At 60.1% G+C, this 857,007-nt stretch carries 992 protein-coding genes, 14 tRNA genes, 2 other RNA genes and 12 pseudogenes (2 of these 1020 cut by a window edge); 504 read left to right on the top strand and 516 right to left on the bottom strand.

Annotated features, from left to right (window positions below; genetic code table 11):
* The 3 genes from groES to Syncc8109_RS09160 form a co-directional block, all read left to right on the top strand.
* A protein-coding gene (gene groES, locus Syncc8109_RS09170; protein ID WP_006850452.1) for a co-chaperone GroES crosses the window boundary here: on the top strand, positions 1-88 show its 3' end. It extends 224 nt beyond the left edge of the window; only the last 88 of its 312 coding nucleotides appear in the window; the start codon falls outside the window, past its left edge; it ends in the stop codon at positions 86-88.
* A 77-nt stretch (positions 89-165) separates the two neighbouring features.
* A complete protein-coding gene (groL, locus tag Syncc8109_RS09165) occupies positions 166-1,800 on the top strand; it encodes a chaperonin GroEL (RefSeq protein WP_006851861.1) in 1,635 nt (544 codons plus the stop codon).
* A 155-nt stretch (positions 1,801-1,955) separates the two neighbouring features.
* Entirely contained in the window at positions 1,956-2,375 is a 420-nt protein-coding gene (locus Syncc8109_RS09160; protein ID WP_232202496.1) for a hypothetical protein, read from the top strand.
* 270 nt (positions 2,376-2,645) lie between these two features.
* On the opposite strand, the gene secG is transcribed toward Syncc8109_RS09160, so the two are convergent.
* The gene (gene secG, locus Syncc8109_RS09150; RefSeq protein ID WP_006849683.1) at positions 2,646-2,876 is read right to left on the bottom strand and encodes a preprotein translocase subunit SecG; all 231 of its coding nucleotides are present in this window, start codon (positions 2,874-2,876) and stop codon (positions 2,646-2,648) included.
* Positions 2,876-4,513 (bottom strand): 2,3-bisphosphoglycerate-independent phosphoglycerate mutase, encoded by a 1,638-nt coding sequence (gene gpmI / locus Syncc8109_RS09145; RefSeq protein WP_006851438.1) that lies wholly within the window; start codon positions 4,511-4,513, stop codon positions 2,876-2,878. The genes secG and gpmI overlap by 1 nt, the downstream gene beginning before the upstream one ends.
* Before the next feature lie 107 nt (positions 4,514-4,620).
* Here gpmI and pyrR point away from each other — a divergent pair, with 107 nt between their 5' ends.
* Entirely contained in the window at positions 4,621-5,172 is a 552-nt protein-coding gene (gene pyrR / locus Syncc8109_RS09140) for a bifunctional pyr operon transcriptional regulator/uracil phosphoribosyltransferase PyrR (RefSeq protein WP_025362491.1), read from the top strand.
* Here the strand turns inward: pyrR and Syncc8109_RS09135 are convergent.
* From Syncc8109_RS09135 to Syncc8109_RS09125, 3 genes are all read right to left on the bottom strand, one after another.
* Positions 5,156-5,377 (bottom strand): ferredoxin-thioredoxin reductase variable chain, encoded by a 222-nt coding sequence (locus Syncc8109_RS09135; RefSeq protein ID WP_025362490.1) that lies wholly within the window; start codon positions 5,375-5,377, stop codon positions 5,156-5,158. The two genes, pyrR and Syncc8109_RS09135, sit on opposite strands and share 17 nt — an antisense overlap.
* Before the next feature lie 30 nt (positions 5,378-5,407).
* Positions 5,408-6,253 carry a hypothetical protein gene (locus tag Syncc8109_RS09130; protein ID WP_006850032.1) on the bottom strand — a complete coding sequence of 282 codons (846 nt, stop codon included), beginning with the start codon at positions 6,251-6,253 and terminating at the stop codon, positions 5,408-5,410.
* A 74-nt stretch (positions 6,254-6,327) separates the two neighbouring features.
* On the bottom strand, positions 6,328-7,902 hold the full coding sequence (locus tag Syncc8109_RS09125; RefSeq protein ID WP_006850651.1) for an Hsp70 family protein: 1,575 nt from the start codon (positions 7,900-7,902) through the stop codon (positions 6,328-6,330).
* 62 nt (positions 7,903-7,964) lie between these two features.
* Between Syncc8109_RS09125 and Syncc8109_RS09120 the strand changes: the two genes are divergently transcribed.
* The 4 genes from Syncc8109_RS09120 to Syncc8109_RS11890 all read left to right on the top strand — a co-directional run bounded on the left by Syncc8109_RS09120 (position 7,965) and on the right by Syncc8109_RS11890 (position 9,460).
* Positions 7,965-8,249 carry a hypothetical protein gene (locus Syncc8109_RS09120; RefSeq protein ID WP_006851813.1) on the top strand — a complete coding sequence of 95 codons (285 nt, stop codon included), beginning with the start codon at positions 7,965-7,967 and terminating at the stop codon, positions 8,247-8,249.
* A gap of 42 nt (positions 8,250-8,291) precedes the next feature.
* A complete protein-coding gene (locus Syncc8109_RS09115) occupies positions 8,292-8,519 on the top strand; it encodes a DNA-directed RNA polymerase subunit omega (RefSeq protein ID WP_025362489.1) in 228 nt (75 codons plus the stop codon).
* Positions 8,520-8,529: 10 nt separating this feature from the next.
* Positions 8,530-8,901 carry a DUF1818 family protein gene (locus Syncc8109_RS09110; RefSeq protein ID WP_006850335.1) on the top strand — a complete coding sequence of 124 codons (372 nt, stop codon included), beginning with the start codon at positions 8,530-8,532 and terminating at the stop codon, positions 8,899-8,901.
* Between the two features lie 313 nt (positions 8,902-9,214).
* Positions 9,215-9,460, top strand: a complete 246-nt coding sequence (locus Syncc8109_RS11890; RefSeq protein ID WP_006851681.1) for a DUF2811 domain-containing protein — start codon at positions 9,215-9,217, stop codon at positions 9,458-9,460.
* Here the strand turns inward: Syncc8109_RS11890 and Syncc8109_RS09105 are convergent.
* The 6 genes from Syncc8109_RS09105 to Syncc8109_RS09080 all read right to left on the bottom strand — a co-directional run bounded on the left by Syncc8109_RS09105 (position 9,412) and on the right by Syncc8109_RS09080 (position 13,505).
* Entirely contained in the window at positions 9,412-10,149 is a 738-nt protein-coding gene (locus Syncc8109_RS09105) for a hypothetical protein (protein WP_006852088.1), read from the bottom strand. The genes Syncc8109_RS11890 and Syncc8109_RS09105 overlap by 49 nt on opposite strands.
* Positions 10,124-10,570 carry an EVE domain-containing protein gene (locus Syncc8109_RS09100; RefSeq protein ID WP_045172981.1) on the bottom strand — a complete coding sequence of 149 codons (447 nt, stop codon included), beginning with the start codon at positions 10,568-10,570 and terminating at the stop codon, positions 10,124-10,126. Before Syncc8109_RS09100 ends, Syncc8109_RS09105 begins: the two co-directional genes overlap by 26 nt.
* Before the next feature lie 85 nt (positions 10,571-10,655).
* Positions 10,656-12,041, bottom strand: a complete 1,386-nt coding sequence (murD, locus tag Syncc8109_RS09095) for a UDP-N-acetylmuramoyl-L-alanine--D-glutamate ligase (RefSeq protein ID WP_006850573.1) — start codon at positions 12,039-12,041, stop codon at positions 10,656-10,658.
* Between the two features lie 42 nt (positions 12,042-12,083).
* Positions 12,084-12,155, bottom strand: a tRNA-Val gene (locus Syncc8109_RS09090).
* Positions 12,156-12,228: 73 nt separating this feature from the next.
* The gene (locus Syncc8109_RS09085; RefSeq protein ID WP_006852010.1) at positions 12,229-13,005 is read right to left on the bottom strand and encodes a photosystem II S4 domain protein; all 777 of its coding nucleotides are present in this window, start codon (positions 13,003-13,005) and stop codon (positions 12,229-12,231) included.
* Complete coding sequence (locus Syncc8109_RS09080; RefSeq protein ID WP_006850438.1) at positions 13,005-13,505, bottom strand: hypothetical protein; 501 nt, start codon at positions 13,503-13,505, stop codon at positions 13,005-13,007. The genes Syncc8109_RS09085 and Syncc8109_RS09080 overlap by 1 nt, the downstream gene beginning before the upstream one ends.
* Positions 13,506-13,611: 106 nt before the next feature.
* Here Syncc8109_RS09080 and serA point away from each other — a divergent pair, with 106 nt between their 5' ends.
* The 4 genes from serA (at position 13,612) to Syncc8109_RS09060 (ending at position 16,991) form a co-directional block, all read left to right on the top strand.
* Positions 13,612-15,198 carry a phosphoglycerate dehydrogenase gene (serA, locus tag Syncc8109_RS09075; RefSeq protein ID WP_006849638.1) on the top strand — a complete coding sequence of 529 codons (1,587 nt, stop codon included), beginning with the start codon at positions 13,612-13,614 and terminating at the stop codon, positions 15,196-15,198.
* Positions 15,198-16,085 (top strand): 50S ribosomal protein L11 methyltransferase, encoded by an 888-nt coding sequence (gene prmA, locus Syncc8109_RS09070; protein ID WP_006851511.1) that lies wholly within the window; start codon positions 15,198-15,200, stop codon positions 16,083-16,085. The genes serA and prmA overlap by 1 nt, the downstream gene beginning before the upstream one ends.
* Positions 16,086-16,226: 141 nt before the next feature.
* Positions 16,227-16,526, top strand: coding sequence for a ferredoxin (locus tag Syncc8109_RS09065; protein WP_006043345.1), 300 nt, complete (start codon positions 16,227-16,229; stop codon positions 16,524-16,526).
* A gap of 99 nt (positions 16,527-16,625) precedes the next feature.
* The gene (locus Syncc8109_RS09060; RefSeq protein WP_025362487.1) at positions 16,626-16,991 is read left to right on the top strand and encodes a hypothetical protein; all 366 of its coding nucleotides are present in this window, start codon (positions 16,626-16,628) and stop codon (positions 16,989-16,991) included.
* A gap of 70 nt (positions 16,992-17,061) precedes the next feature.
* Here Syncc8109_RS09060 and psbV read toward each other — a convergent pair whose 3' ends face one another.
* Together psbV and rnz are read right to left on the bottom strand one after the other, a co-directional pair.
* Positions 17,062-17,574: a photosystem II cytochrome c-550 gene (gene psbV, locus Syncc8109_RS09055; RefSeq protein ID WP_006850727.1), complete on the bottom strand. Its 513-nt coding sequence runs from the start codon at positions 17,572-17,574 to the stop codon at positions 17,062-17,064.
* A gap of 73 nt (positions 17,575-17,647) precedes the next feature.
* A complete protein-coding gene (rnz, locus tag Syncc8109_RS09050) occupies positions 17,648-18,607 on the bottom strand; it encodes a ribonuclease Z (protein ID WP_006850154.1) in 960 nt (319 codons plus the stop codon).
* Between the two features lie 5 nt (positions 18,608-18,612).
* Between rnz and Syncc8109_RS09045 the strand changes: the two genes are divergently transcribed.
* From Syncc8109_RS09045 to Syncc8109_RS09035, 3 genes are read left to right on the top strand one after another with little or no spacing between them, the layout of a single operon-like run.
* Positions 18,613-20,055 carry a SpoIID/LytB domain-containing protein gene (locus tag Syncc8109_RS09045; RefSeq protein WP_006849865.1) on the top strand — a complete coding sequence of 481 codons (1,443 nt, stop codon included), beginning with the start codon at positions 18,613-18,615 and terminating at the stop codon, positions 20,053-20,055.
* Positions 20,056-20,071: 16 nt separating this feature from the next.
* Complete coding sequence (locus Syncc8109_RS09040; RefSeq protein ID WP_006851236.1) at positions 20,072-20,782, top strand: glucosamine-6-phosphate deaminase; 711 nt, start codon at positions 20,072-20,074, stop codon at positions 20,780-20,782.
* Positions 20,783-20,801: 19 nt separating this feature from the next.
* Positions 20,802-21,065 (top strand): hypothetical protein, encoded by a 264-nt coding sequence (locus Syncc8109_RS09035; protein ID WP_006850125.1) that lies wholly within the window; start codon positions 20,802-20,804, stop codon positions 21,063-21,065.
* A gap of 29 nt (positions 21,066-21,094) precedes the next feature.
* Here Syncc8109_RS09035 and Syncc8109_RS11885 read toward each other — a convergent pair whose 3' ends face one another.
* The 3 genes from Syncc8109_RS11885 to truB all read right to left on the bottom strand — a co-directional run bounded on the left by Syncc8109_RS11885 (position 21,095) and on the right by truB (position 23,076).
* Complete coding sequence (locus tag Syncc8109_RS11885) at positions 21,095-21,265, bottom strand: Nif11 family protein (protein ID WP_071823080.1); 171 nt, start codon at positions 21,263-21,265, stop codon at positions 21,095-21,097.
* 105 nt (positions 21,266-21,370) lie between these two features.
* The gene (locus Syncc8109_RS09030; RefSeq protein ID WP_006851234.1) at positions 21,371-22,114 is read right to left on the bottom strand and encodes a YebC/PmpR family DNA-binding transcriptional regulator; all 744 of its coding nucleotides are present in this window, start codon (positions 22,112-22,114) and stop codon (positions 21,371-21,373) included.
* Positions 22,115-22,167: 53 nt separating this feature from the next.
* Positions 22,168-23,076 carry a tRNA pseudouridine(55) synthase TruB gene (gene truB / locus Syncc8109_RS09025; protein WP_006850647.1) on the bottom strand — a complete coding sequence of 303 codons (909 nt, stop codon included), beginning with the start codon at positions 23,074-23,076 and terminating at the stop codon, positions 22,168-22,170.
* Positions 23,077-23,117: 41 nt separating this feature from the next.
* Here truB and Syncc8109_RS09020 point away from each other — a divergent pair, with 41 nt between their 5' ends.
* Positions 23,118-23,870: a bifunctional 2-polyprenyl-6-hydroxyphenol methylase/3-demethylubiquinol 3-O-methyltransferase UbiG gene (locus tag Syncc8109_RS09020; RefSeq protein WP_006850436.1), complete on the top strand. Its 753-nt coding sequence runs from the start codon at positions 23,118-23,120 to the stop codon at positions 23,868-23,870.
* Between the two features lie 82 nt (positions 23,871-23,952).
* Here the strand turns inward: Syncc8109_RS09020 and rpmA are convergent, their stop codons facing one another.
* Both rpmA and rplU read right to left on the bottom strand, forming a co-directional pair.
* Entirely contained in the window at positions 23,953-24,219 is a 267-nt protein-coding gene (gene rpmA, locus Syncc8109_RS09015; protein ID WP_006850595.1) for a 50S ribosomal protein L27, read from the bottom strand.
* Positions 24,220-24,263: 44 nt separating this feature from the next.
* On the bottom strand, positions 24,264-24,629 hold the full coding sequence (gene rplU / locus Syncc8109_RS09010; RefSeq protein ID WP_006851829.1) for a 50S ribosomal protein L21: 366 nt from the start codon (positions 24,627-24,629) through the stop codon (positions 24,264-24,266).
* 132 nt (positions 24,630-24,761) lie between these two features.
* Here rplU and Syncc8109_RS09005 point away from each other — a divergent pair.
* From Syncc8109_RS09005 to kaiC, 3 genes and pseudogenes are all read left to right on the top strand, one after another.
* Positions 24,762-25,647: pseudogene (locus tag Syncc8109_RS09005) on the top strand (circadian clock protein KaiA).
* Positions 25,644-26,009 carry a circadian clock protein KaiB gene (gene kaiB, locus Syncc8109_RS09000; RefSeq protein ID WP_006850278.1) on the top strand — a complete coding sequence of 122 codons (366 nt, stop codon included), beginning with the start codon at positions 25,644-25,646 and terminating at the stop codon, positions 26,007-26,009. Before Syncc8109_RS09005 ends, kaiB begins: the two are co-directional and overlap by 4 nt.
* Positions 26,010-26,074: 65 nt before the next feature.
* Positions 26,075-27,613 carry a circadian clock protein KaiC gene (kaiC, locus tag Syncc8109_RS08995; RefSeq protein ID WP_025362485.1) on the top strand — a complete coding sequence of 513 codons (1,539 nt, stop codon included), beginning with the start codon at positions 26,075-26,077 and terminating at the stop codon, positions 27,611-27,613.
* A gap of 1 nt (position 27,614) precedes the next feature.
* On the opposite strand, the gene Syncc8109_RS08990 is transcribed toward kaiC, so the two are convergent.
* Complete coding sequence (locus Syncc8109_RS08990; RefSeq protein WP_006852072.1) at positions 27,615-29,681, bottom strand: ATP-binding protein; 2,067 nt, start codon at positions 29,679-29,681, stop codon at positions 27,615-27,617.
* Entirely contained in the window at positions 29,678-30,985 is a 1,308-nt protein-coding gene (purD, locus tag Syncc8109_RS08985) for a phosphoribosylamine--glycine ligase (RefSeq protein WP_006850031.1), read from the bottom strand. The genes Syncc8109_RS08990 and purD overlap by 4 nt, the downstream gene beginning before the upstream one ends.
* 58 nt (positions 30,986-31,043) lie before the next feature.
* Here purD and Syncc8109_RS08980 point away from each other — a divergent pair, with 58 nt between their 5' ends.
* The 8 genes from Syncc8109_RS08980 to msrA (Syncc8109_RS08945) are packed head-to-tail and all read left to right on the top strand — an operon-like array spanning position 31,044 to position 38,858.
* Entirely contained in the window at positions 31,044-31,952 is a 909-nt protein-coding gene (locus Syncc8109_RS08980) for a hypothetical protein (protein ID WP_006850821.1), read from the top strand.
* Entirely contained in the window at positions 31,949-32,701 is a 753-nt protein-coding gene (gene purC, locus Syncc8109_RS08975) for a phosphoribosylaminoimidazolesuccinocarboxamide synthase (RefSeq protein ID WP_006851466.1), read from the top strand. Before Syncc8109_RS08980 ends, purC begins: the two co-directional genes overlap by 4 nt.
* A gap of 42 nt (positions 32,702-32,743) precedes the next feature.
* The gene (locus Syncc8109_RS08970; RefSeq protein ID WP_006850546.1) at positions 32,744-34,948 is read left to right on the top strand and encodes an outer membrane protein assembly factor; all 2,205 of its coding nucleotides are present in this window, start codon (positions 32,744-32,746) and stop codon (positions 34,946-34,948) included.
* A complete protein-coding gene (gene lpxC / locus Syncc8109_RS08965) occupies positions 34,948-35,775 on the top strand; it encodes a UDP-3-O-acyl-N-acetylglucosamine deacetylase (protein ID WP_006851857.1) in 828 nt (275 codons plus the stop codon). The genes Syncc8109_RS08970 and lpxC overlap by 1 nt, the downstream gene beginning before the upstream one ends.
* Positions 35,772-36,227, top strand: coding sequence for a 3-hydroxyacyl-ACP dehydratase FabZ (gene fabZ / locus Syncc8109_RS08960; protein ID WP_006849828.1), 456 nt, complete (start codon positions 35,772-35,774; stop codon positions 36,225-36,227). Before lpxC ends, fabZ begins: the two co-directional genes overlap by 4 nt.
* 5 nt (positions 36,228-36,232) lie before the next feature.
* Positions 36,233-37,057 (top strand): acyl-ACP--UDP-N-acetylglucosamine O-acyltransferase, encoded by an 825-nt coding sequence (gene lpxA / locus Syncc8109_RS08955; RefSeq protein WP_006850332.1) that lies wholly within the window; start codon positions 36,233-36,235, stop codon positions 37,055-37,057.
* Positions 37,057-38,238 (top strand): lipid-A-disaccharide synthase, encoded by a 1,182-nt coding sequence (gene lpxB / locus Syncc8109_RS08950; protein ID WP_006850890.1) that lies wholly within the window; start codon positions 37,057-37,059, stop codon positions 38,236-38,238. Before lpxA ends, lpxB begins: the two co-directional genes overlap by 1 nt.
* The gene (gene msrA / locus Syncc8109_RS08945) at positions 38,235-38,858 is read left to right on the top strand and encodes a peptide-methionine (S)-S-oxide reductase MsrA (RefSeq protein WP_006851114.1); all 624 of its coding nucleotides are present in this window, start codon (positions 38,235-38,237) and stop codon (positions 38,856-38,858) included. Before lpxB ends, msrA (Syncc8109_RS08945) begins: the two co-directional genes overlap by 4 nt.
* Positions 38,859-39,068: 210 nt before the next feature.
* Here msrA (Syncc8109_RS08945) and Syncc8109_RS12680 read toward each other — a convergent pair whose 3' ends face one another.
* Positions 39,069-39,221: a hypothetical protein gene (locus Syncc8109_RS12680; RefSeq protein ID WP_006851677.1), complete on the bottom strand. Its 153-nt coding sequence runs from the start codon at positions 39,219-39,221 to the stop codon at positions 39,069-39,071.
* 230 nt (positions 39,222-39,451) lie between these two features.
* On the opposite strand from Syncc8109_RS12680, the gene Syncc8109_RS08940 reads away from it, so the two are divergent.
* From Syncc8109_RS08940 to Syncc8109_RS12950, 5 genes are all read left to right on the top strand, one after another.
* Positions 39,452-39,742, top strand: coding sequence for a DUF3104 domain-containing protein (locus Syncc8109_RS08940; protein WP_006852087.1), 291 nt, complete (start codon positions 39,452-39,454; stop codon positions 39,740-39,742).
* Between the two features lie 173 nt (positions 39,743-39,915).
* Entirely contained in the window at positions 39,916-40,083 is a 168-nt protein-coding gene (locus tag Syncc8109_RS08935) for a DUF4278 domain-containing protein (RefSeq protein ID WP_071823111.1), read from the top strand.
* A 124-nt stretch (positions 40,084-40,207) separates the two neighbouring features.
* A complete protein-coding gene (locus Syncc8109_RS12675) occupies positions 40,208-40,360 on the top strand; it encodes a hypothetical protein (RefSeq protein WP_006851498.1) in 153 nt (50 codons plus the stop codon).
* 224 nt (positions 40,361-40,584) lie between these two features.
* On the top strand, positions 40,585-40,752 hold the full coding sequence (locus Syncc8109_RS12670; protein WP_006851045.1) for a hypothetical protein: 168 nt from the start codon (positions 40,585-40,587) through the stop codon (positions 40,750-40,752).
* Positions 40,753-40,975: 223 nt separating this feature from the next.
* Positions 40,976-41,158 (top strand): hypothetical protein, encoded by a 183-nt coding sequence (locus Syncc8109_RS12950; protein WP_071823079.1) that lies wholly within the window; start codon positions 40,976-40,978, stop codon positions 41,156-41,158.
* Between the two features lie 33 nt (positions 41,159-41,191).
* Here the strand turns inward: Syncc8109_RS12950 and Syncc8109_RS08930 are convergent, their stop codons facing one another.
* The 5 genes from Syncc8109_RS08930 to Syncc8109_RS08910 form a co-directional block, all read right to left on the bottom strand.
* Positions 41,192-41,428, bottom strand: coding sequence for a hypothetical protein (locus Syncc8109_RS08930; protein ID WP_025362484.1), 237 nt, complete (start codon positions 41,426-41,428; stop codon positions 41,192-41,194).
* A complete protein-coding gene (locus Syncc8109_RS08925; protein ID WP_006849611.1) occupies positions 41,425-42,894 on the bottom strand; it encodes a leucyl aminopeptidase in 1,470 nt (489 codons plus the stop codon). Before Syncc8109_RS08925 ends, Syncc8109_RS08930 begins: the two co-directional genes overlap by 4 nt.
* A 55-nt stretch (positions 42,895-42,949) precedes the next feature.
* Positions 42,950-43,522 carry a hypothetical protein gene (locus tag Syncc8109_RS08920; RefSeq protein WP_006851844.1) on the bottom strand — a complete coding sequence of 191 codons (573 nt, stop codon included), beginning with the start codon at positions 43,520-43,522 and terminating at the stop codon, positions 42,950-42,952.
* The gene (locus Syncc8109_RS08915; protein ID WP_025362483.1) at positions 43,522-44,091 is read right to left on the bottom strand and encodes a hypothetical protein; all 570 of its coding nucleotides are present in this window, start codon (positions 44,089-44,091) and stop codon (positions 43,522-43,524) included. The genes Syncc8109_RS08920 and Syncc8109_RS08915 overlap by 1 nt, the downstream gene beginning before the upstream one ends.
* Positions 44,092-44,186: 95 nt before the next feature.
* Positions 44,187-44,894: a response regulator transcription factor gene (locus Syncc8109_RS08910; protein ID WP_006849933.1), complete on the bottom strand. Its 708-nt coding sequence runs from the start codon at positions 44,892-44,894 to the stop codon at positions 44,187-44,189.
* 201 nt (positions 44,895-45,095) lie between these two features.
* Between Syncc8109_RS08910 and Syncc8109_RS08905 the strand changes: the two genes are divergently transcribed.
* The 3 genes from Syncc8109_RS08905 to pyrF are packed head-to-tail and all read left to right on the top strand — an operon-like array spanning position 45,096 to position 47,455.
* Complete coding sequence (locus Syncc8109_RS08905; RefSeq protein WP_006850947.1) at positions 45,096-45,425, top strand: DUF1825 family protein; 330 nt, start codon at positions 45,096-45,098, stop codon at positions 45,423-45,425.
* Between the two features lie 60 nt (positions 45,426-45,485).
* The gene (gene tyrS / locus Syncc8109_RS08900; RefSeq protein ID WP_025362482.1) at positions 45,486-46,733 is read left to right on the top strand and encodes a tyrosine--tRNA ligase; all 1,248 of its coding nucleotides are present in this window, start codon (positions 45,486-45,488) and stop codon (positions 46,731-46,733) included.
* Positions 46,733-47,455, top strand: coding sequence for an orotidine-5'-phosphate decarboxylase (pyrF, locus tag Syncc8109_RS08895; protein ID WP_006850232.1), 723 nt, complete (start codon positions 46,733-46,735; stop codon positions 47,453-47,455). Before tyrS ends, pyrF begins: the two co-directional genes overlap by 1 nt.
* Before the next feature lie 50 nt (positions 47,456-47,505).
* On the opposite strand, the gene plsY is transcribed toward pyrF, so the two are convergent.
* The 5 genes from plsY to Syncc8109_RS08870 form a co-directional block, all read right to left on the bottom strand.
* The gene (plsY, locus tag Syncc8109_RS08890) at positions 47,506-48,108 is read right to left on the bottom strand and encodes a glycerol-3-phosphate 1-O-acyltransferase PlsY (RefSeq protein WP_025362480.1); all 603 of its coding nucleotides are present in this window, start codon (positions 48,106-48,108) and stop codon (positions 47,506-47,508) included.
* Between the two features lie 220 nt (positions 48,109-48,328).
* Positions 48,329-49,348, bottom strand: a complete 1,020-nt coding sequence (locus tag Syncc8109_RS08885; RefSeq protein WP_006851312.1) for a DUF3086 domain-containing protein — start codon at positions 49,346-49,348, stop codon at positions 48,329-48,331.
* A 107-nt stretch (positions 49,349-49,455) separates the two neighbouring features.
* Positions 49,456-49,881 carry a DUF3119 family protein gene (locus tag Syncc8109_RS08880; protein ID WP_006850802.1) on the bottom strand — a complete coding sequence of 142 codons (426 nt, stop codon included), beginning with the start codon at positions 49,879-49,881 and terminating at the stop codon, positions 49,456-49,458.
* Complete coding sequence (locus Syncc8109_RS08875) at positions 49,878-50,627, bottom strand: ABC transporter permease (protein WP_006850673.1); 750 nt, start codon at positions 50,625-50,627, stop codon at positions 49,878-49,880. The genes Syncc8109_RS08880 and Syncc8109_RS08875 overlap by 4 nt, the downstream gene beginning before the upstream one ends.
* On the bottom strand, positions 50,624-51,952 hold the full coding sequence (locus Syncc8109_RS08870) for an MFS transporter (RefSeq protein WP_006850127.1): 1,329 nt from the start codon (positions 51,950-51,952) through the stop codon (positions 50,624-50,626). Before Syncc8109_RS08870 ends, Syncc8109_RS08875 begins: the two co-directional genes overlap by 4 nt.
* Before the next feature lie 131 nt (positions 51,953-52,083).
* On the opposite strand from Syncc8109_RS08870, the gene Syncc8109_RS08865 reads away from it, so the two are divergent.
* Positions 52,084-52,154 (top strand) — tRNA-Gly (locus Syncc8109_RS08865).
* A 4-nt stretch (positions 52,155-52,158) separates the two neighbouring features.
* Here the strand turns inward: Syncc8109_RS08865 and Syncc8109_RS08860 are convergent.
* Positions 52,159-54,264: a glycogen-debranching protein gene (locus Syncc8109_RS08860; protein ID WP_006851833.1), complete on the bottom strand. Its 2,106-nt coding sequence runs from the start codon at positions 54,262-54,264 to the stop codon at positions 52,159-52,161.
* A 41-nt stretch (positions 54,265-54,305) separates the two neighbouring features.
* On the opposite strand from Syncc8109_RS08860, the gene Syncc8109_RS08855 reads away from it, so the two are divergent.
* The 5 genes from Syncc8109_RS08855 (at position 54,306) to Syncc8109_RS08840 (ending at position 57,052) form a co-directional block, all read left to right on the top strand.
* On the top strand, positions 54,306-54,965 hold the full coding sequence (locus Syncc8109_RS08855; protein ID WP_025362478.1) for a hypothetical protein: 660 nt from the start codon (positions 54,306-54,308) through the stop codon (positions 54,963-54,965).
* A 133-nt stretch (positions 54,966-55,098) separates the two neighbouring features.
* Entirely contained in the window at positions 55,099-55,374 is a 276-nt protein-coding gene (locus Syncc8109_RS08850; protein ID WP_006850925.1) for an HU family DNA-binding protein, read from the top strand.
* 50 nt (positions 55,375-55,424) lie between these two features.
* Positions 55,425-56,306, top strand: coding sequence for a tRNA glutamyl-Q(34) synthetase GluQRS (gene gluQRS / locus Syncc8109_RS08845; protein WP_006850528.1), 882 nt, complete (start codon positions 55,425-55,427; stop codon positions 56,304-56,306).
* A gap of 66 nt (positions 56,307-56,372) precedes the next feature.
* On the top strand, positions 56,373-56,561 hold the full coding sequence (locus Syncc8109_RS12395; RefSeq protein WP_006850150.1) for a hypothetical protein: 189 nt from the start codon (positions 56,373-56,375) through the stop codon (positions 56,559-56,561).
* 233 nt (positions 56,562-56,794) lie between these two features.
* Positions 56,795-57,052 (top strand): hypothetical protein, encoded by a 258-nt coding sequence (locus Syncc8109_RS08840; protein ID WP_232202409.1) that lies wholly within the window; start codon positions 56,795-56,797, stop codon positions 57,050-57,052.
* Positions 57,053-57,061: 9 nt separating this feature from the next.
* On the opposite strand, the gene Syncc8109_RS08835 is transcribed toward Syncc8109_RS08840, so the two are convergent.
* Entirely contained in the window at positions 57,062-57,841 is a 780-nt protein-coding gene (locus tag Syncc8109_RS08835; RefSeq protein WP_006851106.1) for a prohibitin family protein, read from the bottom strand.
* Positions 57,842-57,954: 113 nt separating this feature from the next.
* Positions 57,955-58,322: pseudogene (locus Syncc8109_RS11870) on the bottom strand (2Fe-2S iron-sulfur cluster-binding protein); the annotation flags it as partial.
* On the opposite strand from Syncc8109_RS11870, the gene Syncc8109_RS08830 reads away from it, so the two are divergent.
* Positions 58,209-59,138 carry a hypothetical protein gene (locus Syncc8109_RS08830; protein ID WP_232202408.1) on the top strand — a complete coding sequence of 310 codons (930 nt, stop codon included), beginning with the start codon at positions 58,209-58,211 and terminating at the stop codon, positions 59,136-59,138. The pseudogene Syncc8109_RS11870 and the gene Syncc8109_RS08830 overlap by 114 nt on opposite strands.
* A 253-nt stretch (positions 59,139-59,391) precedes the next feature.
* Here Syncc8109_RS08830 and Syncc8109_RS08825 read toward each other — a convergent pair.
* Positions 59,392-59,464: transfer RNA gene (locus Syncc8109_RS08825), tRNA-Thr, on the bottom strand.
* Between the two features lie 43 nt (positions 59,465-59,507).
* On the opposite strand from Syncc8109_RS08825, the gene Syncc8109_RS12665 reads away from it, so the two are divergent.
* Positions 59,508-59,780, top strand: coding sequence for a DUF3493 domain-containing protein (locus tag Syncc8109_RS12665; protein WP_071823078.1), 273 nt, complete (start codon positions 59,508-59,510; stop codon positions 59,778-59,780).
* 585 nt (positions 59,781-60,365) lie between these two features.
* On the opposite strand, the pseudogene Syncc8109_RS12945 reads toward Syncc8109_RS12665, so the two are convergent.
* From Syncc8109_RS12945 to Syncc8109_RS11365, 7 genes and pseudogenes are all read right to left on the bottom strand, one after another.
* Positions 60,366-60,878 (bottom strand): annotated as a pseudogene (locus Syncc8109_RS12945) (low-complexity tail membrane protein); the annotation flags it as partial.
* 14 nt (positions 60,879-60,892) lie between these two features.
* Positions 60,893-64,246, bottom strand: a complete 3,354-nt coding sequence (infB, locus tag Syncc8109_RS08815; RefSeq protein WP_006851488.1) for a translation initiation factor IF-2 — start codon at positions 64,244-64,246, stop codon at positions 60,893-60,895.
* A 69-nt stretch (positions 64,247-64,315) separates the two neighbouring features.
* A complete protein-coding gene (locus Syncc8109_RS08810) occupies positions 64,316-64,594 on the bottom strand; it encodes a YlxR family protein (protein WP_006851947.1) in 279 nt (92 codons plus the stop codon).
* The gene (gene nusA / locus Syncc8109_RS08805) at positions 64,591-66,042 is read right to left on the bottom strand and encodes a transcription termination factor NusA (RefSeq protein ID WP_006849922.1); all 1,452 of its coding nucleotides are present in this window, start codon (positions 66,040-66,042) and stop codon (positions 64,591-64,593) included. The genes Syncc8109_RS08810 and nusA overlap by 4 nt, the downstream gene beginning before the upstream one ends.
* A 54-nt stretch (positions 66,043-66,096) precedes the next feature.
* Complete coding sequence (gene rimP, locus Syncc8109_RS08800; protein WP_006852002.1) at positions 66,097-66,564, bottom strand: ribosome maturation factor RimP; 468 nt, start codon at positions 66,562-66,564, stop codon at positions 66,097-66,099.
* Between the two features lie 111 nt (positions 66,565-66,675).
* Positions 66,676-66,927 (bottom strand): hypothetical protein, encoded by a 252-nt coding sequence (locus Syncc8109_RS11370; RefSeq protein ID WP_025362477.1) that lies wholly within the window; start codon positions 66,925-66,927, stop codon positions 66,676-66,678.
* Between the two features lie 34 nt (positions 66,928-66,961).
* On the bottom strand, positions 66,962-67,186 hold the full coding sequence (locus tag Syncc8109_RS11365; RefSeq protein ID WP_006850506.1) for a hypothetical protein: 225 nt from the start codon (positions 67,184-67,186) through the stop codon (positions 66,962-66,964).
* A gap of 272 nt (positions 67,187-67,458) precedes the next feature.
* Between Syncc8109_RS11365 and Syncc8109_RS08790 the strand changes: the two genes are divergently transcribed.
* Positions 67,459-68,523: a trypsin-like peptidase domain-containing protein gene (locus Syncc8109_RS08790; RefSeq protein ID WP_045172978.1), complete on the top strand. Its 1,065-nt coding sequence runs from the start codon at positions 67,459-67,461 to the stop codon at positions 68,521-68,523.
* A gap of 37 nt (positions 68,524-68,560) precedes the next feature.
* The gene (rpiA, locus tag Syncc8109_RS08785; RefSeq protein WP_006850809.1) at positions 68,561-69,280 is read left to right on the top strand and encodes a ribose-5-phosphate isomerase RpiA; all 720 of its coding nucleotides are present in this window, start codon (positions 68,561-68,563) and stop codon (positions 69,278-69,280) included.
* Here rpiA and hisD read toward each other — a convergent pair.
* Complete coding sequence (hisD, locus tag Syncc8109_RS08780) at positions 69,273-70,580, bottom strand: histidinol dehydrogenase (RefSeq protein ID WP_006850063.1); 1,308 nt, start codon at positions 70,578-70,580, stop codon at positions 69,273-69,275. The two genes, rpiA and hisD, sit on opposite strands and share 8 nt — an antisense overlap.
* A 108-nt stretch (positions 70,581-70,688) precedes the next feature.
* Here hisD and rpsT point away from each other — a divergent pair, with 108 nt between their 5' ends.
* The 14 genes from rpsT to Syncc8109_RS08715 all read left to right on the top strand — a co-directional run bounded on the left by rpsT (position 70,689) and on the right by Syncc8109_RS08715 (position 87,759).
* Positions 70,689-70,985: a 30S ribosomal protein S20 gene (rpsT, locus tag Syncc8109_RS08775; protein WP_006851634.1), complete on the top strand. Its 297-nt coding sequence runs from the start codon at positions 70,689-70,691 to the stop codon at positions 70,983-70,985.
* A gap of 48 nt (positions 70,986-71,033) precedes the next feature.
* Positions 71,034-71,822: a TatD family hydrolase gene (locus Syncc8109_RS08770; RefSeq protein ID WP_025362475.1), complete on the top strand. Its 789-nt coding sequence runs from the start codon at positions 71,034-71,036 to the stop codon at positions 71,820-71,822.
* A gap of 281 nt (positions 71,823-72,103) precedes the next feature.
* The gene (gene rpoB, locus Syncc8109_RS08765; RefSeq protein ID WP_006850482.1) at positions 72,104-75,397 is read left to right on the top strand and encodes a DNA-directed RNA polymerase subunit beta; all 3,294 of its coding nucleotides are present in this window, start codon (positions 72,104-72,106) and stop codon (positions 75,395-75,397) included.
* Positions 75,398-75,445: 48 nt separating this feature from the next.
* A complete protein-coding gene (locus tag Syncc8109_RS08760; RefSeq protein WP_006851054.1) occupies positions 75,446-77,350 on the top strand; it encodes a DNA-directed RNA polymerase subunit gamma in 1,905 nt (634 codons plus the stop codon).
* Positions 77,351-77,397: 47 nt separating this feature from the next.
* Complete coding sequence (locus Syncc8109_RS08755; protein ID WP_025362474.1) at positions 77,398-81,486, top strand: DNA-directed RNA polymerase subunit beta'; 4,089 nt, start codon at positions 77,398-77,400, stop codon at positions 81,484-81,486.
* Between the two features lie 35 nt (positions 81,487-81,521).
* Positions 81,522-81,674: a hypothetical protein gene (locus Syncc8109_RS08750; protein ID WP_006850847.1), complete on the top strand. Its 153-nt coding sequence runs from the start codon at positions 81,522-81,524 to the stop codon at positions 81,672-81,674.
* Positions 81,671-82,729, top strand: a complete 1,059-nt coding sequence (rlmN, locus tag Syncc8109_RS08745) for a 23S rRNA (adenine(2503)-C(2))-methyltransferase RlmN (protein WP_006851575.1) — start codon at positions 81,671-81,673, stop codon at positions 82,727-82,729. The genes Syncc8109_RS08750 and rlmN overlap by 4 nt, the downstream gene beginning before the upstream one ends.
* A gap of 54 nt (positions 82,730-82,783) precedes the next feature.
* A complete protein-coding gene (locus tag Syncc8109_RS08740) occupies positions 82,784-84,538 on the top strand; it encodes a sodium:solute symporter family protein (protein ID WP_025362473.1) in 1,755 nt (584 codons plus the stop codon).
* 30 nt (positions 84,539-84,568) lie between these two features.
* Complete coding sequence (locus Syncc8109_RS13095) at positions 84,569-84,694, top strand: hypothetical protein (RefSeq protein WP_006850786.1); 126 nt, start codon at positions 84,569-84,571, stop codon at positions 84,692-84,694.
* 30 nt (positions 84,695-84,724) lie between these two features.
* Positions 84,725-85,537 carry a HEAT repeat domain-containing protein gene (locus Syncc8109_RS08735; RefSeq protein WP_006851253.1) on the top strand — a complete coding sequence of 271 codons (813 nt, stop codon included), beginning with the start codon at positions 84,725-84,727 and terminating at the stop codon, positions 85,535-85,537.
* A gap of 73 nt (positions 85,538-85,610) precedes the next feature.
* On the top strand, positions 85,611-85,814 hold the full coding sequence (locus Syncc8109_RS08730; RefSeq protein ID WP_025362472.1) for a DUF2997 domain-containing protein: 204 nt from the start codon (positions 85,611-85,613) through the stop codon (positions 85,812-85,814).
* Positions 85,814-86,206 carry a DUF1257 domain-containing protein gene (locus tag Syncc8109_RS08725; protein WP_006851551.1) on the top strand — a complete coding sequence of 131 codons (393 nt, stop codon included), beginning with the start codon at positions 85,814-85,816 and terminating at the stop codon, positions 86,204-86,206. Before Syncc8109_RS08730 ends, Syncc8109_RS08725 begins: the two co-directional genes overlap by 1 nt.
* A gap of 3 nt (positions 86,207-86,209) precedes the next feature.
* Complete coding sequence (locus Syncc8109_RS08720; protein ID WP_232202495.1) at positions 86,210-86,560, top strand: ferredoxin; 351 nt, start codon at positions 86,210-86,212, stop codon at positions 86,558-86,560.
* On the top strand, positions 86,560-87,759 hold the full coding sequence (locus Syncc8109_RS08715; protein WP_045172790.1) for an aldo/keto reductase: 1,200 nt from the start codon (positions 86,560-86,562) through the stop codon (positions 87,757-87,759). The genes Syncc8109_RS08720 and Syncc8109_RS08715 overlap by 1 nt, the downstream gene beginning before the upstream one ends.
* 9 nt (positions 87,760-87,768) lie before the next feature.
* On the opposite strand, the gene rsmG is transcribed toward Syncc8109_RS08715, so the two are convergent.
* Positions 87,769-88,500 (bottom strand): 16S rRNA (guanine(527)-N(7))-methyltransferase RsmG, encoded by a 732-nt coding sequence (gene rsmG, locus Syncc8109_RS08710; protein WP_006851776.1) that lies wholly within the window; start codon positions 88,498-88,500, stop codon positions 87,769-87,771.
* A 25-nt stretch (positions 88,501-88,525) separates the two neighbouring features.
* On the opposite strand from rsmG, the gene Syncc8109_RS08705 reads away from it, so the two are divergent.
* Together Syncc8109_RS08705 and Syncc8109_RS08700 are read left to right on the top strand one after the other, a co-directional pair.
* Positions 88,526-89,065, top strand: a complete 540-nt coding sequence (locus tag Syncc8109_RS08705) for a DnaJ domain-containing protein (RefSeq protein WP_006849994.1) — start codon at positions 88,526-88,528, stop codon at positions 89,063-89,065.
* On the top strand, positions 89,007-89,279 hold the full coding sequence (locus tag Syncc8109_RS08700) for a DUF3143 domain-containing protein (RefSeq protein WP_025362470.1): 273 nt from the start codon (positions 89,007-89,009) through the stop codon (positions 89,277-89,279). The genes Syncc8109_RS08705 and Syncc8109_RS08700 overlap by 59 nt, the downstream gene beginning before the upstream one ends.
* Positions 89,280-89,290: 11 nt before the next feature.
* Here the strand turns inward: Syncc8109_RS08700 and bioA are convergent, their stop codons facing one another.
* Positions 89,291-90,589 (bottom strand): adenosylmethionine--8-amino-7-oxononanoate transaminase, encoded by a 1,299-nt coding sequence (bioA, locus tag Syncc8109_RS08695; RefSeq protein WP_006851475.1) that lies wholly within the window; start codon positions 90,587-90,589, stop codon positions 89,291-89,293.
* On the opposite strand from bioA, the gene Syncc8109_RS08690 reads away from it, so the two are divergent.
* Positions 90,564-90,881 (top strand): hypothetical protein, encoded by a 318-nt coding sequence (locus tag Syncc8109_RS08690; protein ID WP_232202406.1) that lies wholly within the window; start codon positions 90,564-90,566, stop codon positions 90,879-90,881. The two genes, bioA and Syncc8109_RS08690, sit on opposite strands and share 26 nt — an antisense overlap.
* 4 nt (positions 90,882-90,885) lie before the next feature.
* On the opposite strand, the gene Syncc8109_RS12660 is transcribed toward Syncc8109_RS08690, so the two are convergent.
* From Syncc8109_RS12660 to Syncc8109_RS08670, 5 genes are read right to left on the bottom strand one after another with little or no spacing between them, the layout of a single operon-like run.
* Positions 90,886-91,041 (bottom strand): hypothetical protein, encoded by a 156-nt coding sequence (locus Syncc8109_RS12660; protein WP_006851889.1) that lies wholly within the window; start codon positions 91,039-91,041, stop codon positions 90,886-90,888.
* Positions 91,038-91,697 carry a dethiobiotin synthase gene (bioD, locus tag Syncc8109_RS08685; protein ID WP_025362469.1) on the bottom strand — a complete coding sequence of 220 codons (660 nt, stop codon included), beginning with the start codon at positions 91,695-91,697 and terminating at the stop codon, positions 91,038-91,040. The genes Syncc8109_RS12660 and bioD overlap by 4 nt, the downstream gene beginning before the upstream one ends.
* A complete protein-coding gene (locus tag Syncc8109_RS08680) occupies positions 91,694-92,458 on the bottom strand; it encodes a methyltransferase (RefSeq protein WP_025362468.1) in 765 nt (254 codons plus the stop codon). The genes bioD and Syncc8109_RS08680 overlap by 4 nt, the downstream gene beginning before the upstream one ends.
* A complete protein-coding gene (locus Syncc8109_RS08675; protein WP_198015254.1) occupies positions 92,440-93,111 on the bottom strand; it encodes a serine aminopeptidase domain-containing protein in 672 nt (223 codons plus the stop codon). Before Syncc8109_RS08675 ends, Syncc8109_RS08680 begins: the two co-directional genes overlap by 19 nt.
* Before the next feature lie 14 nt (positions 93,112-93,125).
* Complete coding sequence (locus Syncc8109_RS08670) at positions 93,126-94,265, bottom strand: 8-amino-7-oxononanoate synthase (protein ID WP_006851678.1); 1,140 nt, start codon at positions 94,263-94,265, stop codon at positions 93,126-93,128.
* A gap of 54 nt (positions 94,266-94,319) precedes the next feature.
* On the opposite strand from Syncc8109_RS08670, the gene Syncc8109_RS08665 reads away from it, so the two are divergent.
* Positions 94,320-95,240: a bile acid:sodium symporter family protein gene (locus tag Syncc8109_RS08665; RefSeq protein WP_025362467.1), complete on the top strand. Its 921-nt coding sequence runs from the start codon at positions 94,320-94,322 to the stop codon at positions 95,238-95,240.
* A gap of 9 nt (positions 95,241-95,249) precedes the next feature.
* On the opposite strand, the gene Syncc8109_RS08660 is transcribed toward Syncc8109_RS08665, so the two are convergent.
* The gene (locus Syncc8109_RS08660; RefSeq protein WP_006850229.1) at positions 95,250-95,480 is read right to left on the bottom strand and encodes a hypothetical protein; all 231 of its coding nucleotides are present in this window, start codon (positions 95,478-95,480) and stop codon (positions 95,250-95,252) included.
* 358 nt (positions 95,481-95,838) lie between these two features.
* Between Syncc8109_RS08660 and Syncc8109_RS08655 the strand changes: the two are divergent.
* A pseudogene (locus Syncc8109_RS08655) lies at positions 95,839-98,500 on the top strand (DEAD/DEAH box helicase).
* Positions 98,501-98,502: 2 nt separating this feature from the next.
* Here the strand turns inward: Syncc8109_RS08655 and Syncc8109_RS08650 are convergent.
* From Syncc8109_RS08650 to dusB, 6 genes are all read right to left on the bottom strand, one after another.
* Positions 98,503-99,900, bottom strand: coding sequence for a class II fumarate hydratase (locus tag Syncc8109_RS08650; RefSeq protein ID WP_025362466.1), 1,398 nt, complete (start codon positions 99,898-99,900; stop codon positions 98,503-98,505).
* 95 nt (positions 99,901-99,995) lie between these two features.
* Positions 99,996-101,120: a dTDP-glucose 4,6-dehydratase gene (rfbB, locus tag Syncc8109_RS08645; protein WP_006851869.1), complete on the bottom strand. Its 1,125-nt coding sequence runs from the start codon at positions 101,118-101,120 to the stop codon at positions 99,996-99,998.
* 57 nt (positions 101,121-101,177) lie between these two features.
* Positions 101,178-102,062, bottom strand: a complete 885-nt coding sequence (gene rfbD / locus Syncc8109_RS08640; protein ID WP_006850613.1) for a dTDP-4-dehydrorhamnose reductase — start codon at positions 102,060-102,062, stop codon at positions 101,178-101,180.
* Positions 102,059-102,649, bottom strand: coding sequence for a dTDP-4-dehydrorhamnose 3,5-epimerase (gene rfbC / locus Syncc8109_RS08635; RefSeq protein ID WP_006851428.1), 591 nt, complete (start codon positions 102,647-102,649; stop codon positions 102,059-102,061). Before rfbC ends, rfbD begins: the two co-directional genes overlap by 4 nt.
* Positions 102,639-103,577 carry a glucose-1-phosphate thymidylyltransferase RfbA gene (rfbA, locus tag Syncc8109_RS08630; RefSeq protein WP_025362465.1) on the bottom strand — a complete coding sequence of 313 codons (939 nt, stop codon included), beginning with the start codon at positions 103,575-103,577 and terminating at the stop codon, positions 102,639-102,641. The genes rfbC and rfbA overlap by 11 nt, the downstream gene beginning before the upstream one ends.
* Before the next feature lie 123 nt (positions 103,578-103,700).
* Positions 103,701-104,705 (bottom strand): tRNA dihydrouridine synthase DusB, encoded by a 1,005-nt coding sequence (gene dusB, locus Syncc8109_RS08625; RefSeq protein WP_006851785.1) that lies wholly within the window; start codon positions 104,703-104,705, stop codon positions 103,701-103,703.
* Between the two features lie 6 nt (positions 104,706-104,711).
* On the opposite strand from dusB, the gene Syncc8109_RS08620 reads away from it, so the two are divergent.
* Entirely contained in the window at positions 104,712-105,179 is a 468-nt protein-coding gene (locus Syncc8109_RS08620; RefSeq protein ID WP_006849759.1) for a DUF1823 family protein, read from the top strand.
* Positions 105,180-105,193: 14 nt separating this feature from the next.
* On the opposite strand, the gene Syncc8109_RS13180 is transcribed toward Syncc8109_RS08620, so the two are convergent.
* Both Syncc8109_RS13180 and Syncc8109_RS13175 read right to left on the bottom strand, forming a co-directional pair.
* Positions 105,194-105,361, bottom strand: coding sequence for a L,D-transpeptidase family protein (locus tag Syncc8109_RS13180; protein WP_006850255.1), 168 nt, complete (start codon positions 105,359-105,361; stop codon positions 105,194-105,196).
* Positions 105,362-105,389: 28 nt separating this feature from the next.
* Complete coding sequence (locus tag Syncc8109_RS13175) at positions 105,390-105,551, bottom strand: L,D-transpeptidase (RefSeq protein ID WP_006851178.1); 162 nt, start codon at positions 105,549-105,551, stop codon at positions 105,390-105,392.
* A gap of 153 nt (positions 105,552-105,704) precedes the next feature.
* Between Syncc8109_RS13175 and der the strand changes: the two genes are divergently transcribed.
* The 6 genes from der to proC all read left to right on the top strand — a co-directional run bounded on the left by der (position 105,705) and on the right by proC (position 110,395).
* Entirely contained in the window at positions 105,705-107,072 is a 1,368-nt protein-coding gene (gene der, locus Syncc8109_RS08610; protein ID WP_006850153.1) for a ribosome biogenesis GTPase Der, read from the top strand.
* Between the two features lie 3 nt (positions 107,073-107,075).
* Positions 107,076-107,984, top strand: a complete 909-nt coding sequence (locus Syncc8109_RS08605; protein ID WP_006850731.1) for an energy-coupling factor transporter transmembrane protein EcfT — start codon at positions 107,076-107,078, stop codon at positions 107,982-107,984.
* A gap of 14 nt (positions 107,985-107,998) precedes the next feature.
* Positions 107,999-108,265 (top strand): PipX family protein, encoded by a 267-nt coding sequence (locus Syncc8109_RS08600; RefSeq protein WP_025362464.1) that lies wholly within the window; start codon positions 107,999-108,001, stop codon positions 108,263-108,265.
* Between the two features lie 4 nt (positions 108,266-108,269).
* Positions 108,270-108,932 (top strand): YggS family pyridoxal phosphate-dependent enzyme, encoded by a 663-nt coding sequence (locus Syncc8109_RS08595; protein ID WP_025362463.1) that lies wholly within the window; start codon positions 108,270-108,272, stop codon positions 108,930-108,932.
* A 75-nt stretch (positions 108,933-109,007) separates the two neighbouring features.
* Positions 109,008-109,574, top strand: coding sequence for a cell division protein SepF (locus Syncc8109_RS08590; protein ID WP_006851094.1), 567 nt, complete (start codon positions 109,008-109,010; stop codon positions 109,572-109,574).
* A gap of 44 nt (positions 109,575-109,618) precedes the next feature.
* Positions 109,619-110,395 carry a pyrroline-5-carboxylate reductase gene (gene proC / locus Syncc8109_RS08585; protein WP_045172974.1) on the top strand — a complete coding sequence of 259 codons (777 nt, stop codon included), beginning with the start codon at positions 109,619-109,621 and terminating at the stop codon, positions 110,393-110,395.
* On the opposite strand, the gene cobI is transcribed toward proC, so the two are convergent.
* Positions 110,392-111,102, bottom strand: coding sequence for a precorrin-2 C(20)-methyltransferase (cobI, locus tag Syncc8109_RS08580; protein ID WP_006850474.1), 711 nt, complete (start codon positions 111,100-111,102; stop codon positions 110,392-110,394). The two genes, proC and cobI, sit on opposite strands and share 4 nt — an antisense overlap.
* Positions 111,103-111,170: 68 nt before the next feature.
* On the opposite strand from cobI, the gene Syncc8109_RS08575 reads away from it, so the two are divergent.
* The 4 genes from Syncc8109_RS08575 to Syncc8109_RS08560 all read left to right on the top strand — a co-directional run bounded on the left by Syncc8109_RS08575 (position 111,171) and on the right by Syncc8109_RS08560 (position 113,328).
* Positions 111,171-111,731 (top strand): acireductone dioxygenase, encoded by a 561-nt coding sequence (locus Syncc8109_RS08575; RefSeq protein ID WP_025362462.1) that lies wholly within the window; start codon positions 111,171-111,173, stop codon positions 111,729-111,731.
* 21 nt (positions 111,732-111,752) lie between these two features.
* Positions 111,753-112,196: a hypothetical protein gene (locus tag Syncc8109_RS08570; RefSeq protein ID WP_006851539.1), complete on the top strand. Its 444-nt coding sequence runs from the start codon at positions 111,753-111,755 to the stop codon at positions 112,194-112,196.
* Positions 112,197-112,386: 190 nt separating this feature from the next.
* A complete protein-coding gene (locus tag Syncc8109_RS08565) occupies positions 112,387-112,809 on the top strand; it encodes a L,D-transpeptidase (RefSeq protein WP_369792010.1) in 423 nt (140 codons plus the stop codon).
* A complete protein-coding gene (locus tag Syncc8109_RS08560; protein WP_006851177.1) occupies positions 112,810-113,328 on the top strand; it encodes an isoprenylcysteine carboxylmethyltransferase family protein in 519 nt (172 codons plus the stop codon). It begins immediately after the preceding gene.
* A 9-nt stretch (positions 113,329-113,337) separates the two neighbouring features.
* On the opposite strand, the gene Syncc8109_RS08555 is transcribed toward Syncc8109_RS08560, so the two are convergent.
* The 5 genes from Syncc8109_RS08555 to hpf are packed head-to-tail and all read right to left on the bottom strand — an operon-like array spanning position 113,338 to position 118,004.
* Complete coding sequence (locus tag Syncc8109_RS08555) at positions 113,338-114,507, bottom strand: glycosyltransferase family 4 protein (RefSeq protein ID WP_025362461.1); 1,170 nt, start codon at positions 114,505-114,507, stop codon at positions 113,338-113,340.
* 32 nt (positions 114,508-114,539) lie between these two features.
* Complete coding sequence (locus tag Syncc8109_RS08550) at positions 114,540-115,919, bottom strand: MFS transporter (RefSeq protein WP_006850030.1); 1,380 nt, start codon at positions 115,917-115,919, stop codon at positions 114,540-114,542.
* Positions 115,920-115,947: 28 nt separating this feature from the next.
* Positions 115,948-116,721: a DNA repair protein RecO gene (recO, locus tag Syncc8109_RS08545; protein ID WP_006850400.1), complete on the bottom strand. Its 774-nt coding sequence runs from the start codon at positions 116,719-116,721 to the stop codon at positions 115,948-115,950.
* On the bottom strand, positions 116,722-117,402 hold the full coding sequence (locus tag Syncc8109_RS08540) for a hypothetical protein (RefSeq protein ID WP_006850791.1): 681 nt from the start codon (positions 117,400-117,402) through the stop codon (positions 116,722-116,724). It lies immediately after the preceding gene.
* Between the two features lie 14 nt (positions 117,403-117,416).
* Positions 117,417-118,004 carry a ribosome hibernation-promoting factor, HPF/YfiA family gene (gene hpf / locus Syncc8109_RS08535; protein WP_006851649.1) on the bottom strand — a complete coding sequence of 196 codons (588 nt, stop codon included), beginning with the start codon at positions 118,002-118,004 and terminating at the stop codon, positions 117,417-117,419.
* Between the two features lie 11 nt (positions 118,005-118,015).
* On the opposite strand from hpf, the gene lipB reads away from it, so the two are divergent.
* The 5 genes from lipB to queA all read left to right on the top strand — a co-directional run bounded on the left by lipB (position 118,016) and on the right by queA (position 123,682).
* Positions 118,016-118,714 (top strand): lipoyl(octanoyl) transferase LipB, encoded by a 699-nt coding sequence (gene lipB / locus Syncc8109_RS08530; RefSeq protein WP_006851193.1) that lies wholly within the window; start codon positions 118,016-118,018, stop codon positions 118,712-118,714.
* Between the two features lie 28 nt (positions 118,715-118,742).
* Entirely contained in the window at positions 118,743-120,656 is a 1,914-nt protein-coding gene (locus Syncc8109_RS08525) for an AMP-binding protein (RefSeq protein WP_006850653.1), read from the top strand.
* 92 nt (positions 120,657-120,748) lie between these two features.
* Positions 120,749-121,192: a YlqD family protein gene (locus tag Syncc8109_RS08520; protein ID WP_006850377.1), complete on the top strand. Its 444-nt coding sequence runs from the start codon at positions 120,749-120,751 to the stop codon at positions 121,190-121,192.
* Between the two features lie 56 nt (positions 121,193-121,248).
* Positions 121,249-122,568, top strand: a complete 1,320-nt coding sequence (locus tag Syncc8109_RS08515) for a dihydrolipoamide acetyltransferase family protein (RefSeq protein ID WP_006849885.1) — start codon at positions 121,249-121,251, stop codon at positions 122,566-122,568.
* A gap of 13 nt (positions 122,569-122,581) precedes the next feature.
* Positions 122,582-123,682: a tRNA preQ1(34) S-adenosylmethionine ribosyltransferase-isomerase QueA gene (gene queA / locus Syncc8109_RS08510; RefSeq protein WP_006851597.1), complete on the top strand. Its 1,101-nt coding sequence runs from the start codon at positions 122,582-122,584 to the stop codon at positions 123,680-123,682.
* 75 nt (positions 123,683-123,757) lie between these two features.
* Here queA and cysK read toward each other — a convergent pair whose 3' ends face one another.
* From cysK to psbD, 5 genes are all read right to left on the bottom strand, one after another.
* The gene (cysK, locus tag Syncc8109_RS08505; RefSeq protein ID WP_006850945.1) at positions 123,758-124,744 is read right to left on the bottom strand and encodes a cysteine synthase A; all 987 of its coding nucleotides are present in this window, start codon (positions 124,742-124,744) and stop codon (positions 123,758-123,760) included.
* Between the two features lie 54 nt (positions 124,745-124,798).
* Positions 124,799-126,295 (bottom strand): PLP-dependent transferase, encoded by a 1,497-nt coding sequence (locus Syncc8109_RS08500; RefSeq protein ID WP_006850682.1) that lies wholly within the window; start codon positions 126,293-126,295, stop codon positions 124,799-124,801.
* Entirely contained in the window at positions 126,292-127,434 is a 1,143-nt protein-coding gene (locus Syncc8109_RS08495; RefSeq protein WP_006849967.1) for a PLP-dependent aspartate aminotransferase family protein, read from the bottom strand. The genes Syncc8109_RS08500 and Syncc8109_RS08495 overlap by 4 nt, the downstream gene beginning before the upstream one ends.
* Positions 127,435-127,542: 108 nt before the next feature.
* A complete protein-coding gene (psbC, locus tag Syncc8109_RS08490; protein ID WP_006852049.1) occupies positions 127,543-128,931 on the bottom strand; it encodes a photosystem II reaction center protein CP43 in 1,389 nt (462 codons plus the stop codon).
* Positions 128,915-129,970, bottom strand: a complete 1,056-nt coding sequence (gene psbD, locus Syncc8109_RS08485) for a photosystem II D2 protein (photosystem q(a) protein) (protein WP_006851499.1) — start codon at positions 129,968-129,970, stop codon at positions 128,915-128,917. The genes psbC and psbD overlap by 17 nt, the downstream gene beginning before the upstream one ends.
* A 188-nt stretch (positions 129,971-130,158) precedes the next feature.
* Here psbD and Syncc8109_RS08480 point away from each other — a divergent pair, with 188 nt between their 5' ends.
* Both Syncc8109_RS08480 and Syncc8109_RS08475 read left to right on the top strand, forming a co-directional pair.
* The gene (locus Syncc8109_RS08480) at positions 130,159-130,695 is read left to right on the top strand and encodes a photosystem I assembly protein Ycf4 (protein ID WP_025362460.1); all 537 of its coding nucleotides are present in this window, start codon (positions 130,159-130,161) and stop codon (positions 130,693-130,695) included.
* 4 nt (positions 130,696-130,699) lie between these two features.
* Positions 130,700-131,371: a peptidylprolyl isomerase gene (locus Syncc8109_RS08475; RefSeq protein ID WP_025362459.1), complete on the top strand. Its 672-nt coding sequence runs from the start codon at positions 130,700-130,702 to the stop codon at positions 131,369-131,371.
* Between the two features lie 2 nt (positions 131,372-131,373).
* On the opposite strand, the gene ilvN is transcribed toward Syncc8109_RS08475, so the two are convergent.
* Positions 131,374-131,904, bottom strand: a complete 531-nt coding sequence (ilvN, locus tag Syncc8109_RS08470; RefSeq protein WP_006850494.1) for an acetolactate synthase small subunit — start codon at positions 131,902-131,904, stop codon at positions 131,374-131,376.
* Positions 131,905-131,932: 28 nt separating this feature from the next.
* Positions 131,933-132,841: an alpha/beta fold hydrolase gene (locus Syncc8109_RS08465; RefSeq protein ID WP_006851332.1), complete on the bottom strand. Its 909-nt coding sequence runs from the start codon at positions 132,839-132,841 to the stop codon at positions 131,933-131,935.
* A gap of 37 nt (positions 132,842-132,878) precedes the next feature.
* Between Syncc8109_RS08465 and Syncc8109_RS08460 the strand changes: the two genes are divergently transcribed.
* From Syncc8109_RS08460 to Syncc8109_RS08440, 5 genes are read left to right on the top strand one after another with little or no spacing between them, the layout of a single operon-like run.
* Positions 132,879-134,009, top strand: coding sequence for a N2,N2-dimethylguanosine tRNA methyltransferase (locus Syncc8109_RS08460; protein ID WP_025362458.1), 1,131 nt, complete (start codon positions 132,879-132,881; stop codon positions 134,007-134,009).
* A gap of 28 nt (positions 134,010-134,037) precedes the next feature.
* Positions 134,038-134,139, top strand: coding sequence for a cytochrome b6-f complex subunit PetM (petM, locus tag Syncc8109_RS08455; protein WP_011364936.1), 102 nt, complete (start codon positions 134,038-134,040; stop codon positions 134,137-134,139).
* Positions 134,140-134,195: 56 nt separating this feature from the next.
* The gene (locus Syncc8109_RS08450) at positions 134,196-135,158 is read left to right on the top strand and encodes an NAD(P)H-binding protein (RefSeq protein WP_006851046.1); all 963 of its coding nucleotides are present in this window, start codon (positions 134,196-134,198) and stop codon (positions 135,156-135,158) included.
* A gap of 53 nt (positions 135,159-135,211) precedes the next feature.
* Complete coding sequence (locus Syncc8109_RS08445) at positions 135,212-135,427, top strand: hypothetical protein (protein ID WP_006851288.1); 216 nt, start codon at positions 135,212-135,214, stop codon at positions 135,425-135,427.
* Positions 135,427-136,251, top strand: a complete 825-nt coding sequence (locus Syncc8109_RS08440) for a methyltransferase domain-containing protein (protein WP_025362457.1) — start codon at positions 135,427-135,429, stop codon at positions 136,249-136,251. The genes Syncc8109_RS08445 and Syncc8109_RS08440 overlap by 1 nt, the downstream gene beginning before the upstream one ends.
* Here Syncc8109_RS08440 and Syncc8109_RS08435 read toward each other — a convergent pair.
* Complete coding sequence (locus Syncc8109_RS08435) at positions 136,187-136,834, bottom strand: pseudouridine synthase (protein ID WP_232202405.1); 648 nt, start codon at positions 136,832-136,834, stop codon at positions 136,187-136,189. The genes Syncc8109_RS08440 and Syncc8109_RS08435 overlap by 65 nt on opposite strands.
* 201 nt (positions 136,835-137,035) lie before the next feature.
* Here Syncc8109_RS08435 and infA point away from each other — a divergent pair, with 201 nt between their 5' ends.
* Complete coding sequence (gene infA / locus Syncc8109_RS08430; protein ID WP_006041809.1) at positions 137,036-137,305, top strand: translation initiation factor IF-1; 270 nt, start codon at positions 137,036-137,038, stop codon at positions 137,303-137,305.
* Positions 137,306-137,317: 12 nt separating this feature from the next.
* Here the strand turns inward: infA and trxB are convergent, their stop codons facing one another.
* The 3 genes from trxB to Syncc8109_RS08415 all read right to left on the bottom strand — a co-directional run bounded on the left by trxB (position 137,318) and on the right by Syncc8109_RS08415 (position 140,514).
* On the bottom strand, positions 137,318-138,700 hold the full coding sequence (gene trxB, locus Syncc8109_RS08425; protein ID WP_006851323.1) for a thioredoxin-disulfide reductase: 1,383 nt from the start codon (positions 138,698-138,700) through the stop codon (positions 137,318-137,320).
* A 107-nt stretch (positions 138,701-138,807) separates the two neighbouring features.
* A complete protein-coding gene (locus tag Syncc8109_RS08420; protein ID WP_025362455.1) occupies positions 138,808-139,056 on the bottom strand; it encodes a hypothetical protein in 249 nt (82 codons plus the stop codon).
* Positions 139,057-139,152: 96 nt separating this feature from the next.
* Entirely contained in the window at positions 139,153-140,514 is a 1,362-nt protein-coding gene (locus tag Syncc8109_RS08415; protein WP_045172787.1) for a DEAD/DEAH box helicase family protein, read from the bottom strand.
* Between the two features lie 138 nt (positions 140,515-140,652).
* On the opposite strand from Syncc8109_RS08415, the gene Syncc8109_RS12390 reads away from it, so the two are divergent.
* Positions 140,653-140,886, top strand: coding sequence for a hypothetical protein (locus Syncc8109_RS12390; protein ID WP_156915522.1), 234 nt, complete (start codon positions 140,653-140,655; stop codon positions 140,884-140,886).
* Positions 140,887-140,919: 33 nt separating this feature from the next.
* Here Syncc8109_RS12390 and Syncc8109_RS08410 read toward each other — a convergent pair whose 3' ends face one another.
* Positions 140,920-141,498, bottom strand: coding sequence for a hypothetical protein (locus tag Syncc8109_RS08410; protein WP_025362453.1), 579 nt, complete (start codon positions 141,496-141,498; stop codon positions 140,920-140,922).
* Between the two features lie 146 nt (positions 141,499-141,644).
* Here Syncc8109_RS08410 and Syncc8109_RS08405 point away from each other — a divergent pair, with 146 nt between their 5' ends.
* The 4 genes from Syncc8109_RS08405 to Syncc8109_RS08390 are packed head-to-tail and all read left to right on the top strand — an operon-like array spanning position 141,645 to position 145,511.
* Positions 141,645-142,763: a Re/Si-specific NAD(P)(+) transhydrogenase subunit alpha gene (locus tag Syncc8109_RS08405; protein WP_232202404.1), complete on the top strand. Its 1,119-nt coding sequence runs from the start codon at positions 141,645-141,647 to the stop codon at positions 142,761-142,763.
* A complete protein-coding gene (locus tag Syncc8109_RS08400) occupies positions 142,763-143,059 on the top strand; it encodes an NAD(P) transhydrogenase subunit alpha (protein WP_006849814.1) in 297 nt (98 codons plus the stop codon). Before Syncc8109_RS08405 ends, Syncc8109_RS08400 begins: the two co-directional genes overlap by 1 nt.
* Positions 143,059-144,480 (top strand): NAD(P)(+) transhydrogenase (Re/Si-specific) subunit beta, encoded by a 1,422-nt coding sequence (locus Syncc8109_RS08395; protein WP_006850384.1) that lies wholly within the window; start codon positions 143,059-143,061, stop codon positions 144,478-144,480. The genes Syncc8109_RS08400 and Syncc8109_RS08395 overlap by 1 nt, the downstream gene beginning before the upstream one ends.
* Positions 144,481-144,491: 11 nt before the next feature.
* Positions 144,492-145,511: an alpha/beta fold hydrolase gene (locus Syncc8109_RS08390; RefSeq protein WP_006851015.1), complete on the top strand. Its 1,020-nt coding sequence runs from the start codon at positions 144,492-144,494 to the stop codon at positions 145,509-145,511.
* Positions 145,512-145,545: 34 nt separating this feature from the next.
* Here the strand turns inward: Syncc8109_RS08390 and Syncc8109_RS08385 are convergent, their stop codons facing one another.
* The 3 genes from Syncc8109_RS08385 to Syncc8109_RS08380 all read right to left on the bottom strand — a co-directional run bounded on the left by Syncc8109_RS08385 (position 145,546) and on the right by Syncc8109_RS08380 (position 148,524).
* Positions 145,546-146,691 (bottom strand): fatty acid desaturase, encoded by a 1,146-nt coding sequence (locus tag Syncc8109_RS08385; RefSeq protein WP_006851535.1) that lies wholly within the window; start codon positions 146,689-146,691, stop codon positions 145,546-145,548.
* Between the two features lie 193 nt (positions 146,692-146,884).
* Complete coding sequence (locus Syncc8109_RS11860) at positions 146,885-147,274, bottom strand: ferredoxin (protein ID WP_006852070.1); 390 nt, start codon at positions 147,272-147,274, stop codon at positions 146,885-146,887.
* A 2-nt stretch (positions 147,275-147,276) separates the two neighbouring features.
* Positions 147,277-148,524: a 1-deoxy-D-xylulose-5-phosphate reductoisomerase gene (locus Syncc8109_RS08380; RefSeq protein ID WP_006850176.1), complete on the bottom strand. Its 1,248-nt coding sequence runs from the start codon at positions 148,522-148,524 to the stop codon at positions 147,277-147,279.
* A gap of 79 nt (positions 148,525-148,603) precedes the next feature.
* Between Syncc8109_RS08380 and Syncc8109_RS08375 the strand changes: the two genes are divergently transcribed.
* Positions 148,604-149,923, top strand: coding sequence for a sodium-dependent transporter (locus Syncc8109_RS08375; RefSeq protein ID WP_006850599.1), 1,320 nt, complete (start codon positions 148,604-148,606; stop codon positions 149,921-149,923).
* Between the two features lie 27 nt (positions 149,924-149,950).
* On the opposite strand, the gene Syncc8109_RS08370 is transcribed toward Syncc8109_RS08375, so the two are convergent.
* The 4 genes from Syncc8109_RS08370 to Syncc8109_RS08355 are packed head-to-tail and all read right to left on the bottom strand — an operon-like array spanning position 149,951 to position 155,887.
* Positions 149,951-150,172, bottom strand: a complete 222-nt coding sequence (locus Syncc8109_RS08370) for a hypothetical protein (protein ID WP_006851314.1) — start codon at positions 150,170-150,172, stop codon at positions 149,951-149,953.
* A gap of 35 nt (positions 150,173-150,207) precedes the next feature.
* The gene (gene cysS / locus Syncc8109_RS08365; protein ID WP_006850356.1) at positions 150,208-151,689 is read right to left on the bottom strand and encodes a cysteine--tRNA ligase; all 1,482 of its coding nucleotides are present in this window, start codon (positions 151,687-151,689) and stop codon (positions 150,208-150,210) included.
* 46 nt (positions 151,690-151,735) lie between these two features.
* Positions 151,736-154,696, bottom strand: coding sequence for a DNA polymerase I (polA, locus tag Syncc8109_RS08360; protein ID WP_006850899.1), 2,961 nt, complete (start codon positions 154,694-154,696; stop codon positions 151,736-151,738).
* Positions 154,697-154,720: 24 nt separating this feature from the next.
* Positions 154,721-155,887 carry an efflux RND transporter periplasmic adaptor subunit gene (locus tag Syncc8109_RS08355; RefSeq protein WP_025362450.1) on the bottom strand — a complete coding sequence of 389 codons (1,167 nt, stop codon included), beginning with the start codon at positions 155,885-155,887 and terminating at the stop codon, positions 154,721-154,723.
* Positions 155,888-155,938: 51 nt separating this feature from the next.
* Between Syncc8109_RS08355 and ychF the strand changes: the two genes are divergently transcribed.
* Positions 155,939-157,030 carry a redox-regulated ATPase YchF gene (gene ychF, locus Syncc8109_RS08350; RefSeq protein ID WP_006849836.1) on the top strand — a complete coding sequence of 364 codons (1,092 nt, stop codon included), beginning with the start codon at positions 155,939-155,941 and terminating at the stop codon, positions 157,028-157,030.
* 96 nt (positions 157,031-157,126) lie between these two features.
* Here ychF and Syncc8109_RS08345 read toward each other — a convergent pair whose 3' ends face one another.
* The 3 genes from Syncc8109_RS08345 to Syncc8109_RS08340 form a co-directional block, all read right to left on the bottom strand.
* The gene (locus tag Syncc8109_RS08345) at positions 157,127-157,462 is read right to left on the bottom strand and encodes a hypothetical protein (RefSeq protein WP_006850040.1); all 336 of its coding nucleotides are present in this window, start codon (positions 157,460-157,462) and stop codon (positions 157,127-157,129) included.
* A 158-nt stretch (positions 157,463-157,620) separates the two neighbouring features.
* Positions 157,621-160,194: a tetratricopeptide repeat protein gene (locus tag Syncc8109_RS11855; RefSeq protein WP_006850538.1), complete on the bottom strand. Its 2,574-nt coding sequence runs from the start codon at positions 160,192-160,194 to the stop codon at positions 157,621-157,623.
* Positions 160,195-160,773: 579 nt separating this feature from the next.
* Complete coding sequence (locus Syncc8109_RS08340; protein ID WP_025362449.1) at positions 160,774-161,988, bottom strand: MFS transporter; 1,215 nt, start codon at positions 161,986-161,988, stop codon at positions 160,774-160,776.
* 65 nt (positions 161,989-162,053) lie between these two features.
* Here Syncc8109_RS08340 and Syncc8109_RS08335 point away from each other — a divergent pair, with 65 nt between their 5' ends.
* Positions 162,054-163,700 carry an alpha/beta hydrolase gene (locus Syncc8109_RS08335; RefSeq protein WP_006851340.1) on the top strand — a complete coding sequence of 549 codons (1,647 nt, stop codon included), beginning with the start codon at positions 162,054-162,056 and terminating at the stop codon, positions 163,698-163,700.
* Here Syncc8109_RS08335 and Syncc8109_RS08330 read toward each other — a convergent pair.
* The 13 genes from Syncc8109_RS08330 to Syncc8109_RS08270 all read right to left on the bottom strand — a co-directional run bounded on the left by Syncc8109_RS08330 (position 163,694) and on the right by Syncc8109_RS08270 (position 174,853).
* Positions 163,694-164,713: an ABC transporter permease gene (locus tag Syncc8109_RS08330; protein WP_006851373.1), complete on the bottom strand. Its 1,020-nt coding sequence runs from the start codon at positions 164,711-164,713 to the stop codon at positions 163,694-163,696. The two genes, Syncc8109_RS08335 and Syncc8109_RS08330, sit on opposite strands and share 7 nt — an antisense overlap.
* Entirely contained in the window at positions 164,713-166,335 is a 1,623-nt protein-coding gene (locus Syncc8109_RS08325) for an ABC transporter substrate-binding protein (RefSeq protein ID WP_006850583.1), read from the bottom strand. Before Syncc8109_RS08325 ends, Syncc8109_RS08330 begins: the two co-directional genes overlap by 1 nt.
* 70 nt (positions 166,336-166,405) lie before the next feature.
* On the bottom strand, positions 166,406-166,642 hold the full coding sequence (locus Syncc8109_RS08320) for a hypothetical protein (protein WP_006850039.1): 237 nt from the start codon (positions 166,640-166,642) through the stop codon (positions 166,406-166,408).
* Between the two features lie 101 nt (positions 166,643-166,743).
* On the bottom strand, positions 166,744-168,051 hold the full coding sequence (locus tag Syncc8109_RS08315) for a homoserine dehydrogenase (RefSeq protein WP_006851098.1): 1,308 nt from the start codon (positions 168,049-168,051) through the stop codon (positions 166,744-166,746).
* 87 nt (positions 168,052-168,138) lie between these two features.
* On the bottom strand, positions 168,139-168,561 hold the full coding sequence (locus Syncc8109_RS08310) for a SufE family protein (RefSeq protein ID WP_006849729.1): 423 nt from the start codon (positions 168,559-168,561) through the stop codon (positions 168,139-168,141).
* Between the two features lie 7 nt (positions 168,562-168,568).
* Positions 168,569-169,012 carry a hypothetical protein gene (locus Syncc8109_RS08305; RefSeq protein WP_006851566.1) on the bottom strand — a complete coding sequence of 148 codons (444 nt, stop codon included), beginning with the start codon at positions 169,010-169,012 and terminating at the stop codon, positions 168,569-168,571.
* Positions 169,013-169,023: 11 nt separating this feature from the next.
* Positions 169,024-169,572 carry a 5-formyltetrahydrofolate cyclo-ligase gene (locus tag Syncc8109_RS08300; protein WP_006851396.1) on the bottom strand — a complete coding sequence of 183 codons (549 nt, stop codon included), beginning with the start codon at positions 169,570-169,572 and terminating at the stop codon, positions 169,024-169,026.
* Positions 169,569-170,033 carry a crossover junction endodeoxyribonuclease RuvC gene (gene ruvC / locus Syncc8109_RS08295; RefSeq protein WP_006850640.1) on the bottom strand — a complete coding sequence of 155 codons (465 nt, stop codon included), beginning with the start codon at positions 170,031-170,033 and terminating at the stop codon, positions 169,569-169,571. Before ruvC ends, Syncc8109_RS08300 begins: the two co-directional genes overlap by 4 nt.
* Positions 170,034-170,051: 18 nt before the next feature.
* Complete coding sequence (gene bchI, locus Syncc8109_RS08290; RefSeq protein WP_025362445.1) at positions 170,052-171,140, bottom strand: magnesium chelatase ATPase subunit I; 1,089 nt, start codon at positions 171,138-171,140, stop codon at positions 170,052-170,054.
* Between the two features lie 20 nt (positions 171,141-171,160).
* Entirely contained in the window at positions 171,161-172,513 is a 1,353-nt protein-coding gene (locus Syncc8109_RS08285) for a DUF3370 domain-containing protein (RefSeq protein WP_006851282.1), read from the bottom strand.
* Positions 172,510-173,655 (bottom strand): serine hydrolase, encoded by a 1,146-nt coding sequence (locus Syncc8109_RS08280; protein ID WP_006850557.1) that lies wholly within the window; start codon positions 173,653-173,655, stop codon positions 172,510-172,512. The genes Syncc8109_RS08285 and Syncc8109_RS08280 overlap by 4 nt, the downstream gene beginning before the upstream one ends.
* Before the next feature lie 28 nt (positions 173,656-173,683).
* On the bottom strand, positions 173,684-174,430 hold the full coding sequence (locus Syncc8109_RS08275) for an RNA methyltransferase (protein ID WP_006851768.1): 747 nt from the start codon (positions 174,428-174,430) through the stop codon (positions 173,684-173,686).
* A gap of 9 nt (positions 174,431-174,439) precedes the next feature.
* A complete protein-coding gene (locus Syncc8109_RS08270; protein WP_025362444.1) occupies positions 174,440-174,853 on the bottom strand; it encodes a c-type cytochrome in 414 nt (137 codons plus the stop codon).
* A gap of 56 nt (positions 174,854-174,909) precedes the next feature.
* Here Syncc8109_RS08270 and petG point away from each other — a divergent pair, with 56 nt between their 5' ends.
* Positions 174,910-175,026 (top strand): cytochrome b6-f complex subunit V, encoded by a 117-nt coding sequence (gene petG / locus Syncc8109_RS12940; RefSeq protein ID WP_071823076.1) that lies wholly within the window; start codon positions 174,910-174,912, stop codon positions 175,024-175,026.
* 58 nt (positions 175,027-175,084) lie between these two features.
* Here petG and rsmD read toward each other — a convergent pair.
* From rsmD to Syncc8109_RS08245, 5 genes and pseudogenes are all read right to left on the bottom strand, one after another.
* Positions 175,085-175,576, bottom strand: a pseudogene (gene rsmD, locus Syncc8109_RS08265) (16S rRNA (guanine(966)-N(2))-methyltransferase RsmD); the annotation flags it as partial.
* Positions 175,573-176,214: an imidazole glycerol phosphate synthase subunit HisH gene (gene hisH, locus Syncc8109_RS08260; RefSeq protein WP_006850476.1), complete on the bottom strand. Its 642-nt coding sequence runs from the start codon at positions 176,212-176,214 to the stop codon at positions 175,573-175,575. The pseudogene rsmD and the gene hisH, both read right to left, overlap by 4 nt.
* A gap of 26 nt (positions 176,215-176,240) precedes the next feature.
* A complete protein-coding gene (trxA, locus tag Syncc8109_RS08255) occupies positions 176,241-176,564 on the bottom strand; it encodes a thioredoxin (RefSeq protein WP_006851354.1) in 324 nt (107 codons plus the stop codon).
* Positions 176,565-176,744: 180 nt separating this feature from the next.
* The gene (locus Syncc8109_RS08250; protein WP_006851897.1) at positions 176,745-177,908 is read right to left on the bottom strand and encodes a GuaB3 family IMP dehydrogenase-related protein; all 1,164 of its coding nucleotides are present in this window, start codon (positions 177,906-177,908) and stop codon (positions 176,745-176,747) included.
* Positions 177,909-177,957: 49 nt separating this feature from the next.
* Positions 177,958-178,488: a CAAD domain-containing protein gene (locus Syncc8109_RS08245; RefSeq protein WP_045172783.1), complete on the bottom strand. Its 531-nt coding sequence runs from the start codon at positions 178,486-178,488 to the stop codon at positions 177,958-177,960.
* A 90-nt stretch (positions 178,489-178,578) separates the two neighbouring features.
* On the opposite strand from Syncc8109_RS08245, the gene gyrA reads away from it, so the two are divergent.
* Both gyrA and crtL read left to right on the top strand, forming a co-directional pair.
* Complete coding sequence (gyrA, locus tag Syncc8109_RS08240) at positions 178,579-181,203, top strand: DNA gyrase subunit A (RefSeq protein ID WP_006851260.1); 2,625 nt, start codon at positions 178,579-178,581, stop codon at positions 181,201-181,203.
* Positions 181,204-181,205: 2 nt separating this feature from the next.
* Positions 181,206-182,444: a lycopene beta cyclase gene (gene crtL / locus Syncc8109_RS08235; protein WP_006851657.1), complete on the top strand. Its 1,239-nt coding sequence runs from the start codon at positions 181,206-181,208 to the stop codon at positions 182,442-182,444.
* A gap of 89 nt (positions 182,445-182,533) precedes the next feature.
* Here the strand turns inward: crtL and Syncc8109_RS08230 are convergent, their stop codons facing one another.
* Positions 182,534-184,117: a glycoside hydrolase family 57 protein gene (locus Syncc8109_RS08230; protein WP_025362442.1), complete on the bottom strand. Its 1,584-nt coding sequence runs from the start codon at positions 184,115-184,117 to the stop codon at positions 182,534-182,536.
* Between the two features lie 109 nt (positions 184,118-184,226).
* Here Syncc8109_RS08230 and Syncc8109_RS08225 point away from each other — a divergent pair, with 109 nt between their 5' ends.
* Positions 184,227-185,849, top strand: coding sequence for a 2-isopropylmalate synthase (locus Syncc8109_RS08225; RefSeq protein ID WP_006850524.1), 1,623 nt, complete (start codon positions 184,227-184,229; stop codon positions 185,847-185,849).
* A gap of 10 nt (positions 185,850-185,859) precedes the next feature.
* Positions 185,860-186,684 carry a carbohydrate ABC transporter permease gene (locus Syncc8109_RS08220; protein ID WP_006850932.1) on the top strand — a complete coding sequence of 275 codons (825 nt, stop codon included), beginning with the start codon at positions 185,860-185,862 and terminating at the stop codon, positions 186,682-186,684.
* Between the two features lie 73 nt (positions 186,685-186,757).
* Here the strand turns inward: Syncc8109_RS08220 and Syncc8109_RS08215 are convergent, their stop codons facing one another.
* Both Syncc8109_RS08215 and Syncc8109_RS08210 read right to left on the bottom strand, forming a co-directional pair.
* The gene (locus Syncc8109_RS08215; RefSeq protein WP_006850367.1) at positions 186,758-186,967 is read right to left on the bottom strand and encodes a hypothetical protein; all 210 of its coding nucleotides are present in this window, start codon (positions 186,965-186,967) and stop codon (positions 186,758-186,760) included.
* A 70-nt stretch (positions 186,968-187,037) separates the two neighbouring features.
* Positions 187,038-187,484, bottom strand: coding sequence for a hypothetical protein (locus Syncc8109_RS08210; protein ID WP_006850973.1), 447 nt, complete (start codon positions 187,482-187,484; stop codon positions 187,038-187,040).
* A gap of 90 nt (positions 187,485-187,574) precedes the next feature.
* Here Syncc8109_RS08210 and Syncc8109_RS08205 point away from each other — a divergent pair, with 90 nt between their 5' ends.
* The 5 genes from Syncc8109_RS08205 (at position 187,575) to Syncc8109_RS13165 (ending at position 189,309) form a co-directional block, all read left to right on the top strand.
* Positions 187,575-187,823, top strand: a complete 249-nt coding sequence (locus Syncc8109_RS08205) for a hypothetical protein (protein ID WP_006851214.1) — start codon at positions 187,575-187,577, stop codon at positions 187,821-187,823.
* Positions 187,823-188,125 carry an MTH1187 family thiamine-binding protein gene (locus Syncc8109_RS08200; protein WP_006849833.1) on the top strand — a complete coding sequence of 101 codons (303 nt, stop codon included), beginning with the start codon at positions 187,823-187,825 and terminating at the stop codon, positions 188,123-188,125. Before Syncc8109_RS08205 ends, Syncc8109_RS08200 begins: the two co-directional genes overlap by 1 nt.
* Before the next feature lie 82 nt (positions 188,126-188,207).
* Positions 188,208-188,696 carry a hypothetical protein gene (locus Syncc8109_RS08195; RefSeq protein ID WP_052328033.1) on the top strand — a complete coding sequence of 163 codons (489 nt, stop codon included), beginning with the start codon at positions 188,208-188,210 and terminating at the stop codon, positions 188,694-188,696.
* On the top strand, positions 188,693-189,055 hold the full coding sequence (locus Syncc8109_RS13170) for a pseudouridine synthase (protein ID WP_006850465.1): 363 nt from the start codon (positions 188,693-188,695) through the stop codon (positions 189,053-189,055). Before Syncc8109_RS08195 ends, Syncc8109_RS13170 begins: the two co-directional genes overlap by 4 nt.
* Entirely contained in the window at positions 188,977-189,309 is a 333-nt protein-coding gene (locus tag Syncc8109_RS13165; RefSeq protein WP_369792009.1) for a hypothetical protein, read from the top strand. The genes Syncc8109_RS13170 and Syncc8109_RS13165 overlap by 79 nt, the downstream gene beginning before the upstream one ends.
* Positions 189,310-189,324: 15 nt before the next feature.
* Here the strand turns inward: Syncc8109_RS13165 and Syncc8109_RS08185 are convergent, their stop codons facing one another.
* On the bottom strand, positions 189,325-191,415 hold the full coding sequence (locus tag Syncc8109_RS08185) for an HDIG domain-containing metalloprotein (RefSeq protein ID WP_006851754.1): 2,091 nt from the start codon (positions 191,413-191,415) through the stop codon (positions 189,325-189,327).
* A 70-nt stretch (positions 191,416-191,485) separates the two neighbouring features.
* Here Syncc8109_RS08185 and folD point away from each other — a divergent pair, with 70 nt between their 5' ends.
* The 6 genes from folD (at position 191,486) to Syncc8109_RS08160 (ending at position 195,935) form a co-directional block, all read left to right on the top strand.
* Positions 191,486-192,367: a bifunctional methylenetetrahydrofolate dehydrogenase/methenyltetrahydrofolate cyclohydrolase FolD gene (gene folD / locus Syncc8109_RS08180; RefSeq protein ID WP_025362441.1), complete on the top strand. Its 882-nt coding sequence runs from the start codon at positions 191,486-191,488 to the stop codon at positions 192,365-192,367.
* Positions 192,368-192,375: 8 nt separating this feature from the next.
* The gene (locus Syncc8109_RS12935) at positions 192,376-192,588 is read left to right on the top strand and encodes a hypothetical protein (RefSeq protein WP_006851095.1); all 213 of its coding nucleotides are present in this window, start codon (positions 192,376-192,378) and stop codon (positions 192,586-192,588) included.
* 99 nt (positions 192,589-192,687) lie between these two features.
* On the top strand, positions 192,688-193,050 hold the full coding sequence (locus tag Syncc8109_RS12930) for a hypothetical protein (RefSeq protein ID WP_006852135.1): 363 nt from the start codon (positions 192,688-192,690) through the stop codon (positions 193,048-193,050).
* A 40-nt stretch (positions 193,051-193,090) separates the two neighbouring features.
* A complete protein-coding gene (crtE, locus tag Syncc8109_RS08170) occupies positions 193,091-193,981 on the top strand; it encodes a geranylgeranyl diphosphate synthase CrtE (protein ID WP_006849616.1) in 891 nt (296 codons plus the stop codon).
* Positions 193,978-194,490, top strand: coding sequence for a divergent PAP2 family protein (locus Syncc8109_RS08165; RefSeq protein ID WP_006850046.1), 513 nt, complete (start codon positions 193,978-193,980; stop codon positions 194,488-194,490). The genes crtE and Syncc8109_RS08165 overlap by 4 nt, the downstream gene beginning before the upstream one ends.
* The gene (locus tag Syncc8109_RS08160) at positions 194,487-195,935 is read left to right on the top strand and encodes an ATP-dependent RecD-like DNA helicase (RefSeq protein ID WP_006850780.1); all 1,449 of its coding nucleotides are present in this window, start codon (positions 194,487-194,489) and stop codon (positions 195,933-195,935) included. The genes Syncc8109_RS08165 and Syncc8109_RS08160 overlap by 4 nt, the downstream gene beginning before the upstream one ends.
* 130 nt (positions 195,936-196,065) lie before the next feature.
* Here the strand turns inward: Syncc8109_RS08160 and Syncc8109_RS08155 are convergent, their stop codons facing one another.
* From Syncc8109_RS08155 to Syncc8109_RS08130, 6 genes are all read right to left on the bottom strand, one after another.
* Positions 196,066-196,440, bottom strand: coding sequence for a hypothetical protein (locus tag Syncc8109_RS08155; RefSeq protein ID WP_006850431.1), 375 nt, complete (start codon positions 196,438-196,440; stop codon positions 196,066-196,068).
* A gap of 85 nt (positions 196,441-196,525) precedes the next feature.
* Positions 196,526-196,879, bottom strand: coding sequence for an acylphosphatase (locus tag Syncc8109_RS08150; RefSeq protein ID WP_025362440.1), 354 nt, complete (start codon positions 196,877-196,879; stop codon positions 196,526-196,528).
* Complete coding sequence (locus Syncc8109_RS08145) at positions 196,828-198,201, bottom strand: cobyrinate a,c-diamide synthase (RefSeq protein ID WP_006849825.1); 1,374 nt, start codon at positions 198,199-198,201, stop codon at positions 196,828-196,830. Before Syncc8109_RS08145 ends, Syncc8109_RS08150 begins: the two co-directional genes overlap by 52 nt.
* 14 nt (positions 198,202-198,215) lie before the next feature.
* A complete protein-coding gene (locus Syncc8109_RS08140) occupies positions 198,216-199,502 on the bottom strand; it encodes a glucose-6-phosphate dehydrogenase assembly protein OpcA (RefSeq protein WP_006850028.1) in 1,287 nt (428 codons plus the stop codon).
* 56 nt (positions 199,503-199,558) lie between these two features.
* Positions 199,559-201,082: a glucose-6-phosphate dehydrogenase gene (gene zwf / locus Syncc8109_RS08135; RefSeq protein ID WP_006850611.1), complete on the bottom strand. Its 1,524-nt coding sequence runs from the start codon at positions 201,080-201,082 to the stop codon at positions 199,559-199,561.
* Between the two features lie 168 nt (positions 201,083-201,250).
* A complete protein-coding gene (locus tag Syncc8109_RS08130; RefSeq protein ID WP_006851512.1) occupies positions 201,251-202,441 on the bottom strand; it encodes an FAD-binding oxidoreductase in 1,191 nt (396 codons plus the stop codon).
* Positions 202,442-202,602: 161 nt separating this feature from the next.
* Between Syncc8109_RS08130 and Syncc8109_RS08125 the strand changes: the two genes are divergently transcribed.
* The gene (locus tag Syncc8109_RS08125; protein WP_025362439.1) at positions 202,603-203,124 is read left to right on the top strand and encodes an SRPBCC family protein; all 522 of its coding nucleotides are present in this window, start codon (positions 202,603-202,605) and stop codon (positions 203,122-203,124) included.
* 132 nt (positions 203,125-203,256) lie between these two features.
* Here the strand turns inward: Syncc8109_RS08125 and Syncc8109_RS08120 are convergent.
* Together Syncc8109_RS08120 and Syncc8109_RS08115 are read right to left on the bottom strand one after the other, a co-directional pair.
* Positions 203,257-203,329 (bottom strand) — tRNA-Glu (locus Syncc8109_RS08120).
* A gap of 47 nt (positions 203,330-203,376) precedes the next feature.
* On the bottom strand, positions 203,377-204,528 hold the full coding sequence (locus tag Syncc8109_RS08115) for a histidine kinase (protein ID WP_006850655.1): 1,152 nt from the start codon (positions 204,526-204,528) through the stop codon (positions 203,377-203,379).
* A 107-nt stretch (positions 204,529-204,635) separates the two neighbouring features.
* On the opposite strand from Syncc8109_RS08115, the gene Syncc8109_RS08110 reads away from it, so the two are divergent.
* The 3 genes from Syncc8109_RS08110 (at position 204,636) to pepN (ending at position 208,532) form a co-directional block, all read left to right on the top strand.
* On the top strand, positions 204,636-205,223 hold the full coding sequence (locus tag Syncc8109_RS08110; RefSeq protein ID WP_006851072.1) for a hypothetical protein: 588 nt from the start codon (positions 204,636-204,638) through the stop codon (positions 205,221-205,223).
* Between the two features lie 231 nt (positions 205,224-205,454).
* Positions 205,455-205,754: a cAMP phosphodiesterase gene (locus Syncc8109_RS08105; protein ID WP_232202403.1), complete on the top strand. Its 300-nt coding sequence runs from the start codon at positions 205,455-205,457 to the stop codon at positions 205,752-205,754.
* Between the two features lie 174 nt (positions 205,755-205,928).
* The gene (gene pepN, locus Syncc8109_RS08100) at positions 205,929-208,532 is read left to right on the top strand and encodes an aminopeptidase N (protein ID WP_006851849.1); all 2,604 of its coding nucleotides are present in this window, start codon (positions 205,929-205,931) and stop codon (positions 208,530-208,532) included.
* Here the strand turns inward: pepN and Syncc8109_RS08095 are convergent.
* The 5 genes from Syncc8109_RS08095 to Syncc8109_RS08080 form a co-directional block, all read right to left on the bottom strand.
* The gene (locus tag Syncc8109_RS08095; protein ID WP_006850460.1) at positions 208,522-208,731 is read right to left on the bottom strand and encodes a hypothetical protein; all 210 of its coding nucleotides are present in this window, start codon (positions 208,729-208,731) and stop codon (positions 208,522-208,524) included. The genes pepN and Syncc8109_RS08095 overlap by 11 nt on opposite strands.
* Positions 208,732-208,779: 48 nt before the next feature.
* Positions 208,780-209,049 carry a hypothetical protein gene (locus Syncc8109_RS08090; protein ID WP_006850989.1) on the bottom strand — a complete coding sequence of 90 codons (270 nt, stop codon included), beginning with the start codon at positions 209,047-209,049 and terminating at the stop codon, positions 208,780-208,782.
* Positions 209,050-209,057: 8 nt separating this feature from the next.
* Positions 209,058-209,384 carry a hypothetical protein gene (locus Syncc8109_RS12925; RefSeq protein ID WP_006850389.1) on the bottom strand — a complete coding sequence of 109 codons (327 nt, stop codon included), beginning with the start codon at positions 209,382-209,384 and terminating at the stop codon, positions 209,058-209,060.
* Positions 209,366-209,602, bottom strand: a complete 237-nt coding sequence (locus Syncc8109_RS12920) for a hypothetical protein (RefSeq protein ID WP_006850163.1) — start codon at positions 209,600-209,602, stop codon at positions 209,366-209,368. Before Syncc8109_RS12920 ends, Syncc8109_RS12925 begins: the two co-directional genes overlap by 19 nt.
* A gap of 494 nt (positions 209,603-210,096) precedes the next feature.
* Entirely contained in the window at positions 210,097-210,495 is a 399-nt protein-coding gene (locus Syncc8109_RS08080) for a hypothetical protein (RefSeq protein ID WP_006851569.1), read from the bottom strand.
* 84 nt (positions 210,496-210,579) lie between these two features.
* Between Syncc8109_RS08080 and Syncc8109_RS08075 the strand changes: the two genes are divergently transcribed.
* Positions 210,580-211,311 (top strand): peroxiredoxin-like family protein, encoded by a 732-nt coding sequence (locus Syncc8109_RS08075; RefSeq protein ID WP_006850772.1) that lies wholly within the window; start codon positions 210,580-210,582, stop codon positions 211,309-211,311.
* Between the two features lie 16 nt (positions 211,312-211,327).
* Here Syncc8109_RS08075 and Syncc8109_RS08070 read toward each other — a convergent pair whose 3' ends face one another.
* Positions 211,328-211,867, bottom strand: a complete 540-nt coding sequence (locus tag Syncc8109_RS08070; RefSeq protein WP_006850177.1) for a rhomboid family intramembrane serine protease — start codon at positions 211,865-211,867, stop codon at positions 211,328-211,330.
* A gap of 44 nt (positions 211,868-211,911) precedes the next feature.
* On the opposite strand from Syncc8109_RS08070, the gene Syncc8109_RS08065 reads away from it, so the two are divergent.
* Positions 211,912-213,447 (top strand): NAD(P)/FAD-dependent oxidoreductase, encoded by a 1,536-nt coding sequence (locus tag Syncc8109_RS08065; RefSeq protein WP_006849822.1) that lies wholly within the window; start codon positions 211,912-211,914, stop codon positions 213,445-213,447.
* A gap of 43 nt (positions 213,448-213,490) precedes the next feature.
* Positions 213,491-213,691: a hypothetical protein gene (locus tag Syncc8109_RS08060; RefSeq protein WP_006851346.1), complete on the top strand. Its 201-nt coding sequence runs from the start codon at positions 213,491-213,493 to the stop codon at positions 213,689-213,691.
* 42 nt (positions 213,692-213,733) lie between these two features.
* Here the strand turns inward: Syncc8109_RS08060 and Syncc8109_RS08055 are convergent, their stop codons facing one another.
* A complete protein-coding gene (locus tag Syncc8109_RS08055; RefSeq protein WP_006851137.1) occupies positions 213,734-214,024 on the bottom strand; it encodes a WbuC family cupin fold metalloprotein in 291 nt (96 codons plus the stop codon).
* Between the two features lie 151 nt (positions 214,025-214,175).
* Between Syncc8109_RS08055 and Syncc8109_RS08050 the strand changes: the two genes are divergently transcribed.
* Positions 214,176-215,657 carry a deoxyribodipyrimidine photo-lyase gene (locus Syncc8109_RS08050; protein ID WP_006851713.1) on the top strand — a complete coding sequence of 494 codons (1,482 nt, stop codon included), beginning with the start codon at positions 214,176-214,178 and terminating at the stop codon, positions 215,655-215,657.
* On the opposite strand, the gene Syncc8109_RS08045 is transcribed toward Syncc8109_RS08050, so the two are convergent.
* Genes Syncc8109_RS08045 through pyrH form a run of 3 tightly spaced genes read right to left on the bottom strand, consistent with a single transcriptional unit; the run spans position 215,654 to position 218,099 of the window.
* Positions 215,654-216,799, bottom strand: a complete 1,146-nt coding sequence (locus Syncc8109_RS08045) for an NAD(P)/FAD-dependent oxidoreductase (protein WP_006850537.1) — start codon at positions 216,797-216,799, stop codon at positions 215,654-215,656. The two genes, Syncc8109_RS08050 and Syncc8109_RS08045, sit on opposite strands and share 4 nt — an antisense overlap.
* Complete coding sequence (gene frr / locus Syncc8109_RS08040) at positions 216,796-217,344, bottom strand: ribosome recycling factor (protein WP_006851158.1); 549 nt, start codon at positions 217,342-217,344, stop codon at positions 216,796-216,798. Before frr ends, Syncc8109_RS08045 begins: the two co-directional genes overlap by 4 nt.
* A gap of 41 nt (positions 217,345-217,385) precedes the next feature.
* Positions 217,386-218,099 (bottom strand): UMP kinase, encoded by a 714-nt coding sequence (gene pyrH, locus Syncc8109_RS08035; RefSeq protein WP_006851470.1) that lies wholly within the window; start codon positions 218,097-218,099, stop codon positions 217,386-217,388.
* Between the two features lie 83 nt (positions 218,100-218,182).
* On the opposite strand from pyrH, the gene Syncc8109_RS08030 reads away from it, so the two are divergent.
* Complete coding sequence (locus Syncc8109_RS08030) at positions 218,183-218,377, top strand: hypothetical protein (protein WP_006849675.1); 195 nt, start codon at positions 218,183-218,185, stop codon at positions 218,375-218,377.
* Between the two features lie 18 nt (positions 218,378-218,395).
* On the opposite strand, the gene cobO is transcribed toward Syncc8109_RS08030, so the two are convergent.
* From cobO to Syncc8109_RS08015, 3 genes are read right to left on the bottom strand one after another with little or no spacing between them, the layout of a single operon-like run.
* On the bottom strand, positions 218,396-219,061 hold the full coding sequence (cobO, locus tag Syncc8109_RS08025; RefSeq protein WP_006852046.1) for a cob(I)yrinic acid a,c-diamide adenosyltransferase: 666 nt from the start codon (positions 219,059-219,061) through the stop codon (positions 218,396-218,398).
* A gap of 21 nt (positions 219,062-219,082) precedes the next feature.
* Complete coding sequence (locus tag Syncc8109_RS08020; protein ID WP_006851251.1) at positions 219,083-219,715, bottom strand: class I SAM-dependent methyltransferase; 633 nt, start codon at positions 219,713-219,715, stop codon at positions 219,083-219,085.
* 33 nt (positions 219,716-219,748) lie between these two features.
* On the bottom strand, positions 219,749-220,903 hold the full coding sequence (locus Syncc8109_RS08015) for a site-specific integrase (protein WP_025362437.1): 1,155 nt from the start codon (positions 220,901-220,903) through the stop codon (positions 219,749-219,751).
* 72 nt (positions 220,904-220,975) lie between these two features.
* Between Syncc8109_RS08015 and hemH the strand changes: the two genes are divergently transcribed.
* The 6 genes from hemH to Syncc8109_RS07985 are packed head-to-tail and all read left to right on the top strand — an operon-like array spanning position 220,976 to position 227,464.
* Positions 220,976-222,151 (top strand): ferrochelatase, encoded by a 1,176-nt coding sequence (hemH, locus tag Syncc8109_RS08010; protein ID WP_006850158.1) that lies wholly within the window; start codon positions 220,976-220,978, stop codon positions 222,149-222,151.
* A gap of 56 nt (positions 222,152-222,207) precedes the next feature.
* A complete protein-coding gene (gene ilvB, locus Syncc8109_RS08005; protein WP_006850027.1) occupies positions 222,208-223,995 on the top strand; it encodes a biosynthetic-type acetolactate synthase large subunit in 1,788 nt (595 codons plus the stop codon).
* Complete coding sequence (locus Syncc8109_RS08000) at positions 223,992-224,339, top strand: hypothetical protein (protein ID WP_006850601.1); 348 nt, start codon at positions 223,992-223,994, stop codon at positions 224,337-224,339. Before ilvB ends, Syncc8109_RS08000 begins: the two co-directional genes overlap by 4 nt.
* Positions 224,332-224,556, top strand: coding sequence for a GIVxVP protein (locus Syncc8109_RS07995; protein ID WP_006850038.1), 225 nt, complete (start codon positions 224,332-224,334; stop codon positions 224,554-224,556). The genes Syncc8109_RS08000 and Syncc8109_RS07995 overlap by 8 nt, the downstream gene beginning before the upstream one ends.
* A 33-nt stretch (positions 224,557-224,589) precedes the next feature.
* The gene (locus Syncc8109_RS07990; RefSeq protein WP_045172964.1) at positions 224,590-225,780 is read left to right on the top strand and encodes a hypothetical protein; all 1,191 of its coding nucleotides are present in this window, start codon (positions 224,590-224,592) and stop codon (positions 225,778-225,780) included.
* A 22-nt stretch (positions 225,781-225,802) separates the two neighbouring features.
* Complete coding sequence (locus Syncc8109_RS07985) at positions 225,803-227,464, top strand: NAD(P)/FAD-dependent oxidoreductase (protein WP_006851448.1); 1,662 nt, start codon at positions 225,803-225,805, stop codon at positions 227,462-227,464.
* Positions 227,465-227,467: 3 nt separating this feature from the next.
* Here Syncc8109_RS07985 and pgeF read toward each other — a convergent pair whose 3' ends face one another.
* From pgeF to Syncc8109_RS07970, 3 genes are read right to left on the bottom strand one after another with little or no spacing between them, the layout of a single operon-like run.
* Entirely contained in the window at positions 227,468-228,262 is a 795-nt protein-coding gene (gene pgeF, locus Syncc8109_RS07980; protein ID WP_006850360.1) for a peptidoglycan editing factor PgeF, read from the bottom strand.
* A gap of 11 nt (positions 228,263-228,273) precedes the next feature.
* Positions 228,274-229,158: a Tab2 family RNA-binding protein gene (locus Syncc8109_RS07975; RefSeq protein ID WP_006849654.1), complete on the bottom strand. Its 885-nt coding sequence runs from the start codon at positions 229,156-229,158 to the stop codon at positions 228,274-228,276.
* A complete protein-coding gene (locus Syncc8109_RS07970) occupies positions 229,155-230,402 on the bottom strand; it encodes a S1 RNA-binding domain-containing protein (RefSeq protein WP_025362435.1) in 1,248 nt (415 codons plus the stop codon). Before Syncc8109_RS07970 ends, Syncc8109_RS07975 begins: the two co-directional genes overlap by 4 nt.
* Before the next feature lie 74 nt (positions 230,403-230,476).
* On the opposite strand from Syncc8109_RS07970, the gene Syncc8109_RS07965 reads away from it, so the two are divergent.
* The 6 genes from Syncc8109_RS07965 to folE all read left to right on the top strand — a co-directional run bounded on the left by Syncc8109_RS07965 (position 230,477) and on the right by folE (position 235,770).
* Positions 230,477-231,319 (top strand): creatininase family protein, encoded by an 843-nt coding sequence (locus tag Syncc8109_RS07965; RefSeq protein WP_006851067.1) that lies wholly within the window; start codon positions 230,477-230,479, stop codon positions 231,317-231,319.
* A 76-nt stretch (positions 231,320-231,395) separates the two neighbouring features.
* Entirely contained in the window at positions 231,396-232,115 is a 720-nt protein-coding gene (locus tag Syncc8109_RS07960) for an aldehyde oxygenase (deformylating) (RefSeq protein WP_006849641.1), read from the top strand.
* Between the two features lie 114 nt (positions 232,116-232,229).
* Positions 232,230-233,270 carry a long-chain acyl-[acyl-carrier-protein] reductase gene (locus Syncc8109_RS07955; RefSeq protein WP_006850195.1) on the top strand — a complete coding sequence of 347 codons (1,041 nt, stop codon included), beginning with the start codon at positions 232,230-232,232 and terminating at the stop codon, positions 233,268-233,270.
* Between the two features lie 19 nt (positions 233,271-233,289).
* Positions 233,290-234,279 carry an acetyl-CoA carboxylase carboxyltransferase subunit alpha gene (locus Syncc8109_RS07950; RefSeq protein WP_006852062.1) on the top strand — a complete coding sequence of 330 codons (990 nt, stop codon included), beginning with the start codon at positions 233,290-233,292 and terminating at the stop codon, positions 234,277-234,279.
* A gap of 24 nt (positions 234,280-234,303) precedes the next feature.
* A complete protein-coding gene (locus Syncc8109_RS07945; RefSeq protein WP_006851006.1) occupies positions 234,304-235,011 on the top strand; it encodes an SDR family oxidoreductase in 708 nt (235 codons plus the stop codon).
* Positions 235,012-235,020: 9 nt separating this feature from the next.
* A complete protein-coding gene (gene folE, locus Syncc8109_RS07940; RefSeq protein ID WP_006850274.1) occupies positions 235,021-235,770 on the top strand; it encodes a GTP cyclohydrolase I in 750 nt (249 codons plus the stop codon).
* Positions 235,771-235,781: 11 nt separating this feature from the next.
* On the opposite strand, the gene Syncc8109_RS07935 is transcribed toward folE, so the two are convergent.
* On the bottom strand, positions 235,782-236,453 hold the full coding sequence (locus Syncc8109_RS07935) for a phosphoribosylanthranilate isomerase (RefSeq protein ID WP_045172780.1): 672 nt from the start codon (positions 236,451-236,453) through the stop codon (positions 235,782-235,784).
* A gap of 50 nt (positions 236,454-236,503) precedes the next feature.
* Between Syncc8109_RS07935 and Syncc8109_RS07930 the strand changes: the two genes are divergently transcribed.
* Complete coding sequence (locus tag Syncc8109_RS07930) at positions 236,504-237,766, top strand: site-2 protease family protein (protein ID WP_006850578.1); 1,263 nt, start codon at positions 236,504-236,506, stop codon at positions 237,764-237,766.
* On the opposite strand, the gene Syncc8109_RS07925 is transcribed toward Syncc8109_RS07930, so the two are convergent.
* Entirely contained in the window at positions 237,724-238,440 is a 717-nt protein-coding gene (locus Syncc8109_RS07925; protein WP_045172963.1) for a lipoate--protein ligase family protein, read from the bottom strand. The two genes, Syncc8109_RS07930 and Syncc8109_RS07925, sit on opposite strands and share 43 nt — an antisense overlap.
* Before the next feature lie 27 nt (positions 238,441-238,467).
* On the opposite strand from Syncc8109_RS07925, the gene Syncc8109_RS07920 reads away from it, so the two are divergent.
* Positions 238,468-239,235 (top strand): sulfite exporter TauE/SafE family protein, encoded by a 768-nt coding sequence (locus Syncc8109_RS07920; protein WP_006850988.1) that lies wholly within the window; start codon positions 238,468-238,470, stop codon positions 239,233-239,235.
* Between the two features lie 4 nt (positions 239,236-239,239).
* Here the strand turns inward: Syncc8109_RS07920 and Syncc8109_RS07915 are convergent, their stop codons facing one another.
* Positions 239,240-239,710, bottom strand: coding sequence for a CRR6 family NdhI maturation factor (locus Syncc8109_RS07915; protein WP_006850429.1), 471 nt, complete (start codon positions 239,708-239,710; stop codon positions 239,240-239,242).
* Positions 239,711-239,793: 83 nt separating this feature from the next.
* Here Syncc8109_RS07915 and psaM point away from each other — a divergent pair, with 83 nt between their 5' ends.
* The 3 genes from psaM (at position 239,794) to Syncc8109_RS07900 (ending at position 241,360) form a co-directional block, all read left to right on the top strand.
* Positions 239,794-239,898, top strand: a complete 105-nt coding sequence (gene psaM / locus Syncc8109_RS07910) for a photosystem I reaction center subunit XII (RefSeq protein WP_025362433.1) — start codon at positions 239,794-239,796, stop codon at positions 239,896-239,898.
* 139 nt (positions 239,899-240,037) lie between these two features.
* Positions 240,038-240,340 carry a hypothetical protein gene (locus Syncc8109_RS07905; RefSeq protein WP_045172960.1) on the top strand — a complete coding sequence of 101 codons (303 nt, stop codon included), beginning with the start codon at positions 240,038-240,040 and terminating at the stop codon, positions 240,338-240,340.
* 69 nt (positions 240,341-240,409) lie between these two features.
* Positions 240,410-241,360: a protochlorophyllide reductase gene (locus Syncc8109_RS07900; protein WP_025362432.1), complete on the top strand. Its 951-nt coding sequence runs from the start codon at positions 240,410-240,412 to the stop codon at positions 241,358-241,360.
* A gap of 63 nt (positions 241,361-241,423) precedes the next feature.
* Here the strand turns inward: Syncc8109_RS07900 and bchL are convergent, their stop codons facing one another.
* The 4 genes from bchL to Syncc8109_RS07880 form a co-directional block, all read right to left on the bottom strand.
* A complete protein-coding gene (bchL, locus tag Syncc8109_RS07895) occupies positions 241,424-242,314 on the bottom strand; it encodes a ferredoxin:protochlorophyllide reductase (ATP-dependent) iron-sulfur ATP-binding protein (RefSeq protein WP_025362431.1) in 891 nt (296 codons plus the stop codon).
* 150 nt (positions 242,315-242,464) lie between these two features.
* A complete protein-coding gene (locus Syncc8109_RS07890; protein ID WP_006851504.1) occupies positions 242,465-244,039 on the bottom strand; it encodes a ferredoxin:protochlorophyllide reductase (ATP-dependent) subunit B in 1,575 nt (524 codons plus the stop codon).
* A 4-nt stretch (positions 244,040-244,043) separates the two neighbouring features.
* Positions 244,044-245,321, bottom strand: a complete 1,278-nt coding sequence (locus Syncc8109_RS07885; protein WP_006852054.1) for a ferredoxin:protochlorophyllide reductase (ATP-dependent) subunit N — start codon at positions 245,319-245,321, stop codon at positions 244,044-244,046.
* Positions 245,322-245,434: 113 nt separating this feature from the next.
* The gene (locus tag Syncc8109_RS07880) at positions 245,435-245,812 is read right to left on the bottom strand and encodes a hypothetical protein (protein WP_045172777.1); all 378 of its coding nucleotides are present in this window, start codon (positions 245,810-245,812) and stop codon (positions 245,435-245,437) included.
* A gap of 118 nt (positions 245,813-245,930) precedes the next feature.
* Between Syncc8109_RS07880 and Syncc8109_RS07875 the strand changes: the two genes are divergently transcribed.
* A complete protein-coding gene (locus Syncc8109_RS07875; protein ID WP_025362430.1) occupies positions 245,931-246,716 on the top strand; it encodes a microcompartment protein in 786 nt (261 codons plus the stop codon).
* Between the two features lie 9 nt (positions 246,717-246,725).
* On the opposite strand, the gene Syncc8109_RS07870 is transcribed toward Syncc8109_RS07875, so the two are convergent.
* Positions 246,726-247,334 carry a non-canonical purine NTP pyrophosphatase gene (locus Syncc8109_RS07870; protein ID WP_006849795.1) on the bottom strand — a complete coding sequence of 203 codons (609 nt, stop codon included), beginning with the start codon at positions 247,332-247,334 and terminating at the stop codon, positions 246,726-246,728.
* Between the two features lie 331 nt (positions 247,335-247,665).
* Between Syncc8109_RS07870 and Syncc8109_RS07865 the strand changes: the two genes are divergently transcribed.
* From Syncc8109_RS07865 to cbbX, 13 genes are all read left to right on the top strand, one after another.
* Positions 247,666-247,977 carry a BMC domain-containing protein gene (locus tag Syncc8109_RS07865; RefSeq protein WP_006169870.1) on the top strand — a complete coding sequence of 104 codons (312 nt, stop codon included), beginning with the start codon at positions 247,666-247,668 and terminating at the stop codon, positions 247,975-247,977.
* A gap of 71 nt (positions 247,978-248,048) precedes the next feature.
* Positions 248,049-249,464, top strand: a complete 1,416-nt coding sequence (locus Syncc8109_RS07860; RefSeq protein WP_006851798.1) for a form I ribulose bisphosphate carboxylase large subunit — start codon at positions 248,049-248,051, stop codon at positions 249,462-249,464.
* A gap of 59 nt (positions 249,465-249,523) precedes the next feature.
* Positions 249,524-249,865, top strand: a complete 342-nt coding sequence (locus Syncc8109_RS07855) for a ribulose bisphosphate carboxylase small subunit (protein WP_006043651.1) — start codon at positions 249,524-249,526, stop codon at positions 249,863-249,865.
* A gap of 101 nt (positions 249,866-249,966) precedes the next feature.
* A complete protein-coding gene (locus tag Syncc8109_RS07850; RefSeq protein WP_006850740.1) occupies positions 249,967-252,327 on the top strand; it encodes a CsoS2 family carboxysome shell protein in 2,361 nt (786 codons plus the stop codon).
* 7 nt (positions 252,328-252,334) lie between these two features.
* Positions 252,335-254,080, top strand: a complete 1,746-nt coding sequence (locus Syncc8109_RS07845) for a carboxysome shell carbonic anhydrase (RefSeq protein ID WP_006850488.1) — start codon at positions 252,335-252,337, stop codon at positions 254,078-254,080.
* A gap of 2 nt (positions 254,081-254,082) precedes the next feature.
* On the top strand, positions 254,083-254,394 hold the full coding sequence (locus Syncc8109_RS07840; RefSeq protein ID WP_006850911.1) for a carboxysome peptide A: 312 nt from the start codon (positions 254,083-254,085) through the stop codon (positions 254,392-254,394).
* A complete protein-coding gene (locus Syncc8109_RS07835) occupies positions 254,394-254,645 on the top strand; it encodes a carboxysome peptide B (RefSeq protein WP_011363752.1) in 252 nt (83 codons plus the stop codon). Before Syncc8109_RS07840 ends, Syncc8109_RS07835 begins: the two co-directional genes overlap by 1 nt.
* 53 nt (positions 254,646-254,698) lie before the next feature.
* Positions 254,699-255,235 carry a BMC domain-containing protein gene (locus Syncc8109_RS13130; RefSeq protein WP_006849763.1) on the top strand — a complete coding sequence of 179 codons (537 nt, stop codon included), beginning with the start codon at positions 254,699-254,701 and terminating at the stop codon, positions 255,233-255,235.
* Between the two features lie 110 nt (positions 255,236-255,345).
* On the top strand, positions 255,346-257,190 hold the full coding sequence (locus Syncc8109_RS07825) for an NAD(P)H-quinone oxidoreductase subunit F (protein ID WP_006850767.1): 1,845 nt from the start codon (positions 255,346-255,348) through the stop codon (positions 257,188-257,190).
* A gap of 10 nt (positions 257,191-257,200) precedes the next feature.
* Complete coding sequence (locus Syncc8109_RS07820) at positions 257,201-258,691, top strand: NADH-quinone oxidoreductase subunit M (RefSeq protein WP_006850162.1); 1,491 nt, start codon at positions 257,201-257,203, stop codon at positions 258,689-258,691.
* A complete protein-coding gene (locus Syncc8109_RS07815; protein ID WP_025362428.1) occupies positions 258,688-259,827 on the top strand; it encodes a CO2 hydration protein in 1,140 nt (379 codons plus the stop codon). Before Syncc8109_RS07820 ends, Syncc8109_RS07815 begins: the two co-directional genes overlap by 4 nt.
* 34 nt (positions 259,828-259,861) lie before the next feature.
* Positions 259,862-260,113: a 4a-hydroxytetrahydrobiopterin dehydratase gene (locus Syncc8109_RS07810; protein ID WP_006850818.1), complete on the top strand. Its 252-nt coding sequence runs from the start codon at positions 259,862-259,864 to the stop codon at positions 260,111-260,113.
* Positions 260,097-261,002, top strand: a complete 906-nt coding sequence (gene cbbX / locus Syncc8109_RS07805; RefSeq protein WP_006849890.1) for a CbbX protein — start codon at positions 260,097-260,099, stop codon at positions 261,000-261,002. Before Syncc8109_RS07810 ends, cbbX begins: the two co-directional genes overlap by 17 nt.
* Here cbbX and Syncc8109_RS07800 read toward each other — a convergent pair.
* From Syncc8109_RS07800 to Syncc8109_RS07785, 4 genes are read right to left on the bottom strand one after another with little or no spacing between them, the layout of a single operon-like run.
* On the bottom strand, positions 260,956-262,182 hold the full coding sequence (locus Syncc8109_RS07800; RefSeq protein ID WP_006851603.1) for a chloride channel protein: 1,227 nt from the start codon (positions 262,180-262,182) through the stop codon (positions 260,956-260,958). The two genes, cbbX and Syncc8109_RS07800, sit on opposite strands and share 47 nt — an antisense overlap.
* On the bottom strand, positions 262,179-262,418 hold the full coding sequence (locus Syncc8109_RS07795) for a 2Fe-2S iron-sulfur cluster-binding protein (RefSeq protein ID WP_006851247.1): 240 nt from the start codon (positions 262,416-262,418) through the stop codon (positions 262,179-262,181). The genes Syncc8109_RS07800 and Syncc8109_RS07795 overlap by 4 nt, the downstream gene beginning before the upstream one ends.
* Positions 262,415-263,884 (bottom strand): cobyric acid synthase, encoded by a 1,470-nt coding sequence (locus Syncc8109_RS07790; RefSeq protein ID WP_045172770.1) that lies wholly within the window; start codon positions 263,882-263,884, stop codon positions 262,415-262,417. The genes Syncc8109_RS07795 and Syncc8109_RS07790 overlap by 4 nt, the downstream gene beginning before the upstream one ends.
* 23 nt (positions 263,885-263,907) lie before the next feature.
* The gene (locus Syncc8109_RS07785) at positions 263,908-264,351 is read right to left on the bottom strand and encodes an Npun_F0494 family protein (protein ID WP_006852013.1); all 444 of its coding nucleotides are present in this window, start codon (positions 264,349-264,351) and stop codon (positions 263,908-263,910) included.
* Between Syncc8109_RS07785 and Syncc8109_RS07780 the strand changes: the two genes are divergently transcribed.
* Positions 264,350-264,916 (top strand): nucleoside triphosphate pyrophosphatase, encoded by a 567-nt coding sequence (locus Syncc8109_RS07780; protein ID WP_084213263.1) that lies wholly within the window; start codon positions 264,350-264,352, stop codon positions 264,914-264,916. The two genes, Syncc8109_RS07785 and Syncc8109_RS07780, sit on opposite strands and share 2 nt — an antisense overlap.
* On the opposite strand, the gene Syncc8109_RS07775 is transcribed toward Syncc8109_RS07780, so the two are convergent.
* Entirely contained in the window at positions 264,913-265,533 is a 621-nt protein-coding gene (locus Syncc8109_RS07775; RefSeq protein ID WP_025362426.1) for a DUF4079 domain-containing protein, read from the bottom strand. The two genes, Syncc8109_RS07780 and Syncc8109_RS07775, sit on opposite strands and share 4 nt — an antisense overlap.
* A 61-nt stretch (positions 265,534-265,594) precedes the next feature.
* Positions 265,595-266,203, bottom strand: a complete 609-nt coding sequence (gene rpsD / locus Syncc8109_RS07770; RefSeq protein ID WP_011363781.1) for a 30S ribosomal protein S4 — start codon at positions 266,201-266,203, stop codon at positions 265,595-265,597.
* Between the two features lie 76 nt (positions 266,204-266,279).
* On the opposite strand from rpsD, the gene yidD reads away from it, so the two are divergent.
* From yidD to Syncc8109_RS07755, 3 genes are read left to right on the top strand one after another with little or no spacing between them, the layout of a single operon-like run.
* The gene (yidD, locus tag Syncc8109_RS07765; RefSeq protein ID WP_025362425.1) at positions 266,280-266,558 is read left to right on the top strand and encodes a membrane protein insertion efficiency factor YidD; all 279 of its coding nucleotides are present in this window, start codon (positions 266,280-266,282) and stop codon (positions 266,556-266,558) included.
* Positions 266,558-266,830 (top strand): glutaredoxin family protein, encoded by a 273-nt coding sequence (locus Syncc8109_RS07760; protein ID WP_006851812.1) that lies wholly within the window; start codon positions 266,558-266,560, stop codon positions 266,828-266,830. Before yidD ends, Syncc8109_RS07760 begins: the two co-directional genes overlap by 1 nt.
* A gap of 36 nt (positions 266,831-266,866) precedes the next feature.
* Positions 266,867-268,372, top strand: a complete 1,506-nt coding sequence (locus tag Syncc8109_RS07755; protein ID WP_025362424.1) for a UDP-N-acetylmuramoyl-L-alanyl-D-glutamate--2,6-diaminopimelate ligase — start codon at positions 266,867-266,869, stop codon at positions 268,370-268,372.
* Between the two features lie 34 nt (positions 268,373-268,406).
* On the opposite strand, the gene Syncc8109_RS07750 is transcribed toward Syncc8109_RS07755, so the two are convergent.
* The 3 genes from Syncc8109_RS07750 to Syncc8109_RS07745 form a co-directional block, all read right to left on the bottom strand.
* Positions 268,407-269,588 (bottom strand): aminotransferase class V-fold PLP-dependent enzyme, encoded by a 1,182-nt coding sequence (locus Syncc8109_RS07750; RefSeq protein ID WP_006850645.1) that lies wholly within the window; start codon positions 269,586-269,588, stop codon positions 268,407-268,409.
* Positions 269,589-269,689: 101 nt separating this feature from the next.
* Positions 269,690-269,818, bottom strand: coding sequence for a hypothetical protein (locus Syncc8109_RS13090; RefSeq protein ID WP_006850687.1), 129 nt, complete (start codon positions 269,816-269,818; stop codon positions 269,690-269,692).
* A gap of 466 nt (positions 269,819-270,284) precedes the next feature.
* The gene (locus Syncc8109_RS07745; RefSeq protein WP_025362422.1) at positions 270,285-270,995 is read right to left on the bottom strand and encodes a hypothetical protein; all 711 of its coding nucleotides are present in this window, start codon (positions 270,993-270,995) and stop codon (positions 270,285-270,287) included.
* Positions 270,996-271,997: 1,002 nt separating this feature from the next.
* On the opposite strand from Syncc8109_RS07745, the gene Syncc8109_RS11845 reads away from it, so the two are divergent.
* Positions 271,998-272,420: a glycine zipper 2TM domain-containing protein gene (locus Syncc8109_RS11845; RefSeq protein ID WP_025362421.1), complete on the top strand. Its 423-nt coding sequence runs from the start codon at positions 271,998-272,000 to the stop codon at positions 272,418-272,420.
* Between the two features lie 1,956 nt (positions 272,421-274,376).
* Here the strand turns inward: Syncc8109_RS11845 and Syncc8109_RS07735 are convergent.
* From Syncc8109_RS07735 to Syncc8109_RS07705, 7 genes are all read right to left on the bottom strand, one after another.
* The gene (locus tag Syncc8109_RS07735; protein ID WP_025362420.1) at positions 274,377-274,907 is read right to left on the bottom strand and encodes a hypothetical protein; all 531 of its coding nucleotides are present in this window, start codon (positions 274,905-274,907) and stop codon (positions 274,377-274,379) included.
* Between the two features lie 126 nt (positions 274,908-275,033).
* Positions 275,034-275,441, bottom strand: a complete 408-nt coding sequence (locus Syncc8109_RS07730) for a hypothetical protein (protein ID WP_006852037.1) — start codon at positions 275,439-275,441, stop codon at positions 275,034-275,036.
* 1,009 nt (positions 275,442-276,450) lie between these two features.
* A complete protein-coding gene (locus tag Syncc8109_RS12915; protein ID WP_006850417.1) occupies positions 276,451-276,591 on the bottom strand; it encodes a hypothetical protein in 141 nt (46 codons plus the stop codon).
* Between the two features lie 662 nt (positions 276,592-277,253).
* A complete protein-coding gene (locus Syncc8109_RS07720; RefSeq protein WP_006849809.1) occupies positions 277,254-277,487 on the bottom strand; it encodes a hypothetical protein in 234 nt (77 codons plus the stop codon).
* Between the two features lie 85 nt (positions 277,488-277,572).
* Positions 277,573-278,295 carry a GAF domain-containing protein gene (locus tag Syncc8109_RS07715; RefSeq protein ID WP_006850495.1) on the bottom strand — a complete coding sequence of 241 codons (723 nt, stop codon included), beginning with the start codon at positions 278,293-278,295 and terminating at the stop codon, positions 277,573-277,575.
* 104 nt (positions 278,296-278,399) lie between these two features.
* Positions 278,400-278,648: a gamma-glutamylcyclotransferase family protein gene (locus Syncc8109_RS07710; RefSeq protein WP_006851194.1), complete on the bottom strand. Its 249-nt coding sequence runs from the start codon at positions 278,646-278,648 to the stop codon at positions 278,400-278,402.
* A 50-nt stretch (positions 278,649-278,698) separates the two neighbouring features.
* Positions 278,699-278,944, bottom strand: coding sequence for a NifU family protein (locus Syncc8109_RS07705; RefSeq protein WP_011128549.1), 246 nt, complete (start codon positions 278,942-278,944; stop codon positions 278,699-278,701).
* 80 nt (positions 278,945-279,024) lie between these two features.
* Between Syncc8109_RS07705 and Syncc8109_RS07700 the strand changes: the two genes are divergently transcribed.
* Positions 279,025-280,533, top strand: a complete 1,509-nt coding sequence (locus Syncc8109_RS07700) for a malate:quinone oxidoreductase (RefSeq protein WP_006850067.1) — start codon at positions 279,025-279,027, stop codon at positions 280,531-280,533.
* A 3-nt stretch (positions 280,534-280,536) separates the two neighbouring features.
* Here the strand turns inward: Syncc8109_RS07700 and Syncc8109_RS07695 are convergent, their stop codons facing one another.
* Positions 280,537-280,857, bottom strand: a complete 321-nt coding sequence (locus Syncc8109_RS07695; RefSeq protein WP_006850814.1) for a multidrug efflux SMR transporter — start codon at positions 280,855-280,857, stop codon at positions 280,537-280,539.
* 71 nt (positions 280,858-280,928) lie between these two features.
* Between Syncc8109_RS07695 and lepA the strand changes: the two genes are divergently transcribed.
* From lepA to Syncc8109_RS07680, 3 genes are all read left to right on the top strand, one after another.
* Positions 280,929-282,749 (top strand): translation elongation factor 4, encoded by a 1,821-nt coding sequence (gene lepA / locus Syncc8109_RS07690; protein WP_006851640.1) that lies wholly within the window; start codon positions 280,929-280,931, stop codon positions 282,747-282,749.
* 147 nt (positions 282,750-282,896) lie between these two features.
* Positions 282,897-283,769, top strand: coding sequence for an ABC transporter permease (locus Syncc8109_RS07685; RefSeq protein ID WP_006851561.1), 873 nt, complete (start codon positions 282,897-282,899; stop codon positions 283,767-283,769).
* A gap of 19 nt (positions 283,770-283,788) precedes the next feature.
* Positions 283,789-284,004, top strand: a complete 216-nt coding sequence (locus Syncc8109_RS07680; RefSeq protein WP_006851700.1) for a hypothetical protein — start codon at positions 283,789-283,791, stop codon at positions 284,002-284,004.
* Between the two features lie 2 nt (positions 284,005-284,006).
* Here Syncc8109_RS07680 and Syncc8109_RS12650 read toward each other — a convergent pair whose 3' ends face one another.
* Both Syncc8109_RS12650 and trmH read right to left on the bottom strand, forming a co-directional pair.
* Complete coding sequence (locus Syncc8109_RS12650) at positions 284,007-284,180, bottom strand: hypothetical protein (RefSeq protein ID WP_006851163.1); 174 nt, start codon at positions 284,178-284,180, stop codon at positions 284,007-284,009.
* Positions 284,181-284,243: 63 nt separating this feature from the next.
* Positions 284,244-284,932 (bottom strand): annotated as a pseudogene (trmH, locus tag Syncc8109_RS07675) (tRNA (guanosine(18)-2'-O)-methyltransferase TrmH).
* A gap of 140 nt (positions 284,933-285,072) precedes the next feature.
* Here trmH and Syncc8109_RS07670 point away from each other — a divergent pair.
* Together Syncc8109_RS07670 and Syncc8109_RS07665 are read left to right on the top strand one after the other, a co-directional pair.
* Positions 285,073-285,396, top strand: coding sequence for an MGMT family protein (locus Syncc8109_RS07670; RefSeq protein WP_045172952.1), 324 nt, complete (start codon positions 285,073-285,075; stop codon positions 285,394-285,396).
* 3 nt (positions 285,397-285,399) lie between these two features.
* Positions 285,400-286,737 (top strand): 16S rRNA (cytosine(967)-C(5))-methyltransferase, encoded by a 1,338-nt coding sequence (locus Syncc8109_RS07665; RefSeq protein ID WP_006849748.1) that lies wholly within the window; start codon positions 285,400-285,402, stop codon positions 286,735-286,737.
* A 9-nt stretch (positions 286,738-286,746) separates the two neighbouring features.
* Here Syncc8109_RS07665 and Syncc8109_RS07660 read toward each other — a convergent pair whose 3' ends face one another.
* Genes Syncc8109_RS07660 through Syncc8109_RS07650 form a run of 3 tightly spaced genes read right to left on the bottom strand, consistent with a single transcriptional unit; the run spans position 286,747 to position 289,954 of the window.
* Entirely contained in the window at positions 286,747-288,777 is a 2,031-nt protein-coding gene (locus Syncc8109_RS07660) for a transglycosylase domain-containing protein (protein WP_006851268.1), read from the bottom strand.
* The gene (chlG, locus tag Syncc8109_RS07655; RefSeq protein WP_006850250.1) at positions 288,774-289,727 is read right to left on the bottom strand and encodes a chlorophyll synthase ChlG; all 954 of its coding nucleotides are present in this window, start codon (positions 289,725-289,727) and stop codon (positions 288,774-288,776) included. The genes Syncc8109_RS07660 and chlG overlap by 4 nt, the downstream gene beginning before the upstream one ends.
* A gap of 11 nt (positions 289,728-289,738) precedes the next feature.
* Positions 289,739-289,954: a DUF2862 domain-containing protein gene (locus Syncc8109_RS07650; RefSeq protein ID WP_006849696.1), complete on the bottom strand. Its 216-nt coding sequence runs from the start codon at positions 289,952-289,954 to the stop codon at positions 289,739-289,741.
* Positions 289,955-290,009: 55 nt separating this feature from the next.
* Here Syncc8109_RS07650 and hisF point away from each other — a divergent pair, with 55 nt between their 5' ends.
* The 7 genes from hisF to Syncc8109_RS07620 all read left to right on the top strand — a co-directional run bounded on the left by hisF (position 290,010) and on the right by Syncc8109_RS07620 (position 293,933).
* Complete coding sequence (gene hisF / locus Syncc8109_RS07645) at positions 290,010-290,780, top strand: imidazole glycerol phosphate synthase subunit HisF (RefSeq protein ID WP_006851401.1); 771 nt, start codon at positions 290,010-290,012, stop codon at positions 290,778-290,780.
* On the top strand, positions 290,777-291,478 hold the full coding sequence (ubiE, locus tag Syncc8109_RS07640; protein WP_006850571.1) for a bifunctional demethylmenaquinone methyltransferase/2-methoxy-6-polyprenyl-1,4-benzoquinol methylase UbiE: 702 nt from the start codon (positions 290,777-290,779) through the stop codon (positions 291,476-291,478). Before hisF ends, ubiE begins: the two co-directional genes overlap by 4 nt.
* Before the next feature lie 79 nt (positions 291,479-291,557).
* Entirely contained in the window at positions 291,558-291,908 is a 351-nt protein-coding gene (locus tag Syncc8109_RS07635; protein ID WP_006851941.1) for a hypothetical protein, read from the top strand.
* Positions 291,909-291,950: 42 nt separating this feature from the next.
* The gene (glyQ, locus tag Syncc8109_RS07630) at positions 291,951-292,841 is read left to right on the top strand and encodes a glycine--tRNA ligase subunit alpha (protein WP_006850102.1); all 891 of its coding nucleotides are present in this window, start codon (positions 291,951-291,953) and stop codon (positions 292,839-292,841) included.
* A gap of 135 nt (positions 292,842-292,976) precedes the next feature.
* On the top strand, positions 292,977-293,282 hold the full coding sequence (locus Syncc8109_RS11360; RefSeq protein WP_006850503.1) for a hypothetical protein: 306 nt from the start codon (positions 292,977-292,979) through the stop codon (positions 293,280-293,282).
* A gap of 36 nt (positions 293,283-293,318) precedes the next feature.
* Positions 293,319-293,636, top strand: a complete 318-nt coding sequence (locus tag Syncc8109_RS11355) for a ComEC/Rec2 family competence protein (RefSeq protein ID WP_025362416.1) — start codon at positions 293,319-293,321, stop codon at positions 293,634-293,636.
* Positions 293,637-293,846: 210 nt separating this feature from the next.
* Positions 293,847-293,933 (top strand) — tRNA-Ser (locus Syncc8109_RS07620).
* 131 nt (positions 293,934-294,064) lie between these two features.
* On the opposite strand, the gene Syncc8109_RS07615 is transcribed toward Syncc8109_RS07620, so the two are convergent.
* Positions 294,065-294,334, bottom strand: a complete 270-nt coding sequence (locus tag Syncc8109_RS07615; RefSeq protein ID WP_045172942.1) for a hypothetical protein — start codon at positions 294,332-294,334, stop codon at positions 294,065-294,067.
* Positions 294,335-294,399: 65 nt separating this feature from the next.
* Between Syncc8109_RS07615 and Syncc8109_RS07610 the strand changes: the two genes are divergently transcribed.
* Together Syncc8109_RS07610 and Syncc8109_RS07605 are read left to right on the top strand one after the other, a co-directional pair.
* Positions 294,400-295,629 (top strand): glycosyltransferase, encoded by a 1,230-nt coding sequence (locus tag Syncc8109_RS07610; protein WP_006850297.1) that lies wholly within the window; start codon positions 294,400-294,402, stop codon positions 295,627-295,629.
* A gap of 31 nt (positions 295,630-295,660) precedes the next feature.
* Positions 295,661-296,419, top strand: a complete 759-nt coding sequence (locus Syncc8109_RS07605; protein ID WP_025362414.1) for a sugar transferase — start codon at positions 295,661-295,663, stop codon at positions 296,417-296,419.
* Positions 296,420-296,426: 7 nt separating this feature from the next.
* Here the strand turns inward: Syncc8109_RS07605 and cbiB are convergent, their stop codons facing one another.
* The 5 genes from cbiB to Syncc8109_RS07580 all read right to left on the bottom strand — a co-directional run bounded on the left by cbiB (position 296,427) and on the right by Syncc8109_RS07580 (position 301,130).
* Positions 296,427-297,446 (bottom strand): adenosylcobinamide-phosphate synthase CbiB, encoded by a 1,020-nt coding sequence (gene cbiB, locus Syncc8109_RS07600; RefSeq protein WP_045172765.1) that lies wholly within the window; start codon positions 297,444-297,446, stop codon positions 296,427-296,429.
* Positions 297,447-297,565: 119 nt separating this feature from the next.
* Positions 297,566-298,561: a ketol-acid reductoisomerase gene (gene ilvC / locus Syncc8109_RS07595; protein ID WP_006851157.1), complete on the bottom strand. Its 996-nt coding sequence runs from the start codon at positions 298,559-298,561 to the stop codon at positions 297,566-297,568.
* A 62-nt stretch (positions 298,562-298,623) separates the two neighbouring features.
* Positions 298,624-299,226, bottom strand: a complete 603-nt coding sequence (locus Syncc8109_RS07590) for an ATP-dependent Clp protease proteolytic subunit (RefSeq protein WP_006851781.1) — start codon at positions 299,224-299,226, stop codon at positions 298,624-298,626.
* A gap of 53 nt (positions 299,227-299,279) precedes the next feature.
* Positions 299,280-299,948 (bottom strand): ATP-dependent Clp protease proteolytic subunit, encoded by a 669-nt coding sequence (locus Syncc8109_RS07585; protein WP_025362412.1) that lies wholly within the window; start codon positions 299,946-299,948, stop codon positions 299,280-299,282.
* Between the two features lie 24 nt (positions 299,949-299,972).
* Positions 299,973-301,130 (bottom strand): PIN/TRAM domain-containing protein, encoded by a 1,158-nt coding sequence (locus Syncc8109_RS07580; protein ID WP_025362411.1) that lies wholly within the window; start codon positions 301,128-301,130, stop codon positions 299,973-299,975.
* Between the two features lie 39 nt (positions 301,131-301,169).
* On the opposite strand from Syncc8109_RS07580, the gene hemW reads away from it, so the two are divergent.
* Positions 301,170-302,369 (top strand): radical SAM family heme chaperone HemW, encoded by a 1,200-nt coding sequence (gene hemW, locus Syncc8109_RS07575; RefSeq protein WP_006851404.1) that lies wholly within the window; start codon positions 301,170-301,172, stop codon positions 302,367-302,369.
* Between the two features lie 397 nt (positions 302,370-302,766).
* Here the strand turns inward: hemW and Syncc8109_RS12645 are convergent, their stop codons facing one another.
* Positions 302,767-302,925 carry a hypothetical protein gene (locus tag Syncc8109_RS12645; RefSeq protein WP_006850776.1) on the bottom strand — a complete coding sequence of 53 codons (159 nt, stop codon included), beginning with the start codon at positions 302,923-302,925 and terminating at the stop codon, positions 302,767-302,769.
* 214 nt (positions 302,926-303,139) lie between these two features.
* Complete coding sequence (gene panB / locus Syncc8109_RS07570; RefSeq protein WP_006850168.1) at positions 303,140-303,949, bottom strand: 3-methyl-2-oxobutanoate hydroxymethyltransferase; 810 nt, start codon at positions 303,947-303,949, stop codon at positions 303,140-303,142.
* 43 nt (positions 303,950-303,992) lie between these two features.
* On the opposite strand from panB, the gene ffs reads away from it, so the two are divergent.
* Positions 303,993-304,090: signal recognition particle sRNA small type (ffs, locus tag Syncc8109_RS11840), an RNA gene on the top strand.
* A gap of 41 nt (positions 304,091-304,131) precedes the next feature.
* Here the strand turns inward: ffs and ftsZ are convergent.
* From ftsZ to miaB, 5 genes are all read right to left on the bottom strand, one after another.
* Positions 304,132-305,241, bottom strand: coding sequence for a cell division protein FtsZ (gene ftsZ, locus Syncc8109_RS07565; protein ID WP_006851760.1), 1,110 nt, complete (start codon positions 305,239-305,241; stop codon positions 304,132-304,134).
* Positions 305,242-305,358: 117 nt separating this feature from the next.
* Entirely contained in the window at positions 305,359-306,204 is an 846-nt protein-coding gene (locus Syncc8109_RS07560; RefSeq protein WP_045172764.1) for a cell division protein FtsQ/DivIB, read from the bottom strand.
* Positions 306,192-306,602, bottom strand: a complete 411-nt coding sequence (locus tag Syncc8109_RS07555; RefSeq protein WP_006850011.1) for a hypothetical protein — start codon at positions 306,600-306,602, stop codon at positions 306,192-306,194. Before Syncc8109_RS07555 ends, Syncc8109_RS07560 begins: the two co-directional genes overlap by 13 nt.
* Before the next feature lie 23 nt (positions 306,603-306,625).
* Positions 306,626-307,678, bottom strand: a complete 1,053-nt coding sequence (locus Syncc8109_RS07550; protein ID WP_006850216.1) for a D-alanine--D-alanine ligase family protein — start codon at positions 307,676-307,678, stop codon at positions 306,626-306,628.
* A 51-nt stretch (positions 307,679-307,729) separates the two neighbouring features.
* Entirely contained in the window at positions 307,730-309,124 is a 1,395-nt protein-coding gene (gene miaB, locus Syncc8109_RS07545) for a tRNA (N6-isopentenyl adenosine(37)-C2)-methylthiotransferase MiaB (protein ID WP_006851186.1), read from the bottom strand.
* A gap of 74 nt (positions 309,125-309,198) precedes the next feature.
* Between miaB and Syncc8109_RS07540 the strand changes: the two genes are divergently transcribed.
* Positions 309,199-310,290, top strand: a complete 1,092-nt coding sequence (locus Syncc8109_RS07540; RefSeq protein WP_025362410.1) for a mandelate racemase/muconate lactonizing enzyme family protein — start codon at positions 309,199-309,201, stop codon at positions 310,288-310,290.
* A complete protein-coding gene (locus tag Syncc8109_RS07535) occupies positions 310,287-311,369 on the top strand; it encodes a DUF1611 domain-containing protein (protein WP_006850223.1) in 1,083 nt (360 codons plus the stop codon). The genes Syncc8109_RS07540 and Syncc8109_RS07535 overlap by 4 nt, the downstream gene beginning before the upstream one ends.
* A 3-nt stretch (positions 311,370-311,372) precedes the next feature.
* Here the strand turns inward: Syncc8109_RS07535 and Syncc8109_RS07530 are convergent.
* A tRNA-His gene (locus Syncc8109_RS07530) sits at positions 311,373-311,445 on the bottom strand.
* Between the two features lie 84 nt (positions 311,446-311,529).
* Here Syncc8109_RS07530 and Syncc8109_RS07525 point away from each other — a divergent pair.
* Genes Syncc8109_RS07525 through Syncc8109_RS07515 form a run of 3 tightly spaced genes read left to right on the top strand, consistent with a single transcriptional unit; the run spans position 311,530 to position 314,564 of the window.
* The gene (locus Syncc8109_RS07525) at positions 311,530-311,919 is read left to right on the top strand and encodes a DUF4359 domain-containing protein (RefSeq protein ID WP_025362409.1); all 390 of its coding nucleotides are present in this window, start codon (positions 311,530-311,532) and stop codon (positions 311,917-311,919) included.
* Positions 311,919-313,196 carry an amidohydrolase family protein gene (locus Syncc8109_RS07520; RefSeq protein ID WP_025362408.1) on the top strand — a complete coding sequence of 426 codons (1,278 nt, stop codon included), beginning with the start codon at positions 311,919-311,921 and terminating at the stop codon, positions 313,194-313,196. Before Syncc8109_RS07525 ends, Syncc8109_RS07520 begins: the two co-directional genes overlap by 1 nt.
* An 18-nt stretch (positions 313,197-313,214) precedes the next feature.
* The gene (locus tag Syncc8109_RS07515; RefSeq protein WP_025362407.1) at positions 313,215-314,564 is read left to right on the top strand and encodes an FAD-binding oxidoreductase; all 1,350 of its coding nucleotides are present in this window, start codon (positions 313,215-313,217) and stop codon (positions 314,562-314,564) included.
* Positions 314,565-314,567: 3 nt separating this feature from the next.
* Here the strand turns inward: Syncc8109_RS07515 and Syncc8109_RS07510 are convergent, their stop codons facing one another.
* From Syncc8109_RS07510 to murA, 5 genes are all read right to left on the bottom strand, one after another.
* Positions 314,568-315,041 (bottom strand): pentapeptide repeat-containing protein, encoded by a 474-nt coding sequence (locus Syncc8109_RS07510; RefSeq protein ID WP_084213277.1) that lies wholly within the window; start codon positions 315,039-315,041, stop codon positions 314,568-314,570.
* Positions 315,042-315,109: 68 nt separating this feature from the next.
* Positions 315,110-316,324 (bottom strand): folylpolyglutamate synthase/dihydrofolate synthase family protein, encoded by a 1,215-nt coding sequence (locus Syncc8109_RS07505; protein WP_006850517.1) that lies wholly within the window; start codon positions 316,322-316,324, stop codon positions 315,110-315,112.
* Positions 316,325-317,506, bottom strand: a complete 1,182-nt coding sequence (locus Syncc8109_RS07500; protein ID WP_006849741.1) for an aspartate aminotransferase family protein — start codon at positions 317,504-317,506, stop codon at positions 316,325-316,327. It lies immediately after the preceding gene.
* Positions 317,507-317,519: 13 nt separating this feature from the next.
* Positions 317,520-317,602, bottom strand: a tRNA-Leu gene (locus Syncc8109_RS07495).
* 33 nt (positions 317,603-317,635) lie between these two features.
* Positions 317,636-318,934 carry a UDP-N-acetylglucosamine 1-carboxyvinyltransferase gene (gene murA, locus Syncc8109_RS07490; RefSeq protein ID WP_006850142.1) on the bottom strand — a complete coding sequence of 433 codons (1,299 nt, stop codon included), beginning with the start codon at positions 318,932-318,934 and terminating at the stop codon, positions 317,636-317,638.
* 153 nt (positions 318,935-319,087) lie between these two features.
* On the opposite strand from murA, the gene Syncc8109_RS07485 reads away from it, so the two are divergent.
* From Syncc8109_RS07485 to Syncc8109_RS07460, 6 genes are all read left to right on the top strand, one after another.
* Positions 319,088-319,171 (top strand) — tRNA-Leu (locus Syncc8109_RS07485).
* Positions 319,172-319,203: 32 nt separating this feature from the next.
* A complete protein-coding gene (locus Syncc8109_RS07480) occupies positions 319,204-319,452 on the top strand; it encodes a hypothetical protein (protein ID WP_025362404.1) in 249 nt (82 codons plus the stop codon).
* 26 nt (positions 319,453-319,478) lie between these two features.
* The gene (locus tag Syncc8109_RS07475; RefSeq protein WP_025362403.1) at positions 319,479-320,312 is read left to right on the top strand and encodes an RNA methyltransferase; all 834 of its coding nucleotides are present in this window, start codon (positions 319,479-319,481) and stop codon (positions 320,310-320,312) included.
* Complete coding sequence (gene lpdA, locus Syncc8109_RS07470; RefSeq protein WP_006852052.1) at positions 320,309-321,751, top strand: dihydrolipoyl dehydrogenase; 1,443 nt, start codon at positions 320,309-320,311, stop codon at positions 321,749-321,751. Before Syncc8109_RS07475 ends, lpdA begins: the two co-directional genes overlap by 4 nt.
* Positions 321,752-321,791: 40 nt before the next feature.
* Positions 321,792-322,679 carry an indole-3-glycerol phosphate synthase TrpC gene (gene trpC, locus Syncc8109_RS07465; protein WP_006849756.1) on the top strand — a complete coding sequence of 296 codons (888 nt, stop codon included), beginning with the start codon at positions 321,792-321,794 and terminating at the stop codon, positions 322,677-322,679.
* 53 nt (positions 322,680-322,732) lie between these two features.
* Positions 322,733-323,401: a hypothetical protein gene (locus tag Syncc8109_RS07460; RefSeq protein WP_006850901.1), complete on the top strand. Its 669-nt coding sequence runs from the start codon at positions 322,733-322,735 to the stop codon at positions 323,399-323,401.
* Here the strand turns inward: Syncc8109_RS07460 and sodX are convergent.
* Genes sodX through Syncc8109_RS07440 form a run of 4 tightly spaced genes read right to left on the bottom strand, consistent with a single transcriptional unit; the run spans position 323,384 to position 325,263 of the window.
* Positions 323,384-323,716, bottom strand: a complete 333-nt coding sequence (gene sodX / locus Syncc8109_RS07455) for a nickel-type superoxide dismutase maturation protease (protein ID WP_006850243.1) — start codon at positions 323,714-323,716, stop codon at positions 323,384-323,386. The two genes, Syncc8109_RS07460 and sodX, sit on opposite strands and share 18 nt — an antisense overlap.
* A 50-nt stretch (positions 323,717-323,766) precedes the next feature.
* Positions 323,767-324,240: a superoxide dismutase, Ni gene (gene sodN / locus Syncc8109_RS07450; protein WP_006851811.1), complete on the bottom strand. Its 474-nt coding sequence runs from the start codon at positions 324,238-324,240 to the stop codon at positions 323,767-323,769.
* 42 nt (positions 324,241-324,282) lie between these two features.
* A complete protein-coding gene (locus tag Syncc8109_RS07445) occupies positions 324,283-324,882 on the bottom strand; it encodes an FKBP-type peptidyl-prolyl cis-trans isomerase (RefSeq protein ID WP_006849800.1) in 600 nt (199 codons plus the stop codon).
* A 51-nt stretch (positions 324,883-324,933) separates the two neighbouring features.
* Positions 324,934-325,263, bottom strand: coding sequence for a phasin family protein (locus tag Syncc8109_RS07440; RefSeq protein ID WP_006850663.1), 330 nt, complete (start codon positions 325,261-325,263; stop codon positions 324,934-324,936).
* 53 nt (positions 325,264-325,316) lie between these two features.
* Between Syncc8109_RS07440 and Syncc8109_RS07435 the strand changes: the two genes are divergently transcribed.
* The gene (locus Syncc8109_RS07435) at positions 325,317-326,732 is read left to right on the top strand and encodes an apolipoprotein N-acyltransferase (RefSeq protein WP_025362402.1); all 1,416 of its coding nucleotides are present in this window, start codon (positions 325,317-325,319) and stop codon (positions 326,730-326,732) included.
* Here Syncc8109_RS07435 and mnmA read toward each other — a convergent pair.
* Positions 326,684-327,835, bottom strand: a complete 1,152-nt coding sequence (mnmA, locus tag Syncc8109_RS07430) for a tRNA 2-thiouridine(34) synthase MnmA (protein ID WP_006851062.1) — start codon at positions 327,833-327,835, stop codon at positions 326,684-326,686. The two genes, Syncc8109_RS07435 and mnmA, sit on opposite strands and share 49 nt — an antisense overlap.
* Positions 327,836-327,886: 51 nt before the next feature.
* On the opposite strand from mnmA, the gene Syncc8109_RS07425 reads away from it, so the two are divergent.
* Both Syncc8109_RS07425 and Syncc8109_RS07420 read left to right on the top strand, forming a co-directional pair.
* A complete protein-coding gene (locus Syncc8109_RS07425) occupies positions 327,887-329,410 on the top strand; it encodes a bifunctional ADP-dependent NAD(P)H-hydrate dehydratase/NAD(P)H-hydrate epimerase (RefSeq protein WP_006849715.1) in 1,524 nt (507 codons plus the stop codon).
* A gap of 179 nt (positions 329,411-329,589) precedes the next feature.
* The gene (locus tag Syncc8109_RS07420; RefSeq protein WP_006850124.1) at positions 329,590-330,528 is read left to right on the top strand and encodes an RpoD/SigA family RNA polymerase sigma factor; all 939 of its coding nucleotides are present in this window, start codon (positions 329,590-329,592) and stop codon (positions 330,526-330,528) included.
* A gap of 45 nt (positions 330,529-330,573) precedes the next feature.
* Here Syncc8109_RS07420 and pdhA read toward each other — a convergent pair whose 3' ends face one another.
* Entirely contained in the window at positions 330,574-331,659 is a 1,086-nt protein-coding gene (pdhA, locus tag Syncc8109_RS07415; RefSeq protein ID WP_025362400.1) for a pyruvate dehydrogenase (acetyl-transferring) E1 component subunit alpha, read from the bottom strand.
* 101 nt (positions 331,660-331,760) lie between these two features.
* Here pdhA and Syncc8109_RS07410 point away from each other — a divergent pair, with 101 nt between their 5' ends.
* The 5 genes from Syncc8109_RS07410 (at position 331,761) to Syncc8109_RS07390 (ending at position 337,566) form a co-directional block, all read left to right on the top strand.
* Complete coding sequence (locus Syncc8109_RS07410) at positions 331,761-333,746, top strand: IMS domain-containing protein (protein WP_006851295.1); 1,986 nt, start codon at positions 331,761-331,763, stop codon at positions 333,744-333,746.
* Positions 333,747-333,814: 68 nt separating this feature from the next.
* On the top strand, positions 333,815-335,275 hold the full coding sequence (gene ffh / locus Syncc8109_RS07405; protein WP_006850712.1) for a signal recognition particle protein: 1,461 nt from the start codon (positions 333,815-333,817) through the stop codon (positions 335,273-335,275).
* 79 nt (positions 335,276-335,354) lie between these two features.
* Positions 335,355-335,762: a 30S ribosomal protein S16 gene (rpsP, locus tag Syncc8109_RS07400; protein WP_006850941.1), complete on the top strand. Its 408-nt coding sequence runs from the start codon at positions 335,355-335,357 to the stop codon at positions 335,760-335,762.
* 8 nt (positions 335,763-335,770) lie between these two features.
* Entirely contained in the window at positions 335,771-336,766 is a 996-nt protein-coding gene (locus Syncc8109_RS07395; protein ID WP_006851596.1) for a PhoH family protein, read from the top strand.
* A gap of 68 nt (positions 336,767-336,834) precedes the next feature.
* A complete protein-coding gene (locus Syncc8109_RS07390) occupies positions 336,835-337,566 on the top strand; it encodes a Bax inhibitor-1 family protein (protein WP_006851691.1) in 732 nt (243 codons plus the stop codon).
* Between the two features lie 59 nt (positions 337,567-337,625).
* On the opposite strand, the gene Syncc8109_RS07385 is transcribed toward Syncc8109_RS07390, so the two are convergent.
* Positions 337,626-338,147 (bottom strand): hypothetical protein, encoded by a 522-nt coding sequence (locus Syncc8109_RS07385; RefSeq protein WP_006849966.1) that lies wholly within the window; start codon positions 338,145-338,147, stop codon positions 337,626-337,628.
* Between the two features lie 62 nt (positions 338,148-338,209).
* On the opposite strand from Syncc8109_RS07385, the gene era reads away from it, so the two are divergent.
* The 5 genes from era (at position 338,210) to larB (ending at position 341,971) form a co-directional block, all read left to right on the top strand.
* Complete coding sequence (era, locus tag Syncc8109_RS07380) at positions 338,210-339,145, top strand: GTPase Era (RefSeq protein ID WP_006850843.1); 936 nt, start codon at positions 338,210-338,212, stop codon at positions 339,143-339,145.
* A 37-nt stretch (positions 339,146-339,182) separates the two neighbouring features.
* Positions 339,183-339,644 (top strand): phycobiliprotein lyase, encoded by a 462-nt coding sequence (locus Syncc8109_RS07375; RefSeq protein WP_006851423.1) that lies wholly within the window; start codon positions 339,183-339,185, stop codon positions 339,642-339,644.
* A gap of 6 nt (positions 339,645-339,650) precedes the next feature.
* Complete coding sequence (trmD, locus tag Syncc8109_RS11835; RefSeq protein ID WP_006850992.1) at positions 339,651-340,856, top strand: tRNA (guanosine(37)-N1)-methyltransferase TrmD; 1,206 nt, start codon at positions 339,651-339,653, stop codon at positions 340,854-340,856.
* A gap of 90 nt (positions 340,857-340,946) precedes the next feature.
* On the top strand, positions 340,947-341,300 hold the full coding sequence (locus Syncc8109_RS07365) for a TIGR03792 family protein (RefSeq protein WP_369792008.1): 354 nt from the start codon (positions 340,947-340,949) through the stop codon (positions 341,298-341,300).
* Entirely contained in the window at positions 341,297-341,971 is a 675-nt protein-coding gene (larB, locus tag Syncc8109_RS07360) for a nickel pincer cofactor biosynthesis protein LarB (protein WP_006849610.1), read from the top strand. Before Syncc8109_RS07365 ends, larB begins: the two co-directional genes overlap by 4 nt.
* Positions 341,972-341,975: 4 nt before the next feature.
* On the opposite strand, the gene Syncc8109_RS12380 is transcribed toward larB, so the two are convergent.
* From Syncc8109_RS12380 to Syncc8109_RS07335, 5 genes are all read right to left on the bottom strand, one after another.
* Positions 341,976-342,134: a hypothetical protein gene (locus Syncc8109_RS12380; protein WP_156915518.1), complete on the bottom strand. Its 159-nt coding sequence runs from the start codon at positions 342,132-342,134 to the stop codon at positions 341,976-341,978.
* A gap of 98 nt (positions 342,135-342,232) precedes the next feature.
* The gene (locus Syncc8109_RS07355) at positions 342,233-343,177 is read right to left on the bottom strand and encodes a DUF1517 domain-containing protein (protein WP_006849581.1); all 945 of its coding nucleotides are present in this window, start codon (positions 343,175-343,177) and stop codon (positions 342,233-342,235) included.
* A gap of 18 nt (positions 343,178-343,195) precedes the next feature.
* Complete coding sequence (gene thiS / locus Syncc8109_RS07350; RefSeq protein ID WP_006850627.1) at positions 343,196-343,414, bottom strand: sulfur carrier protein ThiS; 219 nt, start codon at positions 343,412-343,414, stop codon at positions 343,196-343,198.
* A gap of 3 nt (positions 343,415-343,417) precedes the next feature.
* The gene (locus tag Syncc8109_RS07345) at positions 343,418-344,476 is read right to left on the bottom strand and encodes a thiamine phosphate synthase (RefSeq protein ID WP_025362398.1); all 1,059 of its coding nucleotides are present in this window, start codon (positions 344,474-344,476) and stop codon (positions 343,418-343,420) included.
* A 134-nt stretch (positions 344,477-344,610) separates the two neighbouring features.
* Entirely contained in the window at positions 344,611-345,552 is a 942-nt protein-coding gene (locus Syncc8109_RS07335) for a bifunctional riboflavin kinase/FAD synthetase (protein WP_025362397.1), read from the bottom strand.
* Positions 345,553-345,606: 54 nt separating this feature from the next.
* Here Syncc8109_RS07335 and Syncc8109_RS07330 point away from each other — a divergent pair, with 54 nt between their 5' ends.
* On the top strand, positions 345,607-346,167 hold the full coding sequence (locus tag Syncc8109_RS07330) for a DUF3611 family protein (protein ID WP_006849623.1): 561 nt from the start codon (positions 345,607-345,609) through the stop codon (positions 346,165-346,167).
* Here the strand turns inward: Syncc8109_RS07330 and surE are convergent.
* Positions 346,152-346,961 (bottom strand): 5'/3'-nucleotidase SurE, encoded by an 810-nt coding sequence (surE, locus tag Syncc8109_RS07325; RefSeq protein ID WP_006850189.1) that lies wholly within the window; start codon positions 346,959-346,961, stop codon positions 346,152-346,154. The genes Syncc8109_RS07330 and surE overlap by 16 nt on opposite strands.
* A gap of 71 nt (positions 346,962-347,032) precedes the next feature.
* Between surE and pheS the strand changes: the two genes are divergently transcribed.
* The 4 genes from pheS to Syncc8109_RS07305 all read left to right on the top strand — a co-directional run bounded on the left by pheS (position 347,033) and on the right by Syncc8109_RS07305 (position 350,153).
* Positions 347,033-348,040, top strand: a complete 1,008-nt coding sequence (gene pheS, locus Syncc8109_RS07320; RefSeq protein ID WP_006851345.1) for a phenylalanine--tRNA ligase subunit alpha — start codon at positions 347,033-347,035, stop codon at positions 348,038-348,040.
* 80 nt (positions 348,041-348,120) lie between these two features.
* Positions 348,121-349,029: an NAD(+) kinase gene (locus tag Syncc8109_RS07315; RefSeq protein WP_006851915.1), complete on the top strand. Its 909-nt coding sequence runs from the start codon at positions 348,121-348,123 to the stop codon at positions 349,027-349,029.
* A complete protein-coding gene (locus tag Syncc8109_RS07310) occupies positions 349,026-349,703 on the top strand; it encodes a response regulator transcription factor (protein ID WP_006850764.1) in 678 nt (225 codons plus the stop codon). The genes Syncc8109_RS07315 and Syncc8109_RS07310 overlap by 4 nt, the downstream gene beginning before the upstream one ends.
* A gap of 6 nt (positions 349,704-349,709) precedes the next feature.
* Positions 349,710-350,153, top strand: coding sequence for a DUF192 domain-containing protein (locus Syncc8109_RS07305; RefSeq protein ID WP_006849972.1), 444 nt, complete (start codon positions 349,710-349,712; stop codon positions 350,151-350,153).
* 7 nt (positions 350,154-350,160) lie between these two features.
* On the opposite strand, the gene Syncc8109_RS07300 is transcribed toward Syncc8109_RS07305, so the two are convergent.
* Positions 350,161-351,420: a bifunctional cobalt-precorrin-7 (C(5))-methyltransferase/cobalt-precorrin-6B (C(15))-methyltransferase gene (locus Syncc8109_RS07300; protein ID WP_006850916.1), complete on the bottom strand. Its 1,260-nt coding sequence runs from the start codon at positions 351,418-351,420 to the stop codon at positions 350,161-350,163.
* 32 nt (positions 351,421-351,452) lie between these two features.
* On the opposite strand from Syncc8109_RS07300, the gene Syncc8109_RS12040 reads away from it, so the two are divergent.
* The 3 genes from Syncc8109_RS12040 to Syncc8109_RS07285 all read left to right on the top strand — a co-directional run bounded on the left by Syncc8109_RS12040 (position 351,453) and on the right by Syncc8109_RS07285 (position 354,590).
* Positions 351,453-351,779, top strand: a complete 327-nt coding sequence (locus Syncc8109_RS12040; RefSeq protein ID WP_006851661.1) for a sulfotransferase — start codon at positions 351,453-351,455, stop codon at positions 351,777-351,779.
* Positions 351,776-352,018, top strand: a complete 243-nt coding sequence (locus tag Syncc8109_RS07290) for a hypothetical protein (protein ID WP_006850433.1) — start codon at positions 351,776-351,778, stop codon at positions 352,016-352,018. The genes Syncc8109_RS12040 and Syncc8109_RS07290 overlap by 4 nt, the downstream gene beginning before the upstream one ends.
* A gap of 73 nt (positions 352,019-352,091) precedes the next feature.
* Positions 352,092-354,590 carry a GH116 family glycosyl hydrolase gene (locus Syncc8109_RS07285; protein ID WP_006850082.1) on the top strand — a complete coding sequence of 833 codons (2,499 nt, stop codon included), beginning with the start codon at positions 352,092-352,094 and terminating at the stop codon, positions 354,588-354,590.
* Here the strand turns inward: Syncc8109_RS07285 and Syncc8109_RS11825 are convergent.
* A complete protein-coding gene (locus Syncc8109_RS11825) occupies positions 354,509-354,724 on the bottom strand; it encodes an AraC family transcriptional regulator (protein WP_084213260.1) in 216 nt (71 codons plus the stop codon). The two genes, Syncc8109_RS07285 and Syncc8109_RS11825, sit on opposite strands and share 82 nt — an antisense overlap.
* Positions 354,725-354,795: 71 nt before the next feature.
* Here Syncc8109_RS11825 and Syncc8109_RS07280 point away from each other — a divergent pair, with 71 nt between their 5' ends.
* Both Syncc8109_RS07280 and ribD read left to right on the top strand, forming a co-directional pair.
* Positions 354,796-355,284: a DUF3122 domain-containing protein gene (locus tag Syncc8109_RS07280; protein ID WP_006852074.1), complete on the top strand. Its 489-nt coding sequence runs from the start codon at positions 354,796-354,798 to the stop codon at positions 355,282-355,284.
* Positions 355,284-356,348: a bifunctional diaminohydroxyphosphoribosylaminopyrimidine deaminase/5-amino-6-(5-phosphoribosylamino)uracil reductase RibD gene (ribD, locus tag Syncc8109_RS07275; RefSeq protein WP_006851509.1), complete on the top strand. Its 1,065-nt coding sequence runs from the start codon at positions 355,284-355,286 to the stop codon at positions 356,346-356,348. The genes Syncc8109_RS07280 and ribD overlap by 1 nt, the downstream gene beginning before the upstream one ends.
* 94 nt (positions 356,349-356,442) lie before the next feature.
* On the opposite strand, the gene Syncc8109_RS07270 is transcribed toward ribD, so the two are convergent.
* The gene (locus Syncc8109_RS07270; protein WP_006850289.1) at positions 356,443-357,099 is read right to left on the bottom strand and encodes an SOS response-associated peptidase; all 657 of its coding nucleotides are present in this window, start codon (positions 357,097-357,099) and stop codon (positions 356,443-356,445) included.
* An 84-nt stretch (positions 357,100-357,183) separates the two neighbouring features.
* Here Syncc8109_RS07270 and ftsH (Syncc8109_RS07265) point away from each other — a divergent pair, with 84 nt between their 5' ends.
* The 7 genes from ftsH (Syncc8109_RS07265) (at position 357,184) to Syncc8109_RS07235 (ending at position 362,278) form a co-directional block, all read left to right on the top strand.
* Complete coding sequence (gene ftsH, locus Syncc8109_RS07265) at positions 357,184-359,058, top strand: ATP-dependent zinc metalloprotease FtsH (RefSeq protein WP_006851758.1); 1,875 nt, start codon at positions 357,184-357,186, stop codon at positions 359,056-359,058.
* A 45-nt stretch (positions 359,059-359,103) separates the two neighbouring features.
* Complete coding sequence (gene argF, locus Syncc8109_RS07260) at positions 359,104-360,060, top strand: ornithine carbamoyltransferase (protein WP_006850598.1); 957 nt, start codon at positions 359,104-359,106, stop codon at positions 360,058-360,060.
* Positions 360,061-360,062: 2 nt separating this feature from the next.
* Complete coding sequence (locus tag Syncc8109_RS07255; RefSeq protein WP_232202401.1) at positions 360,063-360,380, top strand: hypothetical protein; 318 nt, start codon at positions 360,063-360,065, stop codon at positions 360,378-360,380.
* 11 nt (positions 360,381-360,391) lie between these two features.
* The gene (locus Syncc8109_RS07250; RefSeq protein WP_006851882.1) at positions 360,392-360,616 is read left to right on the top strand and encodes a hypothetical protein; all 225 of its coding nucleotides are present in this window, start codon (positions 360,392-360,394) and stop codon (positions 360,614-360,616) included.
* Positions 360,617-360,683: 67 nt separating this feature from the next.
* The gene (gene lexA / locus Syncc8109_RS07245; protein ID WP_025362396.1) at positions 360,684-361,307 is read left to right on the top strand and encodes a transcriptional repressor LexA; all 624 of its coding nucleotides are present in this window, start codon (positions 360,684-360,686) and stop codon (positions 361,305-361,307) included.
* Between the two features lie 60 nt (positions 361,308-361,367).
* Positions 361,368-361,440 (top strand) — tRNA-Ala (locus tag Syncc8109_RS07240).
* A gap of 661 nt (positions 361,441-362,101) precedes the next feature.
* A complete protein-coding gene (locus Syncc8109_RS07235) occupies positions 362,102-362,278 on the top strand; it encodes a DUF3104 domain-containing protein (protein ID WP_369792007.1) in 177 nt (58 codons plus the stop codon).
* An 18-nt stretch (positions 362,279-362,296) separates the two neighbouring features.
* Here the strand turns inward: Syncc8109_RS07235 and Syncc8109_RS07230 are convergent, their stop codons facing one another.
* Positions 362,297-362,629 carry a hypothetical protein gene (locus Syncc8109_RS07230; RefSeq protein WP_025362395.1) on the bottom strand — a complete coding sequence of 111 codons (333 nt, stop codon included), beginning with the start codon at positions 362,627-362,629 and terminating at the stop codon, positions 362,297-362,299.
* A 476-nt stretch (positions 362,630-363,105) separates the two neighbouring features.
* On the opposite strand from Syncc8109_RS07230, the gene Syncc8109_RS12375 reads away from it, so the two are divergent.
* Both Syncc8109_RS12375 and Syncc8109_RS12370 read left to right on the top strand, forming a co-directional pair.
* Positions 363,106-369,774, top strand: coding sequence for an Ig-like domain-containing protein (locus tag Syncc8109_RS12375; RefSeq protein WP_156915517.1), 6,669 nt, complete (start codon positions 363,106-363,108; stop codon positions 369,772-369,774).
* 259 nt (positions 369,775-370,033) lie between these two features.
* Positions 370,034-370,210 (top strand): hypothetical protein, encoded by a 177-nt coding sequence (locus tag Syncc8109_RS12370; protein ID WP_006850610.1) that lies wholly within the window; start codon positions 370,034-370,036, stop codon positions 370,208-370,210.
* Between the two features lie 411 nt (positions 370,211-370,621).
* Here the strand turns inward: Syncc8109_RS12370 and Syncc8109_RS07215 are convergent, their stop codons facing one another.
* Together Syncc8109_RS07215 and Syncc8109_RS11820 are read right to left on the bottom strand one after the other, a co-directional pair.
* Positions 370,622-371,419 carry an AAA family ATPase gene (locus Syncc8109_RS07215; RefSeq protein WP_198015252.1) on the bottom strand — a complete coding sequence of 266 codons (798 nt, stop codon included), beginning with the start codon at positions 371,417-371,419 and terminating at the stop codon, positions 370,622-370,624.
* Between the two features lie 27 nt (positions 371,420-371,446).
* Positions 371,447-371,671, bottom strand: coding sequence for an AAA family ATPase (locus Syncc8109_RS11820; protein WP_071823074.1), 225 nt, complete (start codon positions 371,669-371,671; stop codon positions 371,447-371,449).
* A gap of 8 nt (positions 371,672-371,679) precedes the next feature.
* Here Syncc8109_RS11820 and Syncc8109_RS13085 point away from each other — a divergent pair, with 8 nt between their 5' ends.
* Positions 371,680-371,814 carry a hypothetical protein gene (locus tag Syncc8109_RS13085; RefSeq protein ID WP_255325693.1) on the top strand — a complete coding sequence of 45 codons (135 nt, stop codon included), beginning with the start codon at positions 371,680-371,682 and terminating at the stop codon, positions 371,812-371,814.
* A 202-nt stretch (positions 371,815-372,016) separates the two neighbouring features.
* Here Syncc8109_RS13085 and Syncc8109_RS07205 read toward each other — a convergent pair whose 3' ends face one another.
* The 3 genes from Syncc8109_RS07205 to Syncc8109_RS07195 all read right to left on the bottom strand — a co-directional run bounded on the left by Syncc8109_RS07205 (position 372,017) and on the right by Syncc8109_RS07195 (position 373,141).
* A complete protein-coding gene (locus Syncc8109_RS07205) occupies positions 372,017-372,286 on the bottom strand; it encodes a hypothetical protein (RefSeq protein ID WP_006850227.1) in 270 nt (89 codons plus the stop codon).
* Between the two features lie 400 nt (positions 372,287-372,686).
* Positions 372,687-372,896: a hypothetical protein gene (locus Syncc8109_RS07200; RefSeq protein ID WP_006851397.1), complete on the bottom strand. Its 210-nt coding sequence runs from the start codon at positions 372,894-372,896 to the stop codon at positions 372,687-372,689.
* A gap of 20 nt (positions 372,897-372,916) precedes the next feature.
* A complete protein-coding gene (locus Syncc8109_RS07195) occupies positions 372,917-373,141 on the bottom strand; it encodes a hypothetical protein (RefSeq protein ID WP_006852125.1) in 225 nt (74 codons plus the stop codon).
* Between the two features lie 996 nt (positions 373,142-374,137).
* Here Syncc8109_RS07195 and Syncc8109_RS12365 point away from each other — a divergent pair.
* On the top strand, positions 374,138-374,779 hold the full coding sequence (locus tag Syncc8109_RS12365; RefSeq protein ID WP_156915515.1) for a hypothetical protein: 642 nt from the start codon (positions 374,138-374,140) through the stop codon (positions 374,777-374,779).
* Positions 374,776-375,420, top strand: coding sequence for a hypothetical protein (locus tag Syncc8109_RS12360; protein ID WP_006849908.1), 645 nt, complete (start codon positions 374,776-374,778; stop codon positions 375,418-375,420). Before Syncc8109_RS12365 ends, Syncc8109_RS12360 begins: the two co-directional genes overlap by 4 nt.
* A gap of 453 nt (positions 375,421-375,873) precedes the next feature.
* Here the strand turns inward: Syncc8109_RS12360 and Syncc8109_RS12355 are convergent, their stop codons facing one another.
* Complete coding sequence (locus tag Syncc8109_RS12355; protein ID WP_006850981.1) at positions 375,874-376,515, bottom strand: hypothetical protein; 642 nt, start codon at positions 376,513-376,515, stop codon at positions 375,874-375,876.
* A gap of 113 nt (positions 376,516-376,628) precedes the next feature.
* The gene (locus Syncc8109_RS12910; protein WP_232202494.1) at positions 376,629-376,823 is read right to left on the bottom strand and encodes a hypothetical protein; all 195 of its coding nucleotides are present in this window, start codon (positions 376,821-376,823) and stop codon (positions 376,629-376,631) included.
* Positions 376,824-377,023: 200 nt separating this feature from the next.
* On the opposite strand from Syncc8109_RS12910, the gene Syncc8109_RS07175 reads away from it, so the two are divergent.
* Together Syncc8109_RS07175 and Syncc8109_RS07170 are read left to right on the top strand one after the other, a co-directional pair.
* Positions 377,024-377,254 (top strand): hypothetical protein, encoded by a 231-nt coding sequence (locus Syncc8109_RS07175; RefSeq protein ID WP_006851534.1) that lies wholly within the window; start codon positions 377,024-377,026, stop codon positions 377,252-377,254.
* Positions 377,255-378,147: 893 nt separating this feature from the next.
* Complete coding sequence (locus tag Syncc8109_RS07170) at positions 378,148-378,423, top strand: hypothetical protein (protein ID WP_006852107.1); 276 nt, start codon at positions 378,148-378,150, stop codon at positions 378,421-378,423.
* A gap of 165 nt (positions 378,424-378,588) precedes the next feature.
* Here Syncc8109_RS07170 and Syncc8109_RS07165 read toward each other — a convergent pair whose 3' ends face one another.
* From Syncc8109_RS07165 to Syncc8109_RS11805, 5 genes are all read right to left on the bottom strand, one after another.
* A complete protein-coding gene (locus Syncc8109_RS07165; RefSeq protein ID WP_025362388.1) occupies positions 378,589-379,089 on the bottom strand; it encodes a Dps family protein in 501 nt (166 codons plus the stop codon).
* Between the two features lie 546 nt (positions 379,090-379,635).
* Positions 379,636-380,052 (bottom strand): hypothetical protein, encoded by a 417-nt coding sequence (locus Syncc8109_RS12905; RefSeq protein WP_232202400.1) that lies wholly within the window; start codon positions 380,050-380,052, stop codon positions 379,636-379,638.
* Positions 380,053-380,397, bottom strand: coding sequence for a thermonuclease family protein (locus tag Syncc8109_RS07150; RefSeq protein WP_025362385.1), 345 nt, complete (start codon positions 380,395-380,397; stop codon positions 380,053-380,055).
* Between the two features lie 724 nt (positions 380,398-381,121).
* Entirely contained in the window at positions 381,122-381,304 is a 183-nt protein-coding gene (locus Syncc8109_RS07140) for a hypothetical protein (RefSeq protein WP_006851875.1), read from the bottom strand.
* A 55-nt stretch (positions 381,305-381,359) separates the two neighbouring features.
* Positions 381,360-381,518, bottom strand: coding sequence for a DUF2973 domain-containing protein (locus Syncc8109_RS11805; RefSeq protein ID WP_369792006.1), 159 nt, complete (start codon positions 381,516-381,518; stop codon positions 381,360-381,362).
* A gap of 486 nt (positions 381,519-382,004) precedes the next feature.
* Between Syncc8109_RS11805 and Syncc8109_RS11800 the strand changes: the two genes are divergently transcribed.
* The gene (locus Syncc8109_RS11800; protein ID WP_232202399.1) at positions 382,005-383,093 is read left to right on the top strand and encodes a fatty acid desaturase; all 1,089 of its coding nucleotides are present in this window, start codon (positions 382,005-382,007) and stop codon (positions 383,091-383,093) included.
* Positions 383,094-383,920: 827 nt separating this feature from the next.
* Here Syncc8109_RS11800 and Syncc8109_RS11795 read toward each other — a convergent pair.
* A complete protein-coding gene (locus Syncc8109_RS11795) occupies positions 383,921-384,001 on the bottom strand; it encodes a DUF1651 domain-containing protein (protein WP_232202493.1) in 81 nt (26 codons plus the stop codon).
* Between the two features lie 566 nt (positions 384,002-384,567).
* Here Syncc8109_RS11795 and Syncc8109_RS07115 point away from each other — a divergent pair.
* The 3 genes from Syncc8109_RS07115 (at position 384,568) to Syncc8109_RS11350 (ending at position 386,179) form a co-directional block, all read left to right on the top strand.
* Positions 384,568-384,720: a DUF3104 domain-containing protein gene (locus Syncc8109_RS07115; protein WP_156915549.1), complete on the top strand. Its 153-nt coding sequence runs from the start codon at positions 384,568-384,570 to the stop codon at positions 384,718-384,720.
* A 535-nt stretch (positions 384,721-385,255) separates the two neighbouring features.
* Complete coding sequence (locus Syncc8109_RS07105; RefSeq protein ID WP_198015251.1) at positions 385,256-385,456, top strand: hypothetical protein; 201 nt, start codon at positions 385,256-385,258, stop codon at positions 385,454-385,456.
* Between the two features lie 6 nt (positions 385,457-385,462).
* Positions 385,463-386,179, top strand: coding sequence for a hypothetical protein (locus Syncc8109_RS11350; protein ID WP_006850347.1), 717 nt, complete (start codon positions 385,463-385,465; stop codon positions 386,177-386,179).
* 2,252 nt (positions 386,180-388,431) lie between these two features.
* On the opposite strand, the gene Syncc8109_RS07080 is transcribed toward Syncc8109_RS11350, so the two are convergent.
* Together Syncc8109_RS07080 and Syncc8109_RS11345 are read right to left on the bottom strand one after the other, a co-directional pair.
* A complete protein-coding gene (locus tag Syncc8109_RS07080) occupies positions 388,432-393,780 on the bottom strand; it encodes an Ig-like domain-containing protein (protein WP_006851362.1) in 5,349 nt (1,782 codons plus the stop codon).
* Positions 393,781-393,846: 66 nt separating this feature from the next.
* Positions 393,847-394,236: a hypothetical protein gene (locus Syncc8109_RS11345; RefSeq protein ID WP_006850676.1), complete on the bottom strand. Its 390-nt coding sequence runs from the start codon at positions 394,234-394,236 to the stop codon at positions 393,847-393,849.
* A 254-nt stretch (positions 394,237-394,490) separates the two neighbouring features.
* On the opposite strand from Syncc8109_RS11345, the gene Syncc8109_RS12900 reads away from it, so the two are divergent.
* The 3 genes from Syncc8109_RS12900 to Syncc8109_RS11790 all read left to right on the top strand — a co-directional run bounded on the left by Syncc8109_RS12900 (position 394,491) and on the right by Syncc8109_RS11790 (position 395,665).
* Positions 394,491-394,733: a hypothetical protein gene (locus Syncc8109_RS12900; RefSeq protein ID WP_156915513.1), complete on the top strand. Its 243-nt coding sequence runs from the start codon at positions 394,491-394,493 to the stop codon at positions 394,731-394,733.
* A 67-nt stretch (positions 394,734-394,800) separates the two neighbouring features.
* A complete protein-coding gene (locus tag Syncc8109_RS12340; protein ID WP_025362377.1) occupies positions 394,801-394,980 on the top strand; it encodes a hypothetical protein in 180 nt (59 codons plus the stop codon).
* A gap of 286 nt (positions 394,981-395,266) precedes the next feature.
* Positions 395,267-395,665, top strand: coding sequence for a DUF411 domain-containing protein (locus Syncc8109_RS11790; RefSeq protein ID WP_232202398.1), 399 nt, complete (start codon positions 395,267-395,269; stop codon positions 395,663-395,665).
* 297 nt (positions 395,666-395,962) lie between these two features.
* Here the strand turns inward: Syncc8109_RS11790 and Syncc8109_RS12335 are convergent, their stop codons facing one another.
* Positions 395,963-396,139: a hypothetical protein gene (locus Syncc8109_RS12335; protein WP_156915512.1), complete on the bottom strand. Its 177-nt coding sequence runs from the start codon at positions 396,137-396,139 to the stop codon at positions 395,963-395,965.
* 645 nt (positions 396,140-396,784) lie between these two features.
* Between Syncc8109_RS12335 and Syncc8109_RS11785 the strand changes: the two genes are divergently transcribed.
* From Syncc8109_RS11785 to Syncc8109_RS13080, 4 genes are all read left to right on the top strand, one after another.
* Positions 396,785-396,886, top strand: a complete 102-nt coding sequence (locus tag Syncc8109_RS11785) for a DUF4278 domain-containing protein (protein ID WP_071823070.1) — start codon at positions 396,785-396,787, stop codon at positions 396,884-396,886.
* Positions 396,887-397,053: 167 nt separating this feature from the next.
* Positions 397,054-397,236: a hypothetical protein gene (locus tag Syncc8109_RS07060; RefSeq protein WP_006851495.1), complete on the top strand. Its 183-nt coding sequence runs from the start codon at positions 397,054-397,056 to the stop codon at positions 397,234-397,236.
* A 348-nt stretch (positions 397,237-397,584) separates the two neighbouring features.
* On the top strand, positions 397,585-397,752 hold the full coding sequence (locus Syncc8109_RS11780) for a DUF4278 domain-containing protein (RefSeq protein WP_071823069.1): 168 nt from the start codon (positions 397,585-397,587) through the stop codon (positions 397,750-397,752).
* 143 nt (positions 397,753-397,895) lie between these two features.
* Positions 397,896-398,030: a hypothetical protein gene (locus Syncc8109_RS13080; protein ID WP_006850266.1), complete on the top strand. Its 135-nt coding sequence runs from the start codon at positions 397,896-397,898 to the stop codon at positions 398,028-398,030.
* Between the two features lie 92 nt (positions 398,031-398,122).
* Here Syncc8109_RS13080 and Syncc8109_RS12895 read toward each other — a convergent pair whose 3' ends face one another.
* A complete protein-coding gene (locus Syncc8109_RS12895; protein ID WP_025362376.1) occupies positions 398,123-398,368 on the bottom strand; it encodes a hypothetical protein in 246 nt (81 codons plus the stop codon).
* Between the two features lie 904 nt (positions 398,369-399,272).
* Between Syncc8109_RS12895 and Syncc8109_RS07050 the strand changes: the two genes are divergently transcribed.
* Together Syncc8109_RS07050 and Syncc8109_RS07045 are read left to right on the top strand one after the other, a co-directional pair.
* Positions 399,273-400,019 (top strand): phycobilisome rod-core linker polypeptide, encoded by a 747-nt coding sequence (locus tag Syncc8109_RS07050; RefSeq protein WP_232202397.1) that lies wholly within the window; start codon positions 399,273-399,275, stop codon positions 400,017-400,019.
* Positions 400,020-401,077: 1,058 nt separating this feature from the next.
* Positions 401,078-401,317: a hypothetical protein gene (locus Syncc8109_RS07045; protein WP_025362374.1), complete on the top strand. Its 240-nt coding sequence runs from the start codon at positions 401,078-401,080 to the stop codon at positions 401,315-401,317.
* A gap of 400 nt (positions 401,318-401,717) precedes the next feature.
* On the opposite strand, the gene Syncc8109_RS12890 is transcribed toward Syncc8109_RS07045, so the two are convergent.
* Both Syncc8109_RS12890 and Syncc8109_RS07040 read right to left on the bottom strand, forming a co-directional pair.
* Complete coding sequence (locus Syncc8109_RS12890; protein WP_006850385.1) at positions 401,718-401,888, bottom strand: hypothetical protein; 171 nt, start codon at positions 401,886-401,888, stop codon at positions 401,718-401,720.
* 735 nt (positions 401,889-402,623) lie between these two features.
* Positions 402,624-402,785 (bottom strand): hypothetical protein, encoded by a 162-nt coding sequence (locus Syncc8109_RS07040; protein WP_156915511.1) that lies wholly within the window; start codon positions 402,783-402,785, stop codon positions 402,624-402,626.
* 369 nt (positions 402,786-403,154) lie between these two features.
* Here Syncc8109_RS07040 and Syncc8109_RS07035 point away from each other — a divergent pair, with 369 nt between their 5' ends.
* Positions 403,155-403,304 carry a hypothetical protein gene (locus Syncc8109_RS07035; protein ID WP_156915510.1) on the top strand — a complete coding sequence of 50 codons (150 nt, stop codon included), beginning with the start codon at positions 403,155-403,157 and terminating at the stop codon, positions 403,302-403,304.
* 157 nt (positions 403,305-403,461) lie between these two features.
* Here the strand turns inward: Syncc8109_RS07035 and Syncc8109_RS11775 are convergent, their stop codons facing one another.
* The 3 genes from Syncc8109_RS11775 to Syncc8109_RS11770 form a co-directional block, all read right to left on the bottom strand.
* Positions 403,462-403,665: a hypothetical protein gene (locus tag Syncc8109_RS11775; RefSeq protein ID WP_071823068.1), complete on the bottom strand. Its 204-nt coding sequence runs from the start codon at positions 403,663-403,665 to the stop codon at positions 403,462-403,464.
* A gap of 1,713 nt (positions 403,666-405,378) precedes the next feature.
* Positions 405,379-405,603, bottom strand: a complete 225-nt coding sequence (locus Syncc8109_RS12885; RefSeq protein WP_232202396.1) for a hypothetical protein — start codon at positions 405,601-405,603, stop codon at positions 405,379-405,381.
* A gap of 77 nt (positions 405,604-405,680) precedes the next feature.
* Positions 405,681-405,932 (bottom strand): DUF1651 domain-containing protein, encoded by a 252-nt coding sequence (locus Syncc8109_RS11770; protein ID WP_071823067.1) that lies wholly within the window; start codon positions 405,930-405,932, stop codon positions 405,681-405,683.
* Between the two features lie 420 nt (positions 405,933-406,352).
* On the opposite strand from Syncc8109_RS11770, the gene Syncc8109_RS07010 reads away from it, so the two are divergent.
* Entirely contained in the window at positions 406,353-406,850 is a 498-nt protein-coding gene (locus tag Syncc8109_RS07010; RefSeq protein WP_025362370.1) for a phage major capsid protein, read from the top strand.
* Between the two features lie 100 nt (positions 406,851-406,950).
* On the opposite strand, the gene Syncc8109_RS12635 is transcribed toward Syncc8109_RS07010, so the two are convergent.
* Positions 406,951-407,430, bottom strand: coding sequence for a hypothetical protein (locus Syncc8109_RS12635; protein WP_198015298.1), 480 nt, complete (start codon positions 407,428-407,430; stop codon positions 406,951-406,953).
* Here Syncc8109_RS12635 and Syncc8109_RS11765 point away from each other — a divergent pair.
* From Syncc8109_RS11765 to Syncc8109_RS06995, 4 genes are all read left to right on the top strand, one after another.
* Positions 407,338-407,610 (top strand): DUF1651 domain-containing protein, encoded by a 273-nt coding sequence (locus tag Syncc8109_RS11765; RefSeq protein ID WP_071823065.1) that lies wholly within the window; start codon positions 407,338-407,340, stop codon positions 407,608-407,610. The genes Syncc8109_RS12635 and Syncc8109_RS11765 overlap by 93 nt on opposite strands.
* An 859-nt stretch (positions 407,611-408,469) precedes the next feature.
* Positions 408,470-411,616 (top strand): S8 family serine peptidase, encoded by a 3,147-nt coding sequence (locus Syncc8109_RS11760; protein ID WP_071823064.1) that lies wholly within the window; start codon positions 408,470-408,472, stop codon positions 411,614-411,616.
* 209 nt (positions 411,617-411,825) lie between these two features.
* Positions 411,826-412,032 carry a hypothetical protein gene (locus Syncc8109_RS12320; protein WP_156915507.1) on the top strand — a complete coding sequence of 69 codons (207 nt, stop codon included), beginning with the start codon at positions 411,826-411,828 and terminating at the stop codon, positions 412,030-412,032.
* Between the two features lie 80 nt (positions 412,033-412,112).
* The gene (locus Syncc8109_RS06995; RefSeq protein WP_006851836.1) at positions 412,113-412,721 is read left to right on the top strand and encodes a phage major capsid protein; all 609 of its coding nucleotides are present in this window, start codon (positions 412,113-412,115) and stop codon (positions 412,719-412,721) included.
* Between the two features lie 441 nt (positions 412,722-413,162).
* Here Syncc8109_RS06995 and Syncc8109_RS06985 read toward each other — a convergent pair whose 3' ends face one another.
* The 4 genes from Syncc8109_RS06985 to gloB form a co-directional block, all read right to left on the bottom strand.
* Positions 413,163-413,363, bottom strand: coding sequence for a hypothetical protein (locus Syncc8109_RS06985; protein ID WP_006849690.1), 201 nt, complete (start codon positions 413,361-413,363; stop codon positions 413,163-413,165).
* Between the two features lie 274 nt (positions 413,364-413,637).
* Positions 413,638-413,865 (bottom strand): DUF3136 domain-containing protein, encoded by a 228-nt coding sequence (locus Syncc8109_RS06980; RefSeq protein ID WP_006850228.1) that lies wholly within the window; start codon positions 413,863-413,865, stop codon positions 413,638-413,640.
* 45 nt (positions 413,866-413,910) lie between these two features.
* Positions 413,911-414,303 carry a Rid family detoxifying hydrolase gene (locus tag Syncc8109_RS06975; protein WP_025362368.1) on the bottom strand — a complete coding sequence of 131 codons (393 nt, stop codon included), beginning with the start codon at positions 414,301-414,303 and terminating at the stop codon, positions 413,911-413,913.
* A 64-nt stretch (positions 414,304-414,367) separates the two neighbouring features.
* Positions 414,368-415,117 (bottom strand): hydroxyacylglutathione hydrolase, encoded by a 750-nt coding sequence (gene gloB / locus Syncc8109_RS06970; RefSeq protein ID WP_006852021.1) that lies wholly within the window; start codon positions 415,115-415,117, stop codon positions 414,368-414,370.
* 40 nt (positions 415,118-415,157) lie between these two features.
* On the opposite strand from gloB, the gene hisG reads away from it, so the two are divergent.
* The 3 genes from hisG to Syncc8109_RS06955 are packed head-to-tail and all read left to right on the top strand — an operon-like array spanning position 415,158 to position 418,086.
* Entirely contained in the window at positions 415,158-415,808 is a 651-nt protein-coding gene (gene hisG / locus Syncc8109_RS06965) for an ATP phosphoribosyltransferase (RefSeq protein WP_006851070.1), read from the top strand.
* On the top strand, positions 415,808-417,586 hold the full coding sequence (locus tag Syncc8109_RS06960) for an ABC transporter ATP-binding protein (RefSeq protein ID WP_006849983.1): 1,779 nt from the start codon (positions 415,808-415,810) through the stop codon (positions 417,584-417,586). The genes hisG and Syncc8109_RS06960 overlap by 1 nt, the downstream gene beginning before the upstream one ends.
* Before the next feature lie 14 nt (positions 417,587-417,600).
* The gene (locus Syncc8109_RS06955) at positions 417,601-418,086 is read left to right on the top strand and encodes a GNAT family N-acetyltransferase (protein ID WP_006849681.1); all 486 of its coding nucleotides are present in this window, start codon (positions 417,601-417,603) and stop codon (positions 418,084-418,086) included.
* Positions 418,087-418,094: 8 nt separating this feature from the next.
* Here the strand turns inward: Syncc8109_RS06955 and Syncc8109_RS06950 are convergent, their stop codons facing one another.
* Genes Syncc8109_RS06950 through Syncc8109_RS06940 form a run of 3 tightly spaced genes read right to left on the bottom strand, consistent with a single transcriptional unit; the run spans position 418,095 to position 420,593 of the window.
* The gene (locus tag Syncc8109_RS06950) at positions 418,095-418,784 is read right to left on the bottom strand and encodes a TIGR04283 family arsenosugar biosynthesis glycosyltransferase (protein ID WP_006850210.1); all 690 of its coding nucleotides are present in this window, start codon (positions 418,782-418,784) and stop codon (positions 418,095-418,097) included.
* Positions 418,772-419,413 (bottom strand): TIGR04282 family arsenosugar biosynthesis glycosyltransferase, encoded by a 642-nt coding sequence (locus Syncc8109_RS06945; protein WP_025362366.1) that lies wholly within the window; start codon positions 419,411-419,413, stop codon positions 418,772-418,774. The genes Syncc8109_RS06950 and Syncc8109_RS06945 overlap by 13 nt, the downstream gene beginning before the upstream one ends.
* A gap of 1 nt (position 419,414) precedes the next feature.
* Positions 419,415-420,593, bottom strand: a complete 1,179-nt coding sequence (locus Syncc8109_RS06940) for a trypsin-like peptidase domain-containing protein (protein WP_006850069.1) — start codon at positions 420,591-420,593, stop codon at positions 419,415-419,417.
* A gap of 32 nt (positions 420,594-420,625) precedes the next feature.
* Between Syncc8109_RS06940 and dnaA the strand changes: the two genes are divergently transcribed.
* The gene (gene dnaA / locus Syncc8109_RS06935; protein ID WP_006850244.1) at positions 420,626-422,023 is read left to right on the top strand and encodes a chromosomal replication initiator protein DnaA; all 1,398 of its coding nucleotides are present in this window, start codon (positions 420,626-420,628) and stop codon (positions 422,021-422,023) included.
* Here the strand turns inward: dnaA and Syncc8109_RS06930 are convergent, their stop codons facing one another.
* The 3 genes from Syncc8109_RS06930 to Syncc8109_RS06920 are packed head-to-tail and all read right to left on the bottom strand — an operon-like array spanning position 422,024 to position 424,168.
* Entirely contained in the window at positions 422,024-422,692 is a 669-nt protein-coding gene (locus Syncc8109_RS06930) for a ParB-like protein (RefSeq protein WP_006849701.1), read from the bottom strand. It abuts the gene before it with no gap.
* 23 nt (positions 422,693-422,715) lie between these two features.
* Positions 422,716-423,948 (bottom strand): glutathione S-transferase family protein, encoded by a 1,233-nt coding sequence (locus Syncc8109_RS06925; RefSeq protein ID WP_006850750.1) that lies wholly within the window; start codon positions 423,946-423,948, stop codon positions 422,716-422,718.
* Positions 423,923-424,168 carry a hypothetical protein gene (locus tag Syncc8109_RS06920; protein WP_006849593.1) on the bottom strand — a complete coding sequence of 82 codons (246 nt, stop codon included), beginning with the start codon at positions 424,166-424,168 and terminating at the stop codon, positions 423,923-423,925. The genes Syncc8109_RS06925 and Syncc8109_RS06920 overlap by 26 nt, the downstream gene beginning before the upstream one ends.
* Positions 424,169-424,284: 116 nt before the next feature.
* On the opposite strand from Syncc8109_RS06920, the gene gorA reads away from it, so the two are divergent.
* A complete protein-coding gene (gorA, locus tag Syncc8109_RS06915; protein WP_006851910.1) occupies positions 424,285-425,643 on the top strand; it encodes a glutathione-disulfide reductase in 1,359 nt (452 codons plus the stop codon).
* A 99-nt stretch (positions 425,644-425,742) separates the two neighbouring features.
* Positions 425,743-426,366, top strand: a complete 624-nt coding sequence (locus Syncc8109_RS06910; RefSeq protein WP_045172751.1) for an alternative oxidase — start codon at positions 425,743-425,745, stop codon at positions 426,364-426,366.
* A 9-nt stretch (positions 426,367-426,375) separates the two neighbouring features.
* Here Syncc8109_RS06910 and Syncc8109_RS06905 read toward each other — a convergent pair whose 3' ends face one another.
* Positions 426,376-427,476, bottom strand: a complete 1,101-nt coding sequence (locus Syncc8109_RS06905; protein WP_006850643.1) for a calcium/sodium antiporter — start codon at positions 427,474-427,476, stop codon at positions 426,376-426,378.
* Positions 427,477-427,557: 81 nt separating this feature from the next.
* On the opposite strand from Syncc8109_RS06905, the gene Syncc8109_RS06900 reads away from it, so the two are divergent.
* Genes Syncc8109_RS06900 through Syncc8109_RS06890 form a run of 3 tightly spaced genes read left to right on the top strand, consistent with a single transcriptional unit; the run spans position 427,558 to position 430,523 of the window.
* Complete coding sequence (locus Syncc8109_RS06900; RefSeq protein WP_006849914.1) at positions 427,558-429,207, top strand: SulP family inorganic anion transporter; 1,650 nt, start codon at positions 427,558-427,560, stop codon at positions 429,205-429,207.
* A complete protein-coding gene (pyrC, locus tag Syncc8109_RS06895; RefSeq protein ID WP_006849819.1) occupies positions 429,200-430,246 on the top strand; it encodes a dihydroorotase in 1,047 nt (348 codons plus the stop codon). The genes Syncc8109_RS06900 and pyrC overlap by 8 nt, the downstream gene beginning before the upstream one ends.
* Positions 430,221-430,523, top strand: a complete 303-nt coding sequence (locus Syncc8109_RS06890) for a thioredoxin family protein (RefSeq protein ID WP_025362365.1) — start codon at positions 430,221-430,223, stop codon at positions 430,521-430,523. The genes pyrC and Syncc8109_RS06890 overlap by 26 nt, the downstream gene beginning before the upstream one ends.
* A gap of 10 nt (positions 430,524-430,533) precedes the next feature.
* On the opposite strand, the gene Syncc8109_RS06885 is transcribed toward Syncc8109_RS06890, so the two are convergent.
* Positions 430,534-430,619, bottom strand: a tRNA-Leu gene (locus Syncc8109_RS06885).
* 39 nt (positions 430,620-430,658) lie between these two features.
* On the opposite strand from Syncc8109_RS06885, the gene Syncc8109_RS06880 reads away from it, so the two are divergent.
* From Syncc8109_RS06880 to trpA, 3 genes are read left to right on the top strand one after another with little or no spacing between them, the layout of a single operon-like run.
* On the top strand, positions 430,659-430,910 hold the full coding sequence (locus Syncc8109_RS06880; protein WP_025362364.1) for an NAD(P)H-quinone oxidoreductase subunit L: 252 nt from the start codon (positions 430,659-430,661) through the stop codon (positions 430,908-430,910).
* A gap of 1 nt (position 430,911) precedes the next feature.
* The gene (locus Syncc8109_RS06875) at positions 430,912-431,268 is read left to right on the top strand and encodes a DUF3007 family protein (protein WP_006850087.1); all 357 of its coding nucleotides are present in this window, start codon (positions 430,912-430,914) and stop codon (positions 431,266-431,268) included.
* A 34-nt stretch (positions 431,269-431,302) separates the two neighbouring features.
* Positions 431,303-432,118: a tryptophan synthase subunit alpha gene (gene trpA, locus Syncc8109_RS06870; RefSeq protein ID WP_025362363.1), complete on the top strand. Its 816-nt coding sequence runs from the start codon at positions 431,303-431,305 to the stop codon at positions 432,116-432,118.
* A gap of 72 nt (positions 432,119-432,190) precedes the next feature.
* On the opposite strand, the gene Syncc8109_RS06865 is transcribed toward trpA, so the two are convergent.
* Positions 432,191-432,562 (bottom strand): AbrB family transcriptional regulator, encoded by a 372-nt coding sequence (locus Syncc8109_RS06865; RefSeq protein WP_006850247.1) that lies wholly within the window; start codon positions 432,560-432,562, stop codon positions 432,191-432,193.
* A gap of 98 nt (positions 432,563-432,660) precedes the next feature.
* On the opposite strand from Syncc8109_RS06865, the gene Syncc8109_RS06860 reads away from it, so the two are divergent.
* Positions 432,661-432,930 (top strand): YciI family protein, encoded by a 270-nt coding sequence (locus tag Syncc8109_RS06860; RefSeq protein WP_006850324.1) that lies wholly within the window; start codon positions 432,661-432,663, stop codon positions 432,928-432,930.
* On the opposite strand, the gene Syncc8109_RS06855 is transcribed toward Syncc8109_RS06860, so the two are convergent.
* Positions 432,906-433,262, bottom strand: coding sequence for a c-type cytochrome (locus Syncc8109_RS06855; protein ID WP_006849648.1), 357 nt, complete (start codon positions 433,260-433,262; stop codon positions 432,906-432,908). The two genes, Syncc8109_RS06860 and Syncc8109_RS06855, sit on opposite strands and share 25 nt — an antisense overlap.
* A 19-nt stretch (positions 433,263-433,281) precedes the next feature.
* Positions 433,282-433,515, bottom strand: coding sequence for a DUF3136 domain-containing protein (locus Syncc8109_RS06850; RefSeq protein ID WP_025362361.1), 234 nt, complete (start codon positions 433,513-433,515; stop codon positions 433,282-433,284).
* A gap of 90 nt (positions 433,516-433,605) precedes the next feature.
* On the opposite strand from Syncc8109_RS06850, the gene Syncc8109_RS06845 reads away from it, so the two are divergent.
* Complete coding sequence (locus Syncc8109_RS06845; RefSeq protein WP_025362360.1) at positions 433,606-434,127, top strand: Nif11 domain/cupin domain-containing protein; 522 nt, start codon at positions 433,606-433,608, stop codon at positions 434,125-434,127.
* Between the two features lie 483 nt (positions 434,128-434,610).
* On the opposite strand, the gene Syncc8109_RS06840 is transcribed toward Syncc8109_RS06845, so the two are convergent.
* The 5 genes from Syncc8109_RS06840 to Syncc8109_RS06825 all read right to left on the bottom strand — a co-directional run bounded on the left by Syncc8109_RS06840 (position 434,611) and on the right by Syncc8109_RS06825 (position 437,098).
* Entirely contained in the window at positions 434,611-435,105 is a 495-nt protein-coding gene (locus Syncc8109_RS06840) for a phosphate-starvation-inducible PsiE family protein (protein ID WP_025362359.1), read from the bottom strand.
* A 113-nt stretch (positions 435,106-435,218) separates the two neighbouring features.
* Positions 435,219-435,353, bottom strand: coding sequence for a hypothetical protein (locus Syncc8109_RS13075; protein ID WP_006850771.1), 135 nt, complete (start codon positions 435,351-435,353; stop codon positions 435,219-435,221).
* A gap of 40 nt (positions 435,354-435,393) precedes the next feature.
* A complete protein-coding gene (locus Syncc8109_RS06835) occupies positions 435,394-435,714 on the bottom strand; it encodes a hypothetical protein (RefSeq protein ID WP_006851257.1) in 321 nt (106 codons plus the stop codon).
* Between the two features lie 24 nt (positions 435,715-435,738).
* Complete coding sequence (locus Syncc8109_RS06830; RefSeq protein ID WP_006851846.1) at positions 435,739-436,104, bottom strand: YkvA family protein; 366 nt, start codon at positions 436,102-436,104, stop codon at positions 435,739-435,741.
* A gap of 67 nt (positions 436,105-436,171) precedes the next feature.
* Positions 436,172-437,098 (bottom strand): sigma-70 family RNA polymerase sigma factor, encoded by a 927-nt coding sequence (locus Syncc8109_RS06825; protein WP_025362358.1) that lies wholly within the window; start codon positions 437,096-437,098, stop codon positions 436,172-436,174.
* Between the two features lie 180 nt (positions 437,099-437,278).
* Here Syncc8109_RS06825 and Syncc8109_RS06820 point away from each other — a divergent pair, with 180 nt between their 5' ends.
* Genes Syncc8109_RS06820 through Syncc8109_RS06810 form a run of 3 tightly spaced genes read left to right on the top strand, consistent with a single transcriptional unit; the run spans position 437,279 to position 439,138 of the window.
* Positions 437,279-437,770, top strand: a complete 492-nt coding sequence (locus Syncc8109_RS06820) for a DUF2214 family protein (protein WP_006850050.1) — start codon at positions 437,279-437,281, stop codon at positions 437,768-437,770.
* On the top strand, positions 437,770-438,435 hold the full coding sequence (locus tag Syncc8109_RS06815; protein WP_006850287.1) for a hypothetical protein: 666 nt from the start codon (positions 437,770-437,772) through the stop codon (positions 438,433-438,435). Before Syncc8109_RS06820 ends, Syncc8109_RS06815 begins: the two co-directional genes overlap by 1 nt.
* Positions 438,436-438,481: 46 nt before the next feature.
* Positions 438,482-439,138 carry a L,D-transpeptidase family protein gene (locus tag Syncc8109_RS06810; RefSeq protein WP_006851773.1) on the top strand — a complete coding sequence of 219 codons (657 nt, stop codon included), beginning with the start codon at positions 438,482-438,484 and terminating at the stop codon, positions 439,136-439,138.
* Here the strand turns inward: Syncc8109_RS06810 and hisIE are convergent.
* Positions 439,135-439,803: a bifunctional phosphoribosyl-AMP cyclohydrolase/phosphoribosyl-ATP diphosphatase HisIE gene (gene hisIE, locus Syncc8109_RS06805; RefSeq protein ID WP_006850871.1), complete on the bottom strand. Its 669-nt coding sequence runs from the start codon at positions 439,801-439,803 to the stop codon at positions 439,135-439,137. The two genes, Syncc8109_RS06810 and hisIE, sit on opposite strands and share 4 nt — an antisense overlap.
* Positions 439,804-439,870: 67 nt before the next feature.
* Here hisIE and Syncc8109_RS06800 point away from each other — a divergent pair, with 67 nt between their 5' ends.
* Entirely contained in the window at positions 439,871-440,347 is a 477-nt protein-coding gene (locus tag Syncc8109_RS06800) for a 6-carboxytetrahydropterin synthase (protein WP_025362357.1), read from the top strand.
* Here the strand turns inward: Syncc8109_RS06800 and clpB are convergent.
* Entirely contained in the window at positions 440,333-442,921 is a 2,589-nt protein-coding gene (gene clpB / locus Syncc8109_RS06795) for an ATP-dependent chaperone ClpB (RefSeq protein WP_006849789.1), read from the bottom strand. The genes Syncc8109_RS06800 and clpB overlap by 15 nt on opposite strands.
* Positions 442,922-443,065: 144 nt before the next feature.
* Here clpB and Syncc8109_RS06790 point away from each other — a divergent pair, with 144 nt between their 5' ends.
* The gene (locus Syncc8109_RS06790) at positions 443,066-443,275 is read left to right on the top strand and encodes a hypothetical protein (protein ID WP_006851290.1); all 210 of its coding nucleotides are present in this window, start codon (positions 443,066-443,068) and stop codon (positions 443,273-443,275) included.
* Here Syncc8109_RS06790 and Syncc8109_RS06785 read toward each other — a convergent pair whose 3' ends face one another.
* From Syncc8109_RS06785 to Syncc8109_RS06730, 12 genes are all read right to left on the bottom strand, one after another.
* On the bottom strand, positions 443,276-443,554 hold the full coding sequence (locus Syncc8109_RS06785; RefSeq protein WP_232202395.1) for a hypothetical protein: 279 nt from the start codon (positions 443,552-443,554) through the stop codon (positions 443,276-443,278).
* A 19-nt stretch (positions 443,555-443,573) separates the two neighbouring features.
* Complete coding sequence (locus Syncc8109_RS06780) at positions 443,574-443,969, bottom strand: hypothetical protein (protein ID WP_006851283.1); 396 nt, start codon at positions 443,967-443,969, stop codon at positions 443,574-443,576.
* The gene (locus tag Syncc8109_RS06775) at positions 443,969-444,229 is read right to left on the bottom strand and encodes a Nif11-like leader peptide family natural product precursor (RefSeq protein WP_025362355.1); all 261 of its coding nucleotides are present in this window, start codon (positions 444,227-444,229) and stop codon (positions 443,969-443,971) included. Before Syncc8109_RS06775 ends, Syncc8109_RS06780 begins: the two co-directional genes overlap by 1 nt.
* Positions 444,226-444,603 carry a c-type cytochrome gene (locus Syncc8109_RS06770; protein ID WP_006850491.1) on the bottom strand — a complete coding sequence of 126 codons (378 nt, stop codon included), beginning with the start codon at positions 444,601-444,603 and terminating at the stop codon, positions 444,226-444,228. The genes Syncc8109_RS06775 and Syncc8109_RS06770 overlap by 4 nt, the downstream gene beginning before the upstream one ends.
* 133 nt (positions 444,604-444,736) lie before the next feature.
* The gene (gene petE / locus Syncc8109_RS06765; protein ID WP_006851002.1) at positions 444,737-445,096 is read right to left on the bottom strand and encodes a plastocyanin; all 360 of its coding nucleotides are present in this window, start codon (positions 445,094-445,096) and stop codon (positions 444,737-444,739) included.
* A gap of 7 nt (positions 445,097-445,103) precedes the next feature.
* Positions 445,104-446,123, bottom strand: a complete 1,020-nt coding sequence (locus Syncc8109_RS06760) for an NAD(P)-dependent oxidoreductase (protein ID WP_006851576.1) — start codon at positions 446,121-446,123, stop codon at positions 445,104-445,106.
* Positions 446,120-447,178: a uroporphyrinogen decarboxylase gene (gene hemE / locus Syncc8109_RS06755; RefSeq protein WP_006850201.1), complete on the bottom strand. Its 1,059-nt coding sequence runs from the start codon at positions 447,176-447,178 to the stop codon at positions 446,120-446,122. The genes Syncc8109_RS06760 and hemE overlap by 4 nt, the downstream gene beginning before the upstream one ends.
* An 81-nt stretch (positions 447,179-447,259) precedes the next feature.
* Positions 447,260-449,557 carry a 1,4-alpha-glucan branching protein GlgB gene (gene glgB, locus Syncc8109_RS06750; protein ID WP_006850700.1) on the bottom strand — a complete coding sequence of 766 codons (2,298 nt, stop codon included), beginning with the start codon at positions 449,555-449,557 and terminating at the stop codon, positions 447,260-447,262.
* A gap of 123 nt (positions 449,558-449,680) precedes the next feature.
* Complete coding sequence (locus tag Syncc8109_RS06745) at positions 449,681-451,285, bottom strand: CocE/NonD family hydrolase (protein WP_006849823.1); 1,605 nt, start codon at positions 451,283-451,285, stop codon at positions 449,681-449,683.
* Positions 451,275-451,586, bottom strand: coding sequence for a hypothetical protein (locus Syncc8109_RS06740; protein WP_084213257.1), 312 nt, complete (start codon positions 451,584-451,586; stop codon positions 451,275-451,277). The genes Syncc8109_RS06745 and Syncc8109_RS06740 overlap by 11 nt, the downstream gene beginning before the upstream one ends.
* Before the next feature lie 16 nt (positions 451,587-451,602).
* Positions 451,603-452,004, bottom strand: coding sequence for a DUF4332 domain-containing protein (locus Syncc8109_RS06735; protein ID WP_006849868.1), 402 nt, complete (start codon positions 452,002-452,004; stop codon positions 451,603-451,605).
* Positions 452,004-452,441, bottom strand: a complete 438-nt coding sequence (locus Syncc8109_RS06730; RefSeq protein ID WP_006851886.1) for a Ycf51 family protein — start codon at positions 452,439-452,441, stop codon at positions 452,004-452,006. Before Syncc8109_RS06730 ends, Syncc8109_RS06735 begins: the two co-directional genes overlap by 1 nt.
* Before the next feature lie 66 nt (positions 452,442-452,507).
* Here Syncc8109_RS06730 and Syncc8109_RS06725 point away from each other — a divergent pair, with 66 nt between their 5' ends.
* Genes Syncc8109_RS06725 through Syncc8109_RS06705 form a run of 5 tightly spaced genes read left to right on the top strand, consistent with a single transcriptional unit; the run spans position 452,508 to position 460,139 of the window.
* Complete coding sequence (locus tag Syncc8109_RS06725; protein ID WP_045172747.1) at positions 452,508-456,956, top strand: translocation/assembly module TamB domain-containing protein; 4,449 nt, start codon at positions 452,508-452,510, stop codon at positions 456,954-456,956.
* Positions 456,957-456,959: 3 nt separating this feature from the next.
* Complete coding sequence (locus Syncc8109_RS06720; protein WP_025362353.1) at positions 456,960-457,868, top strand: ROK family protein; 909 nt, start codon at positions 456,960-456,962, stop codon at positions 457,866-457,868.
* Positions 457,869-457,876: 8 nt separating this feature from the next.
* A complete protein-coding gene (locus Syncc8109_RS06715) occupies positions 457,877-459,184 on the top strand; it encodes a glutamate-5-semialdehyde dehydrogenase (RefSeq protein ID WP_025362352.1) in 1,308 nt (435 codons plus the stop codon).
* Positions 459,184-459,555, top strand: coding sequence for a dihydroneopterin aldolase (locus Syncc8109_RS06710; protein ID WP_006849677.1), 372 nt, complete (start codon positions 459,184-459,186; stop codon positions 459,553-459,555). Before Syncc8109_RS06715 ends, Syncc8109_RS06710 begins: the two co-directional genes overlap by 1 nt.
* Complete coding sequence (locus tag Syncc8109_RS06705) at positions 459,552-460,139, top strand: triacylglycerol lipase (protein ID WP_006851695.1); 588 nt, start codon at positions 459,552-459,554, stop codon at positions 460,137-460,139. The genes Syncc8109_RS06710 and Syncc8109_RS06705 overlap by 4 nt, the downstream gene beginning before the upstream one ends.
* Positions 460,140-460,141: 2 nt before the next feature.
* Here Syncc8109_RS06705 and Syncc8109_RS06700 read toward each other — a convergent pair whose 3' ends face one another.
* From Syncc8109_RS06700 to thrS, 6 genes are read right to left on the bottom strand one after another with little or no spacing between them, the layout of a single operon-like run.
* Positions 460,142-462,244, bottom strand: coding sequence for a M3 family metallopeptidase (locus Syncc8109_RS06700; protein WP_006849579.1), 2,103 nt, complete (start codon positions 462,242-462,244; stop codon positions 460,142-460,144).
* Position 462,245: 1 nt separating this feature from the next.
* Complete coding sequence (locus tag Syncc8109_RS06695) at positions 462,246-463,781, bottom strand: NAD(P)H-quinone oxidoreductase subunit 4 (RefSeq protein WP_006851318.1); 1,536 nt, start codon at positions 463,779-463,781, stop codon at positions 462,246-462,248.
* A gap of 57 nt (positions 463,782-463,838) precedes the next feature.
* Positions 463,839-464,786 (bottom strand): homoserine kinase, encoded by a 948-nt coding sequence (gene thrB / locus Syncc8109_RS06690; protein WP_006849665.1) that lies wholly within the window; start codon positions 464,784-464,786, stop codon positions 463,839-463,841.
* 14 nt (positions 464,787-464,800) lie between these two features.
* The gene (locus tag Syncc8109_RS06685) at positions 464,801-465,835 is read right to left on the bottom strand and encodes a glucokinase (RefSeq protein ID WP_006850049.1); all 1,035 of its coding nucleotides are present in this window, start codon (positions 465,833-465,835) and stop codon (positions 464,801-464,803) included.
* A gap of 35 nt (positions 465,836-465,870) precedes the next feature.
* A complete protein-coding gene (locus Syncc8109_RS06680; protein WP_025362351.1) occupies positions 465,871-466,266 on the bottom strand; it encodes a DUF1824 family protein in 396 nt (131 codons plus the stop codon).
* The gene (gene thrS, locus Syncc8109_RS06675) at positions 466,263-468,098 is read right to left on the bottom strand and encodes a threonine--tRNA ligase (protein ID WP_006849637.1); all 1,836 of its coding nucleotides are present in this window, start codon (positions 468,096-468,098) and stop codon (positions 466,263-466,265) included. Before thrS ends, Syncc8109_RS06680 begins: the two co-directional genes overlap by 4 nt.
* Before the next feature lie 3 nt (positions 468,099-468,101).
* On the opposite strand from thrS, the gene Syncc8109_RS06670 reads away from it, so the two are divergent.
* On the top strand, positions 468,102-468,458 hold the full coding sequence (locus tag Syncc8109_RS06670; RefSeq protein ID WP_045172746.1) for a DUF2605 family protein: 357 nt from the start codon (positions 468,102-468,104) through the stop codon (positions 468,456-468,458).
* On the opposite strand, the gene Syncc8109_RS06665 is transcribed toward Syncc8109_RS06670, so the two are convergent.
* From Syncc8109_RS06665 to Syncc8109_RS06645, 5 genes are all read right to left on the bottom strand, one after another.
* On the bottom strand, positions 468,443-469,117 hold the full coding sequence (locus Syncc8109_RS06665) for a glycoside hydrolase family 104 protein (RefSeq protein ID WP_045172930.1): 675 nt from the start codon (positions 469,115-469,117) through the stop codon (positions 468,443-468,445). The genes Syncc8109_RS06670 and Syncc8109_RS06665 overlap by 16 nt on opposite strands.
* A gap of 234 nt (positions 469,118-469,351) precedes the next feature.
* The gene (gene trpS / locus Syncc8109_RS06660) at positions 469,352-470,365 is read right to left on the bottom strand and encodes a tryptophan--tRNA ligase (protein WP_006850693.1); all 1,014 of its coding nucleotides are present in this window, start codon (positions 470,363-470,365) and stop codon (positions 469,352-469,354) included.
* 3 nt (positions 470,366-470,368) lie between these two features.
* The gene (locus tag Syncc8109_RS06655) at positions 470,369-470,860 is read right to left on the bottom strand and encodes a hypothetical protein (protein WP_006851549.1); all 492 of its coding nucleotides are present in this window, start codon (positions 470,858-470,860) and stop codon (positions 470,369-470,371) included.
* A 16-nt stretch (positions 470,861-470,876) separates the two neighbouring features.
* Complete coding sequence (locus Syncc8109_RS06650) at positions 470,877-471,404, bottom strand: hypothetical protein (RefSeq protein WP_006851101.1); 528 nt, start codon at positions 471,402-471,404, stop codon at positions 470,877-470,879.
* On the bottom strand, positions 471,397-472,299 hold the full coding sequence (locus Syncc8109_RS06645) for a cation diffusion facilitator family transporter (RefSeq protein WP_006851710.1): 903 nt from the start codon (positions 472,297-472,299) through the stop codon (positions 471,397-471,399). The genes Syncc8109_RS06650 and Syncc8109_RS06645 overlap by 8 nt, the downstream gene beginning before the upstream one ends.
* A gap of 136 nt (positions 472,300-472,435) precedes the next feature.
* On the opposite strand from Syncc8109_RS06645, the gene Syncc8109_RS06640 reads away from it, so the two are divergent.
* The 3 genes from Syncc8109_RS06640 to Syncc8109_RS06630 all read left to right on the top strand — a co-directional run bounded on the left by Syncc8109_RS06640 (position 472,436) and on the right by Syncc8109_RS06630 (position 475,595).
* Positions 472,436-473,752 carry a YcjF family protein gene (locus Syncc8109_RS06640; protein ID WP_006851055.1) on the top strand — a complete coding sequence of 439 codons (1,317 nt, stop codon included), beginning with the start codon at positions 472,436-472,438 and terminating at the stop codon, positions 473,750-473,752.
* 140 nt (positions 473,753-473,892) lie between these two features.
* Positions 473,893-474,969 carry a photosystem II q(b) protein gene (gene psbA / locus Syncc8109_RS06635; RefSeq protein ID WP_006850794.1) on the top strand — a complete coding sequence of 359 codons (1,077 nt, stop codon included), beginning with the start codon at positions 473,893-473,895 and terminating at the stop codon, positions 474,967-474,969.
* A gap of 428 nt (positions 474,970-475,397) precedes the next feature.
* Entirely contained in the window at positions 475,398-475,595 is a 198-nt protein-coding gene (locus Syncc8109_RS06630) for a hypothetical protein (RefSeq protein ID WP_006851951.1), read from the top strand.
* Here Syncc8109_RS06630 and Syncc8109_RS06625 read toward each other — a convergent pair.
* From Syncc8109_RS06625 to Syncc8109_RS06605, 6 genes are all read right to left on the bottom strand, one after another.
* The gene (locus Syncc8109_RS06625; RefSeq protein ID WP_025362349.1) at positions 475,586-475,900 is read right to left on the bottom strand and encodes a hypothetical protein; all 315 of its coding nucleotides are present in this window, start codon (positions 475,898-475,900) and stop codon (positions 475,586-475,588) included. The genes Syncc8109_RS06630 and Syncc8109_RS06625 overlap by 10 nt on opposite strands.
* Before the next feature lie 23 nt (positions 475,901-475,923).
* Positions 475,924-476,118: a hypothetical protein gene (locus tag Syncc8109_RS06620; protein ID WP_006851167.1), complete on the bottom strand. Its 195-nt coding sequence runs from the start codon at positions 476,116-476,118 to the stop codon at positions 475,924-475,926.
* Positions 476,119-476,185: 67 nt separating this feature from the next.
* Entirely contained in the window at positions 476,186-476,725 is a 540-nt protein-coding gene (locus tag Syncc8109_RS06615) for an ATP-binding protein (protein WP_006851449.1), read from the bottom strand.
* Positions 476,718-477,164: a nuclear transport factor 2 family protein gene (locus tag Syncc8109_RS06610; protein WP_045172745.1), complete on the bottom strand. Its 447-nt coding sequence runs from the start codon at positions 477,162-477,164 to the stop codon at positions 476,718-476,720. Before Syncc8109_RS06610 ends, Syncc8109_RS06615 begins: the two co-directional genes overlap by 8 nt.
* Positions 477,165-477,269: 105 nt before the next feature.
* Positions 477,270-477,395, bottom strand: a complete 126-nt coding sequence (locus Syncc8109_RS13070; protein WP_006850359.1) for a hypothetical protein — start codon at positions 477,393-477,395, stop codon at positions 477,270-477,272.
* 52 nt (positions 477,396-477,447) lie between these two features.
* The gene (locus Syncc8109_RS06605; RefSeq protein ID WP_006850218.1) at positions 477,448-477,717 is read right to left on the bottom strand and encodes a hypothetical protein; all 270 of its coding nucleotides are present in this window, start codon (positions 477,715-477,717) and stop codon (positions 477,448-477,450) included.
* Between the two features lie 97 nt (positions 477,718-477,814).
* Between Syncc8109_RS06605 and Syncc8109_RS06600 the strand changes: the two genes are divergently transcribed.
* Positions 477,815-478,045 carry a hypothetical protein gene (locus Syncc8109_RS06600; RefSeq protein ID WP_006851740.1) on the top strand — a complete coding sequence of 77 codons (231 nt, stop codon included), beginning with the start codon at positions 477,815-477,817 and terminating at the stop codon, positions 478,043-478,045.
* Here the strand turns inward: Syncc8109_RS06600 and Syncc8109_RS06595 are convergent.
* Both Syncc8109_RS06595 and Syncc8109_RS06590 read right to left on the bottom strand, forming a co-directional pair.
* On the bottom strand, positions 478,022-478,771 hold the full coding sequence (locus tag Syncc8109_RS06595) for a sulfite exporter TauE/SafE family protein (protein WP_006849813.1): 750 nt from the start codon (positions 478,769-478,771) through the stop codon (positions 478,022-478,024). The two genes, Syncc8109_RS06600 and Syncc8109_RS06595, sit on opposite strands and share 24 nt — an antisense overlap.
* 17 nt (positions 478,772-478,788) lie before the next feature.
* A complete protein-coding gene (locus tag Syncc8109_RS06590; protein ID WP_006850678.1) occupies positions 478,789-479,286 on the bottom strand; it encodes a hypothetical protein in 498 nt (165 codons plus the stop codon).
* A gap of 65 nt (positions 479,287-479,351) precedes the next feature.
* Here Syncc8109_RS06590 and Syncc8109_RS12630 point away from each other — a divergent pair, with 65 nt between their 5' ends.
* On the top strand, positions 479,352-479,534 hold the full coding sequence (locus Syncc8109_RS12630) for a hypothetical protein (protein ID WP_006850680.1): 183 nt from the start codon (positions 479,352-479,354) through the stop codon (positions 479,532-479,534).
* Between the two features lie 147 nt (positions 479,535-479,681).
* Here Syncc8109_RS12630 and Syncc8109_RS12310 read toward each other — a convergent pair whose 3' ends face one another.
* The gene (locus Syncc8109_RS12310) at positions 479,682-479,852 is read right to left on the bottom strand and encodes a hypothetical protein (protein WP_006849949.1); all 171 of its coding nucleotides are present in this window, start codon (positions 479,850-479,852) and stop codon (positions 479,682-479,684) included.
* A 176-nt stretch (positions 479,853-480,028) separates the two neighbouring features.
* Between Syncc8109_RS12310 and Syncc8109_RS06585 the strand changes: the two genes are divergently transcribed.
* The 4 genes from Syncc8109_RS06585 to Syncc8109_RS06570 all read left to right on the top strand — a co-directional run bounded on the left by Syncc8109_RS06585 (position 480,029) and on the right by Syncc8109_RS06570 (position 481,597).
* Entirely contained in the window at positions 480,029-480,247 is a 219-nt protein-coding gene (locus Syncc8109_RS06585; protein WP_006852050.1) for a CP12 domain-containing protein, read from the top strand.
* Between the two features lie 91 nt (positions 480,248-480,338).
* Complete coding sequence (locus Syncc8109_RS06580; protein WP_006850151.1) at positions 480,339-480,842, top strand: DoxX family protein; 504 nt, start codon at positions 480,339-480,341, stop codon at positions 480,840-480,842.
* Positions 480,843-480,950: 108 nt separating this feature from the next.
* Positions 480,951-481,106, top strand: a complete 156-nt coding sequence (locus tag Syncc8109_RS12625; RefSeq protein WP_006850963.1) for a hypothetical protein — start codon at positions 480,951-480,953, stop codon at positions 481,104-481,106.
* Positions 481,107-481,300: 194 nt separating this feature from the next.
* Entirely contained in the window at positions 481,301-481,597 is a 297-nt protein-coding gene (locus Syncc8109_RS06570; protein WP_025362347.1) for a hypothetical protein, read from the top strand.
* Here the strand turns inward: Syncc8109_RS06570 and Syncc8109_RS06565 are convergent.
* The 3 genes from Syncc8109_RS06565 to rpsU form a co-directional block, all read right to left on the bottom strand.
* On the bottom strand, positions 481,587-482,222 hold the full coding sequence (locus tag Syncc8109_RS06565) for a hypothetical protein (protein ID WP_232202394.1): 636 nt from the start codon (positions 482,220-482,222) through the stop codon (positions 481,587-481,589). The two genes, Syncc8109_RS06570 and Syncc8109_RS06565, sit on opposite strands and share 11 nt — an antisense overlap.
* Positions 482,223-482,246: 24 nt before the next feature.
* Positions 482,247-482,486, bottom strand: a complete 240-nt coding sequence (locus Syncc8109_RS12880) for a hypothetical protein (protein WP_025362346.1) — start codon at positions 482,484-482,486, stop codon at positions 482,247-482,249.
* Positions 482,487-482,645: 159 nt separating this feature from the next.
* Complete coding sequence (gene rpsU / locus Syncc8109_RS06555) at positions 482,646-482,822, bottom strand: 30S ribosomal protein S21 (protein ID WP_009790002.1); 177 nt, start codon at positions 482,820-482,822, stop codon at positions 482,646-482,648.
* A gap of 100 nt (positions 482,823-482,922) precedes the next feature.
* Here rpsU and Syncc8109_RS06550 point away from each other — a divergent pair, with 100 nt between their 5' ends.
* Positions 482,923-483,156, top strand: a complete 234-nt coding sequence (locus tag Syncc8109_RS06550) for a hypothetical protein (protein WP_006851686.1) — start codon at positions 482,923-482,925, stop codon at positions 483,154-483,156.
* Between the two features lie 12 nt (positions 483,157-483,168).
* Here Syncc8109_RS06550 and Syncc8109_RS06545 read toward each other — a convergent pair whose 3' ends face one another.
* From Syncc8109_RS06545 to Syncc8109_RS06535, 3 genes are all read right to left on the bottom strand, one after another.
* A complete protein-coding gene (locus Syncc8109_RS06545; RefSeq protein ID WP_025362345.1) occupies positions 483,169-483,486 on the bottom strand; it encodes a hypothetical protein in 318 nt (105 codons plus the stop codon).
* A 314-nt stretch (positions 483,487-483,800) separates the two neighbouring features.
* On the bottom strand, positions 483,801-484,298 hold the full coding sequence (locus tag Syncc8109_RS06540) for a hypothetical protein (RefSeq protein ID WP_025362344.1): 498 nt from the start codon (positions 484,296-484,298) through the stop codon (positions 483,801-483,803).
* 3 nt (positions 484,299-484,301) lie between these two features.
* Positions 484,302-485,678, bottom strand: a complete 1,377-nt coding sequence (locus tag Syncc8109_RS06535) for a DUF2130 domain-containing protein (protein WP_006849893.1) — start codon at positions 485,676-485,678, stop codon at positions 484,302-484,304.
* Between the two features lie 87 nt (positions 485,679-485,765).
* Between Syncc8109_RS06535 and Syncc8109_RS12620 the strand changes: the two genes are divergently transcribed.
* Positions 485,766-485,906, top strand: a complete 141-nt coding sequence (locus Syncc8109_RS12620) for a hypothetical protein (RefSeq protein WP_006851376.1) — start codon at positions 485,766-485,768, stop codon at positions 485,904-485,906.
* Positions 485,907-485,913: 7 nt separating this feature from the next.
* Here Syncc8109_RS12620 and Syncc8109_RS06530 read toward each other — a convergent pair whose 3' ends face one another.
* The 7 genes from Syncc8109_RS06530 to Syncc8109_RS06520 form a co-directional block, all read right to left on the bottom strand.
* On the bottom strand, positions 485,914-486,354 hold the full coding sequence (locus Syncc8109_RS06530; RefSeq protein WP_006851807.1) for a DUF1499 domain-containing protein: 441 nt from the start codon (positions 486,352-486,354) through the stop codon (positions 485,914-485,916).
* Positions 486,312-486,467, bottom strand: a complete 156-nt coding sequence (locus tag Syncc8109_RS12300) for a hypothetical protein (RefSeq protein WP_232202393.1) — start codon at positions 486,465-486,467, stop codon at positions 486,312-486,314. The genes Syncc8109_RS06530 and Syncc8109_RS12300 overlap by 43 nt, the downstream gene beginning before the upstream one ends.
* A gap of 225 nt (positions 486,468-486,692) precedes the next feature.
* The gene (locus Syncc8109_RS12615; RefSeq protein ID WP_198015297.1) at positions 486,693-486,845 is read right to left on the bottom strand and encodes a hypothetical protein; all 153 of its coding nucleotides are present in this window, start codon (positions 486,843-486,845) and stop codon (positions 486,693-486,695) included.
* 41 nt (positions 486,846-486,886) lie between these two features.
* On the bottom strand, positions 486,887-487,060 hold the full coding sequence (locus Syncc8109_RS12610; protein ID WP_006851491.1) for a hypothetical protein: 174 nt from the start codon (positions 487,058-487,060) through the stop codon (positions 486,887-486,889).
* Between the two features lie 496 nt (positions 487,061-487,556).
* Positions 487,557-487,679 carry a hypothetical protein gene (locus Syncc8109_RS13065; protein ID WP_006850185.1) on the bottom strand — a complete coding sequence of 41 codons (123 nt, stop codon included), beginning with the start codon at positions 487,677-487,679 and terminating at the stop codon, positions 487,557-487,559.
* Positions 487,680-487,735: 56 nt separating this feature from the next.
* Entirely contained in the window at positions 487,736-489,196 is a 1,461-nt protein-coding gene (locus Syncc8109_RS06525) for a hypothetical protein (protein WP_006852116.1), read from the bottom strand.
* Positions 489,197-489,209: 13 nt separating this feature from the next.
* Entirely contained in the window at positions 489,210-489,551 is a 342-nt protein-coding gene (locus Syncc8109_RS06520) for a hypothetical protein (RefSeq protein WP_006851284.1), read from the bottom strand.
* A gap of 158 nt (positions 489,552-489,709) precedes the next feature.
* Here Syncc8109_RS06520 and Syncc8109_RS06515 point away from each other — a divergent pair, with 158 nt between their 5' ends.
* From Syncc8109_RS06515 to Syncc8109_RS06490, 6 genes are all read left to right on the top strand, one after another.
* Complete coding sequence (locus Syncc8109_RS06515) at positions 489,710-490,048, top strand: phenylpyruvate tautomerase MIF-related protein (RefSeq protein ID WP_025362342.1); 339 nt, start codon at positions 489,710-489,712, stop codon at positions 490,046-490,048.
* 1,094 nt (positions 490,049-491,142) lie between these two features.
* Positions 491,143-491,469, top strand: coding sequence for a hypothetical protein (locus tag Syncc8109_RS06510; RefSeq protein ID WP_045172744.1), 327 nt, complete (start codon positions 491,143-491,145; stop codon positions 491,467-491,469).
* A gap of 208 nt (positions 491,470-491,677) precedes the next feature.
* Positions 491,678-491,863: a hypothetical protein gene (locus Syncc8109_RS12875; protein WP_006849920.1), complete on the top strand. Its 186-nt coding sequence runs from the start codon at positions 491,678-491,680 to the stop codon at positions 491,861-491,863.
* 110 nt (positions 491,864-491,973) lie between these two features.
* Positions 491,974-492,186 carry a hypothetical protein gene (locus tag Syncc8109_RS06500; RefSeq protein WP_045172927.1) on the top strand — a complete coding sequence of 71 codons (213 nt, stop codon included), beginning with the start codon at positions 491,974-491,976 and terminating at the stop codon, positions 492,184-492,186.
* A gap of 56 nt (positions 492,187-492,242) precedes the next feature.
* Complete coding sequence (locus tag Syncc8109_RS06495; RefSeq protein WP_006851390.1) at positions 492,243-492,908, top strand: SDR family oxidoreductase; 666 nt, start codon at positions 492,243-492,245, stop codon at positions 492,906-492,908.
* Between the two features lie 15 nt (positions 492,909-492,923).
* Positions 492,924-493,709, top strand: a complete 786-nt coding sequence (locus Syncc8109_RS06490; protein WP_006852035.1) for a J domain-containing protein — start codon at positions 492,924-492,926, stop codon at positions 493,707-493,709.
* Positions 493,710-493,960: 251 nt separating this feature from the next.
* Here the strand turns inward: Syncc8109_RS06490 and Syncc8109_RS13160 are convergent, their stop codons facing one another.
* Together Syncc8109_RS13160 and Syncc8109_RS12605 are read right to left on the bottom strand one after the other, a co-directional pair.
* Positions 493,961-494,065 carry a DUF4278 domain-containing protein gene (locus tag Syncc8109_RS13160; protein ID WP_071823061.1) on the bottom strand — a complete coding sequence of 35 codons (105 nt, stop codon included), beginning with the start codon at positions 494,063-494,065 and terminating at the stop codon, positions 493,961-493,963.
* Between the two features lie 211 nt (positions 494,066-494,276).
* Entirely contained in the window at positions 494,277-494,537 is a 261-nt protein-coding gene (locus Syncc8109_RS12605) for a hypothetical protein (RefSeq protein ID WP_006850895.1), read from the bottom strand.
* A 33-nt stretch (positions 494,538-494,570) separates the two neighbouring features.
* On the opposite strand from Syncc8109_RS12605, the gene Syncc8109_RS06485 reads away from it, so the two are divergent.
* From Syncc8109_RS06485 to Syncc8109_RS06470, 6 genes are all read left to right on the top strand, one after another.
* Positions 494,571-494,762 carry a hypothetical protein gene (locus Syncc8109_RS06485; RefSeq protein ID WP_232202392.1) on the top strand — a complete coding sequence of 64 codons (192 nt, stop codon included), beginning with the start codon at positions 494,571-494,573 and terminating at the stop codon, positions 494,760-494,762.
* A gap of 9 nt (positions 494,763-494,771) precedes the next feature.
* Positions 494,772-495,419, top strand: a complete 648-nt coding sequence (locus Syncc8109_RS06480; protein ID WP_006849788.1) for a ParA family protein — start codon at positions 494,772-494,774, stop codon at positions 495,417-495,419.
* 105 nt (positions 495,420-495,524) lie between these two features.
* Complete coding sequence (locus Syncc8109_RS06475; protein ID WP_156915500.1) at positions 495,525-495,752, top strand: hypothetical protein; 228 nt, start codon at positions 495,525-495,527, stop codon at positions 495,750-495,752.
* Positions 495,753-495,779: 27 nt separating this feature from the next.
* Positions 495,780-495,929: a hypothetical protein gene (locus Syncc8109_RS12600; protein WP_198015296.1), complete on the top strand. Its 150-nt coding sequence runs from the start codon at positions 495,780-495,782 to the stop codon at positions 495,927-495,929.
* A gap of 75 nt (positions 495,930-496,004) precedes the next feature.
* Positions 496,005-496,172, top strand: a complete 168-nt coding sequence (locus Syncc8109_RS12295) for a hypothetical protein (protein ID WP_006851804.1) — start codon at positions 496,005-496,007, stop codon at positions 496,170-496,172.
* A 201-nt stretch (positions 496,173-496,373) separates the two neighbouring features.
* Positions 496,374-498,008, top strand: a complete 1,635-nt coding sequence (locus tag Syncc8109_RS06470; protein ID WP_006852101.1) for an FAD-dependent oxidoreductase — start codon at positions 496,374-496,376, stop codon at positions 498,006-498,008.
* A 2-nt stretch (positions 498,009-498,010) separates the two neighbouring features.
* Here Syncc8109_RS06470 and Syncc8109_RS06465 read toward each other — a convergent pair whose 3' ends face one another.
* Entirely contained in the window at positions 498,011-498,193 is a 183-nt protein-coding gene (locus tag Syncc8109_RS06465; protein WP_006850362.1) for a hypothetical protein, read from the bottom strand.
* Between the two features lie 434 nt (positions 498,194-498,627).
* Here Syncc8109_RS06465 and Syncc8109_RS12290 point away from each other — a divergent pair, with 434 nt between their 5' ends.
* The 4 genes and pseudogenes from Syncc8109_RS12290 (at position 498,628) to Syncc8109_RS06450 (ending at position 502,871) form a co-directional block, all read left to right on the top strand.
* Positions 498,628-498,774, top strand: a complete 147-nt coding sequence (locus tag Syncc8109_RS12290; protein ID WP_006849818.1) for a hypothetical protein — start codon at positions 498,628-498,630, stop codon at positions 498,772-498,774.
* A gap of 1,384 nt (positions 498,775-500,158) precedes the next feature.
* Positions 500,159-500,451: pseudogene (locus Syncc8109_RS13125) on the top strand (arsenic resistance protein); the annotation flags it as partial.
* 13 nt (positions 500,452-500,464) lie between these two features.
* On the top strand, positions 500,465-501,649 hold the full coding sequence (gene chrA / locus Syncc8109_RS06455) for a chromate efflux transporter (protein ID WP_006850458.1): 1,185 nt from the start codon (positions 500,465-500,467) through the stop codon (positions 501,647-501,649).
* 28 nt (positions 501,650-501,677) lie between these two features.
* Positions 501,678-502,871: a DUF4336 domain-containing protein gene (locus Syncc8109_RS06450; RefSeq protein WP_025362338.1), complete on the top strand. Its 1,194-nt coding sequence runs from the start codon at positions 501,678-501,680 to the stop codon at positions 502,869-502,871.
* Here Syncc8109_RS06450 and Syncc8109_RS06445 read toward each other — a convergent pair.
* Positions 502,861-503,214, bottom strand: a complete 354-nt coding sequence (locus tag Syncc8109_RS06445) for a DUF760 domain-containing protein (protein ID WP_006849758.1) — start codon at positions 503,212-503,214, stop codon at positions 502,861-502,863. The two genes, Syncc8109_RS06450 and Syncc8109_RS06445, sit on opposite strands and share 11 nt — an antisense overlap.
* Before the next feature lie 49 nt (positions 503,215-503,263).
* Positions 503,264-503,854, bottom strand: coding sequence for a signal peptidase I (gene lepB, locus Syncc8109_RS06440; protein WP_006851218.1), 591 nt, complete (start codon positions 503,852-503,854; stop codon positions 503,264-503,266).
* Positions 503,855-503,911: 57 nt separating this feature from the next.
* Between lepB and menD the strand changes: the two genes are divergently transcribed.
* The 7 genes from menD (at position 503,912) to murF (ending at position 510,768) form a co-directional block, all read left to right on the top strand.
* Entirely contained in the window at positions 503,912-505,597 is a 1,686-nt protein-coding gene (gene menD, locus Syncc8109_RS06435; protein ID WP_006849653.1) for a 2-succinyl-5-enolpyruvyl-6-hydroxy-3-cyclohexene-1-carboxylic-acid synthase, read from the top strand.
* Between the two features lie 5 nt (positions 505,598-505,602).
* Complete coding sequence (gene menB, locus Syncc8109_RS06430; RefSeq protein WP_025362337.1) at positions 505,603-506,472, top strand: 1,4-dihydroxy-2-naphthoyl-CoA synthase; 870 nt, start codon at positions 505,603-505,605, stop codon at positions 506,470-506,472.
* A 65-nt stretch (positions 506,473-506,537) separates the two neighbouring features.
* Complete coding sequence (locus Syncc8109_RS13060) at positions 506,538-506,753, top strand: L,D-transpeptidase (RefSeq protein ID WP_255325691.1); 216 nt, start codon at positions 506,538-506,540, stop codon at positions 506,751-506,753.
* Positions 506,735-507,022, top strand: coding sequence for a L,D-transpeptidase (locus Syncc8109_RS06425; RefSeq protein WP_006851816.1), 288 nt, complete (start codon positions 506,735-506,737; stop codon positions 507,020-507,022). The genes Syncc8109_RS13060 and Syncc8109_RS06425 overlap by 19 nt, the downstream gene beginning before the upstream one ends.
* A 55-nt stretch (positions 507,023-507,077) precedes the next feature.
* Positions 507,078-508,613 carry a glycogen synthase GlgA gene (gene glgA, locus Syncc8109_RS06420; RefSeq protein ID WP_006852130.1) on the top strand — a complete coding sequence of 512 codons (1,536 nt, stop codon included), beginning with the start codon at positions 507,078-507,080 and terminating at the stop codon, positions 508,611-508,613.
* Between the two features lie 131 nt (positions 508,614-508,744).
* Positions 508,745-509,392: a hypothetical protein gene (locus Syncc8109_RS06415; RefSeq protein ID WP_232202391.1), complete on the top strand. Its 648-nt coding sequence runs from the start codon at positions 508,745-508,747 to the stop codon at positions 509,390-509,392.
* Positions 509,389-510,768: a UDP-N-acetylmuramoyl-tripeptide--D-alanyl-D-alanine ligase gene (murF, locus tag Syncc8109_RS06410; protein ID WP_006849829.1), complete on the top strand. Its 1,380-nt coding sequence runs from the start codon at positions 509,389-509,391 to the stop codon at positions 510,766-510,768. The genes Syncc8109_RS06415 and murF overlap by 4 nt, the downstream gene beginning before the upstream one ends.
* 10 nt (positions 510,769-510,778) lie before the next feature.
* Here the strand turns inward: murF and glmU are convergent, their stop codons facing one another.
* The 4 genes from glmU to Syncc8109_RS06390 are packed head-to-tail and all read right to left on the bottom strand — an operon-like array spanning position 510,779 to position 515,978.
* A complete protein-coding gene (gene glmU / locus Syncc8109_RS06405) occupies positions 510,779-512,131 on the bottom strand; it encodes a bifunctional UDP-N-acetylglucosamine diphosphorylase/glucosamine-1-phosphate N-acetyltransferase GlmU (protein WP_006850661.1) in 1,353 nt (450 codons plus the stop codon).
* Positions 512,132-512,167: 36 nt separating this feature from the next.
* Positions 512,168-513,085, bottom strand: coding sequence for a tRNA (5-methylaminomethyl-2-thiouridine)(34)-methyltransferase MnmD (locus tag Syncc8109_RS06400; RefSeq protein ID WP_006851013.1), 918 nt, complete (start codon positions 513,083-513,085; stop codon positions 512,168-512,170).
* On the bottom strand, positions 513,066-514,391 hold the full coding sequence (aroA, locus tag Syncc8109_RS06395) for a 3-phosphoshikimate 1-carboxyvinyltransferase (RefSeq protein ID WP_006851521.1): 1,326 nt from the start codon (positions 514,389-514,391) through the stop codon (positions 513,066-513,068). Before aroA ends, Syncc8109_RS06400 begins: the two co-directional genes overlap by 20 nt.
* A 24-nt stretch (positions 514,392-514,415) precedes the next feature.
* Positions 514,416-515,978: a UbiD family decarboxylase gene (locus Syncc8109_RS06390; protein WP_006850097.1), complete on the bottom strand. Its 1,563-nt coding sequence runs from the start codon at positions 515,976-515,978 to the stop codon at positions 514,416-514,418.
* Between the two features lie 63 nt (positions 515,979-516,041).
* Here Syncc8109_RS06390 and Syncc8109_RS06385 point away from each other — a divergent pair, with 63 nt between their 5' ends.
* Genes Syncc8109_RS06385 through sds form a run of 5 tightly spaced genes read left to right on the top strand, consistent with a single transcriptional unit; the run spans position 516,042 to position 520,532 of the window.
* Positions 516,042-516,773, top strand: a complete 732-nt coding sequence (locus tag Syncc8109_RS06385; protein ID WP_025362336.1) for a 2-phosphosulfolactate phosphatase family protein — start codon at positions 516,042-516,044, stop codon at positions 516,771-516,773.
* A 34-nt stretch (positions 516,774-516,807) separates the two neighbouring features.
* Positions 516,808-517,629, top strand: coding sequence for a carbon-nitrogen hydrolase family protein (locus Syncc8109_RS06380; protein WP_006851266.1), 822 nt, complete (start codon positions 516,808-516,810; stop codon positions 517,627-517,629).
* A 5-nt stretch (positions 517,630-517,634) separates the two neighbouring features.
* Positions 517,635-518,729: an N-acetylmuramoyl-L-alanine amidase gene (locus Syncc8109_RS06375; protein WP_025362335.1), complete on the top strand. Its 1,095-nt coding sequence runs from the start codon at positions 517,635-517,637 to the stop codon at positions 518,727-518,729.
* Positions 518,726-519,523 (top strand): glutamate racemase, encoded by a 798-nt coding sequence (murI, locus tag Syncc8109_RS06370; protein ID WP_006850684.1) that lies wholly within the window; start codon positions 518,726-518,728, stop codon positions 519,521-519,523. Before Syncc8109_RS06375 ends, murI begins: the two co-directional genes overlap by 4 nt.
* Before the next feature lie 37 nt (positions 519,524-519,560).
* Positions 519,561-520,532 (top strand): solanesyl diphosphate synthase, encoded by a 972-nt coding sequence (gene sds / locus Syncc8109_RS06365; RefSeq protein ID WP_006851468.1) that lies wholly within the window; start codon positions 519,561-519,563, stop codon positions 520,530-520,532.
* A gap of 23 nt (positions 520,533-520,555) precedes the next feature.
* Here sds and Syncc8109_RS06360 read toward each other — a convergent pair whose 3' ends face one another.
* The gene (locus Syncc8109_RS06360) at positions 520,556-521,206 is read right to left on the bottom strand and encodes an HAD family phosphatase (RefSeq protein ID WP_006851413.1); all 651 of its coding nucleotides are present in this window, start codon (positions 521,204-521,206) and stop codon (positions 520,556-520,558) included.
* Positions 521,207-521,335: 129 nt separating this feature from the next.
* On the opposite strand from Syncc8109_RS06360, the gene acs reads away from it, so the two are divergent.
* Positions 521,336-523,309 carry an acetate--CoA ligase gene (gene acs, locus Syncc8109_RS06355; RefSeq protein WP_006849586.1) on the top strand — a complete coding sequence of 658 codons (1,974 nt, stop codon included), beginning with the start codon at positions 521,336-521,338 and terminating at the stop codon, positions 523,307-523,309.
* Here acs and Syncc8109_RS06350 read toward each other — a convergent pair.
* Both Syncc8109_RS06350 and Syncc8109_RS06345 read right to left on the bottom strand, forming a co-directional pair.
* Entirely contained in the window at positions 523,299-524,027 is a 729-nt protein-coding gene (locus Syncc8109_RS06350) for a DUF1350 family protein (protein ID WP_006852083.1), read from the bottom strand. The two genes, acs and Syncc8109_RS06350, sit on opposite strands and share 11 nt — an antisense overlap.
* A 2-nt stretch (positions 524,028-524,029) precedes the next feature.
* Positions 524,030-524,485: a peroxiredoxin gene (locus tag Syncc8109_RS06345; protein ID WP_006850445.1), complete on the bottom strand. Its 456-nt coding sequence runs from the start codon at positions 524,483-524,485 to the stop codon at positions 524,030-524,032.
* An 85-nt stretch (positions 524,486-524,570) separates the two neighbouring features.
* Here Syncc8109_RS06345 and Syncc8109_RS06340 point away from each other — a divergent pair, with 85 nt between their 5' ends.
* The 3 genes from Syncc8109_RS06340 (at position 524,571) to pstS (Syncc8109_RS06330) (ending at position 526,790) form a co-directional block, all read left to right on the top strand.
* On the top strand, positions 524,571-525,413 hold the full coding sequence (locus Syncc8109_RS06340; RefSeq protein WP_025362334.1) for a 3'-5' exonuclease: 843 nt from the start codon (positions 524,571-524,573) through the stop codon (positions 525,411-525,413).
* Between the two features lie 79 nt (positions 525,414-525,492).
* A complete protein-coding gene (locus tag Syncc8109_RS06335) occupies positions 525,493-525,762 on the top strand; it encodes a hypothetical protein (protein ID WP_006851386.1) in 270 nt (89 codons plus the stop codon).
* A gap of 20 nt (positions 525,763-525,782) precedes the next feature.
* Positions 525,783-526,790 (top strand): phosphate ABC transporter substrate-binding protein PstS, encoded by a 1,008-nt coding sequence (gene pstS / locus Syncc8109_RS06330; RefSeq protein WP_006850641.1) that lies wholly within the window; start codon positions 525,783-525,785, stop codon positions 526,788-526,790.
* Positions 526,791-527,050: 260 nt separating this feature from the next.
* Here the strand turns inward: pstS (Syncc8109_RS06330) and Syncc8109_RS06325 are convergent.
* The 4 genes from Syncc8109_RS06325 to msrA (Syncc8109_RS06315) all read right to left on the bottom strand — a co-directional run bounded on the left by Syncc8109_RS06325 (position 527,051) and on the right by msrA (Syncc8109_RS06315) (position 528,454).
* A tRNA-Pro gene (locus Syncc8109_RS06325) sits at positions 527,051-527,124 on the bottom strand.
* 14 nt (positions 527,125-527,138) lie between these two features.
* Positions 527,139-527,474, bottom strand: a complete 336-nt coding sequence (locus Syncc8109_RS06320; protein WP_006850005.1) for a hypothetical protein — start codon at positions 527,472-527,474, stop codon at positions 527,139-527,141.
* 67 nt (positions 527,475-527,541) lie between these two features.
* On the bottom strand, positions 527,542-527,706 hold the full coding sequence (locus tag Syncc8109_RS12285) for a hypothetical protein (protein WP_006851215.1): 165 nt from the start codon (positions 527,704-527,706) through the stop codon (positions 527,542-527,544).
* A gap of 34 nt (positions 527,707-527,740) precedes the next feature.
* Positions 527,741-528,454: a peptide-methionine (S)-S-oxide reductase MsrA gene (gene msrA, locus Syncc8109_RS06315; RefSeq protein ID WP_025362332.1), complete on the bottom strand. Its 714-nt coding sequence runs from the start codon at positions 528,452-528,454 to the stop codon at positions 527,741-527,743.
* 316 nt (positions 528,455-528,770) lie between these two features.
* On the opposite strand from msrA (Syncc8109_RS06315), the gene Syncc8109_RS12280 reads away from it, so the two are divergent.
* On the top strand, positions 528,771-528,947 hold the full coding sequence (locus tag Syncc8109_RS12280) for a hypothetical protein (protein WP_006851645.1): 177 nt from the start codon (positions 528,771-528,773) through the stop codon (positions 528,945-528,947).
* Positions 528,948-529,053: 106 nt separating this feature from the next.
* Here the strand turns inward: Syncc8109_RS12280 and Syncc8109_RS06310 are convergent, their stop codons facing one another.
* Together Syncc8109_RS06310 and Syncc8109_RS06305 are read right to left on the bottom strand one after the other, a co-directional pair.
* Complete coding sequence (locus tag Syncc8109_RS06310) at positions 529,054-529,317, bottom strand: hypothetical protein (protein ID WP_011364125.1); 264 nt, start codon at positions 529,315-529,317, stop codon at positions 529,054-529,056.
* 67 nt (positions 529,318-529,384) lie between these two features.
* Positions 529,385-531,148, bottom strand: coding sequence for an ABC transporter ATP-binding protein (locus Syncc8109_RS06305; RefSeq protein WP_006849652.1), 1,764 nt, complete (start codon positions 531,146-531,148; stop codon positions 529,385-529,387).
* A 151-nt stretch (positions 531,149-531,299) separates the two neighbouring features.
* On the opposite strand from Syncc8109_RS06305, the gene trpD reads away from it, so the two are divergent.
* The 8 genes from trpD (at position 531,300) to Syncc8109_RS06265 (ending at position 541,430) form a co-directional block, all read left to right on the top strand.
* Positions 531,300-532,346: an anthranilate phosphoribosyltransferase gene (gene trpD / locus Syncc8109_RS06300; protein ID WP_006850072.1), complete on the top strand. Its 1,047-nt coding sequence runs from the start codon at positions 531,300-531,302 to the stop codon at positions 532,344-532,346.
* 7 nt (positions 532,347-532,353) lie between these two features.
* On the top strand, positions 532,354-533,514 hold the full coding sequence (gene carA, locus Syncc8109_RS06295) for a glutamine-hydrolyzing carbamoyl-phosphate synthase small subunit (protein ID WP_006852095.1): 1,161 nt from the start codon (positions 532,354-532,356) through the stop codon (positions 533,512-533,514).
* Between the two features lie 42 nt (positions 533,515-533,556).
* On the top strand, positions 533,557-533,946 hold the full coding sequence (locus Syncc8109_RS06290; RefSeq protein ID WP_025362330.1) for an STAS domain-containing protein: 390 nt from the start codon (positions 533,557-533,559) through the stop codon (positions 533,944-533,946).
* On the top strand, positions 533,943-534,353 hold the full coding sequence (locus Syncc8109_RS06285; RefSeq protein WP_006850639.1) for a Mini-ribonuclease 3: 411 nt from the start codon (positions 533,943-533,945) through the stop codon (positions 534,351-534,353). The genes Syncc8109_RS06290 and Syncc8109_RS06285 overlap by 4 nt, the downstream gene beginning before the upstream one ends.
* Before the next feature lie 16 nt (positions 534,354-534,369).
* Positions 534,370-536,034, top strand: a complete 1,665-nt coding sequence (rlmB, locus tag Syncc8109_RS06280; protein ID WP_025362329.1) for a 23S rRNA (guanosine(2251)-2'-O)-methyltransferase RlmB — start codon at positions 534,370-534,372, stop codon at positions 536,032-536,034.
* 57 nt (positions 536,035-536,091) lie between these two features.
* Complete coding sequence (locus Syncc8109_RS06275) at positions 536,092-536,337, top strand: DUF1816 domain-containing protein (protein ID WP_006851057.1); 246 nt, start codon at positions 536,092-536,094, stop codon at positions 536,335-536,337.
* 28 nt (positions 536,338-536,365) lie between these two features.
* Positions 536,366-537,841 (top strand): Asp-tRNA(Asn)/Glu-tRNA(Gln) amidotransferase subunit GatA, encoded by a 1,476-nt coding sequence (gene gatA / locus Syncc8109_RS06270; RefSeq protein ID WP_045172742.1) that lies wholly within the window; start codon positions 536,366-536,368, stop codon positions 537,839-537,841.
* Positions 537,842-537,911: 70 nt separating this feature from the next.
* Positions 537,912-541,430 (top strand): DNA polymerase III subunit alpha, encoded by a 3,519-nt coding sequence (locus tag Syncc8109_RS06265; protein WP_006849609.1) that lies wholly within the window; start codon positions 537,912-537,914, stop codon positions 541,428-541,430.
* Between the two features lie 36 nt (positions 541,431-541,466).
* On the opposite strand, the gene Syncc8109_RS06260 is transcribed toward Syncc8109_RS06265, so the two are convergent.
* From Syncc8109_RS06260 to ruvA, 3 genes are read right to left on the bottom strand one after another with little or no spacing between them, the layout of a single operon-like run.
* Positions 541,467-541,880: a PAM68 family protein gene (locus tag Syncc8109_RS06260; RefSeq protein ID WP_006852133.1), complete on the bottom strand. Its 414-nt coding sequence runs from the start codon at positions 541,878-541,880 to the stop codon at positions 541,467-541,469.
* A 12-nt stretch (positions 541,881-541,892) separates the two neighbouring features.
* Positions 541,893-542,162, bottom strand: coding sequence for a 30S ribosomal protein S15 (gene rpsO, locus Syncc8109_RS06255; protein WP_006851408.1), 270 nt, complete (start codon positions 542,160-542,162; stop codon positions 541,893-541,895).
* A 56-nt stretch (positions 542,163-542,218) separates the two neighbouring features.
* Complete coding sequence (gene ruvA / locus Syncc8109_RS06250) at positions 542,219-542,863, bottom strand: Holliday junction branch migration protein RuvA (protein WP_025362328.1); 645 nt, start codon at positions 542,861-542,863, stop codon at positions 542,219-542,221.
* 22 nt (positions 542,864-542,885) lie between these two features.
* Here ruvA and Syncc8109_RS06245 point away from each other — a divergent pair, with 22 nt between their 5' ends.
* Positions 542,886-543,347, top strand: a complete 462-nt coding sequence (locus Syncc8109_RS06245; RefSeq protein ID WP_006851378.1) for a hypothetical protein — start codon at positions 542,886-542,888, stop codon at positions 543,345-543,347.
* Between the two features lie 3 nt (positions 543,348-543,350).
* Here the strand turns inward: Syncc8109_RS06245 and Syncc8109_RS06240 are convergent, their stop codons facing one another.
* A complete protein-coding gene (locus Syncc8109_RS06240) occupies positions 543,351-544,241 on the bottom strand; it encodes a DMT family transporter (protein WP_025362327.1) in 891 nt (296 codons plus the stop codon).
* Between the two features lie 53 nt (positions 544,242-544,294).
* Here Syncc8109_RS06240 and dnaG point away from each other — a divergent pair, with 53 nt between their 5' ends.
* From dnaG to Syncc8109_RS06225, 3 genes are read left to right on the top strand one after another with little or no spacing between them, the layout of a single operon-like run.
* On the top strand, positions 544,295-546,343 hold the full coding sequence (dnaG, locus tag Syncc8109_RS06235; protein ID WP_006849919.1) for a DNA primase: 2,049 nt from the start codon (positions 544,295-544,297) through the stop codon (positions 546,341-546,343).
* Between the two features lie 55 nt (positions 546,344-546,398).
* The gene (locus Syncc8109_RS06230; protein ID WP_025362326.1) at positions 546,399-546,656 is read left to right on the top strand and encodes a hypothetical protein; all 258 of its coding nucleotides are present in this window, start codon (positions 546,399-546,401) and stop codon (positions 546,654-546,656) included.
* Positions 546,656-546,952, top strand: a complete 297-nt coding sequence (locus Syncc8109_RS06225) for a hypothetical protein (RefSeq protein ID WP_006851716.1) — start codon at positions 546,656-546,658, stop codon at positions 546,950-546,952. Before Syncc8109_RS06230 ends, Syncc8109_RS06225 begins: the two co-directional genes overlap by 1 nt.
* Before the next feature lie 21 nt (positions 546,953-546,973).
* On the opposite strand, the gene Syncc8109_RS06220 is transcribed toward Syncc8109_RS06225, so the two are convergent.
* Both Syncc8109_RS06220 and Syncc8109_RS06215 read right to left on the bottom strand, forming a co-directional pair.
* Positions 546,974-548,248 carry a Y-family DNA polymerase gene (locus Syncc8109_RS06220; RefSeq protein WP_006851365.1) on the bottom strand — a complete coding sequence of 425 codons (1,275 nt, stop codon included), beginning with the start codon at positions 548,246-548,248 and terminating at the stop codon, positions 546,974-546,976.
* A 12-nt stretch (positions 548,249-548,260) separates the two neighbouring features.
* Positions 548,261-548,692: a LexA family transcriptional regulator gene (locus Syncc8109_RS06215; protein WP_006850817.1), complete on the bottom strand. Its 432-nt coding sequence runs from the start codon at positions 548,690-548,692 to the stop codon at positions 548,261-548,263.
* Positions 548,693-548,780: 88 nt separating this feature from the next.
* On the opposite strand from Syncc8109_RS06215, the gene Syncc8109_RS06210 reads away from it, so the two are divergent.
* Entirely contained in the window at positions 548,781-549,170 is a 390-nt protein-coding gene (locus tag Syncc8109_RS06210; protein ID WP_006851984.1) for a hypothetical protein, read from the top strand.
* Here the strand turns inward: Syncc8109_RS06210 and Syncc8109_RS12870 are convergent.
* The 4 genes from Syncc8109_RS12870 to Syncc8109_RS06190 form a co-directional block, all read right to left on the bottom strand.
* Complete coding sequence (locus tag Syncc8109_RS12870; protein ID WP_045172926.1) at positions 549,139-549,354, bottom strand: hypothetical protein; 216 nt, start codon at positions 549,352-549,354, stop codon at positions 549,139-549,141. The genes Syncc8109_RS06210 and Syncc8109_RS12870 overlap by 32 nt on opposite strands.
* 418 nt (positions 549,355-549,772) lie before the next feature.
* Entirely contained in the window at positions 549,773-550,207 is a 435-nt protein-coding gene (locus tag Syncc8109_RS06200; RefSeq protein WP_006851235.1) for a 23S rRNA (pseudouridine(1915)-N(3))-methyltransferase RlmH, read from the bottom strand.
* Entirely contained in the window at positions 550,204-550,620 is a 417-nt protein-coding gene (locus Syncc8109_RS06195; RefSeq protein WP_006851718.1) for a hypothetical protein, read from the bottom strand. Before Syncc8109_RS06195 ends, Syncc8109_RS06200 begins: the two co-directional genes overlap by 4 nt.
* Positions 550,621-550,623: 3 nt before the next feature.
* Positions 550,624-551,106, bottom strand: coding sequence for a pentapeptide repeat-containing protein (locus Syncc8109_RS06190; protein WP_006850021.1), 483 nt, complete (start codon positions 551,104-551,106; stop codon positions 550,624-550,626).
* 78 nt (positions 551,107-551,184) lie between these two features.
* On the opposite strand from Syncc8109_RS06190, the gene Syncc8109_RS11735 reads away from it, so the two are divergent.
* Positions 551,185-551,325, top strand: a complete 141-nt coding sequence (locus tag Syncc8109_RS11735) for a YraN family protein (protein ID WP_006850812.1) — start codon at positions 551,185-551,187, stop codon at positions 551,323-551,325.
* A 171-nt stretch (positions 551,326-551,496) separates the two neighbouring features.
* Here Syncc8109_RS11735 and Syncc8109_RS12590 read toward each other — a convergent pair whose 3' ends face one another.
* Entirely contained in the window at positions 551,497-551,973 is a 477-nt protein-coding gene (locus Syncc8109_RS12590; RefSeq protein WP_198015249.1) for a hypothetical protein, read from the bottom strand.
* 474 nt (positions 551,974-552,447) lie between these two features.
* Between Syncc8109_RS12590 and Syncc8109_RS12585 the strand changes: the two genes are divergently transcribed.
* Together Syncc8109_RS12585 and Syncc8109_RS06180 are read left to right on the top strand one after the other, a co-directional pair.
* Complete coding sequence (locus Syncc8109_RS12585; RefSeq protein ID WP_006851016.1) at positions 552,448-552,612, top strand: hypothetical protein; 165 nt, start codon at positions 552,448-552,450, stop codon at positions 552,610-552,612.
* A 64-nt stretch (positions 552,613-552,676) separates the two neighbouring features.
* Positions 552,677-552,901, top strand: a complete 225-nt coding sequence (locus Syncc8109_RS06180; protein WP_025362324.1) for a hypothetical protein — start codon at positions 552,677-552,679, stop codon at positions 552,899-552,901.
* A 489-nt stretch (positions 552,902-553,390) separates the two neighbouring features.
* Here Syncc8109_RS06180 and Syncc8109_RS06170 read toward each other — a convergent pair whose 3' ends face one another.
* The 5 genes from Syncc8109_RS06170 to Syncc8109_RS12265 form a co-directional block, all read right to left on the bottom strand.
* Positions 553,391-554,062, bottom strand: coding sequence for a hypothetical protein (locus tag Syncc8109_RS06170; RefSeq protein ID WP_006850669.1), 672 nt, complete (start codon positions 554,060-554,062; stop codon positions 553,391-553,393).
* Between the two features lie 128 nt (positions 554,063-554,190).
* Positions 554,191-554,922 carry a phage major capsid protein gene (locus Syncc8109_RS06165; RefSeq protein ID WP_156915546.1) on the bottom strand — a complete coding sequence of 244 codons (732 nt, stop codon included), beginning with the start codon at positions 554,920-554,922 and terminating at the stop codon, positions 554,191-554,193.
* 307 nt (positions 554,923-555,229) lie between these two features.
* Positions 555,230-555,406, bottom strand: a complete 177-nt coding sequence (locus Syncc8109_RS12270) for a hypothetical protein (protein WP_006849918.1) — start codon at positions 555,404-555,406, stop codon at positions 555,230-555,232.
* Complete coding sequence (locus Syncc8109_RS06160; RefSeq protein ID WP_006851081.1) at positions 555,403-555,678, bottom strand: hypothetical protein; 276 nt, start codon at positions 555,676-555,678, stop codon at positions 555,403-555,405. The genes Syncc8109_RS12270 and Syncc8109_RS06160 overlap by 4 nt, the downstream gene beginning before the upstream one ends.
* Complete coding sequence (locus Syncc8109_RS12265) at positions 555,678-555,851, bottom strand: hypothetical protein (RefSeq protein ID WP_156915498.1); 174 nt, start codon at positions 555,849-555,851, stop codon at positions 555,678-555,680. The genes Syncc8109_RS06160 and Syncc8109_RS12265 overlap by 1 nt, the downstream gene beginning before the upstream one ends.
* A gap of 70 nt (positions 555,852-555,921) precedes the next feature.
* Here Syncc8109_RS12265 and rsmA point away from each other — a divergent pair, with 70 nt between their 5' ends.
* The 7 genes from rsmA to Syncc8109_RS06125 all read left to right on the top strand — a co-directional run bounded on the left by rsmA (position 555,922) and on the right by Syncc8109_RS06125 (position 561,853).
* A complete protein-coding gene (rsmA, locus tag Syncc8109_RS06155; RefSeq protein WP_006849650.1) occupies positions 555,922-556,746 on the top strand; it encodes a 16S rRNA (adenine(1518)-N(6)/adenine(1519)-N(6))-dimethyltransferase RsmA in 825 nt (274 codons plus the stop codon).
* Positions 556,747-556,755: 9 nt separating this feature from the next.
* Positions 556,756-557,679, top strand: coding sequence for a 4-(cytidine 5'-diphospho)-2-C-methyl-D-erythritol kinase (gene ispE, locus Syncc8109_RS06150; protein ID WP_006850295.1), 924 nt, complete (start codon positions 556,756-556,758; stop codon positions 557,677-557,679).
* Positions 557,676-557,993 carry a DUF3082 domain-containing protein gene (locus Syncc8109_RS06145; RefSeq protein ID WP_006851863.1) on the top strand — a complete coding sequence of 106 codons (318 nt, stop codon included), beginning with the start codon at positions 557,676-557,678 and terminating at the stop codon, positions 557,991-557,993. Before ispE ends, Syncc8109_RS06145 begins: the two co-directional genes overlap by 4 nt.
* A gap of 182 nt (positions 557,994-558,175) precedes the next feature.
* Positions 558,176-559,159 carry a pyruvate dehydrogenase complex E1 component subunit beta gene (locus Syncc8109_RS06140; protein WP_006850148.1) on the top strand — a complete coding sequence of 328 codons (984 nt, stop codon included), beginning with the start codon at positions 558,176-558,178 and terminating at the stop codon, positions 559,157-559,159.
* A 5-nt stretch (positions 559,160-559,164) separates the two neighbouring features.
* Positions 559,165-560,646, top strand: coding sequence for a protein translocase subunit SecD (gene secD, locus Syncc8109_RS06135; RefSeq protein WP_006851039.1), 1,482 nt, complete (start codon positions 559,165-559,167; stop codon positions 560,644-560,646).
* A 3-nt stretch (positions 560,647-560,649) separates the two neighbouring features.
* Positions 560,650-561,639: a protein translocase subunit SecF gene (gene secF / locus Syncc8109_RS06130; RefSeq protein WP_006851271.1), complete on the top strand. Its 990-nt coding sequence runs from the start codon at positions 560,650-560,652 to the stop codon at positions 561,637-561,639.
* Positions 561,632-561,853 (top strand): hypothetical protein, encoded by a 222-nt coding sequence (locus Syncc8109_RS06125; RefSeq protein WP_006851299.1) that lies wholly within the window; start codon positions 561,632-561,634, stop codon positions 561,851-561,853. The genes secF and Syncc8109_RS06125 overlap by 8 nt, the downstream gene beginning before the upstream one ends.
* Here Syncc8109_RS06125 and Syncc8109_RS06120 read toward each other — a convergent pair.
* On the bottom strand, positions 561,850-562,086 hold the full coding sequence (locus Syncc8109_RS06120; protein ID WP_045172738.1) for a hypothetical protein: 237 nt from the start codon (positions 562,084-562,086) through the stop codon (positions 561,850-561,852). The genes Syncc8109_RS06125 and Syncc8109_RS06120 overlap by 4 nt on opposite strands.
* A gap of 114 nt (positions 562,087-562,200) precedes the next feature.
* Between Syncc8109_RS06120 and Syncc8109_RS06115 the strand changes: the two genes are divergently transcribed.
* Entirely contained in the window at positions 562,201-562,380 is a 180-nt protein-coding gene (locus Syncc8109_RS06115) for a hypothetical protein (protein WP_006849600.1), read from the top strand.
* A 149-nt stretch (positions 562,381-562,529) separates the two neighbouring features.
* Here Syncc8109_RS06115 and Syncc8109_RS06110 read toward each other — a convergent pair whose 3' ends face one another.
* The 4 genes from Syncc8109_RS06110 to mnmH are packed head-to-tail and all read right to left on the bottom strand — an operon-like array spanning position 562,530 to position 566,049.
* Positions 562,530-563,519, bottom strand: a complete 990-nt coding sequence (locus Syncc8109_RS06110; protein WP_006850143.1) for an AI-2E family transporter — start codon at positions 563,517-563,519, stop codon at positions 562,530-562,532.
* Complete coding sequence (locus Syncc8109_RS06105; protein ID WP_006851183.1) at positions 563,516-564,595, bottom strand: AI-2E family transporter; 1,080 nt, start codon at positions 564,593-564,595, stop codon at positions 563,516-563,518. The genes Syncc8109_RS06110 and Syncc8109_RS06105 overlap by 4 nt, the downstream gene beginning before the upstream one ends.
* Complete coding sequence (gene psb28 / locus Syncc8109_RS06100) at positions 564,592-564,975, bottom strand: photosystem II reaction center protein Psb28 (protein ID WP_025362320.1); 384 nt, start codon at positions 564,973-564,975, stop codon at positions 564,592-564,594. The genes Syncc8109_RS06105 and psb28 overlap by 4 nt, the downstream gene beginning before the upstream one ends.
* A gap of 30 nt (positions 564,976-565,005) precedes the next feature.
* Positions 565,006-566,049: a tRNA 2-selenouridine(34) synthase MnmH gene (mnmH, locus tag Syncc8109_RS06095; protein ID WP_006850020.1), complete on the bottom strand. Its 1,044-nt coding sequence runs from the start codon at positions 566,047-566,049 to the stop codon at positions 565,006-565,008.
* Positions 566,050-566,089: 40 nt separating this feature from the next.
* Here mnmH and Syncc8109_RS06090 point away from each other — a divergent pair, with 40 nt between their 5' ends.
* Positions 566,090-566,809, top strand: coding sequence for a GUN4 domain-containing protein (locus Syncc8109_RS06090; RefSeq protein WP_006850729.1), 720 nt, complete (start codon positions 566,090-566,092; stop codon positions 566,807-566,809).
* 51 nt (positions 566,810-566,860) lie between these two features.
* Complete coding sequence (locus tag Syncc8109_RS11730; protein WP_006851858.1) at positions 566,861-567,298, top strand: ATP-binding protein; 438 nt, start codon at positions 566,861-566,863, stop codon at positions 567,296-567,298.
* On the opposite strand, the gene Syncc8109_RS06080 is transcribed toward Syncc8109_RS11730, so the two are convergent.
* A complete protein-coding gene (locus Syncc8109_RS06080) occupies positions 567,258-567,512 on the bottom strand; it encodes a DUF6439 family protein (protein WP_006851118.1) in 255 nt (84 codons plus the stop codon). The two genes, Syncc8109_RS11730 and Syncc8109_RS06080, sit on opposite strands and share 41 nt — an antisense overlap.
* 49 nt (positions 567,513-567,561) lie before the next feature.
* Between Syncc8109_RS06080 and Syncc8109_RS06075 the strand changes: the two genes are divergently transcribed.
* Positions 567,562-567,831 (top strand): hypothetical protein, encoded by a 270-nt coding sequence (locus tag Syncc8109_RS06075; RefSeq protein ID WP_006850983.1) that lies wholly within the window; start codon positions 567,562-567,564, stop codon positions 567,829-567,831.
* Between the two features lie 13 nt (positions 567,832-567,844).
* Here the strand turns inward: Syncc8109_RS06075 and Syncc8109_RS06070 are convergent, their stop codons facing one another.
* From Syncc8109_RS06070 to glnA, 3 genes are all read right to left on the bottom strand, one after another.
* Positions 567,845-568,159: a hypothetical protein gene (locus Syncc8109_RS06070; protein WP_025362318.1), complete on the bottom strand. Its 315-nt coding sequence runs from the start codon at positions 568,157-568,159 to the stop codon at positions 567,845-567,847.
* Between the two features lie 74 nt (positions 568,160-568,233).
* On the bottom strand, positions 568,234-569,307 hold the full coding sequence (locus Syncc8109_RS06065) for a class I SAM-dependent methyltransferase (RefSeq protein WP_025362317.1): 1,074 nt from the start codon (positions 569,305-569,307) through the stop codon (positions 568,234-568,236).
* Between the two features lie 114 nt (positions 569,308-569,421).
* Positions 569,422-570,843: a type I glutamate--ammonia ligase gene (glnA, locus tag Syncc8109_RS06060; protein WP_006849711.1), complete on the bottom strand. Its 1,422-nt coding sequence runs from the start codon at positions 570,841-570,843 to the stop codon at positions 569,422-569,424.
* 206 nt (positions 570,844-571,049) lie between these two features.
* Here glnA and Syncc8109_RS06055 point away from each other — a divergent pair, with 206 nt between their 5' ends.
* Together Syncc8109_RS06055 and Syncc8109_RS06050 are read left to right on the top strand one after the other, a co-directional pair.
* Positions 571,050-571,574 carry an allophycocyanin subunit beta gene (locus Syncc8109_RS06055; RefSeq protein ID WP_006850757.1) on the top strand — a complete coding sequence of 175 codons (525 nt, stop codon included), beginning with the start codon at positions 571,050-571,052 and terminating at the stop codon, positions 571,572-571,574.
* A 96-nt stretch (positions 571,575-571,670) separates the two neighbouring features.
* Complete coding sequence (locus tag Syncc8109_RS06050; protein WP_006851227.1) at positions 571,671-572,867, top strand: alanine--glyoxylate aminotransferase family protein; 1,197 nt, start codon at positions 571,671-571,673, stop codon at positions 572,865-572,867.
* Here the strand turns inward: Syncc8109_RS06050 and Syncc8109_RS06045 are convergent.
* Positions 572,839-573,342: a nucleoside deaminase gene (locus Syncc8109_RS06045; protein ID WP_006851329.1), complete on the bottom strand. Its 504-nt coding sequence runs from the start codon at positions 573,340-573,342 to the stop codon at positions 572,839-572,841. The two genes, Syncc8109_RS06050 and Syncc8109_RS06045, sit on opposite strands and share 29 nt — an antisense overlap.
* A 40-nt stretch (positions 573,343-573,382) precedes the next feature.
* Between Syncc8109_RS06045 and Syncc8109_RS06040 the strand changes: the two genes are divergently transcribed.
* Positions 573,383-574,792 carry an aminotransferase class V-fold PLP-dependent enzyme gene (locus Syncc8109_RS06040; protein ID WP_006849861.1) on the top strand — a complete coding sequence of 470 codons (1,410 nt, stop codon included), beginning with the start codon at positions 573,383-573,385 and terminating at the stop codon, positions 574,790-574,792.
* Positions 574,793-574,913: 121 nt separating this feature from the next.
* Here Syncc8109_RS06040 and Syncc8109_RS06035 read toward each other — a convergent pair whose 3' ends face one another.
* Genes Syncc8109_RS06035 through Syncc8109_RS06025 form a run of 3 tightly spaced genes read right to left on the bottom strand, consistent with a single transcriptional unit; the run spans position 574,914 to position 577,595 of the window.
* Complete coding sequence (locus Syncc8109_RS06035; protein ID WP_006850393.1) at positions 574,914-576,503, bottom strand: YcjF family protein; 1,590 nt, start codon at positions 576,501-576,503, stop codon at positions 574,914-574,916.
* A 34-nt stretch (positions 576,504-576,537) separates the two neighbouring features.
* Positions 576,538-577,029 carry a signal peptidase II gene (gene lspA, locus Syncc8109_RS06030; RefSeq protein WP_006850958.1) on the bottom strand — a complete coding sequence of 164 codons (492 nt, stop codon included), beginning with the start codon at positions 577,027-577,029 and terminating at the stop codon, positions 576,538-576,540.
* On the bottom strand, positions 577,026-577,595 hold the full coding sequence (locus Syncc8109_RS06025) for a biotin transporter BioY (protein WP_025362315.1): 570 nt from the start codon (positions 577,593-577,595) through the stop codon (positions 577,026-577,028). The genes lspA and Syncc8109_RS06025 overlap by 4 nt, the downstream gene beginning before the upstream one ends.
* A gap of 56 nt (positions 577,596-577,651) precedes the next feature.
* On the opposite strand from Syncc8109_RS06025, the gene Syncc8109_RS06020 reads away from it, so the two are divergent.
* Positions 577,652-577,879: a DUF3148 domain-containing protein gene (locus tag Syncc8109_RS06020; RefSeq protein ID WP_006849608.1), complete on the top strand. Its 228-nt coding sequence runs from the start codon at positions 577,652-577,654 to the stop codon at positions 577,877-577,879.
* Here the strand turns inward: Syncc8109_RS06020 and Syncc8109_RS06015 are convergent.
* Positions 577,876-579,132 (bottom strand): pitrilysin family protein, encoded by a 1,257-nt coding sequence (locus tag Syncc8109_RS06015; protein WP_006852055.1) that lies wholly within the window; start codon positions 579,130-579,132, stop codon positions 577,876-577,878. The genes Syncc8109_RS06020 and Syncc8109_RS06015 overlap by 4 nt on opposite strands.
* Positions 579,129-580,412 carry a pitrilysin family protein gene (locus tag Syncc8109_RS06010; protein ID WP_006851809.1) on the bottom strand — a complete coding sequence of 428 codons (1,284 nt, stop codon included), beginning with the start codon at positions 580,410-580,412 and terminating at the stop codon, positions 579,129-579,131. The genes Syncc8109_RS06015 and Syncc8109_RS06010 overlap by 4 nt, the downstream gene beginning before the upstream one ends.
* An 18-nt stretch (positions 580,413-580,430) precedes the next feature.
* Between Syncc8109_RS06010 and Syncc8109_RS06005 the strand changes: the two genes are divergently transcribed.
* The 11 genes from Syncc8109_RS06005 (at position 580,431) to Syncc8109_RS05960 (ending at position 591,044) form a co-directional block, all read left to right on the top strand.
* Positions 580,431-581,174: a phycocyanobilin:ferredoxin oxidoreductase gene (locus tag Syncc8109_RS06005; RefSeq protein ID WP_025362314.1), complete on the top strand. Its 744-nt coding sequence runs from the start codon at positions 580,431-580,433 to the stop codon at positions 581,172-581,174.
* Positions 581,174-582,070 carry an HlyD family efflux transporter periplasmic adaptor subunit gene (locus Syncc8109_RS06000; protein WP_006850649.1) on the top strand — a complete coding sequence of 299 codons (897 nt, stop codon included), beginning with the start codon at positions 581,174-581,176 and terminating at the stop codon, positions 582,068-582,070. The genes Syncc8109_RS06005 and Syncc8109_RS06000 overlap by 1 nt, the downstream gene beginning before the upstream one ends.
* Complete coding sequence (devC, locus tag Syncc8109_RS05995; protein ID WP_006850160.1) at positions 582,067-583,236, top strand: ABC transporter permease DevC; 1,170 nt, start codon at positions 582,067-582,069, stop codon at positions 583,234-583,236. Before Syncc8109_RS06000 ends, devC begins: the two co-directional genes overlap by 4 nt.
* Positions 583,236-583,913, top strand: a complete 678-nt coding sequence (locus Syncc8109_RS05990; RefSeq protein WP_006852057.1) for a DevA family ABC transporter ATP-binding protein — start codon at positions 583,236-583,238, stop codon at positions 583,911-583,913. Before devC ends, Syncc8109_RS05990 begins: the two co-directional genes overlap by 1 nt.
* Before the next feature lie 36 nt (positions 583,914-583,949).
* A complete protein-coding gene (locus tag Syncc8109_RS12260; protein WP_006850288.1) occupies positions 583,950-584,105 on the top strand; it encodes a hypothetical protein in 156 nt (51 codons plus the stop codon).
* Positions 584,106-584,197: 92 nt separating this feature from the next.
* A complete protein-coding gene (locus Syncc8109_RS05985; RefSeq protein ID WP_006849631.1) occupies positions 584,198-585,130 on the top strand; it encodes a glycosyltransferase family 2 protein in 933 nt (310 codons plus the stop codon).
* 130 nt (positions 585,131-585,260) lie between these two features.
* Positions 585,261-585,977 (top strand): 30S ribosomal protein S2, encoded by a 717-nt coding sequence (gene rpsB, locus Syncc8109_RS05980; RefSeq protein ID WP_006850376.1) that lies wholly within the window; start codon positions 585,261-585,263, stop codon positions 585,975-585,977.
* A gap of 84 nt (positions 585,978-586,061) precedes the next feature.
* Complete coding sequence (gene tsf / locus Syncc8109_RS05975; protein WP_025362313.1) at positions 586,062-586,724, top strand: translation elongation factor Ts; 663 nt, start codon at positions 586,062-586,064, stop codon at positions 586,722-586,724.
* A gap of 5 nt (positions 586,725-586,729) precedes the next feature.
* On the top strand, positions 586,730-587,851 hold the full coding sequence (locus Syncc8109_RS05970) for a hypothetical protein (protein WP_025362312.1): 1,122 nt from the start codon (positions 586,730-586,732) through the stop codon (positions 587,849-587,851).
* Positions 587,852-587,883: 32 nt separating this feature from the next.
* The gene (gene recG / locus Syncc8109_RS05965) at positions 587,884-590,322 is read left to right on the top strand and encodes an ATP-dependent DNA helicase RecG (protein WP_232202491.1); all 2,439 of its coding nucleotides are present in this window, start codon (positions 587,884-587,886) and stop codon (positions 590,320-590,322) included.
* Between the two features lie 20 nt (positions 590,323-590,342).
* The gene (locus Syncc8109_RS05960) at positions 590,343-591,044 is read left to right on the top strand and encodes a M15 family metallopeptidase (protein WP_025362311.1); all 702 of its coding nucleotides are present in this window, start codon (positions 590,343-590,345) and stop codon (positions 591,042-591,044) included.
* Here Syncc8109_RS05960 and Syncc8109_RS05955 read toward each other — a convergent pair.
* Complete coding sequence (locus Syncc8109_RS05955; RefSeq protein WP_025362310.1) at positions 591,008-592,750, bottom strand: NADPH-dependent assimilatory sulfite reductase hemoprotein subunit; 1,743 nt, start codon at positions 592,748-592,750, stop codon at positions 591,008-591,010. The genes Syncc8109_RS05960 and Syncc8109_RS05955 overlap by 37 nt on opposite strands.
* Before the next feature lie 88 nt (positions 592,751-592,838).
* On the opposite strand from Syncc8109_RS05955, the gene glyS reads away from it, so the two are divergent.
* Positions 592,839-595,004, top strand: a complete 2,166-nt coding sequence (gene glyS, locus Syncc8109_RS05950) for a glycine--tRNA ligase subunit beta (RefSeq protein ID WP_006851619.1) — start codon at positions 592,839-592,841, stop codon at positions 595,002-595,004.
* A gap of 325 nt (positions 595,005-595,329) precedes the next feature.
* Here the strand turns inward: glyS and chlP are convergent, their stop codons facing one another.
* Positions 595,330-596,712: a geranylgeranyl reductase gene (gene chlP, locus Syncc8109_RS05945; RefSeq protein WP_006850554.1), complete on the bottom strand. Its 1,383-nt coding sequence runs from the start codon at positions 596,710-596,712 to the stop codon at positions 595,330-595,332.
* Positions 596,713-596,820: 108 nt separating this feature from the next.
* On the opposite strand from chlP, the gene Syncc8109_RS05940 reads away from it, so the two are divergent.
* The 8 genes from Syncc8109_RS05940 to ccsB all read left to right on the top strand — a co-directional run bounded on the left by Syncc8109_RS05940 (position 596,821) and on the right by ccsB (position 605,649).
* Entirely contained in the window at positions 596,821-597,573 is a 753-nt protein-coding gene (locus Syncc8109_RS05940; RefSeq protein ID WP_025362309.1) for a M15 family metallopeptidase, read from the top strand.
* Positions 597,570-600,101 carry a U32 family peptidase gene (locus Syncc8109_RS05935; RefSeq protein WP_006850648.1) on the top strand — a complete coding sequence of 844 codons (2,532 nt, stop codon included), beginning with the start codon at positions 597,570-597,572 and terminating at the stop codon, positions 600,099-600,101. Before Syncc8109_RS05940 ends, Syncc8109_RS05935 begins: the two co-directional genes overlap by 4 nt.
* A 57-nt stretch (positions 600,102-600,158) precedes the next feature.
* Positions 600,159-601,967, top strand: a complete 1,809-nt coding sequence (gene typA, locus Syncc8109_RS05930) for a translational GTPase TypA (protein WP_006849905.1) — start codon at positions 600,159-600,161, stop codon at positions 601,965-601,967.
* Positions 601,967-602,323 carry a DUF309 domain-containing protein gene (locus Syncc8109_RS05925; protein WP_006851568.1) on the top strand — a complete coding sequence of 119 codons (357 nt, stop codon included), beginning with the start codon at positions 601,967-601,969 and terminating at the stop codon, positions 602,321-602,323. Before typA ends, Syncc8109_RS05925 begins: the two co-directional genes overlap by 1 nt.
* Positions 602,324-602,433: 110 nt before the next feature.
* Complete coding sequence (locus Syncc8109_RS05920) at positions 602,434-602,811, top strand: LptA/OstA family protein (RefSeq protein ID WP_369792005.1); 378 nt, start codon at positions 602,434-602,436, stop codon at positions 602,809-602,811.
* Positions 602,808-603,536, top strand: a complete 729-nt coding sequence (lptB, locus tag Syncc8109_RS05915) for an LPS export ABC transporter ATP-binding protein (protein WP_006850761.1) — start codon at positions 602,808-602,810, stop codon at positions 603,534-603,536. Before Syncc8109_RS05920 ends, lptB begins: the two co-directional genes overlap by 4 nt.
* Complete coding sequence (locus Syncc8109_RS05910) at positions 603,536-604,696, top strand: LptF/LptG family permease (protein WP_025362307.1); 1,161 nt, start codon at positions 603,536-603,538, stop codon at positions 604,694-604,696. The genes lptB and Syncc8109_RS05910 overlap by 1 nt, the downstream gene beginning before the upstream one ends.
* A gap of 38 nt (positions 604,697-604,734) precedes the next feature.
* Complete coding sequence (gene ccsB, locus Syncc8109_RS05905) at positions 604,735-605,649, top strand: c-type cytochrome biogenesis protein CcsB (protein WP_025362306.1); 915 nt, start codon at positions 604,735-604,737, stop codon at positions 605,647-605,649.
* Between the two features lie 944 nt (positions 605,650-606,593).
* Here the strand turns inward: ccsB and Syncc8109_RS13055 are convergent.
* Together Syncc8109_RS13055 and rpe are read right to left on the bottom strand one after the other, a co-directional pair.
* A complete protein-coding gene (locus Syncc8109_RS13055) occupies positions 606,594-606,722 on the bottom strand; it encodes a hypothetical protein (protein ID WP_006850396.1) in 129 nt (42 codons plus the stop codon).
* Between the two features lie 152 nt (positions 606,723-606,874).
* Positions 606,875-607,558 carry a ribulose-phosphate 3-epimerase gene (gene rpe, locus Syncc8109_RS05900; protein ID WP_006851102.1) on the bottom strand — a complete coding sequence of 228 codons (684 nt, stop codon included), beginning with the start codon at positions 607,556-607,558 and terminating at the stop codon, positions 606,875-606,877.
* Between the two features lie 150 nt (positions 607,559-607,708).
* Here rpe and glpX point away from each other — a divergent pair, with 150 nt between their 5' ends.
* The 7 genes from glpX to Syncc8109_RS05865 all read left to right on the top strand — a co-directional run bounded on the left by glpX (position 607,709) and on the right by Syncc8109_RS05865 (position 614,653).
* Positions 607,709-608,713, top strand: coding sequence for a class II fructose-bisphosphatase (glpX, locus tag Syncc8109_RS05895; protein ID WP_006851350.1), 1,005 nt, complete (start codon positions 607,709-607,711; stop codon positions 608,711-608,713).
* 31 nt (positions 608,714-608,744) lie between these two features.
* Positions 608,745-610,043 (top strand): glutamyl-tRNA reductase, encoded by a 1,299-nt coding sequence (locus Syncc8109_RS05890; protein ID WP_006851208.1) that lies wholly within the window; start codon positions 608,745-608,747, stop codon positions 610,041-610,043.
* Between the two features lie 121 nt (positions 610,044-610,164).
* Positions 610,165-611,460, top strand: coding sequence for a glucose-1-phosphate adenylyltransferase (locus Syncc8109_RS05885; RefSeq protein ID WP_006851950.1), 1,296 nt, complete (start codon positions 610,165-610,167; stop codon positions 611,458-611,460).
* 135 nt (positions 611,461-611,595) lie between these two features.
* The gene (gene gndA, locus Syncc8109_RS05880; RefSeq protein WP_025362305.1) at positions 611,596-613,014 is read left to right on the top strand and encodes an NADP-dependent phosphogluconate dehydrogenase; all 1,419 of its coding nucleotides are present in this window, start codon (positions 611,596-611,598) and stop codon (positions 613,012-613,014) included.
* Between the two features lie 11 nt (positions 613,015-613,025).
* Positions 613,026-613,739 carry a 6-phosphogluconolactonase gene (gene pgl / locus Syncc8109_RS05875; protein ID WP_006850703.1) on the top strand — a complete coding sequence of 238 codons (714 nt, stop codon included), beginning with the start codon at positions 613,026-613,028 and terminating at the stop codon, positions 613,737-613,739.
* A complete protein-coding gene (locus tag Syncc8109_RS05870; protein WP_006850819.1) occupies positions 613,720-614,280 on the top strand; it encodes a CIA30 family protein in 561 nt (186 codons plus the stop codon). The genes pgl and Syncc8109_RS05870 overlap by 20 nt, the downstream gene beginning before the upstream one ends.
* A 4-nt stretch (positions 614,281-614,284) precedes the next feature.
* Positions 614,285-614,653, top strand: a complete 369-nt coding sequence (locus tag Syncc8109_RS05865; protein ID WP_006850902.1) for a hypothetical protein — start codon at positions 614,285-614,287, stop codon at positions 614,651-614,653.
* An 11-nt stretch (positions 614,654-614,664) separates the two neighbouring features.
* On the opposite strand, the gene ilvD is transcribed toward Syncc8109_RS05865, so the two are convergent.
* The 3 genes from ilvD to Syncc8109_RS05850 are packed head-to-tail and all read right to left on the bottom strand — an operon-like array spanning position 614,665 to position 617,303.
* A complete protein-coding gene (gene ilvD, locus Syncc8109_RS05860; protein ID WP_025362304.1) occupies positions 614,665-616,338 on the bottom strand; it encodes a dihydroxy-acid dehydratase in 1,674 nt (557 codons plus the stop codon).
* Positions 616,339-616,382: 44 nt separating this feature from the next.
* Positions 616,383-616,661 (bottom strand): hypothetical protein, encoded by a 279-nt coding sequence (locus Syncc8109_RS05855; protein WP_006849686.1) that lies wholly within the window; start codon positions 616,659-616,661, stop codon positions 616,383-616,385.
* 36 nt (positions 616,662-616,697) lie between these two features.
* Positions 616,698-617,303 carry a uracil phosphoribosyltransferase gene (locus tag Syncc8109_RS05850; protein ID WP_006851244.1) on the bottom strand — a complete coding sequence of 202 codons (606 nt, stop codon included), beginning with the start codon at positions 617,301-617,303 and terminating at the stop codon, positions 616,698-616,700.
* 73 nt (positions 617,304-617,376) lie between these two features.
* On the opposite strand from Syncc8109_RS05850, the gene Syncc8109_RS05845 reads away from it, so the two are divergent.
* Both Syncc8109_RS05845 and cobW read left to right on the top strand, forming a co-directional pair.
* Complete coding sequence (locus Syncc8109_RS05845; protein WP_006850835.1) at positions 617,377-617,868, top strand: pentapeptide repeat-containing protein; 492 nt, start codon at positions 617,377-617,379, stop codon at positions 617,866-617,868.
* A 5-nt stretch (positions 617,869-617,873) separates the two neighbouring features.
* Positions 617,874-618,968, top strand: a complete 1,095-nt coding sequence (cobW, locus tag Syncc8109_RS05840) for a cobalamin biosynthesis protein CobW (protein WP_006850014.1) — start codon at positions 617,874-617,876, stop codon at positions 618,966-618,968.
* Here cobW and Syncc8109_RS05835 read toward each other — a convergent pair.
* Positions 618,905-619,768, bottom strand: coding sequence for an EamA family transporter (locus tag Syncc8109_RS05835; RefSeq protein WP_025362302.1), 864 nt, complete (start codon positions 619,766-619,768; stop codon positions 618,905-618,907). The genes cobW and Syncc8109_RS05835 overlap by 64 nt on opposite strands.
* A gap of 86 nt (positions 619,769-619,854) precedes the next feature.
* Between Syncc8109_RS05835 and Syncc8109_RS05830 the strand changes: the two are divergent.
* A pseudogene (locus tag Syncc8109_RS05830) lies at positions 619,855-620,067 on the top strand (DUF389 domain-containing protein); the annotation flags it as partial.
* A 42-nt stretch (positions 620,068-620,109) separates the two neighbouring features.
* On the opposite strand, the gene Syncc8109_RS05825 reads toward Syncc8109_RS05830, so the two are convergent.
* Together Syncc8109_RS05825 and Syncc8109_RS05820 are read right to left on the bottom strand one after the other, a co-directional pair.
* On the bottom strand, positions 620,110-621,063 hold the full coding sequence (locus Syncc8109_RS05825; RefSeq protein WP_006850426.1) for an SDR family NAD(P)-dependent oxidoreductase: 954 nt from the start codon (positions 621,061-621,063) through the stop codon (positions 620,110-620,112).
* Complete coding sequence (locus Syncc8109_RS05820; protein ID WP_006851978.1) at positions 621,050-621,856, bottom strand: SdiA-regulated domain-containing protein; 807 nt, start codon at positions 621,854-621,856, stop codon at positions 621,050-621,052. The genes Syncc8109_RS05825 and Syncc8109_RS05820 overlap by 14 nt, the downstream gene beginning before the upstream one ends.
* Before the next feature lie 92 nt (positions 621,857-621,948).
* Here Syncc8109_RS05820 and Syncc8109_RS05815 point away from each other — a divergent pair, with 92 nt between their 5' ends.
* Genes Syncc8109_RS05815 through Syncc8109_RS13050 form a run of 3 tightly spaced genes read left to right on the top strand, consistent with a single transcriptional unit; the run spans position 621,949 to position 623,308 of the window.
* On the top strand, positions 621,949-622,491 hold the full coding sequence (locus Syncc8109_RS05815; RefSeq protein WP_025362301.1) for a TIGR00730 family Rossman fold protein: 543 nt from the start codon (positions 621,949-621,951) through the stop codon (positions 622,489-622,491).
* The gene (locus Syncc8109_RS05810) at positions 622,491-623,186 is read left to right on the top strand and encodes an SDR family NAD(P)-dependent oxidoreductase (RefSeq protein WP_006850126.1); all 696 of its coding nucleotides are present in this window, start codon (positions 622,491-622,493) and stop codon (positions 623,184-623,186) included. The genes Syncc8109_RS05815 and Syncc8109_RS05810 overlap by 1 nt, the downstream gene beginning before the upstream one ends.
* On the top strand, positions 623,183-623,308 hold the full coding sequence (locus Syncc8109_RS13050) for a hypothetical protein (RefSeq protein ID WP_006851851.1): 126 nt from the start codon (positions 623,183-623,185) through the stop codon (positions 623,306-623,308). Before Syncc8109_RS05810 ends, Syncc8109_RS13050 begins: the two co-directional genes overlap by 4 nt.
* A 24-nt stretch (positions 623,309-623,332) precedes the next feature.
* Here the strand turns inward: Syncc8109_RS13050 and Syncc8109_RS05805 are convergent, their stop codons facing one another.
* Both Syncc8109_RS05805 and Syncc8109_RS05800 read right to left on the bottom strand, forming a co-directional pair.
* Entirely contained in the window at positions 623,333-623,749 is a 417-nt protein-coding gene (locus tag Syncc8109_RS05805; RefSeq protein ID WP_156915495.1) for a hypothetical protein, read from the bottom strand.
* A gap of 2 nt (positions 623,750-623,751) precedes the next feature.
* Positions 623,752-623,988 (bottom strand): hypothetical protein, encoded by a 237-nt coding sequence (locus Syncc8109_RS05800; RefSeq protein WP_006850194.1) that lies wholly within the window; start codon positions 623,986-623,988, stop codon positions 623,752-623,754.
* Positions 623,989-624,354: 366 nt separating this feature from the next.
* On the opposite strand from Syncc8109_RS05800, the gene Syncc8109_RS05795 reads away from it, so the two are divergent.
* Positions 624,355-624,750 carry a hypothetical protein gene (locus Syncc8109_RS05795; RefSeq protein WP_025362300.1) on the top strand — a complete coding sequence of 132 codons (396 nt, stop codon included), beginning with the start codon at positions 624,355-624,357 and terminating at the stop codon, positions 624,748-624,750.
* A gap of 429 nt (positions 624,751-625,179) precedes the next feature.
* Here the strand turns inward: Syncc8109_RS05795 and Syncc8109_RS05790 are convergent.
* Together Syncc8109_RS05790 and nrdJ are read right to left on the bottom strand one after the other, a co-directional pair.
* A tRNA-Ser gene (locus Syncc8109_RS05790) sits at positions 625,180-625,266 on the bottom strand.
* A 58-nt stretch (positions 625,267-625,324) separates the two neighbouring features.
* Positions 625,325-627,655 carry a ribonucleoside-triphosphate reductase, adenosylcobalamin-dependent gene (gene nrdJ, locus Syncc8109_RS05785; protein WP_006851477.1) on the bottom strand — a complete coding sequence of 777 codons (2,331 nt, stop codon included), beginning with the start codon at positions 627,653-627,655 and terminating at the stop codon, positions 625,325-625,327.
* Between the two features lie 121 nt (positions 627,656-627,776).
* On the opposite strand from nrdJ, the gene Syncc8109_RS05780 reads away from it, so the two are divergent.
* The 4 genes from Syncc8109_RS05780 (at position 627,777) to Syncc8109_RS05765 (ending at position 631,136) form a co-directional block, all read left to right on the top strand.
* A complete protein-coding gene (locus Syncc8109_RS05780) occupies positions 627,777-628,454 on the top strand; it encodes a trans-aconitate 2-methyltransferase (RefSeq protein WP_025362299.1) in 678 nt (225 codons plus the stop codon).
* Positions 628,455-628,460: 6 nt separating this feature from the next.
* The gene (locus Syncc8109_RS05775; protein ID WP_006850118.1) at positions 628,461-630,107 is read left to right on the top strand and encodes a peptide chain release factor 3; all 1,647 of its coding nucleotides are present in this window, start codon (positions 628,461-628,463) and stop codon (positions 630,105-630,107) included.
* Between the two features lie 69 nt (positions 630,108-630,176).
* Positions 630,177-630,398 (top strand): hypothetical protein, encoded by a 222-nt coding sequence (locus tag Syncc8109_RS05770; RefSeq protein WP_025362298.1) that lies wholly within the window; start codon positions 630,177-630,179, stop codon positions 630,396-630,398.
* Between the two features lie 42 nt (positions 630,399-630,440).
* Entirely contained in the window at positions 630,441-631,136 is a 696-nt protein-coding gene (locus Syncc8109_RS05765; RefSeq protein WP_006849736.1) for a CPP1-like family protein, read from the top strand.
* A gap of 3 nt (positions 631,137-631,139) precedes the next feature.
* On the opposite strand, the gene hslO is transcribed toward Syncc8109_RS05765, so the two are convergent.
* Both hslO and Syncc8109_RS05755 read right to left on the bottom strand, forming a co-directional pair.
* Positions 631,140-632,057: an Hsp33 family molecular chaperone HslO gene (gene hslO, locus Syncc8109_RS05760; RefSeq protein WP_006851762.1), complete on the bottom strand. Its 918-nt coding sequence runs from the start codon at positions 632,055-632,057 to the stop codon at positions 631,140-631,142.
* Positions 632,058-632,071: 14 nt separating this feature from the next.
* The gene (locus Syncc8109_RS05755; protein ID WP_006851902.1) at positions 632,072-632,710 is read right to left on the bottom strand and encodes an ABC transporter ATP-binding protein; all 639 of its coding nucleotides are present in this window, start codon (positions 632,708-632,710) and stop codon (positions 632,072-632,074) included.
* A 41-nt stretch (positions 632,711-632,751) separates the two neighbouring features.
* On the opposite strand from Syncc8109_RS05755, the gene Syncc8109_RS05750 reads away from it, so the two are divergent.
* On the top strand, positions 632,752-633,201 hold the full coding sequence (locus tag Syncc8109_RS05750; protein WP_006851352.1) for a DUF3531 family protein: 450 nt from the start codon (positions 632,752-632,754) through the stop codon (positions 633,199-633,201).
* Positions 633,161-633,925, top strand: coding sequence for a 16S rRNA (uracil(1498)-N(3))-methyltransferase (locus Syncc8109_RS05745; protein WP_232202481.1), 765 nt, complete (start codon positions 633,161-633,163; stop codon positions 633,923-633,925). Before Syncc8109_RS05750 ends, Syncc8109_RS05745 begins: the two co-directional genes overlap by 41 nt.
* On the opposite strand, the gene Syncc8109_RS05740 is transcribed toward Syncc8109_RS05745, so the two are convergent.
* Positions 633,915-634,373, bottom strand: a complete 459-nt coding sequence (locus Syncc8109_RS05740; RefSeq protein ID WP_369792020.1) for a hypothetical protein — start codon at positions 634,371-634,373, stop codon at positions 633,915-633,917. The genes Syncc8109_RS05745 and Syncc8109_RS05740 overlap by 11 nt on opposite strands.
* 43 nt (positions 634,374-634,416) lie before the next feature.
* On the opposite strand from Syncc8109_RS05740, the gene Syncc8109_RS05735 reads away from it, so the two are divergent.
* Positions 634,417-635,136, top strand: a complete 720-nt coding sequence (locus Syncc8109_RS05735) for a TIGR00297 family protein (RefSeq protein WP_006850718.1) — start codon at positions 634,417-634,419, stop codon at positions 635,134-635,136.
* Between the two features lie 134 nt (positions 635,137-635,270).
* Positions 635,271-635,435, top strand: a complete 165-nt coding sequence (locus Syncc8109_RS05730; RefSeq protein WP_025362296.1) for a PCP reductase family protein — start codon at positions 635,271-635,273, stop codon at positions 635,433-635,435.
* A 3-nt stretch (positions 635,436-635,438) separates the two neighbouring features.
* On the opposite strand, the gene Syncc8109_RS12580 is transcribed toward Syncc8109_RS05730, so the two are convergent.
* From Syncc8109_RS12580 to Syncc8109_RS05705, 6 genes are read right to left on the bottom strand one after another with little or no spacing between them, the layout of a single operon-like run.
* The gene (locus tag Syncc8109_RS12580; protein WP_006851963.1) at positions 635,439-635,606 is read right to left on the bottom strand and encodes a hypothetical protein; all 168 of its coding nucleotides are present in this window, start codon (positions 635,604-635,606) and stop codon (positions 635,439-635,441) included.
* Positions 635,607-635,660: 54 nt separating this feature from the next.
* Positions 635,661-636,347 carry a GDSL-type esterase/lipase family protein gene (locus Syncc8109_RS05725; RefSeq protein ID WP_006851141.1) on the bottom strand — a complete coding sequence of 229 codons (687 nt, stop codon included), beginning with the start codon at positions 636,345-636,347 and terminating at the stop codon, positions 635,661-635,663.
* Positions 636,344-637,876 carry a hypothetical protein gene (locus tag Syncc8109_RS05720; RefSeq protein ID WP_006851614.1) on the bottom strand — a complete coding sequence of 511 codons (1,533 nt, stop codon included), beginning with the start codon at positions 637,874-637,876 and terminating at the stop codon, positions 636,344-636,346. The genes Syncc8109_RS05725 and Syncc8109_RS05720 overlap by 4 nt, the downstream gene beginning before the upstream one ends.
* Positions 637,855-638,559 carry an ATP-binding cassette domain-containing protein gene (locus tag Syncc8109_RS05715; RefSeq protein ID WP_006851007.1) on the bottom strand — a complete coding sequence of 235 codons (705 nt, stop codon included), beginning with the start codon at positions 638,557-638,559 and terminating at the stop codon, positions 637,855-637,857. The genes Syncc8109_RS05720 and Syncc8109_RS05715 overlap by 22 nt, the downstream gene beginning before the upstream one ends.
* Positions 638,556-639,479, bottom strand: coding sequence for a putative selenate ABC transporter substrate-binding protein (locus tag Syncc8109_RS05710; RefSeq protein WP_025362295.1), 924 nt, complete (start codon positions 639,477-639,479; stop codon positions 638,556-638,558). Before Syncc8109_RS05710 ends, Syncc8109_RS05715 begins: the two co-directional genes overlap by 4 nt.
* A gap of 32 nt (positions 639,480-639,511) precedes the next feature.
* Positions 639,512-640,690, bottom strand: coding sequence for a pyridoxal phosphate-dependent aminotransferase (locus tag Syncc8109_RS05705; RefSeq protein ID WP_006850198.1), 1,179 nt, complete (start codon positions 640,688-640,690; stop codon positions 639,512-639,514).
* Positions 640,691-640,803: 113 nt separating this feature from the next.
* Between Syncc8109_RS05705 and Syncc8109_RS05700 the strand changes: the two genes are divergently transcribed.
* Genes Syncc8109_RS05700 through Syncc8109_RS05685 form a run of 4 tightly spaced genes read left to right on the top strand, consistent with a single transcriptional unit; the run spans position 640,804 to position 644,339 of the window.
* Positions 640,804-641,178, top strand: a complete 375-nt coding sequence (locus tag Syncc8109_RS05700; RefSeq protein ID WP_006850590.1) for a VOC family protein — start codon at positions 640,804-640,806, stop codon at positions 641,176-641,178.
* Positions 641,175-641,738, top strand: a complete 564-nt coding sequence (locus Syncc8109_RS05695; protein WP_006851344.1) for a uracil-DNA glycosylase — start codon at positions 641,175-641,177, stop codon at positions 641,736-641,738. Before Syncc8109_RS05700 ends, Syncc8109_RS05695 begins: the two co-directional genes overlap by 4 nt.
* A 20-nt stretch (positions 641,739-641,758) precedes the next feature.
* Positions 641,759-642,955 carry a (E)-4-hydroxy-3-methylbut-2-enyl-diphosphate synthase gene (ispG, locus tag Syncc8109_RS05690; protein ID WP_025362293.1) on the top strand — a complete coding sequence of 399 codons (1,197 nt, stop codon included), beginning with the start codon at positions 641,759-641,761 and terminating at the stop codon, positions 642,953-642,955.
* 34 nt (positions 642,956-642,989) lie between these two features.
* Positions 642,990-644,339 carry a S41 family peptidase gene (locus Syncc8109_RS05685; RefSeq protein ID WP_025362292.1) on the top strand — a complete coding sequence of 450 codons (1,350 nt, stop codon included), beginning with the start codon at positions 642,990-642,992 and terminating at the stop codon, positions 644,337-644,339.
* 1 nt (position 644,340) lies between these two features.
* On the opposite strand, the gene Syncc8109_RS12575 is transcribed toward Syncc8109_RS05685, so the two are convergent.
* Positions 644,341-644,508 carry a hypothetical protein gene (locus Syncc8109_RS12575; RefSeq protein WP_006849887.1) on the bottom strand — a complete coding sequence of 56 codons (168 nt, stop codon included), beginning with the start codon at positions 644,506-644,508 and terminating at the stop codon, positions 644,341-644,343.
* Between the two features lie 79 nt (positions 644,509-644,587).
* Positions 644,588-648,166, bottom strand: coding sequence for a transcription-repair coupling factor (mfd, locus tag Syncc8109_RS05680; protein ID WP_025362291.1), 3,579 nt, complete (start codon positions 648,164-648,166; stop codon positions 644,588-644,590).
* A 341-nt stretch (positions 648,167-648,507) separates the two neighbouring features.
* Here mfd and Syncc8109_RS13045 point away from each other — a divergent pair, with 341 nt between their 5' ends.
* Positions 648,508-648,642 carry a hypothetical protein gene (locus Syncc8109_RS13045; protein ID WP_006851938.1) on the top strand — a complete coding sequence of 45 codons (135 nt, stop codon included), beginning with the start codon at positions 648,508-648,510 and terminating at the stop codon, positions 648,640-648,642.
* 30 nt (positions 648,643-648,672) lie between these two features.
* Here Syncc8109_RS13045 and Syncc8109_RS05670 read toward each other — a convergent pair whose 3' ends face one another.
* The 3 genes from Syncc8109_RS05670 to pstS (Syncc8109_RS05655) all read right to left on the bottom strand — a co-directional run bounded on the left by Syncc8109_RS05670 (position 648,673) and on the right by pstS (Syncc8109_RS05655) (position 652,756).
* Complete coding sequence (locus Syncc8109_RS05670; protein ID WP_025362289.1) at positions 648,673-649,179, bottom strand: hypothetical protein; 507 nt, start codon at positions 649,177-649,179, stop codon at positions 648,673-648,675.
* A 1,784-nt stretch (positions 649,180-650,963) separates the two neighbouring features.
* Positions 650,964-651,626, bottom strand: a complete 663-nt coding sequence (locus tag Syncc8109_RS05660; protein WP_025362288.1) for a Crp/Fnr family transcriptional regulator — start codon at positions 651,624-651,626, stop codon at positions 650,964-650,966.
* A 182-nt stretch (positions 651,627-651,808) separates the two neighbouring features.
* Complete coding sequence (gene pstS / locus Syncc8109_RS05655; RefSeq protein ID WP_369792019.1) at positions 651,809-652,756, bottom strand: phosphate ABC transporter substrate-binding protein PstS; 948 nt, start codon at positions 652,754-652,756, stop codon at positions 651,809-651,811.
* A 633-nt stretch (positions 652,757-653,389) separates the two neighbouring features.
* Between pstS (Syncc8109_RS05655) and Syncc8109_RS05650 the strand changes: the two genes are divergently transcribed.
* Positions 653,390-653,644 carry a DUF3104 domain-containing protein gene (locus tag Syncc8109_RS05650; protein ID WP_006851870.1) on the top strand — a complete coding sequence of 85 codons (255 nt, stop codon included), beginning with the start codon at positions 653,390-653,392 and terminating at the stop codon, positions 653,642-653,644.
* A gap of 323 nt (positions 653,645-653,967) precedes the next feature.
* Entirely contained in the window at positions 653,968-654,273 is a 306-nt protein-coding gene (locus tag Syncc8109_RS05640) for a hypothetical protein (protein WP_025362286.1), read from the top strand.
* 270 nt (positions 654,274-654,543) lie between these two features.
* On the opposite strand, the gene Syncc8109_RS05635 is transcribed toward Syncc8109_RS05640, so the two are convergent.
* The 3 genes from Syncc8109_RS05635 to Syncc8109_RS05630 all read right to left on the bottom strand — a co-directional run bounded on the left by Syncc8109_RS05635 (position 654,544) and on the right by Syncc8109_RS05630 (position 656,619).
* Complete coding sequence (locus Syncc8109_RS05635) at positions 654,544-654,906, bottom strand: hypothetical protein (RefSeq protein ID WP_025362285.1); 363 nt, start codon at positions 654,904-654,906, stop codon at positions 654,544-654,546.
* Between the two features lie 178 nt (positions 654,907-655,084).
* On the bottom strand, positions 655,085-655,240 hold the full coding sequence (locus Syncc8109_RS12255) for a hypothetical protein (RefSeq protein WP_006851170.1): 156 nt from the start codon (positions 655,238-655,240) through the stop codon (positions 655,085-655,087).
* Between the two features lie 1,076 nt (positions 655,241-656,316).
* Entirely contained in the window at positions 656,317-656,619 is a 303-nt protein-coding gene (locus tag Syncc8109_RS05630; RefSeq protein WP_232202480.1) for a DUF1651 domain-containing protein, read from the bottom strand.
* 384 nt (positions 656,620-657,003) lie between these two features.
* Between Syncc8109_RS05630 and Syncc8109_RS12250 the strand changes: the two genes are divergently transcribed.
* Positions 657,004-657,369 carry a hypothetical protein gene (locus Syncc8109_RS12250; protein WP_045172732.1) on the top strand — a complete coding sequence of 122 codons (366 nt, stop codon included), beginning with the start codon at positions 657,004-657,006 and terminating at the stop codon, positions 657,367-657,369.
* A 377-nt stretch (positions 657,370-657,746) separates the two neighbouring features.
* Here the strand turns inward: Syncc8109_RS12250 and Syncc8109_RS12020 are convergent, their stop codons facing one another.
* The 3 genes from Syncc8109_RS12020 to Syncc8109_RS05610 all read right to left on the bottom strand — a co-directional run bounded on the left by Syncc8109_RS12020 (position 657,747) and on the right by Syncc8109_RS05610 (position 659,426).
* The gene (locus Syncc8109_RS12020) at positions 657,747-658,388 is read right to left on the bottom strand and encodes a hypothetical protein (protein ID WP_006850207.1); all 642 of its coding nucleotides are present in this window, start codon (positions 658,386-658,388) and stop codon (positions 657,747-657,749) included.
* Between the two features lie 93 nt (positions 658,389-658,481).
* Positions 658,482-658,631: a phage major capsid protein gene (locus Syncc8109_RS11720; RefSeq protein ID WP_006852051.1), complete on the bottom strand. Its 150-nt coding sequence runs from the start codon at positions 658,629-658,631 to the stop codon at positions 658,482-658,484.
* A gap of 45 nt (positions 658,632-658,676) precedes the next feature.
* A complete protein-coding gene (locus Syncc8109_RS05610; RefSeq protein WP_006851465.1) occupies positions 658,677-659,426 on the bottom strand; it encodes a hypothetical protein in 750 nt (249 codons plus the stop codon).
* A gap of 38 nt (positions 659,427-659,464) precedes the next feature.
* Between Syncc8109_RS05610 and Syncc8109_RS05605 the strand changes: the two genes are divergently transcribed.
* The 3 genes from Syncc8109_RS05605 to Syncc8109_RS05595 are packed head-to-tail and all read left to right on the top strand — an operon-like array spanning position 659,465 to position 661,184.
* Complete coding sequence (locus Syncc8109_RS05605) at positions 659,465-660,202, top strand: DUF475 domain-containing protein (protein ID WP_006850222.1); 738 nt, start codon at positions 659,465-659,467, stop codon at positions 660,200-660,202.
* Complete coding sequence (locus Syncc8109_RS05600; RefSeq protein ID WP_006849644.1) at positions 660,192-660,530, top strand: DUF6464 family protein; 339 nt, start codon at positions 660,192-660,194, stop codon at positions 660,528-660,530. The genes Syncc8109_RS05605 and Syncc8109_RS05600 overlap by 11 nt, the downstream gene beginning before the upstream one ends.
* A 3-nt stretch (positions 660,531-660,533) precedes the next feature.
* On the top strand, positions 660,534-661,184 hold the full coding sequence (locus tag Syncc8109_RS05595; RefSeq protein WP_006851693.1) for a hypothetical protein: 651 nt from the start codon (positions 660,534-660,536) through the stop codon (positions 661,182-661,184).
* A 1-nt stretch (position 661,185) separates the two neighbouring features.
* Here the strand turns inward: Syncc8109_RS05595 and fmt are convergent, their stop codons facing one another.
* The 11 genes from fmt to Syncc8109_RS05540 all read right to left on the bottom strand — a co-directional run bounded on the left by fmt (position 661,186) and on the right by Syncc8109_RS05540 (position 671,169).
* Positions 661,186-662,202 carry a methionyl-tRNA formyltransferase gene (gene fmt, locus Syncc8109_RS05590; protein WP_025362283.1) on the bottom strand — a complete coding sequence of 339 codons (1,017 nt, stop codon included), beginning with the start codon at positions 662,200-662,202 and terminating at the stop codon, positions 661,186-661,188.
* 2 nt (positions 662,203-662,204) lie between these two features.
* Positions 662,205-663,575, bottom strand: a complete 1,371-nt coding sequence (locus Syncc8109_RS05585) for a TldD/PmbA family protein (RefSeq protein WP_045172731.1) — start codon at positions 663,573-663,575, stop codon at positions 662,205-662,207.
* Complete coding sequence (locus Syncc8109_RS05580) at positions 663,575-664,984, bottom strand: TldD/PmbA family protein (protein WP_006852073.1); 1,410 nt, start codon at positions 664,982-664,984, stop codon at positions 663,575-663,577. Before Syncc8109_RS05580 ends, Syncc8109_RS05585 begins: the two co-directional genes overlap by 1 nt.
* Before the next feature lie 32 nt (positions 664,985-665,016).
* Positions 665,017-666,087 carry a magnesium-protoporphyrin IX monomethyl ester (oxidative) cyclase gene (gene acsF / locus Syncc8109_RS05575; protein ID WP_006851417.1) on the bottom strand — a complete coding sequence of 357 codons (1,071 nt, stop codon included), beginning with the start codon at positions 666,085-666,087 and terminating at the stop codon, positions 665,017-665,019.
* Between the two features lie 66 nt (positions 666,088-666,153).
* Positions 666,154-666,591 carry a DUF2996 domain-containing protein gene (locus Syncc8109_RS05570; RefSeq protein ID WP_006850939.1) on the bottom strand — a complete coding sequence of 146 codons (438 nt, stop codon included), beginning with the start codon at positions 666,589-666,591 and terminating at the stop codon, positions 666,154-666,156.
* Between the two features lie 45 nt (positions 666,592-666,636).
* Entirely contained in the window at positions 666,637-667,122 is a 486-nt protein-coding gene (locus Syncc8109_RS05565; protein ID WP_006850275.1) for a hypothetical protein, read from the bottom strand.
* Complete coding sequence (locus tag Syncc8109_RS05560; protein WP_006850137.1) at positions 667,119-667,727, bottom strand: flavin prenyltransferase UbiX; 609 nt, start codon at positions 667,725-667,727, stop codon at positions 667,119-667,121. Before Syncc8109_RS05560 ends, Syncc8109_RS05565 begins: the two co-directional genes overlap by 4 nt.
* Before the next feature lie 3 nt (positions 667,728-667,730).
* Positions 667,731-670,052, bottom strand: coding sequence for an RNB domain-containing ribonuclease (locus Syncc8109_RS05555; protein WP_006850122.1), 2,322 nt, complete (start codon positions 670,050-670,052; stop codon positions 667,731-667,733).
* A gap of 100 nt (positions 670,053-670,152) precedes the next feature.
* Positions 670,153-670,470 (bottom strand): TMEM165/GDT1 family protein, encoded by a 318-nt coding sequence (locus Syncc8109_RS05550; protein ID WP_006850316.1) that lies wholly within the window; start codon positions 670,468-670,470, stop codon positions 670,153-670,155.
* 2 nt (positions 670,471-670,472) lie between these two features.
* Positions 670,473-670,805: a TMEM165/GDT1 family protein gene (locus Syncc8109_RS05545; RefSeq protein ID WP_025362281.1), complete on the bottom strand. Its 333-nt coding sequence runs from the start codon at positions 670,803-670,805 to the stop codon at positions 670,473-670,475.
* Positions 670,795-671,169, bottom strand: a complete 375-nt coding sequence (locus Syncc8109_RS05540; RefSeq protein WP_006849827.1) for a YkgJ family cysteine cluster protein — start codon at positions 671,167-671,169, stop codon at positions 670,795-670,797. Before Syncc8109_RS05540 ends, Syncc8109_RS05545 begins: the two co-directional genes overlap by 11 nt.
* 108 nt (positions 671,170-671,277) lie before the next feature.
* Here Syncc8109_RS05540 and psb30 point away from each other — a divergent pair, with 108 nt between their 5' ends.
* Positions 671,278-671,385 carry a photosystem II reaction center protein Ycf12/Psb30 gene (gene psb30, locus Syncc8109_RS05535; RefSeq protein WP_025362280.1) on the top strand — a complete coding sequence of 36 codons (108 nt, stop codon included), beginning with the start codon at positions 671,278-671,280 and terminating at the stop codon, positions 671,383-671,385.
* Between the two features lie 10 nt (positions 671,386-671,395).
* Here psb30 and recJ read toward each other — a convergent pair whose 3' ends face one another.
* On the bottom strand, positions 671,396-673,294 hold the full coding sequence (recJ, locus tag Syncc8109_RS05530; RefSeq protein ID WP_006851336.1) for a single-stranded-DNA-specific exonuclease RecJ: 1,899 nt from the start codon (positions 673,292-673,294) through the stop codon (positions 671,396-671,398).
* A 32-nt stretch (positions 673,295-673,326) separates the two neighbouring features.
* Between recJ and Syncc8109_RS05525 the strand changes: the two genes are divergently transcribed.
* Genes Syncc8109_RS05525 through Syncc8109_RS05515 form a run of 3 tightly spaced genes read left to right on the top strand, consistent with a single transcriptional unit; the run spans position 673,327 to position 675,381 of the window.
* Positions 673,327-674,106 carry an HAD-IA family hydrolase gene (locus Syncc8109_RS05525; protein ID WP_006851143.1) on the top strand — a complete coding sequence of 260 codons (780 nt, stop codon included), beginning with the start codon at positions 673,327-673,329 and terminating at the stop codon, positions 674,104-674,106.
* Positions 674,103-674,414, top strand: a complete 312-nt coding sequence (locus Syncc8109_RS05520; RefSeq protein WP_006850306.1) for a DUF565 domain-containing protein — start codon at positions 674,103-674,105, stop codon at positions 674,412-674,414. Before Syncc8109_RS05525 ends, Syncc8109_RS05520 begins: the two co-directional genes overlap by 4 nt.
* Positions 674,404-675,381 carry a hypothetical protein gene (locus Syncc8109_RS05515; protein WP_006850034.1) on the top strand — a complete coding sequence of 326 codons (978 nt, stop codon included), beginning with the start codon at positions 674,404-674,406 and terminating at the stop codon, positions 675,379-675,381. Before Syncc8109_RS05520 ends, Syncc8109_RS05515 begins: the two co-directional genes overlap by 11 nt.
* Here Syncc8109_RS05515 and rpmF read toward each other — a convergent pair.
* Positions 675,345-675,521 (bottom strand): 50S ribosomal protein L32, encoded by a 177-nt coding sequence (rpmF, locus tag Syncc8109_RS11715; protein WP_006851068.1) that lies wholly within the window; start codon positions 675,519-675,521, stop codon positions 675,345-675,347. The genes Syncc8109_RS05515 and rpmF overlap by 37 nt on opposite strands.
* Positions 675,522-675,608: 87 nt before the next feature.
* Between rpmF and ftsH (Syncc8109_RS05510) the strand changes: the two genes are divergently transcribed.
* Entirely contained in the window at positions 675,609-677,408 is a 1,800-nt protein-coding gene (ftsH, locus tag Syncc8109_RS05510) for an ATP-dependent zinc metalloprotease FtsH (protein ID WP_006850609.1), read from the top strand.
* Positions 677,405-680,149: a UPF0182 family protein gene (locus Syncc8109_RS05505; RefSeq protein WP_006850726.1), complete on the top strand. Its 2,745-nt coding sequence runs from the start codon at positions 677,405-677,407 to the stop codon at positions 680,147-680,149. Before ftsH (Syncc8109_RS05510) ends, Syncc8109_RS05505 begins: the two co-directional genes overlap by 4 nt.
* A gap of 43 nt (positions 680,150-680,192) precedes the next feature.
* Here Syncc8109_RS05505 and Syncc8109_RS05500 read toward each other — a convergent pair whose 3' ends face one another.
* Positions 680,193-680,795, bottom strand: a complete 603-nt coding sequence (locus tag Syncc8109_RS05500; protein WP_006851280.1) for a peroxiredoxin — start codon at positions 680,793-680,795, stop codon at positions 680,193-680,195.
* A 121-nt stretch (positions 680,796-680,916) separates the two neighbouring features.
* Here Syncc8109_RS05500 and Syncc8109_RS05495 point away from each other — a divergent pair, with 121 nt between their 5' ends.
* Both Syncc8109_RS05495 and Syncc8109_RS05490 read left to right on the top strand, forming a co-directional pair.
* Complete coding sequence (locus tag Syncc8109_RS05495) at positions 680,917-681,225, top strand: hypothetical protein (protein ID WP_006851663.1); 309 nt, start codon at positions 680,917-680,919, stop codon at positions 681,223-681,225.
* A 46-nt stretch (positions 681,226-681,271) separates the two neighbouring features.
* Positions 681,272-681,345 (top strand) — tRNA-Met (locus Syncc8109_RS05490).
* Between the two features lie 61 nt (positions 681,346-681,406).
* On the opposite strand, the gene Syncc8109_RS05485 is transcribed toward Syncc8109_RS05490, so the two are convergent.
* From Syncc8109_RS05485 to Syncc8109_RS05460, 6 genes are all read right to left on the bottom strand, one after another.
* Positions 681,407-682,456, bottom strand: coding sequence for a M23 family metallopeptidase (locus Syncc8109_RS05485; RefSeq protein WP_025362278.1), 1,050 nt, complete (start codon positions 682,454-682,456; stop codon positions 681,407-681,409).
* Between the two features lie 72 nt (positions 682,457-682,528).
* On the bottom strand, positions 682,529-683,020 hold the full coding sequence (locus tag Syncc8109_RS05480; protein ID WP_006849791.1) for a tRNA (cytidine(34)-2'-O)-methyltransferase: 492 nt from the start codon (positions 683,018-683,020) through the stop codon (positions 682,529-682,531).
* Complete coding sequence (gene cobU, locus Syncc8109_RS05475) at positions 683,017-683,601, bottom strand: bifunctional adenosylcobinamide kinase/adenosylcobinamide-phosphate guanylyltransferase (protein WP_045172730.1); 585 nt, start codon at positions 683,599-683,601, stop codon at positions 683,017-683,019. The genes Syncc8109_RS05480 and cobU overlap by 4 nt, the downstream gene beginning before the upstream one ends.
* On the bottom strand, positions 683,588-684,736 hold the full coding sequence (gene pxcA, locus Syncc8109_RS05470) for a proton extrusion protein PcxA (protein WP_006850660.1): 1,149 nt from the start codon (positions 684,734-684,736) through the stop codon (positions 683,588-683,590). The genes cobU and pxcA overlap by 14 nt, the downstream gene beginning before the upstream one ends.
* A 41-nt stretch (positions 684,737-684,777) precedes the next feature.
* Positions 684,778-685,449: a photosystem II repair protein Psb32 gene (psb32, locus tag Syncc8109_RS05465; protein ID WP_006849954.1), complete on the bottom strand. Its 672-nt coding sequence runs from the start codon at positions 685,447-685,449 to the stop codon at positions 684,778-684,780.
* Positions 685,450-685,482: 33 nt separating this feature from the next.
* Positions 685,483-685,890, bottom strand: a complete 408-nt coding sequence (locus tag Syncc8109_RS05460) for a TerB family tellurite resistance protein (protein WP_025362277.1) — start codon at positions 685,888-685,890, stop codon at positions 685,483-685,485.
* Positions 685,891-685,952: 62 nt separating this feature from the next.
* On the opposite strand from Syncc8109_RS05460, the gene Syncc8109_RS05455 reads away from it, so the two are divergent.
* Positions 685,953-686,603, top strand: a complete 651-nt coding sequence (locus tag Syncc8109_RS05455) for a cofactor assembly of complex C subunit B (RefSeq protein ID WP_025362276.1) — start codon at positions 685,953-685,955, stop codon at positions 686,601-686,603.
* Here Syncc8109_RS05455 and lptC read toward each other — a convergent pair.
* Both lptC and metG read right to left on the bottom strand, forming a co-directional pair.
* Complete coding sequence (lptC, locus tag Syncc8109_RS05450; RefSeq protein WP_025362275.1) at positions 686,548-687,714, bottom strand: LPS export ABC transporter periplasmic protein LptC; 1,167 nt, start codon at positions 687,712-687,714, stop codon at positions 686,548-686,550. The two genes, Syncc8109_RS05455 and lptC, sit on opposite strands and share 56 nt — an antisense overlap.
* Positions 687,701-689,245 carry a methionine--tRNA ligase gene (metG, locus tag Syncc8109_RS05445; RefSeq protein ID WP_006850795.1) on the bottom strand — a complete coding sequence of 515 codons (1,545 nt, stop codon included), beginning with the start codon at positions 689,243-689,245 and terminating at the stop codon, positions 687,701-687,703. The genes lptC and metG overlap by 14 nt, the downstream gene beginning before the upstream one ends.
* Positions 689,246-689,331: 86 nt before the next feature.
* Here metG and Syncc8109_RS05440 point away from each other — a divergent pair, with 86 nt between their 5' ends.
* A complete protein-coding gene (locus Syncc8109_RS05440; protein WP_006849849.1) occupies positions 689,332-691,119 on the top strand; it encodes an FAD-dependent oxidoreductase in 1,788 nt (595 codons plus the stop codon).
* Here Syncc8109_RS05440 and Syncc8109_RS05435 read toward each other — a convergent pair.
* From Syncc8109_RS05435 to rpmG, 3 genes are read right to left on the bottom strand one after another with little or no spacing between them, the layout of a single operon-like run.
* Positions 691,107-693,137, bottom strand: coding sequence for a ribonuclease catalytic domain-containing protein (locus tag Syncc8109_RS05435; RefSeq protein WP_006850226.1), 2,031 nt, complete (start codon positions 693,135-693,137; stop codon positions 691,107-691,109). The genes Syncc8109_RS05440 and Syncc8109_RS05435 overlap by 13 nt on opposite strands.
* A 10-nt stretch (positions 693,138-693,147) precedes the next feature.
* Positions 693,148-693,369, bottom strand: a complete 222-nt coding sequence (gene rpsR / locus Syncc8109_RS05430) for a 30S ribosomal protein S18 (RefSeq protein WP_006041316.1) — start codon at positions 693,367-693,369, stop codon at positions 693,148-693,150.
* A gap of 38 nt (positions 693,370-693,407) precedes the next feature.
* Positions 693,408-693,602: a 50S ribosomal protein L33 gene (gene rpmG / locus Syncc8109_RS05425; RefSeq protein ID WP_006851071.1), complete on the bottom strand. Its 195-nt coding sequence runs from the start codon at positions 693,600-693,602 to the stop codon at positions 693,408-693,410.
* A 127-nt stretch (positions 693,603-693,729) separates the two neighbouring features.
* Between rpmG and pheT the strand changes: the two genes are divergently transcribed.
* Complete coding sequence (pheT, locus tag Syncc8109_RS05420) at positions 693,730-696,153, top strand: phenylalanine--tRNA ligase subunit beta (protein WP_006850966.1); 2,424 nt, start codon at positions 693,730-693,732, stop codon at positions 696,151-696,153.
* On the opposite strand, the gene rlmD is transcribed toward pheT, so the two are convergent.
* Entirely contained in the window at positions 696,143-697,540 is a 1,398-nt protein-coding gene (gene rlmD, locus Syncc8109_RS05415; RefSeq protein ID WP_006851074.1) for a 23S rRNA (uracil(1939)-C(5))-methyltransferase RlmD, read from the bottom strand. The genes pheT and rlmD overlap by 11 nt on opposite strands.
* 100 nt (positions 697,541-697,640) lie before the next feature.
* Between rlmD and apcD the strand changes: the two genes are divergently transcribed.
* Positions 697,641-698,135, top strand: a complete 495-nt coding sequence (gene apcD / locus Syncc8109_RS05410; protein ID WP_006851519.1) for an allophycocyanin subunit alpha-B — start codon at positions 697,641-697,643, stop codon at positions 698,133-698,135.
* A gap of 514 nt (positions 698,136-698,649) precedes the next feature.
* Here the strand turns inward: apcD and Syncc8109_RS05405 are convergent.
* The 10 genes and pseudogenes from Syncc8109_RS05405 to Syncc8109_RS05370 form a co-directional block, all read right to left on the bottom strand.
* Complete coding sequence (locus tag Syncc8109_RS05405) at positions 698,650-698,937, bottom strand: hypothetical protein (protein ID WP_025362274.1); 288 nt, start codon at positions 698,935-698,937, stop codon at positions 698,650-698,652.
* Positions 698,938-698,958: 21 nt separating this feature from the next.
* A complete protein-coding gene (locus Syncc8109_RS05400; RefSeq protein ID WP_025362273.1) occupies positions 698,959-699,204 on the bottom strand; it encodes a hypothetical protein in 246 nt (81 codons plus the stop codon).
* Between the two features lie 71 nt (positions 699,205-699,275).
* On the bottom strand, positions 699,276-700,223 hold the full coding sequence (locus Syncc8109_RS05395; RefSeq protein ID WP_198015275.1) for a molecular chaperone DnaJ: 948 nt from the start codon (positions 700,221-700,223) through the stop codon (positions 699,276-699,278).
* 78 nt (positions 700,224-700,301) lie between these two features.
* The gene (locus Syncc8109_RS05390) at positions 700,302-701,843 is read right to left on the bottom strand and encodes a DUF3370 family protein (protein WP_025362271.1); all 1,542 of its coding nucleotides are present in this window, start codon (positions 701,841-701,843) and stop codon (positions 700,302-700,304) included.
* Positions 701,785-702,171: a hypothetical protein gene (locus Syncc8109_RS13155; protein ID WP_156915494.1), complete on the bottom strand. Its 387-nt coding sequence runs from the start codon at positions 702,169-702,171 to the stop codon at positions 701,785-701,787. The genes Syncc8109_RS05390 and Syncc8109_RS13155 overlap by 59 nt, the downstream gene beginning before the upstream one ends.
* A complete protein-coding gene (locus tag Syncc8109_RS11710; RefSeq protein ID WP_232202490.1) occupies positions 702,168-702,287 on the bottom strand; it encodes a hypothetical protein in 120 nt (39 codons plus the stop codon). The genes Syncc8109_RS13155 and Syncc8109_RS11710 overlap by 4 nt, the downstream gene beginning before the upstream one ends.
* A gap of 64 nt (positions 702,288-702,351) precedes the next feature.
* Entirely contained in the window at positions 702,352-702,510 is a 159-nt protein-coding gene (locus Syncc8109_RS12860) for a hypothetical protein (RefSeq protein WP_232202479.1), read from the bottom strand.
* A gap of 108 nt (positions 702,511-702,618) precedes the next feature.
* Positions 702,619-702,750, bottom strand: a pseudogene (locus tag Syncc8109_RS13150) (sigma factor); the annotation flags it as partial.
* 123 nt (positions 702,751-702,873) lie between these two features.
* A complete protein-coding gene (locus Syncc8109_RS05375; RefSeq protein WP_025362268.1) occupies positions 702,874-703,719 on the bottom strand; it encodes a DUF4922 domain-containing protein in 846 nt (281 codons plus the stop codon).
* Positions 703,709-704,608, bottom strand: coding sequence for a SpoIID/LytB domain-containing protein (locus Syncc8109_RS05370; protein ID WP_232202478.1), 900 nt, complete (start codon positions 704,606-704,608; stop codon positions 703,709-703,711). The genes Syncc8109_RS05375 and Syncc8109_RS05370 overlap by 11 nt, the downstream gene beginning before the upstream one ends.
* A 54-nt stretch (positions 704,609-704,662) precedes the next feature.
* Here Syncc8109_RS05370 and Syncc8109_RS05365 point away from each other — a divergent pair, with 54 nt between their 5' ends.
* Positions 704,663-705,391 (top strand): SDR family NAD(P)-dependent oxidoreductase, encoded by a 729-nt coding sequence (locus Syncc8109_RS05365; protein ID WP_006849646.1) that lies wholly within the window; start codon positions 704,663-704,665, stop codon positions 705,389-705,391.
* Here the strand turns inward: Syncc8109_RS05365 and Syncc8109_RS05360 are convergent.
* Positions 705,373-705,768 carry a DUF2237 family protein gene (locus Syncc8109_RS05360; RefSeq protein WP_006851656.1) on the bottom strand — a complete coding sequence of 132 codons (396 nt, stop codon included), beginning with the start codon at positions 705,766-705,768 and terminating at the stop codon, positions 705,373-705,375. The two genes, Syncc8109_RS05365 and Syncc8109_RS05360, sit on opposite strands and share 19 nt — an antisense overlap.
* Positions 705,769-705,879: 111 nt before the next feature.
* On the opposite strand from Syncc8109_RS05360, the gene Syncc8109_RS11705 reads away from it, so the two are divergent.
* Positions 705,880-706,110 carry a hypothetical protein gene (locus tag Syncc8109_RS11705; protein WP_006851429.1) on the top strand — a complete coding sequence of 77 codons (231 nt, stop codon included), beginning with the start codon at positions 705,880-705,882 and terminating at the stop codon, positions 706,108-706,110.
* A 34-nt stretch (positions 706,111-706,144) separates the two neighbouring features.
* Here Syncc8109_RS11705 and Syncc8109_RS05350 read toward each other — a convergent pair whose 3' ends face one another.
* The 3 genes from Syncc8109_RS05350 to Syncc8109_RS05340 form a co-directional block, all read right to left on the bottom strand.
* A complete protein-coding gene (locus tag Syncc8109_RS05350; protein ID WP_025362266.1) occupies positions 706,145-706,417 on the bottom strand; it encodes a DUF4090 family protein in 273 nt (90 codons plus the stop codon).
* Positions 706,418-706,464: 47 nt separating this feature from the next.
* Complete coding sequence (gene metH, locus Syncc8109_RS05345; protein WP_006851876.1) at positions 706,465-710,091, bottom strand: methionine synthase; 3,627 nt, start codon at positions 710,089-710,091, stop codon at positions 706,465-706,467.
* A gap of 63 nt (positions 710,092-710,154) precedes the next feature.
* On the bottom strand, positions 710,155-711,069 hold the full coding sequence (locus Syncc8109_RS05340; RefSeq protein WP_025362265.1) for a branched-chain amino acid transaminase: 915 nt from the start codon (positions 711,067-711,069) through the stop codon (positions 710,155-710,157).
* A 65-nt stretch (positions 711,070-711,134) separates the two neighbouring features.
* Here Syncc8109_RS05340 and cobN point away from each other — a divergent pair, with 65 nt between their 5' ends.
* Positions 711,135-714,863, top strand: coding sequence for a cobaltochelatase subunit CobN (gene cobN, locus Syncc8109_RS05335; protein WP_006850547.1), 3,729 nt, complete (start codon positions 711,135-711,137; stop codon positions 714,861-714,863).
* On the opposite strand, the gene Syncc8109_RS05330 is transcribed toward cobN, so the two are convergent.
* Genes Syncc8109_RS05330 through Syncc8109_RS05300 form a run of 7 tightly spaced genes read right to left on the bottom strand, consistent with a single transcriptional unit; the run spans position 714,853 to position 720,964 of the window.
* Positions 714,853-715,407: a hypothetical protein gene (locus Syncc8109_RS05330; protein WP_006850013.1), complete on the bottom strand. Its 555-nt coding sequence runs from the start codon at positions 715,405-715,407 to the stop codon at positions 714,853-714,855. The genes cobN and Syncc8109_RS05330 overlap by 11 nt on opposite strands.
* A 27-nt stretch (positions 715,408-715,434) precedes the next feature.
* Positions 715,435-716,082, bottom strand: a complete 648-nt coding sequence (locus Syncc8109_RS05325; protein WP_006849969.1) for a PHP domain-containing protein — start codon at positions 716,080-716,082, stop codon at positions 715,435-715,437.
* A 13-nt stretch (positions 716,083-716,095) separates the two neighbouring features.
* Positions 716,096-716,668, bottom strand: a complete 573-nt coding sequence (hemJ, locus tag Syncc8109_RS05320; RefSeq protein ID WP_006852066.1) for a protoporphyrinogen oxidase HemJ — start codon at positions 716,666-716,668, stop codon at positions 716,096-716,098.
* Between the two features lie 35 nt (positions 716,669-716,703).
* The gene (locus Syncc8109_RS05315; RefSeq protein ID WP_006851478.1) at positions 716,704-718,200 is read right to left on the bottom strand and encodes a cryptochrome/photolyase family protein; all 1,497 of its coding nucleotides are present in this window, start codon (positions 718,198-718,200) and stop codon (positions 716,704-716,706) included.
* Positions 718,201-718,202: 2 nt separating this feature from the next.
* On the bottom strand, positions 718,203-718,490 hold the full coding sequence (locus Syncc8109_RS05310; protein WP_006850242.1) for a hypothetical protein: 288 nt from the start codon (positions 718,488-718,490) through the stop codon (positions 718,203-718,205).
* Positions 718,487-720,472 carry an excinuclease ABC subunit UvrC gene (gene uvrC, locus Syncc8109_RS05305; protein ID WP_006849699.1) on the bottom strand — a complete coding sequence of 662 codons (1,986 nt, stop codon included), beginning with the start codon at positions 720,470-720,472 and terminating at the stop codon, positions 718,487-718,489. The genes Syncc8109_RS05310 and uvrC overlap by 4 nt, the downstream gene beginning before the upstream one ends.
* A gap of 9 nt (positions 720,473-720,481) precedes the next feature.
* Positions 720,482-720,964, bottom strand: coding sequence for a flavin reductase family protein (locus tag Syncc8109_RS05300; protein ID WP_025362264.1), 483 nt, complete (start codon positions 720,962-720,964; stop codon positions 720,482-720,484).
* 69 nt (positions 720,965-721,033) lie between these two features.
* Between Syncc8109_RS05300 and coaD the strand changes: the two genes are divergently transcribed.
* Both coaD and Syncc8109_RS05290 read left to right on the top strand, forming a co-directional pair.
* Positions 721,034-721,525 (top strand): pantetheine-phosphate adenylyltransferase, encoded by a 492-nt coding sequence (coaD, locus tag Syncc8109_RS05295; protein WP_006851176.1) that lies wholly within the window; start codon positions 721,034-721,036, stop codon positions 721,523-721,525.
* Between the two features lies 1 nt (position 721,526).
* Complete coding sequence (locus Syncc8109_RS05290; protein ID WP_006850141.1) at positions 721,527-722,546, top strand: hypothetical protein; 1,020 nt, start codon at positions 721,527-721,529, stop codon at positions 722,544-722,546.
* Here the strand turns inward: Syncc8109_RS05290 and dacB are convergent.
* The 5 genes from dacB to dapF all read right to left on the bottom strand — a co-directional run bounded on the left by dacB (position 722,491) and on the right by dapF (position 727,352).
* Positions 722,491-723,774 carry a D-alanyl-D-alanine carboxypeptidase/D-alanyl-D-alanine-endopeptidase gene (dacB, locus tag Syncc8109_RS05285; RefSeq protein ID WP_045172917.1) on the bottom strand — a complete coding sequence of 428 codons (1,284 nt, stop codon included), beginning with the start codon at positions 723,772-723,774 and terminating at the stop codon, positions 722,491-722,493. The two genes, Syncc8109_RS05290 and dacB, sit on opposite strands and share 56 nt — an antisense overlap.
* A 20-nt stretch (positions 723,775-723,794) precedes the next feature.
* Complete coding sequence (locus Syncc8109_RS05280; RefSeq protein WP_045172729.1) at positions 723,795-724,301, bottom strand: DUF4330 domain-containing protein; 507 nt, start codon at positions 724,299-724,301, stop codon at positions 723,795-723,797.
* Between the two features lie 62 nt (positions 724,302-724,363).
* Positions 724,364-725,080, bottom strand: coding sequence for a DUF1995 family protein (locus tag Syncc8109_RS05275; RefSeq protein ID WP_006851624.1), 717 nt, complete (start codon positions 725,078-725,080; stop codon positions 724,364-724,366).
* A gap of 12 nt (positions 725,081-725,092) precedes the next feature.
* Positions 725,093-726,265: a cysteine desulfurase family protein gene (locus tag Syncc8109_RS05270; protein WP_006849597.1), complete on the bottom strand. Its 1,173-nt coding sequence runs from the start codon at positions 726,263-726,265 to the stop codon at positions 725,093-725,095.
* Entirely contained in the window at positions 726,252-727,352 is a 1,101-nt protein-coding gene (gene dapF, locus Syncc8109_RS05265) for a diaminopimelate epimerase (protein WP_006849879.1), read from the bottom strand. Before dapF ends, Syncc8109_RS05270 begins: the two co-directional genes overlap by 14 nt.
* A gap of 27 nt (positions 727,353-727,379) precedes the next feature.
* Here dapF and Syncc8109_RS05260 point away from each other — a divergent pair, with 27 nt between their 5' ends.
* Complete coding sequence (locus Syncc8109_RS05260; protein WP_006850449.1) at positions 727,380-727,601, top strand: hypothetical protein; 222 nt, start codon at positions 727,380-727,382, stop codon at positions 727,599-727,601.
* Positions 727,602-727,647: 46 nt separating this feature from the next.
* Positions 727,648-730,257, top strand: a complete 2,610-nt coding sequence (gene leuS / locus Syncc8109_RS05255; RefSeq protein ID WP_025362262.1) for a leucine--tRNA ligase — start codon at positions 727,648-727,650, stop codon at positions 730,255-730,257.
* Positions 730,258-730,269: 12 nt separating this feature from the next.
* Here the strand turns inward: leuS and Syncc8109_RS05250 are convergent, their stop codons facing one another.
* Positions 730,270-731,868, bottom strand: coding sequence for a glucose-6-phosphate isomerase (locus Syncc8109_RS05250; protein ID WP_006851839.1), 1,599 nt, complete (start codon positions 731,866-731,868; stop codon positions 730,270-730,272).
* Between the two features lie 115 nt (positions 731,869-731,983).
* Between Syncc8109_RS05250 and Syncc8109_RS05245 the strand changes: the two genes are divergently transcribed.
* Positions 731,984-732,754 carry a hypothetical protein gene (locus Syncc8109_RS05245; RefSeq protein ID WP_006850953.1) on the top strand — a complete coding sequence of 257 codons (771 nt, stop codon included), beginning with the start codon at positions 731,984-731,986 and terminating at the stop codon, positions 732,752-732,754.
* 175 nt (positions 732,755-732,929) lie between these two features.
* A complete protein-coding gene (locus tag Syncc8109_RS05240) occupies positions 732,930-733,208 on the top strand; it encodes a hypothetical protein (protein ID WP_006851815.1) in 279 nt (92 codons plus the stop codon).
* A 17-nt stretch (positions 733,209-733,225) separates the two neighbouring features.
* Here the strand turns inward: Syncc8109_RS05240 and Syncc8109_RS05235 are convergent, their stop codons facing one another.
* From Syncc8109_RS05235 to Syncc8109_RS05220, 4 genes are read right to left on the bottom strand one after another with little or no spacing between them, the layout of a single operon-like run.
* Positions 733,226-733,474 (bottom strand): TIGR03643 family protein, encoded by a 249-nt coding sequence (locus tag Syncc8109_RS05235; protein ID WP_006849595.1) that lies wholly within the window; start codon positions 733,472-733,474, stop codon positions 733,226-733,228.
* A gap of 28 nt (positions 733,475-733,502) precedes the next feature.
* Positions 733,503-734,390, bottom strand: coding sequence for an N-acetylmuramoyl-L-alanine amidase (locus Syncc8109_RS05230; RefSeq protein ID WP_025362259.1), 888 nt, complete (start codon positions 734,388-734,390; stop codon positions 733,503-733,505).
* Positions 734,372-736,069, bottom strand: a complete 1,698-nt coding sequence (locus Syncc8109_RS05225; RefSeq protein ID WP_006850435.1) for a M61 family metallopeptidase — start codon at positions 736,067-736,069, stop codon at positions 734,372-734,374. The genes Syncc8109_RS05230 and Syncc8109_RS05225 overlap by 19 nt, the downstream gene beginning before the upstream one ends.
* A gap of 1 nt (position 736,070) precedes the next feature.
* Positions 736,071-736,421: a DUF1257 domain-containing protein gene (locus Syncc8109_RS05220; protein WP_006851848.1), complete on the bottom strand. Its 351-nt coding sequence runs from the start codon at positions 736,419-736,421 to the stop codon at positions 736,071-736,073.
* 72 nt (positions 736,422-736,493) lie between these two features.
* On the opposite strand from Syncc8109_RS05220, the gene purN reads away from it, so the two are divergent.
* Positions 736,494-737,054, top strand: a complete 561-nt coding sequence (gene purN / locus Syncc8109_RS05215; protein ID WP_025362258.1) for a phosphoribosylglycinamide formyltransferase — start codon at positions 736,494-736,496, stop codon at positions 737,052-737,054.
* On the opposite strand, the gene argC is transcribed toward purN, so the two are convergent.
* Positions 737,045-738,118, bottom strand: coding sequence for an N-acetyl-gamma-glutamyl-phosphate reductase (argC, locus tag Syncc8109_RS05210; RefSeq protein ID WP_025362257.1), 1,074 nt, complete (start codon positions 738,116-738,118; stop codon positions 737,045-737,047). The two genes, purN and argC, sit on opposite strands and share 10 nt — an antisense overlap.
* The gene (locus Syncc8109_RS12240) at positions 738,106-738,333 is read right to left on the bottom strand and encodes a hypothetical protein (RefSeq protein ID WP_156915493.1); all 228 of its coding nucleotides are present in this window, start codon (positions 738,331-738,333) and stop codon (positions 738,106-738,108) included. The genes argC and Syncc8109_RS12240 overlap by 13 nt, the downstream gene beginning before the upstream one ends.
* Between Syncc8109_RS12240 and ribBA the strand changes: the two genes are divergently transcribed.
* Complete coding sequence (gene ribBA / locus Syncc8109_RS05205; RefSeq protein WP_156915492.1) at positions 738,256-739,851, top strand: bifunctional 3,4-dihydroxy-2-butanone-4-phosphate synthase/GTP cyclohydrolase II; 1,596 nt, start codon at positions 738,256-738,258, stop codon at positions 739,849-739,851. The genes Syncc8109_RS12240 and ribBA overlap by 78 nt on opposite strands.
* On the opposite strand, the gene Syncc8109_RS05200 is transcribed toward ribBA, so the two are convergent.
* On the bottom strand, positions 739,852-740,295 hold the full coding sequence (locus Syncc8109_RS05200) for a peptidylprolyl isomerase (protein WP_006849916.1): 444 nt from the start codon (positions 740,293-740,295) through the stop codon (positions 739,852-739,854).
* Here Syncc8109_RS05200 and mtnP point away from each other — a divergent pair.
* Positions 740,294-741,244 carry an S-methyl-5'-thioadenosine phosphorylase gene (mtnP, locus tag Syncc8109_RS05195; protein WP_369792018.1) on the top strand — a complete coding sequence of 317 codons (951 nt, stop codon included), beginning with the start codon at positions 740,294-740,296 and terminating at the stop codon, positions 741,242-741,244. The two genes, Syncc8109_RS05200 and mtnP, sit on opposite strands and share 2 nt — an antisense overlap.
* Here mtnP and murQ read toward each other — a convergent pair.
* Genes murQ through dnaK form a run of 4 tightly spaced genes read right to left on the bottom strand, consistent with a single transcriptional unit; the run spans position 741,226 to position 745,574 of the window.
* Positions 741,226-742,176 (bottom strand): N-acetylmuramic acid 6-phosphate etherase, encoded by a 951-nt coding sequence (murQ, locus tag Syncc8109_RS05190; protein ID WP_025362256.1) that lies wholly within the window; start codon positions 742,174-742,176, stop codon positions 741,226-741,228. The genes mtnP and murQ overlap by 19 nt on opposite strands.
* Positions 742,177-742,179: 3 nt before the next feature.
* Positions 742,180-742,623: a DUF3110 domain-containing protein gene (locus Syncc8109_RS05185; protein WP_006850338.1), complete on the bottom strand. Its 444-nt coding sequence runs from the start codon at positions 742,621-742,623 to the stop codon at positions 742,180-742,182.
* 43 nt (positions 742,624-742,666) lie between these two features.
* Complete coding sequence (locus tag Syncc8109_RS05180; protein ID WP_006849627.1) at positions 742,667-743,599, bottom strand: DnaJ domain-containing protein; 933 nt, start codon at positions 743,597-743,599, stop codon at positions 742,667-742,669.
* On the bottom strand, positions 743,583-745,574 hold the full coding sequence (dnaK, locus tag Syncc8109_RS05175; protein WP_025362255.1) for a molecular chaperone DnaK: 1,992 nt from the start codon (positions 745,572-745,574) through the stop codon (positions 743,583-743,585). The genes Syncc8109_RS05180 and dnaK overlap by 17 nt, the downstream gene beginning before the upstream one ends.
* A gap of 123 nt (positions 745,575-745,697) precedes the next feature.
* Between dnaK and pstC the strand changes: the two genes are divergently transcribed.
* From pstC to pstB, 3 genes are read left to right on the top strand one after another with little or no spacing between them, the layout of a single operon-like run.
* The gene (gene pstC, locus Syncc8109_RS05170) at positions 745,698-746,645 is read left to right on the top strand and encodes a phosphate ABC transporter permease subunit PstC (protein WP_006851297.1); all 948 of its coding nucleotides are present in this window, start codon (positions 745,698-745,700) and stop codon (positions 746,643-746,645) included.
* A gap of 1 nt (position 746,646) precedes the next feature.
* Positions 746,647-747,564: a phosphate ABC transporter permease PstA gene (pstA, locus tag Syncc8109_RS05165; RefSeq protein WP_006850553.1), complete on the top strand. Its 918-nt coding sequence runs from the start codon at positions 746,647-746,649 to the stop codon at positions 747,562-747,564.
* Positions 747,565-747,584: 20 nt separating this feature from the next.
* On the top strand, positions 747,585-748,406 hold the full coding sequence (gene pstB / locus Syncc8109_RS05160; protein ID WP_006849844.1) for a phosphate ABC transporter ATP-binding protein PstB: 822 nt from the start codon (positions 747,585-747,587) through the stop codon (positions 748,404-748,406).
* A gap of 85 nt (positions 748,407-748,491) precedes the next feature.
* On the opposite strand, the gene Syncc8109_RS05155 is transcribed toward pstB, so the two are convergent.
* Positions 748,492-748,578 (bottom strand) — tRNA-Ser (locus Syncc8109_RS05155).
* A 53-nt stretch (positions 748,579-748,631) separates the two neighbouring features.
* On the opposite strand from Syncc8109_RS05155, the gene Syncc8109_RS05150 reads away from it, so the two are divergent.
* The 12 genes from Syncc8109_RS05150 to Syncc8109_RS05095 all read left to right on the top strand — a co-directional run bounded on the left by Syncc8109_RS05150 (position 748,632) and on the right by Syncc8109_RS05095 (position 759,691).
* On the top strand, positions 748,632-749,000 hold the full coding sequence (locus Syncc8109_RS05150) for a 2Fe-2S iron-sulfur cluster-binding protein (RefSeq protein ID WP_006851708.1): 369 nt from the start codon (positions 748,632-748,634) through the stop codon (positions 748,998-749,000).
* A gap of 2 nt (positions 749,001-749,002) precedes the next feature.
* The gene (locus tag Syncc8109_RS05145; protein ID WP_006850410.1) at positions 749,003-749,890 is read left to right on the top strand and encodes an inositol monophosphatase family protein; all 888 of its coding nucleotides are present in this window, start codon (positions 749,003-749,005) and stop codon (positions 749,888-749,890) included.
* A 22-nt stretch (positions 749,891-749,912) separates the two neighbouring features.
* Positions 749,913-751,091, top strand: a complete 1,179-nt coding sequence (locus tag Syncc8109_RS05140) for an ATP phosphoribosyltransferase regulatory subunit (protein WP_006849725.1) — start codon at positions 749,913-749,915, stop codon at positions 751,089-751,091.
* 25 nt (positions 751,092-751,116) lie between these two features.
* The gene (locus Syncc8109_RS05135; RefSeq protein ID WP_006851587.1) at positions 751,117-751,341 is read left to right on the top strand and encodes a ferredoxin family protein; all 225 of its coding nucleotides are present in this window, start codon (positions 751,117-751,119) and stop codon (positions 751,339-751,341) included.
* Positions 751,342-751,429: 88 nt separating this feature from the next.
* Positions 751,430-753,334, top strand: a complete 1,905-nt coding sequence (gene htpG, locus Syncc8109_RS05130; protein WP_006850737.1) for a molecular chaperone HtpG — start codon at positions 751,430-751,432, stop codon at positions 753,332-753,334.
* Positions 753,335-753,412: 78 nt separating this feature from the next.
* Positions 753,413-753,649, top strand: coding sequence for a 50S ribosomal protein L28 (gene rpmB / locus Syncc8109_RS05125; protein ID WP_006850205.1), 237 nt, complete (start codon positions 753,413-753,415; stop codon positions 753,647-753,649).
* 12 nt (positions 753,650-753,661) lie between these two features.
* Complete coding sequence (locus Syncc8109_RS05120; protein ID WP_025362254.1) at positions 753,662-754,222, top strand: peroxiredoxin; 561 nt, start codon at positions 753,662-753,664, stop codon at positions 754,220-754,222.
* A 52-nt stretch (positions 754,223-754,274) separates the two neighbouring features.
* Positions 754,275-755,765 carry a glucosylglycerol-phosphate synthase gene (gene ggpS, locus Syncc8109_RS05115; protein ID WP_006850140.1) on the top strand — a complete coding sequence of 497 codons (1,491 nt, stop codon included), beginning with the start codon at positions 754,275-754,277 and terminating at the stop codon, positions 755,763-755,765.
* Entirely contained in the window at positions 755,762-757,027 is a 1,266-nt protein-coding gene (locus Syncc8109_RS05110) for an ABC transporter substrate-binding protein (protein ID WP_006851909.1), read from the top strand. The genes ggpS and Syncc8109_RS05110 overlap by 4 nt, the downstream gene beginning before the upstream one ends.
* Complete coding sequence (locus Syncc8109_RS05105) at positions 757,024-757,890, top strand: carbohydrate ABC transporter permease (protein ID WP_006851278.1); 867 nt, start codon at positions 757,024-757,026, stop codon at positions 757,888-757,890. Before Syncc8109_RS05110 ends, Syncc8109_RS05105 begins: the two co-directional genes overlap by 4 nt.
* 11 nt (positions 757,891-757,901) lie before the next feature.
* A complete protein-coding gene (locus tag Syncc8109_RS05100; RefSeq protein ID WP_006851047.1) occupies positions 757,902-758,717 on the top strand; it encodes a carbohydrate ABC transporter permease in 816 nt (271 codons plus the stop codon).
* Complete coding sequence (locus Syncc8109_RS05095) at positions 758,714-759,691, top strand: ABC transporter ATP-binding protein (RefSeq protein ID WP_006849804.1); 978 nt, start codon at positions 758,714-758,716, stop codon at positions 759,689-759,691. The genes Syncc8109_RS05100 and Syncc8109_RS05095 overlap by 4 nt, the downstream gene beginning before the upstream one ends.
* Here Syncc8109_RS05095 and csaB read toward each other — a convergent pair.
* Complete coding sequence (gene csaB, locus Syncc8109_RS05090) at positions 759,663-760,730, bottom strand: polysaccharide pyruvyl transferase CsaB (RefSeq protein ID WP_006850459.1); 1,068 nt, start codon at positions 760,728-760,730, stop codon at positions 759,663-759,665. The two genes, Syncc8109_RS05095 and csaB, sit on opposite strands and share 29 nt — an antisense overlap.
* 54 nt (positions 760,731-760,784) lie before the next feature.
* On the opposite strand from csaB, the gene Syncc8109_RS05085 reads away from it, so the two are divergent.
* From Syncc8109_RS05085 to psaK, 3 genes are all read left to right on the top strand, one after another.
* On the top strand, positions 760,785-761,078 hold the full coding sequence (locus Syncc8109_RS05085) for a DUF2499 domain-containing protein (protein ID WP_025362253.1): 294 nt from the start codon (positions 760,785-760,787) through the stop codon (positions 761,076-761,078).
* The gene (locus Syncc8109_RS05080) at positions 761,075-761,362 is read left to right on the top strand and encodes a DUF3593 domain-containing protein (RefSeq protein ID WP_006851370.1); all 288 of its coding nucleotides are present in this window, start codon (positions 761,075-761,077) and stop codon (positions 761,360-761,362) included. Before Syncc8109_RS05085 ends, Syncc8109_RS05080 begins: the two co-directional genes overlap by 4 nt.
* Positions 761,363-761,430: 68 nt before the next feature.
* The gene (gene psaK / locus Syncc8109_RS05075; RefSeq protein WP_025362252.1) at positions 761,431-761,688 is read left to right on the top strand and encodes a photosystem I reaction center subunit PsaK; all 258 of its coding nucleotides are present in this window, start codon (positions 761,431-761,433) and stop codon (positions 761,686-761,688) included.
* A 50-nt stretch (positions 761,689-761,738) separates the two neighbouring features.
* On the opposite strand, the gene Syncc8109_RS05070 is transcribed toward psaK, so the two are convergent.
* Positions 761,739-762,926: an NAD(P)/FAD-dependent oxidoreductase gene (locus tag Syncc8109_RS05070; RefSeq protein ID WP_006849726.1), complete on the bottom strand. Its 1,188-nt coding sequence runs from the start codon at positions 762,924-762,926 to the stop codon at positions 761,739-761,741.
* 13 nt (positions 762,927-762,939) lie between these two features.
* Entirely contained in the window at positions 762,940-764,871 is a 1,932-nt protein-coding gene (gene dxs / locus Syncc8109_RS05065; protein WP_006851787.1) for a 1-deoxy-D-xylulose-5-phosphate synthase, read from the bottom strand.
* Between the two features lie 80 nt (positions 764,872-764,951).
* Between dxs and ilvA the strand changes: the two genes are divergently transcribed.
* From ilvA to Syncc8109_RS05050, 3 genes are read left to right on the top strand one after another with little or no spacing between them, the layout of a single operon-like run.
* Positions 764,952-766,481 (top strand): threonine ammonia-lyase, biosynthetic, encoded by a 1,530-nt coding sequence (gene ilvA / locus Syncc8109_RS05060; protein WP_006851788.1) that lies wholly within the window; start codon positions 764,952-764,954, stop codon positions 766,479-766,481.
* Between the two features lie 39 nt (positions 766,482-766,520).
* Positions 766,521-767,018 carry an SMC-Scp complex subunit ScpB gene (gene scpB, locus Syncc8109_RS05055; RefSeq protein WP_006851028.1) on the top strand — a complete coding sequence of 166 codons (498 nt, stop codon included), beginning with the start codon at positions 766,521-766,523 and terminating at the stop codon, positions 767,016-767,018.
* A 24-nt stretch (positions 767,019-767,042) separates the two neighbouring features.
* A complete protein-coding gene (locus tag Syncc8109_RS05050) occupies positions 767,043-767,345 on the top strand; it encodes a YggT family protein (protein ID WP_006849993.1) in 303 nt (100 codons plus the stop codon).
* Here the strand turns inward: Syncc8109_RS05050 and Syncc8109_RS05045 are convergent, their stop codons facing one another.
* A complete protein-coding gene (locus Syncc8109_RS05045) occupies positions 767,346-767,819 on the bottom strand; it encodes a hypothetical protein (RefSeq protein WP_025362251.1) in 474 nt (157 codons plus the stop codon).
* A gap of 7 nt (positions 767,820-767,826) precedes the next feature.
* A complete protein-coding gene (locus tag Syncc8109_RS05040; RefSeq protein WP_006850816.1) occupies positions 767,827-768,156 on the bottom strand; it encodes a nucleoside triphosphate pyrophosphohydrolase family protein in 330 nt (109 codons plus the stop codon).
* A gap of 56 nt (positions 768,157-768,212) precedes the next feature.
* Here Syncc8109_RS05040 and pyk point away from each other — a divergent pair, with 56 nt between their 5' ends.
* The 3 genes from pyk to ftsH (Syncc8109_RS05025) are packed head-to-tail and all read left to right on the top strand — an operon-like array spanning position 768,213 to position 772,885.
* Positions 768,213-769,664, top strand: coding sequence for a pyruvate kinase (gene pyk, locus Syncc8109_RS05035; protein ID WP_006849626.1), 1,452 nt, complete (start codon positions 768,213-768,215; stop codon positions 769,662-769,664).
* Between the two features lie 13 nt (positions 769,665-769,677).
* Positions 769,678-770,907: an ABC transporter permease gene (locus tag Syncc8109_RS05030; RefSeq protein ID WP_006852098.1), complete on the top strand. Its 1,230-nt coding sequence runs from the start codon at positions 769,678-769,680 to the stop codon at positions 770,905-770,907.
* A gap of 58 nt (positions 770,908-770,965) precedes the next feature.
* Positions 770,966-772,885 (top strand): ATP-dependent zinc metalloprotease FtsH, encoded by a 1,920-nt coding sequence (gene ftsH, locus Syncc8109_RS05025; protein ID WP_006851343.1) that lies wholly within the window; start codon positions 770,966-770,968, stop codon positions 772,883-772,885.
* A gap of 50 nt (positions 772,886-772,935) precedes the next feature.
* Here ftsH (Syncc8109_RS05025) and Syncc8109_RS11700 read toward each other — a convergent pair whose 3' ends face one another.
* Both Syncc8109_RS11700 and clpP read right to left on the bottom strand, forming a co-directional pair.
* Positions 772,936-773,091 (bottom strand): DUF2256 domain-containing protein, encoded by a 156-nt coding sequence (locus tag Syncc8109_RS11700; protein WP_071823057.1) that lies wholly within the window; start codon positions 773,089-773,091, stop codon positions 772,936-772,938.
* A complete protein-coding gene (gene clpP, locus Syncc8109_RS05020) occupies positions 773,088-773,681 on the bottom strand; it encodes an ATP-dependent Clp endopeptidase proteolytic subunit ClpP (protein WP_025362250.1) in 594 nt (197 codons plus the stop codon). Before clpP ends, Syncc8109_RS11700 begins: the two co-directional genes overlap by 4 nt.
* Before the next feature lie 81 nt (positions 773,682-773,762).
* Between clpP and psb29 the strand changes: the two genes are divergently transcribed.
* Positions 773,763-774,410 (top strand): photosystem II biogenesis protein Psp29, encoded by a 648-nt coding sequence (psb29, locus tag Syncc8109_RS05015; RefSeq protein ID WP_006852090.1) that lies wholly within the window; start codon positions 773,763-773,765, stop codon positions 774,408-774,410.
* Here psb29 and Syncc8109_RS12570 read toward each other — a convergent pair.
* Both Syncc8109_RS12570 and petN read right to left on the bottom strand, forming a co-directional pair.
* Positions 774,392-774,775, bottom strand: coding sequence for a hypothetical protein (locus tag Syncc8109_RS12570; protein WP_025362249.1), 384 nt, complete (start codon positions 774,773-774,775; stop codon positions 774,392-774,394). The genes psb29 and Syncc8109_RS12570 overlap by 19 nt on opposite strands.
* 158 nt (positions 774,776-774,933) lie before the next feature.
* A complete protein-coding gene (petN, locus tag Syncc8109_RS11695) occupies positions 774,934-775,035 on the bottom strand; it encodes a cytochrome b6-f complex subunit PetN (RefSeq protein ID WP_071823109.1) in 102 nt (33 codons plus the stop codon).
* 72 nt (positions 775,036-775,107) lie between these two features.
* On the opposite strand from petN, the gene clpS reads away from it, so the two are divergent.
* Entirely contained in the window at positions 775,108-775,404 is a 297-nt protein-coding gene (gene clpS, locus Syncc8109_RS05005) for an ATP-dependent Clp protease adapter ClpS (RefSeq protein ID WP_006849606.1), read from the top strand.
* Between the two features lies 1 nt (position 775,405).
* Here clpS and Syncc8109_RS05000 read toward each other — a convergent pair whose 3' ends face one another.
* On the bottom strand, positions 775,406-775,633 hold the full coding sequence (locus tag Syncc8109_RS05000; protein WP_025362248.1) for a hypothetical protein: 228 nt from the start codon (positions 775,631-775,633) through the stop codon (positions 775,406-775,408).
* 74 nt (positions 775,634-775,707) lie between these two features.
* Here Syncc8109_RS05000 and Syncc8109_RS04995 point away from each other — a divergent pair, with 74 nt between their 5' ends.
* On the top strand, positions 775,708-775,983 hold the full coding sequence (locus Syncc8109_RS04995) for a DUF2103 domain-containing protein (protein ID WP_006851066.1): 276 nt from the start codon (positions 775,708-775,710) through the stop codon (positions 775,981-775,983).
* Positions 775,984-776,352: 369 nt separating this feature from the next.
* Here the strand turns inward: Syncc8109_RS04995 and Syncc8109_RS12565 are convergent, their stop codons facing one another.
* Positions 776,353-776,505, bottom strand: a complete 153-nt coding sequence (locus Syncc8109_RS12565; RefSeq protein WP_006852005.1) for a hypothetical protein — start codon at positions 776,503-776,505, stop codon at positions 776,353-776,355.
* A gap of 143 nt (positions 776,506-776,648) precedes the next feature.
* On the opposite strand from Syncc8109_RS12565, the gene Syncc8109_RS04985 reads away from it, so the two are divergent.
* Positions 776,649-776,861: a hypothetical protein gene (locus Syncc8109_RS04985; RefSeq protein ID WP_006849573.1), complete on the top strand. Its 213-nt coding sequence runs from the start codon at positions 776,649-776,651 to the stop codon at positions 776,859-776,861.
* 577 nt (positions 776,862-777,438) lie between these two features.
* Here Syncc8109_RS04985 and Syncc8109_RS04980 read toward each other — a convergent pair.
* The 5 genes and pseudogenes from Syncc8109_RS04980 to Syncc8109_RS04965 form a co-directional block, all read right to left on the bottom strand.
* A pseudogene (locus tag Syncc8109_RS04980) lies at positions 777,439-778,263 on the bottom strand (DNA recombination protein RmuC).
* A gap of 114 nt (positions 778,264-778,377) precedes the next feature.
* The gene (locus tag Syncc8109_RS04975; protein WP_006849979.1) at positions 778,378-778,623 is read right to left on the bottom strand and encodes a DUF3104 domain-containing protein; all 246 of its coding nucleotides are present in this window, start codon (positions 778,621-778,623) and stop codon (positions 778,378-778,380) included.
* A 605-nt stretch (positions 778,624-779,228) separates the two neighbouring features.
* Positions 779,229-779,412, bottom strand: a non-coding RNA gene (gene ssrS / locus Syncc8109_RS11690) — 6S RNA.
* 7 nt (positions 779,413-779,419) lie between these two features.
* Positions 779,420-780,580, bottom strand: coding sequence for a 5-(carboxyamino)imidazole ribonucleotide synthase (locus tag Syncc8109_RS04970; protein ID WP_006850104.1), 1,161 nt, complete (start codon positions 780,578-780,580; stop codon positions 779,420-779,422).
* A 52-nt stretch (positions 780,581-780,632) separates the two neighbouring features.
* Positions 780,633-781,505 (bottom strand): carbohydrate ABC transporter permease, encoded by an 873-nt coding sequence (locus Syncc8109_RS04965; protein ID WP_025362247.1) that lies wholly within the window; start codon positions 781,503-781,505, stop codon positions 780,633-780,635.
* Positions 781,506-781,566: 61 nt separating this feature from the next.
* Here Syncc8109_RS04965 and aroB point away from each other — a divergent pair, with 61 nt between their 5' ends.
* The gene (gene aroB, locus Syncc8109_RS04960) at positions 781,567-782,682 is read left to right on the top strand and encodes a 3-dehydroquinate synthase (RefSeq protein ID WP_006850900.1); all 1,116 of its coding nucleotides are present in this window, start codon (positions 781,567-781,569) and stop codon (positions 782,680-782,682) included.
* Here the strand turns inward: aroB and Syncc8109_RS04955 are convergent.
* Entirely contained in the window at positions 782,636-783,826 is a 1,191-nt protein-coding gene (locus Syncc8109_RS04955; RefSeq protein ID WP_232202477.1) for a class I SAM-dependent methyltransferase, read from the bottom strand. The genes aroB and Syncc8109_RS04955 overlap by 47 nt on opposite strands.
* Positions 783,827-783,866: 40 nt before the next feature.
* On the opposite strand from Syncc8109_RS04955, the gene Syncc8109_RS04950 reads away from it, so the two are divergent.
* On the top strand, positions 783,867-784,676 hold the full coding sequence (locus Syncc8109_RS04950; RefSeq protein WP_006849592.1) for a TPM domain-containing protein: 810 nt from the start codon (positions 783,867-783,869) through the stop codon (positions 784,674-784,676).
* 25 nt (positions 784,677-784,701) lie between these two features.
* On the opposite strand, the gene Syncc8109_RS04945 is transcribed toward Syncc8109_RS04950, so the two are convergent.
* The 3 genes from Syncc8109_RS04945 to Syncc8109_RS04935 all read right to left on the bottom strand — a co-directional run bounded on the left by Syncc8109_RS04945 (position 784,702) and on the right by Syncc8109_RS04935 (position 787,556).
* Positions 784,702-785,421: a glycoside hydrolase family 104 protein gene (locus Syncc8109_RS04945; protein WP_006851765.1), complete on the bottom strand. Its 720-nt coding sequence runs from the start codon at positions 785,419-785,421 to the stop codon at positions 784,702-784,704.
* Positions 785,422-785,628: 207 nt separating this feature from the next.
* Positions 785,629-786,714 (bottom strand): hypothetical protein, encoded by a 1,086-nt coding sequence (locus Syncc8109_RS04940; RefSeq protein WP_006851372.1) that lies wholly within the window; start codon positions 786,712-786,714, stop codon positions 785,629-785,631.
* Positions 786,708-787,556, bottom strand: coding sequence for a TIGR04168 family protein (locus Syncc8109_RS04935; RefSeq protein WP_071823056.1), 849 nt, complete (start codon positions 787,554-787,556; stop codon positions 786,708-786,710). The genes Syncc8109_RS04940 and Syncc8109_RS04935 overlap by 7 nt, the downstream gene beginning before the upstream one ends.
* A gap of 53 nt (positions 787,557-787,609) precedes the next feature.
* Between Syncc8109_RS04935 and nadA the strand changes: the two genes are divergently transcribed.
* The 3 genes from nadA to Syncc8109_RS04920 all read left to right on the top strand — a co-directional run bounded on the left by nadA (position 787,610) and on the right by Syncc8109_RS04920 (position 789,293).
* Positions 787,610-788,542, top strand: a complete 933-nt coding sequence (nadA, locus tag Syncc8109_RS04930; protein WP_006850057.1) for a quinolinate synthase NadA — start codon at positions 787,610-787,612, stop codon at positions 788,540-788,542.
* On the top strand, positions 788,539-788,832 hold the full coding sequence (locus Syncc8109_RS04925) for a hypothetical protein (protein WP_045172722.1): 294 nt from the start codon (positions 788,539-788,541) through the stop codon (positions 788,830-788,832). The genes nadA and Syncc8109_RS04925 overlap by 4 nt, the downstream gene beginning before the upstream one ends.
* A gap of 107 nt (positions 788,833-788,939) precedes the next feature.
* Positions 788,940-789,293 (top strand): hypothetical protein, encoded by a 354-nt coding sequence (locus Syncc8109_RS04920; RefSeq protein ID WP_232202476.1) that lies wholly within the window; start codon positions 788,940-788,942, stop codon positions 789,291-789,293.
* On the opposite strand, the gene Syncc8109_RS04915 is transcribed toward Syncc8109_RS04920, so the two are convergent.
* A complete protein-coding gene (locus Syncc8109_RS04915) occupies positions 789,294-789,527 on the bottom strand; it encodes a hypothetical protein (RefSeq protein WP_006851590.1) in 234 nt (77 codons plus the stop codon). It abuts the gene before it with no gap.
* Between the two features lie 67 nt (positions 789,528-789,594).
* Here Syncc8109_RS04915 and Syncc8109_RS04910 point away from each other — a divergent pair, with 67 nt between their 5' ends.
* Positions 789,595-790,581 carry a ligase-associated DNA damage response exonuclease gene (locus Syncc8109_RS04910; RefSeq protein WP_006850281.1) on the top strand — a complete coding sequence of 329 codons (987 nt, stop codon included), beginning with the start codon at positions 789,595-789,597 and terminating at the stop codon, positions 790,579-790,581.
* Here the strand turns inward: Syncc8109_RS04910 and Syncc8109_RS04905 are convergent.
* The gene (locus Syncc8109_RS04905) at positions 790,578-790,838 is read right to left on the bottom strand and encodes a hypothetical protein (protein WP_025362242.1); all 261 of its coding nucleotides are present in this window, start codon (positions 790,836-790,838) and stop codon (positions 790,578-790,580) included. The genes Syncc8109_RS04910 and Syncc8109_RS04905 overlap by 4 nt on opposite strands.
* Positions 790,839-790,956: 118 nt before the next feature.
* Here Syncc8109_RS04905 and Syncc8109_RS04900 point away from each other — a divergent pair, with 118 nt between their 5' ends.
* Both Syncc8109_RS04900 and Syncc8109_RS04895 read left to right on the top strand, forming a co-directional pair.
* Positions 790,957-792,612 (top strand): ATP-dependent DNA ligase, encoded by a 1,656-nt coding sequence (locus Syncc8109_RS04900; protein WP_025362241.1) that lies wholly within the window; start codon positions 790,957-790,959, stop codon positions 792,610-792,612.
* Positions 792,612-795,101 carry a ligase-associated DNA damage response DEXH box helicase gene (locus Syncc8109_RS04895; protein WP_006849948.1) on the top strand — a complete coding sequence of 830 codons (2,490 nt, stop codon included), beginning with the start codon at positions 792,612-792,614 and terminating at the stop codon, positions 795,099-795,101. Before Syncc8109_RS04900 ends, Syncc8109_RS04895 begins: the two co-directional genes overlap by 1 nt.
* A gap of 119 nt (positions 795,102-795,220) precedes the next feature.
* On the opposite strand, the gene Syncc8109_RS04890 is transcribed toward Syncc8109_RS04895, so the two are convergent.
* Together Syncc8109_RS04890 and Syncc8109_RS04885 are read right to left on the bottom strand one after the other, a co-directional pair.
* A complete protein-coding gene (locus tag Syncc8109_RS04890) occupies positions 795,221-795,517 on the bottom strand; it encodes a hypothetical protein (protein ID WP_006850689.1) in 297 nt (98 codons plus the stop codon).
* Between the two features lie 60 nt (positions 795,518-795,577).
* Entirely contained in the window at positions 795,578-796,405 is an 828-nt protein-coding gene (locus Syncc8109_RS04885; RefSeq protein ID WP_006851439.1) for a PfkB family carbohydrate kinase, read from the bottom strand.
* A 180-nt stretch (positions 796,406-796,585) separates the two neighbouring features.
* Between Syncc8109_RS04885 and Syncc8109_RS04880 the strand changes: the two genes are divergently transcribed.
* From Syncc8109_RS04880 to Syncc8109_RS12855, 5 genes are all read left to right on the top strand, one after another.
* Positions 796,586-796,786, top strand: a complete 201-nt coding sequence (locus tag Syncc8109_RS04880) for a hypothetical protein (protein ID WP_006849963.1) — start codon at positions 796,586-796,588, stop codon at positions 796,784-796,786.
* Between the two features lie 319 nt (positions 796,787-797,105).
* Entirely contained in the window at positions 797,106-797,306 is a 201-nt protein-coding gene (locus tag Syncc8109_RS04875; RefSeq protein ID WP_232202475.1) for a hypothetical protein, read from the top strand.
* Between the two features lie 25 nt (positions 797,307-797,331).
* Positions 797,332-797,730 (top strand): hypothetical protein, encoded by a 399-nt coding sequence (locus tag Syncc8109_RS04870; RefSeq protein ID WP_006851988.1) that lies wholly within the window; start codon positions 797,332-797,334, stop codon positions 797,728-797,730.
* Complete coding sequence (locus tag Syncc8109_RS04865; protein WP_006851441.1) at positions 797,727-798,272, top strand: DUF1543 domain-containing protein; 546 nt, start codon at positions 797,727-797,729, stop codon at positions 798,270-798,272. The genes Syncc8109_RS04870 and Syncc8109_RS04865 overlap by 4 nt, the downstream gene beginning before the upstream one ends.
* Before the next feature lie 332 nt (positions 798,273-798,604).
* Entirely contained in the window at positions 798,605-799,138 is a 534-nt protein-coding gene (locus tag Syncc8109_RS12855) for a hypothetical protein (RefSeq protein ID WP_232202474.1), read from the top strand.
* Between the two features lies 1 nt (position 799,139).
* On the opposite strand, the gene Syncc8109_RS12235 is transcribed toward Syncc8109_RS12855, so the two are convergent.
* The gene (locus Syncc8109_RS12235) at positions 799,140-799,289 is read right to left on the bottom strand and encodes a hypothetical protein (protein WP_006851150.1); all 150 of its coding nucleotides are present in this window, start codon (positions 799,287-799,289) and stop codon (positions 799,140-799,142) included.
* Between the two features lie 610 nt (positions 799,290-799,899).
* On the opposite strand from Syncc8109_RS12235, the gene Syncc8109_RS13040 reads away from it, so the two are divergent.
* Complete coding sequence (locus Syncc8109_RS13040; protein WP_006849913.1) at positions 799,900-800,022, top strand: hypothetical protein; 123 nt, start codon at positions 799,900-799,902, stop codon at positions 800,020-800,022.
* A gap of 15 nt (positions 800,023-800,037) precedes the next feature.
* Here the strand turns inward: Syncc8109_RS13040 and Syncc8109_RS04845 are convergent, their stop codons facing one another.
* From Syncc8109_RS04845 to Syncc8109_RS04820, 6 genes are all read right to left on the bottom strand, one after another.
* Positions 800,038-800,382, bottom strand: coding sequence for a hypothetical protein (locus Syncc8109_RS04845; RefSeq protein ID WP_006850481.1), 345 nt, complete (start codon positions 800,380-800,382; stop codon positions 800,038-800,040).
* 18 nt (positions 800,383-800,400) lie between these two features.
* A complete protein-coding gene (locus Syncc8109_RS04840; RefSeq protein WP_006849733.1) occupies positions 800,401-801,123 on the bottom strand; it encodes a hypothetical protein in 723 nt (240 codons plus the stop codon).
* Positions 801,105-801,287: a hypothetical protein gene (locus Syncc8109_RS04835; RefSeq protein ID WP_006851627.1), complete on the bottom strand. Its 183-nt coding sequence runs from the start codon at positions 801,285-801,287 to the stop codon at positions 801,105-801,107. The genes Syncc8109_RS04840 and Syncc8109_RS04835 overlap by 19 nt, the downstream gene beginning before the upstream one ends.
* 78 nt (positions 801,288-801,365) lie before the next feature.
* Positions 801,366-802,022, bottom strand: a complete 657-nt coding sequence (locus tag Syncc8109_RS04830; RefSeq protein ID WP_006851008.1) for a methyltransferase domain-containing protein — start codon at positions 802,020-802,022, stop codon at positions 801,366-801,368.
* Positions 802,023-802,025: 3 nt separating this feature from the next.
* Entirely contained in the window at positions 802,026-802,247 is a 222-nt protein-coding gene (locus Syncc8109_RS04825) for a chlorophyll a/b-binding protein (RefSeq protein WP_006850846.1), read from the bottom strand.
* The gene (locus Syncc8109_RS04820) at positions 802,244-802,657 is read right to left on the bottom strand and encodes a hypothetical protein (protein ID WP_006850114.1); all 414 of its coding nucleotides are present in this window, start codon (positions 802,655-802,657) and stop codon (positions 802,244-802,246) included. Before Syncc8109_RS04820 ends, Syncc8109_RS04825 begins: the two co-directional genes overlap by 4 nt.
* A 146-nt stretch (positions 802,658-802,803) precedes the next feature.
* Here Syncc8109_RS04820 and Syncc8109_RS04815 point away from each other — a divergent pair, with 146 nt between their 5' ends.
* Positions 802,804-802,989, top strand: coding sequence for a hypothetical protein (locus tag Syncc8109_RS04815; RefSeq protein ID WP_006851300.1), 186 nt, complete (start codon positions 802,804-802,806; stop codon positions 802,987-802,989).
* Here the strand turns inward: Syncc8109_RS04815 and Syncc8109_RS04810 are convergent.
* On the bottom strand, positions 802,973-803,164 hold the full coding sequence (locus tag Syncc8109_RS04810) for a hypothetical protein (RefSeq protein WP_006851982.1): 192 nt from the start codon (positions 803,162-803,164) through the stop codon (positions 802,973-802,975). The genes Syncc8109_RS04815 and Syncc8109_RS04810 overlap by 17 nt on opposite strands.
* Before the next feature lie 50 nt (positions 803,165-803,214).
* On the opposite strand from Syncc8109_RS04810, the gene Syncc8109_RS04805 reads away from it, so the two are divergent.
* Genes Syncc8109_RS04805 through Syncc8109_RS12225 form a run of 5 tightly spaced genes read left to right on the top strand, consistent with a single transcriptional unit; the run spans position 803,215 to position 805,331 of the window.
* On the top strand, positions 803,215-803,700 hold the full coding sequence (locus Syncc8109_RS04805; protein WP_006850825.1) for a hypothetical protein: 486 nt from the start codon (positions 803,215-803,217) through the stop codon (positions 803,698-803,700).
* Entirely contained in the window at positions 803,697-804,128 is a 432-nt protein-coding gene (locus tag Syncc8109_RS04800) for an NUDIX hydrolase (RefSeq protein WP_006850100.1), read from the top strand. Before Syncc8109_RS04805 ends, Syncc8109_RS04800 begins: the two co-directional genes overlap by 4 nt.
* Positions 804,118-804,906: an ABC transporter ATP-binding protein gene (locus Syncc8109_RS04795; protein ID WP_006851845.1), complete on the top strand. Its 789-nt coding sequence runs from the start codon at positions 804,118-804,120 to the stop codon at positions 804,904-804,906. The genes Syncc8109_RS04800 and Syncc8109_RS04795 overlap by 11 nt, the downstream gene beginning before the upstream one ends.
* Before the next feature lie 55 nt (positions 804,907-804,961).
* Positions 804,962-805,162, top strand: coding sequence for a hypothetical protein (locus Syncc8109_RS04790; protein ID WP_006851769.1), 201 nt, complete (start codon positions 804,962-804,964; stop codon positions 805,160-805,162).
* A 13-nt stretch (positions 805,163-805,175) separates the two neighbouring features.
* Entirely contained in the window at positions 805,176-805,331 is a 156-nt protein-coding gene (locus tag Syncc8109_RS12225) for a hypothetical protein (protein ID WP_006850789.1), read from the top strand.
* An 8-nt stretch (positions 805,332-805,339) separates the two neighbouring features.
* On the opposite strand, the gene Syncc8109_RS04785 is transcribed toward Syncc8109_RS12225, so the two are convergent.
* Positions 805,340-806,164: a metal ABC transporter permease gene (locus tag Syncc8109_RS04785; RefSeq protein WP_006851377.1), complete on the bottom strand. Its 825-nt coding sequence runs from the start codon at positions 806,162-806,164 to the stop codon at positions 805,340-805,342.
* 32 nt (positions 806,165-806,196) lie between these two features.
* On the opposite strand from Syncc8109_RS04785, the gene Syncc8109_RS04780 reads away from it, so the two are divergent.
* The gene (locus Syncc8109_RS04780) at positions 806,197-807,561 is read left to right on the top strand and encodes a 1-acyl-sn-glycerol-3-phosphate acyltransferase (protein ID WP_006851577.1); all 1,365 of its coding nucleotides are present in this window, start codon (positions 806,197-806,199) and stop codon (positions 807,559-807,561) included.
* Here the strand turns inward: Syncc8109_RS04780 and Syncc8109_RS04775 are convergent, their stop codons facing one another.
* Positions 807,562-808,317, bottom strand: a complete 756-nt coding sequence (locus Syncc8109_RS04775; protein WP_006850175.1) for a metal ABC transporter ATP-binding protein — start codon at positions 808,315-808,317, stop codon at positions 807,562-807,564.
* Entirely contained in the window at positions 808,317-809,252 is a 936-nt protein-coding gene (locus Syncc8109_RS04770) for a metal ABC transporter solute-binding protein, Zn/Mn family (protein ID WP_006850450.1), read from the bottom strand. Before Syncc8109_RS04770 ends, Syncc8109_RS04775 begins: the two co-directional genes overlap by 1 nt.
* 131 nt (positions 809,253-809,383) lie before the next feature.
* On the opposite strand from Syncc8109_RS04770, the gene nth reads away from it, so the two are divergent.
* A complete protein-coding gene (gene nth / locus Syncc8109_RS04765) occupies positions 809,384-810,037 on the top strand; it encodes an endonuclease III (RefSeq protein WP_006851036.1) in 654 nt (217 codons plus the stop codon).
* On the opposite strand, the gene Syncc8109_RS04760 is transcribed toward nth, so the two are convergent.
* The gene (locus Syncc8109_RS04760) at positions 810,038-810,322 is read right to left on the bottom strand and encodes a 2Fe-2S iron-sulfur cluster-binding protein (protein WP_006849985.1); all 285 of its coding nucleotides are present in this window, start codon (positions 810,320-810,322) and stop codon (positions 810,038-810,040) included. It abuts the gene before it with no gap.
* 418 nt (positions 810,323-810,740) lie between these two features.
* Here Syncc8109_RS04760 and Syncc8109_RS11685 point away from each other — a divergent pair, with 418 nt between their 5' ends.
* The gene (locus tag Syncc8109_RS11685) at positions 810,741-810,974 is read left to right on the top strand and encodes a DUF1651 domain-containing protein (protein WP_071823107.1); all 234 of its coding nucleotides are present in this window, start codon (positions 810,741-810,743) and stop codon (positions 810,972-810,974) included.
* A 179-nt stretch (positions 810,975-811,153) separates the two neighbouring features.
* A complete protein-coding gene (locus Syncc8109_RS04755; protein WP_006850566.1) occupies positions 811,154-811,417 on the top strand; it encodes a hypothetical protein in 264 nt (87 codons plus the stop codon).
* Between the two features lie 396 nt (positions 811,418-811,813).
* On the opposite strand, the gene Syncc8109_RS04750 is transcribed toward Syncc8109_RS04755, so the two are convergent.
* Positions 811,814-812,404, bottom strand: coding sequence for a uridine kinase (locus tag Syncc8109_RS04750; protein ID WP_006850330.1), 591 nt, complete (start codon positions 812,402-812,404; stop codon positions 811,814-811,816).
* A gap of 169 nt (positions 812,405-812,573) precedes the next feature.
* On the opposite strand from Syncc8109_RS04750, the gene Syncc8109_RS04745 reads away from it, so the two are divergent.
* Both Syncc8109_RS04745 and Syncc8109_RS04730 read left to right on the top strand, forming a co-directional pair.
* Positions 812,574-812,816: a hypothetical protein gene (locus Syncc8109_RS04745; RefSeq protein WP_006851371.1), complete on the top strand. Its 243-nt coding sequence runs from the start codon at positions 812,574-812,576 to the stop codon at positions 812,814-812,816.
* Between the two features lie 684 nt (positions 812,817-813,500).
* Entirely contained in the window at positions 813,501-813,752 is a 252-nt protein-coding gene (locus Syncc8109_RS04730) for a hypothetical protein (protein WP_006851832.1), read from the top strand.
* Between the two features lie 488 nt (positions 813,753-814,240).
* Here Syncc8109_RS04730 and Syncc8109_RS04720 read toward each other — a convergent pair whose 3' ends face one another.
* A complete protein-coding gene (locus Syncc8109_RS04720; protein ID WP_006851531.1) occupies positions 814,241-814,606 on the bottom strand; it encodes a hypothetical protein in 366 nt (121 codons plus the stop codon).
* Here Syncc8109_RS04720 and Syncc8109_RS04715 point away from each other — a divergent pair.
* Positions 814,606-814,992, top strand: coding sequence for a DCC1-like thiol-disulfide oxidoreductase family protein (locus tag Syncc8109_RS04715; RefSeq protein ID WP_006850173.1), 387 nt, complete (start codon positions 814,606-814,608; stop codon positions 814,990-814,992). The two genes, Syncc8109_RS04720 and Syncc8109_RS04715, sit on opposite strands and share 1 nt — an antisense overlap.
* A gap of 148 nt (positions 814,993-815,140) precedes the next feature.
* On the top strand, positions 815,141-815,362 hold the full coding sequence (locus Syncc8109_RS04710; protein WP_232202471.1) for a hypothetical protein: 222 nt from the start codon (positions 815,141-815,143) through the stop codon (positions 815,360-815,362).
* Here Syncc8109_RS04710 and Syncc8109_RS04705 read toward each other — a convergent pair.
* The 3 genes from Syncc8109_RS04705 to Syncc8109_RS04700 form a co-directional block, all read right to left on the bottom strand.
* On the bottom strand, positions 815,347-815,640 hold the full coding sequence (locus Syncc8109_RS04705) for a hypothetical protein (protein ID WP_006851469.1): 294 nt from the start codon (positions 815,638-815,640) through the stop codon (positions 815,347-815,349). The genes Syncc8109_RS04710 and Syncc8109_RS04705 overlap by 16 nt on opposite strands.
* Positions 815,640-815,786 carry a hypothetical protein gene (locus Syncc8109_RS12560; RefSeq protein ID WP_006849999.1) on the bottom strand — a complete coding sequence of 49 codons (147 nt, stop codon included), beginning with the start codon at positions 815,784-815,786 and terminating at the stop codon, positions 815,640-815,642. Before Syncc8109_RS12560 ends, Syncc8109_RS04705 begins: the two co-directional genes overlap by 1 nt.
* 170 nt (positions 815,787-815,956) lie before the next feature.
* The gene (locus Syncc8109_RS04700) at positions 815,957-816,817 is read right to left on the bottom strand and encodes an SDR family oxidoreductase (protein WP_006850888.1); all 861 of its coding nucleotides are present in this window, start codon (positions 816,815-816,817) and stop codon (positions 815,957-815,959) included.
* A gap of 116 nt (positions 816,818-816,933) precedes the next feature.
* On the opposite strand from Syncc8109_RS04700, the pseudogene Syncc8109_RS04695 reads away from it, so the two are divergent.
* Positions 816,934-817,282 (top strand): annotated as a pseudogene (locus Syncc8109_RS04695) (YccF domain-containing protein).
* A gap of 15 nt (positions 817,283-817,297) precedes the next feature.
* Here Syncc8109_RS04695 and Syncc8109_RS04690 read toward each other — a convergent pair.
* Positions 817,298-817,651, bottom strand: a complete 354-nt coding sequence (locus Syncc8109_RS04690; RefSeq protein ID WP_006849846.1) for a hypothetical protein — start codon at positions 817,649-817,651, stop codon at positions 817,298-817,300.
* Positions 817,652-817,968: 317 nt separating this feature from the next.
* On the opposite strand from Syncc8109_RS04690, the gene Syncc8109_RS13035 reads away from it, so the two are divergent.
* A complete protein-coding gene (locus tag Syncc8109_RS13035; protein ID WP_006850954.1) occupies positions 817,969-818,091 on the top strand; it encodes a hypothetical protein in 123 nt (40 codons plus the stop codon).
* 9 nt (positions 818,092-818,100) lie between these two features.
* Here the strand turns inward: Syncc8109_RS13035 and Syncc8109_RS04685 are convergent, their stop codons facing one another.
* On the bottom strand, positions 818,101-818,337 hold the full coding sequence (locus tag Syncc8109_RS04685) for a hypothetical protein (protein ID WP_006851383.1): 237 nt from the start codon (positions 818,335-818,337) through the stop codon (positions 818,101-818,103).
* An 85-nt stretch (positions 818,338-818,422) separates the two neighbouring features.
* Between Syncc8109_RS04685 and sodC the strand changes: the two are divergent.
* Positions 818,423-818,958: pseudogene (gene sodC, locus Syncc8109_RS04680) on the top strand (superoxide dismutase [Cu-Zn] SodC).
* 1 nt (position 818,959) lies between these two features.
* On the opposite strand, the gene Syncc8109_RS12850 reads toward sodC, so the two are convergent.
* Positions 818,960-819,127, bottom strand: coding sequence for a hypothetical protein (locus Syncc8109_RS12850; RefSeq protein ID WP_156915490.1), 168 nt, complete (start codon positions 819,125-819,127; stop codon positions 818,960-818,962).
* 308 nt (positions 819,128-819,435) lie between these two features.
* Between Syncc8109_RS12850 and Syncc8109_RS04675 the strand changes: the two genes are divergently transcribed.
* Positions 819,436-819,702, top strand: a complete 267-nt coding sequence (locus Syncc8109_RS04675; RefSeq protein ID WP_006850705.1) for a hypothetical protein — start codon at positions 819,436-819,438, stop codon at positions 819,700-819,702.
* A gap of 24 nt (positions 819,703-819,726) precedes the next feature.
* Here the strand turns inward: Syncc8109_RS04675 and Syncc8109_RS04670 are convergent, their stop codons facing one another.
* The 4 genes from Syncc8109_RS04670 to Syncc8109_RS04660 all read right to left on the bottom strand — a co-directional run bounded on the left by Syncc8109_RS04670 (position 819,727) and on the right by Syncc8109_RS04660 (position 821,871).
* The gene (locus Syncc8109_RS04670; protein WP_006850138.1) at positions 819,727-819,972 is read right to left on the bottom strand and encodes an RNA-binding protein; all 246 of its coding nucleotides are present in this window, start codon (positions 819,970-819,972) and stop codon (positions 819,727-819,729) included.
* A 214-nt stretch (positions 819,973-820,186) separates the two neighbouring features.
* On the bottom strand, positions 820,187-820,327 hold the full coding sequence (locus tag Syncc8109_RS12215) for a hypothetical protein (protein ID WP_156915489.1): 141 nt from the start codon (positions 820,325-820,327) through the stop codon (positions 820,187-820,189).
* 2 nt (positions 820,328-820,329) lie between these two features.
* A complete protein-coding gene (locus tag Syncc8109_RS04665) occupies positions 820,330-821,523 on the bottom strand; it encodes a glycosyltransferase family 2 protein (protein WP_006851273.1) in 1,194 nt (397 codons plus the stop codon).
* A 30-nt stretch (positions 821,524-821,553) separates the two neighbouring features.
* Positions 821,554-821,871: a DUF3303 domain-containing protein gene (locus Syncc8109_RS04660; RefSeq protein WP_025362236.1), complete on the bottom strand. Its 318-nt coding sequence runs from the start codon at positions 821,869-821,871 to the stop codon at positions 821,554-821,556.
* Positions 821,872-822,010: 139 nt separating this feature from the next.
* Here Syncc8109_RS04660 and Syncc8109_RS12210 point away from each other — a divergent pair, with 139 nt between their 5' ends.
* Entirely contained in the window at positions 822,011-822,190 is a 180-nt protein-coding gene (locus tag Syncc8109_RS12210; protein WP_006850301.1) for a hypothetical protein, read from the top strand.
* On the opposite strand, the gene Syncc8109_RS04655 is transcribed toward Syncc8109_RS12210, so the two are convergent.
* Complete coding sequence (locus Syncc8109_RS04655) at positions 822,179-822,715, bottom strand: DUF924 family protein (protein WP_006849743.1); 537 nt, start codon at positions 822,713-822,715, stop codon at positions 822,179-822,181. The genes Syncc8109_RS12210 and Syncc8109_RS04655 overlap by 12 nt on opposite strands.
* Positions 822,712-824,385 (bottom strand): protein adenylyltransferase SelO family protein, encoded by a 1,674-nt coding sequence (locus tag Syncc8109_RS04650; protein WP_006850874.1) that lies wholly within the window; start codon positions 824,383-824,385, stop codon positions 822,712-822,714. Before Syncc8109_RS04650 ends, Syncc8109_RS04655 begins: the two co-directional genes overlap by 4 nt.
* Before the next feature lie 108 nt (positions 824,386-824,493).
* On the opposite strand from Syncc8109_RS04650, the gene Syncc8109_RS12555 reads away from it, so the two are divergent.
* A complete protein-coding gene (locus Syncc8109_RS12555) occupies positions 824,494-824,643 on the top strand; it encodes a hypothetical protein (RefSeq protein WP_006850636.1) in 150 nt (49 codons plus the stop codon).
* Here Syncc8109_RS12555 and Syncc8109_RS12205 read toward each other — a convergent pair.
* The 3 genes from Syncc8109_RS12205 to Syncc8109_RS12545 form a co-directional block, all read right to left on the bottom strand.
* The gene (locus tag Syncc8109_RS12205; RefSeq protein ID WP_006851940.1) at positions 824,637-824,813 is read right to left on the bottom strand and encodes a hypothetical protein; all 177 of its coding nucleotides are present in this window, start codon (positions 824,811-824,813) and stop codon (positions 824,637-824,639) included. The two genes, Syncc8109_RS12555 and Syncc8109_RS12205, sit on opposite strands and share 7 nt — an antisense overlap.
* Positions 824,814-824,816: 3 nt before the next feature.
* A complete protein-coding gene (locus tag Syncc8109_RS12550) occupies positions 824,817-824,978 on the bottom strand; it encodes a hypothetical protein (RefSeq protein WP_006851237.1) in 162 nt (53 codons plus the stop codon).
* 83 nt (positions 824,979-825,061) lie between these two features.
* Positions 825,062-825,214 (bottom strand): hypothetical protein, encoded by a 153-nt coding sequence (locus Syncc8109_RS12545; RefSeq protein ID WP_198015274.1) that lies wholly within the window; start codon positions 825,212-825,214, stop codon positions 825,062-825,064.
* A gap of 134 nt (positions 825,215-825,348) precedes the next feature.
* On the opposite strand from Syncc8109_RS12545, the gene Syncc8109_RS12540 reads away from it, so the two are divergent.
* Both Syncc8109_RS12540 and Syncc8109_RS04640 read left to right on the top strand, forming a co-directional pair.
* Positions 825,349-825,510: a hypothetical protein gene (locus tag Syncc8109_RS12540; protein WP_198015273.1), complete on the top strand. Its 162-nt coding sequence runs from the start codon at positions 825,349-825,351 to the stop codon at positions 825,508-825,510.
* A 152-nt stretch (positions 825,511-825,662) separates the two neighbouring features.
* Positions 825,663-825,998, top strand: a complete 336-nt coding sequence (locus tag Syncc8109_RS04640; protein WP_232202470.1) for a hypothetical protein — start codon at positions 825,663-825,665, stop codon at positions 825,996-825,998.
* A gap of 48 nt (positions 825,999-826,046) precedes the next feature.
* Here Syncc8109_RS04640 and Syncc8109_RS12200 read toward each other — a convergent pair whose 3' ends face one another.
* The 5 genes from Syncc8109_RS12200 to Syncc8109_RS04625 form a co-directional block, all read right to left on the bottom strand.
* A complete protein-coding gene (locus Syncc8109_RS12200) occupies positions 826,047-826,196 on the bottom strand; it encodes a hypothetical protein (protein WP_170950621.1) in 150 nt (49 codons plus the stop codon).
* A gap of 46 nt (positions 826,197-826,242) precedes the next feature.
* Entirely contained in the window at positions 826,243-826,425 is a 183-nt protein-coding gene (locus Syncc8109_RS04635; protein WP_025362235.1) for a hypothetical protein, read from the bottom strand.
* A 108-nt stretch (positions 826,426-826,533) separates the two neighbouring features.
* Positions 826,534-826,701, bottom strand: coding sequence for a hypothetical protein (locus tag Syncc8109_RS12535; protein WP_006849666.1), 168 nt, complete (start codon positions 826,699-826,701; stop codon positions 826,534-826,536).
* 48 nt (positions 826,702-826,749) lie between these two features.
* Positions 826,750-826,941, bottom strand: a complete 192-nt coding sequence (locus Syncc8109_RS04630) for a hypothetical protein (protein ID WP_156915488.1) — start codon at positions 826,939-826,941, stop codon at positions 826,750-826,752.
* Between the two features lie 70 nt (positions 826,942-827,011).
* Positions 827,012-827,377 carry an AbrB family transcriptional regulator gene (locus Syncc8109_RS04625; protein ID WP_006850785.1) on the bottom strand — a complete coding sequence of 122 codons (366 nt, stop codon included), beginning with the start codon at positions 827,375-827,377 and terminating at the stop codon, positions 827,012-827,014.
* 213 nt (positions 827,378-827,590) lie between these two features.
* Here Syncc8109_RS04625 and Syncc8109_RS04620 point away from each other — a divergent pair, with 213 nt between their 5' ends.
* Entirely contained in the window at positions 827,591-827,800 is a 210-nt protein-coding gene (locus Syncc8109_RS04620) for a DUF1651 domain-containing protein (RefSeq protein ID WP_006850979.1), read from the top strand.
* 124 nt (positions 827,801-827,924) lie between these two features.
* Positions 827,925-828,380: a lipocalin-like domain-containing protein gene (locus Syncc8109_RS04615; RefSeq protein ID WP_006851580.1), complete on the top strand. Its 456-nt coding sequence runs from the start codon at positions 827,925-827,927 to the stop codon at positions 828,378-828,380.
* Between the two features lie 18 nt (positions 828,381-828,398).
* Here the strand turns inward: Syncc8109_RS04615 and Syncc8109_RS04610 are convergent, their stop codons facing one another.
* Positions 828,399-828,656: a hypothetical protein gene (locus Syncc8109_RS04610; RefSeq protein ID WP_232202469.1), complete on the bottom strand. Its 258-nt coding sequence runs from the start codon at positions 828,654-828,656 to the stop codon at positions 828,399-828,401.
* Between the two features lie 82 nt (positions 828,657-828,738).
* Between Syncc8109_RS04610 and Syncc8109_RS04605 the strand changes: the two genes are divergently transcribed.
* Complete coding sequence (locus Syncc8109_RS04605; RefSeq protein ID WP_006851326.1) at positions 828,739-829,977, top strand: cytochrome P450; 1,239 nt, start codon at positions 828,739-828,741, stop codon at positions 829,975-829,977.
* Here Syncc8109_RS04605 and Syncc8109_RS04600 read toward each other — a convergent pair.
* The 8 genes from Syncc8109_RS04600 to Syncc8109_RS04565 all read right to left on the bottom strand — a co-directional run bounded on the left by Syncc8109_RS04600 (position 829,959) and on the right by Syncc8109_RS04565 (position 833,905).
* Positions 829,959-830,219 (bottom strand): hypothetical protein, encoded by a 261-nt coding sequence (locus tag Syncc8109_RS04600; protein WP_006850759.1) that lies wholly within the window; start codon positions 830,217-830,219, stop codon positions 829,959-829,961. The two genes, Syncc8109_RS04605 and Syncc8109_RS04600, sit on opposite strands and share 19 nt — an antisense overlap.
* 65 nt (positions 830,220-830,284) lie before the next feature.
* Positions 830,285-830,509: a hypothetical protein gene (locus tag Syncc8109_RS04595; protein ID WP_006851914.1), complete on the bottom strand. Its 225-nt coding sequence runs from the start codon at positions 830,507-830,509 to the stop codon at positions 830,285-830,287.
* 12 nt (positions 830,510-830,521) lie between these two features.
* Positions 830,522-831,130 carry a hypothetical protein gene (locus tag Syncc8109_RS04590; protein WP_025362233.1) on the bottom strand — a complete coding sequence of 203 codons (609 nt, stop codon included), beginning with the start codon at positions 831,128-831,130 and terminating at the stop codon, positions 830,522-830,524.
* A 71-nt stretch (positions 831,131-831,201) separates the two neighbouring features.
* A complete protein-coding gene (locus Syncc8109_RS11680; RefSeq protein ID WP_071823055.1) occupies positions 831,202-831,441 on the bottom strand; it encodes a hypothetical protein in 240 nt (79 codons plus the stop codon).
* Positions 831,442-831,603: 162 nt separating this feature from the next.
* A complete protein-coding gene (locus Syncc8109_RS04580; protein WP_006850949.1) occupies positions 831,604-832,476 on the bottom strand; it encodes a phycobilisome rod-core linker polypeptide in 873 nt (290 codons plus the stop codon).
* Positions 832,477-832,675: 199 nt separating this feature from the next.
* Positions 832,676-832,909 carry a hypothetical protein gene (locus Syncc8109_RS04575; RefSeq protein ID WP_025362231.1) on the bottom strand — a complete coding sequence of 78 codons (234 nt, stop codon included), beginning with the start codon at positions 832,907-832,909 and terminating at the stop codon, positions 832,676-832,678.
* A 282-nt stretch (positions 832,910-833,191) separates the two neighbouring features.
* Complete coding sequence (locus Syncc8109_RS12845) at positions 833,192-833,509, bottom strand: response regulator transcription factor (RefSeq protein ID WP_006849997.1); 318 nt, start codon at positions 833,507-833,509, stop codon at positions 833,192-833,194.
* Positions 833,510-833,719: 210 nt separating this feature from the next.
* A complete protein-coding gene (locus Syncc8109_RS04565) occupies positions 833,720-833,905 on the bottom strand; it encodes a hypothetical protein (RefSeq protein WP_025362230.1) in 186 nt (61 codons plus the stop codon).
* Positions 833,906-834,102: 197 nt separating this feature from the next.
* Here Syncc8109_RS04565 and Syncc8109_RS04560 point away from each other — a divergent pair, with 197 nt between their 5' ends.
* The 3 genes from Syncc8109_RS04560 to Syncc8109_RS04550 all read left to right on the top strand — a co-directional run bounded on the left by Syncc8109_RS04560 (position 834,103) and on the right by Syncc8109_RS04550 (position 835,653).
* A complete protein-coding gene (locus Syncc8109_RS04560; RefSeq protein ID WP_006849935.1) occupies positions 834,103-834,330 on the top strand; it encodes a hypothetical protein in 228 nt (75 codons plus the stop codon).
* An 873-nt stretch (positions 834,331-835,203) separates the two neighbouring features.
* Positions 835,204-835,434: a hypothetical protein gene (locus tag Syncc8109_RS04555; protein ID WP_232202468.1), complete on the top strand. Its 231-nt coding sequence runs from the start codon at positions 835,204-835,206 to the stop codon at positions 835,432-835,434.
* A gap of 27 nt (positions 835,435-835,461) precedes the next feature.
* A complete protein-coding gene (locus Syncc8109_RS04550) occupies positions 835,462-835,653 on the top strand; it encodes a hypothetical protein (protein WP_025362228.1) in 192 nt (63 codons plus the stop codon).
* A 56-nt stretch (positions 835,654-835,709) separates the two neighbouring features.
* Here the strand turns inward: Syncc8109_RS04550 and Syncc8109_RS04545 are convergent, their stop codons facing one another.
* Genes Syncc8109_RS04545 through Syncc8109_RS04535 form a run of 3 tightly spaced genes read right to left on the bottom strand, consistent with a single transcriptional unit; the run spans position 835,710 to position 838,273 of the window.
* Positions 835,710-835,907, bottom strand: coding sequence for a hypothetical protein (locus Syncc8109_RS04545; protein WP_156915487.1), 198 nt, complete (start codon positions 835,905-835,907; stop codon positions 835,710-835,712).
* Positions 835,908-835,942: 35 nt separating this feature from the next.
* Positions 835,943-836,827, bottom strand: coding sequence for an LOG family protein (locus Syncc8109_RS04540; RefSeq protein WP_006849694.1), 885 nt, complete (start codon positions 836,825-836,827; stop codon positions 835,943-835,945).
* 57 nt (positions 836,828-836,884) lie between these two features.
* A complete protein-coding gene (locus Syncc8109_RS04535; RefSeq protein ID WP_006850748.1) occupies positions 836,885-838,273 on the bottom strand; it encodes a PhoH family protein in 1,389 nt (462 codons plus the stop codon).
* Between the two features lie 927 nt (positions 838,274-839,200).
* Between Syncc8109_RS04535 and Syncc8109_RS04525 the strand changes: the two genes are divergently transcribed.
* The 3 genes from Syncc8109_RS04525 to Syncc8109_RS12195 all read left to right on the top strand — a co-directional run bounded on the left by Syncc8109_RS04525 (position 839,201) and on the right by Syncc8109_RS12195 (position 840,847).
* Positions 839,201-839,512: a hypothetical protein gene (locus tag Syncc8109_RS04525; protein ID WP_025362227.1), complete on the top strand. Its 312-nt coding sequence runs from the start codon at positions 839,201-839,203 to the stop codon at positions 839,510-839,512.
* A 628-nt stretch (positions 839,513-840,140) separates the two neighbouring features.
* A complete protein-coding gene (locus tag Syncc8109_RS04520) occupies positions 840,141-840,401 on the top strand; it encodes a hypothetical protein (protein WP_006850478.1) in 261 nt (86 codons plus the stop codon).
* Positions 840,402-840,673: 272 nt separating this feature from the next.
* Positions 840,674-840,847 carry a hypothetical protein gene (locus Syncc8109_RS12195; RefSeq protein WP_156915486.1) on the top strand — a complete coding sequence of 58 codons (174 nt, stop codon included), beginning with the start codon at positions 840,674-840,676 and terminating at the stop codon, positions 840,845-840,847.
* A 14-nt stretch (positions 840,848-840,861) separates the two neighbouring features.
* Here Syncc8109_RS12195 and Syncc8109_RS04515 read toward each other — a convergent pair whose 3' ends face one another.
* Positions 840,862-841,050 (bottom strand): hypothetical protein, encoded by a 189-nt coding sequence (locus Syncc8109_RS04515; protein WP_025362226.1) that lies wholly within the window; start codon positions 841,048-841,050, stop codon positions 840,862-840,864.
* A gap of 1,971 nt (positions 841,051-843,021) precedes the next feature.
* A complete protein-coding gene (locus tag Syncc8109_RS04510) occupies positions 843,022-843,516 on the bottom strand; it encodes a hypothetical protein (RefSeq protein WP_045172717.1) in 495 nt (164 codons plus the stop codon).
* Positions 843,517-843,706: 190 nt separating this feature from the next.
* Here Syncc8109_RS04510 and Syncc8109_RS04505 point away from each other — a divergent pair, with 190 nt between their 5' ends.
* The 3 genes from Syncc8109_RS04505 (at position 843,707) to Syncc8109_RS04495 (ending at position 845,381) form a co-directional block, all read left to right on the top strand.
* Positions 843,707-843,907 carry a hypothetical protein gene (locus tag Syncc8109_RS04505; protein WP_006849591.1) on the top strand — a complete coding sequence of 67 codons (201 nt, stop codon included), beginning with the start codon at positions 843,707-843,709 and terminating at the stop codon, positions 843,905-843,907.
* A gap of 784 nt (positions 843,908-844,691) precedes the next feature.
* Positions 844,692-844,880: a hypothetical protein gene (locus Syncc8109_RS04500; protein WP_006851411.1), complete on the top strand. Its 189-nt coding sequence runs from the start codon at positions 844,692-844,694 to the stop codon at positions 844,878-844,880.
* Positions 844,881-844,991: 111 nt separating this feature from the next.
* On the top strand, positions 844,992-845,381 hold the full coding sequence (locus Syncc8109_RS04495) for a putative quinol monooxygenase (protein ID WP_006850824.1): 390 nt from the start codon (positions 844,992-844,994) through the stop codon (positions 845,379-845,381).
* A gap of 289 nt (positions 845,382-845,670) precedes the next feature.
* Here Syncc8109_RS04495 and Syncc8109_RS04485 read toward each other — a convergent pair whose 3' ends face one another.
* Positions 845,671-846,057, bottom strand: a complete 387-nt coding sequence (locus tag Syncc8109_RS04485; protein WP_232202467.1) for a hypothetical protein — start codon at positions 846,055-846,057, stop codon at positions 845,671-845,673.
* Positions 846,058-846,402: 345 nt separating this feature from the next.
* Here Syncc8109_RS04485 and Syncc8109_RS04480 point away from each other — a divergent pair, with 345 nt between their 5' ends.
* From Syncc8109_RS04480 to Syncc8109_RS04470, 3 genes are all read left to right on the top strand, one after another.
* Entirely contained in the window at positions 846,403-846,690 is a 288-nt protein-coding gene (locus Syncc8109_RS04480) for a DUF1651 domain-containing protein (protein WP_006850392.1), read from the top strand.
* A 70-nt stretch (positions 846,691-846,760) separates the two neighbouring features.
* On the top strand, positions 846,761-846,940 hold the full coding sequence (locus Syncc8109_RS04475) for a hypothetical protein (RefSeq protein WP_006849826.1): 180 nt from the start codon (positions 846,761-846,763) through the stop codon (positions 846,938-846,940).
* A gap of 577 nt (positions 846,941-847,517) precedes the next feature.
* Entirely contained in the window at positions 847,518-849,341 is a 1,824-nt protein-coding gene (locus Syncc8109_RS04470) for a gamma-glutamyltransferase family protein (protein WP_045172715.1), read from the top strand.
* A gap of 16 nt (positions 849,342-849,357) precedes the next feature.
* On the opposite strand, the gene Syncc8109_RS04465 is transcribed toward Syncc8109_RS04470, so the two are convergent.
* On the bottom strand, positions 849,358-849,750 hold the full coding sequence (locus tag Syncc8109_RS04465) for a DoxX family protein (protein WP_198015272.1): 393 nt from the start codon (positions 849,748-849,750) through the stop codon (positions 849,358-849,360).
* 167 nt (positions 849,751-849,917) lie between these two features.
* Between Syncc8109_RS04465 and Syncc8109_RS04460 the strand changes: the two genes are divergently transcribed.
* Positions 849,918-850,793 carry a GNAT family N-acetyltransferase gene (locus Syncc8109_RS04460; RefSeq protein ID WP_006850472.1) on the top strand — a complete coding sequence of 292 codons (876 nt, stop codon included), beginning with the start codon at positions 849,918-849,920 and terminating at the stop codon, positions 850,791-850,793.
* Positions 850,794-850,804: 11 nt separating this feature from the next.
* Here Syncc8109_RS04460 and Syncc8109_RS12530 read toward each other — a convergent pair whose 3' ends face one another.
* Positions 850,805-850,969, bottom strand: coding sequence for a hypothetical protein (locus tag Syncc8109_RS12530; RefSeq protein WP_006851316.1), 165 nt, complete (start codon positions 850,967-850,969; stop codon positions 850,805-850,807).
* A 532-nt stretch (positions 850,970-851,501) separates the two neighbouring features.
* A complete protein-coding gene (locus Syncc8109_RS04455; RefSeq protein ID WP_006851517.1) occupies positions 851,502-851,939 on the bottom strand; it encodes a hypothetical protein in 438 nt (145 codons plus the stop codon).
* A gap of 39 nt (positions 851,940-851,978) precedes the next feature.
* Here Syncc8109_RS04455 and Syncc8109_RS04450 point away from each other — a divergent pair, with 39 nt between their 5' ends.
* Entirely contained in the window at positions 851,979-852,215 is a 237-nt protein-coding gene (locus Syncc8109_RS04450) for a hypothetical protein (protein ID WP_006850935.1), read from the top strand.
* Positions 852,216-853,001: 786 nt separating this feature from the next.
* On the opposite strand, the gene Syncc8109_RS04445 is transcribed toward Syncc8109_RS04450, so the two are convergent.
* On the bottom strand, positions 853,002-853,178 hold the full coding sequence (locus Syncc8109_RS04445; protein WP_232202465.1) for a hypothetical protein: 177 nt from the start codon (positions 853,176-853,178) through the stop codon (positions 853,002-853,004).
* An 8-nt stretch (positions 853,179-853,186) separates the two neighbouring features.
* Positions 853,187-853,456, bottom strand: coding sequence for a hypothetical protein (locus Syncc8109_RS04440; RefSeq protein WP_006851434.1), 270 nt, complete (start codon positions 853,454-853,456; stop codon positions 853,187-853,189).
* 99 nt (positions 853,457-853,555) lie between these two features.
* On the opposite strand from Syncc8109_RS04440, the gene Syncc8109_RS04435 reads away from it, so the two are divergent.
* From Syncc8109_RS04435 to Syncc8109_RS04425, 3 genes are read left to right on the top strand one after another with little or no spacing between them, the layout of a single operon-like run.
* Entirely contained in the window at positions 853,556-853,813 is a 258-nt protein-coding gene (locus Syncc8109_RS04435; RefSeq protein WP_006850570.1) for a hypothetical protein, read from the top strand.
* Between the two features lie 4 nt (positions 853,814-853,817).
* The gene (locus Syncc8109_RS04430; protein WP_025362219.1) at positions 853,818-854,039 is read left to right on the top strand and encodes a DUF3721 domain-containing protein; all 222 of its coding nucleotides are present in this window, start codon (positions 853,818-853,820) and stop codon (positions 854,037-854,039) included.
* Entirely contained in the window at positions 854,036-854,320 is a 285-nt protein-coding gene (locus Syncc8109_RS04425; protein ID WP_006850191.1) for a hypothetical protein, read from the top strand. The genes Syncc8109_RS04430 and Syncc8109_RS04425 overlap by 4 nt, the downstream gene beginning before the upstream one ends.
* Before the next feature lie 16 nt (positions 854,321-854,336).
* Here Syncc8109_RS04425 and Syncc8109_RS11675 read toward each other — a convergent pair whose 3' ends face one another.
* Positions 854,337-854,507 carry a conjugal transfer protein TrbI gene (locus Syncc8109_RS11675; RefSeq protein ID WP_071823054.1) on the bottom strand — a complete coding sequence of 57 codons (171 nt, stop codon included), beginning with the start codon at positions 854,505-854,507 and terminating at the stop codon, positions 854,337-854,339.
* Positions 854,508-855,184: 677 nt separating this feature from the next.
* Between Syncc8109_RS11675 and Syncc8109_RS12015 the strand changes: the two genes are divergently transcribed.
* A complete protein-coding gene (locus Syncc8109_RS12015; RefSeq protein WP_084213248.1) occupies positions 855,185-855,760 on the top strand; it encodes a helix-turn-helix domain-containing protein in 576 nt (191 codons plus the stop codon).
* 378 nt (positions 855,761-856,138) lie between these two features.
* On the top strand, positions 856,139-857,007 hold the 5' portion of the coding sequence (locus Syncc8109_RS04420) for an iron uptake porin (RefSeq protein ID WP_006851132.1). The gene runs 661 nt beyond the window's last position; only the first 869 of its 1,530 coding nucleotides appear in the window; the start codon lies at positions 856,139-856,141; the stop codon falls past the right edge of the window.

Raw genomic sequence — 857,007 nt, 5'->3', positions numbered from 1 at the left:
CAGCAAGTACGCCGGCACCGACATCAAGCTCGGCAGCGATGAATACGTGCTGCTGTCCGAGAAGGACATCCTGGCTGTCGTCAACTGAGATCAGCCCCGCTGCATTGCGGCTTGAGACTCGACTCAGCCTCCCTTAACCATCCCCTTTATTAGGAACCGCCTTCCATGGCAAAGCGCATCATCTACAACGAGAACGCCCGTCGCGCTCTCGAAAAAGGCATCGACATCCTCTGCGAAGCCGTCGCCGTGACACTGGGTCCCAAGGGCCGCAACGTGGTGCTCGAGAAGAAGTTCGGTGCACCCCAGATCATCAATGACGGCGTCACCATCGCCAAGGAGATCGAGCTCGAAGACCACATCGAGAACACCGGTGTTGCTTTGATTCGTCAGGCTGCCTCCAAAACCAACGACGCCGCCGGTGACGGCACCACCACCGCCACCGTTTTGGCCCATGCCATGGTCAAGGCGGGTCTGCGCAACGTGGCTGCCGGTGCCAATGCCATCACCCTGAAGAAGGGCATCGACAAGGCTTCCGATTTCCTGGTCAGCAAGATCAAGGAAATGGCCAAGCCCATCGCGGACAGCAATGCCATCGCCCAGGTCGGCACCATCTCCGCTGGCAACGACGAAGAAGTTGGCAAGATGATCGCCGATGCCATGGACAAGGTTGGCAAGGAAGGTGTGATTTCCCTCGAAGAGGGCAAGTCCATGGAGACCGAACTCGAGGTCACCGAAGGCATGCGCTTCGATAAGGGCTACATCTCCCCTTATTTCGCCACCGACACAGAGCGGATGGAAGCCGTCCTCGACGAGCCTTACATCCTTCTCACCGATAAGAAGATCGGTCTGGTGCAGGATCTGGTGCCCGTGCTGGAGCAAATCGCCCGCACCGGCAAGCCTCTGCTGATCATTGCTGAGGACATCGAGAAGGAAGCCCTCGCCACTCTGGTGGTGAACCGTTTACGCGGTGTGCTGAACGTGGCCGCCGTGAAGGCTCCTGGTTTCGGTGATCGCCGCAAGGCCATGTTGGAAGACATGGCTGTGCTGACCAACGGTCAGCTGATCACCGAGGACGCCGGTCTCAAGCTGGAGAACGCCAAGCTCGAGATGCTGGGCACCGCCCGTCGAATCACCATCAACAAGGACACCACCACCATCGTTGCCGAGGGCAACGAGGCGGCTGTCGGCGCCCGCTGCGAACAGATCAAGAAGCAGATGGACGAGACCGACTCCACCTACGACAAGGAGAAGCTGCAGGAGCGCCTGGCCAAGCTGGCCGGTGGCGTGGCTGTGGTGAAGGTGGGTGCAGCCACCGAAACCGAGATGAAGGACAAGAAACTCCGTCTGGAGGACGCCATCAACGCCACCAAGGCGGCTGTTGAGGAAGGCATCGTTCCTGGCGGCGGCACCACCCTGGCTCACCTGGCTCCGGCCCTGGAGCAGTGGGCAGCCTCCAGCCTGTCCGGCGAGGAACTGATCGGCGCCAACATCGTGGCTGCTGCTCTTACGGCTCCGCTTATGCGCATCGCTGAAAACGCAGGTGCCAACGGCGCTGTTGTGGCTGAGAACGTCAAGGCTCGCGCTGGTGCCGAAGGTTTCAACGCTGCCTCCGGTGAGTACGTCGACATGCTGGCTGCCGGCATCGTCGATCCCGCCAAGGTGACCCGCTCCGGTCTGCAAAATGCCGCATCCATCGCTGGCATGGTGCTCACCACCGAGTGCATCGTGGCTGATCTGCCTGAGAAGAAAGAAGCAGCTCCTGCCGGCGGCGGCATGGGCGGCGGCGACTTCGACTACTGATCGACGTATGGGTGGTCGGGAGACCACCCGATCACCCCAACTCAAGTCATGCCAAGAGGTCCTGCGGGGCTTCTTTTTTATGCTCGGATACATGTCTTGCAAGAACTAGTTCTTACAAGACATGTGGTGCCTGGGGGGCAGCGTTGGTGCCGGCCATGGAGGATGTGAGGTGTGGAGACGCGCCGGCTAGCGTCTTGCTGTGTAACGTTGTGTCGGGACAAATGCCCCAGCGCCCCGGAGCTTTTGCCGCCCAGTTCGCTCCAGAGACGCTGCAGCGTTTCAAGGCCCTCTGTCGACAGCAAGACAAGGCCTACTCCAAGGTGTTGGAGCGTCTTGCGTTGTTGTACGTCGAAACGGATGGAGGCATTCTTTCTCCAGCCAGCACGGCTTCCGCTCCGTCAAAAGGCGTGCAAAAAAGGCAAGTCCAGGTTGAATCTCTGCAAAACAAACTGTTGGAGGATCTGTTGAAGCGGGTTGAAATCCTTGAAAAGAAGGAAACAAAAACGTTGTACGAGCTTGATAGGGTCTACAAGGAAATTGCTTTTCTGAAATCAGGCTTGCAAAGCCCTGAGTGATGTTTCTGACGTATCACGACTGAAGTTCACGGCCGCTTCGGCTTTCACCCATCCAGACTGCTTGAAGAGCTCTTGGTTTTTGTTATTGCAGTACCGCCTCGGTTTTGCCTTAGTTTTCTGGATTCGTGCTCAATGTGCTTCTTTGAGTTTGTTCTGGCTCGCGAAATTGATCGGAACAGAGAGGCAAGTTGATGAAGAGCAATTCAACCATCAGGTTGAAGCTGCCTGCAAAGAATGCATGCTGAAAATTGAGTTTGTGAGCGGGTTGGTTTAGTTCAACCAGCCAGCACTCAGGATCACAGCCAAGGACAAAAACAACGCCAGGCATGTCCATGTCAGACGGTTCAACGTTGCTTCTGCGCTGCTGGCGCTGCTGAACATGGAGCTGCCGCTTGCCGCCAAGCCACCCATGCCATCACCTTTGGGGCTATGCAGCAGAACCAAGACGATCAAAAGAAGGCCGGTGCCGATCCAGCTCCAGGACAAAATTGAGGTGAGCATTAAACGGAAAGAGGAAGGCGAGCGGTCTTTGGGGTGGGGTCCATATTGGACATGGGTGCAATCAGGCTTTGGCCAGTCATGGCCGCCGGTTGCGCAAGGTCAAGAATTTGCAGCAACGTCGGAGCGATATCGGCGAGCCCCCCGTTATCGCGAAGTGTGATTGCGTTGCCATGGCCAGGCAGTTTGCGCCGTTCTCCTTCGATCAGGATCGCAGGCACAGGATTGGTGGTGTGGGCTGTCCAGGCTTGGCCATCCGGACCTTGCATCAACTCGGCATTGCCGTGATCAGCCGTGATCAGCATGGTTCCGCCCTGGCGTCCCACCGCATCCAACAACCGGCCAATGCAGGCATCCACGGTTTGGATGGCTTCCTTGGCGGCCTCCATCACACCGGTATGCCCCACCATGTCGGGGTTGGCGTAGTTGATCACGATCAGCGAATAGTCCGCTCTTTCAATTGCTGAAATACAGCTGTCGGTGAGTTGCTCGGCCGACATTGCCGGTGAAAGGTCGTAGGTGGCGACCCTCGGCGATGGCACCAAGTGACGGTCTTCTCCCGCAAGTGGCTGTTCGATGCCACCGTTCATGAAGTACGTGACGTGTGGATACTTTTCCGTTTCGGCAGTGCGGTATTGCTTCAGCCCGGCGTCTGCCACTACTTGCCCCAACAGTTGGTCGAGCGGCTCGGGAGGGAAGACCACTTGCACGGGAAGGTCTTGTTCAACCTGGGTGAAGGTGACCACATCCAACTCCGGAGTGTGGCTGCGCTCGAAGCCCTCGAAATTGGGAAGGCAGAGCGCTTGCACGATTTGGCGGGCGCGATCGGGTCGGAAGTTGAACACCAGAACGCTGTCACCGTCTTTGATGATGCTGTTCTGAAGCCGTACCGGTTCGAGGAATTCATCAGTTATGTGCTCGGCATAACTGTCAGCCAACACCTGCTCTGCCATCCGGCTGTCGACGGCGATGTTGGGATCGGTGTAGAGGTTATAAGCCTTTTCGATCCGCTCCCAGCGCTGGTCCCGGTCCATGGCCCAGTACCGGCCACAGAGGCTGGCGAGCTGGCCGACGCCGCTTCGGCTCAGGGCCGCTTCCACCTGGCTGATGTATCCCGGTGCGCTCTGGGTGGGTGTGTCGCGCCCATCGGTGATGGCATGCACGGCGACATCGGAGATGCCGCTGTCGGCTGCCCACTTGATCAGTCCACAGAGATGGTCCACATGGCTGTGGACGCCACCATCGGAGCAGAGGCCGAGCAGGTGCAAGGTGCCGCCCCGCCTTTGGGTGCGTTCTGCTAGTCCCTTTAGTGCTTGCGTGTCGCCCAGTTGATTTCTGCGCACCGTGTCGCTGATTCGCACCAACTCCTGGCGAATGATGCGGCCGGCTCCGATGGTGAGGTGGCCCACCTCAGAGTTACCCATCTGTTGATCGGGGAGGCCCACATGGGAGCCACTGGCCTCAATCAAGGTGTGTGGATAGGCATGCCACAGGGCATCCATCACAGGAGTGCCGCTTTGCTGAATCGCGTTGTGCTCGCTTGCGTTCCTGTAACCCCACCCATCAAGAATGGCGAGAACGACCGGTGCCACTGTCCCGGAGCGTCCTGAACCGTTGGTAGTGCTTTTCCCCACGTTCACCCGCGACCGACGGTTCTTAAGGACTCTTGCAGAATCAACTTAACGCCAAGCCAGCCCTCAAGCTGCAGTTTCAGCCAATTCCCATACCCCGCAGCGCTCAATCCTCCATGGCCGACCCTGAACGGATCGAAATTCTCTCGGAGCGTGAGCTTGGTCTAACGCTGTCGCGTTTGGCGTCGCAGGTGTTGGAGAGCGCCGAAGACAGCCGTCGACTGATGCTGTTGGGGATCCCCACCCGCGGCGTTCAGTTGTCCAGGGTTTTGGCGCGTGAATTGGAGCGGTTGACAGGTCACGCAATCTCCCAGGGGGCCATTGATCCCACGTTCCATCGCGATGATCTGGAGCGCATCGGCACCCGTCTGCCCCAGCTCACGACTCTCCCCAGCAGCATTGAGGACCGTCAGGTGATTCTGGTGGACGATGTGATCTTCACGGGGCGGACGGTGCGTGCCGCGCTGGAGGCCATGCAGAGCTGGGGGCGGCCGCAGCGGGTGATGTTGCTGGCCATGGTGGATAGAGGCCATCGGGAGCTTCCGATTCAGCCTGATTTCTGTGGCCGCGTTGTGCCGACCCGACGCAGCGAAACCATCGAGCTACGCCTCAGGGATGTTGATGGTGAGGAGGGAGTGTTCCTCAGCCGACTCAGCCGGCAGGCTTGAGTTCGTCGGCGCGGAAATGGGCTTTGTAGCGGCCGAAAGCAACGATCACAGGAAGGGTCGGGCTGATCACCCGACCCTTCCAATCATTGAGAACGTTCGCCACCTCTCCGGTCTGCCCTTTCATGTCAAAGGCCTGGCCCCGGTGTTCGGGATGGTTGAACACAACGACGGATGCCTCCACCGTCACCCTGTCGCCCGCCTGCATTGCACCTGAGTCATCCACGGGCTCATTTTGTCACGGGCTCGGGGACGAGTGTCGACAGAAACTTTCCGGTCCGTCCTCTTCGACGCGACCGCCAAGGTCGCTGCAGCCCATCGAAAAGGCCGACCAGGGGTCCAGACCTTGTAGCAACTGATCCTCGACGGCGGCATCCAGCCTGTCACCGCTGATGACGTCGGAATGCACCGCTGGGTGCTGTTGGTGTTGCTGGGCCTCATCGAGGGCCTGAATGGCACTCTCCACCTCTTGACGGGTGGCACTTGCCTGCTGCTGCCACCAGGGATGGTCGAGTTTGTTGAGGCTGTCCAAGGCCTCCCACCAGCGTTTTTGCTCCACCAGTTGAACCAGCCGACGCTGTTCCAATTGGTTGCGGTTCCAGATCTCCATCAGCGTTGCACTGAGTTGGCTGATGGAGCTGCGCGCGGTGCCTTTGAGGGGATCCAGCAACTCGAGTGCCTGCTGCAGGTCTCCCTCACGAAACAGAGCAATCGCCTGATCCATCAGGGCCTGGCGCCAGCGTTCGAGGTTCTTGCGATGGAGGGCAAGGTCGCCATGGCCCGAGGCGACCAGTTGCTGCTGCAGCGTGAGGGCAGCGATCGAATCGCCTTGGCCCCAGAGATGTTCGGCGTGCTTCCGGCGGCATAGGGCCTGCTCTTCCGGTGCGCCCTCCCCCAACCAGCGCAGGGATGCGAGTTGCTCACTGGTGCGGATGCAGGCCTCGTAGTCGTTGGCATCGATGGCGCTCTGCAGCCGCTCCGGCAGTTGTTGTTCCCACAAATAGGCACCTGTCGCAATCGCCAGCACCAATCCCAGGGTTCCAACACCCCAGAGCCGTAGCAGCAGTTGACGCGGTGCTGCCACGAAGGGTGGAGCTGAACGTTGGTTCTGTTCTATGGAGTGACGGCTCCCGTTCCAAGGGCCTGTGGACGGACGTCTTATCGGACAGCCCCCAGCGTTGGCTGGGACCACTTCCGACCTGAACGCAGATCGTTGATCTCCAGCTGAAGCTGCGCTTCTTGATCAATGCTCCAGCGCAGCCGCAGGCAGTCCTCGCCCTGCTCTCCGGCGGGTTCCAGAGGCAGCACCAGCTCGATGCCGGGCCAAGGCTGATGGGAGACCTCCCCGGCGGTCTGCTCCTGCAGGGTCGGCAAACCATCGATGAAGACCACGCTGTGGCTCCCCTGGGCGATGGGCTCCCCCAGCACCAGCTCCACGCTGCTTTGGCCGGTCCGGCTAGCGGCCAGCACCAGCTCCAGGGGGGCTGGGCTCGGCCAGGGTTGACCGGCCATAAAGAGGGGATGCCAGCGGTGGCTGTTGCTGCGCTGATCCCAGAAACGGAGGGAAACGCCGTGTTGCAGCACATCCCGAATGGCGACCCCCGGCGTGAGTTGAAGCGCACCCAGGGCCACGGCTTCCACCGGTGGCGGGGTGAGCAAGGGCGCTGGCGCCGTGTGCTCGGAGAGCCACTGGCGCAGCAGGGGCAGCTGGGCACCGCCTCCGACGGCCACCACGCCCTCCAGATCTTCAAGGCTGCAGTTGTTGCGGCGACCGCCGGCGAGACATGTCTCCAGCAACTGTTCTAGGGCGTCTCCGAAGCCGCGCTTCAGCAGAAGCGCGTTGAGTTCGCTGCGCGACAGGCTGAGCACATGCTCCTGCTCATCCACCGCCAACTCCATCAGGGGCTCGCGTTCGGCCAAGGCGGTGTCGCTCAGCCGGCATTTGAGCCGTTCGGCGGCATTGAGCAGGGGTGTGCTGGCGGGTTGACCTGGGCAACACCGGTCCACAATCCAGCGATCAATGTCACGGCCCCCGAGGCGCAGCCCCGCCTTGCCCAGAACCTTTGCTGTGCGAAGCAACTGGCGGCTGTTGTCCCCGAGGCTGCGCCCCCCCAGCCGCAGCAATTGGGCGATCGGTGCAGCACGACCTTCCCCTCCTTCCAGAGCCACCAGGGCAAGATCCAGGGTGCTTCCGCCGAGGTCCACCACCAGCAGAGTGGAACCAGCGGGAAGCCCTGCACCCATGGCTGCTGCTGTGGGTTCATCCACAAGGGCGATCTCGGCCACCGGCAGCGTGGTGCAGGCCTGCAGCAACCAGCTGCGATACGCCCGGTAGCACTCCACCGGGGCAGTCAGAACCAGCCGCTCCACCTGGAGATCGTTGGGGAGCCGGCTCCAGATCTGTTGAAGCAGCTGTTCTCCAGCCCAGCGGGCTGCTTCCTGCTCTGGGGCATCCGCTTGACCAATGCGGCCTTTGAAGTCGCGATGCAGACGGCTGTCCACGGAGTCATTGAGGCCTGACTCGAGCACTTGCCGGCCAATCAGAGGGCGTTGGGATGACTCCCACACCAGGCTGGGAATTTCACCGGCGCGGCTGCAGATGGCGGGCAGGTTAAGCAGATCGGCAGTTGTGGATGTCGCTCCCTGATAGGCCACCACCGTGGTGGTGCTGCCCAAATCGATGGCGAGTGTTCCGCCCCGTTGGTCTGAATGCTGAAGCTTTTCTTCGCCCACGCGATCTCTGACCGTGCTCAGGGCACGGTGAAGTCAGGATGAGACTAGGGGGACTTGCGGCGATGGATCGATTGCAACAGCTGATCTTCTCCTTCTATCGGGAAGATCCTGAACTGCAGGACAGGCTGGAGCCGCTGCGGAGCTGTCGCATGCGTCGCAGCTGGGGCAGCATCCGCATCGAGTGCATCGACGATGCGCATCTCGAGGAATTGAGTGGTTTGGTCGCTGATCTGCGCTTGCCCCTGGCGGCCTTGGGGATGGGGCGCCAGATCGTGTTGCGGGTTCCAGGCTCCCGTCAGCGGGCTTACCCCATGCACGTGCCCTTTCACACCGATCAGCTGGCCTGAGACGGTCACCAATTAATCTGTAGATGTTTGATCAAGAAGCCTGTGCTCTCGGCCGGAGTGGATTCCAAGGATCTCGCCAAGCGTGGCGAAAGTTTGATTCGTCAATCAAGCAACCGTTATCTGACGACGGTGCGGATCGCCTTCCGGGCCAAGCAGCGCCGCTTCGACGACTTTGACGGTCTGCTGGAGGAGTCCAGCGTCAAGCCGGTGCAACGGGCCATCGTGGAATTGAGCGACGAGCAAGACCAACCCGATCTGCTGCCTGGTTGATCCATCGGCTGTGATTCAGCAGGAGGGGGACGGATGGCGGGTGTCGCACGACCCCTCCCGCGGCGAATATTGCGTTCTTGTGGGGGGACAACGCTGGGCGTTTGAGTTGACCGAGCCGGAGTGGCGGGATCTGGTTGATCTCGTGGCGACCCTTGAACAGCAATACAGGGGTCTGGTTAACCAACTGATGCCAGAGGAGTCGATCGAGCTGGAGCTGGATCGGGGCGTGTGGTGGGGATGCTTAAGCGGTGGTCGCAACCAATGGGAGTTGAGCATCCTGCTCACCCCGCTTGAGGGACGTGCGGCGCAGGGGGAGTGGCCTGCCCCAGCGGCGGCGGCGGCCGTTGCGGCCTTGAGAACGTTGTGGGACTCGCAGCATTGATTAATCCAGCTAATCGTTTTTGAGTCATTGATTTCCCCCGCCCTTTCCCTGCTGCTCTGCACAGTTTTTCCACAGGCCATGGGCTGTTAACGCCGCCCTGGCGGGTTTCTGTGGAAATTCCCCGTTTGTCGTTGTTTTTGCTTGACGATGGCGGCGGGCTGCACAGTTCCGTCTAGGCCGGCGCCTCGACCAGTGCAGGAGTGGCTTTCTGGCAGGGATCTCACCTGGAGATTCGTGAGAATGGCCCCGTGTTGGGGGTCCTTGACGGCGGCGCCGTGGTGTGGAGAACTAGTGTTCGTTTCGAAGAGAAAAGATGCCGGAAGGCCTTGAGCAAGCCGCGGCTGAGACCAGTGTTGTGAGTTTCCAATCGGAAGTACCGCAGCCCCTCCAGCAGGCCATGACCCAGTTCATCGAAGGACACCCGAACTGGGATCAATACCGTTTGGTTCAGGCGGCGCTTGCCGGCTTCTTGGTGCAGAACGGCCAGGCATCGCGTGAGATCACCAGGGTTTACGTCGGAAACATGTTCCGCCGGGAATCGCTGATCAACGGGGTCTGAGGCCGGCAGCAGGCCATCAGCACCAGGGCGCTGAAGGGGAGGCTGAGCAGCAGCCCCAGGGTGGCCCCGATCAGCCCCAGAAGATTGAGGCCGAGCAGCATTCCCAGCAGCGCCAGCACCTTGAGCCCATTGCGGTGCACCAGCTGTCGGCTGTGGTCCATCGCCTGAAGCGCTCGGCAGCGCTCGTGCACGAGCAGGGGCAAGGCCAGGGTTTGGCTGAACAGCCAGCTCAGCAGCACCACTCCCCCCAGCAGCACGCTGAGGCCTGCCAAGGCCGTGCTCCAGCGTCCGAGCGCCCAGCTCACCGACTGAATCAATCCGACGCCACCCAGCACCAGCACCAGCTCAAGCAGCACCAGGGTGAAGGCCTGGCGCAGCAGCTGTCTCCAGCTCTGCGGTTGACGGTCGTCGCGTCGGTCGGGAAGGAGGCCATCCGTCAGTTGGAGCAGGCCTAGGAAAGGCAGCAGCGGAAGCACCAGGCTGATCAACACCGAGAGGTCCCCCAGCCGATTCAGCCAGGGGGATCCCGCCAGGCGCAGGTCGTGGCCGATCACTGCAGGGCCACTGGCACTGATCAACACCAGCGCCGCCAAGCCAACACAGCGCCAGGGCCCCCTGCTGAAGCCGATCCAGGCCCGTGGCAGTAGCGTGACCAGCGGGATTTCAGTGGAGCTGGCCAAGCCGTGCAAGGAGGTCGTTGGCGGTGTCGGTGGGGACCGGAAGGATCGAGAGCCTGTTGCCGCGTTTGATCACGGGCAGCTGCTCTTCGCTGTAAAGCTCCCGCAGCTGGTCGAGACTGAGCAGGGCGTCGAATTCGCCGAGGAATCGCAGGCGTGCGCAGTCCCAGCGTGGTTTCTCGGGGCTTGATTTGGGGTCGTAATACTTGGCCGTGGGATCAAACTGAGTGGGGTCCACCAGGCCGGTCTCCATCACCTCCATCAGCCCGATGATCCCGGGTGGTTTGCAATTGGAGTGATAAAAAAATGCCTGGTCGCCCACGTCCATGCTGCGCATGAAATTGCGGGCCTGGTAGTTGCGAATGCCGTCCCACAGCGTGGTGCCCTCGCGACGCAGATCATCTATCCCGTAGGCGTCGGGTTCGCTTTTCATCAACCAGAAGGCCACGTCTCAAGGCTTGTTTCACACCATCATCGGACCGTTAGGCCCAGATGCATCCCCTTGAGTTCGTTTGGTCTCAGGCGACGTCCAGTAGGGGCTGGATCAGGGTGCGGAAGTGTTCACCTCTAGCCTCGAAATCCCGGTATTGATCAAAGCTGGCACAGGCCGGTGACAGCAGCAGCGTTGAGGCCTGATGACGCTGCACGGCCGTTTCAGCCAGGTTCACAGCGCTTTCGAGCTCCGGGCACTGCTGCAGTTCGCCGGGGTATCCAGCTGCTTTGGCTAGGGAGGCGAGCTCATCGGCCCCCGCGCCGAACACGATCAGGCTGCAGGCCTTGGTGTGCAGCTGCTCCAGCCAGCCACCAGCGTCGCCCTGTTTGGTCTGACCCCCGGCCAGCACCACGACGGGTCCCTGCACGGCCCGCAAGGCAACCTCGGCTGCGTCGTAATTGGTGGCTTTGCTGTCGTTGAACACGCTGGCTCCCGCCAACGTGCCCAGCTTTTCAAGTCGGTGCGGTACGCCCGGAAATGTACGCAAGGCGTCGGCGATTTGCTGGGGGGAGAGGCCGACCTTCAGGGAGGCAGCGGCCACCAGCAACAGGTTTTGGCGGTTGTGGCGGCCCGGCATCGCTAGGGCATCAGCCGCAAACAATCTGGTGGCGTTGTTGCGCACCATGCCCTCGTCATCAATCCAGAGGTCGGCGGGCTGGTCGTCCGGACGCGCGCCCTCACTGCTCACCCAGGTACCGCGGTCCCAGCTTCTGCGTTGCTGGCGCAGGTCTGGATCATCAGCATTGAAGAGGGCGCACTCCGAGCGTTCGAGCAGCCCGCGTTTTATGGCTCGGTAGGCCTCCAGACTGCCGTGGCGTTCGAGATGGTCTGGGGTCAGCGTGGTCCAAATGCCGATCTTGGGGGCCACAGCGGGAGCCGCTTCAATTTGGTAACTGCTCAGTTCCATCACGAGCCAATCCGGCCGGGGCGTGGCCCCTGAGCCGATCTGGAAGGCCAGGTCTGCCGCGGAGAGGCCCATGTTTCCCCCCATCGGTGCAGTGAGGCCTGAGGCCTCCAACACGTGGCTGAGCAGATGGGTGACAGTGGTTTTGCCGTTGGTCCCTGTGATGCCGATCCAGGGGATCTGTTGAAGGGCATCCCAGGCTAGATCCATCTCGCCGCGTACCTTGATGCCCTCGGATCGCAGCTGGACCAGGGTTGGGTGATCCCAGGGGATGCCGGGGCCGATCACCACAGCGCCTAGGTTGTTTCGCCAATCGTTAAAACTTTCTAGGGCCAGGGGTTGGCCCAAGACCACCCGAATGCCCTCTTCGGCGAGCGTTTTCGAGGTGTGTTGGAGGGCTTCGTTATCGCCGCGTTCGAACACAACAACGTCGCGATTCTGCTGCTTGAGCAGACGTGCAGCCCCCAAACCTGAGCGACCCAAGCCAACGACAATCGTGCGTGTCATCGCAAGGTCTGAGGTTTGAAAACGCAGTCCCGACAGGGAAAGTGGGCGATACTGGATTTGAACCAGTGACTCCTACAATGTCAATGTAGTGCTCTACCCCTGAGCTAATCGCCCGGCCTCGATCAGGTTGAAATCTTGTGATTTCACCGATCGAGGCAGAACAGTAGCAGCTGATGGGCAGCTCAACTCAACTGCGGCGCAGTTCAACGCGCCAGCGCTCCCTTTTGGTGCGGGTGAGCGAGAGCACTTCCACCGAGCCGCGATCCTGCAGCTGCAGCCGGTCGCCCACCACCAGTTCACGGCTGGCTTGACGCACGTTGCCCCAGTTGAGCCGTAGACGCCCAGCTTTGACGTGGGTCACGATCTTGGCTCGGGACAGCCCGAATCCTGCCGATGCAATCGCATCCAGGCGACAGGAGGCCTCCACCGTCTGCAGGGTGCGGACGCTGCGTTTGACAGGCTGCTGCAACTGCTCTATGGGGAGGGATTCGCAGCGAATCTCCACCTTGCGTACGGCCCCCAGGCGGCCATGCAGGGCTTCGGCAGCGCTGGGGGTGCAGACCCCTTGCCCGCCGCGATCGCCTCGCACCCAGAGATCGCCGATTTTGTCTGCGTTCACGCCCATAAGCTGCAATGCCTCGCGCAGGTCGTCGGGCGATAGGGGGTCGAAGAGGAAATTGCCTTCGATCAGCAGGCCTTGAGTCGGGGCCCCTGAATCAGGGCTGTCGTCGCGGCGGTGGCAAAGTAGTCGTTGGCGTTCGGCGTCTGGATAGCCGCCATCACTGATCCAGGTCAATTCACTGAGGTTGCCCAACCGCGCCAAGGCTTCCTCCCGCAGTGGTGCGCTGAGGAAGGGACTCCAGGCCGGTTGCCAGGTGCGCAACACCTGCTCCGCGAGATCGACCAGCGCCGTCAGCCCTTCCGGGTTCTGGGTCCCCGCCAGCAGCTCCTCCCGAGGCAGCATCACAGGTCGTCGAGGCGAACCACCTGCTGCGGCCGTGATTTTTGAATCACCTGCCAGGGGGCCTCGATGCCATTGGGCGTTTCCAGCAGCACCAGCCAGCGTCCTTCGTCGCGGCGGTTGCGCAGGATCCGCACGCCTGCATCGTTGTCTGAATCCACGCTGGCGGCTGCGGCGTAGCTCCCCATCAGGCCGGAGCCCATGCCCAGCAGGCCGGCGATCAGGGTTTCACCCCAGGGACCAAAGCTGGCGAAGGTGGTGAGAGTGGTGATTTTGGTGAAGGTGACCCCTGCCAGGAAACCGAAGGGCATCAGCCAGCGGGCCATTCCCCTCTGCCGCTGTTGGCGCGTGAGGTTGGGGTTCAGCAGGGCAACCTTGTCGATGGCATCACCATCTGGGGGGATCGTCAGACACTTCAGCAGCGGCAGATCGGTGTCCCGGAGCCGCTGGGTCAGGCCTTCCGCCGCAGGAGCGTCGGCCATCACCATCACACAGACGGGCATGGGGCATTTAGATCCAATGCGCTGAATTCTGAACCCTGTGCTTCGAACTGGAGGGGGTGGTGGATGTCGATCTCTACAGTTCAGCGCGGCAGTTCTGCGCCTTTCGATGACGAAAGTTCTTGTCTCCGATCCGATCGACCAGGCCGGGATCGACATCCTTGGCCAAGTGGCGCAGGTGGATCAGCGCACCGGCCTCTCGGAGGAGGAGCTGATCGGGATCATCGGTGAGTACGACGGATTGATGATCCGGTCCGGCACCCAGGTGACCGCAGCGGTGATCGCGGCGGCGAGCCGTCTCAAAATCATCGGCCGCGCCGGCGTCGGCGTCGACAACGTTGATGTGCCTGCGGCCACCCAGCGGGGTGTGCTGGTGGTGAACTCGCCAGAGGGCAACACCATCGCTGCTGCAGAGCACGCTCTGGCGATGATGCTGACCCTCTCGCGGCACATTCCTCAGGCCCATGGCGGCATGCAGGCAGGTAAGTGGGACCGCAAGAAATATGTAGGCAACGAGCTCTACAAAAAAACGCTGGGGGTGGTCGGTCTCGGCAAGATCGGAACCCACATCGCCCGGGTTGCCCAGGCCATGGGCATGGAGGTGATCGCCTACGACCCCTTCATTGCCGCTGACCGGGCTCAACGGATGCAGGTGAAGCTGCTGGAGCTGGATGAGCTGTTCCGCACCGCCGACTACGTCACCCTGCACATCCCGCGAACCAAGGACACCGAGAACCTGGTGAATGCGGAGCTGCTGCGCACAATGAAGCCCACGGCGCGGATCGTGAACTGTGCCCGCGGCGGCGTGGTGGATGAAGAGGCGATCGCTGAAGCCATTAACAACGGTGTGATCGCCGGTGCGGGCCTGGATGTGTACGCCAGTGAGCCCCTGGCGGAAGACTCCCCCCTGCGGGCGGTGGAGCGTGGTCTGGTGCTGACGCCCCACCTCGGTGCATCGACGGAAGAGGCCCAGGAGAATGTGGCGATCGATGTGGCGGAGCAGATCCGTGATGTGCTGCTGGGTCTGCCGGCTCGCAGTGCGGTCAACATTCCCGGTCTCAGCGCTGAGATCATGGAGCGGCTCAAGCCCCATCTCCAGCTCGCCGAGACCGTCGGTCTGCTCGTCAGTCAGCTGGCGGGCGGTCATGTGAAGGAGATGGAACTGCGCTTGCAAGGTGAATTCGCCAGCCATCCCTCCCAGCCTCTGGTGATTGCTGCCCTGAAGGGTCTGCTCAGTGCTGGCCTTGGTGACAGCATCAACTTCGTGAATGCCTCTCTCGAGGCCAAGGCCCGCGGCATTCAGGTGCTGGAGGTGAAGGATGAGAGCAGCCGCGACTTTGCCGGTGGCTCACTTCAGATCACCACCCGTGGCGATCAGGGCAGCCGCAGCGTCACCGGTGCTGTTTTTGCCGATGGCGATCTGCGCATCACCAGCATTGATGCCTTCCCGGTGAATGTGACTCCCAGCAGCCACATGTTGTTCACCCGACACCGGGACATGCCCGGAATCATTGGTCACCTGGGCTCTCTGCTGGGAGAACACAACGTCAACATCGCCTCCATGCAAGTGGGCCGCAAAATCGTGCGCGGCGATGCAGTGATGGTGCTCAGCATCGATGATCCGATCCCAGCCGATCTGCTGCAGACGATCACGGCAATCGATGGCATTCAGGAAGCACACCCGGTCACGCTCTGATGTGGTGGCGTCTCACACTCCCGTGTCCTTCGGAGCTGGAGGAATCGCTGGTTTGGAAACTGACGGATCTGGGGCTGCATCGCCATGCGGTGCAGCATGCGCCGGAAACGCCTGATCGCAAGACGCTGTTGGTCTGGCTCCCGAAGCCGGAGTGGCCGGAGCCTCAGCGGCAGGAGCTGATCGCCAGCCTGATGCCGCTGGCGGAGCCATTTGGACTCAGCCTGCCCGATGGGCACTGGGATGATGTGGCGGACGAGGATTGGAGCCTCAGCTGGAAACAGCACTGGCAGGCCGATCCTGTCGGTACGGGGTTGTTGATCCTGCCGGCTTGGCTGGAGGTTCCGCCGGAGCATGCCGACCGGTTGGTGATCAAGATGGATCCCGGCAGTGCCTTTGGCACCGGAAGCCACCCCACCACAAGGCTCTGCCTGGAAGCTTTGGAGCAGTCGCCTCCGGTGGGGGGGCTTGTGGCCGATCTGGGCTGCGGCAGCGGGGTGCTGGGCCTCGCTGCGCTGGGTCTGGGGGCGGAGTCGGTGGTGGCCGCTGACACCGATTCCCTGGCGGTGCGTGCCACGGCGGACAACCGCAGCCTCAACGACCGATCGGAGGCTGAGCTTCAGGTCGCTCTAGGTTCTGTGGAGACCCTGAGCGAGCTGCTCGCGCCCCGCCGCGTTGACCTGCTGCTCTGCAACATCCTGGCCCCGGTGATTGAAGCCCTCTCCCCGGGTTTCGAGGGGCTGCTTCAGCCCGATGGGCGCGCTCTGCTCAGTGGGCTTCTGGTGGATCAGGCGCCGCGCCTGAAGGAGGTCCTCGGGGGCTTGGGCTGGTTGGTCACCGCCGAGGCGGCACAGGGCCGCTGGGGGCTGCTGGAGATCCGCCGCCGATAAGCCTGGCTTATCGGAGTGGGGTCTCCGATTGGTCCTCCTCCCCAGTGGCCCCGGAATCGTCAGGTTGAGCACCTATTTGAAGTAAAAATGTGGCGTTCTGCAGGACCGGGTTTTCCGGAACCCTGTACGCATTCATCAATCATGGCTTCCTACAAGGTCACCCTGGTCTCCGAGAGCGAAGGTCTGAACAAGACCATCGAAGTGCCCGACGACCAGTACATCCTCGACGCTGCTGAAGAGCAGGGCATCGACCTCCCATACTCCTGCCGCGCTGGCGCTTGCTCCACCTGCGCCGGCAAGATCACCGCTGGCACCGTCGACCAGTCCGACCAGAGCTTCCTGGACGATGACCAGATCGAAGCTGGTTTCGTGCTGACCTGTGTCGCCTACCCCACCAGCGACTGCACTATCAAGACCCACGCCGAAGAAGAGCTCTATTGAGCCTCTGTCCTTCAACTGGACGTGTCCTCAACCACCCCTGCGGGGGTGGTTTTTTTTGGTCTGGTCGTCTTCCATGCGTGTCCCTTGTCTTCTCCTGCCGTGAGCCGCCCCGAAGTCGACGATCTTCTGGAGCCCGGCAGCGTTCACACCAGCCCAGGTGGTCAGTACAGCTTCCGCGTCATCGGGCCCTGTTGCCGGTTGTTTGACCGCGAAGAACTGCCCTGGCCCTGTTGTCGTCTGGCCTGGCGCAGCAAAGAGCCGAGCTGGCGAAGGATCGGACGGCGTTTTGTTCCCGACCTTGCGGCCCGGCGTTGCCCCTCCTACGCCGTGGAACTGCTGCAGCCAGGGGGCCGACCCACACCCACCGTGCTGACCCTGTTCTCCGTTCGTTTCAGCCGGGATCTGCAGGAGTGGTGGTACAGCCGTCATCCCAACTCCATGGCCCCTGAGCAGGTGTGTCCCTAACAAAAAGCCCCGACGACCTGAGGCCGGCGGGGACAAACGATTTTGACTGGAGTTGATTAGCAGTAGCTGATCAGAAGTAAATTTTGCCGCCGCCCCAGGCGCTGCCCTGGACTTTGGGCGACACCAGGATGTAGCCGGCCATCAGGCGCAGATCCTCATCATCGAGATCGCGCATGGCGGGGTAGAGCTCAACGTCGCGCATGCTGGGGTGCAGGTCAGCAATGCTGTACTCACCGTCGTAGGAGGTGGGGTCCTTCATGTAATCGACCAGGGCCTCAACGTTGTCGCGGGCCGGGGTGGCCAGGGCCAGGGTCTCAGGATCCAAACCCACGTTTTGGTTGGTCTTGGTGATGCCGCCGGCGTGGCAGGTGCCGCAGCTGGTGTTGAACACCTTGCGGCCAGTATCGATTTCGCGATCGCTGAAGGTCACCTCTGTGCCGGAGGGATCTGCCGGAACTGTCAGGGTCTCAGCGTCCCACTGGGCAGCCTGAGCCGGAGAGATAACGGCCAAACCGATCAGCACCGGGACGAGGACCAGAAGGCCCTTCAGGGACCGTCGCAAGGAAGAGAACACAGAGGCCATGAAGGTAAGGGGGTGTGACGCATTCACCGCACCAAGCTCTTGTATCACGGGGAAGTGACCCTCTGTGGCCGGATCACGAACTGTTGCAGCGTGGTTTGACGTCAATGCTGAGGAAGTCCTTGGCCAGCAGCGTGTTGGGGAAGATTGCCTTGGCCTCGTCCAACAGGTCTTGGGGCGTGACCGGGTTGCCCGGCACGTAGCGCGGGCTCAGGTGGGTGAGCACCAGCTGCCCCACACCCGCTTCGGCGGCTGTCTGGGCAGCCATGGTGCTGGTGGAGTGCTGTTTCTGGAACGCCATCTCCGCCTCGCCATGGGCAAAGGTGGATTCATGAATCAGCAGATCCGCGCCGCGCGCAAGCTCGACCGCCGCTTCGCAGAACACGGTGTCGGTGCAATAGACGACGCTCACACCGGGCCGTTCCTCACCGCAGAGGCTGGTGCCGTCGATGCTGCGACCGTCCTCCAGGGTCACCGTTTCACCTCGCTTTAACTGGGCGTACACGGGCCCGGGCGGGATGTTCAGTTCCCGTGCTTTCTCAATATCGAAGCGACCGGCCAGAGGCTTCTGTTCGATGCGATAGGCGTAGGCCGGCACACGGTGGGTGAGCGGGGTGCAGCGCACCGTGAAGTCGTCGTCCTCGAACAGCAGCGTGCTCTGCTCGGCTGCATCCCGGACCCTGTGGATAGCGAGGGGGTAGCCGATACGGGTGGAGCTGGTGCGCAGCACACCATTGAGGTAACTCTCCAGCGGGTCCGGCCCGTAGAGATCCACCCCTGCGGAGCTGCTGCCGGCGAGCCCGAGGCTGGCGAGCAGACCAGGCAGGCCGAACACGTGGTCGCCATGCATGTGGGTGATGAACACCCGGCGCAGCTGCGATAGCCGCAGATCACTGCGTAAAAACTGATGTTGGGTGCCCTCGCCGCAGTCGAACAGCCACATCTCCGAGCGCTGCGGCAAGCGCAGAGCCACGGCTGAAACGTTGCGGGCCCGGGTGGGTACCCCAGAACTCGTACCGAGAAATGTGACCTGCAAGGCCGGTGCTCCTCAGGACTCATGCTGCCATCTGGCTGAACCCCGGAACAGGCGGCAAACTGGGACGCCTGTTGATCTCCAGCGTGCGCCGCGCCTCCGTTGCCGTCGGGCTGGTGCTCGTCGCTGTGATCGCTCCATCACCGGCGGCGCTGGCCCGCGGCCGCGAGCCGCAGATGCGCGTGCTGCTGCTGGAGAACAACCGGGTCAGCCTGCGCTCCGATGGTGCACAGCCGCTGCGGGTGCAGGGACTCCCCGGCGGCGAGCGACGGCCGCAACGGCTGCAGCTCAGCCTTCAAGGAGCCCGCCTGACCGCGACTGTGGATGGCCGATCGATGCGGCTGGCCTCCAGCACCCTGGTGACGGTGCAGAACGACGATCCACGGGGCATCTGGTTGGGAGAGCATCGCTACCGCGGTGTGCTGCGCATCAGCGGCCGAGGCGGGACCTTGCGGGTGGTCAACAGCCTCGGCGTTGAGACCTATCTGGCCAGTGTTGTCGGCAGCGAAATGCCCCACCGCTGGCCCCTGGCTGCCCTGCAGGCCCAGGCCGTGGCCGCGCGCACCTATGCGTTGAAACAACGCAGCCGCGGTGGTGCCTGGGATGTGAAGGCCACGGTGGCGAGTCAGGTGTACCGCGGCGTGGAGTCGGAAACCCCGAGCACACGCAAGGCGGTGGCGAGCACACGTTCGCTTGTGCTCGTGCACGGCGATCGCCTGATCGATGCCGTCTTCCACAGCAGTTCTGGCGGGGTGACCGAGGCGAGTGGGATGGTCTGGCGCCGCCAGCATCCCTATTTGGTCAGCGTCCCCGACCACGATCAGCACAGCCCGGTGCACCGCTGGGAGCAACGGTTTGATTCGGCCGGGCTGCGTCAGCGGCTGCCCGAAACCGGTGGGCTCCAGGCTGTTGAGGTGCTGAGTCGTTCCGGTAGCGGACGCGTGCGTGAAGCCCGCTTGCGCGGGCCCCGCGGATCGTTGGTGCTCAGCGGCGGCGAGCTGCGCAAGCGGTTGGGTCTCAAAAGCACGCTGGTGAACTTTGAGATGGTGACCGCAACCGCCAGCCCTGGCTCCCGCATCGATCGGATCACGGCATCGGTGGCCCGTCAGCGGGTAGCACGGCCGCCCCTGTTGGTGCCCCCTCCGCCGGTGCTGGTCAGCAAGACGTCGGTGCGTCGTTGGTCCGCTGGTGGACTCCAGCTGCTGGTGAAAGGCCAAGGCTATGGCCATGGCGTTGGCATGAGTCAGTGGGGAGCCCACGGTCTGGCGGAGCAGGGCGTTCACTTCCGCTCGATTCTTCGGCACTACTACCGCGGGGCTGAGGTTGTTCCTTACCAGCCGCACCATGACCTATCGCTGGCGCTTAAGCCCCCAACGAAGCCACTCTGGAGAGACATGCCGGTTTCGCCCTTTGGCACGGTTTCCCTGTCGTCTGCAACGCCATTCCAGTGACACGGATCTCTGCGCTGTGCTGGCGGCCCATCTCGAGCGTCATCTGCGCAGTTGGCAGGGGCCTGATCCCCTGAAGCCATTGGGCTTGGCCACGGGACGCACGATGGAGCCGCTCTATCGCACGCTGGTGGAACGGCTGCTGTCTTGGTCTGCCGATGAGCTGGAGGCCCTGCGGGCCCGATGGTGCAGCTTCAACCTGGACGAATACCTCGGACTTTCGGCGGACGATCCCCGGGGCTACCGGGCCTATATGACCCACCACCTCGCTGCCCCCCTGGGCTTGCCCGCCTCAGCGGTGCATCTGCCCGATAGCACTGCCGCTGACGGAGCGGTTGCCGCGCGGCGCTATGGCGAGCAGCTCAGCTGCTGCGGGGGCATCGGCCTGCAGCTTCTGGGGCTCGGCAGCAATGGTCATGTGGGTTTCAATGAGCCGCCTTGTCCCCCTGATCAGCACTGCCATGCGGTGGAGCTGACCCCTGCAACCCGGCAGCAGAACGCTGTGCTCTTCGATAATTGCGTTGAGGCTGTGCCCTTGCGGGCCATCACCCTGGGCCTGTGGGAGATCCTCGAGGCTGCTGAGATTCATCTGGTGGTGACCGGCGCCGCCAAGGCCGGCATCCTCAAGCGGTTGTTGGACTTAACGGAGCCGGATCCTGCTCTGCCCGCCAGCTGGCTGCTGACCCATCCCAATGTCTGGCTCTGGTGCGATGCAGCGGCTTTAGTTTGAACAGCCGAGAGCAGCGGCGATGAGCATCGACCCCGTGGAACGGCGCCTTGAGCAGAGCTTTGAAGCGGAACGCTGGACACGCTTCATTCAGGACTGTCAGGACTTTGAGCAGTTGCGCGAGATCGCCCTGGCGTTGGTGCAGCAGCTGGCCCAGCAAAAGGCGGCCAGTGCCTGGATGGCCACCCGGGCCTCGGAATCGGAAAACGCCAAGTTGGAGATGCTGGCGCGGATGATCCGTCAGCAACCGGATGGCAAGGAGGAGAAGGCGACTAAGTCCCCCTGAGGAGGCCCAGCCGCCGGCCTGGTCGGTTGTCAGTGTTCCTTCTGCCAGCGGCTCAGGTGTGCTGGCGAGAACTTGTGGCCGTGTTTGGCTCCGACCTTGACCACGCAGGAGTTGTCCTTGCCGCAGCGCTGCACTTCATCGCGGATCGAGTCGTTGCTCTGCACCCGCGACATGAACGTCTCCAGCTGTTTCATGGACATGTCGATCCTCCAGAAGGGATGTCTTCGGCCTAGCGCTGGGGTTGATCGAGGCTCAGAGCCTCAATCTTTGGTGCGGATTTGCTGACCACAAACTTCAAGGAGGCGTCAGTCGAGCTCCAGCCCGTCGGCGAGATCGAGGTTGGCGCTGACGCTGCGCACATCGTCGAGTCCGTCGAGGGCATCCAGCAGCTTGAGGCAGCTGCGCGCTGTGTCGGGATCGCTCACAGAGACGCTGGTCTGGGCGGACCAGTGATGGCCCCATTCCCGCACATCCCAGTCAGCTCGTCGCAAGCCGTCCTGAAGGCTCTCCAAGGCCTCGAAGGGGCCGTGCACCACTACTGCCCTGTCCAACACCTCATAGCCATCGGCGTCCAGCTCCAGGAGGCTTTCCAGCAACCGTTCCTCGTCGACGGGGCCGGCGTTGAGGATCACTTCGCTGCGGTGTTCAAACAGGTAGGCCACGCAGCCGTTTTCCCCCAGGTTTCCGCCGTTCTTGCTGAAGGCCAGCCGCAGATCCGCCGCGGTGCGGTTGCGGTTGTCCGTGAGCGCCTCTACCAGCACCGCCATGCCGCCGGGACCGTAGCCCTCGTAGCGCACCTCCTCGAGTTGGGCTCCATCACCCGCCTGACCTGACCCCTTGGCGATGGCCCGCTCGATGTTGGAGGCGGGAACCCCAGCGGCACGGGCTTTGCTGATGGCCGTCCGCAACTGAAAATTCCCGGCGGGGTCGGTGCCTGCACGGGCCGCCACCATGATTTCCCGTCCCAGCCGGGTGAACACCGCGCCTCGTTTGGCGTCGACGATGGCCTTGGTGCGTTTGATCTGGGACCATTTGCTGTGGCCAGCCATCGCGTCAGGGCAGGGCGGGATGCGCTCGGAGAGTACTGAGCGACCGGGTGGTTTCAGCCTGCTGCATCGAAGACCACCTTTGGTCGCAACAGACTTTCTCTCTCGCGGTGGCCGATGCCGGCCATGCTTCCATCCGCGTTGCACACCACCACCGCCTCTCCAGCCCCTGGATCCATTGCAATGCGTCGGCCGCAGCGCCAGTCGATCTGCTCGGCTTCGCTAAGAACACGCCGGGGCAGGGCCCCTAGGGCCAGCAGCGGCGACAGGGGATCGGGCGGCACAGCGTCTCGCTCCGGCAGGGGATGGGCCTGATGCGCATGGAACCCCAGGGCCTGGGTGCGGCGCAGAGAGGCCAGACAGCCTCCGCAGCCGATGCGGTCCCCCAGATCCCTGGCGATTGAGCGGATGTAGGTGCCAGCCGAGCAGTGCACCTCGATGCTCAGCTGCCCCAGGGCCACATCCCAATCCAACAGCTCCAGCCGGTGCACGGTGACGGCCCGCGGCGGCAGATCCATGGCTTCACCGCGCCGTGCCCTGGCGTGGGCCCGTTCGCCATCTACATGGACGGCGGAGATCTGCGGTGGACGCTGTTCAATCGCGCCCCGGAACGCCTCCAGGCCGCTGTTGAGTTCGGCCTGACTGAGGCCAGGCCAGGCCTGCTGCTCCAGCAGCTCTCCTTCCAGATCGTCGCTGCTGGTGCGCCGTCCCAGCTGAATCACCCCGGTGTAGGTCTTTTCCCCGGGGAGGTAGGGCAGCAATCGGGTCGCCGGCCCTAGGGCAATGGGGAGAACCCCGGTGACAGCAGGATCAAGGGTGCCTCCATGGCCCACGCGCTTGAGACCGTAGCTGCGGCGCAGGCGGCTGACGCAGGCGTGGGAGGTGAGGCCTGCGGGCTTATCGATCACCACGAAGCCGAAGGGGCCGTTCACCGGGGCTGGAGCAGGGTGCCCCGACTGTTGCATTCCGCCGGCTGCGTAGGTTGGCCGCTCTCTGATGCCCATCCATGCCCCAGCTCCGCAGCAGCACGGATGTGGACGTCTCCGCTTTCCTGGCGGACGGTTTGGGCATCAAGCAACACCTCAGTCGCTACCTAGACCTGACGCTGGATCAGCTTGAGCAGCGTCTGCCTAGCAGCACCGACGACCTGGCGGATCTCCACCCCGGTGCGTTCCGGCCGGAGGACGCCACCGCCTTCTATGAGGACACGGTGGGCACTGGACACCTACTGGAGCTGGCGGCTTGGCATCTCTCCAGTGCGGATTACATCGCCGACACGCTGCGGCTGCAGGGCATGGCGGTGCAGGGCCAGGTGCTGGATTTCGGCGGTGGCATCGGCACCCATGCCCTTTCGGCGGCGGCGCTGCCGGAGGTCGATCACGTCTGGTTTGTCGATCTCAATCCCCACAACCAGGCTTTTGTTCAGCAACGGGCGCAAAGCCTGGGGTTGGCGGACAAGCTCACGGTCCATCGCGACCTCAGCAGCACGCGCGATGTTCGTTTCGATGCGGTGGTCTGCCTCGATGTGCTGGAACACCTGCCGGATCCCTCGGTGCAATTGCTGGAGTTTCACCAGCGGATGGCCCCCGGGGCCATCGCTCTTCTGAACTGGTACTTCTTCAAAGGGCATCAGGGCGAGTACCCCTTCCATTTCGATGATCCGGCCCTGGTGGATGGGTTTTTCCGGACCCTGCAGGCTCAGTTCCTTGAGGTGTTTCACCCCCTGTTGATCACGGCCCGGCTGTACCGGCGTTCCTGAGGCTGCAACAACACAAGCTGCCAACAAAAAAGCCCCGGTGCCAGCTGGGATCGGGGCTTTGGATTGATGTTGGCCTTGAAACTCAGACCGCTGCAGTGATGTTGATGCGCTTGCGGTTGCGCAGGCCGCGACGGATCGATTCGAACTTCACGATGCCGTCGGTGAGGGCAAACAGGGTGTCGTCTTTGCCTTTGCCGACATTGATGCCTGGCAGAACGGAGGTGCCGCGCTGGCGGATCAGGATGGAACCAGCGGTGACGGTTTCGCCGCCGTAGGCCTTCACACCAAGGCGTTTGGCGTTCGAGTCGCGGCCGTTACGGGTTGAGCCTGTGCCTTTTTTATGTGCCATGAGAGGAGATGCTGATGGGGCGGTTGATGGAGCTAGGTGAGAGGTCAGCTGATGGCCTTGCCGCCCACGGAGATGGACTCAACCATCACCCGGGTGAGTTCCTGCCGGTGACCATTCTTGCGGCGGGTTTTCTTTTTGGGGCGCATCTTGTAAACGATCACCTTGGGTCCGCGGCGATGGGCCATCACCTTTAGGGACACGGACGCGTCTTTGACGTAGGGCTGGCCGAGGGTGGTGCCCTTGCCGTCCTTCACCAGGAGAACGTTCTCAAGCTTGATGGTGTCATCCACCTCGGCTTGAAGCCGATCGATGTCGTAGTAGCGGTTGGGCTGCAGCCAGATCTGGGTGCCCGACGCCTCAACGATGGCGTAGGTCCCGCTTTGTTCCGCGGCTGGTTTGGTGTCGGCCATAAGGGGAAAAGACGCGTTCAGGCTCGGCGAACCGATTTAGGCCTGAGCCGCAATCGAAAGACAAACAAAGATCTTCGTCTCTGACGCGCCCCATCGTCAAGATTCAGATACTTCGAAGCTGCGGATGCTCGGATGGCCAGGCCGGCCCTCACTGTTGCTCTCGTGCTGGCCAGCCCAGCCTTGGTTGAAGCCTGCCGCCCCTGGCTGCCGGCCAACCGTTACGAGTCTGTTGTTCTGACGGTTGATCCTGGGGAGACCCTGGCGGCTGTTCTCGGACCTCGGCAGAACGACTTTGACGCTGTGGTGCTCGAGCAGAGCCTGCTCGATGCTGAGGCCAAGGAGCAACTGCTGGCGTCGGGTCTGCTTTTCCCCGCCGTGATCGTTGGGGAGGTGAAGGGGCAGGTGGACTACCACCCCGAGGAGTTGCATCTGCCCGACGACCAGCTGGCCCAGCTGGGATACAACGTTGACGCGGCCATTTCGCGTTTTCTGCGCCAGGGTCGTGCCGATGGACGCCAGGACGAAAGCAGCTCCTCCTCCCGCGCCGTCAGCAATCTCTCCGATCGCCTGCAGGAGCGACTCGGCTACCTAGGGGTCTTCTACAAGCGGGATCCATCCCGCTTCCTGGGCAGCCTGCCCCCTGGGGAGCGCCGGGATCTGCTGCTGTCGCTCCAACGCACCTATCGGGACCTGCTGGCGAGTTATTTCAGCGATCCGGCCGCGGCCAATCAGGCCTTGGAAAGCTTCGTCAACACTGCTTTTTTCAGTGATCTGCCGATCACCCGCACCGTTGAGATCCACGTGGATCTGAATCGATGAATTCTGGAAACAACTGAGTTTGGAGGGCCACAAACATGACTTTCTTCAGGATTACCGCCTTGCGCTTCTGGATGTGATGGCGCATCTGTGTGAGATGTACCGGCGCTCCATTCCGCCGGACATTCCTCTGTCGGGCACGGCTTCCAGCCGTGTACGTCGCCCGACGGATCAGCTCGATGCCTCGGAGGAGTCGTCATGAGTCCCCGCAAGACCTACATCCTCAAGCTCTACGTGGCGGGCAACACGCCCAATTCGATGCGGGCGTTGAAAACGCTGCGCAACATTCTCGAGACCGAATTCCGGGGGGTGTATGCCCTCAAGGTGATTGACGTGCTCAAAAATCCCCAACTGGCTGAGGAAGACAAGATCCTGGCAACGCCGACGTTGTCCAAAATTCTTCCCCCGCCGGTGCGGCGCATCATCGGCGATCTCTCCGATCGGGAGAGGGTGCTGATCGGTCTGGATCTGCTTTACGACGAGCTGTCTGATACATCGCTCAATTCGAGCTTGATCGATGCGGTCGATGAGGAGACCGACACGACGATTTCTTCAGATCCTTAAGCGACATGGTGCGCTCCAGCACGGTTCATCTCCTGCTCACTACGGTCAAGTCATAGGTGGTTGTCATGCAGTTCCCCCCGACCAGCGGTCAGCCTCAGATGCAGGTTCAAAAGCTCCCGACAGGGATCGAGGGCTTTGATGATGTATGCCAGGGCGGCCTGCCGATCGGCCGCAGCACGCTGATCAGCGGCACGTCCGGCACCGGCAAGACGGTGTTTTCGCTGCACTTCCTCCACAACGGCATCAAGCAGTTCGACGAACCCGGCATCTTCGTCACCTTTGAGGAATCGCCCCTCGACATCCTGCGCAACGCCGCCAGTTTCGGCTGGAACCTGCAGGAGATGGTCGAGCAGGACAAACTTTTCATCCTTGACGCCTCACCGGATCCGGACGGCCAGGACGTGGCCGGCAGTTTTGATCTCTCTGGTTTGATCGAGCGGATCAACTACGCCATCCGCAAATACAAGGCTAAGCGGGTTGCTATCGACTCGATCACGGCGGTGTTCCAGCAGTACGACGCTGTGTTTGTGGTGCGTCGTGAGATCTTTCGGCTGATCGCGAGGCTCAAGGAAATCGGCGTCACCACGGTGATGACCACCGAACGGATCGACGAGTACGGCCCGATCGCCCGCTACGGCGTTGAGGAATTTGTGTCCGACAACGTGGTGATTCTGCGCAACGTGCTCGAGGGAGAGCGGCGTCGGCGCACCCTTGAGATTCTCAAGCTGCGGGGCACCACCCATATGAAGGGCGAGTTCCCGTTCACGATGGGAACCCACGGCATCAGCATCTTCCCCCTTGGGGCCATGCGCCTAACCCAGCGGTCCTCCAACGTCCGGGTCAGTTCCGGCGTGCCGCGCCTGGATGACATGTGCGGCGGTGGTTTCTTCAAGGACTCGATCATCCTGGCCACCGGAGCCACTGGAACGGGCAAGACGATGCTCGTCTCCAAATTCCTCGAAGACGCCTGCCGCAACAAGGAACGTGCGATCCTTTTTGCCTATGAGGAATCGCGGGCTCAGCTGCTGCGCAACGGCACCAGCTGGGGCATCGACTTCGAGCAGATGGAGCAGGACGGGCTGCTCAAGATCATTTGCGCCTATCCCGAATCCACGGGCCTTGAGGATCACCTGCAGATCATCAAGACGGAGATCTGCCAGTTCAAACCGTCGCGGATGGCGATCGACTCCCTTTCGGCCTTGGCGCGCGGTGTGAGCCACAACGCCTTCCGTCAGTTCGTGATCGGGGTGACCGGTTACGCCAAGCAGGAGGAGATCGCCGGCTTCTTCACGAACACCTCCGAGGAGTTCATGGGCAGCCATTCGATCACCGACTCCCACATCTCCACAATCACTGACACGATCCTGCTGCTGCAGTACGTGGAGATCCGCGGGGAGATGGCCCGCGCCCTCAACGTTTTCAAGATGCGCGGTTCATGGCACGACAAGGGCATCCGCGAATTTGTGATCACGGGCAATGGTCCTCAGATCAAGGATTCCTTCTCCAACTTCGAGCGGATCATTTCCGGTGTGCCCCATCGGGTCACCACCGATGAGCGCAGCGAGTTGTCGCGCATTGCCCGCGGCGTCTCCACCGAGGACTGATCTAAAGCTCCACGGCCTCGGCGATGGCGATGCGGCTGCGCCGTTCCGCCTGCAGTTGCAGCTCATCCTTGTCGGCCTCCGCCAGGGGCAGATCGAACCAGAAGGTGGTGCCCACCTCGGGCTCACTCGCCATCTGCACTTGGGCGCCGTGTTTTTCGAGAATCCCGCGCACGATTGAGAGACCCAGCCCGGTGCCCACTTCCGTGTGAACGGCGTTCTCGACCCGGAAGAAGCGATCGAAGATGCGCTCCTGATCAGCGCTGCTGATGCCGCAGCCCGTGTCGGCAATCTCCACCCTCAGCTTGGGAAGCGGTGAGGTGAGGGCGCAGGTGGGTCCGTCACTGCTGGTGATCGCGGTTCCCTCCACCGAACAGGCGTCGGGCCAGGGATAGGCCCGCAGCGCCAGGGGACCGCCGGGGCGGCTGAACTTCAAAGCATTGCCAACCAGATTGTCGAGCACCTGGAGCAGCAGGTCCCAGTTGCCCAGCACTTCGGGCAGTTCTTCGTTGACATCCAGCACAAGTTCCACCTGGCGATCCTCGGCATTCAGCCGGTAGGTGCGCAGGGTCTGCTCCATGGCCGGGCGCATGCTGATTGGTTCGAGCTGCAGCGTCCGGCCCGACTCCAGCCTGGAGAGGTCCAGCACATTGTTAACCAGCCGGGTGAGTCGATCGGTTTCGTCGTTGGCTACCCCGAGAAACTCCTTCTGTTCATCGGGGCTGAGCTGATCGCCGAGGTCGTGCAGGGTTTCGACGTAGCTCTTGATGTTGAACAGCGGCGTGCGCAGCTCGTGAGAGACGTTGCTGATGAAACGGCTCTGGGCCGCATTCAGCTCCACCTCTCGCGTGAGGTCCTGAATGGTGACGGCGATGCCCTTGAGGGTTTCACCGCTGGCATCACGCACCGCTTGCAGAACGATGCGCAGGGTGCGGGCCGGTTCCCCCACGCTGCAGCGCAGGTCTTCACTGTCTGCTGCGCTACCGAGCAGGGAATCGAGGGGACTGTGCAGTTCGATGGCAAGCAGTTCTGGCAGTTCCCCCACCAGCTCCTGGCCTTCCAGGCTGCGCCCTTCCCAACGAAACAGACGCCGCGCCGTGGGATTGGCCAGCACGATGCGGCCATCGGCATCCAGCAGCATGGCGCCGTCGGCCATGGTGGCGATCAACGACTGCTGCTTCACCTGGGCGGCGGTGAGCTCCTCGATATTGGCCTCGTCGTAGGCCTCGAGCTGGGAGGCCATGGCGTTGAAGCCGGTGAGCAGTTCCCCCAATTCCCCCCCAACTGGCAGGTCAACCCGGGCGCCGAAGTTGCCGGAGGCGACTGAGCGCACCCCCCGCAGCAGTTCCTTCACCGGTCGGGTGATGGTGAGGGCGTTGAATACCGCGCCCAGGATCACCAGCACCCAGATCGAGATGAACACGGCCACGGTCACCTCCCTGGTGAGGGCTGCGCTGGCCAGGGCGGTCTCATTCGGGTTCACCCCGAGGCCGAGAACGCCGTAGTACTGACCTCCCCGGATCAGGGGGACGAACACATCGGTGACGGCACCCTGGGGCGTGAGGTGTTGCCGCACCAGGGGGTTCTGGGGGCGTCGACGTAGTTCATCGGGCAGCTCCAGTCGTCGGTTTAGACGAAGCTCCCCATCGCCACTGCTGGGGGTGGCGCTGATGGGAATCCCCAGATAGACGACGCCTTCAGGATCGGCGAAAAAGATGTAGCGGACGCTGCGGCTGGAACGCCAGAACTTTTCGGCGACGTTGGCCAGCTCACGGTCCTGGCCCTGAGCAACCAGCTCAGTTACATTGCCGGCCAGCAGCAGGCCCAGATCCCGGGCGTAGCGCGTGTCGTTCATCACGGCATCGCGCTGAATTCCGTTCAGCGCGAAGAACGTGATGCCCGTCATCATTAGGCTCACTACCAGGGTGGCAATCGCCAGCAGCTTTGTCTGGAGGGTGAATTCCGCCCACCACGCGGTGATGCGGTCCCAGAGGTTCTGGTCGTCTCCCGGCGGCTTGCCATTGGGGGGAAGCGCCCAATCAGCGATTGTTGCTCCGCTGCTGCTGCTCATCCGCCCGAGCGCACCTGATGGCCGATATCTCGACGGTAGGTGATTCCGGCGTAATCCAGCTGATTGAGGCTGTTGTAGGCCCTGGCAAAGGCGGCATCGAAGTCATCGCCCTGGGCGACGACGGCCAGCACCCTGCCCCCTGCGGTGAGCAGTTCGCCGGAGCTCTCGCGGCGGGTGCCGGCATGAAACAGCTGATGGCTGGGGCTGGGGGCGAGGTCGATGCGTATCGCATCGCCTTTGCGGGGGGACTCGGGGTAGCCCTCGGCGGCCGCCACAACGCAGGCACTGCAGCGTTCGGCGATGCTCAGTTGTGGGGCCAGATCCAGGCGTCCCAGGGCACAGGCCTGCAGCACGGCGCCGAGCTCAGGGCCGAGCAGGGGCATCAAGGTCTGGCATTCGGGATCGCCGAAGCGACAGTTAAATTCGATCACCTGGGGCCCATCGGCCGTGATCATCAGGCCTGCGTAGATCACACCGCGGTAATCGATGCCCCGTTCGCGCAGGGCTTTCAAGGTGGGCTCGAGCACGATGCGGCGTACCTCCTCGAGGCCCTCGGCACTCAGAAGCGGGGCGGGGGCATAGGCGCCCATGCCGCCGGTGTTGGGGCCGAGATCACCGTCCTTGAGACGTTTGTGGTCCTGCGCCGGTGGCAACAGCACCATCCGCTCCCCATCGCAGAGGGCGAACACCGACACTTCAGGGCCCTCCATCCGCTCCTCCAGCACCAGCTGGGAGCCGGCGGCACCGAAACGCCCTTCAAAAGCCTCGCGGATGGCGGTTTCCGATTCCTCCACGGTGTCCGCCACCGTGACGCCCTTGCCGGCGGCCAAGCCATCGGCTTTGACCACCAGAGGCCGTTGCACCTCCTGTAACACCGCCAGGGCCTCGGCTTCACTGGTCACCGCCCAGTGGCCAGCGGTGGGGACCCCCTCCTCCTGCATCAGCTGCTTGGCCCAGGCTTTGCTCGCCTCCAGTTGGGCACCCTCCGCTCCCGGGCCGAACACGGCAAAACCCGCATCGCGCAGGGCATCGGCGACGCCAGCGGCCAGCGGCGCTTCCGGACCCACCACCACCAGGTCGACGGCGTTCTGCTGGCACAGCGCGATCAACCCAGCGCTATCGGTTTCGCCCACCGCCATGGCGCTGCCTTCCGTGCCGCCGTTGCCAGGGGTGATCCAGACCGTGTCCAGACCCGGACAACGGCCCAGGGCCCAGGCCAGGGCCTGTTCCCTGCCGCCGCCACCGACGACGAGGGCACGTTGGAGGGCGGGCAGTGTGGTGGGACGGGTGGACGACATGGCCATAGTTGCGGGAGGAACGGTTTGGGCCTCGTAGGTTTTCCTTTGTAGACCGCAGCCCGCCATGGGGACTCCCCTTTTCCCCTTTGCCCTCACCCTTATGGCTGCTGTCACGGCAGCCCCGGATCCGCGGGTGATGCGCGAGGAACGCTTTCAGAGCGTTCTCGCTGAGATGGATCTGGCCGCGGCGGAGCAGGCCTGTCTCAACCCCCGCATTGCCAACTCCGATGGCCGTCGCCAGCCTTTGCGTGACCAGCTGCTGGAGTTGCATCCGGTGATCGATTCGTTGGAGCTGGTGCTGGCGAACGCTGAAGCCCTGATGGTTTGCGGCGCCCCCGAAGCTGCGGCCGCGGTGCTCAACCGCTACAGCCCCCGCGCTGGCGATGAACGGCGTCAGTGGTTGTTGCTGCGCTGGCGTGCAGCAGCAGCGGCCCTGGATCACCGCCAGGCGGCTTTGGCGCTGCGACGTTTGGTGGATGGCAACCTGAAGGCTCTGGATGCGCCTCTGTTCCCTGATCAGCCGTTGCCGGATCAGGGCAATGGACTTGATCAGTTGGCTTTGCATGAAGCAGCCCTGGGCCGCAACGCTGTGGCTGTGGAGCTGCAGCTGCTGGGCGACCTGACGGGCGTTCAGGGGGCGAAACGACTGGCGCGGGCAGTGCAATGGCTCGATGCCGAACAATTCGAGCAGGCCGATCAGCTGCTGGAAACCGCCTTGGACCAAGCGGCAGCAGCAGAGGCCTGGGGACTGGCCATGGACCTGCTGCATCAACAGCTGCAACTGCAGCTGGCGGCTGGGGGCGATGGCGCGCGGCCGCGGCAGCGGATCCAACGGTTGGCCACTGTCCTCAACGATCGTTATGCACTCCAGCAACTGCATCCGGAGGTCGAGCCCGATCCCCTGCTGCGTTCACCGCGGGAACCCGGAGGCCATGCTGATGTAAGACCATCAGCCGTTGCACCGTCGCTATGACGTCCGATCACGGAGAGCTGCTTTACGAAGGCAAGGCCAAGCGGGTGTTCGCCAGCACGGATCCCGACCGGGTGCTGGTGGAGTTCAAGAATGACGCCACCGCCTTCAATGCCAAGAAGAAAGCTCAGCTGGACGACAAAGGTCGGCTGAACTGCCAGATCTCAGCACGGTTGTTCGAGCTACTGGAGAGTGAGGGGGTGCCGACCCATTACTGCGGTCTGGTCGGGGAGACCTGGATGTTGGTGCGACGGGTGGAGATCATTCCCCTCGAGGTGGTTCTGCGCAACATCGCCACTGGATCGCTGTGCCGTCAGACGCCGATCGTGGAGGGGACAGCCATCGAACCTGCCCTGCTTGATCTTTATTACAAGGATGATTCCATGGGCGATCCGCTGCTGACTGAGGCGCGCGTGCAGCTGTTGGGGGTTGCAGACCCGGCGGGACTGTCAGCAATTGAACAATTGGCCCGTCGGGTGAATGCCGTGCTCAAGCCCTTCTTTGAAGGGCTTGAGCTGCAACTGGTGGATTTCAAGCTGGAGTTGGGGCTGGCATCGGATGGAACACTCCTGCTCGCCGACGAGATCAGTCCTGACACCTGCAGGCTCTGGGACCGCCGCAACAGCAATGCCGAGGACCGGATTTTGGACAAGGACCGCTTCCGCAAGGATCTCGGTGGGGTGATGGAGGCCTACGGGGAGGTCCTTAAACGGGTCCAAAGCAGCTGCCCCAACCCCCGCAACTGCCTGTAAGGTCAGCGCAACTTTTGTGGCTTCGGCCCAGCCTCCGTCTCGATGACCCGTCGTTCGACCCGCCGCTCCTCGGTTGCCGTTCGTCGCACGGTTCTGGGTCTGATACTGGGAATCCCCTTAGTGGCTCCACCTGTCATGGCTCAGGAGGCCATGCCTGAGAACCAAGCTGCTGAGAGTAAAGAGGTCGTTGTGGCTCCCACTGTTGGTGAAGACGCCCTGGTGGAACAGCCCCGGGTGCTGATCTCCGAGGTGCTGATTGAGGGTATCGAGGGCCACCCGGAAGAGGAACGTCTTCAAATCTCCACCTACGACGCCATGCGGGTGCGTCCGGGGATGCGTGTGAACCGTGAGGAGCTGCAGAACGATCTGAATGGCATTCAGGCCACGGGTTGGTTCTCGGATGTGCGGATCGTTCCTCAGAACGGACCGCTCGGGGTTCAAGTGGTTGTTCAGGTGCAGCCCTTCCCTCCGCTGAGTGCCGTGGAGATCAACGGTGATGAGGAGAATCTTCTCTCCGATGAGCTGATTGAGGAGACGTTTGCCTCCGATTACGGCCGTACGCTCAATCTCAACGATCTGCAGCAGCGGATGAAGGCCCTGCAGGCCTCAGTAGCCGGTCTGGGCTATTCCCTGGCGCGGGTGTCCGGTCCGGAACGGGTCAGCCAACAGGGTGTGGTCACGTTGAAGCTGCTCCAAGGGAGTGTGTCTGGCATTGAGGTGAAATTCCTCACCCAAGATGGTGATGACACCGATGAGAACGGCAACCCCATACGCGGCAAAACTAGGGAGTGGGTGATCACCCGAGAGGTTTCGATTCAGCCTGGTGATCCGTTCAACCGCAACCAGCTGGAGCGGGACATCAAACGGTTGTATACAACCCAGCTGTTCAGTGATGTGAAGGTCACTTTGAGGCCTGTGCCCGAAGAACCCGGCGACGTGGTGATCGTGCTGGGCATCGTTGAGCAGTCCACCGGCCAGCTTTCCGGAGGCCTTGGCTACAGCCAGAGTCAGGGTGTGTTCGGTCAGGTGCAATTACAGGAGACCAACCTCCTTGGAAGAGCTTGGAATTTGGGCACCAACATCACCTACGGGCAATACGGCGGACTCGCCAACCTCAACTTCTCGGACCCCTGGATCTATGGCGATAAGCACCGCACGAGTTTCCGCACGTCTCTCTTTTTGAGCCAGCAGGTGCCTCAGGTCTTCCAGAGCGAAGAGAATGGCAACATCCGTACGGCAGAGGAATATGCCAATAACGGCTCCAATTTTGCTTATGAAATAGGCAATGTTTACAACTTCACGGCAGGTGTTGCAGCTCCTGATGATGTGAATTTGGCGCAAGCCGCTTATCCGAACCGCAGTTGGTTTGATTACGAGGGTGACACGGTGGTCCTGCGCAAGACTGGCGGCAGTTTCTCCTTCTCCCGTCCTTTGAACGGTGGTGATCCGTACAAAGACGCTAAGTGGAATGTTGTGGCTGGCATGTCTTTTGCTGAAGTGCGGCCAATCAACTTTGCAGGTGATTCAAGGTCCTACGCCGTTTCCTCCAAAAAGCGCAGTGAAGGGAATGGTGAGGTCGGCAAAGATGAAATTATTTGCGTTTCGTATAACTGCGCAGATAGCAACACCCTCATTGGGACTCGTTTTGCTACCACCTACAACACGCTCAACAATCCCCGCAACCCCACCGCCGGGCGGTTTTTCTCAGCAGGAACTGAGCAATTCGTGGGAATCAATAGCAACTCTCCCACCTTTAACCGGTTGCGGGCGAGTTACACCCAGTTCTTCCCTGTGGACTGGCTCAAGCTTCATAAGGGCTGCCGTCAAAAGCCCGGCGAACAGGCTGATTGCCCCCAAGCCATCGGTGTGCAGATCAAGGGCGGAGTGCTTATGGGTGAAGCGCCTTCTTACGAGGCGTTCTGCATGGGCGGATCTAACTCGATTCGTGGTTGGTACGACTGTGATCTTGCGGTTTCGAAGGCCTTCAGCGAACTCACCCTCGAGTACCGCTTCCCGCTGATAAGCATTATCTCCGGTGAGGTGTTCATGGATGCCGGTACTGATTTCGGCACCCAGAAAGATGTTCCTGGCAAGCCCGGTCTGCTTCTGGATAAGGACGGTTCTGGTGTCTCTGTTGGTACAGGGGTGATCGTGACCACCCCTGTCGGCCCAATCCGCTTGGAGGTGGCCACCAAAGACTTTTCATCCGACTATCGCTTCAATCTGGGCGTGGGCTGGAAGTTCTAGTGACCATCTGGCCTCAGGACTACTCCGCTGCTTGGACATTGGCGGCGGAAACATCACGCTCTGGCGTCGGTCTCCACAGTGGAGCTGAGGCCCATGTTGAGCTTCGGCCGACGGAACTGCCGGGTTTCCACATGCGTTTGCCCGGGATGGAGCAGCCGATCCAGCTTCGGCCGGATCAAGTCCGTGACAGCCCGTTGTGCACAACCTTGGATTTGGGTTCCAGCAAGGTGGCCACCGTTGAACATCTGCTGGCGGCCCTGGCCGGTTGTGGGCTCAGCCATGTGGAGATAGGCCTCAATGGCCATGAAGTTCCGCTGCTCGATGGCTCCGCCTTGGGCTGGGTAGAAGCCATCGAAGCCGCTGGGTTGGTGCCGGCGGCCACCCCACGGCCGTCTGCACCGCGGCTGGAGCAACCCCTGCTGCGCACACGTGGCAACAGTGTGATCACCGCCACCCCGTCCGATCGATTTGGCATTGTGGGCATCATCGATTTCCCGCAGGCGGCCATCGGGCGACAGCAGTTCGCTTTGGAACTCTCGCCCCAACGCTTTGTCGATGAGATCGCTCCAGCACGCACTTTTGGTTTCCGGGAGCAGGTGGAGCAGCTGCGCGCTGCCGGATTGATCCAGGGCGGAGCCCTGGACAATGCCCTTGTCTGTGACGGTGATCAGTGGATGAATCCGCCGCTGCGGTTCGAGGATGAGCCGGTGCGCCATAAGCTCTTGGACTTAATCGGCGACCTGGCCCTCGTCGGTTTTCCCCAGGCACAGGTTCTTGTGTACAAGGGATCCCATGGTCTTCACACTGATCTCGCAGCCGCTTTGTGACTGAATCCACCACCCCTGACGTCGTGCTCACCAGCGAGCAGATCGCCGGTTTGCTCCCGCACCGTTATCCCTTTGCTCTGGTGGATCGGGTTATCGCCCATGAGCCCGGTGTTTCGGCCACGGCGATCAAGAACGTGACCATGAACGAGCCCCAGTTTCAGGGGCATTTCCCCGAGCGTCCGCTGATGCCAGGGGTGCTGATTGTCGAGGCGATGGCGCAGGTGGGTGGTCTGATCGTCACCCAGATGCCCGATCTGCCCAAGGGACTGTTCGTTTTTGCCGGGATTGACGGGGTACGCTTCAGAAGGCCTGTGGTTCCTGGAGATCAGCTGGTGATCCGCTGTGAACTGCTCGGCCTAAAGCGCAAACGCTTCGGCAAGGTCAAGGCGGAGGCCACGGTGGACGGCGATCTGGCCTGCACCGGGGAATTGATGTTCTCGCTGGTGGACTGAGCGGGATGTCTCAGCAAACGGCGTTACAGCAGATCCACCCCACTGCGGTGGTGGACCCGAAGGCCGAGCTGGCCTCCGGCGTGGTGATCGGCCCGGGTGCGGTGGTAGGGCCTGAGGTAGTGATCGGTGAGAACACCTGGATCGGTCCCCATGCCGTCTTGGATGGTCGGCTGACCTTGGGCCGTGACAACAAGGTGTACCCGAACGCCTGCCTTGGTCTTCCGCCGCAGGATCTCAAGTACCGCGGTGCCAATACCGAGGTGTTGATCGGTGATGGAAATACGCTGCGGGAATGCGTGACGATCAACCGCGCCACCGAAGAGGGCGAGTTGACCCGCATCGGCAACGGAAACCTGCTGATGGCTTATTGCCATCTGGGCCACAACTGCGATCTCGGCAACAACATCGTGATGTCAAATGCCATTCAGGTGGCGGGCCACGTGGTGATCGAAGACCGTGCGGTGGTGGGTGGCTGTCTGGGCATTCACCAGTTTGTTCACATAGGTGGAATGGCGATGGTGGGCGGGATGACCCGCGTCGACCGGGATGTTCCCCCCTACTGCCTGGTGGAAGGCCATCCGGGCAGGGTACGGGGGTTGAACCGCGTGGGCCTGAGGCGCAGTGGCCTGGCTTCGAACCACGATGGTGCTGAACTCAAGCAGCTCCAGGAGATTTGGACTCTGATGTATCGCTCTGACCTGGTAATTGCTGATGCGCTTCAGCGGGCCCGCAGCCAGCCCTTGCTGCCGGCGGCTGAGCACTTCTGCCAGTTCCTTGAAGCCTCCACCGGTCAGGGCCGACGGGGTCCGATGCCAGTGCAGGGCCGCTGATGGTTCGGCTGCTGATCAGCACCGGGGAGGTCTCCGGTGATCTGCAGGGCAGCCTGTTGATTCGCGCCTTGCGGTTGGAGGCGGAACAACGGGGGCTTGAGCTGGAGGTGCTGGCTTTGGGAGGTCCGCGCATGGAGGAGGCGGGCGCGGTGTTGATCGCCGACACCGCGCCGATGGGGGCCATCGGTCTGTGGGAGGCCGCTCCGTTGATTCTTCCCACGCTGCGGCTGCAGGCCCGAGTAGATGCGCTGTTGGAGGAACAGCGCCTTGATGGGGTGGTGCTGATCGACTATGTCGGGGCCAATGTGCGCTTGGGCACAAGGCTGCGGCGGAAGCAGCCCAAGCTGCCGATCACGTATTACATCGCTCCCCAGGAGTGGGCTTGGCGCTTCGGCGATGGCAGCAGCACTCGATTGATCGAATTCACCGACAAGGTACTGGCGGTTTTCCCTGCTGAGGCCGAGTTCTATGGAGCCAGAGGTGCGGATGTGAGCTGGGTGGGCCATCCCCTCTTGGATAGCTTCCAGAACCTGCCCGATCGCGCCAGCTCCCGTCTTCAACTGGGTCTGGACCCTGATGCCCCAGTGCTGTTGTTGCTGCCGGCCTCGCGGACCCAAGAGTTGCGCTACCTGATGCCACCGTTGGCCCAGGCGGCGGCCCTGTTGCAGCAAAGCCATCCTGATCTTCAGGTGCTCCTACCTGCTGGGCTTGCGGAGTTCGAAGCGCCCCTGGATGCAGCGCTCCAGGCGGCCGGCGTGCGCCATGGCCGGGTGATTCCCGCTGCTGAAGCGGATGGGCTTAAGACCACCCTCTGTGCGGCAGCGGATCTCGCCTTGGGCAAGTCCGGCACGGTGAATCTGGAGCTGGCCCTGCAGGGGGTCCCCCAGGTGGTGGGGTACCGCGTGAGCCGACTGACGGCCTGGATTGCCCGCCACGTGCTGCGCTTCCAGGTGGATCACATTTCGCCGGTGAATCTGTTGCTCAAGCAGCGGTTGGTGCCGGAGCTACTGCAGGACGAACTCACGGCCGAAGCCCTGGTGGAGAGGGCGCTTCCCCTGTTAACCGCTACACCGGAGCGCCACGACATGTTGGAGGGGTACGCGCGGCTGCGGACCACCCTGGGTGCTCCTGGGGTCACCGAGCGGGCGGCCAAGGCCATCTTTGATCAGGTGATCGGATGAAACGAACCTTGCTGCTGCTTTTTACCTGCCTGATGTTGCTCAGCTGTCCCCAGCGCGCCATGGCTGAGCTTCAGACGGCGGTCTTCGCCGGTGGCTGTTTCTGGTGTTTGGAGCACGACCTGGAACATCTGCCCGGGGTGCGTGATGCCGTGAGTGGCTACAGCGGCGGGCAGCTAGAGCGCCCCACCTACCGGCAGGTGAGCAGTGAGACGACTGGTCATCAGGAAGCGGTGCAGGTCCGTTTTGACCCGGATCAGATCAGCTACTCGGAGCTGCTGCGCAGCTACTGGCGCAATGTGGATCCCCTCGATGGCGGCGGCCAGTTCTGCGATCGAGGCGATTCCTACCGGCCGGTGATCTTCACGGCTGATGACGCCCAGGCTCAGGCGGCTGAGGCCAGTGCGTCGGCAGCGGCCCGTGAGATCGGACAACCACGGTCTGTATTGAAGGTGGAGCTCACGCAGGCGACTCGCTTTTGGCCTGCCGAGGGTTACCACCAGAACTACGCGGAGAACAACGCCGTCAAATACAACTTCTACCGGTTCAGCTGCGGTCGTGACCGCAAGCTCGACAGCGTCTGGGGCGACAACGCGCGCTCAGGTAACGCCTGGGTGAACTAAATCTGGTGCAGCCTCATTCCTCTGCAGAGCGCCCCCGATGCGCGCACGGTCGCTCAGCCAGATGATTACCCGCGTGATAGCTCACGCGAGGGCGACAGCCAACAGGATCGAGAGCAGCGACTCCACAGCACAGCACTAGAGGACTCAGGCACTTGCTGGATGCTCCTAAATATGTCGATCTGAGCAAGGAATGCGTGGGGACTGTTGCGATCAGTCGCTTGCTTTGGCGTCCTTGTTCTTGTCTTTTGCTGGCTGTGTTGTTGCGTGAGGCTTGGATGCTGATTTGCAGGCCAGGGAGGCTTCCAGGCGCTGCAGCTGCGCTTCGCGCAGGGCATCGGAAATGCTGAGGGTGCGGTCAGTCATCGATTGGCGTTCTCGACGGCGGCTGGCTCAGGGCCTTGTGCGATCGAAAGGGGGCCTACGGATCTGAAGACTGGTGAAACTTAGACGCCCACGGGTCAAGGTCCAGGGAGCAAAAGTGCTTACGTCAGTGTCTGGCAACACGTCCGCGCTTAAGCGCCAGCGCGATTTTGGCTTGCCAAACCCGTATCGCCATGGCTATGAGTACAGGTGTACTTATTCATGGGCGGCTCATGTCGGTTGATCTCGGTGATCTCGCGGTGAAGGCGGATCCTCCCTTTCTCCACGTCCGCCCAGGGCACTTTGTGATCGTCGCTGGAGACCAGCTCGATCAAGAGGATTGGTGGATGGGGCAGGTGCTCTTCTGTGAGGGAAGTGCTCGCCACCCCAGGCTTCCGTCTCTGTTCCAGGTAGCCGATGTGGATACGGGCGTCATCAAATGGATCAATGCCGACGCGGTCTCGGATGTGATCTGGTCGATGGATGGGTGGCCCGCCAGTGCGCCTGTTTCTTCGGGGTGTTGATCGAGTGGGGGCGTTGATCAAGGGGCTGTGTGTATTTGCGCGAATGGTGTTGGCTTGACGGCTGTCCTATAAGTAGTTTGTAGCGGTTGCTACAAAACGTTCACTCCCTCTTGAGGGGGCGCAGATGCTCCAAGCCATGGAACGGGGACTTGGATTTCTTCGAGGAACATCCAATGACTGCACTTCTCTATCGAGGCCACACCTACGCAGCAGCTCCAGCCACTGCCAAGGCCTGCATTGAATTGACCTACCGCCGCGAGCATTACAACACCTGCCGCCAGGAACTCATGGGCGAAAGCCGCCGCACCCTCACCTACCGGGGCGTCACGTATACCAAGTAGCCCGAAGCCTCTGTTGGCTCCTACCCCTGCCCTTGGCAGGGGTTTTTTGTTGGGCAACCGGATAGCAAGCCACGGTCCAAGGGAGATCCAGGCATCCTGTGGGCGAGCCAGTCAGCATTCGCCGATGGGATCGGACCTCACCGCCATCGTGATCTCCTCGGTGTTTCTTGGGGTGGGTTTTGTGATTGCCAAGTTCTTCCCCGAAGCAGCGTTGTTGGCGGCGGTGTTCTTGGTGGGGCTGGCGATTCTCAACATCGCCCTTTTTCTTGTGGCTTGATGCCAAAAAAGGGGGGTGTTCCCTAGGCGCCCCCGCGTTCGACGCATCCCCCTTTACCGAAAGAAGCCCCCGCAGGATTGCCTGGGCTCCTGCGGCTGGTCGTCGCCATCACGACTGAATGGTTCTGGTTTGAGGGAGTCAAGAAAAAGGGGCCGGGCTCTGTGGGCAGCCTCGCTGCGTTGACAGGGGCCGCACTATGAATATGTTCACTATGAACTTTTTTCATGGCAAACGTCCGCGAGATGGTCAACACCCATCTGCCCGTCGCGCTCAAGCTGATCAACAGCGCCGCCCTGGTCGCGATCGCTCTAGCGACCCTCTGCGCTGCTAGCTCTCTGCGTGAGATGTCTGGCAGGTCTGCTGCTCCAGCGGCTGTCACTGAAGCCAACTGAGCCCGATGAAATGGAGCGATACCCCTTATCGCTCCAGGGGATCTCGCCGGCCGTTACTTGATCAAATCTGGTCGAATTCCTTAAGAAACCAATACCCAACCTGTTGAAAAGATTAAGCGCGGCAACCTGATTGATTCAGCAAGTTCTCAGTGAACAGACGGGTTTCCGGCCATCGACGAAGCTTTTGCTAATGCTTACCATCATTCGGTGAGAGGAGGGTTGTATGTATCTGCTGACCATTAAGGATGGTCTTGGTACCCGTCATATCGGTCCCTACGCGTCGCCGAAGCACGCATCGGATGATCTAGATAGGGTATTGGCAACCTGCTCCGAGCGAGCACGGTGGCAGATTCATGCACTTGAAACTCCAGATCGCTCCCTCGAACTGCAGGCGATTGCCTCCTGACGGGCTGCCTCGTACTGAGCAGGCGCGCCCCGATCAGTCCTGACGTCGCCCAGGAAAGCCTCGGGTCAGCCCGCTGTCGATCATCAGGCCGATGCCGGCGTTGATGCAGATCAGGCTGAGGGTTCCATACCAGAACCAGGGGCCTGCGTCCTTGCCCAGCATCTGAACTACCTTGCGGCTCATTGCCTCGCCGAACAGGCAGAGGCCCACCGGGAGCAGCAGCACCCCCAGCTGGGCCTTGACGTACCAGCGCACCGGGGAGCGGCTCATGACTGGGCCAGCACCCAGTTCACCAGAGTGCGCACGCCGTAGCCGGTGGCACCAGCGGGATTGACGCCTTTGCCCTTGTCACTCCAGACCGGGCCAGCGATGTCGATGTGGGCCCACGCGGTGTCTTTGGCCACGAACTCCTTGAGGAACAGAGCCGCTGTGATCGAACCGCCGGGTCGCGGGCCGGTGTTCTTCATGTCGGCCAGCAACGACTTCAATCCATCCCTGTAGGACTGCCGCAGTGGCATGCGCCAGAGGCCTTCACCGCCCGTCTGAGCAGCGGCGTCGAGGGCTTCAGCCAGATCTTCATTGTTGGACCACAGCCCGGCCATCTCATCCCCCAGGGCAATGACGCAGGCTCCGGTGAGGGTGGCCAGATCCACCACGGCATCAGGCTTCTGCTCACAGGCGTAGAGCAGGGCATCGGCGAGGGTGAGGCGACCTTCGGCGTCGGTGTTGTTGATCTCAATCGTCATGCCGTTGGCGGCCGTGACGATGTCGCCGGGGTGGACGGCGGAGCCGTTCACCATGTTTTCGCAGGAGGCCACCACCATGTGCACCTCAACGCCGGCCGGCTTGAGTTCGGCGATGCTGCGCATGGCACCGATCACAGCGGCACTACCGCCCATGTCGAACTTCATCATGTCGATCTGGGCGGCGCCCACCTTGAGGTTGTACCCGCCGGAATCGAAGGTGAGGCCTTTGCCCACCAGGGCAACGCGGCGTTTCACCTCGCCCTCGGGGCGATAGATCAGGTGGATGAACTTGGGGGGTAGATCTGAGCCCTGGCTCACCGCCAGGAAGGCCCCCATGCCCTTGGCTTCGCAGTCGCTGCGCTCGAGCACCTTGAGCTCAAGGTCATGGTCCTTGGCGATGCCAGCGGCCGTGTCGGCGAGGGCAGCTGGGGTGACCACGTTCGGAGGGGCTGCCACCAGCTCCCGGGCCAGTTCCACTCCGGCGCAGGTGGCATTAACGGCCTTAAAACCGGCGGCGGCGGCAGGGTCGAGGTCAATCAGCTCCAGGGCCGCGGGGATTCGGCGCGGGTCCGGCTCCTTGCGGAAGCGCTGGTCTTTGTAGAGGCAGAGCCGGACGGCTTCTGCACAGATGCGGGCGGCTTCTGTGGCATCGGTTCCAGCCCAGGGCAGTTGCAGGCCGAGGCTGCCTTCACAGCCGATGGCGGCCTTGGCAGCCCGAGCGGTGGCGCCGCGCAGGCGCTCGGCGTCTATCCCATCGCTCTCGCCCATGCCCAGCACCACCAGGCGCTGCGGGCACCCGCCCAGGGGCGTGATCACCAGTTGGTCCCCAGGCTTGCCTTTGAACTTCTGCTGCTTGAGGGAATCGGTGATGCCGGCAAAACGTTGTTCCAGGGCCGTTGCCGTGGCCTCGACATCGTCCTGGGGCAGCCCCACCGCCAGCACATCGCCGTTCCACTCCTGTAAACCGGCGGAGGACAGGGAGAAGCGCATGGGTGGACGCATCAACAGAGGATGAGCGTAGCGATCCCACGTGATGGGTTTGGCCCTAGAGCTCTGCGGTGAAGGGGGTGGCCCAGCGCTGGCGGGTTTCCTTGTTGAACGGCGGCCACCAGCGTTGGATCAGCTGTTGTTCCAGGGCCCGCCGGGCGAGGGTGGCTCGGGGCACATCGCAGCTGAAGCGGATGCTCAGCTGGGCGCTCAGCTCACAACGCTGCAGGGCTTCCCCATAGGCGGCGAGGTAGGCCTTGCAGTCGTGATCACCTTTCCAGCGGCGCTCGGCGGCCAGGGTTTCGCCCACATAGAGCAGAAGTGGCTGCTCCAGCTGCGCTGGTTTGTCTATCACCAGATAAATCGCTGCTCCGCGGTGGGACGGTTCCGGCCAGCGCCAGAAACTCATCGCCAGGGGGGTCAAGGCCAGTGGATCGATGGCCGCAGCGGCGTCATCGGAGCTGGCACCGAACAGATCCCCCTGGGCCGCATCAGCGCTCTCTCCCCGGAACAGCGGCGCCTGATGGGCATGCAGTCGCTGTTGCCAGGCGAGCAGCTGCTCCCGTTGCAGGGGCAGGTCGGGCCCGTTGCTGAAGGCCAGCGCACCGGTGGAGAACAGATCCCCCTGCATCAGGGCAGCGGCAGGCTGGGCCCGGCGCGGCGGCTGCCGAAACTCACCCTGCCGATCAGGGCTTCCACGCTGCTGGCAGGCAGGCAAAGCCGCTCCTGCAGATCGGCCAGATCTTTGAAAGTGGCGCGTCGGCGCTCGCGCATCAGGTTGGTCAGCCGTTGGTCCGGCCAGCCAAGCAGCGCCAGCTGATCGGAGCTGGCGTTGTTGAGGTCGAGGGGAGCGGCCTGCGGCTGCGGTGGGGCATCGCCGTGCCACTGGAAGAGGAGATGGGGTGTCCAGAGCCTGGCCAGATCGTTCGGCAGCTCCAGCAGCCGGAACAGATCATCGGGACTGGCGAATTGCACCCCACCCCGCTGCAGCCGCACCAGCAGATCGGCTGTGTCCTGGCTGCAGCCGGGCAGTTGCAGCCACTGATCGCGGCTGGCCCGGTTGACATCCATCATCCAACCCGGCGGCTCGGGCACGGTTGGTAAAGGCTGCTCTGGGGCCGGTCGGGGTGGTGCTGGCAGCTGCCCGGTGGCTTGCAGCACCCTCCTGGCCAGGGGATCCAACCAGTGGCTGCGGGGCATGCTGCTCAGCAGAGATGGGCTGACCTTAACGAGGGTGCAGGGGCTGCGTCAGCGCAACTTGCACATCTGGTTGTTGTGGCACCGAGCGGATTCCTTCAGGCTGAGCGGGTCCAGCGGGGAATCGGCAGCGGTGGATCCACAAGGTTGCGCTGAAAGGCGATCAGCGCCGCCTGGGTGCGGCTTTTGGCATCGAGTTTGCGCAGCAGCCCCGTGACGCAGTGCCTGGTGGTTTCAATCGAGAGGTGCAGCTGATCGGCAATCTCCTGATTGCTGAGGCCCTTGCAGAGCCCGCGCAGCACGTCCTCTTCACGCAGGCTCAGCACGTCGCTGAGGGGATGGGCGGCGCCTCTGGATCCGCGGTCGTGGTTGGCCACGCCGGCAATCACCGGATCCATGTGGCTGCCATCGCTCTCCATGGCGCGCAGAACGCTGAGCAGGCCTCCGCTACCGATGCGTTCATGGCTGCAGAGCCCTTCGCATTGCGCCTTGGCCGCGGCGTGAATTGTGCTGAGCAACGGGCGCTGAATCAACATCAGGCAGCGCAGGGAGGGCTGCTGGGCCTTAGCGGCCGCCACCAGGGAGGGGCCGGTGCCGCGCTCGAGCTGGTCGCTGCAGATCAGTAGATCAGCTGCTGTGTTGCGAAGGCAGGCGAGTGCTTCTGTTTCAGTGCTGGCGGCTCCCACTAGGGAGCCGATGCCATCAAGGCTGTGCACCAGGCCGCTGATCAAGACGCGATCGGCGGAGGCCACCACGATGTGGCACCCCTCCAACAGGGGCCGATGGCGCCGGGGAAGCTCACGCATCGTGCCGAGCTGAGCGGTGAAGTCCACATCCTGGAGGCGGCCCGAATCTCACCATGAATTCGGATGCCACCAGAGGGTGGTGCGGGTCAGCAAGACCGTACAAAACCTTTCCGTGAAAGGTCATCAAAGGTGCGGCGATCACCCCCGTTGCCACTGGCGAATCCTTGGCAGACTTTGCCGAAGCAATGCTCGACGTCGACGATGACCTTCTTCGATTCCGACATCGTTCAGGACGAAGCCAAGCGCCTGTTCAGCGATTACCAGCAGCTGATGCAGCTGGGCAGTGAGTACGGCAAGTTCGACCGGGAGGGCAAGAAGAAGTTCATCGAGACAATGGAAGAGCTGATGGGCCGCTACAGGGTGTTCATGAAGCGCTTTGAACTCTCGGAGGATTTCCAGGCCAAGCTCACGGTGGAGCAGCTGCGCACCCAGCTCAACCAGTTCGGCATCACCCCCGAGCAGATGTTCGACCAGATGAACTCCACCCTCGAGCGGATGAAGGCGCAGATTGATCAGCCGCCCTCCAGCTGAACCACCTCGAGCTGAGCCAAGACTCGTACGATCGCCAGCGCTCGCTCGTTGCGCCTCTCCATGCCGGACTCCATCCCGTCGTTGCCGGATTGGCTGTCCCGGGGCATGGCCGACCTGTTCCCGGCCGGGGATCCCAGTGATGCGGATCAGGCCCTGGCGGCCCGGTTGGTCCAGGCCGAAAAGGAAGGCCGGCCGCTGCGGGTGAAGCTGGGCATCGATCCCACCGGCAGCAACATCCATCTGGGCCACAGCATTCTGTTCCGCAAGTTGCGGGCCTTCCAGGACGCGGGCCACAAGGCCGTTCTGATCATCGGCGATTTCACGGCGCGGATCGGTGATCCCACCGGCAAGTGCGCCACGCGGGTGCAGCTCACCAAGGAGCAGGTGGCCGCCAACGCCTCCACCTATCTGCGCCAGTTGGGACAGGACCAGCCCAAGGAAACGGCGCTGCTCGATTTCGAAACCCCCGGCCGCCTGGAGGTGCGATACAACTCCGAGTGGCTGGAGGGCATGGACCTACCGGCGGTGATTGGCCTGCTCGGCACCGGCACAGTTGGTCAGATGCTGGCCAAGGACGACTTCTCCAAGCGCTACGGCAGCGGCACCCCAATCGCCCTGCATGAGTTTCTCTACCCGCTGCTGCAGGGCTTCGACTCGGTGGCGGTGAATGCGGATGTGGAGCTGGGCGGCACCGATCAGAAGTTCAACGTGGCCATGGGCCGCGACCTGCAGCGCCACTTCAACAAAGGCACCCAGTTCGGCCTGCTGCTGCCGATTTTGGTGGGTCTGGATGGGGTGCAGAAGATGAGCAAGAGCCTTGGCAACGTGGTGGGGCTGGAGGAGGATCCGCTGTCGATGTACTCCAAGTTGGAGAAGGTCGGCGATGCGGCGATCGACGACTACGTCACGTTGCTGACCGATCTGCATCTGACTTCTTTGCCTGAAAACCCGCGCGAGAAGCAGAAGGCGATGGCCCTGGCGGTGACCGCCAGCCGCCATGGCATCGAAGCCGCCCAGAAGGCCCAGAGCGATGCCGCCACCCTGGTGGGGGGCAGTGGTGATGCTGGCGCTGATGTGCCCGAAGCGTCGCTTGCCGAGGTGAATTTCCCGGCCAAGGCCTTTTATCTGTTCAGTGCCGTGGGGATCTGCGCTAGCAGCAGCGAGGCCCGCCGTCAGATCAAGGGTGGTGCGGCCCGACTGGAGGGGGAAAAGATCACCGACCCCAACCAGGAGTTCGCTTCAGCGGCGGAGCTGGAGGGCAAGGTGTTGCAATTGGGCAAGAAAACCTTCCGTCGTTTGGTGGGCTGATGACCTTGCATCCCGCTGACCCCGCCGATCTGATCATCGTGGCTCTCGATGGCATGGCGCCCGAACAGTCGCTGCGCTTTGCCGGCCAGGTGGAAGGGCTGCGCTGGGTGAAGGTGGGCCTGGAGCTGTTTGTGCAGGCCGGCCCGGCGGTGGTGGCCCAGCTGCGCGAGATGGGACTGCGTGTGTTTCTTGATCTCAAATTTCACGACATCCCGGCCACGATGGCTGGTGCTTGCCGGCGGGCAGCGGCGCTGGGGGCCGAACTGATCACAGTGCATGCCTGCGCCGGCAGCGAAGCACTCAAGGCAGCCCAGGCCGCGGCAGAGGAAGGGGCTCAAGGGGCTGGCCAACCCGCCCCCACCTTGCTGGCGGTGACGGTGCTCACCAGTTGGGAAGAGCAACGGCTGCAACGGGAACTCGCCGTTGCCCAGGGCATCGCCGAACGGGTGCCGGTGTTGGCGCAGCTGTCGGCAACCGCCGGCATCGGCGGTTGTGTGTGTTCACCTTTGGAGGCCGCGGCATTGCGGGCTCAGCACCCTGAACCCTTTGCCTTGGTGACGCCAGGCATTCGTCCCAAGGGCTTTGCGGTAGGTGATCAGGCCCGGGTGATGGGGCCGGCTGAGGCGATTGCAGCTGGAGCCAGTCAGCTGGTGATCGGCCGGCCGATCACCAAGGTTGAGGATCCAAGCGCTGCTTTTGCAGCCTGTTGCGGGGAGCTTTGATCGACGAGCGTCATTTTGTTGCCTGAGCTTTTGCTGCTCAAGTAGCTAGCTCAGCCCTTGGCTTTCTGCCCGATCTTGGGTTCGGTTCCCGCCAGCAACCGCTCGATGTTGCTGCGATGACGCCAGAGAACCATCAGGCTGGCCACAAGCGACACCACCACGTAGGCGCTGCTGCCGCCGGAGAGCAGCATCAACAGCGGCAGTCCAATGGCGGCCACCACGCTCGAGAACGACACGATCCGGAAGATCGAGATCACGGCCATGAACAGGCCAAAGCAGGCCAGCCCTACCGGCCAGGCCAGCCCCAGGAACATGCCCAGGCCGGTGGCCACCGCCTTGCCGCCCTTCCAACCCAGCCACACCGGCCAGATGTGACCGGCCAAGGCCGCCAGGCCCGCCAGCACCTGCAGCCAGTCGCTCAGGCCAACGCTTTTGGCCAGCAGCACCGCCAGGGCTCCTTTGCCCAGATCAATCAGGAACACCACCAGGGCTGGGCCCTTGCCCACGTTGCGCAGCACGTTGGTGGCGCCGATGCTGCCGGAACCGCAGTCGCGCAGGTCGATGCCTTTGAGCCAGCGGCCCGCGAGGTAGCCGCTGGGGATGGCTCCCAGCAGGTAGCCGATGGCCAGCAGCAGTAGTGAGGTGAGGATCACAGGGACGTGCGCGGTTGCGAGATCGCGGCTGAATCGAAGCACGGCGCTGCCCCGTTTGCCTTGAATCTCAATCGGTTCGTGGGATTCGCGCACGTCGTCGATCAACGAGAACAGGCGTTTTCGCGCTTCTGTCACGGAGATCGATGCCATCAGCACAGACACATGTACGCAATAGCGCACCGGCGATCGCCTGAGGCTTCAGGGGTCGATGGGCTTCTGCTTACAGCAGATCGTCGTTGTCGAGGCGTTCACCCGGTCCGGCAGCGAAGGCCAGCCAGAGCGGGAACTGAAGCACAGGGATTTCGACGCTGCGCTCGGCCGCATCGATCAAAATCAAGGGCACTTCGCCCCGCTCCTCCAGCCGGTCGGCCCGCTCCACCAGGGCTTCGGGGCGTTCGAACAGCACGATGCCGCTGCTGGGGCCGAAGTCTTCCCGGCCCAGGCCCAGGGCATCCTGCAGGCCGCGCCGCCATTCACCGAGCCGTTCGGGGCCGCCGGCCAGCACCAGGCACTGGAACTGATCGCCGTACAGCTCACCGATTACTGCGATCAGGGCCGCGCTCACCAGGATGTTGCGGGGCCGTGTGCCGCGGCTGGGCTGGGCGCCACGTCCGCCTTGATTGAAGAACCAGTCCTCCAGCAGGGCCGTGTCGCGGGCGTCGATGCTGCGCCGCAGATTCCAGGGGTCGGCGTAGACGTCCGGCTGCTTGAGGAAGCGCTCCAGGGTCTCACGGATCAGCTCTTCATCGGGGCGGAAGGTGTCGGCCACCGCTGGCGGTGGGGTGCTCTCACCGGGCTTCTCCGGCGCCGTTGCGTTGTCTGCCGCCTGATCGAGGGGGGAGGGCTGCACCACCATTGGCTGCACGACCAGCTCCAGGTTTTCCACGCTCTGAACCAGGTCCTGAAGGGCGCCGCCCAGGTACTCCTGGAAGCCCTTCACGCGGCGGGCGATGGCGTCGGACTGGCCAGCGAAGTTGGCCTTCAGTTCAGTCTCTAGTTGCTGCTTGCGGGAGCTGAGGGCGTTGATCTCCGCTTCCAGGGCGTCGCGACGCTCCTGAAGATCCTTGAGGGCCAGTTCCATCACGGGATTGGCTTCTGCAGCGGCGGGCTCGGTACTGGTGGCACTGGGGGGTTCTGTGCTGGTTTCGCCGCTGGATTCCGCCAGGGCCTGCTCCGGTTCAGGCGCCTGGGGGGTCAGGTCGGTGTCGTCGGGCATTGCGTCAGCTGCCGTGCTCTCCATCCCTCCATTCCAGCCGACCAGACCGCAGAAAAACAGGTGGCATCACAACTGCGACAGGGGTGCACGAAATCGCATGGATATCAGCACAGAATCGCCTCGAAATCGTGCTACTGCTCGCTTTTGCTCGTGTTGTCTTCCGGGTCGTCTTTCGGTACTTCAAGTGCTCCCAACCGCAGTTCCAGCTGTTCCCGCAGCTCCCTGGGGCTGAACAGGATCGGCAGGAAGTGAATGCTCTGGGTTTCGCGGAAATAAAACAGGCCTGGCAGCCAGAGGGCGAACAGCCGCCAGCTCAGCCATTGGTCGTAGGGGAAACGCCGCAGCTCGCGGCTGTTCTGCCACACGATCAGAGCGTCTTCCTTGAATTCCAGCCGCAGGCTGGCGCTCTGTATCAGCAGAAACAGGCCGAACAGCCCCACCACCAAGGTGGGCCAGGGCGAGAGCGGCAGCGGTAGCAGTGCCAGGCCAAGGGCCACCACCAGCAACGGCAGCCGCACGTCCGGCTTGAGGGTGACGGGGGCGGGGGTTGAACTCATGCTCCGAACAGCACCTGGGTGAGAACGACATCCATCAGGGCCACCAGGATCAGGATCATCACCACCGCGCCGGTGGTGCTGGTGCCCACTTCCTTGGGACCGCCGCGGGTGGTCAGGCCCCAGCCGCAGGCCACCGTGGCGATGATCAGCCCGAACACCAGGGCTTTCACCAGCATGAACGGCAGGTCCAGCGGGTTCATCCAGGTCTGCACCGAGGTCCAGAAAACCGCCGGCGGGATGTTGTAGAGGGCCGTACTGGTGAGTTGGCCCGACCACACCGCCACGAAGAAGAAGAAGAAGCACTGCACCGGAGCCATCACCACCATCGCGATCATCCGGGGCACCACCAGGTACTCCACCGGGTCGGTGCGCAGCATGGTGATCGCATCGATCTGTTCAGTCACCTTCATCGTCCCCAACTGGGCGGCGTAGGCGGTGGCCACCTTGCCGGCCAGCAGGCAGGAGGTGAGCAGGGGCGCGATCTCCCGTGCCAGGCCGATCGCCAGGATGCCGCCCACCGTTGATCCCGCTCCCTGGCGGGTGAGTTCTGCGGCCACCTGGATGTTGAACACCGAGCCGGCGGCCACCGAGATGATCAGCACGATCAGCAGGCTGCCCGGGCCGGCCTCCAACATTTGCTCAAACAGCTCGCCCCGATTGATGCGACCGCGCAGGGTGGCCGCCACGGCCTGGCCTCCGATCAGCAGGCTGGTGCCCAGGCGTTTGATGGAACGAGGAGTGTTCATCCGGTGTCCTTCTGCAGACGGGCTCCACGCTCGGGCCAGCCTCGCATCACCACAAGGCCAAGCAATACAAGGATGGCGGGAATCAGACCCATGCAGAGCCTGATCGCCAGCAGGGCTGAATCCGGCTGTTCGATGAAACTCAGTGCCCCGCTGCAGTTGCCTCCCTTGGCGGAGATGTAGCCGGTGAGTGAGAGCAGGCTGCCGAACACCGACATGGTCAGGCCGATGATCAGTTTCTGGCCGAACACCATCCAGGCGGTGTAAAGCCCGGCGGGTTTGCTTGGGTCAGCGTCGATCGCGTCGGGTAGCAGCGACCAGGGAATCAGATAGGCCGTCGCCGCTCCCACCCCAACGAGGGCAATCAGCCCCACCAGTGGCAGCAGTTGCAGCGGGCCGGGATCCGCCGCCAGGGGCGGGAACAGCATTGAGAGCAGGCATGCGCTGATCCATAGCCCCGCGCCCCAGCGCAGGGTGGCGACGCGCCCGATACGGTTGCTGAGGTTGCTCCAGATCTGAAGCCCCAGCAGGGCGGCGATCTGGAAAGGCAACAGGATCCAGGTGGAGAGGTTGGCAGGCACATGCACCACCTGCACCAGCCAGATCAGGGCCACCACCTGCATCAGTTGCAGGCCGAACCAGAGCAGCAGATACAGCCCCAGCACCTGGCGGAAACGGGGGTTGGTCATCACCCGCTTCAGCTGCTGCATCGGCGGCTCGTTGTTGGGCACCGGCCGTTGGGCCCGCTTGGCGTAGGGGGCTAGCCCCCAGCAGCAGAGCAGCGTGGTGGTGGCGGCGATGCTGCCGGTGATCCGGCCCATGGCCAGATAGCCCCCGCCTCCTTCGGTGAGCACCACCGAAGCCACGATCAGTCCGCTCAGGCCCGCCAGGATTGATCCGGTAAACCGCGCCGCATTGAGGCGGGTGCGAATGGCGGTGTCGGGAGTGAGTTCGGTGCTGAGGGCGGCGTAAGGCAGGTTGACGCTGGTGTAGGCGGTCATCAGCAACACCGCCATAACCGCGTAGTACGTGGTGCGCTGCAGAGTGTCGCCTGGGGGCACCCACCACATCGCCGTTAGGGTGATGCCTAGCGGCAGGGCTGCGGTCAGCATCCAGGGCAGACGCGGGCCCCAGCGGCTGTGAGTGTGATCGCTGAGCCAGCCAATCAACGGATCATTAAGCGCATCCCAAACCTTGCTCACCGTTAGCAGAGAGCCGGCGATGAAGGCCGGCAGGCCAGCGGCGCAGATAAAAAACGGGAAGAGATAGAAGCCTAGTTGGGTGGCCGCAAGTCCGGTCCCGGCGTCGCCCAGGCCGTAGGCCAGCATCAGCCTGCGGCGGGATCCCTGTAGGGATGCGTCGGTCGGTGTCACGCGGAGGCTTCGGGCAGGCGGATTGCCATAATGAATGCGTGCTCACTACGCCACCAGCCCCATGGGCAGTGGTTTGTTTGTACTATGCGGGTGTTGTGTAATGGTAAGACCTCAGCCTTCCAAGCTGATGACACGGGTTCGATTCCCGTCACCCGCTCTGATCACAACCGCAGGCCTGAGGCTTCCTCTTCGGCGATCAGCAGCACGAAGCTCCGGCTCTGCAAGGGAATCTCAACGCCGCTGAACCTGGCAGGCTCGGCTGGAAAATCCTTGGGGCTGGGCAACGAGGTGTCGATCACCCGTTTCCAGGGGGAGGCCGGAACCGGCAACTCAAAGCTGAGACTTTCCTTGTAAGCGTTGAAGCCCATCCACAGCAGGGCCCCGCGGCTGCCGCGGTGGAGGCTGGTGGCCGTCGTGCGGCTCCAGGCGGCCCAGTCGGGTTTGGCCAGGTTCACCCCGTGCCATTGGCGCCAGAGATCGCTTCGCTGCTCCGATGGTTGTTCCGCTGATTTGCGGTTGCTCTCCCGTGGCGGCACCAATGGATTAAACAGTTGCGGCAGGGCCTGGCGCAGCCGCAGAAGCCGCTGCAGAAACTGCTTGAGTTCCAGGTCGCAGTGGTCTTCATCCCAGACCATCCAGCCCAGGGGGCTGTTCTGGCACCAACTGTTGTTGTTGCCACCTTGGCTGCGGCCCACTTCATCGCCCATCAGCAGCATCGGCACGCCACGGGCCAGCAGCAGCGAGCTGAGCAGGTTGCGTTGCTGACGCCGCCGCAGGCTTTGCACCAGGGCATTGCTGCTGGGACCTTCGATGCCGTGGTTCCAGCTGTTGTTGTGGTTCTCGCCGTCCCGGTTGTCTTCGCCGTTGGCCAGGTTGTGCTTGCGGTTGTAGCTCACCAGATCCGCCAGGGTGAAGCCGTCGTGGGCGGTGATGAAGTTCACCGAACTCCCCAGGGCCACGGGCTTGCCGTCATAGAGATCGGGGCTGCCCTTGAACCGCTGGGCCAGGCTCCAGGTGCTGTGGTCGTCCCCTTTCCAGAAGCGCCGCACCCCGTCGCGGAAATGGCCGTTCCAGGTGCCGATCCGCTTGGCGGGGAAGTCGTCCAGCCGATAAAGGCCGCCGCAGTCCCACGGTTCGCTTACCAATTTGAGGTCACTCAGCTGTGGGTCGGCCTCCATCGCCGCGAACAGGGGCGGCTCATTCAGGGGTTTGAGCTGGTCGCCGCGGCTCAGGGCAATGCCCAGATCGAAGCGGAAGCCATCCACACCCAGTTCCAGGGCCCAGCAGCGCATCGACTCGAGGATTAGCTGGGTGGTGATCGGCGCATTGGCGGCGATCGAGTTGCCGCAGCCGCTCACATCCTGATAGTCGCCGTCCTCGTTTTGGTGGTAGTAGACGTTGTCGGAACAACCCCGCCAGCTCAGGGTGGGGCCATGGCGGTTGCCCTCGGTGGTGTGGTTGTAGACCACATCCAGCAGCACTTCGATGCCGGCGTCATGGCATGCGGCTACCAGTTGGCGCACCTCATGGCGGGCTTGCAATGGATCGCGACTGCAGCAGTAGTCGTGGTGGGGTGTGAACCAGCTCAGGGGGCTGTACCCCCACACGTTGTCGCGCCCCGGGGGGGCATCGGCCGGGTCGAAGCAGAACACCGGCAACAACTCCACCGCCGTAATGCCCAGCTCCTTTAGGTAGGGCAACTTCTCAATCAAGCCCAGGTAGGTGCCGCGGTGTTCCACGGCGACCCCGGCATCCTCGCGGCGGGTAAAGCCCCCCACGTGCAGCTCGTAGATCACCGTGCTTTGCCAGCTGTGGCGCGGGCGCGGATGGGCCTGAAAATCGAACAGATCCCGTTCGCACACCACCGCCTTGAGGCAAGCATGGGCGTTGGGTGAGGGGCCGGTGGCCAGCACCCTGTCGTAAACGTCCCAGCCACTGATGGCACGGGCGGTGGGGTCCAGCAGCACTTTGGAGGGCTGGAAGCCATGGCCACCCGGCGCCAGCGGCCCGAAGACCCGGTAGCCGTAACAGCAGCCTTCGCCGACTCCTTCCACTTCTACGTGCCAGTAGTCGCCCGAGCGGTGACGTCGACCGTCCAGTTCGATCACCCGCTCTGGGTTGCGATCGTTGCCGTTGCTGTAGAGCAGCAATTCAATGCGGTCGGCCCCGGGAGCTGCCAGCACAAAGTTCACACCTTGCCTGGTGAGGCTGCTGCCCAGGGGCCATGAAGAACCGGGGTGAATGCCACTCAAGGCCCGTTGGGGCATCTCGACTTCAAACTAGTGGTTTGGTCCGTTGTTTTGAACCAATGGCGATGACCACCACACTTGAGGCCGGCCGGCCGCCGCAGCAGCTGCGTAACGACCTCTGGTTGTTTCCGCCCAACCGCGACAGCCAGGGGGGCAGTTCCTGGTGGCTGGATCTGGATCCCGAGCCCGTGCTGGTGGACTGCCCGCCGTTGACGGAGGCCAGCCTCACTGCTCTGCACCAGCTGGCGGGAACCCGCAGCCCGAGGATCCTGCTCACCAGCCGTGAAGGCCATGGGCGCCTTCGTCGCGTTCAGGAGCGCCTGGGATGGCCGGTGCTGGTGCAGGAACAGGAGGCCTATCTCCTGCCAAATGTGGAGCCGTTGGACACCTTCGCCGAGGAACACACCACCGTGAGTGGTTTGAGGCTGTTGTGGACGCCGGGGCCGACGCCGGGGAGCTGTGTGGTGTTCGCCCCGGCACCAAATGAACTGTTGTTCTGCGGGCGTTTGCTGACGCCATGGGCTCAGGGTCAGCTCGCGCCGATGCGCCATGCCCGCACATTCCACTGGCCAAGACAGCTGAACAGCTTGGCCAGGCTCAGGGATTGGATTCCTTCAGATGCCAGTCCCCAACTGCTTTCTGGGGCTGCACTTGGTGCTTTGCGTGGGGAGCGGCTTGTGCCCTTCAGCGGTTGGAGCGATTCTGCAGACAACTGCTAAAGCGTTGCGGCACAACACCTTTCGCTTGCAGCAACCGGTTGCTCTCCATACGATTGGGCCGCTTGGGGAAGGCAGCGGCGAGCCCACGACGCCGTATCTGAGCCGTCTCCCGCCCCCCGACTCTCTTTAACCAATGAACAAAGCTGATCTGGTGAATCTGGTGGCTGCTCGCACCGAGCTCACCAAGACCGACGTTTCCATGGTTGTCGACGCCGCTATCGACACGATCATCGACTCCGTGGTGGAAGGCAAGAAGGTGTCCATCCTCGGTTTCGGTTCCTTTGAACCCCGTGAGCGTTCCGCCCGTCAGGGTCTGAACCCCAAGACCGGCGAAAAGATCGCTATTCCCGCCAAGCGCGTTCCCGCCTTCACCGCCGGCAAGATGTTCAAGGACCGCGTTCAGGGCTGATCAGCGCCTCAATTTCGTTCTGCGGGCGGCCCAGTGGGTCGCCTTTTTTGATGGCTCTTCCAGAGCATCTGCAGCAGCATCTGGAGCGGGGTCGAGCCCTGGCTCCTGCCGGTGGCTACCGCGGCCGTTTCGCCCCATCCCCCACGGGGGTGCTCCACCTCGGCAACCTGCAAACGGCTCTACTCTCGTGGTTGGTGGCCCGTCAGGCCGGTGGGGCCTGGTTGCTGCGCATCGATGACCTCGATACACCGCGTAACCGCGCCGGTGCCATCGAGGCTATCCAAAGCGATTTGCGCTGGCTGGGCCTCGAATGGGATGGGCCGGTCCTGCTCCAGAGCGAACGGCGTGGCATTTACTACTCCTGGTTGTCGTGGTTACGCCGATCCGGATGGTTGTTCGCCTGTCGCTGCTCCCGAAGGCAGCTTGCCGATCACTCGATCTATCCCGGCTTCTGCCGGACGGCTGGGCACCACTGGGGCTGGCAGCAGCAGCGGCTCCCCAGTTGGCGCCTGCGGGTGGCCGATGACGATCCCCACGGCAGTGGCGATGTGGTGTTGCGGCGAGCCGATGGCTTCATCGCGTACCAGCTCGCCACCGTGATCGACGAACTCAGCTTCGGTATCACCGATGTGGTGCGTGGTGCTGATCTGCGCGAGGCCCTTCCAGCCCAGCGCAGTTTCTTTGCGGCCCTGGGTGAATCACCACCCGAGTTCCGGCATGGGCCTCTGCTTTGTGATGCCAGCGGCCAGAAACTGTCTAAACGTGAGGCCAGTTCCGGCCTTGAATCGCTCCGAGCCGTGGGGCTGGATGCGGCTGCGGTGATTGGTCGCTTGGCCTCAGGTCTTCAGCTGCTGGATCCTGGTGCGCGTCTGAGTGCAACAGAGTTGCTCGAACACTTGACGGAGCAAGAGATCAATGCAGTGATTTCTTAGGGAATACTTCGGGATCAACGCCGGGTTTTCGCCCCACACTGAATCCATCGTCTGATCCTTGGGATCATGTGCACGTGCACCGTCTGTGGTGGCAGTGGAATGCAGCGGGTGTCGGGGGACCGCTTCCGCACTTGCATCGTCTGTCTGGGGACCGGTCAGATCAGTTCAGCAGTCCAGTCGGCACCGTTGAACCACCAGCCAATCACCAACCCAGGTCTGGCCAAACTCAGCTGTCCCACCAGGCCCCTGGCTTGATCCTCAGTCCAGGGGAGTCTTCTGATCGTTCTGGATCACGAAGTAGGTGGCCGTCGCCACAACGATCAACAACGGCACCGCGGTGAACAGCAGCAGGGCAATGGCGGTCCAGTCGGTGTACACGGCGGGGCGATGGGTCGAAGTTGAGGCATCATCTCAGCAAATCGCCCCCCTGAGCCCTGCTCGCGCGCTCCGTCACAGTCCTGCTGCTGCTCGCCATGGGGGGGCCTGTGGTGCGTGCGTCGCCCTTGGCAGCCTTTCAGGCCCGAGCCAGGCGCTGTTTTGAGAGCCGTCAGCCTCAGCTCTGTGAACAAGCCTTGATCGAGGCGGAGGTCCTGCAGCAACAGGCGTCAGCCCGCAGTGCCTATCCCTGCCAGACCCTGCTGTTGGGGGTTCAGGCGGATCTGGTGATGCAGCAGCTACGGGCGGGCCGTGGCGCCGAGGCCATTGCTGACCTGCAGGCGGCGACCCGCTGCTGCGCTGGGTTCTGACGCATCCCGTTATCGGCCAACGATCACCGGCGGCGTGCTGCCCCCACGAATGGGCGGAACCACCTTCGTTTTTCCGTCCCACTTGTCGAGGAACAGCTTGTAGAGAACGCTGTCATTGAGCGATCGGGTCAAGGTCTGAAACTTCAGGGCCTCCTGCTCGGCGATCTGAACCTCTGTTTTGGCGCGCAGAAGCTGCTGTTGCGCGATCTGCTTCTGCTCGATGGCCGCTCGGTATTCCTCAGCAATCTTGAGGCCCGTGATGTCCAGGCCTTTGACAGCCACATAGTCGAATTTGCTCAGCTCATTGGAGACGCTTTCCTGCACAAGGGTGGAAATGTTGTTCCAGTCGGTGGCGATGGTGTCGAGTTCATACTTCGAGAACACCGATTTCAGTGATTTCAGCAGTGATGGCTGAATCACCCTGGCGTAAATCGCAGAGTCATCGGTGGCAATCGTGCTGTAGATCCTGGGTGCTTCTCCAGGCTTGACCGCATATTTCACCGTTGCTGTGGCTTCGATCACCTGCAGGTCTTTGGTGAGTGTTGAAAATTTTTCGGGGATGACCTGTGTTCTGACGCTGAAATGATGGGTCGACTGAATGAACGGAAGTTTGAGGTTCAATCCCGGCTCTCTTGGGGTGTTGGAGACTTTTCCAAGGGTGGTTACCACGCCAACTTCACCGGCGGGAACAACAAACACACTGGAGAGCAGAGCAATGCCTCCAATGAAGACCGTGGTTACGCCCACCACGGTTTTGGTGATCTGCTCCGGCTGGGGGTTGGCTTGCATGCTGCTGGCTTGAGTCAATCCTTAAAACAGTAGTTATTTGTTGTTGGTTATTGGCAAAAGGTTTCTGATGATCTCTGGGCTGGTGCAGCAGCGATTGTGGTGTTTTTGCCCAGTCAGCTTCTCCGTTCCCGGTGCATCCAGCTGATCCAGTCTGCGGAAATCCTTGGGGACAGACCCTTGCATTCGAGGTCGCTACTGCAGCTGCCGAGGCATTGCGGCAACTGGCGACGCAGGCGCCACAACCGATGCAGGTTGCCGTGCTGAAGGCGCTGGTGGCCTGCTCCCGGCCCATGGGCAGGGCGTTGCCATCGGGGGCCTGGCCGTTCACCAGGAAGCCGCAGCTGCCGCAGATGCCTTCGCGGCAGTCGTGCTCGAAGCTCACAGGCCGTTCTCCGGTGCTGATCAGTTGTTCGTTGAGCTGATCGAGGGCCTCCAGCAGGGAGAGGTCGGGGGAGACGTTCTCCAGCTGATGGCTCTGGTGACATCGTTATTGATGCTGTTCCTCCTGGTTCTGGGAGTCCTGTTGATTCAGCCCCGGTTGTCGGAACGCTGTCAGCTGTTGCCCGATCGATACGTTCTCACTGCCGATGAAGTTGCAGAACTGCCGCAAGGCACGCTTCCCGTGGTGTTGGATCGCCGCCTCGGTCAGGATCAAAACGACTTTCGCTTTCGCCTGCTGAAGCTTGTGCTGGAGCGCAGCGGCACACCGTTTGCCCTGTGTTTCAGCGCTGCAGTTCAGCCGCAGGATGAGGCGATTGCAGCGCTCGCGGAAGGGCAGAAGGCAGGTCGGCGGCACCCCCTGCGACTCTTGGTTGGTGTTTACGGTGCCGGCCCTGAGTTCAACCGTCGTCTCCGGGCGGTGCCCATTCTGGTGACGGGTGGAATCCTCGGGCTGCGGGCGGGATGGACCAATCAGGCATCGCTAGCCGAACTGCAAACGATCCGCAGCCTTCAGGACCTCCAACGCATCGTTTTGGTGCAAGGACTGGGCTGGAGCGATGTTGAAATTTTCGATCGTGCTGGATTGCGCACCTACACCGCCCGGTCGGAAAAATGGCTGCGCTTGGTGAATGACAACCGGGTGCAGTTGTTTCCCCGCAGTGTGGCGGAACTTGAAGCGGAGGATTCCGTGGTGACGTCGTTATACCCGCAGATGCTGCTGGATCCCCATCTGTTGATTGTTTATCCCTTTGTAGGTTTTTTCTATGTGGCTCCAGAGAACGCCGAGCTGGCAGCCGCGATCCATACCGGTTTTGTACGGGTGATTGCCGATGGCTCGTACCAGCGCCTTGTTTAAGAAGCGATCATGACGCCCTGGTTAAGGCGCCAGCTCAAACTGCGGTCGCGAAGGATCCTGGTGCTTCAGAATCCTGAGGCGGCTGACGTGTTGGCTGATGTGAATCCAGAGCACTGGATTGTTCCCTGGGACGATCTTCTTCGTGGCAGTACCAAAAGCGGAAACGATCTCTGCTCGTTTTCGGGATTGAAGCGACTATGTGTTAACTAGACATGCATTGAATCAGGCTGATTCAATGCACCACTGCTTAAAAAGCCGATGACCTGACTTGAACAGGCGACCCACGCTTTACGAAAGCGTTGCTCTACCGGCTGAGCTACATCGGCGTCATGGGCAATTTAACATTTGCTCTGAATCCAACTTGGACGTTTGCCCGATAATCCCCGTCCCAAATCTGGCCTGGATCCCGCCCTGCGGGAACGGTTGCTCAAGGAATCACAGACCCCCTGGCGTGGGCTCAGACGGCTCGTCTGGTTTGCTCTCTTTGCCTCCGCTGGACTCGGCCTGTTCACGATGGCTTTCCGTGTCTCCGCCGGCGACACTGTCGATCTGGCTGACTTCGGCATTCAGGGGGGTGCTCTCCTGCTCTTCTCCGGACTGCTCTGGTTCGACCGCAACAGGGACAGCAGCAGCGACGCTTGATTCGTCGGAGTCAACCGCACGGATGTCTTCAGAGTCGTCGTCTTCAGACATGTCGTCTTGATCCTCTGCGTCGACGGGTTCCAGCGCTTCGGGCTCTGCCTCATCAGGTTCTTCAGTCGTCTCAGTGTTGATGACTGAACTTTCGTCGTCTCGCTCTTGGTTTTCTGGCTCTTCGTTGTCAGAGCTCATGTCGGCGGCGCTGACGTCTTCAGTGCTGTCGTCCGGTTCCGGCGTGGTGTCTTCCAGGCTGATGGCCTCATCGGCGTCCTGATCACCTGTTGGATCAATGTCTTCAGCTTGAGCCTCGGCAACGACGGGCTTAGGAGTGGTTTCGGGACCAGCCACGTCAGACACTGCAGCCGTCATCGGATGGACGGCTGAACTCTCATCGTCGGGTGCTTCATTTTCAGTATTGGCTTGATCAGTGCTGTCGTCCGTCTCCAACTCGGTGTCTTCCACCCCGATGACCTTGTCCTGCTCTCGCTTGATCGGCTCCACTGCAGGTTCCGGCCACTCAAGGGCGTGGAGGTTGAGCAACTGCAGGCCAAGGCTGGTGCGTTGCGTTGCCACAGCATCAGAACGAAAAGCCGAATCGCCAGGGGCAACTGTTGCTGGTGATCCAAGCAACAGCGCTGCGGCTTGAATCAGCTGCTGCACCTGCCAGACCATCAAGGCCAGCAATGGGCTGACCAGCAACAAGGTGACCAGACGGGATTGTCCCGAAACCGGGGAAAATTCACTTGCCAGCACCGCTGAATCGTCCATCCACCAGAGCACGGGCAGCAGGATGACTGCGGCGATCACCACAGCGGCGCGGCTGCTCAAGCCGCCGTGCGAGGCACTGATGCGGAGTTGATCGCTGTTGCGGCTGGCCAGCGGCTGACGCACCAACAGCAGTGAGCCCCAGTCGGCTGGCCGTCGCCACAACGCAACAGCTGGGGCCAGGACCCCCACCCCCCAAATCAGAAATCGCTCCACACCGGGAACAGGACCCGGATCCGCGCCGGCCAGAACCAGGCGGATCAGCAGCAGCTCCAGGGGGATGGCTCCAAGGGCCAGGCACTGAAGCCAGAGCAGGGGCTCGCTGCGGGGCTGCACGATCGCTTGCGGGGTCAGGTGGTGAGTTTGCGGCGTTGGGTGACCATCTTGAAGGCTTCAATGCGATCGCCTTCTTCCCAGTTGGCGAACCGATCGGTGCCGACACCGCATTCGAAGCCCGTGGCCACTTCCTTGACGTCGTCCTTGTTGCGACGCAGGGAGTCGAGGTCGCCCTCGTAGACCACCTGTTTTCCGCGGTGCACCCGCACCCGGCAGTTGCGATGCAGCTTGCCGGTGGTGACATAACAGCCAGCAACGGCGCTCTTGCCGATGGTGAAGACGGCGCGCACCTCGGCTTCGCCCAGGGCTTCTTCAACCAGTTCCGGCTCCAGCAGGCCTTCCATCGCCAACTGGATGTCTTCCAGCAGCTTGTAGATCACGTCGTAGTCGCGCACATCCACCCCGGTGGCATCCGCCGCTTTCTTGGCGCCGGAGGCCATGGAGGTGTTGAAGCCCACGATCACCGCGCCGGAGGCGGCTGCCAGGTCGACGTCGGTCTCGGTGATCTCGCCAGGTGCCGACAGCAGCACCCGCACCTGCACCTCATCCTTGGGCAGCTGCTCGAGCGACCCGAGGATGGCTTCCACAGAGCCTTGAACGTCGGCCTTGAGAATCAGGTTGAGTTCCTTCAGCTCACCGTCATTGGCCTGGCCGGACATGGCCGTGAGCGAGACGCGCCTTGACGCCATCTGCTGAGCAAGACGGGTGGCACGGGCATCGGAGGCGCGATCGCCCACAACGGCCCGGGCTGATTTCTCGTCGGGGTACACCTCGAACTCGTCACCAGCGGTGGGTACCTCGCTGAAGCCCAGGGCCTCCACCGCAAAGGAGGGGCCCGCTTCCTTGAGACGTTGGCGGTTGTCGTCCACCATGGCGCGCACCTTGCCCAGCACCGGACCAGCGGCGACGACGTCGCCGGTCTTGAGGGTGCCGTTCTGCACCAGCAGCGTGGCCACGGGGCCTTTGGCCTTGTCGAGGTGGGCCTCGATCACAGTGCCGCGGGCCAGACGATCAGGGTTGGCCTGCAGGTCTTCCACTTCGGTGACCAGCAGCAACATCTCCAGCAGCTTGTCGATATTTTCGCCCTTGATGGCGCTTACCGGCACCATCACCACATCGCCGCCCCAGTCTTCCGCCAGCAGGTTTTGCTCAGACAGCTCCTGCTTTACCCGCTCGGGCGAGGAACCTTCTTTGTCGATCTTGTTGATCGCCACCACGATCGGCACTTCAGCGGCCCGGGCGTGGCTGATGGCTTCCAGGGTCTGGGGGCGGACGCCGTCATCAGCGGCCACCACCAGCACAGCCACGTCGGTCACCTTGGTGCCGCGGGCTCGCATGGCCGTGAAGGCTTCGTGGCCCGGAGTGTCCAGGAAGGTGAGCTTGCGCTGCTCGTTGTTGTGCTCGATCTCAACCTGATACGCACCGATGTGCTGGGTGATGCCGCCGGCCTCACCCGCAGCGACGCGGGCCTGACGAATGGCATCCAGAAGGCTGGTTTTGCCGTGGTCGACGTGGCCCATGACGGTGACCACGGGCGGACGTCGGATCAGGTGCGCCTTGTCGGCCTCTTCGATCATTTCGACGGTCTTCTTGGCTGCCTCCTCTACGTCGTCCTGAAGCACCGGCACACCGAATTCGTCGGCAACGGCCTCGATCGTGGGCATGTCCAGGGTCTGGGTGACCGTGGCGATGATCCCTTTGAAGAACAGGGATTTGATGATCTCTGAGCTTTCGACGCTCAGCATGTCCGCCAGTTCCTGCCCCGTGAGGTTGTCCTCCGGCACCACGATCATTTCGGGACGCACTTGCTTGGCTTCCCGGGCTGCCCGCAGCTCCATGGCACGCCGGCGCTGACGCTGACGGGCGGTTTCCTTCTTGCGCTTGCGCATCGCCGCCACTGGCTTGGGTGCGGTGCGCTGCTGCGACTTGGGCTTGGCGGGACGAGCCAGGCTCGCCGAGAGAACCATGTTCTCCTGTTCGCCGGCGAAGCCGCCGGTCTGTGCCGCCAGGGAATCATCGTTTTCACCGATGATGTGCACTTTCTGGCGCTGCTTCTGCGGCGAGCGGCTGCGCAGAGCATCGAGCCGCGCGCTGTCATCCCAGTCGGGACGGCCAGGCCGCCGTTGGCCACCAGGGCCACCCGGACGGAAGCTGGGACGGCGGGGCGCCGAGGGGGCATTCGGACGCGCCACGGGCGGGGTGGCCGTTCCTGCACCTCCACCAGTTTTGGTGGGTGCATCCGGACGGCGGGGTGCCGGTGCTGCTGGCCTGCCGACAGGCTTTTGCAGCTGCATGAGCTCACCGGGAGCTACTGGTTTGCGCATTCCAGCAGGCATGCCGGGACGTCCAGGAGCTCCCGGACGGGTGGGCGCACCAGGACGACCGCTACCTGTGCTGCTGCCGTCGCGACGAATCGGCTTGCCGACCAGTTCCAGGGTGTTGCCGCTGCGGGGGGGCATCCCTGGGCGACCCTGTCGGGTGGGGGATCCTGGACGGCTTGGACCTCCCTGGCGTTGAGGCACGCCGGTGCCTGCCGGACGGCGGGGAACGGGTTTGCCCACCAGTTCAGGCCTCGGAGTGGGCCGTGAGGGTGCACCAGGCTTTGTGGGAGCGCCGGCACGGGTTGGCGCACCGGGCCGAGATGGAGCGCCTGCGCGGATGATCTGTGGCTTGGGCTGCCCCTGGCCAGGGGCGGGTCGTGCTGGACTACCCGCTCCTGCAGGTCGCGGCGCCGGGCGAGCCGGTGTGGGTCGCGGCGTGGGTGCCGTGGGTTTGGCAGCAGACTTTGGCTTGCTCACCAGTTCCGGTTTGCCTGCAGACGGCTTGCTGACAACCTGCGGCTTGGCCGCGGCAGGTCGTGGAACGGGTTTTGCCGCCGTCGGCCGCGCCGGGGCTGCGGGGGTTTTCTGAGGAGCGGCGGGCCGCGCCGGGGCTGCTGACGATTTCACCGGTGCAGCCGCTGGCTTGGTGATCACCGGTTTGGGTGTGGCCGCTGCGGGAGGCTTCGGGGCCGCCTGCGGTTTGGCAGCCGCCACGGGTTTGGCGACCACGGGCTTTGCGGCCACAGGCTTGGCAACCGGTTTGCTCACCGCTGGAGCAGGCTTGCTTGGCGCGGCGGGGGCCGCTTTCTTCACCGAGAGGATGGCCTTGCCAGGTGCGGGCTTGGCAGGGGCCGCGGCAGCGGGTTTCACACCATTCCCGCCTTTGCCGAGTAGCGAACGGATCTTTCCGGCTTCAGTGTCACTGATCGAGCTGCTGTGGCTCTTCGCAGCGATCGACAGCTTTTCAGCCGCATCCAGCACGTCCTTGTTCTCAAGGCCGAGGTCCTTGGACAGCTCGTAAATTCTGACTTTGCCGCTGCTGGTCATTCAGTTCGGGTCTCCGATCGGTCCGGGCATGGAATGCCGCGGTGGCCACGCACAAGGTGGGGCCAATGTTCAGTCTGCCTCAGCGGATTCACCAACGCTTTGGTTGAGCCGCTGTTTCAACACCGCAAACACTGTTTCGGGCACCTGACAACGCAGGGCTTTCTGCAGACGCTTGCGACGGGTCGCCTCCTCAAGGCAGTTCTCCTCGCGGCAGAGATAGGCCGAACGGCCCATTCCCTCATCGAGGAGAACTCCGTCCTGATGGTCGCGGATCACCCTCCAGAGTTGGCGGCGATCCAAGAGCTGGCGGCAGGCCACGCAGCGACGCAGGACGGGGCGGTCACTCACCGGACCTGCTCCTGATCGGGATCGGCATCGGCCTCAACCGCTGCGTCCGTGGTTTCTGCTTCGGCCTCGAACTCGGTTTCGCTGCCGGCTTCCACCTCATCGGGCTCCTGCTCAGAGAACTCCTGCTCGGCCTGCTCCTCGCCGTACTCCTCCTCGTCTTCGGGCAGCGGATACAGCTCTCGCAGGCGTGCATCCTCTTCTGCCCGAGCGGCCTGTTCGGCGGCTAGTCGTTCTTCGGCTTGCTGCTGGAGGGCTTCCTCCTCCTCACGCTGGGAGATCAGCTCCGCCACCACGGCATCCTCTGCCTCTTGGTCGTATTCGGTGGAGTTCTTGATGTCGATTTTCCAGCCGGTAAGTCGGGCGGCCAAGCGCACGTTCTGGCCCTCGCGGCCGATGGCCAGGCTCAGCTGATCGGGGGGCACCAGCACATGGGCGTGCTGGCCCACGGGATCCACCAGGCGCACCATTTCCACCCGAGCGGGGCTAAGGGAATTGGCGATGTACTGGCCCGGATCCTGCGACCAGCGGATCACGTCGATTTTTTCTCCACGCAGTTCGTTCACCACCTGCTGAATGCGGGAGCCGCGGGCGCCGATGCAGGCGCCGACGGGATCCACCTCTCGTTCGATGCTGTCGACGGCCACCTTGGTGCGGGGGCCCACGGAACGGGAGGGGGGATTGGCCTCACGGGCTACGGCCACGATCCGAACGGAACCTTCCTGAATTTCGGGAACTTCGTTCTCGAACAGGTAGACCACCAAACCGGCATTGGAGCGGCTGACGAACAGCTGCGGTCCCCGGCGGGGCACTTCGCTCACCTCTTTCAGGAAGACCTTGAAGGTGGCGTTGGCGCGGTAGTTGTCGTTGGGCAGTTGATCGCGCCGGGGGAGTTCAGCCTCCACTTCCGGACGGCCCAGGCCTGAGCTGACCGCCATGATTACCGACTGGCGCTCGAAGCGGATCACCCGGGCCGTCAGCACCGGATCCTCCAGATCAGCGAATTCCTCCTGGATCATGCGGCGCTGCTGATCCCGCAGCTTCTGGGCAAGCACCTGTTTGGTGGTGGCGGCAGCCATCCGGCCGAAATCTTCTTTCTCTGGGGTGACATCCAGCACCACCGTGTCGCCCACCTGGGCGTCATCGGCCACCTGCATCACCTCGGCGATCGCGATCTGGTGGTCTTCGCTCTCCACCTCATCAACAATGATCTTGCTGGCGAGAACCCGGTAGCCCTCCTCCTCAAGATCGAGGCCAACGTCAAAGTTGCTGAAGTACTCCTCATCAAAGGGGTCTTCGCTGATGCCGATGTACAGCGTGCGCCGGTAGCGCTCATAGCCCTTCAACAGGGCCTCCCGCAGGGCCGCTTCCACCACCTGGGGCGGCAGCTTCTTCTCTTCGCTGATGTCGTCGATCAGGTTGCTGAGACCGGGAAGCAGGACGAGAGCCATCGCGTTGGGTTAGGGGAAAAGAAAGGAGCGGTTGTAGGGGTGTGAACGCTGGGTTCAGCTTCCCGGACTCGTGAGGCGGACACCGATCACGCAATCCCGGGGAATCCGTTTGATTCGCCCGCGAATGTTGATCTGCAGCGTGTCGGCGTCGCGTTCGAGCAAGAGGCCCTCCAGGCGTTGCTCGCTGTCATCGTTGTCGCGGTGATGCACCTCCACGGGGAAACCGCGGAAGGTTTCAAAGTCGCGATCGCTGGACAGCTGGTCGCCGATGCCGGGACTGCTGATCTCCAGAACATACGCGTCAGTGAGCAGGGTGGAGGCCTCAAGGGCATCCCCCAGTACGCCACTGAAACCGGCGCAGTCATCAAGGCTCACATCCGCTCCACTGCTGTGGCGGATCTGCACTTCCAGGGTCATCGGGCTCATATGGGTGAGCAGCTGAATGCCACAAAGGGCAAAGCCTTTGCTGGAGGCCACATCGGTGACCAGCGTTTCAAGATCCGGAAGCAGAGGATGAGGCAACTCGAACTGAGGGCGGACGTCGGCCCGACGTGCATTTTCAGTTGTGACCGATCTCCCGCAGGGAGATGCCCGTCGGACACACCTTCAATGTACGGGACCGTCTGCCTGTCGTCAGCTGTTGCCTAATCGATGGCTGGTGCATCGGGGAAGGCGTCGCCCGGCTGTTCGGCGCCGTACCCCCAGTATGAAGACGTCACCCGTGTAGAAGGCGTCCAACGTTTCCTTGGGGGTGGTGAAATTCTTCAGCGTGGCGCCGGGCAGCACGTTTTTCAGCACCTGGGCTGAGGCGGTGTCGTTCACCACACCAATGGTTTGGCCCTCCATTGAGGCGGGGGTTCCATCGACGGTGGTGTCGTTGGCCATCAGAAGACGGGTGCCACCGATGCCGAAGGGAAGGCTATGAGTGATGCGTAGAGCGGCCCCAGGTGAAGGCCACGCCGCGGGCAATGTCGGCTTTGCCGGTTATCACGGCGCCGATGCCGTCGTTCACCGACTTGGCCACGCGGTAGTCCGCCTTGCGGCGCTTGGCCTGGATCCGGATCTGTTCAAGAACGTCAACCCCGGGGCCTTCGTAGCCGGCATCTGTTTCGTGATTTAGCGGCTTGACCTCCTCGAAGATCACCGCCTTGAGCGTTGTGCTCTCCGCGGAGGCCTAAGGGGTGAGGGCAACCGGGCCAGCCGAGATGCCGCTGGAGCCAGAAGTGCACGCTTGCGAAAACTGCGTTTGCTGATCTGTTATCTGTGATTTTCAGAGTCGTCCGCGCATCGCAAAGGGCGTCGTGAGATTGCGATCGATTTGGACCAGGGCCCGTTTCTCGGGCTGGATCCGATAAAAAGAAGGCAATTAGAGGTCTTGTGTTGCGGTACGCCCTGCGTCAACTGCTGGCCGTTCTTCTGGCCGGAGCGGTCCTGGTCGGTGAAGGTGCCTCAGCGCAGGCCCTGGAGCACAGCTTTGTGGCCGATGCCGTTCAGCGGGTGGCCCCGGCGGTGGTTCGGATCGACACCGAGCGCACCGTGGAACGTCAGCCGTTTGACCCCACGCTGCTTGATCCCCTGCTGCGGGACCTGCTGGGGGACCCTCCGGCAGGTCCAGAGCGGGAACGGGGACAAGGCTCCGGTGTGGTTATTGATGCCAAGGGCCTTGTGCTCACTAATGCCCATGTGGTGGATCGGGTGGAGTCCGTCAGCGTCACGCTGGCCGACGGTGAACAGCGGGATGGACGGGTGGTGGGCACCGATGCGGTGACAGACCTTGCCCTGGTGCGTCTTGAGGGCGATCAACTGCCGCCACGGGCTCCCTTGGGTGATTCGGAAGCCATGCAGGTGGGCGATTGGGCGATCGCCCTCGGCACCCCGTTCGGATTGGAACGCACGGTGACCCTGGGCATCGTCAGCAGCCTCCACCGCAACATCAACAGCCTTGGCTTCGCCGACAAACGGCTGGAACTGATTCAGACCGACGCCGCCATCAACCCCGGCAATTCCGGCGGGCCTTTGGTGAATGGCGATGGCCAGGTGATTGGAATCAACACCCTGGTGCGGTCGGGCCCTGGGGCCGGCCTTGGTTTTGCCATCCCGATCAACCTGGCCCGCCGTGTGGCTGATCAGCTCCAGCAGCAGGGTGAAGTGGTGCACCCCTACATCGGTCTGCAACTGGTGGCCCTCACACCGCGCATCGCGCGTGAGCACAACAAGGACCCCAACGCCCTTGTGCAACTGCCGGAACGTAGTGGTGCCCTGGTGCAAGCCGTGCTTCCCGATGGCCCGGCTGAAAAAGCGGGACTGCGCCGCGGCGATCTGTTGATCACGGTGGATGAGCGCGACATTGCCGATCCTCAGGCGCTGCTCGAGGTGGTTGATGCCTCCGCCATCGATGTTCCCCTGCCCTTGAAGGTGCTGCGGGCGGGCCGCGAGCTGACCCTGTCCGTCAAACCTGAGCCCCTGCCTGGGATGGCTTGAAACCCTTGCTACGGTCGCGCCCGAAGGACGTGACCTGATGGCTGATCTACAGACCCAGATGAAGCAGGCGGTAGCTGATGCCGCTGTGGAACAGATCAAAGATGGCATGGTGCTGGGCCTGGGGTCAGGCTCCACCGCCGCCCTGATGATTCAGGGCCTGGGGGCCAAGCTCGCTAGCGGAGAACTCAAAGAGATCGTCGGTGTCACCACCTCCTTCCAGGGAGAGGTGCTGGCCGCTGAGCTCAACATCCCCCTGCTCAGCCTCAACGCCGTAAGCCGGATTGATCTGGCCATCGATGGTGCCGACGAAGTCGACCCTGGCTTCCAATTGATCAAGGGTGGTGGCGCTTGCCACGTGCAGGAAAAACTCGTGGCGGCACGGGCGGATCGTTTTGTTGTGGTCGTGGACTCCACCAAACTGGTTGACCGTCTCAACCTCGGTTTTCTGCTGCCGGTGGAAGTGCTTCCCGGGGCCTGGCGACAGGTGAAGCAGCAGCTGGAAGCTCTCGGGGGCAGTGCTGATCTGCGCATGGCCCAGCGCAAGGCCGGCCCTGTGGTCACCGATCAGGGCAACCTGGTGCTGGACGCCAAGCTCGATGGCGGCATCAGCGATCCAGTGGCCCTGGAGCAGACGATCAACAACATCCCCGGTGTTCTGGAGAACGGTCTGTTCGTCAACATCACCGATGAGGTGTTGGTCGGCGAGATCACCGATGGTGTTGCCGGTGTCCGCAGCCTGGAGAAGCGCCTCAGCTGAGGCGCCGCTGCACCGATTCAGCGTGGCTATGCAGGCCTTCACTGATGGCCAGCTCCTGCACAGCTGAACCCGTTGCTTCCAGGGCAGCCCGGTTGAAACCGATCAGCGAGGTGTGGCGCATGAAGGTCTCAACACTCAGGGCCCCGCTGAAGCGCGCGGCTCCACAGGTGGGCAATGTGTGGTTCGGGCCTGCCAGGTAATCCCCCACGGCTTCTGGAGACCAGGGGCCCAGGAAAATGGCTCCGGCGTTCTGAATGCGATCCGCCAGGGGTTCGGGCCGCTCCACCAGCAGCTCCAGGTGTTCGGGGGCGAAGCTGTCGCTGAGGCGGGCACAGCTTTCGAGGTCGTCGCAGACCACCACCAGCCCCCAGTCCCGTAAAGCGGCTTCGCAGATCTCCTGGCGGGGGTGATCGGCCAGCTGTTCGGCAACTGCGGCGTTGATCCCGTCGGCCAGTGCAGGGTCAGTGGTGATCAGCACCGCCGCCGCCAGAGGGTCGTGCTCCGCCTGCGCCAACAGATCTGCTGCCACCTGATCGGACTTGGCGGAGTGATCTGCGATCACCAGCACTTCGCTTGGTCCCGCTAGGGAATCGATGGCCACCTGGCCGTACACCGCCTGTTTCGCCAGGGTGACGTAGAGGTTCCCGGGACCACTGATCACGTCCACTTTGGGAACGCTCTCGCTGCCATAGGCCATGGCGGCTACAGCCTGGGCACCTCCGAGGCGAAACACCGTTTTCACGCCGGCCAGGTGGGCCGCTGCCAGCACCACGGGGTTCACAGCACCATCACGTCCGGCGGGGGAACAGATCACCACGTCTTTGACGCCGGCGACCCGGGCTGGCACCGCATTCATCAGCACGGTGCTGGGGTAAGCCGCCCGTCCTCCGGGCACGTAGAGACCCGCCCGCTCCACCGGCCGCCAGCGCCGCCCAAGCTGTTCGCCGTGGGGGCCCGTCACCGCCAGATCGGCGGGACGTTGGCGTTGGTGGAAGTCGGTGATGCGGCGATGGGCCAGCTCTAGGGCATCCCGCAGATTGGTCGGTAGCGACGTCCAGGCCTGTTCGAGGGCCTCGGGGGACACCTCCATCGGTTCGGGCCGGAAGCCATCGAACCGTTCGGTGAAGTCGGCAATGGCGGCATCACCGAGGTCGCGCACCGCTGCGAGAATGGCTTCAACCCGCTGACGGGCTTCACCCTGCTGGGTTTGTGTGGTGCGGCTCGACAACCGTTTCAGCTCCGTCTGGGCCCGGTCCAGATCCCGCACGATGCGAAGGGGAGCAACGGCCGGCTGGCTCACAGACAAAGGATCAGGGGGAGATTTCAGTCAAGTTACGACTCCACAACCCAGGTAAGGGGGTCCTGTCAAGGAGTAGGGTGTTGGATTATTCGCACCGTTGAAGCCTCAGTGGCAAATAACAAGTCAGCCAAGAAGCGGATTGAGATTGCTGAGCGCAACCGTCTGCGCAACCGCACCTACAAGTCGTCGATGCGCACTCTGATGAAGCGCTGCTTTGCCGCCTGTGACACCTACAGCGTTACACCCGGTGATGAAGCCAAGTCCAGCGTGGAGTCCTCCATGCGTGCCGCCTTCAGCAAGATCGACAAGGCCGTGAAAGTGGGTGTGCTGCACCGCAACAACGGCGCCAACCAGAAGTCCCGCCTCAGTGCGGCCGTGCGCAAGGTGCTCGAGCCCGCCAGCTGATTCGGTTTCAACCGGCAGAATGGGCCGAAAGCGCGTTTCGGTCCAGCTGTGTCCCCCACCCCGACGTTGATTGACAGCCACTGTCACATCGTCTTCCGCAACTTTGACGACGACCTCGATGAGGTGGCCTTACGTTGGCGTGAGGCTGGGGTCGGTGCTCTGCTGCACGCCTGCGTCGAACCCTCCGAAATTCCGGCGATCCGTGCCCTGGCAGATCGGTTCCCGGAGATGCGTTATTCCGTCGGCGTCCATCCACTGGACACCGAGCATTGGCGAGATGACACGGTGGCGGTGTTGCGCCGGGCTGCTCTGGAAGACGATCGGGTGGTCGCCATCGGCGAACTCGGTCTCGATCTCTTCCGGGACAAGAATCTCGAGGAGCAGCTTGCTGTGTTGCGTCCTCAATTGGACCTGGCGGTGGAGTTGAATCTCCCGGTGATCATTCACTGCCGGGATGCTGCCGAGCCGATGCTGGAGGAACTGCGGGCCCGCAAGGCGCAGGGCTGGTGCCCCGGAGGAGTGATGCATTGCTGGGGCGGCACCCCCGCTGAAATGCACCAGTTCCTGGACCTCGGCTTTTACATCAGCTTCAGCGGCACCGTCACCTTCCCCAAGGCGGAGCCCACCCACGACTGCGCCCGTCAGGTGCCGGAGGATCGTTTCCTGGTGGAAACCGATTGCCCTTTCCTGGCCCCTGTGCCCCGCCGGGGCAAGCGCAACGAGCCGGCCTTCGTGGCATCCGTTGCCACGCGGGTGGCCGAGCTCCGCGGCGTGGATCTCGACAGCGTGGCCTGCAGCAGCACCGCCAACGCCCGGCGTTTGTTTGGACTCCCTTAACCGGAGCTCAAAGGGTGTCGAGTCCATATGTAAGATGTTGTATTGGCCTGGCCATGCGCAAGATTCCGTCTTGTGTGTGGTGCCTGAAGCGTCCATTTCCTTCCGGTGCACTTGTCGTCGTCAGCTGATCTGACCCGCGATTTCTGAACAGCAGCAGCGGCGCTCTCGGTTCCGTCCTGGAAACCGTCGGTGCCGCTGTTGTGTCGAATCGTCCTGTCAGGTGAGCTTCTGCCGCCAATCCAGTCCTCCCCAGTCCCTTCGTCCTCTCTGCCGGTCCCCGCATGAGCAGCAGCGCGATTCAGGTCGCCAAGACCGCCACCTACCTCCCTGATCTGGTGGAGGTGCAGCGGGCCAGCTTTAAGTGGTTTTTGGATCAAGGTCTGATCGAGGAGCTGGAAAGCTTCTCTCCGATCACGGATTACACCGGCAAGCTGGAGCTGCACTTCATCGGTAGCGAGTACCGCCTGAAGCGCCCCCGCCATGATGTGGAAGAGGCCAAGCGCCGCGATGCGACCTTCGCGTCACAGATGTATGTGACCTGCCGCCTGGTCAACAAGGAGACCGGTGAGATCAAGGAGCAGGAGGTCTTCATCGGCGAGCTGCCGCTGATGACCGAGCGCGGCACGTTCATCATCAACGGCGCTGAGCGCGTGATTGTGAACCAGATCGTGCGCAGCCCCGGTGTCTATTTCAAGGACGAAATGGACAAGAACGGCCGGCGCACCTACAACGCCAGCGTCATCCCCAACCGGGGTGCCTGGCTGAAGTTTGAGACGGATAAGAACGACTTGCTCCACGTTCGTGTTGACAAGACCCGCAAGATCAACGCGCACGTGCTCATGCGTGCCATGGGTCTTTCAGACAACGATGTGCTCGACAAGCTGCGTCACCCCGAGTTCTACAAGAAGTCGATTGATGCCGCCAACGACGAGGGCATCAGTTCAGAAGACCAAGCGCTGCTTGAGCTCTACAAGAAACTGCGCCCGGGTGAACCCCCCTCTGTAAGTGGTGGTCAGCAGCTGCTGCAGACCCGTTTCTTTGATCCCAAGCGCTACGACCTCGGTCGGGTCGGCCGCTACAAGATCAACAAGAAGCTGCGCCTCACCATCCCCGACACGGTGCGCACCCTCACCCATGAGGACGTGCTCTCCACGCTCGATTACCTGATCAACCTGGAACTGGATGTCGGTGGCGCCAGCCTCGATGACATCGACCACCTCGGCAACCGCCGCGTGCGTTCCGTGGGCGAACTCCTGCAGAACCAGGTTCGGGTGGGTCTGAACCGTCTTGAGCGAATCATCAAGGAACGGATGACCGTCGGCGAAACCGATTCGCTTACCCCAGCCCAGTTGGTGAACCCCAAGCCGCTGGTGGCGGCGATCAAGGAGTTCTTCGGCTCTAGCCAGCTGAGCCAGTTCATGGACCAGACCAACCCTCTGGCTGAGCTCACCCACAAGCGCCGCATCTCGGCCCTTGGACCCGGCGGTCTCACCCGTGAGCGTGCCGGCTTCGCCGTCCGCGACATTCACCCCTCCCACTACGGCCGTCTCTGCCCGATTGAGACGCCGGAAGGCCCTAACGCCGGTCTGATCAACTCCCTGGCCACCCACGCCCGGGTCAATGAGTACGGATTCATTGAAACGCCGTTCTGGAAGGTGGAGAACGGTGTCGTTCTGAAGGATGGCGATCCGATCTACCTGTCTGCAGACCGGGAAGACGAAGTACGCGTCGCCCCTGGTGACGTGGCCACCGACGACGACGGCCGGATCTCGGCGGATCTGATTCCTGTGCGTTACCGCCAGGACTTCGAGAAGGTCCCCCCTGAGCAGGTCGACTACGTCGCCCTGTCACCGGTCCAGGTGATCTCCGTGGCAACGTCCCTGATCCCCTTCCTGGAGCACGACGACGCCAACCGCGCTCTGATGGGCTCCAACATGCAGCGTCAGGCTGTTCCATTGCTGCGTCCTGAACGTGCCCTGGTGGGCACCGGCCTGGAAACCCAGGTGGCCCGAGACTCCGGCATGGTGCCTATCTCTCGCGTCAATGGCACCGTCACCTATGTGGATGCCAACGCCATCGTTGTGCAGGACGAGGACGGCAACGACCACACCCATTTCCTGCAGAAATATCAGCGCTCCAACCAGGACACTTGCTTGAACCAGCGCCCAATCGTCCGCTGCGGCGATCCGGTGATCGTCGGTCAGGTGATGGCGGATGGCTCGGCCTGTGAAGGCGGTGAGATTGCCCTGGGTCAGAACGTTCTGATCGCCTACATGCCCTGGGAGGGTTACAACTACGAGGACGCGCTGCTGGTCAGTGAGCGTCTTGTCACCGAGGACCTCTACACCTCTGTTCACATCGAGAAGTACGAGATCGAAGCGCGTCAGACCAAGCTCGGACCTGAGGAGATCACCCGCGAAATTCCCAACGTCGCTGAGGAAAGCCTTGGCAACCTCGACGAGATGGGCATCATCCGCGTGGGCGCTTTCGTTGAAAGCGGCGACATCCTCGTGGGCAAGGTGACGCCCAAGGGTGAATCCGATCAGCCGCCGGAAGAGAAGCTGCTGCGCGCGATCTTCGGTGAGAAGGCGCGCGATGTGCGCGACAACTCCCTGCGGGTGCCCGGCACCGAGCGTGGCCGCGTTGTGGATGTGCGCATCTATACCGGTGAACAGGGTGATGAGCTGCCCCCCGGCGCCAACATGGTGGTGCGGGTTTATGTGGCCCAGCGCCGCAAGATCCAGGTCGGCGACAAGATGGCCGGCCGCCACGGCAACAAGGGCATCATCAGCCGCATCCTTCCCCGGGAGGACATGCCCTATCTGCCCGACGGCACTCCGGTCGACATCGTGCTCAACCCCCTGGGTGTGCCGAGCCGGATGAATGTGGGTCAGGTGTTCGAGCTGCTGATGGGTTGGGCAGCGTCCAACCTGGATTGCCGCGTGCGCATTGTTCCCTTCGATGAGATGCACGGTGCTGAGAAGTCCCAGCAGACCGTCGAGACCTTCCTCAAGGAAGCCGCCAAGCAGCCCGGGAAGGGGTGGGTGTACGACCCTGAGGATCCCGGCAAGCTGCAGCTGCGGGATGGCCGCACAGGTCTGCCCTTCGACCAGCCAGTGGCCGTGGGCTACTCCCATTTCCTCAAGCTGGTTCACCTGGTGGACGACAAGATTCACGCCCGTTCCACCGGTCCCTACTCCCTTGTTACCCAGCAGCCCCTGGGCGGTAAGGCACAACAAGGTGGTCAGCGTCTGGGTGAGATGGAGGTGTGGGCACTCGAGGCCTATGGCGCCGCTTACACCCTGCAGGAACTGCTTACTGTCAAGTCCGACGACATGCAGGGCCGCAACGAGGCCCTCAACGCCATCGTCAAGGGCAAGCCGATTCCCCGCCCGGGTACACCGGAATCCTTCAAAGTGCTGATGCGCGAGCTTCAGTCCCTGGGTCTGGACATCGCCGTCTACACCGACGAAGGCAAGGAAGTGGATCTGATGCAGGACGTGAACCCACGTCGCAGCACCCCCAGCAGGCCCACCTACGAATCCCTCGGCGTCGCGGATTACGACGAGGACTGACGGATCAACGAACGAACCGATTCCCCGCTCCTTCTTCCTTAACCGTCAATGACCAACAGCAACCTCCGCACCGAGAACCACTTCGATTACGTCAAGATCACCCTCGCATCACCCGATCGGGTGATGGAGTGGGGACAGCGCACCCTGCCAAACGGCCAGGTTGTCGGTGAGGTCACCAAGCCGGAGACCATCAACTACCGCACCCTCAAGCCCGAGATGGACGGGCTGTTCTGCGAAAAGATCTTTGGCCCCTCTAAAGACTGGGAATGCCATTGCGGCAAGTACAAACGGGTGCGTCACCGGGGCATCGTTTGTGAACGCTGTGGTGTGGAGGTCACCGAGAGCCGTGTGCGTCGTCACCGCATGGGCTTCATCAAGCTGGCGGCCCCCGTCTCCCATGTCTGGTACCTGAAAGGGATCCCCAGCTATGTGGCCATCTTGCTGGACATGCCCCTGCGGGATGTCGAGCAGATCGTCTACTTCAACTGCTACGTGGTGCTGGATCCCGGCGACCATAAGGACCTGAAGTACAAGCAGCTGCTCACGGAAGACGAGTGGCTGGAAATTGAAGACGAGATCTATGCCGAAGATTCCGAGATCGAGAACGAGCCCGTGGTGGGCATAGGTGCTGAGGCCCTCAAGCAACTGCTGGAAGACCTCACCCTCGATGAAGTGGCTGAACAGCTGCGGGAAGAGATCAACGGCAGCAAAGGTCAGAAGCGCGCCAAGTTGATCAAGCGTCTGCGCGTGATCGACAACTTCATCGCCACCAACGCCCGTCCCGAGTGGATGGTGCTGGATGTGATCCCGGTGATTCCGCCCGATTTGCGTCCGATGGTGCAGCTCGACGGTGGTCGCTTTGCCACCAGCGATCTCAACGATCTCTACCGGCGGGTGATCAACCGCAACAATCGTCTGGCGAGGCTCCAGGAAATCCTGGCCCCTGAAATCATCGTCCGCAACGAGAAGCGGATGCTCCAGGAGGCCGTCGATGCCCTTATCGACAACGGTCGTCGCGGTCGCACCGTGGTGGGTGCCAACAATCGTCCGCTCAAGTCACTGAGCGACATCATTGAAGGCAAGCAGGGCCGCTTCCGTCAGAACCTCCTGGGTAAGCGGGTCGACTACTCCGGTCGTTCAGTGATCGTGGTGGGTCCGAAACTGAAGATGCACCAGTGCGGTCTGCCCAAGGAGATGGCGATCGAGCTGTTCCAGCCCTTCGTGATCCACCGTTTGATCCGCCAGAACATCGTTAACAACATCAAGGCGGCCAAGAAGCTGATTCAGCGGGCCGACGATGAAGTGATGCAGGTGCTGCAAGAGGTGATCGACGGTCACCCGATCCTGCTGAACCGTGCTCCAACCCTGCACCGTCTCGGCATTCAGGCCTTCGAACCCAAGCTGGTTGATGGCCGCGCCATTCAGCTGCACCCCCTCGTCTGCCCAGCCTTCAACGCTGACTTTGACGGTGACCAGATGGCCGTCCACGTGCCTCTGGCCATCGAGGCGCAGACCGAGGCCCGCATGCTGATGCTGGCCAGCAACAACATCCTGTCGCCTGCGACCGGTGAGCCGATCATCACCCCGTCCCAGGACATGGTGCTTGGTTCCTACTACCTGACGGCGCTTCAACCCGGTGCTTCCAAGCCCGACTTCGGCGATCGCAGCTGCACTTTTGCGGGTCTAGAGGATGTCATCCATGCCTTCGAAGACAACCGGATCGGTCTGCACGACTGGGTGTGGGTTCGCTTCAACGGTGAAGTTCAGGACGATGAAGAGCTGGATGCGCCCAGCAAGAGCGAATCCCTCAGCGATGGCACGCGTATCGAAGAGTGGAGCTATCGCCGCGACCGTTTTGATGAAGACGGTGCCCTGATCAGTCGCTACATCCTCACCACCGTGGGCCGTGTGGTGATGAATCACACGATCATCGACGCGGTGGCCGCCGCCTGAATCAAGCCAGACGTCCTTCCTCCTTAACTCCTGATCCGCGCGCAGCCATGACCTCGTCCTCGAAATCCCGCAAGTCCAAATCCAGCAAAGCCTCCAAGGCCGCCAAAGAGGCTCCCGTGAGCGCATCTCGTCCGCTCTCGAAGACCCCACCGCCGTTCCGCAACCAGGTCATCGACAAGCGGGCCCTCAAGCAGCTCGTCGCCTGGTCCTACAAGAACCACGGCACGGCGGTGACTTCGTCCATGGCCGACAACCTCAAGGATCTCGGCTTCAAGTACGCCACCCAGGCGGCTGTGTCGATCTCCGTCGACGACCTCAAGGTGCCCGAGGCGAAGAAGGATCTGCTGGGTCAGGCCGAGGAACAGATCACCGCCACTGAGGAGCGCTATCGCTTGGGTGAAATCACTGAGGTGGAGCGTCACACCAAGGTGATCGACACCTGGACCGAGACCAACGAGCGTCTGGTGGATGCCGTTAAAAAGAACTTTGACGAGAACGCACCGCTGAACTCGGTGTGGATGATGGCCAACTCCGGCGCCCGGGGAAACATGTCCCAGGTGCGTCAGCTGGTGGGCATGCGCGGCCTGATGGCCAACCCGCAGGGAGAAATCATTGACCTTCCGATCCGCACCAACTTCCGTGAGGGTCTGACGGTCACCGAGTACGTCATCTCCTCCTATGGCGCCCGGAAGGGTCTGGTGGATACGGCGCTGCGCACCGCTGACTCCGGTTACCTCACCCGTCGTCTGGTGGACGTTGCCCAGGATGTGATCGTCCGTGAGGACGACTGCGGCACGACCCGCCACATCGTGGTGGACGCTGAGGACGGCAAATTCGGCAGCCGGCTTGTGGGTCGCTTGACCGCCGCCCAGGTGGTGAATGCCGATGGCGAGGTGCTGGCCGAGCGCGACACCGAAATCGATCCGCCGTTGTCCAAGTCCTTCGAGGCCGCTGGCGTGAAGGCCGTGAGCGTGCGTTCGCCACTCACCTGCGAAGCCAACCGTTCCGTCTGCCGCAAGTGTTACGGCTGGGCACTGGCGCACAACGAACTGGTCGATCTGGGTGAAGCCGTCGGCATCATCGCGGCCCAGTCGATCGGTGAGCCTGGAACCCAGCTCACCATGCGGACTTTCCACACCGGTGGTGTGTCCACCGCTGAAACCGGTGTGGTTCGCTCCAAGGTGGCGGGCACCGTCGAGTTCGGCAGCAAGGCGCGTGTGCGTCCTTACCGCACTCCCCACGGTGTGAACGCCCAACAGGCTGAGGTTGATTTCAACCTCACGATCAAGCCGTCCGGCAAGGGCAAGGCCCAGAAGATCGAGATCACTAACGGCTCCCTGTTGTTCGTTGACAACGGTGCTGACATCGATGCCGACGTCACGGTGGCGCAGATCGCCGCCGGTGCGGTCAAGAAGAGTGTGGAGAAGGCCACCAAGGACGTGATCTGCGACCTGGCCGGCCAGGTGCGTTACGAGGAGGCGATTCAGCCCCGTGAGGTCACCGACCGTCAGGGCAACATCACCCTCAAGGCCCAGCGTCTCGGCCGGATGTGGGTGCTTTCCGGCGACGTCTATAACCTGCCGCCCAACGCTCAGCCCGTGGTCGGCAGTGAGACCCAGGTCACTGAGGGTCAGGTGCTGGCGGAAGCTAGCCAGCGCAGTGAGTACGGCGGTGAAGTGCGCCTGCGAGACTCCATCGGTGATTCCCGTGAGGTGCAGATCGTCACCACGGCGATGACCCTCAAGGACTTCAAACTGCTGGAGGAGTCCACCCACTCCGGTGAGATCTGGAATCTTGAGGCCAAGGACGGTACCCGTTACCGCCTCAACACCATCCCCGGCAGCAAGATCGGTTCCGGCGAGGTCATCGCTGAACTGGCGGATGACCGCTTCCGCACTGGCACCGGTGGTCTGGTGAAGTTCGCCCCTGGTCTGGCGATCAAGAAGGCCCGTTCCGCCAAAAACGGCTACGAGGTCAACAAGGGCGGCACCCTGCTGTGGATCCCCCAGGAGACCCACGAAATCAACAAGGACATCTCCCTGTTGATGATCACCGACGGTCAGTGGATCGAGGCCGGCACCGAGGTTGTGAAAGACATCTTCAGCCAGACCGCGGGCATCGTCACCGTCACCCAGAAGAACGACATCCTGCGCGAAATTATCGTTCGCAGTGGTGAGTTCCACCTCTGCACCGATGCCAAGGCACTGGAGCGTTTCGAGGGTGATGGCCAGATGGTCAACCCCGGTGAGGACATCGCCAAGGGGCTCTCCGTTGACACGATGAAGTACGTGCAGACGGTGGAGACACCCGAAGGCAAGGGGCTGCTGCTGCGTCCGGTTGAGGAGTACACCATTCCCAACGAGGCCCAGCTGCCTGAGCTGTCCCATGTGAAGCAGGCCAATGGCCCTCACCTCGGCATCAAGGCCACCCAGCGTCTGGCTTTCAAGGACAACGAACTGATCAAGTCCGTTGAAGGTGTGGAGCTGCTCAAGACCCAGCTGCTGCTCGAGACCTTCGACACCACCCCGCAGATGACGGTGGATGTGGAGAAGGCTCCCGACAAGCGGGCCAAGACCATTTCCCGTCTGCGCCTCGTGATCCTCGAGTCGATCCTGGTGCGTCGCGACACCATGTCCGACTCCAGCCACGGCTCAACCCACACCGAGCTGCAGGTCGAAGATGGCGTGTCAGTGAAGGCTGGCGATGTCGTCGCCACCACGCAGATCCTTTGTAAGCAGGCCGGTGTGGCCCAGTTGCCTGAAGCCACGGAAGCCGACCCGGTGCGTCGGATGATCGTGGAACGCCCCGAAGACACCACCACCCTGAGCACCTCCGGCAAGCCGGTGGTGAGCGTCGGTCAGCGGATTGTCGATGGCGACGCCCTTGCCGACGGCGAAACCTCCAGCTGCTGTGGTGAGATCGAGGCCGTCAGCGGCAACAGCGTCACCCTGCGTCTGGGACGCCCCTACATGGTGTCTCCCGACTCCGTCTTGCACGTGCGCGATGGAGATCTGGTGCAGCGCGGTGATGGCCTGGCCCTGCTGGTGTTCGAACGCCAGAAGACCGGTGACATCGTTCAGGGTCTGCCCCGAATCGAGGAATTGCTGGAGGCCCGTCGCCCCCGTGAATCCGCGATTCTCTGCAAGAAGCCCGGCACCGTTGAGATCAAGCAGGGTGAAGACGACGATTCCCTCGCCGTCAACGTGATCGAATCCGATGACGCAATCGGTGAATATCCGATCCTGCTCGGCCGCAACATCATGGTGAGCGACGGCCAACAGGTCACCGCTGGTGAACTGCTGACCGATGGCCCGATCAACCCCCACGAGTTGCTCGAGTGCTACTTCGAAGATCTGCGCAGCCGCAAACCCCTGATGGAGGCCGCTCAGGAGGCAATCGCCAACCTGCAGCACCGTCTGGTGACTGAGGTTCAGAACGTCTACAAGTCCCAGGGCGTTTCGATTGACGACAAGCACATCGAGGTGATCGTCCGTCAGATGACCAGCAAGGTGCGGGTCGAAGATGCCGGTGACACCACCCTGTTGCCGGGTGAGCTGATCGAACTGCGTCAGGTGGAAGACACCAACCAGGCCATGGCGATCACCGGTGGTGCTCCCGCCGAGTTCACCCCCGTTCTGCTGGGTATCACCAAGGCGTCGCTCAACACCGACAGCTTCATCTCCGCTGCCTCCTTCCAGGAGACGACCCGGGTGCTCACTGAAGCTGCCATCGAGGGCAAGAGCGATTGGCTGCGCGGTCTCAAGGAGAACGTGATCATCGGTCGCCTGATTCCTGCAGGTACCGGCTTTAGCGGCTTCGAAGAAGAGCTGCAGAAGGAGGCTGGCCCCCACCCGGACATCCTGTCGGAGGATCCGGCCGGCTACCGCCGCATGCAAAACCTGCGTCCCGACTACACCGTCGACATGCCCCCTGCGGCCAGCGCCAGTGCAGTGCTGGATGACCCCAGTGACGCCGACCTCGAGGCCACCCGCACCCGCCACAACATCGACCCCTCGGCGAGCAACTTCGCCGCATTCACCCGTCCGGACGCCGACAATGAGCTGAAGGAAGAGCAGGTGGTCGATGCTGAAGCCGTTGAGGGCCTTCAGGAAGAGGGCCTGCTCTCTGACGAATGAGCTCCGCTCAATCGTTCACCATCGCAGCCCCTTCCATGCTTGAGCCCACTGAGATCCCCAAGAGACGCCTGCCCAAATATGGGTTCCACACCCATACCGAGCGGCTGAATGGACGTCTGGCCATGCTTGGCTTCATCGCCCTGATGGCGGTGGAGATCAAGCTTGGCCACGGTCTGCTGATCTGGTGACCCAGGCTCTGCTGGGTCGCAGCGCGGCCGAGCTGCAGGACTGGGCCGTCGCCCAGGGGCAAAAGCCTTTCCGCGGCCGCCAGCTCCATGACTGGATCTATGCCAAGGGGGCTCGATCCCTGGCCGACATCACGGTCTTCCCCAAGACCTGGCGTGCCGCCTTGTTGGAGGGCGGCATTGATGTGGGCCGGCTGAAGGAAGTGCATCGTTCGGTGGCCACGGATGCCACAACCAAATTGCTGCTCTCCACCGAGGACGGCGAAACCATTGAAACCGTCGGGATTCCCACCGACCAACGGCTCACCGTCTGTGTGTCCAGCCAGGTGGGTTGTCCCATGGCCTGCCGCTTCTGCGCCACCGGCAAAGGGGGGCTGCAGCGTTCACTTCAGACCCACGAAATTGTGGATCAGGTGCTGAGTGTGCGTGAGGCGATGGATCGCCGTCCCTCCCACATCGTGTTCATGGGCATGGGCGAGCCCCTGCTCAACAGCAGTGCTGTGCTGGAGGCGATCCGCTGCCTCAATGATGACCTCGGCATCGGCCAACGGCGCATCACCGTTAGCACGGTGGGTGTTCCGAAAACCTTGCCGCAACTTGCGGAACTGGCCATGCAGCGGCTGGGCCGCGCCCAGTTCACCCTGGCGGTGAGTCTCCATGCCCCCAACCAGCGTCTGCGCGAGGAGCTCATTCCCACAGCCCATGCCTACCCCTATGACGCTTTGCTCGAGGATTGCCGTCACTATCTGGATGTGACCGGTCGGCGGGTGAGTTTTGAGTACATCCTTCTCGGTGAACTCAACGATCAGCCCGAGCACGCCGCAGAGCTGGCGGATCGCGTTGGCGGTTTCCAGAGCCACGTGAACCTGATCGCCTACAACCCGATCGAGGAGGAGGAGTTCAAACGACCAACCCCGCAGCGGATCGAGGTGTTTCGTCGCGTTTTGGAACGACGTGGTGTTGCCGTGAGCCTCAGGGCCAGCCGGGGTCTCGATCAAAATGCGGCCTGCGGTCAGCTCCGGCGTCAGCAGATGGCCCCCAACTCCTCCGGCAGCTGAAGGGTGGGCTGATGGCCTTTGCCTCAGCAGACTGCTGAGGCAAAGGGTCTGCGCATGACAGCGATCGATTGGCTGCTTCTCGCTGCTTACCTCGTTCTCACCCTGGTGTTGGGGTTGTGGCTGGCCCGTCGCAACAGCGGCGAGGCGGATTATTTCGTGGCAGGCCGCCGTCTCAACGGTTGGTTGGCCGGCGCCTCGATGGCGGCCACCACCTTCTCCATCGATACGCCGCTCTACGTCGCCGGCCTGGTGGGTGCCCGCGGCCTGGCGGGCAACTGGGAGTGGTGGAGCTTTGGTTTGGCCCACGTGGCCATGGCCGTTGTCTTCGCACCCCTCTGGCGCCGCAGCGGTGTGCTCACGGACGCCGCCTTCACCGAGCTGCGCTACGGCGGAGCGGCGGCGGCTTGGTTGCGCGGCATCAAGGCTTTTCTGCTGGCAGTTCCGGTGAACTGCATCGGCATCGGCTATGCCTTCCTTGCCCTCCGCAAGGTGGTGGAAGCGCTGGGGCTGGTGTCGGGGCAACCCGCTGCACTGGGACTGACGGACACGGTCTGGCTCTTGATGGTCGTGGCCCTGCTTGTGATGAGTTACACCGTGGCCGGTGGGCTCTGGGCCGTCGTGGTTACCGATCTGGTCCAGCTTGTGCTGGCCTTGGCAGGCGCCCTGGCCGTGGCCGCGGCTGCCCTCCATGCCTCAGGAGGGATGACAGCGCTGTTGGAGCAACTGCAGGCGCTGCAGCGGCCGGAGCTGCTGTCTCTGGTGCCCTGGACCTGGGATGACTCCGGCTTCCGCTGGTTGCAGGGCAGTGGCATCAGCATCCCGATGTTCACGGCCTACATCGCTGTGCAGTGGTGGAGTTTCCGCCGCAGTGATGGGGGTGGCGAGTTCATTCAGCGCATGCTGGCCACCCGCGATGAGCAGCAGGCGCGGCTGGCGGGGTGGGTGTTTCTGGTGGTGAATTACCTGGTGCGCAGCTGGCTCTGGATCGTGGTCGCGTTGGCGGCCCTAGTGCTGTTGCCGGCCGGAGCTGATCTTGAGCTCGGCTATCCCGCCCTGGCCGTGCAACTGCTGCCCCCGGTGGCGCTCGGCCTGGTGGTGATCTCTCTGGTGGCGGCGTTCATGAGCACCGTGAGCACTTCGGTGAACTGGGGAGCCAGCTACCTCACCCACGACCTCTATCAGCGCTTTGTTCGCCCCTCCGCTGGTCCGCGGGAGCTGTTGCTGGTGGGACAACTCACCACGGTTTTGCTGCTCGTTCTTGGGGTGATCACCGCTTTGATCAGCGACAGCATCGGCACGGTGTTTCGGCTGGTGATCGCGATCGGGTCAGGCCCCGGTGTGGTTCTGGTGCTGCGCTGGTTCTGGTGGCGCGTGAACGCCGCGGCGGAGCTGTCGGCGATGCTCTGCGGGTTCTTCATTGGGTTGTTCACCTCGGTGGTGCCCCTGGTTCGGATTGAGGATTACGGGGTTCGCATTGCGGTGATCACCGGCCTCTCCGCTGTGGTCTGGTTGGCGGTGATGCTTTGCACACCGCCGGAATCGGACGCTGTTTTGGAGCGGTTTGTGCGGACGGTGCGTCCTCCGGGCCCCGGTTGGTCACGCCTGCGCCAGCGCTTCGGCGTCATGCCGATGGAGTCGTTGCCCGCCATGCTGCGGCGCTTCGTGCTGGCCTGTGGTGTGTTGTTTGGCGGCCTGCTCGGCACCGGAGGCTTCCTGTTGCATCAACAGTGGAGTGGCTGGATTGGTCTGTCGGTGCTGATCCTTTCGATCTGGCAGCTGCGGCGGCGTGTCGCTGCCGTGCCCTCTTGAGCAGAATGGCGCCTTGATTGGCGTATTCCGGTGTCGTTTTTTCGTTCCACCCTTCTGCCGGCTCTGATTGTTCTTCTGTTTGTCCTGGCGTTGTTCGCTGTGAGTGCCCGCATCTGGCTTCCCGGTGACATGCTGGCTCCAGCTCCCATGGGTTGAGCCCTGGAATGGCTCCCGTAGCATCCCCGCATGACTGACGACCGCAGCCAACAGAAGGACCAGGGGCTGTCCAGCCTTTCTGTGGATCCTGATCTGCTGGCGCGTGAGCTGGCGGCGGAAGACGACGTTGATCCGCTTGATGCGATCCAGCTCGATGACGCCGAGCAGGATTCCTCTCTGAAGATTGCCCGGGCCTGTGACCAGGGTTTGGTCTGGTTGCGTGGCAACCATGGAGAACGGCTGCAGGGCCTGCAGGTGTTCTGTGAACACCGTGATCCCCGGTCGATTGCCCTGCTGCTGCCCTTGCTCCAGAACTCCTGTCCGGTGGAGCGGATGAGTGCTGTTTACGCCTTGGGCCGCAATCCATCGCCGCCGGCTGTTGAGCCGTTGTTGCAGCTGCTGCAGCTCGATGCCAATGCCTACGTCCGCAAGGCTGCGGCCTGGAGCCTGGGCAACTTCCCCGATGCTCCGGTGCTCAATCCGTTGATCCGGGCGCTGCAGACGGATGTCGCAGCAGTGCGCCTCTGGTGTCCAGGTTCCCTGGCGGAGGCCGGCAGCCGTTCCCCGGTCAAGGCCGACCCCGCGGCGGGGCAATTGCTGGTGAGTTTGCGCATCGATAGTGAAGCGGTGGTGCGCAGCAACTGCATCTGGGCTTTGGGCCGTTTGATGGATCAGCTGGTGCAGCCGCGGCAAGCTGAGATCGTTGAGGCTTTGGTGAGTGCCCTGCTCCATGACGGAGAGATCTCCGTGCGCGATGAGGCCAGAACCGCCCTCGAGCAGCTGGAGGATCCGCTGGTGCTGGAACGCCTGCAGGCGTTGATCAACGACGGTTTCATCCTGTAACTGAGCTGTGTAACGAGAAAGGCAACATTCGGGGGAGACCCCCACTAGGCTGCTGCGCAAATCACGTTTCTCGATGCCCCAAAAGACCATTCGCTTCACCATCCGGCCTGATGGCCGTGTGGAAGAGCAGGTCGAGGGTGTTGCAGGGGAAGCGTGCCAGCAGCTCACTGAAGAAGTGGAAGCTGCTCTTGGAACGGTTGAACGTCAGGAGTCCACATCCGAAGCGTTTCTGCAGCCTGAGGTCCAGTCCCAGTCTCTTCCCGCTCATTTGAACTGATGTCGCATTTCAGCACCGTCAAAACCGAACTGCGTCAGCTGGAGCCATTGGTGAAAGCCCTGGAAGACATGGGCTATGCACCTGATCAGGGTGAGCGTCCCGTGCGCGGCTACCGCGGTCAGACCGTCACCGCTGACCTGGCCATCGCCGTGCAGGAGGGTGGTGATATCGGCTTCCGCTGGAACAGCACATCGGAGTCCTATGAGCTGGTCACCGACCTCGATCTGTGGAAGCAACAGATCCCCGTGGAACGTTTTCTCTCCAAACTCACTCAGCGCTACGCCCTGAACACGGTTCTGGCTGCCACCACCAAGGAAGGATTTCAGGTTGCCGAGCAGACCCAAACCGAGGATGGCTCGATCGAACTCGTGGTGACCCGCTGGGACGCCTGAATCCTGGCTGATCCTTCGTCTCACGCCTTTTCTGCCCCTGCTCGGCCGCAAGAACAGGCCACCGGGAGGGAACCCCTGCTCGGGGGTGACATGCGCGATCAGGCTGTCTGGGTGGATGAAGCGGTTTGTATCGGTTGCCGCTACTGCGCCCACGTGGCCGCCAACACCTTTGTTGTAGAGCCCCAGCTGGGACGCTCAAGGGCCATCCGACAGGACGGTGACTCCACCGAGTGCATTCAGGAGGCCATCGACACCTGTCCTGTGGATTGCATTCACTGGGTTCCCTTTGAATCGTTGGAAACGCTGCGGCAAAACCTGATTCACCAGAATCTGCAACCGCGTCCCCAGGGTTGATGGCGCTCCCCACCCGCCGATTCGGCCGCACGGAGCTTGAAATCCCCCTGTTGTCTCTCGGGGGAATGCGCTTTCAGCAGAGCTGGACCGACCTTCCTGCCGATCAGATCACGTCTGCGTCGCAGACCCAGCTCGAGGCGACCCTGAAGCGCGCGGTAGATCTGGGCTTTCACCACGTGGAAACGGCGCGGCACTACGGCAGCTCCGAGCGTCAGCTGGGTTGGGCCCTCCCGCGCACACCCGACCCTTCCCGTCTGCTGCAGAGCAAGGTGCCTCCCCGGCCCGATCCCGCCGCCTTCGAGGCGGAGCTGGAGCTCAGTTTTGAGCGGTTGGGCTGTGATCGCCTGGATTTACTGGCCATCCATGGCATCAACCTGCCGGAGCATCTCGAGCAGACCCTTCAGCCCGGGGGTTGCATGGAGGTGGTGCGCCGCTGGCAGGCGAAGGGCCGCATTGGTCATGTGGGCTTCTCCACCCATGGCCCCACAGCCTTGATCGCAGAGGCCTGCGACTCCGGTGCCTTCGATTACGTGAATCTGCACTGGTATTACATCCGCCAGGACAACGGTCCCGCTTTGGATGCGGCCCGCCGTCAGGACATGGGGGTGTTCATCATCAGTCCCACCGACAAAGGCGGTCATCTGCACACCCCATCTCAACGGCTGTTGGAGCTGTGTTCACCGCTGCATCCCATCGTCTTCAACGACCTGTTCTGTCTCCAGGATCCGCGGGTTCATACCATCAGCGTGGGAGCGGCCCGGCCGGAGGATCTCGAGCTTCACCTTGAGGCGTTGCGCCTGCTGCCGGAGGCAGCGTCCTTGATTGCTCCTGTGGATCAGCGGCTTCGGCAAGCGGCCGATGAATCATTGGGTCATGACTGGATGGCTTCCTGGTCCGTCGGGCTGCCGCCTTGGCATGCGACGCCCGGGGAGATCAACCTGCCGGTGTTGCTTTGGTTGTACAACCTGCTGGAGGCATGGGATCTCGAGAGTTACGCCAAGGCCCGCTATGGGTTGTTGGGCTCCGGCGGCCACTGGTTTTCCGGGGCCAATGCCGATGGCTTTGATAGGGAGGTCAGTGCCGAAGAGCTGCAGAGCGTGCTGCAGGAGAGCCCATGGCGTGAGCGCATCCCAGAGATTCTGCGTAGCCTCAAGCAGCGGCTCAAGGGCGAATCCCAGATGCGCTTGTCGAGTGTCTGAGCGTTCGTCTTAGTTCCCAAGAGGGTCCCGGCTGGGCGTTCCCACGGCCCTTGGGTAGCTGCGGGGGCAGGGGGCGTTCGGTTGCACCCGCAGAAGGTGACGCGTGCCGCGATCACCGGGCAGTTGTCGGTGCTGCACCTCGATCAGACGGGCTTTCAGCAGGCGCAGGGCCCTGTTCAACGGCACGGCATCGCTGTCAGTCCACTGGCCCCGATACAGCAGGGCCAGGCCGTCGCTTTTCAGCAAGGGCACGAGGTATTCGGCCACCACAGGAGCGGCTGCTACAGCCCGGGCCACGGCCCGATCGAAGCTGCCGCGGAAGTGGCGATCGCGCCCTGTTGTTTCGATCCGCTCGGTGCGGACCCGCACCCGATCGGCAAGTCCCAGGCTGCTGGCCATGGCCTCCACGGCGGCGGTCTTGCGCCCGACGGAATCCAGCAGGGTTACCTGTGCCTGGGGAAGGGCAATAGCGATGGCGAGGCCGGGGAAGCCTCCCCCGGTTCCCACATCAATCCAGTTCTGCGGCTCGTCCGCTGACTGGAGTTCCCCCGCCAGCGGCCAGAGGCTGTCGAAGACCTGACCAATCCAGAAATCGTCGCCGTTTACCAGGCGCGTCAGGTTGACCCGTTCATTCCAGCTATGCAGCAGGCCCTGAAGCTCCACCAGCTGGTCGCGCTGCGCCCGCGATGGCTGCCATCCCAGGGCGTCCCAGAACGCCGGTTCAGGCGCGGTGGCGGCCATGGCTGCAGCAACAACTCTTCTTAGGATGAAGGACCGACCGTCCCCTGTGTCCGAAGCCCGCCCCAGCCATCACGAACGGCTTGGCGTGCGTCCCGGGGTTGACGCTGAAACCTTGCGCCAGGCTTTTCGACGCCAGTCCAAGGCCTTGCATCCCGACACCACGCAACTGCCGCCGGAGCAGGCCAGCATTGCTTTTCAGCAGCTCAAGGAGTCCTACGACGTTCTGTTGCGCCAGAGCCAAGCAACCCTCAGTCTTGGCGCCCAGGCGCCGTCATCGCCCTCGCCCCTGCAGCGTCAGTCCCGCCCGGATGCCTGGCAGGGCATTGGTCAACGGAGGCCCCTCTCCGGTGGCGAATGGTTCTCGCTGGTGCTGTTGACCATCGCGCTGTTGCTCAGCCTGGTGCTGGGGTTGGGGGTGGCTCTTGCCCAGGGTCGCGATTGGCAGGTGTCGCCGAGTTGGCTGGCGGATGAGCAGACTCAGAACACATCCGTGCGTTCGCAATTTGATGGCCGCCCTGCCCCCGGAGAGCACCCCGCTGAATCAGCACTCTCTCCCGGCGCTTGAGGCCTGGCTCCAGCAGCTGGGTGCCGTCCGCATGGACGACACCCCCTGCCAGTGGATGCTCGAGCGTTCTGAATGGAGAGCACTGTTGCTGCTGGAACGGGAGGACCTCAAAGTGATCTGGCACCCGGGTTCCCTGGAGGCGATGGTGCAGTGTTCGCTGCCCTATGGCCTCTCCAGGGCCGATGTCGAGGCGGCGATTCAGGCGGGGCCCTGAGGCCACAAGCTTCAGAGCTGATCGAGGGCCTTTTCCAGCACCGAATAGCAGCGTTCCAGCTGGGCATCGCTGATGCAGAGCGGTGGCAGCAGATAGACCACCTGGCCCAGGGGGCGGAGGAAGACGCCGTTTTCCATTGCCAGCCGTTTCAGCTTCGGCCCCGCCGGGTTGAGGTAGCCCGAGCTCCCCTCCACAACGAGGTCGAAGCCGGCCACCGTCCCCGTCAGCCGGGGATGTTGCACCTTCCGATGGCGCGCCAACCGTTCGAGGTGCGGACGATGCCGTTGTTCGAACTGTTGAAAGGCAGCGGGGTTACGCTCCAGCAGGTCGAGGCTGGCGTTGGCCGCGGCGCAGCCCAGCGGATTGGCCGTGAAGCTGTGGCCGTGCCAGAGGGTCAGGCAGGGGTCGTCACCGACGAAGGCTTCGAACACAGCTTCGCTGGCCATGGTCACTCCCATCGGCAGACATCCACCCGTCAAGCCTTTGGACAGCGCCATCAGATCAGGCCGGATGCCCGCCCGCCGGCTGGCGAACCAGTCGCCGCAGCGTCCGAAGCCGGTGAGCACTTCATCGGCGATCAGCAGTGCTCCCGCCTGGCGGGTGCGTGTCTCCACCTGTCGCAGAAATTCGGGCCGCACCATGGCCATGCCGCCGGCCCCCTGCAGCAGCGGCTCGAGGATCACCGCCGCTGTCGGTGTCTCCAGCACGCGTTCGAGCACCTCGAGTGCCGCCGATTCCTTGGCCTCCACGGCATCGTCGTCCCACCAGGTGGTCGGCCAGGGAACCCGGGCGACGGGAAAGAGCTTGTCTTCGAAGGGGGCGCTGAACAGGTTGCGTTCGCCAACGGCCATCGCTCCGAAGGTGTCGCCGTGGTAAGCCCCGTCGAAAGCGACGATCTGATAGCGCGGTTGGCCCCGGTTGGCCCACCACTGGCAGGCGATCTTGAGCGCTACTTCCACCGCAGTGGAGCCGTTGTCGGAGAAGAACAGCCGTTGCAGGCCGCAGAGGCCGCTCAGGCGTACGGCCAGCTGTTCCGCAGGCTCATGGGTGAAGTCGGCAAAAATCACCTGCTCGAGGCGGGCGGCCTGATCGGCGATGGCCTTGGCCAACACCGGATGGGCATGGCCGTGCAGGGTGACCCACCAGCTGCTGATGGCATCGATCAGCGGCTCCCCCTGTTCACGGATCAGCAGGGCACCCTCTCCGGACACCACCCGTTGGGAGTTGGCTGCGCTGGCCATCTGGGTGAAGGGTGGCCACAGATTCGGATGGCGGATTGACCCCATGGCAGCAGCGGCAGCTTTTGTCATATTGAATCTCGAGCTGTTGGAGATGCCCCGGATGGCTGCCCCACGCACCCGTCGTCAATCCAAGCGTTTTGTTCCCACCACGCGGCCTGAGCCGTCAGCCAAGCGAAGTCTTGTTGTTGCTGAGGGCGACTGGCAATCGATTCGCAGTGATCTCGAGCTGCGGGGTTGGTCATCGTCCCAGCTGGAGGTGATCCAGGCTGAACTCAGTCACGGCTGGCCGTTGCGGGTCGCCGTGCGCCATGCCGCGATGCGTCTGGGCACCTGCCCCACTGGTTCTAAGGCCCTGGGCTGAGTGGTCAGCGGCAGACGTCACTGTTCTTTTCCGCCTCTGTGGCGATGGCGCTGCAGTTGACCCAGCGCACCAGCCGCATCTCGATGTCGGTGAACAGCACCAGAATCCCAACGCAGAGTGCTGAAACAGCCAGGGTTGCGAGTGTTTGACGTGAAGTCACGGGGACGAGCGCTTCAACACTTCTCGGAATGTAGTGGTGAGATTCTGCTCGTGCCAAAGCCGCTCCAGAACCGTTGCTGAGAGGGAGGCCTGGGGGAAGAGCTGCGCCAGAACGGGGACGTCACCGAACTGCTTGAGGGTCCCCGGGTTGTCGGCGTGGCGGGGGCCGTTGAGGATCAGTCCCAAGACTTTGAGATTCCGCCGTCTCAGCGCTTCCAGGCTGAGCAGGGTGTGGTTAAGGGTACCCAGTCCACTGCGGGCCACTAGAACGATGGGCAACTGCCACTCCACCAGTTGATCGATCTGGAGCCAGTTGCGGGTGAGGGGCACCATCAACCCTCCAGCTGTCTCGACCACCAGGGATCCCTGATGCTGGGGAATGGCGAGTTGGACTGGGTCGAGTGGCGTGTCGTCCAGTTCGGCGGCCCAGTGGGGGGAGACCGGCTCTCGGAAGGCATAGGCCTCGGGCAGCATCCGTTCCGGCGGGAGGTTCAACAGCTGCCGCACCCGCTCGCGGTCACCGCCGCCCTCCAGTCCGCTCTGCACCGGTTTCCAGTAGCTGGCCTGAAGCCCCTGCACGAGCCACGCGCTCACCACGGTTTTGCCGACGTCCGTGTCGGTTCCGCATACCACCAGGCGACTGACGCTGCCGTTCATCGCTTCACCATCAGGACCCACATCCTCCAGGTCAGGGCGAACCCGGTTGATGCATCGGCTTGGGGCCAAGCCCGGAATATGGCCTTCCATTGTCCTGGGGAGAGCTGGCCCCCGTTGGTGACGGAGGCGCCGATGTTGCTCATCGGTCGCAGCAGCCGCAGTGGATTGCCGGCGTTTTGGGTGAAGCTCAGGCACTCGTCCCGTTGCACCGCGCCATCCGGCAAGGCTGCCATCAGTTGCTCCCGCACCGGCATGGACAAGGCCGTGCAGGTTTGATTCGCTGCCCGGGCGGCGTGCTGCCATTGCGGAAAACTTCCAGCCACCGGCACCGCCAGGGCCAGCCAGCCCCCCTTCGGCAGTGCATCCACCCAACGCCGAAGCTGCTGGGCTGGATCCGGCAACCAATGCAAAACAAAGCTGGAGGCCAGCAGTTGCGGTGGCTCACTCCAGTCCGGTAACCCGTGGCTCAGGTCATGCCGCAGGGTGTGTGTTCCATAGGGGTGGCTGTTCAACATGGCGGCACTTCCGTCAAGGCGGATCACCTGCTGCCCTGGATGAGCGACTTCCAGGGCTGCGGCCAGATGACCGGTGCCGCTGCCCAGGTCAGCCCACAGGCCGCGCCGGATGGAGTAGCGACGGCTCAGTTGGGCCAGGCGCCAGGCCATAGCCCGTTGCAGCAACGCTTCGCCTGCGTAGGTCGGTGCTGCGCGACTGAAGCGTTCCAGCACCTCGTCGGGGCGAATCACAGGGCTTCCAGCCATTGCAGCACCACCGAGAGCACCGTTGGTGTGATCAGTGCGTGGCCCCAATTCGGATCCCGATGCAGGGTCAGCGGCTGCGCTCCGAGGTCATCGATCAGCTGCTGCGCCGATGCGGCGTGCACCACAGCGTCCTGTTCGCCCTGCACCACCAGCACTGGCACCGCTTCAGGCCAGCCTTTTGGCAGGCTCTGGCAGCGCGCCAGAAGCTCCAGATCCTGCTGCAGCCGCTGGCGCCCCAGGCTCGTCAAACCCTGCAGCAGGGGGGCTGGGGGCAGGGCGCTGCGGGCATTGGGTGAAGCGGCTTTGTCGAGGAAGCGTTCGAGCATCGTCTGTTCCTGGTCGGTGCCCAGAGCCGCCTGCATCCCCTTCAGAGCCACCGCCACCGCCCGCCCTGCCCGTCCTTGGGGCACGAAGGCCCTGAAGCTGCCCAGCAGCACTACCGCATCGGCCTGCGCCAGAACAGCTGCCGGCAGCAGGTGCAGCCCCAGGGAGTGGGCGATCAACAGATTGTGTCCTGGGCCGGGGGGCCATGCCGGAGCAACGGCCTCACCGCCGTCGTAGCCCCGGTCCGCGCTGGACCATTTCGCTCCACCATCTTCAAAACGTTGACGCCAGTGGGACCAGGTGCCGGCCTGGCCAGCCCAACCATGCATCGCCAGGACCTGCATCATCGAGAGCCGAGGGCTGCGAGCAGTTGCTCCAATGTGCCCTCCGGCAGGTCCCGCCGCAGCACCAGGCGCAAACGGGCGGTCCCCTCCGACACGGTGGGCGGCCGGATCGCCACAGACAGCAGCCCCGCCTGCTCCAGCTTTTGCTGAAGGTCGAGCGCGTCCTGGTCGTCCCCGACCAACAGGGGGAGAACTGGGCCGTGCCCTGCTGGTTTCGCCCAGCCCTGGTGCGCCAGCGCCGTCCTCCAGCGTTCCGAGCGCTGGCTCAGCTTGCTTCCCCAGTTGGGGTGGGATTGGATCAAGCGCAGGGAAGCCTGGGCTCCCGCAACCAGCGGTGGGGCCAGGGCCGTGGTGTAGCGGAAGGCCCCACTTGTTTGCAGCAGCAGCTCCATCGTGGTGTTGTCTCCAGCTAGAAACGCACCTCCGCTGCCGAAGGCTTTGCCGAAGGTGCCGCACACCAAGGCCATTGGCCGTTGGAGCCCATGGCAAAGCCCACGGCCGCCGGGCCCCAGGACCCCCAGGCCATGGGCTTCGTCCACCAGCAGCTGTGCACCGTGGTGGGCACAAAGGTCGGCCATGCCCTGCAGATCAGGGCTGGTGCCTTCCATGCTGAACAGGCTTTCAGTTACCACCAGTGGCGGTCGTGTTGTCGGCTTGAGCCGCTGCAGCCGCTGGTCGAGATCTTCAAGATCGTTGTGGGCAAAGCGTTGCAGCCGCGCCCCACTGGTGCGGACGCCGGCCAGCAGCGAGTGGTGGATCAGCCGGTCCACCAACACCGTGGTGTGCCTGTCACTCAGGGCCGTTAAGGCGGCAATGTTGGCTTGAAATCCGCTGGGGAATAGCAGCGCCCGGTCCCGGTTTAGCCAGGTGGCGAGTGCTGCTTCCAGCTCCAGATGGCGTGGTCGGGTTCCGGTGATCAGGCGAGATCCACCGGCACCGAGGCCATCTGAGGCCATGGCCTCAGATGCCGCTGCGAGCACATCGGGATGACGGCTGAGCCCGAGGTAGTCGTTGCTAGCCAGATCAACGAGCTGGCCGGCTCCGGCAGGATCCTGCAGCTGCCAGGGCTCCTGGCCGGAGTTCAAGCTCCGCAGGCGTCGGCGGCGGGCTGAAGGGATGGGAGAAGCATGGTCCCGCATTACAACAGTCTGGAATCCGCCCTGAACAAGGATGGCCGCAGTCCTCTGATCGTCATGACCTGGGAGCGTTTCACTCTGTTCTTTCCGCTTTGGACGTTGCTGGGAGCGCTGCTGGCCTTGCTGCATCCCCCGCTGTTCATCTGGTTCAAGGGGCCACTGATCGCCCTTGGACTCGGCGTGATCATGCTCGGCATGGGCGTCGGGTTGACACCCGCTGATTTCGTGAGGGTTGGTCGACGCCCCCGCGCCATGCTGCTGGGGGTGCTGGTGCAGTTCCTCGTGATGCCGGCCCTTGCCGCTGTGATCGCGGCGGCTCTTCATCTGCCTGCCCCGCTTGCGGTGGGCTTGATTCTGGTCGGCTGCTGCCCTGGGGGGACCGCCAGCAATGTTGTGGCTCTGATCGGCCGTGGCGATGTGGCGCTGTCGGTGGTCATGACCTCGATCAGCACCCTGGCGGCGGTGGTGTTGACCCCGCGTCTCACGCAGGTGTTGGCCAGCCAGTACGTGCCGGTGGACGGTTGGGCCCTGTTCCTGGCCGTGCTTCAGGTGGTGTTGCTGCCGGTCACCGTTGGGGTGGTGCTCAAGCGTGGTCTGCCCGGTGTGGCCCAGCGGATTGAGCCGGTGATGCCTCCCCTGGCGGTGATGGCCATCGTGATGATCGTCTCCAGCATCGTGGGCAGCCAGACGGCTTTGCTGCGTCAGCAGGGGGCCGTGCTCATCCTGGCTTGCCTGCTGCTGCATGGCGGCGGCTTCCTGCTCGGCTGGCTGATTCCCCGGCTGGCGGGGCAGAGCGTGCAGGCCCAGCGGACCATCAGCATCGAGGTGGGCATGCAGAACTCAGGACTGGCTGTGGTGCTCGCCCGCAATGGTGGGTTCGCCAGTCCCCTCACGGCGTTGCCGGGTGCCATCTCTGCGGTGATTCACTGCCTGATCGGTAGTGCCCTTGCCGCCGTCTGGAGGCGCCGCTCGCTATAGCCTGTCGCCCTAGGTCGAGCCCCCGTCGTGGAGTTCGAACAGCAGGCGGGCGGCGAGGCCACGGGAGATGCGTCGTGCCACGAGCAGATCGCAGATCCAAGTGAACAGCGGTGGCGCATCGGTGGTGGATGCCAGGCGTTGTTCGAGGGCCTTGAGCTCCTTCACGTCGCGGCAGCCCCTCAGGGCATCGATCAGGGTGTCTTCAGCCGGCCGCGGCTTGGTGAGCTGAGTGCTGGTCACAGGCGGTGGCCCCAATCCCCTCTGTCATGGCACTGGCGCAGTGCCCCTGTCACCCTTCGCCGCAGCGGAGGCAGGCAAAAAAAAAGCTCCGGTGGTTTCACCAAAGCTCGAAGCATTCTCTTCATTATTTTTTATGATGTTGCTAGGTTTCGTCAAAGGAGGTCTGCATATCTGATTGATTGCATTGGCGCGGCTTATCGCTTGTTTGAAAAGAGAGATCAGCCAGGCTCCTTAAGATCATTCGATGAACCAATCGACACCGGCCACCCCCCGATCAGAGCCCGATGTCGATCGCAGTGTCCCACTGAATCCCTCAGAAATTTTTCCCTTCCCGCTGGATGATTTCCAGCTGGAGGCCATGGATGCTCTCAACCAGGGACATTCGGTCGTGGTCAGTGCCCCCACAGGATCCGGCAAAACCCTGATCGGTGAATACGCCATTCATCGTGCCCTGGCCCACGGCCAGAAGGTCTTCTACACCACACCTCTGAAGGCTCTCTCCAACCAGAAACTGCGCGATTTCCGCGATCAGTTTGGTGCGGAGAACGTGGGTTTGATGACCGGTGACCTCAGTGTGAATCGCGAGGCCTCCATCGTGGTGATGACCACGGAGATCTTCCGCAACATGCTCTACGCCGAGGCGGATGAGCACGACGATCCCCTGGCTGATGTGGAAGCAGTGGTGCTCGACGAGTGCCACTACATGAACGACTCCCAGCGCGGCACGGTCTGGGAGGAGTCGATCATTCACTGCCCACCCACGGTGCAGCTGGTGGCGCTCTCCGCGACCGTGGCCAATGCCGGGCAGCTGACCGACTGGATCGAGAAGGTTCATGGTCCGACAACGTTGGTGATGAGTGACCACCGGCCGGTGCCACTGCAGTTCAGCTTCTGCAGTGCCAAGGGGTTGCATCCACTGCTGAACGAAGCCGGTACGGGTCTTCATCCCAACTGCAAGGTCTGGCGCGCGCCCAAGGGGCACAAGCGCAAAGGGCGTTCCCAGAGGCCGCCTCAACCCGAGCCACCACCGATCAGTTTTGTTGTGGCTCAGATGGCGGAGCGGCAGATGCTCCCGGCCATCTATTTCATCTTCAGCCGGCGCAGTTGTGACAAGGCGGTGCGGGACCTGGGGGTGCAGTGCCTGGTGACCCAGGAGGAGCAGGCGCGGATCAAGGAGCGCCTAACCGCCTACAGCCACGACAACCCCGAGGCCGTTCGGGATGGAATTCACGCTGATGCGCTGCTTCGGGGCATCGCTGCCCACCACGCCGGTGTTCTGCCCGCCTGGAAGGAGTTGATCGAAGAGCTCTTCCAGCAGGGGTTGGTGAAGGTGGTCTTTGCCACGGAGACCCTGGCGGCGGGCATCAACATGCCGGCCCGCAGCACGGTTATTGCGGCCCTCTCCAAGCGCACCGAGCGGGGGCATCGCCCGCTGATGGGCAGTGAGTTCCTCCAGATGGCCGGCCGGGCCGGCCGGCGGGGCCTCGACTCTCAGGGCTACGTCGTGACGGTGCAAAGCCGGTTCGAAGGTGTGCGTGAAGCTGGTCAGCTGGCGACAAGTCCAGCCGACCCCCTGGTGAGCCAGTTCACCCCCAGCTACGGCATGGTTCTCAACCTGCTGCAGCGCCACGATCTGGCCAAGGCCAGGGAGCTGGTGGAGCGCAGTTTTGGCCGCTACCTGGCGGGGCTTGACCTTGTGGAGGACGAGGAGAACCTGTCCCAGCTGCGGTTGCAACTCAGCCAGCTGGAGGGCGTCGCCGGCGACATCCCTTGGGAAGACTTTGAGGACTACGAAAAAATGCGTGGGCGGCTCCGCGAAGAGCGGCGCTTGCTCCGCATCCTTCAACAGCAGGCCGAGGAGACGCTGGCCAATGAGCTGACGATGGCCCTGCAGTTCGCCAGCACCGGCACCCTGGTCAGCCTCAAATCGCCGCAGCTGCGGGGTCGCGTCGCGCCCGCGGTAATTGTTGAGAAGGTGAAGGGGCCCGGTCAGTTCCCGCTGCTGCTCTGCCTGACCGATGAAAACGTCTGGATTTTGCTGCCCTGTCAGGCCGTGGTGAGCATCCATGCGGAGCTCAGTTGTCTGCAGGTGGATGGGCTGGATATCCCGGAGCTGTCCCGATCCGGTGAGTTGCGTCATGGCGATCAGGCCAGTGGTGGTTTGGCTTTAGCCGTGGCCCATATGGCCCGGCGCCACGACATGACCACCCCGCAATATGACCTGGCTGGGGAGGTGTTGACCCAGGCCCGGCTGGTGCGGGGTCTGGAGCAGGAGCAGGAGCAGCATCCGGCCCATCGCTGGGGAGATCGCAAACAGCTGAAGAAGCACCGCCGGCGCATGGAAGATCTGGAGCTGGAGATCGCTGAACGGCAGCAGCTGTTGCATCAGCGGGCCAACCGTCACTGGGAGACCTTCCTGGCCTTGATGGAGATCCTGCAGCACTTCGGATGCCTCGATGAGCTGGATCCCACGGAGATCGGCCGCACCGTTGCTGCCTTGCGGGGCGACAACGAACTCTGGCTGGGGCTGGCGCTGATGAGTGGCCATCTCGATGACCTCTCCCCCCCCCGACCTGGCAGCGGTGTTCGAGGCGATCAGCACCGAGGTCAACCGCCCCGACCTGTGGAGTGGCTTCCCACCGCCTGCGGCGGCTGAGGAAGCCCTGCAGGATCTTTCGGGTCTGCGTCGCGAGCTGCTGCGGGCCCAGGCCCGCGCCGGTGTGGTGGTGCCGGCCTGGTGGGAACCCGAGCTCATGGGCCTTGTGGATGCCTGGGCGCGGGGAACGTCCTGGAGCGATCTGATCGCCAACACGTCCCTGGATGAGGGTGATGTGGTGCGCATCATGCGCCGCACCGTGGATCTTCTGGCCCAGGTGCCCTACTGCGAAGCGATCAGCGAGCAACTGCGCAGCCATGCGCGTCAGGCTCTGAAAGCGATCAACCGTTTCCCCGTGGCTGAAGCCGAGGATCTGGTGCCAGCCTCCGCTGCGCTCAACCCGGCAACGGAGCGGGCCGCCTGAGTTCAGGCGTCCGGAGCGGCCATGGCGCCGGGATTCACCTGTTGATCAAAGTCGGCTTCGCTGATGTGGCCGAGCTCCAAGGCAGCATCCTTCAGCGTCAACCCCTGATGGTGGGCATGCTGAGCGATGGCACTGGCCTTCTCGTAACCAATCCTCGGGGTCAAGGAGGTGACCAGCATCAAGGAGCGATCCACGAACCGCTGAATCTGCTCCCGATCCGGCTCCAAACCCTCCACCAGGTTCTGGCGGAAGCTGGTCATGGCGTCTTTGAGCATGCGGATTGACTGCAGCAGGTTGAAGCCGATCAAGGGCTTGTAGACATTCATCTGCAGATGGCCGCCTGCGCCAGCGGCTGCCACGGCGCCATCGAGACCGATCACCTGGGTGCAGACCATGGCCATAGCTTCGCACTGGGTGGGATTGATTTTCCCTGGCATGATCGAGCTGCCGGGTTCGTTGGCGGGCAGCCGCAACTCGCCCAGACCCGCCCGGGGGCCACATCCAAGCAGCCGCACGTCGTTGGCGATCCGGAGCAGGGCCACCGCCAGCAGGCGAAGTTGGCCCATCGCTTGGACGAGGGCATCATGGCCGGCCATCACGGCGAAGAGGTTGTCAGCGGGACGGACCTTGATGCCAGCGACCCGGCTCAGCTCTTCCGCAACGGCATGACGGAAGCCCGTCGGCGTGTTCAACCCCGTGCCGACTGCGGTGCCCCCCAGGGGAAGATCGCCGAGGCTGACCAGACAGTCCTCCAGCCATGCCTGGGCTTGTTTGAGTTGATCTCGCCAGGCGCCCACTTCATCGCCTAGACGCAGGGGCACCGCATCCTGCAGATGGGTGCGGCCAATCTTGACGATGGGCATCCAGGCCTGGGCTTTGGTATCCAAGGCCTGCACCAGGGCATCGAGCGCCGGCAGCAGCCCGTCCTTCAGGTGCTTGGCCGCGGCGACGTGAATCGCTGCGGGAAAAACATCATTGGTGGATTGCGACCGATTGACGTGGTCATTCGGGTGCACTGGGCTGTGGCTGCCGAGGGCGGTGCCTGAAGCCTGAGACGCCAGATTGCTGATCACCTCGTTGATGTTCATGTTGGTCTGGGTCCCGCTTCCGGTCTGCCAGACCCGCAGCGGGAACTGATCGTTGTGCTGGCCAGCGGCAATGGCATCGGCGGCCGTGCAGATCAGCTCAACCTGTTGAGGACTCAGAAGCGCATGCTGGCCGTTCACCGAGGCGCAGGAGCGCTTGATCCAGGCCAGGGCCTGAATGATCTCGAGCGGGATCCGTTCGTCGCTGATGGCGAAGTTCTGAAGTGAGCGCTGGGTCTGGGCTCCCCAGAGCGCTTCCGACGACACCTCAATGCCCCCCAGGCTGTCGGTTTCAATCCTGAACGGCTGCGTCATCGGATTCTCGGCGCGATCGGGCGTTGCATCGATCATCCGTGATCATTGTCCGTTGGTCGTGGCGTCGATCCGCATCAACGGTCCGGTGTTGTCTCTTATTGCTTCACCGTTTCAATGCCCAATCTGCTGCCGTCATATCCCGCCCGCTCGCGCACCTTGCTGCACCATTCCTGATGAGACAGGTACCAGTGCACGGTCTCCGCTAGACCCTCTTCCACATTGTGGCGAGGCCTCCAGCCCAGCTCGGAACTGATGCGGCCTGGGTCAATCGCGTAGCGGCGGTCGTGGCCAGGACGGTCTGTCACCGGCGTGATCAAGTCGGCGTGGGGAGCCGATGCAGGACGACTTAAATCCAACTGTTGGCAGATGGCGTGAACAACCTCCTTGTTGGTGCGCTCACCATGGCCGCCAACGCAGTAACTGCGGCCCGAGGCTCCTTTGCAGGCCGCCAGAAGCAATGCATCGACATGGTCTTCCACGTACAACCAATCCCGCACATTCAGCCCATCGCCGTAGAGAGGAATCGACTCACCTCCAGCGGCCTTCAAGGTGACCACGGGGATAAGTTTTTCCGGGAACTGCCAGGGGCCGTAATTGTTTGAACAGTTGGTGAGCACCACAGGAAGCCCAAAGGTGTGGTGCCAGGCCTGAACGAGGTGATCACTGGCCGCCTTGCTGGCGGAGTAGGGGCTGCGGGGGTCGTAGGGCGTTGTCTCTGAGAAGCGTCCCTCGGGGCCCAGGGACCCAAAGACTTCGTCGGTGCTGATGTGGTGCATCCGGAAGGCATCCCGGCGTTCACCGCTCAAGCCCTCGTAGTGGCTCCGCACCGCCTGCAGGAGGTTGTAGGTGCCGTTGACATTGCTCTCGATGAACACGCCGGGGCCGCAGATGGATCGATCCACGTGGCTTTCCGCTGCCAGGTGCATCACCAGATCGGGGTCGGCCTCCTGCACCGCAGCCTCAACGGCTGCTGCATTGGTCAGATCCACCTTCTGCAGCCTGTGCCGATCGTTCGCCGCGCCCCCCAGCTGGTTCAGCACCTCCTCAATCGAGGAAAGGTCGCTGGCATAGCCCATCTTGTCGAGGTTGAAGACGGTGACTGTGGTCTCCTGCAACAGCCTGCGTATGACGGCGCCTCCAATGAAGCCGGCACCTCCGGTGACCAGAACTCTGCAGCGATTTCCCAACAGGTCGGAGGCGGAAGGCATGGACGAAACCATTGGTGAGAGCGTGGGTTGGGCGTTGTTTGGGGTTGGGGTGTTGAACTCAGTCGCCCTTCATGGTGTTCTGGCTTGCTGCAACACGTTCTTCAGTGCTTGCTGCCAGTGCTCGCCATTGAGGTCCAGGGCGGCTCGGGTGGAGGTGCAGTCAAGAAGGGAATAGGCCGGCCGTTCAGCAGGCGTCGGGTAGTCCGCTGTTGTGATCGGTTGAACGGCTGCGGGCGTGTCGATGAGCCCCAAGTCAGCACCGATTTGGCCCACGGCCACCGCCACGTCGTACCAGCTGGAGGCGCCGGCATCACTCCAGTGCATGACGGCTGGCAATTCCCGGTCACCAGCGATCCGAAGGGTTTGCCAGCAGGCTTGAGCAAGGTTGAGGGTGCTGGTGGGACAGCCCACCTGATCGGCGACAACACCCAGTTGATCCCGTTCGCGGTGCAGCCGGAGCATGGTGAGTGCAAAGTTTCTGCCCACGGGCCCGATCACCCAGCTGGTGCGCAGGATCAGGCCCCGGCCTCCGGCTCCAAAAATCGTTTGGACGGCGGCTTCTCCAGCAGCTTTGCTGGCGCCGTAAACACCGAGAGGGTTGCGGGCCTGCTCGGGTTGATACGGCGTTCCCTGGGTTCCGTTGAAGACGAAGTCGGTGCTGATCTGGAGCAGGCGTCCCCCTTGTTGATCAAGCGCGCGGGCAAAGGCTTCTGGTGCTCCGGCATTTACGGCGTGGGCCAGCTCGGGCTCCGACTCGGCCTTGTCCACCGCTGTGTAAGCACCGGCGTTGAGCACCCAGTCGGGTTGGTGCTCTTGCACGGCGCCGCGGCAGGCTTCAGTGTCTGCCAAGTCAAGCTGCTGACGGCTGGTGGCCACAAGTTCGATTCCCTCAGGGGCGGAAGCGATCAGAGCCTGGCCCAGCTGACCGCCAGCTCCGGTGAGGAGCACCTTCATGGGAAAACGTCTCCGGCGGCTTCAGCGACTTTGAACCCTGCTGCTTCGGCATCTTTGCCCGAGAGGCTCACCTCAGCGCCCTGCAGCTGATCGATGGGCCAGGCAATGGCCAGATCTGGATCATTCCAGAGGATGGCCCGTTCACAGGATTTGTTCCAGAACCCTCGTGCCTTGTATTGCACCTCAGCAACATCGCTGAGGGTTAGAAAGCCGTGGGCGAAGCCCTCAGGAATCCAAAGCTGGCATTTGTTATCGGCACTCAGTTCGACGCCGACCCAGGTGCCAAAGGTTGGTGAGTGGCGTCGGATGTCAACGGCGACGTCGTAGATCACCCCGACCGTGGCCCGCACCAGCTTGGCCTGGGGTTCCGGTGCGAGCTGATAGTGCAGTCCTCGGAGCACCCCCTGGACCGAACGCGAATGGTTGTCTTGCGAGAACAGCACCGATTCGCCCACCGCTTCATCGAACTTGCGTTGGTTCCAGCTTTCGTAGAACCAGCCACGGTCATCGCCAAAGGCCTGGGGCGTTATCAGCAGGGGGCCCTGAAGCACCAGGCCGGACGATGTTTTGAGTTGTTCAAGCTGCATGGCTCACCTTCAGGCTGGTTTGCAGGGCTGCGTGATCGCTCACGCTCTCCTCAAGCATCTGGAGGAGATAGGAGCCGTAACCACTCTTTTTCAGAGGCTGCGCCAGTTGATCGAGTTGTTCCGCCGTGATCCAGCCCTGGCGCCAGGCCACCTCCTCCGGGCATCCCACCTTCAGCCCCTGACGATGTTCGAGCGTGCGGATGTAGCTGCCGGCATCGTTGAGGGAGTCGCAGGTGCCGGTGTCGAGCCAGGCCATGCCTCGGCCCATCAGCTCCACCCGCAGGAGCCCTTCATCCAGGTACATCTGATTGAGATCGGTGATCTCCAGCTCGCCACGCGCTGAGGGCTTCACCCGGCGGGCCCGTTCCACGACGCTGTCGTCGTAGAAGTACAACCCCGTAACGGCATACCGGCTCTTGGGCTGTTGGGGTTTTTCCTCCAGGCTCAGCACACGGCCCTCAGCATCGAACTCGGCGACTCCGTAACGCTCGGGATCACTGACGGGATAGGCAAAGACCGTTGCCCCCTGTGCCTGCTCGTTGCTGTGCACCAATTGGGGCACCAGATCATGCCCGTGAAAAAGGTTGTCTCCCAGAACCAGGGCAGCGGGGTGGCCCGCCAGGAAGTCGGCACCAATCAGAAATGCCTGGGCCAAACCGTCCGGGCTCGGTTGCACGGCGTACTTGATCGTCATACCCCAGCGGCTGCCATCACCGAGCAAGCGCTGGAAGGACTCCCGGTCGTGAGGGGTCGTGATGATCAGCACTTCACGGATCCCGGCCAGCATCAGGGTGCTGAGCGGGTAATAAATCATCGGCTTGTCGTAAACCGGCAGCAGCTGTTTGCTGACGGCCTGGGTGATCGGATGCAGCCGCGTGCCGCTCCCGCCAGCCAGGATGATTCCCCGTCGCTTGGAGGCGGTGCTCATCGGCTGGCTCACCGGCGTGAAGTCGGCGCTATTACAGCATGAGACCCCTTGCGATCACTTCATTTGAGGCGATCGCAAAGCCGTTGCAACAGATCACTCCTCATCTGGAGTTGTCTGTAGTTGTCATGCGGCGGACGCGGCAAGGGCCTCGATCTGCTGCGTCAGCAGCTGCCTGGCCTGGGCGGGCGTGGGGGCTCGCATGAGGGCATGCCGCAGTCGCGAGGCACCGGGGAAGCCCGTACAGGTCCAGCCCATATGTTTGCGGGCGATCAGCAGACCATGGTCGCCGCGATCCTCCACCAGACCGTCCAGTTGATCGCGGGCCAGTGCAAGCCGTGCTGACGGGTTGGGTGTGGTGGGGATTGCACGACCTGCAAGGGCTGCGTCGATCTGTCCCACCAGCCATGGTGCTCCCATCGTGCCTCGGCCCACCATCACTCCCGCTGCGCTTGTTTGCTTCAGGCAGCGAAGGGCATCGTCGGGGCTGTTGATGTCGCCGTTCGCGATCAGGGGGATCGTGAGGGCTTCTCGAACTTCGGTAATCGCGCTCCAGTCCGCAGCGCCCTTGAAGCCCTGTTCGCGGGTGCGTCCATGCAGTGTGAGCAGTTGTGCACCGGCTTGTTCCAGCTGTTGGCACCAGTGCACGGGATCGGCATCACTGCCACACCAACCCAGGCGTGTCTTCACCGTGACGGGCACGGCCACTGCATCTGCTACCGCTTCCACGATCTGGATGGCCAGCTCGGGATTACGGATCAAGCCGGAACCACCCCCTTTGCGGGCAATCTTGCGCACAGGGCAGCCCATGTTGATGTCGATCAGGAAGGCCCCACTGGCTTCAGCCCGTCGCGCAGCATCAGCCATGGCCTGGGGGCGATGGTCGAACAGTTGCACGCCGATGGGGCCGGATTCCTCGGCGAGCGACTCCACCTTGCAGAGCCCATGCCCCATCTCGAGGCTGGTGGCATTCACCATTTCGGTGAACAACAGCGCGTCGGGCGCCCAACGTCGAACCAGACCGCGAAAGATCCGATCGCTCACCCCTGCCAGCGGCGACTGCAGCACGCGGCAGCGCAGCTGACGCGCGGTTCCATTGCCAGGAAGCTGCAGAGGGGATGAAGCAATCATGGGTCCATGCTGCACAACGCAACCGACATGCTCTGGCCGCTCAGTCGTTCGTTGCTGTTGCAGATCCTCGAGGACCGCTGCAGCGATCGCTTTGTATGCGAAAGGATCTGGGAACGTCTGGGCTATCAGCCTGCTGAACCGCAGTGGTGCGCCGGTCCCGACACACCCTCCGAATGGGCCGACGCCTTCCCTCAGGCTCCCGAGCTGATCGCGGAGCGTCCGGCGTCGGTTCGTTTGACCCGCTCGGTCCCCAAGCAATACAAACAGCTGCTGAAGCTACAGCTCAACTTCGCGGGGTACCGCATCGGTGAGTTGTACCCCCGCCGCACCCGACGGGCCACAGCCGTGAACTGGCTGTTGGCGTGGCTGGCTCAGCAAGGTGAGCCCCTACCGGAACTGGGACCCCTGGGACCTGATCTTCCCCCTCCTGCCGATCCGGTGCAGGGGCACCCCGGCGATCTGCCGGTGAAGTGATCCGGTGGCCTAACTCAGGCCTGCATCGTGATGGGTGTGCCTTTCGGGGTGTTGTGGAACAGCCAACGAGCGTGTTTCATCGGCATGCGCACACACCCATGGCTGCGGGGCACGCCGAAGGGTTTCCCTGTGTTCTCCTGCCAGGGGGTGGCGTGGAGGCAGATGGCCTCGTTCGCGCTCACAAATCGTGAACGGCACCTCGGGAAAGGTCTAGGTGCGTTCATACACCGTGGTGGATCGGTACGTCGTATAAATCTTGCTGTTAAGGATCGGTGTTGGCGTTGAGGCTTTGCCGGTGCTGACCGGAATCACGCGAACCACCTCCTGATCGCTGTTGTAAACGGTCAGGCGTTGGTCGGAGAGGTCGACCACAAGGCTGGCGACGAGCTCGAGTATGGCGAGGGAACAGTTGAACCCACCCTGGCCGTCTCAGTTAAGACTCATTGGTCTCGCTCCGAAAGAAATTTGGTTCCATGTGGGCTTCATGGCATCTCTGTAGGGTGAAAGATTGGCCTGTGCAGAAGCTTGGCGCGTCCTGTCGTCGCAATCATCGGACGCCCCAATGTCGGTAAGTCGACCTTGGTGAATCGGCTGTGCCGCAGCCGGGAAGCCATCGTTCACGATCAGCCTGGCGTGACGCGTGATCGCACCTACCAGGACGGCTACTGGGGCGATCGGGAATTCAAGGTCGTCGACACCGGTGGACTGGTGTTCGACGACGACAGTGAGTTCCTGCCGGAGATCCGGGAGCAGGCGGCTCTTGCGCTCGAGGAAGCCAGTGTGGCTTTGGTGATTGTGGACGGTCAGCAGGGGCTCACGGCCGCTGACGAGTCCATCGCGGAATTTCTACGTAGTCACCGCTGTCCCACGCTTCTGGCGGTGAACAAGTGCGAGTCGCCGGAACAGGGCCTGGCGATGGCCGGCGAATTCTGGAGCCTTGGCCTGGGTGAACCCCATCCGATCTCTGCCATCCACGGCGCCGGCACCGGAGAACTGCTGGATCAGGTCCTCACCTTTTTCTCCCCGAAGGATCAGGAGGGTGACGAGGAGGAGCCGATTCAGATGGCCATCATCGGACGGCCGAATGTCGGGAAATCAAGTCTGCTGAATGCCATTTGCGGAGAGCAGCGGGCGATTGTCAGTCCAATCCGCGGCACTACCCGCGACACGATTGACACCAGCATCATTCGTGAGAATCGTCCCTGGCGCCTGGTGGACACGGCGGGCATCCGGCGGCGACGCAGCGTCAACTACGGCCCGGAATTCTTCGGCATCAACAGGAGTTTCAAGGCCATTGAGCGCAGTGATGTATGTGTTCTGGTGATCGATGCCCTCGATGGGGTGACCGAGCAGGATCAGCGCCTGGCTGGCCGCATTGAAGAGGACGGCCGTGCCTGCGTGGTGGTCGTCAACAAGTGGGACGCGGTGGAAAAAGACAGCCACACCATGACGGCGATGGAAAAGGAGCTGCGCTCCAAGCTCTATTTCCTCGACTGGGCTCCGATGCTGTTCACCTCGGCGCTCACCGGCCAGCGCGTGGAGAGCATCTTTGCCTTGGCCGCCCTGGCGGTTGAGCAGCACCGTCGCCGCGTCAGTACGTCCGTTGTGAACGAGGTGCTCAAGGAAGCGCTGAGCTGGCGCAGTCCACCCACCACTCGCGGTGGACGCCAAGGAAAGTTGTATTACGGCACCCAGGTGGCCAGCCGGCCTCCCAGCTTCACCCTGTTCGTCAACGACCCCAAATTGTTCGGAGAGACCTACCGGCGCTATGTGGAGCGTCAGATCCGCGAGGGCCTCGGTTTCGATGGCAGCCCGCTGCGTCTGTTCTGGCGCGGCAAGCAGCAGCGCGATGCCGAACGCGACTTGGCCCGTCAGCAGAGTCGTAAAGGCTGAGCCATGGACTGGTTGCGCCAGGTCCCCATAGGTCAATACGTCGATGGCTCCACGGGTTGGCTCCGGCGCTTGGACCCTCGCCTGAAGCTGGCCTGGTCCCTTGTCTTTCTGCTTACGCCTGTTCTGGCGGGGCCCCTTTGGCGCGTTGGCCTGGTGGTGGCTCTGGTGCTGATCACCCTCGGCAGTGGACTGGCTCGTTCGCTTTGGTGGAGGTCTGTTCTGCTCCTGACGGCCTTGGCCGTTGTGGTGGGTCTCCTGTCGATGTTCTTGCCGGCTGTGGATCCCCCTGCGGCTTTCCCGCTGCGCAATCCGGCCGAGCTTCCAGGGCTCGAGACCGAAGGACCCTCCTGGGATCTGTTGCGCCTCGGCCCCCTGCAGTTGGGTGGTCTCCAGCTGGGGCCGCTGGTGGTGGATCGGGCCTCAGCGCTGCTGGGGCTGCGAACGTCGACCTTGATCTTCACCGTGATTCACAGCGTCAATCTGATGCTGATTACGACTCTGCCTGAGGATCTGGTCTGGGCCCTCAGCTGGTGCCTGGCGCCATTGAAGTGGCTGGGATGTCCCGTGGAGCGGCTGGGGTTTCAATTGCTGCTGGCACTTCGCTTTCTGCCTCTAGTGCAGGAGGAGCTCCAGAATCTGCTGCGCTCTCTCGCCAGCCGTGCCGTCAACCTGCGCCAGCTGGGCTTCAAGGCCGGTTTCGGCCTGGTGCTGGCCGTTGGAGAGCGGCTGCTGGCCAACATCCTTCTCAGGGCTGAGCAGGGGGCCGATGCTCTGGTCGCCCGTGGGGGTCGAATTCTCGGTCCGTCGTACTTCCGCATGCCTCCCGATCGGGCTGCTCCCCTGCTGAATGGCCTGGCGATGATCGTTCTTGTGTTGGTGATTGGGCTGCGCGGTCAGTACGGTGCTCTATGACCTCCGATCACGGCATGGCGTCCGAGCGTTATCTGAATCACCCCACCTTCGGGATGCTCTATCGGGTGGCGCCGGCAGGTGAGGGCCGTGACGTCTACGCCACGTTGTATGCCCAGCGCATGTTCTTCCTGGTCACCCTGCAGCCCCGTGGCGCCCAGTTCGAGGTGATTCCCTACGGGGATGCGCGTCACCACGCTGAGGTGCATCTGGGCCGTTGCCGTCGTGATGGCTCGGACGACCTGGAGTCCTGGAGTCAGCTGTTCGATCAGACGTTCATCTGAACCCTTGACCGATTCCTTCGCGGCGCGTTGGCAGGCGCTCCAGGCAGCCCGCCCCTCTTCATCCAGGCTTTTGGCCGTCAGCAAAGGGCATCCAGCAGCGTCCGTGCGTTGCGTGGCGGAGCTTGGTCAGTGTGATTTCGGGGAAAGCCGCGTTCAGGAGGCTCTGCCGAAGCAGGAGGAGCTGATCGATCTGAACTTGCGCTGGCATTTCATCGGTCGCCTGCAAAGCAACAAGGTGCGGCCGGTGGTGAAGGCCTTCGACGTCATTCACTCGGTGGATTCCCTGGCGCTGGCTGAACGGGTGTCGCGCATCGCCGTGGAGGAGGGCCGTCAGCCTGAAGTTCTGCTGCAGGTGAAACTCCATCCCGATCCCAGCAAAGGGGGCTTGTCGGCCGGTGAACTCGGTGCCATTTGGTCCGACCTGCAGGCTCTGCCGGGGTTGCGGATCTCGGGTCTGATGACCATGGCGCCGCTAGACATGGCCATAGGGCAGCGCAAGGAGTTGTTTTCCGACTGCCGTGCCCTGGCGGATCGGCTGGCCTTGGCGGAGTGCTCGATGGGGATGAGCACGGACTGGAAAGAGGCTGCTGAAGCGGGCAGCACCTGGCTCAGGATCGGTTCGGTACTGTTCGGTCCGAGATTGGTGTCAACAGACGCTGCGAATTGACTTGCCCCGCCGCAGCGAAAACGGTATCCAGGTACATGGTTTTCGAACCACATTCAGATCGAGAGGAATCCCAAGGTGTCGCTGATCTCCCGTCTCCGTGCCGTCGTCGCTGGCGATGACTATCTCGATGGCGAATTGGATGATTTCGCCTACGACGACGAGCAAGATGACCAGGACCAGCGCGCCCTGCAGGCTGACGGTGGTGCACTGGCCACCATTGGAGACTCCAACCCGTTTGAGCTGGGTGGTGATCTGCATGGATCCAACGTGATCGGCATGCCCGGTATCAGCAATGCTGTGTCCGAGGTGAATGTGATGGAACCTCGCAGCTTTGATGAAATGCCTCGGGCCATTCAGGCGCTTCGGGAGCGCAAGACCGTGATCCTCAACCTCACGATGATGGAGCCCGACCAGGCCCAGCGTGCTGTTGATTTCGTCGCTGGTGGCACCTTCGCGATCGATGGACACCAGGAGCGCGTCGGCGAGAGCATCTTCCTGTTCGCCCCCAGCTGCGTCACCGTAACCAACACCGGTCAAGACGAAGCCTCGGCTCCAACGGTGGTGAGCCGTGAGGCCGATGTGGCGGATGTCGACGAATCCGCCAGCGCACCCTCGCCCGCCTGGGGGGCAGCCGCTCTCTGAAGCCCACAGTGCAGCCCGCTTTCGGTGTGATCGGCCTGGGTCGCATGGCTCAGGCCATTGTGGTTCCTCTCTTAGAGCGTGGACGGATTCCTGTCGATCAGCTGTTGGCAGTGGTCGGAGGATCTGGCTCGCTTGAGCAACGACGTGGGGGCCTTCCGGCTGGCATCGGTTTGGTTGCCGCTGATGATCCTTCCGCTCAGCAGGTCTGGACGGCTCCGATCCAGCTGCTCGCGGTGAAGCCGCAGCAACTCGATGCTGTTGCTGCAGCTGCTGGACCTGTTGTGGGTCAACCGCTGCTGATCTCAGTGTTGGCGGGGGTGTCTCTGGCGCGGTTGCAGCATTTGTTTCCCGGCCATCGCTGTGTTCGGGCGGTGCCTAACACCCCTGCGCTGGTGGGAGCTGGTTTGACAGCGCTGGCCTGGGGGGAGGGGATCGACCAAGGGCAACGGGATCAGGTGCGGCAGCTCTTCGCCGATGTGGGCGAAGTTCTGGAATTGGCGGAAGCAAAGCTAGATGCTTTCCTGGCCCTCACCTCGTCGGGCCCTGCCTTTGTGGCCCTGGTGGCGGAAGCTATGGCCGATGGGGCTGTTGCAGCCGGTCTTCCCAGGGACCTGGCCCTGCGGCTGAGCCACCGCACCCTGGCTGGAACGGCTGAGCTGCTGGACCGTCGCGATCTGCACCCAGCCCAGCTCAAGGACATGGTCACCTCACCGGGGGGCACCACCATCGCCGGCGTCCGCGCGCTGGAACGCATTGGCCTGCGCTCCGCCTTGATCGAAGCGGTAGTCGCTGCTGCGGAACGCAGCCGAGAGCTGTCCTAGGGCAGCACCTCTGGCCATCCCTGCCGGATCAGCAGCAGCGAGAAGTAGGGGCGGGGGTCGGCTGCCACTGCATCCGCGCAACAGATCTGCTGGTCGGGCCAGCCGACCCGCTCGGCAAACAGTGCTTGTTGCAGCAGGCCTCTCTGCTTCAGCAGGGGTTGCACCCAACTCCAGCGCCGACCCAGCTTCAGCAGGGCCAGAACTTGCCCCGTTGCCTCGGCGGTGTCCAGCACCCGCCCCAGCTCCTCAGGCGTGTCGGGGCAAGGGCGCAACAGCAGTTGGTCCTGCTGCAGAGCGAGGGGCCAGAGGCCCGCAGCCGCGGCTGCCGAGCAGGCGGTGATGCCGGGAATCACGCTGACGGGACAGTCGGGCCACGCCTGACGAAGGGCCAGCAGCACGTAGCTGCAGCTCGCAAACAGAGACGCATCTCCCTCACACAGCAGTGCCACCTGCTGGCCAGAACGGATGGATTGCTGCAGCTCCTGCGCCGCCGCGCCCCAGGCGGTGCGACGCGGTTCGGCGGCTTCCACCATTGGGAACAACAAGGGCAGGCGCTGATGGTCGCTGCGGATCCAGGCCGCGGCGATTTTTGCGGCCATGCTGTCGGCTCCCGGTCGTCCGACCGGGTAGGCCACCACCTCTGCTCGGCGGATGGCTTCAACGGCGGCCAGGGTGAGCAGGGAAGGATCGCCCGGGCCGACCCCCACCAGTGTGAGACCCCCAGTCGTGGTGGGATCGATGATGGTCAGCAGTCGATGCGCCCGGGGTCCAGACGATGAGTCGTCTCAGCATCTTTCCAGACGAAAGCGCAGCCCATGCTCTGAATGGGCCCATGCCTGCGCTTGAGAGCGATGATCCGGCAGTGATTCAGGCGGAGCTCAGCCGCCGGGGCATCGGCTTTGAGCAATGGCAGGCGGAGCAGGGTCTGCCGGAGGGGGCCGACCAGGCCACCATCCTCCAGGCCTATGCCGATGCCATTGCCCGGGTTCAACGCGATGGTGGTTACGAGACGGTCGACGCGATTCGGATGACGCCGGATCACCCTGATCGTGAGCCTCTGCGCCGCAAGTTCCTTGAGGAGCACACCCACGCCGAAGACGAAGTGCGCTTTTTTGTTGAAGGGTGCGGCTTGTTTGTGCTGCACATTGGTTCCGAGGTGCTCAGCGTGCTGTGCGAACGGGGCGACCTGATGCGGGTCCCGGCAGGGACCCGTCATTGGTTTGACATGGGGTCTCAGCCTCAGTTCTGTGCTGTGCGTTGGTTCAACAACCCCGAGGGATGGGTGGCGCAGTACACCGGTAGCAGCATCGCCCAGCTATTTCCCAGGCTTGACTGAGGGGGCGTTCCAGACACTTTGATGCGTCTCCTCCGCACCTTTGCTGCGGTTCTGCTGGGTCTGCCCATGGCAACACCCATCTCTGTTGCGGCCGAGGATGCTCCCTTTGCACCCGAGGTTCAGCGCCGGGTTGTGGTGGTGGTGCTGGCCCGCCGCATTCGCGGCTATGCCGCCATGGCCAAGGCCAGCAGCAACTGCCAGGTGGAGAAGGGGCGTCTTCCGCGCAGCCAGGCCAGCCAAACCCTGGCGATTTCGCTCGAGGAGTTGGGCATCAGCCGGCGCGTGCTGACTAATCCCCTGGTTGTCGCCGTCAGCCCGCGCCTGCAGCGCCTGCTGGATGACAGGTGCGCCCTGGCTCCAGTCAAGGAGGCTGAAGCGCTGCGGCTGGCCGAAAACGAACTCCGAACCTTTTCTCGAGCTGGGTCTCAGAATGGGACGGGGAGAGCGCTGGCTTTTATTTCCTAAGCGAATAAAACCGCCCATAGGGTTCCGGCCTGTTTGCCTGGCTGCTGTGGTCGTTCGATCTTTTCTCGCGTTAAAGCTGTTGGCGCTGTTGGTCGTGCCCTCTTCTGCCGCTGAGAGGGATCTGGCCTCTGCCTCCAGGCTCCCCACCACGTAGCCATCCATCTCTACCTCCGCCAATGAGTCGGTCTTAGTGCTGAACCGCACCACGCGATCGCTCCCGCGCACGGGCGATCTCATCTGGAGTCTGCGTCTAGAAACCCCAGGTCAGCCCGTGCAGCACTTCGATGCCGTCAGCGGTCGGGCCCACCGTCAGAACGCCGATCGCCATCGCTCCGGCACCCGCGCGCCGCTCCCCGCCGGTCGCTATTTCCTTGGGCCGGTGGAGCCCCTGGGTCCCGCGGGTCCGCGGGAGCTCGGGCCGATTTGGATTGGGATTGAACCGCAGTTCCCCACGGGTCGAGGCCATCTGGGCATTCATCTCGACCCCAGTGCCAACCGCAATGCCAACAGCGGTACGCTCGGCTGTGTGGGCTTGATTCGCTGGGACGACATGCAGACCCTGGCGGGTCTGGTGCAGCGCCCTAACGTCCGAACATTGGCGGTCAGCGAGTGAATGTTCTCCGATTGGGGCTTCAGTTGGGGCGGCTGGTTGGACAACCGCCGGGGTGAGTGGTGGCTGCTGGCCCAGCTGCTTCTGATCACGGCCCATCTGCTGCCGGTCTGGCCAGCGCCCGCCAGCTTCGGTGTGGCGATTTGGCCCAAACCATTGTTAGGGCTGGGCCTGCTGCTGTTGGCTTTTGGCCTGTTTAGGGCCCTTGAGGCGTTTCGCTGTCTCGGGGCCAGCCTTTCGCCGCTGCCGGCTCCCAAGCCGGCGAATCAGTTGATCGCCACAGGCTCCTATGCCATCTGCCGGCATCCCTTGTACCAGGCGGTATTGCTGTGTTCCGCAGGAGTGGTGCTGGCCACAGGCAGCCCGCTGCATCTGTTGCTGTTGATCAGCCTGGCGTCTGTGCTGCGGGGCAAAGCCCGCTTCGAGGAGCAGGGGTTGCGGGCGCTGCATCCGGATTACAGCCAATACGCCGCAGTCACCCCGGCGATAATGAGCTGGGTTCCTGGCTTGGACTGGCGCTGATTGCTTGGCTCAGGCGGCGACCGTGCTGGTCTGCATCAGGTCGGCATAGAGCTGTTCGAGGGCGTCGATGTTGCTGGAAATCGTGTAGCGCTCCAAGGCGCGGAGTCGGGCTTTGCGGCCCAGTTCCGCGGTCAGTACCGGCTGGTCCCTGAGCACCGGCAGCAGCGTGCGCAACTGGGTGGTCACGCCCTGGGTGCTCAGCACGATTCCCGCCCCTCGCTCCAGCACCTCGCCATCGGCACCGGCATCGGTGGCCACGCAGGCTGTTCCGCTGGCCATCGCCTCCAGTAAGGCCAGCGACAGGCCCTCCACAAGGCTCGGAAGGATGAAGACCTCAGCGCACTGGAGCAGAGCAACCCGGGTGTCCAGGTCCGGCTCGTGGCCCCACCAGAGGATTCGATCGTCGTTGAACTGGTTCATCAGGCTGTTGCGCAGTGGCCCGTCGCCGACGATCACCAACCGGCAGCCTTCCGGTGAAACCAGCCGCCAGGCCCGCAGCAGGGCTTCAACGTTCTTCTCCGTTGCCAGGCGCCCCATGTAGAGAAAAATCCGCTCTCGTCCCAGCCGTTGCCGCAACTGCTGATGCATCAGCGAAAGGGTGCCGGGGCTGGTGGGGCACCAGCGGTCGGTGTCCACACCATTGGGAATCACCGTCAGACGATCGGCTGGAACGCCCAGGCGCTCGAGAAAGTCCGCCTGAAGCTGTGAAAACACGATCACCCGGTCGTAGCGGGCCAGGGCCGGTGCATACAGCTGGTACGTGAGCTGTTGGGTGCCGGCCGTCAGGTTGCGCAGGCCTGCATCGAAGGGGGGATGAAAGGTGGCCACTAGGGGCACTCCCAGCTGCTGACAGAGCTCCGGTAGGCGGAAATCCAGGGGTGAAAGGGTGAGGCTGGCGTGCACGAGATCGGGCTGCAGACGCTCCAGGGACTCCCTCAGCTCCCGCTGCGCCCCAGGGGAAGGGATCGTGTAGACCTGCGATTTGACCAGATAAGGCAGGCTGACGTCCGGGTCGTTGGCCAGCAGCGATGTGTTGTCGCGCTCTGGGCTGCGCGGGTTATCGAAATGGATGAAGTGCACCTGATGCCCGCGTTTGCGCAGGGCATCCGTGGTGCTGATCCCGTAGGACACATTCCCGCAGAAGGGAGACTTCTTTCCGAGCCACGCAATCTGCGCCAAGCGGGTTGGGCCTCCTCAGGCGAAAAGGCAAGTTAGCAGCGTTGCCACGGCCGTTCGATCAACGCCGCCACCAGTGCCAACCCCGCCAGCAGCCACAGCACCGGTTGAAGACCAATGCTGCTCACCAAGGTGCCCGCCAGCACCAGCGGCAGACTCAGGGCAATGTTGATCAGGTTGTTCTGCAGTCCGAACACCCTGCCGCGCTCGGTTTCGGGGGTTTCTTCCTGAATCGTGGTCTGCGCTGGGATCGCCACCAGAGCTGCTCCGATGCCCAGGATTCCGCAGAGGCTCAGGGTGAAGGCCAGGGATCCCCGCAGCTGGCTGAGCAGCACCAGGGTCCAGGTGATGGTTCCCAGCCCTGCTGCCGTGAGCCGGCGGCGGCTGAACCGATGGCCCAGCTGGGCGATCACCACGGCTCCGATCGCCATGCCTAGCCCACTCATTGCCAGGAGGGCACCAAAGCCTGAGGCGCCCAGGTTCTCGATCAAGGCAGCCAGCTGGAGCGCCAACACGTAAAGCGCTGCCAACAGGCTGTAGAGCAGCACCAGATGAATCATGGCGCCACGCACCAACGGCACCCGGCGCAGCACCTGTAATCCTTCGCCGATCTCCGTCCACACAGATGTATTGGAGGGAGGCTTGGGGGCTTCCTGCAGCTTCAGGCGCGACAGGCTGAGGGCCGCAAGGCCGTAACAGAGCGGAAGCAGCAGAAACTCGCCGCCATCAATGCCGATGATCGCCAGGCTGCTGTGCAGGGCGCGAAGAATCGGTTCCCCCAGCGCGAAGCCCAGGATCGTCGCTCCCATGCTGGTGGCTTGGTAGAGGGAGTTGGCCGCCAACAGGTGATCTCCCGGCACAACCACAGGAATCGTGGCCTGTTCAGAGGGGGCGAAAAACTGGGTCAGGATCGACTCCAGGAAGGTCATGCCCACCAGCCCCCAGTAGCCCCAGGGCAGACCAAGCAAGACGGGCCCCGGCAGCAGACAGAGCGGTGCGAACACCACCAACAGGGCTCGGATGGCATTGCTGGCCACCATCACCCGACGCTTGGGCCAGCGGTCAGCCCAGACCCCAGCCACCGTTCCCAGCAGCATGGCCGGGATGGTGTTGGCCACAAAGATGCCAGTGGCCAGCAGGGTGATCACCTGGGTGCGTGTGCTGATGTCGAGGCCGTAATCCGAGGCCATCTCCGCCAGCACGCCGCTTCCCTGCCCCTTCAGCAGCAGGTGCTGATCGATCAGGAAGACCATCAGCACGATGTAGAACTTGTCCGCCAGCTGGGAAAAGATCTGGCCCAGCCAGAGTTTGCGGAAGTCCTTGAGGCGCAGCACGGCTTCCAAGCCACGCTTTCCCTCCGGGTTGCTGCCGGTGGGCAGAGCGGGTTCAGGGGTGGTGAGGCTCGGTCCGCTCAAGGGGTAATTGCATCGCGGCCATGATGGCTCACGCCCCTGCTAGTAGCGTCTCTCGCAGCATGGCCAGGGCTTTGCTGGGTCGGTTCAGATGCGTCCGGCTCCAGATCTCAACTACCCGCAGCAGCCGGCGCCACACGGCTGGGGGGCCCATCAGCTCACCGTCCCGGCGACGGGGCAGTTCGGCCCGGGTCAGTCGCTGGAGCAGGGCCAGTTCGGAGGGATTCAGCTGAATCGCTGCCCCTGGCTGCTCATCGATCGCAAAGCCGTCCTGCGGCAGCAGGCTGCAGCGCCAGTCCCACTGCCCCAGTGGTGGCTCCAGGGGATCGCTCGTGATGCAGCAGGTCTGCAACGGCAGTCCATAACCGCCAAGTGTGAGCAGATGGATGCAGGCCTGGACCGTGCCGGCCAGCACCAGTTCCGGGTCGGCTCGGTGCTCCTCCAGGCGCTCCAGGTGCAGCTGCATCGTGTCCAGTAGCCCGTCCACGGGGTCTTGGGCCGCCAGTTGAAGGCATAGATCACACAGCGCCTGCGCCGCAGCCAGTGTTTCCAGCTGTTGCCCGAGGCCGGAAAAACTGCGTAGAACCCGCAGTTGTCGCACCCGGGCCAGGCCGCTGCGTCCTCCCACCTGCAGTTCCAGCAGGGTGAGGGGGGCCGCGGCGGCCAGACTGCTCTTGGGTCGGCGTGCTCCGGGAACGGCGAAGCGACTCACGCCCTCCGCATCACTGAGCAGGCTCAGTAGGCGGTCGTGTTCGCCGAGGGGGCCCACCTTGAGGGCGAGTCCGGTGAGGCGTCGTTCTGCCATTCAGGCCGCGGGGCGGCGCTGGGCCTGCAGAAGAGCCGGCGCGCTACTGGTGCCCAGCAGATCGGCCCCCGCCAACAAAAGCTCCCCCGCATGGCTGAGGCTATGAATGCCCCCGGCTGCCTTGATGGCGCAGCGTTTGCGGATCAGCTGTTTCAACGCAAGGATCTGATCGGCATGGCAGGCCGGGCCAAAGCCGTTGCTGGTCTGCAGTCCCGCTGCGCCAGCATCAATGGCGGCCTCCACGGCCAGTTCCAGCTGTTCGCTCTCCAGACGGGCCATGTCCAGGACGGCCCGCACGGGAAGCCCCAGCTCGCAGAGGGCGGCGAGTTCCTCGGCAAACGCGCCTGAATCGCCATGGGCTAAAGCGCTGAAATCGGGCACGACATCGAGCTCCTGGGCGCCATGGGCAGCACACCACTCCGCTTCCGCCAGCTTGAGCTCAGCGGGAATGGCTCCGAAGGGAAAGCCGATGGCCGCCACCAGGCTGGGGCCTGCGTCGGTGGTCCCGATGCGTTCCCGCAGCAGCGGCAGCTGACGCGGTGTTGTGCAGATGGCCCGCACGCTCTCCTGTATTCCGGAATCACAGAGGGCTTGAAGCTGGTCCCGGGTCAGCAGAGGGTCGAGGATCGCCTGATCAAGCCGTGGGGGTAGGTCGGGGAGCTCTTGGGCTGGATCAGCCATGGCGGGCCGGGAGGTCACTCACGAGCCTGAATCACCCCATACCCCCCGTGGTTGCGTCGGTAGATCACCTGCAGCTGATCGCTCTCCTTCTCCCGGAACAGGTAAAAGTCGTGGTCGATCAGATCCAGTTGGCGGCGTGCATCCTCCAGGCCCATGGGCGGCATGGCGAAATATTTGCGTCGAACTCCCGGATCCGGCAGTTCCGCCTCACGCCCTTGCAGAAGGGAGGATTCAACGGGAGATGCATCGTTGACCACATCCGTGCTGGGGGTGTGGCTGGCGCTGTGGCCGTGGCTGTGGTGGTGATCGCTGTGGCGTTCTTTCCAGCGGCGCAGTTGGCGGGCCAGTTTCCCGGCGGCCAGATCGATGCTGGCGTATAGGTTTTCACTGCGTTCCTGGGCGCGGATCACCGTGCCGTTGGCAAAGACCGTCACCTCGGCGGTCTGCTGGGGCACACGGGGATTGCGGGCCACGGAGAGATGGACGTCGGCCTCGCGTACAGCATCACCGAAGTGCGATGTGGCCCGCTCTAACTTGGTTTGGGTGTAATCCCTCAACGACGGCGTGATCTCGAGGTTGCGACCATGGATCAGCAACTTCATGCCTCGCTCCTGTGCCGGTTGTTATCGGCAAGCTAGATCCGGCGCACGATTCGGCCCACCCCCAGCGTGCATTTCTTTTCGAGCCCGGTGATCCGGTTCGATTCGATGCCGCCTGGCTGGCGCAACAGCGCTGGCAGAGCAGTCTGCTGGCTGATCCATCGGCCCCGGAGGCGATCTGGATCCTGCAGCACCAGACCTGCTACACCCTCGGTCGTGGTGCCAGCGAGGAGCACCTGCATTTCGATCCTGCAGAGCCACCGGCACCCTTGTACCGGATCGATCGGGGCGGGGAGGTGACTCATCACCTGCCCGGCCAACTGGTGGTCTACCCGGTGTTGGACCTTCAGCGCCGCACGCCCGATTTGCACTGGTATCTGCGCCAGCTGGAACAAGTTGTTCTGGACGTTTTGGCGGAGTTGGGCCTGGAGGGTCAGCGTCTGCCGGGGTTGACCGGCCTCTGGTTGGAAAACCGCAAGGTAGCCGCCATCGGTGTGGGCTGTCGCCGCTGGATCACCCAGCACGGCCTGGCCCTGAACGTTGATTGCTCGATGCAGGGGTTTGAGCTGGTCACCCCCTGTGGGCTCACCGGTCGTGAGGTCGGGCGGCTTGCGGACTGGTTGCCAGGACTGACGTCGGCTGAAGTGCAGCCGTTGCTTCGGCAAGCCCTGGCCCATCGTTTCGGTCTGGTCTGGGAGGAGGAAGCGAGATAGACATGAGCTGTTTGAACCCCTGCCTCGGATGACGGCCAGCTGGAGCCCGACAACCCGTGAAACAGACGCTTTGCAGTGTCATTCCCATGTTCAGAGGTTGCCGAGGGTCGATGCGGTGTGGCCCTGGCTCGCCGACCGCCATGGGCTGATTGCCGCCGTCGATGCGCCCCATGCGGCGCATCCCGAACGCTTCAATTTCGGCGAACTGGCGGAGCGCATCGCCACCGCTGCCGCCGCCTTTCGGCGCCATGGCGTGAAAGATGGCGATGTGGTGGCTCTGTTTGCTGAGAACAGCCCCCGCTGGCTGGTGGCGGATCAGGGCTTGATGCGTGCCGGTGCCGCTGATGCCGTGCGCGGTGCCTCGGCCCCAGTCGAGGAGCTGCGCTACATCCTTTCGGATTGCCAGGCGACGGCTCTGGTGGTTCAGAACGCTGATCTTTGGCGTCGTCTGGCCCTTCCCCCGGACCAACGGGCTCAGCTGCGCTTCGTGCTTCAGCTGGAAGGGGAGCCTGCCGAGGGCGCCATTGGCTGGGAGGCGTTTCTGGCGTCAGGGGCCGGCCTTGATCCCGTCTGCCCGGCGGGGGGGCGAGACGCCGTGGCCACTGTTCTGTACACCTCGGGCACGACCGGCCAACCCAAAGGGGTCCCGTTGACCCACGCCAACCTGCTGCATCAGATGAGCTCACTGGCCTGTGTGGCCTATCCCGAGCCCGGTGCTCCGGTGCTGAGTGTGTTGCCCATCTGGCATGCCTACGAGCGCAGTGCCAGCTACTTCTTCCTCTCCTGCGGCTGTACGCAGACCTATACAACCATCAAGCAATTGAAGAAGGATCTGCCGCGGGTCCGGCCGATCGCGATGGCCACCGTGCCGAGGCTCTGGGAGGCGGTTCAGGCTGGATTTGAGGATGTGCTCAAGACTTTCCCCCCCTCCCGGCAGCGCCTGCTGCGGGCGGCATTGGCCAACAGCGCTGCCCAGCGCAAAGCCCTGCGAACGGCGCGCAACCTCCTGCTGGAACCGGTATCAGCCTCCGACCGGCTGCGTGCCTGCGGCTCCGCTGCCCTGCGCTGGCCCCTGCATGCTTTGGCCTCGACCTTGATCTGGCCGAAGCTGCGTCGCCAGCTCAGTGGCGGTCAGCTCGCCTATCCGATCAGTGGTGGCGGTGCCATCGCGCCCCACATCGATGCCTTTTTTGAAGCCGTGGGGATTGAGCTGCTGGTGGGCTATGGCCTCACCGAAACCAGCCCTGTGGTGAGTTGCCGCAGGCCCTGGCGCAACATCCGCGGCAGCTCCGGGCTGCCGATGCCCCAGACCGAATTCCGGATCGTCGATCCCGACAACGGCCAGCCCCTGGGCTTCCGGCAACGGGGGCGGGTGATGGTGCGGGGCCCCCAGGTGATGGCGGGCTACCTCGGCAAACCCGAGGCCAGCGCCAAGGTTCTCGATGCTGCGGGATGGTTTGACACCGGCGATCTCGGCATGCTCATGCCGGATGGTTCGGTGGCCCTCACCGGCCGAGCCAAAGACACGATTGTGTTGAGCAGTGGCGAGAACATCGAGCCCGGCCCCCTGGAAGAGGCCCTAGTGGCCAGCCCTCTGATCGAGCAGGTGATGCTGGTGGGTCAGGATGAACGTCAGCTAGGTGGTCTGATCGTTCCCCGTGCTGAGGTGATCGTGGCCTGGGCGGCTGAAGCCGGCGTGAGCGCGGCGCAGGATCTGGGCGGCCAACCCGGTGATCCGGCTCTGCTCCGTTTGTTGATGCGCGAATGCAACCGCTTGCTCAAGCAGCGGTCGGGCTCCCGGGGTGATGAACGGCTGGCCGGGGTGGTGCTTGTGGATCCCTTCAGTATTGAGAATGGACTACTGACCCAGACCCTGAAGCAGCGCCGTGATCGCATCGCCAGCCGCGATCAGCATTTGATCGATGGCCTTTACGGACGTTGACCGCGTCTGACGAGGCTTGGGGGGTGGTCGGTTGTCCGGTGATTGACCCCACGTGAAAGGGCTGACACGCTTTGGCCGTCTCCCAAGAACACATGTCCGACGGCACCTCCCTGACGATCAAGCGTCCGATCACGGTCCGCGCCGTCGTAACGCCCACCTGGAAAGAAGAAGCAGAGCGCGAGCTCAGCAATGGCATTGCTACCGCTGACCAACAGCTGGCTCAGCTCGAACAGGAAGGCCAGGACGTGGTGGACCAGGTGCGTCGTCAGAGCGCCAACCCCCTTGATCCCCGCGTGCAAGATCAGGTGGCGCAGATTCAACAGCAGGTGGCGGCCAAGCGCGCCGAGCTGGAGGAGCAGAAGCGCAACCTGCTTCAGCAGCAGGCCCAGGTGCGTGAACTGGAGATGGACCAGATCGTTGAGCAGGGTCAGCTGGAGAGCAGCTGTGAGCTGAAGGTCGGCGACAACCTGGTGCAGAAGATGCAGGTGTCCATCGTTGTGAAGGATGGCGTTGTGCAGTCGATTGAGGAAGCCTGATCGGCTTACCTCTGCTGACTCGTAAACTCCCCTGATCTGCCCTCCCGGAGACGGTTTTGGCGACCACAGACATCTTCATGCCTGCCCTCAGCTCCACCATGACGGAGGGGAAGATCGTGGAGTGGCTGAAACAGCCCGGAGACAAGGTGGCTCGGGGCGAGTCGGTTCTTGTCGTTGAGTCCGATAAAGCGGACATGGACGTTGAGTCCTTCCAGGACGGCTACCTCGCAGCGGTCCTGATGCCTGCTGGCAGTACGGCTCCGGTGGGCGAAACCATCGGTCTAATTGTTGAAACCGAAGCTGAGATCGCCGACGCGCAGGCCAATGCCCCCAGCGCTCCTGCTGCAGCGCTCGCCTCTGCACCGGCTCCGGCCCCCACGCCAGCTGCAGTTCAGGCCCCAGCTCCAACCCCGGCACCGGCACCTGTTGCTGCCCCTGCACCGTCGGTACCGGTGGTGAACGACGGTCGCATCGTGGCCAGCCCCCGGGCCAAGAAGCTGGCCTCCCAGATGGGTGTGGACCTGGCCACCGTGCGCGGCAGCGGCCCCCATGGCCGGATTCAGGCCGAAGACGTCGAGCAAGCCTCCGGTCAGCCGATCTCCGTGCCCCGGGTGGCGGAAGGAACTGCCCCCGCTGCTTCCTCGGCTGGCGCAGCAGCAGCAGCGGCCCCAGCAGCGCCTGCGGGCAACAGCTTTGGTCGGCCCGGCGAGACCGTCGCCTTCAACACCCTCCAGGGTGCGGTGAACAAAAACATGGAGGCGAGCCTGGCGGTTCCCTGCTTCCGCGTTGGTTACACCATCACCACCGACAAACTGGATGCCTTCTACAAACAGGTGAAGCCCAAGGGCGTCACAATGACGGCACTGCTGGCCAAGGCTGTGGCCGTCACCCTGGCGCGGCACCCCCAGGTGAATGCCGCCACCACAGCCGCCGGCATGGCCTATCCAGCGGACGTGAACGTGGCTGTCGCCGTAGCGATGGAAGACGGCGGCTTGATCACGCCGGTGCTGCGCAATGCTGATCGCACCGATCTCTATGAGATGTCGCGTCAGTGGGGTGATCTGGTCAAGCGCTCCCGCAGCAAGCAGCTGCAGCCCGAGGAGTATTCCACGGGCACCTTCACCCTTTCCAACCTCGGCATGTTCGGTGTTGATCGCTTCGACGCGATCCTTCCCCCAGGCACCGGGGCCATTCTCGCCGTCGCCGCATCACGCCCCACGGTGGTGGCAAACAAAGACGGGTCCATCGCCGTCAAGCGTCAGATGCAGGTGAACCTGACGGCGGATCACCGGGTGATTTACGGCGCTGACGGCGCCGCATTCCTGAAGGATCTCGCTGATCTGATCGAGAATCGTCCAGAAAGTCTGGCGCTCTGACCGGTCGCCCGGCGTGCCTGACCCCAGGGACCTGCAACTCAGCAGCTACGACTATCCGCTACCGCCTGAGCGCATCGCTCAGGCACCGGTTGAACCCCGCCACAGCGCTCGCTTGTTGATGGTTCCCCCCCAGGAGGAGCCATCAACGGATGCCGCTCACGGCCAGGTGTGGGATCTGATCGAGCAGCTGCAGCCCGGTGATCTGCTGGTGGTGAACGACACACGGGTGCTGAAGGCCCGCCTGGCGGTGCGTCGTTCCGGGGGTGGGCTGTCCGAGTTGCTGGTGCTGGAGCCGCGGGGGGAGGGCCGCTGGCTTTGCCTGGCCCGTCCTGCCAAGCGCATGCGGCCCGGCGACAGCCTCACGATTGATGGCACCTCGATCAGCCTGACGGTGCTCGCAGAAGACCCCGCCAGTGGTGGACGGGTGGTGCAGTTCCCTAGTGATTGCAGGGATGCCGAAACCATTGAGGGTTTGCTCAATGACGTGGGCGAGGTGCCTCTACCGCCCTACATCGAACGGCACGACCCCAGCGACAGCCAGCGTTATCAGACCCGTTACGCCGATCGCCCCGGTGCAGTGGCTGCCCCGACGGCGGGGTTGCATTTCAGTGATGAACTGCTGGCGGGCTTGCAGCAGAAAGGGGTGGATCTGGCCAGGATTACCCTGCATGTGGGCCTCGGAACCTTTCGCCCCGTTGAAACGGAAGACCTCACCGCCTTGGAGTTGCACAGTGAATGGGTGGATGTCAGTCCTGCTGTGGTGGAGGCGGTGCAGGCTTGTCGAGGTCGGGTGATTGCGGTGGGAACCACGAGTGTTCGTGCTCTGGAGGGTGCCGCTCAAGCCCATGGCGGTGTTCTCAAGCCCTACACGGGGCCGGTCAATCTGGTGATTCAGCCGGGCTATCAGTTCAAAGTGATTCAAGCACTGCTCACCAACTTCCATCTGCCCAAAAGCTCTCTGCTGCTGTTGGTGAGTGCCCTGATCGGCCGGGAAACCCTGTTGAAGCTGTACGCCGAAGCGATTGAAAGGAGCTATCGCTTTTTCTCCTATGGCGATGCCATGTGGATTGATGCAGCGGCGGTGCAGCCCCAGGCCCGCCCACCGGCACGCTGAGGTCTGAACGGTTCACGGTGAGGCCATAAAAAAAGCCCCGTCAACAACGGGGCCAAGGCTTCTGGCTGAGACAGCTCAGACAGCCACCGGTTGCTCGATGATGCCGGTCGGCACTTCAGCGAACATCACCGAGGAAAGGTAGCGCTCGGCCAGGTCGGGCAGTACCACCACGATGGTTTTGCCGGCGTACTCATCTTTCTCGGCCAGACGAATGGCGGCTGCAGCGGCGGCACCGCAGGAGATGCCCACAAGCAGGCCTTCCTCCTGGGCCAGGCGCAGGGCCATGGCAACGGACTCCTCGTTGGTCACCTGCTCCACCTTGTCGACCACAGAGAGGTCGAGGTTTTGGGGGATGAAGCCGGCGCCGATGCCCTGGATTTTGTGGGGACCAGGCTTGACGGCCTCACCGTTCATGGTCTGGGTGATCACCGGGCTGTTGGTGGGTTCAACGGCCACGGATTCGATCGCCTTGCCCGCTTCATTTTTGATGTAGCGGGAGACGCCGGTGATGGTGCCACCGGTGCCGACGCCGGCCACGAGCACGTCAATGGCGCCATCGCAGTCGTTCCAGATTTCAGGACCGGTGGTCTTGAAGTGGATTTCGGGGTTGGCGGGGTTGTCGAACTGGCCGGGCATGAAGTACTTGGCCGGATCGCTCTCAGCGATTTCCTTGGCTTTGGCGATCGCACCGGGCATGCCTTTGGCGGCCTCGGTGAGGATCAGTTCAGCCCCAAGCACGGCCATGACCCGACGCCGCTCGATCGACATCGACTCGGGCATCGTCAGGATCAGCTTGTAACCGCGGGCCGCGGCGGTGAAGGCCAGAGCGATGCCGGTGTTGCCGGAGGTGGGCTCAACAATCACCTTGCCCTTGGTGAGCTTTCCGCTCTTTTCTGCGTCCCAGATCATGTTGGCGCCGATCCGGCACTTGACGCTGTAGGCGGGGTTGCGCCCCTCAACCTTAGCCAGCACAGTGGCCTTGCAGTTTTTGGTGACGTTGTTCAGCTTGACCAGCGGTGTGTTGCCGATGGCCTGGCTGTTGTCGTCGTAGATGCGGGACATGGAGCTGCTGTAGAGGGGCCCGAAGAAAACAAACTAATGATCGAAAGCCTCTCCTCAGCCGGTTGTTAAGGGCTTTTTCAGAGTCTCACCGGACTCTTCGTCAGCAAACGCTTGCTCAAATCGCATCCACAGCCCCTCGGGGTCTTCCAGACCGACGGACACCCGGAGCAGATCAGCCGGCACACCGCATTGCTCTGCCCAGCTCAGTTCGTCGTAGTGGGCCAGCAGGGTGTAAGGGCACACCAGGCTGAAATCGGTGCCAAGGCTGGGGCCTTTGCTGATCCGAAGCGCGTCGTAAACCCGCTTGGAATGCTCTTGGCCTCCCTTCAGTTCAAAGGAGAGCAGGCAGCCGTGGCCTGCTCCGCTGCGCATCAAGGCGCGGAAGTTGGGGCAGTTCTTCGGATGCAGCACCCGCTGCACGGCCGGATGCTCTTCGAGTCGTTCTGCCAGAAGCAGGGCGTTCGCATCGAGTTGCGGCACCCGCTGGAGCACATCCCGGCTGGCGATCTCCAGGGCGATGGCATCGGCATCGCTGAGCGGGGCGATGGCTGGAACCGCCGCCAGCAGGGAGGCCGCCCAGGGCGATCGCGGGCTCACCAGCACACTGCCCGCCATCACATCACCTCGGCCAGCGAAGCTTTTGGTGAGTGATGTGAAGATCAGATCGGCGTAGGGCAGGGCATTGAGGTTGATGCCGGTGCCGATCGTGTCATCGCCAATCACTGGAATGCCGCGGCTGCGGGCCAGGGCCGACACGCCCGGCAGATCCATGCAGCGCAGCAGCGGATTGCTGGGCAGCTCCACAATCACGGCCGCCGGCTGGAACTGATCAAGGGCCGCTTCCACCTCGGCGAGGCTCTGCGGTTGCAACAGCTCGCCACCGTGAAATACCACCTGCGGCTGCTTCAGCACATCCACATAGGGGAAGCCCAGCTGCAGCGTGGGTTTCCCCGGCCGCAGCTTCTGGATGGCACTCAGTGCCGCATACAGGCCGGCCATTCCCGCTGGATGCAGGCTGATCTGCTGGATGTCGACGCCATGGATGCCAGCCAAGCGCTTTCGAATGGCACGGCGGGCCGCTTCGCCGGATGTGCTGCTGGGGGCCTTCTCCTTCCCTAGGGCGATGGCGGCCTGGCGGGAGGACAGGCCCAGGCCGGTGTGCTGCCAGAACGCCTTGGCATGGGGGCTTGCCGCTGCGTCACTGCGCAGGCAGGTCCCCCCAGTAATGCCGATCAGCTCTGAGCGGCTCTTTGGTGCTTTGCGTTGGCAGTGGGCCAGGGCCGCCTGGGCTGCCGCTTCGGTGGGGTAGGGCCAGACCGTGCTGCCTGCAAGCTCTGATGGCTGAACTAATGCTCGGATCAGCGGATGCAGGCCGAAGCGGGGATAGATCGTCTGCAAGGCATCGCGGCAGGCCGGATCCTTTTCCTCGTAGGCGATCACATCGCGCCAACGCGGCAGCGCCACAGACACCGCATGGGGGGAGTCCGGAAGGGGATGGCCGAGATCAGAGCCCTGCCAGGCCGGATCGCTGAGCAGATTGCGGGGACTCACGCCAGCAGCTCCAGGGCCTGGTCCAGATCGGACTGCAGATCGGCAAGGTCTTCGCAGCCCACCGAGAATCGCACCAGCCCGTCGTCAATGCCCAGCTTCGCCTTTACCTCGGCGGATACCGCCGCGTGGGTCATGGTGGCGGGGTGGCAGATCAGGCTTTCGATGCCTCCCAGGCTTTCGGCCATGGTGAACCAGCGCAGTTGTTTGCAGAGGGCATAGGTCTGCTCCTGGGTGGCGTTGAAGCTCACCGTCACGATGGCGCCACCGGCACGCATCTGGCGGGTTGCTACCTCATGCTGCGGGTGATCACTGCGGTGGGGATAACGCACCCAGTTCACCTTGGCGTGCCCCGCCAGCTGATCGGCCAGGGCTGCGGCATTGGCCATCTGCTGCTTGAGCCGCAGCGGGAGGGTCTTGATGCCCCGCGTGATCAGCCAGCAATCAAAGGGGGAGGGCTGCAGGCCTAGGGCCTTCTGGGAGAACACCATCTTCTGGTGCCACTCGGAATCGTTGGTGCACACGGCTCCACCGAGGGCATCGGAGTGGCCGTTGATGTATTTGGTCGTGCTGGTGAGTGAGAGGGTGGCGCCCAGCTCCAGAGGGCGCTGCACAAGGGCGGTGGCGAAGGTGTTGTCCACCACCACGGGGATGCCGAGGGGTTGGGTGATGGCGCAGACCGCTTCCAGGTCGATCACCTTGAGCAGGGGGTTGGTGGGGCTCTCTAGCCACACCATCGCCGGCTTCTGGGCTTGGATCTGCTCGAGTGCTGCCGGCTGGGTGAAGTCCACCCAAGCGGTTTTTAAGCCGAACTTCGCGAACACCTGCTCGAACAACCGCACGGTGCAGCCGTAGAGGTTCTCTTCGCAGAGCACTAGATCGCCCTGCTTCAGCTGGGAGACCACAGCGGTGATGGCGCTGACGCCGGAGGCGAAGACGGTGGCGTGGGCACAGCCTTCAACCGAGGCGAGCACCCCATCAAGGATGCGGAAGTTGGGGTTGCCGGAACGGGTGTAGTCGAACCCGCCGGCGTTGCCATGGGCAAAGGTGCTGGTGGGGAAGATCGGCGGCATCACCGTGCCGGTGTCTCCCGCAAAACTGTCGCCGTGGTGGATCACCCGGGTGTTCAGGCCTGTGTTCACGGACGATCCATCGATTCGGACAGGCTAAGAAATCGCCTCTCCCATCCAAATAAAAAACCCCCGCCGTGTGGCGAGGGTTGATGATGATCGTTGGGTTGAACCAGTGGATCAATCGAGGTCGGGCATGCCGAGCACAGGCTCAGCCTTCCGATCGATGCCTTTCTCGAAGCCAGCAGCAGCAGCGCGAGCGCGGCCGGCGTGCCAGAGGTGACCAACCAGGAAGAAGAAGGCGAGCACGAACTGAGTTGCACCCAGCCATTGGCGGAGGTTCACGTAGTTCACCGAGTTGGGCTCGGTGATGATGCCGCCCACGGAGTTGATCGAGGCGTTGGGAGCGTGGGTCATGTACTCAGCGGCACGGCGCACTTGCCAGGGCTGAATGTCGTTCTGCAGCTTGTCGAGGCTGAGACCGTTGGGGCCACGCAGGGGCTCCAGCCAGGGACCACGGAAGTCCCAGAAGCGCATGGTTTCACCGCCAAAGATGATTTCACCGGTAGGTGAGCGCATCAGGTACTTACCAAGGCCGGTGGGGCCCATGGCGGAACCGATGTTGGCTCCGAGGCGCTGGTCACGCACCAGGAAGGTGAAACTCTGAGCCTGGGATGCCTCAGCGTTGGTGGGGCCCCAGAACTCGGAGGGATAAGCGGTGTTGTTGAACCAGATGTAGGCCGAAGCGATAAAGCTCATAAAGCTCAGAGCGCCAAGGCTGTAGCTCAGGTAGGCCTCACCGTTCCAGATGAAGGCGCGACGCACCCAGCCGAAAGGCTTGGTGATGGCGTGCCAGATGCCACCGAAGATCAGGGTAAGACCAAGCCAGATGTGGCCACCGATTATGTCCTCCATGGAGTTCACACCGATGATCCAGCCCTCGCCACCGAAGGGAGCGCGGAACAGGTAGCCGAAGATAACGCCCGGATCGAGTGTCGGGTTGGTGATCATGCGGACGTCGCCGCCGCCGGGTGCCCAGGTGTCATAGACGCCGCCGAAGAACATGGCCTTGAAGACCAGAAGCAGGCAGCCGACGCCCAGAAGAATCAGGTGATAACCAATGATGTTGGTCATCTGGTTCTTGTCACGCCAGTCCTGGGAGAAGAAGGAGGAATAGTTCTCCAGAATCTCCGGACCACGCAGGGCGTGATAAAGGCCGCCGAGGCCAAGCACGGCGGAGCTGATCAAGTGCAGAACACCGACCACGAAGAAGGGGAAGAGATCAGTGACCTCACCGCCGGGGCCCACGCCGTAGCCAAGGGTGGCGACGTGGGGCATGCAGATGAAGCCCTGCTCATGCATTGGCTTATCGAAGGTGAAGTGGCTCACCTCGAACAGCATCATCGCGCCGGCCCAGAACACCATCAGACCAGCGTGGGCCACGTGGGCACCAAGCAGACGGCCGGACAGGTTGATGAGGCGGGCGTTGCCGGACCACCAGGCATACCCGGTGGAGGGAAGGTCTTTGCCGCCAGTGGCGCCAAGACCGGGATTAGAGAGCGTTACCACGGGGCAGAACCTCTTCAGGGAAGACGAAGTTTTCGTGCGGCTGGTCAGCCGGTGCCATCCAGGCACGCAGACCTTCATTCAGAAGGATGTTCTTGGTGTAGAAGGTCTCGAATTCGGGATCTTCTGCAGCGCGGATTTCCTGTGACACGAAGTCATAGGCGCGCAGGTTGAGGGCCAGGCCGATGATGCCGATGGAACTTGTCCACAGGCCCATCACAGGCACGAACAGCATGAAGAAGTGCAGCCAGCGCTTGTTGGAGAAGGCGATACCGAAGATCTGACTCCAGAAGCGGTTGGCGGTGACCATCGAATAGGTCTCTTCTTCCTGAGTGGGCTCGAACGCCTTGAAGGTGTTGGCCTGCTCACCGTCCTCAAACAGTGTGTTTTCCACGGTGGCGCCGTGAATGGCGCAGAGCAGTGCACCGCCGAGGATGCCGGCGACGCCCATCATGTGGAAGGGGTTCAGGGTCCAGTTGTGGAAGCCCTGGAGGAAGAGAAGGAAGCGGAAGATCGCAGCCACACCGAAGGAGGGCGCGAAGAACCAGCTGCTCTGGCCGAGGGGATACATCAGGAAGACACTGACGAACACCGCGATCGGACCGGAGAAGGCGATGGCGTTGTAAGGGCGGATGCCCACCAGACGAGCGATCTCGAACTGACGGAGCATGAAGCCGATCAGTGCGAAGGCGCCGTGCAGGGCCACGAAGGCCCAGAGGCCGCCGAGCTGGCACCAGCGAACGAAGTCACCTTGGGCTTCAGGGCCCCAGAGCAGCAGCAAGCTGTGACCCATCGCATCAGCGGGGGTGGACACAGCAGCGGTCAGGAAATTGCAACCTTCCAGGTACGAAGAGGCAATGCCGTGGGTGTACCAAGAGGTGACAAAGGTGGTGCCTGTCAGCCAGCCACCGATGGCCAGGTAGGCCGTTGGGAGGAGAAGGATGCCGGACCAGCCGACAAAAACGAAGCGGTCGCGCTTGAGCCAGTCATCGAGGACGTCAAACCATCCCCGCTGTGGCGCGCGTCCTACAGCGATCGTCATGAGAGGTGAACGGTGCGGAAAGCCGCAGGCTGTGGGATACGCCGCGACATTAACAATCTTCAAGCGACCTGCGGGGCTGATTTGTGTGAGCTGAAACCCCCTGTATCGCTCTGTTTCTTAGGGATTTTTTCCTATTTCGTCGTCGGGGCCTTTCTGCGGTCACAATGGCGCTTCGTTCTGGCTGGGTCATGTCCGCAGCAGTGCTCGAGCAACCTGTGCTCGGCTCCCGTCGTCTCTCGAATTTTCTGGTGGCCTCGGCCGTCACGATTGGGGGCGTGGGCTTCCTTCTGGCTTCGCTCTCGAGCTACCTCGGTCGCGACCTGGTTCCCATTGGGCACCCTGCAGCTCTGGTTTTCGTGCCCCAGGGACTGGTGATGGGCTTGTACAGCCTCGCTGCGGCGTTGCTGGCCACGTACCTCTGGTATGTGATCGCAGTGAATGTTGGTGGCGGCAGCAATCGCTTCGATAAAGATGCCGGCGTGGTGACCATCAGCCGCCGTGGTTTCCGCAAACCCGTTCTGGTGGAAATTCCGCTCAAAGACGTCAAGGCGGTGAAGGTGGAGGTGCGCGATGGCTTTAATGCGCGCCGCCGAGTCGCCCTGAGAATCCAGGGACGCCGTGACATGCCGCTCACCCGCGTTGGAGAACCGCTTCCTCTGGCGCAGTTGGAGAAGGACGGTGCTGAATTGGCCCGCTTCCTGGGCGTCAACCTTGAGGGCCTTTGATCCGATGCGTCGTCTTCGTTCCTGGGCGCTGCTGCTGCTCATCCCGTTGTTGGTGAGCTGCAGTCCTTCCCCGCGCGCATCGGTGGTGACTGGTTGTGCCGATGCTCAGGCGGCCTGCCTGCAGGGCTTGGCCACCGTCACTATGCAGACGAGCCAGGGCGAGTTCACGATTGAGGTGAACGGCGATGCCGCTCCCCTCACCTCCGGCAATTTCCTTGATCTGGTGCGGCGTGGCACCTACGACGGAACCATGTTTCACCGCGTTGTTCGCGAGCCTGTTCCCTTTGTGGTGCAGGGGGGTGATCCGCAATCCAGTGATCGATCGGTTCCCCTAGGGCAGCTCGGTACTGGCAGTTTTGTAGATCCCGACAACGGCCAGGCGCGGATGATTCCGCTTGAGATCAAGTTCCGATCCGAGCCGCAGCCCCGCTACAGCAGGGTCAGCACCAATCCGGCGGAACTTGATGGCCTGGAGTTGACCCATGAGCGTGGTGCGATTGCCATGGCCCGCTCCCAGGCTCCTGACTCAGCCAGTGCCCAGTTCTACGTAGCCTTGCGTCCCTTGTCGGAACTCGACGGTCGTTACGCCGTCTTCGGCCGTGTTGTGGATGGCATGGAGGTGGTGGATGCGATCCAGCAAGGAGATCGCATCACCAAGGCTGCGTTAAAAGAGTGAACTCAGGCTGGCACCCGGCTATGGCTGGGGGACACCTTGAGCATTTCCGTATTTACTCCTGAGGCCCGCTCGAGGGCGACCTTGCCGGTGCGGGCGATTTCGAGAATGCCGAAGGGGGCCATCAATCGTTCAAGGGCCACCAGCTTTCCTGGATCCCCCACCACTTCCAAGGTGAGGGCTTCATCTGCCACGTCCACAACCTTGGCTCTGAACACCTGAACGAGTTCGATCACGGCGCCCCGGGATGCTGCCGGAGCTGAAACTTTGAGCAGCATCAGCTCCCGTTCCACGGCCGGGCGTTGGGTCAGGTCGAGGACCTGAAGCACATTCACCAGCTTGTCCAGCTGTTTGGTCATCTGCTGGAGCGTCTGCTCATCGCCCTCCACCACCATGGTCAGGCGCGATTGACCTTCGGCCTCTGCTGGGCCGACAGCCAGGCTGTCGATGTTGAAGCCGCGTCGGGCGAAGAGTCCTGCGATCCGGCTGAGTGCGCCGGATTCGTCTTCAACCACCACCGAAAGGGTGTGTTTCATCGCCGCTGGTCGTCCCCTGCCGGTCTGGTCACCCCAAGTTACGGTCCAGCCAGGGCAACAACACAGCCAGGAAGCGATCAGGCGCTTCGTCATGGGGGCAGTGGCCGCAGCGATCCAGCACCTTCAGCTCGAGTTCTGAGTGGTTGGCGGCCACGGATGCCCCGATGGCGAGAGGCACAAATCGATCCTGGCGGCCCCAGATCAGCAGCATGGGCACCCGCAGTTGTGCGAGCAGGGCTGGGGCGGTGGCGCCTCGGGGACGGTTGGCCATGCCCAGGCTCATGCCCCGCAGGGCCTGAGCTGCAGTGGGGCGCCGGGCAGGACGGGCGATCAGCTGCAGCAGCTCCGGGTCGGATTGGATCGACTGCCAGTAGGCCCCCTGAAGCCCGGCTTTGAGCAAGCCTGTGCGCGCGATCAAGGGCACCACGAGCTCAAGCGGAAGCACGTGCAGAACCAGGGCGAGCAGGCGCCGCTGCCAACGCCGCCGCCAGGGCGCCCGCCGTTTCGGCAACGGTTGAATCAGGGCAGGGTCCGGCAGTGGCGCGGCGACCACCGCCCTCACCCGGTTCGGCGCCAGCACCGCCGCGGTGAGTGCGGTCAGGCCCCCCAGGGAATTACCGATCACCACCGCTGGCCCTTGCACCACCTGATCGAGGAATGCGCACACCTGCAGGGCCCAGAGCCGGTTGTCCATCGGCCGCGCCGGCTGGGCGGATTGGCCGAAACCCAGCAGATCCAGGCTGTAGACCCGCCAGCCCTGTTCAGCCAGGCGCGGCGCGCAGTGGCGCCAGTGTCCGCTGGCGGCGCCGAAACCGTGTAACAGCACCAGGGCAGGGCCTGCTTCAGGACCGCTGACCCGCCAGTGGCAGGGCCAGCCCCTCCACTGCCAGGTGCTCTGGACCCCCCACTCGGCAGTCTGGACAGCAGCAGGCGGCACCCTTCTGACCTCAACCGATCATCACTATCGCGAAGGTTTGGCTGAGCTCAGCCTTGGCCCGGGCTTTTTCAGGCCTGAGTCGCGTCCGGCCCGGGACCTTTCGGTGTTGCTGGCCCGTCATCAGAGCCTCCATGCCACGCGGTCCTTGCGCTGGCTGGATGTGATGGCCGGTTGCGGGATCAGGGCCCTGCGTTGGGGGTTGGAGGCGCTGGCCAACCCGGCCGTTGAAACGGAGCTCTGGATAAACGATGGGGATCCTGACCGGCTGCCGCTGATCCAGGCCAATGTGCATGGGGTGGGGTGTTCAACCCGGCTCACGGCTGAGGCTGCAGACCTGCTGCTGCATCGCTCGATTGTTGAGCGCCACTGGTTCGATTTCATAGACCTTGATGCCTTTGGTGCTCCTGGGCCTCTGATTCAGCCGGCCCTTCAGGCCCTTCGCTTCGACGGCCTGTTGTTTCTGGCCTCTACGGATGGTCGCTCCCCCACCGGCCATGACCGGCCGGGCGCCATTCGCAGCCTCGGGGCTGCCGCTCGCGCCCATCCTTCCAGCTGGGAAATGGCCCTGCGGCAGCAGATCGGGCTGGTGGCGCGGCAGGCCTGGATGCTGGGCCGCGGACTGCAGCCGCTGTTCAGCTTCAGTGAAGGCCGCACCTTTCGCCTCGCGCTGTGCATGCGGCGCCAGATCCCCGCGGGCGATGAACAGAAGCTGGGGCTGGTGGCCCGTTGCGAGCGCTGTGGTGCTCAACGGGTGCAGTCCCTGCTCAAGCTCAGCGGCTGGCCCGCATGTGATTGCGCGGCTGGTCTGGGGCGCTGGAGCATCAGCGGCCCGCTGTGGATTGGTCCCTTGCAGGATCCGCCGCTACTGCAGCAGCTGATTGCTGAGGCTCAACAGCTGGGGCGTCAGCAGATCAGCCCCGCCACCATTCGATTAATGCAGCGCCTGCAGGCGGATCCCGGCGATTGCCCCACGGTCTGGCCCACCGATGAGCTGGCCCGACGGCTGGGCATCGGCGGACCACCAGCTCTGGGGCCATTGGTGCAGGCGCTCCAGGCGGCGGGTTGTCGCGCCAGTGCCAGTGGCGTCATGCCGGGCCAGGTGCGAACTGATGCGGAATTACCGCAGCTGTTACAGATCTGCGCCAGCCTGCGGGGGGAAGGGATTTAAATGGGCGGGTGATCGCTTTGCCCAGACCATGGCTGCTGAGATTTTTGGAACTGCTGCGATCTTCTGGGTCTTGATTCCCGTCGGCCTCGCTGGTGGTGCTCTGCTGCTGAAACTGCAGGGCGACGACTGAAGCAGTCGCTTTGCTACCGGGGCCATTAAGCTCCACCCTTCGTGAGGAAGGCGCCGATGCAAGTGCTTGTGGTGGGTGGCACCGGCACCCTGGGACGACAGGTCGCCCGTCGTGCTCTTGATGCCGGCCACCAAGTGCGCTGCATGGTGCGGACCCCCCGGAAGGCTGCCTTTCTGCAGGAATGGGGTTGTGAGCTGACCCGGGGTGACCTGTTGGAGCCCGACAGCCTCGATTACGCCCTTGAGGGCATGGATGCCGTGATCGATGCATCCACCAGTCGCCCCAACGACCCTCGCAGCATCTACGAAACGGATTGGGAAGGAAAGCTCAATCTACTTCGTGCCTGTGAGCGAGCAGGGGTGAAGCGTTTTGTCTTTCTCTCGCTGCTGGGTGCGCATCAGCACCGCGAGGTTCCTTTGATGGACATCAAGGCCTGCACAGAGAAGCTGCTTGAGTCGTCGGATTTTGACTACACGATCCTGCAAGGTGCCGCCTTCATGCAGGGAGTGATCAGTCAGTTCGCCATCCCTGTTCTGGAGAGCCAGACGGTGTGGGTCAGTGGCAGCCCCACGGCCATTGCCTACATGAACACCCAGGACATGGCCCGCTTCGCCGTCGCGGCACTCGAGCGGGAGGAAACCGTGCGTGGCACCTACCCAGTTGTTGGTCCCAAGGCCTGGAACACCGGCGAACTGGTGCAGCTCTGTGAACGCTGCAGTGGCAAGACAGCCCGTGTGTTTCGGGTGCAGCCCGTCCTGATGAACCTGATGCAGGGGGTGGCGTCCTTCTTTGAACCCGCCGTCAACGTGGCGGAGCGCTTGGCCTTTGCTGAGGTCACCGGCAGCGGTCAGACCCTGGATGCCCCCATGCAGAACAGCTACGCCGCCTTCGGTCTTGAGGCCTCGGAGACCACGGACATGGAGGGCTACATCGGTGAGTACTACGACACGATCCTGAAGCGCCTGCGCGAGATGGAAGCCGATCTCGACAAGGACGCGAAGAAAAAGCTGCCCTTCTGAGCCTTGATCTCTCTTGGTTCTTTTGTACTATCGCCTCAATTGATCCTGTTCTGATGGCTGTCGCTCAGCTCAAAAATCTGCAGCGGCGTCTGCAGTTGTTGTCGGATGAGGCGGAACAAGGCCTCAACCGCGTCTGCGGCCATGAGCTGTGGAAGTCGGTGGGCCCCGATGCAGTGGATGGTGTGGCCGACCCCGACCGACGGGCCGAGGCCAACTACTGGTATGGCCAGTGGAATGTGGTGCGTGAGCTGCAGGAGGCGATCGGCTGATGGCGGAATCGTGTTGTTCGTCTCCAGTGCCCCAGTCGCTGGATCAAACCCAGGCGGTGGAAGCCCGCTACGGGGCTGCTGCCCAAGAGCAGGAAGCCTGCCTGTGCACCCCGGTCGGCTTCGACCCTGCCCTGCTCAAGGTGATTCCTGAGGCTGTCGTTGAGCGTGATTACGGCTGCGGTGATCCCACCCGCTGGGTGAAGCGGGGGGACCGGGTGCTCGACCTGGGCAGCGGCAGCGGCAAAAACGCCTTCATCTGCAGCCAAATTGTCGGGGCATCCGGCCACGTCACCGGTGTGGACCGCAACGCCGACATGCTGGCCTTGTCGCGTGAAGCGATCCCGGTTGTTGCTTCAGCTGTGGGCTTCGACAACGTCCGTTTTGTTGATGGAGCCATCGAAGCCCTGGATGCCCCCACCGCCACGGGTGAACCCCTGATCGCTGACGGTTCGATCGATGTGGTGCTGAGCAACTGTGTGCTCAACCTGGTGAATCCGTCGGCACGCGACAGGCTCCTGGCCAACATTCACCGGGTGCTGGCCCCCGGTGGTCGCGTTGCCATCAGCGACATCGTTTGCGATCAGGTGGTGCCCCTGTATTTGCAGCAGGACCCTGATCTCTGGAGCGGCTGCATCAGCGGCGCCTGGCAGGAGCAGGCCTTCCTGGAGGCATTCGAAGCTCTTGGCTTTGAGCAGGTTCGCTACGCCGATCGCAGTGAGCAGCCCTGGCGTGTGGTGGAGGGCATTGAATTCCGGGCGGTCACCCTCGTCGGGGTCCTCCCCGCCGAGGGCCAGGGCTCGAGCTGCTGCTCATCAGGCGGTTGAGCCGTTCCTGTTCAGCTGCCGTCACCGCACGCCAAGTGCCGGGTTGTAGGCCCGTAAGGTCCAGCGGTGGACCGTTGTCCATCAGATCGATGCAGCAGCGCACCAGACGCAGCGTCGGCAGGCCAACAGCCGCCGTCATCCGGCGCACTTGCCGGTTGCGCCCCTCGGTGAGGGATAGCTGCAACCAACTGGTGGGGATTGCAGCGCGATAACGAATCGGAGGTGTTCGTTCGGGCAACTGCGGCTGGTCGTGGCCCTGAAGCAAGCACGCCTTTGCCGACAAGGTGCGGCGCCCCTGAACCACAACGCCATCGCAGAGCTGTTGCAGTTGATTGTTGTTGGGAGTGCCTTCCACCTGCGCCCAGTAGCTGCGCCAGTGGCCAAAGCGAGGGTCAGTGAGGCGCTGTTGTAGACGGCCGTTGCTGGTGAGGATCAGCAGCCCCTCGCTGTCGGCATCGAGTCGACCCGCGGCGTACACATGGGGCACATCAACAAAGTCGCTCAGGCAACGCCAGCGGCTTCCCTCCTCCGGTGTGAATTGACTCAAAACCCCGAAGGGCTTGTTCAGCAGCAGCGTCGTCAAGTCAGCTTGCGTTTTCGCGCATCCTCCACAGGTTGACCACGCCAATGGAGATCAGCAGCAGGCCGAGATCCAGGCTCAACGGGGGGAGAATCACGGCAGGGGGATGTGTGTCGGCGTTGGAGCCTAAGGGCTGTGTTGTCTCTGCGGGGTGCAAGTGGCCTTCTAAACTGACTGCAGCAAGACAGAACTGGCCACCAGCGCATGATCGAAACCTCGGGCGTGATCGAGAAGGAACAGGGCAACGGGTTCTATCTGGTCACCCTCGAGCAGCCTGCTGGTCACCAATGCCTCTGCAGAGCGGCTGGAAAGCTCACCAAGTTCCGGATCAAATTGCTCGCGGGTGACAAAGTGCTGGTGGAGATCAGTCCCTACGACCTCACCCGCGGCCGCATCACCTACCGCGAGCGCAATGCCGGTGCTCCCGGCGGTCGTCCCGGCGGCAACCGCCCCGGCGGCCCGCGCCGTCGTTGAGGGCTGTTGCCCTCAGGCCGCAGCCTGAAGGCAACCTTCAATCGCAGCTTTGAATTCACTGCGCTGTTTCACGCCGCGCCATTGCTTCACCATGGCTTTGTTGTGGAACAGCTGCACCGTGGGTGTGCCGTTCACACCAGCCTGCTCGGCGATCTCTTGATCGGCCTCGATGTCGATGACAACGGCCTGGGCTGATCCATCAAGCTCTTGAATCACCCGCTGCAGCTGGGGCTTCAGCACGTGGCAAGGGCCGCAGGTGGGTGAGGTGTAAATCACCAGCAGAGGCTTGGCGCTGTCGTGATAGAGCTTGCGCAGGGCAAAGCTTCCTTTCTGCCAAAGTCCCTGGGGGTCGTAGGTGGCTTCCGTGGTGACATCCACATTCACAGGACGTTCTGCCACTGCCGGCTCCACCTGCTCACGCTGCACCCGGGTGGCCAGGTTGTGGTGACTCAGCCAGCGCTCTGCTGCCAAGGCCGCCTTGCAGCCGCTGCCAGCTGCGGTGATGCCCTGTCTCCATTCGGCATCGGCCACATCACCGGCTGCGAAGACGCCTTCCATGGACGTTTCCGGTCGTCCCGCTTCCGTTGTCAGGTAACCCTTTTCGTTCAGATCGATTTGCCCCTGAAGCAGATCGGTGTTGGGGGTGTGGCCGATGGCATAGAAGAGACCTTTAACGGCGATGGTGGATGAACTGCCCTCGATGCGATTGCGCAGGGTCATCGACTGCATCCAGTCGTCCCCGCTCACGTCTTCGATCTCGCTGTTCCAATGCACCGTGATTGAGTCGTTGGCCAACACCCGATCAGCCATGGCGGCACTGGCGCGGAGTTTGTCGGAGCGCACCACCAGATGCACGTGGCTTCCGTACTTGGTGAGGTACACGGCTTCCTCGCAGGCGGAGTCGCCGCCGCCCACCACGGCGAGTTCCTCATTGCGGAACTGCGGTGTGGCGCCGTCACAGATCGCGCAGGCGCTGATGCCTTTGCTCCAGAAGGTTTGCTCCGAGGGCAGTTGGAGGCGGTTGGCACTGGCGCCCGTGGCAATCACCAGGGCGTGGGTGCGGATGGTCTGTCCTTCCACCTCAACCCGATAAGGCTTGGAGCTCAGATCAATGTTGTCGGCATCCGCTTCAAGCAAGTGGGTGCCCCAACGCACCGCCTGGGACTTCATCAGGTCCATCAGGTCGGGCCCGAGCACACCATCCGGGAAGCCCGGAAAATTCTCCACATGGGTGGTGGTCATCAGCTGGCCACCGGGAATGCCACCGCGTTGGAACCCAGTAATCAGCAGCGGTTGCAGGTTGGCCCGTGCTGCGTAGATGGCTGCTGTGTACCCGGCTGGCCCTGACCCAACGATGACCAGGTTTTCGATGTGATCTGTACCGGCTTGACCCACCGCTTAAGCGAACTGACTATGAGTTAAATCTAAAGCCCTGCTGCAAGCCGACGTGAGCAAAGACTTGGAAGTGAATGAACGAGGTTTAGAAGAATTTAAGAAAATATTCAGATTTGAACTTCTGAGTCGTTGGAGCTGGGGTCGTGAATCGGGCGCCGTTTGCTCGGGTTGCGCGGAGCTGCCAAAACATTGGCCTCAAGCATCTCTACGTTTTCGCCAATGCATGTGATCCATTCGCAGAATTCTTGCGTTATCGCATAACTGTCCTCATAGCGCTCTTCCTTGTCCAGGACTGCGATGCGCGTTGATGCCCAGCCTGTTGCAACGACGATCCGACGTTCAATTGCGGCGTCCATGGCTGTCTCCTCGATGTTGATCAGGTTGGCGGATCGGGGGGCCCTTTCAGCCTTCCATTTGCACAAATTCGCATTTTCCTCTGGCCAATGCTGTGCTCAGCGCTGCAAAAAAGTGGGCAATTCGGGCGTTTTTAGACGAATTACAGCGCCGGCTCCGTCCTCCACCGCTTCCAGGGGAAGGCTCGGTCCGCGCCAGGCTCCAACCCCCGGCTGCTCGTCCTCGACTTCCTGCTCCTGAGGCCGCAGCACGTAGGGCTCGGCCACCGACCATGACCTGGCGTAGTTCATCAGCAGCGGGTCGGCCGGAGCAAACACGTAGGAGGCTTCTCTGGGAATGGCTTCACGGGCGGCCAGTTCGGGCGTCATCCGCACAGCCCGGGTGATGCCCTGTACAAAACGGCTTCGGGTCACCACGGTCGTCAGATAGGCCACCACCCGCAGACGTGGCGCATCAAAGCCCTCCGCGCACATGTCGATGCTCACCAGCCAATCGGCGTTACCGCTTTGGAAGGCGTTCAAGCGCTCCGTTGCCTGGGGGCTCTGGGAATGGATCAACTCCACCCGGTTGCCGTCGTCGATCAACACCCGGCTGATGGCTTCGGCGTGGCTGATGTCGCGGGCGATCACAAGACCAGCAGCCTGCTGCTGTCGCTCACGCAACTGATTCAGCTTCTGTTGGGCGCGCAGCAGAACCTGCTGGCCAATGCTGCTGCTGTCGGCCAGGCGGATGGCGCGACGCAGGTTGCGCGCGCGCCAGCTTTCCCGTTGCTCCGCCGAGAGGGGCGAAACGTCGCGGTCGGGTTGTCCTTCGCGGCTGTGTTCCACCCAGCCGTCCTGAAAGCGGAACTCCAGGGGGCGCACATCCCCTGCGGCGATCAAGTCCCTGGGTTCAACGCAAAGGTCCGGTCGGATCTGCTCAATCCAACCGCCGTCATCCAGACGCACCCGCATGCGCCGGGCGGCGCAGAACGCCAGGTTGTCGGCACGAAAGGGGGTGCCCGTGAGCCCCAGCCGCAGCCGCACGCTGCCGGTCAGCTCCAGAAAGGTCTGCCCCCAGGCGGTGGCATCCGGTTCGTCGGGATCAACGCCGAGATGATGGGCCTCATCGGCGATCGCCATGCAGGCGCTCAGGCCCCATTGCTCGAGCCGTGCCCCCAGAGCCTCGAGCTGGCGACCGGCCCCCTGATAGGTCACGAGCAATCCATCGGCGTCCTGGCTTTGCTCCGGCGGGCAGGGCCACTCCTCCAGCTGCAAGCCAAGACGCGCCGCGGCGGATTTCCACTGGTTGAGGATTGAGGTTCGGTGGCAGAAGACCACGAAATGTTCCAGCCGGCCCTGATCGCGCATGGCGCGGAATCCCAGCAACGCGCCGAGGGTTTTGCCTGCCCCTGGGCCTGCAAATACCAGCAGGTCGCGGCTGCTGCCCTCAAGCTCGAGCCTTCGTCGCAGAAGCTGAATTAGTTGTTGCTGCCACTGCCTTGGTTGAACCTGCCGGGTTTGGTCTTCGTTCGTGTCCTGACTGGTAGGGAGGTTGAAGCTGACGGCTGAGATATCACCTCTCGGGAAGATGAGTCTTTTTAACCATTCTTTTGTGCTGTGGCATCTCTACTGTCCGGCCATCAGCTCCATCGGGATCGGGTCCCGCCCATCGCCATGGCCCAACGTCGTTTTTTCAGCAGCCCTCTCGACCAGCAGCGCGACCAACTCGATCTCTGCTGGCAACTCGACTGCGACATCGATCCGTTAATTCTTAGGGCCCGCTTCCTGCACCGCCGCGGCGAGGTGAACTGGGCTGTGGGCCTCGAACAGGAAGTGCTGCCGATCGTTTGAGCCGGCAGCATGTCTTGGATAAGCGCCCCTGCTTCAGAGCGCTTCGGCGTGGTTCACCACCAGGTGCTCCACCTCCTTCAAGGCCTCCTCTGAGGCGGAGCGAGCCGCTGTGAAATCGCCCTTGGCGGTGTCCAGCAGCTGCTGAGCGAGCCGATCCAGCAGCTCCTCCTTGTGCTCCTCAAGCATCGCCACGATCTCTGTCTCCACCAAGGTGCGCACCGCTTGAATGCGGAGGTCGTCGTTGTCGGCTTCCGCGAAGGTGCCCTGCACGAGTTCCTGAATAAACAGGCGGTGCACTTCGCTGCTGCGCAGGAAGCTTTCTGTCGCGTTGATCATCCCGTCCACCAGGGTCCGATCGGGTTCGCTCTCTCCGTCGTGGAGCTTGAACTCCCAGTCGAGATGGCGTCGCTGCCAGCCGGCCGTGTGCAGGCTCGGCATCACGCTTTGCGAAAAGGTGTCGACGGAGATTTCATAAATCCGCTCCGCAAGTCGTTCACACCAGTCTTTGCCGTGCAATTGGAGAGTGGACTGCATGGTTTCCCGTTCAACGGCATGGCCACCGTGGTGGCTGTGGCAGACGCCGTCGGGACACTCGATTGCGCTGAGACCCATGGGAAGCACAGAGGGTGCACTCCACGTAGCAAGAACTACAGAAGCTCTGAGCGTTCTTCAGGAAGTTTCCTCGATCTTGAGAAGGCGACCTTCTACCCTGTGCCGGGTCGGTGGTTGTGTTCGCCTTGCCCAGACTTCTGATACCGGTGGAGTCGACGCCGGGAGAAACCCGTGTCGCGGCAACACCGGATACGGTCAAGAAATTTATTTCGTTGGGCTGCAGCGTCGTAGTCGAACGCGGAGCCGGTACCCCCTCCGGACACCTCGATGAGGCCTATGCCGAGCAGGGTGCGGAGCTCATTGAGTTGGGAGACACATCGGCCTGGAACCAGGCCGATGTTTTGCTCTGTGTTCAAGCACCGAGCGCAGCCACCCTGTCCCGTATGCGCCAAGGAGCGCTGGTGGTTGGCCTGCTCTCCCCCTATGCCAACGAAGAGCTGACGGCCGCCCTCAAGCGCAGCGGCCTTTCCGCCATGGCGCTCGAGCTTTTGCCCCGGATCAGCCGGGCGCAGTCTGCCGATGCGCTGTCCTCCCAGGCCAACATCGCTGGATACAAGTCGGTGCTGCTTGCCTCCGCCGCGCTGGACCGTTATTTCCCGATGCTGATGACGGCAGCGGGCACCGTTCAGCCGGCCAAGGTGGTCATTCTTGGAGCCGGTGTGGCCGGCCTTCAGGCCGTGGCCACAGCGCGCCGTCTGGGTGCAGTGGTGTACGTCAGTGACATCAGGCCTGCGGTGAAAGAACAGGTCGAATCCCTTGGAGCTCGTTTCATCGAGCCCCCAGAGATGGAGGAGAAGCCTGCGGAATCCGGTGGCTATGCCAAACAGGCTTCCGACGCCTTCCTCGCGGCCCAGCGTCAGCAGCTGTCGGATCAGCTGGCCGAGGCCGACGTGGCCATCTGCACCGCCCAGGTGCCGGGCCGTCGCGCTCCGCGTCTGATCAGCGCAGACATGCTCGATCGGATGCGCCCCGGCGCAGTGGTGGTGGATCTGGCTGTGGCCCAGGGCGGCAACTGTGCCGACACCGTTCCTGGCCAGACCGTGGATCGCAAGGGTGTGAAGCTGATCGGTGGTAACGACCTGCCCTGCAGCGTTCCCAACCACGCCAGTGCGCTCTACGCCCGCAACCTCGTGGCTCTGCTGGAGCCCGCCTTGAAAGACGGCGTCCTTAGCCTTGATCCCGAGGATGAATTGATCGCCGGCTGTCTGATAGCCCAGGACGGCAGCATCCGTCGTGGCGATGTCCTTACCCCAGGTGCCAACTGATGTTTGTTGAATTCCTCTGGGTTCTCCTGCTTGGCAGCCTGCTTGGGCTGGAGCTAATCGGCAAGGTTCCCCCCACCCTGCACACTCCCTTGATGAGTGGTGCCAATGCCATCTCGGGCATCACCGTGCTGGCAGCGCTCACCGCCATCATCAAGGCTGGGAATAACACCGTGGTGTTGCTCCTGGGTTCCGTTTCGCTGGGCTTTGCCCTGTTCAACGTGATCGGGGGCTTCCTCGTGACCGATCGGATGCTGGCCATGTTCAGCCGCAAGCCTGCTCGCAAGGAGAACCGCTGATGTCTGACCTTCTCAAATACGCGATCGAGCTGGTTGCGGTTCTGTTGCTAGCACTTGGCATCAAAGGTCTTTCCAAGGTGCGTTCTGCCCGGGGCGCCAATCAGTTGGCCGCTGTGGCCATGGGCCTTGCGGTGTTTGGTCTGTTGCTCAATTACCTCGGCACCAGCGGCATCAGCATCGCCGCCTGGACCTGGATCATTGCCGGAACGTTGGTGGGAGGTGTGCTCGGTGCCATCACCGCCCAACGGGTGCCGATGACCTCGATGCCGGAGACGGTTGCCCTCTTTAACGGCTGCGGTGGCATGTCGTCTCTGCTGGTTGCCTTGGCTGCGGCGCTTTACCCGGCGGTCCTTGATGCGGCAGGCCCCGTGGCCGTGGTGTCGATCGTTGTCTCCGTGTTCGTCGGTGCGATCACCTTCACCGGCTCGATCGTGGCCATGGCCAAGCTGCAGGGTTGGTTGTCCACGCCAGCCTGGATGCAGAGCAAGGCGCGCCATGCCGTGAACATCGCGCTTGCGGTGGCATCCCTGGTGGGTGCCGTTGAGATGCTGCGCAACGCTGATTCGAGCACGGGCCTCTGGCTGGTGGTGGTGGCCTCCGCTCTGCTGGGGATCGGGGTGACGCTGCCGATTGGCGGCGCCGACATGCCCGTGGTGATCTCCCTGCTGAACAGCTATTCCGGTGTGGCTGCGGCTGCTGCCGGTTTCGTGGTAGGCAGCCAGTTACTGATCGTGGCCGGCGCCATGGTTGGTGCTGCTGGTTTGATCCTCACCCAGGTGATGTGCAATGGCATGAACCGTTCCCTGGTGTCTGTGCTGTTTGGTGGCGCCCTGGGTGCCACGAGCGCTGCAAGCGGTGGCGGCGGTGAATACACCAACATCACCAGCTGCAGTGTTGAGGAATGCGCCCTCACCCTCGAGGCAGCTGAACGGGTGGTGATTGTTCCGGGCTATGGCTTGGCCGTGGCGCAGGCGCAACACACGCTCAGGGAAGTGACTCGGGTGCTGGAGAGTGCAGGCATAGATGTGGCCTACGCCATTCACCCGGTGGCCGGCCGTATGCCGGGTCACATGAATGTGCTTCTGGCTGAGGCGGATGTGCCCTACGAGCAGCTTCAGGAGATGGATCAGATCAATCCCGAGTTCCCTGCCACCGATGTGGTGTTGGTGCTGGGCGCCAATGATGTGGTCAATCCTCAGGCCAAGAGCGACCCCAATTCGCCGCTCTACGGCATGCCCGTTCTGGATGTGCAGGACGCCCGCACGGTGTTCGTGGTGAAACGGGGCATGAGCGCTGGTTACTCCGGCATCAAGAACGATCTGTTCGAGCTAGCCAACACCTCAATGCTGTTTGGTGATGCCAAGAAGGTGCTGGGCGATCTCCTGGTGGAATTGAAGGATCTGGGCCTGGGCAAGAAGTGATTGGGCGCGGCGTGGATAACCCCCAGCTGCGCGAGCGGCTGGGGGTTCCGTCGTTTGAGCAGCGCTGGCCCTGGATCGGTGGCGACCTGCAAACCCTGCGCGACACCCTGCGCGAGGTGGATCTTCCACATGATCAAGGGGTTCCGATAGAAATTCTCGTGCCAGCCCTGCCGAGTGGAGCGGCGGCTGCCGGGTCGTTGCTGGCCCTGCTCGATCAGCCGGAAGGGGACCCCAAGGGCTTGGTTTTGCTGCTCCATGGCCTGGGGGGATCCAGTTCCCGGGAAGGCCTGAGGAAAATGGGTGTGGCGCTCCAGACCGCTGGTTTTGCGGTGCTGCGCCTCAACCTGCGCGGTGCTGATCCGGGCCGCCACCTCGCGGGTGGCACCTATGCAGCGCGCTGCAACAGTGATCTGCTGCCGGTGATTGCGCGGGCCCGAAGTTTGGCGGCGGGTCGCCCACTGCTGGGGGCCGGCATCTCCCTGGGCGGCACGATGCTGATCAATGCCGCTCTGGCGTTCCCCGGCGTGCTTGATGGCCTCTTCTGTGCCAGCAGTCCCTTGGATCTGGCCGCCTGCAGCGCCTCGATCGAGCGACCGCGCAATCGGGTTTACCAACGCTGGCTGCTCAAGCGGTTGGTCCGTCAGACCTTGGCGGATCCCTTTGGGGTGAGCGCCGATGAGGAAGCCAAACTGCAGGCGATGCCCCCCCGTTCGATTCGTGAGTTCGACAGTGCCGTGACGGCTCCCCGCTGGGGGTTTGCGGATGTGGAGGCCTACTACCGCGAGGCTTCACCCCTGCAGCATCTGGTGCCCGCCTGCAAAGCGATGCCGCCCACCTTGCTGCTGCAGGCCCTGGATGATCCTTGGGTTCCTGCTTGCTCTGCAATGGATCTCGCTGAGTCTCTGCCGCCGGAGGCTGCGATTCGCACGTTGTTCACGCCACGGGGAGGGCATAACGGCTTCCATGGCCGTGACGGCTGCTGGGGCGACCAGCTGGCGGCGGCATGGCTAAGGGACGTTGTTGCTGGCTAAGCCGCGATTCTTCTGGTTGCAGGCCTCTCGCTTCTCAGTAATAAAAGGCTTGATCGCTTGGGTTCTGATACACAGCACCACCACACCGTGTGGCAATCCTCCACAGCGCTTTGTGGATTGGTGTCGAGTCGTAGCGCACCAGCTCAGGAAACCTCTGCCTCAGCATTTGAGTTCCACGCCAGGCGTTGTAATGCGGAATCGATGAATTGACGTGATGGCACACGTGGGTTGAACCGATTCCATGGTGCAGCAGGTTGAGGATGGGCCCGTAGGGACGATCAACCGTTTGCAGGGCTCCTTTCGACCAAGTCCAGGTTTCGTTGGAGAAGTGAGGGATATCGGTGTTGGTGTGCTGCAACCAGGTGTAGGTCGTCAGCCACATGTTGATCACCAAGTAGGGCAAGCCGTAGACGCACAGCACACGAAGCAGGGAAAACTGCACTGAGGTGATGATCAACAGGACCACCATGGCGAGCAATCCCAGGTTGGATCGCAGCATCCACTTGCCGAATGAATGCGGGAAAAGGCGCCGTTTGCCGTTGAAATTACGCTTGCGGTTCCAAAAATGAGAGGTGGGAGAGTCGTAATCTTCACCGCCGGTGGCGCCCAGGAAGAGGTAAAGCTGCCAGCCAATCACGAGGTGATTGAACAGCGAAATGATCCCGAAGACGGTGGGATTCAACCTCTGCTTGAGCTGTTCGGTGGTTCGTCCCATCGGTGATGTTGCCCGCGGAGGAACATGGGTTTCTCCCTGTTCCAGGTGATTGCAGTGGGCGTGGTGCACCGCATGGCTGTGGGCCCAGCTGTAATACGGCACAAGCAAAATGCTGTGCAGCACAAACCCCACAACGCCTTCAATCCGGCGGTTGGGGTGGAAGGCGTGATGGCCGCATTCATGGGCGATCACCCAGCAGCCCATCGCGATTGTGCCGGTGATCACGCCGTAGAGGAGCCAGAGGGGGATGGCGGCTGCCGAGAGCGGAAGAAGGATTCCTAGGCCGACGGCCAGAAGCGAAAGACCTGCAGACATGGCCAGGCTCGCCCAGGACTTCGCTGGGCTCAGCTTGGAGAGCTCTGCTGGCAAGGCGCTGAGCAGCTCAGCCTTGCTCGGGTAGGAGATTGATTCAGCGCTGTCTTCAGGGGCTGGATTTGCGGGTCGGGTCGCTGTTGCAAATGCCAAATGGAAGCCTCAAGACAAGCGCTCATCAGTTGCGCTTAAGATTTTCAGCATAATTGCTCGGGCTGCGAGCTGTGGGGCATGGTGCTGTAGAGCCCATGGCAATTGTTCGGGTTTCGTTGTTTTGGAATTCCGGCTAAATTCCAAGCTCCTTTTGCTCGTAATTCCCTCTCTTGGGTGTGAATTGAGTCTTTCACTAATCCTCTCCTGAGTTTATTTGGGATGTAATCTTTTCTGAAGGTACACCAGTGTTTACCTCGAATGGTGTTCTTTTGAGAATCCATTCTTCAATGGGTTGTTGGCCGATGATGTGTTCATCAATGATTCTTTTGATGCGATCGGGCGAAACATTGGCGTACCAAATTCCTTCTGGCCAGACTAGAAGAATCGGCCCTCGTTCACACACCCTGAGGCAATCGGCTTTGCTGCGCAGAACAATTCCCTCCGGGCGTTCCGGGTTTTCGAGATTCAGTTCGCGAACAACGCTCTTCAGTTCATTCCAAGTTTGTGCCCCAAGCGCTGAATCGCAGCATTTGGCTTTGGTGGCGGTTGCGCAGAGAAGGAGGTGATGGCTGACCCGTTGCATGCCTAAGCGGCGAGCGCTCCCATGGGCAATCGAGTCACACCGCGTTTCACCTGTTCCCGCACGGCGGTTCGCGCCCACTGATCCACCCGCAGCACGTCGTCCAATTGGGGTTGGGCCATCAGATCGGGTTTATGACGCTCGCAGGCAGCCTCGATCACTGCGGGGATGTCGAGGAAGTGAATCTTCTCCTCGAGGAACTGCGCCACGGCTTCCTCGTTGGCAGCATTCATCACCGCAGGCATGGTGCCGCCGGCGCGCCCAGCGGCGTAGGCCAGCTCCATGCAGGGGTACTTGGCGGGATCGGGGGCCCGGAAGCTGAGCTGACCCACTTCCGTCAGATCCAGTCGCCGCCATGGTGTCTCCAGGCGTGAGGGCCAACTTAGGCAGTAGAGGATGGGCAGCTTCATGTCGGGCCAGCCCAGTTGGGCCAGCACGGAGGAATCCGCCAGTTCGATCATTGAATGGATGATGCTCTGGGGATGGATCACGATCTCGATGTGGTCGTAATCCAGGCCGAACAGGTAATGGGCTTCGATCACCTCTAGCCCCTTGTTCATCAAGGAGGCGGAATCCACGGTGATCTTGCGGCCCATGCTCCAGTTGGGATGACTGGTGGCATCGGCCACGGTGGCCTTCTCAAGGTCGGCGGCCGTCCAGTCGCGGAAGGCGCCGCCGGAGGCTGTGAGCTGAATCCGTCGCAGCCCCGGTGTGGGCACGCCGGTGGAGAGGCGTGCGTTTTCAGCCCAGGGGGTTCCCTGCAGGCACTGGAAAATAGCCGAGTGCTCCGAATCCGCCGGCAGCAGACGGCTTCCGCTCTTCTTCAGCTCCGGCAGCACCACGGGGCCGGCCGCAATCAGCGTTTCCTTGTTCGCCAGAGCCAGGTCTTTGCCGGCGCGGATCGCCGCCAGGGTCGGCAACAGACCGGCGCAACCAACAATGCCCGTCACCACCAGGTCGGCGCTGTCCCAGGCGGCAGCAACGTTGAGACCGTCAGCACCTCCCACCAGCTGGGGGGCATCCGTGCCTGTGATGCCTGCGTCCTTCAGACGCTCTTGCAGTTCGGGCAAGAGATCGGCATCGGCCAGGGCCACCACCTCAGGGCGATGCCTCTGAACTTGGTCAACCAAAAGCGTCAGGTTGCGGCCGGCAGTCAGGGCTACAACGCGGAACTGCTCCGGAAACTCCTCAGCGATCTGGAGGGTCTGGGTGCCGATCGAACCGGTAGATCCCAGCACGCTGATGGCTTTCATGCTGTTCCGGCAGTTGCGACAAGTCTCCCACCAGGACTGCTGAACGCTGGCAAGCTGGCGGACAGCTTGTGGAGAGCGCATGGCCAAGGAACAGTGGCGATCGGGACTGGGGTTTGTCCTGGCGGCTGCAGGCAGTGCCGTGGGTCTGGGCAATCTCTGGGGCTTTGCCTACCGCGCCTCCCAGGGAGGTGGCGGCGCCTTCCTGCTGCTCTACGTGGTGATTGTGCTGTTGGTCTGTCTGCCGGTGCTGGTGGCAGAAATGGTGCTGGGGCGCAGCACTGGCCAAAGCCCCCTGCTCGCGCCAGTGGCGGCAGCCGGTCGCCTTTGGCAGCCGATGGGTTGGCTGTTCATGCTGGCGGCCAGTGGAATCCTGGCCTTCTATGCCGTGTTGATGGGGTGGACCGGGGCCACGCTGATGCAGACCCTCACCCAAGGACTCCCCGCGGATATCGCTTCAGCGGAAGCCTTTTTCGCGGGCCTCAGTGGTGGCCGCGCTGCCTTGATCGGCCAGCTGCTCAGCCTGGTGGCGACTGCTGCTGTGGTGGCGGCCGGCGTGCGCGGAGGCATTGAGCGGTTGTCCCGCTGGGGGCTGCCGCTGTTGTTTGTGCTGCTTATTGGCCTTGCGGTTTGGGCCGCTGGTCTTGATGGGGCCTCGGAGGGCTATCGCACCTTCCTGCTCCGCTGGGATAACAGCCAGCTGCAGGACCCCACCACGATTCGCAATGCCTTTACCCAGGCCTTTTTCTCGATTGGCACGGGCATCGGCTGCATCCTGGCCTATGCGGCTTACCTGAGCCGGCGCGCCCACCTGCCGCGGGAAGCCGTGGCGGTGGTGGGGATGGACACCGCTGTGGGCTTGCTGGCGGGCATGGTCACCTTCCCCGTGGTTATGAGCTTTGGCCTCCAGGATGTAATCAGTGGCTCCACCCTGGGCACAATCTTCATCGCGCTGCCCACGGGACTCGGTTCGCTGGGCGCCACAGGTCAGCTGGTGGCGGTGCTCTTTTTTGCCCTGGCCCTGATTGCAGCGCTTACCTCAGCGGTGTCGCTGTTGGAGGTGCCGGTGGCCTGTTTGATCGATCGCCTGGGGTGGAGCCGGTCCCGGGCCGTCTGGGTCTCTACAGCGTTGATCTTTGTGGCCGGTCTTCCAGCGGCCACCTCCATGGAGGTCCTCGGCTGGATGGATTCCGTGTTTGGGGGCCTGCTGCTGATTCTGGGGGGCTTGCTCCTGGCCTTGTTGCTGGGTTGGGTGCTTCCTGCTCGTTTTCAGGAGGAGCTCAGCCATTCGGGGAGCCCGATCTGGCTTCAGCGCTTTCTGCTGGTGATGCTGCGCTGGATTTCGCCGCCGGTGATCGCTGTTGGTCTGGTGATCAGCGTGATTGATCTGATCCCCAGCTGAGGGGATTCGCCTGGCTAGTGCCTACGACTAATCCGAAGAATTGAGCATGGATTCCATCTTGCGAATCCTCTGCAGCATCTTGTCCCAGACCTCTGCTTTCCAGGCTTGCTCCGCATCGCCTGTGGACGCGGCCAATTGCTTCTGAGCCGCGAGCTTTGCCTCAAGATCCTCGCCGGCATCGAGGGCCTTCATTAGCTCCATCTCGAGCTTGGCGGTTTCCATGAAATTCAGCTTCTTCAGCCAGAGCATGGGGAGCGACAGGATTGGCGTTCAGTCTGCCGGCATCAGGCGCGGATCCACTCCGTCACCCCGCCGGGTTTGTCGATCAGCTCCACCCCTTGGGCGGCGAGCTCATCCCGGATCCGGTCGGCCTCCGCGTATTCCTTCGCTGCTTTCGCTGCCTTGCGCGCAGCGATGGCTGCATCAATGGTGCCGTCGTCGAGGCTGGTGGCGGCTTCTGCTTCTGAGCGCAGTCCCAGCACCGCCCCCAGGTGTCGCAGCAGCTGCCAACGCCTCTCCAGACACTTCAACTCCGGTTCAGGCAGGGCGGCGTCTTCCCCGCGTTCCAGCCGGTTGGCGAGGGCCCGCAGGGGCTTGGCCAGATCGAACAGCACGGCTAGTCCGCCCGAGCTGTTCAGGTCATCGTCCATGGCGCTGATAAAGCGTTGTTCGAGCTCCACCAGAGGGGTGTCGGCTGGACCTCCATCGGCCGTCATGGCGCCCTCTGTGAGCGGTGCGGCAGTGCTCCAGCCAAGGCTCTCGCCGTGGCGATCGCCAAGGCTCAGGGCTGCATTCAGACCCTTCCAGCCGGTGGCTGCAGCCTCAAGGGCCTCAGCGGTGAAATCAAGGGGTTTGCGGTAGTGGGCCTGCAGCACAAACAGGCGCAGGGTCATCGCTGACACACCGCTCTCCAGCAGCGCACGGATGGTGGTGAAGTTGCCGAGCGACTTGCTCATCTTCTGCCCGCCCACATTGACCATGCCGTTGTGCATCCAGACCCGGGCCAGGTCCTGACCGGTGGCGGCTTCGGATTGGGCGATCTCGTTTTCGTGGTGCGGGAACACCAGGTCGGCACCACCCAGGTGGATGTCGATCGTGTCGCCAAGTTCAGCCCGCACCATGGCTGAACATTCGATATGCCAGCCGGGGCGTCCCTCACCCCAGGGGGAGGGGAAGCTGGGTTCTCCGGGTTTGGCCCCTTTCCAGAGCGCGAAATCGAAGGGGTGCTGCTTACGGGCCTCTTCGGCATCGGCCACCCGCCCGGCGGCGTTGTCCTGTTGTTCGCTCAGGTCGCGGCCACTGAGCTTGCCGTAACCGGCATGCTTCATCACCGCGAAATACACATCCCCTTCAGCGCTGTAGGCCGCCCCCTTGGCTTCCAGTTCGCCGATCAGTGCGCGGATGCCATCCAGGCACTGGGTGGCGCGGGGCATCCGGTCGGGCCGCAGGATCCCCAGGGCGTCCATGTCCTGGTGGAACGAGGCAATGTTTCGCTCGCTCACCTCTGTCATTGAGGAGTTCTCCTCGCCGGCCCGTTTGAGGATCTTGTCGTCGATGTCGGTGAAGTTCTGAACGAAGGTCACCTCGAGGCCCCGCCAGATCAGATACCGCCGCAGCACATCCCAGTTGATGTAGCTGCGGGCATGGCCCAGGTGGCAGAGGTCGTAGACCGTCACGCCGCAGCAATAGATGCTCGCCTTCCCTGGGGTTAGGGGTGTGAACGGTTCGGTGCGGCGGGTGAGGGTGTTGGTGAGCCGCAGGGACACAGCCGTTCAGAAGCTGCGGCTGAGGCTACGGCCTGTTCGGCTGCATTTATTTCGCCTCCATCCAGTTCGCGCCGACGCCGGTCTCCACCACCAAGGGAACACTCAGCGCAACGGCCTGTTCCATGGTCTGCACCACCAGCTCTCGGGTGGCGTCCAGGGCGTTCGGTGCCACCTCGAGCACCAGTTCGTCGTGCACCTGCAGCAGCAGCTGGGCCGGAAGGCCCTGACGCTGCAGGGCGTCTTGCAGCTGCACCATCGCCACTTTGATGATGTCGGCACTCGACCCCTGAATCGGGGCGTTGGCAGCCGCACGCAGTTGCTGGGCCTCCATGCCACCGCGGCGGGCCACATTCAGGTCGATCTCCAGGGGGGCCTTGCCCAGTAGCCGCCCCAGGCCGTTCCGATCGAAGTGGAACGGCCGCCGGCGGCCGAGAATCGTTTCTACGTAACCGCGGCTGAGGGCGAGCCGCTCCTGCAGCTCGAGGAAGGCGAACACCTTCGGGTAGCGCTGCTTGTACCTGGCCAGGAACTCCTTGGCTTCGCTCTGGCTCACGCCGGTTTCTCGGGCGAAGCGCTGGGCTCCCATGCCATAGATCACACCGAAGTTGATCGTTTTGCCGAGCCGACGCTCGTCCGGGCTGACCTCGTTCTTGTCCAACAGCAGCCTGGCAGTCAGCGCGTGCACGTCGTCGCCGCTGCGATAGGCCTCCTGCAGCACCTCTTCGCCCGAGAGGTGGGTGAGGATGCGCAGCTCGATTTGGGAGTAATCAGCGCTGAGCAGGGTCCAGCCCTCTTGCGGCAGGAAGGCCTTGCGGATCCTCCGGCTGTACTCGGTGCGCACCGGAATGTTCTGCAGGTTGGGGTTGCTGCTGCTCAGCCGTCCCGTTGCCGTCACCGCCTGATTGAAATCGGTGTGGACTCGCCCGGTTTCCGCCTCCACCAGCTGCGGCAAGGCGTCGATGTACGTGCTCTTGAGCTTGCTGAGCACCCGGTGCTCCAGCACCAGGGGCACCACCGGGTGGTCGTTGCCGAGTTTTTCCAGCACGGTGGCGTCGGTGCTGAAGCCGGTTTTGGTGCGCCGGGATTTCTTGCGATCCAGGCCAAGCGTGTCGAACAGCAGCTCCCCCAGTTGCTTGGGTGACGCCAGGTTGAAGTCCACTCCCGCGGCCGCTTTGGCGTCGGATTCCAGCTGCTGCAGGGTGGAGCCCATCTCCTCGGAAAGGCCCTGGAGATAGGGCACATCAATGCGGATTCCGGTGGATTCCATCCGGGCTAGCACCGGTTCCAGCGGCTGCTCCACCTGCTCCAGCAGGGGCATCAGCTGGGGGCCCATGGCCTCCAGCTGATGGCGCAGTAGCAGGGCGAGGCGACGGGTGACGTGCACGTCCATGCCGCAGTACAGGCTGGCGGGCTCCAGCGGCACATCGGCGAAGGTTTGCTTTTTGCCCACCAGATCGGTGAAGGCGGTGGGCTGGAACCCGAATTCCCGCTCGGCCATCAGCTCCAGACCGTGTTTCGCTGCGGCATCCCGCAGGTAATCGGCCAGCAGCGTGTCGATCACGACGCCCTCCAGGGCAACGCCATGCCGCAACAAGATCAAACGGTCGTATTTGGCGTTCTGCAGGGTCTTGGGGTGGTTGCTGCTGGCCAGCCAGGGGGCGAGGGCGGTGAGCACTGTTTCCAACGGCAGCTGTTCCGGGCTGCTGTCTTCGTTGCCTTTGTGGCCCAGCGGGATGTAGGCGAGCGCGTCCAGGGTCTCTCCCCAGCAGATGCCGATGCCCACCAGTTCGGCGCGGAACGGGTTGAGGTCGGTGGTCTCGGTGTCGAAGGCCACAGGCAGGCCGCTGTCGGTGCAGGCCATCAGCCTCTGCACCAGGGCGTCCAGGTCCGTTTCGGTCTGGATCAGCTGCGGCTTCAGGGCCGGCAGCCCCACGTCCTCTTGGGTTGCCGCTGCGCTTGCGGCTTCGGCAGCTGGCTGTTCCGAGCTGGCTGAACGGCGGGGGGTCTTGGCTGCAGCAGCCTCTGCGTTAGCCCCGTAGCCCCCTTCAGAGAAGGCTGCCACAAAGCTACCCACCTGGCGCAGCAGGCTGTTGAGTTCGAGGTCTTCCAGGCAACTGCTCAGGCCGTCGGCATCCACCGACGACAGCGGCAGGCTGGGTTCCTTGGGCAGGGGAACATCCACGAGAATCTCGGCCAGCTTGCGCGACAGGTAAGCGTTGTCGCGGTCGGCGCGCAGCTTCTCTTTAAGTGCACCTTTGATGGCGCCCCGACTGGCTTTCGGCCCTTCGGCTTCCACCTGCTCGAGGGTGGCGTACACCGCGTCGAGGTCGCTGTTGTCTTTCAGCAGGTTGATGGCTGTTTTCGGGCCAACCCCGCGCACGCCGGGGATGTTGTCGGAGCTATCACCGGTGAGGGCCTTGAGGTCCACCACCTTGTTAGGCATCACGCCGAGCTTGCCGAGCACCCCCTCTTCGTGGATCAGCGTTGGGCCACTGCTTTTGGCGTAGGGGCCGCCACCCATGTAAAGCACCGCGATGTCGCGGCTGTCATCCACCAGCTGGAACAGGTCGCGGTCTCCCGAAAGGATCCGCACGCCCCATCCCGAGTCGGCCGCTCGGTTCGCCAGAGTTCCCAGCACATCGTCGGCTTCGAAGCCCGGTGCCATGCAGAGGGGGAGCTGCAGGTGCGTTTCGAGGATCTGCTGCAGCTGTTCGAGGTCCTGGAAGAACACCTCAGGCGCCACATCCCGGTGGGCCTTGTAGTTGGCGTCAGCCTTGTGGCGGAAGGTGGGCTCGGCCGTGTCGAAGGCGATGGCAACGCCTTCAGGCTTCAGTGTTTTGCTGTTGTCCAGCAAGGCTTTGAGAAAGCCATAGGTCACGCTGGTGGGCCGGCCGTCTTTGGTGGCCAGACCGCCTTCCCCTCCCTTGCTGAAGGCGTAGAAGCTGCGGAATGCCAGGGAATGGCCATCCACAAGCAGCAGAAGGGGCTTGACGGTGGCCTCGGGCATGACGGTGTTGAAAATGTGGGTGGATCAATCGCGGCGATCAGCCCAGGGGGGCAGATCGATGAACACGCGAGTTCCTGATTCGAGACCGTTCAGGATTGCAGTCTTGTCGCCGCTGCTGTTGCCCAGTTCCACCGGCTGAAAACGTGGTTGCTGGTATTCATCCACCAGCAACACACCCTGTTGGCCGTCTTCCAGGGTGATCGCCACGGTGGGTACCAGGATTTTGGGCGCACTGTTCCCGGTTTGGAAATTGATGTCGGCGGTCATGCCGATCTTCAGTTTGTTCTGCGGGTTGACGAAGTTCAGCTTCACTTCGAAGGAGGTGACGCTGTTCTCTTTCGCGGCGCGGGGGGCAACCTCACTCACCGTTGCCTGGAAGCGCTCATCGGGATAGGCATCCACCCGGATCTCGGCGGTTTGGCCGGGCTCGATGCGGCCGATGTCGCTTTCTGGAACGCGGGCCCTCACCTCCAAGCCTTGCGAGAGCTCAACGATCGAAGCGCTGGTGGCACCGGCTGTGGCCGAGGCGGCTGTGGTCGGGGTCACAAACGACCCCGGTTCGGCGTAGCGCGCTGTGATGGTTCCTGAGAAGGGGGCGCGGATCGTCTTTTCGCGGCTCTCCTGTTCCAGTTGCTCGACCCGTGCTCGGGCTGCCACCAGGCCCGCCTGCCTGGCCAGCAGGTCGAAGCGGGCACCACTGAATTCGTCAGCGCTGATCACGCCGCTGGCAAATAGCTGGTTTTTACGCTCGAATTCCTCTTTTCTGCTCTTGAAATTGGCGTCGGCCTGACGCAGCAGAGCCTGCTTCTCCTGCAGCCGATCATCGAGATCGCCGCGATCCATCACCGCCAGTACCTGCTCGTTCTCCACCACATCCCCTTCATCCACCATCAGCTCCGCCAGCAGACCTGGCTGGCGCGGACTCACGTTCACCTTCTGCTGAGCCTGCAGTTCGCCGCTGGCGCTGATCACCCCAGACAGCACGCCGCGTTCAGCTGTGGTGGTGAAGGGCGTCAGATCCCGTTGACGGTTGCTCCAGGGACCGAAACGCAGCAGCAGCCCACCCCCGCCCAGGGCTAGAAGCAGCAATCCCACCATCGCGGTTTTGGGCCGTATGGATCGTGCTTTTGCCTCTGAGGCCAGCTCTGCTTCAGGCGATGGGGACGCAGGGGAGCGCAAGGACTGCAGCATGGGCCCACAAAACTTCACAACAGTCTCGCCGCTGGCCGGTAGATTCCGCCGATGCTCAAAGCTGGAATTGTCGGATTGCCCAACGTGGGCAAGTCCACCTTGTTCAATGCGTTGGTCGCCAACGCTCAGGCGCAGGCTGCCAATTTTCCGTTCTGCACGATCGAGCCCAACGTCGGCACCGTGGCTGTGCCCGATGAACGATTGGACCGGCTCACAGAACTGAGCAAAAGCCAGGACACCATTCCGACCCGGATGGAGTTTGTCGACATTGCTGGTCTGGTGAAAGGCGCCAGCCAGGGCGAGGGTCTGGGCAACAAGTTTCTTGCCAACATCCGTGAGGTGGACGCGATCGTTCACGTGATCCGCTGCTTCGAGGACGATGACGTCATCCATGTTTCAGGGTCAGTGGGTCCCTCCCGGGATGCGGAGGTGATCAATCTTGAGCTGGGTCTGGCGGATCTGGCTCAGATTGAGAAGCGCCGAGAGCGTCTCAAGAAGCAGATGCGCACCAGCAAAGAAGCACAGGTGGAAGACGCTGCTCTTGAACGGATTCAGGCGGTGCTCGAGAACGGTGGTGCGGCCCGCAGTGTCGATCTGAACGATGAAGAAGCGGCGATGATCAAGCCCTTGGGTCTTTTAACCGCTAAGCCGATCATCTACGCCACCAATGTGAGTGAGGACGACCTGGCAGAGGGCAATACCTTCTGCACCGAGGTGGTTGAACTGGCAGCCAAGGAAGGTGCCGAAACGGTACGGATCTCTGCCCAGGTGGAAGCGGAGCTGGTGGAACTGGGAGATGAGGAAACCGCGGACTATCTGGAAGGCCTCGGGGTGACGGAAGGCGGTCTGCAAAGCCTGATTCGGGCCACCTATCGATTGCTCGGGCTGCGCACCTACTTCACCACCGGTGAAAAGGAAACAAAGGCCTGGACTTTCAAAGCCGGTATGACAGCTCCCCAGGCTGCCGGTGTAATCCACACCGATTTCGAGCGGGGCTTCATCCGCGCTCAGACCATCGGTTGGGAGAAGCTGCTGGAGGCCGGCTCACTGGCGGAAGCTCGCAACAAAGGCTGGCTGCGCAGTGAAGGGAAGGAGTATGTGGTCGATGAAGGCGATGTGATGGAGTTTCTGTTCAACGTTTAGTCAAAGCATTTGATTGCCTAGACATTCCCTTTAGAGACCTTTGATTTTTCAAGAGCACCTGATTCGGGAAATATCAGTGAACTCTAGTTGGTTCGCTTAAAGCAAACCTGGAATGCATTTGTATCCCTTAAGGAACTTGCTCAACTTTCCACCCTTCATGATCTCACTTCCAATTTTCTCGCACTGATGCAGGGATTCAACCGGAATTAGTTCGATCTCCTGGGTGATTGTCCTCAGAACCAGGTAAGCCGCTTTCTTGCTCTCTACGTAAGCCACCAATGTCCATTCATCCTGCTGAGCGGCTCTGGCAAGCGGCGTCAGCATTACGGCAAGCAGCATTGCCGTGAACCATTTGATCGAGCGACCTGATCTTGCTTTTACGGTGCCGTGGTTAACAAAGTTTGGCTGCTGATCATTCCTTGGAACGTCCATAGAGCGTGCACATCTGTTCCCTGGTTGAGATATCAAATAATAGCAACCCCCCCCCTCTTTGAACCTATAGATCTAAAGAAAAAGTGCAGAAATTGCCAACCTTCAATACTATTCATTTTCGGCTAAAATGAACTATAAGGGCCAAGAGGTTTATGCGTTTATACCATCCAGCTTTTTATTGCTTTGACGAGTTGAACTGTTGATTTTTTATTTTCATTCGAGACTCTAGCGAATCTTGACTTTATTTTTTGACTAAGATTTCGGTATTCTGTGCGGGTTCTTGACATTTTATCGCACCAATAAACGTATTCTGAATCTGAGCGAGCGATAGGAGCTTCTTTTATATCCATAAGCTTATAAAGGCCTTGCACAATCTGAGTACGAGGCACATCTTCTGGCTTCGATATAATTGGAATTCCCATGCTTAAAGCATCAATCGAAGTAGTACCACATCCCACATGGATTGGATCAAGAACTACATCGACGCATGAAAGGAGGTGAAAATAATCAACAATACCCATGCGTGTAAATGATCTACATTGTGATAAGAAAGTTGGGGCATTCTTTTTCAATCTTTCAACAAGAAGGCCATGAGGTTTAGTATTTTTGCCTGTAAGAAGAAAAATTGAATTGCTATCTAGTTGTGCTATTTTTTCTAAAAGTTGATCCCAATCTGGGTGAAATTTTATAGGATTGTGCAATAGTCCAAATATCTGCGCGCCTTCAGGCAAGTTAAAATTACTACGATTGCCATTACAAGTCGCCAACGATATATCAGTAATGCCGTGAGGCATACCCTTTAGCTGAATCAGTTTTTCACTGTATAGCTTATGCGAATCATTTGTTTCCATGTATTCGCTTGATATAAAATAGTCTACATTTGGAATGCCTGTAGTGATAAGATTTCCAGGTAAAACTACCTGAGTCGCTGCAATTTTATTATGCGCCAGGCAGTAAGGCACAGGCGAAGAAAAGATTTCCGTGTAAACCAGAACTTGAAGACTTAGGTTTTTTAGAATCTTAACTGAATTTTCCAAGTTTGACGATATTTGAGTGACACATGTGGAATGTTTTTCTAGTTCAGCGCAATCCTGATTAGAAGCATTTGGGCCCTTGATAATGACGACTTCTAAACCACTTTCATGGCAACTTTTAACGATATTAAAATAATGCCTGAAGACAACATGACCACTATGTGTATTGTCAAAGTAAAAGCCCACTCTTTGAGCACCGGCAGCAAAAAGTTGGGATTCTTGGTGCTGGATTATCTCAGTGTCTTCTGATCCTTGACTTTCTGATACTTGAAGCCAGGGGGAAACTAGTTTACCTAGCTCTTCCAAGAATTGTTTATCATCTTTGCCATTTTGATATGGCAACATAAACAAACCTAGGTTTAAAAAGTTGCTTACAGTCTTTTCTTTTTTTGAGTCAAATATTGATCTCGCATTTTCCATATATTCTGATCGCAAAATAGATACTTCATCGACATGATCAACAATATATGGAAACCCCAGTCTTGCACGGCATTCATTCTCAATGCTCGGATTATATTCAAATGCCTTTTTATAAGCATGAATTGCTTTATCGTAATCTTTTAGGTATGAATAAATATTCCCTAGGCTTGCATAAGCATTAGAATTACTAGGATTTATATCTAATGAACTAAGAATTGAAGCCAAAGCTTTGTCGAAACTACCGATAGTTTTATAAATTAAGGCCAAATTCATATGAGCATTTGAATTATCGGAATTTAACTCCAGAGACTTATGGGTAAAAAAAATAGCTTGATCAAGGCGACCAAGGTCTCTATAAATATTGCCTAGGACCAAACAAGTAGTATGATTTTTTGGGTTCAAATCAAATGATTTTAAGGCATAAATTAATGCATCATCAAGCTCTCCTAGATCTATATAAATGCCAGCAAGAGTCAACAAGGCAAGATGGTTGTTAGGTTTCAATTCTGAATATTTAAGAATAGGGGGGAGAGCGCGGTCTGGAGATCCGATTTTTCTATAAATTACAGCCAGATTCATCAGCGCATCCGGATTATCTGGCTTTATCTCTAAGGATTGGATAGTACATTCAAGAGCTTGGTCAAGTTTGTCAAGTCCTGTATAAATTACACCTAAATTTAGAAGAGTATTATGATTTTTAGGTTCTAATTCAAGTGATTTAAGAGTTGAACTAAGTGCTTCATCAAAACGACCAAGTTGTTTGAAAATACTGCCTAAGTTGCCAAGAGCAATTGAATTATCCTGCTTCAGATTTAAGGATTTAAGCGTAAATTCTAAGGCTTGGTCAAGCCTGCCTAGATCTTGATAGATACCACCCAGGTTCATCAGGATTAATGGGTCTAAGGGTTTAAGCTTATAAGACTCAAGAGTAAGACAAATAGCTTGCTCGAAATCTCCTAAATTCTTATATATTAATCCCAAGTTAGCATAAGCATCTGGGTGCTCAGGACTTATTGAAATTGCTTTCTTGAATAGCAAAATTGCTTCATTTATTCTGCCGCTATTTTTACAGATTAGTCCTAGATTAGAATAAATACCTGGCTCTAGTAAGCCTAATTTTATCGCCTTCCTGTACTCCTTTTCAGCACTTTTAAGACTTCCTTTTAGATGACAATCAAGTGCTTTTTTGTAAGAAGCCTTTGCGTCTCCGTTTCCGTCATGGCAAGCTTGCGATTTCTCATCGTGTTTCTTAATATATTTATTTCCAAAACCTGCCATAGTTTGAAAACATTAATGACTGCCAATCTATATTTAATCCATCCAACAGTCAAGCCGCAGTGATTGCATAATTCAAAAAAGCCAACAAACCAGCCTTGTTCATCGCCCTCACCAAAGTGCAAAAATAAAGCTTAATCACTCAGAACAGTATTAGCTGTTTGGATATTTTATTTAGTGAATATTGCGTTGTCAAACTTCTCCTGGCGATAAAGTGCTAAATCGGGAAGTTTGTCTGCTCCTTCCGTTCTGCAACATCACTAGTCTTTAAAGTAACTGTTTTTACTCCCAATTACCAGCATGAGCAAATCTAGTGGTTGCTGTTGTTGGGGTTGCTTCGCACATCCTGGTTGTACTTCTGTCAGGCGTGATCAGCGACAACATCATCTTTGCACTTATGGAAAAAGCATTGGCAGAGAGATTCCAACTAGTGCCGAGATTCGTTAGAGGACGGAATTTGAACCGCAAAAACCACAGTAATTTCGCAGCCCAAAGGTCTTCTTCAGTATTTAACTTCAGCACTTAACTGAGAGATGGCCTTCTCTTGGCCCTCGGATGGTCTTCATCCTCTGTCGTCAGTTCTTATCGATGTTGTTGACCTGAACCGCCTGCCAGAGCGTCAAAGCGTTGTCGTTCCGGCGGGGCGATGTCCTGGCCTGTTGCTGTCACCCCGTAGCGCGGCTCGAGCGTGCGCAGGGTGGGGAGCACGACCAGGCAGGCCCCACCCATCAATAACCAGAGCAGAAGGCCATTGTTTTGAAGGTCGAGCAATGCTCCTCCAGCGAGGGGTGCCACGATGGCGCTGATGGCGAAGCACTGGGAAAACAGCGCCATCGCCAACCCCCGGTGTTCTGGGGGTGTCTCTTCAATTACGGCTTCTGTGGCCGTAGGCAGGAACGCGGCCTGGGCGAAGGCCATCGGCAGCAGGGCAGCCAGCACCAGGATCGTTCCGTTTTCGAACAGCGAGGAAAGGGCAATGAGGCTGCAGCCCAGACTGAATCCCGCCAGGCTCAAGCCGAGGCCGAAGGCAACGCTGCGCTCCGCCAGCCAACGGCCCACCGGCCACTGCAGACTCACCAGCAAGGTCAACTGAAGGGCGATCAGGGCACTGCTGTGGCTTTCGCTCAGGGCCGGTCGCACCAGCCCGCCGCGCACCAGATCGAGGGGAAGCGCACTCTGTTGAAGGGCCAGGATCCCTGTGGCCACCACACTGACCAGTAGCACAGGCATCATGGGAAGCAACCAAGGCAGCCGGGCCGTTGATCGTGGCCGTTGACCAACCGGCACCGTGCCATTGCCGTTGAGGTTGCGATAAGGCGGACCGTCCTGGAGCGGAACAAGGCTGATCAGCACCAATACAGCGCCCATGCACACCGCTTCAACGATGTACACCGTCCGCAGCATTCCCAGGGTGGCGGCAGCGGTTCCGATCAGCGTGCCGATGCCGATCCCCAGAGCATCGGCACTTCGTACCAGGGCGTAGCCCCGTCCGGAGGGGAGGTTGCCGCAACTCAGGGGAACGGCCAATTCGATGGCAGGCCAGTACAGACCTGCCGCACAGCCCAGCAGCAGTTGTCCGAGCAGGTAGCTGTTGTAGTTGTCGGCCTGCAGCAGGACTAGATCAGCTGCAATGGCCAACAGGGTTGTGCCCCTCACTGGCCAGGAGCAGCGGATGCCCCGATCGAGCAGTGCACCGCTCAGCAAGCGCACCACCGTGCCGATCAGGGCAGAGACGGCCAGGCCGCTTCCCACTTCACGGGCTGAGAAGTCGATCGCATGAAAGATAAGCGGCGTCATGAACATCACTCCGCCGGCACCGATGGACGCCAGGAACCTCAGTCGGGTGACGTTTCTTAGGGGTGATGGAAACTGGGTCCACCACCGCAGGGGATCAGGCGTTGCTGCGCGGACGCTTAACAGGACGATGCATCGCGATGGGCTTGATGGGCAGTCTGCTGCTCAGCACGTGCGGATCGTGGCCTGTCGGCTCCACAGAACGTGTGGAGGTCAAGATCGACGGCGTGGTTCTTCCAGTTTCGGTGGAGGAACACGGCGCCTTTGTGCGTTCCCCCACGGCTGATCCAGCGCAGCTCTCGCGATCGGAGTTGTCCACCTGGATGGGGCTTCTCGCCCCCGAGAGCCGCAAGGGGCTGATCCGTCTGCTCCAGGCTCCGGTACTCTCCCGCCGCAGCCTCGGGCGTCAGCTGCTCAGCAGCTGGGGGGCGGGGCCGCTGCTGCATGCGCTGGGGGAATTGATTCGTGTGGAGGATGGAGAGCGCATCAACCGTTCGCTGGTGCTCGCAACGCTGGATCAGTTGCTCGAACGGCAGGAAACCGTTTCAACACTGGATGTGTTCGAGGCGTTGCCCACCCCACAGTTGCGTCTTGATCTGGATGCGTTGGTGGCTGCTGCCAATCGCTGGCGGCTGGAATTGAAGCGCCATCAGGCCTTGATGCGGGCTTTGGCTCAGGAAGAGGCTCGGCTGCAGCCCCTCAAGGGCTGGGAGCGTTCTGCCTCGGCTGATGCGCCCCGTCGCGCAACGCTTGCGGTAGGCCATCGTTCACATCCATTGCGGCTGGAACGTTGGATCCCCGAGTCGCCTCGAGCGGATCAGACATGGGTCTTGATGATGCCGGGGCTGGGCGGGGATCCCAACCACTTTCACTGGCTGGCGCGTTCGCTGATGCAGGCTGGCTGGCCCGTGCTGGTGCTTGAGCATCCCGGCAGCGATGCCGCCGCTGTTCAGGGTTTGCTGGAGGGGCGTCGATCGTTTGATGGTGCCTTAGCACTTGGTGATCGCTTGGCTGACCTGGCGGCGGTGCTGGAGGCGCAACAACGGGGTGATTTGAATATCCCCGGGACCGAGGTGGTGCTGATGGGCCATTCCCTGGGTGCCTTAACGGCCCTCCTGGCCAGTGGGGCGAAGCTGGTGCCCGGGATGTCCCAGCGCTGTGAAGCGGCCCTGGCGGGCTTGCCCCTCACCAACCTGTCGGAAGTGCTCCAGTGCGAACTGGCGGCAGGCCATGTGCTCGATGGCAAAGAAATGGACTCGCCGCCACGTGCGGTGGTGGGGCTCAACAGCTTTGGTGGGTTGATCTGGCCGCACCGCACCAGTCGGGCGTTGTCGATTCCACTGTTGATGGTGGGTGGCACCCTCGATCTGATCACCCCTCCTCTGGATGAGCAGCTGGCTCTTTTGGCTGGGTTGGCGGCGCATCCCGCCAGTCGGGTGGTGGTTGTGGAGGGGGCCAGTCACTTTTCACCGATTCGCGTGGATGGCCAGGGCAAGGCGTCAGAGGGGGACGACATCTTCCGGCTCGGCGAAGAGTTGGTGGGCGTCAACCCCCTCAGCGTTCAACGGGTGATTGCCCATGAAGTCATCGGTTTTCTTGATTCCCTGAACTCCATGTCACCCCGCAACGATGCCGTTCATCTGATGGACGCCAGTTCCAAGACGCGCTGGCATCGCTTGGGCCATCGCAGGGCCCTGCAGCTGCTGGATCAGTAGCGCACCCGTGGATCGAGGGCGGCCACCAGCAGGTCAACAGCAACACTCACTAGCACCACAAGGGCGGCGATCACCACCACGATCCCCTGAACGACGGGGTAGTCCCTCTGGTTGATGGCTTCCTGCAGCCGCAAGGCAATGCCTGGCCAGGAAAAGGTCACTTCAATCAGCAGGGCCCCACCGATCAATGAGGCCACGGTGATGCCAGCAATGGTGAGCACCGGCAGCAAAGCATTGGGCAGCCCGTGGCGCAGGATCACCTGGCGCTCACTCAGACCGCGGCTGCGCGCCGCTTCCACGTAGTCGCCGCGCAGTGTGCGTCGCAGGTTCAGTCGCAGGGCGGTCGTGAAGGTGCCGCTGAGCAGCAGGGCCAGGGTCCCCGCGGGCAGGATCAGGTGACGCACGGTGCCTCGGAAAGCGGCCCAGTTGTTTTCTAGAGCGCTGTCCAGCAGGAAAAATCCGCTGCCCTCGGGGGGGAGAAGGCTTGGGGGGAAGCGTCCGCCCACCGGCAACCAGCCCAGGCTGACGGCGAACACCAGCTGCACCAGCATGGCCATCCAGAAGGGCGGCAGGGCATAGGTGCCCAATCCGTAGAGGCGTCCGCCCAGGTCAATCTTTCCCTCGGGCCGGGCAATGCCGCTGAAGCCAATGCTCAGCCCCACCACAGCAGCCAACACCAGGGCGATCACGCTCAGTTCTAGGCTGGCGGGGAGGGTTTTGCCGATGATGGCTCGAACCGGCTCCTGGTTGATCAGGGCCTGCCCCAGATCGCCTTGGATCAATCCGTTGAGATAGCTGAGGTACTGATCCAGCAACGATTGATCCAGGCCCAGCCGAGCTCGCATGGCGGCTTTGGCGGCGGCGGGGGCACGGCTGCCGAGCACCGCATCAACGGGATCCCCTGGGGCGACGCGGAGCAACAGGAACACCAGGCTGGCGATCAGCCACAACATCAATGGCGCCAGGGCGAGGCGTGTGGCGCTGTAGCGGGCAAGGTCTCGGGCGCGTCCCATCAGTCTTTCGTCGCTCCGCTGTTCGTCGCTCCCCTGTTCATCGCTCTTTTCTTTGATCCTCCGTCCTGGCGGCGCTCCAGCTCAGCGAGCATCAGCTGACCACTGCCATCAAATCGTGGAGGGTGGAGGTTCAGCTGGGCCCAGGCCCGAGGTGAATCCAGCCAGACGGGGATGTAGGCGGCACCGTCGGCGGAGAGATGGTCCACACGATCCAGGGCGGTGCGGCGGGCATAGTCCGTCAGCGTGTCGGATTTCAGCAGGGCGGTCTGCAATCCGGGGGCACTCCAGAAGCTGCCGCTGATGGCTGCTTCTCCCTCCATGCAGATATTGCCCTCCACCGAGGTGCAGCTCAACAGCGGCGTCAGATAGGCCTCCGGATCGGGGTAGCTGCCGCGCCAATCCAGCATCACGGCTTTGAAGGCACCTTCACCCAGTTGGCGGTAGATGGTGGTGGATTCGACGCCATCCAGATCCAACGCCAGGCAGTCCGAGAGGTCCCGTTGCACCTGGGCCTGCCAGGTGAGGGCCAGCAATTTGTCGGCGGGCACGTTGGAGCGGAAGGTGAGCGGAAAGCGCAGGGTGCTGCCGTTGCAGTAGCCCGCTGTCTGGAGCAGTTCGCGGGCCTGCTCGGGGTTGTGTTCGGGCCATGGGGCCATAGCGCCACCGGCCAGGCTGGGGGGCACCAGCGCCCGCAGCGGACGGCGCAGCCCGTAGCTCACCCGTTCACTAATCTCGCTTCGGTTCAGGCTGACGGCCAGGGCTCGCCTCAGGTTGGGGTCCTGGAATGGCTCACGGTTGCTCAGCAGGGTGATGTAGCCGATCTCCATCGCCGGACCCACCGACTCGTGCAGCTCCCCCGCGCTGGCCCGTTCATGCATGGTGTGGCGCTGGTCTTCGTCGATCGAGGCGGAGAGCAGCAGATCCACCTCGCCACTGCGCAATGCTCCGAAGAGCGCCGTGGAGTTGCTCAGCGTGATCAGATCGAGGCCGTTGTTGCGCGGCGCCTCACCCCAGTACTGGGCAAAGGGCTCCAAGCGTTGCTGATGTTCGCTGAAGCGGCCCAGTTTGTATGGGCCTGTCCCCACAAAGCGGTCGTGCAGAAAACGGTCTTGGTGGTTGCTGTAGGCCGTTGGTGAGATCGGGGTGAGGTTGATCGACGTCAGCAGGCCCTGCAGGGATGTGGAGGGGCGACTGAGGCGCAGCCGCAGGGTGTGGCTGTCGGCTTCCTCCACCGCCGCAATCCGATCGCCCACCACATAGCTGAGGGTTCCGATCTCGAGGAAGCGCCGCAGGCTGAAGGCCATGGCTGCGGCATTGAACGGCGTTCCATCGTGAAAACGCACATCGGTCCGCAGGGGAACCGTGACGGTGCGACCGCCATCACTCAGAACGGGGGCCGATGCCGCCAGGCGAGGTTCCAGAGAGCCATCCCGCCTGAGGCGATAGAGCGGATCCCCCAGGGCGCTGATCAGCTGCGTGGCGCCGAGGGTGCTGGCCTGGGCTGGATCCAGGGAGCTGATTCGGCCCGCTGAGGCTACCGTGATGCGGTTGGTGGGAGGCGGGGCCTGACACCCCATCTGAGTGATGGCCAAGGCCAGAGCCGTCAGCGCGCCACCGCACATCAATCTCGTGGGGCGATCGATGCGCTTCAACGGGTCTCAACCAACACGGGTCGGCCCATTCAACAGCGCCTTACCCAACCTGGCGAATCCTTTCCAACGAGATTTCGAACACTGGTGAGCCCTCGTTGCTCTGCAGGGGCCAGCGGCGCACCCAGCAGCGGTCGTGGTCACCATCCACGCCGATCACTTGATAGGTGTCGTCGTCACTATCAAGATTAACGCAATCCCCCTGGTGCACCATCATCGGATTCACCCCCTCCTCTAGGGAGCAGCCTTGACCGGGACTCGAACAAGTGAGGTTCTGCATGAACCGTTTCGAGCACAGATCTGAAAATTCAGGCCCGTGCTGTGAAAGTTCTTGATACTCTGACGCACGCCAGGGGGCATTCGCCAGGGCTGAAGCTCTTCCTAGAGGCAGCCGAGATGAGCGGCCAGGCCAGATACCTCCGGCAAAGCCTGGATAGCGTCCAGGGTTTCATTCATCTGACGTTGGCTCACTTCGTGGGTGATCACAACGATCTCGGCGCCGGCGTCGCTGGCATTGAACTGCACGATCGACTGGATCGACACGTTGCGTTGGCCGAAGCAGCCACCCACGTTGCCAATCACGCCAGGGGCGTCTTTTGTTTTGAAACGCACATAGTGGCGTTGGCGGATGTCGCCTGAGTCAACCAAAGCGCAGGGTCGCCAGCTGCTGGCCGCCAGCAGAGGATCCACGTTCCCCGGCCCTTCACTGGCCTGGCGGATGCCAGCGATGTTGAGGATGTCGGCCACCACTGCAGAGGCGGTCGGGCCGGCTCCCGCACCGGGGCCGTAGAACATCACTCTGCCGATGGGGTCACCTTCCACAAGGATGGCGTTGTTGACGCCGTTCACGCCCGCAAGGGGGTGGTCCTTGGGAACCAGCGTGGGCTGCACCCGCAGGGAAAGGGGCAGGGGATCGCCGCTCTCAGCCATGCGCTCGGCCACGGCCAGCAGCTTCACGCCGTAGCCCAATTGGTTGGCGTAATCAACATCCACGCCCTGCAGGCCACTGATGCCGTCGGTGGGAACGGCAGCGCGATCCACGCTGCCGCCGAAGGCCAGGGTGGCCAGGATCGCGATCTTGTCGGCCGCGTCAAGACCGTCCACATCCGCTGCCGGATCGGCTTCGGCGTAGCCCAGCTCCTGGGCATCCTTGAGCACCGCGTCATAGGCGGCTCCCTCCTCAGCCATGCGGGTGAGGATGTAATTGGTTGTGCCGTTGATGATGCCGCTGACGCGGTTGATGCGGTTGCCCCCCAGGGACTGCTTCAGCGGCTCAATGATGGGAATGCCGCCACCAACGGCGGCCTCGATCAGCACGTACACCCCGGCGGCGGCCGCCGCCTCAGCGATTTCCTGACCGTGGCGTGCGATCACGGCCTTGTTGGCAGTTACCACGGATTTGCCGGCTGCAATCGCCTGGAGAATCAAGCTGCGGGCCGGCTCCAGACCACCGATCACCTCCACTACCACGTCCACGGCTGGGTCCTGAATCACCGCCGATGGGTCGGTGGTCAGCAGGCTTTCGTCCAGGGCCACGGGCCGGGGGCGGTTCAGATCGCGGACGGCAACACGGATCAGCTCCAGTTCACCAACCAGCGGGTGACGTTCGCTGGGGTTCTGGAGGATCGAAGCCACTCCACCCCCAACAGTGCCCAGTCCCAGCAGACCCACGCCGACCTTTGCTGCCATCCCCTGTGATCCGTGTTGGAACGTTTGCGAGCGACTCTATGTATTGACGTGATTCGGCTTCTGTTCCTGTCCTGAACAGCCCTCGGGTCAGCTTTCCAGTTGACGGGCCTGCTCCTGCATGGCCAGGAGGATGTTGAGGAAGCCATTGGCGCGGGAGGGCGTCAGGCTGGCCTGCAGGCCTGTGGCCGCAATGAAGGCCGGGTCCACAGCCTGAACCTGGGCCGGCGTCAATCCATCCAGCCCCTGGATCAACAACGCCAGAAGTCCCTTGGTGATCAGTGCATCGGAGTCCCCCTGCCAGTGCATCACTCCTTCATCGAGGGCACCCCGTACAAACACCTGCGACACACATCCCTTCACCTTGATGTCGTCGGTCTGCTCCTCGGCCGGCATGGGCGCGAGCTTCTTGGCCAACCAGAGCACGTACTCGTAGCGGCGTTTTGGATCGGCGGTGCCGCCCAAGCGCTCCACCATCCGGTCGAGGGCATCACTGCCGGTGCTGGTGGCCATGCGGGGCTCAGTCGTTTCGACGTCGCACGCTAACCAGCAGCCCCACCATCACCAGGCTGAAGGGGAACATGACCACCTCATTCAGATTCACTTCGCCGTCTCGAACGGGAAGTTCGAGGTAGTCGCGGTGGCCTGGACCACCGTCCACCTGGAGATCAATGGTGCCGTTATCCACGCTGCTGAGATCGAGGCTCAGGCGTCCCTCGGCATCGGTGCGGCCCAGTTCCTGCCCTGGCGTGCCATCGGCATTGAGCAAGCGAACAACGGCCCCCTGCGTGGGCTCACCGTTGGAAAAGCTGCTGCTCAATTGCAGATCGCCATCGAGATACTGCAGAGCACTTTCGATCTGATGGGCCTTGGCAGGGGCCAGCACCGCGCCGTGCAGCACCGAGCCGAGCAGAAGCAGTGGAGCCAGCAGACGCAGCATGGAAGGGCGATCAATGGTGCCCATGATGCGGCCCCTCAGGCGGGCCGACCAGCACCCTGTTCCGTGATCCAGCCGGTAAACGGAACATCCCAGGACTCTCGAGGCAACGCCTCGGCCGCAAGGCAGGTCGAGGGGAGAACCACCCAGGCCGGCACGGCAGCCCAGGCGGGATCAGCCCTGAGCCGGTCGTAATACCCACCGCCGTAGCCCAGGCGGATTCCCGTGCTGTCCACCGCCAGCGCCGGCACCAGCAGCAGCGCCAGCTGATCGGGTTTCAGAGCGTCTCCCGCGGCAGGAGCTGGAATGCCGCAGCCATCGGGCTGAAGCGGCTCCTCACTCCAGCTCCGGTAGATGAGTCCGCCGCAGCCATCGGCCACCGGCAAGGCCAAGGGCGGAGGGGGACCATCCCGCAGCGGCCGTACATCCACCTCCCCCGGAAGGGGCCAGTAGACCCCCACATGGCGCTTGCCGCAGTTGGACTGGCCGATCAGCGCCGCCACGGCGTTCTGGATGGATTGCGTGGCTGCTTCTCCCAGATGACGCTGGGCTTTGAAGTGACGGCGCAGGGTTGGCTTGCTGCTCATCGCTGCAACCAGGCCGTCAGCGCCACCGCAAGGGCATCGGCCGCATCATCCGGTCGGGGCGGTTCCTCCAGGTTCAACTCCCGCATCACCGCCTCCAGCACTTCATCCTTCTCGGCATGGCCGAACCCCGCCACGGCGAGTTTGATCTGCATGGGCGGAAACTCCACCATCGGGATCTTGAAGCGGGCCAGGGTCATCACCACCACGCCACGCGCTTGCACCACGTTGATGGTGTTGCTGGATCTGTAGAAGAAAAACTTCTCCACGGCCGCCAGTTCCGGGCGCCAGATCCGGATCAGCTGGCGCAGGTCGCCAGCCATCTCAACCATGCGATCACCATCAGAGCGACCGGAATCGGTCTGGATAATGCCGCAATCGAGCATGCGCTGGCATCCGTCCTGAATGTCGATAACCCCGTAGCCCACCCGGGCGAGGCCCGGGTCGATGCCGAGGATCCGCATGGGCTGATTCTGGGGGGATCAGGCGGCTAGGGCCAGTTCGAAATCAGCGCGGTCGCTGCTTTCGCTGCGCTCGAACACCTTGCAGAACACCTTCACTACACGGTCGCCGGAATCCACCTGCTCAAGGGGGTCTTTGCGAAGACGGTGGCGCAGGCAGCAGGAGGCTACGCGGGCCACGTCTTCCTCGCTCACGTCCGTGCGTCCCTCGAAGGCGGCTAGGGCCCGGGCGGCACGGTTGGTGACGATGTCACCCCGCAGACCATCCACATCCAGCTCGCCGCAGACGGCGGAGATGCGCAGGCGCAGATCCTCATCGATGGTCACCTGGTCGAGGCGTTGCTGTGCCTCCACTACCCGCTGTTGCAGTGCGTTTTGATTGCCCTCCACGGCGGTGCTGAAGCCATCGGGATCGCTGTCGAAGGAGGTGCGTTGGTCCACCACCTGCACCCGCAGCTCCGGATCACGCACGGTGCGCACTTCCACGCTCATGCCGAATCGGTCGAGCAGCTGGGGGCGGAGTTCGCCTTCCTCGGGGTTTCCGGAGCCAATCAACACGAAACGCGCGGGGTGGCGTACGGAGACGCCTTCCCGTTCCACCGTGTTCCAGCCGGAGGCCGCTGAATCGAGAAGCACGTCAACGAGGTGGTCGTCCAGCAGGTTCACCTCATCCACGTAGAGCAGGCCGCGGTTGGCCTTGGCCAGCAGGCCGGGCTCAAAGGCACGCACGCCTTCGCTCAGGGCTTTCTCGATGTCGATGGTGCCGCAGAGGCGGTCTTCCGTTGCACCGAGGGGAAGGTCCACCATCGGCACCTGCCGCGGTTCGGTGCTCAGGGTTTCCCCCTGTTGCATCCGCTCGCGCACCTCACTGCTCTGCAGGTCGGGATCGCTGGCCGAGCTGTTGTAGGGATCGCCGGCGACAACGTCGATGTCCGGCAGCAGATCAGCTAGAGCACGGATCGTGGTGGATTTGCCGGTGCCACGGTCTCCCATGATCATCACGCCGCCGATGCGCGGATCGATCACGTTGAGAAGCAGGGCCAACTTCATCTCCTCTTGACCGATCACCGCAGTGAAGGGGAAGACCCTGCGCTTCCGGGGTGCAGTCACGAGCAATTCTCCAGGCGTGCTCAGGATTGTTTCACAGGCTGCACGGTGATGACCTGCGGTGGCGTGGCATCAGCGGGATAGATCAGGCGAACGCGCACCTGCTTGGCCTCCCCTGGCTTGAGCATCAGCTGTCCCAAGGACGGCCCCTGTTGCCCCTGGCGCAGCACCAGGTGCTGGGTCTGGCGTCCCTTGGAAACACCCTCTGGATCCTCCAGACCCGTGGTCTGCACAGGCCCGCGGAACATCACCGGACCGTTGAGGTCATCGCGGAAGCGCAGCAGGGAGGTGGTGCTGTTGCCTTTGAGGGGCGAATCCAGCGACAGCTGCAGCGTCACCGCGGCTGAGCCAGTGTTTTGCAGCGGCAGTGTGAGGTCGTACTCCACCCCGTAGTTGCCATGGGCCGCCCAGGCAGTGCCGGGATAAAAGCTTTTGAGTTCTGCGGTTTGCACCTGGTTGGTGGCGAGGGTGCCGCGCTCCAGGCTGCTGATCGGCCAGGAGATGGGGGCCGTGGGTGCGGCCAGCACTGGGCTGCCCGGGTCGGTGATGCGGGCCCGCCAGCTGCTGCCGATCTGAACACCGCTCACCCTTGAATAGATGATCTTGCCCTTGCTGCCCCGTGGGGTGGGTTGGTGCTCCTTGCTGCTCATGCGCTGGTGCTTGAGCAGCTGTAGCCAGTGCTGTTCCTTTGGAGCCTTCCCGTCCTTGCGATGGGCGGCCAGGGTGGCCATCGCCACCGGCCCGGTGCTGTGGAAGCGCAGTTGCAGGTTGCGACCGTTGAGCGGGGGATCGAGACCGGCCACGGGAATCGGTAAAAGCAGCAGCTGTGTGGGTGCGCCCGGAGTCAGGCTCCAGCGGCGGTTGGTGAGTTCCGCTGCGCTACGGCCGGCCAACAGATCTCCGGCCACACGGCTGCCGGGTCCTGACGCCACCACGTCGGTGGTTTCCGGCATCAGGCTCGGCAAGGGCAGGAAGGGGGCCTGGGTCTGGCCGGGCCCTGTGGCCTGCGAAAGCGAGGTGCTGCCTGAGAGCAGCTGCAGGGTCACAGGAGCATTCCCCAGCGGAGCCGCCAGCACCGCCAGCCACAGGGTTGAGCTGGGGCTGCCCTCCGCATCACCGGCATACACGTGGTGGCTGAACAGGTCGAAGCGACCGATGAGCACCACCGGAACCGACCCCGCCTTTCCATCGGGGAAGGTCGAGATCAGGATGCCGTCGTCCTCGATCAGTTCGGGGTTGTTGTCGTTCACCATCAACACGCGATCAAGGCCTCCCGGCAGGGGGCGAACGCTCTGCTTACGCTCAATCACCTCCGCACCGCCGGGCATGGTTGCAACAGCCAGCCAGGCAGCAGACAACAGCGGAGCGAGCTTCATGGCTTGGCCGGAACAAGGATGGGTTTGAGGTGCGGTGCCATGGCAGCAGCGAGCCGACGGATTAGTTCGGTGGATCGGGGATCATTGAAGGGGCCCTCCACCAGAAATCCCGCCACAGCGCGTCGTCCGTCGGGGAGTTCGATCAGCCCGGCATCGGCGTAGGCGATGCCAATGTCACCTGTTTTGTTGTAAACGCGGTACCCCTTGCGGGCCAGGCTTGCGTCCGGTTCGCCCTGAGCGCCACCGAGGCCGCGCATCAAGCCCCTGGGCAGCAGCGTGTTTGTGATCGACGTGCCCATCACCTCGCGAAACAGATCCCGGCTGCGGGGAGCCAGCAGCTCACCGCTATCTACCAAGGCGATGGCCCGGCTGAGATCTCTGGCACTGGTGGTGTTGGTTCCGTCGAGATCCGGCAGCCAGTTGTTCACCACGGTTGAGGGCAGATCCAGCTCCTGAAAGCGGGCGTTGATCGCATCCATTCCCCCCGCCCGGGCAATCATCAGGTTGGTGGCGGAGTTGTCGCTCACCCGGATCATTTCCGTGGCCACCTCATGGGTGGGGAAGCGACTGCCCAGGGGCCGGGAGGCCATCCAACCGGCGCCTCCCCCCACCAGCTCCTCGGTGAGTGTGAGCGGTTCGTTCCACTGCAGTGTTCCCTGATCCAGCAGTTCCAACACTGCGAGCAGGATCGGCGTCTTGATCGAGCTGGCGGCAGCCATCGGCCGTTCGGCCTGCATGGCCGCAAAGCGCCCGTCGTCGAGGATCAGCATGTAAGCGCTGGCCTGCAGATCGCTCTGTTGCGCGGCCAGCTCCAGCCAGCGCTCCGACAGCGCCCTGATTTCCTGTCTGGGGGCGAAGCGTGCCTGCTTCAGGCCCTTCGCCACGACAGGAGCATTTTGCTTCCCTGCGGCGTTTTCAGTGCTGGGCGGCTCCACGGCGTTACCGAGCAGGGTGGTGATCAGCGCTTGATCGGCCAGCCAGCTGGGAAGTGTGATCTCCTGTTGCTGAACGCGCGGCGCCAGCAGCCGCAGGCCGCTGCCGGTGAGCAGTCCAAGACCCACCCCCATCAACACCAGCCGCAGGATGAGCTGGGCCGGACCTTTCCAGCCGGCGGAGCGACGTGACGAACGACTGCTGCTCAACCTTTCAGCCGTAACTGTTCGGCAGAGATTAGGGGCGCTTGGCGCGGATGGCCCAGCGCAGTTGGCGCACCATTCCCCGCAGCAAAGCCACCTCTTCGGTGCGCACCGTGGCGCGTTGCAGCAGATCCCGCACCTTGGCCATGCGGGCGGAGGCGGTGTGGTCCAGCAGGAAACCGGCCTCCAGCAGCAGGTCGGTGGCGTCGTCAAGACATGCTGAAAGAGCCTTGGCGGCTGCAGGGTCCGGCGATGGGGGCTCGATGCAGCGGGTTTCAGTGGTCACGCTGTTGAGGCGGGCCAACTCATGCAGCACCACCGCCACGGCGTGGGAGAGATTCAGCGAGGGATAGGCCTCCCCGCTCTGCAGGCAGAGAACCCTCTGGCAGAGCCGCAGCTCACTGTTGCTGAGGCCGCGGTCTTCCCGTCCAAACACCAATGCCACGGGGGCGCCTGAGCTGGAGCTGCTGCCATCGCTGGCCAGCAACCAACCCAGGGCCTGCTCGGGTGTTTGCAGGGGGATCTCGCCATGGTCCAGGCGTCCGCAGCTGCCCACAATGCGGCGGCAGTCATTGATGGCCGTCAGCAGGTCGGGAACCACCACGGCGGCCTGAAGCAGCGCTTGGCCGTGCACGGCCATCAGCATGGCCTCATCGCTGAGGTGGTCACAGCGGGGGACCACCAGCCGCAGTTCGCTCACCCCGAAATTGGCGCAGAGCCTGGCCACGCTCCCGATGTTCAGGGGGCCGGCCGGCTCCACCAGCACGACAACGGCATTCAAGGCAGCGGCTCAGCTGAGGGTGTGCAGGTAGGCAAGCAGATCGGCCATCGATTGCGGTTCCATCTCAAAGCTCGGCATGGGGGGAGTTTCGCCACTGATGATCTGGTGCACCAGAACGGGGTCTTTGAGCTGGTTGCTGACGCCCTGAAGTTGAGGGCCCACCAACCCCTGGCCGGCAAGGCCGTGGCATCCGGCGCAATTGATCCGGAACAGCTGGCCGCCGTGGTCAACGGCCCCCTGCAGCTCAAGGCTGGCCTTGATGTAGGGGTCCTGCTGGGCACTGCCCAGCACCCAGAGCACAAGCACAACGCAAGCCGTGGCAGCCGACACCACGAGCGCGGCGATCAGGCCGCGACCCCGATCGCTCGAATCATTTGCATCAGCTGATGCCGATTCGGCCGCAATTCGTGACGGCTGGACCACAGACCTGGAGTTCCAATGAGAGAATTCTCGCTAATTCTGATAGTTGACGCGACGCGATGATCGAACCTCTGCTCTGCGGCATCGTTCTGGGTCTGATCCCCGTCACGCTGATGGGTCTGTTCGTGGCGGCATGGAATCAGTACCGCCGTGGTGGCAGCGCTCTGGGGGGCTGAGCAGCATCACGCTGCTGACGCCGTAGCGGCGTTGATCCACAACCCTCCAATCTGAGCCCGGTTCTGGGTTCAGGTTGGACCGGTGTTCACATACCACCAGAGAATCCTGGTGAAGCCAACTCCCCTCGGCGAGGGCGATCAGGCAGGGTTCGTAGAGGCCCTGGTCGTAGGGAGGGTCGAAATAGACGATGTCGAAGGGCTCCTGGCTCCAGCCCTTGCGCAGCCAAGCGATCAGTTCCCGCCGTTCGGTGCGGATCTCCGGAGCCGGTGAACGGCTTGCCGCCACTGCACTGAGGTTGTTGCGGCTGACCCGGATGCATTGCGGGTCTTGATCAACGGCTATCACACAGCGCGCACCCCGCTGCAGGGCCTCACAGCCCATCACGCCGCTGCCGCTGCAGAGGTCGAGCCAGCGGCAGTCATGCAGGTGCGGGGCAAGGATGTTCATCACCGCTTCGCGCACCCTGGAGGTGGTGGGCCGAGCCGTGCGACCCCCGGGGCTCAGCAGCCGTCGCCCCCCACTGAGTCGCAGTTGCCCGCCACCGCTCATGGGCAGGGTTCAGCCCCGTTGCGCAGCCAGGTCAACCAACGCTTGAGCATCTGTTCTCCGGCATCGGACGACTTCTCCGGATGGAACTGGCAGGCGCCGACTCGGCCCCGCCAGACCACAGCGGTTACCTCCTGATCGCCGAAGGGGGCCGAGGCCTTGAGGTCATTCCGATCGGTGGGGACAGCTGCGTAGCTGTGCACGAAATACACCCACTCCGAGGGGGCATTGCTGCTGAGCAGCGGGCAGGTGCTGTGATGCTTCAACGGAGCCCAGCCCATGTGGGGGATGCGTTCGCCGCTGTTGCTGGGAAGGCGTGTCACCCGTCCGCCTAAGAGCCCGAGGCCTGGATCGCTCCCTTCATCGCTCTGCTCGAACAGCAGTTGCAGGCCCAGGCAGATGCCGAGCAAGGGACGATCCTCTTGGCCCCAACGGAGCAGGTGGGGCACCAGCCCGGTGGCCCTGAGGTTGGCCATAGCCGGGTCGAAGGCGCCGACCCCGGGCAGGATCAGTGCATCAACACCGTCCAGATGACCGGCGTTATGGATTAACGAACAGCCTTGGTCAAGCCGCTCGAGGCATTTCTCCACGGAGTGGAGATTGCCCATGCCGTAATCGATTAACCCGAGGTTCAGACTCAACCGGTCGATCCGTTCTGGAGACGGATTCAGAGGTACTTGGAAATGGTGCCTGACAGGGTTGCCTTTGGAACAGCGCCCACCACGGTGTCCACCTTCTGACCACCCTTGAACACCATCAGTGTCGGGATGCTACGGATGCCGTACTGGCTGGCCACGTTGGGGTTCTCGTCGGTGTTGAGCTTGAACACCTTGATCTGGCCGTCAAATTCCTTGGCGATCTCTTCCACGATAGGAGCCACCATCCGACAGGGTCCACACCAGGGTGCCCAGAAGTCCACGAGGACCGGCACGTCGCTCTGGAGCACGTCCTGCTCGAAGGATGCATCGGTGACAGCAGCAGCGCTGGACATATGAGCAGGAGAATTTAGAGAGAATTTAGCAACGGTTCCGAGCGAAAACACAGCTCTTCCCTGCTGAGAAGGGAACTGTGACAGTCGCTCTCCACAAAGAGTGAAAGCCCGATCGCGCCGGGCCGGGGGGTGTGAGGAGTGTGTGGGCCGAAGCCCGCACACCTCCAACTTAGCCCTGCCTTACTTGCCCATTCCGAGGTGCTGGGCCTTTTGGTAGACCTTGCCTTCCGTCAGCAGGGAGGGTGCCACGACCACTTCCACCTGCTGCATCTCCTTGATGGTTTGGGCGCCCAGGGTGCCCATCGATGTCTTCAGGCAGCCCAGCAGGTTGTGGGTGCCGTCGTCCAACTTGGCCGGGCCGCGCAGGATGCGTTCGATGCTGCCGGTGTTGCCCACATTGATGCGGGTGCCGCGGGGCAGCACCGGGCTTGGGGTGGCCATGCCCCAATGGAAGCCCCGACCGGGAGCTTCCTCGGCACGGGCAATGGGGGAGCCGATCATCACGGCGTCGGCGCCACAGGCGATGCACTTGCAGATGTCACCGCCGGTGACGATGCCACCGTCGGCAACGATCGGCACGTAGCGACCGCTTTCCTGTTCGTAGTCGGCCCGGGCGGCAGCGCAGTCGGCCACTGCGGTGGCCTGGGGAATGCCCACGCCGAGAACGCCGCGGGAGGTGCAGGCGGCACCGGGGCCGATGCCGACCATCACGCCGGCGGCGCCAGCCCGCATCAGCTGCAGGGCCACGTCGTAGGTGACGCAGTTGCCGATCACCACGGGAACGCCCATGTCGCGGCACAGGGCTTCCAGATCGAGGGTCTCCTGGCCTGCAGGACCGGTGTGATCCGTCGAGACCACGGTGGCCTGCACGAAGAACAGATCGGCTCCGGCTTCGGCGATGGCCTTGCCGAAACGCATGGCGGCCACCGGAGTGCCGCTGACGGCGGCAATGCCGCCTTGGTCCTTGATGTCCTGGATGCGTTTACGGATCAGCGCCTCTTGTACGGGCTGGCTGTAGATCTCCTGCATCAGCGGGACGAATTCGTCCTTACCGACGGCGGCGATGCGATCCAGCACCTGATTAGGGTCTTCGTAGCGGGTCTGAACACCTTCAAGGTTCAAAACGCCGATGGCGCCCAGTTGGGACAGGCGAACGGCCATGCCCACGTCCACCACACCATCCATGGCGCTGGCGATGATCGGGATCTCGCGCTCGATTCCCCCAAGGGACCAACGGGTATCGGTGACCTCGGGGTCCACCGTGCGACCCCCAGGCACCAGAGCGATTTCATCGATTCCGTAGGCCCGGCGAACGGTCTTGGAGCGTCCGAGCTGAATGTCCACCGCGCGACTTCAATAAAGTCAGATCAAGCTACCAATCGGGATGATCGGCTCAGCTTGATCGGCCTGTCACGCGGGTCCATGTCGAGCGGGCACCCTTGATGAAGTTGTCCCGATCGCTGTTGCGGATCAGGTTGCGCAGGGCGAAGTTCACCAGCCAGATCACGCCCGCCAGCTCCAATAGGCCTGGCACCAGAGGGATGCTGTTGATGCTGCTGAGCACACCGGAGTAAACCGTCGACACCAGGCTGAACACGATCAAACCGCCCACCACCCGCAGCGGCAGCTGGGCTTTTGTCCAGAGCTCAGCCAGATCGTTCTGTTCGAGCCAGTCCTTCACCTTGCCCACCAGCAGCTCCCATTCACCGCCTTCTCCATCGGCGCTCTCCTGAGCAGGGATCGACACGGTGGAGGCGATCACCGGGGCTGGTGTTGGAGCGGGGGTCGGTGCCGGAGTCGGGGCTGGAGTGGGCGCCGGAGTCGGCTCAGGTTCCGGCGTTGGAGCTGGCGAGGGCTCCGGAGCGGGCGTGGGGTCGCTGCCTGGGGTTTCGGCTTCAGGGCGCGGCTCGTCGACAGGACCCATCACGTCAGTGGAAAGCTCCGGGATTTTATCCGGACTTTTCTGCTCTCACCATCGTCCGAGATAGACTGATAAAGGACGTCTGATGCACGTATGACGGATTCTGTGGGGCCTGTAGGCGGCGGTCCCGGCGATTCCGACGATCGGATCATCCAGACGGACCTGCGCAATGAGATGTCGCGCTCCTATTTGGAGTATGCGATGAGCGTGATCGTGGGTCGCGCCCTGCCCGATGCCCGCGACGGCCTCAAGCCGGTGCATCGCCGGATCCTGTACGCGATGTACGAGCTGGGCCTCACCAGCGATAGGCCTTACCGCAAGTGCGCCCGTGTGGTGGGCGAAGTGCTCGGCAAATATCACCCCCATGGGGACACCGCTGTGTATGACGCCCTGGTGCGCATGGCCCAGGAATTCTCCATGTCGATGCCCCTGATCGATGGGCACGGCAACTTCGGTTCGGTGGACAACGACCCACCGGCGGCCATGCGATATACCGAATCGCGGTTGCGGGCGCTCACTACCGACAGTCTCCTGGAGGATATCGAGGCGGAGACCGTTGATTTCGCCGACAACTTTGATGGCTCCCAGCAGGAGCCCACGGTCCTGCCGGCGCGGATCCCGCAGCTGCTGCTGAATGGTTCGGCGGGCATCGCCGTGGGGATGGCGACGAACATCCCCCCCCACAACCTCAATGAACTGATCGACGGGTTGCAGGCGCTGATCGCGAATCCCGAGATCACCGATCAAGAGTTGATCCAGCTGATTCCCGGCCCGGACTTCCCCACCGGTGGACAGATCCTCGGGCGTGAAGGCATCCGCGAGACCTACCTGGGTGGCCGCGGCTCGGTGACCATGCGCGGCGTGGCCAACATCGAAACGATCGAGGCGCCGGGGCGCCCCGATCGCGATGCCGTGATCATCACCGAGTTGCCTTATCAGACCAACAAAGCGGCGCTGATCGAGCGCATCGCTGAGCTGGTTAACGACAAGAAGCTCGAGGGCATCTCCGACATCCGCGACGAGAGCGATCGCGATGGCATGCGGATAGTCGTGGAGCTGCGCCGTGACGCCTACCCGCAGGTGGTGCTCAACAACCTGTTCAAGCTCACCCCGCTGCAGAGCAACTTCAGTGCCTACATGCTGGCGCTGGTGAATGGTGAGCCGATCCTGCTCACCCTGCGCAAGATGCTCGAGGTGTTCCTCGACTTCCGGGTCGAGACGATCGAGCGCCGCACCCGTTACCTGCTGCGTAAAGCCGAAGAGCGCGACCATATCTTGCTGGGCCTGCTGCTGGCCCTTGATCAGCTCGATCCGATCATTGCCCTAATCCGGGCTGCACCCGATACGGCCACGGCACGGCAACAGCTGCAGGATCGCCATGGCCTATCCGACATCCAGGCCGACGCCATCCTGCAGATGCAGCTGCGTCGTCTCACGGCTCTTGAAGCCGACAAGATCAGGCTCGAGCACGAGGATCTGGTTACCAAGATTGCCGACTACAAGGACATCCTTGGCCGGCGTGAGCGGGTGTTCGGAATCATCCAGAGCGAGCTCGGTCAGCTGCAGGAGCGCTACCCGACGCGGCGCCGCACCGAAATCCTCGACCTCGGCGGTGGTCTCTCCGACATCGACCTGATCGCGAACGAGCGTTCGGTAGTGTTGCTCACCGAGACCGGCTATCTCAAGCGGATGCCGGTGAGTGAATTTGAAGCCACCAGCCGCGGCACCCGTGGCAAGGCGGGCACCCGCAGCCAGGGTGAAGATGCGGTGAAGCTGTTCATCAGCTGCAACGACCACGACACCTTGGTGCTGTTCAGCGACCGTGGTGTGTCCTATGCCCTGCCGGCTTACCGCGTTCCCCAGTGCAGTCGTGCGGCCAAGGGAACACCGGTGGTGCAGCTGCTGCCTATCCCCCGGGAAGAAGCGATCACCACGTTGATACCGGTGTCGGAATTCAGCGACGACACCGACCTTGTGATGCTCACCCGAGGTGGCTTCATCAAGCGCACCCGCCTCTCGGCCTTCAGCAACATTCGCTCCAATGGCCTGATCGCCATCAACCTGGAGGAAGGCGATGCTCTCACCTGGGTTCGCCTGGCCGTGCCGGGCGACAGCGTCTTGATTGGCTCCAAAGCCGGGATGACCATCCATTTCCGCCTCAGTGATGAGGAATTGCGGCCTTTGGGGCGTACGGCCCGCGGCGTGCGGTCGATGAACCTGCGAGATGGCGATGCCCTGGTGAGCATGGATGTGCTGCCCGTGGAACTCGCCGATCAGGTGGCCGCCAGCGCAGAAGACGAAGAGGATGCCGCCAGTGAGGGCCCCTGGGTGCTTGTGGCGTCGGCCTCGGGTCTGGGCAAACGGGTTCCGGTGACGCAATTCCGCCTGCAGAAGCGGGCCGGCATGGGCCTGCGGGCGATGAAGTTCCGCACCGACACCGACGAGCTGGTGGGGCTGAGCGTGCTCGGTGCCGGTGAAGAGCTGCTGCTGGTGAGCGAGAAGGGGGTGATCGTGCGCACCAGCGCCGATGCCATCCCGCAGCAATCTCGAGCTGCCACTGGGGTGCGTCTGCAGAAGCTCGACAAGGGCGACCGGCTGCTGAAGGTGGTGTTGGTGCCGCCGGAAGCGGAAGACGACCCCGCTGACGACACGTTGAACGACAGTGAATCAAGTGACACCGAAACGACTAATACTGAAAACGACGCTCAGGACAGCTGACCTTGGCTGAGCCGTTGGATGTGCTGGTGCTAGGGGGTGGTCCTGCTGCCCTCTGCATCGCCTCGGAACTGAACCAACGGGGTGTTGCGGTTGCTGGCATCGCTCCGAATCAGGTCGACGATCCTTGGCCGAACACCTACGGCATCTGGGCCGATGAACTCAAAGCGGTGGGGCTTGAGCAGCTGCTGGAGCACCGTTGGAGGGACACCGTCAGTTATTTCGGTGAAGGTGGATCAACGGCTCAGGATCAGAGCCATGCCCATGGGATCGACTACGGCCTGTTCGATCGGGCTGCTCTGCAGCGCCATTGGCTGAAGCGGGCTGAGGGCGTGGTCTGGCATCAAGACACGGTTCAGAGGGTGGATGTGAATGGCTCAACCACCAATGTGTGCTCCGCATCGGGAATCAAGTTGCAGGCGCGCTTGGTGATTGATGCCTCCGGTTCGCGCACGCCCCACATTCGCCGTCAAGATCAGGGGCCGGTGGCGGGCCAGGCGGCCTACGGCGTGGTGGGCCGTTTCTCCAAAACGCCGATTGAGCCAGGCCGGTTTGTGTTGATGGACTACCGCTGCGATCACCTCAGCGAGGAGCAGCGCAGCGAACCGCCCACGTTTTTGTACGCGATGGATTTGGGCGATGGGGTGTTCTTCGTGGAGGAAACCTCACTCGCCTTGGCACCGGGTGTTCCCTACGACGTGCTCAAGCGACGGCTCCAGCAGCGCCTTGATCTGCGCGGCGTGGAGATCATTGAGGTGATCCACGAAGAGTTCTGCCTCTTCCCGATGAACCTGCCGCTGCCGGATCGCAGTCAACCGGTGCTGGCGTTTGGGGGTGCAGCGAGCATGGTGCATCCGGCCTCGGGCTACATGGTGGGATCGCTGTTGCGGAGGGGACCTGATCTGGCCCAGGCCATTTCCGTAGCTCTCGCCAATCCAAGCCTTGGCTCAGCGGCCCTGGCGCAACGGGGTTGGCAAGCTCTCTGGCCGATTGAGTTGGTGCTGCGGCATCAGCTCTATGAATTCGGCTTGGGCCGTTTGATGGGCTTCAACGAAGCGTTGTTGCGCACCCACTTCGCCACGTTCTTCTCATTGCCGCGGGAGGAGTGGTTTGGCTTCCTCACCAACACATTGCCGCTGCCGCGCTTGATGGGGGTGATGCTGCGCTTGTTCGCCCTATCCCCCTGGGAATTGCGGCGCGGATTGGTGCTGGGGGTGGCTCAAGATCAAGCTCCTCGGTTTTGAGATCGTTTCAGCTGAGTTCAGACCCATCACTCCCGCAGTTGAGGGAGTGATGAACACCCACACCTCCTCCTTTTTGGGGAGGTGTTTGTTTAGGCGCTGGGTGTAGAAGGATTCACCGGAGCCCAGTCAAGCGGCTGAATCAGCGGGAATAGGCGGTCGTCCGTCTGTACCTCTTCAAGCCAGCCCTCCGGCAATTCGATGCTGCCGTCGATCGCCTGCATCAGCTTCCAGAAGCGGCCCAGGTGGCGTTGCACCCGTTCTTTGGCCAGTTCGGTGGTGGTGCCGGCCCGGAGGATGAAGCTCCAATCCGACGACTGCGCCAGCAACAGCTCCCGTGCTGCTTGCTGCAGCCACTGCATGGCCTGCTCGCTGCCCACCCCGCGGCTGCAGCGCTGCACCATCGCGGCGCTGGCCTTTTCCCACTCAGGAATGATCCAGGCGTTGCTGTCGTTCAGCCAGTAGTCGTGATAGCCCCCTTGCCCCCAGCTGGAGGGGCAGGGATCGCAGAGCTGCAGCTGGCCAACGTTGTTCAGCACATCGCGCAGCCGGGTGAAGTTCACCCCCTGCTGGGGTGCCTGCTGGAACAGTTGGCTCAAAAAAGCCGGCCCTTCAAACCACCAGTGGCCAAATAGTTCGGCATCGAAGGGGGCCGCCAGCAGTGGGGAAACGTCCATTGCAGCGCCGAGCTGATCCAACTGCCGCCGGCGTCCCTGCAGGTAATCGGCGGCGTGCTCTTTCACCCGTTCAGCGGCCACCCCCGGTTCGTAGGGGCGTTTGCGGTCCAATGGCGCGCTGTGGTCGGTGACCCGATGCAGCTTCAGGCCAAGCGGTCGAGGTTGGTCGAGCCCCAGTGGTTTGAGATCTTCGATCGGTAGGTCCCAACCCAGATCCCGGTGGAACTCGCGGTAATGGGGATCTCCGGGGTAGCCGTCCTTGGCCGACCACACCGGCAGCGTCGCGTCACTGTCGCGCCCGAAGAAGGCGACCCCATTGCGGCTGCAGATAGGTGCATACACCCCGTAGCGGGGCCTGGGCCGGCCGTGCAGCAACCCATGCCCGTCCAGCACGGCGTAGCGCAGTCCCGCATCGCGCATCCAGCGATCCAGGCCCTCGTAATAGGCGCATTCCGGCAACCAGATCCCCAAGGGGCGTTCGCCCACGAGGCGTTGGTGTTCCCGCACCGCCGTGCGCAGTTGCCCGCGCACCGCTTCCGGGTGATGGCGCAGCAGGGGCAGGTAGCCGTGGGTGGCGCCGCAGGTGAGAAGGTCCACCACCCCCAATCGCTGCAGGGCGGCGAAGCGCTGGATCAGATCGCCGTCGCAGCTCTGCCAGGCCCGCTGATGCCGCTCGATCGTGGCCGCCAGGTGCTCGGCGCCTGCGCGCAGGGATGGGTCGGCCTTCGGGAGGAGATCAAGCCGTTCGTTCAGCCAGTCGGGAAAGCGCTGCTTGAGGTCTTGATCGCTGAGCAGCGACAGCAGCGTCGGCGACAAGCCGATGGTGAGCTTGGGCTGCTGGGTGGGGTCGGCGCTGGCCCGCTCAAGCGTTTCCAACAGCGGCAGGTAGCACTCGATCAGGGCCTGGAAAAACCAGTCCTCTTCCAGGGAGCCAGGTTGTGCCGACCGCACGTAGGGCAGATGGGCATGCAACACCAGGGCGACAGCGCCTTTGGTCACGAACAAGCCCAAACGGTGGCTGAATTTAATCCGATTCCCCCTCGGGGGCTGAACTAAGATGAATTAACTCATAGTCACTCCGACTAAGACCTCTGCTGGAGCCCCTTCCATGGCTAAGGACCCCGGTCGCGTCCTGATTTTTGACACCACCCTGCGGGATGGTGAGCAGTCGCCCGGGGCGAGCCTCAACCTGGAGGAAAAGATGGCCATTGCCCAGCAGCTGGCCAGGCTCGGTGTGGATGTGATCGAGGCGGGGTTCCCCTTTGCAAGCCCCGGTGATTTCGCCGCCGTGCAGCGGATCGCCCAGCAGGTGGGTGGCGATAACGGACCGATCATCTGTGGCTTGGCCCGTGCCTCGCGGGCCGACATCAAGGCCTGCGCCGATGCCGTGGCGCCAGCCCCGCGTCGCCGCATTCACACCTTCATCGCCACCAGCGACATCCACCTCGAGCACAAGCTGCGCAAGAGCCGTGCCGATGTGCTCGGCATTGTTCCCGAGATGGTGAGCTACGCCCGCTCTCTTGTGGAGGATGTTGAGTTTTCCTGTGAAGATGCCGGCCGCAGCGATCCGGAGTTCCTCTACGAGGTGATTGAGGCGGCGATTGCGGCTGGCGCCACCACGATCAACATTCCCGACACCGTCGGCTACACCACCCCCTCGGAGTTTGGTGCGCTGATCGCGGGCATTAATCAACACGTGTCCAACATCGGCGATGCCGTGATCTCGGTGCATGGCCACAACGATCTCGGCCTGGCCGTGGCCAATTTCCTCGAGGCGGTGAAAAACGGCGCCCGTCAGCTCGAATGCACGATCAACGGCATCGGCGAACGGGCCGGCAATGCCTCCCTCGAGGAGTTGGTGATGGCGCTGCATGTGCGGCGCCGCTACTACAACCCCTTCTTTGGGCGGGAGGAGTACAGCCCCACGCCGCTCACGGCCGTGCGCACCGAAGAGATCACCAAGACCTCACGGCTGGTCTCCAATCTCACTGGCATGGTGGTGCAACCCAACAAGGCCATCGTTGGTGCCAATGCCTTCGCCCATGAATCCGGCATCCACCAGGATGGTGTTCTCAAGAACCGGCTCACCTACGAAATCATCGATGCCCAGACGGTGGGCTTGTCTGACAACCGCATCTCCCTCGGCAAGCTGAGCGGCCGCAGTGCCGTTCGCGCCCGCCTGGAGGAGCTGGGCTACGACCTCACCCGTGAGGACCTTGATGAGGCTTTTGCCCGCTTCAAGGAACTCGCCGATCGCAAGCGCGAGATCACCGACCGTGATCTGGAGGCGATCGTCAGCGAACAGGTGCAGCAGCCGGAAGCCCGCTTCCAGCTCAAGCTTGTGCAGGTCAGCTGCGGCAGCAGCCTGCGCCCCACCGCCACCGTCACCCTTTCGGATGAAGAGGGCAGTGAAACCACAGGCTCGGCGGTGGGCACCGGTCCGGTGGATGCCGTCTGCCGTGCCTTGAATGATCTGGCGGGTGTGCCCAATGAATTGATCGAGTTCTCGGTGAAGTCCGTCACAGAGGGCATCGATGCCATGGGCGATGTGACCATCCGCCTGCGCCGCAACGGTGCGCTTTATTCCGGTCACGCCGCCGACACCGATGTGGTGGTGGCGGCGGCCATGGCCTTCGTGAACGCCCTCAATCGCCTGGTGGCCTGTGAAGAGCGCCAGTCATTGCATCCGCAGAAGGATCCTGTTGTTCTGGAGACCCGACCGACGCTCTAGAGCCGACGCCATGCGCACCTCCACCTCCCGGGTTGTTCAGCTGGTGCTGCTCATTCTTCTGGCGCTGGTGGTGCTCACGCCATTGCTCTGGTTGGTGAGCACCTCGCTCAAGGGCCCGGCGGAAGACATCTTCAGCAGTCCACCGGCGTTGCTGCCCGCCCAGCCGAGCGTCGATGCCTATGTGCGGCTGTTTCAGGACAATCCCCTCACCACCTATCTGCTCAACAGCACCGTGGTGAGTGGCCTGGCGGTGCTGGCCAACCTGCTGTTCTGCTCCCTGGCCGCCTACCCCCTGGCCCGGCTGCGCTTCGCTGGCCGGGGCCTGGTGCTAGGCCTGGTGGTGGCCACGATCCTGATCCCGTTTCAGGTGGTGATGATTCCGCTGTATCTGCTGATGGTGCAGCTGGGCCTGCGCAATACCCTGCTGGCCCTGGTGATTCCCCAGGCGGCCACTGCCTTTGGCCTTTATCTGCTGCGCCAGAGCTTTCTGGGTGTTCCCAAGGAGCTGGAGGAGGCGGCACGCATCGATGGATGCAGCCGCCTAGGGGAATGGTGGAACGTGATGATTCCTGCCGCCAAAGCCGATCTCATCACCCTGGCGATGTTCGTGTTCATCGGCACCTGGAGTGATTTCCTCTGGCCGCTGGTGATCCTCGACGACCCGTCCCTCTACACCTTGCCTCTGGGGTTGCAGCAGCTCTCCAGCAGCTTTTCACTGGATTGGCGGATCGTTGCCGCCGGCTCGGTGGTGTCAATCCTGCCGGTGCTGGTCTTGTTCGTGCTCTTGCAACGCTTCATCCTGCCTAATGCAAGCGGGGATGCGGTGAAGGGATGAAGCGGCCGAATCACGCCGCCTGCGTAATTTCATCCACGGCTGATCACCACCGCCGTTCATTTCGTTGATCCAGTCACTCATCCAGTTTCACCACGTCCGGTGTTTCCCCGTGCACCTCGCCGATCGAAAGGGCGTGTCTCACAGCGCCATCGTGGCTGTGAAAAATCCATGCCCTGTCGAGGGAGGGTTGGCTCTCGATGCGTTGGTCCACGGCATTTACGCCGAGGTAGCCGCCCTCTGAGCAGGACCGCAGCACATAGCGTTCGGCGTACTTGCTGGGCATCGGCTTAGAGGGCTATATCTTCTCGCTAGCGATGCGGTTGCGCGGCTTACGTCGTTCTGCGGAATTGCTTTTACTTTTCTTCCTTGAGGGTTAAGAGGTTTTGTTGTTGGAAGCCCACCCCCTTGGGTGCGGCAAAGCGGCTTTGATGTCCGCCTTCCCGGAACCAGGGGGTGCTGAGGGCCTCGATCTCCAGTTCGTCCGGTTTGAGCGACCAGGTGTCCTGCAGGTAGCAGCGCAGTTGCTCAGGTTCCGGCGGATCGGGCTGTTGCCAGTGCACCACGGCCAACTGCCCTGGCCGTGAGAGGAGAATCGCCAGGCGGTGATTCGGATCGCCGTCGTTGGCGGGCTGAATCGATTCCTCCAGTTGCTCATCGCAGACGTAAAGCCGCAGCGGAGTGCTGCCATCGGCCTGGGGAAGTGGATATTTGTTGAGATACAGGGCCCGTGCTTTTTGAAACGCTGCCCCCGGAGCCTTCACCATCAAGGCGTTGTAGGCCTGCTGCAGCTGTTCACTCATGCCCGTTTCGCCACGTTGTTGGCTCCAGTGTGGGAATGCCGCCGTACCAGGGCCATGGGAAGATGGTGACACTTCCGGGATTGGACTGCGATGGCCAAGCATCGCTCCCGCTACAGGTTGGTTGGCCTCGACGGTCAGCCGCATCCGGTGCTCGACGCCCCTTACGACACGTTGGAACTGGCTCTCGCTGATGCCAGCGATTGGTGCACGGGCCAAGGCTCCCGCTGTTCGATGGGGCAGCAAGGCATTGCGGTGGAAGTGCGAACCGACAGCGGCAGTTGGCGCACCATCGGCTACCCCGTCAGTTGCTTGAGCCGATCCAGTGCGATGGCGGGCTGATGTGGGTCAGTGTTGACCTCTGTGTGGTGCCGATTGGTGTGGGCGTCAGCCTTTCGCCCTACATCGCCGCCTGTGAGCGGGTGATCGCTGCCACGGGCCTGACCCATCAGCTCGGTCCCAATGGCACAGCGATCGAAGGCCCGTGGGACGAGGTCATGGACTGTGTGCGCGCTTGTCATGCCGAGTTGCACGGCATGGGCGCTCCGCGTCTCTACACAACCCTCAAGCTCAACACCCGCACCGACCGGCAGCAGTCGTTCGCTGAGAAGGCTGCTTCGGTGGAACAGCTTCTTGGCGACTGAAAATCTGTAGAACTTCGGTGGGTTTCGAGCCAGCTTGAGCCGATCTTGAGACCAATGAGATTGTCGTGTGGTCTCTGGCTCGATGGGTCGCCATTTCAGGGCTGCGCTGTGGGCTCTGCTGGTGTTGCAGCTGACGGGCAGTGCTGTTCAAGCCTCAACCTGGGATCGCATCGCCAGTTACCTGCGGCTGCTGCAGCGGGCGGGGGTCAACGCGCTGGTGGCGAGCGATTGTCCTTTGGGCTTGCTGGGGGCCTTCCATGAGGGCAAGCAGGCCCTCTTGATGTGCGGCAACAACCTGCCCGACGATCCAGCCGTGGTTTGGGTGGTGCTGGCCCATGAATCAGCCCATGTGATGCAGTCTTGCCATGGCGGAAACCTGATGCCGGCGGCCTTGCTCAGCCGTGAGGTGGAGGTGGCCCGCCAGCAGGACCCCAATCCTTTTGACGAGTTGCAGCTGTATCACTCCAGCCAGCATCACGTTGAGGCCGAAGCCCGGCTGGTCCAGGCCTTGCCTGCGGAGCAGGTAGTGACCTTGTTTGAAAAACACTGCGCCCAGCGGCTCTCCCCTTGAAGCTGCTGCTGCGGGACCCGTGGCTGATGGCGGTCGACAAGCCCGCCGGCCTGCTGAGCCAACCGGGCCTGGGGCAGGAGCAAGGCGATTCTGTTATCACCCGCTTGCAGCAGCAGGACCCAAGCCTGCGCCTGGTTCACCGCCTGGACCGCGACACCTCTGGGGTGCTGCTCCTGGCCCGAAGCGCTGACGCCCTGCGGCGCCTGAGTGCCCTGTTTACTGAACGGCGGATCAACAAGCTGTACCAGGCGGATGTTGAGGGGGAGCTCCACGGCCGAGGTTGCATCGTCAGTCCCTGGCACGACTCTCGCGCCAACCGCCGCGCTACGGCAGCCACCCCGAGGGACGTCTGGCGCTGACGATTTGGAGGGTCCGCACCGCTGGTGTCCACAGCACGCGGCTCTGGCTGCGTCCGCTCACGGGGCGCTCCCATCAGCTTCGGGCCCATCTGGCCGAACGGGGTCATCCCATCGTGGGAGATCCCATCTATGGGGATGCCGGCCGTTCCTGCCGCTTGCATCTGCATGCCCAGGCCCTGAGCTTTCGCCATCCCTTCACCCAGCAACGCGTTCGTTTAATGGCGCAGGAGGTTCCCTTTGCCACTGAGTGCTGAACTCGGACGCTGCGGTCAGCGTCGGGCTGGGATTGGATAGGGAATGCGGCGGTGGCGCATCCGCCGCCACACCTGCACGAAGGCACGAATCACCAGTTCCACTTCGCTGCGGTTGAGGCTGCTTTTGCGTAGTTGTCCATCTCGCTGCCGCGCTTCCACAATCCGCCGCACAGTGTCCACCGCCTGGGCATCGGAGGTGTCAGGGGGGAGCGATCGAAGCGCCGCCTCACATCCGTCGGCCAGCATCAGGATCGCCGTTTCTTTGGAGCGGGGTTCCGGGCCCCTGTAACGGAAGCGGCGCTCCTCAACGGCTCCGCCGCGCTCCTGGGCCTTGTGGAGGAAATACCCCATTTTTAAGGTGCCCTGGTGCTCAGGGATGAAATCGGCGATAGGCCGAGGCAGGCGGTGGCGCCGCGCCAGCTTCAGGCCCTCATCCACATGGGCTTGAAGCACCGCCGCACTCGCCTGAGGGTCATCCAGCGCGTCGTGGGGATTGGGTCCGTCCTTCTGGTTCTCGATGAACCAGTCCGGCGCATGCAGCTTGCCAACATCGTGATACAGCGAACCGGTCCGGATCAGATCCACATCCGCACCAATCGCTCGCGCCCCTTCCTCCGCCAGGCCGCAGATCATCAGGGTGTGTTCAAAGGTTCCCGGGGCTTCGCAGGAGAGGCGGCGCAGCAGGGGTCGCTCCTGATCGGCCAGTTCCAGCAGCCGCGCCCTGGTGAGCAGGCCAAAGGAGCCCTCGAGCATCGGGATCAGCAGCAAGCTGAACATCAGCAAAACACCGAGTACAAAGGAATCGGTGGCCAGTTCATCCAGGCTTGGATTCAGATTTCCCCAGAGCCGCAGGCCGGTGACCGGTTGCAGCTGCAGCAGCAGCCACTGCCCCACGAAGGCGCCAATCGGCAGCAGCACCGTGAGTTGCAGCAACTGGCCGCGGCTGCGCTGACGGCCTGCGATCAAGGCCCCAGCGGCGGCAACAGTTGCCGCCACAATTAGGCGACCGTCCCCCAAACCCTGGACGGGTTCTGGCCAGAGCAGAGCGGCCACCCCCATCCAGACCAAGCCGCAGCCGGTGCCGAGGCCTTCCGCTAGCACCAGGGTGGGCGCCACCAGCACGGCCAGAGGGCTCACGGAGCTTTTGAACCAGAGCTTGGCTCCCTGCACCAGCAGCAGCAGGCCAATCGCCAGTAGCGCGTGGCGCACTTCCAGGCCAGGCCGTTCACGCCGCATCACCAGCAGCATCACGGCGCAGGCTGCAGCGGCTTCAACGAACCGTTGGAACCAAATCAACGGTTGGGGTTCGCGGCGCACGCGGCCGAAATAATCAAGGACGTCGTAGGCCTGGGGACTGATCGGCTCGCCCTTGCGGGTGATCAGATCCCCCTTGCGCACCTCGATGGTGGGGATGGCCTGTTTGGTCAGCTGTTCCTCGATCAGCTGTTTGCTCAGGTTCGGGTCGGTGCGCAAGTTGCTGCTGCCGCGCATGGTGCTGGTGAGCACCTTGCTGGCGAGGGTGCGCGCTGCCTCTGGCTGCAGGGCAACCGCCTTGAGTTGCTGGTCGGCGGCCTTGCGCAATTGCTCAATGGCCAGGTTGCTCACCAGCCCTTGGCTGAGCATGCGATCAGCGGTGCTGTGCACCGCTTTATCCCAGGCCAGATGCTCCCATTCGCTGCGTCGTTCCAGCCATCTTTTCTCTTGATCTGACAGGTTCACTGGCCCGATCCGGTCTCCAGATCCTGTGTTGGTGACCTCTTGCAACTGCAGCAGTTGCTGCTCGAGCCTTTGTTTGAGCGCTTGGGTCTGCTCCTGATCGATCACCTGCACCACCGATCGCGCGACCAGAGAAGCCCGCTGCTGCTCGAGGGCGGTGCTGTCCTGAACCAGGGCATCCTTTGGAGCGATGGCTTCAAACGGGGCCAGCGATCCGGGTTGAAGTTTTGGCTTGATCAGCCAGGGCAGGCTTGAGGCTGCGGCCACGGAGAGGCACAGCAGCAGCACAACAAAGGTCTGCAGTCGCGTCCAGCGCAGCAGGCGTCGCCCTGGGCCTTCGAGCCGCACCCAGTTCCGCCAAAGGCTGCTCAGCCGTGGAACACGAACCAAAAAGGACCCTGTAGCGGTTTAACGCTAGCTCTCCTCAGAGGGCATGCTGGAGGGAGTGCATGGGAATGCCATGGCCCTGCGTTTGGACGGCAAGGTGCTGGCAAGGGATGTGGAGCATCGTCTTCAAACCCTGATCGAACGGCGTCTGGCCGAGGCCGGGCGACCCCCGGGCTTGGCGGTGCTGCGGGTTGGTGATGATCCCGCCAGCGCCGTCTACGTCGCCAACAAGGAAAAAGCTTGTGCTCGGATCGGGGTGGCCAGCTTTGGTGATCACCTCCCCGGCGACACGCCTCCAGCGCAGGTGCTTCAGACGATTGAACGGCTGAATGCCAACCCTGCGGTGGACGGGATCCTCCTGCAGCTGCCCCTTCCTGCTGGCCTCGATGAGGGGCCGCTGCTGATGGCCATTGATCCTGAAAAGGATGCAGATGGTCTGCACACCCTCAATCTCGGACGGCTGCTCAAGGGGGAGCCGGGCCCGCGCAGCTGCACCCCCGCAGGGGTGATGGCGATGCTGCGCAGCAATGGCATCGATCCTGCCGGCAAGCGCGCCGTGGTGATCGGCCGCAGCATTCTCGTGGGGCAGCCGATGGCCTTGATGCTGCAGGCAGCCAACGCCACCGTCACCATCGCCCACTCCCGCACGGCCGATCTGGCGGCCCACACCCGCGAAGCCGACATCCTCGTGGTGGCAGCAGGCCGTTCTGAGTTCATCGGGGCCGAGCACGTGCGGTCGGGGGCGGCTGTGGTGGATGTGGGCATCCACCGCAAGCCGGAAGGCGGATTGTGCGGGGATGTTCGTGCGGCTGAAGTCGAGTCGATCGCTGCTGCGCTCTCGCCCGTCCCCGGCGGTGTGGGACCGATGACGGTGACGATGCTTCTGGTGAACACCGTTGTGGCTTGGTGCAGACGCCACAACCTCGACCATGATTTGGATGATCTCGTGCCCTGATCGGCTCTATGGAGCTGCACTGGCTGTTCCTCACCCCCGTTTTGCAGGTGGACCTTGAGCCGAATGCCGCCACAGCCGCAGCCATGCAGCAGCAGTTGGAGCAGTCGATGCCCAGGTGCATCAGCACCCTGAGTTCACCGATCGCAACAACCTCACCGGGGATCTGCTGGGCCATGCCGGCCTGGATCAGTTGCATCGCATGGATGCGTTCTAGTGGCTGAACGGGCAGTTGGCTGAGCACGTTTCGGCCTATCTCCGTTCGCTGTTGGGCCCGGATCACGGTCTTGTGGCTTACATCCAGAAGGCCTGGCCTGTGGTGTGTGCGAGGAACGGTGGATCTGCACAGCCACCGCAACGCCCAGTTGAGCGCGGTGTTCTACGTGTTGACGGATCCTGCGAACGAGAGCGGGGAGCTGGAATTTGAGGCGCCCGACGATTACTTCAGCCATGTGATGGCGATTACATCCCTTACCGCGACGCGGCTGTCTCCGGTGGGGTGTTCGTGCCGCTGCCCCACCGTCTTCTGCTGTTCCCTTCGGACCTGCGCCATCGGGTCCTCCCCCTATGAGGGAAACGGCCCCCGCTATTCGCTGTCCTACGACCTGGCCATCACCACGGCACCGGGCAAGGGACGCGAGATGCGAACACCCCATCCGATGGATTGGGTTCCCCTCGGCAGCTAAGGGCTCGGCCTGAGAGAATCCCGCCAGCCAGGGTCCACCCATGAGCGCCGAGTTCGATTTCAAGGCCTATCTCGGCAAGGCCAAAGAGCGGGTGGAAGCGGCCCTCGATGGATCGCTCGGTCCGGAGCGGCCGGAGTCCCTCAGAGAAGCGATGCGCTACTCCCTGCTTGCCGGTGGCAAGCGCTTGCGCCCGATTCTCTGCCTTGCCGCCTGCGAGCTGGCGGGTGGGGAAGCGACGCAGGCCCTGCCCACGGCGGTGGCGTTGGAAATGATCCACACCATGTCGTTAATCCATGACGATCTGCCGGCCATGGATGACGACGACCTGCGCCGTGGTCGTCCCACCAATCACAAGGTGTACGGCGAAGCCGTGGCCATCCTTGCCGGTGATGCCCTGCTGACCCGCGCCTTCGAAATGGTGGCGCTGCGCAGTCCGGATGTGCCGGCTGAGCGTCTGCTCAAGGTGGTGGGAGAACTGTCGTTGGTGGCCGGCGCCCCTGGCCTGGTGGGCGGCCAGGTGGTGGATCTGGAAAGCGAAGGCAAGGAGGTGGATCTTGAAACCCTCGAGTACATCCACCTCCACAAAACCGGAGCGCTGTTGAGTGCCTGTGTGATTACCGGGGCGATAATCGGCGGCGCCGATGAGGCGCTGATCAAGGCCCTGCGCACCTATGCCAGGGGGATCGGCCTCGCCTTCCAGATCATCGACGACATCCTCGACATCACCGCCAGCAGCGACGTGCTCGGCAAAACCGCCGGCAAGGACCTCATTGCCGACAAGACCACCTATCCCAAGCTTCTTGGGCTCGACGAGTCCCGCCGCCGGGCCGATGCGTTGGTCAATGCAGCGAAAGAGGCGCTTCAACCCTGGGCCGAGAAGGCGATTCCCCTGCTGGCCTTGGCCGACTTCATCACCAGCCGCGACCGATGATCGACGCCACGCCCTCCCATGCGGTGCTGCGGGAGTTCTTCGACAACAGTTCGCTCACCTGGGGCTTGATGGCCTGTGGCGTCGCCCAGCTCTCGAAATTGTTCCTTGAGTTGCTCTTGCATCGCCGTTGGCGTCCGGCGGTGCTGATCGAAACCGGCGGCATGCCGTCGAGCCACTCCGCCCTGGTCACCGGCACGGCGGCCTGTGTGGGTTGGACCCTGGGCTTTGATCAACCCCTCTTCGCCCTTGCGGCGATGGTGGCGTTCGTCGTCATGTACGACGCCAGTGGCATTCGTCGCGCCGCCGGCCTGACGGCGGAACGGGTCAATGGTCTGCCTGATTCGCTCTGGCCGGACGCTCAGGAGAAACCCCTCAAGGAAAGCCTTGGCCACAGCCGGCTGCAGGTGCTGGTGGGCAGCCTGATGGGTCCTGCCGTTGCTCTGCCCGGTTTGGAATTTGTGGGATCACCGCTGCATCTGCTGTCGGGTCTTGGAGCTGGGCTGGGGTGACCGCTGCCGCAGACCTCACCGCTGATCAGCAGGAAGCGGCGGACGCCTTTGCGGCCTGGCTCAAGCAGCCCGTAGATGGCACGCCCTTCGTGCTCAGTGGTTTTGCCGGCAGCGGTAAGACCTTTCTCTCCATGCGCCTGCTGCGCCAGGTAGACGCCAGCGGCTTGTGCTGGACCGTCGTGGCCCCAACCCATAAAGCGGTGGGCGTCCTGCGCCAGGCGTTGGAGTTGGAGGGTCTCCAACCCACCTGGTATCCCTCCACCATCCATCGCCTGCTGCGGCTGAAGCTCAAGCGCTCCGCCGACGCTGAACTCTGCGAACCCACCGAGCAGACGGCCATGGCCCTGGAGAACCTGGGCCTGGTGCTGATTGACGAAGCCTCGATGGTGGACAGCACCCTATTGGGAATCGCCCTCCAGTGCGCCCATCCGTTCAAGACCCGGCTGGTGTTCGTCGGCGACCCCGCCCAGTTGCCTCCGGTGGGTGAGCCGAACAGCCCCGTGTTTGCGTTGCAACGGTCTTGTTCCGCCAGCTTGACCCAGGTGGTGCGGCATCAAGGCCCGGTGCTGCAGCTGGCGGCGGGGCTGCGGGAGGGGCGTCTGCCCTGCCAGATGCCGCCGCTGCTGCCGCCGATTCGTTCCCCGCAGGGGCAGGTGCGCAGCCTGGTGCAACGGGAGTGGCTTGATCAGGCCCGGCGTGCATTGCGCGACGCCTCGGTGCAAGACAACCCCGATGCCGCACGCATCCTCTGCTATACGAACCGCACCCTGGATCGTCTGGTACCCCATGCGCGCCAGGCCATCCATGGGGAGATGGCGGATCAGATGCCGGTGCTGCCCGGTGAGGTGTTGATCAGTCGCACCGCGGTCATGGCCCCGGCCTCAAGAGACGGAGAAGAGGCCGGAGAAGAACCCGACATGGTGCTCGGCTCCAACCGCGAAGTGACGGTGCGGGACGTTAAGCCTGAGGCCTGTGACCTGGCGGATTTCGGCCTGTCCTCCGCCGATGGGCCCGTGCCGGTGATTGAGACCCTCTCCGCATCGGTGAATGCGGGGGACCTGGAGCTCACCCTGCGCTTGCAGCCGCCGATTGGCAGCTCGGGTCGTCAGGAGCTTGATGCGGTGATGCAGCGGCTGCGCAAGCAGGCCCGTGATGCCGGCAAGAAAAACGGTCGCGCGATCTGGCGGCAGTACTTCCTGATTCGCGATGCCTTCGCTTCCCTGGGGCCTGCGGCGGTGCTCACGGTGCATCGCAGTCAGGGCAGCAGTTTCGGGGATGTCTTCGTGGCGCCGGATGTGTTCCGGGCCGATCCAGCCATCCGCCAGCAGCTCTGTTATGTGGCCGTGTCTCGTGCCCGCACTGGGGTTTGGTTGCTTGGTGGGGAAACGTCGTCTGATCTACGCGCCACCTGGCAGCGCCAATTCGACAGCACGCGGGGCTCCTGATCCCGGCTCACAGTCGCAGGATCAGGGCCGCCAGGCCGATGCTCACCCCCAAACTCACAACGCCCAGCAGGGCTCTCCAGAAGGCTTTGTCTTTGATGTCGAGGAAGTTGCTCAAGACATGCCAGGGGCTTTATTCGCCAGTTTTGCCATCTGGCAACATGTAAGGAAAGGTGCGATGGATCGGGCGGTGCAGCGACCGCAGCGTTTTGTTGTAGTGCACGCCGGGCAAAACGCTGTAGCGGCGCCCCAGCAACAGTGCATGGTCCAGATCGGCCTCGCAGCTGCGGATGTCGGTTTGCACAGGCCGCGCCTGCGTTGACACCGGTGCAGCGGCGGGAATCAGGGCCGAAAACTGTCCTTCCCTGAGCCGCCAGCCCTGACAGGCGTTGAGGGCTTCTGCCGCCGAATCGAACACCTGCTTGGTGGTTTCCCGTCGCGTGCTCATCGCTTCCATGCCGAGCAGGGGCAGCGCAGTGATTAACAGGACGAATCCGAAGCGGAGCATGCGCCAGGCGCGAAGGTCCTGCTTCAGCCGTAGCGAGACGGGCAGAGCGTGGAGGCCTCCTTCCCAATTTTTTTGCTTGCGTGTCTCAGTAGCGCACTTCGAACCAGTCGTCGCCCGTGACCGGGAGCTGGCTGGGGGTCACCCGAACCACCCGGGCCCCAGGCGGCCCGACCTCGCACCAGGCCCGCAGTTCAGACAAGGCCAGCGGTGGCCCTTCGGCCTGCACTTCCACACGGCCATCACTCAGGTTGCGCACCCAGCCGCTGATGCCAAGATCCAGGGCACGCCGATTGCAGCTGGCGCGGAACCCCACCCGCTGAACGCGGCCTTCGATTACCCAGCGCCAGCGTTCGACGAAGGCTTGGATCCGTTGGGGCGGCTGGCGGCTTACGAAGCGCTTGGCGATCTTTTCTCCCCGGCTTCGAGCGCGGCGCGCCATCGGGAGCAGATCGTCGTAGAGCTTGCCCAGTGCAGGTGAACCCAGCTCGCGTGAACCGTCTGATCGACCCATCCTTCCGAATGTCGATGGACTTTCCATCCATCAATGTCCCACAGCACTGACCTGTCGTAGGACAGCCGGTTGGTGTGCAGTTCCCAGCGGTGAAATTCATGGCCCACCAGCTGCTGGCCGCTCTCCACCACAGGGCTGTCCCGCCGTGCCTTCAGCCGGCGATAGCCCACCTGCAGCGGGCCGCGTTGGGCTGTGAAGGGAAGAAGGCCCGTCATGCGGTGGCTGGTGCCATCGAGATCGGTCAGCTGGTCTCCGAGCACAAGCATCCCGCCGCATTCGGCGTAGAGCGGTCGCTGCTGCATGAACGCCCGCAGCGACTTAAGGCTTCGCGTGCAGCCGCTGAGCTGGGCAGCGTGCTGTTCGGGGAACCCGCCCGGCAAGATTAGTCCTTTGGCGTCTGCAGGGATGGCCTCATCGGCCAGGGGGCTCCAGCGGAGCACGGGCATGCCCATTTGCTCCAGAAGTTCACTGGTTTCTTGGTAGCGGAAGTGAAAGGCGGCATCACTGGCCAGAGCCACCGGCAGGGGCTGGCCCTGCTCCACGGGGATGTTCGCCAGGGGATGCGGCCCGGGGCGGGGTGCCTGCAGCAGGGGGACCAAGCGTTCCAGGTTCAGGTGCTGGCTGGCCAGAGCGGCCCAGGCCTGGCGTCGCTGCTCGGGGGCCTCTAATTCATGGGCCGGGGCCAAGCCGAGATGTCGGCCCGGAAGGGCCAGCACTTGGCTGCGGGGCAGGCAGCCCAGCAATGGCACCTCCATGCGCTCCAGCACTTCGGCCAGCAGCTCCCGGTGCCTGGGGCTGCTGACTTTGTTGAGCACCACACCGGCGATGCGCAGCTGGGGATCGTGATCGCGGAATCCGCGCACGATGGCGCCAAGGGAGGCGGCCTGACCACCGGCATCCAGCACCAGCACCACCGGCAGGTCCAGCAGGCGGGCCACGTCGGCCGTGCTTCCGGTTGTACTGCTGCCGATGCCATCGAAGAGCCCCATCACCCCTTCCACGAGGGTCAGCTCAGAGGCACCGCCGTAACCGTGAAATGCCTGGCGAACCCAGGTTTCCCCGCAGAGATTGACATCGAGGTTGCGACAGGCCTGCCCCGAGGCCTGGCTAAGCAGCTGGGCATCGAGATAGTCCGGTCCCACCTTGAAGGCCTGGATCCGGCGTCCGTTCTGCTGGGCCCAGCTCAGCAGCGCCAGGCTCAACAGGGTTTTGCCGCTGCCACTGGCTGGTGCAGCGATGACAGCGGCCATGGCTCAGATGCGGATCAGCAAAGCAGCCTGGCAGCCAGCGGAGCCGCAGCGGCCAGCAGGGGATTGGTGCTGTCGTGACCGCCGCCCAGCAGGCGGGCCACATCCATTTCAGGAGTGTCGTGCTGCACGGGAACGACTTCTTCATGCAGCTCCAGGTTGGCCATGCCTCCCCCCTCCAAACGCATGCAGCCCCCGGATTCAGCGCAGAGAATCACGCACATGCCCTGACCGTTCTCCGGTTCAGCGATCAGCCGCAGCCCCACCATCTGGCCGGCGTGCACGTTGGGCTGGGCTGTTGGCACGGCCATCAGTTGGAAGCGCACCTCCTTGCCATCGGAGCGCTTGAACTGGGCGGTTGTGCCGTTCTCGACCGCAACGGTCGAGAGCAGCGTCCAGCCCAGTCGATCGGCGATCCAGGCAGCCAGCAGCAGTCCCTGGGCAGGGTGATAGCCCTCAACGTCGATGTCGAGACGGGTGATGTGGCTGAGGGCATCACGCCGTTGCGGCGGGTCGAACACCATGGCCAGGGTCTCGCGCCAGCTGCGCAGGCGCAGCCAGTTGAGATCGTTCACCGCCTGGCCGCTCTCCACGCGGCGACGCAGTAGCTCAAGGCACTGATGCGGATCCCCCAAAGCGGTGTCGATGATCAGGCGCCGTGGTGCGCTGGTGAGGCGTTGCATCAGCTCCGGTGCTTCGTCGATGCAGCCGTTCCACCAGACCCAGGCAGGCATCGACTCCGGTAGCAGGGGGTCGAGAATCGAAAGGCCCTCATCCAGGGCGCCATGGCCGCCCCTCAGCACCACAACATCGCCGCAGGCGGCGGTACCGCCGCCTTCTTCAGGCAGCGGGCAGTAGGCGGCCACGAGTGTTTCCAGGGGCTGGGCTGCATCGATGGTTGGCGCCAGGGTGATCAGGCGCCGGGGCATCAGTGCACTCAGGGCTGGATCGATGTACTGCCCACGCAGGTCTTCGGCGTTTGCTTGCCCTTCCAAATCAGCCACCGCCTTCACCACGGCCCCATCCAGGGGCGGCGTGCTCAGGGGAAGGTCTGCATCCAGCACCGCCAGGCGGCCTGCAGCGATCAAGGGGGCGGACTGCTGTCCCGTGATGGGGCCTGACAGACGACCACTGCGGATCAATTGCTGCTCGGCCCAGGCGGGTTGCCAGATCAGCAGACAGAAGGTGTTGGCTCCGGTGCCCGTGCTGCCCTGTTGCTCGGGGGACCAGAGCTGTTCGAGGTAGTGGGGCACCTCCGCCGGTGCCAGTTCCAATGGGGTTTGCAGGGTGAGCTGAGGGGACATGGTGACGGATGAACGAGAATTGGAGAGCTGAGAAACAGTGCTGTAAACGTTCGCGGTCAGGGGCGTCGCCAGAGAAGTCCGTCCTTTGCCAGCAGGGCATCCGCGGCGGCCGGTCCCCAGGTGCGGGATTCGTAGGGATGAACCGGCAGCTGCCAGGGACTGTCTTCAATCAGTTCCAGTAGGGGGGTGTAGAGACGCCATGCCGCTTCCACCTCATCGCTGCGGGTGAACAGAGTGGGGTCGCTGAGCATGGCGTCAGCCAGGAGACGCACATAGCCCTCATCGGAGGGTTCCCCGAAGGATTCGTCGTAGGAGAACTCCATGTCGATAGGGCGGCTGCGCATGCCAGATCCGGGTGACTTCACCTCGAAGCGGAATTCGGCCCCCTCATCCGGTTGGATTCGCAGGATCAGCTGATTAGCCGTGGGGCCTCCGGTGGCCGCATCAAACAGGTGAACGGGTGCTTCACGGAAGGTGAGCACCACCTCACTGGTGCGTTTGGCCAGTCGTTTGCCAGTGCGCACATAGAACGGAACCCCCTGCCAGCGCCAGTTGTCGATGAACAGCTTCATCGCGACGTAGGTCTCAGTGGTGCTGTTGGGATCCACACCGGGTTCATGGCGGTATCCGGCCAGGGGCGATTCCGCGGAACCACCGGGTCCGTACTGGCCACGGATGCAGCAGTTCCAGGGTTCGAGCTCATCGGCTAGGCGGGCAGCCTGGAGCACCTTGGCCTTTTCGTTGCGGATAGCCTCCGGGTCAAAGCGCCCGGGTGGTTCCATGGCGGTGATCGCCAGCATCTGGGTCAGGTGGTTCTGCACCATGTCCCGCAGGGCACCGGCCGATTCGTAGTACCCGGCCCTTTCCTCCACTCCAACCGTTTCAGCGGCGGTGATCTGAACACTGGAGATGTAATTGCGGTTCCAGATCGGCTCGAAGATTGTGTTGGCAAACCGCAGAACCATGATGTTCTGGACGGTTTCTTTGCCCAGGTAATGGTCGATGCGAAAGATCTGGTCCTCTTGACCGCAGGCCTGCACCACTCGATTGAGGGCCTGGGCACTGCCGTAGTCGCGTCCGAAGGGTTTTTCGATCACCACCCTGCTGCGTTTGGGGTCTTTCAATAGGCCAGCGTCGGCCAGTGAACGGCAGCCACTGCCATAGAACTTGGGGGAGACGGAGAGATAAAAGGTGCGGTTGCCGCGGGTGGCGCACTGTTGATCGATTTGCTCGAGCCTGGTGTGCAGGCTCAGCATGTGATCGGTGTTCTGTAGGTCGACCGGCTCGTAGAACAATTTGCCCACGAACTGTTCCCAGGCCTGGGGATCGTCCTCGATTGTGCTGGCCAGTGCCTCCGCCATCTTTCCGCGGAACTCCTCGTCACTCCAAGGCCGTCGCGCACAACCCAGCAGGGCGAACTCACTGGGGAGACGCCGTTGCTTGAACAGCTCAAACAGGGCTGGCACCAGTTTGCGGTGGGTCAGATCACCGCTGGCGCCGAAGATCACTAGACACTGCGGCGCGATCACGCGCTCCTGACGCAGTCCAACCCTGAGGGGGTTCGTCATCGTGGCAACCATGGAGTGTCCAGGCTTCTGACGCTGGTTTAGGCACGGAACCTGCAACAGACATGGACTCGCCGCTTTGTTTACGTGTTGGTTTCAGCGTTTGTTGCCAACCCAAAAAAAAGTCCACCGCGAGGGGTGGACTACAAACGATCGATGCCTGATTGATCAGCGCTTGATCGATCAATAGGTTTCCACGTGCCAGCGGTCGGCCTTTTTGAGCTGGGGACGCAGTTCGGCCCAGTCGAGACCCTTGGCGGCCGCGGCGGCGGTCATGGCTTCGTCGATGCCCGGCTCCATGCCGCGCAGGCCGCACATGTACACGTGGGTTTTGGGGTCTTCGATCATCGCGAAGATCTCTTCAGCGTGCTCCAGAACGCGGTCCTGGATGTACATCCGGCCGCCCTTGGCGTTCTGCTGCTCTCGGCTGATCGCCTTGGTGTAGCGGAAGTTGTCGGGGTACTCCTTCTCGTAGTGGAGGAAGTCCTCGTCGTAGAGCAGGTTGGCGGTTTTGGGTGCTCCCATGAACAGCCAGGCTTTGCCGCGGAATTTCCAGCCGTTGGCCTCCTGTTCGCGGGGCTCGAACATGCGACGCAGGTAGGTGCGCATCGGAGCGATTCCGGTGCCGGTGGCAAGCATGATGATGTTGGCTTCCTCGTCGTCAGGGAGAAGCATCTCCTTACCGACAGGCCCGGTGATCTTCACCTTGGTGCCGGGTTCGATGTCGCAGAGGTAGGTGGAGCAGACGCCATAGATCTGCTCACCGGCGTCGTTCTTGTACTCGAGCTGGCGAACGCAGAGGGAGACGGTCTTGCCTTCCAAGTTGTCGCCGTGGCGGGTGCTGGCGATGGAGTAAAGGCGCAGCTTGTGAGGTTTGCCGTTGGCGTCTTCCCCTTCGGGAATGATGCCGATGCTCTGGCCTTCGATGTACTTGAGCTGCGGGTCGCCGCCGGCCAGATCAAAGGTGATGTGCTGTACACGGCCGATCGCACCGTCCTTCAGCAGGGAGTAGTTCTCCGTGACCGTGCCCATGAACGGTGTTTTGGGCTTGTAGGTGTTGACCGGAACGTCGGCGTGGGGCTTCTTCTTTGGGGCGCTTGACGTCACGGCTTTCTTGGCGGTTTTTTTGACGGTTTTTTTGGCAGGTGCCGGGGTGGTGGCAACGGGAGAGGCTTGTCGCTCTACTTCCACACCATTCACAGACAGAATTTTGGCGCCAGACGCACCCAATCGTTTGAAAAGTGCGGAAAACTGGTTCATCCCAACGGTGTAGGTCTGAACCACAGACGGTTGTGAACCGACATGGGGACCACTTGCCACGACAGTGAACAGAGCCTCATTGCAGTGCTCTGTCGCTGCATTGGACACCCGCATTGAAATCACCTGCCATTGGTGGCGCGACTATAGGCGTGGCCTTTGATTTCACACAAAACGGTTGCTCTTCGGAACAGAATCTGATGTGATCCAGGCGACCTCCTTAAGATCCTCAGGTTCGGCCCCTCAACTCGGCGTCTCTTTTGGTTTTCCCCCAGACAATGTTTGGACGAGGGCTTCAAACCTCTTCAGATTCAAGTTCTGCGATCGAGCAGATCATGGAGAGGCTGCCCCAGGGGACGCGCCGTCTCGCCGCTGAACTCAAATCACCACTGCCAGTTCAGCTTCTCTGGGATGTGCTGACGGATTACGAGAACCTCTCCCAGTTCATCCCCAACCTCAGCACCAGCGAGTTGATCCAGCGCCAGGGTCAGACGGTGCGTCTTCTACAAGTAGGCAGTCAGCAACTTCTCGGGCTTCGCTTCTCGGCCCAGGTGCAGCTTGAGCTGACGGAATACCGCCAGGACGGACTGCTGCAGTTCCGCATGGTGAAAGGTGATTTCCGACGCTTTGAAGGGTCATGGCAGATCCGTCAACGTCCCGAGGGCAGCTCATTGCTCTATGAGCTGACGGTTCAAGGCTGTCTCGGTATGCCGATTGGTCTGATCGAAGAGCGATTGCGAGACGATCTCTCCAGCAATCTCAATGCCGTGGTGCAGGAAGCACACCGCAGAAACAGCTGAACGAGCAGCAAGGGCGCAGCAATTTCAAGGCATCTTCAATCGTGATGTGAACTGGGGCCTGAAAGTGAAAGCCTCACAAACGGTTGAACTGGTAATCAATTCATCACCTAAACAGGTCAGGAGATGACGTCATACCCCCAAGGGGATTCGAACCCCTGTCGCCTCCGTGAAAGGGAGGTGTCCTAGGCCTCTAGACGATGGGGGCGAGGCCGTAATCAGCGAGCGATCTGTGCTCCTGATCACTTGTGAACACTAGGGCTTGGTCGGACCCTCCGTCAAGACAGCTTGACCCCATTCGACACCTTGTCCTTGCCAGATCGGCACCGTGAAGGTGAAGCAGGCGCCTTCGCCAGGGTCAGACACTACCCAGATCTTGCCGCCGTGCACTTCGACGATGCGTCGACAAACCGACAGCCCCACGCCGTAGCCGGTGGTTTGGTCGGAGGTTTGCGGTAGCCGCACCCGATCCAGGAAAATCCGCTGCTGTTCCGTTTCCGGAATGCCCGGGCCGCTGTCACAAACGCTCACTTCAACCCGCTGGCTGGTGCGGTGAAGCATTGTGAGTGAAATGTGCCCGCCGTCGTTGGTGTACTTCAGGGCGTTTTCGAGCAGATTCAGCAGCACTTGGCGCATACGGCGCTGATCGGCGAAAACCTTGGGCAGGTCAGCGGGAATGTCGGTTTTAATTTCGACGTTGCGACCCAGCCACAATTTTTCGAGCTCGAGGATCACTTCGGCTGAAACGCTGGCCAGGTCAAGCCTTTGTGGGTTGAAAAGGGTTTCCCACCGGGTGGTGCCTACCTCCAGCAAATCCTTCGACAGCGCCTCCATCTCCTGCAGGCGGCGGGTGATCACATCCTGAAAGCGATCCATATCGATCTGGCCCAGCTTCTGGCTTTGCAGGGCCAAGGCCGCTGCCGTGAGTGGGGTGCGCAGTTCGTGGGCCACCATGCGCAACAGGCGTTCCTGGGCGCTGACGCGATCGATCAGCGTCTCGTTCTCCTGGCGCAGCACCAGCAGCTGATCCTCCAGCTGGAGTTCCTTCTGGGTGCGACTGCCATCGAGTTCGGTTGGCCTGAGGCTGAGGCCAAGGCCGCTTACCACCCCATCCTGTTTCCAGCGGGGTACCCATCCTTTGAGTTGCTGAAGGATGTTGCTGCCCGCGAACACCTGCTTGGGGTTCGGCGCCAATTTGATCAGCGCTGGCGTCACCACGAGTCGATGGAGCTCAAGCAGTTCGGGTTGCTGGGCGGGATCGGCAACCTGCAGGGTGACTTCGAAGCCCAGATCCTCACGTTCTAGGAACTGCACCAGGGATCGGAGGTCCTGACCCGACAGGTGATGTCGAGCTGCCACCAGCAACAACTTCAGGGTTTGCCGTGTCTTGGGAGCGTCCTTGACCACGCGGACTGCAAGACAGCAAAACCGATGCTCACCTTATGGGTTTTTGACTGCACCGCCAGCAGCGCTAAGACGAACAGGAACACTCCGTTGCGTCATTGACGCGGTCCATGTCGCTTTTTTCTGCGCAAAACCGTGTTCCTCTGACCCTTCCCGGCGGAGTGGCTGCCCAGCCTTCAATCCAGGTGGATAGCAACCTGCGTCGCTGGTTCAGCCGCAATCTGGGCTTGTGGCGTTCCCGGCGGCAATACACCTTCAGTGACGACCAGGTTCTCCACTTGGACATGAACCTGAAAATGGAGGCGTTCGTACACCCCGAGGTGGGTGAGAGCCGCTACCGCTTCAGCTGGTGGTCTGACCAGGAAGACCAGCATTCCGACGAATTCTTTGCTCGCAAGCCCTGGTTTGAACGCAATGGAGTAATGGAAGCCACGTTGTGGGGCCATCAACTCCAGAGAAGTCGTGGTTATTTGACGGGGGACCCGGTGCGTACCCGGCTGCGTCAGGTGGATGAGCACGAAACCATCCTCGAATCCCACTACCAGCAGTGGGACATCCTTGAGCACATTCGCCTTGTCGATCAGGACCGCTACCGCTACCGCGCCATCTACAGCTGGGAGAACGGTGACCTCTCGATCGTTGAGCACCACCATGAAATTAGAATGTCAGACCCCTTGCCACCGATCGATGACGATTGATCGAGGACGATTGAACGGCGCCGTTGTGTTGATGGCCCAGTTCAACAACCGCGCCTGAGCTCCGGCCAGCTTTTGCATGGGCGGTAAGTTGCGAAAAATTTGACGCTGCTGGGACCCAAGGTGATTCGTAGTTCGTTTGCTGCCGCAGCTCTCGTGCTGGCTGCCCCCTTGTTGTCACCAGCAACGGCTCTGGCTCAGGCCTCCAAGGACAAGCCCACTCCTGCAACAGCCATGGATGTCAACACCTATGGGGTGATGTCGATTGCCACCTTCTGTGAGGCGAGGGCGCAGAAGATCGATTTCAATAAGTCTCTGGCGGTGGCTCTCGCTGGTCAGTTGCATGTGATTTATGGCAAGCACGGTGGTTTGCTTCCGGGCACCAAAGACCCCTTGCCTGAGAAGCAATTTCTCAATAATGCAGGATTCATGATCGTTGGTGGTGCGCTGAAGTTCTGCCCTAAATCAGTTCCTGCTGAAGAAAAAGCACGCTTTGATAAAGCTGCTGCTTCGTTGAAGTCTTCGAAAAAATAAGATCTTTTCAGGTTCTAAAGATCGAAAACATCTGGCCTGCTGAGGTCAGACGTTTTTTTATGATTGTTCCTCTGCTCTGTTGCCGTTAGTCGTCTCATGGCCGGCACCTTGGCTGAAACGTCCCGGTTTTGAGCTTCGTCCGTCAGGATCGTTTGGTCCTCGCGTGGTTCGGCCATGACTGCAGCTGCTTCGATTCGTCTGGCGGACTACACGCCGTGGGCCTTTGAACTCCCTTCCATCGTTCTGGACGTGAACATCCAGGACGACCATGTCGTCATTGCCTCCAGGCTCAGCATTGAACCGCGTCGCTCTGGAGAGCCGTTGGTGCTGTGCGGCGTCGATCTGGCGATCGAATCCCTTGCGATCGATCAGGAGCCATTGCAGTCCGAGGAGTACAGCTTTGCCGACGGCCGTCTCACCATCCCCAACGTGCCGGGCCATCCGTTTGTGCTGGAAACCCGTTGCCGTCTGGATCCCTACTCCAATAGTTCCCTCGAAGGCCTATACGCCAGCGGTGGCCTGCTGAGCACCCAGTGTGAGGCCGAGGGGTTCCGGCGCATCAGCCTGCACCCCGATCGTCCGGATGTGTTGAGCCGCTGGCAGGTGCGGATAGAGGCCAGCCGCAGCAGTTGCCCTGTCCTGTTGAGCAACGGCAATGCGGTTCAGGAGGAAGCCGTCGGCGCTGATCGTCATGCGGTCACGTGGGATGACCCCTTCCCCAAGCCCTCCTATCTGTTCGCTCTGGTGGCCGGAGACCTCAGGGAGATTCGTGATCACTACACAACGGCGTCGGGCCGGCAGGTCACCCTGCGCTTGCATGTGGAGGAGGGGGATGAAGCCTTCACGGCCCATGCCATGGCTTCGTTGAAACGATCCATGCAATGGGATGAATCGGTTTACAACCTTGAATACGATCTTGATGAATACAACATCGTCGCCGTCCGTCACTTCAATATGGGCGCGATGGAAAACAAGAGTCTGAATATTTTCAACTCAAAGCTTGTTTTGGCTGACGCGGAAACAGCCACCGATGCTGAACTTGAGCGCATCGAAAGTGTGATTGCTCATGAATACTTTCACAACTGGAGCGGAAATCGCATCACCTGCCGTGATTGGTTCCAGCTGTCGCTAAAAGAAGGTCTGACAGTGTTCCGTGATCAGTGCTTCACCGCAGATCTGCATTCAGAAGCGGTGAAGCGCATTGAGGATGTTGCGATGTTGCGCAACACTCAATTCCGTGAGGATGCTGGTCCGACGGCCCATCCGGTGAAGCCAGCGGAATACCAGGCGATCGATAACTTCTACACAACGACCATCTATGAAAAAGGCGCGGAGTTGATCCGCATGCTGCGCACCCTGCTGGGACCCGAGCGGTTCATGAAGGGAATGGAGGTCTACGTGCAACGCTTCGACGGCACGGCCGCCACAACGGAAGACTTCGTTCAGGCGATTGCCGATGGCGCCACCAGCCAGGGTGAGCCGCTTGGGTTTGATTTGGAACGCTTTAAGCGTTGGTACCACCAGGCTGGAACTCCTGAACTCAGCATTGATCGGCAGTGGAACCCCGAATCTGGTCAGTTGACGGTGGACTTGCACCAGGCGACGCCTCCGACGCCAGGGCAGGCAGAGAAGCAGCCCCTGGTGCTGCCGGTTGCCATGGCCCTTGTGGGTGAGCAAGGCCGTGTTGGTGAGGAGCAGCTGTTGGTGATGCAGGCTGAGCGCGCCAGCATCACCCTGCAGGGCCAGCCCGGCGACACACCCCCTGCCCTTTCCGTGCTGCGCCGCTTCTCGGCGCCCGTGCACGTGCGTTTGGAGCAGCCGCTGGAGGAGTGCCTGCAGCTGTTGGCTTCCGATGATGACCCGTTCTGCCGCTGGGATGCGGCCCAGCGCCTGGCACGCCAGGTGCTGTTGGCGCGGGCTGAAAACCAGCCGAAGCCTGCTGTGGAAGCGGCGCTGATTCAGGCCTTCGATCAGCGGATCTGCGCCTATGACGGTGGTGATGGTATGGATCTGGCGGCGCTGCTGGCGCTGCCGGGCATGGCGGAACTGGAGGCGTTGCAATCCCCGGTGGATCCGTTGGCGCTGGATCAAGCCTTCCGGGCGTGGACCCAGGAGATGGGCGTTCAATTGCAGCAGTCCCTGCGCCGACTTCTGGAGCTGGCCCGGGCTGACTGGACCTTGGCTTGGCCGGCTGGTCAGGGCGGCCGGGCCCTGACGGCCTTGGCCTGGCGCTGGCTTGCCGCGGCTGGTGATGCCACGGTTCAAGCGGAGGCGTTGGCTGCTGTTTCCGGCCCCTCGATGACCCTGGCGCGTGGTGCCCTGCGGGCATTGTTGCCGCAGGAAAGTGCTGAGCGTGAGCAGGCGATGGCGCTGTTTTACGACCGTTGGCAAGACAAGCCCGTGATTCTGGACGCCTGGTTTGCGATGGAGGCATCAGCCCCCAGGTCCAACGCGTTGGAGCGTGTTCAACAGCTGCTGGAGCACCCGCGCTTCGATCCCCTGGCGCCCAATTCCCTTCGCGCCGTTCTCGGTGGATTCACCGCCAATGTTCAGGCGTTTCACGCCATCGATGGCAGTGGCTACCGCTTCATGGCGGAGCAGATCGCAGCGGTCGACTCCCGCAATCCGATTACCGCATCACGGATGGCCAAGGTGTTCAGTCGCTGCGGCAGTTACGGCCCCGAGCGCCAAACGGTCATGCGTCAGGCCATCGACCAGCTGGCCGCCAAGCCTTTGTCAGCGAACACCGCCGAGGTGGTGCAGTTGCTCACGACGTGACTACCACCAGCACGATCACCGCGATCAGCAGGATCACCAGCCAGCGTTTTGCGTTGCTGCGCCGGCTGCTGTGCGGTGTGGACCGCGCAGCTCGGCTTCCGGCCGCAAGGCCGCAGTGCTGACAGACAAGGCGCCCGCCCATTGAGCGGTCGGCACGAAACCGGCGGCTTCCGCAGTTCTGGCAGACGGTGACGGCCAAGGTCTCTCGATCAGCGTTCTACCAGCTTGCCTGGCGTGAGCCAGGCAGTCAGTCCGTTTGCCAGCCATCGCAGCCGGCTTTGGCGCGTTGGCGCTTGGTGCGCCGGTAGCTCTCGTTTTGTTGGGCCAGAGCTTCACTCGCCTTAGCGACGGCCGTGCTGTTATTGCCTTCCGCAATGATCAAACGGTTGTTTGCCATGGCGTTGCCCAGGCGATTCAGCACCTTATCGATCAAGCGACACTGATCAAATTCGGCGCGCCCCGCAGCCGGGATCCCCAACAGGATCAGGCTCCAACACGCAGCACGCCAGCCTTTCATCGATCAGCTCAGGGGCTGTAGGTGATGGTGCACAGATAGCGGCTTCTGGCTCCCCGATCAATGCTTTTGCAGGTGGTGTTGGTGATCGTTGCCCCTTTCGGGATCACCCGCATCGCCTCAGCGGTGGCGAACTGTTTAGACGGCCCTTGGGCTGTGGCCCGCTTGCCACCCGCAAGATCCATGGATCCCAGATGGAGGCTGGCCATCAACAGCGCCGCTTTTCGCGTCGTTAGGGCCCGATGGGGTTGGCTTCTAACTTCGGTGTACACAGAACGCTTCCAGGTGACAGCCGTGCTGCGTTCAGCAGCCGTCCCGTTCAGCAGCCACCCCGGCACCAGCGTTGGCGTTGCGGCCTTGGTTCAGCGTCGGGTTTGCTTCCTGGACTCGGTACAGGGATTGGAGGTGGCGGCAACAACGCTGCGGGCTGAACGGGAAGACGTCGCGACCCCCATGCGGCATCGAAGGGAACCACCACGAGGGGGATCGATTCCGCACTCTTTGCCGGCCAGGCCAAAGCACTGGACGCGATCAGGACTGTGATCAGAACTCTCATCGCGCAATTGTGCCGATCCTGCGGCGTCATGCCGTCACGTCAGCTGCGTTCTCAGTGCCCAAGTCCAACGCCTTCTCAGACTTTGGAGTAGGAGACGCCGCGGTAGGTCAGAGCAACGCAATTGCGTAGGGATTTGATTTGCTCAGCCCGATAGCTTTTGCCCCATGTATTTCAGTTGGATTGTTGGCCTCGTCGATACTGCTTCAGTCTTTGCATATTTGCTGCCCAAGAAAGTGAGTTCCATGGCCTGAACAGGGATGGATAAAAACTTTTGAGTTCTACGCCGTCGCCCAAATATGGCAAGATTACGCTTAATACCTTGCTCTTTAGCTATTGTTAGGGTTGCGTTATCTTGATACAAGTTCTGCTCTTGACCCCTGCCCTGACAGGAGGAAGGGATCGATGTCAGTTGTGAGATTTTGTGTTTTTGAGGTAAAGAAGTTGAAATATTTTTGGTTTTGGTCGCGCTGTTGAAATTGTCTCTATCGATTTTATCAGGCTCGAGGCTTGGAGCGTTCCTCTGTTTGCGCTTTGCTGCAGCGTTGGCATGCAGTAATTCTGTCTTTGTGGTGTTCCGGCAGCGTTAGCCGGAATGGATCCACGTCAAATTCGTAGCCACAGGCACAGCGGGCATGGAACTTCAGTTTTTTCGCTTTTTTGAGTCGCTTTAAAAGGGTGACGTTCTCAAAAACTTGATCTGGCTTGAATCGCTCCAGCTTGGTGCGTTCCTCCGGCGCATGCTTGACCCGGGCCTTGTGCAGGGCGTTGCGCACGGAGTTTTCACTGCCTTTGCCCAGGATCTTGGGGATCTGCAGGATCGACCGCCCTTCCTGCATATACAAACGCTTGATCTCCTCGATCTCAGCATTTGTGAAGCCAGATTTCTTGCCCACCTGCTTCCTGCCTTTGATTTGAGTCTCTCAGGCGGTGCGCAAACGCCATCCACGTTCTCGGAGGCGAAATGTCAGCCTGTCGGGATGATTCCACTGGATCCACTGTTGCAACGGCTGGCCGCAGTTGCCGGCATGGAGAGCGGCTGCAAGCGCCTTGTTGTTGTGCAGGGCCAGCTGGGGGATTTCGACTCGATCGAATACGCCCAGGCGCTGGTGCCAAGGCTTCCCCAGTTGGCGGCACTTGGGGTCAAGGTTCAGCTCTTCGGCATCGGCAACGCTGCCAGTGCCGAACGCTTCGCGGCCTTCACCGGGTTTCCTCTGCAGCAGCTGATCGCTGATCCATCGCCGCTGTTGCATCAGGCCCTGGGGTTGGAGGCCGGCTTGAAACTTCCCGGTGGGCCTTGGCCCGGTTTTCTGCTGATGTGTGCCGGCGTCGGCTCGCCAGGCACCCTGCGCGAGGTGCTGCGCGGATACACCGGAGATAGCTCGGCGGCCCAGATCTTCGACGATGAGGAGTGGGTTGAAGCCTTTCCTTTGCCGCGGTTCCGGGGGGCTCTGTTCCGCCGGGCCGGTGGTGCGGGGTTCCAGCGACCGTTTGAGCTTGCCACCAAGCGTTTGCGCAACATGAATGAAGTGCTCCGCAACTGGCGCACCTACGTGCCCTGTGACGACTACATCACCCAGCGCGGCGCCACTGTGCTGCTCGACGCCGATGACAGCGTGATCTATTGCCACCGCGATCAAAGCCTGCTCGGCTACTCCGCCACCATGGAACGTCCCTTGGCGTTTCTCGATGAGGTTCTGGCTCAGGGCTGAGCTCAGCCGGCTGTCTTCAACTTGCTGGGGGCTTGCGATACACCGCAAGAGCCGCCACCAAGCCGCCGATGAACCCTGAGCTGTGGCCGATCCAGCTGTCGCCGGCGGGTGAGACACCGGGGATCAAGGCGATCAGGGCTGAGCCGTAAAGCCAGAACGCCACCAGTCCCAGGGCGATGGAGAGGATGCGGCGTTCCAGCCAGCCGATCAGTAGCAGGTAGCCAAGCAGTCCGTACACCACGCCTGAGAGTCCATGACTGCGGGCGGGCCAGAACAGGGCCACGGGAATGTTGATCAGCAGCACCGACAGCCAGACGCTCAGGTAATCGCGCAGCCCCCGGCTGAGCAACAGCCAGCTCAGGGGCAGAAACGCCAGGCTGTTGGAGATCAGATGCCCGAAGCCGGCATGGCTGAACGGCGTTGTGATCACCCCCCACCACGGTTGATCCGGCCCCATCGGCAGGTTCCACTGCCCTGCAAAAAGCAGTTGGTCGATCAGCTCCTGCCCCCAGGCCAAGGCCAGGATCAGCAGGGGAAGCAGCAGCCGAGTGCGCATCGTCTTGCGCCAATGACCACAATGATGACGCGGATGCTGAGCGGATGATCAGAAGCGACGTCGACGTTCTGGTGATCGGCAGCGGCATCGGTGGACTGTGTGCTGCAGGTTTGTGTGCCCGCGCCGGCCGTGAAGTGTTGGTGCTGGAAGCCCATTACCAACCCGGTGGAGCTGCCCATGGCTTTCAACGCCAGGGGTATCACTTCGAATCCGGTCCATCCCTCTGGAGTGGACTGGGGCGTTGGCCCAGCAGCAATCCCCTGGCCCAGGTGCTGCGCGCGCTGGGTCAGACCTTGGAGGTGATTCCCTACCGCAGCTGGGATGTGCTGTTGCCGGAAGGGGATCTGCGTATCGCCGTTGGGCACGACGACTTTGAAGCTGTGGTGTGCAGCCTGCGCGGCCCCGAGGTGGCCGCCGAATGGCGGCGTTTTGTGGAGGCGCTTCAGCCAATTGCCGCAGCTGCCGATGCTTTGCCCTTGCTGGCCCTCCGGCCTGGGGTGGATGGCATGGCGCAACTGCTGAAGCGCGGTGGACGTTTGCTGCCGCATCTTGCGGCGATGCGTCACCTCTCCGGTTCCTTTGGGCCCCTGGTGGATCGTCACCTCAGCGATCCTTTCCTGCGCCATTGGGTGGATCTGCTCTCCTTCCTGATCAGCGGCATGCCGATGGGAGATACCAACGCCGCAGCCATGGCCACGCTGTTCGGTGAGTGGTTTGAACCGGATGCCCATCTCGACTACCCCGTTGGCGGCAGTGCTGCGGTGGTTGAGGCCCTGGTGCGTGGCTTGAAAGCCCACGGCGGCACCCTGCACACGGGAACGGCGGTGCAACAGCTGCGGGTGGAGGGGGATCGAGTAGTAGGTGTGAAGTTGGCCGATGGAACGCAGATCTCGGCGCGTCAGGTGATCTGCAATGCCGACATCTGGTCCACCCTTGCTCTGCTGCCGGAGTCCGTGGCGTCGAAGTGGCAGCGTCAGCGCCAGGCCACGCCGGCCTGCAACGGCTTCCTCCATCTGCATCTGGGCTTTGATGCCACGGGGCTGGAGGATCTGCCGATCCACACCGTTTGGGTGGATGACTGGGAGCGTGGGATCGATGCCGAGCGCAATGCCGTGGTGTTGTCGATTCCTTCAGTGTTGGATTCCTCGATGGCACCGGCCGGTCGCCATGTGCTGCATGCCTATACCCCGGCCAGCGAACCCTGGCAGCTCTGGGCTGATCTAGAGCGCGACAGCGCGGCGTATCAGCTGAGAAAACAGGAGCGATGTGCTGTGTTCTGGCGGGTGCTGGAACGCCGTATTCCCGACATCCGCGACCGCTGTGAGCTGATCATGAAGGGAACGCCGCTGACCCACAGCCATTTCCTCAATGTTCATCAGGGCAGTTATGGCCCTGCCCTTTCAGCAGCTGAAGGTCTCTTCCCTGGCGTGACGACGCCCCTGGCCAATTTCTGGCTTTGTGGTGCCAGCACCTTCCCCGGGATCGGCATCCCCCCCGTGGCGGCGAGTGGTGCCATGGCGGCCCATGCCGTCCTCGGCCGGGAGACGCAAAACAGTCTGCTGCGGGAGCTGGAGCTTTGAAGCAGCTGCGTCATAACCTCGTTCCGGAACGCCGACGCAGTCCATGACTTCCAATGCCCGGATCGATTCGCCGCAGCTGATGCTCACGGATCTGCGCATGCGCAACGAGCCGATTCGTCACAAGGCGGCATTCCGTGGTTGCCAGCCGGAATTTCAGGCGTTGGTGAGTCGTTTGATCGAGCAGCTGGAGGGGGAACTGCTGGATGAGAAGCAGCGCTACCGTGAAGCCTCGCGCCAGGCCTGATCCTCAAAGAAGGCCGCGCCACTGCTATTCCTGCCTTGCGGCCTACGTTGTGCCCACCTTGGGGAAGAAGTTGAAAAAGTCTTCGTCTTGAGAGGGTTGGTAGGGCCCCTGTTTCAGCTCGAAAATCACGCTGTCGGCCTCTAGGGCCACCGGGGTGCTGGACCGACCTTTTGCAATCTCGATGCCGTGGGTGGGCCCCTTGGCGCTGTGATGGAGCTGCTGCTGGATATCGCCCTCACTGTTGAACAGCAGCAGTCCGATGGTTCCCTGCAGCATCAGAAAGAATTCGAAGCCAGTACCGGGGCCGTTTTGCTGGTGGCTGTGGAGCCGCATGTAGGTCCCCGTTGATGACGCGCCGTTTGGATGTGATGGGTTTCCGCAACACGGTGAAAACCCGCTTTGTCAATGTCATGGAAGTAGCAGTGGATTGAATCTTGATTGGAGCTCCGGATCCACTAGAAACGAGTCCTTTCCATTGCAGTGAATGGCAGCGCTGCAGATCGTCTGGTTTAAGCGTGATCTGCGCATCGTTGATCACCAGCCCTTGGCGGCTGCTGCGGAGCGGGGTTTGGTGCTACCGCTGTATGTGGTGGAGCCGGAGTTGTGGCAGCAGCCCGATGCCTCCGAGCGGCAGTGGATGTTTTGCCGGGAGTCGCTACTGGAGTTGCGCCAGGCTCTTGCGGATCGGGGCCAACCCTTGGTGGTGCGCGCCGGGGATGTGGTGCAGGTGCTGGAACGGGCCCGGCGTCAGTTCGGCATCGATGGGCTGTGGAGCCATGAGGAAACTGGCAATGGCTGGACATACCAGCGCGACAAACGCGTTGGGGCCTGGGCCCGTCGGCACGGCATCGCCTGGACGGAAATCCCGCAGTTTGGGGTGACGCGCCAGATGCGCAGCCGCAATGGCTGGGCCAAACGCTGGGAGGTTCAGATGATGGAGCCCATCACACCCGTGCCGGCCGCGTTGCAATCGCTGGAGGGGATTGATCCCGGCGTGATCCCGGAGCGGCCCTGCCGAGAGCTGCCGGTTGATGGTTGCCCGCAGCGCCAGACAGGTGGGCGTTCGATCGGCCTGGGGGAGTTGAGCGATTTTTTGCAGCACCGAGCCTCGCGCTATCAACGGGCGATGTCCAGCCCCAACACAGCGTTCACGGGTTGTTCGCGCTTGTCGGCTTATCTCACCTGGGGCTGCCTCTCGATGCGGGAGGTGCTGCAGACCAGCCGCACCAACAGCGGCCGCGGCGTTAGCAGCTTTGAATCACGGCTGCACTGGCATTGCCATTTCATTCAGAAGCTGGAGGATCAGCCGGCAATTGAATACAGCGATTTCCATCCGTTCATGCGCGGTATTCGCGCAGACGACGCCGAGCGCTTGACGGCCTGGAGCGAAGGTCGTACGGGTGTCCCTTTTGTGGATGCCTGCATGCGCGCCCTGCGGGCCCATGGCTGGATCAACTTCCGCATGCGGGCGATGTTGATGTCTTTTGCCAGCTACAACCTCTGGCTGCCCTGGAGAGACAGTGGCCTGCATCTGGCTCGTCAGTTTGTGGATTACGAACCGGGGATTCACTGGAGCCAGTGCCAGATGCAGTCGGGCAGCACCTCGATCAACACGATTCGGATTTACAACCCGATCAAGCAGGGCATGGACCACGACCCTCAGGGGCTGTTCATTCGTCAGTGGTGTCCTGAACTCAAGGATGTACCCAAGATTCACATCCATGAGCCCTGGATGTTGGGTGGTGGCATGCCACCACCGATCGTTGATGTGACCACATCGATGCAGGATGCCAAAGACCGCATCTGGGAGGTTCGTCGATTGGCCGGTTTTGATCGCCATGCCGATGCGATTCAGCGCAAGCATGGCTCCCGCAAGGCGGGGTTGAAGCCAGCAACGGTTCGCCGCCGCCGGCGCAAACCTCAGCATCCCGACAAAGGTAGCCAGCAGCTCAGCCTCGGTTTTTAGTTGCGCTGCAGCAGCAGTCGTTTGATCACCCGTTGGGCGATGTCGCCATAGCCCATCTCCCCGGAGAGAATCTGAGCAATCCGCCGTGGTGCGGTGGGCCGCTTGATCCCCAGCTGATATCCCACGCCGGGGAAGCGATAGAACACCTGGGCAATGCGCCGCCCCCAGGCCATGGACTCACCCCAGCGCTCCCGCATGCTGCCGCTGTAGCCCCGCAGATCTCGGCTGTCGCCCTTGAGCCATAGGTTCAGATGCCGAGCCGCCTCGCAGCCACTCATCAGCGCGGGGCGTAGCCCTTCTGCCAAAAAGGGGTCGCATAGCGATGCCGCATCGCCCACCACCACAATGCCGTCGCCATCAAGACGGTGATGACCGTTCCACACCCGCAGTTGGCCGCGCTGACGGATGCCTGCGTCGGCGGGGAAACCCAGATCCGGCAACAGCTGAGCCAGCACCTGCTCCGGGTCGGCGTCCTGCTTGCCGATGAAGCTGCCCACACCGATGTTCACACCACCAGCGAGGGGGAAGGCCCAGGCGAAGCCCTGTTTCACCAGGCCGAATTCAAAGCGGGTCGTGCCATCGCTGAGCTGACCTTGGCCCTCCAGTCGCACCGACATGGTGGTGGCCATCTGGGGCTGTTTGGCTCCCAGACCGAGCCGTTGGGGCCAGGGCGACCCCGAACCGTCGGCGATCACCACGGTCCGCCCCTGCCAATGGCGTCCGTCGGTTGCCGTGACTTGCCAAAAGTCTCTATGGCGCCGGATATCATCGACCTCAACGCCTGTAAGGCGTTTAGCTCCCACCTGAATGGCCTGGTCTGAGAGCAGTTGATCCAGCGTTTCGCGGCGCACGATCCAGAACGGTGCATCGCCGGGCAGCTCGGCGACTACCGGATCCTCAAGGCACCAGCTGAAATCCACCTGCCGTATCACCTGCTCCACCGCGGGTCCCAGGGAAAACGGAAACCACTGCTGAACTGAGGCCGCCATGCCACCTCCGCAGGGCTTGATCCGCGGCTCGGCGTCGCGCTCAAGCGTCAGAACGTCATGGCCCGCTAACGCAAGATGTACAGCTGCAGAACCGCCAGCAGCTCCGGACCCGACGATCAGGACGTCGTGGGTCCGATCCACTTCGTTGCTCACACCTTGAGGACGTCGGCCTCCTTGGTGGCCAGGTGCTGTTCCAGTTCGGCGATGAACTTGTCCAGTGTTTTCTGAACGCCGTCTTGTTCGTCGCGGCTCTGGTCTTCGGAGAACTCGCCTTCCTTTTCCTGCTTCTTGATCTTGTCGATCGCGTCGCGGCGCAGGTTGCGCAAGGCCACCTTGCCTTCTTCGGCGTACTTCGAGGCCAGCTTGCAGAACTCCTTGCGGCGCTCCTCGGTGAGGGGCGGCACGTTGATGCGGATGATCTTGCCGTCGTTGTTGGGGGTGAAGCCCAGCTCACTCATGGCGATGGCCTTCTCGATCGAGGCCAGGGCGCTGATGTCGAACGGTTGGATCTGGATGGTCTGGGAGTCTGGGGTCGACAGGGTGGCCAGCGACTTCAGCGGTGTGTCAGCGCCGTAGTACTCCACGCTGATGCGATCCAGCAGGGAGGAATTGGCCCGGCCGGTACGGATCGTGTTGAAGTTGCGCTGGGTGGCCTCCACCGACTTGCGCATGCTGGCTTCGAGGTCCTGGGTCGACATGGTTGATGAGGGAGGAGGCGTGCGAACTGGGTTGGCGTTGTTTAGGCGGGGTCGCCGATGCGGGACCCGATCGGTTCCCCGGCCACGGCTCTGCCGATGTTGTCAGGTTCAAACAGGTTGAAGACAACAATCGGGATGTTGTTGTCTTTGCACAGGGCGATGGCGGTGCTGTCCATGACCCCTAACTCGCCGCTGAGCACGTCTTGATAGCTGAGATGTGGGTGCTTCACAGCGTCGGCGTGCTTGGCCGGGTCTTTGTCATAGACCCCATCCACCTTGGTGGCTTTGAACACAACATCGGCATTGATTTCGGCGGCCCGCAGGGCAGCGGTTGTGTCGGTGGTGAAGAAAGGGTTGCCGCAACCGGCGCCGAACACCACCACCCGGTTTTTCTCCAGATGCCGGATCGCCTTGCGTCGGATGTAAGGCTCCGCCACTTCCTGCATGGCGATGGCGGTTTGCACCCGGGTGGGAACACCAGCCCTCTCGAGACCGTCTTGGAGGGCAATGGCGTTCATCACCGTGGCCAACATGCCGACGTAGTCAGCTGTTGCTCTCTCCATACCCGCTGCAGACCCCTTCAAGCCTCGGAAGATGTTGCCGCCGCCTACGACGATCGCCAGCTGGGTGCCATTGGCCACCACCTTGGCCACATCCGAAGCAATCGACTGAACAATGGCGGGATCGATGCCATAGCCCTGAGATCCCATCAGGGCTTCGCCGCTGAGTTTCAGCAGGACGCGTTTGTAGGTCATCTACGGTCCAGATCCTTTCGACAGTAGCAAGCACTGGCACAAGCCTCTGATCGCCGCTTGGATGGGGAAACCGCGGCTGTTTGATGCCAGAGACCGATGCCAGCCAAAGCGGTGTGATGGCCCGTCTCACGCTTTCAGCCCTGGAACGGGCCAGCCAAGATCCCGACTGCTGGCGTGAACCGGTGGTGCATCGCGCTCTGTTGGTGAGTGGGCTGTCGGTGCTAACCGCAGCCACCCGTCATCTTCAGGATGATCTCGAAGCCGCTGACGCGGCCTAAGGCTGGATTGTTCAACCCTTAAAACTCGATGCCCGCCTGGGCCTTCACCCCCTGTTCGCGGAAGGGGTGATGCACCAGGGTCATCTCCGTCACCAGATCGGCCCGCTCCACCAGCTCGGCTGGTGCCCCCCTGCCGGTCACAGCCACGTGGGTGAGCTCAGGTCGCTCGTTCAATCCGGCGATCACCGTCCGGGCCTCGATGTAGCCCAGTTTCAAGGCAACATTCAGCTCGTCGAGCAGCACCAATTTCACGCTGGCATCGCGCAGATAGCCCAGGGCCGTCTGCCAGGCCGCCTCCACCAATTGCTGATCCCGCTCTCGGTTCTGGGTTTCCCAGGTGAAGCCTTCCCCCAGGGCATGCCAACTCACCTGATCACCGAAGGCCTCCAGTGCCCGTGCTTCGCCGGGCTCCCAGCCCCCCTTGATGAATTGAACAATCGCCACCCGCTCGCCATGGCCAAGGGTGCGCAGCACCAGCCCAAGCCCGGCGGTGGTTTTGCCCTTTCCCTGGCCGGTGAACACCAGCACCAGTCCCTTCTCTTTATTGCGTTCCTCCACCCGTTGCTTCTGCACCTGCTGGCGCCGCTCCATCCGTTTGCGGTAACCGGCATCGTCGGTTTCTGGGGCGAGCTTGCCCCCCATGCCCAGTTCCGCGGCGGATTGATCGAGGTCGTTCGTGCTCATGGAAGGGGGGCGTTGTTGGTTTTATCGAGGCCGTGTGGCAGTGATGCGTTGCAGGGCTCGTCCCGCCAGCAGCTCCTGGCACACGCAGCTGAACCCGAGTTGCTCCAGCTCGGTTGGGAGGTCGTCCTCCAGCATGGCGGTGGCGGTGTCGGTTTCAAACAGGGCACAAAACAGTTGTTGGGGAAGCTTCAGCCAAGGCCCGGCTGGATGCAGATCCACAAGCACCAACCAGCCGCCCGGTTCCAGCAGCCGCAGGGCACTGCGCAACACCTGTTCCCGATCGCTGCGGGGGAATTCGTGCAGGGCCACGCTCAGCTGGATGGCGCTGAAGCTGGCATCGGCCAGTGGTGGATCTTCGGCCAGCCCTTCCACTCGCTCCAGGCTGGGGTTGCGTTGGGCGGCGAGATCCAGGGCTCGGGGGGAGACATCGAGTCCCGTCACGGCGTAGCCCGCCGCCAGCCAGGGGGCCGCTGCTTCGCCACTGCCGCAGCAGAGATCCAGCACCGCCGCGCCGGGCTTGAGATGGGGCTGCAACGCTTCGAGCCCCAGGCCCCGCAGGCGCTCCACCCCGCCAACACTCAGAGACGACACCGCCGTGACCATGTCGTAAATCCAGCGGTAGCGGTAGGCCAGCGGCCTCAGAAACGATGTCATCCTTGATGTGCAAAAAGGGCAGGCAGAGTGTTGTCAGGCCGATTGCCGGGCCAGAGCTGCATCCACCGCCTGTTGCTGGTCACGCCGGGTGATCCAGTGGTGATAGGTGCGGGTGTGGATCGTCACGGAGTGGCCCATCATCCTGGCGGCGACGGTGTCCGGCAGGCCGACATGAATGGTGCGCACCGCCCAGGCGTGGCGCAGGTCGTAGGGGGTAATCGGTAGGTCGTAGCGGCGGAACTGCTCACTCACCCGTCGTCCCACCTGCTGGAGGGTGGTGCGCCGCAGATCGGTCTGGATGGCTGGCAGAGCGGCCGGATTCTTCGCAAGCTCCTGCAACCCGAAGTGCTCGACCCAGTCGGGGTGGAACGGCCAGCTCTGGTGCTCACCGGTTTTGGTGGTGGGAAGCACCCGCAGCACCTGATCTCTGCCCGGTGCCAGGGAGGAGCAATCGCAGAAGAACACCTCGTGGTTGCGCAGGCCGTAGGTGGCCATCAGGGCAAAGGCCAGGCGCCACTGAGGATTGGGGATGCGGCCTGCGGCCTCGAGGATCTGCGGATCGGTCGGCAGCTGGCGGAACCGGGCCCGGTGCAGGCCATAGCCGCCGGCCTCCTGGCGCCAGTCCTCCGGCAAGGGCAGCTCCAGGTGCCGGGCCAGGGCGGCCAGGGCTGTGGCGCATTGCTGCCGGCTGCGGCTGCCGTCGTCGTAACTGGCCAGCGTCTGCATCAGAAGCGCTGGCTCCAGCGGCTGATCACCGCACTGACCCGCCAGTCGCCGGAGGTAGGGCAAGTAGGCACTGGTCCAGGTGGTGCGACTGCTCGCCGGGGAACGGCGTCGGCGTGGGTCGGCAAAAAAGGCTGCTTCGAAGCCCTCGATGGCGGCCTGGATCTCGATCGAACGGCCTCTGGCCGTGGCTGCTGAGGTGGAGACCGACCAGAGCGTCCAATCAAAACTGCGCTGCTCCAGTTGCAGTTGCACCAGGGCAGCGGTGCTGATGGCCTGATTCAGTACGGCTGCATCGGCCATCAGCCCCAGGCTGATCCGTTGCAGGCCGTTCCGGCTCGGATCACTGCGCAATGGCAGAGACCCACGCAGGTTCAGTCGCCGACCCCGCTGTTCGATGCGCAGGCGTGACCCCTGTGCCGCCAGCTGCGCATTGGCGGTCTCCAGCGCACTTTTGAACTCCATAAATGTGTCGTTGGAACCAAGCATCGCGTCCGTGGCGGCTACGCTCAACCCCCGAAAACCGTTCTGATCGGTATGTCTCGCGTAGGTGTCGTCCTGCTGAACCTGGGTGGCCCGGAGCGTATCCAGGACGTTGGACCGTTTCTTTACAACCTGTTCGCCGATCCGGAGATCATTCGGCTTCCCAGTCCGGCGCTCCAGAAGCCGCTGGCTTGGTTGATCAGCACCCTGCGCAGTGGCAAGTCGCAGGAGGCCTATCGCTCCATCGGTGGCGGATCACCGCTGCGGCGCATCACCGAGCAGCAGGCTCGTGAACTCCAGAGCTTGCTGCGTCAGCGCGGCATCGATGCCACCAGCTACGTGGCCATGCGCTACTGGCATCCGTTCACCGAATCCGCTGTGGCGGACATCAAGGCCGATGGCATGGATGAGGTGGTGGTGCTCCCCCTCTACCCCCATTTCTCGATCAGCACCAGTGGATCCAGTTTCCGTGAGCTGCAGCGCCTGCGTCAGGCAGATCCGGCCTTTGAGAAGTTGCCGATTCGCTGCATCCGCAGCTGGTTTGATCACCCGGGCTATGTGAAGGCCATGGCCGAGCTGATCGCGGCAGAGGTCCGCAACAGCGACGACCCCACGAAGGCCCATGTCTTCTTCAGTGCCCACGGTGTGCCGAAGAGCTATGTCGAAGAAGCGGGCGATCCCTATCAGAAGGAGATCGAAACCTGCACCGGTTTGATCATGAAGGAGTTGGCCGTTCAGGTGGGCCATGAGAACCCCTTCACCCTGGCGTACCAAAGCCGTGTGGGTCCGGTGGAGTGGCTCAAGCCCTACACCGAGGAGGCCCTTGAGGAATTGGGTCAAGCCAAGACCAACGATCTGGTGGTGGTGCCGATCAGCTTTGTCAGCGAACACATCGAGACGCTTGAGGAAATCGACATCGAATACCGGGAGTTGGCCACTGAAGCCGGTGTGGTGAATTTTCGTCGGGTGCGCGCTCTCGACACCTATGCCCCCTTCATCGAGGGATTGGCGGATCTCGTGGCCACCAGCCTGCAGGGCCCAGAGGTGAGTCTCGATGCGGCGGCGGAGCTGCCCAACAAGGTGAAGCTCTATCCCCAGGAGAAGTGGGAATGGGGTTGGAACAACAGTTCCGAGGTTTGGAACGGCCGTCTGGCCATGGTTGGTTTTTCGGCCTTTTTGCTCGAGTTGATCAGTGGTCAAGGCCCTCTGCACGCCCTCGGCTTGCTCTGACCAAGCCAGGGGAGCTGCGGGCCCTTAACCTTTGGGGTCAATGACCCGTCGCCTCTGTGACTCTCACCTCAGCGTCTTCGGCCGTCACTGGGCAGCAAGCCGGTCACGGTGGCCAGAGAATGACTGGGGCAACGGCCCTGATGGATGCGTTGCGGCGCCATGGCGTCGATACGATTTTTGGCTACCCCGGCGGCGCGATTCTCCCGATCTACGACGCACTCCACATCGCCGAGAGCGAGGGCTGGGTGAAGCACATCCTGGTGCGGCATGAGCAGGCCGGCACCCACGCGGCCGATGCCTATGCGCGTGCCACCGGCAAGGTGGGCGTTTGCTTCGGCACGTCGGGGCCTGGTGCCACCAACTTGGTGACCGGCATCGCCACCGCCCAGATGGACTCGGTGCCCATGGTGGTGATCACCGGTCAGGTGCCGCGTCCGGCGATTGGTACCGATGCCTTCCAGGAGACCGACATCTTCGGCATCACCCTGCCGATCGTGAAACATTCCTGGGTGGTGCGCGATCCGGCCGATCTCGCCTCCATCGTTGCCCAGGCCTTCCTGATTGCAGCTAGTGGCCGTCCGGGCCCCGTGCTGATCGACATCCCGAAGGATGTTGGCCAGGAGATGTTCGATTACGTGCCGATTGAGCCCGGATCGATTGTTCCCAAAGGCTTCCGCAAGCCTCAGCCCCCCCGGGATGAACCGATCCTGTCGGCGCTTGAGCTGATCGCCGAGGCGGAGCGTCCGCTGCTCTATGTGGGCGGTGGTGCGATCTCAGCTGGTGCTCACGACAGCCTTCGGGTGATCGCTGAGCGCTATCAGATCCCTGTCACCACCACCTTGATGGGGAAGGGTGCCTTCGATGAAAACGACTCCCTCTCGGTGGGCATGCTCGGCATGCACGGCACGGCCTATGCCAACTTCGCCGTCACCGAATGCGATCTGCTGATTGCTGTTGGCGCCCGTTTTGACGATCGGGTGACCGGAAAGCTCGATACCTTCGCCCCCCGGGCCCGGGTGATCCACTTTGAGATTGACCCGGCCGAAATCGGCAAGACCCGCCGCCCCGATGTGGCGGTGCTCGGTGATCTGGGCCTGAGCGTGGCGCGCTTGGTGGAGCTGAGCCTGCAGCAGCAGGTGCAACCCCGCACGTCCCCTTGGTTGTTGCGCATCGCCGAGTGGAAACAGACCTATCCCCTCACCGTGCCTCCAACTGAAGGCCCCCTCTTCCCTCAGGAGGTGCTACTAGCCGTTCGCGAGCTGGCACCGCATGCCATCGTCACCACGGACGTTGGCCAGCACCAGATGTGGGCGGCCCAGTACCTGCGCAATGGGCCCCGGGGCTGGATCAGCAGCGCCGGTCTTGGCACAATGGGTTTCGGCATGCCGGCCGCCATGGGCGCCCAGGTTGCTTGTCCCGATCGTCAGGTGGTGTGCATCGCGGGTGACGCCAGCATCCTGATGAACATTCAGGAGTTGGGAACTTTGGCGGCTTATGGCCTTCCGGTGAAGGTGGTGATCGTCAACAACCACTGGCAGGGCATGGTGCGTCAGTGGCAGGAGAGCTTCTACGAGGAGCGTTATTCGGCTTCCGACATGCTCAATGGCATGCCCGACTTCGTGGCTCTTGCCCGCTCCTTCGGTGTGGATGGCGTGCACATCCGCGAGCGGGAGTCGTTGAAGCGTGATCTCGAGGCTGCGCTCAAGGCCCCCGGACCGATGTTGATCGACATCCACGTGCGTCGTGGTGAGAACTGCTATCCGATGGTTCCCCCGGGCAAAAGCAATGCTGAAATGGTGGGCCTTCCGGCTCCCATGCCGGTTCTTAACGCCCCGACCTCTTGATTCGTCTTGTCTTAATCGGCGTTCTGCTGCTGCTTTGGGCCGTGCCGGTGCAGGCCGCAGAGGTGCTTCAGGTGCGCAGCAGTTCCCTGCTGCAGGTGGGAGATCACAACCGCACCTACACCGTTGCCCTGGCCTGTTCCGCCGTTGATGCAAGCCAAGAGGTCGAGGCCACCGCATGGCTGCGTCAGGAACTGCCGCGCCGTCGCAAGGTCAATCTGCGGCCGGTCGGCTCCAGCGAGGGGCAGCTGATGGCCAGGGTGACCCCGATCGGTGCTGAGCGTGACCTCAGCACCAGCTTGATTGCCGCGGGTTTGGCCAGCAACAGCTGTGGGGTCGATGGCTGATAACCGCATTGCCCGGGGCATTGTCTTGGTGCCCTGTCTGCTGCTGGGGGCTGCCTTTCTGGCCACAGCGGCCTGGGGGCAGGGCGCCGCAGCTGAAAATCGGACCCTGGCCATCGGGATCGGTGCTGGCTTGCTTTTGGCGGGTTGGCTGTCCCAGTTGGGTGGCGGCTCTGAGTCCTCTGTGACAAAACCAGACGAGTCCGAACCCTCTCCCTAATTTGCGGGGATCGGGTTGCTTCCCTCCGATCCCATGTCGAAGCCTCAGTGGCGACGTTGGCCTTGGCTGTCGTGGTGTGTTGTTGCAGCCACGCTCATCGGCTGCCAGTCGATCGTGGCCAGTGGCGTCAGCCGCCCAAGGCTCGCGGTGCTGTTGCCGATGGGGCAGCGTGATGCTGAATTGCGGCACAACTTCCTCCAGGGCTTTCGTTTGGGCCAGGCGTCGGTTGAGGCCTGTGGTGAGCCCTTCCCGCAGGTTGCCTGGCATGGGACCAACTCCGGCGATGCGCCCGATCCGCCGTTGATTCCCTCGACGGAGCTCAAGCTGCTGGTGGCTCCCCCTTCTGCGGATCTACGGGCCTTTGCCGCCTTCGCTGACGAGCGGGATCTCACCGTCCTGCTCCCCTATCAGCGTGGACAGTCGCTGGACACCCTGCGCGGGCTGGAAGGCCGTAAACGGCTCTGGCCACTGGTTCCTTCCCGTCAGGAGGATCTAAAGGCGATGGTGGCGGCGGCGATGGAGGCCGGCTGGGGACGGGCGATGGTGGTGGAGGATCCTTCTGCCCTTGAGTCCATCAGCTCCAAGGCCTTTGTGGAGCTGTTCCAGGCCGCTGGCGGCATTGTTGAGAGCTACGAAACACAGCCAGTCCAGCGGGTGGACCCCAGCGACAACTGGCGTCTGCAACGGTTTAAGGACGACATGGCCTGGACTTGGGTGCCCACCGTTGTGGTGGCTGATGCTCCGAACGGTCTCCTTTCCCGAGAGCTGCGGGCTGAGCAGCAGCAGGGGCGCTTCGGCGGTGGTGCACCGCAGACGCCGAACTGGATTTGGCTCACTGAGGCGGAAGAATTGCAGGATGCGCCCGCGGTGCCCTGGCAACAGCTTGGGCTGCAGCACCCAGCCCGTGGGGCGGCCTGGGCTGAGTTTCAACAGGACTTCCAGCAGACCACCGGCAAGGCTCCGTCGTTGCTCGCGGGGGCGGGCTTTGATGCAGCTCGGCTGTTGGCCTTGGCCGATGCAGCACCCTTGCCGCTGTCCGCTGACGGGGGCATCAATGCGATGGGTTGGTTGGACCCTGATCAGAAGGAGGTCGTTCCGATTTGCCAGGCCTTTGATCAGCGTCGCCGCGGGGAGCGTCTGCGTCTGAAGGCCGTGGCCAGTGATTCTCGCTTTCGTGCTGGCCTGGCACCATCTGGCCAGGCCATGGCCGGTCTGATCGAATGAGGTCTGGGGAGACGACCTCGAGATGCTGCGCCTGAGTGAACTGAAGCTACCCCTCGACCATGGGGAGGAAGCGTTGCAGGAGGCGGTGCTCAAGCGTTTGAGGATTCCAGCGGATCGTCTTCTGGCTCAGACCCTGGTGAAGCGCAGTGTTGATGCGCGGCGTCACGACCAGATTCAGCTGATTTACAGCGTAGATGTGCAGGTGAAGGGTGAAGCCGCCCTGTTACGGCGCATTGGCAACAAAGGCCGGGTGCGTCTGGCTCCAGACACCCGCTACCGGTCTGTGAGTCATGCCCCCGATGGCTTCCCCCTGGATGCGGGCGATCGGCCCGTGGTGGTGGGGGCAGGCCCCTGCGGTTATTTCGCTGCTCTGCTGTTGGCACAGATGGGTTTCCGACCGCTGTTGCTGGAACGGGGTCAGGCCGTGAAGCAACGCACTGCTGACACTTTTGGCTTCTGGCGGGGCACCAGCCCCTTCAACCCTGAATCCAATGCCCAATTTGGTGAGGGCGGAGCCGGCACCTTTTCCGACGGCAAGCTCTACAGCCAGGTGAGTGATCCCGAGCACTACGGCCGCAAGGTGCTTGAGGAGCTGGTGGCCTGTGGTGCCAGCGAGGAGATCCTGACGTTGCACCGTCCCCATATCGGCACGTTCAAGCTCGCCACCGTGGTGCGTGGCTTGCGGGCACGGATTGAATCCCTGGGCGGTGAGGTGCGTTTCAACAGTCGCGTGACACGCCTTCAGCTCAGCGACAGCAGCGCTGCGAAGCCCCATCAACTCGATGGAGTGGTGCTGGCCGATGGAACGGAGATTCCCTGCCGCCATCTGGTGCTGGCTCCGGGTCATTCCGCGCGCGACTGCTTTGAAATGCTGGAGCAGATCGGTGTGCACCTGCAGCGCAAGCCCTTTTCCGTGGGCGTACGGATTGAGCATCCACAGCATCTGATTGATGCAGCCCGCTGGGGGGAGGCGGCGGGCCATCCGCGACTCGGGGCGGCCGAGTACAAGCTTGTGCACCATGCCGAGAACGGCCGCTGCGTCTACAGCTTCTGCATGTGTCCCGGAGGATTTGTGGTGGGCGCCACCTCGGAGGAAGGCCGGGTGGTGACCAATGGCATGAGCCAGCACTCCCGCAACGAGCGCAACGCCAACAGCGGTTTGGTCGTGGCTCTGGACGCCGATGACTTGGCACCATTTGAGCGTTTCCCCGGGGATCCGTTGGCGGGGATTGCCCTCCAACGGGAGCTGGAGGAGCGCGCCTTCAGGCTGGGGGGAAACAGTTATGCCGCACCTGCGCAGCGGTTGGAGGATTTCCTGGCTGCCCGTCCCTCCACCCGTTTGGGTGGCATCGTCGCGTCGTATCAGCCGGGTGTGCATCCCGCCGATCTGGATGATCTGCTCCCGGCTGCCATCGTTGAGGCCTTGCGGGAGGCATTACCCGCCTTTGCCCGCAAGCTGAAGGGGTATGACCACCCCGATGCGGTGCTCACCGGCGTGGAAACCCGCACGTCATCGCCCGTGCGGATTCCCAGGGATGAAGCGTTGGAATCGCTCAATGTGAAGGGGCTGGTGCCGGCGGGTGAAGGAGCGGGCTATGCCGGCGGCATCCTCTCGGCTGGAATCGATGGCATCCGGGCTGCTGAAGCCTTGGCCATCCAGATCCTGGGGACCAAGCCTGTTTAAGTTTCAGCTGCAGACGGGGGCTTGCGCAACGATTCCGCTCCACTGAACGGCTTTCACCTGATCCCGTCGCCAGGAATGGAACAGCTCGGGTTCACTGACGGTGCACAGCGGGCAGTGGGCGATCCGTTCGCTGGGGATTCCTGCTCCCTGGAGCTGCACTCTGGTGGCGGTTCGAATGTCCAGGCGATGCCGCCCCGGTTGCTCATCCGGCAGCAGGGCCCCTGCATCTGACAAGGAAGCCTTATTGGGAATCGCGGCGCTGACAGCCTCCACCACCTGGTCGCCTACCTGGTAGCAGGGGCCGCTGACGGCCGGGCCCAGGGCAACCACCAGATCCTCCCGCCGGGCCCCCCGCTCCACCAACCGATCCAGGGCCGTGAGCAGGATTCCAGCCGCCACCCCACGCCAACCGGCATGACAGGCCGCGGCATGCCCGGTGCCGGGATCCGCGATCAGAACCGGTGTGCAGTCGGCACCGCAAACCCAGAGGCTCTGGCCCCCGCTATCACTCACCAGGCCATCGGCCTCAGGCCAGGGATCCTGAGGGGCGTCGCTGGCGTTCAGCACGATCCCACTGTGAATCTGCTGGGGCCGGTGGACGCTGATGCCGGCGCTGACATACCCCGCCAGTTCATCAGGACCACGGCCGTGCCAGAGCCGGGTGAAGAAGCCGTGCTCGAACCCCTGCTTATGCAGCAGATCGCTCTGGAGGTAATAGCCCCCGTAACAACCGATCCAGGTCCAGTCCTTCAACGTGTTGAAGCGGCTGTCTGGTCGATCAAACGGCCCGTCTTTCATCAACCCTGCAATCAGGCCATGGGGATGTCCCTTAACATCCAGAAGCCGCCGAAGGTCTGTTCTTCGGGAATGGACTGGATGGCGATGAATTGGAGGCCGCGCACCTGCTGCTGCGAGGTCGCCAGGGCTTCGGAGATTTCAGCGGCGACGCCCGGCTCAAGGTCGCTCACCAGCCAGCGGTCGTCCTGACCAGCCTCCAGCACCAGCTGGCGGTCTTCAACGATCATCCGCACGGGTTCCAGACCCCCCAACCAGCCCGCCATGGCGACGGAGCGGCTCTGGCTGAACAGGCGCAGACCCGGTACAGAGGCCTCGGGGTCGATGCCATCGGGCACAGGCAGCAGCCCGCTGAAACTCATCGGCCATTCCGATGCCTCCAGCAGCAGGCTCGCAGGTAGGGCGGCCCAGCTCCAGGCGTCTCCTTGAACTTCCTCCGGCAGGGGTGCCGGAGGGGTGGGAACGGGCGCAGGCGGCGGTGCCAGTGGGCCCGCCATGAAGCCCTCCTCCTCGGGATACACCTCCCTTTCGCGCTGTTGAAGCCAATCGAGCAGGGCGAAGGTGCGGCGACTGGGAATCACCTCGAGGTCTTGTTCGGCTGCGGCGCGCTGCACCATGGTGCGCATCGAACTGCGCCAGCAGCGCAATCGCACGGGCGAACCCCAGCCCCCGCTGGCGGATGCCTGCTTGGCTTCAGCCAGGGCTTGGCTCAACCAAAGTGAGTTCACGTCACCAGAGGGGCACACCTTGGCGAAGCGAAATGGCTCTGTATCGCCAGTTGCGGCGGGAGTGGAGGTGATCAGCAGTTCCCAACGCTTGCGGCCATCGGCCTCAAGAATTGGTCGGGAGTAGAAGTCGAGTTCCCAATCTTCGGCGGCTGTCAGGGCAGCAGTGCTCATCCGGCCGATTGCTCCTGCTGTTTCAAGGTGTTCTGGGCGCGGCTGGCGCGATCGGCGGCCTCAGCCATCACTTTGTCTTTTTCGATCAGCAGCTCTCCAGGAGGCCCCTCTAGCAGGGCTGTGTTGAGGCCGATCCGTCCGCGGCCCGGGTCCAGTTCCGTGATCAGGGCCGAAACGCGGTCGCCCTGGTCGAACACCTCACGGATCGAGCGCAGGCTGCCATTGGTGATGGCTGATTGGTGCAGCAGTCCGCTGATGCCACCAAGGTCGATGAACAGGCCGTAGGGCTTCACCGCAGCAACCTGGCCTTCCACCAATTGGCCCACTTCCAGATCCTGGAAGCGTTCGGCGACGGCGGCTCGTTTTTCGGAAAGCACCAGCTTGCGCGTCTCCGAATTCACCTCGATGAAGGCAACGCCCAGGGTCTTGCCCACGAATTCCTGGTGGTTTTCACCGTTTTGGAGTTGAGAGCGGGGAATGAAGCCGCGCAGCCCTTCGAGATCGCAGGTGACACCGCCGCGGTTGAAGCCATTGACGATGACTTGAACCACTTTTCCCTGTTTATCCAGTTCCTTCACCCGGTCCCAGCTCTTGCGCAGCTCAAGAGCGCGACAGCTGATTGTGACCATCCCATCAGCGTTCTGCTCACGGGTCACCAGAACTTCAACCTCCAGGCCCTTGGGAAAGCGCTCCCGGAAGTTGGTCACAACGCCCAGGCCTGCCTCGCTCTTGGGCATGTAGCCGGGGGCTTTGCCGCCGATATCCACGTACACGCCATCGCTTTCGATGCCGATCACCGTGCCCTTAATCACCTCACCAGTGGTGCCAACCGGAGCGTTCTCGTCCAGGGCGGCGAGGAAGGCTTCTTCATCGAAATCGAAGTCATCCACACTGCGCGGCTGATTGCGCTGCTCCTTTTTGGGTTGTTGATCAGGCGCGCCCATCAGGTCGGCCATGGTCATGCCTTCCATGCCGCCCATGTCGAACAGAGCGTCGTCATCCGTTCTTGGAGAAGAGGTGGGGTCCTGCTGGACCGGTCGCGGAGGGGTGGCGAGACCCGCCCGTTCCTCAAGGATGCGTGCCTTTTCCGCCGCAGCCTCTGCTGCTGCCCGTGCTTCAGCCGCCTCACGAGCCAGCTTTTCCTGCTCTTCACGGCGGTTGATCTGCATTACCTGCAGCGGTTTCGTCGCTGCCGGCTTGGGTGCCTTGGGGCGGTTGGGCTGCGGACTGCCGGCTGCGGGCATGGACCATTGGGCTTGTCGATCGCTCATTTTGACAGGCTGGGTTGGGATCAGCACCCCCGTGCCTGTGCAACGACATGGACCAGCTCCGCAAGAGATTTGATCAGCTGACGTGGCCCGAGGCCAGCCGTGCTGCCAGCCAACCTGGTGCCACGGTGATCTGGCCGTTTGGAGCCTGTGAGCAACACGGCCCCCAACTGCCGCTTTCGACGGACGCTGTTTTTGCTGAGGGCATCCTCGATTCAGTGTTGCGTGGGCTTGAGCCAGCTCTGCCAATTTGGCGACTGCCGTGTCAGGCCATCGGCTTTTCGCCTGAGCACCAAAACTTTCCTGGCACCCTCAGCCTTTCAGCTCCTCTGCTTCTGGATCTGGTCGACCAGGTGGGCACGCAGCTGGCGGCGATGGGGTTGCAGCGCCTGGTTCTGTTCAACGCCCATGGCGGCCAGATCGGTTTGCTCCAGGTGGCAGCCCGACAGCTGCGCGCTTGCTGCCCATCGTTGGCGGTTCTGCCCTGCTTCCTCTGGAGTGGTGTGGAGGGGGTGGCTGATTTGTTGCCTGAGCAGGAGTTGGCCCATGGACTTCATGCCGGCCAAGCCGAAACCAGCTTGATGCTGCAGATGGCCCCAGAGCTGGTTGGATCCGCCCGCCCGGTGGATGGACGTCCAGCGCAGGGCTCCGCCCAGGACCCTCCAGCGGGCTGGAGTCTCGAAGGGGCGGCGCCCTGCGCTTGGCTCACCGACGACCTCAGCGCGACGGGAGTGATCGGGGATGCGCGCCAGGCCTCCGCTGATCTGGGACGTTGCCTGCAAGATCGCTTGATCAAGCACTGGCAGGAGCGTTTTCAAACCCTTTTGGCCAGTGACTGGCCACCCACGCAAAGTCTCCTAACCAAATCGTCCAACATCACGCCCAAGTCCTGAACCTTGGACGCATGTGTCACCAACTCTTGGGGCACTGGTTATTGTCGGTCCCACTGAACGTGGTGGACAGCGTCCTATGACTACCCTCAATGCACCTGAAGCACCCGTGCTGGAGGGCCAGGACGCACTGCCCGATTTCACAACCGAGGCATACAAAGACGCCTACAGCCGGATTAACGCCATCGTTATCGAGGGCGAACAGGAAGCCCACGACAACTACATCTCCCTGGGCACGCTGATCCCAGATCAAGCCGAGGAACTTAAGCGTTTGGCCCGGATGGAAATGAAGCACATGAAGGGCTTCACCTCCTGCGGACGCAACCTCGGGGTTGAAGCCGATCTTCCCTTCGCCAAGAAGTTTTTTGAACCCCTTCACGGCAATTTTCAGGCCGCTTTTAAGGAGGGCAAGGTGGTCACCTGCCTGCTGATTCAGGCCCTGCTGATCGAAGCATTCGCCATTTCGGCCTATCACATCTATATCCCTGTGGCCGATCCCTTCGCCCGCAAAATCACTGAGGGTGTGGTGAAGGACGAATACACCCACCTCAACTACGGCCAGGAATGGCTGAAGGCCAACTTCGAGGCCAGCAAGGACGAACTATTCGAGGCCAACAAAGCCAACCTTCCCCTCATCCGCTCGATGCTGGAAGACGTGGCTGCTGATGCTGCCGTCCTTCACATGGAGAAGGAAGATCTGATCGAAGACTTCCTGATCGCTTACCAGGAAGCTTTGGGTGAAATCGGCTTCACCTCCCGCGACATCGCCCGCATGGCCGCAGCAGCGCTTGCTGTTTGACCCGTTTCAGGGCTTGATCCAACGCCGGTTTATCGACAGGCACGTTGCCGTCGATACCGGTTGCCATGGGAGCATGGTTGTTCGAGGTGTTCTTTGAGACGTCAGCGGTAAGACATGTTTGGTCTGATCGGACATTCAACGAGTTTTGAGGCTGCCCGCCGCAAGGCGATGGAACTCGGGTTCGATCACATTGCCGACGGTGATCTGGATGTGTGGTGCAGTGCACCTCCGCAGCTCGTTGAGCACGTGGAAGTCACCAGTCCAGTGGGAACGACCATTGAGGGTGCCTACATCGACTCCTGCTTCGTACCCGAGATGCTGAGCCGCTTCAAAACGGCCAGGCGCAAGGTTCTCAACGCCATGGAACTCGCTCAGAAGAAGGGCATCAATATCACTGCCCTGGGTGGCTTCACCTCGATCATTTTCGAGAATTTCAACCTGCTCCAGCACCAGACGGTGCGGAGCACCACCCTGGATTGGCAGCGTTTCACCACCGGAAACACCCACACGGCCTGGGTGATCTGCCGTCAGGTGGAGAACAACGCTCCAAGTCTTGGGATCGATCTCAGCAAAGCCAAGGTGGCCGTCGTTGGTGCCACTGGTGATATCGGCTCCGCCGTCTGTCGTTGGCTGCAGGCGCGCACTGGAGTCGGTGAGCTTCTGCTGGTGGCGCGTCAGCAGCAACCGCTGCTTGATCTTCAGCAGGAACTGGGCGGTGGACGGATTTTGTCGCTCGATGAGGCCCTACCTGAGGCCGATGTGGTCGTCTGGGTGGCAAGCATGCCCCGCACCCTTGAGATCGATCAAGACAGCCTCAAGAAGCCCTGTCTGATGATTGATGGGGGCTATCCCAAGAATCTCGATACGAAGGTTGCCGGTGGTGGCATCCACGTGCTCAAGGGTGGAATCGTTGAGTTCTGCCGCGACATCGGCTGGTCGATGATGGCCATCGCCGAGATGGAGCGGCCTCAGCGCCAGATGTTTGCCTGCTTTGCTGAAGCCATGCTGCTCGAATTTGAGCGCTGCCACACCAACTTCAGCTGGGGGCGCAACAACATCACCCTCGAGAAGATGGATTTCATCGGTGCGGCATCGGTGCGCCATGGGTTCAGCACCTTGAACCTTCAACCCAACCTGCAGGCCACTGCTGCCTGACCTTTGAAGAGCCAGAGCCATGCCCCGTCGCCCCCTGCTTGAGTTCGAAAAACCGCTCGTCGAGCTGGAGCAGCAGATTGAGCAGATACGTCAGCTGGCCAGAGATTCGGAAGTCGACGTCTCGCAGCAGCTCCAGCAACTGGAAAGCCTCGCGGCCCGTCGGCGTCAGGAGATCTTTCAGGGGCTGACTCCCGCTCAGAAAATTCAGGTCGCCCGTCATCCGCAGCGTCCGAGCACGCTGGATTTCATCCAGATGTTCTGCGATGACTGGGTTGAACTGCACGGCGATCGTCGCGGTAACGACGATCAGGCCTTGATCGGCGGTGTCGGCCGGGTGGGAGATCGACCCGTGATGTTGATCGGCCATCAGAAAGGCCGCGACACCAAAGAGAACGTCGCCCGTAATTTCGGGATGGCGGCTCCGGGTGGATACCGCAAAGCCATGCGGTTGATGGATCATGCCGATCGATTCCGCTTGCCGATTCTCACGTTCATCGATACCCCAGGGGCCTATGCCGGCCTTGAGGCCGAAGAGCAGGGCCAGGGCGAAGCGATCGCCGTCAACCTGCGGGAGATGTTCCGATTGCGCGTTCCGGTGATCGCCACCGTGATCGGTGAAGGCGGATCCGGCGGTGCCTTGGGCATCGGGGTGGCCGATCGCTTGCTGATGTTCGAGCACAGCGTCTACACGGTTGCCAGCCCTGAGGCCTGCGCCTCCATTCTCTGGCGTGATGCGGCTAAAGCGCCTGATGCGGCGGCAGCCTTGCGGATCACCGGCAGGGATCTGCTGGAGCTTGGGGTGGTGGATGAGGTGCTCGAAGAGCCCTCCGGTGGCAACAACTGGGCACCATTGGATGCTGGAGAAAACCTTCGGGCGGCGATCGAGCGTCACCTCGACCAACTGCTGAGCCTTTCGGAACAGCAACTGCGCGAGGCTCGCTACTCCAAATTCAGGGCCATGGGGCGGTTCCTTGAAAAAACGTCACAGGATGTCGACAAAGCCGCTTAAGGTGTCGTGGTTTGCTAACGGTTTTTGCCAACGGCTCTAATCACAGGTGCGAGCCGAGGCATAGGTCGCCGAACTGCTGAGCTTCTGGCTCATCAAGGATGGGACTTGCTGCTAACCGCCCGTAGCGCTGATCAACTGGAGCAGCTGAGTGCTCAGCTCAGCTCCAAAGGTGTTTCTGTGGACTCTGCTGCCATCGACCTGACTCAACCTGATGGCATCGCAGCTGCGATGGCTGGCTTGTTGCAGCAGGGTGAGACCCCTTCAGTGCTGATCAACAACGCGGGTGCGGCCTACACCGGGGATCTATTGGCCATGCCGATCGAGCGTTGGCAATGGCTGCTACAGCTGAATGTCACCAGCGTGATGCAGGTTTGTTCTGTTGTTGTTCCCGCCATGCGTGAGAACGGTGGACTGGTGATCAACATCAGCAGCCACGCCGCCCGCAATGCCTTCCCTCAATGGGGTGCGTATTGCGTCAGTAAAGCTGCCTTGGCTAGCTTCACTCGCTGCCTGGCGGAAGAGGAACGGAGCAACGGCATTCGTGCCTGCACTCTCACTCTTGGGGCCGTGAACACACCACTGTGGGACGCGGAAACCGTACAAAGCGATTTCGATCGTCGTGCCATGCTCTCTGTCGATCAGGCGGCAGAAACACTGGCGAATCTGGCGATGCAACCCAGCAACCAGTTGATCGAAGACCTCACCCTTATGCCGGCCGCCGGCGCCTTCTGAACGAACACTATGACCTCCACAGTCCCTTTCGTTTCCAACGGCGTCGCCAACGGCAACGGCAATGGCAGCTTGAATACCCAGGTTTCAGCACGCATCCGTGAGCGCCTGAGGGAAGCGGGTGCTTCCTTCCTGGCGAACGACAACATCGCTGATCACCTCCAGCCGGGTGAGCTAGATCACCTTCAGGTTGAAGTTGCAGACAAGGTTCGCGACCTGCTGCGCAGCCTGGTGATCGATATCGATAATGACCACAACACCCATGAGACGGCGGAGCGCGTCGCCAAGATGTACCTCCAGGAGGTGTTCAAGGGGCGTTACCACCGGCAGCCCAAAGTGGCCAGCTTCCCCAATGTGAAACAGCTGGATGAGATCTACACCGTTGGCCCGATCACGGTTCGTTCCGCCTGTTCACACCACCTGGTGCCGATCATGGGCAACTGCTGGATCGGGATCAAACCTGGTGCCCGGGTGATCGGTCTCTCCAAATTCACCCGCGTGGCTGATTGGGTCTTCTCCCGCCCTCACATCCAGGAAGAGGCTGTGATGATCCTTGCCGACGAAATCGAGAAGCTCTGTGAGCCCCAGGGTCTCGGCATCATCATCAAGGCGCAGCACTACTGCATGAAGTGGCGTGGCGTGAAAGAGCCCCAAACCAGCATGGTGAACTCCGTGGTGCGCGGCGATTTCCGCCACGATCCCAGTCTCAAACAGGAGTTCTTTGAGCTGGTGCGTCAGCAGGAAGCGCTGCTCAGCACCTGATCAGCTGCGTTTCAACGCTCTTTCACGGCCTCGACAAGGGCTCGAACCTTGTCGAGGTTTTTCCATCCCGGTCGTTCTTCCAGCCGGCTGGAGGCATCGAGGCCCTGAGGCGTGACGCGACTGAGTAGTTCTGGAACCCACTCCGCACTCACCCCTCCTGCCAGCCACCACGGCACAGACAGCTCGGTTTCAGCCAGCCAATCAAGAGGGATCCGGTGCCCGGTGCCGCCCAGTTGATCCGCGGTCCAGGCATCGAGCAGCAAAGCATCCACATGGGCCGCGTAATGCTCGAGCTGGTTGAGATCTTCGGGTTCACGCACTCGCAACGCTTTCCACCACTGCTGCCCGGGGTAGCGTTGTTTCAAGCGTTGGCAGCGTTCGTCTGACTCACTGCCGTGCAGCTGCACCACGGAGGGCTGCCCAGCTCCATTGAGCGCTTCCTCGAGTGCGGCATCGTCGGGATCGGCCACCACCCAAACGCGATTCAGCTGGGGGTGCTGTTGTTCCAGAAGCTGGAACAAGGCCCTGCGCATGGCTGGTTCCACAAAGCGTGGGGTGGCGGGAACGCCGATCACACCAATCGCCTGCACGCCCATCTGTGCGATGGCTTGAGCCTGCTCGGGGTCGGTGATCCCACAGATCTTGAGGTCTGGAGTGGGGCGGGGATCACGCAAGGGCTGCATGGGTTGCTCTCCCTAGGATCGTGGATGACAGTCCGCAGCAGCGGCACACGATGGGATTGGCGGTGGGAGAGGGCTGGCAGGTGCTCAAGATTGGCGGAATTCCCCTGCGGCTCCAGCCCAGCTGGTTGTTTGCCGTGGCGATCTTCACCACGTTGTTTCAATCCCGCTACGCGCCCACGGCCTCGGTAACGGCGAGTTGGGGACTGGGATTGCTGACCACCTTGTTGCTGTTCAGCTCCGTGCTGCTGCATGAATTGGGCCATGCCCTGATGGCCCTGCGAGAAGGGGTGAAGGTCTTGAGCATCACCCTGTTTCATCTGGGTGGCATCGCGCGGGTGGAGAAGGAATGCCCTACCGCAATGGGCAATCTGCGCATTGCGGCTGCTGGCCCGATCGTGAGTTTGGTGCTGGCCTTTGGGATGTTGGCAGGGGCTGCAGCGCTGTCGGACACCCAGCCCTTGGCCACACAGTTGTTGAGCCAGGTGGGTTTGCTCAACTTGATGCTCGGCTTGTTCAATCTCTTGCCCGGGCTGCCCCTCGATGGCGGGCTGATCCTCAAGGCCTTGGTCTGGCAGCTGAGCGGCAGTCAGCAGAAAGGCGTTCAGGTGGCATCGGCGTCTGGACGCGCTTTGTCGATGCTGATGATCCTGTTGGGCGGTGTTCTGCTCTGGCAGGGGTGGGGGATCAACGGCCTCCTACTGATGTTGATCGGTTGGTTCGGCCTGAGTGCCAACCGCAGTCAGACCCAGATGCTGGAGTTGCAGACGGTGCTGCGGGAGTTGAAGGTGGAGGGTGCAGCAGGCAAACGTTTCCGCGTGCTGGAGGCGGATCAGACCTTGCGACGCCTCAGTCAGCTGCGGCTGACCGCCAGCGAGGCGGAGGGACCTGCCGATTGGGTGCTCGTCTGCAAAAGCGGCCGTTGGGTGGGTTGGATTGACGATCAACCCCTGAAACTTCTGCCGGTGCAGCAATGGGACCAACAGCGCCTCGAGGATCATCTGCGCCCCCTCGCTGAACTGCCGTCCATCGCCAGTTCGGCTCCCCTGGCGGAGGCGGTGCCGGCCCTGGAGGCGGCCTCCCAGGGACGCCTATTGGTTACGAGTGCTGCGGGCCTTCCTTCCGGCACCCTTGACCGCATGGATGTAGGCGATGCGGTGCTGAAGCGGCTCGGGGTGACCCTGCCCCCCGCGATCCTCGATGAGGCGCGCAAGCGCAATGGATACCCCCTGGGTTTGGCGATGCTTCCCCAGATGGTGCAGACGATGCAGGCTCAGAGCGCAGAGCCGGACGCCAGCTCGACCTCCAACTCCTGAACTTCGTCAGCCTTTAGGGGCTGCATCTGCCAAGGGCAACGGCTCCAGGATTGAACCAGGCTCTGGCGCAGTTGCTGATCCAGCTCCAGCCGGTTGATGCGGGCTGGAGCCGCTGCTGGAGCCGCTTCCTCAAACACCTCCTCCCAGAGCTCAGCAGGGGGATCCAGCAGAATTTCACCGTGTTGAAGCAGGCGACCGTTCTGCCAGCGCTGGGCGCTACCGACCCGTTTGACGCCGCACGGATCCACCAGGTCGGCCATCGTTGCCGAGGCGAAACAGTTGTTGGCTTCAGCACCCGCCGGATCGGAACCGAAGTGCAGCGGCAGCCCTAGATCCTGGAAGCCATCGATCAACCACTGGCAGGCCTGGCTGTAAGCCTCCTGGCGTCGCCGGGGTGCATCCGGCCAGATCAAGGCATAGGTGAGACCGCCCGCATGAAGCACGGCCCTACCTCCGCTAGGGCGTCGCACCAGGCTGATGCGGCCGCGTCGAGCCAGATCATTCCAGTGCCCAGGCCATTGGTGTTGATGGCGTCCCAGCGAGAGCCAGGGCCCATTCCAGCGGTAAAAACGCAGAACCGGACCGTTGCTGCGCTTCAGAAGCCAGGCATCCAAAGCCATCTGGGTGTGTCCATCCGCTTGCTGGGTGGGGAGCAAACGCCCGGTTGCGGGCATGCTGGAGGAAAGCATCGATCGCACGCCATGGTGCCCTGGTGGGATGTGCCGATCCTGATCGCCTTGGGCCTGCTGGCGGGGGGCTTGGCCGGGTTGTTGGGGATCGGCGGAGGCTTGATCTTTGCCCCGCTCCTGCTCTGGCTTGATCTCCCGCCCCATCAGGCCCTGGCCACCAGCAGTTTCGCCATTGTGCCCACGGCTTTGGCAGGCACCATCACCCATCTGCGCCAGGGCCGGCTGCCGACCTGGCCGGGACTCGCCATCGGCTTGGCAGCCTTTGGCTCGGCACTGCTGTTCGGTGGTTTGGCCGGTTTGGCAGCGGGCTGGATTCTGCTGGCGATGCAGACGCTGATGTACATCGTGCTGGCGTTCTGTGTTCGCGAACGGCCCGAGGCGGATGCCAATGATGACGTTGATGACAGCCGCGCTCCGCAGTTGGCAGGTGTGGGCTGCATCGCTGGCTGGACCGCTGGGATGTTGGGCCTGGGCGGGGGGCTTGTGATGGTGCCCCTGATGAGCGGTCCGATGTCTGTGCCGATTCATCAGGCCGTGCGGCTCAGCACGGTGGCGGTGCTCTGCTCGGCCAGCGCAGCATCCCTCCAGTTCCTGCATGAAGGACGCGGCGTTCCTCTGATGGGCCTGCTGCTGGGAGCGGTGGCAGCGATCGCTGCGCAGTGGACGGCCAGCCGTCTCGATCAGTTTGATGCGGCCCTACTGGTGCGCTGTCTGCGGGTGCTCGCCATCATCCTGGCGATCGACAGCTCCAGGCGAGCCCTGCAGCTTTGGCTGAGCTGACTGGTCAGCTCATCAGGCTCCAAAATCCCGCATCCAGCTCATAGCCCAGGGCTGCAGCCATCTGGGAGAGGTTGCCCCGCATCGGGCGTCCGAGCTCTCGCTGGCAGAGGTCGTCCAACACCATCAATCGATGCGTTACCCAGGGCTCCAAGGCTTCCGGGTCAAAACGCAGGCCTTCGCTGCGGCTGAAGCTGTGGGGCACCACCAGGGCCACATGGCGAATCAGGCTGCCCTGGTCGCGTTCAAGCAACAGCGGCAGCCAGGGGTAGCGCGCGTCGGCCCGGAGGGCCCAGAGCCGAGGCTCGGGGCATTCCGGCAGTTCGCGTGGGTCATCCTGCGCCCGGGGCCAATCGAAACGAAGCTCGAGCACCGGCCCCTGACTGAGCAGTGCATCCAGCGGCTGAGTGCTCCAGATCTCCAGCGGCCGTAGATCCAACGCGCGGATGGCAGGGGCATCGATCAGAACCGGATCCATGGGCTGGTGTGACAGGCCTTTGCGAATGATGGCCTGCAGCCCTTCCCTCAGAGAAGAATGGGACCGTTTGATGCATGGCTCCCATGGAAACCGTTCTGTCTGCACCTGAGGTGTTCATTGCCCTCGTGGTGGCTGCCCATGCCGCTGTTCTGGCTCTTCGTCTATCCATCAGCCTTTACGAGGCCTGATTTCAAAGGCAGCCCAGATCAACGGGCGTAGAGCTGGTCTTGGCACTTCGAACGGATTGCGTTACAAGCGGATGTTCGTGCTGATGCGGTGACCGCCAGTCAGGTTCAAAGATCAGCTCCCCGCACGGATGCAGCCAGCATGGCTGCGGAGATTCAGCGGCAGACCGACCAGCAGGAACTGCAGTGCAGCCTTCTCGCCTTGGCGGCCAAGGCGGGGCTTGTTCTGTTGGGAGCTGTGAGCCTGATCCGCCTATCGGTGGCCTATCAGGAACGCATGGATCGCCACAGTGAAATCGCGGCGGTCGTTTCGATTGAGTCGGCCAAATTGGAAACGCTTCAACAACGCTTCGATCGTCTGTTCAGCATCGGTGGAGAGAAGCGTCTGATAAGCGAGCAGGATCAGTGGATCGCCCCCAATCGTCTGCGCGTGATCTGGCGCTGAGATTCGTGACCAGCGGCGTTGGGATTGAGTGCTGACCGGCAGACTGGCAGCCTTCCTGGCCTTATCTTGATGTCCACGCCCGGCACCGTTCTGATCACCGGCAGCACCTCCGGTGTGGGCCTGAATGCCACCTGCGCCTTGGTGAAGCGGGGTTGGACGGTGATCACGGCGAACCGCAGCCCGCAGCGTGCCGCGGCAGCGGCGGATGAGCTGGATCTCCCGAAAGACCGGCTCAAGCACGTGTTGATGGATCTGGGTGATCTCGACAGTGTGCGTCAGGCGGCGGATGCCTTGCCCGAGCGATTGGATGCCGTGGTCTGCAATGCAGCCGTGTACAAGCCGAAGCTGAAGCAGCCGGAGCGTTCGCCCCAGGGCTACGAGATCTCGATGGCCACCAACCACTTCGGCCATTTCCTGCTGGTGCAGCTGCTCTTGGGTCGGCTCCAGGCCTCCACTCACCCCTCCAAGCGGGTGGTGATCCTGGGTACCGTAACGGCGAACTCCAAGGAGCTGGGGGGGAAGATTCCGATCCCTGCGCCGGCAGATCTGGGGGACCTCTCAGGTTTTGAGGCCGGGTTCAAAGACCCAGTCGCCATGGCCAGTGGCAAGCCGTTCAAGCCCGGCAAGGCCTACAAAGACAGCAAGCTCTGCAACATGATCACCACCCAGGAGCTTCATCGCCGTCTTCACGGGGACACGGGGATCACCTTCACGTCGCTCTACCCGGGCTGTGTGGCTGATACCCCGTTGTTCCGCAACACCCCCAAGGCCTTCCAGACGATCTTCCCCTGGTTTCAGAAAAACATCACCGGCGGCTATGTCTCCCAGGCCCTGGCGGGAGAACGGGTGGCTGATGTGGTGGCCAATCCCGACTTTGCCGAATCCGGGGTGCACTGGAGCTGGGGCAACCGCCAGAAGAAGGATGGTCAGCAGTTCAGCCAGGAACTGTCGGACAAGGCCACAGATCCAGAAACAGCCCGCCGGGTGTGGGAGCTTTCGATGAAACTCGTTGGCCTTTGAGCTGAGCTCTTCACAAAAAGACCCCGGTTGCAGCTGCCGGGGCTTTGTCGATCAAATCAAGGGTCAATCGAATCCCAGCAGGTCGAAGATTTCGCGGTCTTTGAGGGAAGTGGCCTCGAGCGGCTCCACCTTGTCGAGCATGTTCTGGGCCAGCCGCAGATATTCGTTCTGCACCGCTTGCACGGCTTCATCGGCATCATCCATTTCAAAGATGGTGCATTTCTTCAGTCGGGATCGCCGGATGGCATCCACATCCCTGAAATGGGCCATGGTGCGCAGGCCGGTGCGATCGTTGAACTTGTCGATCTGATCGGTGTCTGCCGAGCGGTTCGCAACAACGCCACCAAGCCGCACCTTGTAGTTCTTGGCTTTGGCTTGAATTGCCTGAACGATGCGATTCATCGCGAAGATCGAATCGAAATCGTTGGCCGTAACGATCAGGCAATAGTTGGCGTGCTGCAGCGGGGCGGCGAAACCACCACACACCACATCGCCGAGCACATCAAAGATCACCACATCGGTGTCTTCCAATAGATGGTGTTCCTTGAGCAGCTTCACGGTCTGCCCAGTCACGTAGCCACCGCAGCCCGTGCCCGCCGGTGGGCCGCCGCTTTCGACGCACTGCACCCCGTTGAAGCCGGTGAAGACGAAATCCTCAGGCCGCAGCTCTTCGCTGTGGAAGTCCACCTCCTCGAGAATGTCGATCACCGTCGGCACCATCTTGTGGGTGAGGGTGAAGGTGCTGTCGTGCTTGGGGTCGCAGCCGATCTGAAGCACCCGTTTGCCCAGCTTGGAAAAGGCGGCTGACAAGTTCGAGGAGGTGGTCGATTTGCCGATCCCGCCTTTGCCATAAACCGCGATCACCAGGGTCTCCTCCTGGATGTTCATTTCCGGGTCCTGGTGGACCTGCACGCTGCCTTCGCCGTCCGCTGGTCGCGTCAGAGTCGTGGTCATTCGGCGACCTGTGCAAGAGAAGTCAGTTTCATTCAACAGCAGGAGATGTGCAGTGGTTGGTTTTCACCAAGAAATGAAAGATCTGCATCTGGGCTGAGTTGCAAAAGCAGAATTTCTTTCAGTTAAATAAAAAGAAATGAGTGCAAATGCTCATGCCTTGAAGTGGGCTTTGGCGTCATACAGCGTTTCGCTGCTGATCTCCCGGCAGCCAGTATCGCGGGCATACGCCTCGGTGTTGCGTCGCACTTTGCCCCGCACGAAAAAGGGAATTTTCTTCAGTTCGGCTTCCCCATCGGCTGTCCAATGCAGGGCACCGTCGCCCTCCCCGGGGATATCACTCAAGGCGGAACTGTCGGCGGCGCCGGCACCACCGGCATGGCCGAGGTGGCTTTGGTGGCCATCCACGAATTCGAAGTCGTGGCGGAACATGCCGATCAGGTGTTCCTCGAGCCCCATCATCAGCGGGTGCACCCAGTCGTCGAAGATCACGTTTGCCCCTTCCCAGCCCATCTGGGGGCTCATCCGGGCGGGCACGTCCTGCACGTGCATCGGTGTGCTGATCACGGAGCAGGGAATCCCCAGACGCTTGGCGCTGTGGCGCTCCATTTGGGTTCCCAGCACCAGTTCCGGTGCCGCTTCGGCCATGGCGGCTTCCACTTCTAGGTAGTCGTCACAGATCAATGCCTCCAGGCCCAGGGCCTTGGCGGCCGCCCGTACGGGCCTGGCCATCTCCCGGCTGTAGGTGCCCAGCCCCACCACAGTGAAGCCCAGTTCTTCACTGCAGATTCTTGCTGCGGCGAGGGCATGGCTGCCGTCGCCAAAGATGAACACCCGCTTGCCGGTGAGATAAGTGGAGTCCACGGATTCCGAATACCATGGCAGGCGTGAGCGCTTGTATCCCTCATCTGGAGCGGGTGCCTCCATCCCCAGCAGACTGTGCACCTCCACCAGGAAATCGTGGGTCGCGCCCACCCCGATCGGCACCGTTCGGCTGAAGGGAATCCCGAAGTTGCGCTCCAGCCAGCTGCAGGTGGATTCGGCCACCTCCGGATAGAGGCAAACGTTCAGATCGGCATCGGGGATCCGCTTCAGATCCTCCACTCCTGCACCCAGGGGCGCCACCACACCCACATCGATGCCGTGCAAGGTGAGCAGCTTCTGCACTTCCAGTACGTCGTCGCGGCAGCGGAAACCGAGCAGCGATGGACCCAACAGGTTCACCCGAGGTCGACGCCCCTCCTGTTGCCACGCCTTGGGGTCATGGTTGATGTCTGTGGGGGCCTGCGCCTTGAGCAGGTTGCGGATTAATTGATAAAAGGTCTCCGCAGCTCCCCAGTTCTCCTTTTTGCTGTAGGCCGGCAGCTCAAGATTCACGACCGGCATGGTCAGCTCCATGCCCTGGGCCAGGGCGCCCGGTTGATCCTGAATCAACTCTGCGGTGCAGCTTTCACCCACCAGAAGGGCATCGGGTTGGAAGCGGTCCACGGCTTCGCGTACATGCCGTTTCACCAGTTCTGCGGTGTCACCCCCCAGATCCCTGGCCTGGAATGTGGTGTAGGTGACCGGCGGTCGTTGCCCGCGCCGCTCAATCATCGTGAATAGCAGGTCGGCGTAAGTGTCCCCTTGGGGGGCATGGAGCACGTAGTGCACGCCGTGCATCGAGGCGGCGATGCGCATGGCCCCCACATGGGGTGGCCCTTCGTAGGTCCAGAGCGTCAGTTGCATGGGATCAGGCGTGCACGGGGGTGTCGGGGTTACTCGGATGTAGACCTGGGCGAATCAATTGCCGGCGATGCAACGGCCGGGAAAACAGTTCCGCCAGGTCACCGGCTTGGTCGATGCCGTGAATCGGGCTGAACACCAATTCGATCGACCATTTGGTGGCGATGCCTTCGGCTTCCAAGGGATTGGCCAGGCCCATCCCGCACACCACCAGGTCGGGCTGGCTGGCGCGAACCCGGTCGAGCTGTTGCTCCACGTGTTGTCCCTCCATCACCGGGACGTCATCGGGGAGCAAGGCCAGCTCGGCAGCCATCTGTTCACGGTTCAGATAAGGCGTGCCCACCTCCACCAGCTCCATGCCGCATTCCCGTTGCAGAAACCGGGCCAGGGGCAGTTCCAGCTGGGATTCGGGAAGCAGAAAGATCCGCTTGCCTTCCAGCACGGCGCGATGGCGGGCCAGGGCGCTCTCGGCCCGCTTCATCAACGGATCGAGCACGGCAGCGACCCTCTCATTGGGGAGATGGAAGTCATCAGCAGCAGCCTCCATCCAGCGGCGACTTCCCTCTGCCCCCAGAGGGAATGGGGCCGTGAGCACCGTGGCGCCGCGGTCGCTTAGCAGGCGAGCGGTTTCAGTGAGAAAGGGTTGGGTGAGCAGCACTGTGGTTCCCGCTCCCACCCCTGGCAGGTCGGTCGATTGCCGGGGCGGCAGGCTGTGTATCGTCTCGATGCCCATCCGCTTGAAGAGGTGCATCTGCCTGTCTTCCACGGCATCGGCGAGGGTCCCCGCCAGCAGCAACTGCCGCTCATCGCTGGCGGGGAGCAGAGGCACGAGCGCCGCGAGCGCCCCATCTTCTCCCTGGGTGAACGTGGTTTCAATGCCGCTGCCGGAGTAGTTCACCACCCGCACCTGGCCGTACAGCTCTTCGTTGAGCCGTTCGGCGGCCCGGGCCAAATCCAGTTTGATCACTTCGCTGGGGCAGGACCCCACCAAAAACAGCGTGCGGATTTCGGGGCGACGTTGCAGCAGCTCCTTGCAGACCCGGTCGAGTTCGTCGTGGGCATCCGCGAGGCCAGCCAGATCTCGCTCGCTGAGAATGGCTGTGCCGAAACGTGGTTCGGCGAAAATCATCACCCCTGCAGCGCTTTGAATCAGATGGGCGCAGGTGCGTGATCCCACTACAAGAAAAAAGGCATCGGGCATGCGCCGATGCAGCCACACAATCGATGTGAGGCCGCAGAACACCTCGCGCGGCCCCGATTCTTTCAGCAGCGTTGGCCCGGCCATCGGCCGCTCCCTTGATGATCAACCTCTCCACGCTGCAAATAAATTCGCTTGGGAGTGGAAAGGTCGCTCAAACTCTTTGGGATCGCTTAGTGCAGGTCAACCTTGGCTAGAGCTCAAAGGCGGCGACGGAATCCGTCGTAACGCTCTGACCGATCGCTCTCCTCTGCTTTGCTCAACCGCCAGACGTTGCGGCTAACACGGCGGGCGACGAGGCCACCGCGTTCCACCCGTTCCGTTCCAGGGCGGGCTCCCAGGAGCATGCTCACCTCCGCGGTGGTGAGGGGAGCACCGGTTTCGATGGCCAAAGACGTCAGTTCCAGCCGTTGACGCAGCTGACGCAGACGCTCACTGTCTGCATTTCCTGATCCCTCCAGCCAGGGCAGATCCACCTGTCCATCCTGCGCAAGGCGTTGCATTAGGCCGAAGCTCACCATCCCAAGGGCTTGATCAGCGTTGAGATCAACGGGCTTCAAAGAAGACTGCTCAGTCATTGCAAGGTCTCTAGAGGGGTTCTCCGGACGGTATCGGCTGTTTTTCAAGGCGCAAGACCGCAGGCTCCAACTCTTTATTGGGCCGTTTCAGCTGAATTCGTCCGGTACACTCCCCGCCATGACCCGTTTTGCCAGCTTCGATGCTCGGGAGCGGCGACGCGGCGGTAGTGCTCTCGTCACCGGGACTGAGGTGACCTCCCAGCAGGGCGGGGCAAGTTGTGTTGTCACGACTGATTCTGAGTCACCCAGGCTGCTTCGCCAAAACAGCCATGTGCAGTCGATCGAACTGCGCACGCATGTCTTCATCGACTCCCTTCAGCCCCAACTTGCGGCCTACATGGGGACAGTGAGTCAAGGATTCCTGCCCATTCCAGGAGACGCCTGCCTCTGGATGGAGGTTTCACCGGGCATGGCGGTTCATCGCGTGACCGACATTGCGCTGAAAGCCAGCAATGTTCGCCTCGGCCAGATGGTGGTGGAGCGGGCTTTTGGCTCGATGGCTCTTTATCACCGTGACCAGAGCACTGTTCTCCATTCCGGGGATGTGGTGCTGGAAGCGATCGGCAGCACCATTGAGCAGCGTTCTCCAGCGGACGTGAGCTGGACCGAAGTCATTCGAGCGATCACTCCGGACCATGCCGTGTTGATCAACCGCCAGAACCGACGCGGTTCCATGATTGAGGCGGGAATGAGCATGTTCATCCTGGAGACTGAGCCGGCTGGATATGTCTTGATTGCTGCCAACGAGGCTGAAAAAGCCTCCAACATCACTTTGGTGGACGTGAAAGCGGTGGGTGCTTTTGGACGCCTCACTCTGGTGGGGCGGGAAGGTGATGTTGAGGAAGCGGCGGCAGCTGCGATGCGCGCCATCGACCATGTCAATCGAAATGCACGATCGCTTTGATCGCTGAGCTCAGTTCAGGCCAAGAAGTTGGCGCAATTGAGGTGCCAGAGCCCGTGCTGCTTTGCCGCGACTGCCCAGTCGGCTGAGTTGTGCCGGGTTTAGTTCGCCGTACGTGCAACGGGCTTCACGCACCCAGAGCAAGGATTCAAAGCCGCCATCTGGGTAGGCCGGTGCGTTGAGGAGCTCACCCCAGCAAATGCCCTCTGCCGCCGCTCGGCAGTTCCCTGTGGGGTCGCACAGCACCATCGTGCTGCGGAAGCAGGCGCTGCGGTAGAGGGACGCGCCCAACTCCGAAAGAATTCTCTGAATTTTTGCGTCGTTGCCTTCGGCATACCTGGCGGAGAACAGTCCAGGTGCGCATTGAAGTGAGTCGACTTCAAGTCCTGAATCGTCTGCTAGCGCCCAACCGTTGGTTCGCAGTGCTGCCGCAGAGGCCTTCAGCTCGGCGTTTTCACGGTAGGTACTGCCCGTTTCCTCAACGTCTAGATCGTCTGGTTGACGCTGAACGTTGATTGGGAGTGGACCCAGCATGGCCTCGATTTCAGCAACCTTTGTGGGGTTGCCCGTGGCAATGGTGAGCTGAAGCGCCAAGGAAGGCCAACAAATGAGGGCCTCCATTGTGCGGGCTGATTGGGGGGTAGGACTTAAAAATCTCTGAATTCGACCCTGCGACTCGCATTTGGGTTGAACATTCCACCCCTCAGCAAGGCTTGGGGAAGCGTGTCGCACTGTGAACCTATGGAGCTTCATCGAACTCGACAACGACTTGTGCGGATGTGATCACAGGAACCACCACAGCAGACCGGAACAGTGAGGCACTGGGTGATAAGCCTGGCTTATTTGGTTCACTATGGACAGTGATCGAGAAAGTTGCCCAAATCGCTTGACGGGAAGGGTTCTGGCAAAGCAATGTCCCGAGCGAACATTCCACCTCATTTCCCGGTAGGCAATGGCTAACGAAACCATGGGCATCGCCCTCGGCATGATCGAGACCCGCGGTCTGGTCCCCGCCATCGAGGCAGCTGATGCCATGACCAAGGCTGCCGAAGTGCGCCTTATTGGTCGCGAGTTTGTCGGTGGCGGTTACGTCACCGTTCTGGTGCGCGGCGAAACCGGTGCTGTGAACGCTGCTGTGCGCGCTGGCGCTGATGCTTGCGAGCGCGTTGGTGACGGCCTGGTTGCTGCTCACATCATTGCCCGCCCCCACCGCGAAGTGGAGCCTGCATTGGGCAACGGCAACTTCCTTGGTCAGAAGGACTGAGATCTTCCGCTGAGCCTCTTATGAGGCACGCGAACGTCTCACCCTCTTCACCGACCTAACGGAGATTTCCCATGAGCAAGAAGTACGACGCTGGGGTCAAGGAGTACAGGGATACCTACTGGACTCCTGATTACGTCCCCCTCGACACCGACCTGCTGGCCTGCTTCAAGTGCACCGGCCAAGAAGGTGTGCCCAAGGAAGAAGTTGCCGCTGCTGTGGCTGCTGAATCCTCCACCGGCACCTGGTCCACTGTGTGGTCTGAGCTCCTCACCGATCTCGACTTCTACAAGGGCCGTTGCTACCGCATCGAAGACGTCCCTGGTGACAAGGATTCTTTCTATGCCTTCATCGCCTACCCCCTCGACCTGTTCGAAGAGGGTTCCATCACCAACGTTCTGACCTCCCTGGTCGGCAACGTGTTCGGTTTCAAGGCTCTCCGCCACCTCCGTCTGGAAGACATCCGCTTCCCGATGGCGTTCATCAAGAGCTGCTACGGCCCGCCGAACGGCATCCAGGTCGAGCGCGACCGGATGAACAAGTACGGCCGTCCCCTGCTGGGTTGCACCATCAAGCCGAAGCTCGGCCTGAGCGGTAAGAACTACGGCCGTGTTGTCTATGAGTGCCTGCGTGGCGGTCTGGACTTCACCAAGGACGACGAAAACATCAACTCCCAGCCCTTCCAGCGTTGGCAGAACCGCTTCGAATTCGTTGCGGAAGCCATCAAGCTGTCCGAGCAGGAGACCGGCGAGCGCAAGGGTCACTACCTCAACGTGACTGCGAACACTCCCGAAGAGATGTATGAGCGCGCTGAGTTCGCTAAGGAACTCGGAATGCCGATCGTCATGCACGACTTCATCACCGGTGGCTTCACAGCCAACACCGGTCTTTCGAAGTGGTGCCGCAAGAACGGCATGCTCTTGCACATTCACCGCGCCATGCACGCGGTGATTGACCGTCATCCCAAGCACGGCATCCACTTCCGCGTTCTCGCCAAGTGTCTGCGTCTGTCCGGTGGTGACCAGCTCCACACCGGCACCGTGGTCGGCAAGCTGGAAGGTGATCGTCAGACCACCCTCGGCTACATCGACCAGCTGCGCGAATCCTTCGTGCCCGAAGACCGCAGCCGCGGCAACTTCTTCGATCAGGACTGGGGTTCCATGCCTGGCGTGTTCGCCGTTGCTTCCGGCGGTATCCACGTGTGGCACATGCCTGCACTGGTCGCCATTTTCGGTGACGACTCCGTGCTGCAGTTCGGTGGTGGTACCCACGGTCACCCCTGGGGCTCCGCTGCAGGTGCTGCTGCCAACCGTGTGGCCCTCGAGGCCTGCGTCAAGGCACGCAATGCCGGTCGCGAGATCGAGAAAGAAAGCCGGGACATCCTCATGGAAGCCGGTAAGCACAGCCCTGAGCTGGCCATCGCTCTCGAGACCTGGAAGGAGATCAAGTTCGAGTTCGACACCGTCGACAAGCTCGACGTTCAGAACTGATCGTTTCTTCGGCCGGTTGATGCAACCGGCCAACCCTTTTTCTTAAACCCAGGATCCCCATGCCTTTCCAGAGCACCGTGGGTGACTATCAAACAGTCGCCACCCTGGAGACCTTCGGCTTCCTCCCGCCGATGACCCAGGACGAGATCTACGACCAGATCGCGTACATCATTGCCCAGGGTTGGAGCCCGCTCGTTGAGCACGTCCATCCCAGCAACTCCATGGCCACCTATTGGTCTTATTGGAAGCTCCCCTTCTTCGGTGAGAAGGATCTGAACGTTGTCGTCAGTGAGCTCGAGGCTTGCCACCGCGCATACCCCGACCACCACGTGCGCATCGTCGGTTACGACGCTTACACCCAGAGCCAGGGTGCATGCTTCGTGGTCTTCGAAGGACGCTGATCCTTCGGACCCATGGTTCTGAGCCCTGACCTGATCAGGGCTCCAGCTTTTTCCGGAGGGGCAAGTGCCCTTCCACCTCACGACGACTCCCTCGGGCGGACATGGCAAGACTCTCCAGTCGCGAACTCGCACTAGAACGCCGTAAGGCGCTGACCACTTCCGGTAAGAAGTCCTCAGCTGCAGCTGGTACTGGCGCCAACCGTGTTCGCACCGTTGATGACGCCCGTCCCACCCGCACGAATGCGGCTGCAGTTGCAGAACCTGCTTCCGCACCTGTTGTTCCCGCTGCTGTAGCTACGCAGCGAACAACTTCATTCACTGCTGTTCCTTCCAGGCGCAGTTCACAGGTCAAGCCGCATCGCGATGCAAGCCGCGATCTGGTGCTTGCTCGTCGCGAAGCCTTGTCCCGTCGCGGCAAAACTGCAGACACCAGCCGCGATCGCAACCGCGCTGATGTTGCCCGTCAGACCAAGGCTGCGGCACCTGCTGAAACCACCAAGAGCTGTGGCTGCGGTGGCAAGCGTGCTGCCGAGAAGACCGCACTGACCTCATTGAGTGCCTCTGCCCCCAAGCTTTCCGTTCGCACAGAACGTCGTGCAGCGGCCCCTAAGCGCCGCGCTATCGAGAATCCCAGCCGCGCCCTGGTTTTGGCCCGCCGCGATGCCATGGCCAAGCATGGCAAAACCGCAGGCAAGCAGTCCACCAGTGCCGCTGCAGTTGCTCGTCAGGCCAATCCCGATCTCACCAGCCGTGAGCTGGCCCAGCAAGTGCGCGATCTGCGCACCAAGGCAGGCGCCCGCAACAAGCAAAGCGCTGGTGTGACCCGCCCCACCGGTCCCAACCGCCACGGCGCCAAGCAAGCCGCAGCTGCTGATGCCCATTGGAAAGTTGGTGAAAGCACCACCACGGCTGGCCAGACCGTGACTGGAACCCAGGCCAACCGCTCGGTCAAAACTACCGGCAATGAAGCGAGCACCTGCCGTTCCATCACAGGCACGGAGTACTTGGGTGCTGAAGTCTTCCAGACCTTCTGTCAGACGGCTCCAGCTCCCACAACTCCTGCCAAGGTGCGCGTCACTGCCACCAGCCACGGCAACCGCGTTACTGGTAACGAAGTCGGCCGTTCCGAAAAGGTCACCGGCGATGAGCCTGGCACCTGTAAGAGCGTGACCGGCACCGAATACATCTCAGCCAACCAGTCTGCTGCCTACTGCGGTGGTGGCACGACTTCCCCTCGCAAGGTGGGTCACAGCCTCACCGAACAGGGTCGTCCCGTGAGTGGTGTCATGGTTGGTCGCTCCGCCAGCGTCACTGGTGATGAGGCCGGCGCGAATCGCAGCCTCACTGGAGATCAATACCTCGGTTCTGACCCCCTTCCTGAAGGCCGTCCGGCAGCCAAGGTTGGTTTGTCAGGCACCCTTTCGGGTACGGGCGTCACTGGAACTTTGGTGGGTCGCTCCTCCCAGGTCACCGGTAATGAATTCGGCTCCTGCCACCGTGTGACTGGTGATCAATACATCAGTGCTGAGCAGGTGAATTCCTTTTGCGGCGGCAAACCTGAGCCTGAAGCTGCCAAGGTTGGTTTCAGTGTCACCAACCGAAACCAGGTGGTGAGCGGAACCCGCACCGGCCGCTCGGAGCACGTCACGGGTGACGAGCCCGGCAGCTGCCAGGCCGTAACAGGAACTCCTTATGCAGGCCTCGAGCAGGCCGGCCAACACTGCGGCAATCCCGCCGTCAAAGCCATTCGTGAGCGCACTCCTGTTCGTGTCGGCACCCCTTCCGCTGCCATGACGGGCCTCCAACCCGGTGTGGGTGGTGTGATGACCGGCGACAAGCGCGGTGCTTGTGAAGCAGTCACCGGCACTCCTTATGTGGGTGCTGACCAGCTTGCCGCTGCCTGCGGTGCTGATGCCCCTGCCGGCACCGATACCCACGGTCAAGCCCCTGAGGGTGCTGCCTGGACCCGCTTCAGCGTGGTGTCACCAGCCCGCGCTGCTCAGCAGCAACGTGAGGCCAATTCCGGAGTGACCGGTACGTCTTACGAGGATGGGAATCGCATCACCGGCCCTTTTGATATGGCTGGCGGCAAGGTGACCGGTACCGAGCAGTTCCGCTTCGATAACCGCGAGTTCCAGAACCGTCAGCAGCAGCGCCAGTTTCAGCCCACCGTGGCTGTGGTCAGCGAGCCCTCTGAAAAGCCAGCATCTCGGGTGACCGGCGAGGGTTCCTCCACCAAGATCACTGGCGATGACTGGGATCGTGGGGAGCATGTCACCGGAACCGAGGGTGCTTCGGCCCGCCGTCGTAACCCCAGCCGTCCTGGCCCGATGAGTGCCATGTCTTCCTTCGAGCGCAAGCGCAACGAGGAAACTGAATGGCCTGTGAGCCGCGTGACCGGCTCCAGCGGTAACACCGAGAAAGGTTCCTTGATAACCGTCTCCGGCGGCGCACGGGGCTGATTCACTGATGGTTCGCTCCAAGCCTCTCCGTGGCGGGCGACCTCAGGCCCCCTCGGCACCCACTCGACGCCAGCTTCAGCAGCTGGCCACAACATCTGATTTAGCTCAGACAGCATCTGAGGTGGAGTCTTCCACCCGCCAAGCCGCTCTGGAAAGGCGGCGTGCCCTCACCACATCGGGTAAGGCCGCTCAACTGGGTGGCGGCTCAGTGGGCGGTGGTCGGATTCGCTCCAGCAACGACGTCAAGCGTCCCGCTCCTTCACAGCCGGGCTGGGTACGACGTGAGAAGGCAGCCACCCGGGCGGTTCCTTTCAATTTGAGCCGCAGCTCTCTGCCGATCACCCATCGGCGCCATCCCTTGACGGATGCAGCGGCGAACGCCCGTCTTCAGGCTTACGAGTTGGAGATCAAGGGACGTTTTGATCGGATCGTTCCCCTGCTCCAGCAGGTCTCAGCGCTTCAGCACGAAACAGATTTCATTCCCCAAGCCCAGCGGTTGTGCCGGGCCGAACTCGGCTTTGATCTGCCGGATCACACCCTGCAGCTGGCCTGGGTTCGCCCCCTCGACATGCGCGCCCTGTTCGCCTGGTGTGTCTTTGAAAGCCACCGGCTGTTTAGTGATCGCTTTTTTCAGGACGACCCACTGGATGCCGGCACGGGCAGTGCTGCCTCCAGACAGTTCGAACAGTTTTTGCTCGACTGCGGGATCCATCTGCTCGACCTGACGCCCTGCGCCGATGGTCGCTTGGCCCACACCGTGGCCTACGCCCTGCGCATTCCCTTCAGCGCTGTGCGTCGCCGTTCCCACGCTGGTGCCATGTTCGACGTGGAGAACACGGTGAACCGCTGGGTCAAAACCGAGCATCGTCGCTACCGCGAAGGTTCACCCAATCCCTCCACGGAACCGACCCGTTATCTGAAAGTGGTGACTTACCACTTCAGTTCCCTCGATCCTTCCCACCAGGGCTGCGCTGCCCATGGCAGCAATGACGAACTGGCGGCAGCGGCAGGTCATCAGCGCCTGCTCGATTTTCGTGAGTCGGTGGAAAACAGCTTCTGCTGCGGTGCCTCCGTTGATCTTCTGCTGATCGGCCTCGACACCGACACCGACGCGATCCGGGTGCACCCCCCAAGTCGTGACAGCGAAATGGTGCTCGACCGTTGGCTCTGTGCCAGGGAACTGCATGCCGCAACAGCATCGATGAGTGCCGATCAAGCGATGGCACAGGTTGCCGAAGCTGTTGAGAGCGCGGCTCCTGGCCCCATGGATGCCGGCATGGTTTCGTTCCTGACCCGGTTGCTCGCCAATAATTTCTCCCAGATCGATTACGTGCAGGATCTGCACGGTGGCACTTACCCCGATGCCGGACACGCAGAGCGTTTCATTGGCGTTGGCATCGGCTTCAAAGAGGTGCATCTGCGCAACCTCACGTATTTCGCTCACCTCGACACCGTCGAGGAGGGCGCCCCTGATCTCGATGTGGGCGTAAAAATTTTCAAGGGTCTGAATGTGTCCAGGGATCTGCCGATTCCGGTTGTGGTGCGTTTCGACTATTCCGGCCGGGTGCCCGGTGCTCGGGAACGGGCCATTGCTGATTGCCAACGGGTCAACCAGGCCATCGCCGATCGCTACGCAGCCCTCGTTCATGAGGGTCTGCTCCACACTTGTCTCACCATTCGCGACCGCAACCAGACGGCTCCGGCCGAGGTCGTCGGTTCCACCCTCGACCCGCAACTTCCGGAGGCTCACTGATCATGCTCATCGTCAAGGTCGTCAAGCCGCTCGTTTCCACCAACCGGATCCCCGATTTCGAGCACAAGCACCTACAGGTGGTGCTCGATGGCAGCACCAAGAAGGTGGCTGTCGATGCGGTGGGTGCGAAACCTGGTGACTGGGTGATCTGCGTCAGCAGCTCGGCCGCCCGTGAAGCCGCCGGCAGCAAGTCCTATCCCAGTGACCTCACCATTGTGGGGATCATTGACCACTGGGAACCCGACCCTCCGAAGACCTCCGCTCCCTCTCCATCCCCCAGCCCCAGCAAACCCGCAGGAGGCAAAGCCAGCTGATGGAAATCATGCAGGTGATGGGAACGCTGGTCTGCTCCTACCGGGTTGCCGGTTTGGATCACATGCACCTGCGCATTCTCAAGAACAACAAGGGCAAGAAGTTGGTTGCCGTTGACCCCGTGGGTGCCCGTGAGGGCAACTGGGTGTTCACCGCCAGCGGTTCAGCTGCCCGGCATGCCTGCCCTGACAACACCGTTCTCACCGATCTCACCATCGGTGGAATCATCGATTTCTGGAATCCGGACGGATAGGGATCCTTCATTTCCCTCTGCCGTTTCCGTTCCGCTTCCACACCTTCCAATCCATGGCCACTCCTTCCCCCACCCCCCGTCGTCGCACCACCCGCAGCACCCCTGCAGCAAACAAGACCGTGGATGTGAAGCCTGTGGCCAGCACCCCTGCTCCCGCTTCTACTCCCGCCAAGGCAGCTCCTGCTTCAACCACCCGTCGCGCGTCCACAACAACGCGTCGCAGCAGCGTCTCCAACACCGGAACCGGCGGCGGATCAGCTGTGGCCAAACCCGCTGCAACCCCTTCCCCCATCGTTCCCGGTGTGGCCCTGGGGATGATCGAAACCCGCGGCATGGTTCCCGCCATCGAGGCAGCCGATGCGATGACCAAGGCTGCGGAAGTCACCCTGATCTGCCGTGAATATGTTGGTGGTGGCTACGTCACCGTGATGGTGCGTGGTGAAACCGGTGCCGTGAATGCCGCTGTTCGTGCCGGAGCTGATGCCTGCGAGCGTGTGGGTGATGGTCTCGTTGCCGCGCACATCATTGCTCGCCCCCACAACGAAGTTGAACCAGTGTTGGCCGGCAGCGGCGCAGTCCGCCGCAGCTGAAGGACCAAAAGCACCTCATTGCCGTTCACAAAGAGCACTTTTGCTGATGACCGGCTCTTAGATTCGCCGGCCATCTAGCGACAAGCTCGATCATCATTCCGCTCGCTGTTTTGACTCCGGAGCTTTCGCTACCTCAGCAGACCGCCTGGTTGATCCCGCTCTACGGGTTCATCGGGATGTTGGTCTCTTTGCCGTGGGCCTGTGGCTGGTTCAGGCGTGATGCGCATCGACCGGCGGCGTATCTAAATATATTTCTGACCCTGGTGGCCTTCGTTCACGGAAGCCTGATCCTGCAGGAGGTGTACCAATCAGGGCCAGTGGATCTGGCCTTTCCGTGGCTCACTGTGGCCGATCTGGAGCTGGATATCAGCTTCAGTCTTTCGCTCACAAATTTGGTAGCCCTGGAACTGATCACGGGCCTCAGCTTGCTGTCCCAGGTGTATTCCCTGGGCTACATGGACAAGGAATGGGCGTTGGCCCGCTTCTTTGCCCTGCTTGGATTTTTTGAGGGGGCGATGAGTGGTGTCGTGCTCAGCGACTCCCTCTTCCAGAGCTATTTCCTGCTGGAGATGTTGACGCTCTCTACCTATCTGCTCGTGGGTTTCTGGTATGCCCAACCCCTGGTCGTCACAGCAGCCCGGGACGCCTTCCTCACCAAGCGCGTTGGTGATGTGCTCCTGCTGATGGGTGTGGTGGCGCTCTGCAGCTACTCCGGAGTGATGGGGTTCAACGATCTTTATGCCTGGGCCGCTCAAGACACCCTCTCTCCGTTGGCGGCAACGCTGTTGGGTTTAGGCCTGGTCGCTGGCCCAACGGGCAAATGCGCCCAGTTCCCAATGCACCTCTGGCTGGACGAAGCCATGGAGGGCCCGAACCCTGCTTCGATTTTGCGGAACTCGGTGGTGGTGACCTGCGGCGCCATCGTGCTGCTGAAGGTGATGCCCATCCTTCAGCTCTCGCCCATCGCCATCGGTGTGATGCTCGTGATCGGCAGCATCAGTGCGATCGGTGGCTCTTTGGTGGCTCTGGCTCAGGTGGATATCAAGCGCACGCTGTCGTATTCCACAACGGCCCACATGGGGCTTGTCTTCATCGCCATCGCGCTGCAGATCCCTGTTCTTGCCTTGTTGCTGCTGTTCACCCATGCCGTGTCCAAAGCGCTGCTGTCGATGAGCATTGGCGGTGTGATTGCCTCCACCAACTGTCAGGACATCACCGAGCTGGGGGGACTGGGCAGCCGCATGCCGGCCACCACAACTGCGTTTCTTGTGGGTGGTGCTGGTCTGGTGGGATTCCTGCCCCTGGGTGGCTTCCTAGCCCTGGCCCAGTCGATTGAACTGCTGAGCGTTCGCTCGGTGCCGTTCATGGCGGTGTTCCTTCTCACCAACGCACTCACCGCCATGGGTCTGGTGCGGGTGTTCCGCCATGTGTTCATGGGGAATTCCCTGATCAAGTCCCGCCGGGCTGCCGAGGTGAACTGGCAGATGGCGTTCCCGATGGTGGCGCTCACCGTGATTGTGCTGATCACCCCGCTGTTGCTGGTGCGGCTTGAGTCGCTCGATGGTTTGTTGGCCTTCCCGCTCTGGGCAGCAGCGCTGGTGGTGGGAAGCGGACTGCTGGGTCTGCTGGCTGGCGCCGTTCTCCCTCTGAGCAAGGCCTGGTCCCGCTCGCTGAATCCTGTGCTGCGCTGGTGGCAGGACCTGCTGGCTTACGACTTCTACACCGAGGGCTTTTATCGCCTCACCATCGTCAACGTGGTGGCTGGCTTCTCTCGCCTGGCGTCCTGGTTCGACCGAAATGTGGTGGATGGTCTTCTCAACGGGGTGGCTCGCTTCTCCCTGGCCAGTGCCGACAGTCTCAAGCTCAGCGTCAGCGGCCAGAGCCAGTCGTACGTGCTGACGGTGCTCCTGGCCATCGTTCTTTTCCTCACCGCGGTGAGCTGGTTCCTCACCTGATCGCCCCGAGATGCTTCTTTCCCTCCTGCTTCTGATTCCCTTCCTCGGGGCTCTGGCTCTGATCCTCTGGCCGGGATCCCCGTCCGGTGCACGCCTGCGCGATGTGTCCATCGTGCTGCTGGTGGTGCAGTGTCTGGCGAGCTTTGCCTTGCTGCTGCCTTTCGATGCCGCCGACGCAGGTTTGCAGTTGGTGGAACAGGCCCGCTGGGTGCATGCCATCGGCCTGGATTACGCCTTGGCGCTGGACGGTCTGTCCTTGCCGCTGGTGTTGATGAATGGGGTGCTCTGCCTTGTGGCGGCCATCGCGTCGCGCACGATCGAAAACCGCCCCCGGGTCTACTTCGCCCTGTTGCTGGTGATTTCCGGAGCGGTGAATGGTGCCTTCCTGGCCCAGAACCTTCTGCTCTTCTTCCTGTTCTACGAATTGGAGCTCATCCCCCTCTGGATGCTGATCGCTGTGTGGGGTGGCGCCAACCGGGCCTACGCCGCCACGAAGTTTCTGATCGTCACCGCCGTCTCAGGCGTGCTGATCCTCGGTGCCTTCCTTGGCATTGCTTTTGTCACCGGAACCATGGACTTCAGCCTGCGGCCGATCCTTGCCGGTGAACTGGGCATGACCGCCCAGCTGCTGCTGATGGGTGCTCTGTTGATCGGCTTCGGTATCAAGATCCCCCTCTTCCCCTTCCACACCTGGCTGCCGGATGCCCACACCGAGGCCTCCACACCGGTGTCGGTTCTTCTGGCAGGTGTGCTACTCAAGTTGGGCACCTACGGCCTGCTGCGTTTCTGCCTTGGCTTGTTCCCCGATGCCTGGCAGCTAGCGTCTCCATGGCTGGCTGGCTGGGCTGCGATCTCGGTCCTTTATGGATCCCTTGCCGCGATCGCCCAGACCGATATGAAGCGCATGGTGGCCTACAGCTCTGTTGGACACATGGGCTACGTGCTGCTGGCTGCCGCCGCCGCCACGCCGCTCGGGTTGATGGGGGCCCTGTTCCAGATGGTGAGCCATGGCCTGATCTCCGGGGTGCTGTTCCTAGTGGTGGGTGTCGTTTACGCCCAGACCGGTACCCGCGACCTCAACGTCTTGCGTGGCCTGCTCAACCCCCAGCGCGGCCTGCCGCTCACCGGATCTCTGATGATCATCGGGGTGATGGCCAGTGCCGGAATTCCCGGCATGGCCGGCTTCATTTCTGAATTCCTGATATTCCGCGGCAGCCTGCAGCCCTTCCCCCTGGCCACGTTGCTTTCCATGGTGGGATCGGGACTGACGGCGGTGTACTTCCTGCTGTTGGTGAACCGTGCCTTCTTCGGTCGCCTGGCGATCGCCCCCGGCGAGGTGGTGAATCCCCGTATCCTCAATCGCGTGGCGCTGCGGGAGCAGGCTCCAGCCATCGCCCTCAGCCTTGGTGTGCTGGTGCTTGGCCTTGCTCCGGAGCTGCTTTCGAACCTCAGTGAGGCGGCCACCACGGGCCTCAGCCTGATCACCAGAGATCTGTCATGACCCCGACATCCGCATCCCCTGTGAAACCCCCGGTGCTTCCTGATCAGGAGGAGTTGATCCGTCGTTTGCTCAGCGATACGCCGCTGCTCAAGGACACCCCCGACCATCTGCTGCAGGTGGTGAATGTCCTCGAGAGCTATGGGCTTGTACTCGATGCTTACAGCAAGAATCTGGTGGATCAGGGCGAGCAGCAGATGCTCAATCCCTTCCCGGTGTTCCGCTTTTTCCATGAGGGCTTCAGCCTCAAGCGCCTCTGGACCCATCTGATGGGGGATCGCATCAATTTCGAGTACGCCGAGTACTGCCAGAAGGCGATGTTCTGGCATGGCACCGGCGGGTTGGATGCCTACCTCGACACGCCCGAATTCGCAGAGGCCTGCCAGCGGATCATCAAGTGCAAGTCGGCGCGCGACCCTCTGCTGGCCCTCAACAACCGCCTCTATCCAGACTTCGCCCCCGAGGCCATCCGTTCGCTCACCACCATCTACTGCCTCGGTCTGTTCTGGCGGGTGATGAGTGACATCTTTGTCGATCTAGCCCGTCGCTACGCGATCAAGGAAGTCACCTGTGTTAACGATGTGGTGCATCACATCCGAGATGGCTTGGTGGCGGCGGCTGGAAGCCCGATTGAATACAAGGTGACGATCGGTGGTGAAGAGATCTGGGTCCTCCCCCCCGAGGCGGGTCTCACGTTCCTCGTGGATGTAGCGGTGCCCTACGTGGAGGCCGTTTTCTTCCGCGGCATGCCTTTCCTTGGAACGGTGTCCTACAACGCCCAGGCCCGGCAGATTTCGCCGGACATCAGTGATTTCAAGTACGGCGCCCTTTACGCCGACCCGATTCCGAGCATGGGTGCGGGCATTCCCCCCAGCCTCTGCATGCAGGACATGTACCGCCACCTGCCCGAGGAACTGAGCCTCTGGTACGACGACAACGGTCGTGGCCAAACTGACGTGCACGTGCAGATCTGCGTCAGCTTCCAGAAGTCGATGTTCTGCGTCACCAATGCCGCCATCGCCGGCACGATGCCGCATCCGCTGGACACCGATGACCCTGAGCAGCAGGCCGCCAATCGGGCCTACGCCGAGGCTTGGTCTGGGCGCTTGATGGGCTGCCAGCGGGTGGCGCTCCTCTAGGTTTTCAGCAGATTCAGGCTGAACGGGGACTCTGATGAATCAGTGGCAAGAGCGGAAACGACCCGTATGCCTCGAGTGTCGTTTCGAGTTTGAGAGCTACGACGCCACCAGGGATTTCCTCGACAAGCTCGGCGACCACAGTGAGGCGACCCAGTGCTTTCCCGACATCAGCTTTGGGCGCACTTACGTGAACATCACGATCCGGCCGGAGGATGACGGCCCCGAGGCCCAGCTGAGCGACGCCGATCGTGCCTTTGCCGCAGAGATCGATGCCCTCCTCAGTTGATCTGGCTTCGGCCTACGCCGATTCCGGTGTGGCTGAGGTGTTGGACCAACTGGACCGTGAACTGATCGGCTTGGCGCCGGTGAAGACGCGGATCCGGGAGATCGCTGCGCTGCTGCTGGTGGATCAGGCGCGGCAGCAACTGGAGTTGCCCAGTACCGCACCCAGTTTGCACATGTCGTTCACCGGCCATCCCGGTACGGGCAAGACCACCGTGGCGCAGCGGATGTCGCAAATCCTGCATCGCCTTGGTTACCTCCGCAAGGGCCATGTGGTGACGGCCACACGCGACGATCTCGTGGGTCAGTACGTGGGTCACACTGCCCCAAAAACCAAGGAGATGCTCAAGCGTGCCCAGGGTGGCGTGCTGTTTATCGATGAGGCCTATTACCTTTACAAGCCAGACAACGAACGCGATTACGGCGCCGAAGCGATTGAGATTCTCCTGCAGGAGATGGAGAGCCGGCGCAGCGACGTTGTGGTGATCTTTGCGGGCTACAGGGATCGGATGGAGACCTTCTACAGCTCCAATCCAGGCCTGTCATCCAGGGTGGCGCACCATCTTGATTTTCCCGACTACAGCGACGACGAGCTGATGGCGATTGCAGGCCTGCTCCTCGAGGCCCAGCACTACCAGTTCAGTGCCAAGGCCGAGACAGCTTTTTTCGAGTACGTCTCGCGCCGGCGTCAGCTGCCTTTCTTCGCCAATGCGCGCTCGGTTCGCAATGCCTTGGATCGGGCCCGTCTGCGCCAGGCCAATCGGTTGTTCTCGCGGATGGGAGAAGCCCTCACCAAACAGGATCTCACCACCCTTGAGGAGGGAGATATCCGGGCCAGCCGTGTGTTCAAGGGCGAAGTGGAGGGTCACCATCCCGCTCAGCACGGCCTCTGATCAGCTGCGCCATGCCTAGGCCCACCAGCAGGCCGGCTGTGCCGTGACCCTGCAGGAGGGCAACCCCGAGCACCAGAACCGACAAGGGTGCAGGAAGCACGCAGCGGTACAACGCACCTGTGAGGGCGCCGCACCAGCTGCCCAGGCTGCCCAGATCGGGCAACAGCAGGTGGAGTCCAATCCCGAGTGTGCAGGCCACCAGGAACAAGGGGAAGAACACCCCTCCGCGCCAGCCTGTTTCCAGGCAAAGGCCGAGCATCACCAGTTTCACGATTGCGGAGAGGAGCAGAACCCAGGCCTCACTTGAGTTCTGGCCTTCCAGCAGGGGGCGCAGCTGCTCTTCCCCGGCGAAGGGAACCAACGGCAACCAGTGCATGCAGGCCCCCAACAGCAGGCCGGTCAGCAGCGGCCACCAGGGCCATTGGGCCAGGAGTTGGCGCTGTTCCAGCCAGCCTCGCCACCGCAGAAACAACAAACCGAGGCCGCAACCGATGAGCCCCCCCATTAGGCCTGCGCTGAGGCTGCCGAGATCTTCCCCCAGGTTGCTGGGCCAGATGTACGGAAGCCGTTGCAGCGATCCACCGCTGGCGGTTCCCATGCCATTGAAGGCGGCAAACCCGGCAACACCGCCGAGGCTGCCCGGCAACCAGCGGTCGAGGAAGGTCTGCTTGCCGTTTTTTGGGTGAGCGACATCGCCAACCAAAGCACCACCGAGCAGTGGAGCTCCGAAAAAGGCGAGGCTGCCTGCCACTGTTGCTTCCTGCAGCTTCTGGTCACGACCACGCCAGATCCGTTGACTGATCAGGGCGGCCATGCGGCTCATCAGGGCCTCAGGTCCGATGCATCCTCCCCCAACCTGGGCCAGCGCCGCTCCGAGAAGGCCGCGAGCTTCATCGCGTTTCGGAGCCTGGTCGGGATCACGAAGATCACTCAGGGTGTCCCGCAGCTCCGGTAGCAACGTGGTGGGGCCGGGGCGATGCAGCAGCGAAAGAATCAAGCCACTGCCGCCGCAGATCAGCAGCGACCAGCCCAGTGGAAGGCTGCGATCCAAGCCCTCGAGCACCGGATCTCCCCAGAGCCGCTGGCTTAAGCCCCCGATCCAACCCATTACCACAGCCACACCGGCGCCGCTCAGGGCGCCGGTGAGCAGGGCCATCAGGCTGAGGCGAAGGCGAGTCACCAGTGCGGGTCGGTGGCGAATTCAACGCTGAGTTTCGCTGATTGCGACGCCGGAACGGTGCTGATGCAGGCGCGAACCGTCTTGCCGTTTACGTCGATCTCGCAGGCCCCGCAGCTGCCCCCCAGGCAACCGGTGGGAATGCTGATGCCCGCGCCACTGGCGGCCACCAACCAGTCCTGGCCGATGGTTTCGTGGGTGATGCGCCCATCGGGCCAGCGCACAGGAATCGACGTCATGGCTGGAGCAATGGAGCAAGGTTCACATGTTGCTCGAACGCATCGGCAAGGCGATCGAGCAACAGATCACGGTGGGCGCTGTGGTTCTTGGGATCGTTGGTCAACGGTTGCAGCCCCCGTTGCTCGCGAAGCCGGTTGAGCCAGGCCCGTCGCCAGGGGCCATTGTCGAGCAAGCCGTGCAGGTAGGTGCCCACCACGCTCGAACCCTTGGGGCCGGGCGCCCACCAACCCAAACCGGAGTCGCTGCTTAGCGGCTGAAGGCCGGGATCCGGGGTGGTGGTTCCGTAGTGCAGTTCAAATCCGCTCAGCGGTGTTTCCATGGGCCAGAGGCCATCGATGCTGCGCTGGCTCAGCCGTTTCGTGCCGCTGAAGGTGGTTGCCAGGGGGAGGAGTCCCAAGCCGCTCTGGGGTCCCCGCTGATCGGTGCCCTCCAGTCCCTCCGGATCGTTCAACGTTTTGCCCAGCATCTGCATGCCGCCGCAGATGCCCAGGACGGATCCCCCCCTGCAGGCGTAGGCCCTGAGTTGATCGGCCAGTCCAGAGCTTTTCAACGCCTCCAGATCCCGCAGCGTCTGCTTGCTTCCCGGAAGAATCACGGCATCCGGCTCCCCCAGAGGTTCCCCGGGTTGAATCCAGCGCAGCTTCAGGCTGGCTTCGGCTTCGAGCGGATCGAGATCGGAGAAGTTACTCAGGGAGGGCAACCGCAGCACAGCGATCTCCAGATCGGTGGCCCCGCGGGTGGGTTTGCGTTCCAGCAGATCGAGGGAATCTTCCGGTGGAAACAGCTCGTTGAGCCAGGGCATTACCCCCAGCACCGGTACCCCGGTATTGGCTTCCAGCCATTGGCGACCCGCATCAAACAGCTCCCGACGGCCGCGGAAGCGGTTGATCAGGATTCCTTTGATCAGCGGGCGCTCCACCGGGCGTAGCAAAGCGAGCGTCCCAACGATCTGGGCAAAGACGCCGCCGCGCTCAATGTCGGCCACCAGCAGGCAGTTGGCCCGCAGGTACTGGGCCAGGCGCAGGTTGGTGAGATCGCGGCGTTGCAGGTTCACTTCCACCGGGCTTCCCGCCCCCTCCAGCACCAGCCGGCCTTGCGGCCATTGCTGCTGGAGCTGCATCAGCCCGCTGCGGATCGCCTGCCAACCGGGGCGGAACCAGTCGCGGTAGTAGTGCTCGGCGCGGGCGATCCCCACGCTTTGGCCCCCATGGATCACCTCGCTCGTGCTGTCTCCCCGGGGTTTCAGCAGCACGGGGTTCATGGCGCAGCAAGGCTCAAGGCCCGCCGCCCAGGCCTGCATGGCCTGGGAGTAGGCCATCTCGCCGCCATCGGCATCCACCCAGGCGTTGTTGCTCATGTTCTGGCCCTTAAAGGGCAGCGCCTGTTCCCCACGGCGTTGGAGCACCCTGCACAGTGCCGCCGTCATCAGCGATTTGCCAGCACCGCTGGAGGTGCCCAGCACCATCAGGGGGCGCGGCGTGGTGTGGGTCACAGCGGCCAGTGCCGACGCAGGTTGTGACGCAGCCGATCCAGTACAGAAATCGAACGCTGCAGCAGTGCAGGGTCGTCATCGAGGAGTTGGCGACCCAGGGTTGTGAGCCTGAAGCGGCTGGTCAGCCCCTGTCCATCTACTTCGCGGCGAAGCACGCCCACGCTGATCAGCCAACGCAGGTCGTCCTCGAGGGCTTCGCTGTTGCGGAACCAGCGTTTGCTGCGGCCGTAGCGGCTGGGCTCGCTCCAGAGGTCGCCAGCATCCAAGCCTTGCTGCTGAAGATCCCGGTAAAGGGCTTCAGAGAAGGGCAGGCATCCCATGGCCCTGCAGGCCCGGTCACGGCTGCGTCGATCCAGCAGGTCGGTGGGGTTAGCGATGGCGAAGCCTTCCGTCCCTGGCAGCCTACGGAGCGTTGTTCTGCGGCGTGTTCCCGTGCTCATGCTTGCTTCCGCCTCGCCGGCGCGTCGCCGTTTGCTCGAGCAAGCGGGAATCCCGCATCAGGTGCGCGTCAGCGGTGTGGATGAAGACCAGATTCAGCATGCAGATCCAGCAGAGCTGGTGAAATTGCTGGCTCAGGCCAAGGCCACAGCTGTCGCTCAGACGCTTGATCCTGTGGGCGATGCCGAGATCACGGCTGTGCTGGGCTGTGATTCCGTGCTCAGTTTTGAAGGGCAGGTGTTCGGCAAGCCCTCAGGGCCAGCCGAAGCGATCGAGCGTTGGCAGCGGATGGCTGGCGGCTGCGGATCTCTGCTGACGGGCCATTGCCTGATCCGTCGCGGACAACCTGAGCTGTTGGCTTGCGTTGAAACGGTGGTGCGCTTTTCCGCGCTCAGCCAGGCCGAGATCGAGGCCTATTTGGCCAGTGGAGAACCGCTGCAATGCGCTGGTGGTTTTGCCCTCGAGGGCCGCGGCGGCCTCTGCATCGATGGCTTGGATGGCTGTTATTCCAACGTGATCGGCCTGAGCCTTCCCTGGTTGCGTCAGCAGCTTTCAGCTTTGGCTTAGTGCAGCAGCAGATTTCGCGTTCCCGAAATCGCTTGCATGGCCAGCAGCAAAGTCACCAGAAGATTGCTGCTGATGTGAATGCGCCTGGCCTGCACGGAATGACCAATCAAGGGCTGCAGCGCCGTTGAGCTCAGCAACAGGGCGGTGAGAAATATCCCCATCCAGAAGTGGGATTGCCAGAACAGGGGTCTCCAGGGAATATCGCTGAACCGCTCCACGGCCGGTTGAAGCCCCAGCAGAAGCAGGCTGCCCGCACTGGTGACAGCCCAGATAAAGCGCTGCCAGACCAGCCGTGTCGCTAGCAGGCGTCCGAAGCTGAACATCACAGCACTGCCGGTGACGATCAGACCCAGGGGATGGCTGCCCCAGAGGCTTTGGCCCAGGCCGATCAGCACCGCCACCAGCACCCCGCCGGTCACCCAGGCCCCATGCTGCGCATGCTCCACCGGCACCGTTTCGGCGATTGGGTTGATCTTGAGCCGCTTTTCCCGCGCCAGGATTCCCAGCCGTATCGTGGCGCCCACCACCGGGTAGACAAAAAGGATCATCAGCACGGGGTGGATCAATCCCAGCCAGTCGTAGCCGGTGAGCGACTGCAGTGTCTGGGGATCAGCCAAAAAAAAACGCAACCCTGCATCCAGGGTTGCGCATCGCAGGGTTGTGAACTGCGAATCTGGATCAGACCTTGCGGGAGTAGTACTCAACCACCAGCAGTTCGTTGATCTCCAGGGCAACCCACTCGCGTTCGCAACGGGCGGTGACCTTGGCGCTCAGCTTGGACTTGTCTAGCTCGAGGTGGCTGGGCACGTTGGCCAGACCGGGGAACTCGAGGTTGGCTTCAGCCAGCTTCTTGCTGCACTTGCGCTCGCGGATGGCGATTACATCGCCAGGCTTGCACTGGTAGCTGGCGATGTCGGTCACACGACCGTTCACGGTGACATGGCCGTGGTTCACCAGCTGACGGGCGCCGGGCACGGTGGGACCGAAGCCGAGGCGGAAACAAACATTGTCGAGACGGTTCTCGAGCAGCTTGAGCAAGTTGGTTCCGGTGGAACCTTCCTGGGCGCGCGCTTTCTTCACGTAGCGCACGAGCTGACGCTCGGAGACGCCGTAGTTGAAGCGAAGCTTCTGCTTCTCTTCGAGACGGATCGCGTATTCAGAGCGCTTGCGACGGGCTTGGCCGTGCTGACCGGGGGGATAGGACCGTTTGGCGGCCTTCCGGGTGAGACCGGGGAGGTCTCCCAAGCGCCGCGTGATCCTCAGGCGAGGGCCGCGGTAACGAGACATAGGTGGGAAGGTGTGTGTTGAGATCGTGCAGTTGTTGGGCATGCTGGAACCGAAACAGCTCCAGGCATCTGCCGCGATGCACGAATCTGCCACTGTATCTGGCGGCCCGATGGCCAAGCTGCGACAGGCGTTGAACCAGGCTCTTGCGGCTGTTCTCCTGGCAGGGATTGGCTTTTATCGGCGCTTCATCTCCCCGATGATTGGGCCCCGCTGTCGCTTCACGCCCACCTGCAGCGCCTATGGCCTGGAGGCCATCCAGAAGCATGGACCGTGGAAGGGGGGCTGGCTCACTGTGAAACGGCTGCTGCGCTGCCATCCCTTCACCCCCTGTGGCTGTGACCCGGTGCCCGATTGATGAAGCAGCTCACTCTTTACAGCCGCGTTGGTTGCTGCCTCTGTGAAGGCCTGGAATCCAGCTTGCGCGACCTCGATCTCAAGGAGTTCTCGATCGAGTTGGCGGTGATTGATATCGATGCGCCCGACACCCCTCAGGAGCTGAAGGCGCGCTACGACCTCCAGGTGCCCGTGCTCGTGCTGGATGGATCTGAGCTTCCGCGCGTTTCCCCGCGTCTCACGGGTGAGGGACTGTTGAATTGGTTGCAACGCTGTCTGTCCACGGCGCTCTGAACGGCTTAAAACTCCCTCAAGCACAGGGGTGATGGGATGACGCAGGCGTTGCATGCCCTGTTGAGAGACGCAGGTATCGCAGTGCCGCCGGGCCTGGTGAACCCTGGGTTGGAGGCGATCACCACCGATTCCCGTCGCGTCGGCCCTGGAACCTTGTTTCTCGGTCTTCCTGGCGAACGGGTGGATGGAGGCAGCTTCTGGGCCCAAGCCCTTGAGGCCGGGGCCGCCGCTGCAGTGATTGGAGCTGCAGCCGCTGCTGCAAAACCGCCAGCTGCTGATGACCCTGTGGTGGTGATCCAGGAGTCGGTGGCGCGTCGGATCGGTGAGCTCTCTGCGGCGTACTGGGATCACCCCTGCAGGCGCATGGTCCTGATTGGTGTTACCGGCACCAATGGCAAAACCACCACCACCCATTTGATCGAGCATCTGGCCGCTTCAACAGGCCAATCGGTGGGCTTGTTCGGCACGTTGGTGAACCGCTGGCCGGGCCACAGCATCACGGCCACGCATACCACGGCCTTTGCCGACCGCCTGCAGGGGCAACTCGCCGAGGCTGCCTCCGCCGGTTGCTGTCTGGCCGCGATGGAGGTGAGTTCCCACGCCCTGGCGCAGCAGCGGGTAGCGGGCTGCCGCTTCGCGGGCGCCGTATTCACCAACCTCACCCAGGACCACCTCGACTACCACGCCTCGATGGAGGACTACTTCGAGGCCAAGGCGTCGCTGTTTGCGGATCCTCTGCTGCTTGCCGACGGCGTGCGTTCGGTGGTCAACAGCGATGACCCCTGGGGGGCGCGCCTGGCCGAACGGCTCGGGGCCGCCTGTTGGCGCAGCTCTCTTGAGGATCCATCGGCCGAGTTGCACATGAGTGACCTGCAAATGACGGCTGCTGGGGTGGAGGGTCGCTTGATCAGTCCTGCGGGTGAGGGTCGTTTCCGTTCGCCCTTGTTGGGTCGCTTCAACCTGATGAACCTGCTGCAGGCGGTGGGGGTGTTACTTCAGCAGCAGCTGCCCTTGCCGGTGCTGCTGGAGGCCATCGGCCGTTTCGGTGGCGTGCCCGGCCGCATGGAGCGGGTGATCCTGAACGGGGTGGATGCAGTGAATTTGCCGCCGGTGCTGGTGGATTACGCCCACACTCCCGATGGCCTGGACAACGCGCTTTCTGCAGCGCGTCCGTTCTGCACCGGGCGGCTGATCTGTGTGTTCGGTTGCGGTGGTGATCGGGATCGGGGCAAGCGTCCTCAGATGGCGGCGATTGCGGCACGCCTGGCTGATCGCGTGGTGGTCACCTCCGACAACCCCCGCACCGAGGATCCTCAGCGGATCCTGGATGATGTGGTCGCGGGGATTCCGGCCGGCAGTGATCTGCTGGTGGAGGGTGATCGAGCCAAGGCGATTGCCTCAGCCATTGCCGAAGCTGAGCCGGATGATCTGGTGTTGGTGGCCGGTAAGGGGCACGAGGATTACCAGATTCTCGGTACCGAAAAGGTGCACTTCGACGATCGTGAGGAGGCGGAACGCGCCCTGCGATTGAGATTGTCTTGAAGCAAGGTGCTCTGACGCGGTTGATCTGAGCCGATCAAAGGGCGCTGATCGCGGCCACCAAAGCGTTGATGTCTTCGTCGGTGGTGGTGATGTGCGTGCAGGCTCTCAAGCAGCTGGGGTCCGCCAGATCGCGAATCCATAGTCCTTGGGCCCCCAGCTGATTCACATGCTCCGCAGGGGGTGCATCTCCAATGATCTGAAAGCTCACTAGTCCGCTGGCAGGCGCCACTTCCAGCAGTGGTTTGACGGCCTCCAGCTCTTGAAGTGCCTGCCAGAGGCTGCTGCTGAGGGTTCGAATGCGGTCCCAGCGTTGTTGGCCTGATCCCGCGTTCTCCAGCAGTTGCAGTGAGCAGCGCAGGCCGGCCATCAGGGGCACGCAGCTTGTGGCCACTTCAAAGCGGCGGCTGTCGTTGTGAAACAGATCAGTGCTGCTCAGATCAGCCTTGCTTTCATCGCGCAGGCTGCGCCAACCGATCACGGTTGGAGCCGCCTCGGCCACCACACGCTCGGACAGGGCCACACCCCCCAGACCTTCCGGTCCACAGGCCCACTTGTGCCCGGTGAAAGCGTAGATATCTGCCGCGGCAGCGGCGTCTTCGACGGAGATCTGTCCGAAGCTTTGCGCTGCGTCCACCAACAGAAAGGGCTGTTGGGGGTGCTGGCTGAGCTGATCGGCGACGGCGGCAATCGGCATCACCTGGCCTGTGTTCCAGAGCACATGGCTCAGCACCACCAGACGGGTGCGGGGGGTGAGGGTTTGGTCAATCGCCTCGACCACCGCGGCATCGCATTGGGTCTGAGCACCCCGCAGCTGTTTCACCGGCAGCACATCTATGGCGAGGTTCTGGCGCCGCGCCAGTTCCACGCATGCACTCACAACACCGGGGTGTTCGCAGTCGCTTATCAGCAGCCGGTCCCCTTCGGTAAGGGGCAACCCCCAGAGCGGCAGCACGCAGCCGCTGGTTACGTTTTCGGTGAGGGCAAGCCGATGGGGCGGAACACCGCAGCACTGGGCCAGAAGGCGGCGGGTGCTGTTCACCTCTTTGGCGATGTAGGGCCAAACATCTGCAGTGAAGGGTCCCAACTCCTGAATGCATTTCCAGCTCGCGGTGATCGCCTCAAGGGAAGAATTGGGCAAAGGCCCTTGGCCGCCGTAGTTGAAGTAGGTCTTGTTCTGCAGAGCAGGACACAGTGATCGCAACTTGTTTGTATCCATCTGGCTTTTGGCTGAATAGGGAGTGACTAAAGCTCTTAGCGCTCTTCTCTGAAAGTCATTGCCCTGCGAGCGATCTGAGCTTGTCTAAATAGAAGTGTGTCCTACTTCTTGAACAGTGAACGCCATGCGACATAGCTGCCGCCACCAAGCAGGACTAAGGGAAAAATCATCTTGCTGAAGGCCAGCAGGATGACTCCACCAAGGCCGATCAGTCCGACCTTCTTGACCATGGCCTGACCTTCGTCAGTAGTTGTTTCCCACCTGACCCTGGCCATAAAGACATTGAGGCTTTAAGTCTCTTTTAGGGGTCATCTGCTTTGGGTGCCACGGCCTTTACCCACCAGCTCATGCCACGTTGCTTTGTTTGAGCGCTAACTCCAGTCCGCTGGGAAGAGTTTTGTCTTGGTGGCGGTTAGGTGAGGCATGTCTTCTATGAGGTGCTGGGCTGCCCACACCCCTCGGACTACGCGGCATGCACCTTCCTGGTCGCTGACCCAGTAGTACTCCAATCCTTGTGGAGCGGTGGTGAGTTTGGTTGCTCTCACTTCATGGGTTCCAGCTGATCCAACAACTTGGTGGCAGGATTAGTCCTGACTGAGTAAACCGAGGCAGAACGTTCGGTGCGTTACAAAGATATGGATGCCAGCCGGTTAACCGTATCGAACATGCCCCGACATGGATCATTGGATAGCAGCTTTACTCAGACCATGGGTCTGATTTGGATTCATCTTGGGCCGCTTCACGTGCCGCGATGATCTCCTTGGCCTCTTGCTTCCAGGCTAATCCAATCGGATCGCCTTCCATCTTCAGGAGGTATTCAGCCTGGATAGCGAAGTAATCCTCTCTCATGATCCGCCCAGCCTTGATGAGGATTAAGGCTCGGACGACATGGCCGTGGCAGTCATACGGAGCACCTTCTCCGATGAAGCCCCCACCATTTTTTCGGCTGAACTCGCGGGAGTCGGAAACCAAGTCGATGGTTTTGCCTGCAATCACCTCTGCAGCACGCGCGCGCAACCAACGGTCAGCACCGTCGGGCATGTTCTCCTTCTGGAGCCACTCATCCCAGACGTAGTCGCGGTATGCATCAATCTGCTGTTCGCGCGTCCACTCTGGTTTCTTTTTCTCGAAGAAGTTGCCTACTGGTGATTGTTCACGGCTGATGAAGTAGCGCCGTGCCAGATCGGGACGCTGGGGCGATCTCGTCCCACGGTTTCCTTTTTGTGTAGTTGCACCAACCCAGTCAGAGCGAGTATCCGTTCTCCCCATAACTGCGATCGGATCGATCTCATCGTCATCAGTTTCATCCCAAGCGGATGGGCTGCCAACGACAGCCTCGGCAATCCAGGACAGCATTTCTTTGCTGTTCGTTCGCCAGTCCCATTTTTTGGCCCTCTTGCTCGTCATCGGCGTTTTCGGATCACTTCGTTCCCCTGGAGCTTTCTATGTACATCAATTGATAAGCGTAGTCTGCCGCTTCTGTTGGCTAATGAAACAGTGTTGGATTTTTCTTACTACAACGCAAACACTTTGTTTTCACTCCTGATGGACCTCCTCTTGGTGAGCAGGATAAATGTGTTTGAGCAGTAGCGCCCATTGCCCCATTCAGTGATTGATCTTCTCTGTCTTGCGGTTTCAGGGCTACGTCTTCGGCCAGTTGATGTAGACGCGATTCACGATCCGTTGCTAGTAATGCAAGTAAGACAAGATGGCCAGGAAAATGGCGGTCTTGGCTCAGGTGATCTGCTCTATGAGCTGCAGCGGATCACCTAGGCGTGAATTTGGCGGGGCGGAACGTAGCTGTAGTCCCTGCTGTTAATCCATTGTACGTGCATCGTTGCCGCGTCCGGCTTGAAGAGACGTAGTTTCTTCCGCAACTCGAACTTCAGCCACTCCTCTCCCCTCTGCTTTTCTGGCGCTTCGTGAAAGTTGCGGCCCTTTTTCGGCCTAGGCTATTAGTAGCCACATTGAGCTGTGAACAGAGGTTTTTACGTGAAACGACTGCCGGTACTCCTTTCTGTTCTGCTTGTTTCGGCTACCCCCGCTATTGCTTGGGAGAGGTTTGACCGAGACGAGGGATACAAAAACTGCGTCGATATGGCTCTAAGAGAATGGTTAGATCAGCGAAAATGGAGGTCTTTGAGCAGGGTGGAGAAGAGCACCTATAAGTCTTTGGCACACCAGCGCTGCAGTTCGCCAATTCCGCAACACCACCTGACTGGGGCGGCGAAATAAAGTTCAATCCCTCTTTTGGGTGTAACAGTCGAGGAATGAAGGCTGTGGAGAGAGTCGCTTAATATCTTTTTGCGTCAACACATCGTCTTTCCACTACTTCTTATTGCGGTGCCTTCAAATCAGCTGTGCTTGGCTGCTGAAGCGGAGTAGATTTTAAATAGAGGAACAATCCGGATGCCCTCACTTCAACCAATTCTCGTGTCCCTGCTCCTTGGTACAGCGGCTACCCCGCTTGTTGGCCTTCTAGGTGTAGAAGCCCAAACCGTTTCCCAGCCAGGTTATTCACGTACGACGAAGTGCTTTCGGGATGAATATAGGGAGGAATACGTTCCTGGCACAAAAAATAGGCCTGGATACGTACGGAATTGGACCGAAAAGGTTGAGATTGCCTGTTCTGACAGTCCGACTCAGGCATTTACGCAAAAATCCCAAGAAGCCGATATCGACAACAACGACTGCAGCCAGGGGAGCGTGATTGGTGGACTGCTTGGAGCTGGGCTAGGTGCGGCTTTGTCTAGGGACAAAGGCCGATGGGTGGGAGTACCTGTTGGGGCTGCAGCAGGAGCAATGGTCGGGTGCCAAGTCGATGGTGGCTAATTGAGTTGGCTTTTCACCTGATGCTCAATTGTGTGATGCTTGATATGGCTCTCAATTCACTTAGCTAAGGATCGAGTGGCACAAGAAAGTCACTAAGAAACCATGGAGGTTGCCCTGCATAGACAAATGTCAAGGTGTGAGATTGATCTTTGGAAGGGATTGGTGCTCGTTTTAGTCTTGGCGAAGTTTCTTCATTGCTAAAAGTCGAATGGATTCAATGTTCATGTCTCTAATTGTTAATTAGAGATTTTGTGGCGTATTCCCGTAGATGATGTGGGCAAGTATCATCACTATGCCGGCGATAGGTAGAACGATCGGGACCGGAATCATGTCAAGGACATCACTAGTCGCTTTTTAGGGCGAAGTGGCGTGAGTGGGTCGTAGTGTCACATGCCACTTTTTGAATGTTCACTTATCAGAGGCCTCCTGCGCAACGTATTTTCACTTGATGCGTTTACCGCCCGCTGAGGCTTGACCCTGCGCAAGAGGCGAGAGCTCATATAGAAAGATTGGCTAGTCCCGCGCGGGTTGTCTCTGCTGCCTGCCTTGCTTACTTGGGATGCTTTGCCTCTCTCCCTGCTCCAAGTCCTTCTCGATTCAACGGACAAGCCAGCGCACGAAATGGCTTGTGTGATTCATCAAGGACGAGTTCGCCAAGTGATTGAGCGTGCTGAAAGTGAAGTGAATCTTCATCGGATCTCGCATCAATATTCTCGGTCTAATCAGGGCTTAGGAAGAGTCAAGTGATGAAAGACGCTTGCTGGCAGTTGTCTCGGCATTCGTCATGTAATCCGACGTGCTGCAAGGAGCTGAGTCGGGTCCCTGAAGCTGGATGAGGACAAGCTATGAGTCGTCTACTCCCTACTGTCGCAGTTCTCGATGAGTAGAGAGGGGTAGTTGGCGAGGAAAAAACTCCTCGCGAGGTGGAAACAAGGCCACACTCCCGAGAGGTGTTTTGGAACCACTGCCTTTGGTGGATGGTTCTTTTTGCATACGCGCTGAAAAATGAAGAGATGCGGGCGGAGACATCGCACCATCGCGTCAGCCCCCTCTATCGGCACTGCTGACTTCCAACAGACGTGACCGAATCATTGATGCGGGACAACGGAACCGCGAGGAGAACTAGTTCTCCCCGAGCGATGCGGTCCCTTCCTTAACGCTGACGAGGAGAAGTGCAATCAAGTGCAATGCACTGAATCTTTCCCTTTATCTGAAGATGGGTTTAAGCGCAGAAAGCCAGCCCCATCACGCTTGTCGTGTGCTGGGACTGGATTGTCTGCCAGCTAACAGGTCGCTCTCCCGTGCTGCCGCGATGGCTCACTCAGCCGTAAGAGGAGATATCGCAGGAACTATTGATAGGGACGCTCCAGTGGTGCTGCACACCATTTTTCGAAGAGCTTTGGGATCAAGGATTTCTTCCATGAAGGTCCGACAAGCAGGTCGCGATGGCTGCAGAAAGTCCTTGTATTGCCCCCTATTTACTGCTAGCTAAGCGCCATGGGTGGTAAATCACACCAACGCGACAATCACGCTGGTCCTACACCTGCTGGATTCCCTTCTGGCAAAGTTGGCTAATTTCTCTTAGTCATAGACGTAAGCAGCTCCGCCACCAGCTGAAATTTCTGAGGGTCTTTTGCATAGGAGTGAGGACGCTTTCGCCTCCTATGCACGCATTGCCTGATGGCTTGCTGAGCAGGCGGCTGACTTGGTTCTTACGCGCTTTCTTCGCTGCCAGTCCAGCCTTGACTGCAATTCCTGCGGCCAATATCCCCAGCCCTCGCAGTCCAACCAACCGGTCTTGGATACTTCTGCAGCCTCCGCTCCTTCTCCCAGGACTGCTCCGAGAACCAACCAGGTGGTGGCGATAACGGCAGCTGTTCACGAACGTCACCTGACCTTGAACTGACTACCTGCAAAAGGTGAAGTGAGAAGACATTGCAGTCGAATGTCTTGCCCTTATTCCGGTACCGCCATTGCTTCTTGAGATTGAGGTGATGTACGGGGCGAGGTTGTTTCAGAAGCTGGAGACTGTCCTGAAGGGTTCTCCTCAGTACTTGTCACCGAGGCCATATCCTCGACGTCTGAAACCGGTTTATCAGTCGATTGATTTACTGAGGAATCAGGTTGAGATGGAGGGGCTGCGTCCCTAGTGGCGCAGTCGTGTCTGATTTTTTGGACATCCACTGCAAACTGATTGGCTGCTCCCCCTGCCAGTAATGCTTGCTGCATATCACCTAGTTCCTCCATCAGTACTGCAAATGCTCGGTATCGAGGAACAAGTAAGTCCATCCCTGCAGTGATCCTTCCGCTGTTGGCGCACAGCCCATCGAGGTCAACGTCTGCGACTTTCTCGAGGCTCATGTCTACCTCTTCGAGAAGCTCGTTGATTTGTACTCGAAGCTTCTCTGCAACCTGAGAGGCTGTCGGCTCCGAGGGTTCACAAGCAGTCAGCAATAGCAGCGGCAGAAGCAGCAGAAGTCTTTTCATACCTCTGATTGTGCCTTCATCTCGCTCCTGGAGCCCAGCCCATTTGCTTCTGTTCTAGGCAGCGGGGAAAGAAGTGGGTCGCCGGATTAGTTGGAGTGTGTAAGGCCCAACGTGATCGACGTTTGATCACAAGTGGTAGCTGCAGGTTGTTTGCCACTGATCACGACCGCCATAACCGTCGTTTTCCAAGTAGGTCAAACGAACATCGACACCGTTGCTTTCGTTGGCGAGATAGAGATGAGCTACGAAGACATAGCTCCCTGGATCCCAGAGAGCAGCTTTGATTGCCTGCTCACAGTTTTGAGCCAAGTCCTGACGCGAAGCGGCCTTCAACCTTTCGGCAGGCTCCACATAAGCCTTGAGCTCTTCGCATTTGAAATGTTTGTCTCCTGTTCCCGGTTCAGCCTTGTTGAGTTGGACACGAGTCCAGTCGCACCTCTTGTAGTCAGAGATGATCCCTGCACTCTTGAAATCAAAGTGGGCTTTGCCCTGCTTGTCGGTTAGAGCAGAAGAAGCAGCATCGTATCTAGCCAACTTTGTTGAGAGGAACGCGTCTGCATGGGTGTAGTAAGCCCGAGCTCCTAGGCCACTCACAGTCACAAGCACAGCCGAGGGAATCCATTGTCGCCTTCTCATTGGCCTATTAAGGCCGGAGCCAAGGATGTCAGCGGTAGCAATTCAGACCCTCGGCAGGATCAGGCTCAGTGGTGGCCCTTTGCAGCGAATGCTTTAGCTGACTGGCCGTGAGTGCAGTCAACAGCGTTGGAGCCTCCAACGAAAACAGCTAAGAACATGATCGCGACGATCACGCTGCCAAAGATGTAGGAGATAGAAGGTTTCATGCAGTTGAAGTTAACGGCGTTATCAGGCCCGGGTTACGTCATTTGATAAGTGGCCTACGTTTAAATCAGACCCAAGCAGGCTTAGGGCAACGCCTATCAGCAGAAGCTGCGGAATATTCCAGATATTCTTCCAACGTTTTACCTGCATAGAGGCAGCGCCGGTAATGCCCAACCTTCCGGAATAGGAAATCCATCTCCCGCTTCAGGTCACTCATGTTCTGCTCATATGCCTCTTCTGCTGACCTCAGCCTGTAGACGGCGTGCACGTACGCCTCCTCTGCATCTCGTAGCTTGTCCTGGGGTGTGAACGAGTCAAAGTTCTTCCGGAGTGACATGTGTCTAAACCGTTGTGGCAATGATGCCAGCGGTTTAGATCCTCGGGCAGCTGTGAGTCACGAGATCAGCGTTTACCTAGTTGACGATGTCTCAATCGTCTCGCCACCCCTTCCAAACTCCAGCGAAATTTTCTGAGGCCCGTCTACGTATTGGTATGGACCTTGAAGCCCCCATGCCCCTCCTTTTTTTAATTCCGCCGGACTGGGCAGTGGCTCAGTCCGCTGTACGAGTATTCCTCCAAGTCAACCTAGCTTCGATTGCGGTGCCCGCTGCGTGTTGCACCAGGGTCATAGACGAGGTCCGCCCCTCCCAGTTGGAAGAGACGGCCTAGCTAGCTGGTTCAGGGTTGGTCGATCAATGGGTGATCAGCCTCCAGTGGCTACACCCACAACAACCGTCGCAATTGAAACAACGATCCCTCCCCACTTCACCCATTCCGTGCCGTGATCATGAGTGTTGGCGAAGAGAAGAGCGCCAAGCTGAATAACAACAAGCTTTTCGAACATGACAGAAGAGCCAATGGCGGCCTCTTTGTAACCTGAAGAACGTGTTCGCGCGGTTACATTCTTTTTCAAATTGTGTATCGCTTGTTACTTTTAGTGTCCTGCCTCAGGGCGTTATCGGCTGACTGTGTCGACCAAATTACGTGACTAAAGGTGTGACTAATGCTTTCTGGTCTCCTCTTTGAAAACCACTGCGTTGCAAGCGATCTGAGCTTGTCCAAAGAGAATTTCGTCCTAGTTGAAGTGCGTCTTGTTCAAAAGGGCAGGGCAGAGGTCGCGGATGGTCGCTGCAATGGCGTGAGCTAAAGAATCGGTCTCACCTCATTGGCAGTGGCTTCATCGCTCTTCAGGGTCTTCGCTTTTTGGTCAACGACTCAGGCCCACCTTTTTCTGAACTGTTTTTCAGCTGTTCGTTCCATCTGCCATCCCGACCAACGTCGCCATTCGATTTCCGCTGCTGTCAGGCATTGATCGGCGAGCGTTTCCTTTTGATTGTTCGCGGTGCCAAACCGGATGGGACAAGCAGGACCAGCGTTCACCTCGAGCTCCCGAAGTGATTCAACCTTGTCGTGCAGGTTGAATGGATGGTGGTTGTGTTTGCTACCGAACTAAATTGATCAGTATTTCAACTCAGCTTGTCGTCCAATATGTGGGTTTGGCCGACTTCAGCTGGCCTTGAGGTACACCTTGCGACCATTTGCATCCACCTTGTAGCGCCCCCCCCGTGGCCCGATGTGAATCACATCGGTGGTTGATGTGTTGATCGGTGTTGGTGGCTCCAGAGGTTCCAGCTCGACTTCGGCGGGGGCTTGAATCTCAGGCGTTTGTGTTCTCAGGTGTGGTGCGGCCTTGAAGATATTTAGCCCGAGCTTGCGATACAGAAAATCTGCAATACGCATGACGCATTACTGGAACTACCTTTTATTTTCCGGCGATGTCAAGTGTGTGTGATGTGGCTGATCCAAGCGCCCAGTTCCAATTGCCTCACCCCTGATTGTTCGGCGACTCCGTTCGAGTGCTTTGCACGTCGGGAAAGTGCATGTTCATGCATTCGGGACAGATGCCATGGCTGAAATTCAGCGTGCTGTGCTGCATCAGGAATCGTTCGATCGGCTGCCAGACCCCTTCGCTGTCGCGGATTGATTTGCAGTAACTGCAGGTGGTGATTAAGCCTTGAGCGTGATGCATTTGGCAGAACTCATCCATCAGGGCAAGGGATCGGCGTCTTAGTTCCAAAAGTGTGGTGGCCTGTTCCGCCAGGCCTTCCATCACCTTGTATTGCGAATTCGTGAGTGATTTGGGAATGCGATCAATTACGCAAAGCGTTCCAATGCGGTGGTTAATGTCTGTTTTCAGCGGGAAGCCCGCATAAAGCCGGATGTGGGGTTCTTCCTGAACGAGGGGGTTGTCGCGGAATTTCTCATCAAATAGCGCGTCCTCCACCACTAGAGGTTTGGAATCGAGGATCGTATGGGCACAGAAGGAGATATCCCGGGTGGTTTCGCTGGCCTCAAGCCCCACCTTCGATTTGAACCACTGACGCTTCTCGTCCACCAAGGAGATCAGGGCAATCGGAGATTGACAGATCTCTGACGCCATCCGGGTGATGTTGTCAAACGCTTTCTCAGGCTTGGTTCCCAGGATCCGATATTCACTGAGTGATCTCAGCCTGGCTGCTTCGTTGATCGGCTTGGGCGCTGCCTGCATTGGCTTGCCTCGTTAGGCATGCCAATGGTCTAAGGCATGATTTTTTTGTTTTCTGTAAACATGCAGTGCGAAAAATCTCACTTTATTGATTTTACTCTTTTCGACTAATTAATCCCTGGAGCTGCTTCGTAGAGCCATACGCTGCGGCCATCCCTGAGGGTAGCGCTGCTGCGTTGGTACACATCAGGCACCTCCTCCCAATCATCCAAGGCTGGCCAACAAGGCTCGGGCACCCAATAAACCTCTCCTGAAACGGCCCCTTTGCCCCGCAGCAGCATCGGGTAGCCCCGGTGCTGGATCTCGATGAAGCCGTCAACTATGCCGTCTCGGTCGCGTTTAGCGCCCTTCAGCAAGTGATGGGCGCTGCCGTTGCTTTTGATTGATCCGTAGACGAAGAGGCGCTTCAGAGCACCTGCACCACTTCACTCACTTCAGGGATCGACTCGCGCATCTTGCGTTCGATGCCCATCTTCAAAGTCATCGTGCTGCTGGGACAGCTGCCGCAGGCGCCCTGCAGGCGCACCTTCACGATCGGGCCGTCCAGTTCCACCACTTCAACATTGCCGCCGTCGGCCATCAGGAAGGGGCGCAGCTCATCCAGCACCTTCTCCACGTTCTCAAGCGTGAGGGCCATGGTTTCAGTGCTCATCGGGATGAACCAGACGTCAAGGCTTCAAGGTTAAGGAGTGGCCCCATAGGGTGACGAGAGCGGTTAACCCTCCAGCTCCGGTGCAGCACGACGGTTCGTTCAACCCAGAGGCCCACTACGACGCCGTGCTGGTGGGCGCTGGAATCATGAGCGCCACCCTGGCGGCGCTGCTGCATGAACTCGACCAGCAGCTGCGGATTCTTCTGGTGGAGCGCCTCGAGGCGCCTGCTCTGGAGAGCAGCGCAGCGGTGAACAATGCCGGTACCGGCCATGCCGCCAACTGCGAGTTGAACTACACCCCGATGCAGGCGGATGGCACCGTCGCGACGGCCAAAGCGGTGGCCATCAATGCCTCGTTTGAACGCAGCCTTGAGTTCTGGAGTTCGCTGCAGGAGCGGCGCGACCTCGACACCAGCAGCTTCCTTCACCAGGCGGCTCACATCAGCGCCGTGTGGACGCCGGAGAACATTGCCTTCTTGCGTCAGCGCTTCAGCCAACTGAAAGACCTACCGGCCTTTGCTCGGATGCGCTGGAGCGAAGACCAGAGCGAGCTCACCGAGTGGATGCCCCTGGTAATGGCGGGACGCGATCTCAAGCAGCGATTGGCGGCCACCCGAATTGACCGGGGTACGGACGTGGATTTCGGCACCCTCACCCGGGCCTATTTGATGCCGTTGCAGCAGAGAGGAGCGCTCAGCGTTGAGTACGGCACCCAGGTTCAAGACCTCAAACGCCTGCGTCGCAGCGACATGACCGAGGCCGACTGGCGCGTGGTGCTTCAAGGGCCCTCCGGCAAAAAGGAAGTGCGTGCCCCCTTTGTCTTCCTTGGTGCCGGGGGTGGTGCCCTGCCGCTCCTGCAACGCTCCGGGATTCCGGAGGCGGCTGATTTTGCGGGCTTCCCTGTGAGTGGCCTCTGGTTGGTTTGCGGTGATGCCCAGCTGGCGGATCGTCAGCGGGCCAAGGTTTACGGCAAGGCGGCGGTGGGAGCTCCACCGATGTCGGTGCCCCACCTCGACACTCGCTGGATCGATGGCAAGCGGTCGCTGCTGTTCGGCCCCTTTGCCGGCTTCAGTAGCAAGTTCCTCAAGCAGGGTTCCCTGTTGGACCTCCCCGCTTCCGTGAGGGCCACCAATTTGCTGCCCATGCTGCAGGTGGGGGCTACCAATTTCGAATTGGTGCAGTATTTGATCAATCAGCTGCGCCAGAGCCCAGCAGAGCGGCATGAGGCGCTGCAGCAGTTCATGCCCACAGCCCGCACCGAAGACTGGACCCTCTCGGTGGCGGGCCAGCGGGTGCAGATCATCAAACGCAGCAAGCAGGGCGGACGGCTGCAGCTGGGAACTGAGGTGGTGGCCTCCGGCGATGGCTCCCTGGCGGCGTTGCTGGGAGCCTCCCCAGGAGCGAGTACGGCGGTGACGATCATGTTGGAAGTGCTGCAGCGCTGTTTCAAGGAACGGTTCGACAGCTACGCCTGGCAGCAACGCCTGCAAGCGCTCTTGCCCAGCATCCATGAAGATCCCCAGCAGGATCCCCAGGTGTTGAACCGGATGCGGGAACGCAGCGATGCCCTGCTGGGTCTCACCGCCTGAGCCTCATTCCCCCAGATTCACCAACACCACCCCGGTAGTGATTAGAGCGATGCCAATCAATTGGGCGGGCTGCAGCGTCTGGCTGTAGGCAAACCGGCCAACCAGCACGATTACCACAGTGCCAATGCCGCTCCAAAGGGCATACGTAATCCCAAGGGGAATACTTAGCACCACCTTGGAGAGCAGGGCCATCGCAAGGGCATAGGCGCTGAACACCAGCAGTGTGGGCAGCGGTCGGGTCATGCCTTCCGAAAGCCGCAGGCAGGAGGTGCCTATCACCTCAGCGCTGATCGCTAGCAGTAGCAGGGTCCAGGGATTGCTCATGACCACTGGTGCCGCTCCTTAGGATTGTGCCAACGACGCTTTCTGGACCCGAGACGGGATTCCGCCGCTGCATGACCGACGCCCCCGTCTCACGGATCCGCAATTTCTGCATCATTGCCCACATCGACCACGGCAAGTCGACCCTGGCCGACCGCTTGCTGCAGGACACGGGCACCGTGGCCAACCGGGACATGCAGGACCAGTTCCTGGACAACATGGATCTGGAGCGGGAGCGGGGGATCACGATCAAGCTCCAGGCTGCCCGGATGAACTACACGGCGGCCGATGGGGAGGAGTACGTCCTCAACCTGATCGATACCCCAGGCCACGTCGACTTTTCCTACGAGGTGAGCCGCAGCCTTCAGGCCTGTGAGGGGGCGCTGCTGGTGGTGGATGCCAGCCAGGGCGTGGAAGCCCAGACCCTGGCCAACGTGTATCTGGCGCTGGCTAACGATCTCGAGATCATTCCGGTGCTCAACAAGATCGATCTTCCCGGTGCCGATCCGGATCGGATCAAGGAGGAGGTGGAGGCGATCATCGGCCTCGATTGTGATAACGCCATTCCCTGCTCGGCCAAGACCGGTATGGGTGTGCCCGAGATCCTGCAGGCGGTGGTGGACCGTGTGCCCCCACCGAAGGATGCGGTGGAGGAGCCCACCAAGGCCCTGATTTTCGACTCCTATTACGACCCCTACCGGGGTGTGATCGTCTACTTCCGGGTGATGAGCGGCCGGATCAACTGCAAAGACAAGGTGCTGTTGATGGCCAGCAAGAAGACCTATGAGCTCGATGAGATCGGGATCATGGCGCCCGATCAGAAGAAGGTGGATGAGCTCCACGCCGGTGAGGTGGGCTACTTAGCGGCGTCGATCAAGGCCGTGGCGGATGCCCGTGTGGGCGACACGATCACCCTGGTGAACGCACCGGCGGATGAGCCGTTGCCGGGCTACACCGAGGCCAAGCCGATGGTGTTCTGCGGTTTGTTCCCCACCGAAGCCGACCAGTACCCGGATCTGCGAGATGCCCTCGACAAGCTGCAGCTCTCTGATGCGGCGCTGAAGTATGAGCCGGAAACCAGCAGCGCCATGGGCTTCGGCTTCCGCTGCGGCTTCCTTGGCCTCCTTCACATGGAGATCGTGCAGGAGCGGCTCGAGCGTGAATACGACCTGGATCTGATCGTCACCGCGCCATCGGTGATCTACAAGGTGAACATGATCGATGGCTCGGAAGCGATGGTGGACAATCCCGCCACGCTCCCTGATCCGCAGAAGCGCGAGTCGATCGAAGAGCCCTACGTGCGCATGGAGATCTATGCACCGAACGAATACAACGGCGCCTTGATGGGCCTGTGCCAGGAACGGCGTGGGGATTACATCGACATGAAGTACATCACCACCGATCGGGTGACGTTGATCTATGAATTGCCGCTGGCTGAGGTGGTGACCGACTTCTTCGATCAGATGAAGACGCGCACTCAGGGCTATGCCTCGATGGAATACAGCCTGATCGGCTATCGCAAGAACCAGCTGGTGCGCCTGGATGTGTTGATCAACGGCGAGCGCGCTGATGCCCTCACCACGATCGTCCATCAAGACAAGGCCTACAACGTGGGTAAGGCCTTGGTGGAGAAACTCAAGGAACTCATTCCCCGCCAGCAGTTCAAGATCCCCATTCAGGCATCCATCGGCAGCCGGATCATTGCTTCTACCAGCATCAGCGCCATCCGTAAGGATGTGCTCGCCAAGTGCTACGGCGGTGACATTTCACGGAAGAAAAAACTGCTGAAGAAGCAGGCCAAGGGCAAGAAGCGGATGAAGGCGATGGGCAAGGTGGATGTGCCCCAGGAGGCCTTCATGGCGGTGCTAAAGCTGAATGATGGAGGGGGGAGCTGATTTCTATCAGTTGGTGATGTCATGGCGGCCATCCCTAAAGATGATCACTTCGACATTGTCCGCTTCTCCATTACAGGCTGACCAGCAGCTGTTGTCGCCAGCGGTAACGGGACGCCATGGCTTCATTCTTCCGCGGTTAGGGAGACAATGCATCCGCCTGAGGCCAACCTGCCCGTGACCCGCAGCCTCTCCACCCGCATGGCCCGCTGGGGCCTGGTGATTGTGGGGATCTACCTGCTGGTGGCCTTGATCACGCCGTTGTTGGTGAGTGCTGGCATCCTTCCGGACGCCAATGTCGGCCTGGAGAATCCGATCTACGCCGGTCCAAGTTGGACCCATTGGTGCGGCACCGACCGGCTCGGCCGGGATGTGTGTGTGCGCACCATGGCCGGCAGTGGAGTAGCGCTTCAGGTGGTGTTGTTGGCGGTGGGTGTGGCCCTGCTGGTCGGTGTGCCTCTGGGAATGGTGAGTGGGTATTTCGGCGGCGCAGTCGATCGCCTGATGGTGCTGCTGATGGACACGCTCTACACGCTGCCGGTGTTGTTGCTTTCGGTGGTGTTGGCTTTTCTGCTGGGCAAGGGCATCCCCAATGCCGCTGCCGCGCTTTGTGTCGTGTATGTGCCGCAGTATTTCCGCGTGGTGCGCAACCAAACCGCCCAGGTGAAGAGCGAGCTGTTTGTGGAGGCCGCCCAGAGCCTCGGGGCGGGACCGCTCTGGATCCTGCGGCGCTATATGTTCCGCAACGTGATCACCTCGGTGCCGGTGCTGCTCACCCTCAATGCCGCTGATGCGGTGCTAGTGCTGGGGGGATTGGGATTTCTCGGCCTGGGCCTGCCGGAGACAGTGCCGGAATGGGGTGGCGATCTCAACCTTGCACTCGCAGCAGTGCCCACCGGGGTGTGGTGGACGGCGCTCTTCCCCGGCCTGGCGATGTTTGTGTTGGTGCTGGGGCTGTCCTTCCTTGGTGAAGGCATCGAGGCCTGGGTGAGCGGCGCAGAAGCCCGGCCTGCGTCAAACTAAGCACATCGGCACGGGTGTGATGGCCTGGTGGATCACCTTGCTGTTGCTAAGCATGGCCGCGTTGCTCTGGAAAAAGAGCTGCGACAGCACCGATGACGTGATCGCTTTGCTCGAGCGGATCCTGGCCACCACCTTGCTGCTGGTAGTGGTGCTGGTCAGCCGCAATCTGCTGTTGGAAACGACGGTGTTGATCACCGCGGTTCAGTTGCCTGGGGTGCCGCGGCGACCGCGTTGATCTCAGGCTGTTTTCGGTGCCTTCACCTCACGGATCGAAATCCGGCAGGAGCTGGGGAAGATGGCGTGGGCAGCTTCCACGGCATGGCTGAGATCGTCAGACTGGAGTAATTCTTCGCCCCATTCGGTGCCGCAGTGGTAGGTGACCGCATACTGGTGCAGCTTTTTGTTGTCCATTGCTGACAATCCGCTGCTTTGGTTATGGCCCAGGGTTCACAGAGATGCAAGTCTTCTGTTGAATCAGCAGCGCAGCTTCACAGTTCGCGGCAACTCCTCCATCAGCTCACCCTGCTCATTTAAGCCGGGGTAAGGCCGTTCCTGCTCCCGGCACCAGTGGCCACCTCGGAGTAGGACCACTCAAAAAGCAACTGCTGGTAGTGCTCTGGCTTCAGGCCTTCTCCCTGAGTTGGAGCCAGTCCGGCCACCTGGCGTTGGCGCAGCGCCTCAAATAGCAGGGTTGCGGTGGCGACCGACACGTTCAGGGACTGCACCATGCCGCGCATCGGGATGAACAGCGCTTCATCCATCAGGTCCTGGGCCTGATCGGTCAGCCCCCATTTCTCAGCCCCGAGCACGAAGGCGGTGGGCCCGGTGAAGTCGCACTCCCGGTAGTCCTTGGCATCCACTCCGAGATGGGTTCCGTAGAGCCGGAACCCTTTCGCTTTGAGATGGCGGATGGCTGTTTCGGTGTCGGGATGGTCGTGCAGAGGCACCCATTTCTGGCTGCCCTGGGCGGTGCTGTTGAAGGTGCGTGGCCGCCCGTTAAAACTCACCGCGTGGGCTTCCAGCGCCCCGACGGCATCACAGCTGCGCAGGATGGCGGAGAGGTTGTGCGGTTTCTCCACGTGTTCGAGCAGCACCGTGAGATCCGCCATGCGGTGGTTCAGCACGGATTTCAGCCGCTCAAACCGTCGCGGCAGCAGGGGCATGGGCGGTCAATCGGGTGAGAGCAACAGGTTGGGGTCATTCCGTGCTTGGGGTCTGGGACGACAATCAAGAAGTCAGCGCTTCCGTCGCCATTCAGATCCCGCCCAAGGATCCCTCCGTTGAACCGTACGTCTCCGGCGGCATGTTTGATCAGCGTGTCTGGAACCAGGTGGCCCGTATCCCCCACGGCCGCTTGGCGACCTACGGCCAGATCGCCGATTTAATCGGTGCCTTTGGTTGTGCACGTCAGGTGGGTTGGGCCTTACGACGTCTCAAGCTCCCGTCCACCGTTCCCTGGCACCGCGTGGTGAACGCTCAGGGCCGGATTTCGATGAGCCTCAGCCGTGAGGGCAGTGACTGGATCCAGCGTGACCTTCTGCTGGCTGAGGGCATTCCGGTGGATGCGGAAGGACGCTTGCCGCTGCGTCAGTTCCTCTGGCACCCGGACGCCCATGCTGGGGATTGATGCGTGCTGCTCTTGTCTGATTCGGCTCCGATTGGACTGCTGCCGCGCCGTCTCGCCTGGGATGTGTTGCAGGCGGTTGCGGCTGGGGCCTATGCCGATGTGGCGCTGGAGCGGGTTCTGCGGATGCAGGACCTCAAACCTTCGGATCGGGGGTTGGTGACCGAGCTTGCCTATGGCGCGATCCGCCAACGGCGCACTCTGGATGCCTGGTTGGATCGGTTGGGCAAGGTGCCAGCTGCAAAGCAACCGCCCAAGCTGCGCTGGCTGCTGCATGTAGGTCTCTATCAACTGCTGTTGATGGAGCGGATTCCAGATTCAGCAGCGGTGAACACCGCTGTGGAGTTGGCTAAAACCAGCAAGGGATTGGCACGACTGGCCCCTGTGGTGAATGGGGTTCTGAGGGCGGCGCTGCGGGCGCGGGAGGCCGGCGAAACCCTGCAATCGCCCAACGATCTGGCAGCTCAGCTGGCCCAGTCCCAGTCCCTGCCGGATTGGTTCACCCAGCTGTTGATCGAGTGGCGCGGGGCAGAGGGGGCCGCGGCGGTGGCAAGCGCCTGCAACCGCGTGCCGGATCTGGATTTACGGGTAAACCGGTTGCGATCGAGCCCTCCGCAGGTGCAGCAGGATCTGGCCGCGGCTGGCATCAGCAGTGAGCCCATCGTTGGTTGTCCCGATGGCCTGCGCATCTCAGGCCACAGCGGCGATCTGCGCGACTGGCCTGGCTATGCCGAGGGCCATTGGTGTGTGCAGGATTGTTCGGCGCAATGGATTGCACCTCTGCTCGATCCCAAGCCGGGAGATCGCATCCTGGATGCCTGCGCGGCTCCGGGAGGAAAAGCCACCCATTTGGCCGAGTTGGTGGGTGATCAGGCGGAGATCTGGGCTGTGGACCGTTCAGCTGGACGGCTCAAGCGCGTTGTGGCCAATGCCGCCCGGCTTGGCCTCGCTTCCATCAATGCCCTGGCTGCGGATGCCGCCAATCTTTTGGAGCAGCGGCCCCAATGGCGTGAATCCTTCCAGCGGATTTTGATCGATGCCCCCTGCTCGGGGCTGGGAACCCTTGCCCGTCACCCCGACGCTCGTTGGCGCGTGACGCCTCAATCCGTTCGTGGTCTTTTGCCCCAACAACAGGCTCTGCTGGATGGGCTTTTGCCGTTGTTGGCTCCCCAGGGAGTGTTGGTGTACGCCACCTGCACCATTCATCCCGATGAAAATCAGAAACAGATCCAGGAGTTGTTGAAGCGCCAGCCAGCTCTTCGCCTGGAGCAGGAGAGCCAGCTCTGGCCGGATCAAGCCAGCGGGGGGGATGGGTTCTACTCGGCTGTGCTGCAGCGTACTTAGGGCCTTGGATCAATCCCGGGTCCAGCGGCGTCCCTGGCGTTCAACGCTCCTATCTGGAGAACTGTTTCTCCAGAGATAGGGCGTCCGGCGAGGCGGAGGTGCCATGGGCGTTAGGGCGGGCAGGTCGGTCTCAACAGTCGGTTGGGCTGCACCAGGCTCGTTGGAGGCCTTGGTCTTAGGTGGTTTTGCAATCGTTTTCGGGTCGACAGCCAAACGCACTTTTCGGTTCAGCTTGGGTTTCTCGGGGAAGTTACGGACGGGGATCTCGTCCTTGATCTGGAGCATGAATTGTTTCCAAGCCCATGCCGCCTCGCCGCTGGTGCTCTTGGTGGCGCGATCGTCGTCGTATCCGAACCAGACGCCCGTTGTGAGCTGAGGAATCGACCCGATGAACCAGAGATCACGGGTGTTCTCTGACGTTCCCGTTTTGCCGGCCACCTGTCGATCATCAAGTTTGGCGGCGATGCCGGTGCCGCCGGTCACCACCCGCTGCAACATCCAGTTCATGGTGTCCGCTACATCGCTATCAATCGCCCGCTTGCCTCGGTAGTCGCTCAGGCGCCGGCTCCAGAGCAGCTCATTCTTCGGTCCACGGATTTCCTCAAAGGGGCTGGGTGTGAAGAACACCCCGCGGTTGGCCATGCCGGCATAGGCGGCGGTCATGTCGAGGATGGTTTGCTCGTAGGCCCCGATGGCCATTGGGTAGTACTTGCCGAGAGGTCGATCGGTGCCGATGTTGAAGTTGTTGGCAATCTCAATGACGGCATCAAATCCAACGATGTCTTGCAGTTGAACCGCCACCGTGTTGAGTGAGTTCTTAAGGGCATCGGCCAAGGAGATGTTGCCGAAGTACTTGTTGCCAAAGTTTTTGGGGCAGTAGCCGTTCCAGCACCGCTTGGCATCAAACACTTTGGTTTCGGGCTTCATGCCCCGATCAATGGCCGCGGCGTAGGGAAACAGCTTGAAAGTAGAGCCCGGAGAGCGCAGCGCCAGAATGGTGCGGTTGAACTGGCTCTTGGAGAAATCCTTGCCGCCCACCATCACTCGCACCAGTCCGTTGCCTGGATCGATCGAAACCATCGCGCCTTCGGTGTCGAATGGGGCATTGGCTCGAATCACCTGCTGAGCTTTCTTCTGCCAGTCGAGATTCAGGCTGGTGCGCACCTTGACCCCGCCCACTTCCAGCTGTTCTGGCGTCAAGAATTTGGGCAGCTCCTGGGCAATCCAGGTAGTGAAGTAAGGCGCTGAACTGTTGAAGTACTTAGGTGTTGCAGGCATCAGTCCGAGGGGGCTGTTGCGACCGCTCTCTGCTTCGGTTGTGGAGATGAATCCGGCCTGGGCCATGCGATCCAGAACGATCGAGCGCCGCTCCTTGGCCAGATCAGGGTTCACCAGGGGTGAATAAATCGATGGAGCTGGCGGCAGCCCAGCGATCATGGCTGCTTCAGGAACCGTGAGCTGCTCAGGGGTTTTGGAGAAGTAGATCCAGGCCGCATCGGCAACGCCATAGGCGCCGGAGCCCAGGTAGACGTAGTTGAGGTACTGCTCGAGGATCTGCTGCTTGCTCAGCTGGCGCTCCAGCTTCATGGCCAGAGCCGCCTCCTTGAGTTTTCGGGTGATCGTGCGGTCCTGGCTCAAAAAGACTGTTCGAGCCAGCTGCTGGGTGATGGTGCTTGCCCCTTCCCGAACCGCTCCTTGGCGGACATTGGTGACGATGGCCCTGGCGATGCCCCAGCCATCCACACCGTCGTGCTGATAGAAGCGACGGTCTTCGGCGGCGATGAAAGCCTCAGCCACCGTTGGCGGCATCGCACCGGGTTTGACCTTCTCTCGCGTCGCTGGCCCCAGCTTCTGGATCACCTTGCCCTTGGTGGAGAGCAGGGTGATCGTTCCCGGCCGATTGAAGCTGGCTATCCCCCGGGAATCCGGAAGCCTGGCATCCACCAATTCAGTCAGAGCACGCATGCTCAGGGCAGCTCCCACGCCCACTGCAGCTGCTGTGCCAGCGATCAGTGCCCAGTGCAGGCGGGAACGGTTCACATCACCTGGGTCAAGGGGCTGTGGCCCACGGCCAGAGCGGTCACCAACATGCCGAGCACCAAGAAGGGCTGGGCACTGGCCTGATATTTCACGTCAAAGGCCACGGGGTCTCTCAGTAACCAGATGTCCTGGAAGGTGATCTGGGGAACTATCAAGAGAACCAGCAGAACCGCTGCGAAATGCTGGCCGATCCCGATCAAGACGGCAACCATCGCCAGTTGAAAAACATCGATCATTGCGGCGCTGATCCAACTGGCCCGTTCGATGCCAAAAACCACGGGCAACGACTGAAGTCCTAGTTCACGGTCGCCCTCAACGCTCTTGAAGTCGTTGACGACAGCGATGCCAAGACCTGCAAGGCTGTAGGCCAGGGTGAGCAGTGCTGTGCCCCAGGTCAGTTGTCCAAACAAGGCCTGGCCGGCCCACCAGGGCAGGGCGATGTAGCTGGCACCGAGGGCGTAGTTCCCCAGCCAGCCGTTCTGCTTGAGCTTCAGCGGGGGGGCTGAATAGATGTAGCTCACAAAGGAGCCTCCCAAGGCCAGCAGAAAAACCACAGGGGTGGTGTGGCCGGCCCATCGGTCGAGTCCGTAGGACACGCCCAAACCCGCGAGCAGCAGCACCCAGATCTGCAGCTTCACCTGGCCCAAGGGAATTGCTCCCGATGGGATCGGTCGGTAGGGCTCGTTGATCGCGTCGATCTCGCGGTCGTAGTAGTCGTTGATGGTCTGGGTGAAGCCCGCCAGCAGGGGACCGCTCATCAACATGCAGGCGAAGGCGGCGAGCACGTGGTCCACACGCCACTCATAGTTGCCGCTGGCCGCGGCACCACAGATCACCCCCCATATCAAGGGGATCCAGGTGACCGGTTTCATCAGCTGCAGCCGCAGCTTCCAGATGTTGGTGGTGCCTGAGGCACCCTTCATCCCAAGCAGCTGACGCGCGTCGCTCACAGAGACAGTCCTCAGGCGGCGGCGATTTCGTCTTCGAAGAACCAGCTGGTGGAGCCATCGCTGAGCTCAATAACCACACCGATTCCCTTGCCGTCGACGGTGCGGAAATCCTTCACCGTGCCGTTGGCATCCTTTTTCAGAAGATCAACCATGGCTTGGGGAATGCGATCACGCACGCGGGTCACGCGGACCTTGGAGCCGATCGAAATGGCGTCAGCCTGGGACATAGCCTGCGAGGCTTGGAGAGTGGCGCAACCCTAACAGTCGCTTTTCGCCGAATCGATGGTTGCTCTGCGTCTGATTCCCTGCCTGGATGTCGCCCGAGGACGGGTGGTGAAAGGTGTCAATTTCGTTGGCCTGCGCGATGCCGGTGATCCGGTTGAGCTGGCTTGCCGTTACAGCCGGGCAGGGGCGGATGAACTCGTGTTCCTCGACATCGCAGCCAGCCATGAGGGGCGCGGCACCCTGATCGACATGGTGCGTCGCACAGCTGAATCGGTCACGATCCCTTTCACGGTTGGCGGTGGCATTAGCACCGTTGAGGGAATCACCGAGTTGTTGCGGGCCGGTGCCGACAAGGTGAGCCTCAACTCCTCGGCGGTGCGGCGTCCTGAGCTGGTGCGAGAGGGGGCCGATCAGTTCGGCTGCCAGTGCATTGTCGTGGCCATTGATGCCCGGCGGCGCAATGCCGGCGGCTGGGATGTGTATGTGAAGGGAGGCCGCGAGAACACCGGCCTCGATGTTGTGGAGTGGGCTCAGCGGGTGGCTGGTCTCGGGGCTGGAGAGATCCTGCTCACCTCCATGGATGGTGATGGCACCCAGGCTGGTTACGACCTCGCCCTGACCCGGGCCGTGGCCGATGCGGTCCCCATCCCGGTGATCGCCTCCGGTGGTGCGGGCTGCCTGGATCACATCGCTGAGGCGTTGAACGTGGGTCCTGAGGGAGGCCATGCTTCCGCAGCCTTGCTGGCCTCGTTGCTGCACGACGGTGTTCTCACCGTGGAACAGATCAAGCAAAATCTGCTTTCCCGTGGCCTGACGATCCGTCCATGAAGCCTGGTGATCCCGCGGCGGTGGAACAGCTGTTTGACGCTGTCGCTCCCCGCTACGACCGCCTCAACGATGTACTCAGTTTCGGGTTGCATCGCCAGTGGAAACGTCAGTTGGTGCGCGCCCTCAAGCCGGTGGCTGGCGAGCATTGGCTGGATCTGTGCTGCGGAACGGGGGACCTGGCCTTGGAACTGGGGCGATGTGTTCGTCCCGCTGGTGCGGTGACTGGTCTGGATGCCGCTGCTGCTCCCATTGAGCGCGCCCGCCAGCGCCAGCGTCAGCAGCCCTGGTTGCCGGTGGCCTTCCGGCAAGGGGATGCTCTGCAAACCGGCTTGTCCACAGCTTGCGCTGATGGTGCGGTGATGGCCTATGGATTGCGCAATCTGGCGGACCCCCTGCAGGGGCTGAAGGAACTGCGCCGGCTGTTGAAGCCAGGCGGGCGCGCTGGGGTGCTTGATTTCAACCGTCTGCCCCAAAGCGGTGCGGCGGCTGCCTTTCAGCGCTTCTATCTGCGTCGCCTGGTGGTGCCCGCTGCCGCCTCTGTGGGCTTACGTGAGGAGTACGCCTACCTGGAGAAAAGTCTGGAGCGCTTTCCTACGGGGCTTGAACAGGAGCGGCTGGCGCGGCAGGCGGGATTTGCCGAAGCGAACCACCGCGCGCTCGTGGCCGGACAGATGGGCATTTTGATCCTCAGGGCATGAATCTTCGCCTGTGTCGCTTGCGACACACCCCGTCGCTGACGTAGGAAAGCTGAAAAGAACGTTAAGGGGAGGTTCGGGTTTGGCGTTTCCGCTGCCGAAGCTGCTGCCCCGCATCGAAGAGCTGCTTCAGGAAGTGCAGTGGCTGGATGGTCTGATCCTGATCACCGACTCCTACCGCGCCTGTTTCGTCTCCTTCTCGCAGGTGGATCCACTGTTGCGTCGCCTGCGCCAGCGCCCCAAGGGGCCAGAGGTCGCTGAAAAGCTCTGTATGTCCTTGCTGGATTGCCATGGCAAGGGGGGTGCAAAGCCCGTCCTGGTCTTTCAGGGGGATGGCAGTTTCTGGCTCGGAATGATTGGTCCCAGCGGCAACAATCCGCATCGCCATCACGCCATCGCGCACCTCCACCGTTGCCTGGCTTTGGAGGGCTGACCGGCCACTGGGCAGAATCGGAACCCAGGTAGCCCCGGCCCAGTGCATTTTCAGGACATCATCAGCACGCTCAACCGGTTCTGGGCGGACCAGGGGTGTCTGTTGCTGCAGCCCTACGACACCGAGAAGGGTGCCGGCACCATGAGCCCCCACACGGTGCTCCGGGCAATTGGCCCTGAGCCCTGGGTCGTGGCCTATCCCGAACCCTGCCGTCGCCCCACCGACGGCCGTTATGGCGACAACCCCAACCGGGCCCAGCACTATTTCCAGTACCAGGTGCTGATCAAGCCATCCCCAGATGGCATCCAGGAGACCTACCTGGCGTCACTGGAGGCGTTGGGCATCAAGGCCGCTGATCACGACATCCGTTTCGTCGAAGACAACTGGGAGTCCCCAACCCTCGGCGCATGGGGTGTGGGTTGGGAGGTATGGCTCGACGGCATGGAGGTGACCCAGTTCACCTATTTCCAGCAATGCGGCGGCATCGATTGCAAGCCCGTTTCGATTGAGATCACCTACGGCCTCGAGCGGCTGGCGATGTATCTCCAAGACGTGGAAAGCATCTGGGACCTCAGCTGGAACAGCGAGCGCAGTTACGGCGAGATCTGGCTGCCGTTTGAAAAGGGGCAGTGCCACTTCAACTTTGAGGCCTCCAATCCCGAGCGGCTCAAGCAGTTGTTCGCCATCTATGAAGCGGAAGCGGCAGATCTGATCGAGCAGCAGCTGCCGGCACCGGCCTTGGATTTCGTTCTGAAGTGCAGCCACACCTTCAACCTGCTGGAGGCCCGTGGCGTGATTTCCGTGACGGAGCGCACCGCCACCATCGGTCGGATTCGCAACCTGGCTCGCAAGGTGGCCGAGGCCTGGCTGGCGGAACGGGAGGCCCTTGGTTTCCCGCTCTTAAAAGGGGGAACTCTCGAGACAGCGGTCTGATGGTTTCTGTGTCGACGTCGTTCTGCTGATGCCATTGCCCTGTGTCTCCTGGCGCTCCTTGTGCTTCGAGGGGTTTTGTGGGGGGCGCCGAGTCGAGCCCATTCATCTCGCCTGATCCAGACGCCACCGGCGGCTGTGGCGATCAGCGGTCGCTTGCTTGCCGATGTGCGCCGTTTTCCCTCGGGCTGTACCGGTCTGTTGGAGGTGGATCGGATCGAGGCTCGCGGGGTTGAGGGGCGAACCGAGCTGCAGTTGCCTGACTGCACTGCGCCCCTGCTGCAGGGCTGGCGTGTCCAGGCCATGGGAGTGCTGAGGCGTCCGCTGCCAGCGGCGCACCCGCTGTTCCGGGATCGGCGAACGTCTGTCCCGCCAAGGCCCTTGGAGTCAGCTACGGGTCGAGAGCATCGAAGTGCTGCAGCGTCCATGGACGCCGTTGGCTGATCTGCGGCGCGATGTTGCTCAAGGCTGCAACAGGCCATGGGGCCGCGGCGGGGCGGTTTCCTGGTCGATCTGGTAGCGGGAAGCGCCCAGGTGCAGCTCCCGGAAGACATCCGAGAGGCGTTCCGTATGGCCGGCTTGTCCCATGCCCTTGCGGCATCTGGGTTTCACCTCACGGTTCTGCTCGGCAATGTGCTGATGCTGGCCCGCCGCTGGCCGCCTGGCCTGCGGCTTCCCCTGGCGGCCATGGCGCTGCTGCTGTTTCTCTGCCTTGCCGGAGCCCAGCCATTGGTGGTGCGGGCGGTGCTGATGGCCTATCGGTGCAGCGCCTGCAGCCTCGCTCTGGAGTACTGGTGATACGGATGGGGCATCAGCTCTGGCAGCTGTTTCCAAGCCCTCAGGCCTTGTGGGCATTGCAGCATCGGCAGCGATCAGAACCCCGGCAGATGATCACCGGAACATGGCTGGGGTTTTAGCCTTCCGCACCCCAGCGCCTTTGGCTTCTGAAGCATGGAGCAGGTGCCCGGTTCGTCGGCCTTTAAACTGCGGGGACGTCTGAGGGCGTGTGGAGAGGTGGCAGAGTCCGGTTGATCGCGCACGACTCGAAATCGTGTAGGGGTAACACCCTCGTGGGTTCGAATCCCACCCTCTCCGTTTTGTTGATCGTCGAATAGAGATATTGCTTGATTAAGAGTTAATTAATCAAAGACATTTTGGCTTATTGCAAATTGCTAAAGCTTCGAACGTAATTATTTGGGTTTTTAGGGGGTGTATCGGTGCTGTTTTTATGAATGAAACAGCAGAACCAGCCCCTGTTCAACTTGATGAAATTCTCGTTCCTCTCGGCTGAGGTCGAGCCCCACATTCAGCCCTTCTTTGAGTGCGTCCTCAAAGGGCGGTGTTGATGGCGGAGCGCTGTCAATCCAAAGTGCCGCTATACCCACCGCTGTGGCATGCCAACGAAATCGGCTCGTTGTGCCGATGTCCGGTTCATTCAATGCCTCCTCCAGGAGGATGTTGATGGTGAGGTTCGTGCTGGACATGTGCACCAGCATCGTGATCTTGGCCTGCTCCTGCAATGAGCTGAGAGACTTCGTAGCGTTCGCTTTATTCCAGAGGGATGTCCTCGGCTTCGGATCACCTCCCGCAGCGCATCGCTCTGGTTCATGAGTGGTTCTCGCCTCGTTCTGTCGGTGGTGCAGAACAGGTTGTTCAAGAGGTTGATTCTTTACTGCGCAGCCTCGGCTGCGAGCCGCAGATGGCGGCCCTGATTGACGCCGAATCTCGACGGCCGGGCAGTTGGTTGCATGGACGATCCGTCCTCACCAGCCCGATTCAGTGCCTGCCGTGGGGGCGCAGCCATGTGCAGCAGTACCTGCCGCTGCTGCCCTTTGCTATCGAACAGATCGATCTTGGCGCTGCTGAGCTGGTGATCAGCAGCAGTCACCTGGTAGCCAAGGGTGTGCTGACGGCTCCGGACCAGCTGCACATCAGTTATGTGCATACACCCGTGCGTTACGCCTGGGACCAGATGCACGCTTATCTGCAACGTTCGGCGCTGGCTCGGCGTGGTCTGGGCCCTTTGATTCGCTGGCAGTTGCATGCTCTGCGGCAATGGGACCAACTCAGTGCGCAGCGGGTGGATCACCTCATTGCCAACTCCCGTTTCACGGCGCGTCGAATCCGCAAGTACTGGGGGCGGGAGGCCAGCGTGATCCATCCCCCCGTCGAGGTGGAGCGCTTTCGCTGGAATGCCGATCGAGACGACGTCTACCTCTGTCTGTGTCGTTTGGTCCCCTACAAGCGGGTGGATCTTGTAGTGGAAGCCTTCAACCGCTTGGGTCTACCCCTGCTTGTGGTGGGGGATGGTCCGGAGAAGGAGCGATTGGAGGCTCTAGCTGGTCCCACGGTCACCTTGCTCGGCCGTCAGTCCCAGCAGCAGGTGGAAGAGCTCATGGCCCTTTGTCGGGCATTTGTGTACGCCGGCCTGGAGGACTTCGGCATTGCTCCGGTGGAAGCAATGGCTTCCGGAGCGCCGGTGATTGGGTTGGGGCGGGGTGGTTTGTTGGACACGGTGCGTTGTGCGGCTGCCGGGATTCCTGAGCCCACTGGGGTGCTGTTCCCGGAACAAAGCGTCGAGTCGTTGGTGCAGGCAGTGGAGTGGTTTGAACAAGAACGGATTTGGCGTTCTCTGGATGCAGAAGCCATTCGTGCGTGGGCCGAACGCTTCAGACCGGAAGCCTTTGCGGCGCGCTTTGAATCGGTTCTCCGAACAGCTTGGAGTGCCCATCAGCGGGGCTGTGCCGTTGCAGCGAGTGACCCTGCGGAGATGCCAGGGCTGCGCCTGTGACGTTGAGTGTGGTGAGTCCCAGGTTGAGCCTTTGACCTCGGCCTCCCGGCCATCTTTGATTCAGTCCGCAGGGCGTGCAGCTCGCCGTGGCAAGTGCAAGCCCCACCTTGCGCTGATCTCAGCCCCGCCATCGGTTCTGTCCACCGGCACGCTGATCCGCCACCAGAACCGTTGGGGCCGAGTCTTCAAGCGCACAGGAGACATTGTTTTTTCACTCGCCGTACTCACCATCGGTTCACCGGTGTTGCTGCTTCTTGCGGGATTGGTGAAGCTCAGTTCACCGGGGCCTGTGTTTTACGTTCAGCGTCGGGTGGGCCGTAGCTACCAACGTTTTGGCTGCATCAAGTTCCGCACCATGCGGGCCGATGCGGATGCCGTTCTTGCGCGTGTTCTGGAGGCAGATTCTTCCCTGCGTGCTGAGTTCGAGCGCGACTTCAAGTTGAAACGTGATCCCCGAATCACTCCCCTGGGCCGTTTCCTGCGCCGCTCGAGTCTTGATGAGCTTCCACAGTTCTTGAATGTTCTTCGTGGGGAGATGAGCGTGGTCGGTCCACGCCCAATCGTCGAGAAAGAACTCGTTCGTTATGGCCCTTATATGGATGAAGTTGCCTCAGTCCGCCCTGGGTTGACGGGCCTTTGGCAAGTGAGTGGCAGAAACAATTTGAGTTACAAGAAACGGGTCAAGCTTGATCTGGTCTATGCCCGTGGTCGTTCGTTCGGCCTGGACTTTGCCATTATCCTCCGCACATTTGGTGTGTTGCTCCTACCGATGGATCGAGGTGCTTACTGACTGGTGCTCAGCGGTTCATTGCCCATTGGATGATCCCAAGACCACTGAGCCAGACGATCTCCAGCCTGCTTGATGCCTTCAGAACAGCTCTAACCAAAGGCTCGTTTGGCGTTGGTTGGCCAGCTCCCAGCACAGGTTTCCGCACCAAGCGCTCTCCATACTTGTTCTCGCCACCAAGTTGGACCCCGATGCAGTGGGCGTAGATCGCTTCTGAACGACCTGCATTGGGGGATGGATCCGCAGAGCCATCCCGCTCTGCCGCCTGCACCCGTTGCATCCATTGCGTCCAGGGTGGGCAGACCAGGGGCAGCGTCAGCATGACCATCCGACAGGGCAGCCAGGTGAGTAGATCATCGAGGCGAGCGCCGGCTGTCCCCAGCCAGCGCAGCCGGCCGCTGCGGTACCCGAGCATGGAATCCAGCGTGCTGCTGGCCTTGAAGCCCCAGGCCAGCGCCAGCGGACCAGGGCCAGAAGGCACGACCATCCATAGCAGTGCACCGATCCCCATCCAGAACAGCGGTGCGAACACGCCATCCACAGCATTCTCTGAGGCTGTTTCAGCTGCGGCCCTGAGCAGTCCCGTGCGATCCAGACTTTGAACGTCTCGTCCAACGATCCAGCTCAAGTTCCGGCGGGCTGGTTCGAGATCCTCCTCCGCTGCTGATGGCAGCGCATCCACCACGGCGAGCACGCTGTCCCTGAGGCTGCGAGCGGCTAGGGCGCTGGCGAGGCTCAGGGTCAGTATCGGAATGCTGAGCCATCCCCATGGGGAGGGAAGCCACAGCAGCTGCTCCATACACCAGCCCGTCAGGACGCTGCCAAGCACAAGGATCAGGCTGATCAAGCCTCCCCCGATCCGCAGCTTGATCGGATGGTCCCCCGCCCATGGCTCGACCCAATGGCGCAACTGCTGAATGCTCCACCCCATCACCACCACGGGGTGGAGCAACCGGCGCGGGTCACCGATCAGCTGATCAAGCAGTGCTGCCCCAATCACCAGCAGGCCTCCCACCGCTTCTGAGTTCATGGGAGGGGCGTGGCCAGAAACCAACAAAAATCCCCGCTCTGCACCGTTAGGGCAACAGAGCGGGGGGTGAGGTGAGTGATGGTGTCTGATATCACCGGCTGTTCAGCGCTTGCGCTGAATTAGGCGTCCTTCAGCCAGCTGAACATCGAGCGCAGGCCTTTGCCCACTTTCTCGATCGGATGCTGGGAATCACGGTCGCGCACCTTTTTCATCTCTGGTTTACCGGCTTCGCATTCGGCCACGAAGTTCCTGGCGAAGGTGCCGTCCTGGATGTCTGCCAGAACGCGCTTCATCTCGGCCTTGGTGTCGGCGGTGATCAGACGGGGGCCGCTGACGTAGTCGCCGTACTCAGCGGTGTTGGAGATCGAATCGCGCATGGAGGTCAGTCCTCCCTTCACCATCAGATCCACAATCAGCTTCACCTCGTGCAGGCACTCGAAGTAAGCCAATTCGGGCTGGTAGCCCGCTTCCACCAGGGTCTCGAAACCAGCCTTCACGAGTTCGGACAGACCGCCACACAGCACAGCCTGCTCACCGAACAGGTCGGTTTCGGTCTCTTCCTTGAAGTTGGTCTCCAGGATGCCGGCACGGGTGCCACCGATCCCCTTGGCATAGGCCATCGCCATGCCGCGGGCATTGCCGGAGGCGTCCTGTTCGATGGCGAACAAGGCGGGCACACCCTGGCCGTTCTGGTACTCCCAACGCACGGTGTGGCCAGGGCCCTTCGGGGCGATCATCACCACATCCACATCGGCGGGCGGCTTGATCAGCTCGAACCGGATGTTGAAGCCGTGGGCGAAGCTGAGCACCTTGCCTGCACTCAGGTGGGGTGCGATTTCCTGCTCGTAGACGTCCTTCTGGAATTCGTCGGGCAGCAAGACCATGATCCAGTCGGCCTTGGCTGAGGCATCGGCCACGCTCATGACCTCAATACCGTCTGCCTTGGCTTTCTCGGCGGAGCGGCTGCCGTCATAGAGGCCCACCACCACGTTCACGCCTGAATCCTTCAAGTTCAGAGCGTGGGCATGACCCTGGGAGCCATAACCAATGATGGCCACGGTCTTGCCGTTCAGCAGACCGAGATCGGCGTCGGAGTCGTAAAAGAGCTGGGCCATCCGGGGCGGGCTTGCGGAACACTGCAGTGGACGAGCTTACGCAGCGGCCTGCCCCGTTCGGTTCAGGCCTCGTTCGGATGGGATATGACGCGGTCGATCAGGCCGTATTCCTTGGCTTCTTCAGCGCTGAGGAAGTAGTCCCGGTCGGTGTCCTTCTCGATCTTCTCGAAGCTCTGGCCACTCATATCGGCCAGGGAGCGGTTGAGCATCTCCTTCATCCGCAGGATCTCCCGTGCTTCGATTTCGATGTCACTGGCCTGGCGACGGCTGGTGCCGCCAAGGGGCTGGTGAATCATGATCCGGCTGTGGGGCAAGGCGACCCGCTTACCCTTGGTGCCAGCGGCGAGAAGAAAGGCACCCATGGATGCAGCAAGGCCAACGCAGATGGTCACCACCTCGCTCTTGACGTACTGGATGGTGTCGTAGATCGCCAGTCCAGCTGTGACGGAGCCGCCGGGGGAGTTGATGTACAGGTAGATCGGCTTGCTGCTGTCTTCCGAGTCGAGATAGAGCATCTGGGCCACCAGGCTGTTGGCGATGCCGTCATTGACCTCAGAGCCAAGGAAGAGAATCCTCTCCACTCCGAGACGGGTGTAGATGTCGACCCAGCGCTCCATCTGGCTGCCGGGCAGGCGGTAGGGAACGCTGGGGGTACCGATCGGCATGGTTCAGGACGTTGATGAAGGAAGGGCAGGAAGGTTGGGTCTGATGCCGTCGGTCAGACGGGGGGATTGCCAGGCAGGTCCTTGCGGCTGCTGAGCACGCGGTCGATCAGTCCGTACTCAACAGCTTGTTGAGGGGTGAGGTAGCTCATCCGGTCGGAGTCATTGCTCAGGTCCTCCACAGAACGACCTGTGTTGGTAGAGAGGATCTCGAGCATCGCCTGCTTGTTGTGCAGCACTTCTTTGGCCCGGATCTGGATGTCCGTCGCCTGACCGCGGGCGCCGCTGCGGGGCTGGTGCAGAACGATGGAGGAGTGAGGCAATGCGGCCCGTTGACCTTTGGTCCCTGCCGAAAGGATTACCGCCGCCGTGCCCATGGCCTGGCCGATGCAGATGGTGTGCACGGGAGGCTTCACGTAGCGGAGGGTGTCGCAGATGGCGAAGGCTTCGGTCTCGAATCCGATGGCATCCCCCGAGTACCAGCTGGTGCCTGTGGAGTTGATATAGAAGTAAATCGGCTTCTCTGGGTTGTCGAACTCCAGATAGAGCAGCTGAGCGATGATCAGCTCGGTCACGTCGATGCCCATCTGACGCTTGGCGTCGTCGTCAGAGAACAGGGGCAAGCCCAAATAGACGATTCGCTCCTTGAGCAGGAGTGACGGAAGGTCTGGAGGTGGTGTGCGCATCACGGCGCTGTCGCCGTAGTACGGGGCCGAAGTTGTCATCTCCACCATCGCGGTGGAGCGAGCCTAGCCGGGGTCAGCGGGCTTGCGGTTGCTGGTTTTGGCCGGTTTTCCCTGACTTTTCGATTTGGTTGAAGGCTTGGTGTCGGTTGATGCATCGTTCTCGTTCAACCGTGCAAACACCATGCGGCCGGTTGGGGTTTGCAAGGCACCGGTCACCACCACCGGTTTGCGTTGGCCGATTAGCGATTTCGCCTCGTTGACCACCACCATTGTTCCGTCATCGAGGTAGCCGACACCCTGGCTGTCCTCTTTCCCCTCACGCACGATCTTGAGTTTGAGCTCGTCGCCGGGTTGCACTTCAGGCCGCAACGCGATCACCAGTTCACTCAGATTCATCACCTTTAGGTCTTTGACCTGGGCTACCTGCGCCAGGTTGAAGTCTGCGGTCACCAGCGTGCCGCCGGTGTCAGATGCCAACTGCAGCAGTCGGTCGTCAGTTCCCTTGCCGTCGTAACGGGTGCTGTTGATCACTAACCGCCGCCCGTAGGTTTCCCGCAGATCCTTCAGAAGCTTCAGGCCACGTCGGCCCTTGGCTCGCTTTTCGATGTTGGTGGAATCCGACAGCTGCTGCATCTCATCGATCACTGATTCGGCAACGATCACCTGCCCCTCAAGCAATCCGCAGGCGAGCATGCCGCGGATCCGGCCATCGATGATCACGCTGGTGTCCAGGATCTTGGCCGTGGCGGGAGTCAGCACCCCATCAGCCACCAGCAGCGCCTCCGTGCTCGCGGGATTGAACAGGCGCAGCAGCGTGCGACCGTGAACTTCCGCCAGGTTGCTTCCCAGAATTCCAAAAAAGACATTGCTCACCACCGCCAGAAGGGGTTTGAGCAGAACAATTCCTCCGGAGAATGGAAGCAGCAGAACAGGCAGCAGCAGCAGGTTGGCCACCAGCAGCCCCAGGATTAGGCCGACAGCCCGGCTCACCAGCAGATCGGTGGGCATGGTGCGCACCTGTTGCATCAGGCGCACCCGCAGCTTTTTGAACACCAGGCCTGCGATCAAGCCAATGCCACCGCCAGCTCCGCTGAGCTGTAGACGCAACTGTTCAGCATTGGTGGTTGCACTCACCAAGCCGTCGGGCAGTAAGTGAATCCCCATCCACCCGGCAGCTGCACCGGAAACAACAAACAGAAGCAGGATGAGCGGATCCACCATGGGTTCAGGTCGTGGCAGCTCGATCCGGATGCCAGAAGCATGCCTTATCCCATCCCGCCCCGCAGCGCCTACCTCCACATTCCCTTCTGCCACCGGCGCTGTTACTACTGCGATTTCGCCGTGGTTCCCCTGGGGGACCAGGCCCGCGCCGACCACGGGCCTGGCAGTCGCTCGATCCGTGAGTACCTGAGCCTGCTGCATCGGGAAATCGCCTCTGCCCCAGGGGGTCCTCCCTTATCCACTGTGTATATCGGCGGGGGAACGCCATCGCTGTTGTGCCCCGATCAGATCGGAGCACTGATCGATGCCTTGGCCAACAAATTCGGTCTTCAACCAGGTGCGGAAATCACCCTAGAGATGGATCCGGCGACCTTTGACGCCGCGCAGTTGGCCTCCGTTCTGGCCCATGGCGTGAACCGCATCAGCCTGGGGGGGCAGAGCTTTGATGATGCTGTGCTCGAGCAGCTGGGGCGTCGGCATCGCCAGAGCGACCTCCATGCGGCGATCGACTGGCTGGTTCAGGCTTGGCGCGATGGCGTGCTTCGGTCCTGGAGTCTCGATCTCATCCAGAACCTCCCGGAGCAGACCCTGGCCGGGTGGAATGCGCAGTTGGATCAGGCCATTGCCAGTCAGGCTCCCCATCTCTCGATTTACGACCTCTCGGTGGAGCCGGGCACGGTGTTTGATCGCCAACGAACGCTTGGACGGTTGAAGCTGCCAAAGGACGACCTTGCCGTTGCCTTGATGGAGCGGACCACGCAACGGCTGGCGGCTGCTGGACTCAGTCGCTACGAGATTTCGAACTACGCCCGTCCGGGTCATGCCTCTCGTCACAACCGGGTGTACTGGAGCGGTGCCGGTTGGTGGGGTTTTGGCATGGGAGCGACATCAGCACCCTGGGGGGTGCGTTTGGCACGACCACGCACCCGCGCCGCTTACGCGGAATGGCTGGACCACCCTCCTGAGGAATCAATCGCCGAGGCTGGTCTCCCCCTTGATGATCAATTGCTGGTTGGTCTGCGGCGCCGGGAAGGGGTGATCCTTCAAGGTCTTGATGCCGAGTCCCTATTGCGCCGTTGGCAACCGTTCGTTGAGCGTGGATGGCTGCAGCAGCGGGCAGGCCGTTGGTGTCTTGCCGACCCCGAGGGCATGGCCCTCAGCAATCAGGTGCTGATTGAGGTGATTCTGTGGTGGGAAGAGGTTTTAGAAGAACAAAGCCAGTCACAGCAAGCGATCTAATTGATCAGCGGCTGCTATTGCGTTTGGCTCGGAGTGCAGAGACCTTGCGACCTGTATGGCTGCTTGGGTCAGAAATGTGAATGAATTCGCCCGAAATCTCAAAAAAAAAGAGGTAGGCCCCTCGGCCCACCCCCAAACGACGCATTGAAGGCACCACTGCCTTCTAATCAATCATCGCTGACGGATGGGCGCTCGCCAGGTATGAGTTGCATCTGATTAGGCATTAATGCTTGGCCAGATCTTCTCAAGTTGGCTGTGAGGATGGCTTGGGCGCTAGCACCACTGCAAACGCTTGGGAGACGGAATGTTCGCGGGTTCCCTCGCCCGCGTCTCCCTAAACGCTTGAGACAGTCGAGCCAAGGCTCGATGGACGACCTCATCCCTGTTTTCGAGCAGATCAAGCAGGGTCTGCCAGCAACTCTGAGATGTTGGGCATGGGATCAGGCTTCCCATCAGCAATTGCACGGGCACGAAGGTAAAACCAGCTCTCGGTCTCGCCCTTGGCTTCCATGCTTTCGGCGATCGATTTCCAGTTGTTGATCTCAGTTTTATCCATAGGGAAGCAAATAAAAAATCTCCGGAACCTCTCAGAACCGGAGATCGTCCAACGGTCTGGTTGCAGCTCTGCATTCAGACTTGCGAAGCCTAAAAATCGAGAGCAGACGACGGAGGTCCGGATGACCGTTGTCGTCTCTCGAAACCCAGCCGTTTCTTTCCAGGCTTCGCATCACACACAGCCCTTTGGCGCTTTAAGGGCTGTGATTCAAGTTCTAATCGGCTTGGGTGATCCCCCCTTTGGTGGGAAGAGTGTTGTTCCGGGTCTGTTGGACCCAACCCTTCAACGCGTCGATGAACAGGCGGCGGCCATCCACCAGCGCTGGGCTGAAGGGAGGTTGTTTGGCGGTGAGCCCCAGCAGGTCTGCGGTGACGCGCACCTGGCCGTCGCAGTCGTCACCTGCCCCGATGCCGATCACCGGGATGGTCAGGGCCTGCTGCACCCGGCGCGCCAGATCCGCAGGAACATGTTCCAGTACCAGGGAGAAGCAGCCCTTCTGCTCGAGGGTGCGCGCCTGATCTACCAGTCGTTCCTGGCTGATGGTGTCCGTGGCCTGGCGCCGGTACCCCTGACGATGCACGGCCTGGGGGGTGAGGCCCAGATGCCCCATCACGGGAATGCCCATGCGCACCAAACGGTCGATCACGGCGACAACCTCGGGTTCCGCCCCCTCCAATTTCACCGCCGCTGCGCTGGACTCCTTCAACAAACGCCCTGCGGCAGTCATGGCGCGGTCTTCGCCGCACTGGTAGCTGAGAAAGGGCAGGTCACAGACCAGCAGGGGCTGATCGGCGGGCATGGCCGTCAATCCCCGGGCCACCGCCTGGCTGTGATGAAGCATCTGCTCCAGGCTCACCGGGAGTGTTGTGGCATGACCCAGCGCCACCATCGCCAGTGAATCACCGATCAGCAGTACGTCTGCACCGGCGGCTTCCGCCAGAGCTGCAGAGAGGCTGTCCCAAGCGGTAAGCACGGCTATGGGTTGGCCCTTCTGCTTGAAGCGGATCAGATCAGAAGGACGCATGCAGCTACAGAAGCCCTCGGCGGCTCATTGCTAGCATTTAGCCGATTCGGGCCCATGCGGCTCTGACGCCCAAATCTGGTCAGGACCGGAAGGGAGCAGCCACACGGGATGCTCAGGGCAGGCGTGGGTTCCGGGTCACCACCCTCAAATGAGCTGTCAGACCGCGGGGTCTGACAGAGCTTTTACAACGTGCTGTTGTCCTGTTGCTGACGGCGACGCAGGAATTCAGGAATGCGGGCGCCGTTCTCTTCGGGTTCCCCACGATTCAGGATTCCGGGCACGGAGCGGCTGCGCTCGCTGCGGTAAGGCTGTTTGTTCTCGAAGCCTGTGGCAATCACCGTGACGTGGATCTCGCCTTCGAGAGCCTCATCCACCACAGCGCCCACGATGATGTTCGCTTCGGGGTCGACAACGTCGTAGATCACCTCGGAAGCAGTGGTCATGTCTTCCAGGGTCATGTCCTTTCCGCCGCTGATGTTGATCACACAGCCCTTGGCGCCATCGATGCGCTCGGTTTCCAGCAGAGGGCTGGCGATCGCAGCTTGGGCAGCCTCCACGGCTCTCGAGCGACCGGAACCGATGCCAATGCCCAGCAGTGCTGTGCCTGCTTCGGTCATCACGGAGCGAACGTCAGCAAAGTCAACGTTTACCAAGCCCGGGCAGGTGATGATGTCGCTGATGCCTTTGACGCCCATGCGCAGAACGTCGTCCGCACTCCGGAAGGCTTCCTGAAGAGGTGATCCGCCGATGGCATCACGCAGACGGTCGTTGGGGATCACGATCAGGGTGTCCACGTGTTCCGCCAACCGAGCGATGCCTTCGTCGGCCTGACGCATGCGACGACGGCCCTCGAAGCTGAACGGCTTGGTCACGATGCCCACGGTGAGAGCACCGACTTCACGAGCTACTTCGGCCACCACCGGTGCTGCACCAGTTCCCGTTCCACCGCCCATACCAGCGGCAATGAACACCAGATCAGAGCCTTGCAGCGCATCGTGCAGATCTGTGCGGGATTCCTCAGCTGCCTTCTGACCGATGGTGGGATTGCCGCCTGCACCCAGTCCGCGGGTCAGGGTCTGCCCCAACTGCAGCCGTTGCTGGGCCTGCGACTGGATCAGGGCCTGCGCATCGGTGTTGAGAACGCGGTAACCAACACCCTCAAGGTCGCTGAGGATCATTCGGTTGACGGCATTGCTGCCGCCACCTCCAACGCCGATGACCTCGATGCGGGCGGACTGGCTGGGCTGGATACCAGCTGCCGTGAAAGACCCTGAGCCGCTCACCATCTCCATCGTCGAGGCAGAACCGTGTGGTTGCGTTGCATTATGTCCCTGAAGCCTGGTCTCGGCTTCAACAGATCACAAACCCGGCGCTGAGGTTGTGGTCTCCAGATTTTCCACCCGTTGGTTTCAGGATTCAGTTTTGACCTGCTTGGGGGCGGGTGTAGCCGGCAGTTGCAGTTCCGGGCGCTCCGGATTGCTGAGATCAAGGCTGCTGTGATGGGCCTGGCGCAGGTGCTTCGGTAATGTCTTGTTTAGATGGAAGATCATTTCGATCTGGGCATTCAGAAGGGCCGGTTCGCCGCCGAGATCGATCCGGCCCAGTGCAGTGGTGATCAGACTGATGTTGCCGTCGGGATCAAGCACGATGGCTTTCAGCATCCCCGCGAAGCGATTCCGTTGTTTCAGCAACGCAGCGACCTGACCGCGTTGCGGGCCATTCCAGCCGCGCACCATGATGTCTGTGAGCGGTTCTGCTACGGCGTCGCTCAGGGGAATCCATTCGCCTGCGGCGTTGAGCAGCCCCCGTTCCCGTCCAGCGGGTCCCCGACGCTCAGCACGTGCGATTGGAATCTCCGGCTTCAGGCTGATGACTAGGCGAGCGGGGAGCATCCCGCGCTGCACGTGAGCGCTGTGAACTGGTAATTCCCTGACCAGCTGTTGTTCCAGTTCCCTCGGACTCACCTCCAGCAGGGGTGCGGGAAAGCGCAGCTTGGCCGCCTCGATCACCTGATTGGTCTCAAGGGCCGTACCGCCGGTCAGGATGACTGCCTCAGGGCTCCGCAGCGTCCAGCCATGGCGCAGCAAGATCCAGCTGAATCCGCCACTGAGAAGCAGCAAGGCCACAAAGCGCCAGAGCTGGAGCAAAAATGTCTGGCGGCGCTGCCGGCGCAAGTCCCGGCGCCGGGCGACCTGAGCGGAAACCGGCCGTTGGCAGGATTTGTTGTTGGTCGAGACCCGGCTCACAGGTCGCATCGGGCCCGTGCCATCAGCTGCTCACCCCAGCTGCGCGCGCGGTCAGCATCAGAGAAGGGCACATCCATCTGCAGATCTGTCCCGATGAGGCGCAGCCGACAACGCCCCTGGGATTCATCGGTGAGGGGCGCATCACCGGACGCCAGCGACATCAGTTCCACAAGCTCGAGTTTGCAGACATCAAACGAGCCCTGATCCTGAAAACTTCCCGCTTCGAAGCTGCTCCAGTGGAGCTCACCGTCTTTCAGACGGGCACCACCACAACCGTCGAGCTTGGCGAGTTCGGAGCCTTCGGCCCAGGTGCGAAATAGGTTTTGGCGCCGCCGTTCCAGCCATCCGAGCGACGCAAGCAGCACAAAGGCCAGCAGCAGAGGAAACCAGAGCAGTCCGTGGCTCATGGGTTAGGCGAAGGACGCTGCGCTCATTCTCCTGCGGTTTGGATCAGTTTGTGCACCAGCTGTTCGACTGTTACGCCGCTGGCCGCCCAGAGCATCGGGAACATGCTCTGGGCCGTGAAACCAGGCAGGGTGTTGATTTCGTTGATCCAGAGCTGATCGTTGGCGTCGTCGTAGAAGAAATCCACCCGACCCATGCCGTTGACGCCCACGGCAGCGCAGGCCTGCAGGGCCTGGGCGCGGATGCGGTCAGCCACTTCATCCGGCAGGGGAGCTGGAATCAGCGTGGTGCTGCGCCCTGCGGTGTATTTCGTCTCGTAGTCGTACCAGTCCGCATCAAACCGAACCTCACCGATCAACGACGCTTCGAGCATGCGTCCCCCCAGGACTGCGCATTCCACCTCTCGGGCGTTGACGCCCTGCTCCACCACCAGCCTTGGATCGAGCGCTGCAGCCTGGTCGAGGCCTGCTTCCAGTTCTTTGCGGGAACGCACCTTGCTGATGCCCACAGAGGAGCCGAGATTGGCGGGCTTCACAAAGTAGGGGTAGTTCAGTTCGCGTTCAATCCGATCCAAGAGGGCCGATCGGCTGATGGCGTTCTCGAGTTCGGACGCGTGAAGGGCCACATATGGCACCTGGGATAGCCCGGCGCTGGCGAAGGCAGATTTCATAGCCAGCTTGTCCATGCTGACGGCTGAGCCGAGCACGCCGGCGCCCACGAATGGTTTGCCGGTCAGCTGGAACAACCCCTGAATGGTGCCGTCCTCTCCATTGGGACCATGCAGCACCGGGTACCAGAGGTCGACCGCATCACATCCCTTCGGGAATCCCTGGAATCCTGAGGGGGGCAGAGGTGGGTTGAGCTCCGGTGCGGTTTCGGAGGACAGGGTTGCCTCGGACAGATCCGTTCCCCACCAGCGACCCTCAAGGTCGATGTAGATCGGCTGCACCGTATATCGCTTTCGGTTTTGCCCGCTGCGCAGACCTCGGACGACGGTCGCCGCTGATCGGATCGACACGTTGTGCTCTCCAGAGCGGCCTCCAAAGACGAGCCCGATCGTGGTGGGACTGGACGGCATGAATGCTGCGACCCTTGAGCGGTGGGAGCGCCAAAGGTATCAGCGTTGTACTCAGTGGGGCAGGGGGCTGCCGCTGAGTGAAAAGGAGCGCACCTCATCGATGCGCACCTCCACTAGATCGCCCGCTTTGTAGGCACGACCATCTGCTCCGGTGGAGCTGAAGAAGGTCAGGCGATTGGTGCGGGTTCGCCCCATCAGCTGCGATGGGGCCTTGGGGTTGATGCCCTCCGCAAGCACTTCTTCCGTGCGCCCCTCGTAGCGGGTATTGGCCTTGCGGGCGCAGCGTTCCACCAGAGCATTGATTTCGCGCAGGCGTTCCACCTTCACCTCCTCCGGCAACTGGTTTTCCCAATTGGCTGCAGGGGTATTGGGCCGTGGTGAATAGGCCGCTGTGTTCACCTGATCGAAACCGATCTCTTCAATCAGATGGAGGGTGCGGCGGTACTGCGCATCGGTTTCGCCAGGGAAGGCAACGATCACATCGGCACTGAGGGAGGCATCGGGCATGCGCTCACGGATGCGGTCGATGATCCGCCGGTAGCGCTCAACGGTGTAGCCCCGGGCCATTGCCTGCAACACGTCGTTGTCCCCGCTCTGAAACGGAATGTGGAAGTGTTCGCAGAGCTTGGGCAGGTCGGCACAGGCATCGATCAGCCGCTCGGTGAAGTAGCGCGGATGGCTGGTGGCAAAACGGATCCGTTCAATGCCCTCCACGTCGTGGACGTGATGGAGCAGATCCGTGAGGGTGTGTTGGCGGCGACCCTCCGGCGTGATGCCCGGCAGATCCCGGCCGTAGGCATCAATGTTCTGGCCGAGAAGAGTGATTTCCTTGTAGCCCTGGGCGGCAAGACCCTCCATTTCCAGCTTGATCGCTTCGGGCAGCCGTGATTGTTCTTTGCCTCGCACGGAGGGCACCACGCAGTAGGTGCAACGTTCGTTGCAGCCGTAGATCACGTTCACCCAGCCGCAGATGCTGCTGTCCCGGCGGGCCGTGGTGATGTCTTCAAGGATGTGGTGGTCTTCGGTGGCGACCACCTGCTGACCGCTGTCTACCTGCAGCAGAAGGGTTTCAAGCCGATTGGCGTGCTGCGGTCCCATCACCAGATCCAGCTCCGGCACCCGTCGGAGCAGTGATTCACCCTCCTGCTGAGCAACGCAGCCCGCCACCACCAGGGTGAGATTGGGGTTGCTGCGTTTCCTCTGGGCCTGTCTGCCGAGGTAGCTGTAAACCTTCTGCTCGGCGTTGTCCCGGATGGTGCAGGTGTTGTAGAGCACCAAATCGGCATCCAGTTCGGCTGAAGCCTCCCGATAGCCCATGGCCTCCAGGATTCCCGCCATCCGTTCGGAATCCGCCTTGTTCATTTGGCAGCCGAACGTGGTGATCCAGTAGCTGCCACGCTGGGGGTTGGCGGTGGCGTCAGTGGCGAGGGGGGCGGAGGCGACCAAATCTCTGGCTCAAGCCTTCTCAGTGTGAGTCACAGAGGTGTTGTGTCAGTTTGGAGATTGACAGCCGGATGGCGATGGGCTGGGCCCTCACACGGTTTTCGCTCACCAAGGCCGTCCCCCTCACGATCAGCCGGGGCACCACAGCTGCCGTGGTGCGGTTGGAGCTCAGGTTGGAATGTGATGGGCTGGTCGGCCGCGGCGAGACCGGTGGATTTGAGACCGGCCACCGAGCCTTTGCCCTGGAGGCTGTGGAACAGGAACTGCTGGGGCTTTTGCCGCAACTGGAATCTCTGGATCCCCACCGTCCGCAACGGTTCGAGCCACTGCTTGCATCCCTGAGTCCCCCTGCCCGTTGTGCCATCGACCTGGCCTTGTGGGACTGGCATGGGCAACGGCTCGGCCATCCGCTGTGGCGGCTTTGGGGGTTGTCTCCAGCCGAGGGTGTGGCCACCAGCGTCACCCTGGGACTGGCTTCTGTAGATGCCGTGTTGGATCGTCTCGAACGTTGGTGGATACAGCTGCCGGCGACGCGGGTGAAGCTCAAGCTGGGCAGCCCCGACGGCTTGGACCACGACCTCAGTCTGTTGGGGGCGGTGGCCCAGGCCATCGCGGATCGATCCCAGCGGCAGGGTGTGGCCATCGAACTTCAGGTCGATGCCAACGGCGGATGGACCATGAATCAGGCCAGACGAATGCTGGAGCCCCTGGCCGCACACCAGGTGGTGCTGCTGGAGCAGCCTCTGGCTCCCGATCTGGATCCCACGCAGGACACAGCGGGATTCGCGGCGCTGCACCCGCACTGTCCGATGGCCTTGGTGGCGGATGAAAGTTGCTGGGATCTGGAGGATCTGCTGCGCCTGGCTCCAGTGGTGGATGGCGTGAATCTCAAGCTGCTGAAGACCGGGGGGCTCAGTCAGGCCTTGTTAATGGCGCAAGTGGCGCATAAGAAGGAGCTGGACCTGATGGTGGGTTGCTACTCCGACAGTTCGTTGTTGAACGGTGCAGCGGCCCAGATCTTGCCTCTGATCCGTTGGCCGGATCTCGACAGCCATCTCAACTTGGTGGATGACCCCTTTGTTGGCCTTGAGTTGCAGGACGATCGTCTGCGGCCTTCGGCGATGGCTGGATTGGGGATCCGCCAGGCAGGAGGCACAGCAGCGTTATGAGCGGGATTCAGGCGCCGTCGGGATTTCGGGAGATGCGGTTGGTGCTGCTCCAACACGGCGGTTTGGCCAGCCTCACCGGCAAGACCGGTCTGGCCATGCTCCGCCACCGTGCTGGACCGATCGTCGCGGTGATCGATCCCGACCATGCGGGCCAGCCTCTGCAACGCGTCACCGGTATCGAGCGTGACGTGCCGGTGGTGGCGGACTTGGCTGCGGCGCTGCCCTTTAAGCCTGAGGTTGCTGTGGTCGGCCTGGCTCCTTCGGGGGGACGGCTGCCTGATCCTGTCCGCTACGACGCCTTGGCGGCGTTGCACGCAGGCCTTCACCTCGCCAGCGGACTCCACACCCGACTGGCCAATGATCCCGAACTGGCAGACGCCTGCTGGCGCGACCGTTGGATCTGGGATCTGCGCCGGGAGCCGGAAGGACTCAACGTTGGCCAGGCACGCGCCGCAGAGCTTCCTTGTCGGCGCCTTCTGGCTATTGGCACCGACATGGCTGTCGGCAAGATGAGCGCATGCTTGTCTCTTCTGGAGGCAGCCCAGCGCTCCGGGATCCCCGCTCGTTTTGTGGGGACAGGGCAGGCCGGAATTCTGATCAGCGGAGAAGGGGTCGCCCTGGATGCTGTGCGCGTCGATTACGCCGCCGGTGCGGTGGAGGCGGCGGTGCTTCGCGCGGCGGATGCTCTTCCGGAGCAGGGTCTTGTTCTTGTGGAGGGGCAGGGATCGCTCTGCCATCCGGCCTCCACGGCCACGTTGCCCCTGTTGCGGGGCACGCAGCCGACGGCCCTGTTGCTCGTGCATCGGGCAGCACAGCAGACCATTGATCGGCTGCCTCAGGTCCCGCTTCCAAGCCTTGAGGCCTTGGTGGCCACCACCGAATCCCTGGCAAGCTGGGCTCGGCCTAATGGGGCAGCGGGGCCAGCCAAAGTGGCCGCGGTCGCCCTCAACACTGCCCGCCTAGATGAGGCTCAGGCTAGAGAAGAGGTGGAGCGCATCCGCCAGACGCTGGGTCTGCCTTGCACGGATCCGATCCGCTGGGGAGCTGAACCGCTTCTCAGGGTCTTGTTGAATTGTTGAGAGGGCGAGCGAGGGGATTCGAACCCCCGAATAGCGGCGCCACAAGCCGCTGCCTTAACCACTTGGCGACGCCCGCCGCGTCCGTGAGAATCTACCAACACGAGCTGCAGCCTGCCTGGTGTCCCCTTCATCGCGTCCGCAAGGTAGGTCTGCTCTGGCGATATTGGCGGGGGGGATTGCAGCGGCCGGGGTGCTGTCGCTGGTGGCGTCCAACCCGTCGTTGGAGGACTATCAAGCTCATGCCGGTGATCAGCTGGTCCGGTTGGGCACCAAGGAACTGTGCGACGAGCCGACCCTGCCGATGGTGCTGCGTCTCTGGATTCGCAATTGCCCTGAACTGATTGCCTCCCAGCGGGATGCACTGGCGGCGTTGGCGGGTCAGTTCACCACCCGTCGAAACTTGTTGTTGGCCAGTTTGTATTCCACACGGATGGACAGGAAGGAGATGCTGCCCGGTCTGCGCCTGCCTGGTTTTGAAGTGCTCAGCCTTGGTGTGGCCGGTCACTTCGTGGTCCTCAGCACCGATGCCGGCAACGGTGCTGAGCGGTGATGGACGCCCCGTCGCTTGAGTCCAAGCCGGGGAGTGGTGTCCTTGAGGCCTGGGCGCCCCTGGGACTGCTGGATTTCGCCCCTTCAACGCCCTTGCCGGAGGTTGGGAAGCAAGGGCTGACGCCCGTGCGCCTTGCCTGGGATCAGGGGCGCTTGCGGGAGCCCCAGCCCCTGTCCGCCGAACACGTGCCACCGTCTCGAATGGTGCTGCCGCGCTTGGTCGACTGCCATGTCCATCTGGACAAGGCCTACACCTGGCAAGAGCATCCCAACCTCAGCGGCAGCTACGGGGGTGCCCTGGAGGCCAACCTGCGGGAGCACAGCACCCGAACCGTGGCCTGCGTTCTTCAACGCGGAGAACGCGCCATGGAGAGAGCATTCGCCCATGGGCTGCGGGCCATGCGCAGCCATGTGGACAGTGGTGGCTCTGGCGCTGAGCCCAGCTGGGATGCCTTGCTAACCCTCCAGCAGCGATGGCGCCGCCGCATCGACTTGCAGCTGGTGGCGCTGGTGCCCTTGGAATTCTGGTGTTCAGCTGAAGCGGATGCTCTGGCGCGTCGTGTGGCCGCCAGTGGCGGCTGTCTGGGTGGTGTTCTGATACCTCCTTGTGGATCTGCCGTGGTCACGGAGCAGTTGGAGGTGTTGTTGCGCCTGGCTGATCGCCACAACTGCGGCGTCGATCTGCACATCGATGAGGCGGATCACGGTCCGGCGGAGGGCATGGTTCAGCTGTTGAGGGCCCTACAGCGCGTGCCGGTGCAGGTTCCCGTCACCTGCAGCCATGCCAGCAGTCTTTCCCTTCTGCCTGCGTCATGTCTGGCGCGGTTGGCAGAGCGCATGGCAGCAGCGCAGCTCAGTGTGATTGCCCTGCCCCTCACCAATGCCTGGTTGCTAGCACGGGCGGAAGATGCCACCCCCCTTCAGCGTCCGCAGGCCCCGATCCGTCAGTTGCAACGTTCTGGTGTTCCGGTGGCGGTGGCGGGTGACAACGTGGCCGACCCCTGGTTCCCGGGAGGTGACTTCGACCCCTTGGCCCTGCTGGCCGCATCGATGCCGTTGACTCAGTTGTTGCCCTGGCAGCGCCTGGGCCTGGCCCCCTTCACCACGGCACCGCCCGCCATTCTTCAACTGGAATGGGATGGGGTGCTGCGGGCCGGCGCTCCCGCCGATCTGATCTACATGGAGGGCCAGGGATGGTCGGACCTGATCCGTTGTGCTCCTCAGCGTCAGGTTCTCGTGGACGGCCACTGGCAGTCGTCACCGGGCGCTAGACCCTGACCAGTGTTCCGCCACGCCATGGGTCGCGCCGATGCCTTGATTGCCCTGCTGCAAGCCCTCAGCGTTGATCCTGAACTGGAGTTGTTGGAGGAACCAGGGGAGCTGCAGCGTCATTCCCGGGACGCCTTTGAGTACTCCCCCGTCCTGACGCCGCGGCTGGAGGCCTGCCGTGCTGAGTTGGTTGTTCGTCCGCGCACGGTGGATGCCGTTGAACGGCTGGCTTCGGCCTGCGCCGAGCACAAGGTTCCCTTAACCCTGCGCGGCTCCGGGACAGGGAACTACGGACAGTGTGTGCCTCTGCAGGGCGGCGTCGTGATGCTCACCACGGCCCTGCGGCAGATCCGCTCGATTGATCCGATCACCGGGGTGGTGAACGTGGAACCGGGTTGTGTGATGCGCGATCTGGATCAGGAGTTGCGCCGCCATGGACGCCAGCTGCGCTTGATGCCCAGCACCTGGCGCAGCGCCACGATTGGCGGCTTTGTGGCAGGGGGCTCTGGGGGCATCGGTTCCCTGCGCTGGGGCTTTCTGCGGGATCCAGGTCATCTGCTCGGGTTGGAGATTGTGCCGTTACGCCCCGATGCCCGGCGCCATCAACTCGCCGAGATGGATGCGGAGGCTTTGAATCACGCCTACGGCACCAACGGCATCATCACGGCTCTCAGCCTCGCCACAGCTCCAGCGGTCAACTGGCACCAGGTGAGTGTGGACTGCGAGCACTGGGACCAGGCGATTGAGCTGATGCAACGGATCGCTGCCTCGGCCTTGGATCTCCATTTGGCGAGCCTGCTGGAACAGCCGCTGCTGTCCCGGATGCCCGGCTGGGGTGGCCCTGTCGTCTCTGTGCACCGGCTGCTGTTGCTCGTTGCCCCCGATGGGCTCAACAGCCTGCAACGGATGGCGCAGTCAGCCGGCGCCAACCTGCGGGATCTCGGCCCTGAGGATCTCTCAGGCGGCAATGGCTTGCGCGAGCTGAGTTGGAACCACACCACCCTGCATGTGCGGGCTTCAGAGCCGGGATGGACTTACCTGCAGATGCTTTTGCCGCAACCGGAGGCCCCAGCGATGGCGGCATTGAAGCAGCGCTGGGGTGATGCCCTGCTCTGGCATCTCGAGCTTGTGCGTCAGCAGGGCTGTCCTCGGCTGGCGGCTCTGCCGCTTGTGCGTTGGCAGGGGGCAGAACAGCTGAACCGGTTGATGGACGACTGCAGGGCCGCGGGTGCCGTGTTGTTCAACCCCCACGTGATCACGGTGGAAGACGGCGGCCTTGGCGTCATCGATGCCGATCAGGTGGCGGCCAAGCAGCGCTTTGATCCCGAGGGCCTGCTCAATCCCGGCAAGCTTCGGGGTTGGGAGGAGCGCTCCTGAGGATCAGCAGCCCAAGCTGTCGAAGGTGGAAACTCCAGTGCTGGGGTTGATCCCATCGGCCTCGCCGCAAAGCCGGCGTTGATCATCACGATCGAGCAGGGCATCAGTGAAATCGGCCCCCTCGATCTGAGCGTTGCTGAAGCTGCTGCCCGACGCAATGATTCCGGTGAGGACGGCATTGCGTAGATCGGTGGCGACGAAGTCGGCGCGATCCATCAGGGCATCGGAGAGGTCAGCTCCCTGGAAATCAGCTTCGGCGAAGGCACCTTGGGTGAGGATCGCGCCATGCAGGTTGGCGCCACGGAAATTCGCTCCGCGGCCCACGGCTCCGGCGAAGGATGTGTTGGCCAGGTTCTGCCCCTCGAAGTCGCCGTTGCTCTGGTTGGTGAGCGTGTAGTCCACCTTTTCCTGGAACAGGGCACGATCCTGCAGTCCCACCCCTGCTGAGGTGTCCAGGGCCTTGGCCGGCGTCGCCATGAGCAGAAGGGGCAGGAGAAGGCCCAGCAACCGGGAGATTCGCAGCACAGTCCACGCTCAAGCTCTGCTCACTCTGCCGTTACAACGCCGCGAGCGAACAGGTCACCGATCAGATACAGCGATCCGGCAACAATCGGTACCGGTGTCGGCCATCCATTGCTGCTGAGCTGGTGCAGCACGCTTTCGAGGCCGTCGCCCTCCTGCAGCTGGTGCTCGAGCTGGGGCAGTTCCTGGAGGAGGGCCGAACGGCTCCAGCTCCTGTGGCTCGGCACCGGAATGATCCAGGCCTGGTCCTGGGGCTGCAGCAGCGTCTGGAGCATGGCGACAGCGTCTTTATGGGCCTGGATCGCCAGAATCCACACGACACCGTTGCAGGCATCGCTCCACTGGCTGCGTTCTTCCGCCAGCTGCACTGCGGCCGGTGGATTGTGAGCTCCATCGAGGCGAAGCTTGTGGTGGCCCCAATGCACCGTTTGCAGGCGACCGGGCCAGTGAGCTGTGGCGAAGCCCTGCTGAATCACAGCCTCAGGCAACGACCAGCCCAAGTCCGAGAGGGCTTGCAAGGCACCGAGGGCTACAGCGGCGTTGCTTCGCTGAATGGCGCCAGGCAAGCCGAGTTGCCAGCTTGAATTCAGGGGCTTCACCCAGTGGAGCTTGGCCTGCTGAGTGCGGCAGGTTGTCTCCAGGACGTCCTGAACTTCAGTGGGTTGGGCGCCACTGATCACGGTGGCCTGAGGCGGGATCGCTGCCGCTTTTTCGGTTGCGATGGCAGTGAGGCTGTGGCCCAGGTGCTCGCAATGATCCAACCCAACGCTAGCGACGGCCACTACAGGACGGCAGGGATGGGCCGTAGTGGCATCAAGCCGTCCCCCCAGCCCCACTTCCAGCACCAGCAGGTCGCAGGCTTGCCGGTGGAACTCCAACAGGGCTGCAGTCACAAGCAGTTCAAACGGGGTGAGCCGATGTCGTTCGATCAGGGGCTGGAGCGCCTGCAACCGGCTGCGCAGGGTTTCAATCGCAATGGGGGTCCCTTGGACCCGGATGCGTTCGCACCAGCTCACCAGGTGAGGGGAAGTGGTGACCCCGCAGCGGAGGCTGGCAGCACAGAGGGCTGATTCCAGAAAGCTGGCGATGGATCCCTTCCCGTTGGTGCCCAGCACTTGAATCGCGGGAATCGTCCGACAGGGATGGCCGAGTTCGTGCAGGGCCGCATGCATGCGATCCAACTGCAGATCCATGCCTCGCAGGTCGAAGCGTGGGATCAGATCAGACAGATCGTCCACTCAGCTGAGGCTGGAGAGGGTTGCCGCTAGACGGCGCAGCAGTTCGCGCACCTCGCGCTTCTTGATGGTCAGTGGGGGAACCATGCGCAGCACTGAGGGGCCTGCCGCCACCAGGAGCAGACCGTTGTCGATAGCAGCTTTCGCCAGTGCGGGGGCTTTCCAACTGCTGCCCTCCCGGATCACGATGCCTTGCAGCAGGCCCCAGCCCCGCACGCCTTGCAGGTGCTCGGGGAAACAGTTCACAAGCTCCTGGAGCCCGTCGCGCAGTTGTTCGCCTCGGGCTGTGACGTTGGTCAGCAGATCACGTCGTTCGATTTCGGTGGCGACCGTCAACCCCGCCCGGCAGGCGAAGGGATTTCCGCCGAATGTGCTGGCATGATCGCCGGGTTCAAACACATCAGCTGACGCGTTCACCAGCAGGGCACCAATGGCATGGCCACCGCCCAGGCCCTTGGCCAGGGTGAAGGCGTCAGGGGTGATGCCCAGTTGCTCATAGCCCCAGAGGCGGCCACTCCGCCCCATGCCCACCTGCACCTCATCAAGCATCAGCAGGATGTTTCGCTCTGTGCAGATCTCGCGCAGGCGTGAGAAGAAAGCGCGGTCTCCAGGGTTGACGCCACCCTCTCCTTGCAGGGGTTCAACCAGAACGGCCGCGATCGAGGGACCGCCCTGTTCGTAGCGGTTGATCAGGGCTTCGAGGGCCTTTAGATCGTTGTAAGGGAAATAATCAAAACCGGTCACCATGGGCTCAAAACCCTTGTGGTACTTGGGTTGACCGGTGGCGGTGACCGCCGCGAGCGTGCGGCCATGGAAGCTTGCTGCTGCCGTGAGGATCACGGGCCGTTCGATGCCGCGCCGTTGATGGCCGTGTTTGCGCGCCAGCTTGATCGCGGCTTCATTGGCTTCGGCGCCGGAATTGCAGAAGAAGACGCTGTCGGCACAGCTGTTGCGCACCAGCCAGCTGGCCAGCTCTTCCTGTTCCGGAATCCGATAGAGGTTGGAAACGTGCTGGAGCCGTCCTAGCTGCTTGCGCAGAGCCCGCTGCATGGCTCTGTCGCTGTGGCCCAGGGTGCAGGTGGCAATGCCAGCAACGGCATCCAGGTAGCGCCGCCCTTGGGTGTCCTTGACCCAGCAGCCCTTCCCCTTGGCCAGAGCCAAAGGGAAACGGCCGTAGGTGTTCATGACGGCGGAGGGATGGGAGCCGGGGGACTTGAACCCCCAAGACCAGTGGCCGGCTGATTTTGAGTCAGCTGCGTCTACCAATTCCGCCAGGCTCCCGCATAGGGATTGTATTTATTGAAGGGCCCCTATTCAGAAGATGTTGCGCTTCACCTCAGCGCCGGCTGCGCTGAGCTTTGCTTCGAGGTCGTCGTAGCCCCGATCAAGGTGCTTCAGACCAGCCACTTCGGTGATTCCTTTGGCGGAGAGGCCAGCCAGCACCATGGCAGCGGCTGCACGGAGGTCGGTGCCGGTGACGGGGGCCGCGCTCAGCTGAGCCACGCCTTCAATGATGGCTGTGCTGCCCTCGAGCCGAATAGATGCCCCCATGCGCTGCAGCTCTGCCACATGTTGCAGCCGGTTTTCATAGATCTTTTCACTGATCACGCTGATGCCCTTCGCTGTGCACATCACGGCCATGAACGGTGCCTGAAGATCGGTCGGAAACCCTGGAAACGGTTGGGTGGTGATGTCCACGGCCGTGATCTCGCCGGGGGTGATCGTCACTGTCCTCCCCTTGATCTCGATGGAGCAGCCGCAATCGCGAAGCTTTTGGATCACAGCGCTGAGATGTTCGGGAATGACGGGCTCCACCACCAATGGTGAGCGCGTGATGGCGGCCGCCATCAGGAACGTTCCGGCTTCGATGCGATCCGGGATCACCGGATAGTTGGTGCAACCACGGAGTCGCTCCACTCCATTAACGGTGATCACCGGTCCGCCAGCGCCGCTGACCTGGGCGCCCATGGTGTTGAGCAGGTTGGCCAGGTCCTGCACTTCAGGTTCCTGAGCAGCGTTTTCGATGGTGGAGACCCCATCGGCCAGAACCGCTGCCATCAGAATGGTTTCGGTGGCGCCAACGCTGGGGCAGTCGAGCACGATCTGAGCGCCTGTCAGGCGTTTTTTGCTGCCGGGCACTGAGGCCGTGACAATTCCGTGCTCCACGTTGACGACGGCACCGAGGGTTTTCAGGCCGCGGATATGTTCGACGACGGGACGTGCCCCGATGCGGCACCCCCCAGGGAGAGGGACCCGCGCGTGTCCCAGACGTCCGAGCAGTGGACCAATGCTGAAGAAACTGGCGCGAAGGCTGTTGACCAGTTCGTAGGGAGGGGCCGAGCCACTGAGCTTGGCGGCAGTGAGGCGAATGCAGTCCGACTGCCTATTCACTTGAACACCCAGAGCTTCAAGAATGGCGCTCATGCCATCAATGTCTGTGAGGGAGGGAATGTTGGTCAGCTCAATGGTCTCCTCACTGAGGAGGCTGGCTGTCATCAGCACCAGGGCAGAGTTTTTCGCACCGCTAACGCGAAGCGTTCCCTTCAAGGCGTGTCCACCGCTGACATTGAGGCGTTGCTTGAGACCCTCCTGAGACGCTTCTGCAACGGCCATCAATGATGCACTGATCCCCTATGTCCGGATTTTGACAACAGACTTTGAGACCGTCTAGACGGCCGGCATTCAAACTGGACAGTTTGTTGCGGGGCCCTGGGCAACCACAGATCGGCAATGCCCTATGTTCTTCCAGTCGAACACGACACGCCAGCGGATGTGGCGGAATTGGTAGACGCGCTAGTTTCAGGTACTAGTGGTGGCAACATCGTGGGAGTTCAAGTCTCCCCATCCGCACTAGCTTTGTCGGGTAGCAGCTCTCGACAACCATGATCGTTCTTAAGATCTCCAATGCCTCGGAAGTTGTTGCTTCCAAAGTTGGCAAGTTCCTTGAGCTGCTCACTCCTGATTCCATCGATCACACCACCGTTGAGGATCAAGTGATCAAAAAGATGGTCGAAAACCTCGCGGCGGAAGGAATCAAGGGTGAGATCGCAGCCATCAACGGCCTTGAGTTGGATGGCGAAAATCTGAGCGTTCACAAAGGCCTGAATGTGCGCAAACACGCAGCGTTCTGAGTCGTTCTCTGGATTCCTCCTCTCCCCTGATCAGCAGCCGACGCAATCCCCTGGTCAAACGGCTGCGAACCCTGGCCACCCGTGCGGGGCGAGAGGCCGAGGGGCTGTTGCTTCTTGAGGGCACCCACCTGTTGCAGGAAGTTCTCCGTCAGGGCAACGCGCCCGAGGAAATCATCGCGACCGAAGCCTGGTTGCAAGGTCATTCGGCCATGGCTGAACTTTGTTCCCAGGCGCGATGGCGGATCGTCACCGATGAGGTGTTGCGGGCTGCGCTCACAACGGTCACACCCGATGGTGTTGCCTGCCTGAGCCCCCTGGATCGACTGCCCACCGTCCCTCCAGAGCTGGATTTTCTCCTTGTTCTGGATCGGATTCAGGATCCTGGGAATCTGGGCACATTGCTGCGCACCGCCCTGGCGGCTGACGTCAACGCGGTCTGGATGGGAGCCGGTGTTGATCCCCTCGGCACGAAAGTCTTGCGGGCCTCTGCCGGTGCTCTGCTTCAACTGCCGCATCAACGCTTTGGCCCGAGCGAAGCGATGGCGATTTCACAGCTTCTGCAGGAACTGAAGCAGCTGGTGTCCTTCGGTGTGCAAGTGGTGGCCACCCTTGTGCCCGATGCGACCAAGGCTGATCCTCCCTCTCCCTACTGGGATCTCGACTGGACGCTGCCGACGGCGCTGGTGCTGGGAACCGAGGGTGCAGGTCTGCATCCAGACCTCCAGGCCTGTTGCACCCATGCCGTCACGCTCCCCCACAGCGCACGGGTGGAATCCCTGAATGTGGCGTCTGCCGCTGTTCCTCTCCTTCTGGAGCGGCGAAGAGCGACAATGACCGCCAAATCGCAGCAGTTCGGGTGAGCGACGCCAGCTTCGACTTCGACGTCATTGTTATTGGGGCCGGCTACGGCGGCTTCGACGCTGCTAAACATGCCGCTGAACACGGCCTGAAGACGGCGATCGTTGAATCCCGCGATATGGGTGGCACCTGTGTGAACAGGGGCTGTGTTCCCTCCAAGGCGCTACTGGCCGCCAGTGGAAAAGTGCGGGAACTGGCGGACGACAAGCACCTCGCGAGCTTCGGAATTCATGCTGCTCCTGTGCGGTTCGAGCGGCAGAAGATCGCTGATCACGCCAATCAGCTGGTTCAGACCATTCGCACCAACCTCACCAAAACCCTTGAACGGGCAGGGGTGACGATCCTCCGAGGCCACGGGCGTCTAGAGGGCAGCCAGAAGGTGGGGCTGCGGGAGCCCAGCGGGGTGGATAGGGTACTGACCGCCAAGGACGTGATCATCGCCACGGGCTCTGATCCCTTTGTGCCGCCAGGCATCGAAACCGATGGCCGCACGGTGTTCACCAGTGACGAAGCCATCAACCTGGAATGGCTGCCCCGTTGGATCGCCATCATCGGCAGCGGTTACATCGGCCTTGAATTCGCTGATGTGTACACCGCCCTCGGTTGCGAGGTCACGATGATCGAGGCCATGGATAAGGTGATGCCCACCTTTGATCCCGACATCGCCAAGATCGCTGGGCGTCATCTGATTGATGGTCGCGATATCGATGCGCGTTCCGGTCTGCTGGCCCGTAAGGTCATCCCGGGCTGTCCCGTGCAGATCGAACTGGCTGATTTCAACAGCCGCGAATTGGTGGAGACCCTTGAGGTGGATGCCGTTCTGGTGGCCACAGGGCGAGTTCCCAGCAGCAAGGGCCTCAACCTGGAGTCGCTCAATGTGGAGACGAACCGTGGCTTTGTCCCGATTGACGACGCCATGCGCGTTCTGGTCAACGGCCAACCTGTTCCCCATCTCTGGGCCGTCGGCGATGTGACCGGCAAGCTGATGCTGGCCCACACGGCTGCTGCCCAAGGCACCGTTGCGGTGGACAACATCCTTGGCCATGCGCGCGAGATCGATTACCGCAGCATTCCGGCAGCCACCTTCACCCATCCTGAGATCAGCTCTGTTGGCCTGACCGAGGCGGATGCCAAAGCTTTGGCGGAGAAGGATGGCTTCCAGCTTGGTTCCGTTCGCAGCTACTTCAAGGCCAATTCCAAAGCTCTGGCAGAGCTGGACAGCGATGGCCTGATGAAGCTGCTGTTCAACAAAACCAGTGGTGAAGTGCTTGGTGCCCACATCTATGGTCTGCATGCCGCCGACCTGATCCAGGAGGTGGCTAATGCCGTTGCCCGGCGCCAGAGCGTGCGTCAGCTCGCCACCGAAGTGCACACCCACCCGACCCTCAGCGAGGTGGTGGAGGTCGCCTATAAGCAAGCTGCCGCCCAGCTGGCCGCCTGATCCCGTCCCGTTTCTTTCGTTCCAGTCTTTTCCCTCTTCCATGGAGATCCGCCGTCGTCCCCCTAACCCCAAGGTGCGGGTGGCCCATCTCGAATACGCGGTGCCTCACGACGACGAGGAACCGCGTCACATCCTCGAGAAGATCGTCTGGGAAAAAGATCGTGAGATCGATGCCGCCCGCGACAAGGTTCCCCTCGACAACCTGAAGCAGCAGATTGCCAAGCTTCCCACCACCAAGGATTTCCTGGGGGCTCTTCAGGCGGCCGCCACGAAACCTGCGGTGATCGCTGAGGTGAAAAAAGCGAGCCCCAGCAAAGGGGTGATCCGTGAGGATTTCGACCCAGTGGCGATCGCCAAGGCCTATGCCGCTGGCGGTGCAAGTTGCCTCTCGGTGCTCACCGACAAGACCTTCTTCCAGGGCGGCTTTGATGTCCTAGTGCAGGTGCGTCAGGCCGTTGACCTACCTCTGCTCTGCAAGGAGTTTGTGCTGAGCCCCTACCAGCTGTTCCAGGCCAGGGCGGCAGGGGCTGACGCGGTGCTGCTGATTGCTGCCATCCTTTCGGATCAGGATCTTCGTTATCTCAATAAGGCTGCGGCGGCTCTGGGTCTCACCGTGTTGGTGGAGGTTCACGACGCCACCGAAATGGACCGTGTGCTGAGCATTGGTGGCTTCCCCCTGATCGGAATCAACAACCGTGATCTCACCAGCTTCGAGACGGATCTGGCCACGACCGAACGGCTGCTGGTCGACTTCAACGAACGGTTGAAGCAACAGGGGGTGCTGCTGGTGAGTGAATCGGGTCTGTTCAGCCGGGCCGATCTCGATCGTGTACAAGCCGCCGGTGCCGGGGCTGTGCTGGTTGGGGAAGCCCTGATGCGCCAGCCGGATGTTGGAGCTGGTCTGGTTCAGTTGATCCAGCCCGGTTGAGGCCGTTCCTTTTTCACTGTTGATGCAGAATTGCGATATTCAGGCGGTTCTTTGTGCTGATTAGCCTTTTGACCGGTGTTGCAGCCGGGGCCGTTCATGTGGTTGGTGGAGCTGACCACCTGGTGGCGATGGCGCCCTTCTCCTTGAACAAGCCATGGGCCGCCTTCCGTCACGCCCTGGCTTGGGGTGCTGGTCACTCCACCGGAGTTGTTGTTCTGGCGTTGATCGCCATTGGTCTGAAAGACCTGGCCCATGTGGAGGCCATGTCGTCTTGGGCAGAATTTTTGGTGGGTTTGGCCCTGCTGGTGGTGGGTGCCCTGGCCGTACGCACGGCGTTCGGGCTGGAACTGCACACCCATGAGCACCGCCACGACGGCGCCGCGGAGCATCGTCATCTCCACCTGCATCTGCGCGGTGCCAGCAACCACCGTCGCCACGTCCATGTCTCCTCGGGCCTGGGCTTGCTGCATGGACTGGCGGGGGCCAGTCACCTGCTGGCTGTGATTCCTGCTTTGGCCCTGCCGCCACATGCCGCTGTGGGCTACCTCGTGGCTTACTTGCTTGGGTCCACCGGCGCCATGGTGGCCGTTGTGTCGGTGGTCTCGTTTCTCACCCTCCGCAACGGTGCCCGGCTGATGCCCTTCCTCGTGGGCGGTACGGGTGCTCTCTCAATCATCACTGGGGCCATCTGGCTGCAGAAGACCTCACCGGCTCTGTTCTGATTCCCCGAGCGGGAGCCGGCCAACCACCTCACCAATCAATAGGTTGGTTGGCACCGCTCCGAGTTGGCGGCTGTCGGTGCTTTCAGTGGGGTTGTCTCCCAATAACCAAAGCCCTGTGCTGTCCCATCGGCTGAGGCGTTTTATCAGGCGCAGCTTGCTGCGCTGGGGATGCCAGGTCACGACTACGGATCCCAGGCTGGGTGCGAGCTTCCGTCCCAGCCGTCTGACCAGAACCCGGTCTCCGGGTTCAAGGGTGGGTTGCATCGATCGTCCTTCGATGCGCAGCAGCAGACGTCGCCCACAAAAAAGCAGCAACAGGTCTCGAAGACTTGCTGCTGCGATGGGGCGGTTGGTTCTGTTCGAACTCAGGATGCGGTGACCCAGGCGTCGGAACGGCCCTTGGACTGCCAGAACATGCCGTGGATTTTTTCAACGGCAGCCATCAGTTCCTCAGCTTTGGCCTGATCGATGTTCACCTTGCAGGCGCTGCAGAGTTTGGCTGCTTTCCAGAAGGTGTCGTGCAGGTCGGGAAAGGTGGCCAGGTGATCAGGCTTGAAGTAGTCGGTCCAGAGGATCAACAGTTCTTTCTTGGTCTTCTGTGCTTCCTCTTCCTTGATGGCCACGTAGCGGCCGAAGGTGTTGTTGTAAGCGGCCAGGGCAGCAGCGTCACCAGCGGCGGGAGCTTCCATCGCCTTCAGCTTTTTGGTCATGGACAGCACGGCTTCGGCTGCCACGCGAGCGGAAGCCGGGTCGTACACGCCACAAGGACCGTCGCAGTGGGCTTCTGCCACAGGGGCAGGGAGGGCACATGCAATGGCGGAAAGGGCCGAGCGCAGCATCGGTTCAGAGCGGAATTGGCTTGAGATGAGCCTAGCTTCCGCTTACTTCTTCACGTCGAGCAGTTCCACCTCGAAGATCAAGGTTGCGTTAGGGGGAATCACACCACCGGCGCCACGGGTTCCGTAGGCGAGGTCGGAAGGGATCACCAGCTTGCGTTTACCGCCCACTTTCATGCCGGCGACGCCTTCATCCCAACCCTTGATCACCCGGCCAGATCCGAGGGGGAAGCTGAAGGGGGTGCCCCGGTCGTAGCTGGCATCGAACTGCTGCCCATCCTCAAGGGTGCCGCGGTAGTGCACCACCACCGTTTGGCCGGGGGTGGCCACGTCGCCGCTGCCCTCCTCCAGGTCGATGATTTTCAGGCCACTGGCGGTGATGGTGGTGTCAGGGGCATCGAGGGGGCCGCCGAGGGCTGAGGCGTCGGCGGGAGCGGAATCGTTCGCCATGGCGAAAAGAGTCGGGTTTGGGTCGTCAGGGTCGAGTTCGAAGCTCAACGCCTTCTGGGGTTTCGAAGCCTCGCTGTGAACGGCAGCAGGCTGCGCCGGGGCTGCGGAAACGGTGGAGGGGGCTACGATCTGACTGACCAGTGCCAGGAGCAGGCAGGCCACACAGACCGTTGTGCTGATGATGATGTCGCGCACGGAAAGGCTTCTGTTTCGCCGATTCTGACCTCCGGTCCGCGGCGTCGGCGTTCATTCAGGCCGGTTCATTTGCCGCAGCTGTTGCTCGAGGCGATCAATGCGGCCGCGCAGCTCATCCACTTCCTTCTGGCTTGGAACGCCGAAGTCCTGGAGCAGGTTGTCGCGGTTGCGTTCCAGGTTGCGCCCCATCTGCTGTTCCAGTTCGGGGGTTTCCCCGCGCAGGGCCTTGAGCACGTCGTCCACCAATGCGGACGCTTCATTCGGATCCAGCCGGCCACTGCTCACCCAGTTCTGGGTGACGCCGCGCAGACGCTCAGCTACGAGGGTGGTTGTGCCCAGGCCGCGGAGCAGCAGTTGCTGAAGAGGATTCGCGGCATCCATGGCGACAGTTGGGCGGGTCCGATCCAGGATGCCTTTGGCCGGGACTGCTGACCATGGGCAATCACCAACTTCAGGCCGGATCGCGGGCGCTGTTGGGCGGCGTTCTGGCCGGCGTGGCTCCATCCCTCGGCGGACCATTGCTGATGGTCCCTGCCCTGGCACTGCTCTGGTCTGTGGCTGAGCGTCCGCGCTGGTCGGCGGGCTGGGGAATACTTGCCGTTTTGATCAGCCACCGATGGTTGCTTGCCCTGCATCCGCTCACCTGGATGGGCGTCCCCGCCTGGCTCAGCCTGCCGGTGGCACTGGCCCTCTGGTTGGCCTGCGGAAGCCTTGCCGCTCTGCTCCTGGCTGGATGGTCTGTGCTGGCGCGGCGGCTCCCGCGCCGTTGGCCGCGTCCAGTGCGGCTAATGCTGTTGGCCGGGCTCTGGGCCCTGGCTGAACTGGTGCTGTCGGGGTCGCCGTTGTTCTGGATCGGCGTCGGTAGCACCACCCTGCCCTGGGACCGCCCCTTGGCGGGACTGGCCCGCTGGTTCGGCTCTGGAGGGCTGACGTGGCTGCAGTTGTCCTGGGGCTGTTGTCTGCTGGCGCTGTTCGAGCAACCCGCTTCCTGGCGTCGCTGGGGCCTAATCGGATTGGCCAGTGTGCTTCTGGCCCATTGCTTGGGCAGCTGGCTGTTGTGGGCACCGCCGTCTCCGGTCGGTTCCGTTGCTCTGGGGGTCTGGCAACCCGCTGTTCCCACCCGAGAAAAATTCGATCTCGATCGTCAACAGGAGCTTCCACAAGCTTTATTGGATGCGATGCGTCAGCTGGAGTCCGGCAATCCGGCTGCTGTGGTGGCTCCGGAAGGAGCGCTGCCGGCTCGTTTTCAGCTGCCGGTCGAGGCTCCAGCCATTCCTCTGATCAGTGGCGGATTCCGCTGGGTCCGGGGTCAGCAACGCAGTTCTTTGTTGCTGTACGAGCCGCCGGCCCGCTTTCCTGTCCCCTTGGCTGACAAGCACCGTCTGGTGCCGATCGGGGAATGGATCCCACCCCTGCCAGCCGGGCTCACGGCAGGACTTTCTGCGGTGGGTGGGTTAACGCCCGGTCAGGCCCCGAGAACGATGGCGGTGGTTGAACCCCCTGCAGCCGTGGCGATCTGCTACGAGATCGCCGATGGTCTGGCTCTGGCACGGGCCGCTGCCGATGGCGCGACCTGGCTCCTGGCCATCGCCAATCTCGACCCCTATCCGCTGCAGCTGCAGAAGCAGTTTCTGGCCCTCGCGCAGTTACGGGCTATCGAGACAGGACGGGATCTGCTGAGCGTTGGTAACACGGGCCCCACGGCGCTGATTTCTGCCAACGGGTCGGTGCAGTGGTTGCTTGCGCCTGAGGCCCCTGGCGTCGCTGAGGCCCTCGTTCAGGTGCGCCAGCGCGTCACGCCCTATTCCCGTTGGATCAGCCCCCCACCCAGAACGGTGTCACCGTCGTAGAACACCGCCGCCTGGCCTGGCGTGATTGAGAACTGCTCCTCGTCAAAGCTAAGGCGGCAGCGGTGGGGCCGCTCCTGCTGCTGATCTGCATCGGTGGGTGGGAGGGGTGAAAGCTGCGCATGCACCGGCGTACTGCGGTAGCGCACTTGCACTTCAACGGTTCGCGGCGCCTCGATCGGGTCAATCGAGACCCAGTTCACCGCGCCCACCACGCAGCTGTCTCGGCCGGCTTCGGCCCGGGGTGCGACCACCACACGATTCATCGCAGCGTCAAGGCGGATGACGTGAAGGGGTTCGCGCCAGGCCACACCGAGCCCTTTGCGTTGACCGATGGTGAAATGTTCGATGCCGTCGTGCTCGCCCACAACAGTCCCGTCCGAAAGCACGATCTCCCCCTGCCGCGGGGGCAGATAGGCATCCAGGAACGCCCGCATCGATCCGTGGTGGTCGGCCAGGCAAAGATCCTGGCTCTCCGGTTTTTCTGCAGTGCGCAGACCGTGTAGGGCGGCTTCGAGCCTTGTGTCGGGTTTGGTCAGTTCCCCCAAGGGAAAAACGATGCGCCCCAGAACCTCCTGGGGCAGGTCGTAAAGGAAATAGCTCTGGTCCTTACGGGTATCGAGGCCTCGCAAAAGCTGATGGCGTCCTTGATCGCCGTCATGGCGGATCCGGGCGTAGTGGCCGGTGGCGATGCGGAGCAGCTTGCGCTCCTTCAGGGCCCAATCGAGCATCGGTCCAAATTTCACCGATCGATTGCACTGGGAGCAGGGCAATGGCGTGATCCCATCGCGATAACCATCCACCAGCCGTTGCACGATCTCCTGTTGGAACGTCTCCCGTGTGTCCACCACGTGGTGGGGAATGCCGAGCTGCTCACAGATGCCGGCTGCATCCACCAGCCCCTCGGCGCAACAGGCCCCTTTCCCGCTCATCAGCCAGAGCGTCAGGCCTTCCACCTGCCAGCCCGCCTCCACCAGCAGTGCCGCCGTCAGGGAACTGTCGACGCCTCCAGAGAGACCAACGGCCACGCGATGCTCCCCTGGCCATTGCCGGAGGCGCTCAAGAGCCCCCTCTCCAGCGCGGGTTGTGGTGGATCCAACGGCCATGGGCGGCGCAGGGAGTTCTCTCCATAGTGAGGTCCCGGCAACCTGCAACTGGTGTGGCCTCCCGCTGATTCCGATCATCTGCTCGTGGATGCCGCGTCCATGGCCGCCTTGGAACAGAGGTTGTTCGACAGCGGCATGCCTGTTGCGGCCTTGATGGAGAAGGTGGGGCTGGCCATGGCGGCTTGGCTGCTAGCGCGCCGGGATCTGCTGCGCTGTGGCGTGGTTGTCCTGGTGGGGCCCGGTCACAACGGTGGCGATGGTCTCGTGGTGGCCCGGGAGTTGCACCTGGCTGGCGTTGAGGTGTCGTTGTGGTGTCCCCTGCCGATTCGCAAGCCCCTCACCGCTGAACATCTGCGCCATGGCGAGTGGCTTGGTCTGCAGCGCCTGACTGACGAGCCCGACCCAGATGGAGCCGCACTGTGGCTGGATGCAGTGTTCGGGCTCGGCCAGAGTCGGCCGCTGCCTGAGTTCTTGGCGGATTTGTTCCGGCGTCGGCAGCAGCTGCAGCCTGGGGCGTTGATTAGCCTGGATCTGCCTTCGGGCCTTTGTTCCGACCAAGGAACCATGCTGGGCGATCAGGCAGCCTGTGCCTCGGTCACCCTCAGCGTTGGCTGGTTGAAGCGCGGGTTGTGTCTGGACCCGGCCCGTCCCTGGGTGGGTGCGCTGGTGCGGATCGATTTGGGTTTGCCGCCTGCGGTGATGGGCAATGCCGCTTTAGTTTTGCCGCGCCGCCTGCCGGTGAGAGAGGCCTGCTCGGCCCCGTTACCGCCGCTGCCCCCCACAGCGATGAAGTACGAACGGGGTCGCTGCCTGGTGGTGGCGGGCAGTGATCGCTACCCCGGCGCAGCACATCTGGCGCTGCGGGGGGCCATGGCCAGTGGCTGCGGCTGTGTTCAGGCCGTTGTGCCGCTCCGTTTGCAATCCAGCTTGTGGCAGGTGTTGCCGGAGGTGATGCAACTGGAGGACGGGGTGATTCCAGAGCGGCTGGATGCGGTTTTGGTCGGTCCCGGTCTGGGGGAGTCCAGCCATTGGTGGAACCAGTGGTCGGAGCAGATGCTCAGCGTCGCTGGTTTGCTGGTGCTCGATGCCGATGGCATCAACGGTTTGGCGGCCAGTCCGCAGGGGTGGCCTTGGTTGTTGAAGCGGCGGGGGCCGACCTGGCTCACGCCCCATGCGGCCGAGTTTGCGCGGTTGTTTCCAGACTGTGGAGCAGGTAACGCGCTGGAAAGGGCGATTTCTGCAGCCCGCTGCAGCGGTTGCTGCATTTTGCTGAAGGGAGCGCATTCGGTGCTGGCGGATCCATCGGGTGCAGCCGTGGTGTTGACCGGCACGACCCCTCGGGTGGCCCGCACCGGCCTGGGTGACTTGCTGGCCGGTTTTGCCACCGGTTGGGGCGCCCAGACGGTTGCGTCACAGCAGCAGCCTGGGCTGGAAAGCTTCACTGCCGCTGCGGCTTTGCATGGTTTGGCGGCCGCTCGTGCTCGCTCCAGTGATGCTTCTGCGATTGCGGATTGTTTGAAAATCAATACAGCGCGGTGTCAGAAAAAGCAAACAACGATGTTCAACGAAGTCTGAACAAATGATTCGTTTTGATTGCTTCGTCTGGCAGGTCCCAAAAGAGCTTTTCTTGGTTTTTAAATCTTTTGCAAATCTGAAATGTTGCGGTTTGCTGTTCTGAATCTGAAGGGTTGCTGAAAACACTTCGACATTCTTTCTGTTCGTAGGAAAGTCAACTCACTTCCGCAGCACCCAAGGTGTCCACAGCTTCCAAGCCGCTGGAGACGCAACGCCGGCGCAGCAGCGACCCCGTCAGTTGGTATCTCGCCACCATCGGCAGGATTCCACTGCTGACCCCAGCCGAAGAAATCGAGCTGGGCAATCAGGTGCAGGCCATGATGTCCCTCACCGAAGACGGTTCCCGTGAGTTCGAGGATGGAGAACTCACCACGGCGCAGCGCCGTCTTCTGAGAATCGGTCGACGCGCCAAAGAGCGGATGATGAAGGCCAACCTTCGTCTTGTGGTCAGCGTTGCCAAGAAATATCAAGGCAAAGGTCTGGAATTGCTTGATCTAATTCAGGAGGGCTCCCTTGGCCTGGAGCGTGCTGTCGAGAAGTTCGATCCCACCCGGGGGTACAAGTTCTCCACCTATGCCTTCTGGTGGATCCGCCAGAGCATGACCCGCGCCATTGCCTGCCAATCGCGCACGATCCGGCTTCCCGTTCATCTCAGTGAACGGCTCACCACGATCCGCAAGGTCAGTCTTGATCTGGCCCACAAGCTCGGCGCCATGCCCAGCCGTGTGGAGATCGCCGAAGCCATGGATATCCCTTTGGATGAGCTGGATTCGCTGCTGCGCCAGGCGCTCACCACCAGCAGCCTGGATGCTCCCGTCAATGGTGAGGAGGGGCGCAGCTTCCTTGGGGATCTGATCGCTGATTCATCCCTTGATGAACCCCTCGAGATCGTGGAACAGCGGATTCATCACGAGCAGCTGGGCCGCTGGTTGAGTCACCTCAGCGAACAGGAGCAACACGTGCTGCGCATGCGGTTCGGGCTTGAGGGCAACGAGCGCCACACGCTGGCTGAAATCGGACGCTTGATGGAGGTGTCCCGCGAGCGGGTGCGTCAGGTTGAACTGAAGGCGCTGCGCAAGTTGCGCAACCTCACCCGCCGTCTTCCGAGCGGCATCTGAGCCGCCTCGGGAGACATTGGTTTCAACTGATCCAGTTCGGCTGAATCAGTCTTCTGCCCAGATGTAGCGCGTGAGTTCTGCGGGGTCTGGTTCCGGTGCGGAGAGGGCGAAGTCAACGCAGTCCTGAACAATGCCGTCGATGTCCTTTTCGATGGCGCGCAGCTCTTCGCTGTTCACCAGACCCGCTTCTGTCAGGTCCCGCTCGAGGGCTTTGAGGGGATCACGTTTGGCCCAAAACTGCTTTTCTTCCTCCGCCCGGAGTTCGTCCGGGTCAGCCAGAGAATGCCCCCGGAAGCGATAGGTGAGGCACTCCAGCAAGGTCGGACCTTCACCCGCCCTGGCCCGCTCCACAGCGCGTTGGGCCGCTGCCCGAACCGCCAGAACGTCCATGCCGTCCACTTCTTCTCCGGCCATGCCGAAGGAACTGGCCTTGCGCCAGATCTCCGGGTCACTGGTGGCCCGGTCGTGGGCCATACCAATGGCCCACTTGTTGTTTTCGACTACGAAGATGATCGGCAGCTTCCACAGCTGCGCCATGTTCATGCACTCGAAGAACTGACCGTTGTTGCAGGTTCCATCGCCAAAGAACGCTGCTGTCACGGCGTTGCTGGAGGCATCACCGAGGGCGTCGCGCTTGTAGCGGCTGGTGAAGGCAGATCCCAGTGCCACGGGAATGCCCTCGGCGATGAAGGCAAAGCCTCCAAGAAGGTGATGCTCCTTGGAGAACAGGTGCATTGAGCCGCCACGACCTTTGCTGCAACCGGTCTCCTTGCCGAAGAGTTCGCTCATGACTTCGCGGGCCGGCACGCCGGCACTCAAGGCATGCACGTGGTCGCGGTAAGTGCTGCAGAACCAGTCGTGCTGCCGCTTCATCGCGCCGATCACACCGGTGCTGACCGCTTCCTGACCGTTGTAGAGGTGCACGAAGCCAAACATCTTGCCCCGGTAGTACATCTCGGCGCATTTGTCCTCGAAGCGCCGGCCCAGGGTCATGTCCCGGTACAGCTCCAGACCAGTGTCCCGGTCCACGGTCGCCCTTTGTGCCGTCACCAATTTGGAGAGACGTTCGGCATGGGGACCAGCAGTCGCAGTGCCAATCGGAGCGGAATCGACAGCGAGGTCCTGACCCATGTCCACCTAAGGGATTGAGCTCAACTTTAAGGGCCAACCGATGAGCGATGGGCAAAACCCCTGACACTGACTAAGATCCGCGTCTGCTCGCAGCGGCGCTGTTGGATCTGCCCATCGATCATTTCCGACTTCTGGGCGTTAGTCCATCGGCAGCGCCAGAGGCGATTCTGCGCCGCTTGGAAGCCCGCTGTGACAGTCCTCCGGATCAGGGCTTCACCCACGAGGTTCTGCTCCAACGGGCCGATCTGCTGCGCCGCTCCGCCGATCTGCTGACCGATCCCGCCGACAGGGGCGAGTACGAAGCAGCCCTGTTGCGCCTCAGTGAATCTCATCCCAATGGCACGGTGGGCTTGGACCTTCCCACCAGCAGTGAGGTAGCGGGCCTCATACTGCTGTGGGAGGCCAATGGCGCTCTCGAGGCCTTTCAATTGGCACGGCAGGGTCTCCAACCCCCTCAGGCCCCGGCCCTCGGCAGTGGCCGTGAAGCGGACCTCACGCTCCTGGCTGCCCTGGCCTGCCGCGATGCTGCCGTGGAGGAACAAGACCAACGGCGCTATGAGTCGGCGGCCCAACTTTTGATCGACGGTATCGAGCTGCAACAGCGGATGGGCAAGCTGCCCGACCAGCAGCGCCAGTTGGAAGACGCTGTGCAAGGGCTAACTCCTTTCAGGATTCTGGATCTGCTCAGCCGTGATCTCGGTGATCAGGACTCCCATCAACGGGGGTTGACGCTGTTGGATGAGCTGGTCGTGGCCCGAGGTGGTCTGGAGGCCGCAGATGCTGATGGTGATCAGCCTGGCAGCCTCAGCCAGGAGGATTTCGAATCGTTCTTCCATCAGATCCGCCGCTTCCTGACCGTTCAGGAGCAGATCGATCTGTTCAGCCGCTGGTTTCAGGGGGGCGCAGCCGATGCCGGTTTCCTCACGGTTCTGGCGCTCACCGCAGCGGGGTTCTCGCGGCGAAAGCCTGAGTTCCTCGAGCAGGCCCGCGACCGGCTGCAGACGCTTGCCAATGCCGACCTCGATCCCATGCCGCTGCTTGGCTGCCTGGATCTGCTGTTGGGCAACGTCAAGGATGCGGATCGGCATTTCGCCATCCTGAGAGATCCGGATCTTCAGGCCTGGTTTTTGAACCACCCTGGTGATCGGTTGGCCGCGCAATGCGAATACTGCCGGGCCTGGCTTGAACGCGATGTCTTGCCGGGATATCGCGACGTCGATGCCTCCGGTGCTGATTTGGATGCCTGGTTTGCTGATCGTGACGTGCAGGGTTTTGTCGATCGTCTCGATCGCAAGGCGTCGCGCCAGATCGGTGCCGAAGAGATCAGCCTGACCTGGGCAGCAGCAGGCGATGCATCTCTTGCTGCCTCGAGCGAAGCAGCCGAATCAGACCAGGACGTTGACTCCGAAGACGCGGATGCCACGCCGCTCTGGCAGCAACGTTTTTGGCAGCAAAGTTGGTTTCGCCCCGCTGCTGCCGCTCTTGCACTGGTCGGGATCACCGTTGCGGGTGTTGGCCTGGTTCGACGCAACTGGGATCCTGCGCCGCTGTTGCCGGAAACCGCTTCACTCTCCGCTGAGGAGCAGGACGACGACAGGGTTGACGAGAAGCAGGAGCTCGATGCTGCTTCATCTCCTGCGGATGACGAGCCCATCGCGAGCCTGAAGCCCGACCTTGATCCTTCAGCGCCCGCAGAACCGCTACTCAGTGATGCCCCCACTGAAGCCGAGCTTCAGGCCTTGCTCCAGGGATGGCTTGATGCCAAGGCGTTGATTCTCTCCGGTGAGCCGGCTGATCTTTCCGTCGTGGCGAGGGAGCCCCTGGTGAAGCGAGTGGAGCTGGAGCGGGCAGCTGATCAGGCTGTAGGGCGATCCAAGTCGATTGATGCCTCCATCACCACCATCGAGGTGGTCGACCGCAAGCCTCTGAGGATTGAACTGCTGGCCCAGGTGGCCTACAGCGATCGCCTTCAGGCTGCTGACGGAACCGTCATTGATGAGACGGCACCGACTGATTTCAGCGTGACCTATGTGCTCGGCAGAGATGGAACCCAATGGCGTTTGCACGACTACATCCCTGGCTCCTGAGTTGTTTGCTCGGGTTGCTTGACCGTCGCTTTTTACGATCACCCCATTGATCCAGGGGCGTAACGCCGATGTTCGACGAGCTTTCAGCCCGTTTTGATGATGCGGTCAAGGGGCTGCGTGGCCAAGACAGCATCAGCGATACCAACGTAGATGGAGCCCTGAAGGACGTCCGTCGGGCCTTGCTGGAAGCCGACGTCAGCCTGCCGGTGGTGAAGGAGTTCGTGGCTGAAGTACGCGACAAAGCCGTTGGTGCCGAGGTGGTGCGCGGGGTCAGCCCGGATCAGAAGTTCATCCAGGTGGTCCATGAACAGCTCGTGGAGGTCATGGGGGGCGATAACGCTCCTCTGGCCAAGGCGGCTGAAGCTCCCACCGTCGTGTTGATGGCTGGCCTTCAGGGTGCTGGTAAAACCACCGCGACGGCCAAGCTTGGCCTCCACCTCAAGGATCAGGGTCGTCGAGCCCTGATGGTGGGCGCCGATGTTTACCGACCGGCCGCCATCGAGCAGTTGAAAACGCTTGGTGCTCAGATCGATGTCGAGGTGTTCAGCCTCGGTGCTGAGGCCAAACCGGAAGACATTGCAGCCGCTGGTCTGGCCAAGGCGAAAGAGGAAGGCTTCGACACACTCCTGGTCGACACCGCCGGTCGCCTCCAGATCGACACCGAGATGATGGAGGAGATGGTGCGGATCCGCACCGCTGTGCAGCCCGATGAGGTGCTGCTGGTGGTGGATTCGATGATCGGTCAGGAAGCGGCCGAACTCACCCGCGCCTTCCACGACCAGGTGGGCATCACCGGAGCGGTGCTCACCAAGCTTGATGGTGATTCTCGCGGTGGCGCCGCCCTTTCGATCCGCAAGGTGAGCGGTCAGCCGATCAAGTTCATCGGCACCGGAGAGAAGGTGGAGGCCCTGCAGCCGTTCCATCCCGAACGGATGGCCAGCCGCATCCTCGGCATGGGTGATGTGCTGACGCTGGTGGAGAAGGCCCAGAAGGAGGTCGAACTCGCCGACGTCGAGAAGATGCAGAAGAAGCTGCAGGAGGCGACGTTTGATTTCTCGGACTTCGTGAAGCAGATGCGCTTGATCAAGCGCATGGGCTCGCTGGGGGGTTTGATGAAAATGATCCCGGGCATGAACAAGATCGATGACGGCATGCTCAAGCAGGGGGAGCAACAGCTCAAGCGCATCGAGGCCATGATCGGCTCGATGACCCAGCAGGAGCGGGAAAATCCCGACCTCCTGGCGAGTCAACCCTCAAGGCGTCGCCGGATTGCCAGTGGCAGCGGCCATCAGGCCGCAGATGTGGACAAGGTGCTGGCCGACTTCCAGAAAATGCGCGGCTTCATGCAGCAGATGAGCCAAGGCAACATGCCCGGAATGGGAGGCATGCCCGGAATGGGAGGCATGCCCGGAATGGGAGGCATGCCCGGAATGGGAGGCATCCCCGGAGGTGGAGGACGTCCCGGTCGCGGTGGACCACCGAAGCGGCAGCGACCCGCCAAGAAGAAGAAGGGCTTCGGGGATCTGTGAGGGCGGAACGGTATGGTGGTTGTTTGGCGGGCCTTTGGGCATCGCCGGACCACCTCTTTTCCTTCATTCCAGGGCCACGATGATCAAGCTCCGCCTGAAGCGGTTTGGCAAGAAGCGGGAAGCGAGCTTCCGCCTCGTGGCCTGCAACAGCACCTCACGCAGGGATGGTCGTCCTCTACAGGAGCTGGGCTTCTACAACCCGCGGACGAAGGAAACGCGCCTCGACACCGAGGCCATCCGTGAGCGTCTGGGTCAGGGTGCCCAACCCACTGATGTGGTTCGCACGCTGCTCGAGCGCGGCGGTCTCCTGGAAAAGACCGTGCGTTCTGCAGAGACCGTGGGCAAGGCCAAGCAAGCGGCCAAGCGTGAAGCTGATGCCAAGCAAGCCGCCAAGGAGGCTGCCGAGGCCAAGGCTGCAGCAGCTGAGGAGAAAGCTGCAGAAGCTGAAGCTTCTGATTCCTCAGAATCCGAATCCACCGAGGGCTGATCATTCCGGTGTATGACGACGGCGAACGCGGCCGTTTCGTTCTCGACCTGCCTGATCCCGATGCTGCACTGGCCCTAGCCGGTGAAGCCGAAACAACCCTGCATCGCCTGGAAGCTCTGACAGGAGCTTCCATGGTGTTGCGGGGTCTTCAACTGGTGATCACCGGGGGGCCAACGCAGATCGAGAGGGCTGCTGCGGTTGTTGAATTGGTGCGCCCGATCTGGCAGGACGGCCAGTCGGTGTCACCGGTGGACCTCCAGTCGGCGCTGGGAGCGCTCAACACTGGCCGCGGCGATGACCACGCCGCCATGGGCGAGCAGGTATTGGCGAAGAGCCAGAAGGGCAATCTGCTGCGCCCGCGCACCCTGCGCCAGAAGAAGTACGTGGATGCCATGGAGCGCCACGATCTCACCTTTGCCCTAGGTCCTGCCGGCACCGGCAAAACCTTTCTCGCCACAGTTCTCGCGGTTCGGATGCTCACCGAACGCAAGGTGGAGCGATTGATTCTTACCCGGCCGGCTGTTGAAGCCGGGGAGCGTCTGGGGTTCCTGCCGGGCGACCTACAGCAGAAGGTGGACCCCTATCTGCGTCCGCTCTACGACGCTTTGCATTCCCTGCTAGGCGCGGAGAAAACCACTGTGCTGTTGGAGAAGGGCGTGATCGAGGTCGCTCCCCTGGCTTACATGCGGGGCCGCACCCTTAGCGATGCCTTTGTGATCCTGGATGAGGCGCAGAACACCACGCCGGCTCAGATGCGCATGGTGCTCACCCGCCTGGGAGAGCGTTCGCGAATGGTCGTGACCGGAGACATCACCCAGGTGGATCTTCCTGCCACGGTGCAGAGTGGTTTGGTGGAGGCATCTCAGGTGTTGGAGGGCGTGGAAGGGGTTGCGGTCTGCCGCCTCACCGCGGCGGATGTGGTGCGCCATCCCCTCGTGCAGCGGGTGGTGGAGGCCTATGCCCGACGGGACGAACGCAAAACGCCCAAAGTTCAACGTCGATAGGGAGATCCACACCCCAATCCCTTGTCACCGCTGGCAGGATGTGATGAGTCTTTGGTGACCTGGTCGACATGCCAGCAAGCAGCAATTTCCAGGAGGCGATCCGCGAGGCGCAATCGAGCGCCCTCGTCGGCCCCAACGTCGTCAATAAAGCGCTGCCCTACGTCGGCGGCGGCATGGTGCTCACCTCAATCGGGGTGATTGGTGGTCTCTCGATAATGGCCACACCGCTGTTCATGCCCCTGTTCTGGGTGGCTGTGATCGGCAACCTGGTGCTGTTCTTCGTGGCGCAGAACGTCGCCTTGAAGGGCAACAACGCCACAGCCTTGCCTCTGCTGTCGATTTACAGCCTGATCACCGGGTTCACCCTGAGTGGTCTAGTGGCTTTGGCGGGAGCCGTTGCTGGCGTGGGTGCGGTCGGCACCGCCGCACTGGCCACTGGAATCACCTTCGTGATTGCCTCGATCGTTGGCCGTCGCATGAGCGATTCCGTTGGTCAGGCGCTCTCCGGAGTGGTTGGTCTTGGATTGATCGGTCTGATCCTGGCGATGGTTGTCCAGTTCATCGGCGGCATCTTTGCCCCTGCCATGTTCCATGGCACCAGCTTTGAACTGATGATCGCCGGCTTCGGCACCGTGCTCTTCGTGGGTGCCGCCTTCGTCGACTTCTACACGATGCCCCGCTCCTACCGGGATGACCAATATCTGGCAGGTGCCCTGAGCATGTACCTCACCTACATCAACCTGTTCATCTTCATCCTGCGCCTGATCATCGTCCTCAACGGTGGTGGTCGTCGCGACTGACGATTTCAACGCCATCGAATCAATCCTTGCCCCGGCCTGTCCGGGGCTTTTTTTATGGCTCAGCCCTCAGCCACGGCATAGATGCTGTCTCCTATGGCTTGTTTCTGCTCGGCGTCGTACCCCCACTTCTCCAGGAAGGCGACGTCCTCACCGCGGTTGTCGAGGGCTGCGGCCAGCAGTTGCTCCAGGCGCTCCTTTACCTCCGCTGGTTCCAGCAGCCTGAGCAGTTCGATGCAGCGGCTGCTGACCCTCTCCGAGCCGGCCTGCTGGGCCTCATCTCCCGTGCGCCGGTGATGCACGGCCATGGCGGTGCTCATGGCCAAATTGCGGACGCTCAGATCCACAACGCCAGCACCAGCTCCGCGCAATTGACCAACGACGGCATCGGGCAAACGATCCATCAGCACGCTCTCGCCCGCCAGGCTCACCACGAAAAATCCCCGGGCACCATCGCGGCTGGCCACCATTTCACCGATGCGGTCGGCCAGCACCTCATCGCTGATCTCCTCGTTGTCCCACTGCTGCAGCCAGGCCGCTGTGATTTCCATGGCCTGCTGGAAGGTGGGCTGCTGATCCTCCATGGACCTGTTCAATTCCTGCCCTAAGGCTATGGGTCGATTCAATGGCGGCGCAGAATTAGAGCATGCACGCAACTCCCCTGCCAGAGGATTACCGCTCTGGCTTCATCGCACTGATCGGTCGCCCGAACGTGGGCAAATCCACGCTGGTGAATCAGCTGGTGGGGGAGAAGGTGGCGATCACATCGCCCGTGGCCCAGACCACCCGCAACCGCCTTCGGGCCGTCCTCACCATGGAGGTGGCCCAGATGGTGCTGGTGGACACGCCTGGCATCCACAAACCCCACCACTTGCTGGGGGAACGGCTCGTGAAGAGTGCGCGCAGCGCCATCGGTGAAGTGGACCTTGTGGTCTTGCTGTTGGAGGGGTGCGAGCGCCCGGGGCGCGGTGATGCCTTCATCGTGAATCTGCTGCAGCAGCAGTCCCTGCCGGTGTTGGTGGCCCTGAACAAGTGGGACAAGCTGCCGGAGGAGCGCCGCTCTGAAGCGGAAGAGGCCTATGCCGCCCTGCTGCAGGAGACGAATTGGCCGGTGTACCGCTGCAGCGCCCTGTCAGGCGATGGCTGCGCAGAGCTCACAACAGCGATGGCGGCTCAGTTGCCTTTGGGGCCACAGCTGTATCCGCCCGAGATGGTGAGTGATCAACCGGAGCGGGTGCTGCTGGGGGAACTCATTCGCGAGCAGGTGCTTCTGCATACGCGGGAGGAGGTGCCCCACAGTGTTGCCGTCACCATTGATCGCGTTGAGGAGTTGCCGGCCAAGGGCAAGGGTGCGGGTCGGACGGCCGTCTTGGCCACGGTTCTGGTGGAACGGAAGAGTCAGAAGGGGATCCTGATCGGCAAAGGCGGGGCGATGCTCAAGACGATCGGCCAGGGGGCGCGGCTGCAGATGCAGGTGCTGATTGATGGCCCGGTGTATCTGGAGCTGTTCGTCAAGGTGGTGCCTGATTGGCGCAGCAAACCGGCCCGCCTGGCGGAGCTGGGTTACACAGGGGATCAGTAACAAGAAATGCCTGCCCCACGGCTGAGAGGATGGGTGCATGAGTGAACAAGCCTTTCCCCCCGAAGACCCTGGCTCCTTTCTGAGCCTCTGCGACGGGGAGTGGATGAGCCTCCGCAGTTGCTTTGAGCTGGCTGCCGGTGGTGATGACGATTGGCACAGCAGCGAACGGGGTGAACTCATCGTCCGCTGCGTGAGCGAGCAGGGGGCTCTCGGCCAACTGAAGGTGCAGGCCCCTGGTGGAATCAGCAGCATCCTCACCTTCGCCTCTGATGGACAGCTGATCCTCGATGGTGATTCCCCAGGTAACTGGAGGTTCTGGCCTGACGGCAGCATGGAGCTGAACCTCAGCCGGGCTGACGGCGTGCAGGTTCAGGAGCGGATCTGGTTCACGCGTGTGAACCTGCGCCTGCGCAGCACCACGGCGGTGGATGCCCAGGGAACACCAGTGCAGGGCAGTTTCTGCACGGACATCCGAAGGGTGTCCAAACCCGCGGCCTGAGGCGGCATGGCGCCCTACCGCCTTGATGTGGTGAGCCTGGCGCCGCAGGCGTTTGCTCCTCTGCTGGAGCTAGGGGTGATCGGTCGTGCCTTCAACGCGGGCATTGCCGAGTTGCATCTGCATAACCCGAGGGACTTCGCCACAGATCGCCATCGCAAGGTGGACGACGAGCCCTACGGGGGCGGTGCCGGCATGGTGCTCAAGCCCGAGCCGGTGTTCGCCGCGATGGAGGCTATTCCCCGTAGTCTTCGCAGCCGGGTGCTGTTGATGTCACCGCAGGGGCGCCCCCTGCAGCAGGCAGATCTACAGCGTTGGTCTAATGACCATGATCAACTGGTCTTCCTCTGCGGTCACTACGAGGGTTTCGACGAGCGGATTCGCGGCCTGGCCGATGAGGAGGTGTCGATGGGTGATTTCGTCCTCACCGGTGGTGAGCTGCCGGCGATGACGGTGATCAACGGTGTTGTGCGCCTGCTGCCCGGCACGGTGGGGACGGCCGATTCCCTGGTGGAGGAAAGCCACAGTGCACTCCTCCTGGAACACCCGCACTACACCCGCCCCGCCGACTTCCGCGGCATGACCGTTCCGGATGTGCTGCGCAGTGGCGACCACGGTGCCATCGCCCGGTGGCGCCAGGCGCAGCGGGAGCAGCGCACCCGCGAGCGGCGGCCCGATCTGTTTGTCCGCTGGCAGACCGCGACAATGAATGACCCTTCAGATCCCGCCATGGAGCTGCGCATCGGCAACGGATACGACATCCATCGGCTGGTGCCCGGACGGGCCCTCATCCTGGGGGGTGTGACTCTGGATCATCCCGATGGCCTTGGCCTGGATGGCCACAGCGATGCCGATGTGCTGGTGCATGCGGTGATGGATGCGCTGCTCGGGGCCCTCGCCCTTGGTGACATCGGGAAGTACTTCCCCCCCACCGATCCCCAATGGGAAGGGGCCGACAGCTTGAAGCTGCTGGATCAAGTGGTGAAGCTGGTGAAGGAACGCGGCTGGTCGGTGGTGAACATCGATGCGGTGGTGATTGCTGAGCGCCCCAAGCTCAAGCCGCATATCGCCGAGATGAGCAGCCGGATGGCGTCAGCGATCGGCATTGCCCCCGATGCCGTGGGTGTGAAGGCCACCACCAACGAAGGCTTGGGTCCGGAGGGACGGGAAGAGGGCATCAGTTGCCAGGCTGTGGCTCTGCTGCAGCGGAGCTGAACCGTGCATCACCTCCGGTCTGTACTGCTTAGGGTTATCGCACCTTTTTTGGTGCTGGTTCTCTTGTTGGGCGGGCTTTCGCAGACTGAGGTGCGGGCAGAGTCCGAACCGCCACTTGGCGACGTGGTGGCTGTGGTGGAGCACCTGAGGCTGCAGGTACCCCGGGATAGCCGTGATCAGTGGATGGTGGCGGAAAGCGGCAGCTGGGAGCCTTGGTTGAAGCAACAGCCTGGTTTTCTGGGCCGTGATCTGTTCTGGGATCCGGTAACCGAAGAGGGAACTCTGCTGATTCGTTGGAGCAGTCGTAAGGCATGGAAATCGATCTCTATGGCCGAGGTGGAGAAGGTCCAGGAGCGCTTCGAGACCTTGGCCCGCGAGCAAACAGGCCAGCGCCATGGCAACCCGTTCCCGCTGGTGTTTGAAGGGGAACTGTTGCCGCAGTGACCACGCCGGATGCTCGCCTCGATCTGCGGCGCCGTCAGCGCTTGGGCATGGTCGAGGCCGTGTGGGGGGAACACAAGACAGCCGATCAGATCATCGCCATCCTTGAGAGCTTCTCCGCAGCAGGGGAACTGGGTCTGGTGACCCGGGTGGCTCCCGAAAAGGCGGCACGGGTTTGTGAGGCGTTGCCGGCGGTGGAGCTGCATGCCGATGCTCGCTGCCTCACCCTGGGTGCACTGCCTCCTGTGCCTGCGCCACCGGCTGCGGTGGTGGTGCTAAGTGGAGGCAGCAGTGATCGCACGGTGGTGGCGGAGATCAGCTTGGCCCTGCGTTGCCATGGCATAGGCGTGGATCCTGTGATGGATGTGGGGGTGGCTGGATTGCACCGTCTGCTCGATCAACTGCCCCGTCTGGCATCGGCGCGGATCCTGATCGCCTGCGCCGGAATGGAGGGTGCGTTGCCGACGGTGCTGGCTGGTCTGGTGCCGCAACCCGTGATCGGCGTCCCGGTTTCGGTTGGCTATGGAATCAGCGCAGGGGGACGAACTGCTTTGGAAGGAATGCTTGCCAGCTGTGCTCCAGGTCTGACGGTGGTGAATATCGACAACGGCTATGGCGCAGCCATGGCTGCATTACGGATGCTCAGGGGCTGTGCCCCGGGCGATTCAAGCTGAGGCTTCAAGCCGCAGCGGAAGGATCGATCTGGCCGAGACGCTGCAGCTCAGCGCTGTTGTGATCGCACTCCACCTGCTGAAGCGCATGCACAAGAGCATTGAGATCAGCCCGCGCCAGCTCACCGTCCTGTTGCCATTGCATGGAGCGGGGGTCGGGAGCCAACGCTGGAGGTGCGAAAACTATTCAACCCAAATTAGGCCTGATCGCTGGGGAGAAATACTCAGAAAACCTGTAGATGAGCCATGAAGGGGTCTGGCTTCTCAGAGGTGTTGGAGGTTGGGGTAGGCCGTCACCAGGTCGTTGGCGCTCAGTACATCTCCGCGGCCTTCCGGTTGCCAGATCACTTCCAGGGCCATAAGTTCACTAGAGGCTGTGGAACCAAGAATGCGCAGGGTCTGGCGCAGATCTTCTCCGGTGTCGGCTCCGGCGAGCTTGGCCGATGCCGTGGAGGCCACCAGCAAGGTCACAACGATGAATTCGTTGGTGGCATCAGCGTCTCCAGCGCTGCTGCTCGTGTCCGTTGTCCGCTGTCCGCCGACGTTGCTGGTGAGCTCAGCGTCCAACTTGCTGCGCTCGTTCATCGAGAGGCGATTGAACGTCGATTCAGCCGAACTGAGGGGAACACTGCCGCTCTCGGCATTGGCGTAAACCCAGAGGTCTGGTTGGCGCAGCAGTGCCAGGGTTGTCTCCTGCAGCAGCCTTTGAAGACCGGCGGAACTGCTGGTGTCCGAGGAGGAGGCCAAGGAGCGCAGATCCTCCTGTAGGGATTTGGCACTGGCCAGCAGACCCACCTGCACTTGAATCATGTTCACGTTGCGCGGCATGACTGGAGTCGCAGCAGCACCACCGATAGAGGGGGCATTGCCAACGCCACGAAGGGCGTTCACCAGCACGCCTGCTACCGCCATCAGGATCAGCAGACCAAACAGTCCACCACCACCGAAGCCGAAGATGGGAATGAGGAAAGGGAAGCCCATCCCGCCGCCGCGGTAGCCCCCCCCGCGGTAGCCACCCCCGTAGCTGCCACCGGATCGCGGCATTGAGGGAGCACGGAAACTGCCCCCTCCCATGCGCCCACCGCGGGCGGCATCAGCCGGCTGTGCCTGGAACAGGCAGAGCCCGACAATCACCAGCGGCAACAGCAGTGATGCGAGCAGTCGTCGGGATCGTGTCAACAGTCGGGGAGTGGCCACAGCAGCGCCCACAGCATTGATCCGGTGACTCTAGGAACCACCACCAACGATGGTGACGATCTCAAGGGTGTCGTCATCCTTCACCACGATGCTGTCCCAGCGGCTGCGGGGTGCGATCACGCCGTTGTGCTCGGCGACCACCAGTTGGGGGTTGTTGGCCAGCAAGGCAACAACAGCCCCAAGGCTGGCGGGGTCCGGTGCTGGATCCAGCACGCGGGTTTCACCGTTGACCATCAGGGTGAGTGGCATGGCTCAGAACGTGGCGTGGTCCAGCTGCTGGTGCAGTTGCCGCGAGGCCAGACCGCTGTCTTCTGCGTGCATGATCGCGCCGATCACGGCCACGCGCTGCCCCCCTGCCGTGAGTAGCGCCGGCAGGTTGGCCGGGGTGATTCCACCGATGGCGAAGACGGCGCATTGGCTGATCGCAGTGGCCTGCGCCAGTAGCTCCACACCAACAGGGTTCCGCTCGGGTTTGACGGCCGTGGAGTGGATCGGGCCGAAGCCGAGATAATCGACCGGCTCCTGCTGAGCCTGATGAACCTGCTCGATGCTGTGGGTGCTGCGGCCCAGCAGACGATCGGAACCCAGTAGATCGCGGGCCACCTCGCTGGGCATGTCCTCCTGACCCAGGTGCACCCCATCCGCATCCACCGCCAGGGCAATGTCCACACGGTCATTGATGAATAAGAGCGCCCCGTAGCGGGTGCAGAGCTGCCTGAGCTTCTGAGCCTCCTGCAGGCGTTCGCGGTCGTTCCCCGCTTTGCAGCGGTACTGCACCATCCCAACGCCGTTCCGCAGGGCCGCCTCCACCCGATCGGTCAGGTCATCGCAGGGGGTAGTGATCAGGCAAAGGCGAGCGTCCTTGAGCTTGTTGCGTCGCCTCGCTCCCAGGGTGGCGTTGAGACAGGTCACCTCCAGGTCGTAAAGCCCGTAGCGGATCGCTGCGGCTTCAGCGGCCAGCGCAGGATCGATGGTGCGGCCGTACTCCTCCAGCACCCGCAACGCCTCCTGCACCCGGGCGCAGTTGGCCGCCACCACGTGGTCGGGGCTGTGGCGATCGAGCTGGGCCGGATGCTCCAATCCGGCGCCGGTGTCGGTGCTGGTGGAGCGGGCCTGCTTGTAGCTGTCGTGATGCAGTCGCCCCAGCCGTTGACGCCAGTCCTTGATACGCACCACCAGATCCTGTTGCTCCAGCCCAAAGCGGCACCAGTCCTCGACCACCCTCAGGCCTTCCCGTGCACGGTCGAGGTTGGCGTCGATCAGTCGTGCCACCCGTGGATCCAGGGATGTCTCGCTTGGGGTTGGATTCATGGCACCCTGTGGGCAACGGTTTCGGCGTCGGTCATGGAGAACGGTGGTTCTGAGAGCACCATGCACGTTCTGGTCTGGGGAATCGTCCTTCTCGGCGGCATTGGTGTGTTCATTGTCTGGGGGCTGGTGAATGCCTATCCGACCGTGGCCTGAGAGCCGGCCTGAAGAATCTCTCGGGCCTGGGCTGCGTCGCGGCCGATCTGGCTGCTGAGCTCCTCCAGGCCGCTGAATTTGGTCTGGCCGCGCAAGCGCTGCACTGGCTCGACGCCCAGTTGCCGGCCTTCCAGTTCCAGGCTCTGATCCAGAAGGTGCACCTCCACAGCTGAAGGGGACGTTGGATCGATCGTTGGTTGGGGCCCGAGGTTCATCACGGCCGGTAGCCGATTGTCATCCCCATCCAGTTGGGCCCAGGCGGCGTAGACGCCAAGGCCTGGCAAGGCCTTACGCCCATCCACCTGGAGATTGGCGGTGGGCCAGCCCAGTTCACGCCCCAGGCCTCGGCCCCGCACCACCCGTCCCTGAAAGCGGTAGGCCCGGCCCAGCAAGGATTTGGCGGTGGTGAGGTCGGCCTGGTCGAGGGCCGCGCGTATGCGGCTGCTGCTCATCCGGCCCTCTTGGTCTTCAACGATCGGCACCACCTTCACTTCAACGCCGCTGCGAGCCGCCAGCCGTTCCAGCATCTCGGCGTCACCGCGCCGCTGATGACCGAAGCGGAAGTTGGTGCCCACGGCAATGCGCCTGGCCTGAAGTGTGTTCAGCAGCACGCTGGTGACGAAGTCCTCCGCACTCAGCTGAGCGAGCTCGCGGGTGAAGGGCACCAGCACGAGCTGATGTATCCCCAGGGGTTCGAGCAGGGCGAGTTTTTCGCTGGGTAGATCCAGCCTCAGGCGTGCCTCCCCGAACAGCACCTCACGGGGATGCGGCCAGAAGCTCACCACCGAGGCAACGGCATTGTCTGGGCTGTCCTGGATGGCCTCGGCGATCACGCGGCGATGGCCGGCATGCAGTCCATCGAAACTCCCTAGCGCCAGGGCAGTAGGCCGACGGGCTTCCTCTGGAGAGCAGAGCGGGATCAAAGAGGTGCAGAAGGTGCGCTTTGGTGGCAAGTTTGAACGACCGAGCACCAGGGCATGCCAGACCGCCTCGATTTCCAGAAGTTGTCGTTCGGCGTGCGTCGGATGGGATGGATCCGCTTCTGGATCCAGGTGGTTCTCGGCATCGTTGTGGTGGGCGTTCTGCTGTTCAACAACATCGGCGGCAGCCTGGCCCGCAATTCCGAACGTGCTGTGGGCCTGGGGCCTGGCCTTTCGCTCACGTCCCTGGCCTTCCTCGTGCTGCTGTTCAGCCTCTGGCAGGGCTGGCTGATCGTTCGTACCGGTCGGGCCATCGACAGCGCGGCCCGTCCCAGTCGGGGCGAGGTGGCGCGGCTGATCAAACGGGGCCTGTTGGCGGATCTCCTGGGCCTCACCTTCGCCACCATCGGCTATCAGGCCCTCGCCGGCAGCTTGTTCGTGCAGGCCTCGATGCAGACTCCCGGCATTGCCATCGGCGGTCGCGGCATGGCCGACAACCTGGCCATCACCTCCCTGGAAATGCTGTCTGTGCTCAGCAACACCCAGGTGCTGTTCGCCCACCTGATCGGGGTGTTGTTCTCCCTCTGGTTGCTGCAGCGGGTTTACCGCACCAGTTGATCCTTGAGCTTGAGTTGCGGCAGTCCGCTGAGGGGGCCTCGCCAGAACAGGTCGGGCTGGATCGGTGTCAGTGAGGGGGAATTGGCATGGATCTGGGCCACATCACTGGGCCAATCCCGGGGGCCTTCTCCGGCTGATTCCAGATCCTGCACGGCTTCTCCCGCAAGCCAGTAGTAGGCGCGGCCACGGGGGTCTTCCCGACGGCTGAATTGCTCGTCGTATCGCCGGACCGAGAGACGGGTCCAGCGCAGTGCTCCCATCTCCTCCAGCGCACAGGGGGGGATGTTGAGGTTGAGCAGCAGGTTGTCGGGCCACTTGTCGGCGATGGCCTGTTCACTCACCTCCAGGGCAAGATCGGCGGCCGCCTGAAACTGACGCCACTGGAAGCAGGCGCTGCTCACCGCCAGGGAACGAATGCCCTCAAGGGTGCCTTCCATCGCTGCGGCAACGGTGCCGGAACAGAACACATCTGTTCCCAGGTTGGGTCCGTGATTGATGCCGGAGAGCACCAGGTCTGGCTTCTCCTTCACTAGTTCGAAAAGGGCCAGCTTCATGCAGTCGGCGGGGGTGCCACTGCAGGCCCAGGCGGTGACCCCTGGGGCGAACAGTTCATCGGCCCGCTCGGCGCGGATGGGGGTCTGCAGGGTGAGGCCATGGCCAGTGGCAGACCGTTCCTGATCCGGGCAGACCACCGTCACCTGATGGCCGCGGGCTGCCGCTGCGGCGGCCAGGGTTCGGATGCCGTCGGCGAAGACCCCATCGTCATTACTGATCAGGATCCGCAGCGGGGCCATGGGGTCATTCGCACTGAGGTGAACCTAAGCGGCATGGCTGCTTACAGTCGGCAGCTGTCTGTTCCATCCTTGTGAGCGCACCGGTCACCCTGCAGCAGCTCACCGATCAACTTGATGCCCTCGAGCAGCAGGCCGCGGCGGAGATCGCCGAGGCGGCTGATGCCGCTGCGCTGGAGCAACTGCGGGTCGGGCTGCTGGGCAAGAAGGGCCGCATCTCCGGTGTGCTCGGGGCAATGGGCAAGTTGCCCGGTGAGGAGCGTCCCCTGGTGGGTCAGCGCGCCAACGTGCTGAAAACGCAGGTGCAGTCGCTCTTGGGAGAGCGGCTGCAGGCCGTGAAGCAGGCGGCCATGGCGGAGCGCATCGCCAGGGAAAGCCTCGATGTCACCGCTCCGGCTTCCGGGGTGCCGATGGGCCATCGCCATCCCCTGATTACCACCACAGAAGAGATCGTCGATCTGTTCCTGGGCCTCGGCTACAGCGTGGCTGAGGGACCTGAGGTGGAACGGGACCACTACAACTTCTCTGCGCTGAACATCCCCGAGGACCATCCGGCCCGGGACATGCAGGACACCTTTTATCTCGGTGGTGACCTGCTGATGCGGACCCACACCTCCCCGGTGCAGATCCGTCACCTCGAAGAGAACCCGCCGCCGGTGCGGATCGTGGCTCCCGGTCGGGTCTATCGCCGCGATGCCGTTGATGCCACCCACTCGCCTGTGTTCCACCAGGTGGAGGTGCTGGCCATTGATGAGGGGCTCGATTTCAGCCACCTGCGCGGCACGGTGATGGCTTTCCTCAAGGCCTTCTTCGGCGACCTGCCGGTGCGTTTCCGGGCCAGTTATTTCCCCTTCACCGAGCCTTCAGCCGAGGTGGATGTGCAGTGGCGCGGCCGCTGGCTTGAGGTGATGGGTTGCGGCATGGTGGATCCCGCCGTGCTGGAAGGGCTGGGCCTCGATCCGGAGCGCTACAGCGGTTTCGCCGCGGGCCTGGGGGTGGAGCGCTTCTGCATGGTGCGCCATGGCATTGACGACATCCGCCGGCTGTACACCAGCGATCTGCGCTTCCTCGAGCAGTTCTGATCGGGAACCTTCGTTACTGAGCGGCGTTCAGTTCTCGCGCGTCCCATAGGCTGTGGCTGACCTCTACCCGTAGTGGATCAGTGCCCCGGATCGGACTGATCGTCAATGACGGCAAGCCGCTGGCAGTGCAGACGGCGGACACGATTCAGCAGCGTCTGGAGGCAGCCGGCCATGCCGTGGAGCGGGCCAGCAGTTCTGGGGGCATGGTGGGCTTTGCCAACCCTGATCAGCACCTGCGGCTGCGCGGCTACAGCGCCTGTGTACCCAAGGGCTTCGATCAATCGATGGTGTTGGCCATCGTGCTGGGGGGTGACGGCACGGTGCTCTCCGCCGCGCGGCAGACCGCCCCTGTGGGGATTCCGATCCTCACGATCAACACCGGCCACCTGGGATTCCTGGCCGAGGCCTATCTCGATGATCTGGACCGGGCCCTCGATGTGGTGCTCACCCAACAATGGACGATCGAGGAACGCAGCAACCTCGTAGTGAGTGTGATGCGGGGCGATCAGCGCCGCTGGGAGGCGCTGTCTCTCAACGAAATGGCACTGCACCGTGAGCCGCTCACGAGCATGTGTCATTTCGAGATCGCCATTGGCCGCCACGCCCCCGTGGACATCGCCGCCGATGGTGTGATCCTCTCCACGCCGACGGGCTCGACGGCCTACGCCCTCAGCTCCGGCGGGCCGGTGATCACGCCGGATTGTCCGGTACTGCAACTTACCCCGATCGCGCCCCATTCCCTGGCCTCCCGCGCCCTGGTGTTCAGCGACCGTGAACCCGTCACGATTTTTCCAGCCACGCCGGAGCGGCTGATGATGGTGGTGGACGGCAGTGCCGGTTGCTATGTCTGGCCGGAAGATCGGGTGTTGATCCGTCGCAGCGATCACCCCGTGCGTTTTGTGCGCCTCGCCGACCATGAGTTCTTCCAGGTGCTGCGCAACAAACTGGGTTGGGGCCTGCCCCACATCGCCAAGCCTGAGCGGGAATGAATGCTGATCCACTCTTGCTGCTGGCAGGTGCTTCGGCCGTGTCCCTGGCGCCCCGTCTGGCCGCATCGGGCTACGCCACCCTCGACTGGCTCAGTGCCGGGCCATCGGCCCATGCCGCTGAACCGGGTGAATCTCCTGTGGCGGCTGTACTGGCGGCCGATCAGGCCGCATTGATTCAAGACCTGCGCAGTCGTTTCGGGGTCATGCCGATCTTGTTGGATCTGGAACGCGACAGCGTCGAGGCCCGCGCCGCCTGCCTGGGAAGCGGCGCCGATGATTTCTGGCTCTCGGAGATCGGGCCCAGCGATCTGTTGCTGCGTCTGCGCCTGCACCGCACGATTCAACAGCGCTCGGGTCAGCGACCGGCGCTGCTTCACCTGGACGATCTCAGCGTTGATCCAACCAACCGGACGGTGCGGCGGGGAGAACGTGTGGTGGCGTTGACGGCTCGGGAATTCATGCTGTTGCAGGTGCTGTTGCGGCGGCGCGGCCAGGTGTTGAGCCGCGAGCTGCTGCTTCAGGAGGTGTGGCAGGGGGAGCGTTCCAGCAGCAATGTTGTTGAGGTGTACGTGCGCTACTTGCGTCAAAAGCTGGAGGCCGGTGGTGAGCGTCGTTTGCTGCAGACCGTGCGCGGCCGGGGGTATTGCCTCGGGCAGGTGTTGCCGGAGGCTTGAGCGGCCATGGATGCTCTGCCCCCTGAGCCGCCCCCGCAGTGGCTGCCGATTGGGGCCCGCTGGTGCGTGGGCAAGCTGCGTTGCATTGATCTCGAGGTAGCCCGCAGTAAGGAGCAGCAGCGTTTGGGGTTGATGCAGCGGCCGCCCCTGCCGCCCTTGCGCGGGATGTGGTTTCCCTTTGCCACCCCCCAGCCGCAGCGCTTCTGGATGTTCAACACCCTTGCGCCTCTGGACATGATCTTTGTGCGCGATGGGCGGGTGCTCGATCTGGTGCCTGCCGTTCCCACCTGCGCTGCCCTGCCCTGCCGCTCCTACGCCGCCGATGCGGATGGCAATGGGCGGGCTGATTTCGTTGATGCGGTGATTGAGATCGGTGCCGGTGAGGCGCAGCGGCTTGGTATTGGCATCGGCGATCCGGTTCGGATTGCCCCGTTTCAGCTTTCGCCGTGAAGTCGGCTTAAGCCGGCTTCGTTCCTGTCACGATCAAGGTGGGGTTCATCGGAGCCAGGCGGGTGCCATCCCCCAGCGGTTGTCCCCGCCAGGCCTGCAGTTGCTGAACGCGCACGGCCAATCCAGCGTTCTCGAGCAGCGGCCGAACGCTGGCCAACGCCTCCATGCTCGCCAGGGGGATCACCACAACACCTCCAGACCGCAGTCGCGTCAGCACCTCCTGCAGCAAGCGTTCCCGTTGGGCGCCACCGCCCCCGAGCAGAACCCGGTCGGGCTGACTGAGCTGGCTCGGGAGCCCGCCGTGCAGCACCGTGGTGGCGTCGGCCTCCAGCACCGCCGCAGGGCTGACGCCGAGCCGTTGTGCATTGCGTTGGATCAATTGTGCGCCACCGGCGCGGCGTTCCACCGCCAGCAGTTGCAGCCCAGGCCGCAGACGCAGCGCTTCCAGACCGACGCTGCCGGTGCCGGCCCCCAGATCCCAGAGCACGCCTTGCTCCGGCAGGGCGAGTTCGGCCAGAAGTTGGATGCGCACCTCCCGCTTGGTCATCAGTCCGGGATGATCGCAGTGCTGCAGGTAGAGCCCGTCATCGAGCCCGAACAAGGGCAGTTGATGCGGATCTGGTGCGGCAGGTTCGCGGGCGATCAGCAGTGCAATCAGCAGCGGATGTAGATCTGTTGGTAACGCGGTGCCGGGTGTGATCCGCTGCACCCGTTCATCGGGGTGCCCGAGGTTTTCGCAGAGCCACAGGTCCGTGCTGGCCTCCAGGCCGCTGCTGCGCAACATCTGCTGCACGGTGCCGGCACCCCCCTGGTTCGGGTCAGTGAGCACCGCCAAGGCTGCGGGTCGCTTCTGCAAAGTGCTGGCCAGGATTTCGGGGTCCCGTCCGTGCAGGCTCACCCAGTCGGCGTCCTGCCAGTGTCGGCCGATGCGGGCGAAGGCCAGCTGCAGCGATGTGGGGGCCGGATGAAACCGCAGCCGCTCTGCCCCGATGCGGTCGCAAAGGATGCGCCCCAGGCCGAACCAGAGCGGATCGCCGCTGGCCAGCACCACCACAGGCTCTTCCGTATGCCGGGATTGCAGACTGTCCATCAGAGCCCGCGGGTCATCGCTGCTGATCAGCTTCGGCAGGGTGTCCCCCAGCCAGTCCTGCAGAGCAGCTTGCAACCGCTGCGGTGCTGCAATCACGGCGGCTGCCCGCAGCAACGTCTGCTGTGGAGCAGGCAACGAGGCTGGCGCCCCGGCGTCGGTGCCGATCACATCGATCATCCCGTCATTCTGGTGTCAGGGTTTGTGAGGCCATGGCAGGGGGCTTCCTGCGCCCTGCGGTGCTGCTTCGAGGCTTGCAGCTCCGTCGCTCGGCCCATCGCCAGCTGCTTGAGGCCTTTGAGACGTCTCGTTATCGCATTCCTGCGGGGCAGTTGGTTGAGGTGTCCTATGAGGCATTGATCCGCCAACCCCTCGCTGCGGTGAAACGGATCTATGACGAACTCGGGCTCAGCAGCTGGCCGCTGGCGCAGGCCCCGCTGCAGGCTCGGATTGCCCAGGCTTGCAGCTACACCGCTGATCCGGTGACGCTGCCCTTGGCGGCGGAACAGCGCCTGAACGACCTGATGGAGGAGGCATGACCCCAGCCCACGATCGTCGCCAACGCTTACACGAGCTTCTGATTGCCTTGATTGCCCAGCAGGACGATCTGCCCCTGCTCGATCCCGATCAGCCTGACCTGGAGGGGACAGCCCCCGGCCGTTGGCTGGATCAGAACCGCCGCAGCCTGCATCGCTATCAAGCCCTGGTCCGCACGGCGGTCACCTTGGATGCCCTGCTGGATGCCGAAGACAATCCCTCACCCCTGTCTGCAGGCTGATGACTGCAGGCTGATCGCAACGGCTGGCTGATCGCTTCAAACCTGGCAATCTGAGGCGACTCTCGGCCCCTGCATGGCTTCGTTCGGTTGGTCCGCTCTGAACTCTCTGCTGGGTCGCTGCAAGCAAGCCAAGCGCTGGCAGCCACCGGAGGCCTCCTGGAGCCGACCCTTCGGCCTGGGCTGGGACAAGCCCTACACGGTTCGCTATGCCAGCAACCTCGACGACGGCCCCAACCACGGCATGCCGCTGGGGGGCTTCGGAGCTGGCTGCTTCGGGCGGGCGCCCGACGGCAACATCAACCTCTGGCACCTCGATGGCGGCGAGCACTGGTTTGGGGTGCTTCCCGATTGCCAGTTCGCTCTGTTTGAAGGGAATGGCCGCGGCAAGCGCGCCCACGCCCTTGCGGTTCAGCCGGATAAGGATGCCTCGCGGCAGGAGGCTGGCCAGCCGCTGAAGGCCTGGGAGTGGTATCCGGCCAGCACGCCGGACCGCAGCACCGGCACCTATGCCGCCCGCTACCCCTTCAGTTGGACCAGCTACGAGGGCGTGTATGACGCTGAGGTGCGTTGTGAGGCCTTCAGCCCGATCCTGCCGGGTGATTACCAGCGCACCAGCTACCCGGTGGCGGTGTTCATCTGGACGCTGCGCAATCCCACGGATCAGCCTCTTGATTTGTCGTTGCTGTTGTGCTGGCGCAACACCACCGGCTGGTTCACCAACACCGATGCCTCGGCGGAGGTTCACTTCCGCGATGACGGCAGCCCCGAGCACAACTACGCCCCGGCCATCGGCAGCACCGCCGGCCAGCGCAACCGTTGCATTGACTATGGCTCCCTCAAGGGAGTGGTGCTGGAGGGCAACGCCTCCAATCCCGTTGCCGAAGGTGAGGGCCAGTGGTGCATTGCCGCAGCTGAGCAGCCCGGTGTGACGATCCAGCGCTGCAGCCGCTGGAATCCCAGCGGTGATGGGCGTGAGCTGTGGGACAGCTTCAGTGCTGATGGCTCCATCCCTGAAAGCAACAATGACCGACGCAGTGGCTCCGACGATCCCCTCAGTGCTGCCCTTGCGGTGCAGTGTCAGCTGGCCCCTGGGCAGAGCATTGAGATCCCGCTGGTGATCAGCTGGGACCTGCCTGTGACGGGCTTTGCCACCGGCAGCCAGGCGCTGCGTCGCTACACCGACTTCTTCGCTGCGGATGCCAACCAGGCGGTTGCCATTGCCGCTGAATCGCTGCGTGACTGGCGCAGTTGGCGCCAGAAGATCGATGCCTGGCAGGAGCCGGTGCTGCAACGCCAGGACCTGCCGGAACCGCTGCGGATGGCTCTGTTCAATGAGCTTTACGACCTCTGCAGTGGCGGCAGTCTCTGGAGTGCGGCATCACCTGAGGATCCCTACGGCCGCTTCGGCGTTCTCGAGTGCCTCGACTACGCCTGGTACGAAAGCCTCGACGTTCGTCTCTATGGATCCCTGGCCCTGCTGCAGCTTTGGCCGGAACTCGACAAGGCTGTGCTGCGCAGCTTTGCCCGGGCGATTCCGGCGGCGGATGCCACCCAGCGCCCGATCGGCTGGTATTTCACCCAGGGCAAGGGCCGGGTGGAGGCTGATCGCAAGGTGAAAGGAGCCACCCCCCATGACCTGGGGGCTCCCAACGAGATCCCCTGGGATGCGACCAACTACACCGCCTATCAGGACTGCAACCTGTGGAAGGACCTCGGCAGTGATTTTGTGCTGCAGGTGTGGCGTAGCTTCAAGCTCGCCCCCAGTGGTGAAGACATTCGCTTCCTCGCTGATTGCTGGCCGGCGGCCGTGGAGGCGCTGCGCTTCCTCAAGACGTTCGATGTGAACAACGATGGCCTGCCCGACAACGGCGGTGCTCCGGATCAGACCTTCGACGACTGGCCCCTCAAAGGAGTGAGTGCCTACTGCGGTGCCCTCTGGATTGCTGCTCTCGAGGCAGCCCTGGCCATTGCCCAGACGCTTCAGCTCAGCACCGGGCTGGACACCTCTGCTGAGCAAAGGGAATTCAGCGGTTGGCTGGAACAATCCCGGGGCAATTTCGACAAGCTGCTCTGGAACGGCGAGTACTACGACATTGATGCCGAGAGCGGCACGCCTGTGGTGATGGCTGATCAGCTCTGCGGTGATTTCTACGCACGGCTCTTGGGCCTGCCGCCGGTGGTGAGTGACAGCAACAGCCGCAGCACCTTGAAGGTGGTGAAGGAGGCCTGCTTCGAGGCTTTCGATGGCGGATCCCTCGGAGTGGCCAACGGCTTGCGCCGTGATGGCACTCCCTTGGATCCCAATGGCACCCACCCGCTCGAGGTGTGGACGGGGATCAACTTCGGGATAGCCAGCTACTACCGCCTGATGGGGGACAAGCAGACGGCGCAAGCGATCTGCTCAGCTGTTGTTGAGCAGGTGTATTCCGGTGGTCTGCAGTTCCGCACCCCTGAGGCGATCACCGCGGTGAACACCTTCCGGGCCTGCCATTACCTCAGGGCCATGGCCATCTGGGGGTTCTGGGCCACGGAGACCGATTGGATGCTCATCCCCGGAGCTGATGCTCGTTGAAGTGTTGCGCTGGGGGATTCACCGAATTGGCTTCTGTAATCCTTGGCGAAGTGATTGCGGCTTTGGAAGCCGTAATGGCAGGCAATTTCATGCACCTTGCTGAGCCCAGGTGCTGAATGAAAAGCAACCTCCATGGGCTGATTGTTGGCGGAAATCGCCTTAAAGCAAGGATTGTTGTGAGAATTCGCTGAGTCACCTCCTGCCCATGCGCCGTTTGCTCTGCTGTTTGTTGGCCGCTCTGGGGCTGCTGCTTCTCACGCCGGGTCTGGCCTGGGCCCAGGTTCATCAGCACGAGAACGAGGCCGGTGTTGCAATGGTCCGTTCGCTGGAGAGCCTCCGGGACCTCGATTACGACAGCTGGCAGGCGGTGGCCTACCGCGAGGGCCCTGCAGGCCAGCCGGTGGTGCTGCGCGTGGTGGGCTATCCCGGAAAAATGCGGCTCGATCATCCAGTGAGCCTCCAGGTTTTGGCGGGTCGGCGCGAATGGCAGCTGGACGACATCACCTTGGCCAATCCGGTGCTGGCCACTGATGGCCGTGACGCAGCGGCTGAATTTGCCCTCGATCCTTTGCTGGACGATCTCAGCAACAACCGACCGCTGCGTTTGGCGTTGCCGGGTGTCTTCACCGAGTTGCCGATCCCTCCCTACGTCGTCGGTGAATGGCGGTCCCTGCAGGAGCTGCCCCTCAGCTGATGTGGGAGCTCTGGATGCGGCGGGCCCTAGCCCTGGCCGCCCTTGCTGAAGGTCACACCAGCCCCAACCCTCTCGTGGGGGCCGTGGTTCTTGATCGCCAAGGCCGACTGGTGGGCGAAGGCTTTCATGCGCGGGCCGGAGATGCCCATGCTGAGGTGGGTGCCTTGCGGCAGGCCGGGGATGCGGCCCGGGGCGGAACCCTTGTGGTCACCCTTGAACCCTGCTGCCACCACGGCCGCACGCCCCCCTGCAGTGAGGCGGTGCTGAGCGCGGGCATTGGCCGCGTTGTGATCGCCCTGGAGGATCCCGATCCCCGGGTGGATGGGGGCGGCATCCGTCAGCTGAGGGAGGCGGGGCTGGAGGTGATCAGTGGTGTACTGCGCGAGGAGGCCCGCCAGCAGAACCGGGCTTTTCTGCATCGCGTGCGCACAGGCCGCCCGTTCGGGGTTCTGAAGTGGGCCATGAGCCTGGATGGCCGCACCGCTTTGCCCAATGGCGTCAGCCAATGGATCAGCGGTCCATCCGCCCGCGATTGGGTGCATCGGCTGCGCAGCGGCATGGATGCCGTGGTGGTTGGGGGTGGCACGGTTCGCGGCGATGATCCGCTGCTCACCAGCAGGGGCCGGCGTTCACCGGAACCGCTACGGGTGGTGCTGAGCCGCAGTTTGGATCTGCCGAATCAGGCCCAGCTCTGGGATACCGCGTTGGCGCCGACCCTCGTGGCCCACGGCCCTGATGCCGACCTCCGGCGTTTGCCATCCGGTCCTGAGGAACTGGGGCTTTCGGCCTGTGAACCGCAGCAGTTGATGGAGGCCCTGGCGAAACGGGGTTGCAACCAGGTGCTTTGGGAATGCGGTCCTGAGCTAGCGGCCGCGGCGATTCGGCAGGGCTGCGTGCAGGAGATTGCAGCGGTAGTGGCTCCGAAGCTGATGGGGGGTATGGCTGCCCGCACCCCCCTTGGAGATCTGAACTTCCGCGCCATGGATCAGGTGCTGCAGGGGCAGTGGCATCACAGCGAGCCCATGGGCAACGACTGGTTGCTGCGTTGGCGCAGCGGCAGCTGAGCTCAGCGCTCCCGGCTTTGCCGATCGAGGCTGCTGGCGAAGCGGCCGATCAGCACACCCATCACGGCAGCGAGCTGCGGCTGTCAAGCCTTGCTCAATCGAGCAAGGAGAGCTGCTGGTGTCTGTTTGCGGGGGCAGCTGGCTTGAGTGCTCGGCAGTCCCATGGCTCCGCTGGTGATGGCGTGAGCATCGGCTCGAGGGCGCGTCGGTGGGACCCATCACCCGGTTCCAGCCAGACGCTCTCCAGCGCCTCAGGAATGATCACCGGCATTCGATCGTGCAATGGAGCCACCAGGCTGTTGGGCTGCGTCGTGATCACGCAGCAGGTCTCCACTTCACTGCCATCGGGGCCGATCCAGCGGTCCCAGAGACCGGCCAGCCAGAACATCTGCTGGTCTTTGCGCTGGATCAGGTGCCCCTTTTCAAAAAAGCCCGTGCTGGGCAGAAGGCAGCGGTGATGACGCCATGGCCCGCGAAAGGAGGCTTTCTCCGCAATGGTCTCGGCGCGGGCATTGATCGGTCGCGGCGCCTGCAATGGGTCCTTGACCCAGCCCGGCAGGAGGCCCCAGAGCATGTGGGAGAGACGGTCTTCACCGTGCTCGCGCCGCACAGCTAGCACCGGTTCATGGGGCCTAATCAGCTCGCGGGGGGCGTAATGCTTCAGCCAGGCGCTGTCTTCCGGCCGCAACCAGCTGCGCAGCAGCTGCTGCAATTCCGCGCGAGGCGTGTCGAGGCAGTAACGACCACACATGGGCAGAAGCTAGGCGCCGTTCGGTTCTCACACCCGTTGATTGCCAGAGATCCCTCGTAGCGTGTCGAAACTCTCAGGCCATCCATGCCGATCCGCCAGGACGACAACCAGCCGAACCGTCGCTTCGGGATCATCAACCTGGTGCTGATTGGCTTCGGGGTGTTGCTGCTGGCCAGCAGCTTCCTCCCCAGCAATGGCATGCAGCAGGTTCCGCGGGTGCCTTACTCCCTGTTCATCGACCAGGTGAATGACGGTGCGGTGAAGCGGGCCTTCATCACGCAAGACCAGATTCGCTACGAGCTGAGTGATCCCGAAGAGGGCACGCCTCCGGTGCTGGCAACCACGCCGATCTTCGACATGGATCTGCCCCAACGCCTAGAGACCAAGGGCGTTGAATTCGCGGCAGCTCCCCCGAAGAAACCGAACATTTTCACCACCATCCTCAGCTGGGTGGTGCCGCCCCTGATCTTCATCCTGGTGCTGCAGTTCTTCGCCCGCCGCTCGATGGGCGGAGGTGCCCAGGGGGCTTTGAGCTTTACCAAGAGCAAGGCCAAGGTGTACGTGCCTGATGAGGAGTCGCGGATTACCTTCGCCGACGTTGCGGGCGTGGATGAGGCGAAGCAGGAACTCACTGAGATCGTCGACTTCCTTAAGCGCCCTGAGCGGTACGCCGAGATCGGTGCGCGCATTCCCAAGGGCGTGCTGCTGGTCGGCCCCCCAGGCACCGGTAAGACCCTGCTGTCCAAGGCCGTGGCTGGCGAAGCAGAGGTGCCCTTCTTCATCATTTCCGGCTCGGAGTTCGTGGAACTCTTCGTTGGTGCCGGTGCTGCTCGCGTGCGCGACCTGTTTGAAGAAGCGAAGAAAAAGGCGCCATGCATCATTTTCATCGACGAACTCGACGCCATCGGCAAGAGCCGCTCAGGGTCAATGGGCGTCGTCGGCGGCAACGACGAACGGGAACAGACCCTCAACCAGTTGCTCACCGAGATGGATGGCTTCACTGCCCAGGACAAGCCAGTGATCGTTCTGGCGGCCACCAACCAGCCCGAGGTGCTCGATGCAGCCCTGTTGCGTCCAGGCCGTTTCGACCGGCAAGTGCTGGTGGACCGTCCGGACCTCTCCGGCCGCAAGACCATTCTCGAGATCTACGCCAAGAAGGTGAAGCTGGCTGCAGGTGTTGACCTCGACAGCGTGGCTCAGGCCACCAGTGGTTTCGCCGGAGCTGATCTCGCCAACCTGGTGAATGAAGCTGCCCTGCTCGCGGCACGTGCCCAGCGAACCAGCGTTGAGCAGCAGGACCTCGGTGAAGCGATCGAGCGTGTTGTGGCCGGTCTGGAGAAGAAGAGCCGCGTCCTTCAGGACGATGAAAAGAAGGTGGTGGCTTATCACGAGGTGGGCCACGCGATCGTGGGCCATCTCATGCCTGGCGGCAGCAAGGTGGCCAAGATCTCGATCGTGCCCCGTGGCATGAGCGCCCTGGGCTACACCCTGCAGCTGCCCACCGAAGAACGCTTCCTCAATTCCAAAGAGGAACTCCAGGGCCAGATCGCCACGCTTCTGGGTGGTCGATCGGCTGAGGAGATCGTCTTCGGCAAGATCACCACGGGTGCTGCCAACGATCTGCAGCGGGCCACCGATCTGGCTGAGCAAATGGTCGGCACCTACGGTATGAGTGACACCCTGGGGCCCCTGGCTTACGACAAGCAGGGCGGTGGCCGTTTCCTTGGTGGAGGCAACAACCCACGTCGCTCGGTGAGTGATGCTACGGCCCAGGCCATTGATAAGGAGGTCCGCGGGCTGGTGGACCAGGCCCACGACGACGCCCTCGCGATCCTGCGGGAGAACATGGCGTTGCTCGAGACGATCGCCCAGAAGATCCTCGAAAAAGAGGTGATCGAGGGGGATGACCTGAAGCAGATGCTCGAGGCCAGTGTGCTGCCGTCCGGTGTGACCGCTTGACGGCAGCGGGCCTCATCCCCGATAACAGTCCTTTGAACCGTCGCGATGGCTACCGCTTCTGCGGGCGTTGCTGCTGTCCTTTCTCCGCTGCGCGGACGTGACTTCCTCTCTTCTGCGGATTGTTCTGCCGAGGAAACAGCAGCGCTGCTGGATCTGGCTGCACAACTGAAGAGCGGCGATCGTCGAATCGATCTCGGCAATCGTGTGCTGGGTCTGATCTTCAGCAAGGCCTCCACCCGAACCCGTGTGAGTTTTCAGGTGGCCATGGCACGCCTCGGCGGCCAGACGGTGGATCTCAATCCTTCCGTCACTCAGCTCGGTCGCGGCGAGCCGCTGGAAGACACGGCCAGGGTCCTCAGCCGTTACTGCGATGTGCTGGCGATTCGCACCTTCGCTCAGCAGGAACTGGTGGACTACGCCCACTGGGCCTCGGTGCCGGTGATCAATGCCCTCACCGATCTGGAGCATCCCTGTCAGGCCCTGGCCGACTTCCTCACCATGCAGGAAGCCCATGGCGCCCTTCCTGGTCAGACCCTGGCCTATGTGGGCGATGGCAACAACGTGGCCCACTCCCTGATGCTGGGCGGTGCGTTGCTGGGGGTGAATGTGCGGATCGGCTGCCCCGAGGGCTTCGAGCCCTTGCCGGGCGTGCTTGAGCAGGCCCAATCCCTGGCAAAGCACGGTGCCTCGATTGAGGTGGTGAATGACCCCCGTGAGGCAGTGGTGGGTGCCCAGGCCGTTTACACCGACGTTTGGGCCTCCATGGGCCAGGAGGCCGAACAGGTTCAGCGGGAGCAGGCCTTTGCTGGATTCTGTGTGGATCAAGCCCTGATGGAGCAGACGGCAGCCGATGCGATCGTTCTGCACTGTCTGCCGGCCCACCGCGGTGAGGAGATCAGCGCCGAGGTGATGGAGGGCACGGCGAGCCGCATCTTTGATCAGGCGGAAAACCGCCTGCATGCGCAGCAGGCTCTGTTGGCGGTTTTGATGGGTGGTCTGTGACGGTGATCCACCGCTGGTTGGTGCCGTTGATCGTCACCGCCCATGCGGTGGCAGCGTCGGCAGATCAGGCCACCGAAAAACAACAGCAGAGCACCATTGCCCGATGGACGGCCGAGAAAATCTGTGAGATGGGTGTGGATGCCTTTTACGCGTTGTCGGATCCTGAGCTCAAAACCATGTTTGAGCGCGACACGTTGATGCGTTACGAGGATGTTCCCAACGCACCAACCGATCAGGAAAAGTCTCGTATTACAGGGCACTTGATGGGATATCTGATGGCGGCCTGTCCGCAACAGCTTGAGTCCTACAAAAACCGCTGAAGAGCATCGCGATGCGTAAGGAACGCTGCTGGGTTTGGTTTAAAGGTGGCCTCTCGGAGGAGGGGCATTGGGTCTCGGGCTGGGTGGCCAGCACAACCGAGCAGCCGGGGCTGCTGATTGAGCATCCCGGCTACGTCTCTTGCCGAGTTCCGGAATGGCGTGTGGTGTTCAAGGAGCCCAAAGACCTGAACCTGGCGCCGAGCATTCCAGAGGCTGCGGTGTGGAAGCTGGTTTGAACTGAGCCTGCGCTTGCGGCACACGGCAAGGAACGGTACAAATGTATTGCCCGAACCTTTTCTTGCGGTGACCCGTGCCCCCCAGGAGCCCCTCACCACTGCTCAGCAAGAGCTTTACGACTGGCTGGCGGACTACATCGGCACCCATCGCCACAGCCCTTCGATCCGCCAGATGATGCAGGCCATGGGACTGCGCTCTCCTGCGCCGATCCAGAGCCGGTTGCGCCATCTTCAGCAGAAGGGATGGATCACCTGGCAGGAAGGTCAGGCGCGCACCTTGCAGCTTTTGGGTGACATGGTGGGTGCCGCCGGGATTCCCGTGCTGGGCGCCGTTGCCGCCGGTGGCCTTGTGACGGCTTTCGATGATGTTCAGGAGCATCTCGACCTGGCGCCGGTGCTGGAGACCCGTGGCCTGTTTGCCCTGACGGTGAATGGTGACTCGATGGTCGACTCCCACATCGCTGATGGGGATGTGGTGTTGATGGAGCCGGTGCAGGATCCGCAGCGGCTGCGCAACGGCACGGTGGTGAGTGCTCTGGTGGCCGGCAGTGGCACCACACTCAAGCATTTCCATCGCCAGGGGGCGACGGTGGTGCTGGAAGCTGCCAACCCTGCTTATCAACCGATTGAGCTTCCCGCCGAGCAGGTGGAGGTGCAGGGTCGCTTGATTGCAGTGTGGCGGCAGGTCTGAGGCTCCCGCGGTGTAAGCTGTCACATGACGAAGGCGGCTCTGAAGCCATCACGTCGACATGGGGCCATAGCTCAGCTGGTAGAGCACCTGCATGGCATGCAGGGGGTCAGGAGTTCGAGTCTCCTTGGCTCCATTCTTAAGAAAAGCCAGTCCAGTACTGGCATTTGAGCGGTCCATATGGGCCGCTTTTTTAGTGCAAAACGGCTAAATATCATTTTTTGTGCGCCAAAGTGTGCGCCAAATGCCCCTGAGCGGTCAGTTGCTTTGTGGCTCGTGTGGATGGAGCAACAGCAGCGAAAACAGACGGCTCAGATCCGTGAGCACCTAGCCGCTGGGCCGTGTGGTCCATCGAGGCCAGCGTGAACCAGAGCCTCTGCGCCCAGAGCTTGGGGCAGTCCTGCAGATGCACGAGCAGCGATACCAGCGCTTGATGACAGCGGCAGACCCCAGGGTCGCCATGGCGAAGCTCACCATGTAGCTCCGCAGCACCTCGAAAATCGAACGCTTAATGGTGTGGGGGGAGGCCTAATGGACCTCGATCCCCATTGGTGCGGGAGGAGGCCAAGTGGTCCTCGGCTCCCAGCTGCAGACCCCTCTCGGGCTGCAGGGTCAAGATGCGCCCGCCATTAGAACGGTCTGCAGAAGCCTCCTGTTTTCTTGAGGCGACCTCCGTTGCCGAATTCCTGCCGCCTGTTGTAATACAGCTGTACTATCCCAGAGGGTATGTCGGTTGATCATGCAGGCGCCGTTGCAGCGCCCGAGTCAGATCCCATTTTTTGCACGTCAAACCAGGCATGTGCGTGGTCATCACCGACACGGATGGTGCCTGGCGGATGGCTGATGTGATCTGGGTCGATGGTGGTGCCAGAAACCCCAAAGTTCCAACGTTGTTCCAAGTGGCTGATGTCGATACCGGCGTCATCAACTGGATCAACGCCGACCTGGTGACTCGCATCTGTCCAAGGGTCTGAAGCAAGCGCGTTCGTCGGCTACTCCATGTAGGGCAACGTCCCACCCTCCATCGTTGGATGTACGGGGCAATCCCCCACTTCATCCAGAATTTTCTGCGCCCATCTGCCAAGGGCGGCAATCTCTTCTAGGGACTCAGCCAGGCGCACTTCGTCAAGGGTTGTGACGTAGAGGGCGAGAAAACCTCTTTTCCTGTGGGCTGTCCTCTGTGTCAATTCACAAAGCCCTCGATACCTCCCGAGGTCTTCAATCGATCGTTTAACCGCTGTTAATCGCTCTTCCCATTTTTCTGCTTCCTCGAACTTGTACCAATTCAGGCCATCAAAGGACCTGTAAATAGCGTCTGCCGACAAGTTATTTGATCACAGCTGTAAATAATTAATCTGATGAAAACTAGGAATGAAGCTACTTAAAAATGCTTTAATTTATGGCATTAATTAATCAGCGTTGCGCATTTGCGCGTGGGCAAGTAATGTAAGTATTGATTGTGTTCAGAAGATACCAATAAGTGTCTTTTACTCCTTTCGCTCAAATTGGAAGCGATATCGATGGAGAAGCTACAGGTGATCAGATCGGCTTTTCCGTTTCGCTTTCAAGCGACGGCAGGATCGTCGCCCTTGGTACCCCATTCAACGATGGCAATGGCAGCAATTCAGGCCATGTGCGCCTCTACGCATGGAATGGCAGCGCCTGGGTGCAACGCGGCAGCGATATTGATGGAGAAGCTGCAGCTGACCTAAGCGGCTATTCGGTCTCGCTTTCAAGCGACGGCAGCGTCGTCGCCATTGGCGCATACGGCAACGATGGCAATGGCCTCAATTCAGGCCATGTGCGCCTCTACGAATGGAATGGCAGCGCCTGGGTGCAACGCGGCAGCGATATCGATGGAGAAGCTGCATTTGACTACAGCGGCAGTTCGGTCTCGCTTTCAAGCGACGGCAGCGTCGTCGCCATTGGCGCATTCCAGAACGACGGCAATGGCAGCAATTCAGGCCATGTGCGCCTCTACGAATGGAATGGCAGCGCTTGGGTGCAACGCGGCAGCGATATCGATGGAGAAGCTGCATTTGACTACAGCGGCAGTTCGGTCTCGCTTTCAAGCGACGGCAGCGTCGTCGCCATTGGCGCATACGGCAACGACGGCAATGGCGACAGTTCAGGCCATGTGCGCCTCTACGAATGGAATGGCAGCGCTTGGGTGCAACGCGGCAGCGATATTGATGGAGAAGCTGCACGAGACTTCATCGGCAGTTCGGTCTCGCTTTCAAGCGACGGCAGCGTCGTCGCCTTGGGCGCTGATTGGAACGATGGCAATGGCAGCAATTCAGGCCATGTGCGCCTCTACGCATGGAATGGCAGCGCTTGGGTGCAACGTGGCAACGATATTGATGGAGAAGCTGCAAATGATGCGAGCGGCGATTCGGTCTCACTTTCAAGCGACGGCAGCGTGGTCGCCATTGGCGCATACGGCAACGACGGCAATGGCAACGGTTCAGGCCACACACGCCTTTACGAATGGAATGGCAGCGCTTGGATTCAACGCGGCAGCGATATTGATGGAGAAGCTGCAGGAGACGAGAGCGGCCGGTCTGTTTCGCTATCTGCTGACGGCAGCATCGTTGCCATTAGCGCCTGGTTCAACGACGGCAATGGCGACAAATCAGGCCATGTACGGATTTTTGATGTATCAATTCCCACCATTGCCATCAGCTCTGATGTCTCCTCTTTAAAGGCTGGTGAAACAGCGGCACTGACATTCACCCTCTCAGAAGCCTCAACCGATTTCGTTGAATCCGATGTCACTGTTTCTGGTGGATCGCTTTCCAACTGGACCGCTGCTTCCAGCACCGTTTACACAGCTACGTTCACGCCAACAGCAGATAGCACCACAAATGGTGTCGTTTCGGTTGCCAGTTCAAAGTTCTCGGATTCAGCAGGCAATACCAATAACGATGGCTCTGATTCAAATAACACTGTCACCCTCAGTGTTGATACTGTCAGGCCCACCATTGCTATTAGCTCTGATGTCTCCTCTTTAAAAGCTGGTGAAACAGCGGCACTGACATTCACCCTTTCAGAAGCATCCACCGATTTCGTTGAATCCGATGCCACTGTCTCTGGTGGATCACTTTCTAACTGGACTGCTGTTTCCAGCACTGTTTACACAGCTGCGTTCACGCCAACAGCAGATAGCACCACAAATGGTGTCGTTTCGGTTGCCAGTTCAAAGTTCTCGGATTCAGCAGGCAATACCAATAACGATGGCTCTGATTCAAATAACACTGTCACCCTCAGTGTTGATACTGTCAGGCCCACCATTGCTATTAGCTCTGATGTCTCCTCTTTAAAAGCTGGTGAAACAGCGGCACTGACATTCACCCTTTCAGAAGCATCCACCGATTTCGTTGAATCCGATGCCACTGTCTCTGGTGGATCACTTTCTAACTGGACTGCTGTTTCCAGCACCGTTTACACAGCTACGTTCACGCCAACACCAGATAGCACCACAAATGGAGTGATCTCTGTTGCATCAAATCAATTCTCTGATGCTGCCGGCAATACCAATAACGATGGCTCTGATTCAAATAACACTGTCACCCTCAGTGTTGATACTGTCAGGCCCACCATTGCTATTAGCTCTGATGTCTCCTCTTTAAAAGCTGGTGAAACAGCGGCACTGACATTCACCCTTTCAGAAGCATCCACCGATTTCGTTGAATCCGATGCCACTGTCTCTGGTGGATCACTTTCTAACTGGACTGCTGTTTCCAGCACTGTTTACACAGCTGCGTTCACGCCAACAGCTGACAGCACCACAGACGGTGTGATCTCAGTCGCGAGTTCGAAGTTTTCTGATTCAGCCGGCAATACCAACAATGATGGAACTGATGCCAATAACTCTGTCACCCTCAGTGTTGATACTGTCAGGCCCACCATTGCTATTAGCTCTGATGTCTCCTCTTTAAAAGCTGGTGAAACAGCGGCACTGACATTCACCCTCTCAGGAGCTGCCACTAACTTCATCGAATCCGATGTTGTCGTTTCTGGTGGCTCCCTCTCCAACTGGACCGCCGCTTCCAGCACCGTTTACACAGCTACGTTCACGCCAACACCAGATAGCACCACAAATGGAGTGATCTCTGTTGCATCAAATCAATTCTCTGATGCTGCCGGCAATACCAATAACGATGGCTCTGATTCAAATAACACTGTCACCCTCAGTGTTGATACTGTCAGGCCCACCATTTCTGTTGCCATCAACGACGGTGGTGATGGGCGTCTCAACGCTTCAGAAGATTCCTCCGTCGCCATCTCTGGCACCACCTCTGGCGCAGTAGACGGTCAAACCGTTTCCATCAACATCTCTTCCTCTGGTGGCGGCACTCCCATCAACACCACCGCCAGCGTCAACACCAACGTCTATTCACTCTCCAATCTCGATCTCTCTTCCCTGAACGACGGCACACTCACCGTCACAGCCGATGTCAGCGACTTAGCCGGCAATGCAGCAACACAGGCCACAGATACCACCAGCAAAGACACAGCAGCTCCCACCATTGCTATTAGCTCTGATGTCTCCTCTTTAAAAGCTGGTGAAACAGCGGCACTGACATTCACCCTTTCAGAAGCATCCACCGATTTCGTTGAATCCGATGCCACTGTCTCTGGTGGATCACTTTCTAACTGGACTGCTGTTTCCAGCACCGTTTACACAGCTACGTTCACGCCAACACCAGATAGCAGCACAAATGGAGTGATCTCTGTTGCATCAAATCAATTCTCTGATGCTGCAGGTAATACCAATAACGACGGATCTGATGCCAATAACTCTGTCACCCTCAGTGTTGATACTGTCAGGCCCACCATTGCTATCAGCGCCACCTACAACGCTTCCTCCGGAGCCCTCGCCGTCACCGGCGCCAATCTCACTGCCAATTCAGGCGCCGATAACGATATCGACGTCTCCAAACTCACCATTACCGGAGAAGGCAGCAACACCTACACCCTTACCTCCGGCGACGTTGAACTCACCTCAGCCACCGCCTTCTTCATCACCCTCAACGCCGCCGATCAACTGCAGCTCGCCGGCCTGCTCAATAAAAACGGTATCTCTTCCGGTGGCGGCACTACCTACAACATCGCCGCTGCTCTGAACTGGAATCCAGGCGCCAGTTCCTCTCCAGCCGACAGCGCCGGCAATGCCATAACCGTCTCCAATGTCGCCGCGCCAAGCCTCAGCTCTGCCACCTACAACGATTCCACCGGGGTTCTGACTCTCAGCGGCAGCAACCTGCCCGCATATCCCGGCGCCAGCAATGACATCGATGTCTCCAAGCTCACTATCACCGGTGGCTCCGGCAGCACGTACACCCTCACCACTGGTGACGTTGAACTGACATCGGCGACAGCCGCAATCATCACCCTCAACAGCACCGATCAGACCAACCTCGACTCCCTGCTCAACCAGAACGGCACCGCCTCAACCCAAGGGACCACCTACAACATCGCCGCTGCTGATGACTGGGCACCAGGCGCTGACAGCAGCACCGACATCGCCGATATCACCGGCAACGCCATCACTGTTATCGCCATCAAACCCACCATTTCTGTTGCCATCAACGACGGTGGTGATGGGCGTCTCAACGCTTCAGAAGATTCCTCCGTCGCCATCTCTGGCACCACCTCTGGCGCAGTAGACGGTCAAACCGTTTCCATCAACATCTCTTCCTCTGGTGGCGGCACTCCCATCAACACCACCGCCAGCGTCAACACCAACGTCTATTCACTCTCCAATCTCGATCTCTCTTCCCTGAACGACGGCACACTCACCGTCACAGCCGATGTCAGCGACTTAGCCGGCAATGCAGCAACACAGGCCACAGATACCACCAGCAAAGACACAGCAGCTCCCACCATTGCTATTAGCTCTGATGTCTCCTCTTTAAAAGCTGGTGAAACAGCGGCACTGACATTCACCCTCTCAGAAGCTGCCACTGATTTCGTTGAATCCGATGTTGTCGTTTCTGGTGGCTCCCTCTCCAACTGGACCGCCGCTTCCAGCACCGTTTACACAGCTACGTTCACGCCAACAGCAGATAGCAGCACAAATGGAGTGATCTCTGTTGCATCAAATCAATTCTCTGATGCTGCAGGTAATACCAATAACGACGGATCTGATGCCAATAACTCTGTCACCCTCAGTGTTGATACTGTCAGCCCCACCATTGCTATCAGCTCTGATGTCTCCTCTTTAAAAGCTGGTGAAACAGCGGTACTGACATTCAACCTCTCAAAAGCTTCCACCGATTTCGTTGAATCCGACGTCACCGTCTCTGGTGGCTCTCTCTCCAACTGGACCGCTGCTTCCAGCACCGTTTACACAGCTACGTTCACGCCAATAGCAGATAGCACCACAAATGGTGTCGTTTCGGTTGCCAGTTCAAAGTTCTCTGATGCTGCAGGTAATACTAATAACGACGGATCTGATGCCAATAACTCCGTCACCATCACTGTTGATACAACACCAGCTTTAAATTACTCCGAATTAATCGACATCAAGTGGCTGGAAAATAGAGTTTCTGACGACAAGCTTGTTCACTATGCCTTCTATGGCGATGACACCGTAACTTCGGGCAATTATTCTCCTGTGGATCTTAGTGATGGCTGGACATTTTCCCTGACCGGTTACAACCATAGTTCTGAGCAAGAATTATTTATTGATAGCATATTTCAGCGTCTTGATCCATTGCTTTCTATTGACTTTATTCGAGCAGATGATTACCAGCATGCAGATATTATCATTTATCGATCTAGCTATAACTCATACATGAATGATACTCTTGGCTGGTCAAATGAAGGCTTTGGTGGTGGTTTTTGTGGCTATTCTAATAATTGGAGAAAGGAGGTTGTTTGGCGAGATATTTATGAAAACGACTCTTTTTTGTCACTGGAGAAAGGTGTAATCGTTCACGAAATTGGCCATGCTCTAAGCCTTAACCATCCTGGTGGCGATGGATATAACCCTGCCTGGAATCAGGCAGACTCAATTATGTCCTATAACAACGGATATATTGGAAATGGTTTGTATTATGAATGGTATTCAGATTTAGATATTCAGGCTCTTCAGAGCATTTGGGGGGTAGAGGAGGATTCCACCAGGCCCACCATCGCTATTAGCTCTGATGTCTCCTCCCTGCGCGCAGGAGAAACCGCAGCCCTTACGTTCACCCTCTCAGAAGCATCCACTGATTTCGTGGAGTCCGACGTAAGCATTTCTGGTGGATCCCTTTCCAATTGGACTGCTGTCTCAAGCACCGTTTACACCGCCACCTTCAACCCAACAGCCGACAGCACCACAGACGGTGTGATCTCAGTCGCAAGTTCGAAATTTTCCGATGCCGCAGGGAACACCAACAACGACGGAGTTGATGCCAATAACACCGTCACCCTCTCCGTCGACACCGTTAGGCCCACCATTGCCATCACATCTGATGTCTCCTCTTTAAAAGCTGGTGAAACGTCGGCACTGACATTCACCCTCTCAGAAGCCTCCACTAACTTCATCGAATCCGATGTCACCCTCTCCGGTGGATCCCTCTCCAACTGGACCGCTGTCTCCAGCACTGTTTACACAGCTACGTTCACACCAACAGCAGATAGCACCACAAATGGTGTGATCTCAGTCGCAAGTTCGAAATTTTCCAACTCTTCTACCAACAACAATAACGACGGAGATGATGCCAATAACACTGTCACCCTCACTGTTGATACGGTCAGGCCAAGTATTTTAATTTCGGCAGCGACGAGTTCGGTGGAAAGAGGCGGTACTACCACCATTACCTTTACGTTGTCGGAGAAATCATTGAACTTTGGCCTAGAAGACGTAGACGTTAGCAATGGAAAGCTTGTCAGCTGGAGCGAGATTTCCAGTAATAAATATACGGCAGTTTTTGAGCAGTCTGATATTCTTGATGCGGAAATTGTTGTGAGTGCTAATTCGTTTACTGATATAGCTCTTAATCCTAATGTCAATATCGAGCGTCAAGGAATACTTGCCTCAATACCTTATGTATATAGGCTAAGGAATGACATTTCTGGAAAATATCTGTTTTCATCGAATCAAGTAGAAATTGATATAATTACAGGAATGGACTGGACAAACGAGGGCATAGCCTATAAATCTCCACCACAATCCCTAACAAAAACATCATCCCTGCACCGCTACAGCATGAATGGCGAAGGTCATTTTTATACAGCAAATGAATACGAGAAAGGGATTATTGATTCGACTATGAGCTGGCAATATGAAGGAGTAGCTTTTACTGTTTATAGCCACGAGCAAGTGCTACCCGAGGTGAATACAGTAGCTGTAAAGCGTTACCTAAACACCGAATCGAATATCCATTTGTATTCAACCAGCAGCTATGAACAAGGTATTCTGAATGCTTCACCTGAATGGGTTTATGAGGGAATTGCTTGGTACGGCGAGACTGTCTGATAGTCAGAACCAGTAGAGCTGAAAGCCAAAGAGACACATCGATTTTTCAAAGGTTGATCTATGGCCAGAACCAGCAGGGCTGAACGCAACAGACGCCGTGAAGCAGCGTTGGCTTTAGTCAGGTTTCAGCGATGTCGTGACCGCACAGATGTCTCAATGGGGGTGCTCACGTTCATCTGCCCAGCGGGACTGTCGTTGGGCGCATGACCAGCTCCAACTGGGCATTGATTCGCACGATGCTCAACACCTGGTCTGCCACATGGCGACAAGCCTTCAACGCATCTCTCTCAAGGCTGAAGAGGACAAGCAATACGCCGCTGCTGTCGGTGCCCAGAAGATGCTCTACGAGCTTCTGCTGCGCCGGAAGATGGACCATGAAGCAGCCAAAGCAAGTCGTCCTGGTTGGGGTTATCGCCATGGCAATACCAAGTTCTGACACCCACCCCCCTGTTTGGGTCCTTCTGCAGCAAACCGCTGTGGGTCATCTGAAGGCTCGTCGTTTGTCTAGCGAGCAGCCTCAAAAATTTGTTGACACAGAGGTTGAGCCTTCTGGCAACGGGTTGGAACTTCTGGGCCGTTTTGGTTGACGTTTGGTTGACGTTTTCTGGTGGGTTTGCGCATCAATATGCGCATCTACGCCCGCCTGGGCGTAACTCTGCCAGTGGCTGGCTGTGCTGTGGCCGGTTTGAGTCCATGCAGAGGGTGCATGGATTCACCTTTCAAGGCCGCTGTGTCTGAGTTGGCTTTCAACCCTTTCCACGCTTTCTACCCAGTGCTGTTCATCCCAAAAAGAAGAGGTTCAGCTGTTGGCTATGCAATAGGAAAGGGCCGAAACCCTGGAAAGGCGTCAGGCACACCTCCAGCTTTCAGGCAGTTGGCCTTTCAGCGGTTGAAAGGAAACCACCTTTCCGCGTTTGTGGTCTGAGCGGGTGAGCTTCTCCACCAGCCTTTTGTTGGCCAACGCATCAAGCGCCTGTAGCGCCTTCTGACGTGCGTTGTTCCCCAGCTCCTCAGCCATTTGTTCAGCAACCTCACCAGGCTCAATGGCGCGGTCAGTGAGCATCCAGTGCTGTTCCACCAGCGACAGCACGTTGCTGTGACGTTCGCTGAGTTTTGCCCGAACTTTGCTGAGGTCCAGCTGTTCGCTGATGGTGCTGCTGTCGCCGTGCATTGACCAAATGGCACGGTCAACCTGTTCGATCACGCAGTCCACTGACCTACTGCTGCGACCTTCAGTGGTGAGGCGCACCCGTTGATCTTCCTTGTTGTCAGGGTTGAGCCAATGCAGGTTCACCACATGACTCGCCATCCTGCCGAGACCTCTACCTGCTGCTGCATTGGAGGCACGTTCATGTGCCCGTGACTTGGAACTGTGGTGCAGCAACACCGTGGTGATGTTGAACGGTGCAATGCTCTCCAGCAGGTTCTGAAGAGGCTCCACAGCACCTTCACTGTCGGAGTCCAAACCAAGCGGTTGAATCAGCGACAGGAAGGCATCCAGGACCAGCACTGCCCCAGGGTTGGCTTCGCAGTCAGCAGTGATTTTCTCAATCCCTGCCTCATCAAGATGCAGCCCGTGTTCACGGGTGTAGAGCTTCACAACGGGGTCGCAGGTCTTGTAGTTGTCCAGGTCTTTGCGAACCATCAACCCATTGGGCACCATTACCTCACGTCAATCAGCAAGGGGTTGATCGGTGCCAACGATGATCACCTTTGGGCATGGCGGAGTCAGGGTGAAGCGTTCAAGGAACTCACCTCTGCCCTTGGCTATTTCGCCAAGGATGTTGCACACCACAGCGGACTTACCGACCTTCTGAAGGGCAACCATCAGCGTCAGGGTGCGCGATGCAATGAGGTCCCCAGCCAGCCAACCCCTCTGGAATCTGGAACAGGTCATCTGGGCTGATGCCTTCTGACTCCCCGCGCAGGTTGGCGCGAGCTGTTGCCACTAAGGCGATCACATCCTTGCTGTTGAGGCTCAGCCCTAAGTCAGCAGCCTTTGCCCGCAGCGGTGTGATTCCGCTGGTTGGTGTGATTTGAACACTACTGGTGGTGGTGCGCACGACTTGCCACTGAAACGCGTTCGCAGAGCTGCACGCGTCAGCCGAATCATCACAGAGATCTCGAGGAGATCTGGCTAAGTAGTAATGCTTACTGCTTGGTATCTTTTTTAGGGAAGCAGAGCTGCTTCCAATGCGTCTGTTTGGGGTGGGCTGAGGGGCCTGCCTCTTTTTTTGTCTGACTACTGCTGTTGCTGCATCTGCTGCTGACGCTTGGTCAGTGATGCAGTGAGCTTGGCGTTGGCTGGATAGTCCTTGGTCTTTATGAGGAAGGGCCAAAGCGTGTTGCACGCTTTGGTCTCCACGTGGTTGATGCACTTGGTTATTTCTGGGCCGAACTGCAAGTAGTACCGACAGCCGCTTGAGTTTTGGTACTTCGGATCGTCGTACTCCGTGGCGGCTGCCACAGGAGTGGGCACCAATAGCGCCGCGACCAACAGGAGCTTTTTCATGCGCCAAGGATGGCAGCTATCAGTGGAACGCCCAACGTGATCGACGTCTGAACCCCTAACCAACTAGTTCATCGTCATCTAAGAGTGCATGGCCTTTTGAAACTCTCAGCACCTCTCCAGTTTTGGAGGGGCTGCTGAACAGAATTCGATAGGTGTTCCCGGTTGCCAGCGATTTTGTGCGGGCATGAACGAACGCCTTGAATTCAGTTCGGAAGCAAGTTTCTCTGGCCCAATGATCGGGGCCATTGTCCCGTTCAACGCAGTACATCGCTCGAGTACAGAGGACCCGCAGCTTGATGAGGCTGCGAGTAGACGCTCTCTAACTACAAGCCAGCTTCGGGATCATGTCTTCGATTGGCGACCGGACATGTCCGGAATAGCCCGTTACTGGCTTTCCAGTTCAGGCTTCGATCTCAGTCTTCTGACGAACCTCGGTCTCACCGTTGTGGTGAGCATTGGCACCGCCAACGAAAACCAGCACAGCCATGATCGCGGCGATCGCCACAGCGGCACGAACGCGCATGACGCCGTACGTGGAACTGATGTCGGCCGTGTTCAGGTGTTTCATGCCAGTGAAGCTAACGGCGTTCTCAGAGCCTGAGCGCGTCATTTGATACGAGGTTCAGAACCTCAGCTCCGACCAACAGTCTTTGCAAGGGCTTGATCCATGCGTACATACAGCGGGAGAAGTTTTGATGGGACCTGCTTGAGAAATGCCCTCTCCGCTTTGACCGTTGCCAAAGCGTGGATCTCTTGTCCCTTCAGGTCTGCATAGGTGAAGACCTCAAGTCCTTCTGGTGAGACCTCAGCTCCGACCTTGTTCCCGTCCCTGAGCAGAAAACGCGCCACGTTCATTTGAAACCGCAGGTGATTGTGTGATGTTTTTTGGGTGGCTGAGCGGCTGTCTTCATATCGAGACCTGTGCTCCCTCTCTTCTAGGGACTCAGCCAGGCGCACTTCGTCAAGGGTTGTCACGTAGAGGGCGAGAAAACCTCCTTTCCTGTGGGTTGTCCTCTATTTCAATTCACAAAGCCCTCGATAGCTCCCGAGGTCTTCAATCGATCGTTTAACCGCTGTTAATCGCTCTTCCCATTTTTCTGCTCAGCTGTCGTCCCAAAGAGCCCTCTTGGGCAGCACTAGAAATGTCTGCCATCAATCTTTGCTCCCGCAGAGGGCTAGTACTCATCGACGACAAAGTCCTTGACCCTGTCTCCCTGGCCAAGCAAATCGAAACCAACATCGGATGGTTCTGGCCTTAAAGGCAATGAGCGTTAAGGCTGATTGCCATGTGCATGCCCGCTGACGAGAGTGAGTCCATCGAGATCGGAGGAGCCAATGACGGCCGACACTCCACCTGAGCAAATCGCAGAAGCAGCCTGACTTTTCTGGCCCCTGCTCCAACTTTTCAACCCAACCGTGAGCGCCTCGTCTGTGACGACACTGATGTGCGTCTGATCAGTCGATACTCCTCTGCACCGTCCGTCTAGGTGCCCCGCAGGAGTCCCGCTTCACACCTGGACCAAATGGCCCCAGGGTTGCCACAAGCCAGCCGCTTCGACCTTTTTCTTTCAGTTCACTGTCGTTCGATAGAGCATCACGCTTCACGGATACAGCTTCACTGATTAGGTCGACCGCAATGCATAAACGAGCGAGCTAGGCCGTCTTTCCACCGGGAAGGGCGGCCTTCCTCTTTGGCCCCTGTACTGCGAAGAAGTACGTAATCGCTTAAACGCGACAGCGCCCTGCTTGTGGTGCGTACTAGCCCAGGGCTTGGACACCCCGGGCTTTTTACGAGCAGTGGGGATGATGTCCTAAATTTGGCTAATATAAAAGAATTGAATTCAGCAATAAATGAAAGCAATCTTCTTGGCGCTTCCTTTTTTGTTGATTAGCTCTGTTCAGGCAGAAGGACTTGACGATGCTTTTCATCTCATAAAACAAGCTGGCGGCCTCACACAGCTATGTACAAGTAATCCAAGAATCAATGAATGTAAATATGCGATTGGCAAATGGAAGCCTCAAGAGCTTGAAAGAGTTAAAGCCATGGCACCTTATTGTTATGAGCAGTGTGAATATGATCAGTATGGGTTTGTGAAATCTTCCTCAGGTGGAGCCGAATTTCCAATGGTCGTCACAAAGGATTTTGATGGTTCTTCTGCGAGTCGGGGAGTTGAGTTCTTCATGTATCCAGTTGCATTGACAACTTATAAATATGATGGGTGCGTAGGATGCTCTCTTACGAAGAGATATCCCAATAGGGTGGATATTGTTCAAGGAAATCGGCATTTTATACAGCTTCCTAGGCTTTCAAGGGGGACTTTTTATATGACCAGTGAGGCTCGAGAATATGCAATGAGAAGCGCAAGATCCTCTGAAGATATGGTGATGCGCTTAAGCTTCAATGAAGACATAGAAACAAGAAGAATTTCTAAAAAGGCACTTGCTGCTTACTCTCTAATGCTAACAAGCCTTAAGTATGACTTGGTGCCTTGAAGAAAGCTGCTTTGATCATTGCGGTGGCTGCATTCCTGCCTCTCGTTTCGTCACTTTCCTCTAAAGCACAGTTCAATGACCAAACTCTTTGCAAAAGGAGAACGGTTGGCATTGAAAAGTATAAAAAACTTGCCGTAGCTGATGGTTATGACAACGTCGAGACCTATATGATGGATTCTGATTTCAGAAAGCCTGCCAAGGATATACCATGGTCTGAAACCAAAGTCCTTGAGGATCCAGTAATTGGCGAGCGAGTTGGTGTATTGGACCGTAATTACATCCCTGGTGCCAGTAGGATTCATACAGGGTGGTTCAGAAATCTTATTTTCGCCGTTGGTGTTGATTATCATCCCCAACTTGGAGTAACAAGGCGATACGAGTTCGATGTCATGATGGTTCCTTCAGGTGATTCGTATTTTGTTATGAGGGGATGTGACGGTAGATTCCCGGTCACTGAAGAGTTGGCTAACGCACTAAGAACTCAGCCGCCTGGTAAAAATGTTTTTATCAAGCTCTATGCCGAAGGCTTTGGTGGCGGAATTTTGAATCAAATTGGTGCTGGAACTGTTAAAGAGTGGAGCAAAGTATATGCAAATTGGGATCAGCCGAGCACTGTTAAGCCAAGTGAGCTGGGCTTTTAGTCGTATCAGTCATCCGTTGAAATTATTGCCTCTGGGATCCTTGGGTCCCTTTTTGGTTATTCAACATGGGTCGTCCGAAGGCGCGTTGTTTATCTAGCCTGTGACTGTCAAAACAGTGGACAGATAGGGACGACTAGATGGAGTTAATGACGATTAGCGAGGCTGCAAGACGCCTCGGATATAAGTCCAGGTCTCAGCTCTACAGGCTGATCAACGGCGGCTATCTGCATGAGCATGTCCATGTGCAGCAGCACACAGGACAGCGTTTGGTTGACATAGAGGGATTGCGGGAGAAGCTGCAGTGCATCTGTCAGTGGCGTCCCGACAGCGTGTTCCTAAAGAAAGCTCGTTAACGCCTGCGCCTTGCTGCAACTGCTGCTGACTGAGGTTGCATCCCAACAGGGTGTGGCAGTGCTGATCCACCCCGTAGGTGAAGTGCTTGAGCCTTGGTAATTAGTGCATTGCTGTTCGTATGTCGTAATCAACTAGATCCCAAACTGGGATGCCGAGATATTCGGCAAGTCTTTCACTATCGACCCGGATGCCCCTTAGAGACCCATGATCTGTAACACTAAACCTTTCTCCAGTTTTAAGGACCAAATTCATTTCATAACTGTTGAATTGATTGTTGCCATAACAGCGTTCACCAATAAGCTGAATAGCATGCACTTCGTCGAGAGAGAAACTCCTGCCCTGCCTGACGTAGACTCCCTTTTTCTTGTCAAAAAAAACATTTTTGCGATATAGCCACCAAAGCATTCCAATACCATAGACCGAGAAAATATAAGGGAAAATTGGAACTAGCCAAAGCGGCATATTTCCGCTCGTAACTGCAGATGGGTCGTTGAGTTGATCTGTCACAAAAGCCGAAATGACCACGCCAAAGCTGATGCAAAACAAACAAAATAAATGAGCCATGGGTGCTACTTGCATTTGTCTTCTACCCTGAATTGACGACAGGCGATGAGTGCAAATGTTCCATCCGCCGGAAACGAGGGGACCCCAATCTGTCTTTAGGGCAATAGGATCTTCAAGGGCTCTGAGATCAAAAATTCCTCGACTGTTAACAAATAAACCCTCAATCTTGCTCCACATAATTTCCACAGATTATAGAACTCTATTCTTAGTGTATCCATATCAAGACAACTTGAAAATAGGGCCTAGCAGGGTCTGGGTAACTGATTCCATCTCCGATAAAGGAGGCCCCGCTAGCCTTTGCTTCTGTGGTCGTGAAACCTTAATACTTCAGGCGCCCATTCCATTTCCTTCTGCCAAGTCGGCGCCCAAAGCTTGCAGCGCTTCTTTAGGTGCTGACCCGGCTGAAGCTGCTTCTGCTTGAGGTTGCAACCCAAGAGGGTGTGGCAGTTCTGATCGACGCCATAAGTGAAGTGCTGACAGGTCATGCAGACCACGCCTCATTTGATGGACGGCGTTGCATCAGCTCGCTCTCGCTAGGTCGCTAACAGCACGGAGTACTGACTCCTTGGTGTCCTCATCAGTGGTCCATTGGCCGTAGTGCTCTGATGGGTTTTGACTGTGTGCCCCCTAGGTCCCGAATCGGAATGCTTCTGTTGTAGTACTTCGCTCCGCGCCATGCGTAGCCATGCCGCAGGCTGAGCAAGCCCTGAGTGATCAGCGGAATCAAGCCTTCCGCAGCGAGAACATCTATCTTTTAGCTGTGGAGGAGAGATGGCTCGGAAAGCTCAAGGCTCTTTCACGTGGCTTCGATACTCGTTACGCCATCAATGAGTCCGGTGCCTGCGAAGGTCGCCCGATAGGCCAGCGGGAGATGCGACAGATGGCTCAATGCCTCAGGGAGTTGGGCTTTGTTTAGGAGCGAAATGCCACTAAAGATCCTTTGGTTGGCAGGACGCGTAAATGGCGCTGGCCTGGCACTGGCGACACAGGCGCCGCCAGGTAAGCCTTTGTCGACCTTGCCCTGTCAAGGCAAGGGGTTTGAGCCGTCTGGCACTCAGCACAGTTGTTTTGGCAATTGTGCTGAGCTTTCTCTGAATGTGAGTAAGGGGAGCTGGATTCTTGCTGTATTGGTGTGCCGCCCAAAAGATCTATGACCCTGTCTGCCTGGCCAAGCAAATCGAAACCAACATCGGATGGTTCGGGCTTGGAAGGCAATGAGCGTTAAGGCTGATTGCCTTGTGCGTTCCCGCTGACGAGAGTGGGTCCATCGAGATCGGAGGAGCCAATGACGGCCGACACTCCACCTGAGCAATCCGTAGAAGTCGCCTGACTTTTAGGTCCCTGCTCCAACAGTTTCCACCCAACCGTGGGCTACTCGTCTGTGACGACACTGCAGTACGTCAGAACAGTCGACTCTCCTCTGCACCGTTCGTAGGTGCCCCGTAGGAAACCAGCCCAACACCTGGACCCAATGGCCCCAGGAGCCTGAAAGCCCGACACTTCGCCCGCCGCCAGCAATGGCATACGGCATGGCCCCTGTTCTGCCACTACAGGGGTGTCGGAAGCGAGCAATAGGAGAGGTCACCCATTCCAGTCGTAGGTGGGCTGGTCTCTCAGACCCTGATTACATCACGGGTTTAAAGATGCACAAACGAGCGAGTTAGGCCGTCTCTTCCACCTGGGAGGGGCGGCCTCCCTCTTTAGTGTGGCTTCCTGGATATGCACAACTAGTAGAAATACTTTGGTAGTAGCACGACTTTTCAACACAGTAATTAAGGAATAAGTTGTTCGCATAGACGAGGAGGTGACATGGCTTTCCTTAATGTTTCTCTCTTGCTACTTGCCAACTTTGTTTTGCTTGATTATCTAGGAAAGCTCTTTTATGAGCGATTCCTTGAATGGCAGGCCATTCGCCAGCTAATTGGTAACCATCCAGAAATGCTCGGTGTAGATCTTGAGCAAGATGATCTACTTTACTTCAAGGCAGATCAAGCGATACGCGATGTTGTCTTGGGTAATAACAACTGTGGTACGAATGATCCATTCCTCGGTGATCTATTCCTTGTAGACGAAGATGGATTTTGAGAAAAATCTCAAGGTCTCATCCAGTCGATGCCATCTTTTGATGGCTTGTAAAGGTGGAATTTATGGCAGAACGTCAGGATGAGGATTTCATGAGTCATGCGATTAAGGTGATGCATGATGCAGACATAGTGAATAAATCTGGGGGGCCTTCGCGCTGTTACGTAATCACTGTACGGCTTCAACATCCTCTTCTTCCAAGAGGCTTCTGAGCATCCATGCAGTTTTTTCGTGAGCTAAAAGTCTTTCAGTTAATAAGTCAATAGTTGGATGGTCTTCTGCCTCTTCGGCAAGATTGAGTGTTACGCGCACAGTTCTGCAAACAGACTCATGCCCCTTCATGAGCTCGTTTACCATCTCCATCGCTCGAGGATGCAAAGGAGAGTCTGAGATTATGGTCAATCTTTTCATTGCATCTCCGCCAAATGGTGCATATTCGCCTAGCGCGCGAATTCTTTCTGCAATTACGTCAATAGAGTTCCAAAGTTCAGTGTATTGCTCCATGAACATTAGGTGCAAGGTCTGAAACATCGGGCCTGTCACATTCCAATGAAATCCATGTGTTTTTTCGTACAGACAGAAAGTGTCTGCCAGGACATTTGATAGTCCATTCGCAACTGCTTTTCTTCCTTCAATGCTGATCCCGGTATTTAGTGTGGCGATAGGCATTTGATCCTCTCTAGTGATGATCGTTTCATAGCACTTCTGTCTTGGCATTGAGTAGTGTAAACCGATAAGTAAAAGTGCTTGTTGTACGATTTAAAACGATGGTTGTATATCAGTGAGTGTCAATAACAGCCTCTTCGGCATAAGTGATTCTTCTCGTGCCATCCCTTTGAAAAAGACTCAATAAAGCCACTATTGGGATAGATAAGCAGGGTCCTTTACTAAGGATTTCCTGCGGGTCATCCTAAGGCGCGTTGATCGTCTACATAGTGGTTGTCAAAACATTGGATATTTAAGACATCAGGAGGCAGAGCCATGCAACTTGTGATTGTGAGTGCCGCTGCTAGGCACCTCGGATATAAGAGCTGTTCGCAGCTGTACGAGCTGATGAATGACGGCTGGCTAGATGCCCATATGCATTTTCAAATTCCCAGTGAGCTGGGTTTGCTGGACGTTAATGGATTGCAGAGAACGTTGCAGGGTTTATGCCAGTGGCGAGTAGACAGCCTTTTCCTTAGGCGTTAGCGGTTGAGCTGCAGGAATTTAGGGCTATTGCTGCTCGTCTTCTACGCGTTGACGGTGCAGTGGAAGAGCCCACCAGATGAAAGCTTCTTTTTTGCTAATTGTGCCTTGGTTAGCACATTCGATATCAGCAGCATTCTTGTCTGCCCAAGTAATACTTTCTAAGTCCTCAAGCTTGGTGTATTCGCAGTAGCAGTGTGCTGTAGCCAGATCTTCCATTAATTCTGCAATCTCTCCCCACATTCTCATTTGGATATCCATGCAGGATTGGTGAAACTCTGAATACTTTGAAAGAGTCTCTGATTGATTAGTAGAAAGTTCCGGCTTTTCCCTTTTGTCATACCACCCTCCATCAAAGGCAATGGCTGGATCTGCTAAGACCAGTGGGACCAAGAGCAGCAGTAGTCGTTTCATGTCGTCATTTTGCTGATGACGCCGGTCCAATTACCAACCCTCTGTCCAAGGACATTGATCGCGATACCTCCAATAGATCTCTGCGTGGCCACTGACGACCATCTCTTGCTGAACGTTTGTCGTCCCTAGGAGCAACTCCACCACCGTTCGTCCGTAGCGGTCCTTGGTGATCCGACGGATTCCAACCTTCTTGCCCACCACAAGATCTCTCAGATGGTCTCGAGCAGCTCTGGCTGGCACTGGCTCAGCTCTCTTCCCAATTAGCTCAGGGGTGTCGATGCAGGCGAGTCGAACCCTCTCTCCGGTTGTCGTGGTGCAGGTATCGCCGTCGTAGCAGGTGGCGATCACAACGGATGCAAGAGCAGCAAAGAGCATCATTGACGTAGGTGGGTGGGACCAATGACTGGTTCACCTCGACAAGGACCTTGGGATCCTTTATCAGGGGAGGATCCTGCGGAGCATCAGCTGTCCATTCGGTCCCTCTACGTCCTGCTTGTCCTACTCCTAAGCGGGTGGGTACTAGGAGCTGCTCTCCGCTTGAGCTCTCAGTTGGCCGGATAGGAGTTCAGTCAAAGAGTTCAGTGTCTTTGCGGACAAACCAGTCGTTCTCATCCGCGAATCTCTTATCGATTCGGCGCCGAGTCTCGACGACGTGGCGGCGTTGTGCCCACAACTCGCTAACGAACTTGGCGAGTCTTTCCCGGTGACCCCCAGACTGCATGGGTACCAAGGGATCCTGCTCCGTTATTTCGGGATATCCAGAGGTCATCTAGATCGGGTTGGTTGGACTCAACCCTTAGCTAGATCTTTGGTTGGAGGCCATTCCCCAAAAAGAAACCCCGGAGGTGTCTCCGAGGTCGCTAATCCTTTCGGTTGATCCCCATCACCCTCTGGCTACGTCGGCGGGATGTCTCGCCTGTGGCATGGAGTTACTCAACGCGCAACGTGATCGACGTTCAGCGGTCGTCCTCCTTAGATCTCGGATCGTTCTCCTTGTATCTAGGCAGGTCAGTGGGCTGAGCCAGGACGTAAACGACTGCCGCAGAGATCACCACGGTCACGATGATGAGTGCAGTGATTGCTGATGAATAGTCGGTCATCAGGCTTCAACCTCAGCCTTTTTATCGCCTGTGCCTTTGATCTCTTCAGTTGTTGCTTCGGCTGATTTGGACTTGCTGAAGGAGCAACCGCCAGCGTTGGCGACGTTGGCGAAAGCAGCCATAACCATGATTGCGATGATCACGGTGCCGCCAAAAAAGGCCAGATACGGGTGACGATTCACGTGAGGCCGACCTGAGAGTCAGCCGACCCTACTGGCTGAATCCAGAATTCGATGTTCATGCCTCAGGGAGAACCAAGCCTTCGTCCGAGAAGCGAACAGCCCAAAGCTCTTCGTTAGTCACCTCACCGTTCTCATCAAGCAGTTCTGGGTGTGTGGTTTTGAGACCTGTTCGGTCGTTCGATGTGCCGGGTTTAGAGGCCGACGATGGGCTCATCATCCGAAAAGCCTGCAGTAGCAAGCACGTCAAGACAGCTGCGTAAGCGATTGGGAAAAGACCTGCGATCACTGCCTCTTCAATGCGATGTTAAGAAACATTAACCACAGTTATCGCTGACTGAGGCTGCTAATCGCTACTCGCAGCCCTGCTTCACCTCCCCCGCGTATTCCCGCTCAAGGAAGTCAAGGCGGGCCAGGCACTCTTCTGCTTCAGCCCAGCGCCCATAGCGGCTGAACCATTTGCTGCGTAGCCCTTCCCATCTAATGCCCCAATGCAAAGACTCTGCATAGGTTCGGCTTGTAGCACCGCTGTAGGTGAGCCGGCTTCGCATTGAACGTTCAGCCATTGGAGCCTCCTCCATCAGGGAGACCCCTCATAAGAGCGTCCTTTTACATGTTCTAGTTGGATTGACCCGTCAGCTGTGGGTGGCCAACTCAACTTCTTGCTCTGCGCCGACTAGGTTGCCACTGCATCTTCTGCTGGTTGAGCAATTTAGGCCGTGAGGAAGCCCTGCGACATCTGTTCTGCTGCCGCGATGAATTTGAACTCTCGGAACGACGCTCAATGGAATCACCGTCTTACCAAGATTTCTGTCTGAAGCCCTTTACTTCACGCAGCAATCGAAAAGCTTTCGGCCAGATTAGTCAAACACTGATCCCCTACCTACTGTTGTGGTGGGCAATGCTTCAAGCAGCAGAAATATCTTTCTGGTTGACACCACCTTTTTTGATCACTCTAAGTCTTTTTTCACTAAGAAGTTTTTCATTAATGCATGATTGCGGTCATGGATCACTATTCGAGAACCAAACACTGAATCGAATCTTTGGATTCCTCTTGGGTGTTGTCAATGCGGTCCCGCAGCTCTCTTGGTCAGTTGATCATGCTTATCATCATAAAACCAATGGTGATTGGCAGAGGTATCGGGGGGTCGCTGATTTTCTAAGCCTAGAAGAATTTCAAAACCTAAGCCTAAAAGAAAAGAAGATCTATGCGATGGTCCACCATCCATTAATGGCTGTACCGGGTGGTTTTTATTACTTAGCGATCAAACCAAGGCTGGATCTTTTGATTGGCATTATCAGCCCAAAGAATCGCACGTGGGGATCAAGAGAAGAATTCGCCGACCTTTGCCTGAGCAACTTCTTTAGCTTGACCGCAGTAATCTGTTTTGGGTGGTGTCTTGGGTTTGGATTATTCCTTAGTCTTTACAGCATTATCATTTGCATGACGGCTAGTAGCCTTATCTATGTTTTTTATGTGCAGCATATATTTGAAAATAGTTACGCCAATCCAAGCCATGGCTGGAGTCCGATGCGGGGCGCTTTAGAGGGCTCCAGCTTGCTCGTGCTCCCGCCATTGCTCCAGTGGTTCACAGCCAATATTGGATTTCATAACATTCATCATCTTTGCGAAAAAATTCCTAATTACAATCTTGAAGCCTGTCATCGAAGGAATGAGAATCTGTTAAAAAACGTTCCGGTATTACGCCTTACGGATATTTTTTCATGCTCGAAATATCTCTTATGGGATTCAGATAATGCGACTCTGGTGGCCATTCCTTCGCCGAATTAGTTGATGAATTCGTGACGACTGACCTCCTGCTCACCTAGCAGCGGCTCAGACACGATGGACAGAGCCGGCCACTGTTCGTGTGCAAGGGGTCGCCATCAGGACGTACAGCTACGTTCCGCCCCGCCCGCCTGAGCCGATGACTCGGCGGCGGATGCTGGTGCACAACGTAGTTGAGGCTTGGGAGACGATGTGGAAGACGGGCTTGAGACGCTGCCCTCCGCCTGTGCGCTGACCAGCAAGCTCACCCTGATCAGAGCTGCTTCTCGTAGGTAACGCCTCTGTAGGTGAGGCTCACAACCTTGTTGATCGCCATTTGAGCCTGCAGTCGGTTCAGGATGTACTCCCCCCTCCTGTATTGCATGAGGTGGATTCGCTCAAAACTTTCAGCGACCAATGCTCACCACCAAGAAAACGAGATGAAAGCACTTATTCGCCCGATGAAATCTGTGGCTGAGTGGAAGGACTGACGGAGGCGGAGACGCAGCGCGTCGAGCGATAAAGGATGCGACTCCGCCACTGTTGTGCCCTCGAACGCACAGCCGGCACCTTGGTTTTATACCTGGGCCAGGAATAGAAATTGAGTCAACTACTACCGGCAAAAGCAATCAGCAATTTGTGGCAGATCACACTTCAATTGCTTGCGAACTAAGGCCAACGTCAAGTTAGTTATCTGCACTGGCTACATGGATCTGAAAAGCAAGAGCTGCCAAGACCTAAACAACCAATTGGCTATCTACCAAGCATTCCGCAACACTCATGGAGTCGCTGCGGTCTTACGACAGATGGCGAATGAACACTGCCCTATTCAGAAGGTAGTTATTCGCTAATCAGCTCACAGGCGGGGGAAAGCGTCTCCAGCCCGTCTTCCACATCGTCTCCCAAGCCTCAATCGCGTTGTGCCTGAGCATCCGCCTGCGAGTCATCGGCTCAGGCGGGTGCGGGGAACGCAATCTTTAGCCGTCCTTCGCCAGCTCAATCACGTTCCGCCAATCAGGCCCCAGCTCAGCTGCCAGGTCCTTCTCTAGAGACCTCAAGTACCGCTTCCGCTGCCCTGACTCTCCGCCGACCCAAATCGGAATCTCTTTCGTGGTTTCACTCATACGTGAAACCCTCCCACATCAAGGGGATTGATTGTTTTTCACCGGTAGTTCGTCTCCGCAAGCTGAAGACGGAGCACTGGACGACCACACCCGATTTTCAATGGCATGGGGAAGAGTCCTTGCGGCCCTCGATTCCCATGTTGTCAGGGAGGAGGTCAAGTGGTCCTCGACTCCCAGCGGCAAGCAGATCCCTCATGCCTGCAGGATCAAGATGCGCCTGCCATTTGAACGGTCTGCCGAAGCCTCCTGTTTTCTTCAGGCGGCCTCCATTGCCGGGCTACATCTGCCTAAACTAATACAGGCATACTATAAAGAGCAGTCCGTCGGTTGATCGCGTGAGCGCCGTTGCAGCGCCCAAGTCGGATCCCGTTTTCCTGCACATCAAACCAGGCATGACCGCGATCGTCACCGACCCGGAAGGTGCTTGGCGGATGGCTGATGTGATCTGGGTTGATGGTGGCGCCAGGAACCCCAAGACTCCGACGTTGTTCCAGGTGGCTGACGTCGAGACAGTCGTCATGAACTGAGTAAACGCCGACTTGGTGACCCGCATCTGACCAAGGGTCTGAGACCTCAGCCTTTCGCAGGCTGAGACAGCTTGTAGAGGCTCAGAGCGACGAGAGCCACGCCGAAGCTGGCGAAGAAGACGATCAGGTATTGACTGGAGATGGACATATAGACCCGAAAGCGAATTCATTACGAAATGCAACGAACTATGGTTGTCGAGTAGTTAATCGGACCCTGACAATGTCGATTGATGCTCGATGCCAGGAACAGCGATCAGCCGCTGACCGTATGTTTATGGACTTCAAATACACCCGTCCTGGCTCGAAGGAGCAGGTTCAGGCTTTAGCGACTCTGAGCTTCCTAATAGGGATGTGGGCCGATTTCCTCACTGCTGAGGAAAAGAGAATGGACCAAGTGATGGTCCTAGAGGCAGGTAACTCGTAGGGACTGAACGTCAATAACGTCGGGAGTTCCACCCTCGATTCGTCCCCCAGGATTTGAACCTCGTATCAAATGACGTACCTAAGGGTTCAAAACGCCGATAGTTTCAACGACATGAAACACCTGAACACGGCTGACATCAGTGCCTCGTACGGCGTCTCAAGCGTCCGTGCCGCTGTAGTGATAGCCGCGATCATGACTGTGCTTGTTTTCGTTAGCGGCGCCAAGGCTTGTCATCACAATGCTGAGACAGCCGAGCAGACCTTCACCGAGGCTCCTCAGAAAGCTGACGAGAAGGCTGAGCTCGAAGCCTGATCAATAATGGAGCTTCTTGGCTTTCTGCTGGCCGTCCTGGCAATTGCCTTTGTTGTTGCCAAGGTGATCTTTGATAGTGGGACTCAAAAGTCTCCAAAAACTCCGAGGCGTGACTCCGAGTGGAAGGCCTTCATGGAAGGCCTTAAGGACGATGCACGCGCTAGGGGAGTGGTGTTCCCTGAAGATCCTTCCAAGGCTCCAACGTTGCCAGAGCCTCAATCTTCGTTGCTTGAGGCGAAGCCGCAGAAACCTTCTAAGCCACCCATAGTCGAAACAACTGAGTTCGATGCCGACTGGTACTTCGAGCAAGCCAGCTCAGGGAAGACCTCTGGCGAAATACTCGAAATGATTTTTACTCAGACGCTTGTCGATGGGAAGCAGGCCTTGGAAATTCTCAAGCAGACCCCAGAAAACAAGAACGATCTTGATCTCATGCTGGCCTGTTGCAAGGTAGAGATGAAGTCGGCTCAGACCAACCTTTGTTTCCCTGATCCTGCCTGCTTCAAGCGGGTGGCGATCATCCTGCACAAGCAGAAGTATTACGCCCGCGAGATCGGAATAATTCAGCTGTATTGGCAGCTGTGTGATCAGGTTTATGAATGCAAGAAACGGGATGGAGCTAGAGCGCAGCTGATGGCACAGCACTCGGGTCTGAAAGCTGGTTTTCAAAAGCGCTACGAAAAAGCCAAGCTCTTGCTGGAGAAGAAGAGAACGAAGGCTTAAACGTCGATCGAGCTTGGCGGCCCAAGGGTCTGACAGCCCCTTCAATCGGTTGGGCTGACTAACAGCCGCTAACCGAATCAAGGACGTGGGGCCACGGACCCGCGAGGAGAACCCTGCTTTCCTCGAGCGATGCAGTATCCGCTTGAACAAGCTCGTTTCGCTACACAGGCTTGTAACAAATGCGCTGACTCTTTTCAGAGACATGAAGAGGGCAGAAAGCTCACCCTGGCAATCGCCCGTGCCAAGGGAGCTATTTCTGCCAGTTACCAGGTCGCTCTCCCGGTGCTGCCTGGACAGTGACACGTGATAAGCGTTTGCTGCCTGGACACCAAATATGAGAGCTAGTACCGGAGTTTGAAGCGACTTATTGGACAGGTTTTAGTTTCCAAAAAATCTTCCGTGAACGTCTGTTCATTGGTATCGCGGACTACCGACGAAACGTCTACCAGCCCGTGCCCAAAAGCCAGCAGACGTCGATCACGCCACTTGCCGTTCCAGGTTGAGAAGATGTCGCCGCCCCGCTGCCGCAGCCAACTTTTCCTCTTCTATTTCCGCCCGCAGAAACCGTTTTCTCTGGGCTGACTCGTAACCACTCAGATCTGTCTGTTTTGTGAAATGCAGCTTGGACTTCGGTTTGTCTAAACCCATCAGCAGCGGGTGGATTCCTCTTCGGCTCATTGAACTGGATTGATTTGTGGTGCTCGCGTAGTGGTCTGCCTGACCCAGCCGCGTGTGTTAAAGATCTCAATATTGGACAAGAATTGCGGTGTAGACGACGACATTTGCACTCAAACGTCGATCACGTTGCGCGTTGAGTAACCCCATGCCACAGGCGAGACATCCCGCCGACGTACCAGAGGGTGATGGGCTGGGCTCCTTAAGTGGGCTAGATGCTTGGCGCAGAACCTTTGTTAGGTATGTCGAACTCAGGCTTGTTGTTCTTATTGAGTTCTTCCAAAGAGATCGTCTTTTCATTGCTGGGCTTAGAAGAGACACCTTTCACCTTCTGTGGTTTTGCACCCCAGTCATGCCCAGGCTGATCAGGCAACCATTTCCCAGCTCTGTAGTTTCTGGAAGACATCGCTCAGGGCTAGGCAATACCCACACGTTCTAGCTCTGGGCGCCGACGTGGCAGAAGGAGATGGGTTGGGCTCCTGAGACGAGCTGAGGACAAGCGACAAGCCGTCCACCAACAACTGTCACAGTGCCAGTTGGGCAGGGATAGTGAATTTGTGAGGAAAAACGCCTCACGGGGTGGAAACAAGGTCACACTCTCGAGAGACGTTTTGGAGCCCCTGCCTTCGGCGGGGGTTTCTTTTTACCTCGGGTTATCTACAGACCAAGTGGCCCTTACCTGAAGCTTCGCGCCTTAAAACGCCTCAAAAGCACTACTGCTAGTGCTTCAAGGCATAAAAAAACCCGCTGTGACGCGCACATCGGGCCAGGTGATGGGGGAACTGACAATATGGCCCAGCTCTTAGCCACTGCCTAGCCCCACATTTGTTGTCTTAAGAGTCGGTACAGAACTTCATCGCACTATGTCCGGAATATGGATTTGTTTGCACTTCTGAGTCCACCGAGGCTAGTTTTGTCCCGTCCGGTCGGGTGATGGGGATCAACCGAAAGGATTAGCGACCTCGGAGACACCTCCGGGGTTTCTTTTTGGGGAATGGCCTCCAACCAAAGATCTAGCTAAGGGTTGAGTCCAACCAACCCGATCTAGATGACCTCTGGATATCCCGAAATAACGGAGCAGGATCCCTTGGTACCCATGCAGTCTGGGGGTCACCGGGAACGACTCGCCAAGTTCGTTAGCGAGTTGTGGGCACAACGCCGCCACGTCGTCGAGACTCGGCGCCGAATCGATAAGAGATTCGCGGATGAGAACGACTGGTTTGTCCGCAAAGACACTGAACTCGTTGACTGAACTCCTTAGTGGTTCATTGCCTGCCACGTCCTTGGATCAAAGCCAGCGCCTTATTTTTGGTATCGTTGCTTTTGAGCGGCAGCAAATCAGACGGGTCAAAAACGCTGACCACACGGTGCGAGTAGTTCTCTTTGCACCCATCCAGATTCCAAGCAGTACCTTCCTCGCAAAAACGCCCCTTGAGGCACTTAAGGATTAGGTGCGCGTCGAAGCTGTCATAGCCTTACAGATCGCCCAGGCATAACTGGCAGGCCATGCCTGACTGACTGACTAGGACAACGCTGTTCACGACGCTTGTGGCGTTCAGCTCTACTGGTTCTGACTATCAGACAGTCTCGCCGTACCAAGCAATTCCCTCATAAACCCATTCAGGTGAAGCATTCAGAATACCTTGTTCATAGCTGCTGGTTGAATACAAATGGATATTCGATTCGGTGTTTAGGTAACGCTTTACAGCTACTGTATTCACCTCGGGTAGCACTTGCTCGTGGCTATAAACAGTAAAAGCTACTCCTTCATATTGCCAGCTCATAGTCGAATCAATAATCCCTTTCTCGTATTCATTTGCTGTATAAAAATGACCTTCGCCATTCATGCTGTAGCGGTGCAGGGATGATGTTTTTGTTAGGGATTGTGGTGGAGATTTATAGGCTATGCCCTCGTTTGTCCAGTCCATTCCTGTAATTATATCAATTTCTACTTGATTCGATGAAAACAGATATTTTCCAGAAATGTCATTCCTTAGCCTATATACATAAGGTATTGAGGCAAGTATTCCTTGACGCTCGATATTGACATTAGGATTAAGAGCTATATCAGTAAACGAATTAGCACTCACAACAATTTCCGCATCAAGAATATCAGACTGCTCAAAAACTGCCGTATATTTATTACTGGAAATCTCGCTCCAGCTGACAAGCTTTCCATTGCTAACGTCTACGTCTTCTAGGCCAAAGTTCAATGATTTCTCCGACAACGTAAAGGTAATGGTGGTAGTACCGCCTCTTTCCACCGAACTCGTCGCTGCCGAAATTAAAATACTTGGCCTGACCGTATCAACAGTGAGGGTGACAGTGTTATTGGCATCATCTCCGTCGTTATTGTTGTTGGTAGAAGAGTTGGAAAATTTCGAACTTGCGACTGAGATCACACCATTTGTGGTGCTATCTGCTGTTGGTGTGAACGTAGCTGTGTAAACAGTGCTGGAGACAGCGGTCCAGTTGGAGAGGGATCCACCGGAGAGGGTGACATCGGATTCGATGAAGTTAGTGGAGGCTTCTGAGAGGGTGAATGTCAGTGCCGACGTTTCACCAGCTTTTAAAGAGGAGACATCAGATGTGATGGCAATGGTGGGCCTAACGGTGTCGACGGAGAGGGTGACGGTGTTATTGGCATCAACTCCGTCGTAGTTGGTGTTGCCTGCTGAATCCGAGAACTTTGAACTGGCAACGGAGACCACACCATCGGTAGTGCTGTTGTCCGTTGGTGTGAAGGTGGCGGTGTAGACGGTGCTGGAAGCAGCGGTCCAGTTGGAGAGGGATCCACCAGAAACGACAACATCGGATTCGATGAAATCGGTGGATGCTTCTGAGAGGGTGAATGTCAGTGTCGAGGTTTCACCAGCTTTTAAAGAGGAGACATCAGAGCTGATGGCAATGGTGGGAATTGATAGATCAAAAATCCGTACATGGCCTGAATTGTTGCCATTGCCATCGTTGAAATCAGCGCCAATGGCGACGATGCTGCCGTCGCTTGAAAGTGAGACCGAAACGCCGCTCGTGTCACCTGCAGCTTCTCCATCGATGTCGCTGCCGCGTTGCACCCAGGCGCTGCCATTCCATTCGTAGAGGCGCACATGGCCTGAATCGTTGCCATTGCCATCGTTGCCGTATGCGCCAATGGCGACGACGCTGCCGTCGCTTGAAAGCGAGACCGCATAGCCGCTCATGTCACCTGCAGCTTCTCCATCGATATCGCTGCCGCGTTGCACCCAGGCGCTGCCATTCCATTCGTAGAGGCGCACATGGCCTGAATTGTTGCCGTATGCGCCAATGGCGACGATGCTGCCGTCGCTTGAAAGTGAGACCGAAGTGCCGCTCATGTCACCTGCAGCTTCTCCATCGATGTCGCTGCCGCGTTGCACCCAGGCACTGCCATTCCATTCGTAGAGGCGCACATGGCCTGAATTGCTGCCATAGCCATCGTTGGCGTATGCGCCAATGGCAACGACGCTGCCGTCGCTTGAAAGTGAGACGGAGAAGCCGCTGTCGTCACCTGTAGCTTCTCCATCGATGTCGCTGCCGCGTTGCACCCAGGCACTGCCATTCCATTCGTAGAGGCGCACATGGCCTGAATTGCTGCCATTGCCATCGTTGCCGTATGCGCCAATGGCGACGACGCTGCCGTCGCTTGAAAGCGAGACCGCATAGCCGCTCATGTCACCTGCAGCTTCTCCATCGATGTCGCTGCCGCGTTGCACCCAGGCGCTGCCATTCCATTCGTAGAGGCGCACATGGCCTGAATTGTTGCCATTGCCATCGTTGAAATCAGCGCCAATGGCGACGATGCTGCCGTCGCTTGAAAGTGAGACCGAAACGCCGCTCGTGTCACCTGCAGCTTCTCCATCGATGTCGCTGCCGCGTTGCACCCAGGCGCTGCCATTCCATTCGTAGAGGCGCACATGGCCTGAATCGTTGCCATTGCCATCGTTGCCGTATGCGCCAATGGCGACGACGCTGCCGTCGCTTGAAAGTGAGACGGAGAAGCCGCTGTAGTCACCTGCAGCTTCTCCATCGATGTCGCTGCCGATTTGAGCGCTGATACCAATGGTGGGTTTGACCGTATCAACAGTGAGGGTGACAGTGTTATTGGCATCATCTCCGTCGTTATTGTTGTTGGTAGAAGAGTTGGAAAATTTCGAATTTGCGACTGAGATCACACCATTTGTGGTGCTATCTGCTGTTGGCGTGAACGTAGCTGTGTAAACAGTGCTGGAGACAGCGGTCCAATTGGAAAGAGATCCACCAGAAACGCTTACGTCGGATTCAACGAAATCGGTGGAGGCTTCTGAGAGGGTGAATGTCAATGTCGACGTTTCACCAACTTTTAAAGAGGAGACATCAGATGTGATGGCAATGGTGGGCCTAACGGTGTCGACGGAGAGGGTGACGGTGTTATTGGCATCAGCTCCGTCGTTGTTGGTGTTCCCTGCGGCATCGGAAAATTCCGAACTCGCCACTGAAATCACACCATTTGTGGTGCTGTCGGCTGTTGGGGTGAAGGTGGCGGTGTAGATGGTGCTGGAGACAGCGGTCCAGTTGGAAAGAGATCCACCAGAGACGGTGACGTCGGATTCAACGAAATCGGTGGATGCTTCTGAGAGGGTGAATTTCAGTGTCGAGGTTTCACCAGCTTTTAAAGAGGAGACATCAGATGTGACAGCAATGGTGGGCCTGACGGTATCGACAGAGAAAATGACGGAGTTATTGGCATCAGCTCCGTCATTGTTGGTGTTCCCTGCGGCATCGGAAAATTTCGAACTCGCGACTGAGATCACACCGTTGGTGGTGCTGTCGGCTGTTGGGGTGAAGGTGGCGGTATAGACGGTGCTGGAAACAGCAGTCCAGTTAGAAAGCGATCCGCCAGAGACAGTGACATCGGATTCAACGAAATCGGTGGATGCTTCTGAAAGGGTGAAGGTGAGGGCTGCGGTTTCTCCTGCTTTCAGGGACGAGACATCGGATGTGACAGCAATAGTGGGCCTGACGGTATCGATAGAGAAAATGACGGAGTTATTGGCATCAGAACCGTCGTCGTTGGTGTTGCCAGAGGAGTTAGAAAATTTCGAACTCGCCACTGAAATCACGCCATTTATGCTGCTGTCGGCTGTTGGAGTGAAGGTGGCGGTGTAGACGGTGCTGGAAGCAGCGATCCAGTTGGAAAGCGATCCACCAGAGACCGTGACGTCGGATTCAACGAAATCGGTGGATGCTTCTGAAAGGGTGAAGGTGAGTGTTGATGTATCGCCTGCGCTCAGGAAGTCATCAGCATCGTCATCAGTAATGGCGATGGTTGGGCGAACGGTATCAACGGTGAAGGTGACAGAGTTATTGGCATCGGAACCGTCGTTGTTGGTGTTGCCTGCGGCATCGGAAAATTTCGAACTCGCGACTGAGATCACACCGTTGGTGGTGCTGTCGGCTGTTGGGGTGAAGGTGGCGGTATAGACGGTGCTGGAAACAGCAGTCCAGTTAGAAAGCGATCCGCCAGAGACAGTGACATCGGATTCAACGAAATCGGTGGATGCTTCTGAAAGGGTGAAGGTGAGGGCTGCGGTTTCTCCTGCGCGCAGGGAGTCATCAGCATCGCCATGAGTGATGGCGATGGTTGGCGCGATTACATCTAGACGTATGAGTAGATCGTTCCACCCAAAAATAGTTCCATTAAAATCAATGTTCTCAATATTTGTGAGGGTATCCTGTCCGTCAGGACTGCCATCTCTAAGGTCAGAAACAACAATACTTTGTCCGTCTAAATTAAAGCTATAATCACTTAATTCTCCATTAAATAGTGCCGTATCGTCTCCATCTCGACCATCAAAGTTATTATTAGCATTATTCCCGCGAAATGTATCCGCCCCAGAACCGCCAATTACTGATTCTATGAAGGTTCCTGGCGCAAAGCTTAGGTTGCCAATCTTTCCGCCAATATTGGATGCATAAATATTAGTGGCGTACTTGTCTGATGGGCGCAGATCAATTAATTGAGTTGCAGCAAAGCCGCTTAGGTCTAGAGTGTCACTTCCACCTCCATCCACAATCGTGTATGCGGTAGTAGGAATTAAATCTTTTAGTTTATTGAATACGAGACTTGTTGTTTCTCCGATATTTGTATCAAATCCATAAATCGTGTCTTCCGTGAAAGCATTGTTTATTCCGAAGCCATATTGGCCGTATAGGTCGTCTAATGCAATCCAGTCTGCCACCATCGGAGTACTTAGATACACCTTACTTGCGTCTATAGAAGTATTATCTGTCTGATCAAAATACGACATCATGGATGATTGCCATGAGTCATTTATGAAATCAGCGTCATATGAATAGTTGGCAGAAAAATTATAATTTCCAAGATGACCGAGGCCTAATGCATGACCTATTTCGTGAAGTGTTGTCTGAAAATAATAGTCTCCGAGGGAGGTGCTCCCGGAGTGCCAACTTGATGCGATATTTATTTCTGAATACGTTACTTCGCCTTCCGAGGTCCACGTTCGCGCGTATGCTCCACTATCATTATCTCCAAAACGAAAATCCGCCCCAGCGGCATTTGTTTTTTGAAAATTAATTCCTAGAGTTGATGCCAGTAATTTGAATGCTTCTTCAATTAAGTTTGAGCGCTCCGATGAGACGCCATTTGAATCTTTAGTATTCCCTGTTGTATTGTAATAAAGATTTGGCTTGGATGCGAGGTTGAATTTGCGGGTGCTACGACCTTGTGCATTCCAGTAGCCGCTTTCAAGATAATTGGCTAATTCATCGAGTGTCCCAAGTGATGCTGCAAAATTATTGGTGCTTTGGCCTCCCTTGACTGTAGTATTACCGTTGCAACATTTACAGGTGCATCCTCTTGAGTGAAGTACTGATGTCTCTATTTTATTTTGAAGCTGATTAGGACGCATGTGGATTTCCCGCTCGTTAGAATTTTGTTGAGATGCCTAATCGTCAACGCATTTAATCTTACGCGCTTATCCAATTTCCTTCAGAGCGAATGGAGGGCAATCCCCGCCTATCTGATGAACCTTCCTGCAAGCATCAGTGAGGTCCATGGATTGACCAAAACCTAAAGTGGTAAAACCCAGCAGCTCCTGCTCCCTCTGCCAGAGCCCTAGAAGAAAAAGCTTGACCCTGCATTGAAGACTTCCCAGGTCTGCTGAGCACACAACACCACCCAAGCCAATCAACATCCAAAGCAAAGCGATGTAACCGCTGTGATCGTGTTTGCTGTGCTCATCGATTGCGTAGGCCACAAACATGGTCAAAGCAGCCATGGTGACGCCGATGAAAAACAAGATCAGATACGCCTCGCCGTCACGCTTGTTGGTCTGTTTGTCTACGTCCAGCAGAGCTGAAAGCAACGCGTGTGGAGGGCGGGGAGCTCAAGATCGGCAACGTCAAACGCAACCGAGCAACAGCAAAGGCTCCCAAGCCCGATCGCATTGCCTACCCACTGGAGATTCCAGAACTCGCAGATGCATCAGGTCAGGCTCTGGCTCAAGTCAGCAGCGGGCTAATCAAGCTGCCGGTCGGCATCCTGAACGCCCAAGACTTCAAAACCTGTGGGCACACCTTCAGGCAATACCTAGATTGTCATCGCTATTGGGCTGCGCTGGTGAAAGCCAATCCTGGGCTCTCCCCATACAGCCTTCGGCATGGCTACGCCTACCGAGGAGCCTTAGCCGGCATACCTCTCAGACAGCTCGCCGCATCTATGGGCCATAACGTGCGAACCCACATGAAGCACTACGGCCAATGGACTGATGAGGCTGGACTAGATGCTGCCTTTGGTGCAGCCAACGTCAAGCTCACTGCATCACAGACCAAGCGTCAGCAGCAGATGCAGCAACAGCAGTAGTCAGCGCCAGATCCTTGCGACGACCCAAGCAAACACCGAGCAAAGGACGGCAAACACGATCAATGGGATGGCCCAAGCCACCAACGTGGTGACCAATGGAGGCGTGCTGGAACTCAGACCCCAGAGCAGCGACTTCATTGCTTCGCTCTTCAAACACCAGACAGGCAGAAGGAACAACGACGGCACAAACAGAGCCGACAGAAAAGCGGTGATGGCGATTCGCTGTGGCCTGGTCATGTCCAAATGATGGCTATCGGACAGGCGGAGGGCAGCGTCTCCACCCCGTCTTCCGCATCGCCTCCGAAGCCTCAATCACGTTGCGCAGCAGCATTTGCCGACGAGTCAGAGCAAGTCGCGATAATGCAGAAATCGACTATGTTCGCTTCGTAGACGACTCCATGAAGGAATCGCGTTCCGTAGCCCGTTGGCAAGCTTCTGCGCGACAGGGCTTCGTTGTAGCTTGCGTAGTCGGCTCGCTGCTCCTGGGGATTCAACCTGTTCACGGACATGGAGACGTGAAAGGGGATGCTGCGATGCCTGATACCAGCAGTGCGGCGGGCCCGCAGATGACGGTTTATCGATCAACGAGTTGCGGCTGCTGTACTCAATGGGGAGCACACATCGCCTCCGCGGGGTTTCGCATTGATGACCATGTCACCGAGGACATGAATGACGTGAAGCAGGAGCATGGTGTCAGCTCTCAACAGGCTTCTTGTCACACCGCTGATGTGGAGGGATTTGTGATTGAAGGGCATGTACCTGCATCTGCGATTCAGCGCCTTTTGAGGGAACGGCCCAATATCCGAGGTCTGGCGGTTCCAGGGATGCCAATGAGTTCTCCTGGGATGGAAGTTCCTGGCGTCGAGGCTGAACCTTTTGAGGTTCTTGCCATTAACCATGACGGAACAACCTCTGTATTTGCTCGTTACTGAGCTTTAGCTGTCCTCAGCCAGCTCAATCACATTCCGCCAATCAGGCCCCAGCTCAGCTGCCAGGTCCTTCTCTAAAGATCTCAAGTACCGCTTCCGCTGCCCTGACTCTCCGCCGACCCAGACCGGAATCTCTTTTGTGTTTTCACTCATGTTCTGAACCTTCCCACAACGAGGAGTTGGTTTGTTGCTCACGGTTAACGCTGCTTTACATAGCGGAAGTTGATCTACATACCAACCACCCCGGATGCTTATCCCTACTCATTCAATTCGGCGCCAAACAACCATCGCTCATAGGAACTAAGCAGCCACCTGAGCATCGAGATCAGAAAGTGCCTTTATATCTACTTCTAACTTATCCAAAAGAGGTTCACAATGCTTGCGTGCACTTGGATCTTGAACGAACTCTTCCCGGTAAAGCATTAATTGAAGGATCTCAATTTCTTCGCTCAGACAATCACGGTAGGAATAGTCCACAACACACTCCAAAAAACGGAGAACTCATCAACCCTGCACGAATTTCGAAAACGCTGTGGTCCACGTAGCGCAATGTCCGGGACTCAACAACACAAACTGTTGCCTTCGTCACACGTCAAGGACGCGGCCACCGTTCTCCAGTATCTCCAGCTGCTCACCCATTGCAGCTGGAGCTTGCAAGTCAAAGCCTCAAGCCAGTTGACGCAGGCGCGATTTATGCGTTGTGGCGCCGTGAAGGCAATTGGGGCTATGACCTCTGCAGAGACTCGCCCCCGAGAGAGGTGGTGGGCTTGGCTCGGATGATCTGCTTCTCATGCACGGCGGATCACCCTGTCTGCGATTCGGTAGTTGGTAACGCGATTCAGCCGAAGTTAGGACGGTTACTACTGAATCGCACCGCACTGGCAGAGCTGGTGGTGCAGCGGAGCTTCAATCGCTCGGGGCTCCGCTTGCCTGGATATTGGATGAGGGCATTGAGCTGAATACAGCCAGAAACGCGCTGTGTATCCATCTGAACGACACAGGGTCTGGCACTGCCCCTATAAAGGGTCTGTAGCAACTGCTACAAACAACGTTCACCTCGCTTCTGCGAGGCGCAGATCACCAGGCCAAGGAACGGGGACCTGGATTTCTGAGGAACCACAAATGACCCTGACCTACCGCGGCCAGAAGTACGACCAGCAAAAAGTGGCTGGCACCTCCGATAAGCCTGCTCTGACCTACCGCGGAGTTTCCTACGCCAAGTGATCAAGGCTTAGTCAGAAGATCACAAGCCCCTGCCTACGGCGGGGGTTTCTTTTTGCCTATTTGTCAGCCCCGAGGTGCTGAAGGAGATGGGCTAAACACACGAAGCGGGGTGACGCAGATTCCTTGAACAGGTGAATAGGCTTCGCAAACTTCCAGCAATAGCTCTCGTGAGCCGTCATCCGAACATCGCCTTCTTCGGTGGCACTGTGGTCATCGCGATCATGGTTATGGCTGCTTTCGCCAACGTCGCCAACGCTGGCGGTTGCTCCTTCAGCAAGTCCAAATCAGCCGAAGCAACAACTGAAGAGATCAAAGGCACAGGCGATAAAAAGGCTGAGGTTGAAGCCTGATGACCGACTATTCATCAGCAATCACTGCACTCATCATCGTGACCGTGGTGATCTCTGCGGCAGTCGTTTACGTCCTGGCTCACCCCACTGACCTGCCTAGATACAAGGAGAACGATCCGAGATCTAAGGAGGACGACCGCTGAACGTCGATCACCATTGGCGTTCCCAGGGGCTGAGAGCCCCTTCTATCGGCTGGGCTCCTGAAACCAGGCAAGGCTGTAAACCCAGGGCTTGGCTTAGGCGTATAGTTTATTTGTAGCAACTGCTACACAACGTTCACCCCTTTCGAAGGGGCGCAGACACTCCAAGCCACGGAACGGGGACTTGGAATTTTCTGAGGAACTAACCATGACTGCTCTTCTCTACAGAGGTCACTCCTACGAAGCTCCAGCAGCCTCGCCCAAAGCTTGTGTCGAGCTGACCTACCGCCGCGAGCACTACAACACCTGCCGCGAAGAAATCGCTCACAATGCTCATCCAATCCTGAACTACCGAGGTGCGTCCTACACCAAGTGATCAGGGCTTAATCAGAAGATCCCTATCCCCTGCCCTCGGCGGGGGTTCTTTTTGCCTGCAAGCGCCGACATGGCAGAAGCTAGTGGGCTCGGCTCTCGAACGAAGCGGGCTGACGCCAGACTGAAAAAAGGAATCAGCTTTTTATGGACGACCGCTTGAAGATCGCTATTAGCGCGGTGCTCATTGCGGCAATGTTTGTAACCGCGGCTGGCGGGAACTGGTTGACGTTCCTTTTCTTCGCCGCCATGGCGGTCATTGTGACTTGTGAAACCATCTAGACAGGCGTCATTAACTGGGTCAATGCTGTCCTTTTAACGCATAGCTCCCAATATCTGAATCGCTGCTTTCGTAGAGCACAACGTTGATCCGATTAAAAGATCCCGAGTGTCTTCTTCTTGCAGTAGGCAGCGCCAATATTCATCCAGCCCGACTTGCAGGCTTTGCCGTTCGTGGGTGCGACCTCGTAATAAATGGGACAGACGCAAGTCGAGCCGAGGGTGTTTAGGTTACCCAGAGGACACTGGTCATGATTTAAAGCCTTAGGTATCTCCTTTTGAGCTAACGCAGAAGGTGTCGCTGATTCGATAATAAGCAGTGCAAAGAGAGCTTGTTTCATGTCCAGATCATCTGAGCAGCTGTATTGAGGGGGCTCCAGATGGTTAATCGCAGAATCACATAGCTGCTCTAGGGGCTACCCCCTGACCCAACGCCACAGGGATAACATCACAGAAGTAGATGAACTGGGCTCCGAGGCTTCATTCGCTCGGCTTCACCCACGTGGCGAAGCTCGTCCACCCAGTCCTGGGCCAGGGGTAGATCGGCCTTGAGTACTTCATGAACTACCTGGTCTCGGCGGTTGCTGCCTCTCTGCTGGTGCTCACGCCAACAATAGTCAGGGCTCAAGAAGTGGAAACAGAGAAGCCACAGGAGCTTCTCTCAAACTTAGCTTTGACTGAGAAAAGCTGTTTTTACTAGAGCACTGAAATAAGCTATTGATGCTATTCAAACTAAGTTCTTTTGGTCATGAGGATTGAAAGAATATCCTCTTGATGGCACATTTGTGCTGCATTGACTGCCCAGCTGAACAGCTTGATGACCAATAGTTGCTTGGAGCATCCAAAGATCGCTACAAAGAAAATTGTTGCAGATTTTCCGTTAATCTTTAGGAACGTAAACATATCTATTCATAGTTTAATTGAATTTTCTTTGCGGAAGGAAAAAATCGTAATCGATCAATTATTTTGGTTTAGCGCTTCAAGGCAAATACCACATAAGCGAGATTTATTCTCGTATTTGCTTTGCAAGCATTTTCAGTGACTCCCTTTTAAATGAACGCCTCTCTCTCTCCAAAATTCAGATTCGGCGCTGAGTATAAAGCGGTAGATTTAAGGTTTATATCTCCGCAGGTAACCGTTGGGCAGAGCCAAGCTGCATTGACAAATCCTGAGTACTTAAGACAATCATGCGCTCAGATGCAAATTCCTGTAGGCCCTCGAGATCATTCTGAATGTCCACATCGGGTGACGACTGATCGTTTGGCTCCATCCGATAGAGAAGCTTTGCATCAGGGCATTGAGGCTGCATATAGACAAGTGTTGGGTAATGCACATGTGATGGACTATGAACGCTGCGGTGTTCTTGAAGCACAATTTACCGATGGACGTCTTTGTACTCGCGAATTCGTTAGGGGTCTCGCCAAAAGTGAAGCCTATAAGTCTCGTTATTTCTTTAAAGTATCTGCGTATCGTGGAATTGAGCTGAATTTTAAGCATTTACTAGGTCGACCGCCCCTTAATCAGCAAGAGATTGCAAATGCAGCTTTAATTCAATCAGCGCAAGGCTTCGAAGCACTAATTGATACCATCATTGATTCTGCGGAATATGCAGAAGTTTTCGGGGATCATGGGATTCCATACGTTCGCTCGTTCACCTCGGCAAGCGGAATGCCAATGCTCAACTTTATCCGAATTGCGATTCTTGAGAAAAATTTTGCGAGCAGCGATCGATCAAATGGGACCGACAGCTTGATTCGTGGCAGCCTTGCCGGTGGTATGGCTATGGCCATTGATGTGCCGCCAGCGCTTGAATTCGTATCTGTTTCTCCTACATGGATTGGAAATAAGCCGCCCGCCGATTATGAAAAGCTGTGGAGAGGCTTGGCTCTCGTAGGTGCTGCTCACCTCGCTGGAATGTTGGTGAATGTGATATCGCAAATGCTTGGGATCCAAGCACTCGACCGTATCCCTGCTATGTTCCTCGGCCTCTAACCGGTCCTCGCTGTGAATGATGGCTATAAACTAATCTTGGCTTGGGACTGTGCTAATTATTCAGTCACTACTACCCATAATGTTTCACTTTTCTTGTAAGAGATTATTTATATTTATCCTTCTTTTCTATGACCTCATCCTTATGCAGGCATGAAGATCATTGGCAAGCCGTGTAGGTGGTCTCAGAATGCTTACTATTTAAATAGAGAATGCATTGAGATGAAAATGTCAACTTCTTTGTATTTTGTGTGGCATGAACCTGTCCATAATCAAAATAAGCGGAATTATATTAAGATCCAATGTTATGTCGCACCCTCATTCTTTTGCAAGGAGATAAGGTGTGGCTTGAAGTAGGCCCTGAGGCAATTAACACAGTAGGTCGTTATTCTTCATCAGCGCACAGGCAGTAACAAAAAAAGGAGGCAGGCCCCTCAGCCCACCCCAAACAGACGCATTGAAGGCATGATGCCTCCTTATGCATTTTGTCTAACTAGGGGCCCTCTCCGAGTAACAAATGCGCCTAATTAGGCATTAATCACTATCCAGATCTCCTCAAGTTTGTTATGAGAATCGTCTTGGCGCTGGCACCACTGCAAACACCTTGGGAGATGAAATCCAGCAGGTTCTCTCTCCCGCGTCTCCCTGAATCTTCAATTCACGATCAGAGGGCAGCGCCTCTAGCCATTTTTCACTTGGCAACAAAATACCAAGTTTGGTATCAATACACGCTGAGTCGACTGGTGTCACTGGCGTATCTCAGGTGCGTTCCGTTCTGGAGGGCTCCGGACGGGACGCGGACCCATGTCAGCGGCAACTGCTGGGTCCGTCTGTCTTAGCGAAAAATGATTGCTCTTCACCGCACAGGCGGTGGGCAACGCATGTTCCTGCCTTTCGCATTGTCTCCCAAGCCTCAATCGCGTTGTGCCAGATATCCTCCGCCGAGTCATCGGCTCAGGTGGACGGGGAACCTGGCTTGAAGTTCGCACACAAAACAACACCCTCTGTAATCGCAGGACGGAGTTCTTACTGATACAGCTTGACATGAATTTGGCACGCCCATGGGTGACCCGAGCAATAAGCATGAGCAAGCCATTGCTCGGTCAATGATGTATTTGGTCGCAGCACTTCTGAGCATCCTGATGATCTTCATTGCTGGACTATTCCTATCTGCGGAACTCGAACAGCAAACTCTGCAGAAGGCCAAGACAGCACAGCAGATCTCACGTCAACAGGAGATCGCTCCTCAAGCCCAACGGCCATGGAGTCTGTGGAGAATGCGCACTGATCAGGAAACCTAAGGATGCAGCGGCAACACAAACCCTCGCCGCCAGGATTAGCATGTCTGTTCTTGTAGCTGGAGCCTTTTTCCTTTGCTACTACATTTACGCCTGAAGGCGAATAAAGGTACATTTACCTAAGTACTTTATTTTCGTTCACAAACAGCTTGCATCTTGCGGCGCTTACAACATATTTTCCCTATAAAACAAATGGGAGGTGAGTATGTCTCTAGCCCCTTCACTTGTTTGGAGGTCAAAACTAGGCGGGACAATTCGTTTGCTAGTCGGTGATACCAACACTCGCTACTTAGCCGAGTTGAACGGCAACCGTGTCTATTGCGATGATTACGCAACCGCCCAGGCTCATCTCGACTACTGGAGTAGACAGCAATTGCACTGCTGGGGCAGGCTTTAACACCGGTTATGCCGGTTGTTCCTTAGCCCAACGATCCCTGCGTGAGTTGCGGCAGCTGTCGCACATGCAGGTGAAATCGTCATCAGCACCGATGCCAGAACCTCTCGCACCTTCGATGCCCGACAGTGTGTGGAGCGTGAACTTGTAGATCTCGGCCAGCTCTGCATCGCTAGGCATCTTTATGACTTCACCGCCTCGTTGAATCGTTGCGCTTCTTCGCGGGTGGTTTCGGAGTCCTTCCACATGCCGAAATGCCGAACATGCGTCGTTGAGAGGAACGCGTCTGCATGGGTGTAGTAAGCCCGAGCTCCTAGGCCACTCACAGTCACAAGCACAGCCGAGGGAATCCATTGTCGCCTTCTCATTGGCCTATTAAGGCCGGAGCCAAGGATTTCAGCGTTAAGCCAGTTGATGTCTCGTCTACGGCGTTGGTTCAGTAGGAGTTAGGAGCACATCCAGCGATTTTCTGTAGCTATTGCGACCTGCTTATAAGACTTTCACGGAAGAAATCCTTGATCCCAAAGGTCTCCGAAAAATGGTGTGCGAAAGCACGGGAGATTCCCTATCAAGGAGACCTGCGACACCTCCTCTTACGGCAGAGTGAGTCATCGCGGCAGTACGGGAGAGCGACCCGTAGCTGGCAGACAAACCAGTCCCAGTACACGGCAAGCGTGATGGGGCTGGCTTTCTGCGCTTAATCGTGTCTTCCGATAACGGGAAAGATTCGGTGCATCGCACCTAATTGTCTAAAGCCTCGTCAACGTTGTGGAACGGTAACCGCATCGCTCGGGGAGAACGCTGTTCTCCTCGCGGTTCCGTCGCCCCACATCATTGCTTCGGCTAAGGCTGTTGGAAGTCAGCCCCGCCGATAGAGGGGGCTGCGCCTCCTAAAAAAGACTAGGAGCTCGGAAATCACCGCACATAGCGGGCGTAGCTGGGCAGTCGTTTCAATCGAATCTGAGTCGAGTAACCCGTAGGCGTGATGATGTTCACCACTTCAGGAGCAGGGCGACTCAGCGTGTAACCGCGTTCGGTCAACTTCTCCCAGGATTCTTTGAGTAATTCAGTGTCCATGATTTCTGGATAACACATCTACTGAGCATTCCGCTACTTGTGATGTGTGCCGCTTGATGCAATTAAAAATAGGTTGTTAGCCGACACTTAGACAAAGTGGATGAGAGATGATCCAAGAGTTCAGCAAGATTTCTCGGCCTCCGCCGAGGGTGCATCAGCTAGGCGACAAGCGATTTGTTGTGTGCGTATCGAGTGGGCTGTGCTTGGAATTTGCTGACCGATGGGATGCTGAGTGCTGCCTGAAGAGTCTTCAGGTTTCAAGTGTTTTGCCTGGGTAGCAATTTATACATTCGTTGGACAAATATTAAGCATTTTGGCTACTGATCAACTTCAGGATTGCGACATTATTGGCTCACTAGCGACTGGCAGATGTCTCCAGAAGAAAAGTACATCCTCCTGATGGAAGCTGCGTATGCCGCCGAAGACAAAATTACTTACTACATGTTGATGCAGAAGGCTGATCAGGTCTTAAAGGACGCTCAGGCATCTGTAGACAACACTGATGCAGAGGCTGCTTAAAGAACTCCATCACTCAATGTCGAGGGCTTCAGGGCCTTTTGTTGTGCTCAGGCTGCCTGGGCCGCCTTGCACTCGGTTGCTGCGGCACAGCGTCATTGAGGCTTGGCAGACGATGCAGAAGACGGGGTGGAGGCTCTGCCCCCCGCCTGTGCGCTGATCAGATGAGGTCGTACGCCATCAATACCTGAACGCGAATGCCCCCAAGTTTTTGCCATGTCTGCAGCGCATCCTCTTTGGATTGAAAGGGAAGCCAATCGTCTTCCTCTATGCGGCGCTGGATATGAGCCGCGACTCTTTGGGCTACGACCGCGTCGCTTCTAAAGCGAACGCTGATTGGGCGCCCATTAATTTTCAGCTCCATCAGCGAATCAAGAGTTCAGTCATTTTGCCTCTGACTACGCTGTTTCAGCAGCTGGTGCTGACGCTTGCCGCGCGATGCCTGGTGATTGACGCTCGCCCTCTCGCAGACCTTACGAACCGGCTTTGCTTCAGAGTTCATCTACATCAACCTCTTGAGGCGGAAGCTTGGATGAGCGGGAATAAGCCCTTCTAACGATCCTCCTCAGAAGCAAGAAGGTCATTCCATCAACAGCAGTAAAAGAGCCTCCACAACAACAGCATGGCGCTAAACGTCGTAATCCCTGATCAGGCAGATGGCGCTGTCAGCATTACTCATGCGATAAGGGGTCTGCCGTGACGAACGATCGAGGTCACTTCGTTTGTGGTCGCGTCAACCACCATGTAAGTGCTCATCAGCGCTTTCGACTTTGTGCGGGCACACAGGTAAGCCCTGAACTCCGTTTGGAAGTAAAGCTCCTTGACCCAACGGTCGGGAGCTTCTTGCTTGACGACGTTGTACACGACTATTGCCTGGACCCTTGCTTTAGCAATGCCTTAGAGGCGTCAGTCCAAATCACGGAATTTCCGCTGTTTAGGCACCAGCACTTATCCAACGAGTCGGTCATCTTCAGCCAGGATCGCTTTCCCTTTTGAAATCCTCAGCACCTCACCTGAGTTGCCGGGACTTTCGTACATGACTCGATAGAGCCCGAAAGTATTCAGCGATTTGGCTCGGGCGTTGGTGAAAGCCTTGAACTCAGTCTCGAAGCACTGCTCTTGAAACCAAATGTCGGGCCCATCGCTTCGTTCAACGCAGAACATCATCTGTATCAATTGACCCTCTCAGCTTGGAGAGGGCAGAGCTGCTCGCTTGCTATCTCCAAATGAGCTTTGGGATCATGTCTTCAGTTGGTGACCAGTGAGCAAGGGAGCCAGTCAGCCTTACGAGCCCAGCTCGTCAATGGCACATGATGTCCTTTGGCTAAGGATTTCAAGTGATTACCCTGTCGAAATCGCTGTTCAACTGGAAGACGGCAGGCATCCTGACGGGCATGAAGCTCGCGACGCTGGCAGTCGTGATTGGCCTAGCTCGCGCAGGACTTCTTCCCCACTGGTTTCCCCATTGGGGCTAGCCCGCTCCAGGAGACCAGCCCAACACCTGGACGTAATGGCCCCAGGAAACTGACAGCCCGACACTTCGCCCGACTCCAGCAATGGCTACGGCATGGCCCCTGTTCCGTCATCACAGGGGTGTCGGAAGCGAGTCATAAAGGAGGTCACCCCATTCCTGTCGTAGGTGGGCTGGTCTTTCAACCCTTGATCACATCACTGGTTTACAGATGAGCAAGCGAGCTAGCTAGGCCGTCTCTTCCACCTTGGAGGGGCGGCCTCCTCCTTTGTTGAAGTGCAGATGAGCAGTTCCCTAGGAAGCCTTGCTGTTTTTGCAGGGGCGTTCACCTCGCTTCAACTTGAGCCACATCGCTTTCTCAAGTGCCGTCAGCTTTGGAGACGTTTCATGTAATGCAGCTACGGCACGTGCCCTAGCAGCAATGATGAAACGGTCTGTCTTGTCTACTCCGTCGAATCCCATGTCCCTGAAAAGGACGACGCTCGCAACGTAGACATATGAGATGAGCGTGCATCGAATGCCAGTGAGCCCTCACTTCAATCGATGGCAAGTGCTGGCTGGGACTGCAATCACCCAACCAAATCTTGGCCGCCGCGAACGATTGCTTCACGCCGATGCCTGTTCCGTCGTGTCATCGAGGACATCTTGCTGAAGCTGCTGAACTGCACAGAGAGCTTCATGGGCAGGCCACCCATGAACATCCATCAACTCCTTAACCAGAGCATCAGGGGCCTTAGTGATCGAGGAGCGAATAGCATTAACAACCTTGTTGTCCCTCGCGAGTGCAGACAGCCGCAGAGCCCGGAGTTGCTGAGTGTTCGGCTGTTTCATGACAGCACTCTGGACTACTGCTGGTTTTGCTTTAGTTGCCAACTGCTTTTACGGACTTGGCTATCTCGTTGACTGCCCTATCGAAGTGGACCAGCGCATCTTCTCCAGCCCATTGACTTGAGCGCATTCCATTTCTCCAGCGCCTCTTGTCGTGTCATCAGTTGACTGCCCTGAGGGATCGGGTCGTCAGGTGGTCGCCAATGGAAACTGCGCATGACGATCGAATCGCCTTGGGAGCCATCCTTGGAAGCGGTGAATTGGTAGTAAAGCTGCTGTGGCTCATTGGCAAGCCATGCACCAACTGACTTGTAGGAGAGTTCTTCAGTGATGAGTTCGCTCCATAGGAGAAGAGCCTGATCGATCAGTCAGAAGGCTTTTTTCGTAGGTGAGTTGACGGAGCTTTGTGATGTGCTGCTCATGCTCTCCGCTGCTCCAGTGCTGTGGGAAGGCGACTCGGGCTTGAAGTTCCGAGATTTGGTTGTTGAGTTCTCTCGCTGGGTCCTCGGACCAAAGGTCTTCTCCACAGTGGACCATCGCCACCCCCCTACTGGCGGGGGAGAAGTGAATCTCCTTAATCACTACTGATGCAACCCCTCAGGGCCGGTTGCCTTGTTATCAGGAAGATCGGCCCATCTCTTTGGCGGGGATTTAGGCATTAAGCCTTAGCCACCGGCCAGAGAAAAAACATCAGACTCAAACTACCTTCAGATTCAGCATGAAAGGACTCCACACGAACGTTGCTTACTTCGGTGGCACTGTCGCGATTGCAGTCCTTGTCATGGCCTTCGTCGTTAAAGCAACGGCCTGAAAGTTGCCAGTCGAAAGCTGAGCATTGGCTCGAGCGTCAGCGCCGACTCTGTCGATCGGGCAACAGCAGCTACTCTGGCGGCATCCTGAAAACTTCAGGCCTCGGCTTCGTAGCGGTCGGCACAAACGGATTAGCCCCAACGCTCGATCGTCTCCTCGATCTCAATAGGGAGTTCGCCGTAGACAATGCAGACGTTGCCAGATGTGGCTACCTCACGAACGCCCAGGAGGAGTCCGTTCTCGCCAAAGCCAAGGACTCGCAGAGCCAGTACCTCCGCAGCCCTTATGGCACTGAACTTGGCCGTAGCCAGATTGCAGGGCGGCGTTTTGAGGTCAGCAACAACGTCCCCTCAAACCTCACAAAGGTTTCTGGGTCCAACCTCTCGGCTGTTATTTACGGGAACTTTGCAGCACTGCTGCTGCTCTTACAAGTCTTTTAGCGCCTGTGCCTTGCTTTGATTTTTAAGGCTCGCTTATTGCGCCATACGGCGAGATAAGCCCCAAGCCCTAAGCCAACCAGCATGAGAATAGGGCTCATCTTCAGTAGCAGCCCATGGCTTCATAGTCGGCTAGCACCCGATCAACCCGTGGGGCGTATTTCTCGATAACTGCCTCTCTGGCTAAGACTCCCTCTGCTTCGTAGGAAGCCATCCTGATCCCAATGCAGTTGAGGACCCCATTGCCGCCAAATTCTGCAGAACATTTGGCCTTGGCTTTCTCCATTGCAGGCAAAATGATTGCGTTTTGACTCGCTAGAGCTTCGGTATCCATAGCGGCCTTTAAGCGTGCAGCAGCCCTTTGTATGGCTTCGCATTGGACGTAATCCATAGCGTGCGACCCAGACACCAGGCAGAGAAGCGAAAGCAGCAGTAGCCGTTTCACATCAAAAGGCTCGGTATTCCATCCAGTCTGGCTAGTAGTTGAGGTATGCCCAACAAGGACCGCAGCTTTCACGAGGCGCCAGAAAAGGCTGGTGGTGAAGGGTGGCTGTACTCCGAGCAGCAACAGAATCTTTGCCACTTGAAGCCCGATACTGCGACGGTGCACGCGTATTGGGTAGCGATCAGGACCTACAGCTACGTTCCGCCCCGCCCAACAGAGCCGATGACTCATTTTCGGATGCTGCGGCACAACACGATTGAGGCTTGGCAGACGATGCAGAAGACAGGCTGGAGGCGCTGCCCCTCGCCCGTCAGGTAAAGACTCAACAATCGTTGTCGACTCTGTCTGCTTCGTCGAGATCGATGCAAGCTTGTTTGTCTACTTGGCACAGCAGTGCCATCAGGTTCTTTCGATCTAAGGCTGAAAGCTCACCATTGATTTCCCACTTCAAGCAGGTTCTACGCTGGCAGCTACCTGTGTGGCCTTTGAGGACTTCGAACATGCAGCCTCCTGTTGGCTGATGCACTAATTCTTACGACGAATAAGACTTCCGAGTCCAGAGTCGATTTGCCTAATTTTTTGGTGGTGCTTTCTCAGTCCCTAAAGCTGCGACGTCTCGGTTTTCGCGCCGACTACTGTTGCTCCCGGTATTTGTTGACCCAATTTCCATCCTTGGCCCAGGGAAAGAACCAAAGTGCCGCCTGTGCAATGAAAATTGAGGGAGATACGGGCGAGGGAACCCGCTGGATTTCATCTCCCAAGGCGTGGCAGTGGTGCCTTAAATGCGTCGAGCCTTTTTTGTTACCGCCATCGCTCAGCGGACTCATCATCCGGCCAACTCAGCGCTTAAAAGTAGGCAGCTCCCAGTACCCAGGCACTTAGGACCATGACAAGCAAGACGTAGAGAGATCGAATAGACAGCGGATGCTCAGCCGTGTAAACCCTGATAAAGCAACCACAGGTCCTTTCCCCCTGCAAACATGACGGATCATTAGGTAATGAAAACTACACTTGCAAGATGACTAGGTGCAGAAGAAATGTAGAGAGAATCTAGGATCATTGCCCAACATTAAGCTCCTCTTCGAATTATCAAATTCGGCTTAAAGTTTTTACCCTTTGGAAGGGATGGTTTAAAATGACAGCAAAATAGATTTTGGATCTCTTGATTCGTTGACTTATGCCTCCAAGAATCTTTTGTCCCTATGAGCCTTTATTCCCTCAAAGAATTTCAATAGATTATCGGCAACTTGGGTTTAGAGGGCTTGGACCCTATAGGAATATTGACTTAGACTTCAATGGTATTGTAGATGGTAGCGAGGATTATGGCTATGAAATATATAGCGGTGGACAGGCAATTGTAATCCAAAATAGGCGTGGAAGAACTTACAGTGATAATACAAATAGGAATTGGGATGTCATTGCTGCAGCTGAATCCGAAGACGGCTACGCAGTTCTAAGAGCAGGAACCAGCCAACGAAGATTGGGGCAATATCGGATATGGTTGACAGATAATAATGGACAAATTGCCTCCGGTACCGGGTGGCAGTCAGGAGAAGATTTAAGACAACAGGGTTATGAAAGTATATTCAATCTAGATCTCGACAATGATGGTCATATTGGGGAGCCACCGCAGGATAATAATGACGATTTCGACAATACGACGAATACTAGTGGCTACATAGAAGTTGGAGGAACTGCGGAAGGAACACTTGAAGTTAGCGGAGATCGTGATTGGCTAAGAATTAATCTTGTTGCGGGTAATGTATACAGCTTTGCTGTCGAAGGCCAGGCTCTTGATGATACATACTTAAGATTTTATGATTCAAACGGTAATCTTCTAGAGGAAAATGACGATTACAATGGCTTCAATAGCGCAATAAATAATTATCAGGCAGAAGTTACTGGTGATTATTACTTAGGAGTAGGGGCCTATGCTGATACCGGTACCGGAAACTATATTGTATCGGCAAACAACAATAATCAAATAGAGGAGCCACCGCAGGATAATAATGACGATTACGACAATACGACGAATACTAGTGGCTACATAGAAGTTGGAGGAACTGCGGAAGGAACACTTGAAGTTAGCGGCGATCGCGATTGGCTAAGAATTAATCTTGTTGCGGGTAATGTATACAGCTTTGCTGTCGAAGGCCAGGCTCTTGATGATACATACTTAAGATTTTATGATTCAAACGGTAATCTTCTAGAGGAAAATGACGATTACAATGGCCTCAACAGCGCAATAAATAATTATCAGGCAGAAGTTACTGGTGATTATTACTTAGGAGTAGGGGCCTATGCTGATACAGGTATCGGAAACTATATTGTATCGGCAAACAACAATAATCAAATAGAGGAGCCACCGCAGGATAATAATGACGATTACGACAATACGACGAATACTAGTGGCTACATAGAAGTTGGAGGAACTGCAGAAGGAACACTTGAAGTTAGCGGAGATCGTGATTGGCTAAGAATTAATCTTGTTGCGGGTAATGTATACAGCTTTGCTGTCGAAGGCCAGGCTCTTGATGATACATACTTAAGATTTTATGATTCAACCGGTAATCTTCTAGAGGAAAATGACGATTACAATGGCCTCAACAGCGCAATAAATAATTATCAGGCAGAAGTTACTGGTGATTATTACTTAGGAGTAGGGGCCTATGCTGATACCGGTACCGGAAACTATATTGTATCGGCAAACAACAATAATCAAATAGATGAGCCACCGCAGGATAATAATGACGATTACGACAATACGACGAATACTAGTGGCTACATAGAAGTTGGAGGAACTGCGGAAGGAACACTTGAAGTTAGCGGAGATCGTGATTGGCTAAGAATTAATCTTGTTGCGGGTAATGTATACAGCTTTGCTGTCGAAGGCCAGGCTCTTGATGATACATACTTAAGATTTTATGATTCAAACGGTAATCTTCTAGAGGAAAATGACGATTACAATGGCCTCAACAGCGCAATAAATAATTATCAGGCAGAAGTTACTGGTGATTATTACTTAGGAGTAGGGGCCTATGCTGATACCGGTACCGGAAACTATATTGTATCGATAAATGAAACGCCATTGCCACCTGCTGGATATAGCTCAAGCAATGGTTATGGACAAATAAATATTCAAAGAGCTTTTGAACAATATTTAAATGTAACACTCGCGGCAGCAGATGCATTGGGGGGCAATTCCTGGACACTTGATAATATTTATGCTCCAGAAGTCTGGCGCCAGAGTGAAGGCTTTGCGGGTGCAACAGGGCTTGGTGCAGTAGTCGCGGTTATAGATACTGGTGTAGATCTTGATCATCGTGAATTTACGGGAAGAATAGTGCAGGGATATGATTTTGTTGATAATGATTTAATTGCTGATGATGGGAATGGCCACGGAACACATGTTGCTGGCACGATCGCCGGAGCTTATGACGACTTTGGTGTTACAGGCGTAGCATTTGATTCGGAAATAATGCCTATTAGAGTCTTAGGAAATGATGGAACAGGTTATACCAGTGACATTATTTCAGGTATCCGTTATGCAGCAGACAATAATGCTGATGTAATTAATTTGTCACTAGGTGGAGGCGGGTATAGTCAATCAATGGCTGATGCCATTGAATATGCAACGAACCGAGGAAGTGTGGTCGTGATGGCAGCTGGTAATTCAGGTGGTATCAGTCCCGAGTATCCTGCAGCACATGCGATTAACAATGGATTAGCCGTCGGAGCTGTAGATCAATATGAAAATCTTGCTGATTTTTCAAATCTTGCTGGCTCCACCACGATCGATTATGTGACTGCACCTGGTGTGGATGTTTATTCATCAATACCCGGAGACAGTTACGCTTTTTATAGCGGGACATCAATGGCAACTCCTCATGTTGCCGGTGCAGCAGCATTATTAAGTGGATACGACCCAAGCCTATCGGCAGAGTCAATTGCAGACTTGCTTACAGGTACCGCTAGCAACACCATAAGTGATTCATCTGTTAATTACCTTTCTAGTGCAAATTTAATTTATGACGAAATAACATATGGCAATGCATTCATTACAGCGGAGAATGTATCTAGTTTTAGCCCAGAAGAGTTTTCGGGGATATTGATTGGCCGCGCCAGCGACACTTGTCAGTTTGAAAATTTCTCGGAGATTGATAACATGCCAATATTGCCCGTCCATCAATTTGAAGAGCTTACAAGCAATTTGTATGCGTTAAATTTTGATGGATTAACGGACGCTTATTCATATGTTTCAGAACTTCTGCAACAAAATTATTTTCACTATTTCGAGTTTGATCAGGCCTGGACGGTTGCATAAGACTCCACGATTTAATGCCCCAGCAACAGGCTTAACAAGCTACTATGTATATAGATGGCTGACCCCACTAATGCCTATAAGGCAAGTAATTTGCCTTAATTCGCTCTTGATTTGACCTTATTTATTTTTGAAATGCAAGGATATTGTTTCAGTAATAAAAGCAACAGTGCAACAACTCAATGTGTTGGTTGTGATTCGCGCTGCACGCAGTGCCCTCCTGCTGGGAGCTGCCCTTGCCTTTAGCGCTGCAGCCTTCATCTGTGGTTCCCAGGCTGAACGCCGCTGGCGCCATGTTCCTCGGCGGCTTTGTTGGTGACGTGAGCATCCCGAAGCGCATCGGCACGGCTTCCGCTTATTGGCTTGGTGCTGATGACAGCGACAGCGTCAACGAAAGCCCTGCACCATCAGCTCCGTGATGATGACGCCCCAGACCGTTGGCGCATTGAGCAAGTTCAGCTATCTGATGAATTTGTAATCAACGCCTGACACCGAGCAGTTGATCCGGGTTGACTTCGTTGCCCTGCTGACCGATGCGATCGACACCGCTGCCATCAATGGCAGTCGCAGCAGCATCCACCCGACGGGGATGCTTCAAACGTCAGGAATTGGTTCGGTATCAGTAGGCACCAACGGTTTGGCCCCAGCCTTGGACCACTTGTTAGATCTGAAGAAGGTGGTTTCCGTTGACAACGCAGATGTGGCCTCTTGCGGTTTCCTCACCACCACTAAGGTCGAGGCGGTTCTGGCAAAGGCCAAGGACCTGCAGAGCCAGTACCTCTTCAGCCCTTATGGAACTGAACTTGGCCGTTCCCAGATTGCAGGGTGGCGTTTTGAGGTCAGCAACAACGTCACCTCAAACCTCACAAAGGGCTCAGGGACCGACTTGTCAGCTGTCATCTACGGGAATTTCGCTGATCTGCTGATTGGTTTCTTCGGGACGCTGGAAATCCTGGTGGACTGTTACACCGACTTCGCTAAAGGCATGAAGGGAATCAGGGCACGGCAGTCGATTGATATTGCTGTGCGTCATGCCGAATCATTCGCAGCGATGCAGTCTCCAATCGCAACCCGGCTGACGCGTTCACCTTTACGTAGCTGGTCTTAGACCGTCCCGTAGAACCTCAGCTATGGCTCAACTGTTCCGTGCGATACGCTAGCTGAGTGGCCCATTGACTAAGGGCGCTTGAACCGTGAGCAGAGTGATCAACACCTGCGGCTGTCGGGCTCCCGCATTTCGAGGCAGAGTTGCTGGTAGCGAAGCAAGGCCCGTTCTTCATCCAGCTGAGGAAATAACAAACGAGCCTCCTCCAGGCTTGGCGGCTCCAAGAGCTAATTATCAGAGCGATCCGGGGCCAACTGCTCAGGGTTGCGTTCCCACAGTTGGCGTCCTGTTGCGACCCAACCTAACTAGCGACGAAAACGATCGAACAGCTTAAGAGAGTTCATCAATCATCCTAAGAAGATTACGAAGCCAAGCGCATGGATGAGGTGATACTCAGCAACCTCTCCCTCCGATGAGGGAGGTCTCAGTTGGAGTATCTCCCCCCTAATCAGGGATGTGTGTCTCGCTTGTCTTCCCACTATTGGTGATGTGAAAAACCGACTTGTTCTGTGGCATCAGGCTCTCCGGTTGTCCCTGCCTCGGATCCTCCCCATTGCGCCAGGGAGTAAACATCAGGAAATTTCCGGCCACCAGTCCTGCCGTCACGATTACTGCGGCAATCTGTTCGAGCTGTTCGATGTCCATCCCTGCATTGTCCCGCGTTCTCCCAGCAAGGTTGTCCCTTGCATCCTCGACGGTTTGGGATTCAGCTCGTTCTGTAGTTCAAGGCACAGGGCAGCTCCCAGCATCACCGTCATCACCCCAAGCCCCTGACTCAGATTAAGTCGCCTTTTGGGCTTGCGAAAAATCCAGCGGGTCATGCCAGGCCGTTGCTTCTCAGCCTGGTTTACCGCTTCTTTTCGACTCAAATTGAAGTGTTGGTCACGAGAACGCTGGGAAAACGCCTAGTCAACCGCTCTCAATCCTCTTTTGGGTTCTCCAGGTCGCGGCGGATCAGGGCCAGCAGGTAGGAGGGCGATTTGTAGCGGGTGGGCAGGCAGCGGTTCAGCGTTTCCAGATGCCCCCAGCAGACGGTGCGCTCAATGTCTTGAACGGTTTTTCCCTGCTGGAGGAGACGCCGCAGCGCCTTGCAATACATCGGATAGCCCGCCTCTAATTCACCGATGGTGAGTTTCGCCTGAGGCATAGGACCACTGAAGCCAATTCCAACCTATGCCCCCGCGGGCCTGGCTCAGCTGCCGAGCCAGGCCACGCAGTCGATTTCCACGCGTGCTCTCTTGGGGAGGGCTGCCACCTGAACGCAGGCGCGAGCTGGGCTGACCCCCTCGCCGAATACCTCGGCATAGATGCCATTCACCGTTTGGAAATCGCCCAGGTCCGCCAGGAACACAGTGGTGCGCACCACCTGAGCCGGGGTGGCGCCAGCTTCTTTCAACACAGCACAAAGGTTTTTCAGCACCTGATGTGTTTCCGCCGCCACATCACCATTCCCCACCATCTCGCCGGTGGCTGGATCCAGTGGAATCTGCCCGGAGCAATAGAGCCACTCGCCTGCAAGCACCGCCTGGTTGTAAGGCCCAACCGGTGTAGGTGCGGCTTGAGTAGTGATGGCCTTGGCGCTCATGGGGTGGTTCTCAACAGCAGTCACCATGATCATCGCCGTTGGTGAATGCGTGCTTCGCCATCGCTCATGCCGGTCGCCACTGATCCTTGTGCTGGCGCAGCACGGCCAACTCCGCGGCTGAACCGGCCTGCATGAACAGGTTGGTGCGGCGTTCCATGCCGATGCTGCTGGGCAGGCTGAGCCCTCCTTCGGCACGTAGCGTCCGCACCTCCCGGTAGCGCTCAGCCAGAACTGTGTCACTGGGGCGTTGCTCAACGGCCCATTGCAGGTTGGCCTCGGTGTACTCGTGGGCACAACAAACTCTTGTGGCCTCAGGCAGTTCCGCCAGCTTCTGAAGGGCGTGATACATCTGTTCAGCGCTGCCTTCAAACAGTCGGCCACAGCCCCCGCTGAACAGGGTGTCCCCGCAGAACAACAGGGGCCCGATCTCGCCGCCCTCCTGGTTCGGGACGAAAAAGGCGACGTGGGCCCTGGTGTGGGCCGCCACATCCAGCACCTCCACCTCGTGCCCAAGAACAATGATCTGGTCCCCATCCCGCACCGGCATGGTCTGGAACGGAATCCGCTCCCGGTCCTCAGCGGAGGCAATCACCGCAGCCCTGGGCCAGCGTTTCAGCAACTCCGGTGTGCCCCCGATGTGGTCGGCGTGGTGATGGGTCTGCAGCACGGCGGCCAGGCTCAATTGCCGTTCATCCAGCCACTCCCGCACCGGCGGCGCCACGGCTGGGTCGATCACCACAGCCTCCGCGCCCCTCACCCAAATCCAGATCACATTGTCCTGAAGCACCGGCAAGGCATGAAGTGAGGAATGCATCGTTAAAGTCCTGCCTGGTTAACCGGTCAGCGCTGGACCCATGATCACCGTCGCGTTGGCCAAAGGAGCGCTGCTCAAAGACTCGGTGGCCCGCTTTGCGGCGGCTGGTCTTGATTTCTCCGCTGTTCTGGACAAGAACAACCGCCAGTTGATGGTGCCCACCCCTTGCGGGCGCGCCCGGGCCCTGCTGGTTCGCAACGGAGATGTGCCTACCTACGTGGCCTACGGCCAGGCTCAGCTGGGGGTTGTGGGTTACGACGTGCTCAAGGAGCATCAACTCCCGGTCGCCCAACTGGTGGACCTGGGCTTTGGCGGCTGCCGCATGGCTGTGGCGGTTCAGGAGAGCAGTGGTTACACCCGGGCCGCTGATCTGCCCGCCCACTGCCGCGTCGCCAGCAAATTCACCCACTGCGCCCGGAAATATTTCGATGCCCTCGACCTTCCCGTTGAGTTGGTTCACCTCAATGGCTCGGTGGAGCTGGGGCCAATCACGGGAATGTCGGAAGCCATTGTCGACCTGGTGGCCACCGGTCGCACCCTGCGTGAGAACGGCCTGATTGCCATCGAAGACCTGTTCCACTCCACAGCTCGACTGGTGGGGCACCCCTTGTCCGTTCGCCTCGATCACGGCCCCTTGGCCTCCATCGTTGATGCGATTCGCACAGCAACACCCGTCGGGAGCTCTAACTGATGGGGGCTGTCGCCGATTGGCGCCGGGTTCGTCGTCTGGGCCGTTACCTCGTGCGGGATCGCCGGCGGCTGCTGGTCGCCCTGCTGTTGCTGCTGCCCTTGGCCTTTGCGGGAGCACTGCAGCCCGTGCTGCTGGGGCAGGCCGTCAGCGTGCTGCGTGGAGAGCCCAGTCTTCCTTTCCTCTCTGGGTTGAGCCTCTCTGCCTCGATCCGCGTGATCATCGGGCTTTACTTCGTCTCGGTGCTTCTGCGGCTCGGCTTGCAGGGGGTGCAGCAATTCAGCATCCTGGCCGTTGGACAACGGCTCACAGCTCGGATCCGCGATGACTTGTTTGAACATGCGTTGTCGCTGTCTCTGCGTTTTCACGACCGCATGCCGGTGGGCAAGTTGCTCACACGGCTGACCAGCGATGTGGATGCCCTGGCTGAGGTGTTTGGTAGTGGTGCCGTTGGGGTGCTCAATGATCTGGTGAGCCTGCTGGTGCTGGCCTCAACGATGTTGTTCATCGAGTGGAGGCTGGGGCTGCTGCTGTTGTTCACGCAGGTGCCTGTCACCCTGGCTGTGCTTTGGCTGCAGCGCCGTTATCGCAAGGCCAATTACCGCGTGCGTGAGGAGCTCTCCCAGCTCAATGCAGATTTCCAGGAGAACCTCCAGGGTCTCGAGGTGGTTCAGATGTATGGCCGTGAAACGGTCAACAGCGCCCGCTTCCTGCGCACCGGCATGGACTACCGCAGCGCTGTGAACGGAACGATCTTTTTCGACAGCAGCATTTCAGCCTTCCTTGAATGGGTGGCTCTGGCCGCCATTGCCCTGGTTCTGGCCCTTGGCGGCTTGATGGTGACCAATGGCGCCATGGGCCTTGGCACTCTCACCACCTTCATCCTTGCCTCCCAGCGTCTGTTCGATCCGCTGCGTCAGCTGGCGGAGCGTTTCACCCAGATTCAGGGTGGGCTGACGGCTGTCGAACGCATCGGCGAGTTGATGGAGGAGCCCCTCGAGATCGCTGAGGCGAAGGGAGTTATCCCCCACGTGAGTGGCGGTGGCGGCGAGGTGATCTTCGAGAACGTGAGCTTTGCCTATCGGCCGGACGATCCGATCCTCCGCAACCTCTCCTTCCGCATCGCTCCCGGAGAAAATGTAGCCCTGGTGGGCCCCACAGGTTCTGGCAAAAGCACGATAATCCGCCTGCTCTGCCGCTTGTATGAACCCCAGCAGGGACGCATCCTTCTCGATAGACGGGACATCCGCACGATCCCGATGGCAGATCTACGGCGTGAGCTGGGCGTCGTGCTTCAAGACACGTTCCTGTTCAGCGGCAATGTGGCCGACAACCTTCGGCTCAATGCTTCGGTGAGCGATCGAGAGCTGGCTCAGGTCTGTGCTGAGCTTGGTCTCAACGAGCTGTTGGCCAAGCTTCCCAATGGGCTGGACACGGAGCTGCGCGAGCGCGGCGGCAATCTCTCCTCAGGAGAGCGCCAACTGCTTGCAGTGGCCCGGGTGGCGATCCGCAAGCCAACGGTGTTGGTGATGGATGAGGCCACCGCTTTCATGGACCCTTCAACGGAGGCGACGCTGCAGGCTGATCTCGATCGGCTTCTGCAAAAGCGCACCGCCATCGTCATTGCCCATCGCCTCGCCACGGTAGAGGCCTCGGATCGCATTCTTGTGCTGCGCCGCGGTGAACTGATCGAGCAGGGAACCCATCGCGAGCTCAGGGCCCGGGGTGGGCTCTACGCCCAGCTGGCTGAGCTGCAGGAGCGGGGGTTGGCGCGTCTGTGATCGCTCCTCTGCCCATGCCTGCTGATCCTCTGTTGGAGCAGTACGGCCAGGGGGCGCGTCTCTGCCCCTGCGCCAATGACCAGATCACCTTGGTGTTCAGCCAGGAGTACCACTTCGATCTGGTGGAACTCGAGCAGTTGCTGGAAGCGGTGGGCTGGAGCCGCAGGCCGATTCGCCGGGTGCGTAAAGCTCTCAGCCACAGCCTGCTCAAAGTTGGCCTCTGGCGGCACGACCCACGGGTGCCCCGTCTGGTGGGATTTGCGCGCTGCACCGGTGACGGGGTGTTTGAAGCCACCGTCTGGGACGTGGCTGTGCATCCCCTGTACCAGGGCAATGGTCTGGGCAAGCAGATGATGGCTTACATCCTCGAGGCCCTTGATCAGATGGGGACCGAGCGGGTCAGCCTGTTCGCCGATCCGGGCGTAGTCAGCTTCTATCAGGGCCAGGGCTGGGATCTCGAGCCCCAGGGCCATCGCTGTGCCTTCTGGTACGCCAACTGATGGATCCTTCAGCGCCGGTAGAGCCGCAACAGCTGCTCCGTTGATCGGCCCTGACGCCACAGCCAGCGCAGCCGGGCATTGCGCCAGGCCTGCACCAGCACGCTTCGCTTCTGCCAGCGCTCTCCGCTGGTGAGCAGGGCACAGTTCAATGAACGGAGGGGAGCGACCTGGCTCAGGCGTTCCACCAGGTCCAGGTCTTCCATCAGCGCCAGGGGCCGGTAGCCGCCCACGCGTTCATACAGCTGGCGCTGAATCAATAGGCCCTGATCGCCGTAAGGGCGTTGCAGCCAACGGCTGCGCAGGTTCACCATCCGCTCCAGCAGCCACAGCAGCGGCCGCCCCTCCACCTCCACCTTGAAGTCGAAGCACCAGGCGCTCAGGTGAGCCTCAGGCCTGTTCAGAATCGCTCCCACCTTGTGGTGCCAGGTGTCCGGCAGGCGGCTGTCGGCGTGCAGCACCAGCACCCAGGCATGAAAGCTGTGGCCAACGCCCCAGCGCAGCTGGTGACCCCGTCCGGCGTTGGGACTGTCGAGCACGGTGGCACCGGCCAGCTGAGCCACCGCCCGGGTTTGATCCCTGCTGCCGGCGTCAGAAACGATCACCTCCAATTCCCCCGGCCATCGCTGCAGATCCGCCAGCAGCAGCGGCACCCTGCTGGCTTCCTCCAGGGTTGGAATCACAACGCTCAGCCCTGCCATGGCTTCAGATCGCTCCAGTGATCCAGATCATTCCGTTGGGGCACGAGGGCCGATGAGAGCTGCCGCTTTCGCGCCGCCTCCAATGTTGCCTCCAGCACGGTGGGGCCGCCCCAGGGAATGCCGATCAGCGGCCAGTGCTGCGGGCTGCGGATCAGGGATGCGCCGATCCCCAACAGCCAGTAGCCCCCATCGGAGGCTGGTCCCAGCACCAGGTCATGGTGCTCCAAGTGCTCAATGGCCTGCTTCAAATCATCGGGATTGAGTTCGGGCAGATCTGTACCGATCACCAGGCAGGGCCTGTTGTGGCGATGGCCGTGCATCAATTGCCGTCGCAATTTGGTGCCGAGTTGCCCCCTCCCCTGCAGCCGCACCTTCCTCAGCCCCAGCTGTCGCCCCCAGCGATCGGCCGCACGGGGGCCGAGTCCGCTCACCGCAAGCACCGGCTCGACCTCCACGGCGCCGGCGAGGCCCCGCAACACCGCAGCGGTGTGCTGCGTGAGCCGCCGTTGGATCTTTGTGGCGCGTTCGCTGCTGTTGGCCAAGCCCAGCTCATTGTTGAAATCGTGCCTTAAGCGGAGTTTGCATCGGCCCGGTGATGGCCAGCGGGCCATCACGACGATCTGCACCATCTCAGTTGCTGCGAGGCAGTTCCCGTGGGCGCACCTGCAGGGTGAGCTCCTCTCCGTTGCGTTGAAGGGTGAGCTGCATCGGTTCCCCCACCTGGCCGCGGTCCACAGCGAGTTGCACTTCGGTGGGGGTTTGAACGGGGTTGTTCTCCACCTTGAGGATCAGATCGCACTGGCGGATGCCGGCAGCAGCGGCCGGCGTGCCTTTCACTACCTCTTTCACCAAAACGCCATTCAGCTCGGGCACCGTGCAGGCGCTGTTGGTGGCATTGATTTCCCGCGCCAGCTGAGGCGTGAGGTTCATTAGCTGCACGCCGATGAAGGGATGGGAGGCCTGACCGGTGCTGACAATCTGTTGCGCGATCCGCTTGGCCAGGTTGATCGGAACCGCAAAACTCAAGCCGCCACCTGGGGCAGTGCGGATCGCCGTGTTGATGCCGATCACCTGACCGGCGGCATTGATCAGAGGGCCGCCGCTGTTGCCGGGGTTCACCGCTGCATCGGTTTGGATGTAGGGAACCCGCTGGCCGTCACCGATCGCATTGAGGCGGCCGACGGCGCTGATGATGCCGGCCGTCACGGTGTTGTTCAGGCCGAAGGGATTGCCGATGGCAATGGCCCATTCCCCTGGCTTGAGCTGGTCGGAGTTGCCCAGGGCCGCCACCGGCAGGTTGTCGGCCACCACTTTCACCACCGCCACGTCAGTGAGGGGGTCGGTGCCGAGAACCTTGCCCTTGAAACTCCGTCCGTCCGGCAGGGTCACCGCCACCTGATCGGCACCACGCACCACGTGCTCATTTGTGAAGATCAGGCCGCTGGCCCGGGTGATGAAGCCGGAGCCCTGGCCCTGCTGCCGCTGGCTGGAGGGACCCATGCCAAAAATCCCTCCGAAGGGGTTGGCAATCTCCTTCACCACATCGATGCGAACCACCGCCGGACCGACGCGATCCACCGCCTTCACGATCACGTTGTCCCCCGGTTGCAGAGGAGCACTGCGGGGCTGATCGTGCACCACTGGCGGCGCCGTCATCGGTGGCTTGGGGGTCAGACCCAGCTGTTCTCTCACCAGGCTGCATCCGGAGAGTGCGCTCCCGGCCAGGGCGATAGCGAGCCAATGCTGGGCGTTGGGCATCACGACGAGATGTGTGCTGATGCATTTAAGACGGCCTGAGCGGATCGACATGCGTAGATTCAGCGCTCGGGCGATGGGCGGTTTTGGCGCAGACGGGCGAAGAGCTCTGGATCAAGGTGCGGGATGGGTTGCAGGCGAAGCTGAGCAAGCCCACCTTCGAGACCTTCATTCGCCCCACGGGTTGCAGCGGCTTTGCCAATGGAGAGCTGAAGCTTCTGGCCCCGAATCCCTTTGCCAGCGTTCGTCTCCGGGAGCAGCTGCTGCCCACGATCGCCGAGATGGCCAGCAGCATCAGCGGTCAGCCCGTCCAGGTGACGGTTCTGGCGGAAACCGCCTTGCCGCTGCCGGACGCCACCGATGAGGCCTCAGCCGCTGCTGATGCGGCGTCGCCTCCAGCGGCTCAGGAGTCGGCATCGGCTCCAGCGCGGAACGGCTCCCCACGCCGCTACCTGCCCGGGCTCAATCCCCGCTACGTGTTCGGCCGTTTTGTGGTCGGTCCCAACAGCCGGATGGCCCATGCGGCGGCTTTGGCTGTGGCCGAAGCTCCGGGCCGGGAGTTCAACCCCCTGTTCATCTGCGGTGGTGTGGGCCTGGGCAAAACCCACCTGATGCAAGCCATTGGCCATTACCGCCTGGAAATCGATCCCAGGGCTCGTGTGGCCTATGTCTCTACCGAAACCTTCACCAATGACCTGATCCAGGCCATCCGTAAGGACGGCATGCAGGCCTTCCGCGATCGCTACCGCGCTGCCGATCTGATCCTGGTGGATGACATTCAATTCATCGAGGGCAAGGAGTACACCCAGGAGGAGTTCTTCCACACCTTCAATGCCCTGCATGAGGCAGGCCGTCAGGTGGTGATCGCCAGTGATCGCCCCCCCAGCCAGATTCCGCGGTTGCAGCAGCGCCTGATCTCCCGGTTCCAGATGGGCCTGATCGCTGACATTCAGTCGCCTGACCTGGAGACACGCATGGCGATTCTTCAGAAGAAAGCGGAGCAGGAGCGCATGTCGCTTCCCCGTGATCTGATCCAGTACATCGCCGGTCGCTTCACCTCGAACATCCGCGAGTTGGAAGGGGCCCTGACCCGGGCTGTGGCCTTCGCCTCCATCACGGGGCTGCCGATGACCGTGGAATCCGTGGCACCGATGCTCGACCCCACGGGGCAGGGGGTGGAGGTCACGCCGCAACAGGTGATCGACAAGGTTTCTGAAGTGTTTGATGTCACTGCCGAGGAGATGTGCAGCAGCACCCGTCGCCGTGCCGTGAGCCAGGCCCGTCAGGTGGGGATGTACCTCATGCGCCAGGGCACCGACCTCAGCCTGCCGAGGATCGGGGACAACTTCGGCGGAAAAGACCACACCACGGTGATGTACGCGATCGAGCAGGTGGAGAAAAAACTGGCCTCCGACCCTCAACTCGCCGGTCAGGTGCAGAAGGTGAAGGATCTGCTGCAGATCGATTCCCGCAAGAAGCGCTGATCAGCGGCAGGCTTTCTTGTCGCCTTTCCAGCCCGGCATATCTTGTGCAGCGGCAGAGCACACCAGCTGGCGGGCTGCTGCGAGCGCCGGCTCCAGGCGCCTGGAGCTGAAGGGGGGCAGGGGTCTGCTGCGCAGCCAGGCACCCCAACGAAACTCGTGATATGGGATCAGGGGCTGAGGTTTGATCCACCCCTCCTGCTTCAGCTTCCATACAAGGCTCCGGTAGGGGTCGTCATCCAGTCCCAGCAGGCTCGTGGGCAGCTGCTCGGCCGGACGGGGGCCGTTGCCTCGTCCGTCGTAGAGGTAGAGCCAGCCCTGGTTGTGCAGATAGGCCAACACAGCGCTTCGGTCGGTAGTTGAGAGCTCCACCACCACGTAAGCCCAGGTGGTGGCCCCTGGATCAATGCCGATCAGGCCTCGCAGCCGGTGGTGCCGGTCCAGCATCCACATAGCGCCATTGGCAGATCGGATCAAGGGGACCGGTTTGCCGCGCAGGTAGTCAAGACGCTGCTGACGGGTGTCTTGCGCGAAATCTTTCTCGCGCGACCAGATCTCCGCCAGTCCCACACACCACTGGGTCGGCTGCAGCTGCGCCGCTGATACTTCAATCAGATCGGTCCCCCGATCGGGGGCTGGGATCGGTTGGTAAGCGGGCAGCCGCAGGGGCACAACTCAGCGTTGAGGCCTCCGCACTATGACCCACTTTGGAAGGGTCGGGGATCCTGATCAAAGCGATCCCTCACCGGCAAGGTATGTGCCTGCTCAGGGCCATCCAGCTGGGCGGTGGCTTCAAGGGCCTGACGCAGCAGTCGAGCAGCCGGGAGCGGCATATCCCTTGGCACCGAAATGCGATCGCGCAGATAGCGCAGCCCGGCGGCACTTCCCGCTGGAGGCGGGCAGGGTGTGTTGCGAACCAACCGGGTGAGGGCACAGCGCAGGGGCTGGTCAAAGGCGGCAGCACCCATGGGGTTCACGTCTCGCAGACGTTGCTGGTGACGTAGTACCCGGCTCAGGGCGATAACGGCCTGATCGGCTTGATGGTCAGCATCCCAGCAGGCTTCGTCCTCGCCAAGGCCATCACCTCGGTCGATCCATTCGGCCAGGCGCTTCGCTTCTGCTCCATCGTCCGACCAGCAGCCGCCCATCTGGGGAGGCAGGTCATGGACATGGGTGTGAAAGTCGCTTTGGGTGCCGCGGTAGGTCTCCAGTTGCTCCAGTGCACGCAACCAGCGGTCAATGGCTGGATGCTCAGCCCTCAGCCGGTATCCCTTGTAGTAAGCCAGCGAGGCATTCATCCGTTCCACGTAGGGAATAAAGATCAGATCCACGGTCTGCGGCTCCGGGCCCCGCAGCCACGGTCCTCTGTCCTGGTTCAGCTCCCGTTCGAAGCGCCGGGCGGTGTCTTGAAACTGCTCTCGGGCCAGAACCTGTTGCCTCGGACTCAGCCGTGGTGAACAAAGCCAAATGCACCAGGCCTGAAACAGCAGCCGTTCAAGACGGCGCAGCTGATGAGCTTCCGGCTCTGTCATCGCCATGCCCAGCGGGCCAAACTGCTGTTCGAGGGCCAGCAGGATGTCGTCGCTTTCGGTGATCAGCCGCCGGTTGAGCTCCAGGGCCGGCAACATCCCCGAAGGCACTTTCTCCAGGAACCACGGCTCCTTCGGGCCGTAGCAGCGCATGGTGACTTTGCGGATCTTGTAAGGGATGCGCTTGAACTCCAGCCAGAGCCAGATTTTTTGGCAGTAGGGGCACCAGGCGTGGTGGTCGCGGTACAGAGTGACCATCACGTTGGACTCGGGCTGTCCGAACAGGCGCAACGTGGCCTGGGCACTGGTAGGCCCCTCAATCCGATTCGGTTCCGGCGTCGCCAGGCTGGCCAGCTCCGACCAACTCAGGGGTTCAGCTGATTCCGATGAAAGGGGCATGCAGGATCGGCGCAAGCGTTGCCCGTCCATAGGACTGCCAGTCGCCCAGTTCGTGCATCAGCGCCAGACAGTCCTGCTGGCGGCCCTGATCAGCTAACCGCTTTAGCCGCAGTTTCATGTCGTCGCTGGTGATCATCATCACGATCTCGCGGCGTTGCGATCGTTTGAGGCGCAGCTCGGGTTCAGGCGGCTGCCTGCGGCGCTTGGAAGAACGGTTCATGGTTTAAGGACGCGGTTGAAATACGATCAACTCGTCTTGGGCCTTTATGGCCCCTCTTCCCCGGACCATAACGCGATCTTTACGATGACGCCCGTCGTCTCGAGCACCCTTCTGTTGTGGGCGCTGATTTGGATCTGATTGTTCTTGGGGCGGGGTCCGGTGGGCTGGCCGCTGCGAAACGCGCGGCCCGTCATGGAGCCCGCGTCGCAATAGTGGAGGGCGATCGCGTCGGCGGCACCTGCGTGATCCGCGGCTGTGTTCCCAAGAAGCTTTTGGTGTACGGCGCCCAGGCCCGCCATCAGCTGGCGGATGCCTCGGCCTACGGCCTTGAGATCGGTTCGGTGCGTTCGGATGTGCCTGATCTCCTGCGTCGGGTGCGCGCCGAAGTGGATCGGCTCAATGCGCTCCATCTGGGATTTCTGGAGAAGGCCGGCGTTCAGTTGATCTCCGGTTGGGGACGCTTCACGGCAGCAGATCGCATCGGCATTTCCGATCAACGCGGTGGGCCCGTGCGAGAGGAACTATCGGCCCCGCGCTTTCTGGTGGCGGTTGGTGGCCGGCCGGCCCGGCCGGAGATTCCTGGGGTTGAACACTCCTGGGTCAGTGACGACATTTTCCTGCTGAAGGATGTCCCTTCCGCCGTAGTGGTGGTGGGTGCAGGCTTCATTGCCTGTGAGTTCGCCTGCATCCTGCGCGGCCTTGGTGTTGCAGTAACCCAGGTGGTGCGTGGTCCGCGCTTGCTGCGCGGTTTTGATGCCGAGTTGGCCGATGCCGTGCTGGGTGGCATGCGTGAGCAGGGCATTGAGGTGCTGTTGGACCAGACGCTGGTGGCTGTGGCAGGAGAGCCCGGGGCGCTGACGGCGCGGCTGGGGAGTGGTGAGTCTTTGGCTTGCGGCGGTGTGTTGATGGCCACCGGGCGTCGCCCCTGGCTTGCGGATCTTGGGCTGAACGCTGCCGGCGTTGCGGTCGAGAACGGCCGCATCACGGTCGATGCCAACTCCTGCACCTCGGTGCCCCACATCCATGCCGTTGGCGATGTCACCGATCGGGTCAACCTCACGCCTGTGGCCATTGATGAAGGTCGTGCTTTTGCCGACAGCGTCTTCGGGTCGCGTCAGCGACAGGTGAATCACGACCTGGTGGCAAGTGCCGTGTTCAGCGATCCAGAGCTGGCGACCGTTGGCCTATCGGAAGAACAGGCCATCGAACGCCATGGCGTGGATGGTGTTGTTGTGCATCGCGCCCGCTTCCGGTCCATGGCGCGGGCCCTGCCCGCTTCTGGCCCCCGTTGTCTGCTCAAGTTGGTAGTGGAGAAGCACACCGATCGGGTGCTGGGCTGCCACATGGTGGGCGAGCATGCCGCGGAGATCATTCAGATGGCGGCGATTGCCGTGGGGATGGGCGCCACCAAGGCTGATTTCGATCGCACCATGGCGCTGCACCCCTCTGTTTCAGAGGAGTTCGTAACGATGTAGTGATCCGACAATCCTTTCGACAGTATGAAAGGTGCAAGACAATGCATATATGGCGATCTAGACCACGATTAGATCGATATATATGACGTGGAATCATTCATGCAGACTCGAGGTCATAAGGCTGATTTTGCTCATTTTTTGATTGAATCAGGCGAGCAGTTGCTCAGTCTTCTTTGGCCTGCAGCTGATGCTCGTCGGGCAGCATCTTTAGAGATTATTGCTCGCACGGCTTATACGGCTGAGGAAAGTGCTTGTCATTACCTTGAAACGATTGGCCTTGATCAGAGCGGTGCTATACGTAAGACTCTGGAGCTGGCACGTCGGCAGGACAGTAATGAGCAGACGCATGAAGACATTTTTTCTCGTGATCTTGGTGGACTGTCTTTATGGATAGATCGCTTTGTGGCGAGGCATGTAGCTGTCCTTGTTTATTGGATATTTGCTCTTACTACCTTGTTGGATCACGAGTTGGCCTCTTTGCTTGGAGAAGCTGTTGAGGCCGAAGCTGTCAAAACGTACCGGCGCATGCTTTTGGAGCAGCCAGAGGGGTGGTTGCAGCAGCCCGTAACGCCGATTGCGACGGCCTATTGGAGAAAAGAGGGAAATATGTGGGCTGCCCGTGATGAACGTGAGCCAGAAACTCTTCGAGATGTAATCGAATTAATTGCCAGAGATGAGTTGGACCATGTGGCGGCTAATAGTCAAAAAGCAATTGCTTTCTAGGTATTGATTTCAAATGGTTGGGCTGTTCTGGTTGTTCCGCCAATAAAAAACTGCCTGAGTGCAAATCACGATCATTACGATTGGAATTACAGCGCAGAGCATCACAAGGCGAAATTCATCAGCCCAGTTGGCCATAGCCGTTCGGGGTAAAACATTATCGATCAGATACAGAACATAGAGTCCGAGAAGTAGCCCTCCTTCAACGCGTGAGATGCGACCTTTCGTCCAAAAGATCGGCATGCAGGCCAGGCTGGTGAGCAGCATTACCGGCAGGTCGTCCTGAATCAGTTCCGGGCTGACTTCAAGTCCGTTGCCAGCTGCCGCTATGGCTCCACCGCCCAGCACCAGCATCAGGTTCAATAGGCAGCTGCCCACCACGTTGCCGATGGCCAGATCGGTTCGTCCGCGCAGGGCCGCCACCAGGGACGTGATCAATTCAGGCATCGACGTTCCGGCTGAAACGATCGTCAGACCGATCACTGCTTCACTAACTCCCAGAAGGGTTGCGGCGCTGACCGCGCCATTCACCAGAACCCTTGATCCGATTGAGAGAACGGTGATGCCGGCAACTAATCGCACTGAGGCGGGGATCAATCCACCTTTGCTCGCTTCGACACTGATTTCGGGTTCAGCGCTGCTGCTGTCGTCCGGTTGTTCACGGGCGGTGCGGATCTCCCAGACGGTGTTGATCACGAGCCCCAACAGCAAGGCCAGGCCTGCTTGCCAGGTGACCCGTCCTGCGGAGGCCATGCCCCAGACCGCCGCCGAGATGGCAATCATCAGAGGTACATCTCGCCTCACCAGGCGGCTTTCAACCCGCAAGGGCAGCACAAGGGCGCTGCTGCCCAGCACCACCATCACGTTGAAGATGTTGCTGCCCACCACATTGCCCACGGCGAGGGCGTCAGCTCCCTGCAGCACCGAACTCAGGCTCACGAACAGTTCCGGGGCGCTGGTGCCCAGAGACACCACCGTGAGGCCGATCACGAGCTGGGGAATGCCGAAGATCACCGCCATGGCGACGGACCCCTGAACGAACAGTTCTCCCCCACCAAACAGCAGTCCGATGCCAAATAGCACTTGGATCGAGGCCTGCAGAAATTCAGGCATGGGGCGAGCTCAGCTGTTCGGGGATTGTGCTTTGAGGCGAATCAACCTAAGGTCACTCACCTGGGTAATAGATAAGAAACCTTGTTTAACCGGATCAGCACCAGCAACCTGCGGGGTGACGCCTTTGGTGGGGTGACCGCCGCGGTGATTGCTCTTCCGATGGCCCTGGCCTTCGGGGTCGCCGCAACGGGTGACCCTGCCCCTGGGCTTTGGGGCGCCGTGATCATCGGCTTGGTGGCGTCTCTTTTCGGGGGAACGCCCACCTTGATCTCCGAACCCACCGGTCCAATGACCGTGGTGTTTACGTCGGTGATCCTGAGCTTCACCGCCACAGCTCCGGACAAGGAAACGGCCATGGCCATGGCCTTCACCGTGGTCATCCTGGCGGGTCTGTTTCAGATCCTTTTCGGCGTCTTCCGTCTGGGTCGATACGTCACCCAGATGCCTTACACCGTGATCTCTGGCTTCATGTCGGGGATTGGAGCCATCTTGGTGATTCTCCAGCTGCCCGCCTTCCTGGGGCAGACCGCATCGGGCGGGGTGATGGGAACCCTGTCCAACCTGCCGGGCTTGATTGCCGGTATTCAGCCGATGGAGCTGGCGCTGGCGTTGATCACTGTTGCGATCCTTTGGTTCACCCCATCAAGCTTGAAGCGTTTCTGCCCGCCGCAGCTGCTGGCGCTGGTGTTGGGAACGGTGCTGTCGATGACCTTGTTCCACGACGCCGGTCTCAAAACCATTCCGCCGTTCAATGCTGAGCTCCCCAGCCTGCATGTGCCCACCTTTTCGGGCGGACAGCTGCGTTTGATGTTCGTAGATGCCGCAGTGCTGGGCATGCTCGGCTGCATCGATGCGCTGCTCACCTCGGTTGTGGCCGACAGCCTCACCCGCACGGAGCACAACTCCAACAAGGAATTGGTGGGTCAGGGACTGGCCAACATCGCTTCGGGCGTCTTTGGCGGACTCCCTGGGGCGGGAGCCACGATGGGCACCGTGGTCAACATTCAGGCCGGCGGACGTTCGGCTCTGTCGGGCATCTTCCGGGCGCTGATTCTGATGGTGGTCGTCCTGGCAGCCGCGCCTCTTGCATCCACGATCCCCCTCGCTGTGCTGGCGGGCATCGCCCTGAAGGTGGGCATCGACATCATTGATTGGGATTTCCTCCAACGGGCCCACCACCTCTCGGTGAAAGCTGCGGTGATCACCTACGGCGTGATTGCGCTCACGGTGCTGGTAGATCTCATCACTGCAGTAGGCATCGGAGTTTTCGTGGCCAACGTGCTCACCATTGATCGGATGAGCGCGTTGCAGTCCAGAAAAGTGAAAACGATCAGCACCGCCGATGACGATGTGGAGCTGACCGATGAAGAGCAGGTGTTGCTGGATCAGGCTTCCGGCAAGGTTCTGTTGTTCCAGCTCGCCGGGCCGATGATCTTCGGCGTGGCCAAGGCCATCTCTCGTGAGCACAACGCCATCGGCAATTGTCAGGCGGTGGTCTTCGACCTCTCAGAGGTGTCCCACCTGGGAGTCACCGCTGCGATCGCCCTCGAGAATGCCGTAAAGGAAGCGATTGAAGAGAGTCGTCAGGTGTTCCTGGTCGGTGCAACGGGCAGCACGGAGAAGCGCCTACAGAAGCTGAAGCTGTTGGATCGGCTCCCCCAAAGCCACATCACTGGTGATCGCCTCGATGCCTTGCGACTTGCAGTGAACGGTTTGCCGCTGAATGTCTGATCAGATCTCGATCATCGCCCCAGATGATTGGCACGTGCATCTCCGCGATGGGGAGATGCTGAACCAGGTTGTGGCCCATACAGCCCGCCGTTTTCAGCGGGCCATCGTGATGCCCAACCTGCGTCCCCCTGTCACCACGGTGGCTGCTGCACGGGCATACCGCGACCGTATTCAGGCGGCGTGCCCCGCTGATCTGGAGTTCACGCCCCTGATGACGGCGTACCTCACGGATTCGATCGCTCCTGCCGAGTTGGAGACAGGATTTCGAGAGGGCGTTTTTGCTGCCGCCAAGCTTTATCCCGCCAACGCCACCACCAATTCCGCCGCAGGGGTGACGGATCTGCTGCAGATCGATCCTGTGCTGGAAACGATGGCCCGGATCGGCATGCCCTTGCTGATCCATGGTGAAGTCACGGACAGCGAGATCGATATCTTCGACCGGGAGGCAGTTTTTATAGAACGCCATCTGGCACCGCTGCGGGACCGCCATCCCGAGTTGAAGGTTGTGTTCGAGCACATCACCACCGAGCAAGCGGTGCAGTACGTCAGCTCAGCGGATCGTCATCTCGCCGCCACCATCACCCCCCACCATCTGCACATCAACCGCAACGCGATGTTCGCCGGCGGGTTGCGCAGTGATTTTTATTGCCTCCCAGTGGCCAAGCGGGAATGTCACCGTCAGGCCCTGCGCCGGGCGGCCACCAGCGGTGCCCCACGCTTCTTTCTCGGCACCGACACGGCACCGCACGAACGAGCATTCAAGGAAAGTGCCTGCGGATGCGCCGGCATCTTCAATGCGCCCTTCGCCTTGGAGAGTTACGCCCAGGTTTTTGATGAGGAGGGTGCTCTGGAGCATCTCGAAGCCTTCACCAGCCTGAATGGGCCGGCCTTTTACAACCGTCCAGCCAACACGTGTCGCATCACGTTGCGACGGCGTGACCATCTCGTGCCGGAACTTGTGAATGGACTGGTTCCTTTCCATGCTGGAGAGATCCTTTCCTGGGCCGTTGCCGATGCACCTGATCAAGTTCAGCTCTGAAGACTGCGGCACCTGTCACCGCATGAGTCACTACGACGGCAAGGTGGCCGAGGAACTCGGCTGCAGCTTCATCTCCGTGATGCTGCAGGACACGGAGATGTATCGGAAATACCGGAAGATCCTGCTCAAGCAGTACCCCAACAAGGAGGGGATGGGCTGGCCTACCTACCTGCTGGTGAACGATCCCGATGGAGATTTTTCGATCGAGGGAGAACTGAAGGGCGGTATGCCCAAAGGAGATTTCCGCACCAAGCTGGCTGAGTTGCTGCCGTCTTGAGCTCAGGTAGTGGGGGCAGGGGGACTTGAACCCCCACAGGCCTTTCGGCCCAAGCGATTTTAAGTCGCGTGCGTCTACCGATTCCGCCATGCCCCCGCACAGACATCTTAGATTTCCCATAGATGTCCTCAGGCCTTGGACCTTTCGTCCCTGCTTTCTCAAGTCCCACAGGACACGTTGTTAGTCCTGTTGGCCTACACCCTTCTGGGCGGCCTGTATCTCGTTGTGGTTCCCCTCGCCCTGTACACGTGGATGAACCAGCGTTGGCATCGCATGGGCAAGCTGGAGCGGCTGGGGATCTATGGCCTGGTCTTCCTCTTTTTCCCGGGGATGATTCTGTTTGCCCCCTTCCTCAATTTCCGGCTGAGCGGGCAAGGAGACGTCTGAATTGACGCGTGGCAAGGTTCTTCTGATCGGACTTGCAGTCCTCCTGCTGGGAGGGCTTGGGCAGGTCGGCTTTCAGGCTGCAGGCTTTGAGGGGTTTTCGGCAGGAATTGCTGCAGAGGCCCTTTTGATTGTGATTGTGGTGGTTTGGACAAGCTCTTACTTGTTCCGTGTGGTCACCGGCCAGATGACCTACATGGATCAGCGGCGTCGCTACCGCGAGGTGTACGACAAACAGGAAGCTGAAGTGCTTCAAGCCCATTTTGATGCTCTCCCCGAGGAGGAGAAACAGAAACTTCTGCGCAAGATTGGAGCGGATGCCTCGGTTCCCGCGGACGGTGATGCCCCCGTCGACTCATAGGCTTCCGAAGTTTGTTCCTGGTCGGTTGACCGAGATGCCCAATCAGCAGTCCTCTTCCATCGCCCAGCGCTTTGAGCAGCTGAAGCAGGACGGTCGCCTCGCCTTGATGCCATTCCTTATGGCCGGCGATCCGGATCTCTCTGTCACCGCTGATGTGCTGCTCAGCCTGCAAAGTGCAGGGGCTGACATGGTCGAACTGGGAATGCCCTACAGCGACCCTCTCGCTGATGGGCCGGTCATTCAGGCTGCTGCGTCCCGGGCCCTTGCTGTCGGGACCACGCCAAAGGGAGTTCTGGGCATGCTGCGCTCGTTGAAAGGCCAGCTGCAGATTCCCGTGATCCTGTTCACGTATTCCAATCCACTGCTCAATGTGGGGATGGAGCCGTTTTGCCAGTCTGCAGCGGAGGCTGGTGCGGCGGGTTTGGTGGTCCCTGATCTACCCCTCGAGGAAGCGGAGCGGCTGTCGACAATCGCAGAGCGTCATGGCTTGGATTTGGTGCTCTTGGTTGCACCCACGACTCCCCAAGATCGGATGGGTCGGATTGCTACATGCAGCCGAGGTTTCACCTACCTGGTGAGTGTCACCGGTGTAACCGGTGAGCGAGCTCAGATGGAAAGCAGGGTTGAAGGTTTAGTGCAGCAACTCAAACAAACCTCACCTGTTCCTGTTGCGGTTGGTTTTGGGATCTCCGGTGCAGATCAAGTGCGTCAGGTTCGGGGCTGGGGTGCCGATGGAGCGATTGTGGGCAGTGCACTTGTGAAACGGATGGCGGCAGCATTACCCGGGGACATTGCTCAGGAAGCTGGTCGTTTTTGCGCTGAGTTGCGTGCAGCTGCCGATCAGCCCTAGGGGCTGCCATCCTTAACAAGGCATGAAAAAACCCCGGCATTGGCAGGAGTTGCATTGCTTTCAATTGTTGAATCACTCGTCGTCTTCGTCGGTGGCACCAACTGGTGTCAGCCGAATCTGTTTGCGACCCAGTTTGATCTCAAATTCATCTCCAGGCTTCAGGTCGAGCAGTGCCGTATACGCCTTGCCGATGAGAAGATTGCCGTTGCCTTGCACAGTGGCCATATAGCTGAGTTTGCGGCCGCCTTTGCTCACACCGCCAACACCACCCATGCCAAGACTGACGCCTTTGGCCTCCAGCAGTGCTTCATAAAAAGCGGTGAAATTCAGACGTTCACCACCATCTTTTTTTGTGGAGACATAGCCACAGGCATGAACAAGGTCAGATTTGCTGATGTCACCCAGGTCTGTGACTTTATTGAGAAGGTCGCTCCCAGTGAGCATCGCTTTCGAGAGATATCAACCTTCACAACATAGCCATGGTTCAAGCTGCTATGCCATCATTTTCCACTGAAAAGTTCGCTGTAATTTCATCCTTCGCTATGGCACGTTTCGTTTTGTGGGGCACTTACTGCACGGATGCTCTTGAGAAGCGTGCTCCTTATCGGGATGAGCACCTTGCTCGTCTCCAAAGTCTGAAAGAGCAGGGAACGCTGGTCACGCTCGGACCCACCGAGGGAAGCACCCATGTTTTCGGGATCTTCGAGGCCGACCGCATCGACGTCGTTCGCAGGCTGGTTGAGGACGACATCTATTGGAAGCAGGGAATCTGGACGGCGCTCGAGGTTTATCCCTGGATCCAGGCGTTCTGAGCCTGCATGAGTACCCATTCAGCCACGAGCTGATCTCCATCGCTTCCTAGAGCTTCGGCGTAACCACTCATCTGGCCTCGCCCTTCCCGGGCGATGGCTGAGATGGCGTCCACCGTTGCGATCTGCTCACGCTCAAGGGTCTTCAGCTTCAGGTTTTTCCCCCGGCGAATGATGTTGCCACCGTTGATGTGGCATCCCGCGCAGTGCTGTTCGAACAACAGAGCGCCGGGGCTGGCGTCAGGCCCGGTAGCCAGCGAAGCGCCGGCTGGAGCAAGGCTCAGCAGCAGAACAAGAAACGCACCAATGCAGCAGCGCAGGAGGTGGCTCAGCACAGGGATGGTGTGGCTTGGATCAGTTTGCTTGAGCAGGTGATGCCTCCTTCTGGAACCGCTGGATCAGTTCATCGGGAGAGCGGTAATCCTTCGGAAGCGAGGTGTGCAACCTGTTGAGGTAGTCCCAGCAGACCGTCCGGCGAATGGCGTTGAGGTCGCGTCCATCGGCTACAAGGCGACGCAGGGCCTGGCAGTAGGTCGAGAATCCAGCCTCCAGATCTCCGATTGTGAGTGCCTTGGTTGCGGACGGCATTAAACAGAAGGTCAGCATCTTCTGACTTTTGCGTCGATCCCCTGATTGGTCTGTTGTCAGGATCACCGTTGGAGCTGTGCGGTGGTCCCCATGGCGGAACAGGATCTGATCCGTTTCCTCAACAAGATCTCCCAACTTCAGGCCCTTGCTGAGCGTGTGAGGAATGACTCCAGCAGCCGCGAACAGCTGGCGGCTTGTGCGGACCACAACCAGGTTGTTCGGCTGGCCAGATCCTGGGGGTTCGACATCGGTCGGCGCTGGGGTGAGCGTGACCATCGGCCGGGGGGAGAGGCCAACCTGCTGGCGACCCCATGCCCTCCTCCTGGTGGGGAATCAACCCAGGTGTTGGCGTCTGCCGAAACATGGAGACTGCTTTTGATCGCATCGAACGGCTTCAGCTCCCCCTATGACGAATGGATGGATCAGTGCGATCACGAATGGGTGCTTGTGTTGCGGGGGAGTGCCTGTGTTGCGCTGCAGAATCCCGATCGGATTGTGGATCTCAGTCCAGGAGATCACTTGCTGCTTTTGCCCCATCAACGCCACCGGGTGGAGCGCACCGATCCCGATCCAGGAACTCTGTGGCTGGCCTTGCACTGGGATGCTGCTTAAGCCCGTCGAGCCACGCCACTTCCATGATGGGTCGTGCAGCACCCAAAAGGAAATGAGCACGACAGCTGATTGCCTTCGGTCGCATCGCTCAAGAGAGTGAGTAGATCGAGATAGGAGGAGCCCATGACGGCCGACACTCCACCTGAGCAAACCCCAGAAGCAGACTGACTTTCTGGCCCCTGCTCCAACAGTTTCCACCCATTCGTAAGCGATTCGTCTGGCGCGACAACGAAGAGCGTCAAGCCAGTCGACTCCCCTCTGCATCGTTCGTAGGTGCCCCGCAGGAGAGCCGCTTCACACCTGGACCCGATGGCCCCAGGGTGCCTTGAGCCAGACGCTTCGACCTTCCTGCCTCAGTTCCATTGCTTGAGGAGATTTTTCAAGGCATCAGACACTGAAGTTGAGGTCGATTGCCATGCGCAAACGAGCGAGTTAGGCCGTCTTTCCATCGGGAAGGGCGGCCTTCCTTTTGTTCGTTAAGCCTCATTCCTGGAAATCAAGCTTGGTGGCTGATCCTCCGCGGCCTAGTCGTTCGCGGGAGGGAGTGGCGTTCGCACGCTTCACCAACCAGTAAGCGGCTGAAAGTGAGACGACTGCGATCCCGAGGCCCACCAGCAGCTGGGGTTTGTTTTCAGCACCGGAGGGCAGCACGATCACTTTTCGAGCCACAGCCGTCAGCGCGGTGACCAGAACCAGTTCGATCTGCACCACGTGGCGCCTCAAGTAACTAGTGATGTTTTGCAGCACCTCCAGCGCGATCAACACTGTGAGCAGATCGCCAAGGATCTTGATCAGGCCATCGCCCAACCACGTCGCCGCTGACCCAGTCAGCAATTTGGAGCCCAAGGAAACCACCAGCTGGATGATGGCGGCGCTGATCACCACTGCCGTGATCAGGGTGAGCAGTCTGGCGACCTCGCGCTCACCCGCATCAACGAAACCGAGGAAACTTCTCTTGGAACGCGTGGGTTCACTCACGGGGTTCAGTCGTTGAAGGGGTTGTAATAAGAGCCAGCCTTGGTGTCGCTGGCCGGGTTGATCACTTTGGTGTCGCAGGTGACGGAGCTGTCCTCTGTCTTGATGCAATCGGCTTAAATCTTGTTGTCTTTGCCAGTGGCGCTATCCGCTCCCCGCAGCCACCCCCCGGTTTGCGCCTGGGCCGAGGAGGCGCCGAACACCAACATCATCAACAGAACGGGGGCGCTGAGGAGGTGATTTCGCGTCATCGGGGCGATGTCTGAGCCACCACTTTGCCCGTGTCGGCCGTTAATCGGTGCAGTCGTCTCGAATTTCCTGCAAAAGCAGATCAAGTTGCCCGAACGGATCGTCGTCGGCCGTTGCGACACCAGCAGGTTCGCTAGAAGGCTGGCCATGCCATTCGGCTTCAACGCTGCATAGCCGATCAGCCAGTCCAGACAGTCCATGCATGTTGTGTTCGCGCTCCAGCACCTCAAGCAGGGCGGGCATTCGGGTTGACACAGCGCGCAGGTTTCGACGCAGGTCGGCCTGTGTGCGCCCTTGCTGCTTCAACCAGTCCTTCAGCAGCAGAGTGAGATCCGCTTCAAATTCAGGGGTCCAGCCAGACATTGATCAGCGATTCAGTTCAGCGATTCAGTGCGCCAGGGGAAACCAGCGATCCAGTTTGCGGCGAGCTCGCATCCGGATGGCTGGAGTGACGTGATTGCTCCACAGACCCACCATGGCCGTAAGCACCACCAGATCATCACTTAAACCGGCCACCGGCAGCAGGTCTGGAATCAGGTCGGCGGGCATCAGTAGATAACTCAGGGCAGCGAGCATCGTCAGCCGCGCAGCTGAGGGGGTCTCGGGGTCAAGCATCAACTCCAGGGCTTCCAGGGCTGGGGCGGCAAGAACCCTGCCGGCCCGCTGCAACAGGCGCCGCAGCAGGGTTTCGTCGATCACCTCCCGTTCAAGCACGTCGGCTTCAAGGGTGGTTCGCGCAGCCTGGTAAGTCATGCGGGGGAACCGGGTGGGTCCACTCTCCCCAGTTCCTCAGCAAGACGCCAGCGGGGCGGGCCGATCTTCAGGGTGTGGATTCCACGAGTCCGCTTTGAATGCCCGTCTTGCGCAGTTTGCGCAGGGCCCGCTGCACCACCTGACGGCAATACTCCCGTGAACAGTTCATGTGACGAGCCACCTCGGCAAGGGTGCGCCATTCGTTGGTGCCATCCAGCCCAAAGCGCAGGGTCACAACGGTGTGTTCTTTCGGGGTGAGATTGGCTTTGGCCAGCAAAGACCAGGCCGACGCGGTGCGTTCAGCGATCTCGGCCCGTTCCAGCGGCGGTAGCTCCTCGCTTGGGAGCACATCCACCAGCTCGGAGGGATCCGATTTCGATTTCACAACCCCCTGCAGGCTCACGGTGACGCTGCGCAGTTCACAGGCCAGCAGATCTTCCACCTCAGCTATGGGGATCTCCATGAACTCCGCCAGCTGCTCTCCGCTGGGGCTGAGGCCATTGCGCTGCATCAAGCGTGCCTTGGCAGCCCGCAATTTGGTGAGCTTTTCGTTCACATTCACGGGAATGCGAATCGTGCGGCTTTGGGTGGAGAGCGCTCGATTCAGCCCCTGCCGAATCCACCAGTAGGCATAGGTGGAGAAACGATGGCCGCGGGTGGGGTCGTATTTCTCGACGGCTCGGGTGAGGCCAAGGGTGCCCTCTTGAATCAGATCGAGAAGATCCAGGCCCTTGCCCTGGTAACGCTTGGCAAGATTGACGACAAGACGAAGGTTGGACGTAATCATCTGATTCTTGGCCCGTTCGCCACGGCGAATCACGCCCTTTTCTTCATCGCTGTACTCACAGGCTGGGCCGGTCCCGCCAGCCAGATGACAGCGTTCTGTGATGGAGACCATCGCCTGAACCTTCCTCCCCATCATGAGTTCCTGCTCTGGAGTGAGCAGTTGATGGCGACCAATTTCGCCGAGAAAAGCACTCAGAGAACTCGTCATCATGACGATACGGCTGAATTGAACCTAGAACCAAAGTGTTTTTTTCTGGCGGTCATAATAAAGACTCCCGAATTAATGCTTTGTGCGCTATTTCACTCTTTCTTCCTGTTATTGAAGTGAATCTTTCATTGTTAATTCAATTGGGTGGCTAAGGTCGCCGCACCTTCCACCGCCACGCCCATGCCCCTGGCCGTCGCTCTCACGTCCGACATCGCCAAAAACGCTGGCGTTGCCTACGTTCACTACCTCAGTTTCATGCTCTGTTTCGGTGCGCTGGTGCTGGAGCGGAAGCTGATCAAAGCTGATCCGAATCGCCAGGAGGCCACGGCGATGGTGGTCACCGACATCGTTTATGGCATCGCTGCCCTGGCACTTCTGGTCAGCGGAATCCTGCGCGTGATCCACTTCGGCCAGGGGGCTGAGTTTTACACCCAGAATCCATTGTTCTGGTGGAAGGTTGGTTTGTACCTCTCCGTGGGAGGCCTGTCGCTGTATCCCACGATCACTTACATCCTCTGGGCGATTCCGCTGCGCAAGGGTGAGCTGCCGAAGGTGAGCGAATCCCTCGCCAACCGTCTGGCCTGGATCATCAATATTGAACTAGTCGGCTTCGCCAGCATTCCGTTGATGGCGACCCTGATGGCCCGCGGTGTGGGTCTTCCCGCCGCCTGATGCAGCCCGAGCTCTGTCCTCCACAACAGCAGGTTCAAACCCTGCAGGTGGTTTTGGAACGCCAGCATCCAGGCCAAAGGCCGGGCTATGCCTCCTCCATCGCCACCACCTCCCTTGGCCTGCCCGTGTTGAAGCATTGGTGCGTCTGGGTTCAGCCCGCCGCCGCCACGCCGGCCAACCGCTGGGACCAACGCTGGCTTGATCAGGTGTCATCGGCGCTGACCACCTGGGGTGCACTGGTTCCGCTCACGCTGGTGGATAATCCGGAACAGGCGAACGTGTTGATTCATCGGCAGCGTCCGGCCCGCCGGCAGGTGGCTGGGGTTTGGCGCGCCAGCAACGGACGAACACAGCTTCAGGTTGTGGACGTGCAGCGCCAGGGCCGCCGAAGGCTTGAACCCCTGGTGAAGGTAATGGTGTCACCAGGGATGCGAGCTGAAGCACTGCAGGCCACGGCTCTGCATGAACTAGGCCACGCCTTCGGCCTCTGGGGCCACAGTTCTGTTCCGACTGATGTTCTGGCGATCAGCCAAGGCAAGCGTCCGGTGTTGGTGCCATCACAGCGGGATCGCCTCACGCTGACGTGGGTCATGCAGCAGACCACCCGTTTCGGTTCAACGCTTCGAATGCCCATCGAATCGGCCGAACCTGAATCACTTGAGTGACGTCACCATGCGGGCGCGGCATGCTGCCGGCAGTCGTGGCTGATCGATGCACCTGATCCGTTCTCTGGCGGTGGCTGGTCTTCTGCTGAGTCTGGTGGGTTGTCGTTCCAACAACAGCTTGCCCCAGCAGGACCCACAGGTTCGAGCACCGATTCGGATCCAGCTGGATGGCAGCAATCCAGCAGCCAGTGAAGGTGTGTTGGATCGTGCTGAGGGGCCGTTGCGTTTCACCGTTGGCCATGGTCGCCATGGCATTGCCTGTGAAGGCACCACCTTTGAAGAGGGCGTCACCCCGCTCGGAACCTTTCAGATCAACGCCATCCTCAGCAACGACCGCTTCGAGATGGATCCCGAACTGGTGAAGCAATCCGGCAAATCACAAGAGGAGCTGCGGGAGAGCCTCTTCACCAACATGAACTCCATCGACTTCAAAGGTGACGGGGAAACCGGGGAATACGGCATCGGTTACATCAGCCTGACTCCTGTGCCTGCCACAGAGCAGCCCTTCCGTTTCAATACCTACGACGGTGTCTTCCGCTGGTACAGCTTCGCCATTCACGGCACCAATGACGAGTCCCGGATTGGCAAGGCGGTGACAGGCGGTTGCATCAATGCCGGAAAGCTCACCATGGGGTTGTTGTTGGACACCGTGGAGCTTGGCGATGAAGTGGTGATCAGCAGCGACAGCCCCTGTCTGCCTTAGTGCCGGCGCGGGGCACCACGTCGTGCGGCCAGCACTTCCTGCACCTGTCGCCAGCTCACGCCGTGATGGGCCAGGGCCACCTGCATGTGGAAGATGATGTCGGCCGCTTCGCCGGCGATCTCGGCGGCGTTGTCGTCTTTGCAGGCCATCACAAATTCAGCACTCTCCTCGCCGATTTTCTTGAGGATGCTGTTGTCTCCCCCCGCCAGCAGTTTGTTGGTGTAGCTGCCTCCCTCCGGCTGCTCGCGTCTCCCCTCGATCACCCGGAACAGTTCGGTACAGGCATCCGTTGGTGGCGCTAGAGCCTCGGCTCCACCTGTGGTTCGTGCATCGCTGTTTTCGTAGAAACAGCTGCGGGAGCCGGTGTGGCAGGCCACATCCCCAGCCTGCTCCACGGTCACCAGCAGCACGTCTGCATCACAGTCGTAGCGGATCTCCCGCATCGTCTGGATGTGACCGCTGGTGGCTCCCTTGTGCCAGAGCTCCTGGCGTGAGCGGCTCCAGTAATAAACCTCACCGCTGCGCAGGGTGGCTTCGATGGCGTCCCGGTTCATCCAGGCCACCATCAGCACCGCACCGTCCAGCCAGTCCTGGGCCACAGCTGGAATCAGCCCCGCTTCGTTAAAACGGAGTTGGTCAATGAAGGCGGGGCTGAGGGGCTGCATCAGGCCTCGGACATTCGGGCAACGCCTGAATCTTCCCGCAGCGTGCTCCATTCCGCGTTTTCCCCCCTTGCTCGTTTCTCCGACTCCATACAGCTGCAGCAAAGCCTTCAGCGGCTATCCCTGCTGTCACCGGCAGTGGCGCCACCAGGGCCATTGCCGCTTCGTGCATGGGTACAGCCGCAGTTTCAACCTCTGGTTCGCCGCAACGGAGCTGGATGCCTGCGGGTTTGTTGTTGATTTCTCTAGCCTTCGCCCCTTCGAAGAACGCCTGAGGCAGCAGTTCGACCACACCTTTCTGGTCAATGCCGACGATCCACTGCTGGCGGAATGGCAGCGGCTGCATGACCTCCAGGCCATTGATCTCCGCGTGATGGAGAACGTGGGCATGGAGGCAACGGCGGCCTTGATCTGGACCTGGGCCAATGAGCTGCTGCAGGAGCGGGACGGCGGTCGCACCTGTTGCTTCGGCGTGGAGGCGCGGGAGAACAGCCGCAATGCGGCCACCTACAGCGCTGTCCCCGATGGGTTTTCAGCGCAGGGCTAACACGTCCGCTTCCAGCTCCACGCTGATCGCCTGCCCCTCGCTGTAACGACCCGCCAGGATCGCTTTGGCAATGGGTGTCTCCAGTTCCCGTTGCACAGCGCGTTTCAGCGGTCGTGCCCCATAGACGGGGTCATATCCGGCATTGGCGAGCCAGTCGGCGGCCCCATCGCTCAGGCTGAGCTCCAGCTTGCGCTCAGCCAGCCGCTGGCGCAGACGTTCCACCTGCAGGGTGACGATCTGGCGCAGTTCCTCCCGCCTGAGGCTGTGGAAGATGATCTGATCGTCGAGGCGATTGAGGAATTCCGGCCGGAAATGGGCCCGGAGAGCGTCATTCACCCGGCTTTCCATCGCTCCATGCTGCTCGGGATCGCTGGCCAGCTCCAGGATCGACTGGCTGCCGATGTTGCTGGTGAGAATCAGCACGGTGTTGGTGAAGTCCACTGTGTGGCCTTGCCCATCGGTGACACGGCCGTCATCGAGGATCTGCAACATCACGTTGAAGACATCCGGGTGGGCTTTCTCCACCTCGTCGAACAGGATCACGGCGTAGGGCCGACGACGCACCGCTTCGGTGAGCTGGCCACCGGCCTCATACCCCACGTAGCCGGGAGGTGCCCCGATCAAACGGCTCACGGTGTGCTTCTCCATGTACTCCGACATGTCGATGCGAACCATGGCGTCATCGCTGTCGAACAGCCGGTTGGCGAGGGCTTTAGAGAGTTCCGTCTTGCCCACACCAGTGGGGCCGAGGAATAGGAAGCTGGCGATGGGGCGGTTCGGGTCGCTCAGCCCTGCCCTGGACCGTTGAATTGCATCGGCGACGGCGGTGACGGCCTGGTGCTGGCCGATCACCCGCTGATGCAGGTCATCCTCCAGCTGCAGCAGCTTCTCCATTTCGCTCTGCACCAGTCGTGCCAAAGGGATTCCGGTCCACTTGGCGATCACCTCAGCGATGTCATCTTCACTCACCTCCTCCCGCAGCAAGCCTTTCTCGCCAGACTCCTCTGAGGCGATCTGGGCGTCCTGTTCGAGCAACTGCTTCTGCAGCGAGGCCAGGGTGCCGTATTCCAGTTCCGCTGCTTTGTTCAGGTCGTAGCTGCGTTTGGCCTGTTCCACCTGCAGCTGCACCCGTTCGATCTCCTCCTTGAGCGACGACAGCTCATCTATCGCCCCTTTCTCTTTTCGCCACTGGGCATTCAGGGAACTTTGTTGTTCGCCCAGGTCTGCCAGCTCCCGCTCGATCCTCTGCAGCCGCTCCTGGCTGGCACTGTCGGATTCACGGCCGAGGGAGAGCTTCTCCATCTCCAGCTGCAGGATCTTGCGATCGATTTCATCGATCTCCTCCGGTTTGGAGGTGATCTCCATCTTCAGGCGAGCGGCTGATTCATCTACCAGATCAATCGCTTTATCTGGCAGAAAGCGGTCGGCGATGTAGCGGCTGCTCAACACAGCAGCTGCCACCAGGGCACTGTCGGCGATGCGGACGCCATGGTGCACCTCATAACGCTCTTTCAGGCCCCTCAGGATTGAAATCGTGTCTTCCACGCTCGGTTGATTCACCAGCACTTGCTGGAAGCGTCGCTCCAAGGCGGGGTCTTTTTCGATGTGCTGGCGGTGCTCGTCGAGGGTGGTGGCGCCAATGCAGCGCAGTTCCCCCCTGGCCAGCATCGGCTTGAGCAGATTGCTGGCATCCATTGCTCCACCGGTGGCTCCAGCGCCCACCACCGTGTGGATTTCATCGATGAACAGCACGATCTGGCCTTCCGAAGCGGTGACCTCCTTGAGCACAGCTTTGAGCCGTTCCTCGAACTCACCTCGGTATTTCGCGCCGGCGATCAGGGCTCCCATGTCGAGGGCGATGAGCTGACGGTTCTGCAAGGCCTGGGGCACATCGCCATTCACGATGCGCTGCGCCAATCCCTCAACAATGGCGGTCTTTCCGACCCCTGGTTCGCCGATCAGCACGGGGTTGTTTTTAGTGCGCCGGCTGAGGATCTGGATAGTGCGCCGGATCTCCTCGTCTCGACCGATCACCGGGTCCAGCTTTCCGTCACGAGCGGCGGCCGTAAGGTCTCGTCCGTACTTTTCAAGCGATTCATAGGTCCCTTCCGGGTTCTGATCGGTCACCGTCTGGTTGCCTCGCACAGCTGTAATGGCTTCTTTGAGTTTGCTGGTGTCAACGCCCGCTTGGCTGAGCAGTTGCCTGCCGCAGCGTTCATCGTCGGCCAGGGCCAGCATCAGATGTTCGATAGCGATGTAGCTGTCACTGAATCCATCGCGGGCTGTTTCGGCGCGATCCAGGCAGCTGTTCAGGGAGCGTCCTAGAAACACCGATTCCGGTGGAGAGCCAAGACTGGGCTGCTGCCTGAGATGGCTGTCGACGGCCGCCTGGAATGTGCCAACGTCGACCCCTGCTTTGCTGAGAATGCGTCCAGCCAGACCGTTCTGCTGCAACAGCGCAAGCAGGAGATGCTCCGTTTCCAGTTGCTGATGCCTAGCGCTGTGCGCCAGTTGCTGGGCGGCGACGATGGCGGCCCAGGCTTGTTCGGTGAACTGTTCAGCCGTGGGTTGCATCTCGGATGCGTTTCAAACTGGGTTCACCGTATGGGGCTTGTTCCCTCTTCAGTGGGGGCAAACCGAAGCCTTTGGATCGGTCCTCACGCCAGGGAGCGGCAAACCGGGGTGACTTTTTAGAGTTTGCCGAACCCTTGGATGCCAATGCCTAATCAGCCGCTGGTGGACTCCCTCATGCAGCAGGGCTTGGCGCTCGCATCAACGGCTGGCGGTGAGCTGGAACGCAGCTGTTGGATGGTGGTGCATGAGCACCACCACGGGGTGAAACCCACGGAGTACGACATCCGGGAAATCGACGAGGATCTCTATCTGGCTGTGTTGCAGGCGGCCAAGCAGGCCCAGTCCGCAGCTTGATCAGCCGTTGAGCAGCTCCCGTAGAAGTGCGCGGTGAGCGTTGTCGGCTTCGATGGTCTCCCGCATCTCTTTGGGGAGGAGGGCCTCAAGGATGTCCTGTTTTTTCATCTCCGTGGCATAGCGGCTGCTGAACGCGCTGAAGCGATAGAGATACGAAGTTGCGGCCTCTGGGGTGAAGGCAATCACCTCTAGGGCGTGTTTGAAGTGGAGGTAGGACACGGTCCACTCCACCAGCTCGTCAAAACTCTTCAGGCCAAGAGGGTTCTCAGGAAGTTTCATCGCTGCATCGCCCATGGCTTCAACCAAAACCCTTGGCCTTGGCCTGGGCCGTCAGGTCTTTCAACCGGCCGTTGAGCAGAACATCGCGTTCACGGTCTGCTCCCACATGGGGGGCGATCTCCACCCCAGCGCTCCGCATGGCCTGCAGTGCTGCTGCTTCCTCAGATGAGCCCGTTTCACTGCCGAGGTAGCGCTCCACGGCGGCAGCCCCTGGGGCGTCCGCGGCGAAGTACACCGTTCCAGGACCTCGCCGCTCGATGGTTTGCTCTCGCTGCCGGCGGCGCTGCTGCACGCTCGCCCAGAGTCGGCCTTGATTGGCGGTCATGAAGGCGTTCAGATCGGCGGCATCGGTGTCTTCCGCCAGGGCCATGCTGGTACCGTCGACAAAATCACTGAGAAGGGTGACAACGGCCATCAGGTCTTTGGTGATTGGAAGGGTGTTGATTGCGGGGGTGTTGATTGAAGAAAAGAGCGCTGAATCCGGCTGGTTTCGAACCAGCTGGTGATGGCTGATTCGCAGGCGTCGTCCCAGAGATCCCGCTGGACCACATTGAAGCCGTGGCGGCGTGCCAGGGCCAACAGTTGATAGTCATCACGGCATTGGGCCGCATCACGCCGCAAGCCTTGGTTGTGCTCCACAGCCCGCAGAAAATCCCGAAAAGCTTCACGACTCATCGCCTGGACCATCCCAATTCGGCCCGTTGTTCGACGTAGGTGGCCACCGCCATGATCTCCTCCTCACTCAGTTTGTCGGCATAGCTGGGCATTGCATTCAGCCCATCCTCGATCTCATGCTCCAGGGCCTCCAGCGGGGAGCTGGAGTAGGCCACCACATGGTCGTTCAAGTCGCTGATCTTCAGCGTTCGGTTGGCGCTGATCACATTGCCGCCACCCATGTGACAAGCCGCACAGTTGCTGTTGAAAATTTGCTCACCTCGCTCCAAGGCGGAACTTTCAATCGTGTCAATTGCCGTCGCAGGAACAGACAGCAGACCTGTTGCGCCAACGATCAACAGCAACGTCAGGATCAGGCCTGATAGGCGTGCCATCGCAACCCCCCTCAATGCCCCAAGCTATCCATCGTTGCCGGCAAAAAAAAGAACCCCGGGCTGTGGTTGATACACAGCCCGGGGAATTCAGTTCAGTTTGAGATTTTCAAAGATTTCCTCAGAAATCCAGGAATCACTCAACGACCACCTTGCCGACCATGCCAGCACCGCGGTGAGGCTCGCAGTAGAAGTCGTAGGTTCCAGCGGTGGCGAAGGTTTCCTCCCAAGATTCGCCGGGGTTGAAGGCGAGATCGGAGTGGCTGTACTCGTCGTGACCTTCGAAGACAGCGTTGTGAGGAGCCAGTTTGTTGTTGACGAACTTGACAGTGTCGCCGGCCTTGATGTTCACGGTAGCGGGCTCGAAGGCGAGCATACCGCCGTCGGTTCCGAGCTTCACTTCAACAGTGGCGGCTTGAGCGCTGCCGACGTTGAGGCCGATCAGCATCAGGAAGGCGCAGCAGGCGGCTGCAATGGTGCGGATGACGGAGCGCATGAAAGTGCTAGGTCGATGCATTGACCTTACGCGCGGGTCTGGGGGTTCCGCGATTGGGCAGGCCGGAATCGCTAAGAACTGTTGCCAAGTCAGGGGCATGGCTGCTGCCACCGAAACGTTCCGGCTGCGTCACCGGGTCATGGATGAAGTGGCGCTGGCGAATGCTGAACCGGTCCCAGGAATTCACTTCGATCGGCAGAACGCTGATCAGAGTCTCTATCAGCCATGGCCAGAGCGGAATGCCGGGCGTTCGGGCCACACCGCGCCAGCGGCATAGGGTTTTTACGGTGTCATTCACCGAGACGGCCGGTTGTCCCATCACCACCCGGCGCAGAGCTCCTTGCCCGGGTTCTCGGTTGGGTTCATGGGGGCGTGTGGCCAGTAGGCCACAGATGCGGGCGATGTCTTCCGCATGGATGAAGTGGAAGCTCGCATCCACCCGAAGCCAGCGGGCCAGCCAGAGCCAACGGCTGACTTCAGCCAAACCTTCGGTGAGGTAGCTGGTGGGGAAGGGGCTGGTGCCGTCGACCCGTCCACCGAACACCAAGGTGGGAAACACCGCAATAATTTTGCTGGCCAGGGGGTGTTGTTCAAGATCCCTGAGGCAGCGAGCCTTGGTTTGGATGTATTCGGTGCCGTAGGCCAGAGCTTCCGGCAGGGGGCACAGGTGCCGATCGAGCACGCTGGCCGTTGAGAAGTAAATGATTTGCTTCAGCTTGCTGGGATCCAGAAGCGCCAGCATCCGTTTCACCGCCATCACATTCACCTGTTCGGCCCGCTCGGGGTCACCCCAGGCCGTGGCGGTGTGAATCACCCGGTTTACCGAGGCCAGCTCTTGGGCAAAAAGGTCCGTGTCCCGCAGGTCCCCCACCAATAGGCGGATGCGGGGATGGTCTGCTGGAACAGCGGTGAGTTTGGCTGGGTCCCTCAGCCAGAGCAGCAGCTCGGCATTCGAGTGGTCAAGAAGCCAGCGGGAGATGTACTGACCGACGCATCCGCTGGCGCCGGTCACCAGGATGCGGGTCAAACGACAGCCCCGAGACGGTCCATCACGCTCTTGCCGGCCCGGAAGAAGGCTTCACCATTCTCTTCCGGTGTACCCGGCAGGATTCCATGGCCGAGGTTGAGGATGTGCTTCCGGCCGCGGGCCTTGCGCACGCAGTCATCGATGCGGGCCTCAATCGCCTCCGGGGTGCCGAATAGCAGGCCGGGATCCACGTTGCCCTGAACACCAACGTGCTCCGGCAGACGAGCCAAGGCTTCGGCCATGTCCACGGTCCAATCCAGCGAAACGATGTCAACACCGGTGTTGGCCATCCGCTCGATCACGCCGGCGCTGCCGGAGATGTAGAGGATGAAGGGGGTGTCAGGGTGCGTCTGCTTGACCAGATCCACCACCTTCTTCTGATAGGGAGCAGCGAAGGTGTCGTAGTCCGCCGGGCTGAGCTGGCCGGCCCAGGAATCAAACATCTGCACTACCTGGGCGCCGGAATCAATCTGGTAGCGCAGGTAATTGGCGATCGACTCGGCGAAGTGGTCGAGCAGCTTGTGCAGGATCTCGGGTTCGCGGAAGGCCATGGCCTTGATCACCGCGTAGTTTTTGCTGCTCTTGCCTTCTACCACGTAGGCGGCAAGGGTCCAGGGAGCACCAACGAAGCCGAGAACAGCTGCTTCGTTGCCAACGCTTTGGCGGAGACGACCCAGCACCTCACCCACAAAGGGCATCGACTCGGCGGGGTTGAGCGGGTGCAGAGCATCCACCTGGTCCATGCTCCGGATTGGATCGCCGATCTGAGGGCCTTTGCTCTCGATGATGTCGAAATCGATTCCCATCCCCGGCAGGGGAGTGAGGATGTCGGAGAACAGGATCACGCCATCGGGCTTGAAGGCGTGAAACGGCTGCATCGAGATCTCATAAGAGAGATCAGGGTTTTCGGAACGCTCACGGAAGCTGGGGTACTTGTCCCGCAAGTCCCGGTAGATCTTCATGTAGCGACCGGCCTGGCGCATCATCCACACCGGAGGACGCTCCACCGATTCACCGCGCGCAGCACGCAGGAGCAGGGGTAAAGAGTCGCTCATCAAGCCCGGTTAGGTCAGCCGGAAACCTACCCGAATCGAGGCCTTGGCTAGAGCTTTACCCCCTCTTTGTCATCACGTTCGTCACACGATGTTGTTCGGCTCGCTGCTGCTCAGGCTGCGTTTCGGGTCGTGCTTGAACACCATCAGGCTCAGCGGCGGCAGGCAGAGATCCAAGGAGTTCTCGTAGCCGTGGATGCCCCACTCGTCCGTTGGTTTGCCACCCATGTTGCCGAGGTTGCTGCCGCCGTATTTGGCTGCATCTGAGTTGAAGATCTCCTCGTAGAAGCCGGAGAGCGGAACGCCCACGCGGTAGTGGGAGTGACTTTGGGGCGTGAAGTTCGCAACCACCACTAGCCAGGTGCCGCTGGCACTCTCCCGACGCATGAAGCTGATCACGGAGTGGCGGTTGTCGTTGCAATCGATCCACTGGAAGCCGAATTGGTCGAAGTCGTCGCGCCAGAGGGCCGGTTCTGCCTTGTAGAGAACGTTGAGGTCATCCACCAACCGCTGGATGCCCTTGTGAGGTTCGTAGTTGAGCAGATCCCACTGGAGATCGCCCCACACATTCCATTCAGCCCGCTGGCCGAATTCCATCCCCATGAAGATCGTCTTCTTGCCGGGGTGCGTCCACATGTAGGAGAGCAACGCCCGGGTGTTGGCGTACTTCTGCCAGTCATCTCCCGGCATCTTGTGCAGGAGATGGCTCTTCCCGTGCACCACTTCATCGTGGCTCAGGGCCAGCATGAAGTTCTCGGTGTAGGTGTACCAGATCGAGAACGTGATGTTGTTCTGGTGGAACTGGCGGAACCACGGGTCCAGCTCGAAGTAATCGAGCATGTCATGCATCCAACCCATGTTCCATTTGAGGTTGAATCCGAGGCCGCCGCTGTCCGTGGGCTGCGTCACCATCGGCCAGGTGGTTGATTCCTCCGCGATCGAGAGGGCCCCTGGGAAGTGCTGGAACAGCACGTGGTTGGCCTGCTGCAGGAAGCGAACAGCTTCGGTGTTCTCCCGACCACCGTTCTCATTGGGGAGCCATTCCCCGTCGGGACGCAGGTAGTCGCGATAGAGCATCGAGGCCACGGCATCCACGCGAATGCCATCTATGTGGAACTGCTCGAACCAGAACACCAGGTTGGCGACGAGGAAATTACGAACCTCGTTGCGGCTGTAATTGAAGATCAGTGTTCCCCATTCCTTGTGTTCCCCGATCCGGGGATCACTGTGTTCATAGAGATGGGTGCCATCAAAGAAGGCCAGGCCGTGGGCATCCTTTGGGAAGTGGCCCGGAACCCAGTCGATGATCACGCCGATGCCTTCGGCGTGACAGCGATCCACGAAGGCCCGGAATTCATCTGGCTTTCCGTAGCGGCTGGTGGGGGCATACCAACCCGTCACCTGATAACCCCAGGAGCCGTCGAAGGGATGCTCGGTGATCGGCATCACCTCGATGTGGGTGAAGCCCCTCTCCTTGACGTAAGGAATCAGGCGATCGGCGAGTTCGGCATAGGTAAGCAGGCGAGCGCCGGGCTTCATCTCCGCTGCGGGAACGGGCGTCCGAGGGGTGCCGTCGGGTTGAATCCAGGGCTCGTCCGCTGAGGCGTGGATCCAGCTGCCCAGGTGCATTTCATACACCGAGATCGGTTGATCGAGCGCGTTGCTGCTGTCGCGCTTCTGCATCCAGCCTTGATCGGACCATTGAAATCCGCCCAGGCGAGCCACAACGGAGCTGTTGTCCGGGCGAACCTCGTGTTGGAAGCCGTAAGGATCAGCCTTTTGGTAGCAGTGACCATCCTGGGTACGGATTTCGTACTTGTAGAGATGTCCCTCCTCGAGGCCGGGGATGAACAGTTCCCAGATTCCTCCGACGCGCTGCTGCATGGGGTGGTGACGTCCGTCCCACGAATTCAGATCTCCAATCACGGAGACGGTGAGAGCGCTGGGCGCCCACAGACAGAACATCACACCCTTGACCCCGTCACGCTGGGTGAGGTGGGCACCCATCTTTTGCCAAATGTGGTGATGGTTGCCTTCAGCAAAAAGGTGGCGATCCATTTCGCCCATCCATTCGCCGCGGAAGGCCCAGGGGTCGTGTTGTTCATGCACAATCCCGCCCCGCTCAACCCTGACCCGGTAAGTGCAGCCGGGGTCTCTGTTGAGCTGTGCCTCGAACACCCAGGGGTGGTTCGGCGTTGTCATGGCGATCTCGTCACCAGCTTGCAAAAGGGTGACTGTTTGGGCTTCCGGCATCCACATCCGCACTGTCCAACCCTGATCCGAGGGTTGAGGACCAAGTACCGCAAACGGGTGGTCATGGCGACAATTCGCCAACCGTTCGCCGTCCTGCACCATCCAGTCGAGGACTGCGGCGACACCCATGGGAGATCTGTGAATTGGGCGAGATGTTAAGCCCGATTTACGAAACAGATCCGCTGTTGATCAGACGAAGTCTCGGGAAATGTCGACGTTGATGATCCGACCGCTTGCGTCAAAGCACAAACTTCAGTCGAGCTTCAGTCTGCCGGAATCAAAGGGGTTCATCTGCAGGGTGGAGTCAGCAAGTTTCAGTGTCAGCGTCACCACACGATGCTCTGGGCTTGGTGCTCCGCAGGGCAGGGCATCGTGGCCAGGGTTGACGCCAATGGCGGGCCACGCTGCTGCGGCAACTGAGATTCTCAGTCGATCGCCACAAGCCAGGCTCGCGTGCAGCGGCTGGAGGGTCACGCTGCGCCTGGCTGGCTGCAACGCCTCCTCACCGCGAACCCGTACGACTCCCGTGCTCAGTTGTTCAACGCTGTTGGCTTCCGCGGACAGGCGCGAGAGGCTGATGCAGAGATCAAACCCGGGCTGGTCCGCTTCAGCGTCCAGCAGGAGGTGCGGTTGACCCGACAGCAGCAGCTCATCAATCAGGGGTGCAGTGGTGAATGTTGCAACGTCGTTGCGTTGATCCACGGCCGTGCGCTCCGCCGGCCCAGGGGTTGTCCCGAGGTGTCCACCGATGGCTGGAACCGGTCGCCAAGGGTCATGAACGATGACCACGCTTCCTTCTCCTTCTCCATCCGCCACAAGGGCACCGTCGCTTGGGTCTATGCAGGCCAGTCCATTGCTGCGCAGTCCCCATGACGCTGATCTGCCCGTGGCCGGTGCGGGGATCGCATCCCACTGATGCTGGGTGATGTTCCAGAGCTGGTGGCTGGGCTTCGGCTCCTGCGGGGGGCGATCCTGCAAATGCTGTTGGAAGAACTGAAGCATCAGCTGCTGGGTTCCCGGCCACCACTGCAGATGGGAGGCCGGCCCGATGTGCAGGGATGGCTGCCCGCCGGCCACCTGGCTGCGATGCCAGAGGTCCAGCAGACCCACCAGATGCGGATCCCACCATCCACCGATCAACAGCATCGGCCGCTGAAGCCAGCTCTCCGGGGCGTGATGAACTGTCCACTGCTGAGCGTTGCTGGGGTCGTTTTTTAACCAGCTCCAGGCCATGCCTTCGGGGTCATGGCGCTCCAGCAGGCTTGGTCCGTCCCGCAGATAGCGGTTGTCTTCAAGGCTTCGACGAATCTCCAGCCAGGCCGTTGCATCTCCGCGTCGCTGGGCCTGGAGGGCCGCCAGCTGTAGCCCCCAGCCAAGGCCGAGGTGCCACCAGTGGGCACCGCCTTCACAACTCCAATGGCGTCGTTCGTCCAGGCCGGTCATCGCCGGAGCGGTGCACTCCGGCGGTGGGGCCGACTCAGCTGCGGTGAGCTGGGTCAGGCCCTGATACGAAAACCCGTAGACCCCCAGGCGTCCATTGCATTCCGGCAGCTGCCTCACCCAGGCATGGGTGGCGGTGGTGTCGGCCGCTTCCTGACCAAATCCCCGGAAACGTCCCTCCGACTCCCCTTGTCCTCTTACGTCCTGAACGACCACCAGGAAGCCATGGGAAGCCCACCAGCTGGGGTGGGCATAGGTGACGGTTGAGGCGATGCGGCTCCCGTAGGGCTGCCGCATTAGCAGGGCAGGCCAGGGGCCTTCTCCGCTGGGGTGCCACAACCGTGACCGCAGCACCACACAATCTGCCGTCCTCAGCGCTGCAGACCGGCAGGCAATTCTGCTTGTTTCAGCGGACATCGTCGCAATGCATCCCCACGATGTAGGTCATGAGAATTTCCGCATCCTGAAAACTCAGGTTCTCGCTGGCAGCGACCTGGTTGATGTACGTCTTGGAGAATGGCGATCGGCCGTTAGCGTTCATTTGCCGGAACGAACGGCACATGGCCTTTGCTTTTTCAGGATTGCGTTTGACGCTGTTGAGCAAGTCCGAGTCAGCAGCTACCACGAGCAATGGTGAGCCCAAGAGAGCCAGAGCGATTAAAGCTTTGCGTAGGAGTTTCAAGCCCATAAAAGGTTCATACGCAGGATTGGACGCCAAGGCAGGGTTGCTGGGGTCAGTTCGCCAGTTGCCTGGCGCGGCGGATCCAATCGCCGGCCACCCGCAGATCCACCACGGCGGGCCGTTTGGTTCCAAGGCTGCGCTCCAGCCTTCCGGTCTGGCGCACAAGACGTTCGGGGGTGCATGCCGCCAGAGCGGCGGGCGTGGCGATGCCCGCATGCATCAGCAGCGCGGCGTCCTGGGGAGGCAAATCCAAGCGGCAGGCCAAATTGGCCATGCCCCGCAGCCGCTTGAGGTTTCGGGCGGAAGCCTGGCCACTGCGGGCGAGTTGGCTCAGTTGCAGATCCGTTAGATCACGGATGCTGGACCAGCGCTTGATACCGGCCCGGTCCAGTTCCTTTTGTTCCCTGCGAAACGACTGGGGGAGCTCCTCGATCGTGTCGTTGAAGTTCGGCATCAACGCAAGGTCTTGCTCAACTCGCCCAGGATGACGGGGCGTCCCAGCCCATCGCCCTCCGATTGGATGCCCCGCAACCGCACCAGCACGGTGCTGCTGGAGCGACCTGAGCCGCGCAGGTTGCCCTCCAATTGCTCCAGGGTGGCTTGAACTGTTGTTGGGGCTAGGTCGGCAGGAACCTGGGCCACCACAAGGTCGTTGCCGTTGTCGAACACGATCGGTGCCCGCACTGCACCCTCCACTACTACTGGCGGTGTGTAGCTCACGCCGAATGCCCAGCAACTCACGGCCAGCAGCAAGGTGAAGCTGCTCACGCCGACCAGTCGAAACCGAATGCCCCATTTGGTGAGGAAGGCAACTGCCGTTAGTGCTCCAAGCCCAAGCCCAGACCAACCCAGCCAGGGAGCGGCAGTAAGCAGCAGCTGATCGAAGGCCATGGGGTCTGGTGGACTTAAAACAGTCTCCTTATATTGCGCGAGAATCCGCGGAGACCGCCGCGTCTGATGGGGAAAACGCGGCGCAGGACCTGGTTGGTTGCGGGAAGTTTCGTTCTGGTCGGGGCTGGAACAGCAGGCTTCATCGCCCTTGATCGCGCTGCCGAACGCATCCTGAGCCGGGCACGCCCCAGTTTGGAGCGCACGTTGTCGGGTCCTCTGGGCCACGACGTGGATCTTGGTCCTTACGAGGGACTTCGCCCCTTGGCCCTGGGGATCGCCATCGGGCCTAGTCGGATCTTGCCGTCGGCGGCGGATCCTTCTGAGCTGAGCCTGGAGGGGCTGGAGGTGAGCCTTGCTCCCTTTGCGAGTCTTCGGCGTCTGCAGCCGGTTCTGCAGATCACGGTGCACAAGCTGCGCGGCCAGTTGCAGGCCAATGAGGTTGGTCGGTACTGGACCTTTGGGCCACTGAGCGGCGACGGCGCCCTGCCGCGACTTGGCGTCCAGTACCGGTTTGCCGATCCTGCACTGCTCCGTTTCGGTCCTCAGCAGCAGACCCTTGAACTCCGCAGTCGGGGCGCAGTTCGGTTCGGGGAGGCTTTTTTCAGCACCGCATCGGAACTTCGCTGGCTCGAAGCTGAAGGGGTGCTACGGCTCGATGGACAAGGGCATTGGGATCGCCCTCGCTTCAGGCTTCGAACGCGGCTGGATCAGCTCAACCTGAAACCTTTGGGGGCCGTCATTGCCCCTGCTCAGGATCTGGATGCCTCTGGGACGTTGGAGGGAGATGTTCAGATCGGCTGGGCCGATGGGTCGTTCAACTGCCGAGGTGGGCTCAGCCTCAAGCGTCTCGAACTTGCTGCGCTGAACAGCACTCGTCTCAGGGTCGCTTGCAAGGGCGATCAACTCAAGCTGCAGCCCGCAACACTGCGTTTTGGAGCCTTTGAGGCTCGGGCCTCAGGGTCTGTTGCATTGAACAAGAGCTTTGATCTCCAGGCTGACGTTCGCCGCAAAGACCTCAGCTCTGCAAGCCAGGACCGGTTGAAGCTCAGGATCCAGGGCCCCTGGGCGGAGCCCCGGTGGAGTGCAGACGGTGAGATCAAGCTGCCTGAGGCCACAGGGCTCAACACAGTCCTGAAGCTGGACGCTCAGTGGAGCATCCCCTGGCTGCAAGACCAGCAACCGTCTGTTGCCGTGGACAGACTCCGCCTCAGTGCCCCGGGACTGCGCTTCGGGCTGGCTGGGAGGATTGGATCCCAAGTGGATCTGAGCAGCACGGAGCTGCAGATCGATCCACGCTTCTGGTCTGCGCTGCCGACCATGCAGGCCGGACTGGGCCAAACCGCTCCGATCCTTGGAACCGTCGACGTCAGTGGTGCGTTGGCGTCACCGGAGCTGAGCCTGAAGCTTGGCCAGGCGTCCAACCCTTTGCTGGACGAGTGGTCGTTTCAGACCCGATGGTCCTCGGAGGATTCCGCTCTGGTGCTGGATTACTTCACCAGTCCGCTGTTGCGGGCGGAAGCGCGCCTTCCTTTTCAACTGGCTCAGGGGCGGTTGCAAACCGGTGAGCTTCAGAGCGGCTTTGAACTCCAACCTTTCAGCCTGAGCCGTTTCACCCCCTTGATCGGCACGGCGCTGGGCGGGCAGGTGGCGGCGCGGGGTCGCGTGGATGGTCCCCTGTCGGGGCTTCAGCCCGACATCAACCTGATGCTGAATCAACCCCGCGTTGGTGCTTTGCAGGTTCCCGAACGCTGGCAAGGCAGCCTCAACGGTGAACTGGGCCGTGGTGCTCGTCTGGCGATGGTTGCTCAGCAGCCTGCCTTGCCCGGCACGCTCGTGGCTGAACTCGATGCCGATGCTTGGCCCAAGACCGTGCTCTTGCGCCGGGGTGAGGGGCAGTTGCGCTTGCACGAGCTGGCTCCGGCTGGAGAGCAACGCCGCTACCGCTGGCGTGCAGCTGACCTCAACATCGATGGACTTCGTTTAATCGTTCCGCCGGTCAACCAGCCCAAAGCGGTGGCAGGTCAGCTCACGGGTGCAGGGAGCCTTGCCATGGCCCCCCTCGCGATCCGTGGGTCTGCCGCCATTTCGGAAGCCTCGATGGCGGGGGTTGCCGTGCAGAGCCTCGAGCTGGAGGGTTCCCTCAGGGATGGGCGTTTTCAGGCCAATGCAGCACTGACTCCCTTGCAGGGCAGCATCCGGTTGAAGGCCCGTGGCGACCTGGGTGGCCGGATGCACAGCGGCATCGAGGCCGAAGGCCTGGATGTGACCTGGTTGACGCTTCTGGCCCGTCAGTTGAGGGGGAGCGATCCCTATCCGGGCCTGGCCCCCGGCCCTGCCGAGGATCTCGGAACCCTGTTCATCAACACCTTTGGCGGATCGCTTGATGGTCAGTTGCGAGCTCTGGCGGCATCGCGCCGGGCACTTGAGGCTTATGCCCTGGCCCACCCCCGCAAGGGCCCTGAGCTGGAGCGTCTGGAGGGGCGAGTCAATCTGTCGGGAACGATCGACGGTTCTGATCCGAAGCGCCTGAAGGCCGATCTGATCGCCAAGGCCCATCTTTGGGTTGAGGGGGATGACCAGGTCAAGGCACTCCAGCTTGAACCGATGGTCGCCACGCTTCGCGGCCCGTTGCTCGGTGGATCCGGTGACCTCTACCTGCTGCAGGTTCCGCTCTCTCTGCTGGCGTTGTTGGCTCCTGTGCCGCCGCAGCTCCGCGGCAGTGTTGGCATCCGCGGCCGCTACGACCTCAGCGGAACGGCTCCCTTGCTGGTTTCCGATCTGGTGCTCGACTCAGCCACCCTGGCGGGCCAGCCCCTGCAGTTGGAGCAGCGATCGGTTGTCGTTGAGCGTGACTTGATCCGCCTGAACTTGGCCCTGAAGGGAGGCGAGAGCAAGGAAGCCGTCACCGTGTCCGGCACGGTGCCCTTCAACCCCGATTCGAATTTGAACCTGAGGCTGGAAAGCCATGGGGATGCCCTTGGCGTGTTGACGCTTTTGGCCGGGGATTCCTTGGCTGTCAAGCAGGGGAGCACCAATCTACGGCTGTTGCTGCGCGGGCCGTTGAACCAACCGCAAGCCAATGGCTTTGTGGTGGTCAGTAATGGAGATCTCAGCATCGGTGAACAGGAGCTGAGTCGGATCAACGCCTCGATCCTGTTCGATTTCGATCGCGTCTTGGTGCAACGCCTGGAGGCTGAAGTGGGCCGCGGCGGCTTGCTGCGCGGTTCTGGAAGCCTTGGCTTGTTCACCCCCCAGAGCGGGGCTTCACCGCTCACCCTGCAAATCAGCCAAGGGCAGATTCGACAGCCGATCGTGCAGTTCCAGGCCGATGGCGAACTGCAGGTGTCTGGAGCTTTAGTGCAACCCGTCCTCTCCGGAAATCTGGAACTGTCGCGGGGCACGCTTCGGCCCCAGTCCGGCTTCTTCGGACGGTTGCGGCGGGGCGAACTTCAAGCCCTGGCACCCACCGGTGTGGAGGGCTCCTCTGCGGCGGTGCAGCTTGGTCCTCAGGCGTTGAAAACACTTTTGGAGGAGGAGTGGGACTTTCAGGAACCTCTGGTCCTGATGGGTCCCAACCGATCCATTCAAGCTCCGGATCAGCTGCAACGGTTCATGCCGAAACTGCCGGCCATCCGCTTTGAGAACCTTCGGCTGGCCCTCGGCCCTGATATCGAGGTGCTGATGCCCCCCTGGATCAGCTTCAAAGGGGGAGGCGCTGTCACGTTGAACGGCCCCTTGGATCCCTCGCTCAAGGCACGAGGCTTAATCCAGCTCAATTCCGGCAGGATCTGGGTACCCCCTCTGGCTCCACTGCGTTTGGACCCACAGGCGGCCAATGCAGCGGTGTTCACGCCTTCGCTGGGGCTTGTCCCCTACGTGGATATCGCCATGCAAGCCAGGGTCGCTGACACCGTTAGTGCGGGCACCAACGATCAGATCACCAGCGCAAACCTCTTTGCTTCGAATGGAACGGGCAGTGCCTATGTCGGTGGTGGTCAACTGCGGCTGGTGAGGGTCATGGTCCAGGTCAGCGGACCGGCCAACCGTCTGGGTGAAAGCAACAACCTTGTCCTGCGCAGCTCGCCACCGATGAGCGAGCAACAACTGTTGGGTTTAATCGGTGGCAACACCCTGTCTTCCCTGGGTGGAACAGGTGGCGCCGCGTTGGCCACGATGCTGAGTCAGTCGCTGCTCTCACCGGTGCTGGGCACGTTGACCGATGCCATGGGACAACGGCTTCAGGTGGCGATTTTTCCCACCTACGTCAACCCCGAGGTGAAATCAGAGAAGGAGCGCACCTCCGGCCGTGTTTCACCAACACTGACAGTGGTGACGGAGTTTGGTGTGGCGTTGACCGACCGGTTCAACCTTTCTGTTCTGATGGCACCGAACACAACCGACGTTCCTCCACAAGGAACTGTCTCCTATCGGCTGACACCGACTACATCAGTCTCCGCGGCCATGGATGCCAATGGCACCTGGCAGAGCCAGTTGCAGGTGTTCTTCCGGTTCTGAGCCATGCCTATCGCGCAGGTGATTGGAGTGGATCTCGGGGGCACGGCGATCAAGTTGGCCCGGATTCGTGCTGATGGAACGGTGCTGGCGGAGGCGCAATGGCCTACACCGCAGCCCGCCGTTCCTGGAGCCGTAACGATGGCCCTGTGTGAAGCCATTGAACAGATTGATCCTGAGCATGCGGCTGAGGCGGTCGGCATCGGCCTCCCCGGTCCAATGGATGCGGCGGCTCGGGTGGCCCGTGTTTGCATCAACCTGCCCGGATGGGAGGACGTGCCGCTGGCGGATTGGCTGGAGTCCAGGCTCAACCGCCGGGTCACCCTCGCCAATGACGGCAACTGTGCGGTAGTTGGTGAGGCATGGCTCGGCGCAGCCCGTGGTGTTGATGATGTGGTGCTGCTGACCCTCGGAACCGGTGTAGGAGGGGGGGTACTTCTAAGGGGTGAGCTGTTTACTGGCCATAACGGCGCTGCAGCGGAACCCGGTCTGATCGGGGTTGAGCCCGATGGGCCGGCCTGCAACAGCGGTAACCGTGGCTCCCTGGAGCAGTTCGCCAGCATCACCGGCTTGCGGCGCTTGTGTGATCGCGATCCCCGCGAGCTCAGTGCAGAGGCCGATGGTGGTGATCCGAAGGCCCTGGAAGTTTGGAGCCGTTACGGCGAGCACCTGGGCTGTGGCATTGCTTCGCTGGTGTATGTGTTCACGCCGCAGTTGGTGTTGCTGGGTGGCGGCCTGGCGGGTGCCGCCCGCCACTTTTTGCCAGCGGTGCGCCGCGAGGTGGAGTCGCGGGTTCAGGCCGTCTCAAGGGAGGGGTTGCGGATCGAAGCCGCCTGCCTGGGGAACGGCGCTGGACGCTTGGGGGCTGCGCGGCTCGCTCTGCAGCGGCTGAACGGGATGATGGCTACAGATTGATTGCCTTGATGTCCAGCGTTCCAGAGCCTTCTGCTGCGTTGCTGCAGCGTGCCGCGGCTGTCCGCCGTGCTGCTGTTGATCTGGGGCAGACCGATGACGGCCAAAGAGCCGAGGCGCTTCAGGCGATGGCGGACGCGCTGACCGACCGTGCAGAAAGCATCCTCGCGGCCAACCGTGAAGACCTCCAACGCTCTGCAGCCGAGGGGTTGGCGCCGGCTCTGATGGCGCGGCTGAAGCTGGATGACACCAAGTTGGCGGCGGCCATTGATGGCGTCCGCAAGGTGGCCAGCCTGAGTGACCCGCTGGGTTGTCGTCAGTTGCATCGGGAGCTGGATCAGGGCCTTGTGCTGGAACGGGTCTCCGTTCCGCTTGGGGTGGTGGGTGTGATCTTTGAAGCCAGGCCGGATGCGGTGATGCAGATCGCCTCGCTGGCGATCCGTTCTGGCAACGGTGCTCTGTTGAAAGGGGGCAGTGAGGCTCGCTGCACCAATGAGGCTGTGATGGATGCCCTGCAGGCAGGCCTGGCGGCCAGTTCGGTGTCTGCCGATGCCCTGGCTCTGCTCACCACCCGTCAAGAAAGCCTGGCCTTGTTGCGTCTCGATGGCCTCGTGGACCTGATCATTCCCAGGGGGAGCAACGAACTTGTGCGCTTCATCCAGGACAACACCCGCATTCCTGTGCTGGGCCATGCCGATGGGGTTTGCCACCTCTACGTGGATGCGGCGGCCGACGTCGACAAAGCCGTTCGGGTGGCGCTGGACAGCAAGAGCCAGTACCCCGCCGCCTGCAACGCCATTGAGACCTTGCTGGTCCACCGCTCGATTGCGCAGCCTTTTCTCGCCGCTGCGCTGCCGGCCTTCGCTGCTGCCGGGGTGCAGCTGCGGGGCGATGCCGAGAGCGTGGCCCTTGGCGTGGCGGAAGCGGCTAGGGAGGAGGACTGGAGCACGGAGTATTTGGATCTGATCCTGGCGGTGAAGCTGGTGGACGATCTCGAGGCAGCCACCGATCACATCCGTTCCTATGGATCGCGTCACACCGAAGTGATCCTGACGGAGGATGCCCAGGTGGCTGATCGTTTCCTCGCGGCGGTGGATAGCGCAGGGGTCTATCACAACTGCTCCAGCCGCTTCGCCGATGGGTTCCGTTACGGATTCGGCGCTGAGGTGGGCATCAGCACCCAGACCCTGCCGCCCCGCGGACCCGTTGGTCTGGAAGGGTTGGTGACTTACCGCTATCGGTTGCGCGGCGAGGGCCACATCGCTGCCGACTACGCCAATGGCAGCCGCGTCTTCACCCACATCGATCGGCCGCTCTGATGGATTGCATCGGTGTGAGGGACCTGCGGTTGTGGGCCCATGTCGGGGTGTTGGAACACGAACGTCGGGATGGTCAATGGTTCAGACTTGATTTCAGTATTCAGCTCGATCTCAAAGCTGCTGCAGTGGCCGACGACCTGAGCCAGAGCCTGGACTACGGGGTGGCAATTCAGGCACTGGAAAGCTTGTCCCAGCAGGTTCGTTGCCTCACCATCGAGCACTTCAGTGAGCAGATGCTGGATCGGCTGGAAACGCTGTACGGGCCCATCCCGGTCTGGCTGCGATTGACCAAATGTGCTGCACCGGTTCCAGGATTTAACGGCCGCGTGTTCGTGGAACGCTCCCGCCATGGCGGGAGATCAGCCCTGTGAGCATCCCGTTGGTGCTGGTCCATGGTCTCTGGGACACGCCTCGCCTGTTTCACCGATTGGTTCAGGGTTTGGACCAGCCCGATCGCCCGCTGTTGGCGCCGCATCTGTCCCATGGTCTGGGTTGGATTCCCCTGCGGCAGCTGGCCTCTCGCCTGGATCAGCACATTCAGCAGCGCTTTGGTGCTGACGCCAAGGTCGATCTTCTGGGTTTTTCGATGGGGGGCGTGATCGGCAGGATCTGGCTGCAGGAACTGGGGGGGGGGCAGCGCACCCGGCGCTTCTTCAGCGTGGGCAGCCCGCAGCAGGGCACCCTGGCTGCTCAGATGATTCCCCGCCCGCTCCTGGCCGGTGCGGCAGACATGAAAGTGGGAAGTCGCCTGCTGCGCGAGCTGAATCGCCAACCCGATGCACTGGCTGGGGTCGAGTGCTCCAGTTTCTTTTGCCGCTGGGATCTGATGGTCTGCCCCGGCTGGAGGGCCGTTCTGCCCTTGGGCCGGTGTGAGGAAATACCGGTCTGGACCCATCAGCAACTGATCAGCCACCCCGCCGCGATTCGACGGCTTTGCAGCAGCTTGCGCGCCTGAGCTCAGGCCGCGGCCACCAGGCCGGAATGGCGAATCAGGGCCTCGGTGCTGGCAGGACGGCCTCGGAAGGCTTCAAATACCTCTGCTGGGGAGCGGCTGCCACCGAGGCTGAGCACGGTGTCGCGGAAGCGGGCTCCCGTTGCACGAACCTGATCCTCCTGATCCAGACCCACCTCCTCAAAAGCGGAGAAGGCATCTGCGCTTAGAACTTCAGCCCACTTGTAGGAGTAGTACCCAGCGGAGTAGCCCCCCGCGAAGATGTGGCCGAAGGCGCAGAGGAACTGATCCTCCGGGATGGGATCCATCACCGTGGTGGTGGCGGCGATCTCACGGCGCAGTCCGTCTGGGCTGACACCAAGTTTCGGCGTCCACTGGCTGTGGAGGCGGAGGTCACTCAGGGCAAAGTGAACCTGCCGCAGGGTGGCGAAGCCTGCATTGAAGGTGCGGCTGCTGCGCAGCTTGTTGAATTCCGACTCAGGCAGGGGTTCACCGGTTTGCCAGTGGCGCGCCATGCCCATCAAGGTGGCGTGATCAAGGCACCAGTTCTCCATGAACTGGCTGGGGAGTTCCACGGCATCCCATTCCACGTTGCTTATGCCGGCGGCCTCCGGTTCCTCAACTGTGGTGAGCATGTGCTGGAGCCCATGGCCGAATTCATGGAAGAGGGTCTCCACTTCCTCGAAGCTCATCAGACTGGGCGTGTCGCCCACAGGTGGGGTCTGGTTGCAGATCAGGTAGGCCACCGGCAGCACCACAGAGCCATCGGGTTTCTTGCTCAGGCCCAGGCATTCATCCATCCAGGCTCCACCGCGTTTGCTGGCGGGCCTGCTGTAAGGGTCGAGGTAGAAGCCGGCAATCGGTGTGCCATCGGAGCGCTTCACCCGGAAGAAGCGCACATCGTCGTTCCAGGTCGGTGCCTCGCCGTCGGCGGCAACGATCTCGACGTCGAATAGACGAGTACAAAGGCTGAAAAGGCCTTCGAGCACCTGCGGCAGCGGGAACCATGGACGCAGCGCTTCTTGGTCCAGATCGAACCGGGATTGGCGCAACTTCTCCGACCAGTAGGCGATGTCCCAGGGAGCCAGCTCATCGGCTTCGGGGGCCTTGTGCTCCCTGGCGATGGCTTGGAGATCCCGCAGCTCTTCCACAGCTGCTGGGTATGCCGCAGCGCGCAGTTCTTCCAACAGTGCTTCAACTGCCGGAACATCGTCGGCCATCTTGGCGCTGAGGCTTAGGTCAGCCCAATGGGCATAGCCCAGGCGGGACGCTTGCTCTCGCCTCAGGGTCAGGATCTCCTCGATCAGTGCCCTGTTGTCGAGCTCGCCTTCACTGGCTCGCCCCACATGGGCGCGATAGGCCTTTTCCCGCAGGGATCTGTTGTTGGCGTGGGTTAGGAAGGGCAAATAGCGGGGCATGTCCAGTCCCAGCAGCCACGGGCCGGACTCCGCAGACGCATCAGCATCCCCTGCTTCACGCGCTGCTGCGGCCAGTGCCTCCAAGGCCCGTTGCGGCAGGCCTTCCACCTCGTTGGGCTGGCTGAGTTTCAAGGTCCACTGCTGCGTGGCATCGAGCACGTGGTTGCCGAACTGGGTGGAGAGAGCGGCCAGGCGTTCACTGGTGTGGTTAAAGGCTGCCTTCTCATCGCCACTAAGGCCAACCCCGCGTTGCTGCATCGAGAGCAGTTCTGATTTCAGAATCCGCTCCTGGGTTGGGTTGAGCGGTTCGGAGGGATCGCTTTGAAGGGCCATCAAGGCCCGATGGAGAATCTGGCTTTGGCCAAGGCGGTTGCTGAGGCGCACAACATCGGGTTGCTGGGCGGCATGGGCATCGCGCAGCTCAGCGGAATTGCAGACGCCATTGAGGTGTGACACCACACCCCAGCTCCAACGCAGTCGTTCGCCGATGCCCTGCAGCGGTTGCATCACCCGATCCCAGGACAGCTTCGAGGGTCCGGCGAGGGCCGACTCAAGAGCCTGCTCGAGCGTAGTGAAGTCCTGATCCAGCTGTGCGAGCAAAACCGGGATGTCTGTGCTGACGAGCTCAGGGGAAATGGCCCGGAACTCGGGAAGCCCTTGGCCGCGCAGGAGGGGGGAAACAGTCGACATTTCAGCTGGCAATGAACTGCAGGGCCAGAGCATTGGTAGAAGCTTCGTAGAGGTCCATGGCAATGCGGGGCCAGATGCCGATCACCAGGGTTGGCACCAGCAGGCTCAGGCCAATCACCAGCTCCCTGGGGCGCATGTCAGCCACGCTGGCCAGTGCCGGAATCCTGGGGCCAAAGAACACCCTTCGGCACATGGAGAGCAGATAAATCGGTGTGAGCACCAGTCCGATGGCGGCCAGCAGCACGGTGATCGATCGGAATACTGACGTGAAGGCTTCCTGGCTGGTGATGCCGAGGAACACGGTGATTTCGCTGATGAAGCCACTCATGCCTGGCAGCGCCAGCGACGCCAGGGAGCTGGCAAGAAAGAAGGCAAAAGTGATTGGCAGCGCCTTGGCCAATCCGCCCATGTTGGGGATCGAGAGGGTCTTGGTTCGCTCGTAGAACACGCCCGTCACGAAGAACATCGCGGCTGCGATCAGGCCATGGCTCACCATCTGGAGCATGGCTCCGCTGATTCCAAGGGCATCAACGGCACCGATCCCAACCAGTACAAAGCCCATATGGCTCACGGAACTGCAGGCAATCCTGCGTTTGACGTTGTCCTGGGCGAAGGCGTTGAGCGCGCCGTAAACGATGTTCACGATCCCAAGGATCACGAGGGCTGGCGCCAGGATGGCGTGAGCTTCTGGAAGCATCTGCACGTTGAAGCGCAGCAGGGCGTAGCCGCCCATCTTCAGGAGCACCCCGGCCAGCAGCATCGACACCGGAGCGTTTGCCTCACCGTGGGCATCGGGCAGCCAGGTGTGGAGCGGGAACATCGGCAGTTTCACGCCGAAGCCAATCAAGAAACCCACGTAACACAACAGGCCGAAGCTGCCGCCGGGAGATCGAGCCGCCAGTTCCGTGATGTTGAAGGTAAACGTGTCTCCGGAGAGGGCCAGTGCCAGGCCGCTGATCAGGATCAGCAGAGAGGCCAGGGCCGTGTAGAGGATGAATTTGGTCGCGGCGTACTGGCGGTTTTGTCCGCCCCAGATGGCAATCAGCAGGTAGACGGGAACAAGCTCCAGCTCCCAGGCCAGGAAGAAGAGCAGGAAGTCCTGCGAAAGAAACACCAGGCCTTGGGCCGAGGCCTGAACAAGCATCAGGGCGAAGTACAGCCGTGATTTGCGCTGAACCGACCAGCTGGCCGCCACAGACAGAAATGTGACCAGGCCGCTGAGCACCACAAGAGGTGCTGAAAGACCATCCACACCAAGGGACCATTCGAGGCCTAGTGCTGGGAGCCAGCTCACCCGCTCCACCAGCTGCAGCCCTTCAGCGCTGGGGTCGAAGCGGGTGGCAAACACTCCCATCATCAAAAGAAGATCGACCAGAAGGACGACCAGGGTGATGATCTTGGGCGTGGTGGATGGCTTCTCTTCGCTGCTCGGAACCAGTGGCAGCACCAGAGCTGCTGCCGCCGGCAACAGCACAATCAGAGATAACCAAGGGAAAGGACTGCTCGAGACAGCAAGCTCTGCTAACCCAGCGTCCATTCCTTGTCCGCAATCTTTAACAAAGCTAACAGGGCCGAATGCCCTGTTTAGGTGGATCTACTCATCGTCGGCCGGTTGCCAGTGGCTGCCTGAGGTCTGCAAATTCAGCACCGGCGCGCGGCTGGCGACCCCCGCAGCTTCCCAGGCTTTGACCATGGCTCGGCTGACGACTGGGCCTTTGTCTTCCTCGCACAGAGCCAGGACGCTTGGTCCGGCTCCGCTGATGGCGCAGCCCCAGGCTCCCGCGTCCATGGCGGCCTGTTTGACCTGGTCGCCGCCTTTGATTAGGCGCCAGCGGTAAGGCTCGTGCAAACGGTCGTGCATGCCGTCGGAGATCAGATCACCATTACCGGTTCGCAGCCCTTGCAGCAGCAGTGTCAGGGCACCCAGGTTGACCACTGCGTCGCCAACGGGGATGGTCTTGGGCATGGCCCGGCGGGCTTCGCTGGTGCTCAGGCGAATCGATGGAATCGCCACGACAGCCTTCACGCTCGGCGTCCATTCGCAACGCACCACGCGCCAACGCTGAGAGGCAGCCTTGGCGGTCATGCAGAGGCCCCCCAGAAGAGAGGGCACAACGTTGTCGGAGTGACCTTCGATATCGATGGCAAGCTCAAGCAGCTTCTCTTTGGAGAGAGGTTCACCGACGAGGGCATTGGCTCCCATCAATCCCGCCACGATCGCCGTGGCACTGCTGCCCAGCCCCCGTGCTGGTGGCACGGCAAGACGTACCCGTGCCTCAAGGGCGACGGGTTCCAGCCCAGCCGCTTTCCAAACCCGTTGGGCCGCTCGGTAAACGAGGTTCTCAGGCCCACCCCGGAGGTGACTGCCCTCCGTTCCCTCAATAATCAGCTCAAATCGTTCACCGCCCCCTTCGATCCGCCGCATCGCGAAGCGGTTGTTCAGATCAAGGGCTGCACCGAGGCAGTCAAATCCGGGGCCGAGATTGGCGGTGGTTGCCGGGACGTCCACGACCACTTTCTGACCGATGCGCGGCTGCGCCATCGCTGATCCTCTGCTCAGGCCAGTGTCCCACCTGACTCCGCCAGCATCCGGGCGCGACAGGCTGCACTGAACAGTCCGGCATCGGGATCGATCACCGCTGTGACCTGCATCCCTTCGATCAGTTCACGGAAGCGTCCCTTATCGCGCATCGCATTGAGAAAGCTGGCGGATTGCAGTCCCTTCAGTTGTTTTGATGCGGTGCCCCCGCCAACCCATAGGCCTCCTGTGCAGAGTTCTTGAAGGGCAAGATCGCCTGCCGCTGAGCCATAGGCCTCCAGCCAAAGCTGTAAGGCGCGATGCATCAAGGGATCACCCACTTCAGCGGCAACGCTCACCTGAGCGGGAAGATCGTTGGAACTGTTGCGCCGCCAAGCCTCAGCAACGCTGCGCAGGGGGTGCATGGCGGCATCGGGTTTCTGAAGCAGCCAGTGGGCCACATGCCCCAGGCCGGTGCCACTCACGATTCGTTCGGTCGACAGGCGGCTGACGCCGAGGTCTTGTTTGAGCCAGGAGGCCAGCTCCCATTCCGCTTCGTTGCGCGGAGCAAATTCGCGGTGCCCTCCTTCGCTTGCCAGGGCCACTAGTCCCTGTTCGCTCTGCAGGCCTCTTGCCATGCCGAGACCGGTGCCGGCACCAAGAATGGCCAGGGGGCCCTTGTCTTGGTGGCCCTTCTGAAGGATCACCTGCTGATGGCTGTCGAAATGGGGCAGCCCGTAAATCAGCACGCCGAAATCATTCACCAGCTCGAGCTGTTCCATGTCCGCAGCTCGCGCCAGGTCGGCCTCCCGCAACCGCCAGGGCAGGTTGGTGATCCTGGCCTCCCTGTGTCGCACTGGACCGGCAACGGCGATGCAGGCATGCGCTGGAGCCGGGAGATCAGCGGGGCGATTGTTGAGAAAGGCCTCGAGCATCGGCTCAAGCGATGGCCATTTTCCCGAGCGGAAGCGTTCCTGATGCAACAGGCGCAGCTGGCCAGCCTCACTCCCGTAGAGAGCAAGCAGAGTCTTGGTGCCTCCCATGTCCCCCGCCAGGAGTGTGGTGGTGGCCATCAAGGGCTGCGGCAACTCCTACCAGCGTGGTTGGCTCAGAAGAAGAAGTCCAGTGGAAGCGGTCCCCAGGTGGTGCTTGGCGTGTTGTCGTCGTCACCGTGTCCACTGATCAGAATTCCTTCGCCAAGGCCATGCTCGATCCGAATGCGGATCGTGCCCCCCTTCTGATTGGCTTTCAGGAAAACAGGGCCCTGCTCCTCGGGGCTGTCGACGAGCTCCAGCGGCTCCCACTGTTGGCTTTGCTCGAGACTGCGCAGCGCTGTAAGGGCCTGCTCCCTGGACGGGGCCATGACGCCGATGGTGAACCAGCTGGCCTTGGCCATCGCCTGATCGAGTTCTCCTCGCAGCTCGTTTCTGGTCTGGGGAAGCAACTCCGGCGCTCCTCGCAGACGCGCGAGATCGGCCAGGTGCTGCACAGTGGAATCCGTCATCGGTTTAGCTCCAGGCCCGCGACGCGCTCGCTGTTGGCTAACTGGGCAGCCCTGAGAAGGTCGGCCACCGCTGTGACCCCAAGGTCACCGTCCCGTCGGCTGCGAAGGCTCACGGCGTTCTGCTCCGCTTCCTTAGCACCAATGACAGCCAGCACCGGGATTTTTATCTGTTCGCCGGTGCGAATCAACTTACCGAGCCGGTCACCGCTGCGGTCGATCGTGGCGCGAACGCCAGCTTTGGTGAGTTGGTCCAACACTTGTTCTGCGTAGGGCTGCACCTCGTCGGTGACAGGCAGCAGACGCACTTGCTCGGGGGCCAGCCAGAAGGGGTAATCGCCGGCGTAGTTCTCGGTCATGATCCCGAAGAACCGCTCCAGCGAACCGAAGATGGCGCGGTGGATCATGATCGGTCGCTGCTTGCTGCCGTCGGCGGCGACGTAGTCGAGATCGAACCGTTCCGGCAAGTTGAAATCCAACTGGATCGTGGAGCACTGCCACATCCGGCCGATGGCGTCTTCGATCTTGAGGTCGATTTTCGGTCCGTAAAAGGCACCGCCGCCCTCATCGATTTTGTATGCCCAACCCTTGCGGTCCAGGGCTTCAATCAGTCCCTTGGTGGCCAGGTCCCAGACGGTGTCATCGCCGATGGACTTCTCGGGGCGGGTGGAGAGATTGATCTCGTAGTTGCTGAAATCGAAGGAGGAGAGGATCCGTTCGGTGAGATCGAGGATCTTCAGGATCTCGTCGCTGATCTGCTCCGGCAGGCAGAACACGTGGGCATCGTCCTGGGTGAAGCCCCGCACCCGCATCAGACCGTGCATCACTCCGGGCCGCTCATAGCGATACACCGTTCCAAGCTCTGCCCAGCGGATCGGCAGTTCCCGGTAGCTGCGCAGTTTGCTGGCGTAGGTGAGCACGTGGAACGGGCAGTTCATCGGCTTGAGCTGGTATTCCCGCTCGTCCACCTCCATCGGGCCGAACATGCTCTCGGCGTAGAAGTCGAGGTGGCCTGAGGTCTTCCAGAGGCTGATGTCCGCCACGTGGGGGGTGTAAAGGAGCTCGTATCCGCCCTCGAAGTGGGCCTGGCGCCAGAACTCCTCGATCAACAGGCGCATTCGGGCACCGCGGGGGTGCCAGAACACCAGACCAGCCCCGGCTTCATCCTCGATGGAGAAGAGGTCGAGGTCTTTGCCGATGCGGCGATGGTCGCGGCGAAGCGCTTCTTCCTTGCGACGTTTGTGCTCCGCCAGCTGTTCCGGGGTTTCCCAGGCCGTGCCGTAGATGCGTTGCAGCTGCGCTTTGGTTTCATCGCCTCGCCAGTAAGCGCCCGCCACGCTTTCCAGCTCGAAGGCCTTGGCATTGAGTTGGCCGGTGTGATCCACGTGGGGGCCGGCACAGAGGTCCCACCAGTCCTCCCCAAGGGTGTAGACGGTGATCGGCTCCTGCAGTCCTTCAAGAATCTCGAGCTTGTAGGGCTCGTTCTGGGCTTTGATTTTTTCCTCGGCCTCGTTGCGGCTCACCTCGACCCGTTCGAGAGGCAGCTTCTTGTTGATGATCTTGATCATCCCCTTCTTGATGGCCTTCAGGTCGGCCTCGGTGAAGGGATCGGGATTGTCGAAGTCGTAATAGAAACCTGTTTCGGTCCAGGGGCCGATGGTGACGCGTGCCTTTGGAAACAACTGCTGCACAGCCATGGCCATCACATGACTCATGGAGTGCCTAATCCTCAGCAGTTGATCGCTTTCGCTGGTCTTGGGCAGAACCACCGGTGCTGAAGGGGCTGGGGTGGTTGCTGCAGCGCTGCTCACCGGTTCAGGTTCAGGGCCCGCCATCTTATGGGCGAGACCCGAGGGCTACAGGTGGGTGAGTCAACCAATCAGGAAGCTGGCGCACTGTTGGATGAGTTGCTGGCATCCCTGCTCGATGACTTCGAGCATTGGTTTCAGCGCGGTGAAGAGCTTCTGCAGGCCTGTCCGGAGGAGGTGATGCCGTTGCAGGAGCGCCAACGCATGGAGGAGCGGCTGCAGGACGGCAAGAAGGCCATTGCTGCAACACGATCCCTTATGGCTGCATCAACGCAGCCCATGGCTGTCTCGATGGAGGTAATGAACCCGTGGCATGGCTTGGTCACGGAGGTGTGGGCCCTGGCCGCGAGGTTGGGGTCGAACCGTTCGCCTCAGGCCCCGAGCTGATTGCGCAGCTGGCGCAGGTTGCTGCTGTAGAAGCTCGCCAGTTCCTGAGGACTCTTCACCGGTTGACCGTAGGCGGAGCGGCCGGTCCAGGTGGGGAAAGATGCCCATTCGGGAGCCAGCTTCGCCATGGCGTTCCTGGTTAGGCCTTTCCGGTCAATTTCTTTGAGAGCACCGCGACGCTCAACAAGGTGCAGAGCGGCTTGGTCCTGGTGCCTGGGCTCGAAGCTGGACAGCTTGAGTTCCTCCGCCACGCCTTTCCAGGTCTTGGGCAGAAATTGATAGGCCCCGGCTGCGGCGCTGGTGTAGCGCTTCACGATCACCCGCTCGGGATGACGTGAGAGGTCCTGAAACTGCCCGCCGCCGTAAATGATCCGATAGCCCTTGTCTTCACCGTCTTTCCAGGTCCCCTCGGCGTAGCGAATGGTGTTGAGCAGGGCGCGTCGCTCAGGTGTCAGCTCGTAACGACCACCCTCCTTGCCGGAGGACAGGGTGGCGCGGCTGCTGGGGGAGCTTTGCTCAGCCTGTTCTGCAGGCGCCTCTGCGTTCTGGAGCGGCTGTTTGGCTCCTGCGGACAGCACCAATCCTGCGGTCAGGGCTGCACCGACGACAGGCCGGCTCCAACGTGTAGCTGGGCTGAACACAGAAAAAGGGCGATGCACGCAGAACAATCAGGTGGACGATCAGAGTGCTGGCCCACGAGACCTGGACGCGAGATCGGCGCCTTAGGGGTTGACGCTCTGTCTGTGCTGTGTATATGCAGCTGAGAGAAGGCTGGGAGTCTTGTGAGACTCGCGTCTGTAGCTGAAGTTGTCTCCCTAAAGCCTCAGGGGCCATGGCTTGAGCCCATCGCCGTCGCATTGATCAGAGCATCTAATGCTTCTCTTTGTTGCTGATCAGGCTGGCCGGGCGAAGCCCAAGGCATCCCGAACCCGTTCAAGGGTGTCGTTGGCCACGGTTTCGGCCTTCTCACGGCCTGTTCTTAGCACCTGATCGAGCTCTGTGGGGTCCTGCATCAGCTCCCGGTAGCGGGCCTGGATGGGCTCCAACGCGCTCACTGTGGCTTCGGCCAGCAGCGGCTTGAACTGTCCCCAACCCATCTCGGCGCATTCAGTGGCCGCCTGCTGCCGCCCTTTGCCGCTCAGAATTGCGTAGAGGCCAAGCAGGTTGTCGGTTTCTGGTCGATCTGGGTTGCCGAATTCGAGGCCTCGCTCTGGATCGGTCTTGGCGCGTTTGATCTTTTTGGTGATCAGCTCCGGAGGGTCTAGAAGCGTGATGCGACTCCCCTCGTTGGGATCGCTCTTGCTCATCTTGCTGCGACCATCCGTCAGGCTCATCACCCGTGCCCCTTCCTTGAGGATCAGCGGTTTGGGCACTTTGAGCACCGGCGTGTCCTTGCCGCGGAAGCGGGCATTGATCCGCTGCTGGGCGATGTCGCGCGCCAGCTCCAGGTGCTGCTTCTGATCTTCACCGACGGGCACCAGGTCAGCGTCGTAGAGAAGGATGTCAGCCGCCATCAACACCGGATAGTCCAGCAGGCCCACGGAGACGTTGTCCCCCTGCTTCACCGCTTTCTCCTTGAACTGAATCATCCGTTCCAGCCAGTTGAGCGGCGTGACGCAATTGAGCAACCAGCACAGTTCGCTGTGGGCTGCCACCTGGCTCTGCACAAACACCGAGCACCGTTTGGGGTCTATGCCACAGGCCAGGTAGAGCGCCGCAGTGGAACGGGTGTCCTCAGCCAGGCGGCTGGGGTCATGAGGAACAGTGATGGCGTGGAGATCCACAACACATACAAAGGTGTCGTGGGTCTCCTGCAGGTCAACCCAATTGCGGATGGCACCCAGCCAATTGCCGAGGTGCAGTGCTCCGGTCGGTTGCACCCCGGAAAGAACCCTTGGCCGGCTCATCAATCAGGCCTCGGTTGCTTCGGTGTTGGTGTTGTCGCTGGCGGTTGCTTCTGACTCCAACACAGGCTCCACAACCGGTTCGGCTGCAGCCTCCGGCTGGGGTTTGGCCGGTCGGGCAAAGGGATTCGGACGGGACCCACGGCCACCACGTTCATCGTCAAAGCGGCGGCCACGACCACCACCATCACGGCCACCACCATCACGCCGGCCACCTCGGGCAGGCTGATTGCGCTGCTGTTCGATCAGAGCGTCGAGTTGGCCGTCCTCCAGCATTTGGCCAAGGCTGCGGACTGCGAAACCCAGCACAGCCACGGTCGAGCGGAGATTGAAGGCCTCCTGCAGTGCCCGTGCTGAGCGCATTTCGTTGTCACTCAGACGAATCCGGAAGCCTCCGCCTTCACGGCCGCCACCACGGTTGCCTCGACTGCGCTGACCGTCTCGGCCGCCGTCTCCCTGTCCCGCCTGTTGTTGGGGATCGCTGTAGGAATCACTCATGGCCCATGGCCTGGAATCAGGCGCAAGTGTGACGCATCACCGGGGTGTTTTCGGTGATCCAGAGCAGTTGGTGGCATTCAACGCTGTTCTTCCGAGCCAGTACCAGCATCGGAACCACCGTGATCCCCCGTTCGATCCGTTCGCGATAGCTGCTCACCAGTTGTCGGTACCGCTCGGCTGTCCAACCGTGGATGGCTGTGTCACGACTGTTCCAGTAGTCCCGCAGCGCTCTTTGGCAGTCCTCGATGCCGAACTCCCGCCAGCAGTTCTGTTGGGCCAACAGTGGATCCATCCCCTGCTGCAGCAACCGCCGGTAATGCATCAATTCCGGGGCTTCATCGCGCCCATCCGGAGGAAGCCAGCGATGCAGCTCGGTCAGGGGAGTTCGAGACAGTTTTAGCCAGCAGCGTTCCCGCACCAACACCGGCAGTTGCCACGACCACCCCTCGGCACGACGGACTTCATCGAGCACCTCAATCAACCCCCGCTGCTGACGCTCGGTCAGCCCAGCGAGCTCATGGTTTGTGGTGTCGACCTCAGCCATGGGCGCCGGTGTAGGTGATCCCGTCCTCCACGTAGTCCTTGGGTTCCAGATGGATGGTGCACCGCACCGGCCCGAAACTTTCGTCCAAGCGCTCTTCCACTTGTTCGGTGATCTGGTGCGCCTTGGTGAGGTCGTCTGCGTCGACAACCATATGCATTTCGATGAACACCTGCTGGCCCAGAACGCCCCGGCTGGCGATGTCGTGGCAGTTCAAGACGCCGGCGGTGGCCATCGCTTCGGAATAGATGGCTTCAGGTGCAACCGCCATGTGGTCCACCAGCCAGGGCAAGGTTCCGCGCAGCACCTGCCAGCACACACGGATCAACAGGAGTGCCATGGGGATGGCCAGCGCGACGTCGAGCCAACTCACCTGCAGCCACACCGCCCCTGCCATGCCCACAAGCACCACCACGGTGGTCCAAACGTCGCTCGCCGCATGTTGAGCATCCGCTTTGAGCAAGTTGCTGTTCAGTCGCCGACCTTCCCGTAGCTCATATCCCGCCAGCAAGAGGTTGAACCCCAGCACCAGCGTGAGCAGCACCAGCTCCTGGCTGGTCACCCGGATGGGTGGAAGGCCCTCGAGAAGCCTCTCCCCTGAACGCAGCAGGATCTCAAGGGCTGTGAACAGGATGAAACCAGCGATGCCCAGGGCTCCCACCGCCTCGTATTTGCGGTGGCCGTAGGGGTGATCCCTGTCGGGGCGTGGGTCGGACAGCTTGTTGGTGACCAGTCCCGTGAGGCTGGATAACGCATCGGTGGCGCTGTGCATGCCATCGGCGATCACTGCCAGGGAACCACTCATGGCCCCAACCAGAAGTTTCAGCAGCGACATGCTGATGTTCAGGGCCAGGGCCACCATCAGAACCCTGCGCACCCCTCGGCGGTTGTCGACCATCGCATTGGGATGACTGTGTGTCACGGCTGACTCCGGCCTGTTCCCAACTTATGGAGAACTCGTGTTTCTGGCCTGAAGTCCTGGTGTCAGGTGGTGGGTTGAGCTAAGAAGGGCCACTGCTACAGCAGCCGTTCTGTTGAAACTCCCGGCTTCATGGCCAGAACTGGTGATTCCACCGTCGTCGCTGCTGCGGCCGTTGGCTCTGGCTGGAGCTGGTCTGCTTGCTGGACAGTGGCTGATCAGTGATGTGATGCATGTTCCCGGCGGGGGTCTGGGTCTGCTGGCCGCTGGTGGCGTTGTGATCTGGCTTGGTCGCAAGCCAAGTCAGCCGCTGTTTACAGCGCCGGTCTCTCTGGATGGATGGATCGCTCGGTGCCAGGAGGTGCTCGATCAATTCGCACGTTTTGAGCAGCAACCCTCTGCCGATCTGTCCCGTCGCATTGAACTGAAACAGGTGCTGGACCGCTGCGGTCCTGTGCGCATGGCGATGGTCGCCTTGGGGGGCTCTCAGGGACCGAATGAAGCAGACCTCAGCAGCTCTCTGGCTGGCCCCGCGCCGGTGACGCTGTCTCTCTGCCATCCCCTGACCACCGACGACGGCAGCCGTTGCTGGCCCAGCGGCCTGCTGAATCAGGATCTGATCCTGTTCAGCCTGCAGGCGCCACTGCTGGCCTCAGATCTGCTCTGGCTTCAGCAGGTGCCTGACGATCAGCCGGCCTGGCTGCTTGTGTCGACCGACGCGCAGGACGCACATACCGATGCCGTCGCTGGTGTTCGGGACGACCTTCCCGAACGCTGGCGTGAGCGGATCTTGGTTCAGGAGTCTTCGATACAGCTGCGCACTGCTCTGGCACCGTTGCGCCGTTCGCTGAAACAAGCTGCGGTGGAGACGCGTCCGCGACTCTTAGCGGACTTGCATCGCCGTTGGCAGCGTGACCTCGAATCGCTTCGGCGAGAACGCTTTCTGCAGATCCAGCAGCGCACCCAGTGGGTGGTGGCCGGGTCTGTGATGGCCTCCCCAATCGCCAGCCTTGATCTTCTGGCCGTGGCGGTGGCGAACGGTTTGATGATCAAGGAGATGGGAGAGATCTGGGGAACATCGCTGCAGCCGGATGTGTTGAGGGAAGCGGCGGCGCAGCTGGCTCGGGTGGCTCTCGCTCAGGGCGTGGTGGAGTGGACCGGACAGACTTTGCTTGGGCTGGCCAAGCTGGATGGGGGGAGCTGGCTGATCGCAGGTTCGATGCAGGCCCTAAGTGCGGCTTACCTCACCCGTGTGGTGGGGCGCTCGATGGCGGATTGGCTGGCGATCAATGCCGGTGTGGATGAGCTTGATCTTGTGGCGTTGAAGCAGCAGGCACCGTTGTTGGTGGCTCGGGCTGCAGAGGAGGAACGGGTGAACTGGAATGGCTTTGTTCAGCAATCCCGAGAGTGGTTGCTTCATGCAACTTCATGAACGCTTAGTAAAGCGCTTAATGAAGTTTTTTTGAGACCTGATTCTGATTGTTGAGTTGTCATGTAACGGAACGTTCCGTCCATAAACTTGATTCACCTGTCCCATTTTTTGGGAGAGGTTCATCCGTCTTCTTTTCTTCCATGTCCACCGCAATTCGCAGCGGACGCCAGAGCAATTGGGAAGCCTTTTGTCAGTGGGTGACCGACACCAACAACCGCATCTATGTGGGTTGGTTCGGCGTGCTGATGATTCCCTGCCTCCTGGCGGCCACCATCTGCTTCACCATTGCCTTTATCGCCGCTCCCCCGGTTGATATCGATGGCATCCGTGAGCCCGTCGCTGGCTCCCTGATCTACGGCAACAACATCATTTCCGGTGCTGTTATTCCGTCTTCCAACGCTATTGGCCTGCACTTCTACCCCATCTGGGAAGCTGCTTCCCTCGATGAGTGGCTGTACAACGGCGGCCCTTATCAGTTGGTCTGCTTCCACTTCCTGATCGGCATTTCCGCCTACATGGGTCGTCAGTGGGAACTCTCCTACCGCCTGGGCATGCGCCCTTGGATCTGCGTCGCTTACAGCGCTCCGCTGTCTGCAGCGATGGCTGTTTTCCTGGTTTACCCCTTCGGTCAGGGTTCCTTCTCTGATGGCATGCCCCTGGGCATCTCTGGCACCTTCAACTTCATGTTGGTGTTCCAAGCCGAGCACAACATCCTGATGCACCCCTTCCACATGCTGGGCGTCGCAGGTGTTTTCGGCGGCAGCCTGTTCTCCGCCATGCACGGCTCCCTGGTGACCTCCTCCCTGGTGCGTGAAACCACCGAGGCCGAGTCCCAGAACTACGGCTACAAGTTCGGCCAAGAGGAAGAGACCTACAACATCGTGGCTGCCCACGGTTACTTCGGTCGCCTGATCTTCCAATACGCCTCCTTCAACAACAGCCGTAGCCTTCACTTCTTCCTGGGCGCCTGGCCTGTTGTAGGCATCTGGTTCACGTCCATGGGCATCAGCACCATGGCCTTCAACCTGAACGGCTTCAACTTCAACCAGTCCATCCTGGATAGTCAGGGCCGAGTCCTGAACACCTGGGCTGATGTGCTGAACCGCGCCAACCTCGGCATGGAAGTGCAGCACGAGCGCAACGCTCACAACTTCCCCCTCGACCTGGCTGCTGCTGAGTCCACTCCTGTGGCTCTGCAGGCTCCTGCCATCGGTTGATCTGGAATCAACAAACGATTCAGATCAACTGAATCGGAAAGCCCCCTCCGAGGAGGGGGCTTTTTGTTGCTGTGTTCGCTGAGAAGGTTGGGCGGCGCATCAGGCCCCTTCAGGGCACTAACCCATCTGCTTCTCTAGCAGTTGCATCCAATGATGGCAGCGGTTTGTGAGGTGTGCCCCCTGGGGGATGCGCTCTTGGTGGTGTGAGCAGGCTGGCTGGGTGACCCCCGCCTCAGCAAGGGTGTGCTGAAAGTGCTGGCAGGTGAGGCACACCATGAGAGACCGGCTGGGTCGTAGTTGTCCTGATCCCATCGATGGCCATGCGCTTGGCGGTAGAGCGTTGACGATGCCCAGACCCGTCTTATTGGTAACTATGTACTGCCCTCTGTTCTACCGGCTGTCAACTTGGTGTCGGGAAGAATGGACCTATGAGTGAGCCTCGCCCAACCCTCCAGTTCGATCTGGACCTTGAAGCTGTTCGCCTGCTCCATCGCTCGGTGAGCTTTCACCTTGAGAAATGGCCCGGGGGGCCAGATCCCAGAGAGCAGGAGGCCCTGCAGTCGATGAAGACCTTGCTCACGGCAGCGTTGCTTGAGTTCAGTCTTGACCAGGACGGTCAGCGCTGAAACCTGCTCCCTTCACTCTTGAGCAGGGAAGCAGCGACAGCGCTGAGTTGGCAGCTGTACAACGCATTGAGTCGTTTCAGGCCTGCCTGGACTGCATCCCCACCTGCTTCATTAACGATGGAAGAGAACTTGGCTCCAGCAGCCTTGTTCCTGCGTTGTTCTTTTAAGCCGTTGTCCCCGTGGGTTGGTTGATCGCCCTTGCCATAGTCGTGGTGCTGTCCTGGCTGGGATGGCGTTGGAATCAGCTCGAGTGTGCTGAAAGCCGCTCCGCTAGCGGCCGTTTGGTGAAGCGGATGCGTCGTCATTCACGGCGACGCAAGCACCATCACTAAAACCTGAGGGCGATTTTCGGCATGCGACAACCTAGTTGAATCGTGCCTTCGTCGATCAACCGGCCGAGTCGTTGGGCGACAGCCTCCTCAGTTCGTGTGAATTGATCCTGGCGGGCGGTCACCCAGGCCATCTCACCGTTGGTGATCACCCCGGTGGACATGGCTTCGAGAAAGAGTTCGCCGAGTGTCATGACACTTGTGCCGTTGGAATCACGTTGATGGGACTTCAAAGGGGGTGCATGACCTGCTCACCTTTCTTCATGGCAAGGGATTAAGGATGGTCTGGAGGGCTCGGTTCATCTGATTGTTGAGCTGTGAGCCGGCGGGATTGAGGCGGATCAACCTTGTGAATCCTTCGCTGAGGTCGGGCCTGTTGGGGGGACTGTTCAGCCTCAAGTGCATCGCACGAATCACGGCCTCTGGAACGGACCGTTGGCGGCAGCGGTTCCAGACCAGGCACTGATCCAACGGTGTCTGCAACCACCAACCGGTCCATTGAAGGTGCTGGCCCCCCATGCTTCGCTGCATCAACACTTGGCGCCAGTTGAGTTGCGTATGGGTGGCATCCACCAGCACGTTGTCGCCATCAGCGATGGCGCGGTCGATGGCGCCATGCAGATGGGGTTCCAATTCAGACCAAGGGGCCTGCACATTCGCGTCTCCCCACAGCTGTTCCCTCAGAGCGTCATTGGCGATCACCCGTGCAGGTAGCCGCGGAGAGAGGATCCTGGCGAGGGTGGACTTGCCGCTGCCCGGGGGACCGATCAAGAGATGGCCCTGGGCCCGTGGTTCAGGCAACGAAGCGTTTGTAGAGCCAGCGCACCAGTCCACCAATCACGGGCACTGGAGCAAACGTGGGGCCTACGAAATCGAAATAATCGCGGTGGTCCCCGATCTTTCCGTCTGGATTGAAACGGAGCCGGGTCGCTCCGGGGTAGATGAACTCAATCCCTTTGATCTTGAGGCCCATGCGCCATTCAACAAAGGCTGTTTCATCGTTCACCACCACCGATTCCGTTTCCAGGAACACGTCCTCACAGCGCTGCATCAGACCGTCCTGGGCAAGGATGTAGGCGTCAATGCCCTGCCGTTCCTGGGTTGGATCGGTGAAATGCACGTCATTGGAATAGACGGCTTTCCACTGCGCAGCTGTGGGGCCGGGTGTGCCGTAGGGCTTGGTGAACAGGACACGGATCTGTTCTGCGTCCAGCGGAGGGTGAATCATTGGTGTTGTCATCAGAAGTCAGCGCCCACCTGAGCTGTCATGGTCTCGGCCCAGCTCACGCCGGGAACCAGGCCGAGGCTGAGAAGTCCAGCCGTGGCGAGGAATCGATGCATGGCATCAGTTGAAAAACCCCTTGGACTGAAGCCAGAGGCCAATGGCGACCAGGGGGCCGAAGCCGGCGATCAACACGGTGATCTTGAGGCGCAGCGGCGAAACCTGTGGTTTGGTCTCTCGAAGAGCCATGGCAAGGCACGAAGGCAAGTGAACCTAAACACTGTGCTGCGTTAGTGCCTGTTCAGAGCTCGTACTCCTCTTCAAACTGCTCAATCAAGCCCTTGTACAGCGCCAGAAGGCCCTCGGTTTCTTCGCAGAATCCGTCCGTGGTGTACTTCGCGATCAGATTCACCACAGCGCTGCGGATTTGCGTGAAGGCGCCGAGGTACTCACCCTGGATGTCTTCATCGCGGATGTCGTTGATCAGCGCGCCCACCAGCTCAATCTTGCGCTTGGCAGCGGCCATCTCCGCTTCCATCTCTTTGTTGAGCTTGCGGCGTTTCTTCGGCATCCCCTCAACCGGTTCAATCAGCGACATTACGGGAGCCGCAGGCCTTCCTCGTTCGAGCGACTTCCACTAGCGTCGGGTTCGCTCGATCCATGGCCTTGTGAATCGGACCTTCCGTGGTGTTGCTTACGTGTCCGTCTGGGTGGTGATCTGGGGAACGGTGGCGTCCTTGATGGACTGGATGCTGCTGACGGGTGAGGTCTACGAAACGGCCAGCTCTGGTCAGGCGGTGACGTTCATCGCCTACGGGGCCGCAACAGTGGTGTTGGCCACGCGGTTTTCGGGGCGTTTCCTTACAGACGCCGATTCAGAGGCTGCGGATCAGCAGTGATCCACCCATCAGCAGCGCCAAGATCTCGAAGGCTTGTTTGACCAGGCGGCTTCCTCTCACCAGGGAATAGTGGGCTCCCAGGAAGCCTCCGATCAGCGAACCCAGCACCAGCGGTGGAAGCCAGTCCCAACGGATTTCACCGCTTAAACCCAGCACCACCGCACCGGTGCCATTCCACCCCAGGCCCACTAGCACCAGGGTGTGGGCAACGGCTCTGGCGTAGCTCAGCCCAAACCAGCTCACCAGCCACAGAGTGACGAACAACCCCGTGCCTGAGGTGAGGGATCCGTTGAGAACGCCAATGATGAACAGCCCGCAACTGCCAAGCCCAACGGTGCGGGCTGTCAGCTGGTAGGGCTGGTCTGTCGTCCCCAGATTCGGTTTCCGGGCCGAATAAACACCCAGCCCCAGGGTCAGCAGCCCAAGGCTCGCGGTGGCAACTTGATCGGGCAGCGCAAGAACCATGCTGGCTCCCACAAACACTCCAGGAAGACCAGCGGCCAACACCAGCGCCGAGCGTTTCAGGTCAAGACTGCTGGCACGCCAATGACGCCCACTCGCTCCTAGCCCCAGCGCAACACTGGCCACCTTGTGGGTGGCCAGTGCCATGGAGAAAGGAAGGCCCAGAAGGATGAGTGCGGGCAGTTGAACCAGTCCTGCTCCCCCTCCCGCCAGAGCCGAGAGGGCATTGGCGCCGATGGCGATGCCCAGCAGGGCGATTTGCATTAGCAGTTCGGACACACTCAATCTCGTGTAAGGAAGGTGATAGGAACTGAAAAAGTGATGATGCGGTGGGGATCCCCCGGGAGAATGGCGACGCAGGCCACTTCACGATCAGCGTGAGCCTTGCGGGAGTGCACCACAAAGGCTGTGGCGTCTTCGATGCTCCACATCGGGGCATCACCACAACGGCGTTCATCCCTGTAGGCCTGCCAGACCTCGCAGAACGCCTCCCCATCCTCACCACTTTTCATTTCCGTCAACGCCTGTTCCAGTCCCACGTCTTCGAACCGTTCGAACAGGCGCACCATCAACGGGTGGGCAATGGTGGATGAGGCCTTCAGGGTTGAGTTGATCGTGCCGATGGCACTCACCATCAGCTTTGGTTTGGAGCGTCGTGCATCTATCACCCCCACAGGCACGTTGAGGTCCCAGCTCGGGTGTCCGCTAACGGCACAGGCCAGATCGAACAGCCCCAAACTGCATTGCTTGATCAGGCTCTGAATGGTCTCTCGATCCATAGCTCAGTTCCACGTGGCCCGATTCACCGTTTTCGTTCAAGTGTTGCCAGGATGGCCGCCGGTTGATGCCGAAGTGGATGTCCCTGGTTCAGATTTACCTTGACGCCGTCACCCACCAGGTGATCACCAATGAAGAGCTTGCTTATGTCGCCGGTAATCAGGAACGATTTGATCGCACCGAAATGAAACTTACTGCACGTCTTGAACAGTTGATTGGCGCGGGGAATATCAGTGTTGGAACGCGTTGATTATCCGAACAAAAAGCGTTGAAGCCGTTTCAGGAGTTGCCGCATTGGCTTCTTGTCACGACTAAAAATCTGCCGCTCATCTGACAGCATCGCGCGACTCACCCGATCTGCGTTTCTGATAGGCCGGAAAGGCTTGCTCGTCAACCTTTACGGCAGGGCAACCACCCCCGACCAACTCTGCAGAACGTCAGGTGCGCCTTGGGTTAGGGCGGCAACAGCACTGGCTGAGCCAATTCCGATTCCCACCACAACTCCTACGGCGAAGACAAGCAGCCCCGTCAGAACGCTGCGTTCGGAAAATTGCATCAACTCAACCATCAGCCGTCCTGACTTTCCTGCGGCCACCGTCCAATGGCCACTGTGGTGTCACAGGACGTGATGGGGCCCGAAGCGGATCTGTTGTGTGGTTTCGGCCACAAAGGTAGATCTACCGACTGATCGATCGGGGTGGTCTTCGCTAACACCCGAATGTCAGCCAGATGACAGTTTCAGTCATGAAAACGATTGACGAGCACATTCAGAAGGACCAGGAGGAGTTCCTTAAGGCCCTGTCTGAGCACAACGAAGGCAAGGTGCGTCATCTCACGGAGGAGCTGCAGTGGCTGTTGGATCACAAGAAAGAATTTCCTGATGATCCCCATGACCCCTCACCCCTTGAGTTGTTCTGCGAGCAGAACCCCGACGAGCCCGAGTGTCTGGTCTACGACGACTGAGTAAAAGTACCCATTCCTTGCTCCGCCCTGGCGCGAAGCCGCGTAAGTGCACGCAACTTATTTAAGTTGTGTGTAGTCGACGTGTTCTGCGGTGATTCGCGCCATTCTGATCCGCCCCATTGCTGGCGATCTCGGTCTGCTTCTGCTTCGGGTGTTCACCGGCGCGCTGCTGATTCACCACGGTTACGAAAAGCTCGCCAATATCGAGAATTTTGCAGATGCATTTGTTCGCCCTCTCCATCTACCCTTTCCGATCCTTCTCTCCTACGTCGCAGCGTTCTCTGAGGTGATTGGCAGCTGGTTGTTGATCACTGGGTTGCTGACGCGGATGGGAGCCTTGGCAGTGGCGGGTACGATTTCCGTCGCCATCTATCACGCCATCGTCACAGCGGGCTTCAACATCTATTTGCTGGAGCTGCTTGGTCTTTATTTCGCGGCTGCTGTGGCCGTTCTCGCCTGTGGCCCAGGCGTCTTTTCCATTGATGAGCTCATCGCCCGTCGCCTTGAGCCCGACATGCAATTTTCTGCTGCGGAAGACACGGATTTCGCAGGTGGCGAGGCCGCTGTTTTGGAAGAGGCCGTGGCCAGCCGCTGAACGCCAGCGTGACCAGGTCTTAAAGCCCCGCCATGGTGGGGCTTTTTTGATGGCTGGCGACGGTATGGGCGAAAGACGCGTCAGAATCATCCAAGTTGGATCAACGCGATGAAAGAGGTCAGCCTGCTCGAGATGATCGGCCGCTCCTTGGCCAAGGTTGCTGCAGGGGCTGGTGTTGCAGCAGTGCTGATTTGGCTTACCTATGTGATGCTTGATGTTGGTCATATGCAGTCGGGCTTCACCCTGCCCCAATCCAGTTACTGAACTGAGATGCAGTGGAATGAACTTGAATCTCCGGTTCTGATCATTGCTTCGCTGTTGGTTGCTCTGCAGGTTTGTTGGATTGGAGCTGTTCTTCGGAGCAACCAACGCAGGCGCTTGGGGGAACCACTCAGCGCAACAGCATTTCAACGTGAACTCCAGCGGATTTTTCAAGGGCGAACGGACTGTCCTGAGCCATGAAGCAACTTCCAGGTCAACAGAGCAGAACCCTGCCGCGATGGCTGAAGACGGTTATGGCTGGTGCAATCACCGTGGTTGCCACCATTTGGCTGGTGTCGTTACTTCCCTTTCTGCTTCTCGCAGCTTTGGTGCTTTCAATCGCGCTCATCCCAATCACCCGTCGTCTGCGACGGGAGATGGAAGAGGCTGGATTAAGTGTTGATCAACCCAGATCAAATGTTCAGCGCCCTGATCTCAACATCACACCCTGGCACCGACAAATTCGCAATCTCTGGAGAGACTTCAGCTCTTGAACAAATCGTTAGCCATTGAGCGATAACGACCAAGAGAACTGCCTGCGCGGCGAGATTTTGTGGGGACGCTCTGGCCCGGCAACAGGTTCAGCGGAGCGAAATTCACCAATGTCAGTTCTGGGCGCTGCTGCTGCTCTGCTGCCAGCAATTCTGCAATGGCTTCTGCTGTGGTTTGTGCGGGAGGTGCGCTCTCCGAAACAGCTTCGATCGTATCTACCGGCTCGGCCTTGAGAGAAGTTTTGGCTTTGGAGGTGCCGAGGGGCCACAGAAAAAGCAGACTCAGCAAGAGAGCAACGGTGGCCGTCAGGGTGCCGGTGAGTCCAAACGCCAAACCCTGAAAGTTCCACAGCAACCCGGAACCCGCCATGCCGAAGGTGCCGATGATCGCCAGCATCAGGCCAAGGAAGGATGCCTGTGGTGCCTTGATCTTGAGCGGCTGGCTGGCTTCAGGGACTTCAATTGGTGAAAGTCGTGGTTCAGGCCGAAGCAGAACAAAGCTGATTCCCAGCAGAACCAACGCCGTGACAGTGCTGCCAAGCCCTAAGGTGCGCCCCTGAAAATTCCAAAGCAAACCACCGCCGGCAAGACCTGCAACCCCGAGGGTTGCCAATGCAAGTCCGCTCAAGAAAGGAAGACGATTGCGCATGACTCAGTTGCTCCGGTTTTGCATGGCGGCGTAAGCGACGGCTCCGCCAGTGATTGCAGTGAGTAGGCCTGTGGTGAGCAAAAAGCTCACCAGCATTGCGAATCCAAGAACAGATCCCAGGAGGGACATCTTGATTCGCAGCAATTTCGACTTCATTAGTAAAACCAACAGCAAGACCACGGTGGTCTTCAAGCCAGCGATTTTTGCCGCGCTGATCGGGCAAAAGGGATTGATCAACACCATCTGCTGGTCTTGGTCGTATTAAGCATTTATGAAGTCTGGCGAAAACCAGAGCGCACCGTGAAGTAGAGCGTGACGTGGCGAGCTGATCCGCTTGGAGCAACGGACGGGCACAAAAAAACGGGCCCTCGGGCCCGTTTACAACTGCTGTGTCGTGGGAGCTCAGCGACGCCGGTTGCGTGAACGCTGCTTCAGCTTGCGCTTGTATTTCTCAACAGGGGTCTCGTGGTGACGGATCCGACGCAGATCAGAAAAGATGCCGGCTTTGGCGACGGAGCGCTTGAAGCGACGCAACGCGGATTCAATACCTTCGTTTTCGCCGACTGTGACCTGACTCATCCGTTCCCCGAAAGAGAGCAATAAACGACAACTTTACCAGCCACCCTCTACTCCACCCCTCACCACCTGCCAGCGGGGTGGTGGGGGGTGGGTCTCTTGCATGACGCTTGTTGAAGAGATCGTGGCGCGTCCCGGCTTCTGCTTTGGGATGGGTCCATCACTCCGGCAGGCCCCTGTCTTGACCCTCACGCACTGCCCCCTGTGCATTGGTCTGGCTGTTCTTTCGGCCGTTCGATTCATGGCTCACTGTGTTATGGCTGTTCAGCTCGAACGCAGCACGGCAGGGGAGTCAACCCATCCCGCCATGCTGCTGGGCACTTTGTTTGAGCTCTAAGGCTGTTCCGCCTCAGGGATCCCTTGGATCAACCAGCTGCAGATAGGCCGTGTCGGCGTTCTGCAGAGCTTCATCATCGTGATGAGCGTTAACGCTGTAGATGAGGTGAAGCAGGCGGCCGCGATCCATGCCGCGCTCGGCTACTTCTTTCCAGAGGCGTGAGCTGAGCTCCGCATCACGCCATTTGAGCTGGGCATCGACCAGCGCCCGCGTCATCGCGATGTAGCTCTGCCGGTCGTTGCGCAGACGGTCTTCGGAGAAGCTGTGTTGAGTTGCCGGCTTGAGCAGATTGCGAATCGTTTGTGAGGCCGCCTTAAGCACCTTTGGCATCGTCGTTGTCCGACTCAGTTCAGTCTGATTCGGCCGTCTGGGCTGACAACGGAGTGAAATGCCTATGCCTGGATCAGAAATGAGTATTTGAACTCACTCCAGTGGGACGGTAGTGCTGATGACTTTTTGTAAAGTAAAACTCATTAAATTTAAATGGTCGCTCTTAAGCCCAGTGGAAATACTTGTGATGGCGGCCGTATTTGTGCCCTTCTCTGCCCTCGTGATGAATGCATTTTCCGGTGATTCGGAAGACGATTTTGATTTCCTCTGAATGGAAGCCAAGCTCCTAGCGATGTTGGCCTTTGGTGCCGCTGTTATGACCCTTTGGGCTTGGTTGATGGCGAATTTGCCGCTGATGGAGTCTGACCGGAGCAAGCCTGACAGCCGCCGTTGATGCGGTAAGGGGCTAGGTGTCCACGCAGACAGATCGTTCCACGGAAAAAGAGTTTTTGTCCCAGTTCTCGCGCGTGGGCATCGGTTAGCGGAAGGGATAGCCAGCGATCAGGCACTTGGCCCTTCAGCTGTGATCTGGCTTCCAGCGATGCTTGGCGGCGTTGTTTTTCCTCCCGATCGTTTTTGCGATAGACCCCTTCAATTTGAAGTTCGCGGGAACATGTTTCACAGGCATTCACGGTGGGCTTGCGGCGAGCCGAGTTCAGCGACAACTTGTCGCTGGGAACTTCCCGTTCGGCCCCGCAGCTGCAGCGGCACCACCAAAAGGCGTTTCCTGCTTTGGTCCGCCGTTCGGATGCGCGCACCACGGTGAGTTTGCCGTATACCTCGCCAATGCGGTTGCGTGGACTGGAGGGCATTGCTCAGGCCGATTTCTGATCAGGAGCGTTGTTCAAGTCGGCAAACTTGGCTGCCATCGTTGGATTGCTTCGGGTCAACTTTTTAACGGTCACATCCTGTGCCTTGTCATTGGCAAGCCTCAGGTTTCGATCAGCACCCATCAGGGCATCCTTGGTTTTTTGGAGGTGATCGATCGACTTATCTATTTCATCGATTGCCGTTTGGAAGCGTCTGGAGGCAAGGTCGTAGTTGCGTGAGAAGGCTGTTTTGAAGGTTTCGAGGTCGTTCTCGAAGTTTGTGACATCAATGTTCTGCGCCTTCACCAGAGCCAGCTCAGCCTTGTATTCCAGAGACTTCATGGCTGCATTGCGGAGCAATGTGATGAATGGAATAAAGAATTGTGGGCGAATGATGTAGGTCTTCGGGAAGCGATGAGACACATCAACAATGCCTGAATTGTAAAGCTCATTTTCAGGCTCCAGCAGGGAGACGAGCACCGCATACTCGCAATTTTTTTCGTTCCTGTCTTTATTTAGCTCTTTTAGGAAGTCTTCATTCTTCTTTTTGGTGGCCGTTGTGTCGGCCTCGTTTTTCATCTCAAACATGATCGAGATGATTTCGTTGTTGTGGTCGTCCTGGTCGCGGAAGATGTAGTCACCCTTGCTTCCACTGCGCACGTCGTTGTCTTTTTCGAAATAAGCCTTTGGGAAAGCCGCTGCACGAATCCTGTTGAATTCGGTTTCGCAGTGTTGCTCAAGAGTTTCTCCCACCATTTTGGTAGAAAGCCGCGCCTTCATGTCGCGCAAACGTTCAATGGCCTGATCACGATCACTGAGCTGGGCTTCGTAGCGATCTTTCAGTGATTGAGATTCCAGTTGATGCTTCAGTTCCACTTCCTTCAAGCCGCTCTGAAGTGCATCCCGTTGTTTTTCAACGGAACTTACCGCTTCATTCACGGCCAGCTGGCGCTGCATGGCCCCAGCCTGGAGCTTCGCCTGCAAATCCCTCACTTCACTTTCTTTTTGCAGCGTCATCGCCTGCATTTCTTTGGCGAATTTGGTTTCAGCTAGGCGTAGTTCTGTTCCCTGCTGCTCACGAATCTGCTGGAGCTCAGCGGCAATGCGATCACGCTGCTTCTCTGCTTTGTGCACGGCATCTTTAATCGCTAGTTCCTGATGAATTGCACTTTGCTTGAGTTGGGCCTCAAGCGTTTGCATTTCCCGGTCTTTTTTGGCGATGGCCAACTCGATGGCATTGCGTTTGTCCTGTTCGGCCAGAGCAAGTCGCTTGTTCAGTTGCTGCTCAAATTCACCATTCCTCACCTGTTTGAGGATATCGGCATACCCGGCCTCATCCACCTTGAAGGCGGTATTGCAGTGAGGGCAAATGATCTCGTGCATGTCTGACGATTTGTGTTGAACGTTCGCGCTACGTGCTGGGATTTTATCTGGCTCTGGCTAATACGAGATCAGCCCACGTTTCATGCTATGCCTGATTGGATCGATCCACGCTCGCTGCTCGACACGGTGATCATCTTGAGCATCGTGGCCTTGGCCGCCATCGGATTCGTGGCTGGCATTAGGGAAATGATCATCGATCTGAGCAAACTTCGTCGCGCCAAGGTTTAAGCGGCCTTCAGCTGTCTAGCCCCGACTGCAGTGCCGCCAATCTTGCGGCATTTACACCAAGATCCGAGTCGCCGAGGCGCGACTCGGACCGTGCCTGAATCCGGTTGTTGTCGCGATCAGCGAACAGCTCCAGGTCATCTACAAAGCCAAAGAAAGCGCTGCTGGCCTCGGCATGGAGGTAGGTCTCGGTTTGTTCCATGACAACCGTCCGCGGCGACTTCTGCACCAACCCACTCAGCTTGCTGAATTCATTCATCGGGTTGGAGCTCTCCCAGGTTTGGCTGGCACAGTGAGCTGTTGTCGGGCAGTCTCGTAACGCCCCGTTGCTAACACCGAGATCCGCAGGGACGGGGCCAGCAAGATGAAAGAGCATCAAAACAGGGGCCAGTAGGCCGGCAAGGAAGGTCACTGGTCTATGCGGGAACGACCGCCCCAGTTCAGCATCCAAAGCCAGATGCCGAAAAGGGTTCCAACCGGTAGTGCGATCACCACCAACTGGCTGATCACGAACTGGCGCACCTCAGGATCCACTGTTGCGCTGATGGGGGGACATGCAGGCAAGACTCGCGTCACGTTCGCCATCATGGAGCGCACTGCTGGGCAACGATGACGAATCCGGGTTGGATTGTGCTCGCATGGTTGATGGTGGCGTTGGCGTCTGCCCTCAAGTTTTGGTCGATCACGCGCCCGTATCGAGACAAAACAGCTCTCTCCCGTAAGCAAACTGTTGACGAAGCACGTCAACGCTTGGAACGACGCTGGCGAAACGACAGCAAAGTGTAAGGCTTATTTCTCGGCGATCACCCAGGCCGTTGCAGCTCTCTGCCGCACGTAGAGGTCTGCGAGTTCCCGTGCCAGAGCTTTCAACTGGTCGAGATCGTCGGTGTCGTTGATTGACCGCTTGATCGCTTCAGCTTCGAACTGCTGAGGCAAGCTCATGTTCATAACTTACAAGCAGTTCATGCAATCGTAACGAAGTGTTATTTCTTGTGTGGGCTGGCTGCCGCCCGTGAGCGGGCAATCTCCTGTTGCCAGGCTAGAAGCAGATCTTTGCTGATCTCCTGGAGCTGTTTGACGTCAGTCATTGAATTGATATCGCGACTGCGCTGTTCGATGTCGAACTGTTGGCCAAGTGTCAGAGCGATGGGCTCCATGTTGACGTCGGCAGGATCAGCTCAAAATATTGGCTCGATCCTGCGTTGTCGTAACAACTAGTACGTTTTATCGCCACTGTGTGCCGTTACGTACTTGGTTTGGATGAGAGAACATTGACCGTCGTTCTTACACATCGTGATGTGAAGCAAGCGCCGGTCGCTAGATGTTGACACCCGAGGCGATGCCGATCTGCACTGCCTAGATTTTGTGGGTGATGCAGGTAGAGCTTTGGAAGGTTCCGGACAAAATCTCGAGCGCCGATATCACCTGGAAATTTGGAGGGAAACGGTGTATTGGATGCAAGCGAGATGCAGCGACTTGCAGGAGCTGGATCGTGAGCGCGATGCCGCTTCGATCTATACGGAATTTCGCTTAAAAAGTATCGGCTGATTCGAAATCAGTTCTGGGATTCAGTCACGGGCAGGGAAACAGCTACCAGCAGGGCAATTCCGATTTCCGTGGCAGCGATCAGGAGTTCGATAACGGTTCCCATGCTCAATTGCGATTCTGGTCGATGGGTGGCATGTCACTGGGTCGCATAAGGGCAAACACCACAGCAGCAGTCAACACGATGCCAATGCCCACCATGGCGATGATTGCGGTTGTGTAATCACCCATAAGGTGCAGTCAGCTGTCAACACGTTACATGAATGTAACGCTCTGTAAAGCATCTCTCAGCTGGCAGGAGTCGTTTCCGTCCTCTGATTCAGCAGCTCCTCTCCGCGGCGATAGATCTCCTGGGCATAGTCGGTCCAGGTTCCTTGCCCCCAGTACCGAAAACAACTGGTTTCCAGCAGCAGAACATGCAGCAACGCTTCCTGATAAGCCCGGGTACCGGTGGTGGTGTGGTCTGCGGCGACTGAGGTGTCGAACAGCGCATGAAACTGAGCGCTGAGCTGATTCATCGGGCCCAGCACGTTGGCGTAACCCTCCACCCAGCTCAGGTCGTTGGTCCAGGACGCACCCTCCATGCTGAAGCTGGTGTCGTCAGCCCTCAGTTTGCTGATGATCTCTTCCATCCCTTTGGCTGTGGAGTTGTTGTCAAGCTCTTGCCAAAGGCGGTGTTGTTGTACGGCCTGGATGGTGGGGAAGTGGTGGCGATTCACTCCGTTGCGCTCCAGTGACTCAAGGTATTCACTGCCGTTGATGGCCACGGTGCCATTGGGGTTGTCACGGATGTGGCGATTGGCCTGCCGGAACGCCTCTGGGAATTCATTCATCATCACCCCACCGTTTTCTCCGTCGGCTATCTGGCTCACCAGGGATGGCAGCTCAACGTCACCAAGACGTTGCCTTTCGCAACCCAATGCCTCGTAATAAGGCTGCATTTGGCCCACAAGTTTGGTGTCAGACCCCTGGGTCTTAATCAGTGCCGTCATGCTGATTTCTTCGCCTCGACTGTTCCTGGCGAGAAGTTGATTGGGAATGAAGCATTGGCTGCGCGGCAATGGACTGCCGTCCATGCGTTCAACGCTGTGCTCCTGCACCAGAAGCCACTGATACCCCGCTTGCTTCAGGGCTTTGATGAATTCAAACAGGGTGTCGGGATGGTTGGGTAGCGCCATCTCCGGTGGAGAAAACCCCTTCACGCGCTCCAGGGCAGCGTTGCCAAAACAGGCCGCGAACTGCTGTTGCCAGGCGCTGATTTGCAGTTTCAGGTCTGGGATGGGTGTGGATGGAGCCACGGCATGGCTCCAGAAGGTTCCAAGCCATTCCACATGTCCCTGCATCAAAGGGTCACAGGCGAGGTGGTGGAGTGCATCGCGAATGTCGCCGCGCCCCATCTGCTCGATTCCCCAGAGCAGATTGCCCGAGTAGTCGAGCATGATTCTTGGGCTGCAGCCTTCGTTGATCAGTTCAGGCAGCAGGTCGGCAAGACGCCGATAGCAGTGGGCGAATGGCTCTGCGTTGTGGTTATCACCCTCGTTGGGGTGATCCAGCATGTATTGAAGATGGGAGATCAAGGTGTTGTTCGTCCCCGCCGGCACCGTTGGTTGGTGCATGTGAAGAGCACAGGCAAAGCCGGAACGCTGTCGTTCAAGGTCGATCGCGCTGTTGGCCCAGACGTGCCGCGGAGTCAGCATCACAGCGGCGATGTCCGCTTCTCGTCCGCTGATCGGTGGACAACCTGTCATTGCACTCCGCTTGTTAAGACCAGCCGGCATGCGGTGTTTGGCGCAGCATGCCTTCCCAATGATCACGCCAGGTGTGCTGATCGCCAATACCTGCCAAAAGTTCAACCTCAGCAGGGGCCTGATCCAGCCGATGCCTCCAGCGTGTGATTTCCTCGGCTTGATCAAGCCAGGTGCTCATCACATCGTGACGAATCGCCTCCCCATCCCAGTGGTGCTGGTCGGCAATGTTTTGCGACCAGTACATCAATTCATCCAGGCTCAGTGGCCTGAATCCCATGATTGTGAGACCTGTGATCTGCTCGAGTTCAAAGCGACGCAGAATGTCTCCAAGGCCAAAGAAGTGAAGAAGGATCATTGAACTGATCACTTTTGCGGGAAATTTATGAGCCTTTCTCTGTTCGAATTGTTCAGGTTGATGGTCTTTGCTTTTGGAAATATTCCAGTTTGATCAACTGTCAGGGCTTGGCACTCATGGCTAGAGAGTGCCAAGCTTCTGCCAGCACTCTTGAGCCGATGCCTCTGATCAATGTGCGCACGTCGCTTTCGTCACTGAAAGACGGATCGGCTCTGCTGCAGGAGCTTTCGTCTGAGTTGGCCAACCAGACGGGCAAGCCGGAGGCCTACGTGATGACGCTCCTGGAGACGGGCGTGCCGATGACCTTCGCTGGCAGCCACGAGCCCTGCGCCTACGTGGAGGTGAAGTCGATCGGTGCACTGCGTCCGCCCGCGATGACAGCCGCATTCTGTGAACTGATCCAGGCACGCACGGGAATCCCTGCCAACCGGGTGTACATCGGTTTTGAGGATGTGCAGGCCAGCTTTTGGGGTTGGAACGGTAATACCTTTGGGTAACAACAGCTGCTAACAGCAGGTAACAAGCCAATTCGCGTTGTCAATCATCTTGCTTAACGTTTGTTCAGCAAGAATGATTGCTGTGAGTGAATCCTTCGGTGGTCTTCCTAACAAAGAATTGAGTTCTGGTGTGTCAGTGTGGTGGCGCTCACGGGTTCAACACCTGATTGATTGCGGTCGGGCTGAGGATGCCCGCTGCCTTTATCTGGAGTTCGGGGAGGACAGTGCAGGAACTCTGGGTTTCTGAAAAACCCGCAATAAAAAGGAGGTTTCCCTAGGCACTCCTGGAGTCGACGCATTACCCCTAACCGGTTTTACGTTCCGAACACTCAGCTGATGTAAGTGTTGAGACTTGTTCTTGGGCGCAACGATCAACTTAAGGATTGTTCCTGACGCCGCAGAATTTCATAGGCCTGCCAAAGACTTTCAACGTCAGAGCACACCTCGTGTCGATTACAGACGCGGTAGCGGCCCTGTCCGATGGCATCAATGGTTGTGCCCTTGGAGGTGGTACAGATGCGACTGATGCTCTCCATGGGATTAGTTCACTGGATCAAGGATCTACAGCCATGAGGGGGTGGCACGCACATCTGATTTGCAGTTCTAAATCACTTCTGCGGGAGAAAAGATCCATGACTAACAGCTCGCCGCCACAAAAAAACCGGGTCTGGCCCGGTTCTTGTTCAGCTTTTGCTGGCGTTTTGAACGCTCAGGCTTTGGAAGGCTTGGTGGTGAGTGCAGCAGACATGGCGGAGGCTAGGAGCACGCATCCGGCGACGGCGAGGAAACCCATGGATCAGTGGGGAGGGAACAACAAGAGCATCATTCCCACAGCTGGCGTCAGATTTTGTTGCTGTTGGCACGGAATTCGGAAGAACCTTGCTTTCGGCCGCCCTCGCCCGGTTTCAGAGGCATCTCCTGACGGTCGAGGCACGAGGAACACAGCAATTTCCCCTTGTTGCGCCAGTACGCCGCCATTGAGCGCTCTATGCGCATGGAGCACCCTTCACAGCGAAATAACGGCATCGACCGCTCCTCGAAGCAGCCCTTCTAACGCAACGGCACGGTTGAACCGGTGTTCTCTGTGACGATGGGTGCGCTTCGCTCGCCCCAGCCTTGTGATGCAGGCCTTGTGTTTGTTGCTGCTCACCCTGATGGCGCCTGTCGCCTCTGCCTCAACTTCGTTTCAGCCCTTGGATCGGGTGGAGGGTTGGTTGATCGAGCGACGTTTGGACGCAAACCAGGATCCGATCTGCCGTGCGTCTGTGCCAGGACATGGCACCTGGTTCTCGGCGCGGGTTCATCTGGATGCGGACGACGAGATGGTGGTGCCTGCCGGGCTGCATCGGCCGAACGAAACGAGGTTGAAAGCTGTGCGTGATGCACTCCGCCGTTGTCGAGCCAGTATTCTTTATCTGTAGCTGATAAAGCTTTGTGGCTGGCGCCGCTGCTGATCTGAAATCGAGCTATGAGATCAGGGTCGGCAGTTGCAAAATCGTCGACTCCTCACACCACCCGAGCCTCCGCCAATCGCGGGGGCTTTTTTGTGATTGATCCCGAACAGCGCCTTTCGATTTTGTGCTCAGCAAATGTTTTGCGGTTGTGATGTTTTTAATCGCTAGATGTCTGATGTATTGCATCGAGAGGCTTGATACAGAAGGGCAGTGGATCCAAGAGATCTGCTTCAAAACGGAGTTCAAAGCCTTTGTGAATGCCCGCACCAAATCGCGCGCTACGTTGAAGACCTATCGCGTGGTGCATGCAACCTGGAATCAGGTTGTCACCGTTGTGCAGGGATCAGCTGAACCCCATTGATCTGCCCTGCTTCGGCGTTTCCCGAGCCGTTGCGATCCCGAAGACTTCAAGGCTCTTTCTTGGATACGAATTGTCCTGAGCCATAACCGGTGGCCTAGGTGCCTGTGGCCATGATCCTCACGCGGTATCTCAGCAGTGAAGGTTGGGTGGAGGAGTGTTCCCATGCCAACGCTTTTGATGCCTACATCGACGCACGTCGACGTTGCGTGCTCCGAGGCTGCCCCTATCTGCTGGTGGATGGAGAGAGCGGCAGTACGGTCTCAGTGCTCACAGTGAAACAGTGTTTGCATCAATACGGCGTTGAGGGGGATTTTCCGGCGTGATCGCTTCAGGGGACGGACGCAAGAGCCGGCAGGATGGCGATTGCTGAAGCCTCACGATGGCGACGTTTCTGGTCACCGGCGCAAACCGTGGGATCGGCTTGGAATACTGCAGGCAGCTCAAGGCTCGTGGCGATGACGTGGTGGCAGTTTGCCGTCAAACCAGTTATGAACTCGATGGTCTGGGGTTGCGGGTGGAAGCCGGCCTTGAGTTGAGCGATAGCAAAGTCATTGATGACCTGGTGCAGCGTCTGGATGGTTTGCCCCTCGATGGCGTCATCCTCAATGCCGGGATTTTGCAGTCGATGGGCCTGATGGATTTGGATCCCACCGGGATTCGCCGCCAGTTTGAGGTGAATGCCCTTGCTCCTTTGCTGCTGGCTAGGGCGTTGGTGGATCAGATGCCCAGCGGAGCCAAGTTGGTGCTGATGACCAGCCGCATGGGGTCCATCGACGACAACAGTTCGGGAGGCTCCTATGGCTATCGGATGTCAAAGGTGGCGCTCAACATGGCCGGAAAGTCGTTGGCGATTGATCTGGAATCGCGGGGCATCGCTGTTGCGATTTTGCATCCCGGATTGGTGCGCACCCGCATGATTCGCTTCAATCCCCGCGGGATCCTCCCCGAGCAGTCGGTGAAGGGTCTGCTGGCCCGGATAGATGGCTTGACCTTGGCCACCAGCGGCAGCTTCTGGCATGCCAATGGTGAGTTGTTGCCATGGTGAGGCGGGAGACACGCTTTGGGCTTTGATCCGCGTCAGTGGTCAGGCGGACGCCCGGAACAACGGGTCACCAGCAATGTTGAGGCTTTGCTGGCCGAGAACGACGCTTTGCGTCGCGAGTTGTTGCGGCTCAACCGTGAGTTGGAGCGCCTGCAACGTCAGCAACGCCAACGCATTCGTACGGAGCCCAGATCACATCGCCACTGGAGTGAGCCACCGGCACAAGCTCCACCGCGCATCAGCAGCCAACAGGTGCGGGCCTGGGGGCAGGCCCTCGCCCAGCAGCCGGGATGGACGGCACTGCGTCAGCGGGGGTTGGAGCTGTTGATTGATCAGCTCAACCGCAGCAGTTTTCCTGCTCACTTAACCCTTGAACAGCGGTTGGATCGGTTGGTTCGAGGGCTGGGCACAGATCTCATGGCGGAGGTGGGACCCAAGCCGAACAAGCAAACAACGGCCGTTCTGGCGGCGTTTGCCTTGTTTGGGGTTCGCGCCAGTGAATGGCTGGATGAGGATCCACAGCGCGTGGTGGAGCAGCTGCGTCAGCGTCAGGACCAATCAGGTTCCAGACGGCAGGGTCGCCGCACCCGAACGGACCAGCGTCAAACGGATCGTGAGGACGATGGCCACGTCCGTGACCCACGCCGTGCAGCTTTAAGGGTGTTGAGCTTGGATGCCAACGCGTCCCTCGCTGAGATCAAGCAGGCGCATCGAAAACTGGTGAAGCAGCACCATCCCGATCTCGGTGGTTCTGCTGAGGCGTTTCGACGCGTCAATGAGGCGTATCAGACGTTGGTTCAGTAACGCCTTGGTTCCATAACGCAGCCTTTGCCGTATTGATCGGTCTTGTCCGATGATCTGTGGCAGCAATAGGTGCTGTTGATGCAGGTGGAAGTTGGTGTGGTGCTGATTGGTGCTGGCTTTGCCGTGGGTGTGTCCCTCGCCTTCGCAGTTTGGTTTGAACGTTGGAAGACAAAACAGCCAGATCCTGAAGGCAAATGAGCCATAAAAAAGCCCCGCCTCGGCGGGGCTTGCAAGAGGTCGTCGTGCTGTTGTTAGCTGGCTACTTTCTGACCGCGATAAACAAGAACTGGGCGCTGAACGTTGGAAGCAGCAGCATTGTTCTGATTGTACTTCTGGCCGCGATAGGTCAAGGTCATGATGGGTTCCTCGAAGCAAGCTCAGGTCCCCGTTCCATGGCCTGAGTCGAACTGCGCCTCGCCGAAAACGAGGTGAACGTGATTGCGTAGCAGTTACTACACATCTTTTATATAAGTGGTTTCAATTGACGTGTCGTTCGTGCTGTTACAGAACAGAAACTCTGTTCAGCTCGGATTGGTCAATTGAGGCCTTCAACTGCTTCAAGCGCGTTTAGGTGGTGTGTGCACCGGGCGGGGCTTGAGTTGTGGTGCTTTCTGGGTCATCACGGCTGAAGGGGAATTCGTTCGATTCTGTCGCCGCTTGAATGCTCTGAATGATGGATCGGCTACCGATCTCGAGGTTCAAGCTCTGATAGCTCTTGCTTGGACTCAAAGCTTCCATTAATTCGTTGTTCTGCTGAACAGTTCGGCTGCGATTGAGTGATCTTTGATGCTTACTCAATGTGAAGCTCATGGCGCCGAAGGACGCCATCCGTACGGTGTGGGCATGTCAGTTTTCGCGGTCATGAACAGCTCTCAGAGCAAGGATGATTGGGTGAAGGTGCAGCAGCACAAGTTCCATAAACCCATTGATGTCGACACGTTGATGTGGGTGCGCAATCGCTTGATGCGCTTGGAAGTGGAGGCCCGTTGGGCCGACCGCATCTGTGTGTTTGAAGAGTTCTTCCCCAACGACGCGATCATTCCGCGCATTTAAACCTCAGCCATGTTTTTGACTGTCTTTGGCCAGAAAGGTGGTGTGGCAAAAACCTGCACCAGCATCCATTTGGCTTGTGTTTGGGCTCAGCGGGGCCTGTCGGTGTGTGTTGTTGATGCGGATCGCAACCGCTCGGCAACTGCCTACGCAGCCCGGGGGATGCTTCCGTTTGATGTGGTGCCTGTTGAGGCTGCAGCGAAGGCCACTCGCCATGCGCAAGTGATCATCACTGACGGGCAGGCCAGCAGCCACGAGGATGAACTCAAGAATCTTTCGGCCGGAGCAGATCTTGTTTTGCTGCCCACAACACCGCAGGCGAGATCGGTTGAGCTCACGGTTGAACTCTCCTCAATCCTCAGGCAGATGGACACCATGCATGCTGCGTTGTTGGTGAAGGTGGACAGCCGAAAACAACGGCTTGCGCAGGAAGCACGCCAAATTTTGGAGGGTTTTGATGTGGATGTGATGCAAGCGGAAATCCCCTTGTTGGCGGCGTTCGAAAAAGCAGAGGTGGAGGGTGTTTGTGTGTCGAATGCCGTCGATGATCGTGGCCGTGCCGATCTGCGGCGTATGGGCGGCTGGGCGGCCTACTGCCAAGCCGCTGTTCAGATCCGTGATCGCTTGTCGGCAGCAACGCCTGACGCCATCAGTGCTTGATCAAGAAACAGCTCACTTTCGGCGTCGGTCGCCAATCAGACAGATCTTCTGAGCTGCAGCCGTAATCCTTGGCTCAGCTGATTGAAGGTTGATGGGACGCAGTTCTTGGTTGAAAAATCCCACCCGTTGCTCAGCAGCATCCACTTGGCAGCTCCAGGCGCAATCCGCTTCCTCTGGCGAGGCGACGTTGAAGCCATCCGCCGCGGCGTTTCTGCTCAAGACGCCGAGCATCTCCACCAAAGCCGCATGATCGAAGCCGTGGTGATGCTTGCCATCGGTTTGTCGATGGCCGGCATGGTTTTTGGCAATCTGAACAACGACGAGTCCGTTTAGCTTCAAAAGCGGTTATTGCTTTTGATGATGACCTTGTTTGCCTTCATGCTTGGACAGCTTGAGATCAGCAATCTCACAGCGGCCTTCCTCGCTCTGGTGGCGGTGGTCTTTGTGGGCAGTTTCGCTGTGGTGTCGTTGCAGACCGGTGAGCTGATCAACCCCCCCAAAAAAAAATGACTGACACGTTCGAGCTAAATGGCCGATAGATCGTTCTAAAAGCATTTAGCGACCCTGTCGTCGCTGAACGGGGTGATGGGCCACACTCGACGTCGGATGGATGACGACGACTGGCGGCCCTACACCTGCAAGGCCAATGCAGTTCAAGCTCGGCTCCGCCTCCGCGGTATTCGGGCTCAGGTGCTTGAGGCTTTGAACCCGCTCTGTGCGTGCGCTGAAACTCAGAACTATCCCAGCAACTGAGTCATCGCTGCTGCAGCACCGATGCCACCAAAGAACAACACCAATGGCAGGAAAGCAGGCCAGCGGACGGCTGTATCGGAAGCCATAAAACGATTTAATTTTCGAACGACGCTATTCATTTCTTCATCTCTGTGGCGATGGCGACCGTTTCCGCCCCTGAGCTGCATGATGTGAGACGCCCCAAGCCTCTCTCTCTGGTCGATGCCTGAGCCATCCAAGGCCCCTAACGCTGATGTCTCCCATGTGGTGATGATCGGCGCTGGCTGGGCCGGCTGGGGTGCAGCCAAAGCCCTCTGTGAAGCCGGTGTTCGCGTCACCATGGTCGATGGGATGTCGGATCCCACGGGGAGGACGCCAATGCGAACCGCCAGCGGTAAACCCTTCGAAGCGGGCACCCGGGGCTTTTGGAGGGATTACCCCAACATAAATGCGCTGACCGATGAGCTTGGGCTTACCGATGTGTTCACTGAATTCACCACCAGTGCCTTCTGGTCTCCCGCCGGTCTGGAGGCCACTGCCCCAGTGTTCGGTGACGGGTTGCAGTTGCCCAGCCCCCTGGGGCAGGCCATGGCAACGATCAAGAACTTCAAGCGCCTGCCTGTTGCCGATCGCCTGAGCATTGCCGGCCTGTTGGTGGCGACGCTTGATCTGAACCGCAATGAGAAGACCTTTCGGTGCTACGACGCTATCGATGCGTTGACCCTGTTCCGCCAACTGGGAATCACGGAACGGTTGATAGACGAATTCTTGCGTCCGGTTCTTTTGGTGGGTCTGTTCAAACCACCGGAAGAGTTATCGGCAGCCGTCACCATGGAGCTGCTCTACTACTACGCCCTGGCGCATCAAGACTCCTTTGATGTGCGCTGGATTCGTTCCGGCAGCATTGCTGAGCAGCTGATTGCTCCCCTGGCGGAACGCCTGCTCGACTCCGGTCTGCTCACTGTTCTGGGAGGAACGTTGGCCACGCGCCTGAATCTTGATCAGCCAAGCGAAGCGATTCGGTCGGTGGAGGTCCGCTGCAAGGCAACAGGGCGCTCCAGCGTTGTTGATGACGTTGATGCGGTTGTGCTGGCGCTGGGTGCCAAGGGCATGCATGCCCTGATGGCGGAATCGCCGCGTTGCAGTGATGTGCTGCCGGAGCTGGCGGCTGCTGGCGGTTTGGGCGCCATTGATGTGGTGTCGGTGCGTCTGTGGTTGGATCGCACCATCGCGGTCGCCGATCCTGCCAATGTTTTCTCGCGCTTTGACTCCTTGAAGGGTGCGGGCGCCACGTTTTTCATGCTCGACCAGCTGCAGAATGCGGATCTTGATGCGCTCTGGGGTGGCAGCGAGCCCCAGGGATCCGTGGTGGCCAGCGACTTCTACAACGCCACGGCGATCGCAGCCTTGAGTGATGAGGAGATCGTCGACACCCTGCTGAATGAGCTGTTGCCCCAGGCGGTGCCGGCCTTTCGGAGTGCCCAGGTGCTGGAGTTTGAGGTGCGGCGTTACCCGGGCTCGGTATCGTTGTTCTCCCCCGGCAGTTTGAGCAAACGCCCGCCGCTGCAGACGGCACTTCCGTCTGTGGTCTGCGCTGGCGACTGGGTGCGGATGGGCGAACGCGAGCACGGTGCCAAGGGGCTGTGCCAGGAACGGGCCTACGTCTGCGGCCTCGAGGCGGCCAACGCCTTGTTGCGCAGTGGGGTGGTGAAAGGGGCGAATGCTGCGACCCGCCCAGAGCATCCGGTGCGTCCGATCCGTCCGGAAGAACCCCAGGTGCTGTTAGGCCGCACCCTCAACAAGCTCGTGATGGACCCACTGGAGGCTTTCGGGATCCGTTGGCCTTGGCTGGCCTGAGCTCAGAAATTCAGTTGACCTGACAGCCAGAGTTCCTGCCAAGAACCTGCGGCTGAGGCATTCAGCGCCATCAGGATGGTCATGCTGATGCCACCTAGGGTGAGCCCCACACCCATCATGATCAGGGCGGTCAGTCCTTCCGCTTCGGTGAGCGGTTGCTTTTCGAGAAAGCGACGCTTGGCCATGTCTGCTGATCCGATTCACCCGTTCTGCATCGGCCCAAGGGCACTTGGCAACAGGCCGTATCACTCATTTACGCAGAGCTGCGGGGGGGGTATGACTCATCGTTGCTTAGGTTGCTGGCCTGCGCTTGACGCCGCTCCGATGGGTTTCATCATGCAGCCATGACTGGTTTGATCTGTGGCATGACCGCCCTGTGGCTCCACGCCTGGTGGTGTTGCAGAACAACCAATTCGCCTGCGGTCAAACGCAGCTGGCCCTACCCGCGCTCGTGGAAAAACAGTGCCGATCTGTATGAGAGGCCTTGTCGCCGTCACCGTCATCTCAGGGCACGAACGCAACTCAGCGCACGCAGCCGACGCCGCATCGCCGGTAGAACTCCTGTCTTGGTAGCGCAAGTTACTGAAAACGCGTAAGTTGACTCGTCTGAATTTTTTTGTTGAACGGCAGCCAAGAGGTCGAGGCCAGGAGTGAGAAACGCCGTCAGCAGCTGATGGGAGTGTCGTTTGTGGCTGCAGCTGTTGGCGTTCTGGCGTTGTTGACGATCCGTCTTGGCACCTGTTGCTCTTGGTTCGGTTTTCACTGACCTTTTCGGGTTACCAGCTTGTGGTCAGTGGTGTTGAGTGCCTGGGCAAGGCTGCACCAGCCACCAGATGTGGTGTCCTCAGCCCTTGATTGTGGGTGCAGGGCCGGTATGTTTCATTTGTTCCCCATCACTCGGCCTCAGCCCATGTGGCTGAGGCTTTTTTTATTGCCTCCTTGCAGCAAGTTGTATCTGAACAAACCAACTTCCGATTGTCTTAAGTGACATCGCTTGGTGGCAACGGTCACATCTATGCCACGTTCTTTAAGTCAAAAAATTATGTCTTCCCTTGATGTCTCCTGCTGAATTGTCGTGCATCAAATGGGAGCAAGATGGTGAAATATCTGCGCAAGACACCTGAACTCTGCTGAAAACGCTCACCAAGCTAGAAGAGCAAAACAAGGCATCCAACCTGTTGCATTTGTCGTCGAAACACAGCCACTCCAAGCGCTCCAGTCGTCGCTGCATTTGACCACTTCTTTTGTAGACGGCCTGATCGTTGATCGAAGGTTTGTAAGGTCCTTCTTTCTGATTCCCGCTGTTGTCGGTAAAGTCTGGTAGGCGTCCTGCTTCGAGTTGAATCCCCCATTTGAGGGAGGGCGCCGACTTGAACACTCCCTCATCTGAGGGATGGACCGTTGGCGTTGATGGGTTGGCGGCAACCGGGCGAGTGGTGCTTCTCTGGGCCAGAGTGCGTGGTTTGCCACTGGTCTGATCTATTCCTCTGCAGAATCACTGCATTGATGGGGAGTGTGGTGGCTTTTCCATCAGCTCATCCTGTCGGGATCCTTTTGTTCGCTTCGTGGGTTCGCTCGATTAGGAATTAGGCGCCTGTGTGAGTTGATCCTCTGTCTCAACGTCTGCGATGCGCGCGGAGGTTAATCACTGTGTTGATCGCTGCGAGTACAACAAGCAGCGTGAGGCAAACCGATTTGTAATCCAACTGGGCCAGGCCGAAGCCAACACACTCTCATGCTGGGCCTCGTGTTCATGCATCACTGTGGTGTAGGAGTTGATCAAGACTCCGCATCACGAATCCGATGTTCCGTTGGCACAAAAGCGCCACAAAGCAGTTCAGGAAGTCGCTTGGCCTGAGCAAGTACCAGTTCCTCTGGCTCACCTTCACTAATGGCCTAGTGATTGGTTACGTCCTGGCTTTTCTGGCTCACCGTTAACGCTTGATCAGAGGGGATCGGCATAACGCCGTTGTGCTGCAGGTGAAGTGCGACTCCCTCTGGCCCCCACACGATCCCCGCCGCCAGCAGCCACTACCAGAACGGTGATCTCAAAAGTGGGTCTTGCAAGGGAACCTGCTCAGATCACTGCTATCTACGGCCTGAAGGTCAAGGCTTGATTGCAACTTGATTAAGAGATCCGAATAGGCATGAATCCCCTGGCCATCGTTTTGATTGACATTCCTTTGATCTTCCTGACTTATCTGATCTTCTGGATCGCTGCGTCTTGATGAGCTCAGAAGGGCAGCCACGATGGATTGCGGCACCCGGGGCCATGATCGGCGCGTCCAATTTTTTTGAGTCGGCAGTTGCGGTGGCAATCAGCCTGTTCGGTTTGAACTCCGGTGCTGCCTTCGCCACGTTTGTTGGCGTGCTGGTGGAGGTTCCGGTGATGCTGTCGCTGGTGGCGATGGCCAACCGGAACCGACGCCTGTTCCCCGCCTGAGAGGAGCAGCGTGATGCCCGCCCCGCTACAGGTGTTCGTTCAGTTCTTCGTGTTGGGGCTGACCTCCTTCGGTGGCCCCGTGGCGCACCTCTGTTACTTCCACGAGCGTTTTGTGCAGCGGGAGCGTTGGATCACCGCTGAGGCCTACGCCGATTTGGTTGGGCTCTGTCAGCTGTTGCCGGGGCCTTCGAGTTCCCAGGTGGGCATGGGCCTGGGGCTGATCCGGGCCGGTTGGCTTGGTGGTGTGGCGGCCTGGACAGGGTTCACCTTGCCCTCAGCTGTGTTGATGGTGCTGGCGGCGTCGCTGCTTTCAGCCCATCCCAGTTGGATCAACGGGGGTTGGGTGCATGGCTTGATGGTGGCGGCTGTGGCCGTGGTGGCCCAGGCCGTTCTGGGCCTGCGGCGAAAGCTGGCTCCCGATCGGCAGCGGGCCAGCCTGATGGTGGCAGCTGCTGTGCTGGTGCTATTGGTGCCTCGCGTCTGGGCCCAGCTGTTGGCCCTGTTGCTTGGCGGATTGGTGGGTTGGTGTGCGCTGCCCCCACCTGAAGTGGAGCCATCGGCGCCGGAACGTCTCGTAGTTCCGCTGCGTCGTTCGCTGGCGGTGGTTTTGCTTGGTTTCGCTGTGCTGCTGTTCGTGGCTCTGCCCTGGTTATCTGCTGAGGCCAGACCGCTGCTGGTGCAGCAGCTCAGTGGATTTCTGCGCACCGGTGCCTTGGTGTTTGGCGGTGGCCATGTGGTGCTCCCCTTGCTGGAGCAAGCGCTTGTGCCCAGCGGTTGGATCGACCTGCATCAGTTTCTGGCGGGCTATGGCGCTGCCCAGGCGGTGCCAGGGCCGATGTTCAGTTTCGCGGCCTTTCTTGGCTTTGATCTGCAGCCTGGACTGCAGGGCATCGCCGGTTCTACGTTCGCGCTCATTTCCCTGTTTTTTCCCTCGTTCTTGTTGGTTGGTGGGCTCTTGCCCTTCTGGAGCGACCTGGGCCGATTGGCTCCGATGCGTCGAGCTCTGCAGGGCATTAACGCATCGGTGGTGGGCATCCTGCTGGCGGCGTTGTTTCAGCCGGTCTGGCAGACAGGCATCCGCGGAGGCGCTGAGTTCAGCCTGGCGTTGGTGGCGTTTGTGTTGTTGGTGAGCTGGCGGCAACCGGCCTGGCGGGTGGTGCTGTTCTGCGCCGGAGTGGGTGGTTTGACCCTCGCTTGATCCATTCCTCTGCAGAATCACTGCATTGATGGGGAGCGTGGTGGTTGGAGCTGGTGTGAATCCTGCGGATCAGCGCTGGGGTTTCTGGCCGCTGCTGCCGCTCTACCCCTATGGCCGTCGCCGCACCCTGTTCAGTGAGCTGATCCCTGGCCAGCTCTGGAGCCTGGAGCAGCTGCAGGGGGTGTATTACGTGGCCGTGCCGGTGCGGCTCACCGTGGCCAAGGTGCCCGGTGGCTTGATGTTGGTGAACCCTCTGCCGCCCACCGGTGAAGTGCGCCAAGCCATCGCCGGGCTGGAACAACAACACGGCCCCGTGCGCACGATTGTGCTGCCCACCGCCTCTGGTTTGGAGCACAAGCTTCCCCTCGCTCCACTGGCCCGCGCCTTCCCGGATGCGGACATCTGGGTGTGTCCGGGCCAGTGGAGCTTCCCGCTGCAGTTGCCTTTGTCCTGGTTGGGTGTGCCGGCACGTCGCACCAAGGTGCTATTCGACGATGGCCTTCCCCATGGCGATATTTGTGAGTGGTTCTCCCTTGGACCGCTCGACCTTGGCGTCGGCCGTTTCCAGGAAGTCTCTTGTTTGCATCGTCCGTCAGGCACTCTGTTGGTGACCGACGCCCTGGTGGGCATCAGTGCTGAACCCCCGGTCCTGTTCGACCTCGATCCAACGCCGCTGTTGTTCCATGCCCGCGAACGCGGCGATGAGCCCCTCAGTGATTCAACGGAAGCCCGCCGCCGCGGCTGGGCCCGGCTGGTGCTGTTTGCCTCCTACCTGAGGCCAGAACCGCTGGAGGTGCCAGAGCTGCCGGAGTTGCTCCGGGATGCGTTTAAGCCAGGGCTCCGTTCCCTGAAAGCTCACTTCGGCCTCTACCCCTTCCGCTGGAAGGCCGGTTGGCAGGCGGCAGCCGATGGCTTGATCGGCGAAGAAGCGCCCAAGTTGCAAGTGGCCCCTGTGCTTGAGCGGTTGGTGTTGCCCAGAGCCAAAGAGGCTCTGTTGCGATGGCTGCAGGAGTTGAGCGACCAGGCTGAGCTGCGCTGGCTGGTGCCAGCTCACTACAGCGCGCCGGTTACATTCACGCCCGAAACCGTGCAACACCTGCTCGCTTTATTGCAAGAGCGGGATTGGGCTCCAAGTTCTGGGAACTGGGAGTTTCTTGGATCTATTGATAAGCGTTTACTCGATCTCGGCCTGGTGCCTGATCAGACCGTTATCAAAGCTTGAGTTCGTCTTCCGGCTCGATCGCCATCTGTTCGTCAGCAAACAGCGTCTCTTCCAGCTCCTTGCGCTGTTCCATCTGGCGCAGGAAATAACCAGTCATCATGGCTGAGGCCAACATGTTTGCGAGGTTGTCGCGGTTGGCCGTCACCTTCACCTCAAAGTGCTCGCCAGGAAGCATTCCCAGCAAGCCTTGAACATTGTGGCGAATGATGTCTTGAATATCATTGCTTGCTGATTTAGCGACCCGCTGCAGCGTGTCCGGAGACTGCTCCTGCAGGTACTGGATCAGGCTGTTCCCCGCGTGACCATCACTGCTGTCAGTTGTCAGGAACTCGGGGTTAAACATTCGTATGTGATCTACATCACGGACTTGACCCTAACGCAAGCCATTGGCTTCAACCGCCATCGCTGCTGTCGGTGATCCGTAACGGTCCGAACCTCTGCAGCGGCCAATACCGCCACACTGCCGTGCCAAGAACATTGGTTTCCGGCAGTGATCCCCAGAGGTGGGAATCGAGGCTGGCATTGCGGTTGTCCCCCATCACCCACAGCTGATCCGCCGGCACGGTGATCGGGGCCATCTCGTAGTTGATCGGTTGCTCCAACCAGGGTTCTGCAGCCGGTTCGCCGTTGCGGAACAGCCTGCCGTCGTGCACGTCCAGCTGATCTCCAGGCAGCCCCACCACACGTTTGATTAGTGCAGCGGATGCGTCATAGCCAGCGGCCACGAGCTGTTCGGGAGGGGCGAACACCACCACATCGCCCCGGTGTAGATGGCTGTGGCGGCTGCGGGCCAGGCGGGGCCTTACCTTCTCCACCAGGATGCGGTCCTGCAGCTGCAGGGTGGGCAGCATCGAGCCGGAGGGAATCCAGCGCGGTTCCACCACCAACCAGCGCAGCAGCAGCGCCAGCAGGGCCCAGAGAATCAGATTGCGCCAGAAGCCCTTGCTGTCTTCTCCTGGAGCGGGTGTCGTGGGTTGGGTCATCGTTGACCGAAGATCACACCAGCCTGGCCTGCTGCACTGACCATCGCTCGCGCCAATTTGCAGGCCGCCCTCACGCTGCTTGAGGCTCTATGTCTCCGGGGGCTAAAGCAGCTGGTGCTCTGCCCTGGCAGCCGTTCCGGCCCCCTGGCAACCGCGGCGGGCGTGCTGGCCTCCCAGGCAAAGCTGCAGCTGGTCATGGCCATCGACGAGCGGTCCGCCGCGTTTCTGGCCCTCGGCATGGCGACCGCCCATGGCCGTGCCGTGGCAGTGGTCACTACCTCTGGCACCGCGGTGGCCAACCTGCTTCCCGCTGCGGTGGAGGCGGACCGCTCCTGTCAGCCCTTGTTGCTGCTCACGGCGGATCGCCCCGTCCGGCTTAAAAACTGCGGCGCCAATCAGACGGTGAATCAGGAATCCTTTTTGCTCTCGGCCTGTCGCTGGTTTGGCGGTGGAGCGGCAGATGGCGTCCACACCCAGTCCAACGACGCCCTCAACGCTCTGGCGGTTCAGGCCTGGCAGCGGGCTCAAGGTGTAGGCACTGGGCCGCCGGGACCGGTTCACCTCAACCTGGCCTTCGAGGAGCCGCTGCACACCACCCTTGAACAGCAGCAACAGCTTGTTTCGGTTGTGTTCCCGCCTACGGCTTGCCCAGAGCCTTCGCCTGAGACCGGGCCTGCGCCTCGTCTCGATCCAGAGAGCCCGGGGATTGTGATTGCAGGTCCATGGCGGGGCCTTTCGCCCGCGGTGGAGGCCTTTCAACAGGCGCTGCATCGCTGGCTGAACCTCAGCGGTTGGCCTCTGCTGGCTGATCCCCTCGCTGCCCTTGCTCCCGATTGCCCCAACCGCATCGAGCACTGGGAGCTGCAACTGGATCGGCTGAACCTGCCTGACGACGCTCAGGTGTTGCGGCTGGGACCCATGCCCGCCAGCCGGCGGTTGGAGGCTTGGCTTCACCGCCACCGGGGCCCCCAGCTGTTGATCACCGAAGGGGATTCAAGGTCGCTGGATCCTCTGCAGAGGTCCAGCCAATGGTCGGGGGGCATGGCCGCCTGGATCGCCCAACAGCCTGCTCTGGACCCGCTGAGCAAGCCATCGGTCGGCACCGACGACCTCTCTGCGTGGATCGAGGCCCAGTTGCCCTTGTGTGGTGCCGTCAATGAGCCCGCCCTGGCCTACTGGCTTCCCCAGCTCCTGCCGGAGCGGTTGCCGGTGATGCTGGCCGCCAGTTCACCGGTGCGCGACTGGTTGACCTGGGGCGGGCCCGCCTGCAGCCGCCACCGTTGCTTCAGCTTCCGCGGGGCCTCGGGCATCGACGGCACCTTGTCGCTTGCCATGGGTCTGGCGGCGAATCTCGGTCCATTGGCGCTGGTGACCGGTGATCTGGCCCTGCTGCACGACAGCAATGGCTGGCTGCATGCATCATCCGCTGCTGCACCTCAACCACTGCTGGTGCTGCTGATCGACAACGGTGGCGGCGGCATTTTTCAGCAGCTGCCCATTGCCACGCCGGGCTTCGAATCGCTCTTCGCCATGCCCCAGCAGGTGGATCCCCTGGCCTTGGCGGCAGCCCATGGTGTGCCTGGACGCCAGGTGGCCTGTCTGGAGGATCTGCAGGAGGCCTTGGACTGGGGCTTGTCGCAGCAACGGCCGGTGTTGTTGCGGTTGTGCAGCGACCGCGGTCGTGATGCTGCCCTGCGTCAGCAGCTGCGCGCCGCTGCTCAGAATGCACACACTGAGCCCTGAACCCAATGATTGACATGCGTCAGGTGCTCCCCGGTGCGCCAACCGCGCAATGGACACCGTGGGGCAGCTACCAGGACATCCTTGTGGACCGTTGCGCTGACGGCCTGGCGCGTGTGGCCATCAACCGCCCCGCCAAGCGCAACGCCTTCCGCCCGCAGACGGTGATGGAGCTCTGTGATGCCTTCACGCGCATCCGGGATGACCGTGACATAGGTGTGGTGCTGTTCACCGGCGTTGGCCCAGCCCCCGATGGTGGCTATGCCTTCTGTTCCGGCGGCGACCAGAGTGTTCGCGGCGACGGCGGTTACATCGGTGAGGACGGCTTGCCCCGCCTGAACGTGCTGGATCTGCAGCGCATCATCCGCAGCCTGCCCAAGGTGGTGATCGGCCTGGTGGCCGGCTATGCCATGGGCGGCGGCCAGGTGTTGCATCTGCTCTGCGACCTCAGCCTTGCCGCCGAGAACGCTGTGTTCGGCCAGACCGGCCCCAAGGTCGGCAGTTTTGATGGCGGCTTTGGTGCGGGCTACCTGGCGCGGGTGGTTGGCCAGCGCAAGGCCCGTGAAATCTGGTTTCTCTGCCGCCGTTATGGCGCCAACGAGGCGTTGGAGATGGGGCTCGTTAACGCCGTGGTGCCGTTGGAGCAGTTGGAGGCGGAGGGGGTGCGCTGGGCCCGCGAGGTGCTGCAGCACAGCCCCACGGCCATCCGTTGCCTCAAGGCCGCATTCAATGCCGAAACCGATGGCCTTGTCGGGTTGCAGGAGTTGGCTGGCAATGCCACCCATCTCTTCTATCGAACCGAAGAAGCCGTGGAAGGCCGCAATGCCTTCCTTGAGAAGCGATCTCCGGATTACTCCGAGACAGGCTGGTTACCCTGAAAGAAATTCTTCCTCTCCCTCCGCCGGAACCGCTGGCCCTGCTGCAGGTAGCGGCTGAGGATTCCGTGAAGGCAGGCCTGGGTTCACTACCTCAGGATCTGCGTGGCTACATCAGTCTCCATGTGGTGATGTTGCGCGGACGTAGCCGCATGTTTCTGCTCGACAACGGCAGGCTGCGCAACGCCTTTCCGGTGGCCATCGGCATGCCCGGCTGGGAAACCCCCACCGGACGATTTGAAGTGCTTCAGAAGACCCCCATCCGGTGTGGGTGCATCCCATGAGTGGCGAGCGGGTGGAGGACCAGGGGGCCAACAATCCATTGGGCAGTCACTGGATCGCCTTCCATCGCGATTGCTGCGGCCGTGATGCCCATGACGGCGATGCCTGGATCACTATCAAGGGATGCACCACCACGGGGTTCCACGGCACCCCCCACCGCTGGACGGTGGGACGGGCCGTCTCCCATGGCTGTGTCCGGCTTTACAACGAGGATGTGCGTGCCCTGTATCGCCAGGTGTCGCTTGGAACTCAGGTGACGGTTCTTCCCTGACGGAACAGATTCCTAAATTCCCCTTAAAGTCGCCGCGCCAACGCCGATCTGAGACATGCGCATCCTCTTCGCTGCAGCGGAATGCGCCCCGATGATCAAGGTTGGAGGGATGGGCGATGTTGTTGGCTCTTTGCCCCCAGCATTGGCCAAACTCGGCCACGACGTGCGCCTTATCATGCCGGGCTACTCCAAGCTCTGGAGCCGCCTCAACGTGCCGGCGGAGCCGATCTGGCGAGCCCAGACCATGGGTACTGAGTTCGCCGTCTATGAAACGAAGCATCCCACCAATGGGATGACGATCTACCTGGTGGGTCATCCGGTGTTCGACCCGGAGCGCATCTATGGCGGCGACGACGAGGACTGGCGCTTCACCTTCTTCGCCAGTGCTGCTGCCGAATTCTCCTGGAACGTCTGGAAGCCACAGGTGCTGCATTGCCACGACTGGCACACCGGGATGATCCCGGTGTGGATGCATCAGGACCCGGAAATCAGCACGGTGTTCACCATCCACAACCTCAAGTACCAGGGTCCATGGCGCTGGAAGCTCGATCGGATGACTTGGTGCCCCTGGTACATGCAGGGGGATCACACGATGGCCGCTGCGCTGCTGTATGCCGACCGCGTCAATGCGGTGTCGCCCACCTACGCCCAGGAGATCCGCACGGCGGAATACGGCGAAAAGCTGGAGGGTCTGCTCAACTTCGTCTCTGGCAAGCTACGCGGCATCCTCAACGGCATTGATCTTGATGCCTGGGACCCAGCCACCGATCGCTCCCTGCCGGCGAACTTCAGCGCCGACGATCTTTCCGGCAAGGCGGTCTGCAAGAAGGTGCTCCAGGAGCGGATGGGGCTGGAGGTGCGGGAGGATGCCTTCGTCCTCGGCATGGTCAGCCGCCTTGTCGACCAGAAGGGAGTCGATCTTCTGCTGCAGGTGGCTGATCGTCTGCTGGCCTACACCGACACCCAGATCGTTGTGCTGGGAACCGGCGACCGGGGGCTCGAATCCGGGCTCTGGCAACTCGCATCCCGTCACCCCGGCAAGTGCGCCGTCTTCCTCACCTACGACGATGACCTGTCGCGGTTGATCTACGGCGGCAGCGATGCCTTCCTGATGCCCAGCCGGTTTGAGCCCTGTGGCATCAGCCAGCTCTACGCTATGCGCTACGGCTCAGTGCCCGTTGTTCGCAAGGTTGGTGGTCTCGTTGACACCGTTCCGCCCCACATCCCCGCTGCCGACAGCGGCACAGGCTTCTGCTTCGATCGCTTTGAACCGGTCGACTTCTACACAGCCCTGGTGCGGGCCTGGGAGGCCTTCCGCCATCGGGACAGCTGGGTCGAGCTGCAGAAACGCGGCATGAATCAGGACTACAGCTGGGATCGTTCCGCGTTCGATTACGACCTCATGTACAAGGACGTCTGCGGCATCAAGGAACCCACCCCGGATGCAGCCTTGGTGGAACAGTTCTCTCAGGGTCAAGCTGCTGATCCCTCGCGTTCCGAGGGGCAGACTGAAGAGGCCAGAGTTCCTGCTGAGGTGACCTCCGCCGGCCGGAATCCCCTGAATCGTCTCTTCGGTCGTCGATCCAGTTGAGTTTGAGCGAGCCCGCCCGATCCGACTCCCCACCTGAGGCTCGATCCGAGCCCCAGAGTGGGGAGCCTTCAGGTAATTTCCCGGCTCCTTACGTCAGCCCCTGGCAAGAGTTCGGCCGCAATTTGCAGGCGATGGCTGCTGATCTTCGCCTCAGGGGTCAGGAATTCTGGCGCCGCAATCTGGAGGGAGATCTTTCGGTGCCAGGCTTCTGGCCCCGGGATCTGGCCCCCAGCTTCTGGCCACTGCTGCTGGTGTTGCTGCTTCTGCTGCCGCTGGTTGGGATCCGCTTCTGGCAGGACCATGCCAGCCCTGCCCCGCGTCCGGAGCCGGTCGATCTGCAGCGGACCTCTCCCCTTGATCTCCCCGTGCCTGAGCTGATCCCAGCACCACAGCCCATGCTGGAGGAGCTATCACCCCTGCCGGAAGCTGTGGGTGCGGAGCCGGCTTTGAAGCCATTGGAGCCGGAGCAGTCCCTCCAACCCCAGCTCAGTTTCGATCCCCTGTTCCAACTGTTTCAGGACAAGGCCGTTCCCGAAGGACTGCTCCGTTCAGCCAAGCCCGTTCCGGAGCAGGACCGCTTGCTGTTGGAGTTGTCTGTTGACGCTTGGCAGCAGTTGTCTCTCGATCAGCGCCAGACCCTCGCCTCCAGCTGGCTTCAGTCGGCGTTTGAGCTGGATTACGCCAGTCTTCAGTTGGTCAGTGAACAGGGCGATCTGCTGGCGCGGTCAGCTCGGGTTGGGGGCGGCATGATCCTGTTTGGCCTCGGGTTGGTGGGATGACCCTGACGCTGCGTCAGCTGCTTGCTGCCTGGGGAACTCCGCAGGGCAGCAGCTTTGAACCCGATGCCCTTGTGGGACGGGTCTGCACCGATAGCCGACAGCTTCAGGCGGGTGATTTTTTTGTCCCCCTGGTGGGCGAGCGCTTCGATGGTCATCACTTTCTCGACAAACTGACTGAACACAAGGTCCAGGCTGCTGTTGTGAGCCGCAGCTGGACTGAACCGTTCCCTTCGGGCCTGTTGCATTGGCGGGTGGACGACACACTGCTGGCCTATCAACAGCTGGCCTTGCTGCATCGCCGTGCCCTGGGCAAGCCTCTGGTGGCGGTGACGGGCTCAGCCGGCAAAACCACAACCCGGGAGTTGATTCGAGCGGCATTGGCTCCGATGGGAGCGATTCAGGCCAGCGAAGCCAACAACAACAACGACGTTGGGGTTCCCCTCACCGTTCTGGGCGCCACCGCAGCTGATGCGGCCTTGGTGATTGAGATGGGCATGCGGGGCTCTGGGGAGATCGAGCGTCTCTCCCGCTGCACCGAGCCGGATCTTGCGGTGATCACCAACATCGGAACGGCCCACATCGGATGTCTCGGCAGCCGTGAGGCGATTGCAGCGGCCAAATGCGAAATCACGGCTGGGTTGCATCCGAAGGGGACCGTGGTGATTCCCGCCGGTGATCCGCTGCTGGAGTCGGCCTTGGCAGCGGTCTGGTCCGGCCGCGTGCTGCGCGTGCGCCTGGCTGACGATCCCGTGGTGGAATCCGATCTGATCAATGCTGATTGGATTGGAGCCGATTTGGTTGGAGACATCAACGGCGACCAGTTGCTGATCGATGCGGATCGTCTCCCGCTACAGCTGGAGGGGCGCCACAACGCCCGCAATCTGCTCTTGGCCGTTGCTGTTGCTGACCAGTTGGGTGTGTCCCGCAAGCAGTTGCAAGGCATGCAGGTGACGGTGCCGGGCGGACGCAACCGCCGCCTGCAGCAGGGTGGTTTGACACTCCTCGATGAGACCTACAACGCCTCGCCTGAGGCGGTGTTGGCGGCTCTTGAGCTGCTTGCTGCGCAACCGGGGCGACGTTTTGCTGTGCTGGGCACCATGTTGGAGCTTGGGGAGCGCAGCCTGGAGCTGCATCAAGAGGTTGCCGCCCGCGCCGTGCAGCTGGGCCTGGACGGTCTGGTGCTGGTGGATGGCGGTGCTGAGGGCAAGGCGATGGCTGAAGTGGCGGCACCCCTGCCCCACCTGCAGCTGGTGTCGAATCCCGAAGACGCCGCAGTTCCCCTGGCCGCCTGGCTGAACTCTGGTGATGTTCTGCTGCTCAAGGCCAGCCGCGGTGTGGCCCTGGAACGGTTGATTCCGCTGTTGCCAAGTCTTTAGAAAGGCTGGACTAAACCTTTCGTTCCGCCCAGCCGTCCTTGGTCATCTGGCGGGCGCGACCAATTGCCAGGGCGCCATCAGCCACATCCTTGGTAATCGTTGACCCGGCACCGATGGTGGCGCATTCACCGACATTGATGGGGGCAACCAGCACGGAATTGGCACCGGTTTTGCTGTTGTTACCGATCACGGTGCGGTGCTTGTTCACCCCGTCGTAGTTGGCGGTGATTGTTCCGGCCCCCACGTTGACCTTCTCTCCGAGTTGGGCGTCGCCGATGTAGCTGAGGTGGTTCACCTTGGTGCCGGCCCCCAGCTGGCTTTTCTTTACCTCCACAAAGTTGCCGATGCGGCAGCCATCGCCGACATCGGCGGCCGGCCGCAGGTGAGCAAAGGGACCGATGGCAACGTCGTTGCCGACGTTGGCCTCTCGCACCACGGAGTGCATCACAATGACGTTGTTCCCAACCGACGCGTCTTCGATCAGGCTGCCGGGGCCGATCCGGGAGTTTTCACCAATCACGCATCGGCCGCGGAAGTGTGTTTGCGGTTCGATCACCACATCGCGGCCGAAGCTGCAGCCTTCACTGAGGGTGCAGCTTTCGGGATCAATGAAGGTGACCCCTTCATCCATCCAGTGGTGGCGCAACCGTTGCTGCAGCAAGGCTTCACACTGGGCCAGTTGCCGCCGGTTGTTGATGCCGTTCACCTCATCAGCATCGGCCACCTCCAGGTGCATGGCCTTCGGCAGCATTGCCACCGTGTCGGTGAGATAGAGCTCTCCCTGATCGTTGTCGGTGCTGAGTTTCGGCAGAACGGTGGACAGGGCCGTCCAGTTGAAGCAGTAGATCCCGGCGTTGGTGAGGTTATTGCTGCGTTGCTCGTCCGTGCAATCGCGATGCTCAATAATGCTGCTCACCTGGCCGTCGGCATCGGCGAACACCCGCCCGTAACCAGTGGGGTCCGCGAGCCGTGCCGTCAGCAGGGTGACATCGGCACCGCTGGCCCGGTGCTGTTGCACCAATGCTTCGACTGTTTCACTTCGCAGCAGCGGCACATCGCCGTTGAGCACGAGCAGCTCCCCTTCAAAGCCCTGCAGCGATGGGATCAGCTGTTGCACCGCGTGGCCCGTGCCGTTCTGGGGCTGCTGCAGAAGAAATTCCAGGCCTCCGAGCGGAGCCAGCTGCTGCTCCACCCTTTCGGCTTGATGCCCAACGATCAGCAGCCGCCGTTCCGGTTGCAGGTTGGTTGCACTGGCGAGCACCCGTTCCACCAGGGTGGCTCCCGCCAGCGGTTGGAGCACTTTCGGGAGTGCGCTCTTCATGCGGGTGCCTTTTCCAGCGGCCAATACGGCTACGGCAAGCATGCGGAGCGAGGAGAAGACGGGCGGAATCTACCGGGCTCAGGACGGAGTGTCCCTGCGCCAGCGCCTTTGCCAGGAATTGGTGGGTTCATAAACGCAATGCTCCTGTTCAAGGCGGCGGCGCTCAAGGATGTCTTCAGCTGTGGCGTTGCCCTGGGGATCACGAAATGGCACGGCCGCCCGGGTCTGCAGGTGTTCCCATTCCATCGCCGAGAGGGGGCGCCAACCGGGTCCGTTCGGCGGACAGCCGGAGTCCACTGGAGTGGCCAGGGTGCCGCTGCTCCACCCAACCCGCTCGCCTGGGGCTGGCAGCAGGGAATACAGGCTCAAGCCCGCTCGCTTCAGGCTGGCTCGTACCGCTGCTGAACGGCTGTAGGTCAGCAACCGTCCCTGCGGAGCCAAGCGCTGTGCCAGCGCTCCCAGGAATTCTTCGCTCCACAGTTCCGGGCAGCGCTGGGGGGAGAAGGCGTCCAACAGCACCAGATCAAAGCGAACGGGCTCGGGAATCTCCTGGAGCATCGATCGGGCATCGCCCCAGAGCTGGATCCCTTGGCTACTGGGCTCCTGCCAGCTGCCGTAGTCGCGAATGGCTTTAAGCCTCGCCAGTACAGGGGCTGACCAGAGGGATTGGAAGTTGGACTGTTCCAAGGCTTGTTCCAAGGGGCGGCGGTCCAGCTCAAGCCCCCACCACTGCAGCTTCGGGCCTGTCGTCGGCAAGTCCTCCAGCACAGCGGCCGTGTTGTAGCCGAGCCCCACGCACACATCCAGGATCCTTAATTGAGTGCCGCCGCTGAAGCGCTGTAGCTCCGCAGGTTGGACAAACTTGGCCTCGGCCTCATTGAGGGCTCCCGCCGAGTTGTGAAAGGCCTCGCCGAAGTGATCGCTGTGCAGGCTGAAGCTGCCATCCGCCGTCGGGTAGACGCGGAGCGCACCGAGCTCAGCAGCGGAGCCGTTCAAGCTCGTCCCAGAACGACGGATACGACACGGCTGCAGCTTCGCTTCTCGCCAGGCTCGAGTTGCCGTCGGCGAGCATGGCCGCCACACCGAGGCTCATCGCCACCCTGTGATCGGTTTCGCTGTCCAGCACGGCTCCCTTGAGTGGTCGACCGCCGCGGATGGTCATGCCGTCCTCATGTTCATCAATGTCGGCTCCCATGGCCTTGAGCTGACGCGCCATCACCGCCAGCCGATCGGTTTCCTTTACCCTTAGTTCAGACGCTCCACTTATCCGGCTTTCGCCCTCGCAGAAACAAGCGGCGACGCTGAGGATCGGCACTTCATCCACGAGGCGGGGCATGATCTGCTCGCCAAAGTTGAAGGGTTTCAACGGGCCGTGGGTCACCCGCAGATTGCCCACCGGTTCGCCCGCGACGTCGCGGGGGTTGAGCACCTCGATCCGGGCACCCATCTGCTTCAGCACCTCCAGGATCCCGGTGCGTGTTGGGTTCAGCCCGACATTTTCAATGGTGAGATCAGCGCCTGGAATCAGGGCTCCAGCCACAAGCCAGAAGGCCGCCGAGCTGATGTCGCCAGGGACCACCACGTTCTGGCCCTGCAGAGTGGCGCCTGGACGCACGCTGATGTGCCGACCCATTTCGCCGCCAACGGTGAGATCGGCACCGAAGGCCTTCAGCATCCGCTCGCTGTGATCACGGGACTGGGCCGGTTCGATCACCGTGGTTGGGCTCTCGGCCGTGAGCGCAGCCAAAAGCAGGGCTGATTTCACCTGAGCACTGGCCACGGGCGATCCGATCACTGTTCCTTTCAGCTGGCGCCCCTGCACCGCCAGCGGCGCCAGGTTGCCCCCATCACGGCCACGCACATCCGCACCCATCGAGGCCAACGGTTGGCCCACCCGACGCATCGGGCGGCGGCGCAGGGATGCATCGCCATCCAGCACGAAATGGCGACCGTCGCGGCCCGCCAGCAGGCCCAGCATCAATCGCATCGTGGTGCCGGAGTTGCCGCAGTCGAGCACTTCTGCTGGCTCTTGCAATCCGTCCAAGCCAACCCCTTCAACGGTGACGATGCCGCCATCGGTGATCGGGCTGATGCTGACGCCCATGGCCCGCAGGCAGTTGGCTGTGCTCAGGGGGTCTTCGGCCGGGAGCAGACCATCAATGGTTGTGGTGCCCTCTGCGATGGCGCCGAACAGCAGCGATCTGTGCGAGATCGATTTGTCGCCTGGAACCTTCACCCGTCCCTGGAGGCTTCCTCCGGCCTTGAGCTCACGGGGGTCGTCGGATTGGCCTGTGCCGCTCAAGGTTGTTTAGTCGTTGGGCTGATCCTATTGGCCGGTCTTCAGGCCTTGAATCAGTCGATCAAGGGCATAGCCGAACAGGCTGGGGTCGGGATCGTCGGTGCCGAGGTCCTCTAGACCCAGCTCGGCCCAGCGGTCGGTGACCCGTTGTTCCAAATTCGCGGGACGGCTGAGGGGTTCCCCCCATTCGTGATTTTTCTCAGGTCCCACCTTGGTGGTGGCATCAATGGCCAGTCGTCCACCCAGGCCCAACTGCTCGCTGGCGAAGTCCAGTGTGTCGAAGGGGGTGTTTTCCAGGGTGAACAGGTCGCGCTGGGGATCCACCTGGGCCGCGATGGCCCAGACCACCTGACGCGGGTCGCGCACGTTGATGTGACTGTCCACCACCACAACGAACTTGGTGTAGGTGAATTGCGGCAGGGCACTCCAGAAGGCCATGGCAGCACGCTTGGCCTGCCCCGGATAGGCCTTGTCGATCGAGATCACCGCCAGCTTGTAGCTGAGCGCCTCCATCGGTAGGAAGAAGTCGGTGATCTCTGGAATCTGCTGCCGCAGGATCGGCGTGTAGATCCGGTTCAGCGCGATGGCCAGCATCGCTTCTTCCTTGGGAGGACGTCCGCTGAAGGTGGTGAGAAACACCGGATCCCGCCGTTGGGTCATGCAGTGGAAACGCACCAGAGGTGAGTCCTCCACACCGCCGTAAAACCCCATGTGATCCCCGAAGGGGCCATCCGGCAGCACTTCACCAGGGGTGATCGTTCCCTCCAGCACCACTTCGCTGTGGCTGGGCACCTGCAGGTCGATGGTTTTGCAGGGGGCCAGACGAACCCCTTCTCCGGCATAGATGCCTGCGAACAGCCACTCGCTGAGTTGCACCGGGATCGGTGTGGCCGCGGCCATCACCAGCAGCGGGTGCACGCCGATGGCTACCGCCACCTCCAGCTTCTTGCCCATGGCGGCAGCCTTGCGCAGGTGACGGGCACCGCCCCGCACGCTCAACCAGTGCACGGTCATCGTGTTCACCGACTGCTTCTGAAGCCGGTAAACACCCACGTTGGGGACACCGGTTTCGGGGTCTTTGGTGATCACCAGTCCAAGCGTGATCACGCCCCCGGCATCCCCTGGCCAGGGCCGGATCAGGGGGATGTTGTCGAGATCAACCTCATCGCCACGGAACACCTGCTGACGGCAGGGGGGCGTGAGGTCGCGGTCGGGCTTGGCCTTGACCAGATCCCAGAACACCCTGGCGAACTGTTTGGTTTCCTCCAGGCCTTTGGGGGGGCGAGGTTGCTGCAGCAGGGCCAGGCGTGACCCCAGCTCCTCCAGCTGCTCGGCCCGTTCTAGGCCCATGCTCCACACCACCCGTTCCACGGTGCCGAGGGTGTTGACGGCCACCGGCATCGATGAGCCGATCACGTTTTCGAACAAAAGAGCGGGCCCCCCTTGGCTCAGCACCCGGTCGGCAATGGCTGCCAGCTCAAGGTCGGGATCCACCGGTGCCGTGATCCGGCGCAACTGGCCGCGGTCTTCGAGCAGCTTTAGGAAGCCCCGCAGATCTCGGGTGGCCGGACCGGATTGGAACAGGGCCATGGGATGACGGTCTCGGCGCACGCGGTCTCGGTACTGTGTCGCACGCCGGTGTTCAGCGTGGCCATGCAGATCTCCTACTTCCATGTGCCGGCAGAGATGCCGCAGGACCTTCGTCCCGATGCGGCGGTGGTGATTGATGTGCTGCGGGCCACCACCACCATTGCCTGGGCGTTGCACAACGGTGCCGAGGCGGTGCAGGCATTTGCCAGCCTCGACGATCTGCGCGCTGCTGCAGCGGCGTGGCCTGCCGATGCGCGTCTGCTCCTTGGTGAGCGCGGTGGGCAGATGCTCGAGGGATTTGACCTGGGCAATTCACCCGTTGCCGTTAAGCCGGAGCGGGTGGCTGGCAAGCGTCTGTTCATGAGCACCACCAATGGCACCCGGGCTCTCGATCGTGTCAGCGAGGTTCCCCTTCTGCTTACGGCGGCGTTGCCGAATCGTGAAGCCGTGGCCCAGCGCTTGCTGGCGAAACAACCCAGCCACGTGGCGATTGTCGGCAGCGGCTGGGAGGGGGCCTACTCCCTCGAGGATTCCTTGGCCGCTGGTGCATTGGGCCATCGCTTGCTGGAGCTGGATCCCACCGGGAGCAGTGCCGCCAACGACGAACTCACGGCAGCCGTCTCCCTCTGGCGTGAGTGGCAATCCGAACCAGAGGCTTGTCTTCGCACGGCGACCCATGGTCAGCGCTTAATTCGCCTGGGCGATCACGACGCCGATTTCCGTTGCTGTGCTGGCCTCGATCAGCTCAGTGTCGTTCCGACACAGGTCGAGCCTGGGGTGCTTCGGGCGGCCTGACCCTCACTAAAGTTCGCTCATCTGATCAGTGCATGTGAGCGACTTCCTGGCGGCTGCTGTCCAGCTGACGAGCGGTCAGGACCCGGAGCTCAACTTCAATGCAGCTGAAGAGCAGATCGATCTGGCTGCCCGCCGAGGTGCCGAGCTGATCGGTCTTCCGGAGAATTTTGCCTTCATGGGCGAGGACAGCCGGCGCCTGGAGCTGGCTCCGACCCTGGCGGAGCGGAGCAGTCGCTTCCTGGTGACCATGGCGCGTCGCTATCAGGTGGCGCTGCTGGGCGGTGGCTTTCCTGTGCCGGTGGGTGATGGATCGCGAACCTTGAACCGTGCTGAGCTTGTCGACCGTGACGGCATGCTCCTGGGCCGTTACGACAAGATTCACCTCTTTGATGTCGACCTGCCGGACGGCAACACCTACCGCGAGTCGGCAACGGTGAACCCAGGCAGGGATCTGCCTCCGGTCGTTGAGATTCCAGGTCTCTGCAATGTGGGGCTGTCCATTTGCTACGACGTGCGGTTTCCTGAGCTCTATCGTCATCTCGTCGGTGCCGGCGCAGACCTGTTGATGATTCCTGCGGCATTCACGGCCTTCACCGGAAAAGACCACTGGCAGGTGCTTCTGCAGGCCAGGGCCATTGAAAACACGGCCTATGTCCTTGCTCCCGCTCAGACCGGTGTCCACCACGGTCGCCGACAGAGTCATGGACACGCCCTGGTGATTGATCCCTGGGGAACGGTTCTCGCGGATGCGGGTGTCCAGGCGGGAGCAGCCATTGCTCCGGTCAACACCAACCATCTCGGTCATGTTCGGGGTCAGATGCCGAGCCTTCGGCACCGCCAACCCACGCTGTTCTGAGCGCCATGGCTCCGGCGTCGTCCAGACGGATGGCCTGGCTTCTGGCCGCGGCCCTGCAGTGCACGGCTTTCACCCAGGCGTTGCCTGCCCGAGCAGCCAGTGCTTTGGCCGCCTGGGCCTTCACCGAGGAAGGGGTTCTCAAGCTGCGCACCAGCCGGAACGCTCGATTGGAGGCGTTTTTTCAGGCCGCCAGCGATAGCCGTGGCATCCGGGTCTGGATTGACATTCCAGGTGAGCTGAGATTCCCGCGGCGCCTGGCGGGACGCGGTGCCGTCCGTGAGATCCGGCTGGGAAAACCCCGCGCGGGGGCCACCCGTCTGGTGGTGGAATTCCGCCCTGATGTGGATCTCAACCCCAACGATCTGCGCCTGCGTGGAACCGCTACGGACCGCTGGGAACTGGTGTTCACCGGCCTGCCCACCCGCGGCTTAGATGATTTCGGCGAAGGCGATCTAACCGGTCGTGCCACGGCCTGGCTCCCGCCGGGTGGATTCCGTCCCACCCGCACGCCGGTGGATCCTTCCGGGCTGCCCACGGTGGCCCGCAACCGTTACCGCATCGTGATCGACCCCGGTCATGGCGGCCCTGACCCGGGGGCCATCGGCATTGGCGGTCTGCGCGAGACCGACGTGGTTTTGGATGTGTCGCTCCAGGTGGCCGACCTGCTGCGGGCGAGGGACGTGGACGTGCGTTTGACCCGCACCCGTGAAGTGGATGTGGACCTGCCGCCGCGGGTGTCCCTGGCGAACCGCAGTCGAGCCACTGCCTTCGTGAGCATCCATGCCAATGCCCTGAGCATGAATCGTCCGGATGTGAACGGGATCGAAACGTTCTTCTTCTCAGACCCTCGCTCTGGACGCCTGGCCTCCTATCTGCAGCAGCAGATGATGGATGTCTCTCCCGGAACACCGAATCGCGGCGTCAGACGCGGTCGCTTCTTCGTGATCCGGCGCAGCACCATGCCTTCGGCCCTGGTGGAGATGGGATTTGTCACCGGGGCGATTGATGCGCCGCGTCTGGCCAGGGCCGACCATCGCCGCCGACTGGCCTTGGCCCTGGCGGCCGGCATTCTCAACTACCTGAAGCAGGAGGTGCGATGACGCCGCAACTGCTGGGGTTCTTCGACAGCGGCCTGGGAGGCCTGACGGTTCTGCGTCGGGTGCTCGAACGCCATGGACCGGTGCCCTGCGTCTACCTCGGTGACACGGCCCGGGTTCCCTATGGCAATCGTCAACCGGATGACATCCGGCGCATCGCCGCTGAAGTGGTGGGTTGGTTGCGCAACCAACAGGTCTCCACGGTGGTGATGGCCTGCAACACCACCAATGCCCTGGCGAGAGATGTAGCCGAGGGACAGGCCGGGGTACCGTTGATCGGTCTGATCGGCGCCGCCGCAGCAATGGTGGAAACGCGCCGTGTTGGCGTGCTAGCCACACCAGCCACCGTGGCCTCCTCGGCCTACCGGGCCAGCATCGAAGCGCTTCATCCCGGCTCGGTGGTGATCGAGCAGGCCTGTCCTGCCTTTGTGCCTCTGATTGAAGCCGGCGAGATGAACAGCGACGACCTGCGTCGTGCGGCCCAGGCCTATCTCGAACCCTTGCTGGCGGCTTCCGTGGACTCGATCGTGCTGGGTTGCACCCACTACCCCTTATTGGTGCCCCTGTTGCGTCAGCTGGTGCCGGAGTCGGTCCAGATCATTGACCCGGCCATCGGCGTGGCCCGTCAACTGGATGCCATTTTGGGGCCACCGGCGGGCATCTCGTCCGCTCCAAGGCCGTTTTCCCTGCAAAGCTGCCGCTTCTGCGTCACCGCGGACCCCGATGGCTTCGCAGTGCGCGCCACCCCCTGGCTGGGCCAGCGGCCTGCCGTCAGCCTTCAGCTGCTGCAGGACTGAGCGTGGGACCACTAGGATCGCGGCGCCGAGGGGAGTCATGAGCACCGTTACCGAGCTACTCCAACCGGTAGAGACAGATCTTGAAACCCTGCTCGGAGACCTGCGCAGCCTGATCGGGGCAGGTCATCCCATCCTTCAGGCCGCTGCGGAGCATCTGTTCAGTGCCGGTGGCAAGCGGTTGCGCCCCGGCATTGTTCTACTTCTGTCGCGGGCCCTGTCTGCTCAGGGAGAGCTCTCGCCCCGCCACCGCCGCCTGGCTGAGATCACCGAAATGATCCATACGGCCTCGCTTGTTCATGACGATGTGGTGGATGAGGCTTCCACCCGGCGCGGGGTGGACACGGTCCACAGCCGGTTTGATGCCCGCGTTGCCGTTCTTGCCGGCGACTTCCTCTTCGCTCAGGCCAGCTGGCACCTCGCCAATCTCGATGACCTCGACGTGGTCAAGCTGCTCAGTCGCGTGATCATGGACCTCGCGGATGGGGAGGTGAAGCAGGGCCTCTACCGCTTCGACACGGCCCAAACCTTTGAGACCTACCTCGAAAAGAGTTACTGCAAGACGGCATCCTTAATTGCCAACAGCTGTCGTGCCGCAGGCGTGCTCAGTGGTTGCTCGCCGTCCCAGCTCGATAGCCTCTATCAATTCGGTCGCCAGCTGGGCTTGGCCTTCCAGGTGGTGGATGACATCCTCGATTTCACCGGAAGCGACCAGCAGCTCGGCAAGCCGGCAGCCAGTGATCTCGCCAGCGGCTATCTCACCGCGCCCACCTTCTATGCCCTAGGGGAGCATCCATCGCTGCATCTATTGATCGATCGTCAGTTTTCCGAGCCCGGTGACCTGGATAAAGCACTGGAGATGGTGCGGGCATCCAAGGCGATTGAACGCACCCGTGAGCTGGCGGAAACCTTTGCTCGCGAATCCCGTGAATCGATTGCTTGGCTGCCAGAGTCTGAGGCGCAACGCGCCTTGATGGAACTGCCGGACTTTGTGCTCAGCCGCCTGTACTGAGCAGCGACTTTAAGCCGACCGCTTCAACACAACAGCTTCAACACAACAGCCAAGCTGTTAATTCCACAGGGGTTGGTGTTCAGGTCGGGTTCGTCTGAGCCCTTGGGGCTTACCAGCCAGACCTGACAACCGGCTCCATGGGCCGATTGGCTGCCGGCCTGGGAATCCTCCAGGGCCCAGCAGGTGTTTGGGTTGAGCCCCAAGCGGTGGGCGGCAAGCCGAAAGGGTGCGGGGTCGGGTTTGCCCGCGTCCAGCTCGGGATCGTCGCCGTAGACCCGTTCCTGGATCAGCTCGAGCCAGGAATGGGGTGCTGCTTTGAACGCAACGGCCTCGCGGCTGCTGCTGGTGACCATTGCCATGGGGATGCCCCGGCTGTGGCAATGCGCCACCAGCTCCTGCGCGGCAGGCATCGGGGCAGCATTCGGAAGCAGGGCACGCACGATCGGCTGCTGCACTGCCAACAGGGCATCCGCGCCCACCGGTTTCGCCAGCCATGCATCCACCTGGGCCGCACAGTCGAGCCGGCGACGGCCTTTCAGCTGCATTAACTGGGCCTCGCTCAGCTGGGTGCCGAAGTGGGCCGCGGCTTCCCACCAGCCCCTGCCATGCAGCGGCTCGGTGTCGAGCAGAAGCCCATCCAGATCGAATAGACAAGCGGAAGGTGGCAGTTTCATCCCGGGATGGCGATGCCCAGCTCAATCCTTTCGCATCGACTGCATCATCGTCCGACGGATTGATAAGGGACCTGGATCAAGCGGGGTCCTGCTCCTTACCCTTCCAGGAGAAGCACTGCGCAGTCTGCTGTGACCGACGCCAACACCACCATCGAAAGCGTGCTGCAGGAGCAGCGGGTGTTCGAGCCGCCAGCAGACACCGCCGCCAAAGCGCGCATCGGCAGCCTCGAGGCCTATCGGGCCATGGCCGATGCCGCCAAAAACGATCCTGATGCGTTCTGGGGTGAGGCCGCCCGTCGAGAACTGCATTGGTTCGAGCCCTTCCAAACCGTGCTCGATTGGTCGAATCCTCCGTTCGCGCGCTGGTTTGAGGGCGGGACCACGAACCTCTCCTACAACTGCCTAGACCGTCATCTCGATGGGCCAACGGCGCAGAAAACAGCGTTGATCTGGGAAGGAGAGCCGGGGGATGTGCGCCGATTCACCTACAAGGAACTGCATTCTGAGGTGTGCAAAGCCGCCAATGGCCTCAAGGCCATGGGCATCTGCAAGGGTGACCTTGTGGCGCTTTACATGCCGATGGTGCCTGAGGCGGCGATCGCCATGCTCGCCTGCGCGCGCATTGGTGCTCCCCATTCAGTGGTGTTCGGTGGCTTTTCCGCCGAAGCCCTGAGGGATCGTCTCAACGATGGTGAAGTGAAAGCGGTGATTACCTCTGATGGCGGCTTCCGCAAGGACAAGCCGGTGTCACTCAAGCCCGCTGTGGATGCGGCGCTGGCTAATGGCGCCTGCCCCTCAGTGACCGGCGTGCTTGTGGTGCAGCGCACCAAGCAGGACGTGGAGATGGTCTCTGGTCGCGATCAGTGGTGGCATGACCTGGTGGATGTTCAGAGTGCCGCCTGCCCCGCTGAGCCGATGGCCAGCGAGGACCGCTTGTTCGTGCTCTACACCTCAGGCTCCACCGGCAAGCCCAAGGGCGTTGTGCACACCACCGCCGGCTACAACCTCTGGGCCCACCTCACTTTCCAGTGGATCTTCGACATCCGGGATGAGGATGTCTTCTGGTGTACGGCCGATGTGGGTTGGATCACCGGCCACAGCTATATCGTCTACGGCCCTTTGTCGAACGGTGCAACGACGGTGATGTACGAGGGTGCACCGCGCCCGTCTAAGCCCGGTGCCTTCTGGGAGTTGATCCAGAAGCACGGAATCACAATCTTCTACACGGCTCCCACCGCAATCCGGGCGTTCATGAAGAGCGGTCGCTCCGTTCCGGACCAGTCCGACATGAGTAGCCTCCGTCTGCTCGGCACCGTCGGTGAACCGATCAATCCGGAGGCCTGGATGTGGTACCGCGACGTGATTGGAGGTAACCGCTGCCCGATCGTCGATACCTGGTGGCAGACCGAAACTGGCGGGGTGATGATCAGCCCCCTGCCGGGGGCAACGCCCACCAAGCCCGGCTCCGCCACCTTGCCCCTGCCCGGCATTCAGGCCGACATCATCGATGCTGAAGGCAATAGCTGTGGCGATGATGAAGGCGGGTACTTGGCGGTGCGTGCCCCCTGGCCTGGAATGATGCGCACCGTGCATGGCAACCCCCAACGCTTCCGCGAGAGCTATTGGGAGCACATCCGGCCTGCAGATGGGTCCTACCTCTATTTCGCGGGGGATGGTGCCCGGCGGGATGCCGATGGCTACTTCTGGGTGATGGGTCGCGTCGATGACGTGATCAACGTCTCGGGCCACCGTCTCGGCACGATGGAAATTGAATCAGCCCTGGTCAGTCACCCTGCGGTGGCGGAGGCGGCCGTCGTGGGTCGGCCCGACGACCTCAAGGGCGAAGGCATCGTGGCCTTTGTCACCCTGGAAGCGGGCCGCGAGGGCGATGACGCTCTGGTGAATGAGTTGCGCGCCCATGTGGGAACGGAAATCGGTCCGATTGCCCGGCCGGATGAGATCCGTTGCAGTGATGCCCTTCCCAAGACCCGCAGCGGCAAGATCATGCGCCGGATCCTGCGGGCCTTGGCGGCGGGTCAGGAGGTTACAGGCGACACCAGCACCCTGGAAGATCGCTCTGTTCTGGATCGCCTCAGGGCCTGATCGCCTGGCCGATGGTTCGGCTCAGCTGACGGATGATCGCCACCCGCCTGGGGTCATCCGCCCAGTCTCCGAGAAAGCTGCGCCGCAGCCCTGCACTGGCCGGGGTGAGGTGATCACCGGGCAGCTCCAGGGTTGAGCTGGCGTCGGAGGGACGTTCTCTCAAGGCCTGGATCAGATCGCCGCTTTGATCCAGTTCATCGCGCCCGAAGCGCACCACCAGGTTCCGCTCCTGTTGGTAGTGGCGGCTTATCAAGCGAAGCGTTTCAGCTGGGCTTGGGCTGAACTCGGTTTCCACCCCGAGCCTTGGTGCCAGTTCCCCCAGCAAGGGAATCGAGCGATTGGCGTTGAAGTTGTTGAAGCTCACAGCCACCAGAGCCCTGCTGCCGCGACCCCCATCGGGGGCCAGCAGGTGAAGCTTGCAACCCAGGCTGTGGCCAAGCCGCAGCGGAGCTGCAAGGGCCCCGCAGCGCTCCTCAAGTTGGCGACGCGCTGAGCGGAAGGCACTCCAGGCATCGCGGGCCTGACGTTGATGATCGAACCCAGGCACATAGGCCCAGGCATGCACAGTCAACCCGTCCGCCGCCAGCTCTTCAAGCAGCCTGCGGTAGCTGATCTGGGGGGTGGCCGCCAGATAGCTGCCGCCTATGAATTCGATCAATCCCGTGGGTTCGGCCGGCCGCAGTTGCCAGATCGCACCCAGCTGACGCCAGTTGGCCATGCTCAACCGCGCAGCTGATTCAGCACACGCTGTGCTTCACGCACGTGGGACGGGCCATCCAGGAGGTTGCTGAAGGTGTGACGGATCACCCCCTCGCCATCAACGATGTAGGTGACGCGACCGGGCAGCAGACCAAGGGCTTTGGGCACACCCATCTCGCGGCGCAGGGCGTTGTTGCGGTCGCACAGCAGCGGAAACGTGAGGTTGTGGCGGGCGGCGAAACGGCGGTGGCTGAAGGCGTCATCACCGCTGATGCCCCAGACCTCTGCATCGAGGGCAGCAAAGATCTCTGCGTTGTCGCGGAAGCTGCAGGCTTCAGCCGTGCAGCCTGGTGTGTCGTCCTTGGGATAGAAGAACAGCACCAGCCAGCGGCCCTGCACCGAGACGGGAGTGCGAAGGTCACCGTTCTGATCCTCCAGGCTGAAGGAGGGGAGCCGGTCGCCGATCCCGAGGGCCATTCGCTTGAGATGAAGAGGTTGAACCTTAGGCAGCATGCACCTTGCCCGGGGCGGGAGAATCAGGGGCGGGAGGAGTCACTGCGTCATGCCTGAACAGCTCGATTTGCTTGCGGGATTTTCAAGGCCTCAGGCGGAGCCCCGAACAGAGACAACGCCGTTGCCTGCTCCGCCAGCCGCTGAACCCGAAGCCAAGGCTGATGAGCCAGAGGACGCGCCAAAGGCCTCACCTACCACCCTTCTTATCATCGACACCGAGACCTCCGGTTTGGATCCGCTGCAGGACCAATGCCTTGAGCTGGGCTGCATTTTGTTTGATGTGCCGAGTCGCTCGGTGCTGGCCCAGCAATCGTTTCTTCTGCCGGTGGACTCCAACGCGGCAGAGGCAATCAACCGGATCCCCGCCGCCGTCACCCGCAGGCCCCAGCCCTGGCGGGAGGCGCTGGTGTGGTTTGAGCATCTGCTGGACGCTGCCGATCTGCTGGTGGCTCATAACGCGGCCTTCGATCGTCAGTGGTTCGGTCTTGGAGTTGTGCCGGCCACCGCTACACCGTGGCTCTGCACCATGGAAGACATCCGCTGGCCGGCGGAGCGTCAGTTGCGTTCGCGCCCCTCAGTGCGGGACTTGGCCCTGGCTTACGGCGTCCCGGTCTGGGCGGCCCACCGAGCCCTCAGCGATTGCATCTACATCGCGGAAGTCTTCGCCCGCTGTGACGATCTTGAGCAGCTGTTAGAGCGGGGCCTGGAACCCCGCCAGTTGATGCGTGCCCGGGTGTCGTTCGAAGAACGACACCTCGCCAAAGCAGCGGGTTTCCGTTGGAACGATCCGATCAAGGGGGCCTGGACCCGTCGTTTGAGCGATCGTGAGGTGGCGGAGCTGGAGTTTCCGGTTGCGCCCGTTGAGCTCGAAGCCGATCGCCTCAGCGCCTGAGCCTGCGCATTTGCTTCAGCACTCCGAAGCGTCTGGGTGATTTTGCAGAGAGTGCTGCTGAACGCAGCAGGCTGAAGCTATGACGGCTTTTCTGCATCCCCATCAACGCCCCATCCGCTCCCGCCTGCGTCAATGGCAGCAGGTGCGCACCTGGGCGCGTTTGATTCGTGAAGCCGAAGCGCTCTGGCATGTGGACGTCCGTGCCCTGCGACGCATGGGGGCTGATGAACTCATCCAGTTGATTGAGGAGGTTCCCGCCCCTCACCGCAAACGGGTGAACCGCTGGCTGCGCTGCTACGCGGTGGCAACACGACTCACCGTCGCATCCACCGTTGTGCCCACTCCCTGAGCTTGGATCAATGACGCGGGATGATGCAGCAAATCACTCAAACGGTTTTGGCACGTCGTTCCCTGGTTGTATTAAGCCTGAGCGTCCTCGCTCTTGGCCTTGCCGCCTGTGGCGGTAGTTCCAGTGTGTCCAGACTCAATGCGGCAGGAGCCTCCTTCCCCGCCAAGGTTTACCAGAGCTGGTTCGCCGATCTCGCCGGCTCCGGTGGAACCAACGTGAACTATCAGGCGGTGGGTTCTGGTTCCGGTCGCAAAGCCTTCATTGATCGCACCGTTGATTTCGCCGCTTCAGACGACCCGATCAAGGAGGCTGACCGCAAGCAGGTGAGCCAAGGGGTGGTCCAGATCCCGATGGTGGGGGGAACAATCGCCTTTGGGTACAACAAGCCAGGTTGCGAGCTTCAACTCACCCAGCAACAGGCGGTGGAGGTGGCCATCGGCGGCATCAGCGATTGGAGGGAGCTCGGCTGCGAAGCGGGCACGATCACCTGGGTGCATCGCTCGGATGGCTCCGGCACCACCAAGGCGTTCGCTGATTCCATGCAGGCGTTCTCACCGGATTGGACCCTCGGCACCGGCAAATCGGTGAAGTGGCCGGTGGGCGTGGGGGCCAAGGGTAATTCCGGAGTAGCAGGAGTGATCGCGAACCGTGAGGGTGCGATCGGCTACGTGAATCAGTCGTACATCAAGGGGAATGTGAAGGCTGCTGCGGTGCAGAACAAATCCGGTGAATTTCTCCAGCCCTCCGTGGAGGCCGGTGCCAAAGCCCTCAACGGCATTGAGCTTGATCAGCATCTGGCGGGCAGCAATCCCAATCCGGAGGCCGCTGGTGCTTATCCCATCGCAACACTCACCTGGGTGTTGGCATATGCAAACGGCAATGGCGCTAACGCCGAGGCTGTGCAGGAAGTCTTCAACTACATGCTTGACGACGCCACCCAGAATCGGGCGGCGGCCCTGGGCTTTGTCCCTCTCCGGGGCAGCATCCTTGAAAAATCCCGCAGTGCTGTGGCAGGCATTCAGCCCTGAAGCCAAACCGTTGTTGTGGTGCTTTTGCCCCGGTTTGGACCTTCCAAACCGGGGCTTTTTGATGGTTTAAACCGGTTTTTTTATGGCTCCTCAACCATCGTTAATGGGCGCATAACGACAGGTTGCATGAGCTCCGAGTTGGCTTGATGGCTTTAGCCACTTTCCTCATTCGGTTGCTGAAGGCAAAAAAAAGAGCCGGCGAAACCGCCGGCACAGATCCTGAAGTGTTGGTGTTCAGGTGGGGAAACAAGACGGTTGAATCGGAGCGGCGGGATTTGAACCCACGACCCCCACTACCCCAAAGTGGTGCGCTACCAAGCTGCGCCACGCCCCGTCAGAATTAAGCTATCACAATGCATCCCGGCGTCTGAGTCGCCTGAGTAACCGAGTGGTGAGCTGGTCTCTCGTTGCAGATCCGTAGTGGTACACCCGCAGTTCTGCGGCGGCCTGGCGAAGCTCAGCCAGGGTCATCGCCGCCAGACGCAGCTCGGGCAGGGTGCGCCAGGCTCTCGAGCGCATCGGGAGTGAGGCAGGACCTTTGGCCTGGCCCAGATTCAGAGTTCCATCTGCCAGCCATTCGGGGATGAGCACCACCAGAACGGCGATCAGGCCGTAGAGCTCCACCAGACCCCTCGGCAGGGGATGCAGTTGTCGCTGTTCGGATGGATCAGGCCGTTCACTCACTGCAGAACGGAGGGGTCCTTCTTCATCCACGATCGCACCAACAGGAAGTTTGCTCGCGTGCTGGTAGTCAGATTGCCAACGGTGTTGCTTTGGTTTGGGGGGTCTCACGCCACAGCATCGGAGCTTGCTGCTCACGATTGTGGGAGGCACTGCCGATTATCAGGCCCAGAACCAAAATCAAGGTGAGGGCGATGGCCAGGATCACCTGCCGATCAGACCAGGGCTCGGGCATGACATGGGTTGGGACCATCCTCATCTTGGCCGAATCAGCTAAGGGCGATAGGGCTGTTGTCGGATCGAAGCACGCAGTGACTGATGGACCAGTCGTACTTGTCCCAGACCTGCTTCGGGAGTTTGTAGTTCGATCCCTCGAAGTCACCAAGCAGCGTCTGGGTTGGCATCGCGGAGCAGTAGGGGCGGCTGCCTGGTTTGGCGAGGTACTGCTGGTGATAGTCCTCGGCGAAATAGAAGGTCTGGTCCGCCAGGATTTCGGTGGTGATGGCCCCGTAGCCCTTGGCCGAGAGGGCGACTTGATAGGCGTCTCGGCTGGCCAGGGCCAGTTGCAGATGCTCCGGATTGAACGTGTAGATGGCTGATCGGTATTGGCTGCCGGTGTCGTTGCCTTGCCTGTTGCCCTGGGTGGGGTCGTGGCACTCCCAGAACAGTTTCAGCAGGTCGCTGAAGTCGAGGGCGGGTCGGCTCCATACCACTCGCACCACTTCCGTGTGTCCGGTTCTGCCGGAGCAGACCTCGTTGTAGCTCGGTTGCTCGGTCTGGCCTCCCGCATATCCCACAGCAGTGCTCACCACCCCAGGGAGTCGCCAAAATCCCTTTTCAGCACCCCAAAAGCACCCACAGGCAAAGATTGCTTCCTCCTGGTCAGCCATCAGTGTGGCCTTCAGCGGCGTCCCCAACACGGCATGCGTTGCCGGTGCAGAGGATTCGGCGCCGCCGCGGGGAGACAGCCAGGAAGGGAGCATGTTGGTTGCGTCGGTCCGCAGAGCTTAGGCAGCGGATTCAACACCGTGATGCTGCCGCGTAGAGGGCAATCAGTGAACTCTCAGTGATTGTTCCCCAAGTGAGGGATACAAAGGAACTAATCAAAGGTTGTCTTGAAGAGTGGTTCTTGTTTGAACAATGTTCTGCAGAAAGGGTGTGATTTTGTCAGCGGTTTTCAGCCTGAATGGCGCTGTTGCTGAGCCGTCTCGAAGCGAGTCTGCGTGTCAGGCGCATTTGACTGTTGACACCATTGAGAATGTCATCAGGGGTGGATGAGATTTTGCTGATGGCTGGGCCATGGCCAGAAAACAAGACGAATTGGATGGATCAATCAATTGCTTGCAATTGATTAATGGCTTGTTGATTATGAAAGTTGCTTCTGAGAAACAAAAACAGTTTGTTCATCATGTTGAACCAGAAACCGCGCCCGCGCCAGGAATGTCTGCCCTCAATCGCGGGGCAGGATGGAACTAGCTCCTGCTAACGGTCGACAAAGGGAGTGGTCTCGTCCTGCGGAACTATCTGGGGATAGCCTTTACGGACGTGTTGATAGACCCTCCTTTCTTATTGCAGTGAATGCTCAGGACGCGTTGGCTTCCCCCTCAACTGGGTTGAGCTGGATGTGATTCAGCAGCGTTGTCACAAATGCGAAGAGCAGAAACGGAAGGCTGAGCACCAAAATCAGCCCCACTCCCACCAGCGCAAACACTGGTCGCGACGAGCCCATCAGGGCCAGCCCCGCAGCCAGGCTCACAAAAATGACGGCCATCCAGGCCAGCACCTGTCCGTAGATATCGCCAAAGGTGAGCGTGCAGCGCACCGCGAAAGGGGATCCGCTGGTCATAGGCAGAAAGTTGCCCTCATAGCTAAGCCAAGAACGTTGGTGTTGTCAGAAATCGCCCGGAGATTCTTCAGGAAGCCAACGCATCCAGTTGTTGCGACGCCTGCTGACGCTCCCAAAGCCGTTTGTACACACCCGGCTGCTGAATCAAGACGTTGTGGTGTCCCTGTTGAACGATGCGTCCGTTCTCCATCACCAGGATGCGATCACAGGCCGCTGCGGCTGAAAGTTGATGGCTGATCATCACGATGCTCCGGTCATCCTGAGCTCGGATCGAATCCAAAATCGCCGCAGCCGTGTTGTTGTCAACGCTCGCCAAGGCGTCGTCGAGGACCAACACCGGCGCCGACATCAGTAGAGCCCGGCCCAAGGCTGTGCGTTGACGCTGTCCACCACTCAAAGTGATGCCGCGTTCGCCAACGATGGTTCCGAAACCATCGGGGAAGCCCTTCACGTCATCAGCCAGGCGGGCTTGCTCTGCCGCCAGTTCAACCAGCTGATCACTGGCGTCAGGATCGCCGTAGCGCAGGTTGTCCGCCAGGGTGCTGGTGAACAGGAAGCCCTCCTGGGGAACGATCGCCACGTCACGGCGCAACCTCCTCAGGGGCATTTGGGTGACATCCACGCCATCCAGGAACAGCTGTCCCGGTTCCAGTGGAACCATCCGACCGAACGCCCGAGCCAGGGTGGTCTTGCCGCAGCCCACGGCCCCCACAACAGCCACCAACTCCCCTGGCTCGATGCAGAAGCTCAGGCCATTGAGGGTGTTCTTCTCAGCACCCTGGTACTGGACCGTCAGGCCGCGGGCTTCAAAACGTCCCCGGTGTTCTGCCGTTGGCTGCGGCTGAACATCAGAGGGATCAGGGTCTTTGATCTTTGGTTCCCGTTTCAGTAATTCCTCCACCCTCTCGAGGCTCACCTGGCCGGTCTGGAAGGTGTTGAGCGTGAATCCCAGCAGTGCCGTTGGGAAGACGAGCTGCTCCACATAAAGGATCAGGGCGACCAGTCCTCCAATGCTCAGACGACCGGCTTCGAGCTGGCCGCTGCCGATGGCCAGCAGCAAAAGAACAGAGAGGGAGGAAATTCCCTGAAGCAGCGGGAACAGGGTGCTTTGTGTTCTTGCCAGCTGAATGGCACTGTCGCGGTAGCGGCGGTTCCGTGTGGCGAAGGCCTGCTGTTCTGCTCCCTCCTGGCCGTAGATCTTGATGGCGCCGATCCCCGAGAGGTCCTCCTGAATCAGGTTGCTGAGGGCGGAGAGTTCTTCCTGCTGCGCGCGCTTCTGACGCATCATGCGCCCACCGAACAGGCGCACTGTGCTGAGCATCACGGGGTAGAGCCCGACGGCGGCCAGGGTCAGCCACGGATCGATGGCCAACATCGCGGGCAGCGTCAGCGCATAGGCCAGCAGCGTGTTGGTCAGGCTGAGAATCGCGAATCCGAGCAGGCGCCGGATGTTTTCCACATCGCTGGTGGCGCGACTGATCACTTCACCGCTGCCCTTGCTCTGAATCCAATCGGGTTCCTGGCGGAGCATGTGCTCGAACAGGCGCTGACGCAGATCCACTTCCACCTGGCGCCCCACGCCGAAGATGAGTTGACGCGAGGCCAGTCGGATCACGCCCATGGCGCTGGCGAGCAGCACAACCCACCCCGCCTGGCGCAGGACTCCGGCGTAACTGAATCCCTCCTGCAGCTCGTCCACAACGCTGCGCACTTCCATCGGGATCGTGACCCGTAGAACGTTGACCACCACCAAGGCGATGGCTCCAAGCATCACCGTGCGGCGATGGGGACGCAGATAGCGGCCGATCAGATCGAGACGAAGGGCGGCCATGCGAGCTTGTGGGTCCCGTTGTCAGGCCAAACTAGGCATCAGGCTTCAATGGCTGGTCGTTCTCCGTTGATCTGGGGGATAGTGGGTCTGTCCCCATCAGCCGGCCCGGCGTGCCTCGCACCCCGGGTTTTTTACTGCCAGCTCTCCCTCCATGTCTTCAGACCCGCGTTCCTGGTCCGGTTGCTTGGACCATCTGCTGCAGGGCAACAACCTCAGCTCCGATGAAGCCACTGCCCTGATGCGTGCCTGGCTGGCTGAAGAGCTCGAGCCGGTGCAGACCGGGGCGTTCCTGGCTGGACTGAGGGCCAAAGGGATGGTGGCAGATGAGCTTGCGGCCATGGCGGCTGTCCTGCGCGAGGCCTGCCCCCTTCCCTGCGACCGACCCGATCTGGCCATGGTCGACACCTGTGGCACCGGTGGTGACGGTGCCGACACCTTCAACATCTCCACGGCGGTCGCCTTCACCGCGGCGGCTTGCGGGGTCAATGTGGCTAAGCACGGCAACCGCAGCGCCAGCGGCAAAGTGGGTTCAGCTGATGTGCTCGAGGGGCTCGGTCTCAACCTCAAGGCACCGTTGAAGAAGGTTGTGGAGGCGTTGCCGGGAACCGGCGTCACCTTCCTGTTTGCTCCCGCCTGGCATCCATCTCTTGTGAATCTGGCGCCGCTGCGACGCACCCTGGGGGTCCGCACGGTGTTCAACCTTTTGGGGCCCCTGGTCAATCCGCTGCAGCCCCAGGCGCAGGTTCTTGGCGTAGCGCGTTCGGAACTTCTCGACCCCATGGCGGGCGCTCTGCAGCACTTGGGCTTGAGCCGTGCCGTTGTGGTTCATGGAGCTGGAAGCCTCGATGAGGCGTCCTTGGCGGGTCCCAATGCCTTGCGTTTGATCGAATCCGGGAGCATCACCACAAAGGAGGTCTCCCCTGAAGATCTGGGCCTGACCCGTGCTGGTCTCGATCTGCTGCGCGGTGGTGACTGCGCGGTGAACCAGCAGATCCTTCAGAACGTTCTGCAGGGACAGGGATCGCTGGCGCAGACGGAGGTTGTGGCCTTCAACACAGCGCTGGTGCTATGGGCTGCCGGTCTTCAAAGTGATCTGTCGGCTGCTGTCGCTCAGGCTCTGGCTGTTCTGATCGAGGGAAGGGCCTGGGACAAGCTTGTGGCTCTGCGGGATGCTCTGTCCGACGGAGATGGAGAATGAGTGACTGATGACCTGCGGCGGCCCTTCGATGCCCGATTCCCCATCAGACAAGGCTTATCTCGTCCTTGCCGATGGCACGGTTCTCACCGGTGTCGGCTTCGGCCATCGCGGCACCACCATCGGTGAGGTGGTCTTCAACACAGGCATGACCGGTTATCAGGAGGTGTTGACAGACCCCTCCTATGCCGGGCAGCTGGTGAGCTTCACCTATCCCGAACTCGGCAACACCGGGGTGAATGCTGACGATCAAGAAGCTGATCGCCCCCACGCCCGTGGCGTGATTGCCCGCCAGCTGGCCCCAGTTCCCAGCAACTGGCGCTGTGAGCAGTCTCTTGAGAGCTGGATGCAAACCCACCAGCTGGTGGGCATCAGCGGTGTGGACACCCGTGCCCTGGTGCGTCACCTGCGTGAGGTGGGGGCCATGAATGGCGTGATCAGCAGTGACGGTCAGACCCCGGCGCAGTTGCTGGAGCTCCTGAAGCAGGCCCCGTCGATGCAGGGGCTGAACCTGGCGGACCGCGTCACTACCCGTGAGCCCTACCAGTGGAATCAGGCCTGCAGTGTTGGCTTCGATCAACGTTTGCAGCGCCGCAGGGACGCGCCCTTCCGTGTTGTCGCCATCGATTTCGGCATCAAGCGCGCCATCCTCGATCGATTGGTCGCCCATGGCTGTGACGTCACGGTTCTGCCGGCAGACACGGATCTGGATACGGTTCGTTCCCATCGCCCGGATGGCGTCTTTCTGTCCAACGGCCCTGGCGACCCGGCAGCGGTGACCCATGGGATTGCCCTGGCCAAGCTGTTGCTGGAGGAATCCGATCTACCCCTGTTCGGCATCTGTCTGGGTCATCAGATCCTTGGTCTGGCCCTGGGCGGAGAGACGTTCAAGCTGTCCTATGGCCACCGCGGCTTGAACCATCCCTGTGGCACCACTGGCCGGGTTGAAATCACCAGTCAGAACCATGGCTTTGCCCTCTCCGCTGATTCTCTGGATTCAGACGTCATTGACGTCACCCATTTCAATCTGAACGACCGCACCGTGGCAGCGATCGCCCACCGTCAGAAGCCGGTGTTCGGAGTGCAGTACCACCCGGAAGCGAGTCCGGGCCCCCACGACGCCGACCATCATTTCGCCCGCTTTGTGACGCTGATGGCCGATCGCCATTGATGAGGTGGTAGCCAACGCTCAGCATCACTACACTTCGTGCCGATGATGCCTGGGGGGCTTGATCCCATCAGCGAACTGCAGCGACTGACCGTCTCTCTCCGGGGCGGATTTGAACAGAAAGACGGCTGTTTGGTGTTTCATTTCACCGGTCAGCTGGATGCGTACTCCGAGAAGCAGTTCATGGAGTATGTGGGTGATGTTTTGAAGGCCAACAAGCTTCCGTCTGTTCTCGATCTCAGCAAGATCGATTTCCTCGATTCATCCGGCCTTGGGGCATTGGTTCAGCTGGCAAAGCAATGCACGGATGCCAAGCGGTCGTTTGTGCTGGTGGGGAACACGAGGGTGACGCAGACGATCAAGTTGGTGCGTCTTGAGGAGTTCCTTCATCTGGCGGAGGATCTGCCCACAGCCCTAAACCAGTTGGCCGCTTGAGCGATTGGATCAGAAGCCAGTCTCCCAGCGACATCAACGAACAGCTGGGACCATTGCAACTCGCTTGGATTGGCGATGCCGTGTGGGAGTTGCATCAACGGCTCCGCCATGGATCGAGGCCAGGACGTTCTGGCGACCTGCATCGTGCTGTCGTGGCTGATGTTCGTGCTGACGCCCAGTCCCGCTTGCTGAGCTGGCTTGAAGAACGCGAGCTCCTCTGTTCAGAAGAACTCGATCTGGTGCGCCGGGGTCGCAACAGTGCCGGGCGTGGGCCACGGCGTGCAGACGCTGCGGTTTATGGAAGGGCCACAGGGTTTGAGACAATGGTGGGCTGGCTGTTTCTGAACAATCCAGCCCGGCTTGCGGAGCTCTTCGATCACTTGGAGCAAGCCGGATCCCACCCATAACGTTGCCTCGCACACCATGAGCCCTCGCTTTGAACGCCGCTCCAGCGGTCCATCCCGCGATGGCCGTTCGGGGCCAGGAGGAGGTGGGGGCGGTCGACCACCAGTAGGGGGCCGTTCCGGCAACGCTCGCCCCATGCCAGGCAACCGCCGTTCCGACGGGGGTCGTTCCCCCTATTCCAAGCCCGGGCGTGATGGCGGCGGTTATCGCGAACGACGCGCTCCACGGGATGGAGAGTTGGACCAGTCGCGAGGTGGTGGTCGACCCGGTTATCGGTTCAAGGAGCGGTCTGGGGATCGTTTCGGTGATCGCGCCGGTGATCGGTTCAAGGAGCGGTCTGGGGATCGTTTCGGTGATCGCGCCGGTGATCGGTTCAAGGAGCGGTCTGGGGATCGTTTCGGTGATCGCGCCGGTGATCGATCAGTAGAACGTTTTGATGATCGTCCGAAAGAGCGGTTCGGCAACCGCTCCCGATCCTTCGACCGAGATCAGAACGCTCCCCGCTCGGGCTCTCAAAACGAACGTTCAGGGCCTGGACGTTTTCGCGATCGCAACGATCGGTTCGGCGACCGCCGTCGCTCCGGGGATGAACGGCGCCAACCTTCCCAGCGCCCCAGATCCCGCTTCGACGAGGCTCGTCCTCAGCGGCCGGATGCAGCACCGGAGGCTGCAGCGGCCACCCCGCCAGCGGACGATCTGATTTGGGGGCGTCATGCCACCCAGGCCGCGTTGGAGGCCGGACGCCCCATCCATCGCATCTGGTGCACTGCGGAGATGCGCAGTGCCTCCAAATTCCTCCAGCTCCTGCGCGATGCCAAGGCCTCGGGCGTTCTCGTGGAAGAGGTGACCTGGGCCCGGTTGGGACAGATCACAGGTGGGTCTGTTCACCAGGGCATCGCCCTGCAGACGGCGGCGGCGGAAACTCTTGATCTCGACAGCCTCATCGAGGGCTGCTCGGATCTGGGGGAACCTCCCTTGCTGGTGGCCCTAGACGGTGTCACCGACCCGCATAACCTTGGGGCGGTTGTTCGCTCCGCTGAGGCCATGGGAGCCCATGGTGTGGTGATCCCTCAGCGCCGTAGTGCTGGCTTGACCGGTTCCGCCGCCAAGGTGGCCGCCGGAGCCCTGGAACACCTGCCAGTGGCACGCGTGGTCAATCTCAATCGGTCCCTGGAAAAGCTCAAAGACGCCGGCTACAGGGTGGTGGGCCTTGCCGCTGAAGGAGATGTGACCCTCACCGATGTCGACCTGAGTGGGCCGATGGTGCTGGTCACCGGATCCGAAGACCAGGGCTTGTCGCTGATGACCCGGCGCCATTGCGACCAGTTGGTTCGCATCCCGCTGCGGGGCATCACACCGAGCCTCAATGCTTCCGTCGCCACAGCCCTTTGCGTCTATGAAGTGGCACGGCGCAACTGGATGAAGGACATTCACGGTCAGGCGCCGTCGCCGCCGATTCGGAGGCCCAAACTTGTGGGTGCTGAATCGCCTGTTGAGGCAATTGAGGCGTCTGAGACGGCTGTTTTGTCTAAACAACCTGTTGTGGCTATACAAACTGCTCCGCCCGAACATCCTGAAGCTCCTGTGAAGAAGGCCCCGGAGCAGCTGATTGACCTGGATCTGGATCCATCTCAGCCGGATGCTGTCTTGCCGTTCGATCAGAACATCCAGCTATCTCCCTGAAAACAGCGCGGTTTTCCAAGATCTCGGGGCACAATGCCCAGAGGTCTTGTTCCTCCCATGAGTCCCCTGATTCGGCCGCTGCGCAGCCTTGCCAATGGCTTTGGACTCGCTTGGTGGGCTCGTGTTCAGACTTCAGGCCCTGATGTGACCTACTGGTTCGGTCCCTTCATCACCCGCAAGGGGCTGGAGAGCGAGCTCAGTTCCTTCCTGGACGACGTCAAGTCGGAGCAACCCCAGTCGATCAGCCATTCCCTACTGCGGACCCGGCGTTCCGAGCCCCTCACCATTTCAGCTGAGGGCTGATCCTGCGGCTGATAGCGTCCTTGCTGCAATGGATCGCAGGGACATGACGATCAGCGCGTGGCGTCAGCAACTGCAGAGCGGCGAGGTTTCCTCCCGCGAGCTCATTGATCAGCACCTCAAGCGGCTCGATAGTTCTGAGCCTTCGCTGAACGCTTTTGTTGAAGTCACGGCCGATCAGGCCCGTGCTGAGGCGTCCCGCATCGATGAAGCCCGGGCCGCCGGAGAGACGCTTGGCCCCTTGGCGGGATTGCCACTGGCGATTAAGGACAACCTCTGCACCAAAGGTGTTCGCACCACCTGTTCCAGCCGGATGCTCGAGCAGTTCGTGCCGCCTTACGAATCCACGGTCACCGAGCGGCTCTGGCGGGCCGGAGGTGTGTTGGTGGGTAAGACAAATCTGGATGAGTTCGCCATGGGTGGCTCTACCGAAACGTCCGCGTTCGGTGCCACACAGAACCCCTGGAACACCGCCCATGTGCCGGGTGGAAGCTCCGGTGGCAGTGCAGCGGCCGTCGCCGCCGGCAGTTGCGTCGCTTCGCTTGGTTCCGACACCGGTGGCTCCATCCGCCAACCGGCTTCGTTCTGTGGTGTGGTCGGCCTTAAGCCCACCTACGGCCGCGTCAGCCGTTGGGGCCTGGTGGCCTTCGCCAGCTCTCTGGATCAGGTGGGACCCTTCGCTGGCAGCGTTGCTGATGTGGCCGAACTGCTCCAGGTGATCGCCGGGTCCGACCCCCGCGATTCCACCTGCCTTGATGCAGCGGTTCCCGATTTCAGCGCCGGCCTCAACCAGTCCATCAAGGGGCTAAAGGTGGGAGTGATCAAGGAATGCTTCGATGCCGAAGGCCTTGATCCTGAGGTGAAGGCATCGGTGCAGGCCTCTGCTGCCCAGCTGGAGGTTCTTGGTGCTGAACTGGTGGAGGTGAGCTGCCCCCGGTTCAACGACGGCATCGCCACTTACTACGTGATCGCACCATCGGAGGCGTCGGCCAACCTGGCGCGATACGACGGTGTCAAATATGGCTTCCGTGCCGAAGACACCGAGAGCCTTGCCGCGATGACGGCTCGAAGCCGTGCTGAAGGATTTGGCGCTGAGGTGCAACGGCGAATCCTGATCGGTACCTACGCCCTGTCCGCCGGATACGTCGATGCCTACTACAAAAAGGCGCAGCAGGTTCGCACCCTTATCCGGCGGGACTTTGATGCGGCCTTCCAGAGTGTGGATGTGCTGCTTACGCCAACAGCGCCGTCCACGGCCTTCAAGGCTGGCGCCCACGCCGACGACCCTCTGGCGATGTATTTGGCTGACCTGCTGACGATTCCGGTAAATCTGGCTGGACTCCCGGCCATCAGTGTTCCCTGTGGATTCAGCGCGGCGGGTCTGCCGATTGGGATGCAATTGATCGGCAATGTGTTGGATGAACCGCGTCTGCTTCAGGTGGCTCACCAATATGAGCAGGCTGCGCAGGTGTTTGCGTCACGACCGGAAGCCCCGCTGGTGCCCTGAGTTGCCCCACATGTGGGGGGTTGTATTCCCTTTGAACACTGGATCTTGCGTCGGGTCCTAGTCTGACCCCATGGCTTTTGTTCCTCTCCACAACCACAGCGACTACAGCCTTCTGGACGGTGCGTCGCAGTTGCCAGCCATGGTGGAGCGGGCAAGGCAGCTGGGCATGCCTGCCATCGCCCTGACTGATCACGGCGTGATGTACGGCGCGATTGAGCTGCTGAAGCTCTGTCAGGGCACAGATCTCAAGCCGATCATCGGCAATGAGATGTATGTGATCAATGGGTCCATTGACGATCCGCAACCCAAGAAAGAGAAGCGGTACCACCTGGTGGTGCTGGCGAAAAACGCGACCGGTTACCGCAATCTGGTGAAGCTCACCAGCATCAGCCACCTGCGGGGGATGCGAGGACGCGGGATCTTCTCCCGTGCCTGCATCGACAAGGAACTGCTGAAGCAACACAGCGAAGGCTTGATCATCGCCACAGCCTGTCTCGGTGGTGAGATCGCCCAGGCGATTCTGCGTGGGCGCCCCGATGTGGCCCGCAAGGTGGCGGCTTGGTATCAGGAGGTTTTCGCCGACGACTACTACCTCGAGATCCAGGATCACGGATCCCCGGAAGATCGGATCGTCAACGTTGAAGTCGTCAAAATTGCCAAGGAGCTCGGCATCCAGATCGTTGCCACCAACGATGCCCACTACCTGAGCAAGCAGGACGTTGAAGCCCACGATGCCTTGCTCTGCGTGCTCACCGGCAAGCTGATCACCGATGAGAAGCGACTGCGTTACACCGGAACCGAATACATCAAGACCGAAGAGGAGATGGACCTTCTCTTCGGGGATCACCTCGAGCCTGAGGTGGTTCAGGAAGCGATCGCCAACACCGTCAAGGTGGCCGAGAAGGTGGAGCCTTACGACATTCTTGGGCGCTATCAAATGCCCCGCTTCCCCATTCCCGAGGCCCATACACCCGTCAGCTACCTGAGGGAAGTGACGGAGCAGGGATTACGGGATCGGCTCGAGCTCAGCCCTGAGGCCCCGTTGCCCGACGACTACGCCGAGCGCATGGCCCATGAGCTCAAGATCATGGAGCAGATGGGATTCCCCACCTACTTTCTTGTGGTCTGGGATTACATCCGTTTTGCCCGGGAAAGGAACATTCCCGTCGGTCCGGGCCGTGGCTCCGCCGCTGGGTCGCTCGTCGCGTACTGCCTGGGGATCACCAACATTGATCCAATTACGAACTGCCTCCTGTTCGAGCGCTTCCTCAATCCGGAACGCAAGTCGATGCCTGATATCGACACCGACTTCTGCATCGAGCGTCGTAGTGAGGTAATCGACTACGTCACCGAGCGCTACGGCGAGGACAAAGTGGCGCAAATCATCACCTTCAACCGGATGACCTCCAAGGCGGTTTTGAAGGATGTGGCTCGGGTGCTCGACATTCCCTACGGGGATGCCGACCGTCTGGCGAAGCTGATCCCGGTGGTTCGCGGCAAGCCCGCCAAGCTCAAGGCGATGATCGGCGAGGAATCACCCAACCCCGAGTTCCGCGAGAAGTACGAGGCTGATCCAACTGTGAAGCGTTGGGTTGACATGGCGATGCGGATTGAAGGCACCAACAAAACCTTCGGTGTTCACGCAGCTGGTGTGGTCATCGCCGCTGACCCCCTCGACGAACTAGTGCCGTTGCAGCGCAACAACGATGGTCAGGTGATCACGCAGTACTTCATGGAAGACGTGGAATCCATGGGTCTGTTGAAGATGGATTTCCTGGGGTTGAAGAACCTCACGATGATCGAAAAGACCCTCGAGTTGGTGGAGGTGAGCAGTGGCACCCGTGTTGACCCCGACAAATTGCCGCCCCAGGACGAAGAGACCTTTGCCCTTCTGGCGAGAGGTGATCTGGAGGGGATCTTCCAGTTGGAATCCAGCGGAATGCGGCAGATCGTCCGTGATCTCAAGCCGTCATCGCTGGAAGACATCTCCTCGATCCTTGCCCTCTATAGACCGGGGCCTCTCGATGCTGGCCTGATTCCCAAATTCATCAACCGCAAGCACGGCCGGGAGGCGATCGACTTCGCCCACGCGATTCTTGAGCCGATCCTGTCTGAGACCTACGGGATCATGGTGTACCAGGAACAGATCATGCGGATCGCGCAGGATCTGGCCGGTTACTCCCTGGGTCAGGCCGATCTGCTCCGGCGGGCGATGGGCAAGAAAAAAGTGTCCGAGATGCAGAAGCACCGCGGCATTTTCGTTAAGGGGGCTGGAGAGCGGGGCGTTGATGAAAAGGTCGCCGACGAACTGTTCGATCAGATGGTGCTCTTCGCTGAATACTGCTTCAACAAGAGCCATTCCACGGCATATGGCGCCGTCACTTACCAGACGGCCTACCTGAAAGCGCATTACCCGGTCGCCTACATGGCGGCACTGCTCACGGTGAATGCCGGAGCTGCCGACAAAGTGCAGCGCTACATCTCCAATTGCAATGCGATGGGGATTGAGGTCATGCCCCCGGATGTGAATGCCTCGCTCACCGATTTCACCCCCAACGGCGATCGGATCCTGTTCGGCCTCTCCGCCGTTCGAAACCTTGGTGATGGTGCGATCCGTCAATTGATCGCTGCCCGCGATAGCGATGGGCCTTTCCGTTCACTGGCGGATCTGTGTGACCGGATCCCATCCTCGGTGCTCAACCGCCGTGGTCTGGAGTCGTTGATTCACTGCGGTGCCCTGGATGCCATGGATCCGCAGGCCAACCGTGCTCAGTTGATGGCTGATCTTGATCTGCTGCTCGACTGGGCCTCCTCACGGGCCAAAGATCGAGACAGCGGCCAGGGCAACCTCTTTGATCTAATGGCTCCTGCCGCCGATGCCGATGGGCCGGCGGATCTCAGCCATGCACCCAAGGCGGCGCCGGTGCCGGACTATCCCCCAACCGAAAAGCTTCGTCTCGAAAAAGATCTGGTGGGCTTCTACCTCTCCGATCACCCACTCAAACAGCTGACACCCTCGTCGAAGTTGCTGGCGCCCATTGGTCTGGGCTCCCTGGAGGAACAGCCAGACAAAGCCAAGGTGAGTGCCATTGCGATGGTGGCTGAAATGCGCCAGGTCACCACCCGTAAAGGCGATCGCATGGCGATCCTGCAGCTCGAGGATCTCACCGGAAGTTGCGAAGCCGTGGTGTTCCCCAAGAGCTACGCGCGCCTTGCAGACCACCTGATGGCTGAATCCCGCCTCTTGGTTTGGGCTGGGGTCGATCGGCGTGACGAGCGCGTGCAGCTGATCATTGACGACTGCCGTGCCGTCGATGAGCTCAATCTGCTGCTGGTTCAGCTCCCCTCCGATCAGGCCAGCGACATCGCCATTCAGCACAAGCTGCGGGAATGCCTGAACCAACACCGCCCCGAGCGGGATGAGCTGGGCGTGAAGGTGCCTGTGGTCGCCGAGGTGTGCCATGGCGACAGTGTTCGCTATGTGCGACTTGGTTCCCAGTTCTGCGTCAAAGACATTGATGCAGCGATCGCGTCACTGCGAACCCAATCCTTTGAAGCCCGTTGCAGCGACCGTCTGGTTCTCTCCTGATCGTCTGATCAGGAGGTCCTGGTGCACACAACTGGATCAGGACTTCGATTGCTTTTGCTGCTCCTTTTGGGCCCGGATCGACTCCTTCATCCGCTGAATGTTCGGCTTGAAGTTCTCGAAGCCGAGCAGAGAACCCGGTTCGGGATCCCAGCTGGCGGTCAACACGCCAATGCTGAGGCCCACCAGACCAAGGAGGAAAAACAGGCCGGAGCCCGTCAGCGTGAGTCCTGGAGCGATATCGGCGATGCCACGGGTGACAACGAAATAACTCCCAACAAAAACTCCCATCCCAGCTAGGGACGGGAGTCCTGTGAAAACAGCAACCCGGCGCGCCATTCGATCGGCCACGTAGCGAGGAATGGCTTCCTGCCGAGGGGTCCCTGAAGCAGGCTTGCTTCCCTTCCCAGACCCTTTCGGCTCAAAGGGGAGGGCGTTGCGTTGCTCAGGCATGGGGGACGTCGATCAGCCGCGGATGCCCAGTTTGGCGATCGTATCGGCGTAACGTTGCTCGCTCTTGCTGCGCATGTAGCTCAGCAGGCGCTTGCGGCGACCAATCATCTTGAGCAGCCCCTGCCGTGAGGAGAAGTCATGGATGTTGTTTTGCAGGTGGCTGCTGAGACGGTTGATGCGCTCACTCAGCATTGCCACCTGGACCTCGGCAGAACCGGTATCGGTGCCGTGGGTCTGGTGGGTGTTGATCAGCTGCTGCTTCTCGGTGGTATCAAGCGACATGCGCGGGGGGCGGCCCTGTCAGTGCAAACAACCAGCTTACCTTTGCGTGGGGCGGCTCAGGCCGATTCTCGGCTCAGCCATTGCAGGCAGCCCCGCAGCCAGGCGTCCTGGTCGTCTCCAGCAGGCGGTTGGCCATCGGCGCCCTCGGCGATCGCACGGATGGCCCGACGAATTTCCAGATCGTCGTAACCCAGCATCGAGAGGGTCGCTTCCACGTCGGCACCACTTGCCGGCATCTGCTCCGAGCTGACGCCTTCCGCCAGCGATGGGGCGGGATCCACGCCCGCGAAGGCCGCAATCGAGGCCCTGAGTTCCACCGCCAGGCGCTCAGCGGTGCGTTTGCCGATGCCCTGCGCCTTGCAGAGGCGACGAAGATCACCGCTGCTGATCGCTTCCACCAGCTCCTGGGGTTTGCATTCCTGCATCAGCGCCAGACCGGCCTGGGGGCCAACACCGCTAACGCTGATCAGCAGCCGGAACAGATCCCGCTCCTGGCGCAGGGGAAAGCCGTAGAGGCTGCTGCCGTCCTCCCGCTGAACCTGATGAATCCACAGGTTCAGGTCGCCATCCGCCGGAAGGTTTTGCTGATGCCGCTCAGTCAGGTGCACCTCATATCCGACCCCACCGCAGAGCAGCAGAACGCCGCTACGGTTGCCTTGGGTCCAGCACTCCATCGGTCGTCCCTGCAGCCAGCCGATCATGGGGAGAGGTTTCAACCGCGTCATGTTGCCGCAGCTGTCATTGCCTGTCTCTGCTTTTAAGCGCGTTGTGCGCCGTTTGCTTCAGGTGCTGTGCGTTCTATCGATCGTGGTTTCACTGACGGCATGCAATGGATCTCAGCCGCCACGGGCTCTACTGAATGAAGCGCTGGCCCTGCAGATTCAGCTCACCCAGTCGGCCATTGCCAGCTCTCTCGATCTCAGCCCGATGCCCATCGCCCCAAGCGTGAGTCGGGTGCGGGTTGAGGACCAGGAAAGTTTTGCCCTGGGTGACGAGCAGGGCCTCAGGATTTCAGGCCGCTTCGACTGGCAGCTGCCCGGCGATCGTGTGCAGGTGGATAGCCCGTTTGAACTGTTTCTGCAGCGAGGCTCCCGTCGTCAGAGCTGGCGCCTGGCCAGACCCAAGGGCGGATCCGACAACCGCCAGGCCTGGCTGACGTACCCCTTGGGTTTGGACAAAGCCTGATCTCTAACGTCGCGCCGACAGGCTGATCAGGGTGGCGGCCAGCACCAGCATTCCGCCGCCCACTTGCCAGGCATTAATCGTTTCTGCGAACCACAGCCAGCCCCAGCCTGCGGCAAAGACCACCTGCACGTAGTTGATCGATGTGGCTCGGGCGGCGGGCAGGCAGCGCAGGCCCTCGGTCACCCAGATCTGGCCCAGCTGGGTCATCACCCCGACCCCCAGGAGCCAGAACCATTCGATGCCTTGGGGCCAGACCCCTTGCTGCAGCACCCAGGGCAGGGTGAGGGGAACCGAGATCATCGGGAAATAGATGATGATCACCAAAGAGTGCTCGGTTTGCGACAGCCGCCGCACACTCACGTAGGCCAGGGCGGTCATCAGAGCGCCACCAATGCCGATCAGGGCGGGGATCAGTTGCGCAGGTTGGGCTGTTCCCGTGAGCCACTGAGGTTGCACCACCAGGGTGACGCCGATCCAGCCCAGCAGAACCGCTGCACTGATGCGTCGGCGCAGGGGCTCGCCCAGCAGCAACAGTGCTGCCACGGCGGTGAAGGTGGGGTAGGTGTACTGGAGCACCGTCGCTGAAGCGAGCGGCAGCTGGTCAATCGCTTCGAAGAAGCAGAGCAGGGCCAAGCTGCCCAGCACTCCCCGCGCCACCAGCAGCCCCCGTCTCTGGCCCCACGGGGAGACCCTGGCCAGGCGAAGGCCCACAGCGGTCAGAACGATGCTGATCAGGGCCCGGCACAGCACGATTTCCGCCACCGGAAGCCGACTGTTCAGTTGCTTGACGCAGACCGTCATCAGGCTGAAGGCCAGGGAGCTCAGGATCAGGGCCCGGCTGCCCCGCACTGAGTCCCGGTTCCACCAGGGCTGTGGGGTCTGCAGTTCGGCCATGGCTGTTCGGATGACGGGGTGCACGGAACCCTGCGACTTCGCAGAATGGACCGATGGTGAACGCCCGCCTGCACCCAAGAACGATCGAGGCCGTCAAGGAACGGGCCGACATCGTTGATGTGGTGGGCGAGCACGTGGTGCTCAAGAAGAAGGGACGGGAATTCGTCGGGATCTGTCCGTTCCATGACGACAGCAAACCGTCGATGACGGTGTCGCCCGCCAAGCAGTTCTACTACTGCTTCTCCTGTGGTGCTGGCGGCAACTCCATCAAGTTCCTGATGGAGTTCCAGCGCCAGAGTTTCAGCGATGTGGTGCTGGATCTGGCGCGGCGTTATCAGCTGCCGATCGAGACGGTGGATGGTCCGCAGCAGGAACGACTGCGGCAACAGTTGTCCCGCAGGGACAAGCTGCAGCGGGCCCTGGCCCTGGCTGCCGGTTGGTTTCGCAGCCAGTTGATGGCGCCTGCTGGCGCAGAGGCCCTCAAGTACCTCAGTGAGGCCAGAGGGTTGAGTCCCGCCACTCAGGAGACCTTCCAACTCGGCTATGCGCCGGATCAGTGGGATGGTCTGCTCAAGCATCTCCAACAGGTTGAGGGGCTGGCGCCTGAGCTTCTCGAGGCTGCTGGGCTGGTGGTTCCCCGCAAGGGCGGCAACGGGTTCTATGACCGCTTCCGCCATCGGGTCATGGTGCCGATCCATGACCGTCAGGGCCGGGTGATCGGTTTCGGGGGACGCAGCCTTGATGGCAGCGAACCGAAATACCTCAACTCCCCCGAGACCGAAGTGTTCGAGAAGGGGAAGCATCTGTTCGGTCTCGACAAGGCCTCCAATGCCATCCGCAAGGACGACAGGGCAGTGGTGGTGGAGGGCTATTTCGATGTGATTGCCCTGCATGCCGCCGGCATCACCAACGCTGTGGCCTCCCTCGGTACGGCCCTGAGCAGTCAGCAGATCACCCAGTTGTGCCGCGTCAGCGACAGCAAGCGGATCGTTCTGAATTTCGACGCCGACGGCGCCGGTGTCCGTGCAGCCAATCGGGCCATCGGCGAGGTGGAGCAGCTGGCGATGCAGGGCCAGCTGGAGCTGCGGGTTCTGCACCTTCCTTCAGGCAAGGACCCCGATGAGTTCCTCAAACAAAACGGGGCCGGCGATTACCGCGCTCTGCTCGATCAGGCCCCCCTCTGGCTGGATTGGCAGATCGAGCAGGTGCTGCAGGAGCGCGATCTCAGCCGGGCCGACCAGTTCCAACAGGCGGTCACGGCCCTGGTGGGGCTGCTGGGCAAACTGCCCCAGTCCGCCGTGCGCACCCACTACCTCCAACGGGTGGCGGAGCGCCTCAGTGGTGGCCAGGGACGCCTGGCGCTTCAGCTCGAGGACGACCTGCGGCAGCAGGTGAAGGGCCAGCGTTGGCATGGGCGCTCCAGCCGTCACGAGCAGCCTGGTGAATCCGGACAGCGGGAGCGCTGTGAGGCCGATCTACTGCGGTTGTATCTGCATTGCCCCCGGCATCGGGCCACGATTCGCCAGGAACTGCGCAAACGCGAACTGGAGGATTTCGCCATTCCCCATCACCGCCATCTCTGGGCGGCCATTACGGATCTCGAGGAGACCAACCTGGGTGAGGGGCGTATGGAGTCGATCAGCCGTTGCGACGACGACGGCGAGGGCCTGGATCTCATCGATCTGCCCCGCTTGCTCACCGATCAGCTTCTGCTGGAGAGCAGTGCGCTGGTATCCCGCCTGACGCCCCTTTTGGAGCCAGGTGAACTGCAGCGCGTTGCCCTGGCGGAGCCCCTGGAGCAGCTGCGGGGCATTGCTGCCCTGCTGGAGCGTCAGAAAAGCTTGAAGCGCTGCCGGCACCTGTTGGAGGCCTGGGGCGGCCAGCGTCTGCAAACCCTGGAATCCTGCATCGCTGTTCTGATTGATCAGGAGGCTTCGTCAGATCAGGCCTCCGTGGACATGGAGGTGCGGATTCAGGCCCTCTTCGATGACCTCAACCGTGATGCGCTGCGCTACCAGGAGTTGTATTACACCGAGCGAAAACATATCGGCCATCTGGATCAGCAACGTTGCGCCAGTTACACCGTTCCCCCGGCCGCCTGAGCCATGGGCCGGTGGTTTGGGCAAACTGCATCAGGATCTGTTCCTCGAGTTGAAGATGTCTGAATTCTTCGAAGCGATCTGGCACGGTGAGGGCGTCGGTGACGGCGGTGATCTGGAGGAAGCGCTGCAGGCCTATGTCGCGGTGAAGCCGGAGGAGGGGGATTGGGTTGAGGCTTGCGCCGCCGAGGGGGCCGACCCCGTGATCGAGCGCTTCGCCTCGTTTGACGCCTACCTCGACAATGCTGATCCGCTTGAGCGCATTGCCGTCACCTCGCAGATGATCAGCGATGCCCTTGCGTTGTTGCCGTCCTGATGACTGATTCGCAGCTGGATTTCGCCGCGCTCGATCCGGTCAACCACCTCTGGCCGGCCTTCGTGGAGCGTCTGGGTTCCGAGAAGGCTCAGCGGGCTGTTCGTCAGGCGCTCGATCTGCAGGGCATGCGAGGGCACCAGGGCACCCTGCCGGTGCTGTTCACTGAAACCGGAGGATTGGCGTTGGCCAGCACCGATCTGGTGCGGGAGCAGACGGGTCTCAACGCCCACGGCGAGCGCATGGTCTTGCTGCTCAGCACCCGTGAGCAGGTCATCCAGCTGCTGCAGGAGGTTTGAGGCCTGGCTTAACGCTGTGGGTCAGGCCTTCACCACCGGCAGATCCTGCAGACGGGTGGTGGCGGCGCGGCTGAGTTGCTCACGCCGCATCAACCAACTGGGCTGCAGTCCGCAACCGGCCCATTGCAGGGTTCCACGCCCGTAACGCCGATTGATCCGGTCGATGGTCTGCATCAGGCACTCCCGTTTTTGCTGCTGCTCCTCACTCATCGGCACCATCAGATGGGTCTGCAGGATGTCGTGGCTCTGCAGGTGCTGCATCAGCACGCCGGCCTTGGCCAGTGGACGGTGGGGGCGAAAGATCCGTGCCACCAAGGGGCGTGCCGCCTCCAGCAGCACGGCTGTGTCATTGCTCGGCAGGTCCAGCTGCGTGCTGGCGGCTTGGCTGTAAAACCCAGGAGCGAACGGGCTGGTGCGCGTGTAGACGGTGAGCGCTGCTGCCCGTTGCCGTTGCTTGCGCAATTTCTCGGCGGCACGCACCACATAGGTGGCGATGGCCTGGTGCAGCTCCTCCTGGCTGGTGATGGGTCGACTGAAACTGCGGCTCACGCAGGTTTCTTGCTTCGGTGCTGGTGCCAGCTCCAGCGGCAGGCAGGCATGGCCTCGCAGCTCCCGTTGCAGTCGCAGACCCACTACGCCGCATTTGGCGCGCAGTTCACCGCTCGGCATGTCCCGGAGGTGTCGTGCGTTGCTGACGCCCCGCAGGCGACACCAATGGGCCAGTTGTCGACCGACTCCCCAGACATCCTCGATCGCAATGGTTTCCAGCCAGCGATCGGGGTTGTCGCACTGGCCCAGGTCGAACATCCCGGCATGGTCTGGGGTCTGTTTGGCCAGGCGATTGGCCAGCTTGGCCTGGGCCTTGCTGGCTCCTAGGCCGATGGCGATCGGTAGGCCGAGGTTCTGCCGTGCCCGTGCCCGCAGCTGGCGGGCCCAGCCCTGCAGGTCGCCATCGCGGGGACGACGAATTCTCCCGAAGGCCTCGTCAATCGAATACACCTCCAGCTCTTCACAGTGGGCCTCCAGCAGGCTCATCATGCGCTGGCTCATGTCGGCATAGAGGGCGTAGTTCGAACTGCGCACTACCACGTTGTGCCGTTCAAGCTCCCGGCGCGCCTTGAAGTAAGGCGTCCCCATGCGGATGCCGAGGGCACGGGCTTCGGCACTGCGCGCAACGATGCAGCCGTCATTGTTGGATAGCACCACCACGGGGTGACCGATCAGAGCCGGATCCAGGCTCTGTTCGCAGGAGGCATAGAAGTTGTTTCCATCGATCAGGGCCGTGGCCTGAGGCATGGCGATGTCGCTTCAGAGCGGATGGATCACGTGGATGGCGACGCCCCAGATCTGCACTTCGCCGCAGCGGTGAAGCTCCAGTGGCGGATAGTCCGGATGGGCGGCTTCCAGGCGCAACCGGCCGCGATGACGCATTAGGCGTTTGAGGGTGAAGGCACCGTCGAGCACAGCCACAACCACCTGGCCCGGGCGCGGGTCGAGGCTGCGATCGACCACCAGAAGATCGCCGTCGTGGATGCCGGCGTCGGTCATCGATTCGCCGCTCACATGCAGGAAAAAGGTGCTGGTGGGATGCCGGATCAGTTGTTCATTGAGGTCGATCCCCACGTCGACGTAGTCATCGGCGGGGGACGGGAAGCCAGCGGCGACCCGTTCCCCGGCCAGGGGCAGCGTGAGCCGACTGCGCTTGGGCTGCAGGGGAAGCGGTCTGTGTTGGAGCTCCACGGCAGCAGCGACAACTGGCTAAATAGTACACATGTACTGTTCGCTATGGGGGGGTCCCGGTGAGGATGGTGGCCTTCGACATCTGGTGTTGGCTGACTCCCCTTACCTCGTGGCCATGGCGCTGATCGATCAGCAGGGCCGGCGCGCCCTGCCCCTGGGGGGACGGTCTCAGAAAGAGGTGGCTCCGCAGGGTGAGGCGCCGGAGGCGTTGGGCCATGCACTGGTGCTGGAGCTGTTGCTGCGGGTGTGGCAGCGCAGTGATCAGGGTGTGCTGCAGCGTGCGGCTGGAGCCGACAGCCTGCTGCTGGTGGAGCTGCCGATGGAACGGCTGCCGGAGGACGTTCCCAGGCTCAAGGCGGACTGGTTGAACACGGGGGATACGGCCGCATTCAAAGTGGGATTGCAGGCTTTCTCCCCGCGGGCCTGGACGGTTTCGATCGAAAAATTCAAGCCGGTGGCTCTGCAGCCGTTGTGGTGAGGGGCGCTTGCTCCCAGATGTTCACGGCCACGGAATAGCGCTCCCCTGCGAACGGGTTGATCCGATGCAGGATGCCGGGGGAGAACAGCACCAGGCGATTCACCACCGGTGGGATCGAGATCACCGAGCGGAATGTGGGTAACGGCCCCTGATATCCGTTCTCGATCGGAGGGTTGTCGGCCACCAGCAGTTCGCCGCCAGCGCAGCTCACGTGGGGTAAAACACGGAGGACAGCAACGGAAGCAGGAAACGGCCGCTGCGTCGACCTTCCAGCTCGTCCTTGTCGATGTGCCAGTCGAGATCGTTGTTGGTGTTGCACCACCACTCGACTCCGGCCCGCCGGGATGCGAACGGTGTTGCCAGAGGAGCAGGGCCTCGTCGAGGTAGTGATCGACGACGGCTTGCTGAGCGGCTGCGTGAATCGAGCGGGGATAACCGGTTTCGGGTCGCCAGCTGAATTGAGCATCACCGTCGTGTTCCTCCTTGAGTCGCCCGTGGATGTCACAGAGGTCGCGTAGGTCCTGAAGGGCGCTGGCGGGCAGAAGGTTGTCGATGATGTGCAGCATGGTCGTGGCTGAGAGATCAGCGGCCATCGCCGAACCCTAGGCACGGTGATAAGGGCTGCCTTGAACAATCGCCTGGGCTCGGAACAGTTGTTCCACGAGCATCAGCCGCGCCAGTTCGTGGGGGAAGGTCATCGGTGAAAGGCTCAGGCGCCATTTGGCCTGTGCCTTGAGCTCAGCCGTCAGACCGTCGGCGCCACCGATAACGAAGGCCAGCCGCTGGTTGCCGAATTGCTCGAGTCGTCGCGCGAAAGGAACCGACGCCAAGGTGTCGCCCTGTTCCATCAGCGCAATCAGGTTTTCATCGGGTCGCAGGGCCGCTCTGATGGCATCGGCTTCCTTGTCTGGAGTGCTGTCGCGCAGTTCGCTGATGGTCAACCCAGGCAGGCGTTTGAGGTAGAGGTCAATGCCGTCCTGAATCCAGCCACGACGCACTTTGCCCACCGCAAGAATCCGGCAACGGGCCGGGTTCAAACGTCGTCTCCCTCATCCTCGAGCAGCAGCTGCCCGAAAGCCACGTAGAGGCTTTCCTCCTCGCTGCCAGGGTCCACCTTCGGCCGTTTGGGCTCGGTGTTTTTTCCCGGTCCTGGCTGGCTGCGCGCTGGTGCGGCAGGGGCTGGGGTGGTGTCGTTGCTGTTGAACGGCGATGGTTTGCGTTGGGCCTCCAACTGTTTGAGGCGGTCCATCAGGTGCTCAGGAACGGTGCCGTCCTGGCTGGCCTTCATCAGTTCCCGGAAGAGCTCCTCGGGGTTCTTCTCGGTTTCAACGCGATGGCGCACCTGGCTGGCTTTGGGAGCTGCCGCAGGCTTCTCCGGTTCTGGCAGACGTGCGGGGGAGCTGGCGCCCCAACTCACGCAGCGCTCGAGGCTGCGGGGATCAAAACTCATGGTTCAAGCGCAACCGAGACTCTCGCGGGTGCTGCGGCCCGTGACGGAATTCGTTCGTCGGCAACGGCGCAGAGGCTTTGAGTTGGTCCCCGCGCATGGGACGTCGGTAAAGTCGGCTCCCGTGATCAACACATCTCTGAAGCGGGTGTTGAAGGCAAAGGCCCCCTCCAGCACGGCATCTTCAAGGTTGGTGCCTGTCATCACAGCGGCGTCCAGGGTGGCTTCGCGCAGGTCGGTGCCGCTGAGGTCGGCATCCTGCAGCTTGGCGCCATACAGGCTGGCTCCCCGCAGATCCGATCCGGACAGGTTGGCTTCGCGCAGGTTGCTGAGGTTGAAGGTGGCCCCCCGCAGGTCCTTGTTGGAATAGTCGGCCCCGATCAGCACCTGTTTCGCCACATCCATCGCGGCGTGGGCAGGAGCTGCCAACAGCCACTGGCATGAGAACACCACCAGAGAGATAAATACGGCCGTGAAGCGTCTGCGCATGATCGGAACCATCACCGCCGAACCCTAGAACCGTTCCAGGGAGGAATGGTTTGAACCAAGACGTGAGGGTTCAAGCCGTTGGGGTTTCAGTGCAGCGGTGGCTGGGCGGAGCAGCAGGCCTTGCAGCAGCTGGAAGCGCAGGGATGGCGGTTGCTGGACCGCAACTGGCACTGCCGCTGGGGCGAGCTCGATCTGGTGCAGAGCGGCAGCAGCAGATGAAGCAACAGCAGTAGTTAGTAGGGCAGGTGGAGTTGGTTATCACTTCTGCTGCCTCATCTTCAAGGCCAAGATGAACTTCTGAAAAATATCTAGAGCGCATCAAACAGATAAATTAATTAATCAGCGCCAAGATGGCGGCCATTGAGAGGAGTCATTAATATCCACCTGCTTCTAACCAATAACCTCTTGAGCTTCCTGCCGTAGTTTTCTAATGCTTGCGGTCTCAACACCTTTGGCAATTCCGAATGATCTCGCCATATTGACAATGTATCCAAAAGCGGTTGATTCAATCATATGCATTTCAATGAAATCGGCTCTAGCCCTGGCGGCAGAAATCCAGCCTGAATAGGGCCCTGCCTTACTGAGTCCATAAAATTTAAATTCATCAGTCTTGCGAATTTCATCCAGCTCACCAAGAAGCTCAGCCAATAGCTTCTGAGCGTTAGACTTTTTAGCTTCAGAGACCTGCATGCTTGAGGGGCTACCAGTAGAGACAGCCTGATCAGCGTCCTCCAAGAAAACGAACGGCAAATAACACATAGGTGCAGCTACTATTCCGATAATTTCCCATATTTTGAAACGATTAGGGGATGAATCTGCCTTGCCTTTAATGTATGTGTTCAGCAGATATAAGACAAGCGGTGACAAAACCCACCCAACAGGAAGCCCAAGCGTGCCGCCTAGGAATGCTAAAAAATATCCCTTTTTTGATTGAGAGAGTGGCTGGACTGCTTTTCTTTAGTAGTCATGGATAAATCATTTCGTCCAAAGTTAGTTGCCGACAAGAAATTATTTGGACATTTGCTGCTGAATTTAATGATTACGGCTTATTGCTCAATCGTGCTGCGAAGCGCTACTTACCACGGGCCCCCCACGGTGGTCCAAGACTCTTAAACCCCTCTCCCTTGACCTCCTGATAGCTATCTGACAGGCGGGGGGCAGCACCTCCAACCTGTCTTCTGCATCGTGTGCCAAGCCTCAACCACGACTACGACCCAGCTTGATCAGGGTAGCTTTAGCGGGGAATGCCTCGTTTCGCAGGTTCGGTTCCTTGGCGGATTTCACCGTCACGACAAAAGCAGCTGGCTGGCGATGGTTTTCTCGTCTTCAATTCAGCCTCAAATGTCCACCGAAGTTCGTAACTGGGCCATCGTCGCCAAGGCAATGGAAGCAGCTGGTGCCACATCAAGTCAGATGTATGTCCGCGCCAAAGCATTGGCACAAGGCAAGCTCGACCCCATGCCCACCAGCGCCCCTGAAGCTCCATACAGCATTTCTGCAGCCTGAGTCATCACCGACTGATCAGCAGCCTTGCCATATCAGCAGGGCTGTACTCCTTTACGTATCTCTAATGACCAATCATCACTTGTCAGTTGAGCAAAGGTTTCATTTGGAAGCAGCCTTCAGAGAGATCGATAGCTGCGAGGACATTGAAAAGCTCCGTGCTCTCACTAAGCAGATCATTACTGCACAGGAGAATGAAAAGGCATTTGCTCGCGAAGCGATGCAGCAGATCCGCAGGGAGATGGAAGCATCTGCCCAGCAGCGGTTCGGATTCAACTGGGGCCAGAAGTAAAAGCTTGGATTCGCTTGATCAAGTCAGTGACTTTCCACAGCTTCCTTGGTGGTCCATGTAAAAACCCCGCCATTGCTGACGATGTAGGGATTTATTCGGCGGCCTTTATCCCCCAACTGGTTAGCTGTCTTCAGCTTTTGAAATCACGTTGCGCCTAAGGAACACGCTGTCAGGTCGCCACTGGCAGATGCATTGCAGCTTCTCCCGAAGCCCCTCTATGTCAACCAAACGCTGTCCTGTGTGCTGCTGCACATGGACATGCTCGTGCAGATAGCCATCTTTGGTCAGTCTGTAGAGCTGAGATCTGGACTTATATCCGAGGCGTCTTGCAGCCTCGCTAATCGTCATTAACTCCATCTAGCTGTCCCTATCTGTCTACTGTTTTGACAACCACAGGCTAGATAAACAACGCGCCTTCGGATGACCCATAGAACTGTGAATGCAAAGGACCCGGAAATCGCAGTGCACTAAAAAGTAATTCAGTCAAAATCAACCAAGGTTTCGCCTCAGAACTTCAGCCTTGCCATCAAATGGCACTTCTACTTCAGGGAGGCGAAAGTCGATGGCATCCCAAACTGGAATAGAGAGATATTCAGCCAGAAGGGCCGCATCCTCTCTTAGCTTTCGAAGTGCACCATGGTCAACAATATTTATTCTGCTGCCATCCGAGCAAATGAGGTTCAGCTCATAGCTGTAGTAACTACTTTTATTCCCCCTGACATATTCACGTATCAACTGTATCGCTTCAGCATTTTTTAGGTCAAAGGACTTCTTCCCCTGAGTCAGCTCATTGGAATACCGATCAAATCTCGACTCTTTCTGGCGTAAGCTCCATTGATACCAGCAGCCAAAGGCCAAAAAGCCGAGTCCCAATAATACAGACATGTCGGCGAATCTGCTTGCAGCACTAGTGATGGCAAACATCGCTCCCAGAGCCACAAAAGAGAACGCGAGTAAATAAGCTTGAATCGTTGTTTTAAATACAAATATATCGCCTGCAAGACTTGGATTCTTTTGCGCACGATGAGTGCAGAAGTTGGTCCCACCTACAACCAACGGCTCCCACGAAGTCTTAAACGCTATTTCATTTTCGAAAGCACTAAGATCTAGGATCTCACGATTGTCTTGAAACAGTGCAAAGATGTTTTTAAGTACACGCATTTAACGCAAGGCGAGAGGGGCGGTGAGGCTGGTCTTGCTCAGCAAGCAATCAAATGCATGCTGGCTCTAATCCTTGGGTTTTTGGCTTTGAAGTACATACGGCAGCTTTGATCAGCCTGTCCAGAGTGCTAGGAAAAGGCAACAAAAAAGCCCGAGGGTTCTGCAGTCCTCTCGGGCAACACCGCACCACAAGCAGGGCACTGTCGCGGGTATGCGATTGCGTCCTGCATCGCTGCGAATGATTCGGCGTGACGCACAGCAATGTCGATCGACTGCAAGGCCCTGATGCCCGTCGTGCCCTTAGCAAAGTCGGTGTAGGGGTCCACGAGGATCTCCACAGTCCCGTAGTAGCCGATCAGTAGATCTGCAAAGTTCCCGTAAATAACAGCCGAGAGGTTGGACCCAGTGCCCTTCGTGAGATTTGAGGGGACGTTGTTGCTGACATCAAAACGCCGCCCTGCAATTTGGCTACGGCCAAGTTCAGTTCCATAAGGGCTGAGGAGGTACTGGCTTTGTGAGTCCTTGGCTTTGGCAATAACGGACTCGACCTTGGCGTTTGTGAGGTAGCCACAACTGGCAACGTCTGCGTTATCGACTGTGACCTCCTTCTTGAGGTCGAGGAGATGATCGAGCGTTGGGGCTAATCCGTTTGTGCCCCCGGCTACGGAGCCGATACCTAAGGTGTTCAGAATTCCAGTCGGCTGGTTGCTGCTGCCACTGCCGTTGATCGCCGCGGTGTCGATCGCATCGGCCAACAGGGCAACAAAGTCAGCGCGGATCAGCTGCTCGATGTCAGGCGTTGATTGCAGGTTCATCAGATGGCTGAACTTGCTCAACGCACCAACGGTCTTGGGCGTCATCGTCACGGTGCCGATGGTCCCAGTGCTTTCGGTGACGCTGTCGCTGTCATCAGCACCTGCATCACCGTCGACGCATTTGCTCTTTGGGGTGACCGGTCTGGCAGTAGTTCGCTCAGCAGGTCATCAGGGTTCGAGCGTCGAGCAAGGGCCGCCACCTTTTTGGTTGCGGCCTGCTCCTCCTCCCAAGAGTCGTAAATCCCAGCACTCGTCATCGCCGAGCCCTCCTCGCCTCGCGTTCCCAGAGCAAGCAGCCCAAGGGGAAGTGATAGGCATGAAGGTCAGCGATGCGTTGTCAATGGTCAGCAGATCAGCCGCCTTCCCGTCCTTGCCGCAGCAAGGCGCTGGTGGTGGAGACATCGATGTCTTGCCAGGGCCAAGTGGTCTTGAACTCCGACGCCACGGGCCATCCATTGCTGGATGCCGCAGGTACGTTGAAGTCAGTCTTTTGCTCTTGCCCCCCTGTTGGCGCAGGGGGTTTTTTCATGGCTGTGCACCCTCCACAGCCTCAAGGCGGTGACTCAAGCCAGCAAAGGCCACCTTGGCGGTCTCCTGAGTCAGATCTGCTTGTTGGTTGGCCCGAATGACTGAGCTGATATTCACCTGGTATGCCTCCTGCAGTTGCAGGTGCGAGGCGGTCAGATACGCCAAGTGGTTGGCCAGCACCGTTTCCATAGCGGTGGTGCAGTGCGGCTCCCACATCACGATCATTTCCTGAGCCTTGGCCTCAACGGCTTCACTGGTCCACTGGACTTCCATCAGCCCTGCTCCTGTTCTTGGAGGTAGGCGTGGACCAGAGCGCGGATGAACTCGGCGCGAGTGCACTGCATGCGGGCGATGACGGTGCCAACGCGATCCGCAGTGGCACGATCAAGGTCGGTCGTAACGCGGACGTTCTGCTGTGGCGGTCTTGTGTTCAGGGTTAATGGCATGAATCGATTTCGGATTCAGGACCACTGCAGCGCACGCGATTTGCGTTTACGCGACCCTGATATCTAAACCATGGGTTTCTCCGGACATCACGCCCGCAAGCGTTTCGGTCAGCACTGGTTGCGGGACGAATCCGTGCTGCAACGAATCATCGAGGCTGCTGACCTGCAGTCCACAGATCGGGTGCTGGAGGTGGGGCCCGGTCGCGGGGCGTTAACCGAGCGTCTGCTGGCCGCGGGGCTGAAGGCGGTGCATGCGATTGAGCTCGACCGCGATCTGGTGGATGGTCTTCAGGAACGTTTTGAGGCTCAGCCTGGGTTCAGCCTCCATCAGGGCGATGTTCTCGAAGCCCCAATGGAATTGAGTGATGGCCGCATCGCCGACAAGGTGGTGGCCAACATCCCGTACAACATCACTGGCCCACTGCTGGAGCGGTTGGTGGGCCGATTGGACCGGCCGGTGGATCCGCCCTACCAACGGCTTGTGTTGCTGGTGCAGAAGGAAGTCGCGGAGCGGATTCGTGCCCGGCCCGGCCACAGCAGTTTCAGCGCCTTGAGTGTGCGCATGCAGTTGCTGGCCCGGTGCCGTTCGGTGTGTCCGGTGCCGCCGCGCTGTTTCCAGCCACCGCCAAAGGTGCAATCGGAAGTGATCTGCCTGGAGCCCTTGCCGGCCTCGGAGCGGGTGGAGCCGGCTCTGGCCGCTCGGGTGGAATCGCTGTTGAAGCAGGCGTTTCTGGCGCGGCGCAAGATGTTGCGCAACACCCTGGCGGGTGTGGCTGAGCCAGACCGCTTGAAGGAGCTGGCGGCCTCCGCGGGTTTCAGCCTCCAGCAACGCCCCCAGGAACTCGCGCCCGCCACCTGGGTCGCCCTGGCCAGGGGTTTGAATCGGGGCGACTGAACAACCACCATGATCACGGTGACGGCCCCGGCCAAAGTCAACCTGCACCTGGAGGTCCTGGGGCTGCGCTCGGACGGTTTCCATGAGCTGGCCATGGTGATGCAGAGCATCGACTTGGCGGATCGCCTGAGCTTTCAGAACACCGCTGATGCACAACTCAGCCTCACCTGCGATGACGCCAGCCTCAGCGTCGGCGACGACAACCTGATCCTCCGGGCGGCCCAGTTGCTGCGGGACCGTTCGGGTTTCAGTGAATTGGGGGCGTCCATTCATCTCGAGAAGCGCATCCCCATCGGTGCTGGCTTGGCTGGTGGCTCCAGCGACGGCGCCGCGGCACTGGTTGGTCTGAATGCTCTGTGGGGCTTGGGCCACAGCCCCGCGGATCTGGAGCGAATGGCCGCTGAGCTCGGTTCAGACATGCCCTTCTGTGTGGCCGGAGGATGTCAGCTTTGTTTCGGGCGAGGCGAACAATTGGAAGCCATGCCACCAACGCCTCAACCCCTGGCCGTGCTCTTGGTCAAAGACCCCACGGTGAGCGTTTCAACGCCCTGGGCCTACAAGCGTTGCCGTGAGCTCAATCAATCCCACTACCTCGCTGACGAGGCGGCTTTTGAACAACGACGGCAAGCCTTGCGCAGCGTTGAATGGCTCCTGCCATTGCGCAGCGAGCTGCCACCTCCCCTGCGCAATGACCTGCAAGAGGTGGTTGCTCCTGAAACAGCTGCGGTGCGTTCGGCGCTCGATCTGTTGAACAGCGTTCCCCAAAGCCTGGCGGTGGCCATGAGTGGTTCTGGACCCAGTTGTTTCGCGCTGTTCTCCGATCTGGCGTCATGCCGCCAGGCGCAGGAACAGCTCACGCCCCAGCTGGACCTCGCCGGCCTGAAGGCCTGGTCTTGCGCCCTTCGCAGCGATGGCGTGAGGATCGAGGCATGACTGATGTCCCCACACCAGAGAGCCCCGAACCACAGGATCCGCGCAAAGGTCCGCTGAGTTTTCTCTCCGGAGCGCTGACGGCCGGGCTGTTGGCCTGGCTGGCCCTGGGCCTGAGTCGGCGGATGGTGGTGTATTTCGCCGTTAATCCCCCGCACTACAGCTCGCCGATTGCCCAGAACATCGCCGTCACCCTGAAGACCCTTCTGGTGGGTTTGTCCTTCCTGGCCACCTTCAGCACGGGTTTTGTGGCCCTTGGCCTGACCCTGGTGTTTCTTCGCAGTCTCTTTACGGCTCGCGATCAGAACCCTGCCTAGCGTCCGCTCATTGCCAGGGTTTGGATGACGCCCCACGACCTCGGCCAGCTGGCGTTGCTGCTGTCTCCGGCCATGCTGCTTTCCGTTTTGTTGTTGTTCACCTTCGCGGCGGGCGGTTGACCCTGCGCTGACTGAGATAGCTTGTCCTCACCACCCGGATTGGCCGGGATCACTGTGACGCCGTGGCAGGAACACTTCTCTTCAACGCCCTCCGGGAAGCCATCGACGAGGAGATGGGGAGAGACCCCCACGTTTGCGTGATGGGGGAGGACGTCGGTCATTACGGCGGCAGTTACAAGGTCACCAAGGATCTGGCTGAGAAATACGGCGATCTCAGGGTGCTCGACACCCCGATTGCTGAGAACGGCTTCACCGGAATGGCTGTTGGTGCCGCGATGACCGGTCTACGGCCGATCGTTGAGGGCATGAACATGGGCTTCCTGCTCCTGGCCTTCAACCAGATCTCCAACAACATGGGGATGCTCCGCTACACGAGCGGCGGCAACTTCACCATTCCCACCGTGGTGCGCGGCCCCGGCGGTGTGGGTCGTCAGCTTGGCGCTGAGCACAGCCAACGGCTGGAGGCCTACTTCCATGCTGTCCCCGGCATCAAGATCGTGGCCTGCAGCACCCCCACCAATGCCAAAGGCTTGATGAAAGCCGCGATTCGCGACAACAATCCCGTGCTCTTCTTCGAGCACGTTCTGCTCTACAACCTCAGCGAGGAGCTCCCCGAAGGCGACTACACCTGTGCCCTCGATCAGGCGGATCTGGTGAGGGAAGGCACTGATGTGACGATTCTCACCTACTCCCGGATGCGTCATCACTGCCTCAAGGCTGTGGAGCAACTGGAGGCAGAGGGGGTGAGCGTTGAGCTGATCGATCTGATCAGCCTCAAGCCCTTCGACATGGAGACGATCAGCCGCTCCATCCGCAAGACCAACAAGGTGATCGTGGTGGAGGAATGCATGAAGACCGGCGGCATCGGGGCCGAGTTGATTGCACTGATCACTGAGCAGTGCTTTGACGATCTGGATGCCCGGCCTGTGCGTCTTTCCAGTCAGGACATCCCCACCCCATACAACGGTTCTCTCGAGAACCTCACGATCATTCAGCCGCATCAGATCGTTGAGGCGGCGCAGGCGTTGGTCAACAAGGGCATCTGACGTTGATGGCGCGTTATCAGGGTTGGTTTGCCCTTGTTCTTGCCCTGGCGATCGCCGCCGGGATGTTTTTGGTTCGGACGCCGCTGGAACTGGGCCTCGATCTGCGGGGCGGCAGTCAGCTCACCGTTGAAGTGAAGCCAGCCGGAGAAATCACCCGGGTTGGCGCTGAAGAGATGGAAGCGGTGAAAGCCGTGCTCGATCGTCGGGTCAACGGTCTTGGTGTGGCTGAGTCCACCCTGCAGACGGTGGGTGAGTCGCAGCTCGTGTTGCAGCTCCCAGGTGAGCAGGACCCCACCTCTGCTGCGCGGGTTCTCGGCGACACAGCTCTGTTGGAGTTTCGTGCCCAAAAGGCCGACACCGATGCTGAGTTCCTAGGTCTGAGGCAGCTCCGTTCCCAGGTAGAAGCGATCCTCAGGTTGCGTGAGGATCAGATCCGGCGTGGTGAGACCCCGGAGCCTCTGGATTTGGCTCAGCTGAAGTCAACCCAGCAAACCCTGGGTCTGGATGGGCAGGCCAGCTCGGAGGAGGAGCAGCTCCGCCAGCTTCTGAACAAGGTTGATTCCGATCTGCTCACGATGCTTGAGCCGGCAGCGCTGACGGGCAAGCAGCTGGTGACAGCAGGCCGCCAACCGCTCCAGAACAACCCGAACAGTTGGGAGGTGACCCTCAATTTCGATGGTGAGGGTGCTGAGGCCTTCGCTGACCTCACCAAATCGATTGCCGGTACCGACCGGTTGCTGGCCATCACTCTGGATGATCAGCTGATCAGTGCCGCCAGCGTTGGCCCCCAGTTCAAAAGTGCTGGAATCTCTGGTGGTGCAGCAACCATCAGTGGCAATTTCAGTGCGGAAACTGCCCGTGAGCTCGAGGTGAAGCTCCGCGGCGGCTCCTTGCCCCTCCCCGTTGAAGTGATCGAGGTCCGCACCATCGGGCCCACACTCGGAGCAGAGAACATCCGCCGCAGCCTGGTGGCCGCCCTCGCGGGCCTGGCTCTGGTGGCGGTGTTCATGTTGGTGGCCTATCGCCTGCCAGGGGCGGTGGCTGTGATGGCCCTCAGCCTCTATGCCCTGTTCAACCTGGCGGTGTACGCCTTGATTCCGGTCACCCTCACCTTGCCGGGAATCGCTGGTTTCATCCTCTCGATCGGCATGGCCGTGGATGCCAATGTGCTGATCTTTGAGCGGATCAAGGACGAATTGCGTCGGGGCAACACCTTGATCCGCTCGATTGATACCGGCTTCTCCGAGGCCTTTTCATCGATCGTCGATGGTCACCTGACCACGTTGATCAGTTGTGCAGCTCTCTTCTTCCTTGGCACCGGCCTGGTCAAGGGCTTTGCCGCGACCCTGGGCATTGGAGTTCTGCTGAGTTTGTTCACGGCCCTGACCTGCACCCGCACCCTGCTTCGTTTCCTGATGGGCTACGCCGGTCTGCGTCGTGCCAGCAATTTTCTGCCCACCGGGCAACTTCCTTCTCCCACCGCCTGAACCATGACTGAAGCATCGTCATCGGCACAAGCGGCCACTGTCCTCAGATTGCGCTGGTCCCTCAGCAGCATGCGCCGCAAGGTGTGGTTCATTTCTGGTCTGGTGGTTCTGATCAGCCTGTTGGGCTTGTTGCTCAGCTGGTTGGATCCTGCGATTCGTGCTCCCCTCCGTCCCGGCCTTGATTTCACCGGTGGCACGCAGATTCAATTGGAGCGTCGCTGTGATGACGCCTGCGCCGAGCTCAAGGCGATTCAGGTCTCGGATGTGATCCGCAGCCTGGAGCTGCCTCAGGAGGAGGGTCAACCTCTCCCCAACCTGGGCGCTCCCCGGGTTCAGCTTCTGGATGGCGGTCAGTCGTTGTTGCTGCGCCTGCCATCGTTGTCGGCTGCCCAGGGCCAAGCGGTGATTCAGGCTGTTGAACCCGTTGCAGGGCCATTCCTCTCAGGTGGTCAATCGGTCGACACGATCGGGCCGAGCCTGGGCAAGCAATTGCTGCGCAGCAGCCTGTTTTCTCTGTTGGTGGCCTTCAGCGGTATTGCGACCTACATCAGCTTCCGCTATGACCGCCGCTACGCGTTTCTCGCTCTGGTGGCGCTGGCCCATGACGTGGCGATCGTCTGTGGAGTTTTTGCCTGGCTCGGGGTTGTGCTCCAGCTGGAGGTGGACAGCCTCTTTGCGGTTTCATTGCTGACCATCGCTGGTTATTCGGTGAACGACACGGTGGTGGTTTTTGATCGCATCCGTGAACGCAGCAAGGATGCCGCCGACCTGCCGCTTTCAGTGCAGGTGGATCAAGCGGTGTCCGCCACCCTGACCCGCACGCTCTACACCAGCGGAACCACCTTGCTGCCTCTCTTGGCGCTTGTGTTTTTCGGTGGAGCAACGCTGTATTGGTTTGCCATCGCCCTCGCCCTCGGGGTTGTTGTTGGTTCTTGGTCGAGCATCGCCCTGGCGCCCTCGTTGCTCACGCTCTGGGACCGCTCCCGTGACTAAATCCAGTGGCAATTCAGAGCGGAGACGCCGTGCTGTTTCGGCCCGTTGGTTTCCAATTCTGTTGATCCTTCTGGCTCTGGCTGATCTGCGCACCGAAGTTCTGCTGCTCAGTGATCAGTTCACGATCACAGGGCTTGGTTATGCAATTCGGCATCATCAGCTTGCTGTGGTGGTCTTGCTTGGTTCCGGCTCTCTCTGGCGTCGTTTCGGTTAGCGCTTGGGGCCGTTGCCGAATTCCCGCCATATCGAATCCCAGGTGCGTTGTTTCACCTCAGCGTTCCACTGGCCCTGGCTGTGGGTGGAGGCCCACCACGATTCGAACAGATCGTGGGCTTCCTCTTGCAGCAAATCAGGGTCAAGATTCTCGCGAACCAGCTGCATCACGGCCTGCCTCAGTTCCTCGTAACGGGAGAAATTGAAGATGACGTCCAATCCCGCTCGTCTCACGACCTCTTGGACACACTATTGGATTGAAGAGCGTCAAGCTGGCTCCTTTGGTATCGCCCTGAACGTCATTGCCGTTAAAGGCTGAGTTACGACTCAATTGGTTGCTCAGGTTCCATGGAGTTAAATCCTGGTCTTAGTGAGGTGGTCTGCGGCTTGCGTGCTGAGGTTGAGGCTCTGAAGACGCGCTTGAACAAGATCGAGCGTGGCCAGGAGGTCGCGGTTTCTGCGGCCTATTGGCAGGCTGTTGAGCGGGAGCGTGATTCGAGCGAAAAAAAGAAACGTCAGCTGCTCTGATCTGGTCGAAAAAAATGGGACCCTCTCCCAAGAGTCCCAAGGCTCGACGCGTCGTTCTCACGACGCCGTAAAAATACTTAGTCAGTACGGGTCTTAGGTGTGACCCTTGCTACCGGGTGTTCGTCTTGATACAGGTCTGGTGGCTGGATTTATGCCCAGCGGTCCATGATCTGCTGCACCACCACCCGCTGCATCAACACCTGAAGCACCACCACCAAAGGAAGGGCCAGCAGCACGCCCGGAAGCCCGAGAAGAGCACCAAGGCTGAGCTGAGCCGTTAAAGCCACCGTTGGCAGCAGATTCACGGTTTTGCGCAGCAGCAGTGGTGTTAGCAGAAATGCCTCCAGGTTCTGCAGCACCAGCCGGAATACCAGAACCGACAGCATCAATTGCAGCGACTGCAGCAGGGCCAATCCCGTGGGCAGCAGCGTTGCCGCCGTAGGCCCGATGGTCGGAACGAACGTGAGCAGGCCACAAACCAAGGCACTCAACAGGGCCAGGGGGGCCTTCAGCAGAAACAAGCCCCCCCAGGTGAGCAGGAACACGGTGGTGGCGGAGAGGGTCATGCCACTTAGCCAACCCCCCAACGCTTGCCTGCACTCGTCGAGCAGGTGCTCCATCCGCTCCCGGGCTGGTCGGGGCGTCATGGCCACCACCATGCGCCGGTGGGCGCTTGGATCCAAAGCCAGCAGGATCGCGAGCAGCACCATCAAGAACAGTTGAATCAGCGAGTTCGCTGCACCTCCTGCGAACCCCAGCAATGGCTGAAGTTCTTTCAGATTGAGGCCCTCCCCCAAAGCGTCATTTAGCTGCGCCAGGCGTGGCTCACTGCTCAGCAGGTCGGACACCTTGCTGACCAACTGCGGCAGATCCCGTCCCAGTTGCTGAAACTGGCTGATCAGTTCCGGCACAAGCAGTTGCCCCAGCAGCCCCCCGGCCAAGATCAAAATTCCCAGTACGGCCGCCAGGGCCTGGGGGCGATCCAGTGGGGTTCGCTTCTGAACCTGAACAATCAGCACATCTAGGGCCACGGCCACCACCACGGCGCCAAAGACCACCAGCAGCACCCAACGCAGGTGCCAGAGCAAGAGCACCAGCACCACCAAGGTGAGTGCAATGAGAAACGTGCCGGCGGTCATCGAACCGGCTCCAGACGTTTCCAGCGATCCAACACATCGTGGATCACGACTTCACGGATGATCACCTGCAGCACCACCGCCAACGGCAGCGCCATCAGCAGGCCGAGGGGGCCAAACAGGAGTGTGAACAGGAACTGAGCCGCCAGAGTCAATCCAGGCAGCAGCTTCACCTGGTGATGCATCACCGATGGTGTGATCACGTAACTCTCGATGTTCTGGATCACCACGTATGCACCCAGCACCGCAGCGGCCTTCCAGGGGGCATCCAACAGAGCCACCGCCATCGGGAAGATCGTGCTCATGGTTGGTCCCACGTTGGGGATCACGTTCAACAGCCCTGCCAGGAGTGCATTGGCCAGAACGAGCTTTACGCCCAACAGCGTTAACGCAATGCTGCAAAGCACAAACACGGCCAGGGAGCTGATCAGCACACCGACCATCCAGCTGCTCAAGGCAGCACCGCACTGATCCAGGATGCGACGCCCTCGGCGTCGATAGAAGGAGGGAATCAACTGCAGGCCAACATTCCGATAGGCCTGGGGCTGAATGCTGATCATCAGAGCCACCGCCACCACGAACAACAGCCGCAGTACGCCGTTGCCGAGGTTGCCCGCCAAACCGAGCAGACCCAGCAACCCACTGCCCACACCAGCGGCGAGGGATGAACTGTCGGGCACAAGTTGGCGTGGACCGTTCAGGCCCAATTGATCCAGGTCGGGGAATGCGTCGGCGCCATAAATGGCCTCACTGATGCTGTCGATCCAGCCGAGTCCCAGCCGCACCAGGGTCTGACCCGCTTCGGGCAACTTCTGCAGCAGCAGTGCGAATTCCTCGAGAAACGGAGGGACAACAACACCAGCCGCACCGGCGACCAACAACAACAACCCAAGGATGCAAAGCAGCAGGGCCAAAGGCCTTTGCATCGGACGTCGCTCGCGAAGAATGCCCACCAAAGTGCACAGCGCCATGGCCAGAACCACTGCAGCAAAAATCAGCAGCAGCAGTTCACGCAGCGACCACAGCAGGACGATGGCTGCAATGAAGGCTGTCAGTAACAGCCACTGGGGCAGTCTCAAGCTTGTTGGTCGTCGGCCCCTTCAGTTTGATTGGAATCCTGGCTTTGTGAATAACCCAAGCCATTGGCATCGGCGTAACGCTGGGCGAAGCGCATGAACCGTTCGAAGTCCTGTTCGGACTTCCATGAGTAAACGGCTTCAAGGGCACTGGCGGTGCCGTTCACGAATTTGCCATTCACTTCGCGGGTGACCATTTCGCCTTCTTCATCCACCATCCACATTCCGGTGATGTCACCCATGGTTTCGGGAGCAATCGCAGCAGGCTGCTCGAAACGGAAGGTGGCTTGACCGGTGCGGCCGTCGCGGCTGCGGGTCAGACGGATGTCGGGCACCACCGGCTCATTGACTCCGCGAAAGAACTGAATCGCCGCTTTGCTCATGCCTTCTCGAACCGTCAATGGGGGGCGATCTTAATCGGGGATTTCAACAAACTCGCCGTCAATCAAGGCCTCGGCGGCTTGATCAGCGCTGAGCCCTGAGAGATCGATCGTGTCGCGTTTGGGCGATCGCGCCAGTTCATGGTCGTAACAGCGGTCGTAGTAATCGAGCGTGGCGCGGCAGGCGGTGACCCAGTCTTCCCTGGCAATCGCTTCAAGGGCTTCCTTGGTGCGCTGAGGCCCCAAGCGTCGGCTGATCCGTTCGGTTGCCTCAGCCAGAGCGGCTCCCCCCTGGTAGCCGTACACCTGCACCAATTGGTTCACCCGTTCCCCGAGGTCGCGCTGAATCTCCAGCACAGGGGCATCTTGCATCTGATCGAACAGGGCCTTGGGAATGCGGCAGCGGCCCACCTGGATGCTTTCCGCTTCCAACCAGATGGCTGAGGCCCCACGGCGTTGGTGTTGATCCAAAGCCTCAGCCAATTGGTTCTCGTAGTGCTCGGTGCTGGGTTGATCCGGCAGACCCAGGCCGCCGAAACTGCTGCCGCGGTGGTTGGCCAGCCCTTCCAGATCAACCACGGCTGCACCGCGCGCCGCCATGGCCAACAGCAGATCGGTTTTCCCTGTTCCTGTGCGGCCTCCCATCACGCGAAGGGGCCAGATCTGCTCAAAACGGCTTTGTGCCCAGCGCCGATAGCTCTTGTAGCCCCCCTGAAGGAGCCTTGGCTTGAGATCGATCTGCTGGGCAAGCCAGGCCACACTGGCCGAGCGCATTCCGCCTCGCCAGCAGTAGATCCGTGGTTCCCCCTGCTGACGCAGGTTTTCCAATTGGCGGGCCAGGCTGCTGAGCTTGGGGCCAGTGAGTTCAAGCCCCAGGTGAATTGCTGGTGTGCGTCCTTGCTGCTTGTAGGCGGTGCCCACAGCGGCGCGTTCCTCATCGTTGAACAGCGGCACGTTGATGGCCCCGGGCCAGTGGCCTTTCGCAAATTCGCCGGGGCTCCGCACGTCCACCAAAGGTCCCATCAGCTCGCGAAGCTGCTGGATTTTCAATGAACCTGTTTCGCCCATGCCTGACATAGTGGGCCATCACCGAGCCAGTTGAGGCCGGTTGCGACTCATGCTCTCCGGTTCCACACCCGCCACCAAACTCAGCGTTGACCAGCTGCTGGATCGTTTCGCGAAGGGAACACCTCGCCAGCGACGTCCGCTGATCAAGCAGATCGAAACCCGCGCCGAGGAGTTGGCTTCGGTGGGATCAGATCTTCTCTCTGGTTTCGACCCCGCCGGTGATGACTGGGCTGCAGGTTGGATCTTGCAGGTGTTGCAGCGCCACCAGCCCGATGCAGTCACCGCTCTCATCCCGTCGTCCGATCGAGGCTGGTTGACCACTGATTCCGGAGTTGGCCTGGATTACGGGCCGCTGCAGCAGGAGCTGCTCGATCAGAACTTTGAGGAGGCGGATCGCGTCACCAGCCAGTGCCTGCGCGAATTGGCCGGTGATGCCGCCGTGAAACGGGGCTATGTCTACTTCACAGAAGTTGCTCCGATGTCAGGCGTTGATCTGGTCAGTCTTGATCGGCTCTGGACGGTCTATTCCCAAGGTCGCTTTGGATTCACAGTGCAGTCCCAGTTGCTGTCAGCTCTCGATGGGCGTTATGAACGCCTTTGGCCCCGGATTGGCTGGAAATGCGATGGCGTCTGGACGCGTTATCCCGGTGCTTTCACTTGGTCGATCGAGGCTCCAGAGGGGCACATGCCCTTGATCAACCAGCTACGGGGCGTGCGCCTGATGGATTCCCTTCTGAATCATCCGGCACTTGTGGCCCGCAGATCCTGACGGGACGTCCCATCAACGGTAAGTTCAAAAGACCGACGTCAACGGGCCACTGTGCCGTCCAAGAGGTTTCGCTGGGCTGAGTTCACCTTGCCGTCGACCCTGCAGCTGGCTCCTTTGCTGGAGCTGCTGACCGAGCCAGTCGGTTGCGTTCTCACTAGTCAGCGGATTGAGCTGGGATTGCATGAAGCCCTGGTCAATGCCGTTCGCCATGGCAACGCTGAGAACCCCGCCAAGAAGCTCCGTGTTCGCCGCATCCTCACGCCCAATTGGTTGGTTTGGCAGGTTCAGGATGAGGGTTGTGGTCTTCCTCAGCAGTCCCGTACGGCAATACTGCCGCCGGCCCTTGATGCTCCCAGCGGTCGTGGACTGTTCCTGATCCATCAATGTTTTGATGATGTGCGCTGGAGCCGGCGGGGGAATCGCCTGCAGCTGGCCTGCCGTCGTCCCATCAGTGACGCGGACAGCCCGGATCCTTCAACTCGCCTTTGAACCACCCCAGCGCCTGTTGGGTCAGGTTCTCCACGTCGGCGCTGTTCCCGTGGCGGAGCAGTTGCACCATCGCTGCAGCTAGCAACTCAGCTCCACGCCGCTGTCGGTTGTTCTTCAGCTGATGCCAGTCGCGATCGCCGATACGGAGCAACTGGTGCAGTTCTTCCGCCTTGGCTGTGGCGGAGTCGGGCCATGGGGCGTTGGTTGAAGTCATCTCTGAATCAGCAGATCGATCTACTTTCATGTGATGTGGGTGCGACGGCGTGGAACAGCGCAAAGGCCAACGACGCGTTCGTGAACTGCATTGGTTGCACCATGCCTCACGGCTGGTGTTGCAAGGGCAATGTCAGGCCCATGTCCGGTCGGGTGTTGCGGCGCGGCGATGGGTGCAGCGCCGCAAACTTGCTGCGAATCTGATCATGCAACGGCCTGTGGGCTGGGCCTTCTCACCCGTGTCGGGGGAGCGTTTCTGGAGAGCCTTGCGCTTCGGTGGAGCAGGCTTTGCCTTGGTCTGGCTTTTGGCGCAGCTTTGAACGCATCAGATGATCAGGCCACCCGTTGGCGATGGGCCTGGCCAACCACCACCAGCGAATTCGAGGCCGGTGCCGATTCCCTCGTGGGTGAAACCTCCGCGGGCTGTGCCACGTCCTGGCCGCGAAGCCAGGCATTGTGCAGTGCTCGCCTGCGTCGATCTTCAGACAACACCAAACGATCAGCTGCAGCCTGAGGACTTTCCCCAGGTATCACAGCCGTGCGCAGGCAGATACCGAACCCATGGGCTTCAACCTGCACATGGCCTTCCATCAGCACCACCTGAAATGTCCAGCCCTGAAGCCAACGCAGCCGGAAGGGATTGGTCATGACGTTCCCTTCGGGATTCAGCACACCCTATGGCTCGCAGCAGTTCGTGCAAGGGACGCTGTCAGGGAATCCCCTCAGCTGGCCTCTGCGATGGGTTTGCGTGCCGACCAGACCCGCGTCATGAAGTGGGTTTCCGCGGTGATGCCTTCAAACCCTGCAGCTGAGAGGCGGGCGTCGATGTCGTCGCCGATGTAGTCGCGGTAGTAGGGCTCATGGAAGACGCGCCGGAAGTTCTCCATCACGGAGGCGAACTTGGCTGAATCGGCCATCTGCACAGAGTCGGCAAGCACGAACACACCGCCGGGTTCAAGCACCCGCCAGGCCTCGTTCAGCACGTTTTGGCGGGCATCCGCAGGAAGTTCGTGCAGCAGGAACACACTGGTGACGGCCTGAACCGATCCATCGGCCAGGGGCAGAGATTCCCCGTTGGCACGGATCAGCTGAACCAGCGATGCATCGCCGTCATTCAGCCAGCGGTTGGCTTGACGCAGGTACGACTCGGAGAGATCGGTTCCGATCAGCTGCGCGTGAGGGACGGCGGCGCGGATCTGCTGCAGGGTCCGGCCGGTGCCGGTGGCCACATCGAGAATTTTGAGGGAACCCGGAGCACGGTCTGCGAAGTGCTTCAAGCCGCGTTTCAGCGGAGCCAAGACCCTGCGTCGCATGGCATCAGCGGTGCCATTGAAAAGGATCTCCACCTGCAGGTCGTAAAGACCAGCCGAGTGGTCACTCAGGTACCCGTCGGTTTGATGGTGAAAGTTCTGGAGGTAGTACTCGGGGTAGAGCGCTTTTTCGGTCTCCTTGGGAAGGTCCCGCACATTGCGATCGCGGCGTCGATCCCAGGTGGAGGGAAGATCCATCCAAACCTGCGGGTAGCGGCTGACCCAGTCGAGCCAGGGTGCATCGAACAACAACTGCTCGGGGTAAATCCCCTGTTCGGCGTCCTGCCAGTCCTGCTCTTGGAGCTTGTTCATATCAAGCCGGAGCTCTCCAAGAACTTCGGCGGACACGGGCTCCGTTTTCGGCACCGCATCGGGCGCCAAGAGCTCCATCAGCTTGGTGCTCAGCTCCTTATGGGCCAGGCCCGCGATGCTTTTGCCTTGCTGAAGCGTTTGGTACGCAAGCTTGCTCAGGGGCGTTGACGCCATCGCAGGTTCATACAACGGAACCATTCCAACGAATGAGGGGCGCAATCGCGTGGCCAGCAGTCCACAAAAAAACCCGCCTCCTTGGAGGCGGGTCGTGGGATGCACGGGCGCTGATCAAGCGTCGTAGTACATGGTGAATTCGTGGGGGTGCGGCCGCTGGCGCAGCTGCTGAACCTCCTCGTACTTCAGGTCGATCCAGTTGTCGATGAAGTCGTCGCTGAACACACCGCCAGCGGTGAGGAAGCCGCGGTCGGCATTCAACGCTTCCAGGGCACCGTTGAGGGATGCGGGGACCGTGGCTATCTTCGAGAGCTCTTCAGCCGGAAGTTCGAACAGGTCGCGATCTTCGCCATCGCCGGGATCGATCTGGTTCTTGATGCCGTCCAGGCCGGCCATCATCATGGCGCTGAAGGCCAGATAGGGGTTGGCGAGAGCATCGCCGGAACGGAACTCGAGGCGCTTGGCCTTCGGGCTCGGGCCGGTGAGTGGGATCCGCACTGCGGCAGAGCGGTTGCCCTCGGAGTAGACGAGGTTCACCGGGGCTTCGAAACCGGGCACCAGACGCTTGTAGCTGTTGGTGGTGGGGTTTGTGAAGGCCAGGAAGGCGGGGGCGTGCTTGAGGATGCCGCCGATGTACCAGCGGGCCGTCTGCGAGAGGTTGGCGTAGGTGCCTTCGCCGAAGAACAGGGGCTGACCGCCTTTCCAGAGGCTCTGGTGCACATGCATGCCGGTGCCGTTGTCGTTGAAGACCGGCTTGGGCATGAAGGTGGCCGTCTTGCCGTACTTCTTGGCCACGTTGCGCACTACATACTTGTAGGTCATCACGTTGTCGGCGGCCTGGATCAGCTCAGCAAATTTCATGCCGAGTTCGTGCTGGCCCGCGCCGGCCACCTCGTGGTGGTGCTTCTCGGTGGGAATCCCTAGCTGTCCCATCAGCAGGAGCATCTCGGAGCGGATGTCCTGAGCGGTGTCGTTGGGAGCGACAGGGAAGTAGCCCTCCTTCACCTGGATCTTGTAGGCGAGATTGCCGCCTTCTTCGATCCGTCCGGTGTTCCAGCCCGCCTCGATCGTGTCAACGCTGTAGAAGGAACCGCCTTCGGCCGAGTTGTAGCGGACGTCGTCGAAGAGGAAGAACTCCGGCTCAGGACCGAAGAAGGCCATGTCTGCCAGGCCGGTGCTGGCCAGGTGATTCAGTGCCCGCTGAGCCAGCGCGCGGGGGCAGCGCTCGTAGGGCTGGCCGGTGCGCGGCTCCTGAATCGAGCAAATCATGCTCAGGGTTTTGTGCCTATAGAAGGGATCAACCCAGGCGGTATTGGCGTCCGGCACCATGGCCATGTCAGAGGCCTGGATGCCTTTCCAGCCGCGAATGGAAGAGCCGTCAAAAGCAAGGCCCTCCGTGAAGGACTCTTCCTCCAGCAGATCGGTGCAGACCGTGAGGTGCTGCCACTTGCCGTGCAGATCGGTGAATTTGAGGTCGATCAGTTCGATGCCTTCGTCCTTGATCTGGCGCAGGACGTCCTGGGGGGATTTCGACATAAGAAAGGACTGCTCGACTGAATTGTGCAGTGATGTGACCGTAAACAGCCACAAGACACCATTTTGTATCAAGAGGTACGTTTCAACAGCCAGAGGGCGACTGCGTAACCGTTTCTGTCAACTTGGCTGAAATGCAGGCCTGCCAAAGGATCTGCTCGCTTTAACGGTGTTAGCTTCCGCTGGGGATCCTCTGGAGATTCAGGGACATGCGGGATGCAATCAGCGGTCTGATCGGTCGCTACGACCAGCTGGGTCGTTATTTCGATCGTTCGGCTATCGACAGCATCAATGCATATTTGGATGAATCCAGTCTGCGGATTCAGGCCGTAGAGCTGATCAACGGATCCTCGGCTGAGATTGTGCGTGAGGCCAGCCAACGCCTGTTCCGGGATGAGCCTGATCTGCTGCTGCCTGGCGGTAACGCCTACACCACCCGTCGGCTCGCCGCCTGCCTGCGGGATATGGATTATTTCCTCCGTTATGCCAGCTATGCCCTGGTGGCTGGTGACTCCACTATCCTCAATGAGCGTGTGCTGAACGGTCTCGACGACACCTACAAGAGTCTCGGCGTTCCCACCGGTCCAACAGTCCGCAGCATTGTTCTGCTGGGAGAAGTTGTCGCTGAGATGCTCCTGGCCGACGGTGCTGCATCCGATCAACTCGCCACGGCCATACAACCGTTTGATCACCTGGCCAAGGGTCTTGGAGAAACCAATGTGCGTCAGCGCTGAGCCAGCACGCTCAACGCAAGATTTGAACAGATTGCAATCGATCTTCCCTCACTCCCTCAAAGGGACGTGACTGCGTAGGCTCAACACTTCGAACCAATGATCAGGGCTTTGGCGACGACGAACTCACTCCTTCCTGTTGACGATCGTCACCGCAAAGCCTTTGCACCGATCGGCACACCCGACCGTCTCCTGCTTGGACCAGGCCCCTCCAACGCCCATCCAACGGTTCTGAAGGCTCTGTCGCGAACCCCGATTGGTCACCTTGATCCTCTGTATGTGGATCTGATGGGCGAAGTGCAGGAACTGCTGCGTTACGCCTGGCAGACCGACAACCGCCTCACGCTTCCGATGAGCGGCACCGGCAGTGCTGCCATGGAGGCAACCATCGCCAACACCGTTGAGCCTGGAGACACCGTTTTGGTGGCGGTGAAGGGATACTTCGGACTGCGACTGGCTGACATGGCTGGCCGCTATCGCGCTGAGGTGAAAACCATTGAGAAGCCCTGGGGTGAGTGGTTTTCTCTCGATGAGCTGGAAGCTGCCCTGATTGAGCACAAGCCCGCCATCCTGGCGTTGGTTCATGCCGAAACCTCAACGGGTGTATGCCAACCCATGGAGGGCATCGGCGACCTCTGCCGGAAACATGATTGCCTTCTGCTGCTCGACACCGTCACCTCTCTGGGGGGTGTGCCGCTCTACATCGATGAGTGGAAAGTCGATCTCGCGTACAGCTGCAGCCAGAAGGGCCTGAGCTGCCCTCCCGGTCTCGGACCCTTCACCATGGGTCCCCGTGCCGAGGCCAAGATGACAGCCCGTCAGGGCAAGGTGCCCAACTGGTATCTGGACGTCTCATTGCTGAACCAGTACTGGGGCAGCGACCGCGTCTACCACCACACCGCCCCGGTCAACATGAACTTTGGTATGCGTGAGGCCCTGCGTCTTCTGGCTGAAGAAGGTCTCGACCAGGCCTGGGCACGCCATCGCAGCAATGCGGAGATGCTCTGGAACGGGCTGGAAGGTCTCGGCCTCTCGATGCATGTGCCGGCCGAGCGCCGACTGCCCACCCTCACCACAGTTCGCATTCCTGAAGGTGTGGATGGCAAGGCCTTCAGCCAGCACCTGCTCAACAACCACGGCATTGAGGTTGGTGGTGGACTCGGCAGCCTGGCCGGCAAAATCTGGCGCATAGGCCTAATGGGTTACAACTCCACCCCTGAAAACGTGAACCGTCTGCTCAACCTGTTTGAGACAGAATTGCCTCGCTTCAGCGGTTCCGTCGCCGCCGCTGCCTGAACCAGCTCTCCAGCTGCTCCCTCGCCTCTGGCTCGCGCACGCCCTCAATCACCTTCATGTGGTGATGAGCACTGGCATGGGTGGAGAGGTCAAGGCTTCCCCCCAGGCCACCACGCTTGGGATCTGACGCCGCAAAAATCACAGTTCCCATGCGGGCCTGCACCAAGGCCCCCGCACACATGGGACAGGGTTCGAGGGTAACGATCAGGGTGCAGTTGTTGAATCTCCAGTCGTCCTGAACGATGGCTGCCTGTTGCAAGGCCACCAGTTCGGCATGCCCGAGGGGATCCCTGTCATTCTGGCGCCGGTTGCGCCCATGGCCGATGGCTCGTCCCTGTCCATCCAGGATCACAGCGGCCACCGGAACTTCTCCTTCCGCTCCAGCCTCCTCAGCGCGCTGGAGCAGAACATCCATCCAGCGAGTGAATTCATCCCGCTGATCCACCGCTGTTCCACGTTGTCCTTTGAGCACCATCCCACGAGACGCGAAGATCGGTGCAGTTCACGGGTCTCCGTTGCAAGCCTGTTCCGAGTCTCAGCACCCACCGGATCGGCTTGCTCCGTTCGCCATCCCCTCGGCCGAAGACCCGGTGCTGAGGGACTTCCTGCATCGCAGTTCGGATCTGCTCTGCCGTTGGATCGGCTCCGCTGATCGATCAAGCCCGGTCCCCGTCATGCGCCCCTTGCCTGATGTGGCACCAGGGCTTAATGGGGCCAACGTTGAATCGCTGCTCAGTGATCTTCAGCAGGTGATGGATGGGGCGTATCAGCCGTCCCATCCCGGTGCTCTGGCCCATCTCGATCCGCCCCCGCTTACTGCGTCGATTGCGGCGGAATTGGTCTGTGCAGGTCTCAACAACAACCTCCTGGCTGAGGAGCTTTCGCCTGGTCTGACCGGCCTGGAACATGACCTCTGCCTCTGGTTTTGCCACAGGATTGGCTTGCCTGCCGGTTCCGGGGGGGTGCTGGCCAGCGGCGGGACCCTGAGCAATCTCATGGCCCTGGTGGCGGCACGGGCGGCGTTGGGGGCCACCCATCGGGATCCTGTGCTGCTGTGCAGCCAAGACGCTCACGTCTCCATCAACAAGGCCGCAAAGGTGATGGGGCTGGCGGATGATGCCCTTCAGACGCTTCCTGTGGCCGCGGATGGAGGCCTTTGCCTCGAGGCTTTGGCCAAGCGTTTGAGATCTCTGCAAGCGGAGGGGCGGCCTTGTCTGTCGGTAGTGGCCACGGCCGGCACCACGGTGCGCGGAGCCATTGATCCTCTCTCGGATCTGGCAACCCTCTGCCGTGACGCTGGGGTTTGGATGCATGTTGATGCGGCCATCGGCGGTGTGTTCGCCCTCACGGCCCGCCATGCCTCTCTGATGGATGGCATGGAACGTGCTGATTCGATCACGCTGAATCCCCAGAAATTGCTGGGCATCACTAAGGCGTCATCTCTGCTGTTGCTTCGGGATCGAACCCATCTCCGCCAGGCCTTTTCAACAGGATTGCCCTACATGGAGGCGCCCAGGGGGATGGATCACGGCGGGGAGATCGGCTTGCAGGGCACCCGACCTGCAGAGATCCTCAAGCTTTGGCTGGGCCTCCGTCAGTTGGGCGAGGCGGGCATCGAAGCAACGCTCAGCGATGCTTTGGAACGGCGAACCGCCTTCGCAGCCCAATTGGACTTGGAGAAGTTCACGTTGTTGGCGGGTGACCTGCACCTGCTGGCCTTCCATCCCAGACACGGGGACGCTGCTGCAGCCGGCCGTTGGAGTGAAGACACCCGGCAAATGCTGCTGTCTCATGGCTACATGCTGTCGCGACCGTTCTACGGCGACCGTTTCTGCCTCAAGGCGGTTTTTGGAAACCCCCACACCACGGCTCGGCACCTCAGCGACCTGTCGGGACGTCTAATTGGATCGCTGGCTCCAGCCTGATCGTTCAAAATCGCCATCGTTTGAGACGCTCCGATGCCGGAACAGCAGCAGGGTTCACGCTGGGTAGCCATCGTCACCGGGGCGATCTCCGTGGCGATTGGTGTGCTCTATCTGCTCCTGATCACCGTTCTGGATGCCCGGGGGCCGATGCTTCCCCCTCCTGCTGAGGCCCTGGCCGGGGGGGAAGACGTCCCGCCGCGGACGTCTGAAGCGGTTCAACCACTTGCCGCATGGCACTGGCCAGAAAGCGCCGCAGTGAGAGCTCCCGTCGGTTGAGCTCAAAGGCCTGCTGAACCACGGTCTGCATGCCACCGTCACCCCAGTCCTGGTCCTGTTCGAAGTAGCGCATGAAACTGCTTCCGGCGATTCGGGTGAGCCATGCGGTCACCACCCCCTGGAGCACTTGCCCCAGCACCAGAGTGGGCAAGCTCAGGCTCAGGCTGGTTCCCAGCAAGCTCATGGCCCCTTTGACGATGCCCAACTTGCCCAGGGTCTGTCCAAGGGACATGGCCAGATCTTTGGCGCGATCACGGGACATCTCGACCCCATAGATCTTGGCCATCTCCAGGATCATCTGGGCATTCACCGCTGCGGTGCTCAACAGATCCACCCCTGGCAGCGGGTTGGCAGCGACAATCCCCGCTCCCATCCAGCTGTAGCGGTCAATGCAGCGTTTGGCTTCCCGAGACCGCTGGTCGTTCAACAGGTCACGCCCGCGGCTGTCGAGGGATCGGCACTGCAGAAGGATGTTGTCGGCAATCAATTCCTCCCCCTCGGCGTGCAGCACAACGGCAAGGCGCTGCAGCAGATCGCTGACGTCAGGCAGCGGCTGCAGCGGGCGACGGCCGGGTTGAGGAATCGATTGAGGAGAGGCACTGCAGGCCACCACATCAGCAGCGTTGAGCTGTCCCTGGCAACGGGAGCGAAGCACCTGCAGGAGCCTTTTCTCCTCGTCAACTCCGCGTAAATCCCGCTTGTTCAGCACCAGGAGCAGCCGCTTGCCGAGCCCGGCGAGCGAGGTCACAACGGCGTATTCCGAGGCTCTGAGGTCCCCGTCCACCACCACGATCAAAAGATCGGCACGAACCGCCCGACGACGGGCTGTTTCCTCCCGGCTGAGTCCTTCCTCTCCGGCTTCCAGGATTCCTGGGGTATCCACGAGCTGAAGACCACGCTCGAGGCCTTTCAAACGCAGGCGGTAGGCGCGGCTGGTTTTGGTCACGCCCATGGGCGCTCCCACATCGCCGACCATTTCATTGAGCAGGGCACGGATCAGCGATGTCTTGCCGCTGGATCCAGTGCCGAACACCACAACCACCAAATCGCCTCGCTTCAGTTCCTCAGCGACCCGATCGCGTTCGGTCTGAAGGCTGCGGCGACTGATGTCGTCCTGAATGCGTTCGATCAGACGATCCACGTGGCCGAGGCTGGTGGTAGCGGCATCCCGCCGGTTCTGTGGAGCGGCGGTGGCTTGGCGTGGGCGTTGGGTTGAGCGCGATTTCAGGCGTTTCCACATCGGCCAACCCACTTGCACCGCCAGGGTGGCCACCAGCGCGAACCCCAGCAGCAGCACCGGCGTGAGCAACCAGGGAGGCAGGAAGTAACTCAGATCCCACAGCAGGCTGCGGATGGTCTGAACGGCAGCGCCTATCAGCACAAGTGCCAAGAAGGCAACGGCGAGACCGATCAGCAACCGGGTTTGGCGTTTCATGCCTGCGTCACACCAGCCTCAGGGCAAGTTTGGGTCAGCCACGGCTGTTGTCACGAAGGCTGCTGTCACCCCGGCGGGTCCAAAGGTCGATGGCAAAGCAGAGCACTGCGAAATTGATGGCGACATCCGCCCCGTTGAAGATCGGGAAATCGATCGGTTCGAGGGCCAGAAAATCCACCACGTGTCCCAGACGCCAACGGTCAATCCCATTGCCCACGGTTCCGCCCAGAAGCGCTGCTGCGGCGAGGGCCTGCCAGAACGGCAGCACCCGTTCACGCCAGATCCACAGGATCAGCCCGATGCCTACCCCCAAGCTGAGCAGCCCAAGCAAGGCAGTGGAACCCTGCAGAACACTGAAGGCTGCGCCGGTGTTGTGCACCAATTGCAGCGAGAGCAGATGCGGCAGCAGGGGTAGGGATTGGCCCCCTTGCAAGGCGCTCGAGGCCGCCGCCTTGCTCAGCTGATCCACCACCACGATGAACAGGGCAATCAGCAGGGTTGTGCGACGTGGAAGTGGTCTCGTCATGGCTCGATGATCAACAACCGGCGCAGCACAATTGACAGGAATCCTGCACCGATGCAGAGCAGCATCTGAGCCGTTAGCGGACCGATTGAAAACTGCATTAGCAGTTCGGGGAAGCCAAGGCTCCATCGCCCCAGCAGCGCCCCGAGGGCGAGATTCAGCACGCCGCAGATCTGGAGACCAAGCAGACCAGCCAGGGCGCAGAGCGACTGTCTAGGCAAGTCATCCATGCCGTCCTGCTGCGCCAGTCGACCGGTGAGCCAGGCCGCGGGCACGAAGCCCGCGAGATAGCCGAAACCCGGTTCAAGCACGTAGTTCAGCCCCCCACCGCCATGGAACACCGGCAGACTGAACAATCCCAAGGTCAGATAGCCAACAGCAGCCATCACGCCGGCACGCGGGCCACTGACCATTGCGCAGAGAAGCAGCGCTGGCACCTGCCATGTGACCGGCAGGGGGAGAAGGATCGGCTCGGGAGCAGGCAGGACCAACGCGGCCGGTACAAGACCTCCGACGAGGATGGCCAGCAGACCCGCGAGGGCACCACACCAGGAGGCGAGAGCCCTCACATCACTCACTCAACTCGGCCCATCCTGCTCGACAATGCAGATCCTGCCCAGTTCAGATGTCGGTATCGATTGGTGATCAGCTGCGCCTGTCGCAGCAGCTTCCATACCTCAAGTCGGCGGATCCGATGCCGATGCTGCGACCGCCCGATCTGGTGGCCGCCGGTGAAGTGGGCGAGGTGGTTGCACTTCATCCGATGGACACGGTTGCCGTGCGTTTTCGCCGGGGCACGTTTCTGATCCCCCTCGATCGACTGGATCCGGTGGATGCCGCTGAGGTGGACTAAGCAGCGTCCCGCCGATCCCAGCGTCGTTCGAGCTGCTTCAGTGCAGCGGAGGTTCCGCACAGGCTGAGTCGTGGTTTCATCAGCCAACGTTTGGCGGCATGGAGCACATCCGTCGGTGTCAGTTCCGCAAGAGTCTCCACACAGCGCTGGTCATGATCGTCGGGAAGCTTCTGGGCCTTCAGCTGAACCCGTCGCTCTGCCCGTTGGGAGCAGGTCTGCAGGCCCTGGGCGAGCTGACCTATGTACTTGGCCCGTGCGAGCTCGAGTGCGGCCTCACTGAGGGGTTGCTCACTCAGCTCGTCCCAGATGTTCAGCAGCAAGTCCAGCGCGAGCTCTGAGCGCTCCTCCACGCTCGAGGCCATCAGCACAAAGGGCGCCGGTCCTGCCAGGGCAGGGAAGTGCGCGGCCACGTCGTAAGCCACGCCATGGTCTTCTCGCAGGCGCTGGAACAGCAGGCTCGACATGCCCACCCCCAAATGGCACTGCAACAGACGCAACGCCAGTTCATCCGGGTGGCCATGCCCCAGCGTCGCCTGCCCAAGCATTAGAACCACCTGCTCGGTGTCCATCGCTTCGAGCTGGATCGTCTCGGTTCCAACCGCTTCGGCGTAGGGACGGCGGCCTGAGCGATCGTTGCTGCTGCCTTCTGGCCAGTCGCGAAAGTCTTCAAGGGAGCAAATCGTGTCAATGATTTGCGGCGGGACGCTGCCCGCCAAGGCGAGAACGCTCGATGCCCTCGGTAGTTGTTCGGCCAGGGGAAGAAGTGCCTCCCGATCCAGGTCACTCAGCTCTTCAGCGATGCCCATCGGGTCGTGGCCGTAGCCCCCGTTGCCATAGGTCAGCTGCCGCCATCCGGTCGTGGCGCAATGGAAGGGGTCCTCTCGTTGACGATGCAAAGCCTGAATCGTGAGCGAACGTTCAAGGGCCACCTGGCCAGGATCAAGCTGGGGGGAACGAACCATCTGTGCCAGCAGGGGCAGAAGCTGCTCCGCGTCTTCCACCGTGCAGCGCAGGCTCAGCACGAGCGCATCCTCCTGGGCATCACAGCGCAGACCTGCTCCGCATCCCTCAACAAGGTCCGCCAGGTCAACGTGGTTGTGCTGGCCACAGCCGCGGCTGAGCAGAGATGCCAGCAGGTCATGGGCACCCCGTGTTCCTGCAGGGTCGTCGGCGCTGCCGAAAGGAAGCAGCAGTTTTGCGGCCAGAATCCCCGGGCTGGAGACCGGTTCGATCAGTAGTTCGGGGTTCCTCATCCGTGTTTCGTCTTGGCCTGGGCGGTCAGCACAAACGCTTGTTCGGGTTGAAGCCTGGGAAACAGGTCTGAGCGAAGCCGTTCCGCCGTCCATGGCGGCAGGAGGGCCAAAGGTTGGAGCAGATCCTGCTGCCGGTCCCAGAGGGTCTGGCTGGCGCTGAGCCCAGACACCTGGCCCGCCGATTCCAAGGCATAGCGCAGTCCGTTGCTCACCAGCTGCTGGCCCCGTTTCAGCTCCTGATCGCTGACGAGCTCCTCTGCCATGGCGCGCAGCTGCTGGTTCACCTCGTCTTCCACAGCCTCCAGATGCTCGTCCGGGCAGATCACCTCCAGCGTGATCAGGCTTCCCTGCTCCAGAACCGAGAGGTCCATCGACACGCTTTCAACGATCTGTAGTTCCTCCCTCAAGCGGTTCACGAGACGACTGCGTCGTCCTTCCCCCAGCAGGGTTGTGGCGAGATCTGCTGCCATAACGCCTGTCTGATCCTGGGCCCGTGGAGCTTCCCAGAGCATCAGCAGTCGAGCGGATTCGAGCCGGTCCACAACAACGCTTTCGCGTCCAGGACGGACGCTCAGGGGTGATGACGGAGATGGGGGCTCAGGCGAATCCAGGAGGTCCGCCAGAGCCGAGGACTCCAGGGCACTGCGTAGCTCCGCTGATGCAGGCCCGGCCATCGCCAGGCAGCAGTTGGAACCGCGGTACTGCCGCTGATGAAACGCCCGCATGGCCCCGGGCGTCATGGCCTCCAGGCTGGGGGGTGTACCCAGGATGGGTCGGCCGTAGGGGTGCTGGTCACAGCCCTTGCTCAACAGCAGTTGCAGCACCTGCTCATTGGGTTGATCGGCGTATTGAGCAATCTCTTCAAGCACCACCCCCCGTTCCGTGTTGAACCCGTCAGGCTCGAGGCTTGGCTGCAACACCAGTTCCAACAACAGATCCAACGCTTCGCTGGCCCGATCCGGTGGTGTCAGCACGTGGAAGTGAACGTCATCAAAGCCTGTGGCGGCATTGCTACTGCCCCCCAGGGCTTCGATGGCTTCATCGAATGCCCCTGCGACCAGCTGCTGACTTCCCTTGAACACCATGTGCTCTAGGAAATGGGCCATGCCCTCTTCCCCTGGCTGCTCACTGGCACTCCCGGCACGGCACCAGAGATCGAGACAGGTCAGTGGTGCATCCGGCATGTCGGCCGTCACGCAGCGCACTCCGTTGGGGAGGGTCCAATGGTCCAGTGGGGGACCGGAGAACGGAAGGTTCAGAACTGCGTGGCAAAGTTCCATTCTGTGCCTGCCCCTTCGATGCAGCCCAAGCCGCTGGCGCCACCGTCAGGACAGCATCCCCTCGTCCAGGCCTTGGCGGCGTCGATCCGTAGTGCCTGGGCGGGATTACCCGGATTGGAAATACTCCCTTGCGATGAGGATTTGCGCTTCATCCAGGGGCAACTCGATGGTGAAGGCCTATCCATTGGCAACGAGCTTTTTCGCTGCATCGGACTTCGCAAGCTTCATTTGGAGGTTGCACGACTCGGCAACGGCTTGCAGATCCTCCACAGCGTCTGGTTCCCAGATCCCCACTACGACTTGCCGATCTTCGGGGCCGACATCGTGGCCGGCCCTGCAGGCATCTCCGCCGCGATCGTCGATCTGTCCCCCACCTCCGATGCCTTGCCGGAGCAACTGATTCAGCGGCTTGAGGCCAGGCCATGGCCGGCGTTCCGTCAGGGTCGGGAGCTGCCGGCCTGGGGATCAGCCATCTTCTCCAACAAGGTGTGCTTCATCCGCCCCGATGGTGCTGACGAGGAAGCAGCCTTTCAGGAGCTGGTGAGCCACTACCTGCAGGTGATGGCCACCAGCGTGATCGAGGCGACTCCCGAACCGTCAACGGCTCTCACTACAGTCCGCCGGTACGAGGGTCAGTTGAACTATTGCCTTCAGCAGAAACGCAACGACAAGACCCGCCGCGTACTCGAGAAGGCCTTCGATTCAGCCTGGGCCGATCGCTACATCGACATGCTTCTTTTCGACAACCCACCGGAACTCTGATGACCCCCAAGCGCTGGTCTGTTCTGGCTGGAAGTTTGGTCATTGCGGTCATTGGAGGCTGGTTGCTGCGGCCGACGCCCGAACCCAAGCCGGTTGAACCTAAGCCTGCACGCACCGTTCGTCCCGAAGCGGTCGCCGCCCTGGGGCAGCTGGAGCCCGCTGGGGACATCCGCAATCTGGCGGCTCCCAATGCGGGGATGGCTGGGACACCCCGGGTGGCAGTCCTCAATGTGAATGAGGGTGATCTGATCAAGACCGGCCAGGTGTTGGCGTCCTTCGATCACCGGGATGGCCTCCTCGCTGATTTGGAGCGCGTCGATGCGCAGCTGAGCAGCCTCGACCAGGAGATACAGCTTCAGGCCCTTGAGGTGGAGCGCTTCAGCAAAGCCGCCGATTGGGGTGCGGCCGAATTGACTCTGGTGGACAACAAGCGTGAAGAGCTGGTGCGTCTTCAGGGAAAGCGGGATCAGGCCTTGGCGGAGCGCAAAGGGCTTCGGGCCGACCTCGCTCTCAGTCAGCTGATCTCGCCCCTTGATGGTGTTGTGCTCAAGCTGCATGCCCGTGCAGGCGAGCGCCCCGGTGCAGAGGGGGTGATGGATGTGGGGGCCAATCATGCGATGCAGGCCAGCATCGAGGTCTACGAATCCGATATTTCTCTGATCCGCCTCGACCAGTCCGTGCGCCTCATCAGCGAGAACGGTGGTTTCCGCGGTGAACTCGTCGGGCGCGTCCTGCGCATCAGCCCGCAGGTGGAACAACGGTCTGTTCTCTCCACCGACCCCACCGGCGATGCCGACGCCCGCGTTGTGGTGGTTGATGTGGTGCTTAATCCTGAAGATGCCGCCAAGGTCAGCCGTCTGGCGGGTTTGAAGGTGATCGCCCGCTTCGATCCATGAACCGGTTTTGGCGGGGCCGTCAGATTCCCCTCTCCTGGTTGTTGCTGACGCGACAGCCCGTTCGCTTGCTTGTGGCGCTTGCCGGCATCAGCTTCGCGGGAATTCTGATGTTCATGCAGCTCGGATTCCGTGATGGCCTCTTTGACGCCAGCGTCACGGCGCACCGGCTGTTCGATGCCGATGTTGTTCTGATCAGTCCCCGCTCCGCCAGCTCCGTGAGCATGGAAGCCTTTCCAAGGCGGCGGCTTGTTCAGACCCTGGCTGATTCCGATGTCGAGGGGGTGACCCCGGTGCACTGGGGGCTGATGCTCTGGCGTAACCCAGAAACGCGGCGCAACCGGTCGATCCTGGCCTTGGGTTTCAATCCCGACGACCCCTTCTTCGTCGACCCCTCCCTGGCTAAAAAAACTGACGCTCTCAAGCAGAAAGGGCGGATCCTCTTCGATCAGTTGTCACGTCCTGAATTCGGACCCATTGCCGATTGGTATCGCGATGGCCGGGTGGTGGAAACCGAGATCGCTGGCAACCGTGTCCGGGTCGCGGGTCTGGTGAGCCTGGGCACCAGCTTCGGTGCCGACGGCAACCTGCTCACGAGCACTGAGACGTTTCTCGATCTGATGCCTCAGAAGCCGCCAGGGGCGATCGAAGTTGGTCTGGTGCGTTTGAAGCCAGGCGCGGATCCCGAGCAGGTGGTGTCCCGACTAAGCCAGCGACTACCAAAGGATGTTTCGGTGCTGACCAAGCAGGGCTTCATCGATTTCGAGCAGAATTACTGGAAGAGCAGCACCTCTATCGGTTTCATCTTCACCCTCGGCGCTGCCATGGGCTTCGTGGTGGGGTGCGTGATCGTATACCAGGTGCTGTACACAGATGTGAGTGATCACCTGCCGGAATACGCCACTTTGATGGCCATGGGGTACCGCCTCAGCCATCTGTTGGGAGTGGTGGTTCGTGAGGGGTTCTATCTGGCGGCGATGGGGTACGTCCCCGCCTACCTGGCCGGTCAGGGGCTGTACTGGTTTGTTCGTGACGCCACCAAGCTGCCCGTCGGCATGGATCTGTCCCGAGCTTTGACCGTTCTGGTGATGATACTGGTGATGTGCATGTTGTCGTCGTTCCTGGCCATGCGTCGTCTCATCGATGCAGACCCTGCGGAGATCTTCTGATGGCAGCTGTTGTTGTCGACAATCTCTCCCATGCCTTCGGCCGAGGCGAGATGCGCCGCGAGGTTCTTCAGAACATCAGCTTCAGCATCGAGCCAGGCGAAGTGGTTTTGCTGACCGGTCCTTCGGGCTGTGGCAAGACAACACTCCTCACCTTGATAGGCGCCTTGCGGACGGTTCAGCAGGGTGAGGTGTCGGTGCTTGGTGCGTCCCTGGATGGAGCCGGCCGTCGGCGCCGTCAGCATGTGCGCCGGCGCATTGGAATGATTTTTCAGGGACACAACCTTCTGCGCTGCCTCACGGCTGAACAAAACGTGCAGATGGGAGCCGATCTTCTGCCTGATCTCAGTTACAGGGCTCGTCGGGATGAGGCCCGTCAGTGGCTTCGTGCCGTCGGCCTTGAGGACCACATGGCCAAAGTCCCGCATGACTTGTCCGGAGGACAGAAGCAGCGAGTCGCCATTGCGCGTGCCCTTGCCGCAAACCCCCGCCTTCTCCTGGCTGACGAACCCACCGCTGCCTTGGACAGCCGTACGGGCCGGGAGGTGGTGGAGCTGCTTCGTCGATTGGCCCGTGAACAATCCTGCGCGGTGCTGATGGTTACCCATGACCCGCGCATCGTTGATGTTGCCGATCGCTTGCTCCAGATGGAGGACGGGCGTTTAAAGAATGCTGTTTAGTAGGATGAAATTTGATACCAGAGCCCGCAGTTCCGCATGGCCAAGCGCAGAAACCTGAAGAAAGAAAAGCAGGAGCGGAACCGCGCATATGCGCGCAAGTTCAAGAAGCGCAAGATGCGCAACGATGGCCGTGGTGAAGGCGCTGGTAACGGTGTGACCGGAACTGCCAACAACGGTGGTGCCGCCGACTGATCAGCGGAACAAACCATCCATAAAAAAGGGGGGCCTCCGAGCCCCTTTTTTGTTGTTCGTAGGGTGGGTGGCCATTTGCATCGGCCGTCGCGATGTTCGTCAGCGTCGTTATTCCGACCTACAACCGACGCCCGATCCTCGAGAAATGCCTCTCGGCACTGGAAGATCAGCAGCTTGCTGGAGCTCTTCAGGACTACGAGGTTGTTGTGGTCGACGACGGTTCCACCGATGGAACGCCGTCATGGCTGAGCGAGCAGTCCCATCGTTTTCCCCACGTGCGCCTGATCGAGCAGGCGCACGGTGGTCCTGCGGAGGGCCGGAACCGCGGTGTGGATCATGCCCGTGGCGATGTGATCGTCTTCATAGACAGCGATCTGGTGGTCACAGAAACCTTTCTGGCCACCCATGCACGGGCGTTGCAGCAGTGCTGGCAACGGCGTGGTGATCGGCTCTGCTTCACCTACGGCGCTGTCATCAACACCGCCAACTTCGAAGCACCCTGCTCGGAGCGCCACAAATTACGTGACTTGTCCTGGGCTTATTTCGCCACCGGCAATGTGGCCATCGATCGGGAGGTGCTGGAGCGCTCAGGCCTGTTTGACACCGGTTTCCGCCTCTATGGCTGGGAGGACCTGGAACTGGGTGAGCGTCTGCGGCGGATGGGGGTTGAGTTGGTGAAGTGTCCGGACGCTGTTGGTTATCACTGGCACCCCGCCCTGAGCCTCGATCAGATCCCACGACTTGTGGAAGTGGAGGGTGAACGGGCCCGTATGGGGCTTGTCTTTTACCGCAAACATCCAACCAGGCGGGTGCGGTTGATCATCCAGTTCACCTGGTTCCATCGCATCCTTTGGGAAGTGCTCACCCTCGGTGGGCTGATCAATCCCTCCAGCCTTCGCCCGTTGCTCCGTTGGCTGATCCGGCATGGCTATCCCGGAACGGCGATGGAGCTGCTTCGTTTGCCCCTCAATCGCATCGGTGTGCGTGCCCTGTTCCGTGAAGCCAGAGCGGCAGGGCTTCGCTGATCGACGTTTTGATACCTTCAGTAGGTCCTTTCACTCCGCACACCTGCCCGTTTCGGGTGCACCGTGAGACCAGCTCCTGCTGGTTGTTCAGGTCCCTGGCAGGTGGAGGCGAACCCGAAACCCTTAAACCATGGCTGTCGTCACCCTCGCCGAGATGATGGAGGCTGGTGCCCACTTTGGGCACCAGACCCGTCGTTGGAACCCCAAGATGTCGCGCTACATCTATTGCGCGCGCAACGGCGTTCACATCATTGACCTTGTGCAGACAGCCGTCTGCATGAACAACGCCTACAAGTGGACCCGTTCTGCGGCACGCAGCGGCAAGCGTTTCCTCTTCGTTGGCACCAAGAAGCAAGCCTCTGAAGTTGTGGCGCTGGAAGCCGCCCGCTGTGGAGCGTCCTACGTGAACCAGCGCTGGTTGGGCGGGATGCTCACCAACTGGACCACCATGAAGGCCCGGATCGACCGTCTCAAGGATCTTGAGCGGATGGAGTCCAGCGGCGCCATCGCCATGCGCCCCAAGAAAGAAGGTGCGGTGCTGCGGCGCGAACTCGAGCGTCTCCAGAAGTATCTGGGTGGCCTCAAGAACATGCGTCGCCTTCCTGATGTTGTGGTCCTGGTGGACCAGCGTCGTGAGTCGAATGCGGTGCTCGAAGCCCGCAAGCTCGACATCCCCTTGGTTTCCATGCTGGACACCAACTGCGATCCGGATCTCTGTGAGGTGCCGATTCCCTGCAACGACGACGCCGTTCGTTCAGTGCAACTGATCCTGGGCCGTTTGGCCGATGCGATCAATGAGGGCCGCCACGGCTCCAACGATCAGCGTGGTGGCGACAGCGAAGGCTGATCTCCTCTCACCGCTAAGTTCACGCCGCTGATTCCAATGAGGCAATCGGCGGCGATTCAATTTCCTTTCTCACTGCTCCGACCGATGGCTGCTGCCGTATCCGCCAAGCTTGTCAAAGAACTGCGCGACAAGACCGGCGCGGGGATGATGGATTGCAAAAAGGCCCTGGCCGCCACAGAAGGCGATGCCAACAAGGCCGTTGAGTGGCTTCGCCAGAAAGGCATCGCCAGCGCTGAAAAAAAATCCGGCCGCACCGCCGCCGAGGGTGCCATCGGCAGCTACATCCACACCGGTGCTCGCGTGGGTGTGCTGGTTGAGGTGAACTGCGAAACTGACTTCGTGGCACGGGGCGACATGTTCCAGTCGCTACTACGTGATGTCTCCATGCAGGTGGCGGCATGCCCCAACGTTGAGTACGTCACCACCGACGAGATTCCCGACGAAATCCGTGAGCGGGAAAAGGCGATCGAGATGGGCCGTGACGATCTCGAAGGCAAGCCTGAGCAGATGAAGGAAAAGATCGTTGAGGGCCGCATCGGCAAGCGGCTCAAGGAACTCGCCCTCATGGAGCAGCCCTTCATCAAGGACAGCTCCATCACCGTTGCTGACCTCGTGAAGCAAACTGCCGGCAAGATCGGCGAGAACGTGAAAGTTCGTCGCTTCACCCGCTACACCCTGGGCGAGGGCATCGAGGTGGAAGACAACGATTTCGCTGCTGAAGTGGCGTCCATGCAGAACGCCGGCTGATTCCCTTGTCCGACCAGGACGTCAGGCCTGCTTACGACCCGTCAGTACAGCTGGCACGCCTTCAAAGGTTGTGCCGGCTGCGGGCCATCGCCCTGTACAGGGAGCAGGCTCTTTATCTTCAGGTGCTGCGAGAACTGCTGGAAGGAGCCACCCGTCAGGCACTGTTCAATCTTCTCGGTGAGGTTGATCCCTCCCGTTTTGGCCGGCTGCCGGAGTCGACCCGTCAGAATTTCCATGCAGCGGTCACAGACTTGATTGACCGCTGCAGCGTTCTGCTCACAGTTGAGCAACTGATGCAGCTGGTGCGGCAGATGCAGCAGGAGCAACGGCGCCAGCAGGCCCATGCCAGCAAAAGCATGCTGCAGAAGCTCAGTCGCAAGACCCAGGAGAGTGCGCCTGAACCCGAGCCACCCACGTCTGAGCTCCCACCGGAAGAACCGAGCGGATCCATTCAGTTGAGCTTGGCTTCACCGCTTGAATCCCCCCCGAGGACCGCTGCCCAGGATCCCGTCAAAGAACCAGTCCCTGAACCCGCAGAAAACAAATCCTCTGGCGATTTGGATGTCCTCCTCTCACTGTTCGAGCTGGCCGGTGATGCGATGCAGCAGGCCCAACAGCCCCTTGACCCCGGTGCTGCTTTTGATCCTTCGGTGGACGGCAACGACCACTTGCTCCCTAATGAACCGGATGCGCTGTTGCACTGGATCCAGGCCATGGATCAGGCGCTTGAGCGACGCCTTCGCAACCTGTCCCATGCGGTGAATGTGCAGATGCTGCGGTCAGGACTGGCCCAGACCCTTCTTCCCATCAGCCTTCTGGATGCTGTCCTAAAGGGACAGGTCGAAACTCAGCCAACCGCCACGAACGTGCTTCGTTTGCGCCTCCCTCTGGCCGTCGGTGAGCTCGACCATGGCATGGACGTGCTCTGTGTGCTCTTACGCAGCAACGATCTGGAGTTCGACAGCCCACGTCTGCGTCAGTGCCGCAAACGATTGCGCGCTCACCACCATGCTCTGCTCACAATGGTGCGGCAGCAGCGTCATTGGCAGCGTCGCTCCCTGGATCGTGAGGCCCGGACCCATTGGCAGACCCCATCGGATTCAACGAAGCAGCTGAGCGGGGACTGACCAGCGAGCAGCTGTCGCTGCTTCTCACCTGGATGCTTCCCATTCAGCGCTCGCTGGGTTTGGAGGCCGACCGTGGTTTTCAGAATCTGCAGGGTCGCCAACAGCGCTTTCACGCCTTTCTGCAGCAGCAACTCGCAGCGCCTCCGGCCGTTCCCTTTCCCCAGGGGGTCAGTGAGCGCATGTCCAAGCTCAGCTCCGGCTTTGCCGATTATCCGGACCTCCCTGATTCTGCCCGCCGTCGCTTGGTCACCGATGCCCGTCAGTGGCTGCATGAGCTGCGCCATCGCCTGGAACCCTCGGCTCCGATGGCAGCGCCACGCCTGAAGGTTCAGGCATCTCCCCAGCAGCGTGCCAGCTCACCACTGCAGCTCGACAGTCCCATCACACAGATCCGTGGTGTGGGTCCGAAATTCGCGGCACGGCTGGCTTCGATCGGCCTGCTTCTGGTACGCGACCTGCTCCGCTATTACCCCCGTGATCATGTCGATTACTCCGCGATGCGCCGCATTGAGGCACTGGTGTCGGGGGAAACAGCCACGATCGTCGCCACGATTCGCCGTTGTAACGGATTCGTCAGCCCACGGAACACCAACCTCGCCATCATTGAGCTGCAGCTGCAGGACCCGACAGGTCGCCTGAAGGTGAGCCGTTTCCTGGCGGGCAAACGCTTCAGTTCTCCGGCTTACTTCAAAGGCCAGCAGCGTCTTTACCCCGTCGGTGCCACTGTGGCCGTCAGTGGTCTGGTGAAAGACGGCCCCTACGGCATCACCTTTCAGGATCCGTTGATCGAGGTGCTGGACAGCCCCTCGTCTCCGGTCAAATCACCCAGCATCGGCCGGATTTTCCCGGTGTATCCCCTCACCGAAGGGGTTGGCGCGGATCGGTTCCGCAGCCTGATCGATCAGGTCCTGCCCCTCGCGGCATCGTGGCCTGATCCTCTCCCCGCCGCGATACAGCGGCAATTCCTGCTGCCGGCACTCTCGGAGGCCCTGCAGGCCCTGCATGCGCCCAAGGACCGCGAAAGCCTCGATCGGGGACGCCGCCGGCTGGTGTTCGATGAGTTTCTGCTCCTGCAGCTCGGTCTGTTGCGCCGACGCCAGGCGCTGCGCTCCCGGACGGGCCCAGACCTGGATCTCCAATCCAGTTCCAATGGGCTTGTGGGGGAGTTCATGGATCTGCTGCCCTTCCGCTTCACTGCAGCCCAACAACGGGTGTTTCAGGAGATCGAAGCCGATCTGGCGCGCAACGAACCAATGGCCCGTCTGGTGCAGGGGGACGTCGGCTCGGGCAAAACGGTGGTTGCCATAGCAGCGTTGCTCAGCACCATTGCCTCGGGCTGGCAGGGGGCCCTGATGGCCCCCACGGAGGTGTTGGCCGAGCAGCATTACCGCAACCTCTGTCAGTGGCTGCCGCAGCTCCATGTGAGCGTCGCCTTGCTGACGGGATCCACGCCGCGGCCCCGCCGTCGGGAGCTGATGGATGACCTGGCCAACGGTTCGCTGAAGGTGCTGGTGGGCACCCATGCCTTGCTCGAGGATCCTGTCGTTTTCAACCGCCTGGGGCTGGTGGTGGTGGATGAACAGCATCGTTTCGGTGTGCATCAACGGGATCGCCTGCTCAACAAGGGCTTGCAGCCCCATCTGCTCACCATGACGGCAACACCGATCCCACGGACCCTGGCGCTTTCGATGCATGGGGATCTGGATGTCAGCCAGATTGATGAATTGCCGCCAGGGCGAACACCGATTCGCACCCGCATGCTCACGGCCGCAAAGCGGGAGAAGGCCTATGAGTTGATCCGTGAGGAGGTGCAGCTGGGCCAACGGGCCTATGTCGTTCTGCCTTTGGTAGACGAGTCGGAAAAGCTCGAGCTTCGCTCAGCCGTCGAGGTTCACGCTGAATTGGCCTCGGAGGTGTTCCCTGATCTGGCCGTTGGTTTGCTGCATGGGCGTCTCTCTAGTGCTGAAAAGCAGGCGGTACTGACCGATTTCGCTGCGGGCAAGAGCCAGGTGCTGGTGTCGACCACGGTGGTGGAGGTGGGGGTGGATGTGCCCGAAGCCAGCGTGATGGTGATCGACCATGCCGAACGCTTTGGTCTGGCACAGCTGCATCAGTTGCGGGGGCGCGTTGGCCGTGGTGCCGCCGCCTCCCATTGCCTGTTGATCAATGGCAGCTCTAATCCTCTGGCCCGCCAGCGGCTGGATGTGCTGGTGCGCTCAACCGACGGCTTTGAGATCGCCGAGATGGATCTGCGCTTGCGGGGGCCTGGCCAGGTGCTGGGGTCCCGTCAGTCGGGTCTCCCTGATCTGGCCCTGGCCAGCCTTGCCGATGATGGTGCTGTGCTGGAGGACGCACGAACAGCCGCCCAAGAGCTGTTGAACAACGATCCTGAGCTCGAGCAGAATCCTTTGCTGCGCGAGACTCTGGACGCACAACAGCGTCGCCTCAGCGGTGGCACCCCCTTGAACTGATTCATCCCGCTTCCGCCTCGATGCGCCCTTGGAGTCTCATTCCGATCGAAGATTGCGGCGAGCCTTTGCAAGCGCTGCCTCCCGCTTTGTTGCGGATGGAACCTCACCCGTACATGGCGCTGGGGGCGCCCTATGGGGCGTTGGGGCATCCCTTTCAATTGCGCATGGGGGTTGTTCAGCGCCTCCTGGATGCTCAGCAGCAGCTGGTCGAGCGTGATCCCAGCCTGCGCCTGAGCATTTTTGATGCTTGGCGCCCGATCGCCGTGCAGGCCTTCATGGTGGACCACAGCATCGCGGAACTCTGCCTTGAACGCGGCGTAGAACTGCGCTCGGGGCACGCTTTCGATCAGGTGGTGGCCGATGTGGGGCGGTTCTGGGCCGCTCCCAGTCGGGAACCTGCGACCCCGCCTCCCCACAGCACCGGTGCAGCTGTTGATCTCACCCTGAGCAGCACCGATGGAACGCCACTGGCCATGGGGGGAGAGATTGATGCCATAGGTGCGGTGTCTGAACCGCAGCACTACGCCGGTCGGGAGGATTCCGAAGCTCCGCGCTGGCATCAACGCCGGCAGTTGCTCGCTGAAGTTATGGGAGCAGCAGGCTTTGCTCAGCATCCGAACGAATGGTGGCACTACTCATTCGGTGATCAGCTCTGGGCCTGGCGAAAGGGTGCAGCTGTGGCGTTCTACGCCGAGGCCGTCAACAGAGCGCTGACTTCTTGATCACCCAGCTTCTCTATGTGGTCCCCGAAGCTGCGACGTCCACCTGCGGCTTTCCAGCTGAGGAGGAGCGGCTCGAGGGTTTTCTCCAGATCATCCAAGGGCAGCTTCTCCATGTAGGGGCGTGCCAGACGCTGAAGGTTGGGGGTGCCGCCGAGCCACAGCTGGTACTGGTTGACCCCGTTGCCCACCAAGCCCAGCTCCGCCATGTAGGGGCGGGCACAACCGTTGGGGCAGCCGGTCATCCGCACAAGCAGGGACTTCTCAATCTCGAGCCGTCGCAGCTGGGCATCGAGGCGATCCAGAACATTCGGAAGGATGCGCTCTGATTCGGTGATGGCGAGCCCGCAGGTGGGTAGAGCTGGGCAGGCGATGGCATGCCTTGCCAGAGGTGCTGGAGCTTCAGGGACCGCAAACCCGAGGGCTTCCAGCTGGGTTCGAATGCTGGCTCGCTGGGAGGTGCCGATGTTGCACAGCAGCAGGTCTTGATTGGCGGTGAGGCGAATCTCCAGCTGGTAGGTCTCCACGAGCTCCCTCAGCCCTGCCTTGAGATCTCCGTTCAGGCGACCACAGAGCAGAGGCAGTCCCACGAACCACATCCCTGCCTTCTGGCGATGCCAGCCGAGATAGTCCAAAAGCTTGGCCTTCGGCTCATTTCGTAGGCCCTTGAGGCTTCCCTTGAAGTAGGTCGCGCAGAGGGTGTCGCGGAACCATTGGATTCCCTTGTCGTGCAGCAGATACTTCATGCGGGCGTGCTTGCGCACCTCCCGATCACCGTGATCCCGTTGCAGAGCCAGGATCGCCTGAACCACATCCAGAACGTCGGCCGCATCGACATAACCCAAAGGATCCGCCGTGCGGGCGAAGGTCTCCTCCTTGTTGTGGGTGCGGCCCATGCCACCGCCCACGTAGACGTTGCAGCCCCGCAGATCGCCGGAGGGGTCGGTGAAGGCCACCAGGCCGATGTCCTGGGTGAGTAGGTCAACAGAGTTGTCACCTGGCACGGTGACGGCCACCTTGAATTTCCGGGGTAGGTAGGTGTCCCCGTAGAGAGGTTCGTCGATGCTGCCGGAAAAAACGCCGCCTTCGCTCTGACGCTTTCTGGCCTTCTGAACGGCTCGGCTGGGCTTGAAGCGATAACTCAGGTCACCGTCCACCCAAAGGTCGAGATAGGCCCCCTCGGCCGCTTCGGGGCTAAGCAGATCAGCGATTTCATCTGCCAGGCGCCGTGCCACGGGATACCCGCCTTTCTCAAAAGGAGCTGGTGGTGCCATCACATTGCGGTTGATGTCCCCGCAGGCCGCCAGGGTCGAGCCCATGTTGCGAACGATGGTGCCGATTACCTCTTTCAGGTCGGCCTTGGCGATGCCGTGCATCTGGAAGGCTTGACGGGTGGTGGCCCGCAGAGTTCCGTCCCCAAGGCGGTTGGAGAGGTCATCGAGTGCGAGGAACAGCCGGGCAGGGATGCGTCCGCCCGGACTGCGCAGCCGCAGCATCATTTGCCAACTGCGGATCTTGTCCGTTTTTCGCAGTTCGCGGTGGTGCTGTTGGTAGCTGCCGTGAAACTTCAGCAGTTGAACGGCATCTTCCGTGAAGCGAACATCGTCGTTGCTGAGCTCGCTCAACAACGGGTCACGTAGATGGTCGCTGTCCAGCTTGCGCTGCTCTGCCTTGGACAGCGATTGAGTTCCTGTTTCCGCCACTGCCAAGGAGCCTTCCCCCACCCCGAATAGGATTTCTTGATTTGAACGTAGCGAAACGGCTTCCAATACAGTCGCTTTCGGCTCTGACCTTGGCGTGACGGCAACCTTTCTTCTGGAAATCGGCACCGAGGAGCTTCCTGCCGATTTCGTCAGGCAAGCGCTTGACCAGCTGCAGCAACGGGTGAGCCGTGATCTGCGTGAGGCAAGGCTTGCCCATGGAGCGGTGTCGGTGTTCGGCACCCCCCGGCGTCTGGTGGTCTCCGTCGCTGATTTGGAAGACCGCCAACCCGATCTTCAGGAAGACCGCAAGGGCCCTCCCGTGGCTCAGGCCTTCAAGGACGGCATCCCAGGGCCAGCGGCGATCGGTTTCGCTAAGCGCTGCGGGGTTGATCCCTCAGCTCTTGAGCAGCGTGACACTCCGAAGGGGCCTTGCGTCTTCGCAACAGTGCTCACCCCCGGCCAAGCCTGCGTTGAACTGCTTCAGGGGCTGATCCCCCAATGGATTGATGCTTTGCAGGGTCGGCGGTTCATGCGCTGGGGCACAGGAGCCCAGCGCTTCAGCCGCCCGATCCGCTGGCTGCTGTCGCTCAAGGGTTCAGAGGTGATCCCGGTCGTGCTGGGCGGTGCTGACCCCGAGGTCCGCAGCGATCGTTTCAGCCGTGCCCACCGTCTCCATGGTGACGAGCCACTCTCCATCGCATCAGCGGAGCAGTTTGGAGAGACCCTTGCCGCCGCAGGCGTTGTTGTCGATCGTGCGGAGCGGGCCAAACGAATTCGCACCAGCCTGGACCAGTCGGCACAGGCCGCCAACGGAACTCCCGACTGTCCGGAGTCGCTGTTTGAGGAACTGGTGGATCTGGTTGAAGACCCCAAGATTCTCGAGGGAACCATTGCTGAGCGGTTCCTGCAGCTTCCTCCGGAGGTGATAAGCACAGTGATGCAGGCCCATCAGCGTTATGTACCGCTGAAGGTGCCTGGTCTGGAGGCTGACCCGCTCCGACTCACCGCTGAGGCTGTGCTTCGGCCCCAGTTCCTTTTGGTGGGCAATGGCCTGGCCCCGGCGTCGTCCTTGATTGTTCGCGGGAATGAGCGTGTCCTTGGAGCTCGCCTGGCGGATGCCGAATTTTTCCTAGATGTTGACCGGCGTCAGTCCAGCGCATCTCGGCGTGAGGCCCTCGACCGTGTCACCTTCGCCGAAGGATTGGGCAGTCTTCTGGACCGCTCCGAGCGAATCGAGCGGCTCACGGGCCTTCTGTTGAAGCAACTCGGTCTTGATGAGAGCGTGGTGGATACGGCCGAGCGTGCCGCTCATTTCTGCAAGAACGATCTGGTCAGCCAGATGGTGGGTGAGTTCCCTGAACTTCAGGGCCTGATGGGGGGCAAATACCTCCTGGAGGAGGGAGAACCCCGTGATGTTGCTCTCGCTGTGGTGGAGCACTATCTGCCCCGGGGAGCCGGTGATGCTCTGCCCGCAACTCCCGCGGGAGCCGTTGTGGCCTTGGCGGAACGACTCGAGCTGTTGCTCAGCATCTTTGCCAAGGGACAGCGGCCGACCGGATCCTCAGACCCCTATGCCCTGCGGCGGGCTGGCAATGGTGTTGTGCAGATTCTCTGGGGCATGGCCTGGCGCCTAGACCTCATGGCCTTCCTCAGCATCGCCGTAGAGGAATGGGCTGCTCAGTTCCCGGCCTTTGCGGTGGATGCCAGCCAACTGCACTACGACCTCTGTCAGCTTATGCGGCAGCGGATCGTGTCTCAACTGGAAGATGACGGCTTTGCGCCTGATCTGGTGCAGGCCGTGGCTGGTGATGCCGTCTCCAGCCAGCGTCTGCTCAGTGATCCCCTGGATGTAAAACAGCGAATTCAACTGTTGCGTGACCTTCGGGACAGCGGTCAGCTGGATGCCGTCCAGGCGGTGGTGCAGCGGGCAGCGAAGCTTGCTGAAAAAGGTGATCTGGCACGGGATCAGCTTGTGGCCGGAGATGTGGTTAAGCCGGGACGGTTCGAGTCAGCCAGTGAGAAGGATCTGTTCGCAGCTCTGGAGCAGCTGCAGCCATTGGCTCAGCAGCGGTCCTATCAGTCCCTTGCTGATGCCCTCGTCGCGGCAACCCCGGCGCTCCAGGCCTTCTTTGATGGTGACACCAGCGTGATGGTGATGGTCGACGATGCTGCGCTGAGGCTCAATCGCCTCAACCTGTTGGCGGTCCTGCGCAATCAGGCTTCGGTCTTGGCCGAATTTGAATCGATTCAATCCAAATGAATGCAGCACTGGTCTCTGCGGCTAAGCAGGGGCCAGCCGATTCAGCTTCAGTGTCTGATCAACAGAGGATCTACCCCAAGCAGCCCGTGATAATCCGCCAGGGAGGCAATTTTAGGGAAGCGTGATTGCGGCAGTGGTTTTGGCTGCTGCCGCCGTTTACGCCATCAACGTCTGGTCGAAGACCAAGAAAGAAACTTCCCCCGCCAAGAATTGAACAGGGGATTGAGCGGATCAAGAATGCCGCTAGCTAGGCGATCGAGTCGCGCAACTAACCAGGAACTTAGTCACTGGTGTTGGAGTGATGTTGTGGGCCGGTCTCCCTACCTCAGGAGACGCCGGCTTTTTCCTTCGACTCGGAACCTTTGGAGTTCCCCTCCTTGGATTCGCCAGCCTGAGCCTTGATCTGCTGGGCCGCTTCCTCCGCCAGGAAATCACCGTCGGAACGGCCAACGGCCGAAGGAACAGGGTTGTAAACCGATGGAGCCAGGGCTTCGCCCCGGATCAGGCTGCCCAGGGTGCGGAGGGTGAGCTTGATCTGCTGCCAGGGGTTCATCATCACCACCCGTTTGTACAGGTAGCTGTCGAAGGTCAGCTTCTGCACGTCCTTGTCGTCGCACATCTCGACGAAGGCTTCCCTAGCAGCATCGTTGCGATAGAAGATTCGCTGCAGGATGTCAAGCACCGCATAGGTGGCGCCGTATTTGCGGTCCCAGCGCTTCAGGTAGGTCGACTTGATCTGCTTTTCAGTGGGGATGGAGGCACCGTTGTTGGAGATTTCCACAATCGCTTCGGCACACATCCGGCCGCTCTTGGCAGCGAAATAAATGCCTTCTCCGGAGCTCTTGGTGACGTAGCCCGCTGCATCGCCCACCAAGGCCATACGGCCCACAACTCGACGCGGACGGGGGTGCTCAGGAATCGGATGGGCTTCCACCTTGATCACTTCGCCCTGGAACAGGCGCTTGTTGGCTCGCTCACGAATGCCCCTTTGCAGACCCTTGATCAGGCTCTGGTTCTGCTGCATGGTTCCTGTTCCCACTGCCACGTGGTCGTATTTGGGGAACACCCAGGCATAGAAGTCGGGAGAGACGTCTGTTCCGACGTACATCTCAGCAAGATCTTCGTAGTAGGTCATCTCTTCAGCAGGAAGCTTGATCCGTTCCTGGAAGGCGATGGCCACGTTGTAATCACCGGCATCCATGGCTTTCGCCACCCGGGAGTTGGCGCCATCGGCACCGATGATCAGATCCACGGCCAGGGTCTTCTGCTCACCGGTGGGGCCACCACCGCTGTAGTCGGCGTAATGAATGGTGTAAGGGCCCTGACGGTCTGTACCGGTGTCGATCTTCTGCACCAGTCCATTGATCAGGGTTGTGCCCAGATCAGCGGCCCTGTTGCGGAGGAAGGCATCGAACACCTCACGACGGCACATGCCGATGTATGCGTTTTCGTCGTAACCGAGGGGGTCCAGTTTGATATCCACCTCTCGGTTGGAGGGGGAAATCATCTTCATGTTGCGGACCTTGCGGTCAATGATTTCGTCGGGCAGGTCGAACTCTTCGACCATGCAGAGCGGAATGGCTCCACCACAGGGTTTGGCGTTATCGAGTTTGCGCTCGAATAGCCAAGTTTCAATTCCCGCCTTGGCCAAAATTTCGGCAGCACAGGAGCCACTGGGGCCACCACCGATCACCGCAACTCGCAACATCTCAGCCCGTCTCCGCTGGATTGTTTTGTGAAGCTATCACTGCCACAACAACCTTTGTGGGTTGACCTGGTTGCTGCCTTTACGATCGAAACAACACGCATCAGCGCCTTGGTTCGGGCCTCCTCTGCGCGACGCATCGAGCGGGAGGACATTCCGGTCGCTCGACGAAAACGGCAGCCGCGTCAACGCAAGGGAAATGGCGCAGCTGGATTGCTGTTTGGGCTCGTTCTCGTCTGTGCCGGAACCCTCGCTGCGGTGATGCTGGTTCCCACGCTGCTGTCACAGCGCCAGCCCATGCAAAGCCTTGAGATTTCAGGCTTTCGCGAACTTCCCGACGCTGATGGCCGTCTCCTGGGTCACTTTCCCTACGGAGAGGCAGATGCTGATCAACTCATCGTCTTTGAACCGGGGATTGAGCTGAATGTGAAAGCCGCCGAGGCCCTTGACACGATGATGCGTTCCGCCTTGGCTGACGGAATCGATCTGCGTCTGCTCAGTGGATTCCGCTCACTGGCCCTCCAGGAATCGATCTTTTTTGACGTGGCCTCCGAACGGAACCAGACCGCTGAAGAGCGAGCCCAGGTGTCAGCTCCACCGGGCTACTCCGAGCACAGCACGGGGTATGCCGTTGATCTCGGCGATGGCCGTTTTCCTGAGACCAACCTCTCCCAGAGCTTCCAAGACACCACTGCCTTTAGCTGGTTGCAGGACCATGCGGCGAGATATCACTTCGTGTTGTCCTTCCCTGAGGGCAACAAGCAGGGTGTGATGTACGAACCCTGGCATTGGCGCTACGAGGGCAATGCGGATGCACTGCGTTTGTTCGAGCCGGCCAGTCGGTTCTCTAGGCGCGACCCTTGAACGTTCCCGAACTGCTTTCACCTGCAGGGGATTGGGCTGCGATGAAGGCGGCCGCCGCCTCCGGTGCCGATGCGGTGTATTTCGGCGTTGATGCCTTCAACGCCCGTCAGCGGGCTGAGAATTTCCGACTGCAAGACCTTCCTGAGGTGATGCAGTGGCTGCATCAGCGGGGGCTGAAGGGATTCCTCACCTTCAACGTGTTGGTGTTCAGTGATGAATTGGAGGCAGCGGCTCAGTTGCTGATCGCTGCAGATCGAGCCGGCGTGGATGCGGTGATCGTCCAGGACGTGGGGCTCTGTCGCCTGGCCCAGCGGCTGGTGCCGAACCTCTGTGTGCACGGCTCAACCCAGATGTCGATCACCAGTGCAGCGGGGATTACCCAGGCTGCGGCGCTGGGTTGCCAGCGGGTGGTGCTAGCCCGTGAGCTGGCCCTGCGTGATCTCGAGCGCCTGCAGACACAACTGATTCAGCGGAACCTTGCGATGCCGTTGGAGGTGTTTGTGCACGGCGCCCTTTGCGTCGCCTATTCCGGTCAATGTCTGACCAGTGAATCCCTCGGGCAGCGCAGTGCCAATCGAGGTGAGTGCGCCCAGGCCTGTCGCCTGCCCTACGAAATGGTTGTGGATGGTCAACCCCACACCCTTGAAGACCAGCGTTACCTCCTCTCGCCCCAGGATCTGGCGGCCTGGGAGCTGCTGCCGGAGTTACAGCGCATCGGCGTGGCCAGCCTCAAGATCGAAGGGCGTCTTAAGGACGCTGCCTACGTGGCTGCCGTCACCGACGCCTATCGGCAGCGCTTGGATCAAACCCCCGCTTCGGCGCCGCAGGTGCAACGCCAGCTTGAGCTGGCATTTTCCCGTGGCCTTTCCACCGGTTGGCTTGAAGGGGTGAACCATCGCCGTCTGGTGCATGGCCGCTGGAGCAAGAAGCGGGGCCCGCTGCTGGGGCAGTTGCTGCGGGTGGAACGGGGTGGTTGGTTGCATCTGCGCAGCCGGGAAAAGCTGCATTCCGGGCAGGGCCTTGTGTTGGAACAGCTGTCGTCCGACCCCCTGCAGCCGCCTCGGGAGATCGGTGGCCGGATCATGGTGTGTGAGCGGCTGGGCGACGAACGCTGGAAGCTGCGCCTGGGGCCCGATCGTGTGGATGGCTCGGGCTTGAGACCTGGCGCCTCGGTCTGGCTCACCAGTGACCCCGATTGGCAGTCCCGTTGGCAGCGTGCCGCCCGCCGCACGGTGGAGGCTCGGTCACGGGATCTGGCGCTGCGGGTGTCCGGTCGGCTGGATGCACCGCTGGAGTTGCACGTCCTGGAGCCCCAGGGATTTGAGCTGAAGCTCTGCAGCACCATGCCGCTGGAAAGCGCTTCGCAGCGCCCCCTGGAACGGGAACGGCTTGAGCAGCAATTGGGACGCCTTGGGGGCACCGGTTGGTCGCTTCAGCATCTGGAGATCGAACTGGAGGGAGATCTTTTTCTGCCCGTGGCGGAACTGAACCGCATGCGTAGGGCCCTGTTGGAGCAGTTGGAGGTCTCAGGAGATGACAGCACCGATTCAGGTCCTGTTCCTGCAGCCACCAAAACGCCAAACCCAACAGAGCTGCTGGCTCAGATGTACCCACCAGCTGTCGCTCCCCTCAGCGAGACCAAGCCAGGCTTGGTGGTGCTGGTGCGCAGCCTTGAGCAGCTGCAGGCCTTGGTTGATCTCTCCGGTACAGACCTGCCGATTCGATCAGTGGTGGCGGATCTTGAGCAGCCTTGGGAGCTGCGGGAAGCGGTGGCGATCGGTCGTGGCTGCTGGCCGGAGGGTGTATGGCTGGCCGGGGCACGGATCACACGGCCTGATGAACGCTGGTCGCTTGAGCCACTGATTCGGGCCCGTCCTGACGGTTTCCTGGTGCGAAATGCCGATCAGCTGGAGGTGCTGACACCGCTGGCACCCTGCATTGGAGACTTTTCCCTCAACACCGCCAACCCCCTGAGTTTCCACTGGTATCGGGACTATTGGACGCTGCAGCGACTCACGGCGAGTTACGACCTGAACCTTCAGCAACTGCTGGATCTGGCCGCCGCCGTTGATCCAGCGCTGCTGGAGGTCACCCTGCATCAGCACATGCCGTTGTTCCATATGGAGCATTGCCTGTTCTGTGCATTCCTCTCGGCCGGCAAGGACCACACCGATTGCGGTCGTCCCTGTGAGAAGCACCACGTCACCTTGCGGGATCGCAGCGGCGTTGAACATCCCCTGCGGGCTGATCTGGGTTGTCGTAACACCCTTTTCAATGGCACGGCGCAATCGGGCGTTGAGGCGCTTCCGTCGCTGCTGCGGGCAGGCGTACGCAGGATCCGGCTCGAACTTCTCGATGAGGATGCCTCTGCGACGCGCCGGCGCGTCAGCCTTTACGCCGAGGCTCTGGCGGGTCGGATGGCCACCCAGGAGGTCTGGTCCCAGGAGCAGATCCACCACCAGCTGGGCGTCACCCGTGGCAGCCTGCGCAGCAAGGGTCCGGAGCGCACCAGTCGATTCTCACGTTGAGATAACCTGTCGCACTGCGCCTTTGGCGTTCTTCACAAATACTTACGGTCAGCCCGCATGAGCGCCAACAACAAGGCGATCCGCAACATCGCGATCATCGCCCACGTTGACCACGGCAAGACGACTCTGGTCGATTCGCTGTTGGCGCAGTCAGGAATTTTCCGCGACAACGAGGCCGTCCCGACGTGTGTGATGGACTCCAACGACCTTGAGCGTGAGCGGGGCATCACGATTCTGTCGAAGAACACGGCGGTCACTTACAACGACACCCGGATCAACATCGTTGACACCCCTGGTCACGCCGATTTCGGTGGAGAAGTGGAGCGGGTGCTGGGCATGGTCGACGGTTGCCTGCTGATCGTGGATGCCAATGAGGGGCCGATGCCCCAGACCCGTTTTGTGCTGAAGAAGGCCCTCGAGCAGGGCTTGCGTCCGATCGTCTTCGTCAACAAGATCGACAGGGCCCGGGTGGATCCTGAGACCGCCGTCGACAAGGTTCTCGATCTGTTCATCGAACTCGGCGCTGACGATGATCAGTGCGATTTCCCCTACCTTTTTGGTAGCGGTCTTGGAGGCTTCGCCAAGCCCGACATGAAGACCGACAGCGACAACATGCGTCCGCTGTTCGATGCCATCCTGCGCCACGTTCCGCCCCCGGTTGGTGACCCGGAGAAGCCCCTCCAGCTGCAAATCACCACCCTTGACTATTCCGACTTCCTTGGCCGGATCATCATTGGCCGCGTTCACAATGGCAAAATTAAACAGGGTCAGAACGCTGCACTGATCAAGGACGACGGCAGCATCAAGAAGGGACGCATCAGCAAACTGCTGGGCTTCGAGGGCTTGCAGCGCGTTGAGATCGAAGAGGCTTTTGCCGGTGATCTGGTGGCTGTGGCTGGCTTTGACGACGTCAACATCGGCGAAACCATCGCTTGCCCCGATGAGCCCACCGCTCTGCCGCTGATCAAGGTGGATGAGCCCACCCTGCAGATGACCTTTGTTGTCAACGATTCACCCTTCGCGGGCAAGGAAGGCAAGTTCGTCACCAGTCGTCAGGTGCGTGACCGCCTGCAGCGTGAGTTGCTCACCAACGTTGCCCTGCGTGTGGAAGACACCGATTCACCGGACCGTTTTGCTGTGAGTGGTCGCGGTGAGCTGCACCTCGGCATCCTGATCGAGACCATGCGCCGTGAGGGCTATGAGTTCCAGGTGTCCCAGCCGCAGGTGATCTACCGCACCATCGATGGCACCCCCTGCGAGCCGGTGGAGACCCTGGTGATGGATGTGCCAGAACCAGCGGTGGGCAGCTGCATAGAAAAACTGGGCACCCGTAAGGGCGAGATGCAGAACATGGAAACCAGCGCTGATGGCCGCACCCAGCTGGAGTTCATCGTTCCTTCTCGCGGTCTGATCGGTTTCCGCGGTGAATTCATCCGGGCCACCCGCGGCGAGGGAATCATGAGTCATTCCTTCTACGAATACCGGCCGATGATGGGTGAATTCGACACCCGCCGAAACGGTGTGCTGATCGCCTTCGAAGAGGGAACAGCAACGTTTTATGCCCTCAAGAACGCAGAGGATCGCGGCCAGTTCTTCATCAGTCCGGGCACCAAGGTCTATAAGGGAATGATCATCGGGGAATACAACCGGCCTCAGGACCTGGAGATCAACGTCTGCAAGACCAAGCAGCTCACCAACATGCGTTCCGCGGGCGCTGAGGAATTGGACACGCTGCAGGCACCGGTTCAGATGACGCTGGAGCGCGCGCTCGAATATATCGGTCCCGATGAGATGCTCGAAGTCACACCCGAGTCGATCCGTCTGCGCAAACTTCCCGGCAAGAAGCCAGCCAAGTCCAAGCGCTGATGCCTCAGGCGGACCCTCGCTTTCAACAGGGTGTGGAGCTCTTCAATGCGGGTGAGTGGTATGCCGCTCATGATCTATTTGAGGAGCTCTGGCATGAAACCGCTGATCCGGATCGGCGCAGCCTTCAGGGGATCCTGCAGGTGGCAGTAGCGCAGTTGCATCTGCAACGGGGCAACCGGCGCGGGGCCACTATTCTTTTCGGTGAAGCTCTGGGTCGTCTCAAACGTCCGGGGACTCCAGATCTTGGCCTGGATCTTGCGTCTCTGTGCAGTGCTGTGCAACAGCGGCTTGAGGCGCTTCAGCAGGATCGGGATCCCGAGTCATGCACTGTCCCTGTTCTTGAGACCATGCGCTGAAGCGCCGGTAGTCTCGACGGACTTGGGCAGGTGGTGTGGCAGTGAAAGCAATGCTCCGTTCCCGGGGGCTTCTTTTAGCTTTGCCCCTTCTCACCGTCCTCTGGCCCCTGGTGTCGTCCCAGGCTCAGCAAACATCTGACGCAGGCGTCATCACTATTGAGTCCGACCTGCAATCGGCCGACAACGGCACGGGTGTAATTACCGCCAGTGGCAATGTTCGCTTCGTGCATCTCGGTCGTGGTTTGGTGGCCACAAGCCGACAGGCCCAGTACTTCACGGAGGAAGACCGGATTGTGCTGAGTGGTGATGTGGATGTGATCGAGGCTGATGGCAACCAGCTCCGCGCTGATCGCTTCACCTATCTGTTGGGCGAAGGTCGCGCGATTGCCAGTCCCGTTCCGGGCCAGCAGGTGTTCAGTCAGTGGTCGCTCAGTCCAAGCCAACCCGTGCTCGACGTTCAGGCCGAGACCAACCCGGTATCTCCATGACCCTTGAACTGTCGAATGTCTCCATCACCCTTGGGGGCCGCCAGTTGGTGAAGGGCTTGGATCTGAAGCTTGCCCCCGGCGAGGTTGTCGGCCTGCTGGGTCCCAATGGAGCTGGAAAAACCACCACCTTTAATCTGGTGATCGGTTTGCTCTCACCTGATCAGGGCGAGGTGACCGTGAACGGTGAGCGGGTCACCCATCTGCCCATGCCGGAGCGAGCCAGGCTTGGTGTGGGTTACTTGCCCCAGGAAGCGAGTGTGTTTCGCAATCTCACGGTACGTGAGAATCTGGATATCGCCCTTGAACAGACCGATCTCAGTTCCGAGCAGCGTCGGGATCGGCGCCAGCAGCTGATTGAGGACTTTCACCTCGGCGCATTCATCAACCGTCTTGGCTTTCAACTCTCCGGGGGAGAACGTCGCCGTTGCGAAGTGGCCAGGGCGCTGGCATCGGGTGCTAACGGACCGACGTATCTGCTTTTGGATGAACCCTTTGCTGGGGTCGACCCCCTTGCGGTGGCGGATCTGCAGCTGCTGATTGAGGGGTTGCGCTCCCGGGGCATGGGGATTCTGATCACTGATCACAACGTGCGCGAAACCCTGGCCACCACCGATCGGGCTTACATCCTCAACGATGGTGCGGTGTTGGCCGCAGGACGTTCCGAGGAGGTTGCGGCTGACCCACAGGTGCGTCGTTATTACCTCGGGGAGGGATTCCAACTGTGATTTTGGATCGTCTCAAACGGGCCACCTGGATGCGGCTGGATCTTCTGGATCGTTGGTTGCTCAAGGAGCTTCTTGGTCCGCTTCTGTTCTTCATTGCCCTGTTCACCCTGCTGCTGCTTACGGGTGGCGTGATGTTTGAACTGGTGCGGCAGATGGTCGACAAGAACCTGCCGATCACGATCGCGGCTCAGGTGTTGTTTTTGAGCATCCCGCGTTGGTTGGCTTTCTCTGTTCCGATCGGAACGCTGATGGCATCTTTGTTCGTGTTCACCCGCTTGTCTGCAAACAACGAACTCACCGCCCTGCGTAGCCTCGGCATCACCACAAAGCGGATGATCAGTGCCGCCATCGCCCTCTCGATGGCGATGACCCTGTTCAGCTTCTTCTTGAACGATGTGGTCGTGCCCCGCAGTGAGCGTTATGCAGAAGTCAATTTAAAGCGGGGTTTGGGCCAAGCTATTGCCAATAAAACAGGAGAAGACATTATTTACCCTCGATTTGGTAGGCGTACTGGAATAGATGGAAAGTCGGCAGACAGAGGCTTATTACAACTGTTTTATTCATGGAAATTTCAGGATGGTGAAATGAAAGATGTAACGGTGCTGGACTTCTCTAGATCCGGCATTACTCAGCTGTTGCGAGCTGATAGGGCTATTTGGAATGATGATCAGACTGGTTGGGATTTCCTGGATGGACACATACTAACTTTGACGGCTAATGGAAGCTCTACCAAGGCCGATTTCAAACGTTATCTGTATCCTCTTGACTCAGCTCCTCAGCGCCTGGCAGGAATTGAAGAAGATGCGGTCAATATGACTGTTGCTGAAGCATTGCAGGCTCAGAGGTTGTACGAAGAGTCCGGAAGCATCAAGGAAGCCCGTAAAATCCGTGTGCGGATCCAGGAAAAGTTCACAGTTCCGATGGCCTGTCTGGTGTTTGGTCTGTTTGGAGCCACCCTCGGTGCTCAGCCCACTTACCGCACCAGCCGAAGCTTCTCGTTTGTGCTCACTCTTGGGATCATCGCTATTTATTACGTGATTGGGTTTAGCTTCAGTTCGCTGGGGGTGAAGGGAACCCTGTCACCGATCCTGGCGGCCTGGCTGCCCGTGGTGTTGTTTCTCGGGGCGGGTGGTCTGTTGCTGAAACAGGCCAGTCGCTGATTGGCCGAGGCAGAATCGCCGTGTCTTCGGGGAATGGTGTGCTGAACACGCCTTTTGAGTTGGTCACCAGCCTTGGCTTTGCAGGCTTTGTGTTGCTGCTGCTGGCCATGCCTCTGGCTTTCTGGGCGGTGTCGAGCCAGTCCCGTGCTGGGTTGGTTCGGCTGCTAGTGGCCGTCGCCAACCTTCTTTTCACCGCTCAGCTGATTCTGCGCTGGTGGCAGTCGGGTCACTTCCCGATCAGCAACCTCTACGAATCCCTGTGCTTCCTGGCCTGGGCTTGCACGCTCACCCAGTTGCTGGTGGAACGAGCCTGGCCTTCCCCCATCGTCGCGGCAGCGGCCACTCCCATGGGTCTCGGTTGCATCGCTTTTGCAAGCTTTGCCTTGCCAGATCAATTGCAGTCAGCGGCCCCCTTGGTTCCTGCCCTGCGCTCCAGCTGGTTGGTCATGCATGTGAGCGTGATCATGGTGAGTTATGCCGCTCTGCTGGTGGGATCCCTGCTCTCCTTGGCGGTGTTGGTCATGGATCGCGACCAATCCCTGGAACTGCGGAGCAGTTCCATTGGCAGTGGTGGATTTCGTCAGGCGGCCTCGATCGCGAACCCTGGTTCTGTTCATCTGCAATCGGTTCAGCTGAGCACCAATGAACAACTCGACAGCCTCAGTTACCGCACGATCACGGTTGGTTTCTTGATGCTCACGGTGGGCATCGTGAGTGGTGCCGTTTGGGCCAATGAAGCCTGGGGCAGCTACTGGAGCTGGGATCCTAAGGAAACTTGGGCATTAATTTGCTGGCTGGTTTACGCCGCTTATCTGCACACCCGCCTCAGTCGAGGTTGGCAAGGCCGGCGCCCAGCTCTTGTTGCTGTGGTTGGCCTTGTGGTGATCGCTGTTTGCTACATCGGCGTCAATCTGCTGGGCATTGGTTTGCACAGCTACGGCTGGTTTTTATGAACTCCAGTGAACAATGAGGCACTCTCTCTAGCCACAATTTCCACCCTCGGATGAGAGATTGATCCTTTTGTCCAGACCACCCATTCCAGGGGTATTTCGGCCAGGTTCAGTCTGTGAAGAAGGTCCACCATCAGTGGAATAGATTATTGAGCCGCCTGTCTGCAGCTGCGGATTGAAAGCATGGTGGTGATGTGGTTCTGGTAGGGCAAGCGGCCGCCAACAGGGGATCGAGGTCCACTTGGCCCCTCACTCCACACCAATCAACCCTGGGTTGTGATCACAATCCTCTCTTATGCAGCAGGAACGAACAAATCAGCGCCTGCGGGGGCATTCGTTTCACTGAGATGAGCGATGCCTGATCGATTGTTGGGAGGTTTCGCTCTCTTCTGCTTCCGAGCGCAGATAACGATTCCGCTGGGCCGATTCCAGGCCAGACAGCAAGACAGCGTGTCTTGAGGGTGCGACCCGCTGAGGCCGATCAAGACCCCGAAGCAGTGGATGGATGCCTCGTCTGCTCATGCTGTTCTCCCGGTTATGCGTGAATCTCGCCTCGTGACCTGTGGTGAATCGCGTGCCTGAATAGTTTTATGATCTTCAGTCTTGTTCTGTGATCCACGTCACTGATTGGCGTGATGCCCTTTCATTCTGTTGTTGCTTCTCAGGACATGCATCAGGCAACGGGCAAAAAGGAAGGCCACCCCTGCAAAGGGATGGCCTGCACCTTGTTGGCGTTCATTGAAGCTGAACGAAGCGTCTGGCTGTTTGGCTTGTCAGACCAGTCAGGCAGCTTCTAGATCTTGCTCAGTTGGACTGTCGTCGCGCATTGGACACCTCCGACTTCAACTCTTCAAGTTTCCTCTACACGAGATGCTTTGATCATCCGTATTTCAACTCAGCGACAGGGAGGAGAGCCTGGGCCTGCCCGATGCTCAAAGCCAACAGAGCTATTGAGCCAAATGTTGAAGAACCGCACCAATGTTCATGCTCCCTTTGAGATATCCGGCAAAAGCCAATGAAATCACGCCAGCATTAAGCACCAGGAAGGCGGCAACCAATTTGACATCATCATTCATCCTTCGATTATCGGAGGCCCGTTCGTATAACTGTGGCCACCAAATCTTTGGAGATAATGAAACTGCTCAAGCGCCGGGTTCTTTCTTGAAGTGGTTACAAAAAAGCCCGGTGTAGGTGCCGGGCTTGTGGTGTTCAGTTGATGGTTTGCTGATCAGGCAAGAACAGCTTCCTTGCTGTTGCTGTTGCGGATGCCCTTGATCGCTTCGGCGTAATCGGGTTGGTTGAATACACCGGAGCCGGACACAATCGCGTTGGCACCTGCTTCGATCACTTTCCAGGCATTGCCGGCTTTGATTCCGCCATCAACTTCGATCCAGGGGTCGAGACCCTTCTCGTCGCACATCCGGCGCAGGTCGCGGATTTTCTGGACCTGGCTCTCGATGAAGCTTTGGCCTCCGAAACCGGGGTTGACGCTCATGATCAGCACCAGATCGCAGAGCTCGAGGCAGTACTCGAGGGTGTCGATCGGTGTTGATGGATTCAGAACTGCACCTGCTTTTTTGCCCAGGTCCTTGATCTGAGCCAGGTTGCGGTGAAGGTGCGGGCAGGCTTCAACCTGCACAGAAATTATGTCGGCACCGGCTTTGGCGAAGTCGGGAACGTACTTCTCAGGCTCAACGATCATCAGGTGAACGTCCAGGGGCTTCTGGGTCACCGGCCGCAGCGCCTCAACAATCAGCGGTCCAATGGTGATGTTCGGAACAAAGCGGCCGTCCATCACATCTACATGGATCCAATCCGCACCCGCTTCGTCCACGGCTTTCACTTCTTCGCCGAGGCGTGCGAAGTCAGCCGACAATATTGACGGCGAGATCACCAGGGGCTTGGTGCTCATGGATGAGGAGCGCGAAGTGCCGGGTGATTTTAGGGACTCCTGCAACCACTGATACAGTGAGCCGCGCTCAGACGTCGAGATCCACTGCGGCGACGGTCAACTGCCCGTCCAGGAGATCTCGCCAACCCGTCCCACCTCATCCGGAGTCCCGTGGATCAGACCCTCATTCAGGAAATTCTCGAGATCGTCGAGCAGGCCGCCATCGCTTCCGCCTCGCTCTCCGGCAAAGGCCTGAAGGATGAAGCCGATGCATTGGCTGTCGATGCCATGCGCAAGCGCATGAATCAGATCCAGATGCAGGGCCGCATCGTGATTGGCGAGGGGGAACGCGATGAAGCCCCGATGCTCTACATCGGAGAAGAGGTCGGCACCGGCACCGGCCCCGGCGTTGACTTTGCTGTTGACCCTTGCGAAGGCACCAACCTCTGCGCCTTCAACCAGCGCGGCTCCATGGCTGTTCTCGCCGCATCCGACCGTGGCGGTCTGTTCAACGCCCCCGACTTTTACATGAAGAAGCTGGCTGCTCCTCCGGCAGCCAAGGGCAAGGTAGACATCCGCAAATCAGCCACTGAGAACATCAAGATTCTCAGCGAGTGCCTGGGACTCCCCGTCGACGAGCTGAACATCGTGGTGATGGATCGCGCCCGTCATAAAGACTTGATCGCTGAGATCCGTGCCACCGGCGCCCGCATCCAGCCCATCTCCGATGGAGACGTTCAAGCCGCCATCGCCTGTGGTTTTGCGGGTACCGGAACCCACTGCCTGATGGGCATCGGTGCTGCCCCTGAAGGTGTGATCTCCGCCGCTGCCATGCGCGCTCTTGGTGGCCATTTCCAGGGCCAACTGGTGTATGACCCTGCGATTGCTCAGACCTCCGAGTGGGCTGACATGACCAAAGAGGGCAACCTGGCGCGTCTCGCTGAGATGGGCATCGCTGATCCCGACAAGGTCTATGAAGCTGAGGAGCTGGCCTGCGGCGAACATGTTTGTTTCGCTGGCAGCGGCATCACGGATGGTCTGCTCTTTGATGGCGTTAAGTTCGAAAAGGACTGCACCCGCACAAGCAGCCTGGTGATCAGCAACCTGGACAACACTTGCCGCTTCACCAACACCGTGCATATCAAAGACGGCGCCCAGAGCATCGCTCTGAGCTGATCGTCATCAACTGGTTGAGAGGAACGTCTTCATGCATATCTCCGTCGTCGGCCTCAGTCATCGGACGGCACCGGTGGAGATCCGGGAACGGCTCAGCATCCCTGAGCAGACCATGGAGACGTCCCTTCAATCCCTGCGCGGCAATGAGCAAGTGCTCGAGGCATCGATCCTCAGCACCTGCAACCGCCTTGAGATTTACACCCTTGTACGGAATCCGGACCTCGGCGTGTCGGCTGTCAGCGACTTCCTCAGCAGCCACTCCGGTCTTGAGACAGGAGAGCTGACTCCTCACCTGTTCAGCTACCACCACGAAGATGCTGTCGACCATCTGATGCGTGTGGCATCAGGTCTCGACAGCCTTGTTTTGGGAGAGGGTCAAATCCTCTCCCAGGTAAAAAAAATGATGCGGCTCGGCCAGGAGCACAAATCCCTGGGGCCGATCCTGAATCGCTTGCTCACCCAGGCTGTTTCCACCGGTAAGCGGGTCCGTAGCGAAACCAACCTCGGAACAGGAGCTGTTTCGATCAGCTCAGCTGCCGTTGAGCTCGCCCAGCTCAAGCTCGGCCAATCCCGGGGACTGGATCAACTGGTTACTCTTGAAAGCGAGCAGATCGCTGTTGTTGGTGCAGGGCGCATGAGCCGCCTGTTGCTCCAGCACCTTCAGGCCAAAGGTGCCTCGGGTGTTGTTCTGCTGAACCGCACCGTTGAAAGGGCCGAGCAGCTGTCGGCTGATTTCCCTGATCTCCCTGTTCAGTGCAGGTCGCTCACGGATCTGGATCAGTACCTGAGCACATGCTCGCTGATGTTCACCAGTACCGCCGCTGATGATCCGATCATTGACGCCGCACGTCTTGCTCCTCTGAACCGGCGCAGCAAGCTGCGCTTGATTGATATCGGTGTGCCGCGCAATATCGCTGCTGATGCTGCCGATGTGGACGGGGTTGAATCCCACGATGTGGACGACCTGCAAGAGGTCGTTGCCCGTAACCAGGAAGCCCGTCAGGCCATGGCCCGGGAGGCTGAGCAGTTGCTTCAGCAAGAAGCGCAGCAGTTCCTCGAGTGGTGGGACAGCCTTGAGGCTGTGCCGACCATTAACCAGCTGCGCTCTTCGATGGAGTCGATCCGCTCGGAGGAACTCCAGAAAGCCCTCAGCCGAATGGGCCCTGATTTCTCAGCCCGGGAGCGCAAGGTTGTCGAAGCGCTGAGCAAGGGAATTATTAACAAAATCCTCCACACGCCGGTGACCCAGCTGCGGGCTCCCCAGACCCGTCAGGATCGCCAACAGGCCCTCCGAATTGTCGAACGGCTGTTCGATTTGGAAGCTTCTTGAGTTCTTGAGCGATTCAGTCGCGATCTGAATCCCAGTAATCTCGACTGATTCTTCCCAAAGACGGTTGCGAAGCCAAAAACTCCGGTAAGTTCTTGCGGCAACGCCGATTTGGGACAGCGGCATGAAGCGGGTTTTGGCCATCATTCTGGGCGGCGGTGCAGGCACGCGCCTGTATCCGCTGACAAAAATGCGCGCGAAGCCGGCCGTCCCTCTGGCAGGCAAATATCGACTGATTGATATTCCGATTAGCAACTGCATCAACTCCGACATCAACAAGATGTACGTGATGACGCAGTTCAACAGTGCGTCATTGAACCGCCACCTCAGTCAGACCTACAACCTCAGCAATTCCTTCGGTGGCGGTTTTGTTGAGGTGCTCGCAGCTCAGCAAACACCTGACAGTCCCACTTGGTTTGAAGGTACTGCAGACGCTGTGCGCAAATACCAGTGGTTGTTCCAGGAATGGGACGTTGATGAATACCTGATTCTTTCCGGCGACCAGCTCTACCGGATGGATTACAGCCTCTTCATCGAGCACCACCGCCGCTCAGGCGCTGATCTCACCGTTGCTGCCCTTCCCGTTGATCCCAAGCAGGCAGAAGCTTTCGGTCTGATGCGGACCGATGAAAACGGCTCGATCAAGGAGTTCCGTGAGAAGCCCAAGGGTGATTCACTACTTGAGATGGCTGTCGACACCTCTCGCTTCGGTCTCAGTGCCGATTCAGCCAAGGAAAGGCCTTATCTGGCCTCGATGGGCATTTACGTCTTCAGCCGTAAGACCCTCTTTGATTTGCTCGACAAGCATCCCGGACACAAGGATTTCGGCAAGGAGATCATTCCCGAGGCTCTCGCGAGGGGCGACAAGCTTCAGAGCTACGTGTTCGATGACTACTGGGAAGACATTGGCACCATTGGTGCGTTCTATGAAGCCAACCTCGCGCTGACCCAACAACCCACGCCTCCCTTCAGCTTCTACGACGAGAAATTCCCCATCTACACCCGTCCTCGCTATTTGCCCCCCAGCAAGTTGGTCGACGCCCAGATCACCAATTCGATTGTTGGCGAAGGCTCGATCCTTAAGTCCTGCAGCATCCACCACTGTGTTCTCGGCGTGCGCAGTCGAATTGAAAGTGACTGCGTGCTTCAGGACACGCTGGTGATGGGGGCCGACTTCTTCGAATCCCCAGACGAACGTGCTGTCTTGAAAGAGCGCGGAGGCATTCCTCTTGGCGTGGGCAAGGGCACCACGGTCAGACGTGCAATTCTCGACAAGAACACCCGCATTGGTTCGGGTGTCTCGATTATTAACAAGGACAATGTGGAAGAAGCCGACCGTTCGGATCAGGGCTTCTACATCCGCAACGGCATTGTGGTGGTTCAGAAAAATGCCACCATCGCCGATGGGACGGTGATCTGAGGGCATGGACCGCTCTCAGGAATGAGCCGACCTCTTTCTGAGCCTATGGCTCATTCCTGACATTTATTGGTTATTTGCGGTCGAGACCAGCCGAGATCAACACACTGAGATCAGTCGTCAGTGGTCCTGCAGGCCATGTCCAAGTCTCACTTTGGCCTCATTGGTCTTGGCGTGATGGGCGAGAACCTCGTCCTGAATGCGGAGCGCAACGGTTTCTCCAGCGTTGTCTACAACCGCACCTACGCCAAAACCGAAGACTTCCTCCAGGGGCGTGGCAAGGACAAGAACATTCAGGGCGCTACGGACCTCGAAGATTTCGTTGGCAAGTTGGAACGCCCCCGCAGGATTTTGATGATGGTGAAGGCGGGGTCTGCCGTCGATGCTGTTGTTGATCAGCTCTCTCCCTATCTCGAAGAAGGTGATCTGCTGATTGATGGAGGCAACTCCGACTACCACGACACCGAACGTCGGGTGAAGCAACTCGAAAGCAAGAGCTTCGGCTTCATCGGCATGGGTGTGTCCGGTGGCGCCAAAGGTGCCCTGGAGGGGCCGAGCATGATGCCCGGAGGAACCAAGACTTCCTACGAGGCCATCGAGAACCTTGTGAACAAGATGGCGGCTCAGGTCGAAGACGGACCTTGCGTCACATACATCGGTCCAGGGGGGTCAGGACACCTGGTTAAAACCGTCCACAACGGGATCGAATACGGCATCGAGCAGATCCTTGCCGAGGGCTATGACCTGATGAAGCGGGTCAAGGGAATGACCGGTGTGCAGATGGCCGACGTTCTCGGTCAATGGAACACCACAGAAGAGTTGTCGTCGTATCTGGTGGAAATCACAGAGGTGTGTCTCCGCACCAAGGATCCCGTCGATGGCACTGATCTTGTGGAAAAAATCACCGATCAGGCTGGCCAGAAGGGCACGGGCCTCTGGACCGTGGTGACGGCGTTGCAGATGGGTGCCTCTGTTCCCACCATTTATGCCTCTCTCAATGCAAGGGTGATGAGCTCGATGAAGCCCCAACGCGTGGCGGCCGAATCGATCCTCAAAGGACCTGCCATCAAGGACTTTGATATGGGAACGCCTGACGATGCCATGGCTCCGTTGATGGATGCCACGGTGCTGAGCTGCATCGCCAGTTATGCCCAGGGCATGGAGCTTCTGCGTATCGCCTCCCAGGACCTCGACTACGAACTCCACATGCCGTCGATCGCTCAGATCTGGAAGGGTGGGTGCATCATTCGGGCCCGTCTGCTGAAGCGCATTCAGGATGCTTTCCACGCTGATCCCCAGCTGCCCAACCTGATGGTTGATCCTTGGTTCGCTGAACAGATCAACCGACGGCTGCCCGGACTGGCTCAAGTGGTGGCCGGTGCCGCCGAAGCCGGTATTCCCGTTCCCTGCTTCAGCAGCACCCTCGACTACATCAACAGCTACCGCTCAGGTCGCCTTCCTCAGAACCTGGTTCAGGCGATGCGCGATTGCTTCGGCTCCCACACCTATCAAAGGGTCGACAAGGAGGGCACGTTCCACACCGAATGGCTCAGCTGAGAGGTTGAGCGATGACCAACTACCGCATCGAGAAGGCGAAGGATCCTCAGGACCTCGCTCGTCAGGCCTGTGAAACTGTTGCTGCCCAAATTGATCTGGCTTTGGATCAACGGGACCGTTGCCAGATCGCTCTCTCCGGTGGGAGCACACCCGCCAGCGCCTATTCCCTGCTCGGTCAGGAACGGTTGCCCTGGGACCGGGTGGACGTCGTCCTGGGTGACGAGCGCTGGGTGGCTGCCGACGATGCGTCCAGCAACGCCGGCATGCTGCGCCGCACCCTTCTCGCACCCGGGCCTGGAGCCTCAGCCGCTTTTCATCCCGTTCCCACCGTGGAACTGGATAGTCCTGAGGCAAGTGCCCAGGCTTTTGCTGACCAGCTTTCTCAGCTGTGCTTAGGAGCACCACCGGTGTTCGATGTGATGCTGCTGGGCCTGGGGGATGACGGCCACACCGCATCCCTCTTCCCCGGCACTGAGGCTCCAGCGGTGCTGGATCGCTGGACGACCATCGGGCGCGGCAAGGGGTTGGATCGCATCACCATGACGGCTCCTGTGCTCAGTGCCGCCCGTCAGGTGATCTTCCTCGTCAGTGGGGCCGGTAAACAGGAGGCTCTCAGGCGACTGGTCGATCCCTCCGAATCCTCCGATCGCACTCCCGCTCGGCTGGTTCAACCTGCTAGTGATGTGCTGATCCTTGCTGATCAGGATGCAGCCGCCGGCCTCTGAACAGATCCTTTTCCAGGGCAGCGACTTTGCTGACTGGGCCAGCCTGAACGACACGATCATGGGCGGCCGATCCAGTGCCGGTTGTCGCGTGACCCCCGACGGACTCGTGCTGGAGGGGGAGCTGGTGGAGACCGGTGGTGGTTTCGTGAGCTGCCGCTCCCCTCGCCTGCAGCCCCCGCTCGATCTGTCCCCTTATTCAGCACTTCAGCTGGTTGTTGAGGGTGAGGGACGCATTTTGAAGATTGCCCTCGGTTGCCGGGATGGAGCCATGGGACTCACCGAACTGATTCCCGGTGGTCTCCGCTGGGTGGTGGATGTTCCGACTCAACCGTCAGGCGTGACCCCTGTTGTGGTGCCATTCGCCGACCTCAGACCCACGGTTCGTGCCAAGCCCGTTGGCTTACCGCTGCGCTTCGATCCCAGTGGCATCACCCGCATTCAGGTGTTGCACTCGAAATTCGGCGATGCTGGGGATTTAAATCCGGGGTTTCGCGCTGGCTCCATCCGTGTGCTGATCCGTTCAATCCGCGCCTTGCCCTGAGTCCATGGACCTTCTGGTGTTGATTGCCAAGGCGGCTGACGTTTGCCTCAAGCCCTGGAGCCATGCTGTTGTTCTGATCGATCCTTCGGCTCCAGAACAACTCGACGATCTGCACGTGCGGATTGAATGCCGTGATGGCGATGGCCAGCGTCACTCCGCTCAGGATCTTGACCTGGAGATATACCGGAGTGGCAAAGAGATCAATCTGATGCTGAGCTGGTGGGACCAACCGGAACGTCCGATGCTCTGGTACGGGCGCCATCCGGTCTGGATGGATGGCGCCTCGGGGAAACGCTGTGCGGCACCGCAGGATGCCACCCCTCTGGAGGCCTTGGGTCGGCGTCTACGGGCTCTGGTGCAACCGGGTGGTTGATTGTGCCAAGTTCAATCGGCGTGGTCGGTTGTCGCACCCCGGCTTGAGCTGGAGACGAGCCGCGCGTATTTACCGAGAATTCCGTTGCGGTAAAGCGGTTCCGGCTTGCTCCATCCCGCCCGGCGGCGATCCAGTTCCGCTTCATCCACGTTGAGTTGAAGCAGCAGCTGATCAGCATCAACCGTGATGCTGTCGCCTTCTTGAACCAGTCCGATGGTTCCGCCAACTGCAGCTTCAGGAGCCACGTGACCCACCACCAGGCCATAGGTGCCGCCGCTGAAGCGGCCATCGGTGATCAGGGCGACCTTGTCCCCCAAGCCCTGACCAACGATCGCTGAGGTGGGAGCCAGCATCTCCCGCATGCCCGGTCCACCGACGGGACCCTCGTTGCGGACCACCACCACATCACCGGCCTGGATCTTTTTGTCGAGGATCGCGGCAAGGCAGTCTTCCTCGCTTTCAAACACCCGCGCCGGGCCGGTGAGCACGGGAGTCTTCACACCGCTGATCTTGGCCACGCTTCCCTCGCTGGCGAGGTTGCCCTTGAGGATGGCGAGGTGCCCTTTGGCGTAAAGCGGATTGCTCAGGGGGCGGATCACGTCCTGCCCGGAGGGCGGCTCCGACGGCACATCGGCCAGCAACTCCTTCAGGCTTTTGCCCTCCACCGTTCGGCAGTCGCCATGCAGCAAGTTTGCATCCAGCAGCAGCTTCATCACCTGGGGAATGCCGCCGGCGTTGTGCAGATCAACGGTCACGTAGCGGCCGCTGGGCTTGAGATCACAGATCACCGGCACCCGCTGACGAATCCGTTCGAAGTCATCGATGCTCAGGTCGACGCCGGCGGTGCGGGCAATGGCCAGCAGGTGCAGCACCGCATTGGTGGAGCCACCCACCGCCATGATCACGCTGATGGCGTTCTCAAAGGCTTCTTTGGTAAGCAGATCCAGGGGCCGGATGTTGGCTTTCACGGCCTCCACCAGCACCTCTGCAGAGCGAGCGGCACTGTCGGCCTTTTCCTCGTCCTCGGCAGCCATCGTGGAGCTGTAGGGGAGGCTGAGACCGATCGTTTCGATGGCGGCACTCATGGTGTTGGCGGTGAACATGCCGCCGCAACTGCCAGCCCCGGGGCAGGCATTTTTCTCAACTGCGGTGAGCTGCTCTTCGTCGATCTTGCCGCTGGTCAGTTGGCCGACCGCTTCAAAAGCGCTCACCACCGTGAGATCACAGCCGCCTAGCTTGCCCGGCTTGATCGTGCCGCCGTAGACGAACACCGAAGGAATGTTCATCCGTGCCATAGCGAGCATGGCGCCGGGCATGTTCTTGTCGCAGCCACCAACGGCCAGTACCCCATCCATGCTCTGGCCATTGCAGGCCGTTTCAATGGCGTCAGCAATCACTTCACGGCTAACCAGGGAGTACTTCATCCCTTCGGTGCCCATGGAGATTCCATCACTCACGGTGATGGTTCCGAACATCTGTGGCATTCCTCCGGCCTGCCGAGCCGCTTCCTCAGCTCGTTTGGCCAGGTCGTTCAGCCCCACATTGCAGGGGGTGATGGTGCTGTAGCCGTTGGCGATGCCCAGGATGGGCTTGCCGAAATCGCTGTCTCCAAAGCCCACGGCCCGCAACATGGCGCGGTTGGGAGACCGCTGAATCCCCTTAGTGACGGCGTCGGAGCGAAGCATGGAACGGAGCGGACCAGTGGCAATCAAGCCAACCTACCGAGCGCTCATCCTTCGCTACCGAGTCCCTCGAGCTGGGCGCGAACGCGGGCGATCTCCGCGTTGAGTTTTTCCACACGCTCCTCGAGGTGTCCGTTGCCTGCGCTATCCAGCACTTCGGAACCGTCCTGCAAACGCGGTGCGTGCAACATTGACTTCTTCGCGCCATAACGCCTGCGCCTGTCGGCTTCGTTGAGGAGCCACCAGGCCAGGCCTGCAGCACCGAGAACTGCTCCGGCGACAAGAGATGCCAGGGTGCCTGAGCCCGTGTCGTGCTGCTGGGCCATGGGTGCAATCAACCTTCCTGAAGGTTAGTCACGCCCTCAAGATCTGAGGTTCAGCCGTCGCACAGGGTCACCGATTCCCGGACGAATCTCACCCTGCTCACCCACGCCTTCGTCAATGCAGGCGGTATGAAGCGTTAGGTCTGGAATCGCTTCACCCAACAGCTTCAGTCCAGGACTGGCGCACAGGGCAGTGATCAGCCGCAGCCGCCGTCCATCCACACCCTTGCTCTTGAGCTCCTGCAGGAGCTTGAGGGTGGCCTCACCATCGCTGATCTGATCAAAAAACAAAATCACCCCAGCGTTGGCTTCAATCTCCTGTGGGCACGACCCCAGGCAGAGGGAGGAATCGGGAAGGACGGATCGTCCTCCCTGCCAAAGCTCGAGGCCTGCTGGCAGCACTGGAATGGTGATCAACGGTACCGATGCTTCAACGAGGGTTCCTTCGGTGTCCCCATGGATTCCGGGCACGATCTCCCGGCGATGGGGCAGCCAGTCCCGCAGGGCTTCGTAGGTGAGCCACCGGCCCAGTTCTTGCAGGGCTGTGGCGTAGAGGGCCGAAGGGGTTTCCCGATGCCGAAGCATTGTCAGCCAATGGCCGATCAGGGGATGGGGTGGAACCACCACCCGCAAGCTCATGGCCATATCGACTCGCTCCGCGGACAGTTGCCATAACGTGATTGCTCAAATTACCGGTCTCATGGGCGCCCTTCGACGTATGGCCTCGCTGCTGGCGGTGATCACGCTTGCGTTCAGCACTGTTGTTTGGGCTGAATCAGTTCAGGCCATCACCGCTCCCGAGCTGCGTGGTCAGTTCGCAGTTCAGGAGATCAGCGCCGATATGCACGGTCTTGACCTAAAGGAAAAAGAGTTCCTCAAGGCCGATTTGCGGGAGGTGAATCTCAGCGGCACGGACCTGCGCGGTGCTGTGATCAATACCTCGCAACTGCAAGGGGCCGATCTCCGTGATGCCGATCTCTCCGATGTTGTGGGTTTTGCCAGCCACTTCGAGGGGGCCGATCTTCGGGGGGCCAACTTCACCAACGCGATGATGATGCAGAGCCGTTTCACGGACGCGCAGATCGACGGTGCTGATTTCACCAACGCAGTGATCGATCTTCCCCAACAGCGGGCCCTCTGTGTTCGGGCGGATGGATCCAATCCGATCAGTGGTGTCTCTACCCGTGAGAGCCTGGGCTGCCGCCCTTAATCGTCATGGCTAAGCGTCTGCCGGTGACCGTGATCACCGGGTTTCTTGGGGCAGGCAAAACCACGGTGCTCCGCCATCTGCTCATCCGTGGCGGTCAGAGATTGGCCGTGATGGTCAACGAATTCGGCAGCGTTGGGCTTGATGGTGATCTGATCCGCAGCTGTGGCTTCTGTCCTGAGGAGGAGGTTGATGGCCGTTTGGTTGAGCTGAACAACGGCTGCCTTTGCTGCACGGTGCAGGACGACTTCCTGCCGACGATGGAGACGTTGCTTGAACGGGCGGATCGTTTGGATGGGATCGTTGTTGAAACCAGCGGTCTCGCTTTGCCACGGCCTCTGCTTCAGGCCCTGGATTGGCCGGCCATCCGCAGCCGTGTGCATGTGAATGGTGTGGTGACGCTGGTAGATGGCGAAGCTTTGGCTGCAGGCAGCCCGGTTGCTGATGCTGAAGCGCTGGAGCGGCAACGGGCCGAGGATCCCAGCCTCGATCACCTCACAGCGATCGACGACTTGTTTGAGGATCAACTCCAGGCCGCTGACCTGGTCTTAATTAGCCGGGCTGACTGCCTGGATGCATCGGAGATGGCTGAGGTACAGGGGCGGATTAAAGACAAAGTGCGCCCGGGTACCGCTCTGCTTCCTGTGTCTCAGGGACAGGTGGAGACGTCCGTTGTGTTGGGCCTTGAGCACAAGCCCACCCCCCAGGAGGCCCATAGCCATCACGACCATGACCATCACGATCACAGCCATGTCGACATGGTCGGCAGCAATGTTCGCGTTGAAGGGGCATTGGACCGTCAGGCCCTCGAGCAGCTGTTGCCCAGCCTCGTTAGCAATCACCAGGTGGTTCGACTCAAGGGACGTGTCTGGCTGCCCAGCAAAACGCTTCCGCTTCAGATCCAGATGGTGGGTCCGCGGTTGAACAGCTGGTTTGAAGCAGCTCCTAGCCATGCCTGGCGTCCCGATCAGGGCTGTGGTGCTGATCTGGTGGTGCTGGCTTTGAACGAGGCTGCAGCTCCGGCCCTGGAGTCCGGTCTTCAGAGGCTGGTGCAGGCCACACCGGCCAAGGCCAGCCCCGCGGCAGCCACGCCGGAGAGCTGAATCGGGTCTCCTTCCATTCGGCTCACAAAAAGAGCCATCACTGGCGCTGTGGCCATCAGTGTCACCCCGTCTCCAACGGGCATCGTTTGCAGCACCACCTGTTGCAACAGGATTCCCCCGTTGGTTCCTACCACGGTGGCGATTACAAGCTTCGATTGCTCCCGTGGCTTCAGCTTGGTCTGTCTCCAGTTCCCTTTGAGGAAGGGAAGAAGACCAAGCCATCCGCCCAGCAGCCGGATCGATGCCGTCTGCAATGGGGTGAGGTCGCTGCTGATCAGCACATAACGGGCCAGAAAGGCTCCGCTCAGGCCACAGATCACGGCGGTGAGTGCCAACAGCAGACCGATGCCGAAGTCAGCAGCGCTGCCCCCCCGCTTCCCTTGCCTCGTCTCTTTCGCCTGCATGGCAATGAGAACCACCGCGCTTGAAACCAAAAGCGCGCCGAGACCGTTCTTCACGGCCAAGCTGTCCCCCATTACCAGAACCCCAGCGATGCTGCCCAGCACCGGACCGCTGGCTTCCACGGTGAGGGTTCGTCGGGTGCCGAGTCGCCGCAACGCCCCGAGATAAAAGCTGTCGCCGGCCGCAATGCCGATCAAGCCGCTGATCAACAGCAGCAAAACAGCATGAACGTTGTTGTGTGGAAGGGTGAGCAGAACCGGCAGAAACAGCAGGCTGGCCAAGCCGTTTTTCATGGCGTTGAGCCGGATCGCCGTGACTCGCCCTAATAGCGATCGCCATAGCGCACTGGCTCCGGTCCAGGCCATGGCCGCTCCCAGGGCCGCCAGTACACCCGTCATGGTCTGGTGTTGATCGTTATGCAGTCTGCTGCGAAGTAGAAAACTCTGTGCACAATTCAGGAATGTGAGGCCCAGAGACGTGCACCGTGCTGGGGCAATTTCTGGAAAGCCTGTCGGGACATTCGACGGTTCATTTTGAAAGTCGTGTTCCTCGCGCGGAGCTTTATGAAGCGCGGATCACTTCATCCAAGCCATCGCTTGGTTTTTTTATTCTTCAGATCAGCTCTGCGGTGATCGCAAGCCTCGGGCTGATCTCCAACAGCACGGCAGTTGTGATCGGGGCCATGATCGTCGCTCCGTGAGTTAACGCAATGAATGCTGGTTTGTGAATGGTTTGGCTATCAGCGGGATGGCGTCAAAAAAGAGTTGATCAGATTGTTCGACAACATCCAGAGCATCGTCGCTTTGTCGCTGTTCTTCGCTTCCTCGGAGGGTTCCGTTGGTTTGAATTGATGCCGGCCAGGGCCCAATAGCGCATTGCCCCAGTAGCTGAATCCCGGTTGATCAAGTTGTGCATCGATGAGCTGCACCAGCAGTTCCCCTGCCCGCTCAACGCTTTCCGTCAAGCGCAAGAGATCTCGAGCAACCAACCCAAACAAGGCCTGTCCAAGTGGATTGGCTTGGCGACTGTTTCTGAAAAACCCCTCTGATGTGCGTGGAATCACCAGCCCCGGACTCCAGGCCACGACAGGCAAATCATGACGCTGCCTGTGGATCTCCAGGGCCATCAGCAGATTGCAGAGCTTGCTGTCTTTGTAGGCCTTGTCTGCATTGAACGGACTTTCTCCATCCACCATCGGCGTCCCGGGGCCCTGGCGCAGCCCCTGTAGCGAGCCCAGCCCTGCAGGCTGGCCAACTCGTCCTCCTCCAGTGGCTGGATTGTGCACCTCAGAGGCGGTAATCACGATGGCTCGGGTTTGCTCCTTCAATCCTTCAGCCAGAAGTTGATGGGCCAGGTGGTTCACTGCAAAGGTGAGTTCAATGCCCTGTGCACTCCAACGGGGGGAGCCATGGCCGGCATATTGCAATCCGGCATTGAGCACCAATGCATCGAATGGCGTCTCGTGATTTTGGAGTTGTTCGATCGCCTTGGCCACAGACGCAAGGTCTGCCAGATCGGCAATGCAGGTGTTAACGGAAGCCGACAGAGCCGTGTGGGTTAGCTCGGCCCGTTCTGCATTGCGGCAAACAACGGTGAGTGCATCACCACGGGCCAGCAGTATTTTTGCCGCTTCAAGGCCAATGCCGCTGCTGGCACCGGTGATCAGAACGTGGCGCTGTTCAGCAGTCGACATGGAGTTTGAACACGTAGAGATCAGCGTCTCGATCGCTCACCACGTACATCTTTTTCCGCTCGGGATCGAATGCAACACCCTCCGGTTTGCGGATCCGCTTTGGCTGGTCTCCCGTGCTGATGGTGAGATCGAGGCGCTGGAGAACAGTGTCGCCTGCCCAGTCGTACTGGAACAGGCACCGCCCCTTGTCGCTGACGATCCAGAGGGTGTCGCTTCTGCTGTCGTAGCTCAGGCCCGAGAAATCGAGCTTCTCGGCCTTCAGTTCGGGATGCATGAACCCTTGGCTGGGTTGCAGCAATCTTGTGGAGAGAATTGTCGTGAGTGTGGAATCCAGTTCGATCAGCAAACCGGGCTGGCGCTCTTTCACCAAGATCACATGGTTGTTCCTGGTGTTCACAGTGATGCCCTCCAATCCGTTGTTGTCCTGAGGGTCTGGGAAGTGGTGCGCGATCGTGTCGTAGTTGGTCATGGCTGACAGCGGTCGCCGAGACCGTTCGCTCCGGCTGCTCAGATCCACCACCACCACAGAATTGCTCCGCTCCTGCACCACGAGCAGCTCGCTGTCATCGCCACGGAGCGCAATGCCTTCCAAGTCATCGAGGCCGATGAAGAATGAGTCGCTCACCGACACCCTGCCTTTGAGATCCAGACGAAAAACCGCCTTGGTGTCATCACTGACGGTGTACAGCGCTGAGCCATCCGAGTTCAACGTCAGTCCGGATGGTTCATTCAGGCCGAGGCCTGGGTAACGAATCCGGTGACGGCTCAGCAGCTCAAGGCGAATCGAGGTCATCCTCATCGGGAGCCGTTCCTGGTGATTCTCGAGGCTTGGCTCATTTTTGCCAGCTATGGCAGGTGAGGATGAAGGGATCACGGCCAGGCGCCATGAATCGAATCGCTGTGTATTGCGGCTCCTCGAGCGGCGACTCGAGCCTGTTCAAGCTTGCTGCCACTGAGCTGGGTGCACTGATCGCCACTCAGGGCATGGCCCTGGTTTACGGCGGAGCTCGCATTGGCTTGATGGGCGCTGTTGCTGATGCCGCTTTGTTGGCTGGAGGGGATGTGATCGGGGTGATCCCCGAGGCGTTAACGCAGGATGAAGTGGTGCACACCGGTTTGACCCATCTCGAGGTTGTGGGATCGATGCACGAGCGCAAAGCGCGGATGCTCGATCTGGCCGATGCAGCCGTGGCCATGCCCGGGGGGCTGGGAACCCTCGACGAGTTGTTCGAAGCTTTGACTTGGGCTCAGCTTCGTTTTCATGCCAAGCCGATCGGCATGCTCAACCTCGATGGCTACTTCGATGCGTTGCTGAGCTTTTTGGATCAAAGCGTTTCGAAGGGCTTTCTCTCGGAGCGAAATCGCCAGCTCCTCCTGGATGCAACAACGCCAGAATTGCTGATCGATCGACTCTTCAACCCGTCCTGATGCAACGCACGGTTTTGCTTACCGGAGCCAGTCGTGGCATCGGACGTTCCATTGCCAGAGGTTTGCTCAAGGATGGTCACCGCCTGAGCCTTGGTCTGCGCGATCCGCAGGCTCTAAGGGGAACAGATCTGGACTTCGAGACGGTGTTGCATCACGCCTACGAGGCCAGCGATCCAGCCAGTGTTGAAGCCTGGGTTGACAGCACCATTCGTCACTGGGGTGCCATCGACACCGTGATCCATTGTGCCGGGATTTTGCATCGAACACCTCTGTTGTTTGCCGATGGCGAAGAGCAGCAGCTTGATGAACTCTGGGCGATCAACGTGAAGGGGCCCTGGTGGCTGACCCGTGCTGCATGGCCGTATCTGGTGACCAGTGGCCATGGACGAATCCAGGTGCTGGTGTCGATGAGTGGCAAACGCGTCAAAGGTCGAATGGCGGGCTACCCCGTGAGCAAATTTGCCTTGATGGGGCTCTGTCAGAGCATGCGCAATGAAGGGTGGGACAAGGGGATTCGTGTGACCGCCATCTGTCCAAGTTGGGTCAACACCGATATGGCTTGTGCGGTTACGGCCGTTGAGCCTGCCGAAATGACCCAACCCGAGGATCTTGCTGCTCTCTCCAGCAGTTTGTTGTCGATGCCGAACGCTGCCGTTCCGTTCGAGTTGGCGATGAATTGTTCGCTCGAAACATGAGTTTTCTCACCATGACGATGTCGCTTCCAGATGACGTCGCTATGGATGGCTCAGCGTCTCTGCCTGCGATATGTCTTCTGGCGGCGGTCGAGCCGCTGCTGATCCTGCTGTTGTGGCAGTAATGGTGAAACACTGTCGATCGTTGATCAGCGCCCCGGGTTGAAGCGTTTGCGCGTCTTGGTGCCTTTGACGACTTGCTTGAGATTGCCTAAGGGCCAGCCGAGGTGCCTGAGATGGCTGACCGTGTTCGGCGATGCGTTGAAGCAGTTTTCGCTGTAGCTGCTGGCGATACCGATCTCTTTGAGGGTGAGTAACAGCAACCTCTGCTCCCGGCGTGTACCCCGACGGCTTGCAAGCAGCACGAAGTCGCGTTCGCGAAGCTGTTCACCGATCGCATCGATGTTCTCGGAATACCCAAAGGAGATGGTTTGATCAATAGCGCGATAGGCGGTGTAAATCCGTCCCTCAGGATTGTTCTCGAGGGTTTGCACCCTTTCGCTCAGTGCAATCACGGCGTCCATCACCGGAGCCTGAAGCGCTTGTTCGATCTGATCAAGATGCACGATCACAACCCCCCCACGGCCAAACGTTCATCACAGGCCGCCTCGTAGGCACGGATGGCTGCGCTGGGAATGGAGCCATTGCTCTTGAGTTGGCGCACCGACAGCTCCACGCACTGAAGTACAACGCTGGTGAGCTCACGTCCTTCGCACAGGGCCCACCCGCGAAGAAGCACATGAAGGCTTGGTGGAACGGAGACCGTGAGCTTGACCTGGGTCTCTCGGGTGGAGGTTTTGATCATGACCCGTCTGCTGCCGGAGCATCCCCATGGTAGCTCGTGAGTTACTGACAAGCAACTTACAAGTAGCTTAGAAGCGTCTTCTGGGTTGCTACTGGGTAGCTTCTCGGCATTTTTGGACCCTGTGGCGTGACCGCCACGGTTGCTGCTCGTGTCCATGATTCATGGCCCACCCCTGGGAGGTGCCAGGCCTGAAACATCTGGCTGCAATTGTTGGGTCTCTATGTCGTCATTCAGCCTGGCTTGGGCTGCCATGTTTTCTTGTCCCGGTGATTCAAGGAGTCGACTTTTCATTGCATGGGTGAAGTTATTTTTATGCATATTTCGCATCAATGCGGATAGGATGATGCTGCGAAGGCTTACGCTTCGATGGGCACTGCTTCTGTTCAGGTTGACAAGGTCGTCAATGTCAGAATGTCTGAGTCAGAGCACACTCTGTTGAAAGCCTATTGCGCTTCGTTGAACCGGAGCATGCAAGATGTGCTTCGTGATTTCGCGTTAATGCAAATCCAGAAGCAACGCTTTTGTTGCCGCCTTGTGCGCTCCTTAATGGATGAGCATGGGATCGAACAAGACCCCAGATCTCGTAAGCCTTGTTTTGGCTATACCTGTTATTACTGCCGCCATGCAGAGGCCTGCACGGCTGGTGAAACTGATTTGCTTTATGTCCCCCGCCATGAGATACGTGAACTCGTTTCTGAGGATGCGGCTTATATCTTCGACTTTGACGGCAGTAGTATCGAGGCTCCCACCCAGAAGGGCTGATCGAGTTTCAACTTCTCAGTGATTTCACTCACCGACGCATGAGCATTAACGCCAAAAGCTTTATCGAGGCGGTCTATGCAGGATTCACTTTGAGTCTGGGGCGCAATTTGTGGATGTCGAGAAATCCGAGCACAACTCCTTCAAAAATGTAGACGATTTGGTTCATAGTGACCCTGACAAGACGCTCAACGGGCTTGGAAGCCGGACAGAGCGATGTCCGAAGACTGATCTTTGACCCTTGTTTCGGTAGGGGGCAAATCCGTTTCTTTCTTAAGAAACCTATGAATGAATCGATCTGCAGTGATTGGCCCGTCAGGTTATCGACGTGGTCGAATCGCTCCGGTGGTATATCACCGTCGGCCACACAACATTCCCTTATTCATTGCAAAACCAATGATCGTCAAGATCGTTGGTTCAGATTGTTCAAAACGGAGAGGGTGGGATTCGAACCCACGGTGCCCGTGAAGACACGCTGGTTTTCAAGACCAGAGCCATAAACCACTCGACCACCTCTCCAGAGGGTGTCAGGTGCCCCACGGGACACCCGACAACTGTATCGGGACGTGCTCCAGGTTCAGTTCTCCGGCTTGGCCAGAGGCAGTAGACACTTATCAGAATCACATCCGGCCGGGCCTGCTTCCGTCAGCTCACCCTGGTCGTAACGCTGCAATGCCTCGAAGAAATCACTGCTGACGCGACGCTTCACCACAGCCGATTGCAGCTCCTCGTAAGTGGCTGCATCGATGGGCTCAAAGGGCAGGCGGGGGAAGGTGGCATTGGCATCGAAACGGGCCAGAAGTGCTGCTGAGATGTAGCCCTCGCCCTTCTCCATGGCTTGATGCAGAGCTTCAGCCAAGGGTTCGATTTCGTGCTCGCGGAATTCGATGGTGGCAGAGGTGTTGTGGGCGGTGTAATGCCGCTGCACCTGCATGTAGAAATCGAATTGCGCCATGGCACTGAAGCCGTTGATGTCAACGACATCAGCACCGGGCACATTGGCCCAGCTCACCTCGGTGGGAATCTCCACCAGCCATTCGGTGCAGCGGGGATCGAAGGGGTCATTCAACAGACGGCCTTGCTCATCCTTGTCGGACTGGGAGGGAACGATGGTGTAGCCGTAGTCCATGCAGGCCATGGCCACGGGGTCGTTCTTGCGGAAGGTGATCCGGCGGATGAAGCGCTGGGCTTTGGGGGGATGCCAGCCGGGGGCAGCACCGGTGAGCAGGCTTTTGGTGCCTGCAGGCTGGACAGTTGTGCAGCGGTTGGGGCGACGCAGACTATGACGGTCGCAGTAGTCCCAGACTGTTTGATTGACGATCTCCTTCCAACGGCTCAGGTAAGCGGCTTCCTGCTCCTTGAAGCGCAGACCCTCCTCAGTATCAGGCCTGCTCGCCTCCCACCAGCGCAGCCATTCCGTGCCGAAGGCATGAACGAAAAAGTCGAACAGACCGGTGAAGCTGACGCCAACGATCGGGTCCCATTCACGGCTCTGGCGGTAGCGCTCAACTTCAAAACGATGGTTGAGCAGACAAGCAACCGAGAGGGCACCTGCACGGAAGGCATCGGCCTGTCCTTCCTCGTCGCTGGGGTCGATCTGGTTTAGGTGCACCTCGGCCAGATTGCAGTGGAAATCGGCACCCAGAATCTCGCCGCAGGGATTCAAGCCGTAACGGCTGAGGCGGTGCTCCAGCTCGTCGGCGCCGATGGGGCCATGGTTCTCGGACAGCCAACGCCCCGCTTCGTCACGACCTTGGTCGCAGTAGATCTCAATGAATTCCGTTCGAAGCTCAGGGGTGGTTAGCAGATCGGCATTGGAACGAGCGATCGCTTCGGGAGCGAACTGGATCGCACCTTCACCGGAGTGGAACTGCTTGGTCACCGCTGCGTGCACAACGTCCTTGCTGGGACGCGTGTGATACACGCGGGTGTGGTTGGCCATCCGTAGCGCATCACGCTCGGGGTCGATCCTCCAGTTGCCCTCCTCGTCTTGCTGCCAGAGGTTGTCCTTGGAGGAAGCAGCCGCCTGGTCATCCGAAGCGAACTGGCGCATGCCGGCGCTGCGACGGATGTTTCCAGCCACGATCGTGACGGCGGCTTCGTCGATCAACAGGCAGCACTCGACTGAGGTGAGCCGACGGCCCTGGGCCTTGTTCAGCAGCCGAGCAACGCGCCCGTAGAGATCCTTCAGTTTGACGGGGTTGGCCATGCCGCCGAAACCCTTCAGCGTTTCCCCAACAGGCCGCACATCGCTGAGGTCTACCTCGATCTGAATCGGACCTCCGTTGAACTGTTCATCGCTGCTGAGCTCGAGCATCAGCTGGTAGCTGTCCACCCAGCCACGGCGGGTGTCGCCCACCTTGATGGTCACCTTGTTGCCATCGATGCTGTGGGTGCAGTCGTCCTGGCGCTCAGCAGCGGGAGTGATGCCGATTTCACTGACGCTGAGAACTTCGAAGCTGTTGCGCACCACCGGAAGCCGGTCGATCAAGTGCGGCTCGATGATGGCGCCGGTGCCGCAGCCCATCATCGCCAGGTCCATCATCAGACCGAAGGCGTGCCAATCAACCAGGTTGGTGGATGTGCAGTTGTAGGAACCCGAGAAGTTTTCGGGCTGCTCGATCCAACGGGTGCCACCGATCCAGAGCCAGCGGCCTGAGGGAAGAGCTTTTTTCTCGGCCTGCATTCGAGCCAGCAGGGCAACTTCCCCATCGTTGAGGTTGCCCAATTGACGCAGGCCTTCCAAGTTTCTCGTGCCCACCTGACTCCAGCTCTCACGGCCGCTGGGGGTTTTGCGGCTGTAGGTGCGATAGAAGACCGGGTTGGCAGCAGGAGCGGTTGCGGGGAAGTCGCCGAACCCGGCGACAGCTCCCTTAGAGGTCTCCACACGATTTGGAGTGAGGGTCACGTGCGGTGCTGTGGCGAAGGACAAGTATCGAAACCCTAACGCCACAGATGGGGGTAGCAAGGTCTCTTTACCACCATCAACAGTGTCCCGTTCAAACTGAGCTCCAAATCGGCAGCAAATGATGCAGCGGCGGCTGGAACCTGAGCTGATGAACGGCGATACGCAGGTGCAGGCCTATGCCGCTGCCGACTTCAGTTTCGGCGATCAAGCAACCATCGAAGCGATTCAGCGTCTCCTCTCACGCACATCGCCTTTGCCGCCTGACCCACTTGTGGTGGACCTGGGTTGTGGCCCGGGAAACATCACGCTTCGGTTGGCTGACCTCTTCCCTAAGGCTCGGATCATCGGCATTGACGGTGCCGAATCGATGCTGGCTGTAGCCCGGGGGCGGGCGCAGCAGCAGCAACTGGAGATCTCGTTCCTTTGTCAGACCCTTCAGGAGGTGCTTCGAGGTGCTCTGCTTGGGCAGGCTGATCTGATCGTCAGCAACAGCCTTTTGCATCACCTGCACCACCCTGATCTGCTCTGGATGGTCACCAGAGCCTTGGCAGCTCCGGGTTGTCGCACCTTGCACCGGGATCTGCGGCGTCCTGCCTCCGATGCTGAGATTCAACAGCTGCTGCTCAAACACCTGCCATCGGCGCCGGCGGTGTTGCAGCACGACTTCGCTGCCTCGCTGGCGGCGGCCTTCGAACCTCAGGAGGTGATCGCAGAGCTCCACCGGCTTGATCTAAACCTGTTGACGGTTTCGGCTGAGGACGACCGTTATCTGGTGGTGTCAGGCTTGGTGAAGTCCTGAAATCCGATGAGCGGCAGTCAAGCGACCACTGATGGTGATCTGGCCCAGGTTTTGGCCTCGGCGGTGGATCGCCGTCGCAACTTTGCGATCATTTCCCACCCGGATGCGGGAAAAACAACCCTCACCGAGAAGTTGCTGCTCTACGGCGGTGCCATTCAGCAGGCCGGTGCGGTGAAAGCACGGGGTGAGCAGCGCAAGGTGACCTCCGACTGGATGGAGCTTGAAAAGCAGCGGGGCATTTCAATCACCTCAACGGTGCTGCAGTTCGATTACGACGCCACCACGATCAATCTCCTGGACACGCCAGGTCACCAGGATTTTTCCGAAGACACCTATCGAACGCTGGCAGCGGCGGACAACGCCGTCATGCTGGAAGATGCCGCCAAGGGCCTTGAGCCTCAGACCCGGAAGCTGTTCGAGGTCTGCCGCATGCGTCAGATCCCGATCTTCACCTTCATCAACAAGATGGACCGCCCGGGGCGGGAACCGCTCACCCTGCTCGATGAAATCGAGTCGGAACTCGGCCTTACCCCCTGGGCGGTGAACTGGCCGATCGGCAGTGGCGAGCAATTCCGTGGTGTGATCGATCGCCGCAGCAAGGAAGTGGTTCTGTTCAGCCGTGCTGAACGCGGCAAGCAGGCGAGTGAGCAACGCCTCTCTTTGGACGACCCTGCCCTACGCGAGTTGGTGGAAGAGGACCTGCTGGATCTGGCCATTGAAGAAATGGAGTTTCTGGATGCGGCTGGCGCCGAGCTGGACATCGAGATGGTCCATGCCGGTGAGCTCACCCCGGTGTTCTTTGGTTCGGCCATGACCAACTTCGGGGTCCGTCCGTTCCTCGATGCCTTCCTTGAGATGGCACAACGGCCGATCGCCCGATCCAGCAGCGAAGGTCTGGTGGACCCGTTGCGTGAAGGCTTCAGCGGCTTCGTGTTCAAGCTTCAGGCCAACATGGATCCCAGGCACCGCGACCGGGTGGCCTTCGTCCGTGTCTGCAGCGGCCGCTTCGAAAAAGACATGACGGTGAAGCACGCCCGCACGGGCAAAGCGATCCGTCTCTCCCGTCCTCAAAAGCTGTTCGGTCAGGACCGAGCCGTGGTGGAAGACGCCTATCCGGGTGATGTGATCGGTCTCAACAATCCCGGCATGTTTTCCATTGGCGACACCCTTTATGTGGGTTCGAAGGTGGAATACGAAGGCATTCCCTGTTTCAGCCCGGAAATTTTCAGTTGGCTGCGCAACCCCAACCCTTCAGCCTTCAAGAACTTCCGCAAAGGGGTGAACGAGCTGCGGGAAGAGGGGGCTGTGCAGATCCTTTATGACACCGACGAGAGCAAGCGGGATCCAATTCTGGCGGCCGTTGGACAACTCCAGCTTGAGGTGGTGCAGCACCGGCTGGAGAATGAATATGGCGTGGAAACCCGCCTTGAGCCCATGGGTTTCCAGGTTGCCCGTTGGATCAACGGCGGTTGGTCTGAACTCGAAAAGGTCGGCCGGATTTTCAATTGCAAGACCGTGCGTGATGCCTGGAATCGGCCTGTGCTGTTGTTCAAAAACGAGTGGAATCTCAACCAGCTTCGGGAGGACCATCCCGACCTTGAACTCAGCAGTGTTGCCCCGGTGGTGAGTGGAGTGGAGCCGATCAGTCTCTGAACCGGGCGGATCAACCCATCCACACCTCCACGGCTCTCTCGCCAGAATCATGCCGCGCCTTCAACTTCCGTGAGTACGTTCTGGCTGCTGAGGAACAGCGCTGACGGAGGCACCGAGTACGTGTGTTTCCGTGGTGATGACGAATCAGTGGAAATGCTGGAGGGCTACCACCTCCCCCCGCAGATGCCGTTGATCAAACGCCGCTCCTGGATGAACCGGGTGGATGCCCTCAGCTGCCGGAGCAGGCTGGAACGCAGCGAGGGTTTTCGTCATGGTGCGCCCCTCTTCTGAACAGGCCCCGATACGCTCATCTAAAGGAACCCGATCAACGCAATGGCAGCCCTGGGTGAATCTGGTCCGGATGCAAACGCAGATGATCCATTTGCCCGTCTCGGCCTGAGCCGTGATGCGGGCTTTGATCAGGTTCAGGCGGCCAAAGCACGCTGTCTCGCCGAGGTTTCCGGTGATGATCAGGCCCGAGCAAAGATCGAAGCGGCCTATGACGCCGTCCTTATGGCTCGCCTGCGGGACCGGCAACAGGGTCAGGTGAGTGCTGCTGCAGCGACGGCGTCGGAGCGGGAGGCCATCGCGGGATCCCTACCTTCTCCGCCAGCTCAGGCACCGATGGGCAACGTGTTGGAGAATCTCCGCAACAGTCTGCCCGATCCCTCCCCGACCCTGTCCGGCCTCAAGCCCGACTGGGCCCTGGTGGAAGGGCAGGGGCTCTCCGTTCGCCTGATTGCCGGGATCGTCGGCGTTGCTCTGTTGCTGATCTCGGCCGGGAGCATTCAGTTGGTGCTGGCCCTGGCAACTATTGGTGTTTTTCTGAGTCAGGTTCGCCGTGGTCGCCGCCCACTGGAATCCCTGGGCTGGACGTTGCTGGTGCTCAGCTTTGGCTTGGCGGCAGGCTCTTTGCTGAACCTGGCTCTTTCTCCCACTGCTGTTGAGCAGCTCGCGCTCAATCCTCTGCAGATCCAGGCTCTGCCTGCCGCTCTGCTGCTGTGGGCTGCAGCTCTGTTCCTGGCCTGAACATCAGGCCGCCGTCGGCAGGCCGTCTATCAGCTCCTGCAGCTCCGCAGCGCTCACGTCATAACGGTTGTTGCAGAAGTGGCAGGTCAGTTCCGCGCCACCATCTTTGTCACGCATATCGGTGAGTTCGTCCCTGCCCAGCAGGAGCAGTGCTGCTTTGCTGCGTTCACGGCTGCAAGGACAGAAAAAACGAAGCTCCTGACTGGCCTCGGCATCGTCGAGGGGTTTGGGATCAAGGTCGGGGAAGACGTCCCGAAGCAGATCCTCAAGCTGGTCTCCACTTGCTGCCAGCCGCTGACTGAATCCAGTGATCTCGCGGCAACGCTGTTCAATCAGCTCCACCAGGGCAGGCTCTTCCGCTGCTTTGGGAAGGATTTGCACCAGGAGGCCACCGCTGGCGTGGATGCCGGCGCTGTTCACCTGCTCACCCACAAACACTGCTGAAGGAGTCTGTTCGGAATGGAGCAGATAGGAGGCGACATCCTCACCGATGCCTCCACTGACGAGCTCAACGGTGCTGTTGAAGGGCTCACCCTTGCCGTCATCACGCATCACGTGGAGATAGCCGGTGCCAGCGGCCTCCTTGAAGTTGAAGCTGAAATGGCCTGCTTCATCCTGAATCGGGTCGAGTTCCAGGCCCGGCTCGCCGACGTAGCCACGAACGGTTCCGTCGCGTCCGGCATCCACCATCAAGTTCTTGATCGGTCCGTCGGAACCGAAGCGCAGGTTCACCCGGCCGTGGCGCACCTTCATCGAACTGGCCAGCATCAATCCAGCGGCCATTGCTCGTCCGAGCATCACGCTGGTGAGAAACGACAGACAGTGGCGCTGCCTCGCCTCACTCACGATGTTGGTTGTCGATACCGCTACCAACCGGATGCCGCCCTCAGCGGCTGTTGCGCGCACCAGCCGGTCGGCCATATACCCTCAAAAGCTCAGGGCAATGTAGTCATCGGTTCGAGCCGCCCGCCCTGCAAGCGCAGTCTTTGGCAGTCCCAGTCCTGAAACAGCTCGGGTTCATGGGTGACCACGATCAACACCTGTTCACGAGCGAGGCCGGCAAGCAGATTAAGCACGTCCCGACGTACTGACCAATCCAAACCTGCGGTGGGTTCATCCAGGAGGAGCACTTCAGCGCCGCGGAGCATTTGCACGGCGAGGGCAAGCCGCCGTTGCTCCCCGCCGCTCAGCCGTTCTGGCGCCGCTGTAGAGGAGATGGTGTCGAGGCCAACCCGTTCGAGCACGCTCTGTTCGCGCTCATGACCGAGCCGCCGATGCCCCAGCCGCAGTTCCTGAGCCACGCTCAGCCCGAGGAAATGGCGCTCGGGAAACTGGAAAACAATGCCGCAAAGCCAGCGCAGCTGCCGTCGTTTCAGCGTGTTGCCGTTCCAGCGGATGCTGCCGGATGTGGCTGATGCCAGGCCGCTGATGATTTCCAGCAGCGATGTCTTTCCGGATCCGCTGGCGCCAGCAATCAGCAGCGGCCGTCCCTTCTGCGTCTGAAAACCGATGCCGTCGAGGATGGGGGCACCAGCCGTTGCAGGTGCATAGGTGATTCCTGAGAGCTCGAGCATGCGTTCAGCTTGAACGATGATGACGGTGTCGCGATGGCCCCATGGACATTCGTTTTCGTGAAGTCGATCCCTTCAATTGCTGGTTATGGATCCGTTTCTCGGAACCCCCCAGTCAGGGGGAACGGAATTACGTCGATGGTGTCTTCGACAGCTGGTACGTGATCGGGCGTTTGGGCGGCTTCAACGCAGAAAACCTGCAGGTGCATGACGCCGGCTCGGATCTCAGCTGGTTGACCTACGACGACGATGGGGCTGAGTCGGCGATGCCAGCCCTGATGCACAACATGGGGCAGCTCGAATACCAGAACGACTGGGGACGTTGCTGGGTGGATCTCGGTACGTCGGATGGAGTTGCCATCGATGTTCTGATTAACGCTCTGCGTCAACTGGACTCCGACGTGGTTCAGATCGAAGAGCTGGTCGTTGGTGGGGTCAATGAAAATTGGCCGGTTGAAGACCATCCCGACAGCGTTTTCCCTGCCGGTGGCTGAACGGCGGCGCTTGCTTCTGTCGCCGGATCGCCTGGAGCAGGGTGGATCGGTTCTGCTCAACATCGAAGAGCAGCACTACCTGCGGAGAGTGTTGCGCCTGCGCTGTGGCGAGCGGGTGGATCTGATCGATGGTTGCGGCCGGCTCACGACCGCAACCCTGGTGGAACCCAAGCTGCTCGCGCTCGATAAGCCAGCGCAACTGATTGAGTCTTTGGCCCAACCTCATCTGGGCCTGGCCGTGGCCTTGATGCGGCGGGGGATGGATGAGGTGGTCCGGATGGCCTGTGAACTTGGGATTGATCGGATTCAGCCCCTGCGCTGCGATCGCTGTGTTCCCCAGGCCGACCACCGACCCGAGCGCTGGGCCACGATCATTCGTGAAGCGGTGGAGCAGTGCGAACGGTTGTGGACGCCACAGCTGCTCGATCTCAAAGACCTATCCCAATGGATGGAAGATGAGCGGGGTCAGCGTCTGGTGGGAGTGACTCGCGAGACGTCCACACCGGCCTTAGATCAATGGTTGCGTCACCAGGCCGATCCTGTTCAACTCACATGGCTCATGGTCGGCCCGGAAGGGGGATGGACCGAAGAGGAACTGAAGCAGTTCACCGAAGCCCAGATTCAGCCTGTCCAGATGGGATCAACCATCCTGCGCAGTTCGACTGCCGCGGTGGCTGGTGCCGTGGAACTGGTTCGTTGGCGTGATGGGCTGATTAGCTCTTGAAGAGATCCTGAGCGATCCCCCGGAAGGATTTCAGAGCTGCTCCAGGCCGGCGGCTGCGCTGGCGCAGTCCGACACCAGGCATGAGGTTGCTGGGGGCAAAGGTGGAATAGGTCACGGCCGGGCGGGCTGCCTCTGCTGCAGCCAGTTCAGCGGCGATGGCTTCTGCAGTGGTGAGTGAGGCTGCTGGCTGAGCGCTGGATGCAGAGCTGGCTTCTGCAACGGTCTCTTCAACCGCTTCTGGGGCTGAAGGCTTGGCAACCACTGAAGGCTCGGAGGCTGCGACCACAGCTGCCTCGACCGGTGCATCTTCGGTTACTGGATCCTTTTGTTGAGGCAGCTCGAGGGTGGCCGGAGCGGCGGCGTCATCCAGGGTGAGGAAAAAGCCCTTGTTGCTGTTGAACACCATCCGGTCGACCAGAGAACGAACGCCCCGATTCTCCCTCTGCAATGGCCGTAGGCAGGAGATGCTTAGGGCACTGCAACACGGTGTGATGTCCGCACTTTGGATTCAGGCCCTGCTGGTGAACACGGTTTTGATTGCCCTGGCGCAGCGGTCATCTGTGCTCACCCGCAGTGGATGGGTCCATGCGGCTGCCTTGGGCACGATTCTTTGGGGTTGTTTGGGGTGGTCGGGCTGGTTGGCCGTGGTCGCCTACCTCTGTCTGGGAAGTCTGGTCACCAAGATCGGCTTTCAAAACAAGCAGAGCCGGGGTCTTGCCGAAGCCCGCGGCGGTCAACGCGGCCCAGAAAACGTCTGGGGTTCTGCTTCTGTTGGAGCCTTCCTGGCACTGCTCATCGGTGCCGGTGTCGAACCCCATGAGCTGTTTTTGGTTGGCTTTGCGGCGAGTTTTGCCGCCAAGTTGGCCGACACCTTCGGCAGTGAGGTCGGCAAGCGTTTCGGTCGCACCACGGTGTTGATCACCAGCCTGCGGGTGGTTCCACCAGGTACCGAAGGGGCCATTAGCCTTGAGGGAACCCTGGCCAGTGCCGCCGGCAGCATCGCCATGACCCTGGTGATGCTTGCCCTGCAGCTGGTTCCCTCATGGCCTGTGGCAGGGCTCGTGATGCTGGTTGGTCTGGTGGCGACCCTCGGCGAGAGCCTGCTCGGCGCCCTGGTGCAGGATCGCGTGACCTGGTTGAGCAATGAGCTGGTCAATGCTCTACAGACCATTTTTGCGGCAGTTTTGGCGATGCTGCTGATGGCGCTCTGATCAGCTGGTTTGGATGGGCATCAGATCAGTGCAACTGATCCAACGGTTCAATCCTCAGGCCGTAAGCGGTTGGCCCTTTGGTGCCGCAGATCAGCACTTTCGTGCCGGATCATGGGTTCAACGGTTTTGGATTGATGGACTGGCAACCAGAGGCACTGGCAGCACTCAAGAAAGATGTTCCGTTCTTCGTACGGCCTGCTGTTCGTAAACGGGTTGAGGCGATGGCGGATTCAGACGGACGTTCCAACATCGATCTGGATTTCTACAAATCCGCCAAGCAGGCCATGGCCCCGAGCTGATCCTCAGGAGGGGTCGAGGTCGCAGCGCTGCAGCTCCGGCTGGGTCAAGCGGTCAACGATGCGTGCCATATCCAGGGCTGTGAGTTCACCATTTTCGTCCCACTTGAGCGTGGTTTTGCGCTGGGCAGGGGGGTCGCCGGCAGCGCGTTCTGCAGAGCGGTCAGGTCCCAAGTCCGATCACCAATGTCAGAAGAGTCACACATTAGTGGTCGCTGCGGGTTTGGTTTACGTGCTGATAGGTGTTGATGTGTTAAGGGCAGCGAGTCCGGCCCACTCCTGCAGAAGCGCCCACTGACCCAAGCGCTGGTCGAGCCAGCGGTGTCCATCGGCATTGAGATGGATTCCATCGGGTTCCATCCAGGTCAACCAGTCGGGCTCCTCCTGCATCTCCCGATGCATGGACAGGAAGGGCACATCTGCTTCACGGCACTGTTCGGCTATCACAGCTTCCGTGGCCGAGATCTGGCTGTTGCTGTACCAGAGACAGCCAGCAAAGGGCATCACGTGCTCATCCACCGCAGTGAGGCCAAGCACAAACACCTGCACCTCCTGGGTCATCTCATTGAGAAGTTGTCCTAGGCCAAACGAAAAGGCCTCCACATCCAGTTGGGGTCTGCCGTCGATCCGACCAACGCGGGCGGTGTCATTCAGCCCGACACTGAGCAGCAGTCCGCCCGGCGTTTGGCGACGCAGTTCGCCGCGGCAGCACCACTCGCTGCGCCAGCGGGCCGCCAAGCGTTCCAGGCCATCCCCGCGGATGCCCAGGGGATACACCACCGGAGCGCTGGGTAGGTTCATCCAGCGCAGGCGCAGCCGCTGGCACCAGCCGCCCGCTTCACGGTCACCCCAACCATGAACGCCACTATCCCCGAGCACGATCAGCTGACGGGGGGCGTCGTTCGCACCGCTCATAAGGCCATGGCCCGGCTGTTCCAGCTCCCCTGAAGTCGTTCACCCAGGCTCTCACCCAGCAGTGTGAGCACCGCGGAGATCAGCACGATCCAGAGCACAAGCCACCAATGAAACGAGCTGAGGGCCTCCATCAGCTGCCAGCCCAGACCGGCTCCCCCCACCATGCCGATGATCGCGGTGTCGCGCAGGATCACATCCAACCGGTAGGTCGCATAGGTGAGGTAAGCGCGACTCACATCCGCAAGGGGGCCGTAAAGCCAGCTCACCCGGTTGGAGGCGCCGCAGGCCTTAATGGTTTGGGCTGAACACAATCCCGTGCTGCGGATGTCGTCGATCAGCACCCGACCCATCACACCGCCGTGGTGCAGGCCTAGGGCCAGCCCTGCCAAGCTCAGGCTTGGTTTGGCCAACATCAGTAGCAGCAGAGCGGTGAGAGGTGCCGGGATGAGTCGCAACGCCCCCCAAACCACTCCCTGCAGACGCAGGCTGGCCTGGCTGGGCCAAACAAGCAGCAGCAGCGGGGGAAGGCCGGTGGCAAGACAACCGGCGATCAGGGTGATCCACACCGTGGCACCAATCACCCCGGGCCAGGAGATCTCCAGGGCAGCCTTCACCCCCACGGTTCCGTCGGTGAGGTTGCCTACAAACATCGTCCACTCAGCCACTGGCCAGGCCAGGTGCAGATCCAGCTGTGTTCCCCAGCCGAGGGCAACCCAGGGGCTGGCCATGGCCACGGGAAGAATCAGCATGCGTGACCAGCTGCGCAGCGTTCGCAGCACTCGGTCGAGCACCACCATGGCGATGGCCAGCAACCACAGGCCACTCCAAAGCTCCTGAAATTGAAGCGAGCGCAGGCTGAGGCTGAGGTCTGTCCCCAGTCCTCCAAGGCCGAAAACGCCCAGAATCAAGGCTGAACGAAGCGCACAATCAAGGCGGTGGCCGATGTGATCGCTGATCGGCTCTGCCAGGGGTGGGACAAGCCCGGTGAGTATCACGGCCCATGGTGTGGCCCCGGCTCCCTTGAGTACCGGGATTGCCGGTGAAACGTGGCAATCCACCTGATCGGCAATCACCCGCGCCATCAGAACCGTGTAGGGAATCGCGATGGCGCAGATCGCAACCCAGCCATTCAGTCCGAACACCTGAAGCAGCAAAAGCCCCCAGATCAGTTCATGCAAAGCGCGCAGGGGCGCTAGCCAACGGCGCAAGATCACGGCAGGCCAACGCACGTCCGCCAGGATTTCCCAGAACGTGCTTGAGCTCAGGAGTCCAAGACCCACGCCGAGAACACTGCTGATGCCCCAGGACATCACGGCGATCACCAGGGTGATCTGGAGCCCGTTCAGCAAACTGCCCAGCACGATGGGATCGATGGAGGGCTGCACGGCCCCAGCGGCGAATTGTTGCAGAAGTGCAAGTCCTCCGCCGTGCCCATCACGCAACAGCACCACAAGAACGCCCAGCAGGCTGAGGCCAGGCAGCAGTGGGATCAGCGGCAGGGCTGGCCTCAGGCCGATGCGTAGAGCCATTCCAGCTGATCCCGATGAATGGTGTCTGGAGCCGCATCGATCACCAGGGCACCACTACGGAGCCCCAGAACCCGATCGAACCGGTGTATCAGATCCGGTCGATGCAGGCTGATAAGACAGCCCGGCAAGAGAAGCAGGGTGTTGAGAACGTCTTCGGCGAGGCTGGGATCAAGGGCGGAGAGGGGTTCGTCCGCCAGCAAGAGTTCAGGTTGCTGATGCAACAGACGGCCCAGAGCCACCCGTTGGCGCTGCCCTCCAGAGAGCTCCCGCACGGGCTGTTCAAGCAAATCGGCCTCCAATTTCACCTGGTGCATCAGTGCCAGGCAGGTGTTTGGGTCCAGGGGACCCAGCAGGTTTCGAATCGCCCAGAGCAGCCCATGGCGTCCCAGGGCACCGCTGTTGATGTTCTGGATCACGCTCAGCTCCTCCACCAGGCGCAGGTCCTGCCAGAGCGTGCCGATCTGGCGCCGTTGCCGGCGGGACAGCTGTTGATGGGGGCGACCACACCAGTGCACGGATCCTGCATCAGGACTTAGGGCCCCGTTGCAGAGCTTCAGCAACGTGGTTTTGCCGGCGCCACTGGCACCGAGCAAAACCACACGCTGGTCCGCACGAAGGGTGAGGGTGATCGGTTGGAGCCGTTGCCCCAGGCAGGCCTGGTGCAGCTCCAGAAGCGCCGTCAACGGATCTTTCCTAGTTGGCGTCCCACCGTTTCGATCATCACGTAGTCCTCGTCCTTGGCGGGGATGAAGCGTTCGGCACCGAAAAGCTCAAGAATCGTGGCGCCGTTCTCTGTGTCTGCCGAAAGGTCCAGCAAGGCGGTCTGGAGCTGGTCGGTGAAACCATCGCCAAAGCGCTCATCCAGACCGGGCCTTACAACCCAGTGGTAATCCACGTAGGGCGGTGTCCTCCAGATCACCGATACCTTGCCTGGATCGACGCGGCCGTCCGCCACATTGCTGCGCCAGACCTGCTCGTTCAAGGCGCCCACCTCATAGGCACCGCTCCGAACCACAGCAATGGTGGCGTCGTGGCTTCCGCTGAAGCCAGGGCCGCCCCCCGCCAGATCCTCAGGTTTCACGCCGTTTTCCCCCATGAAGAACTGGGGCATCAGGCGGCCGGAGGTGGAACTCTCCGAACCGAAGGCCAGTCGGCGTCCCTTCAGTTCAACCAGTTGGTCGGCACTGGTGAAGGGGCGCAAACCACTGTCGCCATTGGCGATGAACACACTGGTGAACTCTGCATCGATGTCCCGTTGCGCCAACACCCGTGCTCCAGGCGTCTGCAGCCTGGCCTGCACACCGGTGAGTCCACCGAACCAGACCAGATCAAGGCTGCCGGTGCGGAAGGCACTCACCGCCGCCGCGTAATTGCTCACCGGCGCATACCGCACAGGAACATCCAGCTTTTCGCTGAGTTCCGAAGAGAGCGTTCCGTAGAGGCGATTGAGTTTCTCGGGGTTCTGGTCGGGGATGGCACCGATCTGCAGAACGGCCTGTTTGGCGTCGTTCTGGGGTGCGCTGCAACTGGAAACACTGGCCGTGAGTGCGAGGCCGGCAATCAAACCGGTGGCAACCACGGCCCTGCGTTCTCGTACAGACATTCTGAAAAAGGAAGTGATCAGATCAGATCGGATCAGAAGGAACGAAGCAGCCGCTTCAGTCGCATCAGTCCATCGTTGATCGTCTCATCTGCTACGGCACAGGACAGTCGAATGCAGCGGTCATCGCCGAAGGCCAGACCCGGAACCACGGCCAGACCTTCCTGTTCCAGGGCTTGCCGGCAGAACTCCATTGAATCGGGCACACCGTCCGGCAGCCGGGGGAAGGCGTAGAAGGCCCCTTGAGGGGGAGTCAGGGTGATGCCCTCCAGAGCCTGCAGCCCTTCAGTTAGCAGAGTTCGGCGGCGGTTGTAGCTGATTGCCATCTCGCGCACGCAATCTCGGGGTGCTTCGATCGCCGCTAGGGCACCCCGTTGAGCAAAGCTGCACACATTGCTGGTGCTCTGGCTCTGCAGCGCTGAAGCAGCCTTGATCACGACAGCATCTCCAGCCAGGTAACCAAGGCGCCAACCTGTCATCGCCCATCCTTTGGCAAAGCCGTTCACGATGAAGCAGCGCGAGCGGATCTCTTCGGCAATGGCCGCAAAGCTGCAGTGCTGCTGACCATCGGCCAGGAGATATTCATAGATCTCATCGCTCATAACCATCAGCTGGGGATGACGGGCCACCAGCGCGGCCAGGGCCTCGAGTTCGGCCCGCGACATCACCTGGCCGCTGGGGTTGCCAGGGGAATTGATCACCAGCAGTCGGCTGCGTGGAGTGATCTGCTGCTCCAGCAGATCGAGGTCGAGACGGAAGCCTTCCTCAGCTTTGGTGGGGATGATCCTTGTGCTTGCCCCGGCCAGGGCTGCCATCTCGGGATAGCTCAACCAGTAGGGCGCCGGCACCAGAACTTCGTCACCGGGATTGAGCAGCACTTGGAAAAGGTTGTAAATGGCTTGCTTGCCACCGTTGGTCACCAGGACCTGCTCCGGCTGGGTTGGAATCCCGTTTTCGATGCTCAGTTTGTGGGCCAGAGCAGCACGAAGGTCGGGGTCCCCCGCGGCGGGGCCGTAGCGGGTGAACCCGGATTCCAGAGCATGCTGTGCCGCTTCAACTATGAATGGAGGTGTCTCAAAGTCCGGCTCACCGGCACTAAGGCTGCATATGTCCTTGCCGCTGTCGCGCAGTGCTTTGGCCTTGGCGCTGATCTCCAGCGTCAGAGACGGTTTAAGGGCGACAGCCCGGTCGGAAAGTTCTGGCGGGCGCGGCATCGGTAACGCACCTCCCCGCGGTGCGTTTAAAACTTCATCATCCTGCCGCAGATGGTGTCGCAGACAACCTTGATTTCTCAGCGCCCATGAATGCGATACAGATCAGCTGGGTCTTGGCCGCTGAGAACAGCGCCAGGTTGGCGACGTTCTACAGCGAGCTATTTCATGCCACGTTGAAGCCTGGGGTGGCGGAGCACCACTGCATCGTTCAATTCAGCGATGGCACCCAGCTGGAGATCTACAGGCCCTCACGCCGGCGCTCTTTTCCACCCAGGGGGCGAGCGTTGGCGCCCTGTTTGCGGCTCCCCCCATCGCAGGAGCCCATGCCTGAACTTCAACGGCTGCTGAGAAACGCCCTGCAGCGTGGTGGATCGCTACTGGAGGAGGCGCGCCTCGAGTCCTTTGGTGCTGAGGCCTGGATCCACGATCCGGAGGGCAACCCCCTGTTGCTCCTGGCTCCCCTGGCATCTGTTGCTCCGATGTCATGACTCTCTCCAGCCTGGAGGCCTGCAGTGCCTGCACAGCCTGTGACCTGGCCACCACGCGCCACACCGTCGTGATGAGCCGCGGTAATCCCAAAGCGGATTTGATGCTGATTGGTGAAGCACCCGGAGCTCAGGAAGATTCTCAGGGCGTTCCGTTTGTCGGGCGTTCGGGACGTGCCCTCGATCAACTGCTGCGGGATGTGGATCTGGATCCAGAGCATGACCTTTACATCTGCAACGCGATCAAATGCCGGCCCCCCAACAACCGACGACCGAAAAAAGCTGAGTTGGCTGCCTGCCGGGCCTGGCTTGACCTTCAATTGGAGACGGTTGATCCCACGGTGATCGTGCTCACGGGAGCCACAGCTGTGGAGGCCATCCTTGGCATCAAGGGGGGCATGACCCAGCTTCGTGGTCAGTGGCAGAGCTGGAATGAGCGGGCGGTGATGCCTATTTTTCACCCCTCCTATCTGCTGCGCAATCCCTCCAAAGCCGCCGGCGCGCCACTGGATCTGACACGGCAGGATCTGGACGCGGTTCGGCGCAGGCTGTGCGAACGTTGACGCGCTTCACCTCCGGCCCCATGACTGCCCTGGATCGGCGCTACGACACCCAGATCCACCGCCGTGTGACTCGTACTGTGATGGTGGGTGATGTGCCCGTGGGCAGCGAGCACCCGATCGTGGTGCAGTCGATGATCAACGAGGACACCCTTGACATCGAGGCTGCTGTTGCCGGCATCATCCGCCTCGCCGAAGCGGGCAGTGAGATCGTCCGGGTGACGACCCCCTCGATGGCCCACGCCAAGGCGATGGGACAGATCCGTCAGGAGCTTCGTCAGCGCGGCTGCACCATTCCACTGGTGGCGGATGTTCACCACAACGGCGTCAAGATCGCCCTGGAGGTCGCCCAGCACGTCGACAAAGTTCGGATCAATCCCGGCCTTTTCATTTTCGATAAGCCAGATCCGAACCGCCAGGAGTTCAGCCCCGAGGAATTTGCCTCCATCGGCAAGCGCATCCGTGAGACGTTCGAGCCCTTGGTGACCCTGCTGCGGGATCAGAACAAGGCGCTTCGAATCGGGGTGAACCATGGCTCCCTTGCGGAGCGGATGCTGTTCACCTACGGCGACACTCCTGAGGGGATGGTCGAGTCAGCGATGGAATTCGTGCGCATCTGCCATGAGCTTGATTTCCACAACATTGTGATTTCGATGAAGGCCTCGCGGGCTCCGGTGATGCTCGCTGCCTACCGCCTGATGGCGGACACCATGGATAAGGAAGGCTTCAATTACCCACTCCACCTGGGCGTGACCGAAGCCGGCGATGGTGATTACGGCCGGATTAAGAGCACCGCAGGCATTGCCACACTGCTGGCCGATGGATTGGGAGACACGCTCCGGGTATCACTGACGGAGGCCCCTGAAAAGGAAATCCCCGTCTGCTACTCGATTCTTCAATCCCTGGGTCTGCGCAAGACCATGGTCGAGTACGTTGCCTGCCCTAGCTGCGGTCGCACCCTGTTCAACCTGGAGGAGGTGTTGCATAAGGTGCGCAACGCCACATCCCACCTCACGGGTCTGGACATCGCCGTGATGGGATGCATCGTCAATGGTCCCGGCGAGATGGCCGACGCCGATTACGGCTACGTCGGCAAAACTCCGGGCGTGATTTCGCTCTATCGCGGCCGTGATGAAATCCGCAAGGTGCCTGAAGCGGAGGGCGTTGAAGCCCTGATCCAGTTGATCAAAGAGGACGGTCGTTGGGTGGAGCCCGCCTGATCTAGTTAGTCTGAAGAATCACTCCTGAAGGGCCATGGTTCGGAGTCAGCGCCTGCGTTCTTTGGTCCGATCGACTCCGTTGCTATTGGTACTGGGGATCGGTGGTGTGGTCACCGCCTTGGGCATCAGCTCACCAGGTCTTTCCCTGCCATCGGCTTCCGGCGGATCAATTCACGACAGCCCCAAGGAGGTGATTGATCAGGTCTGGCAGATCGTTTATCGCGATTACCTGGATTCGACGGGCTCCTACGACGAAAGAAAGTGGCGCCAATTGCGAAGCAATCTGCTGCGGAAGTCCTATGGGGGCAGCGCCGAGTCCTACGAGGCGATCCGGGGCATGCTGGCCAGCCTTGATGACCCATACACGCGTTTCCTTGATCCAAAGGAGTTCAAGGAGATGCAGATCGACACCTCCGGTGAGTTGATGGGCGTGGGGATCCAGCTCAGTCTCGACAAAGACACGAAAAAGCTGATTGTTGTCTCCCCGATTGAGGGCACCCCTGCATCCCGTGCCGGCGTTCAGCCTAAGGATGTGATCGTTTCCATCGATGGTGCCTCCACCAAAGGCATGACCACCGAGGACGCCGTCAAGTTGATCCGAGGTCCGGAGGGCACCGATGTCGTGCTGGGACTCAGGCGCCAGGGTCAGGTGCTGAATGTGCCGTTGAAACGGGCACGCATTGAGATTCATGCCGTGAAGGCCATGCTCAACACGGCGCCCAATGGCCGCAAGGTGGGCTACATCCGTCTCAAGCAATTCAATGCCAACGCCACGCGTGAGATGCGTGTGGCCATCAAGGATCTGGAATCACAGGCTGCTGAGGGCTACGTGCTGGATCTACGCAGCAATCCCGGCGGCTTGCTCGAGGCCAGCGTGGACATCGCCCGCCAATGGCTCAACGAAGGCACAATCGTCAGCACCCGAACCCGCGCAGGAATCCGCGATGTAAGGCGCGCCAGGGGAAGTGCAATCACCGACAAACCTCTGGTGGTGCTGATAGATCAGGGATCGGCCAGTGCCAGCGAAATTCTTTCAGGGGCACTTCAGGACAATTCCCGTGCCCAACTCGTTGGACAGAAGACCTTCGGCAAAGGGCTTGTACAGGCCGTTCGCGGATTGGCCGATGGATCCGGTCTGACAGTCACCATCGCGAAGTACCTGACGCCAAAGGGAACCGATATTCACAAGAACGGAATCCAACCGGACATCGAAGCAGCGATGTCGAAACAGGAGATCAGGAATTTCTCGGTTGAAGATCTTGGAACCCAGAAAGACAGTCAATACACGATGGCTGAAGGGACCCTGTTGAACCAATTGAAGAAAATTCAGACAGGCACGACCTATCAACCAGGCGGAGCCAACCTCAGCTACGCGCTTCAGTAGCTCAGGAGATCGGCTGCATCAGTCCGCCGCCGCCTCCACCATTGGAGTCGTCATCATCTGAAGCTCCTGGCTGGAACAGGGCATACACGCCAAGAGCGGTGGCACAGAAAACGCCGCTTATCAGTTCCAGAGAAACCCCACCAGCACCGATTTCGACGAATTCACCCATGTCCAACGGATTTATCTAGAGCCAATGTAACGAAGAATTGCGTGGTTGGTAACGTTTTTCTCAGAATTGGGTTGAGTCTTCAGACCCGAACTACCTCCGCGTTCTTGGCACGCAGCTCTTCCTGCAGCTGTGCTTCGGTTTTGCCATCTGCATCGGGAATCTGGGCTGCCATCAGACGCAGCCATTCCATTAGCTGTTCCAGTTGCTTCTCCATAGGGAGTACACCGATACCGCGGGCCATCACCTTGTGCTGGATGCCGCTGCCAGCCTGATAAATCAAACGGCCATGCAGATGCTTGGGCAACCCCTGGCGCAGCAAACGGAACGCCGGTTCCTCCATGGGAGTTTCAAGCAGGATGTTGGGCTTTTCCGGTTTGATCCTGGAAAAGCCGCACTGCTTCGCCAGAAGTTTGAGTTCCATCAGCTGCAGAAGCGACACCACGGCAGCGGGCAGCGCTCCATAGCGATCGGCCCAACTCGCAGCCAGCTCCACCAGGGCCTCGGCGGAGAGGCAGTCGGAGGCAGCCCGGTAGGCCGCAATCTTCTCATCAGGATCAGTTATCCAGTCTGCAGGCACGAAGGCCGTGACGGGGAGGTCCACCTGGGTGTCTTCAACGCTGGGGATGTCTTGACCCTGAATTTCGGCCAGGGATTCCTGCAGCATTTCCATGTAGAGGTCAAAGCCGATGGTTTCCATCTGGCCGCTCTGCTGCACGCCGAGGAGATTGCCGACTCCACGGATCTCCATATCCCGCATGGCGAGCTGATATCCACTGCCCAGTTGGGCGAACTCCTGAATGGCGCGCAGCCGCTGACGAGCGGTGTCGCTCAGCGATGCGTTACCCGGATAGAACAACCAGGCATGGGCCTGAATCCCACTGCGGCCGACCCGACCCCGCAATTGGTACAGCTGGGCCAAGCCAAAACGGTGGGCGTCCTCGATCAGGATCGTGTTGACGCGAGGAATGTCCAGACCGCTCTCCACAATCGTGGTGCAGAGCATCACGTCGGCTTCGCCGGCGTTGAACGCCACCATGGCGTTCTCCAGTTCGCCCTCAGCCATCTGACCGTGAGCCACCAAAAGCTTCAGGCCTGGAAGCATCGCCCGTAGACCTGCAGCTACCTCGTCGATTCCTTCCACCCGGGGAACCACATAAAACACCTGGCCCCCACGATCCAGTTCCTGGCGGATGGCGCTGCGCACCGCCTCCGGATCCAGAGAAGCCAGGTGCGTCTTGATCGGACGGCGCAGAGGAGGTGGTGTGGTGATCAGGCTCATCTCCCGCACCCCCGAAAGGCTCATATAGAGCGTTCGAGGAATCGGAGTTGCCGACAGCGTCAGCACGTCCACGTCCTTTCGCAGCACTTTGATCTTTTCCTTCTGGTTCACACCGAAGCGCTGTTCTTCATCCACCACCAACAGACCAAGCTCTTGGAATGACGCTCCTTTGCTGAGCAACTGGTGGGTTCCCACCACGGCGTCGATGGTTCCCTGCTTCAGGCCATCGAGAATGGATTTGCGTTCCGACGCCGTCCGGAAACGATTAAGAAGAGCCACCTTGATCGGATACGGCGCGAAGCGTTCCGAGAGTGTGCGCCAGTGCTGTTGAGCCAACACCGTTGTTGGTGCCAGCATCGCCACCTGCTTCCCAGCGGTGATGGCTTTGAAGATGGCGCGGATGGCAACTTCGGTTTTGCCGAAGCCAACGTCCCCGCACACCAGTCGATCCATCGGCTCCTGCCGTTCCATGTCTCGTTTCACGTCGGCCGTTGCCTTCAGTTGATCCGGCGTCGGGTCATAGGGGAAAGACTCCTCCATTTCCACCTGCCAGGGCCCGTCGGTGGGGAAGGCAAAGCCTGCGGCCTGTTGTCGTTCGGCGTACAGCTTCACCAGATCAAGGGCAACCTTGCGAACTGCTTTCTTTGCCCGTTCCTTGGCCTTGTTCCAAGCCGTACCACCCATGCGGTTGAGCTGCGGTGGTGTTTCACTCGTGGCCCTGTAACGCCCAAGGCTTCCGAGTTGATCGGCGGCAACCCGAAGGATTCCATCGGCGTACTGCACCACGAGGTAGTCGCGAATGTCCCCTGACATCGCAAGTTTTTCCATGGCTTTGAAGCGGCCAATGCCATGGTTTCGATGCACCACAAAATCGCCCGGGCGCATCTTGTTGGGATCCACCGTGCGGCTGGCGGCCTTGCGACGACGGCGTACATAGCCACTGGAACTGAGGCTCTGCTGACCAAAGAATTCGCGGTCGGTGACCAGGGCAATCCTCCAGGCCGGCAGCTGCAAACCCTCAAGTTCGGCCGTGCCCCTCACCTTCAAGGCGACGGGAGTGTTCTGTTCAATTAGACGAGTAATGGCATTGCTGTCTCCCGCGTTCGGCACAAAACGACTGATGCAGTCGTGCTCCTCCAGCAGAGCAACCGCTCGGCTGGGTTGCGCAGACACCAACCAAACCGCCGTGCGCTCGGTTTGAAATCCCTTGATCAGTTCCCCGAGTTTTCCGAATTGGTTGGGGTAGGCCGCAACAGGACGGCTAGCGAGGTCGAAGCTGTTGGGGTGCTGGTCGACTTCGAGTAGTTCTGCCATGTCAAAGCCATGGAAGACCTCCGCCAAGGCATAGGCGGCTTCAATCTCACGGTGCAGAACCGCTGGCCAGAGCCGATCACGATCGGCCTCGTCCAGACCTGCCTCAGCAGCCATGTCGTGGTGATGTTCCTCAACATGGCTGAGCCACTGTTGTCCGTGGGCCAAGCCCTGGCGTCGCTCATCGATCACCACTGTTGTGGTGTCCGGCAGGTAGTCGAGAAGCGAGGCGGGGTGACCCCAGGCGAGCCCCATCAGCCGGCGCATGCCTTCCGGTGTTCCACCGTTCAAAATCTGCTCTGTGCCCTCAGCACCGAGCAGTTGCTCAAGTCCGTCGGGCATCGTCTCCCTGAGCTGGTCGGCTATCAGAGGCCCAAACCCTGTTGGTGTGAGTCGAAGCGCATCGACGGGGTCCAGTGAGCGTTGGCTGGCGGGATCGAATTCCCGCAGCTTGTCGAGCTCCTCTCCGAAAAATTCGAGTCGAACAGGCAGCTCACTGCTCACTGGGAAGATGTCGACAATGTCGCCGCGACGACTCCAGCTCCCCTCCTGCTCAATGGTGGTGACCCGTTCGTAGCCAAGTTGGGCCAGCGTCTCGCCCAGTGCCTCAAGATCAACCTCATCCCCTTTGCGCAAGGTGCGCGTTTTCGTTTTCAGAACATCCGGCGGGGGGAGATGTGGCTGCAAACATCGTTCCGTGGCCACTATTGCCCAGGACGCAGCGTTTGGTTCCCCCAGCAGGTCACTCAGAACCTGAAGTTGCCCCCAGGTGATTTCACTTGTGGGATCGAAGGGTTCATAGGGAGAGCCTTCGCTGGTGGGGTAAAGGCTGGCCTGGCTCCACCCCATTAATTCCAAGAGCGCCGTCCAGCGTCCTGCTTCCTCAAGCGTTGGCACCACCATGAGCAGAGGTGCGCCCCGCCGTTTTGACAGCGCGCTGGCCACCAGAGCTCGGCTGCAGCGACCAGCCCCGCGCATCAACAAACGTTCGGGGCGGCTTGAGCGCTCATCAAGCTCACCGGTGAGTGCAGTTTCCTGCAACTTGGTCACCAGGGAACGGAGCGGCATGGAGCAGGCCTCGGCAATCCATGATCTTCGCAATAAGGTGACGGCAGCTGCGTTTCACCGGTCGATGCCGCGCTACCGGTGCCCGTGCTGCTGTTGCGGCCCGGCCTTGGTCTTGCATCCACCCAAGGGGGTTATTCCGCTCTGCCCCAGCTGCACGACACCGCTGCAGCGTCAACCCCTTGTCCGGCCCATTCCCCTGCTGGTTTTGCTGACTGTGGGCGGCGTGCTGGTTGCTTCCTCTATCCCCATCCTGTTCACACCAGAACCAGCTCCCAGCTCAAGGCGCGAAAAACTGGCCTAAGGCGGAGTTTTCGGTTCAATACATAGGTATTGGTGCCTTCATGACCCTCGGCCGTTTTCTGATTTTCTTTGTCATCGGGCTTGTGCTCGCCCTCACCATTCCTCAGTTGACCTGGTTGCTTTGGCCACTGGCAGCTTCAGCGCTTTTTGTTGTTGTTCAACTGATCCGTTCCTGAATTCTGGTGCGTTTAAGGCCGAACCGGAGCTCAAGACAACCAGCAGGCGTCTACAGAAAAGGTGAGCACGTCATGGGCATCACGATGGTCTCCCGACGTAATGGCAACACAGGCCAACTGACCATCGTCAAAACAAGTTTTCGACTTGAGCACAAATTTGGCGGCGTCACTGTGGGACCAGACCGCTAGACCCTGCTGTTGGGCTTCATCGTTGTAGATGTCCCAGAGCTCCGAGAAGCGTTCTGCCTCTGGACCCTGCAGAAATTCATCGAGGGCTTCATCAGCACCAACTTCACGGAAGCGAACCAGAAAAGAGCGCATTAAGGGATCATCGATCACGTTGCTGGTGGCTATGGCACCAGTGATGCCGCGCACTGAGGTTCGAACTACCCGGTTGGGTTCAGTTCGGGCATCAATGATGACGACTGGGCATTGGAGATCCCAAGTGCTGCGATTTCTGAGTTCACGGCCCGCTTCGGACATGTCATCCCGAAGCTCATTAATCAGCTGTCGTACAACAAGGGGCGGGTGATCCATGACTGACCTTATCAGAAGTGCAGCTGGTGAATTTGGCAGGTTAAAGATTCAAAACGTTGAGAGATCAGGGAACACTCAGACCAAAAAATGGTCGCTATGAGGATCCGCCTCAGCTGTTCAAACGATTCCTAGAGGTGTGTTCAATCACCATGTTCGAAAGCGCGTTCACGGGATTACAGGTCTCAAGAAGATTCTGTGCACTGAAAAGCATGCTGTACAATTGTCGAAGCGGAAGCAAAGTCCATCACAACGGCAATATCTTCAAATACAGCAAGCCAAAAATCTCTTTATTTAGCGAAAGCTGCGGAGTACTACTCACGAGCCAAGCAATTAATTGAAGTCGATCAGGACTGGCAGGCTTCGGGCTCAATGATCCTCAAAGCACTTGCCGAGGAGAGGAAGTCTGAAAATACTGGTCTTCAAGTGATGAATGTGATCAAGTACCAAAAACCCAAAACCAAGCTGGAGTTCAACTTCCGGAGTTGAGGTAGCAGCTCAGCAACCTTTCACTTCAGAGCTCTGATTTCGTTGCTTCCCCATAAGGGCCATTCCCCCCTTCAGGAAAGAAGCGGAGGGAACGACCGGGCTGAGCAGAGTGTGTAGACGATTCACCCTGCTGCAATCGGCATGGACGCCGTATCAGTCCCTGCCGCAAACCCGTTGTAGGCCATTAGCTCCGACCGTTCCTGAGTGTTAATACATATTTGGCCTGGGTGAGCGTCTACTCCTCCAGCAGCGACAATTCAAATGGCTGACTGGTTTTTCAGCAATCCTCGACAATCTGCACGCAAAAAAAGACGTTTATTTAGGTAGGGCTGCATGTGACTGCCCTAGGAAGCTGCTTGCTTATGCCTTTGGATTCAGAGCTTTAACTCCACTCCGCTGGGTAGAGCTTTGTCCTAGTGGCGATTAGCTCAGGCATGTCTTCTATGAGGTGCTTGGCTGCCCACATGCCTCTTACTACACGGCAGACACCTTCTTCGTCGCAAACCCTGTAGTACTCGAAGCCCTGTGGAGCAGTAGTGAGCTTGGTCGCTTTCATTGCGTGTATCCCTGTTTTCCAAGAAATAGGCAACAAATCGAGTCCCGTATGGCTCAACCGAGACAAAAAGTTCAGCTCGTTACAAAACCTTGGATCGCTTAACAGTTGATGTGACGCGTTTTCAAGGATCTGCTCAAGAGTTTGAGCGGTCAGGGGTTGCTGACTCTGAGTAGTTCTACTCACCGGGCATCTGCCATTGGCTCCTTGGTTTTCCTGCTCCTCAGTTCAGTAGGTCCCCTCTCAGCAGCACTAGGCCCTGCGCCTTCGCTTTTGGAAACGCCAATCGATGACTGACCCCTCTCTCGACATTTATGCCGCACTGCGTGAAGCGCAGCTGCAGTGTCTCTAGGCCTCCCTGACTTCAAAGTCAGTGGTCAAGTGTCAGCCTCAAGTCGAGGCAACCAAAGACAAGGACGAGCCAGTTCGCGACTGATCGTTAACGGTCGTCCTCCAGTCCCTTGTTCAGCGCGGCATATTAAGGACATCCAGCTTCGGCTGATGTTCTCTGAATACTTATTGTGGAGGCGTTCGTCTCGATAGCTCTGGGCGTGTTGCTCGCCTGGTTCACCACCCGGCTGATCATTTGGTTTTTCAGCCCCGATCGGTATCGGCGTGATCTCAGTTCAGAAGACTGAAACCGCAGCCACCATTGGCGAATGAGAAAGCTTCTGCTCCTCCTGCCGATACTTCTAATTACTTGCTGCAGCAAGTCAAAGCAAAGGATCCTGTCAACCGATGGGGATCAGGACTCAGAACAGGCCATCACGGTTGAATGGCGGCCGGCGTCGGTCAGCACTAGATGCCTAGAGGCATCAATCTGAAGCCAGCCTTCATCCCGCAACTGGCCCAACACTCGGGTCACGGTCACCCGTGTGGTGCTGAGGGCACTGGCGATCTCCTGATGGGTCATGCGAAGGGTGACCCGCAACCCGGCCTCACAGGGTTCGCCAAAGTCCTTGGCGAGCAGCTCCAGAAACCCCCGGACCCGTTCTTCAACTCGCCGCAGCCCCAGCAGGGCAAGCATCGACTCCGCCTGGCGGTAACGCGCGGCCATGGCCTTGGCGAAGCCAAGCGCCAACTGAGGAGAATGCTCCAGCTCCGCCAGATTGCAGCAGAGCAGATCGCAATCTGTGATCGCTACAGCTTCGTAGGCCTCCACATTGGTGAATGCGGCACCGAAGGGTTCATTGGGACCCACAAGGCCAAGCACCAGTTCATCGCCATGCACCGAAAGTGCCCCCAGCTTGACCATGCCGCGAATGACAAACCAAACGCTGTTCTTCAGTAGAGGAACAAAACTTCCCGAGGTGACATGCACAACATTGCGATTGTCGTAGCTGCTTTCAATAAACGCCTGGAAACTCAGAGCTGTTGAACTCAGATCAGCTGATGGAGTGACAAGCATTTGGAATTCCGTGAATTCGAAAAAAACTGTATTAAACACAACATCGATCCCAAACAAAGAGTCGGGAGAGATTTGGTTAAGAGATCTCTAAGATCGATCGTAATTGGCACCAATCAGGCAATAAAAAGAGGGCCCCGAGGGGTCCTCTTATGGGAGGTTCTTGAAACCGGTTCAAACCAATATCACTTGCCGATCTTGTTTACAGCAGCCTTGGACTTGGCCAGGATGTTGCCCTTGAGGGGAACGAAGCCCAGGGAAGGAGCTTTGCCCTGAGCGGCGTCGCTCAGCATGTAGTTGAAGGCCTCTTGCACCACCTTGGCGTTAGCACCATTACCAGTTTTGTATGCCAGGACCCAGGTGAGGGTGGCGATGGGGTAAGCACCCTTAGCGGAAGGGTTCGGGTTTGTACCAGCCAGATCCTTATCCAGAGTGATGCCATTAAGGGCAGTAGCTCCTGAAGCAACAGAGGGCTTGAGGAATTCACCAGAAAGGTTCTGAACAGCGGCTGCTTTGACGTTGCCCTTGATGTACGACTGGTTCACGTACCCGATTGCGCCGACCCGGTTCTTGATTACTGCAGCAACGCCCGAGTTGCCTTTGGCTCCAACGCCAGCGGGCCACTTGACAGATTTACCGGTGCCGAGGCTCCAGGTCTTGGAAAAAGCCTGCATGGAGTTGGTGAAGGCCTTGGTGGTGCCAGATCCATCGGAGCGGTGCACCCAGATGAGTGTGCCGGGCTTGCAGCCGAGCTCTTTCCAGTTCTGGATCATGCCCATGGCGACCTGAACAGCCTGCTCCTGGGTCAGCTTCAGCTCACAGCCAGGCTTGTTGAAGCCGAAGGCAATGGTGCCACCCACCATCGGGATCTGAATAACACCACGGTCGACCTTGGCCATATCCTTCTTCTTCATCGGATCATCCGATGCGCCGAAGTTCACTGTTTGATCGATGAAGGCTTTACGGCCAGAACCGGAACCCACAGCCTGGTAGTTCACCTGAGGGCCGCCAGCCTTAGCCAGATCGGCGAACCAACGCTGGTAGATCTTGGCCGGGAACGAGGCGCCAGCTCCGTTCAGCCTGGGAGCCGCAGAAGATGGCAGTGCAGTTCCAAAAGCGAGGGCGGCTCCCAACAGGAGAGCAGTGCGTGCAGAGCGAATCACAACCAAGGATGTTGAGTTGTTGCACTCTTGTTTTATGACCTCACCAATCCCTTGGTCTTTGTGAAGCAATAAACATCAAATTAAGAGTGAGTTAAGGCTTATTGCTTGCTTTTTTCGGGCATCTATATCCGTATCTGCTAGCAATTAATTGAAGGAGATTAACTTTTGGCTGACCTGGCTAGACGCCGTAGGCCTCTAGCCCACTTCTCATTAAACCGAAGTTTTGGTATCTCCTGGGTGCTGCCCTGTACGCATTAGTGTGCGCAAAAAGGCTGATACAAGCAACCACAAGTGACGATATTGGTGCGCAAGAGCAATGACCCGTTCCGCTCAAACCTTGGCTAGGCCTGTGTTTATAGAGGATTTAAACCCGACTCATGAGACTTTCAGTGTCTGCTCCTCCAGCAGCTACAGATTGAGTGACTGACTTGGTTTTCAACGAACCTCGACAATCTGCACGCAAAAAAGCACGCTTATTTGATTAGGAAGGCTTGTGACTGCCCTAGGCAGTCCTGAGTGCGATGCCGTTCATCAGTCTTCCGATTCATTTCCTGGACCTGCCGCCTGCTCCTGTACTAATACTGCTGTACTAGCAAGAGGGGTATGTCGGTTGATCATGCGAGCGCCGTTGCAGCGCCCAAGTCAGACCCCGTTTTCCTGCATGTCAAAGCAGGCATGACCATGATCGTTACTGACACGGAAGGTGCCTGGCGGATGGCTGATGTGATCTGGGTGGATGGCGGTGCCAGAAACCCGAAGATTCCAACGTTGTTCCAAGTGGCTGATGTCGATACCGGCGTCATCAACTGGGTCAACGCTGACCTGGTGACTCACATCCTCCCGGAATTGCAGCCCTAGAAGTCAGCCAGAAAGTCCTTGCAGCTATCAGAAGAGCCCTAAAAGCCGGGGGCACGTCCTTCATTGGGAACCTCGAAGCCTGATTCCTTGGCTTGCTCTAGTTCTTCCAGAGAGATGACCTTCTCATTCTTTCCCTCTTCAGAAACACCCTCGACAGTTGGTCCTTTCTTGAGGTTGGCAGCGGAAGGCTTAGGAGGCTGAAGCCCAGGAATCCAGTTCTCTGGCATTGGAGTCAACGAAGACGGAGACCATTGCCCCAAGGTATTCAGAGAGTGGCATCTTGCAAACCGGTGCTATTTAGATCTGAGCAATCAGAACCACTGATGAAGACCCACGTCCTTCTGGCAGTGATGGCATTCGGATGCTTACCAGTGATGGCAGAAGACATCCACTCCGAATACAGCCGTATGGAGGTGGATGAGCCAGCATTGGTGAAGTGTATTAAAAGCATCCACGAAGGCAATGTGACCTACTGGGCAGACGTTGAAGGGAATGAATCCTTCGATTTAGTCAGACCTCCTGCGAGGTTCGAATTGGTAGAGGATCTAGGTGAGGTCGAAATGGAGGACTCTGGAAAGAGCACCACTTACAAAGTTCACGATTACGAAGGTCTTTGCACCTTCTTGTAGGGACGCAATAGATCAGATCGCCGATGAGAGATGCAGGACTCCCTGCCTTACATCCCTGAGATGGTTCCCCTCTTACGTCCCCTACCTAATGCGAGGAGCTGTTCAGCTCTTCTCTCCAGCACTCGCCATGGACTGCTGTCTTCGCGTGTCTGTACTTGTCAGCGACACGGACTGACCCACCACACACACGGCATGGCAGGTACTTGATCGGGTAGACCATTGGCCCGATGAAGTTCTGAGGTGGTGCTGGCTCGTAGTCGTTGATCATGTTCATCGCATTTCCACGACGCCGCGCCCGTCGAAGTAGTACCTACGGATGGGGCGGTAATCCTGCCAGCGAGCCTTTCTCAACTCTTCATAGGTCTTGTAATCACCGTTTATCTCCTGCAGTTCGTAGCGATTCCAGTACAAACTCAGTTCACAATGGCGCCCGTAGAAATTCTTCTTTGGGTCCCCCGGCTTTGGGTACGAAACCCTATAGAGGCGTCCCTTCTTGATCTCTACTTCGCAGGCTTTCCTGGCCTCTTCTCTGGGTGTCCAAGTGTCCCAATCATCCCCACTCATCCTTATGAAAGCGAAGACAACGAGGGCTCCCATCGCATAGAGGATTGTTTTTCCGATGTTTATTGTCATTAGTCAACATCCTCTCCAAGCTGCGGCACTAGGTCAACTGCCTTGTGCAGTACAGCGATGGTTTGCTCCATCTAGAGCCCTTGATCCAGATAGGTGCCAGCCAAGAGATGGACGTGTTCAAAGCCCGTCAGCAGTCAAAAGAGTCTGCTGATAGCTGCCGAAAGACTGGTTACTACCACTAGACGTCGATCACCTGTGATCCGCCTTCCTCAAGGCTGTCCAGATGCGCTCGGATCGCCTGCAGCTGCTCGCGTTGCTCTGGTTCGAGCACGTTGCTGTTCACGATCTTGAACGCCTCTGAGATGGCTGCATTGCCGCTATGGGGCTCGTGCACGCAAAACGGTTTAGCCCTGCACGCAAAAACGCACGCAAAAGGCTCTTATGCAGCTGCGAAAGGCCATATCTGCACGCAAACAAGCTATTCCTAAACCCTGAAAAGCTGCTTCAGTGCTGGCTTTTCAGCTAAAGAAGTCAGCTCGTCGTTTTCATAGCTTGCTCCTCCAGGAGCATGTCTTTTGCTTATAACCCCCTTGCTGCAGTGGGTCTGGGCCTAAATGTTATTCAGTGTGCGCATAAAAGTGCGCATGCAGCAACGGCAGTTGTCAGCTGTTGTCCGAGTCGCTCTCTTTAGCTGCGCGCTTTCGCTCAGCATCGACAACGCTGACCGAAGCTCGGGCGCAACAGTCCAAACGGCCTAAAACGCTTAGTCAGCAGCAGGCGCAGCAACAGCAGTAGTCAGCGCATAAAAAGAGGCGGGCCCCTCAGCCCACCCCAAACGACGCATTGAAGGCACCACTGCCTTCAAATTAATTCTCTCTAACTGGGGGCTCTCCCCGAGTATCAAATGCTGCTAATTAGGCATTAATTACTAGCCAGGTCTCTTCGCGTTTGCTGTGAGGATTGTTTTGGCGCTAGCACCACTGCAAACGCCTCGGGAGATGAAAGCCAGCGGGTTCCCTCGCCCGCGTCTCCCTCTCCCTTCAGCGCACAGGCGGGGGTGAGAACCATTTTGAGGTTTACCCCTCGGGATAGTGCAGTTGCTCCCACCGGCCGAGCATGGGTTCTAACAAAGGTTCCGGATAGCCCTGGTCATTAAGTCGCCATAAGTCGCCGTTGAACTCGTAGCCGTATATCGCAGCCATGACGGGTTCATTTAGAGGGTCACCCCCCATTGGCCGACGCAGACCCAGATGCCATGCGTTCGGATCATTGGTGTTGCTCATGACGCCACTCTGCTCCCTTTTTTTCTGCCGGTAACAAAATGCCCAAGTTGGTATCAATTCACGCTGAATCGACTGGTGTCACTGGGCTATTTGAATTGCGTTCCGTTCTGGAGGGCTCCGGGCGGGACGCGGACCCATGTCAGCGGCAACTGCTGGGTCCGTCTGTCCTAGCGAGAAACGATTGCTTTCAGCGAACAGGCGGAGGGCAGCGTCTCCAGCCCGTCTTCTGCATCGTCTGCCAAGCCTCAACAGCGTTGTGCCGCAGCATCCGCCTGCGATTCATCGGCTCAGGCGGGCGGGGCGGAACGTAGCTGTATGTCCTGATGGCAACCCACTGGGCATGCACGGTCGCTGTGTCGGGCTTGAAGTGACAGAGCTTCTGCTCCAGCTCGGAATACAGCCACCCCTCACCAACAGCCTTCTCTGGCGCTTCGTGGAAAGAGCGGTCCTTGTTGGGCATACCTGAAGTAGTAGCCAGACTGGGTGGCATACCGAGCCTTTTGAGTTGAAACGGCTACTGCTGCTGTTGCCGCTGGCGATATTTGTCAGGTCATGCAATGCCTTTGATCAAAAGGCCCAAACCGCCAAAGCCTGTCGGGACATTCTCGTTCCGACTCTTCTGGACATTGAGTCGTATAGAGAGCGCAGCGAGCCGGACATCTATCAGCAAGAGCCAGACAACCCTGTCGTTTACGGCTGGAGATGGAACAGCCGAAACTCAATGGGTGGCTACACACAGCCCAATCAGCAGCTCTGCTAACGCGACAATGATGGTGAAATTATCACCGCATCTTTTGGGCTGGATGACATAGATGGAATTGAGAAGTTTTTAAGACCTACCAGTCCAAGGCTCCAAAAGAAGGAGTCAGATCGCTTGGCTGAGGTGGCAAAACGTCGGCAAGAAAATGAAGCTCAGAAACGGAAGGAAGCCGAGGCAAGAAATAAAGCGCGGCGAGAAGCAGAAGCTCGCGCGAACGCTGCTGCCGCAAGGGAAGCAGCCATAGACGCAAAGCACAGACGTGAATTCTTCAAACTATGCCAAAGAGCAAAAGAAGAAATCGTAAAACCTAATTTCATCAACTCATATACTGATTATTCCAGCTACATAAACGCTGAAAATATTGGGCAGGGATGCTGGATGCTTGATGATCCTGACATGCTTAGTCCTTGGATTTGGCGATGGGAAGAATTAAGAACTCGTTCGTGCAGCTCTTACAAAGAAGGTATTTGTGAGGACTGATCCAACGCTCTAGCTGTCCTGAGCCAGCTCAATCACGTTGAGCAGCGTCACCCACTGCAGCTCTATCTCTAACGCCTGAGGAACACGCTGTTGGGTCGCCACTGGCAGATGCACTGCAGCTTCTCCCTCAGCCCCTCTATGTCAACCAAACGCTGCCCCGTGTGCTGCTGCACATGGACATGCTCATGCAGGTAGCCGTCGTTAATCAGCCTGTAGAGCTGATATCTGGACTTGTATCCGAGGCGCCTTGCAGCCTCGCTAATCGTCATTAAATCCATCTAGCTGTCCCTATCTGTCTACTGTTTTGACCACCACAGGCTAGATAAACAACGCGCCTTCGATGACCCGAGGCCGATGATCAAGCAAGGACCCTGAAATCAACCTATAGCTAAATCCACTGCTCTTGAAAGAGTCAATCCAAAAACGTCTAGTACTACAAATCCATTTAAAAGTCGTACTAATTTTGAAATAACAGTTTTACATGAATCCTGAGAGTAGTCAAAGCAAACCTCTGCCGCGAAGAAAAAATATTCAAGAGCTCCTGGTCCATCCGTTACTACAATTGCAGGTGACAAATTTCTTTCAGATCGCCCATGGTTTATTCGCCAATACCACCACGAAAAACAAATCAAGATAATTGGGATAAAGAGCAAAAGCTCAACGATCAAAAGAATGGGGCTTTTGATAGGAGCAACAAGAAGTAGATTAATGATGACAAGCTCAACGATCCAGCAAGCTGTAAGGAAAATTGCGAGCACATCAATCAATCTCCGCGATTTATTCCCCCACAATCTCAGCGCTATCAGGATAAATGTATATACAAAAAATGCAGCCCCTATTGGCTGCATATGATTAGTGAGTGCATCCAAAAATGAATGAGATATTTCAAGAAAATTTCTAATTGCACCTTCTTCGACAGCTTCCAAGTCTAAATTTCTGTCAAATTGCTCGGTAAAAATAAAAGTAACAAGCAACACGTAAATCTCTCCAGGACTTTTAACCCGATCAACAAGTGACATGGCTTAATCAACCAGTTTCGAACATATAAACAAAAAAGCCCGGGGTGTCCAAGCCCCGGGCCAGTACGCACCACAAGCAGGGCGCTGTCGCGGTTATGCGATTGCGTCCTGCATCGCTGCGAATGATTCGGCGTGACGCAAAGCAATGTCGATCGACTGCAAGGCCCTGATGCCCGTCGTGTCCTTAGCAAAGTCGGTGTAGGGGTCGACCAGGATCTCCAACGTCCCGTACAGACCGATCAACAGGTCAGCAAAGTTCCCGTAAATAACAAGGGATTTACGCCCGACTCATGAGACTTTTAGGGTCTGCTCCTCCAGCAGCATGTTGAACTGCAGAAGCTGTTCATCACCGAGTTGTTGACGACTGGTCGCCCCCAATTGTTGTTGGAGAAAGGTCCTGGCTTGATCGGAGCTCCAGCCCAGCTGCTTCAACATTTCATCTCCTTGTTGAAGCAGGTCACCACGACGGATGGGTGCTGGTGCCGTAGAAGCGTCGTCGTTGGCTTGGATCAACTTCAACTGACGGAGATAGGCCACCAGATCGGCATAGCGCGTGAGCTTGTGGCGGCTGCCGAGACCGAAGGCTCGAGTCAAGTACTCCTGCTCCTGCTCACGAGACCAACCAATGCGTCTGATTTCCATATCGATGGCGGTCAGCTCATCACTCCAGTCGTCAGGATCCGTTGGAGTTTCAGAGGGGGCGTTTTCAGCAGGCGTGACTGGGACCTGATGGATGGCAGGGGGTAGTGGAGCATTCGAGGTCGGGGTTTGATCAATTTTTCTTGGCCGCTCGACGGGCACCTGCTTCAGATTCGGCTCATCCACCTGGGCTTCAGGGCGAGCTGGATTCAGGAGCTGTTGTGGTTCGTCTATGGACCCCAGCCTGGAGTACAGGCGGTGCAACGCCCTCTCCTCAGCCTCTTCAGCAGTGGCGGCTTCACCGAGGGCGCTGCCCTGCAGAGAACCGTCGAGCCAAGCCTCGACCCGCACGATGCATCTCAGGGTGTCGACGTGACACAGCTCGGCCCGGATCTGCATCGCAATGGAACAGCGCTTGCACTTTCTAGGCTGCCGCGATGGATATCACTTCGCTTCCCTCACTGTCGGATTTCTTTGAAGGTGCCGACCAATGGGGTGAGGTTTTGGCCCTGCTGCCTGTTTTGGTGCTTCTGGAGCTGATCCTGTCGGCTGACAATGCCGTGGCCCTCGCGGCCATCGCCCGCAGCAGCCGCCAACCGGAGCGGGAAGGCCTTGCCCTCAACCTGGGCATTGGCATTGCACTGGTCTTGCGGATCGCTTTGATTGTTGTGGCCCAGTGGGTGTTGCAAAACGCCTGGGTGCAACTCGTCGCTGCGTCCTATTTGGTGTGGCTGGTGGTTGATCACTTCAGTAACCGATCAGGCGATGACGCGGAATCCAGCGAAGGAAATGAATCCGACGGTCTGTCACGCCCGTTTCTGAACACGGTTTTGCTGCTGGCCTTCACTGATCTGGCCTTCTCCATCGATAGCGTTGCCGCAGCAGTGGCCATCAGTGATCAGATTGTGTTGATTAGTACGGGTGCTTTCATCGGCATCGTGGCACTGCGTTTTACATCCGCCCTGTTCATCCGCTGGCTTGATCTGTATCCGCGGCTTGAAACGGCTGGGTTTCTTGCCGTTGCTTTTGTTGCGCTGCGCTTGATTGTTCATGTTGTTGTGCCCAGCCTCAATCAACCCGATTGGCTCACCTTGGTGGTGGTGCTGTTGCTGTTTGCTTGGGGCATGTCAATCCGCAGCAAGGCACTCGATCAGGACGAAGGCCATGCTTGTTGAACTTCGCCATATCAGTGGAGACCGTTTGCTCCATCGCGTTGAACTTGAGGATCCGCCACAACCGGGGCGATGGCTTGTTGTTGAACAGCAATCCTTTCTTGTGATGCAACGTCGTCACCGTTACGCCCTTCGCAACGGTCGCTATGTGATGGCCTCAGTGGCCCTGTTGGTGAAACACCAGGCGCGTCCTGCCGATGCAACACCCTGGAAACACGGCTGGGTGATCGGTGATCCGAACTGTCGTTTCAATGCTCGTAGCCCTTTGCTCCGCTGTGCTGTGTGGCCGGAAGGTCCCTGTGAAAACTGCAGCCACCGTGAACTTCGCTGATTGATGAACCAGGAATGGCTCACCGGGCGACTCTGTGCTGGCCATGGAGTCGCCTCCGGAACAAGCAACGAATCTCCATATCCAGATGGCACGATCCGAATGCAATTCCCCTTGTTCCAGGCCTTAGGGCTAGACCTTTCGGGCTGTTTCTTCGGCACGCTGAATCTCGACTTCGCTCCCCTCGAGGTTTCACTTTCGAATCCAGATCACCTGTTTGAGAACGTTCAATGGACTGACCTCCACCCCCCCGAAACGTTTTCGTTCTGGAGTGTGGAGATCAAGATGCCTCAAAGTGAGCTTGTGAACGGCTGGATTTATTACCCCCACCCCGAGACCAAGGCGCGCCATTGGCAACCGCCGACAACGTTGGAATTGCTTGCACCGCGATTAAGTGGAGTGGAAACAGGCAACACCATTCATCTCTGTGATCAAGGCCAACGGATCAAACTGATCGATGCGGTTCGCCTGCGCGCAAGGTTGCTGGAATTTCTCAAATTCAGAGTTCTGTCGTCGCAGCAAACTTTTTTTGAAGCGGACACCCTCTTGAAGCGCCAACAATGGCTCTCGACGATGTTCCCGGAAGCTCTTCAGCTTTCTGAGCAGGATCTCGATCGGGTTTGGTCTCAAGCGCGTGTGTTGTACACGGAATACTGAATCAACCCTCGCCCAATCGATCTCCGGGAGTGGCTTTGAGTTGCTGCAACAGAACCGGGGCTGTGCTGCGTGCTTTTCCTTCCAGCTGTGCCTCCCGAATCAGAAGGGGACAACCTGAACTGCTCACCACAAGCCCCAGATCCTCAATCACGTCCAGGATCGTCCCTGGGGGATGCCCGCCGGTGGGCCATTGGCCCACGAGGTTGCGTCCCTCAGCGCTGAGTTGATCCTGGAGGCGCTCGATCAACGGCTCCGTGCGCAACACCTTCAGGCGTTTGCCCTGCCACTGGGTGAACGCTCCGGGATGAAGCCCCATCACTTTGCGATGAATGCTGAGGGCAGGGGTTGACCAATCCAATTGGAAATCCTGCTTATCCAACATGCGGGCATAGGTCGACTCCTCGGTCTGAACCCGCACGTTGAGCCTCGCCAATCTCTCGTCTTCTGGCCCCGGACCCGCCGCTTCAACCAGCGGCATGGCCTGCACCATCAGCTCTGCAGTGAGAGCGCTGAGCCGTTTGGCCAAGGCGTTGGAAGGTTCCAGCAGCTGGATCGGGGTGCGTTGCTCGAGCAGAACCGGACCAGTATCGAGACCTTCTTCCATGGCCATGATCCCCACACCCGTTTCCTGATCCCCTTCGAGCAGGGCCCACTGGATGGGACCAGCACCGCGCCAACGCGGTAGAAGTGATCCGTGGCCGTTCCAGCAGCCCAGAGGCGGCTGCTCCAACACATCCTTGGGAAGGATCTGTCCGAAGGCAACGACCACCGAGGCATCAGCACCGAGTGCAGCAAGCTTTGCTTTGCAATCGTCATCCCGTCGGATCCGTTCAGGGGTGAACACACGGAGGCCGAGTTCTTCCGCCCTCGCCTTCACCGGGGATGGAACCAGCTGTTTGCCTCGACCCCGCCGACGATCCGGCTGCGTTACTACCCCAACGATGGTGTGACCCGCATCATGCAGTGCATTAAGGGTTGGCAACGCATAGACCGGTGTCCCCCAGAACAGAATCTTCAACGTCAGGCTTCGCCGGTGATGGAGAGTCCATCCACCCAAACATGAGGAGAAACCCCTCGGTGGGTGATTTCAGAGTCAGCTTCCAGATGAGCAATGCCGTTGAGAACAGAACGGATGTCGCCGGCAACCGTTGCTGCTTCCACGGAGACCCGATCGCCGTTGTTCACCAACCAGCCATCGAAGGGCAAGGAGAAGGATCCCTGGGTGGCTTTCACACCGGCGTGAAGAGCTGACAGATCCTCAATCAGCACGAAGGGGCCTGACTCGGTGCGGTGGTTGAGGCTGTTACCGCTGCTCACCTGCGGGTTGGAACCAACCACGAACCAGTCTGGACCCACCGAAACCTTGGCTCCAAGCCCAGCATGGCCGGTGGGTTGAACACCGAAGGCTCGGGCCGTGGCTTCCGAGTGAAGGAAATTCCGCAGGGTTCCGCCCTCAATCAATGAGAGGCGCTGGGTTGGTGTTCCCTCGCCATCAAAGGCTGCTGCACTGATGTGTCCGGGGTGGAGGCCGTCATCGTGGAGGTTGAAGAAGGGAACCGCCACATCAGATCCAATTGAATCCCGCTGGCTCAAGCTCACCCCATCGAGCACCGAACGCGCATTGAACATGCTGCTGAAGGCACCAAGCAGAGAGAGAAAAGCCTCGGGGGTGAAGCAAACCCGGTAGCTCCCCGTTTCGATCGGTCGATAGTCCAGATGGCTGACAGTGCGATCAACGGCCTCGCTGATGCACCCTTCAACATCCAGTTCGCTGCTGCCAAGACCTATACGAACAGCACCTCCACTGCGGGGCTTACGACCTGTTTCCTCCGCCCTTGCGTAGAGATACAGACTGGATTGGGTGCGCTCCATCTGGCGCAGGGCTCCATCACTGTTGAGATAGAGGCTCTGGGACAGGGATTCCGCCAGTCCGTTGTAAGGGACGGTCTGGATCGCGGGGTGACGACCCAACAGATCGGCTTCCGCATCCCGAAGGGTATCCAGCAGGGGGAGGATTCCTTGGCGCGGTTGAAGCGGTCGATGGAGCTCGGGGAGTGGAGCTGTGGCAAGGGGGGAGAACTCAGGGATGTCCTCGGGATTGCCAAAACGGCTGGCCGTATGGGCTCCCACCAGGGCTTGCTCCAAGCCGCTATCGGAGAGGTCGGTGGTGCTGGTGATGCCCACAAGTCCATCGGTGTTCCAAACCCGGACGGTGATGGAGCTCCGCTGAGATGCCTTGAGTTGTTTGGCTTCTCCACGATCCACCTGAACGGAGCAGTCGTCACTGCAGGCGGCACCAAGATCCCAACGACGAATGCCTTCTCGCGAGGCGAGCGTCTGAAGGCGATCCCTGAGATCCGTGGCGTTAAGACTGTTGTTGCTGCTCATCATCAACGGCCCCCCACCGTGATCGAATCAACTTTGATGTGGGGTTGGCCCACGGTGACGAACACACTTCCACTGACGGATCCGCAGAACCCAGCAGCCAGTTCCAGATCGTTGGCGCACATCGAAATGCGAGGCATCACCTCCTTGGCATCACCGATCAACGTCGCCCCTTTCACCGGTTTGGTGAGTTTGCCATTCTCAATCAGATACCCCTCTTCAACGGAGAAATTGAACTGACCTGTCGGGCCGACGCTTCCACCACCCATGGCTTTGCAGTACAGGCCTTGATCGACGGATTCAATCAACTGTTCAGGGGTATGCGTACCCGCATCAATGAAGGTGTTTCGCATCCGGCTCGCAGCGGCAAAGGCATGGCTCTGACGCCGGCCGCTTCCGGTGCGTTTGTGGCCCGTGCGCAGTTCACCTGCCCGGTCACTGATGAAACGTTGGAGCACCCCGTCTTTGATCAGAACGGTGCGCTCAGGTTCCATTCCTTCGTCATCCATAGAGAGGGACCCGAAGGATCCAGCACTCAGCCCTTCATCGATGGCGGTGACTGCAGGGTGAGCGATCAGTTCACCAACCCGGTCAGCGAAGGGCGTGGTGCCCCGTTCAATCTGTGTTGTTTCAAGGAGGTGGCCACAGGCCTCGTGGAAAATCACGCCACCGAACCGATTGGCGAGAACAGCCGGCATCTGTCCGGCATCCACGTAGTCGGCCCGCAACATCGTTCCCGCGCTGTTGCACACTTCAGCTGCACTGGATTCGGAATCCCAGTCCCGAAGATCGTCAGGACGATCGGAACTGCCGTAGCGGCGGCCAATGCTGGAGCGGTGATCTCCGTCGGCGGCAAGAACGGAGAGACCGGTCGATTGATGCAGGCGGATGTCGTGGGCAAAGGTGCCATCGGATGCAGCTACCAGTACTTCCTGCCAATCGCGGGCGTAACTGCCACGGCGCACCTGCAGGTGCTGACCAAGGCGATTGAGATGGTCTGTGCCTTTGAGCAGGCACTGGCTGGCCTGATCCAAGGAAGGGCAGCGTTCCAGCCAGTCGGCTTTGTTCAAGCCGTAGTCGCTCAGCTGCTTCAACCCTTCAAAGGTTGACCGGGACGTGAGCTGTTGGGCCTCGAGACCGAGCATGGCGAGGGCCTGGTCAAGGGCGCGCTTGAGACCAGCTTCACTGAGATCGTTGGTGCTGACGAAGCCATCTCGGCCATCACGGAAGACCCTGAGGCCAGCTCCACGGGCGAATGACGGATTCACACTGGTGATCCGATCCTGTTCAGCAAGCAAACCGATGTGGTCTGTGCGCTCGAGGAAAACTTCAACCAGGTCAGCTCCTGCGGAGCTACCACGGTGCAGCAAGGACTCCAAGAGTCCTTGCCACTGATTCGAAAAGGCGTTGGTCAAGAAATCTCCTCGATTGGGCCTGGGGAGTCCCCTCAGCGCACAGCTGGCTGGAAACGATCGCTGTCGATCGCGGGCATCAGGAACAGCTTGGCCATCTCGGCACCGTTTCCGATCCAGAAGGGCAGCTTGCGGAGCAGTTTCAGAGGAGCGATGGTATCGCTGGCGTCAGCCTTGTCCAATGCGGCGTTGTTGGACACCAGGCGTTCGAGGCGTGTCCAGAACTTGTCGTTGTTCACGTCAAGAACAACGGGGAAAACGCGCGCAGACGTTTCGTTGGTCTTCTCGATCACCATTTTGTCGTAGGTGCGAGCGTCCAATCCAAGAGACTCGTAGAACTCCTTGCGGGCCACGTCACGCACGTACATCGTGGCGAACACCGCCAGGAGGAAGAAGCGGCACCAGAGTTTGGCGATGGGGCCACGAACAGTGTCCGGTTGGGCCTTCATCAGGGCATCGAAGAAATCACCATGACGGTTTTCGTCCTGACACCAATTCTCAAAGAAGTTGAAGATCGGGAAGATCTTGCTGTCGGGGTTCTTTTCGAGGTGACGGTAAATGGCGATGTAACGCCAGTAGCCGATTTTTTCAGACAGGTAGGTCGCGTAGAAGATGAATTTCGGCTTGAAGAAGGTGTAATCCTTATTCGCCGTCAGGAAGCCGAGATCCAGCTGCATGCCGAAATCACTCATCGACTTGTTGAGGAAGCCGGCGTGGCGAGCTTCATCCCGCGCCATGTGAGCAAAGCACTCGGCCAGCAGAGGGTTCTTCGCCTTGATCCGGCGGCTCAATTCCTTGTAGAGCAGGAATCCTGAAAATTCTGACGTGCAGCTCTGCTCTAGGAATTCGATGAACACCTTGCGGGTTTCAGGATCAAGCTTGTCGGCAGCACCCTCGAACTCCTCGTTACGAACGAAGTGGTGGCGGTTGTAATCCTTCCTGAACTCTTCACAGATGGCTTCCAGTTCAGCCTCATTGGGCTGAAGGTCCATTGCCGCCATCGCTTCGAAATCGGTGGTGTAGAAGCGAGGGGTCAGGATTGTGTCCTTGACAGGATCCTTGATTGCTACAGCGCTGCCTTCGGCCACGGCGGTGGGAGGGACCATCAGTTGCGGTTCACGATCCTGCCAATGTAGGCGTGTCAGCCCAACCCCCGAGGCCAATGCGGGCGGTTAGTTACCTCCCAGCCACTTTTGGCCGTTGAGCCGTTGCAAGAGACGGGAAACGAGTAGGGGCAAAGACATCCGCCTCTCATCGATCAGAAAGCTCTCCAGCAGCGTTGGCTCGCTGCCGGCATCAGCCAGGGCAATCACTTTGACGCTGTTGATGTCGGCCTTGGAGAAGCAGACCCAGAAGCGACGGCCCCCTGGAAGTTCACCAACCACCATTGGACATTCACCACCGACGACGGGACGCTGACCATCCACTCGCTCAAGCCGATCAGCGGTGATGTCGTGTTCGGCCAACTGTTTGGCGACGGCCGGCAAAAAAAGTGTGTCGATGAATTCAGGGAAGGGCTTGTCCTCCGGCTTGGGCGGCTTGGATTTCGGCGCCGCTTTGGCAGGGGCCTCTTGACCTGAAGACTGCTTCTCGACGGGGGTTTCGCTCACCGATCCAGCATTGCTGGCGCAACTGTAAGCAGCTTGGTGCGTTGCCTACCAGTTCGCCTCCGGATCATCTCCCCAATCACTGAACTCCTGTGCAGGAGATCCCACGGCTGAAGCGCCTGATGAACGGTCTGACTGCGGGGGGGCTGATGAAGGGCGCTGAATCACGCGGTAGGCCACAGACACGGTTGGAGTCGGTTCTCTTACATCTCTTTCTGGGCCTGGGTTTGCGCTGGATCTGGGTGTCGGTTCATTGGCGGCGTAGCCCCTCTCGTCGAATTCCGGTTGAACAGGAGAACGCCTTTGGTGACTCAGGGGACGCTCCACTGGGGATACCAAAACCGCTGCAACAGCGGCTCCGACCGCACCACCCACACCAGCCAGGGCTGTCCAAGCCCCAACGGGAAGTGGAGGTGTTGTCCAAACCAGCAGACGGATCCGGGTCTTGTCTCCGACATTGGTGGCCGACAGAACCAGCAAGGCCAGCAGTGGCGCCAAGCAGGGAATCAGCAGCAGACGCTGAAACATGCTCATTCCAGGGGGCCCTGCCAGCGTTTCAGGGGTGCAAGGTCCTCCTCAAGGCCATCGAACAGGCGCACCACCAGAAAGTCCACCATCTCCTCCAATGAATCGGGCCGGGTATACCAGGCCGGAATGGGAGCGGCAATGGTGGCTCCAGCTTCAGCGAGGCCGGTGAGGTTGCGGAGGTGAATCAGGTTGAAAGGCATCTCCCGGGGAGCAATCACTAGGGGGCGACGCTCCTTGAGATGCACATCCGCACAACGTTCGATTAGATCTGCGGCGATTCCGGCATGGATCCGCCCGACGGTTCCCATGCTGCAGGGGACGATGACCATCGCCCGGGTTCGGTAGCTGCCACTGGCGATGCAGGCAGCCTGATCATTCCAGCGATGACAGGTGAGCTCCCCACTTTCCACCGCAAGCCTCTCTCTCCAGAACTCGCGTTGCTTCAGCGGATCAACAGGGATCGTCAGGCCTTGTTCCGCACGAAACACCTCATGAGCACCATGGCTGAGCACAAGATGCACCGAGCGCCCGCGCTGCAGCAGCAGCTGTAGGGCACGCTCAGCCAGGGGTTGAGCGGATGCACCGGTGACCGCAAGAACGTAGGGATGCATCACTCAGCGCTCGCTGAGGGCAACGGGCAGCGGCTCCGAGGATTCAGGTTCCGTAGAGCCATTGGCACCCTGGCTGATGACCTCAAGGTCGATCTGGTTGCGCAGAACATCCACATTGATCACGCGCACCTGCACGGCGTCGCCGAGTTGGTAGGTCTGGCGGTTCTTACGCCCGACCAAGCGATTCTGGCGTGATCTGTATTCGTACCAGTCATCGTTGAGGGAGCTCACATGCACCAGCCCCTCAACGCGACTTTCACCAACTTCCACGAAAAAGCCATAGCTCTGCACACCACTGATGCGCCCTTCCACCTGTTCACCGATCAGGGGTTGGGCTGAACGGGCTTGGATCATCGACAGCAGATCCTTTTCCAGTTCCAATACCTGACGCCGACGCGTGTTGAGCCGCTGCACGGTGCGCTCGTTCACCAACCCGTTCAACTTCTCGTCCTGGGATGCGGTGAACAGGGGCCATGTGAGATCAGCACCCGCACCCTTGAGGCCAAGCTTCAGGCGCGTCTTGTGACGCACAGTTGGACGATCCTTGGCATCCGTCAGCAGCGCAACGATCATCTGTTGATTCACCAGGTGGGTGTAGTGCTGGGTGGCACAGGTCCACGGGGTCAGTGAGGTGTTCTGACTTGACGCAGCAACCTCGTCCCCATCGGAATCTGCTGCCGCAGGTGGGACCTCTGTGGATGCCACAAGGGTGAGAGGAGGCAGGGCGTGACTGAGCTGTTGTTCAAGCACCCGGCGTTGACTGCTGTCTTTGAACACCTGAATCAGTTCCGAAGCTGATGGACAGCCGTCGTCATCCAGTTCAAGGGGAAGATCCAGGGCGATGGCTGTCTTCGCCACATCGGTGAGCACGCTGCCATCGGGTTCATCCGCCTCGATGGTGATGCCCGGCAATTGGAGCTCGAGTCGTTGTGCTGTCCATGCACGGTCGGCGGCCCTCAACAGAGGCTGAAGGAACGCATGGGGATCGACCGGGTTGAACGCATCAACCCAGCGATGCCGCAACCCGGATGGATCTGCGCTGCACAGATCACCAAGGGCCTCCAGTTGAGGAGGGCAGAGATCAAGTTGCACAATCCCGTTGGCACGCTCCTGCTCCAACAACAGCGTGCTGCAGAAGCGCAGGGTCTCCAACTGACCGAGCTGGTCTTTGATCGGCTTGAGAGCGGTAGGGACGCTGCGCGCCTTGGGTTTGCGATCCGCCAGGGCGACCAACTGATCGGCGCTCACCTCGGCGACGGGGCGCACCGTGCTGAGCATGAACTCCCAGTCGCTCACCTCACCGTTGGCAGAGACGTCGAGCCGAACGCTGATGGCATCAGCCTCGGACCCGGCCGAGAAGCTGGTGGCCTTTTGGAGGGACGGAGTCAGCAGCGGTTGCCAGACTTCACCGAGGCAAAGGGCTTCACCGCGGTCGCGGAGGCAGGCATCGAGGCTGTTGCCCAGACCGATCCGCTCACCCACACTGGGCGCATGGACCCAGAGGCGACAACCGCCATCCTTGGTTTCAACGTGCACGGCAGGCAAACCCGGTGCATCGTCCTGGCTCCATCCCTTAAGCAGCAGCGATTGTTGTGCGGTGAGATCGACCCGGCCTTTTGACGCAGGCGTTTTGCCAGAGCTCCTGGGTGCTACCGGACGGTCCTGAAGACCAGCTTTGGTCAGCAGAAGGTCCCGGTCGGCTGCTGGTCCGCCATTCAGCGGGAGAGATCGCACAACGTGGCCGGCCGCAGGATGCTGAGCCACGGGGTAGCGATCGATGCGCACCTCGACAACGCTGGACACCTCATCACCGGGGAGATACTTGGAATCCTCTGTTGGCAGTTCGATGCCGGCAAGCACCCTTTCATCCAATGGGGAGGCCAGCAGCTGGTCGCTCTGCTGCTCCACCTGAGCCAGGAGAGATTGCGTGGCCCGTTCCAGGATGCATTGCACGCCTCCTTCTGGAGAGCGGCGGCGTCCGCCTTCCCGCGTCACCCGCACCAGCACACGATCGCCATTCCAGGCGTGGTTCAGCTGATGGTCACGTACATAGATGTCTTCGCCGCCGTCATCGCGAATGGCGAAGCAGAAGCCTTTGCTGCTGCAACGCAGGCGAGCATCAATCAGATCACTCTCTTGGGGGCGAGTAAGTCCACCCTCACTCGTCTTCTGGATAACACCGATTTTCATCAGTAATGAAACGGCAAGCTCAAGCGCCGCTTTATCCGTCTTGTTGCTGAGCTTGAGGATCTTGGCCAGTTGGTCGGGCTCAGAGGGATGCTCCGTAGAGAGCTGATCCAGCAGATCGGCAACCGTAAATTTCATCGTGACGTGCGCAGAAACCGACCATCAGGGCCGGGAGAGACGGAAGGGGTGGTCGACGCTATTCAGCAGGCCGTGCAGAGTCAGCCCTTCAAAGACCACTTTAGGACTCAGAAGTTTGATCCCCGTCAGTGTTGGCTTCACCATCACGGACGAGAGGAATCAGCAAGCGGCCGCCGATCACGAGGAAACCCAGGGAGGCGAGCAGCTGGAGCAGGTCGCTGGGAATCACCGTCGCAACGGAACCACCGGCAAAGGCCCCCAGCAAACTGGCCAGAACCAACGCAGATGATGAGCCGAGAAACACGGCCAGGGGGCGATTGGACGTGCCACTGATAGCAACAGTGGCGAGTTGGGTCTTGTCACCGAGTTCAGCCAGGAACACGGTCAAGAACGTGGAGATCAGAAGGGGAAAATCCATCGTCAACGCGCTGCATTGAGCCAAAGGGAGCTGGCGGCCTGGAGACCGAGCCAGATGCCGAGCGCCACCATCAACACCCCAGCCATCAGTTCAAGACGCTCAGGCGGAAGAGTTTTGGCCAACCATTGACCCACGAGAACGCCCACAAGGCTGGAGGCAATCAACGCCAGTGCGGCACCGATAAACACCAGAACAGGAGAGCCGGACTGGGCCGAGAGCAACAGGGTTGCCAACTGTGTTTTGTCGCCAAGTTCAGCCACGAAGACGGTGGTGAAAGTGCTGAACAGCACGGCAGCAAAGCTGCGCGACTCAGGGCTTGTTTGCTCACTCGTCAAGAGAACCTCCCGCGGTCTGAGCGCGCTTGAACTTACGCATCACGCCACTGCGGCCGCCGTAGGTGCTGCGGATCTGTTGTTGGCAACAGGTGATGGCGAAGGCATCGAACTGATCATCGGGAACGTCAAAAAGACGGCCCAGACCACTGACACGACAAAAATCAGGACGCTCCTCATAAATCGTGCAGCGCTGACTGCCCGTGTCGTAGTGGATGCACCAGCCGTCAGGGCCAACCATGGCCAGATAGGTGCGTTGTTGCTCTTCGCTCAAGGCCGCCAGGGCATCAGCTCGTTCCTCTGGAGCGAGTCGACAACAGGCTCCACAGTGTTTGATGCAGGTCCATTGCGGTGTCTCTCGGCTCATGATTGAAGCTGTGACAAGCCATCACAGAGATCAGAACCAATCCGTCGCTCTTGGGTCAAAGCCCCGTAGCCTGGGAGGTGAAACGATTTTGGACAGCGCTGGATCGCCATGGGCTTTGACATTCACCTGATCGCTAACTTTGCCGCCCTGGCGATGATCACCATTGCCGGTCCCGCTGTCATCTTCATCCTCTTCTACCGCCGCGGCGCACTCTGATCGTCTCGTTTTAAGGACGTAGTCCTAATCCCAGGCAGGCTTCTTCGATCAACTGAATCACCCGCTGATCCCTCGCCAGGTCGTTGTCGCTGGTGAGGGATTGTTCTTGTTGAATGCTTGCCTGAAGCGTCACACCCTCGCCATTGGTGAGCTTCAGCCCTGAGGTTTTCGTCAACTGGGCGGTGTACTGGCGTGTGCCGCGGTCGATCAACACCAACTCCGTATGGGCACGGATGGCCTTGAGCTCCAGCTGCAGCCGCTGCTCACCCTGCCAACGGTTGATCGAAATGCTGTAAGCCACGTCACAGCATGCGGGAACAGCCGCCGATGGATCCCATCGCCAGGCGATGGCGCGACGCTCACTCTCACCCTGGCGCAGCGTTAGGGCCAGGTGTCCTCCTTTGAGGTCGCGCCGATCCTCAACGCTCACCCGTCGTGACCAGAACAGAGGTTTGGGATGACCGATGCCGAAGGGGGCCAGGGATTGCAAGTGGCGCCACAGATCCCAGTTCACATCCTTCAACTGCAGGAGAGCGTCGGGTTGCACGGGACGCCCCTGGGCCTGGGTCATCAACCACCCATCGGCTTCGGCGCAGAGGCGCTCATGCAGGGCATGCACAAACTCCGCTTTGACAGTGAATCCCCCGGCAGCGGGATGGCCTCCAAAGCGGGTCAGTAGATCACTGCATTTAGAGAGGGCACGATCCACCGCGAAACCGATGGGTCCTCGTACCGAAGCCCGCAGGCTTCCATCTCCATCACCGGCCAGAAGAGCGGTGGGGCGGTGATAGCGCTCCATCAGCCGCGCAGCAACAATGCCAATCACTCCGTGGTGCCAGTGGCTTTGCGCCAACAACAGGAATGAGGGGAGAGCGTCACTGGACTCCGCTTCCACCAGAGCCACGGCCTCCGCTTCAATCGCGTCGCAGAGATCCCGTCGCTGGCGGTTGTAATCATCACAACGGCGTGCGAGGGCCATCGCTGAATCGGGATCCTCAGCCGTGAGCAGATCCACCACAAGCCTAGGTTCCCCAAGGCGGCCCACTGCATTGATTCTTGGTGCAAGCTGAAAACCGATGTCTTCTGCCGTCAGCGGACGTTCCCCGAGACCCGCCAGGCGCTGAAGCGCTTGCACCCCCTTGCACTCAGAACGATGCAGGTGGTTCAGCCCCTCCAGCAACCAACTGCGGTTGGCCCCTACCAAAGGAGCCATATCGGCAACCGTGCCGATGCAGAACAGATCGCGTGCAACGCGGATGGCTTCTGGTTTGTTCAGCACATCGGCAACAGCATGGGCCAGCACATAGGCCAGCCCCACACCGGCGAGTCCGCGGTAAGGCGAGCCCTCCGGGGTGGTGGCCGGGTGAATGAGCGCGGTCATGGGCGGCCGTTCCGCCGGGATCGTGTGGTGATCGGTCACGATCACCTGCATGGACAAACTTGCGGCCAGTTCGAGGGCTTCCCTCGCGGCAACACCGTTATCAACGGTGACCAGCAGTCGCACGCCATCGTCGTAGAGCCGCTGCACCATGACGGGATTGAGGCCATATCCCTCCTCCATCCGCGAGGGAATGGCGGGTTCCGGCTCAGCACCCAATGGGGCCAATGCCCGCAGTAACAACGCTGTGCTGGTCATCCCATCAGCGTCGTAATCACCACAGATGGCGACGCGTTCACGGGATCGGCAGGCCGTTACCAAGCGCGTACAGGCCTGCTCGAGATCGGGGAAATGATCGCGTGTGGGTGGCAGATCACCAGGAAAGAGAAAGCTCTCGGCCTCGGATGTTGAGCTGAATCCCCTACGCCGCAGCAAGCATCGCAGCGACAGCGGCAAATCAAGTCCTCGCAATGGCGATGGTTCCACCACGGCTGGAAGGGACCAGGACCAGTGGAGCGGAACAGCCGGCAAGGGAACGCTACATGCGGTGATGTTCCAGCATTGTGCCGTTGCTGCTCCTCAAGGTGAACAGGCTTTCAGCGGTCTTTTGGGATGTGGATGGCACCTTGGCCGACACGGAAATGGACGGTCATCGACCGGCCTTCAACCTGGCCTTCAAGGAGCTGGATCTCCCCCTTGTTTGGAATGAAGCGCTGTACAACAGGCTGCTGACGATTCCCGGCGGACTCCGCAGGGTGAAATTTCATGCTGAAGCCTGTGGGGTGCACCTCAGCCAGGAGCAACTGGAACAGGTGCGTGATCGCAAATGCGTCCATTACCTGGAACGGGTCCGCCAAGGACATGTGCATCTCCGTCCCGGAGTGAAGAGGCTTTTGCAGGAGTTGAGCAGGGCCGGCGTGCAGCAGTGGATCGTCACCTCCAGCGGATCGGCGTCGGTGATGGCTCTCCTGGAACAGATAAAGATGCAAATTCCCAGCTTCGATGGGGTGGTGACATCGGATGAAGTTGCTTCGGGCAAGCCAGCACCGGACGGCTACCTACTCGCTCTCGAACGTAGTGGGGCCAATAGTGCTGCCAGCCTCGCCGTCGAAGATTCTGCTGCAGGTCTCTCGGCAGCAAGAGCCGCAGGTCTCCGTTGTCTGCTGACCCCTTCCCCCTGGGATGTCCATGCTTTGCGTGATTCCGGTGACGAGGCCGCTGCGGTGTTGGATCACCTGGGGGAACCTGGACAACCAGCAACCGTGCTTTCCGGTCCCTCTTGCCAGGAGGGGGCAGTAACGCTGAAGTATCTGGAGTTCCTGCTTTCGGTGCCGGATCGATGAGCTCAATCCAGCGCACACGTCTGGCGGGGCTTCAGAACGCGTGGGGCGCTGGCATCCGGCGGTCCTGGTCTGGCCCCTGGTGGCGCCGCAGCGCTTCGTTACTACTGCTGCTGCTCGGATTTTTCATCGGCAGCAACCTTCCCGTATACATCCTGGATGCTGTTGAACTCAGGACTTACACGGCGATTTATGCCCTCATCGCCTGTGAATTGATGGTTCTTGGGCGCCGTCGTCTTCCCTGGCTCGACAACCTCCGGCTTGGGTTCGTTTACGCCGTTGTTCTGGAGGCGTTCAAAGTTGGATCCTGAGGGCCAACGCGTCATCCCCAGCAACGATCAGCAGCGGTTGTTGCAGCATCTCGGGTTGGGCGACCTTCAGAGTTGGTCTGGACTGCAGCGCAACTCTGGGTGTCATCGGGTCGCCATCAATCACTGGCATCCTCAGGCAACACCGGATTGGCTGTGGTCTGTTGGTCTGCCGCTTCTGAGCCTGGGGCAGCAATGGAAGGGACAACGCCGACTGCTCGGATTCAGTGCTTTGCCGGGTTGCGGGAAAACCACCCTGGGGCAGTGGATTGAAGCTGCCGCACGGGCACTTCACCTCTCGATCCAGGTGGTTTCGCTCGATGACTTTTATTTCGAGGCCGAACGGCTTGATACGGCGATGCAGGGCAACCCCTGGGGTGTGCCTCGCGCGCTTCCTGGCAGCCATGACCTGGAGCTCCTTCATGAGTGTCTTCAGACATGGCGACAAGGTGAGAACGTCCTGATGCCCTGCTTCGACAAAGCCAAACGACATGGACGTGGAGATCGGAGCGGTTGGCGCCGTTGCGACGCCGACCTGCTGATTTTTGAGGGTTGGTTTGTGGGCTGCAGACCAAATGCCGACGCAACTGCGGATGAGCCCCATCTCGAGAGCCCCCTAACGTCGCAGGAGTTGGAGTGGCGCCTGAAGCTGCAACCTGTGCTCGCCCACTACGAACCCACCTGGAGTTGTTTCGATCAACTCTGGCAACTGCGAGCGACCGACTTCAACGCGCCTTGGCGATGGAAGCGGCAACAGGAAGCCACACTTGAGGCCGAACGGGGTGCGTCGCTATCGAATGCCGACTTGGATCGTTTCATCCGCATGATTCTCTGCTCGCTGCCATCGAGCAGTTTTCACACAATGCAGGCGGATGTTGTTGTGGAGGTGGATCCGGATCGAACCCTGCGGCGAATCCACCTCCCGTGTTCGACTCAGGATTCGCCGTCTTCGGACTCACTCACCGGATAGACAAAACCCTGGGCGCGGCCACTCAGCACAGACTTGCCGATGGACATGGCGCGCTGGGCGGCAACGGCTGCCTTGGCCTTCCAGGTGGCGCTGCGCTGGTTGCGCTTGGCCTTTGATGTTTTCTTCTTCGGGACGGCCATTGCGCCTGGTGAATTTCCAAACTGAGATTGTCTCGTTTGGAACCCCCTTGCGTCAAATCGCTAGGCTCCGTGAAGCGAAACGATGATGTGGCATCAGGTTCGGACGACTCCAGTGGTTCCGCGGCCCCTCAGAAGGCTCAACCTTCTTCGATTCAGGGTTTTTGGACGAAGCAGGACACGGTGAGTTACTCCACCCTGCTGAGTGATATCGATGCGAAAGAGATCAAACAGTTGGATCTTGTGCCCGGTCGACGGGAGGTAAGAGTCCAATACAACGATGGCCGAAGGGTCACCGTTCCCATTTTCGCCAACGACAACCAAATTCTTCGTGCCGCTGAAAGCTCCGGCACGCCCCTGACGGTTGTTGACATACGCCGCGAACAAGCAGGACGCGAACTGGCGGGAACCCTGATGTTGGTCCTGCTGGTGGTGGTCGGCTTGTCGTTTCTGCTGAAGCGTTCGGCTCAAATGGCGAACAAAGCTCTTGGGTTTGGGCGCAGTCAACCTCGGTTAAAACCCCAGGAAGACCTTCAGCTTCGTTTTGAGGATGTTGCCGGCATCAATGATGCGCGACTGGAACTTGAGGAGGTGGTCACCTTTCTCAATCAGCCCGAAGCTTTCATCCGCCTGGGCGCCAAGATCCCTCGGGGGGTGCTGCTAATAGGCCCCCCTGGAACCGGGAAAACGCTTCTTGCCAAGGCGATTGCAGGCGAGGCGGGCGTGCCGTTCTTCTCCATCGCGGCCTCTGAGTTTGTTGAGCTATTCGTGGGTGTTGGCGCGAGCAGGGTTCGCGATCTGTTCCGCCAAGCCAAGGAAAAATCCCCTTGCATCGTTTTCATTGACGAGATCGACGCTGTGGGTCGCCAGCGGGGTGCTGGTATAGGCGGCGGAAACGATGAACGGGAGCAGACCCTCAACCAACTCCTGACGGAGATGGACGGCTTTGAGGAAAACTCCGGTGTGATTCTGCTGGCGGCCACAAACCGTGCCGACGTGCTCGACGCCGCACTGTTGCGACCAGGACGCTTCGACCGGCGCATTGATGTGGGCCTTCCCGATCGGCGAGGTCGCGAAGCCATTCTCGCCGTGCATGCGAGAACTCGCCCCCTCGATGACTCGGTTTCGCTGTCGGATTGGGCGAGCCGCACTCCGGGTTTTTCCGGGGCTGACCTCGCCAATCTGCTCAACGAAGCGGCCATCCTCACGGCCCGCCAGAACATGCTCAGCATCGGTCAGTTCCAGCTGGAGGGGGCCTTGGAGCGGATCACCATGGGGCTGAGCAACCGCCCCTTGCAGGACAGTGCCAAAAAACGGCTCATCGCCTATCACGAAGTGGGTCATGCCCTGGTGGCCAGTCTTCTTCCAGCGGCCAACTCGGTGGATAAAGTCACGATTCTTCCCCGCGGAGGAGCCGGTGGTTATACCCGCTTCATGCCTGACGAGGAGGTGCTTGATTCCGGGTTGATCACCCGCTCCTCCTGCCTCGCTGATCTGGTGGTGGCCCTGGGAGGACGAGCGGCTGAGCAAGTGGTTTTCGGATCGCTCGAGATCACCCAGGGTGCCAGTGGAGATCTCCAGATAGTGGCGCAACTGGCACGGGAGATGGTGACGCGCTTTGGCTTTTCCAGCCTCGGACCGATGGCCCTCGAGGGCCCGGGTACGGAGGTTTTTCTGGGGCGCGATTGGTTTAACCAACGGCCGGGATACGCCGAATCCACTGGCCAAGCCATTGACGCTCAAATCCGCCAGCTCGCAAAGAGTGCTCTGGCGCAGGCCATCGCCCTGCTGGAGCCTCGCCGTGAGTTGATGGATGAGCTTGTGGGCGTTTTGATTGCCGAGGAAACGATCAACGGTGATCGATTCAGAGACATCGCTGGCCTCGCATGAGACGCCTCCTCCTTCTGCTGCCGCTGGTTGTTGTTGCAGCCCGGATGCAGATCGAGTGGCTCTGGTTCGATCAGTTCGCCTGGAGCGACGTTCTCCTCAAGCGCTGGCTCCTGCAGCTTCTCTTCGCGGGGTTGTCGATGCTGCCGCTGCTGGCAGCCCAGGCCTGGTCCAGGCAATTCAGGCAAAACACGTCGATTTCATCGAAGACGATGAGCCTGACCGGATGGTCCTATGGATTCACGCTGTTAGTCAGTGGTGGTGCTGTGCTGCTCAGTGCCTTGCTGACGCTGGATCTGTTGGCGTTGGCCATCCGCGATCCGTTTCAACTTGGGGAATGGCAGCCAATTCCTGGGCTCCAACACAGCATCAGCTCAGCTGCAGGACTCGTTCGGGCAGGGGCGATAGGGATTGCGATGGCCTGGCCGCGGTTGAGGCTGTGGCTGGCACGGATCGTGGCGGGATCGCTGGTGGCTGTCGTCAGCCGGGCCTGGGGCCTCTGGTCGCTTGCTCTCTGGATTCCCGATGAATCCACGAAAGACCCCTTGCTGGGAGCGGATCTGAGCTTCGGCTTGGGGCGTTTTGCCGGATTGCATCTGGCCCTAGAGCTGCTGCTCTTGGCTGCCGCGTTCACCCTCGCCTTTGAGCTCTGGCGGGTGCTGGCTTGCTCAAAATCGATTTCTGACTGGGCCAGTCCAGCCTTTGCTGCGCGACAGATCCAACTGATCAGGTTGCTGTCGGCGCTTCTGCTGTTCGGAGCGGCGGGGCAGGTGTGGTTATCAAGGCATCAGCTCCTGTGGACACAACACGGCCTGGTGGCAGGGGCGGGCTGGTTACAGGCCCACATGACCCTTCCATTACGTGGCTTCGCCACATTGCTGCTGGTGTTGATCGCATGTGCACTTCTCGTACCGTGCCGGCGACGCCTCCGTCAGGGCCTTGCACTGGGCTTGGTCTCTCTTGTGGTGCTGGAAACGGTGGCAACACCGCTAACGCGCTGGCTGGTGGTGCGGCCAAGGGAATTTTCTCTGCAAGAGCGCTATCTGAAAAATGCCATTGAGGCCACGCAATGGGGCTTCCAGTTAGATCAAATCAAGAGTCAGGTCGTCGACCCGACAAGGTTCAGCGCCGCTGATCGCGAGCAAGGTGTTAGCACGCTCGAAAATGTGCGCCTCTGGGACAGCAGTCCTCTGCTGGAAGCCAACCGGCAACTCCAGCAACTAAGGGTGTACTACCGCTTTTCCAATGCAGCTGTTGATCGCTACCCGCTGAATGAAAACAGCGATTCGTCGCAGCAAGTGATCCTCTCAGCCCGCGAATTGGATCAATCCGCGTTACCGCGTCAATCCAAAACCTGGCAGAACCGTCACTTCATCTTCACGCACGGCTATGGATTCACCGTCAGTCCGGTGAATGACCGAAGCAGTGATGGCCTTCCCTCGTATTTCATTAAAGGTCTTGGCCCAGAAACACTCATTGAGGGAAATCCGGAACTGGGTATTGAACGTTCGGAGGTACAGAAGGCCATCCCCGTTGGTGATGCAGCGATCTATTACGGGATGCTTCCTTCGCCCTATGCCATCGCTCCAACGCAGATTGAAGAATTCGACTACCCCGAAGGCGACATCAATGTGATGACGCACTATCAGGGATCAGGCGGAGTGCCGATTGGAACTTGGCTTCAACGATTAGCAGCGGCTGTTTATCTGCGTGACCCTCGATTGCTGATCACCACAACGATCAATGCTGATTCCAAACTTTTGATCCGGCGTGATGTGCGCAGTCGCGTTAAGGCAATCGCCCCCTTCATTGATTTTCGCGGTGAGCCCTACCTGATCTCCATTCCAAACCCTCAGAGAGACAGCTCAAACACCGCCACCGCGACTTCAGAACAACGCAGCCAACATCAGTATTGGGTTGTCGAGGGTTACACCCACAGTTCAACGCTGCCCTACAGCGCAGCGGTCTCAGCAGATGATCCCGATAGGTATTTAAGAAACTCAGTGAAGGCCATTGTTGATGCTTATAACGGCAGCATTCGGTTTTTCATATCGGAACCTGAGGATCCAATTGTGATGGCCTGGGCTCACGCTTTTCCAGACTTGATGGAGCCGATGGAGGCAATGCCAAAACCTTATCTTGATCACCGCAGAGTTCCTGAGGACTTCTTCAATGCACAGGTCAATCAATTGAAGCGTTACCACGTTTCAAATCCCAGAATTTTCTACAATGGTGATGATGTTTGGCAGGTGCCAAGCGAGATCTACGGGGGCCGCAAAGTAGATGTTGCTCCTTATCACATCACGGCTCAGCTTCAAAGCAACGACAACTCCGAATTTCTCCTGCTCCAACCCCTGACACCTTTATCAAGGCCAAATCTCACGGCTTGGTTGGTGGCTCGCAACGATGGCGATCACTACGGTGAATTGAAACTGATCGACTTTCCCAAAGACAAATACATTCCCGGCCCGGAACAGGTTCAGGCTCTAATTCATCAGGATCCAGATGTGAGCGAGCAGTTTGGTTTATGGGATCAGGAGGATCTGGAACTCCTGCAGGGGAATCTGCTTGTGCTTCCCGTGGGCTCCGGACTTCTCTATGTGGAACCGGTGTATCTGCGTACCAAGAAGGTTGGGCTGCCTTCCCTGGCAAGGATTGTTGTGAGTGACGGTCGATTGGTCGCCATGGACCGCGACCTCAATCTTGCTTTGGATCAACTCATGAAAAAAGCCCCACCCGTTTGACGGGCAGGGCAAAACGAAATGACTGATCGGATTGATCGAACGATCAGCCGATAGAGGAGAAGTACTCCTTGGAACCCTTAGGGTCAGGCTTCATGGTCTTTTCGCCAGGAGTCCAGTTAGCAGGGCAAACCTCGTCGGGGTTGGACTGCACGTACTGGAAGGCCTGCAGAACGCGCAGGGTTTCATCAACGTTCCGTCCAACAGGCAGATTGTTGATGGTGGCGTGCATGATCACACCGTCAGGGTCGATGATGAACAGACCACGAAGGGCAACACCCTCAGCCTCGTCGAGAACGTTGTAGGCCGTGGAGATTTCCTTCTTCAGATCGGCAACGAGGGGATAGTTGATATCGCCCAGGCCACCCTGATTGCGAGGGGTCTGGATCCAGGCCAGGTGGCTGAACTGGCTGTCCACGGAAACGCCGAGTACCTCGGTGTTCTTGCTGGAGAAATCGGCGTAGCGGTCGCTGAAGGCCGTGATCTCAGTGGGACAAACGAAGGTGAAATCCAGCGGATAGAAGAACAGCACCACGTACTTGCCCCGGTACTGGGACAGGGTGACTTCCTTGAACTCCTGGTCCACCACAGCGGTGGCTGTGAAATCAGGGGCCTGCTGGCCCACACGCAAGCAACCGGTGTCGGTCATGTTCGGGAGGTGAATGAGTGAGCTGAAGGCCGCAAACGACTTAACACGTAGTCGATTCGACTTCCAGTATCAGGTTTGAACCTATCACGAGCCTAGCCATCCGTCGCCATAAACTCAGGTGATGACTGACCAACTCACGAGCTGGGATCCTGCGCTCCTGCGCAAGTTCAGTTCCACCGGACATTTCCGTCTACTGAACCAGCTGAAGGGAGATCTGCGCAAGAAACCCCTAGATCGAGACCAGCGCACTGGCCAGCTGAAGAGTCTGGGTGGGAATCGCGGCGCAACCCGACGTTCAACGGCAACGCGGAGCATCGAGCCGGCACCAGTACCAGCACCAACAGCGGTTGTTGATACGGCGCTTCCACTTATCAAGGACGACCAGCCGAAATCCTTCCGCGATCGCCTCAATGCCATCGACATGCGCTGAGGCTTAACCCTGAGATGTATGATGGGTACTGGCCTGAAGGGCCTGCGTCAGAGTAGCTCAGCTGGTTAGAGCACAGGATTCATAACCCTGAGGTCGGGAGTTCAAGTCTCCCCTCTGACATTCATTGCTTCATGCTGGTGAGCAGCTTGTTCGAACTTTTGTTGAGTTGAGCAAGCCTGATTTAGGCCTTACGTGCCGGAAGTTTGACCAAGGGATTGAGGGCAGCGCCACCGGCCCGACGGATTTCAAAGTGAAGGTGAGGGCCGGTGCTTCTTCCGGTGCTTCCCATCAGTGAGATGCGAGAGCCACGGGGAACAATCTGTCCTTTTTTGACCAAAAGACGGCTGTTGTGGGCATAACGCGTTAATTCGCCATCACTGTGGGCGATTTCAACCAGATAGCCGTAAGCGCCTCTCCAGCCGGAAAAAGAAACGATTCCATCACGTGCAGCAAAAACGGGCGTTCCAGTGTTGTTGGCGATATCAATGCCTTTGTGCATGCGTCCCCAGCGCCACCCATAACCGGACGTGAAAACCCCCTTGGTGGGCCACTGGTAACCAACAATCGGCGGCTTCAGGCTGTCGGGCTGGTCGGCTGAAGACAACAGAGGGCGATCAGGCCATGCAGCGCCTCCACTGATGAGGGGGCGAACAGACAGGATTGACTGACCTGAAGAGGCTTGAGCGATCTGCAGTTCCTGGCCGATCGTTAAAGCACTTAGCTGAAGGCCTGGATTCCAACTCAACAGCTGCTTTTGCGTAACGCCATGGCGTTTAAGGAACGATGCTAGAGAGTCGCCTGACTTGATTTTGGCCGTGGCGCTTACCGGAGGTGGGGCAACTAACGGAAGCGTCTGACGTTCACTGGACTCGTTGAGTGACGACAACGTCACGGCAACAACCCGTGCAGAGTCCGGCAAGGAAAGCCAACTTTCATTATCAAAAACGTGGGAGCTTGGAACGTTGTTTAACGAGGCCAGCACCTCACGATCGAGGTTTAATAGCTCAGCGAACCGCCGCAAGGACGTGGCACGAACAACTTTGAACCAGACTTGATTGCTGGTTTCGACTTTGCTGACAACAGCAACGGAATTGTTCGTAGATAGAGCTGGCAGAGGGGGCAGCTCTGCAAGATCAAAAGTGGCGTTATCGGCGATCCCGGGAAGGCCACTCCACAGACCCAAAGACAAAACAGGGGTTACAGCAGCTGCGAGAGCAAGCGTTGCGCGCATGAAACCACTGAGACGCGTTGAAGGTAACGAGCCGAACATCCGCGCGCAAGGGGGTTTGGAGCAGTGGTCGGATCACCACAACCGCAACTTTTGTCCAGCCACGTAAGTCACCAGGGCGCAGGCTACGGAAAGGTTGAGGCTGCGAACACCTCCTTGGCCTGCGTCATCAGCAGCTCCAGGCATGGGGATCGTGAGGATGCTGTCGCAGGCTTCGCGCACCGGTTCCGGTAGACCGGTGTCTTCACGACCAAACAGCAGAACATCTCCCCGTTGAAACGTGAACGAGGAGAGCGATGACCCACCACGACGACTGCAGCCGATCAACCTCTGCTCAGGACGAAGCTCAGCTTGGAACTCGGCAAAGTTGGAAGTGATTGAAAGCTGAACGTGGGGCCAGTAATCAAGACCTGCACGACGAACGCTTCGATCATCCACCTTGAAGCCGAGGGGTTCAATCAGGGTCAACGGCACCCTGAAAGCCGCCGAGGTGCGGGCGATGTTGCCGGTGTTCGGAGGGATCTGAGGCTCGAACAGAGCAATACGCAGGGGGGCAATTTCAGTCATGGCACCACCTGGCCAAGGGAATGGAGATCCAGAGCGCGACCCTGGAGAACGAGCCAGGCAGCGTCAGCAACGGGGTCAAGTGCTTGCGCGAGGGTTCCGAGACGATCACGGAACAAGCCTCCAATGCGTGTAGGGGGAACAACGCCCCAGCCTGTTTCTTCGATCACCAGAACAAACGTGCAGTGCGATGCCCTGATCGAGGCGATCAGCTGTTCACAGAGGTGATCCCACTCAGATGCAGTGAGTTCCAGGTGCTGGGCAACAAAACCACCGAGTGCATCAATCAGAACAGATTGCCCGGGAGCAAGGCCGTTGATCACGCTCACCAGCTCTGCTCCACATTCGGAAACGCTCCAATGGTCGGGCCGACGCTGCCGGTGGGCCTCCAGGCGCTTTTGCCACTCACGGTCATCCGGTCGGGCGGCCGCCGTGGCGATGTAGGTCACAACAGGGTGGTGTCTTAACAGGTGCTCAGCCCAACGGCTCTTGCCACTGCGGCTTGGCCCACTCACCAGGATCAGCCGGCTGGTCTGGCCGGCAACGGGGGGCTCCACTGTGGAGGAGGGGTCAACCACTGCCATTCATTCCCTTCAGCGTCGCAACGGAAGACGGAGACACACGGTTGAGATATCTGAAAATCCAATACTTGAAAATCGTCGCCAACACCACTGGGAACGTCGCGATGAAGAGGTTGACGAAACTTTGGCTGGAGGGAAGGCCGAAATGCCCGGCAATCCCTTCCAGCAAGACCTGCCAACCTTCTGGGCTGTGGTAACCCACGAAGATGTCGGTAAACAGGATGATGGCGAAGGCCTTGGCCGAATCACTCAACCCGTAAACAGCCTCATCAATAAACCCACGCAGAACACGCAGTTCATCGCGGCTCATAAAACACACCACGGCGAAGGCGATCAGACCTGCCAAATCCGAAAAAACATTCTTGATCGCCTTGAGACTTTCCTCATCGGCATCGTGCTTGAGTTCAGCCGCTTTTTCGGTGAGCTTGTCGCGCAGAGCGCCCTCCTCAAGGGGCTGCACGCCCTTGAGGAAGGCATCGAATTCAAGTTCTTGCTTGTAGAGCCGAAGTTTTTCAGCCGCCTTCTCTTCCAGCTGAGGCTTCGGGTAGCTCAGGAAAGGCAGTTCGGGTGAAAACTTATTTACCGCAGGCGAGATCAGATAGGTGCCAGCAATCTGCTGAACAAGCAAGGGAACCAAAACGAGAAGAAGCAGAACCCTCAGTGAAATCAGCGTGCTGTCCCGCCGGCGTCGATACCCCGCCACGACGCTGTCTTCCGTCGAGGGATCTAACTGGAGGCGAATGCTGTCGAAGACACCCAGAAGCGAACGGGGGAGGGCATCCGGTGAGCGGCTAATCGACGGCGAAGTGCTTGATCGATGCGATCCATAGCGGCTCACTACAGATTCAATCAGTTGAAGTTGACGCAACTCCTGGGAATCCAGTTGGCCCCGTTGTTTCGAGAGAGTCGCTTTTGAATTGCGGCAGATGGCCAGCGCGGTTTTAAAGCGGCGAAGAATCGTGGACTGAACAGAGCGCGGAACGGAGAGCTTGAGCTCCGGCCGGATCTGCCGGTCGCCGTAGTACTCCAACTCCAGGCTTTGGATGAGCAGAGCCGCCTCATAACCACGCTCAAGATCACTGGAGAGCTCGATCGCTTGGCTGTTGCTGAACAGGTTGATCCACTTACGGCGGCTCATCGCAGTCGGCTCATCGCAGTCGGCTCATCGCAGTCGGACCATCAACGCGAGAAAACCCACCAGGTGGCCATCGGAATGATGGTTCCAAGAACCAACAGGATGATCACCCACTTAGTGGCATCGCTTTCAGCGGTTTCGGCCTTAGTGGGAATGTTGGTGGGCAGGGTGACCCGTTCGATCTCCTTCGGAGGGCCGGGATCCTCGCCACCCGAGAGAACGGTTGAAAGTCGGGTGAGACCATCAACGGATGCCTGGCGATAACGATCGCCCTCCCGCAAGGGCACAGTCATCGTTGTACGGGCGGTGCTCTTCAGCAGGCTGGGAGGAAGCTGTGCCTCAAGCTCCTGATTAGCCACCACAGCGGAACGCTTGTTGGAGGCTTCGATCAACATCAGTAGCAAGGGATTGCCGCTGGGTGAGCTCCATGTTTCAAGGAGTTCCTCACCGAAGCTGTTCAAGGTGATGCCGTAATCCAAACGCCGCAGCGTGATTAAACGGGCATCGACCCGTTGATCTTCAAAGCTGCGCAATTTCGCTTCCAATTCACCACGGCTGGCGCGGCTGAACACATCGGCATCGTCGATAACCAACGCATCCGGCAGGCTTCCACCCAGTGCAGCAGGTGAGATCGCCAGACTGGCAGGGGCCCATAGAAGAAAACAGACCCCGAAACTAAGGAGGCTGGCCAATAGGCGTCGGGCGGAACGAGGCATCTCTTCAGGCGTTACGACTGACTCAGTCTGCCGTTAGCTGTCCAGCATGTCGCGGTTCAAGGCTGCAATTGCCTCAACAATCATGCGGGCTTCGTTGTCGGGCAGTGTCATCTGACGGGTGAGCTGGTCCAGGAGATCGGTCTCCTCCGCTGTGATCTTGCGGTCGGCATGCGCGAGATGCGCTGCCACAGCCAGGGCGGACTGCTGCTGGGATCGATTGAGCTGAGGCAAGGCGGACGTGATCAAGCCCTGGACGCCCTGCTCCCGTAACAGCAACAGCAAGCGGTCAAACAATTCACCCATGGCCGCTTCAGAGCTGTCGCAGTAAAGCGATCGGTTCTCCAGCTGAAGGCGCAGGGCATGGGCCTCATCCCGCCCCAGCCTTCCATCACAGGCAACAGCGGCAAGGGCAATAGCGGCAAAAGCCTCGGGAGTCGTCATGGCAGAGCCGGACATGTTCGTATTTGAGCAGGATGATTGCGTTCTGACAGCACCATCTGTTGATGCCAGGTCCCGCCCGAGCCGTTCTGATCTGTGCGCTCTTGTTGCTGGGTCTGACTGTGACCAATGCAGAGGTAGCGCAGACAGTCACACCGGAATTTCAACGGGCAGAAGTTCTTGCCGGGATGGCAGCGGTGGGCCTGATGCTGGTGGCGGTGCTGTGGACACGGGCGAACCCAAAGTCAGCAGAGAAAGTTCCGTTGAAGGGAGAACAGGGACTTTTGATGGCGGATCAGTTCAGCGAAAACCAACAACAGGAGTTGGCCTGGGGCAGCCACATGCTGTTGACAGCGACGCCAGCGGCATCCGTGCTCGTGCTCTGGCGCCATCAAGTCGTACTGCGTCGGGGCCTGATCAGTCAGGAGGTTTTCCAGCCAGGAGCGATCACCCAACGGGCCATGGAGCGTGAGCAAACCATCTCCTTGGTCAACACAACGCTCTTTCCTGGCCGAGCGGAATTCGACGCGATGCTGCCTTCACTCCCCGCCATCGTTGTTTGCCCGATGGGGAACGAGGGGGCCGTGATCGTGGGGGGTTGGTCGCCCCGTTGTTTCACCCGCTCCGATGAGCGATGGATTGAGGGCTGGACCCAGCGTCTCAGAACGACACTTGGGGCCGGCGATGCTTCTCCTGTGCCGCCGGACTCAGCTTGATCGTCGATTCAACCCTCGCTCCGGTTTGGCCGAAGCGGATCTCACCATCGTCCGAAATCTTGGCTTCCATGCGTGAGGCGCGAGTGACCTGCTCTGGTTTTGTCCGCCGAAGAACTACATCGCCATCTGCCACTACCCGTTCACTGCTCCAGTTCCAAGCGCAGCGACTGGCCGTCAGTGTTTCCAACGTCTGCTCAACGCGACAGTCACTAGAAATGATCACGGTGCCAGTGAGCTGATCAAGCTTGAATCCTTTGCCCTGCACATTGCTGTTTTTCAAATCAGCCTGAACGGGATGATCAGATTGAAATTGCTTCGCTGAAAATAACCAACGTGTTTGGCCGGCAGTGATCAGACCACGGTCGTTCTCCAGCACCAGCGTGACCGGTTGTTGAAGGTCGAGGTAACCCTGGCGGGTGTTGCCATTGAGGCCTGAAGCGCTGAGTGTGCGGCCATCGCTGCGGATGGCCTGCACCGGACCAGGCGCCTGCAACAAACCACTCTTCAGATTCCAGGTTCCGCTCCCACCCTGCACCACTGTGGAAGCAACACTGGTTTCATCAACACGGTTCAGCTGGGTTGGGCCGCTGAACTCCAGCACCTCGGAGTCCTGCTGGAACGCCAGCTCGCGTGAGCGAATTTGCGTCTGGCCATCATTGGCCTTGGGCCGTTGATTGATCACCATCCGTGACTGCGATGGTGTCCAAATGAGATTGTCTCCCTCAATCGTCAGCCCCCGTTGGCTCAACTGCCGCAGCTGGACCGATCCTTCAAGAACGACGAGCTCTCCATCACGTAGCACCGTGGCGAGATCTGCGGTGATCCTGTAGTGCGGTTGATCGTTTCGATAGAGAACTCCCTCGGGACGTCGTGCACGGATGGTTCGACTACTAAGGTCGTAACGAGCCTCGGGGCTGGTGAGATCCCAGTCACGGTTGCCATCGTCGGCCCGCTGGCTCAAATCCAGCGACCGGAAGACAAAGGACGGCGTGGGTTCAAGCGCGATCGGCCGCCTCGTTGTGCAACCGGTGAGCCATGCACTCGCCACAAGGGCTGCTGTCAGACCACAACGTGACAAGCGACTCAGCATGCTTTGTTCAGAGCGGTTCATCCAGTTCCAACCGCTGCATCACCGGTGTTGGCTTGGGCAGCGCAGAACCGCTGCACAGCCTTCCCCAATTCAGCTGTTTCAACCAGTTGTCTGGATCCAGGCGTTCCCCAAGTTGGGACAGGATCCGCTCGCTGAGGTCGGGCAGCAGCGGGGCAAGCAGGAGTCCAACGATGCGCGTGGTTTCCAGCACAGCAAACAAATCCTCGGCCACGCTCTGCTCTTGACCGGGTTCCTTCATGCGACTCCAGGGAGCCGTTTCATTGAGATGACCGTTCGCGGCAATAGCCAATTGAAGGATCGACTCGGCTGCGGTTTTGAACGCAAGCTGCGGCATCGCCTCAATCACCGTGCTGACGGTTTCCGCAGCCTTGAGGGCCAGGGGATGGTCAGCACTTGAGGCTGCACCAGCCGGGGGAACGACGTCATCGAACCACTTGCGCGCCATCGACGAGGTGCGATTCAGCAGGTTGCCGATGGTGTTGGCCAGATCGTTGTTGACCAGATCCAGAAAGCGTTGCTGTTGGAAATCGCCGTCGTCTCCGAATTGGATGTCGCGCAGGAGGTACCAACGAACGGCATCGCTGCCGCATCGCTCCAGCAACAGTTCCGGGTCCAGCACATTGCCGAGGGATTTGCCCATCTTCTGGCCCTCACGGGTGAGGAAGCCATGGCCGAAAACCTTTTGCGGTACAGGCAGTCCTGCAGACATGCACATGGCAGGCCAGAACACAGCGTGGAAGCGAAGGATGTCCTTGCCGATCACGTGCACGGAGGCGGGCCAACCGCAGGAGGCGAGCCGATCGAGCGATACCGATTCGCCATCATCAAGAAGCGCTGTGAGATAACCGAGTAGGGCATCAAACCAGACGTAGAAGGTGTGGCCTGGATGGTCGGGGACCGGAAGTCCCCAGGACACATTCACCCGCGAAATGGAGAAGTCGCGCAGACCTTGGGCGACGAAATTGCGCACTTCCTGTCGTCGGCTGGCAGGGGCGATGAAGTCATCGCGGGACACCAACTCCTCAATGGCGGATTGATAGCGGGAGAGCCGAAAGAACAGGTTCTCCTCATCGCGCCATTCGAGAGGCTTGCGGTGGATCGAACAGGAGGGCGACTCCGCTTCGGCCGGATCGTCCTTGTATTCCTCGCAATCGACGCAGTACCAACCAGTCTGCTTGCCGACAACGATGTCGCCTGATGCCTTGACCCGTTCGTAGAACTGTTCCACCAACTCCAGGTGGCGCGGGTTGGTGGTGCGCACAAAGCGATCGTTAGAAATCCCCCACTGATTCCAGAGATCGCGGTAGCGGGTGCTGACCTTATCGCAGTGGTCCTGTGGGCTCAGCTGCTGACGTTCTGCCGTGCGCTGAATCTTCTGGCCGTGCTCATCAACACCGGTCACGAAGGTCACCTTCTCCAGCTGCAGCCGCTCAAAGCGAGCCAAGGCGTCACAGGCCAGGGTCGTGTACGTGCTGCCCAGATGGGGACGATCGTTGACGTAATAGAGCGGAGTCGTAAGGGTGTAGGGCATCAGAAAAGTTCGAACTCCGCTGCACCGCAGCGACGACAGACTCTAACGAGCATGCCCATCTCGCTCCACGCCAACCGGCCCTCGTCATGACGCACCGCGACGTGGTGGTCTGGGGTGGTGGCTGCGGGGGCGTCGCTGCTGCGCTGCAGAGCGCGAGATCAGGAGCAGACACGACACTGATCACCCCTGGCCCCTGGCTGGGGGGCATGGTGAGTTCGGCAGGAGTCTGTGCCCCGGATGGCCATGAACTGACCTGTTGGCAAACCGGGATCTGGGGCGCCTTTCTGCGCCAGTTGGAGTTGGAGGAGCCGAGCGGGCTCGACCACAACTGGGTGAGTTGTTTCGGATACAGGCCGCAAACAGCCGAACGGATCCTGCAACGCTGGGTGGTGGCTGAGCCCAGGCTGGAGTGGCGTCCCCACTGCAGCCTGGAACAGGTTCACTGCCAGCAGGGTCGCCTCCAATCTGTGGAGATCCACAGCGCCAATGGCGTCGAAAGCTTTTCCGCCGATGTGTTTGTGGATGGCAGCGATCTGGGAGATCTGCTTGCCCTGTCGTCGGCGCCCTTCCGCTGGGGTTGGGAAGCCAAGGAGATCTGGGAGGAACCCAGCGCCCCCGAACAGTCCCGGCTTGAGAGCGAAGCTTTTTTTCAACAGCAACCCACTCAGTCACCCACCTGGGTGGCGATGGGCCAATTGCATGGGGAACTCACTCCGCGCCATGTCGCTTCTGTACCGCGGATTCCTTTCGATCGGAGCACCGCCAGCTTCGGCCTCGAGAAAACCATCACCTATGGCCGTCTGCCCAGCGGCCTGGTCATGCTCAATTGGCCTCTGGAGGGCAACGACTGGCACAACAGCATCGATCGAGCCCTCAGTGCTGATGGCGAGGTTCGTGCGGAGCTGGCCCAAGAGATGCAACGGCACAGCATGGATTTCCTGGCGGCGCTGGAGGAATGCAGCGGTGGTTGGATCACTGCCGGCAACGCCTTCCCGGGAGCAGATCCCAGCCTGGCGTTGATGCCGTACTGGCGAGAAAGTCGGCGGCTGATGGGTCGCACAACGGTCACGGAACGCGACCTTTTGCCGATATCCACAGAAGCCCTGCGGGGACCGCTCCCCATCGATGCCCAGGGACGCTGCACCAGCATTGCTGTGGGCACCTATGCCAACGACCATCACTACCCGGGCGAGGACTGGCCCATCGCCCCGAAAAGTGTGCGTTGGGGAGGACGTTGGAGCGGTACGCCCTTCTGCATCCCCTTCGATGCCCTTATCTCAGACTCGATCCCCAACCTTGTGATGGCCGAGAAAGGCTTCAGCGTCAGCCACATGGCCAATGGGGCCACGCGCCTGCAGCCCTTGATTCTCAACCTGGGCCAGGTGGCGGGTCTGGCAGCGGCCATGGCCGTTCGTCAGGGCTGTGACATAGGTGATCTGAATGTTGAGGCCATCCAGTCAGCCCTGATCCACGAGCCGCAGGCCCCTGCAGCAGTCCTCCCGATCTGGGACTGGCCGCTCTGGCATCCACACTGGGTCAAGGCACAGGAGCAGGGCTTGGCTCGACCTGAACACCTGGACGCTATGGGCCGCCCTTCAGGCCCACGAGCCAGCATGCTGCTTCCCCCTGACGTAAACCAGGCGCCAAACCAGCCCCATGAGGGCGGTTTCAGTGGCGTGCTCACCGGCAACCTCCAGGAGGGCTACCAATTGGAAACCGCTGAAAGGATCTGGCCTCTGATCACCCTGGAACCGGCAATCCATCGCTGGCTATCCGAAGAGGATCACTCGCACCGAACCCTGAACCTCCGCGGCATAAAGAATCCCTGGGGGCCCTGGGTGCGGATCACCGGGGTTCTGGATCAAGCCAACTGAAGCTGCAGCTCACCGCGTACCGGGTCAGCACGCCCCACCTTGAGTTCAAGACCGTCGCCAGGAGCAGGGTCTTCTGCAGAAACACAACCGACCAGATCAATGGCCAGCTCGCTCACATGAACCAGGGCCAAGCGATCCTGCGGGCGCAGCCAGCGCAGGAATACGGCAGACCAAACGGTGTTCTGATGCTCGGCGAACCACACCTGCTGCCAGTGGCGCTGATCCTCACGGCTGATCTGAATGGATTGGCGCAATGGATCATCGAGATCGTCAATCACTTCACTCAGACGCTCTTCATCCATCGGTGCAAGCGCAGAGAGCTGGGCAATGATTTGCCGGTGGGCGACGAGATCGGCGTAGCGTCGAATCGGAGAAGTCGCCTGCACATAGGCCTCAAGCCCGAGACTGAAATGGGGCATGGCTCGCGTGCCCTGCACGCCTCGGCTCAAGCAGCGCTTGATCGCCGCATCACGGGCTGGTCCCTCGGGGATTCGATCGAGTTCATCGATGGAGGGCAGCTCAGCCGCAGGCTGACTGCGGAAGGGCAACGGCAGGCTGTGCTCTTGCCCAAAGGAGGCCACAACAGCCCCCATCAGCAGCATCGCTTCACTCACCATCAGGCGGGAGGGTGAAGGGTCAATCACCTGAAGCGTCAAGGCCCCATCGCTGTAGCGGAAGCGTCCTTCAGGCTGGTCAAACATCACGGCTCCTTTGGAGCGGCGCCAGCGCATGCGCAACATCAAGAGTCCCGAGAGATCCGAGAGGGCTTCATCTCCTGGGGGTGCCAACTCGATCAGCTCATCACCATCGGTGTAGGTGAGGCCGTAGCGGGGTCGGATCCAGCTGCGCGCAATCCGTTGTTCCGCCACGGCACCATCGTCATCAAGGCAAACGGCCACACTCAGGGCTGCACAACGCTGGCCAGCCCGCAGACTGAGGGGACCGGCCGCCAGCTCCAGAGGGAGCATGGGCATCACACCCTCCGCCAGATACAAACTGGTGGCCCGACGTCTGGCTTCATGATCAAGGGGGGAGTCAATGTCGATCAGACGACTTGGATCAGCGATGTGGATCCAGATCCAATCGACGCCATCACGACGCTCCAGCGAGAGCGCGTCATCAATTTCTCGAGTGCCCGAATCGTCCAGGCTGTAGGTGGCCAGGTGAGTGAGGTCTATGCGTTGCTCATCCCCGGGTAGCTCTTCATTCGACAGAGCAACAAGACGATTCGCTTCCTCCACCAGATCAGAGGTAAAACTGCGAGACCAGACGCTGCCCCTCAGGCCAATGGGCTCATTGGGATCGAGAAACCCACGCACGATCAACCACTGCCGCAGATCGGCGGCATCCGATCCAATCGACAACTCTGCCGACCACTGCTTGAGATCAGGGTCGAAACCCACCGCAGCGGGATTGTCTTTCAGCAACTGAATCCAGTGGCTGAAGCGCTCGTCCCATACCGGATCCAGCTCCACGCGTTCATCGTCGCTAAGGGCTCGCTCAGTCCGCAGCAACGCGAGCTGTCGTTGTTCATGCTGCTGTGCCTGCCGCTCAGCTCGGCGTTGGCGACGCAGGCTGGCTCTCTCTTCGCGGGAGAGTGGCTGGATCAAACGGTCACGACGCCAGCGGAACAACTGTTGGTTCCCATGCAGCCAGGCCCACAGCGCAGCCAGCCCAGCGAGGTTGAACGGGGTCAATACCAACTCGCCCAGCTCACAGAGGCTCAGTCGAGCCAATCCCCCCGGTTGATCCGTTTCCAACAGCTGCCAAGCCTCAACAACAGCCCGTGCCGATGGAGCGCTGTCCTGCACCCGCTCAGGTGCAGGAAGGTCACTGTTAACAAAGCGATGTTCGGGATCAATATGAATCAAGTCGCGCAGGGGCAGGCCCTGGTCACGACGTTGACCACCAAAAGAAAGAACCGCCTTGCTGCCCTTGATGGACAGAAGACGGCCGAAAAGAGGGGAACCCTTGAGAACTACCGCGACGGTGTCTCCGAGTTGGATTGAGTTGTTCAACGCCCGAGGATCAACCTTCGGGGTTCACAAACGGCAGAAGGGCAACGATGCGAGCACGCTTGACGGCGTTAGTGAGATCGCGCTGCTGCTTAGCAGTAAGGCCGGTGAGGCGACGGGGAAGAATTTTGCCGCGTTCGGTGATGAACTTCTTGAGAAGATCCACATCCTTGTAATCGATGGGATCACCGGGCTTGATCGGCGAAAGACGCTTCTTGAAGAAGGAGCTGGACATGACTCAGGAACGGATGGAGGAAAGACGGACCTGCAAGGTCACTTGATCTCCTTGTGGAGCGTGGACTTGTTGCAGTGGGGACAGAACTTTTTGATCTCCAGCCGTTCGGTGGTGTTCCGGCGGTTCTTTTCCGTCGTGTAGCGAGACACGCCGGGTGAACGCTTGGCGGGATTGGACCGGCATTCAGTGCACTCGAGAGTGATCACGATCCGGACGCCCTTGTTCTTGGCCATAAAGGACGTTGCGCCGCAGGTGCGAAGCGAAATGACAAACATCGAGCTTAACCCCTGACCCGACAGCTCCAGAGCAGCTCTCCCAGGGGGGACTTCCTAAGATCGCGCGCTGTCTGGCTTAGATCCGATGCGGGTATCCATCTCCTGGCTGAAGCAGCTGGTCCAGGTGAATGAGTCCGTGGACGATCTCTCCGAGCGTCTTTCGATGGCGGGCTTTGAGGTGGACGACATTGATGACCTCAGCGCCCAGGCCAATGGCGTTGTGGTCGGCCATGTGCTGGAACGGGAGAAACACCCCAACGCCGACAAGCTCAGCGTCTGCAGCGTGGATATTGGAGCTCGGGACCCCATCCAGATCGTCTGTGGTGCCAGCAACGTGCGTGCCGGCATTCATGTACCGGTGGCCATGGTCGGAGCCACCCTCCCCGCCGTTGGCTTGACGATCAAAGCCGGTGAATTGCGTGGTGTTGCCAGCAACGGAATGATCTGTTCCCTAACCGAGCTGGGCCTGACGGAGCAATCCGACGGCATCGCCATCCTGGATGAGCTGGACGAATCCTTGCCGCCCAACGGGTCGCCTGTGGCCCCTCTGTTGGGACTCGACGACACCGTTCTGGAGCTGGCCATCACGGCCAATCGTCCCGACGGCCTCTCAATGGTGGGTATCGCTCGCGAGGTGGCGGCCCTGACCGGTGGAAGATTGAGCCTGCCCGAGCTGGATCTGGATCCCAGCACCACTCCGCTGAACACAGAACTGGACGGCTGCTTCTATTCGATCACCAGGATCGAGGGGGTGGACGGCTCCAAGCCCTCACCCACCTGGTTGCAGCAGCGCCTTGAGCGTGGTGGTGTGAACAGCGTCAATGAGGTGGTTGACGTCACCAACCTGGTGATGCTGGAACAGGGGCAGCCCCTCCATGCCTTTGATGCCGATGCGCTGGAACAACTGACCGGGCAAGCGGTGGACGCCAAGAGTTTTGCGGTCCGTTCCGCTCGCGATGGGGAAATCTTCGTAGGTCTGGATGATCAGAAGCGAAGTCTCGACAGCCGTGTGCAGGTCGTCACCTGCCATGACCGGCCTGTCGCCGTCGCAGGTGTGATGGGGAGTCTCGAGAGTGGGGTGACCGCCAGTACCCGAAACATTTGGCTTGAATCCGCTCTGTTTGCATCGCCGAGGGTTCGTCAGTCAGCCCGGGCCCTGGGCTTGCGCACGGATGCCAGCAGTCGTTTCGAAAAGGGGTTGCCTGTGGAAATGACCCTGCCCTGTTCGGCCCGTGCTTCGGCCTTGTTGAGTCAGGAGTTTTCCTGCTCTGAGCGCGGCCGTTGGGTTGGCGGTAACGGTCCCGCAGAAGCGGAACCGGTGCTGTTGAGGCGCAGTGCCCTTCATCAATTGCTTGGCCCCCTCGATGCTTCCGATGGCCCGGAAGATCTGGATGACACCAGCATCGAAAACTGCCTGAAAGCCCTCGGTTGCCAGCTCTCAGCCCATGACCAGGGATGGCAGGTCATTGCACCGCCCTCGAGACGGCAAGACCTCCAGCGTGAAGTTGATCTGATCGAGGAGGTGGCTCGTCTTGTGGGTTTCGATCGGTTTGAGGCCCACCTGCCGGATCCGCTGGAGCCAGGTGCCCTGACACCGCACCAGCGGGCGGAACGGCGCCTGCGGCAGCTGTTCTGTTCCACAGGACTACAGGAGGTCACCACCCTGTCTCTCGTTCCGGCTTCCGAGCAGGAACAGCGCATCGCCATCAGCAATCCTTTGTTGTCCGACACAAGCCATCTGCGCACGAACCTCTGGGAAGAGCACCTGCAGATCTGTGTTCGCAATCTGAAGGCGTCGCAGCGGGGTTGCTCCGTCTTCGAGATCGGCAACACATACAGCGGATCCGCGGAGGCTGTCAGCCAGATCGCCATTCTAGGTGGCGTGATCTGCGGAGATCGACGCCTGTCCACCTGGGCCACCAGCGGCAAGCCGCAGGCGCCCGACTATTTCCAGGCCCGTGGCGTTCTCACAAGGGTGATGGAGGCCTTGCAGCTGGAACTGTCTGACCATCGCCTGACAGACGATGCACGACTGCATCCGGGTCGGGCTGCCACCCTGGTGTTGGAAGGACGCCCCTTGGGTTGTTTTGGTCAGCTTCACCCAGCCATGGCTGAGCAGCTCGATCTTCCTGAAGCCACCTATCTGTTCGAACTCGACCTTGCGCGACTGCTGGATGCCGCCACCCGCAGCAACCGCTGGACGCCATCCTTCAAGCAATACCCAACCGTGCCTTTCAGCGAGCGGGATCTTGCCGTCATCGTCGACCGATCCAGTGCAGCTGCCGATCTGATCAAAGCCATCCGCAAGGCGGGCAAACCTCTTCTGGAGCAGGTGGAACTGGTGGATCGCTTTGAGGGCGAGCAGCTAGGCGACAACAAAGTGAGCCAGGCCTTCCGTCTGCGCTACCGCGGCAAAAACGAAACCCTCACCGACGACAAAATTCAGCCTGTTCACGACAAGGTGCGTGCCGCTTTGAGCAAGCAGTTTCAGGCTGAGCTCAGGAGCTGACCCGTTTCAGCAGCGCTAACGATTCAAGGTGCGTTGTCTGGGGGAAGAAGTCCACGGGCTGGAGCATCTCCAGCTCGTAGGGACCTGATGGGGCGAGCAGTGCTTTCAGATCCCGTGCTTGCGTGGCGGGGTCACAGCTGAGGTAGGCCAGCACCGCAGGAGGCCGCTCAAGGATGCTGTCCACCACGCATCGATCGAGACCCCGGCGAGGTGGATCCAACACCAGCGCCTGACAGTCGTCCAGATGAGCAGCGAGCAGGTCTGCCACATCGCCGGCATCAAATGCACAGCGGGAGGAAAGGCCGTTGTGCATGGCATTCAGCCGGGCCTGCTCCACCGAGTCGGGGTTGAGTTCCAGGCCTTGAACATTAAAACCGGCCTTGGACAGGGGCAGGGCAATGGTTCCTACGCCGCAATAAGCGTCGACCACACGTGCGCCGGCGCACTGAACCAAAAGCCAGTCTGTGAGGCGCTGAACGATCCGTTCAGCCTGCGGCGTATTCACCTGAACAAAGGTGGTGCTGCTGAGGGCGAGCTTGATGCCGCAGAACTGTTCCTCAATGGTGGGAACACCGGCGAGGCAATGGGTGGTTCGACCGAGCACCAGGTTGTTGGCCTTGGGTTGAAGGTTGAGGCAGACCCCTTTCACCGCGGGCCAACGCTCGACCCAGCTCTGAGCGAGGACCTCAAGACCTCGAAGCTGAGCATGGCTGCTGATCAGCGTGATCAAAACGTCTCCGGTAGCGATTGAAAGACGAAGCCCGAGATGGCGCAGACCCTGGGATTCGAGCAGGTCATGATCGGCAGGCCACCCCCCTGCATCCAGATCTTGCTTAAGAGGTTCCACCAACGCGTCCAGGCGTGGATCGAGCACCGGGCAGTGGTTCAGATTGACGATCTTGTGGGTTTTCGATCGGAAGTAGCCGGCCTTCAACCGTCCGTTCTGGTCTCGCTTCAGCGGGATCAAGGCCCTGTTGCGATAACCGAAGCAGCGTTCCGCATTAACCAGCGTGGGCGCAGGGGCAACGTCAATCCCCCCGATGCGCTGCATGGTCTGTTGAATCTGCTTGGCTTTCCAACGGATTTGGGCGGCGTCATCCAGGCGTTGGAGGGTGCAACCACCGCAGTCATCGGCAAGGATGCAGGGAGGAAGGCGCCGATCTGCGGAGAACGTGATCTGATCCACCCGACGGCTCAACCAGCGCGACTTCTGGCGTTGCTGCAGCTGAACCGTGGCGCGCTCCCCCGGCAAGAGATCAGGAACGACGATCACCCAGTTGTTCCAACGGGCCAGACCCTTGCCGTCGCGATCCAGGTCAACAGCCTCGAGCTCAATCGTGAGCCCAGGCCGCGGTTCACTGCTGTTCGGGCTGTCGACTTTGGTCATGCTCTCGATTCCCTGCCATTGCAATGGCGTAACACCCGGGCGGTGATGGGTCAGGTGAACGGGTCGAGACCACTAAACTCCACGAAGCCTGCCCAGTTCCATGAGCATTGTCCGGGATCTCATCCTCCAGGCCGATGACGATCTGCGGTATCCCACCAGCGGAGAACTCCGCACCATGGTGGATTTCCTAGACCAAGGCGCCATGCGCGTTTCTGTGGTCAAGGTTCTGACCGAGAACGAAAAGAAGATCGTCGACGAATCAGCCAAGCAACTGTTTGGTCGCAAACCTGAGTACGTCGCACCTGGCGGCAATGCCTACGGTCAGCGCCAGCGGGCCCAGTGTCTTCGCGACTACAGCTGGTACCTCCGTCTGATCACCTACGGAGTGCTGGCCGGCAGCACCGAAATGATCCAGGAGATCGGGCTGGTGGGTGCTCGCGAGATGTACAACAGCCTCGGTGTTCCGATGCCCGGCATGGTTGAAGCCATGAAGTGCATGAAGGAAGCGTCCGTGTCGTTGTTGTCGGAACAGCAGGTGAAGCTCACGTCTCCTTATTTCGACTTCTTAATTCAGGGCATGCAAACATCCACCTGATTCAACGTTGAACGTGGTCAAAAGAGCCGGGCTTTCGAGCCCGGTTTTTTATTGTCCACTTATCTCGGATGAGACTTATTGTCAGACCTGGCACGTGTCTCAAGTAAGACGCAAGAGGCAGTTCTACAGTCTCTGCAGGCCCATGCGAGACAAGAAACGAGTCTCGTTCAAATTCCCAGCTGATCAGCCAGAGATTGAGCTTTCCTTAGGCCAGCAAGGGCTCGAAAACCGCTGATCGGCCTGCGTACCTGTGTCTACAGCAGGTACGCAGGCCTGAAAACCCTACAATCCAGTGGGTTTCATCGGTCGTAGGCAACCCCTGGACTGGCCGTGGACTGCAGACAAAAACAACAGAAAAAAGCTTTTGAACAAGAAAGGGCGCCGCAATGCAACGTCACCTGCACAGCAAGCAAAAACCACCAATTTTTTGAATCTTGACGATTAGCGCTCGTTTCAGGTAAGACTCTTTCTGTGTCTTGTTATGTATCGCAGACAAGACCTGAGATTCTGTTGATCAGATTGCGAACGGATGATCGGATTTGACCGTGGCCGCGCTATTGATTGAACGGCGGTTTGAGCGCCTGATCTGGAAATTCCGGCTGATCAGCATCGTTCCGATGGTGCTCAGCCTGCTCGGAAGCGTTGGCTGCTTCGTGATTAGGGCGGTTGAGGTCTTCAGTCCTTTCTTGTAATCATGCGCCTGACCATCACTGCCAAAAGTGTTGCCGCCTAGAACATCAGCCAGATGGTGGGAAGGGTTGATTACTTCGTGATATGCATCGCCCTGCCGATCTTTGGCCATAACGTCTATTAGTTGGTGATCTCAGACCTTGATCAAGGCCTGGAGGATGGCGAGGAGCAGCACACCAACATTCTCTTGGCGAACAGCCTTCAAAGCCTGAAAAACAATCTCTCCAATGTGATTGTTGTGGGCCTGATTGTCGCTGCGTTCAACAAGACCATCGGCTTCGAGGTGAACAACGCCACTGATCTTTTGGCGCCGTGTGGCACTGAGACCATGTTGGCCCTCAGTGCTTGGTTGATTGTTCGCAGTAGAGGTGCCGGTCACGAGCTATTACGCACGCATCTCAATCAAGACACAGTCCTGGACCAATTACACGTCTCAGCAGGGACAAGTGATCAACGGTTTCTGTACAGCTCACGCAGCAACCGATAGGCCTCATTGAGTCGGCGCATCGCGTCGGTGGAGCCACCAGCATCGGGATGTTCTTCAAGCGCCCGTTGCTTGTAAGCCTCACGAATGGAACTCAGAGTGACCGAAGTCCCTGCTTGGGTTGATAAACCCAACAGCTTGAGAGCCCCATGCACCGTCATTGTTGACTCAAGGGTTTCGAAGGAGGTGACCTGTCTGCTGCGGCGGAAACGGTTCACAAAGCGGCGGATCAGGGTTGGCATACGTTCTGCCAAGGAGGATGTTGCAAAGGGATCCTCAAGAGCGCCAGCCACAACCATCACCCGACCCAGCGATGGATCAATTGACTCCCAGCTGGCACAGAGCGTCTCAACGGCTGCATTCGCTGCCGACCAGGTGAATGGACGCCCATCACTGGCATCGGTACTGGACCAGACATCTCGAGCCAGCCAGGTCATGGCCGCTTCAATCACTGTTGGACCCGGTGGTTGACCATAGAGGGACCTCCAGTGCTCTTCGGCAGCAGCACTGGCCTCTCTTAAATCAGTGGGGTCCACCGTTGAGACAAGGGGGTCGTTCTGAGGGGAATCGCGTTGCTGCGGAGAGCGAAGCGTCGCTTTCAACTGACTGGTGCGTTTGCTGACAAACCCCGGCAGGTCGATGCCTGAGGAGCCACCCCCCGATGGAAGCCCAGAGGCTGAGGTTGGAGCGTCTTCAAGCCCTTGTTGTTTGTTGCCAGTTGAGATCAGAACGAGACTGGTGACCTCATCGGGCCGACTGGCGACCGCTGGTTCAGCATCGCCCTTCAGAGGATCGACCTCTTGATCCGACGCTGGATCCCCAGGGTCGAGCAGATCCTGGAGGAGCATTTCGAGCACCCGGCCACGGGAACGAGCTCCGTATTCACCCTTGAGCTGGTCAATCAACGCGACCATGGGCTCTGACATCTCCACAGAGATGCGTTGACGTTTTGAGTCCTCGCCGCTCAAAAGTTCAATCCACCTTTGGGCAGGTTATCGACCCTGAAGCTGGAGCAACCACTGCTGCTGAGATCGAATCACATCGCCGTAACTGGGACGGGCGATAGGCACCACAGCCGGCATCAAAGGAACCGGCCTTACAGATGCTGGCTTCACAGGTGCAGGGTTCACAACAACTGGCTTGGATTCAGGCGGAGGAGGAGCTGTCTTGGGCCCCACCATGCGGGATTTGGTGTCCGCGATTTTGACCTGGGCGTCTCGCTGTTGTTGCTTGCGCCGATAAAGCATGGCCAGCTGCTGAACGGGCACAACACTGAGGAGATGGCCTGGGGTGGCATCGGCCGGATAAACCAAGCTCACCTTCACCGCCTTGCGTGTGCCAGGCACCAGGTTGAGATCAGCCAGGGCCAGGCTCTCCCCCGAGCGCATGCCCACGTGAACCTCTTGAAGGGTTCGATCCTGAAGAATCTGCAGCGATCCACGGAAGGCTGTGAACGTCTTCTTGCCAGACACAACCGGGTGACTAAGCACCAGTTGATGGGGCCCTACACCAGAAATATTGAGGGTCACGTCGTAGCGAACCCCATAGGTGCCGACGTTGTTCAGAGCGGAATCAATCATCCGTGTGGTCAACGGATTGACCTGAACATCACTGGTACCGAAGTGATGTCGCTTCGTGCTGGTGAGGGGCACGTGCAGTGGCCCCTGGTTGAGGTCATGGCTGATCTCAGCCTTGTAGGCATCGCCCAGGGCAACGCCAGCCACCCTGGAGAAAACACGACCCAGCTGGATCTCGCGAATCCGGTTCAGATAAATCCTCCCCGGTGCCAGTCGCCCCGACTGCAGCACCGCGAAAAGATCGGCATCCTGTGCTGATTGCTCGGCTGCAACGACAGCCAGCGTGAAAGGACCGTTGCTGCATCCTTTCAGCAGCCCGTTGGCAATGCCACGGGCAGGGAGCACAGTTCGCACCACAACCCTCTGCCCTCCTGCCGGGATCACGACCTGTTCGGGTAATTTCCGATCTAGTTCACCGCGCAGCAGTTGAACGGCGGTGGCATCGCCTGGTCCTGTGTTCCAAGGACGCTTTCCGAGGGGCTTGACCCCCATCAAACGATTCGGGTGATAAGGCGCTTCAAAGCTGTTTTTGACGGAGCCTCGATCGAACTTCAGTGTGATCGGACTTGATCCGGGATTCGTCGCGATCAGAGCCAAGGTCATCAAGCCCCTGGATCGACGGCCCCCCAGCCTGGCTTGGTCTTTGGGGTAGTACTTGTGATGCATATGAACGCCGAACTCACCGTTGAAGGTGTGGGCAGCGTTGCGAAGCGGCTGGTTCGACTCTGCAGCGATGGCCGAGCCCGCAGCCGTGTCCACCAGGATTCCTGGCCCGGTGACGATCTCCGGTTGATTGGAATGAAGAACCGGAACGTTGTTGAAGGTGCCGTTGAGAGGTCGTGCCTTTTGACCTGCCATCAGGGCGACATATGCCTCAGCGCTGCGATGAGGAACGAACTCAAAACCCGCAAGCGAGACGCAGGACAAGACCAAAATCGGGATTCGCCTGAGACTCATGCGGCTTGATGTTGTGGTGTGCGGAACGACGTCGACACCACGAAGTAGATGCTCTCAATCCACACCGTAGTTCCAGCTTCTGAGACAGCCAAGTAATTGGCGAGTCACACCAAGCTTGAAAATCGGTCAGCATGTTTCCAGCGTCGACGCTGACATGCTTCCTCCGTTCTGCTGCAGCCCCAGCACCGATCACACGAGCTTGCGTCGCCAGCATCAGGAACGAAAGCTGTCGATGCTGCGGTTCTGGCGTGATGGTGCTGAAAGGCAGCTGTCGGCACTCAATGCCGCGATCAAAACTCTCCAGGAACAGATGGATCGCGACGTTCAAGCGTCGGGCTGAGTAGCTTTCAGCTCGTCCGCGATGGTGTTGAGGCCGAGTTTCACGCGCCTCTGAACTGTCATCGCTGAAACCCCTAGCAGTTCCGCTATCTGCCTCAGACTCATCCCATCAATGACGACCATGTGCAGGGCACATGGTCGTCATTCTCAGGGTTGCATAACAGCTTGTTCACCCTGCTACAGGCCTCTGAGCGACCAGATCAATCCCTTGCGGTGTGTCGTCGAGAAGGTCGTCCTTGAATTCCACCCAGTGCTGCTTGCTGCGGTAGTGGTCAACCACCGGGTCATCGGCTGGACTCAGAGAAGAGCACTCCGAACTGTGAACCATCTGCATTGCCCGTTCTTCAAAGGCCCTTGGGAGTCGTATCAATCCGACTCTGTCGCGAACGAAGTGAAGAATGGCTCCCCGAATGTGCCGCTTGGCTAAACTTTTAAAGGGAGCCCCCCGCTGGACTTCGTAGCGGTTGTAAGCCTTGATCAGGCCAAGACATCCCACTTGCAGGAGATCGTCGCTTCCTAGGCCTGTCTGTTGGGCGTAATGACGGGCAATGGGTCGAACCAGATGCAAGTTGTCCTGAATTTGACGGTTCCGATTTTTGAGGCAGGTTTTGGCCTAAGTGTGGTTGTAAGTTCCATCTCCAGCCTTGGCAGAGAGAAGCATGCCAAGGCATCCGTGCCATCACTGAACTTTTCAGCTCTGCGTGTCAACAACAGCTTGAAGCAGGGCCTCTGGTCCTGAACGCTGAATCCACTGTCGATCGGAGGCCTCGGTGCTCAACAAGGATCCGGCGAAGCCGAGGGCGTTGACGCTGAAACCACGAATTCCCTCCCTTCTGCGCCGAACCATGGCCATCCACTGCCTTGTGAGCAGCAGGTTGTAAGCCCCACGAGGACAATCATCGGTGCTGGGGTGCCCCAGATCGAGGTCTTCTGCCAGAGCTAGATACAGCGCTTGAAGCATTTCACCTGTCAGGGTTGAACTGATCGCTGCGACCCGTGCACTGCGCAACAGAAGGTCCTGAGCAGGCGTGGTTCTGCCAGCCGCACAGCAACGGAACCAATCGTCCCGAGCACAGATCCGCTCCCCTTCTGACCGCGGTAACAACTGCAGATGTCGATGCGGCTGGCTTGCTCCGGCATCAGGCCCGCTGTTGAAGAACCACAAACCCGTCGTCGTGGCATCAATCCAGGCTAGGGAGCGCCAATCCTCCATGGACAACCAACCGGTCTGGGGTTGCCAGTCCTGGGTGATGAGCAACATGTGGGAGGTCTGAACGGGATATTTATTCAGGATCACGACGTGGGATTCACCGATCCGATCAACCTCCAGACGTTGGTCCCAGGGGAGAAACGGATTCGGCTTTGGACCCGATGCTCGAAGGTGTTTTGGTGTGGCGCTGAGGAGATGGCGCAACTCAAAGCGACAGCCTCTTTCCCCGATCAGGTGGGTCAATGAGGTATCGAGCGGCACCAGAGCTCCGGATGCGGTCGCTGCAACCGTGACCTCCATCGCTTTTCGAAGCAGTTCACTGGTCATGCCAAGTCAACCGTGCCCGCGAGGCTCCTGCGTGGTATCTGCCGAGAATGGCATTGAAGGGAAGTACCTGATGTGCAAATTGCTGTGCCCCTGATTGACTCATGTTGGCGCCGAGATGGCCATGGGCTTCGGCACTCACCTGCGGGTTTGACGCATAAAGGCTTTCCACAATGCCGCCGCTGTAACTAAGGATGATCCCGCGGGTTTCCCGTGTTGCTGAACGACTGGCCAGGGTGGTGCTTTTCCGCCCTGCAAACACCTGCCAACGGGTTGTATCCCCCAGGTGATACGCCGTCGTTGCCGGTCGGGCGAGATGGGCCATCGGGTAGGAGCGTGCTGCAACGGCTTGCGCCTTCAGGGCTTCCCTATGCCAACTACTGGGCATTTCGGTGCCAACCACTGAGGCCACGTAGGTCTCCAGGTCATGCGAGATCGCCGGGAGCCAATCACCTTGGCCTTTCAGCAGTGATACATCGCCTTGATAGTTCTGCTGGTTGATCTGAACAGGTCCACCGGAGCAATGAATCTCGTGCTGAGGAGAGGAAGCGATCCTCGTCACCAACTCTTGAGTAGGGATCACAGGGCCGTGCTTGTAGCGACAGAGCACGTTGGGTCCCGGTCGTAAGGCGGTGATGTGGCTCTGGCTGACCAAACCGACGCGGATCTCCAGGGGCACATGGTCAGCACGCGGCGGCACCCTTGGAACCACACTGGAACCAACGGTTGAATCATGATCGAGCAGATCAGCCAAGCTTGATCTGGGCTGATCAGGCCGCTGTGGGAGTAGCCGAGCCAACCAGCCGGTCAAAGCGGCCATGAAAAGACTTCCGATCACGGCCTGGAGCCAGAAATGACGGCGAAACGGCACCAGAACTGCTGTCAGAGCCACCAGCCGATGATGCCTGATTTCCGCTAGACGATCCCTTCTTCGCAGCAAGTTCACATGGTCGAAGAAGCTCCGATCACTTGGGCTGGCTTGGCCTTGGTGGTTGGCCCCGGTGGGATCGGAGCGGCAGTGGCAGCGGAACTGAAGCGGACCTGCCCGGATCTGAAAGTGTTGACCGCTGGACGTCATGGACCTCCGGCGTCCTCACTGCAACTGGACCTCGAGAACGACAGTGATCTGGATGGTCTGAGCCCAAGACTGCGTGCCCAGGGGCTCCCCCTGCGTTTGGTGTTCAACTGCAGCGGCCGCCTGCATGGTCCTGGGCTTCAACCCGAAAAACGTCTTCAACAGATCGATCGTTCTCAGTTGGAACAGCAATTCGGCATCAACGCAATGGCTCCGATCCTGCTGGCCAAGGCGATCGAGCCCTTGCTGCAGCGGGATCAACCCTTTCATTTCGCCAGCCTCAGTGCTCGCGTGGGAAGCATCGGCGACAACCGTACTGGTGGCTGGTACGGCTACAGGGCTGCCAAGGCGGCTCAGAACCAGCTGCTGCGCTGCCTGAGCATTGAATGGGGCCGCCGCTGGCCGTTGGCCACCGTGAGCCTGTTGCATCCCGGTACGACCGACACAGGCCTGTCTCGTCCGTTCCAGAGCTTCGTGGCACCGGACAAACTTTTCACTCCAGAACTGGCTGCGCATCAGTTGGTTGAATTGTTGCTGCAACAGACCCCGGAACAATCAGGAACTTTTCTCGCCTGGGACGGTCAGTCGATCGATTGGTGAGCGTGCTGCTTCAGCTGGTCAAGGCTGACAACACTCAGCGCTGTGTCTTCCGTGGCATCCAGGCGCACCAGGGGTGCGACGCCATCCTCGTAGGCCTGCTTCCAGCGCGGTGCACAGACGCACCAGTGGTCCCCTGGTTTCAATCCCGGGAACTGAAAAGCGGGCACCGGCGTGCTCAGGTCATTGCCCAGGGCCTTGCTGTAACTGAGAAATTGCTCGGTCATCACGCAGCAGATGCTGTGCTGGCCGAGATCCGATGGATCGGTTTGGCAGAGACCATTGCGATACCAACCCGTCATCGGCTCACAACTGCAACTCTGCAGTGGGTCGCCAAGAACGTTCCTGGCCGGCGGAAATTCGGGGCTGCTGCTGGACATCTGAGCGCTCAATCGAGGGGGAGTCTGCCCAAGGACTGGCACATTTTGACTTCAGACGGTTGACGAACCCCTGGGGGAGCGGGTTAAACGTCATTCAGTCATCTCCACTCGATGGATTGGGAGTTCACTGAAGACGCTGCTTTTCTGGCGCTCTGCGATGCGTTTCGTGAGAGCGGTGAAAGCTCGGCGATCGAGTTCCTTGCCAATGGAGAGGGAGCCTTTCATTTCCAGGACCTGGCCCAGAACGCCGCTGGCGAAGGCCTTGATCTGAGCGAATCCAGTGCCCTGGAATCGTTCCAGCAAGAAGTGATCGACACGATGGAGAAGCTCTGCCAGGACTGAGCCCTGCAGAGCTTGCTTCTCCGTCAGCAGGAGATCATCCATAGAAGAAAGAGATCTCCTTGTCCTTCAGACCGTCCCATCCGGCCTCAACGAGCCTCTGATTGAGCGTTTCCTTGTCGAAATGCTTGGCTCCGGTCTTGACCACCCGGTTGCGCATCGATTTGAGAACGCCACTGCGGGCGCGCTGACTTTCCAGATCCATCACCTGGTTGTAGAGGGCGAGCATCGCTCCAGGGATTGGACTTCCATCCAGATCCACACCAGCTTTGATGGCGGCATCAACACCATCCGGTCCGGCAATGGCCATGGTGAACACAAACAGGGCGCCTCAGGCTATGGGACGCCCCTCAGGGCTCAGGCGCTGAAGTAACGCGCCTGGGAGTGGAGCGCTACCAATGCTGTGGTGCTCTGCTCCGGTTCGAGCTGATCGCTGGCGTCCATGCTCAAGCCGATCCGCTCAGCGCCAAGCCATTCCAGCTGCTGCCTGGAGTCAGCCACATTCGGGCAGGCGGGGTAGCCGAAGGAGTACCGACTGCCGCGGTACCGCTGCGCCAGCACATCCCGCAGCGCTATGCCAGCTGGATCTGCGAAACCGAGTTCCGAGCGAATCCGTGCGTGCACCCATTCGGCCATCGCTTCGGCCATCTGCACCGCAAGGCCGTGGAAGTACAGGTAATCGCTGTAGCGGTCGCCCTTGAACAGCTCCTGCGCCACCACAGAGGCCTTCTGGCCCATGGTCACGGCCTGCATCGGCAGCACGTCCTTCGGGCGTCCCTCAGCGTCCAGATCGTTGAAGAAATCGGCAATGCAGTAGCGGTTGCCAGACCGTTGACGGGGAAGCTCAAAAAACCCGAGTTCCCGCGTGCCATCGGCATCAAACACCCGAAGGGTGTTTCCATCGCGTGCCGCAGGGAAGTAGCCGTACACCGCCCGGGGGGTCAACAGTGACTCGGTGATGCAGCGCTGCATCCACTCCTGCAGCACCGGCTCTGCCTTCTCCTGAAGCATCGCCTCGTAGTCTTCCCTGCTCTGCTCCTTGGTTTTGCGGAGCATCCACTGGCCAGCGAAGAGGGCATTGCGGTCGAGGTAGTGGAAGACCTCGGTGATGTCGATGTCGACCTCAGTAATCACCGCAGAGCCGAGGAAGGGCGGCACCGGTGCGGCTTCAGCGGGGACGGCGTCGGATCGATCTGAGCTCACCGGCGGCAGATCCGCTGCCGGAGCATCCGATGCGGAGGTGGATGTCTCCTCAGCGTTCTCGGAAGTTGTGCCCTCTTCATCAAGGCCCACCCCTTGGGGCGCATCAGCAAGAAAGCCCTTGTTGTTGGTCCAGTTGTCGCTGCGCTTCGCATCCATCAACGCATCCATGAAGCGCAGATCAGCAAAGGCATCACGGCCGTAGATCACCTTGCCGTCGTAAACCTCACGACAGTCCTTCTGCACGAAGCGTGGCGTGAGGGCCGCACCGCCGAGGATCACAGGAACATCGATCCCTGCCTCGTTGAAGGCCTGGAGATTGTCCTTCATGAAGGCCGTGGACTTCACCAGCAGACCGCTCATGGCGATGCAATCGGCTTGATGTTCACGTTGGGCCTCAACGATGGCTTCACAGCTCTGCTTGATGCCCAGGTTGATCACCTCATAGCCATTGTTGGTGAGGATGATGTCCACCAGGTTCTTGCCGATGTCGTGGACATCGCCCTTCACCGTGGCGATCAGGAACTTGCCCTTGCTTGTGCTCTCGCCCTCGTTTTTTTCCATGTACGGCTCGAGGTGAGCCACGGCGGATTTCATCGTCTCGGCGCTTTGCAGCACGAAGGGGAGCTGCATCTGGCCGCTGCCGAACAATTCACCCACCACCTTCATGCCATCCAGAAGGAAGGTGTTGATGATCTGCAGAGGGGGATAGGTCTGCAACGCCTCATCCAGGGAGGGCTCCAGGCCGATGCGCTCACCATCAATGATGTGCTGCTTGAGCCGTTCCTCAATCGGCAGATCCGCCAGCGAGGGGCCTGAAGCACGGGCTTCCTTGGTGCTGACTCCCTCAAACAGCTTGGTGAGTTCGGTGAGTGGGTCGTAGACGCAGATGCCGTCCTCGAAACGGCGGTTGTCGTCTATCAGATCTCGACACACACTTTGGTGGTCATGACTGATCTTGATTAGCGGGAGAATTTTGGCGGGGCTGACGATGGCCGAATCCATGCCGGCTTCACAGCAGTCGTGAAGAAAAACTGAATTGAGGGTGATCCGGGCCGCCGGTGACAGGCCGAAACTCACGTTGCTGACCCCGAGCACCACGTGCACACCGGGGAGGTTCTCCCGGATCATCCGGATGGCATCCACGGTGGCGCGACCATTCAGCCGGTCTTCCTCAATGCCAGTGGAGATGGGAAGGGCCAGGGGGTCGTAGAAGATCTCATGGGCAGGGATGCCGAACTCGAGTGCATCGCGGTAGGCCCTCTGGGCGATGGCGAACTTTTTCTCGGCCGTTCTGGCCATCCCTTCTTCATCGATAGTGCCGACCACTACAGCGGCTCCATAGCGGCGGGCCAACTCCAAAACCTTGAAGAAGCGCTCGTCGCCGTCTTCGTAGTTGGTGGAGTTGAGAATGCATTTACCCCCAGCCACCTTCAGGCCCGCCTCCATCTTCTGCCACTCGGTGGAATCGAGCATCAGGGGCAGGTTGACGTTGGTGACCAGACGGCTCACCAGCTTGTGCATGTCCCGTTCGCCATCGCGACCGACGTAGTCGACGTTGACGTCGAGCACGTGGGCGTTTTCCTTCACCTGGCCGCGGGCCACCGACACGAGCCCGTCCCAGTCTTCCTCCGCCAGCAGTTCGCGCACCTTGCGGCTGCCACTGGCATTGAGCCGCTCACCAATGATCAGGAAAGAGTTGTCCTGGTGATAGGGCGTGACGCCATAGATCGATGAGGCTGCGGGCTCGTAATTGAGGCTGGGGCGAACATCCTCCGCGCTGGCGCGATCCCAGCGGGAGGGGCGTTCAGCCGGCTTAAGCTCCTGCGCTAATTCCGCAAGGCTGCCGATGTGGGCCGGAGTGGTGCCGCAGCACCCACCGATCACCTGTACGCCGAGGTCTTCAACGAAGTGCATCAGCTGCATCTTCAGCTCCACTGGCGTGAGGCGGTAATGGGCCACCCCGCCAACGTTTTCAGGCAGACCGGCGTTGGGAATGCAGCTGACGGTGAAGGGGGAATGCTTAGAGAGGTAGCGAATGTGCTCCTTCATCTGCTCCGGACCGGTGGCGCAGTTCAGGCCGAGGATGTCGATCGGGAACGGCTCAAGGATCGACACCACAGCGGCGATGTCAGTGCCGACGAGCATGGTGCCCGTGGTTTCCATCGTGACCGAAACCATCAGGGCACGCCGCTCACCGGTGGCGGAAAAGGCCTCTTCGATGCCCTGGAGAGCTGCCTTGATCTGCAGCACGTCCTGACAGGTTTCGACGATGAACAGGTCGACGTTTCCGGCGATCAGTCCCTCAGCCTGCTCGCGGAACGAATCCCGCATCGTGTCGAAATCGATGTGGCCAAGGGTGGGCAGCTTGGTGGTGGGTCCCATGGAGCCCGCCACGAAACGTGGCTTCTCAGGGGTGCTGAACTCATCAGCCATTTCCCGGGCCAGCTCGGCTGCCCGCTTGTTCAGCTCAAAGGCCTTGTCTTCCAGGCCGTATTCCGCCAGAACAATAGATGCTGCGCCGAAGGTATCGGTCTCGATGACATCGCAGCCCACCTCGAGGAACTGGCGATGCACAGCCTTGACTGCATCCGGCTTGGTGACCGCCAGGTTCTCGTTGCAACCCTCTAGGTCGGGACCACCGAAATCATCCGCCGTGAGCCCTAGCCCCTGAAGGCTGGTGCCAGTGGCGCCGTCGAACACCAGCACAGGACGCTGTGGTCCATGCAGGTACTCGAGGAATGCAGAGGTGGTGGCTTGCCGATCTGCCTGCGTCACCACCATCAATGCACTCTCAGGGAAGCACCGATCTTAAGAAAAGCTCAGGGCGAACTTCAGACTGTTCGTTCAGGAGATCGGAATACGGGTCACCCAGTGCTCATAAGCGAGGTCCCGTCCTTCGGTGATCGCCACCAGCTTGGCCTTCAGGGCATCCATCACAGGACGCTTGGAGTTCAGCACCGTTGATTCAATCTGACGGATCGGCGTCACCTTGGCGGCCGTGCCGGAAAGGAACACTTCATCGGCGATGAACAACTCGGTTTTATCCACGGGACGTTCAATCACAGGGATGTCCATCGCTTTGGCCAGCTCAATCACGCTGGCACGGGTGATGCCCTCAAGGATGTCCTGATCAACTCCAGGCGTGATCAGCTGACCATCACGCACCAGGAACAGGTTCATGCCGCTGGCTTCACTGATCTTGCCGCGACTGTTCAACAGCAAGGCTTCGTCGAAACCGCTCTGCACGGCTTCCGTCTTGGCCAGGGAACTGGTGATGTAGGCGCCAGAGATCTTTCCGCGCAGCGGCAGGGAGCGGTCCTCCTGGCGGGTCCAGCTGCTGATCCTGCAGCTCACCCCCTCTGGGGAGAGGTAATCCCCGAGGGGGAGTCCGTAAATCAGGAAGTCGGTCTCGATGTTGTGCAGGCGCGGGGCGATGCCCAGATCGCTGGTGTACACAAAGGGCCGCAGATATATCGGCTGATCAGGCTTGTTGGCCTGCAGCATCGCAGTGAGAGCCGAGAGGATCGTCTCCTCACTCAGATCCGTGAGCAGCAACCGGGCGCTCTGGCTGAGACGCCGGGCGTGCCGGTCGGCACGAAACAGCAACATGGTGTTGCTGTTCTGGGGATCGGGAATGGCGCGCATGCCGCCGAAGGCACCAGTGCCGTAGTGCAGGGCATGGGTGGCAATGGAGATCCTGGCCTCCTCGAAGGGGACGCACTGGCCCTGGAACCAGGCATAGGGCAGGAACTGATGCATCACCGTGATGGATCCGATCGCTGAATCTTCTCACCACCGCGCACCGCAATAAGGAGAATGGGGTCATGCATCGCCTTGCCACCTGTCCGGGTCTGGACCCACCGGAAGATGTGGTGCTCGTGGAGCAGCCGGGAGCGGATGTGCTGTTCCTCACCAGCGCAGGCACTGACATCAGCTGCCTGGACGCCAGCCTGCCGAGCAACCAGGCCTGGAACAAGCGGATCCGGGCGTTGCCCCTGAGCTGCCTGGAGCACCCAGCACAGCTGGACCATTACCTCAACACCACCGCCCAAGCGGCGCAATTGATTGCGGTGCGCCTGCTCGGCAGCCGTGGGCACTGGAGCTACGGCCTGGAGCAACTGCAGCGCTGGTGCAGCGAAGCGAAACAGCGACAACTGATCGTCCTTGCCGGAACGGCTGATCAGAGCAACGAGCTGCATGGGTTGGGCTCCTGCAGTCCTGAACTGGCCGATCAGCTGTCGGCATTACTGCGAGAGGGTGGCATCGACAACATGGGGCGGTTCCTCGGAGCTCTCGAGGCTCTGCTGGAGAGCACTCCCCCATCACCAGAGAGCGTTGCGGTGGTGCCTTGCCCCGATCCAATGCCCTGGGATTGGCGCGATGAAGCCGGGGCTGCGGTGGGCGTGGTTCTGTATCGGGCTCTGTTTCAGGCCGGAGACCTTGCCCTGGCGGATGCCCTCACAGCCGCACTACGGAAAGAGAGACTGCGGCCCTGTCTGCTCTGGGTCAGCAGCTTGAGAAACCCGGCGGTGCAGGCCGGCGTCCACGACCTTTTGAATCAGCAAAACGCTGAGCTGGTGATTGCGGGCACGTCCTTTGCCTCGGTGCAGACCGAACAGGCCGGCCTTGGCAGCGCTCTCTGGGATCGGCTCGATCGACCGGTGTTGCAACTGGTCAGCAGCAGCCGGAGCCGGGCCCAGTGGCTGGAGAGCAGCCAGGGGCTGAATCCGATGGATCTTTCGTTGCAGGTGGTGATGCCGGAGCTGGATGCTCGGATCACCACGCGGCCCTGCGGTTTTCGTGACCACCTACAAACCACCGGCCCACTGGCCACGGCCATTCCCTGCCTGCAACCGGATCCATCTGGACTAGCGTGGCTGGCCGAGCACAGCCGACGCTGGGTGGAGCTGCGACGGACACCCTGTGCCGAGAGGCGCATCGCGATGGTGCTGGCCAACTATCCCGTGCGTGACGGTCGTGTGGCCAATGGCGTGGGCCTTGATACGCCAGATAGCACGGCGCGGATGCTCCGCTGGTTGGCTGACGCCGGCCATGACCTCGGTTCGGGAGCCTTGCCGGATTCAGGCGATGGCCTGATGCAACAGCTTTTGTCCGGTCGCACCAATTCACCGGAAGGACAGCACCGCCCAGCGCTGGATCATCTGCCTCTCACCACCTATCAAAAGTGGTGGACCAGCGTTCCGGAATCGGCTCGACGCTTGATCGAATCCCGTTGGGGACCTCCAGAAGCCGCCTGCGATCTGGATCCAAACAAAGGGTTTGCCATTCATGGCCTGCGCTTTGGTCATGTGGTGGTGCTGATCCAGCCGGATCGCGGCTATGACGCCGATCAGATCGCCGATCTCCACTCACCTGATCTGCCACCACCGCACCGGTATCTAGCTCAGTACCTCTGGCTGCGCTGCGTGCATCAGACCCAGGTGATGCTGCATGTGGGCAAGCACGGCAGTGCTGAATGGCTACCGGGCAAGTCGGTGGGTTTGAGCGATGCCTGCGGCCCCGAGCTGGCCCTGGGACCGATCCCTCACTTTTACCCCTTCATCGTAAATGACCCCGGCGAAGGATCTCAGGCCAAGCGACGTGGTCATGCCGTGGTGCTGGACCACCTCACACCGCCTTTGGGACGTGCTGGATTGCACGGACCGCTGCAACGGTTGGAGGGCCTGCTGGATGAACTGGTGGAGGTGCGGCAGCTGGGCGGCCAGCGGGCCCGGGTGCTGGAACAGTCGGTGCATTCCAGCCTGCTTTCCCTCAACTGGCCCGGAATCCCCAGCCAAGCGGAGATTCGCCGCCAACCGGAGCTGCTGGAGAGCTGTCTGGATCAGGCGGAGACCTATCTCTGCGAGCTCAAGGAATCGCAGATCCGCACGGGCTTGCATCGGTTTGGTGTCGCGCCATCGACAAAAGCCGCCGATGAGCTGCTGATCGCCCTGGCTCGCCCGCCCAGGCAGGGGCAGCCCGGCTTGCTGCAGGCCATGGCCCTGCAAGCAGAACTGGGCTTTGACCCTTGGCAGCAGGACGAAGGCGACAAGCTCTCGGAGGCGGATCAGACCCGCCTGAGGCTGCTGAGTGGTACGAACTGCCGACGGGTGGGGGATGGATGCGCATGGCTGGAGCAGCAGGCCCAGTTGTTGATCAGGCGGATCATCCATGGGGAAAAGGGCGACGGACTGGCTCAACCCTTCCGGACCTGGAGCCTGGAGGATCCCTGCCTGCAGAACCTGCACGACGACCTCTGGCCCCGCTTGAACGGTTGTGCCTCAGCCGAAAAAGAGGCCTTCCTGCGGGGAATTCAGGGGCAGCGCATCGCTGCGGGGCCCTCAGGTGCACCGAGTCGCGGTCGCCCCGATGTGCTGCCCACCGGCCGAAATTTTTATTCCGTCGATCTGCGGGGCTTGCCCACGGAAGCCGCCTGGGACCTTGGGCGACGTTCGGCGGAGCAGTTGCTGGATCTCCATCTGCTGGAGCAGGGGGAACCGCTGCGCCATATGGCGTTATCGGTCTGGGGAACAGCAACGATGCGCAATGGCGGAGAAGACATCGCCCAGCTGCTGGCCCTGATCGGTGTTCGACCGGTGTGGGATGGCCCCACCCGAAGGTTGGTAGACCTGGAAGTGATTCCAGCCCGTTTGCTGGGTCGACCGCGGGTGGATGTGGTGCTGCGCATCTCCGGGCTGTTTCGCGATGCCTTCCCCCAGTTGGTGGGCTGGGTGCATCAGGCCCAATCTATGGTTGCAGCCATCGACGAACCGGATGAACTGAATCCCCTGGCCGAGCTCACCCGTCTAGGCGGGCCCCAGGGACGCATTTATGGATCCGCCCCCGGTGCCTACGGAGCCGGCTTGCAAGCCCTGATCGACAGTGGCGCCTGGGACTCTCGAGCAGACCTGGGCCAGGCCTTTCTCAGTTGGAGCCAATGGTCGTACGACGGTGTCGCTGCCCCCAGCCTTGATCGTTCCGGTCTCGAGCAGGCCCTGGGCAGGGTGCAGGTGGTGCTCCACAACCAGGACAACCGCGAACACGATCTGCTTGATTCCGACGACTACTACCAGTTCCAGGGGGGCCTCAGTGCCGCGGTGGAAGAGGTTTCAGGAACACGGCCGCAACTGTGGTTCGGAGACCATTCCCGACCCGAACGTCCTCGCCTGCACCGGCTCGAAAAGGAATTGGACAAGGTGATGCGCAGCCGGATGCTCAACCCCCGCTGGATCGAGGGAATGATGCAGCACGGCTACAAGGGTGCATTTGAGATGGGAGCCAGCCTTGACTACCTCTTTGCCTACGACGCCTCCACCAATCGCGTTCCCGATTGGTGTTACGGCGCGGTGTGTGACCAGTGGCTGAGCCAGACGGGAACCCTCGACTTCCTCAAGGAGAGCAACCCCTGGGTGCTGAGAGACATGGCCGAACGGCTGCTGGAGGCCTCAAATCGAGGCCTTTGGACGTCAGCATCGGAAAATCAGCTGCTCCACTTGCAACAGCTGGTGAACAACAGCGAAGCCCAGATTGAACGGGGTGGACCTATTTGTTGAGGTCGCGAACCATCTGACGAAACGGATCGATCGATCCAGGCTTGGAGGACGGCGCGGCGGAACCCTCCTTGGCCACCGGTTCCTCCTTGGGCTTCAACTCTTCTTTGCGGCCGACGGGAGCGGCATCTGCGGGAGCAGGGGTGTTCACACCCGTGATGGCGGTGCCCTTGAGGCGCTTGCTCATCTCCTCGGTGCTCACCTGCGTAGCGAAGGTTTTCTTCACCGGTGTGGGGATGCCCGCGTTGAGAGTGATTGATTCTTCCTTCTGGACCACACCACCAAGGCCTTCGCTGCGCTTTTCAAGCTTCTCGGTTTGAGCTGCGACCTCCATGATCTGTTCCTTCGTTCCGGGGCTTGCGGCCGTGCCGGGGAAGGTGCGGCGAATCGTCTTTGACTCGCGCATGTAGTTCACATCCCCCAGGGAAGAGGAAGCATCAGCATCAAGGAAGAACTCAGCTGGCTTCTCCTTTGCCGGCTTGCGCGGCTGAATCGTGGAGTCTGAATCTGCGGCATCCTTTTTCAGCAGACGATCCAAGAAGCCCATGTCGACCGGAACTGAGATGAAACGAACTTAGCGGCCGCAAAGGTCAATTCCATGGGTATCGGTGCCACACGTACGCAAAAGGCCAAGGTTGCTCAGCTGACGATCGATGGCCTCGCAGATCAACGGGCTGGCGGACCAGGTTGGTTGCATCTCGTAGTCGTACCAGGCCTCACCACCATCGAAACCAAGCCGTGCCGCCTCATCGATCAGCACGTCATGGCCAAGGCGATAACGGGCGGGATGGGCCAACACTGCCAATCCACCGGCGTCATGGATGGCTTTAACCACCGCCTCAGCCCTTAGCAGTTCACCGACGACGGCATCACCACGGTTGTAGGGCTGGAGCACAGGGTGGTTGAGCTCGAAGCCAAGGGCGAGCACATGAACAAGGCACCCCTTCAGCAGTGCACTGATTTCCATGCCGCTCCAGACCGTGGGGACCAGTACACCTGTGGCACGCTGCTGATCCAGCCAGGCCTGGATCTCCCTGTGGGCATGGCTGCTGTGGTGATCCGTCACCGCCAGGTGCTTCAGCCCCCGCTCGGTGGCCTGCTGGATGAGCTTGATCGGTTCGAGGCTGCCGTCACTGCAGACGGTGTGGCAGTGAAAGTTATGCGTGGTGGGACAGCTCGACGGTCCCACCTTCTCGAGCACGGCTTTGAGGGGGTGGGTCATCTCAACCCTCATCTCAGGCTTTGGCAGAGGCTTCGGCCCGTAGGCGGCGCCAACGGGCATAGAACTGAATCGACGCTGCCATGAACACCACCAGGGCGACGATGAACCAGGTCGCTGCGCTGGTGGGGAACTGCGTTTTGAACACCACCAGCATCACCACGATCACCAGCAGCAACGTGGGCAGCTCATTCAGGGCGCGCAGCTGCTTGCCCGACCAGGCACAGGTGCCGGCATGGAGTTGGCCCATCAGCCGGTAACAGAACACGTGGTAAGCCAGCAGGGCAGCCACAAAACCAAGCTTGGCGTGCATCCAGCCCTGCTGAAGCCACGAGGGCTGGGCCAGAAGCAACCCGATGGCCATTGACACCGCCACAGCCATCCCCGGCGTGGTGATGATGTTGGCGAGGCGTTTCTCCATCAATGTGTATTGATTGCGGAACGGCTGCTGCAGTTCCGGCGCCAGTTCCGCCGTTTCAACGTGATAGATGAACAGGCGCACCAAATAGAAGAGGCCCGCAAACCACACCACAACCCCAACGATGTGCAGGGTCTTGAACCAGAGGTAGGCCTCAGGCGAAAACGTCATCAACACGACTGATCTGGAGCGACCTTACGCAGGGTTCAGGTGAGCGCGTCAAGAAAATCGCTGGCTCGATGCTGATGGGCCAACAGAACGTCGGGAGCCATGCGATCCAGGTTGCGGGCCATCATCGCCAGCCGGTATTGGCGCCGGAAGAAGTCCTGATGGCGGTGGATGAATGTCCAGAACAGGCCATCCCAGGTGTCACACCACTCACCTTTGCCGTAATCCGACATCTTGCGAACGTAGTTCGAGCCAGAGAGATAGGGCTTGGTGGTGAAGATGCCACCATCAGCGAACTGACTCATGCCATAGACGTTGGGCACCATCACCCAGTCGTAGGCATCCACAAACAGCTCCATGAACCAGGTGTAGATCCGGGTTGGATGGAATCCGCAGAGGAGCATCACATTGCCCAGGAGCATCAGGCGTTCGATGTGATGGCAATACCCGGTCTCCAGGGCATGGCGGATGGCGTCATCAATCGGGGGCAGACCCGTGGATGCGGTGTAGAAGGCGGAGGGAATCGGCCGGTCATCGAAGCCCCAGAAATTTCCGTTGCGCATCTCCACCCCATGGCGACGGTAAATCGCCGCCATGAACTCCCGCCAGCCGATGATCTGACGCAGAAATCCCTCCAAAGAATTGAGCGGGATGTCACCGGCCTCAGCCCGCTCCAGCGTTCGATCCAGCACCTGCAGAGGTGTGAGTAGACCGATGTTGAGCATCGGCGTGAGCACGCTATGCCACATCACCTGATGCTGGGTGCTGATCGCATCTTCGTAAGCCCCGAACTGGCGCAGGCGTTGTTCGAGGAATTGATCCAACCAACGGGCTGCATCGCCATGGGTAACGGGATAATGGAACCGCTCCCAGCTGCCGATGCCGGCCACCCCCTCGCCGATGAGCTGCTGCCGGGCAGCCTCGACGAGGGCCACCGAGCCGCTCGAGCGTTCGGCCGGTGGCTCTGGAACCAGGATTCCCTTGGGGAGCTTCTTGCGGTTGTCGGAATCGAAACTCCAGCGACCACCGACAGGCCCACCGTCAGGATCGATCAGCAGATCCAGTCGCTTGCGCTGCATCTCGTAGAAGCGACCCATCAGGGGCTTCTTGCCGGAGGCGAAATGGTCCTCGATGACGGCCTCTGGGGTGAGAAGCATCGGGGTGGCGACGATCTCCAGACCGCAGCCGTGGCGTGATGCGAAGGCGGAAATCCGTCGCCTCAGAACATCGTCCACCGGATCCGCCAGATGAAAGGACCGATAGCCCTGATCGAGCAGATCACCAAGGATCTCAGCAGTGCTGGCTGCCTGCCCCTGCAGCACCCGCAACACGGTGAAGCCGTTGGCCTGAAGCATCTCGGCATAGGCATTCATCGAGGCCCGATGCAGAAGCAGGCGCTGCCGATGCACCTGGATCGGCCAGCGGGGATCAGTGCCGAACAGCAGCGGATCTTCGATCAGGGCCACGGCCCGTCCAGGCCGAAGCGCGGGATGGTGTTCAAACAGCTGATGGGGAAAAACAAGACTGAGATCCACCGTCAGCTGTCCTCCCCAGCAAGACGGCAGGCGCGTCGACCCAGGGCGATGGCATAGGCGCGATCCACGGGGCCTTCCATTGGGCTCAGCTGGCCGGCACGGCAATTCATCACCACTTTTTCGCGATGGCCCTGCTGATCGTTGAGCCGCAGCACCAACTGCCAGTGATTCTTGGCGCTGCGGGTGATGCCGTCGGCACACACAGGCCCCGTGCACAGTCCAGGAGACGCCCAGACCTGAGTGGCGAGAAGAAGCACTCCTGCCAAAGCCATGCAGAGATGACGAATCATGCGGAGAGTTCCTGAGGCTGCTCTTCTAAAGCAGCCCTGGCATCAGCGTCGGTTCCGTCGTCGGAAGGATGGAAGAAATCGTGGATGTCGCGGGCCAGCGCCGGACCCACACCAGGGGCCTTGGACAGGGTCTCAACCGATGCCAGTTGGATCGCATCAATCGAATGGAAGTGAGCCAAGAGATCCTTGACCCGCTTGGGCCCAACCCCGGGGATGTCCGAAAGGCGTGAACGCTTCATCCGCTCACCACGCTGCTGGCGGTGGAAGCTGACGGCGAAACGGTGGGCTTCGTCGCGAAGGCGGCGAAGGAGCACAACCCCGAGCTGATCCGGTTCACTCTCCAGCGGCTGGCTTTCACCGGGGAGAAACACCTCTTCGCGCTGCTTGGCGAGGGAGCAGACGTTCAGATCCTCGTGGAGGTCAAGCTCGCGCAGAGCCTCCATCACGGCAGAGAGCTGGCCCTTGCCGCCGTCAATCATCACCACATCGGGCCAGTCGTTGAGGCCGTCGGTCTGCAGAGCACTTCCACCTTTGTGACGCAGGGCACCCACATCCAGCCCCTCTGCCTTGGCCCGGGCCCAGCGCCGAAAACGACGGCGCATGATTTCCGCCATCGCCATGAAGTCGTCGCTGTGGCCAGCCTGGATGCTGCTGCTGCGGATCTTGTACTTGCGGTAGTGCTGCTTGGCGGGCAGCCCGTCGATGAACACCACCTGGGAGGCCACGGCATCGCTGCCCTGGATGTGACTGATGTCGTAGCCCTCGATCCGTCGCGGTGGAGTGGGCAACTCCAGCAATTGCGCCAGATCCTCCGTCGCCAACGACTGCTTCTCCTGACCTTGCTTGGCGCGTAGCAACTCAAACTCCGCGTTGCGCTGCACCAGTTCGATCAGGTCGGCTTTCTGCTGACGCTGCGGGCAGTGGATCTGCACCCGACGCTCCCGCTGTTCCGAGAGCCAATCCTCCATCAGTTTCTGCTGGGGCAGAGCGTGCTGCACCAACAGCTTGGGAGGCACCTCAACGGAATCCACCTGGCTGTAGTGCTCTTCAATCACCCGTTGCAGGATCAGTCCCGGTTCCAGGCCTGAGGCATCAGCTGTGTAGCCGAGACGTCCCACCAACTTCCCGGCGCGCATCTGAAACAGCTGCACGGCCGCCAAACGTTCATCGAAGGCAAGGGCCAGCACATCGCGACTCACAGAGGAATCCGGCAGGCTCATCTTCTGGTCAGCGGTGAGCTGATCCAACCCCTGAAGTTGATCCCGGACCCGGGCCGCAGACTCGTAGTCCATTCGCTCCGCATACCGCTCCATCTGCTCCTGAAGCAGCTGCTGCAGTTCATCGCTGCGGCCCTGGAACACCATCGCAACCTTGCGGAGGGTGCGGTGATAGTCCTCCGAGCTGATTTTTTCCTGGCAGACCCCCGGACAGCGTCCGATGCTGAAGTTGAGGCAGGTGCGGTCGGGGTACATCGGCCGAGGTCGTTGCCGCAGCGGGAACACCCGCTTCACCAGAAACAGGGTGCGGCGCAGCAAGCCCACATCAACATAGGGCCCGTAAAAGCGATCCAGGGGGCTGCGGAAGCGACGGCGACGGGTGATGAAAATCCGTGGGTAGGCCTCACTCCAGGTGATGCAGAGGTAGGGATATTTCTTGTCGTCCTTCAGCAGCACGTTGAAGTGCGGCTGAAGGTTCTTGATCAGGTTCGACTCGAGGACGAGGGCCTCCGCCTCGCTGTCGGTGACTATGAACTCAATCTCACAGACCTGGCGTGTCATCAGCCGGATCCGTGGCGACAGATCGTGGTGGCTGCGGAAATAGCTGCGCACGCGGCTGCGCAACGCCTTCGACTTACCGACGTAGAGGATCCGGTCGTCGCCGTCCCTCATCAGATAGCAACCCGGCTCAGCGGGGATCTCCTTTAGGCGGCGTTCAAGACGCTCTGGCTGCGTCAGCAGCGGTGCACCGGAGGCGGCATCCACCAGACCAGCTCAGCCGCCGTAATTCCAGCCGGTGCTGGCCAGGTTCAAGGCCTCGCCATCGGCGATCAGACGCGCCGTTTTCACTTCACCCACAAAAACGGTGTGGTCACCGTGCTTGATCGAACCCACGAGTTCGCACTCCAGACCTCCGACAGCATCGGTGAGCAGGGGAAGACCGAGTTCGCCTTCCTCGAAGGGTGCCGCTTCAAAGCGACCGCCAAGCGCCCTCTGGGGCTTAAAGAACACGGCTGCCAAATCTTTCTGATCGGCCCGCAGCACGTTGAGCGAGAACTTGCCGGTGGCATCGATGATGGCGTGACTGCTGCTTTCAGCTCGAACGCCCATCACAACCAATGGTGGTTCGAACGATCCCTGGGTCACCCAGCTGGCCGTAAAACCATTGACCTCATCGCCGTTACGTACTCCGCAGATGAAGAGCCCGTGGGGAATTTTGCGAAGCAGGACCTTCTTGGCGTCGGCGTCGAGGCTCATGGCACGGATGCGTTGGCTGAAATCTAAACAGCGATCCGCTGCATAGGATCCGCCCATCGCTGATTCCCGATGCGGGCGCTCTACCCCGGAAGTTTCGACCCTCTCACCAATGGTCATATGGACTTGATCGAGCGGGCGGTGAGCCTGTTTGGAGAGGTGGTCGTTGCGGTGCTCAGCAATCCGAGCAAACGGCCCGCATTCAGTGTCGAAGAACGGATCGAACAGATACGCACGGCGACGTGCCACCTCTCGGGCGTTGAAGTGATCAGTTTCGATGGCCTCACGGTGAACTGTGCCGTCACCCATCGCGCCGACCTGATCCTGAGGGGCCTGCGAGCGATGAGTGACTTCGAATATGAACTGCAGATCGCCCACACCAACCGCTCGTTGGCAGACGATCTGGAGACGGTTTTCATGGCCACCACCGCACGCCACAGCTTTCTCAGCAGCTCAGTGGTGAAGGAAGTGGCCCGATTCGGCGGGTCGATCGACCACATGGTCCCGCCGGAGGTGGCGAAGGACCTCAACAGGCTCTTTAATTCAGCTTTCCCCGCTAGCTGAGATGAACGACGTCCGGTTCTCCGTTCTCGATCAACTCGATCAGCTGGAGGAAGTTGTTCTTGAGGGCAGTCGGCTGCCCTTCACCGGCGGACGTCTGGTCAACGAAACCGATGCCGTTGAGCTGCTGGATGCCGTCCGTGATGAATTGCCGAAGGAGCTGGAACGGGCCGCCAAATTGCTGGAGCGCCGGGACGAGTTCATCAACACCGCCCGGAGGAACGCCGAGGAGATCGTTGAGCAGGCCCAGCGTCAGCGCGAACAGCTGGTGAACAACGCCGCCATCCGCCAGGAAGCGGAACGGCAGGTGAATGAGATGCGTGACCAGGCCCGCCAGCAGTGTGAGCAACTGCTCCAGAAAACGCGCGAACAGGGGGCGAAATTGGAACAGGAGATGCAAGGCAAGCTGGCCCAGTTGGAGCAGCAGTTCGCATCACGCCGCCAGCAGCTGGAGCAGGAAGGTCTGGAGCGTCGCCAGCAGCTGGATCAGGAAGCGATTGAGCTGAAGCGTCAACACGCTGAGCGACTCGACGCCAGCCGCCAACAGTCTCAGCAGCAAATCCAACATATCGAGGCCAATGCAGCGGAACTCAAGCGCCAACACGCTGAGCAGCACGAAGCCAACCGTCAGCAGGCGCTGCAGGATCTGGAGACGATTCGCCGCGAAGCCCTGCGTCTGCAGAAGGAAGGCCGCGATGAGGCCGAGCGGATTCACAACGACGCTCTGCAGTTCCGCCAGCAGACCCAACAGCAATGCGAGTCGCTGATCCAACGCAGCCGCCAGGAAGCAGCCGGCGTTCAGGACGGCGCCAATCGCTACGCCGAGCAGACACTCGGTGAGCTGGAAGTGCGCCTCAAGGAAATGGCCCAGGTGGTGATGGCCGGCCGTCAGGAGCTCTCCAAGATTCAGACCATCCGTTCAGCGGCATCTGGCGCTAACGCTGGTGACGACACCAAAACCGTGCCGTTCAGTCGGGCCCAGCGGGCGGCGTCCCGGCTGCGGTCCATGCAGGGCAACGGCTGATCCTCTGGCTGGCCAGCAGGATCTGCCCCATCACTGAGTTGGGTGCGTAGGAACCGTTGGCGATCATGCTCACGTACCGCGGTCCAACTGTGGTTTCAAGAATGCCGGAGATCGATCGAACTCCGCGGAGGGTGCCGGTCTTGCCCCAGAATCGACCCACAAGCGTGGTGCCCCAGAAATAGTTGCGCAGCGTTCCCCTCTGGCCTGCAATCGCCATCGAGCCCTGGTAATAGGCCGCGAGGGGGTGTTGCGCCATACGCCACAGCAGCACAGACAGGGAACGGCTGGTGAGTCGGTTGCCCCGTGAAAGTCCACTGCCGTCCCGAAGCCGAAGTCCCGTCATCGGGACCCCCTGGGCTTGCAACCAGCGGGTGGTGGCGATGGATGCACGATTCACATCCCAGACGTCCGCGGCCTCACGCATCAACACCTCAGCAGTGAAGTTATGGCTCTCCGTGTTGGCCAGGCTGAGCAGGGCGTGCATCGGGGCGGAATCCTCACTGTGCAGAACAACACTCGCCCTCCAATTCCGCGCGAGGGCCGCTTCCCGGGTCTGCTGATCAACCATCTGCAGGCGCATCTGCCCCCCCTGCTGCTGCACGGTGGAGTTGAGGATTCGCTGCAGCCGTGCAGATGGATCCATCACCGCCATGTGCAGGGCGTTGCTGGTGAGGGCAAGGCGGGTGATCGGTGCGGCGTAGGCGTAGGAGCGATCCGCAGGATCCCAATCGGCGGGCCACCAGCGCTGACGCGGTTCCTCCCGCACCATCAGCTGAACGGGCTCAGAGGGGACGCTGGAGGTACCCCTGGAACCGCCCTGGCCGAGGGCAACCATGGCGAACCTCTGGATCTCGGCAATGCTGAGGTCGGGATCGCCTTCCCCCACGATCTCCAGTGATCCATCGGGATGACGCAACAGTTGCGTCTTCAGACGGAAGTCGGGGCCGAGGCGATCCAGAGCAAAGGCCGTGCTGACCAGTTTCTGATTCGATGCAGGAATCCGGGGGATCCCCCCGTTGAGATCAGCCAGCAGCTGACCACGTTGATCGACAACGCTGACGCTCCACAGCGGCTCTTCGGTGCCTACTGCTGATTCCAGGGCCGTCTGAAGGGCCGGGCAAAGTGCACCTCCACTGATCAAGGCCTGGCCCTGACGTTGGACCACCGGGGGTGGTGCCAACAGTGGAGGCGCTGCCCTGAGCGGCAACTGGGGCGCCAGCACCAGCATGGTGACCAGGGCAGAGCGAATCACAGAGGCATCACTCCACTCACAACACCGTTCAAGCGGTAGAGGCGACCCTCCAGTTCAACGGGAACACCCACCTTGAGCTTGGTGCCACCGATCACCACACCGGAGGGTTTGATCTCGGCCTGGGCCTCCATCACAAACCGGGCATGCCGTGGAAAAACCGTGGGGGGGGGATCGGCTATCACAACCGAACCATCGGACTGCACCGCCGTCAGGGGGGTGGTGACGTCATCCACCGACACCAGGCTCACTAGACCGGCCGGTTGATTGCGAATCACGATATTGAGGGCTGCTTCCTCCCGCATTGAATTCAGCAGGTGCTCGGTATCAGCGCTGTATAAACGAACAACATCAACGCTGACCTGCACAGGCTTTACGGCCCCAGTTGCCTTGGCGACCTCATTCGAAAGCTTGGGGGACCAGACCACACCGGCCAGAGCTGCCAGGGCGATTACTCCAGCCACGGCATCGATGGATGAAAGGGATCGAAGCCTGTTGAGCACCATCAAAGGGGAGCCTGGGCTTGAACCTTAAGGAGAGTCTGAGCCTGGATCAAGCCAGAGGTGGCTCAATTGCGCAGACCATCAAGGAAGCGATCGACACCGGACAGCTGTTGCTTGATGCTGTCGGGATCTTCACCGGCCAGCAGCGCTGCTGTGGTGTCGGGATCCGGACGTTCGGGAAGCACCTCCAATTGCCGGTAACCGTCGGGATCCTGGCGATAGAGGCGCCAGTCATCGGGGAAGCAGCGCATCAACGCTCCTCCCTCCAGGGGCTGAAGCCAGTAGGCCTGCTGCCAGCTGGCGACGAAACCCTTGCGGCGCTCCCGGGCCACGCTGCCGATGCCTACGGCGGCGTCTTCCAGACGCCCATTCAGCATCAGAACCACTCCAGCGTGGTTCTCACACAACGCCTGGAACTCCTCGTAATCCGCAGGGGAGGGGTTCACCGCAACCAGCAGGCGGGTATCGGGGGCATCGCTCTCCGCACGTTTGAGCTGATTGAAATCAAAGATCACCTCTTTGAGGTCATCCGCATCGCGCCGGGCCAGAGCAGCAGCACCGGCATCGGGCCAAACCATTAACAAATCCTGACCAGCAGCGATCAATGCACGAGCCAGCCTCACCGCCACCGGGAGCAGGCGAAGGCCCTCAAAGCGGAGGCTTGCGGCCCAGCGTTGGCCGTCGCCGGATCCAACGGCCGCCAGGGCAGCTTGCAGCATGGCCTCCTCGGCCGCGAGCAGATCCGCGGGGAGAGCGAGACATGGAGCGTCGGATTGAGTCATCCCCAAAGCATGTCAGGAAAGTGCCTCGAGCACGGATACAAAACGGCCAGGAACAACATCGAGATCCTGATCCGACAGCCAGGGGCCCAGGGTCAGCCGCAGGCCCGACTGACGTTCAGGCCCGGGAATGCCGATGGCCGTGAGCACGGCACTGTCGGCACTGCGACCACTGCTGCAGGCACTGCCACTGCTGCAGGCTAACCCCGCCGCCGCAAGCCGTCGCACCAGATCGCGTCCCGGTAGCGGCTGTCCACCAATGGTTTTGGCCAACAGCGAGATGTGATTCGGCAGACGCTGATCGGGTGAAGGGCCGCAGAGCTGAAGCTGGGGTAGCTCCAGCAGGCGTTCAAGGAGTTGATCCCGTTGACGACGAATCTGGGTTGAGCTGCCCGGTGGAACGGGCTGGCTCACGGGGTCAAAGCGGGGAAGAGCAATCAGAGCTTCGGCCATGCCGCTGACCAACGCAACGGGTTCGGTGCCGGAGCGCAGGCCATGTTCCTGGCCACCACCGCCCTGGAGCGGTGAAAGTTCCACACCCGGGGCCCGAATCAACAGGCCCACACCCCGGGGACCGCGGAACTTGTGGGCCGAGAGGGTCAGCAGATCAACCCTGAGCTGCGCGAAGGGGAAGCAGCCCTGAGGCACCAGTTGGGTGGCATCGCTGTGGATAACGATGCCGCGCTCGCGGCAGGCCTGAGCAATCTCGATCACCGGTTGCAGGGCACCCACTTCGCCCTGGGCTGCAATCAGGGAGACCAGCTGCGTCGGAGCTGACAACAGGCGATCGAGTTGGTCGAGCCGCACCACCCCCTGGCTATCAACGGGCCATTCGGCAACGCTCCACCCCAGGGCTTCAAGTTGGTGGGCCGCAGCAATCACCGCTGGATGCTCCACCGCGGAAATCACCACCCTGCCGGGTGGAAGACTTGCTGCACTGCCGAGAAGGGCGAGGTGGACGGACTCCGTCGCCCCGGAGGTGACGATCAGCTGATCAGGACTGACAGCAAAGCGTTCGGCCATGCGCCAGCGGGAGCGTTCGAGGGCTTCCGCCGCGGCAAGACCTGCCCCATGGAGACTGCTGGGGTTCGCCCAGGCCGTCTGCTGGAGCTGCTGCATCACCGCGATCACCGCCGGCAGTGGCGGTGTTGTGGCGGCGGCATCGAGATACAGCTCAGGGCGTCCCACGCTCAAACCGGGCTTTGGTGCGTTGTTCGAGTGACTCACTGGCCAGATTGAGCATCGAATCCAGGGAGGTGTCGTTCAGAAATTTCTGCACCTGCTCCAGGGCAGCCGCTTCGTCCTCTGGACTCACTGCTGGCGTGTCTTCTGTAGTGGGTGAGGGATTGGTCATGTCCTGGTTGATGGGACTGTCTTGATTGATGGGACTGTCCTGGGGTTCCACGGCAAACAGACCAGACATCAACTCCGGCGTCATCACCCCGTCAAAGACGGCTTCGGCTGGACCGGTCATCAACACGGAACCCGAGCGATCGCGCCACTCGATCATCAGCGGACCGCCGGGCAGAACCACCTCGGCACAGTCATCGGCAAGCCCCAGCAACACTGCCGCCACCAGGGTGGCGCAGGCACCGGTGCCGCAGGCCAGGGTCGGGCCTGCACCCCGTTCCCAAACCCGGATCTCCAGGCGCTCACGGCTGTGAACCTGGAGGAAGTGAACATTGGTTTTGGCGGGGAAAGCCGGATGCACCTCCAAGGCAGCGCCCCAGGTGTCAAAGGGAATGCTGGCGAGGTCGTCCACGGGCACGACCACGTGGGGGTTGCCCATGCCAACAGAAGCCACCCTGATTTGCTCGTCCTCCAGCAGCAACACACCCTGCGGAAGGCCATCCTCAGGCATCACGGTGGTGGGGATGGCCTCCGGTGTGAGGAACGGCGGTCCCATGTCCACCCGCAACTGACGATCGGCCATCAGTTCGGGGCGAATCATGCCCGCAAGGGTTTCGATGTCCCAACGCCGACCGGGAGCATCTCCGTCTGTATCGGCCAGGTAGCGCGCCAGGCAGCGAATGCCATTGCCGCACATTTCCGCCTCACTGCCATCGGCATTGAGGATCCGCATCCGCAGTTCCCCCTCCGCTTGCGGGGGGAGCGCCAGGATTAGACCATCCCCGCCAACCCCGAAGCGCCGATCGCAAATGCGACTCACCCAGGCTGGATCGGGATCACTGATGGAATCGGGCAGCTGTCCTTGCCGGCCCTCAAGGATCAGGAAGTCGTTGCCAAGTCCCTGGTATTTGCTGAACTGCAGCATGCGTGGCCGGTATCGCCCCCGAATCCTATGGAGACATCTCCACTTGATCCAAGCCTGCCGGGGGTTCGTCTGCTGCAGACCTGGATCCGAAAACAGCTCACTCCCAGCGTTGGTGTGGTGGGACAGGAGCCCTTGGAGGGGCGTCCGATCTGGCAGGACCCTGAATTTCTTGGCATCGAATGGGCGGCTGAGATCCGGCCCGTGCTGATCAACCGTCGGCAGATCAGCGTGATCCTCTCCCTCGGCTGAACACCAGGCATGTGGCACGATCGCAACCTTGCCGCGCGCTGGTTCCGTGAACGCTGCCAACCCTGCCGTCGACGCCAGTGCCCAGACCGGTCGTTATGACCCCACCACGCTTGAGCAGCGCTGGCAGGAGAGCTGGAAGGCGGATGGGGTAGACACCACAGAAGAAGTTGCTGAGAAGCCCGGATTCTTTGCCCTGTCGATGTTCCCGTACCCCTCGGGAAGCCTGCACATGGGCCACGTGCGCAACTACGTGATCACCGATGTGATCGCCCGGGTGCAACGTATGCGGGGCCATGCCGTTCTGCATCCGATGGGCTGGGATGCCTTCGGCCTACCCGCTGAAAACGCGGCGATCGAACGCAATGTGGACCCCGGCGAGTGGACCGACCGCAACATTGATCAGATGCGGGCGCAGCTAGATCGTCTTGGCCTTTCGATCGATTGGAGCCGCGAACAGGCGACCTGCCACAACTCCTACTACCGCTGGACCCAGTGGCTGTTCCTTGAACTGCTCGAAGGAGGGCTGGCCTATCGCAAGAACGCCACCGTCAACTGGGATCCCGTCGACCAGACCGTGCTGGCCAATGAGCAGGTGGATGGTGACGGCCGCTCCTGGCGCTCCGGAGCTCTGGTGGAACAACGCCAGCTGAACCAATGGTTCCTCCGCATCACCGACTACGCCGAGCCGCTGCTCAACGACCTGGATGCCCTCAAGGGCTGGCCGGAACGGGTCCGCACCATGCAAGCCAACTGGATCGGCCGCTCCGAAGGGGCGGAGATCAGCTTCAGCGTTGAAGGGCCACAGGATCAGAGGATCACCGTGTTCACCACCCGTCCCGACACCCTCGCTGGGGCGAGCTATGTGGTGCTGGCACCGGAAAACGAGCTGGTGGACAGCCTCACAATCGCTGAACACAAGGGGACGGTGGAGGCATTCCGCAAGGAGGTGGCTCGTCTCAGCACGATTGAACGCACCAGTGATGACAGGCCCAAACGGGGTGTGCCCATCGGCAGTCACGTGATCAACCCCCTGACAGGGGCGGTGCTGCCGGTATGGATCGCCGACTACGTGCTGGCCGAGTACGGCACGGGCGCCGTGATGGGCGTGCCAGCCCACGACCAACGCGACATCACCTTTGCCCAGTCGAATGGTCTGCCGATCCAGCAGGTGATCGACGCCGAGGGAGCTGCTGAAGCCATCGCGACCGGTCAGGCCTGGACGGATGCCGGAACACTGGTCAACTCCGGCAGCTTCGATGGCACCGCCTCCAGCGAAGCCAAGAGCGCCATCACCGGCCACGGCGCCGAGCAGGGCTGGGCCCTCAGCAAGGTCACCTATCGCCTGCGCGACTGGCTGATCTCGCGCCAGCGCTACTGGGGCTGCCCTATTCCCGTCATCCACTGCGATAACTGCGGTGCTGTTCCAGTGCCCCGCGAGGACCTTCCGGTGGAGCTGCCCCGTGGCATTGATCTCTCGGGAAAGGGCGGTTCGCCCCTGAGCCAGCAGAGCGACTGGGTGAATGTGTCTTGCCCCTGCTGCGGCAAGCCGGCCAAGCGGGAAACCGACACCATGGACACCTTCATGTGTTCCTCCTGGTATTTCCTGCGCTTCACCGATCCCCACAACATCGAGAAACCCTTCAGCAAGGAGGCGGTGAACCGCTGGTTGCCGGTGAAGCAATACGTGGGCGGCATCGAACACGCGATCCTGCACCTGCTCTATGCCCGGTTCTTCACCAAGGCGCTGAAGGATCGTGGCCTGATAGACATCAACGAACCGTTTGAACGGCTCCTCACCCAGGGCATGGTGCAGGGCATCACCTACCGCAATGCGACAACCGGCAAGTACATCGCTCCAGCGGACGTGGCAGATCCCGAAGACCCTCGGGATCCCAACACCGGCGACAAGCTCGAGGTGTTGTTCGAGAAGATGTCGAAGTCGAAGTACAACGGCGTTGACCCCGCGGCGGTGATCGATCGCTACGGCGCAGACACAGCCCGCATGTTCATCCTGTTCAAGGCACCGCCGGAGAAGGATCTGGAGTGGGATGACGCCGATGTGGAAGGCCAGTTCCGCTTCCTCCAAAGACTTTGGCGCCTTGTTGAGGCGGGGGCTGCCCGCATCGACTCACTCGAGCCGATGCATCGGCCAGCCGATTTGAGCGATGCAGACAGTGGCGTACGTCGGGCGCTGCACCTGGCCATCAAAGCCGTCAGCGAGGATCTCAGTAACGAGATCCAGCTGAACACGGCAATCTCCGAATTGATGAAGCTATCAAATGCCATCAGCTCCACGGGCATCGATGACCTGAGTGGCCCTGTATTGCAGGAGGCTCTTTCCGGACTAGTACGCCTTCTGGCTCCGTTCGCGCCGCATCTGGCTGAGGAGTTCTGGAGCCGTTTGGGGGGAAGCGGCAGCGTGCACCGTCAAAGTTGGCCGCTTCTGGATCCAACGGCTCTGGTGCAGGACAGAGTTGAAGTGGTGATCCAGGTAAAGGGCAAGGTGCGGGGCAAGCTGCAGGTTCCGGCCTCCGCCGGCAAGGAGGAGCTGGAACGGCTCGCCCTGGCCAGTGAAGTGGCCGAAAAATGGTTGGAGGGTGCAGCCCCCCGTCGTGTGATCGTGGTCCCCGGGAAACTGGTGAACTTGGTGCCCTGATCCCAGTCGGAATCAGCCTTTGCTGAAGCGCATCGAGGCAGGCTGGCTCCAGTCGCCCTGGGCACTGAAGCCGCGCTGGTTGCCGGTGAGGTGACGCAGAATCCAGAAGATGGATTCGTCGGTGCCCTCCCCGAGGGCCAGACAGATTTCATCGGCGGAGCGGGCCACACCATCGGCCAGGATCGATTCCACACGACCTTGGAGGTCAAGAATCGCCGCCGCAGCCTTCTTGCCAGCTTCCACTCCGGGCTGGTGGTAAGCGTTGATGTTGACCAGTTCGCCGTAAAGACCGACGGCACGCTCGAACAGAGCGATCATGGCGCCGAGACGGCGTGCATCAAAGCGGCGCATGCTGATCGTCATGCTCTGGCGCCCACCCTCGGTGAGGGCTGAGCGGGTGCCCTGCAGGAAGCCATCGAGGAAGTCGCCGGGGCATTCCCCGTCAAGCGTGGGGATATCGCTCACGTCCTCGAGCACCTCGATGAAGGTGGCGAAGAAATTGTCGACACCGTCGCGCAGCTGCTGCACGTAGGCGTGCTGGTCGGTGGAGCCTTTGTTGCCGTAAACAGCGATGCCCTGATGCACCACTTCACCGTTGCGATCCAGTCGCTTGCCCAGGGATTCCATCACCAGCTGCTGGAGGTAACGGCTGAACACCTCCAAACGATCGCGGTAGGGCAGAACAACCATGTCGCGCTGACCGCGACCACCACCGGCCACGTACCACGAAGCGGCCATCAGGGCGGCTGGATTGCGGCGCAGATCCGCGGCGCGAGTGGCGGCATCCATCTGAGATGCGCCGGTGAGGAAATCACGGATGTCGCAGCCAATCAAGGCACCGGGCAGCAGACCAACGGCACTGGTGATGCTGGTGCGCCCCCCCACCCAATCGAACATGTCGAAGCGCTTGAGCCAACCTTCCTTCTGGGCCTGCTGGTCCAGCTTGCTGTCGAGCATCGTCACGGCAACGGCCTGACCGGCCCACTGGCCACCAGCGGCCTCGAGGCGATGGCGAGCCTGCTCCATGCCGAGGTGGGGTTCGGGCGTTCCCCCCGACTTGCTTACCGTCACCACCAGGGTGCGGTCAAGACGACCCTCCAACCCCGCCAGGACGTTGCTCATCCCATTGGGATCGACGTTGTCGAAGAAATGAAACGGAAGCCCCTCTCCAGGGTTCTGCAGAGCCTTGATCATCAAGGCGGGTCCCAGACCACTGCCGCCGATGCCAATCCAGAGCACATCGGTGAAGGCTTCGCCGTTGGGGGCCTTGATCGTTCCGTTGATCACATCGCGCCCAAAGGCTGCGATCAGATCAATTTCCCTGGAGATGTGCTGATGCAGCTCTGACGAGGGAGCGAGTTCAGGGGTACGCAGCCAGTAATGACCCACCTGGCGCTGCTCATCCGGATTGGCGATGGCACCGGCTTCCAACTCCTGCATCGCAGCGAACGCCTTGTCCATTCGCGGCTGCAGCTGCTGCAGATCGCTCACGTTTAGGTGCATCCGGCTGATGTCGAGCCAGACGCCCAGATCATCGTGATACCAGTTGAGATCGCAGAACCTCTGCCACTGAATATGAGCGTCGGAAGCGTTGAAATCCGGGAAGCTCATGCCGGGCGGACGATGCAGTCCTGTTGAACGTATCCAGAATCTGACGGGATGCCCACGAGAAAGGACACCACAGCTAGTTTCATGTCACCTTCCGCTGACCCCGTTTCCATCTCCCATGGCTGAGCCATATCGATGGACGACAGCTCTCTTGGCGACGGCAGCGAGCCTGTGCCTGGTTGGCCAGTGGTCACAGCCGGTCGCTGAGCTTGGGGATCAGGCGCCTCTTGTGGTGGAGGACAGGCTCGAGCCCACTGACTTCTCCCCCGAAGAAATGAAGCTGCTGCAACGGCGCTTCGGGGTCCACGGCCCCCAGACGCAGCTGGCCCAGCTGTTGACCAGCGGGGTGGATCAGCTCCAACCTCTGCGCGCATCAACCCTAGATCGCCTGCGCGAGCTGAAGCCGGTGATCCTGCGTCAAGCAGCCGCGCATCAGGTAAATCCGATGCTGATCACCGCCGTTCTTTTCGACGAAATTCAGCACTCCAAGCCGGGGGAGAGCCTCCCCTTCATCGCCCATTCCGGTCTGGTGAAGACCCACGGACCGGCCCAGATCAGCATCTCGGAACTGATCCATCAGAACCGGCTGCCGGCGAACCCAACGCAGAAGGAGATCACCTGGGCCCGCAATCAATTGCTGGACCCCGAGATGAACATCACCCTGCTGGCGGCGAAGTTTCAACGGCTGAAGCTTGCCCTTGGTCTGCCCGAGAGCTTGATGCTGCAGGCGAGCCGCTCCTACCTGGATGCCAAAGCGATCGTCACCCTCACCTATCTCCACAACGGAAAATTGGATTACCCAGCGCGGGTGTTGGGCTACATGCAGGACCCTGAATTGCACGGGTTGATTTACGGCGGTCGTCAACCGAATTCCGACATCACGGTGTAAAACTCCACGGTTAGGGCTTGGCTACGTGAGCGGGCTAACCCAATCCACCATCGCCACATCCCTCAGTTCAGGGAGATAAGCCGCTCAGCTTCTCCCCCATTTAGGTGATGTGGAAGTCCCCCTGGCTGTTTTATCGATCCAGCTCGGTAGATCGATAAAACAGCTCATTTACCTGGTGGCTTTTGGCCTGCTTGTTCCATCAGCAGCGCTGGCTCAGGTCGATGCCGAAGTGGCAGCCCAATGCCAGGAGGCCAGGGATTTCTATGGCCGCGTCAGGGCCTTCACCACGCCGGCTCGGCGTTCAGAGGACATTGCCCCTCTTGCCGGCCTGATGGGGCAGGTGGCTGCAGGTCTGATCTCCGGCCCGACCTACTGCAACGCATCAACAAACTTCTCCCGGGGCATGAATCCGGCTGGTCTTATTGAAGGAATCCTGCGGGGCGTCCTGCGCTGAACCGAAGCAGGGCCCGCTCACTTGTGACAGCTCGCTCGGAACCGATCGGAGCGACTGGTGGCGGCATGTTTGGTTTTGCGGCCGCTTACCCGCTTGCGCCAGAGCTTGAACGATGACACTTTCATCTCCTGCCGCATCACTGCGATCACCTGCGCCTCGGAGAGTCCGAATTGAAACTCAATCGCCTCGAAGGGCGTTCGGTCTTCCCAGGCCATTTCAACTATGCGATCGAGATCCTCGCTAGGGAGCGTTGTCACCGACGCCATGCATATTGCTTCGAACGCTAACGACGCATCAGGTCACGCAGAGGTCGCCGAGGGCCGCCAGCCGCGTCTGAAGTTTCGACCAGTCGAAACTGCGGGGATCATCCCGTTCTCCGCCCACATCCACATGGCGATGGGTGGTGATCGCCGCTGGCGGCAGATTGAAGGAGCGGATCCAACCCGACAACACCAAGGCCAGCGCGTCGTATTGCTTGGAGGTGTAACCAACGTGGGAACGGTTGGCATTCGCGCCTGATGGTGGAGACTCCAAGCTCAGATGCAGAGCAAAGTTGTTAACGGAACCCTTGAGCTTCTTGTTGGTGATCGCCCACTCCCCCAGAAAGGCGGAAAACCCAGCGCCGTAGGCCCGGCTCAAGGGATCCACCAGATCCAGAACGCGTCCGTCCTGGCCCACCAAGGTGTGATAACTCACCTGATCTTCATCGCGGGGGTGGGGCGTCATGAAGGTGTTCAACGCGGAGCTCATCGAGTAAACGGTTTCATGCAGCACCACCACCCTTGGCGTGGCGTCGATCACACGGCCGTAGGCGTCTTTGTGGTAGCGCTCGCCAAAATTGGTGGGATCGATCTTCACGAACGCCCGCCAGGAATTCGAGCGGGCATCGAGCTGGTTCAAACGCGACCGCAATGCAGTGTCGACACCCGAACACTGCCGGGCCAGCGGCGACCGCCAGGAGCGCGACTTCGGCGGCAACGGCACCGAAGAGGAGGGGTTGTCCTCCCGTTGGCGACCACGTTCTATCCCAACAGGGGACAGCTCACCCTGATCCATCAACAACAAGCTGGTCAGCCCCAGAGCCAACGTCCCCGCTGCAGCAACGCTGATGGCGAGCGGCCGGTGCAGCTCAACGCGGTTCCACACACTGGTGCAGAAATGGCTTAGACGATCTCGAACCATCGATCCCGCAACTGCCGTTGTTCCGTTGTGCACCCAGGATCCCAATCCAACGTCCAGTGGTCCACACCCGCGTCAGGGAAGAGCTGGGTCTCCTTGAGCAGGCTGCGTCGTGAATAGGTGACGCGCACCCAATCCTGCTTCTCAAGCAGAACTGCGATGTCACTGCTGCGACGCACCCGGTAGCCATTGATCGCCAAAAGCTCATCGCCCACCACAAGCCCGGCCCGCTGACCGGGACTGTTGCGCCGCACCCGCTGAATCAAAGCAGCACCCTCAGCATCCTTGATGGTGAGTCCATGATCGGGATGCTTGAGCGGCACAGGGTTTATGCGCAGCCCAAGAGCCTCAACGCAATCAAGCAGGGGCAGGGCTTCGGGCTGGTCAAGCCATTGATCCAGGTCCATCGCAAGATCGCCATCCCATCGAGCCACTGCCGCCTTGATGTGATCACGGCTGTAGCCACGGGCCTGATGGCCGGGGCCCTGCCACAACTCCCGCAGGATCGCAGCCATGGAGTGGCCGCGCTGCCGCAGGCGCACGTCGAGGCAGAAGGCCACCGCCGCACCGAGTCGGTAGTAGCTGATTTGGCTGTCCCGTGAGGCTGGCGTCGCTTTGTAGAGCTTGATCCATGCCTCACGGGCACTGGCCGCCAGCGACTGGATCGAAGAGCCTGGTGTCATCAGCACACTGGAAAGCTCCTCCCCCAGATCCTTGAGCAGGGTCGGCCGATCCGAACACCCCGCCAGCAGTGGCAGGCTGAGGTCGAAGTAGCTGGTGATTCCCTCGGCAAACCAGAGGCCTTCGGTGATCACCGCCTGCCCGTAGTCGTAGGGACGAAGCTCAACAGGCCGCAGCCGCCGCACATTCCACTGGTGAAGGTATTCATGGCCGATCAGCTGCAACAGCTGCCGGTAACCCTTGGGCTTAGCCAGAGCCGACCAGCTGAACTGCAGCACAGCACTGTTGTCGTGTTCGAGGCCGCCATAGCCCTGATCGAGCAATTGCAGCACCAGCTGGTAGCGGTTCCCCGCCGGAGGCGGGGTCCCCAGCAAGCGACAGGTGGCACTGCACACCTTCTCGATGTCGCTGATGAAGTTCGGCGGACAACCCATCGGCGGAGTGCCGATCAGTAACAGCTCATGGCGTTTGCCCTCCACCATGAAGGGTTCTGCCTGAAACGGCCCCGCATGCAGCGGACTGTCCACGAGGGCATCGAAATCGGATGCGACCCAGCCCTCAGCGCTGGTCTCCAGCGGCAGATGCACACTCCAGTGCTCCGGGGTAGACACAGCAACATGGTGTGGTGACCAGCGGCAGCCGTCGATGTCCATCGCCACAGCAGCGAGGCAGAGCGACGCGAGATCAGGATCCAGCAACCCGGTGCGTACGGTCAGATCCCGGGCTTCAACCTGATAGTTGAGCGTGAGCGGGCTCAGATCCGGCAGATCACAGAGCCACTGGTGCGGCGCCATACGACGCACCGGAAGCTCCTCGCCGTTGGCCAGCAGCAGCAGGCTGTGTAGGTGCTGGGCGTGATCACGCACCGTGTAGGACCCCGGTGTCCACACCGGCAGTTGGAAGGTCTGGCGTTTGGTTTGCGGTGTCCAATGGATGGACACCGCGATGGTCTGTGTTTCGGGATGGCTCAGATCGAGCCGGACCTGAACCGGTTCGAACACGTCAGTTGGTCTGCAGAATCAACTCAGCGGAACCCATGCCACCAAGGCGCACTTCGTTCATGGCGTGGAGCAGGGCGTAGCGGCGGGTCACCCGCTGCAAGCGCTGTTCAAGCCCGGGCTGTCGGCTGATGCGTTGGATGTCGCCATGCACAACGATCGTTCCATCCTCCCGCTGGGTCCAGCCCAGGGGCATGGCTGAACCCTGAAACGCGAGCACATCCACGGCGTGGGAGTCGTCTGCAAATCCCTGCAATACGGTCGATCGCTCCACACTGAAGCCCTCATCACAAAGGGCCTGAACCAGGCACTCGAGGTCGGTGAAGACAGTCGGCAGGATGGAGAGATGGGACATGGACCGAACCCCGCTTTGACAGACCCTAGCCACAACAATCGAGCTGACCAGGCCCCGCTGCAGCTGGGGGTGATGGCATCTGGAAGCGGCAGCAACTTCGAGGCCCTGGCCCAGGCCATTCAGGCGGGGAATCTCAACGCGCGGATTCAGCGGCTGGTGGTGAACAATCCAGGTTGTGGTGCCCAGCAGCGGGCGGAGCGTCTCGGCATCCCGGTATCGGTGCTCGACCATCGCCTGATCAAGGATCGGCGCGAGCTGGACGGCGAACTGGTGCGCCTGTTTCGCGCCGACCAGGTGGAGCTGGTGGTGATGGCGGGGTGGATGCGAATCGTCACTGAGGTACTGATCGGCGGCTATTCCGATCGCCTGATCAATATCCACCCCTCACTGCTTCCAAGTTTCCGTGGACTGGACGCCATCGGGCAGGCCCTGCAAGCCGGGGTGAAGGTCACCGGCTGCACGGTGCACATCGTCACCGAGGAACTGGATGCCGGCCCGATCCTGGCCCAGGCCGCCGTTCCCGTTCTCGATGGGGATGACCACGCCAGGCTCGCCAAAAGGATTCAGGAGCAGGAACACCTGCTCCTACCCAGAGCACTGGCTGAGCTGAAGCCAACCTGGCGTCAGGGATAGAACGACTGCAGGGGCAGCCCCGTCTCCGGAGCGAGGCCCGCCATCAGGTTGAGGCACTGCAAACCCTGCCCCGCTTGCCCCTTGATCAGGTTGTCGATGGCACTCATCAACACCAGCTGGCCGGTGCGAGTGTCCACCTGAACCGACAGCAGGCCACGGTTGGTGTGGCGCGCCCACTTGGTGGCGGGATAGGTGCCCACCGGCAGAACTTGGACGCAGGGGTGGTGGCGGTAGATCGCCTCTAGAACCGTGGTGCAATCCTCGGCAGTGAGACCGGGGTCGCGCAGACGGGCGTACACCGTGGACAGCAGACCACGCACCATCGGCACCAGATGCGGCGTGAACTGAAGCCGCACCTCCTGACCAGCCACTTCCATCGCCATCTGCTCGATTTCAGAGGTGTGGCGGTGGCCGATAACGCCGTAGGGCGCGATGGATTCAGAGGCCTCCGCCAGCAGCATCGCCTCCTTCGGCAGGCGCCCTCCGCCGGAGGTGCCCGTCTTGGCATCAATGATGATGCCGCTGGTCTCGATCAGACCCTGCTTGAGGAAGGGAAGCAGGGGCAGCAGGCTGGCGGTGGGGAAGCAACCTGGAGCTGCAACAAGCTTCGCTTCAGCGATGGCGGGGCCGTTCCATTCCGGCAGGCCGTAAACGGCACTGCTGCAGAGCTCCGCGTCCTGACGGTTGAGTGAGCCGGCCTCCTTGGCGTACACCTGCAGCCACTGCTCCAGGGAGCGGTAGCGGAAGTCTGCGGAGAGATCCACCACCCGTACACCCCGCTCCAGCAGTTGCGGTGCCAACTGACAAGCCAGGCCGTTGGGGAGGCTCAGAACAGCGAAATCGGAACTGGCCGCAATCCGATCAGGATCCGCTGATTCCACCGTTGGGTCATCCGGCAGGGGCAGGAAGGAGCAGACGGAGCTCCAGCGTTGACCAGCACTGCGTTCACCGCCAAGAAAACTCACAGACAGCACGGGGTGGCCCTGGAGCAGACGGATGGTCTGGAGGCCGCCGTAGCCGGAGGCGCCGATCACAGCAACCCGTCCGCCTTTCACCGTTGCCATCGCTTCAACTGCCGACGTTGTCCTGCCTGCCATTGAACCAACCAGCCAACGATCGATCGTACAGAGACCAATAATGAAGCCATTACCCGGCGACCAGGCTCCTGAACTCCAGTTCCCTTGACCCCGCGAACGAACCCATCGCGTTTGATGCCATCAGCGACGCCCTTGCGGCGATCCGCAATGGGGAGTGCGTTGTCGTGGTGGACGACGAACAACGGGAGAACGAAGGCGATCTGATCTGCGCGGCCCAGTTCGCCACCCCGGAAGCGATCAACTTCATGGCCACCGAGGCACGGGGCCTGATCTGTCTGGCCATGGAGGGGCAGCGGCTGGATGAACTGGATCTGCCGCTGATGGTGGACCGCAACACCGATGCCAACGAAACGGCCTTCACCGTGAGCATCGATGCCGGCATCGAGCATGGGGTGACCACCGGGATCTCCGCCGAAGACCGTGCCGCCACGATTCAGGTAGCCCTAAACCCAGCCACTCGGCCAGCGGAACTGCGCCGCCCTGGGCACATCTTTCCGCTGCGCGCGCGTCCCGGCGGCGTGCTCAAACGGGCCGGTCACACCGAAGCCGCCGTGGATCTGGCTCAGCTGGCGGGCCTCAGCCCCTCCGGAGTGATCTGTGAAATCCAGAACAGCGATGGCTCCATGGCCCGCTTGCCGGAGCTGCGCAGCTACGCCGATCGCTGGGGGCTGAAGCTGATCAGCATTGCTGAACTGATTCGCTACCGGCTGGAGAACGAGCGCTTCGTTCGCCGCATGGCCCAGGCCCAGATGCCCAGCCGCTTCGGCAGCTTTCAGGCGGTGGGCTACCGCAACGAACTGGATGGCTCCGAACATGTTGCCCTGATTAAGGGTGAGCCCAATGCCCTGAGAGAACCCGTTCTGGTGCGCATGCATTCCGAATGCCTCACCGGCGATGCCTTCGGCTCACTGCGCTGCGACTGCCGTCCCCAGCTAGAGGCGGCCCTACGCCAGATAGAAGCGGAAGGCGAGGGAGTTGTCGTTTATCTGCGCCAGGAAGGTCGGGGCATCGGCCTGATCAACAAGTTGAAGGCCTACAGCCTCCAGGAAGCCGGGCTCGACACCGTTGAAGCCAATGAGCGGCTTGGCTTCCCGGCGGATCTGCGCAACTACGGGGTCGGCGCACAAATCCTCTCCGACCTTGGCATCCACCGTCTACGGTTGCTAACCAACAACCCCCGCAAGATCGCAGGCCTCGGCGGCTATGGCCTGCAGGTGGAGGAGAGGGTGCCTCTGGTGATGGACCCCGGCGCCCACAATGCCGACTACCTGGCGGCCAAGCGGGAAAAGCTTGGGCATTTGTTCGAATCCGAGAGTCCCTGTGTGGTGCTGGCCCTGGCGGTGAACGTGGGCCCCGAAAGCTGGCCCACCATTCGCCAGGAAGTGGAGGCCATCGCCCAGCGCCGCGGCTTCAGCATGGAGGCCCTGCATGAATCCCGCTTGTTAGCGCTGTGGGATCGACCGCAATTCGTCTGGAAATTGATTCCCGACAGCGCCGATGTAGCCCCTCTGCTCAAGAGTCTGGCGGCCCTGGCAGCGACCGAGCGGGTGGGTTTGATGCGCGTGCCAACCGAGCGGATGGCCCTGCACCCGCCCCAGACCCTTGAACGGGTGGAGCATCAACTAAATGAGTTGATCAACCTGGGCAGTGACGGACTGCTTGAAAACGGCCCGTCACTGCTGCATTGGACCCGGAGCTGATCAGCCTTCCTGGATCGTCACTTGGTTGATCTTGGAGCCGTTGGCCAGCTTCAGCACCACATCCATGTTGCCGGTGTGGCCGAACACGGTGTGCACTCCATCAAGGTGAGGCTGAGCCTCATGGCAGATATAAAACTGCGAGCCGCCGGTGTTGCGACCCGCATGGGCCATGGCCAGGGTGCCGGCCTGGTGCTTCTGCTGGTTGATCTCGCAATCGATCCGGTAACCGGGGCCGCCGGTACCCGCCATGCCGCGGGCCCCTTCACGGCTGTTGGGGCATCCCCCCTGGGCCATGAAGCCGGGGATGACGCGATGAAAGGCCAGACCGTCGTAGAAGCCATCTTTGGCCAGCTTCACGAAGTTTGCGACAGTGTCCGGGGCATCGGCTTCGAACAGCTCGAGCTCGATCAGGCCTGCTTCAGTGTCCATCAAGGCCTTGGTCATGGTGGCGCGAGCAAACTTGGAGTGTAAAGAGACGCCGACCATGCCCGACCTCTCCCAAGCCCGCGTCGGTGTGATCGGCGGCAGCGGTCTCTATTCGATCCCCGGCTTGCGCCAGGTGGAGGAACGCAGGGTCGACACACCCTTCGGAGCACCATCCGATCAATTGCGCCTGGGAGAGCTCGAGGGCGTTGAAACCGTCTTCCTGGCCCGCCACGGCCGCCATCACCATCTGCTTCCCAGTGAAGTGCCCTACCGGGCCAACATCTGGGCGATGCGTTCACTGGGTGTGCGCTGGCTGATCTCGCTCTCAGCGGTGGGGTCGCTGCAGGGGCATCTGCAGCCGCGCGACATGGTCGTGCCCAATCAGTTCATCGACCGAACCCGTGATCGGCCCGCCAGTTTCTTCGGCAACGGCTGCGTGGCCCACGTCAGCCTTGCGGACCCCTTCTGCCCCAATTTGAGTTACCTGTTGGCCGATGCCGCCGAGCAGGGGTTGCCGGAGGGTCGACGGCTGCACCGCGGTGGCACCTATCTATGCATGGAGGGCCCCGCCTTCTCCACCCGGGCCGAAAGCAAGCTGTACCGCTCCTGGGACTGTTCGGTGATCGGGATGACTAATCACACCGAAGCTCGACTGGCCCGGGAAGCCGAACTGGCCTACGCCTCCCTGAGCATGGTCACCGACTTCGACTGCTGGCATGAGGATCACGCCGCCGTCTCGGTGGAGATGGTGATCGGCAACCTTCAGGCCAATGCCTCAGCCACCGAACCGATCCTGAGTGGATTGATGCAACGGATCAAGCAGGACCCTCCAGCCTCGCCGGCCCACACAGCCCTCTCCGATGCCCTGATCACCCCCAAAGATCAAGTCCCGGCGCAGACCCGGTCCAAACTTGATCTGTTCACCACCCCATACTGGGGACCGTTCCATCAGGCCTCCGCCAGCTGAGCGCCGCAGGCGGCCAAGGCAGGCCGCAGCTGTTGGTTGTGCTGCTGCAGAAGAGCCTTGGCCTGGTCCACCGACAAGGCTGCAGCGGTCATTAACAGGGCGAGTTTCACCGATCCTCCGGCCTCCTCCAGAAGCGTCAGCCCCCGCTCCCGCTCTACACCGGCAAGATCACGCAGAATCCGCAGGGACCGGTCAACCAGCTTGCTGTTGCTGGCGGCCACATCCACCATGCGGTTGCCGTAGACCTTGCCCAGCTTCACCATCACGGCGGTGGAGAGGGTGTTCAAGGCCAGTTTTGTGGCAGTTCCGGCCTTCATCCGGGTGGATCCCGTCAGCAGCTCAGGGCCCGTGAGCAGGCGGATGTCAATGTCGCAGGGCAGAGGCGCCTGCTCCGTCGGAACACAGGCCATGGTGATGGCGAGGGCTCCGATGCTTTTGGCGAACGACAGCCCACCCCGCACGTAGGGGGTGGTGCCGCCGGCGGCGATGCCCACCAGGCAATCCTTGTCGCAGAAGCCCCGCTCCTCCAGATCGGCACGTCCGGCGCCCTCAATGTCCTCAAGCCCCTCGGAGCTGCGCAGCAACGCGGCGGAACCACCGGCGAGAACCCCCTGAACCTGCTGGGGATCACTGCAGAAGGTGGGCGGACATTCCGCGGCATCCAACACCCCCAGCCGTCCGGAGGTGCCAGCACCCAGGTAGAAGAGGCGGCCGCCGGCACGGAGGCGCTCGGCAACGGCATCAACCGCCTGGGCCAGGGCCGGGGCGACCGCGGCGACGGCTTGCTGGGGGCGACGATCCTCGTCCGCAAACAACTCCACCAGCGCCAGGGTGTCGAGCTGATCCAGGCGTGAACTGCGCTGGTTGCTCTGCTCGGTAAGCAGGTGGCCGCGGTCGATGGAGGGCTCCAGATCTGGGTCGAACACGGCCATAGCTCAGAGCAGACCCTCCAGGCGCCGACGCAGCTCATCCAGTTCAGGATTCGATTCCGGTTCGGTCTCCAGTCCCTGGCGCGCCGGCTCCACGCCCTGCTGCTCTACCACCCCGTCGTCCGAAACTGTGTCGTCCTTCCAGTTGCTCACATCTCGGTTGATCTGGGGCGGCGCCATAAACAGACGCTCCTCGTCATTGCTGGGCACAAAGCCCGACTCGATCACCCGAGCCTCGTAGCCGGCCTCACGGCAGAACAGATCAACGTCTTCCCGATCGAGGGCCTCCACCGTCGGAACCGGAAAGTCCTGGGCCTCCAAAAGACCGGCATAACGCTCGGCATCGTCGATGTTCTCAAACAGCAGAACCACGGTTCGTCCGGCGATTTCAAGCGAGTGGATGCCTTCGCTATCCGTACCGGCATCAAAGAGCAGGACGTGGACGCGCATCGGAAAAACCGTCAGATCAACCGGACCGGAGTCTCACCCATCGTCAACCACCCTGCTCGGATTCGCTCGCCAGTTCCTGAAGACGTCGGTAGAGGGCCCGTTCCGCATCACCCAGATCCGACGGAATCACCACAACTATCTCCACCAACTGGTCACCCCGCTCGTCATCAAGCTGCAGCCCACGCCCCCGCAGCCGCAGCAAACGTCCACTGGATGAGCCTGGAGGAACCTGCAGCGTCACAGGGCCATCTAGGGTCGGCACGTCCACAGCGCAGCCAAGGGCTGCATCCGGTGGGAACAGCATCAGCTTGTAGAGCACCCTCAGACCATCAATCCGCAGGCCGTCGTTGGTCACGACCCTGAGCTGCAGGAAGTGATCACGGCCGCCGGGGGCAACGCCTTCAAGCCGCAGACGCCAGCCATCCCCAGCAAAGGGGGGCGTGTTCAGCTCGATCACTGTGCCGTCATCGAGCGTCAGTTCCACCACGGATCCCTGGAGGGCCTGATCCGGAGTGAGATGGACCACCGACTCAAGATCTTCCACGGCACGCACCGGCGGCGGCGGCGGCGGTGCCGAAACCGGAGTTTCATAGGCCCTGCTGTCACGGCTGGCGTCATCACCCCGAACGGGGGAATCGGGCTCGTCCTCAACCTCAGCTGGGGAACGACCTGTTCCGGCGCCGAAGATCACATCGAGGTAGTCCTCAAAATCTGGGAAGCCCTTGGCAAAGGGATCGGCAACATCCGCACGGAATCCAGCCCCCCGCTGCCAGACCTCACGCCGGCGGGGATCGCTGAGCACCGCATAGGCCTCATTGACCAACTTGAAGCGCTCTTCAGCAAAGGGATCGTTGCTGTTGAGATCGGGGTGCCAGCGGCGCGCCTCCCGGCGAAAAGCCCGTTTCAGTTGCTGATCCGTGCAGTCGGCATCGACCCCCAGCAGAGACCAGTAATCAGGCTCAGCGGTAGATGTCATCGTCCCAAGGTGCAGGGTCACGCCGGCTCAGACCACGGCCACGGTCACCCGGACGGCTGGGGGGACCCCAGGGGTCGTCGTCCCAGTCATCGGCAAACAGCTCATCCTTGAGAGAGCCCAGGGTGTTGCGGATCCCCTGAAGCGGGCTGCCATCGGCCTGACGTTCCGCCGACAGCCGGCGGTTCAGCCCGAACAACGCCTCCTCGAGACCACTCACGCAGAGATCAAGCTCCTGAAGGTCGTCGTTGGCGAGGCAGTCCTGCACGTCACGCATGGCCATTTCAACGGCCCGTTGCTGCCGTTCAGCTCCATAGGGCCCCAACTCGAGCGAGGCATCCCGCAGGCGCCGTTCCGCCTGGGCAAGCAAGGTCTGTGCCCGGTTGCGGCGCTCGATCTGATTGCGTTTGCGCCTGTCCTCATCAGCCCTCGCTTCCGCTTCCGCCAGCAGAGCGATCACATCCTCCTCATTGAGGTTCGAGCCGCCCTGAATCGACACCGACTGCTTGCGGCCGGTGGTGCGGTCTGTGGCACTGACCTGCAGCAGACCATTGGCATCGATGTCGAAGGCCACCTGAACCTGGGGCACCCCCCGCGGGGCAGGTGGAATCCCTGAGAGCCTGAAACGTCCGAGGGATTTGTTGTCCGTCGCCATCTGGCGCTCCCCTTGCCAGACATGGATTTCCACGGACGACTGATTGGCTTCCGAGGTGCTGAACACATCGGACTGACGCACGGGTATCGGCGTATTGCGGGGAATCAGCACCTTCATCAATCCGCCGATGGTCTCCAGTCCCAGCGACAGGGGGGTGACGTCGTTGAGCAGCAGATCCCTGAGTTCACCGGTGAGGATTCCGGCCTGCACCGCAGCACCGATCGCCACCACCTCATCTGGATTCACTGATTGGCAGGGATCGATCGGCACGAGGGTGCGCACCAGTTGCTGAACCATCGGCATCCGCGTGGCACCGCCTACCAGCACGACGTCATCGATGTCATCAGCCGACAAACCGGAATCGCGTAGCGCCGCCTGGACTGGACTTAGCAGACGATCCAGCAGATCGGGGCAGAGCCCTTCGAAGGTGGCACGGTCCAGGCGGGTTTCGATGTGCAGCGGACCATCGCTGCCGGTGGCAATGAAGGGAAGCGAAATGGGGGTGCTCAGCACACCGGAGAGTTCCTGCTTCGCCTTCTCAGCCGCTTCCGTCAACCGCTGCAAGGCCTGACGATCGCGGCGCAGATCAACCCTGTGCTCCTCCTCAAAGGCATCAGCCAGCCAGTTAACGATGCGTTGATCGAAATCGTTGCCGCCGAGTTGCGTGTCGCCGTTTGTCGCCTTGACGTCAAAAACTCCATTGGCGATGCGCAGCAGCGACACGTCAAAGGTTCCTCCACCGAGGTCGAAGACCAAGACCCGTTTGACGGCGCTGCGGTCAAAGCCATAGGCCAGTGCAGCTGCGGTGGGCTCATTGAGAATCCGCTCCACCGATATGCCCGCCAGGCGTCCGGCGTCGCGGGTGGCCTGGCGCTGCGCATCGTTGAAGTAAGCGGGCACGGTCACCACGGCCGCTTCCACCGGTTCACCCAGATAGGTGGACGCGTCGTCGACAAGCTTGCGAATGATGCTGGCCACCAGTTCTTCGGGCGCGTATTCCCGCTCGGTCACCGGACAGGGCACCCGAACCTGCCCCTGGTCGTTGGCACGCACCGTGTAGGGAACCGACAGGCTGCTGTCCTCCAGCTCGTCCCAGTCCCGGCCGACGAACCGCTTCAGGTTCGAGAAGGTGTTTCGGGGACTGAGCACCAGCTGGCGGCGGGCCAGCTGCCCCACCAGCAGTTCCTGATCTTTGGTGTATCCGACAACGGATGGGGTGGTTCGGCCGCCCTCGGCATTGGCGATCACGTGGGGACGACCTGCCTCCAGCACAGCGACTACCGAATTGGTGGTCCCCAGATCGATTCCGACGATCCGCCCCATATCCATGAAAACTTGATCCCCACGCTAACGGCAGGTTCAAACCGGCTCCAGCCCCCGCTTAAGACGTTCTTAATGACCTCAAACGGTTCGGGTCATACGTTGTAAGGGCACGCCATTGGATGCATGTCCGACGCGGACAGTCGTTACTTGCTCCGAAGCCGTCCACCAGCGGAAAGACTGGTGGACATAAGTTTCAGAAACCTCGCCATCGCCATGGCCTCCGTTGTGGCGATCGTTCTGTTCTCAATCCTGGTGGTGGTTTTCCAGGGAAGCCTGGATTCCATGGCCCGCTACGGCTGGCAATTTCTGGTCACCTCAGACTGGAATCCCGTGGACGATCAGTACGGGGCCGGGGCAGCGATCTACGGCACCTTGATCACATCACTGCTGGCCTTGATGATTGCGGTGCCCCTCGGGGTTGGCACAGCCATCTTCATCACCGAAAACATCATCCCCAAGCGGATCAGGGACGTGATCGGCCTGATGGTGGAACTGCTCGCCGCAATTCCATCGGTGGTGCTTGGCCTCTGGGCCATTTTTGTGATGGAACCGTTCATCAGACCTGGGCTTGAACTTCTCTATCAACTGTTCAATTGGATCCCCCTGTTCAGCACCCCACCGATGGGTCCTGGCACCATTCCTGCAGTGTTAATCCTGGTGGTGATGATACTGCCGATCATCACGGCGATTTCCCGTGATTGCCTGAATCAGGTTCCACGGCAACTCCGCCAGGCGGCCTATGGGGTAGGCACAACCCGCTGGGGAGCCATCATCAATGTGATTCTCCCTGCAGCGATTTCCGGAATCATTGGTGGTGTGATGTTGGCCTTAGGCCGGGCGATGGGCGAAACCATGGCGGTGACGATGATCATCGGAAATTCCAACAACTTCAGCGTGTCGCTGCTAGCTCCCGGCAACACCATCGCAGCGATGTTGGCCAATCAATTTGGTGAGGCGGATGGCTCCCAGGTGTCATCACTGATGTACGCAGCATTCGTACTGATTGTTCTCACCCTGTGCGTGAATATTTTTGCCCAGTGGATCGTGAAGCGTTTAAGCCTGAAGTACTGACATGACACAAACGCTCACCCACAACCAAGCAGAGTCAGCATCTGACCTCAGCTACAAACCCCTTCAACGCAGAAACATCAGCAGCAGGGCTCTCTCGTTTCTGGCAGCTCTATTTGCCGCGATTGCTGTCCTGCCCCTGATCCTGGTGCTGGGTTACGTGCTCGTACAGGGGGGCAGCAAGATCAGCCTGGCTCTGCTGACGCAACTGCCACCACCGCCAGGCCTCGAAGAGGGTGGCATCGCCAATGCAATCGTTGGAACGCTTGTGGTGACGGCCATCGCTGCGCTGATCGCCGTTCCGGTGGGCGTCGGTGGCGGCGTTTTTCTGGCTGAATACTCCCGTTCGGGATGGTTCGCTCAATTCATCCGCTTCGGCACCAATGTGCTGGCTGGGGTGCCATCGATCATTGCTGGCGTCTTTATTTACGGCACGATCGTCACCAGTCGAATTCTGTTCGGGAACGCATACAGCGCCATGGCCGGAGGCATGGCGCTGGCGGTGCTGATGCTTCCCACAGTGATCAAAACCACTGATGAAGGCCTGAAGCTGGTGCCCGACGATCTCCGGCGTGGTGCCCTCGGCGTGGGGGCATCCCGGTTTGTCACCGTTGTTCGAATCACCCTCCCTGCCGCATTAACCCCGATTGCCACAGGGGTTGTGCTTGGCATCGCCCGAGCAGCAGGGGAAACAGCTCCTTTGATCTTCACCGCTCTGTTCTCACCGTTCTGGTCGGATCTGCTCACGCCGGAAGGGATCTTCGCTCCAATCGCGACCCTCTCGGTGATGATCTACAACTTCGCGATCATGCCCTACGAATTTCACAACGAGCTGGCGTGGGCCGGATCGTTTGTGCTCGTGGTGATGATCCTGGCCCTGAACCTTCTTTCTCGCTGGCTGGCGCGATTTGCTGGCAAATAAACCATTTTCTACATAAAACAATGACGACTCTTCAACAGATCCAAGCCATCGAGTCCCACAACACAGACGTCGCCCTTTCCCTGCATAACGTCACGATCAGCTACGGCAATTTCGAAGCCGTCAAAAATGTCTACTGCGAGATCCCCCGCGGCAAGGTGACGGCATTCATTGGCCCATCTGGCTGTGGAAAGTCCACGGTGCTTCGTTCATTGAATCGAATGAATGATCTGATCGAAGGTTGCTCACTGAAGGGAAGCATCCTGTTTGGAGGTGTAGACCTCTACGGGCCCAGGATTGATCCCGTGGAAGTGCGCCGACGGATCGGAATGGTGTTCCAACAACCCAACCCATTCCCGAAAAGCATCTACGAAAACATCGCCTTCGGCGCACGCATCAATGGCTACACGGGAGACATGGATGAGCTTGTTGAGCGATCCCTCCGCCAGGCGGCGGTTTGGGATGAGTGCAAAGACAAGCTGAATGAGAGCGGGTATTCGCTGTCCGGCGGACAGCAGCAGCGCCTCTGCATCGCCCGCACAATCGCGATTCAGCCGGAGGTCATCCTCATGGATGAGCCTTGTTCAGCCCTCGACCCCATCTCAACGTTGAAGATCGAGGAGACGATGCATGAGCTCAAGAAGAGCTTCACCATCGTGATCGTCACGCACAACATGCAGCAGGCCGTTCGTGTCAGCGACATGACTGCTTTCTACAACGCAGAGGCCGTTGAAGGCGGAACCGGAAAGGTGGGTTATCTCGTGGAATTCAACGACACCGACAAGATCTTCAACGCCCCCCAACAACAGGCCACCCAGGACTACGTCTCCGGTCGTTTCGGCTGATTGCTGTCATTCACCCCGGCCAAGACCTTTGACGTACAGACCTCAAATGAGCAAAAAAAAATCCGGTCCTGAAGGACCGGAGAAGCGGAGAGCGAGGGATTCGAACCCTCGATAGAGTTGCCCCTATACAGCATTTCCAGTGCTGCGCCTTCGACCACTCGGCCAGCTCTCCACCGGCTAAATGGGGCAGGTGAGAATGTAGCAGGGCACTGCCAGCAGACCTTCATGCGTCCCAGCCACAGGATCACGATTCACTGGCGCCAGGAGGGTCGCACCATCACCCACAACGTCCCTGAGGGGGACTACATCCTCCACAGCTTCGAAGAGCAGGGTGACCCACTTCCTTTCTCTTGCAGAAACGGATGCTGCACGGAATGCGCCGTTCGCGTGCAGAGGGGCAGCCTCGACCAGCGCGAAGCCATGGGTCTGTCGCGGGAGCTGAGGGACAAGGGCTACGGCCTGCTCTGCGTCGCCCGCGCCATCGGCCCCCTGGAAGCTGAAACCCAGGATGAGGATGAGGTGTACGAGCTCCAGTTCGGACGCCACTTCGGCAAAGGGCGTGTCACCACTCGCATTCCCCTCGAGGAGGAGTGAGCATGCCGGAATCGATCTGCGACCGTGCCGCCCGCGAAGGCGGTCTCACCCCAAGCGATCTGGAGCGTCTTGTCGGCGTGGCCCGCTCAGCGGCCGATGCCGGTGGCCAGGAACTGATGCGCCATTACGGGCGCCTGGCGTCCATCGAAAGCAAAGGTCGTATCGGCGACCTGGTCACCAATGCCGACCTTGCAGCCGAACGCATCGTCTTGAAACTTCTAGCGGAGCAGACCCCTGAGATTGCTGTGCTGGCAGAGGAAAGCGGGGCGGCTGGTCAGCAGGACGGCCTTAGGTGGTGTGTTGACCCACTCGATGGGACCACAAACTTCGCCCACGGCTATCCCTTCTTTGCCACTTCAATCGGGCTCACCCTGGGCCAGCAGCCAATCCTCGGGGCCATCGCTGTGCCCTTTCTCAAGGAGATGTACTGGGGGGCATCGGGGATCGGAGCGTTCTGCAACGACAGCCCCCTGCAGGTGAGCAGCTGCGATCGGCTCGAAGACTCCCTGCTGGTGACCGGATTCGCCTACGACCGGCACACCCGACTCGACAACAACTACGCCGAGTTCTGCTGGTTCACCCATCGCACCCATGGAGTGCGCCGGGGCGGTGCTGCAGCAGTGGACCTGGCCTTTGTGGCCGCTGGCCGCCTGGACGGCTATTGGGAACGGGGCCTGTCTCCCTGGGATCTGGCGGCTGGCGTGGCGTTGGTGGATCTGGCCGGTGGAACCGTCACCGGCTATGGCAATCGACCCTTCGACCTCTCCAGTGGCCGGGTCGTTGCAGCTGGCGCCAGCCTGCATGCGGCGATCACCGAGGGGTTGTCTCAGGTGAAACCATTGCCTGGAGCCGCCTTCGGTGCGCCTGAGGTCACGGCCATGGGATCCTGAGGCGTGGCCGAGAGGACGTGAGATGGCGCTGCAACCTGCAGCTGGCGCAAAGGATCTGAATCCACGTCAGGTGGAGACCAACCGACAGCTGACGGAACGTCTGGCGTCGGTCTACCGCCTCTGGGGCTACGACGAGGTTTCGCCACCCCGGGTGGAACGCCTGGCCACCCTGATGGCCGGCGGTGCCATCGACAGCTCAGACATTGTTCGTCTGGTGGCTGATGACCCCCTCGGGCTGCGACCGGAGATGACGGCATCGATCGCCAGGGCCGCCTGCACCCGATTTGCAGATCGCCAGAGACCGCTGCGGCTCTGGGCCTCCGGGACGGTGTTCCGCACCCGTTCCGCCGATGAGGGAGGGCAGTGCATTGAGGAAAACCTTCAGAGCGGCGTTGAACTGTTCGGCGTCAGTGGCAGCGAAGCGGAGATGGAGCTGCTCAGCCTGCTGCTGGCCTCCGTTCAGACCCTGGAGCTGCAGGCCAGCCAGAAACCAAGGCTGTTGCTGGGGCACACCGCTCTGATGGATCTGGTACTCCGTCCTTTCAGCGGTGCGGTGCGAGATCAGATCCGCACGGCATTGATCGATTTCGACCGGTTGGCCATCGAGAGCTTCGACCTGGCCGACGCTGAGAAGACCAGGCTGCTCTCCCTGCTGGACTGCCGCGGCACCCCCGACCAAGTGCTGACGAAGCTCGGCAGTCTCTGCGGGGAACAGCCGGTCTTCGATGAGCTGCGGCGCCTCTGCGCCCATCTCGCCTCGGCAGCTCAAGCTCAGGCGGTGACGATCCAACTGGATCCAACCTTCCAACCCCATTTCGAGCTCTACACCGGCCTGGTGTTCCAGCTGGTGTGTGATGGCCGCAGTTCACCGGTGGTGATTGCCCGCGGCGGCCGCTACGACGATCTGGTGCACCGGTGCGGCGCAACGGATGACCGGGCCTTTGGCGCAGGGTTCAGCCTCGCGATCGATCCGATCCGCGAACTGATTTCAGACCTGGATGCTGCCAAACAACATCAGTCCGATGTTCTCGTTGCTTTTTCAACAGCCTCGAATCTGGAATCCGCCATGGAGCGTCAGCGCAGCTGGCATGAGCAGGGACGCACTGCCGTGATGGCCCTTGAACCCCTGGCGTCCAAGCAGGAGGCTGAGCAGCAGGCGAAGGCCCAGGGTGGTCTGCAGCTGGATTGGGTCGATCCTTAGGATCCGGCTGTACAGCAGAACCTCCATGGCTCATTCCATCGTCACTGACGTTTGCGAGGGCATCGCTGACTGTGTTGATGCCTGCCCTGTGGCCTGCATCGACCAGGGAAAAGGAAAGAACAAAAAGGGCACCGACTTCTATTGGATCAATTTCGACACCTGCATCGATTGCGGAATCTGCCTGCAGGTGTGTCCCGTTGAAGGGGCCATCGTTGCCGAAGAGCGCCCTGACCTGCAGAAGACGCCCTGAGCTGGAACAAGGTACGGTGAACCCCCTGAAACAGCCGTTGAGCCCGGGTGAAACCTGTCTCTAATGTCTAGTTTTTCGCAGCAAAGGAATGGCGGTGCTGGAGGAACAGGGTCAGATTCAGATCCACACCGAAAACATTTTCCCGATCATCAAGAAGGCCGTTTATTCCGGCCATGAGGTGTTTCTGCGGGAGCTGGTCAGTAATGGCGTCGACGCCATCAGCAAGCGCCGCATGGCGGCGATGGCAGGTGATTGCAGCGAAGGGGATGACGGGGCCATCCGGATCAGTGTGGATCGCCAAGCCAGAACGCTCACAATCAGCGACAACGGCATCGGCATGACCGCCGATGAAGTGAAGCGATACATCAACCAGGTGGCCTTCTCCAGCGCAGAGGATTTCCTGGAGAAGTACAAGCAGGAAAACGACGCCATCATTGGCCACTTCGGCCTGGGCTTCTATTCCAGCTTCATGGTGGCCAAGCGGGTTGAGCTGCTGACCCGTTCGGCCCGGCCCGAGGCTGAGGCCGTTCGCTGGAGCTGTGATGGTTCCCCGAACTTCAGCCTCACTGCCGCAGAGAAAGACAAGCCCGGCACGGACGTGATCCTTCATCTGATGGAGGACGAGCTCGAATATCTCGAACCAGCTCGGATCCGCACCCTAATCAACACCTACTGCGACTTCATGGCAGTACCGGTGCAGCTGGAAGGGGAAACCATCAACAAGATGGATGCCCCCTGGCGCAAAAGCGCCAGAGATCTTAGTGATCAGGACTACATCGACCTTTACCACTACCTCTATCCCTTCCAGGGCGATCCCCTGCTCTGGGTTCACCTCAACACCGACTATCCCTACAACCTTCAGGGCATTCTTTTCTTCCCCAAGCAGACCGGTCGTGCCGACTGGGAGAAGGGGGAAATCAAGCTGTACTGCAACCAGGTGTTCGTCAGCGATTCGATAAAGGAAGTCGTTCCGCGCTACCTGTTGCCTCTGCGGGGTGTGATCGATTCACCCGACATCCCCCTGAACGTTAGCCGCAGTGCCCTGCAAACCGATCGACGCGTTCGCTCCATCGGCAACTTCGTCGCCAAGAAAGTGTCCGACCGGCTGCGGAATCTGAAAAAGGAGGATCCCAAGGTTTACGCCGAGGCCTGGGATGCCCTGGCACCTTTCGTGAAGATCGGCGCCATGGAGGATGAGAAGTTCGCCGAACAGGTGTCTGAACTGATCCTGTTCGCCACTACCGCTGCAGCAGGAGAAGGGGACGACGCTGACCCGATTGCCTGCGATTCCCGTGCCTTCACCACCCTGGAGGGATACCGCAGCCGACTGGACGCGGATCAGAACAAGCGTGTGCTTTACAGCACCGATGACGTTGCCCAGGCCGGTGCGCTCAACCTCTGGACCTCCCAAGGCGCGGAAGTACTGAAGCTGGAGACGGTGATCGACACCCAGTTCATCCCCTGGCTGGAGCACCGCCATGAGGAACTCACCTTCCAGCGCGTCGACTCGGAACTGGACGAAAGCCTGAAGGACAACGATGCCGAACTCACCGACCAGGACGGCAGCACCGAGTCAGACCGACTGCGTGATCTGATCAAAGCGGCCCTGGCCAACGACAAGGTGACCGTTCAGGTGCAGGCCCTGAAAGCCGAAGGGGCACCGCCGGCCATGATTCTTCTGCCGGAACAGATGCGCCGGCTCAACGACATGGGCGCCTTGATGGAACAACGCCTGCCAGGCCTTCCCGAGCATCACGTGCTGCTGGTGAACCGGCGCCATCCCCTTGTGGAGGGGATGCTGAAGTTGCGTGCCGGTGGCGTGCTGGTAGGAGCGGCGGAAACATCGCCGACCGCAAGCCTGGCCGAGAATGTGGCCCGCCATTTGTATGACATGGCGCGCCTGGGCGTCGGGGGGCTGGAGCCAAATGAGCTGGCCGGTTTCCAGACCCGCAGCGCTGAATTGATGGGTGCCTTGATGCAGAGAGGACTTTGAGCTGAAGACCTTTTGCTAAATTGGTAGTTTGGAACTGGTTCTCAGCTCCAAACAACCTCTCAGTAGAAGGACATCGTCATGTCACGGGTGTGTCAGCTCACCGGTACTCGCGCCAACAACGGCATGGCCGTGAGCCATTCCCACATCCGCACCAAGAAGCTGCAGCAGGCCAACCTGCAGCAGCGTCGCCTCTGGTGGGCGGAGGGCAACCGCTGGGTGAAGCTGCGTGTGACCACCCGCGCCCTCAAAACCATCCAGAAGAAAGGCCTGGGCGCCTATGCCAAGTCTTTGGGCATTAACCTGGCCAAGATTTGAGATTGTGAACGGGTGAATCGGCGGGAATTATTAGTCAAGTCCAGCCTTTTCTTTGCAGCTCTGACGCTCACACCTTCGCGGGCTTCGGCTCTCGGGGGTGTCGTTTTGGAAACGGGAACAGTAGTACCCGATTTTAATCTGCCCGGATCCAGCCAATCCGAACCCGATCGGAAGCAATGGAGCAGCCGTGATCTTCGAGGCCGGTGGCTCACGGTTTACTTCTATCCAAGGGATTTCACCGGCGGATGCACGATCGAAGCCCGGGGCTTCGAAAGCCTTCACAACGACTTCCTTCAGGCCGGAGCGGAAGTGATCGGCATCAGCGCCGACAGCGTTGACGACCATGAATCCTTCTGTGAGAGTGAAGGATTGAGCTTCCCCCTGCTGTCCGATCCCGACGGAACCGTGAGCAAGGCCTACGGGTCGTGGATGGCGCCGTACTCGCTACGCCACACCTTCCTGATCGATCCGGACGGAGTCCTGCGTGAACGCTGGGTAGCGGTTCGACCCAACGGTCACGCCCGGGAGGTGCTGGATTCGTTGGTGTCTTTTAAGACCAAAGCCGCCGTTTGACAAAAAAGGGCTTTTGCTGAAAGGTAGACCAAACGAAGCATTGTTCGAATAAATGGGTGCGGGTCAGAGTTCATTTGTAATCCTCTATCACCGCACGCCGTTCGACGAATCAAAAGACAAGAACGGTAAAAGAATATGGGTCGACCAGAAAAGCCCTAACGGAATTATTCCAACCCTTCGTAACCTCTTCCGTAGCTGCGAAAAGGGCACTTGGATTGCCTGGAGAAGGGTCGACGATCAGTCGAATGAGGGCACAGAACGGTTTGAGATGGATAACCCTTCGCCGTTCACTCTGTGCCGAATCCCCCTGGAAGATGAACAGATCTCCAGTTTTTATCACATCACATCCAAAGAATGCTTCTGGCCAATTCTTCATACGTTTCCAACCTATTTCAATGTCAACAACGCGAACTGGAAGATCTTTGAAGAGGTCAACAAGCTTTTCGCCATGGCGGCATGCGCCGAAGCCGCCGAAGGCGCAACCGTGTGGGTGCATGACTACAACCTTTGGTTAGCTCCCGGATACATCCGAGCCGAACGTCCAGACCTGAAGATTGCCTTTTTCCATCACACTCCTTTTCCGGGTAATGATGTTTTCGCCATCCTTCCTTGGCGTGAGCAAATTCTGGAAAGTTTGCTCTGTTGTGATGTTGTCGGCTTCCACATTCCCCGCTACACGGAGAACTTTGCTCGTGCCGCCACAACCCTGGTGGGCGCCAAACGAGGGCCCAAAGTCCTTGTGGACAAGAAATTTATTGAGGTTGGAACCGCCCTTTCGGAAGGCACGGTCACCAGTCACCTCGAGCACAATGGCCGCACGATTCAGTTACTCAGCTCTCCGGTGGGCACCTCACCCGATCTGATTCAGGAATTGTGCTGGAGCCCGTCGGTTGAAAGCCATGGCGAATTGATCGTTCAAGACACCAAAAAAGGCCGAAAACTGATCCTTTCTGCCAGTCGAGTGGATTACACCAAGGGCAACGAAGAGTTGCTGCTGGCTTTTGAACGGCTGTTGGAACGACGCAACGATCTGCACGGCCAGGTGGTGCTGATGCTGGCTTGTGTGGCCGCTGCCAGTGGGATGAAGATCTACGAAGACACCCAACGCTCCATCGAGGAAATGGCCGGGCGGATCAATGGCCGCTTCAGCCAGATCGATTGGGTCCCCATCCGCTTTTCCACCCGTCGGATCCCCTACGACGAAATGATTGCCTGGTTCTGCCATGCAGATGTCTGCTGGATCACACCGCTGAGGGATGGCCTGAATCTGGTGGCTAAGGAATACGCCGCTGCTCGACGCAACCGTGGCGGAGTTCTTGTGCTCTCGGAATTCACCGGAGCCTCGGTTGTGCTGGATGGTGCCGTGCTCACAAATCCCTATTCCAATCGCCGCATGGATGAGGCCATCGAATCGGCACTGGAAATGGATGAAGACGAGCAGCGCGACCGCATGAGCCGCATGACCGATGCCGTGGAGAGCTACACGGTGAGTGACTGGGCCGAGGAACAGATTTCTGGCCTGTCGCCCTCCACCCTGCAATGAAACTGCGCCGCTGGCTGTTAGGCGGTGCATTAGCGCTGATGATGGCCCTTGGTGTTCTGGTTGGATCAGCCTCCTCGCGCGAGGAGGTGGTGAGCATCCTCATGCCCTCGTCCTTCACCGATGCCAGTGCCGATCTGGTGAAAGCCTTCAACCGCGAGCATCGCGGCCGGATTCATCTCAAGTTGATTCGCGGTCCGTTGAACACGGAATCGATCTCAGACCTGGCAATCAGCAGTCTTCTGCTCGGTGATGCGCCGTTCGACGCGCTGTTGATGGATGTCACCTGGTTGCCGAAATATGCCGCCGCCGGCTGGCTGGAAGCCCTGGATCCCTGGTTTGATCAGGGCGCCCAGGAGCAACTGGTGCAAGGCGCACGGCTCGGCAATGACTACAACGGTCATCTCTACCGCTGGCCGCTGGTGGCCGATGTGGGACTGCTCTACTGGCGCACGGATCTGATGGATCAGCCACCAACAACTCCCGACGCGCTGGTGGAGGTTGCTGGACGCCTCGTTGAAAACCAAGCCGTTGCCAACGGGTTTGTCTGGCAGGGGCGTCAGTACGAAGGCCTAAGTTGCGACTTCCTGGAAGTGCTGCAGGGCTTCGGCGGTGACTGGATGGACACCAGCACCAACGCCATGGAACTCGATTCGCCTGAGGCAACGGCGGCAGCAGCCTGGTTGAACGATCTGATCAACAAAGGCGTCAGCCCTTACGCCGTGACCAATTACGCCGAGGCGGAGTCGCTCCAGGCCTTCAAGGCCGGTGATGCGGCTCTGATGCGCAACTGGCCATACGCCTGGGCTGAACTGCAGAAGGACGACAGCGCTGTAAAAGGCAACGTAGGCATCAGCCTGATGGTGGCACAACCGGGTGAACGTCCCGGAGCCACCCTCGGCAGCTGGGGGCTGAGCCTGATGCGCCAATCGCAGCACAAGGAAGCAGCGGTGGAAGCGATTCGCTACCTCACCAGCGAAGACGCCCAGCGGCAGCGCTTTCTCAACAACGGCTACACCCCTATCCAGGCGGATCTGTTCAACGACCCGGAGATGCTGAAGGCCTCTCCTGTGCTGCCGGATCTGCTGGTGGCCTTGAACAGTGCGTTGGTTCGTCCACCTACCCCGCTGTATGCCCAGCTGAGCGATGTGGTGCAGCGAGAACTCAACGGCTTGTTCACCGGTGCCGGGTCCGCCGATGAGGCCATGGCCACCAGTCAGCAGCGAAGCCAAACCCTGCTGCGTGCTGCGGGAGCCACGCCATGACGATGCTCCTGGCTGCTCCTGCGCTGCTCTTGATCGCGGTGGTGTTCGGCTGGCCGATGCTTCGCTACGCCTGGCTGAGCTTCCACGCATATTCCGTTCTCACCGGCCTTGAACCGGTGGCCAACGGCGGAGCCAACTGGTGGCGACTGGCGGCTGATCAGCGCTTCTGGGTAGATGCCGGACAAACCGCGCGCTTTGCCCTGATCTCGGTGGGTTTGGAGTTGCTTTTGGCCCTCGCCATTGCGCTGCTGCTGCATCAACGCTGGCGCGGCAGAGGAGCCGTTCGCGCCCTGACCCTGCTGCCCTGGGCCCTGCCGACAACGATGATGGCCCTGGGCTGGCGCTGGATCTTCAACACCCCCTACGGCCCGATCGAGGTGCTGGCACGAAGCCTTGGCCTCAACTCCCTGGATCTGTTGTCCACCCCATCGATCACCTGGCTGGTGACCGTGTTTGCCGATGTCTGGAAGACAACGCCCTTCATCACGCTGATTCTTCTGGCGGGACTCCAGAGCATTCCCGACGACCTCTACAGCGCCTTTCGCCTGGAAGGGGGAACGCCCCTTCAGGCGCTTCGCAGAGTCACCCTGCCGCTGTTACTCCCCTACATCCTGCTGAGCCTCCTATTCCGCCTGGCCCAGGCTTTCGGGGTGTTCGATCTGGTGCAGGTGCTCACCGGTGGTGGTCCTGCCGGCAGCACCGAAAGCATTGCCCTCTATGCCTACCTCAACGGCATGCGCTTCCTCGATTTCGGCTACAGCGCCACGGTGATGCTCGCGGGATTCCTACTGCTCACCGCGCTGATCCTTGCGGGCACGTTGCTGCTGAAGAGCTTCGGTTTGTTGAGGCCCCTGGACCGATGACGCATGGATTGATGACACGACGTTCGCTCTGGATAGCACTGCTGCTGGTCTGGTCCCTCGGTCCGATGCTGTGGCAGCTGCTGAGTTCCTTCACCACCGCAGATGCCCTGGTCAATCACCAACTGAGCTTCTGGAGCCGTTGGACGCTCAACAACTACCGGGATCTGCTCAGCACCAATCCGCCCTTCTGGCGGTACCTGTTCAACAGCAGCTTGGTGGCTTCACTCACGACACTGCTCACCTTGATGCTGGCCATCCCCGCGTCCTACGGGCTGGCGAAACTGCCTCAGCGGTTGAAAGGAATCCTCCGCACTGCCGTGGTGGGCGCCGCTCTGTTCCCTTATGTGCTGCTGTTTCTGGCGCTGCTCGAACTGGCCCGCACCTTTGCCCTGGGCAACAACCTGATCGCCATCGCTATTCCCTACAGCGCTCTGTCGATGCCTCTGGCCCTGCTGCTGCTCACGGCGGCATTTGAAGCCCTGCCCAAAGATCTCGAAGACGCAGCAAAGCTGGAGGGGCTGTCGTTGTGTCAGCGGCTGCGCTGGGTGCTGCTCCCCTTAATTGCACCGGCCTCCGCCAGCACAGCAATCCTGGTGTTCCTGTTCGCCTGGAACGAATTTCCCGTGGCGCTCACCTGGCTGAGCCGCAGCGATCTGCTCACTTTGCCGGTGGCGATGGCCCGAATTGCGGGATCATCCACCTATTCCGTCCCCTACGGCACCTACGCGGCAGCCACCGTGCTCGGTGCCATTCCTCTTCTGGTGCTGGTGCTGGTGTTTCAGCGCCAGATCGTCAGTGGACTCACCAACGGAGCAATCAAGGGATGACACTGCAACTTCGGGCCATCAACAAGCGCTTCGGCGAGCGACAGGTTCTCCACCAGCTCGACCTCGATGTTGCCAACGGCGAATGCGTCGCTCTGCTTGGGGCCAGCGGCTGTGGGAAAAGCACGGCCTTGCGTCTGATCGCCGGGCTCGATCACCCCGATAAAGGTTCGATTCTCATCAATGGTGCGGAGATGGTCGACGTGCCCTCTGAACGACGCCGGGTAGGGATGGTGTTTCAAAGCTATGCACTGTTCCCGCATTTAAATGTGTGGGATAACCTCGAACTGGGGCTGCGCATGCGGTGCGGCAGCGCCGCCGCCCGCGATGAACGGATCCGCGGAGTCCTAGAGGTGTTGCAGCTCAGCGGGCAAGCCCGGCAACGGCCCTCACAACTTTCTGGCGGCCAGCGCCAGCGCGTGGCCCTGGCCCGAGCCCTGTTGCGGGATCCCCTCGTGTACCTGCTGGATGAGCCGATGAGCAATCTCGATGCCCAGTTGCGTGAGGACCTGCGACCTCAACTGCGCCGTCTGATGATCGGCGGTGAACAGCCTGTGGTCTACGTCACCCATGACCAGCAGGAGGCGATGGCGCTGGCGGATCGCATCGCCGTGATGCGCGAGGGAAGGATTGAACAGATCGGAACACCCCGCGAGCTGTACCTGCAACCGGCCAGCACATACGTCGCCCAGTTCATCGGCCGCCCGCAGATGAATCTGCTGCCAGCAAAAGACGGAGTAATCACCGGCATCCGACCGGACGATCTAAGGCTCGATCCCGCAGGCTCACCCTGCACGATCCTCAGCCGTGAATGGTTCGGAGCCAACCAGATGCTGCTGGTGCGCTGCGATCGCAGCGACCTGCGGCTGGTCTGCCCCGGAGAAGCAGCGATCGAAGCTGAGCCACGCATCAGTTGGCCCAGCGCTTGTGAGCACCGTTTCGATGCCGTCAGCGGCCGTCGGCTGCCATCCGATTGAGAAGCTCGCTGTGCGCTGAGGCCTGACGTCGCAGGGCTTCGGTCTGATCAGGATCGGCTGGACGGTCCACTTCGGCCCGCCAAAGAGTCAGCAGATCATCCACAGAAGGAAGCGACCGCAAGGGGATACAGGGCACCGTGGCCATGGCCGCTGCAGCCTCCACCTTCGGGTCGTAGCTGAGGGCAGTCATGGGGCTGTTGGCCAGTCGGGCCAGGATCAGGGCATGCAACCGCATCGGCAGCACCAGGCGCGCCCGCTGCACTAGATCAGACACAACCTCCAGGGACTGGGGAACCAGGGTTGAGCTGCGCGCTTTCAATCGCGGCGGCAGCAGACCTTGATCACCCAGATGCTGCAACAGGGGTGCGTCCTGATGGTGATGGAAGGCCAGCCAGATCACCGGCGCATCCAATTCGGCACTGAGCCGATCCAAAGCCTCCGTCAAGCAACGCCAGCCCGCGTGATCCAACAAAGGTGTAGGACGCCAGCTGAGCACGATGGCGTCGCCACCAAGCCAAGGGCGCGCCGGCATCTGCCAGACCGGATCGGCGGCCAGCACCATCGGCAGCTTGGGCGCCCAACGCTGGGCCCAATCAAAGGAGCACTGATCCCTCCAACTCGCTGCCTTGCAGAGGGGCAACACCGTACGAACCAACAGGCGACTGATCCGACGCTGCAAGGGTCCAAGGCCCTGCCCCCAGAGAACCACCTCGGCGCCACCTAAACGGGCAACCGTCATCAGCAGCAAGTAATAGACGAGACTGCTGAAGCTGGTGCTGTCCTGCAGCAGGCTCCCGCCACCAAGCACCAGAACATCAGCTCTCAGGGCCGCACGAAGGCAAAGCCGCAAGGAACGGCGGTTCACCGTCTGCGCCACCGGAGCCAAAGCCAGAACGGGGACCGGATCTCGGGCAGTGATCAACAGCTGCTGCGGCTGGGGAAATGACGACACCAGCACCTGAAGCAGGGCATCGTCGCCGAGGTTGTGCTCTCCGTAGTAGCCGCAAAGCAGCAATACAGGCGCAGTGGGGCGGACCACGGACAGCAGCCTGTTCACTCCTGGCATTATCAACGGATTCTTAGGATTCAGGGCATGCACGCGTTGTCGCTCGGAACCTGGTGGATCCACGTCGCCTCCGTGGTGGAGTGGTGCGTGGCGATCGTGTTGATGCATCGGCGTGGCCTGCAGGGCATGGCCTGGGCCATGCTTCCCGCCCTCGTCAGTGCAATGGCCGCCTGCACCTGGCATCTGTTTGACAACAGCGAAGCGCTGCGGGGGCTGATCACCCTGCAGGCCCTGTTCACCGTGATCGGCAACTGCACCCTTGCCTTGGCGGCCTGGCAGCTCCAACGACTCCGGGTGGTGGACGGAGCAAGTGCTCCATGAACTTTGATCCCGCACCGCTGTTCGCGGCCTCGCTGATCCCCTATCTGCTGTTTCTCTACTGGCTCCGCAAAAGTGAAGCGCTTCCACTGATGGCGGAACGGGGCTTTCAGCTCACACTGCTGTTTGTGGCCGTCACGATTGGAGCCGCCATTGCCGCTCTGCGCTGCTGCTCAGCGGAACTGGTGGAGATTGACTGGTTGCACGGTGGGGCAGAAGCCTTTCTCACCCTCAGCAACACGGTTTTGGTGATCGGACTGTTGTTACCAACCCCCAAAAAAGGGTGAACAACTCTTAAGAGAGGCAGGCAAGGCGTCGCGATCACCGGAAGATGAGGTGTCGCTCATTGGCTCGAATGCTGACCCACTTTTTCGCGATCGCTCCCGCCTCCGTGTCCTGGTCTCCCAAGGTCGCCTTGGTGATGATCCTCTGCAATGTGGTTGCCATCATGGTCGGCAAGGCCACGATCAAGCACCCGAACGTTGGCGCTGCACTCCCCAACGCTTCCTTCTTCGGCGGCATGGGTCATGCAGCCCTGCTCGGCACCACCAGCCTCGGCCACATCATCGGCATCGGCGCCATCCAAGGCCTGGCCGCCCGCGGCGTGCTCTGAAGCACATGTCTTGAGGGAGGAGCCAGTCTCCTCCCTGAATCAACCCTGGCTCAGAGCAGATACGGCAGCAGGCGCAGGCCGTAACGCTCGAAGTTGTAGTTGAACAACATCTCTGAGAGATCACGAGCTTCAGCGTTCGCAGAAAGCCCATGGATCAGTCGTTCCAGACGTCGATCCGCCCTTGGATTGTCGATGCCCCACCAGGTGCGCCGTGCCAACCGGCCCGACACCAACCAGCGCCAACTCTGCTGGGCCTTGAGCTGCTCTTGGTAGCGAAGAGCCATGGCCTTGGAGTGCCCAGACATCCCTTCAGCGAGTAACAGATCGGCTAGTTGATCGGCGCTGTCCATCGCATGGCGGATCCCTTCTCCCCCAAGCAGATTGGCGGAACTGGCCGCATCCCCCACCGCCAGGAGCGCACCAGCCACCAAGGGTTCGGAGCGGGCGATGCTGCTGGACACAGGCCCGCCATGGCGATCCAGCACCGGGCAGGCGCTCAAGCCACAGCGTTGAATCAAGCCCTGAAGGGGTCCAGCCAGGCTGCCGGGAGTCGGACGATCCGCCGGTGGGAGGTGACAGACCCCCACCTTCAGCCGTTGCCCCTGCATGGGAAAGATCCAGCCGTATCCATGGGGGATCCAGGCGGTGCCCAGGAAGAAACTGATCCGATCCCGCCAGGCAGCCGCCTGACGGTCATCGGCCTGCAGCAACAACTCAACGCCGATGCCCTGCAGCAGAGGATCCTCGGGATTGGGGCTGAGGCCGGCCTGCCGCAGCAGATCTCGGCGTGCACCGGTGGCATCAATCAGCCAGCGCGCTGAGCGCAATGACGACCGCCCATCGCATGTTTGCAGCCGCACGCTGGCTTGATCGGCCGTGAGCGTGCTCAGCGCAGCCCGGCAGCCCTGGATCAACTCCACTCCATGTCGGCGCGCTTCCTCCCAGAGCCAGGACCGAAGCCGGCCGAAGTCGAGCACGACCCCCAAATCGCCGGACGACCACCACTGATGAACCAGACCCGAGGGATCGTGCAGCTGCCAGCCCTGCCAGGTGGCGGCAATGGCGTCATCCGGAAGACCTAAGCGACGAACAGCCTCCAGAGGCAGGGCACCACTGGAATAGGCATGGCGATGGGGATCCGGCAGGCGATCCACCAGGGTGACCTCAGCACCCGCCCGCGCCAATTGAATCGCCAGACGAGCACCGGACGGCCCAGCACCAACGATCAGAACCGACACCGATGCCTCTACGTCAGGCCTGCAGGGCCTTGATCGAAGCGGTGGCTGGCATATCACCAGAGGTGTTGCTGAAGCGCTCAAGGATGCGTTCAGCCATATGCGCAGGAGTCAGGCCGAGAGCTTCCTTGCTCTGCTGCGGCGTGGCGTGATCAACCAGCTGGTCGGGGATGCCGATGCGCAGCATCGACACGTTGATGTCCTGGTCGATCAACGACTCCAGGACCGCTGCGCCAAAACCGCCGGGTAGGGCCCCCTCTTCCATGGTGACCACGCGGGGGATGCGACGTGCCAGCGGATGGATCAGCGCCTGATCCAGGGGCCTCAGAAAGCGAGCATTGATCACGGTGGTGGAGAGACCGGCTTCCTCCAGAAGCGTTGCTGTGGCGAGGGCTGGAGCCACCATCGAGCCGTAGGCCAGGATCATCAGATCGTCGCCTTCCCGCAGCAATTCACCGCGGCCGATCGGCAGCGATTCCCAACCCTCTTCCATCAACGGCACGCCTTCCCCGGAGCCCCGCGGAATCCGCAGCGCCGTAGGGCCGTCGTGCTGCAGGCAGGTCACCAGCATGCGCTGGAGCTCAGCCTCATCCTTCGGTGCCATCACAGTGAAGTTGGGAATGGCCCGCATGTAGCTGATGTCGTACTGACCCTGGTGGGTCGGCCCGTCGGCTCCAACGATGCCGGCTCGATCGAGCACGAAGGTGACCGGCAGCTTCTGGATGCCTACGTCGTGGATCAACTGGTCGAAGGCGCGCTGAAGGAAGGTGCTGTAGATGGCAACGACAGGGCGCAACCCCTCGCAGGCCATGCCTGCCGCCAGGGTGACGGCATGTTGCTCAGCGATGCCAACGTCCACGTACTGATCCGGAACGGCCTTCTGAAGCAGATCGAGACCGGTACCGGTGGCCATAGCCGCGGTGATGCCGATCACCCGACTGTTCTGCTCACAGAGCTTGACCAGGGTCTGCCCAAACACCTTGCTGTAGCTGGGGGGCTTGGGTTTGGACGACGGAATCGCTTTGCCGGTGCCGAGATCAAAAGCCGATTGGGCGTGATAGCCAACCTGATCGGCCTCTGCATAGGGATAGCCCTTGCCCTTTTTGGTGACTACATGCACCAGCACAGGGCCACCCTCACGGTGGGCCGCCTGGAAGGTGCGCACCATTTCACCGATGTCGTGACCGTCGATAGGCCCCATGTAGGTGAAGCCCAGTTCCTCGAACACGGCACCCACCTTGGGAACCGCGAGGCGACGCATGCTGCCCTTTAGTCGGTTGAGTTCCGCAGGAATCTCACCACCCATGAAAGGCAGATGCCGAACACTTTCCTCAACACTCCCTGAGAGGAACTGCATCGGTGGGCTGAGCCGCGCACGGTTCAGCACGTTCGAGAGCGCACCCACCGGCGGAGAGATCGACATGTCGTTGTCGTTCAGCACCACCAGGAGCGGGGTGTTGGGGAGGTGTCCTGCGTGGTTGATGGCCTCAAGAGCCATGCCGCCTGTCAGGGCTCCATCACCAATGACGGCAACACATTTGAACGACTCTCCCCGGTTGTCCCGCGCCATGGCCATACCCAGCGCCGCTGAGATGGAGGTGCTGGCGTGGCCCGCTCCGAAATGGTCGAAGTTGCTCTCTGTGCGCTTGAGGTAACCCGCCACCCCGTGCTGCTGACGCAGGGAATCGAAATCGTTGAACCGGCCGGTGATCAATTTGTGGGGGTAGGCCTGATGGCCCACATCCCAAATCACACGGTCATGGTCGAGATCCAACGTCTGATAGAGCGCCAGAGTCAGCTCCACAACCCCCAGGCCAGGCCCAAGGTGACCACCGCTGGTGGACACCACCTGCAGATGCCGCTCACGAATCTGCCGAGCTACGTCCTCAAGTTGAGCCGGGCTGAGTCCGTGCAGTTCATTCGGATGCTTCAGATCTCCGAGATGCATGCACTGCCAACTCCAATACATGCAATCTACGGGAACCAACCCGGATCCTGTCTGGATCGAATCCTTGGAAGAATGGTGAGATGACCGACTACCTGCAGCGGATCCTGCGTGCCCGCGTTTACGACGTGGCACGGGAAACCCCTTTGGATCCCGCCCCCAATCTGAGCCGCCGGCTGAACAACACGGTCTCGCTGAAGCGTGAGGATCTCCAGCCGGTGTTCTCGTTCAAGCTGCGCGGCGCCTACAACCGCATGGCGCAGCTCAGCAGAGACGAGCTCAAGCGCGGTGTGATTGCCTCCAGTGCCGGTAACCATGCCCAGGGCGTCGCCCTGAGTGCCCAGAAGCTTGGCTGTCGGGCCGTGATAGTGATGCCAAGCACCACACCCGAGGTGAAAGTGCGCGCCGTGCGGGCCCTGGGTGGTGACGTGGTCCTCCATGGCGAGACCTACGACGAGTGCTCCGCGGAAGCACAGCGACGCTGCAAGGCCGAGGGGCTCACCTTCATTCACCCCTTCGACGATCCGGAAGTGATCGCAGGCCAAGGAACGATCGGAATGGAGATCATGCGCCAGGCCGAGCAGCCACCCAACGCGATCTATGTGGCCGTGGGCGGTGGTGGCCTGATCGCGGGCATCGCTGCTTACGTCAAACGTCTGTGGCCGGAAACGGAGGTGATCGGCGTGGAGCCGGTGGATGCCGATGCCCTGAGCCGCTCCCTCCAGCAAGGGCAGCGGGTGGAACTGGAACAGGTGGGGCTGTTTGCCGATGGCGTCGCCGTGAGAAAGGTGGGGGAACACACCTTTGCGCTGGCCCAGCAGTTCGTCGATCGCATGGTGCGGGTCGACACCGATGCCATCTGTGCCGCGATCAAGGACGTCTTTGAAGACACCCGTTCAATCCTGGAGCCCGCCGGTGCCCTGGCGGTTGCTGGGCTCAAACAGGACGTGGCCGAGCGCCAGCTGGCGGGGCGCAATCTGGTGGCGGTGGCCTGCGGGGCCAACATGAATTTCGACCGGCTGCGTTTCATCGCCGAACGGGCTGAGCTCGGGGAAGAGCGCGAGGCAATGCTGGCCGTGGAGATTCCCGAATCACCCGGCAGCCTGAGGCGGCTTTGCGAACTGCTACGGGAGCGCAGCCTCACGGAATTCAGTTACCGCATGACTGATGGAGCCTCGGCGCAGATCTTCATCGGTGTGCAGGTGAGCGATGAAAACGACCGTGCCTTACTGCTGGGCCAACTGGAGCGTGGGGGCTTCCCCTGCCTCGATCTCAGCGAAAACGAATTTGCCAAGGTCCACCTGCGCCACATGGTGGGGGGCCGTCTGCCGGCTTCAGCCCGCACGGCCTGTGCCGGGGAATGCAAAGAGCTGCTGTATCGCTTCGAATTTCCCGAACGCCCGGGTGCCTTGATGAGTTTCGTGGATGCTCTCCATCCCGGCTGGAGCATCAGCATCTTCCACTACAGAAACCACGGTGCTGACGTGGGGCGCATCGTTGTTGGCGTACTGGTGCCGGAACAGGAGATGCAGGGCTGGACCGAATTCCTCAATGCCCTGGGCTATCGCCACTGGGATGAAACAAACAACCCGGCCTATGGCCTGTTCCTCTGAGTTTCAGGGCGGTAGCTTGAGTGCTCTCGAGGGGTTGTGATGACGTCTCCATCCCTGCCCACCCGGCTCGAGGCGATTCTTTATCTCAAGGGTCGGCCCGTCAGCATCGGCGAACTGGCCGAACTGGCCGACTCCGACCGCCGAACCGTTGAAGAAGCCCTCGTCGCCCTGACGGCCTCCTACGCCCAGCGGGACAGTGCCCTGGAGATCGTTGAACAGAGCGGTCGCTACGGACTGCAGCTCCGGCCGGGCATGGGCGATCTGGTCAAAGACCTGCTGCCGGTAAATCTCTCCACGGCAACTCTGCGAACCCTCGCCACCATTGCCCTGAAGAAACGCATTCTTCAATCGGATCTTGTGGATCTGCGGGGCTCGGGGGCCTACGACCACATCAAGGAGCTTCTGGCGCAGGAATTCATCGAACGGCGTCGTCAGAGCGAGGGGCGGTCCTACTGGCTAACCCTCACCGAGAAATTTCACCGCACCTTCTCCGTGCTTCCTGATCTTGGGGCAACCGATTTGACGGAAGCTGCATAAAGTCGGAGCAGAACAGCCCCCGTCATGGAATCTCTCCCAGTCACCCTGCTGCAGGTGCTTTACGCGACGGTTGATATTTATTCGTTCGTTCTCATCGTTCGGGTCCTTCTGAGCTGGTTTCCCAACCTCGACTGGAGCAATCCGGTACTGAGCAGCGTTGGAGCCATCACGGATCCCTATTTGAACGCCTTTAGAGGGCTAATCCCTCCTTTGGGAGGCATTGACCTCTCAGCTCTGCTGGCGTTTTTCGCCCTATCAGCAATGAAATGGGCACTGCAGGGATCCATCGGCACTGTCAATGACTACTTCGGCGGATCAACCTGGTGATCACTGCTGGTTAATACCCCGTTCCAACGGCAGCAGGTCATCGTCGTCAGCATCAACGCGGCTTCGGACTGGAGCATTGAATCCACGGGCACGGGGATTTTTGATCACAAACGGCCCTGGGGTTCCGGCGGGCACTGAGATCCGCAGAGCGAACGGGGAGAGACCGGGGTTCACATCCCCGATCGACCCCACCCGGGTTCTGTTTGGAAGAACCGGTTCACCACTGGCATCCAGGATCCGTGCATACACATCGGTGTCGATGACGCTGTTCTTGCTGCGGTTCTCAACGTCTCCAGTCAACACATAACAGCTGGCACCAACAGGGCGGCTCAATTCAGGTTGATTGCCAGCATCCAGCTCTCCGCAGGGATCAAGGCGGACCTCACTGAGTTGCAGTTCAGCGGCATCGCAGGGGAGCGCTAGCCCCAGCAGTAGGGGCAGGCTGCACAGCATGGAAACAAGTCGACGGAGCATCAGGAAATCAACGTTGGTCACCACTGCCTCCGATGCGCCCACGGGCAGCCCGGCTCGACAGTTTCTGCAGGTTGGCGTCAGCCACCTCGTTCAGGTCATAACCCAGTTCGCTGGCCAGCTGAGCCACGTACCAGAGCACATCTCCCAGCTCCAACTTGATCGCTTCGCGGGTGTCGGCATCGAACACACCGCCGCGGTCGCGAATCACCTTTTTCACCTTGTCGGCCACCTCGCCGGCTTCACCGGTCAAACCGAGGGTCGGATAGATGGGATTACGGCCCACATCCGGGTAGGCAGCCGTCTTTCGGGCGGCGTCCTGATAGGAATTCATCTCCATGGGGCCGGTTGGGAAACGCCCGGATGGTAGTTTCCGCAAGGATTTTCAGCCGCGATATGGGCCAGTTCGACCTGAACCGACGGACCAAGATCGTGGCCACCATCGGCCCTGCCACGGAGAGTCCGGAGCGGATCAAGGAGCTGGTCAAGGCTGGTGCCACCACTTTCAGGCTGAACTTTTCCCACGGGGACCACAGCGAACACGCCGCACGCATCGCCACAATTCGTCAGGTGTCTGAGGAATTGGGGCAGACCATCGGCATCCTTCAAGACCTCCAGGGCCCGAAGATCCGGCTCGGGCGTTTTGCTGAGGGTCCAATCACCCTGGCCAACGGCGATCCCTTCACACTCACCTCAAGGCCGGTGAGCTGCGACAAGACGATCGCAACGGTGACGTACAACAAGCTGGCGGACGAAGTCACCGCAGGAAGCCGGATCCTGCTCGACGACGGCCGCGTTGAGATGAAGGTCGATACCGTCGACAAAGCGCAGCAGACCTTGCATTGCACCGTCACCGTGGGCGGTGTTCTCTCCAACAACAAGGGCGTCAACTTCCCAGACGTTCAGTTGTCCGTTCGCGCCCTCACGGACAAGGACAAGACCGACTTAGCCTTCGGCCTCAGCCAGGGGGTGGACTGGGTGGCCCTCAGCTTCGTGCGCAATCCCTCCGACATGGAGGAAATTCGCGGACTGATCCGCGAACATGGCCATGAGACCCCTGTGGTGGCGAAGATCGAAAAGTTTGAGGCCATCGATCAGATCGATTCGATCCTGCCGCTCTGTGACGGCGTAATGGTGGCCCGCGGTGACCTAGGCGTGGAGATGCCGGCAGAAGAAGTGCCGTTGCTGCAGAAGGAATTGATCCGCAAGGCCAACAGCCTGGGCATCCCGATCATCACGGCCACACAGATGCTGGATTCCATGGCCTCCAGCCCCCGGCCAACCCGAGCTGAAGTCAGCGACGTGGCCAACGCCATCTTGGATGGCACCGACGCCGTGATGCTTTCCAACGAGACCGCGGTGGGGGATTTTCCCGTGGAAGCCGTTCAGACCATGGCCACCATTGCCCGACGGATCGAGAAGGACTATCCCCAACGCTCGATCGATAGCCACCTGCCCAGCACCATTCCCAACGCGTTGAGCGGTGCGGTCAGCACCATTGCCAGCCAGCTCAATGCCTCCGCGATTCTTCCCCTCACCCGAAGTGGGGCCACAGCTCGCAACGTCAGCAAGTTCCGGCCTGCGGCACCGATCCTTGCCATCACACCTGATCGCACGGTCGCCTGTCGTCTTCAGCTGGTGTGGGGCGTGACACCGCTGGTGATTCCCCAGGGCGAACGCACCACGCAGACCTTCCAGGCGGCCATGGTCAAAGCCAAAGAGCTCGATCTGCTGAAGGAGGGTGATCTCGTGGTTCAGTCCGCAGGCACCCATACCGGCGTTTCCGGATCCACAGATCTGGTGAAGGTAAGCATCGTCGGCAACGAAGCTGAGGCCACACTGATCTGAGCTACGCCACACCATGACCCGGCGCATGCCAGCAACGGAAACGGTGAGGATGGCCCTGTCCACCCTGCGCAGCAACAGGCTGCGCAGCCTGCTCACGATGGTGGGCATCGTTATCGGCAACGCCTCGGTGATCACCCTGGTGGGGGTTGGACGGGGAGCGCAATTGCTGGCTGAAGGCCAGTTGAACAACCTCGGCGCCAATGTGCTGTTTGTGGTTCCGGGCAACACAAACGCCAGACGCCAGGGGGTCACACGACCGAAAACGCTCGTCCTGGAAGATGCCAAAGCCATCGCCACCCAGGTTCCCAGCGTCAAACGCGTCGCGCCCCTGATCAACACCAATCAGGTGGTGCAGGCGGGCGCCCGCAGTTCAACGGGTGCGGTCTTCGGAGCGACATCGGAGTTCCTTCCGGTGCGCAGCTTCGAAGTGGCCAAGGGCCGTTTCATCAACGCCGAGGACGTCGCCGGGGCGAAAGCCATCGCCGTGCTCGGCTCTGATCTCCGCACCAAGTTGTTTCCCACTGGCTCAGCGATTGGCCAGCAGTTGCGCATCGGCAATCAAAGCTTTGAGGTAGTGGGTGTGATGGCCCCCAAGGGTGCCGTGTTCGGCAGCAACCAGGATGAAAACACTTACATCCCAATCACCACGATGGTGAACCGGATCACCGGTCGGGATCCCATTTACGGCATCAGCCTGAACTCCATCAGTGTTGAAGCCATAGATGAACAGAGCATCAGCGCAGCCAGCTTTCAGATCAACAACCTGCTGAGACAACGGCACCGGATTCTCCGAGATGACGATTTCGTGGTGCGGTCGCAGAAGGACGCTCTCACCATCGTGAGCACCATCACCGGAGGACTCACCCTGATGCTCGGGGCCATCGGTGGGATCTCCCTGCTGGTGGGAGGCATCGGGATCATGAACATCATGTTGGTGTCCGTCAGCGAACGCACCGAGGAGATCGGTCTGCGCAAAGCCCTTGGGGCCCGCAGCAGTGATGTTCTGCAGCAATTTCTGGTGGAATCCCTAGTGCTTGCCAGCCTGGGCGGCGCCATCGGCACGCTGGCGGGTCTTGGAACCGTAAGCCTCGTGGCAGCGGTCACGCCCCTGCCAGCGACCATCGGCGCAACGATGGTGGTGGTCACCGTTGGACTCTCAGGATCCATAGGGCTGTTCTTCGGTGTCGTTCCAGCCCGACGAGCCGCAAAGCTCGACCCGATTGTTGCCCTGAGAAGCCTTTGATCAAGGCCTCAGAAATCTGGCTAACTCCTTTACACTAGTTAACGAATTTTTTCAGCTCATGAATCAGCGCTGGCGCCTTCTTGCCCTCTGGCTGTTGCCAATCGGCGTCGTGTTGCTGATCGGCTGGCAGGTGGTGAGCAACGGAGGTATCAATGGCCTCAGCCAGGACAGCAATGGCACCACCGTCGCTCCTCGCAATGCTGCGGTTGCACGGATGAGCTACGGCCGCTTCCTCGATTACGTCGAAGCCGGTCGCGTCACAGCCGTTGATATCTACGACGGTGGCCGCAACGCCGTGATCGAAGCCGTCGATCCCGACCTCGACAACCGGGTCCAGCGCCTGCGCGTTGATCTTCCTGGTCTGGCCCCTGAGCTGATCAATACGCTGAAGACCGAAGGCATCAGCTTTGACATTCATCCCCCACGCACAGCACCACCGGCGCTGGGAGTTCTGGGCAATCTGGCGTTCCCGCTGCTGCTGATCGGTGCCCTGATCTTCCTGGCCCGCCGCAACAGCAACATGCCTGGCGGCCCTGGCCAGGCAATGCAGTTTGGCAAAAGCAAGGCCCGCTTCATGATGGAAGCGGAGACCGGCGTCATGTTCGATGACGTGGCTGGCGTCACCGAGGCCAAGCAGGAACTGCAGGAAGTGGTCACCTTCCTGAAGCAGCCCGAGCGTTTCACCTCCGTGGGTGCTCAGATTCCCCGCGGCCTTCTGCTGGTCGGCCCTCCCGGCACTGGCAAAACACTTCTGGCCAAGGCCATTGCCGGAGAAGCTGGCGTTCCCTTCTTCTCCCTCTCCGGTTCGGAGTTCGTTGAGATGTTCGTTGGCGTGGGTGCCAGCCGCGTCCGCGATCTGTTCAAGAAGGCCAAGGAGAACAGCCCTTGTTTGATCTTCATCGACGAAATTGACGCCGTTGGCCGTCAGCGCGGTGCCGGCATTGGTGGAGGTAACGACGAGCGCGAACAGACCTTGAACCAGCTCCTGACTGAGATGGATGGTTTTGAAGGCAACAGCGGCATCATCATCATCGCGGCCACCAACCGCCCCGACGTTCTGGACTCAGCTCTGATGCGTCCCGGCCGTTTTGACCGTCAGGTCACCGTGGACGCCCCAGACATCAAGGGTCGCCTCGCCATCCTTGATGTGCACTGCCGCAACAAGAAGCTCGAAGAGGAGCTGTCCCTCGAAAGCATCGCCCGCCGCACCCCTGGCTTCACTGGTGCTGACCTGGCCAACCTCATGAACGAGGCGGCCATTCTCACCGCCCGCCGCCGCAAGGAAGCCATCGGTTTGAGCGAGATCGACGACGCTGTCGATCGGATCATCGCCGGCATGGAGGGTCGTCCCCTCACCGACGGTCGCAGCAAGCGTCTGATCGCTTACCACGAGGTGGGCCATGCCCTGATCGGAACCCTGGTCAAAGACCACGACCCTGTTCAGAAGGTCACTTTGGTTCCTCGTGGTCAGGCCCAGGGCCTGACCTGGTTCTCCCCGGATGAAGAGCAAACACTCGTGACCCGTGCCCAGCTCAAGGCACGCATCATGGGAGCCCTGGGTGGTCGCGCCGCAGAGGACGTGGTGTTTGGTCATCAGGAAGTCACCACCGGAGCCGGTGGCGACATCCAGCAGGTGGCTTCGATGGCCCGCAACATGGTCACTCGACTCGGCATGAGTGATCTCGGCCCTGTGGCCCTCGAAGGCGGCAGTCAGGAAGTGTTCCTGGGTCGCGACTTGATGTCCCGCAGTGATGTGTCGGAATCGATCTCCCAACAGATCGATGTTCAAGTGCGCAACATGGTGAAGCGCTGTTATGACGAAACCGTTGAGATCGTGGCCGCCAACCGGGAAGCCATGGATCGCCTGGTGGAAATGCTGATCGAGAAGGAAACCATGGATGGTGATGAGTTCAAGGCCGTTGTGGGTGAATTCACCACTGTTCCTGAGAAAGACCGCACTGTCGTCACCCTGGACTGATTTTTGGTCCAGCAGCACAAAGCCCCCGTTTATTCAGACGGGGGCTTTTTTTATGGATTGGATTTATTCTTGCGTCGTCGGCAACGTTCCGAGCAATAAACAACTTCGTCCCAGCAATTTCTCCAGGCTTTGCGCCACTCAAAGGGACGATCGCAGACTGGACAGATCTTGCTGGGACGGTTGTTTTTAAAACTTGACTTCTTCAAGCAACGGCCTGAACTGGACGCTTGTCGATCACCGAGTCAATCAAGCCGTAGTTCACCGCTTCTGTGGGTGACATGAAGAAGTCACGGTCGGTGTCCTGCTGGATCCGATCAAGGGGTTGCCCAGTGCGATCGGAGAGCTCCTTGTTGAGGCGTTCCTTCAGGAAGAGGATTTCATCCGCCTGAATGCGGATGTCACTGGCTTGGCCCTGGGCACCACCCAAGGGCTGGTGAATCATGATCCGGGAGTGCTGCAGGCTGCTGCGCTTGCCCTTGGTGCCAGCACATAGCAGGAAAGCTCCCATGCTTGCGGCCAAGCCAACACAAACTGTGTGCACATCCGGTTTGATGTGCTGCATCGTGTCGAAGATGCCGAGGCCGTCGTAAACCGAACCACCGGGCGAGTTGATGTAGAGGTAGATATCTTTCTCAGGGTCCTCAGCTTCGAGAAACAACATCTGCGCCACGATCCGGTTGGCGGAGTCACTGGTGACAGCCTCACCAAGGAAGATGATTCGCTCGCGCAGAAGCCGGGAATAAATGTCAAAGGCCCTTTCTCCCCGGCCAGACTCCTCAATCACAATGGGGATCATCTGAGCATCAGCAGGGTCGCGCAATCCTAACGGCGATGTCTGCGGCGCTAGGGTTCCAGCCATTCATTCCTGGACTGCACGTTGGCCGCAAGTCAGACCATCGCCGACAGCAAACGAGCGTTTCATCAGGCCTTTCCCCACGTCATTGCGCCGCTGTACCGCCGCCTTGCTGATGAGCTGCTGGTGGAACTGCATCTGCTGAGCCATCAAAGTCGATTTGAAGCCAACGGACTGTTCAGCGTTGGGCTCTGCACGGTGTTCGACACCTTCACCAAGGGGTATCGGCCAGAAGCGCAGACCGACGCACTGTTCAGTGCCCTGTGCAGCAGCAATGGCTTCGACGCAGCGAAGCTGCGCAAGACCAACGCTTCGCTGGTTGACCAGGCCAAGGGAAAGGATCACGAGACCCTCAAAAGCTGGCTGTCATCCCACAGCCTCAAAGAGGGCAGCCACTACTCGCGTTTGATGGCCGTTGGACTGATGAGCCTGCTCAAGGCGGCTACAGCGGATGCCACCGGTTCGGACACCGAAACCATTGTCAAACAGAGCAAGGAACTTGCTGAAGGCCTCGGTTTACCCACCGATCGCGTCGAGAAGGATCTGACGCTGTTTGGCTCCAACAGTGAACGAATGGATCAGGCCGTTGAGTTGGTGGAAGAGACCATCGCTGCCGAGAAGCGCAAGAAGGAACGTCGTTTGGAAGAGCAGGCTCAACGCATGTCCAACTGAAGACGAAGCCATCCGGGCTGTTGTTGCTTTGGCAGTGCTGTCATCTCAAGCTCCTTTTGAGGTGCCTTGCCAAGCACCCGCGGCCAGCCCGGTCCGAGCCACCCCAACCGAGCCAGTTGATCCGATCGTGCTCGAAGGCGAAGACGCTGCTGCCAGAGCTTTGGTACCGGTGCAACAGGGTCCGCCTCAAAACTATGAACCAACCGTGCCCTCCGACTCATCTCAAAAAGCTCTGCTGTTCCACGGGGATTCAGTGAAGACGTCTGCAGGCTGGAGGTGCTCAGCAGAAGGGCGGGCAAAAAAGTAAAACCACGGAAGAAGGGCTGTGCAGGGGTGGTGTGCAAATTGGCGTCGGATGGACGCAATCAGGAGGACGACTTGGTTGAACCTTGACGGCGTCGACGGTCTCTCCATTCGATAGTTGAGAGATAGATCACGGCAACGCTTACGAAGACAAGAAGCACAGCTGCCGTGACCGCCAGGGTCTGGCTGAGGAGGGGTGCGTCTTGAAGCACAGATTCGATCAGAAGTTCAGGGTGCCGTCACCATTGCGTCCCCAGACGACCATGGCGATGGAGAAACTGAAAATGGCGGCCAAGGACGCCCAACCCAGAGTGAACAACATGCGCTTGACCACTTCACTGTCGGGATCCTACCTAGGGTTCAGCACCTTTACGTCCGCCCGAAGGCATCTGTCATGACCAGCTCCAGCCCCGGTTCATCAGCAGTGCTGGAGCGTCAGGGAACAACCCAGCGTTACCCCCAGGCTCGCGTGATCGTTCTGGACGACGATGTGAACACCTTCCAGCACGTGGTGGATTGCCTGCGCAAGATCATTCCGGGCATGAGTGAGGACAACGCCTGGAACCTCGCCAACAGGATTGATGGGCATGGTGCGGCTGAAGTTTGGTGCGGCCCCCTGGAGCAGGCCGAGCTTTACCACCAGCAGCTTCAGTCCGAAGGCTTAACGATGGCCCCTCTGGAACGCTGCTGAGTCAGGTCGCCGGCTTGCGGCTGGCTTTGGTGAGGCGCAGCAGATCAGCCACCTGCAGACGCTGCAGCTGCTCGTCCATCACGAAACGCACCACACGGCCAGGGCACAAGGCCAGGCCCCGAACCTCCGTTCCGTGCACCTCAGCGGTGAGCATGCGGGCTTGAGGGCCGCATGCATCCTGAAGCGGTCCGCTGATCACGTGGCGGAGAGCGTCAACTGATTTCAGCATCACAGCCCCGGAGCGCTCTCTCTGGCATAGCCAAAGTGGCTAACTTTCACCAGTTCTCGGGTTTTCGTTCAGCTTTGGGCCGGGTCGTCATCACCCACAGCACCTATGTGGACGGCTTAATCCCATGGCTGAAGGCCCTGTCCCATGAAACGGAGATCCAGACGATCACTCCTGCCGTGATCAGCCGGGTGCGTGGCCGCAGTCCTGAACTGCAGCTCCGGGTGTCCACCCCGATCACAGGGGGATACAAGCTGGTGGCCCGCAAGGGGACATCAGCCCAGGAAGTCTTTGTGGTGACGTCGATGAGTCGGCCAGACCTGGAACAGGCAGTCCTGCATCACCGCCCCTGAAGGGGTTGGCCTGACTCAAATCCGGCAGCACGACAGACCTCAGGATGACCAACGCCACGCTGGGATCTCGGGGACAGAGTTCAGCCCAATCGGATCGGCGGAAACATTGGGGAAGGATGGCCCGGTATGCGACTAAAGCGTCAACCGGGAGAAAGGGGTCAGCGTCAGCCGCGGGGCTGCCGAAACAATCCACAAGCAGCGCGCTTGCCACCAGGCCGAAAACAGATGAGAAGAAAGAAACCAGCACTGAAGGATGAACAGTGAAGCGATGCGGAAAAGTGATTCTCAACAACACCGACAGCCAACAAACTCAATTGGAGAATGAACTGGATTCCCTGAATCCATGCACAGTGACATCAACAAGTGACATTAATCATTGGCGTCAGATACAGGAATCTTAAATTCCATGAACAGCGCTTCCGCATCAGCATAAACTTTCTTTTCGCGCAAATAAAAGACCTGAGCTTTCCACCAATCCCAGGTTTCGATTTGGATCAGTTCGTCCAGACGTGGATCACGCATCGCAGCAATGCAACCAAACAAGCAAACAAACAAACAAACGCTAAGGACAGGCAAAGAGCTGACAAGCTTTGTTCACACAGCCGTAAGCATCATCGACTACACAACAGCACAGGGGTAGCATTGATGGCTGAAGCGATCGATCCATGCCCCTCGAAATTGCCGTCAAAGAAGGGCAACAAACAATGGAGAGCATGGGCAGTTTTGACGACCTCGAAGACGCTTTGGCCGAATTCAACGAATTGATCAACCGTCGAAACTGGCATCAGAGCGTGACCACCATCTCGCTAACCGACACCGATAAAAACAAATGCCTCGCCCAGTACGCGCTGCAGGAGTTCAACCACTCTGAGAGATAAAGCTCTAGTGAGCAGGGCTCAATGAACCGGAGATATATCGTCCAACAAATTCTCGCAAAGCCCCCCGATAGCTTCAATCGAAGAGTGGCCCACACGAATCAAGACAAGGATAAGTAACTGGTGAAGACATATACGACCGAATGGCGACTGGGTGCACGACGTTCGCTCCCAAAAGCGCCATCGCTATTCATTACATCCGCATATGAGCAGCACATTCATCATTACAGTGAAGCTAAGTCACTCAACATTTCTCTGCTTACGAACGCAAGCAAAGAGATCTAAGATGCAGAAGATGTCATCAATGCACAATGAGCGGCAAAATCTTGGTCACAGGAATTGTTACATTCTTCATTCTCTTTTTCATGGTTGAATCATGGCTCATGAGAGGATTAGCAGGCTAAACATTTGAATTTATCCCCAATTTGAGTGCATCCTTGACGTAGATTATTTGAGGAATTTTCCTTGAATAGGCATTTAAAGTAATTTAGTAAACCAAATTTTTGATATTCACTTAATGCAGCTGCATAGTTTTGTATGTTTCCAGCTGATCTTGGTCTGACCACTTTGTGTGATTGATTTATTCCCCAGTTTGAATTTCCCTAACAACACTATGGATGCCATAGTTCAGCTTTGCTTCCCAGCCTTGCCCAGCTAGTTCAGAGAATCGTCTGCCCTGAGGAATCAATCTGCTCTGTGCTGATCCAACAGCTTCGTTGTAGCTCTTGTTGAGTCGCGCCAGGTTGCTGCCGACAGCATTGAACTTGTCGACGAAGGTCAGGAAAAACTTGTGCAGCTCGACAGCGTTGTTCTGAATCTCCTCGATGTTGGTCGCTATCTCGGCTTGCTGAATTGACATCGCCAACCCCTTGAGGATGGCCAGCAAGCTTGTCGGGAAGGTCAGGATGGTGTTCTTGCTGAATGCGTACTCCAAGAGGTCTGGATCGCGCTCCAGTGCCATTGATAGGGCGCCTTCAACAGGGATAAACAGCACCACACCATCCACGACTTGACCCAGGGAACTGAGCTTGCTCGCGTAATCCTTCTTGCTCAGCAGGTCGACATGGCTACGCACCTTCCGCAGGTGCTCCTTCAGGGCTGCTTCTCGCTGTGCCTCATCGCTCGCTTGTAGAGCGTCCAAATAGCTCTCAATCGGTGCCTTTGAGTCAACGATCAATCGACGCGAACCAGGAATGGTGATCACGCAGTCCGGTCTCTAGGCACCTTCTTCAGTCCCAACGTGGACCTGTTCATCAAAGTCGCAGTAGTTGATCAGCCCAACAAACTCCAGGATCCTTTTGAGGTTCACCTCACCCCACCGACCTTTGACGTTTGGAGACCTGAGCGCTGAGGTGAGTTGCTGCGCTGCGCCCTGGACGTCTTCGCTCAGTTGACGCAGGTCCATGGTGGTCTGAGCGAGCACACCTAACTTCTCGACGGACTCTTTTTGAAGCACCTGCAGTAGCTCTGGCCGCGGTGGTCCTCAGGGCCACACCCTTCAGGTACGCACGGCAGTGGTTCAGACCCTCGGACAGTTGTGAGTCACGAGGTCAGCGTTGATCCAGTTGATGACGCCTGTATCGACATCAGCCACTTGGAAAAACGTTGGAACCTTCGGGTTTCTGGCACCGCCATCGACCCAAATCACATCAGCCATCCGCCAGCCGCTGCCGTCATCAAAGATCACGGTCATTCCTGTTTTGACGTGCAGGAAAACGGGATCCGACTTGGGCGCTGCAACGGCGCTTGCATGATCAATCGACATCCATCCTCCTAAGTACGCCTGTACTGCTCCTGTTGGTGCGGCGAGGTCAACTTCCTGTAAACAGCGCTGACCTGACTCCCCGCATCGCCTCAGGGAGTCAGTGCAGTGATCAGCGCCAATGGTCATTGGAGAAACCATTGGATGGAGGCTGCAGGAACCCTCCGAAGACACAATCACCCCGGCCAATGACTTGTTGCCGCATCAATGAAGCGCTTGCAGCGGCCAAATGAGCCACACCAATGTTTCGACAACCTGGAGGCCGGAAGAAAACTGGAGGCTTCGGCAGACCGTTCAAATGGCAGGCGCATCTTGACCCTGCAGGCATGAGGGATCTGCCTGCCGCTGGGAGTCGAGGACCACTTGGCCTCCTCCCGCACAAATGGGGAGTCGAGGTCCATTAGGCCTCTTCCCCACACCTTTCAAAAAACCAGGAGAAATTTCTGAGGTCCCTAAGCGTATGGGCATTGAACTGAAATGCCCCCATACCCCCTCTTCTCTCTGATAGGACGAGGAGCCAGTTCGCTTGTGCGACTCAATAAGCCCCACTGATCAAACTTGTGGGGGTTTCTCAGGTCAACCAAGCCCGAGACTCGTTGGTATGAAAAGGGTGAACCGCCATGCCGTGCGAGCCCCAGTGGTCGACCTGGAAGAACCAGAAGGGGCAACAAAGTGGGGTTTCGTTTCCGGCTGCATGGCCGGTCTACGTCACCGTCACGACAGTCTCCCCAAGTCGAAAGAGAGTCAGATCAGAGCACTAGAGAAAGGCCGTCACCAACACAGCAGTTCATGGTCAACCTTAGTCCTGACTCTCGCTCTCGAGGGGCCATATCCGGCGAATGGCGGCAAGTGCTGACTCAGCCTCATCGCGCCGCTTGAGGAGCGTGTCACCCTCGAGCAGCAGCGTCACGTGCCCCAACTTGCGTCCAGGTGTTTCCGGTGACTTGCCATACCAGTGCAGGTGAAGCCCCGGCATGGCTTCCAGGGCCTCAAGCCGCTGATCCAAAGGAGGATGGCGTTCGGGATCCAAGCCGAGCAGGTTGACCATCAAGGCACCACGGCTTTTGAGCTCGGGATCAGGCACGGGAAGGCCAGCAGCGATGCAGAGCTGCTGATCGAACTGACTGCTGGTGCAGGCCTCGATCGAGAAATGCCCGGAATTGTGGGTGCGTGGAGCAATTTCATTCACCTGCAGGCCAGCTGGCCCGTAGAAAAACTCCAGAGCCAACACCCCTACATAGCCGAGCTTCGTCAGCAGAGAAGCCGCCACGTTGTAGGCCAGCGCAGCCACCGAAGGATCCACGGGAGCAGGGGCCAGAACCCAGTCACAGACTTGTCGGTGTTGGTGGGTTTGCACCAGCGGAAAATGGCGAATCCGGCCGCGCTGATCGCGGCTGACCACGAGAGCCAACTCCAGCTCGTAGTCCACCCAGGATTCCAACAGCCATTCATCGGCGGGGACCGCCCGCAACAACTGCGCTAGCGAATCAATGTCGTGCAACACCACCGTGCCCTTGCCGTCGTAACCACCGCGGGATGCCTTGCCCATGACGGGGAATGTCCAGCCCTGAGGAAGCGCGGGTTGGGCCGATGAAATCAAACTCAGCGGACACCAGGGCGGGCTCGGGATCGCCAGGTCATCGAGCAGCTGGCGCTGCGACAACTTGTCGACCAGGGGCGAAAGCGCAGCCAGCGATGGCTGGAAACGAACCCCCTGCTGCTCCAGTGGCAGAAGGGCATCGATATTGACCCACTCGTTCTCGAAGGTGATGCCGTCACAGCCCACCACCAGCTCCCGGGTTCCTGCTACATCCCGGGGATCCGCTGCCACGAGACGCGAGGCCAAACCAGCCGCGGGATCAGCTGCATCGGAGGTTTGAACAGCGATGGGAACATCTCGTTGCGCGGCGGCCTGCACAAGCATCCGTGCCAGCTGACCACCTCCCACAACGCCGATCATCGTGTCCGAGCTGATGTCCGCAGCTTGCCACTTTGCAAGGTCGATGACAGCGTCAGATCAGGGGCCTATCGCCAGCGAAGGCCAACCGGATCATGGTGAACAGGAACACCAACAGGAACAGCGCCAGGCCGAGGGTGCAGGCGTAGCTGATCTCCAATTCGGCGAAGGCCTGGTCATACACGTAATAAACGATGGTTCGAGTGGCATCCGCAGGACCTCCCTGGGTCATCAGGAACACCTCCTCGAACACCTTCGTGGCCGCGATCGACGACACCACGGCGACCAGGGTTACGTAGGGACTCATCAAGGGCAGGGTGATATCGAGATGCTTTCTCCAGCCCTCGCTGCCATCCAGCTCCGCCGCCTCATAGAGCTCCTGGGGAATGCCCTGCAGACCCGCCAGAAAAATCACCATGTAATAACCAAGTCCCTTCCAGAGGGTCACCAACATCACGGCGGGCAGGGCCAGCTGCGGCGTGGTGAGAAAACCAATCGGGCTGAAGGAATCACCAAGCAAGGCGCTCAACCATCCATTGATCAGTCCGTTCTCGGCATAGAGCCAGCGAAAGGCGATGGCTGCGACGACAATCGACACCAGCACCGGGGTGTAGAAAGCGCCCCGCAGAAGACACCGACCGGGCAGCCCCTGGTTCACCAGCACCGCCAACGCCAGCGCCCCCAGAACGATGGAAGGCACCACACCAACCAGATAGAGGAAGGTGGTGACCAGCACCTGCCGCGCCATCGGATCCGAAAGCAGGCGCTCCAAATTGGCCAAACCGACAAAACGCAGGGGTTCACTGACATCCAGCCCCGTGGCGGTGAAACTCATCACCAGAGCCATCAGGGCCGGCAACAGCACCGACAAACTGATCAGCACCACAGCCGGCAACAGGAACGCCCATGCCGAAAGGGAGTTGCGCACTGATCTTCCGCGCACAGGACCAGCGAAACTATTGCGAGAGTAGGTGGGTTCCAACGGTTTCATGACCACAATCACCCCGTTGCACCACATCCGCGTTGCGCTGGAGCGCAATCCCTACGACGTGGTGATTGGAGACGGCGGCCTGGCCAGGCTTGGTCAGCAGATGCTGGATGCTGGAGTGCAGGCTGGAAGGCGTGTGCTGGTGGTCAGCAATCTGGATGTCGCCAGTCCCTACGGCGACGCCTGCCTGAACAGTCTCAGAGAGGCAGGTTTCAGCGTGGAGCTATTGGTGATTGACGCCGGCGAAACCCAGAAGACCCCAGCCACGGTGGCGGAAATCCACGATGCGGCTTACAACGCCAAACTCGAACGCAGCTCCTTGATGGTGGCCCTCGGCGGCGGCGTTGTGGGGGACATGACCGGCTTTGCGGCAGCCACCTGGCTGCGGGGCATCCAGGTGGTGCAGGTGCCCACAACCCTGCTGGCCATGGTTGATGCATCGATCGGTGGCAAGACCGGGGTCAACCATCCCCGCGGTAAAAACCTGATCGGCGCCTTTCACCAGCCGCGGCTGGTCCTGATCGATCCCTCCACCTTGAACACGCTGCCGGAACGCGAGTTCCGGGCGGGCATGGCCGAGGTGATCAAGTATGGAATTCTCGGCGACACGTCGCTGTTCGAAGAACTTGAGGCCTGCGCAGACCCGAGCACGCCCGCTGGGCTTGGAGCCGAACGCCTGAGCTCGATCCTGCAGCGATCGGCCGCGGCCAAGGCCCGGGTGGTAGCCGCCGACGAAAAGGAAGGTGGCTTACGAGCGATCCTCAACTACGGCCATACCTTCGGCCACGTGGTGGAGACCCTCTGCGGCTATGGCACCTGGCTGCATGGTGAGGCGGTCGCCATTGGCATGGTGGCCGTGGGTGAACTCGGCGTGCTGCGGGGCAGCTGGAGTCGCGACGATGCTCAGCGCCAACGTCGTCTGATCCACAGCGCCGGACTCCCCACCGCCTGGCCGGATCTCTCCGCCGATGCCGTTTTAAACAGCTTGCAGGGGGACAAGAAGGTGCGCGACGGTCGCCTGCGCTTCGTGATGCCCACCGGCATCGGAACCGTTGAGATTCGCGATGACGTCAGTCGCGACGAGATCCTGAGCTGCCTTGAGCGCCTGAAAGGCTGAAGCCGTCTTCCGGCAATCCGCGCCGGTAGGTGAGCCAGCGAAACCCACCGAGCCCCGCTGGGTCCACCAGTCGAAGCAGGGCTTCACGCCGTTGCAAGGCTTCCGCCAACTGTTGGCCCGGTAGCTGCTGCAGCCCATACAGACGCTCCGCAAGCCCCAAGGCCAGCAGGGCTTCGCCCTGCTTCGCCTGATCACCCACCATCCAGCCGTTACGCTGAGCCGCCTCATCCACGACCTCGATACAGAGGTGTGCCGTGAGGTCCTGCTCGCCGGGGTGATCGAAGGGCGACAGCCCCGCCTGCTGAGCGCAAACAGCCATCAACGTGCCGTCGGAGCGCCGGGCTGTGAAATAACGCTGGGCCTCCAGGGCGTAATCAATCACTAGCAGTACACCCGCATCCACGGCGGCCGCAGCAGCAGCGAACCAGTCGGGCAATGCACTGTTCCACTCCGTAGTCCACCCCTCTTCGACATCGGGGGGCGGCAACTGAATGCTGCCTTGGCTGCACACACGCCTGATCTCCTGGTGCAAACCATCGGGGAGAGGCCGATGCGTCGTTTGAAGGCCACCGCTTGGATTGAGCTTCACCCACTGCTGCTGGAGGGATCCTTCCCGCCAGATCAAGCGCTCTACCGGTAGGGCATCCAGCAACTCATGGGCGATCACCACCCCATGAACCGGAGCGCGGCGCAACGCTTCCAGGGAACACCAGCGCAGTGGCAGATCATCCGTCTCTTGCAGCAGAGCCTGTTGCCGCCGCCGCATGCCGGGATTGGCCTCCACCAACACCAATTCGATCCGAGCCAACAGCTCTGAATCAGCACCACGCAACGCAGCAACGAGATCCCGGGCCAGATGGCCTTCGCCAGGGCCGATTTCCACGATCGACAGGCGTTGATCAGGCTCAATTCGGGGAATCGAAGTCAGCCAGGCCAGGATTTGAGGAGCCAGAAGGGCTGCGAAATCACTACCCAGCGAGGGGGAAGTGACGAAATCACCCTGGGCTCCGATGCGTGCACGGCCTGCGCCGTAATACCCGTGATCCTGCTCATTCAGAGCCAGATCCATAAACCGGGAAAACGGAACGGCACCCCCCGCCTGGTGCAGATGCGTTGCCAACCAGTCGGGACAGGACGCAGCCATCGGTTCCATTGGAGAGAATGCCGGTCGCTGCAGCAGTTCCATGGGAACACATCACATCCGACATCTGTGGAGCCTCATCGTGGTGGCTCTGGTCAGCCTGGGTGTTCTGGTGACCCCGGCTGAGGCCTACGACAACCCGGAGCTGCTGCCGGATCACCCCACCCCGGTGATCGACCTCGCCAAGGTGTTCAGTGACACCCAGCGGGCCCAGCTGGAAGCATCCCTGGCGGATGTGGAGGAACGCACTGGCTGGAAGATGCGGGTTTTGACCCAGTACGAGCGCACGCCGGGTCTGGCCATTCGCGAGTTCTGGGGCCTGGATGAAAGCAGCCTGCTGCTGGTGGCCGACCCGCGCGGCGGGAACCTGCTGAACTTCAATGTTGGCGATGCCTACTTCGCGATGATGCCGCGCACCTACTGGGTGGAGCTACAGACCCGCTACGGCAACCAGTACTACGTGAAGGATCACGGCGAAGACGGAGCTGTGCTGGATGCTCTCAATGCAGTGGAAATCTGTCTGGACCGTGGTGGTTGTCAGGTAGTGCCTGGCCTTCCCCAGGAACAGTGGCTTTGGACTCTGACCACCTCGATCTTTGGCGGGTTGATTGCTGGCTTTGCGGCCTACCCCCGGAAGGAGGGCGAAACCATCGCCTGGGCCTGGTTGCTGCTGCTCTCACCACTGTGGGTAATGCTATTTGGCGTCTTCGGAGTAGCCCCCGTGGTGACGCGCACCTCAGAGGTGATGCCGCTGCTGCGCAATGGGGTTGGTTTCCTGGCGGGAGGCATCGCCGCGTATCTGATCGCGCAAGCCACCGTCGGCAGGAAACTTCAGAACGACGCCGAAGGCTAAGGAACGTCGAGAAACGTGACTGTCGTCAGAGCCGTGTGGCGCATTCAATGCGCGACCCGGTGCAGAGGGCCGGGGGAGGAGCGATGAGAGCCTGGCGCTTTACATCACGCAGACGCCGCAACTCCGCGAGATTGACGTCATAGAAGGAACGCAGACGTGCGTATTTCTTGACGGGCTGACCGTAGTAGCTGCGACCGGCGAGGGTAGGGAAGGACGCCCATTCGGGAGCCAGCATGGCGGCGAGCAGCGGGGTGAGAACACCGGTGTCGGTCAGACCCAGGGCTTTGCGCCGCTGGATCAGAAATAACGCGCCCTGGTCCTGAGCCTCAGGGCCGAAACCGCGCACGCCGATGCTGCGCCGAACCAGGTTCCAGGTGAAGGGCATGAACTGGTAGGCCCCAGCTGCTGCACTGGCGTAGCGGGAGCTGTAGATCACCCGGTTGGGATGTCGGTCGAGGGAAGGCATCAAGCCACCGCCGAACATCACCCGATAGCCCACATCCAGACCACCTTTCCAAGTACCTTCGGCAAAACGGATCGTGTTGAGCAACGCCCGACGTTCGGGCGTGATCACGTAGGGAATGGCCCGGCTGGGCTGGAACTCGGAGGTATGGATCAGCTGCGCCCGAGAGGCGGGAGGCAACAGGCTCGCCTGGGCAGGAAGAACGGAACTGAGGGCAGGCAGCACTCCGACGATCATGGCCGCATTAAGCGTCTGACGACCGATGAATGCAGAGGTAGCCATAAAGAGCGTTCAAGGAGCGTGCCCTCGAAAGAGGACTATGAGCAGATCAGAAGCGGATGAAATGCTCGAGCAGAAAAAATTTCCACCTGTGTGACTTTCTCGAATCAAAAGCTCAAAGCAATAGGTAGATATGCCAGTCAAACAATCGACCGGACCGCTAACAGACAGGAAAATCAGCTTAAAAAGGTGATGAAAAAATACCGAAATTTAAAATTGACTTACAACCCAACCCACCAGTGCCAGAGCGGCTTCTTGAGCCCCTGATGCAGAAAGAGGGGCTTCGCTTGGCGCCAGCAACGGCTGGTCCAGCTGCCATTCCCCTGTGTCCAGCTCCTGACGGCTGAGGCAGCGGTGCTGGGCGTGGCGACGCAGACCATCCATCAACGCCGAAGCCTCAGCAAATCCGCTGCGCTCCACGACGTGCATCCCAACCCCTTGTGCCATCGCCTCGCAGAAGCTGCTGAAACCGGGCTTGCCCAGAAAACGGGAGCAACGGCCGAGCACATCGACGGGACGCAGCCCATCCGGCAGAAACGTGAGGTTGGGGAGCGCCGCCAACTCAGGTGCATGCGAGGCATCTGCTGAAGCCGGAAGCAGGAAATGGTGGTTGGGCCAGAGCTGAAACAGATCCCGCGAAAGGGACAAGCCCAGACCTCCAAAACCCACCAACACCAGGGGAGCATCCTGGGCATCAAGGCAAGCATCAAGATCCACCGGGATGGGCCGCAGGCTGGCGCAAACCAAACCGAGCCTCTGTTCAGGCAACCCCCAATTCATGGCGAGGTCAAACGGACAGCGCAGCAACAGATCACCGCAGCGGTAGGCCTCAGCGGCAGCATCGGCCCAGCGTTGGAAGGCAGACCCCAAGGGGCGATAGATGTCATCCCACCCGAAATTGCTCATCCACACCAGAGGTGCATCGAGGCGCTGGGCCAGGGTGGCTGCGGCCGGGGGAATATCCCCGATGATCAACACCGGTTGCCTCTGCGACGCAAGCCATAGGGCCTCAGCCTCGATCAGGGCCGGCAGCCCTTGCTCCAGCTGATCCAGGGCCCTGAGGGTGGCGGCGCAATCCACACCGAGCGCGTCGGCCTGCACCATGCCCACATCCCATTGACAGGACCGCTGCTCAATCGCTGCATCCCCCAACAGCAGTTTGAGTACGGGGGAGGGCAGACCCGAACTCATCACCAAGATCCATTCAGGACGCAGGCGGCGCAGTTGCTGAAGCACCGCAGCATCGCGAGCCGCATGGCCGAAGCCGTGGCTGCTGCTGCAGAAATAGATCAGCACGGCAACGGAGCATCGATCGGCAACTGCTCCTGATGAATCAACTCAGCATCGGGGGTGTACCAGCGATGGGCGAGCTGAATGAGGCTGGCCCCCTGGAATTCAGCCCAGGAGAGATGCAGCAGCGTTCGACCTTGCCCATCAACCCCTGAACGCGGCACACAGGCGGCATTGATCAGCGCGGTTCCATGACGATGACGCAACAGGGTCTGGCGGAAGCCAGAGCCGCGCTTGAGGGCATGGTGCATGTGGCCAAAGATCACCAGATCGGCAGGTCGGTCTTTAGCCATGCGGTCCAGGGCAAGTGCCAGATCCTGATCCCCCCAGTCCACCGCCGGTGTCTTCCAGTCGCGTCCGCAGGGACTGGCGGCCTCGGATCCCAACCCTGAGGGACCGCAGTGGGCCATGACGATCAAGGGCTGATCAGCGGGTACATCAGCAGCGGCCTGCACAATCCGCTCGGCTGAAGCCTCAAGCGACGCCGGGCCGTACACCGCCTCTACCGCTTTCGACAGATGAAAACCTCCACCAGCACTGCAGGGACGCGCACCCACAACCGTCAACGGGAGCTCCGGCCATTGGATTGAGCGCCAGGCGCAATGGAAATCGCCGAGCACAGCGAGTTGTTGCTCGAGGATGCCGCCACTGCGATCTCGCCCGCGGTCGTGGTTCCCCAGGATCACGGCCACGGGGAAGGGAAGCCGCGTGATCCGGCGCGTCAGACGCAGATCCCCATCAGCAAGATCACCAACGAAGAGAACAGCGTCGGGCTTGAGCTGCTGCAGCAGCTGCTCATCCGCGTCGCCCCAGGCGCCGTGCAGATCACCGGCAATGGCAAGTCGCAGGTGCTTCAGAGCGAATGCCTAGGCTATGGCCATCCTGCCCCGAATCGGTCCTGATGAGCGCTGACACCGCCCTTGTTGCGGCGATCAACCGGCTTCGCCAGGACCGCAATGCCGTAATCCTGGCGCACTACTACCAAGAACCGGAGATTCAGGACATCGCCGATTTCGTTGGTGACTCCCTAGAGCTGTCGCGCAAGGCCGCCAGCACCGATGCAGACGTGATCGTGTTCTGCGGCGTGCACTTCATGGCGGAGACCGCCAAGATTCTCAGCCCGGAAAAGACGGTGGTGCTGCCAGATCTAGAGGCCGGATGCTCCCTGGCGGACGACTGCCCCGCCGATGAGTTTGCCCGCTTTCGTGCAGAACACCCCGACCACTTCGTGGTGAGCTACATCAACTGCACAGCCGCAGTGAAGGCGCAAAGCGATCTGATCTGCACCAGTAGCAATGCCGTTGATCTGGTGAACCAACTGCCTGCCGATCAGCCCGTTCTGTTCGCCCCCGATCAGAACCTGGGGCGCTGGGTTCAGCAACAGAGCGGTCGCGAGCTGACCCTCTGGCCGGGACGCTGCATCGTTCACGAGACCTTCAGCGAAGAAGCCCTGCTGGCCCTCAAGCACGAACATCCCAAGGCTGAAGTGATCGCCCACCCCGAATGCCAGCAGAATCTGCTGGACCTGGCGGATTTCATTGGATCCACCAGCAAGCTGTTGAATTACGCCGAACAAAGCTCCTGTAACAGCTTCATCGTTCTGACGGAACCAGGGATTCTTCATCAGATGCAGCAACGGGTTCCTGAGAAAACCCTGCTCGACGTGCCAGGAATCGATGGATGTAGCTGCAATGCCTGCCCCTACATGCGGCTCAACACACTGGAAAAACTGAAGGCATGCCTGGAGACCCTCACGCCTGCGATCGAGATGGATGAATCGATGCGTTTGAAAGCCATAAAACCCATGCAGCGCATGCTCAAGATGAGCCGGTGACACCTGATCGGGCAAGCATCAGAAGCCTTGTAGTGGGCATGATCTTCGTCCTCGCAGCCTGCTCAACCATGAGCGATCAAGAGAGGAAGGCTTTCCTGTGTGAGCAATGGGACCAAGGAACCAAAAATGTGGATCAGCTCATGGCGACTTACAGCTTCGCCACAGGAAAACGATTAAAGGGGCGATCAGGCGGAGGACGTACTGGATTCGGTTTCATCGAGGGCGATCTCAAGCAACTTGCCCAAGAGGTTGATGCAGCCTGCAACGTTCAGACGATTGGACCGGAATAGATTTTCAGAACCGAAGAGACCGTTTCGAGAAGCATCCTGTGAGCCGTGTAAGAGGCATCGCCGTCCTGACCGTTTTGGCCGTTATGGCATCAGCTTCAAGCGTGAGAGTGACCGCACAACCTTGGAACCAACCGATTCCTGAACCCGCAACGGAGTCCACAGCACAAACCATCAAGTTGGCCGAGCAACTCAACACAGTGGGCGCCAGTTTTTTTGGAGCCCATTGGTGCCCAGCCTGCAAAGAACAGATGAAGCTCTTCGGCAAACAGGCCGGAGGCAACCTGAACTACGTGGAATGCGGTCTGCCCAATAAGTACCCAGACCAGCTCAGGCAGTGCAGGGATGAAAACATTCGGTCCATCCCCACCTGGACACGGCCCGGATCAACGCGGCTCCAGGGTGTTCAATCGATCAACACCCTGGAGCGCTGGAGTGGCCTGAGGCCTGAGCCACTGAATTGATCACTTCTTACGGCAATAGCCAGCGCCAACATTCATCCAGCCGGAGGGGCAGGCTTCACCATGGGTGGGCTTCATCTCGTAATAGATCGGAGACACACAGGTGGTGCCCAGAGTGTTCACGTAACCCAGGGGGCATTGGTTGTGGCCTTTGGCCTTGGGAATCTTTTTCTGAGCAAAAGCGGAACTGGGCACAGCCAGGGCTGAAACAAAGAGAGCGGCAGCGAGCAGCTTCAAGGCAAGCGGGACGAGCGCGCTCCAGGTATGGGTCTTTCAGACTGTCTGCAGCGATCGGTGGCGGAGCTTGATCGAACGCACACCGGAGGGGTTGTATTGCCGTGCCGCAAAGGCCTGGGTCGATCCGTGGCGTCCGGTTCCCCGTGCCCTGATCACCCACGCCCATGCTGACCACGCCCGAACCGGATGCGGGGAGTACTGGGCTGTGGCCTCCAGTGAAGGAGTTCTGCGCCAGAGGCTTGGCCAGGACATCACGCTTCACCCGGTTGCCTACGGCGAAGAACACTGGCTGGGGCAGTGCAAGGTGTCGTTTCACAGCGCCGGGCACGTGCTCGGTTCAGCGCAGATCCGCCTGGAATCGGAGGGTGAGGTATGGGTGGTCAGTGGGGATTACAAACGGGATGACGATCCCAGTTGCGAACCCTTTGAACCGGTGCGCTGCGATGTGTTGATCACCGAAGCCACCTTCGGGATGCCGATCTATCGCTGGCAAAGCGGTGAGCAGGTGGCCAAGGAGATCCATGCCTGGTGGAGCCGTGATCGCAGCAGGCCATCCCTGCTGTTCTGCTACGCCTTCGGCAAAGCCCAACGCTTGCTGGCTGAACTGAAGGCCATCGGCGTGGAGGAGGAGGTGCTGCTTCATGGCGCCGTTGAAACGGTTACCCGTCATTACCGCGACGCAGGGGTTCCGATGACCCCCAGTCGTCCCGTCAGCGAACTGCCCCGCAAAGATCCGCTCGAAGGGCGGTTGATCCTGGCGCCGCCGTCGGCCCATCGCTCCAGCTGGATGCGCCGCTTCAAGTCACCCCAAACCGCCTTTGCCTCCGGCTGGATGGCCGTGCGCGGAGCCCGTAGACGGCGGGGCTACGAGCGGGGATTCGTGCTTAGTGATCACGCCGACTGGCCTGGACTGATCCAGACCGTTCGCGACAGCGGCGCCCGCAAGGTGTACGTCACCCATGGGCAGAGTGACGTTTTGGCCCGTTACCTGCGGGAGGTGGAGGGTGTGGATGCGGAGCCGCTGGAGACCTTGTTCGAAGGGGAGTCGGACTAGAACTTGGCGATGCCGTCAGGCAGCTCGGGGAGATTGAGATTCGCCTGACGGCCTTCAATCGCGGCATTGAGTGACTCGATCATCATGGCGTTGCCGCTGTCCTTGACGGCTTCAAGTGCCTTCTGGAGTCGACGTTGACGGTCGGAAGGATCCTCCGCTGTTTCCGGAACAGACACAGGAGTCACTACGGCAGTTGCTGACTCAGTGGCGCGGACAGTGTCTAGTTGTTGCGCCAGGTTGTCCCAGAGAAGTGCCATCCGGCTAATTCAGAAAGCTGTCGCTCAGATCAACACAGGTCTGCGCCGGATTTCCAGCACTACTCACAAAATGTCTTGTCAGGATGGCGTGCAATTCATCCATCCCGTTCAAGCGCGCATGCGGGCCTTTCAGGACCTGTTCAATCAGTTGGATCAGGTCACGGGCACCAAGGCCAAGGTGCAGGCGCTGGTGGATCACTTTCAGGGGGTCGAAGCAGGGGAGGCGGCCTGGGCGTTGACTCTGCTGTTGGGCAAACGAAGCCGCCGCTTGATCACCGGTCGCCGACTGCGCGACATCCTGCGGGACCGGGGTGGTCTGCCGGATTGGCTGATCGACGACTGCTACGGCCAGGTTGGCGATTCAGCCGAAACCATCAGCCTGCTCTGGCCCGCCGTACAAGAGCGGTTTGAAGCCACCGATCCCGGTCTGCCCAGCGGGGAGGGAGACATGCCCCTGCGCTGGTGGATGGACACCCTGCTGCCGGCCATCAGCACCAGAAGCGATGAAGATCAGGCCAACGCGGTGATCTGGCTCTGGCACCGAACCCCGCGCGATCAACACTTCATCGTCAACAAGTTGCTCACGGGGGGATTCCGTGTGGGCGTGTCGACGGGACTGATCAGCCGCGCCATCGCCGAAGCGTTTGATCTCGAGGAAAGTTTGGTGGTGCAACGGCTGATGGGGGGCTTTGAGCCCTCCGCTGAGCGATTTGATCAACTCACCGCCCCTGCGACTCCGGATGAGCACCGCTCCAGTGGCACGCCGTACCCCTTTTATCTCGCCAGCCCCCTGGAACCCGAACGACTGCAGGAGACATCCGCAAAAGATTGGCAACTGGAGTGGAAATGGGATGGGATCCGCGGTCAGCTGATTCACCGCGGTTCCGGCGTCTACCTCTGGAGCCGTGGAGAAGAACTGGTCAACGAGAGCTTCCCTGAACTTGTGGATGTGGCTCAGGCTTTGCCATCAGGCAGCGTTCTCGACGGCGAGCTGATCTGCTGGCAACAGGATGCGGCCGCGCCGCTTGGCTTTGATCAGCTGCAACGACGACTCGGCCGCAAAACCGTTGGAGCAACGTTGAAACGGGATTGCCCGATGCGGTTCATCGCCTACGACCTGCTGGAACATCAGGGCGTCGACATCCGCCAGCAGGTATTACGGCAGCGCCAGCAGCAGCTGGCTGCGCTGCTGGGCAGCATCAAGCATCCCGATTCGTGGCGGTTGAAGCAGAGCCCGTCCTGGTCGATCGACTCCTGGGAGGAATTGGAGACACAGCGCAACCAGGCCCGTCAACACAACGCCGAAGGACTGATGCTCAAACAGGCGGAATCGCCCTACCTGAGCGGCCGCAAACGCGGCAACTGGTGGAAACACAAGCTGGAGCCGATGACCCTCGATGCGGTGCTCCTATACGCCCAGGCCGGCAGTGGGCGTCGCGCCAATCTGTTCACCGATTACACCTTCGGCCTCTGGACCAACGCTGAAGAGCCGCAGTTGGTGACCTTCGCCAAGGCCTATTCCGGCCTCAACGATGTCGAAATCCTCGAGCTTGACCGCTGGATCCGGCGCAACACCCTGCAGCGCTTCGGACCGGCACGGTCCCTGAAATCCGAGCTGGTGTTTGAAATCGGCTTTGAAGGCATCCACCCCTCAAAACGCCATAAATCCGGCATCGCCGTGCGTTTCCCGCGCATCCTGCGCTGGCGACGCGACAAACCCGCCAATGAAGCGGATTCACTCCAGACCGCGATGGCATTGATCGAAAACCGCTGATGGCAGCTTCAAAAGCGAAGGCAAAGGCCAACCCAACAACCAACGACCCTCGCTTGAACCCGATTCATGCCTGGTTCGCGCAAAGGAACTGGACGCCGCTTCCTTTTCAGCAGGAAACCTGGACCGCCTATTTAGCGGGGCGGAATGGGTTGATCCAAGTGCCCACAGGGTCCGGCAAAACCTTCGCCGCCGTGATGGGGCCGATCGCGCGGATGTTGGCGGAGGAGCAGCCGTTGAAGGGAATACGTCTGCTCTACATCACGCCCTTGCGGGCCCTCAGTCGTGACTTATCGCTGGCGATCCGCGAACCGATCGAGGCGATGGGTTGGCCGATTCGGGTGGGCATCCGCAATGGAGACAGCAGCAGCAGCGAACGCACGAAACAGCTCAAGGCACCACCACAGATTCTGGTGACGACTCCGGAGTCCCTCGCCCTGCTGCTTAGCAACGCGAAGGCCGAAGAACTGTTTGGCCAACTCGAGACGGTGATCCTCGATGAATGGCACGAGTTGATGGGCAGCAAACGGGGCAGCCAGACGGAGCTGTGCCTGAGCTGGTTGCGCCAGCTGCGCCCCCAGCTCCAGACCTGGGCCATCAGTGCCACCATCGGCAACCTGGAGCAGGCAGCGCGCCATGCCCTGGGAACAGCAGGGGAGCCGCGGCTGATCGGTGGCGCCCCTTCTCGCAGCACGGAGATTCAAAGCATCCTTCCGGAGACGATCGATGGCTTCCCCTGGGCCGGACACCTCGGGTTGCGGATGTACGAGGAGCTGGTGGCCCGCCTCAATCCCGGGATCAGCACCTTGCTGTTCACCAACACCCGCAATCAGTCGGAGCGATGGCACCAGTGTCTGCGCTTCGCCTGCCCGGAAATGGAGGAAGGGTTGGCCCTGCACCACAGCGCCATCGATCGCAGTGAGCGGGAAGCGATCGAGGCCTCCGTGAAGGCCGGCGGTATTCGTTGGGTGGTCTGCACCAGCTCCCTAGACCTCGGTGTGGACTTCCAACCCGTGGAACAGGTGGTGCAGATCGGCAGCCCAAAGAATCTGGCACGGCTGCTGCAGCGGGCGGGGCGGTCAGCGCACTTGCCCGGCGGCACATCCCAGGTGCTGTTCATGCCCACCAATGCGCTCGAACTGCTCGAACTCAGTGCTGTGCGTCGGGGACTGGCGGAGGGGCTGGTGGAACAACGCAAGCCGCCAAAAGCCCCTCTGGATGTGCTGCTTCAGCACCTCACGGGGTTGGCCTGCGGCCCTGGCTTCCATCCGGAGCAGACCTTCCAGGCCGTGCGCAGCTGTGCGGCCTACGCCGAGCTGAGCCAGGAGGATTGGGGCTGGTGCATGCTGTTTCTGGAGCAGGGAGGAGAGTGCCTCGGGGCCTATCCTCGTTACCGCAAGCTCGAGTGGGAGGAGACAAGCCAGCGCTACCGGGTTCGCGAAAAGTCCATCGCCCGGCTGCACCGTCTCAACGTTGGAACGATCACGGCCGCACCAGCAATCACTGTGCGCTTTGTTCGCGGTGCTGTGCTCGGCCATGTGGAGGAGACCTTCATCAGCCAGCTGAAGCCGAAGGATGTGTTCTTCTTCTCCGGCCGCCAGCTGGAATTCGTGCGGCTGCGCGACATGACCGCTTACGTGAAGGTGAGCACCAAGAAAACGCGCACTGTGCCTGCCTGGGCTGGGGGGCAAATGGCCCTCTCTGATCTGCTGACCCACCACCTGCGTCTTGAGGTGGACCGCGCCAGCCGTGGTGATCTCGACAACGTTGAACTGCAGGCTCTGAAGCCCCTGTTTGATCGGCAACAGGACATCTCGGTGTTGCCGACGGTGGGGCAGCTGCTGATTGAGACCTGTCGCACCCGGGAAGGCACACACCTGTTTGCATACCCCTTTGAAGGACGGTTCGTGCACGAGGGAATCGGCTTCCTCTGGGCGTCGCGGCTCACCCGTCTGGAGAGGGGCACGATCACGGTGTCGGTGAACGACTACGGCTTTGAGCTGTTGGCACCGAAGAGCTACCCCATGGCGGAGTTGCTGGAGGACCACATCGATCTGCTGCTCGATCGCCAAAAGCTGGAGCGGGATCTCAAAAACGCACTGAATCTTTCCGAGCTGCAACGGCGACGGTTCCGCGCCATCGCCCAGATCGCAGGACTGATGAACCGAGGATTCCCTGGATCGAGCAAAAGCACCGGTCAGCTTCAGATCAGTGCATCGCTCCTGTTCGATGTGTTCAGCCGCCATGAGCCGAGCAACCGCTTGCTGCTGCAGGCGCAGCAGGAGGTACTCGATGACCAGTTGGAGATCTCACGACTGGAGGCGGCCTTGAAACGCGCTGCAAGCCAGGAATGGCTGCATGTTGAAACCCCTCGGCCCAGCCCATTGGCCTTTCCTCTGTTAGTGGAACGGCTGAACAACAGGATGAGCAATGAATCCGTTTTGGAGCGGGTTCAGAGGATGAAGGACGAAGCGCTCAGACGAGAGGGTTAGCGATCACTCCAAGCCCCACCAAGAGCGGGAGTCGCTGGGGCCATACAAACCCGGGCGAGGAGACAGGGGAACCTGAAGTCGGAATGATCCGAAGCTGAGTGTTTTGGCTTCAACCCGTCTCAGTTCTGTTGACGAGATTTCTTCGCTGCGAGCCCGGCTTCAACTGCTGTTCCAGCCGCGAGAGCGACAAGCCCAAGTAAGCCAATCAATTGATTTTGGATTTCTTCGGCAGCCTCAGCTCCTTGTCCCAGCACTCCACCCACAACGAACCAGGTCGTCGCCAAAGCAGATGTAATCCAGTAAGCCTTCCAGCGGCGCTGGTACAGGTACCCGGCACCCAAGCCCGGAACCACGTTCAAAGTGACAGCAACCCAGCCTGCCGATTCGGCAAGGATCTCTCTTTTGGTGGGCGCCATGACAACAGGTGTTTCAGTGCATTTTTATCGATATCGAGAGCCATCGCGCATCGCGGGCACTTACCCATAGGGTCCAAATCGCGTCGCACAGGCGGCACCACACTGGGCACCCAAAGCGATGGCCTTCGCCAGGGGCCAGCGCGCCGCAAGAGCCGCGACCACTCCTGCCGCAAAGCTGTCACCGCAGCCATAACTCTCGACCAAGGGCCCCGGAAGGGGTGAAGGGTCATAGCGGCCGCCTGGACGACTGACACCGCCTGCGGCACCTTCCGTGCGAATCATTGCGTCGGGAGCTGGGTTCAATTGCCACGACTCCACCCGTTCACCCGGATCAAGTCCACTGCCAATCAGGGCATCAAGGGGCACCCCGGCCTGCTGAAGCACGGGCAAACGAACGCGCGGGGTCGCAGCCAGGACTGCAGCAGAACGGCAGGCTTTCAAAAGAGGAGCATCAGCTGCCGTGACGAATAAGCCGTCGCATTCGCCGAGGGCCTCCCAGGGAAGGTCATCATCCAGCGATGGGGTCAGCCGCTCGCCAATCACCGTGATCGCACGATCCCCCTCACCATCAACCAAGCTCACACCCCGACGGGTTGGCACCTCCCTCCAGGCGACATGAACCTCAAGGCCAAGATCCTCGAGTCGCTTGACGCTGGCTTCACCGACCGAATCGCGACCTAGAGCCGTAAAGAACTGAACGGGTTGCTGCTGCAACCGTGCCATCTGCACCGCAGCGACGGCTCCACCACCAGCAGGTTCCTGCAGAGTCCGCAAGGCGTGACCAATGGCCCCGGGACGGGGCAACTGATCCACCGCCAGAAATTCCACCCATTCGACATGACCCACAACGGCCAAGCGCAGGGGCGGCAGGGCTGAGGCGGAAGACAAAGGCCGTTCAAAACAGCTGGACCCCCATCCTCTCTGCAGGAACGACTCAACACCAGGACGAGAGATGAATCCGTTCTGGAGTGGGTTGAGCGGTTGAAGGACGAAGCCATCCGCAAAGAGTGTTGAGATCGCTGTCCAGAGAAGTGCCCTTAAGGTTCAACAGCGGAAGGTTTAACAACGTTGGCCAAGCTCGGGGAGATCAAACTCAAACAGATTCCACAACTGAACACGGCCAACAGCTCACCATTGATTCGGAAACACAAAGAGGTTCTGAATCTGATGATGAGATGGCTTTCGCTCGATACCTACGGCCTCACCTGGGCCCAGTTCATCAAAGGGTTTGGTTGCGGTGCTTTGTCCGTTTGGCTGCTCATGCGCTGAGATCAGCCATGACGCACGGGCCTTCCACCCCGTCGCAGCGATTCCAACATTCCCTTTTCCAAGGCCGTCAGTTTTGGTGCCGACTCATTCAATGCAGCTTCCGCCCGTGTCTTGGCTGCGGCAATAAACCGATCTGTTTTATCTCCAGAATCAAAAGCCACGGTGCCTCAGCAAGAACCACCAAAGTTATGGATCAGCACCTATTGAAGCTCAGGACTTAAGAAAGATCCCTGAACCCAACAGAAGAAGGTGCGAGCTCCCCTCATCCATTCCCTCGATCGCAGAATCGTTGCTATCGGTTGGAGGTTGCAGCAACCCGATGAGCCGTTACCCCGTCTTCTATTGCGCTCCAGCGGCCGTTGACGCTGGCTTCAAGCCTGTTGAAGCGGCGGATGCCTACGAGGCTGAGCAGATCGTGCAGCGCCAGCACCCCGGCGCATTCACGGCCTCTCTTAGCGAACGGGTGACCAACGAAGAGGAAATCCGCCGGTTGTTTGTGGCCTGGCTCGAAAAAGTCTGAACACCTGGAGCCACCGAAGGGGTGCATGGAACGCAATCCGTTGTCGGTCACGCCCCCCAGCTGGCTTGACATCAACCCCGACAGCTACAAGCGGCTGCTGAACCGCACGGCGGTCACGAATACCAAGCGCGCCAGGAAGCGAGGGGCCACTTATCAGGTGAGGGAGGCCATCGATGCCATCCATGCAGCCTTTCAGCGTTGTGACGGCACGGATCCCTACGACGGACTGCCGTTGGACAATCGCATTCATGATGGAGACCGCAGTCCGACCGTCTCCCCGGTGAGCAGCAGCAGCGCCACGACCTTTGAGATTCTCAGCCTGCAGACCAAGGAAGCCAAAGGGGAGAGGAACGGCGAGGAGTTCATCGCCCACTGCCGTGCGGTAGTCGCCCATGCCGACGCGTCATCACCGGCCCAACGATGAGCAGCGCCAAGAAGCTGTTCCTGGTGGTGCTGGGGGGCCGTTGCAAGGGTTGCCATGTGGAGCAGCACGATGTGCGCTGGGTCGTGGGCGAGACCATCGACGCATCGCTGCCGGCGCTGCGACAGGAATGGATCGGCCTCCGCCGTGGCTTGCATATCGACAGCTATCGCTGCGTGGGCCATGTCGATGGCTATCGAGTTGAAGTTGTTGAGCAAGCGCAGGATCCATCAAGTGCTGACGGTCCGCAGCTGTGGTTCGTCAACCTTGGCGCCTATGACCCCACTTCGATGGCGGAACAGCATGCCTTCGGGGTGATCGTGGACCGTTCTTCAGCCTCTGCCAAGGCGCGGGCACGGCAGCGTTGGCTGAAAGGAAAGGAGCAAGTCCACAAGGACGATCTTCACTCTGTCGAAATGGACAGCGCGCTCGATGATCTGCTGCCGATTCACGGCAATGGCCAGTGGCACTTGAAACTGATCGCGGATGGCCAAGTTGACGACGACCCAGCCCATCCCGATTGGTACGGCTACTGGAGGATCTGACCACAGAACAAACACGGCTCAGCTACAACGAACCACCACGTTGAGGATGTTTCGTGCTGATCCTGATCCTCCTCGTGCTGACGGGCTCCTACGCCGGACTTTGGGCCCTGCGTTTCGTGCTCGAACAACGCACAGACGCCGAATAGGGATTGAAGACCTCAAGAAGCATCCAGTCACATCTGGCCGATTAGCTGACACGGTTACCAGGCAGAGCCGGAATACGTTTTCATGATTCCATCCACGACCCATATCGCTTGTTCAACGTCTTGGCATCGCCGCGTTCGTGGTGGTCATCACCGGTGTCGGCCTGAGTCCTGCGGTGGAAGCCCATAGTGCTCATCACGACCGTCACCACCACTCCAGCAAAAAAAGAAGGCTTGCAACAGGGGCTACAAGCATGGCTACAGAAGACCCATCGAAAACAGCTACCGCCCCAACTACCGCACGCACTACCTCAGCTATTCCCCGCTGTACGGCCTCATGGTTTCACCGATGCCCCGGCGCATCATCGTCACCCCAACGCCCTGGATGGTTCCTGTTCACCCGCATCACCACGGCACCCACTTCAACGTTGGGAACGGGTTCCATCTCTAGACACTGCGTCATCCACCATGTCTGATCGAATCAGCAAACACGCCAGCGAGGCCTGGCGCGACCACTTGCTGCAACAGGTGGTGGATTACCTAGAAAGCCATCGCGATGAAATCATCGATGGCTTCGAAGCGGAGAACTCTCACAACTTGAAGCGTGAAGACATCGAACAGTCAGATCTTCTCGATTTCGATGTTTCAGTCACGCTGCATCGCGATCAATCCTCATCCTTTGGCCTTGGATTCGGTTTTTTCAAGGCCAACATGATTCGCTGAATCAACCTGCAGGCTTCCAGAGCACATCGGGATCCTGGCGTTGCAGCGTTTGTTCAGCCAGCTTGAGATAATAGAAATAACTCTGTCTGTCTTCCGACTCAGCAGCTTTGTTCATCAAGTGCAGATAGCTGAGACGCTGGTCGCTGTTCATGCATGGGCTGAAAGAGAGTTGAACAATCACCTCAGCCGGCCTTCAATTTCGGTATCGGAACGAACAACCGAAACAATTCTGGGTATCACAGCAGCACTATTTTATCTTTTCTTTTGAAACTTTGGCCAACAAACCTTCCTCGCGATGCAATCAACAGGGCTGGAAATTCATCGTGACAGGCGGGCCACCTCCAGGGGGAACAACACAGCTTGGGTCGGATGAGCCTGTGTTCAGCTCAGGCAACGCAGGGGCTCGGCCAGGCCCTCCCGGCGATGCCGGACCCAAATCAATCTTGCCGGGCTGGATCAGTTGGGACGTGACGTTGAACGCCAACCCGCCAAGCAACCCAAGCCCCATCGAGGCCAAAAAAGCAACAAGAATTTGACGCTGACGGTTGTTCATCCCACTGCTCGATCCCGATGAAGGTTGATTGGCCGCGAGCTCTGGCCTCAATCTCAGTGAATAACGGAGATTTGACAGATCAAAACAGACCGCCGGATGATCCGCTTGCTGCAACCGGAACGATCGAAACACAGTCTCTGCTGACGCTGCTCACACCCTTCCTCGTGTTCGGGGCCTTGTTTGTGGTGCTCCTGCTGGTCTGGGACCGATGACAGCCCCGGTTGCGGGACTGTTCTGGACGCCATACGCCGATTGGATCTACACCGTGGTCAGCCTGAGTGGGTTGATGCTGATCACTTGGCTGGTGCTGGGCCGCAGCAGCGGCAGCTGACGCACTTCAAGGGCGTCAGGCAGCAAGCATCTCCATCTCAGGCTCAAGCAGCACATCTCGGGCTGTGTTGAACCGTGTCATGACCTCAGGGTCGCCCCCTTTGTCGGGATGATGTTGAACAGCGAGAAGCTTGTGAGCCAGCTTCACCTGGGCAACGGTTAACCGACCGGTGAGCGGCAGGCCAAGGGACTGCCTTGCCTGAATCGCTTCGAGGCTGGGGTCGCGCCCCATCGGACATTGATCACGGCGATGGTTTGACGTTCCCGGCTTGCGCTTCTTGCTGGATTTACGTTTGGCCGACCTGGCCTGACCCCCAAACCCTTTCGAATCCTGCACAAGTTGATCGCCGAAGCAGGCCACAATGCCTGATCGCCTGGTTCAGTCACCGAGCTGCGACCACCAGCTCTCGATGCGATCGGTGGAGCCGTACCAGCTTTGGCCAAACAATCCGCCGTGGGCCGTATCAGCAAGCTCAATCCAACGGGCATCCCGCAGCAGGGCTGATGGAAGCGGCACCAGACCATCCCCCTGCAGATCCCGGTCGCCCATGATCTGGCGATAGCTGCGGGCAGCGCTGCGGCGCGAAAAGTTGGATGCATTCGCTCCCAGCGGATCAAGCCGACCCGCAACCGCGACGTAGTCAACCCGATCGGCTTCAGGGCAACCCGGAAACTCACGATCCACACGAGCCCGCAGTGGTGTGGCACGCAGGGCCTGATGGGGACTGCCGAGAGTGATCAGGCGATTGCATAGGGCTGCACCGTTGAAACGGCGACCCAGAAATGTCTGATCGGCCAGATAAGGGCGCAACATCACCCCGCCGGAACTGTGACCAATCAACGTGATGCCCCCGGTGGGCGACTGGCTTTGAAGCTCACGCACAGCAGCATCAACGCGATCAAGCAGGCGACGCCAACCGAAACCCCAGCTGGTGGCCAACCAATCCAATTTGGACGCAGGCACGATGCGCACCGCAGCGCCGGTGGCCTGATCAATCCAATCAGCGAGGGGGCGATAGGCCTCTTGCGTGATCAGAAAGCCACCGAAGATGACGACGGGCTGGGTGAGACGAGACGTGCTGCTCACCTGATCAACGCACATTGCGGAGCCTTGATGAGGTCGTAGCCACGCCGAATGCGACTTCCACCAGGTTCAAGAACCGTGCTCAGCTGTTGATCCTCAGAAGAAGCCTCAAGAACAACCTGCTGACCGATCAACACGATCCTGAAGCGCCATAGGAGAAGACCCGGAAGGGTAAAGCTCATGGAGATTCTGGTTCTTGTCTCACGCTGCCGCAATTCAGAACAACGTCCATCCCTTCAAGTCAAAGGAAAGTCGAGGAATCACTGGAAAGGTTTCTCGGCCACAACGGCAAAGAAAGGATCTCCTTTGCCGCCGAACAAGCCCATCACACCCTCGGCGCGGGTGTCTTCGGCAAGGATCTCCGGTTGGGGCCAGCCCTGAGCCATCAACACCTCAGCGACATAACGCAGGTGATCACCGTCATCTCCGTCGGTCCAGACCTGGGGAGCCTTGGTGAAGAACATTCGATTGGAAAACGCCACGATCACCTGGCCCCGGGGACGGGTGATCCGCCACAGCTCAGAGGCGATCGGCTCGGGCTGTTGCAGGTACTGCCAACCGGCCACGATCAGAGTGGCATCGATCGATGCATCCTCAACTGGGAGGGTTTGGTCGCGGTTGAGATTCTGAACCCAGTGCCGATCCAATCGGGGGTTGGCACTCAGTTCCTCAGCGTTGAGGCCATGGCCGATGACATTGTCGTAAGTGACGTCGTCCGGCAGGTGGCTCACCCAACTACTCATCAGATCCAGCACCTGGGCACAGGGAGGGATGCGCTCGTGGTACAGGGCAGTCAGCCGAGCACGAAAACCCGCATCCAGGTGGTGAACGAAACGCGGCTCGCTGTAGAAGATCGAGTCGTCTGTGGCATCCAACTTGAAGCGTTGGGAGTCCTTCAGAACAGGAACAACCGTCATCAATCAACCCAACTGCAGATACCAGCGCAGAGCTGCACCAAGCTGACCCACGATTCCCAATCCCGTGGCCTTTTCAAGCACCACGGCAGCCAAGAAACCGAGCATGGCCACCCGGCCATTGAGCCGCTCCACATCGGTCAGGGCAGATCGGTTCCAGGGGCGTGCTGTTGTGAGCGACTCGCCGAAGCGTTCCGGTTCCTCGTAACTAAAAGCAGGCCGACTCATCTCAATCTGCAGATCCAGCGGACCTTAACCACGGTTCCATCGCGACCGGGGTAGACGGTCCAGGCACCATCGGTCTGGCGTTGCTCCAGCTGACCTTTGGCGCAGTTGGCACGCATCGGCAGAACCTGTTGGGTCCACCGGTCCTGGCCAGCGCGCTGGATCAGCAGGCCTGCCTCCACCTCAACGGAACCGTCCACACTCTGGGGGGCCCGGATGTATTCAGCCGCCTTGAGCGCGGGGGTGTCGAGGGCTTCCATGAAGATCCAGCCGTCGCCGGGCAACAGATCGCCGCGACGGGATTGCCAAACCGCAGGCTCCTGCATCGGCTGCCATTCCGCCTGAACAGGCCCTGCGATCAGGGACAGGAGTGAAGCGAGAGCAACGTTGAAGGGCAGAGCAGGGGAGGCCATGGGCAGCGGGATGCGGGAAGAGAGGTCAGACGGACTACCCGTCGCTTCAAACAGCTTTACGAAGCGTTGAAACGCAAACATGAATGAATGGTTATGGAATTCCACACGGCAGGAGTGCCAGCTTGAAACGATTGCTTCATCAGTCCATGGCCAGCATTGCTCAGGGACGGGCTGCCTACACCGTCCGCCACAAATCATCCAACGGAGAAAAGCTGGAATCGTGCTTCTACGCCACCGATGCCTTTGAGGCCCGTCTGCTGGCCATGGAGTTCAACGCTTACATCCGACAGCACCCGAACTGCATCGATTCGATCCTCAGGACGGGGGCTTGAACGGCGCCCGACGACGCTCCACCTGAACAAAGACAAGCCAGGCCAGGCTGGCGAGCCCACCTCCGATCCAATCGCTGCGTAGCAGTTCCACCAGGGCGATGGTGCTGGCCCCGATGCGCAGTCCCCGTACAAGCAGGTCCGTTATGGGAGGTGTCCGGCGCTTGTCGCGCTGCATGGGCCGACTCCGAAAAGATGGGGATGTTGCAGAGCCCCATGATCTCAGCCGTGCCTGGTTCTCCTGCCGCAGCTCTTCTGGCGAGGGAAGGCCGGAGCCGCCGTGAGGGCAGCGGCATTCAGATCGAGCAGCTGCCGGGCTGCTGGATGTTGCAGCAGACCTGGACGCGCAGCGGTGATCCACCGGCACCCGGCACCGCAACGCTGCTGCGTTGGCTGCAGGCCAGCCTGATCTTGAGCCACCGCGACCAGGGCCTGAGCATCGTGAATCAGGTCTGTCTGGCCGGTTTCCGGTTGCGGTTCAGCGGCCATGCCCAGCTGAAGGGTTCCAGACCACTGCTCATGTTCAGCTTCACGTCGTTAGAGCTGAGCTGGTCCCATCAGGTGCTGCTGCAGCAAAGCCTGCCGTCACCGGAAGCCCAACGCTTGCCCTTCTTTGCCCTGATTGAACTGAACGAGCAGCAGGGAACACTCACAGCGCGGGGTAGGGGCGGTGGACTAGCCCAGTGGTCACGCAAGAAACCGGAGGCGTCATGAAGCCCGCCGTTGCCCTGGCCATGCTCGAGCGGGAAGGCCGATGGCTGCTCCAGCTGCGAGACGACATCGACTCGATCATTTATCCGGGCTACTGGGGGTTGTTTGGCGGCCATCTCAATCCAGGTGAAACAGCCAGCGAAGCCGTGCACCGCGAATTGCAGGAGGAGATCGCTTGGTCACCCAGCGTTCCGCTCGAACATTGGTTCAGCGACGACAGCGGCAACCGGATGGCCCACGTGTTCCGCGGAACGCTCAGCGTGCCCGTGAGCCAACTGCAGTTGAAGGAGGGCCAAGAGATGAAGTTAGTGTCCCTCAGTGATCTGGTGCGTGCCGCAATCTGGAGTGAGCGACAGCAGGAGCTCCGGCCTGTCGCTCCGCGCCTGTCGATCGTGATCGATCGGTTGCTGAAGGAGGGCCATGACCACTGAAACCTGGCTCGATCTCCGCAATGTGGAGGCATGGCTGGGCGATCGCCCGGTGCTGCACAAGCTCAACCTGCAATTGAAACTGCGGCAGTCCACAACGGTGTTGGGGCCCAATGGCGCAGGCAAAAGCAGCCTGGTGAAACTGATCGACCGCAGCCTTCATCCCATCGTTCGCCCCGACGCTCATTTGCAGTTGTTTGGCAGCGAGACAGTGAACCTCTGGGCGCTTCGCAGCCACCTGGGGGTGGTGTCGAGCGACATGGAACAGCGGCTTCATCCCAAAACAGCTGTTGAAGAGGCGGTGGTGAGCAATTTTTTTGGGGCCACCCGGTTGGGCCGGGATCAGAAGCCCAGTGCGCGGCAATGGGAGCAGGCGCGAGATCTGCTCGATCAACTGCACCTCCACAGCATCCGTGAACGCTGCTGCGGAGAGCTGTCGGACGGACAGCGGCGCCGCCTGTTGATCGCTCGCGCCCTGGTTCACCAACCCGCGGTGCTGGTGCTGGATGAGCCAAGCCGCGCCCTCGACCTCCGGGCCTGCCATCAGTTGCTGGCGATCCTGCGGCGATTGATCCAAACGGGAACCACCGTGGTGCAGGTCACCCATCGGGTCGACACGATCGTTCCGGAGATGGAACGGGTGCTGTTTCTGGCGCAGGGACGTCTTGTTGGGGATGGAAGCCCACAGAAAATGCTGCGGCCCGCCGAGCTGAGTGAACTGTTCAACACCCCGCTCAACGTGGTGGAAGCCCATGGCTTTCGCCAGGTTCTTCCGGGATAGATACGGAAGCAGCACCCTGCTCTGCTAGGGATGATGGCCAGACCACGCAATCGCCATGGCAACGGCAGAACAGAAAAAGACCATCACCAAAAAGCGCCTGCAGGAGCTGCGCAACCAGTGCCGTGACCATTACAACGTGGTGGCCGATGGTGTTCTGCCCGACGGTGCCGATGTGCGCGTCACCATGGGCAAGCTCCAGGAGCTGATCGAACTGCTGGATGGCAAAGCCAAGTGGGATGACAGTGAAGCCTCCTGAGCCGTGCCAGAACATGGGGGATGATCTTGATTACCGCGAGCCTTGGGACCAGGACGGTTCCACCCAAATGGCATCCGATCAGGGTCGTTCCGCCAAGGACTTTCACTTTCGAGAAGCCAGCGTTCAGCGCTTCAACGACACCTACGACTGGGACGAAGACGAGCTCTGATCCATCGATCAGAGACGCCGCAGCACCCCCTGCCCAGGCGCAAGAAGGAAGGCGAGCACGAATTGCGCGGTTTGCGCCAGCACGATGCAACCGGCGGTGGAGCTGTCGGTCCAGTAACTAATGAACACCCCCAGCACACTGGAGAGCACGCTGCTGGTGACGGCCAGCAGCGTCATCCGGTCAAACCGATCGGTGAGCAGATAGGCCGTGGCACCGGGGGTTACTAGCATCGACACCACCAGAATGATTCCCACGGTCTGCAGACCTGCAACGGCGGCCAGGGAGAGGAGTCCCAACAGCATGTAGTGCAGAAGTCCAGTGTTGATACCGATCGATCGAGCGTGGGTGGGATCGAAGCAGAAGAGCATCAGGTCTCGCCGGAACAGCAGCAGCAGCACCAGCACCAGCACCGAAATCATCAGGGTCTGCTGTACGTCCCCCGCTGAGATCCCCAGCACATTGCCAAACAGGATGTGGGTGAGATCGATGTTGCTGCGCGTCTTGGAGACGAGCACGAGCCCCAGAGCGAAGAAACCGGTGAAGACAAGCCCGATGACGGTGTCTTCCTTCACTCTCGACTTCTGCTTCACAAAGCCGATGGCGGCAACGGAGCCGACACCGAAGACGAACGCCCCCAGAGAGAAGGGCAGGCCAAGGGCATAGGCGACCACCACGCCAGGGAGGACCGCATGAGAGACGGCATCACCCATCAACGCCCATCCCTTCAGGGTCATGAAGCAGGACAACAGCCCGCAAACACCCCCAACCAGGGCACTGATCATCAACGCCTTCAACATGAAGGCGTGACTGAGGGGTTCTAGTAAAAGCTCCATCGAATCAGTATGGGCGCGCTGCAGTCGGTTCGATGCCCCGCGCCTCCACCCAGAACGCCCGCCCCGCGTTGCGCCGGCTGCCCACCCGTCCCAGCCGGATGGTTCAGGCCGTGGTCAGCCGCCTGCTTCCACTGCTCTTCCGCAGTCAGGGCCTTGAGCTAAGCCATCGTGATGCGGCAGAAGCCCTGGCCAAGGCCTTTGCAGCGCAGCAGTCGGGGGCCTGCAATCTGCTGATCGCCTTTCGTCACCCCAGCACACGTGATCCGGTGGTGCTGGCGGATCTGTTCTGGAACGGCATTCCCCGGGCAGCACGGCGGCTCAAGCTGCAGCTACTGCGTCCCATCCAGCTGAGGTTTCTCTACGACCGCGGTATTCCGATCTGGGCTGGCCCGGTGATCGGCTGGCTGTTGCAACGCAGTGGCGGCATCGCCATCCACCGCGGCCGCTTAGATCGCCCAGCGCTGGCCCAGGCCCGCGGGGCTCTGGCCCAAGGGCGCTACCCACTGGTGGTGGCACCGGAAGGAGCCACCAACAACCTCTCCGGCGAGATGGCTCCTTTGGAGCCGGGGGTGGCCCAGATGGCGTTCTGGGCCGCTGAGGATCTGGAGAGAGCCAACGACGAGCGGCCGCTGGAGGTGTTGCCCATTGGCATTCACTACAGCTGGAGGCACCCTGATTGGATCGCCCTCAAGGCGCGGTTGGCTTCCCTCGAACGCCATCTCGGCATTGCCTCCCCCGACGCTGGCCCGGAGAATTCCGAGACCACCAGCCGCGACCGGCTGATCCAGATCGGCATGAATCTGCTCAAAGCCCTTGAGCAGCTCGAACGGCTGAAGCCCGATCCAGTTCAGACCTTTAGCGAGCGAATTGATGCCTACCGCTTGCATGGCTTGGCCAAAGCCGAGGCCCATTTCGGCCTGCGTGCCGGCGGCAATCTTCAGGAGCGCTGCCGCCGGATCGAGCAGGCCGCCTGGGATCGGATTTACAGGGAGGGTGTTAATCAGCTCCCGCCGCTGGAGCGGAGCCTGGCGGACTCGGAGGCACGGGAAGCCGACCTCCAACTCACCCGCATGCGACTGGTGGAGCACTTCACCAGCGTGAGCGGTCACTACATCAGTGATCGACCCGACTTTGACCGCTTTGCCGAGATGTTGCTGCTGGTGGAAGAAGCGATCGGCTGGATCGAAGACAAGCCATGGAAGGGGCAGCCCAGCCTTGGCCCACAACGGGTGGAGGTGCAGCTCGGACGAGCCTTGCCCGTGCGGCCTCGACTGAATCAGTACCGCAGCAACCGTCGCGAGGCGATGCGGGTGTTCATGCAAGACCTGGAGGAGGCCCTTATTGCCCTGATGCCCGACGCCTCACGGGAAACAACGACTGACGCGGGAGAGCTCTGATTAGAACGTCTCCTCCGGAGAGCTGTTGCCCGTCAGCAGATCAGGCGGCACGCCACCGAAGGTCATGGCGAGGTTCTCGGGGGTGAACACTTCCGAGGTTTCCCCGTAGGCGAGAACGGTCTTGTTGATCAGAACCACCAGATCGCAGAAATCACGAACGTGGCCCAGGTCGTGGGTGGAGATCAGGATCGTGCGGCCCTCGTCGCGGAACTGAAGAAACAGCTGGGCCATCAGCTGCTCAGTGCGCACATCAACCCCATTGAAGGGCTCATCCAGGAGCAACAAATCAGCGCGCTGGGCGATGGCTCGAGCCAGGAAAGTGCGCTTACGCTGACCACCGGAGAGGGTGCCAAGGGGACGATCGGCCAGCTCCAGCAGATCAACCCGGGTCAAGGCATCTCGCACAGCGACACGATCCGAGCTGCGGGGAATCCGCAAAGGATTCATCGCGCCGTATCGGCCCATCATCACCACATCCCACACCGACACGGGGAACTGGGCATCCACCCCTTCGCTCTGGGGCACATAGGCCACCGCTTGATGACGCTGGGCTTCTGCAACGCTGCTGCCGTTGATCCGGATCCTGCCGCGTGAGGGGCGCACAAACCCAGTAAGGGCCTTGAAGAATGTCGATTTGCCAGCACCGTTCATGCCCACCAGACCGCAGATGCAACCGGCTGGCAGGTGCAGGCTGGCGTCGTACAGGGCAACGGTGCCGTTGTAGTCCACACAGAGCTGGTCGGCCTGAATGCGCATCAGCGGTTGCTCTCGGACAGGTCCAGGCCCTTGCGGATCAGATCTACATTGTGCCGCTGCAGTTCCAACAGGGTGGGTGCAGGTCCATCCGGAGGCGAGAGGGAATCCACGTAAAAGGTTCCACCAAATCGCGCCCCTGCCGCCGCTGCCACCTCCCGTTGGGCTTTATCGCTCACGGTGCTTTCACAAAAAATGGCTGGCACCTGCCGCTCTCGCACAGTGTCTATCAACCGTGCCATGCGTTTGGGTGTGATCTCGCTTTCGGCGTTCACCGGCCAGAGGTAGGCCTCCTCGAGTCCGTAATCTTCTGCCAGATAGGTGAAGGCTCCCTCGCAACTCACCAGCAGCCGTTGCTGGGCCGGCAGCGCAGCAATCGCCATGCGCAGCTCCTCATCGAGGGCCTGGAGCTTGGCTTTGTAGGCAGATGCGTTAGCGGCAAAGTCCTCAGCCCCGGCCGGATCGAGTTGGCTGAAGGCCCGCTCCAGATGGTCCACGTAGCCCATCGTGCGCTGGAGGGACATCCAGGCATGGGGATTGGGCTTGCCGGAATAGGCGTCCTCCGTGATCAGCAGAGGCTCCATCCCCTTCGAAAGGGTGATGGTGGGCACATCCCCCGCTGCAGCCGTGAAACGCTGGGCCCACAACTCCAGCCCCAACCCGTTCTCAACAATCAGATCCGCCTTGCTAGCGCGCTCGATGTCACTGGGGGTGGGTTGGTAACCGTGGATCTCGGCACCGGGCTTGACGATCGAAGCCACCTGCAACCGATCACCCGCCACATTGCGAGCCAGATCGGCCAAAACCGTGAAGGTGGTGAGCACCTTGGGGCGCGAATCCGCAGTGACGTCCTGCTCTCGGCTGCGGCAGGAGGCCAGCAGCACAGCCAACACAGTTAGCAGCACTGCCGCCGAACGGTTCCAGTTCAACAGGGGCAATGCGAGCTGAGCCGGTCTGATCGAGAATCCCATCAATAAGTCCTAAAACAATCGCGGCAACGGCAGTGAAACGCTGCAACGAAGCGATGCATTCACCGAAGCGCCAGGATCACCCCAGCCACTGAGAACCCGTGCGCAGGTCTGAGCGGGTGGAGGTGATCCTGCAGCGCCTCCACGAGCAGTACCCGGAAACACCCATCCCCCTGGATCACAGCGATCCTTTCACCCTGCTGATCGCTGTTCTGTTGAGTGCTCAATGCACCGACAAGAAAGTGAATGAGGTAACTCCCGCGCTGTTTGCCGCCGGGGCGACGCCTGCCGCCATGGCGGAACTCGAAGAGGAGCAGATCCTCGCTTTCATCCGGCAGCTCGGGCTGGCGAAAACCAAGGCCAAAAACGTGCGCCGCCTCGCCCAGATTCTGGTGACGGCCTACGACGGCGACGTTCCCCAGAGCTTTGAGGAGCTCGAAGCCTTACCCGGCGTGGGGCACAAAACAGCCAGCGTGGTTATGGCCCAGGCCTTCGGCGTGCCCGCCTTCCCCGTAGACACCCACATCCACCGGCTGGCCCAGCGCTGGGGATTGAGCGACGGCAGCAGTGTGGGGCGCACGGAACAGGATCTCAAGCGCCTCTTCCCCAAGAAGTACTGGAACCGACTGCACCTGCAGATCATCTTCTGGGGCCGTGAGTTCTGCACAGCGCGGGGCTGCGACGGAACCGTCTGCCCTATGTGCCGTGAGCTTTATCCGAAACGGCGCCGTCCTGTAATCACCCGCAAGCCCTGATCAAGACAGCAACTCTTCAGCGTTGGCCTTGATCACGCAATCAGCGGTGGGGTAGCTCACACAAAGGAGGGCAAACCCCTGGCCGATCTGATCATCATCGAGAAAGCTCTGATCGGTCTGATCCACCGAGCCACTCACCAAACGGCCGGCGCAGGTGGAACAGGCCCCTGCCCGGCAGGAATAGGGCAGATCAACTCCGGCCTCCTCGGCTGCATCGAGGATGTACGTGTCATCAGGACACGAAAAGCTGGCACCACCCTCGATGCTGATGTTGAAAGAGGCCATGACGAGGAAGATCCTGAGGGGTTGGTAGCTAGATCAGACCATCTGCGCCAAGGCAGCTGGATCCGCAACCTCTTCCCATGAATGCTTGGAGGAGGCGCAGCCGAGGGAACCTGCGTTCGCTCAACTCCCCGAAGCGTTGGCAGTGATGCTCGCGCCGCCCGAATAATCACGCAGAAGAGAACAGTTCTTACTAAGCAGTAATGCCTAAAAGTGTGCGCATCAATACCCGCCAAAGCTTCAACACGTCTTGGACAGTGCATCACGAAAGCAGTGGCGCTTTTCATGCGTCACGGAGGGGGTGGACTGAGGGGCCTGCTCTTTTTGTTGGCTTTGACCTGAGCCAGAAGGCCACTTGACCGGCCAAGCCCATAATTGCTAGTACTGATGTACTTGCAGCATTGCCATGGGATAGGGCTGGCTGATTGACAGCGACGACCGCTGGATCTGGCGATTCCATCGCGATCAGAAAGGATGGATCCATGAGCCGAAGGTCTTTATCGACAGAGGCCGTCGCCTGCCTGGCGACCCTCCCCTGCAGAAGGAACGCCGACATCTGCGAAAGGCCGAAGCAAAGCAACTCTGGGCGTCCTTGAAGACCCAGGGCTGGAAGCGCCTCGCGTCTCCGGCCTGGGGCGACGCGATTGAACTTTGAGAAAGCTCGCTGGTGCCAACTGCGAGGCTGTCCATCAGCAATTCCATCGCATGCATTGAATTGGCATAGTTGAGATGTGAGGAAAATGCCTCACAGGGTGGAAACAAGGACACACTCCTGCGAGCCGTTTTGGAACCCCTGCCTTTGGCGGGGGTTTCTTTTTGCCTGCCAGTGAGCCCATGGAATCGGTCATCAACGAAATCGAGTTCAACTTCGAGCAGACCGTCAGCATTCGAACTGACGTGAAGCTGAGCAAGGACGACGTGAAGCAGATCGTCTCAGAAGCTCCAGCAGAAACCCTGGAGGAAATCATCTACCAAAGCCTGGTGACCGATGAGTTGTACCTGAGGGCGAGGGCCAGGGAGATCGCCGCCAAACTCAAGCAAGACGACCTTGAAGTGAACAGAATCGAGTACTGGGACGACGAAGGAAACAAGGTCTGATCCTGTCGCCAATAGGTGGGGTGAATGAACAGCGGCCCCTTCGATTGCAAGAAGAAAAAGGGGTCCTCTCGGACTCATCGGATGAATGAGAGCCCCCTGCTGGCTCAGTCCCCGGCAGGAAAGCCCCGATCCTTGATGGATTTCCGCTGGGCGTTGTCTGAACCTTCAGGCCCTAACCCTGCTTCAGCCAAGAAAAGAACAGCGGTTCTTTAGATGTAACAAGCTGCACCGGGTCGATGGATGGCGAAAATCTCGCGCCTGTTGTCTCTCTTCCTACAACGCAGACCCGTTGATCGAATCAGCCAAGGCAAACCATAAAAACTATCAACCAAACAATCTCGCTACGCAAAGGTCTACGCAGAAACGAGCCCCTGAGGCTGATCAGCGTTTAAGCGGCTATCCAATTCTGCTGAGAATCGGCTCCAGATCAAAGTTGTAGCCCCGAACAACAAGATCTGCGCGGCACTTCAAAGGTTGAATGAAGCGACGCTCACCCGGGAGCATTTGGCGCAGCATCTGGCGAATCACGTACGAAGCCGGCCTCTGCCTTTCGCGAACATCACGCCAGAGACGTTTGATCAACCTCTGAAGAAGTAGGGTTTCGACGTATACGACCAGCGAGATGGGCACAGCGCCCAACAGATGCTGTGGCCCGTAGGAGCCTTCCACCAGAACCAGGTCATAGGGGTGCTGCAACAACCTGGAGCTGACCTTGCGGCTGCGCATGTCGTAAATGCGCAGCGCGTTCAACTGGCGGTAGCGAACAGCGCTGAGTTGCAACCTCAGCTGATCCGCGTCAATAGCATCGACCGTGTCAAAGCCATAGCGCGAGCTGGGAGACCAACCACAGCGGTAGTAGTCGTCGCAGGAGATCAGCAGGGGATGACGGCCCCTGGCACTCAGCTGCTCGGCCAGACGGGCGGCCAGGGTTGTTTTGCCAGCCGCAGACGGCCCGCAGATGCACACCAGAGGAACTGCCCCAGACAAGCGCTGTCTTCATCCAGAACCATGCTGGCAACGCCTTCCCAAAAGAAGCAGGAAAACAGTAGCCGTTGATACAGATTGGGGCTAGGGTGAGGCAACGTTGAGCCTCATCAACAGGCCGCAGTCAGATCCACGCCAGGCAACGGGGGCGTGGGCACCGCGCAAGAGAGAGATGAACACCCTTCAGCTGATCAAGGCACGGACTGTGCGCAATCAGGCCATCGAAACGGCCAGAACACAGATGGCACGGGCCTACCGCCACCAAGACCACACCGACCGGGTCCACACCCCGGTGGGGAGCAAAACCAAGGTGCTGCGCTATCGCGGCGTCGCCTACGAACCGATCGACCAACAACAGCACCCAAGCGGTGGGCGGGAATTGCGTTACCGCGGCGTCAGCTACGACGTGTACTGAAGCCAAAGTCCCATCCATGATTGGAGCAGGGACACCCCCGCCTTTTTCATGGTTGTTTTGGGCCACGCCAAAAAACGAACGAAATGACCCCGCAGCCGGGATAACACCGAAACCCCGGCTTTTGATGCCAATGCTTTCGGGGCTGATGTTCTCTCAGCCCTTCGAAGAAGCGATCGGCAGGGCTCAGTTCTTGTCGCCGCCCTTGGGAACGAACGCCTGGGATGCTGCGACGAGAAGCCCGGTGATAAGCAGGGCCGGAAGAATGACAGTCGGACCGCCTGGAGCTGTCTGGGAGGCGAACAACAGCATGGTCTAGCTATAAAAACCACTTGTCACCCTGGCAGAACAGGGGGCAAACAGCGACTCCTGCAAATGTTTGTCGCAGAGACCAAGGCTCAGCAGATCACGACAGGAAACAGAAAAAGCTCCCCCTGCACGGCATCACAGGCTCGAACAGAAGGGGTGGTCCTGGCACGAGGTTTCGCCACGGCTGAGGCTGCCGCCGGAAAAGCCTTGCGGGGTCGGATCAAGGAATGACGCATCCACTCGTCAGCACGGAAGGTGGCGTAAGGAGAACTCGCAGCCATGAGTTTCGGAGCAGTACATCTGTTTTAGTGCGCATGTACTACAGCGTCAACCCAGACGCTCTCCGCAACAATCACGGGACCCACCGCCCATCAGTAGGTGACGCAACAAGACGACGCCATCGGCAGCCGCTTGAGCCGGATCGAAGCTCGGCTGGCCAGGATTGAAGAGCTTCTGCTCAGCACAGGAGTTAGTGAAGGTCAGAACCCATCAGCAACACAAGAACATTGCTACGAGGCATGGATCCACTATCGGAACAACACCCCTGAGGCCGTCGAAGCTCACCTCACCGCCCACGAGATGGCCGCCCTAAAAGCCTCCATCAACGCCCAAGTTCCAAGCGATTCGTAGAGTTATACACAGCTTTTCCACAGGGCCAAAACAACTGATCCTGGCGAGCACAGTGGTTTTGGCCATCGGCGTGGAAAACAAGCCTCAGGCGCTCAGCAGTCCCCGGCACATCATGCCGTTCAATGTGAAGAACGCTGTGCTGGCCGTTGATTTCAAGCAACAAATGCATCGGTGATTTCGAAAACGCCTCAAGTGGCAACGAAGCGCTCCCTGCTGTGAACGAAGCAACCAATCCTCAGGAGAAGCTTCAAGGCACCGATCCGCCAGAGGGGTCGGTTGAACAATTGTGGAAAAACAAAAGATTCTGTTGTGATCACTGCAGACAGCCGGGGGACGTGCATTTCCGGGTGAGCACCGCCCGACTCGCGGACTGGATCCTGGTATGCGAAACCTGCTGGCCGAACTTTCGCGAACAAGCTGGTTATCGCTATGGAGGAACGCGCAAGGCCAACCGCCGCAAGCGAAAACGGCGGTAGCAGGACGAAGGCTCAGATCAGCTCACATTGGTGGCGAATCACCGTGCCGCGGCGTTCCCAAAATTCAGGCGCTGATTCATCAACGACCCGCCACCACCAACGGCCGTCGGTGTAACTGGGGGCACCTGCATTGTTGGTGCGCGGTAGTTGCAACTCCACATCGCGCCAGCGCAGCAGAACTCCGTCACCCGGCAGGCTTCCCTCCAAAGTGTTGGGAATGCCTTCCGCCAGCCCGGTGAGATCGACGGCTCCCCGCGTGATCTCAACACTGAGTCGATCCCCATCGCAGATCCAATCGGCCCATGACGGCTGGGGACCCGCAAAAAAGCAGAGCATCAACAACGCCAGGCCCAGGCCCTTCGCGACAGAATTCAGCAATGCTGTTGACCCTCATCTACGACGGCGGATGCCCATTCTGTCGAGAGTTCGCCCTCCGCAGTGAGCTCCAGGCGGGTGCTCCCAACCTGCGCATTGTTGACGGGCGCGCCGATCACAAGATCCGTCGCGAGCTCAATGCCCTCGGACTGCCTCTGCGCAATGGCGCCGTGCTAATCGAAGGGAAGCAAAAGTGGCATGGCAGCGAAGCCATTGCAGAACTCAGCCGGCGCATGAACCCCAGCGATCCCCTGCTCGGACTGCTGGCCAAGCTGTTCAGTGACAACCAACGTTCAGCACTGGCTTATCCAGCCCTGTTGGCAGCCCGGCGCCTGGCCCTCGCCACCCGCGGGCTGAGCGTTGACCCGGATCAAGCTCGATCACGCTGACGCAATGAGCCAAAACACGGGTGGTCGCAACCGATACCCCTGAACTACGGTCGAAGAACGCCTAAAGATTCTCTTAAGCATCGATCCTGATCCCTTTGTTCCTGACGCGCTGAGTCATCAGCAACTCAACGCCTTGCTGAAAGCGGCGATGGACACATCCGCCGTTCCTGAAGGGCGACTCAGCGATGACGAATTACTCCGCGCAGCACTGAGTGCATGGGCCGACCAAACCCAGGAATTGCTGCGTTGGATTGAAGACCAGGGCGATGCTGTAAGCGACACGCGATCGCCCAAGCAGGTGATGGCGCTGGGAAGTTTTCGCACCCATCTGGTGATGGGCCTCAAGGCACTTCGTTATTCCGAAGGCTGAGCCCGCTGCTGCTCTCGACGGGCATCACAACACTCCTCGAGAACGGAAAGAAACTGTTCTGGCTCGGGTTGATCATCAAGATCGAAGCGGGTGGCTGTGGTCACCGTGAAGTTGATCCAGGTTTCAACTTCAGGGCCGCCGGATGCGATCACAAGGTCGTAACAGGCCTGAAAATCTGAATTCGGTGCAAGATCACGCGCTGCATTGATGACGTCACACAGCTGATACATACCCTCCGTTTGGGCATCAGCAAAGACGGCACGAATGCGATCCACCATCAGCAGGCACGCTCAAGTTCTACAACAGAAAGCTCTGCTTTGACGTTGGATGCTTCGTCTGCAAACTCAAGAAGTTCTGCGTTGAGCTCCAGCAACATCAATGCCAAGGAGGACGCAAATTCGATGCAGAACGATTCGTCTTTCACAGCGCCACCGCGTTGAATGCGCAGGGTCTAATCAACCCAGCAAGTTGAACGTGGATTCCGCAAACCTGCTTTACATCAACAACAAAAAATGAGAAATCGATGCACAAGCTGTATCGAAAAATCAAATCCGCCGCGAACTTTGAACAGCTTCGCTAATCGGGGCTGGGCCCTCAGGCCGCAACAGGGTCCAGCATGGAGCTGACGCTGAGCTGAAATCCGATTTCACGCAGCCGGGCGTTGCTGACACGGGCATTGAAGATGCGTGCACCGGGGCGATCGTGGTTGTCCCAGATCACAGGGGGCAATCCGAAGTCATCACACAAGGCATTGGAAAGCTGACGCCGGGTGAACTGGAGATCATCCACAAGGTTGTAGATGCCTTGGAGCCGCCGGCCGAAGGCAAAGTCAACACCGCGAATGATGTCGTGAAGATGAACCCAAGCATTGATGTGATTGCCGTTTTTGCGAACCGGCTGCCCAGCAGCACTGCGGATATACGAAGGGATGTCCTTGCCAGGACCGTAGATACCACCGAGCCGCAGCACACAGGACTGGGTTGAAGCGTCGTTCAAGGAAAGAACAGACGTCTCGGCGCTGGCCAGAAGAGCGTTGGCGTTGTTCGAACAATCCGGAGGGGTCAGCTCACTGCAGATCGCGCCGGCCTGATCGCCATACACCCCTGCACTGCTCAGGTAGGTCACATGCAGCGGTCGCCGTCCCTGGCGCTGATGCAGCGCCTCAATAAGGGCCGGAACCGCCTGACCATAAACCTTCTCATACTGATCTTCTTCAAAGGTGGCGGTGGTGGGCGCCATCGCAATAAGAACCCCATCGAGCCGATTTAAGAAGCTGGAATCCGCCATCGGATCGCCAGCGCTGTAGAGGCGGGGATGGTCGACCAGATCGCAGAGTGCAGCCAATCGTCCGGGGCTTGTAGTGGTGCCGACAACCTCATGGCCCTGGCGCCTGAGATGGGTGGCGACAGCGGATCCGACATATCCACAACCCACAATCCCGAAATTGCCCACCATGCCTGGTCAAACACATTTAACAGAATTTAACGAAAGGGCCTTGGGCTTGCCGTGACAATGGAGACATGATCTCGATAATCCTCAACCTGCTCTGGGTTGTTCTCGGCTAACTTCCCATGGCTCTGGCCTGGTGGCTGTCCGCATTCATCTGCGCCATCACTATCGTTGGATGCCATGGGCAAGGTCGTGCTGGGGGGTCGGCTGTTTCTAGCTCTGGCCCTTCGGCTCCTAGGCCGTGAGCCGTCGTCAGCTCAGGGGACGAGGTGATCTGGGAACAGCCCCCCGGGTGCGCTCGGCAATGTGATCTGGTTTGTGGCCGGCTGGTGGCTGGCCCCGGGTCACCTCAGCAGTGCACTGGCTTGTTTTGTGACGATCTTCGGCATTCCCTTTGGCATTCAGCACATCAAGCTGGCTTTGATTGCCCTGACCCCCGTCGGTATGACGGTGGTGAAATCACGAAACTGATCTCAGCAGAGCTGATCAGAACAGCAACTTAATAAGCCAGACCATCGCCAAACAGAGCACGCCGGCCAACAGCAATCCGCCCACCAAGAAGGTGATTGCGGCGGCCAGCCCGATCCTGGCCATAGTGTCTGGATAGAGAAGAAACAGGGTCAGCCCGAGGGCCACAGGCCACAACGGCGGGATCAACAGGCAGACCCCGGCGAGGATCATCAGCTTGCGATCACGCTGTTTCTTAGCCTCAACCAGAAGGGCTTCGGCATCAGCCTCACGACCAAGCGCAGCCAGCTCATCGTCACTGAGCCAACGGCCACAAGCCTTGGCACGATCGAGCTCGTCCTCGAGCCGTTCAGCGGGGTTGCCCTTGCTCATCGGCTCACCATAAGAAGCAAGGGATCAACCCAAAAGCAAAGACCGACCATCACAATCAGCCTGATATAGGTAATTTTATCTAGGTATTTACCCGCCGCAATAATTTCATTGCTCAAGAAAGAAAATCGGTATAGTGTCGCTCTGCGAATTGATAAAGACATGCTGAATACAAACCTGGAGTCACCAAATGCTTCCCAAGCTTGCGTCACTGAATCACAAGTGAATGCCTATTTTGAATGCCTGACCCTCTGCAATCTTGATGATGGCAGTTGTTACGAGCAATGCATTCTCGTACATCTAAAAAACGAGGTTGATGCATGAAAAGCCTGAGCAATCAAACTCAAATGGGCTTGGCATCCATTGCCTCAACCGTCGCTGTTGCTCTTCTCGTGATCGGTTTTATGGGCATGGCCCAGCACATCAATGCCAGCCCGCTCTAAATCACCTGCTCACTTCTGACGTTTAAAGGTGTAGCAACCACCGTGGTAGCCAGTGAAGGGTTGGGCGTAGGTCACCAATTCCCAACCCTGCTCTCCCAATTCATTCATCAAGCCCACCAGGGTGACGTCACGCTGCGGATGACTTCTGGAGATCAGCTGGCGATCATCCAGCCAGAGCTCCTCGATTTCCCCGGTCCACGACTTCCCCCGGGGCACGAATCGCAACTGGGTGTACTCCCAACGCATCACCAAGCATCAGCTGAACGACGCACCATCTTCACCGCAGACGGCACCAACCGGGGGCGACAATTCAAGAACACGCTGTTCTGTGATGCGTCTCCTGCTCGCCCAGCTCGTTCTGCTCATCAGCCTGCTCACGCTCACTCCAAGCTGGTGCGGAGCTCTGGAGGTAACCCTGCAACGCATTGATGCCATGGGCATTGGCGAATCGATCGGCAGCGTCACAGTGCAAGACACCGACCAGGGCCTGGTGATTTATCCCGATCTGGCGGGGCTGAGCCCTGGGGAACATGGCTTCCATCTCCACAGCACGGGAAGCTGTGAAGTGGGCGAAACCGATGAGGGCAAAGCTGTTGCCGGCTTGGCTGCCGGAGGTCACTGGGACCCTGACGAAACGGGTCAACACCTCGGCCCCTTCGGAAACGGTCACCGAGGCGATCTCAGCAGGCTGGTGGTGGATGGCGACGGCAAGACCAATACCAGCGTGGTGGCGCCACGGCTCAGCACAGCTGACCTGAAGGGGAAAGCACTGATTGTTCATGCAGGCGGCGACACCTACAGGGACGAGCCCCCCTCGGTGGAGGTGGTGCACGGGTTGCCTGTGGTGTGGTGCCGGACGAGCGCTGACTCAGCCGTTCACCAGGCGGGCATGAAGGCGACAGACCCTGATGGCCTGAGCGGGTGGCTCCTGACAGATGGCACCGAGTTCCCTGTTGAGCTGGTGGAACAGGGACAGATCCGCTCCGGGAATTGAGGGAAACACCAGGAACAAACCTGAGGCGATCAAACCGATCACAACATCGCTCCAGCTCTTAATAGAACACTAAGCCCGCGTCGATTCGGGGTCGTGTTCGTCCTTGCAGACCACGACCAACAGTGCCTCGATGTGCATATCAGGCCAGCGCGCCAGGCAGCATCTTCGTCACAGGCATCGATGGTATCCACCACGATTGAGCCCCCACGCTCAATGATCAGGTCATAGGCGGGTGGCATCGGAGCGTTGCAGCGCCCCCCCCTCAGCAGGCAAAGCGCGTCTGGCACATCCCCCAGTTGATGGAGTTCAACGGCAGGTGAACATGATCAAACTCTTGAGCTCTCACAACGTTGTTCAAATCACCCCTGTTTCGGCGCGTCGGGATCTACCTCGTGCTCAGCACCGCTGCTGTCACCGTCGTCAATCAGCTCGAGATTGAACAACAGAGTGCGTATCAGATCTACATCCCCATGTTCATTGGGATCTACATCGTTTCGCGTTGGCTGGATAGTCGGTTCAACCGGGCCTCATCACAGCAGGCCTCAGAACAGCCACAGCCCAACGCAACGCACAACAAAACCTCACCATCCACAACCGACCGTGGGTTTGGACAGTGAGGTGAAGCGAAGCTGTTGTGAAGCTCAGCGGCGGGGTTCGGCTTTGCGAACGGAGATGGCGCGACCCATCCACTCAACGTTCTGCAGGTCGTCGATTGCCGACTGCTCATCGGCTTCGCTGCTGAGGTCCACAAAAGCGAAACCACGCTTGCGGCCCGTCTCCCGGTCGAGGGGCAAGGAGCATTTGCTCACTTCGCCGTACTGACCGAACAGATGAATGAGATCCTCCCGCTCAGCGTCCCAGGAGAGATTTCCGATAAAGATCGTCAAAAAAAGAATTGATCAAGACTGCTTACATTCGCACACAGCCTCCAAATGCCAGCCTTGAGGACTGATGGCTCAACGATGGGATCAAGGACTACCAAACAATTCCGTTCAAGGCTGAATTCGATAGAAAGCCTTTGCCTCGAGCCCAATTGAGCCTGAACGGAACCAGGCTTGATTCAGTTGAGGCATGGAGATGGGTGGACTCAGCGGTACCAAATCAGACGATTTCATCAACGCAGCCAAAGCCCGCGGCGAAGCTGCCCTGCAAGACAAACAACCCAAATTGACCAAGCTGGAAAAAGCATTCCGGCATGCGGCAATCCGGCGGCGGGCTGAAGATGCCCGCAAAAAGGGACATCACTAATTCAGAGCCCTTCCTTTCCAGGTCCAACCGCGTCCCGTGCGGGTGCGCCAGATCGAGATGGGGCCAATCGCACCCACCAGCAACCCACCGGCTCCCATCAGCCACCAGTAGCTGAGGGGCACCTCAAAGTTGCTGCGCGTCCACAGCCTTAGCAGCAGCTGTTGAAGGATGGCCAAGCTCGCCAGGCCCATCAACCACCACCAAGCCGAAGCCAGCAGGGGTTGGAGCCATAGCAGCACGAGCGATGCCGGCAGCAACAGCCATGGCATGGTGAACATCAACACCACCACAAAAGCGGCGCCAAAGGCTTTCACGGGATCCCGGTCCAAGCCCAGAAACCAGTTCTTGGTCCAGCCCTCCCAAAGCGCCGCGAGGTCGCGGTACATCCTCAGATCGACCGCATCAAGCCCCAGGAGATAACGCAGCCGATGGCCTCCTCCCTTGATGGCGCGGGCGAGGGCCAGATCTTCCACCACCTCGCCAGCTAAGGCCCGGTGACCACCGATCTGCGCGTAGGTGGAGGCCTTGAACAACATGAACGGCCCTGCCGCAAACGCGACCGGCGATGCCGGGTCGTTGGTTTCGAGGATGGGAAAGCCGAGGCCCAGCAGGCTGGCCATGATCGGCTGCACCATCCATTCTGCCAAGCATCCGCAACTCAACCGCGGCGCCAGGCTCAGCAGATCAGCCTGCTCATCAAGGGCCTGAGCCAGGGCCCGTTTTAGGGCATCGGGCTTGAGACGAACATCGGCATCGATGAACAACAGCCACTCGCTGGAGAGCTGTTCAACGCCCCTGCTGCAAGCCCAGTTCTTGCCCACCCAGCGTTCGTTGACGGGCCTGGGGCCGGCTTGGATCAGGCGGAAGTGGGGCGCTGCAGAGCCAGCGCGGAGGGCGTTCTCCACCGTTGCATCGCTGGACTCGTCATCCACCACCACCACCGACCAGTCCCGGCAAGGGGGCTGATTGGCCAGAACGCTTGCGACACAGGCCTCAATGTTGTGGGCCTCGTTGAAGGCGGGGATCACCACGGTCAGCGAGGTGTCCGGAGCAGCAACGTCTTGGCCCGGTTTCAAGCGCGGTGCTACTGAAAACACTCGTTGCAGCCCCAACTGAAGGATCAGCAATCCCGCTGCAGCCGAACCAGCCGCAGAAAGAAACAGCAGGGGCTCAAGCAGGGCAAGAGTCAAGGCCGGGCCATGGTGTGAGGCTCAGCCGTCTTAGCTGACGGATGCTGCAGCTTCCACCATCGGCCACATCGCAGCAAATTCGGCATCGGACACCACGGCAGTGACCTCGAACTGAATGCCGAAGTCCTTGATCCAGGGCCCGAGATGCGCCCACACCTTGCCGATGTCACTGGCAACGGCAATGGCGACACCACTACCGCTGATCGGTTCGCAAACGCGGTATTTGAGAGCAAAACCGTCGAAAGCATCTCCCGGTGCTCCCGAGTTGATGTAGTCAGCAAAGCCAGGGCACGACTCCCAGGCACCCTCAACGGTCGGGAACGTCCAAACGATCAAGTAGTGCTGCACGGAAAATGGAGGCAACCACTTGCTACATAGCCACGAACGACCGTTCAGGCTGAATTGCAACTGAATTCAGCAGTCATTCCGCAGACGCCTCAGGCGTAGCTGGCACGGGGCTACAGCTGAATTAAGACCCAGCGCAACCATGACTCTTCACGTCGCAAATGAGATGGATGAAGTGGAAGTGGCCGTCTGGTGGGACCTGTCACGCATCGTTCGGCACTTCGAACGCCAGGGACTGGAGCGCCGGGCAGTGAAAGCTGCCGTCATGAATGCAGCGCTGCGCCTGATGAAGGATGAAGGCGAGGAACCATCAACGTTGTGATTGCTGCATAAACACCACTTCCTCCGTTGAACTCACCCGTCCAAGAGCAGCATTGCGATGGGGATAGCGGCCAAAGCACTGCAGCTGAAGGAGATGGCGGCGGGCAACATCGGCGGTGGCAACGTCTGCGAAGTGCTCCAGCAAAGGGATGGCTTTAGCCACAACGCTGATGTCTTCGCTGTGCAAAAGAGGCATCAGCCAGAAGTGCCGCTGCGGTCGTTGCGATTCCGCTGCGATCCATCCCCGCTCCAGCGCTGCCAGGCTCAGCTTCAGAGCCTGAGGATCTCCGGCGAAGGCGTGGGCCTGGCCCCGCCAGATCTGACGGGTGAACTGATCCAGCAGCAGCACTAGGGCCAGACCACTGCTTGGGCCACAGCTCCAGTGGTCCAGCTCTCCAGCGAGGGCGAGCTCAACGGCCTGCACGAATCGTGCTCGCACCAGAGCATCGAAGCTGTCGCAGCGACGAAACCACTGCCAGGGACGGCACTGCTGAAACCAGAACTCCAGAACGTCGTCTGCGCTCAAGACGAACAGCTGTAGTGGGACACCCCACCCGCACTGAAGAACTCCCGCGGTTTCAAGCGGTCGTAGCGGGCCACCAAATCGGCGGAAGGGGTGTCATAGGGCGTGCTGAACAGCTGCTGCAGTTCAGCCATCAGGGAGGTGTCGCCTTCGCCGGCCTGCTGGTAGGCCGGAGCGATCAACCATTCGCGCCAGGTAATCGCCGGATTGACCCGCCGCATACCAGCGGAGATCAGAGCCGGGGCAACACCACTGGGCCACTGGGCACGCCAGCGGAGCAACCAGTCGTTCCATTGGCATTCGAGAGGTGCCGAAAGGGGCAGATAGAAACAGTCCTGCAGCGGACCGATCTGCTCGGGCAGATCCGACAAGCGGCGGAACACCATCGAATAATCGGCGCTGGACTCCACCAGGAGCTGCAAAAGCTCTTGCACCAGGGCGTCGTTGGCACTGGGCAGGCCGAGTTTGCTGCTCCACATCCGTTGCATGGCCTCCTGCATGGCAGCGGGGAAATCCTCCAGCAACTGATCCAGTTGGGCCTGGACCTCCGCCTTGCCCTCCATCAACGTGCGCAGGGATTTCCAGAACATTCTGTAGTTGGCCTGCGCGGCCACCGGCTGATTGAAGAAGCAGAAGTGGGCGCCGCCACCGGTCCAGGGCTGAAAGCGCGGATCGAACAGCTCGCAGAAGCCAAACGGGCCGTAGTCGAGGGTGAAGCCACCGGCGGCGCAGTTGTCGCTGTTGAAGTTGCCCTGGCAATAACCCACCCGGATCCAGTTGGCCACCAGGGCCGTGAGGCGATCACGGAACAAGCGCGCCAACAGCACAACCTGATCGCTGAATGACAGGCCGGGATCGATCTCCTGGCGGTAATTGCGTTCGATCAGGTGCACCACGATCTGGTGCAATTCCTGATGCGCCCGGGGATGGGCCTCACTGCGGGCACGGCGGGCGAACAACTCCAGTTGACCCACCCGCAGAAACGATGGCGCCACCCGGGTACTGATGGCGGCAGGGTTGTCGACCATCACGTCCGGGTCCATCGAGCGTGAGTTCTCGGAGTACCAGGGGCGACGGACTGTCTCGGCATGGGAGACGTAGAGCGTCAACGAGCGGGAGGTGGGCACACCGAGGGCATGCATGAATTCCTGCGCCAGAAATTCACGCACGCTGGAGCGGAGCACGGCGCGACCATCAGCACCACGGCAGTAGGGGGTGGGTCCACCACCTTTGAGCTGCATCTCCCAGCGGCGACCTTCAAACAACCCCTCGAACACCGACATGGCACGGCCATCGCCGTAGCCATTGCCATTTCCAAAGGGGCACTGCTGGGTGTACTCAGTGCCATAGATCGAGAGGGCGTAGCCGGTGGCCCAGCCCCAGGGCCGCATCGGACCGGTGGCCACACCAAGATCGCCGGAAAACATGCGGCAGAACTGATCGTCCTGGGCCAGGTCGTCGCTGAGACCAAGCTCGCTGAACAAGCTGCGGCTGTGCGCCAGATATAGAGGCTCTGGGATCGGGGTGGGCGTCACCGGCACGTAGTGGCCGGAGAGCACCTGGCGGGGACGGTGATCGTCCCCATCCGCTGTGGCCTCAGGGTCAGCCGTGAGGGCTTCCAGAAGGGAATAGTCGGCCCGTTCGGCGAACTCAGCAAACGTGGCGGTGCTCATCTGACCTTGACGCTGAACCCATCATCGCCAGAGCTACGGCCGGGTGTTTTGACCGATGGCCAATGCAGAGCCTCGGCTCTACACCGAGGGAAGCATCCAAGGACAACCGTGGGCAAAGCCAGGAAACTTCGCTCCGACAGGCGGCAGGAGGAGCTGATCACCAGCCTGATTGGGCTCACCGCCATTTTTGTGGCCACGGCCATCTGGTGGAGCGTGGCTCCCCAGTGGCTCACCAGCAGCTGGCAGAGCTTTCAGTAGTCGGGCATGGACGTCTCAGCCCGCAGCCTGCACCAGGGCTCCAGCAGGGTGGGGCGACCGCAATGGGGGCAATCCTGCCCCCGCTTCTCCACCTGCACGAAGGGGATCCAACGGGAGTTGGCCTGCCCCTCATAGCCGCAGTGCTTGCAGTGAATTCGGTATTCAGCCATGGCTCAGAGGGCGGGCTTTTCCTGACGTTGCAAGGCCTCATGGGCCTGGCGCAGGCCATGCACCATGAAGCAATAGGCCGGATTGCACACCAGGTACTTGCCGTCGCCGATGGCGTCGATAGTGGACCCACGCGAGGTGGCGAAAATGCGGCTTTTGAACTCCATCTCATCTCCTTTGCTTCCCTCACTGTTGTGGGGACATGGAGGAGCGGCAACCCGTGTAAACGCGCATTGTGCGCTGGGCTGAGTCAGTCGACTGGTTCGCAGTGATCGCCATCGCACCGCAGCCCGCATTGGGGCTGCTTGGCGCCGTACTGCCAGGGACGACGCATGGCCCAGTACTCATCCACCAAGCCGAGCAGGTAAGTGCCGATGCGCCGGAGCAGGGAAGCCTGTTTCATGCCTTCAAGCTGGCAAGAGCGCCGCAAGCCTGCAACCGAAAGCGACGAAATCAATTCGCCGCAATCAATGGGCAGCAATCAAGGTGGCGAAACACAGCTGAGGTGGGTTAGGCCCTATGCAGTGCTGTCAGCCCATGACCACCACGCAACATTCGAACCAGCTGCTGGAAGAGCTGGTTGCCGAAGAGATCGGCTTTCAGATCGACCAGATCGCTGAGGACCTGCAGCGGGAAGGCTGGCCGATCGACATGGTGAAGCGGTTCATGCATGTGGCCGTGGAGCGCCTGCCGGAATGATGCGAAAGGCCGACTAGGTGCAAGGACACATCTGCATAGTGCTGTTGCGCTTTTAACAACAGAGATTGGGACCATTCGTTGACAGTTGAGCAACGCTTGCGCCATTCCCAATAAATGTCGTCACTGCTTTTGCGGCCGTCGGCCTCACCGCGGTGTCATTGGACGACACCCTCAGCCGGGCTGGGGCCAGGGCATTCCGGCATGCCTTTGACTACCGCGAGCCCTACTGCCGGATGAGTGAAAACGAGGTGGTGCTGCTGATGGACGCGGTGCTGGCCATGCGCCTGGAGCGAGGCACCAAGGCGCTTACGAAAGAAGCCGCCAAGGTGCTTACGGCCGATCAAGCGCTCACGGCCTACGCCATGGCCTCAGAACTGATGCGCTCCGATGGACCCCATATCCGCAGAGGAGCGGAGACGGCTCGATCTGATGGTCTTGTTGCTCTCGATCTCGCAGGTGGAGGCCGAATGTATCGCTTCAATTTTTGAGTTGCTGCACGCCCCCCTGGAGCCAGCCCTTCTAGTCAACGGCGCGCCTTAAGCCGCACGTTTGTCATCACCGAACCAGATGCCCCGGCGGCTGTCGGGCAGACGGACCACGGCGCGTTCGTAGCGCTGGCGGCAGCTGCGGGCACGGAGATGCTCTTCGGCCTCCTGAAGCAGCTGTTGCAGCCTGACGTCGTCCATGGCGTTGCCTTGATGCCCACCCATTCAGGCCACGATCCGAGCGGCGTCAATAGGCCAGGTTCAACTCGTCAGATCCGTAGCGAAGCAGGAAATCTGCTTCGGATTGATCAGAGAGCAGCAGACATGTATGGTCGTCGGCGCCGGTTCGGTAGCAGTAGACGTCAAGCTCTTCGGGGTTGCGGTTGGAGTGGATGACCTCCCCCGTCCGAAGCACGTAGCGCGTTGCCATCACCTTCCACCCACGGATTTCTTCGAAATAGCGCTGATCCAGCCCCAGCGATCAGCTCTGTGCTGAGCTGCGCACCGGACGTGCGTCGGCATTGAGGTCAACTCGAGCTCATTCGTTGTCAACGCGGATGAAAAAGCGACTCTCCACGTCCATCTCGCCATGATCGTCGGTCTCCGGATCGCCCTCCACCAGCTCCAGGGCGAAATCCTTGTTATCCAGTTCATGCACAACGATCTGACCGTGCACCAGGTTGTGAACGAGCAGGAGTCGTTTCATGGGTGGTGGGAGACGCAGTTCTACCGGTTGATAGCAACAGCTTGGTAATTAGCGGAAGCCGAAGCCATCTCGGGTCGGCTGCTTGGCGGAATACTCCCGCGAGAGCGCATCAAGCATCAGGGCGATGTAGCGGTCATCCATACCGATGTCCTGCTTCAGCTGACGCATCACGCTGTTGATGCTCTTAAACGCGTCTGGAATCTGATGGTCGAGATGCTCCTTGGTGGGTTGATAGGGCATCGGAGCCAAAAAATTCCCCGTGGAACCTAAGGGAACCGCGGGGAGAGTGGTGTTGCTGCTGAACCAGAGATCAATCCTCTTCTTCGGATCCGCCAACGGGAATCAAGCGGATCTGCTTTCGTCCAAGCTTGATCTCATATTCATCGCCGGGCTGCAGTTCCAGTAGAGCGGTGTAGGCCTTACCGATCAACAGATTGCCGTTGCCCTGAACCACAGCTTTGTAGGACAGCTTGCGGCCACCTTTGCCCACACCGGATCCACCGGTGGAGAACGAAAGGCCTTTGGCTTCCAGGAGAGCCTCGTAGAACGCGGTGAATTTCACCTGTTCAGAGCCGTCTTTCTTTTTGACGACGTAACCACAACCTCTGGCCAGATCTGTTTTGGCGCAATCACCAAGTTCCTTGACGCGGTTGAGCAATTCAGCTCCGGTAAGCATGGGTCTGTGAGGTCGTGACTTCTCTATTAGAACAAATATTGTGCTGGTCACAAGGGGAAAAAAGCATTGAATTCAGTTGATTTGCTGTGAAAACAAAAAATCAGCATGTATCGGTGGTTTGACACAGCCCTCATCATCAAAGCGTTGGGCTTGACAATGGGTTGAAATGACCAATCCCCAGCACAACCTCACCAGGTTGGAGGGGGATGGTTGGTGAACACAACCCAAAAGCGGGTGGTGCATTTCAAGCCTGAACTGAACTCAAAAACCATGACCTGGGTCTCGATCAGGACGTATCACTACAACCCGCCCCGACCACCGGAACCCTTCATCCATCACCGCGTTCCGCATCAGAACGCGATCGACACCTGGAGCGTGATGTTGAAACGGGGCTGGCGGCCCTGCAACGCTCCGATCCGCTGATCACTTTCGTTGTTGTTGCTACTGGTTCGGCAATCAATGGCATTAATTGCGCAGCAATACCTCGCTTCAGGCCGTCAAAGCCAGATCACGATCGATAGGTTGCCGCTCAGGAACAGATCCAGTTGTGAGCGTCAGTTCGGTTCAGCCCGCCCAAGCCATCAGTTCCACCAACGTGCATGGCGCGTGGCAATTGTTGAGCTACGACGTTGAGGAACAAGCCAACGGCAACACCTTCGCACCGATGGGGGACAACCCCAGCGGCTATGTGATCTTCACGGCGGAGGGGCGTCTCTCCTTCATGCTCTCGGCAGAGGGTCGCCAACCGGGCAGCAACGCCGAGGAGCGATCGGCCTTGCTGAGCAGCATGATCGCCTACACCGGCATCTACCGGCTCGAGGGTGACCGCTGGATCACCCAGGTGGATGTGGCTTGGAACCCGGAATGGGTGGGCACGGAACAGACCCGCTTTTTCGCGATCGACGGCGACGTTCTCACGGTTCACACCCCCTGGCGGGTGATGCCCAACTGGCCTGAGAAAGGCCTCACCCGCAGCATTGTTCGTTTTAAGCGCTGCCGCTGAGCTGGTTCAGGTGAAGGCTCAGGCGTCGGTCTCGCTCTTCTGACCACCACAGGCGTGGCGGGGTTGGTAACCCTGCTGCTCAGCCAGGTAGCGGAGATAAACGATCTGATGACGATCCGGCATGCCCACGGCGGCGATCAGACCCAACGGACCGAAGAGAAACCCCGCAACAGCCCAGCGGTTGCTGTTGCGCGCCTTCTGGGCGGCAACGGTTTTCGAAAGGCCAGCGCTGATCAGATGAGCGATCAGCACAAACACCAGAGAATTGAGTTCCACGGAGAAGGCGCAGCACACCATTTGGGATAGCCAGCGCCTGCAGCACTGTCAGCCCTAGAACGGCAGCTCACGCCGAGCCGCGATGGCCACCCCCACCCTGCCCAGCACGGGCGCCGTGAGCGGACTGGGGGAAACCCTGGCCTTCTTCACCCAGGCGGATTTCGCCCAGCGGCGCTTTGAGACCCACGGCGATGTGTTCGAAACCAAGCTGCTGGCCCAGCGCATGGTGTTCATCCGCGGCGAACGGGCCATCGGCGACCTGCTGGGGCAGGGGGATGCCTTGCAGGTCTGGTGGCCCGAAAGCGTGCGGCAACTGCTGGGCAGCCAATCACTGGCCAACCGCAGTGGGCCGGGGCACAAAGCCCGCCGCCGGGTGGTGGGGCAACTGTTCTCGAGCGCAGCACTGGCGCGCTACACCCCGTCGATCGAGCAGTTGGTGGTCGAGCTCTGCCAGGAGCTGATCACAACCAACACACCGCTGCCGCTGGCGGCACGGATGCGCCGCTTCGCCTTTGCGGTGATCGCCACCACGGTGCTGGGGCTGGATGGCGCTAGCCGTGATTCCCTATTCGCCGACTTCGAGATCTGGACCCGGGCCCTGTTCTCGATTCCCCTGGCGATTCCCGGCACCCCCTTCGCCAAAGCAATGGCGGCACGCCAACGGCTGCTGAAGCGGATCAAGGGCGTTCTCCAGGCGGGGACCAACCAAGGAGGGCTTGATCTGCTGAGCGGCGGCTTAGATGAAGCCGGCATTCCACTGGACGATGACGACCTGGCCGAACAGCTGCTGCTGTTGCTGTTCGCCGGCTACGAGACAACGGCCTCATCGCTGAGCTGCCTGTTCCGAGCGCTGCTGCTCAACCCGGAGGTGGAGCGCTGGTTGCGCGATGGGTTGGCAAGCGAGGCGGCATCACCGCGGTTGGACGCGACAGTGCTGGAGGTAATGCGGCTGACGCCTCCAGTAGGAGGCTTCTTCCGGCGCAGCCTGGCGCCGATCGAACTGGCGGGTCTGACTATTCCAGAAGGCAGCGTGATTCAGGTGGTGCTGAGCCCGACGTCGGCCAGCGATGACGACGATTTGGCGGCATTCCGGCCGCAACGCCACCTGGATGGCTCGTTCGAGCAGACGCTGCTGCCCTTCGGCGGCGGCGAACGGGTCTGCCTGGGCAAGGCCTTGGCGGAACTGGAGATCCACCTGATGGCGGCGGGGCTGCTGCTGGCAGTGGAGCTGCAGCTGCAACCGGATCAGGATCTGGCATTGCAGCTGATCCCCAGCCCCACACCCAAGGACGGTCTGCTGGTTCAGGCCAGCGCGCGGTGACTGTGACGGCGACGGCCGAGGGGTTCGATCCAGTCCACCAACACCTCCTGGTGGCGCAGCATCGGCTTCGGCAAGCGGCAGCCGAGATTGATCTGGCCTTGGTCCATCAGGCGGCCAAGGCGGATGGCAGCGGCCTCCTCCGGCCGATCAAAGCTGGTCTGGTGGGAGGCCAGCCAGTTCACCTCGTGCTCGGTGATCACCCCGGTGGAGAGGCTCTCCAGAAAGATTTCTCCAACGGTCATGAGCAACGTGTAACGAATTCGTTACATCCTGGCGCGGCCGGCCATCAGCTGCGATTTAGGACCGCTCAGGCCAGCCACTGATCAGCATCCATCACTTTCTTAATCAACAGGCCGAGGCGCTTGAACTCTGCGAAATTCACATCCTTCACCGCCTGATCCAGACCGCAATCCACCCAAGTGCCGTCGCGCTTCTCCTCAATGGTGAAGTCCTGCTCAAGGCTGTCGCGGCGGATCCGGTAGGTGATGCCGTCCCCGTGGAGGTAGTCGGCGGAAACCAGCTGCAGAGCCATCGATCGCTAGCGTCAATCCAGCGATGGTGGAGTGAAGGTGTCGGCCACCGCAACAATCCAACGGGCTGCCGCCGCCGCCACCTGCTCCTTGGTGACGTTGAACTCCAGATCATGCCCTTGCTCGAGCAGGTCGGGAATGATCGTCTGCCAGGCCATGCCGGCGGCGCTGGCGTTGAGATCACCGATCAGCACGAAGGCCTTGGCCGCGCCGGTGACGGCATCGGTGTACTCGGGATTGGCACTCACCTTGCTGCGGTACCAATCGCCAACCAGATCCCGCTGGGCCTTGCTCAGAAACGGCGGAGCGCCAACGAGGTAGGCATCAAGCACGAGCATTGGACTGGGCACGCACTTGCGCGGGTGTTTGAGCTCAAACCAGGCCTGGCCGATGGAGGCGGCATCGGGCCAGTGGCAGAGGATCGCAGCGTCCTGACTGTCGAGAGAGCGCTGAGTGGCCAGCTGATCAATGCGTTCCAGCAGGACGGAACCGGCGAGGGGCGATTGAATGCGGGCGTGCTCGGCGCGGGCTTCGTTGATCGCCTCGGCCACGGCCGCCTCGTTCTCGTTGAGCTGCTCAAGGGCCCGCTTGAGGTTGGCGTCGGCGTCGGCGGGGCTGGCCACAAAGCAACAAGCGGGGGTAAACCCCAAGATGTCATTGCCGTCGCCAAGACGCAGCCAAAGCAACGAGCACGCTATTGATAATTTTCTACCTGAAGGTTGTAAGCCGACACCAGCAGATTTTTATCCAGACAGATCTCGGCTGGAAATTTTGGCGACGCCGATTTGATCAGCCGCAAGTGAACATCAATCGGCTTGTATCCCGCTCTAAGACAGCTCTCAAAGAATTTGGAGACAGCAACTTCGAGGATTTCAGCACCAAAGAGAGGCGTCACTTTACCGCTTTCGTGCACCAATAGCCCGAAGTAATGCATCGACTAAATTAAAACGTCGAAACTTTACAAAAGCAAGAGTCATTTGCAATAAGCATAAATACTTACGCAAATGCCGTGCCAAAAATGAGGCTCTCGCAAAAAAGCAGGAGGGTTGCCCCTCCTGCCCTTACAACTCAACTCGTCAATGCAGGCAGCAATGAATCAGAAGCGGCCGTAGTTGAACTTGCCGCCATACATGCGGCGGTAAGCAGCGTTGCGGGGGTTGCTTACGGCGTTCGTGTAGGAGAAACCACCACGATCGCTGTCGTCTGAATAGACAGGAGCAGCAGCGAAGGAACCGAGATCCCTGGTGAAACGCTTCACCAGGGAAGGGCCGGTGTACATGGCGTTTTCAGAGCTGGCATTGGCCGGAGTGATTTCAGCCATACCAACAAAGGTGGAGCAGGAAGCACGTGCTTCCGACTTGAAACCACGCAGATAGGGAACCGTGTCGGTTCCGAAGGTTTCCAGGTACTCCTCCGAACGAACCAGGCTGTCAACGAAAGCGTCGAAACCCTCTTCAGCGATCAGCTGAATGCCAGCACTCACTTCCTTCTGATTGATCGGAGGGCGCCCCAGCAGGTGCTTGGTGGTGAGCTCGATACCGCGCATGGGAGACACGGCGTGGAAAAACTTCTGCTTGTACAGCTCAGATTTCACCAGGCCTGCCATGAAGCCCTGCACGTTTATGCGGCCGTCACAGAGGAAAGCCTCCAATGAGACGAGACGCTGGTTGTCGGAAATACCGATGTTTCCAAACACCTGCTTGTACCCAGCGGTGATGGCAGCTTCCAGAGCCTGGCTGCCCGTTGAGGCATAGGAGTGGTTGATCGCCGAGAAGGGGCACTCCTCGTGGATCCGGGGGCCCATACCAATGCCCATAGCGGCGCACTGGTTTTGCTTGTACTCAGCAGGTGTAGATGCCGCCTTGCCTTTGTTGGAGCTGGCACTTTTGGCTGCATCCACGGAGTTCGCAAATGCGAATGACACCCGCTGTTCGTGGGTGAAATCCCGCTTGTACTTCAGGGCTGGCATCCGAGAAAACAGTGAAATCAGACCAAAGATATGGCGATCGCTTCATCTATGGAGATGAACTTAGTAATAGTTAAAAGCTGCGTTGCAGCAGCAATAGGCATTGATTGCTTCAGGCCAAAACGAAAGCCTGATCTCGGTCAGAACGCAGGCTCACCCAAGGGTGTTGGCCACAACCCTTGGGAAGGGTTGGTTTTGAATCTCAGCCGCCATTGCAATAGCGAACGGCTTCAGCATGAGAGCGGCCCTCAGCCACAACAGTTTCATCGCAGCCGTTGAACAGGCGGCCCTCCTGCTTCACGGCGCACAAGCCAGAGGCGATGGCCGCCAACGACACGGCAGACACCACGTTGGCGGAGATCTGAACCAGGCAAAAGGAGTGCATAGCCCTCTTTTTGCCGCCGCAGGACTGCTGGTTGGTGGTTTCCTCGGACATCACAAAAAAGCAACGGCGAAACCCCATGGATCAAGCGTTGGCAACCGAAGCGAGATCACGACCGTCATCACCGAACTGGATTACCCCGCAGGAATCAGCCGAGGGGATCGACCAGGCCGTAGAGCAACGCCATCACCGCCAATAGGGTGCGATCCGCGGCACCTACTTGTCTTCGCCGTTTCCACCGAGATGCCGAGGCTGTTGCCGATGCCCTGGTTGGTGAGGCCGCGGGCCACCACCGACCAGGCACCACCTCCAGTTCCCGCTCAGTGAGCTCTTCAATCAACGGCGGCAGGTCGAGTTCGGAGCCTGAGCCGCACCGAGCTGGCGAATCTCCTCAGGGAGATACACGCCACCTTCAGACAGGGTTTGGAAGGCTTGAACGAAATCACCCTTGCCGGTGCCGAGGCTTGATTTGAAGATCACCGCATCGGTGTAGGCCTGCATCGCCTCCTGCACCACGGCCTGGGTTTCGCGTACCAGCACGATCAACAGCTGACAGGTGGGCAGCTCCGCCTGCACCCAACGCAGCAGGTTCATGCCGTAACCAGTCTCCAGATCCGAGCTGCAGATCAGCAGGCTCGGCTTGTGGCGCAGCACCAGCTAAAAGGCTTCCTCTTAGGTGTTGCTGCGCCGACCACGGTACGGCGGATCGGCTTCGCCGAGCAAAGGCAAGTGAGGGTGAGGCGATCACCGCAACAGGCCATCACACCCTGGGTCTTGCAAAACTACGCCGTCGCTTCGATGGCTTCATGCAAGACGCGCGACTAGAGCCGCAGCTCCATACCAAGCAGTTCGGATGCACTTCCTCTAGCGGCGTTTGGATGGCTCAGCTGCAGAGCCATCACGCCCCCCATCCCGACGTACAACGCCACGGATGCAGAGGGAATAGCGCTCACGTTCCAGGCGCCAGGCCTGGACGGCATCGACCACCTGCACCGTTTCGGTCTGCAGCTCGCCCTTGCGCTGATGAATCAGGTCATACAGAGAGGACATCACAACCGGCGGCGCGCTCTTTTACTCAGCAACAAGGAAATGCATTCCACATCCCTCAGTTAGGGGAGCCATGTGGGTAGTTATGTCCCTCAACTGGGGGATGCAAAGCAATCGCCTAGGCGCCAAGCCACCTTCGTGTCAATTGGCACAACAGCATTAATAAGGAGCCAGCAAATTGATGCTGTTGCTTCAAATCTGTGGCCAGCCGGCTGCGTCGATCCCTGCTTCAACTCGGTGACCGTGTTGGCCGCCGCGTGCCGCGCTGGCCAGAGGGGTCCTGGCCAGATGCCATGCAACGAAGTCCCCTCCGGGTTCGCAGCACCGCCAAGGATGTGATCAAAAGCACCGCCCAGGCAGCGGTGGGGCTGGGGCGCCGCGCGGCACGCCTGGGGATGGAATCAATCAAACGCGCCAGCAACCGATGAACAGCGGCTTGCTTGTGTTATCTGTTCTACTTTTTGTAGCCGGAGTCACCTTGATCAGTCTGGGCTGATTAAGCAAAAACACTTAACATGATCAAACGGATCGATCGGCAACCAAATTCAAAAAAAACGACAGCGGTTGATACAGCTTGTCGCTGGAATTCACCTGATTATTGATTCATCAAATTCCAAAGCCAATGGAATTCCTAGTTGCCAGCTGCTTCATCTTCCCGCTCTCAGCCCTATGGATTCAATCCCGAGAAGACGACAATAATGAAGACGAGATGGACTTTCTCTGAATCAAGTTCTGGAGGACGGCAAGACTGAGGCCTTCAACTCATGGGCCGGAAAATCCACAGCCAGCATGGTGAATGAGAGCCATACCTATAAGCGCAAGTGATATGGCATGATTTTGCCAAGTCAACAACTATATTCCTATTTAATTCTAGGCGTCCTTCCCAGAAGAAATGTATCAGCTCCAAGCCGATGCTTGTTTTCTAACGTCTTAAGCGCTTCCGATCCAAGTGATGAAATGAAGATGGGATGTATTTTCTCCAAATTAAGCCCTGGAGGACGGCAAGGCTGAAGCCTTCAACTCATGGGCAAGAAGATCCGTGGCCAACATGGTGAGAGCAACACCCATCAGAGCAAGAGCTACGCCCTGATTTTTGTCTGACACAACAGCTACACTTCTAGACAATTCCAAATGTTTTTCCAAGGAGAAATGCATCAGCTCCAGCCCTATACATGCTTTCTAAGGCCATAAGCCTTTGCGATCCGAGTGATCAGAGGCATTCAGAAATGTTCTGTAATGACAGCAATGCATTGAGATGAGCATTCTTTCCTTAAATCGGTTGCAAGTACTACGTTTTTGATTTGCAGCAACAAAAGTTCTCGGGTACGTTCCGCTCACAAAGCCACAAGCCAATGGAACCAATCGCGTTGACTCTGGGCCAGAAATTTGAAGTCGAAAAATTCTCACGCGAGATCGACAACTCGGATGACCTTGCAGCCCTACGCAGCATTGCCAAAGAGCTGTTAGTGGCATGGAAGCAACAGCAAGCTGCGTCGGCCTGGATTGTGCGCCAGCAGTCCCAGGGCCTCTGAAATCAGCTCCTCTCGCTCTTAGCGCCAATGGAAGGCAACCAAATGATCACCACCATTACGTTGGAGAGAGATGTTCTGCGTCTTCTACACCGCGTCGTAGCTGAAGCTCACGACAACTGGCCCGGCGGTGACGCCAACGAACAGGCCTGCCTGTTGAACATGAAGACCCAGCTCTATGCGGCCTTGATGGACCACCTGCTCGAATCGGGTTCCATCTAAGCCTTTGTTCAGCAGGAAATCAGTACTTTTCCCTTACCCAGTAGAAAAACTCATGTCTAGGTAGGAGCAGCGGCAACAGACTTGATCCGGCCGTGGAGTTCCTCATGCAAACTGATCGCTCCCGCCTCCGCGAACTGGAGATTCGTGTCGCCAACCCGCAGCACTGGAGTTCCGGCGAACACCAAATCAATGTTGAAAGCCTCCGACAGCTGCGGTTTCAAATTGATGATCAGCTCAAGAAACTGCGCCGGCACAATCAACCCTCACCTTGATCGGGCAGCTTGCCTGTTCAGCTCGCCTCAGTCTCAGCCCGCGTTCGGTTGCGGATGAAGTCCCATGCCTCTTCCGCTGAATCCGAGAAATGAATCAGATCAAGGTCGTCATCTGAAATCAAGCCCATCTCAGCGAGGTAATTAAAGTCCACTAGCCTCCTCCAGAACTCTGTTCCGAACAGAACAATGGGCATGCTGCCTTTGGTGCCGACTTGCCGCAGGGTGAGCAGCTCAAACAGTTCATCGAGCGTGCCAAAGCCGCCCGGGAAAAGAATGGCTCCAATCGAGCGCATCACAAAATGGAATTTACGCAGTGAGAAGTAGTTGAACTTGAAGCAGAGATCAGGGGTAATGAAGTGATTGGGATGTTGTTCAAACGGAAGGGTGATATTCAGCCCAATGGAACGGCAGCCGGCCTCAAATGCACCTCTATTGGCGGCTTCCATGATTCCCGGTCCGCCACCGGTCACGATCACATGGGATGCGCATCCATGGCTTTGCCCTTTATCCGCCTGACCATGCTGGGAGGCCAATGCGGCAAATTCTCGAGCTGCATCGTAAAAATGGGACAAGTCCACGAGCTGTTTGGCGTGGACAACTTGTCTCTTCAAAGACGATGAGCCTGGAGTTGCGCTGAGCCGTTGCTCTGCTTGCGCCAGCTTCGCGGCAGCAGTGTCTTTATCTACGATCCTGGCGCCTCCAAAAACAATGATCGTCGATTCGATCCCGGCTGTTTCCAGTTGCAGATCCGGCTTGGTGATTTCAAGCAGCATGCGCACACCGCGCATGGCATTGCTGTTCAGCAAGTCGGGATCTTCATGGCCAATTCTGTAGGTGGGGGACTTCAGGATCGCATCCAGATTGGTTTGCTCAGGGCTTGAAGTGCCTTGAAATTGAGTCATCGGTTCAACAGTCGTGGGTGTTAGCGATGTCGTCGGTATCGGCGATGTCGACTTGCATCAGAGGATGTTGGCGGCCAGTTCAGCCAGTTCACTGCGCTCTCCTTTGGTGAGGGTCATGTGTCCCACCAGGGGCTGGCCTTTGAGCTTTTCCACCAGCCAGGTGAGCCCGTTGCTTTCGGCATCCACATAGGGATTGTCGATTTGATATGGATCACCGGTGAAGACAACTTTGGTTCCTTCACCCACCCGCGTCACGATCGTCTTCACTTCCAGGGGCGTCAGGTTCTGCGCCTCATCCACCACCAGGAACTGATTGGGAATCGATCGGCCGCGGATGGTGTTGATGGCTTCAACCTCAAGCAAGCCCATGCCTTGCAGGTCGGCCCAAGCGTTGCGTGGTTCGCGGTGCCGCTGTTTCTTCGTCTGCTCAGCCTCCTCGCCGGGAGACGAACCGGTGATGAAATCGATGTTGTCGATGATCGGCTTCATCCAGGGGCCGAGTTTCTCCTCCAGCGTGCCGGGCAGGTAGCCGATGTCTTTGCCAAGGGAGATCGGTGGGCGCGTCACCAACAAGCGGGCATAGTGATGGGTGTCGGCCACCTGGTGCAAACCCGCGGCGATGGCCAGCAGCGTTTTGCCTGTGCCGGCCTTGCCCACCAGAGTCACCAGAGCAACGGAGGGATCGAGCAGCAGATCCAGCGCAAAGCTTTGCTCGCGATTTCTGGCTTTGATGCGTCCCAAATGGGCGCGATGGAGCCAGTGCAACGGCTTGATGATGTTGGTGTTGCCTTGATGCCGAGCAAGCAGGGTGTGGCTGTCGTTGTGCTGATCCACCAGCACCACCCCTTCATTGGCCTGAAGATGCTGCACCTCGGGATCGGCGACAGCTTCCAAAGGGAGTTGATCCTCGCCATGCAGGGTCTGAATTGTCTCCGCATCGGTACTGAGTTCACGAAACCCTGTGTATAGGTCGTCGATCGAGACGTTGTCGTTGACGTAGTCCTCGGCCTGCAGGCCCACCGCATCAGCCTTGATTCGCAGGTTGATGTCTTTGCTGATCAGCAGGACCTCGGGCGCCTGTTTCAGGCCACTGCAACGCATCTGCTCGAGGGCCACCGCAAGGATGTTGTTGTCACCACCGCCCCCCTGCAACTCTGCCGGTAGGTCATGGAGGGCTTGGGCCTGACAGAACACCACCTGCAGCATGCCGTGGTTCGTTCCCTCAATCGGTACGCCATCGGCAAGGCTTCCGCGAGCTCGGTAGGAATCCAAGAGCCTTGAAATACGCCGAGCATTTCGGCCTTTTTCGGAATGATCTTTCTTGAAGCGATCGATTTCTTCAACCACTTGCATGGGGATCACAACCCTTAGATCACCAAAGCGGTGCGGCGCCTCAGGATCGTGTAGCAGCACATTCGTATCGATAACAACAATTTTTTCTTTCATTGAATCTCACCATTGATGGATCAATTGGCTCTAAAAAGGCCAACAAGGTCGTGACCTGCAAAATCACCAAAGCAGAATCTCTTCTCCCTGCAGGTAAGACGCAGGGAGAAAGCAGATTGCAAGAACAAAACCAAGCAGGTTAGCCAGGGGTTGTTTCTTGAACCAAAGAGAATCGATTGAATTGCCTTGATGACATCAACTGAGACGTGTTGGGCTCAGTCTTCGTAGATCTTGCAGCCAGGCGCAGTGGGGGACGTGCCGCAACGTTCTTCCCAATACAGATCGTGCTGAAATTTCATCGCTTGCTTGAGTTGATCAGCCTGGGCTGGCTGAGTCTTGTCAAATGCATTGAGGGGAATGCATAGATCGAAAAAACCTGAACAGATCGTGACCATCTCTCTCCTTGTCGCTGAATTATCTCTACTCCTCTCCCGTCCAGAATCAATAGGTACTTAACCCATTCCTTTACATAAAGAGAAACCGCTCTTCCCAGGAGAAGAACGGTTAACGGGATGCGCAGATATATGAACTCACCCGCACTCTGACCACTTGATCCATGGTTGATCAGGCAGCCTTGCGGTTACCTGTATCTTCCTCCTCAGAGCGGATGAACCGCTTGCGTTGAGCAGATTCGTTGCCGGATAGATTGTTCGCCTTAGAAGGCTCAACGGGTTTTCGTTCGGGTTTGTCCATGCCCATTAAGAGGGGATGGATACCTCTCCTGCTCATTGAGTTTCCTCTTATTCAGATCTCGCGTCGTGGTCTCACGGCCCTTTCGCGTGGCTCAACTATCGCGCAGATCAGTTGCAGGCGCGCCCCGCAATACTTAAGAGAATCTGACGAGTGACCCAACATCGCCGGCCTGGCAAGGATTGAGGCAGCAGAGTGGGAATACGAATCGAACGCAATGCACTGCGCGGTGCTCCGATGATTTGGATTCGAACCAGCCTCGCTGCAGCAGGCCTCGCCGTCACCACCGCCATTCCGGCAAGCGCTGAGATCGTTGCTTCAACGTGCCGACTGCTCAGCTACGACGGCCCTATCACCACCGTGGAGACCTTCCGCTGTGACTTCATGCAGCAGAGCGGCAACATTTTGGTGAATAGCGCTGAACATGAGTTCAGCTTTCTGGCTGCCGAGCAGGGGGAGACCTACATCCGCATCAACTCCATCCCGATGAGTTTCACCCGCACGGGTGAATACACTCTGGAGGTGACGCAATCGCCCTGGCTGCGATGAGCAGGAGCTGAACGGCTAACCAACCAGCCGGTCATCGGAATTCAAAAGAGCCTTTCCTTTCGCAACCCTCACCACTTCGCCTGAGAGTCCAGGGCTTTGATAGATAACGCGATACACGTTCGTGAAAGCAAGCGATTTGGCTCGTGCATTTACGAATGCCTTGAACTCAGTCTTGAAGCACTGTTCTTGGACCCATGAGTCGGGCCCATCGCTTCGCTCAACGCAGTACATCGTTTGGAGCACAGAGGACACGCAGCCTGATGAGGCAGCGGCCGCTTGCCCTCGATCGACATGCCAGCTTCGGGATCACGTCTTCAGTTGATGACGAGAAGCCTGGCGTAAACACTCTTCAAAGTTGCTCTTTCGCCTTGAACGTCGATCACATTTGGATGCACACGACGGAATCACACCGCGTCGAGCGGTGAGGGAATGCGATTCCGCCACCGGTGTGCCCTCGAACGCACAGCACGGGAACTCGGTTGTATCCCCGATCGACCGGTTGAAATCGAGTCACTGAATACCAAAGCCCGTTATTGCTTGAGCCTTCAGGGCGTGATCCGCAATACAGTCGACACTTCCAACCCTGAGACCAATTCATGTAAAGTTTAGCTAAGCAACCTCCGGGCAGATGTTCAAAGCTTTGTTCTCCCTGGTGTTTGCAACAGTGATGTGGGTTCAGGTGCCTCAGTGGCAGCCGGACTGGTCGCAGTGCTCCGTTGATACGCCGGATGTGGACTGTCACTGGTACGTCACGGCACCAGACAACACCTTTGGTGAAGGCTTCAGCTGGGAGAACGCCCCCTGGTTCAGTGTTGAAGGGCTTCGGGATGTGGGTGATCTGAACAACACGATGACCACGATCCACAGCCAGGCCCTTTCGGGTAATTGACGCATCCAGCAAAGAGTCAGCCCTAACCTTTTTTTGTCGAGAGACTCCAGTGAACGACTATTCAGCAGCCATCACCTCTCTCATCGTGTTCACCGTGTTGATCACAGCTGCCGTCGTTTACGTGCTGGCTCAGCCGACCGACCTGCCCAGATACAAAGAAAACAAGGATCAATAGAGGTCACCACATTGGTGACAACTGACCGTGCCACGCATATCGCCTGCCACGTCTGTATCTAGCACTAGGGTCACCAGACCTCCGGCACACACCTGGCGTGAAAGGCCCGAAACTCCCTTTTGTAGGCGGCTCCTTGATCGTCGCGATCACGGCGGTTGTTGTTTTTATTGGCGCCGCCAACGCAGGTGACTGCCCTCGAAGCAAGTCAGACGAAGCCACCTCAGTTGAGGCCAATCAAAACGTAGATGACAAGGTTGACGTTGAAGCCTGATCGGCTCCAACACCTCAGCGAAGAGGGTCCACCTGAACTGGGGCGATGGTCTGGAGCGTGCTCAACGCCTTACCGATGGTTTGCCCAACAAAGATCCCACCGGTGAGCACCGCAGCGAAACAAGCCAACCCGAGGATGAGTCCAGCTGCAATGCGAGTGGATCTCGTGGTCTCAGCTTTGCGTTGCTCAGTGCTGGAAGCCATCTGAGTTGCTGCAACAAACGTGTTTTGGCTCAGGTCGTCCCTCGTTTCAACTGAGCATCGAATACTCCAGGGCTTTGCCGTTAGCGCTGCTCCCATGCGGTTCCCCTCTAGGGGAGTCGAGAAATGGTTTTAGGTTTGAAGCGATTTCTTGAGTTGACGCAGCCAAACTCCGAGTTCAGCTTGATACATATAAACGGTATCTAAATGAACCTACATCAACAACCATCACGCATCTGGGAGGTTTTCACTTGTGACCATTAACGTCGTGCGGCTTGAAAAAACTTGTGCCTCCAAGGACACCTCCTCTCTCAGGGCCCTTCCGTGTGACCAATCCCAAACCCAAAAGGTGGAGAACCGCCATCAAAGCCCGAGAGAATCAGCTGCTGACTCTTGCTAAAGAAGCTTTGCAAGAGAAGAAGGAAAGAAAAGTGATTCATTTTCTGAACTATATCGATCAAGACATTGCTGCATAGCCAGCAATTCGTGCAACAAATTGAACGTATTTGACTGAACTAGCACCTATTGGTTGGGCCGGATCTCTGGGGTAAACATTCCCCACTAATAGCAGAGGGGAACACAAAAAGGCCTCTGGAGATCTCACCTCCAGAGGCCCGTGTCCCTCGTTTGACGACCACTTCACTCTTGTCCGGAAAACTCATGATGGGGAGAGGGGGAACCGTCAATACAGGTCGTGGACACCGGTCATGGTTCGGTCGCCCATAGGCAAAAAAAGCGGCAAGTAATGCCGCCCCATCAACAAAGGGACGAATGCGTCGAAGGTGCTGGCGTTCCATCAACACCCTCTTCAATCAATCAGGGGTGCCTTGGGAATCGTTTACGAACTGCAAAAAAATGGAGGTGTTCCCTAAGCACCCCCGCTTTTGACGCATCGCCCCTTCACCGAAGAAGCGTTCAAATGATGACGTGAGGCTCAGCGACAGGTTGTCGCCATCACGACAAACGATGGGTGTGGTCAGCAACCCAAGAAAAAGACAGGGTTTCCTCGCCGCTACGGGTAGAAGCGCTTATCTGGGCTTTCTGGTGCCGACCGCTACGACAGCACTGCTTCAACCAGGGGCATTACAGAAGCAGGCCACAACACAACCTTCATGGAGTTCGCACTGCTTGCATTGTTTACTTGCTCGCTTGCTTCAGTTATCGCAACGGTTTTCCGCGGAACCTACTGATGAGGAGCACGTCCCGTCGGTTGGCCTTGGAGCACCGCTTCGCAAGCACCGTGCTTTGGTCGCTTTTTGCGGCTCTGGTCTTCCAAGCACTGGCGAGTCAATAGACAAGTTCATCTGCACAAGCCATCAACAACCCGTCTTGCCACGGGGGGATCTCACTCCTTTAACGACTGCCACCCTATGCAGACATGGCGTTGAGCTCTGCTGGTTCTGACTATCAGACAGTCTCGCCGTACCAAGCAATTCCTTCATAAAGCCATTCAGGTGAAGCAAAATATCTTGCCCATAGCTACTAGTTGAATACAAATGTATTTTTGATTCGGTATTCAGGCAACGCTTTACAGCCAATGTATTCACCTCGGGCAACACTTGCTCATGTGGGGGCATTTTGGGCATCATCTTGCGCATCAAAAGTGATATTTAGCGTTTTGACATCAAAAAGCGGCCCGTGTGGACCGCCAAAGCCACTGCTGAACTGGCTTTCTTGAACAATGGAGCCTCAAACAACGCTGGTCTGACTCCTTGCATCGCCAGAAGAGAGTCAGTGCAGTGACCAGCGCCCAATGGTCAACGGAACAACCATTGGGAAGAAGGAGCCTTTATCTGCACCTTCCGGTTCCACCATGGCTTAGGTGAAAAAACCGGGTAGCGCCAATGATCCGTTGAGACTGCACAAATTACTTACCGCAATATTGTGGCGCTGATAAAACGGTTAGAGCAGAACAAACCCCGTCTCCTCATCATCCGTTGGCCTGGATCAACAGCCACGCCGCTGCAATCAGTATCACCGGCCGAGAGGCATGACTTCAGATCCACCAAGGGTTCTGCCTTTGGTCGCTAAGTCGTACATATCTTGGTGAATATTGTCCGATTCATTGCTGAACCAATTGGTCAACTCTGGCTGCTCAATTTTTTTGGGGCCTAGATCAATGAAGGAATACTCAAGCGTGATGAAGTCACCACCAACCGTGCGATAACCAAGCTCAAGAAGCATCTGACCGCTCGCAGATGGGGCTTCAATCTGTGCTTGCGTTGCCTTGAGGCTGAGCTCCACAAACTTGCTAGCAACAGTGCCATCACCGGATGCATCCCTGATTCTGATCATTAATGCTGCCCCCTTGCTTTGCCTCAGCAAGAGCCGAGTTTGCTCCCTCAGAAGCCATTGGCATGCAATGGCATTGGCCTGGAGCGAGGTCTTAAAAAACGATAGGTCTTCCTTCAGAGACTGGGTGTTTTTGTCCTGCTTTAGTAAACCGAGTTTCGAGAGCAGCCACTTCATCGCATCGTTGTCAAACGAGACCGTGAATAGCCCATTTCTGAGATGGCGCGACAGATTCTTTTTAACGCTTAACACGAGTATCTGTTGTTACCAAGAAGTCGGCACAAATGACATTGTTGAAGTGTGAGCGTTGTAACGACCAAACGAAAACGATGGAAGCCATGACATTGGTGATTTGCCAGCACGCTCCATGGCTCAAGCAGACTTGATCGCACAGACTCCGCGCGGTTCATCAATCCAAAAAATCGAAGCCGGAAAATTTCTGGTGTGCGACAGCGAGAACGTGTGCTTCTTCACGCGCAGCCTCTACCTCGCCGAAGAGCAGCTGGAGGAGATGGAGCTTGGCTACCGCTTCCCCTATTCAACCAATTTCCACAAAGCGCCCGCCTGAAGAATGGAGCCATTTGAGTAGCGGATTTCGCTGAATCGACTGGCTCCAATGGCTTATGTGTGATGCGTCCTGGTCTCATGCACCTAGCCCGGGACGCGGACCCATTTCAGCGGCAACTGCTGGGTCCGTTTGCATAGCGAATCCAGGCGTTCTTCCGAGGCCTATCGAGCATTTAGGTCGTCCGTATCAGTCGCAACCGTCGCCCGCATCTACCGAAATTTTTGGCGGATCAGCACATCTTCAGAAATTCCCAGACAAGCCTGCTGATTGGCCTCATCATTGAACCCTCAGTTGCCTGCACACCAGATGTGGTGCTGAGCAGCACGGGGAGAGCGACCCTGGTGCTGGCAGAAGAGTTTCCCCATTGAGAGCGATCAGCGGGGAAACTTTTTTGTGCCTCAAAGGCCTGAAAGCTTTAGACATTCAGTGCATCAGGCGCAAATCAATGTGACGTGGCGAACGTATTGATGCGGAATCCGCATCGCTCGGGGAGAACCTGTTTCTCCTCGCGGTTCCGTGGCTCCACATCGTTAAGTCGCAGCTTGGTTGAAGGTCAGCCATCGCGGCAGAGGGAGCTGCTCGAAAACGCCGGCCGTAGCTCTTCGCATCAATCAATTTGATAAGGCCCTGACGACCAAATCGTGAAAGAAATATAATTACCTATTTGCGATATTTAAAGCTTTAAGATGCAACAAACAAGCAAGTGCTTAAGTCATCCCGTTATTTCATGGAGGACAGTATGCAGAGTCAGAAGAACTCCCCGGCCTGCTTTTTGCGGTGGTCTGTGAGCAAGGTTACTGACAAGCTCTATGCGGTTGCGGCAACGGTTGATGGAAAGGAATACGACTTTGTCGGCAATTACAGAAGCGTTCGAGAAGCACAACAAGCAGGCCGCCGCTACGCCAAAGACCTGGTTCATAACTCGATGGCTAGCGGTCGCTTGTCGCTGAAACAACAGCCTCTAGCCGCCTGATCGTTTCCATCGGTTCGTGACTTGAACACATGCCTGGCTTCCCCTGGAGAGGGCGCCTCCAGGGGTTTTTCACCCTGATCCATGGAACACTTGAGCACCGCCTGAGATCCAATGGCCAGCTTCGACAAATCCACCCCGTTCATGTTGCTGGCGCGAATCCACGTCAAACCCGGTTGTGTTGACCAGTACCTGGAGCTGGCTCGCATCACCGACGAAGCCGTTGAAGCATCTGAGCCAGGCATGATTCACCACACCTTTGATCAAGACCCGGACGATCCCCAAGCGTTCGTTTGGTCAGAGGTCTACGTAAACGACAAGGCATTCAGTGCCCATGTCTCCAACCCTCCTGTTCAGGAGTATTTGCAGAAGCATGCGGAGCTTGGTGATGGCTTCAGCGTTGAGGTTTACGGCACGGTGGGCGATGACTGCCGGCAGCTGATGGAGTCGTTTGGACTGCCCCTCAAGATCTTTGAAACCAAGCTCGGATACAGCAGGGTATGAGCAACCTGGCGGAAAGAATCCCACGAGTTATGCCAGACATGCCTATTAGGTGCTGTTTAGTTCATCCCTGAGCTTGTCAAGACGTGTTTTGAGTTGCTCGGCGCGACGGCTTGTTGGCTTGTCGTCTTGGCCCTTCAGCGCTGATTTGATCACGGCGATCTCCTTCTCAAGCTTCCGTCTCCTGGTGAGGGAAAGCGCTTCCTGAGCAAGACCGATCAGAAAATCGCCCCGAGGGGCGTAACAAGGAGGATCTTCACCTGACTCTTGCTGTGCGGGCGCTTCCTCAGGATCAATCATGATCCAGGGCTTTCTCGGCAACATCGGCCGCCACAAGAAACACATAAGAGAGTGCATTCATATGACTGGCCAGATCTTTAATCGAGTCAACGATTTCTTTTCGTGATAAACCACTATCCCGCTGAAGTCGAATGATCTCGTGCGTCAGACGGGTCACATGGTCGCGACCGTAGTTGTAGGCAGTGCCAAAACAATCTTCACTCTCCTCATCAGTCCTGCAGGCTGCGGCAAAGTCTGAAGCAATTTTCTGGGAGAAATCATCAACCTGACGGCAGGGCATTGCTCTCTGAATTTGCCAGAATGTATGCGAGAAAAGGATGAAGCACCAATAACTTTTTGAACCAATGCGTTTAACTTCGAATCCTTGCTTACCAATCAACGAAAAAACTTCATGTTTTTTCTTAGAGAAACAAAAAATTGCTCAACATCTTTCCCCAAGACCTCGATCGATGCATCGACCCATGCAAAGGTGACCTGCCTTGGTTGGACCGTGGTCGCAAGCCAAGGCCACCAGAAGCTTCTCTCAAGCCTCGTTTTGACTGAGACGAGCTTCTTTTCCTCGAGGACAACAACTCATCCATCGATATTTCGTCGGACTCGCGAGCGCACTTGAAACCTCAGCCGCATCCTGCTCAGTCTGCCCTCCCCAGCCAAGCAGCGAATTCGCCATCCTGAGCTTGGGGCTTCGCCTCGGCAGCAGATGGTTTGCAGAGCTGTCTTCTGTTTGTCGTCGCCCCACCCCTTGCCCCGTTACCGCGCCACCCACGAACCACCAGAACAGCCCGGTGGAGAAGGCTGGCTTGTGAGTGCAGAGCAGCAGAAGGTGGTGCAGTTCAAGCCAGATGCATCCACCGTTCATGCCCAGTGGGTGGCGGTGCGCACCTACAGCTGGATCCCGCCCAGACCGCCGGTACCCCAGACCCGGCGTCGGATGCTGCGGCACAACGCCATCGAAGCCTGGAACACGATGCTTAAAACAGGCTGGCGGCGCTGTCCACCGCCGGTGCGCTGATGAATCTCAGTGACGACTGCTGGACCCCTGCAAGCTCTTTCGCCAACGTGATTGAAGTTGCGATCAACCGATGACCGACGGATCCGGCACCTGGGCCAACAATCAGCCCCCAGCAGCAGCCGAAAAACTCTGGAGAGGCCTGGCTCTGGTGGGAGCCTTCCACATCGGAGGAATGCTGATCAACGTTATCTTCCAAATGATGGGCAATAACAGCCTGGATGGAATTCCGGCCAAATTCCTCGGCCTCTGAGCCGATCAGACACGACAAAACGCTATGGAGCCCCTGCAGCAAGCAGGGGTTTTTTATTGGCTACTTGGGAAGCACCAAGAGGATCAACCGCCAGCACAATCAAGGCAAGACCCAGCTATATCGCACTGAGCACAATTACTCATTGTTAAGGGAGATTGCGCAGCATTAAGTTCTCCTCGCATGCACGAGTCGTTCCCGAGGAGTGGGCTCTTCGGGAACCTTTTTTTGGGTAAATTCTGTTTGGGTGAGTGATGTATCCCGTAGGTGGGCCTGCGGATACATCCCTTCCTATTGAACGGCCGCTTCTCGCTAACAGGCGAGAGGAGAGGAGCAGGCGAGCGAACCTGCTCTTTGTTCCCTCCAGAAGCGTTTGCAGTGGTGCTCGCGCCGGCATGACCATTGGCCATGCGGGAAAGATTCTCATTGAGCAGTATGCCTATTCCGCCTCCTGAGAATTCCCTGAGAAACGCTTCGATCGCATCTCGAACGGCCCTCTGCTGATCCAGTCTTGAGGTGAAGGCTGTGGTGCCTTCAATGCGTCAAGCAGGAGCGGGCTGAGGGGCCGGCTCTTTTTTTGATGGGAAGGCCAGCAATCCGCCTCACCAGCCACAAGACTGAAACCAGCCGATCCAACGCCGTGCTCCCTCAGCTCAAAGCGTTGCTGCTGGCGCTGAGCCTTTGGAGCACCCTCCCCGCAGCGGCAGCCCCGATCAGCCGCGACGATCCGGAATCCACCGATCCCGGCCGCAAGGGCATCTCCACCGCCCACGGATCCGCCGTGGTGGTCACCGCAAATCCCCTCGCCAGCAAGGCGGCTCTGGTTGCGCTGAAGAACGGCGGGAGCGCCATCGATGCACTAGTCACAGCCCAGGCGGTGCTGGCGGTGGTGGAACCCCAAAGCTCCGGCCTGGCGGGTGGCGGTTTTCTGCTGTACTGGCATTCCAAGCAACGCCAGCTTGCAGTGCTGGATGGCCGTGAAGTGGCACCCGAACGTAGCCGCCCCACCGACCTGCTCGACGCCGCGGGGGATCCCCTCCCCTGGCGTCAGGCCACCAGCCAAGCCAACGCCATTGGCATTCCCGGCACCGTGGCCCTGCTCTGGGAGGGACATCAAAACTACGGCCGTCTGCCCTGGGCACAAACCCTGCAACCGGCGATCCGCCTGGCCAGCGCTGGTTTTCTACCTAGCCCGCGACTGTTGCGCTCCATCCGCCTGGCCCAGCGTTTTGGCGTGGCCCACAGCCCTGACTTTCAAGCGCTCTACCTGCCCGGCGGCCAGCCACCAGCAGTGGATCAACCTTTCCGTAACCCTTCCCTGGCACGCACCCTGAGGCTGTTGGCCAGGGAAGGAGGCCAAGCCTTTTATCAAGGGCCTCTCGCGCAGCAGATCCTGGGCGGGATCAATGCCCTGCAGGCCGGCGAGCCGAACTTTCGGGGATGGAGCTCCGCCGATCTGAGCAGCTATACCGTGGTCCGGCGCCCCCCTCTCTGCAGCCAGCAGCTCCAGCACCGGATCTGCACAATGCCGCCCCCCAGCAGCGGCGGCTTGGCGCTGCTGCAAACCCTGGCGCTGCTGAACCAGAGCACCAACCTGGCCAGCTCCAGCGCAGGTGAGCCGCAGGTTTGGCGGCAGCTGGCCCGCGCCCAGGCCTGGGCTGATGCGGACCGCCTCTACTGGGTGCATGACCCCATTGACGGAGCGGTGCCCAGCGCAGCCCTGCTGGATCCGGCCTACATCGCCAGCCGGGCAAGAGCTATGCAGCGCGCAAACGGCTCAAGGCCATTGCCGGGACTACCACCAGGCATCGATCGTTATCCCTACGGCAGGCCGAGTCGGGGCATCGAACAGGGCACCAGCCAGATCACGATCGTGGATGCCAGCGGCAACATCGCCTCCTACACCTCCTCGGTGGAGACGATCTTTGGGAGTCGACACCTGATAGGAGGCATGGTGATGAACAATCAGCTCACCGATTTCGCCTTCAAACCCAGCCTTGGCGGCAAACCGGTCGCCAACCGCCGACTGCCTGGACGGCGGCCGATGTCATCGATGGCACCGACGCTGGTGTTCCGCAACGGCGAGCCAGTGCTGGCCCTCGGCAGCCCCGGCGGCCGCAGCATTCCCCATCTGCTCAGCCGAGTGCTGCTGGCGTCATTTGCTTGGGACGAACCGACGGCGCGGGCGGTGGGCCTTCCCCATCTCTCGCGCCGAGGCACAACACTGGTGCTGGAAAGCGATCCGCCGCTGCCCTGGCCGTTTCCTCTGCAGCAGCTCAAAAGCGAAGCAAGCCCGCGGCGTCAGAGCATTGGCAGCGGCACCGCTCTGATTCAAAAAATCGGTGGTGGCTGGCAGGGGGCCGCTGATCCGCGCCGCGAAGGCATGGCCCTGGCCCTGCCCTGAGCCAGCCAGCCGGCGATCAACCCTTGGAGCGCAGGTGCGTGAAGCTGGGCACAGCATTGCCGCAGGCGCGGGTGATGGCCAGGATCAGCGCCCCTATCAGGGCCAGGTTCATCGCAAAGCCACTGTCCACAGGGAAGGTGTGGAAGATCAGCGTGGTGGGCACCAGGAACAGCAGCAGCATCGAGGCCCCCAGCACCGTGTTGCTGCCGAACACCAGCAGGATCGATCCGGCGATCAGCACCACGATCGCCGCCGTTAGTAGCAGAGAGGCCAGGGGTTCGGGGATGCCCTTGGAGGCGATGAAGCCTGCGGTTTCAGCAAAGTTGGTGAACTTGGCCGGCAGGGCATTCACGAACACGGCCGCCATCAGCACCCGGCCGAGGAAATCGAACAGCTTCGAAGCAATCATGGGATCAATAGCCCGCAGGGGCAGGGGAGTCGTGACAAGCACCCTAGAGAGCAACTGTTCACAAAGAACATTCATGCGCCACCAGAGGATGAGCTGATCCAGGGATGGAGATCAGCCGTGAAAGGCGGTAAGACGGACTTCAGCAGGGTCGGGATGGGCCGAGCTCGATGCTGGAGATCAGACCCTTCACCCCCGCCGACCTCGACACACTCACGGCCTTGGCCCGTGAGCAGGATTTCGCTCCAGGAATCGGCGACATCGAGATCTACGCCAACACCGATCGCCAGGGGGTCTGGCTCGCTTGGCAAGACAACACACCGGTGGGCTGCATCGCGGCGGTCACCTACAACCCTGACTATGCCTTCATTGGCCTGTTTGTGGTGAAGCCGGAGCATCGAGGCCAAGGGATCGGTCGTCAGCTCTGGCATCACGCCTTAAAAACCCTCGGCGGCGTGCAGTGCATCGGCCTGGAGGCCGCGGTGCAGATGGTGGACTTCTACGAACGAGATGGATTTCAGAAGGACTGCATCACCACACGCCGGCAGATGCTGTTCCGCAGCGAGGCATCACTCGATTCAAGCCCGAGCCAGCGCAGCGACGTTGCCGTCGTGCCCTTGCACGAGGTGTCGCTGGAGGCGATTCAGCGCTACGACGAACGCCATGAGATCAGCCCAAGGCCCCACTTCCTTGAACTATGGCTCCGCCATAGAGCCGGAGATGTGTTCGCAGCGAGAGATGCCGAGGGCGAATGCCATGGCTACGTGCGAATTCGCCCTTGCCTGCTGCCGATCGGCGAGGGATGGCGGGTGGGGCCATGGCTCGCCGAAGACCCCGGCATGGCCTCGCTGTTGCTCAACAACGCCCTGGACCACCACAACGGTGTGGTGCTGATCGACACCCCCGGCCACAACCCGAGCGCCAAGACCATCCTCAGCGCCAGGGGCTTCAAACCCATGACGTCAACGGTACGGATGTACAAGGGCGTGATCCCCAGGGGGCATGACCGCAACGTATACGGCCTGGCATGCCTCGAGCTGGGTTGATCACTGAACGATCAATCCACCAGGAATTCGCTTCGTAAGGCCCGCGCATCCTGAATCCGCTGCCCCACCGCGAGCTGGCGCAGGCGGTTGTTCAACCAGGCGCGCAGTCGGGTGGACGACACCGACTTGTTGAGCAGTCCGTCCGAAGGCTCTGGCGTGCCGAAGGGAATCGTCATCAGCGACGCGTGGTGGCCCAGGCTAATCAGATCGCAGCCACGCCAGCCCCACTTTCAGCTGGTTCTGCCCTGAAAGGCAATGCGTGTTCGTGCTGATTGCCAGGGCCTAGCCCAGCCCCAAGACTGTCTGCATCGAGATCGGAGGCGTCCATGCGAGACGACGGTCCAACCGAGCAGACGTCAGAAGCAAGCTGACTTTCAGGCCCCTGCTCCAACAGTTTTCACACCTCTTGTTGGGTGCGCCCTTCGACAGGCCTTGTGCGAAAGGCCTGGGCGATCGGCACTCCATCTGCACCGTGCCAGGTGCCCTAAGGAGCTCCCTTCACCCGACCCCTTGGAACATGGCCCCAGGCGCCATAAGCCAGACGCTTCAACCTTCCTTCAGCAACATCTGATGGATTGAGTCATGCACAAACGAGCGAGTTAGGCCGCCTGTTCACCGGAACGGGACGGCCACACAAACCCTGAACAGAACGTTCAGACACAGACCCCCGGCCCCCTCCGTCATAGGGACCGGGGGTCTGCTGCTGATTCAGGCCTTGCGCTTCTCATCGGCCTGCCGCAGTTGCTCACGAAGGATGATCGGATCATCACAATGGGATCTGCGGTAGAGCGCTTTGATCTTGCGTGACTCCTCATCGAGCAATTCAAGCTCAACCGCGTCCGCCATTCCCACGGTGAAATCTTCGATCTGGCGGTCTTCAAACTGATTCTCCAGAGCCATCAACTCTTTCAACGAATCACTCATATACAGACAACTCGACGCCATCAATTTGAGGTTTTCCCGAATCTTGATGTCAGCCTGTTCGCGAACATCCCGCGCCTTTTCCAGCGTGGCAATCAGATCTCCACTAGCCGCCTCCTCAATCGTTGCCGCAGAGACCGTTGAGGTTGTTGCACAACCCATCACCAGCACCAGCAGCAATGCCAGAACAGATTGCAGAACCTTCATCGGAACCCCAGGAGACATGCCACGTTAAGAGGATTCATCAGACGACGTCCCCCTCAGATGGGGGAGACATCGTTTTGGATCACCACCCCACAACCCCTCGAGTGGGTGATGTGTGGCCCTCAGGTTTTACCGATGCTGATGGAGCACGAGACGGAAAAATCCAAGACGATGACCAACACAACCGCCAAAGCTCAATTGCGCGATCTGCTGATCGAACCGCTGATGGGATGGAAAGAGCTTTATGCCCATCGGCAGAACCTGACACAACGGGGGAAGCGCATGCCGGATCTGTAGGTGCGCGATCACCTCGAGCGACTCAAGGCCAGCCATTTCCCAAGCACCTGAATCATCAAGAAACAACGAGCGCAATTCTCAAGGAATACCGAGAGGCGCAAAGAAAATCAAACCCGTATCGGTTGTCGCAGCCCGGTCCAATTATGGACTCGTAGGACGGCTGAAGTTTCAAGCGTGATTCCATGGCCGAAATCCTTCGTTTGCCCTACTCAGTTCAAGGCAATTGAACCGTGGAATCGATCGGCAATAACTTGTATCGGGTCTGCGGACCAGCCGGATGCACGGTTGTGATGGGGCTCAGCAACGCTCTCTACCTGAGTCGCAACGTAGCTGAAGTGGAACACAACCACCGCTCACGTCGATAACAAAAAAATCGCCCCAATCGTGGAGCGATTCATCGAGCCTGAGCAATCCCCATCACCCGGCTCACAGCACCAGATCTTGATGCGTTAGCAGGATGATACTCATCAGGCTCCAGATCTAGGGGGAACAACATCACTTATGCAGAGCCCCTTGATCACACATCAACACTGCATGTAGTGGCCATGCTCGTTATATTAAGAGACCCCATCACCCGGCCCGCCACTTTGGCGGGCTTTTTTGTGGCCGCACCCCAGATGTAGGGCCGAGGCAAACACTACAAAGGGAGTCCACAAAAAAGGAAGGGTTCCCTAATCCCTCCCCTGTTCGATGCAGTTTCCCCCTGTTCTGAGTAGGGGTTACCTGTTGATTCTGTATCCCATGGAACCAAACAGCATCGGTGATTGCACCTAGCGAACGGTCGCATCAGCGATCAAGCAAGCCTCCGTCGATCTTGGCGTCGGGATTGAGCTTGATCAGCATCCAAAGCAACATGGCCGAGCATTCGCGATCACTCACGCCGTAGTCATATTTCCAGTCAGCCATCATTTCCTTAAGCTCATGCTGAGCCTGGGTGATGAACTCATCGTTCCATTCCTGCACCAATCGATTCAGTCCTCTTCGAGATCCTCTTCTGTGACGTAGAAGGGCTCATCAGAACCGGGCTGATCGTTCTCCAGCACGAGCACCTTGAGCGAATCATCGCTCTCAAACACAAAGAGGCCATCCTCATCAGGATGCACCCCCTTCATTTCGGGATGCTGGTTGACAAGGCGCTTGAGGCGGCGCTTCTCTTTCAGGAACTTGGCCCCCTTTTCAACCAGATAAACCGTCAGAGCCAAGTTCACCAGCACAAGGGCGAGGAACTCCAAGGCCTGCATACATCAAAACCGTGTCCGACGACCCTAGCGAGAGAAGGAGGGAGCGCCATAGCAAGCGATACCAACGCCCGCCAAGCTGGGACCAATCAACCGCGACGCATGGTCGACCACAGCCAACAAAAGCTCACGGCTCGCGAGATGGTGCGAGCCCACACCTACCCCGTACTGGCAGCCGTCAGCAGTCTCAGCTTGCTCAGCATCACGGTTCTGCTGATCCCGCAAGCCGTCAAAACCCATCGCTACAACCGCTGCATCGACGCACAGATTGACCTGCGGGCCAGCATCAATCCAAAGGGAGGCACAGCTGCCGGCAAGATGAATTACCTCAAAGCAGTCGAGCACTGCGAAGGCTTCTGAACCGATGCACGCTATCCAACCGTTATCGGCTATTAGCTTCGGCGTTTTGGCCGTGTTGGTGAATACAACGCCAGGGATGGCCCACGGCAAGGGGCTCTACGCCACCGAAGGCGAAGCCCTGCAGCGGGCAGCTGAAATCGGTTGCATCAGCGTTCATGAGAACAACGGACGCTGGATGCCTTGCACTGATGAACGGAAACTCCACCAACAGCTGCGCAAGCAATGAAAGCTTCCAGAACAACCAGCCGGCAGGCGCGGCGCATCCATCGCTGGCTGGTGCCGATCGCCGCAGCACCACTGCTGATCACAGCAGGAACCGGATCCCTTTACAGCCTGCTGCTAGAGCAGAACATTGATGCTTTCTGGCTGCTCAAGCTGCACAAAGGACAGTTCGGCTGGCTCAATCTCCAGCCCGTGTACCCAATCCTGCTGGGAACTCTCACCATTGTTGTGACCGTGTCTGGGCTGACGATGCTGCTCAGGCCTGCCCGCATGACAGGGAGTTGAAATCAACCCGACCGCCTCACTCCGCGCAGGCGCAGCCGCAGGAGCCACTGCCATGACAGGGCTCATGGTTGGGATGACCGGTGGCACAGGCATCTGAACAGAAACTCTGGCCATCACGAACAAGGGCTTGGGACGATTGCACCTCACAGGTACAACGCGGACAGGCACAGGGCGCAGCGGCAGCCATCACAACAAATCAACTCACTGTTGTATGGGCCGAAAAAGATGCCCACAGAACAAACACACCATCTCCACACACAATTCATGCGGAAAGATTGATAATAATTCTCACAACACTCAGCGATTCATGAGCAAAGAGCCACTTCCGGCAACAACAATAAAGAAGAATAGTAAGAGAAAGGTCAACAATCACAGCGCAACATACCAAATAGCACAAACAAAAGCAATTAATTCCGCCACGTAGCAATCAGGAAGCAGAAAAATAGCGAGAGCAGCACCCAAAGCAAATGAACAAAAATTATCACCTCAGAAGCAAGACGCTGCGAGAAATCAATACATGGTGCTACCGACGTGCATCCCACCTTTCACTCATAGGCCACGACCAGGCAGCGCAAGCCCTAACTGAAGAGCACATGGAATCACTCCAGAATGCTAAGCCCGAAAATACTCTGTGGGTAGGCAATTAACAGATACAGCCTCTTTATCGCGCCGACGCAATGTGCCATATCTCACCTCGAAGAAAGCAAATATCACAAGAGCAGACAAAAGCAGCAAGCCACATCGTGCTATGAGTGTCATTAAATACGCCTGAGATACCGAATCCCTGTTAATACATAGCCCAGAAAGCCCAATAGAAAAATTGAGCACAAACCGGTGTATCAAAAAGAACAAGCTAACGCGTCAATGACGACTGAACGCCACCATCGAGACAAGGCAAGGAGACCAATATCCCTGAATTCGTCTGAAAGAATTTCACTAGAAAGAACTCAAACCGGAGAAGATATAGAAATAACGGTAAAGAGTGGCGTAATAAGGATTGCGGCCAACCAATCCAAGAACGCAGAAGACATAACTTTAGCTTTTACATGCAGAGCGGATATTTGCAGATTCCACTATCCAGAAAACCTAGAACTCTTTATAGAAGCCATAACAGACACAACATATACGGTTGGATCAATAAGCAAGACAGAATCCGACACCAGCGATACAATCATGAACTGGATCATTCAACTTCACATCATGAGGCACGAGAAAAATCTAGAAAACCGACTGATTAAATTTTTTAGATTACTAATGACAAGACTAGGAAAAAGAACATCAGAAGGCCTACTACTGGAGCACACATTGTCTCATGCACGCATTGCTGAAATCGTTGGATCCACGAGATCAACCGTATCCAGGACTATTAGCAATCTAAGGAAGTCCCAACAAATTTATATTGATGAACTAAAAGGACAGATAATTTTGCCTGTAGATTGATTAACGCCCACAACGACAGGCCCCTCCTTTCCAATTCGAACACTTGGATTTCTTGCAACCTTTTTTCTTATTTACTGAATGTCGGTTTTCAGAAGATTCGGCCAAGACCCTAGATAATCAATGACATCAACGATACCGTCATCAGCGCCAATAGATCCAGACAGGGCGAGTAACAAAAAGCACATAAAGGCAAGTCATCTGATCCAGGTCAACCTGGAAAAGGACTTTTCTGAATTGGAAGACGAGGCATAGCGCGTATCAAAGAAACTTTAAGATGTATAAAAAGTAACCTTTGATTGCAGTAAACGAGTAACAGGCGACACAGCGAAAAGGCAACATATGTCTGCCCTTATAGGGCTTTCCTGTGTGAGGAATTCAATGAAGCTTTTCCAGCAACTGCTGGTGGCTCCCGCCGCCCTTGGCCTTCTGGCCACCGGCGTCAATGCCGCCGAGCTGAACATCAACGGCGTTTCTGATTACGCGGCTTCCGCTGATCAGGTCACCAGCGTCACCCAATTCTCTGACGTCTACCCCACCGACTGGGCCTATCAGGCACTGGCAGGTTTGGTTGAGACCTACGGCTGCGTCGCCGGTTACCCCAACGGCACCTTCCGTGGCAACCGGGCCATGACCCGCTACGAAGCGGCTGCCCTGCTGAACGCTTGCCTCGACCGCGTCACCGAAGTGACCGACGAGCTGCGTCGCCTGATGGCTGAGTTCGAAACCGAGCTGGCCATCCTTAAGGGTCGCGTTGACGGCCTCGAGGCCCGCGTTGGCGAACTGGAAGCAACCCAGTTCTCCACCACCACCAAGCTCAAAGGACAAGCTGACTTCTTCCTTGGTGCCGTCAGCTATGACGATCGCGACGCCTGCAACGCTGCAAAAGCTGGTGCATGCGAAGACGATGCGACAACCATGTCGTACCGCTACACCCTCAACCTGAACACAACCTTTACAGGTAAAGATCTGCTGTACACCCGTATTAGGACGGGGAATATGTCCAATGTTTGGACAAACGACAACACCTACCTGTCTGATGCCAAATCAGGTACCAATGCGCTGAAGATCGACAAACTTTGGTATACCTTCCCAGTTGGTGAAGAGTTCAAAGTCACCGTAGGTGCACTTGTAGAGAACTACTACATGGTGGAAACACCAACTCGCTACAAGCCCATCCTCAAAGCAATGAAGCTTGGGGGTTATGGAATTCTTATGGGTGCAAGTACCGGACAGGGTGCAGGTATCCA

Origin of the sequence: Synechococcus sp. WH 8109 (assembly GCF_000161795.2) — a bacterium.
Taxonomy (GTDB): domain Bacteria; phylum Cyanobacteriota; class Cyanobacteriia; order PCC-6307; family Cyanobiaceae; genus Parasynechococcus.
The sequence above is the reverse complement of the archived record's forward strand: the minus strand, read 5'-3'. Positions and strand labels throughout refer to the sequence as shown.

What these genes read in the sequence shown, in the direction of transcription:
- groL (WP_006851861.1), top strand. Translation starts at nt 166, where the DNA reads ATGGCAAAGCGCATCATCTACAACGAGAACGCCCGTCGCGCTCTCGAA.
- Syncc8109_RS09160 (WP_232202496.1), top strand. Translation starts at nt 1,956, where the DNA reads ATGGAGGATGTGAGGTGTGGAGACGCGCCGGCTAGCGTCTTGCTGTGT.
- secG (WP_006849683.1), bottom strand. Translation starts at nt 2,876, where the DNA reads ATGCTCACCTCAATTTTGTCCTGGAGCTGGATCGGCACCGGCCTTCTT.
- pyrR (WP_025362491.1), top strand. Translation starts at nt 4,621, where the DNA reads ATGGCCGACCCTGAACGGATCGAAATTCTCTCGGAGCGTGAGCTTGGT.
- Syncc8109_RS09135 (WP_025362490.1), bottom strand. Translation starts at nt 5,377, where the DNA reads ATGCAGGCGGGCGACAGGGTGACGGTGGAGGCATCCGTCGTTGTGTTC.
- Syncc8109_RS09120 (WP_006851813.1), top strand. Translation starts at nt 7,965, where the DNA reads ATGGATCGATTGCAACAGCTGATCTTCTCCTTCTATCGGGAAGATCCT.
- Syncc8109_RS11890 (WP_006851681.1), top strand. Translation starts at nt 9,215, where the DNA reads ATGCCGGAAGGCCTTGAGCAAGCCGCGGCTGAGACCAGTGTTGTGAGT.
- Syncc8109_RS09100 (WP_045172981.1), bottom strand. Translation starts at nt 10,570, where the DNA reads ATGAAAAGCGAACCCGACGCCTACGGGATAGATGATCTGCGTCGCGAG.
- murD (WP_006850573.1), bottom strand. Translation starts at nt 12,041, where the DNA reads ATGACACGCACGATTGTCGTTGGCTTGGGTCGCTCAGGTTTGGGGGCT.
- Syncc8109_RS09085 (WP_006852010.1), bottom strand. Translation starts at nt 13,005, where the DNA reads ATGCTGCCTCGGGAGGAGCTGCTGGCGGGGACCCAGAACCCGGAAGGG.
- Syncc8109_RS09080 (WP_006850438.1), bottom strand. Translation starts at nt 13,505, where the DNA reads ATGCCCGTCTGTGTGATGGTGATGGCCGACGCTCCTGCGGCGGAAGGC.
- serA (WP_006849638.1), top strand. Translation starts at nt 13,612, where the DNA reads ATGACGAAAGTTCTTGTCTCCGATCCGATCGACCAGGCCGGGATCGAC.
- prmA (WP_006851511.1), top strand. Translation starts at nt 15,198, where the DNA reads ATGTGGTGGCGTCTCACACTCCCGTGTCCTTCGGAGCTGGAGGAATCG.
- Syncc8109_RS09065 (WP_006043345.1), top strand. Translation starts at nt 16,227, where the DNA reads ATGGCTTCCTACAAGGTCACCCTGGTCTCCGAGAGCGAAGGTCTGAAC.
- psbV (WP_006850727.1), bottom strand. Translation starts at nt 17,574, where the DNA reads ATGGCCTCTGTGTTCTCTTCCTTGCGACGGTCCCTGAAGGGCCTTCTG.
- Syncc8109_RS09035 (WP_006850125.1), top strand. Translation starts at nt 20,802, where the DNA reads ATGAGCATCGACCCCGTGGAACGGCGCCTTGAGCAGAGCTTTGAAGCG.
- Syncc8109_RS11885 (WP_071823080.1), bottom strand. Translation starts at nt 21,265, where the DNA reads ATGTCCATGAAACAGCTGGAGACGTTCATGTCGCGGGTGCAGAGCAAC.
- Syncc8109_RS09030 (WP_006851234.1), bottom strand. Translation starts at nt 22,114, where the DNA reads ATGGCTGGCCACAGCAAATGGTCCCAGATCAAACGCACCAAGGCCATC.
- truB (WP_006850647.1), bottom strand. Translation starts at nt 23,076, where the DNA reads ATGCAACAGTCGGGGCACCCTGCTCCAGCCCCGGTGAACGGCCCCTTC.
- Syncc8109_RS09020 (WP_006850436.1), top strand. Translation starts at nt 23,118, where the DNA reads ATGCCCCAGCTCCGCAGCAGCACGGATGTGGACGTCTCCGCTTTCCTG.
- rpmA (WP_006850595.1), bottom strand. Translation starts at nt 24,219, where the DNA reads ATGGCACATAAAAAAGGCACAGGCTCAACCCGTAACGGCCGCGACTCG.
- rplU (WP_006851829.1), bottom strand. Translation starts at nt 24,629, where the DNA reads ATGGCCGACACCAAACCAGCCGCGGAACAAAGCGGGACCTACGCCATC.
- kaiB (WP_006850278.1), top strand. Translation starts at nt 25,644, where the DNA reads ATGAGTCCCCGCAAGACCTACATCCTCAAGCTCTACGTGGCGGGCAAC.
- kaiC (WP_025362485.1), top strand. Translation starts at nt 26,075, where the DNA reads ATGCAGTTCCCCCCGACCAGCGGTCAGCCTCAGATGCAGGTTCAAAAG.
- Syncc8109_RS08990 (WP_006852072.1), bottom strand. Translation starts at nt 29,681, where the DNA reads ATGAGCAGCAGCAGCGGAGCAACAATCGCTGATTGGGCGCTTCCCCCC.
- purD (WP_006850031.1), bottom strand. Translation starts at nt 30,985, where the DNA reads ATGGCCATGTCGTCCACCCGTCCCACCACACTGCCCGCCCTCCAACGT.
- Syncc8109_RS08980 (WP_006850821.1), top strand. Translation starts at nt 31,044, where the DNA reads ATGGGGACTCCCCTTTTCCCCTTTGCCCTCACCCTTATGGCTGCTGTC.
- purC (WP_006851466.1), top strand. Translation starts at nt 31,949, where the DNA reads ATGACGTCCGATCACGGAGAGCTGCTTTACGAAGGCAAGGCCAAGCGG.
- Syncc8109_RS08970 (WP_006850546.1), top strand. Translation starts at nt 32,744, where the DNA reads ATGACCCGTCGTTCGACCCGCCGCTCCTCGGTTGCCGTTCGTCGCACG.
- lpxA (WP_006850332.1), top strand. Translation starts at nt 36,233, where the DNA reads ATGTCTCAGCAAACGGCGTTACAGCAGATCCACCCCACTGCGGTGGTG.
- lpxB (WP_006850890.1), top strand. Translation starts at nt 37,057, where the DNA reads ATGGTTCGGCTGCTGATCAGCACCGGGGAGGTCTCCGGTGATCTGCAG.
- msrA (WP_006851114.1), top strand. Translation starts at nt 38,235, where the DNA reads ATGAAACGAACCTTGCTGCTGCTTTTTACCTGCCTGATGTTGCTCAGC.
- Syncc8109_RS12680 (WP_006851677.1), bottom strand. Translation starts at nt 39,221, where the DNA reads ATGACTGACCGCACCCTCAGCATTTCCGATGCCCTGCGCGAAGCGCAG.
- Syncc8109_RS08940 (WP_006852087.1), top strand. Translation starts at nt 39,452, where the DNA reads ATGTCGGTTGATCTCGGTGATCTCGCGGTGAAGGCGGATCCTCCCTTT.
- Syncc8109_RS08935 (WP_071823111.1), top strand. Translation starts at nt 39,916, where the DNA reads ATGACTGCACTTCTCTATCGAGGCCACACCTACGCAGCAGCTCCAGCC.
- Syncc8109_RS12675 (WP_006851498.1), top strand. Translation starts at nt 40,208, where the DNA reads ATGGGATCGGACCTCACCGCCATCGTGATCTCCTCGGTGTTTCTTGGG.
- Syncc8109_RS12670 (WP_006851045.1), top strand. Translation starts at nt 40,585, where the DNA reads ATGGCAAACGTCCGCGAGATGGTCAACACCCATCTGCCCGTCGCGCTC.
- Syncc8109_RS12950 (WP_071823079.1), top strand. Translation starts at nt 40,976, where the DNA reads ATGTATCTGCTGACCATTAAGGATGGTCTTGGTACCCGTCATATCGGT.
- Syncc8109_RS08930 (WP_025362484.1), bottom strand. Translation starts at nt 41,428, where the DNA reads ATGAGCCGCTCCCCGGTGCGCTGGTACGTCAAGGCCCAGCTGGGGGTG.
- Syncc8109_RS08925 (WP_006849611.1), bottom strand. Translation starts at nt 42,894, where the DNA reads ATGCGCTTCTCCCTGTCCTCCGCCGGTTTACAGGAGTGGAACGGCGAT.
- Syncc8109_RS08920 (WP_006851844.1), bottom strand. Translation starts at nt 43,522, where the DNA reads ATGCAGGGGGATCTGTTCTCCACCGGTGCGCTGGCCTTCAGCAACGGG.
- Syncc8109_RS08915 (WP_025362483.1), bottom strand. Translation starts at nt 44,091, where the DNA reads ATGCCCCGCAGCCACTGGTTGGATCCCCTGGCCAGGAGGGTGCTGCAA.
- Syncc8109_RS08910 (WP_006849933.1), bottom strand. Translation starts at nt 44,894, where the DNA reads ATGCGTGAGCTTCCCCGGCGCCATCGGCCCCTGTTGGAGGGGTGCCAC.
- Syncc8109_RS08905 (WP_006850947.1), top strand. Translation starts at nt 45,096, where the DNA reads ATGACCTTCTTCGATTCCGACATCGTTCAGGACGAAGCCAAGCGCCTG.
- tyrS (WP_025362482.1), top strand. Translation starts at nt 45,486, where the DNA reads ATGCCGGACTCCATCCCGTCGTTGCCGGATTGGCTGTCCCGGGGCATG.
- pyrF (WP_006850232.1), top strand. Translation starts at nt 46,733, where the DNA reads ATGACCTTGCATCCCGCTGACCCCGCCGATCTGATCATCGTGGCTCTC.
- Syncc8109_RS08885 (WP_006851312.1), bottom strand. Translation starts at nt 49,348, where the DNA reads ATGGAGAGCACGGCAGCTGACGCAATGCCCGACGACACCGACCTGACC.
- Syncc8109_RS08880 (WP_006850802.1), bottom strand. Translation starts at nt 49,881, where the DNA reads ATGAGTTCAACCCCCGCCCCCGTCACCCTCAAGCCGGACGTGCGGCTG.
- Syncc8109_RS08875 (WP_006850673.1), bottom strand. Translation starts at nt 50,627, where the DNA reads ATGAACACTCCTCGTTCCATCAAACGCCTGGGCACCAGCCTGCTGATC.
- Syncc8109_RS08870 (WP_006850127.1), bottom strand. Translation starts at nt 51,952, where the DNA reads ATGCTGGCCTACGGCCTGGGCGACGCCGGGACCGGACTTGCGGCCACC.
- Syncc8109_RS08860 (WP_006851833.1), bottom strand. Translation starts at nt 54,264, where the DNA reads ATGCCCCAACGGGCCTTGAGTGGCATTCACCCCGGTTCTTCATGGCCC.
- Syncc8109_RS08855 (WP_025362478.1), top strand. Translation starts at nt 54,306, where the DNA reads ATGGCGATGACCACCACACTTGAGGCCGGCCGGCCGCCGCAGCAGCTG.
- Syncc8109_RS08850 (WP_006850925.1), top strand. Translation starts at nt 55,099, where the DNA reads ATGAACAAAGCTGATCTGGTGAATCTGGTGGCTGCTCGCACCGAGCTC.
- gluQRS (WP_006850528.1), top strand. Translation starts at nt 55,425, where the DNA reads ATGGCTCTTCCAGAGCATCTGCAGCAGCATCTGGAGCGGGGTCGAGCC.
- Syncc8109_RS12395 (WP_006850150.1), top strand. Translation starts at nt 56,373, where the DNA reads ATGTGCACGTGCACCGTCTGTGGTGGCAGTGGAATGCAGCGGGTGTCG.
- Syncc8109_RS08835 (WP_006851106.1), bottom strand. Translation starts at nt 57,841, where the DNA reads ATGCAAGCCAACCCCCAGCCGGAGCAGATCACCAAAACCGTGGTGGGC.
- infB (WP_006851488.1), bottom strand. Translation starts at nt 64,246, where the DNA reads ATGACCAGCAGCGGCAAAGTCAGAATTTACGAGCTGTCCAAGGACCTC.
- nusA (WP_006849922.1), bottom strand. Translation starts at nt 66,042, where the DNA reads ATGGCTCTCGTCCTGCTTCCCGGTCTCAGCAACCTGATCGACGACATC.
- Syncc8109_RS11370 (WP_025362477.1), bottom strand. Translation starts at nt 66,927, where the DNA reads ATGGCCAACGACACCACCGTCGATGGAACCCCCGCCTCAATGGAGGGC.
- rpiA (WP_006850809.1), top strand. Translation starts at nt 68,561, where the DNA reads ATGGCTGATCTACAGACCCAGATGAAGCAGGCGGTAGCTGATGCCGCT.
- rpoB (WP_006850482.1), top strand. Translation starts at nt 72,104, where the DNA reads ATGAGCAGCAGCGCGATTCAGGTCGCCAAGACCGCCACCTACCTCCCT.
- Syncc8109_RS08760 (WP_006851054.1), top strand. Translation starts at nt 75,446, where the DNA reads ATGACCAACAGCAACCTCCGCACCGAGAACCACTTCGATTACGTCAAG.
- Syncc8109_RS08755 (WP_025362474.1), top strand. Translation starts at nt 77,398, where the DNA reads ATGACCTCGTCCTCGAAATCCCGCAAGTCCAAATCCAGCAAAGCCTCC.
- Syncc8109_RS08750 (WP_006850847.1), top strand. Translation starts at nt 81,522, where the DNA reads ATGCTTGAGCCCACTGAGATCCCCAAGAGACGCCTGCCCAAATATGGG.
- Syncc8109_RS08740 (WP_025362473.1), top strand. Translation starts at nt 82,784, where the DNA reads ATGACAGCGATCGATTGGCTGCTTCTCGCTGCTTACCTCGTTCTCACC.
- Syncc8109_RS08735 (WP_006851253.1), top strand. Translation starts at nt 84,725, where the DNA reads ATGACTGACGACCGCAGCCAACAGAAGGACCAGGGGCTGTCCAGCCTT.
- Syncc8109_RS08730 (WP_025362472.1), top strand. Translation starts at nt 85,611, where the DNA reads ATGCCCCAAAAGACCATTCGCTTCACCATCCGGCCTGATGGCCGTGTG.
- Syncc8109_RS08725 (WP_006851551.1), top strand. Translation starts at nt 85,814, where the DNA reads ATGTCGCATTTCAGCACCGTCAAAACCGAACTGCGTCAGCTGGAGCCA.
- Syncc8109_RS08715 (WP_045172790.1), top strand. Translation starts at nt 86,560, where the DNA reads ATGGCGCTCCCCACCCGCCGATTCGGCCGCACGGAGCTTGAAATCCCC.
- rsmG (WP_006851776.1), bottom strand. Translation starts at nt 88,500, where the DNA reads ATGGCCGCCACCGCGCCTGAACCGGCGTTCTGGGACGCCCTGGGATGG.
- Syncc8109_RS08705 (WP_006849994.1), top strand. Translation starts at nt 88,526, where the DNA reads ATGAAGGACCGACCGTCCCCTGTGTCCGAAGCCCGCCCCAGCCATCAC.
- Syncc8109_RS08700 (WP_025362470.1), top strand. Translation starts at nt 89,007, where the DNA reads ATGGCCGCCCTGCCCCCGGAGAGCACCCCGCTGAATCAGCACTCTCTC.
- Syncc8109_RS08690 (WP_232202406.1), top strand. Translation starts at nt 90,564, where the DNA reads ATGGCAGCAGCGGCAGCTTTTGTCATATTGAATCTCGAGCTGTTGGAG.
- bioA (WP_006851475.1), bottom strand. Translation starts at nt 90,589, where the DNA reads ATGACAAAAGCTGCCGCTGCTGCCATGGGGTCAATCCGCCATCCGAAT.
- bioD (WP_025362469.1), bottom strand. Translation starts at nt 91,697, where the DNA reads ATGAACGGCAGCGTCAGTCGCCTGGTGGTATGCGGAACCGACACGGAC.
- Syncc8109_RS08680 (WP_025362468.1), bottom strand. Translation starts at nt 92,458, where the DNA reads ATGGCTGGAAGCCCTGTGATTCGCCCCGACGAGGTGCTGGAACGCTTC.
- Syncc8109_RS08675 (WP_198015254.1), bottom strand. Translation starts at nt 93,111, where the DNA reads ATGCATGGTTGGGCTGGCCAGGCCGGCACCTGGTCCCACTGGCGTCAA.
- Syncc8109_RS08670 (WP_006851678.1), bottom strand. Translation starts at nt 94,265, where the DNA reads ATGCGGGACCATGCTTCTCCCATCCCTTCAGCCCGCCGCCGACGCCTG.
- Syncc8109_RS08665 (WP_025362467.1), top strand. Translation starts at nt 94,320, where the DNA reads ATGACCTGGGAGCGTTTCACTCTGTTCTTTCCGCTTTGGACGTTGCTG.
- Syncc8109_RS08650 (WP_025362466.1), bottom strand. Translation starts at nt 99,900, where the DNA reads ATGACGCAGCCGTTCAGGATTGAAACCGACAGCCTGGGGGGCATTGAG.
- rfbB (WP_006851869.1), bottom strand. Translation starts at nt 101,120, where the DNA reads ATGGTTTCGTCCATGCCTTCCGCCTCCGACCTGTTGGGAAATCGCTGC.
- rfbD (WP_006850613.1), bottom strand. Translation starts at nt 102,062, where the DNA reads ATGAAGGTGCTCCTCACCGGAGCTGGCGGTCAGCTGGGCCAGGCTCTG.
- rfbC (WP_006851428.1), bottom strand. Translation starts at nt 102,649, where the DNA reads ATGCAGCTTGAACAACTCAAAACATCGTCCGGCCTGGTGCTTCAGGGC.
- rfbA (WP_025362465.1), bottom strand. Translation starts at nt 103,577, where the DNA reads ATGAGCACCGCCTCCAAGCGACGGGGAATCATCCTGGCTGGCGGGAGC.
- dusB (WP_006851785.1), bottom strand. Translation starts at nt 104,705, where the DNA reads ATGATTGCTTCATCCCCTCTGCAGCTTCCTGGCAATGGAACCGCGCGT.
- Syncc8109_RS08620 (WP_006849759.1), top strand. Translation starts at nt 104,712, where the DNA reads ATGCTGCACAACGCAACCGACATGCTCTGGCCGCTCAGTCGTTCGTTG.
- Syncc8109_RS08605 (WP_006850731.1), top strand. Translation starts at nt 107,076, where the DNA reads ATGGACTGGTTGCGCCAGGTCCCCATAGGTCAATACGTCGATGGCTCC.
- Syncc8109_RS08600 (WP_025362464.1), top strand. Translation starts at nt 107,999, where the DNA reads ATGGCGTCCGAGCGTTATCTGAATCACCCCACCTTCGGGATGCTCTAT.
- proC (WP_045172974.1), top strand. Translation starts at nt 109,619, where the DNA reads ATGGCTCAGGCCATTGTGGTTCCTCTCTTAGAGCGTGGACGGATTCCT.
- Syncc8109_RS08575 (WP_025362462.1), top strand. Translation starts at nt 111,171, where the DNA reads ATGAGTCGTCTCAGCATCTTTCCAGACGAAAGCGCAGCCCATGCTCTG.
- Syncc8109_RS08570 (WP_006851539.1), top strand. Translation starts at nt 111,753, where the DNA reads ATGCGTCTCCTCCGCACCTTTGCTGCGGTTCTGCTGGGTCTGCCCATG.
- Syncc8109_RS08560 (WP_006851177.1), top strand. Translation starts at nt 112,810, where the DNA reads ATGTTCTCCGATTGGGGCTTCAGTTGGGGCGGCTGGTTGGACAACCGC.
- recO (WP_006850400.1), bottom strand. Translation starts at nt 116,721, where the DNA reads ATGGCAGAACGACGCCTCACCGGACTCGCCCTCAAGGTGGGCCCCCTC.
- Syncc8109_RS08540 (WP_006850791.1), bottom strand. Translation starts at nt 117,402, where the DNA reads ATGGCTGATCCAGCCCAAGAGCTCCCCGACCTACCCCCACGGCTTGAT.
- hpf (WP_006851649.1), bottom strand. Translation starts at nt 118,004, where the DNA reads ATGAAGTTGCTGATCCATGGTCGCAACCTCGAGATCACGCCGTCGTTG.
- Syncc8109_RS08525 (WP_006850653.1), top strand. Translation starts at nt 118,743, where the DNA reads ATGACGGCCAGCTGGAGCCCGACAACCCGTGAAACAGACGCTTTGCAG.
- Syncc8109_RS08520 (WP_006850377.1), top strand. Translation starts at nt 120,749, where the DNA reads ATGTCCGACGGCACCTCCCTGACGATCAAGCGTCCGATCACGGTCCGC.
- cysK (WP_006850945.1), bottom strand. Translation starts at nt 124,744, where the DNA reads ATGTCCCGCATCTACGACGACAACAGCCAGGCCATCGGCAACACACCG.
- psbD (WP_006851499.1), bottom strand. Translation starts at nt 129,970, where the DNA reads ATGACGATCGCTGTAGGACGCGCGCCACAGCGGGGATGGTTTGACGTC.
- Syncc8109_RS08480 (WP_025362460.1), top strand. Translation starts at nt 130,159, where the DNA reads ATGTCCGCAGCAGTGCTCGAGCAACCTGTGCTCGGCTCCCGTCGTCTC.
- Syncc8109_RS08475 (WP_025362459.1), top strand. Translation starts at nt 130,700, where the DNA reads ATGCGTCGTCTTCGTTCCTGGGCGCTGCTGCTGCTCATCCCGTTGTTG.
- ilvN (WP_006850494.1), bottom strand. Translation starts at nt 131,904, where the DNA reads ATGAAACACACCCTTTCGGTGGTGGTTGAAGACGAATCCGGCGCACTC.
- petM (WP_011364936.1), top strand. Translation starts at nt 134,038, where the DNA reads ATGGCTGCTGAGATTTTTGGAACTGCTGCGATCTTCTGGGTCTTGATT.
- Syncc8109_RS08450 (WP_006851046.1), top strand. Translation starts at nt 134,196, where the DNA reads ATGCAAGTGCTTGTGGTGGGTGGCACCGGCACCCTGGGACGACAGGTC.
- Syncc8109_RS08445 (WP_006851288.1), top strand. Translation starts at nt 135,212, where the DNA reads ATGGCTGTCGCTCAGCTCAAAAATCTGCAGCGGCGTCTGCAGTTGTTG.
- Syncc8109_RS08440 (WP_025362457.1), top strand. Translation starts at nt 135,427, where the DNA reads ATGGCGGAATCGTGTTGTTCGTCTCCAGTGCCCCAGTCGCTGGATCAA.
- infA (WP_006041809.1), top strand. Translation starts at nt 137,036, where the DNA reads ATGATCGAAACCTCGGGCGTGATCGAGAAGGAACAGGGCAACGGGTTC.
- Syncc8109_RS08420 (WP_025362455.1), bottom strand. Translation starts at nt 139,056, where the DNA reads ATGGACGCCGCAATTGAACGTCGGATCGTCGTTGCAACAGGCTGGGCA.
- Syncc8109_RS08410 (WP_025362453.1), bottom strand. Translation starts at nt 141,498, where the DNA reads ATGGGTCTCAGCGCAATCGAGTGTCCCGACGGCGTCTGCCACAGCCAC.
- Syncc8109_RS08400 (WP_006849814.1), top strand. Translation starts at nt 142,763, where the DNA reads ATGTTTGTTGAATTCCTCTGGGTTCTCCTGCTTGGCAGCCTGCTTGGG.
- Syncc8109_RS08395 (WP_006850384.1), top strand. Translation starts at nt 143,059, where the DNA reads ATGTCTGACCTTCTCAAATACGCGATCGAGCTGGTTGCGGTTCTGTTG.
- Syncc8109_RS11860 (WP_006852070.1), bottom strand. Translation starts at nt 147,274, where the DNA reads ATGCAACGGGTCAGCCATCACCTCCTTCTCTGCGCAACCGCCACCAAA.
- Syncc8109_RS08380 (WP_006850176.1), bottom strand. Translation starts at nt 148,524, where the DNA reads ATGAAAGCCATCAGCGTGCTGGGATCTACCGGTTCGATCGGCACCCAG.
- Syncc8109_RS08375 (WP_006850599.1), top strand. Translation starts at nt 148,604, where the DNA reads ATGGCCAAGGAACAGTGGCGATCGGGACTGGGGTTTGTCCTGGCGGCT.
- Syncc8109_RS08370 (WP_006851314.1), bottom strand. Translation starts at nt 150,172, where the DNA reads ATGCTCTGGCTGAAGAAGCTGAATTTCATGGAAACCGCCAAGCTCGAG.
- polA (WP_006850899.1), bottom strand. Translation starts at nt 154,696, where the DNA reads ATGCCCGAGGCCACCGTCAAGCCCCTTCTGCTGCTTGTGGATGGCCAT.
- Syncc8109_RS08355 (WP_025362450.1), bottom strand. Translation starts at nt 155,887, where the DNA reads ATGCTGCAGTCCTTGCGCTCCCCTGCGTCCCCATCGCCTGAAGCAGAG.
- ychF (WP_006849836.1), top strand. Translation starts at nt 155,939, where the DNA reads ATGCTCAAAGCTGGAATTGTCGGATTGCCCAACGTGGGCAAGTCCACC.
- Syncc8109_RS08345 (WP_006850040.1), bottom strand. Translation starts at nt 157,462, where the DNA reads ATGGACGTTCCAAGGAATGATCAGCAGCCAAACTTTGTTAACCACGGC.
- Syncc8109_RS11855 (WP_006850538.1), bottom strand. Translation starts at nt 160,194, where the DNA reads ATGGCAGGTTTTGGAAATAAATATATTAAGAAACACGATGAGAAATCG.
- Syncc8109_RS08340 (WP_025362449.1), bottom strand. Translation starts at nt 161,988, where the DNA reads ATGACGCCGCTTATCTTTCATGCGATCGACTTCTCAGCCCGTGAAGTG.
- Syncc8109_RS08335 (WP_006851340.1), top strand. Translation starts at nt 162,054, where the DNA reads ATGGAAACTGGGTCCACCACCGCAGGGGATCAGGCGTTGCTGCGCGGA.
- Syncc8109_RS08330 (WP_006851373.1), bottom strand. Translation starts at nt 164,713, where the DNA reads ATGGGACGCGCCCGAGACCTTGCCCGCTACAGCGCCACACGCCTCGCC.
- Syncc8109_RS08325 (WP_006850583.1), bottom strand. Translation starts at nt 166,335, where the DNA reads ATGTGCGGTGGCGCGCTGACGGCTCTGGCCTTGGCCATCACTCAGATG.
- Syncc8109_RS08320 (WP_006850039.1), bottom strand. Translation starts at nt 166,642, where the DNA reads ATGCAGAACCTCACTTGTTCGAGTCCCGGTCAAGGCTGCTCCCTAGAG.
- Syncc8109_RS08315 (WP_006851098.1), bottom strand. Translation starts at nt 168,051, where the DNA reads ATGGCAGCAAAGGTCGGCGTGGGTCTGCTGGGACTGGGCACTGTTGGG.
- Syncc8109_RS08310 (WP_006849729.1), bottom strand. Translation starts at nt 168,561, where the DNA reads ATGGCCACCAGCACCGGCAGTGATGCCCTCGACCGGATGGTGGAGCGC.
- Syncc8109_RS08305 (WP_006851566.1), bottom strand. Translation starts at nt 169,012, where the DNA reads ATGGGCACCATTGATCGCCCTTCCATGCTGCGTCTGCTGGCTCCACTG.
- Syncc8109_RS08300 (WP_006851396.1), bottom strand. Translation starts at nt 169,572, where the DNA reads ATGAGCAGCAAGCCAACCCTGCGCCGTCACTTCAAAGCCCAGCGTCAT.
- ruvC (WP_006850640.1), bottom strand. Translation starts at nt 170,033, where the DNA reads ATGCGGATCCTCGGCATCGACCCGGGCCTCGCCCGGGTGGGCTACGGG.
- Syncc8109_RS08285 (WP_006851282.1), bottom strand. Translation starts at nt 172,513, where the DNA reads ATGAAGCTCGCTCCGCTGTTGTCTGCTGCCTGGCTGGCTGTTGCAACC.
- petG (WP_071823076.1), top strand. Translation starts at nt 174,910, where the DNA reads ATGATCGAACCTCTGCTCTGCGGCATCGTTCTGGGTCTGATCCCCGTC.
- trxA (WP_006851354.1), bottom strand. Translation starts at nt 176,564, where the DNA reads ATGTCCAGCGCTGCTGCTGTCACCGATGCATCCTTCGAGCAGGACGTG.
- Syncc8109_RS08245 (WP_045172783.1), bottom strand. Translation starts at nt 178,488, where the DNA reads ATGGGTCCTGTCGACGAGCCGCGCCCTGAAGCCGAAACCCCAGGCAGC.
- gyrA (WP_006851260.1), top strand. Translation starts at nt 178,579, where the DNA reads ATGACGGATTCTGTGGGGCCTGTAGGCGGCGGTCCCGGCGATTCCGAC.
- Syncc8109_RS08225 (WP_006850524.1), top strand. Translation starts at nt 184,227, where the DNA reads ATGGCTAAGGACCCCGGTCGCGTCCTGATTTTTGACACCACCCTGCGG.
- Syncc8109_RS08220 (WP_006850932.1), top strand. Translation starts at nt 185,860, where the DNA reads ATGCGCACCTCCACCTCCCGGGTTGTTCAGCTGGTGCTGCTCATTCTT.
- Syncc8109_RS08215 (WP_006850367.1), bottom strand. Translation starts at nt 186,967, where the DNA reads ATGCCCAGCAAGTACGCCGAACGCTATGTGCTGCGGTCCTGCTCAGAG.
- Syncc8109_RS08210 (WP_006850973.1), bottom strand. Translation starts at nt 187,484, where the DNA reads ATGAGTGAACAGCTGCAGCAGGCCTACAACGCCTTGATGGTGAAGGCT.
- Syncc8109_RS08205 (WP_006851214.1), top strand. Translation starts at nt 187,575, where the DNA reads ATGGCCAAGCATCGCTCCCGCTACAGGTTGGTTGGCCTCGACGGTCAG.
- Syncc8109_RS08200 (WP_006849833.1), top strand. Translation starts at nt 187,823, where the DNA reads ATGTGGGTCAGTGTTGACCTCTGTGTGGTGCCGATTGGTGTGGGCGTC.
- Syncc8109_RS08195 (WP_052328033.1), top strand. Translation starts at nt 188,208, where the DNA reads ATGGGTCGCCATTTCAGGGCTGCGCTGTGGGCTCTGCTGGTGTTGCAG.
- folD (WP_025362441.1), top strand. Translation starts at nt 191,486, where the DNA reads ATGGCCCTGCGTTTGGACGGCAAGGTGCTGGCAAGGGATGTGGAGCAT.
- Syncc8109_RS12935 (WP_006851095.1), top strand. Translation starts at nt 192,376, where the DNA reads ATGGAGCTGCACTGGCTGTTCCTCACCCCCGTTTTGCAGGTGGACCTT.
- crtE (WP_006849616.1), top strand. Translation starts at nt 193,091, where the DNA reads ATGAGCGCCGAGTTCGATTTCAAGGCCTATCTCGGCAAGGCCAAAGAG.
- Syncc8109_RS08165 (WP_006850046.1), top strand. Translation starts at nt 193,978, where the DNA reads ATGATCGACGCCACGCCCTCCCATGCGGTGCTGCGGGAGTTCTTCGAC.
- Syncc8109_RS08155 (WP_006850431.1), bottom strand. Translation starts at nt 196,440, where the DNA reads ATGCTCCGCTTCGGATTCGTCCTGTTAATCACTGCGCTGCCCCTGCTC.
- Syncc8109_RS08150 (WP_025362440.1), bottom strand. Translation starts at nt 196,879, where the DNA reads ATGGCGCGCCGCGCTCGAAGCCGGGGAGAAAAGATCGCCAAGCGCTTC.
- Syncc8109_RS08145 (WP_006849825.1), bottom strand. Translation starts at nt 198,201, where the DNA reads ATGGCCGCTGTCATCGCTGCACCAGCCAGTGGCAGCGGCAAAACCCTG.
- Syncc8109_RS08140 (WP_006850028.1), bottom strand. Translation starts at nt 199,502, where the DNA reads ATGTCCCCTCAGCTCACCCTGCAAACCCCATTGGAACTGGCACCGGCG.
- zwf (WP_006850611.1), bottom strand. Translation starts at nt 201,082, where the DNA reads ATGGTTGCCACGATGACGAACCCCCTCAGGGTTGGACTGCGTCAGGAG.
- Syncc8109_RS08130 (WP_006851512.1), bottom strand. Translation starts at nt 202,441, where the DNA reads ATGCGGGTGTCCAATGCAGCGACAGAGCACTGCAATGAGGCTCTGTTC.
- Syncc8109_RS08125 (WP_025362439.1), top strand. Translation starts at nt 202,603, where the DNA reads ATGTTTGGACGAGGGCTTCAAACCTCTTCAGATTCAAGTTCTGCGATC.
- Syncc8109_RS08110 (WP_006851072.1), top strand. Translation starts at nt 204,636, where the DNA reads ATGTCGCTTTTTTCTGCGCAAAACCGTGTTCCTCTGACCCTTCCCGGC.
- Syncc8109_RS08105 (WP_232202403.1), top strand. Translation starts at nt 205,455, where the DNA reads ATGGATGTCAACACCTATGGGGTGATGTCGATTGCCACCTTCTGTGAG.
- pepN (WP_006851849.1), top strand. Translation starts at nt 205,929, where the DNA reads ATGACTGCAGCTGCTTCGATTCGTCTGGCGGACTACACGCCGTGGGCC.
- Syncc8109_RS08090 (WP_006850989.1), bottom strand. Translation starts at nt 209,049, where the DNA reads ATGAAAGGCTGGCGTGCTGCGTGTTGGAGCCTGATCCTGTTGGGGATC.
- Syncc8109_RS12920 (WP_006850163.1), bottom strand. Translation starts at nt 209,602, where the DNA reads ATGAGAGTTCTGATCACAGTCCTGATCGCGTCCAGTGCTTTGGCCTGG.
- Syncc8109_RS08075 (WP_006850772.1), top strand. Translation starts at nt 210,580, where the DNA reads ATGATTCCACTGGATCCACTGTTGCAACGGCTGGCCGCAGTTGCCGGC.
- Syncc8109_RS08070 (WP_006850177.1), bottom strand. Translation starts at nt 211,867, where the DNA reads ATGCGCACTCGGCTGCTGCTTCCCCTGCTGATCCTGGCCTTGGCCTGG.
- Syncc8109_RS08065 (WP_006849822.1), top strand. Translation starts at nt 211,912, where the DNA reads ATGATCAGAAGCGACGTCGACGTTCTGGTGATCGGCAGCGGCATCGGT.
- Syncc8109_RS08060 (WP_006851346.1), top strand. Translation starts at nt 213,491, where the DNA reads ATGACTTCCAATGCCCGGATCGATTCGCCGCAGCTGATGCTCACGGAT.
- Syncc8109_RS08055 (WP_006851137.1), bottom strand. Translation starts at nt 214,024, where the DNA reads ATGCGGCTCCACAGCCACCAGCAAAACGGCCCCGGTACTGGCTTCGAA.
- Syncc8109_RS08050 (WP_006851713.1), top strand. Translation starts at nt 214,176, where the DNA reads ATGGCAGCGCTGCAGATCGTCTGGTTTAAGCGTGATCTGCGCATCGTT.
- frr (WP_006851158.1), bottom strand. Translation starts at nt 217,344, where the DNA reads ATGTCGACCCAGGACCTCGAAGCCAGCATGCGCAAGTCGGTGGAGGCC.
- pyrH (WP_006851470.1), bottom strand. Translation starts at nt 218,099, where the DNA reads ATGACCTACAAACGCGTCCTGCTGAAACTCAGCGGCGAAGCCCTGATG.
- Syncc8109_RS08030 (WP_006849675.1), top strand. Translation starts at nt 218,183, where the DNA reads ATGCCAGAGACCGATGCCAGCCAAAGCGGTGTGATGGCCCGTCTCACG.
- cobO (WP_006852046.1), bottom strand. Translation starts at nt 219,061, where the DNA reads ATGAGCACGAACGACCTCGATCAATCCGCCGCGGAACTGGGCATGGGG.
- Syncc8109_RS08020 (WP_006851251.1), bottom strand. Translation starts at nt 219,715, where the DNA reads ATGACATCGTTTCTGAGGCCGCTGGCCTACCGCTACCGCTGGATTTAC.
- Syncc8109_RS08015 (WP_025362437.1), bottom strand. Translation starts at nt 220,903, where the DNA reads ATGGAGTTCAAAAGTGCGCTGGAGACCGCCAATGCGCAGCTGGCGGCA.
- hemH (WP_006850158.1), top strand. Translation starts at nt 220,976, where the DNA reads ATGTCTCGCGTAGGTGTCGTCCTGCTGAACCTGGGTGGCCCGGAGCGT.
- Syncc8109_RS07995 (WP_006850038.1), top strand. Translation starts at nt 224,332, where the DNA reads ATGGCTGATAACCGCATTGCCCGGGGCATTGTCTTGGTGCCCTGTCTG.
- Syncc8109_RS07990 (WP_045172964.1), top strand. Translation starts at nt 224,590, where the DNA reads ATGTCGAAGCCTCAGTGGCGACGTTGGCCTTGGCTGTCGTGGTGTGTT.
- Syncc8109_RS07985 (WP_006851448.1), top strand. Translation starts at nt 225,803, where the DNA reads ATGCTGCGCCTGAGTGAACTGAAGCTACCCCTCGACCATGGGGAGGAA.
- pgeF (WP_006850360.1), bottom strand. Translation starts at nt 228,262, where the DNA reads ATGAAAGACGGGCCGTTTGATCGACCAGACAGCCGCTTCAACACGTTG.
- Syncc8109_RS07975 (WP_006849654.1), bottom strand. Translation starts at nt 229,158, where the DNA reads ATGAGCACTGCTGCCCTGACAGCCGCCGAAGATTGGGAACTCGACTTC.
- Syncc8109_RS07970 (WP_025362435.1), bottom strand. Translation starts at nt 230,402, where the DNA reads ATGCCCGCAGCCGGCAGTCCGCAGCCCAACCGCCCCAAGGCACCCAAG.
- Syncc8109_RS07965 (WP_006851067.1), top strand. Translation starts at nt 230,477, where the DNA reads ATGGACCAGCTCCGCAAGAGATTTGATCAGCTGACGTGGCCCGAGGCC.
- Syncc8109_RS07960 (WP_006849641.1), top strand. Translation starts at nt 231,396, where the DNA reads ATGACTACCCTCAATGCACCTGAAGCACCCGTGCTGGAGGGCCAGGAC.
- Syncc8109_RS07955 (WP_006850195.1), top strand. Translation starts at nt 232,230, where the DNA reads ATGTTTGGTCTGATCGGACATTCAACGAGTTTTGAGGCTGCCCGCCGC.
- Syncc8109_RS07950 (WP_006852062.1), top strand. Translation starts at nt 233,290, where the DNA reads ATGCCCCGTCGCCCCCTGCTTGAGTTCGAAAAACCGCTCGTCGAGCTG.
- folE (WP_006850274.1), top strand. Translation starts at nt 235,021, where the DNA reads ATGACCTCCACAGTCCCTTTCGTTTCCAACGGCGTCGCCAACGGCAAC.
- Syncc8109_RS07935 (WP_045172780.1), bottom strand. Translation starts at nt 236,453, where the DNA reads ATGCAGCCCTTGCGTGATCCCCGCCCCACTCCAGACCTCAAGATCTGT.
- Syncc8109_RS07930 (WP_006850578.1), top strand. Translation starts at nt 236,504, where the DNA reads ATGGGATTGGCGGTGGGAGAGGGCTGGCAGGTGCTCAAGATTGGCGGA.
- Syncc8109_RS07925 (WP_045172963.1), bottom strand. Translation starts at nt 238,440, where the DNA reads ATGCCCGCAACCGGGCGTTTGCTCCCCACCCAGCAAGCGGATGGACAC.
- Syncc8109_RS07920 (WP_006850988.1), top strand. Translation starts at nt 238,468, where the DNA reads ATGGTGCCCTGGTGGGATGTGCCGATCCTGATCGCCTTGGGCCTGCTG.
- Syncc8109_RS07915 (WP_006850429.1), bottom strand. Translation starts at nt 239,710, where the DNA reads ATGGATCCGGTTCTGATCGATGCCCCTGCCATCCGCGCGTTGGATCTA.
- psaM (WP_025362433.1), top strand. Translation starts at nt 239,794, where the DNA reads ATGGAAACCGTTCTGTCTGCACCTGAGGTGTTCATTGCCCTCGTGGTG.
- Syncc8109_RS07905 (WP_045172960.1), top strand. Translation starts at nt 240,038, where the DNA reads ATGGCTGCGGAGATTCAGCGGCAGACCGACCAGCAGGAACTGCAGTGC.
- Syncc8109_RS07900 (WP_025362432.1), top strand. Translation starts at nt 240,410, where the DNA reads ATGTCCACGCCCGGCACCGTTCTGATCACCGGCAGCACCTCCGGTGTG.
- bchL (WP_025362431.1), bottom strand. Translation starts at nt 242,314, where the DNA reads ATGACCACGACTCTGACGCGACCAGCGGACGGCGAAGGCAGCGTGCAG.
- Syncc8109_RS07890 (WP_006851504.1), bottom strand. Translation starts at nt 244,039, where the DNA reads ATGCAACTGACGCTCTGGACCTACGAAGGGCCACCCCATGTGGGGGCC.
- Syncc8109_RS07885 (WP_006852054.1), bottom strand. Translation starts at nt 245,321, where the DNA reads ATGGCCGGGCCAACGCTGCTGAAAGAATCGGGGCCGCGCGAGGTGTTC.
- Syncc8109_RS07880 (WP_045172777.1), bottom strand. Translation starts at nt 245,812, where the DNA reads ATGACTGAGCAGTCTTCTTTGAAGCCCGTTGATCTCAACGCTGATCAA.
- Syncc8109_RS07875 (WP_025362430.1), top strand. Translation starts at nt 245,931, where the DNA reads ATGACCCGTTTTGCCAGCTTCGATGCTCGGGAGCGGCGACGCGGCGGT.
- Syncc8109_RS07870 (WP_006849795.1), bottom strand. Translation starts at nt 247,334, where the DNA reads ATGGAGGCCCTCATTTGTTGGCCTTCCTTGGCGCTTCAGCTCACCATT.
- Syncc8109_RS07865 (WP_006169870.1), top strand. Translation starts at nt 247,666, where the DNA reads ATGGCTAACGAAACCATGGGCATCGCCCTCGGCATGATCGAGACCCGC.
- Syncc8109_RS07860 (WP_006851798.1), top strand. Translation starts at nt 248,049, where the DNA reads ATGAGCAAGAAGTACGACGCTGGGGTCAAGGAGTACAGGGATACCTAC.
- Syncc8109_RS07855 (WP_006043651.1), top strand. Translation starts at nt 249,524, where the DNA reads ATGCCTTTCCAGAGCACCGTGGGTGACTATCAAACAGTCGCCACCCTG.
- Syncc8109_RS07850 (WP_006850740.1), top strand. Translation starts at nt 249,967, where the DNA reads ATGGCAAGACTCTCCAGTCGCGAACTCGCACTAGAACGCCGTAAGGCG.
- Syncc8109_RS07845 (WP_006850488.1), top strand. Translation starts at nt 252,335, where the DNA reads ATGGTTCGCTCCAAGCCTCTCCGTGGCGGGCGACCTCAGGCCCCCTCG.
- Syncc8109_RS07840 (WP_006850911.1), top strand. Translation starts at nt 254,083, where the DNA reads ATGCTCATCGTCAAGGTCGTCAAGCCGCTCGTTTCCACCAACCGGATC.
- Syncc8109_RS07835 (WP_011363752.1), top strand. Translation starts at nt 254,394, where the DNA reads ATGGAAATCATGCAGGTGATGGGAACGCTGGTCTGCTCCTACCGGGTT.
- Syncc8109_RS13130 (WP_006849763.1), top strand. Translation starts at nt 254,699, where the DNA reads ATGGCCACTCCTTCCCCCACCCCCCGTCGTCGCACCACCCGCAGCACC.
- Syncc8109_RS07820 (WP_006850162.1), top strand. Translation starts at nt 257,201, where the DNA reads ATGCTTCTTTCCCTCCTGCTTCTGATTCCCTTCCTCGGGGCTCTGGCT.
- Syncc8109_RS07815 (WP_025362428.1), top strand. Translation starts at nt 258,688, where the DNA reads ATGACCCCGACATCCGCATCCCCTGTGAAACCCCCGGTGCTTCCTGAT.
- Syncc8109_RS07810 (WP_006850818.1), top strand. Translation starts at nt 259,862, where the DNA reads ATGAATCAGTGGCAAGAGCGGAAACGACCCGTATGCCTCGAGTGTCGT.
- cbbX (WP_006849890.1), top strand. Translation starts at nt 260,097, where the DNA reads ATGCCCTCCTCAGTTGATCTGGCTTCGGCCTACGCCGATTCCGGTGTG.
- Syncc8109_RS07795 (WP_006851247.1), bottom strand. Translation starts at nt 262,418, where the DNA reads ATGACGTCGATTCCTGTGCGCTGGCCCGATGGGCGCATCACCCACGAA.
- Syncc8109_RS07790 (WP_045172770.1), bottom strand. Translation starts at nt 263,884, where the DNA reads ATGGTGCTGGGCACCTCCAGCGGTGCTGGCAAATCGCTGATGACGGCG.
- Syncc8109_RS07780 (WP_084213263.1), top strand. Translation starts at nt 264,350, where the DNA reads ATGCTTGCTTCCGCCTCGCCGGCGCGTCGCCGTTTGCTCGAGCAAGCG.
- Syncc8109_RS07785 (WP_006852013.1), bottom strand. Translation starts at nt 264,351, where the DNA reads ATGAGCACGGGAACACGCCGCAGAACAACGCTCCGTAGGCTGCCAGGG.
- rpsD (WP_011363781.1), bottom strand. Translation starts at nt 266,203, where the DNA reads ATGTCTCGTTACCGCGGCCCTCGCCTGAGGATCACGCGGCGCTTGGGA.
- yidD (WP_025362425.1), top strand. Translation starts at nt 266,280, where the DNA reads ATGCACGAATCTGCCACTGTATCTGGCGGCCCGATGGCCAAGCTGCGA.
- Syncc8109_RS07760 (WP_006851812.1), top strand. Translation starts at nt 266,558, where the DNA reads ATGAAGCAGCTCACTCTTTACAGCCGCGTTGGTTGCTGCCTCTGTGAA.
- Syncc8109_RS07755 (WP_025362424.1), top strand. Translation starts at nt 266,867, where the DNA reads ATGACGCAGGCGTTGCATGCCCTGTTGAGAGACGCAGGTATCGCAGTG.
- Syncc8109_RS07750 (WP_006850645.1), bottom strand. Translation starts at nt 269,588, where the DNA reads ATGGATACAAACAAGTTGCGATCACTGTGTCCTGCTCTGCAGAACAAG.
- Syncc8109_RS13090 (WP_006850687.1), bottom strand. Translation starts at nt 269,818, where the DNA reads ATGGTCAAGAAGGTCGGACTGATCGGCCTTGGTGGAGTCATCCTGCTG.
- Syncc8109_RS07745 (WP_025362422.1), bottom strand. Translation starts at nt 270,995, where the DNA reads ATGACGAGCAAGAGGGCCAAAAAATGGGACTGGCGAACGAACAGCAAA.
- Syncc8109_RS11845 (WP_025362421.1), top strand. Translation starts at nt 271,998, where the DNA reads ATGCCCTCACTTCAACCAATTCTCGTGTCCCTGCTCCTTGGTACAGCG.
- Syncc8109_RS07735 (WP_025362420.1), bottom strand. Translation starts at nt 274,907, where the DNA reads ATGAAAAGACTTCTGCTGCTTCTGCCGCTGCTATTGCTGACTGCTTGT.
- Syncc8109_RS12915 (WP_006850417.1), bottom strand. Translation starts at nt 276,591, where the DNA reads ATGTTCGAAAAGCTTGTTGTTATTCAGCTTGGCGCTCTTCTCTTCGCC.
- Syncc8109_RS07720 (WP_006849809.1), bottom strand. Translation starts at nt 277,487, where the DNA reads ATGCGTATTGCAGATTTTCTGTATCGCAAGCTCGGGCTAAATATCTTC.
- Syncc8109_RS07715 (WP_006850495.1), bottom strand. Translation starts at nt 278,295, where the DNA reads ATGCAGGCAGCGCCCAAGCCGATCAACGAAGCAGCCAGGCTGAGATCA.
- Syncc8109_RS07705 (WP_011128549.1), bottom strand. Translation starts at nt 278,944, where the DNA reads ATGAGCACTGAAACCATGGCCCTCACGCTTGAGAACGTGGAGAAGGTG.
- Syncc8109_RS07695 (WP_006850814.1), bottom strand. Translation starts at nt 280,857, where the DNA reads ATGAGCAATCCCTGGACCCTGCTACTGCTAGCGATCAGCGCTGAGGTG.
- lepA (WP_006851640.1), top strand. Translation starts at nt 280,929, where the DNA reads ATGACCGACGCCCCCGTCTCACGGATCCGCAATTTCTGCATCATTGCC.
- Syncc8109_RS07685 (WP_006851561.1), top strand. Translation starts at nt 282,897, where the DNA reads ATGCATCCGCCTGAGGCCAACCTGCCCGTGACCCGCAGCCTCTCCACC.
- Syncc8109_RS07680 (WP_006851700.1), top strand. Translation starts at nt 283,789, where the DNA reads ATGGCCTGGTGGATCACCTTGCTGTTGCTAAGCATGGCCGCGTTGCTC.
- Syncc8109_RS12650 (WP_006851163.1), bottom strand. Translation starts at nt 284,180, where the DNA reads ATGGACAACAAAAAGCTGCACCAGTATGCGGTCACCTACCACTGCGGC.
- Syncc8109_RS07670 (WP_045172952.1), top strand. Translation starts at nt 285,073, where the DNA reads ATGTTTGATCAGCGTGTCTGGAACCAGGTGGCCCGTATCCCCCACGGC.
- Syncc8109_RS07650 (WP_006849696.1), bottom strand. Translation starts at nt 289,954, where the DNA reads ATGTCCCAGGCTGACGCCATTTCGATCGGCTCCAAGGTCCGCGTGACC.
- hisF (WP_006851401.1), top strand. Translation starts at nt 290,010, where the DNA reads ATGGTTGCTCTGCGTCTGATTCCCTGCCTGGATGTCGCCCGAGGACGG.
- ubiE (WP_006850571.1), top strand. Translation starts at nt 290,777, where the DNA reads ATGAAGCCTGGTGATCCCGCGGCGGTGGAACAGCTGTTTGACGCTGTC.
- Syncc8109_RS11355 (WP_025362416.1), top strand. Translation starts at nt 293,319, where the DNA reads ATGGGGCCGCGGCGGGGCGGTTTCCTGGTCGATCTGGTAGCGGGAAGC.
- Syncc8109_RS07615 (WP_045172942.1), bottom strand. Translation starts at nt 294,334, where the DNA reads ATGCTGGTGCACATGTCCAGCACGAACCTCACCATCAACATCCTCCTG.
- Syncc8109_RS07610 (WP_006850297.1), top strand. Translation starts at nt 294,400, where the DNA reads ATGTCCTCGGCTTCGGATCACCTCCCGCAGCGCATCGCTCTGGTTCAT.
- cbiB (WP_045172765.1), bottom strand. Translation starts at nt 297,446, where the DNA reads ATGAACTCAGAAGCGGTGGGAGGCCTGCTGGTGATTGGGGCAGCACTG.
- ilvC (WP_006851157.1), bottom strand. Translation starts at nt 298,561, where the DNA reads ATGGCCCAGCTCTTTTACGACTCCGACGCCGATCTCGGTCTGCTGAAC.
- Syncc8109_RS07590 (WP_006851781.1), bottom strand. Translation starts at nt 299,226, where the DNA reads ATGCCGATCGGTACCCCCAGCGTTCCCTACCGCCTGCCCGGCAGCCAG.
- Syncc8109_RS07585 (WP_025362412.1), bottom strand. Translation starts at nt 299,948, where the DNA reads ATGACAACTTCGGCCCCGTACTACGGCGACAGCGCCGTGATGCGCACA.
- Syncc8109_RS07580 (WP_025362411.1), bottom strand. Translation starts at nt 301,130, where the DNA reads ATGGTGGATCCGCTCATCCTGCTTCTGTTTGTTGTTTCCGGTGCAGCT.
- hemW (WP_006851404.1), top strand. Translation starts at nt 301,170, where the DNA reads ATGCCTTATCCCATCCCGCCCCGCAGCGCCTACCTCCACATTCCCTTC.
- Syncc8109_RS12645 (WP_006850776.1), bottom strand. Translation starts at nt 302,925, where the DNA reads ATGGATAAAACTGAGATCAACAACTGGAAATCGATCGCCGAAAGCATG.
- panB (WP_006850168.1), bottom strand. Translation starts at nt 303,949, where the DNA reads ATGCGTCCTTCTGATCTGATCCGCTTCAAGCAGAAGGGCCAACCCATA.
- ftsZ (WP_006851760.1), bottom strand. Translation starts at nt 305,241, where the DNA reads ATGGAGATGGTGAGCGGCTCAGGGTCTTTCACGGCAGCTGGTATCCAG.
- Syncc8109_RS07560 (WP_045172764.1), bottom strand. Translation starts at nt 306,204, where the DNA reads ATGCGACCTGTGAGCCGGGTCTCGACCAACAACAAATCCTGCCAACGG.
- Syncc8109_RS07555 (WP_006850011.1), bottom strand. Translation starts at nt 306,602, where the DNA reads ATGAGCCACGGACTGCTCTGGTTTCCTCTGCTGCTGGCCTTTGTGCTG.
- Syncc8109_RS07550 (WP_006850216.1), bottom strand. Translation starts at nt 307,678, where the DNA reads ATGCCGTCCAGTCCCACCACGATCGGGCTCGTCTTTGGAGGCCGCTCT.
- Syncc8109_RS07540 (WP_025362410.1), top strand. Translation starts at nt 309,199, where the DNA reads ATGGGCTGGGCCCTCACACGGTTTTCGCTCACCAAGGCCGTCCCCCTC.
- Syncc8109_RS07535 (WP_006850223.1), top strand. Translation starts at nt 310,287, where the DNA reads ATGAGCGGGATTCAGGCGCCGTCGGGATTTCGGGAGATGCGGTTGGTG.
- Syncc8109_RS07520 (WP_025362408.1), top strand. Translation starts at nt 311,919, where the DNA reads ATGGACGCCCCGTCGCTTGAGTCCAAGCCGGGGAGTGGTGTCCTTGAG.
- Syncc8109_RS07515 (WP_025362407.1), top strand. Translation starts at nt 313,215, where the DNA reads ATGGGTCGCGCCGATGCCTTGATTGCCCTGCTGCAAGCCCTCAGCGTT.
- Syncc8109_RS07510 (WP_084213277.1), bottom strand. Translation starts at nt 315,041, where the DNA reads ATGGCGACGCCGGCCAAGGCCCTGGACACCTCAGCAGGGGTGGGACTG.
- Syncc8109_RS07500 (WP_006849741.1), bottom strand. Translation starts at nt 317,506, where the DNA reads ATGAACACCTACGGCCGTTTCCCTTTGGCTCTGGCCAAGGGGAAGGGC.
- murA (WP_006850142.1), bottom strand. Translation starts at nt 318,934, where the DNA reads ATGGCCGTTGCAGAAGCGTCTCAGGAGGGTCTCAAGCAACGCCTCAAT.
- Syncc8109_RS07480 (WP_025362404.1), top strand. Translation starts at nt 319,204, where the DNA reads ATGATCGTTCTTAAGATCTCCAATGCCTCGGAAGTTGTTGCTTCCAAA.
- trpC (WP_006849756.1), top strand. Translation starts at nt 321,792, where the DNA reads ATGGAGATCCGCCGTCGTCCCCCTAACCCCAAGGTGCGGGTGGCCCAT.
- sodN (WP_006851811.1), bottom strand. Translation starts at nt 324,240, where the DNA reads ATGCTGCGCTCGGCCCTTTCCGCCATTGCATGTGCCCTCCCTGCCCCT.
- Syncc8109_RS07440 (WP_006850663.1), bottom strand. Translation starts at nt 325,263, where the DNA reads ATGGATGCCGCGAATCCTCTTCAGCAACTGCTGCTCCGCGGCCTGGGC.
- Syncc8109_RS07435 (WP_025362402.1), top strand. Translation starts at nt 325,317, where the DNA reads ATGGGCAATCACCAACTTCAGGCCGGATCGCGGGCGCTGTTGGGCGGC.
- mnmA (WP_006851062.1), bottom strand. Translation starts at nt 327,835, where the DNA reads ATGGCCGTTGGATCCACCACAACCCGCGCTGGAGAGGGGGCTCTTGAG.
- pdhA (WP_025362400.1), bottom strand. Translation starts at nt 331,659, where the DNA reads ATGGGTCAGGACCTCGCTGTCGATTCCGCTCCGATTGGCACTGCGACT.
- ffh (WP_006850712.1), top strand. Translation starts at nt 333,815, where the DNA reads ATGTTCGACGAGCTTTCAGCCCGTTTTGATGATGCGGTCAAGGGGCTG.
- rpsP (WP_006850941.1), top strand. Translation starts at nt 335,355, where the DNA reads ATGATCAAGCTCCGCCTGAAGCGGTTTGGCAAGAAGCGGGAAGCGAGC.
- Syncc8109_RS07390 (WP_006851691.1), top strand. Translation starts at nt 336,835, where the DNA reads ATGCCAGCAAGCAGCAATTTCCAGGAGGCGATCCGCGAGGCGCAATCG.
- Syncc8109_RS07385 (WP_006849966.1), bottom strand. Translation starts at nt 338,147, where the DNA reads ATGGAGGATCAGCAGCCCACCTTCCAGCAGGCCATGGAAATCACAGCG.
- era (WP_006850843.1), top strand. Translation starts at nt 338,210, where the DNA reads ATGCACGCAACTCCCCTGCCAGAGGATTACCGCTCTGGCTTCATCGCA.
- Syncc8109_RS07375 (WP_006851423.1), top strand. Translation starts at nt 339,183, where the DNA reads ATGAGTGAACAAGCCTTTCCCCCCGAAGACCCTGGCTCCTTTCTGAGC.
- trmD (WP_006850992.1), top strand. Translation starts at nt 339,651, where the DNA reads ATGGCGCCCTACCGCCTTGATGTGGTGAGCCTGGCGCCGCAGGCGTTT.
- thiS (WP_006850627.1), bottom strand. Translation starts at nt 343,414, where the DNA reads ATGCCACTCACCCTGATGGTCAACGGTGAAACCCGCGTGCTGGATCCA.
- Syncc8109_RS07345 (WP_025362398.1), bottom strand. Translation starts at nt 344,476, where the DNA reads ATGAATCCAACCCCAAGCGAGACATCCCTGGATCCACGGGTGGCACGA.
- Syncc8109_RS07330 (WP_006849623.1), top strand. Translation starts at nt 345,607, where the DNA reads ATGCCAGACCGCCTCGATTTCCAGAAGTTGTCGTTCGGCGTGCGTCGG.
- surE (WP_006850189.1), bottom strand. Translation starts at nt 346,961, where the DNA reads ATGGCCCCGCTGCGGATCCTGATCAGTAATGACGATGGGGTCTTCGCC.
- Syncc8109_RS07310 (WP_006850764.1), top strand. Translation starts at nt 349,026, where the DNA reads ATGAATGCTGATCCACTCTTGCTGCTGGCAGGTGCTTCGGCCGTGTCC.
- Syncc8109_RS07305 (WP_006849972.1), top strand. Translation starts at nt 349,710, where the DNA reads ATGGATGCTCTGCCCCCTGAGCCGCCCCCGCAGTGGCTGCCGATTGGG.
- Syncc8109_RS07300 (WP_006850916.1), bottom strand. Translation starts at nt 351,420, where the DNA reads ATGATCGATGTGATCGGCACCGACGCCGGGGCGCCAGCCTCGTTGCCT.
- Syncc8109_RS12040 (WP_006851661.1), top strand. Translation starts at nt 351,453, where the DNA reads ATGGCAGGGGGCTTCCTGCGCCCTGCGGTGCTGCTTCGAGGCTTGCAG.
- Syncc8109_RS07290 (WP_006850433.1), top strand. Translation starts at nt 351,776, where the DNA reads ATGACCCCAGCCCACGATCGTCGCCAACGCTTACACGAGCTTCTGATT.
- Syncc8109_RS07285 (WP_006850082.1), top strand. Translation starts at nt 352,092, where the DNA reads ATGGCTTCGTTCGGTTGGTCCGCTCTGAACTCTCTGCTGGGTCGCTGC.
- Syncc8109_RS11825 (WP_084213260.1), bottom strand. Translation starts at nt 354,724, where the DNA reads ATGGAGGTTGCTTTTCATTCAGCACCTGGGCTCAGCAAGGTGCATGAA.
- Syncc8109_RS07280 (WP_006852074.1), top strand. Translation starts at nt 354,796, where the DNA reads ATGCGCCGTTTGCTCTGCTGTTTGTTGGCCGCTCTGGGGCTGCTGCTT.
- ribD (WP_006851509.1), top strand. Translation starts at nt 355,284, where the DNA reads ATGTGGGAGCTCTGGATGCGGCGGGCCCTAGCCCTGGCCGCCCTTGCT.
- Syncc8109_RS07270 (WP_006850289.1), bottom strand. Translation starts at nt 357,099, where the DNA reads ATGTGTGGTCGTTACTGCCTCGACACGCCTCGCGCGGAATTGCAGCAG.
- ftsH (WP_006851758.1), top strand. Translation starts at nt 357,184, where the DNA reads ATGCCGATCCGCCAGGACGACAACCAGCCGAACCGTCGCTTCGGGATC.
- argF (WP_006850598.1), top strand. Translation starts at nt 359,104, where the DNA reads ATGGCTACCGCTTCTGCGGGCGTTGCTGCTGTCCTTTCTCCGCTGCGC.
- Syncc8109_RS07250 (WP_006851882.1), top strand. Translation starts at nt 360,392, where the DNA reads ATGCGTAAGGAACGCTGCTGGGTTTGGTTTAAAGGTGGCCTCTCGGAG.
- Syncc8109_RS07235 (WP_369792007.1), top strand. Translation starts at nt 362,102, where the DNA reads ATGTGCGTGGTCATCACCGACACGGATGGTGCCTGGCGGATGGCTGAT.
- Syncc8109_RS12370 (WP_006850610.1), top strand. Translation starts at nt 370,034, where the DNA reads ATGGCGACAAGCCTTCAACGCATCTCTCTCAAGGCTGAAGAGGACAAG.
- Syncc8109_RS07215 (WP_198015252.1), bottom strand. Translation starts at nt 371,419, where the DNA reads ATGGTTCGCAAAGACCTGGACAACTACAAGACCTGCGACCCCGTTGTG.
- Syncc8109_RS11820 (WP_071823074.1), bottom strand. Translation starts at nt 371,671, where the DNA reads ATGACCTGTTCCAGATTCCAGAGGGGTTGGCTGGCTGGGGACCTCATT.
- Syncc8109_RS13085 (WP_255325693.1), top strand. Translation starts at nt 371,680, where the DNA reads ATGCCTTCTGACTCCCCGCGCAGGTTGGCGCGAGCTGTTGCCACTAAG.
- Syncc8109_RS07205 (WP_006850227.1), bottom strand. Translation starts at nt 372,286, where the DNA reads ATGAAAAAGCTCCTGTTGGTCGCGGCGCTATTGGTGCCCACTCCTGTG.
- Syncc8109_RS07200 (WP_006851397.1), bottom strand. Translation starts at nt 372,896, where the DNA reads ATGACGCGCTCAGGCTCTGAGAACGCCGTTAGCTTCACTGGCATGAAA.
- Syncc8109_RS07195 (WP_006852125.1), bottom strand. Translation starts at nt 373,141, where the DNA reads ATGAACGTGGCGCGTTTTCTGCTCAGGGACGGGAACAAGGTCGGAGCT.
- Syncc8109_RS12365 (WP_156915515.1), top strand. Translation starts at nt 374,138, where the DNA reads ATGAAAGCAATCTTCTTGGCGCTTCCTTTTTTGTTGATTAGCTCTGTT.
- Syncc8109_RS12355 (WP_006850981.1), bottom strand. Translation starts at nt 376,515, where the DNA reads ATGTGGAGCAAGATTGAGGGTTTATTTGTTAACAGTCGAGGAATTTTT.
- Syncc8109_RS12910 (WP_232202494.1), bottom strand. Translation starts at nt 376,823, where the DNA reads ATGACCTGTCAGCACTTCACTTATGGCGTCGATCAGAACTGCCACACC.
- Syncc8109_RS07175 (WP_006851534.1), top strand. Translation starts at nt 377,024, where the DNA reads ATGCCGCAGGCTGAGCAAGCCCTGAGTGATCAGCGGAATCAAGCCTTC.
- Syncc8109_RS07170 (WP_006852107.1), top strand. Translation starts at nt 378,148, where the DNA reads ATGGCTTTCCTTAATGTTTCTCTCTTGCTACTTGCCAACTTTGTTTTG.
- Syncc8109_RS07165 (WP_025362388.1), bottom strand. Translation starts at nt 379,089, where the DNA reads ATGCCTATCGCCACACTAAATACCGGGATCAGCATTGAAGGAAGAAAA.
- Syncc8109_RS07150 (WP_025362385.1), bottom strand. Translation starts at nt 380,397, where the DNA reads ATGCTCTTTGCTGCTCTTGCATCCGTTGTGATCGCCACCTGCTACGAC.
- Syncc8109_RS11805 (WP_369792006.1), bottom strand. Translation starts at nt 381,518, where the DNA reads ATGAGCCCATCGTCGGCCTCTAAACCCGGCACATCGAACGACCGAACA.
- Syncc8109_RS11795 (WP_232202493.1), bottom strand. Translation starts at nt 384,001, where the DNA reads ATGCTCAGGCACAACGCGATTGAGGCTTGGGAGACGATGTGGAAGACG.
- Syncc8109_RS07105 (WP_198015251.1), top strand. Translation starts at nt 385,256, where the DNA reads ATGAAACACCTGAACACGGCTGACATCAGTGCCTCGTACGGCGTCTCA.
- Syncc8109_RS11350 (WP_006850347.1), top strand. Translation starts at nt 385,463, where the DNA reads ATGGAGCTTCTTGGCTTTCTGCTGGCCGTCCTGGCAATTGCCTTTGTT.
- Syncc8109_RS07080 (WP_006851362.1), bottom strand. Translation starts at nt 393,780, where the DNA reads ATGCGTCCTAATCAGCTTCAAAATAAAATAGAGACATCAGTACTTCAC.
- Syncc8109_RS12340 (WP_025362377.1), top strand. Translation starts at nt 394,801, where the DNA reads ATGGCCCAAGCCACCAACGTGGTGACCAATGGAGGCGTGCTGGAACTC.
- Syncc8109_RS11790 (WP_232202398.1), top strand. Translation starts at nt 395,267, where the DNA reads ATGCCTGATACCAGCAGTGCGGCGGGCCCGCAGATGACGGTTTATCGA.
- Syncc8109_RS11785 (WP_071823070.1), top strand. Translation starts at nt 396,785, where the DNA reads ATGACCCTGACCTACCGCGGCCAGAAGTACGACCAGCAAAAAGTGGCT.
- Syncc8109_RS11780 (WP_071823069.1), top strand. Translation starts at nt 397,585, where the DNA reads ATGACTGCTCTTCTCTACAGAGGTCACTCCTACGAAGCTCCAGCAGCC.
- Syncc8109_RS13080 (WP_006850266.1), top strand. Translation starts at nt 397,896, where the DNA reads ATGGACGACCGCTTGAAGATCGCTATTAGCGCGGTGCTCATTGCGGCA.
- Syncc8109_RS12895 (WP_025362376.1), bottom strand. Translation starts at nt 398,368, where the DNA reads ATGAAACAAGCTCTCTTTGCACTGCTTATTATCGAATCAGCGACACCT.
- Syncc8109_RS07045 (WP_025362374.1), top strand. Translation starts at nt 401,078, where the DNA reads ATGGGTGACCCGAGCAATAAGCATGAGCAAGCCATTGCTCGGTCAATG.
- Syncc8109_RS12890 (WP_006850385.1), bottom strand. Translation starts at nt 401,888, where the DNA reads ATGCCTAGCGATGCAGAGCTGGCCGAGATCTACAAGTTCACGCTCCAC.
- Syncc8109_RS07040 (WP_156915511.1), bottom strand. Translation starts at nt 402,785, where the DNA reads ATGGACACTGAATTACTCAAAGAATCCTGGGAGAAGTTGACCGAACGC.
- Syncc8109_RS07035 (WP_156915510.1), top strand. Translation starts at nt 403,155, where the DNA reads ATGTCTCCAGAAGAAAAGTACATCCTCCTGATGGAAGCTGCGTATGCC.
- Syncc8109_RS11775 (WP_071823068.1), bottom strand. Translation starts at nt 403,665, where the DNA reads ATGGAGCTGAAAATTAATGGGCGCCCAATCAGCGTTCGCTTTAGAAGC.
- Syncc8109_RS12885 (WP_232202396.1), bottom strand. Translation starts at nt 405,603, where the DNA reads ATGAAACAGCCGAACACTCAGCAACTCCGGGCTCTGCGGCTGTCTGCA.
- Syncc8109_RS11765 (WP_071823065.1), top strand. Translation starts at nt 407,338, where the DNA reads ATGCCCAACAAGGACCGCAGCTTTCACGAGGCGCCAGAAAAGGCTGGT.
- Syncc8109_RS11760 (WP_071823064.1), top strand. Translation starts at nt 408,470, where the DNA reads ATGCCTCCAAGAATCTTTTGTCCCTATGAGCCTTTATTCCCTCAAAGA.
- Syncc8109_RS06985 (WP_006849690.1), bottom strand. Translation starts at nt 413,363, where the DNA reads ATGGACATCGAACAGCTCGAACAGATTGCCGCAGTAATCGTGACGGCA.
- Syncc8109_RS06980 (WP_006850228.1), bottom strand. Translation starts at nt 413,865, where the DNA reads ATGCCTCAGGCGAAACTCACCATCGGTGAATTAGAGGCGGGCTATCCG.
- Syncc8109_RS06975 (WP_025362368.1), bottom strand. Translation starts at nt 414,303, where the DNA reads ATGAGCGCCAAGGCCATCACTACTCAAGCCGCACCTACACCGGTTGGG.
- gloB (WP_006852021.1), bottom strand. Translation starts at nt 415,117, where the DNA reads ATGCATTCCTCACTTCATGCCTTGCCGGTGCTTCAGGACAATGTGATC.
- hisG (WP_006851070.1), top strand. Translation starts at nt 415,158, where the DNA reads ATGATCACCGTCGCGTTGGCCAAAGGAGCGCTGCTCAAAGACTCGGTG.
- Syncc8109_RS06960 (WP_006849983.1), top strand. Translation starts at nt 415,808, where the DNA reads ATGGGGGCTGTCGCCGATTGGCGCCGGGTTCGTCGTCTGGGCCGTTAC.
- Syncc8109_RS06955 (WP_006849681.1), top strand. Translation starts at nt 417,601, where the DNA reads ATGCCTGCTGATCCTCTGTTGGAGCAGTACGGCCAGGGGGCGCGTCTC.
- Syncc8109_RS06950 (WP_006850210.1), bottom strand. Translation starts at nt 418,784, where the DNA reads ATGGCAGGGCTGAGCGTTGTGATTCCAACCCTGGAGGAAGCCAGCAGG.
- Syncc8109_RS06945 (WP_025362366.1), bottom strand. Translation starts at nt 419,413, where the DNA reads ATGGTGCAGATCGTCGTGATGGCCCGCTGGCCATCACCGGGCCGATGC.
- Syncc8109_RS06940 (WP_006850069.1), bottom strand. Translation starts at nt 420,593, where the DNA reads ATGTCGATCCGCTCAGGCCGTCTTAAATGCATCAGCACACATCTCGTC.
- Syncc8109_RS06925 (WP_006850750.1), bottom strand. Translation starts at nt 423,948, where the DNA reads ATGCCCCTTTCATCGGAATCAGCTGAACCCCTGAGTTGGTCGGAGCTG.
- Syncc8109_RS06920 (WP_006849593.1), bottom strand. Translation starts at nt 424,168, where the DNA reads ATGAACCGTTCTTCCAAGCGCCGCAGGCAGCCGCCTGAACCCGAGCTG.
- Syncc8109_RS06910 (WP_045172751.1), top strand. Translation starts at nt 425,743, where the DNA reads ATGCAGACTCGAGGTCATAAGGCTGATTTTGCTCATTTTTTGATTGAA.
- Syncc8109_RS06905 (WP_006850643.1), bottom strand. Translation starts at nt 427,476, where the DNA reads ATGCCTGAATTTCTGCAGGCCTCGATCCAAGTGCTATTTGGCATCGGA.
- pyrC (WP_006849819.1), top strand. Translation starts at nt 429,200, where the DNA reads ATGTCTGATCAGATCTCGATCATCGCCCCAGATGATTGGCACGTGCAT.
- Syncc8109_RS06890 (WP_025362365.1), top strand. Translation starts at nt 430,221, where the DNA reads ATGCACCTGATCAAGTTCAGCTCTGAAGACTGCGGCACCTGTCACCGC.
- trpA (WP_025362363.1), top strand. Translation starts at nt 431,303, where the DNA reads ATGCCCAATCAGCAGTCCTCTTCCATCGCCCAGCGCTTTGAGCAGCTG.
- Syncc8109_RS06865 (WP_006850247.1), bottom strand. Translation starts at nt 432,562, where the DNA reads ATGCTCACTGGGAGCGACCTTCTCAATAAAGTCACAGACCTGGGTGAC.
- Syncc8109_RS06860 (WP_006850324.1), top strand. Translation starts at nt 432,661, where the DNA reads ATGGCACGTTTCGTTTTGTGGGGCACTTACTGCACGGATGCTCTTGAG.
- Syncc8109_RS06850 (WP_025362361.1), bottom strand. Translation starts at nt 433,515, where the DNA reads ATGCCGTCCGCAACCAAGGCACTCACAATCGGAGATCTGGAGGCTGGA.
- Syncc8109_RS06845 (WP_025362360.1), top strand. Translation starts at nt 433,606, where the DNA reads ATGGCGGAACAGGATCTGATCCGTTTCCTCAACAAGATCTCCCAACTT.
- Syncc8109_RS13075 (WP_006850771.1), bottom strand. Translation starts at nt 435,353, where the DNA reads ATGACGCGAAATCACCTCCTCAGCGCCCCCGTTCTGTTGATGATGTTG.
- Syncc8109_RS06835 (WP_006851257.1), bottom strand. Translation starts at nt 435,714, where the DNA reads ATGTCTGGCTGGACCCCTGAATTTGAAGCGGATCTCACTCTGCTGCTG.
- Syncc8109_RS06830 (WP_006851846.1), bottom strand. Translation starts at nt 436,104, where the DNA reads ATGACTTACCAGGCTGCGCGAACCACCCTTGAAGCCGACGTGCTTGAA.
- Syncc8109_RS06825 (WP_025362358.1), bottom strand. Translation starts at nt 437,098, where the DNA reads ATGACGAGTTCTCTGAGTGCTTTTCTCGGCGAAATTGGTCGCCATCAA.
- Syncc8109_RS06820 (WP_006850050.1), top strand. Translation starts at nt 437,279, where the DNA reads ATGCCCCTGGCCGTCGCTCTCACGTCCGACATCGCCAAAAACGCTGGC.
- Syncc8109_RS06815 (WP_006850287.1), top strand. Translation starts at nt 437,770, where the DNA reads ATGCAGCCCGAGCTCTGTCCTCCACAACAGCAGGTTCAAACCCTGCAG.
- Syncc8109_RS06810 (WP_006851773.1), top strand. Translation starts at nt 438,482, where the DNA reads ATGCACCTGATCCGTTCTCTGGCGGTGGCTGGTCTTCTGCTGAGTCTG.
- hisIE (WP_006850871.1), bottom strand. Translation starts at nt 439,803, where the DNA reads ATGCAGCCCCTCAGCCCCGCCTTCATTGACCAACTCCGTTTTAACGAA.
- clpB (WP_006849789.1), bottom strand. Translation starts at nt 442,921, where the DNA reads ATGCAACCCACGGCTGAACAGTTCACCGAACAAGCCTGGGCCGCCATC.
- Syncc8109_RS06790 (WP_006851290.1), top strand. Translation starts at nt 443,066, where the DNA reads ATGCCTAATCAGCCGCTGGTGGACTCCCTCATGCAGCAGGGCTTGGCG.
- Syncc8109_RS06785 (WP_232202395.1), bottom strand. Translation starts at nt 443,554, where the DNA reads ATGAAACTTCCTGAGAACCCTCTTGGCCTGAAGAGTTTTGACGAGCTG.
- Syncc8109_RS06780 (WP_006851283.1), bottom strand. Translation starts at nt 443,969, where the DNA reads ATGGCCGTTGTCACCCTTCTCAGTGATTTTGTCGACGGTACCAGCATG.
- Syncc8109_RS06775 (WP_025362355.1), bottom strand. Translation starts at nt 444,229, where the DNA reads ATGAGTCGTGAAGCTTTTCGGGATTTTCTGCGGGCTGTGGAGCACAAC.
- Syncc8109_RS06770 (WP_006850491.1), bottom strand. Translation starts at nt 444,603, where the DNA reads ATGGCACGCCTATCAGGCCTGATCCTGACGTTGCTGTTGATCGTTGGC.
- petE (WP_006851002.1), bottom strand. Translation starts at nt 445,096, where the DNA reads ATGCGCTCCGTCATCCGCACCATTGCAGCCGCCTGCTGCGCCTTCCTG.
- hemE (WP_006850201.1), bottom strand. Translation starts at nt 447,178, where the DNA reads ATGAGCGACTCTTTACCCCTGCTCCTGCGTGCTGCGCGCGGTGAATCG.
- glgB (WP_006850700.1), bottom strand. Translation starts at nt 449,557, where the DNA reads ATGGGTGTCGCCGCAGTCCTCGACTGGATGGTGCAGGACGGCGAACGG.
- Syncc8109_RS06745 (WP_006849823.1), bottom strand. Translation starts at nt 451,285, where the DNA reads ATGTCCGCTGAAACAAGCAGAATTGCCTGCCGGTCTGCAGCGCTGAGG.
- Syncc8109_RS06735 (WP_006849868.1), bottom strand. Translation starts at nt 452,004, where the DNA reads ATGCCGAACTTCAACGACACGATCGAGGAGCTCCCCCAGTCGTTTCGC.
- Syncc8109_RS06730 (WP_006851886.1), bottom strand. Translation starts at nt 452,441, where the DNA reads ATGGCCTTCGATCAGCTGCTGCTTACTGCCGCTCCCTGGCTGGGTTGG.
- Syncc8109_RS06725 (WP_045172747.1), top strand. Translation starts at nt 452,508, where the DNA reads ATGGGGAAAACGCGGCGCAGGACCTGGTTGGTTGCGGGAAGTTTCGTT.
- Syncc8109_RS06720 (WP_025362353.1), top strand. Translation starts at nt 456,960, where the DNA reads ATGCCTATCGCGCAGGTGATTGGAGTGGATCTCGGGGGCACGGCGATC.
- Syncc8109_RS06715 (WP_025362352.1), top strand. Translation starts at nt 457,877, where the DNA reads ATGTCCAGCGTTCCAGAGCCTTCTGCTGCGTTGCTGCAGCGTGCCGCG.
- Syncc8109_RS06710 (WP_006849677.1), top strand. Translation starts at nt 459,184, where the DNA reads ATGGATTGCATCGGTGTGAGGGACCTGCGGTTGTGGGCCCATGTCGGG.
- Syncc8109_RS06700 (WP_006849579.1), bottom strand. Translation starts at nt 462,244, where the DNA reads ATGTCGACTGTTTCCCCCCTCCTGCGCGGCCAAGGGCTTCCCGAGTTC.
- Syncc8109_RS06695 (WP_006851318.1), bottom strand. Translation starts at nt 463,781, where the DNA reads ATGGACGCTGGGTTAGCAGAGCTTGCTGTCTCGAGCAGTCCTTTCCCT.
- thrB (WP_006849665.1), bottom strand. Translation starts at nt 464,786, where the DNA reads ATGGCGCAGCCGCGCATCGGTCAGAAAGTGGTCGTGGACGTCCCGGCA.
- Syncc8109_RS06685 (WP_006850049.1), bottom strand. Translation starts at nt 465,835, where the DNA reads ATGGCCACCACCACACTCCTGGCGGGGGACATGGGAGGCACCAAGACT.
- Syncc8109_RS06680 (WP_025362351.1), bottom strand. Translation starts at nt 466,266, where the DNA reads ATGACGGATTCCACTGTGCAGCACCTGGCCGATCTCGCGCGTCTGCGA.
- thrS (WP_006849637.1), bottom strand. Translation starts at nt 468,098, where the DNA reads ATGGCGGGCCCTGAACCTGAACCGGTGAGCAGCGCTGCAGCAACCACC.
- Syncc8109_RS06670 (WP_045172746.1), top strand. Translation starts at nt 468,102, where the DNA reads ATGGGCGAGACCCGAGGGCTACAGGTGGGTGAGTCAACCAATCAGGAA.
- trpS (WP_006850693.1), bottom strand. Translation starts at nt 470,365, where the DNA reads ATGAGCCGGCCAAGGGTTCTTTCCGGGGTGCAACCGACCGGAGCACTG.
- Syncc8109_RS06655 (WP_006851549.1), bottom strand. Translation starts at nt 470,860, where the DNA reads ATGAGTGATTCCTACAGCGATCCCCAACAACAGGCGGGACAGGGAGAC.
- Syncc8109_RS06650 (WP_006851101.1), bottom strand. Translation starts at nt 471,404, where the DNA reads ATGGCTGAGGTCGACACCACAAACCATGAGCTCGCTGGGCTGACCGAG.
- Syncc8109_RS06645 (WP_006851710.1), bottom strand. Translation starts at nt 472,299, where the DNA reads ATGGTCGACAACCGCCGAGGGGTGCGCAGGGTTCTGATGGTGGCCCTG.
- psbA (WP_006850794.1), top strand. Translation starts at nt 473,893, where the DNA reads ATGTCCACCGCAATTCGCAGCGGACGCCAGAGCAATTGGGAAGCCTTT.
- Syncc8109_RS06630 (WP_006851951.1), top strand. Translation starts at nt 475,398, where the DNA reads ATGAGTGAGCCTCGCCCAACCCTCCAGTTCGATCTGGACCTTGAAGCT.
- Syncc8109_RS06625 (WP_025362349.1), bottom strand. Translation starts at nt 475,900, where the DNA reads ATGACGACGCATCCGCTTCACCAAACGGCCGCTAGCGGAGCGGCTTTC.
- Syncc8109_RS06620 (WP_006851167.1), bottom strand. Translation starts at nt 476,118, where the DNA reads ATGACACTCGGCGAACTCTTTCTCGAAGCCATGTCCACCGGGGTGATC.
- Syncc8109_RS06610 (WP_045172745.1), bottom strand. Translation starts at nt 477,164, where the DNA reads ATGACAACACCAATGATTCACCCTCCGCTGGACGCAGAACAGATCCGT.
- Syncc8109_RS13070 (WP_006850359.1), bottom strand. Translation starts at nt 477,395, where the DNA reads ATGGCTCTTCGAGAGACCAAACCACAGGTTTCGCCGCTGCGCCTCAAG.
- Syncc8109_RS06605 (WP_006850218.1), bottom strand. Translation starts at nt 477,717, where the DNA reads ATGCCGAAGAAACGCCGCAAGCTCAACAAAGAGATGGAAGCGGAGATG.
- Syncc8109_RS06595 (WP_006849813.1), bottom strand. Translation starts at nt 478,771, where the DNA reads ATGCAAATCGCCCTGCTGGGCATCGCCATCGGCGCCAATGCCCTCTCG.
- Syncc8109_RS06590 (WP_006850678.1), bottom strand. Translation starts at nt 479,286, where the DNA reads ATGGATCGAGAGACCATTCAGAGCCTGATCAAGCAATGCAGTTTGGGG.
- Syncc8109_RS12630 (WP_006850680.1), top strand. Translation starts at nt 479,352, where the DNA reads ATGCCGAAGTGGATGTCCCTGGTTCAGATTTACCTTGACGCCGTCACC.
- Syncc8109_RS12310 (WP_006849949.1), bottom strand. Translation starts at nt 479,852, where the DNA reads ATGGTTGAGTTGATGCAATTTTCCGAACGCAGCGTTCTGACGGGGCTG.
- Syncc8109_RS06585 (WP_006852050.1), top strand. Translation starts at nt 480,029, where the DNA reads ATGAAAACGATTGACGAGCACATTCAGAAGGACCAGGAGGAGTTCCTT.
- Syncc8109_RS12625 (WP_006850963.1), top strand. Translation starts at nt 480,951, where the DNA reads ATGAAAGAGGTCAGCCTGCTCGAGATGATCGGCCGCTCCTTGGCCAAG.
- Syncc8109_RS06570 (WP_025362347.1), top strand. Translation starts at nt 481,301, where the DNA reads ATGAAGCAACTTCCAGGTCAACAGAGCAGAACCCTGCCGCGATGGCTG.
- Syncc8109_RS12880 (WP_025362346.1), bottom strand. Translation starts at nt 482,486, where the DNA reads ATGGTGTTGATCAATCCCTTTTGCCCGATCAGCGCGGCAAAAATCGCT.
- rpsU (WP_009790002.1), bottom strand. Translation starts at nt 482,822, where the DNA reads ATGAGTCAGGTCACAGTCGGCGAAAACGAAGGTATTGAATCCGCGTTG.
- Syncc8109_RS06550 (WP_006851686.1), top strand. Translation starts at nt 482,923, where the DNA reads ATGACGCTTGTTGAAGAGATCGTGGCGCGTCCCGGCTTCTGCTTTGGG.
- Syncc8109_RS06545 (WP_025362345.1), bottom strand. Translation starts at nt 483,486, where the DNA reads ATGCCAAAGGTGCTTAAGGCGGCCTCACAAACGATTCGCAATCTGCTC.
- Syncc8109_RS06540 (WP_025362344.1), bottom strand. Translation starts at nt 484,298, where the DNA reads ATGCCCTCCAGTCCACGCAACCGCATTGGCGAGGTATACGGCAAACTC.
- Syncc8109_RS06535 (WP_006849893.1), bottom strand. Translation starts at nt 485,678, where the DNA reads ATGCACGAGATCATTTGCCCTCACTGCAATACCGCCTTCAAGGTGGAT.
- Syncc8109_RS12620 (WP_006851376.1), top strand. Translation starts at nt 485,766, where the DNA reads ATGCCTGATTGGATCGATCCACGCTCGCTGCTCGACACGGTGATCATC.
- Syncc8109_RS12615 (WP_198015297.1), bottom strand. Translation starts at nt 486,845, where the DNA reads ATGAGCTTGCCTCAGCAGTTCGAAGCTGAAGCGATCAAGCGGTCAATC.
- Syncc8109_RS12610 (WP_006851491.1), bottom strand. Translation starts at nt 487,060, where the DNA reads ATGGAGCCCATCGCTCTGACACTTGGCCAACAGTTCGACATCGAACAG.
- Syncc8109_RS13065 (WP_006850185.1), bottom strand. Translation starts at nt 487,679, where the DNA reads ATGGGTGATTACACAACCGCAATCATCGCCATGGTGGGCATTGGCATC.
- Syncc8109_RS06525 (WP_006852116.1), bottom strand. Translation starts at nt 489,196, where the DNA reads ATGACAGGTTGTCCACCGATCAGCGGACGAGAAGCGGACATCGCCGCT.
- Syncc8109_RS06520 (WP_006851284.1), bottom strand. Translation starts at nt 489,551, where the DNA reads ATGATCCTTCTTCACTTCTTTGGCCTTGGAGACATTCTGCGTCGCTTT.
- Syncc8109_RS06515 (WP_025362342.1), top strand. Translation starts at nt 489,710, where the DNA reads ATGCCTCTGATCAATGTGCGCACGTCGCTTTCGTCACTGAAAGACGGA.
- Syncc8109_RS12875 (WP_006849920.1), top strand. Translation starts at nt 491,678, where the DNA reads ATGTATTGCATCGAGAGGCTTGATACAGAAGGGCAGTGGATCCAAGAG.
- Syncc8109_RS06500 (WP_045172927.1), top strand. Translation starts at nt 491,974, where the DNA reads ATGATCCTCACGCGGTATCTCAGCAGTGAAGGTTGGGTGGAGGAGTGT.
- Syncc8109_RS06495 (WP_006851390.1), top strand. Translation starts at nt 492,243, where the DNA reads ATGGCGACGTTTCTGGTCACCGGCGCAAACCGTGGGATCGGCTTGGAA.
- Syncc8109_RS13160 (WP_071823061.1), bottom strand. Translation starts at nt 494,065, where the DNA reads ATGACCTTGACCTATCGCGGCCAGAAGTACAATCAGAACAATGCTGCT.
- Syncc8109_RS12605 (WP_006850895.1), bottom strand. Translation starts at nt 494,537, where the DNA reads ATGGCGTCCTTCGGCGCCATGAGCTTCACATTGAGTAAGCATCAAAGA.
- Syncc8109_RS06485 (WP_232202392.1), top strand. Translation starts at nt 494,571, where the DNA reads ATGAACAGCTCTCAGAGCAAGGATGATTGGGTGAAGGTGCAGCAGCAC.
- Syncc8109_RS06480 (WP_006849788.1), top strand. Translation starts at nt 494,772, where the DNA reads ATGTTTTTGACTGTCTTTGGCCAGAAAGGTGGTGTGGCAAAAACCTGC.
- Syncc8109_RS12600 (WP_198015296.1), top strand. Translation starts at nt 495,780, where the DNA reads ATGACCTTGTTTGCCTTCATGCTTGGACAGCTTGAGATCAGCAATCTC.
- Syncc8109_RS12295 (WP_006851804.1), top strand. Translation starts at nt 496,005, where the DNA reads ATGGGCCACACTCGACGTCGGATGGATGACGACGACTGGCGGCCCTAC.
- Syncc8109_RS06470 (WP_006852101.1), top strand. Translation starts at nt 496,374, where the DNA reads ATGCCTGAGCCATCCAAGGCCCCTAACGCTGATGTCTCCCATGTGGTG.
- Syncc8109_RS06465 (WP_006850362.1), bottom strand. Translation starts at nt 498,193, where the DNA reads ATGGCCAAGCGTCGCTTTCTCGAAAAGCAACCGCTCACCGAAGCGGAA.
- chrA (WP_006850458.1), top strand. Translation starts at nt 500,465, where the DNA reads ATGCCCGCCCCGCTACAGGTGTTCGTTCAGTTCTTCGTGTTGGGGCTG.
- Syncc8109_RS06450 (WP_025362338.1), top strand. Translation starts at nt 501,678, where the DNA reads ATGGGGAGCGTGGTGGTTGGAGCTGGTGTGAATCCTGCGGATCAGCGC.
- Syncc8109_RS06445 (WP_006849758.1), bottom strand. Translation starts at nt 503,214, where the DNA reads ATGTTTAACCCCGAGTTCCTGACAACTGACAGCAGTGATGGTCACGCG.
- lepB (WP_006851218.1), bottom strand. Translation starts at nt 503,854, where the DNA reads ATGACCCAACCCACGACACCCGCTCCAGGAGAAGACAGCAAGGGCTTC.
- menB (WP_025362337.1), top strand. Translation starts at nt 505,603, where the DNA reads ATGATTGACATGCGTCAGGTGCTCCCCGGTGCGCCAACCGCGCAATGG.
- glgA (WP_006852130.1), top strand. Translation starts at nt 507,078, where the DNA reads ATGCGCATCCTCTTCGCTGCAGCGGAATGCGCCCCGATGATCAAGGTT.
- Syncc8109_RS06415 (WP_232202391.1), top strand. Translation starts at nt 508,745, where the DNA reads ATGGCTGCTGATCTTCGCCTCAGGGGTCAGGAATTCTGGCGCCGCAAT.
- murF (WP_006849829.1), top strand. Translation starts at nt 509,389, where the DNA reads ATGACCCTGACGCTGCGTCAGCTGCTTGCTGCCTGGGGAACTCCGCAG.
- glmU (WP_006850661.1), bottom strand. Translation starts at nt 512,131, where the DNA reads ATGCTTGCCGTAGCCGTATTGGCCGCTGGAAAAGGCACCCGCATGAAG.
- Syncc8109_RS06390 (WP_006850097.1), bottom strand. Translation starts at nt 515,978, where the DNA reads ATGGCCCTGTTCCAATCCGGTCCGGCCACCCGAGATCTGCGGGGCTTC.
- Syncc8109_RS06385 (WP_025362336.1), top strand. Translation starts at nt 516,042, where the DNA reads ATGCAGATCTCCTACTTCCATGTGCCGGCAGAGATGCCGCAGGACCTT.
- Syncc8109_RS06375 (WP_025362335.1), top strand. Translation starts at nt 517,635, where the DNA reads ATGGCTCCGGCGTCGTCCAGACGGATGGCCTGGCTTCTGGCCGCGGCC.
- murI (WP_006850684.1), top strand. Translation starts at nt 518,726, where the DNA reads ATGACGCCGCAACTGCTGGGGTTCTTCGACAGCGGCCTGGGAGGCCTG.
- sds (WP_006851468.1), top strand. Translation starts at nt 519,561, where the DNA reads ATGAGCACCGTTACCGAGCTACTCCAACCGGTAGAGACAGATCTTGAA.
- Syncc8109_RS06360 (WP_006851413.1), bottom strand. Translation starts at nt 521,206, where the DNA reads ATGAAACTGCCACCTTCCGCTTGTCTATTCGATCTGGATGGGCTTCTG.
- Syncc8109_RS06350 (WP_006852083.1), bottom strand. Translation starts at nt 524,027, where the DNA reads ATGGCCAACTGGCGTCAGCTGGGTGCGATCTGGCAACTGCGGCCGGCC.
- Syncc8109_RS06345 (WP_006850445.1), bottom strand. Translation starts at nt 524,485, where the DNA reads ATGGCCCTCGGGATCGGCGACCGGCTCCCCTCCTTCAGCCTGGAGGAT.
- Syncc8109_RS06340 (WP_025362334.1), top strand. Translation starts at nt 524,571, where the DNA reads ATGCCTGAACAGCTCGATTTGCTTGCGGGATTTTCAAGGCCTCAGGCG.
- Syncc8109_RS06335 (WP_006851386.1), top strand. Translation starts at nt 525,493, where the DNA reads ATGACGGCTTTTCTGCATCCCCATCAACGCCCCATCCGCTCCCGCCTG.
- pstS (WP_006850641.1), top strand. Translation starts at nt 525,783, where the DNA reads ATGATGCAGCAAATCACTCAAACGGTTTTGGCACGTCGTTCCCTGGTT.
- Syncc8109_RS12285 (WP_006851215.1), bottom strand. Translation starts at nt 527,706, where the DNA reads ATGCCCGAGCCCTGGTCTGATCGGCAGGTGATCCTGGCCATCGCCCTC.
- msrA (WP_025362332.1), bottom strand. Translation starts at nt 528,454, where the DNA reads ATGCTCCCTTCCTGGCTGTCTCCCCGCGGCGGCGCCGAATCCTCTGCA.
- Syncc8109_RS12280 (WP_006851645.1), top strand. Translation starts at nt 528,771, where the DNA reads ATGGCCAGAAAACAAGACGAATTGGATGGATCAATCAATTGCTTGCAA.
- Syncc8109_RS06310 (WP_011364125.1), bottom strand. Translation starts at nt 529,317, where the DNA reads ATGACCAGCGGATCCCCTTTCGCGGTGCGCTGCACGCTCACCTTTGGC.
- Syncc8109_RS06305 (WP_006849652.1), bottom strand. Translation starts at nt 531,148, where the DNA reads ATGGCCGCCCTTCGTCTCGATCTGATCGGCCGCTATCTGCGTCCCCAT.
- trpD (WP_006850072.1), top strand. Translation starts at nt 531,300, where the DNA reads ATGTCTTCAGACCCGCGTTCCTGGTCCGGTTGCTTGGACCATCTGCTG.
- carA (WP_006852095.1), top strand. Translation starts at nt 532,354, where the DNA reads ATGACCTGCGGCGGCCCTTCGATGCCCGATTCCCCATCAGACAAGGCT.
- Syncc8109_RS06290 (WP_025362330.1), top strand. Translation starts at nt 533,557, where the DNA reads ATGATGCCTGGGGGGCTTGATCCCATCAGCGAACTGCAGCGACTGACC.
- rlmB (WP_025362329.1), top strand. Translation starts at nt 534,370, where the DNA reads ATGAGCCCTCGCTTTGAACGCCGCTCCAGCGGTCCATCCCGCGATGGC.
- Syncc8109_RS06275 (WP_006851057.1), top strand. Translation starts at nt 536,092, where the DNA reads ATGAGTCCCCTGATTCGGCCGCTGCGCAGCCTTGCCAATGGCTTTGGA.
- gatA (WP_045172742.1), top strand. Translation starts at nt 536,366, where the DNA reads ATGGATCGCAGGGACATGACGATCAGCGCGTGGCGTCAGCAACTGCAG.
- Syncc8109_RS06265 (WP_006849609.1), top strand. Translation starts at nt 537,912, where the DNA reads ATGGCTTTTGTTCCTCTCCACAACCACAGCGACTACAGCCTTCTGGAC.
- Syncc8109_RS06260 (WP_006852133.1), bottom strand. Translation starts at nt 541,880, where the DNA reads ATGCCTGAGCAACGCAACGCCCTCCCCTTTGAGCCGAAAGGGTCTGGG.
- rpsO (WP_006851408.1), bottom strand. Translation starts at nt 542,162, where the DNA reads ATGTCGCTTGATACCACCGAGAAGCAGCAGCTGATCAACACCCACCAG.
- ruvA (WP_025362328.1), bottom strand. Translation starts at nt 542,863, where the DNA reads ATGATCGGCTGGCTGCAGGGACGACCGATGGAGTGCTGGACCCAAGGC.
- Syncc8109_RS06245 (WP_006851378.1), top strand. Translation starts at nt 542,886, where the DNA reads ATGTTGCCGCAGCTGTCATTGCCTGTCTCTGCTTTTAAGCGCGTTGTG.
- Syncc8109_RS06240 (WP_025362327.1), bottom strand. Translation starts at nt 544,241, where the DNA reads ATGGCCGAACTGCAGACCCCACAGCCCTGGTGGAACCGGGACTCAGTG.
- dnaG (WP_006849919.1), top strand. Translation starts at nt 544,295, where the DNA reads ATGGTGAACGCCCGCCTGCACCCAAGAACGATCGAGGCCGTCAAGGAA.
- Syncc8109_RS06230 (WP_025362326.1), top strand. Translation starts at nt 546,399, where the DNA reads ATGTCTGAATTCTTCGAAGCGATCTGGCACGGTGAGGGCGTCGGTGAC.
- Syncc8109_RS06225 (WP_006851716.1), top strand. Translation starts at nt 546,656, where the DNA reads ATGACTGATTCGCAGCTGGATTTCGCCGCGCTCGATCCGGTCAACCAC.
- Syncc8109_RS06220 (WP_006851365.1), bottom strand. Translation starts at nt 548,248, where the DNA reads ATGCCTCAGGCCACGGCCCTGATCGATGGAAACAACTTCTATGCCTCC.
- Syncc8109_RS06195 (WP_006851718.1), bottom strand. Translation starts at nt 550,620, where the DNA reads ATGAGTTTTGATCCCCGCAGCCTCGAGCGCTGCGTGAGTTGGGGCGCC.
- Syncc8109_RS06190 (WP_006850021.1), bottom strand. Translation starts at nt 551,106, where the DNA reads ATGCGCAGACGCTTCACGGCCGTATTTATCTCTCTGGTGGTGTTCTCA.
- Syncc8109_RS12585 (WP_006851016.1), top strand. Translation starts at nt 552,448, where the DNA reads ATGTCCACCGAAGTTCGTAACTGGGCCATCGTCGCCAAGGCAATGGAA.
- Syncc8109_RS06180 (WP_025362324.1), top strand. Translation starts at nt 552,677, where the DNA reads ATGACCAATCATCACTTGTCAGTTGAGCAAAGGTTTCATTTGGAAGCA.
- Syncc8109_RS06170 (WP_006850669.1), bottom strand. Translation starts at nt 554,062, where the DNA reads ATGCGTGTACTTAAAAACATCTTTGCACTGTTTCAAGACAATCGTGAG.
- Syncc8109_RS06165 (WP_156915546.1), bottom strand. Translation starts at nt 554,922, where the DNA reads ATGACGCCCAAGACCGTTGGTGCGTTGAGCAAGTTCAGCCATCTGATG.
- Syncc8109_RS12270 (WP_006849918.1), bottom strand. Translation starts at nt 555,406, where the DNA reads ATGAAAAAACCCCCTGCGCCAACAGGGGGGCAAGAGCAAAAGACTGAC.
- Syncc8109_RS06160 (WP_006851081.1), bottom strand. Translation starts at nt 555,678, where the DNA reads ATGGAAGTCCAGTGGACCAGTGAAGCCGTTGAGGCCAAGGCTCAGGAA.
- Syncc8109_RS12265 (WP_156915498.1), bottom strand. Translation starts at nt 555,851, where the DNA reads ATGCCATTAACCCTGAACACAAGACCGCCACAGCAGAACGTCCGCGTT.
- rsmA (WP_006849650.1), top strand. Translation starts at nt 555,922, where the DNA reads ATGGGTTTCTCCGGACATCACGCCCGCAAGCGTTTCGGTCAGCACTGG.
- ispE (WP_006850295.1), top strand. Translation starts at nt 556,756, where the DNA reads ATGATCACGGTGACGGCCCCGGCCAAAGTCAACCTGCACCTGGAGGTC.
- Syncc8109_RS06145 (WP_006851863.1), top strand. Translation starts at nt 557,676, where the DNA reads ATGACTGATGTCCCCACACCAGAGAGCCCCGAACCACAGGATCCGCGC.
- secD (WP_006851039.1), top strand. Translation starts at nt 559,165, where the DNA reads ATGGCGCGTTATCAGGGTTGGTTTGCCCTTGTTCTTGCCCTGGCGATC.
- secF (WP_006851271.1), top strand. Translation starts at nt 560,650, where the DNA reads ATGACTGAAGCATCGTCATCGGCACAAGCGGCCACTGTCCTCAGATTG.
- Syncc8109_RS06115 (WP_006849600.1), top strand. Translation starts at nt 562,201, where the DNA reads ATGGAGTTAAATCCTGGTCTTAGTGAGGTGGTCTGCGGCTTGCGTGCT.
- Syncc8109_RS06110 (WP_006850143.1), bottom strand. Translation starts at nt 563,519, where the DNA reads ATGACCGCCGGCACGTTTCTCATTGCACTCACCTTGGTGGTGCTGGTG.
- psb28 (WP_025362320.1), bottom strand. Translation starts at nt 564,975, where the DNA reads ATGAGCAAAGCGGCGATTCAGTTCTTTCGCGGAGTCAATGAGCCGGTG.
- mnmH (WP_006850020.1), bottom strand. Translation starts at nt 566,049, where the DNA reads ATGTCAGGCATGGGCGAAACAGGTTCATTGAAAATCCAGCAGCTTCGC.
- Syncc8109_RS06090 (WP_006850729.1), top strand. Translation starts at nt 566,090, where the DNA reads ATGCTCTCCGGTTCCACACCCGCCACCAAACTCAGCGTTGACCAGCTG.
- Syncc8109_RS06080 (WP_006851118.1), bottom strand. Translation starts at nt 567,512, where the DNA reads ATGACTTCAACCAACGCCCCATGGCCCGACTCCGCCACAGCCAAGGCG.
- Syncc8109_RS06070 (WP_025362318.1), bottom strand. Translation starts at nt 568,159, where the DNA reads ATGACCAATCCCTTCCGGCTGCGTTGGCTTCAGGGCTGGACATTTCAG.
- Syncc8109_RS06065 (WP_025362317.1), bottom strand. Translation starts at nt 569,307, where the DNA reads ATGGCGTCAACGCCCCTGAGCAAGCTTGCGTACCAAACGCTTCAGCAA.
- glnA (WP_006849711.1), bottom strand. Translation starts at nt 570,843, where the DNA reads ATGTCGAAATCCCCCCAGGACGTCCTGCGCCAGATCAAGGACGAAGGC.
- Syncc8109_RS06055 (WP_006850757.1), top strand. Translation starts at nt 571,050, where the DNA reads ATGCGGGATGCAATCAGCGGTCTGATCGGTCGCTACGACCAGCTGGGT.
- Syncc8109_RS06050 (WP_006851227.1), top strand. Translation starts at nt 571,671, where the DNA reads ATGATCAGGGCTTTGGCGACGACGAACTCACTCCTTCCTGTTGACGAT.
- Syncc8109_RS06045 (WP_006851329.1), bottom strand. Translation starts at nt 573,342, where the DNA reads ATGGTGCTCAAAGGACAACGTGGAACAGCGGTGGATCAGCGGGATGAA.
- Syncc8109_RS06035 (WP_006850393.1), bottom strand. Translation starts at nt 576,503, where the DNA reads ATGAAACGCCAAACCCGGTTGCTGATCGGTCTCGCCGTTGCCTTCTTG.
- lspA (WP_006850958.1), bottom strand. Translation starts at nt 577,029, where the DNA reads ATGACGAGACCACTTCCACGTCGCACAACCCTGCTGATTGCCCTGTTC.
- Syncc8109_RS06020 (WP_006849608.1), top strand. Translation starts at nt 577,652, where the DNA reads ATGTCGGTATCGATTGGTGATCAGCTGCGCCTGTCGCAGCAGCTTCCA.
- Syncc8109_RS06015 (WP_006852055.1), bottom strand. Translation starts at nt 579,132, where the DNA reads ATGAGGAACCCCGAACTACTGATCGAACCGGTCTCCAGCCCGGGGATT.
- Syncc8109_RS06010 (WP_006851809.1), bottom strand. Translation starts at nt 580,412, where the DNA reads ATGGAACTTTGCCACGCAGTTCTGAACCTTCCGTTCTCCGGTCCCCCA.
- Syncc8109_RS06005 (WP_025362314.1), top strand. Translation starts at nt 580,431, where the DNA reads ATGCAGCCCAAGCCGCTGGCGCCACCGTCAGGACAGCATCCCCTCGTC.
- Syncc8109_RS06000 (WP_006850649.1), top strand. Translation starts at nt 581,174, where the DNA reads ATGACCCCCAAGCGCTGGTCTGTTCTGGCTGGAAGTTTGGTCATTGCG.
- devC (WP_006850160.1), top strand. Translation starts at nt 582,067, where the DNA reads ATGAACCGGTTTTGGCGGGGCCGTCAGATTCCCCTCTCCTGGTTGTTG.
- Syncc8109_RS05990 (WP_006852057.1), top strand. Translation starts at nt 583,236, where the DNA reads ATGGCAGCTGTTGTTGTCGACAATCTCTCCCATGCCTTCGGCCGAGGC.
- Syncc8109_RS12260 (WP_006850288.1), top strand. Translation starts at nt 583,950, where the DNA reads ATGGCCAAGCGCAGAAACCTGAAGAAAGAAAAGCAGGAGCGGAACCGC.
- Syncc8109_RS05985 (WP_006849631.1), top strand. Translation starts at nt 584,198, where the DNA reads ATGTTCGTCAGCGTCGTTATTCCGACCTACAACCGACGCCCGATCCTC.
- rpsB (WP_006850376.1), top strand. Translation starts at nt 585,261, where the DNA reads ATGGCTGTCGTCACCCTCGCCGAGATGATGGAGGCTGGTGCCCACTTT.
- tsf (WP_025362313.1), top strand. Translation starts at nt 586,062, where the DNA reads ATGGCTGCTGCCGTATCCGCCAAGCTTGTCAAAGAACTGCGCGACAAG.
- recG (WP_232202491.1), top strand. Translation starts at nt 587,884, where the DNA reads ATGCTTCCCATTCAGCGCTCGCTGGGTTTGGAGGCCGACCGTGGTTTT.
- Syncc8109_RS05960 (WP_025362311.1), top strand. Translation starts at nt 590,343, where the DNA reads ATGCGCCCTTGGAGTCTCATTCCGATCGAAGATTGCGGCGAGCCTTTG.
- chlP (WP_006850554.1), bottom strand. Translation starts at nt 596,712, where the DNA reads ATGTTGCGAGTTGCGGTGATCGGTGGTGGCCCCAGTGGCTCCTGTGCT.
- typA (WP_006849905.1), top strand. Translation starts at nt 600,159, where the DNA reads ATGAGCGCCAACAACAAGGCGATCCGCAACATCGCGATCATCGCCCAC.
- Syncc8109_RS05925 (WP_006851568.1), top strand. Translation starts at nt 601,967, where the DNA reads ATGCCTCAGGCGGACCCTCGCTTTCAACAGGGTGTGGAGCTCTTCAAT.
- lptB (WP_006850761.1), top strand. Translation starts at nt 602,808, where the DNA reads ATGACCCTTGAACTGTCGAATGTCTCCATCACCCTTGGGGGCCGCCAG.
- Syncc8109_RS13055 (WP_006850396.1), bottom strand. Translation starts at nt 606,722, where the DNA reads ATGAATGATGATGTCAAATTGGTTGCCGCCTTCCTGGTGCTTAATGCT.
- rpe (WP_006851102.1), bottom strand. Translation starts at nt 607,558, where the DNA reads ATGAGCACCAAGCCCCTGGTGATCTCGCCGTCAATATTGTCGGCTGAC.
- Syncc8109_RS05890 (WP_006851208.1), top strand. Translation starts at nt 608,745, where the DNA reads ATGCATATCTCCGTCGTCGGCCTCAGTCATCGGACGGCACCGGTGGAG.
- Syncc8109_RS05885 (WP_006851950.1), top strand. Translation starts at nt 610,165, where the DNA reads ATGAAGCGGGTTTTGGCCATCATTCTGGGCGGCGGTGCAGGCACGCGC.
- gndA (WP_025362305.1), top strand. Translation starts at nt 611,596, where the DNA reads ATGTCCAAGTCTCACTTTGGCCTCATTGGTCTTGGCGTGATGGGCGAG.
- pgl (WP_006850703.1), top strand. Translation starts at nt 613,026, where the DNA reads ATGACCAACTACCGCATCGAGAAGGCGAAGGATCCTCAGGACCTCGCT.
- Syncc8109_RS05870 (WP_006850819.1), top strand. Translation starts at nt 613,720, where the DNA reads ATGCAGCCGCCGGCCTCTGAACAGATCCTTTTCCAGGGCAGCGACTTT.
- Syncc8109_RS05865 (WP_006850902.1), top strand. Translation starts at nt 614,285, where the DNA reads ATGGACCTTCTGGTGTTGATTGCCAAGGCGGCTGACGTTTGCCTCAAG.
- ilvD (WP_025362304.1), bottom strand. Translation starts at nt 616,338, where the DNA reads ATGCTTCGCTCCGACGCCGTCACTAAGGGGATTCAGCGGTCTCCCAAC.
- Syncc8109_RS05855 (WP_006849686.1), bottom strand. Translation starts at nt 616,661, where the DNA reads ATGGCCCAGCAGCACGACACGGGCTCAGGCACCCTGGCATCTCTTGTC.
- Syncc8109_RS05850 (WP_006851244.1), bottom strand. Translation starts at nt 617,303, where the DNA reads ATGGCCATGAGCTTGCGGGTGGTGGTTCCACCCCATCCCCTGATCGGC.
- Syncc8109_RS05845 (WP_006850835.1), top strand. Translation starts at nt 617,377, where the DNA reads ATGGCCTCGCTGCTGGCGGTGATCACGCTTGCGTTCAGCACTGTTGTT.
- cobW (WP_006850014.1), top strand. Translation starts at nt 617,874, where the DNA reads ATGGCTAAGCGTCTGCCGGTGACCGTGATCACCGGGTTTCTTGGGGCA.
- Syncc8109_RS05835 (WP_025362302.1), bottom strand. Translation starts at nt 619,768, where the DNA reads ATGACGGGTGTACTGGCGGCCCTGGGAGCGGCCATGGCCTGGACCGGA.
- Syncc8109_RS05825 (WP_006850426.1), bottom strand. Translation starts at nt 621,063, where the DNA reads ATGTCGACTGCTGAACAGCGCCACGTTCTGATCACCGGTGCCAGCAGC.
- Syncc8109_RS05820 (WP_006851978.1), bottom strand. Translation starts at nt 621,856, where the DNA reads ATGACCTCGATTCGCCTTGAGCTGCTGAGCCGTCACCGGATTCGTTAC.
- Syncc8109_RS05815 (WP_025362301.1), top strand. Translation starts at nt 621,949, where the DNA reads ATGAATCGAATCGCTGTGTATTGCGGCTCCTCGAGCGGCGACTCGAGC.
- Syncc8109_RS05810 (WP_006850126.1), top strand. Translation starts at nt 622,491, where the DNA reads ATGCAACGCACGGTTTTGCTTACCGGAGCCAGTCGTGGCATCGGACGT.
- Syncc8109_RS13050 (WP_006851851.1), top strand. Translation starts at nt 623,183, where the DNA reads ATGAGTTTTCTCACCATGACGATGTCGCTTCCAGATGACGTCGCTATG.
- Syncc8109_RS05800 (WP_006850194.1), bottom strand. Translation starts at nt 623,988, where the DNA reads ATGATCAAAACCTCCACCCGAGAGACCCAGGTCAAGCTCACGGTCTCC.
- Syncc8109_RS05795 (WP_025362300.1), top strand. Translation starts at nt 624,355, where the DNA reads ATGGGCACTGCTTCTGTTCAGGTTGACAAGGTCGTCAATGTCAGAATG.
- Syncc8109_RS05780 (WP_025362299.1), top strand. Translation starts at nt 627,777, where the DNA reads ATGCAGCGGCGGCTGGAACCTGAGCTGATGAACGGCGATACGCAGGTG.
- Syncc8109_RS05775 (WP_006850118.1), top strand. Translation starts at nt 628,461, where the DNA reads ATGAGCGGCAGTCAAGCGACCACTGATGGTGATCTGGCCCAGGTTTTG.
- Syncc8109_RS05765 (WP_006849736.1), top strand. Translation starts at nt 630,441, where the DNA reads ATGGCAGCCCTGGGTGAATCTGGTCCGGATGCAAACGCAGATGATCCA.
- hslO (WP_006851762.1), bottom strand. Translation starts at nt 632,057, where the DNA reads ATGGCCGACCGGCTGGTGCGCGCAACAGCCGCTGAGGGCGGCATCCGG.
- Syncc8109_RS05755 (WP_006851902.1), bottom strand. Translation starts at nt 632,710, where the DNA reads ATGCTCGAGCTCTCAGGAATCACCTATGCACCTGCAACGGCTGGTGCC.
- Syncc8109_RS05750 (WP_006851352.1), top strand. Translation starts at nt 632,752, where the DNA reads ATGGACATTCGTTTTCGTGAAGTCGATCCCTTCAATTGCTGGTTATGG.
- Syncc8109_RS05735 (WP_006850718.1), top strand. Translation starts at nt 634,417, where the DNA reads ATGTCCGCACTTTGGATTCAGGCCCTGCTGGTGAACACGGTTTTGATT.
- Syncc8109_RS05730 (WP_025362296.1), top strand. Translation starts at nt 635,271, where the DNA reads ATGGACTGGCAACCAGAGGCACTGGCAGCACTCAAGAAAGATGTTCCG.
- Syncc8109_RS05725 (WP_006851141.1), bottom strand. Translation starts at nt 636,347, where the DNA reads ATGAGCGGTGCGAACGACGCCCCCCGTCAGCTGATCGTGCTCGGGGAT.
- Syncc8109_RS05720 (WP_006851614.1), bottom strand. Translation starts at nt 637,876, where the DNA reads ATGGCTCTACGCATCGGCCTGAGGCCAGCCCTGCCGCTGATCCCACTG.
- Syncc8109_RS05710 (WP_025362295.1), bottom strand. Translation starts at nt 639,479, where the DNA reads ATGTCTGTACGAGAACGCAGGGCCGTGGTTGCCACCGGTTTGATTGCC.
- Syncc8109_RS05705 (WP_006850198.1), bottom strand. Translation starts at nt 640,690, where the DNA reads ATGCCGCGCCCGCCAGAACTTTCCGACCGGGCTGTCGCCCTTAAACCG.
- Syncc8109_RS05695 (WP_006851344.1), top strand. Translation starts at nt 641,175, where the DNA reads ATGACTCTCTCCAGCCTGGAGGCCTGCAGTGCCTGCACAGCCTGTGAC.
- ispG (WP_025362293.1), top strand. Translation starts at nt 641,759, where the DNA reads ATGACTGCCCTGGATCGGCGCTACGACACCCAGATCCACCGCCGTGTG.
- Syncc8109_RS05685 (WP_025362292.1), top strand. Translation starts at nt 642,990, where the DNA reads ATGGTTCGGAGTCAGCGCCTGCGTTCTTTGGTCCGATCGACTCCGTTG.
- Syncc8109_RS12575 (WP_006849887.1), bottom strand. Translation starts at nt 644,508, where the DNA reads ATGGGTGAATTCGTCGAAATCGGTGCTGGTGGGGTTTCTCTGGAACTG.
- mfd (WP_025362291.1), bottom strand. Translation starts at nt 648,166, where the DNA reads ATGCCGCTCCGTTCCCTGGTGACCAAGTTGCAGGAAACTGCACTCACC.
- Syncc8109_RS13045 (WP_006851938.1), top strand. Translation starts at nt 648,508, where the DNA reads ATGACCCTCGGCCGTTTTCTGATTTTCTTTGTCATCGGGCTTGTGCTC.
- Syncc8109_RS05670 (WP_025362289.1), bottom strand. Translation starts at nt 649,179, where the DNA reads ATGGATCACCCGCCCCTTGTTGTACGACAGCTGATTAATGAGCTTCGG.
- Syncc8109_RS05660 (WP_025362288.1), bottom strand. Translation starts at nt 651,626, where the DNA reads ATGCTTGTCACTCCATCAGCTGATCTGAGTTCAACAGCTCTGAGTTTC.
- Syncc8109_RS05650 (WP_006851870.1), top strand. Translation starts at nt 653,390, where the DNA reads ATGTCGGTTGATCATGCGAGCGCCGTTGCAGCGCCCAAGTCAGACCCC.
- Syncc8109_RS05640 (WP_025362286.1), top strand. Translation starts at nt 653,968, where the DNA reads ATGAAGACCCACGTCCTTCTGGCAGTGATGGCATTCGGATGCTTACCA.
- Syncc8109_RS05635 (WP_025362285.1), bottom strand. Translation starts at nt 654,906, where the DNA reads ATGACAATAAACATCGGAAAAACAATCCTCTATGCGATGGGAGCCCTC.
- Syncc8109_RS05630 (WP_232202480.1), bottom strand. Translation starts at nt 656,619, where the DNA reads ATGCCACCCAGTCTGGCTACTACTTCAGGTATGCCCAACAAGGACCGC.
- Syncc8109_RS12020 (WP_006850207.1), bottom strand. Translation starts at nt 658,388, where the DNA reads ATGTCACTTGTTGATCGGGTTAAAAGTCCTGGAGAGATTTACGTGTTG.
- Syncc8109_RS05610 (WP_006851465.1), bottom strand. Translation starts at nt 659,426, where the DNA reads ATGCAGATCCGGGCCGAGCTGTGTCACGTCGACACCCTGAGATGCATC.
- Syncc8109_RS05605 (WP_006850222.1), top strand. Translation starts at nt 659,465, where the DNA reads ATGGATATCACTTCGCTTCCCTCACTGTCGGATTTCTTTGAAGGTGCC.
- Syncc8109_RS05600 (WP_006849644.1), top strand. Translation starts at nt 660,192, where the DNA reads ATGCTTGTTGAACTTCGCCATATCAGTGGAGACCGTTTGCTCCATCGC.
- Syncc8109_RS05595 (WP_006851693.1), top strand. Translation starts at nt 660,534, where the DNA reads ATGAACCAGGAATGGCTCACCGGGCGACTCTGTGCTGGCCATGGAGTC.
- Syncc8109_RS05585 (WP_045172731.1), bottom strand. Translation starts at nt 663,575, where the DNA reads ATGATGAGCAGCAACAACAGTCTTAACGCCACGGATCTCAGGGATCGC.
- acsF (WP_006851417.1), bottom strand. Translation starts at nt 666,087, where the DNA reads ATGGTCCCTCCCACCGCCGTGGCCGAAGGCAGCGCTGTAGCAATCAAG.
- Syncc8109_RS05565 (WP_006850275.1), bottom strand. Translation starts at nt 667,122, where the DNA reads ATGAGCATGTTTCAGCGTCTGCTGCTGATTCCCTGCTTGGCGCCACTG.
- Syncc8109_RS05560 (WP_006850137.1), bottom strand. Translation starts at nt 667,727, where the DNA reads ATGCATCCCTACGTTCTTGCGGTCACCGGTGCATCCGCTCAACCCCTG.
- Syncc8109_RS05555 (WP_006850122.1), bottom strand. Translation starts at nt 670,052, where the DNA reads ATGAAATTTACGGTTGCCGATCTGCTGGATCAGCTCTCTACGGAGCAT.
- Syncc8109_RS05550 (WP_006850316.1), bottom strand. Translation starts at nt 670,470, where the DNA reads ATGGATTTTCCCCTTCTGATCTCCACGTTCTTGACCGTGTTCCTGGCT.
- Syncc8109_RS05540 (WP_006849827.1), bottom strand. Translation starts at nt 671,169, where the DNA reads ATGAGCCGAGAGACACCGCAATGGACCTGCATCAAACACTGTGGAGCC.
- psb30 (WP_025362280.1), top strand. Translation starts at nt 671,278, where the DNA reads ATGGGCTTTGACATTCACCTGATCGCTAACTTTGCCGCCCTGGCGATG.
- Syncc8109_RS05520 (WP_006850306.1), top strand. Translation starts at nt 674,103, where the DNA reads ATGAGCTCAATCCAGCGCACACGTCTGGCGGGGCTTCAGAACGCGTGG.
- rpmF (WP_006851068.1), bottom strand. Translation starts at nt 675,521, where the DNA reads ATGGCCGTCCCGAAGAAGAAAACATCAAAGGCCAAGCGCAACCAGCGC.
- Syncc8109_RS05505 (WP_006850726.1), top strand. Translation starts at nt 677,405, where the DNA reads ATGAGACGCCTCCTCCTTCTGCTGCCGCTGGTTGTTGTTGCAGCCCGG.
- Syncc8109_RS05500 (WP_006851280.1), bottom strand. Translation starts at nt 680,795, where the DNA reads ATGACCGACACCGGTTGCTTGCGTGTGGGCCAGCAGGCCCCTGATTTC.
- Syncc8109_RS05495 (WP_006851663.1), top strand. Translation starts at nt 680,917, where the DNA reads ATGACTGACCAACTCACGAGCTGGGATCCTGCGCTCCTGCGCAAGTTC.
- Syncc8109_RS05485 (WP_025362278.1), bottom strand. Translation starts at nt 682,456, where the DNA reads ATGCGCGCAACGCTTGCTCTCGCAGCTGCTGTAACCCCTGTTTTGTCT.
- Syncc8109_RS05480 (WP_006849791.1), bottom strand. Translation starts at nt 683,020, where the DNA reads ATGACTGAAATTGCCCCCCTGCGTATTGCTCTGTTCGAGCCTCAGATC.
- cobU (WP_045172730.1), bottom strand. Translation starts at nt 683,601, where the DNA reads ATGGCAGTGGTTGACCCCTCCTCCACAGTGGAGCCCCCCGTTGCCGGC.
- pxcA (WP_006850660.1), bottom strand. Translation starts at nt 684,736, where the DNA reads ATGAGCCGCCGTAAGTGGATCAACCTGTTCAGCAACAGCCAAGCGATC.
- psb32 (WP_006849954.1), bottom strand. Translation starts at nt 685,449, where the DNA reads ATGCCTCGTTCCGCCCGACGCCTATTGGCCAGCCTCCTTAGTTTCGGG.
- Syncc8109_RS05460 (WP_025362277.1), bottom strand. Translation starts at nt 685,890, where the DNA reads ATGACGACTCCCGAGGCTTTTGCCGCTATTGCCCTTGCCGCTGTTGCC.
- Syncc8109_RS05455 (WP_025362276.1), top strand. Translation starts at nt 685,953, where the DNA reads ATGCCAGGTCCCGCCCGAGCCGTTCTGATCTGTGCGCTCTTGTTGCTG.
- lptC (WP_025362275.1), bottom strand. Translation starts at nt 687,714, where the DNA reads ATGAACCGCTCTGAACAAAGCATGCTGAGTCGCTTGTCACGTTGTGGT.
- metG (WP_006850795.1), bottom strand. Translation starts at nt 689,245, where the DNA reads ATGCCCTACACCCTTACGACTCCGCTCTATTACGTCAACGATCGTCCC.
- Syncc8109_RS05440 (WP_006849849.1), top strand. Translation starts at nt 689,332, where the DNA reads ATGACGCACCGCGACGTGGTGGTCTGGGGTGGTGGCTGCGGGGGCGTC.
- rpsR (WP_006041316.1), bottom strand. Translation starts at nt 693,369, where the DNA reads ATGTCCAGCTCCTTCTTCAAGAAGCGTCTTTCGCCGATCAAGCCCGGT.
- rpmG (WP_006851071.1), bottom strand. Translation starts at nt 693,602, where the DNA reads ATGGCCAAGAACAAGGGCGTCCGGATCGTGATCACTCTCGAGTGCACT.
- pheT (WP_006850966.1), top strand. Translation starts at nt 693,730, where the DNA reads ATGCGGGTATCCATCTCCTGGCTGAAGCAGCTGGTCCAGGTGAATGAG.
- rlmD (WP_006851074.1), bottom strand. Translation starts at nt 697,540, where the DNA reads ATGACCAAAGTCGACAGCCCGAACAGCAGTGAACCGCGGCCTGGGCTC.
- apcD (WP_006851519.1), top strand. Translation starts at nt 697,641, where the DNA reads ATGAGCATTGTCCGGGATCTCATCCTCCAGGCCGATGACGATCTGCGG.
- Syncc8109_RS05405 (WP_025362274.1), bottom strand. Translation starts at nt 698,937, where the DNA reads ATGGCCAAAGATCGGCAGGGCGATGCATATCACGAAGTAATCAACCCT.
- Syncc8109_RS05395 (WP_198015275.1), bottom strand. Translation starts at nt 700,223, where the DNA reads ATGGTCGCGTTGATTGACCAGCTCAAGGGTGAATACGGAGCTCGTTCC.
- Syncc8109_RS05390 (WP_025362271.1), bottom strand. Translation starts at nt 701,843, where the DNA reads ATGAGTCTCAGGCGAATCCCGATTTTGGTCTTGTCCTGCGTCTCGCTT.
- Syncc8109_RS11710 (WP_232202490.1), bottom strand. Translation starts at nt 702,287, where the DNA reads ATGAGTCTGAGGCAGATAGCGGAACTGCTAGGGGTTTCAGCGATGACA.
- Syncc8109_RS12860 (WP_232202479.1), bottom strand. Translation starts at nt 702,510, where the DNA reads ATGGTTCACAGTTCGGAGTGCTCTTCTCTGAGTCCAGCCGATGACCCG.
- Syncc8109_RS05375 (WP_025362268.1), bottom strand. Translation starts at nt 703,719, where the DNA reads ATGACCAGTGAACTGCTTCGAAAAGCGATGGAGGTCACGGTTGCAGCG.
- Syncc8109_RS05365 (WP_006849646.1), top strand. Translation starts at nt 704,663, where the DNA reads ATGGTCGAAGAAGCTCCGATCACTTGGGCTGGCTTGGCCTTGGTGGTT.
- Syncc8109_RS05360 (WP_006851656.1), bottom strand. Translation starts at nt 705,768, where the DNA reads ATGTCCAGCAGCAGCCCCGAATTTCCGCCGGCCAGGAACGTTCTTGGC.
- Syncc8109_RS11705 (WP_006851429.1), top strand. Translation starts at nt 705,880, where the DNA reads ATGGATTGGGAGTTCACTGAAGACGCTGCTTTTCTGGCGCTCTGCGAT.
- Syncc8109_RS05350 (WP_025362266.1), bottom strand. Translation starts at nt 706,417, where the DNA reads ATGGCCATTGCCGGACCGGATGGTGTTGATGCCGCCATCAAAGCTGGT.
- metH (WP_006851876.1), bottom strand. Translation starts at nt 710,091, where the DNA reads ATGGTGGTGACGCAGGCAGATCGGCAAGCCACCACCTCTGCATTCCTC.
- Syncc8109_RS05340 (WP_025362265.1), bottom strand. Translation starts at nt 711,069, where the DNA reads ATGCATCAGTTCCTGCCCTATGCCTGGTTCCAGGGCCAGTGCGTCCCC.
- cobN (WP_006850547.1), top strand. Translation starts at nt 711,135, where the DNA reads ATGCATCGCCTTGCCACCTGTCCGGGTCTGGACCCACCGGAAGATGTG.
- Syncc8109_RS05330 (WP_006850013.1), bottom strand. Translation starts at nt 715,407, where the DNA reads ATGGGCTTCTTGGATCGTCTGCTGAAAAAGGATGCCGCAGATTCAGAC.
- Syncc8109_RS05325 (WP_006849969.1), bottom strand. Translation starts at nt 716,082, where the DNA reads ATGACCCACCCCCTCAAAGCCGTGCTCGAGAAGGTGGGACCGTCGAGC.
- hemJ (WP_006852066.1), bottom strand. Translation starts at nt 716,668, where the DNA reads ATGACGTTTTCGCCTGAGGCCTACCTCTGGTTCAAGACCCTGCACATC.
- Syncc8109_RS05310 (WP_006850242.1), bottom strand. Translation starts at nt 718,490, where the DNA reads ATGATTCGTCATCTCTGCATGGCTTTGGCAGGAGTGCTTCTTCTCGCC.
- Syncc8109_RS05300 (WP_025362264.1), bottom strand. Translation starts at nt 720,964, where the DNA reads ATGAGCCTCGACGCCGACGCCAAGAAGGTCCTGCTTCGCAAAATTCCC.
- coaD (WP_006851176.1), top strand. Translation starts at nt 721,034, where the DNA reads ATGCGGGCGCTCTACCCCGGAAGTTTCGACCCTCTCACCAATGGTCAT.
- Syncc8109_RS05290 (WP_006850141.1), top strand. Translation starts at nt 721,527, where the DNA reads ATGAACGACGTCCGGTTCTCCGTTCTCGATCAACTCGATCAGCTGGAG.
- dacB (WP_045172917.1), bottom strand. Translation starts at nt 723,774, where the DNA reads ATGCTGGTGCTGGCGCCCCAGTTGCCGCTCAGGGCAGCGCCTCCACTG.
- Syncc8109_RS05280 (WP_045172729.1), bottom strand. Translation starts at nt 724,301, where the DNA reads ATGGTGCTCAACAGGCTTCGATCCCTTTCATCCATCGATGCCGTGGCT.
- Syncc8109_RS05275 (WP_006851624.1), bottom strand. Translation starts at nt 725,080, where the DNA reads ATGACTCAATCCGACGCTCCATGTCTCGCTCTCCCCGCGGATCTGCTC.
- dapF (WP_006849879.1), bottom strand. Translation starts at nt 727,352, where the DNA reads ATGCTGCAGTTCAGCAAATACCAGGGACTTGGCAACGACTTCCTGATC.
- Syncc8109_RS05260 (WP_006850449.1), top strand. Translation starts at nt 727,380, where the DNA reads ATGGAGACATCTCCACTTGATCCAAGCCTGCCGGGGGTTCGTCTGCTG.
- Syncc8109_RS05250 (WP_006851839.1), bottom strand. Translation starts at nt 731,868, where the DNA reads ATGAGCTTCCCGGATTTCAACGCTTCCGACGCTCATATTCAGTGGCAG.
- Syncc8109_RS05245 (WP_006850953.1), top strand. Translation starts at nt 731,984, where the DNA reads ATGGCTGAGCCATATCGATGGACGACAGCTCTCTTGGCGACGGCAGCG.
- Syncc8109_RS05235 (WP_006849595.1), bottom strand. Translation starts at nt 733,474, where the DNA reads ATGGCGTCGGTGACAACGCTCCCTAGCGAGGATCTCGATCGCATAGTT.
- Syncc8109_RS05230 (WP_025362259.1), bottom strand. Translation starts at nt 734,390, where the DNA reads ATGGTTCGAGATCGTCTAAGCCATTTCTGCACCAGTGTGTGGAACCGC.
- Syncc8109_RS05220 (WP_006851848.1), bottom strand. Translation starts at nt 736,421, where the DNA reads ATGTCCCATCTCTCCATCCTGCCGACTGTCTTCACCGACCTCGAGTGC.
- purN (WP_025362258.1), top strand. Translation starts at nt 736,494, where the DNA reads ATGGCATCTGGAAGCGGCAGCAACTTCGAGGCCCTGGCCCAGGCCATT.
- argC (WP_025362257.1), bottom strand. Translation starts at nt 738,118, where the DNA reads ATGGCAACGGTGAAAGGCGGACGGGTTGCTGTGATCGGCGCCTCCGGC.
- mtnP (WP_369792018.1), top strand. Translation starts at nt 740,294, where the DNA reads ATGGTGGCGCGAGCAAACTTGGAGTGTAAAGAGACGCCGACCATGCCC.
- Syncc8109_RS05200 (WP_006849916.1), bottom strand. Translation starts at nt 740,295, where the DNA reads ATGACCAAGGCCTTGATGGACACTGAAGCAGGCCTGATCGAGCTCGAG.
- murQ (WP_025362256.1), bottom strand. Translation starts at nt 742,176, where the DNA reads ATGGCCGTGTTCGACCCAGATCTGGAGCCCTCCATCGACCGCGGCCAC.
- Syncc8109_RS05185 (WP_006850338.1), bottom strand. Translation starts at nt 742,623, where the DNA reads ATGCGCGTCCACGTCCTGCTCTTTGATGCCGGTACGGATAGCGAAGGC.
- Syncc8109_RS05180 (WP_006849627.1), bottom strand. Translation starts at nt 743,599, where the DNA reads ATGACATCTACCGCTGAGCCTGATTACTGGTCTCTGCTGGGGGTCGAT.
- dnaK (WP_025362255.1), bottom strand. Translation starts at nt 745,574, where the DNA reads ATGGGGCGGATCGTCGGAATCGATCTGGGGACCACCAATTCGGTAGTC.
- pstC (WP_006851297.1), top strand. Translation starts at nt 745,698, where the DNA reads ATGTCCGACGCGGACAGTCGTTACTTGCTCCGAAGCCGTCCACCAGCG.
- pstA (WP_006850553.1), top strand. Translation starts at nt 746,647, where the DNA reads ATGACACAAACGCTCACCCACAACCAAGCAGAGTCAGCATCTGACCTC.
- pstB (WP_006849844.1), top strand. Translation starts at nt 747,585, where the DNA reads ATGACGACTCTTCAACAGATCCAAGCCATCGAGTCCCACAACACAGAC.
- Syncc8109_RS05150 (WP_006851708.1), top strand. Translation starts at nt 748,632, where the DNA reads ATGCGTCCCAGCCACAGGATCACGATTCACTGGCGCCAGGAGGGTCGC.
- Syncc8109_RS05145 (WP_006850410.1), top strand. Translation starts at nt 749,003, where the DNA reads ATGCCGGAATCGATCTGCGACCGTGCCGCCCGCGAAGGCGGTCTCACC.
- Syncc8109_RS05140 (WP_006849725.1), top strand. Translation starts at nt 749,913, where the DNA reads ATGGCGCTGCAACCTGCAGCTGGCGCAAAGGATCTGAATCCACGTCAG.
- Syncc8109_RS05135 (WP_006851587.1), top strand. Translation starts at nt 751,117, where the DNA reads ATGGCTCATTCCATCGTCACTGACGTTTGCGAGGGCATCGCTGACTGT.
- htpG (WP_006850737.1), top strand. Translation starts at nt 751,430, where the DNA reads ATGGCGGTGCTGGAGGAACAGGGTCAGATTCAGATCCACACCGAAAAC.
- rpmB (WP_006850205.1), top strand. Translation starts at nt 753,413, where the DNA reads ATGTCACGGGTGTGTCAGCTCACCGGTACTCGCGCCAACAACGGCATG.
- ggpS (WP_006850140.1), top strand. Translation starts at nt 754,275, where the DNA reads ATGGGTGCGGGTCAGAGTTCATTTGTAATCCTCTATCACCGCACGCCG.
- Syncc8109_RS05110 (WP_006851909.1), top strand. Translation starts at nt 755,762, where the DNA reads ATGAAACTGCGCCGCTGGCTGTTAGGCGGTGCATTAGCGCTGATGATG.
- Syncc8109_RS05105 (WP_006851278.1), top strand. Translation starts at nt 757,024, where the DNA reads ATGACGATGCTCCTGGCTGCTCCTGCGCTGCTCTTGATCGCGGTGGTG.
- Syncc8109_RS05100 (WP_006851047.1), top strand. Translation starts at nt 757,902, where the DNA reads ATGACACGACGTTCGCTCTGGATAGCACTGCTGCTGGTCTGGTCCCTC.
- Syncc8109_RS05095 (WP_006849804.1), top strand. Translation starts at nt 758,714, where the DNA reads ATGACACTGCAACTTCGGGCCATCAACAAGCGCTTCGGCGAGCGACAG.
- Syncc8109_RS05085 (WP_025362253.1), top strand. Translation starts at nt 760,785, where the DNA reads ATGCACGCGTTGTCGCTCGGAACCTGGTGGATCCACGTCGCCTCCGTG.
- Syncc8109_RS05080 (WP_006851370.1), top strand. Translation starts at nt 761,075, where the DNA reads ATGAACTTTGATCCCGCACCGCTGTTCGCGGCCTCGCTGATCCCCTAT.
- psaK (WP_025362252.1), top strand. Translation starts at nt 761,431, where the DNA reads ATGCTGACCCACTTTTTCGCGATCGCTCCCGCCTCCGTGTCCTGGTCT.
- dxs (WP_006851787.1), bottom strand. Translation starts at nt 764,871, where the DNA reads ATGCATCTCGGAGATCTGAAGCATCCGAATGAACTGCACGGACTCAGC.
- ilvA (WP_006851788.1), top strand. Translation starts at nt 764,952, where the DNA reads ATGACCGACTACCTGCAGCGGATCCTGCGTGCCCGCGTTTACGACGTG.
- scpB (WP_006851028.1), top strand. Translation starts at nt 766,521, where the DNA reads ATGACGTCTCCATCCCTGCCCACCCGGCTCGAGGCGATTCTTTATCTC.
- Syncc8109_RS05050 (WP_006849993.1), top strand. Translation starts at nt 767,043, where the DNA reads ATGGAATCTCTCCCAGTCACCCTGCTGCAGGTGCTTTACGCGACGGTT.
- Syncc8109_RS05045 (WP_025362251.1), bottom strand. Translation starts at nt 767,819, where the DNA reads ATGCTCCGTCGACTTGTTTCCATGCTGTGCAGCCTGCCCCTACTGCTG.
- Syncc8109_RS05040 (WP_006850816.1), bottom strand. Translation starts at nt 768,156, where the DNA reads ATGGAGATGAATTCCTATCAGGACGCCGCCCGAAAGACGGCTGCCTAC.
- pyk (WP_006849626.1), top strand. Translation starts at nt 768,213, where the DNA reads ATGGGCCAGTTCGACCTGAACCGACGGACCAAGATCGTGGCCACCATC.
- Syncc8109_RS05030 (WP_006852098.1), top strand. Translation starts at nt 769,678, where the DNA reads ATGACCCGGCGCATGCCAGCAACGGAAACGGTGAGGATGGCCCTGTCC.
- ftsH (WP_006851343.1), top strand. Translation starts at nt 770,966, where the DNA reads ATGAATCAGCGCTGGCGCCTTCTTGCCCTCTGGCTGTTGCCAATCGGC.
- clpP (WP_025362250.1), bottom strand. Translation starts at nt 773,681, where the DNA reads ATGATCCCCATTGTGATTGAGGAGTCTGGCCGGGGAGAAAGGGCCTTT.
- petN (WP_071823109.1), bottom strand. Translation starts at nt 775,035, where the DNA reads ATGTTGTTCACTCTGGGTTGGGCGTCCTTGGCCGCCATTTTCAGTTTC.
- clpS (WP_006849606.1), top strand. Translation starts at nt 775,108, where the DNA reads ATGACCAGCTCCAGCCCCGGTTCATCAGCAGTGCTGGAGCGTCAGGGA.
- Syncc8109_RS05000 (WP_025362248.1), bottom strand. Translation starts at nt 775,633, where the DNA reads ATGCTGAAATCAGTTGACGCTCTCCGCCACGTGATCAGCGGACCGCTT.
- Syncc8109_RS12565 (WP_006852005.1), bottom strand. Translation starts at nt 776,505, where the DNA reads ATGCGTGATCCACGTCTGGACGAACTGATCCAAATCGAAACCTGGGAT.
- Syncc8109_RS04985 (WP_006849573.1), top strand. Translation starts at nt 776,649, where the DNA reads ATGCCCCTCGAAATTGCCGTCAAAGAAGGGCAACAAACAATGGAGAGC.
- Syncc8109_RS04975 (WP_006849979.1), bottom strand. Translation starts at nt 778,623, where the DNA reads ATGTCGATTGATCATGCAAGCGCCGTTGCAGCGCCCAAGTCGGATCCC.
- Syncc8109_RS04970 (WP_006850104.1), bottom strand. Translation starts at nt 780,580, where the DNA reads ATGATCGGCGTTGTGGGAGGTGGTCAGCTGGCACGGATGCTTGTGCAG.
- aroB (WP_006850900.1), top strand. Translation starts at nt 781,567, where the DNA reads ATGACCACAATCACCCCGTTGCACCACATCCGCGTTGCGCTGGAGCGC.
- Syncc8109_RS04955 (WP_232202477.1), bottom strand. Translation starts at nt 783,826, where the DNA reads ATGGCTGCGTCCTGTCCCGACTGGTTGGCAACGCATCTGCACCAGGCG.
- Syncc8109_RS04950 (WP_006849592.1), top strand. Translation starts at nt 783,867, where the DNA reads ATGGGAACACATCACATCCGACATCTGTGGAGCCTCATCGTGGTGGCT.
- Syncc8109_RS04945 (WP_006851765.1), bottom strand. Translation starts at nt 785,421, where the DNA reads ATGGCTACCTCTGCATTCATCGGTCGTCAGACGCTTAATGCGGCCATG.
- nadA (WP_006850057.1), top strand. Translation starts at nt 787,610, where the DNA reads ATGAGCGCTGACACCGCCCTTGTTGCGGCGATCAACCGGCTTCGCCAG.
- Syncc8109_RS04905 (WP_025362242.1), bottom strand. Translation starts at nt 790,838, where the DNA reads ATGGCACTTCTCTGGGACAACCTGGCGCAACAACTAGACACTGTCCGC.
- Syncc8109_RS04900 (WP_025362241.1), top strand. Translation starts at nt 790,957, where the DNA reads ATGCGGGCCTTTCAGGACCTGTTCAATCAGTTGGATCAGGTCACGGGC.
- Syncc8109_RS04895 (WP_006849948.1), top strand. Translation starts at nt 792,612, where the DNA reads ATGGCAGCTTCAAAAGCGAAGGCAAAGGCCAACCCAACAACCAACGAC.
- Syncc8109_RS04890 (WP_006850689.1), bottom strand. Translation starts at nt 795,517, where the DNA reads ATGGCGCCCACCAAAAGAGAGATCCTTGCCGAATCGGCAGGCTGGGTT.
- Syncc8109_RS04875 (WP_232202475.1), top strand. Translation starts at nt 797,106, where the DNA reads ATGAGCCGTTACCCCGTCTTCTATTGCGCTCCAGCGGCCGTTGACGCT.
- Syncc8109_RS04870 (WP_006851988.1), top strand. Translation starts at nt 797,332, where the DNA reads ATGGAACGCAATCCGTTGTCGGTCACGCCCCCCAGCTGGCTTGACATC.
- Syncc8109_RS04865 (WP_006851441.1), top strand. Translation starts at nt 797,727, where the DNA reads ATGAGCAGCGCCAAGAAGCTGTTCCTGGTGGTGCTGGGGGGCCGTTGC.
- Syncc8109_RS12235 (WP_006851150.1), bottom strand. Translation starts at nt 799,289, where the DNA reads ATGAACAGCGACCAGCGTCTCAGCTATCTGCACTTGATGAACAAAGCT.
- Syncc8109_RS13040 (WP_006849913.1), top strand. Translation starts at nt 799,900, where the DNA reads ATGACAGCCCCGGTTGCGGGACTGTTCTGGACGCCATACGCCGATTGG.
- Syncc8109_RS04840 (WP_006849733.1), bottom strand. Translation starts at nt 801,123, where the DNA reads ATGTGCGTTGATCAGGTGAGCAGCACGTCTCGTCTCACCCAGCCCGTC.
- Syncc8109_RS04835 (WP_006851627.1), bottom strand. Translation starts at nt 801,287, where the DNA reads ATGAGCTTTACCCTTCCGGGTCTTCTCCTATGGCGCTTCAGGATCGTG.
- Syncc8109_RS04830 (WP_006851008.1), bottom strand. Translation starts at nt 802,022, where the DNA reads ATGACGGTTGTTCCTGTTCTGAAGGACTCCCAACGCTTCAAGTTGGAT.
- Syncc8109_RS04825 (WP_006850846.1), bottom strand. Translation starts at nt 802,247, where the DNA reads ATGAGTCGGCCTGCTTTTAGTTACGAGGAACCGGAACGCTTCGGCGAG.
- Syncc8109_RS04820 (WP_006850114.1), bottom strand. Translation starts at nt 802,657, where the DNA reads ATGGCCTCCCCTGCTCTGCCCTTCAACGTTGCTCTCGCTTCACTCCTG.
- Syncc8109_RS04815 (WP_006851300.1), top strand. Translation starts at nt 802,804, where the DNA reads ATGGCCAGCATTGCTCAGGGACGGGCTGCCTACACCGTCCGCCACAAA.
- Syncc8109_RS04810 (WP_006851982.1), bottom strand. Translation starts at nt 803,164, where the DNA reads ATGCAGCGCGACAAGCGCCGGACACCTCCCATAACGGACCTGCTTGTA.
- Syncc8109_RS04800 (WP_006850100.1), top strand. Translation starts at nt 803,697, where the DNA reads ATGAAGCCCGCCGTTGCCCTGGCCATGCTCGAGCGGGAAGGCCGATGG.
- Syncc8109_RS04795 (WP_006851845.1), top strand. Translation starts at nt 804,118, where the DNA reads ATGACCACTGAAACCTGGCTCGATCTCCGCAATGTGGAGGCATGGCTG.
- Syncc8109_RS04790 (WP_006851769.1), top strand. Translation starts at nt 804,962, where the DNA reads ATGGCAACGGCAGAACAGAAAAAGACCATCACCAAAAAGCGCCTGCAG.
- Syncc8109_RS12225 (WP_006850789.1), top strand. Translation starts at nt 805,176, where the DNA reads ATGGGGGATGATCTTGATTACCGCGAGCCTTGGGACCAGGACGGTTCC.
- Syncc8109_RS04785 (WP_006851377.1), bottom strand. Translation starts at nt 806,164, where the DNA reads ATGGAGCTTTTACTAGAACCCCTCAGTCACGCCTTCATGTTGAAGGCG.
- Syncc8109_RS04780 (WP_006851577.1), top strand. Translation starts at nt 806,197, where the DNA reads ATGCCCCGCGCCTCCACCCAGAACGCCCGCCCCGCGTTGCGCCGGCTG.
- Syncc8109_RS04775 (WP_006850175.1), bottom strand. Translation starts at nt 808,317, where the DNA reads ATGCGCATTCAGGCCGACCAGCTCTGTGTGGACTACAACGGCACCGTT.
- Syncc8109_RS04760 (WP_006849985.1), bottom strand. Translation starts at nt 810,322, where the DNA reads ATGGCCTCTTTCAACATCAGCATCGAGGGTGGTGCCAGCTTTTCGTGT.
- Syncc8109_RS04755 (WP_006850566.1), top strand. Translation starts at nt 811,154, where the DNA reads ATGGAATCGGTCATCAACGAAATCGAGTTCAACTTCGAGCAGACCGTC.
- Syncc8109_RS04745 (WP_006851371.1), top strand. Translation starts at nt 812,574, where the DNA reads ATGAACACCCTTCAGCTGATCAAGGCACGGACTGTGCGCAATCAGGCC.
- Syncc8109_RS04715 (WP_006850173.1), top strand. Translation starts at nt 814,606, where the DNA reads ATGCTGTTGACCCTCATCTACGACGGCGGATGCCCATTCTGTCGAGAG.
- Syncc8109_RS04710 (WP_232202471.1), top strand. Translation starts at nt 815,141, where the DNA reads ATGGACACATCCGCCGTTCCTGAAGGGCGACTCAGCGATGACGAATTA.
- Syncc8109_RS04705 (WP_006851469.1), bottom strand. Translation starts at nt 815,640, where the DNA reads ATGGTGGATCGCATTCGTGCCGTCTTTGCTGATGCCCAAACGGAGGGT.
- Syncc8109_RS04700 (WP_006850888.1), bottom strand. Translation starts at nt 816,817, where the DNA reads ATGGTGGGCAATTTCGGGATTGTGGGTTGTGGATATGTCGGATCCGCT.
- Syncc8109_RS04690 (WP_006849846.1), bottom strand. Translation starts at nt 817,651, where the DNA reads ATGAGCAAGGGCAACCCCGCTGAACGGCTCGAGGACGAGCTCGATCGT.
- Syncc8109_RS13035 (WP_006850954.1), top strand. Translation starts at nt 817,969, where the DNA reads ATGAAAAGCCTGAGCAATCAAACTCAAATGGGCTTGGCATCCATTGCC.
- Syncc8109_RS04685 (WP_006851383.1), bottom strand. Translation starts at nt 818,337, where the DNA reads ATGCGTTGGGAGTACACCCAGTTGCGATTCGTGCCCCGGGGGAAGTCG.
- Syncc8109_RS12215 (WP_156915489.1), bottom strand. Translation starts at nt 820,327, where the DNA reads ATGTCCCTTTTTGCGGGCATCTTCAGCCCGCCGCCGGATTGCCGCATG.
- Syncc8109_RS12210 (WP_006850301.1), top strand. Translation starts at nt 822,011, where the DNA reads ATGACTCTTCACGTCGCAAATGAGATGGATGAAGTGGAAGTGGCCGTC.
- Syncc8109_RS04650 (WP_006850874.1), bottom strand. Translation starts at nt 824,385, where the DNA reads ATGAGCACCGCCACGTTTGCTGAGTTCGCCGAACGGGCCGACTATTCC.
- Syncc8109_RS12205 (WP_006851940.1), bottom strand. Translation starts at nt 824,813, where the DNA reads ATGGCTGAATACCGAATTCACTGCAAGCACTGCGGCTATGAGGGGCAG.
- Syncc8109_RS12550 (WP_006851237.1), bottom strand. Translation starts at nt 824,978, where the DNA reads ATGGAGTTCAAAAGCCGCATTTTCGCCACCTCGCGTGGGTCCACTATC.
- Syncc8109_RS12545 (WP_198015274.1), bottom strand. Translation starts at nt 825,214, where the DNA reads ATGAAACAGGCTTCCCTGCTCCGGCGCATCGGCACTTACCTGCTCGGC.
- Syncc8109_RS12540 (WP_198015273.1), top strand. Translation starts at nt 825,349, where the DNA reads ATGACCACCACGCAACATTCGAACCAGCTGCTGGAAGAGCTGGTTGCC.
- Syncc8109_RS12200 (WP_170950621.1), bottom strand. Translation starts at nt 826,196, where the DNA reads ATGGACGACGTCAGGCTGCAACAGCTGCTTCAGGAGGCCGAAGAGCAT.
- Syncc8109_RS04635 (WP_025362235.1), bottom strand. Translation starts at nt 826,425, where the DNA reads ATGGCAACGCGCTACGTGCTTCGGACGGGGGAGGTCATCCACTCCAAC.
- Syncc8109_RS12535 (WP_006849666.1), bottom strand. Translation starts at nt 826,701, where the DNA reads ATGAAACGACTCCTGCTCGTTCACAACCTGGTGCACGGTCAGATCGTT.
- Syncc8109_RS04630 (WP_156915488.1), bottom strand. Translation starts at nt 826,941, where the DNA reads ATGCCCTATCAACCCACCAAGGAGCATCTCGACCATCAGATTCCAGAC.
- Syncc8109_RS04625 (WP_006850785.1), bottom strand. Translation starts at nt 827,377, where the DNA reads ATGCTTACCGGAGCTGAATTGCTCAACCGCGTCAAGGAACTTGGTGAT.
- Syncc8109_RS04605 (WP_006851326.1), top strand. Translation starts at nt 828,739, where the DNA reads ATGGCCACCCCCACCCTGCCCAGCACGGGCGCCGTGAGCGGACTGGGG.
- Syncc8109_RS04600 (WP_006850759.1), bottom strand. Translation starts at nt 830,219, where the DNA reads ATGACCGTTGGAGAAATCTTTCTGGAGAGCCTCTCCACCGGGGTGATC.
- Syncc8109_RS04595 (WP_006851914.1), bottom strand. Translation starts at nt 830,509, where the DNA reads ATGGCTCTGCAGCTGGTTTCCGCCGACTACCTCCACGGGGACGGCATC.
- Syncc8109_RS11680 (WP_071823055.1), bottom strand. Translation starts at nt 831,441, where the DNA reads ATGCATTACTTCGGGCTATTGGTGCACGAAAGCGGTAAAGTGACGCCT.
- Syncc8109_RS04580 (WP_006850949.1), bottom strand. Translation starts at nt 832,476, where the DNA reads ATGCCAGCCCTGAAGTACAAGCGGGATTTCACCCACGAACAGCGGGTG.
- Syncc8109_RS04575 (WP_025362231.1), bottom strand. Translation starts at nt 832,909, where the DNA reads ATGTCCGAGGAAACCACCAACCAGCAGTCCTGCGGCGGCAAAAAGAGG.
- Syncc8109_RS04565 (WP_025362230.1), bottom strand. Translation starts at nt 833,905, where the DNA reads ATGTCCTCTCTGTATGACCTGATTCATCAGCGCAAGGGCGAGCTGCAG.
- Syncc8109_RS04550 (WP_025362228.1), top strand. Translation starts at nt 835,462, where the DNA reads ATGGAAGGCAACCAAATGATCACCACCATTACGTTGGAGAGAGATGTT.
- Syncc8109_RS04540 (WP_006849694.1), bottom strand. Translation starts at nt 836,827, where the DNA reads ATGACTCAATTTCAAGGCACTTCAAGCCCTGAGCAAACCAATCTGGAT.
- Syncc8109_RS04535 (WP_006850748.1), bottom strand. Translation starts at nt 838,273, where the DNA reads ATGAAAGAAAAAATTGTTGTTATCGATACGAATGTGCTGCTACACGAT.
- Syncc8109_RS04525 (WP_025362227.1), top strand. Translation starts at nt 839,201, where the DNA reads ATGATTTGGATTCGAACCAGCCTCGCTGCAGCAGGCCTCGCCGTCACC.
- Syncc8109_RS04520 (WP_006850478.1), top strand. Translation starts at nt 840,141, where the DNA reads ATGTTCAAAGCTTTGTTCTCCCTGGTGTTTGCAACAGTGATGTGGGTT.
- Syncc8109_RS04515 (WP_025362226.1), bottom strand. Translation starts at nt 841,050, where the DNA reads ATGGCTTCCAGCACTGAGCAACGCAAAGCTGAGACCACGAGATCCACT.
- Syncc8109_RS04510 (WP_045172717.1), bottom strand. Translation starts at nt 843,516, where the DNA reads ATGAAGTGGCTGCTCTCGAAACTCGGTTTACTAAAGCAGGACAAAAAC.
- Syncc8109_RS04505 (WP_006849591.1), top strand. Translation starts at nt 843,707, where the DNA reads ATGGCTCAAGCAGACTTGATCGCACAGACTCCGCGCGGTTCATCAATC.
- Syncc8109_RS04495 (WP_006850824.1), top strand. Translation starts at nt 844,992, where the DNA reads ATGGCCAGCTTCGACAAATCCACCCCGTTCATGTTGCTGGCGCGAATC.
- Syncc8109_RS04475 (WP_006849826.1), top strand. Translation starts at nt 846,761, where the DNA reads ATGACCGACGGATCCGGCACCTGGGCCAACAATCAGCCCCCAGCAGCA.
- Syncc8109_RS04470 (WP_045172715.1), top strand. Translation starts at nt 847,518, where the DNA reads ATGGGAAGGCCAGCAATCCGCCTCACCAGCCACAAGACTGAAACCAGC.
- Syncc8109_RS04465 (WP_198015272.1), bottom strand. Translation starts at nt 849,750, where the DNA reads ATGATTGCTTCGAAGCTGTTCGATTTCCTCGGCCGGGTGCTGATGGCG.
- Syncc8109_RS04460 (WP_006850472.1), top strand. Translation starts at nt 849,918, where the DNA reads ATGCTGGAGATCAGACCCTTCACCCCCGCCGACCTCGACACACTCACG.
- Syncc8109_RS12530 (WP_006851316.1), bottom strand. Translation starts at nt 850,969, where the DNA reads ATGACGATTCCCTTCGGCACGCCAGAGCCTTCGGACGGACTGCTCAAC.
- Syncc8109_RS04455 (WP_006851517.1), bottom strand. Translation starts at nt 851,939, where the DNA reads ATGTCTCCTGGGGTTCCGATGAAGGTTCTGCAATCTGTTCTGGCATTG.
- Syncc8109_RS04450 (WP_006850935.1), top strand. Translation starts at nt 851,979, where the DNA reads ATGGGGGAGACATCGTTTTGGATCACCACCCCACAACCCCTCGAGTGG.
- Syncc8109_RS04440 (WP_006851434.1), bottom strand. Translation starts at nt 853,456, where the DNA reads ATGCAGGCCTTGGAGTTCCTCGCCCTTGTGCTGGTGAACTTGGCTCTG.
- Syncc8109_RS04435 (WP_006850570.1), top strand. Translation starts at nt 853,556, where the DNA reads ATGGTCGACCACAGCCAACAAAAGCTCACGGCTCGCGAGATGGTGCGA.
- Syncc8109_RS04430 (WP_025362219.1), top strand. Translation starts at nt 853,818, where the DNA reads ATGCACGCTATCCAACCGTTATCGGCTATTAGCTTCGGCGTTTTGGCC.
- Syncc8109_RS04425 (WP_006850191.1), top strand. Translation starts at nt 854,036, where the DNA reads ATGAAAGCTTCCAGAACAACCAGCCGGCAGGCGCGGCGCATCCATCGC.
- Syncc8109_RS11675 (WP_071823054.1), bottom strand. Translation starts at nt 854,507, where the DNA reads ATGGCTGCCGCTGCGCCCTGTGCCTGTCCGCGTTGTACCTGTGAGGTG.
- Syncc8109_RS12015 (WP_084213248.1), top strand. Translation starts at nt 855,185, where the DNA reads ATGACGACTGAACGCCACCATCGAGACAAGGCAAGGAGACCAATATCC.